A 922,746-nucleotide genomic window follows, 5' to 3' on the forward strand; every position below is an offset into this window, starting at 1 on the left:
CAGCAGCGGGAACACGGCCAGAAATCCGGCGAAGGCCAGGACGGCCTTGGCGATGATGCGACCGGGCTTCATGCCTGCACCCGCTTCCACAGCATGGTGAAGGTGATGACCGTGGCGATCATCATCAGCACGGCCATGGCCGAGGCGTAGGAGACCTTGCCGGACTCGATGAAGCCTTGCGAGAAGGCGTACATGTCGAGCGTTTCGGTTGCCACACCGGGGCCGCCGCGGGTCATCACATAGATCAGGTCGAAGGAGCGCAGCGACTCGATCATCTTGACGAACATCAGGCTGATCAGCGGCGCCTTCAGCATCGGCAAGGTGACGTAGGCGTGGATCTGCCAGCGCCGGGCATGGTCGAGCCTGGCCGCCTCGATCGGCTGCGGCGGCAAGGTCTCCAGCAGCTTGAGCACGATGACGGCGAAGAACAGGCCCCATTGCCAGACATCGACCGAGGCGACGGCGAACAGCGCCGTCGCGGGCTTGGACAGCGGGTCGAAGATCAGCCCGCCGGTGAGCAGCCGATAGGGGTAGGTGGCGATACCGTAGAGCGGATGGTAGGCGAACTTCCACACGAAGGCGGCCGAGACGCGCGGCAGCAGCACCGGGATGATGAACAGCAGGCAGTAAAGATTGCGCAGGCGCGGCGACGCGACCTCGAACATCAACACGCCCAGCCCAATGGCCACTGCCATGGTCGCCACGACGGTGACGATCTCCCACTTCACCGACACCCAGACGGCGTTGAGGAAGCGGCGGTCGGAGAATAGATCAAAAAAGTTCGAGAACCAGACCCAGGAATAGGCCGTCGAGCTCAGCTCGCGGTTCTGCAGGGCGATGATGACCGCGTAGAGCGTCGGCACCATCGACAGGACCAGCAGAATGACCAGTGTCGGCACGATAAAGGCGACCGGCAGGGATGAACGTCGAGGCATTGGTCTCAGGCCTTGCTGTGTCTTTGATATCTGGACATGACTGGTGGGCCCCTCCTGCGACGCACAGGTTCCGGCAGTCCCGAGACTGCCGCGAACCGCGCGCCGCAAGAGGGAGGGACCTACTTCTTCACCAGCTCATTGGCATAGGCCTCGAGCTCGTTGAGGCTGCCCTTGACGTCGGTGCGCGTGCCGGCGATCAATTCCTCGAGGATGATGCCCCAGCGGTCGCCGAGATCCGGCCAGCGTGGGTCCTGCCAGAAGTTCACCGCCGTCACCTTGCCGGTTTCGGCAAGCGCCTGGCCGAGATCGGCGCCGTAGATATCGGCGAACTCCTTGCTGGACAGGATACTGGTGCGGTTCAGCTCACCGAATTGGTGGGCGTCGAGCCGGCGCTTCTCGTTTTCCTTCGACGTCGCCCAGGCGATGAACAGGCCGGCGCACTTCTTCGAAGCGTCGTCGGCATTGGCTTTTGCCGCGATGGCAAGGCCATGGCCGTAACCGCCGCCGGGGAGTGGCGAGGGCGGCGGCAGGAAGCCGATCTTACCGACCACTTGCGAGGTTTTCGGGTCGACCGCCATGCCCGAAAGCGGCGTCGATTCGACGAGGATCGCGACTTGGCCCGACAGGAAGGCGCCGGTCGATTCGTCCCAGCTGCCGGTCTGCGTGCCGGGTGCCGAATCCTTGAACAGCTTCAGATAGGTCTCGGTCGCCTTGACCGCGGCCTCGGAATTGAAGGCCGGCTTGTCGCCATCGAACCACTTGCCGCCATAGGCCTTGAAGAACGGCATCCAGCGCCAGACATTGGCGCCCGAGCCGCGTGCGCCGCGCAACGCGATGCCATACATGCCCTTGTCGGCATTGGTCAGCTTCGGCACGTCGGCGATCAGCTCGTCCAGCGTCTTGGGCGGCTGGATGCCGGCGGCCTCCAGCACGTCCTTGCGGTAGACCATCAGGTCGCCGCCACCGGTCAGCGGCGCGAACCAGATCTTGCCGTCATAGGTGGCAACCTTCTGGCGGCCTGGGTCGAAGTCGGCATAGTCGTAGTCAGCCGGATAAAAATCGGTCAGCGGCGCGATCCACTTCGACGAGGCGAAAAGCGCCACATTCGCTTCATCGACATAGTAGACGTTGTAGTTGCCGACTGTGGACGCGTCCGCGCGCGACTTGGCGCGGCGATCGTTCTCGTTGAGATAATCAATCTTGAAGCCCGCGCCGGAGAGCTTCTCGAACTCGGCCTTTGAGTCCTCCAGAAGCGTCAGGCCGTCGCGTGGCTGCGCCAGCACCTTGACCGGTGCCGAACAGACCGGCGCCTGCGCCAGGGCTAGGGTTGAAACGGTAGCGGAAAGCACGAAAGCTGCGCCAAGGCTGGCAGCGAGCCGAACTGGTTTCATGATCTTTTCTCCTCCAGGAATACGTGGCGGGAAACGCAGGTCCTCGGGTTGCGCGATCCTCACCATCGCCCGAACGACATGCCACCCATCGCCAAAATGCGCGGTTGCGATGGCCCAAGCTAGAAGCCCCGTTGCAGCAGACCTGTACTTTTATGCATTGTGCAGCGCAAAAATCGGCGTCCACATACGGGGCGCGTCACACGAGTATCGATCTGGTCCAAAATGGTGATTCAGGATGCGCTTATGCGCGCATCGCCAGACGCTGCCGCGACAGCTTGCGATAGGATGTCGGCGTCATCTTGTGCTTGCGCAGGAAGGCGCGGTTGAAGTTGGAGATGTTCATGTAGCCGACCTGGAAACAGATGTCAGTGATCGGCACATCGGTGTCGGCCAGCAGCTTGCAGGCCTGCCATAGCCTGAGCTTGGCAAGATGGTCGCTGAACGAATTGCCTGTGTTCTTCTGGAAGAACCGCGAGAAGGTGCTTTCGCTCATGCCGGCCAGCTCGGCCACGTCAGGCAGCTTCAGATCCTCGGCGAAATGCTGGAACAGATAGGTCAGGGTGCGCTGGATGATGTCGAGCGAGGCGGCGTCGAGAACCGGCTGGAAGTTCGGTGATGACAACAGCTCATACTCATCGGTCCGGGCCAGCAGGTCGACCAGTTCGAGGAACAGGCAGAACCGGGCCAGCCCATGCACCGTACCCATCCGCTCCATCAGCGCGGCGCCTTCAAGCGCGGTCCCGCCGTGGAAGACCATGCCGCGCAGCGACCGTTCCAGGAACGGCTCCAGTTCGCGCAATTCCGGCAGCATGTCAGCCGATCCACGCAGCCGCTCGGGATCGAATTGCAGCACGATGTCGCGACCCTCGATCAACTCGCCTGGCTGCACCGCGGTGACCCAGTCATGCGGCAGGCCGCCACCGACGATGGTCAGGTAGCCCGGCCCGAACTCGCCAATATGGTCGCCGACCAGGACCACGCCGGAGGATTTCCGCAGCAGGTGGATCTCGTATTCCGGGTGGAAGTTCCAGACATTGCGCTCCCAGGGATAGTCGTCCAGCCGCCACAGGAAACTGTCGCTCACCTCGGTGACGATATGCTCGAAGGAAGGCGCCGTGCGCGGGATCGCGGCCGTGTTCTTTCTGGGTTTGAACGCCATCCTGCCTCCCACATTCGCCGTTGCCGAGTTTTTATCCGTAGCAGCCCGGGCCGGCAAGGGAGCGAGGCGACGCCTCCCGGCAATGGCGCTGGCTCAATCTGTTCTCGCGCCCCCTCCCTTGCCTTCATGTCGCATTTCGTTCAAGAGACGGCGCAAACGCCGCGAAACCGAAGGTTTTGCCGTTTGCAATGCGGCTTCCGGCTCTTTGCCGACGCGCCGCAACCTTGAAAGAGCAGGACAATGTCCGCGATCGAAGCCGGCGCTCGCGCGCCGGAAAATCTTTGGCGTCAGGAAATCAGGGCGACGCTGGCGCTGGCCTGGCCGATGGTGCTGACCAATCTCGGCCAGACGGCGATGACCGCCACCGACGTCATGATGATGGGCCGCCTCGGCGCGGACACGCTGGCCAGCGGCGCGCTGGGCGCCAACCTGTATTTCATGCCGCTGATCTTCGGCCTCGGCCTGATGCTGGCGACCTCGCCGATGATTGCCACCGAGCTTGGCCGCCGCCGCTATTCCGTGCGTGACCTGCGCCGCACCGTGCGCCAGGGCCTGTGGCTTGCGATCCTGATCTCGGTCCCGATCTGGCTCGTGCTGTGGCACGGCGAGGCCATCCTGCTGGCCATGGGCCAGGAGCCGGCGCTGGCGCGTCAGGCCGGCATTTACCTGCGCTGGCTGGAGTGGGCGGTGCTGCCCTTCTACGGCTACATCGTGCTGCGTTCGTTTATCTCGGCGCTGGAGCGGCCGGGCTGGGCGTTGGTGATCGTCTTCGTCGCCGTGGCTTTCAATGTGTTCGCCAACTGGGTGTTCATGTTTGGCAATCTCGGTGTTCCGGCCATGGGCATCGCCGGCTCGGGCCTTGCCACCTCGCTGTCCAGCACGCTAATGTTCGTCGGCATGGCTGTCGTGGTGATGTCGGAGAAAAAATTCCGGCGCTATCACCTGTTCGGCCGCTTCTGGCGATCCGACTGGCCGCGCTTCAAGGGCCTGCTGCGGCTCGGCCTGCCGATCGCCGGCATCCTTGCTTTCGAGGTGACGATCTTCAATGCCGCCGCCCTGCTGATGGGCCTGATCGACGCGGATTCGCTGGCCGCGCACGCCATCGCCATCCAGATCGCCTCGATTTCCTTCATGGTGCCGCTCGGCCTCAACCAGGCGGTGACGGTGCGGGTCGGGCTTGCCCATGGCGCCGGCAATCCAGAAGGTGTGTCGCGTGCCGGCTGGACCGCCTTCGTCATCGGCGTTTCCTTCATGGCGCTGATGGGGCTGGTGATGGTGCTTTGGCCGCATCTCCTGATCAGCGCCTTCATCGACCTTGGCAATCCTGCCAATGCCAGGGTGATCGCGCTTGCCGTTTCGTTCCTGGTTTTCGCCGCCCTGTTCCAGGTTTTCGACGGCGCGCAGGCGGTGGCTGCCGGCATGCTGCGCGGGCTGCACGACACCAAGGTCCCGATGATCTATGCCGCGATCGGCTACTGGGGCGTTGGCCTGCCGCTCGGCGTGCTGCTCGCCTTCCATTTCGGCTTCCGCGGCGTCGGCATCTGGATCGGCCTGTCTTCGGGGCTGGCCGTGGTGGCGGCGCTGCTTCTGGCCCGCTGGCTGCGGCGCGACCGCATCGTTCCGTCAGGCGCGTTCGGACATTGATCCAGGTGGCCGGTTGCCAGCCTGCCGTCATGTCCTAAAATTGCCGCTCACTAACCGGCGCCTTCAGATCGGCCCACGGACGCCCGCTAAGAGATAGGCCCTGAGCGGAAACGTTACCACCAAGAGACAAACGACCGAGGAGAACTATCATGAAGGCAATTGTGGTGACGGACCAGGCTGCGGGAACGGCCGGGATGAAGCTGGTGGAGCGGCCTGAGCCGCGGCCAGCGATAAACGATGTCGTCGTTCAGGTTCATGCTTCGGGATTCGTCCCGACCGAGCTGGCATGGCCCTCCACCTGGACCGACCGCCGCGGCCTTGACCGAACACCGTCGATCCTTGGGCACGAGCTGGCCGGAGTTGTCATCGCACTCGGCTACGGCACAACGGGACTGTCGGTAGGTCAGAGAGTGTTCGGCCTCGCCGACTGGCATCGCGATGGAACGCTCGCGGAGTACGTAGCCATGGAAGCACGCAACCTAGCGCCGCTGCCGGGCGACGTCGACTTCACGGTGGGCGCGAGCCTGCCGATCTCGGGTCTCACCGCGTGGCAGGGACTCTTCCAGCATGGCCGCCTTCAGGCGGGGCAGAGCGTCCTCGCGCACGGTGCGGCCGGCGCGGTCGGGTCGATGGTGACGCAACTTGCACGAGAGGCCGGCGCCTGTGTCATCGGCACCGGACGCGCCTCCGACCGTCAGACGGTGCTCGACTTTGGCGCGAATGAGTTCGTCGACCTCGAGAACGACGCCCTCGAAGATGTGGGCGAAGTCGCTCTCGTATTCGATGTGATCGGCGGGGAAATCGGCAAGCGGTCCGCCGGCCTGATCCGAGCCGGAGGAACACTGGTGTCCGTCGTCGGACCGACAGAGGCGCGGCCTGCCGACGGCTTGGCGGTCGACTTCGTTGTCGAGTCCGATCGTGCCCAACTGAGCGAGATCGTCCAGCGGGTGCGGGACGGACGACTGCGGACAAACATTGGCAACGTTTCGACCCTCAACGACGCCGTAGCCGCCTTCAACCCTACCGAGCGACGCACCGGGAAGACGATCATCCGCGTTCGTCCGTGATTTGAAATGGCGGAGAGGCAAGAGTCCTCCTCCGGCCGAAAGCTGAAGCATCCAGCATGATCGAATGGTCTCAATGGGCATCCGAACGCTAAACACCGGGAGTTTGCGGTCGCCGTCGAGGTTGCTCCACGCAACATGCTCTCGGCTCAGCGAGCCGCCGCTCGTTGTTCGAGCCGCCGCGCATACTGCGTCAGCGGAAAGCATAGAGCGAAAAAGATCAGCGCCACCAGCCCATAGACCTTGAACGGTTCGAAGGTAGCGTTGTTGATGGCGTTGGAGGTTCGCACCAATTCCTCGAAGCCGATGATCGAGGTCAGCGCGGTCGACTTGATCAGCTGCACCAGGAAACCGACCGTTGGCGCGCGGGTGATCGCGAACGCCTGCGGCAGGATGATCAGCCTGAGCTCCTGCAGATAGTGCAGGCCGAGGCTGGCGCCGGCATCCCATTGGCCCAATGGCAGCGCATCGACGCCAGAGCGCCAGATTTCGGCCAGATAGGCGCTGGCGAAGAAGGTGAGGCCGAGCACCGCCGCCGTCCACGGCTCGATACGCAGGCCGAGCATCGGCAGGCCGAAGAACATCAGGAACAGCTGCATCAGCAACGGCGTTCCCTGGAACAAGGCGATGTAACCGGAGGCAACGCGCCGGCTCCATTTATTCTCTGAGATCCTCAGGAACAGCACCGCCATTCCGACCAGCGCGCCGCCGACGAAGGCGGCCAGCGACAAAAGTACGGTCCAGCGCGCGGCAAGCAGAAGGTTGCGCACGATGTCCCAGAGGGTGAACTCGATCATGACACCCCAGCTCCGAGCGCGCGGCGGCCGCCTGCAACCAGCAGCCGCCGCAAGGCCATCGACATCAAGAGATAGACCAGCGTCACGACGAAATACGTCTCGAAAGAACGGAAGGTGCGCGCTTGCAGCATGTCGGCCTCATAGGTCAGCTCGCGTACAGCGATCTGCGACACCACGGCTGATTCCAGCATCATGATGACGATCTGGCTGGTCAGCGCGGGGTAGATGATCTTGAGCGCCTGCGGCAGCACGATCTTGATGAACAGCTGGCGCGGCCTCAGCCCGAGCGCTAGTGCTGCTTCCGTCTGCCCGTGCGGCACCGCGTCAAGGCCAGCGCCGACGATCTCGACCGTGTAGGCGGCCATGTTGAGCGTCATCGCCAACATGGCGGCGAGGATCGGATCGAGCCTGATGCCGAGGCTCGGCAGGCCGAAGAAGACGAAGAACAGCTGCACCAGGAACGGCGTGTTGCGCATCACCTCGACATACCAGCCGATGGCCCGGCGCAGCAGCGCGGGGCCACTTCGCCGCCCGGCGGCACCGAGGATGCTGAGCAGCGTGCCCGCAAGCGTGGTGACGGCGATCAAAAGGATCGTCGTCGCCGCGCCGTGCGCGATGTCGCCCACGGCACCTGGAAGCCAGCCGAAGGCCACGTCGACTCAATCCTTGAGGTTGTCGGGGTTCAGCGGCGTCTTCAGCCAGGCCTTCGAGCTTTCGTCCAGCTTGCCGTCGGCCAGCATCTTGGCAATGGCGTCGTTGACCGCCTTCTTCAGGGCGTCCTCGTTCTTGTTGAGGCCGATATGCGACGGCGAGGTCAGAAGCTGGAACTTCTGCTCCGGCTTCAGCGCATCCTGCTTGGCCAGCACCTGCGCGCCGACATCGTTGCCGACGACCATCAGCTGGGTCTGGCCGGAGATGAAGGCCTGGATCACCGAATTGTAGTTATCGAAACGCTTGATGTCCGCCGAGGCCGGTGCTGCTTCGGTTAGCGAGGTGTCTTCCAGCGTGCCGCGATTGACGGCGATCGACTTGCCGGCAAGATCTTCCTTGCCTTTGACTGGCATTGCCGCCGGACCGATCACCGCGATGTAATAGGGCGCGTAGGCAGCGGCGAAGTCGATGACCTGCTCGCGCTCTTTCGAGTAGCCGACGCTCATCAGGATGTCGACGCGATGGTCGTTCAAATAGGGGATGCGGTTCTGGCCGGTGACGGCAACGGTGTTGAGCTTCACCTTGAGCGTGTCGGCGATGTACTGCGCCACATCCATGTCATAGCCCTTGAGGCTCATGTCGGCACTGGCTGAGGAGAAGGGCGGGAAATCGGCGAAGACGCCGACATTGATGGTGCCGGCCTTGGTGATGTCGGCCAGCGCGTCGGCATTGGCGGCTTGCGGGGCGAAGCCCGCTAACCCCAGGAGCAGAACGGCGGCGATGGATGATTTGAGGTGGATTGTCATTGTCATTCCCCTTCTGGAAGCTTTTGATTGTTTGGGTCGGGCGCCGGCTCCAGTGCGGCGGCCGCCTTTCTTTGTCAGGCTCCCTTGCCTGATACTGCCGGGCTGAACACCATCAGGCTCAGGATCTCGAACAGCACCTGCGCCCCGGCGTGCGCGGTGTTGGTGGTGGCATCATATTGCGGCGCCACCTCGACGACATCGCCCCCGACAATGTTCAGGCCTTTGAGACCGCGCAGCAGTTCGAGCACTTCGCGCGTCGTCAGTCCGCCGACTTCCGGCGTGCCGGTGCCCGGTGCGAAGGCCGGATCGACGCTGTCGATGTCGAAGGACACATAGGTCGGGCCGTCACCGACTATTCTGCGCGCCTTCTCGATGATGGCGGGAATGCCGAGACCGGTCACCTCCTCGGCATGGACCACGGTCATCCCGGACTCGTAGGTGAACTCCCACAGATATTCGGCCGAGCCGCGGATGCCGATCTGGGTGGTGCGCGTCGGATCGAGCACGCCGTCCAGCACCGCGTTGCGAAACGGGCCGCCATGGTGGAATTTGGTCAGGTCGAACAGGCCGCTGGTATCGCAATGCGCATCGATGTGGATCAGCCCGACCGGCGCCTTCTTGCCGACCGCCTTCAGGATCGGGTGGGTGATCGAATGGTCGCCGCCGACCGACAACGGGATGACCCCGGCGTCGACGATCTGGTTGATGCGCCGCTCGATATCCTCATGGCTGGTCTCCAGCCGGTAGCGGCTCTGGAACGGAACGTCGCCGATGTCGGCGACCCTGAGTTCATGCGTCGGCGCGCATTCCAGCACGTGATTGTAGGGGCCGATGCGCTCGATCGCCCGCAAGGCGCGCGGCCCGAAGCGCGAGCCCGGCCGGTTGGTGACGCCGAGATCCATCGGCACGCCCGTTATCGCCACCTGCAGATCGCCGAAGTCCGGATTGTCAGCCGATATTTCGCGGTAGGGCGCGGCAAGGAAGGTCGGGATGCCGGAATAGGGCGCCAGCCGCGTGCCGCTCTTGGAAAAGATTTTGTCGGCGACCTTGCGGAATTTCGGGTCGAACATCTCGCCGCCATGGCTTTCGCCATATTTGCGACGCAGCGCATCGAGCTTGCCGCGATCATATCCCATATCCGCTCCTCCTCGGCTGATGCAGTCGTGCCGGCGGTAACCTCGGGCGAACCGACCGTCATCCGGCCGGGCCGTTGTCCCGCCGGCTGTCTGCAGATTTCACGTCTTGATGTTGTCTTGGGGTAAAGTGTCCGGCAGCCGCTTTGAAAAAGCAATTGATATTGTTAGGGTGGCTCCTGTGAGAAAAGCTCACAATAAAGCCGAGCATTCATGGCCAAGCGCCTGCCACCTCTCAACCCGCTGCGCGCCTTCGAGGCCACGGCCCGCCATGCGTCGCTGACCAAGGCGGCGAGCGAACTGAATGTCACGCACGGAGCCGTCAGCCACCAGATCAAGGCGCTAGAGCAATCGCTTGGGGTCAAGCTGTTCGAGCGCGTCGGCCAGCGGGTCAAGCTGACGCCGCATGGCGCCGAACTTTTGCCGGCGGTATCGGTCGCCTTCGACGGCATCGCCGCCGCCACCCAACGGCTGACGCGGCCGGTAAGCAGCGGCGCGCTGTCGGTGTCCTGCGTGCCGGCCTTGCTGCTCTTGTGGATGACGCCGAGGCTGGGCAGCTTCACCGCGCAATATCCCGACATCCAGCTGACGCTCATTCCCTCCAACGATCCCAGGGATATCCGGGCGCCGCATATCGATGTCTGCGTGCATTATGGCGATGGCAGCTGGACCGATTGCTGGATGCGCAAATGGTCGGGCCTGGAGCTGTTCCCGGTGGTCAGCCCGACGCTGATCAACAACCGGCCGATCCGCAATGTTCGCGACCTCGCCGACCATGTCTTGCTGCATGGCGACGACGGCCGCGAGTGGCACACCTGGCTGGCCGCCGCTGACGCGCTGGAGCTGGAGCGCGGCCGGCGCCATCATCTCGGCGATGCACGCATGACGACGGAAGCCGCCGTCCATGGCCACGGCGTGGCGCTGGGCGACTCGGTGACGGCAAGCGCCCTGCTGGCCAGGGGAATGCTGGTCGCGCCGTTCAGCCTGTCGGTGCCGGCGGTCGACGATTTCTATGTCGTTTGCCGCAACGAAATGCGGGCGACGCCGATCGTGCAGGTGTTCATCGACTGGCTGTTCGCCGAGAAGGCCGGGGATGACGGCCGCGCCGACGCTCCGGTCGCGGGCCGCCTCGTCACCCGCCGCAAACGACCCGCGCTCAAGGTGATGGGCGGCAAACCCTCGTAGCCGCACGCAGGGCGTTCTTTTTGTCGGGCCAGCCTGAAAGCGGGCAGCGTTTTTGCCAATTCGATGCTATGAGGCCTGTCGCGATTGTGGGTGGCAGGCAGCGAAGGCGGTGACGAGATATGGCCAGGACCGATATTGCGCGGCGCGTCTATAACCACACCTGGAAGCTCGACCCGATCGTGCGCAGTTTGCTCGACACCGACTTCTACAAGCTTTTGATGCTGCAGATGATCTGGGGCATGTACCCCAAGGTCGACACCACCTTCTCACTGATCAACCGCACCACCTCGGTGCGGCTCGCCGACGAGATCGATGAGGGAGAGCTGCGCGAACAGCTCGACCATGCCCGCACCTTGCGCTTCTCAAAGAAGGAGATGATCTGGCTCGGCGGCAACAATTTCTACGGCCGCAAGCAGATTTTCGAGCCGGAGTTCCTCGCCTGGCTGGAAGGCTTCCGGCTGCCCGGCTATGAGCTTTCCAAGCGTGACGGCCAATACGAGCTCTCTTTCTCCGGCCCCTGGATGTACACCACGCTTTGGGAGATCCCGGCGCTCGCCATCATCAATGAATTGCGTTCGCGTGCCGCTTTGCGATCGTTCGGGCCTTTTACGCTCGACGTGCTCTATGCCCGCGCCAAGGCCAAGATGTGGGCCAAGACCGAACGGCTGAAGGCGCTGCCCGGCATCCGCATCTCGGATTTCGGTACCCGCCGGCGCCATTCCTTCCTGTGGCAGCGCTGGTGCGTCGAGGCGCTCAAGGAAGGCATCGGCGAAGCCTTCACCGGCACCTCCAACGTGCTGCTGGCCATGGACAACGATCTCGAAGCGCTCGGCACCAACGCGCATGAACTGCCGATGGTGTTCGCGGCCCTCGCCAATTCGGAAAAAGAGCTGAAGCAGTCGCCCTACAAGGTGTTGCAGGACTGGCAGCGCTACTATGGCGGCAATCTCTTGATCGTGCTGCCCGATGCCTTCGGCACCGCCTCGTTCCTGCGCGACGCGCCGGACTGGGTCGCCGACTGGACCGGCTTCCGCCCCGACAGCGCGCCGCCGATCGAGGGCGGCGAAAAAATCATCGATTGGTGGCGCGAGAAGGGCAAGGACCCCAGGCAGAAGCTGCTGATCTTTTCCGACGGCCTCGAGGTCGAGACCATCGAGGAGACCTACCGTCATTTCAAGGGCAAGGTGCGCATGTCTTTCGGCTGGGGCACAAATCTGACCAACGACTTCGAAGGTTGCGCGCCGACGCAGACCAACAGCCTCGACGCCATATCGCTGGTCTGCAAGGTCACCGAAGCCAATGGAAGGCCGGCGGTGAAGCTGTCCGACAATCCGGCCAAGGCGACGGGCGATCTCAAGGAGATCGAGCGGTATTTGAGGATTTTTGGGCAAAAGGATCGCGTGGAGCAACTCGTCAAGGTTTGAGGGATGGGCGGACTCTTGGACAGTTCGAGTTCCGCCGTAGAACGCTTCCGTCTGCCGTTTGCCTTATCGTTCTCGGCCTTGTGGCTCGTCTCCCCCACTCCCGCCTTCGCCCACGCCTCCGACCGTGGCCACGTCCTGCTCCTCCCCACCGGCTACTACATTATCGGCGGCGCCTTCGCCGTCGCCGCCAGTTTCCTTGTCTTGGCATTGCTGCCGCCCGACACCCTCGACCGTTTCTGGCGCCGACGCCTACCGCTATTCGCCTTCGGAGACAGCGTCCGCGCCGCCATCAGCCTGATCTCCTTTGCCGGCTTAGCAATTCTCCTGGCCGGTGGCGTCCTCGGCAGCCGCGACCCGCTCTCCAACCCGCTGCCACTGGTGATCTGGACGCTGCTATGGGCCGGCCTGACACTGCTGCAAGGCGTGTTCGGCGATCTCTGGCCGTGGCTCAACCCTTGGTACGGCCCATGGCGGCTGCTGTCGCGGCTGATCGGCGGAAGCGATGACGGGTTTAGGCAACTTCCGCAATGGTTTGGCTGCTGGCCGGCCGTTATCCTGTTTCTAGCCTTCGCCTGGTTCGAACTCGTCTATCCCGCTCCTGACGATGCGGCGCGGCTGGCCTTTGCCGCCGGCCTCTACTGGCTGTTCACCCTGCTGGCCGCGCTGGTGTTCGGTTACGACAAATGGAGCCGCAGCGGCGAATTCCTCGGCCTGGTCTTTTCGATGGCGGCGCGTTTCGCGCCGATCGAGCGCGGCGACAAAGGCCGTCTTGCGCTGTGCTGGCCGGGCGCCAAACTGCTTCAGGCCGAGCCGCTGCCCGCCAGCGGCATCGCCTTCCTGCTGCTTGCTTTGTCCTCGGTCTCCTTCGACGGCTTGTCGAAGACTTTCTTCTGGCTCGGCCTGTTCGGCATCAACCCGCTCGAATTTCCGGGCCGCACGGCCGTGATCGGCAGTGGGACGCTCGGGCTCGTTGTGACATTCGCGTTGCTCGCGGCGGTGTTCCTGCTTGCCGTCGTGCTCGGCCAGCGTCTTGCCCGCGGCGACCAGCCTTTCGCCCAGGCAGCGGGCATGCTGGTGTGGTCGATCGTGCCGATCGCGCTCGCCTACCATGTCGCGCATTATCTGACGGCGCTGCTCGTCGACGGCCAATATGCGCTGGCCTCCCTGTCCGATCCCTTCGCGCTTGGCTGGAACCTGTTCGGCACCGCCGACATGCAGGTCGAGGCCGGCATCGTCGCCGGCGCGGCGTCGGCATGGTGGCTGTGGAATGTCCAGGCGGGCGCCATCATCCTTGGCCATGTGCTCGCTGTCCTCGTCGCGCACGGCTTTGCCTGGCGCCTGCATCCCCAGCCTGCCCGCGCCGCGCTCAGTCAGTTTCCGCTCACCGTGTTGATGATCGCCTACACCATTTTCGGTCTCTGGCTGCTTGCCACGCCGACAGTCGGATGAGACAAGCCATTTCCTGTGAGCCATGCCCCCACGGAAAGCTCGCTTGCCAGACCAAGGCTTTGGTGATTTAGTTTGTACACATGCAATTTTGCATCCTCTTGCCGAGGATGTTCGAGCCGCCTTATCGTTGGTCAAAACACAAAAACAGGGGAACGAACGTGACTGACAAGAACGGATTTTTCGATCTCTCCAAAACCACACTCACCCGCCGTACCACGCTGAAGGGTCTCGCCGCCGGCGCTGGCCTCGCCATGGCGCCCGGCTTCGTCCGCTACTCCCAGGCACAGAGTTCGGCGCCGATCAAGATCGGCTTCCAGTCGCACCGTACCGGCATTGGCGCCGCCTACGGCCGCTGGTACGAGAAGACGACCGCCGCCGCGATCAAGGCGATCAATGCCGCCGGCGGCATCAATGGCCGCCAGGTCGAGGTGATCATCGAGGATGACGGCACCGATCCCGGCCGCGGCGCCGAAGTGGTCGGGAAGTTCGCCACCCAGCACAAGACCGACATCGTCTTCGGTACGCTGTTCTCGCATGTCGTCATTGGATCGGCGCCTGCCGCCGGCGAAAACAAGATGCCCTACTTCGTCGTCAGCGAAGGTCACCACGTCGCCTCGACCAAGCTCAACCGTTATGTCTTCCAGCCCGGCATCACCGACGTGAAGAGCCAAATCCAGTCGATGGCGCCATGGATCGCGGCCAATGCCGGCAAGAAGGTGACGCAGATATTCCCCGATTTCGCCTTCGGCTATGACCATCGCGACTACCTGCCGCCGGCGCTGAAGGCGCAAGGCGCCGAGGTGATCGCGCAGATCGCCATTCCGCCGACGGAATCGTCCTTCACCAAGTACTTTCCGCAGATCCCGCCCGAGACCGAGGTGATCTACCACGTCATGGTCGGCCCGGCGGTGCTCACCTTCGTCAAGGAACTCGGCGAGTTCTACGGTTCCAACCGGCCGCAACTCTTCGGCTTCATCGATTCGCTGGAAGCCGTCGACATCAACAGCCCCGGCCTCGAATTCCTCGACGGCAGCCATTTCTGGGAAGGTTCGCCGCGCTACGCCCAGTCCGACGACACCGAAGCGCAGAAGGCCTATCGGGCCGCTGTCGGCATCGACGACAATGGCGCCGCCGTCGGCGACGCCAAGGACGTCTCCACCGCCGCGCACATGTTCGGCTGCTGGGAAACGCTCTACGTCGTCAAGAAGGCGATGGAAGACGCCGGCTACAAGGGGCCGGAAGACCGCGCCAAACTGGTCGAGGCGACCGAGGCGCTGAAGGAATTCGCCGAAGGCCCGGAGCATCCGCAGGGGCCAAAAACCTTCAACGGCAAGATCCACCAGTGCTTTGGCATCCAGAACATCTCCAAGGTCGAGGGCGGCAAGCTGAAGGTCGTGCACAAGACCAAGATCGAGGACGGGCTTTACGAGGCCGAAGGGGATTACACGACGCAGGCGCTGTGAACTCATTCCAGCCAGCGTGAGCGCCAGGCCACCTCCCTCTACCCCGCCGGGCCCGGCGGGGCAGAGGGAGGCGCTTCGCGCCACCTATCGGGCGTGTAATCGATGCACTTCGGACCCCACCTTCTCCTCGCAACCCTTGAAGGCCTCGTCACCTCGGCCGTGCTGGCGCTGACGGCGCTGGGATTGTCGCTGGTGTTCGGCGTCATGCGTGTCGTCAACGTCGCCCATGGCGAGTTCTTCATGCTGGGCGCCGTGCTTGCCTGGGCGATCACATCGGCAATTGGCGGCCATCCGGCTCTTGGCTTCCTGGCGGCGCTGGTTATCGCGCCGCTGATCGTCGGCGCCATCGCGCTGGTCGCCGAACGGCTGGTGCTGCGCCGTCTCAATTACAATCCGGAAGCCACCATCGTCGCCACCATCGGCATGCTCTACATCATCCAGCAGCTGGCGCTGACCTTCTATGGCCCCGAAGCGCGGCCTGTGGAGCCGCCATTCAGCTATCGCATCCTTCTGCCGTGGTTCGGCTATTCCGGCTACAAGCTGTCGATCATCGCCGCATCCGCTCTTCTGCTGATCGCGACATGGCTGGTGCTGACGCGCACCAGGATCGGCCTTGTCATGCGTGCCACGCAGTATGACAGCGAGACGGCGCAGGCCTTCGGCATCCCGGTCGGCCGCGTCTATGGCGGCGTCTTCGCGCTCGGCGCCATGCTGGCGGCGATCGCCGCGGTGCTGATCGTGCCCATCAGCCAGGCGCACTACCTGATGGGGCAGGATCCGCTGCTCTTGTCCTTCATCGTCGTCATCATCGGCGGCCTAGGCTCGTTGCGCGGCACGGTCGTCGCCGCCGTGCTGATCGGCCTCTCCGACGGCATCATATCGATGTTCTTCTCGCCGACGCTGGCCAAGATCATCGCCACGCTGCTGGTCGCCATGGTGCTGGTGTTCCGGCCGCAAGGCCTGTTCGGGACGACATCGCGATGAGCGAAGCTTCGCCGGCAAAGGCCTATGCGCTGCATCTCGGCGTGATTGCCCTGCTCTTCATGCTGAGCTTCCTCTTGCCTGGCTATTACCACGGCCTGCTCGCCCGCATCATGGTGCTGGCGGTCTTCGCCATGGGCTACAACATGCTGTTCGGCTATGTCGGCCTGCTCAGCCTCGGCCATGCGATGTTCTTTGGCGCCGGGCTTTATGGCGCCGGCCTTGCCGTCATCCAGCTCGGCTGGAGCGTGCCACTGGCGTTCATCGCCGGCATCGCCTGCGGCGCGGCGTTGGGGCTGGTGATCGGCCTCCTGGCGCTGCGCACCACGGGCGTCGCCTTCATGATCGTCACCATGATGTTCGCGCAGGTGTTTTATCTGGCCATCCTCTATTTCGCGACCTGGACCGGCGGCGATCAGGGTCAGGTGGTGCCGCAATCGGCGCGTGTTCTCAATCTCGGCGCCACCTCGCTCGATCTCACCAACCCGACCGTACGCTACATGACGGCGCTCGGCTTGTTTTCGCTCGTGTTGCTGATCACGCTTGCTGTCGTCCGGTCCAGATACGGTCGCGTGCTGATCGCGATCCGGGAGAATGAGGAACGCACCAAGATGCTGGGCTACGACACCTTCTCCGACAAGCTTGCCGCCGTTGTCGTCTCCGGCACGATCTGCGCGGCGTCCGGCGCCGCCTACGCACTGCTGTTCGGCTATGTCGGGTCGAGTTTCGCCTCGGTACAGTATTCGATCCTGCCGCTGCTGTGGGTGCTGCTCGGCGGTGCGGCCACAACGCTTGGACCACTGATCGGCACGGTGTTCATGTACTATGTCATCGACGTCACCAGCGGCTACACGTCGGCCTACCTGCTGATCGTCGGCATAGCACTCATTCTGCTGGTGCTGTTTTTCCCGAAAGGCATTCTCGGCACCATCCGCCAGCGCTGGCTCGGATGGCTGCCATGACGCCACTGCTGACCACGAAGGGCCTGTCGCGCAGCTTTGGCGGCCTGCATGCGGTCGACAATGTCGATTTCACCCTGATGCCGGGCGAGATCCGCGCCGTCATCGGTCCGAACGGCGCCGGCAAGACAACCTTCGTCAGTCTGATCAGCGGCCGCGTCCACCCGTCTTCGGGCGCGATCGTCTTCGACGGCGCCGATATCACCAGCCAGCCGGCCTATATCAGGGTGCGCCAGGGAATCGCCTATACGTTCCAGATCACCAGCGTCTTCGCCAATCTCAGCGCCTACGAAAATGTCGCGTTGCCCGTGCAACGGACCCTGAGCGATGGGCGCTCGAAAGGCGCGGTGCGCGCGGGCGTCATGTCGGCCCTCGAACGCACGGGCCTGGCCGACCGCGCCCATATGCCGGCCGGTCAGTTGTCATATGGTCACCAGCGCCTGCTGGAGGTGGCGATGGGCTTGGCGCTCAAGCCGCGGCTGCTGATCCTCGACGAGCCGACGCAGGGGCTCGCCGACAGCGAGATAGACAATTTCATCGCGCTGGTGCGCGACATCGCCAAAGGCGCGACCGTGCTGCTGATCGAGCACAACATGCCGGTCGTGATGCAGCTTGCCGACCGCATCACCGTCTTCAACGCCGGCAGGATCCTGGCCGAGGGCACACCCGAAGCCATCCGCGAGAACGCGGCGGTTCAGGAAGCCTATCTGGGAACGGCACCATGACTGAGGCGAGCAAGGCCGAATCGCTGACGATTTCCGGGCTCGATTGCTTCTATGGCGAGGTCCAGGTGCTCTATGGGCTCGACCTGGTGCTGAACAAGGGAGAGGTGCTGTGCCTGTTCGGCCGCAACGGCGCCGGCAAGACGACGACGCTGAAGGCGATCATGGGCCTGGTTCCGGCGCGTGCCGGCTCGATCAGGCTCGCAGGGCAGGAATTGACCGGCCTGCCGGCGCATGAAGTGCCGAAGGCTGGTGTCGCCTACGTGCCGCAGGGCAGGCGGCTGTTCGCCGAGATGACGGTGGCCGAAAACATCGAGATCGGGCTGATGGCGCGCGGCAAGGGCAAGGCGACGCGCGAGAAAGTTCTCGACCTCTTCCCGCTGCTGCGCCAGCGGCTACGGCAGCGGTCGGGCACCTTGTCCGGGGGCGAGCAGCAGATGCTGGCCATGGCGCGCGCGCTTTGCCTTGAGCCGCAGGTGCTGTTGCTCGACGAGCCGACCGAAGGGTTGATGCCGTCGATGATCGCCAAGATCCGCGAGACGGTGTCGAAGCTGCGCGAGATGGAGGTCTCCACCATCCTAGTCGAGCAGCGGGTCGATGCCGTGCTGTCGGTCGCCGATCGTGTCTGCTTTATTGAAAACGGCCGCAACCGCGAGACGGTCGATGTCGAGGCCCTGCGCGTCGACCCGTCCGCGGTCCGGCGCTATGTCGGCGTGGGTTGATCAACCGAAAAACAGAAAACCCGCGACCAAGAAGGTCGGGACCAGCACCAGCCCCGACCACAGCATATACCCAAAGAAGCCCGGCATCTTGACGCCGCGATGCCTGGCAATGGCATAGACCATGAAGTTGGGCGCGTTGCCAATATAGGTGTTGGCGCCCATGAACACGGCGCCGGCCGAGATCGCGGCAAGTGTCGAGGCGAACTCCGTCATCAGGTGGCGGGGATCGCCGCCCGCCAGCTCGAAAAACACCAGGTAGGTCGGTGCATTGTCGAGGAAGGACGACAATGCACCGGTCAGCCAGAAATAGGCGAGGTCGTTGGGCGTGCCTTGCGCCGAGGTGACGAGCGCGACCAGCGGCGCCAGCGCACCGTTGTGGCCGGCCCTCAAAATGGCGACGACCGGGACGATGCAGATGAAGATGCCGGCGAACAATTTGGCCACTTCCGCGATCGGACTCCAGTTGAAGCCGTTCGCCTCGCGGTGGCTCTTGTAGGAGAGCGGAAGCGATAGCAGGGCCAGCGCGAGGATGATCACGTCGCGGACCAGGTTCTGCAGTTCGAGACCGACGCCGAACACGGAAAAACTCACGCCCGGCTTCCACGCCGCCGACAGCAGGATGGCGCCGATCACACCGGCCAGCAGCGGGAGGTTGGCGAGGCCGCGCAGGCGCACCTTCGTATCGGGTGTCGGATCCTTGATCTTCGGTGCGCCAGCCTCGCGCCGGTGCAGGATGAGGTCGATCGCCAGGAACGCCGCCAGCACGACGAGGCCAACGAACAGCGTCTCTCGGTAGAGGTTGGTGGTCGTCCAGAAGAAATCGACGCCGCGCAGGAAGCCGACGAACAGCGGGGGGTCGCCGAGCGGCGTCAGCGAGCCGCCGATGTTTGACACCAGGAAAATGAAGAAGATGACGACATGGGCATTGAAAGGCCTGTTGTCGTTGGCGCGCAGGATCGGCCGGATCAGGATCATCGAGGCGCCGGTCGTGCCGATCACCGAGGCCAGCAGCGCCCCGACGATCAGCAGCCCGGCATTGACCAGCGGTGTGCCGTGGATGTTGCCGGCAAGCAGGATGCCGCCTGAAATCGCGTAGAGCGCAAACAGCAGGACAATGAACGACATGTATTCCGTGAGCAGCGCGTGCAGAACTGCCTCGGTTGCCGCGGGAGCACCGAAGGCAATCGCGAGCGGCACGATCACCAGCGCCGCCCACAAGGCCGCGATCTTACCATAGTGATGTTCCCATACATGGTGGAACAGCAGCGGCCCGGTCGCGATCGACAACAGCAGCCCGGCAAAAGGCAGCGCCCACCAGAACGACATGGCGGCGCCGGGCAGGCCGTGCTCTTCGGCCGCGAAGGCCTGTGCTGGAAACAGCATCGCGACAATGATCGCGCTGCCCGCCCCGGTCGCTATCGGCAAGTATCCCCTTCTGCCCGCCACGAGTCAGCCCGAAGTGTGATCTTCGAGCGTCACACCGGCATCGCGCATCTTCGCCAGCATTGTCTCGATCGATCCGTTGAGATCGATGCCACGGCAGGCATCGAGCCTGACCGTGGTCCTAAACCCCTGTTTGACCGCGTCCAGCGCCGAGAAGGCGACGCAGAAATCGGTCGCCAGGCCGACCAGGGTCAGTGTGTCGATGCCGCGCTCCCGCAGATAGCCGGCGAGCCCCGTGGGCGTCGCGTGATCATTCTCGAAGAAGGCGGAATAGCTGTCGATGGCGGGGCGAAAGCCCTTGCGGATGACGAGTTCGGCCTTGGTCCAGGCAAGGCCGGAGTGGAAATCCGAGCCGAGACTGCCCTGGATGCAATGGTCCGGCCACAGCGTCTGCGGACCATAGGGCATCTCGATCGTCGAATAGGGCTGCGACCCCGGATGGCTGGAGGCAAAACTGGAATGGCCGGCCGGGTGCCAGTCCTGTGTTAGCACGACATGGTCTGTTCGCCGGATCATGTCATTGACCAGCGGCACGATCTCGTCGCCGCCCGCAACGGCCAGCGCGCCGCCCGGACAAAAGTCGTTCTGCAGGTCGATGACTACGAGCGCTTCGGCCATGGGCTTCCTTCCTGTCAGGCTGGGGTCGGGCTTCGAACGAGGCACCCGGCGAAAGAAAAAGCCGCTGGCGCGACTGGAGGAGAAACTTGACCAGATGGCGGGCCGCGTCAACCTCCAGCGGCATAACAAATGCGTGGCGATGCCAGCCAGACGGGTGCCGGCGCAAACTCTGGCTTTGACAATTTCCGCCGTCTTGATATCATTTGCATACGAATGAATTTACCGGCCAACGCCGGTAAACACCATCTCTGGGCAAGCGCCTTGGGAGGGCCAATTTCGGGGAAGGCCTACCTTATCGGGAAGGCCCACCTGTCGGGAAGGAAAGCGTGATCCGTTACGCGAAACCCACCACGGTCGACGAAGCGCTCGCGCTGCTTGGCGGGGACGCTTGGCGTATCCTTTCGGGTGGTACGGATTTCTATCCGGCGCAGGGCAGCAAACCATTTCGTGACAATGTCCTCGACATCAACGGCCTGACAGCGCTACGCGGCATCGCCGAGACGGGCAGCCACTGGATCATCGGCGCGCGCACGACATGGGCCGACATCATCCGCCATCCCTTGCCACCGGCCTTCGAGGCGCTGAAACAGGCCGCGCGGGAAGTGGGTTCATCACAAATCCAGAACGTCGCCTCGGTCGCCGGCAATCTCTGCAACGCCTCGCCGGCCGCCGACGGTGTGCCGGGGCTGCTGGTCCTTGATGCCGAGGTCGAGCTGCGCTCGGCGACGGCGACGCGCCATCTGCCCTTGTCGGCGTTCATCCTCGGCAATCGCCGTACGGCTTTGCGGCCTGGCGAGATGCTGACGGCCATCCACGTGCCGAAACCCGCCGGCACATCGGCCTTCGTCAAGCTCGGGGCGCGGCGCTATCTCGTTATTTCCATTGCCATGGTGGCGGTGCGTCTGGCTGGCGAGAATGGCACTGTCGCGCAGGCGGCCGTCGCCGTCGGCTCGTGTTCCGCCGTGGCGAGGCGGCTTGCCGGTGTCGAGGCGGCGCTGCTCGGGCTTCCCCTGGACGCCGGGCTTGTTGCCGCGGTCCGGTCGGCGCCGATGGCTGAGCTGCAGCCGATCGCCGATGTGCGCGGCAGCGCCGAATACAGGCTCGACGCGGTGCGCGAGATCGTTGCGCGCGCCGCGCTTGAGGCCGCGCGCAAGCCCTCGGACGACAAGGTGGCCTGATGAGCATGGATCGCGCCGATATCGCCTTCGCGGTCAATGGCGCCGCCGTTTCGGTCAACGTGCCACCGCTGCGCCGGCTGTCCTCGGTGCTGCGTGACGAATTGCGGCTGACCGGCACAAAGGTCGGCTGCGACGCCGGCGACTGCGGCGCCTGCACGGTGCTGGTCGACGGCGATCCCGTCTGCGCCTGCCTGATGTCGACGGCCTCCGCTGCCGGCACTATGGTGACGACGGTCGAGGGCCTCGCCAATGGTCACCTGTCGGCGCTGCAAGCCTCGTTTCTGGCGCATGGCGCCGCGCAATGCGGCATCTGCACGCCGGCGCTGCTGGTCGCGGCGTCAGCGCTGCTGGACACGAAACCCAGGCCGAGCGAGACCGAGGTGCAGGATGCGTTGGGCGGTATCCTCTGCCGCTGCACCGGCTACCGGAAGATCATCACCGCAGTGATGGAGGCTTCCCTCCAGACCGCGAGCCTGGACTTCCGTCTGCCTCGGTCCGGCCACGCCATCGGCGCGTCGCCGGTAAGGCTCGACGGTGTGCCAAAGGTGACCGGTGCCGAGAAATTCGGCGGCGATTCCTTCCCGGCCGATGCGCTTGCGGTGCTGGTGATCCGCTCGCCGCATCATCATGCCGGCTTCGCCTTCGGCGACATCGATGGCTGGGCAAGCAGCCATCCCGGTATCACGGGCGTTTTCACGGCCGCCGATATCCCGGGAAAAAACTGCTTCGGCGTTATCGGCCCGTTCGCCGACCAGCCGGCGTTGGCCGAGGGCTTTGCCCGGCTTCGCGGCGAGGCTATCGCGCTGGTCGCCGGCGAGCGCGAGGCGATCCTCGATCTGGATCTGTCGGATTTCCCTGTCCGCTGGACCGAACTGCCGCATGTGCTCCAGCCAGGCGATGCGCAGGCCGAAGGTGCGGCGCTGATCCATGAGAACCGCCCGGCCAATTTGCTGACCAAGGGCTTCGTCGAACGCGGCGATCCCGAGTCGGCACTTGCCAACTCGGCCTTTACCGTCAGCGGCACGATCGACACCTCCTATGTCGAGCACGCCTATATCGAACCGGAAGCCGGCTATGCATATCTCGACGGCGACACGCTCGTCGTCGTCGCCTGCACGCAGGCGCCTTACATGGATCGTGACGACACGGCGAAAGTGCTCGGCCTTGCCGTCGACAAGGTGCGCATCATGCCGACCGCGACCGGCGGTGGCTTCGGCTCCAAGCTCGACGTTTCCCTGCAGCCGCTGATCGGCCTTGTCGCGCTGAAGACCGGGCGGCCCGCGGCCCTTGCCTACACCCGCAACGAATCCATGATGTCGACCACGAAGCGCCATCCGGCACGGATGAAAGCCACCGTCGGCGCAGATGCCGAAGGCCATGTCATAGGCATGATCTTCGAAGGCGATTTCAACACCGGCGCCTATGCGAGCTGGGGGCCGACGGTCGCCAACCGCGTGCCGGTGCATGCCTCCGGCCCTTATTTCACGCCGAATTACCGCGCCGAGGGCCGCGCCATCCACACAAATGGGCCGATTGCCGGTGCCTTCCGTGGCTTCGGCGTGCCGCAGGCGACGATTATGCAAGAGACGCTCTATGACGAGCTCGCCGGCACACTCGGCATGGATCGGCTGGATTTTCGCCTGAAGAACTGCCTTCGGAACGGATCCGAAACGGTTACCGGGCAGCTCCTGGTCTCCGGCGTCGGCATTGCCGAATGCCTCGAAGCGTTGCGGCCGCATTGGGCGCGGGCGACAGCCGATGCCGATGCTTTCAACAGCGCCAATCTGGATAGAAAACGCGGCGTCGGCGTCGCTTCGTGCTGGTATGGCTGCGGCAACACCTCGCTGCCCAATCCGTCGACCATCCGGGTCGGTATAGCGGCTGACGGCGCGGTTATCCTGCATCAGGGCGCGGTCGATATCGGCCAAGGATCCAACACCGTCATCACGCAGATCTGCGCCGACGCACTCGGCCTGCCGCTGGAAAAATTCAGACTGAAGAGCGCCGATACGGCGATCAGTCCCGACGCCGGCAAGACCTCGGCCTCGCGCCAGACCTTCGTCACCGGCAAGGCGGCCGAGAAGGCAGGACGCGCCCTGCGCGAAAAGATCCTGCGCTTTGCCAATGTCTCGGACAAGGCTTCGCTTGAACTGGATGGCTCGGCGATCGTCATCCGCGAAGGCGAGGCGACACGAAGCATCGATCTTGACGCGCTCGACGTGGAGGCGGACGGCTTCGTCTTCCGTGCCGAGGAGACCTATGACCCGCCAACACTGCCGCTCGATGCCAAGGGCCAGGGCAAACCCTATGCGGTCTATGGCTATGGCGCGCAGATCGCCGAACTTGAGGTCGACCTCAGGCTTGGCACGGTCAAGCTGATCAGGATCATCGCCGCGCACGACGTCGGCAAGGCGATCAACCCGCTGCTGGTCGAGGGCCAGATCGAGGGCGGTATCGCGCAAGGCATCGGCATGGCGCTGATGGAAGAATACATTCCCGGCCGCACCGAGAATTTGCATGACTATCTCATCCCGACCATCGGCGACGTGCCGCCGATCGAGACCATACTTGTCGAGGTGCCCGATCCCGAAGGGCCGTTCGGCGCCAAGGGCCTGGGCGAGCACGTGCTGATCCCGACGGCGCCGGCGATCCTCAATGCCATTCGTCACGCCACCGGCGTGCTGGTCACCAAGGTGCCGGCAACGCCAAGCCGCATCCTGGCGGCCATCCGCGAGAAGGAGGCACGCGCATGAGCGAGCTTGCCGAACGTTTCGAAACCCATGATCCCGGCGAAAAGCTGGTGGCGGAAAAGATCCGCTGCGACGCCTGTCCCGTCATGTGCTACATCGCTGACGGACGCACCGGCGCCTGCGACCGCTATGGCAATGTCGCGGGCCGCATCGTGCGCATGGACCCGCTGACCATCCTCGACCACGCTGCCGAGACCGGGGCTGCCATGGTGCCCTTTGTCGCCGAGGGCGAGCAGTGGGATGGCGAACTCATCAACACCGGCCGCCGCTTCGTCACGGCAATCGGCGCCGGCACAACCTATCCCGACTACAAGCCCGCTCCCTTCATCGTCAGCCAGGAGGTGGAAGGCGTCGATCTCGTCACCGTGGTGACCGAAGGCATCTTCTCCTATTGCGGCGTCAAGGTGAAGATCGATACCGACCGTCATATCGGACCCGAAACAGCTATTGTGCGGGCTGAGGGCGAAGCCATCGGCCATGTCACGACGGGAGAATACGGCTCGCAGATGCTGTCGCTGGGCGGCGTGCATCATCTGACCGGCGGCTCCAAGGCAGAAGGCCGCGCCACCTGCGATGCCCTGCTCAACCTGTGCAACAGCAAACCGGTGGAACTCACCATCGACGGCGGCGCCACGGTCATCGTCCAAGCCGGCAAACCGCCCGTCATTGACGGCAAGCAGGAGCACCGCATGCGCGTCGGCTGCGGTTCGGCCACCATCGGCATGTTCGCCACGCAATGGCGCGGGCTGGTCGACGAGGTGGTGGTGGTCGACGACCACATCACCGGCGTCGTTTCCGAACACCAGGCCGGCAAGGTGCTGGGCTGGCGGGATACCGGTATCAAGATCGTCGGCCGTCGCTCGACACCGGGCCGCTATTTCAAGGTCTCCGAGCCCGGCCTCGGCTGGGGTGGCACCAGCATTTCAGATCCGCTGTCGATCCTCGGCGAATGGAACGCGAAGAAGGGCGCGCGGCCGGGCCTGTCGCTGCTGATGGTTTCGACCACCGGCGAGCAGTTCGCCTATTACGAGCTCGACGACGACTTGAAACCGGTCGAACAACCGTTTCCGGAGCGGCTGCAAAAATCGGTCAACCTGATCGAGGACAATTGCGAGCCGGCTTTGTGCACCGTGCTGTTCATCGGTGGCGCCGGCGGGTCACTGCGTGCTGGCGTCACCGAAAACCCGGTCAATCTCACCCGTTCCGTGCAAGGCCTGAAAACCTACGTCACGGTCGGCGGCGCGCCGGTCTATGTCTGGCCGGGCGGCGGCATCACGCTGATGGTCGATGTCACCAGGGTTCCGCCAGGCGCCTTCGGCTATGTGCCGACGCCGGCGCTGGTGGCGCCGATCGAGTTCACGCTGCGTCGCGACGACTATGTCAGGCTAGGCGGCTACGAGGCCGAAATCCGCAGCGTCGCGGATATTGTCGCCAAGGGCGGCGAATACCTCAATCCCCGGCGCGGCACCGGTGCCGTGGCCAGCAATCCATGGCCGCCGCTGGCGCAGTTGCGCCGCGCGCGCTCGGATGGGGCCGGCTGATGGAAGGCCCGCAAGCGCATTGGCTGCAGGACGGCAAGCGGCTGCATCTTAACCATGGGCCGATCGACCTGATCGTCGAGGCCTTTGGCGAGGCTGACGAGTGTCGCGCCGCCTATGCGCAAGCCGTCGCCCGCTTCCAGACGATCCTGATAGAGTTGGTCGAGGAGCTTCCCGAGCTGCGCCTCCCGGCATTTTTCTTGGCGCCGCGAACCTTCGCCGGCCCGACGGCGCGTCGCATGGAAGCAGCCGTCATTCCCCTGGCGGAATGCTTCATCACGCCGATGGCCGCCGTCGCCGGATCGGTAGCCGACGAAATGCTTGCCGCGCTGCTTGCCGGCCGCAAGCTCGACCGCGCCTACGTCAACAATGGCGGCGACAGCGCCCTCCATCTCGACAAGGCTACGTCGATTGGCTTGGCGGTCGCCGGTACCGGCAACGGCATGGCCGACCGGATCACGATCCGCGCGCAGGATGGCGTGCGTGGTGTCGCAACCAGCGGCTGGCGTGGCCGCTCCTTCTCGCTTGGCATCGCCGATGCCGTCACCGTGCTCGCGCGCACCGGCGCCGAGGCCGACGCGGCGGCGACGCTTATCGCCAACGCCGTCGACCTACCCGGCAATCCCGCCATCAGGCGCACTCCCGCACGCGACCTGTCGCCCGACAGCGATCTTGGCGCGCGGCTGGTGACACAAGGCGTCGGCACGCTTGCCTCTGGCGAGGTGGCGCGGGCGCTGGACAATGGCCTCACCGTCGCCGAAGATTTTCGCCGGCGCGGCCTGATTGCCGCATCGGCGCTGTTTCTCGGCGGGGAGGTCCGTATCAGTGGCTCCGTTGCACTCGGCCCGCCCAACAAGCATGAACCGGAGGAAGTTGCCCATGCCTGAGTTTCCGATCCGCAAGATCGCGGTGCTGAGCGAAGAAATTTTTCACGACGGCGGACCGGCCGCTGCGGTGCCGCGCCGGCGCGCCGCCGCCATGGCAGTGGTCAAGAACCCTTTCGCCGGGCGCTATGTCGAGGAACTGCAGAGCGCCATGGACGATCTGAAGCCGCTCGGCCTGCTACTCGCCGACCGCTTGATCGCGGCGCTCGGCGGCGACGTGAAACAGATCGACGGCTACGGCAAGGGCGCCGTTGTCGGCAGCGCAGGCGAGCTGGAACACGGCGCGCTGTGGCATGTACCCGGCGGTTACGCGATGCGCGAGCGGCTGGGCGATGCCAAGGCGATCGTGCCTTCGGCCAAGAAGGTCGGCGCCTTCGGATCAAAGCTCGACGTGCCGCTCGGCCACATCAACGCCGCCTATGTGCGCAGCCATTTCGACGCCATGGAAGTCGGCATCAGCGACGGCCCGCGTCCTGACGAGATCCTGTTCTGCCTCGCCATGACCTGCGGCCCGCGCATCCACAACCGCATGGGTGGCCTCGCCGCGGATGACATAAAAGCCTGGGACGGGCTGCGGTGAGCGGCGAGGACAACCTGCTCAAGCTGGTCGAGGCCGAAGAGGCCGACGATCACGACTACCTCCTGCAGGAACAGGTCGGCTTCATCCTGCGCAAGGCGCACCAGCGCCATGTCTCGATTTTCGCCGCCCGTATCGCCGATCTGACGCCGCCGCAATTCGCCGCACTGGCCAAGCTGCGCGATGTCGGCGAGACCTCGCAGAACCAGCTTGGCACGTTGATCGCCATGGATGCCGCGACGGTGAAGGGCGTCATCGACCGGCTGAAGGCGCGCGGCCTTGTCGAGCTTTCCAGGCATGAGGTCGACAAAAGGCGCCTGCTGGTCAATCTGACGGCCGAGGGTCGCGACGCGATCGAGCGGCTGATCCCGCTTGCCCGGGAAATCACACAGGAAACGCTGGCGCCGCTCACGAACAAGGAAATCGCCACCTTCATGAAGCTGCTGGCGAAGCTGGCGTAGATCGGCCGGCGGCGAGGTCCTTTCCTCTCCCCCGTCGATCGGGGGAGAGGAAGGTGCCAAGCTGTCCCTCGGACCAAGAACCTGGACCTTGGGCCGGCGCTTATCTCCGGCGAAAACTCACAGACCGTTGTCCTTCAGCACCTGGGCGGCGTTTTCCTTGGTGATCTTCTGCGTCGGCAAGGTGATGGTCTTTTCCACCTTCTCGCCGTTGAGGAACTTGATCGCCTGGCGCAAGCCTTCCGCGCCCGGGGTGACATAGGTGAAGGTCGCCGTCAGCTCGCCCTTGTTCACCATCTGCACGCCTTCGTTGGGCAGGCCATCGATGCCGATGAACTTGATGTCCTTCTCGCGGCCGACATCCTTGGCGGCGAGATAGGCGCCGTATGCCATCGGGTCGTTGTGGCCGTAGACGAGATCGATCTTCTCGTTGGTCTTCAGCGCGTTGGCCATCAGATTGTAGGCCTGGTCCTGCTTCCAGTCGCCCGATTGCTGGTCGAGCAAATATTTGATGCCCGGTTCCTTGTCGGTGAATTCATGGAAGCCGTCATGGCGGTCATGCGCCGGCTGGGTGCCCATGCCGCCCCAGATCTCGACGACATTGCCTGCTGCCTTGCCCTTGCCGCCGAGCAGTTCGACGGCGTATTCGCCGGCCGCCCGCCCGATCAGCTTGTTGTCGCCGCCGACGAACTGCGTGTAGTCCTTGGTGTCGACATTGCGGTCGAGCACGAAGACCGGGATCTTGGCGTCGATCGCCTGCTGCACGACGCCGGTCAGGCCGGCGGATTCTTTCGGCGAGACCAGCAGCGCGTCGACTTCCTGCCGGATCAGGTTCTCGACGTCGGCGACCTGTTTCTCCGTCTTGTCCTCGCCGTCGGTGATGATCAGCTCGACCTCCGGATGCTTGGCGGCCTCGGCAATGATGTCCTTGTTGAACTGGGCGCGCCAGGGCTCGATGGTGGTCACCTGCGAGAAGCCGATCTTCCACTTCTTGTCCTGGGCGAAGGCATGGCCGGTGGAGAGCAGTGCCGTGGTGGTCAGCAATGCCGCGCCGAGTGCAGCAAGCTTCAGCATGTCACGTCGTTTCATTTCTTGTTTCCTCCGAGATTGAGAGACGGTGTCTCTTGCGACGGCCGTTTTGCGGCGGCCGTTTCCTTGTGCGCTGCTCCGGGCAGGCGCAGATAGGCCATGAGATCGCCGGCATTGCGCTCCTGCACGAGCACGGTGCCGATGATGATCATCCCCTTCAGCACCAGCTGAAGGTTCGAATTGATGTTGTGGAGCTGCAATATGTTGGACAGCAGCCCGAAGATCAGCACGCCGCAGAAGGTGCCTATCAGGCTGCCGCGTCCGCCCATCAGGCTGGTGCCGCCGATAACCACGGCCGCGATGGCGTCGAGTTCCAGCCCGGCGCCGGCATCCGGCTTGCCTTGCCGGTACTGCGCCACGTAGAGCACCGCTGCGATCCCGGCGAGCAGGCCTGATATGGCATAGGTGGCGATCTTGACCCGGCCGGCGGCGATGCCGGAGAGCCTGGCCGCCTCCTCGTTGCCGCCGATCGCATAGACATAGCGGCCGAACGGCGTGAAGCGCAAGACCGCGCCATAGATGACGATGGCGCCGAGGAAGAACAGGCCGGGCATCGGGATGACGCCGAACACCAGCGAGCGCAGCATCTCGAAATCGGCGGTTGCGTTGGAACCGGTATAGACCGGCAGCACGGCATTATTCTGGCCGGCGGTGAGCCGGGCGATGCCGAGCGCCGTCACCATCATCGCCAGCGTGACGATGAACGGCTGCAGCCGACCGCCGACGATGATGAAACCGTTGATGGCGCCGAACAGCAGGCCGACGCAGGGCGCCACCAGCAGCACGCCGAGAACGCCGAATTTGGGCTCGATCTGCGGCAGCAGGTACCACAACGAAAGACAGCACAGGACGACGCCGACGGTTGCCGGCGTGACCAGGCCGCGAACGGTGTCCAGCCTGACATCGCGAACGGCGGCATCCGCCCCGGCGCGGGACTTCTCCACATTGAGGAAGATGAAGCGCGTGATGACGAAGCCGAGGCACAGCGCGACCAGGGCGACGGTCGGCACGCCCAGCACGACGCCGGGCGTCACGCCCGGAACCGTCAGCAGCATGGCGCACACCACCGAGCAGATGGCCATCAGCGAACCGACGGAAAGGTCGATGCCGCCGGTTATAATGACAGCCGTCATGCCGGTGGCGATCAGCCCGGTGGTCGACACTTGCCGCAGCACGTCGAGCAGATTGCCGTAGGAGAGGAAGATGTTGTTGCCTTTGGAGCTGACCGGCGAGCCCAGCACGCCAATCAGGAAGATGGCGATCAGGCCCCAGTAGAGCTTGGTGCGGGATAGGAGTTTCAGTGCGGTCATGCGGCGGGTCTCGATAGGGTCCGGCGCGGTGCCGCGAGGCGCATGATGGCCTCCTCGCTCGCCGCGTCGCGCGAAAGGATGCCTGTCTGGCGGCCGTCGGACATGACCAGGATGCGGTCGGAAAGATGCAGCAATTCCGGCAGCTCGGAGCTGATGACGGATATGGCTAGGCCCTCTCGCGCCAGCCGGAAGATGAGGTCGTAGATCTCGCGTTTGGCGCCGACATCGATGCCGCGCGTCGGCTCGTCGAGCAACAGCACCCTAGGCCTGGTCGCCAGCCACTTGCCGATGACGACCTTCTGCTGGTTGCCGCCCGACAGCGTGCCCGCGGGCTGGTCGATATCCCGGCAGCGGATGCCGAGGGCCTTGACCGCCTGCCGCGCCAGCCCCTGCTCTCCGGCCAGCGAGCGAATGCCGAAACGCGCCAGCGCGCCGACCAGGGGCAGCGCCACATTGTCCGATATCGAGGCCTGCAGGTGCAGGCCTTGCGTCTTGCGGTCCTCGGTCACCAGCGCGATGCCGAGGCGTCTTGCATCGCGCGGCGAGCGGATATCCACCGGCTGGCCATCGAGCCGGATCTCGCCGCCGGCACGGCCATCGCTCGAGCCGAAGATCGCTTCCATGATCTCGGTGCGGCCTGAGCCCAGCAACCCGCCAATGCCGAGGATTTCTCCGGCGGCCACATCGAAGCTGACGCCGCCGATCACCTGCCGCCAGCCTTGGCGGTCGGGCTTCGACAGCGACAGGTCGCTGACCGAAAGCACGGTCCTGCCGCCAGGGTCCCGCTCACCTTGGGAGGATGCGAGCAGGTCCCGTCCGACCATCGCCGAAATGATGGCGTTTTCGTCGAGTTCGGCCATCGGCCGCGTCAGCACATGGCGTCCGTCGCGGAAGACGGTGACGCGACCGGCCAGATGCATCACCTCGTCGATGCGGTGCGAAATGTAGACGATGGCGACGCCGCTATCGGCAAGCTGGCCGATGATGCGGAACAGCCGCTGGCATTCGGCCGGCGACAAGGCCGAGGTCGGCTCGTCCATGATCAGGATGCGCGCCGACATCGACAGCGCCTTGGCGATTTCGACCAGTTGCTGTTCGCCGACACGCAAGGCGCCGACGCGAGCGTCCGGATCGAGTTCGATGCCGAGCCGCCGCAGGAGGGCGCTTGCCGCGCGGCTGCTCGCCTTGCGGTCGACGATCAGCCCGGCGATCAGCTTCTCACGGCCAAGAAAGATGTTGTCGGCGACGCTGAGCTCCGGCACCAGGTTGAGTTCCTGGTGGATGATGGCAATGCCGGCATCCTCGGCGTCGCGCACGCCGGCGAAGCCGACCGGCCGGCCATCAACGCTGACCGTACCTTCATAGCCGGTATAGACGCCGGAGAGGATCTTCATCAGTGTCGATTTGCCGGCACCGTTCTCGCCCATCAGGGCGTGGACTTCGCCGCGTCGCAGTTCGAAGCCGACATCGACGAGCGCGGTGATGCCGCCAAAGCTCTTTGAAATATGCTCGGCGCTCAGAACGATGTCCGGCCGATCCGATGCCGCATTGCGCTTCGAACAAGGGGAACTGCTCTCTTGCATGACAATGGCGGCCTCCCTTCCGTCGTCGTCAACTCCAGGCAAACGCTAATCTAAACGTTTCGATAGTGTCAAGCCGATATCAGGTGCCAGAAGTTTGATGCATTTCGATTCTTGCTTAAAAAGAGAGGATTCCGTAGGTATTGGCGGCAAAGGGGTGACGAAACGTTTCGAAAATGACTGCGTCAGGGCGAAAAAAACACCGCAAATCCACCGCGCCCACCATGCTCCACGTGGCTGAAGCGGCGCGTGTTTCGGTCGCCACCGTGTCGGCGCTGATCAATGGTACGGCGACCGTCAGCCCGGAGCTCAGCCAGCGTATCGAACAGGCAATCCGCGATATCGGCTACAAGCGCAACGCCATCGCCCGCAGCCTGAAGATGGGCACGACCCGCACCATCGGCCTGACCGTCCCGCACATCACAAATCCGTTCTTCACCGCCGTCGTTTCGGTGATCCAGCAGGCCTTCGACCGTGCCGGCTATGCCGTCATGCTGTGCTGCACCGACGAGGATTTGAACACCCAGGACGACCAGATCAGGCTGCTGCTCGACCGCATGGTCGACGGGCTCATCGTGGCGCGCGTCGGTGACGGTGCGATCCTCGAGCGGATCGTCGTCGACGCCAATGTGCCGGTCGTGTTGCTGGACCGCCTGTGCGAGGGCGTCGACACCGACGCCGTGGTTCTCGACAACCAGCGCGCGGTGTTCGACGCCATCACCTATCTGATCGATCTCGGCCATCGGCGGATCGGCTACATTACCGGCACCTCGGATATTTCACCCATGCATGACCGGATGACCGGATATTGCGAGGCGCTCCAGGCCGCCGGCTTGCCGGTGGCCGAGGAGCTGGTTCGCTCCGGCAATTTCCACGAGATCGACGGCTACAACGCGACCATGCAGCTGCTGTCGCTGCACGACCGGCCAAGCGCCATCTTCTCGGCCAACAACCCAATGGTGATCGGCACGATGAAGGCGATCCGCGACATCGGCCTGTCCTGTCCGGAGGACATTTCTGTGGCCTGCTTCGACGATTTTCCCTGGTCCGACGTGTTCCAACCGCAACTGACGACGGTGGCGCAGCCCGTTCAGGCGATCGGCGAACAGGCGGCCAATCTGCTGCTCGACCGTCTCGCCGGCAACAGGGACGCGCCGCCGCGCAAGCTCGTCCTCAAGGGCCGTTTGATGATCCGCAATTCATGCCGCCCGCTTGGGGCGGTGGTGCAGAGCTTGAGTGCCTGAGCATGACGCCGAAGGGGTGAAGCGGTTTTCGGGTAATTGATCAGGGCGTGAAGACACCGGAACACAGTTCCTGCAGCTTCGAAAACACGCCTTTGCCGCCGGTGATAATTTGTGTCCCGCTCTGCAACACCGTCTTCGGATCCGCCTTCAGGATCGTGCCGCCGGCCTCCTCGATCAGCAGCATGCCGGCGAGGCAGTCCCAAGGGTTCATGTGTTCCTCCACATAGCCAAGCAGCCGGCCCGAGGCGACATAGGCAAGCATCAGCGCGCCTGACGCGTTGCGGAAGAAGACGCCGCCCTCGGCCAGGATCTTCTTGATCAGCACGGCGATGTTCTCGGCTTCGGCCCGGTTTGAGAAGCCGGTGCCCACCGAGCCCTCTTCCAGGCTGGTGGCCGCACTCGTCTTGATCGGCCTGCCGTTGACAAAGGCGCCGCCGCCCAGCCTTCCGTGGAAGGTCTCGCCGGTCGCGGGCTCGTGAATGACGCCGACGATCGTCTCGCCATCCCTTGCGCAAGCGATCACCACGCACCAGGCCGGAATGCCGCGTACGAAATTGGCGGTGCCGTCGATGGGGTCTATGACCCAGGCATGGCCGGTCGAGCCGGCCACCGAGGCGTGCTCCTCGCCGATAATGCCGTCTTGCGGATAGTCGGCGGCGATTGCAGCGCGGATGAACAGCTCGACCTCGCGGTCGGCCTGCGAGACCAGGTCCTGATGGCCTTTGCTCTCGATGGTCAGGCTGTCGAGATCGCGGAAATATTTCAGGCCGAGTTCGCCGGCGCGCCGCGCCAGGTCGATGGCAAACTGCTCGCGTCTGTCGAGATCATGGGGCAAGGCAAGGCTCGCTGCTGCAAAGGATACCCCGCACTTAGCAGAGCATCGACGTCGGCAAAAGCTCTAGGCCGCCTGTTCAAGCCGCTTGCGACAAGGATCTGTGCGCCTCCGCCAAAATCTCGAAGGAGCGCACGCGAGCGGCGTGGTCTGATATCTGCGCTGTGATCATCAGCTCGTCGGCGCCGGTGCGGCGCACGAACGCATCGATGCCTTGCCGGACTGTTTCCGGTGAGCCGACGACGGCGCAGGACAGCGCCTGGCTGAGCATGGACTTGGCCATGGGGTCGAGATCCCGGTCATAGTTCTCGACCGGTGGCGGCAATTTTCCCGGCCTGCCGGTGCGCAGATTGACGAAGGCCTGCTGCAGCGAGGTGAACAGCAGCCGCGCCTCGGCGTCGGTGGGTGCCGCAAAGACGTTGAGGCCGAGCATGACATGCGGCTTTTCGAGCTGCTCCGACGGCTGGAAGCGCGAGCGGTAGATGTCCAGCGCATGATCGAGTTCCGCCGGCGCGAAATGCGAGGCGAAAGCGTAGGGCAGGCCGAGCATGGCGGCGAGCTGCGCGCCGTAGAGGCTGGACCCAAGAATCCAGATCGGCACCGTCTGGCCCTCGCCGGGCACGGCGCGCAGACGCTGGCCTTCCTCTGCCGGCAGGAAATAGCCCATCAGCTCGACGACATCCTGCGGGAAATTGTCGGCGCCGGCCTCGAGATTGCGGCGCAGCGCGCGCGCCGTGTTCATGTCGGTGCCGGGAGCGCGACCGAGGCCAAGGTCGATGCGGCCGGGAAACAGGGCGGCGAGCGTGCCGAATTGCTCGGCGATCACCAGCGGCGCATGGTTGGGCAGCATGATGCCGCCGGCGCCGACACGGATGGTTTTGGTGCCGCCGGCGACATGGGCGATGACGACCGATGTGGCCGCACTGGCGATGCCTGGCATGTTGTGATGTTCGGCCAGCCAGTAGCGTTTGTAGCCGAGCCGCTCGGCGTGGCGGGCGAGATCGAGCGAATTGGCGAACGATTGCGAGGCATCGCTGCCTTCGACGATCGGCGACAGGTCGAGAACGGACAGTTCGGTCATATACTGGTCTCCACGATCTTCTTCTCGCGCACCCCGGCCTCGAAGGCCTTGCGGTCGGGAATGGTGATGCCGAGTTGGCCTTCCAGCGTGTCGGCAAGTTCATCAGCGGTGGCGATCTGCTTCTGCTCGGTGCGGCCATCGATGTGATGGATCGACAGGCGATTCCCCCGCAAGCCGTAGCGCCGGTCGGGCGCGGCGCGGGCCGCTATGACGGAGGTGAGGAAATGCGATGCCGGGTTGGTCGACAGGAAGTAATTGGTGACGGAATAGTCGACCTCATAGTTCGGCTGCAGGTCGAAGCGATACAGCGAGCGCCAGTCGCCGCCGATCGAGGCCTGCAGGCGAAAATGATCGCCGGCCTCGACAATGCGGAATGTTTCGTGCGGCGTTTTTTGTTCGCGGCCGGGCTTCAGCAGCAGAGGCGCCGTAAGCGTCAGGCCGCCGAATCCGACGTCGGCGATATAGGTGTGGCCGTCAAGCTCAACGCGCAAAAGCATGTGGCTACGCGCCGTGATGGCGTCCTCGCTCTGCCCCCAAAGCACACGCGCGGCAAGGCCGCCGACCTCGAAGCCGAGCGCTTTCAGCGCGTGCATGAGGAGGAGATTGTGCTCGAAGCAATAGCCGCCACGCCCACCAAGGACGATCTTGCCCTGCAGCGAGGCGGCATCCAATCGGACCGGCCGTCCCAGAAACGGATCCATATTCTCGAACGGGATCGCCTGCGGATGCAGGAAATGGAGCGTCTTTAGCGTGTCGAGCGAAGCTTCCGTGGAACCGGCGTGGCCGATCCGGGCGAAATAGGCTTCGAGGTCGAAGGGAACGTCGTTCATCGGGAAGGCACCGGGCACTGATCGGCCGGATATAGGCATTCGATGCCGCCGTCGCAAACCGTGCGCCGGTTATCCGGCTGCCGCGGCGTCCTGCTCGTCGGCTTCGTCCTCAACGACCGCCGTGTGTTGTGCGGCGAGAAAATTGCCGACGTGACTGAGGCTCTCGAAATGATCGCAGAACACCTTGACGACGACCAGCAGCGGCACCGCCATCAACGCGCCGACAAAGCCCCACAGCCATGACCAGAATGCGATGGCGATGAAGATCGCCACGGCGTTGATCTCGAGCCGCCGCCCGACCACCATCGGCGTCACGAACTGGCCTTCGATGATGTCGCACAAAACCAGGAAGGCAGGCGCCAACAGCGCATAGGCGATCGTGTCGAAGGTGATGAGCGCGATGACGGTGACCAGGACAAGCGTGATCATGGCCCCGACATAGGGCAGGAAATTGAGCAGCGCGGCCGCCGCGCCCCAGACCAAGGGATTGGGCATGCCGAGAGCCCACAGGCCGAGGCCGATGACCGTGCCGAGGCCGGTGTTGATGATGGTGACGGTGAGGAGATAGTGCGAGATTTCCCGCTCGACGTCGTAGACGACGCGCAGCGCCCGCTTCTTCTCGGTGAGGCTGGCGAAGGACTGGATGATCTTCTCATAGAACATCGTGCCCGAGGCGAGCAGGAACAGCGACAGCACGAAGATGATCGTCAGGCTTGTTCCAGCCGACAGGATGTTGCTCGCCGCCGACGAGAAGAAGCCGGACTGCGCTACCGCGACCTTTTGCACGCCCGGTTCCTGCGTTGTCTCGGTGAGCCCTTCGATCTGGTGCGCAATGTCCATGATCCTCTCGAGAGGCCGTCGCAGCTGCGCCAACCGCTCGGTCAGCTGCTGGCCGATGGACGATGTGTTGTTGATGAGATCGATAATGGGCCCACTGAGCACATAGCCGGCGCTCGCGAAGACGAAGATGGACACAAGCACCAGAAGCGTCGCCGAAACCACTTCGGGAATGCCGCGCTTGCGCAGCAGTCTTACGATCGGGGTCAGCGTCAGCGCCAGCAGGAAGGCCAGGATGACCGGCATAAAAAAAGCGCGCGCGAAATAGAGCGCATAGACGGTCATGAACAGGAACATACCGATGAGCAACGAGCGCATCAGGCGCGTATCGGCACGCGCCGCCACACGCGACTCTTCAGCTTCGGCAACGCCTGCGCCCAAAGCGGCGGGTTCGGCCTTCATCGCGATCCCCTCGGCGGGCACATCACAACTGATGCAATCCGCAGACGGAAACGCCAGCGCTGCTTCAAGGTTCCGTTAGCCGGCACCGATGGCGTGGCCGCCATCGAGCGGGGGCGCCGTCAAGATAGCTCAAACCGTCGGCTCGGCTGCGAGCGTTCCACGATTACATGCCGTGTAATTGAGTCCGGGCAGGCGGCGGGCCTAGTACGGGAGCAGGCCTTCGCAACCCAAGGGCTCGCAAGGCCGACGCGGCGAGGATGTCGCCGGCACGATTACGCCCTACCCCTGAAAGAGGACATCACGATGCAAAGATTTACCCTTCAAACAGCCGAGTCGGCGCCGGAGAAATCCAGGCCCGCGTTGAAGGCGCTTGAGGAGAAGTTTGGGTTTCTTCCGAACGTCATGGCGACGATGGCCAATAATCCGGTTCTCCTCAACGGTTTCGTCAGCAGCTTCGGCAGTTTCCACGGCGGGAGCTTCGACGAGATCGAAAAGCAGGTGCTGCTGCTGACCAACGCGGTCACCATCAAATGCCCCTGGACCGTCGCCGCGCATTCGACATTCGCCATCGAGGATGGGATTGCGGAAAGCGAAGTCAAGGCGATCCGGGATGGCAGGTTGCCGACGGACCCGAAATATGCGGCACTCTCGGCCCTGACGAGGGCACTGATCGAAAACAAGGGAAATGTGAGTGACGCGGACATCGATGCGTTTACTTCGGCGGGCTATTCGGAAGCCCAGATCCTGGAAGTGGTAACCGGTGTCGGCGTCTCCACCATGGCGGCAACCACCACCAACATGGCCGGCACGCGATCGAAGAGCGCTTCCAGCCGCAGGCATGGTCTCCCGCCGCCGCGATTGCCGCCTGACCCGATCGACGGCGCATGGATCTTCTGGTGCATGCGCCGTCAAGCGATGCGTTATCGCATGGCGTGTATCGTTCGAGGGACTGCGAGGACAGCGGGATATGAGGATCAATTCCAGAACGGCCATGACACCCGACCTGGGCACGCTCTTGCGTTACTGGCGCGATGTGCGTGGCAGAAGTCAGCTTGATCTATCCCTCGATACGGGAATTTCGCAAAGACAGATCAGCTTCATCGAAAGCGGACGCAGCGTTCCCGGCCGTGAGACCTTGATGGCGATCGCCGGGGTGCTCGATGTCCCTTTGCGCGAGCGCAATGCCCTGCTTTTGGCGGCAGGCTACGCGCCGATGTTCCCCGAAGGCGCCTGGAACTCCATGGAAATGAAGAGCGTCACCGATGCCCTGACGCGCATCCTGCGCCAGCATGAACCCTATCCGGCGCTGGTCATGGACCGGTACTGGAATGTGCTGATGACCAACGAAGCCGCACCGCTCTTCTTCGGCTGTTTCCGCGACATGGCCGCTCGGGAAAGGCCGCGCAACATGCTTCACCTCATGTTCGATCCCGAAGGCATGCGCCCGTTCGTCGCCAATTGGCCTGATGTGGCGCGGAGCCTGTTCGAGCGGGTCTATCGCGAATCCATTGGCCGCGTCGTCGACGAAAAGACCAGGGAGTTGCTGGCGGCGTTGCTCGCCTACCCGGACGTGGACAGCGATTGGAAAAATCCGGTGGCGATCGGCTTCATGCCGGTCATTCCGCTTGGCTTCATCAAGGACGGTCGCCGCCTGGACTACTTTTCGATGGTCACCACGGTCGGCACCCCCCAAACCGTCGCCGCCCAGGAACTGCGCATCGAGTGTATGTTCCCAGCCGACGAGGCGACCGAAATCCATCATGCCGCGATGATGGATGCGGCAGCGCATGGGATAACGCTATAAGCCTGCCCACCGCGAGCGGATGGAATGAGGCCCTGTTCTCGCGGGCCTCATCACGTTCACGCGACAGGCGCCGCCACGGGCGGGGCGGCCTTCGCCGTTTCCTTGCGCACCATCGGCGCCACCTTGGTGCCGTAGAGCTCGATCGCCTTCATGATCTTGGCGTGCGGCATGGTGCCGATCGCCATCTGCAGCAGGAAGCGGTCGTTACCGAACACCCTGTGCTGGGTCACGATCTTTTCCGCCACCTGCTCCGGATTGCCGACGAACAGCGCGCCGTCCGGACCACGCGACTGGTCGAAATGCGCACGCGATGTCGGACCCCAGCCGCGCTCACGGCCGATGCGGTTCATCACTTCGGCCTGGGGGCCGTAGAAGTCGTCCGCCGCCTGCTCGGTCGTCTTGGCGATGAAGCCATGCACGTTGATGCTTGTGGCCAACCCTGCCGGATCGCTGCCGGCGCGCTTGGCGGCCTCACGGTAGAGGTCGAACAGCGGCGCGAATCGCGCCGGTTCGCCCCCGATGATGGCAAGCGCCAGCGGCAGGCCGAGCGCGCCCGCCCGAGCGGCCGATTGCGGTGTTCCGCCAATGGCGATCCAGACCGGCAGCCTGTCCTGGAAGGGCCTGGGATAGACACCGCGATCGTTGATCGGCGCGCGCAGATTGCCCGACCAGGTAACCTTTACCTGATCGCGGATGGCCAGCAGCAGGTCGAGCTTTTCGGCGAACAATTCGTCATAGTCTTCGAGATTGTAGCCGAACAGCGGGAAGGATTCGATGAACGAACCTCGCCCGGCCATGATCTCGGCGCGGCCGCCCGACAAAAGGTCGAGCGTGGAAAACTGCTGGAAAACGCGCACCGGATCGTCGGAGGACAATACTGTCACCGCACTGGTCAGCTTGATGCGCTTCGAACGCTCCGCTGCTGCGGCCAAAGCCACGACCGGTGCCGAGGCGGCATAGTCCGGCCGATGGTGTTCGCCGAGGCCGAAGACGTCGAGCCCGACCTGGTCGGCGAGTTCGATCTCCTCGATCAGGTTGCGCAGCCGCTCATGCGGACCGATGGCGCCGGGACCCGGCACAGGACTCACATCGGCAAAAGTGTAGAGACCGAGTTCCATTTGGACGTCATCCCAGTGTGTTGATTGTTGCGCTAGGGTCGCATGACTTCAGCTCTGTTCGAACTGAAATCTGAATCCGACTCTAATCGAAGAGACAGAGCATGATGTCGTCCGAGAACCGCTTCATCCTTTCGGCATCATGCTTCAGAGGTAGCGACGCGTCTGTCGCGCCGCCAGAGGCTGGCTGGTGAACAGTGCATGTCGATTTCGGCGGAAAATGCGTCTCCCGGGTGCAACATCCCGGAATTTCATGGCTGGCATACCGTTTTGGCGCTTGAACTCCCGGTTTTCGCGCGTATGTAAGCGTCGCGAATAGACTTCAAGGAAGTGGACTTGGCTATCTACAGGGAAAAAGACATTTTCGAGCGGCGCAACGCCGCGACCGAGGCAAAGAAGGCGCTTCTGGAGCGCTTCAAGTCAAAGCCGGCAGCAGACGATCCCGCGGTGCTCGCACGACAGGCCGAACGCAAGGCGATCCTTGCGGCTCGTGAGATACGCGAGGCCGAGAAGGCCAAGCTGAAGCAGGAAAAGCTGGCACGCGAGGCGATTGAGAAAGCCGAGCGTGAGGCAGCAGCCGAAGCTGCGCGCATTGCCGCCGAAGAGGCCGCGCAAGCCGATGCCAAGCTTCGGGAAGCTGAAGAGAACGAGCGTATCTCTCGTTTGCTTGCCGACGAAGCCGAGCGCAAGGCAAAGCGCGACGCACGTTATGCGGCTCGCAAGCAGCGCACCGGCAGGACACCGCCCGGCTTTACGGGTCGCTAAGAGCGCACTCGTGTCGATCGATGATCAATGGGGACGCGCCGAGGCGCGGCCCTTTTTCGCGTTTGTCGTGTTGCCCACGGGAAGCCTCCCTGCATCCAGGGATGTCGATTCATGGATGTGATCTCGGTCGAGATAATCAGCCGGTGGACAGGGCCGTTCAGGCCGCGAATTTCAGCCCCATAATACCGCAGACGATCAAAGCGATGCAGCCGAGCCTGATCGCCGTCGCGGGCTCGCCCAGCAGCCAGATGCCGAGCAGCGCCGTGCCGACGGTGCCGATACCGGTCCACAGCGCATAGGCGGTGCCGACAGGCAGCGTCTTCAGCGCCAGGCCAAGCAAGGTCAAACTGACGATCATGGACGCGACCGTGAGCACGGTCGGAACAAACCTGGTGAAGCCGTCGGTGTGTTTGAGCCCGATCGCCCAGCCGATTTCGAACAGGCCTGCGAAGAACAGAAGAATCCATGACATCGGAACGCTCCATCCAGAACATCCGGCCGAAAGGTCCTCGAATGCTCAATCACACAATGGGCGGGCCGTCCCAGCCGGATTTCGGGAAATGCGAGGTCGTCCCCGCATCGTCGCTATAGGGCGTCTGAACGCCCAATCAACAACTCGCCGGCGGCATGTCGGACGCCGCCGGCGAAATCCATGCATGCTTTGCGATATCTACTTTTCCTTGATCCTCATCGCCTTGACCGGCGGCGCCTTCAGGGCCGGAGCGGCTACAGGCTTCTTGGCGTCTTTCTTTGGTTTGCGGGCTTCCTTGCCTGCCTTCATCGCACCTTTAGCCATGATTCGTTCCTCCAGTTGCGGGAAGCGGAGTGAAACAAGACAAAGGCCGGACTGCAAGAGGCGAGTGCCTGCCGCCGGCGCCGGCAGGCCGCTTTCAACCGATTTCTAATTTGCTCGTAAACCCCGGCTGTCCATGCCATGCTTGTCTTCGCACTGCAGCATCGACCCGTGCACCGCCGGGTGATCGTCAGGCAGGCCGGTCAGGACGACAATGCGGATCCATATCGGCTGTGAGATGAGCTTCGACTTTCCCCAGGAAACGCCGCTCATCGCAATGCTCAATGTCCACTATTCCCGCGCCTCCGATCTTGAGCGCCCGGATTTCCTGACCTCCAACCCGCCAGTGCCGATCGAGAGTTATCGCGACAGCTTCGGCAACTGGTGCAACCGGCTCGTCGCCCCGCCCGGGCGTTTCACTTTCGGTACGGATGCGGTAATCCGCGACTACGGCACATTCGAGATGCGCGAGTTGATGGCGTGGCAGCACGAGGTGCGCGACCTGCCGGCTGAAACGCTACTGTTCCTGCTGCCCAGCCGGTTTTGCGAAAGCGACCTCTTGGCAAGCGAGGCATGGCGGCTGTTCGGCCACATGCCATCAGGCATCCCGCGCGTGCAGGCGGTGTGCGATTTCGTCCACAACCACATCGTCTTCGACTACGGCAACGCACGAGTGACGCGCACCGCCGCGGAAGCCTGGCGCGAACGGAGCGGCGTGTGCCGCGATTTCGCGCACCTTGCCGTCACATTCTGCCGGGCACTCAATATCCCGACGCGCTATTGCACAGGCTACATCAGCGACATAGGCATGCCGAAGCCTTGGGCGAGCATGGACTTCTGCGCCTGGATGGAGGTCTATCTCGGCGGCCGCTGGCACGCTTTCGATCCGCGCAACAACGCGCCACGCATCGGCCGTATCCTGATCGCCTCCGGCCGCGACGCGGCGGATGTGCCGCTGACCCACATTTTCGGGCCAGGGTTGCTTACGGGCTTCAAGGTGTGGACCGACGAGGTCCAGGAATAGCTGGCCTTCCCGCCAGCCGGTTTCGAACACATTGAACGGCCCGACGATTGGCGCGTTGTGGTGGCTGTGCAACTCCGCGGCAGAGCCGCTACACTGTCTCGAAGAGGATAGAAGCTGCATGGCAGGGCACGGCGGCTCCAGAACGGTCATCTACGCGGCGCTCGCCGGCAATCTCGCCATAGCGCTGACCAAATTCGCCGCAGCCTTTTTCACCGGCAGTTCGGCCATGCTGTCGGAAGGCGTGCATTCGCTGGTCGATACAGGCAATGGCGGCCTGCTGCTCTACGGCATGCACCGGGCGGCACGCCCCGCGGACAGCTCGCACCCGCTCGGCCATGGCCGTGAACTCTATTTTTGGAGCTTCATCGTCGCCCTTCTGGTCTTCGCGCTGGGCGCCGGCGTGTCGTTCTACGAGGGCATCATCCACATCATGGCGCCAGAGCCGGTCGCCAACGCTAAAGTGAACTACATCGTTCTCGGCCTGTCCTTCGTGTTCGAAGGCAGCTCCTGGCTGGTGGCGCTGAAGGAATTCCGCAAGCAGAAGGGCAAGCTCGGCTGGCTGCAAGCTGTGCAATCGAGCAAGGATCCGAGCGTCTATACGGTGCTGTTCGAAGACAGTGCGGCCCTTCTCGGCCTGGCCGTCGCCTTTGCCGGCATATTGGCGGCGGAGATTTTCGAGATGCCCGAGCTCGACGGCGCCGCCTCGATCGGCATCGCGCTTATCCTCGGCACGACGGCAATCTTCCTGGCGCGTGAAAGCAAGGGCCTGCTCATCGGCGAGCCGGCCTCACCCGAGGTGCAGAGGAAGGTGCTGGCGATCGTCCAGCAGGATCCGGCGGTGCAGCGGGCGAACGGTGTGCTGACGGTGCATATGGGCCCGGAAGAAATCGTTGCCGGCCTGAGCATCGAATTCGAGGACCATTTGTCGGCGCCGGAGATCGAGGCCTGTGTCGAGCGCATCGAGGCGCGGTTGAAAAAAGAGATGCCTGAGATCTCGCGGCTGTTCGTCAAGCCGCAGACGTCAGGCACCTGGGAAAAGCGGCGCAAGCTGATCGAATCCGCGTCCGGATAGAATTCGAGTACGAACTTTTCCGACATCGCAGTCCACTTTTGGGGATTCTGGCCTCTGGACCAGCGCCCCGCCGTTGCCTCGTGTCCCCGTGCCGCTAAAATCAGCCGATCGATGTTGGAGGAATGACGATGAAGATCGACGGCGGCTGCCATTGTGGCGCCATCACCTATGAGGCGGAGGTCGACCCGGAAAAGACTTCGATCTGCCATTGTACCGATTGCCAGCAACTGACCGGTACGGCATTTCGCGTCACCGTTCCAGCGACAGGGGATCATTACCGGATCACCAGCGGCGAACCGAAAATCTACATCAAGACCGTGGCGAGCGGTGCCAAGCGAACGCAGGCTTTTTGTGCCGACTGCGGCTCGCATCTTTATGCGACATCGGTCGGCGACGGTCCGAAGGTCTATGGGATCAGGGTCGGGACCTCGCGGCAGCGCCAGGACCTGGTCCCGAGACACCAGAAATGGCATCGCTCGGCGCTGCACTGGCTTCCGGAATTCGAGGGTATGACGACGGTCGAAGAGCAGTAGCGTTCAGTCATCGCCTTCGACGACCCTCAACCTCAACTGCCCGGTCTTAGAATCGGCAACGCGCGGTGCGGCCTCCACCTTGGTGGTGCCGCCGCGCGGGGCGTCGGGCTCGCCTTCTCCGAATTCCAGCGCCTCGATCTTCTGGCCACGCTTGGTCACTTTCGAGGTCGAGACGAGTATGTCTTCGATGTCCTTGGCCGACTGGCCGAAATGGCCCTGCAATTTGCGCACGCGCTCGTCGACACGCTGGACGTCTTCCATCAGCCTGATGACTTCGCCCTGGATCAGATGCGCCTGCTCCCGCATGCGTGCATCCTTGAGGATCGCCTGGATGACCTGGATCGACAGCATCAAGAGCGAAGGCGAGACGATGATGACGCGGGCACGGTGCGCCTTCTGGACAACCGCTTCGAAGTTCTCGTGTATTTCGGCGAATACCGATTCCGACGGCACGAACATGAAGGCTGTGTCCTGGGTTTCGCCCTGGAGCAGGTATTTTTCCGAAATGTCTCGGATATGGACCTCGATATCGCGGCGAAAGGCCTGGGCCGCGACCTTCTGCAGGTCGGCGTTATCGGCGGCCCGGATCGCATTCCACGCTTCCAGCGGAAATTTGGCGTCGATGGCTAGCGACGGCGCCCCGTTCGGCATTTTCACCAGGCAGTCCGGCCGGCTGCCGTTCGACAGCGTCGCCTGGAATTCGTAGGCGCCGTGAGGTAGGCCGTCGGCGACGATCGCCTCCATGCGCGACTGGCCGAAAGCGCCGCGCGTCTGCTTGTTGGAGAGGATCGCCTGCAACTGCACGACCTGGCCGGCCAGCGACTGGATGTTGCCCTGCGCTGTGTCGATGATCGCCAGCCGCTCCTGCAGTTTCGCGAGGCTCTCATGAGTGGACTTGGTCTGCTCGGTCATGGTCTGGCCGATGCGGCCGGTCATGGCGTCGAGCCGCTGGCCGATGGACTGCGTCAATTCGGCTTGACGGGCGCCGAACACTTCGGCGATGGCGCCCATGCGGCCCTGCATCTCGGCCTGGGATTGGAGAATGCCGGCCATCCGCGCCTCGGCGTCGCGGGCATGGTCGGCGGCCTCCGCGGCGGCGGCCGCGCGCGCCTTGGCCGACCGCCACAGCGCAACGACGAGCGTCACGAACAAGCCGAGAAACAGCAACGCGCCGAAGGCCAGCGCGTGGCCAAGCGTGATTGTCGAGGCGCCGAGCCGTGCGACGGGCTCCGAAAGGATGGTGCTCAGATCATTCATGTGGACAGCATAGCCGATTCGGCGGTCTGGCACAGATCAAAACGTGAACGACGCGCTGGCGAACCGGTTGACGCCTTTCTATTGAGGTCTTAGGTGAAACGCCATGCCGATCAAGCCGCTTATCATTCTCCCCGATCCCATCCTGCGCCAGGTCTCCAAGCCGGTGGAGCGCGTCGACGCGCCATTGAGCAAACTGGCCGACGATATGCTGGCGACCATGTATGACGCACCCGGCATTGGGCTGGCGGCAATCCAGGTCGGCGAGCCGCTGCGGATGCTGGTGATCGATCTCGCCAAGGAAGACGAAACCCCGGCGCCACACGTCTTCATCAACCCGGAAATTCTCGAAAGCGCCGACGCGCGCTCCGTCTACGAGGAAGGCTGCCTGTCGATCCCGGATTACTATGCCGAGGTCGAGCGCCCGGCTTCGGTGCGGGTCAAATATCTCGACCGCGACGGCAAGCTGCAGGAGATCGAGGCCGAAGGGCTGATGGCAACCTGCCTGCAGCACGAGATCGACCATCTCAACGGTGTGCTGTTCATCGACCACATCTCGAAGCTGAAGCGCGACATGGTGGTGAAGAAGTTCAAGAAGCTCGCCAGGGACAAGGCGCCGGGCAAGCTGGTGGGGTAGGGCAATGCCCCTTCGCGTCATCTTCATGGGCACGCCGGAGTTTTCGGTGCCGACGCTGCGCGCCATCGCCGAGGCCGGCCACGAGATTTCAGCCGTCTACACGCAGCCGCCGCGCGCCGCCGGCCGGCGCGGGCTGGAACTGACGCCGTCGCCGGTGCAGCGCGAGGCCGGGCGGCTTGGCATCGAGGCGCGCACACCGACCTCGTTGAAGAGCGAGGCCGAGCAGGCCGCTTTTGCCGACCTGGGCGCCGATATCGCCGTGGTTGTCGCTTATGGATTGCTGTTGCCCAAGGCAGTTCTGGAGGCGCCCCGGCTTGGCTGCGTCAACGGCCACGCATCGCTTTTGCCGCGCTGGCGTGGCGCCGCGCCCATCCAGCGCGCCATCATGGCTGGAGACACGCAGACCGGCATGATGGTGATGCGCATGGAGGCGGGGCTGGATACCGGCCCGGTCGGATTGGTTGAAAAATGCGCCATCGGCCCCGATATGACAGCCGGCGATCTGCATGATCGGTTGATGAGTGTCGGCGCTGCCCTGATGGTGGAAGCGTTGGCGCGGCTGGAACAGAACACCTTGGCATTTACCGCGCAGGCGGCCGAAGGGGTGACTTACGCCAGGAAAATCGATAAGTCCGAGACGCGCGTGGAGTGGACACGGCCCGCGGCCGAGGTTCACAACCATATTCGTGGCCTGTCGCCCTTTCCCGGCGCCTGGTCCGAGATTGAAATTGGCGGCCGCATGGAACGGCTGAAACTGCTTCGCTCGACGCTATCCGAAGGCGTGTCGCCTTCGGAAGATTTGGGCGAGTCGGGAGGAATTCTCGATGACCGGCTGACGGTCGCCTGCGGAAAAGGCGCGGTCAGGCTGGTCGAAGTTCAACGTGCGGGCGGAAAGCCCGCCGCCGCGTCGGAATTCCTGCGCGGAGCCAAGATCGAAAAAGGACTGAAATTCTCATGAGCATGATGTCGATACGCGCGGCGACGCCGCGGGACCGCGAGGCCATTCGCCTCGTCGAGGAACACGCTTTCGGCCAGCAGACGGAGGCCGGCCTGGTCGACGCGTTGGTGACCGGCGGTGACGCCGTCGTCGAACTGGTGGCGGAAGAAGACGGCCAGGTCGTTGGCCACATCCTGTTTTCGCGGCTGTTCGTGCGCCACGGCGGCAAGAGCTTTGCCGCCGTGGCGCTTGCCCCGCTGGCGGTGGAGCCGTCCTTTCACGGCTCCGGCATCGGCGGCGCGTTGATCCGGGAGGCCCATATCCGGCTCAAGGAGGCTGGCGAGACGCTGGCCGTCGTGCTGGGCGACCCGGCCTATTACGGCCGTTTCGGCTACAGCCATGCCCGTGCCGGGAAGTTCGAGAGCGAATACCAAGGCGAGGCGCTGCAGGCGCTGGCCTGGGGCGACGCTCCTGAAGCCGGCAGGCTGGTCTACGCTTCCGCCTTCACCGCTCTCGCCGCCTAGGCGAGAGCGTCGCCGTCCCGGAATGCCGCGTTTTCGCCTCGATATCGAATATGACGGCAGCCTGTTTGCCGGCTGGCAGCATCAGGCCGACCAGCCTTCGGTGCAGCAGGCGATCGAGCAGGCGATCGAGAATTTCTGCGGCGAGGCGGTCCGGCTGCGCGCCGCCGGCCGCACCGATGCCGGCGTGCATGCGAGCGCGCAGGTGGCGCATGTCGACCTTGCCAAGGCGTGGCCCGACGACAAGGTGCGCGATGCCGTCAATGCACACCTGCAGGCGGCCGGTGCGCGCATCGTCATCCTGAAGGCCACGATCGTCCCGGATGATTTCGATGCCCGTTTCTCCGCCATCGGTCGGCACTATCTCTACCGCATCCTCAATCGGCGGGCGCCCTCGGCGCTGGAGAAGGGTAAGGTATGGTGGGTGCCGAAGCGGCTCGATGCCGCCGCCATGCACGAGGCGGCGAAGCTCCTGCTCGGCCGGCACGACTTCACCACCTTCCGCTCGACGCAGTGCCAGGCCAACAGCCCGATCAGGACATTGGAGCGGCTCGACGTGAGCCGAACGGGCGATGATCTCATCGAGGTGAGGGCATCGGCACGATCCTTTCTGCACAACCAGGTGCGCTCGATGGTCGGCTCGCTGAAGCGGGTCGGCGACGGCGGCTGGACATCGGGCGACCTCAAGGCGGCGCTGGAAGCGCGAGACCGCGCAGCCTGCGGCCAGGTAGCGCCGCCCGACGGGCTTTTTCTCATCGGCGTCGATTATCCCGGGTAGAACCCTGGTTCTATCCAGGATAAAGCCCGGAAAGGCTCTGGGCCCCGACATCGTCGGGCACGGAGATGCCAAGCACCATCTGCAGTCCGAACAGCACCAGCAGCGAAGCGACGAACATGCCGACGAAAACGGCGGTGCCGAAGGCAGCGCCCCTGCCGATCGTCGCGTTGGTCATGCGCCAGGTCAGCACCATCGACAGGGAAAATAATAGCAGCGACACAAGGCTCGAGACCTGGCTTGTCGAGGACAGGAAGAGCCTGATCAGCGCCGAAGGCAGCATCAGCCAGGCGGTGATCGCCGAGGCCCAGTTGCTGGCGACGACATAGTGGACGAAGCGCCCGCCGATGCCGGCGCGCCGCGCCACCAAGGCGAGCGCCACCAGCGGCAGCACCCAGGAGCCGATATCGACCGTCGCTAGTCGCACCAGCATGCTGAAGCGGCCGGCGAAGGCATCGGGATCGCCGATCTCGTTGGCGATGCCGACCCAGCCGACGATCAGCGCCGGTGCCGCGACGATGATGGCGAAGAACGAATTCCAGAAGCCGTCGGCCGTCAGGTCGAGCAGGCGCAGGCCGTCGGCCTTGCCGAGCATCAGCCGCCAGGCGCCGGTCAGCGAAGCTTGGGTTTCGTCCGCCGAAAGCATGCCGATCAGCCCTGTCCGAACCAGTCGTCGATGAAGCGCTGGTAGATCCGCGTCAGCGTTTCCAGATCGGCGATGGCCACGCGCTCGTCCACCATGTGCATGGTCTTGCCGACCAGGCCGAATTCGACCACCGGGCAATAGTCCTTGATAAAGCGCGCATCCGATGTGCCGCCGGAGGTGGATAGCGCCGGCTTTTTGCCGACCACCGCCTTGACCGAGCCGCTCAACGTCTCGACTAGCCTGTCGTCGCGGGTCAGGAAGACATGGCTCGGCCGGTCGCGCCAGACCAGCTCATAGTCGACTGGGGTCTTCTTGCCCGGCCGGTATTTCTTGCGCCCAGCCGCCTGATCGAGGCGGTTGTGGATTTCCGCCTGGACCGTCTCGGCCGTCCAGCTGTCGTTGAAGCGGATGTTGAAGGTGGCGGTTGCCTTGGCGGGAATGACATTGGTGGCCGGGTTGCCGACATCGATGGAGGTCACCTCGAGGTTGGTCGGCTGGAAATCCTTGGTTCCCTTGTCGAAGGCGGGATGCAGCAAGGCGTCCACCAGGCTCATCAGGCCCCGCACCGGATTGTCGGCAAGCTGCGGATAAGCGGCATGGCCCTGGCGGCCATTGACGGCGATGCTACCCGACATCGAGCCGCGCCGGCCGATCTTGACCATGTCGCCGAGCGTGTCCGGATTGGTCGGCTCGCCGACGATCGAGGCGTCCCATTTCTCGCCTTTGGACGCGGCCCATTCGAGCAGCTTGACCGTGCCGTTGATGGCCGGCCCTTCCTCGTCGCCGGTAATCAGCAGCGAGACTGAGCCCTTCGGGCCACCATTCGCCTCGACGTGGCGCGCCACCGCGGCGATGAAGCAGGCAATACCGCCCTTCATGTCGACCGCGCCGCGGCCATACATTTCGCCATTGGCGATGTCGGCGGCGAAAGGCGGATGCGTCCAGGCGGCTTCGTCGCCGACCGGCACCACGTCGGTATGACCCGCGAACATCAGATGCGGGCCATTGCCGGAGCGCCGTGCATAGAGGTTCTCGATGTCGGGCGTGCCGTCTTCGGAGAACACCGGCCGATCGACCAGGAAGCCGAGCGGCTTCAGCATCGCCTCCAGCGCGCTCAGTGCGCCGCCTTCGGCAGGTGTCACCGAGGCACAGCGGATGAGAGAGGCAAGGTTTGCGGCGGGGTCAGTAGGCAGCGTCATGGCAAAAGCGATAGTCGAAAGCGAATGGCCTGTCACGGCCAGACATAGGGCCAAGCCAATGGCCGACGATACCGCCGACATTATGGTTTTCATGTCGTATAGTTCTGGCTGATGCGGAGTAAGAGATGGCAAACGGCAAAAAGAGGATCGTCATTGCCGGCGCCGGCAGCATTGGCTGTTATGTCGGCGGCTGCCTGGCGCTCGCCGGGCGGCAGGTTGTCTTGTTTGCCAGGCCGCGCATCGAGGCATCGCTGTGGCAGGGCGGATTGCGCGTCAGCGACCTCGAGGGTCGCGATCGCCTGATCAAGCCGGCAGAGCTTGCCGTCACCACCGATCCGGCCGCGGCCTTGCCAGGGGCCGATGTGATCCTGGTCACCGTCAAGAGTGGCGCGACGTTGGAAATGGCGGCACTCATCAAGGCCCATGCCCGTCCCGATGCCGTGGTGGTGAGCCTTCAGAACGGCGTCGACAACGCCGACAGGCTCCGCGCGGCACTTGGCCCGCGAACGGTGCTGGCTGGCATGGTGCCGTTCAATGTCGTGCAATCAGCCGATGGAGAGCTGCCGCTGCGCGTCCACCGCGCCAGCGACGGCAAGGTGAAGGTTGAAGACGGCGATGCCCGCCTTGCGCACCTTCTCGACGCTGAAGGCCTGGCTGTCGAAACGCATGGTGATATGAAGGCCGTGCTGTGGGGCAAGCTTCTGATGAACCTGAACAATGCGCTGGTGGCGCTGTCAGGCCTGCCGCTGGCAACCGAACTTGCTGACCGGCGCTGGCGGCTGATCCTGGCCAGCCAGATCGACGAGGCCTTGCTGGCGATGAAGGCCTCCGGCATCGAGCCGGCCCGGATCGCCGGCCTGCGCCCGACGCTGCTGCCGAAGGTGCTCAGGTTGCCCGACTGGCTGTTCAAGCTCCTGGCTCGGCGCATGCTGGCGATCGATCCCGAGGCGCGCTCGTCGATGTGGGACGATCTGCAGCGTGGCCGGTCGACAGAAATCGACGACTTGCAGGGCGCCGTTTTGCGGCTCGCTGAAAAAGCCGGTACGCCGGCGCCGACGGTCCAGCTTATCAAGGCGCTGGTGCGCGCGGCGGAAGCCGAGCGGCTTGGCTCGCCGGACCTGGTGCCGGAGAAGGTTGTGGCGCCGCCGGCCGGCCGTCGATCAACGTGAACTTCTGCCAGATCTTGCGCGACAGGTTGGACGCCAGGTTCTCGATGTCGTTGACGCCGTCTATGACGACAGCGTCATTGACGGATTGGGCGAACAGCGCCGCGATCTTGCCGGTGATCGACAGCATTTCGGAGCAATAGTCGAGATAGCGCGCGAGATCCGCGGCATTGGTGAGACGGGCCGGCGAATGCGCCGTTGGCTTGAAGCTGGCCGACAGCGCCGCCGGATCCTTGGTCAACTGGTGCATGTCGATGACGTGGATCAGTGATCTGAGGCCATGCAACTGGCGAAACACCTGCTTGCGCTTGATGCGCTCCTCGGTGCGGATCAGGGCGAGGAAGCCGAGCACGGCGAGGATGATCATGTTGATCGTGGCTTCGATGCCTTGCACCGACTGCACCGCGTCGTCGGCTTGCGAGATGTGAATGAGCGGCAGGATGGTGCCAACGAACAGGAAGATCAGCGCGCCCCCGATGACGGCGGCGACGATGATGCCACGCAGCCACCAGATCGGCGCTTCCAGGGTCTTCGCGGCCTTGGCCAGATCGCGAGACAGCGAGACAAGTTCGGCGGCGACGCCGCGCAACCCGGCCTCCGGGAAACGGTCGGCCACACGCCATTCCAGCCGCTCGGCGGTTTCGATGATCAGTTTCGGATCAAGCGTGCGGTAGCGCATGGCGAGATATCCGATCGGCCCCCTAGAGCATGATGCCGAAAAGTTTGGAGCGGCTTTCCGACGACGTCATGCTCTATTTCTTTGATTCTGCCGGCTCGTTGGTGCGCTGGCCATAGCGGTTGGGTCCAGGCTGCCCTGGAAACAGGCACAACACAAGGAAGGCGACGATCGAGACGACCGGCACGAACAGGATCAGCGCGGCAATGCCCGGCCTGTCGAGGTCGTGCAGCCGCTTCACCGCCAGCGCAATGTTCGACCACAGCGAGGCGATGAAGGCGATGAAGAAGATGAATGACCACATGTTGCTCTCGGCCGAACCCTCCGGCACCAGCGTGAAGCGGTATAGCGGGAATGCCTGGATGATGGCGACGAGCAACCCGCCGAGAAAATAGGCCGCGCGGCTGACGCGGCCCGAGGTCTTGAAGAAAAGCCAGTTGAGATCCGATCTTTCAGGCAAGCGGGTCCGATCCATATTGATTGGCACCCCTGGTGCCTTCGAGAATGCCGAGTTCGACCAGCAGCCAGATGCCGCCGATGACGGGTACGAGGCCGATCAGCGTCCACCAGCCCGACTTGTTGCGGTCGTGCCAGCGTTTGGCATAGAGGGCAATCGCGAAATAGATCGATGCCAGCGCGAAGAGGATGCCTATGATGCCGATCTGGGCACCGCTGGCCGTGGTGAAACGCGTGCCGAGGATCGCATCGAGAATGAAAGCAATAACGCCGATAACGATGAATACGCCGATGCCAGCCCAGAACTTACCCCGGTTGATGCGGCCATCAAAGCTTGTGAGCAGATATTTCCAGTCCATGTCACCCCTCCAGTTGAACCAGCGCGACCGATTGTCGCGCCGGCGGAAGGTGCGCCTGCCCGGCGGAAAGATCAATCGCGCAGCAATTCGTTGATAGACGTTTTGGACCGGGTCTTGGCGTCGACTCGCTTGACGATGACGGCGCAGTAGAGACCTGGGCCCGGCTCGTTGTTTGGAAATGCCTTGCCCGGCAGCGAGCCGGCGACGACCACGGAATTCGGCGGCACCTCGCCATAGAAGATCTCGCCGGTGGCGCGGTCGACGATCTTGGTCGACTGGCCGATGAAGACGCCCATGCCGAGCACCGAGCCTTCGCGCACGATGCAGCCCTCGACCACTTCGGACCGCGCCCCGATGAAGCAATTGTCCTCGATGATGGTGGGGCCGGCCTGCATCGGCTCCAGCACGCCGCCGATGCCGACGCCGCCCGAAAGGTGGACGTTCTTGCCGATCTGGGCGCAGGAGCCTACCGAGGCCCAGGTATCGACCATGGTGCCGCTATCGACATAAGCGCCGACATTGACGAAGGACGGCATCAAAACCGCGCCCGGCGCAACATAGGCCGAACGGCGCACGATCGACGACGGCACGGCGCGGAAGCCCGCCTTCTCGAAATCGACGGCGCCCCAGCCGTCGAACTTGGACGCCACCTTGTCCCACCACACGGCCTCGCCGGGGCCGCCCTTGATGATCTCCATCGGATTGAGCCGGAAGGAGAGCAGCACCGCCTTCTTCAGCCACTGATTGACATGCCACTTGCCGTCGGCCTGCCGCTCGGCGACGCGGGCGGTGCCGCGGTCGAGCAGGTCGAGTGCCGACTGGATGGCGTCGCGCACCTCGCCGCGGGTCGCGGTCGAAATGGCGTCGCGTTCCTCGAAGGCCCTGTCGATGGTCCTTTCGAGGCTCGCCAGATCGGGCTTCGACATGAATTTGCTCCATTACCAAGCTGTTAAGGGGTGCGCCTTAACCTATTTAGAAGTCGCGCGGACCCCCCGGCAGGCTTTGCCTGCCTGAGTCTTTGCACTAGCAGGTTCTTGTCGCAAAACCGCCAGACACTTTTGCGGAACCTGCTTATGTTAAGGCTCAATGGGGGTCAATCGCGACTGCGTCACGGGACGACGCAAGTGAAGGAATGGACGGGTGGATTCGATGACTCCCATGGAAAAGGCGGGATGGACGCCGTTGCCGCATTCGGATGAGGATCTGGAGCGGTCGAAAAGCGTGCCGGACACGCCGCAAACTCGGGCCGAGACCTACCGCCTGGCTTGGAACGATCCCGACTTCATGACCCGGCGCGAGCTGCGCGCCGTCAGGCTGCAGCTGGAACTGCTGAAGCCGGAAATGATCCTCGCCGAGCGCGGCATTCGTTCGACCGTGATCCTGTTCGGCGGCGCGCGCCTCCCGGAGCCCGGCGGCGAGGCCTGGGCGGCCAAGAACGAGACGCAGAAGAAGAACCTCGAGGAGAACAGCAAATATTATGAGGAGGCGCGCAAATTCGCCCGCCTGTGTTCGCAGCAGTCGGCCACGTCATATTATCGCGAATACGTGGTGGTAACCGGTGGCGGTCCGGGCGTCATGGAAGCGGGAAACCGCGGCGCCGATGATGTCGGCGCGCCGTCGATCGGACTCAACATCGTGCTGCCGCACGAGCAGGCGCCGAACCCCTATGTGACGCCGGAGCTCTGTTTCAACTTCCACTATTTCGCCATCCGCAAGATGCACTTCGTCATGCGCGCCAAGGCCGTGGCGGTGTTTCCCGGCGGCTTCGGCACCATGGACGAGTTCTTCGAGACGCTGACGCTGATCCAGACCGGACGCATGGAGCGCGTGCCGGTGATCCTGTTCGGCAAGTCCTTCTGGAAACGTGCGATCAACCTCGACTTCCTCGCCGAGCAGGGCACGATCAGCCCCGGCGACCAGGACATCATCGATTTCGTCGACACAGCCGACGAAGCCTGGGGCATCATCAGCAGGTTCTACAAGCTAGGGAGTGAGTGAGTAGGGGATGGTGCGTAGTAGGTAGCGAAAGATGTTCTACTCACTACTCACTACTCACTACTCACTATTCCCGTCAAAAACTCCGCGAGATCGTCGGTGACGTAGTCGACGTCGTCTTCCTGCGCCGGGTCGCGTTCCCAGATTTCCGAGAAGGTCGGCTCGAAATTGCGCGGCACCACGAGAACCGTGGTCATGCCCAGCGACTTCGGCACGGCCAGGTTGCGGGCGAGGTCCTCGAACATCACCGCATTGTGGCCGGTGACGGCGTGCAGTTCGGCGAACTTCTCGTACGTCTGGCGCGCCGGCTTGGGATTGAGGCCGGCAGCGACGATATCGAAAATATCGTCGAAATGGTCGAGGATGCCAAGTTGCCGCGCCGTGCGTTCGGCATGCCTGCGGTCGCCATTGGTGAAGATGAACTTGCGGCCGGGAAGCTGGCGGATTGCGGTGCCGAGAACGGGATCGGGCACCAGCCACGAATAATCGATGTCATGGACCTTCTCCAGAAAGTCGTCGGGATCGATGCCGTGGCGCGTCATCAGCCCGTTCAGCGTCGTGCCGTATTCGCGATAGAGCTCCTTCTGCAGCTTGCGCGCGTCCTCGCGCGGCAGCGCCAGCAATTCCCCGACATAGGCGGTCATCTTGACGTCGATCTGCGAGAACAGATTCGAATGATGCGGGTAGAGCGTGTTGTCGAGGTCGAACACCCAGTCGGTGACATGGGCGAAGCGGGCGGGATCCGGATGCGTGGTCATGTGCTCCTTATGGCATGAAACAGGGCTTCTGAAAGGGACTTTATCCACAACTTCTGCGCGTCGAGAGTGGCGGAAATGGCCTGACGATTCAAATTTTAGCCATCCCCGAAAGGTCGCCTTCAGGGCTTGCTGGCACAGAGACAAGTCCTGTGTGGAGCCCGCGATGAACAGCATTATTCTCAAATCCGCCGCCGTCGCTTTCGCCTCCGTCGCTGCTTCGCTCCTGCTGACATTGATCATCGTCCCAGCCATGGGATTCCCGATAACGCGCACGATCTGGCTGACGTCGACAGTCTGTCCGCTGGTCCTTGCCTGGACGGCATGCGCCGGCACGTTCTGGCAGAGCGACAGGTTGAAAAATGCCCATCGCGAATTGGCCCGTGCCCACGCCCAACTCGCCGCGGCGCACCGCCGCCTGGCGGAAAAGGCGAGCCGCGACGACATGACCGGCATGCTCAACCGGGAAAGCTTCTTTGCCGCACTTGACGGTTCCCGGCGCAAGTCCGACCGTGGCGCGCTGCTGATCATAGACGCCGATCATTTCAAGAAGATCAATGACAGTTTTGGTCACCTGACCGGGGACGAGGCGCTGCTGTTGATCGCCAGCGCCATCGAGCGCGGCGTGCGCAGCGGCGATGTGCTCGGCCGGATCGGCGGCGAGGAGTTCGGCGCGTTTCTGACCGGAGCCACGGAACAGGAGGCCAAGCGAGTTGCCGAACGGATCCGTCGCGAGGTCGAGCTGATCCGCTTCCGGCCTGTCGATGAGCGAACCATTCCTTTGACCGTCAGCATCGGCGGCACCGTCTGTGGCGAGGACGTCACCGTATCGGACCTGATGCGCGCCGCCGACCGGCGCCTCTACCAGGCCAAACATGCGGGCCGCAACCTGACGATCCTCGATACGGACATTTCAGCGGCCGCGTGAGCCGACCGGCACAACCGGCCTGTTAAGGAATTGCTAACGCTGTTTGCATTCGGTTGTGCCGCTTCACTGCCTTGAGGCCGGCCTTGGCACGATACTGGCCTCTGTGAAGATGCGTGTGCCGTTCAAGGAATGTCATGCGCATCGAAGCCCCCTATCCGAGAGACCTGCCATGAGTTTCTTCCTCAAGAAAATGCCGCGCCGCATGATCGTGCAGGCGCTGATCGCCCTGCCTGCCCTGTCCCTGTTCCGCAAGCTGCCCGAGGCCGACGCGGCCTATGGCGGTCCATTGCGGGTCGAACCATCACGGGCCGACCCGAATGAGATCGTCGAGATCAATGGCTGGATCCTGAAGCGGAGTGACCTGGCATGATCTTCGACAGCTACGAGGCGTATCGCGCCGCTAATTTCGCGCCAAAGGTCTGTATCCTTGGTTCCGGCCCCGCCGGCACCACGATCGCCAGGAAACTTGGCGCGGCCGGCATCCCGGTCGTGGTGCTGGAAGCCGGTTCGCGGGAATTCAGCGACGAGTCGCAGGATTTCTACCGCGGCACCACGGTCGGCGATTTCTACTTCAATCTCGATATCACGCGGTTGCGGTTCATGGGCGGCAGCTCCAACCATTGGGCCGGCTGGTGCCGTGTACTCGACAAGCTGGATTTCGAGCCGAAGGCCTGGGCGCAGGATACGGGCTGGCCGATCCGCCTTACCGACATCGAGCCCTATCTGCCGCAAGTGCGCGATATTCTCGACCTTCCCGAATTCCGGCCGGATGTGCCAATCTCGGACGACATACGCTGGGTGCAGCTGATCAAGAGCCCGGCGGTGCGCTTTGCCGAAAAATACGCCGACGAACTGGATAAGAGCCAGAACATCGCGGTCGTGCTCAACACCTATGCCACCGAGCTCGCCGGCGACGGCAAGCGCGTGACCGGCGCCAGATTACGGTCCAACGGCCAGGATGCCGGCGCCTTCAGCGCGGACTATTTCATCGCCTGCACCGGCGGGCTGGAGAATTCGCGGCTGCTTCTGTGGTCGAACCAGCGGTCCAACGGCGGTGTCGTGCCCAATGCGGCGGCGCTTGGCCGCTACTGGATGGAACATCCGACCTTCGAGGGCGGCAATGCCATCCTGGCCAACTATGGCGAGTTCGAGGTCGATGCCGTCAACGAGGCCTTCTTCTCACCGACACTCGCCGCGATGGAGCGGCTGCGGATCATGAATTTCGGCATCCGGCTGATCGAAACGCCCTATCCGGGGGTCAAGAGCCTGATCGCCGATCTCGCCTGCACGGCGCCCAACATGGCCGAGTGGATGTCCTCCAAGCTCAGCCAGAATCTGCGCTGCGCGGCCCAGCTTTACGTCGCTTGGGAGCAAGCGCCACTGGCGTCCAACCAGATTGAGCTGTCAAAGACCGATGTCGACCACGCCGGCGTGCCGCGCATCGAGTTGCACTGGAAGAAATCGGACCTGGAGCGCCGTACCGTTCTCGAAGGGCTCAGGCTGTTCGGCACGACGCTGATCGAGAAGAATCTCGGCCGCGTGCGCATCGCCGACTGGATCAGCAATGGTGGCGATTATCCGACGAATGACGAGACGGCGGGCCACCATCACATGGGCGGCGCGCGCATGGGCACCGATGTCACTAGGAGCGTGGTCGACGCCAACTGCAAGGTGCACGGCATGGACAACCTCTATGTCGGCGGCTCCGCGGTGTTCTGCACATCCGGTCAAGCCAACCCGACGACGACGATCACCGCGCTGGCCTGCCGGCTGGGCGAACATCTGAGCAAGGTGGTCGCCGTCTGAGTGGCCTGGGTAAAACTTGACCGCGACGTTGAAGCCTCCCCCGGCGCCGATGACGGCGCCGGATGAGTTAGGCATGCTCAAAAACCGTAGATGGCGATACGCACCAGCACCGCCGCGGCGGCCAGCGCCACGAGCAGGATCCCGAGGCCGATGGGCGAACCCCATCCATACCATTCCATCGCCAGCTTGGCGTATTTGAACTCATCCTCGTGCGAGAGAGGGGGACGTTGTTGAATCACGCTCATTTTTCACTCCTTGCCGGCGGCCGGCCCTTGCCTTGTCCGGGCCGCGGCCGCATATTGCTGTAATGGTCTAAATGTTAGACAAATTGATAGTTAGATGATCGAAGTAAATTCGTCAAGCAAGAATCGCAACGAAATCACGGCCGCGATCGGCCATGCCGTCATGCAATGGCAGGACGCGACACAGGCCTATGACGAGGCGGTCGGGGCAAGACTCGGCCTCAACATGGCCGAGCGCCACTGTATCGGACTGCTCCATGGCGGCCCGCAATCGGCGGGCGCGGTCGCCACCGCGACCGGGCTGACGCCGGCCGCGGTGACGGCGCTGATCGACCGGCTGGCGGCGCGCGGCCTGCTGACGCGCACGCGCAGTCTCGAGGACAGGCGCAAGGTGGTGATCGAAGCGACCGAGGCGACGCGGGAGCTGTCGGCGCGCTATTACGGCGCCATCGCCAAGGAGGGCGAAAAAGTGATCGCCACCTTCAGCGACGCCGAGCTCGCGACCATCTCGCGCTTCGTCAACGCCGCGCTCGACCTGCAGCGCGCCCAGCTCGAGCGGCTGAAGGCCCAAGGGCCGGACGCCCGCGAGCTATAGGCGGGTGCCATGTGTTCGCGGCTTTCCTGCACACGTCGGCAGGGGAATGGAACTATTTCGGCTGAACCCCATAGGTGACAAGAAACGCCTCCACCGAGGCATCCGCATGTCGTTCAAGTTCGGCTTTGGAACGCCGGTTGCTTCCCGTGAACATAGCTTCATTCATAGGAATCCAGAGAAGCATTCCAAACAGATGGCTGGCTGCCAGATGGGGGTCACTGGTTCGCATCAGGCCTCGATTGGTGAGCTTTTCAAAGCAGGACGCCGTCGAGGCAAGCATGCGCTCAAAACCGTTGTCGTACCAGCTGCGACCAAGCTGCGGCATCCGATCCGCGTTGGCGATGATCAGGCGCCGCAGCTTCAACAGCTCCTCATCCATCAGCATCGTTATCAAACGCCGAGCAAGCTGCTGCAGGCCACCCTGCATGAATTTCGCCTCGGAAAGCAGTGTCGTCACGGATTCGATGACGTCGTTGACTTGGGTAGCGGTTGATAGAACGACTTCGGCGAAAAGTGTCTCCTTGTCCTTGAAATGCTTGTAGACGGTCTGCTTGGAAGCTCCCGCCCTGGTGGCGATTTCCTCCATGCTGGTGCCATCATAGCCCTTGCCGATGAACGCCGCCGTGGCCGCCTGGATGATTTCACGATCCTTGCGGGCCGACCTAGTCTCACCGTCGATCTCCATGGGCCTCCCTTGACCAGTACTAGACGGTACCGTTCCCGCATGATAGTCACCGTCATAGTACTAGACTGGCTAGTACCCGTCAACGAAAGCAGGGCTTGAATCGATGAGCAAAATGATCTTCCTCAATCTGCCGGTGCGCGATCTTCAGGCAGCGACCAACTTCTATCTCGCGATCGGAGGCACACTGAACCCGCAGTTCTCGAACGACCAGGCCAGCTCGATCATGTTCTCGGACTCCATCGGTGTCATGCTGCTGACGCACCAGCATTACGGCCAGTTCACAGCGCGGCGGATCGGCGACCCCAAACGTGAGAGCCAGATGCTGATCGCCCTCACCACGGACAGCAAGGACGAGGTCAATGCCTTGATCGAGAAGGGCGTGGCGGCAGGCGGCCGCGCTGATCCCAATCCGGCCCAGGATCTCGGTTTCATGTTCAACCGCCACATCGAAGATCCAGACGGCAACGTCTGGGAATTCCTGTGGATGAACCCCGCCGCCATGCAATAACCTGTCGGGATCAAAGCGTCTAAAGCGCGTCGCCCTGAAACGGATTCATGCGACGCGCTTTAGGTCCTTGAACCGCACTCTCACTTTACGCAATTCCGGATGCAAAACCGCTCCACACTTTCCGGAAATTGTCCCGGAGACGGCCAATCACGCCTGCCGTTCCGATCGGCCGAAGCGCCGTTCGAGATAGGCCTGGCCGAATTCCAGTGCGATCGACAGGATCCAGTAGATCATCGACGCGGTGATCAGCATCTCGATGTGGCGGAACTCCGTCTGGCCCATGGTGCGGGCGAGATACATGATCTCCCAGACGCCGACGACCGACACCAGCGAGGAATCCTTCAGCATGGCGATGAACTGGTTGCCGGTCGGCGGGATGATGACGCGCATGGCCTGTGGCAGGATGACCAGCGCCATGGTCTGGCCGGGGCTCAGGCCGAGCGCCGTGGCGCCTTCGCTTTGGCCGCGCGGGATGCTTTCGATGCCGGCGCGGAAGATCTCGGTCATGTAGGCGCCATAACACAGCGACAGGGCCACGATGCCGGCCGGCACCGCGCCGATCACATAGCCGACCTGCGGCAGGCCGAGATAGATGATGTAGATCTGCATCAGCAACGGCAGGCCGCGAAACAGCGACGTGTAGAAGGTGGCCAGCCCGTAAACGATGCCGTTGCCGGTCAGTTTGGCGATGGCCCCGACAAGCGCGATGGTCGTTGCGATCAGAATCGAGATCGCCGAAATGTAAAGCGTCGTGGTGACGCCCTGGGTGATCAGGAAGCCGACCTTCCTGGCAATGAAGGCAAAGGAGAGGTCGAAGGAATAGAAGAACAGCATCAGCAGCGCGAACAGCTCGATCCAGACGCCGGCGATCTGCTGGCGTCGGGGCAGCAGCAGCAGCAGCTTGCAATTCACCAGAACCAGGAGCGCGATCAACACGGCCGAGAGGGCGCGCGACAAGGCTGGATTGGCCTGCAACCAGTCGGATGCAAGCGGCATCACCGAGCCGATCCAGCTCGACTTGATGCCCATGGCGTAGAGGGCCGCGGCCAGCAGCGCGGGAAAAAGCGCGGCCGCCGCGTGGCGGGCGAGGCCTGGATGGGAGAGCATCAGCCTGCCGATCATGCCGTCACCTTGTCCTTGGTGGTGGCGCGGCGTTCCCGCCACCAGTCCTGCGTCTGCAATTTCCAGTAGGTGAGCTGCGCGGCAGCCAGGCCACCGGCGCCGCCGGCCCAGCTCAGTCCGAATGGCGCGAACTGCCGATACCGGTCCGAAGCGCCCAGAATGCCCTCGGCGACTACTTTTCCGGCAATCGCCGTGGTGTTGAGGCCATGGCCACCGAAAGCGGTGCAGTACCAGACGCCTGATTGCATCTCCCCGATCTGGGGCATCAGATGCCGGGCATAGGACATTAGACCAGACCAGGCCAATTCGGTCTTGAGGCCGGCAAGCTGCGGGTAGGTGCCGACCATTTCACGGCGCAATTCGCGCGCCAGCGCGTCGGCGGAAGCGGCACGCGTGGTGATGCGCCCGCCCCACAAAAGGCGATTGCCACTCTCGACCAGACGATAATAGTCGCCGGCCCGCCTGTTGTCGCCGACGGCATCCGTGGTGGCGATGGCTTGCGCGATGAGGCGGGGAGCCACCTCGGAAACCATCACATAGGTCGCGATGGGCAGAAAGGCGCGGTAGAGCTGGCCGAACACCGGGCCGGTATAGCCGCCGGTCGCGAGCACGATCTGGGGCGCCCGAAGCGTGCCCTGCCTCGTGCGCAGTATCTTTTGCGGTCCCGACAGGTCGCATTGGACGACCTCCGAACTCTCATGGATATTGCCGCCCAGCCGCTCGATCTCGTCGGCCAGGCAACGCAGATAGTTGAGCGGATGGATGTGAAAGGCGTTCGGGTCGCGCAGGCCTTGGTGGTAGCGAGCTGATTTCAGCACCGCGCGCACGTCTTCGCCGCGCAGATATTGAAGCTCGTAACCGTGGTCGCGGGCCATCCGGTCGGCATAGGCCTTCAGCGCATCGCCGCCGTCGTAGCGCAAGACGCTGAGCAGGCCGGCACGCGGCTGGGCGGCCGATATTCCGAGCGCCTCGATAGTGTCGCGCACGAATTCCATGCCTTCGATCGACAGCCGGTGCAGGTCGCGCGCTGCCTCTCCGCCGACACGTGCGGCGATAGTGTCGCCGCCGGTGGCGAAGCCGGGTGTGACGAAGCCGCCATTGCGTCCCGAAGCGCCGAAACCGACGACCTGGGCTTCCAGCACGACGACGTGCAGTCCGGCGCGCGCCAGCTGCAGCGCTGTCGTCAGTCCGGCCAATCCGGCGCCGACGACGGCCACGTCACATCGCGCCTCGCCTTCGAGCGGGGGCCGCGTCTTCGGGTCGGTCAGGGTGCGGGCGTAATAGGTGTCCGGATAGGCCATCGACGACTTTGCGGTGAGGGGCATTCATGAGGTGGGGTGACGCCCGCCGGCTGCCGAGGGGGCAGCCGGCGGCATGACTTATTTGGCGCTGTAGTCCTTGCCGTACCACTTCGTGGTCAGCGCGGCGAGCGTGCCGTCCGTCTTCATTTCGGTGATGATGCCCCCGACTTTCGCGGTCCACTCGGGATCCTTCTTCTCGGCGATGACGACGAGCGGCTCGCGGAAGGCGTACTCGCCTTCCAGGATCTTCACGGGATAGCCGTTCTTGATGGCGTTCTGCGCCGTCTGTTCCGGCGCGATCACGGCATTCAGGCGCACGCCGTCGCCAAGCCGCAGGTCATCGAAGGGAAGCATGGAATCCGCGTAGGTGCGGATCTCGCCCGGCTCGAGCTTGTATTCGATGGGAGCCAGGCCAGGCGCGTCGATTTCGAGCTTGCGGCGGATGAAATCCTCAGAGGTGGTGGCTGTCTCGACGCCGATGATCTTGCCGTTGAGATCGGCGACCGACTTCGCGCCGCTGTCCTTGTGCAGGACGTAGACGTAGGGGCTGTAATAATAGATGCCGACAAAGTCGATCACCTTGGAGCGGGCCTTTGTCGGCGTGACCGATCCGACGCCAAGGTCGTAGCGTCCCTGCCAGCGCCCGCCGGTCAACGTCGCCCAGTCGGGCGTTTCGAACGAGACGTCGACACCAAGCCGCTTGCCGATCTCGCGCGAGACATCGATGTCGAAACCGGCGAGTTCGTTGCTGTCGTTGAGAAAGCTCTGTGGCGGCCAGGCCGCGTTGGTGGCGATGACCATCGCCTTTTTCGACGTGACGCGGTCCAGGGTTTCACCGGCGATGGCTGCCGTCGTGATGGCGAATGTCGCGGCGGCAAGAACGGCGAAATTGAGCAGCTTTTTCATAGTTATCCCTCCCTTGTGGTTGAACTGATAGGTTGAGTGGCCGACGTCGAACCTCAGCGCTTCAGTGACGGGTTCAACCGAATCGGTTTCGGACGTTGCCCATCACAGCCAAAGCTGATTCCCCCTGATGGACCGGCGTTTGTGACCCCAGACAGTCAGGTCGCAAAAAGAAGGGTTCCACCCGGCGAAATGCGGGATAATGGCGATCGCGCAGTCATTGCGTCCCTTGAGACGACAAAGTGCCGGATATGTTGGCCTTGTTCCGTTCGCCGCTGCCAGTATTGCGGATTGTCGCGAGGGCTGTTCAGCCGATAGGATCGCGGTGGTTAGTAAGGGGATCGAGCGAGAGGTTTTGTTTGTGGAATTGACCGAGAAGGATCGTCAGTTGCTCGCGCTGATGCAGAAGAACGCGCGTGAGCCGGTCGCGTCACTGGCGCGACAGCTCGGCGTGTCGCGGACAGCGCTGCAGGAGCGGATCCAGAAGCTGGAGGCCGGCGGCATCATCGAAGGCTATACCGTGCGGCTGGCCAAGACGGTGGCCCAGAACGCCGTCCACTGTTTCACCCTCGCCGCCCTGAACAACAAGAGCTATCCGGACGTCTCCAGAAGGATCAAGGCGATGCCCTCCATCCAGGCGGTCTATGCCATAACCGGTGAATGGGATCTGATCATCCACCTTGCCGCCGAGACGCTCGAGAAGCTGAACCGGGAGGTGAATGCCCTGAATGAAATCAGCGGCGTCGTCAAAACCGCTTCCCACGTGGTGATGGAGACGAAGTTCAACCGGACCATCTACGCATTGTAGGACATGGCGATGCCCCGGCGGCGAAGGAGAACTCGGCCAGCCGGGACGTTGTGCCCATGCCGCTGAAACTACACCTTCGCAGGGTCGAGCGCCGGCTGGCCCTTGCGGCGCGCGACGATCACTTCGAAATCCGCCGTCTGGAAGGCATCGCGCAAGGCGTCGAAGGACGGCAGCACGAAATAGGCGCGCTGGAACTTGTCGATCTCGTAGCCGGTGCGCATCACCGTTTCCAGGTCGAACGGCACATGGTGGGCGTCGTTGCTCTGGACGGCGAACTGCAACTCGGTGAACGACGACATCAGGCCGGCGCCAAACGCCTTCAGCGGCTGGCCGTTCTCCTGAATCAGGCCATATTCGGCCGTGTACCAGTAGAGCCGGGTGATCATCTCGTCGCCGCCCAGCGCAATGATGTCGCCGGCCTTCTTGCCATACATCTGCATGAAATCGGCAAACACCGGCTGCGACAGGACCGGTACATGGCCGAAGAAGTCATGGAACATGTCCGGCTCGACGATATAGTCGAGTTCCTGCGTGGTCCGCAGCCAGTTAGTGACCGGGAAGCGGCGGTTGGCGAGGTGGTCGAAGAAAGGTGCCGCAGGAATGAGGCCCGGCACGGCGACGATTTCCCAACCGGTCAGCTTACGCAGCTTGGTGCTGACGTCCTCGAAATCGGGGATGCGGTCGAGAAGGCCGAGCTTCTCGACGCCGTCGAGATAGGAGTGATGGGCGAGCTTTTGCGTCAGCTTGGTCTGGCGGTCGCACAGCGTGCGCCACACCGCCTGCTCCTCGGTCGAATAGTCATAAGCCTGCCCCACGGTGAAATCCGCGCGGCACACTGAATAGTCGCCGCGCAATCCTTGCGCCGCGCAGTCGCGGGCGTATTCGGCAACGCTCATCGTCGTCATGGGTTTTCTCCTCGCACAGCATCAATGCTTGACTGCAGCAAGGCTAACCCGATCTGTCGAGGCAAATTGGCTTTGATGATGGCTCCCTCGCCATATTCGAGATAACATTCACTCGTAATTCGCATAGGAGGAGTGAAATTGCCTCAATTCGACGATTTTGAGATCAAGATGCTGGATGTCCTGCAACGCAACGGCCGCAAACCCGTTTCCGAGCTGGCGCAGGAGGTCGGCCTCTCCACCACGCCCTGCGCGCGGCGCTTCGATGCCCTGCAGGAAGCCGGCATCATCAAGGGCTTTGCCGCGGTGATCAGCCGCCGCGCCGTCGGCCTGATGGTCGAGGTATTCATCCAGGTGCGGCTCGTCAGTCACAGCGACGGCTCGCCTGAGAGCTTCATTGCAGCCGTTCAGCGCATGGATGAGGTGTCGTCGTGCTGGACGATGACCGGCGACCACGACTTTTTGCTGCATGTCATGGTGCCCTCGGTCGACGAGCTCAACGCCTTCGTCATGCATCGGCTGATGCGGCTCGACGGCGTGCGCGACGTCCACACGCAGCTGGTGCTGCAGAACATCAAGGGACCCGGGCACGTGCCGCTCGCGCATCTCAGGCGGTGATGCGCATCCGCGTTTCTGCGGAAAAGCTGCCCGCAAACTGCTGAACCCGGCCCCTTCGGCGACCAGCTCTGGAACCAGCATGCACGGACCATCCCTCCCGAGGTCCGCATGAAAATCGTCCTGATCAATCCGCCACACACCGCCATCGGCAGCCGCGTGCCCGACGATCACTTGCCGCCGCTTGGCCTGCTGGCGATCGGCGGCCCGCTGCTCGACGCCGGTCATCAAGTGCGGCTCGTCGATGCCCAGTTCGGGCCGATGCCGCTCGCCTCGGTTGTCTCGGAAGCCCTGAAGGACTGTCCCGACTTCGTTCTGATCGGCCATTCCGGCTCGACCTCGGCACATCCGACCGCCTTGTTGATCGCCGGGATGATCAAGGCGCGCGCGCCGGCGACGATCATCCTCTATGGCGGCGTCTTTCCCACCTATCACTGGCGCGACATCTTGGCGTCAACCGACGCCTTCGACTTCATCGTGCGCGGCGAGGGCGAGGCGACCGTGGTGGCGCTGGTCGAGGCGCTGGAGATGCGCCAGCCGCCGGCAAGCGTGGCCGGCATCGCCTGTCGCGACGATCTTAACCGTCCCTTCGCCACGCAAGCGGCGACGACCATCGCCGACCTCGACGCCTACCGCGTCGGCTGGGAGCTGATCGACCACCGCAGATACAGCTACTGGGGAGGCAAGCGTGCGGTGGTCATGCAGTTTTCGCGCGGCTGTCCGCATCTGTGCAATTATTGCGGCCAGCGCGGCTTCTGGACCCGCTGGCGGCATCGCGACCCAGTCAAGTTCGCCAAGGAGATCGCCTGGCTGCACCGCGAGCATGACGTCGAACTGATCAACCTGGCGGATGAAAATCCGACGGTTTCTAAAAAGGCCTGGCGCGCCTTTCTCGAAGCCTTGATTGCCGAGAACGTGCCGGTGCTGATCGTCGGCTCGACTCGCGCCGACGACATCGTGCGCGATGCCGACATGCTACACCTCTACCGCCGGGCCGGTGTCATCCGCTGGCTGCTCGGCATGGAAAACACCGACGAGCAGACGCTGCAATTGATCCGCAAGGGCGGCAGTACCTCGTCCGATCGTGAAGCGATACGGCTGCTGCGGACGCACGGCATCCTGTCCATGGCGACCTGGGTGGCCGGCTTCGAGGATGAGGGACTTCGCGATCTGTGGCGCGGCTTTCGCCAGCTCCTCGCCTACGACCCCGACCAAATCCAGGCGCTCTATGTGACGCCGCATCGCTGGACGCCGTTTTTCAGGATCGCGCGGGAGCGCAAGGTCATCCAGAGGGATGCTCGCCTGTGGGATTACAAGCACCAGGTGCTGCACATGACCCGGCTGAAGCCGTGGATGCTGTTCTTCTCGGTCAAGCTGATTGAGCTCGCCGTGCAGTCGAGGCCGAAGGCGCTGGCGCGCATCCTGTTCCACCCCGATCCCGAGCAGCGGCATTCGATGCGCTGGTATACGCGGATGGGCCGCCGCGTCTGGTTCCGGGAGGTCTGGGGTTTTCTGGTGACCGACCGCCGGGTGAAAGGCGGCCCGACGCTCGCCGAATTCTGGGGCGCACCGCAGGACACCGAGGAGGAATCGATGGCTTTCGGGCGGCCGGTTACAAAGCCGGCCTTCCCGCGGCCGTAAATCGCGGCCTGCCAGGCAGAAGATTAGCCGGCTGACAAGCAGCATTATGGCACGATCAGTGTGCCGGCGCCGTGTTCGGTGAACAGTTCGAGCAGCACCGAATGCGGCGTCTTGCCGTTGAGGATGACGACGCCTTCAACCCCGCGCTCGATCGCCTCGATGCAGGTCTCGACCTTGGGGATCATGCCGCCGGAAACCGTGCCGTCCTTGATCAGCGCCTTGGCCTCGGCGACCGTCAGCTCGTCGATCAGCTTCTTGTCCTTGTCGAGCACGCCCGGCACGTCGGTGAGGAACAGCAGGCGCGAGGCCTTGCATGCGCCTGCGATGGCGCCGGCGAAAGTGTCGGCGTTGATGTTGTAGGTATGGCCGTCGCGGCCGGGTGCGACCGGCGCCAGCACGGGGATCATTTCGGAGCGCGCCAGAAGGTCGAGTAGCGTGCGGTCGACCTCGACCGGCTCGCCGACGAAGCCGAGATCGAGCACGCGCTCGATGTTGGAGTCGGGGTCGATCATCGTCTTGCGCGCCTTTTCGGCGAACACCATGTTGCCGTCCTTGCCGCACAGGCCGATCGCCCATTCGCCCTCGGCGTTGATCAGCGCGACGATTTCCTTGTTGATCGACCCGGCCAGCACCATCTCGACGATCTCGACCGTCTTTTGGTCGGTGACGCGCAGGCCGCCCTCGAACTTGGATTCGATGCCCATCTTGGCCAGCATGGCGCCAATCTGCGGTCCGCCGCCATGGACGACGATCGGGTTGACGCCGGACTGCTTAAGCAGCGCGATGTCGCGCGCGAAGGCCTTGCCGAGTTCGAGATCGCCCATGGCATGGCCGCCATACTTCACCACGACCGTCTTGTGCTCGTAGCGCTGCATGTAGGGCAGCGCGCGCGACAAGAGGGCTGCCTGCATTTCGGCGGTGGCGGCGATGTCCGTCATCGGCGTGGTTCCCTGGATGATAGCTAAAGACGGCGGCGTCTTAGCGGGAATTGACGCGAGCCGCAAATGGCATTGCTGTCATAGTCGGTTCACGGTGTCGTCATTGTGACGGCACCATCAACGGCGCCCGCCGCGTCAGCCAGCCCGAGATTTTCTCCATCTGCGCGGCGAGCGACAAAAGTGTTTCCTCGTCGCCCGGCCGACCGGCGGCCTGGATGCCGAGCGGCAGGCCGGCGTCCGTGACATGGACGGGCAGCGCGATCGACGGCTGGCCGCTGACATTGTGGATCGCCGGCCAATGCGTGAACCAAAGGCTCTTGTCCATTAACTGGCCGAACAGCGGTTTGATCTTGAGCAGCGCGGTAAGATGAAGCTTGTCCAGCAGGTTTTCGATCAGTTCGTCGGCGCCTTTCGGATCCATGGCGCCGCAGGCAAGCGGCGGGTGCGCGATGATAGGCATCAGCACCGCGTCATATCGCGCGGTCTCCGTGATCAGTTGCCGCGAGGTGGCATGCAGACGCTGCAGGCCGGCATAGGTTTCGCCGGCCGAGACCATCTCGCCCAGCCGGCCGAGCACGCGCGTGGCGCGCTCGATATCACCCGTCACGGAGCGGCCGACGCGCAGCGCTTCACCGCGCAACGAGCCGGCGACGGCGGAAGCGACCGTCGTGCAGAAATCGGCGAAGAAATCGCGACCGATAAAGGGCAGATCGATGTCCTCGACCGAGTGGCCGCCCTCCCGGGCGAGCGCCACGGCAATGTCGAGCGCCTTCAGCGTTTCGGCCGAAATCGGAAGGCCTAGCGGCGACTTGCGGTACACCGCCAGCCTGAGCTTGCCGGGATCCCGTGCGGCAGCGGCAGTGAACGTGTCCTTTGGCGGCCGCGCGGCATAAGGCGCGAGCGTATCGGGACCATGGGTGAGGTCGAGCAGCAGCGCGCAGTCGCGCACCGAGCGGGTGACGGCGTGATCGACGACCATCCCGTACCAGCTTTCGCTCACCAGCGGGGATAGCGGGACACGGCCGCGCGAGGTCTTGAGGCCGACAAGGCCGCTGCAGGCCGAAGGCACGCGGATCGAGCCGCCGCCATCCGACGCATGCGCCACCGGCACGACGCCGGCGGCGACCAGCGCCGCCGAACCGCCCGACGAGCCGCCGGTGGTGTGGCCGGTATTCCAGGGATTGCGGGTGACGCCAAAGGCCTTGGATTCCGTCATCAGCCGCAGCCCGTGCTCGGGTGACGTCGAGGTGACGATCGGAATCAACCCGGCGGCGAGATAGCGCTCGGTCATCACCGAGTTGAAATCGGGCACCCAGGCCGGAATGCGGCTGCCGCCATGCGAGGGCACGCCGTTGATGGCGATGCCGAGATCCTTGATGGCGAAGGGGACCCCGGCCAGCGGCAGCGAATGGTCGATGCTCTTTGCCCGCATCCGTGCCGTCTCATAGAGCGGCTCGGCCGTGGCATTGATTTCGGGGCGGGTCGCCTCGGCGCGGGCGATTGCCGCTTCGGTCACCTCGATCGCCGACAGTTCCCCCTTGCGCACCAGACCTGCAAGGCCGGTTGCGTCTTCTTCCCAAAGGATTCGTTCAACCGACATGCGCGCTCCCCATTGCCCGCCAAGCTAGTCAGCGGCAATTCCCTTGGCAATCGCAGCCTGCGCCTGGACGCCGAACTTTAGGTGCACAGCATATTTCCGGCGTTGCAAATACAGCGCAATTGCCTAATTTGGCGCGCATGACGCCGCAGGACATTACCAAGCTGATCGTCCGGACTTCGATGAAGGATCGGGCAGCGTTCGATCTGCTTTACCGGCACACCAGTGCGAAACTTTTCGGCGTATGCCTTCGTGTATTGAACGACCGGGGAGATGCTGAAGAAGCGCTGCAGGAAGTCTTCGTCAAGATATGGACCAAGGCGGATCGCTTTGCTGTCTCCGATCTGAGCCCGATCTCCTGGCTGGTGGCAATCGCGCGCAATCATGCGATCGATCGCATCCGAGCGCGGCGCAAGCCCGCCGTCGATATCGATGCCGCGCTCGACGTGGCCGATCCGGCGCCGGGACCTGAAGCGATGGTGGTGGCGGGCGACGAATCCGAGCGGATCCATCATTGTCTCGATGAGTTGGAGAAAGACCGGGCGGCGGCCGTCCGGGGTGCTTACCTCAAGGGCGAAAGCTATGCCGAGCTGGCGGAACGCCACGGCGTGCCGTTGAACACGATGCGTACCTGGCTGCGCCGCAGCCTGATGAAGCTCAGGGAATGTCTGGAAAGATGACGCTGGCAGAGGACAACGGACCGGAACGAGGAGGCGACGACCTGTTCGCAGCCGAATACGTTCTTGGCGTGCTGCCGGACGAAGAGCGGCAGATCGCTTCCAGGCGCATCGAAGCCGAGACCGATTTCGCACGGCTTGTCGACGGCTGGGAAGTTCACCTCTCGCCGATGGCATCAGCCTATCCGGAAATCGAGCCCGCCGCTTCGGTGAAGCCGGCGATCGACCGCCGGTTGTTTTCGTCGGCATCGGCAACGTCAACTGAAGCACGCGCCAGCCTCTGGTCCAGCCTCGCCTTCTGGCGCGGCCTTGCTGTGGCGGCTGTTGCCGCGCTGGCGCTCTACGTCGCCGTTCCCTATGTCAACCGGCCGGCTGAACAGCCGCAGGCTCGACTGGTCGCTTCGCTGGCCGCCGACGGCAGTGACGTCAAATATCTCGCCGTCTATGATTCCGAACGGCATGAAGTCAGCCTCTCGCATGTTTCCGGCGCGCTCGCCGCCGGCAAGGACTTCGAACTCTGGATGATCGAGGGCAAGAACGCGCCGATCTCGATGGGCGTCATCCCGGCTGGTGGGACGGCGCATATTGGCGTCTCGCCTACCACGCAGCGGAAACTCGCGCAGGGCGCCGTGCTGGCCGTCAGTCTCGAACCGGCCGGCGGCTCGCCGACCGGGCAGCCCACCGGGCCGGTGGTTGCCGCGGGCGATTTGAAGGGCATCTGATCGAGCTTTCGCACTGGGGCGCCAATAGAACATGCTCAGTCTATCTTCCATCCGCATATGTCCAAATGACCCAGTAGGCCGGTGAATTGCCGTGCCAAAATTTTTTCCACAGCGAAACAAATCAAAAATCAGCGAAATATTCTGAAACTCACGCATCTGTGTTCCGTATCTCCTTGCGTCCCCAAAAATGGGAAGAGAAACCCGAGGAGTTTTGATACAATGCGCAGATTCGCCACCCTTTTGCTCGCCGGCACGATCGCTGTCTCCGCGCTTGCCACGGCTGCTTATGCTGAAAACCCGATGGTCGGCGGCGCCGCCATGTTTGCCAACAAGACCATCGTCGACAATGCCGTCAATTCGAAGGATCACACGACGCTGGTCGCCGCCGTCAAGGCGGCCGGTCTTGTCGAGACCCTGCAGGGCGCCGGCCCGTTCACCGTCTTCGCGCCGACCAATGAAGCCTTCGCCGCGCTGCCTGCCGGCACGGTCGAGACGCTGCTCAAGCCCGAAAACAAGGACAAGCTCGTCAAGATCCTGACCTGCCATGTGATCGGCGCCAAGGCGATGGCGGCGGATGTGATGTCCATGGCCAAGGCCGATGGCGGCACGCACAAGGTCAAGACGGTCGGCGGCTGCGAGCTGTCGCTGAAGGCCGACGGTGGCAAGGTCACCGTCACCGACGAGAACGGCAATGTCGCCAATGTGACCATCGCCGATGTCGAACAGTCCAACGGCGTCATCCACGTCATCGACAAGGTTCTGCTCCCGAAGATGTGATCGGGCGGAAGATGTAACGAGGCGCTTGCCGCGGGCGAACCTGCTGCAAGAGCTCTCCGTTGACTGCGTTTTCTCGCTCACGTGATCCGCAATCGACACGCGTGCTCCGCGCCGTCCACGATCAAAAGTGGACGACGCGGAGTGTCGTTTGGGGCAACCGTCACCGGCTTTTGACTTTCGGGCGGCGGCATAGTTTGGCAAAACAGACGACAGGAGGAACTGGTCATGAATCGTCGCGACTTTCTTTTGAGCGGCGCCGCCGCCATCGGCGCCATTGGGGCCGCGGCGGCAATGCTGCGCATGGGCAGCCCGCAGGCCGCGCAGGCCGCCGAAAAATTCGAGGTCACCAAGACCGACGATGAGTGGAAAGCCATCCTGTCGCCGGCCGCCTTCAACGTGCTGCGCAAGGAAGGGACTGAATATCCAGGCACCAGCCCGCTGCTCAACGAACACCGCAAGGGCATCTTCGCCTGCGCCGGCTGCGACCTGCCGGTTTATCCCTCTGAGACGAAATTCGACTCCGGTACCGGCTGGCCGAGTTTCTGGCAAGAGATCGCCAATGGCATCGGCAAGACCGAGGACCGGTCGCTGGGCATGACCCGCACCGAAGTGCATTGCCGCCGTTGCGGCGGCCATCTCGGCCATGTCTTCGACGACGGTCCGGCGCCGACCGGCTTGCGCCACTGCATCAATGGGGTGGCGCTGACCTTCAAGCCCGCCACCGCCTGACGACCCAAGGCAATAAAAAACTCCGGGCTTTGCGGCCCGGAGTTTTTTGCGTGGTCAGGGCTTTTCGGGCGTGGACTGGAGGAGCTTCCCGAAAACCGTTGCCACGATTCCTTTGCTTCAGTGCCCGCCGCCTCCGCCACCACCTGGCGCGGCCGGCTTCTTGATCAGCATGGTGAAGAAACCCAGCGTCCCGAACAGCACGGTCAGCAGATAGAACACGTCCATGAAGGACAGCAGCGCCGCCTGTTGCTGGACCATGCCCGACAGCTTGGAGATCGCGGCACTGGTGGCGTCGAGGCCGGTGGTCTGCTCGAAATTCAGCGTCATGTTCTGCAGCTTGGTCTGCGCGGCGGCACTGCCCCACTGCACATGCTCGGAGAGCCGGGCATAGTGGAAGGCATTGCGGTCGATCAGCACCGTGTTGATGACGGCGAGGCCGACGGCGCCGCCGAGGTTGCGGGTCAGATTGAACAGTCCCGACGCATTCTTCAACCGGTCCGGCGGCAAGGTGCCGAGCGCGATGTTGTTGATCGGCACCATGCACAGCATCATCGAACAGCCGCGCAGGATCTGCGGAATGAGCAGCTCGTAGAAATCCCAGTCCGCGGTCAGGTGCGTCATCCACCAGGTACCGGTGGCGAAGCCGAACAGGCCGATCATCATCATCAGCCGCAGGTCCATCTTGCTCGACAGGATGCCGGATATGGGCGCGGTGACGAACATGGCCAGGCCGCTGACGAACAGCGCTTCGCCGATCATCATCGAGTCGTAACCGCGGATGCGACCAAGAAAAACCGGATAGAGATAGGTCAGGCCATAGAGACCGATGCCGATGACAAAGGAAAACAGCGAGCCGAAGGCGAAGTTGATGTTGCTGAACGCCCTGAGATCGACGATCGGCTCCTCGGCGGTGAAGACGCGCCAGAAGAAGATCACCGCGCCGATGGTCATGACGATGGCGCAGATGAAGACGCCCTGGTCCTGCAGCCAGTCATTGTTCGGGCCTTCTTCAAGCACGTATTCCATGCAGCCGAGGAAGGCGGCCATGCCGGCAAGGCCCCACCAATCGAACTTCGAGAACAGCTTGAGATTGGGCTTGTCGAAATCGATCAGCGACCAGGCCGCGGTCGCTACCAGGATGCCAGGCACGACATTGACCAGGAACAGCCAGTGCCAGGAAAAGGCGTGGCTGATATAGCCGCCGACGGTCGGGCCGATGGTCGGCGCCAGCGTCGCCACCAGGCCGATCATCGGCGAGACGATGGCGCGGCGCGAGGGCGGGAAGATGGTGAAGGCCGCGGCGAAAACGCTCGGGATCATGCCGCCGCCGATGAAGCCCTGCACGGCGCGGTAGACGATCATCTGGTCGATGTTGGTGGCGGTCGCGGCAAGGGCGCTCGCCGCGGTGAAGCCCGCCGCCGCGACGGTGAACAGCACGCGCGTCGACAGCATCCGGCTGAGGAAGCCCGACAGCGGGATCATGACCACCTCCGCGATCAGATAGGCCGTCTGCACCCACGGGATCTCGTCGGAGCTGGCGCTGAGACCGGCCTGGATCTCGGCCAGCGAGGCCGAAACGATCTGGATGTCGAGGATCGCCATGAACATGCCGAACACCATCGCCAGGAAGGCGATGACGCGGCGTGTCGAGATCGTGTCGGGGGCAGCCGGCATTGCCGGCGGCGATCCTGCGGTGATGGTTGCGGTTGCCATTTCCTGGCCCTCCTTGGGGCCTCGTTGAGAGCAGACCGGGCGGCTCGGTGCATCAGTCAGCCACCAAGCCGCCCTCCGAAAAGCGATCAGTTACTGGTGACGGCAGGCGCGGTACGGCTGTCGACGGCGACGACGACGCTCAAGCCCGCGCGCAGCTTGCCGGTCTTCAGCGCATCGGCCGGCACGTCGATGCGGACCGGGACGCGCTGCACCACCTTGGTGAAGTTGCCGGTGGCGTTTTCCGGCGGCAGCAGCGAGAACACTGCGCCCGAGGCCGGCGCCAGCGAGGAGACAGTCCCTTGGATGGGCTGGCCGTCGATAGCGTCGACCGAGATGTTGACCCTTTCGCCGGGCACGAGCCTAGCAAGCTGCGTCTCCTTGAAGTTGGCGACGATGTATAGCTTGTCCATAGGGACGACCACGGCGAGCTTCTGGCCGGGGCTGACCAGATCGCCCTGTTCTACGGAGCGGTTGCCGACAACGCCGTCATAAGGCGCCTTGAGCACCGTGAAGGAGAGGTCGCGCGCGGCCTTGTCACGACCGAGCTGCAGGGATGCCAGCGTGCTGGCGGATTCCGCGCGCTGTGCCTCGAGCACACCGATATTGGCCTGCGCGGCGGCGATCTGCGCGTCGGCGCCGACGAGCGCGGCATTGGCCTGGTCGAGCGCGGTCTGGGCGTCGTCCAGCTGTGCCTGCGTGCCGACATGGGTCTTGACCAGTTGCGCGGCGCGCTGCTGGGCGCGGCCGGCATTGTCGGCGGCGGCCCGATCTGCGACCTTCTGCGCCTGCGCCTGCTGCAGGGAGGCCTGCGCGGCCTTGGTCTGCGCGTCGATGCGGTCGAGTGTCTTGGCCAGCGTGGCGATCTGCGCCTCGGCCTGGGCAACGGCGATCTTGTAGTCGCCGGCGTCGATCGTCAGAAGCGGATCGCCGGCCTTGACCTTCTGGTTCTCGCTGACCAGGACCTGGTCGACATACCCGGAAATCTTGGGCGAGACGAACGCCATGTCGGCCTGGACATAAGCGTCATCCGTCGAGATCATGAAGCGGCCCGAGATCCAGTAGTCATAGCCATACCAGGCGCCGCCGCTCAGAAGGGCAAGGCCGATGATCGGCAGCAGGAAAGAGCGCACCGAGCGCTTCTTCTTGGCCGGAGCTTCTTCCGCCGGCGGCGGTGCGATGACCGGCCGGAGGGGAATTTCAGGGGCTTCCGTCGCCGGCGCGACCTTGGCATGGGGGAAAGGGCGGACTTCTGCTGATGTTGGCGCGGTCGAGGACATGACAACTCTCTAAAGTTATAATACTGAACCGTTCGGTTCGATCAGGCCGTTGACATAGCGCGTAAAGAAGACCATATCAAGGGGCAATCGAACCGGTTGGTTCGAATTATTTCGAGGTCTGACTTTTATGGTTGAGATTGTGCGCAACACCGAAACCGATCCGTGCGAAGACCTGCTGGACGGTCTGCGCCGCGGCCGCCCGGCCGCGGGACAGGATCCGGCCAAGCGCAGCCAGATCATCGATGGCGCCCGTCGTGTCTTCATCGAAAAGGGCTTCGAGGCCGCCTCGATGAACGATATCACCCGCGAGGCCGGCGTCTCGAAGGGCACCATCTACGTCTACTTCGCCAACAAGGAAGAGCTGTTCGAAGCGCTGATCGAGGAAGAGCGCGGCACCATCTTCAAGAACATGTACGACATGCTCGATCGCGCCGACGACTTGCGCCAGACGCTGGTGAAGTTCGGCAAGGTTCTGTCGATGAAGATCACCTCGGCCAGGGTCATCCAGGCGCAGCGTACGGTGATCGGCGCCTCCGACAGGATACCCGACATGGGCGCTCGCTTTTACGAACGCGGACCCAAGCGCGGCCATGACAAGGTGGTGACGTTTCTCAACGCCGCCATCGAGCGCGGCCTGCTAGAGATCGACGACGTCGACCTCGCCGCCTATCAGTTCACCGAACTGTGCCTTGCCGGTCTTTTCCGGCAGTGCATCTTCGCCTATCGCACCAAGGCCCCGACCCAGGACGAGATCGACCACATCGTCAGGTCGGGCGTCGACATGTTCCTGAAAGCCTACGGCACCCAAAGGCTCGTCGAGGACGAAAAAGCCGTGCCGCAGGCGTGAAGGCGGATCGGTATGGGCGATCCTAAGCTTCAGGATCAGATGCGGCGCATCGTGACGGACTTCAACGCCGGCCGCCACGAGCAGGCGCGGCTGCTTTGCGAGGAAGCTCTTGGCCGGACCGCGGACGACCCGGCTCTCAACCACCTTATGGCTGCACTTCTTTTCGCCAAGGGAGAGATATCGGGAGCCCGCATCCATATTCATGCAAGTCTGGCGGTCAGGACGGACAACGCATCCGCTCAATTGCTCGCCGGCCGCTTGGCGCGGGCGGCACGGGATTTTGACGAGGCGCTGTCCCATCTTTCACGTGCGGCGGCATTGGCGCCTGACGCTGCCGTGCTTGTCGAGCGGGCTCGAACGCTCGATGAGGCGGGCGACCGGATGCGGGCGCTCGAGGCGTGGCGGCAGGTGACACTTGCCGATCCCTTGTCGGCGGAAGCGGCGGCGCGTCTGGGCCGCATGCTGTTCGAGGACGGAATGCCTGCCGATGCGGCACCTTTGCTGGAGCGGGCCGTAAACGGCGACGCGCCGGCATCGGCATGGTTCGATCTCGCCCTTGTCAGGCAGGATCTGCATGATCATGTGGGGGCAGCGGCCGCCTATCGCCAAGCCTTGGAGATACGTCCCGACGACCCCGAGGCGGCGGTCAACCTTGGGGTGGCGCTGCAGGAGACGGGCGATATGGACGCCGCGATGGAGGCCTATCGATCGGCCTACGAGCAGCGCGCCACGACATTCGGCATTATCGCGATGGCCCTGACGTCAGCGCCGCAGGGCAAGCTTTGGATCGACCGCGAAACGTTGAAGGGCTTGCTTGGCGGCTAGAGAGCTCCAGGAAAAGTTCTAGCGGGCGCGCTTTACGCGAAACTGCTTCCGGTAGACGCCGGGCTCGGCAAGAACATCGGCGACCGTCTTTTCGTAGGAAGCCTTGCGCACGGCGTCGAAGCTTTCGAAAACGAGTTCGGGCGCGGCGCGTGGCACGGGAAAGCATTGCGCAACCGGCGTGCCCTTCGCCAGTACGCCCGAGAAACCCTGGTCGGTCCAAATTGCCGGGAAGTTGATGCCGGCGTCCTGGAAATGGTCAGCATCCACAACACCAGTCACCAGTCGGAAAGGAAGATCATCGCGGTTGACTGGATGAGTGGCGAAGAGGGACCAGCCTTCCTCCAGTTCGATCGTCCAGAAACTGTTGAACTTTATGGCCGCAAGCCCATTCGAGAGCGGTGCTCCGGCGAGCTGTTCGGCGACATGGAAGCTGAGCGGCGAACGCGGATGACCCTTCGTTGACGGCTCGGCGATGTCCCATCGCCATTCAAAGGCGCCGTTCTCCACTGTCACATCGCATGGCAGCAGGATCATGAAGCCATGTGTCATGGCATCGACGAAGGGCGGGCACTGCTTTACCGTCCGGATTTCTCGCCCATGGATTTCCGAAAAGGCTTTTGGAGGCATCTTGCGCAGCCAGTCAGGCAGCAGGCCGCGCGCCGGAACCGGCCGGGGCAGCGTTTCGGCAAGCGCGGGATCACAACGAAAAACGATACGCATCCGAATGCCCTCAAACGACGCTGCGATGCTGACGAATTGCCAAGGCCCGGTCAACGGATGCGCGCACGACGATTAGAACATAGTGCCAAAAAGTTTGAAGCGCTTTTCGGAAGACGTCATGCTCTATATCTTTGATTTAGAGGCGGATTCGAATTTCAGGTCGACTTGACCTTGAATCATGCGGCTCTAGCCGCCATTGGCGGCGAGCACGATCGCGGCCTGCAAATCCTCCAGGCCTTCGCCTTTTTCCGACGACGTCGCCAGCACGAACGGGAACGCCGCGGGACGTTTCTTGATCTTGGCCAGCGTCTCCTCGATCAGCCGCGGCACGCCGGCGGCCTTGATCTTGTCGGTCTTGGTCAGCACGACCTGGTAGGACACCGCCGCCTTGTCGAGCAGCGACAGCACTTCGTCGTCCTTGGCCTTGATGCCGTGGCGGGCATCGATCAGCACATAAACCCGCTTCAGCGTGACCCGGCCCTTGAGATAGTCGAAGACCAGCTTCGTCCACTCGTCGACCTTCTCCTTGGGCGCGGTGGCATAGCCGTAGCCCGGCATGTCGACCAGCGCCATTGGCGGCAGGTCGGCGCCCTCACCCGAAAATCCATCCGGCACGAAATAGTTGAGCTCCTGCGTGCGCCCCGGCGTATTGGAGGTGCGCGCCAGGCCCTTCTGGTTGACCAGGGCATTGATCAGCGACGACTTGCCGACATTGGAGCGGCCGGCAAAGGCAATCTCGGGCGGCCCCTCCGGCGGCAGGAACTTCATGGCCGGCACGCCGCGGATGAAGATCCACCCGCGCGTGAACAGGTCGGTGCCGATCGCGGTGCTGTTGGGAACGTTCAAGCTGCTGCCTCCAGAAGAGAAATATCGGCGCCCCTGATGGCGTCGAGGTTGCGGCCGATCTTGTCCACAGGCCAATCCCACCATGCCACTGCCAGCAGCCGCCGGATCGTCCTGTCGTTGAAACGCGTCTTGACCACTTTCGCCGCGTTGCCGGCGACGATCGCATAGGGCGGCACATCGTGCGTCACCACCGATTTGGCGCCGACGATGGCGCCATGTCCGATTTCCACGCCGGGCAGGATCACAGCCTCCATGCCGATCCAGACATCGCTGCCGACCTTCGTGTCGCCGCGCACTTCCTTCGACCACGTGGCCGGGTCAAAACCGTTTTCCCAACCATGACCGAAGATGTTGAACGGATAGGTCGAAAAGCCGGACATGGCGTGGTTGGCGCCGTTCATGATGAAGCGCGCGCCTTCGGCTATGGCGCAGAACTTGCCGATGATGAGCTTGTCGCCGATGAATGGATAGTGATGCAGCACGCATTTTTCGGCGAACTTGTCCGGCCCGTCGGGGTCGTCATAATAGGTGAAGTCGCCGATCTCGATATTCGGCACTGTCACCAGAGGCTTCAGGAAGCCGACGCGCGTGTGCATCGGGATCGGGTGCCTGATGCCGGGGTTGGGTCCGTCCATGTCGAAGTCCGTCCAGGAAGTGACAGCCACGCCGATCCGCAATCCGCGCGCCTGGTCAAAATAACGTGATCCGCCCTATAGCATCAATCGGCTGACGAGCGAGCCTTCCTTGCTCGACTGCTCATTTGTTGCCGCGGCAGATCACGATCGGATTGGACAGCGCGCTGTCGAACCCACTGCCCTGATAGACTTGCACGTTCGACGCTCCGGGCGGCAGCATGAAGCTGCCTTCGACGACCTTCTGATCGCCGGCCATCGTGTGGAGATCCCAGCTAAACGTGCAGAACTGCGGCGGCTGATCCTCTCGCTGGCTGCCATCCCGCTGGTGCTCCTGCTACGCAAACCGGAACGCCGGCCAAGATCGACCACAGCGCTGTCATGGAGTGACGCGGTGGAAGCGGTCGGAAATTGAGCGCCGCTCACGCCTATTCGTCCTCACAGGGCGTAAAAAGAAACCGGGGTCCCGTGAGGGACGACAGGACCCCGGCCCCGCCGATACGGCTTCCCAAGAAACATGGCACCTCGTCACGAGGCGGGGATGGCGGACCGAGAAAGCCCCAACGGCCTGCCAACGCCCCCTTTCGCCAGAAGCCGTTACTTCGGCAACAGCACCTTGTTGACGACGTGAATGACGCCGTTCGATTGGTTGACGTCGGCGATCGTCACCTTCGCCTCGCCGCCGGACTCGTCCATGATGTAGAGCTTGCCTTTCTTGATCTCGGCGGTGAGCGTGTCGCCGGAGACGGTCTTCATCTCGTATTTGCCGCCCATCGCCTTCGCCTTCTTCATCATCTCGGCGCCTGAAATCTTGCCAGCCACGACATGCGCGGTCAGCACCTTGGTGAGCTTGTCCTTGTTCTCGGGCTTCAGCAACGTATCGACGGTGCCGGCGGGCAGTACCGCGAAAGCTTCGTTGGTCGGGGCGAACACGGTGAACGGGCCCGCGCTTTGCAACGTGTCGACCAGGCCGGCGGCCTTCACGGCGGCGACCAGCGTCGTGTGATCCTTCGACTTGACCGCGTTCTGCACGATGTTCTTGGTGGCGTACATCGGCGCGCCGCCGACATTCGGGTTCTTGGCGTAGGCTGGGGCGGCAATCGCCATGCCGGCTACAAGGGCTGATACGGCGATGGTCCTGAATGTGGGCAAGCGCATGTGGTCTTCCTCCGGTGAGGGCTGATCGGAATTGATAGCCTTTGGAAACGCACAAGCAGTCACGCCCCGCGAGTGCTCGCAGTTTCGCCGATCACGGGAACGTGAACGAAGGCCTGCTCTAGACGCACCAAGCTTTTTCCACGGGCTGCGCATTGAGGACAGGCCGACCCGTCAGGCACTGGAATTAAGTCCGGACATTCAGATCCCGAAGGGGAATGTATCCGGTACCTTGCCGATGCTGCCAGCCGGCTTGCTGAGCGGCGTGACCGCGGACGTTCGATCGAACCAGACGAAGGCGTCGAACTGGCGGGAGACGGACGAGTCCATGTAATGGCTGAGCCGTTCAGTCTCCGGCCTGTAGATGACGCCGATATAACGTTCCGGTCTCGGCGCCGCGAGATCGTCGCCGAGCTGGCAATGGCGCCCAAAATCCAGCAGGAACGACGGTTTGCCGCTCTCGTGACAAAGCCGCTCGAAGCTGCCCGGCAGCGATGGATTTACGTCCTTTACCTCCATCTCACAGTCCCAATCCGAGGCACAGGCGACAGTACCGGTATCCGTCCCGAAGCCGATCAGCGCCGTCTGGTCACCGAAGCGCTCCCGGCAGAGCTGACCGACGTTCAGCTCGTCACGGACAGTGCCCATGTCGGTATGCCGCGCGTCCCCGATATGCGAGTTATGCGCCCACACCACGGCCTTCGAGTCCGGCCCATGCGCGTCGAGAAGCTGACCAAGCGTTTCGAACATGTGCCGATCGCGGAGGTTCCAGATCTCGGCGCCACCATAATACATCACGCGGTAGTAGCGCTCGGCCGATGCGACCAGACGTGCACTCTGCTTGGCGTCGAGGAGATCGCCGCCGTCCTCCGTCATGGATCGCTCGAACAGGTCCATGCACTGTCGCACAACGGCCTCTTCGCAGGTTCTATAGCCCGGCCGCAGCGCCGCGCGTCCGTAGGTGGTGGGCTCGTTCTGCCAGGGCATCAGACAGCCATAGCGCTCGCGGGCGACGGCGGCCGCTTCGGGATCGACCTTGTCCAGGTAGGCAAGCACCGTGGCGATCGAGCCGCTCATATTGTAGAGATCGAGCCCATAGAAGCCTGCTTTCCGCGCATGATCGAACACATTCCGGTTGTATTCACGCAGCCAGCCGATGAATTCGGACACCTCGGTGTTGCGCCACATCCAGGTCGGGAAGCGCCGGAAGAGCGGCTGCGCATCCGACTGCCGCTCCCCTCCGCGAACATACCGGTTGATCTGCGCCGCATCCGGCCAGTCCGCCTCGACAGCCACGATGGTGAAGCCGTGTCGCTGGAGGAGGCGTCGGGTGACAGCCGCACGGGCACGATAAAATTCCGAAGTGCCGTGGCTCGCTTCCCCGAGCAGGACGACGCGCCGGCTGCCGAACCGATCGAACATTGCGCCGAAGGCCGGATCGTCGATCTGCGGCAAATCTTCGGCCGCCCGCGCAATTCGCTGCGGCAATGGAGGAGAGCGTACCTCGCGCACCGAAGCGTTTTCGTCGTGCCCGCTATGCTCGCCGATCAGCGGCACGAACATGACACCACCGAGGTCCTCTTCCTCGAATTTGTTTGCAGCAATCCGCGTGACGCGAACGAGCCGCTGGGAGTAGAGGTCTTCACCGACCGGGATGATCAGCCTGCCGCCGATCTCCAACTGCTCCTGCAAGCCGAGGGGGATGGACGTTCCGGCGGCCGCGACGACGATGGCGTCAAAGGGTGCCTTTTCCTGCCAGCCCTTTGTGCCGTCGCCGACCCTGGCCTCGATATTTCGATACCCGGCGGCATTGAGCCGCCGCTCCGCCCGCTGCGCGAGCGATCGATGCCGCTCGATGGTGAAGACGTGTTCAGCAAGTTCGGCCAGCACGGCCGCCGCGTAGCCCGAGCCGGTGCCGATTTCCAGCACGCGATCGGTCGCCTCGATCTCGGCCGTCTCCGCCATTTTCGCCACGATGAAGGGTTGCGAGATCGTCTGTCCGCTGCCGATCGGCAGCGGGCTGTCCTCATAGGCAAATTCCTCGAAACCCTCGTCGACGAATTGCTCTCGCGCAACCCGGCGCACCGCATTCAGAACCCGCTTGTCATGCACTCCACGGCGCGCGATGTGCGCCTCCACCATCCGATGCCTGGCGTGCTCGAAATCCAGCATGAGAGTCTCCAATCAGGCGATTGATCGGATCGACGTCATCTCAAGAGCGAAGTCGTTTTCGGTGGCATTCGCACTCCCGGCTCCCGGGCACGGACATCCTATCTTCCACGGCAGCCCACGCCGATCGCGCAGGCTTATCGGTTGGTTCGCCCGGTCTGTCGGGGATTGACGCCGCCTTGCGGCGTGGTGCCGTTATCGACATCTCCCTTGAAAGTCTTCTCGCCGTCCAGTTCCTCGTCCTCGTCCAGAAGATTGCCTCCCTTGATCGTGCCCCTGGAGGCGCCAATTCCGGGATTCTGCTTCAAATCCTTGTTGGTGGGCTTGGCTGTCTTTGGGTGAATGTTGCTGCTCATCGGAATGCCTCTCTGCAAGTAGCATGTGATGAGGTCGATTCTTTGCACTGCCTTGGAGGGGCGCGCCGACCTGATCCTCCCACGGGAGCTTAGGAAGCCTTTTGCGCGAACTCTTGAACGCAAGTTATGTTCCATGCGGGACAATCCGGCAGCGGCGAGGTTCGGCTGATTTGCCGGCAATGACGGAGACCAGGAATATGCCCGCCCGGTCCCTGTTCTTGTCGCGTGCCGGGCCGCCGCATCGCTGAAACGAAAAAGCTGAGTCCTGTAGATCACAGGACCCAGCCGTCAAATCTGCTTGCTTGCCGAGACCGCCCAACTTTATGGCTCAGCCGGCCGGGGCGGGCTCTCTTGCCAAAGAGGCGCGGGCTATTCCGCCGGCGAAGGTTTCTTGCGGAACAGCGCAACCAGATTGTCCCACAGCTCGATCTTGGCGCCTTGCCGCTTCATGATCACGCCCTGCTGCAGGATCGACAGCGTGTTGTTCCAGGCCCAGTAGATGACGAGACCCGCCGGGAAACCAGCCATCATGAAGGTGAAGATGACCGGCATCCAGGTGAAGATCGCAGCCTGCGTCGGGTCCGGCGGGGTCGGGTTCATGCGCATCTGCAGGAACATGGTGACACCCATGATCAGCGGCCACACGCCGATCATCAGCATATGCGGCAGCGTGACCGGAACGAGCCCGAACAGATTGAAGATCGAGGTCGGATCGGGCGCTGCCAGATCCTGGATCCAGCCGAAGAACGGCGCGTGCCGCATCTCGATGGTGATGTAGAGCACCTTGTAGAGAGAGAAGAAGACCGGGATCTGCAGTGCCACCGGCCAGCAGCCGGCGAGCGGATTGATCTTCTCGGTCTTGTACAGCTCCATCATGGCCTGCTGCTGCTTCATCTTGTCGTCCGCGTATTTCTCGCGGATCTCGAGCATCTTGGGCTGCACCTTCTTCATGTTCGCCATCGACGCGTAGGACTTGTTGGCGAGCGGGAAGAAAATGGCCTTCACGATGACGGTGGTGGCCAGGATCGCCAGGCCGAAATTGCCAAGGAACTTGTAGAGCGTGTCGATCAGCCAGAACATCGGCTTGGTGATGAAGTGGAACCAGCCCCAGTCGATCAAAAGGTCGAACCGCTTGATATGGCGGTCTTCGGCATAGGCGTTGATCTTGCCGACTTCCTTGGCGCCGGCGAAGACCTCGGTCTCGACGGTCGCCGACTGGCCGGCCTCGACATTGATCGGGTCGGTCAGGAAGTCGGACTGGTAACGGTGGCGGCCATCCTCGAAATAGGCATAGCGCGGCTGGAACGGCTGCTTTTCGGTCGGCACCAGCGTGACGGCCCAATATTTGTCGGTGATGCCGAGCCAGCCGTCTGTCGACTTGCCGGGCTGGTACTGCTTGTCCTTCTCGACCGAGGCGTATTTGTGTTCCTGCAGGCCTTCCGTGCCGGTGAAGCCGATGAGGCCTTCATGCAGCACATAGGTGCTGGCGACGGCCGGCTTGTCATAGCGCGTGACACGGCCATAATTGAACAGCGAAACCGCGCTCGAGCCGGAATTCTGCACCGTGTCCGACACGGTGAACATGTAATTTGCGTCGACGGAGAAGGTGCGCTTGAAGGTCAGGCCCTTGTCATTGGTGTAGGTGAGCGTCACCGGCGTGGACGGGGTCAGCGTCGGATTGCCGTCCACGCTCCACGCCGTTTCGGCACCCGGCACCGCGCCGGTCTTGTCGTTGCCGACAAAGCCGATCTCGGCGAAATAGCCGGTGGGCAGCGCCTGCGGGTTGAGCAGCTCGATCTCGGGCGAATTCTTGTCGACGGTCTCGGTGTAGTGCTTGAGCTTGAGGTCGTCGAGCCGCGCGCCGGTCAAATTGATCGAGCCCTCGAGGCTCGGCGTGTCGATCTTGACTCGCTTGGATGACGCCAGCGCCTGATCGCGGCCGGCCACGGTAACCACGTCACCGCCGGGGGCGTTGGGAATGGCGCCGGGGGCGGTCGTGCCTGGGGCCGGTGTCGATGCGCCCGGATTGGCCGCATCGGCCGCCTTCTTCTGTTCCTCGACGCGCTGCTGCTCGATCTTGGCGGCCTCGCGCTGCGCCTCGCTGCGCGGCAGCACGTAGAAGTACTGCCATACCGCCAGGATCAGCACCGACAGGGCGATGGTGATGAAGAAGTTCCGGTTGTTTTCCATCGAGAGCCCTTGGCCTATCGTGTTCCGCGAAGTCGGCGGGAGAGTTCGGCCTTCAACTGGCCGAAAGGGGCGCGCAGCGCATCGTCGCGCCCGACGATGACATAATCATTGCCGGGCACCATGTCATCTGCGGCATGGACGCGGACGGCTTCTTTCAGCCGCCGCCTGACGCGGTTGCGCACAACGGCGTTGCCGACCTTCTTGGTGACGGTGTAGCCGACGCGCGGCACCCCGCCGTCGCCGCGGTCGAGGATCTCGACGAGGAAAAACCGTCCGCGTCGCTTTTCACCACGACGGGCGGCCAGGAATTCCGCGCGTTTCAGAAGCCGCTCGGGATTTTGCCCCACTGGCTTGCCGGTTGCGGGCAACGATCTCGTCTCGCTTAGGCGCTGAGCCGCTTGCGGCCGCGGTTGCGGCGAGCTGCGACGACGCCACGGCCACCCTTGGTGGCCATGCGGGCACGGAAGCCGTGCCGGCGTTTGCGGACGAGTTTGGACGGTTGGTAGGTACGCTTCATTTGTTTTAATACCGCGGGGTGCGGCCCTTCTTGATTCTGTCACTTTGTAACAGGAGCTTTGCCGGGCCGGTTTTGGCGCGATCGAAACCGCGCCGGGACGAATGGCCCGAGCGTGAGCGGGCTTATAGAAAGAAGGGTTTTGGAAGTCAATCCGGCGTCGGCGCCCTAAGGACGCACCTGTTTGGAGCATCTATTTTTCCGACCAAGGGAGAAATTGGCAAAAAAGCCGTAATCGCCTAATCTTGGCTGATCAAGTGATTGTGAAGATCGAGTCGCATGAGCGAAGCCAGCCAAGCAGGGGAAGGGACCGGACCGGCGTCAGCCGCTGTCCGCACGGTACCACTGTCGCGCGGTCTGTCGACGAAGCTGCTGCTGCTCACCATCGTTTTCGTGCTGCTGGCCGAAGTGCTCATCTTCCTGCCCTGGATCGCGAGCTACCGGCTGAGCTGGCTCAAGGAGAGGCTGAGCACGGCCGCAGCCGTGTCGATCGTGCTGGTGCAGGGCGAGTCGACCTCGCTGTCGCGTACGGCCCAGAATGACGTGCTGATGGCGATCGGCGCCAAGGCGATCGCGGTTCGCGACGGCGGCGTGTCGCGGCTTCTGGTGGTGGCCGACATGCCGCCGCAGGTCGATGAACACATCGATCTCGCCAGCGTCGGCATGGTCAAGGGCATGACCGGCGCGCTGGATACGCTGTTTTTCGGTGGCGACAGGATGCTGCGCGTCTTCGGACCCGTCGGCGACAGTGACAAGGAGTTCGAGCTGATCATGCCGGACTACTCGCTCCGCAAGGCCATGCTCATCTATTCGCGCAACGTCGCTTTCGTCTCGCTATTGATCTCGCTGTTCACGGCCATGCTGGTCTATGCGGCGATCGACCTGATCATGATCGGGCCGATCCGCACCATGACGCGCTCGATGCTCTCCTTCTCGGAAGCTCCCGACGACCCTGGACGGATCATCCGCCCCGCCGCCCGTTCCGACGAGATCGGGGTGGCCGAGCGCGAACTGTCGCAGATGCAGGAGCGGCTGCAAAAGATGCTGGCCGAGCAGAAGCATCTGGCCGACCTCGGTCTCGCCGTGTCGAAGATCAACCACGACATGCGCAACATCCTGGCCTCCGCCCAGCTAATGTCGGACCGCCTTCGCCTGATCAAGGATCCGACCGTGCAGGCCTTCGCGCCGAAACTGTTGCGCGCGCTCGACCGCGCCGTCTCCTATTCGGAGGGCGTGCTTCATTACGGCCGCACGCAGGAGCCGCCGCCGTCGCGCCGCAGAGTTAGGCTGCGCCAACTGGTCGAGGACGTGCACGGCCTGCTCGACATCGAGCAGGGCATCGAGTTCATCAACGCCGTCGAGATGGCGTTCGAGGTGGATGCCGATTCCGACCAGCTCTTCCGTGTGCTCACCAATCTTTGCCGCAACTCGGTGCAGGCGATGGCGGCCGATACCGAAAGCGCCGTGGTGCGGCGGCTGGCGGTCTCGGCCGAGCGCATGGGCAGCGTCAGCCGGATCGCAGTCACCGATACCGGCCCCGGCCTGCCGCCGAAGGCGCGCGAAAACCTGTTCGCGGCCTTCCGCGGCTCGGCGCGCAGCGGCGGCACCGGCCTTGGCCTGGCGATCGCGCATGAACTGATCAGGGCGCATGGCGGCACGGTGGAATTGGTTGAATCGATCGGCGGGCGCACCACATTCGCCGTCACCATCCCCGACCAGCCGGTGCGGCTCGACCAGGCCCGTGGCAGCCTACGCCGCCCGGCCTGACGGCCCCGTGCCGTTTCCCGGGATTACCCCTTCCTGACCCGCCGCTTTCCTCAACAGTTCCCGAACATCTGGATCAGGCCGGTCACAGCGGCTCGAAGTGCCGGCATCGGCGCCGGCATCGCCGCATGACAGGCTTGCGACAAAACTTTGCCGGATCGGCTTGCTTTTCGCAAATTCAGTCGTTAGGGAACTGCACACATTCGTGGCCGGTCTTTCGGACCGGATCGCGGGGCTGTCGAAAACATGGCCTGATGCGCGCCCGTAGCTCAGCTGGATAGAGCACCAGACTACGAATCTGGGGGTCAGGAGTTCGAATCTCTTCGGGCGCGCCAAATTTCCTAAGCTGCGGTTTGTTGGTTGCACGGCCGATGGCAGCGGCTCAGCCAAGTGCCGGCAACGCGCCGTTGACGCCTCACCCCACCGAGCGTGCCGCCGCCCGGCCGGCGCTACGGCCCGAGAAGATACAGCCGCCCAGGAACGTGCCTTCGAGCGCAGCGTAGCCATGCACGCCGCCGCCGCCGAAGCCTGCCGCTTCACCGACCGCATAGAGGCCAGGCACCGGCTGGCCGTCGGCATCGAGCACGCGGCTGTCGAGATCGGTCTGCAGGCCGCCGAGCGTCTTGCGGGTCAGGATGTTGAGGCGCACCGCGATCAGCGGACCGTTCACCGGGTCGAGCATCTTGTGCGGCTTTGCCGTGCGGATCAGGCGGTCGCCAAGATAGGCGCGCGCGCCGCGCAACGCGGTGACCTGCATGTCCTTGGAGAAGGGATTGTCGAGTTGCATGTCGCGGGCGCGAATCTCGCGCTCGACCGTTGCGACGTCTAGCAGCGGTTCGCCGCCGGCCAGCGCGTTCATGCGCGCGACCAGCTTCGAAAGATCGGACTCGACGATGAAGTCCTCGCCCTTTTCCATGAACGCCTTGACCGGAGCCGGGATGCCCGACGTGGCGCGACCGAGTACCTGGCGCCAGCTTTTTCCGGTCAGATCCGGGTTCTGCTCCGAGCCCGACAGCGCGAATTCCTTCTGGATGATCTTTTTCGTCAGGATGAACCAGGAATAGTCGAAGCCGGTGCCCATGATGTGGCTAAGCGTGCCCAGCGTGTCGAAGCCCGGATAGAGTGGCACCGGCAGGCGTTTTCCCCGGGCATCGAGCCACAGCGAGGATGGGCCGGGCAGGATGCGGATCGCATGGTCCGTCCAGATGGGCGCCCAGTTCTTGATGCCCTCGACATAGTGCCACATGCGGTCGCGGTTGATGAGCTTGCCGCCGGCTTGTTCTGATATGGCCAGCATGCGGCCATCGACATGGTCCGGCACGCCGGTGATCATGCGCTGCGGCGCGTTGCCCAGCCGCTTGGGCCAGTTTTCCCGCACCAGCTGATGGTTGGCGCCAATGCCGCCGGAGGCGACGATCACCGCCTGAGCTTGCAACGCGAAATCGCCTGAGACGTCGCGCGGGCTCTTGTGGCCGCGCTCGACAGGACTCGGTTGCAGGATGTCCCCCTGTACGCCGGTCACGGCCGCACCCGTCCGTGTCAGGGCATTGACTCGGTGACGAAACCTGAAGTCGATCAATCCACGCTTTTGCGCCTCGCGCACGCGCAGCACGAAAGGTTCGAGCACGCCAGGACCGGTGCCCCAGGCTATGTGGAAGCGCGGCACCGAATTGCCGTGGCCGATGGCGTTACCGCCGCCGCGCTCGGCCCAGCCGACGACAGGAAAGAATTTCAGCCCGCGCTCGATCAGCCAGGAGCGCTTCTCGCCGGCGGCAAAGCCGACATAGGCCTCGGCCCATTTGCGTGGCCAGTGGTCTTCCGGCCGGTCGAAAGCAGCGGTGCCCATCCAGTCCTCGAGCGCCAGGTCATGGGAGTCGCGGATGCGCATGCGCCGCTGCTCCTGTGAATCGACGAGGAAAAGCCCGCCGAATGACCAGAACGCCTGGCCGCCCAGCGATTGCTCCGGCTCCTGGTCGACGATGATGATTTTCTTGCCCGCTTCCGCAAGCTCGGCGGCGGCAACCAGTCCGGCAAGGCCGGCGCCGACAATGATCACATCCGCGTCGTCAGCCATTTTTCTTCCCCAGAATTAGCCGGCTATGTAAGGCGGGTTTCAGACGGTTTCCCAGCCGCCTGTGTCGCCGGCGCGGAAGATGGCGTCGATGACCTTCTGGTTGAGCACGGATTCCTCCAGCGTGAACACCCGCTCCTTGCCGCCAAGTGCTGCCCGCGCGAAGGTCTCGACTTCCAGCCGGTATTGCTGCGTGCCGGGAAAGCGGAACACCTGCGCCTCGGTGTGGTTCTGGTTGTGCAACTCGACGCGGTGATGGTCGTAGAGCCCGGCATTGAAGGGCGAGAACAGTTCGATGAAACCCTTCTCGCCGTGGAACACCATCACCTGCCGCGCCGCCATCTGCGTCGACAGGTAGAAGGACAGTTCGAAATCGCCGAAATCGGCGCGGATCGATGAATAGATGTCGGTGCCGAATGTCTTATCGCGCTCGATCGTCGCCTGTACGCGCAGCGGCTCCTTGCCGGTCGAAAAGCGCGTCGACACGGTCGGGTAGACGCCGATATCGGGCAGCGCGCCGCCGCCGAGATCGAGCTTGTTGCGCATGTTGTTGGGGTCGACATTGTAGTAGGAGAAGGCGCCCTGCACATGGCGCAGCCGGCCGATGGCGCCGCTGGCGATGAGATCACGTACCTTGATCCATTGCGGATGGTAGATGACCATGAAGGCTTCGCAGACCAGCACCTTCTTCTGGTCGCGCAGCTTGATGAGGGGGGCGATGTCCTTGGCATCGAGTGCCAGCGGCTTTTCAACCAGCACATGCTTGCCTGCTTCGATGGCTTTTTCAGTCCATTCGACATGCTGCGAAGTCGGCAACGGGATGTAGACGCCGTCAACCTCGTTGGAAGCGAGCAACTCCTCATAGGAGCCGAACGCATGGCGCGCGCCAAAGCGGTCGCCCAATGCCTTGGCCTTCGACAGGTCGCGGCTGGCGATCGCCGACAGGACGCCGTTCTCCGCTTCGACGATTGCCGGCAACAGCTGCTCGCGGCCGATCTTGGCCGTCGACAACACACCCCATCGGAACATCACGCTTCTCCATGTCGATTACAGGCAATGAGGTTTGCCTGAAATCGCTGGAAAAGCCAATGCGGGTCGCTCGGTTCCTCGCCCATGAAAAGGGGGCAGGGACACAGGTACCTCAGCCGCGCGCTAGCCCCTTTTCCCGGTCAGCGTCATGTCGAAATCGACGACGTTGGAATACAGCGGCGTGCCGACATCCATGCCGTAACGCGAGCGCAGCACCTTGCCGGTGACATGGAATTTGATCGTCCCGCCCTTCAACCCGTCGAGCTCGGCGGTGAATTTTTCCGGAAACGTCTTGCCGCGCGCCGTCAGCCTGCCGGAGACAAGGGCCGACGTGTCGCCGGTGCGGGTCACACTGGTCGAGCGGAACTGGATTTCGGGACTGTTGGCCGCGTCGAACACCGCGTCGGAGCGCAGGAACGCATCGATGCGGCCTTGGCCGGTGCCGACGCTTTCGGGATAGATGGTGAGGTCGACCTTCGAACGGCTGACATCATTGTTGTCGATGCGGATCATGCCTTTGAAACGGGCAAAGGCGCCGTCGAACCCGCCTCCCCCGGCCTTGCCGATGGTGAAGCGGATCGCGGACCCAGTTTGGCTGATTGTATAGCTGCCGGCGGCGTCGCCGAGCACGACCGCCGCGTAAACAGGCATGGCCAGGCAGGCGGCGGCAGCCGCCAATCCAAGGATTCGCGCACGCATTGGGGTGTTCCTTGTTAGGAGGCAGCGCTCTCTGGCGTCCTCACCCCACAAACGAGACCAAGGCGCGTTCTATTCCCCGGTTGACGAAGGCGTGATCATACGCGTGAGCACCCCGTCGCGAAGCAGGAAATGGTGGCGCAGGGCCGCCGCGACATGCAGGGCGACAAGCGCCGCGCCGGCATAGGCGAGATACCAGTGTGCCGACGTCCAAAAGCTTTCGGCGGCATCGGATTCGGCGAGCGGCAGGTTAGGCATCACGAACAGGTTGAACGGCATGCTGGGAATCTCCAGCGTCGAGACCGACACCAGCGCCCAGCCTGACAGGGGCAGGGCGATCTGGAAGGCATAGAGCGCCAGATGCGCCAGCGGCGCCGAGCGGCGCTCCAGGGCGCCGACAGAAGGCGGCAAGGGCGGTGCCGCATTGCCGAGCCGCCAGGCGATACGCAGGATGATGAGCCCAAGCAGCAGAAAGCCCAGGGATTTATGCAGCTGGATCAATTCGAAGGCCGTGCGTTGGCTCGGGGTCCTGACCATAACGAAGCCGAGCATGAACTGGCCGATGAAAACAATCCCGATCAGCCAGTGGAGGACGATGGTTGCCCATCCATAGCGGGTCGCGGTGTTGGTGATTGAAGCCTGCATGCGAGGCGAACGTTGGCGCGGTCAGCTTTCTTCCCCTTGCCGACGAGGAGGAGAGTTGCCTACCCGCTCACCTTGAAGAAATCGACGAAAGCCCTCAGCGCCGGCCGCATTTGGCGGCGGCTTGGGTAATAGACGAAGAATCCGTCGAAGGGTGGGCACCAGTCCTCCAGCACGCGGATCAGCCGTCCGTCGGCAAGCGGCGCGCGGACATAGTCCTCGAAAACGAAGGCGAGCCCGGCGCCGTCGACCGCGGCCTGAGCGATCAGATGGTCCTCGTCGAGGATCAGCGGCCCTTGCACCGCGATCTCGACCTCCTCGCCGTCCTTTTCGAATTCCCAGCGGTAGAGAATGCCGCTGGAGAAGCGGAAGCGGATGCAGCGATGCTCGGCGAGGTCGCGCGGATGGCGCGGCCGGGGTATGGCCTCGAAATAGGATGGGGCGCCCACCACCGCGCCGCGAATGTCCGGCCCGATGCGCACCGCGATCATGTCGCGCTGCAGGCTCTCGCCGAGCCTGACACCAGCATCGAAACCGCCTGCCACCACGTCGGTGAAGCGATCCTCGATGATGATCTCCAGCACGATGTCGGGATAGGCTGACGCAAAGGCGCTGAGCCGCGGCGTCAGCACCAGATGCGCTGACGTGCGCGGCACGCTGAGCCGCAAGTTCCCGGCGGGCCGGTCGCGGGCTTCGACGGCCGTCTCCAGCGCCAGGTCGATCTCGGAAAGCGCCGGGCGCAATCGCTCCAGCAATTGCGCGCCTTCCTCGGTCGGAGCGACACTGCGCGTGCTGCGCGCCAAAAGGCGCACGCCAAGCCGTGCCTCCAGGCTGGAGACCGCGTGGCTCACCGCGGAGGGAGCTATCGCCAGTTCCCTGGCCGCGCCGCGAAAACTGCCGCATTGGGCAACGGTCGCCAGCACCGCAAGCTGTGAGAGATGTGCTCGGTTCATTGATCTATTTCATGGAACGACCCGTACGAAGAAGAGCCGATTATCGAACGTGCGGCAAGGCGTTATTTCCTGGGCATCACAACAAGGAGATGCGTGATGAAAACCCGCAAGCTAGGAACTGAACTTGAAGTCTTCCCGGTCGGCCTCGGTTGCATGGGCATGAGCTTTGCCTATGGCGGCCAGCCGGAAGCCGAGGCGATCGCTACCTTGCACCGCGCCGTCGAGATCGGTGTCAACTTCTTCGACACGGCCGAGGTCTACGGCCCCTTCGAAAACGAGATCTTGCTGGGCAAGGCGCTGAGATCGGTTCGCGATAAGGTGACGATCGCGACCAAATTCGGCTTCAAGATACTGGAGGAGGGCACCGGCATGGATCGCATGGCCGGTGTGGACAGCCGTCCCGAGCACGTCAAGGCCGTCGCCGAGGCGTCGTTGAAGCGGCTCGGAACCGATGTCATCGACCTCTACTACCAGCACCGCGTCGACCCGGAGGTGCCGATCGAGGATACGGTCGGCGCCATGGCCGAGCTGGTGCGCGAGGGCAAGGTGCGGGCGCTTGGCCTGTCGGAGGCGAGTGCCGGCACCATCCGCCGGGCACACGCCGTGCACCCGATCGCCGCGGTGCAGAGCGAATATTCGCTGTGGAGCCGCGACCCGGAAGACGAGATATTCGCCGTCTGCCGCGAGTTGGGCATTGGCTTCGTGCCCTACAGCCCGCTCGGCCGCGGCCTGCTCACCGGCACCATCGCAAAGCCGGAGACCCTGAGCGACGACGATTGGCGCCGCACCTTGCCGCGCTTCCAGGCCGACGCCATGGAAGCCAATGCCAAGGTGATCGCCACGCTGGAAAGGATGGCAGTGGAGAAGGGCGTCACCTCGGCGCAGCTGGCGCTGGCCTGGGTGCTGCACCAAGGCGACTTCATCGTGCCGATCCCGGGTGCGCGAAAAATCCGCCATTTGGAGCAGAATACGGCGGCGGCTGACATAGTGATGAGCGCGGCAGAGGTCGCGACGATCGGCGATGCGCTGTCCCCCGATAAGGTAATGGGCAAGCGCTATACCGAAGAATTGCTGGCGCTGGTGAATGGGTGAGCACACAAGCTGAAAAGCGGCGCTTCGGCGCCGCTTTTGTCGCATGGCATAGACAGTTGGACGCGCTGGCCCGCCGACATCTCAAATTTGCTACCACGGCACCACCGTAATCTCCGGCCAATAGGCCCGCGCTCGCGCGCCCTTCTCCTCATGCGTTTTCCGGTTGTCCATCAGCCGGCTGGGCGTAATTCGAAACGAGAAGAGATCGTCGAGCCCGAACGGCGCCACGAGGTCCAGCTGCCCGTCCGCATCATATCGAACCCCGACCGCATGGGTCTTCGAGGCAAAATAGCTGACGGATTCACTGGCACTCGCATAGCGCGGGCAGGGCCGGCCGAACTTTTGCGGATACCACAGGTGCACTCGCGCCTGGTTGCGCACCTCGACCGGCAGCGGCAATCCTTCGAAATGCCTGGCCGCCCGTTGGATCACCGCGTCTTCGGCCTCGTAGGACAGGTCGGAGTCGTCGAAATAAAACAGGTCGACATCCTTGATGCCGTAGCCCGATGGCTTGCCGGTCAGGTGGTTCCAGACGCTGTTGTAAAGCACGCCGGAAACCACCAGCCAATCCGGCAGCGCAAGCATGACGACCCTCGCCAGCGTTTCGGCCAGCAGCGGGTCGGCAGCGACGATGCCGAGAAAAGCCGTACGCTGTTTCTCGAAGGAGAGCCCAGAATAGCGCAGATGGTCCATCGCCCTTTGGAGAGCGATTCGCCATTCCCTCGCAAGTCTCAGCCGCGCAACACGCCGCCAGTCTGCTTGCCGACATTCTCGACGATGCGCTTGGCCAGCGCCTCGAAATCCTCGTCGGTCAGCGTCTTCTCGGTCGGCTGGATCGACACTTCGATGGCGATCGACTTCTTGCCTTCGCCCAGCGACGCGCCTTCGAACACGTCGAAGACCGAGACAGCAGTGATCAGCTTCTTGTCGGCGGCGAGCGCGGCACGTACCAGCGTGCCGGCCTCGACCGCTTTGTCGACGACGAAGGCGAAGTCGCGCTTCACCGCCTGGAAGGCAGATAGGTCCAGTCTGGGCTTGGTCTTGGTAGGCTTGGCCTTCGGCTCCGGCACGGCATCGACGAACACCTCGAAGCCGCAGAGCGGCCCCGAGACATCGAGCCCTTCCAGCGTCTTCGGATGGAACTCGCCGAATGTGCCAAGTACGGTCTTCGGACCGAGCTTGATCGTTCCGGAACGGCCGGGATGGTACCAGGCCGGGCCGCCCGCCTCGATCTGCAGCCGGTCGACCGGCGCACCGCAGGCTTCGAGCGCGGCGATCGCGTCGGCCTTGGCGTCGAATACGCCGACCGGGCCCGAATTGCCGGCCCAGTTGCGGCCGGAGCCGTCGAGCTTTGCCGTGCCGCGACGCACGCCGGCGGCGACGCGCCGCTGCTGGTCGGCGCCGTCGCCCTCATAGGTGCCCGAGACCTCGAACAGCGCCACGTCGCCAATGCCCTTGTCGGCGTTGCGCTGCGCGGCCGAAATCAGCCCCGGCAGCAGCGAGGGCCGCATGTCGGACATGTCGGCGGCAATCGGGTTGGCAAGCTTCAGCGCCGTCTGGCCGCCGCCGAAGAGTTCGGCGTGTTTGGCCGGGATGAACGACCAGGTAACGGCCTCCATCATGCCGCGCACGGCAAGCGAACGCTTGGCGGCACGCGTGCGGATCTGCAGCGTCGTCAGGATCTTGCCGTTGACCACGTCATGCGCGCCGAGCGGCTGCGGGGCGATGTTGTCGACGCCATGGATGCGCATGATCTCCTCGACCAGATCGGCCTTGCCGTCGACATCGGGGCGCCAGGAGGGCACCGTGACGTCGACGACGTCGCCCGATCCCTGCGCGTGGAAGCCGAGACGCGACAGGATGTCGAGGCTCTCCGCCTTCGGCACCTCGATACCGGTCAGCCGCTTCACTTCCGACAATGGAAAGGAAACGATTTTGGGTTGATGTCCGGCATAGCCGGCCACCTCGGTTTCGGTAGGCGTGCCGCCGCAGAAATCGATCACCAGCTTGGTCGCCAGTTCGATGCCCGGCACCATGAATTCAGGGTCGACACCGCGCTCGAAGCGATAGCGCGCGTCGGTGATGATGCCGAGCGTGCGGCCGGTGCGGGCCGTGGTGATCGGGTCCCAAAGAGCGGATTCGATCAGCACGTTCGTCGTGTTCTCGTCACAGCCGGAGTGTTCGCCACCCATGATGCCGGCAATGGACTCGACGCCATTGTCGTCCGCGATCACGCACATCTCCGGCGTCAGCGTGTATTCGCGCCCGTCGAGCGCATGCACCTTTTCGCCGTTCCTGGCGCGGCGCACCACGAGGTTGCCGGCGACCTTGGCGGCATCGAAGACATGCAGCGGCCGTCCGCGGTCGAAGGTGACGTAATTGGTGATGTCGACCAGCGCGCTGATCGGCCTCAGCCCAATGGCGATCAGCCGCTGCTGAAGCCATTTCGGCGACGGGCCATTCCTGACATCCTTGACCAGCCTGAGTGCGAAGCCGGGGCAAAGCTCCGGCGCTTCGATGGTCGCTTTCACCGGGCACATGCCGTTGCCGACATGCGGCATGATCGCCCCGCCGACAAGGCGGCCAAGCCCGCTCGCCGCCAGATCCCGCGCGATGCCGTAGACGCTGGTGGCATCGGGCCGGTTCGGCGTCAGATTGATCTCGATGACCGGATCGTCGAGATGCGCATAGGACGCAAAGCTGGTGCCGACCGGCGCATCCTCGGGCAGGTCGATGATACCATTATGCTCGTCGGACAGTTCCAGCTCGCGCTCGGAACACATCATGCCATGGCTTTCGACGCCTCGGATCTTGCCGACCGTCAGCGTCACGTCGATGCCGGGCACATAGGTGCCGGGCGCGGCAAAGGCGCCGATCAGGCCGGCCCGGGCGTTCGGCGCGCCACACACCACTTGCACAGGCGGCTTGCCGTCGCCGGTATCGACGGTCAGCACCCGCAGCCGGTCGGCATCGGGGTGCTGCACCGCCGTCAGCACCTTGGCGATAACGAAGGGTTTCAGCCCCGCCTTATCGTCGACATGCTCGACCTCGAGGCCGATCGAGGTCAGCCGCTCGACGATCTCGTCAAGCGTGGCGTCGGTTTCAAGGTGATCCTTGAGCCAGGAGAGGGTGAATTTCATTGGGCTGTTCCGTAATAGCTGGCAGCAGGAGTCTTCAGGACGGTCACGCGCTCAGGCCTCCGAACAGCGTCGGCATGTCGAGCGGGCGGAAGCCGTAATGCGATAGCCAGCGGACGTCGGCGTCGAAGAAGGCGCGCAGGTCGGGCATGCCGTATTTCAGCATGGCGATGCGGTCGATGCCCATGCCCCAGGCAAAGCCCTGATACTCGTCGGGATCGAGCCCGCCGGCGCGCAGCACGTTGGGGTGCACCATGCCGCAGCCGAGGATCTCCAACCAGTCGGAGCCTTCGCCGAAGCGCACTTCGCCGGGCCGCGAGCGGTCGCACTGGATATCGACCTCGAGGCTTGGCTCGGTGAACGGGAAGAAGGACGGGCGAAAGCGCATCTTGAGCTGCTGCACTTCGAAGAAGGCCTTGCAGAACTCTTCCAGCACCCACTTCATGTTGGCGACGTTGGCCGATTTGTCGATCACCAGCCCCTCGACCTGATGGAACATCGGCGAGTGGGTGGCGTCGGAATCCTGGCGATAGGTCTTGCCCGGAATGACGATGCGGATCGGCGGCTTCTGCTTCTCCATGGTGCGGATCTGCACCGGCGAGGTGTGAGTGCGCAAAAGCTTGCGCTCGCCCTTCTCGTCCGGCTGGAAGAAGAACGTGTCGTGCATCTCGCGCGCCGGATGGCCTTCCGGGAAATTCAGCGCGGTGAAATTATAGTAGTCGGTCTCGATATCGGGACCTTCGGCGATGGCGAAGCCGAGATCGCCGAAGATCGCGGCGATCTCGTCGATGACCTGGCTGATCGGATGGATGCGGCCGCGCTCGGCCGGTGACTGCCGCACCGGCAGCGTCACGTCGACCTTCTCGGCCGCCAGACGGGCGGCGATCGCCACATCCTTCAGTTCAGCCTTGCGGGCCGTCAGCGCCTCGGTGACACGGTTCTTGAGGCCGTTGATGGCCGGGCCCTTCACCTGCCGGTCCTCGGCGCTCATCGCGCCAAGCGTTTTCAGCATCTCGGACACGGTGCCCTTCTTGCCGAAGGCAGCGATGCGCACGGCCTCGATGGCCGGCTCGTCGACGGCCGATGCGATGTCGGCCAGAAGCGAATCTTCCAGGGCTTCAAGATTTCCAGCGGTGGCGTTCACGGCGAAGCTCTCTCCATCGGCGATCGACACCATATTGGTTCGTCTGTCGCCATTTTGGTTACATCAGGCATAAGAAAAACCCGCGCCAGCCGTGCCAGCGCGGGTTCCCCATAATCAGAATTGCGAATGTTTGGGAAGCGCTGGTCTTAGGCGACAGCGCTTTCAAAAGCATTCGGCGTGGTGTTCTTCAGATATTCGAGCGCGACCTTGGCCTTGGCCACCAGGGCGGCGAAAGCCTGCGGCTCGTGGATGGCCATGTCGGACAGGATCTTGCGATCGATCTCGATGCCGGCCTTGTTCAAGCCGTCGATGAAGCGGCCATAGGTCAGGCCATGCTCGTGCGTCGCCGCGTTGATGCGCTGGATCCACAGCGCGCGGAACGAGCGCTTGCGGTTCTTGCGGTCGCGGTAAGCGTACTGCAGCGACTTTTCCACCGCCTGCTTGGCGATGCGGATGGTGTTCTTGCGGCGGCCGTAGAAGCCTTTCGCGGCTTTCAGGACCTTCTTGTGCTTGGCGTGCGAGGTGACGCCTCTTTTTACGCGTGCCATGTCATGATCTCCTTAAAAACTTAAAGGCCGTTCGGAAGAAAATTCTTGATGACCTTCTTGCCATCCGGTTCAGCCAGAACCATCGTGCCGCGGGCATTTCGAATGAACTTGTTGGAACGCTTGATCATGCCGTGACGCTTGCCGGCCGCAGCCGACAGGACTTTACCCGTACCTGTGATCTTGAACCGCTTCTTGGCGGCCGATTTGGTCTTCATCTTGGGCATTTTGCTACTCCGTATTGTTGGCGCACGATCGCGCTTCTTGTTCGCTCCGGGCCGACCAAAGCCCGAAAAGCAAATGAAACCGCCACGGCATGCCCTGCCGGGCGGTTTTCTTGGAACGGCGGTGCTATAGATCAAAGATGGCGCGGGCGCAACACCTCGGCACCCTGGACGCACTGTCCCCGGTCACGGCAGCCTAAACCAGACCGGCAGCATGCCCGACAATTGCGCGCCGTCGATCAGTTCGAAGGCCGGCAGCGCGATCAGGAACACCAGCCCGTCGAGCAGTGTGGTCAAAAGCAGGCGCGGCTTGAAGCTGCCGGTGTCGCCTTCCTCGTAGAGCGAAAGCTTGGGGAAGAAGCGCGGCACGCGTGCCAGATAGGCGGCATAGGTTACACCGAGCGCTTCCTTGAGGAATTTCTCCTCGCGCAGGATGACGATATGGAAGGCGCCGGCGCACAGAACCGCGAAAAGGATGATGCCGGAGAACGAGCCGATCTGCGCGCCGACACCGGCGGCGGCGACGGTCGAGAACACGTAGAGCGGGTTGCGGGTGATCGAATAGGGGCCGCCGGTCACCACCTCGGAGGATTTGCGCCCGCCTATATAGAGCGTCGCCCAGAGGCGCCCGACGATGCCGAGGAAAATCAAGAGCACGCCGAACATCTCGATCGTTTCGTGCACCGGCGTGTCCGGCGGGAAGGTCGACTGGCCGAACAGCAGCGCCAGAAACAGCACCAGGACGAGCACGGCAAGCACCAGCCGGCGCATCTGCTGGTAGTTGCCCAGCCCGTGTTTGACGTCCTTGACGTCCAAAACCTTTTCGTTGGCCATGCGGGATCCGATCGTCGAAGAGCTTTGCCGGCGATCGCGGCTTTGATCTAAGAAATAGAGCGTCCCGCCGATCGCCGGGACGCCCTGTAGCACAATTCGGGCGGATTTAGAGCGCGATGTCCGGGCCTGACGTCATCGTGATCCACGTGGGCTCCGCAAACTTTAGCGCGGGGCCAGCACCATCATCATCTGGCGGCCTTCGAGCTTCGGCTCGGCTTCCACCTTGGCAATGGTCGCCACCTCCTCGCGCACCTTGTTCAGAAGCTGCATGCCGAGTTCCATATGCGCCATCTCGCGGCCGCGGAAGCGCAGCGTCAACTTGACCTTGTCGCCTTCCTCGAAGAAGCGGCGCACCGCCTTCATCTTGGTCTCGTAGTCATGGCTGTCGATGTTCGGGCGCATCTTGATCTCCTTGATCTCGATGACCTTCTGGTTCTTGCGCGCCTCGGCCGCCTTCTTCTGGTTGGCGTATTTCAACTTGCCGAGATCGAGGATTTTTACGACGGGGGGGACCGCGTTGGGCGATATTTCGACGAGATCGAGCCCGGCCTCTTCGGCGAGCAGCAATGCGTCGTTGATGGAAATATCGCCGCGATTCTGGCCGTCGGCGTCGATAAGCTGGACCCGGGGAACCCGGATGTCACGATTGGAGCGCGGCCCATCCTTGGTCGGCGCCGCTGCTTTGAAAGGTCTGCGAATGGTCGTGGTCTCCTTGGCCGTTTCGTTCGGGATTTGTCGTCTTGATACGTGGACGCGCCAATGTGGTGAGCGCGCGGGCGGAGTCAATAGCACAGCATTGACAGAAAATCACCCTGATCGCCGGCCTGCACCAAACAAAGAAACAGCGCGAGTACTTTTCGCCACGCCTCCGGCTGTGCCACAAGGGCCGCGTGCCAAAAGACGGGCCTGAGGAAAAGCCATGATCGCCACGCCTCCATCCTCTCTGGCTCCAGTTTTTCTGGATGTCGACGGATCTGATATCGCGGTGCGCCATTCAGACGGCTCGACGCCCGGCATCGTCTGGCTCGGCGGCTACAAGTCGGACATGCTGGGCACGAAGGCCGAGACGCTGTCGGACTGGGCGGCAACTGAAGGCCGGGCCTTCCTGCGGCACGATTATTCGGGCCATGGCGAATCCGGTGGCGCCTTCGCCGACGGTACGATCTCGAAATGGCTTGCGCAAAGCCTTGCCGTCTTCCGGCATTTCGCCAAAGGCGATCAGATCCTGGTCGGCTCGTCGATGGGCGCCTGGATCGCGCTGCGCATGGTACAGGAATTGCGCAAGGCGGGCGACGCAGCCGTCGTCGGCCTGGTGCTGCTGGCCCCGGCGCCGGATTTTACAAGCGACCTGATCGAGCCGGTGCTGACCAAGGCGCAGAAGCGCGATCTCGCCGAAAAGGGCTTCTTCGCGGAACCCTCGGATTATTCCGCCGAGCCTTACGTCTACACCCGCGCCCTGATCGAGGATGGGCGCAATAACCGGGTAATGGCCGGGCCGATCGACACGCATTGCCCGGTTCACATCTTGCAGGGGCTGGCCGACGCGGACGTGCCGTCGAGCCACGCCTTGAGGCTGGTCAGCCTGCTGCCTGCCGACGATGTAACGCTGTCGCTGATCCCCGATGGTGACCATCGCCTGTCGCGGCCCCAGGATCTCGACATGCTGGTGCGGGCGGTCGGCGACCTGGCCAAGCGAGGCCATTGACGATGCGCCTGTCCATCCCGATCTCCGCTTTCGTCGCGGCCATCGTCGGTTTCGGCGGCACGCTGGCCATCGTGATTGCCGCCGCCAAGGCGGTCGGGGCGACGCAGGTCGAGACTGCGAGCGGGGTGACGGCGATCTGCCTGGCCATGACCGCCGAGTGCCTGTGGCTGTCCTGGCGCACGAAAATGCCTGTCATCACCGCCTGGTCGACGCCGGGCCTTGCACTGGTCGCCGCCTCGAGCGGCTTTTCGATGGGCGAGGCCGTCGGCGCCTATATCGTCACGGGCGTGCTGCTGGTCGCGACCGGCCTGTTTGGGCCGCTCACCCGGCTGATATCGAGAATACCGGCTTCGGTCGCCTCCGGCATGCTGGCCGGCATCGTCGTCACCTTCGCCGTCAATGCCATGAAGGCTATTCCGGCGGACCCTTGGCTCATCTTGCCGCTGATCGCGGCATTCTTCGTCATTCGGCTGTTCAATCCGGCGCTGTCGGTGCTGGCGGTGCTGGTTGGCGGTGGCCTTGCCGCCTTCCTCACGGGCCGTGTCGGCGGCCTGCCCGCGCCCGAACTATCGACACTGACGGTTATCGCTCCCCATTTCACCGCCAAGGCGATCATCGGCCTGGCGCTGCCGCTCTACCTCGTCACCATGGCTTCGCAGAACCTGTCGGGGCTCGCGGTACTGCGGGCGGCCGGCTACCACCCCGAACCTGGCCCGCTGATCGGCGTCACCGGCCTGTTTTCGCTCCTGTCGGCGCCATTCGGTGCCGGAACCACCAATCTGGCGGCGATCTCGGCGGCCATCTGCACCGGGCCTGACGTCCATCCCGATCCCGCCGAGCGCTGGAAGACCGGGCCGTTCTACGCGCTTGCCTACCTCGTCTTCGCCATCTTCGGCGCTTCGCTGGTGGCGATCTTCGCCGTCCTGCCGCAGAGCCTGATCGTGCTGGTGGCGGGACTTGCGCTGATGGGATCGCTCGCCAACGCGCTGGCGATCGCGCTCAGGGACGAGGGCGAGCGCATGGCCGCAACCGTCACCTTCGTCGTTACCGCCTCCGGGCTGACGCTGTTCGGTGTCGGCGCCGCATTTTGGGGCCTGATCGCCGGGTTGGTCGTGCTTTTCCTCGATATGCTCAAAAAGCGATAATCATTTCAGGCCGTTGTTCGGTTTTGGCGGGCATTGTCTTGAATCGCCGTTTTCGCCTTCCCATTTCGATTCCACGCAGCCGGTTCTGGCTGTCTCCAACCGAAGGAATGGGAGAAAATGAACACATCTGCATTGATCCGCCCGGCCTGGACGCCGGCGACCATCGCGTTGATGGTGATCGGTTTCATGGTGTTCTGGCCGCTCGGCTTCGCCATGCTCGCCTACATCATCTGGGGCGACCGGCTCGAGGGCTTCAAGCGTGACGTCAACCGCGCGACCGACGGCATCTTCGCCGGTTGTCGCCGTGGCTCCGACAAGGCCGCGCGCTGGGGCAACGGCTCCGCCCGCACCGGCAACGTCGCTTTCGACGACTGGCGCGAAAAGGAGCTTGAGCGCCTGGACGAAGAGCGCCGCAAGCTCGACGAGATGCTGACGCAGTTCGACGAGTATGCCCGCGAATTGCGCCGCGCCAAGGATCAGGACGAGTTCGACCGGTTCATGGCCAACCGCAACAAGTCGACCGCGCCGGCCAAGACCGATCCGAGCACCAAGACCGATCCGAGCACCGAAGCGACCCCCACCAAGCGTGGCAAAGGCTCGAACCTGCTCGACGACTGAAGCCCGGCGACAGGGCCAAGGTATGATGACGGCGTCGCGCGAGCGGCGCCGTTTCTTTTTTGTTCTATTCGTTCGCCTCGAATCGCGTATCGTCCCGCCATGACCATCGGGTTCTTCCGCAATCTGACAAAGCCCAAACCCACGCCTGTCGTGGAGCGAGAATATTGCGTCGCCGGCCGCACGCTGCCGCTCAAGATCGTCGAGAGCGCCAGGGCAAAGCGTCTGACGCTGCGCATCGAGTCCGGCGGACAGGGCCTGCGCATCACCGTGCCGCCGGGCCTGCGCCGCGGCGAAGTGGACAGGTTCCTCGACCGCCACCAGGACTGGCTGGAACAGCGGCTGGCCAAGGTGCCGACGCGGCCGCAGGTGCGTCCGGGCATAAGGATTCCGGTACGAGGCGTGGCCCACCGTATCGTGCATGAGCCGTCAAAGCGAGGCACTGTCACCATATCGCGCGACGACCGCGGCCCGCTGCTGATCGTGCATGGCGACCGCATCCATCTGCCGCGCCGCATCGCCGATTTTTTGAAGCGCGAGGCCAAGAAAGAGATCGAGAAGCTGGTCGTCAAGCATACGGAGGCGCTTGGCAAGCGCGCCAAGGCGATCCGCTACAAGGACACCTCCAGCCGCTGGGGCTCCTGCACTTCGGAAGGCAATCTGTCCTTTTCCTGGCGCATCATGATGGCGCCGCAGCCTGTCATAAATTACCTCGTCGCGCATGAGGTGGCGCATCTCAAGGAGATGAACCACGGGCCGAAATTCTGGAAACTGTGCGAAAAGCTCTGCCCCGACACCGACCGCTGCAAGGACTGGCTGAAGCGCAATGGCGGCGCCCTGCAGGCGATTGTGTTCGAGTAGGGCGCCTCAGTCATCATTCGCCGCATTGAGCTCATCCGGCCGCAACCCTTCGTCAGCATGCTGCGGCCAGGGTAGAAAGTTCCGATCGAAAGCTTCGCCGCCGAAATAATCCAGCGCCCGATGCGCCTCGGCGCCGTTGAAGGCGGCCCTGTCCATGAGGTGCGCTATGACCTCACGCGCCTGCGCGATCTTTTGCTTCAGTTCGGCAACGGTCTGGTCGTCCATGGCTGTGCTCCCGCCTTGCATGCTGTCCATCCATAGGTAGCGCCTTTGGCCTTGCCGGCAAACAGCATGCTTTTTCTCGACTCTTGGCGCTTTTCGTGCCAATTCCGCGCCATGGCGCTCGACATCAAGATCTGCGGCTTGAAGACCGACCAGGCAATGGCCGCGGCCCTGGCCGGCGGCGCCAGCCATGTCGGGTTCATCTTCTTTCCAAAAAGCCCGCGTTATGTTGAGCCGGCCGAAGCCGGCCGTCTGCGCGAAGCGGCTCGTGGCAAGGCCTTGGCGGTTGCCGTCACCGTCGATGCCAGAGACGCCTTCCTCGACGAAATCGTCGAAAAGCTGCAGCCCGACATGCTGCAACTGCACGGCTCCGAAACCCCCGAGCGAGTGGCTGAACTGAAAGCCCGCCATGGGCTGCCGGTGATGAAGGCGTTGCCGCTCAGCGAGGCCGCCGATCTCGAACGGACAAAGCCGTTTGTCGGCATCGCCGACCGGTTCCTGTTCGACGCCAAGCCGCCAAAGGGCTCGGAGCTGCCGGGCGGCAATGGCGTCGCCTTCGACTGGCGCATTCTCGCCGGCCTTGACGCCGGGATCGATTACATGCTTTCCGGTGGGCTCAACGCCGCCAACATCGGCGATGCCCTTCGGCTTGCCAATCCGCCCGCGATAGACATTTCCTCGGGCGTGGAAAGCGCCCCGGGCGTCAAGGATCCGGCGCTGATCGAACAGTTTTTCCGAGCCGTCCGGGCAGCACGCGATGATCGCGCCGCCTGAGCGTACTCCCAATCAAGATGCAGGAGATCGGCGATGAACAAGCCGGCGACACCCAATTCCTTCCGCACCGGACCCGACGAACAGGGCATGTTCGGCATTTTCGGCGGTCGGTTCGTTGCCGAAACGCTGATGCCGCTGATCCTCGACCTGGAGAAAAACTGGAACGAGGTCAAGAACGATCCGGATTTCAGGGCTGAACTGACCGGTCTTTCGACCCATTATGCCGGCCGGCCGTCGAAGCTCTACTTCGCCGAGGGCCTGACCAGACATCTTCGTGAGGTTTCCTCGGCGAAGGGCCTCGGGGGCGGCGCGAAAGTCTATTTTAAGCGCGAGGATTTGAACCACACCGGTTCGCACAAGATCAACAACTGCCTCGGACAGATCCTGCTGGCCAAGCGCATGGGCAAGAAGCGCATCATCGCGGAGACCGGTGCCGGCCAGCATGGCGTGGCGTCCGCCACGGTCGCCGCCCGCTTCGGCTTTCCCTGCGTCGTCTATATGGGCGCGACAGACGTCGCCCGCCAGAGCCCCAACGTCTTCCGCATGAAGCTGCTCGGCGCCGAAGTGCGGCCCGTTACCGCCGGTCACGGTACGCTGAAGGACGCCATGAACGAAGCCCTTCGTGATTGGGTGACCAATGTCGAGGACACCTATTATTTGATCGGCACCGCCGCCGGTCCGCACCCCTATCCCGAACTGGTGCGCGATTTCCAGTCGGTAATCGGAACCGAGGCGCGCGCGCAGATCCTCGAACAGGAAGGGCGGCTGCCCGACACCATCATCGCCGCCGTCGGCGGCGGGTCCAACGCCATCGGCATGTTCCATCCCTTCCTCGATGACAAGGAGGTTCGTATCATCGGCATCGAAGCCGGCGGGCGCGGCCTCGACGGCATCGAGCATTGCGCCTCGATGAATGCCGGCTCCCCCGGTGTGCTGCACGGCAACCGCACCTATCTCCTGCAGAATGCCGACGGCCAGATCATGGACGGCCATTCGATTTCGGCCGGCCTCGATTATCCCGGCGTCGGCCCGGAGCATTCGTGGCTGCGCGACTCCGGCCGTGTCGAATATGTGCCGATCCTTGACGACGAGGCGCTCGAAGCCTTCAAGCTGACGACGCGCGTCGAAGGCATTATCCCGGCGCTGGAATCCGCGCACGCCATCGCCCATGCGGTCAAGATCGTGCCCGCCATGGACAAGGACCAGATCGTCATCGTCAATCTGTCCGGCCGTGGCGACAAGGACGTCCACACGGTGGCCTCGATGCTGGGCATGGAGATCTAGGCCCTTTGGACCGTTCGACTTGGGAGTTGATTATGAACAAAATTCGTCCAAAGGGCCTGACATGACAACCCGCATCGACCGCCGCATGGCGAAGCTCAAGGCCGAGGGCCGCCCGGCGCTCGTCACCTATTTCATGGGTGGCGACCCCGACTATGCAACCTCGCTGTCGATCATGAAGGCGCTGCCCGGCGCCGGCTCCGACGTCATCGAGCTCGGCATGCCGTTTTCCGACCCGATGGCCGACGGCCCGGCGATCCAGGCGGCGGGCCTCAGGGCGCTCAAAGGCGGCCAGACGCTGGTCAAGACGCTGAAGATGGCGTCCGACTTCCGCGCCGGCGACGATGAAACGCCGATCGTGCTGATGGGCTACTACAACCCGATCTACATCTACGGCGTCGACCGTTTCCTGAAGGACGCGATCGCCAGCGGCATCGACGGGCTGATCGTCGTCGACCTGCCGCCGGAGATGGATGAGGAACTCTGCATCCCGGCGCTGAAGGCCGGCATCAATTTCATCCGGCTGGCGACGCCGACCACCGACGACAAGCGCCTGCCCAAGGTCCTGCAGAACACATCCGGCTTCGTTTACTACGTGTCCATGACCGGCATCACCGGCTCGGCGCTTGCCGACACCGGCAAGGTCGCCACGGCGGTCCAGCGCATCAAGGGTCACACCAACCTGCCGGTCTGCGTCGGGTTCGGCGTCAAGACCGCCGAACAGGCGCGCGTGATCGGCGCCAACGCCGACGGCGTGGTCGTCGGCACGGCGATCGTCAACGCGGTCGCGAACGTGCTGGGGCCGAAGGGTGAAAAGACCGCCGATCCGGCGGAGGCAGTCGCCACACTGGTGAGCGGCCTTGCGCAAGGCGTGCGCTCGGCCCGCCTTGCTGCCGCCGAATAGTTTCCCTACGTCTTTGCCCAACTCTTCGTCAGGACAGGAGCCGAAGCGATGAACTGGATCACCAACTACGTTCGCCCGAAGATCAATTCGATGCTCGGCCGGCGCACCGACATGCCCGAGAATCTCTGGATCAAGGATCCCGAGACCGGCGAGATGGTGTTCCACAAGGACCTGGAATCCAACCAGTTCGTCATCCCGTCTTCCGGCCATCACATGAAGATCTCGGCCAAGGAGCGGCTGAAATTCTTCTTCGATGACGGCAAGTACGAGACCCTGGACAATCCCAAGGTCATGCAGGATCCGCTGAAGTTCCGCGACGAGAAACGCTATGTCGACCGGCTGAAGGACGCCAAGGCCAAGACCGGCCTGGAAGATGCCATCATCAATGCGCTGGGGACCGTCGAGGGCTTGCCGGTGGTGGTGACGGTGCAGGATTTCGCTTTCATGGGCGGCTCGCTCGGCATGGCCGCGGGTGATGCCATCGTGCGTGGCTTCGAGGTCGCCTTGCAGCGCAAGCGGCCGTTGATCCTGTTCGCCGCCTCCGGGGGCGCGCGCATGCAGGAAGGTATTCTGTCCCTCATGCAATTGCCGCGCACTACGGTTGGTGTCGACCGGCTGAAGGAAGCCGGCCTGCCCTACATCGTCGTGCTGACCAACCCGACCACCGGCGGCGTCACCGCCTCCTATGCCATGCTGGGCGACGTGCACATCGCCGAGCCCGGCGCGCTGATCGGTTTTGCCGGGCCGCGTGTCATCGAACAGACCATCCGCGAGAAATTGCCGGACGGCTTCCAGCGCTCCGAATATCTGATGGAGCACGGCATGGTCGACATGGTGGTGTCGCGGCTGGAGCTGCGGGAGACCATCGCCCGCCTGTTGAAGATGCTGCTCAAGATGCCGGAAGAGCAAAAGCCTCTGGAACCGGAAATCCTGCCGCCGGCCGTGGTCGCCGCCGAGGTCCGGCCGCAAGCTTGACGCTACACTGGCCTGACGCGAGACTGGCCTGACGTGAGACTGGCCTGACGCGACATTGGCCGCCGCGAACAGCGATTGCGCGGCATCCGTTGCGCGCTGTAGCCTTTTGATAGCCGTGGTCTTTGCGGGAGCGATTCTGGCTCCAGGCCATGCACGGGATTTGCCATGACGACGCTTGCCGCGGACCGTGAAATCGAAGCCCTGATGGCGCTTCACCCGAAGGGCTTCGACCTTTCGCTCGACCGCATCTCGCGGCTGTTGGAGCGATTGGGCAATCCGCAGGACCTGCTGCCGCCGGTCATCCACATCGCTGGCACCAACGGCAAGGGTTCCTGCGCCGCCTTCTCGCGGGCGCTGCTGGAAGCCTCCGGCCGGCTCGTCCATGTCCACACCTCGCCGCATCTGGTCAGCTGGCACGAGCGCTACAGGCTGGCCGCCGAAGGCGGCGGCAGGCTGGTCGACGACGACATATTCGCGGAGGCCATTGCCCGCGTTGCGAAGGCCAATGCAGGCCAGAAGATCACCGTCTTCGAAATTCTCACCGCCGTCACCTTCATTCTGTTTTCGGAACATCCGGCCGATGTCGCGATCATCGAGGTCGGTCTTGGCGGCCGTTTCGACGCCACCAATGTCATCGCGCGGCCGGCCGTGTCGGTGATCATGCCGGTGTCGATGGACCATGAGGCCTATCTCGGCGATCGCGTCGAACTGATCGCGGCCGAAAAGGCCGGGATCATGAAGCGTGGCTGCATGGTGGTCGTCGGCGCGCAGGAAAGCGAGACGGCGCTACAGGTGCTGATCGACGCGGCCGAGCGGCTGGAATGCCCGACCCTCGTCTACGGGCAGGATTTTCTCGCTTTCGAGGAGAACGGCCGCATGGTCTACCAGGACGATGATGGGTTGATGGATCTGCCGGCGCCGCGCCTGCCCGGTCGCCACCAGTTCGCCAATGCGGCCGCCGCGATCGCCGCCGTCAAGGCGGCCGGCTTCGAGATCGCCCACCGCGCCGCCGAGAAGGCAATGACCAACGTCGCCTGGCCCGGCCGCATGCAGAAGCTGGCGCAGGGCCGGCTGGCGGAACTGGCGCCGAAGGGCGCCGACATCTGGCTCGACGGCGGCCATAATCCCGGTGCCGGCGTCGTCGTCGCCGAAGCGCTGGCCGAGCAGGAAGAAAAAAACCCGCGTCCGCTCTTCCTCATTTCGGGCATGATCAACACCAAGGACCAGGCCGGCTATTTCCGCGCCTTCAAGGGCCTCGTCCGGCATGTCTACACCGTGCCCGTGAGCATGAGCGATGCCGGTGTGCCGAATGACGAACTGGCGATCCGTGCCACGGAAGCCGGGCTGACGGCCGAGCCGGTAAGCTCCGTCGCCAGCGCCCTGATGCTGCTGCGCGACACCTGGGACGGCCCAACGCCGCGCATCCTGATCGGCGGGTCGCTGTACCTGGCCGGCACGGTTCTCGCCGAGAACGGCACGCCCCCGACCTGAGGCCGTCCATTGCCTCGTTATCTCAGGGCGTAGAGACGCAGCGCTGACGCCAGGATCCATGCCGCGACTTCAAAGCGCCGCAGCGGTACAGAATTTCCTTCCGCTGTATTCGTCGATGGCCGTCACGGCATGGATACTTGGGTCTTCCCGACGGAGCTTCGCACCTGCTTCGCCCTGGTATGGACGAAGTTGGGGAGGTTTCGGTCAACGTCAGAGGTGCCGCTTACTTCAGCTCGATCTCGATAAAAGCGTACTCACCCTCATTGGCGCTGACGACGTCGTGTTCCACTCCCTCCTTGCGGAAATACGGCGCGCCTTTCTTCATCTCGGCGAAGGTTTCGCCGTCCTTGGTGACCAGCTTCAGCTTGCCGTCCATCAGTGGCACGACGACGTAGTCGTGGCCGTGGCGATGCCAGCCGGTATTGTCGCCCGGTTGGAAGCGGTATTCGGTGACGATGACGCGCTCGTTGTCGATGAAGACGGTGGCCTTGGCGGATCCGGTCATTTTTCTCTCCCTGCTTCTGCTGCCAACAGAGGACATGGAGTGCCCCGATGTGAGGGCCAGAGCGGCGCACCGATGACGCCAACAAAAAGCCCGGCGCGATGGCCGGGCTTTTTGCTTCGAATTCAGATGGGATCAGGCAAGATTGCCATTGACCCAGTGCGACAGTGCGGTCTTGGGCGCGGCGCCCACCTTGATGTCGGCCACTTCGCCGCCCTTGAAGATCATCAGCGTCGGGATCGAACGCACGCCAAACTGGGCGGCAAGCTCGGGATTCTCGTCGATGTTCAATTTAGCGATCTTGACCTTGGCGCCGAGCTCGGTGGCAATGTCCTCAAGCGCCGGTGCGATCATCTTGCAAGGACCACACCATTCCGCCCAGAAATCAACCACAACCGGCACCTGGGCATTAAGCACGTCAGCCTGGAAATTGTTCTTGTCGACCTTGACGGTGGTCATGCGGAAATCCTTTCGAAATTTTTCGTCCCACCAAATGTGGTGGTTGTCGCGCCCTTCTTCAAGCAGTTCTTGTGTCACGCTCCCGTGAGTCGGGCAAGGGCGTCGTCCATGGCCCGGGACGGCAGTTCGATCAGTCTTGGCGCTTCGGTGAACAGCAGGGCTGCCTTGACCTCCCGCCCGGGATAGAGCGGCTGCAGCAGGGCGCGATAGAGCGCGAGCTGAAGCAGATAGGCCGGCGGGACTTCCGCCAGGGAGGCGGGTGCGGGCCGGTTGGTCTTGTAGTCGACGATCGAGACCGCATTCGGGGCCACCGCCAGCCGATCGATCTTGCCGGAAATGGAGCGGATTTTGCCCTTGACCTCCAGGCTGCCCATGATTGCGACCTCGGCGCGCGAGGAGGGCGCGAACAGTTGGCCGAGGCCGGAGTCGGAAAGGATGGCGATGACCGATGCCAGGGCCTTTTCACGCTCGCCCTCAGGCCACGCCGCACCCGTTCGGGAGAGATAACGCTTCGCAGCGTCCTCCCGTGCGTCCTCGGCGATGCCGGGCAGCATCTGCAGCAGTTTGTGCAGGGCGAGCCCGCGCAGCACGGCAAAACCTGGCTCGGCAGCGGCGTCCAACACCGGCGACGCCTTGTCGACAACCCCTTCCTTGCCTTCGTCGATCAGCGCCGAGGCGCCCGACGGTGACAGGGGGCGCGGCAGGTTCTCGAAAGGCGGCAAGGGCCTGAACAGGGTCGCCGGCAAGGGGCCGAAAGCATCGGTCTGCCGCGCCTGTTCGCCTGGACTTGGCGCGACCGGCGGCAGTTTGGTGACGTGGAAACGGTAGACAGGCTCCCCGTCGGCAGGATGCGGACGCTGTTCGCTTTCGGGCGCGGCGCTCAGCGCGCGGCTGACGATAGAATGCCAGGTGCCGGCGTTCGGCGCCCGCTTGCCGTGATAGCCGCAGACGATAAGCCGGTCCTCGGCACGCGTCATGCCGACATAGAGCAGCCGGCGGTACTCGTCGTCGGCGAGTTCGCGGGCGCGAGCGGCGGCCGTCTTCGAGAAGCCGTTGGCGACGTCGCTGGCCGAACGCCAAAGATAACCCCTGCCGTCCCAATGTCGGCCTGAGCCGTCGAAAGGCATCAGGCGCGGCAAATGCTGCTCGCTGAACGGGGCGGAACCGCCGTCGACCAGGAACACCACGGGCGCCTCGAGGCCCTTGGCCGCGTGCACGGTCATGACCCGGACCTCGTCACGGGTCTGGTCCATCTCGCGCTTGATCTCTGGGCCGGCGTTTTCCAGTGTCGACAGGAAGGCTTCCAACCCGGGCAGGCCGGTCCGCTCTTCGGCAAGACAGAAGCTCAGGAACTCATCGAGAATATCGCCGGCTTCCGGCCCGAGCCGCGCAATCATCTTGCCGCGTACGCCATCGCGCGCCAGCAGGGCAGCATAGAATTCGAACACCGGCTTGAAGGCGGCCTCGTCAGCCCAGGCGTCGAGTCGCGCGACGACGGCCGCGAGCGTTTCGCTTTCGCCGGCGTGCTGGCGTAGCGATGCCGCCAGCGACACGCCGGGCGGCCGTTGCGCGGCGAGCGTGAACAGTGTCTCTTCCGGCAGGTCGAAGACCGGGCTGCGCAGCAGAGCGGCGAGCGACAAGTCGTCCTGCGGCTGCATCAAAAGATGGCCGAGCGCGATCAGGTCCTTGACCGCAATATGGCCCGACAGGCTCAGCCGGTCGGCGCCAGCAACCGGGATGTCGCGGCGCTTGAGCGCGCGGGTCAGCGCGTGGACGAAGCTGTCGCGCTTGCGCACCAGCACCAGCACGTCGCCCGGCCGCAGCCGCTTGCCACGGCCCTCGATGATTTCGCCCTTGCCGATCCAGCCGGCAATGGTGGCCGCGACATTCTCGGCGACGCGTACCGCCGGCGCATGGGCATGGTCGATCGCTTGCGCCCAGTCGTCGGGCTCGTCGACGGCCTCGGCACCGATCGACGGCCAGACCTCGACATAGCCCGGCGCATCGGTGCGGATCGCCTTGTGGTTCAGCGGATCGGGATCGTGGCTGATGCCGCGCCGCACGATGGGATCGGCAAAGACCCGGTCGACGGCGGCCAGCACATCGTCCGTGGAGCGGAACGACCAGGTCAGCTTGAGGTCGGCGAAGGACGCTTCGGCATCGCGCACACGCCCGGCGAACAACAACCGGCTATCGGCGAAGGAGTCGGGTGCCGCACCCTGGAAGGAGTAGATCGACTGCTTCTCGTCGCCGACGGCAAAGACCGTGCGGTGGACCCGGTCGCGGCCACCGAAGCCGGCAAAGAATTCTTCCGCCAGCCGCTTCACCACCTCCCATTGATCCGGGCTGGTGTCCTGCGCCTCGTCGAGCAGGATGTGATCTATGCCCTGGTCGAGCTTGTATTGCACCCATGGGCCGGCATCGGGCCGCGCCAAAAGGTTCACCGTGCGGGTGATCAGGTCGTTGAAATCGAGAAAGCCGCGGCCGCGCTTCAGCACTTCGTAGCGTGCGATCAGCCAGCCGGCGATGGTCAGGGCCGCACATGTGCCCTCCAGCATCCGGAATAGCGCCAGCCGGTCGACAGTCTCCATGATGGCGGTGGCGGCCGACACATAGCGCTCGGCCAGGTCAGGCAGCCGGTCGGTGAGCGCCTTTTTGAACGCCTTTGCCGGATCATAAGGATCGCCATCGGTCTTGAGGAAGGCTCTTGCAAGCAACTGCAGCCGGCGGACAGGGTCGCTCTCCGCGAAGGCCTGGCGCGCATAGGGCAGGATGTTGTTCAACACCGACCTGGCGTCGGTGGCTTCGGTTGCCTGGGCAAAGCCGGCAAAATAGTCCGGCAGGAAGCCAGGCAGCGGCCATACAGATGCCGCTATGCCTTCGGCGGTCTGGCCGGGCTGGAAATGGAATTCATCGAACAAGGGCTGGAAGCTGTCACGCCCGACAGCATCGAGGAAATCGCGCAATCCCTCACGCTTGCGTACGATCTCGCCGAGCAAGGCATCGAGACCGCCTTCACCGCCGCGTTCCAGGATAGCGGCGAAGGCCTCCGCCAAAGTCCTGTCGCCGGCGGCGGAGATCATCTCGCGGCGCGCGGCGGCAAAAAGCGAGGCCTCCATCTGGCTGTCGAGCATTTCGAAATGGGCGGGGATGTTGGCTTCCAGGGGGAACTGATGCAGAACGGATTCGCAGAAGGCGTGGATGGTTTGGATTTTCAACCCGCCAGGCGTCTCCAGCGCCTCGGCGAACAGGCGGCGGGCGCGGCGCATGGTGTCGCGATCGGCCCGGCGCCCTTCCAGCGCCTCTATTCTGGCGGCCAACTCCAGATCAGCCAGCGATGTCCATTCCGACAGCGTGGAGAAAACCCGGTTCGACATGTTGGCGGCCGCGGCGCGCGTATAGGTCAGGCACAATATCTTCGAGGGATCGGTGCCGTTGAGCAGCAGCCGGATGACGCGCTGGGCCAGCACGTGCGTCTTGCCCGATCCCGCATTGGCCGACACCCAGGCCGAATTGCCGGGATCGGCGGCCCGGGCCTGGCTCGAAGCCGTATCGCTCGGGATCGGATAGGTTTTTTTCATGCCTCCCCTCCCTCATCCCCGGCGTTACCGCCGGCGGACCATTCGAGCACGCGGGCGAGGTGGTCGTAATCGCCATCGGTTTCACCTTCGCGAAACGGCAGCGCGCGCGACAGATATCCGGTCGCCGGGTCGGCATAATGGATCAGCAGTTTTTCCAGCCGCGCCCAGGCCTCTTCGGCAAGATCGGCTGCGGTGCGTGGTTGGCGGTTGTGTTCCAGTATGGACTCTTCGAACACCTCGCCATTCGGCTTCAACCTGATGAAGGCCAGTTGCGACGGTTCGCGCGCGCCCAAATCCTTGAATGCGCCACGCCTGAGCAGCGCCCCTTCCAACGCCAGTTGCGGCGCCAGTAGCGTGTGGGCCTGTGCCTTGGAAGGCGAGGAACCCGTCTTGTAGTCCAGAATGTCCGCCATGCCGCCGGCCAGCAGGTCGACACGGTCGGCATAGCCGGACAGCGTTACGCCGGACTGTCCGACCACAGTCTTGCCGGCGCGCTCCTCGGCATGCCGCTGGATCACCGCGTCGGCGCGCGTTCGCTCCCATTCGATGATGTTGGCGGCGAGCTTTTCGAACCGCGGCCACCACACCGCCTCGACATCCGCCGGAAGCACCGCCTCGGCAAAACAGGCGCGGCCGGCGGCGATGAGCCCGGCCAATGCGTCCGGCGCGCGCGGGTCGGCCACCTCGGACGAAAAGAGATGCAGGATGGCGTGAAACAGCGTGCCGCGCTCCGCCGCACCCGGATCGCGGACGAGCGGATCGAGCGGCGTCAGGCCAAGGATCCTCCGGGCATACACGGCGTAGGGGTCGCGGCGCAGCGTCTCGATCTCGGTGACGGAGAAATGTGTCGGGCGGACCGAGAGCGGCGGCTTCGGCTGAGGCCGTGGCGCGAAATCCCGCTTCGGCCCTGTGTCGAGCGCACGCGCCCAGGCGAGCAGCTCGTCGCCGCGCCGGCGCAGTGCCGCCGCCTGATCGTTGCCGATGAAGGTGAGCAGCCGCTGCAACCAGCGCGACGGCACGGCCGGCGCGTCGCCGGCACGCGCCGAGCGGGCCAGCACCACACGTCTCGCGCCCATGGCCATCTGGAAATCATGCGCGGCAAGCCCGATGCGCCGCTCCGGCGGTTCGAGGTCGATGCCGGTCTTCATCAGCCGCGACATGAAGCGGTCGCTCTCCGGCTTGCGCGGCCAGACCCCTTCGTTGAGCCCGCCGATGATCAGCGTATCGACATCCTGCAGCCGCGCCTCCAACGCGCCCCAGATGGCAATGTTCCTGTCGGTGCCTTGCGCCGGCTTGACGGTCTCGGGCGCGATCAGCGCCTCCATCACATCGGGCCATTCGATTGCCGCGAACGACAGCGGCGCCGAAGCCGCGACCAGCCCGCGCAGCAGTTCGGCGAGCTTTTCGCCGGCATCGCCGGCGTAGAGTTCGCCAAGACCACCGTCGGCCGAACGGCCGAGATTTTCCAGGGCAGCGACGCTGGCCTCGACCAGCGCGGCAAGGCCGGCCTCCGCCTGGCCGCGAAAGGTCGAAAGCGGCGCCAGCGCGTCCGCCAGGCGTGCGAGAAGGGTCCGCGCGACCTCAATGGAGCGCACGGTCAGGCGGGCAAACCAGAACGGCGGCCGGCTGCCGTCGCCTAGCCCGGTGAGGCGGGCCTCGAAAAGATTCGGCAGCGAAGCGATGTCGGGGCGGCCGGTGCCGCCGCGCAGCGCCACCAGTTCGACCAATTCCGCCGCGTGGCGCACGTTGACCCGTTCCAGACCCAGGCCAAGCAGGGGATGCTTGAGCAGCGACAACAGGGCGACCGGATCGCCTGGCCGGAACACCGCTTCGAGCGCCAGTCTGAGCAGGCTGGCCGCCGGCGTGTTGGACAGCGGCGTGCCGCCGGAATCGTCGGCAATGACACCGAAGCGCTTGAGCTCGACCGAGACGCGGCGTGCCAGCGCGCGGTCACCAGTGACAAGCGCCGCTCTCTGGCCTGGCTCTTCGACCGCGCGCTTGAGCGCGACGGCGATCGCGACGGCTTCGTCGCGCTCGCTTGCCGTCTCCAGCAGCGTCACGTCGGCGAAGGCGCCAGCGATATCGGACGCTGAAAACCCGTTTCGTGTTTCCGCCCACAATTCCGTGGTCTCGGCCGGCCGCAGCGCCTCGCCGACAAGGGCGGCGCGGAGCGCGAGCTTCGGCGCGGACGCACCGATCTCCTCGACATCGCCGCGCAGCACGCCGATCTTGCCGATCAGCTTTGCCAGGCCGTATTGCGGATGGCCCAGCACCGCTGGACGCGCGCCGGGAGCGACGAGAGCCTGGAAGGAGGCTTCGTCGAGCATCTGGTCCAGCCCGGGCAGCACGATGGCACCGCCGTACAGGCCGGCGATGGTCGCAAGCAGTTCCGCCGTGGCGGGTATGGAGCCGGTGGACCCCGCGGCTATGACCGGCCCGGCGGGTGGATTGCGCCGCAGCCGCGCGGCCTCGGCACGGATCAGGGCGCTGCGGTGCGCGGCTGGGTTGGAGCGGTCGCTCTCTGCGAGGAATTTCGGCCAGGCATCGGTGACGATGCCGAGGAATTCGAGCGTGACCTGCCACCATCCGGCAAGGTTGCCGCTGACGAGGCCGGCAAGTTTAGCCCAATCGGTGCCTTCCGTCTCGATCTCGTCCATCAGCCCGGCCAGATCGCGCGCCAGCCAGATCGCGTCGGCGGTGGAGGCTGGGACGACGATCTCCTCGGCGAAGAGGGCCGCGACATGGGCGGGCAACCGGCGTTTCCACGCCCGCACCAGTGGCGTCAGCAGCAACAGGCGCTCGGTGGCGGCGATCGCGGGCGCGAGATCGATTGCCGCCGTTGGATCGGCCTCGAATGCGGCCTCATCCTCGTCGAATTCGCCGAGCGGCCGGATCACCGGCAGGATCGCGGAACCGCCGCCCCCACGCGCCTTCAGGCTGTCGACAAACACGCCGCGCAAGGCACGTGCGGCCCGGCGCGTCGGCACATAGATGGTAACGTCGGCCAAAGCGAGGGGGTCACCGTCGAACCGAAACCCGGGGACAAGGCGGCCGTCAAGCAGCGCCTCGGCCAGCGTCGGCAGAAACGGCGCTCCGGAGGGAATGGAGAAAACGCGGCTCGAGCCGCTCATTGCGATCCGATGTGTGCGGCGGCCACTGCGTCTTCGGCGAGCGGAATGGCATCGGGCGTGCCGACGGTTATCCAGTGGCCATGCATCGGCATGCCGAACAGGCGGCCGGCGGCAATCGCCTTGTCGAAATAAGCATTGAGCGAATGCGGTTCGGCGGGTGCGTTTTTGAACAGGCGCGGATGGATGATCGCGGCGCCAGCATAGATCAGGCCAGCGGAGTCGCCTTTTGAACGCCGCAGGGCGCCATCCGGCGCAACCAGGAAATCGGTGCTGCCACAGTGCCCTGTCGCCTGATGGAGATCCGCCAGCATCAGCAGAATATCCATTTTCGCGGCGTCCCATGCAAGGGCAAGCCGCCCGAGATTGAGCGGGCCGTGGTCGATCCAGAATGTGTCGGCGTTGAGGATGTAGAACGGCCCCTGGCCGAGCTCCGGCAGCGCCTTGACGATGCCGCCGGCGGAATCGAGCAGCCGGTCGCTCTCATCGGAAATAACGATGCGCGGCGCGCGGCGCGCGGCGACATGAGCGACGATCTGTTCGGGAAGATAATGGACATTGACCACCGCCTTGCCGACCCCGGCCGCGGCCAGGCTGTCGAGGCCCCAGTCGAGCAGCGTCTTGCCGGCGATGCGGACCAGCGGCTTGGGGATGGCGTCGGTGATCGGCCGCATGCGCTTGCCGAGCCCGGCGGCAAGGACGATGGCGGTGTCCGGCTTCGTTGTCACAGCGCTCGTTCCTCCAGCAGCCCGTGCGCGCTATGGAAATTCCGCAAATCGGCGAGCGCGGGATGTGCCAGCGCCCGCTTGAGATAGTCGCGGATGCGCGGCAGGTGCCTGAGATAATAGGGCTTGCCGTCACGTTTTTCGAGGCGCACGAAAATGCCCAGAATTTTGGAATTGCGCTGCGCGGCCATGATTGCATAGGCTTCGAGGAAGCCTTCTTCGTCGAAGCCGCCCGCAGCATGACGCGCGGCGACATAGGCGTCGAGCGTCCGCTTCTCGATCTCAGGTGCCATGGTGACACGGGCGTCCATGGCGAGCGAGGCGACGTCATAGGCGCAAGGCCCGATCAGCGCGTCCTGGACGTCGACGATGCCGAGCCGGTCGAGGCCGGACCGCTCGCCGCGCCAGATGATGTTGGGCGAGTGGAAGTCGCGCAGCATCAGCGTGTATTCGCTGCCTTGCAGCCGCTCGAGAAGCGCATTCCATATCTTGTGATAGCCGGAACGCAGCGCCTCGCTTGCCGGCTCGCCCGATATCGCCGGCACGTACCAGTCGATCAGCAGGTCCGCCTCGATCAGCATGGCGTCGCGATCGAAGGGCGGCACGTCATGGACGATGCCGGGAGCCGCCTCCATGCGGTGAGGCCAGGCCTTGCCGTGCATCATGGCAAGCAGTTGCGCCGCCGCCTCGTACCGTTCGGCGACCGGCTCGCCATTGCCGTCGAGGAAACCTTCCGAGCCCAGATGCTCCAGCAGCAGGAAACCCTGGTCGAGATCTTGCGCGTCGATCCTGGGCACCGCGACCCCGGCGGCCAGCAGCGCACGGTCGATCGCGACGAAGGCGGACACCGACTGCGCCGTATGGGCGATCACGGCGTAGGGTTTGCCGTCGCGCACGGGCGGGCCGAGCACCAGCCGCGGCGAGTTCATCAGCACGCGTGGCGCCTCGCCGGCAAGCGTTACGATCTCGTAGGAGCGGGCCGAGGCATCGCCGATGAAATGTCGGCGCTGCGCTTGCCTCCAGCCGGCGCTCTCCAGAAAGCCGCGCATGGCCAGCGAGCGCGCGACACGGTCGAAGGTAACGCCTTGCCCCGACAGTCGGGCCAGCCGGCCCTCGCCATGTTGGACGAGTTCGATCAGCACCGTCGCCTTGGGCAGATAGCCGTCAGCCCGTTCGGGCCATTCGATCAGGGCGGCACCTTGCGCCAGCGCCTCCTCGAAGCCGAGTTCGTCGAGCTCGGCCGCTGAGGTCAGGCGGTAGAGATCGAAATGGTGAACCGGCACGCGGGTATCGTAGCTCTGTACCAGCGTGAAGGTCGGGCTCGGCACTTCGAGACCGGCATCGTCGGCCAGCGCCCGGATCAGTGCCCTTGCCAGCGTCGACTTGCCGGCGCCGAGATCGCCCTTGAGCGCCAGCACGTCGCCCGCGCGCAGCGCCAAAGCCAGATCCTCGCCCAGCCGCGCTGTCTGGGTCTCGTCGGCGAGCAAACGCTCCAGCACCGGTTCCGTCATCGAGCGCGCTACTCGGCCGCTGCGCGGATACCCGGCACGTCGGGAAAGGTGCAGATGACGGTCGTGCCCTTGTCCTTGCCGGTTTCGATGCGAACGGCGCCGCCATGCAGTTCGACAAAGCTCTTGACGATCGACAGGCCGAGGCCGGCGCCGCGCCGGCGGCCGCCATTGGCGCGCGGCTCGAAGCGGCGGAACACCGAATCGAGCACATCCGGCGGCATGCCGGGCCCGTCGTCGTGAACCGAGAACTCGACCCCGTCCGCCAGCTGGCGACAGGCCAGCCGGATGGTGCTGGCCTCCGGCGCGTAGTTTGCGGCGTTGCTGAGCAGATTGTAAAGGATCTGGCGGATGCGCGTTTCGTCGCCATGGAATGTCTTCGGCGCGGCGGCGGCATCGACCGCGAGCCGTATCGAATGCTCCTCCAGCCGGTCGGCGACAAGCTCGGCGGCAGCCGCGATGGTGCGGTCGACATGCACCTCGGAAATGTCGAGCTGCATGATGCCGGCATCGACGGTCGCCAGGTCGAGTATGTCGTTGACGATGGTCAGCAGCACCGAGGAGGACGAGCCGACATGTTCGACATATTCGCGCTGCTTCTGCGTCAGCGGGCCGGTCGCCGGCAGCGACAGCAACTCGGTGAAGCCGATGATGTTGGTCAGCGGCGAACGCAGTTCGTAGGACACATGCTGCACGAAGTCGTTCTTGAGCTGGTCTGATTTTTCTAGCGCCTCGTTCCTGTCCTTGAGCGCGCGTTCGACATGGACGCTGTCCGTGACGTCGACGAAGGTCATCATCACTTGCCCGTTGGGCAGGGGAATCACGGCATAACGCAGCACGGTGCCGTTGTTGAGCTCGGTCTGGCCGTGGCGCTCGCTGCGCTCGTCGTCGAAGCCGGTGATGGCGGCGACGAAGCCGGGCCAGGGGCTCTCGATCGCCTGCCGATCGCTGAGCTCGCGTATGATGGATACGTGTACATTGGGCTTGGCGGCTTCCGTGCCCAACCCCCACAGCGTGGCAAAGGCTGGGTTCGACAGCCGCAGCCGGCCGTCGGGGCCGAACACCGCCACGCCTTCGGCCAGATTGTCGAGCGTTTCGCCCTGGACCCGGACCGCGGTGCGGTAGCGGCTTTCGAGATCCATCTTCTCGGTCAGGTTCTCGAACACCCAGGTGACGCCCCCCTTGGGTTGCGGGTTGGCAACGACGCGAATGGTCTTGCCGTCCGGCAGGTGCCACCAGTGTTCCTGCGATTCGACCGCACGATAGGCGCCGAGCAGGCCCTCCTTCCAGCGGCGCCATTCCGGCTGTTCGGCGATCTTGCCCTCGCTGCGCAGCCGGTCGAGTAAAAGGGCGTTGTCGGGCGCGCTGTGCAGGAAGCCGCTGTCGAGCCCCCACAGTTTCTGGAAAGCCTGGTTGAAGAAGCGCAGCTTCTCGTTCGTGTCGAAGATGGCGACTGCCGTGTTGAGCTGGTCGAGCGTATCGGCATGGCTGCGCACGGTCCGCTCATATTCGGCGCGGATGGCCTCGATGGCGCTGGTGTCGCAGGCAAGGCCGGCCGAACCGTCGGCGCCGGCAAAGTCGGTGACGGCAAACACGCGGCGGTCGCCTTCGATCACCGTCGAAAGCGATTGCTCGAACACCGGATGCGACTTGTGCTGGGTGGCGATGGCCTCGCGCGCCTGGCCGCCGAGGAACTCCTGGGCGTCACGCACGGCGGCTTCAGCGTTCTCGGCTTCGACCGCGTCGGCATAGGCCCGGTTCACCCATTTCAGCCGGCCGTGCTCGTCGCGCAGCCATGCCGGCATCTTCAGCGCCTCGAGCAGGCCGATCATCGTGTCATGGTCGGCGGCTAGCCGCTGGTTGTCGATTTTGAGCCGGGCCTGGCTGCGCTGTGTCTCGGACAGCGAGACAAAGCGCACCAGCACATGGGCCGCGCTCTTGCGACCATGCACTTCCAACGGAGCGCCGGCCTGCGATTCCACCACCAGGTCGAAAGGCCTGCCTTTTTCTCGCAAACCCGTCACGGCATGTTCAAGTGCCGCCGCCGAGCGCGGCATCAGCCAGCGCCCAAAGGCGAGGAATGCCGCCCGTTCCTCTGGCGCGCCGCTTTCGGTCGGCAATGTGCCGATGAGTTCGGGTTTCTTGTTTTCCGAGGCCCAGACGACCACGCGCTGGTCGCGCAGATTGAGCAGTGCTTCCGAACGTCGCAACGCCGCGCTGATATCGGTGACGCGGCCTCTCAGCTCGACATTTTCCGCCGAGATGCGCGCGCGTTCGCGAATGAGAACGATGGCCGATAGGAATGCCGCTCCCATCACACCGGCAAAGACGGCAAGCTGCATGACCTCGATCGTGCTGACCGAAAGGCCGGCAGCCACTTCGGCGCCCTGGGCGCATGCAACCCCGCCAAGCAGCGGACCGGCAAGTATGGAGCCGGCAAGCAACAGCCCCGCGCGGCCACGCCACCGTGCCCGGGTGGCGGAGCCAGTGGTCCCCGAATCCTGATGGCCGCCGGAAACGGCCTGTCCCGCGTGAAGCGGGTTTTCCCCCGGCATGTCTTGGTCCTCTTCGCCGCCTGAATGCAAGACCGCCCTGACGCGTCCGCCGGTCCTCGCCCCCGGACCCGCGAATCACAACAATAGCGCCTGCTGGAATCGGCGTGAAGAATCATTCGGCGCAAAAATAATGCCGGGCAAAAGTCAATCGCCCGGCATCAATATCTTGTAGCGAATTCGGCTTTGGTTAATAGCGGTAGTGTTCCGGCTTGAACGGCCCCTGCGGCGTGACGCCGATATAGGCGGCCTGCTCGCCCGACAGCTCGGTCAGGCGGGCGCCGAGCTTGTCGAGATGCAGGCGTGCGACCTTCTCGTCGAGATGCTTGGGCAGCACATAGACCTGGTTCTGGTACTGCTCGCCCTTTGTGAACAACTCGATCTGTGCCAGCACCTGGTTGGTGAAGGAGGCCGACATGACGAAGCTCGGGTGGCCGGTGGCGTTGCCGAGATTGAGCAGACGGCCTTCCGAAAGGAGTATCATGCGCTTGCCGTCCGGGAAGGTGATCATGTCGACCTGCGGCTTGACGTTGGTCCACTTCAGATTGCGCAGCGATGCAACCTGGATCTCGTTGTCGAAATGGCCGATGTTGCCGACGATCACCATGTCCTTCATCGAGCGCATGTGGTCGAGGGTAACCACATCCTTGTTGCCGGTGGTGGTGATGACGATGTCGGCGGTTGGTGCCGCATCTTCCAGCGTGACCACTTCAAAGCCGTCCATCGCCGCCTGCAGCGCGCAGATCGGATCGACTTCGGTCACCTTGACGCGGGCGCCCGCGCCCTTGAGCGAGGCGGACGAACCCTTGCCGACGTCGCCATAACCGCAGACGACCGCGACCTTGCCGGCCATCATCGTGTCGGTGCCGCGGCGGATACCGTCGACCAGCGATTCCTTGCAGCCATATTTGTTGTCGAATTTCGACTTGGTGACCGAATCGTTGACGTTGATGGCCGGGAAGGGCAGCAGGCCCTTCTTCTGCAACTGGTAGAGCCGGTTGACGCCGGTCGTCGTCTCTTCGGTGACGCCGCGGATCGCTTCCTTCTGTTTGGTGAAGAAGCCCGGCGAAGCCTTCAGGCGCTTCTTGACCTGGGCGTAGAAATATTCCTCTTCCTCGCTCTGCGGATTGGACAGCACGTCCTCGCCGGCTTCGGCACGGGCGCCGATCAGGATGTACATGGTGGCGTCGCCGCCGTCATCGAGGATCATGTTGGAGAGGCCGCCATCGGCCCACTGGAAGATCCTGTCGGTGTAGTCCCAGTACTGTTCGAGGCTCTCGCCCTTGACGGCGAAGACCGGAATACCGGTCTCGGCGATGGCCGCGGCGGCGTGGTCCTGGGTCGAGAAGATGTTGCAGGAAGCCCAGCGGATATCGGCGCCGAGCGCCTTCAGCGTCTCGATCAGCACCGCCGTCTGGATCGTCATGTGCAGCGAGCCGGTGATGCGCGCGCCCTTGAGCGGCTTCTTGGCGCCGAATTCCTCGCGGCAGGCCATCAGGCCCGGCATTTCGGTTTCGGCGATATCGAGTTCCTTGCGGCCCCAGCCGGCAAGAGAGATGTCGGCGACCACATAATCCTTGCTACCCGTCATGGCAGTGCTCCGATGCGAATTGTCTTGCTGTGAATTGATCGTTTGGCTTGCGAATTGGTTGCGGATGCACCCGCGCCGGTCGGCGCGTCGAAGGGCGCGAATTGCCGGCCTGACTAGCAGATCGGGCTTCGCACGACAATGGGATATAAAGAAATCTTTATTCGTGCATGTCTCGGAGGCTGACTTCCTGGTCAGCACTCCTCGCCGAAACGGGAGGCGACGAGCTGCTCCAGCGCGTCCATGACCTCGAGCGCCTCCGGACCGCTGGCGGTGACGCGGATCGAGTATCCAGGGCTGGCCGCCAGCATCATCAGGCCCATGATCGAAGTGCCGCCGACCTTGACGCCGTCCTTCTCGACATGGACCGAAGCGTTGAAACCGCTGGCAAGCTGGACGAATTTCGCCGAGGCGCGCGCATGCAGGCCGCGCTGGTTGACGATCGGAAACTCCCTGACGATCTGGTCCTTGTCAGGCGACAGCGTACTCATTTGCTGCTCAAAAGCTGGCTGGCGACGTTGATATATTTGCGGCCCGCGGCTTGCGCTTCATCGAGCGCGGCCGCCATGTTGTCGCCCTTGCGGATCGACGACAGTTTGATCAGCATCGGCAGGTTCATGCCGGCGATCACCTCGGTGCGGCCGGACTCCATTACCGATATGGCAAGGTTGGAGGGCGTGCCGCCGAACATGTCGGTCAACACGATCACACCCGCCCCCGTATCGACACGGGCGACGGCGTCGACGATGTCGCGGCGACGCTGCTCCATATCGTCGTCGGCACCGATCGCCACGGTTTCGAAATTGTCTTGTGGCCCGACGACATGTTCGACGGCATGTCTGAACTCGGTGGCCAGTTGACCGTGCGTTACAAGCACGAGTCCGATCATTCTTTGGTGGCTCCCGTCATCGCCGCTTCACAGGCGCATTTTATGCTCGCCAGCCAATCCAGGCGGCGGGAGCGCTATCTTGTCGACGCGCGGCCCGTTGACAAGCCCAAAATTGCGCCGGCCCACGCCATTTTGACGCATTGCAGCAAAAAACCCAGCGCGGATCATAGAAAAGGCGGGATCGACAGCCGCGCCATCACTGCGAGCGAGGCGGCCGCGACATTGCGCTCTGCCAAATCGATGCGCGCCACCGCGCAGCCGGCGATCTCGTCGCTTGCATCCTCCTGGAAGCGTGCGATTTCGCCGGCCGGCAACAGGCGCACATGCAGATCGACGACGCAGGCCGGTTCGAACGGCAGGGACCGTGGCCCATGTCCCGGCACCTCGGCAAGGCCCTCGATTGTGGCGGGCGCACGGCACACCAGCCGCCCGGCGTGGGCTTCGACGAAAAGCTGATCGTCGCCGACGAGCCGCGAGAACAATCCGCGCTGCAGGCAATGGCTGATCAGCGTCAGGGCCAGCGTTGTCTTGCCCGACCCGGATGAGCCGCTGATGAGAATGCCGCTCTCGCCGATCAGCAGCGCCGTGGCGTGTATGTTGTCAGGCTGCACGTCGCGATCCTTGGCGATTGGCGGTCATCCCTCGGCCGGGAGCGTCACCACGAAGCGTGCGCCCTTGATCTCGCCGGGCTTGATGCCTGGTATGTTTTCGGCGGTCAACGTACCGCCATGGGCCTCGACGATCTGCCTGGAGATGGACAGGCCAAGGCCGGAATTCTGGCCGAACGCCTCGCCGGCGGGCCGGTCGGTGTAAAAACGTTCGAAGATGCGGTCGATGGCGTCGGCGCGGATGCCAGGACCGTTGTCGTCGACGGTCAGGATGTTGAACTTGCCGGCGCGCGCCAGCGACAGACTGATTTGGCCATGGTCCTCGGGAACGAAGGAACGAGCGTTTTCGATCAGATTGGTGATGACCTGGCCGATGCGCAGATCGTGACCGACGACGACATAGCCCTTGGCGCCCTGCGGCAGCTTGGCGACCTTGAGCTCGATCTCGACCGCCTTCTTGTTGCGCGTGGTTTCACGCGAAACAGCGACAAGGTCGGTGACGAACTTCTTCAGGTCGACGGTGCCGGCATCTTCGCGCGCCAATTCCGCGTCGAGGCGCGAGGCGTCGGAAATGTCGGTGATGAGGCGGTCCAGCCGTTTCACGTCATGCTGGATGATCTCCATCAGGCGCGCACGGGAGGTGTCATTCTTCGCCAGCGGCAATGTTTCGACAGCACTGCGCAACGACGTCAGCGGGTTCTTCAATTCATGCGAGACATCGGCCGCGAAGCTTTCGATCGCCTCGATGCGCGCATAGAGCGCGTTGGTCATGTCGCGCACGGCAATCGACAGATTGCCGATCTCGTCCTGGCGGTCGGAAAAGTCGGGGATTTCCTCGCGGCTCTTGACGCCGCGACGAACCCGTACAGCCGCCGCCGACAGCCGGCGCAGCGGGTTGGCTATGGTGGATGCCAAAAGCATCGACAGGATGGCTGTGACGAGCGCCGCGATGCCGAAGACGCGCAGGATCGCCTTGCGTTCGGCGGCGACGATCTTGTCGATATCGCCGCCTTCGGTCGACAGCATCAGCACACCGAGCACGGCGCGAAAACGCTGGATTGGCACCGCCACCGAGACGATCTGCTCGCCCTGTTCCGAGACGCGCACAATGGTCGACGGACTGCCCGTCAACGCCTTGACCACTTCCGGGAAGGCGGCGCCGTTGCCGCCGGGCTGTTCGTGATAGACCGGCAGGTCGGTGTTGCGGAAGAAGTCGAAGATGAACTTCTGGACGCGCTCGACCAAGTCGGGCTCCTCTTCCTCGACCGGCGGCAGATCGTAGCGCAGGATCTGACCGCGCGAATAGAGATGGCGCGAATCGAGCAGCAAATTGGCGTCGCGGTCATAGATGCGGGCTCGGGTGCGAGTCGGCGAGATCAGCCGCCGTAGCACCGGCGCCACGCGCTCGGGATTGATCGGAAAATCCAGATTGTCGAGTTGGTCCGAGCCAGGCCCCAGGCTTTCGCCGGCCTGCAGCTCAAGCAGTTTTTCCGGGTCGATGCTGATCGAATCCGTCTCGACCGTCGCCGAGGCCGCAATCGCGCCAGCGATGATTTCGCCTTGCGTCATCAGGCTTTCGACCCGCGCGTCGATCAGCCCGTCGCGGAAGGTGTTGAGATAGAGGATGCCGGTGACGAGCACCGCCAGCCCGGCGAGATTGAGGAAAAGAATACGCCGCGTCAGGCTGGAAAAGATATGGTGGCCGAGGAAGCGGCGCATCGGCACGGTGATTTTCGACACGAAGGAAGGCATGATGCGCGACGGCCGCCTGGCGGCGCCCGCCGGTCTTGTTCGCTGTGCTTCCACTGCCATCGAATAGCAGCTCCCGCTAGTCCCAGGTTTGAAGTATGTCGCAGCCCCAGACTAGGGACCGCTTTCGCTCGACATACATCAAATTACGCTTCGCGGAACCGATATCCGACTCCGTAAAGGGTTTCGATCATCTCGAAGTCGTCGTCGACAGCCTTGAACTTCTTGCGCAGCCGCTTGATGTGGCTGTCGATCGTGCGGTCATCGACATAGACCTGCTCATCATAGGCCGAATCCATCAAAGCATCACGGCTTTTTACCACGCCGGGACGCTGCGCCAGCGAATGCAGGATCAAGAACTCCGTGACGGTAAGCGTCACCGGCTCGCCCTTCCAGGTGCAGGTATGGCGTTCCTGGTCCATGACGAGTTGGCCACGTTCGAGCGAGCGGGCCTGCTGGCTCGGCGCTTTTGCCGCGGCCTCGCGGGCACTGGCACGGCGCAGCACGGCGCGCACCCGCTCCACCAGCAGGCGCTGCGAGAACGGCTTGCGGATAAAATCGTCGGCGCCCATCTTGAGACCGAACAATTCATCGATCTCGTCGTCCTTGGAGGTCAGGAAGATCACCGGCAAGTCGGATTTCTGACGCATCCGGCGCAGGAGCTCCATGCCGTCCATGCGCGGCATCTTGATATCGAGGATGGCGAGATTCGGCGGCCTGGCCGCCAGGCCTTCCAGCGCGGACGCACCATCCGTGTACGTTTCGACACGATACCCCTCGGATTCAAGGGCAATCGACACCGACGTCAGAATGTTGCGGTCGTCATCGACAAGCGCGATTGTAGCCATTTCAAGCGGCTCCCTCATGGGCTGTCCCTTCTGTCGTAGAGAAGGGGCTTTTGCAGGACAAATTAGGTACAAAATGTGGCATAGGCCGTAACCGCTGTCACGCGCGGGGTGCCGCCGGCCACAATCCGACCTTGACACGGATTGGACGAACGAACCTCGCAATCCTTTGGGCAACCGTGATAGTTTTCGCATATATAAACGATTTAAACAACTTTCAAAATATTTAAATCGATTAATGATTTGATATCATTTGGCTTTTCTGGTTCTGACCATCATAGCCTGCTTAGTGGGTGTGCCGGAAATACGCCGGCAAAGATGCGGCAAATCTTGAGAAGGGTCACCAATGTCGGAAGTCGGCAAACGCAATCCTGCCTGCGCGATCGATCGTATCGATCTGAAAACCTCCGGGACGGTGCGCTACAATTTCGGCGCGGCCGCGCTCTCCGAGGAAGCGATCCAGCGCGGTGAAGCCCGGCTGACCGCGAATGGCGCGCTGCTCGCCGAGACCGGCCAGCACACCGGTCGCTCGCCCAAGGACAAGTTCATCGTCCGCGACGCCGCCACCGAGCCGCAAGTCTGGTGGGACAACAACAAGGCGATCTCGCCCGCACAGTTCGACGCCTTGCTCGCCGATTTCCAGGCTCACGCCGCGGACAAGGACCTCTACGTGCAGGATCTGGTCGGCGGTGCCGACGCGGAGCTCAAGCTACCCACCAGGGTGATCACCGAACTTGCCTGGCACTCCTTGTTCATCCGCAACCTGCTCATCCGTCCCGAGGCGGCCGAACTCGAACACTTCGTGCCTGGGATGACGATCATCGACCTGCCGTCCTTCCGCGCCGATCCCGCCCGTCACGGGAGCCGCACCGAGACGGTGATCGCCGTCGACCTGACGCGCAAGATCGTGCTGATCGGGGGCACCTCCTATGCCGGCGAGATGAAGAAGTCGGTGTTCACCATGCTCAACTACCTCCTGCCGGAGAAAGGCGTGATGCCGATGCACTGCTCGGCCAATGAGGGACCGGCCGGCGATGCCGCCATCTTCTTCGGCCTGTCGGGAACCGGCAAGACCACGCTGTCGGCCGATCCGTCCCGCACCTTGATCGGCGATGACGAGCACGGCTGGGGTCCGCACGGCATCTTCAATTTCGAAGGCGGCTGCTACGCCAAGACGATCAAGCTGTCGGCGGAAGCCGAGCCGGAGATCTTCGCCACCACGCAGCGCTTCGGCACCGTGCTGGAAAACGTCGTACTCGACGCCGATGGCGTGCCGGATTTCAATGACGGCCGGCTCACCGAAAACACACGCTGCGCCTATCCGCTCGACTTCATACCCAATGCCTCGAAGACCGGGCGCGCCAGTCACCCGAAGAACATCATCATGCTGACCGCCGACGCTTTCGGCGTGATGCCGCCGATCGCCCGGCTGACGCCGGCGCAGGCGATGTATCATTTCCTTTCCGGCTACACGGCCAAGGTAGCCGGAACGGAAAGGGGCGTGACCGAGCCGGAAGCGACTTTCTCGACCTGTTTCGGCGCGCCGTTCATGCCGCGCCATCCGTCGGAATACGGCAATCTTCTGCGCGAGCTCATTGCTCGCCACGGCGCCGATTGCTGGCTGGTCAACACCGGCTGGACCGGCGGCGCCCATGGCACCGGCAAGCGCATGCCGATCAAGGCGACGCGCGCCTTGCTCGCCGCCGCCCTCGACGGCTCGCTGCAGGCAGGCGCTTTCCGCACCGACGCCAATTTCGGCTTCGAGGTGCCGGTGGCGGCGCCTGGTGTCGATAGCGCCATCCTCGATCCGCGCTCCACCTGGATGGACAAGGCTGCCTATGACCGGCAGGCGGCAAGGCTGGTGGGCATGTTCGCCGTCAACTTCGAGAAGTTCGAAAGCCATGTCGACGCCGTCGTGCTGGGCGCAGCGCCCCGCATGCAGGAAGCGGCGGAGTAATCGCCAAGGCATCGTTGTGGCCAGGCACCATCGGAGGCCGGGTTTCGATCGGGCCTTTTCTTTTTCGGCTCGCCGCGCCATGACTGCGGCATGCCGATCGACGACGACCTCATCATATCTGGCGAAGCCGTGATCCACCCGGGCGACTTGCACGAGGATTTCATCCGCTCGTCCGGTCCCGGCGGCCAGAACGTCAACAAGGTGGCGACGGCGGTGCAGCTTCGCTTCGACGCGCGGAACGCCGAGGGCCTGTCGGACCGCGTACGCGAGCGGACCATAAAATTTGCCGGCCAGCGCGCCACCAAGGATGGTGTCATCGTCATCGAGGCCGGACGCTTTCGCACGCAGGAGCAGAACCGCGCCGATGCGCGGGCGAGGCTGATGGCACTGGTCGCCAAGGCCGCCGAACCGCCGCCGCCGCCGCGCAAGAAGACACGGCCGTCGAAAGGCGCGGTCGAGCGTCGGCTGAAGAGCAAGGCCGGGCGCGGTACGATCAAGAAGCTGCGCGGTCGCGTGGAGAACGACTAAGCAACACGCAAATCGTGCCCGCAAAACCACTTTCAATTTTGCATGGCAGATGTGAGGTTTCCCTTCCGTCGGCAACACGCCGCGCGTCCGAAAGGTGCTGGCGTTGCCTTTACCAGAGACGCTTCAGCGAAGCCGTGATGTTGCGGCCCTGGTCCTGTAGCGATAACCCGAGTTGCACACCGTCGCGCGGTCATCGGCAATGTTGCGGACGGCGAAAGCGGCCGAGACACCTTCCTACCTCTTGTCGGTGCCGCCGAGATCGTAGGAGGCCGAGGCATCGAGATAGACGGCGGCATCGTTCTTGGCGGTGTTTGACGTGTCGGTATGTTAGTCATCTTTATTCGTCAACCGCCCATCTGGCCAAGACGAATTCATCGCTGCCCTCCCTGGTAAAAACCACCACCGCTTTCGGGTCGCCGTTTGTGTCTGGCGGTGGCATGCTGAGGCTCCGAACCATTCTCATGAGCCAACCCATGCTCGTTCTGCCCAAAGGCATCCGTCACATTCCGGCCCATCTGTCCCGCGCCGTCCAGGAGACGCTGGTCGAGGAGGTGAGAAGCATTGTCCAGCAGGCGCCGCTGTTCGTGCCGGCCATGCCTCGGACCGGCAAGGAGATGAGCGTGCGCATGACCAATTGCGGTCCGCTCGGCTGGGTCACCGACAAGGAACGCGGCTATCGCTACCAGCCGACGCATCCGCTGACCGGAGAGCCGTGGCCGCCTATCCCCGACAGTCTGCTCGACCTGTGGCGGCAGGTGTCGGGCTATCCCAATCCACCGCAGGCCTGCCTGGTCAATTTCTACACGCCGGAAGCCAAGATGGGCCTGCATCAGGATCGCGACGAGGCCGATTTCTCAGCACCGGTCGTCTCCGTCTCGCTGGGTGACGATTGCCTGTTCAGGGTCGGCCAGACAACCCGCGATGGCGCCACCAAATCGTTCAGGCTCAAAAGCGGCGATGTCGTCGTGCTTGGCGGCGAGGGCCGTCTTGCCTTCCATGGCGTCGACCGCATCTACCCTTCGACCTCGGCGCTGCTCAAGAACGGCGGCAGGATCAATCTGACGTTGCGGCGGGTGACGAAGCCCGACAAGGGCGCCGTATAGGCGAGGGTTCGCGCCCCGCACGGCGCCGCCGACCTTTGGGCGACCAGCGATAGTTCAGTTCAGCGCAGCGGTGAAAAAATCGCCGAGACCAGATGGAAGGGCAATGCGCCGTAGGCGGCGACCGTCGCCTGATCGTCCCATTGGCGGAACTGCCGGGACGGCCGCGCCTCCAGCGTCAGGGCATGCTGCCGGCCGTCGAACGTAACCTTGCCGCGAAAGCGCAGCACCCGCTCTCCACCAGACCGGCTGATGGCCATCGCACGCAGACGCGCGACGTGGTCGTCGCCCACATTGATCTCCATTTCGATGCGGCGCCGGACCGGCGGGACGCTGATCCTGATCGTGATGTCCAGCATCATCTCCCCTGCCGTCGCGGGGCACGGTATGGTCTGCGAGAAGGCCGGGGGCGACTGTCCTTCCAGCGGTTCGCGAGGTGCCTGCCTGCCGCGCCATGCTCTGCCGCGCCATGCCCTGGCGGGCGGCTCCTGCCGCAGCCGCCCGCTCTTGCGTCTCAGCCGCAACTGCTTGGCGAAGCCGCGCGACAGCCAGGTCAGCCTGCCAAAGTCGGTTCGCGGCTTGGCCTGCAGCAATGCCGACCAGCGTGCAAGGCCGGTGCGGTCGGCCATGACCAGCACGCGCGCCAGCACCCTGTCAGGCACCGTCACGCCAACATCGAGCGCAAGGTAGGAAAGCGCCACCGCCGCGGCAACGGCAAGGCCACGCCTGGCGACGACATCGAGGAACACGTCCCAGTCGACGCCGCCGGCGCGAATGGCCACCGCGCAATCGACCAGCCAATCGCTGTGGGTGTGGGCATCGAGCCCGCCATGCGCGATGGCGAGCGCTATGCGATCCGCAGGCGACGGCACCAGCACGCCGACACCGCTGAATTCGGCCCCCGCCGCGCGCTGCCAGATCGCCTGGTCATCCTCGTCGCTTTGCTGCGAACCGTCATAGGCAAGCTGGTGCAGATCGATATCGCCATAACTGCCCTTGAAAAAATTCATCGAGCGTAGCGACGCCAGTCTTGTCCTCAGATACTGTGGGCTTACCCCGGTGGCGATCTGCCAGTCGCGGTCGCGCAGCACGCCGAACGCCGCCGATATATCCTGCGGCCGCACCAATATGTCGATGTCGTGCGCCACCCGGCCACGCTGCGCCGAGGCGTTCAAGGCAATGCGGCTGGCACCCTTGATCAGCATCACCAGGCAGCCGGAATCCGTCATCGCCTGCAGCGCCGGTTCGGCCTCGCGCATCGCCATGCGCGACTTGGTCCACAGCATCTTTTGCAGGCCGACAAGGCGCGGATAGGCGGAATGGCCGGCCAATTTCCGCCCGAACCGGTCGCAGATCGCGGCCAACAGCCGATGTTCCCTGAAGGAGACGAGGTCTATGTCGTTCGCGCTTAGCCACTGCAAGGCGCACCCGGCGGCCGCGTCCTCATCGGCAAGAAGCGCGGCCTTGAGCAGTTGGTCGAGCCCGCCCGTCGGCCAGGACCAGCCATAGTCCGGGAAACGTCGGCTGATGCGGCGGATGCCCGCCATCAGCCCGCGCCGGCCTTGTTCCGGGCCCGTCGCAGCATGGCGAGCCGCGCCACTTCGAGATAGCCGCGGTCGCGCGCCGCATCGCGCCCGTAGGACAGGCTGCCGGGCCTGATGCGACGCAGCGCCAGCACCTCTTCCACCATGTCGAGGGCAAGGCCCGCCTCGCGTGCCCGCGCGATCCAGTCGATCATTTCGCCGCGGCCGCCCGGCGGATCGACGACTGGTCCGACGGTCTCGGCGACCTCGCGCCGGATCAGCATCGTGGTCCGGGACCAACCGGGTACGATCGCGTCCTCGGGAGCGTCGGGCCGGTCATTGCGGAAGTTTCGCAAATGACAGAAGACGCCCGACGTTCCGGGATGTCTTTCGAGATGCGCGAGCTGTGTTTCGACCTTGCTCGGCAGCCACAGATCGTCGGCATCGAGCGTCGCAATGAGCGGCGTCGACAAGGCGGAGATGCCCCTGGTCGTGGCGCTGCCAGGTCCGGCATTTGCCTGGCGCAGCAATTGCAGCGGCAGGTCCGTTCCGCCGATCGCCCCCGCGAGATCGTCGTTGGATCCATCGTCGACGATCACCACCAGCTCGGGCCGCACTGTCTGCGCCGCGACCGATCGCAGCGTCTCGGCGATGGTGCCGCTGGCGTTGAAGGCCGGTATGACGACGCCATAGTTGCGCATGCTACATGAAGCGCCAGTTGGCGAGTTCTTTTACATCGAATATGCCTTCGATCCCGCGCAGTGAAGGGTCGGCCTTGCGCCGTTTCATCGATTTGTGGATGGCCCGCAAGAATTCCCGAAGGGATGTGTCGACTTGCTTCGTCATGTTGCCGGGATGACGTCGGTAGTAAAGCGATACGGTATCCGGCAGGACGAATCTGGGGCCGCTTTCAAAGGTGCGCAGCAAGTAGTCGGTGTCTTCGGCCTGGCCGAAGGCCTCGTCGAAGCCGCCGATCCGTTCAATGAGCTTACGCGAGAAAATGCCCGACGACAGATGAATTCCCCGCACGGTCATGCAATGGCTGCCGGGGCAGGGTTCCAGCAGATCGTCGTCGATGTGTTCGACCATCATCATCAGGGAATAGGTAAGCTCCAGAGCGGGGTCGGCGTCAAAGCATGCAATATCGGCCTTGAATCGTCCCGCGGGCGAGACATCGTCCGAATCGAGGAACGACACGAGCTCGGTTTCCGGCGTGAGCAGTCTGAGACCAGCGTTGCGGGCCCGCGTCACGCCCATGTTCTCTTGCCGGAAAAGGCGAATGCAGGCGTTCTCGGCCATCATTGAACGCACGGCCTCCGCCGACCCGTCGGTCGAGCCGTCGTCGATCACGATGATGTCGAGATCGGCGGCATCGTGCTGCCGCACGAGCGAGCGCAGCGCCGAGACGACATAGCGCTCGCGATTGTACACAGGCATGATCACGCTGAGCTTCACCGGGCGCCTCGTGTCAGGAAATCCTCGATTGTGCCAGCGATCTCTGCCGGGTCGGTGCCGAGGGACAATCGGAAGCACGGCAGGTGGCGCGCCAATTCGCTGAAGAAGCGAAAGCCGCTTTCGCGCTCGCCCGGCATCTGGGCGATGCCGGACGGCGCCAAGGCAATCATGGCATCCTTGCGCGACATCGGCATAATCGAACTTGCTCCGCCTCCGCTGATATGTGGCACCACCAGCGCGACGATGTCCAGCATGGCGGGCACCGGCCGAGGCGCGACATCATGAATATGGAACGTGTGCTTGCCTTGCCAGTTCAGCGGGCCTTGCGTTAGCCGCTGCCGCAGGCCCAGCCGAGCGAAACCTTCCGTGTCCTGCTTCAACGTCGAAAAAAGGGGGCGCGCGGTCACGCCGTCGGTGAGATCGATCAGCACATAGTCGTCGCCGACACTGTCGAGCCCGTTAAGCAGGCCGGCGACGACGGTGCCGGATTTCCCGGCCCCGCCCGAGCCGGCAAGCAGAATACCCTTGCCGTCGATGCCGAGCGTGCCGGCATGGGTCAGCCGCATGCCGCGCGCGGCATATTCCCAGTGCAGGAAGGCGCGCAGCGGTGCTCCAGGCTCCCAGGGCGGAAAGGCATCGGCCGAGGCCATCAGTTGCACGCCGACGCGGCGGTGCGGATCGTAGACTTGCCAGAAATCCAGGTCGTGGAAATGGTGCCCGCGCAAACCGGCTTCGGCGAGCTGTTTGGCAAAACCGTGCTCGGTGAAATGGGCATCGCCCCAGTGCGCCGGCTCCGGGATGCCGTCAATGCCGGGATGCGCGATGAAGATGCGACCCGTGGACGGTGCCGGCTGATCATGCCCGGCCTCGACAAAAGCATGGTCCAATGCATCGGCAAGCACGCCGTGACCGAGATGCGCGGTCAGTTCAAGCCAGGGCAGGCGAACCTTTCGCATGGTCGGATAGCACGCGGCCGCGCCTTCAGCGGCGGCGATGAGATACCGGGCGTAATCCGGCAAGGTTTCGAGCGTGACGCGCGGCATCAATCGCCTTCCATCACGCTGCGGCCTCCCCGTCAGGAAGCCTGCTTGACCGCCGGCCAGCCGAGAGGCTCCTCGACCTCGTGGATGGGATCAACGACGATCAGGTCGGCGAGGTCGTCGTGAATGCTCACATTGAGCGGCTCGTTCGTGGCGGCAAGCTCGGCAGGCAAATCGCCCGGCAAAGGCCGCGCCGCCGCGTCCAAGCGCACCAGCAAACCCAATTCGAGCAATTGCGATATGAAGTGTTCGAGTTCGGCCTGGCCTATTGTCGAGCCGCCGGCGCTCAGTCCGACCAGGGCCTGGGCGTCCGCGCCGGATGAAAGCGCCTGCCACACCTTGCTGCCGGAATCGGAAAAGCCGAAATATTTGCCATTGGCAAGATTGAGCACCACGGCCTCGCCATCGAAAGATTCGAAAACGATATCCCGGCTCGCTACCGCATAGGCGTGGGAATCATGCGTCATTGTTGCCCCGTCCTGCATTTCCTGCCCGCCAGCAGGACCGCTTCCACCGACAACGCCTGTAAACTTTCAGGTCTTCCTTGGCAAGGTAACCTTTGCCGGCAAGGCGGGACCATTTCCGGGATCAGTCGAAAGCGGGGCGGATCAAGCCTCGATTTCAAGCGGCGACAATGGCTTGGAACAACAGGCCAGGATGAAGCCATCATCGATCTCATGATCGAGGATGCCGCCATTGTGGCTCATCTCGACGCTGCCGGAGACTTTCTTCACCTTGCAAGTTCCGCACAGGCCGAATTCGCAGGCAGCCGGTATTCGCACGCCCGAGGCGCGCGCCGTCTGCAGCACGGTCTGGCCGGCGACACAATCGGCGTCGACATCCGAAAGCGCGAAGCGGATCGGCGTCGCGGCTTCGACGCAAATCGCCCCGCCCTCTTCAGCCGGCGAGGCAAACGGCGCCGGGATTTCCCCCACCGCCGGCGCGGCAAAGCTCTCCTGATGGTACTTTGCCATGTCGAACCCGGCGGCCTCCAGCATGCCGCGCACGGCGCGCATGAAGGGGTCGGGGCCGCAGCAGAAGATTTCGCGTTCGCGGAAATCGGGCGCCAGGAGCGGCAGCCGGATGGCGTCGATGCGGCCCATATGGCCGTACCAGCCCTCGCGGCTCGACCGCTCCTCGATCATGAAGCCGAGCGACAGGCCCGGCATATGGCCGCCGAGCAGTTCGAGTTCCTTGCGAAAGATGATCTCTTCAGGGCGCCGCGCGCAATTGACGAATCCGACATCGGTCCATGGCGCGCAGTCATTCAGCCAGCGCAGCATCGACATCATCGGCGTCACGCCCGAACCGGCCGAGATGAACAGGTATTTCGCCGCCGGGTGGCTGTGCAGCGAAAAGTCGCCGCCCGGTCCATAGGCCTTGACGTGCGAGCCGGGCGTCAGGTGATCGAACATCCAGCGTGTGCCGACGCTGCCCGCCTGCGCCTTCACCGTCACCGCGATCGAGAATGGTCGCGACGGCGATGATGACAGCGTGTAGGTGCGCATCAGCGGGCCGTCCGGTGTCGGCAATTCCAGCGTCAAGAACTGGCCCGGCTTGTAGCGGAACCAGGTCTGGTTGTCCGAGCGGAAGGTGAAGGTCTTGACGTCGGGCGCCTCGTCGCTGACGCCGATCACTTCCAGCACCTGCAGCCTGTCGTTCCACGGCGCCATCTGGTCGAGATGGCGATAGAGGCCAAGATCAGTCATGGCGTTCATCCCTGCATACCTTTTCATTTTGCGCATGTCGTGATCCCAAAACCGATGCACGGTTTGGGCGAGATGCGCTAGGCGACACTGCGCAGAGCGGGCCGGCCGTCTTCGGAAAGCCGTGGGCCGATAAAGCGCGCGTACCAGTCGACGAACTGGATGACGCCGCCCTCGTGCAGCTCCGAATAGGGACCGGGCTCGTAGGCCGGCGACAGGATGCCGAAGGCGTTTTCCTCGACGATGCGGCGGTCCTGGTCGTTGGTCTCGGTCCAGACATGGGTGAGTTCGGGCAGATCATAGTCGACGCCTTCCACCGCATCCTTGTGGACCAGCCATTTGGTCGTCACCGCTGTTTCCGTGGCGCTGACCGGCAGCACGCGGAACGTCACCGCATGATCCACGAGGATATGGTTCCAGGTTGTCGGGTAGTGGTAGTGCATTAGCGTGCCGATCCGGTCGGCCGAGACGCTGTCGGACAGGTTCCTCTTCACGGCCCGCTTGCCGGTCATCGTGTAGCTCTGGGCATCGCGCAGCAGCGGCGCGCGGGTGGCGCGGTATTGTCCGGCCGGGTCGATCCGAAACTTGCTGGGCAGGCCAACAGCTTCGCACTTCGCCCAGTGGGCCAGCATCTCCGGGTCGTTGTCGGCGCCTTGCACGCCAGTCACGGTCGGCGCTTCCGGGAAGGTCTTGCACAGCTCAGGGTGGTTGCCCGCGCAATGGTAGCATTCGCGGTTGTTTTCCCAGACCAGCTTCCAGTTGCCCTTCTCGATGATCGTGCTCTCGAAGGCGATCTTGGCCTCGCTCAGCCGGTGCGGCTGGAGATAGGGCTCGATCATCGCCCGCATCGGCGCGAAGTCGGCGGGCTCCTTGGCCAGGCAGATGAAGACATAGCCGGCGACGCTTTCGCAGGCGACCGGCTTGAGCCCGAACTGGCTCTTGTCGAACCCATCGGCCATCTGGCGGGCGAACAGCAGCCGGCCGTCGAGTTCGTAGGTCCACTGGTGATAGGGACACACCAGCTTGGCGGCCATGCCCTTGTCGGTGTTGCAGACGCGGCTGCCGCGATGGCGGCAGGAATTGTGGAAGGCGTTGATCTTGCCCTGCTGATCGCGCACCAGCACGACCGGATAATCGCCGATCTGCACGGTGATGAAGCTGCCCGGCTTGGGCAACTCGCAATCATGGCCGATGAACAGCCAGTCGCGATACCAGATCAGCTCCATGTCCAGCTTGAAGTAGTCAGGGTCGGTATAGAAGGGCTGTTCCAGCGAAAGGCCCTGTCTGCGGCCGTTCAAAAGCCTCAGCATGTCGTTGCGCGCGTCCATGTCCTGTCCTCATTTTCAAGGACTGAACTGGTGGTGATGGAGGAAGGACTGGGCGCAAGCCGGCGAAAGCCGGACAACACCATCCGCCCCTTGACCGCCCACCGCGATCAGTCGAGTTCTAGCGATCTCGGGCTGGTTTCCGGGCTCTGGAGTGGTCCTCGCGGACCATCGCGACACCTTCCCAGGCTTTCGCCCAGTGGTCTCCCGTTGCGACTTGAACTCCACCACCGTTGCGGGGGCAGCGCCGGAATCTGACCGGCTTCCCAATTCTCCGCTCCGTCGTCACGCAGCGGCACCTGAGATGGCTTGATCTAATCACGACAGGGTTTGCGACATCGGCACGAAAGCGACATCGCATCCATGCGGCGCGACACGCATGCGGGATCGTCCCGGCATGGTTGCCGCAGGGGGAATCGCCTCTTCTCGCCAGGCGCGCGCGGGCACCGTTTTCGACCCTCAGCCGGCCGGAAAAGGGTTAACGGTTTCGAAAAGTGACTATTAGCACAGTCTAAAATCGAACCGAACGGTTCGTTTCTGTTGACGGTGCGTGCAGGACGGTGTGAACGCCCAGCCCTCCGACACAGTTGGTGATCGGGTCGTCATCTTAGTCAACTACTTGATATCGAACAGAAAAATAAGACATGTAGAAGGCGTTGGTACAATTTCAAGTAGCAGAGTCATGGTCCACGCTGAACAACTTCGTGATTGGAAACGGCAAGGGGGCTCTCCCACATCGGGGCGGTCCGAACGACGCGATTTAATCCAAGACACGCCGCTAGACGGACGGGAAAAATACTGGAGTACAAAAATGAAAAAGATCATCCTCACTGCCGCCGCCCTTCTGGCGATTTCCGGCAGCGCCTTCGCTAGTAGCGACCATTATGGTTCGAACGCCGCGACCCCCGCGGCCACTGTCGACAGTTCCTACACCGCTTCGACCAAGAAGTCGGAGCCGGCTGCCCAGACGCCTGTGACGGGCGCCGACCACAACCTCTTCGGCAACAATTAATAACCATCCCCGGCACGCGGCGGGTGAACCTGCCGCGCCGGTGGACCCTACAATTCAGGAGTATTAAAATGAACAAGATCCTCTTTGCTGCCGCCGCCGTTCTGGCTCTCTCAGGCAGCGCTTTCGCCGGCAGCGACAACTATGGCTCCAACGGCGCCAACCAGGCTGCTGCTGCCTCCACCGACAATCCAAACACCGCGTCGATCGGCAAGTCGGCTCCGGCCACCTCGGCGCCTGTCCAGCAGGGCAGCGACCGCAACCTCTTCGGCCATTAATGGCCTCCCACGGCCGGTGGGCTTTTGCCCGCCGGTCCGCGGGACTTCCAAAATTCAGGAGTTACCTAAAATGAACAAGATCCTCATTGCCGCCGCCGCCGTTCTGGCCGTCTCCGGCAGCGCTTTCGCCGGCAGCGACAACTATGGCTCCAACGGCGCCAACCAGCCCACTGCTTCGTCGACTGTCAATGTCGATACGTCGCATACGGGTGCGATCCGCAACAGCGATTCGCCTGTCTACAAGCTGCTCAATTCGACTGGCGACGTGCAGAAGCCGGCCCATCAGGGTGCCGATCGCAATCTCTTCGGCAACAACTAACCAGCCTGTGCAGACAAAAAGAGCGGCGGGACATGCCCGCCGCTGCTTTTGTTTTTTGCGTTACCGGTACGGCCGTCTTCAGGCCGCCTTTGCTTCCGCTTCGTGGAGGGCAAAGGAGCGACCCTCCGCATCGAAGATATGGAGGTCGCCGGCATTGGCGGTCAGCCGCAGCGTCGAGCCGCGCTTGACCTCGACATTGCCCGGCAGCTTGGTCACCAGCGGCAGGTCGGCCCGGCCGATATCGACATAGACCAGCTGGACCTCGCCAAGCTGTTCGAGATAATCGACGCTCCCCTCGAACAGATAATCCGCACCGCTGGCGATCGCGAGATCTTCCGGCCGTACGCCGAAGCTGACCGCCGCTCCCTTTGCCGAACCAGGTGTCGCGATCGGCACCGTCGCCTTTCGGCCGCCGACATGGCTGACGATGGTCGGGTTGCCCGTCTTGTCGACCGTCGCCGGCAGGATGTTCATGGCCGGCGAGCCGATGAACTGGGCGACGAAGAGGTTGCCTGGGTTCTTGTAAAGTTCCATGGGCGTGCCGACCTGCTCGATGTGCCCGTCCTTCAGCACGACGATCCGGTCGGCCAGCGTCATCGCCTCGACTTGGTCGTGCGTGACGTAGATCATGGTCGTGTTGGGCATCGATTCCTTGAGCTTGGCGATCTCGATGCGGGTGGCGACGCGCAATGCGGCGTCAAGGTTCGACAGCGGTTCGTCGAACAGGAACACCTTCGGATTGCGCACGATGGCGCGGCCGATGGCGACGCGCTGCCGCTGGCCGCCCGACATCGCCTTGGGCAGACGGTCCAGATATTTGGTCAGCTGCAGGATCTCGGCGGCTTGCCGAACCCTTTTGTCGATCTCGGCCTTGCTTTCCTTACCGATCTTCATCGAGAAGGCCATGTTGTCGTAGACGGTCATGTGCGGGTAGAGCGCATAGGACTGGAACACCATGGCGATGCCGCGCTTCGAGGGTGGCACGTCGTTGACCACCTGGCCGTCGATCTTGAGTTCACCCGACGTGATTTCCTCGAGCCCCGCGATCGAGCGCAGCAAGGTCGACTTGCCGCAGCCCGACGGGCCGACGAAGACGATGAACTCGCCCGATTTGATGTCGAGGTCGATGCCGTGGAGAATGTTGAGATTGCCATAGGACTTCTTCACTTGTCTCAAATTGACATCGGCCATTGGTTTCCTCCAGTGATTCCTCGGATGTTTCAACCTATGCGTCCGAACCAGGCGCCATAGCCGCCGAGTTCGACCGACCCGGTGCTCGCCTGCCCGGAGAACCCGTGTCCCGGCAAAGGTTGCAGGGTTCGGTTGCCGAGGTCAACCTTCGCGGGCCTTGCGCCCAGATTGAAGACGCAGACGATCTCCTCATTACCCGACCGGCGGGTGAAGGCGACCGTGTCGCCCTGGCTTTCGATGAAGGCGATGTCCCCCTTGGCTAGCGCCGGATTGGCGCGGCGGAAGGCAAGAAAGCGCCGGTAATGTTCAAGCAGGGAGGTTTCGTCGCCTTGCTGCACGTTGACCGCCTGCCGCAGATGCGCGGCCGGCACCGGCAGCCAGGGTTTTGCCTGGGAGAAGCCGCCATTCCTGGCACCGCCATCCCACACCATGGGCGTGCGGCAGCCGTCGCGGCCCTTGAATTCAGGCCAAAAACGGATGCCGTAGGGATCCTGCAGATCCTCGAAGCGCAGATCGGCCTCGCCGAGGCCGAGTTCTTCGCCCTGGTAGATGCAGACCGAACCGCGCAGCGACATCAGCAATGCCGATATGACCTTGAGATAGGCCGACGGGTCGGCCTCGTTGGCGGCCCAGCGCGAGGCCGGTCGCATCACGTCATGGTTGGAAAACGCCCAGCACGACCAGCCGTCGCTGGCCACCCGGCCAAAAGCTTCCAGCACCGAGCGGACCTTGGCGGCACTGATCTTTTCCGGGGCCAGGAAGTCGAAAGAATAGCACATATGCACGCGCTTGCCGCCGGCGGTATAGGCGGCGACCACGTCCAGCCCGCGTTGCGAATCGCCGACTTCGCCGACCGCCGCGGTCGCCGGGTACTCGTCGAGCAGCGCCCGGAAGCGCTCGAGGAAGGCGAGGTTTTCCGGTCGGCTCTTGTCGTAGATATGGTCCTGGTAGTTGTAGGGATTGACCGCCGGTGCGGTCTGGTCGTTGCGCTGTTCCGGCGGCAGCGGCGGGTTGTTTTCCAGCCCCTGGCTGTGGAAGTAAAAATTGATGGTGTCGAGGCGAAAGCCGTCGACGTCGCGCTCCAGCCAGAAGCGGGTGACGTCGAGCAGCGCGTCCTGGACCTGGCGATTATGGAAGTTGAGGTCCGGCTGCTCGGCCAGGAAATTATGCAGGTAGTACTGCTGGCGGCTGGTGTCCCATTGCCAGGCCGAGCCGCCAAAGATCGACAGCCAGTTGTTGGGCGGCGTGCCATCGGGTCTTGCATCCGCCCAGACATACCAGTCGGCCTTAGGATTAGTGCGGCTCGAGCGGCTTTCCTTGAACCAGGGGTGGATATCGGCGGTATGCGACAGCACCTCGTCGATCATCACCTTGAGGCCCAGTCGGTGCGCCTCCGCCGTCAGTGCATCGAAATCCGCCAGCGTGCCGAACATCGGGTCGACGTCACAATAATCCGAGACGTCATAGCCGAAATCCTTCATTGGCGATTTGAAGAAAGGCGAGATCCAGATGGCATCCGCGCCAAGCGCGGCAATGTAGGGCAGCCTGCCGATGATGCCCTTGAGGTCGCCGATGCCATCGCCATTGGAATCCTGATAGCTGCGTGGATAGATCTGGTAGATCACCGCGCCTCGCCACCAGTCGCGGTCGATGGCGGGGTCTGGTTTCGAAGTCGCCTTCAAAGCCGATTGCATGGTCTCAACCTCCTTTCACCGAGCCGGCCAGCAGCCCGCGGACGAAATAACGCTGCAGCGAGAAGAAGACGATCAGCGGCACGATGATCGTGATGAAGGCCGATGTCGTCAGGATCTCCCAGTTGCCGCCACGCGAGCCAAGCAGCGCATTGAGCTTGGCCGTCAGCACGATCTGATCGGGCGCCGTTCCGAGGAAAACCATTGCCACCAGGAGATCGTTCCATACCCACAGGAATTGGAAGATGGCGAAGGAGGCAAGCACCGGGAAGGACAGCGGGAGCACGATCTTGACGAAGATCTCGAAATCGCTGGCGCCGTCGATGCGCGCCGATTCCATGATCTCGCGCGGTAGCCCGGCAATATAGCTTCGCAAGAGATAGATGGCGAAGGGCAGGCCGAAGCCGGTATGCGCCAGCCAGATGCCGAGATAGGTCTTGGACGGCACGCCGAAGAACGTGCCGACGCCGTTGTAGAGCTTCAGGAGCGGAATGAGCGACATCTGCAGCGGCACCACCAGCAGGCCGATGACGACGGCGATCAGGAGCGCGCGGCCTGGAAAGCGCATCCAGGCCAGTGCGTAGGCCGCAAAGGCCGCGATCAGGATCGGGATGACGGTCGCCGGGATGGTGACAGTTAGCGAATTCATGAAGGAGCGGCCGATGCCTTCGGAAAACAGCACGGTCTGATAATTGTCGGTGGTGAATTTCGGCGGCGCCGACGAAGCGTAGTAGACGCGCTGGCCCCGGTCGCCCTCGAACGCCTTTGGCGAGGCCATGACGAAGCTGCCGTCCGCGTTGAGCCGCAGGGTCACCCCGTCACCGAGATCGGCTGATGTGCCGGCAGGATATTGCGTCGGTGCCGCCGCCTTGACGCCGAAGGCGCTTATCGCGCGCTTGGCCCCGTCGCCGAAGATGTTGCCCTGGAGAACGAACTTGCCGTCCTTTTCTACTTGTGTGGAGGCGGCCGGCAGTCGCCCGGCTTCTGTCTGGCTGGAACTGGCGAAGGAATTCCACCAACCCGAGGCGATGATCTGGTCCTTGTCGCGCAGCGACGAGACGAGGATGCCGAGCGTGGGGATGGTCCAGATCACCACGAAGACGAGCACCGCGATATGGACGCCGAAACGGCTGGCGAAGGAATTTCCGGTCGCGACGGCCATCTCAGTGCCCTCCCGTCTCTTTGTTGGCCTGGCGGATGTTCCAGACCATGATCGGAATGACGGCAATCATGATGATGATGGCGATGGTCGCGCCGCGGCCGAAATCGCCGCCGCCGCGGAACATCCAGTCGAACATCAGATTGGCCAGCACCTGACTGTTCCATTGACCGTTGGTCATGGTCAGGACGATGTCGAACACTTTCAGCACCAGGATGGTGATGGTGGTCCATACCACCGCGATGGTGCCCCAGATCTGTGGCACCATGATCTTCCAGAAGATCTGGAACGGGTTGGCGCCGTCTATGACCGCGGCTTCCAGTGTTTCTTCGGGGATGCCGCGCAACGCCGAGGACAGGATGACCATGGCGAAGCCGGTCTGGATCCAGATCAGGATGACCATCAGGAAGAAGTTGTTCCAGAACGGCAGTGATATCCAGACCTGCGGTTGGCCGCCGAAATACTGGATGATGGCGTTGAGAAGGCCGATCTGGATCTGGCCTTGGCCACGATATTCGTAGATGAACTTCCAGATCACGCTGGCGCCGACGAAGGAGATGGCCAACGGCAGGAAGATCAGGCTCTTGGCGATCGTTCCCCACCATATCTTGTCCGTGAGCACGGCGATGATCAAGCCGAGGAAGGTGCAGGCCGCCGGCACCACCGCCAGCCACAATATGTTGTTGCGGATGGCGTTTCGCAGATCCGGATCGCGCAACGCCCATTCATAGTTGGCGAATCCCACGAAACTCGTGCCGCCGCGATCGAAGAAGGACAGCCACAGCGTCGCGATTACCGGATAGACCAGGTAGATGGTCAGGATGATCAGCGCCGGACCCACGAACAACCAAGGCCGCACCAATCCCTGCCGGCGCAGATTGTTGACGGCGGCCGTTCCGGACACCCCGCGCGCGGGGAAGATCAGGTCAAGCAGTTTGTTGGCGCCCCAGAAATAGGCGACGCAGCCGCCGACGCCGATGATGATGACGAATATTGCCGAGAAAATCTGAGCCGCCATGGGTCCCTCTCCCTGCGCATGACCGGCCAGCGATGCTGGCGACCGATGCACCGACTTTCAGTTATTCGGAACAATCGAAACGCGAAGCTTCCGGCGTGCCCCGCCGGTCGGATCCGGGCCGTAGCCCGGATCCAGTAGCAAGATGAGGAAGGATTAGGTCGCGCCGGAGCGGCCTATTTGATGGCGTCCCAGCTCTTCTGGATGTCGGTGGCGACGTCCTGCGCGGACTTGCCGCCGACCAGGTCGATCATGCCGGTCCAGAACGAGCCGGCGCCGACTTTGCCGGGCATCAGGTCGGAGCCGTCGAAGCGCACCGTCGTGGCGCCGACCAGGATCTCGCCCTGCTTCTTCAGCGCATCGCTGCCATAGGCGTCCTTGTTGGCCCCCTTGAACGGCGTGACGAAGCTCTTCTGTGCCATCCACAATTCATGCGCGAGCGGCATCTGCAGGAACTTGATGAATTCGCGCGATGCCTTGGAATCCTTGGTGATCATTACCAGCGTTCCGGCGACTTCCAGCGGCGTTCCGAGCTCCGGCTTGGCGGCGTAGGGCGGGTAGGGGAAGAAGTCGGCATCCTGGCCAAGCTTCACGCCCTCCGGGAAGAAGGAGGGGATGAACGACGCCTGATGGTGCATGTAGCATTTCGGCGGTACGGTAAAGAGGCCCTTCGGGCTGTCGCGGAAGTCGGTCGCCGCGACGGCCTTGGCGCCGCCGTCGACCATCTTGTCGTCCGTGGCGATCTTGCCGAAGATGTCGATCGCGTTGACCACGGCCGGGTCGTTGAACGGAATCTCGTTCTTCACCCACTTGTCGTAGACTTCGGGAGTCTGCGTGCGCAGCATGATGTCCTCGACCCAGTCGGTCGCCGGCCAGCCCGTCGCGCCGCCTGAACCAAGCCCGATGCACCACGGCTTGCCGCCATCGGCGATGATCTTCTTCTCGAGCTCGGCAAGTTCTTCCTGCGTCTTCGGCACCTTGTAGCCGGCTTCCTCGAAATTGTCGGGCGAGTACCAGACCAGCCCCTTCACGTCGATCTTGTAGGGAAAGGCATAGAAGCCTGGCTTGCCGTCCTTGCCGTTGTAAGTGCCGAGCTTGGCCCAGGAGTCGCCGGCGGCGTAATTCTCCTTGACCCAGGCTGCGACGTCGTCGCCGAGCGGGGTCAGCACGCCCTTGGAAGCAAGGTCCTGGATGAGGCCAGGCTGCGGCAGGACCGCGATGTTGGGCGGGCTGCCGGCCTGCGTGTCGATGACAATCTGCTGCTCGTAATTCTCGGACGAGGAATATTTGACCTCCGCGCCGGTGGCTTCGGAGAAATAATCGAGTACCGACCGGACAAGCGTCTCGTCCTCGCCACGCCACGGTCCGAAGATGGTCAGCGTCTCGCCCTTGAGATCGACTTTCTTGAGGTCCTCGTAATTCGCCCAGTTGAAGCGCTTGTCCTCGCCCGGCTTGAACTTCAGTTCGGCATGCGCGGGCGCGCTCAGGGCGAATGCGGCAGACGCAACACCCAGCAAAAGCATTCTCTTCATCGGTATTCCTCCCAGTGGGTCATACACACCGGACGGAACCTCCATTCCGCCCCGCCGACGCCGCGGGACTGTGACTCAGTCGCAAGGGAACCGCAACCTTTAGTACAGTCTTCCAAAGCGCTTTGGCTTTGTTGATCTCGCCACTGAATCGGGCGAGAGTCAAGGGGGAGCAGGAACTAATCGATTTAGTCGCCGCCCGCCCTGGCTCGAAATTTGCACCGCAACATGCTTTTTCGGCACTGCAGCAGCAATTTTCGTTTCAAACCCGGCCCCGGCACGCTTATGGTCCTGGCGGCATTCGCCATGCACTTGTGGCGTTGGGTCGATTCAATTTAAAAGCGCTTTGAGGCAGGGAGGCCTCTCGTGAACCTCAAGCAACTCGCGCATATGCTGGCGCTTTCCCAGACCACGGTAAGCCGGGCGCTGAACGGCTATCCCGAAGTCAACGAGGAAACCCGCGGGCGTGTCATGGACGCCGCCAAGCGCCACGGCTATCGACCCAATCCGAGTGCGCGCCGGCTGGCCACCGGCAAGTCCGGAATGATCGGCTACGTCCTGCCGACGGGTGCAGCCGTCGACATCGATCCCCATTTCGTCGAATTCCTGTCGGGTCTTGGCGACTATGCCCGATCACATGAGCTCGATCTTGTCCTGTCACCGACCGATGCCGATGACCAGGAAACGACCTACCGCCGCATCGTCGCCAACCGGCAGGTCGATGCCGTCTACATCTCTTCGCCAAGGCCGCAGGACAGCCGCGTGGCGCTGGTCAATACGCTCGGCATTCCTTTCATCGTCCATGGCCGAAGCGAAGGTTTCGATTTCGACTATCCCTATCTCGACATCGACAATGAAGGCGCCTTCCACGAGGCCGCGCGGCTGCTCGTCCAGCTTGGCCACCGGCGGCTGGCGCTGATCAATGGCGACGACCGCGAGACCTTTGCCATCCACCGCGAGCGCGGCCTGCGCCGGGCGCTGGCCGCGAGTGGCCTGGCATTGGACGATCGCAATGTCTGCTCACTCGTCATGACCGAGGAGAACGGCTATCGCGCCGCCCGGCGCCTGCTCGAACAGGACGGCGCGCCGACGGCAATCGCCTGCTCCAGCCTGATCATGGCGCTCGGCGTCGTGCGCGCGGTGCGCGACCTTGGCCTCAGCATTCCCGGCGACGTCTCGCTGATTGCCCATGACGACGTTTTTCCCTGGCTGAAGCCGGAGAATTTTTCCGTGCCGCTGTCGACGACGCGGTCGTCGATCCGGTTGGCCGGCGCACGCATCGCCGAGCGGCTCGCGGCACGGATATCGGGACTTGAGGAGGGCGCGCACGGCGAGGTCTGGCCGGTCGACCTGGTGGTCAGGGGGTCGGTCGCCGGCGCGCCGGCCTGACCACCGCCAGCAGGGTCAATTGCTGGAACGACTTCTTCGCTGCCTCTACCCATTGTCTCGGCCCGCGGGCTTAAAATGATCGATGAAGGCGCGCAGCTTCGGCAGGACCTGGCGCTTGCCAGGATGATAAAGGAAGACGCCCGGTGTCGCGCCGGCAAAGTCCTCCAGCACCGGTTTGAGTTTTCCCTGTTCTATTGCGCCGTCGGCGACGGGCCGAGGCGTCTGCGCCAGGCCGACGCCTTGGATCGCGGCCCCTAGCAAGGTTGGATAGTCATGCGCGATCAGCGGGCCCGAGACGACCGCCTCGATAGCCCCGTTGCCGTCGACGAAGGACCAGGGCGCGACGGCGCCGTTCGCGCGGCGCAGGCGCAGGCAGGCGTGGTGGCGCAGATCGGTGATCTGTTCGGGCTGGCCGTGGCGCTCGAGATAGTCCGGGCTGCCGACGACCACGAAGGAGAATGGCGGCGTCAGCCGCACCGCGATCATGTCGGGTGCGATGAACTGGCCTAGCCGGATGCCGGCATCGAATCCGCCGGCGGCGAGATCGACCATCTCGTCGCTGGCGGCGATCTCCAGTTCGATCTCGGGATAGGTCCGGCAGAACGACGCGATCATCGGTTCCAGGATCAGCGGCACGACCGCGCGGGGCACGGACAGCCGCAAAAGCCCGGTCGGCCGCTGGCCGACATCGCGGGCGACCTCGCCCGCGGCCATGATCTCTTCGAAGGCAGGTCCGGCTCGGTCGAGGAACCGCTGGCCAGCCTCGGTCAGGCCGACGCTTCGGGTCGTGCGGGCAAACAGGGCCGCACCAATGCGTGCTTCCAGCGCGCGGACCGCCTGGCTCACCGCGGACGGCGTCACCGCCAGCTCGGCCGCGGCACGGCGGAAGCTACGATGCCGCGCGACGGCCAGGAACACCTCGACCCCGTCTAACGCACCGTGCCGGATTGTGTAGCTCTGCTTCATAGGCTGTTCTGATTACAGCGGATGGCCGAACCATGAAAGCAGTCTTAGCTAACGATCGAAGTGCGCAGGACCGCACGGCCACCTGTTGAGAGGAAACCGATGTCAACGCAGATGCTGTTCCAGATCCAGCTCGTCCTGGGCTACGTCGCATGGCTGCTTTGCTTCGGTGCTTATGGCCTGCCATGGCTGGACTCGCTGGATCGGATGGCGGCGCAACGCGCCATTGCCACGCTGCACAGTTTCCGCTTCTTCGGGCTCGTCTTCCTGCTTCCGGGAGTCGTCGGCCCCAATCTGCCTGCCGGCTTCGCCATGTTCGCCGCCTATGGAGACTTCGCCACCGGAGTGCTGGCCATACTGGCATTGCTGACAGTCAGAGTTCGCCCGCTCTTCTGGGCATTCATCGTCGCCTTCAATCTCGTCGGAATGGCCGACCTCGTTGTCGACTATTACCACGCCATCCAGGCCGGACTTCCCGAGCACGCGGAGCAGTTGGGAGCCACCTATGCGATCCCGATCATCTACGTGCCGCTGCTGATGATTACGCACATCGCCGCGTTCTGGTTCCTGCTTCGTCCCAGCAAAGCGCGGCCTGAGCCGTCGCGGGCTATTCCTTCGCCGTCCCCGCAGCCTTGAGGTCCAGCAGGCCGTAGCCGAAATCATTGTCGCGCCCCTTAAGCCCGAGATCCTTCGCGGTCGCCGCAAGCGCCTTCTCGATGTCGTCGGCCGAGCGGTCGGGCGTGGCATGGATGAGGTTGGCGATGGCGCCGCTGACGATTGCCGCGGCAAACGAGGTGCCGGTGACGACGTCCGAGCCGCCGCCGCTCGGCGCCACCATCTCGACGCCCGGCGCCGAGATGAACACATAGGCGCCGCGATTGGCCTGCGGCATCAGTCCGTCCTTGGCATCCGTGGCCGTCACGGCGATGACGCCGTCAAAGGCGGCCGGATAGCCATAGGGCGCTTTCGGCCCGTTATTGCCGGCCGCCGCCACCAACACCATGCCAAGCGCCCGTGCATTGCGGCAGGCAGTACCGAGCAGGTCGTTCTTCGGCCCGACGAAGCTCATATTGATGATGCTGACATTCTGGTCCGCCGCCCAGTCGAGCGCCGACAAGATGACGTCCATGGTCGACTTGCCGCCCTCGAAGGCGCGCGCATGGTAAATCCTGGCGCCCGGCGCCATGCCTTCCAGCTGGCCGACGCCGGCAATCAGACCGTCGATCGAAGTGCCGTGGTCGCGCTTTTCGATCGGCACGTCCGGCATGGCATCGAACTGCGCGGCAATGACCCCGGCAAGCGCCGGATTGCTATCGTCGATGCCGGTATCGATGACGGCGACGCGCACGTTCTCGCCGCTGGCCTGTTTGGCGTCGAGCGCGATGCGGTCGAAGGCATAGTTGACGATGCCGGCCGCCTGCTGCAGCGAGTAGATGTGGTTGGGCTCGCGGCGCCGCGTGCGGCCGTCGCCGGCTAGCTGCGCCAGCACCACGCCGACAGGGCGGCCATCGGGAATGCCGAAACGCACCAAAGTGGCGCCAAGCAGCCGGGACTGGCGCTGCGAGCGCACTTCTAGGCCGAAGGAAGCGGCGATCTGCTGCACGGCGCCGGCATCGCCATCGACCGTCACCAGCACCTCGTCCGGCACGAAGTCCCCGGTCACGGCGCGCCGAGACTGGACGGCGATGAGATCGGTCGGCGAGACGATCGGTCCACTTGCTGGCGGGCCGGCCTGGTTGCCCCCGGGGGAAGTCGCGGGCTTCGGCCGCGGTGTCGGCACCGGCGCGGGAGGGGCGGCCGGATTGGGGAAAAGGTCGACGATCAAGGCGGGCAGAAAAACGGCGCTGGCCTGGGCCGTGCCCGCCCCGTTTTCGGTGGCGCCGCCGTCCTTGAGGCAGTCGGCCGCCGTTGCATTGGCCTCGTTGCTGCAATCGATTATGGCCCGCTCGGGATTACCGTCGTTGGTCTGCGCCGACGCAGGCACGGCGGCGATTGTCATCGCCGCCGCAAGGATAGCCGCAAATCGAATGACCGCCTCAGCCGCCATCAACAGGTTTCCTTCCCTCGATCACAGTCTCGGCGAAAGGCTGGGCGGCAATAAGGCTGCGCGCCCTCTCGTAGTCGGCGGCTGTCGTCGCCGGAATGGCGAGCCTGAAGACGCCGTCGGCGGTCGGTCCGCCGATGATCTTGAGCTTGTTGGCGTCGAGGAAGACGGCAATGTCGGCCATCCTGGCTTCCGGCTTGAACTTGACCAGCGCAAACGGCAATTTGGCCAGATCGTCTTGTGCGCCGGCAATCTCGAAATTGCCGCCCTTGCCGCCGGGCTGCACCAGCGACTGCACCGCGATCAACGCCAGCAGAACCGCGGCCGCCGCCCAGGCGACGCCGACCGGCACCGCCATGAAACGGCCCCAGGCCTGCGCCAGCCAGGACGATCCTGCCGGCCCGCGTGCAGGCCCGGCCTCCGCGTCCAGCGCCTTGGCGAAGCGGCTGAGCGCATCGGCCGGTGGGCGGATCGCTTCATTGGCCGCCGACGTGCCGGAGAACTCGGCTTCCGCCTCGCCAAGCGCGGCAAGTGCCGAGGGATCGTTGGCCAGCCATTCTTCGACGGCTTCCAGATCCGAACCTTCCAGCGAGCCGTTCAGGTAGAACGGCAGCAGCGTTTCCATTTCGTCGCGGCGCGACATCTTTTCAGCGGCGCTCATGGCCACCCCCTGTCGTAACCGGCGGCCTTCAGGGCTTCGCCGAGTTTCTTGCGGGCGTAGAACATGCGGGTCTTGACGGTCGCGACCGGAATGTCGAGCACCTCGGCGATCTCGGTCACCGATTGGCCCTGATAATAAGCGAGGTCGATCACCGTGCGGTGCTCCTCGGGCAGGGCGTCAATCAGGCGGCGCAAGGCGGCGGCCTTATCCTCCTTCATCGTGACGACCTCGGGCGTGTCGGCGCTGTCGGGCACCGCGGCGGCGGCCTCGTCGTCGATCCAGTCTTCTTTCTTCTTGCGCAGCAGCGACAGCGCCTTGAAGCGGGCGATGCCGAGCAGCCATGTCGAGACTTCGGACCGCCCTTCGAAACCTGGCGCCTGGCGCCACAGTTCGAGAAACACCTCGTTCGCGATATCGTCAGCCATCATTTCCGATCCTGTCTGGCGCGCCACGAAGCGGTAGACCCGCGCGTGGTGACGCATGAACAGGAGCCGCACGGCGGCCCGGTCGCCCTTCGCGACCCGGTCGACAAGCGCGCGATCGGTCTCCGTCGCCGCTGTCATGGCCGGTCGAGCCGCCTGGCTCCTGTCTGCTCTGTCGCCGATCGGTCCAAAAAGGTTCATCCTCCGCCAAGGAATTTTGCGAGGCTAACCGAAGATCTGGGCGGTTGCCAGAGCATCCCTTCGTCCCGTTTACGCGAAGAAGGTGCCGGCAGGCGGATGAGGGTAGGCGCCAGCCGCTCGATCAGGTGAGAAAAGCCTTCGCCTTCATGGTCGCCGGCACCGGCACTCCCAGCCGGCTCAACACCGTCGGCGCCAGTTGCAACTGGTCGAGCAGCGTATCGGCTTCCGGCCCTTTGCCCTGTCCGAAATAATACAGCGCGAAATCCTGCATCTCGTCGTCATGGCCGCCATGGTGGCCGCGGTCGGTCTGGCCATGGTCGGCGGTGACCATGACCTCGTAGCCGGCTTCGATCCAGCCCGGCAGGAAGGCCGCCAGCATGCCGTCCATGGCGTAGCAGGCTTGGTCCATCTCGTGGCAGTCATGACCGAAGCGGTGGCCCATCGAGTCCAGCGTGCAGGTGTGCAGGATGCCGTAGTCGATGCGGTGGCGCCGGGTGAGCATGGTCAGCGTCGCGAACAGGTCGACATCGCTCGGCGTCATCTGGTTCTTGAGATTGTAGCCGGTCATGGTGTGGAAGCGGCCATGCGTGATCGGTCCGCCGGGCTCGTCATATTCCATGTCCTCGATGAGATCGAACGGGTAGGAGCGGAAGAATTCCGACCAGTAGGAGTGGGTGACCGCGCCGGTCCTGCCGCCGGCCTTGCTGACTTCCGAGAAGATATCGGGCTGTCCGACGCGGAACCGGTTCTCGTTGGACAGGATCCCGTGCACCTGCGGCGACACGCCGGTGTGGATCGAGGCATAGCAACAGGCAGAGGTCGACGGCAGCACCGAGCGCATCTTCCACACCCGGGCCTCGCCCGATTGCACCCAGCCCTCGAGATTCCCCATCAGCCGGCGCCAGTTGCGGTAGGGAACGCCATCGAGGATGATCAGCAGAAGCTTGGATTGGATCGCCACGGGGTGCTCCATGCGATTGTCTGTTGAAACGATGCGCCGCGTGTCGTTCGACACGCGGCGCTTTTCAATATGAGACAGATGTCAGGCGTTCAGCCACCATTCTCCCAGCGCATACCCATCCATCATTTCGCCGATCGGGTTCTTGACGCAGACGCTGATCTTGTTGGTGGCGGCCGCGTCGATGAACTGGTTGAAGAAGGGCACGATCAGGCCCCTGCGTCGCGCATCATGACCGCCATGTCGTGGTGGATCGCCTTACGCTTATCCTGGTCGAGCTCGCCGCGCGCGGTGAACAGCATCTTGTCGAATCCCGGCCGCTTAAAGCGCGTGTCGAACTGCGCTAGTTCCCCGCGCTGGCCATGCGCCGCCCCTTGATCGCCTTTTCCAGCCAGCCGATCTCCATCTCCGGGACCGATGACAAGAGAAGGTCGGTATAGTCATCGAAGGGGGGCGTCAGCACCTTGCTTTTCGAACCATAGCGCACCACCTCGCCGCGATACATCACAGCGATCGAATCCGCGATCGACTTCACCGTCGCCAGATCGTGGGTGATGAACAGATAGGCGACGTTCTCCTCCTTCTGCAGTTCAAGCAGAAGCTTTAGGATGCCGTGCGCCACCAAGGGGTCAAGCGCCGAGGTCACCTCGTCACAAATGATCAGCTTGGGTTTTGCCGCAAGCGAGCGGGCGATGCAGACACGCTGTTTCTGGCCGCCGGAAAGCTCGGCCGGGTAACGGTCGACAAAGCCCTTGCCCATTTCGATCTTGTCGAGCAGTTCGGCGACGCGGGCATCGCGCTGTTTGCCGCGCATGCCGAAATAGAATTCGAGCGGCCGGCCGATGATGGTGCCGACGGTCTGGCGCGGGTTCATCGCCACATCGGCCATCTGATAGATCATCTGCAGCTGGCGCAAATCCTCCTTCGGCCGGTCGGCAAGCCGGTTGGCCAAGGGGCGTCCGTCGAACGTGACGGTGCCTTGCTCGGGTGGCAAAAGTCCGGTTATGGCGCGCGCCAGCGTCGATTTTCCGGAGCCGGATTCGCCAACCACCGCCAGTGTCTGGCCGGGATAGATATCGACCGAAACGTTCTTCAGCACCTTGACTTGGCCGCCGCCATAGGCGGCGGTGACGTTCTTGACCGACAGGAATGGTGTGGTGCCGGGGTTCTGCTCGGCATGTTCGATCTCGTGCACCGAAACCAGCGCATTGGTGTATTCCTGGCGCGGTTCCTTGATGATCTGGCGGGTGCCGCCCCATTCGACCAGCCGGCCGTGACGCAGCACCATGATCTCGTCCGAGACCTGGGCGACGACGGCCAAATCATGCGTGATGTAGAGCGCCGCCACATGGGTGTCGCGGATGGCGTCCTTGATCGCCGCCAGCACGTCGATCTGAGTCGTCACGTCGAGCGCCGTGGTCGGCTCGTCGAAGACGATCAGGTCAGGCTCCGAGCATAGCGCCATCGCTGTCATGACACGCTGCAGCTGGCCGCCTGACACCTGGTGCGGAAAGCGTTCGCCGATGGCTTCCGGGTTCGGCAGGCTGAGCTTCTTGAACAGCGCGACCGCGCGTTTCTCGGCCTCCGCCCGTGTCGCCGTCCCGTGCAGCAGCGTGGCTTCCACCACCTGGTCCATCAGCCTGTGCGCCGGGTTGAAAGCGGCCGCCGCCGACTGCGCGACATAGCAGACCTCGCGGCCACGCAGCTTGCGGAAACCTTCCTTGCCGCCCTTCAGGATGTCGCGGCCGTTGAGCAGCACCTCGCCACCGGTGATGCGCACGCCGCCACGGCCATAGCCCATGGACGACAGGCCGATGGTCGACTTGCCGGCTCCGGATTCGCCGATCAGGCCGAGCACCTTGCCCTTCTCCAGCGTCAGCGAGACATCGTGCACAAGCACGATGTTCTTCGGCGCCTCACCTGGCGGATAGACCGTCGCCTCGATGCGCAAATTGCGGATGTCGAGCAGAGGGGTGGACTTTGCCTTGCCGTCGGCCATTATCCGCGTCCTCCCTTCAGGCTTGTCGTGCGGTTCAGGACCCAGTCGGCCACAAGATTGACCGAGATCGCCAGCGCTGCGATCGCGGCTGCGGGAATGAGCGCGGCGCCGATACCGAACACGATGCCGTCCTTGTTCTCCTTCACCATGCCGCCCCAGTCGGCGTCCGGCGGCTGCACGCCGAGGCCGAGAAAGGACAACGTCGACAGGAACAGCACCGCATAGATGAAACGCAGGCCGAGCTCGGAGATCAGCGGCGACAGCGCGTTGGGGAGGATTTCGCGGAAGATGATCCAGGCGCTGCCTTCGCCGCGCAGCTTGGCGGCCTCGACATAGTCCATGACGTTGATGTCGACGGCGACCGCCCGCGACAGGCGATAGACGCGCGTCGAGTCGAGAATGCCCATCACCAGGATCAGCGTCACCAGATTGGTTGGCAGCACTGAGAGCACCACCAGGCCCATGATCAGTGTCGGGATCGACATCAGGAGATCGACGAGGCGCGACAGGATCGTATCGAACCAGCCGCCGAACACGGCCGCCGAAAAGCCAAGTATGGCGCCGAGCGAGAACGACAGCGCGGTGGCCAGCACCGCGATAAAAAGGGTGATGCGGGCGCCATAAATCATCCGGGACAACAAATCGCGGCCGAGATTGTCGGTGCCCAGCCAATGCGCCCCCGACATCGGCTCCCAGACATCGCCGACAATTTCGGCGTTGTCATGCGGTGAGATCCAAGGCGCGAAGATCGCCGCCAGCACGAACAGTGCCGTCAGGACAATGCCGATCAGCGCAGGGATGGGGATGCGTTTGATATCGAGCATATCAGCCCCCCTATTTCGGATGGCGGAGACGCGGATTGGCGACGATCGCCGCTATGTCCGCGATGATGTTGAGACTGATGTAGACGGCGGCGAAGATCAGGCCGACGGCCTGTACCACCGGCACGTCACGCTTGGTGACGTGATCGACGAGATATTGTCCCATGCCGGGATAGACGAAAATCACCTCGACCACGACGACGCCGACGATGAGATAGGCGAGGTTGAGCATGACGACGTTGATGATCGGCGCGATCGCATTGGGGAAGGCGTGCTTGCGGATGACGTTGAACGCCGACAGGCCCTTCAGTTCCGCCGTCTCGACATAGGCCGACTGCATGACATTGAGGATCGCCGCTCGGGTCATGCGCATCATGTGGGCGAGCACCACCAGCGTCAGCGCCGTCGCCGGCAGCGCGATCGCCTGCATCCGCTCACCGAAGGGCATGCCTTCGTAGACAGTCGAGATGCCGGGAAAAATCTGCCACTTCACGGCGAAGAAATAGACCAGCACATAGCCGATGAAGAATTCGGGAAAGGAGGTCGAGGCCAGAGCCAGCCCGGAGATCAGCTTGTCGACCCAGCCATTGCGGTAGCGCACCGCGATCAGGCCCAGGACGATGGCCAGCGGTACGGCCACGATCGCCGCCCAGAAGGCGAGGAACAGCGTGTTCCACAAGCGCGACTTGATCGAGGTCGCGATATCCTGCCCGCTCGACATCGCCGTGCCGAGGTCGCCTGTCAAAACGCCGCCGAGCCAGTGGAAATACCTGACATAGGCCGGGTCGTTCAGCCCGAGTTGCTCCCGCAGATTGGCGAGCGATTCCGGCGTCGCGGATTGTCCCAGAATGGCTTGCGCGACATCGCCTGGCAGAATCTGCGTGCCGGCGAAGATCAGGACCGAGATGGCCAACAGAAGGAGGATGCCCAGCGCAATGCGCTGGGCAATGAGTTTCAGGATGGGTGAAGACATCTCTGCAAAGCCGGACTCAGGCCTGCAGCCAGCACTTCGCCAGGGCGTAGCCGTTCATCAGTTCCTGGTGCGGATCATCCACCCAGCCATCGACCTTGGCGCCGGTGGCGTCGATGAACTGGTTGAACATCGGCAGGATCAGGCCGCCGTCGTCGCGGACCATGACAGCCATGTCATGGTACATCTGCTTGCGCTTGGCCTCGTCGAGTTCGGCGCGCGCCGCCAGCACCATCTTGTCGAAGTCCGGGCGCTTGAAACGCGTGTCGTTCCAGTCTGCCGTAGACAGGTAAGCGGTCGAGTACATCTGGTCCTGCGTCGAGCGGCCGCCCCAATAGGAGGCGCAGAAGGGCTGCTTGTTCCAGACCTCGTTCCAGTAGCCGTCGCCGGGCTCTCGCTTGAGCTCGATCTTGATGCCGGCCTTGGCCGCGCTCTGCTGGAACAGCTGGGACGCATCGACGGCGCCGGGGAAGGCCACGTCCGAGGTCCTGAGCAGCACGGTGCCGTCATGGCCTGATTTCTTGTAGTGAAACTTGGCCTTGTCGGGATCGTACTTGCGCTGCTCGATCTCGCTGAACAGCGGATAGGACGCGTTTATCGGGAAGTCGTTGCCGAGCGAGCCGTAGCCGCGCAGCACCTTGGTCAGCATCTCCTCGCGGTCGATCGCCAGCTTCAGCGCCATCCTGAGGTCATTGTTGTCGAACGGCGCCGTGTTGCAATGCATGATGAACACGTAGTGGCCGGGACCGGCGTGGTTGCGGATGGTCACGCCCGGCACGCGCTTGATCAGGTCGACGATCTTCGGCTCGACGCGGTTGATCATGTTGACCTGGCCGCCCTGCAACGCTGCCGTGCGGGCGGTCGCGTCATTGATGACGATGACCTCGATCTGGTCGGCATGGCCCATCTTGTCGCCCTGCCAGTAATTGGCGAAGCGCTCTGCGCCATGGCGCACGCCAGGCTCATTGGTCTTGACCACGTACGGCCCTGCCGAGATGCCGGCATCGGGCTTGTCCTTGCCGCCATTGGGCTGGACGATCAGGTGATAGTCGCTGAGCAGATAGGGAAGGTCGGCATTGGCCTCCTTCAGCGTCAGCACCACTTCCTTGCCGCTGGCCTTGATGGTGTCGATGCCCTTCATGTAGCCGAGCGCACCGGATTTCGACTTCTCGTCCGAATGGCGCTCCAGCGTGGCGGCCACGTCCCCCGCCGTCACCGTCTTGCCGTTGTGGAATTCGACGCCGTCGCGAATCTTCAGCGTCCAGGTCTTGGCGTCCTTGGACGAGCCAATGTCTTCAGCGATGCGGTTCTCGAGCTTGCCTTCCGGCGACAGCTCGACGATCATTTCGCCCCAGCACTTGCCGAAGGCGAACGGCACCTGCGTCATCATCAGCGCCGGGTCGAGGCTGTTGGTGGATTCACCGCCGACCAGGCCGGCCTTCAGCGTACCGCCCTTGACCGGACCCGCCGCCCGCGCCGCGCTCGAAAGCAGCGCGTTGGCGAAGGGTGCGGTGATGCCGAGCGCTGCCGCCCGGCCGAGAAAATCACGACGGCTCAGTTTGCCGGACGCAACCCGCCGGCTAAGGAATTCCAGTTCGTTTGACATTTGAGTTCCTCACTCTGTTGGTTCGACTCTACGGTCGATTTTCTTGCTTCTTGTTAAAGGCAATAATGACCGCAAGGGAAAGCGGTAAGCAAGACCGAATGCGACATGCCGTGGCGTAAATCGCACGTCGCATTTGGATCAATGATTTCAACGCTCAAACAAGCGCACGCGGGACCTTTTCGTCGAAATTGCGCTCGAAGACGAGTTTTTCGCCCTCATAGGCTTCGATTCGGGCGCTGACGATGAAGTTTTGCGTGTCCGACCGCATCCGCGCCCATGTCTCGGTGCGGACCGACCATCCATTTCGCGACAGGGTCTGCGTCCAGTGTGTTTTTCCCGAGGCTGACAGGGGATCGTCAGGTTGGATGGTCCAGGTTTCGCGGGCGATGCTGCCGTTGACCAATCCGTGGTCGAGATCGCGCACTTCGCCGAAGTCGTCCGTAATCGACAGCGTGACAATCCCGGTCTTTTCGTCGTGGTCGACATGGCGTTCGGAATTGGCGGGCCGAACCGTCTCGGTCGCCCACGGCGTAGCCCCTTCCGGCTCGGCGAAAACGGCTTCGTCGCCTGTTGCCAGCAGGCGCAATGGCAGCGATAGCGTGGCTGCCGACACGGTCAGTCGTACCGGCTCGGGCGAGGGCCAGATAGCGGGCCAGTAGGCGGTCGAAACGGCGACGCGCAGACGATGGCCGGCCGGCACGCGGTAGGCGCATTGATCGAGCACGACACGTACCGAAATCGTCTCCCCGGGGACCAGCGCCTCGGGGAATTCATGCGAGTTGCGGTGCGTCAGATTGAGCACGCCATAAGAGATCAGTTCCGAGGCGCCATCGGGATGGACGTCGCAAAGCCGGACAGCGATGTTGGCCTGGGGCCGATCCGAGGCAAGCTGGACCTCAAGCTCCGGCGCGCCGACGATCTCGATCGGCTTGGTGAGCTCAGGCTGGTCGAAACAGGCCGATAGCCCATCGTCAGGCCGCTGATCGCCCGGCAGTTCCGGTCCGAAGGTGAACGGAAAGTATTCGCCGCCGGCAAGCCCACAGGTTTGCGGCGAAGCGACGGTTGAAGATCCTGCACGCGGGGCCATGAGCTCGAGCGCTTCAATCGTTATGTTGGAGGATGGCCACTCCTGCTCGGCTATCCAGCGGCCGGGCCGCTCCGGATGCCAGCGCGCGGGACGCACGCTGTCCATGACATAGGCGCGGTAGTCGGGATCGGCCTCGACGCCGGTCTCGGACCCCTTCAGCCAGCGATCCCACCAGCGCAGCGCTTCCTGCAGGAAGCCGATGGCTGGTTTGGGGCCGGCATAGTGTGGGTATTTGTGGATCCATGGCCCGACGATGCCCTTGACCGGTGCCTCGATGTTGGTGACGAGGTGCGAGATCGTGTTGCGGTAGCCGTCGTGCCAGCCGCCGATCGACAACACAGCCGCCTTGACGGCCGAGAAATCCTCGCAAATCGAACCGCGTTTCCAATAGCGGTCGCGATGCTGATGGCTGAGCCACAGCGGCAAGAGGAACGACTGGTTCTCCAGCCGGGTCATCCAGAGGTCGCGCCATCTGTTGTCGCCGGCAATCAGCGGATCCGGCGGCCGCGACGAATAGGACAGCATGGTCGAGGCCCAGCCGAAATTCTCGTTCAAAAGGCAGCCGCCCTTGTAGTGGATGTCGTCGGCATAGCGGTCGACGGTCGAGCATAGGCTGATCACCGCCTTGAGCGCCGGCGGCTGTTTGGCCGCCACCTGCAGGCAGTTGAAGCCGCCCCAGGAAATACCCATCATGCCGACATTGCCGTTGCACCAGGGCTGGGCCGCCGCCCAGGCGATGACATCACAGGCGTCCTGCAGTTCCTGCTCGGAATATTCGTCGTCCATCAGCCCTTCGGAATCGCCATTGCCGCGCATGTCGACGCGGATCGAGGCATAGCCGTGGCCGGCGAAATAGGGATGGGTAAGCTGATCGCGAAAGATCGTGCCGTCGCGCTTGCGGTAGGGCAGGTGCTCGAGGATGGCAGGCACCGGATCGTCGCCCGCATCCTCCGGCATCCACACCCGAGCCGACAGCCGGCAGCCATCGGGCATGACGATGCCCATATCGGGAAATTCGACGACCTTGCGGGGAAATTCGGTGATGATTTTCATGGCATGCATAACGCTCCGCGCCACAAGAACTTTCAATCGCCATTCGCGACTGGAGCAGTGAAATATGCGACCTGTGCCGCTACCGCAATTCGTCGAGCAGTTCGGGATGTTTCTCCAGCAATGTCATCAATTGAATGGTCGGGCCACTCGGTTCGATCAAGCCTCTTTCATACTTGTCGAAGGCGTTCTTGCCGACCTTGAACAAGGATCCGGCCTCGCGCTGCGACAGCTTGAGCTTCGTGCGTATGCGGCGGATGGTTGACGGGGCCGGCCCGCCGTCGATCTTCTCCTTGAGCGCGCGCAGCGCGGCATGAACGGCGGCCATTCGTCGCCGACATGGACACCCTCGCCATCCGATGGCGGATAGGTCGACGATCATGCTTCGCCCTTAGGGGTCACGGTGAATGGACGGACTCCGCGCATCAACGTTTCTCCGGTTTCGGGGGAGACCATCACGCGCTGGCACGTGATAGACACTCTGCCACACTCGATGATCCGCGAAAGTCGTCATCGACTTCACAAACATCTTCCGCGTCATGCTGTCGATCACCTCGATCACACCGGCGCGATCGAAGCCCCAGCCCAACAGCATCCCGCAGTGCGGACGTTGTGATCGCCAGCGTGTCGACAGACCCAAACGTCGTCCTGATTGCATCAAGATCGTATGTGGGTCTGCGTTTTGCCCCCATAAAGGGGGTAACCCAAGCGGCGATTGTCGAGACGGAAGCTCAGTTCAGCGGAATGTCGTTCTCAGCCTTGCCCGCCTGGTAGTCACGCGACAGCTCATCGTAGCGCGCCGAGATTCTCCCGATCCGCTCCTCCAGCCGCTGGCGTTCGGCCCCGGGCAGCGCCCTCACCAACCCGCGGATCGAAAAACTTTTCCAATAGGCATTCTCGGCATTGTAGCCGCCGGGATCGAGGGTGAAGACCTCTTTCAGAATTTTGAGATCATGCGGGATGGCAAAACTGTCGCGCGAATCCTCGTGGCTGAACAAATAGTAGAAATTGTCGAAGCCGGCCCAGGTGATCGCCGACAGGCAGAGCGAGCATGGCTCGTGTGTGGCGAGAAAGATGGCGTCCTTGGTGTCGACGCGCTCGGCCCTGGGCATCTCGTAAAAGCGCTTCAGGCAGTGCACCTCGCCATGCCAAAGCGGGTTTTCCATCTCGTTGTTGGTCTCGGCCAGTACCAGCGAATGGGTATCCTTGCGCAGGATCGCCGCGCCGAACAGCTTGTTGCCGTGGGCGACGCCTTCTGCCGTCTTCGGCACGATGTCGTGCTCGATGACCTCGAGCAGGCGATCTATCAGCGAAATGTCGGTCATCACGAGTTCTCGTTGGGGAGATGGATTTCGTAGGCGTGCGAGAAGTGGAATTCCTCGAGGTTGGAGCCGTCGCCGCCACGGTCGACGATCAAAAAGTCTTGAGGCTCTCCGAGCGGCGTCAGCACGCCGTGCCAGAGATTGCGGAAATAGTTGATGCCTTGCCCCGGTGCGGTGACGAAGGCATGCGGCTCGCCAGGCCCGTCCCTGCCGTCAGGGCAGACGACGACCAGGAACGGACGCGGCGACAGCGGTATGAAAGCCTGGCTGCCCAAGGGGTGGCGCTCCACCATGGTCAGCTTCAGCGGCATGTCATAGGGCGTGCCGCGCACCATCGAGATCAGCACGCGCGCATTCGGCCCCGTGGCTTGCGCGGTGGCGAGGTCATGGTAGCGCTCGGCCTTGCCGCCATTGATCGGATAGTGGTTGTCTCCGCCCATGTCGATGACATCGCCGAATTCGGCGAAGGCCTCACGGGTCAACGTCCGCGCGACAATGCGGCTCATGACGTCCGCTTCGCGATGCCGGCCCCGCCGAGCTTGGCGTGCCGGTTGACGTCCTTGTAGAGCAGATAGCGGAATTTGCCGGGGCCGCCGGCATAGCAGGCCTGCGGGCAGAAGGCACGCAGCCACATATAGTCGCCGGCCTCGACCTCGACCCAGTCCTGGTTGAGCCGATAGACAGCCTTGCCTTCGAGCACATAGAGCCCATGCTCCATGACATGCGTTTCGGCGAAAGGAATGACTGCGCCAGGCTCAAGCGTGACGATGGTCATGTGCATGTCGTGGCGCAGATCGGCGGGATCGACGAACCGCGTCGTTGCCCAGCGGCCCTCTGTGCCGGGCATCGGCGTCGGCGCGATCTCCTGTTCGTTGGTGAAGAAGGCCTTGGGAATCTCGAGGCCATCGACGACCTCATAAGCCTTGCGTATCCAGTGGAAGCGGACAGCCGCCTTGCCTTGGTTGCGGACTGTCCAGCCGCTGGCCGGCGGCAGGAAGGCAAAACCGCCGGGGCGCAACACATGTTTCATGCCGTCGAGCAGAACCGTGAGTTCGCCCTCGACCACGAACAGGGCGCCTTCGGCGCCGGCATCGGGCTCCGGCCGCTCGCTACCACCGCCGGGCGCGACCTCTACGATGTATTGCGAAAACGTCTCGGCGAAGCCGGACAGCGGCCGCGACAGGATCCAGACACGCGTCTCGTCCCAGAACGGCAGGGCGCTGGTGACGATATCCTGCATCACGCCCTTGGGGATGACCGCATAGGCCTCGGTGAAGACGGCGCGGCCGGTCAGAAGTTCGCTCTGGCCGGAATGGCCGCCCTTTGGGGCATAATAGGTGCGCTCGGGCATCCTGATCGTATCCATTTTTCAAACCTATTGTGGAAGCATGTCCTTGAGGCGCAGCAGTGCGATGCGCTCGACCTGTTTGCATGCGGTTTCGAATTCGACGCCGCGGCTGTTGCCGATGCGGGCTTCGAATTCGGCGAGGATTTCCTCTTTTGTCTTGCCTTTCACCGCGATGATGAAGGGAAAGCCGAAGGTGGTGACGTAGGCCGCGTTGAGCTTGGAAAACAGTTCGCGTTCCTTGTCGGTCAGCGCGTCGAGACCGGCGGAAGCCTGTTCCCTGGTCGATTCCGCCGTCAGTCGCTTGGCCTTGGCCAGCTTGCCGGCGAGGTCGGGATGGGCGTTGAGCACGCCGAGCCGTTCGGTCTCGCTGGCGGAACGGAAGATGCGGCAAAGCGCATTGTGGAGGCCGCCCGCCGTGTCGTGCGCTGGGCCGAGCTCCAGCTCGTAGGCCCGCTCGGCGATCCAGGGCGAATGTTCGAAAACGCCGCCGAAGGCGTGAACGAACGTCTCGAATTCCATCTTCGAGGGGCGCAGGGCGGCCGGCTGATAGGGGTGGTTTTCCTGCCAGTGCCTGGCGATGTCGATGCGCCGTGCCAGCCAGACCTTGTCGTGTGATTTGACATAATCGACGAAGCGTTTAAGCGCCGCCACCCGGCCCGGCCGCCCGACCAGGCGGCAATGCAGGCCGATGTTCATCATGCGCGGCCGGCCGGCCTTGCCCTCGGCATAGAGCGTATCGAAACTGTCCTTCAAATAAGCAAAGAACTGGTCGCCCGAGTTGAAGCCTTGCGGTGTGGCAAAGCGCATGTCGTTGGCGTCGAGCGTGTAGGGGATGATGAGCTGCGTGCCGTCCTCATGCTCGAACCAGTAGGGCAGTTCGTCGTCATAGGTGTCCGAGACGTAGTCGAAGCCGCCTTCCTCTGCCACCAGCCGCACCGTGTTGATCGACGTTCGGCCCGTATACCAGCCTGTCGGGCGCTGGCCGGTCACCTCGTAGTGCAGCTTGATCGCCGCTTCGAGGTCGCGGCGCTCGTCCTCGGCATCGTGGTCGCGGTAGTCGATCCATCTCAACCCGTGCGAGGCGATTTCCCAGCCGGCTTCCTGCATCGCCGTGACCTGGTCGGGTGAGCGCGCGAGCGCCGTGGCGACGCCATAGCAGGTGACGGGCACTTGCTCGTCGCTGAACAGGCGCAGCAGCCGCCAGAAGCCGGCCCGCGCCCCATACTCGTAGATCGATTCCATGTTCCAGTGGCGCTGGCCCACCCAGGGCGCCGCGCCGACGATCTCGGACAGGAAGGCTTCAGAAGCCTTGTCGCCGTGGAGCACGCAGTTCTCGCCGCCCTCTTCGTAGTTGACGACGAACTGCACGGCGACATGCGCGCCGCCAGGCCATTTCGGATCCGGCGGATTGGCTCCGTAGCCCCGCATGTCCCTGGTGTAACGCATCGTCCCTCCGCCCGGCATCACCGGAAGTATGATCAGGATATCGAAAGGGTGCTTCTCGCATTCCCCTCAAAATTTTTGAAAGTGTTTTTGTCGCACTCCGCTCGACCGGGACTTATGCATCGCCTTTAATTGGCGCACAATTCATCAGTAGTGTTCGATTGTACCGGCCAATTTGTTCGTATTGGAAAATGGGAGGCGGCCAATGGCAGAGACATCGAAAACCGATGGCGGGCGTCTGACGACCCATGTCCTGGATACCGCGACCGGCAGGCCGGCGGCGGGGCTCTCCATCGCGCTCTACCGCCTCGAGGGTTTGGCCCGCACGCTTTTGAAGACGGTCGTCACCAATGCCGACGGCCGCTGCGATGCGCCGCTGCTGGCCGGTGCCGACTTCCGCACCGGCGAATACGAACTGGTGTTCGCGGCCGGCGACTATCTGCGCGGCCAAGGAACGAAGCTGCCCGAGCCGGCCTTCCTCGATAGCGTGCCGATCCGCTTCGGCATGGCGCAGGCGCTGCACTATCATGTACCATTGCTGATCTCGCCTTACGGCTATTCCACCTACAGGGGGAGCTGAGGCATGGCCAAGGTCAATATCCGTAACGAAATCCGCTTCATTCTGAATGGCAGGGATGTCGCGCTGTCATCCGTGGCGCCTGACGCGACCCTGCTCGACTGGCTGCGGCTCGACCGTTCGCTGCGCGGCACCAAGGAAGGCTGCGCCGAGGGCGATTGCGGCGCCTGCACGGTGCTCATCGGCAGACTTTCGGCCACCGGACTGGTCTATGAAAGCGTCAATGCCTGCATTCGCTTTCTCGGCTCGCTCGACGGCACCCATGTCGTGACGGTCGAGCACCTGCGCGGCGAAGCAGCCCAGTTGCATCCTGTCCAGCAGGCTATGGTCGATTTCCATGGCTCGCAATGCGGCTTCTGCACGCCGGGTTTCGTCATGTCGCTCTACGGCTTGTGGATGAAGTCACCGGACCCTTCGGACGCGGCCATCGAAAAAGCCTTGCAAGGCAATCTTTGCCGCTGCACCGGCTATGAGGCGATCATGCGCGCCGCGCACGCCATATCGAGCTACGGCAAGGTGGCGAAGGACCCCTTGGCGGCGGAGCGCCGGGAAGTCACCACACGGCTACAGGCATTGCGCGACGGCGCCAGGGTCGAGATCGGCGCCGGCGGGACGCGGCTGGTTGTGCCGGCCGACGCCGACGATTTCGCGACTGTCTTCGAAAAACAACCGACCGCCACCGTCGTCGCGGGTGCGACCGACGTTGGCCTGTGGGTGACCAAGCAGATGCGGGATATCTCGCCGGCGATCTTCATCGGCAATCTGCCCGGGCTTTGCACCGTCACGGAAGACAATGGGGTCATATCGATTGGCGCCGGCGTCACCTACACCGAAGCCTTTTCGACGCTGTCGAAACGCATCCCGGCATTGGGGCCGTTGTTCGACCGCATAGGCGGCGAACAGGTCCGCAACATGGGCACGATCGGCGGCAACGTCGCCAATGGCTCGCCGATCGGCGACACGCCGCCACCGTTCATCGCGCTCGGTGCACGGCTGACATTGCGCAGGGGCAAGACACGGCGCATGATCCCGTTGCAGGATTTCTTCATCGCCTATGGCAAGCAGGACCGCCAGCCAGGCGAGTTCGTCGAGGCCGTGCATGTGCCGGTGCCGGCAAAGGGGACAAAGTTCGCCGTCTACAAGGTCACCAAACGCCGCGACGAGGACATCACCGCGACCCTTGGCGCCTTTTATCTGGCCTTGGCCAAGGACGGCACGGTAGCCGATATCCGCATCGCCTATGGCGGCATGGCGGCAACGCCGAAGCGGGCGTCCTCTGTCGAGAAGGCGCTGCTCGGCAAGGCCTGGAACGAAGTGACGGTAGAAGCGGCTATGGCCTGCTATGCCAGCGATTTCACCCCGCTGACCGATATGCGCGCAACCGCCGAATACCGAGCATTGGCGGCGAAGAACCTTCTGTTGCGCTTTTACGTGGAAACCACCGGCACCAAGGCGCCGTTCCAGGTCTCACGCAGCGAGGCGGCCTGATGAACAAGCACGCACCATCAAACCTCAAGGCCGAGAAGATCGTCGGCGGCGTCGCCACTGACCAGCGGCACGATTCCGCCCACAAGCACGTCAGCGGCGGCGCCATCTATATCGACGACATGCCGGAGCCGGCCGGCACGCTGCATGTCGGTCTTGGCCTGTCCAAGGTGGCGCATGGCGTCCTGAAGAGTGTCGATCTCTCGACGGTGCGCGCGGCCCCTGGCGTCGTCGACGTGCTGACCTATGCCGACGTGCCGGGCGAGAACGATATTTCGCCCAGCAACATGCATGACGATCCGGTGCTGGCGGAAGGCAAGGTGCAGTTCTTCGGCCAGCCGATCTTCGCGGTCGTTGCCGAGACGCGCGAGGCGGCGCGGCGCGCCGTGCGCCTGGCTGGGATCGAGTATGACGAGCTTCCCGCCGTCATCGACATTTGGGACCTCGATCCGGCCAAGGACAAGCAGGTCACCACGCCGCTGATCCTGAAGCGTGGCGATGCGGCCGCCGCAATCGAGGCCGCCCCCCGCCGCATCAAGAACCGCATGTGGCTTGGCGGCCAGGACCATTTCTACCTCGAAGGCCAAGTGTCGCTCGCCATCCCCGGCGAGGACGACGAGGTGACCGTCTACTGTTCGACGCAAGGGCCGAGCGAGACGCAGCATCTGGTCGCCCACACGCTCGGCGTGCCGAGCAACGCGGTGACGGTGGAGGTGCGCCGCATGGGCGGCGGCTTCGGCGGCAAGGAAACGCAGGCCAACCAGTGCGCCGCGATCGCCGCCATCGCCGCCAAGAAGCTGAAGCGGGCGGTCAAGGTCCGGCTCGACCGCGACGAGGACATGACCGCCACCGGCAAGCGGCACGATTTCGCCATCGACTATGAAGTCGGCTTCGACGACGAGGGCAACATCCTCGGCGTCGACTTCACCTATGCCTTGCGCTGCGGCTTTTCCGCCGACCTGTCCGGCCCGGTCGGCGACCGCGCGCTGTTCCACTGCGACAACGCGTATTTCTATCCCGCGGTGTTGGCCAAGTCGGCGCCGCTCTACACCAACACCGTCTCCAACACCGCCTTCCGCGGCTTCGGTGGCCCGCAAGGCATGATCGGCGCCGAGCGGGTCATCGACGAGGTCGCCTTCGCCGTCGGCAAGGATTCGCTCGAGATCCGCAAGCTGAATTTCTACGACCCGATGGAGGCGATCGGCGCACGCTGCGTCACGCCCTATCACCAGAAGGTCGAGGACTGCATCATCCAGCGCATCGTGGCGGAACTGGAAGAGAGCGCCAGCTATGCGCGCCGCCGTCGCGAGATTTCCGCGTTCAACGCCAACAGCCGCTTCGTCAAGCGCGGCCTGGCGCTGACGCCCGTCAAGTTTGGCATCTCCTTCACCAAGACCGAGTCCAACCAGGCCGGGGCGCTGGTCCATGTCTATGCCGACGGTTCGGTGCACATGAACCATGGCGGCACCGAAATGGGGCAGGGCCTGCACCTCAAGGTGGCACAGGTCGTGGCCGAGGAGTTCCAGATCGACCTCGACCGCGTGAAGATCACCGCCACCACCACCGCCAAGGTGCCCAACACCGCGCCGACGGCGGCGTCCTCGGGCGCCGACCTCAACGGCATGGCGGCGCAGAACGCGGCGCGCCAGATCCGCCAGCGCCTGACCGACTTCGCCGCCGAGAGATACCAGATTCCTGTCGACCAGGTGGTGTTCCTGCCCAACCGGGTGCGCGTCGGCAACCAGGAAGTCAGCTTCAACGATTTGGTCAAGCAGGCCTATATCGCGCGTGTGCAGCTCTCGGCCGCCGGCTTCTACAAGACGCCGAAGATTCACTGGGACCGCGGCAAGGGCCAAGGCCACGCCTTCTACTACTACGCCTATGGCGCGGCCTGCGCCGAAGTGTCGGTCGACACGTTGACCGGCGAGTATGTCGTCGAGCGCGCTGATATCCTGCACGACTGTGGCCGTTCGCTGAACCGGGCCATCGACCTCGGCCAGGTCGAGGGCGGCTTCATCCAGGGCATGGGCTGGCTGACCACCGAGGAACTGTGGTGGGACGACAAGGGCCGGCTGCGCACCCATGCGCCCTCGACCTACAAGATCCCGCTGGCCTCGGATCGGCCGAAGATCTTCAACGTCGCGCTGACCGACTGGTCGCAGGCCTATGAGCCGACCATCCATCGCTCCAAGGCGGTCGGCGAGCCGCCGCTGCCGCATGGCATGGCGGTGCTGCACGCGTTGTCGGATGCCGTTGCCAGCGTCGCCGACCACAAGATCTGCCCGCGTCTCGACGCGCCGGCCACACCCGAACGCGTGCTGATGGCGATCGAGCGGCTCAAGAAAGAGGCCAAGCCTGTCACCTGAAGGTCGGCAAACGTGCAATCCCAGCCGAAAAAGCCTATATTTTGCATCTGGGAACCGTGAACCATGAACTCGAACGTGCAAAGCCTGAAAACCTTTCTCAGCAGCGCCGCGCGACTTGCCCTGGTCGAAGTGGCCGGTACCAAAGGCTCGACGCCGCGCGAGAAGGGCGCCTTCATGCTTGTTTCGTCGGCGGCGATCTTTGGCACGATCGGCGGGGGTCAGCTCGAATACATGGCCATCGACAAGGCGCGGCGGATGGTGGCGCCATCGGGTGGATCGAACCGCCTGCGGTCCACGTCCCGCATCAAGGCCGACGAAGTCTGCGCCTCGCTTGACGTCCCGCTCGGCCCCGAAATTGGCCAGTGCTGTGGCGGACGGGTCGAGGTGCTGATCCGGCTGGTCAATGCGGCGCTGGCCGCCGAACTGGTTGCGGCGGCGGAAGCCGAGGAGGCGCAGCTGCCGCATGTCTATATCTTCGGCGGCGGCCATGTCGGCCAGGCGCTCGCGTCCACGGTAGCGCTTCTTCCCGTACACTGTGTCGTCATCGAGACGCGGGCGGAGGCGCTGGAAGGCATGCCGGAAACCATCGAGACGCGGCTGACGCCGATGCCGGAAGCCGAGGTGCGCAACGCCCCGGCCGGCACCGCCTTCGCCATCCTCACCCATGACCACGCGCTCGATTTCCTGATCGTCGCGGAGGCGCTTAAACGCGGTGACGCGGCCTATGTCGGCATGATCGGCTCGAAGACCAAGAAGGCGACATTCAGAAACTGGTTCCTGAAATCGGCGGACGGCGCGGACGCTGAATTCGCCCGCCTCGTCTCGCCGATCGGCGGCGCCGCCATCAGGGACAAGCGCCCGCCCGTTATTGCCGCACTGGCGGCCGCCGAGATCATGACGGCGCTAATTGTTCATAACGCGGCCTCGAACTCAGTGCATCACGCTCCGCAGGGCAACGCGATGGCCGGCTAGCTCGGTCGCTTCAGGCCCAGATGCGCACGCAGCGTGGTGCCTTCATACTCCATGCGGAACAGGCCACGCCGCTGCAGTTCCGGCACCACCAGCGTGGCAAAGGCATCGAGCTCGCCAGGGAAATAAGCCGGCATGACGTTGAAACCGTCGGCGGCACCGCCTTCGAACCGCGCCTGCAACTCGTCCGCGACCTGGGTCGCTGTCCCGACGATGCGCCAATGCCCGCGCGCCCCGGCGAAATGCCGCGCAAGCTGACGAATGGAAAGACCGTCGCGGCGCGATTGCTCGACGACCAGGGCCTGGCGGCTTTTCATGCCCTCGCTCTCGGGCAGTTCGGGCAGCGGTCCGTCGATCGGATAGCGCCAGAGGTCGGAGATGCTGAGATAGCTGGACAGCAGCGCTACGCCGACGTCGTCCGGGATCAATTCCTGCAATTCCTCGAATTTCTCGCGCGCTTCGGCCTCGGTCTCCGCCACCACGGGCGCGACGCCGGGCATGATCTTGATGTCGTCGGGCTCGCGCCCATGGGCCGCCATGCGCCCCTTGAGGTCGTCGTAGAAGGCCTTCGCCTCCTCGAAGGTCTGTGCGGCCGTAAACACCACGTCGGCGGTGCGGGCGGCAAGATCACGGCCGACATCCGAGGCGCCGGCCTGGACCATGACAGGCGCGCCCTGTGGCGAAGGCGGCAGGTCGAGCGGGTCGCGCACCGAAAAACTCTGGCCGACATGGCCTGATACCTTGCCGTGCCACAGCCCGGTGACAACCTCGGCGAACTCACGCGCCCGCTCATAGCGGTCGGCGTGAGGCTTGAGGCCCGTCGCACCGAAATTGGCGGCTTCGATCGAGCTGGCCGACGTGACCAGATTCCAGCCCGCCCGGCCGCCGCTCAGATGGTCGAGCGACAGGAAGGTCCGCGCTAGGCCGTAAGGCTCGTTGTAGCTGGTCGATGCCGTGGACACGAGGCCGATGCGGCTGGTCTGGACGGCCAGCGCCGAAAGCAGGCTGATCGGCTCGAAGCCGATCGAGCGCGACGTCTGGCTGGCGATGCCGACATCGGCTTCGCGCAGGCCGGCGGCGTCCTCGCAGAAGATCATGTCGAACTTGGCGGCTTCCGCCGTGCGCGCCAGTGCGATGTAGTGATCGATGTCGATGCCAGCGGTCACATGCGTCTTGGGATGGCGCCAGGCGGCGATGTGATGGCCCGTCGCCCACAGGAAGGCGCCGAGCTTCATGCGCGCGCTCATCGGTCACCTCCGCTGGCAAGGCCGAGATGCGCGCGCAGGGTTGTTCCGACATGGTTCTCTCGAAACAGGCCGCGTCGCCGCAGTTCCGGCAAAACGCGATGGACGAAATCATCGAGCACCGCAGGCTCCGGTGACATCACGATGTTGAACCCATCACAGCTTTTCGCCCGAAATTGTTCCTCCAGCCTGTCGGCCAGCCCGGTGATGCCTTCGCTGGGAAGCAATATGCAGGTCAGCACCTTCAAGGTATCTGGTTCGCTCCCGCACATGGAAACGCGGCGCCGGAAGTCGTCATAGCGTGCCTTACTCTCTGCCGCCGGCCATTCGTCGCATACTATGACGTCCGCGGTGCGGGCGGCGATGTCGAAATCGGCCTCCGACAGGCCGGACAGCACCAGCACCGGCGTGTGCTGCGGCGAGCGCGCGACGTTCAGCGGGCCGCGCACGGAAAAGAATTCGCCCTTGTGGTCGAGCAGGTGCATCTTTTCGGGGTCGTGGAAGCGGCCGCCGCTCTTGTCGAACAGGAGCGCGTCCGAATCCCAGCCGTTCCACAAGCGCCGGACGACGGCGATATATTCCTCGGCGCGGCGGCGAAAATCGTCATCGGAGAACTCTTCCGGTCGGCTGAAATTGTCCGCTTCGTCTGGCGCTTGCGTCATGGTCGCATTCCAGCCGGCGCGGCCATGGCTGATGATGTCAAGCGAAGCAAAACGGCGCGCCAGATTGTACGGCTGGTGAGCAACGGTCGAAGCCGCGGCGACAAGGCCGATCTTTTCGGTCACGGTCGCCAGCGCGGCGACGAGGGTGGTTGCTTCGAACGGGCTGGTCGACCGCTCGCCGTCCGGCAAGGAATCCGAGATCATGACCATCTCGATACCAGCCGTCTCCGCCTTCCGCACGAAGGCTTCTATCTCACCGAATGGCAGGCCGGCCCGCCCTGTGGCGGAAGCAATGTCGAGCGAAACGGCGAGATGCATCTTGCGGCCTATCTGGCTGCCAGCGACATCGCACAGCCATCCGGCTCCAACCTAGGCCGGCTTTCGGGCAAGGCAACCGGATGCGATGGGCCAGGAGCCCGTCACTTGCCGGCCAGGATGTCCTTGATCAGCCGCTGGCAGCGCTCCGCCATGAAGTCGAGCAGCAGGCGCACCTTGGGGTCCTGCAGCTTCTTGTGCGGATATACGGCGGCGAATTGCACCGGCGTAGGCGGAGTGCTGGCGAGAATGACCTTCAGCCGCCGGTCGCGGATGAACGGCTCGACCTCGAAGCGCGGCTTGTTGATGATACCGCGTCCCGACAGAGCCCAACCGGTCAGCACGTCGCCGTCATCGGTGTCGTAGGGCCCGTGTACTTCGAATTTTTGCTGGCCGGCCGGCGTTTGCAAGGTCCAGACATATTCGCGTGCGCCGGAATAGCGCAGCATCAGGCAGTCATGTTTTCTGGCGATCAATTCCTGCGGATCCATGGGCTCGCCGCGCGCCTCAAGATATTTGGGTGCGGCGACCAGCACACGTTCGCATTCCATGATGCCGCGCATCCGAAGGCTGGAGTCCTCGATAATGCCGAGCCGGAAGGCGACGTCGATGCCTTCTTTCATGATGTCGACATTGTGGTCCGAGAGCCTGAGCCGCACCTCGATATCAGGGTATTTGTCGTGAAAATCGGGAATGCCCGAGGCCACCAGCCGGCGCCCGAGCCCGAGCGGCGCCGTCACCTTGATGGTGCCGCGCGGCTGGCCCGACAGCGCCGAGACAGCCGCCTCCGCTTCGGTGATCGCCTCGAGAACCTGCTTGGCGCCCGAGTAGAACACGGTGCCGTGTTCGGTCGGCATCAACTGCCGCGTCGTGCGGTTGAACAGCCGGACGCCGAGATGCTTCTCCAGTTCCTTGATACGATTGGAGGCGACCGCCGGCGAAATGCGCATGTCGCGCCCGGCCGCCGACAGATTGCCGAGCTCGACGACGCGGACGAAGACGGCGATGTTGTCGAGATAGGCCATGCGGAGCACCTTCGCCGGTTTGCGGCGATCAGCCTAGTATTTTCCAATTTTTTTTGAAAGTCATCGCACACCTCGCCTCTTTCCGTTTACGCGCCACACCTTAAAGTCGCGTCATCGGCAGGGACGACTTCAATGATGGATTTCGCGATTTTCTGGGATTGGCTGAGCTTCGCCGTGCGCTGGCTGCACGTCGTCACCGGCATAGCCTGGATCGGCTCGTCCTTCTATTTCGTCGCGCTCGATCTGGGCCTGCGCCAGCGACCAGGCATGCCCGTCGGCGCCTTCGGCGAGGAATGGCAGGTGCATGGCGGTGGCTTCTATCACATCCAGAAATATCTGGTGGCGCCGGCCGAGATGCCCGAGCATCTGACCTGGTTCAAGTGGGAATCCTACGCCACCTGGCTGTCAGGTTTCGCCATGCTGTGCGTGGTTTATTACGCCGGAGCCGACCTGTTCCTGATCGATCCCAATGTGCTGCCGATGTCGGTGCCAATAGGCATCCTGCTGTCGATGGCGACGATCGGCGTCGGCTGGGTGGTCTATGATCTCCTGTGCCGCTCGCCGCTCGGCAAAAGCGACACCGGCCTGATGCTGGTGCTCTATTGCGTGCTGGTGTTCATAGCCTGGGGGCTGACGCATCTGTTCACCGGCCGCGCCGCCTTCCTGCATCTTGGCGCCATCACCGCGACGATCATGTCGGCCAATGTCTTCATGATCATCATTCCGAACCAGAAGATCGTCGTCGCCGACCTCATCGCAGGACGCAAGCCGGATCCGAAGTACGGCAAGATCGCCAAGCAGCGGTCGCTCCACAACAACTATCTGACGCTGCCCGTGCTGTTCCTGATGCTGTCGAACCACTATCCGCTGGCTTTCGGAACGCAGTTCAACTGGGTCATCGCTTCGCTGGTGTTCATCATCGGTGTCTTGATCCGCCACTATTTCAACAGCGTGCACAAACGTGCCGGCAACCCGCACTGGACCTGGCTGGGCGCCCTTGTCGTGTTCCTCATCATCATCTGGCTGTCGACCGTGCCGAAGGTGCTGACCGGTGAACCCAAGGCCTCCGCCTCGGCGCAAGTCTATATCGCCTCGGCGCATTTCCCGGCGGTGCGCGACACCGTGCTTGGCCGCTGCTCGATGTGCCATGCCGCGGAGCCGGTCTACGAGGGTATCTACCACGCGCCCAAGGGGGTGATGCTGGATACGGACGCGGGCATTGCCGATCATGCCCGCGAGATCTACCTTCAGGCCGGCCGCAGCCACGCCATGCCGCCCGCCAATGTCACAGAGATCACCGACAAGGAGCGGGCGCTGCTGGTCGCCTGGTTCGAAGGCGCGGGGAAATAAGCATGACCTCGACACTTCTGCGCGGCCGCACGCTGTCCTTCGTGCGCTGGCCGCAAGCCATCGACGACCACTCCGCCTGGCGCTACGAGGAAGATGGCGGCCTGCTGATAACCCACGGCAGGATCGTTGCATCGGGCGCCTACCCCGATGTCGAGAAACAGGCGGACGAGTGGACAAAAAAGATCGATCACCGGCCGCATCTGCTGCTGCCGGGCTTCATCGATGCCCATGTGCATTTCCCGCAGATGCAGATCATCGCTTCCTATGGCGCCGAACTGCTCGACTGGCTGAACACCTACACCTTTCCCGAGGAAACAAAATTCGCCAACGCGCAGCATGGCCGCCGGGTCGCGCGCCTGTTCCTTGATGAGACGGTACGCCATGGCACCACGACGGTCGCCGCCTACTGTTCGGTGCACAAGGCGTCGGCGGAAGCCTTCTTCGCCGAGTCGCACGCGCGCGACATGCTCAACATCGCTGGCAAGGTAATGATGGACCGCAATGCGCCCGAAGGCGTGCTCGACACGCCGCAATCCGGCTATGACGACACCAAGGCGCTGATCGCCGAGTGGCACGGCAAGGGCCGCCAGCTTTATGCCATCACGCCACGCTTCGCCATCACCTCCTCACCGGAGCAGATGGAGATGGCCGGCGCGCTGTCCCGCGAACATCCCGACCTGCACATGCAGACGCATCTGTCGGAAAACCACGCCGAGATCGCCTTCACGCAACAGCTCTACCCCTGGTCGCGCGACTACACCGATGTTTACGAACATTACGGGCTGCTTGGCAAAAAGAGCCTGTTCGGCCATTGCATCCATTTGTCGGAGCGTGAGGCGGACGCGCTGTCGGACAGCGGTTCGGTGGCGGTATTCTGCCCGACCTCCAACCTGTTCCTCGGCTCCGGCCTGTTCGACTATCAGCGCTTTCGCCGCCGCGACAAACCATTGCGCATCGCGGCCGCCACCGATGTCGGCGGCGGCACCAACTATTCGATGCTGCGTACCATGGACGAGGGCTACAAGGTCATCGCACTCAATGGCGAGAAGCTCAACCCATTCCAGTCCTTCTGGCAGATCACGCGCGGCAACGCCGAGGCGCTGTCGGTAGTGGACAGGATCGGGACGCTGGAGGATGGCACCGATGCAGACATCGTCGTGCTCGATGCCAGGGCGACGCCAGCGATGCGGCTTAGGATGGAAACGGTCGAGACGCTGGCGCAGGAACTGTTCCTGCTGCAGACGCTCGGAGACGACCGCGCCGTGCGCGAGGTGTATGTCGCGGGGCGGCCTGCCAGGAGCGACATCGCAATTTAGCGCAGCGGCGTGTTCCCTGCTTGACCCGGCGGCAGCCATCGGTCAAAGCGTGCGGCGAAGTTGACAGGGGAACGACATGGCCGTTGCTGACGACATCGCTCTGATCAAGAGACAGGAAGAGACGCTTGTCTTCACGGCCTTCGACGAGGCTGTCGCCTTCGAGATCGGTTCGGCCATCCGTGGTCGTGCAACAGCCGAGAACCTGCCGATCATAGTCGATATCAGGCTATGGGACCGGCCCCTGTTCTATGCGGCGATGCCTGGTTCGAATGCTTCCAACCCCGACTGGGCGCGGCGCAAGATCAATGTCGTGAAGCGCTATCTCGGAAGCACTTACCGGCTGGTGCTGGAGCAGCAGCGCCCCGACCGCACCTTCAAGATCGGCGAGGGGCTGGATATTGCTGACTATGTGCTGGCCGGCGGCGGCTTCCCGGTCACGGTCAAGGGCGCCGGTGTCATCGGTGTGATCGCGGTGTCCGGCCTGCCGGAGCGGCAGGATCATGGCGTAGTGGTCGATGCGCTGTGCGATCACCTGGACATCGATAGGCTCGGGCTGGCATTGCCTTCAGAGGCCGAATGACCGTGCTCGACCCCAAGTCCTTTCTCACCGATATCTTCAACGCGGCGGTCGCGGCCGCCGATCCCGAGAGAACCATCAGGCATCATTTGCCGGCAAAGCCGAAGGGCCGCACCATCGTCATCGGTGCCGGCAAGGGCTCGGCGCAGATGGCGGCGGCATTCGAGAAGATCTGGGAGGGCACGATCGAGGGCCTGGTCGTCACCCGTTACGGCTATGGCGCCAAATGCGAGCGCATCGAGATTATCGAAGCCGCGCACCCGGTGCCGGACGCGGCCGGGCTCGAGGCCTCGCGGCGCCTGCTGGAAAAGGTGCAAGGGCTGACAGCGGACGATCTGGTCGTGGCGCTGATTTCCGGCGGCGGTTCGGCGCTGCTGCCGTCTCCGGCCGCCGGCCTGACACTGGCCGACGAGATCGCCGTCAACGAGGCGCTGCTCGCCTCCGGCGCGCCGATCGCGGCGATGAATACCATCCGAAAGCACCTCTCCACCATCAAAGGCGGCCGGCTGGCTGCAGCGGCCTGGCCGGCCAAGGTGGTATCGTTGGTGGTCTCCGACATACCCGGCGACAATCCGGCCCTTGTGGCGTCCGGCCCAACCGTTCCCGATGTTGGCGGCCGCGAGAATGCCCTGGCTTCGATAACAGCCTATGGCATGAAGCTGCCGGACGTGGTCATGGCGCATATCCAGTCACCGGCGGCTAACGCACCCGATCCTGACGATCAGCGCTTTGCGCGCAACGAGGTGCATCTGATCGCATCAGCCGGCGTGTCGCTGGAAGCGGCAGCGGTGGAAGCGAGGCGGCAAGGCATCGAAGCCGTCATTCTTTCCGATGCCATCGAAGGCGAAGCACGCGAGGTCGGCGGCGTCCACGCGGCAATCGCCCGCGAAGTGGCGACGCGCAACCGGCCCTTCCAAAAGCCGGTTCTGGTCCTCTCGGGCGGGGAGACCACCGTGACTTTGCGGGCCAAAGGCAAGGGTGGCCGCAACTCGGAATTCCTGCTTGCCTTCGCCATCGGCATCAACGGCATTCAAGGCATTCATGCCCTTGCCGCAGATACCGACGGCATCGACGGTTCGGAAAACAATGCCGGCGCCTTCGCCGATGGTTCGAGCGTTTCGCGCATGCGCGCGGCAGGTGTGGATGCCAAGGCGATGCTGGCCGGCAACAACGCATGGACGGCCTTCAATGCCGTCGGCGATCTCTTCGTGCCCGGCCCGACCGGCACGAACGTGAATGATCTCCGAGCAATTCTCGTTCGCTAAACCGGTAAATCAAGCTGCCATGAGCTTCTTTACCTGCTTCATGTCCTGCAAAAACCGCTCGCGTTCGGCTTCTTTGTCGGCGTGATCCCGAATGCGCAGGATGAAGGAGGGGTGGATGGTGAGAAAGACACGCAAGCCATCCTCGCGTTCGATCACCTGGCCCCGCATCTTGGTCACCGGGATCGCCTTGCCAAGCAGGGACAGCGCCGCCGTGGCGCCGAGCGCCACCGCGAGGTTCGGCTTGATCAGTTCAAACTCGTGGTCGAGCCACCAGCGGCAGGCTTGGACCTCGCCGACATTCGGCTTGGAGTGGATCCGGCGCTTTCCGCGCGGTTCGAATTTGAAATGCTTGACCGCGTTGGTCACGTAGACTTTCAGCCGGTCGACCCCGGCATCGTCCAATATGGCATCAAAGACCTTGCCCGCCGGGCCGACGAACGGCTGGCCGGCGAGGTCTTCCTGGTCGCCCGGCTGTTCGCCGACGAAAATCACCTCGGCGTTGTCGGGCCCCTCGCCGAATACGGTCTGCGTCGCATCGCGCCAAAGCGGACAGCGGCGGCATCCCTTGGCGGCCTCGCGCAATTCGGAAACCGTGTGCGCGTCACCGTCATCAGGCGTTTCGGCTGGTTGATGCTTCGGCCAGTGCCTCGCCTGCACTTTGGCGTGGTGCGGCGCGGGCGTCGTCGGTATCTTCGCAATCATATCCCTGGCGGCCTTGTCCGCTCCCGCGATCAAGTCAGGAATGAGCGAGGCCTCGGGAAGGTTCCGCCAATATTTTTTCGGCATCTCCTTTTGCATGGCCTTCACCTTGAGGCGTGCCGGATTGAAGATGTTCTCGAAATAAGTCCTCCACAGCGTCTCGGTATCGTCCTTGTCTGGCGCATCCCCCTTGGCCGCGCCCGGCCCGATCGCCAACCTCTCGCCATCCCAATCGGCGGACGCGTAAGGCGTCAGGATCGTCCAGCGCATGCCGGTAAAACGCCTGACGAAGAAATCCGCATTGCGCTCGACGATGAAATGGTCGGGTTCGAACCAGGCGACATAGCGCTCATCCTCGCCGACGCCGATCTTCCGGAAGCGGACGAAGGCATGCATTTTGTGGCTGTCGCGCCGCACCGCCTTTTCCATGGTTTCAAGCCGTTTGGTGTCGGGATCCGATGCGATCGCCAGCAATTTGGGCTCGATGCGCAACCGCCACAGCAGCCTGTAGAGAAAGGCGAAACGTCCGGGATCGGAATGGCAGAAGGCGGTCTCGGCGTGGCCGATGAAATCGCGCGGCACAATGAGCTCAGCGCCTTGCGGCACGTCAGGCAAGTCGCTTGGCGGCCGGTCGAGACCGGCTACGACACGCCAGCTGACGTCCTCGGGTCTGACCTCATTTAACGCCAGCCGCCGAGCCGCGTCGCGCCAGCCGGCGAAGTCGGTCTGGCTTTCAAGCCAGACGGTGTGGCGGGTGAGGTCGAATTCGGCCGGCCGCATCGTCAAAACAGCGCTAGTTGTTCGCAGGATTGCACGATCTTGCCGCGCAGTGCGGCCTTGTCCGTGAGCGCGCCTGGCGACCAGCCTTCGGCGATGATGAAGGGCCTGAGCTTGGCGATCGAATGGCAGAGCCGGCCGACATCCTCGAGCCGCAATCGCCGGTAGCGGCGGGTTTCGAGAATTTTCGCGACAACCTTGGTTCCCAGGCCAGGCACGCGCAGCAGCGCTTCGCGGTCGGCGCGGTTTACGTCGACGGGGAAGCGTCCCCGGTTGCGCAGCGCCCAGGCAAGTTTCGGATCGATAGCGAGATCAAGCATGCCATCGCTGCTGCCGGCCAAAATTTCAGGCTGCGAAAATCCGTAGAAGCGCATCAGCCAATCGGCCTGGTAGAGCCGGTGTTCGCGCATCAACGGCGGCTTCCGCAACGGCAGCGATGACGAGGAATCGGGGATCGGACTGAAGGCCGAGTAATAGACGCGCCGCAAATGGTAGCTGCCATAAAGCCGGGCGCTAGTATGCAGGATGCCGTCGTCGGTGGTCTTGTCCGCGCCGATGATCATCTGCGTCGACTGGCCGCCCGGCGCGAATCGTTCGCGTTTTTTGGTCAGCAATGTCGGCTCGGCTTTCTCCTCCATTTTCCGACGCAAATTGGCCATCGAAAGCCGGATTGTCTCCGGCCTCTTCTCCGGCGCCAGTTTCTTCACGCCCTCGTCGGTGGGCAACTCGACATTGATCGACAAGCGGTCGGCATAGAGCCCGGCCTTCTCGATCAGCTCCGCCGAACTCTCGGGGATGGTTTTGAGATGGATATAGCCGGAGAATTTTTCTTCCAGCCGCAGCCGCCGCGCCACCTCGACCATCTCGCCCATGGTTTCGTCAGGCGAACGGATGACGCCCGAGGACAGGAAAAGTCCTTCGATATAGTTGCGCCGGTAGAAATCCATGGTCAGCTTCACCACCTCGTCGATGCCGAAGCGGGCGCGCCGGACATTCGAGGACGAGCGGTTGATGCAATAGCTGCAGTCGTAGATGCAGAAATTGGTAAGCAGGATTTTCAACAGCGAAATGCAGCGGCCGTCCGGCGCGTAGGAATGGCAGATGCCCATGCCTTCGGTGGAGCCGATGCCGCCGGATTTCAAAGAATCCTTTTTCGCCGCGCCGGATGAGGCGCAGGAGGCGTCGTATTTGGCGGCGTCGGACAGTATCGCCAGTTTCTCACGAACAGGGAGTGCGCTCATCCGTTCATGATATGTTCTGGAAGGCCAATGCGCCATATCTTTTGATGGTGACGGCGAAAAAAGTGATCGCCGCCGGTCTCAGGCATCAGACCTCGTGCAGATAGAGATGATAGTCCAGCTCGTTCACTGTGCGCGCCACGCGCAGGTACTCGGACTGCTTGATCGCCACAAAGGTGCGGTGCAGGTCATCGCCGAGCGCGCCCTTCAGGAAGCTCGACGCCCTGGCCGCTTCGATGGCGGCCCGCCAATCGGCCGGCATGGTCGTGCGGGTGACGGCCGCTTCATAGCCATTGCCGGTCGTTTCGGGGCCAGGATCGAGCCCTTCGTCGAGGCCTTTGACGATGCCGGCAAGCACCGTCGCGGCAATCAGATACGGATTGGCGTCGACACCTGATGGACGATGCTCGATGCGCCGGTTCTTCGCATCGCCCGCTGGCACGCGCAACGCCACCGAGCGGTTGTTGACGCCCCAGCTCGGGGCCACCGGCGCATAGGATTGCGAGACGAAGCGCCGCCAGGAATTGGCATGCGGCGCAAACACCAGCATTGATTCCGCCATTGTCTGGATCAGCCCACCGAGGCCACGCAGCAGAGGCAGCGACCAGCTCTCGCCGGCGGCTTCCGCAAAGACGTTTCGGCCGACCTTGTCCTGCAGCGAGACATGGAAATGCATACCCGAACCGGCATATTTCTCGATCGGCTTGGCCATGAAGCAGGCGGTAACACCATGGCGGCGCGCCTGCGCCCGCACCAGCCGCTTCAGCATGACCAGATCGTCGGCCGCCCGCATCACGTTCTTGCGGTAATTCAGCGTCAGTTCGTACTGGCCGGGCGCATATTCGGAAATCACCGTCTCGGCCGGAATGCCTTGCGCCTTGGCGGCGGCGTAGATGTCTGAGAACAACGGCTCCATGCCGTGCAGATGGTCGACTGAATAAACTTCGGTCTTGCCCGAGACGCGTCCATCGAGCACCGCGCGCGCCGGCTGCACCTTGCCGTCAGCATCGCGCTCATTGGCCAGCAGAAAAAACTCGAGTTCGAAGGCACCAGCGGGATAGAGCCCCTTGGCGGCCAATATGTCGACCTGCCGGGCCAGCGCCAGCCGCGGGTCCGAAGACATTGGCTGGCCGTCGAGATGGTACATCGTCATCAGCAGTTGGCCGCGCGGTGGCTTCGTGCCGTAAAGCGGCACCAGCGTGCCCGGAATCGGCCAGGCCCTCAGATCGCCGTCGCCGCTGTCCCAGATCAGCCCGGTTTCGTGTACATCCTCGCCGGTGATGTCGAGGCCCAGAATCGAGATCGGCATATGCCGGCCGCCCTCGAAAATGCTTTTCAGCTCATGCCGGCGCACGATCTTGCCGCGCCCCACACCATTGGCGTCGGTCAGCACGATATCGAAGGCCTCGATCTCGGGATGGGCGTCGAGGAAGGCTTGCGCCTCGGTGGGCGTCGAGCCCGAAGGTGAGGTCATGATCGCACTCGGATTGGCTTGAGCGCTTGTCTCACGCCGCAAGCTTTGCCGCAACCGCGCCAAACGCGGTGATCAGGCGGTTGACCTGGGTGCCTGACGTTGCCGGCGAGATCAGCATCATGTTGTGGAACGGTGCGATCAGCACGCCGCGATTGACCAGCGCGACATGGATGGCAGCCTCCAGTTCCGGCGCATGCGCAACTTCCGCCTCGGCACCATTGCGCAGCGGGCCGGGCGCGCAGATGAACTCGACGCGTGCCCCGACGCGGGAGACATGCCAGGGCAGATTGTAACGATCGATCACGCCGGTCAGTCCGGCATCGAGCCGCCGCGCCAGATGATCCATGCGGTCGTAATTCTCTTGCGTCATCACCTCCTCGAGCGTGGCGCGCATGGCGGCGAACTGCAGCGGGTTGGCCGACAGCGTCGTGCCCATGCCGGAATATCCCGGCTCTTTCGTCCTGTTGTAGTCGACATAGCGCGAGGCGACCTCCTCGCTCATGCCCCAGACGCTCGCCGGCACGCCGCCGGCAATCGGCTTGCCCAGCACGAACAAGTCGGGCTCCAGCCCATATTTACCGGTGTAACCGCCGGGGCCGGTCGAGATCGTATGCGTCTCGTCGATCAAGAGCAGGGTGCCGGCTTCACGTGTCAGCTTTCGCAGCGCCTCATGGTAGCCGGGGTCGGCCAGCACCATGCAGGAATTGGTCAGCACCGGTTCGGCGATGACACAGGCGACGTCCCTGTCCTTCAATGCGGCCTCGAGAGCGGCGACATCGTTGAACTCGATGACCTTGGCCGTGCGGGTCAAATCGCGGAATTCGCCCGCCAGTCCCGGCCGGTTGACGGGCTTGCCGTCGATCAGCCGCACCATCGTCTCGTCCACCGAGCCGTGATAGCAGCCGTTGAAGACCAGGATCTTTTCCCTGGAGGTAACGGCGCGGGCGACGCGCAGCGCAAAGCGATTGGCGTCGGTCGCCGTGGTCGCGATCTGCCAGAACGGCAGGCCGAAGCGCTGCTGCAGCAGCGGCCCGATGGCCAGCGCATCCTCGGAAGGCAGCATATAGGTCAGGCCGCGCCCGGCCTGGCGGCGAATGGCGCGCGCCACCGGCGGAGGCGAGTGGCCGAACATCGAACCGGTGTCGCCGAGGCAGAAATCGTCGAGCTTGTTGCCGTCCATGTCGGTGATCGTGGCGCCTCGGGCGCTGTCGACCAGGATCGGAAACGGTGTCGGCCAATCATTCATCCAGTGCATCGGCACGCCGCCGAAGAAGCCGGGCAGGCCGTTGCCGATCTTGGCTTGCGATCTCGGCCGCGCCTCGCGGAAGGCTGCCCCTTCCGTCTCGCGCAATTGCGCGATGCGGTCGGGGCTGATCCCGCCGATGGTCTTTGAACTGTCGCTGCCGTGCATGAAAAATCCTCTGGCTCGTTGCTCTTAGCCAATCCACCTCGGCAACGGCAATTGGCCGTGCGTCCTTTCTGCATTGGCTCAGCCGCCAGCGGCGGCGCTTGACCCCGCTGGCGAAGTCGGCGCCAATGCTGTGGGTAACGACGAGCGGGGGGGAAGAATGCGGACGATCATCTGCGTGACGATGCTCTTTCTGTCGGCCGGCACGGCGTTCGCGACCGGCGGTATCTGGTGCACCGTCGATGATCCGCAGGCCAAATTCCAGGTCGATGCCGGCGTCACCACGGGCATGGGCGGCCCGACGTTCAATTTCCGCGGCGACCTCGAAATCAAGGCGAGGCCCGCCGGCGATCCATTGCACAAGACGGTGTTCGAGGATGCCAACCTCACCCAGTACTGGCTCGACGACAAGGAACTGCGGCTGAACATCTACCACGAGCAGGAGGTCGCCAAGACCTACAGTTCGGTCGAATTGACGATCCTGACCAGGGCCAGTGACGAGGGCGTCTATGACGGGGATTACAAGCTCGCTGTCTATGACAGCACGGCCGACAAGAACAGCGATGGCAAGCCCATCGATCTGACCGGCAAGGTCTCCTGCGGCGCCGAGTGATCGGCCATCCCGGCTAGGCCGTGATGTCGATGACGCCGCAATCGCCGGCGGCGCTGCCGAAGGCGACGCGGCGTTCTTCCCTGTCCCACATCATCGCGGTGATGGCGCCCTTGCCTGGTCGCCGCAAAAGCACCTCCTTGGCGTCGGAAAAGCGCACGGCCATCACCATGCCGTCGTCGTAACCGACTGCGACGACGTCCTGGCTCGGATGGCAGGCGACCGCCGTCACCATGGCATTGCCGCGCGTGCCAAGTTCCAGCGGCGCCTTGCCCATCGGGCCGTCCTTGCCCGAAAACGGCCAGACGATCGCCGCCGGCGCGCCCGAACTGGCCAGCCACTTGCCTTTCACGCTCCATGACAGGCTTTTGACCTTGCCGGGATAGCCGCTCATGCGCATGTGCTTGCCGTCGGACAGCTTCCAGCCATGCAGGGCGTTTTCCTGCATGGTGGTGACCAGAAAGGCGCCGTCCGGCGAGAAGGTGATGCCGGTGTGCGCGCCCGCCCATTCCAGTTCCACCGGCTTGCCCTCGGCGGCGGGGAAATGCAGCGTCGCGCCATTGTAACGGGCGACGCCGAAGCGCATGCCCTTGGGCGAGAAGGCCAGCCCCTCGACCGAGCGCGGATGCGCAAATTCCCTGGTCTTGCCGTCGGTGAAGCGCACGAAGGCGGTCTTGCCCGTGGCATACGCGATGGCGCCTTGCGGCCCGGCGGCGACGCTGGTGATCCATTTTTTCCCGGCGTTCGCCACCTCTTGGGTCTCGCCGCCGGCTTTCACGGCAAAAACCTTGCCGTCCTCGCCACCGGTGATCAGCCGGTCATTGGCCGCGTCATGGAAGGCGGCAAGCAGCCCGTCATTGGCCTGCACCGTCTTGTGGCCATTGTCGAGCCGATGGACAGCACCGTCAGCCAGCGCAAAATGCGGCACGTGGCCAAGGAAGACGGCGGCGACGCAATGGCCTTCGAGATCAAGCGGGGCAACTGTGGGCATGGGCTATCTTTGTTCAATGAAAGTGCAGAGGGCGGCTTACTCGACGTTTGCGGTTCCGACAACCATCGGGATTGGCAAGTGATGAAGGGGCAGACGTCAAAGCAGCCCCTTGGCTCGTAGATCCGCAGCGAATGCTGCCAACGGCATCACCAGAGTCAAATCCGATCCTGTGAGACGCTCGGCGCCGAAGCTTGCATACCACTTTGCCGCCCGCTCGCTCTTGGCCTCGATGATGAGCAGAATGCCGCCCCCTTCTCCCGCAAGCCGCAGGCAGCGCAATGCTGCCGCGGCAAGCAACTGACCTCCAAGGCCTTGCCCGGCGACCGTGCGATCGGTGGCAAGACGGGCAAGCTTGAAGCCGGAAACTTCGTGTCGTGCCAAGCCTCTCGTCAGGGCTGCGGGAACGGCTTCATGAGCGACGGCGGACGGCGCGATCGTATAAAAACCGAGTACACGTCCCGAAGCTGTATCGCCGATCGCGCAGAAGGTCTTGGCCGCATTCTGATCATGGCTCTGTCGCGCGAACCGCCGCAGAAATTCGTTCATCTGCAAGTCGCCACAATCGAAGGACGCTCGATCGTGGCGTTTTGCTATTGGCTCCTCGTGCCAGGACGGAAGCGTCACAGAGTGTCCGGCAAGGCCGCAATCGCCGCCTTGAGCCTGGCGTTGGGTTTTGGCGGGTGTTCCAGCAGGTCCAGGATGCGCTTAAAGTCGCGGTCGGACACCTTCGTCACTTCAGCTGCATCAATCACCGCCTGCGCCGCAGGCACGATCTTATCGAGGATAAAGTCTGCCATGTCTTTGTGCGAGAGGGCAGCGGCGCGCGCGATCATCGCCTTCTCCGCAGGGGGAATGCGGATTTGATAGCGCTCGGTCTTGTTATCTGCAGGTCTGGGCATGGCCGTTCCTCATCGATACGTACACATGATATGTGTACGTATCGCACAATTCAAGCCCTTTGAATCGTGTGGCTAAACCTAGACCTGGCAGGCGTCAAAACTCTTCTTCAGCCGCTCGGCGTCGAGCTCGCGGCCGATGAAGACCAGCCGGCTCTCATGCCTTTCGCCGTCCTTCCAGGCGCGCTGGTGGTCGCCCTCGATGATCATGTGCACGCCCTGGATGACATAGCGCTCGTCATCGCCCTTGAGCGCGATGATGCCTTTCAGCCGCAGGATGTTGGGGCCTTCCATCTGGGTGACCTTCTCGATCCACGGGAAGAATTTCTTCGGGTCCATCTCGCCGCCGCGCAGCGACACCGACTGCACCGTCACGTCATGGATGTCGGACGGATGAGTGTGATGGTGGTGGTCGTGCCCATCGTGGTCGTGATGATCATGGTCGTGATGATCATGATCATGGTGATCATGTTCATCATGCGCTTCGAGGAAATGCGGATCGTTCTCCAGCGCCCTGGACAGGTCGAAGGCGCCACGGTCGAGCACTTCCGACAGCGCCACGCCGGCGCGCGTCGTGCGGTGAATCTTGGCGGCCGGGTTGATCGCGCGGATCGTCGCCTCGACCTTGGCGAGTTCTTCCGGGGTGACGAGGTCGGTCTTGTTGAGCACGACGACGTCGGCGAAGGCGATCTGGTCCTCGGCTTCCTTGGAATCCTTGAGCCTGAGCGGCAGGTGCTTGGCGTCGACCAGGGCCACCACGGCATCGAGCTTGGTCTTGGAGCGCACGTCGTCGTCCATGAAGAAGGTCTGCGCCACCGGCACCGGATCGGCCAGCCCGGTGGTCTCGACGACGATGGCGTCGAAGCGGCCGGGCCGCCGCATCAAGCCCTCGACGACGCGGATCAGGTCGCCGCGCACCGTGCAACAGACGCAGCCATTGTTCATCTCGTAGATCTCCTCGTCGGATTCCACGATCAGGTCGTTGTCGATGCCGATCTCGCCGAATTCGTTGACTATGACGGCGTAACGCCTGCCGTGGTTTTCCGACAGGATGCGGTTGAGCAGCGTCGTCTTGCCGGCGCCGAGATAGCCGGTGAGGACGGTTACGGGGATCTGTGTCTGCGCTTCGCTCATGGCTTGCCTCGAAATGACTAGGCCCTGAAATTCAGGCCGCGAAAAAGGGATTGTCGGTTCCATATAGGATGTGCGCCGGGCTTTTGCACGGGGCAAAACCATGGGCCAAAGCTGCCGACCGGGATCGTCCCGACATCATGGCCGCGGAAAGCCGCCGCCGCCCCCCGCGTGGAAGAGCAAGGGCCTGGTGCGAGAGCTGCCCGGTCGTCAAATCGCATTCACGCAGTGGCGCTCCGAATTCCCTTCACGCGAAAGTCGTTTGTCATCTAACTGAAATAAACATCTGGCATCACCACGGCGGACGCCGCGAATGCTTGCCGGCAAAGCTGTTTCGGATGCCGGAATCTTTTTCGATCGTCGATTGCCAACCGGCCGGCTGCGTCTATGCTGTGCGCACCGGCCCGGCCGAAGAGGGATGACCATGGCCAAGGCGGACAAGACTGCAACGATGAGCCGGCTGCATTCAGCGGCAAGGCTGGCAAGGACCGCCCTGGCGGCACGGCTCCTGGCGCATGGCTTTTACGCCGGCCAGGACCAGATCATGCTGGCGCTGGACCGTGAGGACGGCCAGACGCCGGGCAATCTCGCCGGTCGCCTCGGCGTGCGTCCGCCGACCATCACCAAGACCATCAACCGGCTGCAGGCACAGGGTTTTCTGGAGAAACGCGCGTCGGACTCCGATGCCCGCCAGGCCCATATCTTCCTCACCGATACCGGCCGTGAAACCATCCGCGCCATCGAGAAGTCAGTGAAGAAGACAGAGAAGCAGGCGCTCAGGGGCCTCGACAAGAAGGACCAGAAGGCGCTGTTCAAGCTGCTCGCCCGCATCGAGGCCAACCTCTCCAACGAGGAGCTGGTGCTGATCGACGACGACGCCGAGACGGACGACTGATCTCTCCGGCCGTCAGGCTGCCACGGCATTTCCGTGGATCAAGGACGACCAACGGCCCGGCGTCATGCCGAACGCTTTCTTGAATTGCCTGTTGAAGTGGCTCTGGTCGCTGAAGCCGGCCTCGATCGCGATCTGTGCCAGGGACGCGCCGGCGGCGATCATCCTGCGCGCCCGCTGAAGCCGGCGCATTACCAGGAAGCGATGCGGGCTGGTCGAGAAGGCCGCGCGGAAATGTCTCGACAGGGCATAGCGGTCGAGACCCGTGACGGCTTCCAACTCACCCGAACGCACCGGCCGGTCGAGGTTTTCCGTGAGATACTCACCCGCCAGCGTCGCCGCTCGCCACGCCGTCTCGGCTATTGGCTTTGCCGGCTTGCCGGCATGCCGGTTCAGACTTTGCATCAGCCGCGCCAGGAAGTCGTCGACGAACAGCTCGTCGAGTTCCTGCTCCAATGGCCCGAGCGCCGACAGCAGCGTCGCGCAGAAGGCCTCGTCTGTCACCACGCCCTCCCTGACGAAGGGCAGCGCCGTGCCGCCGAGACAGCCGAGCATCAGTGACGGCTCCAGATAGAGCATCCTGTAGCGCAGGCCTTCTTCCGTGCCCGCGCCGCCATCGTGCAACTCGTCCGGATGCAGCACGATGACCTGGCCGGGCAGGCTCAGCCGTGCCGCGCCGCGATAGCGGAAGGTCTGCACGCCGCGCAGCGTCACCCCGATCGCGTAGGTGTCGTGGCGGTGCGGATCGAAGGCGCTGCCGTGAAACCGCGCCTCGATGCGTTCCATCCCCGCGGGATCGGGAGCGGAGATGATGCAGTTTTCAGCGGCATCGGCGCACAAACGTCCAAGACCCTCGAAGGCCTGGCGGTCTAGATCGAACGACATCGTCTCCTTCAGCCCCGCTACAGGGGCCTAACTTTGAATGGCTCACTTTCTCATGTTCGATACGAAATTTGCAATCGTGCTGCGGCAAGACCTGGCCGTCTGGCAGAAACTCAACGTCACCGCCTTCCTGACCAGCGGCATCGTCGCGCAATCCCCCGACATCATCGGCGAACCCTATCGCGATCGCGCAGGCAACCTCTACAATCCCTTGTCGATCCAGCCGGTCATCGTGCTCTCGGCCGACCAGGCAACGATAAGTGCGATCCATCGGCGTGCGCTGGAACGCGGCGTCACTACCTCGCTCTATGTCGAGGAGATGTTCTCGACCGGCTTCGATGCAGCCAACCGCGCCGTCTTTGCCGAATTCGCGCCCGAAGATGCCAAGGTGGTCGGCATGGCGCTGCGAGCCGAGAAGAAGGTGGTCGACAAGATAACCAAGGGCGCCCGCATGCATACGTAGCGCCCGGAACTAAGCCTGGCGGCGGCTGTTGTTGTACCAGCGAGCTTAGGCGCGGCTGCGGGCGACAATTGGCTTGCGGGCAAGCCGCAATTCCCGCAAAGTTGGGGTCCAGCCCAGCTTTTCCCCGGCCTGCACGTGAATCCTTCCCAAAGATATGTCGAAAGCGCGACGCCCCCGGTGGCGATCCTGTGCATGCTGACCACCTATGTCTTCTTCACCTTCCTCGACACCAGCAGCAAATATCTCGTCCTGGCCGGCGTCTCCGTCCTGATCGTCGCCTGGGTACGCTTTGCCGTGCATGTCGTGCTCGTTGGAGCGCTGCTGCGTGGCTGGCGCGAACCGATGCGATTTCGACCGGGCAACCTGCCGGCGCATGTGATGCGCGGCGCATTCCTGTTCGGCTCGACCATGTTCAATGTCCTGGCGCTGCGCTCCCTGCAACTGGCCGAGACGACGTCCATCTATTTCTTCGGGCCGATGGTGATCACCGCCCTTGCCGGACCGCTGCTCGGCGAATGGGCCGGCTGGCGGCGCTGGCTGGCGATCCTGGCCGCTTTCGCCGGGGTCCTGATCATCACGCGGCCCGGTGTCGGCGTTTTCGGCATCGGACATCTCTTCGCGCTCGGCTCGATGCTATCGAACTGCTTCTATGTCATCATGACGCGCCGCATGTCGGCGAACGAGACTCCCGAGAGCCTGATCCTGTTCTCGGCCCTGGCGCCGACGGTCCTGCTGTTGCCCCTGCTGCCGTTTTCTTTTTCGCTGCCGCATGATGGCTGGCACTGGTTCGTGCTGCTCATGCTTGGCGTGTTCGGCGGTGTCGGCCATTGGCTGCTGGTCCAGGCCTATCGGCTGGCGACCACCACGGCGCTCGCGCCATATCCCTATTCGCAAATGGTGTGGATGATCATTTCGGGCTGGCTTGTCTTCAAGCAGTTCCCCGACCGCTGGACGTTGGTCGGCGCCGCCATCATCGTCGCCAGCGGCCTCTACATCGTCCATCGCGAACATCGGCTCAGGCTGCGCAGCCGCGCGGCTTCGGATGTGGAGGCCGAGGCGCTGGCAAAAAAACTTTGATTTGGCCCGGATCGATGGCATAAGGCCGCCCTTAAACAGTTTAAAAAAGGCGACGGGGAGCGGAAGGCTGGCACAGAAGATCAAGCTGTCGACGATCGCGGATGCGCTCGGCGTGTCCACGGCCACCGTGTCCTTGGCACTGCGCGACAGCCCGCTGGTTGCCGGCTCGACACGCGACCGCATCAAGGAACATGCGCGCGCCATCGGCTATATCTACAACCGCCGCGCCGCCAGCCTGCGCACTTCGCGCTCGGGCATTGTCGGTGTCGTCGTCCATGATATCATGAACCCGTTCTTCGCCGAGATTCTGCGCTCGATCGAGAGTGAGCTCGACCGCAGCCGGCAGACCTTCATCCTGTCCAATCACTACGATCAGCTCGAAAAGCAGCGCACCTTCATCGATACATTGCTGCAGCTCGGCGCCGATGGCGTCATCATGTCGCCGGCCATCGGCACGCCGGCGTCCGATATCGTCATGGCCGAGGAGAATGGGCTGCCGGCGGTGCTGATCGCACGCACCGTCGAGGGGGCCGACGTACCGGTGTTTCGCGGCGACGATGCCTATGGCACGGGCCTCGCCACCAATCATCTGATCTCGCTCGGCCACAAGCGCATCGCCATGATCGGCGGCACCGACCAGACCTCGACCGGCCGCGATCGCTACCAGGGCTATGTCAACGCCATGGAGGCGGCCGGGCTGGAGGTCAGACCGTCCTGGCGCATATCGGGCCCGCGCACCAAGCAGGCTGGCTTCGAGGCCGCTGGGCAGTTTCTGGCGCTGAAGGACAGACCGACCGCCGCTTGCTGCTGGAACGACCTCGTCGCCATCGGCCTAATGAACGGCATTGCGCGTGCCGGCCTTGTGCCGGGCGTCGACATCTCCGTTACCGGCTATGATGACCTCGAGGAGGCGGCTATCGCCACGCCGGCGCTGACCACCGTCTGGAATGGCCAGCGCGAGGTCGGCCGCCGCGCCGCCAGCGCACTGCTCGACAAGCTCAACGGACAGACGGTGCGGCCCTCGCAAGAATTGATCAAGCCGGAACTGCACGTGCGCCAGTCGACCGGCAAGCCGGTGGAGCGTGCATGACCAAGGCCGAACAATTGGAAGCCGTTGCCATTCTGGTGCCGGCGGATTTCAACGATCACGCCGTCGGGCGGATCGAGCGGACATTCAGGCGCGTCGGCATCGAGCGCGCCGATCCGGCGCTGGTCACCGAGGAGATGCGCCGCACGGTGCGTGGCATCGCTTCGTTTGCCGGGATTGGTGCGGCGATGATGGATGCATTACCGAACCTAGAACTCATCGCCTCTTTCGGCGTCGGCTATGATTCGGTCGATGTCGGCCATGCCCGGGCGAAGAACATCATGGTCACCAACACACCCGACGTCCTGACCGAAGAGGTCGCCGACACCGCCATCGGGCTGCTGATCAACACGGTGCGCGACCTGCCGCGTGCCGAGACCTGGTTGCGTGACGGCAGCTGGGCGAAGAAGGGCAACTATCCGCTGAGCCGGCTGACCTTGCGCGCGCGCCGCGTCGGTATTTTCGGCATGGGCCGCATCGGGCAGGCCATTGCCAGGCGGCTGGAGGCCTTCGGCCTGCCGATCGCTTATCACAACCGACGCCGGGTCGAAGGCTTGTCCTTCCAGTACCATGACACGCTGAAGGGCTTGGCCGAGGCAGTCGACACGCTGATTTCGGTGGCGCCTGGCGGTGCTTCGACACAAAAAGCGGTCAATGCCGAGATCCTGTCGGCGCTCGGCGCGAACGGCGTCTTCGTCAACATCGGCCGCGGCAGCACCGTTGACGAGGCGGCGCTTGCGGCCGCTCTCGCCGACGGCACCATCGCCGCCGCAGGCCTCGATGTCTTCGCCGACGAGCCAAATGTCCCCAAGGCGTTGCTCGACTTACCAAACGCCTCTCTGTTGCCGCATGTCGGCTCGGCCTCTGAGCACACACGCCGCGCCATGGCCGATCTGTGCGTCGACAATCTGGTGTCGTGGTTCAGCGACCGCAGGCCGCTGACACCAGTGCCGGAGACGGCGCATGTGAAGGCTCGCCCTTGAGCGGTGGCGCTGCCATAATTATTAACGTCGGATTAACCCTCTGAAATCATTATTCATCCTGTGTGCCGGATGAAGAATGATGAAAACGCTTTCCGCCTTGATCGCCGCCGCCGCGCTATTGGGCGGCATTCAATTGCTTCATGACGGCAGCGGGGCAAGCGCTGCGAATGAGGCCACCCCTTCAAATACCTACAGGCTGGTCGCCAATGGCGATGAGGGCGCCTGCGCGATCACGCGCGGCGCCACGGTCTCGGATGGCCTGTCGCTGCTGACGGTGGCGCCGAATTGCCGACGGCTCCTGCCGGGCCTCGAGCGGGCGAAATTCTGGCGCGAGCAAAGCGACGGAACCGTCGCATTCAGCGCCAACGGCACCGATCCGATCGTCACCTTTGCCGTGGCTGATGGCGATGGCTACGAATCCTACGCGCCGGTCCTACCGTTGCTGTCGCTGGCATCAGGCGGTGGCTTGAAACACCGAGACTGACTACTCCGCCGCCGCCCGTGCGCCGGCTTTCGCGGCGGCATGCAGGCGCACCGCGTCGCCGAAAGCGCGAAAAATCTTGGCGGAATTGCTGTCCGACTTGACCCAGTATTCGGGATGCCACTGGACGCCGAGGGCGAAGGCGCGGGCACCCTTGACCGAAACCGCTTCGACCGTGCCGTCGGTCGCGACAGCCTCGATCTCGAGCTTCGATCCCAGCCGGTCGATCGCCTGGCGATGCAAGGAATTGACCTTGATGTCGCCGGCGCCGAACACGCCGGCCAGGCAACTGCCTGGCTTGATCGAAATGGTCTGGTGGATGGCGAAGCGCTCATCCTGTTTGTCGCTCACCGCCGCACGGTGGTCCAGCGACCCCTCGCGCTCCTGGATCTCGGTGCCCAGTGTGCCGCCGAGCGCCACGTTCAATTCCTGGATGCCGCGGCAGATGGCAAGCAGCGGCACGCCGCGCTCGATCGCCTTGCGGATCAGCGGCAGGGTCGTGGAGTCGCGCGCGGTGTCATAGGGCCCGTTCGCTTCGCTGGGATCGCCGCCATAGAGCGAGGGGTCGACGTTGGACTTCGAGCCCGTCAGCATGACGCCGTCGACCGACGACAGAAGCTCGTCGAAGTCCAGCCGGTCGCCGAACGAGGGCACGAGCAGTGGGAAAACGCCGGCACCTACGATTGCTGCTTCCAGATATTGTTGGGGGGCGGCATGCCAGGTGTAGTTGTCGAATTGACGGACGTCGGTCGATATGGCGACGAGCGGCTGCTGCATTTTGTGTCTGTCTTCCATCTGGCAAGGGATGTCCTGCCTTTAAAATAAGCGATCCCATGGTGTTTTTCCAGCCAAGTCTCAGCGTGTCGCATGGGCCACGAAACCGCCTGTTTAGACTATAGTTGCAGGGTCGCATGGCTTTGACACCAAATCCGGCCGCCGTGCTGGACTCGACTCCTTGCCCGTGTATTGTTTCGGCGAACCGATGCGGAGCCCGAGGATTCCCCGAGCGTCGGTTTGTTGGTCCAAAAGGGAGGAACTGCATGGATCGTCGTTCATTTATCCGCAAGGCCGGCGTCACCGGCGTCGGCGCAGCCGCGGCGGCGGCCACGCTCGCCGCACCGGCAATCGCCCAGTCCAACCCCAAGGTGACGTGGCGATTGGCGTCGTCCTTCCCGAAGTCGCTCGACACCATCTATGGCGGGGCCGAAGTGTTCTCCAAGATGCTGTCGGAAGCCACCGACGGCAATTTCCAGATCCAGGTCTTTGCCGCCGGCGAGCTCGTTCCCGGCCTGCAGGCCGCCGACGCCACTACGGCCGGCACGGTCGAGGCCTGCCACACGGTGGCATATTATTACTGGGGCAAGGACCCGACATGGGCGCTGGGTGCGGCGGTGCCGTTTTCGCTCAACGCGCGCGGCATGAATGCATGGCACTACCACGGCGGCGGCATCGACCTGTTCAATGAGTTCCTTGCCACGCAAGGTCTGTTTGGCCTGCCGGGCGGCAACACCGGCGTGCAGATGGGTGGCTGGTTCCGCAAGGAGATCAATACCGTCGCCGACCTCTCCGGCCTCAAGATGCGCATCGGCGGCTTTGCCGGCAAAGTGGTGCAGAAGCTCGGCGTCGTGCCGCAGCAGATCGCCGGCGGCGACATCTACCCGGCGCTGGAAAAGGGCACCATCGACGCCGCCGAATGGGTCGGCCCCTATGACGACGAGAAGCTCGGTTTCTACAAGGTCGCGCCCTACTATTACTACCCCGGCTGGTGGGAAGGCGGCCCGACCGTCCACCTGATGTTCAACAAGGCGAAATACGACGAGCTTTCGCCGACCTACAAGTCGCTGCTGCGCACGTGCGCCCAGGCCGCGGACGCCAACATGCTGCAGAAATATGACTATGTGAACCCTCCGGCGGTGAAGCGGCTGGTGGCCGGCGGCGCCAAACTGCGCCCATTCAGCCAAGAGATCATGGCCGCCTGCTTCGAGAAGGCCAACGAGGTCTACGCCGAGATGGAAACCTCGAACGCGCCGTTCAAGAAGATCTGGGAATCGATCAAGGGCTTCCGCAAGGAGCACTATCTCTGGGCGCAGGTGGCCGAATACAATTACGACACCTTCATGATGGTCCAGCAGCGCAACGGCAAGCTATAGGCGATCGCACTTTGCTTTTCGAAGCCCCGGGGCACTTTGTTCTCCGGGGCTTGTTTTGCTCGACGCGAAGGCAATTGCCAAATGCCCGAAGCCTGAACCTCAGCCCATGGCTGGCACCACCAGCACCTTCACTTCACCCGGAGCCGGCGGATTGGCGATCACCCTTGGCGCCTCCTCAAGCGTGACTTGCCTGGAGATCAGCCGATCGATCTCGATCACGCCCGCCGCGATAAGCTCGGCGGCGCGGCGATGCGTGTAGGGATTGAGGAATGAGCCCACTACCTTGAGTTCGCGGAACAACAGGTCGAAGGGCTCGAATTCCGCCTTCATGCCTTGCGGCGTCACGCCGACGATGACGACGGTGCCGCCCGCCCTTGCCAGCCGCATCGACTGCTCGACGGTCTCGCGCACTCCGGCGCATTCGAACACCACGTCGGCGCCGCCAGGCATCAGTCCGGCCGGACTGGTGATGGCGTCGATCACATCGGTGGCGGTGGGATCGACCGAAGCCGTCGCACCGAGTTCCCTGGCAAGAGCGCGCCGCGAGGCTTGCCGTGTCGACAGGATGATGGTGGTGGCCCCGGCCAGCCGCGCCAGTTGCACTGTAAGCAGGCCAATGACGCCGCCGCCGAGCACGACCACCGAGCTGCCGGGCCTGACCTCGGCAAGGTCGACGCCGTGCAGGCAGCAGCCGAGCGGCTCGCAGAAAGCACCATGTGTTGGCTTCAGATCCGCGGGAAGGACAAAGGCCTGTTTCCGCGGCATCACCACATAGTCGGCAAAGCCGCCGTCGCGGTGGATGCCGATGGCGGTGAGATTGCTGCATAAATTGACGCGGCCGGCATGGCATTGGCCGCAGCGCCCGCAGGCGATGTTGGGATCGCCGGTGACGCGGTCGCCGACGGCAAAGCCGGAGACGGCGGTGCCGACTTCCTCGACGATGCCGGAGAATTCGTGCCCGGGTGTCACTGGCGGCCTGCAGGGGAACTCGCCGTGGAAAAGATGCCGGTCGGTGCCGCAGACACCGCATGCCTCGATCCGCACCAGGAGGTCGTTCGGGCCAGGGACCGGCTTGGCGATCTCGCGCAACGAGATGCTGCCTACTGCCTCCAACCGCACGGCTTTCATGGCATCATCTCCATCAATTAAAGCTCGGCGGTTGCGACAGGTCCGGCGCGGGTGCAGCCGGCTTGGCCGGCGGCGCATCGCCGAAATTCGGCGGCTGCGACAGATCGGGCGTGCCGGGTGCCGTCGTTGCGGCGCCGCTATTGGCAGGCGCGCCGCCACCTTCCGGCGCGCCGAGCGGCGACAGGCTGGGCACCTCGGGAACCGTGTAGTCGATCGTGCCGGAATCGACGGCCGTGCCCTTGTAGCGCATCACCATCTGCGGGAAGGCGATGGTCAGGCCGATCATGATCACCTGGATGCAGACGAACGGCACCGCGCCCCAATAGATCTGGCCCGTTGTCACCGGCGCGATCTGCTTGCCGGTCAGGCGATCGAGATAGGGCACGCGGGAGGCGACCGAGCGCAGGTAGAACAGCGCGAAGCCGAATGGCGGATGCATGAAGCTGGTCTGCATGTTGACGCCCAGGAGCACGCCGAACCAGATCAGGTCGATGCCGAGCTTGTCGGCCGCCGGCGCCAGTAGCGGCACGATGATGAAGGCCAGTTCGAAGAAATCGAGAAAGAAGGCGAGGAAGAAGACCAGGATGTTGACGCCGATCAGGAAGCCGACTTCGCCGCCCGGCAGCGAGGTCAAAAGATGCTCGACCCAGATCTGGCCGTTGACGCCGTAGAAGGTCAGCGAGAACACCCGCGCGCCGATCAGGATGAACAGCACGAAGGACGACAGCCGCGTCGTCGAGGCCAGCGCCTGCTTGATCACATCCATCGACAGCCGGCCCTTCATTGCCGCCATCGCCAGCGCGCCGACCGCGCCCATCGCGCCGCCCTCGGTTGGGGTGGCTATGCCGAGGAAGATAGTGCCGAGCACCAGGAAGATCAGCGCCAGCGGCGGGATCAGCACGATCACGACTTGCTGCGCCAACCGCGACATCATGTTGATGTTCAGGCTGCGGTCGAGGATCGCTACGATGTAGATGAAGATGACGCCGACCGTCGCGCCGAGAATATCGGCATTGTCGCCATGAGCGGGCACTAGGTAACGGTAGGCGGCATAGGCGATCGCAATGGCCGCTATCAACGCGATCAGCAACGACACCACGCCATGGCCTAGCGTCCGCGCCTCGAGCGGCAGGGCCGGCATCGACTTTGGTCGGACGATCGACATGATCACGATGTAAAGTGTGTATAGGCCGGTCAGCACCAGGCCGGGGATCAGGGCGCCGGCATACATGTCGCCGACAGAGCGGCCGAGCTGGTCGGCGAGAACGATCAGCACCAGCGACGGCGGAATGATCTGGGCGAGCGTGCCCGAGGCAGCGATGACGCCGGATGCCACCCGGCGGTCGTAACCGTAGCGCAGCATGATTGGCAGCGAGATCAGCCCCATGGCGATGACGGACGCCGCCACCACGCCTGTGGTCGCCGCCAGCAGTGCGCCGACGAAGATCACCGCGTAGGCGAGGCCGCCTCGGACGGGTCCGAACAACTGGCCGATCGTGTCGAGCAGGTCTTCGGCCATGCCGGATCGTTCGAGCACGATGCCCATGAAGGTGAAGAATGGGATTGCCAGCAGCGTGTCGTTCGACATCACCCGGCTGCCGTAGAAATTGTCCGGCAGCGCATAGAGCAGCGGCCAGGCGAGATTGATCGCGCCGCCCGAATAGGGCGTCAAAAGCACGCCGATGAAGAAGAACATCAGACCGTTGGCGGCGAGCGAAAAGGCGACGGGATAGCCGATCAGCATGAACAGGATCAGCGAGGCGAACATGATCGGCGCCATGTTCTGGGCGATGAATTCCATCACGAACGCACCTCTTCGGCCAGCGCCTTGGCTTCGAGTTCAGCCTGTTCGTGCACGGAAATGAATGGGTTGGGATCCTCAATGACGCCGCGCATGATGGCGATCTTCTTGATGATCTCGGAAATGCCCTGCAGCGCGAGCAGGAAAAAGCCGACCAGCAGGATCGCCTTGGCCGGCCACACTATCAGGCCGCCGGCGTTGGTCGACATCTCGCCGCTGTGAAAGGACAGCGACACGTAGGGCACGAAATAGAACACCATCAGCGTCACGAACGGCATCAGGAAAAAGAGGTGGCCGAAGAGGTCGATCCAGTGCTGCGCGCGGCGTGAAAACAGGCCGTAGACGATGTCGATGCGGATATGCTCGTTCTGTTTCAACGTGTAGGCGGCGGCCAGCATGAAGGCGGCGCCGAAAAGGTACCATTGCAGCTCCAGCCAGGCGTTGGACGAGGTGTCGAACACTTTTCGGATGACAGCGTTGGCCGCACTCACCAGGATCGCCAGCAGGATCAGCCAGGATACCGATTTGCCGATGAACTCGTTCATACGATCGATCGTTCTGGATAGAGCGAGAAGCCCTGCCATGCATTCCTCCCTGATGCGGTGGCGCGCGATCGCCCTTCTTCGTCGCGCCGCCTGGCCCAACCGTATGCAGTGCGTGGTCCGGTTGGTCAACACGGGGAGGAAGGATGCAGGCCATTTGGCGCGCGCGGTACCCTGGAAAACCGCGGCCTGACGAAACGTCATGCAACCAAAGTCTGACGGGATCAGACGACCTTGCCGGTGTCGCGACCGGCGCCGATCAGGATAAGCATGGCAACCAGGAACAGATACATCCAGGCATCTCGCCATTCGACTGGGAAATAGCCGGCCCACAGTGATTCGGCCATGCCGAAAACGGCCGCGCCCAGCGCCGCCTTTGGCGGCGAGAGATAACCGCCGACGGCCGTCACGAACAGGATCTTCAGACCGTAGACAAGGCCGGAACCGAAGCTGACATTGCCGTAGTAGAGGCTGGCCATGACCCCGGCCAGCGCGGCGCAGAAGCCGCCAAACAGTACGGCACGCCGGAACACGCCGCGCACGTCGACGCCGCACAGCGCGGCGGCCCTGGGGTCGTCGGAGACGGCGCGCCAGCACCGGCCGAAGTTTGAGCGGGCAAATGCCCAGGTGGCGAGGGCAACCGCCGCCACGACCACGGCGCAGTCGAGCACCTGGATCAGCGTCAGCGTCGCCTTGAATCCGGAACCTTCGGCGAAAACGACGGGCTCGGCCAGCATCGGCGGCAGCCATAGATCATGCGTGTCGGCGGCGATGCGGCTTGCTTCCGACAGGACGAGCAGGATGCCAAGTGTCGTCACCACGATGGCGTTGGGCGATCGGTCGGCCAACGGCTCGAAGACGCCGCGCGACAGGACATGGCTGATGAGCGCCGCATAGAGGAACGCCGCGAGGACGCCGAACAGCACCGAAGCCAGCAGCGTCAGCCACAGCACCTGGTAGCCGAAGGCGACGCTCAGGATCATTGCCTGGCCGCAAAAGGCAAACAGCGCCCCGAAGGCGAGGTTGGTGCGGTGCAGAATGCCGTTGGTCAGCACATAGCCGAATGCGAGCAGCGCATAGAGCGCACCCGAATGCAGCCCGTTCAGCACCTGCTGGAAGAAGTAAAACATGCTCGACTACACCAGAAGCATCCCGCCCAAGAGGGAAATAGGACAGGCGCGGAGCGGACAAGGCGACAATACCCCTGCGCATCCGAGCTTTGCATCGTCGAATCTAACTTGTCAAACGCGATTTATCGGTTAGATTTTCGGAAATGACAGTCGCCTGGACTCCTCACCGCTTCACCGGCGGTCTGCTCGCGCTCGACACGGCGAACACCGTCGTGCTGCGAGGCGATCCGGAGCGCACGTTCGACCGCTTCGACGATCCGGCCGAAATCGCCCGCTTCGCCGACGCGGCCAGCGGCTTTCGCGCCGCCGAGCTTGGCGACAGGCGGCTGGCGGTGCCCTCGCCGGCGGCAATCGCGCCCGTCGTGCTGTCGATCCGCGAGACGACTGATAGGCTGTTTCGAGGCGCTGTGTCGAAAGGCGCGGTCGCCACCGCCGATCTGCCGGAATTCCTGCGGTCCTGCGCCGACGGCCTGGCCGCCGGCGAGACCGAGATCGGGGCGCGGGGACGGCCGTTCGGCGATCCGGCGACGCCGATCGCCTTCGAGGCGGCACTGGCGGTTTCGGCGCTTTCCCTGCTGCGTGACGACACCATAGCGAGGCTCAGGATCTGTCCCAATTGCACCTGGCTGTTCGTCGACAGAAGCCGCAATTCCAGCCGCCTTTGGTGCGACATGGCGGTGTGCGGCAACAGGCAAAAGGCAAGCCGTCACTATCGCCGCCGCATGGCGGCCAATGAGGTCAGGAATGCCTAGAGTTCTTTCCCGCTCGACGGTTGTTGGCGCGGCACTGATTGCGGCGATGACGCTTGGCGCTTGCCGGGATACCGGCGGTGAAGGCAAGCTGTTCGAAGTTTCCGGCAAGATATTCGTCTTCAACTACCGCCTCGCCAGGGCGACTTATGTCGTGACGCTGAGGCCCTTGCGGCCGATGGGCGAGGGTCAGGTGGCGGTTGCCAGCTTCCAGAACCCCGCCGGTGGTGATCCCATCGTGGTCGAGCAGAAGATCTGGCCAAAGCTCGACAAGGTCAGCCTGGAAAGCCCGGCGCTGACCTGCGTCGTCAAGAACAAGCCCTATGCCATCGCCATCAGCATCAAGGGCGCCGACGGCGCGGTCCTGCAGACCCTCGACACCACGCTGATGTCGACGGAAGACCAGTCCATCCTGCCCGATCGGCCGCTGGTCATCGACCAGCTCTACACGGCCAATCCCGCCCTTGTCGGCCATCCCGACGGCAAGCTCCCGGGCGAGCCGAAGCCGGACTGCTCGAAAGCCGGCTGACACCTTCCGACGGCATCGAGTTCGGCTGGAAATTTCGTGCGCCATCGCGCTGTCGGCGCACCGTTTCACGCGTGGTCCAGCGCCCGCCGAACTGTTTGTCGCGCCTTGGCCGGGCCTTTCGATTTTGTTTGACCTGCCTTGCAAGGGAAGAAAGGATGCGTCATCCGATCCCGACGTTGGCTGCTGCCCCGCGCGGCCTTCGCAGAGGAAATGCCTGATGACGCTGCATGATGTCGCGCTCGACGACAAGTTCGATCTTGGAAAGGAGCGCATCTTCCTGTCCGGCGCTCAGGCGGTCATCCGCATGCTCCTGATGCAGCGCGAGCGGGACCGCCGCGCCGGCCTGAACACGGCAGGCTTCGTCTCCGGCTATCGCGGGTCGCCGCTCGGCGGTCTCGACATGCAGCTGTGGAAGGCGAAAAAGCAGCTCGCCGGGGCCGACATCGTTTTCCAGCCCGGCCTCAACGAAGAGCTGGCCGCCACCGCCTGCTGGGGCTCGCAGCAGACGGAACTGCTGGGCGAGGGCACCCATGATGGCGTTTTTTCGGTCTGGTACGGCAAGGGGCCGGGCGTCGATCGTTCGGGCGACGTGTTCCGCCACGCCAATCTCGCCGGCTCGTCCAGACATGGCGGCGTCCTTGCGCTCATGGGCGACGACCACATGGCCGAATCCTCGACCAATGCGCACGCCACCGAATTCCTCTTCGTCGACACCATGGTTCCGATCCTCAATCCGGCCGGTGTCCAGGAGATTATCGACTACGGCCTGTACGGCTTTGCCATGTCGCGCTTCGCCGGCACCTGGGCGGCGATCAAATGCGTTAAGGACAACATCGAATCGACGGCTTCGGTCGATGCCTCGCTCGAACGGTTGAACATCGTCGTCCCGGATTTCGATATGCCGCCGGGCGGCCTCAACATCCGCCACGAGATCGACATGCTCGGCCAGGAAGAACGGCTGTATGAGCACAAGCGTGCCGCGGCCTCCGCCTTCATCCATGCCAATGGGCTGAACAGGATCGTCTATTCGGGCGGCCGCAATCCGAAACTCGGCATCATCACGCTGGGCAAGAGCTATCTCGACGTCCGCCAGGCGCTGGAGGATATCGGCGTCGACGAGGCGGCCGCCAACCGCATCGGCGTGCGGCTGTTCAAGGTCGGCTGCCCCTGGCCGCTCGACCTGCAGCACATCGCCGACTTCGCGCGCGGTCTCGACACCATCGTTGTCGTCGAGGAGAAACGCTCGCTGATCGAGGTGCAACTGCGCGAAAGCCTTTACGGCACGGCCTCGCAGCCGGTCATCGTCGGCAAGAAGGACGAGCGCGGCGACTGGCTGTTTCCAGCCAAGGGGGCGCTCGACCCCAACGAGATCGCCATTGCGCTCGGCGAGAGGATCCTGAAGACCATCGGCCCGTCCGAAGAGATTTCGGCCAGGGTAGCCAAGCTACGCCAGTTCCAGGCGATGCTGGCCGATGCCTCCGACATCGGCTCGCGCACACCCTTCTTCTGTTCGGGCTGTCCGCACAATTCCTCGACCAAGGTGCCGGACGGCTCGATCGCCGCCGCCGGCATCGGCTGCCACTTCATGGCGCTGTGGATGGATCGTAACACAGTTGGCTTTACCGCCATGGGCGGCGAGGGAGCGCAATGGGTCGGCCAGGCGCCGTTCTCCAGGCGCGACCACATCTTCCAGAATCTCGGCGACGGCACCTACAACCATTCCGGCACGCTGGCGATCCGCTTCGCCCTGTCGAGCGAGGCCAACATCACCTACAAGATCCTCTACAACGACGCCGTCGCCATGACTGGCGGCCAGCCGCATGAGGGCGGGCTGACCGTGGACATGATCGCCAGGCAGGTGCGGGCAGAGGGCGTCGACCGCATCGCCATCGTCACCGACGAACCCGACAAATATGCCGGGAAGGTTGAATTCCCGGCCGGCGCCACTATCCACCACCGCGACGACCTCGACCTCGTCCAGCGCGAGCTGCGCGACGTCAAGGGCGTATCGATCCTGCTCTACGACCAGACCTGCGCCGCCGAAAAGCGCCGTCGTCGCAAGCGCGGCACCTTTCCCGATCCCGACAAGCGGGTGTTCATCAATGAACTGGTCTGCGAAGGCTGCGGCGATTGTGGCGTGCAGTCGAACTGCGTCTCGATCCAGCCGGTCGAGACCGAATTCGGCCGCAAGCGCAAGATCGACCAGTCGAGCTGCAACAAGGATTTCTCCTGCGTCAACGGCTTCTGCCCGTCCTTCGTCACCGTGCACGGTGCCAAGATCCGCAAGGCCGAGGGCCTGGCTGGCGGGACCGACCCGCTTGAAGGCGTGCCGATGCCAGCCGAATTCCCGCTCGGCGTCGAGGGCTGGGCGGCGATTATCGACGGCGTAGGCGGCACCGGCGTCGTCACCGTCGGTGCCGTCCTCGGCATGGCGGCGCATCTCGAGAACAAGGGCTGCGGCATGATCGACATGGCCGGCCTCGCCCAGAAGGGCGGCTCGGTGTTCACCCATGTCCGCATCGCCCGCACACCCGAAGACATTAATGCCATCCGCGTTTCGGCGGGGAAGGCCGACCTCGTGCTCGGCTGCGATCTCGTCGTGTCGGGCGCCAAGAAGGTGCTGACGGCGGTGCGAGAGGGGCATACGATATTCCTCGCCAACACCACCGAGATCATGCCAGGCGAATTTGCCCGATCGGCCGATTTCTCGCTGCCGATCGAGCGCCTGAAGAAGGCTATCCGCTCAGCGGCCGGTGACGACAAGGCGCATTTCTTCGACGCCACCCGCACCGCCACAGCCCTGTTCGGCAATTCGCTGGGCGCCAACATGTTCATGCTCGGCTTTGCCTTCCAGTACGGCGGTCTGCCGCTCTCGGCCGAAGCCGTCGAAAAGGCAATCGAATTGAACGGCGAAGCGGTGGCGATGAACATCGCTGCTTTCCGCTGGGGCCGCCGCGCCGCGCATCAGCCGGATTTCGTACGCGGCCTCATCGCCCAGCCGTCCCCAACCCTCGGCGACAAGGCCGGACAGGCCGGTCCGGTCGCCGAGACACTGGACGATATCATCGCCCGCCGCGTTGCCTTCCTCACGGCCTATGAGAACGCTGCTTACGCCAAGCGCTACGCCGACAGGATATCGACGCTGCAAGCGTCAGAAACGAAGGCCGTGCCGGGTTCGACCGACGTGACCGAAGCCGCCGCCAAAAGCCTGTTCAAGCTGATGGCGATCAAAGACGAATACGAGGTTGCGCGGCTCTATACCGACGGCTCCTTCGCAGCCGAGCTTGGCAAGCAGTTCCAGAGCTACGAGAAACTTGAATTCCATCTCGCCCCGCCGATCATGGGACGTCGCGGCAATGACGGCAAACCCAGGAAATCGAGCTTCGGCCCTTGGATGATGAAAGGCTTTCGCCTGCTGGCCGCGATGAAGGGCCTGCGCGGCACGGCTTTCGACCTGTTCGGCTATACCGCCGAGCGGCGCATGGAGCGGCAATTGCTGGCGCAGTACGAGGCCGATCTACAGCTCGTGGCCAGCTTGCTGGCGCCGGGCAAGATCGAGGCCGCGGCAGCCCTGGTCTCGGTCCCGGGGCTGATCCGCGGCTATGGCCATGTCCGGCAGGCAAGCGCCGAAAAGGCGGCGGGCGAGCGCTCCAGACTGCTCCAGCGACTGACCCAAACCATGCCGGTACCGGTTCTCAGTGCAGCTGAGTGATTTCCCCACTCGGGCCCGAAGCCTGCCGCAGCTTCCTCTCGTCGCGGCGTGCGGGCCGAAGCCATAGCTTAAGCCCTCTGTCTAAGCCTTTCTTAAGGCGGTTGTGGCATGACAAGGCTTAGCGTTGGGCCGATCATATGGGCAAAACAAAGACCGAAAGCATCCCCGCGGATGTCTATATCCAATTTGTGCGGTCGTTGTTCGACAACGCGCACATGTTGGTGATCGGTGGCGCGTGCTACTGGATCCTTGGATTCATGATCTATCTGCGCACGCAAAATCCGTTGTTTCTGGCCTTTTCTTTTATTCTGCTGCCGATCAGCCTTCTGCGTTATTTCGGTATCCGCAGCTTTTTGAAGACGGGCGGCGTGATTGCCGATGTCGAACACGCACACCGATTGGAGCGCAGTTACATCCTCAAGGGCTGCTTGCAGGGCCTCGGATTGGGTGCGCTGTGCTTCGTGTCGATCTATGTGTATCCCGACCCATTCGCCGAACTGGCGGCAATGTCGCTGACCCTGGCGACCCTGGTCACGGTTGTCGCCCGCAATTACGGGTCTCCGCGCATGGTGCGGATTTTTTCGGTAACCTTCATCGGTCCGGCGGCGCTAGCGCTGCTGCTGCGTCTGGATGCACCGTCCGTGGTCCTCGGTCTAATGATCTTCCCGATGACGTTTATTACCATCAACAGCGCCGACCATGTTCGCAATGTACTGTTTTCGGCGGTCATCGGCCACAAGCAGGCGAAAAGCATAACGCGCAAGTTCGACCGCGCGCTCAACACCATGTCGCACGGCCTGGTCATGCTTGGCCCTGATGGGCGCGTCGCGGTCGCCAACGCAGAGGCCGCCCACCTGATGTCGCTGAAATCGGCCGACGCGCTGCTCGGGCGCTCCATCCACGGCCTTCTGATGCGCGGCGTCGCCGGCGGAATGTTGGCGCCGAAGGACTGCCGCTACGTCGAGGCGCAGCTGACGCGCGCGTTGCGCGAGGGCAGGGACCGCAAGGTGCTTGTTTCGCTCGCCAACGGCCAGCATTACGAATTCTCCGCGCGCGAAGGCAGCCAGGAACTCGGCGTGATCACCTTCGAGGATGTCACGGCGCGCGTTGAGGCGGAGGAAAAGATCCGTTTCATGGCGCGCTACGACAATCTCACCGGCCTTCCCAACCGCGCCTATTTCCACGAACTCGTCGGCGAACTGATGGCCTCCGGCGACCGGGATCGCCTGTGCGGTCTCGCCGTGATCGATCTCGACGATTTCAAGAGCGTCAACGACACGCTCGGCCATCCCGTCGGCGACGGGCTGATCTACGCCGTGGCGGACCGGCTGGCGGCCATCGCCGGGCAGGGCCTTACCGTCAGCCGCTTCGGAGGCGACGAGTTCATGCTGTTCTTCGACCGCATCGATGACGAAAGCCATCTGGAGAGCCTGCTCGACCAGATTTTCGCCGAGTTGCAGGGAGAAGTCGACGTGGCGGGCCACGGGTTGCGGATTCAGGCCAGCGCCGGCGCGGTGCTGTCCAAGGTCGGCGGAACCGATGTTGACGCCATGATCGTCAAGGCGGACCTGGCGCTCTACAAGGCCAAGGAACTCGGCAAGAACGGTTGGCGGCTGTTCGAGGCGGCGATGGATGCCGCTTTCCGCAATCGCCAGCTGATGAAGGCGGATCTGCGCAGCGCCGTGGAAGGCAGGGAACTGCGGGTCGTCTACCAGCCGATCGTGGCGATGAATACCATGCGCATCGCCAGCTGCGAGGCGCTCTGCCGTTGGGACCATCCCGATCTCGGACCAATTTCGCCCGGGATCTTCATTCCGCTGGCCGAGGAGATGGGCATCATTTCCGAGATCAGCACCTTTGTGCTGCATGCAGCTTGCACCGAATGCGCCAAATGGCCTGACCAGACCAGCGTCTCGGTCAATCTCTCGGCAAGGGATTTCCGCAGCCGCGACGTCATCCAAAAGGTGCGCGATGCGTTGGCGAACTCCGGCCTCGACGCTAGCCGCCTGGAGATCGAAGTCACGGAAACCGCGCTGCTCGACGACAAATCCCTGACCCGCCAGTATATCGAGGAACTGAAGCAGCTTGGCGTCCGCATCGCCCTCGACGATTTCGGCACCGGCTATTCAAGCCTGAGCTATCTCCACAAGCTTCCGCTCGACAAGATCAAGATCGACCGGTCGTTCGTGATGGACGTCACCCACAACCCGCGCTCGCTCGAGCTGTTGAAGGGCGTCGTCGACCTGACCCGTGTCCTGGGGCTCACCGTCACCATCGAAGGCGTGGAAACATTCGAGCAGCTTAAGGTCCTCATGCATTCGGTGAAGCCGGATCTTGTCCAAGGCTTCCTGTTCGGCGCTGCGCTCAGCGCGTCGGGCATCGAAACGATGTCGAACGTCACCTGGCCGTTTGCCGCGGATTTGCGTCTCGCCGCCAAGCGCACAGTCGGCTAGCTTTTCATCGTATATCTCTTGCCACTCCGAAGTTGATAAGCGCGTTGCTTGGATCGTGTCGCGGGTGCGGGCCGGAATATTCTATCGGCCGCGAAAAAATCCAAGCAAAGCGCGCAGTAGTTTTGGTCCGATTTTGAAGAAGCGAAAAGGTTTGACCGGCTCGGTGCATCTGTCAAAGCGGAACGCTCCAGTCCTTTTCGCGCCCAACTTTGCAGCGCCCTTCATAGGAATGGAAGGCTTGGATTAGAACGTCCAGGCTGCTCCTTCAGCAACCACCCCGCAGCCAAGGATCTCCGGCTGTTAAGGTTAACAAGTGGTAAACCAGTTGGGTCCGATTTTCGGCTTGTGTCTCATTTCAACTCGCATAGCCTGTCTACCGGCGGATACGAGGACTTGAGAATGGATGCTGCGAGAAACGATGCGCGGGCTGGCGCCAGTTCCAATGCTGGGTCGGCGCTGAACCAGTCGATCATGCAATTGCTGGAGCATGTCGACTACCGTCTCATCACTGGAGGCGAGGACCTGGAGGCGATATACCGCCTTCGCTATCAATCCTACCTGCAATCGGGCATGTGCGGCCCGATCGCCAGCGGGATGTTCGAGGATCGCTGGGATAATCTGCCGAATTCCTATAGGTTCGGCGTCTATTTCGATGGACACCTGGTCAGCACGTTACGGCTCCACTACATTTCCCGAGAGCACCCTTATTCACCGTCCGTCGACGCCTATCCGGAAATATTGGCCGAGCGGCTTGCCCGCGGAGAGACGTTCATCGACGGGACTCGCTTCGCAACCGATGCCGACAGTGCGCCCGCGCCCGGAGTTCTCCCTTTTCTGACGCTCCGGCTTGGCATGGTGGCCGCCTCTTACTTTGGTCTCACTGCAGTGCTTACACCGATCAAGATCGAGCATTCCGCTTACTATGCTCGTATCTTCCATGCCATTCAGAGGACAGAGGGCAAGGTGTTCCCGGGTGTCCTTGCCCCGATCGCTCTGTTCGAAATCCCCTGCGGCGAAAACTTGCGCCAGACACTCGAACGGTTCCCGTTCTTTAAGTCGACAGCCGTGGAACAGCGGATGATGTTCGCCAATCCGGCCATCAACCGGCTGACGCCGCTGTCCATAGTGCCGACGGCGAAATACTATCGCGATGCTGCTTGAACGGTCGTCCTTGTATCTGAACCTTCCCGCGGCTTCGCCGTTATAGGGAGCGGCATCGCCATCGAGTATCGCCGCGATCCTGCCCAACGGGCATTTCGCCCCGGGCTCCTGTCGCATTGTTCGTGGGAAGGAATACGGTCATGACCATCCACTCGCTCGCGCTCACACCGCTGATTTCGCTGATCGCCGGCGTGCTGATCCTGATCATGCCGCGGCTCCTGAACTACATCGTCGCGCTCTATCTGATTGTGGTTGGGCTGCTCGGGCTTTTTCCTCACCTTGTTGGCTGAGACGCTGGGCAGGGCCTCGCGCAAAAGCCATCCCCGCGGGCATCGACCGCCAGTTTCAATTTTCCCTTGAGGGAGTTGTCGGCTGCGATGCGGCAATAGCGCCATTGCCCTGCGCCCAGCTTTTCGGTATGTGCCTGAAAGATGTCTTCGAAGGGGTATTCCTATGGCTGAGCACACGCCGAGCGGTCCTGTAGAACTGGGCGCGAAGATGGACTATGCCGAGCATGACCGCACCTATGCGGGCTTCCTGGCGCTGGCCAAATATGGCTCGCTCTTCTGCGGCGCGCTTCTCCTGGCGATGGCTTTCGGCTTCTTCGCGGGCGGCTTCTTCTCTGCGCTGATCCTGTTCGTGCTTATTCTGGCAGTAGGCGCCTTCATTCTGCGATAGACATTCCAAAACCCTCTTGCGGTTGATGTCGCCGGATATCCCGGACGAGACTTCGCGCAGACAGGTTCCGGCCGAAAGGATCATGCGGTGGGACAGACGGTTTTCATCCCTCGTGAGCTTGACGCGAACGAGCCGCGTGTCGCGGCTTCGCCCGATACGGTTAAGCGGCTGACGGCGCTGGGTTTCGACGTGGTCGTCGAAGCCGGTGCCGGCACACGCTCGCGTATCCCCGACGAAGAGTTTGCCAAGACAGGTGCTGTCGTCGGCAAGGCCTCGGACGTCGCCAAGGCCGATGTCGTGCTGAAGGTTCGCCGGCCGACGGATGCCGAGCTGAAGAGTTACAAGTCCGGCGCCGCGGTGATCGCCATCATGGATCCCTACGGCAACGATGCGGCTCTCGCGGCCTTGGCCAAAGCCGGCGTCACCGCCTTCTCGATGGAGTTGATGCCGCGCATCACCCGCGCGCAATCGATGGACGTCCTGTCCAGCCAGGCCAATCTTGCCGGCTACCAGGCGGTGATCGACGGAGCCGCCGAATACGACCGGGCGCTGCCGATGATGATGACGGCTGCTGGCACGGTGCCGGCGGCGAAGGTCTTCATCATGGGCGTCGGCGTCGCTGGCCTGCAGGCGATCGCCACCGCGCGCCGTCTCGGCGCGGTCGTCACCGCCACTGACGTTCGGCCCGCCGCCAAGGAACAGGTCGCCTCGCTCGGCGCGAAGTTCCTCGCGGTCGAGGACGAGGAGTTCAAGGCCGCCGAGACGGCCGGCGGCTACGCCAAGGAAATGTCGAAGGAGTATCAGGCCAAGCAGGCGGCGCTCACCGCCGAACACATCGCCAAGCAGGACATCGTCATCACCACGGCGCTGATCCCCGGCCGGCCGGCGCCGAAGCTGGTGTCGGCGGCGATGGTCGCCTCGATGAAGCCGGGTTCGGTGATCATCGACCTCGCCGTCGAGCGTGGCGGCAATGTCGAGGGCGCCGAGGCCGGCAAGATCGTCACCACGGCCAACAACGTGAAAATCGTCGGTCATCTCAACGTGCCAGGTCGCATCGCGGCATCCGCCTCGCTGCTTTATGCCAGGAACCTGTTCGCCTTCGTCGAGACGCTCGTCGACAAGACGACCAAGACGCTTGCCATCAATCGCGAGGACGATCTGGTCAAGGCAACCATGCTGACTGATGGCGGCAAGGTGGTCCATCCCGCCTTCGCCAAGGCCGACCAGCAGCCTTATATCGAGCCGGCCGCGATCCCGGCCACGACCATGGTCGCCGACGCCACGGCCGCGCCCAGGAAGGCCGCGCCCGGGAAGACAGCCGCATCCAAGTCACTCTCGCCGAAGCCGAAAGGGACCGCGTGATGGACCAGACCTTGCAGAAAGCCTTGGATCAGCTCGACCAGGCAAGCGCTGCCGTTCGGCTCGCGGTGCAGAACCTGGGCAATGCCCCAGGCGGTGCCGAGGCGGCCGGTGATGCCGCGCACGCGCTGTCGGGCGGGGCCATCGATCCCTTCGTCTTCCGTTTCGCCATCTTCATCCTGGCGATCTTCGTCGGCTATTACGTCGTCTGGTCGGTTACCCCGGCATTGCACACGCCGCTGATGGCCGTCACCAACGCCATCTCCTCGGTCATCGTGGTCGGTGCGCTGCTCGCCGTCGGCATCGCGGCCTCCGGCGTCGCCGCCGGCTTCGGTTTCGTCGCGCTGATGCTGGTCTCGGTCAACATCTTCGGCGGTTTCCTCGTCACCCAGCGCATGCTGGCCATGTACAAGAAGAAGGACAAGTGACGTGACCGTCAATCTCGCCTCCTTCCTCTATCTGGTATCCGGCGTCCTGTTCATCATGGCGTTGCGCGGCCTCTCGCATCCGACCACCAGCCGGCAGGGCAATCTCTACGGCATGATCGGCATGGGCATCGCCATTGCCACCACGCTGGCGCTGGCAACCCCGTCCGCCGGCCGTTTCGGTCTGATCGTGCTTGGCCTCGCCATCGGCGGCGGCATCGGCGCCGTCACCGCCCGCCGCATTGCCATGACCTCGATGCCGCAGCTGGTCGCCGCCTTCCATAGCCTAGTCGGCCTTGCCGCCGTCATGGTGGCGGCCGCGGCCATCTATGCGCCTGAAAGCTTCGGCATCGGCACGGATGGCGACATCCATGCCCAGGCACTGGTCGAGATGAGCCTCGGCGTCGCCATCGGCGCCATCACCTTCACCGGCTCGGTCATTGCCTTCCTGAAGCTCGACGGTCGCATGTCGGGCAAGCCGATCATGATCGGCGGCCGTCACGTCATCAACGCTGCGCTTGGCGTGGCGCTGATCGTACTGATCGTCCTGCTGGTCACCACGGAATCGAAACTGGTGTTCTGGCTGATCGTTGCCGCCTCGCTGGTGCTCGGCGTGCTCCTGATCATCCCGATCGGTGGCGCCGACATGCCGGTCGTCGTGTCGATGCTGAATTCCTATTCCGGTTGGGCGGCCGCCGCCCTTGGCTTCACGCTCGGCAATCTTGCGCTGATCATCACCGGCGCGCTGGTAGGCTCGTCGGGCGCGATCCTGTCCTACATCATGTGCAAGGGCATGAACCGGAGCTTCATCTCCGTCATCCTCGGCGGCTTCGGCGGCGAGACCGCCGCTGCGGCTGATGACGGCATCGAGCGCACCGTCAAGCAAGGTTCGGCCGATGATGCCGCCTACCTGATGATGAACGCGCAGAAGGTCATCATCGTACCGGGTTACGGCATGGCGGTCGCCCAGGCGCAGCACGCGCTGCGTGAAATGGCCGACAAGCTCAAGGCCAATGGCGTCGACGTCAAATACGCCATCCATCCCGTCGCCGGCCGCATGCCCGGCCACATGAATGTGCTGCTCGCCGAAGCCAACGTGCCTTACGACGAAGTGTTCGAGCTCGAGGACATCAACTCAGAGTTTGCCCAGGCCGACGTCGCGTACGTCATCGGCGCCAACGACGTCACAAACCCTTCCGCGCGCGACGACAAGTCGTCGCCCATCTACGGCATGCCGATCCTCGACGTCGACAAGGCCCGCACCTGTCTGTTCGTCAAGCGCTCGCTCGGCTCCGGCTATGCCGGCATCGACAACACGCTGTTCTACAAGGACGGCACCATGATGCTGCTCGGCGACGCCAAGAAGATGACCGAGGAAATCGTCAAGGCAATGGATCACTGACTGGCCGATCTTGACCGTCGAATAGAAAGAGCCCGGCGCGATGCCGGGCTCTATAATTTTGGCGTGATGCTGCCTTCAGCCGTTGGTCAGGAACACCGCTTCCTCGTCATCGCGCTGCCTGCCGCCGAGCGCCGCGGCCGCACTGGCGATGAAGGCGCCGATAACCAGCGACAAGGCGCCGAGAAGAGCGAAAGTGGCGCTTGCTTTCCTGGCCGTGTCGGCCGCCTGCTTCGCCTTGACCTTTGCGTCCTGCGCCTTCGCCAGCACCGTGTCGACACGCGTCTTGGCATCAGCCTCGGAAAGGCCGGTGCGTGCGGCGACCAATTGCGCAAGATAGGTCTTGTCTTCCGCCGAGACGTCGCCGGCGACGGCGCCGGCGATCAGGATCCGCGAGGCCTGCCCGGCCGCCGCGGCTTCGTCAGCAGGATTGGCGGCGGCGAGCTTGGCCGGATCGGCCGGGCGGAACAGGGAATCCACCAGATAGGAGGTCGCATTGTCGGTCGATGCACCGCTGGCATTCGCCGAGGCCCCGGCCGACGCGCCCATGGCGGCTCCCGAGGCCACGGTGGACGCGGCCTGTACACCTGAACCAATCGCGGCGGAAAGCGCCGAGCCAAGCACGCCGGCGACCAGCAAGGTGGCTAGCGCCCAGGCGAGAAACCCGTGCGCGGTGTCACGGAAATAGACTTCATCGGTGTGGATGCCGACCCATTTGGTCCTCAACCGGCCCGCAAGGTAGCCGCCTACACCGGCGGACAGCCACTGCACGATCACCAGCCAGACGGCGGTGGAAACCGCGAAGGTGGTGATCGACGCGCCAGACCCCGACCATGGTGAAACCATGCTGAGCCCAAGGCCTGAGCCGAGCAACATGAGGATGAACGTCAACGTCGAGGCCGCGAAAGCGCCGGCGATGATCGGTCCCCAACTGACGGCGGTGGAGGACGATTCCGTGGAAGCGGATACGTCGACAGCCGATAGGGTGGACTGCATCGACGCCCCCTACCGTACGAACAGCATAATGAGGATGATGATCGGAATCGGAATGCCGAGCAACCAGAGTAGAATGCCGCGTCCCATGAAAGCCTCCTGCAAGAAATTGTGATGGACACTGTCACAATGTCTTCAAAGGCCTTCTGTTCCGGCGCATCCTCATTATTGGCGCGCGCACGAGCCATGCCAATCTGTTAAAAGGCTGGACGAAACCTCAAATATCCAGGTTGGCGACCGACAGTGCGTTGTCCTGGATGAATTCGCGCCGCGGCTCCACCTCGTCACCCATCAGCCGCGAGAACAGGCTGTCGGCATCGGTCGCATCGTTGACCTTGACCTGCAACAGCGAACGCACATTCGGGTCGAGTGTGGTTTCCCAGAGCTGCTCGGCATTCATCTCGCCGAGACCTTTGTAGCGCTGCATGGTCAGCCCCTTGCGGCCGGTCGCGAAGACCGCGTTGAGCAGCGCCAGCGGTCCCGAGACTGTCTCGGACACCTCCTTGCGGCGCAGCACCGGCGGCGCCCCGTAGACTTCGCTGAGGCGCTGCGCGTATCGATCGAGCTGGCGTGCGTCGGCGGAATTGATCAGCGCCATGTCGAGATGGGCGTATTCCTTGACGCTGCGCACGGTGCGTTCGAAGACATAGCCGCCGATGCCCTCATTCGAGGTCGACATGCGGCCGGTCCAGCCGCGCTCGGTGTCCTCGGCAATGATGTCGAGGCGTTGCGCGACGCGCTCGGCCATCGCGTTGGCGCGGCCAAGATCGGCGAAGATTTCGGGATTGAGCCCGCCGGCGATCGCCGCCTGCTCGACGACGTCGCGGTTATAGCGCGTGTGCAGGCCGTTGATGAGCTGGCGCACGGCAAGCGCATCGGCGACGGCGCCGTGCAGATCCTGTCCGGTCCGCACTTCCCCTGAGCCGAGCGTAAGGGACGCTTCCTCCAACCCCGAATCGATCAGGAATTCTTCGAAGGCGCTCTCATTCTTGATGTATTGCGAGCTCTTGCCGCGCGTCACCTTGTAGAGCGGCGGCTGGGCGATGTAGAGGTGGCCGCGCTCGATCAGCTCCGGCATCTGCCGGAAGAAGAAGGTGAGCAGCAAGGTCCTGATATGGGCGCCGTCGACGTCGGCGTCGGTCATCAGGATGATCTTGTGGTAGCGCAGTTTGTCGGCGTTGAATTCGTCCTTGCCGATCGAGGTGCCGAGCGCGGTGATCAGCGTGCCGATCATGTCGGATGAGAGCATGCGGTCGAAGCGGGCCCGCTCGACGTTGAGGATCTTGCCGCGCAGGGGAAGGATTGCCTGGTTTTGGCGCGAACGGCCGCCCTTGGCGGAGCCGCCGGCCGAGTCACCCTCGACGATGAAGATTTCGGACTTCGCCGGGTCGCGTTCCTGGCAATCGGCCAGCTTGCCGGGCAGCGAGGTGACACCGAGCGAGGTCTTGCGGGTGATGTCGCGAGCCTTGCGCGCGGCTTCCCGCGCCGCCGCGGCCTGGATCACCTTGTCGACGACCACCTTGCCCTCGGTCGGATGCTCTTCGAGCCACGTGCCGAGCGCTTCGTTGACTAGCCCCTCGACCACGGGACGAACTTCCGACGAGACCAGCTTGTCCTTGGTCTGCGACGAGAATTTCGGGTCGGGAACCTTGACCGACAGCACCGCCGTCAGGCCTTCGCGGCAATCGTCGCCGATCAGCGAGACCTTTTCCTTCTTGGTCAGGCCCGAAGATTCGCCATAGCCGGTGATCTGGCGGGTCAGTGCGCCGCGAAAACCGGCCAGATGGGTGCCGCCATCGCGCTGCGGGATGTTGTTGGTGAATGCAAGCACATTCTCGTGGTAACTGTCGTTCCACCACATCGCCACTTCCACGGTGATGCCGTCACGCTCGGCCCTGATGGAGATGGGCTTCCCGATCAGCGGTTTCTTGACCCGGTCGAGATATTTGACGAACTCTTCCAGGCCGCCGTCATAGTGCAGTTCATGCTTCACGACGTCGGCATGACGGGCGTCTGTCAGAACGATGCGAACACCGGAGTTCAGGAAGGCGAGTTCGCGCAGCCGGTGTTCCAGCGTGCCGAAATCGAATTCGACCATGGTAAAGGTCTCGGACGACGGAAAGAAGGTCACCTCGGTGCCGCTGCGGCCCTCATTGGTGCCCGGGCGCTTGTCCTGCTCGTAGCTGCCGATCGCCTTCAGCGGCGCATCGGCATTGCCGTGGGTAAAGCTCATCTCGAAGACCTGGCCGTTGCGGCGGATCTTGAGCTTCAGCCAAGCCGACAGCGCGTTGACCACCGAGACGCCGACGCCATGCAGACCGCCAGACACCTTGTAGGAGTTCTGGTCGAACTTTCCGCCGGCATGCAGCTGCGTCATGATCACTTCGGCCGCCGAAATGCCTTCGCTGGGGTGAATGTCGGTTGGAATGCCGCGACCATTGTCGATAACGGTTACCGAACCATCGGGATTGAGTGTCACCGAAACCAGGTCGGCATGGCCAGCCAGCGCCTCGTCGATGGCGTTGTCGACCACTTCGTAGACCATGTGATGCAGGCCCGAGCCGTCATCGGTATCGCCGATATACATGCCCGGCCGCTTGCGGACGGCGTCCAACCCCTTCAAAACCTTGATGGAATCGGCGCCGTATTCGGCTTCAGCGCCGTTTGTGTTCTCGGTCTGATCGCTCATGAAAACCTGTTGTCTAGATGCCGCTTCTACAGCGCGAAAAATCGGCCCCGAATCGCGCCTCTGATATGGTGTAGATATAGGCGCTAAAGGCGGTTTTTCCAAGGTTTGCAGGCATTTCCGGCGTAAATGCCGAGCCGGCAGCCGGCTATTTTTTTCGGGCGTTGAATTTAGCCAGAAGGCCGCGCAAATATTTGACGGTAGTTTTGTCCCTGGGCGCCAGCCGGCCCGTACGGTCGAGCTCGAGCGTCTGGTTCAGCGCCTTGGTCAGAACCGCCTTCGGATCCTTGGCCATATACGCTTGTGGTCAGCTCCTGCAGCATGCTCCTGGCCGTCTCATAGTTGTCGAACGAGGTCGGCAGGTCGCCTTGCACCATCTTGATGTTGGCGAGCTTGATATGGCTGATGGCGAGATCGCGTTTGACGCTGGCATCGGTTTCCTGACGCGACCGCTGTTCGAGGTTGGCCAACAGGGCCGTGAAGGCCCGGCCGGCCGCCTCGACATTGCCGACCGTCGTGTAGGGCAGACCGAGCTCTTCCAGCGTGCGGCTGTGGCGGTCGGCTTGTTCCGGGCTGAGTGAGGTCTGCCCGGCCTCGCCATACAGCGACAGCACGGTTTCATAGCCCTTGATGGCCGCCGCATAGTTGAGGTCGGCGCGTGCCGCGCCCGCCGACAGGAACAGCGTCGCGGCCTGCGACAGCGTTCGGTCGAGGAAATTCACCTTCAGGGCCTAGCGCGACACCTCGTCGAAATCGACCGCCTCGGCTTATAGCGCAAGCAAGCCGCTGAGAGCGGCTCTCTCAGGCAGCGCGCATCGGTTTCAACGCCTCGCTCCAGCGCAACAGTTCGTCCAGCATGGTCTTGGCTCCGCCCCGCACTTGCTCGCTGGCATCGAAGGCTCCGTTCTCGTCGAGCAGTTTCTGGTACAGCGGCAGCGCGACACCTTCCGGGATGGGCATGATCCCGACCGAGGTCAGCAGCGGCTTCAGCGCCTGCGCCGCGCGCAAGCCGCCGGAGACACCGCCATAACTGAAGATCGCAGCGGGCTTGTATTTCCATTCGCGGGCGAGATAGTCGATCGCGTTGATGATCGCGGGTGCGGCGAAGTAATTGTATTCCGGCGCCACGAAGACGAAGGCGTCAGCGGCATCCATCGTCTTCGACCAAGCTTTGGTGTGGTCGTTCTGATAATTGCCGAGCCTTGGATGATGCGGTTCGTCCAAGACCGGCAGGTTGAACTCGGCGATGTCGGTCAGCACAGGCTCGAATTTTCCATGCTCGCGCGCGAACGTCTCCAGCCATTCGGCAAAAACCGGGCCGGCGCGGCCGGGCCGCGTGCTGCCGATGATGATGCTCAGCTTGTGCTTCAAGACGGGCTCCTTTGCCGGGTGGTATAGTTTGGTGACCGTCACTACGGCAGAGGGTTCCTGCGGGCAAGGTTGGACCCCTGACGGAATGGTCACGATTGAATGAACAGACCGTCCGCCCTGGCGTTCCCGCCGTCATGGGTCCGGTTTGCCGTTCGGTCACATGGACGCCCGAGGTGCCAGCCACTACATTGATAGGAACAGCGGAGCACTTCATGGACACGCAGCCCGCCCCATTCGTTCCTCCCGCCCCGAAGCCGCGCACGTCGCCGCCTTCGACGCTGGAGATGATCCGCATCGTCTATCGCAACCCGCTCGAACTCTGGGGCGAGCCGACCTACAACGAACCTTGGATTTCTGCCAAGGGCGCTGGTGGGCCGCTGGTCATCGCCAATGATCCGGGCCTGATCCGCCATGTGCTGGTCGACAACGCCAAGAACTACAAGATGGCGACGGTCCGCCAGAAAATCTTGAGGCCGATTCTGCGCGACGGCCTGCTGACGGCCGAGGGCGAGGTGTGGAAGCGGTCGCGCAAGGCGATGGCGCCGGTGTTCACGCCGCGCCACATTTTCGGCTTTGCCCAGCCGATGCTGAAACGGACGCTGGAGTTCGTCACCCGTTACGAGGCCGGCGGTACGTCCGATATCGCCCATGACATGACGCTGCTCACCTATGACATCCTCGCCGAGACGCTGTTTTCCGGCGAGATCGCGGGTGAGCCCGGCAGTTTCGCCAACGAGATCGACCGCCTGTTCGAAACCATGGGCCGCGTGGATCCGCTCGACCTGCTGCGCGCGCCCGACTGGCTGCCCCGGCTGACCCGTATCCGCGGCCGCAAGACCATGGCCTATTTCCGCAAGATCGTGACCGACACGGTCAAGATGCGCGAAGAGAAGTTGAGGCGCGACCCCGATGCCGTGCCGCAGGATTTCCTGACGCTGCTGCTCAAGGCCGAAGGCCCCGACGGACTGACGCGCCCAGAAGTCGAGGACAATATCATCACCTTCATCGGCGCCGGCCACGAGACCACGGCGCGCGCGCTTGGCTGGACGCTCTATTGCCTGGCCGAATCGCCCTGGGAGCGCGACCGGATCGAACAGGAGATCGACCGGGTGCTGGCGCGCGAGCCCGATCCAACGAAGTGGCTCGACGCCATGCCGCTGACACGAGCCGCCTTCGACGAGGCGCTTCGGCTCTACCCGCCGGCGCCGTCGATCAATCGCGAGCCGATCGAACCGGAAATGTGGAAGGATCTTTATATCCCCAAGCACGCCGCCGTGCTGGTGATGCCGTGGGTCGTTCACCGCCACAGGAAGCTGTGGGATCGGCCCGACGCCTTCCTGCCCGAACGCTTCCATCCGGGAAACCGTGAAAAGATCGACCGCTTCCAATATTTGCCCTTCGGCGCCGGTCCGCGCGTCTGCATCGGCGCCAGCTTCGCCATGCAAGAGGCGATCATCGCGCTCGCCATCCTCTTGTCACGTTTCCGCTTCGACGCGACCGCTGAAACGAAACCCTGGCCGGTACAGAAATTGACCACGCAGCCGCAAGGCGGTCTGCCGATGCGGGTCACGCCTCGCCCTCGCTGAGGGCCGACGCGTCTGGAGATTATACCGCGGGCTTACGCTGCTGGAACTGGCCGGCGGCGCGGAAGCGCCAGAGGTAGCTCGGCAGGATCGTCGCGATCGACTGCGGCTGGATGCCGAGCCCCGCCAGTGTCCGGTTGGCCTTGGTGGCATCCTCTGAAACAATGTTGTGCTCGCTCAACTGCAGCACCTGGTCCTTGGTCAGCAGCGGATTGGGCAACAGGCCGAGGATCGAGGCCTGGATGTTTGCCACCCACCACGGCACCGGCACCAGCAGGCGCTTGCGCTCGATGACGGTGAGCAGTTCCTGCATGCACTCCTTGAAAGTGAGCACGTTGGGGCCGCCGAGCTCGTAAACCTGGCCGCGATCGATCTTGCCGTCGACCGAACGCGCGACAGCCTCCGCCACGTCACCGACATAGACCGGCTGGAACTTGGTGTGGCCCCCGCCGATCAGCGGCAGCACCGGCGAATAACGCGCCATATTGGCGAACCGGTTGAAGAAGCTGTCCTCCGGCCCGAAATTGATCGACGGCCGCAAGATCACGGCATCGGCGATCGTCTCCAGCACGGCCTTTTCACCGAGCGCCTTGGTGCGCGCATAATCCGATTCGGAATCCGGATCGGCGCCGAGCGCTGAAATATGGGTGAGCCCGGCGCCGACGGAGCGCGCCGCCTCGGCGATGGCGCGAGCACCGAATTCGTGCACGGCGGAGAATTTCTGCCGGCCGCTCTCATGCAGGACGGCGACGAGATTGACGACATGGTCGGCACCTTGCACGGCACGGTCGACCGACCAGCGCACGCGCACATTGGCCTGCACCGGCTGGATCTGGCCGACATTGCCGAGCGGCTGCAAATGGCCGGCAAGATCGGGCCGCCGACAGGCGACCCTGATGCGATAACCGCGCTTGGCCAAAGCCCGCACGACATGACGGCCGACAAAGCCGGACCCGCCAAAGACGACGACGAGCTTTGGGGTCTGCAGGATTTCGGTCATGGCGGGCTCCGGCGCGCGTTCCAGATGGCTTGGCTGAGCCGTTTCATAGTCCGTTTTGCGCCAAAGGCAAAGGGTGACGCGTCGTCGCGTCATCCTTGTTTTGCGCGCGAATCCAAGAAAAAGTATGACGCGGTATTCCTGCGACAAGTGCATCGATCATGTCTCGGCCCAGCGAGCGACAAACGCAGAAAACCCCGCCGAAGCGGGGTTTCCCGGATGACATCATGAGGTGTCAGGGGCCGACGAGCGGCCTGACCTGAGACGGTATCAGGAGGGCGTGAAGCAAGTACGCCCACCCCAGCCCTGAACATCCGACATGGTGCCACCAACCTTCTTGCAGGCGGCGACGAAATCGGCGCTGCAGTTGGCGAATTTCGCATGGCCGTTCTTGCAGTAGTGGTCCTCGGTGGCGCCGCCGCTCGGCGCGGTAATGACGCCCGGATTGGCGGGCTTGACCGGTGCGACTTTCAAATTGGCCGCCTGCGTGGCGCCCATGAAGGAACCGAGCAGGAGGACGGCGGTCAGCATGGTGGTCTTGGTGTTGGTCATGACAATTTCCTTTGACTTGAGGTTGGGTTTTCCGGGACGCGAAGGGGCATGCCTTTCACGCGGAGCAGACTTTCGATTTGATTTTGCTGTTCCCCGGTCTGGATCGGGCAAGCTCATCTTGCCCTGGACAAACGTTGGTCGCCCGGGCGCTCAAAAAGGTTCAGAACGCACGCGAAAAGAACGCGCACAACCGCGCTTCAGGCGGGGGCCGGCCAGTTAACTAACTGAAAAGAAAGGAAAATAATCAGGCCGAGTAGCGTTCGGCGAATTCGGAGATTCGCTGGATCACTTCCTTGGGCGCGGTGATTCCGCGCGCCTGAGCCTTTTCGGCCGCTTCGGCGCGGCCGCGGCCGGGCACATGAACGCCGAAGCGGCGCCGCAGCCGGTCGAGCTGGTCTTTCATGCGCTGCTCGAAACCCGGGTCGAGCAGCTTGGGCTCGACGGCAAGGACGAACAGGCCGGTCCCGGGGCTGTCCGGGCCGCCGCTGAACCATGGCGCGTCGAGTGACCAGTTGGCGCCCGACAGGCCGGCCGCCAGCACTTCGACCATCAGCGCGATGTTGGCGCCGCGCTGGCCGCCGAAGGCGAGCATGGCGCCCTTCATGGCCGCCGCCGGATCTGTGGTTGGGTTGCCGCTGGCGTCCAGCGCCCAGCCTTCGGGGATCTTCTTGCCGTCCTCGGCGGCTTTGCGGATGTTGACGAAGGCGGTGGCGCTCGACGACTGGTCGATGACCAGCGGCGCGCCGTCGGCGGCGGGGGCGGCGAACGACATCGGATTGGTGCAGTAGACCGGCTTGACCGAGCCTGAGCCGGCCAGGATAGCCGGACCATTGGTGGCGGCGAAGGACACCAGCCCCTGCGCGGCCAGCCGGCCGGTGAAGTAGCCGAGCGCCCCGCAGGTGTAGGCGTTTTTCTGCGAGAAGATGGCGACGCCGAACAGTCTTGCCGCCTTGGCGAGGTCGTCGATGGTGCGGTCGAAGCCGGTATGCGCCAGCCCGCCGCGCGCATCCGAGAGATAGATGGCCAACGCCGGCCGGGTGATCACTGGATCGGCATTGCCGTCGATGCGCCCGGCCTCGAGCGCTTCGAGATAGTCGATGAAATGCGTGAGCCCGACCGCTGCAAGTCCCTCTGCCTCGGCCGCGATGATCGAGGCGGTGAGCGATTGCGCCGCTTCCTCGTTGGCGCCGGCGCCAAGTGCCGCCATCCGGCACAGCCCTTTTGCCTGGTCGAGACTGAGTTGCATGGCGATTGCCCTTAGTAGGAGTGAGTAGGGGTTAGTGAGTGGTGAGTTGTGGAGTGCGCGGCAGCCACTTCCTACTCACCAATCCCTACCCACCACTCACTAGAACCTAACCGATCTTGACCGGGATTCGTGCCTCGATCCGGCTGAAGGCGAAGACCAGAATGCCGGTGATCGCCATATAGATCAACGCCAGGAGCAGCAAGGGCTCGTAGGTGAGATAGGTGTCCTGCCGCACCTTGGACGAGACGGCGAAGATGTCTATCACGCTGATGGTCGCCACCAGCGGCGTCGATTTCAGCTGCAGCACGGTCTCGCCGGTCAGTGTCGGCAGCGCCCGGTAGAAGGCTTGCGGCAGCCAGATGCGGCGGAAGATCTTCCAGCGGCTCATGCCGAAGGCGCGGGCGGCTTCCAACTGCCCCTTGGGCACGCCGGCAAAGGCGCCGCGCATCACTTCGCCCTCGTAGCCGGCGAAGGACAAGGTAAGCGCCAGCACGCCATATGGCCAGGCCTGCCTGAGATAAGGCCACATCCAGGATTCGCGGATCCATGGATATTGCGGGAACAGCGAGCCCAGCCCGTAATAGAGCAGCCATAGCTGCAGAAGCAGCGGCGTGCCGCGGATGATGGTGCAGAAGACTTTCGCGGGCGCCGCGACCCAGATCGAGCCGGCCGCCTGCGCCAGCCCGACGGGCACCGCGATCATGAAGCCGAGCGTACAGGTGACGGCCAGGATCCACAGGGCACGCCAGATCCCCATCAGGCCCATTTCCCAATATTGCGGCAGCCAGTCCCAGCGCATGAAGAAGGCGGCCGGCGCCACCAGCCCAAGCGCGATCAGGATCAGCACGATGCGATGCGGCTGCAGCCAGAGCGAAGCGCGCGCCGCCGTGTCGATGATGACGGTTTCGCTGGTCATCAGCGTGCCTCCTTGAGGGAAGGCATGCCGCGCCGCGCCCATTTCTCGGCGCGGCCAAGCAGGAGGTTCGAAATCAGTGTCACGCAGAGATAGAGCACGCCGGCGGCGAGGAAGAAGACCAGATAGGCCTTGGTGACGCCCGCCGCCTGTCGTGTCGCCAGCGTCAATTCGAAGAAGCCGACGACGGCAAGCAGCGCGGTGTCCTTGGTGGCGATCAACCACAGATTGGCGAGGCCCGGAATGGCGAAAGGCAGCATCGACGGCAGCGTGATGCGCCGCAACAGAAGGCCGGGAGACATGCCGAAGGCGCGGGCGGCTTCGATCTGGCCCTGCGGGATGGCGAGGATCGCGCCGCGGATGACTTCCGTCGAATAGGCGCCCTGGACGAAGCCGAGCACGGCGATGCCGGCCACCAGCCCGCTGATGTCGACACGCTGGTAACCCATCGCGGTCAGCACCTGGTTTATCAGGTCGGTGCCGGCATAGTAGAGCAGCAGGATCAGCACCAGTTCCGGCACGGCGCGCACCACGGTGGTGTAGACCGCGAACAGGTCGCGCACCACGGGTCCGCCGTAAAGCTTGCCATAGGCACCGCAGGTTCCAATCAGCAGGCCGACGATGGTCGCGCCGACGGCGATCTCGAGTGAATGCAGGAGCCCGAGCAAGAGCGTCCCGCCCCAGCCGACGGGAGCCGGCGAGAGCAGTTCGACGATGCCGGCCGCGGAGGCCGGAAGAAAGGATTCGATCAGCTTCGCCCCCGGATTGCTGGCTCTGTCCGCCGGCACCAGCAGCCGGCGGCAAGCATGCGTGGACAGGCCGGCTGGAGGACGAGGGCGTCAGCGTCCCGTCCTCCAGCCGATGCGAGGGTCGTCAGTTCGACTGCGTGGCGCCGCCGTAAATGTCGAAATCGAAGTATTTCTTCGAGATCTCGTCATATTTGCCGTTGGCGCGGATCGCCTTGATGCCGGCGTTGATCTTCTCTTTCAGATCGGTGTCTTCCTTGCGCACCCCGGCGCCGACGCCCGGTCCGAGCACTTCGTCGTCAGGGGCCACCATGCCCTTGAGGTCGCAGCAGGCCTTACCCTGGTCGGTCTTGAGGAACTCCTTGAGCGCGATGGAATCGGCCTGCACCGCGTCGAGGCGGCCCGCGGCGAGGTCGTTGTTGGCTTCGTCCTGCGTCTGGTATTCCTTGATCTCGGATGCGGTGGGGCCGAAATGCTTCTTGGCGTAGACGGCATGCACCGTCGACACCTGGACGCCGACGACCTTGCCCTTGAGATCGTCGGGCGTGGCGCCGAACTTCTGGTCCTTGGGGCCGATGATCGCGGTCGGGGTGTTGTAGTACTTGTCGGAGAAGTCGATGGTCTTCTTGCGTTCGGCGGTGATCGACATCGACGAGACGATGAGGTCGATCTTCTTGGTGGTCAGTGCCGGGATGATGCCGTCCCAGGCTACAGGGGTGATGACGCAGTCGAGCTTCTCTTCGGCGCACACGGCGTCGATGAAGTCGATCTCCCAGCCGACCCATTTGCCCGAAGCATCGGGCGAGGTGAAAGGCGCGTAGGGTTCGGCGGCGACGCCGATCTTGACCGGATCGGCCTTGGCCACGCCCATGGCTGCGACGCCGAGCAGCAGCGCCGCGGCGAATGTCTTCAGAACAGTCTTCATTTCAGAACTCCCAGTTTGTTGTTGGTTCCCGGTTTTCTTCCGTCCCGGCCTGTCCCTAGCCGATGTTGCGGATGAACTGCTTTAGCCTTTCGGACTTGGGCGCGCCGAAGATCTGCTCCGGCGGGCCTTCCTCCTCGACCAACCCGTTGTAGAGGTAGACGACATGGGTCGCGACCTCGCGGGCGAATTTCATTTCGTGGGTGACGAGCACCATGGTGCGGCCTTCACGGGCCAGATCGCCGATCACCTTCAGCACTTCGCCGACCAGTTCGGGATCGAGCGCCGAGGTCGGTTCGTCGAACAGCATGACGCGCGGATTGATGGCCAAGGCGCGAGCAATCGCGGCGCGCTGCTGCTGGCCGCCGGAGAGATAGGCCGGATAGACGTCGCGCTTCTCGGCCAGCCCGACGCGCACCAGCAGTTTTTCGGCCTGGGCGATAGCCTGGTCGCGCTTGACGCCCAGCACATGAACGGGAACCTCGATGACGTTTTCGATCAGCGTCATATGGCTCCACAGGTTGAAGTTCTGGAACACCATGCCGAGCTTGGAGCGGATGCGTTCGATCTGCCTGCGGTCGGCCGGAATGGTATGGCCATGGCTGTCCGCCTTGAGCTTGATCTCCTCGCCATTGACCCGGATGATGCCGCTGGTCGGGTTTTCCAGGCAGTTGATGCAGCGCAGCAGCGTCGATTTGCCTGAGCCCGAGCCGCCGATGATGGCGATGACCTCGCCGTCGCGGGCCGACAGCGATACGCCCTTCAGCACATGCAGTTGACCGAATTTCTTGTGCAGGTTCTCGACATGGATGGCTTCTGCGGCGCCGTCCTGCGCCTCGCCGGATGGGACTTTGGCAGCTGCCACAGCGCTCACCAAATGACCTCCATATCGCCGCCGGCGGTTCGTCGAACGTCTATCCGGCTAATTAACATACGCTGTACTGCCCCGCTCCAGACCTCAAGCATGGACCCAACTGAGCGAGCCCGTCAATCCCGCTCATTACGGCACTTGCGGCCTTGTTGTGCAAGTGTATAAATAACCTCTCATGAAATTTTCTCGGTTTTTTTCAGCTTAAGAAAGGGCATCGATGAGCGCTTTCGGATCCCAGTCCATGGCGGCGCCGCTACGGCGCGTGCTGATGCGGTCGGCCGCCAACGCCATGCGCGACGCCGACCGGGCTGCCTGGCACTATGGTCCGGGATTCAACGCGGCGAAAGCGGCCTCGCAGCACGCAGTCCTTGCTGAACTGGTGGCGGCATCCGGCGCCGAGATCGAATGGATCGAGGACAAGGCCGACGGACTCTCGGATTCGGTTTTCACGCACGACCCTTCGCTGATGACCGACCGCGGTGCGCTGATCCTGTCCATGGGCAAGCCGCTGCGCGCCAGGGAGCCTTCGCTTCATGAAGAAACCTACAGAAGATTGGGCATTCCGATCCTTGGCCGCGTCGAGGCTCCTGGCCAGGTAGAAGGCGGCGACTGTGTATGGGTGGATGCCCGCACGCTGGCGATCGGGCGCGGTGTCCGTTCCAACCAGGAAGGCATCCAGCAGGTTTCCAACCTGCTGTCGCCGCTGGGGATTTCCGTCTACGGCTTTGATCTGCCGCTGTGGCAGGGCGAAGAGGCGTGCCTGCATCTGATGTCGGTGATCAGCCCGCTGGCCGACGACCTGGCGCTGGTCTATTCACCGCTTTTGCCGGCTCCTTTCTATCAGACGCTGAAGGCGCGCGGCATCCGGCTGGTCGAAGGCGACGCCGAGGAGTTCGCGGCTTCCAACGGCCTCAGCCTTAACGTACTGCCGACCAGCCCGCTCAAGGTCATTGCCGTCGCGGGCTTTCCCAGGACCAAGGCCGCCATGGAAGCCGCCGGCTGCACGGTTGAAATCTTCGAGGCGGACGCGCTCTGCATCGCCTGCGAAGGCGGGCCGACATGCCTGACGCGACCGATCCTGCGCCAATGAATGAGCGCCGTAAGTTCCGTCGCGAGGGCGAGGAGCGGCGGCGGCAGGATCTGATCGAAGCGACTCTGGACAGCGTGGCGGAATATGGCCTGCAAGGCGCCAGCCTGCGCACCATCGCATTGCGTGCCGGCGTCACCGCCGGGCTGATCCGGCATTATTTCCCGGGTAAGGAAGAATTGCTGCAGGAAGCCTATACGGCGCTGGTCGACCGCATGACCGAGCAGGCGAAGGCGGCATTGGTCATGGATGATGCCTCGCCGCGCCAGCGCCTCGCGGCTTTCATCACCGCCAATCTCAATGCGCCGATCATCGACGCGCGGGTGTTTTCGCTGTGGGCAACCTTCATCGGCCGCGCCAGTGCGGATCCTGCCCTGGCCCGTGCCCACCGCGAAGGCTACCTTGGCTTTCGCAACGAAGTGGAAGCAGTTGTGGCCGACGTGCTCGCCGCCGAACAGCACGAGCCGGACGCAACCCAGTTGCGCCACCATGCCATCGCGATCAATGCGATCATCGACGGGCTCTGGATCGAAGGCTGCCTGGCCGGCGAGATGTTCTCGCCCGGCGAATTGGCGGCGATCGGCATCAAGGCTGTCGAGTCCGAGCTCGGCCTCGCGCCGCTGGAGCAATTCCTGGAAAAGTGAGAAGCGCTTTCCCCTTAGGAATTGCGTAGAACACAGAGATAGGGGAGAAAACCAATGACCACTGTGGGCGAAGCGCTCATTTCGCTGCTCGAGGCGCATGGCGTCGACACCGTGTTCGGCATTCCCGGCGTCCACACGGTCGAACTCTATCGCGGCCTTGCGCGCTCGAAGATACGCCACATCACGCCGCGCCACGAACAGGGCGCCGGGTTCATGGCCGACGGCTATGCGCGCGCCGGCGGCAGGCCGGGAGTCGCCTTCGTCATCACCGGGCCGGGGCTGACCAACACCATCACCGCCATGGGCCAGGCACGCGCCGATTCGGTGCCGATGCTGGTGATCTCCGGCGTCAACGCCACCGACACGCTCGGCAAGGGGCTCGGCTTCCTGCATGAACTGCCCGATCAGCGCGGCATGATGGAGAAGGTAGCACTGTTGTCGTTACGCGTGACCGGGGCCAGCGAATTGCCCGATGCGCTGGCGCGGGCTTTCGCCCTGTTTTCCTCATCTAGGCCCGGCCCTGTGCATATCGAGATCCCGACCGACATCATGGTCAAGCCGGCGGACGGATTGTCGGCCGCGTTGAGCAATGCCGCGCCGCCGGCGCCAGACAGCGCCGCCATTGCCAGGGCTGCCGAACTCATCGCCGCCTCGCGCCGCCCGCTCATCCTTGCAGGCGGTGGCGCCAAGAAAGCTGATGCGGCGCTGCGGCACCTTGCCGAAAGGCTGGGCGCGCCGGTCGTCGAGACCACCAACGCACGCGGTCTCATGCATGGCCATCCGCTTTGCGTGCCGGCAAGCCCGAGCCTCAAGGCGGTTCGCGCGCTGATGGCCGGGGCCGATCTAGTGATCGCCGCCGGTACCGAATTCGGCCCGACCGACTATGACGGCTATGGCGACGGCGGCTTCATACTGCCTTCGAACCTGATCCGTATCGACATCGGCGCCGACCAGCTTGCGCGGCGTCCGTTGACGGTCGCCATCGAGGCCGATTGCGCCGAGGCGATCGAGGCGCTGCTTGCGGCGATCGATCCCGCCCACGGTGCTGGCGAAGATGGCCATGGCCGCGCCGCGGCGGCGAGAAAGGCCGCTTTTGCCGAGTTGAGCCCGGCCTATGCGGCGCAGGTGCGTGCCGTGGAAATGATCCGCGACGCTTTGCCCGGCGCCATCATCGTTGGCGACTCGACCCAGCCGATTTACGCCGCCAACCTCTATTACGACCACGACCGGCCCGGCGGCTGGTTCAATGCCGCGACCGGCTTCGGCGCGCTTGGCTACGGTCCGCCGGCGGCGATCGGCGCGGCACTTGCCGTGCCCGATGCCCCGGTTGTCTGCCTCACCGGCGACGGGGGCTTCCAGTTCACCTTGCCGGAGATAGCGGTGGCGCTCGATTCTGGAGCGCCCGTCATCTTCGTGGTCTGGAACAACAGAGGCTATCGCGAGATCGAGACCTCGATGCTCGATGTCGGCGTGGAACCTGTCGGCGTGTCCCCGGCGCCGCCGGATTTCTGCAAGCTGGCCGAAGCCTATGGCATTGGCGCCGAAAGGCTGGCCGACATCGACGCCTTGCCACGGGCGCTCAAGCACGCCTCGGCAACGGGGCTGCCGCGCGTCATCGAAGTCACGGTCGTCTAAAACATCTGGGCCGTCCTTGCCGACAGGAAGCGGATCATTCGCCGGCTTGGTTTTTGCAAGAGTTGAGCCGCTTCCGGGCGGCTTCGTTATTCGGCGACGTCCTGACGCATGCAAAGACGTGACGGCTGCCATGTCGAGATATCGGTTGAGTGATCGACGGAAAGGGGCGACGCTTCGCGTCGGCGCGGCAAACCACGACAAAAGTCATAAAAATGACAGGAGCGGTCAAGGATGACGGAAACACTTGAAGGCAGGCACATCGTTGTGACCGGCGGAACCGGCGCGCTCGGTGGGGCGGTGGTCGGCAGACTGCTGGAGCAGGGCGCGATCTGCCACGTGCCGAACGCGCATGCCGCGGCACCTCAGCACTTCCCCTTCACCACGCACGACAATGTCAAATTGGCGCACAATGTCGATCTCTCGGACCCCGCCAAGGTCGAGGCATTCTACAGCCAGGTTCCTGCCTTGTGGGGATCGATCCATCTGGCCGGCGGCTTTGCCATGGCGCCGGTGGAGAAGATCGAATCGGCGTCCTTTGCCGAGATGATGGACACCAACGCCCGCACCGCCTTCCTGTGCAGCCGCGCCGCCATCCGCTCGATGCTGGCGTCGGATACTGCCGGCCGCATCGTCAATGTCACGGCACGCGCCGGGCTCGACCCGCGCCGCGGCGCCGGCATGGTCGCCTATACGGCCAGCAAGGCGGCGGTCGCGGCCATGACGGTCGCGATGGCGGAAGAATTGAAGGCCCAGGGCATCCTGGTCAACGCGGTGGCCCCATCGACGCTCGACACGCCGGCGAACCGCGCCGACATGCCGGATGCCGATTTCACCAGATGGGTCAGCCTCGAAGCCGCGGCCGAGGCAATCGCCTATCTTGCCTCGCCGGCCAATCAGGCAATGAGCGGAACGCTGGTGCCGCTCTACGGCAGGGCCTGAGCGGAGAGCGTCGACGCCGGGCAGCCGGCGTCGGATCCATCGGCATTGCGGTAGCTGTAGATACGCAGCGGCGATGAAGCGTCCGTGGGACACTCCCTCAACCAAGCCGGCGGCTTGCCTTCCATCAGGGCCGCCGCGAACGGGTAGGCGGCTTCAAGACTTGGCGAGGGCGCGCCTCGCCAGGCGCAGATCGCGACATGTGTCGCCTTCGACGCGTCGAGAATCGCACGCGGGTCGGCGGTCATGGGGTCGAGAAAGCGGTAGCTCCGTTCGATGCCCATGGCCGAAGGGTGGTTGGGGATCGTCACCACCTTGGGGCCCTCGGCCAGCGCGACGAAATGCGATCCGATGAGCGGTGGCGAAAAGACGATGGCGCCCGGCGGCCAACCCCGTTGCACTCCGAAATGATCGAGGTCGCAACTGTCCGCGAATTCGGCGGCGGGTATAGCCGCCTGGGAGGGTCCGACCGCCAGGTGGTACAACGCGATGGCCGCGGACAAAACCAGGCCGGGCAGGATCAGCGCGTATTTGCGCGATGGCGCCGGCACGGGAGATTTCAAATAGCGCCGCAGCCCCGAACCGTGCGGCAGGAGGCTCTCCAGCACGAAGATCAGACCGATGCCGGAGAAAATCGGGAGATAGCGGAAGTAGCGGAGATAGTCGATCGCCAGCACCAATCCGAGCAGCGAAAACAGGGCCAGTATGACCAGGGGCCGGCTGCGGCCATGCGACCCGGTGCAGATGACGACCGGCGCAAGCGCGCCGACGAACAGCAGCAACATGCTGGGAAAGCCGGACGACAGCACGAAATCGGAACGCCGGAACAGGCTCATCTCCTGAAGAATTCTGTTCAGCATGTTGTCGCGGACATAGGCGTCCATCGACGCGTAAGGGCCGCCCAGGCATTGCGGAAACAGTTTTACCAGCGCCACCACGCTGATGGCGGCGAACGCCAGCAGAAGCGCTGTCCGCATTGCCCAGCCGCCACGCGTGCCAACAAGCCGAGGTACGACGGCGAACGAGAGCCCGGCGGCGGTCAGCCCCAGTCCATGCGGCGCGGAATAGGTATCGCATTTGATCGCGGCATAGGCCGAGGGCGCGACGGTGGCGGCGAACAGGCCGATCGCGCCGATCGCCAGGGCCAATCCAAAGCTGGTGATCCCTGTTGCACTCTCGTCGCGGCCGGCGATCCAGTCGAAGGCGTAGACGGCCATCACGAGCGCAAAGAACGGTGCGAACTCGGCGCTGATCGCGATTGCCAGGGCGGTCAGCAAGCCGTTGACGAGGGGCGAAAGGCGGTTCCGCGACAGCAACAGGACCAGGGCGGCAAGCAGAAGCAATATCTGCAGATTGTGATAGTCGATCCGCCCCGGCGCGTATTCGAAGAAGGTGCGCGCGGCGAAGATCAAGGCCAACGGCAATGCAATGGCCGGATAGGCAAAGCCCATCGCGACAATCAGCCGGTTGTAGAAGTAGAGCGCGGGTACAAACAGGAGCAGCGGCACGACAAAGCTTGCCGCCATCAGCGCCGGCTCGAAGCCGGCAAACGGCGCGAGCAACCACGCAAAGGCGGCATAGGGCAGATCCACGATCCATGGCCAGTGCGAGATGTAGGGTTCGGGCTGGGCAATGCCGGGCATTGTCCGGTCGAATATATTCCCGGTCTCGAGCAAGGTGCGGATCTCGTGTATTTTGAGAAGGTCGTCCGCATCGGTATTGAGCCGGAAGCCCAGGGACCAGAGGACGATCATCACCGTCACCATGCCGCAGAAGCAGAAAAGGGCCGGTGCGCTCGTATAGAGACGCGGCAGCCACGAAGATTGCGCTGCGGCCCTGTCGTCGTCTTTGCTCATCGAAGGCTTCCCCGGGACGACTGCCAAATAAGCGAGGAAGTTTATCTTGCCGTAAAGAAAGACCCCGCCGGATCGCTCCGGCGGGGCCTTTGTTCAAGGCCGCACGAAAATCGTGCGGAAAGCGGTTAATCCTTAGTTGCCCTGCTTCTTCAGCGCGGCACCCAGGATGTCGCCCAACGAAGCGCCGGAGTCGGTCGAGCCGTACTGTGCGACGGCTTCCTTCTCTTCGGCGATTTCCAGCGCCTTGATCGAGACCTGCAGCTTGCGGGTCTTCTTGTCGAAGGCGATGACGCGGGCGTCGACCTTCTGGCCGACGGTGAAGCGCTCGGGGCGCTGCTCGTCGCGATCTCGGCTGAGGTCGGAGCGCTTGATGAAGGTCTCGATGCCGCTGTCGACCAGCCGCACTTCCAGACCGCCATCCTTGACGCCGATGACTTCGCAGGTAACGACGGCGTTCTTGCGCAGTTCGCCTGACGTCGCGGCTTCGCCGACCGTGTCCTTGGCCAGCTGCTTGATGCCGAGCGAGATGCGCTCCTTGTCGATGTCGACGTCGAGCACCTGCGCCTTGACCATGTCGCCGCGATTGTACTCTTCGATGACCTGCTCGCCCGGACGGGTCCAGTCGAGGTCGGAGAGGTGCACCATGCCGTCCACGTCGCCTTCGAGGCCGATGAACAGGCCGAACTCGGTCTTGTTCTTGACCTCGCCCTCGACCTGGCTGCCGACCGGATGGCTCGAGGCGAAAGCCTGCCACGGATTCTCGAGCGTCTGCTTGAGGCCGAGCGAGATGCGGCGCTTGGCCGGATCGACTTCGAGCACCACCACGTCGACTTCCTGCGTGGTCGACAGGATCTTGCCGGGATGCACGTTCTTCTTGGTCCACGACATTTCCGAAACGTGGATGAGGCCTTCGATGCCCGGCTCCAGCTCGACGAACGCGCCGTAGTCGGTGATGTTGGTGACGGTGCCCTTGATCTTCTTGCCGATCGGGAACTTGGTGCCGATCTCGGACCATGGATCGCTCTCGAGCTGCTTCATGCCGAGCGAGATGCGGTGGGTTTCCTGGTTGATGCGGATGATCTGCACCTTGACCGTCTGACCGATGTTGAGGATTTCGGTCGGATGGTTGACGCGGCGCCATGCCATATCGGTGACATGCAGCAGGCCGTCGATGCCGCCGAGGTCGACGAACGCACCGTAATCGGTGATGTTCTTGACGACGCCTTCGACAACCTGGCCTTCCTCGAGGTTCTGCACGATTTCAGAACGCTGTTCGGCGCGGCTCTCCTCCAGCACGGTACGGCGCGACACGACGATGTTGCCGCGGCGGCGATCCATCTTGAGGATCTCGAAGGGCTGCGGGTTGTGCATCAGCGGGGAGACGTCGCGGATGGGGCGAATATCGACCTGGCTGCGCGGCAGGAAGGCCACGGCGCCGTCGAGGTCGACGGTGAAGCCGCCCTTGACCTGGTTGAAGATGACGCCTTCGACGCGCTCACCCTTGGTGAACTTCTCTTCGAGCTTGACCCAGCTCTCCTCGCGGCGTGCCTTGTCGCGCGACAGCACGGCCTCGCCCAGCGCATTTTCGATGCGCTCGACCATGACTTCGACCGTGTCGCCGACCTTGAGAGTCGAGTCCTTGCCCTTGACGCCGAATTCCTTCAGCGGCACACGGCCTTCGACCTTGAGGCCGACATCGATGATGGCCATGTCTTTTTCGATCGCCAGAATCGTGCCCTTGACGACTTGGCCTTCGCCGGAATGACCGGTGGTAAATGATTCTTCGAGCAGGCTCGCGAAATCATCGCGAGTGGGATTTGCAGCAGACATTGTTTCTCCTGGAGTACCCCGCATTTTTCGCGGGGCGGGCGCCGTGGGTTAGCGTTGCGTTGGCCTGCCGGCGTTCCGGGCTGCAAAAGCCCTAGGCCGCTTTTAAGCGGCAATTCCGGCGCATGAAGAATGCTGGCAGGCTGGTTCGTACCCGATATGGGTATTTTCTTCGCCTCCGGCAACCGAAAGCAGCATGAAACCCGGATCAGGCCTTGTTTCTCTTGGCCAGCACGTCGTCGATGACGGACATGGCCGCGAGAAACGCGGCTTCTATAGCCATTTCGCTGGTATCAAGCAAGTGCGCGTCGGTCGCCGGCTTCAGCGGCGAGTCAGCCCGACCCATGTCGCGCTCGTCGCGGCGCACGATATCGGCAAGGATTTCGGCGAAATCGGCGGTGCCGCCGATGCTTTCGATCTCAGCCAGCCGGCGCTGTGCGCGCACTTCCGCGCTCGCCGTTACATAGAGCTTTATGTCGGCGTCAGGGCAGACGACGGTGCCGATGTCGCGGCCATCGAGCACCGCGCCCGGCGGCGTCCTGGCGAAGTCGCGCTGCTTTTCGACCAGGATGCGCCGCACGGTCGGAAAAACCGCGACCTTCGATGCGGCCTCGCCAACCGCATGCGCCGACAGCACCGCGCGGTCGAGCTTTGCCAGGTCGACCTGGCGGGCGGCGGTTTCCGCCGCCGAGACATTGTCGAGCGGCAGGCCCAGCCGCAGCAAGGCATGGGCGACGGCGCGATAGGTGAGGCCGGTGTCGAGAAGGTTGAGGCGGTAGTGGTCGGCGAGACGGCGGGCGAGCGTGCCTTTGCCTGCGCCGGCCGGTCCGTCGATGGCGATGGTAAAGGGGTGGGTCATTGGCGGGCCGTCGGGATCGAAAGCCTCAATGAATGGGACGAGCGCCGAGATCCTTCGCGCCCCCCTCGTGGGGGAGATGTCCAGCAGGACTGAGGGGGGCGCTGTCCCGCCGACATCGCAGTTTGGCTGCAATCCTCAAGGTTCGCGAATGCCACTATCACTCGATCTCCGCGCCCAGCCCCGTCATCAGTCCCATGAACTCCGGAAAGCTCGTCGCGATCATCGCTTGATCGTCGATGGTGACCGGCTTCTCGGTCGCCAGGCCCATCACCAGAAAGCTCATGGCGATGCGGTGGTCGAGATGGGTCTGCACCGTCGTATCCCGGCCATTGGGGTGGCCGCCCAATCCCCTGCCACCAGGCTTGCCGCGCACGGCGAGCGAAGCTTCGCCCTCGGTGCAGTCGACGCCGTTGAGTTTCAGCCCGTTGGCGACGGCCGACAGCCGGTCGGATTCCTTCACCCGCAGTTCCTCCAGCCCCTGCATCAGCGTTTCGCCCTCGGCGAAGCTGGCGGCAACGGCCAGCACCGGATATTCGTCGATCATCGAGGGCGCCCGCTCGGCCGGCACGGCGACGCCTTTCAGCTCGGAGTAGCGAACGCGCAGGTCCGCGACGTCCTCGCCACCGGCATTGCGCGGGTTCAGAATGTCGATCTGGCCGCCCATTTCCTGCAGCGTCAGCAGCAGCCCCGTGCGGGTCGGGTTCATCAGCACGTTTTCGATCGTGATGTCCGAGCCCGGCACGATCAGCGCCGCCACGAGCGGAAAACCGGCCGAGGACGGATCGCCAGGCACGGCGATGGTCTGACCGGTCAGCTTGCCCTGGCCTTCGATGAAGATGTGGCGCACGCCGCGCTCGTCGGTCTCGACCGACAGGTTGGCGCCAAAGCCCTTGAGCATCTTTTCCGTATGGTCGCGCGTCATGACAGGCTCGATGACGGTGGTGATGCCTGGCGTGTTCAACCCTGCCAGCAGCACCGCCGACTTCACCTGCGCCGAGGCCATCGGCACGCGGTAAGTGATCGGGGCCGCGTGCTTCGGACCATGCAGGGTGATCGGCATGCGGTCGCCGGGCGTGGCTTTGAGCACCTGCACGCCCATCTGGCGCAGCGGTTCGAGCACGCGGCCCATCGGGCGGCCGGACAAGGAAGCGTCGCCGATGAACGTCGTCTCCATGTCGTAGGTGCCGACAAGGCCCATGGTCAGCCGGGAGCCGGTGCCGGCGTTGCCGAAATCGAGAGGACCTTCTGGCTGCAGCAGCGCGCCGTTGCCGGTGCCGCGGATCACCCACTCGGCGTCGCGTTTCTCGATATGCGCACCCATCGCCTTCATGGCCGCGCCCGTGCGCATCACGTCCTCCCCCTCGAGCAGGCCGGTGATGCGGGTTTCGCCCGAGGCGAGCCCGCCGAACATGAAGGAGCGGTGCGAGATCGACTTGTCGCCCGGCACACGGGCCGTGCCGGAAAGGGCTGGTGACTTGCGGGCGGTGGCCGGCTTGGCAGCGGCGGCGTGAGACATGGAATTTCCCTGGACGGATTGCCGGCATGCCGGCGCTTTTCATTTGTTGCGGCGGTCTCGTATCACGGCGGGGCGAAATGGTCATCCCCATGCTCGTCACTTGGCGCGAGGCCTTTCGGTGCTTGGTTTTGCGACGCCGGCTTTTCGCTTTGACAGCGCTGCAAACTGTGGTTAAGGGGACCACTCTTTTATCGACGAGGCTTGCCGTGGCAAAAACCGAACTTGGCACAAAACGCATCGACCCGGAAACGGGCCGGAAATTCTACGACCTGAACAAAGACCCGATCGTCTCGCCCTATACGGGCAAGACCTATCCGCGCTCCTATTTCGAGGAAGGCAAGATCGCCGCCGTCGAGGAGGAAGAGGAAGTGGCTGAGAAGGAAGTGGACGCCGAGGAGGAAGAGGGCGTCGAGGTCGTCTCGCTCGAAGAGGCGGAAGACGACACCAAGAGCGACGATCTTCCCGATCTCGGCGACGACGAGGATGACGTCGATCTCGGCGACGACGAGGATGACACCTTCCTTGCCGACGAAGAGGAAGAAGAAGACGACGTTTCCGACATGATCGGCGTCGGCGACGACGACGACGAGGTCTGACAAAGGCGTCTAACCTAAGCGTTTGCCGGCTTTCACGCCCTGTGAAGAAAAAGCCGCCGATGAAGGCTTGATATCTGGGAATGGCGGGGTTAGAAGCCGCCTGCACTAACGGCGCGGTCTTCCAACCCGCGCCGATCTCTCGCCGGAAACGGCGCCGGCTGACTGCCGGGAGTGGGGCCATAGCTCAGTTGGGAGAGCGCTTGAATGGCATTCAAGAGGTCGTCGGTTCGATCCCGATTGGCTCCACCAGTTTTCTTCAAAGAAATCAACGAAGCTAGTCTCGGGTCCATATTGGGCCAGTGGTCTTCCGCTGCTCCGGGCACCCCCAGGGCACCCCAGTGAGCAATTTCGGGGCACAGTCCATATTCGTAGAAATTGCCAACCTACAAAAATCGATGGCAAACATCCTAGGCGTCCTGCGTTTCCGTCCTGGCGTTCTCTTCCTGGGTCATATAGTCCGCCGCGATCAGTCGCTTCAGTGACCGCAGAGTTTCGCCGCGCGATCAGCGTGCAAGCCATCGATCAAGATCACGCTTCTCGAGGTGCATCCCGAACACCTTCCCAAGAAGCTGATGATCCACAAGCCGATGAAGGTAGATGGCAAGATCACCTGGTACACTGAGCGCTTCAGAGGGTGAGCAAAGGCCCTAGCCCACGTGCTTGCTACCCGTGGAACGGTCTATGTCATCTGCGGGCATCCTGTGTGTTGCAAGTCAGCCCAAGTCGACATTTAGGCGCTGATCGACAAGCTTGGGCCGGGCCATGGTTCAATGCATCAGGATCTGGTCGGGCTGTTCGGATGCTCGGCATGCAAGACCGCAGGCCGTGACCGCAGGCCGGTGTTTCTCACATGCATTCCTGACTACGAGGGCCTCCCAGCGAGAGCGCAACCGCGACTGGGAGCCGGCGTTCAAACGCTGAATATTCCGCCCTGTTGCAAAAGTAGCGCAGACTCTTCGTAAGAAATTGCGCAAAGCTAAAAGTTGATGATTTGGAGACGAAGGCATGAAGATCGCGCTCATCTGTTCCGTTGCGTTTCTGGCAGCCTCTTCTCCAGTCCTGGCGGCCGACCTCGTTGAGCCCGTCGCAGCGATGCCGTACTCATGGACCGGCTTCTATATCGGCGCACAAGTCGGAGGCGCCTGGAATGACAGCCGGTGGTCGCCGGCAATCCCTCCGGGGAGCTTCGCTCCCTTCAATACAAACGGGTCCGGAGCCGTGTACGGCGGACAGATCGGTTACAACTACCAGATCAACCAATTCGTCATAGGCATCGAGGGCGATTTCGCAGGCTCTTCCGTAAAGGGCGATAGTCAATGTCCGGCCACGCCAGGGTCGGTATGCCAAACCAAACAGGACTATCTGGGTTCGGTGCGCGGACGCCTTGGGTACGCAATCGATCGGGTGCTTATCTATGGCGATGGCGGCGTTGCATTCAGCAAGTACAAGTTTGCGGAAACGCAGCTTTTGCTTCAATCCTTTGGGGGTGGGTCTCGGGTAGGTTGGACTGCTGGCCTCGGCGTTGAATACGCTTTCGGTGACCATTGGACCGCTGGCGTCGAATGGAACTATTACGATTTTGGCTCGAAAGATGGCGCCAGCAGCTTAGCAGGCCCGGCCTTCGTGCTTAGCGCTCGCGAGACCGAGAACACTGTCGTCGCCAGGATTAACTACAAATTCTGAGAACGGGCGGGGGTTTCAACTCTCGCCAAGGGCAGAGATGACCGACAAGTCACGCCGAAGGCGAAGAGGGGTAGGCGTTAAACAGCTGGGAGATTGTCCGAATGGCGCCGGCCGGACGGTCCTTTCAGGTCCGCCGGACCTTAGACTATCCAGCCGCCCATGTAGCCAAACGCCACCGAGACGATTCCAGACATCACAGCGACCATCGCGCGACTTCGGTATTCCCCCTGCGCTTCTGGTGCACCTGTTGGCTCATCTCGTTGCCAATTCGCGGCAAACTTCGCCGCGAGCCAAGCCAAAATGACTGTCTGGGCATCAGGAAACTGAAAGGCGACTAGCGCGAATGTCAGCGTGCGCTCGAACAGAACGAAAGTCAGGCCCTATGAATGGCATTCAAGAGGTCGTCGGTTCGATCCCGATTGGCTCCAGCAGTCGCCTCCAGGGCTTTCAAGGAAACGCTTCGCTTTCAAATCTAGCGTGACATCTCCGGCCTCTCGCTGGCATCTCGGACCTGTTCGACCATTGGCGACGCCTGATTTGCACGATCACGGAACGTCAGCGCCGAACTCGACGGCAAATCCCGCGTCGATCGCGCTTCGCGCAATGAGATCGCCAAGTTCCCAATCCGTGAGTTCGCAAAGCGGGTACATTCTCCTCACTGCGTGGCTCACCTCGGATATCGAAATGCACGGCCTGTCGACGGTGTCGATCAGGCAGCGGACAATCGCTTGGCGAACGTCCGACAGGGTAGGCGTCTGCGCGAGCGCAGGCATCTCCGCCCTACGAATGGAGCTGCGGCGCTACGCCATCGGCTGAGTTTGTGTCGAAGGCCACGGGTACGCCGTGAACGAGGGATAGGGTCGCCAGCAACTCCTCCAACTCGCGGTCGGTAGCCCTGCATGCGGGCATGAGTGTTCGGATGGCGCGTATTGCCTGCGCAATGGAGAGGAACCGAGCCTTGCCTCTTGAAAGAACATAGGCCTCGGTAGCTCTTTCAACCGTGATGGAGTGAAAAGAGTTGGTCATCGAGAATTCCTCCCTGAACCCTGACCAACATGGTTTACGGCAGGACTTTGGTGGTCTCAACCCTATGTCCGATTCCAGACGATCAGCCAGCCTCTATGCTGACTGATGTTGCTCCTCTTCGCCATATGCACCATCCGTGAGTTTTATCATTCCGATGCGGTCGACGATCGTGATCTCGCCGCGCTTGGCATGAACCAGCCCCCGATATTCGAGCATTTGGAGGGCGGTGGTAACGCCCGGGCGCCTGGAGCCAAGCATGGTCGCCAGAAATTCATGCGTCAGATAGATGATATCTCCTTCAGCGCGATCGTTAACCATCAGCAACCAGCGGGCGAGCCGTTCCTCGATTTTCGAATGGCCATTGACCAGCGCCGTTCGCGACGACTGGACCAGGAATGCGTGGACGTAGCGAAGCAGCGACGGGCGAAGGGTTTGGCTCTCGGCAATCGCAATGCGAAGATGTTCAACCGGCAGGCACCAGCCGTTGCTGGCGACCTGGATATAGGTTTCATTGGGAGATCGGTCTTGGCCGAGAACGACCGCTAGCCCCGTCATGCCGTCGCGGCCGATGATGCCGACTTCGCTTTGCCGCCCTCCGGTCATGGCGGCGACAACCGAGGCGATGCCCGTCTCGGGAAAATAGACTTGCTCGATCGGCTGATACGCGACCTCCAGCCGGGCGTTGAGGGCCAGTTCGACGTGATGCATCGATGGCCATAAAAGCCCAAAATCCTCAGGAGTGAGGGTTTTCAAGACATGGTTGCGAAGCGTGGATTGCGGCATGGCTCTTCTCCCTGACGGGCAAGAGCAAGTACCCTCTTACTGTCGGCTGCACCCGGATAAACGGCGGCCGATGGCAGACCTTACGCTCCATACGCGGGCTTGGCAAACGACTGCGCCTGTGTGGAAAGCCAAGAGCATCGACGGTTAGGCGTCCCCGGAGCAGCAGCGCTGCCAGACGCCGAAGAAGGCTTCAGCCGAGAAGGTCCGCGGCGACTTCGAGCGTGTTGCGGAACGACGTCTCGAGGTGGTGTTCCATTGCTTGTGCGGCGCCCTCGGCATCGTGTCGCCTCAGGGCCTCGAGAATGGCTTCGTGCTGCTCGATCGTCTGTTCGCCATAGCCGGGCTTTGGAATGGCCAGATAGCGGCCGCGGTCCATCTGCGCCTTGGAGATGTCGACCGCTCGCCAGATCATCGGTAGGCCGCAGATTTCGGCGATGGTGCGATGAAAGACATCGTCGAGTTGAATCGCGGTGGCATATCGGCCGCGCGCGATGGCGAGCTTGTGCGCCGTCATATTATCCTCCAGCAATTCGGCGGATGCCGGCGTGAGCTTGACGGCCGCGCGCCTGGCGCTCTCCATCTCGAGCGCCCGTCGGATGACGTAGGCCTCCTCGAGGTCGGCGCGGCTGATCGGCGCGACATAGGTGCCGGTCTGCGCCAGGATATTGACTAGGCCTTCGTCGCTGATGCGCTTGACCGCTTCCCGCACCGGGGTTCGCGAAACGCCGAGCGCTTCGGCGATGGCCACCTCATTGATCACCTCCCCCGGCTTCATCTGTCCGACGACGATCAGGTTGCGGATCTTCTGATAGATCTGATCGCGCAGCGGCAAAGCCCGATTGAGGGTCGACGGGTCAAGGTCCATGGCAAATCCGTAGCGTTCGTTCGCCGGAAATGATGGGATTATATTAGAATGTAAATTGGAATGCACCCAATGGGGGGCGTCCCTGTCGACAAGGAAGCGTCGGTCAAGTCACTCGACGCCTGAAGGAGGCCAATCCTTCCAAGGCGACGCCGCCGTCGTCGACCCCCGCCGACCGTCGTCGCCAAGGACAACGTCAACGCGGTCGAGCCGGCGTTCTGACTAGACAAGCCGGGACCGGCCTATCCTCTCGCAGGGGCATGAGGAAGAATTTCCAATACCGTGGACGGATTTAGAACAAACTAACTCTACAGAATTTATAGAATGAGCAATCTGCATGGGCGATCCTTTTCCCTGCACAGGACCACGCCATGCCAGCATTTCCGCGTCTACTCTCAACCGTGCCGGACCCGGGCCGCCATTGCCCAACCGCAGGAGGCAGGGCATGACCCAAGATGTTCCCGACCGCATCAAGGTTCTCTGGTTCCTGCCGACGCATGGCGACAGCCGTTATCTCGGAACGACCGAGGGAGGCAGGGCCGTCGATCTGCCCTATCTGACGCAGGTGGCGAAAGCCGCCGACACGCTTGGCTATTACGGCGTGCTATTGCCGACCGGCCGGGCCTGCGAGGATTCCTGGGTGATTGCCTCGGCGCTGGCGCCACTGACAGAGCGGCTGCGTTTCCTCGTCGCCGTGCGGCCCGGCTTGCAGTCGCCGACGCTTGCCGCGCGCATGACCGCCACGCTCGACCGCATCTCCAACGGCCGCTTGCTGATCAATGTCGTCACCGGCGGCGATCCGCTGGAGAACAAGGGCGATGGCATCTTTCTCTCGCATGCCGAGCGCTATGAGGTGACGCAGGAATTCCTCCGAATCTACAAGCGGGTGCTGAGCGGTGAGACGGTCGAGCACGAGGGCAAGCATTTCCGCATCGAGGACGGAAGGTTGCTGTTCCCGCCGGTGCAGGCGCCCTATCCGCCGCTCTATTTCGGTGGCTCATCGGATGCCGGATCGGCAGTCGCGGCGCAGGAAATCGACAAATATCTGACCTGGGGCGAACCCCCGGCCGACGTCGAACGCAAGCTCGATGCCGTGCGCGAACTGGCCGACAAGGCCGGCCGCAAACTCTCGTTCGGCATTCGTCTGCATGTCATCGCCCGCGAAACCACCGAATGGGCTTGGGCCGCCGCCGACAGCCTGATCAGTCGGCTCGACGACGCGACGATCGCTGCGGCGCAGAAAGTCTTCGGCCGCATGGATTCGGTTGGCCAAGCGCGCATGAGCGCGCTGCATGGCGGCAACCGTGACAAGCTCGAGATCGCGCCCAATCTATGGGCCGGCGTCGGCCTTGTGCGCGGCGGTGCGGGAACGGCACTGGTCGGCGACCCGGATACGATCGCCGAGCGCATCGATGAATACCGTCGCCTCGGCATCGACACCTTCATCCTGTCCGGCTACCCGCATCTGGAGGAAGCCTATCGTTTCGGCGAACTGGTGCTGCCGAAACTGCCGACCGATCATCCGGTCAAGTCGGCCGGGTCGTCGGTCAACACCGGGCCGTTCGGCGAGACCATTGCCGGTGACCATCGGCCGAAGTCGCTCGCCAGCGCCTCGTGAACGCGCTGGCTCCGGTCCGCCGATCACGCGTCGCCATAATCGGCGGTGGTTTTTCCGGCGCGGCGGTCGCTTGGCACCTTGCGCGGGCGCATGGGCCGGAGCGCCTGTCGATCTCGGTGATCGAACCGCGTTCCGCGCTCGGCGGCGGTCTTGCCTATTCCAGCGAAGAGCCGTCGCACCGCGTCAACGTCCCGGCCGTCCGGATGAGCATGGTTCCCGAAGACCAGCAGCATTTTGCGCGCTGGCTGGCCGGCAGTGGCGAAATCGAGCGGGACCCCGATGCGCTGTGGAAGAACGGCGACGTGTTTCCGCGCCGGCGCGTGTTCGGTCGCTATGTCGCCGAGCAGCTCGCACCTTGGCTCGGCTCGGGCGCTATCAGTCATGTCGAGGCTCAGGCCACGCGGGTAATTCGAGCCGACGGCGCGGGCTGGACGGTACAGACCTCCGCCGGACCTGTCGCGGCCGACATCGTCGTGCTCGCCGCGACTCATCCTCTGCCGGCCATCCCGGCAGCACTTGCCTTGTTGGCCGAAGCACCTGGCTTCATCGCCGATCCCTACGCGCCGTCGGCACTCGCCGGGATCGGGCCGGAGGCGTCGGTCCTGATCGTCGGCTCCGGACTGACCTCGGCCGACATGGTGGCCGAGCTTGACCGCCGGGGGCATCGCGGCCGCATCCTGGCGCTGTCGCGCCGCGGACTGCGTTCGCGCGGCCACCCGGATATCAGACATGAGCCCTTCGGCGACTTTGCGTCGGTGCCGGCCACATCCGCACTTGGCCTGCTGAAGAACATTCGCGCCACGCTGGCCGCGGCGCAAGCCGCCAACGTCAACTGGCAGTCGGTCTTCGACCAATTGCGCATGCAAGGGCCGGTGCTGTGGTCCGCCCTCGCTCCGCCAGAGCGGACAAGGCTGGTCCGCCAGCTGCGCGTGTTTTGGGACGTGCATCGCTTCAGGATCGCACCGCAGGTGGCTTCCGTGCTCGACCGCCGCCGGACCGCCGGCACATTCGACACCATTGCCGCCCGGCTTGTCGCGTCGAACGACGAGGGCGACAGCCTCGCGGTCAGCTTTCAACGGCGCGGACAGACGCGCATCGAGACGGCAAGCTTCGATGCCGTCATCAACACGACAGGGCCGGCCCATGGGCAGGCGCTCCAGTTAAATCCGGCGCTGCGTTCCCTGACTGAGGCCAGTCTGATCAGGGCGGACTCATACAGGCTCGGCATCGAGACCAGCCTCGATAGCCGCGCCGTCGGTGGTGACGACAAGGCGGTTGCCGGGCTTTTCGTCGCCGGTCCGCTGGCGCGAGGCACCTTCGGCGAACTCATGGGCCTGCCGGAGGTTGCTCGCCACGCCCAAAGGGTCGCCGGCGAGATCGCGGGGCTGCTCGACACACTCTCTTCAGGTGGACCGGTTGGCCCCAACGTCGGGAGCGTTGCGGGCGCGGGCTGACAACCGCAAGCCGGCATGGCTGGCGCAAAATTGGTATTTCCGTCCCGCAAGAGCGCCAAAAAGGGAAAATCGTCCTTTGTATATAAATTCGATAAACATAATAAATTATGGGGACATCTGGCTGCGGCTGGACCGATCAATAGCCTGACTGGGAGACAATTCATGGCACACGCAGGAACCGACGCGGTCAAATTCGCCTACTGGGTGCCCAATGTTTCGGGCGGCCTGGTGATCTCCGACATCGAGCAGCGCACCAGCCATTCAGCCGAGTACAACCGCAAGCTGGCACAGATCGCCGAAAAGGCCGGTTTCGACTACGCGCTGAGCCAGATCCGTTTCACCGCCGGCTACGGCGCTGACGAGCAGCATGAATCAGTGGCGTTCAGCCATGACCTGCTGGCCGCCACCACGACGCTGAAGGTGATCGCCGCGATCCTCCCGGGCCCTTGGAATCCCGCGCTGGCGGCTAAGCAGATTGCCACCATCAGTTATCTGACCAACGGCCGTGTCGCCATCAATCTCGTCTCCGGCTGGTTCCGTGGAGAGTTCCACGCCATCGGTGAGCATTGGCTCGACCATGATGAGCGCTACCGTCGCTCCGAGGAATTCATCCGTGCGCTGCGCGGCATATGGACTGAAGACAGCTTCACCTTCCGAGGCGACTTCTACCGCTTCAACGAGTACTCGCTGAAACCGAAGCCGCCGCGGCCGCTGCCCGAGATCTTCCAGGGCGGCTCGTCGCGCGCGGCACGCGACATGGCATCACGCGTCTCCGACTGGTATTTCACCAACGGCAACACGCCGGCCGAAATCGCCAAACAGGTCGATGATCTCAAGACCAAGGCAAAGGCCAGCAATCATTCCGTCAAGGTCGGCGTCAACGCCTTCGCCATTGTCCGCGAGACCGAGGACGAGGCCAAGGCGGTGCTTGCCGAGATCATCGCCAAGGCCAATCCGGAAGCGGTCAACGCCTTCGGGCACGAGGTCAAGAACGCCGGCAAGGCCTCGCCGGAAGGCGAGGGCAATTGGGCGAAGTCCTCCTTCGACGACCTCGTCCAGTACAATGACGGTTTTCGCTCCAACTTGATCGGCACGCCGAGACAGGTTGCCGAGCGCATCGTCGATTTGAAGCGCGCCGGCGCCGATCTCATCCTGCTCGGCTTCCTGCATTTCCAGGAAGAGGTCGAGTATTTCGGCAGGCATGTCATCCCGCTCGTTCGCCAGCTGGAGGATGCCGAGCAGGCGGCTTCGCTGGCGGCGGAATAGTCATCTCCCCAAGGCTGGCCGGGTAATCCGGCCAGCACCCGAATGAAAGTTTTCAAGCGCGCTCGATCTTTTCGGGCGGCATCGAGAATTCGTGCGCCTGCGGGCGAAATCGAGGACGACTGGAATGCCGTTGCCCAGCTATGCCTTAGGCGCGATGGAAGCCTCGGTTTATGCGCCGGAAGTTTTTGCGCGGGGCCTGCCTTCGGCGGAGCAGCCGTCCGAAGGCCGTACCGTGCCGGTAGCAGGCACCGCGGCTGCCACATCCCCGATGCTTTCACTCGAGGCCATCGGCCTGTCGTTCGGCGGTGTCGTCGCGCTGGCCGACATCGAGCTGTCTGTTCGATCAGGGGAAATCCGCGCCATCATCGGCCCGAACGGCGCCGGCAAGAGCTCGCTGATCAATGTCATCAGCGGTCTCTACCGGCCCGATCGCGGCCAGGTCCAACTCGCCGGAGTCGACTATGCGCAGGTGCCGACGCAGCGGCTGGCCCATCTCGGCGTCGCCCGGACCTTCCAGAACCTTGCTTTGTTCAAGGGACTGAGCGTCCTAGACAATGTCGCCTCCGGCCTTGCCTACAAGGTCCGTTCCAACTTCGCCGGCCAGGTGCTCGGCATCGGACGATCGCGCGGCGAGCGACGTGAGACACGCAGTCGCGCCGATCAGATCCTCGAATTTCTCGACCTCACCGCCGTGCGCGATCGTCTTGCCGGCACGCTTCCCTACGGGCTGCAGAAGCGGGTCGAACTCGCCCGGGCGCTGGTCGCGGAGCCGCGCCTGCTGCTGCTCGACGAACCGATGGCCGGCATGACATCAGGTGAGAAGAGCGAAATGGCTGCCTTCGTGCGCGCCGCGCGTGACCGCTTTGCCACCACGGTCGTCCTGATCGAACATGATGTCGGCGTCGTCATGGGCCTGTCCGACCGTATCGCCGTTCTCGATTATGGCCGCAAGATAGCCGACGGCACACCCGACGAGGTCCGCAACGACCTGCGCGTCATCGATGCCTATCTGGGCGTCGCCTCGGACGGTGAGGCCCTCTCTCGCAATGAAGGAAGGGCGGGCATATGATCGCCGATTTCGACTATCAGTTCTTCATCGAGGTGCTCGTCGGCGGGCTGCTTTCCGGCGTCATGTATTCGCTGGTCGCGATCGGCTTCGTGCTGATCTACAAGACTTCGGGCGTGCTCAACTTCGCCCAAGGCGCGATGCTGCTGTTCGCCGCCCTCACCTTCGTCAGCCTTGTTGAACGCGGTGTTCCGTTTGCACTGGCGTTGGTGGCAACGTTCGCCACCATGGTGGCGATCGGCATCGCCATCGAGCGCACGGTGCTGAGGCCGCTGACCAACAAGCCGCCGATCACCCTGTTCATGGCGACACTTGGCCTGTCCTACATCATCGAGGGCGCCGCCCAACTGATCTGGGGCACGCAGGTCCATGGCCTTGACCTCGGCATCGAGGATGTGCCGCTGGAAGTCGGCGGGGTGCTGATCAGCCAGTTCGATATCTTCGCGGCGGTGGTCGCGGCCGGCATGGTTCTCCTGCTGTCGCTATTCTTCCGCTACACCCGCATCGGCCTCGCCTTCCGCGCCGTCGCCGACGACCAGTTCGCCGCACTCGCGGTTGGCCTGCGTCTGCCGCTGATCTGGGCCATCGTTTGGGCGGCGGCCGGCTTGGTCGCGCTGGTCGCCGGGCTGCTCTGGGGCGCCCGCCTCGGGGTGCAGTTCTCGCTGTCGCTGGTGGTGCTCAAGGCGCTGCCGGTGCTGGTGCTTGGCGGCTTCGATTCCATTCTTGGCGCCATTGTCGGCGGGCTATTGATCGGCGCCAGCGAGAAGCTCGCCGAGGTCTTTATCGGCGACTATTTCGGCGGCGGCATCGAGAGCTGGTTCGCCTATGTCGTTGCGCTTGTCTTCCTCTTGATCCGTCCTTCCGGCCTGTTCGGCCAGAAGCTCGTCGAAAGGGTCTGAGCCATGGCCGCGACTACAAGCGACTTTCCCGCCGCTACGGTGCTGCCGAACTGGGCGGTGCCCGCACTCCTGCTCGCATTGGCCTATGGCGTCGTGCCGCTGATCGGCTCGAGCTACCTGTTCGAGGCCATCCTGCTGCCGTTCCTGGCGCTCAGCCTCGCCGGTGTCGGCCTCAATATCTTGACCGGCTACGCCGGCCAGGTTTCGCTGGGCAGCGCCGCTTTCATGGCGACAGGCGTCTTTGCCACCTACAATCTCAACCTGCGCGTCGAAGGCCTGCCACTGATCGGCAGCATTTTTCTCGCCGGCATCGTGGCCGCCGCGATCGGCATCGTCTTCGGCCTGCCGAGCCTGCGGCTGAAAGGTTTTTACCTCGCGGTTTCGACGCTTGCCGCGCAGTTCTTCGTGCAATGGGCGCTGACCAAGTTCAGCTGGTTTTCCAACAACTCTGCATCCGGCGTCATCGACGCGCCGAGGCTGTCGATTTCAGGCTTCACACTCGACGGCCCCGTCGGCCGTTACTTCTTTGCACTGACCATCGTCGTCGTCCTGACCTTCTTCGCCTATCGGCTGGTGTCGTCGCAGACCGGACGAAACTTCATCGCCATCCGCGACAACGAGACCGCCGCTCGCATCATCGGCATCCCGGTCTTGAAGACCAAGCTTCTGGCCTTTGCCGTCTCGTCCTTCGTCATCGGCGTCGCCGGTGTCATCTGGGCGTTCGCTTATCTCAGGACCGTAGAGCCGGATGGCTTCGATCTCGACCGCTCGTTCCAGATAATGTTCATCATCATCATCGGCGGCCTCGCATCGATCCGCGGCGCGTTCTTCGGCGCCGCCCTGATCGTGGTCTTTCCGCTCGCACTGTCGCGCCTCGGCGGCTTCCTGCTTGGCGATGTCTTCGACTCGGGCGTCCTCGACATGAGCCAGCGCGTCGTGCTCGGCGTCCTCATCATCCTGTTTCTGATCCTCGAACCCGACGGGCTGGTGGCCTTGTGGGACAGGATCCGAAGACGGCTTCTGTTCGCCTGGCAATCGACCTGAGCCCTCGCACTGCAAAATCCTATTCGAAGATGAACCAGAGGCCGGATCAAAAACGGCCGATACCGGGAGTACCCTAGCCATGACCTTCCTCAGCACCATCAAGGCGGCGGCATTGTCCGCGGCGATGATCGTGTCGGTGGCCTTGCCATCCGCTCATGCCGACGAGCAATATTTCCCCCTGCAGAGCTATCGCGTCGGACCCTACGCGGCCGGCGGCACCGGCTTCTTCGGCGGCTTCATCGACTATCTCAACCTCATCAACATCCGCGACGGCGGCGTCAACGGCGTCAAGCTGACCTGGGACGAGTGCGAGACCCAGTATGAGGTCGAGCGCGGCGTCGAATGCTACGAGCGGCAGAAGAGCCATGCGGGTGCCGCTGCCTGGAACCCGCTCTCGGTCGGCATCGCCTATGCGATGATCGACCGTATCACCGCCGACAAGGTGCCGCTGATCACGGTCAACCACGGCCGCACCGACTCCACCGACGGGCGCGTCTTCCCTTACGTCTTCCCGCTGCTGCTCAACCCCTACAGCGAGACGTCAGGCATCGTGAACTACATCGCCGCCAAGGAAGGCGGCATCGACAAGCTGAAGGGCAAGAAGATCGTCGTGCTCTATCACGGCTCGCCCTACGGCAAGGAGACCATCCCGATCTATGAATTGCTGGCGCAGAAATACGGCTTCACCGTGCAGCAGATCGAAGTGCCGCATCCCGGCAACGAGCAGCAGTCGCAATGGCTGACCATCCGCCGCGCCAAACCTGATTTCGTCGTCCTGCGCGGCTGGGGTGTGATGAACCCGGTGGCGCTCAAGACTGCGGTCAAGGTCGGCTACCCCGTCGACCACATCGTCGGCAATGTCTGGTCGAATTCGGAAGAGGACGTCATCCCCGCCGGCGATGCCGCCAAGGGTTACACCGCCATCACCACCCAGGCCTCGGGCAGCACCTATCCGGTGGTGCAGGAGATCGTGAAGACCGTCTACGGCGCCGGCAAGGGCAATCTCGAAGACAAGTCGCGCATCGGCTCGGTCTACCACAATCTCGGCATCGTCAACGGCATCCTGAATGTCGAGGCGATCCGCGTCGCGCAGGAGAAGTTCGGCCATCGCACGCTGACCGGCGACGAAGTCCGCTGGGGCTTCGAACACCTCAAGCTCGACCCGTCCAAGGTAGAAGCGCTCGGGGCCAAGGACCTGTTCCACTCGATCAATGTCAGCTGGGACAACCACGAGGGCGAGGGCTACGTGACCTTCCAGCAGTGGGACGGCAAGAAGTGGAACGTCGTTTCCGACTGGATCGCGCCGGATTGGGCGCTGCTGCGGCCGATCATCGAGAAGTCGGCCGAGGCCTATGCCGCCGAGAAGGGCATCAAGCTGCGCACGGCCGACGATGCCAACGCCGTGACCACCAACTGATTTCCGGGCGGGCGCCGTGGACACCGTCCTCGGCGCCCGGCGCATCCGCAAAGCACGGGAACAGCCATGCCGAACGACGACATCATCCTGGCCGTGGACGCGGTCCACGCCAGCTATATCAACGCCATCACGGCGCTGCATGGCGTCAGCTTCGAGATCAGGCGGGGCGGGATTCTGGCGCTGCTCGGTGCCAACGGCGCCGGCAAGACCACCACGTTGAAAGCCGTCTCCAATCTGCTGCCGGCAGAGCGCGGCCAGGTCAACGCCGGTTCCATCCGCTATGATGGCTCGGATGTCTCTCACCGCAAGCCGGGCGATCTCGTACGCGCCGGGCTGGTCCAGGTGCTGGAAGGCCGTCACTGTTTCAAGAGCCTCACAGTCGAGGAAAACCTGGTCGCCGGCGGCATCGGCCGCAGCGGCCGCCGCGCCGAGATCAACGCGGACCTCGAACGGGTTTATTCCTGTTTTCCGCGCCTCAGGGAAAAGCGTCGGACATTGTCCGGCCTCACCTCCGGTGGCGAGCAGCAGATGACTGCCATCGGCCGCGCGCTGATGTCGCGGCCGCGCCTCCTGGTTCTCGACGAGCCCTCGATGGGGCTTGCCCCGCTCATCGTGCAGGACATTTTTCAGACGCTGAAAAAACTCAACCGCGAGACCGGTCTGTCGATCCTGGTCGCCGAGCAGAACTCGGCGGTCGCGCTTCGCTATGCCGACCACGCCACTGTGCTCGAAAGCGGCGTCTCAGTCCTATCCGGCGCGGCCGCCGATCTTCGCCAGCGCGAGGATATCAGGGCGCTCTATCTCGGCCAGCAGCCGTCGCCCGCCGCCAAGCCATCCCGTCTCCACGCCGTTGCCTGAACCTAATTTTGAAGGAGCAATGAAATGACCGTCTCGACCGTCAAGACAGACCATGCTTCCGCCGCCGTACCGCCGGTCGCAAGGCCCTCGGCACCAGCACACATCATCAGGGACGATGCGGAGGCGATCGCCGTCGCCCATGCGCTCGCCGCCGAATTCATCAAGGACTCGTCCAGGCGCGACCGCGAGCGTATCTGGCCGGTTGCCGAGCTCGACGCCTTTTCCCAAAGCGGCCTGTGGTCGATCAATGTGCCGAAGGAATTCGGCGGGCCGGAACTGTCCTATGCGACGCTGGCCAAGGTGATCGAGATCATCTCGGCGGCCGATTCCTCAATCGGCCAAGTCGCGCAAAACCATCTCGGCGTCATCGCCGCCATTCGCACCGTGTCGGATGTGGAACAGCAGAAACTGCTGTTCACCGAGGCGCTGAAGGGCACCCGGTTCGGCAACGCCTTTTCCGAGTTCGGCTCCAAGCGCGCCGCCGATTTCGAAACCCGCTTCACCGATGCCGGCGACCATGTCGTCGTCAACGGCCGCAAATTCTATTCGTCCGGCGCGCTGCTTGCCCATCTGGTGCCGATCGTGGCGCTCGATGACGAAGGTCGCGCCTGGTATGCCATCGCCGACCGCGGCGCGCCCGGCCTGACCGTCATCGACGACTGGTCGAGCTTCGGCCAGCGCACGACGCTCTCCGGCACTGTCATCATAGACAACGTCAAGGTGCCGAAGACGTATCTGGTGCCGGGCTACAAGGGCTACGACAAGCCGACCGCCGACGGCGCCATCTTCCAGATCATCCAGGTGGCGGTGGACACGGGGATCGCCCAGGCGGCGATCGACGAGACGGTTCACTTTGTCAGGACCAGGAGTCGCGCCTGGATCGACAGCGGCTTCGACAATGCCTGGGATGATCCCTACACCATCCAGGCTATCGGCGACCTCACGCTGCGCCTGCACGCGGCGCAGGCGCTGCTCGAAAAGGCCGGTCATGCCATCGACAAGGCGGTGGCCGAGCCGACAGCCGAAACGGTCGCGCATGCCCAGATCGTCACCGCGGAAGCAAAAATTCTGTCGACCGAGATCGCCATCGCCGCAACGAACAAGCTGTTCGAACTGGCCGGCACGCGCTCGACGCTGGCCGAACACAATCTCGACCGCCATTGGCGCAACGCCCGCACGCACACGCTGCACGATCCGGTGCGCTGGAAATATTCGATCCTCGGCAAATATTTCCTCAACGGCGAAAATCCGCCGCTGCACGCCTGGAGCTGATCTGCCGGAGGCGGGCGGCGCGCGCTGCGGTCGACCTGGTCGTCGCCGAGTGGCTTTGCCCTGACGGTCATCCCCTTCGGGATGCCCGCGGCGGGTGACCGCTTACGCGCAATTTACGACCATCGGTTACACCGGTTCCTGTCTGATTCGCCCAGGACAGGAACACCATGAGCAAAGCCCTCACGACCTTCGCCCTCGTCGCCGTCTTGACCGCCTTGCTCATGGCGCTGAGCCTTGCGGTGGCCCGCCACGGCTATCCCTATGGCGTGATCGGCGTCAAGCGTCTCGACGGCATCGCCGACGCCGGAACGTTCATTCCGCTTGCCGCGGCCTTTTTCTTTAGCGCGCTGTTGATGATGATCCTGCCGATCCGCGCGGCCAGTATCGTCCTCCTCCATGCCGCCGATGCGATCTTCTGGACTGTCATCGTGCTGCTCGCCACCATCGTCGGCGGCCTGCTCGCCCGATGGGCCTTCGGTCAGGGCAGCGCCCTTCTGGCGCTGTTGAACTGGCGGTTCCTGTTTGCCGTGGCGGTCGTCGGTTGCCACTTCGTCATGAACGAGTTGCGCCGCAACGTGCTGCTGCGCAGCCTGTTCTTCGTGATCTTTGCCGCCGCCACGGTGGCCTGCCTGTTCTGGTCGTTTACGCTTTAGCCGGAACTTACCATCCTATCGCCGCCTGGTCTTCGTTCCATGGCGAAGCGCTATTGGGATCGCGAGTTCGGAGTCTTCGGCTACCGGCCGCCGGAGACCGCTTTCGCGACGTAGCGCGAAAAATCCTCGACATCCGCAGCCGAAGGCTCCTGGCCGGTGAAGCTGCGCAGATACGCGGCAACATGCGGCAGGCGGCTGCTCATCGGCTCGTTGAGTTCGAGCGAATAGTAGCCGATCTGCATGAAATAGAGCACGCGAGCGCGAACGAACGCGTCTTCCTCCTCATAGCCATGACGCAAGAACATGCCGCGGATGGCAGTGACGCGTTCTTCGTCGGCCTCGTCGAGCGCACGCCGGATGCTGGGGGAGCGGCGAGCCCATGCCCGGATGGCGAAATCCAGCCGGGGATCGAACAGCTTTTCGTCGACCCAGCATTCGAAAATGCTCATCACCCCGCGAATGACAGTCGCGGAAGGGCGTGCGGCACGCTCGACGATGAATCGGGTATTGGTCTGCCGCCAGTGGTCCAGCAATTGGTCGAGCAGATCCTGCCGGCTCTTGAAATACCAGTAGAAGCTCGAGCGCGAGACATCGAGTTGCTGGCCAAGCGTCAGCACACGGACGCGTTCGACACCGTCCGAGATCAGGGTTTCAAGCGCCAGCTTCAGCCAGTCTTCGCGAGTAGCCTTGATGTTGCCGGTGGCGGCGGCGCGCTGGATCGTCGTTTCGAGTGCTGCCATCTCGACGACGCATGACACGCCACACAAGGCAAATCAAGATTGTGGACATATCTGTACAGGGCCCTCCGGCCTTGACCCGGAGCGCTGCCCGCCCATGTTGGCCGGATTGCTTGGCGATGAGACTCGGTCGCCGCTGCCCCGAAGGCATGAGCGCAGCCCGGGGATTTTTGTCGCGGTCTCCAGACACAGTGCGCGCTTTCCCGCAAGGCAATTGTCTGGCAAATACCACTTCAGACAGATGCCGCCGCGCGGCCAACAGCCAGGAAGGCAAGGACATGACAGCGTTTCGAAAGAACCTCATCGATGGTGAATGGGTCGGCGATGCCGGCTCCCGCAACATCAACCCCTCGGATACCGGCGACGTCGTCGGCGAATATGCTTCGGCGGGGGTCGAACAGGCGGGCCAGGCGATGGCGGCGGCCAAGGCGGCGTTTCCAGCGTGGTCCCGTTCCGGTCCGCTGGCGCGCCATGCGGTGCTGAAAAAGGCGGCCGACGAGATCGTGGCGCGCAAGGACGAACTCGGCCGCAATCTGGCGCGTGAGGAAGGCAAGACGCTGGCCGAGGGCATTGGCGAGACCATCCGCGCCGCCCAGATATTCGATTTCTTTGCCGGCGAAACATTGCGCCTGTCGGGAGAGGTGGTGCCAAGCGTGCGGCCGGGCGTTGGCGTCGAGATCACGCGCGAAGCGGTCGGCGTGGTCGGCATCATCACACCGTGGAATTTCCCTATTGCCATTCCCGCCTGGAAGATCGCTCCGGCGCTGGCCCATGGCAACACCATCGTCTTCAAACCGGCCGAGCTCGTTCCCGAAAGCGCCTGGTCCATCGTCGACATCCTGCATCGCGCCGGCCTGCCCAAGGGCGTGCTCAACCTCGTCATGGGCAAGGGCTCGGTGGTCGGCCAGGCGATGCTCGACAGTCCCGACGTCAACGCCATCTCCTTCACCGGCTCGGTGGGAACCGGCAAGCGCGTCGCGGCGGCAAGCGTCGAGCACATGCGCAAGTTCCAGCTTGAAATGGGCGGCAAGAATCCGCTGGTCGTGCTCGACGATGCCGATCTCGCGGTCGCTGTCGATTGCGCGCTGAACGGCGCCTTCTTCTCGACCGGCCAGCGCTGCACGGCCTCGTCGCGTTTGATCGTCACCAAAGGCATCCACGACCGTTTCGTCGACGCGCTCAAGGAGCGCATGGATAAACTGGTGATCGGCGACGCGCTCGACGCGCGGACCCAGATCGGCCCGGTCGTCGACGCGACCCAGCTTAAGCAGGACGAAGACTATATCGCAATCGGCGTCCGCGAAGGCGCCACGCTCGCTTTCGGCGGCGAACGGCTCGACCGCAAAACGCCGGGCTTCTATCTCAAGCCGGCGCTGTTGACCGAGGCCACCAACGCCATGCGCAGTTCGCGCGAGGAGATTTTCGGCCCCGTCGCCAGCGTCATCCGCGTCCAGGATTATGACGAGGCGCTTGCCGTTGCCAACGACACTCCGTTCGGCCTGACCTCTGGCATCTGCACGTCGAGCCTCAAGCACGCCACGCATTTCAAGCGCAACTCCGAAGCCGGCATGGTGATGGTCAACCTGCCGACGGCGGGCGTCGATTTCCACGTTCCTTTCGGTGGTCGCAAGGGTTCGAGCTTCGGTCCGCGCGAACAGGGCCGCTATGCCATGGAGTTCTACACCACGGTAAAGACCGCCTATACGTTCGCGGGATGATCTGGCGCGCCGGCCGACCGCCGGCGGACCGTCACCTCCTCTGGAAACGGACCGGTGCAAAGGGATGACATTGCAGGACCTGACCTGGCTCAACCCGCCGCCGCACCATGCGATCGAAGGTGATGGCGTGCGCGTGCGCACCGGCAAGGAAACCGATTTCTGGCGTGAGACCTTCTATGGCTTCTGGCGCGACAACGGCCACTTCCTGTATCGGCGGGTCGAGGGCGATTTCACCGCCGAAGTGACCGTCAAGGGCGACTACGAGGTGCTTTACGACCAGGCCGGGCTGATGGTCCGACTGAGCGAAACGCACTGGATCAAGGCCGGCATCGAATACACCGATGGCCTTGCCTATTTCTCCGTCGTCGTCACCAACGACACTTCGGACTGGTCGCTGGTGGCCATTGCCGCCGGCCCTGACGGCGTCAGGATCCGCCTGACCCGCCACGGCGAGGCGGTCCGCGTCCAGTATCTCGACGCTTCCGACGGTCATTGGAAGCCGGTGCGGCTCGCCTATTTCCCGACCTCGAGGATGGTCGATGTCGGCGTGATGTGCTGTTCGCCGCAGCGGGAAGGTTTCGAAGTCACGTTCTCCGGATTTTCGGTCGGCCCGCCGATTGCGCGGGATCTGCACGACTGACCCTGGCAACCGGGCTCCGCGTGGCGTGTGCGGACGGACCGGTAGGACACCGCGACCCCAGTGCGCTCCAGCGCTCGGCATAGGCCTCGAAGCGTTCGGGACGTTGTCGGTCTTCCACGTCTGGTGCAGGATCCGCGGGACCATCGGCGGCTCATGGGGTGCTCGGAGATGGCTGGTCGTCATCGCCGTCACTGTCCAGGGCAAGCCCGACTGATGGGCGCGCACGCGCTGCCTTGCCCGGCGCCCGGCGTCGAGTGAAAGTTGGACGGCCATGGCGGCCAGGCCTTCGTCGCTGGCCGACAGCAGCACCTCGTCGTTCTCGACCAGGCCCAGGCCCTCGGCCGCGAGCGGTGTCGCGATCACCGGCACCCCCCAGGCCATCGCCTCCAGGATCTTGATGCGCGTGCCCCCGCCCGCCCGGAGCGGGACGATGCTGAGATGCGCGCCGGACAGGAGCGGCGCCACGCTTTCGGGATCTTCGACGAGCTCGACATCGGGCAATCCGCCCAGGGCCAGCACGGGCGGTTCCGGGCCGCGTCCGGCCAGAACCAGCTTAGCGTCGGGCAAGGCCTGGCGGATGCGGGGCAATATTGTCCGGGCCAACCGCCCGGCGGCGTCGACATTCGGAGGATAGCCGAGATGACCTATGAAAAGGATCACCGGAAAGCCGCTGTCGGCCGACGGTTCCGCGGGCAGCATATCGGGAATCGCCTCGACGTTGGGAATTCCATTGGGAACGACATCGATGGGCATCGTGCGCCCGGCAACGCGCATCAGCTTCTCGCGGTCCTCGTTCGAGCAGACCCAGACCCTGTCGACAAGGGCGAGCGCCTTTCTTTCGAGATGCCTGATGCCAGGCCCCGATGCGGCCACGGAAAAGCGCGATGCGGTGGCTTCGGCGCGTTTCATCTGCGCGGACAGGTCGGACTCGACATTGTGCATATCGAGGATGAGCTGCTTTGCCAGCGAGCGCAAAGGCCGCAGCAGCTTGAACAGGCCGATGCTCTCGACCACGACGGTGTCCGGGCGGAACTCCAGGATCAGTGCTTCCAGCCGCGCCAGCGCCGCGCGCGAAATGCGATGCTCCTCCCTTAGGCGCCACCATCCGATGGAAGCCGTCCGGGGCTCTCCCTCGATCGACAGCGCCTCGGTGCGGATAAGCGGATCGGGCGCGGTCATGGCGATGGCCCTGGGCCGCACCGAGGCCAGGCAGACCGGTCCGAACGCGGCCGCTGCCACGGCATTGCGATAGTTGCGCAGATCCGCGCCGGAAGTCGGCGGAAACGCCGGCTCATGGCACACGATCAGCACGCGTCGCCGGCTGCCGTGCGCCGGCATGTCGACGTCGGGCCGCGCGCTCAAAGCGGACGCCCGACGCTTCGCGCCAGGACTAGCGGCGCAAGCTCTTTCTCGGACGACATTAACGAGGCCTCGCCACCTCAGAAATCAGCTTCGACTTGTTTAGCCGAACCGTGCCTTCGTCAAGCGCTGGATCATGGTCCGATGCCCGGCGCGCTTGCCTTGCGGATCGGCCGCAATGCGGGCTGAGACCGAGCGCAAAGGCTTATCGCCTGGACCAGGCCAGCCAGCGGGCCGCCAGGCGCCTGCGCAATGAAGTGAACCGTGTCCGTCTGTAGGCGTCGCCCGCCATCTTGATGCCTTGCGCCTGTGTCGGGAATGGATGGATGACGTCGGCCAACGCATGCAATCCCATGCCCGACCGGATAGCGAGGGTCACCGCGTTGATCATCTCGCCGGCATGGGTGGCGACGACCGTAGCCCCCAGGATGCGGTCGGACCCCTCCCTGACATGGATCTTGACGAACCCTTCCTCCTCGCCGTCCATCACGGCGCGGGCGACATCGTGCATCAGGACCGTATAGGTCTTGACGGGAATGCCGTTGCGCCGCGCCTCCAGGGGATAGAGACCGACATGGGCGATCTCCGGATCGGTATAGGTGCACCAGGGGATAACCAGTTCGCTGAGCCTTTCGCGGCCGCGAAACAGAGCATTGCGCACGACGATGCGCGCTGCTGCCTCGGCGGTGTGGGTGAACTTGTATTCGAGGCAGACGTCGCCCGCCGCGTAGACATGTGGGTTGGTGGATCGCAGATAATCGTCGACCTTGATGCCGTTGACGTCATAGGCCACGCCGGCCTCATCGAGGCCCAGGCCATCGACGTTGGGTGAACGGCCGACGCCGGTGATGATCTCATCGACCGAAATCGTCGTCATGTCGCCATCCCGCATCAGGTCGGCGGCCTTCTTTCCGCCCTCCATCCGCACCGCCACCACTTCGGTGTTCAGCCGCACCTCGATCCCCTCGCGTGCCAGCGCATCCGAAAGGATCTGAGCGGCGTCGCGCTCCTCGCCGGGCAGGAACATCGGATCGCTCTGCGCCAGGATGACCTTGGCGCCGAGCAGGCAGAAGGCCTGCGCCATCTCGCAGCCGAGCGGCCCGCCGCCGATGACGAGGAGCCGCGGCGGGCATTGCGTAAGGTCGTACATGGTCTCGTTGTCGAGATAACCGGCCTCGGCAAGTCCTGGGATCGCGGGCCCGCTGGCATGCGCCCCCGTCGCGACCAATGCCTTCTTGAAATGCAGGGTCCTGTCCGCGACCACGACGGTGTCCGGTCCGCCGAAGCGCGCTTCGCCGAAATAGAGGTCGATGCCCTCGGCTGCGACGGAAACGGCCGAATTGGCACGGCTGATCCGCTGCCGTATCTGCCGCATCCGTGTCATCGCCCGTTGAAAGTCGACGCGAAGGTGGTCTGGCGGGTCGCCGCCAAAGCTCTCGGCATCGCGCATATCGGCATAGAGCCTGGCCGTGCGGATGATCGACTTCGACGGAATACCGCCGACATTGACGCAGGCACCACCGATCAGCCCGCGTTCGATCAGCGCGACCTTCGCGCCAAGGCTCGCGGCGTCACGCGCGGCGGTCAACCCGGCCGGCCCGGCGCCGATGACGACGAGATTGTAGAGGCCGTTCGGGGTCGGGTTCTTCCAGTGCGCGGGATGCGCGCCCCTGATCAGTTCGACGTCGTTGCTGTCGAGAGGGAAGACGGCGGTTCTCGTCGGTTCACGCGACATCGCGCCCTCCGGATACCGGCCGCGACAGCCATCCGCCGGTGAAACCCGCCTTGTCCAGGCCGCGACGGATATGGGGATTGGAACGCATCAACTCCCAGATCAGTCCGGAACGGTGGTTTTCGATCATCATCACCGCGATGCCCTGGTCAAGCCCGTAATGGCCTTCCGACACCCAGCCGGCGCGGCCGAATTTGCGCCGGTTGGCCAATGTCGGGTTGAAACCGCTCGGCAGCCGGAAATTGTGGAGTACCTCCGGATAACGATCGACGAGGTGACGCAGCGCCGCCAGGCAAATGTCCGGCGCAAAGGGCAACGACGCCGGATAGGACCATGGCGCGATTGTCCCGTCATCCGGTCCGAAAGGCGCGCCGCGCGCGGCATAGCCGGAAAACCGGTGGGTCCGCCGCTCCACGCTGGCGCGGAAGCCGCCCGGTCCGTCTCCGGCCGAAAGGCCCCACAAATTCTCGCCATAGCCGTCAAAGCCGTAAGGGTTGTGCCGGGCGTAGTCGCGGTGAAGGTATGTCGAGCGGCGGCTGTTTTCGAAATAGTCCGAATTCTTCTCCCGCATGAAAGCGTCGCGGATGCCGGCGAAATCGATCCAGGCATGCGAGAACTGGTGCATGAACAGCGGCCCGCCATAGAGCACGTCGTGGCCGTAGATGTTTTCCCATTGATAGGTCGCCGTCCAGGCCTCGTAGCTGTCGTCCGAGGTCGGGCGGTCCGGAGAGGCCATCGACAGCACATAGAGGATCGTCGCCTCGTTATAGCCTTCCCAGCCATAATGCAGAAAGCCGCTCCTCGGCTTCCAGCCCTGGCGGAGCGTCGGGCTGCTGCCTTGCGCCCATCGCCAGTCGACGCGCCTGTAAAGCGCCTCGGCCAGGTGGCGGATTTCGGCTTCGTCGTCGCTGTCGCCGGAAAAATACGCGCTCGCCACCAGCATGCCGGCGATCAGCAGGGCGGTATCCACCATCGACAGTTCGCAGCGCCAAACGCGCAAGCCGCTCCTCATGTCGAGAAAGTGGTAGTAAAAACCCTTGTGGCCGGTGACGTCGTGACCGCTGCCTTGCGTGCTGGTCTGGAAAAAGCGTAGCGCCGCAAGGCTCAGGCGGGCAGCCGCGTCGCGCGCTATCCAGCCACGTTCGACGCCGATCGGATAGCAGGACAGGGCGAACCCGACGACGGCGATGCTGCACGGCGAATTGGGCCGCGACGTGTCGGCGACCAGCCCGTTGTCGGGGTTCACGTTCTCCAGAAAATAGCCGAAGGCGGCGCGTTGACAGTGGTCCAGCAGTTCGTCATCGGCCAGCGCGGCGGGATCTGCTCTAAGCAAACGATAAAAACTCCTGCCTGATGGCGGCAACGCCCTGCGCCGGTACGGTGACATCGACCAGAAGGGCATGATCGCTGAAGGGGATCGCTTGCGCCTGTTCCGGCATCGCCGAGGCCGCATGCAAATGTTCTACCATTGCTCGGCTCAGGTAATCGGGACTTCCCATCTTCACCCATGGCGTCTTGGGGTTGGCATTTGCTGCATCGACGCATCGGATGGTTGCCATGTCGGGCCGCCGTGCATTCTCAAGTTGAATCTGCACTGTCTCGTTCGCGATCGGACGCCGCGGCAAGGCGAAGTTGGAAATCCGCACGGTCAACGAATTTCCGTCGCGCACACACCACTGTCGACGGTGGGGTGATTGCCTTGAGTCGACAGGATTTCGGTTCCAAGGCCATGCAGCATTTCGAAGGCACGGTAAGCCGGTTTGGCGACGCCGTGAAGGTTCATCAGGCCGAAACCACCATGAAAGGGCAGGGATGGAAAACAATTCTCGTCGAGAATACCCGAAAAGGCTCAGTAGCTGTAGCCCTGAACCAGCCCTCTCGCCTCCATTCCTCGCCCTGGACGCCGAGGTCGCGGCGAAAGGTCCCGCCCGTGGGACTGTCTGAAATGTTTGCCGTTTCTACACCTTCCATACCGACTAGACGCCGGCGATGGCATATTCGTTGCCTGCTCACGCGGATTTGTAGCGCATCAGTAGGTGGCGCGGCCGCCCGAGACGTCGAACACGGCGGCCGTGGTGAACGAGCATTCCTCCGAGGCGATCCATGAGATCAGCGCCGCCACCTCCTCGACCTCGCCGAACCGCGCCATCGGTATCTTGGAGAGCATGAAATCGATGTGCTCCTGCTTCATCTGCTTGAAGATCGCGGTGCGCACGGCGGCCGGCGTCACGCAATTGACCGTCACCTTGGTCTTGGCGAGTTCCTTGCCGAGCGACTTGGTCAGGCCAATCACCGCCGCCTTCGAGGTGCTGTAGGCGGAAGCATTGGGATTGCCTTCCTTGCCGGCGATCGAGGCGATGTTGACGATGCGGCCATAGTTGCGCTCGAGCATGTGTGGCACCAGCGCCTTGTTGCAGTAGAAGACGCCGTTGATGTTGATGTCGATGACCCCACGCCAGTCCTCGACCGAATAGGACCAGGTGGTCATGTTGGGGCCGGTGATGGCCGCACTGGTGACCAGTATGTCGACCCCGCCGAAGGCTTCGATCGTCGATCGTGCGGCGACCTCCACACTTGCCGCATCCGCAACGTCCAACGTCACTCCACGCAGGCCGGGAACAATGGCTTTCGCCTGTTCGATCTGTGCGGGATCGCGATCCCAGACGCAGACGCGCCCGCCTTCGTCGACGATCCTCTGCGCGACCGCCAGGCCGATGCCCGAGGCGCCTCCGGTGATCACCGCCGACCGGCCGGCGAAGCGTCCCGCAAAGTTCATCGGCATGTCATTCCCCTGTCCATGTTGGCTGACCCGTGTGACGCCCCGCCCCAGGGAGTGTGAGGTTACCGCGGGCCGAGTTCAAGCCGGCATGCGGCCGGATCGTCTGGGCCAATCGGACGGATTATGGCGCGGCTCCTTCGAACTGGTCGCGCAGCTTTTCCACCATACCCACCATGGCGGGCCGATTTCGGCATACCCATGGACCAAGGAACATCAAGGGCAGCGACTCGTTCCCGATGGGCAGCCGGAGCGCGCGTCCGATTGGTCGGTTGCTGGCAAGCGGTCTCTCGGCGATCGCCGCGCTGTAAGACAAGGTGACCGGATTTGCCATTGAGCACGGGGTGCGATAGGTTATATTGCACTGCACAATGGAGACGCCGTTTCTTGTACGACCCTGTTTGCGGAAATGCCGGCTGGTTTGCGGCCTGCCGGTCCTGGGTCGTGTCGACGGGACCGTGAGATGAAAATTCCCAAATCCCTGCTCGTCGATCCCGAGAAGAATTCGGTCTATGGCAGCTTTGCCATTGCCGTTTCGATCTGGGCGTTCTCCTATTCCGTCATTTTCGGCCAGGTGCTGATCCTGGCCTATTATGCCGTCTGGCTTCCGCTCATTCTGGTCGACTACCAGCGTTTCCTGCGGCAACTGTCCAGCGCCTGGCTGCCGCTGCTCTTCGCGGCCTATATCGGCTTTTCCGTGTTCTGGTCGCAGGCGCCCGGCGTCACCGCCAGAACGGCGGTCCAGTACTTGTCCCATATCGCCTGCGCCTATGTCGCCGCACGCACCGTCAGCGTCCGCACCCTGACGATAGGCGCTCTGGTCGGCATATTCTTCGTCCTGCTCTATTCGCTGAAGGTCGGCGCCTATTCCGAGGATGTCCTCGACGGCACCTATAATTTCGTCGGCGCCTTCGCCTCCAAGAATCAGATCGGCTTCGTCGGCTCGCTCGGCATCTATTTCTCGGTCGTGTTCCTTGCTTTCCTTCGGCGTGGCCGGCTGAGTTTCATGCTGACCGTGCCGGTCGTGCTGTTGTCGGCCTATGTGCTGGTCGTCTCGCATTCCGCCACCTCGATGGCCTCGATACCGGCGGTTCTGGCGCTGGTGGCGCTTCTTGCGATGAGCAAGCTTTTGTCGCGACGCTACCGCAGGGTGATCTTCCTGGTCGGCGCCGGCATGATCGTCGTGGTAGCCATCGTCGCCCTCAATCTCGGGCTCATGGACTTCGTGCTTGGCATCTTCGGCAAGGATTCGACGCTCACCGGGCGGACTTATCTGTGGGAGCAGGGCTGGAACGCCGCGATGCGATCGCCGATCCTTGGCGTCGGCTATGCCGCCTATTGGGTGCAGGGCTTTGCCGAGGCGGAGCGGCTGTGGAACGAGTTCTACATCAGCACCCGCACCGGCTTCCATTTCCACAACACCTATGTCGAAGCCCTTGTCGAACTCGGCTTCACCGGGGCCGTGCTGATATCGCTGATCATGCTGCGCACGCTCTTCGGCCACATCGCGGCGGTGATCTTCAAGACATGGCAGGCCGAATCGGTGGTTCTCATCGGCGTGATGGTGCTGCTGCTCATCCGCTCCTTCGTCGAGGTCGAGATACTCAACCCCTACATCATGGGTTCATTCCTGATGTATTTCAGCTTCTTCAAGCTGGCGCGGTTGCCGGTCACCCGCACGCGATGGTCACCGGCTTTCGAGCCGGCGGATGCGAAGGCTGGACAGGCAGCTTGGCCTCACCGTCCGGCGGCAGCCGAGTAATGACGAGAGTCCGCTAAAGCCATCGCGGGAAAACGCGTAGCGGTTCCGTTCGGAATTGCGTCAACAGCCATTCTGGTTTTCCGGTGCTGAAGATCAATCAGCAAAAGCCTCCGCCAAGCAGGCTTGGCGGAGGCTCAAAGTTCTTGCGCTATGGATCGTACGCGGCGGGCCGCGCGACGGTTCCGCGTCTCTACTGGCTGGCCAGCGGCGCCAGCTTGATCTTGATCACATCGCCAGGCAGCACCGGTGTGTCTTCCTTGGCGGCGATTTCGGTGGTCTTGCCGTCGACATCGCGCACCAGCGAATAGAGCAAGGTAGGTTGCTGGTCGTTGGTGATGGCGGCCGTCGTCGCGGGATCCGTGGCCTGGGCTATCAGGCCTTTTTGCATATTCACCTTCAGCGCGGCCTCGTTCAGGTCGGCTTCGGTCTGCTGGCGATCGGCGGCGAGGGTCGAACTCAAGGTGTTCTGGGCGTCGATGGCGTCCTGCGTTGCCTTGCTGATCGCCTGCTTGGCGGTCAGGATGGCTGTCTCGTAGTCCAGGATCTTGCCCTGCAGGTCGGTGACGGACTGCTGCGAATCCAGAAGCCTCGCATTGGCCACCAGGCCCTTCTGGGCCAGCGGACCGATGCTGGCTAGCTGTTGCTGGGCCAGGTCGACCTGCTTCTGCTGGTTGACGATCTTCTTCTGCAGCGATTCGATTTCGGCCTGCAGCACACCCTTGAGATCGTCGAGCGCCTCGAGCTTGAGCTTCAGCGCCTTCTGGTCGGCGGTAAGGATTGTCATCTCGTCGGCGACGATGGTCGGCAGCCGGGGATCGCCTTCGACCTCCTTGGGTGCCTCAAAACTCGTCTTGCCCGCCATGTCGGCGTCGATGCGGGCGCGCTTGACGATCAGCCGAACGCGCTGGTCGTCGGAGATATCGAAATTGCCCTTGGCGGTCACCAGGTCCTTGCCGAGCTGGGGACCGTAGTCGGCGTTGCGCCTGATGCCTCCGGCGACGCTGATCGCTTTCAGCACCGTAAGATCGGGCACAAAGGGAAATTGCCCGGGATTCTGCACCTCGCCCGAAATGTAGAAGGGGCGGAACTGCGCCATTTCGACCGAGGCTTCGGGCTTGTCCGATAAAGCGAGCTTGTGCTGCAGCGCCTCGCCGATCGCCGCGGCGACCTCCGCCGTGGTCTTGCCGGCCGCCGGCAACTCGCCGACGAAAGGCACCGACAGCGTGCCTGCCGGGCCGATCGTATATTGGCCATTGACCGACGACCAGTCGCGGAACGTGCTTTCGACGGTCTGCCATTCGGCGATGCGGATGGTGAGCTTGTCCTGGGAGCCCAGACGGTAATCGTCGGCGGCGGCCATCTGGGGAAAAGCGAACGACATCGCAAGGCAGGTCGCCACGAGTCGCGAGCGGCCGGAAAGCGGGCCGCTGCCAAAGGCTTCGAAAATGTCTATCTTCAACTGAGCGTTCCGATCCGTTTTAGCCCCCATCGCCCGATGAGCTTGCCGCCGGATGCCTTGATCCTGCCGGCCGATCAGTAAGAACCACGCGACATCCAGACGGCCGGCACTGTTCTGATGATGATGCGAACGTCCTCGAACAGCGACCAGTTCTCGACATAGTGGCGGTCGAACGCGACGCGGCTGTCATAGGAAACGTCGTTGCGGCCGCTGACCTGCCACAGGCCGGTCAGGCCGGGCCGGGACTTCAGATAGTAGACAGCCGCGCTGCCATAGATTTCCAGTTCGTCCCGGACCACCGGGCGAGGCCCGACAAGGCTCATGTCGCCCTGGAGGATGTTGATGATCTGCGGCAATTCATCGAGGCTCAGCTTGCGCAGCACCGTTCCGACGCGGGTGACGCGCGGATCGTTCTTCAGCTTGCGGGTCGCTATCCATTCCGCATTGGCCTCTGGATTGGTCGCGAGATAGGCGGCCAGCACCTTGTCGCCGTCCGGAACCATGGTGCGGAACTTGAGGCAGGAGAAGAGCCGTCCGCCGCGCCCGATTCGGCGGTGACCGTAGAAAACCGATCCGCCATCGGAGAATTTGACGAGCAACGTTATCATGATGAACAGCGGGCTGAGCGCGATCAGTCCAGCCAGCGAACCGACGATGTCGAAACTCCGCTTGATGAGGCCGCCGATCGGCGGCGGAAAGTCGGTGTCGGCCTGCGAAAACCCCGCCGTGGCCGACTTGGCAATATCCCTCATACGGAAACTCCATGCGTTCAACGAATGGTTTACCGCACGATACCAAAAAAATGCTGCAGCGCAACACACAATTTCCCGCGCCGCTGAAATAGTCGCGTCATGAATTGACCAAATAATAAGCTAGTCCTGCTCAAATTTCGGAATTTTTAGCACATTTGTGACAATAAATGGGCAAGCATAAAAAAATCCGGACGTTTTTGGGGCGATTTTTGGGCGGTGCGTTCCCACTGTCGGGATCCGGAGCATACGAGTCCTTAACGGCGACGCTATATTCTAGACTATTCACCTAAAATACCATCTAATATTACGGGTTGTACTCCAGATTTACAATGGCTGCAGGTTGAGTGAAATGCGGCCGGGTGCGTTGCAGCATGGCAGAGTCGAACGCGTAAGCTCAATCAAAAATATGTGCGGTTGCCCTTGCCGCCTTCTGCTCGCCTTAATAGAATTGCAAATTATACCTGTTACGGTGGCGACAGGTTGAAAGGCCGGAAGCAACCGGTCGAGAGCGGGTGGTTTAACAAGCCCGCATCACAAGGGACGGCGCTCGGGTGGGGCTATCGTTGGATATAACCCGAGCCGGTTTATGGGCTGTTGGGTATGTCGCTTCCAAAATTCATCGTTGGGATGCTGTTCGCGCTCGCGATCGTCGTCGCCTGGTCCTGGCTGGGTGGAGCTTCGCTTGGCACGACACTGCTGCGTGTCATCATCTGCGCGGTGGTCATCCAGACCGGTTATTTCGCGGTCGTCTATGCCATGATCGCCAGGAGCGCGCCAACGCCTGCCGACAGGCTGCGCGAAGCCGAGAGAAAACAGAACTCCACCGACGTGCCCGAGGGCGAGAAGCTGGGCAGCGTCCGGCGGGGGCTGCATTAGATCAACGGGGACATCATCGTCCTCAGGCCACATCGGCGGGTTCGGTTTCCGACTGTTCTCCCGATAGCATCCGGGACAACCGGCTCCCCGGCTTCGCCTTCAACCGCTGATATTGCCCGACCTCCACCACACGACCATCTTCCATCGCCACCACCCAGTCGGCGAAGGCGATCATCGACGGCCGGTGCGCGATGGTCAGGATCGTCATTGCGCCGCGCAGGCCGTCGATCGACCGGGCGATAAGCGACTGGTTCTGCCAGTCGAGCGCGCTTGTTGCCTCGTCCAGGATGAGCAGTGACGGCTTGCGCAGCAAAGCACGTGCCAGCGCGATGCGCTGGCGCTCGCCGCCCGAGAGGCGCACGCCGCGGTCGCCGACCACGGTATTCAGCCTCAGGTCCAGTCGGTCCACGAAATCGCCGGCGTGAGCGGCGCGCAGTGCCCTCCACAAGTCGTCCTCGCTGGCCTGGGGCGCGGCGAGGCGCAGGTTCGCCGCGATCGTGTCATGCAGCAGGAACACGTCCTGCGGCACATAGGCCACCTGATCGCGCCAGCGGCGGCGATTGCCCGCATCGATCTCGACGCCGTCGACGAGGATCTTGCCGGCGGTCGGCTCGAGCAGCCCGAGCAGCATGTCGGCGATCGTGCTCTTGCCTGACCCGGACGGGCCGATGAGCGCCGTGACCTTGCCGGCCGGAAGGCCGAAGGTGATGTCGCTCACCACTGCCTTGCCGGCGCCGTCGTCGTAGACGAAGGAGACGTCGCGAACGTTTAGCCCCGTATCGAGGGTCAGCTTGCGGGCATCCGTGGAGTCGACATGGCCAGGCTCCCGTTCGGCGTCGAAACGCGCCTGCAGGTTGCGCATTGCCGTATAGGCGGGCAGGTTGATCAGCACCTGCTGGGCCTGCGTCTGCATGTCCATGAACCGCGGCGCGATGCGCATGAAGACCAGGAGCAGCACGACGATCTCGGCCAGCGACAGGTGGAAGCGGACCAACGCCACATAGATGAAGACGCTCAAGCCCACGACGCTCGCCACCTGGAACACGGCGGTGCCGATCGAAGAGTTGCGGACATAGGCGATATTGTCGGCCTTCATCTTTTCGAGCGTGACCTGCAGCTGCGCGAAATAGCTGGCCTCGACATTCAGGCTCTTGGCCACCTTGATGCCACCCAGAAATTCCGAGACCGTGCGGTACTGGTCCTGGCGATTGGTCGTCAGGATCCGGCCGAAGGCGGTGGCTCGCGAGCGAAAGGGCTGCAGCGCTATGAACATCACGATGCCGATGACGACGGCAAACGCCGTCATGACCGGCGATATGAACATGGAAATCACCAGATAGCCCGCCAGCAGCACGGCGATCTGCACCAGCATTAGCAGGGCAAAAGCCGCCCCTTGGACGCGGTCTATGTCTCCGGTCAGGGCATGGTCGAGATCGGAGCCGCGCATGCGCGTGAACACGCCCCAGCGCGCCTTGCCGATGCTCTCGAACAGGTTCATGCGCAAGCGGTTGATGAAATCGAAGAGCAGCCTTGCCATGTACACCGACTTGAAGCGGTTGAAGGCTGCCTGCACGGCAACAAGCCCGACCAGCGCGCAAAGCACCGTGGTCAGCTGCAGCGTTCCGCCGGGCACCAGCCAGCGCAGGAAATCGATATTGGGCAGTCTTACCGCGAAATCCTGGTCGGCACGGCCGACCAGGTGCAGCAACGGCACCAGCAGCAGGATGGAAACGCCTTCCGTCAGGCTGCCTAGGATCAGGAACAGCAGCGCCGTCCAGGTTCGTCGTCCGCCGATCCGGGCAATGACGGCGCCGAATGCCGCGACATCGCGAAACAGCGACAGGCTGAAGACCGATGACCTAGGCATCTCCAGCCAATTCCTTTTCGATCAGCGCCACAGCCTCGCCGATCCTGTCGATGCCCGTCGGAACGTCCAGCCGGCACACGCCGACATGGTTAGCAATCGCTGAACAATGGCGAAGATGTATCGCCGCGAAATCGCCGGAGAGCGCCGCGCGGCCAAACCGCGTCACGTAGGAGAATTTGATGATGGCTGGCAAGGCGGCGATTTGAGGCAGGAGGGTGATCCCGGCCCTTTCGCGGCGCTCGAGGATGTAGATCCTGGCCGCCGGCACCCTGTTGCCGGAGAAGGCGCCGTGCAGGCGATGCTGCATCTTCTCGATCGCCGGATGCACTTGCGGTCGCACTTGCGCTTGCTCAAGCGAGATCGCCGCCGCGGCATCGGCGGCAAGCTTGATCTGCGGAAATCCCGGAACGATCATCGGTTCGTCCGGGTTGGTGAGATCGAGCGCCACGACGTCGTCGGTGAGCAGGTCGTGTCCGGCCCGGATCAGCGCGCTTGCCGTCGTCGATTTGCCGGCGCCCTTATCGCCCATGAAGATGGCGCCCCTGCCGGTCACCGCGATGGCGCTGGCATGCAACACCAGCAGGCCGCGCTGGTGCAGCAGCAGCGCCAGCACCGGCCCCAGCAACGGGAAGGCAAGCAAGCTGTCGCCGACGCCGGGCGCCGGCTGGACATCGATGCGGCGGGCGTCGCTGATCAGGAATGCGCCGACGGCCTCCCAGGCCAGATACTGCCGGCCAGGCTCGAAACGGAAGACGGTCGCTGCCTCCGCCGAAGGCTTGGGCATATCGATCGGGCCGATGACGATCTCGATGTCGGCCGTTGCCGGGTCGGCCGGCTCCAGTTCGGGCAGCGACACGTCGGACGCGATGAGCAGGCCGTAGGCCCGGTAGTAACTTCGTTCTCCCGCTGTCCTGTCGCGGCTGGGAAGACGGTCGAGATCGCCGGCGAACGGCTCATGGCGAGACATCATGCGGGGCTCCCGCCATGCTGGACCTGCCGCAGCCACAGCGACAGCGACGCCGAGCGCCAGACATACTGGACATCGAGCGGTGCCGCCTGGTCCGGCTGGCGCAGCAGCCGCGCATAGGCGGCGTTTACTTCCGGCAGGTTGACATAGGGTGCGATGCGGCCCGCATCGCCGACCAGCAACTGCTCCAGCAGGTCGCGATGGTTGCGCACCATGCCGTTGACCAGATTGGCGGTGAAATCGATCTTGTCGCGCCGCCACTGTACCGCCGCCGGCAGGATGCCCTCCATGGCCCGGCGCAGCACGTAGCGGCCAAACCCATGACGGAGCTTCTCCTCGCCCGGCAGCCCGAGGCAGAATTCCACCAGCGGCTTGTCCCAGAAGGGGTACCGCGGCTCGACGCCGAAATTGGCGGCGGCCTTGTCCAGAACCTCGAAAGAGTGCGGAACATAGCCGTTGGACAGGATCCAGCGATGGCTGAGCGCGTCGCTGGCTTGGACGCCAGGCGGCATGTAGCCAGCCCGATGGAACCGGTCGACGAGCTCGGTTCGCCTGGCAAGGTCCGGATTGATCAGGTCGCGCCAGCTGCGGCCACGCTGCGACCGGGCGGGCCTGCGCATTCTGTTCAGGGCTCGATTCCCCAGCTGTCTCAGCCTGGCGATGCGCCAGGCCGGCCCGTAGATGGTCAGGAACTGGAAATACAGGCCGAGCGTGCTGTCGCCATAGGTGTTGGAGGCACTGCGGACCTCGCGCCAAAGGTCCAGCCATCTGCCGCCATTGGCAAGCTCGTGCAGATGGCCATGTCCCTGTGAAACGACCTCGTCGCCGCCATGGCCGTCGAGGAGCACCTTGATGCCCTTGGCGCCGGCCGTCCGATAGATACCGCGGGTCAGCGTCAGGCCCGGCGCCAGGAACGTGCCTTCCTGTTCTTCCAGCACCCGTTCGAATTCTGCGAAGGGTGCATAATTGCCGACTGGGATGAACGTCGGATCGGCTTTCTGCTGATCGAGCACGGCATCGATGAACGGGCGCTCGTCCATCGATGAACCCTTTTCGAACACGAGTGAGAAGGTCGGTAGCCTCGGCTTGCGCTCGGCCGCATTTTGCAATCCCGCCACGCAGGTGATCGAGGATGAATCGAGGCCGCCGCTCAGCATCGCGCCGATCGACGGACTTCCTCGCATGCGGTTGCGGACCGATTGCGCGAACAGATGGGCGAATTCCTCCGCCGCATCAGGCCGCGGTGCGCGCTGGGTTGGTTCGATCTGCCAGTACCGGCGCAGCACCAGACGTTGCACGGTGACGGTGAGGCTGTGACGCGCCGGCAGGGCGAAGATGTCGCTGTAGGGCGTGGACTGTGGGTCATCAGGCAGCCCTGCCAGGAACCCCGAAATCCGGTGCTCGCTGAGGCGCGCGCCGACCCCGTCGAGGCCGAGCATTGGCCCGATCTCGGAGGCAAAGGCAAAGCGGCGTTCCGCTGCGTGGTAATAGAAAGGCTTGACCCCGAAATGGTCTCGCGCGCAAAACAAAAGCTGCCGCTCGGCATCCCAGATGGCAAAGGCGAAGTCGCCTTGCAGATGCACGGGGCACGTTTCACCCCAGCGCAGATAGGCCCGCATCAGCAACGCCGCATCGGCGACTGAGTTGTCCCTGATGCCGAGCCTTGCGAGCAGCTCGTCGCGGTTATCTAGCCGGCAATCGGCGGTGATGGCCAGCTTGCCGCCGGCCATGGTCAGCGGGCCGGGGCCGGCTTCGTCGGTGGTGTTGAGCCAGGCATGGCCAAGCGCGACGCCGCTGTCCTGCCACCACGACGTCCCGTCGGGACCACGATGGCGCATGCGCGCCAGCATCTGCTGGATGTCGCTCGCCGCTTCAGCCGGCGCGGGGCCTTGTCGAAGCAGGATTCCGGCTAGGCCGCTCATCGGCTGCCGTGGTCGACCAGGTGGGCGAAACCATCGACGGATCCGCCAAGCACGATGTGGTTATCGCTGACCAGCCAGGCATGAGCCTTCAATTGCTCGCCCGTGCCGCGCTCGATGCCGATGCGGATGTTCGACGCATTGCCTTGGCGCGCGAGCAGGTATTGGCCCGACAGCGCCTGGGTCAGGCATGTGGCGCCCGGAACGAACCGTGCGGCGGCAGCAACCCCCCAGGCGACAAGCCGCAACTCGCCCATGCTGGCACATTGGTGCGCGCTGAGCCGCGTCACCATCCCGCGGACGCGGTTGTAGGAGAACAATGTCAGCCCGAGCCGGACGGTCGTGACCACCAGCAGGCAGCGGCATAGGAAAAGCGCTTCCGAGCCGCTCAAGGATAAAATCCTGGCCACGCTGCGCCTGCCAGGCCGCTGCTTCATCGGCCGGGGATTTCTCTGCGTCACAGGTCTTCGCCGCGCAACCATGGCCTTCTGCGACACCTGCCTAGACGAGTGCCTCATGCTCAAGCCTCGCAAGCCCGTTTTCCGCCAGGCCTTTCAGCAATGCGTCGACGTCGGCCTTGCAGCGTTCGGCGTCGACATTGTAGCGAGCGAGGACGGCGCTGCGGATATCCGCGATCGGCTTGGGTTCCTGGATCAGTTCCCAGATGAAGGCGCCGACGCCGTTGAGGCTGTAATAGATATTGGACTTCAGGTTGAGAAGCGCGAGGCCATCGCCGAATTCGCAAGCAACGGCGTCCTTGGTGGCCTTTACGCAATCGTGCTCGGATGGGTTCCAGTTCATCCTAAAACCTCGTTTGCGACACACGGTCTACGCGTCGTCAAGTTCAACGGAAAGTCGGGGATTTTTCATCCCCGGCTCCATTTCATTGTCTTCGATTCTCGAGGCCCAACGTCATTCCTCCAGAATCAGGCTAGTCTCAGGAGAACGTCAGGTCGCCGATCGGGGTGTGCGCGGGAAACGACGCGTCGATTGCCGTGCTGCCACCGCCGCCCTGGGTGATGGTTTCGATTGAACCATGTACTGTCAGGTTTGGCGTTTCGTACTCATGCTTTTCAACATTCTGTTCCATTTTTACTCTCCATAAGGACTGGAAACGGCCTGTCGATTGCCGTCAGCACTTTCATGCTGCACCGCAATAGCTGCACAGCAACATTTATGAGTCAAGCCTGATTTACCAGCCGTTAATCAATTATGGGTTGCGGACGTCACTCGGAGTGTAAGAAATCGACCTCTTTCGACATGGAGCCGGGTGCGGGTGATCCTCGTCATAAGGGATTCCATACCCCGTTGATTTTCCACAATTAAGAGCCAGCCAATACTGGCCATTACCATTGGACAACGCTAAAAGATACGCAACTTTCAGCTGATCCCATCGATGGCCCGGCCGAAGCGCTACGCCAGGGTGGGAATTCGTCCACACATCTCATCACCTTCCGCGAAGCCGTCAAACGCCATGGTTGCAAAATCTCGCACTGCGAAAGGAAAGGCTTTACGGCGCCGCTGTTTTTGACGATGCTTTGCTTAGCAGCTGCAGCATGCGCTTCGCGCAAACCGCTTTTTGGAGACTGTGCGCTCAATGGCCTTGCCGGAAAGCACCTATGAAAGACTGCGCGCCACCGACTGCGCCGACGAGATCGCTTATGTGCGGGCCTGCTTACGGTTATATTTCGCGGGGCCGGCGGCCTCGGCCGGTGAAACGTGGACGCCGGGCCTTTCCGACGCTGTCGTCACCGATATCGCCAGGTTGAACAAGGTCGGTACGTTCGTCCTGAAGGCGCTGTCGCGTACGCCGGGGCATGAGAGGCCGGCGGAACTGTTCCAGTGGCTCGAAACCTATCGCAGGAGGACGGTGTCGATGAACGCCGCCTGCCTCATGGATTCGATGGCCATTCACGAGGCGCTGCTCGACAGGCGGATTGATTTTGTCTTCCTGAAAGGGCCGTTCCAGCAGCATCTGCTTTATGACGATCATTTCATGAAACCCTCGGGCGATATCGACATCCTGGTTTCACCTGCCGGGTTCTTGAAGGCACGCGAAGCGTTAGGCTCGATCGGCTACGAAGTATCGGGCAAGTCGCGTTCGGTCTGGTGGGTCCGCTTTCTCGGCGAACAGCACATGATCCGTGGCAAGGGGTCGAAATCATCCACTGTCGACCTTCATTACCGGCTTCAGCAGCCCGGCTCGCCCAGTCCGCGCGATGCCGACGGGTTCCTGCGGCGAAAACGGCTGGTCGAGATCACCGGCGCCGAAGTCCCGTTCACGTCGGCCGCCGACACGCTGATGCTGGCCTGCATCAGCGTCGCCAAGGCACTGTTCAACCGGGAGCCTTGCGCCGGCTACGTCTGCGACATCAGGGCCAGCGCCAGCCGTCTCGGCCACGCCGATCAGCAGCGTGTGCTCGATGCAGCGGTAAGCCAAGGGCTGGAGGACACGCTGCTGCTCGGCCTGCGCGCCGCCGATGTGCTGCTCGGCGGCACCGGCACGCTCCTGTCGGAGCGGGCCAAGCCGATCCTGTCGCGCATCGGCAACGAGGACCTGCTCAACATGGTCATCGCGCCATGGCTGTCGTCGCTGCGCTGGCCGCAGCGACGGACGGTGTTGTGGGAATTGTGCGGCCGGGCTCCGGTCCGTTACCTTTCCGAGGCCGGCTGGGCGGCGTCGGCGGACATCAGCCGCCGCATCTTCGAACGGCCGGCCGGCCCGTGATGGGGGTGGATATCGAACGCGTACAGGGCGAGGGCAGATCGGAACCTGTGCAAGAGGCAATTCCATGTCGATGACGAAATCCCAAATCTGCGTGATCATCGCGGCCAAAAACGCGGCGCGCACGATCGCCGTCGCCATCGCGTCCGCGTTGCGCGAACCGGAAGTTGGGGAGGTCGTCGTCGTCGACGATGGCTCCACGGACAATACGGCCGAGGTCGCGCGCTCCGCCGACGATGGCAGCGGCCGGCTTGCGGTGATGCGCCTGGACGTCAATCGCGGCCCTTCTTTTGCCCGCAATGCGGCGATCGCCGGTTCACGAGCCCCGTTCATCAGCATTCTGGACGCCGACGATTTCTTCCTCGAGGGCCGGTTTCGCAACCTGTTTGCCGGCGCCGATTGGGATTTCGCCGCCGACAACATCATGCTCATCAGGGATGACGCGGCTGGGGATGCAACCAAAATCGTCGCCCCGGATTTTGCCGCCGATCCGGAATTCCTCGATTTCGAAGGTTTCGTGGAAGGCAACATCTCCAGGCGCCGCGTCCAAAGAGGCGAACTCGGCTTCTTGAAGCCGGTGATCAGCCGTGCCTTTCTCGACCGCCACGGGTTGCGCTACGACGAGAGCCTGCGACTGGGCGAGGACTACGAGCTTTACGCGCGAGCGGTCGCCCACGGGGCACGGTTCAAGGTCATTCGTTCCTGCGGCTACGGCGCTATCGTGCGCGCCGATTCACTCAGCGGCCGCCACAAGACGCAGGACCTGAAGCGGCTGGCCGATGCCGATCTGGCGCTGCTGGCGATCGACAGCCTTCCGGAAGGATCCAAAGCAGTGCTGCGGCGGCACGAGCGGCACGTGCGCGACAAATACCGGCTGCGCAATTTCCTCGACGTGAAGGCCGAGCGGGGCCTGGCTTCGGCCGCTGCCTACGCCTTCGCAAGCCAATCCAACCTCGTCCCCATCGTTCAGGGCGTGGCGTCCGACAAGATCGAGGCGCTGTTTCGCAGTGTTGGCCTGGTCTCCAGGAACAAGCACGTGCCGCCGCTGCGTTTCCTGATGGCTGGAACCAGCACTGGCAAGGGACGGTAAGGCGCGATGTTACCTGCGACCGCGAGCCCGCCACGCAACCATTTCGATTGGATTTATGAGTTTACGAATTGGGTGGTTGCCTCGCGGCTCTGAGGATGGCAGTCTATGTTGCGGTGCAACAAATTGACCGACCAGCCGAACTGGTGGACTGGTGCGAAGTCTCTCTTCGTCAGAGGAGTTGGGCGACGCGGTTTCGAGTTTTCAACCCCGGTTGCGGGGATCGGCCTGTGGCCTGAAAGGCGGCCAGGAAGCCGGCGATGACGGGAATTTAAGTTCATGGCCTCGATATTCGGCTTCAGATCAAGGGATCCGGCCCGCGACAGGCAGACCGACGTTGCGCGCCTGGACCGGCTGGCGAAGCTTTTCGAGCAGATCGCCGCGGAGATCGAGGCGGAGAAAACCGGCCTGGAGACCCGCTACCGCAAGGACGCCACCAACGCGGCCTTTCTTGTCGAAGCCATGGAAAACGGCTCCGCCTCCGACCGTCGCTCGTCCGAAGTCAGCGCGTTGACGCAGTCGATCCTGAACAGCGAGCGCCGCATCGCCGCACTGTCGCGCCAGGGCGGCAGGATGCGCGAGCTCCGTCACTCGCTGGACGTGGTCTTCGACGAGAATACGACCACCGATCCGGCGGCGACGGTCGAACCGGCCAGGCAGGCGGGAGCCGGCCGAAATTGAAGGCGGCGGCGCGGGACCGTTACGGCGAAGGTGATGCGAGGCTGGAAGTCGGGAGGACAATTGAAAAGGTCAAGGTTGGCCCGTTTGAAAGCGGTTCGAACGTCGACTTTGGGTTGGGGACACAGCGCAAAGGTGAGTTAGTCATGAATTCGGATCCAAAGACCATGTCCACGACAGCAATCGATGCCCCTTCAGCCCTGCATTTCTGGCGGCGGTCTGGTCTGGCGGTCGCTTTGCTGCTGGTCGCTCTTGGCAGCCTGCCGGCAACCCCGTCTCATGCGCAGGATATCCAGTCCGCGCCCTCTTTCGTCGACGATTTCAAGAATTTCGACCGCGAGCGCTGGTACGTTTCAGACGGCTGGACGAACGGCAGCCATCAGAATTGCACCTGGTCGAAAGGCTTGGTCAAGCTTTCCGATGGCGTTCTTTCGCTCGGATTCGCGAAGCAGAAGACCAAGGATCGCGAGTTCGCCTGCGGCGAGATCCAGACCAAGCAGCGTTTCGGCTATGGTACCTATGAGGCGCGGATGAAGACCGACACCGGCCCCGGCCTCAACGCGGCTTTCTTCTCCTATATCGGCCCGTCCGACAAGCAGCCCTGGGACGAGATCGACTTCGAGATCCTGACCAAGGACACTTCCAAGGTGCAGGTCAACGCCTATATCGCCGGCAAGGGCAAGAACGAAAAGCTGGTCGACGTGCCTGGCGGCACCGACAGTGCCTTCAACGACTATGCCTTCGTCTGGGAGAAGGATAGCCTGCGCTGGTATCTCAACGGCCAGTTGGTTAACACCATCACCGATCCCGCGAAGTTGCCCAGCCATGCGCAGAAGATCTTCTTCAGCCTTTGGGGCAGCGACACCATGAAGGGCTGGATGGGAGCGTTCGCGGACCCGGGCCGCACGCTTTCGCTGCAGATCGAACGGGTCGCGTTCACCGCGCTGGGTCAGCCCTGCCAGTTTCCGGAATCGCTGGTGTGTAGTGTAAAAGAGCTGGGAAAGACGAATTGAACCGGCAGGGCCGAGAAGCGGTCCGCTGCCCTGGATGGGAATGAAACCGAATGAACTTGACGGTATTTGGAATTGGCTATGTCGGCTTGGTGCAGGCGGCGGTGCTTGCCGAGGTTGGCCACCAGGTTGTTTGCGTCGATATTGACGCGAACAAGGTGGAGCGGCTCAATCAGGGCCTCGTTCCGATCTTCGAGCCGGGTCTTGAAACGATCGTCAGGGAGAATCACGCCGCCGGCCGCATCAAGTTCACCACCGATGCGGCGGCCGCCGTCAGGCACGGCGAAATCCAGATGATCGCGGTCGGCACGCCGCCCGGCGAGGATGGTTCGGCCGACCTCAAATATGTGTTGGCGGTGGCCGAGACGATCGGCCGCGAGATGGATTCCACCAAGATCGTCGTCGGCAAGTCGACCGTGCCGGTCGGCACCTGCGAAAAGGTGAAGGCCAGGATCGCCGAGACGCTGAAGAAGCGGGGCCGCGAGGATCTGAGCTTCGACGTCGCCTCCAATCCCGAATTCCTCAAGGAAGGCTCCGCGGTCGCCGACTGCATGAAGCCCGACCGCATCATCGTCGGCACGTCGAGCGAAGAAACCGAGGCGGTGATGCGCGAACTTTACGCGCCCTTCAACCGCAACCACGAGAAGATGATCGTGATGGACGTGCGCAGCGCCGAATTCACGAAATACGCCGCCAATTGCATGCTGGCGACCAAGATCAGCTTCATGAACGAGATGGCCAATCTCGCCGAGCAGCTCGGCGCCGACATCGAGGAAGTGCGCCAGGGGATCGGCAGCGACCCGCGCATCGGCTATCACTTCATCTATCCGGGTCTCGGCTATGGCGGCTCGTGCTTTCCCAAGGACGTTCGCGCCCTGATCAAGACCGCCGAGGGCGTCAAGTACGACGCCAAGCTGCTGCGCGCCGTCGAGGAGCGCAACAATGACCAGAAATCCGTCCTGTTCGACAAGGTGCACCGCTATTTCAAAGGTAACCTCAAGGGCAAGACCTTCGCGCTATGGGGCCTGGCCTTCAAGCCCAACACCGACGACATGCGCGAGGCGCCCGCGCGCGTGCTGATGGAGGCGCTCTGGAACGCCGGCGCGGCCGTGCAGGCCTATGACCCCGAGGCCATGCAGGAATGCCAGGCCATCTACGGGCTGCGCGACGACCTGCTGTTGTGCGGCACCAAGGAGGCGGCCCTGCGCGGCGCCGATGCGCTGCTGATCGCCACCGAATGGAAGAGTTTTCGCGCACCGTCCTTCGATGCGCTGAAGGATGCCCTGGCCACTCCGGTCATCTTCGATGGCCGCAACCTTTACGATCCCAAGGTCGTGGCCCGCCACGGCATCGAATATCACTCGATCGGCAGAATGGCGGCATGAGATCGGACTCGGAGAGCCGAAAGCAGAATCGGGCCGACCGCCCGGCGTAGATCGGGCCGACCGCCCGGCGTAAAAGGAATTGTAGCTGATGGTGCTGGACGTGAAGCCCGAGCAAGTCACCAAGGATCATTCCGATGTTGTCGCGATCGGTTCCGGCTTCGGTTCGGCTTTCGTCCTGCATGAGTTCGCCCGGCGGCGCAAGGCGCGTATCCTGCTCCTGGAATGGGGCCGCCACAACACGCCTGAATGGCAGCTCGACCAGAACTTCAACACCGACATAGACGACGAGACGACCTCGCGCAGTTCGCCCAATGATCCCATCCGGTTCACCGGACGGCAGCCATGCACAAATCCGTTCGCGACGCTTGATCCGCCAAAGACTGCGTGAGGCGGCACTTGACGCTGCCGTTCATCGGCCATGGGCATTGAAACCCGATAGACGAGGAGCCAGGACCATGAAAGTTCTCTTTGCAGGCGGCAATGGCTACACACCGGAGTTCAGCGGCGGCGTGCAGTCGAGCACCCATCATCTGGCCGAGCAGTTGATCGAGCATGGGCATGAGGCCGCGGTGCTCGCCGCGCTGTTTGGCGATGGTGTCTTCGGCTTCAAGGCCCGTGCCAAGATGAAGCTTCTGCGTCAGCCGGCGGTCGTCGACAGTTTTCCCGGCTACCCGGTCATCCGGGCTTGGTTTCCCTGGGAGGCGGCGGCCTTCGCCGTCAACAGGGTCAAGCCGGATGTGGCGGTGGTCCAGTGTCACAAGTCGGTTCCACTCGGCAAGGCGTTGCAGGCCAAGGGCGTGCCGCTGGTCGTCTACCTCCGCAATGTCGAGTTTCGCGAGCTTGGAGGCGACCTGCGCGACTTGAGCTCGGCGCTCTACATCGCCAATTCCGAATTCACCGCGCGTACCTACGCCAGGGAGTTCGGTATCGAGGCGGCGGTGATCCCTCCGACCATCAATCCCACCCACTACAGCACGCCGACCTCAGGGCAGTTCGTCACCCTGATCAACCCGTATGAGGAAAAGGGCTTCGAGCTTGCGGTGAGGATCGCCGCCGCGTGCCCCGAAATCCCGTTCCTGTTCGTCGAAAGCTGGAAGCTGGCGGACGATCACCGGGCACGCATCGAGCAGACGATCAAGCCGCTCGGCAATGTCACGCTGGAGAACCGCACCAGTGACATGAAGACGGTCTATGGCCGCACCCGGATCCTGCTGGCGCCCAGCAAATGGGAAGAGGCCTGGGGGCGGGTTGCCTCGGAGGCCCATTGCAGCGGCATTCCGGTCGTCGGTTCGCGCCGCGGTGGCCTGCCGGAAGCGGTCGGCCCTGGCGGCACGGTGCTCGACTATGATGCCCCGCTTGCCGACTGGGTCGCGGCCGTCAGGCTCTTGTGGAACGACAACAAGGAATATGAGCGGGTCTCGACCCTCGCGCGTAGCTTCGCTGGCCGGCCGGAACTCGACCCCGACCGTCAGTTCGTCACCTTCTTCTCGATACTGGATAGGGCGGTGCGGCAGCGCGCACGCCAGGCCGCGTAGTCAAGCAGCGACCCGATCTGTTCTGCATCAGGCTGGGCGCTTGACCCTGTTCTTCAGGGTTTCATAGCCGCGTGCACCGAGCAGGGCGCGGGCAATCGTCTTGGCGGCGCTCTTGCGGCCCTCCTGCGAGTTGATCTGGCGCAGCCTCGCCGGCAGGTTTCGCGCGGCCTGCCCAAGTGCTGGCAGCGACAGCGCATCGGGAAAACTGACCATGTGCGTTTCGACGCACAGGACCGGTTTCCCCGACAGTTTGGCAATCCTCAGCGCCTGGGCATGTTCGCTTTCGATGAACAGGATGGCGTCGGATTTGCGATAGAAATCGGCCTTGAAACTGCCATGCGCGCCAAGCCGCTGGCGCTCCGCCTTGCTCGGCAGATCGAGCATGATCAGCTTGTCGTATTTGATCTCGTGCTTGGCGAGCCACGCCTCCGTCAACCCACGGTATTTTTCGAGCCGGCTGGTGACCAGCCAGCCGATCTTGCGGGTCACGGCATGAAGCGGCCGCGCCTCGCTGAGGAATTTTTCATAAGCCGGCCCGTCGTCGTTCTCGGCCTCGGTGGGGTCGAGGCACAGCACCCCGTCTATGTCGACACAGCATTGCGCCAGGAATTTGTGATGCATGAAGTTCCACTGGAACATGCGCGGATGCGGCACTACCTCGAACACCAGATCGGTCTCCTGATGCTCCGGCTCCAGGCCGAAGACGGCGGCAAAGGTGTAGTCAGCCTCGATACCGGCGCCCTTGATGCGTGCACGGGCGTCGCGCATGGCATTGCCGCCGGCGATGCTGTCGTCGATCACCAGCACCTTGCGCATGTCCGAGACCTTCCGGTCCAGGGCCGCGCGGCGTTTGGTGATGCCTGACGTGTAGACCCTGCCTTCGAGGAAGGAGTCCAGGTCGGTCATCGGGATGTTCGCCGCAAGGCTGACCAGCGTTGCCGCCAGCACGCCGCTTCTGGGAACGCCGACCACCAGGTCGATGTCGCGTGGCAGCCGGTGAAGGTTGCTCACGATGGCGTCGTTCATGTCGGAGATCGATCGGTAGTGCATGGATCAGGCCTGATGCTTGGGTGGGATATGGAATAGACGACAAAGGCGCCGAAATTATTGCGCCTCGCGCGGCGTCGCCGCCGGCGCCCTTGCCGGCAGCATTTTCAAGGCCTCCCGCAAGGCTTCGCGGCCGGCGGCGAAGGTCAGCGCGACGACGATGGTGATCGTGTAGGCGAGGATGGCGCCGCTTGCCAGGGCGACGACATGCTGCTGCGGCAGCATCGGCTTGGCCAGCCAGACCGCCCCAAGCGCCAGATGCGCGCCTAGCACGAACGGCGTTGCCGTGCGCAGCACATGGCTGGCTTGCAGCGGTCCGCTCTTGCCGACATAGAGCCACAGGAAGGGCGTGCGCAGATACTCGCTGACCGCATAGGCGACCGCCACGCCGAGCGCGCCGTAGGGCAGGCCAAGCGCGAAGGCAAGCACCGAGGTCACCGCCGTGATGATGCCCCAGCGCATGAAGTCGCCGGAGCGGCCCTGGCTGACGAAAAGCCAACCAGCCGGATTGTTGAGCGGCTGCAGCAGGCCGGCAAAGCCGAGCGCCAGGAAGATCGAGGCGCTGGCGCGCCACTGCTCGCCGAGCACGAAGGGGATCAGCACATCCGACATCGCGGTGGCGAAAGCGACGCCGGGCAGCGCCACCAGAAGGATCAGCGGCATGACGCGCAAATAGGCGCTGCGATAGCGGTCCGGCTCGTCCTTCAGCCGCGACAGCGCCGGTACCATCACCTTCGACAGCGGGTTGGTGATCTGGCTGAGCGGGAACAGGAGCAGCTTGTAGGCGCGGTCGTAGAGCCCGAGCTGAGCCTCGCCCCAGTATTTGCCGATCAACACGTTGTCGAGATTGCGGGCGAAGAAATTGGCGAAATTGAAACCGGTGATCCCGGCACCGAAATTGATCAGCTCGCTGATCCCGGCGACCTTGCGCGGCATGCCTGGGCGCCAGCGCGAGCTGGCCCAGTAGCACAGCGTCGGCAGCACCGCGCCGGTCAGCGTGCCGGCAAACAGCGCCCAGTAGGAGCGGTCGATGAAAGTCCAGGCGATCGAGACGGCCAGCCCCGCGACGGCTCCGGCGACGTCGATGATCGCCAGGCGGCCGAACTGCATGCGACGCGTCAGCAGCGCCAGGTGCTGGGCGCCAAGGCCATAAGCCAGGATCTGCAATCCCAGTGCCGCCACCAGACCGGCGACGCGCGGCTCGCCATAGAAGGCGGCGACCAGGGGTGCCGCGCCCGCGAGCACGCAGGCGAGGACCGCGCTGACGGCGACATTGATCCAGAAGAGGTAGTTCACCTCCTCATGCCGGATGCCCGATTTCTGGATGGTCGCCTGGGTCAGGCCGAAATCCTGGAACAGGGCGATGAAGGCGAGCACGGGCGCGCACATGGCCACGACGCCGAAATCCTGCGGCGACAGGAGTCGCGACAGCACGATGACGGAAATGATCTGCGTGGCGACCCGCACCGATTGCGCCATTGCGGTCACGACGGCACCGCGGCCGACCGATTTGCGCAGGGAGCCTTCCGGCGGATCGAATGGATTGGCTTCCAAATTCAGGATTCCTGATCTTCGCGTGGATTTCGGAGCCCGAAATTCACAACCGCCGCCGACCACAAACTACGGCAATAATTTTGCAGTGCAACAGAAAACGTGGAACGACGCGCCAAAAATGTTGCGATGCAGCAAGAGCTGTACTAGGCTTCCCCTGGGTGGGTCAAACAGCGGTCGAGTTTTCATGCTGCATGTCTTGTACCTGGTACATGATGTTTCCGACCCGGCGGTTCGCCGGCGTATCACGATGCTCAGGACAGGTGGCGCCCGGGTTACTCTGGCGGGCTTCCGCCGCGCCGCCGCCCCGATTGGGGATATCGAAGGTTTGCGGCCAATCGACCTTGGCGCGACGCGCGACGGGCGATTCGTCCAGCGCCTGGCGGCGGTGGCGAAAACAGCGGTCTCGATAGGTTCGAAGCTTAGGGACGTGCCGAAGCCCGACATCATCATCGCGCGTAATCTGGAAATGCTGGCGCTGGCCCGCCGCGCCCGGTCGGCTTTCGGCGCCGCTGTCCCGATCGTCTATGAATGTCTCGACATTCACCGCCTGGTGCTGCGCGACGATGTCCTGGGCAAGGCGCTGCGCGCCACCGAGCGTCATCTGGCGCGGGATGTGCGGCTGCTGGTGACCAGTTCCCCCGCGTTCATCGCCAATTATTTCAAGCCCTTCCGCCAGGTCGCGGCGCCGATGGAACTGGTTGAGAACAAATATTTCGAGGCGGCGGCGATTCTGCCCGCCGAGCGCGAGACGGTGGAAGGACCTCTCGCCCCGCCGTGGCGGATCGGCTGGTTCGGGGCGCTTCGGTGCCGCCGTTCGCTCGAACTGCTGGCCGGTTTCACGCGTCACATGGAAGGCCGGTTCGAAATCGTGTTGCGCGGCCGCCCGGCACTTTCCGAGTTCCCGGATTTTCATGCCTTCGTCGATGCCGAGCCTTACATGTCGTTTCGCGGGCCGTACCGCAACCCGGAGGACATGGCGGCGATCTATCACGACGTCCATTTCTCCTGGGCGATCGACTTCTTCGAGGAGGGACAGAACTCCGAATGGCTGCTGCCCAACCGCCTTTATGAAGGCTGCCGCTTCGGCGCGGTGCCGATCTCGATGGACAACACCGAGACCGGAAGGTTTCTGCGGCAGCGCGATATCGGCGTTTTGCTGCCGCAGGCCACGCCCGAGGCGCTCGCAACCGCGCTTGGCGGGATGGAAAAGCACCGCTTCGGCAGGCTGAAGGCGCGCGTGCTGGCCCACGATCCGAGGATGTGGAGCTACGATCGCAGCGACTGCGGCGCCCTGGTCGAAAAACTGCGCCGCCTGACCACCGTGCGCGAGCCGCTCGCGACCGAGGCCCTGGCATAGGATGGACATCGCCCGATGACGCAAGCGCTTGCCTCCACCCTGATCGTGATCCCGTGTCTCGATGAGGCGACTCACATCGGTGCGCTGCTCGACCAGCTTTGCCCGGCGGCGGAACGGCTTGACGCGCGGATCGTCGTTGCCGATGGCGGCAGCACCGACGGCACGCTGGCCATTGTCGGCGAGCGCCAGAGGAATGATCCTCGCATCATCCTGCTTCACAACCAAAAGCGCATCCAGAGCGCCGCGATCAACCTGGCGGTGGCCAAATTCGGCGAGGGTGCCCATTATCTGATCCGCATCGACGCGCATGGCGGCTATCCCGACGACTATTGCGACCGACTGGTCGAGGAGGCGTTGGCCACCGGCGCGGATTCGGTCGTGGTGTCGATGCTGACCAGCGGCAGCGGCACCGTGCAGAAGGCGGCGGCGGCGGCGCAGAACTCCAAGCTCGGCACCGGCGGCTCCAAGCATCGCCATATCTCCGCCGGGGAGTGGGTCGACCACGGACACCACGCGCTGATGCGGATATCTGCCTTCCAGGCCGTCGGCGGCTATGACGAGACGTTCAGTCACAATGAGGACGCGGAACTCGACTATCGGCTGAGGCAGGCAGGCTACAGGATCTGGATGAGCGGCAGGACGCAGATGGTCTATTATCCGCGGACCTCGCTGCGCGGCCTCTATGTCCAGTATCTCGGCTATGGCCGCGGCCGCGCCAAGAACGTGCTGAAACATCGTGTGATCCCGAAGGTTAGGCAGATTGTGCCGCTGGCGGTCTTCCCGGTGGTTCTGCTGGCGGCCTTCTCCTTCGTGCACTGGATCGCGGCGCTGCCGCTGATGCTGTGGGTGGCGGTTTGCCTGGGCTACGGCCTGGTGGCGGCCGTCAGCCAGCGCAATGCCGATATCGCGCTTGCCGGAGTCTCGGCGATGGTCATGCATTTCGGCTGGTCCGTGGGCTTCTGGCTGCAGCTTCTCGGCCTCGGCACGCGGCGGAGGGCGGCGTGATGGCGGTTGAGGTCAAGCATCGCAGCATCGACATCGGCGTGTGCACATTCCGGCGGCCGGAACTGGCCGACACGCTGCGCTCGCTCGCCGCCCTTGCCATGCCTGACGGCTTCGAGGTCGGCGTCATCGTCGCCGACAATGACGACACGCCCAGCGCCAAGGACCTGGTGACGGCGCTGTCGCAGGAATTGAAGTTGCCGATCCGCTACCGGCATTGCCCGGCCCGTAACATTTCGATCGCCCGCAACGCTTGTCTCGAGGCCAGCGAGGCCGATTTCCTTGCCTTCATCGACGACGATGAGACCGCCACCGCCCACTGGCTCGCCGAACTGGTGGCAACGGCCGAAAAAAGCGGCGCCGCCGCGGTTCTCGGCCCGGTGCGCGCACTCTATCGTCCGGATGCGCCGGACTGGATGCGCCGCGGCGATTTCCATTCCACCTTGCCAGTCCACGTGCACGGCGAAATCCGCACCGGCTACACCTGCAACGTCCTGCTGCGCATGGGATCCGACAGCTTGCGCGGCCGCCGCTTCAGCCTGGCGCGCGGCCAGACCGGCGGCGAGGACACCGAGTTCTTCGACCAGATGCACAAGGCAGGCGGCCGAATCGCCTTTGCGCCGGAGGCATGGGTGGACGAGGCGGTGCCGAGGGCCAGGGCCGCATTCGATTGGCTCAGCCGCCGCCGCTTCCGGGTTGGCCAGACGCACGGCCATCTCCTGGCCCGCGGCGCCAGCGGCATCGCGCGAGCAAAGCAGGCCGGCCTTGCCGCGGCAAAGGCCGCTTTTTGCTTCGCCGCGGCAGTTCCGGTTGCAGCCAGTCCGGTACGCAGGAATCGCAGCGTCTTGCGCGGCATCATGCATGTCGGGGTTGTCAGCGGTCTTGTCGGCGTTCGCGAACTGCGCCTCTATGGCCAGCCTTCACCAGGGGAAGGAGGCAAGCGTGCAGCCTGACGTTTCGTCCGTGCCCGATGTGTCTTTTGTGATCGCCGCCTACAACGCCGAGGCAACCCTTGATAGGGCGGTCGCCAGCGCCATCGCCCAAAAGGGCGTCAGCCTCGAGATCATCGTCGTCGACGACAAGTCGCGTGACGCGACGCTCGATGTGGCGAGGGCCTATCCCGAGCATGTCGTGCGTGTCGTGGCGCTGGAAGAGAACAGGGGGCCCGGAGGGGCCCGGAATGCCGGGCTCGACGCCGCCCGCGGCAGGTGGATAGCGGTTCTCGATGCCGACGACGCCGTCTTTCCCGGACGTGTCGCCGCCATGATCGGCCGCGCCGAAAAGGCGGGCGCCGAGGTCGCCGTCGACAATCTCCAGGTCGTCCGTGAGGACGGCGTGGTCGAGGACGCGATGTTCCCGCGCCGGTATCTGGAAGGCCTGCGCGAGATTTCGCTGGCCACCTACATCGCCGGCAACGTCGTCTTCGAATCGGAGTTCAATCTCGGCTATCTCAAGCCGATTTTCCTGCGCCGGTTCCTCGACGAAAACCGGCTCCGCTATGACGAGAAGCTGAGGATCGGCGAGGACTACATCCTGTTTGCCGAAGCCCTGGCCATGGGCGGAAGATGCGTGGTGGAGCCCGATATCGGCTATGCCTATCATATCCGCGGCGGCTCCATCTCGCGTGTGCTCGAGCCTCATCACGTCGAGGCGATGCGCGTGGCGGATGCCAAATTCGCGCAAACCCACCGAATGGACGAAGCGGCCCAGGCCGCATTCGCCCGGCGCGGCCGCAGCCTGCGCAAGGCGGCGTCGTTCCTGGCGATGGTCCAGCACATCAAGGCGCGGTCCCCGCTCAAGGCGATCCGGACGGCGCTCAGCGACCCGGCGGCGGTCAGGCATATGGGCATGCCGATCGCCGTACGGTTGCGAAGAGTAGCGGCACAGTTTGCCGTGGGGGCGGGGAGGTGAAGATGCAGGCACATGGAGGGATTTTTCGTGGCCTGTGAATGGACTGTAGTCGATCTCCTCAGAAGGAATTTGCGATGAAGAAAATCAGGAAGGCCGTGATACCGGTGGCGGGGCTTGGAACACGGTTCCTGCCGGCGACCAAGTCGATGCCGAAGGAAATGCTTCCTGTCGTCGACAGGCCCGTCGTGCAATATGCGGTGGACGAGGCCTTCGAGGCCGGCATCGAGCACATCGTGTTCGTAACCGGCCGCAACAAGGCGGTCATAGAAGACTATTTCGACCTGCATCCGGAATTGATCGGAACCCTGGAGCAAACTGGCAAGAAGACTCAGCTGGAGACGCTCGAAAGCATGCTGCCGGTGGCCGGCGCCACCTCCTTCATCCGCCAGCAGTCGCCGCAAGGTCTCGGCCATGCCGTCTGGTGCGCCCGCGAGGTCATCGGCAATGACCCCTTTGCCCTGCTTTTGCCTGACATGGTCTCCTTCGGCGGGCGCGGATGCCTGGCCGAGATCACCGACCTCTATGCGCAGACCGGCGGCAATGTCATTGCCGTCGAGCGCTGCGATCCCACCGAGACCAACAAATATGGCATTGTCGGCCGTGGCGCCGACATTGGCGGCGGTTTCGAGGTGACGGCCATGGTCGAAAAGCCGGCGCCGGCCAACGCGCCGTCGAACTTCTACATCAACGGCCGTTATATCCTGCAGCCCGAGATATTCCAGCTTCTGGGCAACCAGCAGCGCGGCGCCGGCAACGAGATCCAGCTGACTGACGCCATGGTTCGCCTGTCGCAGGAGCAGCCATTCTTTGCCCAGCCTTTCAAGGGGCGCATGTTCGACTGCGGTTCCAAGGAAGGGTTCATCCAGGCCAATATCGCCTTCGCGCTGGCGCGCGATGACATGAAGGGTCCGGTTTTCGAGATGCTCCGGGAGTTCGTCCGGACGCATGAACGCCAGGAAGAAGCCGCATAATGCCCATCTTTCGGGAGTATTGTCGGGTGGCTGACGGCGCAGGGGCCGGCCGGCTCCGCGCTGTCCGGCACCAAGCGTGTGTCGCGCCTGCCAATGCTCCCGATCTCTCCGGAGCCTGCGAGCGAGACAAGCCAGAATTGGACCGAAGATGAATTATGCCAATTTTCCTCTCGACAAGAGGATGCCATTGCCGAATTCGGACGCAGGAGACGGCGACGACTTCATCGATATCGAGCGGCTGCTTGGCATGGCCGCACGCCAGGCCAAGGTGGTTGGCGTGTGCGCCATCATCGGTCTTTTCCTGGGCATGCTCTATCTGCAGACCACGCCGCCAAAATTCGTGTCGGTCTCCAGCGTGCTGATCGATGAAGGTCTGAACAAGATCGTCGACGACATCTCGGCGGCATCGACGACCATGCAGACCGATTCCGCGATTCTAAGCCAGATCGAGATCCTGACCTCGACGCGGCTTGCCGCCGTGGTCGTCGACAAGCTCAAGCTCGACCAGAACGACACGTTCATGAACCCGCCCCAGTCGGCCCTTGCCCAGGGCGTCGGCTTTGTCCGCGGTCTAATCCAGTATGTTCGTCCGAGCAGCCCGGTCATGCCGGGTGTCGGCGACATCTCCAAGCTCGACCCCGCCGCGCGCGATGCGCTGATCGCCGGGTCGAGCCGCGACTACGCCATTCTCAAGCTGCAGAACGAGATCCGGGCGGATCGCGTCGGGCGAAGCTACGTTATCGCGCTTGGCTACCAGGCGACGGATCCGGCATTGGCGAAGGCCATCACCAAGGCCTATGCCGACGCTTATCTCGCCGACCAACTCGACGCCAGCTTCGACGCCACCGAGCGCGCGGCGGTCTGGCTGCAGGGCCGGTTGACGGAACTGCGCGAGAGCTCGCAGCAGGCATCGCTGGCGGTCGAGAAATTCAGGGCCGAACACGGCCTGTCCGCCAACAGCGACGGCCAGCTGATGAGCGACAAGCAGCTCGCCGACCTGAACGCCCAGCTCATCGTGGCGCAGGCCGACACCGCGCGTGCCAGCGCCCGTTACCAGCAATACAAGTCGATCGTCGACAGCGGCTCGGACAACGCTTTCAAGGATGCCGCCATATCCAGCGACCAGCCAAGCAGCTCGGTCATTGCGGCGCTCAAGACCCGCTATCTCACGGTCGCCAAACGGCAGCAGGATGTCGAGGCGAATTTCGGCCCGCAGCATCCGCAGGCGGTGGCGCTCGCCAAGGAGAAGGCCGACATCTCGACGCAGATCTTCGGCGAACTGAAGCAGCTCACCGAAAGCTACCGCAACGAGTATGAGGTGGCGTTGGCGCGCGAGACCGCGCTCAGGGCCAATGTCGCCGCCGCGCAGGGCAAGAGTTCGATCGACAACCAGTCGCAGGTCCAATTGCGTGATCTCGACCAGAAGGCGACGGCACTCTCCACGCTCTACCAGACGTTCCTCGGACGCTACGAGGAAGCCGCGCAGCAGCAATCCTTCCCGGTCGGCAAGATCCGTATCATCTCGGATGCGTCGACGCCGCTTGCCGCCTCGAGCCCGCGCACGGTCATCGTGCTCGGTCTTTCGCTGGTGCTCGGGGTTCTGATGGGCGCCGGCTTCGGCGGCCTCAACGAGTTCAACGAGCGGTTCTTCAGGACCGGCGAGGAGGTCCGCGACCGCGTCGGCCTCAAATTCCTGGGTTACCTGCCGACCATCGGCAGCAAACCGAGCAAGGAAGACAAGCCAGCCGAACCCGATCTCAAGGTCGCCAGATCGCCGGCCGCCATCGAAAGGCGCGCACGGATGCGGGTGAGCGTCGACGCTCCGGCATCGATGTTCTCCGAAACGCTGCGCAGCGCCAAGATCGCCTTCGATGTGGTGATGGAAGGGCAAGGCAGCCGCGTCATCGGCGTGATCTCGGTCCTGCCCGGCGAAGGCAAGTCGACGGTCGCGGCCAATCTCGCCGGGCTGCTCGCCGCCAATGGCTCCAGGACGCTGCTCATCGACGGTGATCTGCGCAATCCAGGCCTTAGCCGCAGCCTCGGCATGGAAGCCGAGCAAGGCTTGATGGAAGCGGTGGTGAGCGGCCAGACCTGGCAGTCCGTCGGCAAGATCGACAGGCAGACCAAGCTGGCGATCATTCCGGCTGTGCTGCGCGGGCATTTCTCGCACACCAGCGAGCTTCTCTCCTCGGCCGGTATGCGTCGTTTCATCGAAAACGCCAAGGAGACCTTCGAATACATCGTCGTCGATCTGCCGCCGCTTGGCCCGGTGGTCGACGCCAAGGCCTTCGCACCGCTGGTTGACGGCTTCGTGCTCGTCACCGAATGGGGCCGCACGCCGCGCGCCATGGTGCGCTCGATGTTGGAATCCGAGCCCTATGTCGCCAACAAGATCGTCGGCGCGGTGCTGAACAAGGTCGATCTGAAGAAGCTCGCCAAATACGGGTCGTTCGGCGCCTCGGAGAAATTCTTCGACAAGTACTCGAGCTACTATCTCGACAAGTCGGAAGTGCGTTCGAAGGCAACGGTCTGAGATAAGGCCGTTGCCCATCATGTCTTGGACCTGCGCAGCGGTTCTCATTCCGAAATAGCACAAAGTTTCGGCACCGTCCGGCCGCGGCTCATGCGGCCGGAGCGGCGCATAGCTCGAGGCTATGCCGCTTTCAGCCGGTAACGGAAAAGCGTGTGCTCGAGCAGCAGCCGGATGCGCGGTTCGGCCTCGGTTGCCACCAGCCAGCTTGCCGCGATCATGGTCGCGTCGACCACTGCCATCGACAGGAGATAGGGCAGCCCGGCGCGCACCATGGCGCCGAGCATCGCCGCGCCGATGACGTCGTGGATCAGATAGAGCGGAGAGGTCATCAGGCCGATCCGGCGCCGGCCGCTCCATCTGAGGTCGAGCGTGAGCGACCACGCCATCAGCGCGATGGCCGCGAGGAAGATCAGGATTGGCGGCGCGTACGGCATCACGGCTCCGACTTTGATGCTGTGGACGTCGACGGAGCTGGCGATCTGCAGCACCCCGCCGAGGAACAGCAGGCAGAAGCCCAGGCAAGCCACCGCGTCTCGGCGAAGGCGGACCAGCCGAGCGGATAATAAAGGCACCAGAACAGCGTGCTGACCATGCCGATGACGATGGCAACCCTTTCCATCAGATGGAAACGGCCGAGCCGCAGCAGGATCCAGACGATGGCGTAGAAGGCGATTTCGATGCCGAGCGTCCAGTAGACGCTGTCCACCCAGGGACCATAAGGCGCGAACAGGCCGGTGCGCACGAGTCGGATCACCGCATCGGTCGGCCAGCTCAAACCGATCAGCAGCAACTGCGCCGCGGTGGTCGGGGCACAAATCCAGACCGCCGGCGCCAGTCTTTTGACCCTTGCCTCGAAGAACCGCAGCGGCGTCGAATTCTCGGGCTGAAGGCAATGACGAAACCGCTGATGACGAAGAAGATCTCGACGCCGATAGCCGGACCCAACCCAAGCGCCGATCTCGGGCTGCTCCGGAAGACCGCCGGTCGCTGGCGCCGAGATGCGGTCGGGATAGGCCCACACCCAGAAGCCGTTGTGATAGACCATGACCAGCACGGCGGCGAGAAACCGCAGGATGTCGATACCGCCAAAGGGTATTTTTTGCTGAACCATGCGATCCAATCGAATGGCCCCCCGCAGGATCTGCAAGGCGGAATGTTGCATTGCACAATCTACGATTGCGCCCTGCGGTCATCACAAAGTTCGCCGCGTCGCAACATCGCGGAACGGCAGCTCCAGTCAGGTCCCGGCAGTGCTCCTTACACGCCGATTCCGCGCTCCGTCAGGGCAGCCGTGATCTCGTCGAGGATGGCGGGGTCGTCGATGGTTGCAGGGATCGTCCACGCTTCCTTGTCGGCGATCTTCTGCATGGTGCCGCGCAGGATCTTGCCCGAGCGCGTCTTGGGCAGGCGCTTGATCGTCACCACGGTCTTGAAGGCGGCGACCGGCCCGATGCGCTCGCGCACAAGCGCGACGACCTCCTTCTCGATAGCGCCGCCGTCGCGCGCGACACCGGCGTTCAGCACCACGAAGCCGAGCGGAATCTGGCCCTTCATCGCATCGGCGATGCCGACGACGGCGCATTCGGCGACATCGGGATGGGCGGCCAGCACCTCTTCCATGGCGCCCGTCGACAATCGGTGGCCGGCAACGTTGATGATATCGTCGGTACGGGCCATCACGTAGAGATAGCCGTCTTCGTCGATCATGCCGGCATCGGCCGTCTTGTAGAAGCCTGGGAACTCATCGAGATAGGCCTGGCGGAAGCGGGCATCGGCATTCCACAGGGTCGGCAGGCAGCCCGCCGGCAGCGGCAGCTTGACCACGACATTGCCGAGCGCGCCGCGCGGCACCTCATGGCCGGCATCGTCGAGCACGCGAATGTCGTAACCGGGCATCGGTACCCCGGGCGAGCCGTACTTCACCGGCAACAGGCCGAGCCCGGCGGGGTTGATCGTCATCGGCGATCCGGTCTCGGTCTGCCACCAATGATCGACCACCGGCACGTTCAGCTTCTGCTCCGCCCATTTGATGGTTTCGGGGTCGGCGCGTTCGCCGGCGAGGAACAGGGTACGGAACTTCGACAGATCGTATTTCGGCACGAACTCGCCCTTGGGATCCTGCCCCTTGATGGCGCGGAAGGCGGTCGGCGCGGTGAACAACGCGACCACGCCATGTTCCGCGATGACGCGCCAGTAGGTGCCGGCGTCGGGCGTACCGATCGGCTTGCCTTCGAACAGGATGCTGGTGCAGCCATGCAGCAGCGGGCCGTAGACGATATAGGAATGGCCGACCACCCAGCCGACATCGGATGCCGCCCAGAACACTTCCCCCGGCTTCACGCCGAACTCGTTTTCCATCGTCCATTTCAGCGCGACCATGTGGCCGCCATTGTCCCGCACGATGCCCTTGGGCTGGCCCGTCGTGCCTGACGTGTAGATGATGTAGAGTGGGTCGGTGGCCAGCACCGGCACGCAGTCGACATTGGCGCCGGCTGCCCGCTCACGCGCGACGGCGTCGGCATAGTCGATGTCGAAATGGTCCTTCAAATCGCAGCGCAACTGATCGCGCTGCAGGATCAGGCAGGCGTCCGGCTTGTGGCGGGACATCTCGATCGCCTTGTCGAGCAGCGGCTTGTAGGCGACGACCCGCCCGGGTTCCAGGCCGCAGGAGGCCGAGATGATCAGTTTCGGTTTTGCGTCGTCGATGCGGGTGGCAAGCTCATGCGAGGCAAAGCCGCCGAACACGACCGAATGCACCGCGCCGATGCGGGCGCAGGCGAGCATGGCGATGGCCGCCTCCGCCACCATCGGCATATAGATGATGACGCGGTCGCCCTTGCCGACGCTGCGGTTCTTTAACACCGAGGTCAGCGCCACCACCTCGCGCTTCAGCTCGGCATAGGTGAACTTTTTCACCGTGCCGGTGATGGCGCTGTCGTATATCAGCGCGATCTGGTCGGCCCGCCCGCCGGCGACGTGCCGGTCCAGGGCGTTGTAGCAGGTGTTGCAGGCCGCGCCGGCGAACCAGCGGCCGTAGACGCCGGCGGTGGCATCGAACACCCTGTTCCAGGGCGAATACCAGTCGATGGCGCCGGCCGCGTCGGCCCAGAACCTTTCCGGGTCGCGTTTCCAGCCGTCATAGATCTCGTGATAGCGTGAAGCCATCCGTACCTCCCGGAAACCATTTGTCGTCTTTGCAAACAGCCTATGCTGTTTTTTCCGGCGCTGTCTTCCCTGATTTTCGTTTGAGCCGGTCTTCCTGATCGGGATGCTTGCTGTCAAAACGATCGAGCGGAGGATGTGAGCGCATGCGCCATTGATGGTCGATCGAGACCAGGCTCGAGGAACCGTCCGACCTCCTACAGCCTGTCGGATCCTGTGAGCACCGGCCGGCAAGCCGGCGGTGATCGTCGTGCCGGTGCAGCGCTACAGCTAGGATTTTTAAGGGTGCGATCGCCGCTTGATAGCGGTGACCGGACAACCCCGCTGAACACGTCGATTGCAGTCTAACAAGCCGGATTCGTTGGGCGAATGTCGACGGCGCTAGATCGGCAAGGCCACCAGCATGAGACCGACGCCGCCGAAGATCAAAATGGCTGTCGCCAGAGCTTTTCGATGACGTTCGAAAGTCGTCGGAGCCCGCTCCCAATTGTAACGCATACGCTATCTCCCCAAGACCCGGGGAGTTCTTACCTTACCCGAGGGAAGAAAAGCAACGGTCCTGCCCGTCAGCATGCCTGCCTACGAGCCATCCCGGCCGGCCAATAGACAGCGCCCCACCACCGCGCTATCTCATTTCCGGGTGTTGCATGGCTTTTGGGGTTCATTATGGAAATTGCCTCTGGAACGGTTCTTCGACTGGCGGACGATGCCTCGGTTCAGCATGTAGGCGACGGCGCGGTGGTGCTTTTGGCGCGTAGCGGCCAGCTCTATACCTGCAACGGCACGACAGAAGCCTTTCTCGACAAGGTGGATGGCGCGCGCAGCCTCGGCCAGATCGTCGGCCTGCTTTGCGAGGAGTTCGAAATCGACAAGGGCACGCTTGACGAGGACATGGCGGCGCTGGCCAGCGATCTGGTCTCGGAGGGCATTCTCGCTGCTCCAGGGCTTGATGGCTGAAGGCACCCATGATGGTGGACGGTCCTCTCCTGCGCGCCTTGTTCCGCTGCCATCTCTGGGCAAGCGCGCGGCTGATGCCAGTTCTCATTGCCAATCGCAGCTTCGAGAAGGTGCTGAAATGGGCGCCGCTCGTCTCGCCGGCGCCCTATCGCGGCCTGCCCGCCCACTACATTGTCGCCCGCGTCAACCGTGCCGTGCGTCATCCCTGGCTGATGCGCGACCGCAGATGCTTGCGGGAAGGCTTGCTCGGCCATCGCTTCCTGCGCCTTGCCGGTTTCGATCCGCAACTGCGTTTCGGCGTCGATCCGAAGTCGCTGCAAGCGTCGCGGCTGTCGGCGCATTGCTGGGTGTGCCTGGACGGCAAGCCGGTGGTCAGTGACAGCCTTCCCGGCATGGTCGAGATCTATCGTCACCCCGCCACCGCCGCCACGAAGGTGCGCTCCGCTTGACCAGACCTTCAGTATTCTATGACCTCAATGGCCAGATCTTCGGCATATCGGCCGAGCGCCCCGGGCTGTGGCAGGATTTCGACGGGATGCTCGGTATCTTGCGTGTCACAGGTCCCGTCGAGCCGGATTTTCGTCTCGACATCACAGAGGCGGACGTTCTGGACGAAGCGCCCAGCGGATCGCTCGTCTTCGAGGGCGACATACCGGAGGACGGCTACTGCCGGATGATCGCGGATGGCGGCACGGTCCATCTCGTCTTTCCCGAACGCCAGACCGTTGTCGTCAAGGACGAGGAGGGTTGGGCCGAACTCCGGGTTCGCCCTGGTGCGAAGGCCGCCTGGACGCCATCGATGCTGGTGTTGGACGCAGCACTCGACGCAGGCGGCCAGCATATGCTGCACACGGCCGGGCTGACGCTGCCGGGCCGCGACGCCGTCGTACTGGTCCATGCCCCGAGCGGTACCGGCAAGACCACCACATCGCTGGCCTTGGCAACGCAAGGATTCGGCCTGTGCTCCGACGACGCCATGATCCTGAGTCTCGCTTCCACCACGCCTGCCGCCTGGGGTTTGCCGCGCCATGTCAAGATCCATGAGAAGACCGCGCGGATGGTCCCGCTTGTGGCGCCATGCCTCGGTCCGTCATGGGACCGCAATGGCGAACAGGCTGTTTCGCTGGAAAAACTGAGTGGGATCGTAAAAGTTGAAAGCCCGACCGCCCGTCCGGTCGCAGCACTCCTGCATCTTGCGCGATCCGCCGACGGAGAGACCAGGCTCGCGCCCATGGCCCGGACCGACGCGATGGTGGCGCTGGCGATGGACAATGTCCGCACCGGCGCGACTGGTCTGCTGCCGCTGCAGAAGCGCAGGTTGGCGGCGATCCGCGGACTGGTGTCGTCGGTGCCGACCTTCACCCTGGAAGTAGGCGCGCGTCCGGCCGACGCGGCGGCGCTGATAAGCGCTACGTTGACATCACGGGACTGACGGTTCCCCTCAAGCGGCGTATGGCCTGGCCTTGGCCAGCCGCTGGATCCAGCGAAAGGCATCGCGGCGCAGGCGCGAGCCGATCTTCTCCCGGGAATTGACCCTGAGCAACGTGTTGGTCGTGATCAGCTTCTTGGCCAGCCGGATCGACAGGTCGGGCTTGATTCGCCCGGCGAGTGCCAGCGCATGCGGTTCGTCGAACAGCTGTCCGGTCACGTTGAGCACAATCGCAAGTTCGAGTTCGATGCCGGTCATGCGCGCGGCGTCGAGCAGGCGGGCTTTTGACATCGGGGATTGCTGCGCCCTCACGCCCTGCAGCACGTCGACGCAAAGCTGCAGACGGTGGAATTTGTGGCCGCCGGCGGCATGCACGATGGCGATCGTCAAAAGGGCGGCCGGTGTATCCATGGCATCGCCATCTATGATGCCGAGCTCGCGAAAACCCAGCGACAGGCGTCGCCGCATGCCGGTGTCGTGCACAAGATCGCCATGCAACTCGACCAGCAGGCTGGAATTCTCCTTTTCCAGCCATTTGAATTCCTGCAACCGGTACGATTCGGCCTCGTTGCTGCCAAGCTCGAAGCCGCATGCCGCAATCACCCGGTTTGCCCGCGCGAGGTTGGCGGGCTCGACCAGGATGTCGATGTCGGTGAAAGGCCGGTCGGATACATTGCGGTAGAGTTTTCGCGCGAAGACCGGCCCCTTGACGATCCGCGCCGGAATGCCTTCCACCGCCATTCCCTTCATGATGCGGTCGCCATGGTACTGCAGCAGCATCGACTGGCCGGTGGCGATCGTCGCCGTCTGGCGCAGGTCGTCGAGTTTGTCCCGCAAACCAGTATCCGACGGCAGGTGCGCGTCGCCACGCTCCCCAAGCTTGCGCAGCATGATCGGCAGGACGCCGTGGAATTCGGCATTGTCGAGCAGGGCAGACAGGGCCTTCGCCGATAAATCGTCCCCGACCGCCGCAGCCTCCGGATCGGCGAAGCGCAGCAGCAGTTTTTCTTCAGCTGGAGTAAGAGACGGCAGCATCGATCCGGACAAATCCATCGTTATGTGGATTGTCCGGAATGGTCGCAGAAAAGCACGGCTGAAGCCAGCCTTACACGCCCCAGCGCAGCGCGGCGGTGTGGACAGGTGCGTCCCACCATTCCGTCAGTTCGTCGTCGAGCATGCTCAGCGTGATCGAGCAGCCGGCCATGTCGAGCGAGGTGACATAGGTGCCGACCAGCGACCGGGTAACCGTCACGCCATGTTGCTCGAAAACCCGGCGCGCGCTGTTGTACATCAGATAGAGCTCCATCAGCGGCGTGCCGCCGAAACCGTTGACGAACAGCAGCGCGGATCCTTTCGCCCTTTCGTCGAGATCGCCCAGGATCGCAGCGCAGATTTCTTCGACAATCGCGTCGGCGCTTTTCAGCCTGTCGCGCCGGCGGCCAGGCTCGCCATGGATGCCGACGCCGAATTCCATCTCGCCATCGCCGATGTCGAAGGTCGGTTTGCCGGCAGCCGGCACGGTGCCGCTGGTCAACGCCACGCCCATCGAGCGGGTGGCGTCGTTGACGCGGTCGCCCAGCGCCTTCAACGCCGGCAACGCCATCCCGTGCTCGGCCGCGGCGCCGACGATCTTTTCCACCACCAGCGTGCCCGCCACGCCGCGCCGCCCGGTCGTGTAAGACGAATTCTCGACGGCGACGTCGTCATTGGTGACGACCTGCAGCACGCCGTCGGACATCTCCGCCGCCATCTCGAAGTTCATCACGTCGCCTTCGTAGTTCTTGACGATGAACAGGCAGCCGGCGCCGGTGTCGACGGCTTGCGCGGCCGCCAGCATCTGATCCGGTGTCGGCGAGGTGAACACCTGGCCGGGACAGGCGGCGTCCAGCATGCCATGGCCGACAAAGCCGCCATGCAGGGGCTCGTGGCCGGAGCCGCCGCCGGAGATCAGCGCCACCTTGCCCGGCTTGAGCATCTTGCGGCGGATGAATTTGTGCTCCTCGCCAAGCATCAGGATGTCGGCATGGGCGGCCGCGAAACCGTCGAGGCTCTCGGTCAGTACCATGTCCACCGAGTTCATGAATTTCTTCACGGCCGTCTCCTCCCGAAATAGCCTGGCATCAAGGGGTCGTTCAGCCGCTCTTGCCGGTGATGCTGGTGACCTTCTGGATGAATTCGTTGATCGCGCGGTCGAGCGCCGCATTCTGCTTGTCGTCGCCGAAATCCGGCACGATGAGCGAAACGTGCCTTGTCTTGCGCGCGCCCGTGGCGACCGAGATCTTCCCGGGATGTGCCTGGTGATAGGCGGCAAGAAACTGGTCCCGCTCGGCCTGGCTGAAATGGCAGACGGAAAAGATGGCCGGCAGATGTTTCGACGGAATGGGAATCGAATAGCTCGGGCTCGAAATCTGCGTGACGAAGCTGCGATGCTTGCCAAGCGCATCGGCGAGCCGCTGGCGCATGCCGGACGGCCGCTGGTCGATAACCTGCGACAGGATCGTCTTGTAGGCGCGGATCGCTTCTTCGGAACCGGGTTCGGGTTTGATGTCGGCCATGCCTGCCGTGCCTAGACCGGAACGTCGGCTATGGCCGCCTTGGCCATGGCGAGTTGCGCCGGCGCCACGGAAAGATCGCGCAGACCGGCTTCCAGCAGAGAGGGAATCGAAGCGGGGTCGCCGCCGGCATCGCCACACAGGCTGACGACAATCCCGGTCTCCCGTCCAAAGGCCGCGACCGAGGCGATCAGCCTCAACACCGCAGGATGGCGGACTGAATTCAGGTGTGCCACGGCGGCATTGTCGCGCGCGGCCGCCATCACATATTGCGTCAGATCGTTGGAACCGATCGACAGGAAGGCGACGCCGGTAAACGCCTCCGGCGCGATGGCCACCGAAGGCACTTCGACCATGATGCCGAGCGGCGGCATTTTTTGCGCGATGCCGCGCGCGGCAAGGGCCGCCCGCTCCTCGGCGAACAAGGCGGCGGCGCTCTCATACTCTGCGGATGTGGCGATCATCGGAAACATGATCTTGAGATTGCCGTGCGGCGCGGCGCGCAGCAATGCCCTGATTTGAATCCGGAATATGTCGGGCCTGGCCAGCGACAGCCTGATGCCGCGCAGGCCAAGGAATGGATTGCCTTCCTCGACGGTGAAGCCCGGCACCGGCTTGTCGCCGCCGGCGTCGACGGTACGGATCGTCACCGGTTTTTCGCCGGCCCATTCCAGCACCTTGCGATAGGCACGATATTGCGTCTCCTCATCCGGCAGCGTCTTGCCGAACAGGAATTCGGTGCGCATCAGGCCGACACCGTCGCAGGTCGCGATGTCGATGGTATCGACATCCCTAGGGTCGGCGATGTTGACCTGTACGCGCACCGCGGTGCCGGTTTTTGTCACGGCCGGCCGCGCCAGAAACGTCCGTGCCTTACCCTGGCTGGCGATGAAGGAAGAGGACGACTGCCGGAACGAGCCGATCTCGGCCGGCGAGGGTGCCAGGACGATATTGCCGTGCTCCGCGTCGAGCAGTGCCATGTCGGTAACAGCGGTGAGCGGCTCGCGCAGGCCCACGACCATCGGCACGCCACGCGAGCGCGCCAGCATGGCGACATGGCTGGCGGTGCTGCCTGCCTTCAGGGCGATGCCGCCACCATGGCTCCAGTCGGTTTCGAGAAAGCGCGTCGGCGCGATGTCCTCGCCGTAGAGGATGGCGCCAGCCGGTGCCGTAATGCCACCGTCCTCGGTCAGGGCGCGCAGCACCTGGTCCCTGATGTCGCGCAGATCCGTGGCGCGGGCGCGGAAATAATCCTGGTCCGATGCCTCGTAGCCGGCGATCTCGGTATCGAGCGCCTGCCGCCAGGCCGCGTCGGCGGGTGTTCCGGAAGAGATCGATGCGAAGGCCGGCCCGCTCAGCGCGTCGTCTTCCAACATGGCGATGTGGAATTCGAGTATGCCGGCGGCGTCTTTCTCGGCGGTGCCGACCATGTCCACGAGCCGGTTCACCGCCTTGCCGATCGCGGCCTCCAGGGACGTCCTCTCCTCGACGGAGCTTGCCTTGCTAGCGTAAACGCGCGCGGGCCGGCCGAGGTCGAACAGAGGCCCCTCTGCATAGCCGGCCGAGGCAGGAACACCCTCAATGCGCATGGCACGCATTCCCAGCGGGTGAGCGCAGGCGCGGATCGGCCTCAAGCCGAGCGGACATGGCCGGCGTCCTCGTCGAAATTGCGCTGCACCAGTTCGACCAGCGCGCGGATAGCATCACCGGCACCATCGCCGTTGGCCCTGATGTGCAGCACCGTGCCCTTCGGAGCCTTGGCCGCCATCACCTTGACGATGCTTTTTGCATCGAACCATGGGCCGTTGGCGGCGAGTGCAATCTCCACCTCGGCGGCAAAGCTCTTGGCCAGCTTGGTGAACTTGACCGAAGGACGCGCATGCAGGCCCACATCGTGGGTGATCAGGACAGTCGCTTCGGCCATTGCGGACATGTGTTCAAAAATCCCGTTCGCTCATGACGGCGACAATTCGTGCGCCGTCGCCACCACTTCCCGGAGCGAGGCGCCACCGGATGCCTCGGTCGCCGCCATCACCGCGCCCTCGACGATCGGCGCGTTGCAGACGATGATTTTGTGCGCACGCGGCTCGCCGATCAATTCCACCGCCATTTCCGAATTGGTCTCGGCGCCGCCGAGATCGACAAGAACGGCGACGCCGGCGTCCGACCAGGCCTTGTCGATGGCGCCCATGATCGCCTCGACATTGGTGCCGAGCCCGCCATGGCCGTTTCCGCCGCACCACGCAAGCGGCACCTCGTCGCCGACCATTTGGCGTACCATGTCGGCCGTGCCCTGGGCGACCAGCGGCGAATGCGACACGATCACGATCCCGACATTGCTCATGCCTTGCCCCCGATGATTTGCGCCAGCGTGCGCACCAGCAGCGCGGTCGAGCGCGCGCCGGCATCCATATGGCCGATCGAGCGGTCTCCGAGGAACGAGGCGCGACCGCGCAGTGCCTTCATCGGCACCGTCGCCTCGGCCGCGGCGTCGGCGACATCGGCTATTTCAGCCGCCGTCCTTCCCCCGGCCAAGGCGTCATGCACCGGTCGCAGAACATCCAGCATGGTTTTTTGTCCTACCTGCGACTTGCCGCGCGCTGCCACCGCGTCGATCGCCTTGCCGAAGGCAGCCGTCAGATTGGCGCGGTCGGGTTCCACCGAAATCTCCTTGCCGAGCGCCATGAACAGCGTGCCGAAGAGCGGGCCGGAAGCGCCGCCCACCGTCATCACCAGCTTGGTGCCAATAGCCTTCAGGGCATCCGGCATTGGCTTCGCGGCGAACACATCGGCCTCGGCCCGTACGGCGTCGAAGCCGCGCTTCATGTTCAGCCCGTGGTCGCCGTCGCCGATCGCCTGGTCGAGCGCGGTCAATTCCTCGGCGTGCGCGGCAATCGCATCCGCGGCGGCCGTGATAAGCCTCGAAAGGTCCAGCGCCGTCATGTCGCCCGAATTCCCGGTTTGCACCTTGCCGGCAGTAGCGAAAAAACGGTCGTTCGACAACTGGTGCATGCGTCAGGCCGTGACAAGCAGTGTGGCGGCGGCCGCGAACACCTCTGCCACGGCATGAGCACCCGGATCGACCACGCCCTGCAATCCGGCACCGACATAGGCGGACCGCCCGGCTTTTGCCTTCTCCATGGCCGCGGTGGCCTCCGCACCGCGCCGGGCTGCTGCCGCCGCGTCGTCAAGGCCCTTGCCGTCGAGCGCCTTCAAGGCCGGCTCGAGCGCATCGATCATGGTGCGATCGCCGGGTTTGGCGCCACCGTAGAAGGTCAGGCGTTCAAGCCCGGCGAGCAGGGCCTTGGGCACACCGGCGCCACCGTCCAAGGCCCGCCCCGCCGCCGTGAAAAAGATCGACAGTAGCACCCCGCTGGAGCCGCCCATCGATGCGCTCAATATGTCGCCCACTGCACCTAAGGTCGCCGCGGGGTCGGCAAGCGGCAGCGTGTCGAGCCGATCAAGAATGCTGCGTGCGCCGGTCGCCACGGTCGAGCCGGTGTCGCCGTCGCCCGCCTTGGCGTCCAGTCCGTTCAATGCCGCTTCGAGCGAAATCAGCTTCTCGCAGACCGTGACGATCAAGCGCTTGGTGCCGGCATCCTGGCTGGCCCTGTGTGAGCTTTGTCCGGCTGCCTTCGCCATCGGTACGACAGCGGGCGCGACGAGCGGCTTGGCCGGCATCCAGGCGGGCGGGCCGACCGGCGCTAGCAAGGCGGCCTCGCGTGCCGCATCGAGCCGGATCAGCGACAGCGAGAACCCGTTCATATTGAGTGCCGTCATCAACGATCCGGGACCGATGGTGAACTTCACTGTCATTGCCAGCGGGGAGGCAAGCACCGCATTGGTAACCAGCGACATTTCGAGCGGCGGCACGGAGCCCAGATTGTTGATCAGCAAGGCATGGTCCGCTTTCGCGTCGAGCCGCCCCGCGAGGCGCTCCGCCATGACAGCCACCAACTTGTCGGCGCTCTGTACCGCGATGCGCTCGACGCCGGGCTCACCGTGGATGCCGAGGCCGAGCTCGCCATCGTCTTCGCCAAACCTGTCCTCGTGCGGCTGGCCGGGAATGGAGCAGGACGACAACGACATGCCGAGCGAGATGATATCCTTTGCCGCCGCGCGCGCGGCCGCCGCGACGGATACCAGGTCCTTGCCGGCTTCCGACAGGTGGCCTGATATCTTGTGCACGAATAATGTGCCGGCAACGCCGCGCGGCTGGGCGATGTCGGGCAGCGCGATGTCGTCGGCGACGATCACCATCTCGACGGCAAAACCTTCGGCGCGCGCCTTCTCGGCAGCGAGGCCGAAATTGAGCCGGTCTCCGGTGTAGTTCTTGACGATCAGCAGGCAACCGGCCGGTCCGGTGACCGCGCGAATGGCCGCCAGCACAGCTTTGACGCTGGGCGAGGCGAATATCTCGCCCGAAACCGCCGCCGTCAGCATGCCCATGCCGACGAAGCCGGCATGCGACGGCTCGTGCCCGGCGCCGCCGCCGGAGACGACAGCAACCTTGGACTTGTCCCAATCCGCGCGCAGCACGACCTTGATGTCGGGATACCCGTCGAGGCGCGCGAGGTCGCCTGAGCCAATGGTGCGCAACAGGCCGTCCAGGGCCTCGGTGACAATCGTTTCCCTGCGGTTGAAAAAGTGCTTCATCGAATTCGTCCCGTATTCGCAATCTTCAATCAGAAGCCGGCGTCGCCTTGGCGGGCGCGCCGAAGCCGGTCACATCAGTCGTTGTCCGTCGGCGCCGAAATAGAGCGGCGAGCGGTAGCGGATCACCACTTCGTCGCCTTGCGCCAGATCGGTGTCGGGATCGGTCAGGGTCACCACCTTCTTCTGCCCCACCGTCACATGCAGATGGTTCTGGTCGCCGAGATGCTCGACCCAGTCGACGACGCCATCAGCATGGCCATTCACGGCCTTCTCGATCGCCAGGTGCTCGGTGCGCGCGCCAATCGTCCTGGTGCCGGCCGGCGCGCCGCCATCGGGAAGTAGCCCCGTCGGCAAAAGATTGATCGCCGGCTGGCCGAGCCGTGCTGCGACATGCAGATTTGCCGGTTCCGAATAAATGGTTCGTGGTGAACCGATCTGCACCAGCACGCCGTCGGCGAGGATGCCGATGCGATCGGCCATGGTCATCGCCTCGATCTGGTCGTGCGTGACGTAGAGCATGGTAGCACCGAGCTCGGACTGGATGCGCTTCAATTCGAGTCTGAGATCCGCGCGCAGCTTGGCGTCGAGCGACGACAGCGGCTCGTCCATCAGGTAGATGGAAGGCTTGCGCACCAGCGCGCGGCCGATGGCGACGCGCTGCATTTCGCCGCCCGACAATTTGGTCGAACGGTTGGCAAGCTTGTGATGGATGCGCACCATCTTCGCGACCTCCTCGACCCGGCGGCGGATTTGGTCTTCCGGTATTTTCCGCGCCGGCGAGCGCAGTGGGAAGGCGAGATTGTCGAACACCGACAGATGCGGATAGAGCGAATATTGCTGGAAGACGAAGGCTGTGTCGCGTTCGGCCGGCGACAGGGTCGTGGCATTGTGGCCGCCGATCTCGATCGTGCCTGCATCCGGCCGTTCCAGCCCTGCAATCAGCCGCAGTGTGGTCGTCTTGCCGGCGCCGGTCGGCCCCAGCAGCACGACGAATTCGCCGTCCGATATATGCAGTTCAAGCCCGCTGACGGCGACATGGTCGCCGAAGCTTTTGGTCACGCCTTTGATGTGCACGTCAGCCATGCTGCGCTCTCCCCTGAGAGGCGGTGTCGTGGATTGCCGTTCTCACCGCGCGCCCGGAGCCTTTTTCGAACAGCGACAGTCGCGCGCTGTTCAGTGTCAGGCCGACATGGTCGCCAGCATTGAGCCGGATTTCGGCCGGCACCCGCGCCTTGATGATGCCGTCCGCCGTTTCCACCGCGACGATCTGGGTGGTGCCGAGGTATTCGGTGCCGTAGATGGCGCCGCGCAGCTTGGATGCATCGTCGAAGCGGATGTGTTCGGGGCGAATGCCGAGCGCCATGTCGGCAGGTGCTACGTCCTCGCGCACCTCAGGCACCGCCACGGTCGCCCCTTGGACGACTACCTCCTTCGCACCTTTTGTAAGTCCACCGCCAAATTTCAAAAAATTCATCGGCGGGGAGCCGATGAAATCGGCCACGAACATGGTAGCGGGGCGGTCGTAGATCTCGCGCGGTGTGCCGAACTGCTCGATGACGCCGTGGTTCATGACGGCGATCTTGTCGGCCATCGACATCGCTTCCATCTGGTCATGTGTGACGTACACGGTCGTCGCGTGGATCCGATTGTGCAACTCGCGCAGTTCATGGACCATTAGGTCACGGAACTCGGTGTCGAGCGTTCCGAGCGGCTCGTCCATCAGAAAGCATTTCGGCCGCCGCACGATGGCGCGGCCAAGCGCGACGCGCTGGCGGTCGCCGCCGGCGAGACCGGATACGGATTTGTTGAGCAGATGGTCGATGCGCAGAAGCTTCGCCGTTTCCTCGACGCGGGTGCGGATCTCGGCCGAGGGCATGCCTTGCGCCAAAAGTGGGAAGCCGATGTTCTTGCGCACGTTCATATGCGGATAGAGCGCGAAGAGCTGGAAGACGAAGGCGATGTCGCGCTCGCGGGCCCTGAGCATGGTGACGTCGTCGCCGCCGAGCAGGATCTGGCCGCCGGTCGGCAGCTCAAGCCCGGCGATCATGCGCAAGGTGGTGGTCTTGCCGCAGCCCGACGGTCCGAGCATGACGAAGAACTCGCCATCCTCGACGACGAAGTTGGAGTCTTGCACGGCGACGAAATCGCCGAAGGCCTTTCTCAGATGTTGGACGCGAATTTCGGCCATGGATTATTCCGGAAACTTCGAGACGATGATGAACATCACCGTGCCGGCAAGCATGGTGATGAAGGAATAGGTATAGAGCGACAGCGCGAAAGGCTGGAACAGCATCAGGAAGCCGATGGCGATAAGCGCCGTGGCAATGTTTTCCATCAGCCCGCGTCTGGCCCAGCGGGGCCAGCGCGATTTGCGTTTTGCGGATTGTGTCATACTCATTTTCGCACCGCGCCGAAGGTGATGCCGCGCAGCAATTGCTTGCGGAGTAGGATGGTGAAGACCAGGATTGGAACCAGGAAGATCGTCGTGCCGGCCGCCACGGCCGGCCAGTCCTGGCCGCCTTCGCCTATGATGGTCGGAATGAAGGGCGGCGCGGTTTGCGCGGTGCCTGACGTCAGCAGCGCGGCGAAGGCGTATTCGTTCCAGGCGAAGATCAGGCAGAAGATCGCGGTGGCGGCAATGCCGGTGGTCGCCTGCGGCAGCACGGTGCGCCAGAAGGCCTGCAGCCGCGTGTAGCCGTCGATCATCGCCGCTTCCTCATATTCGCGCGGAATCTCGTCGATGAAGCCCTTGAGCAGCCACACCGCCAGCGACACGTTGACCGCCGTGTAGAGCAGGATCATGCCGAGCGCGGTGTCCGACAGGCCAAGCTCGCGGTACATCAGGTAGATGGGAATCGCGACAGCGATCGGCGGCATGAAGCGTGTCGATAGGATGAAGAACAGAAGGTCGTCGGCGAGCGGCACCTTGAAGCGCGAGAAGCCGTAGGCCGACAATGTCCCGAGGAACACGGCGCAGAAGGTCGAGCCGAAGGCGATGATCAGCGAATTGATGAAGCGCGGCAGGAAGTTGGATGGTCCGGCGATCACCATGTTGCGCTTGCGCACAGTCTCGTCGCAGAAGCCCGTCGCCGGTCCGAGCGAGTTGATATATTCAGGCGTCTGCCTGGTGCGCGTCGTGAACAGGTTGCAGTAGCCCTCGATGCTCGGCTGGAACACGATCTTGGGCGGATAGGCGATCGAATCCGGCGGCGTCTTGAAGCTGGTGGCGAAGATCCACAAGAGCGGCACGATCGAGATCAGCGCGTAGGCGATGATGATGGCGCCGGCGATGCGCTTCGAATTCGACGAGGGCGCGACGACCGAATGGGCTGTGGTCAGGCTCATCTCTGCTTCACCTTGTTGAGCGCCTTGACGTAGATGTTGGCGAGACCGAACACCGCGACGAACAGGATGATGGCGAAGGCAGAGGAATAGCCGGTGCGCCAGCTCTCGAAGGCCTGCCGTTTCAGCGTGATCGAGGCGACTTCGGTGGTCGAACCCGGCCCGCCGCCGGTGAGCAGGTTGACCATGTCGAACATCTTGAAGTTCTCGATGCCGCGAAACAGCACCGCCAGCATGATGAAGGGCAGCGCCATTGGCAGCGTGATCGACCAGAACTGCCGCCAGTTGGATGCGCGGTCGACCTCGGCCGCCTCATAAATATATTCGGGAATCGAGCGCAGGCCCGCGAGGCAGATCAGCATCACGTAGGGCGTCCACATCCAGGTATCGACGATGATGATCGACCACGGCGCCAGCGAGACGTTGGAAAGCATCTGGATGCTTGTCGGCGGAATGCCCGACACGAACGAGACGACATAGGAAAACAGGCCGATCTGCGGCTCGTAGAGGAAGCGCCAGAAATTGCCGACCACGGCCGGCGACAGCATCATCGGCACCAGGATCAGCGTCGTCCAGAAAGCGTGGCCGCGAAACTTGCGGTCGATCAGCCAGGCCAGCGTGAAGCCGATCAGCGTCTGCAAGAGGATGGTCCAGAACACGAAATGCGCTGTCGTCTGCATGGCGATCCAGATGTCCTGGTCGCCAAGGATGCGCTGGTAATTGGCGAAACCGAGGTTCTTCACCACCTCGTTCGGGCGGTTGGCGCGAAAATTGGTGAAAGACAGGTAGATCGCCCAGAACAGCGGGAAGATGTTGATGGCAAGCAGCAACAGGATCGTCGGCGAGATGAACAGCCAGGCGAGGCCCTTTTCGCTGATGCCCCGGACCTTGCGAGCCAACGGTTCCGGGGTCGCCCGGGCAACGGTGTCCGCGGTCCGATTGAGCATGGTCAGTCCTGCTTCGGTCACTTCGTTCGTCTCTGTCATGGAATTTATCTGAACCGCGTCCCGTGCCAAGGGCGGCACGGGACGCGTGGTCATGGCTCGGGAGGAGCCTTGCGGTTGCCGCGGCTACATCTTGCCGTCGTCCTGGAAGACCTGCGTCCAGTCCTTGACCAGGCCGTCGAGAGCATCCTTGGCCGAACCCTGGCCGGCAACGACATAGTCATGGAAGCGCTTCTGCGAGGCTTGCAGCAGCGGCGCGTAGCTCGGCTCGGCCCAGAAGTCCTTCACGATCGCCATCGAGTCGAGGAAGGTCTGCGCATAAGGCTGGCTGGCCGGGAATTTCGGATCCTTCACCACCGCGTTAAGGCAGGAATAACCGCCGAGCGACCACCACTTGGCCTGCACGTCCTTGTTGGCGAACCACTTGATATATTTCAGCGCCGATTCCTGCTTGTCGGAATAGGAGACCACCGAAATACCTTGGCCGCCGAGCTGGGCGAACTGGGCGCCACCGGGACCCTTTGGATTGACGAAATAGCCGATCTTGTCGCCGCCGACATTCTCGTCCTTCTGCAGGCCCGGCCATGTGAAGGCGAAGTTCATGTGCATCGCCACCTGGCCGGATTTGAAGGCATCGACGCCTTCACCCATGTAGCTGTTCGAGGCGCCCGGAGGGGTGCAGCAATCGTAGAGCGCCTTGTAGAATTCCAGACCTTTGACCGCGTCTGGCGAATTGACGAAGCCTTCCATCTCGTACGGCTTCTTCGGGTTCTCGTACTGGAAGCCGTAGCTGTAGAGCACGTCCATGGCGCCCATGGTGATGCCTTCCGAGCCGCGCTCGGTGTAGATCGAGGCGCCATAGACCGTCTTGCCGTCGACCTGCCGCTTCTGGAAGAATTCGGCGATCTGCTTCAGCTGGTCGAAAGTGGCCGGCGGGCCGAGGTCCCAGCCATACTTCTCCTTGAATTCCTTCTGCAGTTCGGGCTTGGAGAACCAGTCCTTGCGGTAGGTCCAGCCGACGACGTCGCCCATGGCCGGCAGCGCCCAGTAGTTGGGCGTGTTCTTCGGCCATTCCGAATAGCCGACGACGGTCGCCGGCACGAAGTCGTCCATGCTGATCTTCTCCTTGTCGAAGAAGTCGTTCAGCTTGACGTAATGGCCATTCTCGGCGGCGCCGCCGATCCACTGGCTGTCGCCGATGATCAGGTCGCAGAGCTTGCCGTGCGAGTTCAATTCGTTGAGGAAACGGTCGGCATAGTTGGTCCACGGCACGAATTCGAATTTCATGCCGATGCCGGTTTCCTTGGTGAAGTCCTTGGACAGTTCAACCAGCGCGTTGGCTGGGTCCCAGGCGGCCCAGCACAGCGTCAGGTCTTCAGCGTGCGCGGCGTTCGAGACGGCTGTCGACGCTGCGATAGCCGAGGTCAGTCCCAACGCCAGTTTCAAGCTCGATTTCATGCCTTCCTCCCATTTGCGAAACACGTCCGGATGACGGTCTCAAGATCCCTCAACCTCTCTCCTCAGAGGCCCAAACATGGCGGCGTGGTCGCATCGCCAATGTTTAGTAATTTGTTTAGTGATGCAATTTTTACTAAACAAGGCAAGCGAATTCGTTGCTGCGCCGCAACATGCTGAAGCCGGTCTCTGAAAATGTTGGGAAAAGCGCCGGGCGTCAGGGGGACGAGCGCGGAATGGGATACATCTGGCCGATCGTCCGCGGGTTCAGTCGACCCGTTTGGTGCTCACCATCACCGTCCGGATCGGCGGCGCCGGCGGCAGCAGCGCGCGGACGTCGCCGAAGGGAAATGTCGGCTCGAACCGGAAAGCTTCGGCCAGCGAACCGTGCGCGCCGTTGCACTGGCCCGAGCGGAAAAGGTTCTGCGTCAGTGCAATCTCGACGAAGCGGTCCGGGTCCTGCGACTGGTGCATGCGGATCGCCTTGGCCTTGATGTCGGCATGGACGGAAATATCGACATAGTGCGTCGGCGAGAATCCGGTTCCGCCCATCGTGTCGGCATGCAGCACCGGAACTCCGAAGGAAGCAGCGATGCGCACGCCGTCCGACAGCGCGCGGTGGTCGGCGTGATAGTCATTGGGCCCGTGCGTGATCGCCAAGTCCGGCCCGATCTCGCTGACCAGCGTTTTCAGCGCATCGATCAGTGCGGCGTCGGCCACAAGCCCGCCATCGGGAAAGTCGAGGAAGCGTGGTGCCGCCCCGAGCAGCGCGGCCGCGGCCATTGCCTCCTCGCGCCGGACACGAGCCAGAACAGCGGGATCGCCCGTGCCGCCCCTGGCACCATCGGTGGCCACGGCAAAAGTGAGTTCCGCGCCTTGCGCGGCATAGGCGGCCATCGTACCGAACATGAAGATCTCGATGTCGTCTGGATGGGCACCGAGCGCCAGTATTTTCAACTCTCTCTCCCCGGAAATGAAAAAACGTGCCGAACGGAATCCTGCTCGCCCTGATCGCCTATGCAAGCTATTCGGGCAGCGATGCCGTTATCAAGAGCCTGGGCGGCCAATTCACGGTGTTCGAGATCGGCTTCTTCTCGACATTGTTTGCCGGCTGCTTCCTCTTTTTCAGCCGGCCGGCCAACGAGCGCTGGCGTGATTTCTGGCGCGCCAAACGTCCCTGGGCGGTGCAGGCGCGGGCCTGGGTCGGCATCGAGTCGGGCGTGCTCAGCGTCTATGCTTTCACCACCTTGGTCACCTTGCCGCTTTCACTATCGCTTTTCTCGCCGCCACCAACGTCATCCTGATGCGGTCGCTGGCGCAGCAGGAAAAACGAACGACCATGCTCGGCGTGCTGATCGGCTATGGACTGCTGTTCAACGGCATCGGTGCCGCCGCGACCTCCTTCACCGTCCCCGATGGAAAACAGCTGGCATGGCTGGTGATGGCGGGCGCCTTCACCGCCTGTGGGCAATTGCTGCAGTTGCTGGCCGCCAAATACGCTCCGGCCAACCGGATTGCGCCGACGCATTATTCGCAGATCGTCTGGGCGGTCATCCTCGGCGCGCTGTTCTTCCGGGAATATCCAGACTGGCTGTCGCTGGTCGGCCTCGCCGTCGTCGGCGGATCGGGCCTGCTGACCATGGTGCGCGAGGAGGTGCGGCTGGGCACGGTGCGCTGGAATCCGTTTTCCCGCGCACGGCTCTAAACAAGGCCCTGGTGCGATAAAGTTGCACGGCGCCCGCGACCGCTGATATGCGGGCGTAATGACGACCAAACCCTTGCCGGAACTTCCGGTGTCCGCCGTGCTGCCGGCGCTGAGCGAGGCGCTCGGCTCTGGCAACAGCGCCGTGCTGGTCGCGCCGCCCGGCGCTGGCAAGACCACGCTGGTGCCCTTGGCGCTGCTCGATGCGCCCTGGCTGGGCACGGGCAAGATCGTCTTGCTCGAACCGCGCCGGCTCGCCGCCCGCGCCGCCGCGCGCCGCATGGCCGAGTTGCTGGGGGAAGAGCCCGGCGCCACCATCGGCTACGCCATGCGCATGGAAAACCGCACTTCGGCGCGGACGAAAATCCTGGTCGTCACCGAGGGCGTGCTGGCGCGCATGATCCTCGACGACCCTGAACTGGCCGGCGTTTCGGCCGTCATTTTCGACGAATTCCACGAGCGCTCGCTCGACGGCGATTTCGGTCTCGCTCTCGCCCTCGATGTGCAAGGCGCGCTGCGGCCGGATCTGCGTCTGCTGGTGATGTCGGCAACGCTCGACGGCGCACGGGTCGCGAAACTCCTGTCGGGCGCGCCGGTGATCGAAAGCGAGGGCCGCGCCTTCCCCGTCGATGTCAGATACGACGAGCGGCCGGCCGGCACCCCGATCGAGGACGCCATGGCCAAGGCGATCCGCTTCGCCCTTGCCGAGGAGAGCGGCAGCGTGCTTGCCTTCTTGCCCGGCCAGCGCGAGATCGAGCGCACCGCCGAGCGGCTGGCCGGCAAGGTCGACGCCGACACTGATATCGTGCCGCTCTATGGCCAGCTCGACGGCAAGGCGCAGGACGCGGCGATCAAGCCGGCGCCGCCAGGCCGCCGAAAGGTGGTGCTGGCGACCTCCATCGCCGAGACCTCCATAACCATCGACGGCGTGCGCGTCGTTATCGATTCCGGCCTGTCGCGGCTGCCGCGCTATGAGCCGGCCAGCGGACTGACCAGATTGGAAACCGTGCGCGTCAGCAAGGCCTCCGCCGACCAGCGCGCCGGCCGGGCCGGCCGCACGCAGGCCGGCGTCGCCATCCGGCTGTGGCGTGCCGAGCAGACGGCGGCACTTCCCGCCTTCACACCCCCGGAAATCCTCGAGGCGGACCTGTCGGGCCTGCTGCTCGACTGCGCCGCCTTCGGTGTCGCTGATCCAACCAGTCTTGCTTTCCTCGATCCGCCGCCGGCTCCCGCGCTGAATGAAGCAGGGTCGCTTTTGCGGGCCCTTGAGGCCATTGATGAAGCAGGGCGGTTGACGGACGCGGGCGCTTCGATGCGCAAGCTCGCTCTGCCGGTACGGCTGGCGCATATGGTCGCCGAGGCGGCCAGCAGCGGTCATGGTGGTGAGGCGGCCATGCTTGCCGTACTGCTGACCGAGCGCGGCCTTGGCGGTGACGGTGCCGACCTCGAACGGCGGCTGATGCGCTTTCGCGCGGAAAGATCGCCGCGTGCCACGTCGGCGCGCCAGCTTGCCGAGCGCCTGGCCAGGCAGGTAGGCGGTGCGAAGACCAGCGGAGCTGTTCCAGCCGGAACCCTGCTCATCCACGCCTGGCCGGACCGTGTCGCCAAGGCGCGCGGCGAGCGCGGCCGTTTCGTGCTGGCCAACGGTTCCGGCGCCATGCTCGACGTCGGCGACCCGCTGGCGGGCGAGCCGTTTCTGGTCGTCGCGGACCTGCAGGGCAAGGCGCAGAATGCTCGCATTACGGCGGCGGCGGCAAGCAGCGAGGAGGACATCCGGGCAGCACTTGGCGGCAGGATCGAAACCCGCCGGCAGACGAGTTTCGATCGCGACAGGCGCGCCGTGCGGGTGCGCGAAACCGTGCGCCTTGGCGCCATCACGCTAGCCGAACGCATGCTGCCGCCGCCGGCCGGCGCCGATGCCGACCGCGACATCATCGAGGCCTTGCGCGAGCATGGGCTTTCCCTTCTGACCTGGAGCAAGGAGGCGCGGATGCTGCGCCACCGGCTGTCCTGGCTGCACAAGGGCTTAGGCGCGCCCTGGCCCGACATGTCGGATGAAGCGCTCATCGCGCGCCTCGACGACTGGCTGCTGCCTTTTCTGTCCGGTGCGGCATCCCTGGCCGCCATTGAACCCGGAATTGTTACGGCCGGGTTGGCGTCGCTCGTGCCGCATGACCTGCAACGCAAGATCGAAGCGCTGGCGCCGACTCATTTCGATGCCCCGTCGGGCAGCCATGTGCCGATCCGCTATGACGGCGAATGGCCGGTTCTGGCGGTGCGCGTGCAAGAATTGTTCGGCCTCGATAGTCATCCGTCGATCGCCAACGGCACCGTCCCCTTGACGCTTGAACTGTTGTCGCCGGCGCACCGGCCGATCCAGACGACGCGAGACCTGCCGGGCTTCTGGCGCGGCTCCTGGACCGATGTGCGCGCCGACATGCGCGGCCGCTATCCAAAGCATGTCTGGCCGGAAAACCCATTGCTCGCCGCCGCCACCGCCCGCGCCAAGCCGCGCGGGACCTAGCCTTTGCTGGTTGGCGGCTGTAATCCATGGCCATGATCAACATCCTGAACACGCCCGACTTCCAGCAAAGCCAGCGACTGCGCCTCAACACGCTGATCCGGCTGCGCTGGCTGGCCATTGTCGGCCAGAGCGTGACGGTGCTCGTCGTTGCCTACGGCCTGAAATTCCCGCTGCCGGTCAGTCTGTGCTTTGCCCTCATCGCCTGTTCGGCCTGGATGAACCTGTTTCTGGCCTTTCGCTTTCCGGCCGCGCACCGGCTCACCCCGTTCGCCGCCTTCGGCATCCTGATCTTCGACAGCCTTCAGCTTGCCGGCCTGCTCTACATGACCGGCGGCTTGACCAATCCGTTCTCGCTGCTGATGACCGTGCCCGTCGTCATTTCGGCGACGTCGCTGCCCCTTCGCCTCACCGCCATCCTCGGCGGGCTGGTGATGATCGCGGCGACCTTGCTGGTCTTTCGCCATCTGCCGCTGCCCTGGTACGAAGGCGCGCCCCTGGTGATGCCCTTCATCTATGTCGCCGGCATGTGGATGGCGGTGCTGTCCTCCATCGCCTTCACCGCCATGTACGCCTTCAGGGTGGCCGCCGAAGCCCGGCTATTGGCCAACGCGCTCGCCGCCACGGAACTGGTGCTGCAGCGCGAGCAGCACCTTTCCGCGCTCGACGGGCTGGCGGCGGCGGCGGCGCACGAACTCGGCACCCCGCTCGCCACCATCACGCTCGTCGCCAAGGAGATGGAAAAGGCGCTCGGCAGCGATCCGAAATACGGGGAAGACGTGAAGCTGCTGCGCTCTCAGAGCGAGCGCTGCCGTGAAATCCTCAAGCGCCTGACCAGCCTGTCGTCGGAGGGCGAGGCGCATCTATCCCGCCTGCCGCTGACCTCGCTGGTCGAGGAGGTGACCGCGCCACATCGCGACTTCGGCATCTCGATCAAGCTTCGCCCTGGCGAGCGAACCGGGCCGGAGCCGGTCGGGCGCCGCAATCCCGGCGTCATCTACGGCCTCGGCAATCTGGTCGAGAACGCCGTCGACTTCGCCCGCAAGAGCGTCACCGTGCGCTGGAGCTGGGACGAGGCGATGGTCTCCTTCTCGATCACCGATGACGGCCCGGGTTTCCCGCCCGAGATCATCGACCGTATTGGCGAACCCTACATGTCGACACGCCAGGGCACGGAAGCTGGAGGCGGCCTCGGGCTCGGCCTGTTCATCGCAAAGACATTGCTCGAACGTTCGGGCGCCACGCTCGACTTTCGCAATTCGAGCGGCCTCGGCGAAGGAGCCGTGGTGCGGATTTCGTGGCCGAGAAGCATCTTCCTGAACCCGGAATCGGCCCCAGCCACCATGTTTGACACTGCGTAAATTGGACAATGGCCCCGCAAAACTATATCTGCGTAAAAATAAGGCAGCAGGAATTTTCGAGACGATGACAGGCGATGAGAACAGTGGGCCTATGGTTGAAGGCGAGGACACCTCGCTTCTGATCGTCGATGACGACAAGCCGTTCCTGACCCGTCTGGCCCGTGCCATGGAAACCAGGGGTTTCGTGGTCGAGACGGCGGAGAGCGTCGAGGAGGCCGTGGGCAAGGCGCGCGCCAATCCGCCCGCCTATGCGGTGGTCGACATGCGGCTGGGCGACGGCAACGGCCTCGATGTCGTCGCCGCCATCCGCGAAAAGCGCGAGGACTCCCGCACCATCATCCTGACCGGTTACGGCAACATCGCCACCGCGGTGACCGCGGTGAAACTCGGCGCCGTCGACTATCTGTCGAAGCCCGCCGATGCCGACGATGTCTTTGCGGCACTGACACGCACCACCGGCGAGCGCGCCGCGCCACCGGAAAACCCGATGTCGGCCGACCGCGTGCGCTGGGAGCACATCCAGCGTGTCTACGAAATGTGCGAGCGCAACGTTTCAGAGACCGCACGCCGGCTCAACATGCATCGCCGCACGCTGCAGCGGATCCTGGCCAAGCGCGCGCCGCGTTAGGATCACTGGGCAGGCAGAACGATTACCACTCGCCGATTTCGAATTCGCGGTGGAGGCCATCGATCGTCGAAGTCAGCGCCGCCCCTCATTGCCCTGCCGGGCATTTCTCCCCGTAAACGGGGCGAAAGCGGCTGGCCGCGACGTTGGCGATTGGCGAAACCGCTGATGCCAGCGTGCCTCGCCCCGGGGAGAGGATGCCGGCAGGCAGGTGAGGGGGCAGCGCTAACGCCTATAAAAGGGTAATGCGGCAAAGTCGAAACTAGCTGCTTAATGGAGGCGACATGGAGGATTTGAAGCGACGGCCGGTTTCCGTCTTCCGCGAGTTCCTGGACAGCGAGGCGGCCGGCGGCATCATCCTGATGGTGGCCGCCGCCCTTGCCCTGATCGTCGCCAACTCGCCGCTCGCCGGGACCTACTTCTCGGTTCTCCACGCCTATCTCGGCCCGCTCAGCGTCTCGCACTGGGTCAATGACGGGCTGATGGCGGTGTTCTTCCTGCTCGTCGGGCTGGAGATCAAGCGCGAGATGCTGGACGGCCAGCTCTCGACCTGGCCACGCCGGGTGCTGCCCGGCATCGCGGCGGCCGGCGGCATGGTGGTGCCGGCGCTGGTCTATGTCGCCATCAACAGCAACAATTCGGCCGCACTGTCCGGCTGGGCGATCCCGACCGCCACCGACATCGCCTTCGCGCTCGGCGTTCTGTCGCTGCTCGGCAGCCGCGTGCCGGCCTCGTTGAAGGTCTTCCTGACCGCGCTCGCCATCATCGACGACCTGGGCGCCGTCATCATCATCGCCATATTCTACACCAGCGGCCTGTCGCTGGCCTATCTCGGCGCTGCCTTCGCCGTCATTGCCGTGCTCGTCCTGCTCAACCGTACGCGGGTGATGAGCCTTGTGCCCTATCTCGTGCTTGGCGCCATCCTGTGGGTGCTTGTGCTGAGGTCCGGCGTCCATGCCACGCTGGCCGGTGTGGCACTCGCGCTCACCATTCCGCTCGAACGTTCCGCCGGAACAGGCCAGGACTCGGATCATTCGCCGCTGCACCGGCTCGAGCACGGCCTGCACAAGCTGGTGGCGTTCGTCGTCATCCCCATCTTCGGCTTTGCCAATGCCGGCGTTTCGCTCACCGGCCTGAGTTTTAGCGCCCTGATCGAGCCGCTCACGCTGGGCGTCGCGGCCGGTCTCGTCGTCGGCAAGCTGGTCGGCGTCTTCGGTTCCTCCGCGCTCGCCATCCGCTTCGGCCTCGCCGACCTGCCGGCCCATGCCGGCTGGTCGCACATGATCGGCATTTCGCTCCTGTGCGGCATCGGCTTCACCATGAGCCTGTTCATCGGCCTGCTCGCCTTCGCCAACGACGTGGCGCTGCAGGACGCGGTGAAGGTCGGCATCCTCGCGGGTTCCTTCATCGCCGCGCTGCTTGGTGCCGCGGTGCTGCTGATGGCCCCGGCTGTGGGTGGCGAGGAAGAAGCGGAGTAGCCGTTCGGGGCTGGAGCATCTGACAGTTGCGGGCTTCAATTTTTGGGCCGCGATTACTCGCTCTCCCCCTCCAGCGCCGGCACCGCGACACCCGCCAGCTCCGCCGCCAGCAGCCGCGCCGCGCCGGCCCGCGCGATGCGCAGCATCAGCGCCTTCCGCGTCGCCGCCGCCATGCGGTGCTCGGGCGCATCGCGCAAAATCTCGGCGCCATAGCCGTCGGAGAGGATGAAGCCGCATTCTTCCGGGAAAATCTCCGGCGGCACGCCGGGATGTGTGGCGAAAAAAAAGCGGTCGGAATGCAGCCGGTAATCAGGCCATTTTCGGTCGACCCGGAAATCCTCGATCGAGGATTTGATCTCGATGATCCAGATATCGCCCTGCCGCGTCAGCGCCACGAGATCGGCGCGCCGGCCGGTGGCCAGCGACAGCTCAGGCAGCACATGCGCGCCCATCTGCATCAGCAACCGCTGCACGCCCCGCCGCACCAGCATGGCGCGCTCGGACTGGCGACCGTCGATCAGAGGGTTCAGGAGAATCGGGGAGATGATTGGCATGGCAGGCACCATGCCAGACTTTGTTCACGGTTTGAACCGGTCTTTATGGGGCGATTATACGGTTGACCAAACCCAAAGTGAAATAGGGGAGACGGCACAAAAATAATTCTGCTAAGCTACGGAACCATTTTGGCGCATGGCAGTTCGGCAAGCCATGGATTGGAACACCGCATCCTCTATCATCCAGGTAAACCTTACTCAGGAGCAATCGCGAAAGCTCCTAGAGGAAGTCGCCAGCGTGATGTCCGAAAGCCGCCGGCTCATCGAGCGGTCCCGCCGTCTCCTAAGTCGGGCGGATTCGAAAGCGATCCTCGGCCCTTCCCCCGGCCTGTCCCTTTCCGTTGAATGAACGGCATCGCCCGCGCGTTAACTGATTTTGCAATCTCTGCCTTGAAGCTCCGGTTTCAACCAGCATATTCCCCTATATGCCTGGCAGGGACATTTCCATCTTCGATCTTGATGCGCTTCGTGAGGCATTCATGAAGTCTGTCCGCGAAAACAACGTCTCGCCTGCCGAATGGGGCGAACATGCCCAATGGTTCATTCAGCAGCTGGCGGTCCACAAACTTTCGGAAGTGGCGGTTAGCCAGATCACCGGAGCGGCGGACGATAGCCAGCAATAAGCCCACAATCGCACTTGATCTGACGACTTCGCTGGTCCTATAAAAATCGACGTTCCCCATTGCTTTCTAGGGAGGCATGCGATGGATAACGTGGTTCCGTTCCGCAATGTGTCGGCTCGTGTCGAAGTGGCGGAAGTCTCTGGCGAATGGCTCGTCCGCGTCACCGAAGGCGGCCAAGAACTTACCCGATCATTTGAACTGGAATCGTTCGCGCTGTCCTATGCGGAAGGCCAGCGGATACGCTTGGGGCTGGATAGGGTCGTGCTGCTCTAGGCTGAATTCAGTTTGGGAAGGGCCCCTAAATCGAGGGAGTTTGCCGGCTGACCGGGGCGGCTCGGCGGTTTGGGGGGACATAAATACGGGCAAAACCGCCGAGCCTGACTGGCGGCGGCAAATTTGGGGATTTGGGAGTTCGCCGTCAGCTTTGACCAGGATATCGCAGGGTTGACGGGTTGGCGTCATTCGAACGAAGGGCGGCGTTCCGCTCAAGTCCATGTAGCAGTGCCCACATTGCGCCTATGTCCGGTCCGCTCTTTCTGACCTTTCGCGGGGCGTGGGGAACAACTACCGACGCCAGAAGCCACGGTGCACCGATACAAGTTCATCCTCGATTTCGGGGAAGGGGCCGTGGACCTCGACCTTCTTCTGTCCAGAGCCGAGCACAATTCGCGCGGACAGGCTCATCGTCGGATTTTCGGGATGGTCGCCGGTCAGCGCGAGAAGCTCGGTCTCCTCGAAGCCATAGACAAGCCGGCCGATATTGGCCCAGTAGAGCGTTCCGGTGCACATCGCGCAGGGCTCGCCGGTTGAGACCAGCGTGCATGTCCAGAGAAACTCCGGCGGATAGGCTGCCGCGGCGCGCCGCGCAAGCTCGGTCTCGGCATGATGCACGGTGTCGATGTTGCCTTGGCGCATGAGGATTGCGTCGTCGGGGCCGACCAGCACCGCGCCGAAGGGATGGTGGCCGTGCACGGCAGCCTCGCGAGCGACCGCATCGGCGGCGCGAAGGTGGGCGAGCATCTGGTCGCGGGTCATGCGCTCTCTCCGGCCATTGGGGTCACCGGCCGGCGCGGCCAGCGGCAGTGCTTTTACCCTACGCTTATATTGAGCCTGCAGTATACCACACGAACCAATGCTGGCGGCTTTCACGAGCGCGTGGCAAGGCGGCTAACGCCGCCCAGGCCACTGTCTTCAACAGGCGGTCTATCGCTCCCGCGGTGGGGTTTGCCGCTGACTAAGGCCGCCCTGCCATGTCATCCAGAATCGGGCAGTCCGGCCGCTCGTCGCCGTGACAGGCATGGATCAGCTTCTGCAGCGTCGAGCGCATCGATTGCAACTCGCGCACCTTCTCCTCGATGGCGGTGACATGGGCGTCGGCGATTGCGCGCACGTCGTGGCTGGCGCGTCCGCGGTCCTTGTAGAGCGCCATCAGCTGGCGACAATCGTCTATCGAAAAGCCGAGATTGCGCGCGCGGCGCAGGAAGGCCAGCCGGTGGATATCGTCGCCCGAATAATCGCGATAGCCATTGGCGGCGCGCGCGGGCGCGATCAGGCCGATCTCCTCATAGTAGCGGATGGTCTTGGCCGGCAGGCCTGAGCGATGGGCGGCGTCGCCGACATTCATGGCGGGTCCTCGACTTTTCCAGGCCTGCAATTCAGGCCCATTGAATTTCCTTCACAATCCGGTGAAGTATGTTGCCGAAATGCCATAGTGGGACGCATACCAGCACGTAAGGTCCCGCATATAGGCATCGTGTGCTTGGCAAGCAAAGCAAATGCCAGCATGAATGATGGCGAGAAAGCGGCCGACTCGTGCCGCTCTAGTTTGGGCGGGGCACCGGATCACCACATGCGCATGAAGTCGCTTGCAATCATCGCCGCATTGGCGCTGTCCACTGCTATTGCCGGTTGCAGCACCATCGGCGGGCAGCTGTTCTCCAACGACTATGGCGCGGTGACCGATGCTGGTTACCAGCTGCCACGTATCCCCATCGAGAAGGTGCCCTCGAAGTACCATCGCCAGGAAGTGGATTACGACTCCAAGGAAAAGCCCGGCACCATCATCGTCGATACGCAGAACAAGTTCCTGTACTTCGTCGAGGGCGATGGCCGGGCAATCCGCTACGGTATCGGCGTCGGCCGCGAGGGCTTCGAATGGCACGGCACCGCCCATATTGCCATCAAGCGCGAATGGCCGACCTGGACGCCGCCTTCACAGATGATCAAGCGCCAGCCCGAACTCGCCAAGTTCGCCGGCGGCATGGATCCGGGCCTGAAGAACCCGCTCGGCGCGCGCGCCATGTACCTGTTCAACAAGGGCGGTGACATGGGCTACCGCCTGCACGGCAGCCCGGAATGGAACTCGATCGGCAAGGCCATGTCGTCGGGCTGCATCCGGCTGATGAACCAGGATGTCATCGACCTCTACAATCGCGCCGAGGTCGGCGCCAAGGTCATCGTTCTTTAGGCCATGATCGCGGAAAGCCTGTCCGCTTTTCCGGCATATCGTGGTTAAACTGCAAGTCGCCTTTCATACGCGGACCGTCTAGGCAACAACGGACGTCCCAAACAGAAAACCGGGCAATTCGGCCCGGTTTTTTGTTGTCTGTGAGTGGGAAATTGCGGTCTAAGAGACTTGCTCGACCTGCTGCACTTCCGGCACGAAATGGCGAAGCAGGTTCTGGATGCCGTGCTTCAGCGTCGCCGTCGACGACGGGCAACCGGCGCAGGCGCCTTTCATGTGCAGGAACACAGTGCCGTTCTCGAAGCCGCGGAAGGTGATGTCGCCGCCGTCCTGCGCCACCGCCGGGCGCACCCGCGTGTCGAGCAGCTCCTTGATGGTGATGACGAGTTCCTCGTCGGCCTTGTCGTAGAATTCGCCGGTCTGGCTGGTCTCGGCGGCCGGGCCGGCCTTGGCCATGACAGGCGCACCGGACATGAAATGCTCCATGATGGCACCGAGGATCGCCGGCTTCAGGTGCTGCCAGTCCGGGCCGTCCTTGGACACGGTGATGAAATCGTAGCCGAAGAACACGCCGGTGACGCCGGGGATTTCGAACAGCCGCCCAGCCAGCGGCGAGGCGGTGGCCGCATTGTCGGCATCGCGGAAATCGGCGGTGCCTTCTAGGAGCACTTCCTTGCCGGGCAGGAATTTCAGCGTCGCCGGATTGGGCGTCGACTCGGTCTGGATGAACATGGCCGTCTCCATGCCCGTTTTGGGCAACTAGTTTGGAATAGTTCTAAATAGGCTCTATCGGCTGGACATTCAAGCGAAACGCATCGCCGGGACGGCTGGCTGGCGGAATGTTTTTTCGAGCCTAGCGCCGTCTTGAGATGTGTTGAGATTCAGGAAGCGCAGGTACCATGCATTTGCAGACCGGCCTCACCTGAATATCAACATAGCTCAGGCGAGGCTGTCGATTTCCTCATCCGACAAATTCTGCGGCACCACGGTCACCGGGATCGGGAAGGCCGCGCCTTTGCCGGCCACGGCTCCGACCAGCGGTCCTGGACCTTCCTTGCCGGCTCCGGCCGCCAGCACGAGGATGGCGATGTCCTGGTCTTCCTCGATCAGCTTGTGGATCTCTTCTGTCGGCTTGCCCTCGCGCACCACCATCTCCGGTTCGATGCCGAGCTTCTGCCGCACCTTGTTGGCGTAGCCGTCCAGCGCCGCGCGCGCCGTGGCGTTCGCCTCTTCGCGCATGATCTTCTCGACCCCCAGCCAGTGCTGGAAATCGTCGGGTACGATGACATACAGCAGCACCAGCGTGCCGCTGGTGCTCTGCGCCCGTTTAGAGGCGTAGGCGACGGCGCGTTCGCATTCCGGCGTGTCGTCGATGATCGTCAGGAATTTCCTGCGATGACCGGCTTCGCGGCTGAGGCGTTTGGAGACCATGTCAATCTACTCGGTATCTTTGCGGCCGCAATTTGCCACCGCCGCTGACCGGCGGCAAGCCGCCGGCCTTGTGCCAGTGTTGTGCAGTGCACGGCGCCGCGATCAGCCTTGCAGCAGCCCGATAATGTCGCGCACCGTCTTCATCGTCGTTTCGGCGAGCACGCCGGCGCGTTCGCCGCCATCCCGCAGCACGGCGTCGACATAGGCGCGGTCGCCCTGGATGCGGCGCATCTCGGTGGCGATCGGCGCCAGCCTCTCCACCGCGAGATCGGCCAGCGCCGGCTTGAATACAGAGAACTGCTGGCCGCCGAATTCCTTGAGCACATCGGCCTTCGACATCTCGGCGAGGCCAGCATAGATGCCGACCAGGTTCTCCGCCTCCGGCCGGCTTTCCAATCCGTCGACCTCGCTCGGTAAGGCCTCCGGGTCGGTCTTGGCCTTGCGGATCTTCTTCGAGATGGCGTCGGCATCGTCGGTCAGGTTGATGCGCGACAGGTCCGACGGGTCCGACTTCGACATCTTCTTGGAGCCGTCACGCAGCGACATGATGCGCGCTGCCGGCCCGCCGATGACCGGCTCGGTCAACGGGAAATAGCCGTTCACCGTCTCCTCGCCTATCCTCATCTCGACGCCGACGCCAAGACCGGCGATGCGGTCGGAAAAATCGTTGTTGAATTTCTGCGCGATGTCGCGTGTCAGTTCCAGGTGCTGCTTCTGGTCCTCGCCCACCGGCACATGGGTGGCGCGATAAAGCAGGATGTCGGCCGCCATCAGCGAAGGATAGGCAAGCAGGCCCAACGAGGCGTTCTCGCGGTCCTTGCCGGCCTTGTCCTTGAACTGCGTCATCTTGTTCATCCAGCCGATGCGCGCCACGCAATTGAAGATCCAGGCGAGCTCTGCGTGCTGCATCACCCGCGACTGGTTGAAGACGATGTGCTTCTTCGGGTCGATGCCGGAGGCGAGGAACGCCGCGGTGATCGACCGCGTCTGGTCGGCAAGGTCGTCATGGACAAGCTGGGCGGTCAGCGAATGCAGGTCGACGACGCAATAGATGCAGTCGGACGTATCCTGCAGGGCGACGAATTTCTTGATGGCGCCGAGATAGTTGCCCAGATGCAGATTGCCGGTCGGCTGGACACCGGAGAAGACGAGTGGCTTGAAGGCGGACATGGTTTTCCTCATGGCTTGTGGAGGGCCGTATAAGCGTGATTCCGAAAAGTTGCGGACTTTTCGGAGCCAATCATGCGGCTGGAAACCGCGCGCGGCGACGTTCTTGCGACGGCGCGCTTATGGACGAGAGCGCGGATGGGATCAAGACCGGCCAGGCGGGATGGCCGGCCGATTTATTCGTCGAGTTCCGATTTTGCCACGGACGGGCCGGCTTCTGTTCCCCGGCGCCCCACATTGCGCCGGATCATCCCGAAATCGGCACCGCCGGTTGCGAAAGCGGTGACGAAATAGAGCAGCGCCCCTCCGGCCACCAGTGCCAGCACCGTCGTCGCCTTGACCACCAGCGGCGAGCCGGGCCCGATCCTTGTAGCCAACCAATGCTCGGCGAAATAGAGGGCGACACCCATGACCACCGCCGACAGCACCAGCCGCGGGATGCGCCTCAACAGCGGCACGTCGCGGCCCCAATGGCCGCGCCGGATCAGCACGGCAAGCAGCATCAGCGCGTTGACCCAGCCGGCGACGGCGGAGGCCACGGCGATGCCGGGTGCACCCATCCTCGGGAACAGCGTCAGCGCGGTAGCGACGTTCACCGCCACCGAGATTGCGGCGAAGATCATCGGCGTGCGCGTATCCTCGCGGGCGAAATAGCCTGGGGTGAAGGCCTTGATCAGCACGAAGGCCGGCAGGCCGAGACCGAAGACCGCCAGGATCGCCGCCACGACGGGCGTCGAATGGTTGGTGGCGAACGCGCCGCGCTCGTAGACCAGCCGCACGATCGGCTCCGCCATCACCCAAAGCGCCGCCGCCGCCGGCAAGGTCATGAACAGGGTGAATTCGACGGAGCGGTTCTGCAGATTGGCTGCCTCGATCAGATTGCCTGACTTCAGCGCCCGCGACAGTTCGGGCAACAACACGATCGCCACCGCGACACCGACGACACCGAGCGGCAATTGGTAGACGCGGTCGGCATAAGCCAGCGAGGACACGGCACTGTCCTGCGCCGAGGCGATGGCTGTTCCGATCAGCTGGTTGATCTGGGTGATGCCACCGGTGATCGCCGCCGGTAGCGCCAGGATCAGGAGCCGCTTCACGTTCGGCGTCATCTTCGGTCGGCGGAAGCCGATCGAGATGCCCGCATTGCGCACCGCCACCCAGACGATGGCGAGCTGCACGACGCCGGCCGCCAGCACGCCCCAGGAGAGGCCGAAGCCGACAGCGTGTGCATCCAGTCCGTGGTACCAGGCATAGCCAAGCACACTAATGAGGATGATGTTGAGGAAGGCCGGCGCGATTGCCGCGGCGAAATAGCGCCGCAAGGAGTTCAGCATGCCCGCCATCATGGCGGCGAGCGACATGCAGATCAGATAAGGGAACATGATCGTCGCAAGCGTGACGGTCGTCTCGAACTTGCCCGGTGTGTCGGCAAAGCCCGGCGCCACCAGGTAGCGCACGATCAGCGGCATCGCCAGTTCCATGGCGATGGTCAGCGCCAGGAGCGCGGTGAACAGCACCCCGAACACCTCTTCGGAAAAACGCTTGGCGCCATCGGTGCCGTGCGTCTCGATCTCCTTGGCGAACAGCGGCACGAAGGCGGCATTGAACGCGCCCTCGGCGAACAGCCGGCGAAACGTGTTGGGGAACTGGAAGGCGGCGTTGAAGGCGTCCGCGACCGGCCCGGTGCCGAGTGCGGCCGCCATCAGCATCTCGCGGCCGAAACCGAGCGCACGGCTCATCAGCGTGCCGGAAGCGACGGTAGCGAATTTCTTGACGAGACTCATGCGTTCGCAGACTGCCTGTGGGGTTGGAAGAAGGAGATGATGGCCGTCACTCGGCGGCTGCCTTGGCCTTGCCGCCGCGTTCGAGCGCTACACCTTCGAGCGTCGCTATCAGCCGGTTGCGGGTGGTGGCGATGCGGGCCGGGTTGTCGATCTTCTGGCCGGTGAGGTCGGTGACATAGAAGGTGTCGATGACCTTCTCGCCGAAGGTGGTGATATGCGCCGATGCGATGTCCAGCGACAGGTCGGACAGTGTTCCGGTGATTTCCGACAGCAGGCCGGGGCGGTCGAGCCCCTCGACCTCGATCACCGAAAACCGGTTCGACAATGCATTGCGGATTTCGGCGCGTGGCGGGATCTTGAAGACCTTGGATCCGCGCCTTGGCTTGGTGCGCTTCTCGATCATCTCCGGCAGCCAGCTCTTGCCCGACAGCACGTCCTCGATCAGCCGGCCGACGCGCTCGGCGCGCCGGCGTTCGTCCTCGTCGCGGTCGAATTCTCTCGAGATCAGGATCGTGTCCAGCGCGCGGCCGTCCGACGTGGTGAAGATCTGCGCGTCGACGATGTTGCCGCCGGCGCCGGCGCATGCCCCGGCGATGACCGAGAGAAGACGGGGATGGTCCTGCGCCAGCACGGTGATTTCGGTCACCGCCTCGAATTGGTGGGTCTTGACCATGGTGGCGAGCTTATTGCCCGCCGCGTCCGCCTCGCGGATGAATTCGGCGTGGCGAAGCTGGTCCGGCAGGTCCACGGTCAGGAGGTAGTTTTCATAATGCAGTCCGACATAGCGCTTGCGCGCCTTGTCGGGCCAGTCGGCGAGCGCCTCGGCCAGGCGTTCGCGCGCCGCCGCCGTGCGTTGGGCGCGCGAGACTTCCGAAAAGCCGCCGGTCAGCAGCAGTTCGGTCTCGTAGTAGAGCGTACGCAGCAACTGGCCCTTCCAGCCGTTCCACACGCCCGGTCCGACGCCCCTGATGTCGCAGACGGTGAGGACCAACAGCATCTTCAGCCGCTCGACCGATTGCACGATCGAGGCGAAGTCCTCGATCGTCTTGCGATCGTTGAGGTCGCGGGTCTGCGCCGTCATCGACATGACGAGGTGGTTCTCGACCATCCAGGCGACGGTTTCCGTATCGGCCGGCGAAAGCCCCATATGCGGGCAGATCCGCCTTGCGATCCTGGCGCCGGCCTCGGAATGGTCCTCTGGTCTGCCCTTGGCGATGTCGTGCAGCAGTACGGCGACATAGAGCGCCTCGCGGCTTTTCTTCAGCCCCGGCATCAGCGCATGCGACAGCGGATGCACCTTCTCGCCGTCGCCGCGCTCGATCTCGGCCAGCACGCCGATGCAGCGGATCAGGTGCTCGTCGACCGTGTAGTGGTGGTACATCGAGAACTGCATCATGGCGACGATCTTGCCGAAATCCGGGATCAGCCGGCCCAGCAATCCCGCCTCGTTCATCCGCCGCAGGTTGAGCTCGGCGTTGCGGTCCGAGGTCAAAATGTCGAGGAACAGCCGGTTGGCTTCCTCGTCGCGCCTGAGCGATTTGTTGACCAGGCCGAGCGAACGGGTGAGCAGTTTCAGCGCATCGGGATGAAACTCCAGCCCGTGCTTGTCGGCAAACCAGAACAGCCTGAGAAGATTGACCGGGTCGCGCTCGAAGACGCCGTCGTCGGCGATGTTGATGCGATGGTTGTCGACGATGAAGTCCGACGTGCCGGCAAGCTTGCGCTTGCGACGCTGGAAGGTGAGGAAGATGCGGTTGAAGCCGGGAACGTGCTTGGCCTGCTCCTCCTCCAGGGCGGCGCAGAAGATGCGGGTCAGGTCGCCGACATCCTTGGCGACGAGGAAATAGTGCTTCATGAAGCGTTCGACCGCCGACAGGCCGGGGTGGGTCGTATAGCCGAGCCGTTCGGCGATCTCGCGCTGAATGTCGAAATGCAGCCGCTCCTCGGCTTTGCCTGTGAGGAAGTGCATGTGGCAGCGCACCGCCCACAGGAAATCCTCGGCCTTCTGGAACTCGCGGTACTCGGCTCCGGTGAAGACGCCTTTCTCGACCAGTTCCTCGCCGGTGCGCACGCGGTAGAAATATTTGCCGATCCAGAACAGCGTCTGAAGGTCGCGCAGGCCACCCTTGCCGTCCTTGACGTTGGGCTCGACCAGATAGCGGCTTTCACCGGCCTTGGCGTGGCGCTCGTCGCGTTCGGCGAGCTTGGCCTGTACATATTCCGGGCCGGTCGTGCGCACCACCTCATGGTCGAAGCGCAGCATCAACTCGTCATAGAGCTTGCGTTCGCCCCACAGGAAACGGGCTTCCAGGATCGAGGTGCGGATGGTGATGTCGGTGCGCGACAGCCTGAGGCACTCATCGATGTTGCGGGTGGCATGGCCGACCTTCAGCCCCATGTCCCACAGCATGTAGAGCATGTATTCAACCGTTTGTTCGCCCCACGGCGTCTGCTTGTAAGGCAGCAGGAACAGGAGGTCGATGTCGGATCCCGGCGCCAGCGTGCCGCGGCCATAACCGCCGACGGCAACGACCGCCATGCGTTCGGCGGAGGATCGGTTCTTCACCCGGTAGACATGGGTTGCGGCAAAATCGTAGAGCGAGCGGATCAGCTCGTCCATCAGGTGCGACAGCCGTTCGGCGCAGGCGTTGCCGCCACCATCTTGCCTCAGCATGGCCTCGGCTGTCTTGCGGCCCTCGGCGAGACGCCGCTTCAGAAGCTGAAGAACGGCCGTGCGGATGGCCTTGCTGGAACCGTCGCCGGCACTGGCCTCGGTCAGCGCGGTCATCTCGCGGCGCAAGGCTTCGCCGTCGATCAGTTCATCGAGCTTCAGGGAGATTTTCGCCATAGATACCGGTTGGCCTTGCCTTTTGGGCGGCGTCTATAGCGTGTTTTCGCGGCGCTGGGTATGGGCCTGCTGTCAATCCGGCAAACGCTCTAGTCGGTTGCCTCGACTGGAGCGAGCGGGACGACAATCTGCCGCCGTAGCCTGCAGAGATCGATCATCTGCCGCGCTGCCCGCCTGGCCTCCCTGCGAATACGCGCGAGAGCCGGTATCCCGTGTCCATTGGCGAGCCCGCTTGCGACCCACTCGGCCTCCCGACTCTGTTCGAGCAGGCTCGGCAACCTGTTGCGCACGAATTGGTCCTGCGCACAGAGCGCCGGAACAAGCTGGTAGATCGTCTTGCCGGTCGAGATCGCGAATGTGGGATCGAAGACGAGATTGTCCACCGCCACATTGACATCGGCGGTTGTCTCGAGAAGCGCGCGTGCCGTCTGCCGGGAGAGCAGGTAACCGCCCGTGCCTATGTGGTGCTTGCGGAGCCTGAACAGCGAAAACCCGCCGCCGACGGGCAACCTCTCCCGCTGGATCACGGTAGTGTGGAAGAATGTCTCGAGCTTGACGACATCGGCGTCGGCGGGGATCCAGTTCGTATCGGCAAGCAACGCACCGGCTTTCGCGGAAAACACCATGTCGTCCTCGAAGACGGCGCCGAAGGGCGAGTCGTCTTGCGCGATGATGGCCCAGCAGGCGCGATGGCTGTGCAAGCATGCGATCTCGCTGCCGGACAGACGTCGCACCGCATACCGTGCATGCTGGCGCTGCAGCGCGAGGTCTGGCCGGTCCCTTGCATCGATTGCGGCAACCCGCTCGAATCCGAGGCCGATGCGCGCAAACTCCGCCCTCATATGGGCAAGCCGGTCGGGACACCGATCGAGGTTGATGACCAGACGCTTCATCTGTTGAACGAATCCAATGCGGCACCAAGCTGCCAGAGCGCAACAATTTTAATGAGAACAATTTTGACACGGCAATTCTAGCGGGCAACGTTTAGCATCGATAGCGCGTTTGTATAGGGAAATTCTTCCGATCCGACGGCTCCCCAACTCCTGAATGTGAAAGCTCAAAACAGCCCTTGACCTTCCAGTTACTGGAAGCACTACCTCTGCTTCGAAGCATTGCATCGAGGCATCGAAATGACGCATTCAGATCACGATCATCACACGCATGGCGCCCATGGTGGCGGCTGCTGCGCGGCAAAGGGCACGGGCGGAGGCTCGGATGCGGTTCTGCGCGATCCGGTCTGCGGCATGGCGGTGGAGCCGGCCGCCGGCAAGCCGACATCCGAGCATGGCGGCCGCCTCTATCATTTCTGCAGCGAGCGCTGTCGTTCGAAGTTCAAGGCCGAGCCGGGAAGCCACCTGATCGCAGTCGACCCTGTCTGCGGCATGAGCGTCGACCGCGCCGACGCCAGGTATTTCGTCCGCCATGAAGGCCAGGGTTTCTATTTCTGTTCGGCCGGCTGCCAGGCGAAGTTCGAGGCGGCGCCTCAAACCTATCTCGGCGACGGGCCAGCGCCGGCGCCGATGCCCAAGGGCACGCAGTACACTTGCCCCATGCATCCGCAGATCATCCGCGACAAGCCCGGCTCCTGCCCGATCTGCGGCATGGCGCTCGAGCCCATGGGCGTGCCGACGGGCGATGAAGGGCCAAATCCCGAACTGGTCGACTTCACCAGACGCCTCTGGGTGAGCGCGGTGCTGTCGGTCCCGCTGCTGATCGTCGCCATGGCGCCGATGATAGGACTGTCGCTTGAGGGCCTGGTCGAGGATCGCGCGAAGGTCTGGATCGAACTGATCCTGGCGAGCCCCGTGGTGTTGTGGGCAGCCTTCCCGTTTTTCCATCGCGGCTGGGACTCGATCCTCAACCTCAGCCCCAACATGTGGACGCTGATTTCGCTGGGTGTCGGCGCCGCCTATCTCTACAGCGTCGTCGCCACGCTCTTCCCGGACATCTTTCCGCATCAGTTTCGCGGCCATGGCGGTGCGGTGCCTGTCTATTTCGAGGCGGCAGCCGTCATCGTGGCGCTGGTCTTCCTCGGCCAGGTGCTGGAACTGCGCGCCCGCGAAAAGACCGGATCGGCGATCCGCGCGTTGCTCGACCTCGCGCCGAAGACCGCCCGGCGGGTCGCCGAGGACGGCGCCGAGATCGATATAGCGCTGGACGAGGTCAAGAGCGGCGATCGCCTGCGCATCCGTCCCGGCGATGCCGTCCCGGTCGACGGCACGGTGCTCGAAGGCCGCTCCTCCATCGATGAATCGATGATTACGGGCGAACCCTTGCCGGTCGAGAAGGCCGAAGGCGACGCTTTGACCGGCGGCACGCTCAACAAGAATGGCTCGCTGATCATGCGCGCCGAACGGATCGGCGCCGAGACGACACTGTCGCGCATCGTCGAACTCGTCGCCAAGGCACAGCGCTCGCGCGCGCCGATCCAGGGCCTGGCCGACCGCGTTTCCTTCTACTTTGTCCCGACCGTCGTCCTGGTCGCGATCGCCGCATTCGTCGCCTGGGCGATCTTCGGCCCCGAGCCCAGCCTGATCTTCGCCATCGTCTCGGCGGTTTCGGTGCTGATCATTGCCTGTCCCTGTGCGCTGGGTCTCGCCACACCGATGTCCATCATGACCGCTACCGGGCGCGGCGCGCATGCGGGCGTGCTGATCAAGGAAGCCGCCGCGCTGGAGCGCTTCGCCTCCGTCGACACGCTGATCGTCGACAAGACCGGCACGCTGACCGAGGGCCGGCCGAAATTGACCGATGTCATGGCTGCCGGCGGCTTTTCCGAGGGCGAATTGCTGAGATGCGCCGCGACCCTGGAAAAAGGGTCGGAGCATCCGCTGGCCGAGGCGATCGTCGAGGGAGCCGGCCAGCGCGGGGTGAAGATCGCAGAGGCCGGCAGCTTCGAGGCCGTTACCGGCAAGGGCGTTTCCGGCACGGTGTCGGGCAAGAAGGTCGCGCTCGGCAATGCCGCGATGATGGCCGATCTCGCCGTCGACGTTTCCGGGGTCCTGGCCAGCGTGGAAGCCTTGCAGGGCGATGGCAAGACGGTGATGTTCGTCGCTGTCGACGGCAAGCTGGCCGGCATCGTCGCCGTCGCCGATCCGGTCAAGGCAACCACGGCCGAGGCGATCAAGGCGCTGCATGACAGCGGGCTGCGGATCATCATGGCGACCGGCGACAATGAGCGGACAGCTAGGGCGATCGCTGGACGTCTTGGCATAGACGAGGTCCGGGCAGGTCTGTTGCCCGAACAGAAGGCAGCGCTGGTCGAGGAGCTGCGCGGCAAGGGTGCCGGCGTCGCCATGGCCGGCGACGGCGTCAACGATGCGCCCGCGCTTGCCGCCGCCGATGTCGGCATCGCCATGGGAACGGGCGCCGATGTCGCGGTCGAAAGCGCCGGGATCACCTTGGTCAAGGGCGACCTAAACGGCATCGTACGCGCCCGAACCCTGGCCCAGGCGACCATCGGTAACATCCGGCAGAACCTGTTCTTCGCCTTCCTCTACAATGTGCTTGGCGTGCCGGTCGCGGCCGGCGTGCTCTATCCGCTCACCGGCACGCTTCTGTCGCCGATGCTGGCGGCGGCGGCGATGAGCCTGTCCTCGGTCTCGGTGATCGCAAACGCATTGCGCCTGAGAACGTTGAAACTCTGAGATTAACCCCCAGATACGAAACCCAACCGACAGGAGACTATGAATGACCTTGGCTAAAAAACTTGTGCTGCTGCTGATGGCCGCTGGAATGCTGCTTGCCGTCTTCCTCGAAAGCGTGCCGGCGCAGAGCGAGGAGATGAAGCACGACATGGGTGCCATGGCCATGGGAGCGGAAAGCCCTTCCACGGCAGGCTACAAGGCGGCAATGGACAAGATGCATACCGACATGATGGCCTCCCAATATACCGGCAGCGCCGATGTCGATTTCGTCCGTGGCATGATCCCGCACCATCAGGGGGCTATCGACATGGCCAAGGTCGAGCTTGCCAATGGCAAGGATCCGGAAATCCGCAAACTCGCCGAAGGCGTCATCGCCGCGCAGGAAGCCGAAATCAAGCAGATGCAGGACTGGCTCGCCGCCCATCCGGTGAAGTAAGGCATCAAACCGCGGCGACAGGAGAATCCGAGCTCCATCCTGGATCTCTCCGTTTGCTTGTGATGCCATGCGCCTCGATCGCTTACCCAGGAGTCCCCATGCCCACGACGACAAGAACCACCAAGCTGCCTTCGGGCGAAGCCGTCCAGGTGCTGGGACAGGGCACTTGGAAAATGGGTGAGGATGCCCGCCGTCGAGCCGGGGAGGTCAATGCCTTGAAGCTTGGGCTGGACCTCGGCATGACGCTGATCGACACCGCCGAAATGTATGCCAGCGGCGGCGCCGAGGAGGTGGTGGCCGAAGCCATTGCAGGCCGGCGCGAAGAACTCTTTCTCGTCTCCAAGGTGCTGCCGTCCAACGCCTCGCGAGCCGGCGTGCCGGCGGCTTGCGAGAAAAGCCTGAAGCGCTTGCGCACCGATCGCATCGATCTCTATCTCCTGCACTGGCCGGGCAGCGTGCCGTTGGCCGAGACGGTCGAGGCCTTCGAGGCGTTGAAGAAGGCCGGCAAGATCCGCCACTGGGGCGTCAGCAATTTCGACACCGACGAGATGGAGGAACTGACCGGGCTCGGCGCCGGCGGCAATGTCCAGACCAATCAGGTGCTTTACAATCTGTCGCGGCGCGGCCCCGAGTTCGATCTGGTACCCTGGAGCCGAGAGCGAGGTATCCCGTTGATGGCCTATTCGCCGGTGGAGCAGGGTGCCTTGGCGCGCAACAGCAGGCTTGACGCCATCGCCGCCCGCCACAATGCGACCCCTGCACAAATCGCCTTGGCCTGGGTGATGCATCAGGACGGCGTTATCGCCATTCCCAAGGCCAGCAGCCAGGAGCACGTCCGCCAGAACTTTGCCGCGCTGGACATCAAGCTTACGTCCGGTGACCTCGCCGATCTTGACCGTGCCTTCCCGCCGCCGACGGGAAAACGCGGGCTGGAGATGATCTGATTATTTCCCCGTCAGCCCCTTCAGCCGGTAAAGCGCCTCCAGCGCTTCCTTGGGGGTCATCTCGTCGGGATTGATGTCGCCGAGCGCGACGCCCAGCGCGTCGCTCTTCACCGGCTTTGGCGCTTCCCGTTTCATCGCCACCGAAAACAACGGTAGGTCATCGACCAGCCGGTTGGTCTTGCCGGAGACCTCGCCTTCCTCCAGTTGGTGCAGCACCGCCTTAGCGCGGTCAACCACCGCTTCCGGCAGGCCGGCGAGCCGCGCCACCTGGACGCCGTAGGAGCGGTCGGCGGCACCCTTGCCGACCTCGTGCAGGAAAACGACGTCGCCTTCCCACTCCTTGACCCGCATGGTGACATTGGAAAGCCGCGCCAGCTTTCCCGCGAGCGACGTCATTTCGTGGAAATGGGTGGCGAAGATCGCCCGGCAGCGGTTCTTCTCGTGCAGATACTCCACCGCCGCCCAGGCAATCGACAGCCCATCGAAGGTGGCGGTGCCGCGGCCGATCTCGTCGAGGATCACCAGCGCCCGTTCGCCGGCTTGGTTGAGGATCGCCGCCGTCTCCACCATCTCGACCATGAAGGTCGAGCGGCCGCGCGCCAGGTCGTCCGAGGCGCCGACGCGTGAGAACAGCCGGTCGACGACGCCGATATGGGCAGACGCCGCAGGCACGAAGGAGCCGGTCTGAGCCAGGATGGCGATCAGCGCGTTCTGCCGCAGGAACGTCGACTTACCACCCATGTTGGGACCGGTCAGCAGCCAGATCGCGCCGTTCTTGGCATTGCCCTCCGGCGAGAGGTCGCAATCATTGGCGACGAACGGGCCTTCGCCCGAACGGCGCAGCGCCTGTTCGACCACTGGATGCCGCCCGCCAGAAATCTCGAAGGCAAGGCTGGAATCCACCACCGGCCGGCACCAGGCCTCGCTTTCCGACAGAAGCGCAAGCGCCGCCGACACGTCGAGCACGGCAAGCGCGTCGGCGCCGGCGCGGATCGCCTCGGCCGCGCCGACCGCCTCCGCCGTCAGCGCATCGAAGGCGGCCAGTTCGATGCTCAGTGCCCGGTCGGCGGCATTGGCGATCTTGGTCTCGAGTTCGGCGAGTTCGGTCGTGGTGAAACGCATGGCGTTGGCCATGGTCTGGCGGTGAATGAAGCGCGCCTTGGCGCCATCGCTGCCAGTCATGACGGCATGATGATTGGCCGTCACCTCGATATAGTAACCGAGCACATTGTTGTGCCGGATCTTCAGGGAGCGGATGCCGGTCTCCTCGATCAACGAGCGCTCCAGTCCGGCGATCACTTTTCGTGACTCGTCGCGCAACGCCCGCATCTCGTCGAGTTCCGGGTGATAGCCGCCGCGAACGAAGCCGCCGTCTCGTTTGAGCAGCGGCAGTTCTTCGCCGAGCGCCTGGGTGAGATGCTGCGCAAGCGCCTTGGGCAGCGCGTTAATCGCCGCCATTGCGCCGGCCAGTTCCCAAGGCAAGGCGGTCGCGGCAAAGGTTTCGGCGATGGCGCCTGCCGCCTCGAAGCCGGCGCGCAACGCGCCGAGATCGCGTGGCCCGCCCCGGTTGAGCGCCAGCCTGGACAAGGCGCGAGGCATGTCGGCGACGCTCTTCAGGCTCATCCGCACCGCCTGGCAAAGCCTGACCTCGGAGCGGAAGAACGAGACGGAGTCCAGTCGCGCGCCGATGGCCGCTGGGTCGGTCAGCGGCGCCATCAGCCGGTCGGCGAGCAACCGTGCGCCCCCACCGGTCACCGTGCGGTCGATCGCCTTGAACAACGAACCCTCGCGGCTGCCGGACAGCGTACGCAACAGTTCGAGATTGCCGCGCGTCGCCGGATCGATGAACAGGGTCGAGCCCTGCTCCTCGCGCTCGGGCCTCGACAGCGGCGGCCGCTCGGCCTTTTGCGTCTTCTCGACATAGGCGATGGCGCCCGAGATGGCCGACAGTTCGGCGCGCGAAAACGTGCCGAAACTGTCCGGTGTCGCCACCTCGAAGAAACGCGCGATCCGTCCCGTGGCCGAGGCCGAATCGAACAGGCTCGGCGGCTGTGGGCTGGCGACACGGCCGAGCACGTCGAACACCGGCTTCAGGTCGGGATCATGAAACACCGGCTCGGCGACGATGAGCTCGCGCGGATCGACACGGAAGATGTCGGCCAGCAGCCGGTCGCCGGTGGTCTCGGCGACGCGGAAGGCACCGGTCGAGATGTCGATCCAGGCAATTGCAAAGCTGTGCTCGCTGCCGCCCTTCACCCGACCCAACGCCATCAGAAAACTCGATTCCGACGGCGCCAGCAATTTGTCCTCGGTGATGGTGCCCGGCGTCACCAGCCGCACCACGTCGCGGCGCACGACCGATTTGGAGCCGCGTTTCTTTGCCTCGGCCGGATCCTCGATCTGCTCGCAGACGGCAACGCGGAAGCCCTGGCCGATCAGCTTCTGCAAATAGTCGTCGGCCGCATGCACCGGCACGCCGCACATTGGAATGTCGTGCCCCTGATGCTTGCCGCGTTTGGTGAGCACGATGCCCAGCGCCCGGCTCGCCTTCTCGGCATCGTCGAAGAACAGCTCGTAGAAATCGCCCATGCGGTAGAACAGCAGCGAATCCGGGTTAGCCGCCTTGATCTCGATGAACTGCTCCATCATCGGCGTGACGGTGGCAACGCCGGGCTGCGGCGGCGTCATCGCCTCGGGGGCGGCGTCGGGCTCGTTCGGGCTGTGCATGTTCATGGCGCGGCACGCTAGCAGATGTGATGGCGGGGTTTAATGCCAGGCCATCGAAAAGCAGGGGAAGACCGCGAGCTGTCTCCCCGAAATGGCTATTCGGCTGCATTGCCCGACGCGGCGATCCCAAATATCTGTCGTCCTTGGGATATAATGGCGGGGGCTCATGGACAAAGACGGGCACGAAACGTTCGAGGAGATGGTGGGACCGATCGACTCGCCATTCGAGCGCTTCTGGCTCAATGCTGCTCGCCAGGCCGGCCAAAGGATAGGCAATCTGAAGCAGCTGGCGGCCAATAGGCTTCCTTTCATCCTTCCGACTACCGGCCCTTTCTCCGGTTTCGACGGAGGCATCCGGGTAGCTGTCCATGTCCTCAGTCATGATCCGCTGGTGATCTACACGCCGATCGGCGGCGAGCGCCCCCTCAACTCGGTCGTGGCAATCGGCCGTCGCCTGGCCTCGCGCCGCGCCGCCTTCCTGATGATGCCTAACTGGACACTCGAGCGGCCGCGTCTCATCCCAAAGCTCGGCAGGGACCTCGCCTGGCACCGCGAGCGGTTTCCAGCTCATGAGTTGATTTTTCTCTGCAACACCGAGGAAGAGCGCCGTCTGGTCACCGCTGTTGGAGGAACCGCGATCTTCTCCAACCACAATCTGATGATCAGCGAGGACATCTTCCGACCCTTGCCGGATGTCCCCGTCGAGTTCGACGCGGTCTACAATGCTCGCATCTCGCACACCAAGCGCCACCACCTCGCCTTCGATATCGAAAGGCTGGCCCACATCACCTTCTCGATCGGCGAGTTGCCGCGGGCCGGCAACCGTGCCTTCATCCGCCGCTTGCAGGCGCAATCGCCGGTGCATCGCATCGCCAACCCGATCATCGATGGTCTGGCCGGCTTGCTGCCGCCGCAGGAGATCAACCGCATCTACAACCAGGCTTCGGTTGGCCTCTGTCTGTCGGCGGCGGAAGGAGCGATGCGCTCCAGCATGGAATATCTGATGGCGGGGTTGCCGGTGGTGAGCACGCCCAGTCTTGGCGGCCGGGACGTCTTTTTCGATCCGGACTATTGCATCATCGCCGAGCCCGATCCGGCTGCCATCCGGCGCGCGGTCGAGACGCTGCGCGATCGCGCCATTCCCCGCGAGGAGATTCGCAACCGCACGCTGGCCAAGGTGCGGGCTCAACGACAGGAACTCACAGTGTTCCTGTCGGAACTGTTGAAGAGGATGGGAAGCAGCCAGCCGCCGCTATCGCAATGGCCGTTTCCCGAAATTGGGCTGTTGCGGCGCTGGGCAACGGCTCGCCAGCATGCGCACGAAATCACGACATTGGGAACGGCGCGGAAAGGCTTCTGACCGGCCGTGTCCGCTTTGAAGCAGCCTTGCCCAGCTTCGTGGTTTACACGCGGGGGCCCGTGGTCTTAATTCGCAAGCACACAGGCACCCGTTTCAAGGAGGTGCTTCATCGGCGAGGAAATCAAAAGCATCATGGCCAGGAAAACCGAGAACAACGGTCCGTCCGTCAGCGCGCAGGAAGCGCTCGAATTCCACGCCATGGGCCGACCCGGCAAGCTGGAGATCGTCGCCACCAAACCGATGATGACGCAACGCGATCTCAGCCTCGCCTATTCGCCGGGCGTCGCGGTGCCGGTGCGAGCCATCGCCGAGGATCCATCCAAAGCCTTCGACTACACGACGCGCGGCAACATGGTCGCCGTCATCTCAAACGGCACCGCCATTCTTGGCCTCGGCAATCTCGGCGCGCTGGCCTCAAAGCCGGTGATGGAAGGCAAGGCGGTGCTGTTCAAGCGCTTCGCCGATGTCGATTCCATCGACCTCGAGGTCGACACCGAGGATGCCGACGAGTTCATCAACTGCGTGCGCTTCCTCGGTCCTTCCTTCGGCGGCATCAACCTGGAGGACATCAAGGCGCCGGAGTGCTTCATCATCGAGCAGCGCCTGCGCGAGCTGATGGACATTCCGGTCTTCCATGACGACCAGCACGGCACCGCCATCATCTCGGCCGCCGGCCTGATCAACGCGCTGGAGATTACCGGCCGCGACATGAAGACCACGAAGATGGTCTGCAATGGCGCGGGTGCCGCCGGCATCGCCTGTATCGAGTTGATGAAGGCGATGGGTTTTTCGCCCGAAAACATCACCTTGTGCGACACCAAGGGCGTGGTCTTCCAGGGCCGCACCGAAGGCATGAACCAGTGGAAGTCGGCGCATGCGGTCAAGACGGATGCGCGTTCCCTGGCCGAAGCGCTCGACGCTGCCGACGTCTTCCTCGGCCTTTCCGCCAAGGGGGCGCTGACCACCGCCATGGTGCAGTCGATGGCCAAGAACCCGATCATCTTCGCCATGGCCAACCCCGATCCCGAGATCACCCCGGAGGAAGTGGCCGAGATCCGCACCGACGCCATCATGGCCACCGGGCGGTCGGATTACGCCAATCAGGTCAACAACGTGCTCGGCTTTCCCTACATCTTTCGCGGCGCGCTGGATGTCAGGGCCACCACCATCAATGACGACATGAAGGTCGCCGCCGCCCGCGCGCTGGCCGAACTGGCGCGCCAGGACGTGCCCGACGATGTCGCCGCGGCCTATCAGGGCAATCGGCCGAAATTCGGCCCCAACTACATCATTCCGGTGCCGTTCGACCCGCGCCTGATCTCGGCCATCCCGATTGCCGTGGCCAAGGCGGCAATGGACTCGGGCGTCGCGCGCAAGCCGATCCTCGATCTCGACCGTTACGCGCAGGAGCTTTCCGCCCGCCGCGACCCGATCGCCTCGACCCTGCAGCGCATCTACGACCGCGTGCGCCGCCAGCCCAAGCGCATCGTCTTCGCCGAGGGCGAGGAGGAGCAGGTGATGCGCGCCGCTGTCTCCTATGTGAACCAGCGGCTCGGCACCGCCATCCTGCTCGGTCGCGACGACGTCATCAAGGAGAACGCCAGGCACGCCGGCATCGACCTGAACAAGCAAGGCATCGAGATCATCAATGCGCGCCTGTCGCGCCGCAATTCGATCTACACCGACTATCTCTACGAACGCATGCAGCGCAAAGGCTTCCTGTTCCGCGACTGCCAGCGGCTGATCAACAACGACCGCAACCATTTCGCCGCCTGCATGGTGGCGCTGGGCGACGCCGACGGCATCGTCACCGGCGTGACCCGCAACTATTCGACCGCGCTTGACGACATCAGGCGCGTCATCGACGCCAAGCCCGGCCACCGCGTCATCGGCGTCTCGATCGTGCTCGCGCGCGGCAAGACCGTGCTGGTCGCCGACACCGCGGTGCACGACATGCCCAACGCCGAGCAGATCGCCGACATCGCCGAGGAGGCGGCGGGCTTCGCGCGCCGCATGGGCTACGAGCCAAGGCTCGCGATGCTTGCTTATTCCACCTTCGGCCATCCACAGGGCGAACGTTCCGAGCGTGTCCAGGAAGCCGTGCGCATCCTCGACAAGCGGCGCGTCGACTTCGAATATGACGGCGAGATGGCCGCCGACGTCGCGCTCAACGCCCGCGCCATGGCGCAATACCCGTTCATAAGGCTGACCGGTCCGGCCAACGTCCTGATCATGCCGGCTTTCCACTCGGCCTCGATCTCGACCAAGATGCTGCAGGAACTCGGCGGCTCGACCGTCATCGGCCCGCTGCTGGTCGGCCTGAACAAGCCGGTGCAGATCGTGTCGCTGAATGCCAAGGACAGCGATATCGTGAACATGGCGGCGATCGCCGCCTATACGGCGGGGGCTTGAGGGGCTTTCCTCCGTGTTGGACGCCTCACGCCAGCCGCATCACCTGCTTGTGGCTGGCGATCTCCGACAGCAGCCAATCCCGAAACAGCCTGACGCTGGTTGAATTGCGGTTGCCGGGCTTCTGCCGCAGGCAGTAGCTCTGTGGAATTGCGTGGCGGATCGTGAAGGGCGCGACCAGCTGGCCGCTGGCCAGCAGGTCCTCGACCATGATGTTGTCGGCCAGCGCAACGCCGCCGCCATTGACGGCCTCACGGACGGCAAGCGCCGGGTCGTGGAAGATCGGGCCAGGTTTCGCGTCCAATCCGGCGAGCCCCTCCTTCTCGAACCACTCCTCCCACCACACCGTGGTGTTTTCATGCAGCAGCCGGCAGCTTGCGAGATCGGCGGGTTTTCGTGGTGCATTCTTTTTGTCGAGGAAAGCGGGCGAGCACACCGGAAAGATGACGAGCGAGACGAGCGGAAGGAGCGAGGGATCGCCGGTCTCAACGGTGAACAGCACCAGCAGATCGGCGCTCGGGTTGCCGCCCCGGTTCTCGTCGTCATGAATCGAGATATCGAGTTCGCAGTTGGGATGCCGGTCGCGGAAGCGTGGCAAGCGATCGGCGAGCCAGAGGTTCATGAAGGTGGCGTTGATCGACAACGAAGCGCGTCTGGCCTTGCGGCCTATTGCCTGTTCGCCGGTTTCCTCGGTCGCATTCTCGATTTCGCGGAAAGCCGCCGACAGCCGGCGGGCGTAGTGTGTCGCCTTCGGCGTCAGCGCCACTTGCCGGAAGCCGCGCTCGAACAGGTCGAGGCCCAGCGCCTGTTCCAGCAGCCGGATGTGGCGGCTTACCGCCGAAGGGGTGAGCCGGAGTTCGTCCGCCGCTTCCTTGAAGCTGCGCAGCCGTGCCGCCGCTTCGAAAGCCCTGATGGCATTCAGTGAGGGGAGCTTCATGGGGTGATGAGACAGCATCAGGTGAATTTTTGTCAACTGACTCGGGCCGAAAAGCCGTTTGTCTGAAAATGCCGCGTCCGTCAGTTTGTGGCCATAGCCCTTCTGCTGGAAAGCCGCCCCATGCGCAGTCTCGCCCTGCTTGCCGCTTCGATGCTTTGCCTCTCCGCGGCCTCGCTTTGCGGTGCAGCCGCGGCCGAGGACAAGATCGTCAACATCTTCTTCTGGTACGACTACGTGCCAGCCGACACGATCACGGAATTTGAAAAACAGACCGGTATCAAGGTGGTTTACGACACTTTCGATTCCGTCGACATGCTGACGACCAAGGCGCTGACCGGAGGCTCGGGCTACGACATCATCATGCCGGGCGCGGCGTTGGTCGGACAATATGCCGAGGCCGGCGCCATTCAGAAACTCGACAAGGCCAAAATCCCCAATGCCGGCGGCCTCAACCCTGACATCATGGCATTCCTCGCCAGGCAGGATCCAGGCAATGTCTACGCGCTCCCCTACGCCTATGGCACCACGGGCATCATGTATAACCCGGCCAAGGTCGCCGCGCGGATGAAGGACGCGCCGGTTGACAGCCTCGACATGATCTTCAAGCCGGAGATCGCGGCCAAATTCCAGGATTGCGGCATCGCCATGGTCGATTCGCCAGAAGGCGTGATGTCGGTGGCGCTCAACTATCTCGGCTTCGATCCGTTCTCCACCGACGAGGCCGAGCTGCGCAAAGCCGGCGCATTGCTGGCTGCCATCAAGCCTTACATCAGACATTTCAAATCCGGGTCGATCATGAGCGAACTGGCAGCGGGCGACCTCTGCCTGGCGCTCGGCTGGAGCGGCGACGCGATCGGCGCCAACGCCAAGGCGGCGGACTCCAAGAACGGCGTCGACGTGCGCTATTCCGTACCTAGGGAAGGTACGGAGATATTCTTCGACGTGATGACCGTGCCGGTCGATGCGCCGCATCCCGAAAATGCGCATGCCCTGATGAATTTCCTGATGGCACCGCAAGTCAGCGCCCGCTTCACCAACGCGACGCTCTACCCCAATGCCGTGCAGGCAGCGACTCCTTTGGTCGATGAAACCGTGCGCGACAACCCGAACATCTATTTCTCGAAAGACATGCTGAAGCGGCTGTTCGCTGCCCAGCCGCGCGACCCGAAATCGCTGCGTCTGGTCACCCGCCTCTGGACGAGCTTCGTCACCGGCACGAACTGAGCCGTATCTGTCACCCCGCTCATTCCCCAGAAATGGACCTCGGCAAATGTTGCAGCCCCTTCCTCGTGCCCGCGAAACCGACGATGCCGTCTTCGGCAAGCATATCCATGGCGGCTCGCACGAGCCGGTCTACAGCGGCGTGCTCTCCTTCATGCGACGCCGGCTGAGCCGCGATCTCGCCGGCGTCGACGTCGCCATCTGGGGAATTCCCTTTGATGCCGCCGTCTCCAACCGTCCGGGCGCCCGTTTCGGGCCGCAAGGCGTGCGGCGTGCTTCAGCCATCCTCGAGGGGGATCCGCAATATCCCTTCCAGACCGATCCGTTCGAAAGGCTGGCGGTCGTCGACTACGGCGATTGCGGGCTCGATTTCGGCAGGCATGACGACACGCCGCGGCAGATCGAGGCGCAAGCGAGCGAGGTCGTCGATGCCGGCGTGACGCTGCTTTCCATTGGCGGCGACCATTATGTGACATGGCCGCTGCTTCGGGCCCACGCGAAAAAATACGGCCCCATGGCGCTGGTCCAGTTCGATGCCCATCAGGACACCTGGTTCGACGAGGACAGGCGCATCGACCATGGCTCGTTTGTCGCAAGGGCCGTTCGCGAAGGCATCGTCAGGCCGGACCGGTCCATCCAGGTCGGCATCCGCACGCATGCTCCCGAAACCCGCGGTCTGGAGATCCTTTACGGTGAGGATGTCGCCGAGCTTGGTGTCATGGGTGTCGTGGAGCGCATCAAGGCCCGTGTTGGCGATGCCAGGACCTATCTGACCTTCGACATCGATTGCCTCGATCCGGCCTATGCTCCTGGCACGGGCACTCCGGTCGCGGGCGGCTTGTCCTCTCGCGAGGCGCTGATGATCCTGCGCCGGCTCGGTTCGCTCGACATTGTCGGCGCCGACGTTGTCGAGGTGGCGCCCGCCTATGACCACGCCGATATCACGTCGCTTGCCGGGGCGGCGGTGCTGCAGCACTATCTCGGCCTGCTCGCGGAACGAAAGGGCTGACACCGCGCCGAATTCACCCCGGCGCAAACGCCCGCGCCGCCTCCACGACTTCCTCCGCCTGGTCCTGCCGCAGCAGGTCGATCGGAATGCGGCCGTCGAGCTGTGCCGCAGGGCGGGTCAGCCACAGCCATGCGAGTCTCGGATTGCCGATCAGCTCCAGCACGTCGCTTATGCCCGCGACCGGCCTACCATCGACGAACTGCGCCAGCGGGAAGACGTGCTTGCGGCCGCCCTTGCGCAGAGCGATGACGTCGCCGCGCCTCTGCCAGCGGTGCAAGGTGGAGCGGGCGATGCGCAGGTTCTCTTCCAGATAGGTCGAGCCGGCGACGCGGCCGGCCCAGTCCTCGATCAGCATCGATTCGAGGTCGTCGGAATGGGGAAGCGGGAGCGGGGTGTCGGCGCCGGCCAAAAGGGCCGAGGACAGGTTCTTCGCGCCAGCGGTGCCGGCTTCGCCGCGCCGCGCGGCTTCCGCCGCCAGCGCCCGCACGAATTTCTGGGCCAGACCCGGAAGGTCGGCATGGATGGCGTCGATGGCGCGCTGGTGCTTGGGCGACAGCTGGGTGACGGCGGACGCTATGCTGCCGGCGATCTTGCCGACCGAGACCATTGTGGGGCCGTTGATGGCTTCGTCATAGTGGGCAAGCGCACGCTCGACCTTTTCCGCTACCATGTCGGCGAAATCGTCTTGCGTGATGCCGGTCGTCTTGGTCTGAAATGTCGTCTTAATCTGAAATCTTGTCATGCATCTGTTTTCTGGGCCGCGCGCTCTCCTCCCTCGGCCGCGGCCGGTTGTTGAACGGTTACGGCGGAAAGTGGAAAGTGCGACGGCAACAGATGTAGCGACCCGACAGGTTGCTGTCCTGCATTGCTTCACACCCGATTAGCATGTCGAAATGTCAGTCACGGCACGCTCGCATTTCATGTAGGAGCGGTATGTGACAACTGCGCGACGGTCGGAAGCGGTCTGCGCTTGCCTTACCCCACAAGGGGGCGAAGAGAAAGGCGTTGTTACAACAACCCCGCCCACTCGGCCTCTTTGCGCAGATTCTGCCGTGGCCTAGGGCCTATCTGTTGGATTACCAATCCGGCCGCCAGTGAGCCAAGATCGCCGCAGGTCTGGAGGTCGCGCCCCTGTGTGTAGCCATGCAGGAAGCCGGCGGCGTAGAGATCGCCGGCGCCCGTCGTGTCGACCAGTTCCTTGATGGCGGTCGCCTGGATGACCACTGTCTCGTCGCCACGCACGATAACCGAGCCCTTTTCGGAGCGTGTAACCGCCGCGATCCTGCAATCCTTGCGTATCTGCGCCAGCGCTTCCTCGAACGATGGCGTCTGGTAAAGCGACTTGATCTCGTGGCTGTTGGCAAAAACGATATCGACCGTGCCCGAACGCATCAGGTCGAGGAACTCGTCGCGGTAACGGTCGACGCAGAACGAATCCGACAAGGTCATCGATACTTCGCGACCGGCCGCGTGCGCCAGTTTCGCCGTCTGCCGGATGGCTTCCTTGGCGCGGGGCGGGTCCCACAGATAACCCTCGAAATAGGTCACCTTGGCGCCGGACGCCTTGTCGGCTTCGACATCTTCCGGCCCGAGTTCGACGCAGGCGCCGAGATAGGTGTTCATCGAGCGCTCGCCATCGGGGGTGACGAAGATCATCGAGCGCGCCGTCGGTGGCTCGCCCTGGAGCGGCCTGGTGTCGAAGGCGACACCCTGCGCGTGGATGTCGTGCGCGTAGATTTCGCCCAGCGCATCGTTGGAGACCTTGCCGAAGAAGGCGGCGCGTCCGCCGAAGGAGGCAACACCTGCCGCCGTGTTGCCGGCGCTGCCGCCGGAGGCCTCGATCGCCGGGCCCATGCGGCTGTAGAGCAATTCGGCGCGCTGTGTGTCGATGAGATTCATCGCACCCTTGATGATGCCGTTGGTCTCGAGGAATTCCTCCTCGCACTGGGCGATGATGTCGACAATCGCATTGCCGATGCAAAGCACGTCATAATCCGGCATCAATGTCTCCGCCAAAAACCCGGGCCGGCTTCTTGCCATGCCCGCGCGGGTCTACAGCATGATCCTGAAAACTGGCAACCGATTTTCTGTCCTTGCCCCACCAGCCAGGCGCTACGACAATTCGTCCGTGGCCGAAACATTTCGTGGCGATGTCGCCTACATCTGCGCCTGTTCGATCACGGTCCGAAGGCGCGAGCCCATGCCTGCCAAAAACGACACGACCACCGACTTGGCATTGCTTGGCGTGCTGGCGGTACTTTGGGGGGCCTCCTACACCTTCATCAAGATCGGCGTAGAGGCCATCCCGCCCATCACCTTCATCGCGGCCCGCACCCTGATCGCCGGCGCCATCCTGTTCGCCATCATCCGCTGGCGCGGGCTTGCCATGCCGGGCGATGCGGCAAGCTGGCGCCGCTTCGCCTTCCAGGCCTGCCTCAACAGCGTCGTCCCGTTCACGCTGATCGCCGCGGCCGAGCGTTCGGTCGACGCCGGCCTTGCCACCATCCTCAATGCCACCTCGCCGATATTCACCTTCCTGCTGACGGCGCTCATCACCCGTCATGAGCCGGTGACCGCGCGCAAGCTGGTCGGCGTCGGCGCCGGCATCGCCGGCATCTGCCTCATCGTCGGCACGCAGGCGCTTGGCGGCATCGGCCACCAACTCTGGGCACAGATCGCCATCGTCGCGGCAACCGTGTGCTATGCGGGTGCCGCCATCTTCGGCCGTGGTTTCAAGGGCCTCGATCCGATGCTTCCGGCCGCCGGTTCGATGCTGTGCGGCGCCGTCATGCTGGTACCGCTCAGCCTGGCGGTCGACCAGCCATGGACCCTGGCGCCTTCGGCGGCTTCCATCCTTGCCCTGCTCGGCCTGTCGGTGTTTTCGACGGCACTGGCTTTCGTCATCTATTTCCGTCTGATCCACACGCTGGGTTCGGTCGGCACCACGTCTCAGGCCTATCTGCGGGTGCCGATCGGCGTCGGCATCGGCGCCGTCTTCCTCGGTGAAAGCCTGGGCCCTGCGGCCTGGCTCGGCATGGGGTTTGTCGTTGCCGGCGTGGCGGCCATGACCATGCCGGTTCGCAAGCCGGCCTTAGCTGGATAGGCAGATCTGGGAGCAGACGAAGGCAAGCAACCGCCCGCGCTTGTGCTCGGGGGCCGCACCGCCTATCTCGAAGGCGTCCTGCCTTGTGGATGTGTCCGCTGACCTGGGGTGAAGCACGGTGATTTTCGACGCTGCCCGCACCGCGGCCCTGGAACTGCTCTCGCCTCCGTTTCGCGCCGTGTTCATCAAGACGCTCGGGCTGACCCTGCTGGCGCTGGTCGCCCTGTGGTTCGGCCTGACCAGCCTGATTGAATGGCTGGCCCTGCCGTGGCTGCAGACGCTGTTGCCCGGCATGCCGTCCTGGGCCGGCTGGTTGGGCGGCATCGTCGCGGCCATCGCGCTGGCCTTCGGCATGGCGCTTCTGATCGCACCGGTCACGGCGGTGATCGCCGGCCTGTTCCTCGACGATGTCGCTGAAGTCGTCGAGCGCACCGATTATCCCGGTGACCCGGCCGGACGCGCCATGCCGGCACTGCGCTCGCTGGTGCTGGCGATAAAATTCTTCGGCGTCGTCATCCTGGGCAACGTCGTGGCGCTGCTGCTTCTGCTGGTGCCGGGCATCAACATCGCCGCCTTCTTCATCGTCAACGGCTATTTGCTCGGGCGCGAATTCTTCGAGTTCGCAGCCATGCGGTTTCGCGGGGAAGAAGAGGCCAGAGCCCTGCGCAGGCAGTATGCCGGTACGGTGTTTCTCTCCGGGCTCGTTGTCGCGGCCTTCCTCGCCGTGCCGCTGCTCAACCTGCTGACGCCGATCTTCGCCGCCGCCATGATGGTGCACCTGCACAAGGCGATCTCGGCACGGGAAGTCGCACACGCCTCGCGGCGCTAAATCTCTTCAACGTAGTAGAAATCCGCGCCCCAACTCGTCGTCCGGTTCGACAATGAATTCGGCTCGTCCGGAATAATAAGCACGGCCGCAGACGCGGGCGACGACCGCTTCATGCGCGCCGGCTCGCGCTGTTCGCGCCACCTGCCCGGAAAAGCGCGAGCCGGCGATGCTCTCGAACGTTCGCGTCTGCCCGACGGCGATCTCGCCCTTGGCATGCATTGCCGCCAGCCGGGCGGTGACGCCGGAACCAGTTGGCGAGCGGTCGACCTCCGCCTCGGCGAAGACGCAGATATTCCTGGTGGCCTCTCCGGAAAAGGCGTCCTTTCCATCGGTCAGGATAGTGCCATAGAGGAAGGCGAGGTCATCATGATCAGGATGCGACAGCGGAAACTCGGCCTTCAGCAGGTTCGTCAGCGTGGTTGCCGCATCGACGAAATCGCGCACGCGGTCGGGGCCGAACTCCAAGCCGAATTGATGACAGTCGGCCAGCGCGTAAAAAGCCCCGCCATAGGCGATATCGAACCCGATCTTGCCATAACCAGACAGATCTATCTGTTGGTTGGCGGCAAATAGGAAGGCCGGCACGCTCTCGAACGACACCGCGCCGGCTTTGCCATCACTGACCGCGACCGAGGCGACGACCAGGCCGCACGGCGCCTCGATGTTCACGGTGGTGAATGGCTCCTGCTTCGCCACCAGCCCTTCATCGACGGCGTAGCGGCCGAGGGCGACGATGGCGTGGCCGCACATGGTCGAATAGCCCTCATTGTGCATGAACAGCACCGCGAGGTCGGCGCCGGGCAAATCGGGCTCGACCAGCAAAGCGCCATACATGTCGTAGTGGCCGCGCGGCTCGAAGATCAGCAGCTTGCGCAAATGGTCGAGATGGTCCCGCACATAGACGCGCTTCTCAAGAATGGTGCCCTTGGGGATAGTGGGATAACCGCCCGTGACGATCCGTAGCGGCTCGCCACCCGTATGCATGTCGACAACAGTAAGGTTCATGCGGCCGAACCCATCCTAGCCCTGGGATTTGCCGAACAGCGCCTGCAGCTTGCCGAACGGCATGGCGGCGCGGGTGAAGCCGAACGTGCCGTCCTGCTGGATTTCGCGCGCCGCCGTCTCCAGCATGCCGTAGGCGAAATTGGTCAGCCATGGCCCAAGCGAAATCCGCCTTGCACCGGCCATGGCGAGGTCGGCGATGGTGAAGCCGGGCCTTGCCATGACATTGACCGGCTTGCCGACCGCCGAGCAAAGCGTCCGGACCATGTCGACGTCGCCGATACCAGGTGCATAGAGCACGTCGGCGCCGGCCTTTTCGAACGCCTGCAGCCGCTTGATCGTGTCGTCGAGATCGGACTTGCCCCAGAGGAAATTCTCGGCTCGCGCCGTGAAGACAAAGTCGCGCTTCAGCGCCCGCGCCGCCTCGACCGCTGCGGCGACGCGCTCGACCGCGTGCGAAAACTCGTAGATGGGCTTTTCAGGATCGCCGGTGTGGTCCTCGATCGAGCAGCCGGCAAGCCCGGCCGCCTCCGCCGCGAAAATGGTTTCGGCGGCCTGCTCAGCGCTGTCCCCCTTGCCTTTCTCGAGATCGGCCGAGACCGGCAGGTCGGTCGCGGCCGTCACCTCGCGGCAATGATGGATCATCTGGTCGAAGGTCACGGCCCCATCCGGCAGGCCGCGCGAAAAGGCAAAGCCGGCGCTGGTGGTGGCCAGTGCCTTGAAGCCGAAGGAGCCGAGCAGCTTCGTCGTGCCCGGATCCCAGGGATTGGGCATGACGAAGGTCGAGGCATGCAGGTCGCGAAAAATCTTGCCCTTGTCCATGAAGGCTCCCCCATAACGAATGTTGGGCGGATGCTACCGCGCTGTTTGCGGCCGGGCAAACGAATGCGGTTGGTTCAGAAGCGTTTCTCGTTCTCTGCTGCCAATTTCTCGAGAGCGTCGGAATCGGCGGCGTAGTGGGACGCCTTGGGGTCCCAGTGGTAGGTGACGGAGATGTCCCGTGAAGCAGCCTTGGGCGGCGCGTCATCACAGTTCTCGGTGTTCGGTACCGTGGCGTACCGTCACCTTGACGGCGCCATAGGGCTGGCCGTCGGTCAGCCCGGTTCTTGCCGCCGGTCTTGATGGCAAGCACCGCGGTGTTGGGCAGGCTGACCGCCTCGGGCGGCGATGTATCGGAGTCCGCGCCGGCCGTCCACTGCAGCGGATCAGTGGATCGGCACCAGCCCGGCGAGTTCGCGCATGTCGTCGAACAGAATGCCGCCGGCCTGGATCAAGCCATCGCGGTCGGAATAGGGGTCGCCATGATAGGAGAACACGCGCATGCCGGCGGCAATGCCGGCCTGCGTGCCGGCGACACTGTCCTCGATGACGATGCATTCGGCGGGCGCGAAGCCCATGGTTCTGGCCGCATGCAGGAACAGGTCGGGGAACGGCTTGCCGCGCGACACCATGGTGGCGCTGAACATGGCATGTTCGAACAGCGGCAACAGTCCGGTCTGGCCAAGCGTTATGTGCATCTTGGAGATCCTGGCCGAGGTGGCGACGCAATAAGCGGTGCCGGCCGCGCGGAGCGCCTCGATGAACTCCCGGACATAAGGGATCGCCTCGACGCCATGAGCGAACAGATCCGGCAGGCCGGCATTCCAGCGCTCGACGAAATCGGCGCCGAGCCTGACGCTGGTCGTCTCTTCGATCTCCTTCTGCACCGAGACCATGCTGCGGCCGGAGAAGCTCTTGCGGCAATATTCGAACGTCGTTGGAAACCCGGCGTCGCTCAGCCATTCGGCCAGGCGCCGGTTGGCGAGGTTCTCGGTATCGACCAGGATCCCGTCGCAGTCGAAGATGACGAGCTTTGGCAGCGGCCGTGTTTCAGTCATGTTGGATCAGTCTACCCGGCAAACGGTTCACTGTGCTGAAACACAGCCACGCATCAGGCAGTGCCGGTCGATCCGAATCCGCCCGAGCCACGCGCCGTGCCGCCGGCCAGCGAACGCTCTTCAACCGCGACCTGCGTCACTGCGGCGAAAACGATCTGGGCAATGCGCATCCCGCGCGTCACCGCGAAATCCTCGTCGCCGAGATTGACCAGCAGCACCTTCACCTCGCCGCGATAATCGCTGTCGACCGTGCCTGGAGAATTGAGGACGGTAAGGCCGTGTTTGAAGGCAAGCCCCGAGCGGGGCCGCACCTGGCCCTCCATGCCTTCGGGAATTTCCAGGATCAGCCCCGTCGGCACCAAGGCGCGTTTGCCCGGCAGGATCAGAAGCGGCCGGTCTTCGGGCACCGCCGCGCGCAAATCCATGCCGGCGGCGCCGGCGCTTTCATAGTCGGGAAGCGGAAGTCCCTCGCCATGCGGCAACCTGACGAAGCCGACGGTGGGACCGATGACGGAAGGTGTTTGAAGGGCTGCGCGCATAAAATCGATCCTATCGGCGCGAATGCCGATTCGGTCAACTCGACCGCGGCGCTATCAACGGCTTTCTTTCAGGCATCACTGTGGCCTAGCGGAGTTCCATGGGAACCACCGTCGTCTCCTTGATCTCCTCCATGACGAAGGAGGCGGAGACATCGGATAAAGCCACCTTGGCGATGAGCCGCTGGTAGAGCCGGTCATAGGCTTTCACGTCGGCGACGCGGGCGCGCAGCACATAGTCGAGATCACCGGACATCCGGTAGACCCCGATGATCTCGGAAAGACCGGTCACCGCCGCCCGGAACTTCTGCAGCCAGTCGGGGTCGTGATTGGATGTGCGGATCAGGATGAACACCGAAAGGCCGAGTCCGAGCTTCTCCGCATCGACCAACGCCACGCGGCCGGTGATGACGCCATCTTCCTCCAGCCGCTTGACGCGACGCCAGCAGGCATTGCGCGACAAGGCGACCCGCTCCGACAGTTGGTCCACCGACAGCGTACCGTCACGTTGCAATTCGGCGAGCAGTTTTCGATCAATTTCGTCGATGTCAAAACTCATATTGGGATATTTGTCCCATGGAATAGCACAATACAAGGATATTTTGGGACCAATGAACCGGTGAGGCGTGTCAGGATACTCACATCGAAACGAAAAGCGCTGAAGGGGAACCAGCATGTCGGTCGCAAGGATTTTCACCTCTCATCCGGCCAAGGTGGGCGAAACCTATTTCAGCCATATGGCCTTCGCCGCCTGGTTCTCCTCGCGCCTGCTGATGGCGGCGGGAGCAGCATTTGTTCACGCTTTCTTGCCATTTCTGTTCGAGACTACCGCCAGCCGAATCATTCGCGAACTTTACGAGCGGACGCACAACAGAGGCACGCACGCGATCAACGAGCCCGCTGCTCTTCCGGATCGCGCTTAGAGGAAGACAGAAGCGATGTGCCGGTGGGCGGCCTATCTCGGTGAAGCGGTCTTTCTCGAAGACATCCTCACGGCGCCCTGTCACTCGCTGATAGCCCAGAGCCATTGCGCCCAGGAAGCGAAGTCGCCCACCAATGGCGACGGCTTCGGCCTTGCTTGGTATGGCGAGAGGCCTGAACCCGGTCTCTACCGCGATATCCTGCCGGCCTGGTCCGATCCCAATCTGAAAAGCCTGTGCCGGCAGATCAAGTCCAGCCTGTTCCTCGCCCATGTCAGGGCCTCGACCGGCAGTGCCACCAGCCGCATGAACTGCCATCCGTTCACCTCGGAACGCTGGTCGTTCATGCACAACGGCCAGATCGGCGGTTTCGAAAAAATCCGCCGCGCGCTGGAGAACTCGTTGTCCGACGCCGTTTTCGATCAGCGCGAAGGCACCACCGATTCCGAACTCTTTTTTCTGCTCATGATCGACGAGGGTCTTTCGTCCGACCCGCAAGGCGCCGTCTCACGCGCTACCAGCCGCGTGCTGGAAGTCTCGCGTCGTGCCGGTCTCGAGCCGGCGCTGAAGCTGACCGTTGCCTTCTCTGACGGACAGGCACTGTATGCGGTGCGCTACGCCACCGACGCCCAGGCTCCGACGCTTTACACGTCCATTTTCCGCAAAGGGGCCGGCCGCTGCATCGTCTCCGAACCCTTTGATCGCGAGGGCGGCGACTGGCAGGCGATCCCGCCGTCGAGCTTCGTCACCATGACCAGCGATGGCACGAGCATTCGCCCATTCGCGCCGACTGCGGCGAAACTGGCGCTGGTTGGATAACGCGTCACCTCCGCGCACCTTGAAAACGTCGCGTGGAGTGCCGGCCTGGATAGGACGCAGACTTCAGCGCAATTCCGATCAAGCATTGAGCGCGTGCGGATGCTCAACTCCACTTGAAGCCGCGCCGCGATCCGCCATCTTGATGAGGCAGGCGGCCAGCAAGCCGGAGCATCGCCATGGATCTCGTATTTCTCTCGGTTGCCGAACTCGCCACGGCCATTCGAAACCGCAAGATCTCCGCCGTCGAAGCGCTCGACGCCCATCTCGCGCAGATTGATGCGCACAACGGAGCAATCAAAGCCGTCATATCGCTCGACAGGAAAGGCGCGCGCGAACGCGCCAAAAAGGCCGATACAGCACTGGCGCATGGCGAACCACTTGGACCGTTGCATGGCGTTCCCTTCACATTGAAGGACATGCATGAGACATCTGGCCTGAAAACCACGGTCGGCTTCCCACCCTTCGCCGATTATGTCGCGCGGCAGGACAGCCCGGTCGTCGCTAGGCTGAAAGCAGCCGGCGGCGTGCTGATGGCCAAGACCAATGTCGCCATGATGCTGTCCGACTGGCAGTCGAACAATCCGTTGTTCGGCCGCACCAGCAATCCCTGGAACCTTGAGCGCACGGCCGGTGGCTCCAGCGGCGGTGCGGCAGCGGCGGTCGTGGCTGGCATGACGCCGTTCGATGTCGGCACCGACATGCAGGATTCGATCCGCTTGCCAGCCGCCTTTTGCGGCATCTATGGGCTTAAGCCGACGGAACATCGTATCTCGCTGGCCGGCGCCTTCCCGGATCCGGGCGGCGCTGAGCGTAGCGTGCGACTGATGTCCTGTCTTGGGCCGCTGGCACGCAGCGTGGAGGATCTGGCCTTGATCTATCGGATCATCGCCGGACCGGACGGTCGCGACACCGATCTTGCGCCGGTGCCCGTCGAGGATATGGCTAAGGTCGACCTCAAGACGTTGCGTATCGCTTTTGCCCCCTCCTTTCCCGGTTTCCCGGTGGCCGGAGACATTGGTACCGCGGTCGAAAATCTCGCAAGGCGGCTGCAATCGGCAGGGGCGGCTGTCGAGGAGGCGAAACTCCCGGAACTCGATTTGCATGACGATCTCGCGCAAGGCGGTGGGCTGATCGGCATGATGATGGAGGCCGCGCAACCCGAACCGCCGGACGAGCCGACGCCCGTCTCGCGCTGGTTCGAGGCACTCGCCCGCCGCGACAGATCCATTCTCGCCTGGGACAATTTTTTCGACAGCTATGACGCACTGCTCTGCCCGGTCGCCATGACCACGGCCTTTCCACATTGCGAGCCGGGCACGCCGATCAAGGTTGACGGCCAGGAACAGAGCTACTGGATGCTGCCGGCCCATGGCGCAGTGTTCAATTACAGCGGCCACCCGGCACTTTCGATGCCCTGCGGGCAAGATAGTGACGGCTTGCCTATCGGCCTGCAATTGGTCGGCAAACGCTGGTCGGAGCCGCGGCTGCTCGGCATCGCCAGGGCGATGATGCCCTTGACCAGCGGCTTTAGACGTCCGCCCGGCTATTGAGCGAAGCGATCCAATCCATAGGGTGCCAGCAGCGTGTCGCGCTTGCCATCAAGAATTTCTCGCGTGGCGAACAGGCCGACGGCTGGCGCCAGCGTGATGCCGGAATGCATGACCGCGATATAGACACCCTCCTTGCCTTTGGCGCGACCGATGATCGGAAAGCCGTCGATCGGTGTCGGCCGGTAGCCAACGGTGTGGAAATCCAACTCCAGCCCGTCGCTGTCGCGCAGCATGGCTTTCATGGCCGCGAACAATTCACGCGCCGTGGCTTCGGCGTCCATGCCGGGATCGGCGCCGCCGAAATCCGAGCCGGCAATGATTCGACGCTCGGCGGTCTGACGCATGTGCAGGCGCTCGGCCAGCACCAGCCCGTTGAGCAGTTTCTTGTAAGGCCGCGAGTGAACGATCAATCCGGGCGGTGTCTCGATCGGCAGGTTGATGCCAGCGGTCGCGGCAATGTCTGGCGAACCCACGCCGGCCGCGATCACCACCTCGTCGGCGGCAAACAGTCCATGCGATGTGTCCACGCCGGTAATCTTGCCGACGCTTTGGACAAGCGCCGTCACCGTGCTGAAGAGGATTCGCGCGCCGCGCCGTTCGGCATCGGCCAGCAGTGCCTTGGTGGCCGCGACAGGCTCGGCGACACCCTCTTCTGCGACATGCAGGGCGAAATCGGGAAGCTCGGTGAGATTGGGCTCGATAAGCGCCACCTCGCCCCGGTCGACGCGCTCGATGCCGTAGCCCCAGGCTGAATGCTCTTTGGCATAGATTTCCATATCGGCCGCAGAGAGATCCCAGCATAGGCCCCCGCACCAGGCGAGCGGTATGCTGGGCAAGTCCCGCGCCAGCCGCGACCATTCCGCCATGGCGCGGGTACGAAGCCCGAAATACGGCTCCGGATTGCCCCAGCTTGCGTTGATCCACGCAAACGAGTTTTGGGTCGCCACGCCGCCGCGTTCGCTTTCGGCAATGACTGTCACCTGCGCGCCCGCAACGGTCAGATGCCAGGCGATGGAAGCGCCGATGATGCCGGCGCCGACGACGATCACTTGTTTCGCCTCGGTCATGGTCGCTCCTTTGCCTCGTGATCGGGGGACGGTTCATCCCAGTGCCATTCCGGCGGCCTGTTGCCAACATTGGCAATGCAAAAAACTCCTTGATGCTGGTTTCCGGACCCTTTGGGACTCACGCTACGCTGCGGCCGGCGTGCGCGACATCGTTGCCGCCCGTAGATGCCCGGCCCGGCTCTTCACTAACCATTTTGCCTCCAAGGAGGCGTTCGCCTGCGAGGAGGATCATGCCGACAGCAGCGCCATTGCCGGATGGCTGCCGGGGGTCGTTCAGGCAGGCCGCTTGAACGAGCCAGCCTGAAACAAGCCCCGCAACCGGCGGCATTCACGCCGCCGGACCGGTCGACAGCCCGCCGCTGCGCTGCTAGAAGCCCGGCCTGTCACACGGAAATCCCAAGAGAATGCCCGAAACTATCCCAGAGGAAGTGGCGCGCCGCCGCACTTTCGCGATCATCGCCCACCCTGACGCCGGCAAGACGACGCTGACCGAAAAGCTGCTTTTGTTCGGCGGCGCCATCCAGCTTGCCGGCGAGGTGAAGGCCAAGAAGGACCGCATCCAGACACGGTCCGACTGGATGAAGATCGAGCGCGAGCGCGGCATTTCGGTCGTCACCTCGGTGATGACCTTCGAATATGAGGACAACGTCTTCAACCTGCTCGACACGCCGGGCCACGAGGATTTCGCCGACGATACCTATCGCACTCTGTCGGCGGTCGACTCGGCCGTCATGGTCATCGACGCCGCCAAGGGCATCGAGCCGCGCACGCTGAAATTGTTCGAGGTCTGCCGGCTGCGCGACATCCCGATCATCACCTTCGTCAACAAGATGGACCGTGAAAGCCGCGATCCGTTCGAGATTTTGGACGAAATCGAGCAGAAGCTGGCGCTGGACACCGCGCCCATCACCTGGCCGATCGGCCGTGGCAAGACCTTCTCCGGTACCTATCACCTGGCGCTGAACGCCGTGCGCAAGGGCGACGACGAGAAGGAACGCACACCGGTCAACGGTCCCGATTCCAACCGCGTTGCCGGCCTGCTGCCGGAAAACGAGCGCGAGGCCTTCATCGAGGAACTCGAGCTCGCGCGAGAAGCCTGCCGTCCGCTCGACATCGACGCCTTTCGCGAGGGCCATTTGACGCCGGTCTATTTCGGCTCGGCGCTGCGCAATTATGGCGTGCGAGACTTGATCGAGGCGCTTGGCGCCTTTGGGCCGCCGCCGCGCGCGCAGGAGGCCGACACCCGGACTATCGAGGCGACCGAGGAGAAAATGACTTCCTTCGTCTTCAAGATCCAGGCCAACATGGATCCCAATCACCGCGACCGCATCGCCTTCGTGCGCGTCTGCTCGGGCAAGCTCGAGCGAGGCATGAAGGCCAAGCTGGTGCGCACCGGCAAGCCGATGTCACTCTCGGCCCCGCAATTCTTCTTCGCCCGCACCCGCGTCACCGCCGATGAAGCCTTTGCCGGCGATGTCGTCGGCATTCCTAACCACGGCACGCTGCGCATCGGCGACACATTGACCGAAGGCGAGGAAATCCTGTTCCGGGGCGTGCCGAATTTCGCCCCGGAAATCCTGCGTCGCGTCCGTCTCGGCGACGCGATGAAAGCAAAAAAACTCAAGGAAGCGCTGCACCAGATGGCCGAGGAAGGCGTCGTCCAGTTGTTTTCGCCCGAGGACGGCTCACCCGCCATCGTCGGTGTCGTCGGCGCCCTCCAACTCGATGTGCTGAAAGAGCGGCTGAACTTCGAATACACGCTGCCGGTCGAATTCGAGATGTCGCGCTTTTCGGTCTGCCGCTGGATATCGGCCGACGACAAGGCCGAGGTGCTTCGCTTCATCGAGGCGCATCGCGGCGACATAGCCCGCGACCTCGACAACGACCCGGTCTTCCTCGCCCAGCACGCCTTCTCGCTGAACTACGAAGCCGAACGCTGGAAGGCGATCCGCTTCGCCACGATCAAGGATTATCAGGTGCGCGATAAGGCGGCGTGAATCTAGTGAGTAGTTGCTAGTGAGTAGCACCGATGGGAGACAAGCCGAACCTACTCACTACTCACTACTCACTTGTGATCACCCCTTGGCCGCCGCTTCGATCGCAGCGATATCGATCTTGCCCATCTGCATCATCGCCGACATCACCCGGCCGGCCTTGGCTCTGTCAGGGTCTTGAAGCAGTCGCGGCAACTGCTCCGGCACGACCTGCCAGGAGACGCCGAACTTGTCCTTCAGCCAGCTGCATCGGCCGGGCTCACCGCCGCCTTCGGTGAGTTTGTTCCAGAAATGGTCGACCTCGTCCTGCGTCTTGCAGTCGATCGACAGCGACATGGCCTCGGTGAACTTGTATTGCGGGCCGCCATTGAGCGCCTGGAACTGCACGCCGTCGAGCTCGAACGATGCCACCAGCACCTTGCCCTCCGAAGCATGGCCCTGCGGCCAGCGCGTGACGCTTAGCACCTTCGAATTCTTGAAGATGGAGACGTAGTGGTTCATGGCCTCTTCGGCCTGGTCGTCGAACCACAGGAAGGTGGTGATCTTTTGCATTCTCATTCTCCTCATTTCTCTCTTGGGGTGAAGAAGGCCACCGGTGAAGAAGCCACGGTGAAGAAGGTCAGGCAGCGCCCTTGGCGGCTCCCTGCAACGAGACAAGATAGGCATCAAGCTGGGCATAGCTTTCGGCCATGCCGCGGGTCATGCCGGTGCCGAGTGCGCCATCGCGGGCCGCCTGCGACGCGTAGAGCACTGTCTGCCTCAGTAGCGTGGTTCCGTTTTGCTCCGTGAAAACAACCGTCCCGATCGTCTCGCCGCCGGTCCAGTCCTCGTCGAACAGTTCGGTGGCGACGAGCCGGCTCGGGCGCACGATCTCGCGGTAGGCGCCGCTCATGCCCATCGTGCGGCCGTCCCGATGCTGCCAGACATAGCGCGTCGCGCCGCCAACCCGGAGATCGATTTCGCAGACCGCGAGCCGCCAGCCGTCGGGGCCATGGAGCCAGCCCTTCAACAGGTCCGGTATGGTCCAGCAGTCGAACACCATCGGGCGGGGTGCGTCGAAGATCCGGGTGATCTGGATTTCCCGGTCGCTGGACGTGGTCACGGTCAATTTTGCGACGGTCGAGCCGGGCAATGTTGTGGTGCTCATGATGGTACTCCGCTGTTTGTCCAAGGACGTTCGGCCAACTGGCGATCCGACATGGCTTTCGATTTTTTCTGCTGGGACGACACGCCGGACTTTGGCTATTGCTCCGCGTCGCTCGCCGCCTTCTTGGCCTGCATGGCACCCAGCAAGGCGTCGAGGCGCTGGAAATTGCCTTCCCAGATCTTGCGGTAGCGCTCCAGCCAGTCATTGGCCTCGGCGAGCGGTTTTGCTTCCAGCCGGCAAGGCCGGCGCTGCGCGTCTCTCCCGCGCGAGATCAACCCGGCGTTCTCCAGCACCTTGAGGTGTTTGGAAATCGACGGCTGGCTCATGGCGAAAGGCTCGGCCAACTCCATAACCGACGCCTCCCCTTCAATGAGCCGCGTAAGGATGGCACGCCGCGTCGGATCGGCAAGCGCGGCAAATGTGGCATCAAGGCGGTTCATACGATTTCCATAGCCATTTAGGTATATAGCCAACAAGCTATACAGTGAGGCGCGCAGGCCGTCAACCGCACCGGCGGATTTCGTGGCGCATTGCAAAAATGTGGCCAGATCATACTTGCGCGTCTATAACGCCTGCGATCAAAACGCTCCCGTCGAGCGCAGCCAGCCAGCTAGGGAAAATTCATGCCCGCCTATCGCTCCCGCACCACCACCCATGGCCGCAACATGGCCGGCGCCCGCGGCCTGTGGCGCGCCACTGGCATGAAGGACAGCGATTTCGGCAAGCCGATCATCGCGGTGGTCAACTCCTTCACCCAGTTCGTGCCGGGCCATGTCCATCTGAAGGACCTTGGCCAGCTCGTCGCGCGCGAGATCGAGAAGGCCGGCGGTGTCGCCAAGGAATTCAACACCATCGCCGTCGATGACGGCATCGCCATGGGCCATGACGGCATGCTCTATTCGCTGCCGTCGCGCGAGCTGATCGCCGATTCCGTCGAATACATGGTCAATGCGCACTGTGCCGACGCCATGGTCTGCATCTCCAATTGCGACAAGATCACGCCCGGCATGCTGATGGCCTCATTGCGCCTCAATATCCCGACCGTCTTCGTCTCCGGCGGCCCGATGGAAGCCGGCAAGGTGGTGCTGGCCGGCAAGACGCAGGCGCTCGACCTCGTCGATGCCATGGTTGCGGCCGCCGACGACAAGATCTCCGACGAGGACGTCAAGGTCATCGAGCGCTCGGCCTGCCCGACCTGCGGTTCCTGTTCGGGCATGTTCACCGCCAATTCCATGAACTGCCTGACCGAGGCGCTGGGCCTGTCGCTGCCCGGCAACGGCTCGACGCTGGCCACGCATGCAGACCGCAAGCGCCTGTTCGTCGAGGCCGGCCATCTCATCGTCGATCTCGCCCAGCGCTACTACGAGCAGGATGACGAGAGTGCATTGCCGCGCAGCATTGCCTCCAAGGGCGCCTTCGAGAACGCCATGACGCTCGATATCGCCATGGGCGGCTCGACCAATACCGTGCTGCACATTCTGGCAGCCGCGCATGAGGGTGAGGTCGATTTCACCATGGAAGACATCGATCGGCTGTCGCGGCGGGTGCCGGTCCTGTGCAAGGTGGCGCCGGCCAAATCCGACGTGCACATGGAAGACGTCCATCGGGCCGGCGGCATCATGGCGATCCTTGGCCAGCTCGACAATGCCGGGTTGCTCAATCGCGACCTGCCTACCGTGCATACGGCGAGCCTCGGCGAAGCGCTCGACCATTGGGATATATCTCGCACCACCAGCCAGAATGTGCGCGACTTCTTTCTCGCCGCGCCCGGCGGCGTGCCGACGCAGGTCGCCTTCAGCCAGGACCGCCGCTGGGACGATCTCGATCTCGATCGTGAGAAGGGCGTTATTCGCTCAGCCGAGACGCCGTTCTCGAAAGACGGCGGGCTTGCCGTGCTGAAAGGCAATCTGGCGCTCGACGGCTGTATCGTGAAGACAGCCGGCGTCGACGAGTCGATCCTGAAATTCACCGGACCGGCTCGCGTCTTCGAAAGCCAGGACGCTTCGGTCAAGGCGATCCTTGCCAATGAGATCAAGGCTGGCGACGTCGTCGTCATCCGCTATGAGGGTCCGCGCGGCGGCCCCGGCATGCAGGAGATGCTCTATCCGACCAGTTATCTGAAGTCGAAAGGCCTGGGCAAGGCCTGCGCGCTGGTCACCGATGGGCGCTTCTCCGGCGGCACCTCGGGCCTCTCCATCGGCCATGCTTCGCCGGAAGCGGCGGAAGGCGGGCTGATCGGGCTGGTGCAGGAGGGCGATACGATCCAGATCGATATCCCGAACCGCACCATTCGCCTTGCCGTCGACGACGCGGAACTCGATGCGCGCCGGGCGGCGATGGAGGCCAAGGGAGCGGACGCCTGGAAGCCGCAGGAAAAGCGCAAGCGCAAGGTGACGACCGCGCTGCGCGCCTACGCCGCCTTCGCCACCAGCGCCGACAAGGGGGCAGTGAGACACGTGCCGGAGTAAGGCCGAGGCAGCTCTTCCCGCCGGATCCAAAGCTGACAGACGGCTTTGCCGCGGCGTCACGGCATCAGCTGATATTCATACAGCTTCTGGTAAAGCCCGCCTTGCCTGAGCAGCATCTTGTGCGGCCCGCTTTCCACCACCTTGCCGGCTTCCAGCACCACGATCGTGTCGGCCTGGTGGACGGTCGAGAGGCGGTGCGCGATGACGATCGTGGTGCGCCCTTCCGTCAGCTGTTGCAGCGCGTCGCGGAACAGCGCTTCCGACTCGGCGTCGAGCGCACTGGTCGCCTCGTCCAGCAGCAGGATTTCGGCATTGCGCAGCATGGCGCGCGCGATCGAGATGCGCTGACGTTGGCCGCCCGACAAGAGGCCGCCATTCTCACCGACATCCGTCTCGTAGCCATTCGCTTGCGCGACGATGAAGTCATGCGCGTTGGCGGCCCTGGCCGCGGCGATCACCTCGTCGTCGGTCGCGTCCTCGCGCCCAAGCCGGATGTTGTGCATGATCGTGCCGGCAAACAGGAACGTGTCCTGGCTGACATAGGCGATCTTTTCCCTGAGCGAGGCGAGCGTGGCATGGGAAATATCCTGGCCGTCAAGCAGCACCCTGCCGCTCTTCGGGTCGTACATGCGCATGATGAGGTTCAGGATCGTCGACTTGCCGCCGCCGGAGGGGCCGACCAGCGCCGTCATCTTGCCGGCCGCAAGGGTCAGGTCGAACCGGTCCAGCACTGGCGGGCCATTCTGGTAGGCGAAGCCGACGGCGTCGAACCGGATCTCGCCCGGGCCGGCCCGAAGCGGCTTTGCATCCGGCTTCTCGGCTAATGTCAGCGGCTGGTCGGCGAGTTCGAACATCATCCGCACGCCGACAATGCCGCTTTCCAGGGAGATGCGGACACGCGCGAGGCGCTTTGCCGGCTCATAGGCAAGCAGCAGCGCGGCGATGAAGGCCATGATGTTGCCGGGCATCTGGCCGCCCTGCAGGACCAGCAAGCCGCTGACCATGACGGCGCCGGCGATCGCCAGGCCGGCCAGCGTTTCCATGACTGGATTGGTCACGGCTTCCAGCGCGGCGATGTTGTTGGCCCGATCCTCGACGTCCGCCACCGCTCTGTACATGCGTTTGCGCATCAGCCCTTCGAGGTTGAAGGATTTGACCACGCGCACGCCGATCGCGGTTTCCTGCATCACCTGCACGATCTGGCCGACCGACCGGAACTCCATGGCGGCGAACTTGCGCACGCGCTTCAGGATGCGGTTGACGCCATAGATGGCCAGCGGACCGACGACGAAGCAGATCAGCGACAGCGCCGGCTGCTGCCAGATCATGACCCCAATCAGGGCAGTCAGGGTCACCAGATCGCGCACATAGGAAGTGACGATGAGGTCGAGCACGTTGCGCGCCGCCTGGGCATTGTTGGTCATGCGGGTAATCAGGTCGGATGACGAGGTCGAATGATAGAATTCGATGCCTTGCGCCAGGATGCGATCATAGATCTTGCGCTGCCGTTCGGCGATGATGGCGTTGCCGACGCGGCTCATGAAGTAGGCCTGGACGAAATTGGCGATGCCCTTGACGATGAAGATCCCGGCGACCCCCATCGCGATCACATTGACGCGGTCGACCCGTTTATCGATCACGAATTCATTGGTGATTTCGCGCAGGATCCAGGCGCTGGCGGCCGTCATGCCGGCCACCACGAGCATCGACAGGATGGCGGCGGCATAGCCGGCCCTGTGTTGCCGGAACGATTCCCGGAGCAACCTTGCGACGAGGCGTTGGTTCTCCGTCGAGCGGAAGAAGCGAAACACGGCTGATCCTTGATGCCGGGATGACGAAGGCGGCTTATAGAGGGAGATGCCGCCGGAGGGAACCTTTCGCCGCCAGGGAAAGAAACCGCTGCGGCAGGGTGTCTTTTGAGACACGATGCGGCAGTGATTCTTCAAGCGGGATGATGACAGATGGATTTCGATCTTGTTGTGCGCGGCGGCACGCTTCCGGATGGCGGCATCGCCGACATCGGCATTACCGGCGAGACGATCGCTGCGATCGAGCCGAAGCTCGAGGGTCCAGGGCGGACCGAGGTCGACGCCCGTGGCAATCTGGTGTCGCCGCCCTTCGTCGATCCACATTTCCACATGGACGCCACGCTGTCCTACGGTCTTCCACGCATCAACGCGTCGGGCACGCTGCTCGAAGGCATAGCGCTATGGGGCGAACTGAAGCCGCTCCTGACGCACGAGGCCGTGCGTGACCGGGCGCTCGCCTATTGCGACTGGGCGGTGTCGATGGGGCTGCTCGCCATCCGCACCCATGTCGACGTCTGCGATGACCGGCTGCTGGCCGTCGAGGCGCTGCTGGAGGTCAAGAAAACCGTCGCCCCCTATATCGATTTGCAATTGGTCGCTTTCCCGCAGGACGGCTTCTATCGCTCGCCGACGGCGCGGGAGAATACCATTCGCGCGCTGGACATGGGCGTCGACATCGTCGGCGGCATCCCGCATTTCGAGCGCACCATGGCTGATGGCACGCGCTCGGTCACTGAACTGTGCGAGATCGCGGCAAAACGCGGGCTCATGGTCGACCTGCATTGCGACGAGACCGACGACCCGCTGTCGCGCCACATCGAACAGCTCGCCTACGAAGCGCAGCGCCTCGGCCTGCAGGGCAGGGTGGCCGGTTCGCACCTCACCTCGATGCATTCGATGGACAATTACTACGTTTCGAAGCTTCTGCCGCTGATCGCCGAAGCCGGCGTTTCCGCGATCCCCAATCCGCTGATCAACATCATGCTGCAGGGCCGCCACGACACGTTCCCGAAGCGGCGTGGCATGACGCGCGTCAAGGAGATGCTGGCGCTGGGCATCCGTGTCGGTTGGGGTCAGGATTGCGTGCTCGACCCCTGGTATTCGCTCGGCACCGCCGACATGCTCGACGTTGCCTTCATGGGCCTGCATGTCGCCCAGATGTCGAGCCCCGCCGACATGGCGCGCTGCTTCGACATGGTCACCAACGTCAATGCCGCGATCATGGGCCTCGACCATCTCGGCCTCGGCGTCGGCAAGCGCGCCAGCCTGGTGATCCTCGATGCCGGCAATCCGATCGAGGCTCTGCGCCTGCGCGCCGAGCGCATCTGCGTCATCGCCAGGGGCAAGATGGTGGCGGAACGGACGAGGCAGGATACCAGGCTTTCACTTCCTGGCAGGCCGGCACTTGTCAACCGCAGGCACATAACCACCTAGATACAGCCGATTCCCCATGCTGGTCTTACCGATTTCCTGATTTCGCCTCGTCAAAGCAGCCGCTTCGGTCTACGACGCGGCGTAAGCGAGGGAGGAATCGGGATCGGCATGACGCAACCCGTGGCGCGGAGTTCCACAATCAAGAACGTCCTCCTGGCCGGCATCCTGCTGATGCTGGCCGGCGACTTCCTGTTTGCGCTCAACGATGCGATGGGCAAGTGGCTTGTCGCCAGTTTCTCCGTCGGCCAGGTGGTGCTGATCCGCTCGATTGGCGCCTTTATCGTGCTCGGCCCGATGATCGCCAACCAGGGCGCCGGCAAACTGTTCCAGATGGAGCGGCCCGGGCTGCAGATCCTGCGCGTGGTGGCGACGACGCTGGACACCGCCTTGTTCTACGCCGCAGTCGTCTATCTGCCGCTTGCCGATGTGATGAGCTTCTACATGGCCGGGCCGATCTATGTGGCGGCGCTATCGCATTTCCTGCTTGGCGAAAAGGTCGGCTGGCGCCGTTGGGTGGCGATCCTGCTCGGCTTCTGCGGTGTGGTGATCATGCTGAAACCGTCCTCTGCGGCGTTTTCGCTGTCATCCAGTTTCGCGCTTGTCGGCAGCCTTGCCTTCGCCTTCGCCATCATCCTCAACCGGCGCCTGCGCGGCACCAGCGATACCAATCTGGTGACATGGCAGACGATCGGCACGCTGGCGGTTGGCGGCGCCCTCACCATCGGCGCCTGGAAGACGCCGTCTGCGCTTGATTTCGGCGCCATGCTGCTGCTCGGCATCGTTTCCTGCGGGGCGCATCTGATGATCACCAGGGCGCTGAAACTGGCGCCGGCCTCGACGCTGGCGCCGCTGCACTACACGCTGCTCTTGTGGGCGGTGGTGTTCGGGCTGGTGTTCTTCGGCGACGTTCCCGGCCCGCGCATCCTGATCGGCTCGGGCATCATCGTCCTGGCCGGCATGTTCATCTTCCACCGCCAGAAGGTGGTAGACACCACGGTGCCGCCGGAGAACGTGCCGAAAGGCGTGAACTAGGGGCAGATTTCTGGTGCCTAGCCCTTGCGCACCGCCGCCAAGTGCCGCGAAAACTCCTCTGTTTCCATCAGCGCCTTGCAGCGGGCGAAGCGGCCGTCGGCATAGGCGCGGAAATCGTCGACGGGATTTTCGTTGGCAAGCTGGATCAGCCCCCACAGCGTCCACAACAGGTCGCACATCGCCTTGTAGATGACGATGCGGCCGCGCTCCGCGGGCTTCGCCTCGCCGCCGAAATAGGCGCGCATCAGCTCTTCGTCCTGGTTCGCAGCGAACTTGCCTTCCACGCTGAGGTCGCCGAGATCCCAGAGTGGGTCGTTCATCCCCGAATATTCCCAGTCGACGATCCACATCCGCTCGCCCGTGTCGAGGAAATTCTCGCACAGCGGGTCGCAATGGCAGGCGACGAGAGGCAAGGGGCGGACGGCCAAGGCCGACCGCACGCTTTCTGCCTCGCGCACCACGTCATGATAGCCGGCGGGCAGGGCGACATCCCTGGTCGACAGTACTTTGAGATAGTCGTCGATCATCGAAAACAGCTCGAAGCGGAAGGGGAACACCGCGCCGGACGCGTGCAGCTTGCGGAAGGCCTCGGCCGCTCGGGCCGGGCTGCCCTGCCGCTCCCTGAATTTCTCCGGCGACATCGTCTCCGCGCCGGCGATGTAGCGCGTCACCATCAGGCCGCTGGCAGCGTCGGCATGCAGCACTTCGGGACAGACCCCGGCTTTTGCCGCCTCACGCGCGGCAATCGCCTCGTTGGCGCGGTTGATGTATTCCTCGGTGCCTTTGCCTGGAATGCGCAGGCAGTAATCGCCGGCCTTGAAGACGAGGTTGGTCAAGCCGCCGAGCCGTTCCAGCGGCCCGGTATAGCCCGCCAGCGCCGGAATGGTGGCAAGTTTTGCCCGCGCCTCGTCTGTTCCCATGCCTGCGTCCCCGCGCGTTATTTATCGGCGGCACGGTTCCACAATTTTCCCCGTTTGGCTATCATCCGGCAAGACAAGGAAGTTGGTGAGGCACGTGGCGGACAGCAAACATCAAGGCGCGCTCGGCGAGGTCTACGCGGCCAAGCGCCCGAAAGAGGTGGCCGCACTGTACGACCGCTGGTCGCAAACCTACGACGCCGACATGTCGGCGGCCGGCTACCGCCACCCGACCATCTGCCTTGCTTTGCTCGCTCGCCATCTGGCGCGCGGGTCAGCCCCGCTGCTCGACGCCGGGGCTGGTACCGGGCTGATAGGCGAGTGGCTCGATATTGCCGGCTATCCCCAGGTCGAGGCGCTGGATATCTCGCAAGGCATGCTGGATCAGGCCGCACGCAAGGGCGTCTATTCGGCGCTGCATTGCCTGGCGCTCGGCGGCGCCTTGCCTTTTGCCGACAACACCTATGCCGGCATCATCTCGGCCGGCGTCTTTACGTCGGGCCATGTCGGCGCCGAGGGACTGGACGAACTGATCCGCATCTGTCGGCCAAGTGGGGTGATCGTGCTGACGGTCAAGAACACGTTGTGGGATCACGGTTTTGCCGGGCGCATCGCCGAACTCGAGGCGCAAGGTTCGGTCACGCGGGTCGAGGAAACACGACCATATGTCTCAATGCCAGGCGAGGCCGATACCGTCCCCAGCCGTGGCCTCGCTTTGCGCGTGAGTTAAGCCTTCACGCGCTCCATTGCCGGGTCGTATAGCGGCTCAAGATGAATTTTGGTCGGCGTCCGCTCCATCGCCACCACCAGTTCATAGGTGCCCGAGGCGAGAAAATCGTCGCTTACTCCGTCGGCGTTGCGCACATAGCCGTAGCCGATGTTCTTTCCCACCGTGTAGCCATAGCCGCCGCTGGTGAGATAGCCGACCGGCTGGCCATCGCGCAGGATGGTCTCGCGTCCGACGAGCACGATCTCCGGATCGTCGACCGTGAAGCCGGCAAAGCGCTTCTTCAGCGACGCGCCGCCAACCTTCTCGAGTGCGCGCCGTCCGACGAAGTCGGTGTTCTTGCGCAACTTGACCGCCCAGCCCAGCCCGGCTTCCAGCGGTGTGTCGTTGGGCGTGATGTCGGAGCCCCAGGCGCGATAGCCCTTTTCCAGCCGCAGCGATTCCAGCGCGCGGTAGCCGACCGGGCGGATATCGTGTTCCCGGCCGGCCGCCATCAGCGCGTCGAAGACTTCGCCGGTGGCCGCGATCGGCACATGCAGTTCCCAGCCCAATTCGCCCACGTATGTCACACGAAGCGCCCGGACGGTGTGACCAGCTATTGTGATCTCGCGCACATGGCCGAACGGGAAGCCGGCATTCGAAACATCCGCATCGGTGACCGCCAAAAGCACATCGCGAGCACGTGGTCCCATCAGCGACAGCGTGCCGAAATCCTCGGTGACATCGGCGAGCTGGGCATCGAGGCCGTGGCCAATATGGTCGCTGATCCAAGAGGCATCATGGGTGCGGAACCCGGTGCCGGTGACGATATAGAATTTCTCCTCGGCCAGCCGCGACACGGTCAGGTCGGCCTCGACGCCGCCGCGCGAGTTGAGGAGTTGCGTGTAGGTCAGCCGGCCGACCGGCTTGCCGACATCGTTGGCGCAAATCCAGTCCAGTGCCCTCGCCGCATCGGGCCCGCTCAGCTCGTACTTGGCGAAGGACGACTGGTCGAAGATGCCGACATGCCCGCGCACGTGCCGATGTTCGTCGCCGACGGCGGCGAACCAGTTCTGCCGGCCCATCGAATAGATGTCCTTCGCCTCGACGCCCTCCGGCGCGAACCAGTTCGGCCGTTCCCAGCCGAGCTTGGAGCCGAACACGGCGCGATGGTCTTTCAGTCTGTCGTAGAGCGGGGAGACGATGCGCGGCCGGCCGCTGGTGTATTCTTCGTGCGGGAAGCCGATCGCGTAATGCTTGCCATAGGCTTCCAGCGTACGTTCGTTCACCCATTGCCGGTCGCGGTGCAGGTTGGAAAAACGCCTGATGTCGACCACCCAAAGGTCGAGGGGCGCCTCGCCGTCGACCACCCATTGCGCCAGGACCCAGCCGGCGCCGCCGCCCGAGGCGATGCCGAAGGCGTTGAAGCCGGCGCCGACGAACATGTTGGCGCATTCGGGCGCCACACCGAGGATGAAATTGCCGTCCGGCGTAAAGCTTTCCGATCCGTTGACCATCTGCTTGACGCCGACCGTCTCCAGCGCCGGCACCCGCGCGATCGCCTGTGCCATGTGCTGCTCGAAATGATCGTAGTCATCGTCGAACAGCCGGAACTCCCAATCAATGGGCACGTCGCCCCCGGGAAGATTGGTCGTCCAAGCCTGCGGGTTAGGCTCATAGCCGCCCATCACCAGTCCGCCGACCTCCTCCTTGAAGTAGGTGCGCCGATCGGGGTCGCGCAGCGTCGGCGCGTCGGTCGCCAGCCCGGCGATTTTCTCGGTGATGACATACTGGTGCTTGACCGGCTGCAGCGGCACGTTGATGCCGGCTATCGCGCCGACTTGCCGCGCCCATTGCCCGGCGCAGTTCACCACCTTGTCACAGGCAATGTCGCCTTGATTGGTCTTCACCGCCGTGATGCGGTCGCCCTTCATCTCGAAACCCGTGACGCGCACGTCCTCGTAGAGCTTGGCGCCGTGCATGCGCGCGCCCTTTGCCAGCGACTGCGTGATGTCGGAAGGGCTCGCCTGGCCGTCGGTCGGCAGCCAGGAAGCGCCGACAAGATCGCCGGTCTCCATCAAGGGCCACATCGCCTTGACCTCCGCCGGCGACAGCAACTGCATGTCCATGCCGAAGCTTTTCGCCGTCGTCGCCAGCCGTTTGTATTCGGTCCAGCGGTCGGCATTGGTGGCGAGCCTGAGGCACCCCGTCATCTTCCAGCCGGTGGCAAGACCGGTCTCGGCTTCCAGCCCCTTGTAGAGGTCTACGGAGTATTTCAGTACCCGCGTGATCGAGGCCGACGAGCGCAACTGGCCGACCAGGCCGGCGGCATGCCAGGTCGAGCCCGAGGTCAGCTTGCCCTGTTCGAGCAGTACCACGTCGGCCTTGTGGTCACGCGCCAGATGATAGGCCGTCGAACAGCCGATGATGCCGCCGCCGATGACGACGATCGAGGCCTGGCTAGGCAAGGTCATCATTTCAGGATCCCGTATTTTGTCCGGTAGTTTTCGAGCGCCGCGTCGAGCCGCGCCAGGTTTTCCTCGGTGTAGGCGACGTAATCGATCCCGGGGGCGTCGAGATAGAGCTCCGACACCATGCTCCACATCGCCTCGCGCAGCAGCGAGGCACATTGCATGGCGGCGTGCGAGCGGCGGATCGCCTCGTCCGGTTCCTTCATGAAATAGGCGGTCAGGAAGGCGAAGGATTCCTCGTCGCTCATGCCTGCGTTCGATGCGACGCCGGCAAGGTCGAACATCGCCGTATTGAAGCCGGCATATTCGAAATCGATCAGCCAAAGCCTGCCGCCGTCGTCCAGAATGTTGGCCGGCAAAAGATCATTGTGGCCAAAGACGATCGGCAGCAATTTCTGGGCGCGCTCCAGTTCGTCGGCCAACGCCAGAAAGCGCGGCAGGTCACCGCGCTTGCGGCTGTTGCCCTCGTCAAGCGTGCGGGCATAGTCGCGGATGACGTGGAACACCCAGAACATGAAGCCGGCGCCGGAGATATGGTTGGGCATCTCTCGGTGAAAGCCGCGCATCAGAGTCGCGACACGGCGGAGATTGGCGCGCACGTCTTCGGCCAGATAGGTTCTGGCGCCAAGAAACGCCGTCACCATGATCCCCGGTTCGGCGTAACGGACCGCCGGTGCGAAGCCTGCCGCGTGAGCCGCCCGCGCGGTCATCACCTCGCGTTCGCGGAAGACATGGTGGAACGGATAATCCTGGCCGAAACGCACCACATGTTTGCCGGCCGCATCGGTGACCACATAATTGGCGTTGCTTAGGCCGCCGGGCAGCGGCGCGATCTCGATGGCGCCCGTCCAGCAGGGCAGGGCGCGGATGCGGTCTTCGGCAATCACGGGATCATCCCTGGTTGGCAGGCCTGGTTTGCTGGGCTTCGACAAGGCGCCATGGGCGGCGCAACGACGGCGGAGTGGAATGCAAACAATCTCGTCGGTGCGGGATGCCAGGATCGGTATCCCGCACCGCACCGACGAGCCCCTTGGCCAGGTTTTTGAGCCCGGCATCCGCCCCCGCGGATCTGAAAATTCCTTGCGCCAGACACGTTACGCGCCGCCTGGGGTCAGTGAATTGCGGCTCTGCCAATTACATCCCGCTGCAGTTCCGAACCCTGTTGAAGGTGAATTTCACGCCGAGGTTGCTCTTCTGTCAATAAAAAGATGTGACTTTTTTTGGGTGTTTTGCCCGAAAGCATGGGCCAGTCCTTTAAATGCGCTAGGAATGCCTTAGAAACGGTCATTTTTCGGGACGCCCATATGAACCACTCGAAACGGCATGGCGAGATCCTGCGGTTGTTGCAGGAGGAGGGGACCGTCACCATCGCCAGCCTGGCCGACAGGCTGGGCGTTTCGCTCGAGACCGTGCGCCGCGACGTCAAGCCGCTCACCGGCGACGGCTCGGTTCTGAAGATGCATGGCGCCATAGGCCTGCCGTCGATGGTCGGCGAAGCGCCGTTCGAACGGCGCATGCGCGAGCATGCCGACGCCAAGCGAAGCATTGCCCGCGCGGTCGCGGCCACCATCCGCGACGGCGAATCGATCATGCTCGACACCGGCACCACGACCTCGTTCCTGGCGCGCGAACTGCTCGGCCACCGGCGCCTGACGGTCGTCACCAACTCGTCCGACATCGCCCGCACCCTTGCCACCATCAACGGCAACAAGGTCTATATGGCTGGCGGCGAGCTGCGCAGCGATTTAGGCGCCGCGTTCGGGACATCGGCCATCGAGTTCGTCAGCCGCTTCACGGTCAGCCACGCCATCATCTCCACCGGCGCCGTGGATGCGGTGACGGGTGTCATGGACTTTGATCTGGACGAGGCGGAATTCGCCCGCATGGTGCTGTCGCGGGGCCAGCGCTCGCTGGTCGTCACTGACCACACGAAGTTCGGCCGCCAGGGCCTGGTCCAGGTCTGCGGCTTCGACGGCTTTTCCGAACTCGCCACCGACCGCGCGCCGCCGCAAGACATTGCCGCGGCACTGGCGCAAGCCGGGGCGCGCCTCAGCGTCGCCGGCGGAATTTAGGCGAAGACCAGCGACTGGTGGGCGCACACGCCCGCGAAGGTGCCGCTCGACACGCGGAAGGCGATGTTGTGCATCGCGCGTGCCGCGTCACCGGCCGAAGACGCGGGAACCGTCGTTTGCTGCCTGTCATCGACTGATATCATCGGGCCGAGCAGGCCGTCCTTGAGGCCGCGGCCGAGCTGCTCGGCCAGCGGGCTCGAATCGTGTTGAGTGGCGCGGTGAATATCGCCTTCACGCCAGCCTTCCGGCCATCGACGAGATGGACAAGTCGTTGCGAGGTTGGCGGCAATGCTAAACCGGTAAAGCGCGAAAACTCATCCTGAAGCAGGCGCCGCTGGGCTTGCCATCGAGGATATCGATGCGGCCGCCATGGAGATACATGATTTCCTGCACGAGATTGAGGCCGAGGCCGGCGCCATGATCCTGCGGGCGCAGCCGGTAGAAGGGCTCGAAGATGCGCTTCCGCTCACCCGGCGGGACGCCGTCGCCTTCGTCCCGGACCTCGATGATGGCGGGCGTTGTGACGCTGACGGTGATCTTGCCAGCGCGGCCGCCATGCTCGATGGCGTTCTGAACGATGTTGGTCACCGCGCGCTCGATGGCGGTGCGGTCTCCGTTGGCGAAAATCGTGTCCCGTTCCGGCTCGAACGACATTTCGTAACCGGCAGAAAACGCCATCGGCGCGAGGTCGACGATAACGCCGCGCGCGGTCGCCACGAGATCGACCGCTTCGAACGGCGACGTCTGCCGGTCGAGGCGCTGCAGGTCGAGCAACTGGTCGGTCAGCGTCGAAAGCCTGGCCGCGTCCTGCAGCAGCCGTGCCCGCTCCGGTGTCGCCGGCAGCGCGGCGAGGCGCGTGTTGAGGATGGCGACCGGTGTCCTGAGCTCATGGGCGGCGTCGGTAAGGAAGCGCTTGTGGCGCTCATAGCCCTTGTCGAGGCGCGCAAGGGCGGCATTCACGGCCTTGACCAGCGGCGTCACTTCCGTCGGTACGTCCTTGAGCGGCAACTGCACGCCCCGCTGGTCGATGTCGATGCGCTCAGCCTCGGTCGCCGCATGGCCAAGGCCCGACAAAGCGCCACGCACCACCCAAGGCGTCGCGAACAGCGTGGCCAGCGCCATCAGCCCGGCGAGGGGCAATATGCCTTGCAGGAAGAATTGCGGCGCCTGGCCGAGCAGACGCAGCAGCGAAAGCCCGCCCTTGGTGCCGCTGAAAATCTGGACATTGCCAGCCATCGTGTCGGTCCAGCGGATCTTTCCCTCCGGCGGCGCGGCTTGTCCAATTGCATGGTCGATCCGGGCGTCGCTGATCGTATCCAGCAATCCGGTGAAAGGCTGGAAGATGGGCGGCACGGTCCCCTCCTGCAGCCGTTGCCCCTGCTTGTCTCGAATGATGAACCAGAGGTCGGGAACACCCGACCGCAGCTTCGTCAGGTCCGAGGTCGTGCGCAGGACCAACTTGCCGCCGGCATCGCGTGTCACCGCATCCGCCAGCACGTCCATCGTGCCGTCCTCGTAGTCGTGCGGGATAAGACCGGTGGCCAGCATGGCGCCGAGAATGCCGACGATGATCAGCGTCAGCATGGTGCATTGCAGCAAGGCGATGCGCAGCACCAGGCTCCATTTCAGCGAATGCGGGCGCTTGAGGCTCATCGCTTGGCGCTCATGTCGTCTCGCGCAGGAGATAGCCGATGCCGCGAATGCCGTTGATCGTCACCCCAGCATCGGCGAGCTTGCGGCGCAGGCGCGAGACGTGCGTGTCGAGTGCGTTGGACTGGATCTCGTCGTCGAGGCCGAACACCGCCTCCATGAGCGCCTCGCGCTGCACCATGCGGCCGGTGCGGCGCATCAGAGCCTCCAGCACAAGGAGTTCGCGGCGCGGCAGGCTGAGCGGTTCGGCGCGGATAGAGGCTTCGCGATGTCCGACGTCGAGCACCAGATCGCCGGCGCGGATAAACTGCGACTGCAGCGGCGCCGGGCGCCTGAGCAGCGCGCGCAACCGGGCAAGCAGTTCCTCGAACGCGAATGGCTTTGCCAGATAGTCGTCCGCGCCCATGTCCAGCCCATCGACCTTGTCCGACGTGTCGCCTCTCGCCGTCAGCACCAGCACGGGCGTGGTGTTCCTGGCCGAACGCAGTCTCGGCACCAGCGACAGCCCGTCGCCATCCGGCAACTGGCGGTCGAGCAGGATGGCGTCATAGCTATCGACGGCAACGAACCCCTCCGCCTCCAGCAATGTGCCGGCGTGATCGACCACCATATCGTGGCGCTTCAGCGCGGCACGCAGGGCCGAGACCATCTCGGGTTCGTCTTCGACCAGCAAGATACGCATCGACAATCCCTCGAAACACTGCGTCGGGCGCTACCGCGCCAACATTGCGTAAACCTGGCAAAGCCGAAGGACCGCGGTCGACAGGCACTTTCTTAGCCTCAGCGAGATTGCGCAATGTCTATGCAACCCAGTCGCGGCAAACAACGCCGGGTCGGCACGAATCGCTCGCGCCGGCGTGAAGGCGTCAGGCCCGAATATGCAACAGGTCGGGCCTGACGTTCGAAACCAATGGCGCTGAAACGAATCACGTGGCCACACCAACCGGTTGGCGTGATGTTGTCCGGGATTGAGGTTACCATGCCCGCAAATGATGCTCTGTCTTTTCTCATGGCGTGGACCGTCGCGCCGTTCAGGGTCGGCTCCGTCACGCCGTCCAGCTCCAGCCTGGCGGCATTGATGACCCGCGACATTGGACCCGAGACTGGGCCCGTGCTGGAACTCGGCCCAGGAACCGGGCCGTTCACGAGGGCGCTGCTGTCGCGCGGGGTGAAGGAGGAAGATTTGACACTGATCGAATCCGATTCGGATTTTGCCGCACTGCTCACGCGTCGTTTTCCAGCTGCCCGGATTTTTGAAATGGACGCCGTCGGTCTGCGCCATCTTTCGCTCTTCCACCGGCCTGCGATTGGCGCAGCCGTCAGCGGCTTGCCATTTCGCCTGATTTCGCCGCGCAGGACGTTTGCCATTCTCGAAGCTGTTTTCGCGAACCTTCGCCCGGGCGCAGCGCTTTACCAGTTCACGCTCGGACTACGGTGCCCATTCGACCAGTCGCTGCTCGACAGGCTCGATCTCGGGGTTACGCGGGTTGGCCATACCTTTCGCAACTTCCCGCCGGCGACGGTCTATCGCATCGCCAGGCTCAAGACGTCAGGAACCTACGACTGGCGCATCGCATGACGGGACCATTGGCAACCATTCTCGGCTTCGGCCTGTTCGGCGTCTTCTGCCTCGCCTTTACCGAGAAGATCCTGCCGATCCCGCCCTCGCATGTGCTGCTGCTGTTCCTCGGCATGACGGCGGCGCCTGACGATGCGACGCTGGCAATCCTGCTTGGCGTGACCACGCTGGCCTCAATGACAGGCTGTCTCGTCTGGTACACTGTAGGCCGCCGGATCGGAATCGATCGCGCCGACAGGCTGGTCGAGCGGTTCGGCGGATATGTCTTCTTGCGCCCCAAGACCTACCGCCAGCTTGGTCAGGCCTATCGCCGCAACCATGTCCGGGTTTCCCTGCTGGCGCAGTTCATTCCGACGGTGCGCAACTATTTGCCGATCGCGGCCGGCGCGCTCAGCCTGCCAGCCTTACCCTTTGTGGTCGCGACGCTAACCGGAGCCACGCTCTGGAATGCCGGCTTTCTGCTTACAGGCTATGCGCTGCATGGCAGTGGCCAAAGCCCGCTCGCAGTCGGCTTTCGTATCATCGCTATTGTCCTGGCGCTGGAAACGGCATTCATGCTTGTCTTGCGCTATGGCCCGGCATGCTGGCGGCGCATCCGGCCGATGCTGGGCTGAGCCACGGTCAGGCATCCAGCCATGGGATAAGCTTCGCCATCGGCTTTTCTTCGCGGTTGCGGCGGTGTTTAGTCCAGCAATGGCCTTCACCATCCGGCAGTTGCAGTTCTTCATCGCCGTCGCCGAGCAAGGCACGGTATCGCGCGCGGCGCAAAACCTCTCCATCTCGCAATCGTCGGTCACCGAGGCGATCAAGGAACTTGAAAGCGATCTTGGCGTCGAACTGTTCGAGCGCCATCCGCGCGGCCTCAACATTACCCACAAGGGCCACCAGTTCCTGCGCCACGCAACAAAGATTCTCGCCGACGTGTCCGACGCCCGCCGCTCTTTTTCCGGCGAACAGGCTGTGGCCGGCGGGCGGCTGCAACTCGGCGTCACCTCGCTGGTCGCCGGCTATGTGCTGTCGGACCTGCTCTCACGCTACCGCCGCGCCTATCCAGGTGTCGAGGTCTCGGCCATCGAGGACAATGGCGACTACCTCGAACATCTCCTGATCGGCGGCAAGCTGGACATTGCCGTCATGGTAACCTCCAATTTGCGCGACCGCACTGCACTGCAATCGGAAATCCTCGAAGTCTCGGCTTACCGGCTGTGGCTGCCGCTCGGCCATCCCCTGGCTGGCGCCGACATTATCGGCATCGGCGATATCGCCTCCGAACCGCTGATCATGCTGACCGTTGACGAGATCGAGGAAAACACCGGCAAACTGCTGACAGCGATCGGCGCCAGGCCGCATGTCGCCTTCCGCACCCGTTCCGTGGAAGCCGTGCGCAGCCTCGTCGCCACCGGTGCCGGCGTTGCACTGCTGCCTGACCTCGTCTACCGACCCTGGTCTCTGGAGGGAGACCGCATCGAATCGCGCGACATTTCCGGTTCGTTGCCGGTGGTGCAGGTTGGCATGGTCTGGCGGCGGGGATCTGGCCTGGCCGCCGCGGCGCGGGACTTTGTGGGCCTTGCCCAGTCGCAGCGGACGGTGCGCCGCTAGAAGTGGTCTGCTCCCGGCGACGCCGCCAGTCTTGCGCTTGCGCTTTGTGGCGGGAACCGGCTCCACTTTGAAAGGCCCTAACGGAGCAACCTCGAAGCGGCCGGCGCCGGCAAGCCTGACGGCGCCAAGGTGAAGCGGATACTTGAAGCGAGCGGCTGGTCGTCAATCGAAGTCAGACAGGCGAACTTACCATGTAAGATCGCCGAAGGGGATCTGATGTCATATGCCACCCGGCTAGGGCCGGTCGCCGCCGCGCTGCGCGAGGCCGACCAGGCGACGGGCGAAAAAATCGTTACGGTGTTGCCCGCGGCCTTGGCCCCTTTCTAAACGACGGTCAGGCCACCTGCTGGCTGGTGACGGCGCTGGCCTGAGGGAGTATATCGGAAAAACCGATATCGGCCTTCTGACAAATGAATTTGCGAAACCGGAATTTTCAAAGCACCTTCCGTTGGAGGGACCAAAGCTGCCATCAGAGTGGCGTCAAGTCCAACGGAGGAGCTGACAAGTTTTTCAGTCCGCGCGTGGTCTGGCGACAACCGGAGCGGTTTCAGGATCACGCGCCAAAATGGGAGATCGATATGCATTCATTCCTGAAGTCGTGCACTGCCTTGACGGTCGCGCTGACCTTCTCCGGTCAGGCGATCGCCCAGGTCAAGGAACTCGGCAAGGGCGAAGGTCAGGTCAACATCGTCGCCTGGCCGGGCTACATCGAGCGCGGCGAGACCGACAAGGGCTACGACTGGGTGAGCGCCTTCGAGAAGGAGAGCGGTTGCAAGGTCAACATCAAGACCGCCAACACCTCGGATGAAATGGTCTCGCTGATGAACGAGGGCGGCTTCGACCTCGTCACGGCTTCGGGCGATGCCTCGCTGCGGCTCGTTGCCGGCAAGCGCGTGCAGCCGATCAACACCGATCTCATCCCGAGTTGGAAGACGGTCGACGACCGGCTGAAGGACGCGCCCTGGTTCACCGTCGACAAGGTGCATTACGGCGTTCCCTATCAGTGGGGTCCCAACATCCTGATGTACAACACCGAGGTCTTCAAGGAAGCACCGAAGAGCTGGAACGTCGTCTTCGAGGAGATGAAGCTGCCGGATGGCAAGTCCAACAAAGGCCGCGTCCAGGCTTATGACGGACCGATCCATATCGCGGACGCCGCCAATTATTTGATGTTCCACAAGCCGGAACTCGGCATTAAGGACCCCTACGAATTGAACGAGGACCAGTACAAGGCGGCGCTCGAATTGCTGCGCGTCCAGCGCACGCTGGTTGGCCGCTACTGGCACGACGCGGCCATTCAGGTCGACGATTTCCAGAACGAAGGCGTCGTCGCATCCGGCTCGTGGCCATACCAGGTCAACACGCTGGTCGCCGCCAAGAAGCCGGTTGCCTCGACCGTGCCGGAAGAAGGCGTCACCGGCTGGGCCGACACCACCATGATGGAAGCCGACGCCGCTCACCCGAACTGCGCCTATATGTGGCTCGAGCATTCGCTGGCGCCGAAGGTGCAGGGCGACGTCTCCGCCTGGTTCGGCTCGCTGCCGGTCGTGCCGGCCGCCTGCAAGGGCAACGAGCTGCTCGGCGAGGAAGGCTGCAAGACCAACGGCTACGACAATTTCGACAAGATCAAGTTCTGGAAGACGCCGGTTTCCAAATGCGCCACCCAGAACGACCAGTGCGTGCCTTACTACCGCTGGGTGTCGGACTATATCGGCGTCATCGGCGGGCGGTAATTGCGTTTTACCGAGAACTTGGCGCTGCCCCTCATTGTCCTTCCGGACATTTCTCCCGTTGCAGAATAAGCGCCAACATAGCGACCAGCTTCCTTCTCCCCGTCACTATACGGGGAGAAGGTGCCGGCAGGCGGATGAGGGGCAGCACAGACGCCTCAATTGAAGAGCCTGGCACATTGCAGGACACCCCATGACATCAGCCGTTTCCTTTCAAAAAGCCTCGCGTCATTTCGGCAGCGTTCGCGCTGTCGACGCTGTCGATCTCGACATCGCGCCAGGCGAATTCTTCGCCATGCTCGGGCCGTCCGGTTCGGGCAAGACCACGTGCCTGCGTCTCATCGCCGGCTTCGAGCAGCCGACGGCGGGTTCGATCTCGATCTTCGGCGAGCGGGCCGAGGGCGTGCCGCCTTACCGCCGCAACGTCAACACCGTGTTCCAGGACTACGCGCTGTTCCCGCATCTCAATGTGCTCGACAACGTCGCTTACGGGCTGATGGTCAAGCGCATCGGCAAGGCCGAGCGGCACAAGGCGGCGGAAGAAGCGCTGTCGCTGGTGCGATTGCCCGGCTATGGCGCGCGCCGGCCCGGCCAGCTTTCCGGGGGCCAGCGCCAGCGTGTCGCGCTCGCCCGTGCCCTGGTCAACCAGCCCAAGGTGCTGCTGCTCGACGAGCCGCTCGGCGCGCTCGACCTCAAGCTGCGCGAAAACATGCAGGAAGAGCTGAAGTCACTGCAGAAGGCGCTCGGCATCACCTTCGTCTTCGTCACTCACGACCAGGGCGAGGCGCTGTCCATGGCCGATCGCGTCGCCGTCTTCAACGATGGCAGGGTCATGCAGATCGGCACGCCCGAGGATATTTATCAGCGGCCGAGCACGCGTTTCGTCGCCGATTTCGTCGGTTCCTCCAACGTGCTGCCGCCGGATTTCGTCCAGCGTTATGGCGGCCAGCGCCGCTGGGGGAGCCTGCGCCCTGAATCCATTCGTGTCGGCCGCGCGGCGAGCAGCGAAGGCGTCGCCGCACGCCTCGTCTCGACCAACTATCTGGGCGCCACGACAAGGCTGGCGCTGGATGCCGACGGGTTGAAACTGCACGCCGTGGTGCCGGCCGGCACTGCTTTGCCTGGGGAGGGCGAGGCGGTGGTGCTCACCTTCAACCGCGAGCATCTGCACCTGATGGACGAGCCGGTATGATGATGGTTTGCGCGACAGATCTCGGCCCTTCGAAAAAGCCATGACGATCACCGCCCTCAACGTCAAACCCGGCCCCGCCATTCTATCCGGCAGCGGCGGCATGCGCGGTGCGCTTTCCGACCTCTTCTGGCGCCGGCCAAAAGTCCTGCTCCTGCTGATGCTGCTGCCGCCGGTGCTGTGGCTCGGCATCGTCTATATCGGCTCGTTGTTCGCGCTTTTGGCGCAGAGTTTTTTCTCCATCGACGAGTTCTCCGGCCTCATCAACCGCCAGTTCACGCTGAAGACCTATGGCGACCTGTTGCAGGCCGCCAACCTCGATATCATTCTGCGCACGGTGACAATGGCGGCCTTGGTCACGCTGGCTTCGGCCATCGTCGCCTTTCCGATTGCCTACTACGCGGCGCGTTATGCGCGCGGCCGCTGGAAGGCGCTGTTCTATCTCGGCGTCATGCTGCCGCTGTGGTCGAGCTACCTGGTCAAGATCTATGCCTGGAAGCTGATCCTGGCCAAGGAAGGCATTTTAACCTGGCTGCTCGCCAAGCTGCATTTGTTGTGGCTGCTCGAGGCCTGGCTGTCGCTGCCGGTCGTCGGCGGCAATTCGCTGTCGGTGTCGTTCACCGGCACCTTCATCGTCTTCGTCTATGTCTGGCTGCCGTTCATGATCCTTCCCGTTCAGGCAGCCCTCGAGCGGGTGCCTGGCAATTTGGTCGAGGCCTCGTCCGATCTTGGTGCTTCGCCGAGGCAGACATTCCGCAACGTCTTATTCCCGCTGGCGCTGCCCGGCATCGTCGCCGGTTCGATCTTCACCTTTTCGCTGACATTGGGCGACTACATCATCCCGCAGATCATCGGCACCTCGCGCCTCTTCATCGGCCAGGCCGTCTATTCGCAGCAAGGCACCGCCGGCAACATACCGCTCGCCGCCGCCTTCACCGTGGTCCCCATCGTCATCATGGGCTTCTATCTCTGGGGCGCCAAGCGCATGGGGGCCTTCGATGCGCTCTGACCGTGGTCAATCCGCTCCCCTCGGCCTGAAGATCGCCGCCGCCAGCGGCCTGCTTTTCCTGCATCTGCCGATCCTGCTGATCTTCGTCTACGCCTTCACCACGGAGGAGAAGAGTTTCGTCTGGCCACCGCCGGGGCTGACCACGCAATGGTTCGCCGTCACCTGGAACCGGCCCGATGTCTGGGAAGCGTTGTCGCTGTCGGTGCGCGTCGCCGCCATGTCGACCGCGATCGCGCTGCTGCTCGGCACGCTCTGTGCCGGCGCGGTGTCACAGACGAAATTCTTCGGCCGCGAGACCATCTCGCTGTTGGTCATCCTGCCCATCGCGCTGCCCGGCATCATCACCGGCATCGCGCTGCGCTCGGCCTTTTCACTGGCCGAGATCCCGTTCTCGTTCTGGACGATCGTGCTCGGCCACGCCACTTTCTGCGTGGTCGTCGTCTACAACAACGCGGTCGCTCGTTTCCGCCGCACCTCCGGTTCGATGATCGAGGCCTCGATGGATCTCGGCGCCGATGGCTTCCAGACCTTCCGCCATGTCGTGCTGCCCAACATCGCCACCGCACTGCTCGCCGGCGGCATGCTGGCCTTCGCCCTCTCGTTCGATGAGGTCATCGTCACCACCTTCACCGCCGGCCAGCAGCAGACCGTGCCGATCTGGATGCTGGAGGAACTGATCCGCCCGCGCCAGCGCCCGGTCACCAATGTCGTGGCCATGGTCGTCGTCCTGGTGACGCTGCTGCCGATCCTGTTTGCCTATTACCTGACCCGCGACGGCGACCAGATCGCCGGTTCGGGCAAATGAAAGTAGTGAGTAGTTAAATAGCGGCCGAAATCCACTCACTACTCACTACTCACTACTCACTAATCACTAATCACTAATCACTAATTACCCCATTCGCTTCTGCCCAAGGAGACACCAATGGACACCCAGATGCTGATCGGCTCGCAATTCGAGAAGGGCACCGAAACCGAGGAGCCGATCCTCAATCCGAAGACCGGGGCGACCATCCTCAACCTGCCCGAGGCCAGTCAGGCACAGATCGAGGCGGCAGTGAGCGCCGCCGAAAAGGCGTTCGCCTTGTGGTCGCGCACCACGCCGGCACAGCGCTCCGGCTACCTCCTGAAGATCGCCGACCGCATCGAGACCGAAGCGCAGGAGTTCGCGACGCTGGAGGCGTTGAATTGCGGCAAGCCAATCAATGCCGTGCTCAATGACGAAATCCCGGCCATCGTCGACTGCTACCGCTTCTTTGCCGGTGCGGTGCGTTCGATGCCGGGTGTGGTCGCGGGCGAATATCTGCCCGGCCACACCTCGATGGTCCGCCGCGATCCGATCGGCATCGTCGCCTCGATCGCGCCCTGGAACTATCCGCTGATGATGATGGCGTGGAAGCTGGCGCCGGCGATTGCCGGCGGCAACACGGTGGTTTTCAAGCCGTCGGAGCAGACGCCGCTGACGGCGCTGAAGCTGGCGACGATCCTGGCCGATGTCCTGCCCCAGGGCGTCGTCAACGTCGTGCTTGGCCGGGGGGACAGCGTCGGCAACACGCTGATCAATCACCCCAAGGTCAACATGATCTCGATCACTGGCGACGTCGCCACTGGCAAGAAGGTGCTGCAGGCCGCCGCAAAATCGGTCAAGCGCACGCATCTGGAACTCGGCGGCAAGGCGCCGGTCATCGTCTTCGACGATGCCGACCTCGGCGCCGTCGTCAACGGACTGCGCGCCTTCGGCTACTACAATGCCGGCCAGGATTGCACCGCGGCCTGCCGCATCTACGCCGGTAAGAAAATCTACGACAAGTTGGTCGCCGACCTCTCCGCCGCTGTCTCGACAATCAAATACAATCTATCAGACGATACCGAGAACGAGATCGGGCCGCTGATCTCGCGGCGCCAGCGCGACCGCGTCTCAAGCTTCGTGGAACGTGCTTCGGAGCTGAAGCACATCGAGATCACCACCGGCGGCAAGCCGGGCGAGGGCACCGGCTTCTACTACCAGCCGACCGTCGTCGCCGGCGCGCTGCAGGAGGACGAGATCGTGCGCCGCGAAGTGTTCGGCCCCGTCGTTTCGATAACCCGTTTCACGGAAGTGGACGAGGCCGTGAACTGGGCCAACGACAGCGATTACGGCCTGGCGTCATCCGTGTGGACCAAGGATGTTTCACGCGCCATGGCCACCGCCGCGCGGCTGCAATATGGCTGCACCTGGATCAACACCCACTTCATGCTGACCAACGAGATGCCGCATGGCGGCCTGAAGCAATCCGGCTACGGCAAGGACATGTCGCTCTATGCGCTGGAGGACTATACCGCCGTGCGCCATGTGATGGTTGCGCATGGGTGAGAAGCGGTCGCCGCGGGCGATCAATCGACAACGATTTGTCGATTGAAGCGACGCACGCCCGCAGCCGTAGCGAAGGGCCAGTCGCCGGATGAGGGGCAGTGCAAGCTTCTGCGATGCCGACGCTGCTCCTCATCTGCCTGCCGGCATCTTCTCCCGTGAACGGGAGAAGAACTCCAGCCGCTACTCCACAATGCGATAGATGTTCCACAGGCTGGTGCCCGACACGACATAGGGCTCCATCTCCTTGCCCCATTTGGCGTGCGCGTCGATCTTGCCGATCTTGGCGAACATCGCCTCCAACTGAGCCAGGCTTTCAACCTGGTGGTGCGACTCGACCGTCGCTTCACGGGCACCGATCGATCCGGTCATGATCTGGAACTTGAGGTCGGTTAGGCCGACCTGCGAGCCGATCTCGCGCTCCCATTTCTTCAACAGGTCAAGCACGGTCTGTTTATGCCCGAACTTTGCGTCGATCTGCCATCTGGCGCTGAACATCTTCTTCTCCTCCAGGGTTGCGGCCACAGCATGATCCCGAACCGAAGGTCCGCGTTTAGCGAAACTGGAAACCGACTTTCGGAAAGATCATGCCCCAGCACGGAAACAGGGCCCGTCCCGCTTCAATCGGGATGACCAGGCTCTGCGGTTGATCTACTCGTCCCAGGCCTGCACGACCGTCTGCCGTGCGATCCGGCCGTTCTTCAGCTCCAGCATCGCCGCGGCAAACACTTTCGTGCCATCCGGATAGGAGCAGGCCTGGGTGAAGGCCAGGCTGTCGCCGTCGGCGATCGTGGTGTCGACCTTGTGGGTCATCGCCCGGCTGCAGATGTCGTCCCAGAAGGTGGCGATCGCCGCGCGGCCGCGGACTTCGCGCGGCTTGCTCGGCGGGTTGTTGCGGTCGATCACCCGCACCAGCGCGTCATCGGCATAGAAGCTCGACAGCATCTTGCCGTCGCGGCCCTCGATCGCCTTCTTGATCGCCGGGCCATCCACGGCTTGGGTCTTGGTCAGCATTTTATCCTCCATGTGCCCGTCTTCACGATCAGGCGGTTGATATTCGGTAGGCACCACCCGGCGCTCGCCGCCAGGCAGGGATTTTCACTGTGACTTTGCCTTGACGGCAGCGAAGACGTTGTCGGTCTGCTTCTTGAAGGTCGCGAGATCGACCTGGCTGCCGTTGAGGATCGTCGACCAGTGGCGCACGATCGCCGCCATCGCGATCGTCTCCTTGATTTCCTCGTCGCTGGCGCCGTTGAGCTTGGCGGCCTCGGTGTGGAAATAGATGCAATACTGGCACGGGATCTGCGACGCGACCGCCAGCCCCATCAGCTCCTTGGTCTTGCCGTCGAGCGCCGTCTTGGGGTTGAGCTGGACGCCCTTGATCTCGGCCCAGGCCCCGGCGATGGCGACGTCAGGCAGTGTCTTGAACATATCCGGCACCGAGCCGAGCGTCGCCTCGATGTCCTTGTAGGTTGCCGCCGATGCATCCTCGGCTCTCGCCGGAGTGATCGTGAACAGCGCGCCAATGCCCGCCGCGATCACAAATGATCTGACATTCAGTTTTGACTTGGTCATTTCATCCTCCGTTCGCAGCGCCTTTCCGGCGATATCCGCCTTGGCCCGCATGGGGGAATTGATAGCGCCTATAGCGGTGCGCCTGCTTCGCCCGAAAGCGCCATGGCTCTCATGGCCCGTCCGGGCCAGTCTGCCTGGCGGAAAATGCCGCCGCGGCCGCTCGCGACGGCAGGTCGAGCTTGAGCAGTATGTTGGCGACGTGGCGCTTGACCGTGTGCTCGCTCAGCCTGAGTTCGACGGCAATCGCGGCATTGCTCTTGCCGTCGGCAATCAGGCTCACCACCTCGCTTTCCCTTGCCGTCAGCACGGCTGGTTCGGTCGTTTTGGTCCTGGCGCGGCAGTCAGGCTCCAGATGTTGTTCCGACATTGCCCGCACCAGCGCCATCGGCTCGTCCAGATCGTCCAGCGTCACCCGGCTGGCGTCTTCGAAATGCAGCCCCGAGCCGGTTGCCAGATCCGCGACCAGCCGCGACGCGAGAATATCGCCTCGGCTGGCATGCGCGGCGAGTTGCATTGTCACCCGCGCCGTCAACCCCACGGGCGGCCCGCGAAGTTCGATCTCGCCGACATGCGCGCCCTGCGCGCTGGCCACGCCGATCCCTTGCGCCGCCTCGCGCAGCGCCGCCGCACAGCGTATGGCGCGCGCCGGCCCATCGAAGCGCGAAATCATCATTTCCCCCTGCGTACCCAGCGCGCGGCCGCCATGGCGCCCGACCAGCAACCGCCAGGTTTCTTGGAACCGCTCGCTGCGTTCGCTCCACATACGGTCGCCCATCCGCGTCGTATCGTATATGCGCGTCACTAGAAGTGCCGCCAGCACGCGGTCCGCTTCCGCGACGGCGCGCTCGCCGGTCAGGAACTCCTCGATGAGGTCGGCGACCCGGTCGACATCGCCCGTCCAGATCGGATGATCGCGCCCCGGAATCTCGACCAGCCGCGCATTAGGGATTGTTTTGGCCAGGAAGCGGCTGGCGTCGGGATCGACCCGCCCGTCGTTGCGGCGATGGATGATCAGCGTCGGTGCGCTGATCGCCGCCAGCACGCCGCGCACATCGATTCCCGCGTTCATCCGCGCCAGCGCCGCTGCTGCCGTCGGGCTCGCCGACAGCCGCTCGAAACGCGCCCACCACTGGGTGAAATGCGCGTCGTCGACCCGGCCCGGCGCGAAATTGGGCAAGGTAGCGCCCGTACCCCAGGCCGTCTCGGCCGTGGCGATGAAGGCGTCGAGGCGTTCCGGCGACATCACCCATTTGTGGAAATGCGCATAGCCGCCATAGAGCGTCAGCGCTCGCGTCCGCTCCGGATAGGTAGCGGCGAACAGCATTGCCATCGGCGCGCCTTCGGAAGCGCCAAGCAGGGCGGCACGGCCGCTGCCGGCGGCGTCCATCACCGCGCGCACATCGTCCATCCTCGTTTCGAGGCTGGGCAGGTTGTGCGCATCGACACGGTCGGAAAGACCCGTGCCGCGCTTGTCGAACAGGATCAGCCGCGAGAATGCCGAAAGCCGCCTCAAGAGCCTGGTATAGCCCTCGTCTTCCCAATGCAGGTCGAGATTGGAAATGAAGCCCGGCACGAAGACGAGATCGAACGAGCCCTGGCCGACCACCTGATAGGCGATCCGCACCTCGCCACTGAGGGCATATCGGGTCTCGATCGGCCTCACGAGTTTCTTGCGCCCGGCCTGACGATTTCTGGTCGTGAACCATAGCAGAGCCGCGCCGATAGCGGCAGCTTAAACTTTAGCAGGGAGAAATAGGCCGGCGCGGCCTGCGGCTATTTTTGAGCGCCTGCCAGGTCGCCCGGAGGGACCTTGATTCCAAGTTTCAAATCAGCCTCGGCTGGCGTGATCGGCCGCTTGATCCTTGCCGCTGCCACTACGACCAGTTCGTCGAAATCTTCGCCGCCGCTGTCCAACATCTCGAAGAACTGGCGCCGCATTCTCGGCTCCCAGAACTTGTTGATATGCTCGGCGACGCCGGCAACGCCTTCCTCGCGTGGCCTGGAGTGGAAAAAGGCGGCGATCTGGTTGGCCATGCGCACCAGCTTTTCCCCCGTGCTCGTGATGTGGTCTTCGTCATGCGACATGCTGGGCAACTCCCGAAATCACCCGGTCGGGGTGGGTAAAAACATCGAAATCGTCGCCGCGCACCAGCGCCACCAGCGTCATACCGGCTTCTTCTGCGGTGCGGATGGCAAGTGCCGTTGGCGCCGAGACGGCAACGATGAAGGCTGAACCGATCGCCGCCGTCTTCTGCACCATCTCGACCGAAACACGGCTGGTCACCACGACGGCGCCCGATGCGCCATCGATATTGGCCTTGGCCAACGCTCCCGCCAGCTTGTCCAGCGCATTGTGGCGGCCGACATCCTCGCGCGCCATGACGACGCCCTTGCCCGGCACGTAGAGGCCGGCGGCATGCACGGCGCCAGTCTCTGTATGCAGCGGCTGCACTTTCGACAGCAGCTTGACCGAACGGGTGATGTCGTCGGCATTGAGCGTAAGCTTCGACGCACCGACCACATCGACCGAACGCATCGCCTCCTCGATCGATTCGATGCCGCACAGCCCGCAGCCGACCGGTCCGGCAAGCCGCCGCCGCCGCGCCTCGAAGCGCGTATTGGCCTGGTCCTTCAGCCTGATCTGGATGTCGATGCCGGCGCCATGATCCTCGACCTCGATCGCTTCGATCTCATCAGGCGCGGCGATGATGCCTTCGGTGAGCGAGAAGCCGAGCGCGAAATCCTCGAAATCGGCGGGGCTCGCCATCATCACCGCATGCGTGGTGCCGGCGAAGGAGAACGCCACCGGCGTCTCCTCCGGCACCATGCGGTTGGACGCAGCCGTGCCGCTGGCGCGGCGCGCCAGTCGCGATATTTGCGTCGTCGCTTTGCGGCGCGCGGCCAAGACTACTCCGCCGCCTGCAGCGGCGCGATGCGACGGCTCTGCTTGGCCTGCTCGTCATAGTCGCGCTGCCATTCCGACGGGCCGTTGGAAGCGCCGACCTGCACCGCGGTCACCTTGTATTCCGGGCAATTGGTCGCCCAGTCGGAGAAGTCGGTGGTGATGACGTTGGCCTGCGTGTCGGGATGGTGGAAGGTGGTGTAGACCACGCCCGGCGATACCCTGTCGGTGATCAGCGCGCGAAGCGTTGTCTCGCCCGAACGGCTGGTCAGCCGGACCCAGTCGCCATCGCGCAGGCCACGATTTTCTGCGTCGTGCGGATGGAGTTCCAGTCGGTCCTCGGAGTGCCACATGACGTTTTCGGTGCGCCGCGTCTGCGCGCCGACATTGTACTGCGACAGGATACGGCCGGTGGTCAGCAGCAGCGGGAAGCGCGGTCCGGTTCTTTCGTCCGTCGCCACGTATTCGGTGCGGATGAACTTGCCCTTGCCGCGCACGAAGCCGTCAACATGCATGATCGGCGTGCCAAGCGGCGCCTTGTCGTTGCAGGGCCATTGCACGGAGCCGACCCGGTCGAGCAGATCGAAGGAGACATTGGCGAAGCTTGGCGTCGTCTTGGCGATCTCGTCCATGATTTCGGACGGATGGGTATAGTTCCAGTCGAGACCGATCGCACGGGCGAGTTCCTGCGTCGCCTCCCAATCGGCGTAGCGCGCCTTCGGTTCCAGAACCTTGCGCACCATATTGATGCGGCGCTCGGCATTGGTGAAGGTGCCGTCCTTCTCGAGGAAGGTCGAGCCGGGCAGGAAGACATGCGCGTAATTCGCCGTCTCGTTGAGGAAGAGGTCGTGCACCACCACGCATTCCATCGCGGCCAAGCCGGCGGCGACATGCTTGGTGTCGGGATCGGACTGCAGGATGTCCTCGCCCTGGATGTAGATGCCCTTGAACGAGCCGTCGACGGCGGCATCCAGCATGTTGGGAATGCGCAGGCCGGGTTCGTCGTCGAGCTTCACGCCCCACAGGCTTTCATAGATGTCGCGCACCGCGTCACCCGAAATGTGCCGGTAGCCCGGCAGCTCATGCGGGAACGAGCCCATGTCGCAAGAGCCCTGCACATTGTTCTGGCCGCGCAGCGGGTTCACGCCGACGCCAGGTCGGCCGATATTGCCGGTGGCCATTGCGAGGTTGGCGATCGCCATCACCGTGGTCGAGCCCTGGCTGTGCTCGGTGACGCCGAGGCCGTAATAGATCGCGCCATTGCCGCCCTTGGCGTAGAGACGGGCGGCACCGCGGATCAACTCCGGATCGACGCCGGACAGCTTGCCGACGATTTCGGGGCTGTTTTCCGGCAGGGCGACGAAGGACGCCCAGTCCTGGAACTCCGCCCAGTCGCAGCGCTCGCGGATGAACGCTTCGTCGAAAAGGCCCTCGGTGACGATGACATGCGCCAGCGAGGTCAGCACGGCGACATTGGTGCCGGGCTTCAGCGGCAAATGGTAGTCGGCTTCGACGTGGGCCGACTTGACCATCTCGGTGCGGCGCGGATCGAGCACGATCAGCTTGGCGCCCTGGCGCAGCCGCTTCTTCAGCCGCGAGGCGAACACCGGGTGCGCGGTAGCCGGATTGGCGCCGATGATGACGGCGACGTCGGTGAATTCGACGGAATCGAAATCCTGCGTGCCGGCCGAGGTGCCGTAGGTCTGGCCAAGCCCATAGCCGGTCGGCGAATGGCAGACGCGCGCGCAGGTGTCGACATTGTTGTTGCGGAAGCCCTGCCGAACCAGCTTCTGGACGAGGTAGGTCTCCTCATTCGTGCAGCGCGAGGAGGTGATGCCGCCGATCGCGGTGCGTCCGTACTGGTACTGGATGCGGCGGAATTCCTTGGCCGTATGGGCGATCGCCTCCTCCCAGCTCACTTCGCGCCACGGGTCGCTGACCTTTTCGCGGATCATCGGCGACAGGATGCGGTCCTTGTGGGTGGCATAACCGTAAGCGAAGCGGCCCTTCACGCAGGAATGGCCGTGGTTGGCCATGCCTTCCTTGTAGGGCATCATGCGGATGACCTCATCGCCCTTCACTTCGGCCTTGAACGAGCAGCCGACGCCGCAATAGGCGCAGGTGGTCACGGCGGAGCGCTCGGGCATGCCCTTTTCGAGGACTGTCTTCTCGCGCAGAGCATCGGTCGGACAGGCCTGCACGCAGGCACCGCAGGACACGCATTCGGAGGCAATGAAGTCCTCGTGCATGCCGGCGACCATGCGCGATTCGAAGCCGCGGCCTTCGATGGTCAGCGCGAAAGTGCCTTGCACCTCCTCGCAGGCGCGCACGCAGCGCGAGCAGACGATGCACTGCGCCGGATCATAGGTGAAATAGGGGTTGGACTCATCGCGGGCGATGTAGTCGACCGCGAGCGAGCCATGGCCCGGCGCGACGCCATTTTCTTCCTTGACGTGGTTGCGGCCCTCAACGCCGTACCGATTTTCGGTCAGGCCCACGGACTTCGCCACCACATCGAACTCGCTGGCGCCAGTTCCGGCCTTCTCGTGCCAACCGGTGGGATGGTCGGAGACGTAGAGTTCCATGACGCCCCGGCGGATAGCGTCGAGCCTGTCCGACTGGGTGCGCACCACCATGCCTTCGCCGACAGGCGTCGTGCAGGAAGCCGGCGTACCGCCGCGCCCGTCGATTTCGACGAGACAGACGCGGCAGGAACCGAACGAGTCCAGCATGTCGGTGGCGCAGAGCTTCGGGATCTCCACCCCGCCTTCCATCGCCGCGCGCATGATCGAGGTGCCTTCCGGCACGCTGATGCTGCGGCCATCGACGGTCAGCGTGACCTGTTTTTGCGCCTTCGACTCCGGAGTTCCGTAGTCAATCTCTTCGATCAGCGTTGGGAAGTCGGCCTTAATGTTCATCCGCCAGCTCCTATTCAGCAGCCACGCGCGCTGGCGCGGGCTTGAAATCCTCGGGGAAATGGGTGATCGAGCTCATCACCGGGTAGGGCGTGAAGCCGCCCAGCGCGCAGAGCGAACCGAACTTCATCGTGTTGCAGAGGTCGGTGACCAGAGCGAGATTCTTTTCCGGTTCGATGCCGGCGGCGAGCCTGTCGATGGTTTCCACGCCCCGCGTCGAGCCGATGCGGCAAGGCGTGCACTTGCCGCAGCTTTCGATGGCGCAGAATTCCATGGCGAAGCGTGCCTGCTTCAGCATGTCGGCGGTATCGTCGAAAACCGTGATGCCGGCGTGACCGATCAGTCCATCGCGCTTGGCGAATTCCTCGTAGTCGAACGGCGTGTCGAACAGTGCGCGCGGGAAGTAGGCACCGAGCGGCCCGCCGACCTGCACCGCCTTCACCGGGCGCCCGGTGGACGTGCCGCCGCCGATCTCGTCGACGATTTCGCCCAGTGTCAGGCCGAAAGCGGTTTCGAAAAGGCCGCCCTGCTTGACGTTCCCGGCGATCTGGATCGGGATCGTGCCGCGCGAACGGCCCATGCCGAAATCCTTGTAGAAGGCGGCGCCCTTGTCCATGATCACAGGCACCGAAGCCAGCGAAATGACATTGTTGATTACTGTCGGTTTGCCGAACAGCCCTTGTATCGCGGGCAGCGGCGGCTTGGCGCGCACCACGCCGCGCTTGCCTTCCAGGCTGTTCAAGAGCGAAGTTTCCTCGCCGCAGACATAGGCGCCGGCACCGACGCGGATTTCCATGTCGAAGGCGTTGGGCGAACCCAGCACATTGACGCCGAGCACACCGGCCTTGCGGGCGATCTCGACGGCCTTGTTCATGACAGCCACCGCGTGCGGATATTCCGAGCGGATATAGACGAAACCCTTGGTCGCGCCGGTGGCGATACCGGCGATGGCCATGCCTTCGATGAGCACGAAGGGATCGCCCTCCATGATCATGCGATCGGCGAAGGTGGCGCTGTCGCCCTCATCGGCGTTGCAGACGATGTATTTGCGCTCCGATGTCGTATCGAGCACCGTCTTCCATTTGATGCCAGTCGGGAAGCCCGCGCCGCCGCGGCCACGCAGGCCGGACTCGGTGACCTGCTTGACGATGTCGGCGGGCGCCATGGCCACCGCGTTCCGCAGGCCGTTCAAACCGCCGAGCGATTTGTAGGCATCGAGCGACAGCGGGTCGTTTATGCCGCAACGTGCAAACGTCAAGCGAGTTTGTTTGGCCAGGAATGGAATCTTGTCGGGCGCGCCGAGCCAGCGCTTGTGATGGCCCCCTGTGAGAAAACCGCTGTCGAACAGGCTCTTCACGTCCGACGGCTTCACCGGCCCGTAGGCGACACGGCCATTGGCCGTCGCCACTTCGACCATCGGTTCGAGGAAATAAGCGCCGCGCGAGCCATTGCGCACGATCTTGGCCTCGATGCCGCGCTCGGCGAGTTCCGCGCGAATAGCCTTCGCGACCTTTTCCGCCCCCAGCGCCAGTGCGCCGGAATCGCCGGGAATATAGATACGGGGGGTCATGAGCGCACCTCCGCGACGATCTCGTCGATCTTGTCGTCATCGAGCCGACCGATCACCTCGCCATCCAGCATCGCAGACGGCGAGCAGGCGCACAGCCCGAGGCAATAGACCGGTTCCAGCGTAACGGATCCGTCACGCGTGGTCTCATGGAAGTCGATGCCGAGCAACTGCTTGACCTTGGCGGCGACTGCGTCCGAACCCATGGACTGGCAGGCTTCCGCCTGGCAGAGCTTGAGCACGTGCCGTCCGGCCGGTCGCGCACGGAAATCATGATAGAAAGTCACGACACCATGCACCTCGGCCCGGGACAGGTTCAGCCCGTCGGCAATGACGGGCACGGCGTCCTGCGGGACATGGCCGAATTCTTCCTGGATGCCGTGGAGGATCGGCAGCAGCGGACCCTCGAGGTCCTTCAACTCCTGGATAATCGCCGCTGTGCGCGATGCGATCTCGGTACTTGCAGGCTGCATCGTCACGCAGCGCCCTCCCTGGTCGATGGCTTTTATCGCTAAGTCTTTACAAAATCAGAGGAAACCCGCGAAATCAATAAAGCTGTTTCGTTGCTCGATAGAAATCTTCTATCGACGGGCTTCCGCCTGCATTGTCTAGACTAGCGGTGGGCGCGGAAATCGTCTGCCAGCGCCATCGCCTCGTCCAGCAGCGCCTGCACCAGCGGCGTGTGCGGCTCGCGCGGCGCGGCCACCAGCCCGACCGTGTGGCTGGCATCGGGCTCGACGATCGGAATGGCCCGGATCGGTTCGGAAAAACCGAATGTTTCCGCAAGGTTGAGTGGCATGATCGATGACCATTTGCCGGTCCGAATATGCGAGAACAGCACGATCATCGAGTTCGATTCCAGCGTCGGCCGCACCTGCACGCCGGCTTCCGCCAGGTGCTGGTCGATGATGCGGCGGTTCTGCATGTCCGGCGTCAGAAGGCACAGCGGCAACTGGCTGATCTCGGACCATGTCACTTTGTCGCGTTCGGAATAGGGATTGCCGATTGCGGTGATCAATTGGTAGCGCTCGTCATAAAGCGGCACGCTGGTCACCCGCCCGAGCGGCTCGTTGTCGAGATAGGTGATGCCCGCATCGACATCGAAATTGCCGAGCAGCGACAGCACTTCGATCGAGGTTCGCGATAGCACCGAAAAGGTGACGCCTGGATGCTTGTCTCGGAAGGGCGTGGTCAATCTGGCGACCATCGCCAAGGCCGTCGGGATGGCGGCGATACGGATGCGGCCGGAAAGGCCGTACCGGGCGGCGCGCATCTCCTCGCGCATGGTCCTGGAGTCACCGACGATGCGGCGCGCCCAGACCAACACCTGCTTGCCCTCCGGCGTCAGCCCCTGGAACCGCGACCCGCGATTGACCAGCATGACGCCGAGCTGGCCCTCGAGCTGCTTGATGCCGGCCGACAAGGTCGGCTGCGTGACCCCGCACGCCTCGGCAGCCCGGCCGAAGTGCTCTTCCTTGGCCAGCGCGATGAAGAATTCGAGTTTGTCGATCATGCCGTCCTTCCGGTCGTACTCAGGCTCGGAGAAATTGTCCTTTGCCGCAAGCGGTATGCGCAATCGTTCCGCATCCACATCTTTCAGCCGGCACACTGTTTCCCGCGGCATCACGCGGCGCTATGTCAGTGAAACGGTCGTGGGCCGGGCGCGAAGGGAGACTGACATGCTGGGCTGGTTCCGCAAGCTGTTGCCGCGCGAAGATCGTTTCTTCGAGTTGTTCGAGCGCCATTCCCGCATCGTGGTTGGCGGCGCCGAAGCGCTAGAGCTGCTTCTTCAGGGCAAGGATATCGATCGATGGTGCCAGAAGATCGTCGATCTCGAAGACGAGGCCGATCATATCACGGCGGAAGTCCTGCTTGCGGTGCGGCGCTCTTTCATCACACCTTTCGATCGCGGCGACATCAAGGATCTGATCCAGTCGATGGATGATGCCATCGACATGATGCACAAGACCGTCAAGACGGTAAGACTGTTCGAGAAAAGCGAATTCGATCCGCTGATGCAAGAAATGGGCGCCGTCATCGTCGACGCCGCGCGCCTAGTCGCGGAGGCGATCCCACTGCTCGCCAAGGTCGGCGCCAACAGCGCACGCCTCAACGCCCTCGCCGAGGAAGTGATGCGTGCCGAAGGTCGCGCCGACGATCTGCATGAGCAGGGCCTGAAGGATCTGTTCAGGCGCCACGGCCGCGGCGACGCGATGGCCTATCTGATCGGCTCGGAAATCTATGGTCAGCTGGAGAAGGTGGTCGACCGCTTCGAGGACGTCGCCAACGAGATCAGCGGCATCGTCATCGAGAACGTCTAGGCGATGGAAGCCACCATCGCCTTTCCCGTGCTGGCCGGCCTCGTTGTCGTCGCGCTGTTCTTCGATTTTCTGAACGGCCTGCATGATGCGGCAAATTCCATTGCCACCATCGTCTCCACCCGCGTGCTGAGGCCGCAATATGCGGTTTTATGGGCGGCATTCTTCAATTTCATCGCATTCATGTTCTTTGGTCTTCATGTCGCCGAGACCGTGGGAAAAGGCATTGTCGACGTCACCATTGTCACTCCGGCAGTGATCTTTTCGGCTCTCGTCGGCGCCATCGTCTGGAACATCGTTACCTGGATTGCCGGCATCCCTTCGAGCAGTTCGCACGCGCTGATCGGCGGGCTGGTTGGCGCCGGCGTCGCAAAGGCGGGCATTGGTGCCATTGTCTGGTCGGGACTTGGCAAGACGGTTGCCGCGATCGTGCTGTCGCCGGCGGCCGGTTTTGTCCTGGCGCTCGTCCTGATCCTGGTGGTTTCGTGGCTGTTTGTGCGCCAGACGCCGTTCGCCGTCGACAGCACCTTTCGCGTCCTCCAGTTCTTTTCCGCTTCGCTCTATTCGCTTGGGCATGGCGGCAACGATGCGCAGAAGACCATGGGCATCATCGCCGTGCTGCTCTACTCGCAAGGCATGCTCGGCGAAAAATTCTACGTGCCGCTCTGGGTCGTCCTGACCTGCCAATCGGCGCTGGCGCTTGGCACGCTGTTCGGCGGCTGGCGGATTGTCCATACAATGGGTTCGAAGATCACCCGGCTCAATCCAATGCAGGGCTTTTGCGCTGAAACCGGTGGCGCCATCACGCTGTTCGCCGCCACCTGGCTCGGCGTTCCCGTATCGACCACCCATACGATTACCGGCGCCATCATCGGCGTCGGTGCCGCCCGCCGCGTCTCGGCGGTGCGCTGGGGCCTGGCCGGCAACATCGTCATCGCCTGGATCGTGACCTTGCCCGCGACGGCGGCCATTTCGGCTCTCGCCTACCTCGCCGTCAACCTTGCGGGATGAGGTGAGCGGCGCCCGAAGTGGCGGCAATCGCGATACTGCCTAGCCGTTCACAAGATTGAGGATGTTGCCGTCCGGATCCTTGAACCATGCGACCTTCATGCCCTGGCCGACATGGATGTCGCCCTCGATCGTCAGTCCGGGCATTGCATAATGCTCGAAGGTGACTCCTTTCGATTTCAACGATTTGACGACAGTCTCGATCTCGTCGCCGACCGTCCAGGTCACCGCCGTCGCCTTGTTGGTCCCGGCAAACTCGGAATGATAGACATTGATGAAGGTGTCGCCGCTTTTGTAGACGATCAACTCGCCACCTATATCGTCTACCTGCTTGAGGCCCAGCGTCCCTTCATAAAACGCCTTTGCTCTCGCCAGGTCTTTCACCGCCACATTGGCCGTTGCGTTGCTGTTCGCGAGCATGATCTTATCCTTCCCTGATTGTTTTCCCTCATGCTGCCCACTGAAATAGGTCGCCTTCCGTGTTTAGCGACGGGTATGCACTGAAGTTCTTGCTCGCGAAAACCAAGGGTGCGTCGAGGCGGCTGCTTGGTTCTCCCCGAGAACTGCATTATCTGAAGTGCCGAACGCTGAGGAAAAGAACATGTCCGTCACCAAGGAAATCGTCATCGAGCGGCTGAAGACGGTCAACGGGCCGGACTTCACCGGAAACATCGTCGACCTCGGCATGGTTTCGGAGATTTTCATCGCCGATTCGAAAGTGTTCTTCTCGATCACCGTTCCCGCCTCGCGCGCCCAGGAGATGGAGCCGTTGCGCGCCGCCGCCGAGCGGGTGGTGAAGGCCATTCCCGGCGTCGCCGGCGCGGTCGTTGCGCTGACGGCTGAAAAGAAAGGCGGCGGCATGGAGGGGTCGGTTCCATCGCGCCCCGCACCCAGGCCGGCGCCGACGGCTCCGGTCGCTGCGCCGCCGCGGGCGGCTCCGCATGCTCCTGCTTCGCAGAGCCAGGGCAAGCGCGGCGTGCCCGGCATCGAGGCGATCATAGCGGTTGCTTCCGGCAAGGGCGGTGTCGGCAAGTCGACCACGGCCGTCAACCTGGCGCTTGGTCTTGCCGCCAATGGTTTGCGGGTCGGTGTGCTGGATGCCGACATCTATGGCCCGTCGATGCCCAGGCTGCTCAACATCCATGGTCGGCCGCAGACGATCGACGGCAAGATCCTGAAACCGATGGAGAATTACGGCCTCAAGGTGATGTCGATGGGTTTCCTCGTCGATGAGGAGACGCCGATGATCTGGCGTGGGCCGATGGTAATGTCGGCTCTGACGCAGATGCTGCGTGAGGTTGAATGGGGGCGGCTCGACGTGCTCGTCGTCGACATGCCGCCCGGCACGGGCGATGCGCAACTGACCATGGCCCAGCAGGTGCCGTTGGCCGGTGCCGTCATCGTCTCGACGCCGCAAGACCTGGCGCTGATCGATGCCCGCAAGGGCCTCAACATGTTCAAGAAAGTCGATGTGCCGCTGCTCGGCATCGTCGAGAACATGAGCTACTTCATCGCCCCGGATACCGGCAAGCGCTACGACATTTTCGGCCATGGCGGCGCGCGCCGCGAGGCGGAGAGGCTGGGCGTCACCTTCCTTGGCGAGGTGCCGCTTGAAATGGGGATCCGCGAGAGCTCTGACGCCGGCACGCCGGTGGTCGTCTCGAAGCCGGATGGCGCCGAGGCGAAAATCTATCGCGATATCGCTTCCAAGGTCTGGGACAGGGTCAACGAGGAACGCGGCGCGGCCGAAGCAGCTGTGCCGAGCATCGTCTTTGAGTGAACCCTCGCGGGGAGCGTATCAGCCGCCCACCTTCTCGCCGAAAGCCGAAAAGAACTGTCCGGCCAATTTCTTCGACGTCGATTCGATCAGCCGGCTGCCGAGCTGCGCGATCTTGCCGCCGACTTCTGCCTTGGCCGCATATTTGAGGACCGTCGCGTCCGGCCCGTCGGCGGTGAGGGTGACGTCGGCACCGCCCTTGGCGAAGCCGGCGATGCCGCCCTTGCCTTCGCCCTGGATGGTGTAGGCATGCGGCGGCTTGAGATTCCTGAGCGTCACTTCGCCGTTGAAGGTGGCCTTGATGGGTCCGATCTTCAGCACCACCGTTGCCGCCATCTCGGTCGCCGATTTCATTTCCAGGCTCTGGCAGCCCGGAATGGCGCCCCTCAGGACGGTTGGGTCGTTCAGCGCTTCCCACACTTTCTGCACGGGTGCGGCGATACGTTCCTCGCCCTCGATCACCAAAGCCATCTAAACCTCCCGCATCGCCGATGTCGGATTGGTCGTAGCGTGCGGCTCGATAGCTGTCTATCGCACCAAAGTCCGGATTCAGATCACGTGTGCCCCTTGCCTGCATCCGCGCGTTGTCATATCGATTTGTCATACAAATACGGAGACCATGATGGCCGGCGCCCCCACGAAAAAGAAAAAGTTCCGCTCGCAGGAGTGGTTCGACAATCCTGACAACCCGGGAATGACGGCGCTTTATCTCGAGCGCTACCTGAATTACGGGTTGACTCGCGCCGAGCTGATGTCGGGCAAACCGCTGATCGGCATCGCGCAGACGGGCTCTGACCTTTCGCCTTGCAACCGGCACCATATCGAACTCGCCAAGCGTGTGCGCGAAGGCATCGTCTCGATGGGCGGCATTCCTTTCGAATTCCCCTGTCACCCGATCCAGGAGACCGGCAAGCGGCCGACCGCGGCCCTTGACCGCAATCTCGCCTATCTCAGCCTCGTCGAGGTGCTCTACGGCTATCCACTCGACGGCGTCGTGCTCACCATCGGCTGCGACAAGACCACGCCTGCCTTGCTGATGGCGGCGGCGACCGTCAACATCCCGGCCATCGCGCTGTCGGTCGGCCCGATGCTCAATGGCTGGCATAAGGGCAAGCGCACCGGCTCGGGCACCATCGTCTGGGAATCGCGCCAGCGCCTGTCGGCCGGCGAGATCGGCTATGACGAGTTCATGGACATCGTCGCGTCCTCGGCGCCGTCCACCGGCTACTGCAACACGATGGGCACGGCCACCACGATGAATTCGCTGGCCGAGGCGCTCGGCATGCAACTGCCCGGTTCGGCCGCCATTCCCGCGCCCTACCGCGAGCGCGGCCAGATCGCCTACGAAACGGGCAAGCGCATCGTCGACATGGTGCACGAGGACCTGAAACCGTCCGATATCATGACCCGCGCGGCCTTCGAAAACGCCATCGTCGTCAATTCGGCGATCGGCGGCTCGACCAACGCGCCGATCCATCTCAACGCCATCGCCCGCCATCTCGGCGTGCCGCTCGACAATGACGACTGGCAGACCATCGGCCTCAAAGTGCCGCTCATCGTCAACCTGCAGCCGTCAGGTGAATATCTGGGCGAGGACTATCACCACGCCGGTGGCGTGCCTGCCGTGGTCGCCGAACTGATGAAGGCCGGAATGCTGCCGCATCCCGATGCCTTGACCGTTAATGGCAAGTCGATCGGCGCCAACTGCGAGGGCGTCGCCAACGAGAACACCGACGTCATCCGTACGGTGGCCGAGCCGCTGAAGGCCAATGCCGGCTTTATCAACTTCAAGGGCAATCTGTTCGATTCGGCGATCATGAAGATGAGCGGCATTTCGCCGGAATTCCGCGAGCGCTATCTGTCCAACCCGAACGACCCGGAAGCCTTCGAGGGCAACGCCATGGTCTTCGACGGCCCCGAGGATTACCACGCCCGCATTGACGATCCGGCGCAAGGCATCGACGAGCATACCATCCTGTTCATGCGCGGCGCCGGTCCCGTCGGCTATCCCGGCGGCGCCGAGGTCGTCAACATGCAGCCGCCGGCCTACCTCATCAAGAAGGGTATCCACGCGCTGGCCTGCATCGGCGACGGCCGCCAGTCCGGCACGTCGGGCTCACCGTCGATCCTGAATGCCTCGCCGGAAGCCGCGGTCGGCGGCGGCCTGGCGGTGCTCAAGACCGGCGACCGCGTTCGCATCGACCTGCGGAAGGGCACGGCGAACATCCTCGTCAGCGATGACGAGATCGCGCGGCGACGCGCCGAGTTGCAGAAGGATGGCGGCTATCACTATCCCCAGCACCAGACGCCATGGCAGGAGATCCAGCGCGGCATGGTCGACCAGTTCTCGGCCGGCATGGTGCTGAAGCCGGCGGTGAAATATCAGGATGTCGCCCACACCATGGGGGTGCCTCGCGACAATCATTGATTATTCCTGGGAATAGTCATCGATTATTCCTGGCTGGTCACTGATGATGGATGACGACGACCGGCGGCCTTCGATCAGGCCGCCGTGTCACGGCCACAGGCCGGGAAGCGCTCCGTCCTTGACAAGCCAGCCCAACAATTCCACCATCATCACAAGGGGTGTATCGCGACGACCCCGTGAGGCGTCAGCCCAATGTTCGCGTCCAGGCTTCTTCAGGAGGTGGACGCCATGCCGTCAACAACCGCTATCACCGTACAGCAACTATCCCGTCTGATTGGTCTGCCGGGCGCACCTGTGATCGTCGATGTCCGTATCGATGAAGATTACGACGCCGACCCCCGCCTGTTGCCGGCCTCTCACCGGCGCAACTTCAAAACGGTCTCGGCCTGGGCAAACGACCTTGCCGGCAGCCAAGTAGCCGTCGTTTGCCAGAAGGGGCAAAAGCTTTCGCAAGGGGTGGCCGCATGGTTGCGGCATGAAGGCATTGCCGCCGAGTCCCTCGGAGGCGGCTTCGAAGCCTGGCGCGATGCCGGCGGGCCTCTGGTCCGCGCCGACAAGATACCGTCCCGCGATGAAAAGGGCCGCACCGTCTGGGTGACGCGGGCTCGCCCGAAGGTCGATCGCATCGCTTGCCCATGGCTGATCCGGCGCTTCATCGATCCCGACGCGGTGTTTCTCTTCGTCGAACCCGCTGAAGTTCCGGCTGTTGCCGACCGCTTTCAGGCCGTGCCTTTCGACATCGACAATGTGTTCTGGAGTCATCGCGGCGAGCGCTGCACCTTCGACACGATGATCGAGGAGTTCGGGCTGCAATCCCAGGCACTCGATCGGCTTGCCACGATCGTGCGCGCGGCCGACACCGCACGCCTGGATCTCGTTCCCCAGGCAGCCGGATTTCTGGCCGCCTCGCTTGGCCTGTCACGCATGTTCCGCGACGATCTGGAGCAGCTGGAGGCCGGCACGATGCTCTATGACGCGTTCTTCCGCTGGTGTCGCGACGCCACTGACGAGACGCACAACTGGCCGGGCGGGGCAAAGCCGTCATGAGCAGCCTCATTTCGGGGAAAGATGCCGACATCGTCGAGGCGCCGGCGGTCCCGACCTTCCGCGAAGCCACGAAACTCTGGGCGAAGATCGGATTGCTGAGCTTCGGCGGACCGGCGGGGCAGATCGCGCTCATGCACAAGGAATTGGTCGAGGACCGGCGCTGGATCGGCGAACAGCGTTTCCTGCATGCGCTGAACTACTGCATGCTGCTTCCCGGTCCCGAGGCCCAGCAACTCGCCATCTATATCGGCTGGCTGCTGCACAGGACGATCGGCGGCCTTGTCGCGGGTGTCCTGTTCGTGGTGCCCGGCGCACTCGTCATGCTCATCCTGAGCATTCTCTATGCGCTCTATGGTGATGTCCCGCTGGTCACGGCGCTGTTCTTCGGGGTCAAGGCCGCCGTGCTCGCGGTCGTGGTCGAGGCGGTGATCCGCATCGGCCGCCGCGCCTTGAAGAACCGGTTGATGGTGGCGATCGCGCTCTGCGCTTTTCTCGGCATCTATGTGCTCGCCATCCCGTTTCCGCTCATCGTCCTGATGGCGGGATTCGCGGGATGGGTGGGAAACCGTGTCGCGCCAGCCCTGTTTTCCGGCGGGGCGCACGGCAACAACGACGCTCCCGATATCAGGGGCGCGGTCGACCTGATGTTCGAACGCGGCGAACTAGCCCATACCAGGCCGACACGATGGCATGCGCCGCGCACCATCGCGATCTGGCTGCCGATCTGGCTCGGGCCGGTTCTGTTGCTCTGGGCGTTCACCGGGACGAGCAGCGTGTGGACGCAGATTGGCGGGTTCTTCAGCCTCATGGCGGTGGTCACCTTCGGCGGCGCCTATGCGGTTCTTGCCTATGTCGCGCAGGCAGCCGTGCAGTCCTTCGGCTGGCTCGCCCCTGGTGAAATGGTCGATGGCCTCGGCCTTGCCGAGACCACGCCGGGTCCACTCATTCTGGTGTTGCAATTCGTCGGCTTCATCGCCGCGTTTCGCCACGCCGGCTCGCTGGACGCGCTGCTTGGCGGATCGCTTGGAGCGCTGCTGACGCTGTGGGTAACGTTCACACCCTGCTTCTTCTGGATATTCCTCGGCGCGCCCTACATTGAGGCCCTGCGCGGCAACAAGGCGCTGTCGGCCGCGCTCGGCGCGATCACGGCCGCCGTGGTCGGCGTCATCATGAACCTTGCTCTGTGGTTCGCCTTGCACGTCGTCTTCCGCGAGGTGCGCATGACGGGGCTTGGCATGAATGTGCCGGTGCTTTCGTCGATCGACTGGCGAGCCGCGCTGCTTTCGGTGGCCGCCATGGTCGCCATTCTCAAGTTGAAAACCGGTGTGCTGCCGACGCTTGCGGGATGCGCTCTTGCCGGCGTGTTGCTGCTGGCCGCGGGCGGCTAGTGCATGTCGCCCGGAAGCGTCTTCAGTTCCGGGACAACGACATGCATCAAAACGGATACATTAGATTTCCGGCTCCTTTGTATTCCGCTTGCGGACCACCTAACTGGTGGAAAACGGATTGGACCAGCAATGGCGGGACGACGCTCTTCCCTCGGCTTTCTCGGCATGTTCGGACGCTCGGGTGATTTGCGGCAGCTCGATGCCGCCTTGCGAGGCGCCGACCTGCATCCCGCCCTGGTGCCCGAAGGGGTGAAACTAACCATCGTCAATCTGATGAAGGACCACTGGCCCGAGCAGCCGCCGCCGCAGGCCTATCCGCGGGTAGCGAACCTGTTCAGCTACTGCATAGCCGGGCCGGAAACCTTCGAGCGTGTGCAAGGTCCACAGCAGCGGCTCGACGCGGAGCACCGGATCGAGGCCGCTATCGAAACCGGCGACGGTCTCGATGCACAGATCGTGCTGATGGCACTGCACGCCAAGCTGATCAACGCCGAGGTGGTTGAGCGCTTCAGGCTGAGCACTGGCTGAGCGCTTTCGTGAAACGCTGAATCGCTCTAAGCCCGGCTTATCTCCTGGAGATACCAGCCGATATAACGCAGCTCGTTGTACTCCATCGGCGCGATCGGTCCGGGCACGAAATAGTGCGAGCGTACGCCGCGCGCGGTATGCTCGATGATCTTCTTGTCCTCGTCGGTGGTGACCTTCCAAAGCCAGGTCAGTTTCTCCAGATCGTAGTCCTGGCCTTCGACGGCATCGCCGCGCACCAGCCAGATCAGTTCCATCTCGCAGGTCTGAGCGGTTTTCGGGATGAACCGGTAGATCATCCCGTGGTCGGGGTAGCAGACGAGGAAAGTCGTGCCGCCAAGATGGATGGAGGTGACGCCGCCGTCGTAGTCGGTGAAGCGGCCCATCAGGGGCGCGACGGGGGAGCCGTCCCGGCTGCCGCTCGAAACGCCGTCGTAAAGCGCGTAGCGGAAGGTGTGGATCGCCTCCTGGCCGGCGGCCGAATTCTGCCAGCGATCACCGCTGCCGATCTCGATGCCGAGAGCGCAGGTCCGCTGTTCCATCGCGGCATTGAGTTGCTCGATCATTTCCGCGGGTTTTTCCAGCGCGTGCGTCTGCGAATATTCGGGATGCGCCGGTCCGCAATGGTAGCATTCGACGTAATTTTCGACGGCGAGCTTCCAGTTCGCGTCGAGCGGATAGCTTTGGCGATAGGCCACCTTGGCATCGCCCCAACCATATTGCCCGCAACTCGTGCGCAAAGATTGCTCGATCGGATCGAAATCGAGTGGCGTCTCGGCGAAGGAGATGAAGACAAGGCCAGTCGCGACGCGCACATGGAGTTTCTTCAGCCCGTGCGCGGTGCGGTCGAAATCCTTCGGCATCAGCCTGGCGGCGCGCAGCGAGCCGTCATTGGAATAGGTCCACGCATGGTACGGGCAGACGAACACTTTCGCGTTGCCCTTCTCTTTGGTGCAGACCTCGGCGCCGCGATGGCGGCAGACATTGAGCATGGCATGCACGGTGCCATCCATGCCACGCGACAGGATGATCGCCTCGTCACCGAGCTTGAACAGTTCGAAGTCGCCGGGATTGGGAATGACGCTGGCATGCGTCAGGCAATGCCAGTGGCGGCGGAACAGACGTTCCATGTCCCGCTCGAAAATATCCTGGTCATGGTAGAATGGGCGCGTCAGGCCGTAGCCTGGCCGGTGCGAGGCCACCAGCCGATCGATGGCATCTTCGGTATTTGCGGCTTGCTGGATAGGATAGACGCTCATTTATCGTTCTGCCCAATGGTTGGTTCTGGCGGATGGCTGTCTGTGTGTCGGTCTTCTGGCTAGCCGCCCATGCTCGCGCGCGGCAGGTGGATCAGGTTGCCGAAGCGGGCGCGCAATCTGTCGTCGACCAGCTTGGGCACGTGCCGCGGAAATCGTTCCGCAAGGATGCGCTTCTTTTCGTCGATCGCCCGGGCCAATATATCAGGCCGGCCTTGTTCGTTCCATTCCTTCGGTGAGGAACGATCGCCGAAGGCGGGATAAAAACGCTCTGCCTGCGCCGACTTGAGCGTTTGCTCGTTGTCAAGGTAATGGCCCGGACCCTTGAGGCAGACATCGGCGATGGTGTCGATCGACAGCGCTTCGTCCGTCACTTCGATGCCGCGTGCGCAGCGCAGGCAATGGCCAAGCATGTCATTGTCGATGATCAGGCTTTCCAGGCAGAAGCCGAGCAGCGAGGCATGCATGCCGGCCAATTCGTAGACGAGATTGAGGCCCGAAAGGCCGGCCATCACATTGGTGATGCCTTTCTCGTAGCCGGATTGGATATCGGGCAGTTTCGAGTCTGTCATGCCGGCGGCCGAGCCGCCCGGCAGGTCGTAGAATTGCGCCATCTGCGCGCAGGCCGCCGTTACCACCGCCTGTTCGGCCGAGCCACCGGCCATGGTGTTGGTGCGCAGGTCCGACATGAACGGCCAAGCGCCGAAGATCGCCGGATGTCCCGGCTTGAGTGCGTTGACATACACCAGGCCGGTCAGCACTTCGGCCACTGCCTGCGCGACCGCGCCGGCCATCGCCGCCGGAGCGGTTGTTCCGGACTGGCCGGTGGACAGGAGTAGGATAGGGATGCCGCCTTCGACGCAGGCCTCGAGCACGCCGCAGGCATCCTCGGCGAACTTCATCGGCGGCACGACGAAGGAGTTGGAGTTGGAAACGAATGGCCGGGCGCGGAAATTCTCCTCGCCACCGGCGATGGCATAGAGCATTTCGAGCGCCGGCTTCACATTCTCGCGCACGGTGAAGGACGTGCCGACATGCTTCGATGTCCCCATCACGCAGGCGTAGAGCGTGTTGAAATCCATATCGAGCGGGTCGGCGATGTCGCGCGCCACCATCGGCCGCTGGAAAAAATGGATGTTGCTCAGTCCATCGACGATGCGGGCGGCGTCATAGATGTCCTGCAGCTTCGATTCGCGATACTCGCGTTTTTCGAGATCCACCAGATGCACGGCGATACCCGCTGTGCCGTAGTGGACGCGCTTGCCCTGGATCACCATGTCGTGCCTGGGGTCCTGGCCATGCAGCGTGAAATGCCGCGCGGCACGCTTGATGGTGTCGAGTATGAGCGCACGCGGGAAACGGATGCGGCCATCGTCGCCATGGGTGGCGCCCGCCTTGGTCAGGACTTTTATGCAGGACGGGATGGCGTTGGCGAACCCGACGGTTTCCAGAAGCGTCAGCACGCCCTCATGGATGCGCTCGCAGTCGTTTCCGCGCAAAGGTCTGTAACCGCCGCCTTCCATGGCTTGGAGTAGTGGCCCATTTGGTGGAATGGCTGATTTCCCCGCATATCCCGTTTCGCGACCGCCCGAGCGTTGTGGACGACGGTTCGCCGGCATGTCCTGCTTTTCGACAGCCACTGGCATGGCACTCCACCTCTACCGGCAGTCTCGTGGCGGTTGGTCCACCATCAACCTGCTTCTTCTCTGACGCCGACTATGCCGCCGGCACTGGCCCATCCTATGAGCCAGCTGGCCTAGCTACATGTGCCAGATCTAAAACAAACCGGAGCCGCTGAGAAGCGGCTCCGGTGAAGAAGTCGGATTGATGATCAGGCGGCGGCCGGCCTGCGTCCGGCGGCGGTGGCGAGTTCCCGGATGCCGGGCTCGATGTGCTGCAGAGCGATAGAGGAAATGCCCAACCTCATGAAACGCGAAGGCTTCTCGGTGCGGTCGAAGAAGCGGTCGCCGGGCTCGATGATGACGCTGCGCGAGGCCGCGGCTTCGGCCAAACCGCGGGAATCGGTGCCTCGGGGCCCTTCCAGCCACAGCGACGTGCCGCCGGCCGAATCGGTGGAACGCCATTCCGGCAGGAAGGCCGAAATCGCATGGACCAGCCGCTTGCGCCGCTCGTCGAAGGCGCTCGACAGCCGCCGCACCAGCGCTTCGTGATGGCCGAGAGACAGGAAGAGCGCCACGGCGCGCTGATTGTTCGCCGGCGGATGGCGCAGCATGAAGCGGCGCAGCGCCCTGAGTTCGGCGATTAGTCCAGCGGAAGCCACGATGTAGCCAAGCCGCAGGCCTGGGGCCAGCGTCTTCGACATCGAGCCGACATAGACGACGCGGCCGGAACGGTCGAGGCTCTTCAAGGCCTGCTGCGGCGCCTCGTCGAGAAGCTGGCTGTCATAGCCGTCCTCGATGATGATCTGGTTGTGCCGGTTGGCGCGCGCCAGAAGGTCCTGCCGCCGCTCCGCCGACAACGGCACCATGGTCGGGCAATGATGGCTGGGGGTGACGAAGATGAAGCCGGAATCATTGGGAATAGAAGAGGTTACGATACCGGACTGGTCCACTGGCACCGGCTCGATGTCGGCGCCCGCGAGCCGGAAGATCGAGCGTGCGTCGGGATAGCCTGGATCCTCCATCGCCACTTTCGAGCCCTTGGTCATCAGCAGCGAGGCCAGCATATAGAGCGCATTCTGGGCACCCAGCGTGACGATGATCTCGTCGGGATTGGCGAAGATGCCGCGCCGGGGCAGCAGCCGTGCCTGGATCTGCTCGATCAGCAGCGGATCGTCGCGGTCGACCATGTCGGACGCCCAGTTGCGGATCTCCAGCACGGCCAGCGCCATGCGGTTGCACTCGCGCCACTCGGCGGTAGGGAACAGCGCCGGGTCGAATTGGCCGTAGACAAACGGGTAGGAAGACTTGATCCAGTTCTCGTGCTTGGCGGGCGGCGGCATGTCGCTTGCCGCGATCTGCCGGCGCGCTTTCCAGTCGATCTCGTTGGCCTGGTCGGGTGCTTTCTGATGCGGCTTGGCGGGTGTCGCCAGCACGTCCGGATTGACGAAATGGCCGCGCCGCTCGCGTGCCACCAGGAAACCCTGGTCGACGAGCTGCTGGAAGGCCAGGACAACCGTTCCGCGCGCCACGCCGAGTTTTTCGGCCAGGATCCGGCAGGAAGGCAGCGGCATCGAAGCGGCGATCTGGCGGTCGAGAATGGCGGCCACGATGGCTTGGCGGATCTGCGCCTGCAGGGTCTGGCCGGATTCAGCCGAAATCCGGAACAGGCCGGACCATATCGCCGTGTCGTTTCTCTGTGGCATGGAATATGTTCCTCGATGGCCAGCTTTTTTCGCTTGGCTGGACCAGCCGAACGTAACCGTGGCACAAGGGGTTGCGCCAATCAATTTTTCTGATCTTTGGGATTTATGCCAGTGATCCTTCAAGCTCGAAATAAGGCGCGGCCCCTCGCTCCTCGATACCCATCGCCCCCTCGGTACCCACCTCCTTGCCCGATACACGTCATCGCATCTTGATGTGCTGCGTCATTGCCGCGTATTGACCGGAGGGATTTCAGCTCAATAGTTGGGAGCGCGACGACACGCGCCGGAAACATCCGGTCTGATATGGTGCGTCGAAAACGCCAGGAGTCCCCGCCAGTGGATCAGTCAGCCTTCCAGAAACAGCTTGCCGCCCTGCGCGACCATCGCGCCGCGGCCCCGGGCGATATGCGCCAGGCCTTTGCCGCCGATCCGCAGCGCTTCAAGACATTCTCCGCCGCTGACGGCGACCTCCTGCTCGACTGGTCGAAATGCGCCGTCGACGCGACGACCATGGATTTCCTTGAGAAGCTCGCCGCCACAGCCGATCTCGAAGGCCGTCGGGCCGCCATGTTCGCCGGCAAGAAGATCAACACCACCGAGGGCCGCGCCGTCCTGCACACGGCGCTGCGCAACCTGAGCGGCAAGGGCGTCACGGTTGACGGCCAGGACGTCAGGGCGGATGTGATTTCCGTGCTCGATGCCATGGGCACCTTCGCCGATGCCATTCGCTCCGGCAAGGCAACAGGCGCCACAGGCAAGAAGATCACCGATATCGTCAACATCGGCATTGGCGGCTCCGACCTTGGTCCGGCGATGGCGACGCTGGCGCTCGCCCCCTATCATGACGGCCCGCGCGCCCACTATGTCTCCAACATTGACGGCGCTCACATCCACGACACGCTGAAGGGGCTGTCCGCCGAAACCACGCTGTTCATCATCGCCTCCAAGACCTTCACCACGGTCGAGACGATGACCAATGCGCGGACGGCGCGCGACTGGGTGCAGAAGGCGCTCGGCAAGCAGGCCGTGGGCAAGCATTTCGCCGCCGTCTCGACCGCGCTCGACCTGGTGGCCAAGTTCGGCATCGAGCCGGATCGCGTCTTCGGCTTCTGGGACTGGGTCGGCGGCCGCTATTCGCTTTGGGGCGCGATCGGCCTGCCGGTCATGATCGCCATCGGCCCAAGGAATTTTCGCGCTTTCCTCGACGGCGCGCACGAAATGGACGAACACTTCCGCACCGCGCCGCTCCACAAAAACCTGCCGGCGCTCCTCGGGCTGGTCGGCTGGTGGCACCGCGTGGTTTGCGGCTATCCAGCCCGCGCGGTCATTCCCTACGATCAGCGCCTTTCCAGACTGCCGGCCTATCTGCAGCAGCTCGACATGGAATCGAACGGCAAGAGCGTCACCCTTGACGGTACTCCGGTGATGACGCCGACCGGGCCGCTGGTCTGGGGCGAGCCAGGCACCAACGGCCAGCACGCCTTCTTCCAGCTGCTGCACCAAGGCACCGATTTGATCCCGGTCGAGTTCCTGGCCGCCGCCGTCGGCCACGAACCTGATCTCAAGCATCAGCATGACCTGCTGCTCGCCAACTGCCTGGCGCAGTCGGAGGCGCTGATGAAGGGCCGTACGCTGGAAGAGGCGCGCGCGCAGATGCTGGCCAAGGGCATGAAGCCTGCCGATGTCGACCGTATCGCGCCGCATCGTGTCTTCTCCGGCAATCGGCCCTCGGTGACCATCCTCTACCGCAAGCTCGACCCGCGCACCTTCGGCCGGCTGATCGCGCTTTACGAGCACCGCGTCTTCGTCGAGGGCACGCTGTTCAACATCAATTCCTTCGACCAGTGGGGCGTCGAACTCGGCAAGGAACTGGCCACCGGCCTCCTGCCTGTCGTGGAAGGCAAGGAAAGCGCCGCAAACCGGGATGCCTCGACCAGGGGCCTTGTGGAACGCATCCACCAATTGCGTGGTTCGGAGTGAAGCGCTTGGCTGAGATCAAGGGGATATTGTTCGACAAGGACGGAACGCTTGTCGACTTCAACGCGACCTGGCTCGGCGTCGCCGACTTCATGGCCATGGACGCGGCCGACGGCGATCGCTGGAAAGCCGACAGGCTGCTCGCGGCCGCGGGCTTCGATTTCGCCAACCGGCGCTTCAAGCCCGACTCCATCTTTGCCTCCGGCACCAATCTCGACGTTGTCGAACTGTGGTTCCCGCGCCTGTCCAACGAAGACCAGATGCTGGCCGTCGCCCGTTTCAACGAGATCACCTCGGTGCAGGGCTCGACGATGGCGGTGGCGCTGCCAGGGATCGCCGACACGCTGGCTCTGCTGCACAGGCGATCCTACCGGCTTGGCGTCGCCACCAACGATTCGACAAGCGGCGCGGAAAAGACGCTTGTCACGCTGGGTGTCGCGCAACTGTTCGACGCCGCCTATGGCTACGACGCGGTGGCCAACCCCAAGCCCGCTCCCGACACCATCCAGGCCTTTTGCGATCTTACGGGGCTCAAGCCGTCGGAGATCGCCATGGTCGGCGATAACAGACACGATCTCGAAATGGCGCGTGCCGGCGGCTGCGGCCTGGCGGTCGGCGTGCTCTCCGGCACCGGCACGCGCGAATCGCTGGCCGAGATCGCCGATGTCATCCTGGATTCGGTTGCCGATCTGCCGGATTTCCTTTCGGCACGGGTCAAGGAGACGGTCTGATCGGCAGGGCGAGGGACGGTTCGGTCTCAAGGCGAAAGACAGCGCTCGGCTTCAGCGAGGCGTCTTTCGCCTCGCCGAAATCCGGCACCTTGTATTCGGCAACCAGCCGCAGCCGCGAGCGGGGCAGATAGGCCCGGCCCGGATCGCCGACCAGCACCTCGACGCCGGCGGCGAGGCAGCGGTCGAGGAAAGGCATCATCCCGAGGGCGACACCTTGCCCGTAGAACACGTCGCCGGCGAGCACCAGGTCCACGGCGGGCGGCGGCCCGGTGGTGATGTCGTTCCCCATTATCGTGATCGTGACGCCATTGGCCGCTGCATTCAGCGCCAGCGCGGCAACGCCGTTCCGATCGACCTCGGCGGCCATCACCGCACCCGCGCCGGCCTTCGCGGCGGCAATGCCGACGATGCCGGAGCCTGCTCCAAGGTCGAGCACGCGGCGGCCCGCCACGATCTCCGGATGGTCCAGCACATAGCGCGCCAGCACGGCGCCGCCTGCCCACGCATAGGCCCAATAGGGCGGTTGCGGCTCCTGAGAATCGGCATCATCGTCTTCCACAAGACGCCTCAGCCCGCTGCTCGGGTGGGAGGTATAAAGCCGGATTTCGGGAAGTGCCGGCACCGATGCCAGGCGCATGTTCGCCTTGATGAATTCCGCCGGTTCGAGGCGCGGGCGTTGGTCCGGCGTATCGTCGTTGGCGAGCCCCACTATTCGCGCAGCGCCCGCCGCAGGATCTTGCCGACCGGCGTCTTCGGCAATTCGGTCCTGAACTCGATGTATCTAGGCCGCTTGTAGCCGGTCAGGTTCTCGCGGCAAAAGGCGGTGATGGCCTCGGCGGTCAGGGCCGGGTCTTTCTTGACGATGAACAGTTTCGGCACTTCGCCCGAATGCTCGTCCGGCACGCCGATGGCCGCCACTTCGAGCACGCCGGGATGCGCCGCCACGACCTCCTCGAGTTCGGTCGGATAGACGTTGAAGCCGGAGACGAGGATCATGTCCTTCTTGCGGTCGACGATCTTGGTGAAGCCGCGATCGTCCATGAAGCCCATGTCGCCGGACTTGAAGAAGCCGTCCTTGGTCATCACCTTGGCTGTCTCGTCCGGCCGGTTCCAGTAACCGGCCATCACCTGCGGTCCCCTGATGCAGATCTCACCGACCTCGCCGAGCGGTACGTTGTTGCCGTCGTCGTCGCGAATGGCGATTTCGGTCGAAGGCAGCGGCAGGCCGATGGTGCCGGTGAACTCGCCGGAGCTGAACTTGTTGGCCGTCGCCACCGGCGAGGTCTCCGAAAGACCATAGCCTTCGCTGATGGGGCACCCGGTCAGCGCTTTCCAGCGCTCGGCGACACCCTTCTGTACCGCCATGCCGCCGCCCAGCGTCAAGAGCAGCGGCTTGAAGTCGAGCTTGCGGAAGTCTTCATTGTTGAGCAGCGCGTTGAACAGCGTGTTGAGGCCTGGAAAGATATGGATCGGATACTTGCCCATTTCCTTGACGAAGCCGGGAATGTCGCGCGGATTGGGGATCAGTATGTTCTGGCCGCCCATCTGCATGCCCATTAGCGCATTCACCGTCAGCGCGAAGATATGGTAGAGCGGCAGTGCGCAGACGAGATTGAGATGCGCCGGCTTTGGCTTGACGGTGTAGGCGTCCTGCAGCCACAGCGCATTCTGCGCGACATTGGCCAGCACATTACTGTGCGAGAGGGTCGCGCCTTTGGAGATTCCGGTGGTGCCGCCGGTATATTGCAGGAAGGCGACGTCGCTGGCGGCCACCGTGGCCGGCTTGAATGTCATGCCGCGGCCAGCCTTGAGGGCCGCGTTGAACTTGACATGGCCAGGCAATGACCATGCCGGCACCATCTTCTTGACGCGGCGCACGACAAGATTGACGATCGAGCCCTTCAGGCCGCCGAGCAGGTCGCCCATGGCCGCGACGACGACGTGCTTGACCGAGGTCCTTGCGACGACCGCTTGCAGGGTGTTGGCGAAGTTTTCGAGGATGACGATGGCCTGCGCTCCGGAATCCTTGAGCTGATGCTCCAGTTCGCGCGGCGTGTAGAGCGGATTGACGTTCACCACCGTGAAGCCGGCGCGGGCGACCGCCATCATCGCTATGGGATACTGCAGCACGTTCGGCATCATCAGGGCGACACGCGCGCCCTTCTGCAATCCTGTGGACTGCAGGTAGGCACCGAAGGCCGCCGAAGACTGTTCGAGCTGCGCGTAGGTGATGGACTTGCCCATGCACGTGAAAGCCGGCTGGCCGGCGAACTGCTTGCAGGCGCCAACGAGGAAGTCGCCGATGGAACCGTAGGGAAGGGCGCCGATCTCGGCCGGCATGTTCTTGGGATAGCTGTTGAGCCATGGCTTTTGCGGCAGGCCGACGGCGAGTTCGGTGAGCGCCTTCGGCAGCCGCTGGCTGGCCGCTGTCGCTGGCTTCGAGACCGGTGCAGCCTTCACTGCTGGCGAACTCTTCGTCGTCGCGGTTTTGCCCGTTCCGGCCTTGCCCGATCCGGCCTTGGTCGCGGGCGCCTTTGCTGGCGCGGCCTTCGTCGCCGGCTTCGCGGCGGTGCTGGCGGTGGCCACGGCTTTTGCCGCGGGTGCTTTCTTGGCGGCCGCCGCCTTCGCGGTCGCGGCCTTGCCGGCGGCCGCCTTGCCTTGCCCGACGGCGCCGGCGGCAGGTCTAGGCCTCGCCTTGGCCGACGCTTTCACCGGCGCCTTCGATGCTTTTGCCACCCGTTCCTCCTCGACAACCCTGGTCGCCTGTTCTCGCTGGGCCCTACCGCGCCGCCTCCAGATTGATGGAGACGTCCCTCCGCTGCCGCCAGCTGCCTATCTATGTATTGCCTCTATCGGCGGCGGTGCAAGTCTTGCCCTTGCGGCAGGATGCCGAAAGATATGCAACCGAAAATCTTTCCGCCGGCCATGGCTGGAACGGCATCTTTCCGCACCCGGCGGCGGATGAATACTGGGCGCGGGACCGTTGTGACCAGGGGTCAGATCAATAAAAAAATGCGGTCGTTAATAATATCGTGAATAGAAAAAACTGCTAATTTTTTCTGCCATTTAGCAAAATCGCGGATTTTTTTCCTGCTTCCCGAGGGGTAAGCAAACGGGGTGTTCCAAACCCGGAAAAACGGTGCTTATATGCGCGCTTCGCGAGCCTGATAGAGGGGCTTGGAAGAACATCAGGGAGTGCTCAATGAAGAAGAAATTGACTTTTGCAGCCGCGTTGCTGGCTGCAAGCGTCCTGGGCGGCGTGGCCAACGCGAAAACTCTGGTCTATTGCGCTGAGGCGTCGCCGGAGGGTTTCGACCCGGCGCCGTATACCGCGGGCCAGACGTTCGACGCGTCCTCGCGTACCGTCTTCAACCGCCTTGTCGAATTCGATCACGGCAAGACCTCGGTCTCGCCCGGTCTGGCGGACAGCTGGACCATTTCCGACGACGGCAAGGAATATACTTTCAAGCTGCGCAAGGGCGTCAAGTTCGCGCCCACCGACTACTTCACCCCGACCCGCGACCTGAACGCCGACGACGTGGTGTTCTCTTTCGAGCGCCAGGTTGACAAGAATGGCCCCTGGTTCCAGTACATACCGGGCATCGCCTACCAGTATTACAATGACCAGTTCGGTGACAACATCACCAAGGTCGAGAAGGTCGACGACCTGACGGTGAAGTTCAGCCTCAAGGAACCGGCGATCACCTTCATTCCGACGCTGGGCATGGATTTCGCCTCGATCGTCTCGAAGGAATATGCCGACAAGCTGCAGGCCGACAAGACGCCTGAACTGTTCAACCAGAAGCCGGTCGGCACTGGGCCGTTCATCTTCGTCGACTACCAGGCCGACGCCGCCATCCGCTACAAGGCCAACCCGGACTATTGGGGCGGCAAGCAGAAGATCGACGATCTGGTCTTCGCCATCACCACCGATCCGGCGGTGCGCGCGCAGAAGCTGAAGGCCGGCGAATGCAACATCATGTCCTACCCGGCACCGGCCGACATTGCCGGCCTGCAGGCCGATGCGAACCTGACGGTCGCGGAGCAGGAAGGCCTCAACGTCGGCGCGCTGATGTACAACACCCAGCAGAAGCCGTTCGACGACGTGCGTGTCCGCAAGGCGCTCAACATGGCCATCAACAAGAAGGCCATCATCGATGCCGTGTTCCAGGGCGCCGGCCAGGTGGCGATCAACCCGATCCCGCCGACCATGTGGTCCTACAACAAGGACGTGAAGGACGACCCGTACGATCCGGACGCGGCCAAGAAGATGCTTGAAGAGGCCGGCGTCAAGGACCTCAAGATGAACGTCTGGGCGATGCCCGTCTCGCGTCCGTACATGCCGAACGCGCGCCGCACCGCCGAGCTGATCCAGGCGGACTTCGCAAAGGTCGGCGTCACCGTCAACATCGTCAGCTACGATTGGGGTGAATACCTCAAGCGCGCTTCCGCGGTCGATCACGACGGCGCCGTCATCGTTGGCTGGACCGGCGACAATGGCGATCCGGACAACTTCCTCGGCGTGCTCCTGAGCTGCGCTTCCGTCGGTTCGAACAACCGCGCGGAATGGTGCAACAAGGACTTCGATGCGCTCATCAACAAGGCCAAGACGGTTTCCGACCAGGCCGAGCGCACCAAGCTCTACGAACAGGCACAGGTCATCTTCAAGGAGCAGGCACCGTGGGCGACGCTCGCCCACTCCAAGGTGTTCATGCCGATGCAGAAGACCGTCTCCGGCTTTGCGATGGATCCGCTCGGTATCCATCGCTTTGACGGCGTCGATATCGCCGAATAAGGTTCGCGAAACGGGGCGGCGCCACAAGGCGCCGCCCCACCTCGCCCGCCATGCTGCGTTATATCCTCGGCAAGCTCGCCCTCATCATCCCGACCTTCATCGGGATAACCATCCTCGCTTTCGGCTTCGTGCGCATCCTGCCCGGTGATCCGGTGCTGGTGCTTGCGGGCGAACGTGGCCTGTCGCCCGAACGCCATACGGCGCTGATGCACCAGTTCGGGTTCGACCTGCCGATCTGGCAACAGTATCTGACCTATCTGACCAATATACTCGGCGGCGATTTCGGCACCTCGTTTTCAACCAAGACGCCGGTGCTCAAGGATTTCCTGGTGCGGTTCCCGGCCACGGTCGAACTCGCCATCTTCGCCATGGTCTTCGCCGTCGTCCTCGGTGTCGCCTTCGGCATTTTCGCCGCCATCCGCCGCGGCTCCTGGTTCGATCAGCTGACCATGGGCACCGCGCTCGCCGGCTATTCCATGCCAATCTTCTGGTGGGGGCTGCTGCTGATCATCGTGTTTTCCGGCACGCTGCACTGGACGCCGGTCTCGGGCCGCATCGACCTTCTCTACTTCTTCAAGCCGGTGACCGGCTTCATGACCATCGATTCCCTCATCTCGGGCCAGAAGGGCGCCTTCCGCTCGGCGGTGTCGCATCTCATCTTGCCCACCATCGTGCTCGGCACCATTCCGCTGGCGGTCATCGCCAGGCAGACCCGCTCGGCCATGCTCGAAGTGCTGGGCGAGGATTATGTGCGCACCGCGCGCGCCAAGGGGCTGGCGCCGCGGCGCGTCATCGGCCTGCATGCCTTCCGCAACGCGCTGATCCCGGTCGTCACCACGATCGGCCTGCAGGTCGGCACGCTGTTGACCGGCGCCATCCTGACCGAGAGCATCTTTTCATGGCCGGGCATCGGCAAGTGGATGATCGACGCCATTTCCAAGCGCGACTATTTCACCGTGCAGGGCGGGTTGCTTTTGATCGCGCTGATCGTCATGTCGGTGAACCTTATCGTCGACGTGCTCTATGCCGTCATCAACCCGCGCATCCGGGCGAATTGACATGACCAATGAAGGCCCAGCCACCGTCGAAGCGGCGACCGTCGTCAAGCCGCAGGATGCGCGGCTGCAGATGTTCGCCGAATTCTGGCACTATTTCTCGATCAACAAGGGCGCGGTGATCGGCCTCTTCGTCTTCGCCCTGCTGATCCTGATCGCAATCTTCGCGCCGTTGCTCGCTCCGCATTCGCCTGATGACCAGTTCCGCGACTTCTTCCTGACGCCGCCGGCCTGGCAGGCGGGTGGCAACGCGCAATTCCTGCTCGGCACGGACGCCGTCGGCCGCGATATGCTTTCGCGCCTGATCTACGGCTCGCGCTTCTCGCTCGCCATCGGCTTCGTCGTCGTCACCACGGCGCTGATCTCCGGCGTCGTCCTCGGTTTGCTCGCCGGCTACTGCCGTGGCTGGGTCGACACGCTGATCATGCGCATCATGGACATCATCCTGGCTTTCCCGTCGCTGTTGCTGGCCCTGGTGCTGGTCGCGGTGCTCGGCCCTGGCCTCGTCAATGCCATGATCGCCATCGCCTTCGTGCTGCAGCCGCACTTCGCCCGGCTCACCCGCGCGGCCGTGATGGCGGAGAAGACCCGCGAATATGTAGTCTCGGCCAAGGTCGCCGGGGCCAGCCATCTCCGGCTGATGCTGGTCACCATCCTGCCCAACTGCATCGCTCCGCTGATCGTGCAGGCGACGCTGTCCTTCTCCAATGCCATCCTCGAGGCGGCAGCCCTCGGCTTCCTTGGCATGGGGGCGCAGCCGCCGACGCCGGAATGGGGCACCATGCTTGCCGAAGCTCGCGAGTTCATCCTGCGCGCCTGGTGGGTGGTGACCTTCCCCGGACTCGCCATCCTGATCACCGTCTTTGCCATCAACCTGATCGGCGACGGCCTGCGCGACGCGCTCGACCCCAAGCTGAAGAGGTCGTGAGCATGTCCCTGCTCGAGATCAAGAATCTCACCGTTTCCTTCGACACCGCCGCCGGACCGTTCATGGCCGTGCAAGGCATAGACCTTTCGGTCGAGCCGCGCGAGGTGCTGGCGATCGTCGGCGAGTCAGGCTCCGGCAAGTCGGTCTCGATGCTGGCGGTGATGGGGCTGTTGCCCAACACCGCGACGGTCAAGGCCGACCGCATGGCTTTCGACGGCGTCGACCTGCTGAAGCTCAGCCCGTCCGAACGCCGCAAGATCGTCGGCAAGGACATCTCGATGATCTTCCAGGAGCCGATCGCCAGCCTCAACCCATGCTTCACAGTCAGCTTCCAGATCGAGGAAGTGTTGCGCTTCCACATGGGCATGGATCGCGCCCAGCGCCGGGCCCGCGCCATCGAGCTGATGAAACTGGTCGGCATTGCCGATCCGGAAGAACGGCTGAGCTCGTTTCCGCACCAGATGTCCGGCGGCCAGTGCCAGCGCGTCATGATCGCGATCGCCATCGCCTGCAATCCGAAGCTTCTGATCGCCGACGAGCCGACCACCGCGCTCGACGTCACCATCCAGAAGCAGATCCTCGATCTTCTGGTCTCGCTGCAGGCGAAATACGGCATGGGCCTGATCATGATCACCCACAATATGGGCGTCGTGGCCGAGACCGCCGACCGCGTCATCGTCCAGTACAAGGGCCGCAAGATGGAAGAGGCCGACGTGCTGTCGCTGTTTGAATCGCCGAAAAGCAATTATACGCGCGCATTGCTGTCGGCGCTGCCGGAAAACGCAATCGGCGACCGGCTGCCGACTGTGTCCGACATGCTGTTCGAGCCTGCCCCCTCGGCCGCGGGAGCCTCCGCATGAGCACCACGGTTCTCGAAGGCAAGAACATCGTTCGCGACTATCATATCGGCGGCGGCCTGTTCACCGGGCCGCGCACCGTACATGCGGTCAAGGGCGTCTCCTTCACGGTGGACAAGGGCAAGACGCTGGCCATCGTCGGCGAAAGCGGCTGCGGCAAGTCAACGCTCGCCCGCATCATCACCTTGATCGATCCCGCGACTTCGGGCGAGCTGTTCATCGACGGCAACAAGGTCGATATCGCCAAAGGTGGATTGACGAAGGAGATGCGCCGCAAGGTGCAGATCGTCTTCCAGAACCCTTACGGATCGCTCAATCCGCGCCAGAAGATCGGCGATGTGCTGGGCGAACCGCTGCTCATCAACACCGACAAGCCGGCCGCCGAACGGCGCGACCTCGCCATGAAGATGCTGAAGAAGGTCGGTCTCGGTCACGAGCACTATAATCGCTATCCGCACATGTTCTCGGGCGGCCAACGCCAACGCATCGCCATTGCCCGTGCGCTGATGCTGAACCCCAGCCTGCTGGTGCTCGACGAGCCGGTCTCGGCGCTCGATCTCTCCGTGCAGGCGCAGGTGCTCAACCTGCTCGCCGACCTGCAGGACGAGTTCCAGCTGACCTACGTCTTCATCAGCCACGATTTGTCCGTGGTGCGCTACATCGCCGACGATGTGATGGTCATGTATTTCGGCGAGGCCGTCGAATACGGCTCGCGCGACGAGGTCTTCGCCGACCCCAAGCACAGCTACACCAAGACGCTGTTCGCCGCGACGCCACGCGCGGACGTTGCGTCGATCAAGGCGCGGCTGGCGAAGAAGAAGGCCGCCTAGAGTCAAAAGCCAACTGCTCTGAACGACCGAGTTTCCCCCAAAGCCGACTTACACGCCAAGACCTGGACGATCGCTTCTTGCCAGATTTCAGTTGTTGGCGCGACCCGAGACAAATTCTAGAAGCAGCCGGTCCGCTTAGCCGGCCGGAATGTCCATGACGGCGTGGTGAGCGGTCCGGCAGCTATCAGGACAAGAGCTGTCGATAGCTGCCGTCCACTGCGCCGGTTGCGAGCGCAGATATGCCGACGATCCGACTGCCGCTCTACGCTCACCGGCGTACTTTGCTACTCGTCCATCAGGCCACGTTCACGCAGCACGTCGTATTTGAGAATTTCACCCCTGATGGTATCGCCCCATCGACCAACGAACGCCATCGTGTCGGTAGCATGGAGATGTGCAGTGAGTGCGGCCTGGTCTCTCCACCGCTTGGCGATCAGGAGGCGACCGGCAAGCGGATCGTCCACAGCCGCGTCATAGGAAAGATTTCCGTCCCGCTGCCGGGTAGCTATGGCGAGGTTCTGGAGATCCTGGACAAACTCGGCGACCGACGAGGGCTCGACGTACATATAGCCGGTAACAATCAGCATCATGGGTTACCTTGATGGATCCCGCTCGACCGTCTGCACTTCCGACGATCGGGCGGCTGAAAGCAACAAATCAAACGGCCAGCACGATCTTGCCTTGAATACTGCCGTCGGCGGCCCGCTCATGCGCGCGCGATGCCTCGGCCAGCGGGAATGTGCTGTCGATGACGACTCGCACAATGCCGTCGTCGAGCAGGCGGGCGGCTTTTGCCAACTGCGCGCCATTGGATCGAACCTGTGTGGACGAGACCGTGATGCTCAGCTTCTCTGCCTCCTCGTGACCAGCGAAGCCCAGCGGGTTGACCAGGAACAGCGTGCCGCCCGGCTTCAGAACATGGAAGAAGCGCTCCATGTCCGCGCCGCCCACCGCGTCGAGGACGAGGTCGACGTCTCGGACGACATCGTCCGCCGCGGTTGTCTTGTAGTCGATGAACTGATCCACGCCGAGATCGCGCATCAGCGCCTCGTTCTTGGCTGATGCCACCGCGATGACGCGAGCCCCCCGCCATTTCGCCAACTGGACGGCCAGATGCCCGACGCCGCCTCCGGCACCGTTGATGAGCACCGTCTTGCCGTCGAGGGGCACCGGCTCGTGCCGGGAGGGCTGGAACGGATTTGGCTCATCGTGGCCAAGTTCGATCAAGAGCTGCCATGCTGTCAGAAGCGACATCGGCGCGCCGGCCGCATGAATATGGTCGATGCCGGCTGGTTTCAACGCAACATGCGATGCCGGCACACTGACATAATGCGCGTAGGCATTGCTACCCGTCATCAGGTCATCGGGGAAGCGAACCATTGCATAGACCTCGTCGCCGATGCTGAACTCAGCGACCTCGGCGCCAACCGCTTCAATGACGCCCGAAACGTCCGTGCCGAGAATCAGTGGGAAGGACGGGTTGGGCCGCCATTGTGGCGGCAGTGCGCGATAGCCGTCCCGCAGATACCAGTCGGGCGGATTAAGCCCCGCCGCCTGGACGCGAACAAGCACCTCGCCGGGCTTCACATCCGGCCTCAGCGCGTCTTCGTACACCAGCACCTCGGGACCACCGAATGCGTGCAGACGGACTGCCTTCATCTTATCGCTCATTGATCAAATCTCCGCTCACCTGTCATTGGAACGAATCTAGTGGCGGCACTTCCGGTTGATAATCGGTGCCGATGGCACTTAAGTAATGCCATGGCGGAACATATTACGTTGGATCGGCTCACTGGCATCATCGCCTTCGCTCGTGCCGGATCGCTGGGCAGCTACACGGCAGCGGCGCGCGCGCTGTCGATTTCCCCGTCCGCGGTCAGCAAGAGCGTTCAGCGGCTCGAGCGGCATTTGGGGGTGTCGCTGTTTACCCGTTCGACGCGCTCGCTCACCTTCACGCCAGAGGGGCGCGACCTGCATGAGCGCGCGCTGCGTCTGCTACGCGAGGCGGAGGAAATCGAGCAGACGGCAATGACCGCGCGCTCCGAACCATCGGGCACGTTGCGCGTGGCCGCGTCGCTGCCGATCGGACTCCACGTGATCGCTCCCGCTTTACCGGCTTTCCGCCGGCTCCATCCGAACCTGGTCGTCGACCTCAGGCTGGGTGACCAGATGGTGGACATGATTGAGGAAGGCATCGATCTCGCCGTACGCATCGGTGATCTGGCTGACACCCGGCTACTATCACGCAAGCTCGCACCACATCGGCTTTGCTGCTTCGCATCGCCAGTCTATCTCGAGGAACGCGGCACCCCGACCCATCCTGATCACTTGGGAGGGCATGACACCGTCAATCTTCGCTATCAGAGCACAGGCCAGACCTTTCGCTGGCCCTTCCGGATTGGCGACCGTGAAATCGAGATTGTGCCCAATTCCGGTGTGGTCGCTGATGCCAGCGATGCCGTGCTCATCATGCTGGCAGCCGGCGGTGGGATAGGCATAGGCGCTTCCTTTATGGCGGCTCCCTATGTGAAGCGCGGCGAACTGGTCCCCGTGCTGTCCACGTTCGCGGTCGAGCGAAATAACGTGACCGTGCTCTGGCCGGCAAGCCGACGCGCTAACCCTGCCGTGCGCGCCTTTCTGACCATGCTCGACTCCGCTTTCACGCTGCGAATGACAGTTTGAGGCATCGACTGATCTGCCGCGGAAGGGCCGCTTGTGGGTCGTCAGCGGCCGTTGGATTCCGGCCAGTCGAACGGCAGCTTTCTCCAGCCGTTAACCCAAAGGCGGACTGTCGCTTGTCGGCCGTTCCCGCCGTTCCGAAACGCATATCCGAATGGCCGCTCCCAGCCCCTTCCTGGACTGGACGTCGATCACGAAAGCCTGGCTATGATTTGCCGCAAAGCCTCGCCGAACTTGTGGATCTCCTCGACCGTGTTGTAGTGCACCAGCGAGGCGCGGATGGCGCCGCTGTCCATGCTGAGGTTGAGGCGCTTCATCAGCCGCGGCGCGTACATGTGGCCGTCGCGGATGCCGATCTGCATCTCGGCCATGTCCTCGACGATCCGCTGCGGCGACAGCTTGCCGATGTTGAAGCAGAAGGTCGGCACGCGCTCGTTGATGCGGGCTTCGTCGGCAACGCCATAGATCGTCGCTCCGCAATCCCTGAGCACGCCAAGCATCTCGCGCGCCAGCACCAGCTCGTAGTCGCGGATGGCGCCCATGCCGGCGACGATGTTTTCGCGCCGTGAGCGATTGTTGGAGGGCGCCAGATTGCGGCCGATCAGTTCCAGATATTGCACGGCGGCGTCCATGCCCGACACGTTCTCGTAGATGAAGGTGCCCGCCTCGACCTTGTAGGGCGGTTCGTCCGGAATGAAATCCTCGCGGAAGGTCGGCAGCCGCTTCAGCGTCTCGAAGCGGCCCCACAGGAAGCCCATGTGCGGCGAGAAATTCTTGTAGCCGGAGCAGACGAGATAATCGCAACCCCAGGCTTGTACGTCGATCAGCCCATGCGGCCCGTAATGCACGCAGTCGAGGAACACTTCGGCGCCGGCGGCATGGGCGATTTGCGCGACCGACGCGACGTCGACGATCGAACCGATCGAGTGCGCCGTCACCGTGCAGGCGACCAGCCGAGTGCGGTCCGAAACCAGCGGCTTGAGATCGTCGACATGCAGATTGCCATCTTCACGCATGCGCCACCACTTGAATTTGGCGCCGGCCGATTCCAGCGCCAGCCAAGTCGCGATGTTGGCGTCGTGGTCCATGTCGGTGATGACGATCTCGTCGCGTTCAGAAAGCATCTGGCCGATGCCGAGGCTGACGAGGCGGATGAAGGAGGTGGCGTTCATGCCGAAGCAGATTTCCGCCGGGCTGAAGGCGTTGATCAGCAGCGCAACGCTTGTCCGCGCATCGGCGACCGACTCGTCGACGGTGACGCTGCGGCCATAACGCCCGCCGCGCTGCACATTGTGCGAGATCAGATGGTTGGTCACCGCGTCGAGCACGCTCTGCGGAATCTGCGCCCCGGCGGCGTTGTCCATGAAGATGAAATCACCGGCCCGCTGCAGGGCAGGGAACATGGCGCGGATTCTTTCAACAGGGAACGCGCCGGACGTGCCGGTCGCACTGGCGGCTTGATGTTTGTTCATGGTCGTCTCCTGCGAAGTTCTCTGTAGATGGGAAATTGTAGGCGCGGTCAGCGCGTCTTCTCGGTTTTGAAACGGGCTTCAAGCAGGCTGACGAGACGAACCATCGGCCAAAGGAAGATGAGATAGACCAGTGCCGCGCCGATCAGCGGCGAGGGGTTGGCATAGAGCGACTGCGCGTTGGTCGCTTCCTTAAGCAGCTCCGGCAGCGCCACGGTAGAGGCCAGCGACGTGTCCTTGAACATCGAGACGCAGTTGCTGGTCATCGGCGGGATGACGACGCGCACCGCCTGCGGCAGCACCACCTTGCGCAAGGTCAAAAGGAACGGCAGGCCAAGCGCCTGCGCCGCCTCGAACTGGCCGCGCGGAATGCTCTCTATGCCGGAGCGGAACACCTCCGCCGAATAGGCCGACATGATGATGGCGAAGGCGGTCACCGCCGACGCCCAGGACGACAGGCGAATGCCGAGGAAGGGCAAGGCATAATAGATCAGGATCAGCACAACCAGCACCGGCAGGGCGCGGAAGATATCGGTATAACCGACCGCCAGCCAGCGCAGCGGCTTCGGCGCATAGAGCCGCAACAGGCTGATCACCAGGCCGATGGGAATGCCGATGCCGATGCTGAGCAGGCCGAGCAGAAGCGTGTTCAGGAAGCCGCGCAGCAACGCCGGCAGGCTCGACGCGATGACGTCGGCGTTGAAGAAAGTGTCGATCAGCGACATCAGGGCATTCCCGAACGGTGTTGCGTCATCTGACGCCAGAGCCCGACCCGGAACATCAAGATCGGCTTTGCCGAACGGATGCCGGTCCCGGGAAGATTATGCGTGAAAAACGGGACGTGCCGACCCCTTGGGGCCGGCACGCCTTCGTCCGTTGACCGCCGCTCAGGCCTTGGGCAGCGGCATTTCCTTGACGGTCGAGGAATCTGCTGGGGCGTCACTGCCGAACCACTTTTTATGGATCGCGGCCAACGTGCCGTCCTTCTTCATCGCCGTCAGCGCGTCGTTGAGTTTGCCGAGCAGCGGATGATCCTTGGTCATCATCAGGCCGTACTGCTCGCCGGTCTTGATGCGCTGCTTGACCTTCAGGTCCTTCATCTTCGTAAAGGAATATTCCATGCCGGGAATGTCGCTGACAGCGGCATCGATACGGCCGGCGCTAAGGTCGAGCAAAAGGTTCTGCTGCGTGTCATAGCCCTTCACGTCGCTGAACCCGTCGGCTTCCTGATGCGCCTTGACCCAGGTCTCGCCGGTCGAGCCCGAGAGCACGCCGACGATCTTGCCCTTGAGGTCCGCCTCGGCGTTGACCGCGCTGTCCGTCTTGGTCGCGATGCCCATGTCGGAATCATAATAGGGCTGGGTGAACGACTGCGACTTCAGCCGCTCCGGCGTGATGGTGATCGAAGAGATGGCGACGTCGATGCGCTTGGAGGTGGTCGCGGCGAACAATGCCTGGAAGCCGAGATCGGCGATGTCGGTGGTCATGCCGGCGCGCTTGGCCGCCTCGTTGACGATGTCGACTTCGAAACCCTCGAAGGTGCCGCTCTCGTTCTTGTATTCGAAGGGCGGATTGGTCGGGTAGGCGCCGACATTCAGCACATCGGCGGCATAGGCGGTTGCCGGTCCGGCCGCGATGCCGATTGCCGCGGCGACGAGGATGAGATTGCGACGGTTGAGCTTCATTGGTGGTCCCTCTGGGGTGTTCCCTCTGGTTGTTGATCGGGCGGGCTGGCCCGCACGGTTTCTTGCCGTCCCGCCTCCCAGCGGGGCGTCAATTCATGGTGGCGGCCATGCGGCTCGAGCGCGGCCGCGATTTTGTCGCGGTCGTATACGCATTCACGCGCGAAGGGTTTGCGATGATCTCGATATGAAGGTCGTGGATCTGAGCGCGCGCATCATGGAAAGCGTAGCGCGCGCTGGACGATGATTGGGGCTGCACAAACGACAAGGACTGAAACCCCTCCCACCCGGAGCACCATGATGACTGCCCGTAAAGCCCTCCAGGCCGACAGCCGCCATCCATCCTGAATGCTTATCCAAAGCGCGGCGCTTTTCAAGGCAAAAGTTTTAAGCTTAAAAAGTTTCCTGGCTTGATCGCTTGCGCAACCGGGCGCTAGCGCGGTTCCTCCCGCGCCAGTTCGGCCCGGGCGCCGGCATAATTGGCCGCGGCGCCCGCACCCAGGAAAATCGTGTCGCTGGCCAGGACGAAGAAGCTGGCGCCGATTGCCGCCCATTGGCCGATGGCCTGCGGGTTGGCGCAGAATATGCCGGAGATTTTGTTGTGCGCGATCGTCACGCCGATGATCCTGCGGATCGCGTCGGCGAGCTTGTCGGCGCCCTTCGGTCCGATCGCATCGATCGACACGGAGAGATCGCCGGGGCCGACGAAGATCACGTCGACGCCGTCGACATCAGCGATCGCCTCGATGTTGGCCAATCCCTCGGCGGTCTCGACCTGGACCGCCACGACGATCCTGTCATTGGCGCCGGCTAGATATTCGGGAATGCGATAGCCATAACCGGCCGCACGGCCGGGTCCGACGCCGCGCTCGCCCCGTGGCGGATAGCGGGATGCTTTCACGGCCATTGCCGCCTGTGCCGGTGTCGAGACGCGTGGCACCAGCACGCCTTGCGCGCCGCTGTCCAGCGCCGCCTGGATTGCTTCGGGCGACAGGCCGGGAACGCGCACCATCGCCGGCACGCGGTGGACGTCGGCGGCGCGCACCATGGTCTCGATGATGTCGCGCGATATCTGGGCATGCTCCCAGTCGATGCAGAGGAAGTCGAGGCCGGACATCGCCATCACTTCGACCGCGACGGGGTGAGGAATGGCAGCGAAGGAGCCGACGAGGTTGGCCTTGCCGATGCAATTCTGGCGGAACTCGCTCATCCCTATCCCTTTCTCATCCCGCCAAATTCATATCGGCAAACCGGCGCAGGGCGAAGCTATTTCATGCTTGAAATATTTTCGCGGAGCCGTAGCGTGCGATCTTCGCCGGGAGGTCGCGACATGAACAAAGCACATCCGCTGCACGGCTCCAACAAACTGAAGCTTGGCGTCTTCTCGACCAACGCCGATGGTGGTCTTGCCATATCGGACGTGCCGGAACGCTGGACGGCGAGCTGGCAGGACAATCTGACGGCCGCCCGGATCGCCGACCGCGCGGGGCTGGAGTTCATGCTGCCGATCGCGCGCTGGCGTGGCTTTGGCGGCCGCAACAAGGTGCGCGAGCGATCCTTCGAGACCTTCACCTGGGCGGCGGCACTCAGCATGGCCACCGACCGGATCGGCCTGTTCATGACCGTGCACGTGCCGCTGGTGCATCCGCTCTATGCCGCCAAGGCGCTGGCGACGGTCGACCACATCAGCCAAGGCCGCGCCGGCTTGAACGTCGTCTGCGGCTGGAACCCGAAGGAATTCGGCATGTTCGGAACGCCGCTGGTCGAGAAGGGCTACGACCAGGCGGCCGAATGGATCGAGATCCTCGAGAAGCTCTATGCATCGGCGGAGCCGCTTGACTACGAAGGCACCTATTATCACCTCAAGGATGCGGTCAGCAGGCCGGCCAGCCTGCAGGTTCCGCGCCCAGTGACCATGAACGCCGCTTTCGGCGGCCCGGGCCGCGATTTCGCCGCCGCCAGATGCGATTATCTGTTCACGACCTTTTCCGAGATGGCCGATGCGGGCAAGCATGTCGCCGACATCAGCGAGCGAGCCGACAAGGTTGGCCGCAAGGTCGGCGTCTACACCGTGGCCCATGTCGTCTGCCGCCCGACCATGGAAGAGGCGCAGGCCTATTACAACCGATATGCCGTCGATTTGGCCGATCACGAGGCGGTCGATGCGCATATGGCCGGCAAGAAGGAATTCTCGCAGTCGCACGACCCGCACGCCTATGACCGCTACCGCCAGCGTTTCGCCGGCGGTGCCGGCACCTACCCGCTGGTTGGAACGCCGCGGACGATCGCCGCCGAAATGGCCGCCATTGCCGCGCACGGCTATCAAGGCATCGCCCTGTCCTTCGTCAACTACACCAGGGAATTGCCCTATTTCTGCGACCATGTACTGCCTCTGCTGAGGCAGGCGGGGCTCCGCGAATAATATATTCCGCGAAAACGAATTACTTATTCCGGAATAACGGCGGTCGCCTGGATCTCCACCTTGGCGCGGTCCTCGACCAGCGCCACCACCTGCATGGCGGCCATCGCTGGAAAATGTCGGCCGATCACCTCGCGATAGGCTTCACCGATCCCCTTGAGGTTGCCGAGATATTCTGCCTTGTCGGTAAAATACCAAGTCATCGAGGTGATATGTCGTGGCTCCGCGCCGGCCTCGGCCAGCACCGCGACGATGTTGTGGAGCGTCTGCCGCACCTGGCCGGCGAAATCGTCGGTCTCGAACTGGCATTGCCCGTTCCAGCCGACCTGTCCGCCGACGAAGACGAGCCTGCCGCGCGCCGCCACGCCGTTGGCGTAACCGACCGGTTTTGCCCAGCCTTCCGGCTGCAGGATCTCGTGCATTTCGTCTCTCCGCCTATCCAATATCGGGTCCGCAATATCCGTCTCGAAACATTTCAGTCCGTGGTCACGACCTGTTCAGGCCGCCCCCATCACTTGTCGCGCGATCACCACTTTCTGCACGTCCGATGCGCCCTCGTAGATGCGCAGCGCGCGGATTTCGCGATACAGGCTCTCGACGATATGGCCTTTGCGGACACCATCGCCGCCATGCAGCTGCACGGCTTTGTCGATCACCTCCTGCGCCTTGTCGGTGGCGAACAGCTTGGCCATCGCCGCCTCGCGCGTCACCCGCGCCGCACCCATGTCCTTGGTCCATGCAGCGCGATAGACCAAAAGCGCCGCCGCATCGACGTCGAGCGCCATATCCGCGATGTGTCCCTGCACCATCTGCAGTTCGGCCATCGGCGCCCCGAACAATTTGCGCTCGGCCACGCGTTTGATGCTTTCATCGAGCGCCCGGCGGGCAAAGCCGAGCGCCGCCGCGCCGACCGTCGAGCGGAACACGTCGAGCACCGACATGGCGATGCGAAAACCGTCGCCCGGCCTGCCAATCAGCGCCGAGGTGGGCACGCGGACCTGGTCGAACGAAAGACGCGCCAGTGGATGCGGCGCGATCACTTCGAGGCGTTCCGCGATACCGAGGCCCTCGGCGTTGCCCGACACCAGGAAAGCGGAAAGCCCCTTGGCACCCGGCGCCTCGCCGGTGCGGGCGAAGACGACATAGAGATCGGCGATACCGCCATTCGAGATCCAGGTTTTTTCGCCCGTGAGAACGTAGCTGTCGCCATCGCGGGTCGCTGTCATCTCCATGTTGGCGACATCAGAGCCGGAGCGCGGCTCGGACAGGGCGAAGGCTGAGATCGCCTTGCCGTCCCGCGTCTTTGAAAGCCATTGCTGCTGGTCCGGCGTGCCGAACAGGCTGAGCGCGCCGGTGCCGAGACCTTGCATGGCGAAAGCGAAATCGGCGAGGCCATCGTGGCGGGCCAGCGTCTCGCGCGTGATGCACAGGGCGCGCACGTCGAGTGGCGCCGGGTTGTCCGTATCGAGCGCCGTCGGCTTCAGCCAGCCATCCCTGCCGAGCTTCGCCACCAACTCGAGGCAGGCGGCGTCGACGTCATGGTGGTCGACCGGCAGGTTTTTCGCGCACCAGGCGTCCAGGTGCTCGGCGAGTTCGCGATGGCGGTCTTCGAAGAAGGGCCAGTTGAGGAAGGAACGGTCAGGCATTTGTGCCTCCGCTGTTCTGCAAGGCTTGTGCTCTACTGCGCTCCTCTCTGTCCCGCCGGACATCTCCCCCACGAGGGGGGAGATTGGCAGCTTCGCTGGCGGCGCTTTCTTTGCAACGGTCGTTATTGGCGAAAGCAGAAATTGCATCCAATCTCCCCCGTGGAGTGGGAGATTGCCGGCAGGCCAGAGGGGGGCGCTGTCCTGCCAAGGTGGCCATGTTGATCGAAGAAAACATCCTCAATTCCCCTCGAACACCGGCTTTTCCTTGGCCACGAAAGCCCGATATGCCCGCTCGAAATCTCGCGTCTGCATGCAGATCGCCTGCGCCTGCGCTTCCGCTTCGATCGCCTGTTCGAGGCCCATCGACCATTCCTGGTTGAGCTGCGTCTTGGTGATGCCGTGGGCGAAGGTCGGGCCGGAGACGATGCGGGCCGCCATGTCGAGCGCGTCGGCCTCGAGTACGTCTGCCGCTACCAGCCTGTTGTAAAACCCCCAGCGCTCGCCCTCCGTCGCGGTCATGGTTCGGCCGGTGTAGAGCAATTCGGCGGCGCGGCCCTGGCCGATGATGCGCGGCAGGATCGCGCAGGCGCCCATATCGCAGCCGGCAAGGCCGACGCGGGTGAACAGAAAGGCGGTCTTGGCTTCCGGCGTGGCGATGCGGATATCCGAACTCATCGCGATGATCGCGCCGGCGCCGACCGCCACGCCGTCGACCGCGGCGATGATCGGCTTGCCGCAATTCAGCATCGCCTTGACGAAATCGCCGGTCATGCGGGTGAAGGCCAAGAGCTGCTTCATGTCCATCTTGACCAGTGGGCCGATAATGTCGTGGACATCGCCGCCGGAGCAGAAATTGCCGCCATTGGAGAGGAACACCACGGCGTCGACGTCGTCGGCATAGACGAGATCGCGGAACGTGTCGCGCAGCTCGGCATAGCTGTCGAAGGTCAGCGGGTTCTTGCGCTCCGGCCGGTCGAGCCGGACCTTGGCGATCCTGCCCTCGACCTCCCACAGGAAATGCTTCGGCTTGAGGCCGGCCATTGCGGTCATTCGCGTCCCTCCCAGTTGCTGCGGAACGAGGTCAGCATGCCGGTCAGCCGGCGCGCATCCTCCTCGCTGACCTTGCCTAGCAATTCGCCGATCCAGCCCTCATGCGCGGCGGCGATGGTGGCAAAGGACTTCGTACCTTCCTCGGTCAGCCGAACCATCGAGGTGCGGCGGTCTCCATTGCGGCGGGCGCGGGCGACAAGTCCTTCCGAAACCAGCCGGTCGACAATACCGGTGACATTGCCGTTGGACACCAGCAGGAAGCGCGACAGGTCGCTCATCAGCATGCCCTCCGGCGCCCGGTAAAGTGCCGCCATGACGTCGAAACGCGGCAACGTCGTGTCGAATTCCTTCTTCAGGCGCTCGCGCAGTTCGGACTCGATCGTGCGTGAGGCGCGCAGCAGCCTGATCCATAGGCGCAGCCGGTCCTTGCCGGGTCCCGATGGCATGGGCAGGGGGCCGGCTACCATGTTTCACCTCCCGAGATAGAAATCGCCTGTCCGGTGATCGATTGCGCCGCGTCGCCGCACAGCCAAAGCACGGCTTCGGCAATTTCCCGCGGCTGGATGAAACGGCCTTGCGGATTGGTCGAGGCAAGACTGGCCCGCGCCTGTTCTGCCGAGCGGCCGGTCTTTTCGACGATGCGCTGGATGGACTCCTCCAGCATGTCGGTCTCGACGAAGCCTGGGCACACGGCGTTGACGGTGACACCGGATTTCGCCGTCTCGGCGGCCAGCGCCCGCATCAGGCCGACGACGCCATGCTTGGCCGCGACGTAGGGCGCGACGTAGGCGTAGCCTTTCAGCCCTGCCGTGGAGGCGATGAACACGATGCGGCCCGCCTTGCGTGCGGCCATGCCGGCCAGCGTCGGTTTCACCGTCAGGAAGGCGCCGGTCAGATTGACGTCGAGCGTTCGCTGCCAGTCGGCAAGCGTGGTCTTGTGCGCCGGCGTGCTGCCGGCCATGCCGGCATTGGCGACGACGATATCGAACGGCCCGCGTGCGGCCTCCGCTTGCGCGTAGAGCGCCGCCATCGCCGCCTCATCGGTGACATCGGCGACGATGCCATGGATGCGGCCGTCTTCGCCGGCAACCTTGGCGAGTTCAGCTTCGCGGCGCCCACATATGGTCACATCGACACCAGCTCTAGCCAAAGTGAGCGCGATAGCCCGGCCGACGCCGGAGCCGCCGCCGGTGACCAATGCGTGCTTGCCGGGAATCGTGCTCGCGGTCGTCATACTTTCAGCCCCGCCGCCGCATCGCGCTCGGCCAGCCGGTAGATCTGGTCGCGCCCGGGCAGATAGGGATCCGGCCATTTGACGCCACGGTCGCCGAGGGTCACCGCCGCGTGCAATGTCCAGTAGGGATCGGCGAGATGCGGCCGTGCCAGCGCGACCAGATCGGCTCGGCCGGCCATCAGGATCGAATTGACGTGGTCCGGCTCGTAGATGTTGCCCACCGCCATCGTCGCCATGCCGACCTCGTTGCGGATGCGGTCCGAGAATGGCGTCTGGAACATGCGGCCATAGACCGGCTTCGCGGCAACCGACGTCTGGCCGGCCGAAACGTCGCAGATGTCGACGCCGGCCTCATGCAGCATCCCAGCGATCTCGACGGCATCTGCCGGCGTCACGCCTTCGATGCCGACCCAGTCATTGGCCGAAATGCGCACCGAGATCGGTTTTCCCGCCGGCCAGGCGGCGCGCACAGCGTGGAAGATTTCGAGGGGATAGCGCATGCGGTTTTCCAGTGAGCCGCCATAGGCGTCCGTGCGCCGGTTGGTGACCGGCGTGATGAAGGACGACAGGAGATAGCCATGCGCGGCATGGATCTCCACCATGTCGAAGCCGCAGCGATCGGCCATTTCGGCCGAGGCGACGAATTGATCGCGCACCAAATCCATATCGGCGCGATCCATCGCCTTCGGCACCTGATTCTCAGGCGACCACGCGACAGCCGATGCCGCCATCACAGGCCAGTTACCGGAGGCCAGCGGCACGTCGGTGCCTTCCCAACCGACACGGGTCGAACCCTTGGCGCCGGAATGGCCGATCTGGGCGCAGATCTTCGCTTCGGTTTCGGCATGGACGAAGTCGACCAGCCGCCGCCACGCCACCTCATGCTCGGGCGCGTAGAAACCGGGGCAGCCGGGCGTGATGCGCCCTTCCGGGCTGACGCAGGTCATCTCGATATAGACGAGCCCGGCGCCGCCCTTGGCGCGCTCGGCATAATGCGTGAAATGCCAGTCGGTCGGGCAGCCGTCGACGGCCTTGTACTGCGCCATCGGCGAGACGACGACGCGGTTTTGCAGCCGCATGTCGCGCAGCTTGAACGGCGCGAACATCGGCGCCCGGCGCAGCCTGTTGCCACCGGCACCCGCCTGGCGCTGAAACCATTCTTCGGCGCTGCCCAGCCATTCGGCATCGCGCAGCCGCAGATTCTCGTGGCTGATGCGCTGCGAACGGGTCAGCAGCGAATAGTTGAACTGCACCGGATCAAGGCCGAGATAGCGCTCGACTTCCTCGAACCATTCGAGCGAATTGCGCGCCGCCGATTGCAGCTTCAGCACCTCGGTGCGGCGGGCATCCTCATATCTACGGAAGGCGGCCTCGAGGTCCGGCTCGGTCTCGACATACTCGGCCAGCGCCACCGCGCTTTCGAGCGCCAGTTTGGTGCCGGAGCCGATCGAGAAATGCGCCGAGGCCGCGGCGTCGCCCATCAGCGCCAGGTTCTTGTAGGACCAGCGCTCGCACAGCACGCGCGGGAAGTTGATCCAGGCCGAGCCACGGATATGGTTGGCGTTGGTCATCAGCGCGTGGCCGCCAAGATGCTTGGCAAAGATGCGCTCGCACACCGCGATGGACTCCTGCTGCGACATCGCGCCGAAGCCAAAGGCGGCCCAGGTCTGTTCGCTGCATTCGACGATGAAGGTCGCGGTGTCGCTGTCGAACTGGTAGGCGTGCGCCCATACCCAGCCATGCTCGGTCTTCTCGAAGATAAAGGTGAAGGCGTCGTCGAATTTCTGGTTGGTGCCGAGCCAGACGAACTTGCATTTGCGTGTGTCGATGTCGGGCTTGAACACGTCGACGAAAGCGTTGCGCGCCCTTGAGTTCAGTCCGTCGGCGGCGACGACCAGGTCATGCGTCTCCATATAGGGGCGGGGATCGGCGATGTCGGTTTCGAACATCAGCTTGACGCCGAGTTCGCGCGCGCGGCGCTGCAAGAGGACCAGCAGCCGCTTGCGGCCGATGCCGCAGAAGCCGTGGCCCGACGAGACCGTGCGCACGCCGTCATGGATGACGGCGATGTCGTCCCAATAGGCAAAATGCTTCTTGATCCAGACGGCGCTGACCGGATCATTCTCCGCGAGATTGTCGAGCGTCTCAGCCGACAGGACCACGCCCCAGCCGAACGTGTCGTCGGTGCGGTTGCGCTCGAAAACCGTCACGTCGTGCGCGGCGTCCCTCAGTTTCATCGAAATGGCAAAGTAGAGGCCGGCTGGTCCGCCGCCGAGAACCGCAACCTTCATCCGTGCGATCTCCTCTTCGCTTGCTATGCCTCAGTATCGCGCTGGAGGTAAGATATTTCAAGCTTAAAGTTTTATGTCGAAATGATTATGCGAGCGTGGGTGGCGCGCTTGCCGGGAATCCTGCAAGCGCGCCGCGAGACATCATTTCTCCGGATTCTTCGGGCTCCACAGCACGGTCTCGGCACTCTTCTCATAGGCCATGCCCGAGGGATAGCTGATCGCCTCGAGTTGCAGTCCCCAGGGCGCCTGGAAATACAGGATGGTCTGGCCGGCGGCGGGTCCTTCCTTGACCGGCAGCGGCCCCATCCTGGTCTTGACGCCCTTGCCATCGAGATAGGCTTTGGCCGCGGCGACATCGTCGACATAGAAGGCGATGTGAAAGCCGCCAATGTCGCTGTTCTTCGGTGTCAGATTCTTCTGGTCGGGCGCGGTGTATTTGAACAGCTCGATGTTCGATCCATAGCCGCAACGCACCATCGTGACCTGCTCGATGACAGCCTTCGGATCGACGCCGAGCAGGTCCTGCATGAAGGTGCCCTTGTCGTCGGCGAACGGGCCGAACGACATCGCCTTCTTGCAGCCGACGACCTCTGTGAAGAAGTCGACCGCCTGCTTCATGTCGGGAACCGTGATGCCGGTGTGATCGTGGCCGCGCATGCCGGGGATCGAATCCGCCGAGGCGATGCCGGCGCTGCCAACGATAGCAGCAACGAGCGTTGCAAGTGCGATTGTGGGCTTCATGTCAGTCCTCTCCATTGGCGGGACTTCGTCATTCTCCAGTCGCACGTCCGAGGCCCGCTTTTCGGCGTGCGTTCGCATTCATGTCGGCGCTTTGCCGGCGAAAGGAATGTCCAGCCAGCTCGCATCGATTTCGGGCAGCGGAATGGCTGCGATGAGGTCGCGCGTGTAGGTCTGCCGCGGCATGTCGAACAGCGCGTCCGTGGCGCTCGCTTCCACGATGCTGCCTTCGCGCATGACGATCACCTGACGGCACAGCCGCCGGATGACCGACAGATCGTGGCTGATGAAGGCGACCGTCAGACCCATCTCCGCTGCAAGCTTCTCGAGCAAGGTGAGGATCTGGGCCTGCGTAGACACGTCGAGGCCGGAGACGATCTCGTCGGCCAGCACGAATTTTGGCGACAGCGCCAGCGCGCGCGCAATGCCGACGCGCTGTCGCTGCCCGCCCGACAGTTCGTGGCGGTAGCGGGTGGCGAAGCTTTGCGGCAGGCCGACGCGTTGCAATGCCTCGGCGACGCGGGATTTCAGATCGTCGCCGAGCCCGTTCTGCTTAAGCGGAGCGGCGATGATGCTGGCAATGGTGCGGCGCGGATTGAGCGACGACATCGGATCCTGGAAGATCATCTGCAGGTCGCGGCGCAGTGGCCGCAGTTCGGCTTCCGGCAGATGGGTGATGTCACGACCTTCGAAACGGATGCTGCCGGCGCTCGGCTCCAGCAGCCGCACCAGCGCACGGCCAAGCGTCGATTTCCCGGATCCGGATTCGCCGACGATGCCCGTCACCGAGCCGGTGGGCAGGTCGAAATCCAGGCCTTTCAGAATCTCGGCCAAAGGTGCGCGGCCGATGAGCGGCTTGCGTGTCATGTCGGGCAGCGCGACCTTCAGCCCGCGCACGGAGAACAGCGGCTCAGCCATGCGGACGCCTCCAGGCCTGGTCGGCGGCAGCGATCTCGGCGGCGAGCCCCGCCAGTACCGTCTCGTCCACCGGCTTCAGCGAAGCGAAGGGATCGGTATAGCGCGGCGTGGCGGCCATCAATGCCCTTGTATAGGGGTGCTTCGGCGCGGCGAAGAGCGCCGCCGTCTCGGCCTCTTCCACCACCTTGCCGGCATAGAGAACCGACACTTTCTGGCTGATCTTGGCGACGACGCCGAGATCGTGGGTGACGAACAGGATCGCGGTGCCGTGCTCGCGCTGCAACGCCGCGATCAGCCGCAGGATCTGCTTCTGCACCGTCACGTCGAGCGCCGTGGTCGGCTCGTCGGCGACGATCAGCCGTGGCTCGGCGGCAAAGGCGGCGGCAATCAGCACGCGCTGGCGCATGCCGCCGGAGAGCTCGTGCGGATAGCTCTTCAGCACCCGGTCGGGGTCGCGGATCTGCACCTCATCAAGCAACTGGCGGATACGCCGATCGGCCTTGTCTCCGCTCCAGCCGAGGATGCGCACCAGACGGTCGGTCATCTGGGAGCCGATGCGGCGCGAGGGGTTGAGCGCGGTCAGCGGATCCTGCGGGATCAGCGCCGTGCGCGCGCCGATCAGCGTGCGCCGCGCTTTTGGCGGGAGTTTGCCGAGGTCTTCGCCCTCGAGCCTCATATCGCCTTCGACGATGCGCACGCTCAATGGCAACACACCCAGCACCGCCTTGCCGATCATCGTCTTGCCGGCGCCGCTTTCGCCGACAAGCGCGCGCACTTCACCGGGTTGTACCGAGAGCGAAACAGAGCGCAGCACGCGCTGGCCGTTGGCCAGCACCGCGCTCAGATCGGCTATGTCGAGACAGGCGCTCATCGCAGCACCGGATCGAAACGCGTCTTCAGCGCCTCGCCGAACTGGCTGAAGGACAACACGGTGAGGATCAGCGTGACCAGCGGAAACACCAGCACCCACCATGCCTGGTGGATCGACAGCCGGCCCTCGGCGATGATGCCGCCCCATGTAGGGTCGTCGGTCGAGATAGATAGATTGACGAAGGACAGGATCGCCTCGACGATGACGGCGATGCCCATCTCCAGCGACAGCAGCGCCACGATCGACGGCACCACATTGGGTAGAACTTCGCGCAGCATGATGCCGAAGCGGCCATAGCCGGCGATGCGAGCGTTCTCGACATAGTCCATGCGCGACTGGCCCATCGCCTCGGCGCGGATGACCCGGCAGAAACGCGTCCAGTCGATGATGGCGATGGCGAGGATAACGGAGCTTAAGCCGGTGCCGAGCACGGCGACCAGCAGAATGGCGAACAGCACCGGCGGGAAGGCCATCCAGATGTCGACGATGCGTGAGATGATGCGGTCCGCCCAGCCGCCGAAATAGCCCGCGATCAGCCCTAATGTGGAGCCGACCACGCAGGCGGCGATGGCCGCCGCGAAAGCGACGATGAAGGCGATGCGGCCGCCGAAGATCAGGCGCGAGAGCAGGTCGCGGCCGAGGCTGTCGGTGCCGAGCCAATAGCCCGGCTCGGCACCGTCGAGCCAGAACGGCGGCAGACGTTCCAGCATCAAATCCTGCGCCAGCGGATCCTGCGGCGCGACCAGCGGCGCCAAGATCGCCGCCAGCAGCGCCAGCAGCAGCCAACCTCCCGCCAGCCACAGCCTCGGGCTCGATCCGCGTCGCGAGATGCGTGCCTCATCCATGGCGCAGCCTCGGATTGAGCAGCGCATACATCATGTCGACTGCGAGGTTGATCAGCACGAACAGCAGCGCGAAGACCAGCACGATACCCTGTATCAGCGGCAGGTCGCGGTTGATAACGGCGTCGATCGCCATGTTGCCGAGGCCTTCATAGGAGAACAGCCGCTCGACGATGACGGTGCCGCCGATGAGGAAGGTGAATTGCACACCGATGAGCGTCAGCGTCGGCAGCGCGGCGTTCTTCAGCGCCTCGCGCAAGATGACCTGCGTTTCAGAAAACCCCTTGACCCGCGCCAGCACGACATAATCGAGGTCGAGCACTTCCTTCAGCGACTGCTTCAGCAGTTGCGCGATGATGGCCGCGAGCGGCAGCGCCAGCGCCACGGCTGGCATTAGCATGTGCTTCAAGAGGTCCCAGGTGAGGTCGAAGCGCAGCCGAAACAGGCTCTCGAAGAAGTAGAACTGGGTGATGAAGGGCAAGTCGAGCTGCGGCGACACGCGGCCGGAAATGTCGAATATCGGCACCAGCACGCCGAACAGGAGGATCAGCACAAGGCCCCAGAGAAAATCGGGGATGGAAAGTGCGGCACCGCTGGCGATGTCGATGCCGGCCTCGACCGCCGTGCCGCGTTCGCGCGCACCGAGGATCGCCGTCGTGCCGCCGATCGCCACCGCCATGATGAGCGCGACAATGGCGAGCTCCAGGGTTGCCGGCAGCCGGTTGAAGACGAGGCCAAGCACGTCTTGCCGGAGCGAGATCGAGGTGCCGAAATCGCCCCTGGCGACCCCGGACAGCCAGATGAAGAACTGCTGTACGATCGTCTTGTCGAGCCCATAGAGCGCACGCAGGCGGGCGATGTCGTCATTGGTGGCGCCGGGCGGCAGCATCATGGCGATCGGATCGCCGGGCGCGACGCGGATAACCACGAATACGACGACGGCCACGCCCAACAGCGTGATCAACATCGTCAGCAGACGGATCAGGAATCGTTGCAGGAGCATGTAAATCTTTGCAGGAGCCCGCAGGCTCATATGCCTGTAGAATGCGCGCCGTCGCTATGGACGGCGCGCGGTAAGCCCAGGCAGATATCAGGCCGGGGTCATCAGGGCCGGTAGCAGCGCGCCGGAGATATGCTGCACCACGTTGACGCCCTTTGCATGCACGATCGGTTGCGCATACTGCATAAGCGGCAGCACGTAGGCCTGCTCGGCGATGTATTTATCGACCGCCTTCCACCCGGCGATGCGCTTGGCCTCGTCCTTCTCTCCCCACAGCGGGTTGATCATGTCGATCAGGTCCTGGCTGTCCCAGACCGAATGGGGGCTCGGCCCATACATGGCAAAGCCGGTCGACGTGGTCGGGTCGCCAATGGCATTACCCCAATTGTAGAAGGCGGCGGGCGCGAGCTTGTCGGCGGCGCGGAGCTCGTAGTGTTTGGCGATCTCATAGACCTCGATCGTCGCCTCGATGCCGACCTTGCGCCACATGCCGACGATCGCCTGGATCATCTCATAGTCCTTGGGCTTGAAGCCCTTGGTCGTCTGAATGGTGAACTTGACCGGCTTTTCCGGCGAATAGCCTGAGGCAGCCAGCAACTCCTTGGCCTTCTCCGGATTGTGCTCCACCTTGATCGAGGCATCGAAAGCCGTGTATTCCGGGGTCTCCAGTGTGGCGATCGGCTGGCCATAGCCGCGCAGCAGCCGCTTGACCAGAAGCTCCTTGTCCACGGCCATGACGGCTGCCTGGCGCACGTTCTTGTCCAGCATCGCTTCGATGTCGTTGAAGAAGATCATGCCGATGTCGGACACATTCTTGATGGACCCGGCAAGCCCGTCCTTGGCGATCAGCCGGTCGTACTCTTCATAGGGGATTTCGAGCGTCACCTGCGAGGAACCGGATTCGATCTCGGCCACCCGGCTCGCGGCGTCGGTGACGAACTTGATCGTCACATTCTCGAAGGCCGGCTTGCCGCCCCAATAGTTGGGATTGGCCTTCAGCCGCAGGAAAGCGTTGCGCTCGAACTTTTCGACCATGTAGGGACCGGTGCCGATCGGCGCCTTCTCGAAACCCTCGGCGCCGACCTTCTCGTAATAGGCTTTCGGCATGATGTAGCCGGTCAGGAACGACATCCACTTGAAATAGACCGGGTCGAACTGCACGACGTCGCCGGTGATTTTGTTGCCGTCAATCTTGAAATTGCTGACGTTCTTCCAGACGAACTGGATCGGGTTGCCGGTCTTTTCGTCGCCGGCCCGCTGCAGCGACCAGACGACGTCTTCCGGGGTGAAGGGCGAGCCGTCATGCCATTTCACGCCTTCGCGCACCGTCATCATGATTTTGGTGCGGTCGTCGTTCCAGCCCCATTCCGTCAAAAGGCCAGGCGCGAAGGACAGGTCCGGCTTCTGCGGGATGAACTGGTCGAACACCGACTGGTAGAGGCCCTGGATAGTCGGGTTGACGGCCGACGGGCCGGTGGTCGGGTCCCAGGACGGCAGGTTGACATTGTAGGCGATGGTCAACTCGCCGGCGGCAGCCTGGCTGATGTTGGGCAGGCCGACAGCGGCCACGCCAAGTGCCCCGGCACTGTATCCCAGTAATTCGCGTCTGTTGATTGTCATGGTCGTTCCCCTTGTTGGTTTATTTGTCTTTTGCGCGGCTTCGTCCGGTCATTGGTTCGGGCTTCGTGGGCAGCAGCGCTTGCCTCTCGTCGCCTTCATGAAATCGTCTGGCTACCTCCCGCCAAGCTGTTGCGCGAGCATGAAGCCCGAGGCGGCACCCGTGCCCGCACCGGGCCATGTCGCGGCGCCGGTGAGGTGCAGATTGGTGATCGGCGTGTTCCAGCCGGCATAGCCGCGCGCCGGACGGAACAAGAAGTTCTGCGCCAGATGATGGCTGCCGCAGACCTGGTCGCCGCCGACGAGGTTCGGGTTCTCGCGCTCGAGGTCGATCGGCGAAAACACCGCGCGACCGAGGATCTTCGCACGCAGCCCTGGTGCGTAGGTCTCGATGATGTCGAGCACGCGGTCGGCGTAGACCTCCTTGACCTGGTCCCAGTGGGCTGGTGCGATCTTGGCCGAGGCGTCGCCCGCGATTTCAGCGGGCAGCATGCGCACCTGCACCCACAGAACATGTTTGCCTTCAGGTGCCCGGGAAGGGTCGACCGCCGTCGGCTGGCCGACGACCAGCACCGGTTCGTCCGGCAACATGCCTGATGTCGCCTGCTGAAAGGTGCGCGACATCTGGTCGAGCGATGGCGCCAGATGCACATAGGCGAACTGCCGAAGCTGTGCCCCGGCGCGCCAGTCCGGCAGGTCGTCCAGCGCCAAGTGTATCATCATCGTGCCGGGCGCATGGCGGAATTTTTGCATCGCCATGTCGAAGCAGGCGTCGCCCGAACCGAGCGGCAGCAACTTGCCGGCGAGCGCCTTGGGCGCGACGCCGGCAATCACCGCCTTGATGGCCGTATGCGTCTCGCCGGAAGCAAGCCGCACACCGCTGGCCTTGCCGCCGGAGACGGTTATCTCGGCGACATCGGCGCCGGTGACGATCCTGCCGCCGGCCGATGTGACCATGCCGGCCAGCGCCCGGATGATCGTGTCGGCGCCACCCTTGCCCAGCACCATGCCAAAACTCTGGTTGGCCATCGATTCAAGGTAGGGGAACACCGCGCCGCCGGCGATGTCGGGCGCGAAGTCGAGATGCATGCCCCAGGTGGCGAGCGTCGCCCTGACGTGCGGAGACTCGAAATTTTCCTCCAGCCAGGCACGCGGCGACGACAGCAGCAGCCGGCCGGTGTCGAGCGCGCCGGAAACACCTTTTTTGCGCCACAGGTTCCAGGCGGTGCTTGCAAGCGCCCGGGCGCTCATCGGCGAGCCCAGCAGCTTGAACAAATGCTCGGCCTCGGACGGGAAGGCGGCAACCAGCCTGCGCCATGTCGCGGCGTCGGCGGCTGAAAAGGCCGCCATGCGACCGGCGGTCTTTTCCAGATCGTTGCTGATGCCGAGCCAGCGTCCATCCGGAAAGGCGCTGGCGAAACAGTCGGCGACCGGCGCGAATTCCAGCCCCTGTGCTTTCAATTCATTTGCATATTTCCGGTGGAAGGCGGAGCCGGCGAACAGGCTCAGATTCATCGCGCCGAAGTCGTGACGGAAGCCTGGAAGCGTGAATTCGTGGGTCTGGACGGCACCACCGATTGTTGTGCTGCGCTCAAAAACCCCGGTTTTCCAGCCCTTGAGCGCCAGATGCGCGGCGCATGCCAGAGTGTTGTGGCCTGCCCCGACAAAGATGGCGTCGAACTCGCTCACGCCCCGTTCCCATTTCCTTTATGCTTAAAGATAATTGCAGATGCATATGTTTTCGTCTAGTAGGATATTAAGGGCCGAGACGAGCCTTGATCATGTCAGACAAGAGGGAACAGAGACCATGGACACCCAGAAACTCCTCGGCGAAGTTGCCGGCCAGCTTCTTTCCGGCGCCATCAAGGTGGTCGACCTGACGGCGCCGCTCGGGCCGGACACACCGCTGATCAAGCTGCCGCCGGAACTCGCCGTCGACACGCCGAAGGTCGAGATCCACTCGATCTCCCGCTATGACAAGAACGGTCCATGGTGGGCGTGGAACTGGCTGAAGCTCGGCGAGCATTCCGGCACGCATTTCGACGCGCCGCAGCATTGGATCAGCGGCAAGGACTATCCGGACGGCGCCACCGACACCATTCCAGCGCAGAACTTCATCGGGCCGGTCAATGTCATCGACTGTTCGAAGGAGGCCGCCGCCGATCACGATTTCCTGCTGACCGTCGACCACATCAAGGCTTGGGAAGCCAAGCATGGCGCGATCAATGCCGGCGAGTGGGTGGTGATGCGCACCGACTGGTACAAGCGCAACGGCTCGGAAGCCGAGTTCCTCAATGCCAACGAGACCGGTCCGCACACACCCGGCCCGACGGCGGAAGCCATCCAGTTCCTGATCAGCAAGGACATCAAGGGCTGGGGCTCGGAGACGATCGGCACCGATGCCGGCAAGGCCGGCGGCATGGAGCCGCCATTCCCGGCCCACACGCTGATGCACAAGGCCAACCGCTACGGCCTCGCCAGCCTCTGCAATCTCGACCAACTGCCGCCGAAAGGCGCGATCCTGATCGCGGCACCGCTCAAGATCGAGCACGGCACCGGCAGCCCGATCCGCGCGCTGGCGCTGGTGCCGGGGAAATAAAGCGAGGGCGGTCTTCGGGAGAAGATCATGGCTGCGAATGGTACCGCGATGACGAAGTGGGCGCGGCAACCTTGTGAGGTTGCCGCTCTACGCCAAGGAACGCTACCGCGCGCAATTAAACATCATCCACCAAAGCGGGGGAGCACCCCTCGATGACCGCCCCAGATCACATCATAGTCGGCAGCGGCATCAACGCGCTGGTCTGCGCCGCAATGCTCGGCGGCAAGGGCGCCAAGGTGCTCGTGCTGGAGCGCAACGACCGTATCGGCGGTTGCATGCGCACCGAGGAGATCACCGCGCCGGGCTTTGTCCATGACGTGATGGCGACGACCTTCGTGTTGTTCGTCACCTCGCCGGCCTTTGCCGCACTTGGCGCCGACCTCGCTCGCCACGGCCTGGAATTCTGCCACACCGGCACGCCGACCGGCGTGCTCATGCCCGACGGCAGCCATGCCGTGCTCAGCACCGACCGCGCCGCCAATGTCGCTGCCATAAATGCGATCGCGGCCGGCGACGGTGACCGCCACGCGGAAGATGTCGGCGGCATCGAACGCAATGCCGGCCTGCTGTTCGGCCTGCTCGGCGGCGCGCTTTGGTCGTACCCGACGGCGAAGCTGCTGGCCGGCGATACCTGGCGGCGTGGTCCGCGTGGCCTAGCCGCCTTTCTTGGCGAAGCGCTGGTGCCGGCGCGCGGCTGGCTGGAAAGCAGCTACCAGTCCCAAACCATTCGGGCGCTCTGGGCGCCCTGGGTGCTGCATGCCGGGCTTGGCCCGGAAGATGCCTTTTCCGGCCAGATCGCCAAGGTGATCGCCTTCGCGCTGGAGGCGGCCGGCGCGCCGATCGTCAAGGGCGGCGCGAAGAACCTGCTTGCCGCTTTCGAGGCCCTGATCAGGGAGCGCGGCGGAGACATCCGCACCGGCGCCGACGTAGCCTCGATCGTCCAGGCGGGCGGCCGCGCAGCCGGTGTGCGTTTGGCGTCGGGCGAAACGATTACAGCGAACAAGAGCGTCATCTGCTCGGTCACGCCGACGCAGCTTTACGGCCGTCTGCTGGGCAAGGACGCTTCGAAGGACGATCTCGAAGCGACGCGGAAATACCGCTATGGCAAAGGCAATTTCCAGATACATTACGCGCTGACCAAGCCGCCGTCCTGGCGCGGCGAGGGCCTCGACAAGGTGGCGCTGCTGCATTTGACGCCCGGACTGGACGGCGTTTCGAAAGCCTCCAACGAGGCGGCGCGAGGCATGCTGCCCGAGGTGCCGACCATCTGCGTCGGCCAGCCGCACGCGCTCGACCCGTCACGCTGTCCGGAAGGCCAGGCGATCCTGTGGCTTCAACTCCCCGAGGCGCCCCGCCACATCAAGGGCGACGCCGCCGGCAAGCTCGATGCGCCTGCCGACGGGCAATGGACCGAGGCGTTGCGCGAGGCCTATGCCGATCGCGTCGAAGCGATCCTCGCCGGCCATGTCGACGGGTTCAAGGACAGCGTAATCGCGCGCCGCGCCTATTCGCCGGCCGATCTCGAAGCGATGAACATCAACCTGGTCGGCGGCGACCCTTACGGCGGCTCCTCTGTTGTCGACCAGTCATTCCTGTGGCGGCCGTTCAAGACCAGCCGCAACCACCGGACCGGCATCAAGGGCCTCTATCATATCGGCGCCTCGACCCATCCCGGTGCGGGCCTCGGTGGTGGCTCCGGCTTCCTGCTGGCGGGGAAGCTGTGATGGAACAAAAGGTCGCCGAAAAACGCCAGCGCATTTCCACCCTCGGCCAGATCGGCCTGCAGCAATTCGCTCCCTATCTGATGAACCGCATCATGGGCCGCTACAACGCTACCTTGCGTGACGACTTCCGCAAGCAGGGCCTCACCATTTCGCAGGTGCGCACGCTGGCGGTGCTGTCGGTCACCGACGGCGTCACCGTCAACGACCTCTCGGTCTATACTGTTATCGAGCAATCGACCTTGAGCCGCACGCTGGACACGCTGGAGGGGCAAGGCTTCGTGCGGCGCGAGCAGGGCGTCACCGACAGCCGCATTCGCCATGTGTTCCTGACCGACGAGGGCCGCGCCGAGTTCACCCGCGCCTGGCCGGCCATGCACGACGCCTTCGAGGCGATGTTCGACGATATCGACGACGCCGAATATGCAGCACTCATCGCGACGCTTTTGAAAATGCTGAAAAACATTCGCAAGCACGACATCTAGATGCACGCGCCGCCAACTGTCGGCGGCAACGGAAGGAGGCAGAGATGGCCGAACGGTCTTTTGCCAAGGAAGTCGAAAAACTCAGGCTCGGCGCCGGCGAGGAATTCGCCGGCGAGGGCATCCTCGCCATCACCAAGGCGCTGCTGCAATGCGGCGTCGGCTATGTCGGCGGCTATCAGGGCGCGCCGATCAGTCATCTGATGGACGTTTTGGCCGACGCGCAGGACATTCTGGGCGAACTCGGCGTGCATTTCGAGGCAAGCGCCTCGGAAGCCACCGCCACCGCCATGCTCGCCGCTTCGGTGCATTACCCGATCCGGGGCGCGGCGACGTTCAAGTCGACCGTCGGCACCAATGTGGCTTCAGACGCGCTGGCCAATCTCGCTTCCGGTGGCGTCACCGGCGGAGCGCTGATTATCGTCGGCGAGGATTATGGCGAAGGCTCCTCGATCATGCAGGAGCGCAGCCATGCCTTCGCCATGAAGAGCCAGGTCTGGCTGCTCGATCCCCGTCCCAACCTGCCGTCTATCGTCAAGGCGGTGGAGGATGGCTTCGAACTGTCGGAAATCTCCAACACGCCGGTCATGCTGCAGGTGCGCATCCGCTGCTGCCACGTGCACGGCCATTTCATCGCCAAGGATAACAAGCGTCCGCCGATGACGGTCGCCGATGCGCTCGAATCACCGCGTCGCGACACCGGCCGCATCGTTCTGCCGCCCGCCTCCTTCCTGCACGAAAAGGAGAAGGTGCAAAAGCGCTGGCCGGCGGCGGTGGATTTCATCGCCAGGAACAAGATCAACGAGTTCTTCGGCTCGGACCATGGCTCCGTCGGCATCGTCATGCAGGGCGGCATGTACAACTCAGTCATCCGTGCGCTGCAGCGGCTCGGCCTTGCCGACACCTATGGCGAGACGGATGTGCCGCTCTATGTGCTCAACGCCGTCTATCCCTTGATCGACGACGAATTCCTCGCCTTCTGCGAGGGCAAGCAGGCGGTGCTGGTGGTCGAGGAAGGCCAGCCCAACTATATCGAACAGGCCTTTGCCGCGATGCTGCACAAGGCCGGGCGCGGCACCAGGCTGGTCGGCAAGGAGCACCTGCCGATGGCTGGGGAATATACGGGCCAGGTCATGCTCGACGGCATCGGCGCCTTCCTGCGCGCCGAGGCCCCGCATCTGCTGCCGGGCGAAGTGCGCGCCCCCAACAAGGTCGGCGACGGCGTCGACACGGCGGACCTGATCAATGTCGTTCCAGGACGACCGCCCGGTTTCTGCATCGGCTGCCCGGAGCGGCCGATCTTCGCCGCGACCAAGCTGGTCGAGCAGGAGCTCGGCAAGCATCACATCGCTTCCGACATCGGCTGCCATCTGTTCTCGATCATGCCGCCCTTCGAACTCGGCGCCACCACAATGGGGTACGGGCTCGGACCAGCCTCGGCCTCGGCGTTCAATTCGCCCGATGCCAAGCGCCGCTCGATCTCCTTCGTCGGCGACGGCGGCTTCTGGCACAACGGCCTGACCTCATCGATCGGCAATGCGGTGTTCAACAAGAATGATGGCGTCATCGTCATCGTCGATAATTTTTACTCGGCCGCCACTGGCGGGCAGGACATCCTGTCGTCGCGCGCGGGCAACAGGACCAAGTCGACCAAGCATCCGATCACCGAGGCGGTGAAAGGCATGGGCGTAAAATGGTTGCGCCATGTCGACCGCACCTACGATGTCGGCAAGATGCAGGACACGCTGCGCGAGGCGCTGACGACGGACGAGAAGGGGCCAAAAGTAATCGTCGCTTCGTCGGAATGCATGCTCAATCGCCAGCGTCGCGAAAAACCGCTGGTCGACAAAGCGATCAACGGCGGCGAGCGTGTCGTCAAGCCGAAATTTGGCGTCGACGAAGACATCTGCACCGGCGACCATGCTTGCATGCGGCTCTCCGGCTGCCCATCGCTGTCGGTCAAGTCGCTCGACGATCCGCTGCGCGACGATCCGGTCGCATCGATCGACCAGAACTGCGTCGGCTGCGGCAATTGCGGCGAGGTCGCCGATGCGGCGGTGCTGTGCCCGTCCTTCTACCGCGCCGACGTCGTGCACAATCCAAGCCGCTGGGACCGTTTCCTGGAGACGGCGCGCCGCGCGACGATCGGCTTCCTGCAGAGGCGGCGCGAAGGCCGGCGCCTGATATTTTCCGATGCTTGATCCCGTTCCTTCCTCGCGCCCCCGGTCCGGTGCTGCCGATGAGCCGGTGATCAAGCTCGCCGTGCTGGCCGTCGGCGGCCAGGGCGGCGGCGTGCTCGCCGACTGGATCACCGACGTCGCCGAGCGCAATTTCTATGTCGCGCAATCGACCTCGGTCGCCGGCGTCGCGCAGCGCACCGGCGCCACCATCTACTATATCGAAATGGCCCGCGACACGGGCCGTCTGCCGGTCTTCGCGCTGTCGCCCTCGCAGGGCGATGTCGATATCCTGATTGCCGCCGAACTGATGGAAGCCGGCCGAGCCATCATCAGGGGCTTCGTCACCCCCAACCGCACGACGCTGATCGCGTCCTCGCACCGCATCGCCGCCGTGTCGGAAAAGATCGAACCGGGCGACGGCCGCGCTTCGTCGTCCAAAGTCCACGCCACTGCGGAGGCCGCATCGAAGCGCTTCATCGCTTTCGACATGGAAAAGATCGCCGCCGACAACGGCTCGATGATCTCGGCCAGCCTGCTTGGCGCGCTGGCCGGCTCCGACGCGCTGCCGTTTACCCGTGAAAGCTACGAGCAGGCGATTGGCATCGGCGGCCGTGGCGTCAAGGCCAGCCTCGCCGCCTTCGCGGCCGCGTATGATCGTGCGCGCGGCACGGCGGCGCCGATGGCGAACCCGGCGGAGCCGGCGATTGTCGTATCTGCCCTGGGTGCGGGACATGTGAGTGGCCCGCGAAACCTTTTGCAGGGATGGCAGGCGCTTGCCGCTCGCATCGACCTGCTGCCGGTGGCGGTGCGCGACATGGCGCTCAGGGGCCTGAGAAAGGTCGTCGACTATCAGGACATCGCCTATGGGCGCGAATATCTCGACCGGCTGGACAGGGCCGTGGCGATCGACCACGCGGATCCAACCCATGCGCTGTCCATCGCAGCCGCCAAGCATCTGGCCAACGCCATGTGCTATGACGACATGATCCGCGTCGCCGATCTGAAAACGCGCTCGACCCGCGACAGGCGGGTGCGCAAGGAGGTTGGCGTCAAGGACGGTTCGGTCCTGCAAGTGACCGAGTACTTCCATCCGCGCATCGAGGAGTTCTGCGGCACGCTGCCGGCGAGGCTGGGCAGCTACATCGAGGACCGGCCGAAATTGGCAGCCTTCCTCGATCGCCGCATCAACCGGGGCCGCCGCATCCGCACCGACAGCTTTGCCGGCTTCGCCGCCTTGTGGTTCATCGGCGGCCTGCGCCGCTGGCGCCGCGGCCTGCTGCGGCATAAGGTCGAGGTCGCGCATCTCGATCGCTGGTATGCGCTGGCACTCGGCTCCGTGCCGGCAGATTACGAGCTTGCCGTCGAAATCCTCAATTGCCGCCGGCTGATCAAGGGCTACAGCGACACGCATGCGCGCGCCCAGTCGAAATTCGACCGCGTGCTGTCGGCGCTTGATCTGCTCAAGGGTAGGGAGGACGCCGCCGACTGGATCCGCCGCCTGCGCGAGGCGGCGCTGAAAGACGAGAAGGGCGACATGCTCGACGGCGCGCTGAAGACAGTGGCGACGCTGGGATCGACTCCGATCACCTGAGACATCAGCGGTTGGCCTCCGCCGACTGGAGTGGTGCGACGAGGCTGTGAAGCGGCGCCTGCGGGAAGAGATGCAGCAACCCCGAATCGACGCGCCGCCGCAGATGCGCATCGACCTCCGCAATGGTCGCGCAGGCGCACGAGGTCGATCATCATGGGCGACATTGGCGGACCGGCCGCATGCATCGAGCAGGCTTGCGCCGAGGAAGCCGACATCGAGCGGCATCGGATGGCGCAGCGGGTCGCTGAAGGTCGAGAGCGTGTAGAAGGTGCGGTAGGCAAGTGACTCCGGTCTTGCCAGCGCGTCCTCGCCGGCAACGGCATCGACGAACGGCTTTGTCGCCGACGATTGATGATCGCCGAACTCGAGCACCACGGCGCCGCGTCTCCCGGTCTCCGCGTCCCGGCGCGCGAGGAACCCTGGTCGCACTCAGCGTATGCGTCTGCAAACATGTCGAACACCGGAACGCGTCATCAGCCGACCCCAATAGTGCTTGCTTGGTCGGCGCGTCTTTCTAAGCGGCCACAACGGGGGCATCTATGACAAGGGGGCAAGACAATTCCGTCTCGGTGATGTATTTGTGAACGTCGTTCATTTTCTTGTTGAACATTGTTCAAAAAGTGATAAGTTTGAGAAATGAACGGCGTTCACCGTCCGAAGGACGACACTCGACACGCCGAAAAGGGTGGAGGGTCCCAACTCCTGAGTACTGGAGAACGTCACAGGCAGTAAGGAAGTTAACCAGCTCATTGATATCTCTGCGATTGAAACAGCGCACGCAACCCGCAGGGTCGTCGGCACAGTGCCGGATGGTCCGCCAAATGGAAATCGCCATGAACACGCATCTGATGTTGTCCCGGCGCTTTGCGCCACTTTTCTGGACGCAGTTCCTGTCCGCTTTCAACGACAATTTCCTCAAGAACACGCTGGTGTTCCTGATCCTCTTCACACTGGCCGCCGATCAGGCGGCCTCGCTCGTCACTTTGGCCGGCGCCGTGTTCATGGCTCCATTCCTGCTCCTGTCGGCGCTGGGCGGCGAGATCGCCGATCGCTTCGACAAGGCGCTCATCGCCCGCCGGCTGAAATTTGCCGAGATCGGCGCCGCTGCCGTGGCGGTCGTCGGCATCGCGCTGTCCTCCATTCCGGTGCTGATGACAGCGTTGTTGATGTTCGGCATCATCTCGGCGCTGTTCGGGCCGATCAAATACGGCATCCTGCCCGATCATCTCGAACGCAAGGAATTGCCGGGGGCCAACGCCTGGATCGAGTCGGCGACTTTCGCCGCCATTCTCGGCGGCACCATCGCCGGCGGCGTCGTCTCGGCCGATGGCATCGGCGTCTCGGTCTTCGGCCCGATCATGATGATCCTCGCCGTCGGCTGCTGGTTCGTCAGCCGCTACATCCCTTCAACAGGCTCCGCGGCGCCCGACCTCGTCATCGACAGCAATGTCTTTCGCTCGACCTGGCGCCAGGTCAGCGAATTGCGCACGGACACGCGGATCTGGCGCGCCGGCCTGATGACGTCCTGGTTCTGGCTGATCGGTGCCATTGTCCTTTCCATCCTGCCGACGCTGGTCAAGGATCAGCTCGGCGGTGGCGAGATCGCGGTCACCGCCTATCTCGCGGTGTTCGCTATCTCGATCGCCATTGGCTCGGCAATCGCCGCGTGGATGTCGCAGGGACGCATCGTGCTTTTGCCCGCACCGGTCGGCACGGCGCTGCTGGCGCTGTTCGGCCTCGACCTCGCATGGACCATCTGGAGCATGCAGCCTTCGCCTAGGTCCGAAACCCTTGGCCTCTTCTTCGCCGGGCCAAACACCATCCGTGTTGCGATCGACCTCGCCGGCATGGCCATCTCCAGCGCCTTCCTGGTGGTGCCGACCTTTGCCGCCGTGCAGGCCTGGTCGCCCGAGGCGCGCCGCGCCCGGGTCGTCGCCGCAGTCAGCATCGTCAACGCCGGCTTCATGACTGTCGGCGGCTTGCTCGTCGCTACCATCCAGGCAGCCGGCGTCTCAACGGGAAGCATCCTGTTCGGCCTCGCCCTGGCTAATGCCATCGCCGCCTGGCTGATGCTGAAATACCTGCCGACCAATGCCTTCCGCGATTTTGTCTCCATTCTTTTCCGCGCCTTCCACCGGCTGGAAGTCGAAGGCCTGGACAATCTCAAGGCCGCGGGCCCGGCGCCCATCCTGGCGCTGAACCATGTCAGCTTCCTCGACGGACCGCTGGCTCTGACGCTGACCAATGAGGAGCCGGTCTTCGCCATCGACTATACCATTGCGCAGGCCTGGTGGATGAAGCCGTTTTTAAAGCTGACCCGCGCGCTGCCGCTCAATCCATCCAAGCCGATGTCGACACGCACGCTGATCAAGATCGTACAGAACGGCGACCCGCTGGTCATCTTCCCCGAGGGCCGCATCACCGTCACCGGCGGGCTGATGAAGGTCTATGACGGCGCCGCCATGGTGGCCGACAGGACCGGCTCGATGGTGGTGCCGATCCGCATCGAGGGGCTGGAGAAAAGCCCCTTCTCGCGGTTGACGGCGCAGCACGTGCGCCGCCGCCTGTTCCCGAAGGTCAAGGTGACCATACTGCCGCCGGTCAGGCTCAAGGTCGACGACGAGCTGAAGGGACGCAAGCGGCGCGCCGCCGCCGGCGCCGCGCTCTACCAGGTGATGTCCGACCTCGTCTTCCGCACCCAGCATATTGACAAGACCGTGCTCGAAAGGATCATCGAGACGGCGACCGAGCGCGGCATGAAGCAACTTGCCGTGCAGGATCCGGTCACCGGTTCGCTGAGCTACGGCAAGTTGCTCACGGCTGTCGCCGTGCTCGGCGAGAAGTTCGAAATGCTCTATGCCGGACAGGACACGCTCGGCATCATGCTGCCCAACGCCAATGGCGCCTGTGCCGCGCTGCTCGGCGTCATGTCCGCCGGCAAGGTCCCCGCGATGATCAACTTCACCGCCGGTGCCGCCAACATCCTGTCCGCTTGCAAGGCGGCGCAGGTAACCACCATTCTGACCTCGCGGGCCTTTGTCGAGCAGGCCAAGCTTGGCGCGATCGTCGAGGAGATCGGCCGCTCGGTCAACATCGTCTGGCTCGATGATCTGCGCGCGACCATCGGCCTCAAGGACAAGCTGCTCGGCCTGCTGCGCAAGAGTACGCCCAGGGTTGCCCGCAAGGCCACCGACGCGGCCGTGATCCTGTTCACCTCGGGCTCCGAAGGCACGCCGAAGGGCGTCGTGCTCACACATCGCAACATCCTGGCCAACGCCGCGCAGGCCGCCTCGCGCATCGATTTCCATTCGGGCGACAAGGTGTTCAACGTTCTGCCGATCTTCCATTCCTTCGGCCTGACGGCAGGCACGGTGCTGCCGCTCGTGTCCGGCGTCCCGGTCTATTTCTACCCTTCGCCGCTGCACTACCGCATCGTGCCGGAACTGGTCTATGCCTCGAATGCGTCGATCATCTTCGGCACCGACACTTTCCTCAGCGGCTATGCGCGTACAGCGCATCCCTATGATTTCCGCTCGGTGCGCTATTGCTTTTCCGGTGCGGAGCCGGTCAAGGCCTCGACCCGCGAAACCTACATGGAGAAATTCGGCCTGCGCATTCTCGAAGGCTACGGCGTTACCGAGACGGCGCCGGTGATCTCCATCAACACGCCGATGTACAACAAATCGGGCACGGTCGGAAAAATCATGCCGGGCATGGAATATCGTCTGGAGCCGGTGATCGGCGTCGAGGGCGGTGGACGGCTGTTCGTGCGCGGCCCCAACGTCATGGCGGGCTATCTCCGGGCCGAAAAACCGGGTGTGCTCGAACCGCTGCAAGATGGCTGGCACGACACCGGCGACATCGTCAGCATCGACGATGCTGGTTTCGTCAGCATTCGCGGCCGCGCCAAGCGCTTCGCCAAGATCGGCGGCGAAATGATTTCGCTGGCTGCGGTGGAAGCGCTGGCGGGCGAGTTGTGGAAAGGTTCGCTCTCGGCGGTCGCGACCGTACCGGACCCGCGCAAGGGCGAAAAACTGGTGCTCGTCACCGAGGCCGAGAAAGCGACGCGCGCCGAGTTTCTGGCGTTCGCCAAGGCAAGCGGCGCGATGGACCTGATGGTGCCGGCTGAAGTGCGCGTCGTGGCGCATGTGCCGGTGCTTGGCTCGGGCAAGATCGACTTCGTCGGCGTGACCAGGCTGGTGCGCGGCGAAGCCTTGCAGGCAGCCAAGGTCGAGGCCGCCTGATCGCGGTGGACAGCGAGACGGCGCCGCGGCGGGAACGCGGCGCCCCAGAACTTCAGGCGGTCAGGTTCATCATCGGCTTCACCGCACCTGAGTCCGGAAACACTTTCTCGCCGAGCACCGAGGCCGAAAGTCCGAACTGGTCGGCGAGCAGGCCTTTCAGCACCGCCCTGACGTCGCTGGTCGGCGCAAGGTCACGCTGCTGGTAGAGTTGCGCGGGCTTCAGCCCCGGCCAGTCGGCGATGACGCGGCCGCCCTTGATCGCGCCGCCGGCGAGCAGCACCACGGTGCCGGTGCCGTGGTCGGTGCCGACCGTGCCGTTGATCCGCGCCGTGCGGCCGAATTCGGTGATGGCGACGATCGCCGTATCTTTCCAGCGTTCGCCGAGGCCTTTTTCGAATTCCTCGAAGGCCCCGTCGAGGCCGCCGAGCAGGCTGGCGAGACGGCCGGTCGCGCCGCCTTCGTTGACATGCGTGTCCCAGCCGTCGAAGGCGAGTGCCGCGACACGCGGCCCGTCATCGGCGGCGATCAGCCTGGCGGCACCTTGCGCCGCCTGCCGTATGCCGGCGGCGCTGTCGAGGCCGCCTTTCGGCTTCATCGTCCTGGCGCCCATCTGGTCGTCGAGCGCCATGCGATCGGCATCGAGACCTTTTTGCAGCGCGACGGCCAGAACCGGATCGCGATGCTGGTAGAGATCGAGAACGCGCTGCGCGAGGTCGCCGGCCGGTGCCGGCAGCGATTGCGGCGCCCAGCCGAGCACGGGAGCCGCGCCACGGATCACCAGCGGCGTCGACGCTCCGACGGCCAGGCCACCGAGTGTCGCTACGCGGTCGCCCGCCGGCAGGTTCTCCAGCGCCCGATTGAGCCAGCCGGTGGCGACATGGCCGGGACCGGCAAAGCCGCTTTCCAGCACATCCTGGCCATCGAAATGCGAGCGCTCGCGATAGCCGGTCGCGGCGGCGTGCACGACAGCCGCCTTGTTGTTCTTGAACAGCCGCGCAAACACCGGCATCGCCGGATTGACCGCGAAGAATGCATCGAGCGGCAGCGCCGGGTGCGGGCCGGTGAGCGACAGGGCGATGTCGCCATGCAGGCCGGCATAGTCGGGATCGCCGACCGGACCGACGGTCGACAGGCCGTCCAGCGCACCGCGCAGCACGATGACGATCAGGCGCGGGTCGCGGTTGTCGGCGGCACGGGCGAAGCGCGGCAGATAGGCCCAGGCAAACAGCGCGCCGCCGGTCGTCAGCACGTCGCGGCGGGACGGGTGAGGGGTTTCGCACAGCAGGCTCATGACTTCGTCTCCATGGGCGTTGTCGGCGCCGGACCTATCGTTCGATCTATCGTCGCTGGAACTCGGGCGCCAACAGCAGCAGCGCCAGTCCTTGCTGCTTGGACTCCGCGCGGGCGACCGCCTGGCGTGTTTCGGGCGAGGCGGAGGGACCGATGACCGCGTCGAGCATGCCGTTGGGGTCGCCGATGTCCTTCACTTGCCGGGCGGCCTGCCATGCGATCTCGAGGCGGGTCTTCATGCCTTCCGCCGATGCCCAGCTGTCCGCCTGGTCGGAAAAGCCGTTCGGCCCCGGCGGTCGCCAGAGCGGCTCGCCCAGCGCGTTGAGCCAGTTGAGCGACTGGCCAGGGTCGTTCGTCGGGCCGGGACCGGCTGCTCGGCGGATGGCCGCGACATAGTCGAAGGGCGAGCGCATCTTGGCCAATGGCGTCGACCACGCTTCCGGCATGTCGACGAGCGCTGCCGCCACTGCCCTGAGATTGCCGTCGCGTTTGGCGAACACCTTGGCGAGGCGGGCGACCGCCGCCGACGGCGGGTCGTCGGCTATGAAATGGCGGGCAAGTTGCGTGGCGATGTGTCGAGCGGTCGCCGGATGACGGGCGATGTCATTGAGCGCGGCCTCGGCCTGGCCCATGCCGCCAGCCGGATAGGTCTTGCCGAGCAGCACCGCGTCACCCGGCTCATGCGCATTGGCGTTGAAGACGGAACTGCCGGGTTCGCCCAGCCGTCCTTCCCGTCCGGCCATCATCCAGCCGGTCAGGATGCGCGCGAAGCTGGTCACGTCGGCTTGGCTGTAGCCGCTGCCGACACCGAGCGTGTGCAGTTCCAGGATCTCGCGGGCGAGGTTCTCGTTGAGGCCGCGCTGGCGGTTCTTGCCGGCGCGGGAGTCCGGGCCAATCGACTGCTGGTTGTCGAGATAGAACAGCATCGCGGGATGCCGCTCGACCGCCATGAGCATGTCGGCGAAGCGCCCGAGCACGAAAGGCCGGATGGCTTCCCGTTCGAACGCCCCGGCGCTGGCGCGAACGATGTTGTCCTTGGCGATGGAGACGCAGAAATGGTTCGACCAGAAATAGACCAGGCGCTCGACGAAGCCGACCTCTGCCTGCATTGCCTTGTAGAAGCGCGCCTGTGCCTCGGCCCGGAACAACATAATTTCGACAGGCGGCACGGCGGGTTTGGCAGCGGGCGGGGCGACGGGCGGCGACGTGGCCGGTGCGGCGGATGGCGGCATAACCGGGCCCGCGGCTGGCGTGCCCGCTTGCTGCTGCTCCGTCGTCATCCGCTCCCGGTCCCGCTTGCGCTGGAGATTTGCCGCCATGCTGGCCTGGATGGCCGGCGTGCTCCCCTTGAGGTCGGCATAGGCGGGATCGTCGAGCGGTATCATGGCGACGTCGGGCCGCCGCAGCTCCGCCTTGAGATAGCCGCGAGGGTCGCCGGCCAGTCTTTCGCGGTCACCCGGCCGGGCTCCAAGGCCGAAGCGGTTGAAGGCTATCAAAGCGGGATCTGGCAGGCCGGGATCTGGCGCAATGGGCCCTTTGGTCGCGACAGCCATGTCAACGCTCCATCGTTGGATCTCACGCGAGGCGCACGACGCTCGATCGGGCTATTGCCCCACTTAAACCGGGGATAGGCGGCCGGGCAGGCGGATGCCGCCCGGCCCTTCCGCGCGCTTACCAGCGGTGCCAGCGGTGCCAGTGGCGGTGCGGATGCCAGCCGTAGTAGGCCGGGCCGTGCCAATAGCGGTAACGCGGATACACCACAACACGGTTGGGAACGCAGCGCCCCCAGTGATTGGGATGCCATCCAGGCCCGCAACCCCAGGCCACGTGCTCGATCAGTGCCGGGGCGGCCGGCTGCGCCACCATCGGCATGGCGGCGGAGGTCGCGACGGTTGCGGCGGTTCCGGTCAAGGCGAGGACGGCTGCCGCCGCATATTGTGTCAGACGGTTCATGAGTTACTCCGAATGTTCTCCGAGAATGAAAACCTGTACGTACCGATCGGTCCGGCAGGCTGCCCTTCCCTGGGTTAAACGGCCCTGCGGGCGTTTTCCGTCGGCGGTCACGGCGATTTTTTTGGCTCTGCCTCTGGCTTCGGTTTCGGCCCGGCCCGCCTGGCCAGCCCGTCCGCGAGCACGGCGCGATCCGCGGTCGAACCCGCCGTCGCGAACTCGACGATGCGCTGCTCAAGCCGCGTGCGCACGGCGATGTCGGCATTGCGCGCCCGTTCCAGCGCGGCCGCCAGGGCCGTCGTGTCGAGGACCGGCTGACGAAGCAGGTCGGCTGCCTCGCGCCTGGCCTGCTGGCCATCGAGGATGACCTGGCGGGATTCGCGCCGAACTTCGCGCAGCGCCTTTCGAAACAGCATGCGCTCCTGGTCGGGAAGCCGGCTTCCTGCGGCTTCCAGCGAATAGCCCTGGCCGGGCTTGCCGCTTCTTATCCAGACCGCTCCGCCGGCAAGCGCGCCGGCCAGGAAGACATTCAGCACCACGGATGCGATGACGAGGTTGCGGCCCTTGCTCATAGGTCCTCCTCGATCGTCTCGCCATCGGACCCGGCATCGCCGAACGCCGTCGCATTGGCATCGAGCACATAGCGGTCGGGCTGAAACTCCGGCGTGACGACGCTCACCAGGGCCAATCCGGTGATGACGCCGGCCAGGCCGATGCCGGCGAGCCCAAGACCCAGCCACCAGGCCCGCCGGCGCCGGCGCTGGACGAGCAGCCGGTCGGCCATTCGCAGGATGCCGCCGTGCAGCGCCGGGCCGGGCGCCATGACATCATAGCTGTCGAGCAAGGCATCGAGTTTGCCTGCCTGCCCCAATATGGCCGCCCCCATCTCGGTCCTTGCGAACATCGCGCCGGCCGTGCGGTCGGGCTGCGGCCACCGCCGCAAGTCGCCGCCATAGGCCGCCGCCAGAGCCGCAAAGCGCTCGGCATCCATTGCCGGTTGGTTCCTGGACCCATCAGACATCGGTCTATCCTTTGCCGGTTGGAGCCGCGTGTCCGGTTGGATTTCCGGGAACTGGCCACCGGGCGCGCCCGACGTACGGTGAACGCCTTGCAAACATGATCGCGGCTTTCTCATTCATCGACACTCTCCTTGGCCAGGATCGCCTGCAGCGCCCGCCGGCCGCGCGAAAGCAGGCTTTCCAGGGCATCGACGCTGATCTCCAGGGTCGCGGCCGCCTCCATGTTGGACATCTCCTGATAGTAGACCAGGAGGATCGCCTCGCGCTGGCGCGGCGCGATTGACTGCAAGGCCTGCTCGACCCGATGCGCCTCTTCGCCGGGATGGGCATCGGGAAGCGGGGCGGGATCGACAATGTCCGGCACCTCGTCGGTCACCAGCTCCCGGCGCCGGCGCAGCCGGTCGTAACACAGGTTGAGCGTCACCCGGTGGATCCAGCTGTCGAAGCGTGCATTGCCGCGCCGCCAGCCCGATGCGTGACGCCAGATGCGCATAAAGGTTTCCTGCGCGACATCCTCGGCCTCCGCCGCATCGCCGAGCATGCGCGCGGCCAGCGAAAGGATGCGCGGCAGCTTGCGCGCGACGAGCGTCCGCACCGCCGCCGGGTCGCCGGTGCCGACCCGGCGAACCAGCTCCTCGTCCGGGTCGGGGCTCATGGGCTGGCGCATACCCAATGTCCATCATGCGTCATAGCCTCTTGGTCATTGCTCTGGCTTGGGAGCGGATTTGTGGCCCGGCATCTCGTCGCCCGTCAGAATGCCGTCGCCATTCTTGTCCAGCCTGGCAAAGCGCTTGGCGAAGAACGCATCGAGCTCGGCCCGGTCGATGAAGCCGTCATGGTTGGAATCGACGCGCGCGAAGGATTTTGCGGGATCGCCCTTGACGTTGCGTTTGGCTTGAAAAGCCTCCCATTCCAGCAGGCTGATCTTGCCGTCGCCGTCCGTGTCGGCGGCCATGATCGCCTTCTCTCGCCGCTTCTGGAACTTGGCCAGCGTGATGTCGGACTTGGCAGCCGTCGCGGCGGGCGGTGTGGCGGCCGGTGGCTGTGTCGCTGTCTGGGCCAGAGCCGCGGTGGTCAGCAGGCTCAGGGCAGCGGCAAGGATCGAACGGCGTATCATGCTTCACGTCTCCGGTTGGCGCATTGCCACGGCCCAATGCCATGGGTCACGCTTCAACCGTTAAACGTTGTGATCGCGGAAATCCGTCGGTCGCCATGCCTGTCTTGCCGCTTGCCGGCGACGGACCTTGGCGGCCCAAGGTACGGCAGAACACCTCGTCCGGCGCATCTGAATTGCGCCGGACCGGCCCGCCCGTTGGCGAACGCGGGAATCACGCCCGTTGGCGACGCGAGAATTACGTCGATTGGTCGGCGGCTATCAACTGATCCGATTTGAAGCCGGCATGCTGCGGAGTCCATACATCGCCGTCTTTATTGAACCAGTGGCACAGATACATGCCGGAAGCGGCGCCGTCGCTGACCGTCATCTTCGGGCCTCCCGACCTCAGCTTGACGACGTCTCCGGTCTTGAAAATGTTGGGCATTTGGACCTCCCATGCTGACACCGGACATTTCATACCAAAACCGGGGCTCCGACAATGGCATATGGGTCTGCTGGGCTACTGTCTTATGCGGCAACGCGGAGGCATCGCTGACGGCGCCATCGGGGCGAAACCAGGCGCCCAAGCAGGTCAGTCCACCTCGATCACACGCCTGGTCGGCTTCCCGGTCGGCTCCCGTCGGCGTGCAGGCGGAGATTTGTCCGCCAATGCCTCTTGCTGCAGTCTCTGCTCCCTCAGGCGGGTTGTCTTAGCGTCCCTTGCGTGACGCTCGGCATCCAGCACCAGCCTCGCCTCGCGGTCCGCTCTTGCCAGCTTTTCCTTGTCGACACGCCTTGGCAATTCAAAACCTCCTGTCCATGGAACTGTCGGCAGGAAATGTGCGACCCAAGTGTCTGTTCCAAAAAAATAGAAATGCGCGGTTCATCATTTGTTATTGAGATTTGAAAATCCCGGATTGCTCGCTTTCGCGAGTTTCCGGGCCCCGAGGAAGTCGCGACTTGCTCGTGGGTCTTCGGATAGACCTGCACCGGTCCCGAGTTGTTGTCGATGGCGGGCAGCTCCTTGCATCCATGGCAAACGCAAACGGCCGGGATTCGGCCATCTTCGGCGCGCCCAGGCAGCTTCGACCATCGGTTGAAAAACTGGTGCCGCTTAGGTGACTCGAACACCTGACCCCATCATTACGAATGATGTGCTCTACCAACTGAGCTAAAGCGGCCCGGGAGGCCACGGCCTCCAAGATGGGCAGGGTGATAGACTCAACCGGACGCGAATTCAAGATGCGACTTGGCAAATCATGCACGGGCCGCGCCCCGATCAAAACCGGCGTTCTGGCGCCTCTGCATGCCGGAATCGCCGACATGTTCCGATTTTGTTTGCCGGAACATCGTGAAAATGGCCTTTGGACGGCCTGTCGAGGCAGAATGCGGCTGCCCGCCCGTTGATTGATTGGTCGCCTGCGGCTAACCATCACGAAAGCTTGGGACAATTTGCAGAGGGATCTCGCTTGGACGCGATCGAAAAAGCGATCCGGAACGCCCTGGATAAGGGCAATGCCGAGGACCGTGCGTTCCGCGAGAGGGTCTATCGTTCGGCCTTCGCCGCGCTCGACCGAGCGCTCCAAGCCAATCCCGGCGTGACCGTGGAAGTCGCCATCAAGCGCCGCAAGGCGATCCAGGCGAAAATCACCGAGATCGAATCCGAATACCTGCCGGCGGTGCCGGGCGTTGCCCCGCAGATCGACGCGCCGGCGGTCGAGGCCGCTGCCGGCGCAGCGCCAGCGGTCGACGAGGCGGGCCCAAGGGCGTCATCGCTCGCTGTCACCGTCGACGGTCCCGGGCAGCCCGCTTCCGACGCGCCGCGCTCGCGCGTGCTGCCGGTGGTTCCCGACATCATGCCGGATGCGGCTCTGCCGGGTGCGCCAGCCATCGACATGTCGGTTCCTGCCTCTTCCGGTGCCGCGACGGAAGTCGCGCCCGATCGCGATGAGCGACGCATTCGAGGCCGGCGCCTGCCGCTGACCGCCATTTTCTTCACGGTGACGCTGCTCGCGGCGATTGGCATCGGACTGTACTTTGCCATGCAGACTGGTGTGTTCAAGACGGCCGCGGAGCTCAATACCGCGCCTCCGGAAGCGCCGCCGACCGTCGAGGACGACGATTTCACCCCGGCCGATGGCGCCAACGCGCCGGCAAAGCCCGGTGCCGCGGACCAGTCGCGCGACTGGATCGATGTGTTTTCGCCGACCGACCCGACGCATGTCGCCGCCCCGTCTGACGCCAAGGCCGAGGTGATGAAGGACGACAGCGGGCCGTTCCTGCGCATCCAGTCAGGCGCCTCCGGCTCGGCGATCGCCTTCGACGTCGGCCAGGGCGTGCTGGAAAAACTCGCCGGCAAGCACGCCGTGTTCGACATCATCGCCCGGGCCGAGGACGGCAAGGACACGCAGATCTCCGTCGACTGCAATTTCGGCGAACTCGGCGACTGCGGCCGCAAGCGTTACGCGGTCGGCCAGCAGAAGAACGAATTTCTGTTCGACGTGAAGTTTCCCGACAAGCATCCGGGGTCCGCCGGAACCATCGCCATCAATTCCGATTTCGACAAGCAGGGCAAGGCGGTCGACGTCTACGAGATCCGTGTCTCGGTCGAACCTTGAGTCGAACCCTGGGGGAACATCGGTGGTGATGGCCGGAGGCGGCCCCTTACGGATTTATATCACCGGTTTTGGGCTGCGTAGATCACCCCAGGCCGGAGCAGATTCCAGTGCGGTGAAGTCGCCTGTCGCAATATCCTGGCAGATGGACATCAGCGCTCCGCCGGCCGCGCGGGCAAGCGATCCGCCAACACTGACCCGTCGCACGCCCGCTTGCGCAATCTGGTCAAGGGTCAATCCGGAGACACCTTGGCCGATCACATGATTTACAGGAGCACTGACCGAGCGGCAAAGCCTCTGGAGGGATGCCAGATCCGGCACTCCGGGCGCATAAACGACCTCAGCACCGACAGTCTCGAAGGCCTTTAGGCGGCGAATGGCCTGTTCGAGACCATATGTCCCCTTGCCGAGGCCATCGGCGCGCGCGGTAAGGACGATGTTGTGTTTTCGCGCGGCATCAGCCGCCGCAGCGACACGCGCAACTGCATCGTCGAAATCGCGTATCGGCAAATTCGATCTCGGCTGCCGGTCCTCGATGGACAGCCCCGCCAATCCAGCCTTCGCCGCGAGCAGAACGGTCTCGGCAATGCCTTCAGGAGTATCCGCGTACCCGTCCTCCAAATCAGCGGTGACCGGAACATCGGTCGAAGCTGCTATCTCGGCGGCATACGTCAGGCTCTCGTCGCGGCTGACTTCCAGTGCTCCGTCTCTCCTGCCCTTTGAGAACGCATAGCCCGACGATGTTGTTGCCAAAGCCCTGAAACCCAAGCCCACCATCATCCGGGCGCCGGCTATGTCCCAGGGATTGGGGACCACGAAGCAGCCGGATTTGTGAAGAGCGCGAAAACACTCAACCTTGTCGGATCGGGAAACCATGTGCGCTCCTGTCTGGAATGGAATTTTCGGTTCGGGATTTCGGTCTAGCCATCGAGCAGCGCTTGCAGCGTTTCGATGCGATCGGCCTCGTTGGCCGGCTTGTCCCAGCGCAATCGTGAAATCCTGGGGAAACGCATGGCCACACCCGATTTGTGCCGGGTCGAACGGTTGAGTCCCTCGAAGGCGACTTCCAGCACCAGGCCATTGTCGCGGTCGGCGCGCACCGAGCGCACCGGTCCAAAACGCTCGAGGGTGTTGTCACGGACATATTTGTCGATCTGCTTCAGCTCTTCATCGGTGAATCCGAAATAGGCCTTGCCGACCGGCACGAGTTCCTCCTCGCCCTCGGCCCCGGACCAAACGCCGAACGTGTAGTCGGAATAGAAGCTCGAGCGCTTGCCGTGGCCGCGCTGGGCATACATCAGTACGGCGTCCACCGTATGCGGATCGCGCTTCCATTTGAACCATGGACCCTTAGGCCGGCCGGCGACATAGGGCGAATCCCAGCGCTTTAGCATCACGCCTTCGATGATCGGATGCGGCGGCGCACGGCGCAGGTCCTCGAGCGATTGCCAGTCCGTGAACGCGACGAAGGGTGAGAGATCGAAGCGGCTGGGGTCGAGCGTCCCGATGAAGGCTTCGAGCCGGCCGCGTCGCTTGGCGAAGGACAATCCGCGCAGATCCTCGGCACCGATCTGCAGCACGTCGTAACAGCGCATGAAGGCTGGATACTGCTGCTGCATCTTCGGCGTCACCGTCTTGCGGTTCAGCCGTTGCTGCAGGTCCGAGAAGGTTCCCGTCGCCGCCCGCAGGTCGCCGACCAGCAATTCGCCATCGAGCGCGGCGGAAAAATGCATGGCGTCGGCGAGATCCGGAAAGGCCCCTGAGACATCATCGCCGGTGCGCGAATAGAGCCGGCGGATGCCGCCTTCGGCCACCGCCTGGACCCGGATGCCGTCCCATTTCCATTCTGCCGCGTAGTCGGCGGGATCGAGCTTTTCGAGGTCGCTGTCGCCGACCGGGTTCGACAGCATGACCGGGCGAAACAGCGCCATCGCCGTGTTGCGCGGTTTTTCGGCTTTGCCTTCCAGCCAGGCGAACAGCGCCGTGTAGGGCGGCGATAGCCCATGCCAGAGCTCTTCGATCTCGGCGACGTCGACCTTGCCGAAATCGGCCAGCGCCTGTTTGGCCAGCCGCGCCGAGACGCCGATGCGCAGGCCGCCAGTGACCAGCTTGATGATGGCAAAGCGCGCCGAGATGCCGGCGCTGTCGAGCAGCCCCGTCAGCACCTTCGGTCCATCCGAGCGGCTTGCCGCCTGCAGCTTGGCCACCACCTCGCCAAGCGTCGGCTCGCGGTTGGCCATCCTGCCAGGCGTTTGCGGCCAGACCAGCGACACCGTCTCGGCGAGGTCGCCGACATAATCGTAGGAATAGCCGAACAGCACCGGGTCCATGCGTTCGGTGACCAGCGTGCGCAGCATCGCCGGCTTGACCGCGGCAATCCTGAGATCGCCGGTGATGGCCGCCAGCGCCAGGCCGCGATCGGGATCCTCGACGCTGCGGAAATAGTCGGTCAAAAGGGTCAGCTTGCCGTTGCGCGACGGCGTCAGCACCAGGCGGTCGAGAAGCTCGGCGAAGCGGTTCATGCCCTCAATCGCCCTCATCCTCATAACCGACCAGATGCAGCGGCCGTGCCGCGATGCCTTCCAGCTCGCACCAGCGCACCAGCGCTTCCTCGCGGCCATGCGTGACCCAGATTTCGGCGGCTCCGGTCTCCTTGATGGTGGCGGTGAGTTCATCCCAGTCGGCATGGTCCGAGATGATCAGCGGCAGTTCGACGCCGCCTTGCTTGGCGCGCTGGCGGATGCGCATCCAGCCCGACGCGAAGCACGAGATCGGATCGGGAAAGCGCCGCGCCCAGCGGTCGGCGAAGGCCGATGGCGGGCCGACCACGATGGCGCCCGCGAAATCTTGCTTGGCCCCGCTCTCCACCGTCGCCGGCTCGAGATCGCCGAGATCGATGCCCTGGCTCTGGTAGTACGCGCTGAGCTTGGCCAGCGCGCCATGGATGTAGAGCGGCTTGTCGTAACCGGCGTCGCGCAACAGCCGCATTACGCGTTGCGCCTTGCCCAGCGCGTAAGCCCCGACCAGATGCGAGCGCTCCGGGAATTGCGCCGCCGATTTCAGCAGCCGGGCGATCTCTTCCGTGTCTGCCGGATGGCGAAACACCGGCAGGCCGAAAGTCGCCTCGGTGATGAAGATGTCGCAGCGGATCGGCTCGAAGGGCGCGCAGGTCGCATCTTTCCGCCGCTTGTAGTCGCCGGAGGCGACGATGCGCCTGCCCCGATGCTCGACCGATATCTGCGCCGAACCCAGCACATGGCCGGCCGGATGAAAGCTGACATCGACGCCGTTGAGGGCAATCGTCTCGCCGAGCCTGGCTGCCTGCGTCGTCCCCGCGAAATCCTCGCCGTAGCGAAGTCCCATGATGTCGAGCGTCTGCTGTGTCGCAAGCACCGAGCAGTGGCCGGAACGCGCATGGTCGGAATGGCCGTGCGTGATCAGCGCCCGGTTCACCGGCCGCACCGGGTCGATGAAGAAATCGCCCGGCGGGCAGTAGAGGCCTTCGGGCCGGGGATGAAGCAGGTCGCTGGCGCGCATGGTCCCAAGATAGGATATAATTCCGGCGCGGAAAGCCTGTTGTTCGCGACTGCTGACTCCCGGGCAAAGCCTTTCCAATTCGGTTCTGCTTAGGCATTCTTTGCTCTACACAGATGGGCGGCCGGCTCCCTGCAGGTGGAAACCATCATCATGAAACCGCTTCAGACCTCATCGGGCGATCTGAACGCCGATCGTCGTGCCGACTATGCCGAGATGCTGTTTGCCTCCGGCGACCACGCGGCCGCGGCCGAGTTGCTGATTGGCGCACTGGAGCTGGCGCCGCGCTGGGCAATGGGCTGGTTTCGCCTTGGCGAAATGCAGGAGGCATCGGGCAGGCTCGACCTGGCGGCGCAGGCCTGGGCCATGTCGCTGAAACTCGATCCGGCCGATCGCCAGGGCGCGGCCCTCAAATTGCAGCTGATCGGCAAAGGTCCGGTCGCCGCGGCGCCGCCCAGCGCCTTTGTCGAAACGCTGTTCGACCACTATGCCGAGACATTCGAGGAGATGCTGGTCGGCAAGCTCGATTACCGGTTGCCCGAGGTGCTCGACGCTGCCATCCGCAAGGCAAGGCCGGGCCGCCTCCGCCTGGCGCTCGACCTGGGTTGCGGCACCGGACTGATGGGCGAGAAGCTGAGGCCGATCGTCGACCGGCTGGTGGGAATCGACATCTCGGCAAGGATGCTGAAGAAGGCGCGGGCAAAGGGCATCTACGACGCGCTGACGAAAGCGGATTTGCAGGATTTTTCCCATTCAGGCGACAAGGCCGATCTGGTGACATCAGCCGACGTGCTGATCTACATCGGCGCGCTGGAAGGCCTGATCGGGACGGTCGCCTGCCTGCTCGCCGAGGGTGGCCTGTTTGCCTTTTCAGTCGAGAGTTTAGCAAGCGGCGACTTCGCGCTGCAGCCTTCCCGACGCTACGCCCATTCGGAACCCTATATCAGGCGGACCCTCGGGGCCAACGGGCTTTCGATCCTGGCGCTGGAGCCAACGACCATCCGGCAGGATCGCAGTGAGCCTGTCAAAGGGCTGGCCGTTGTGGCACGCAAGGCTCACGCAGCTTGAGGCGTGCATGACCATCATCCTGCTGCTGCGAAAAAGTCCGATTTGCGTGCGCGACTGATATTTGCGATCTGGTCGCATCAGGGCGGGATATCAGGAGGAGCATATCGGATGCGCTGGAACATGATGATATTGGCCTCTTGCCTGGCGGCAGCCGGCTGCGTGGGCAATTCAGCGTCCGAGCGGCAGGACGCCAACGTCGAGTCATCGCTGCAATATGACAGCGTGCCATGCGATCAGCTGCTGGCGCAGCGCAACGGATTGGCGCAGCAATATAATCTCCCGACGACCGCCAAGCCGACCTTTTCCAATCCCGCCATGGGCTTTGGCCCGTTCACGCCCGACATGCGTTCCAAGGCTCAACGCGACAGCGACAAGGCGTCAGGCGAAATCGATGCCATGAACCGGTCGATCGATCGCCGCGACTGCGGCAAACCGGACAAGCAGAAGAAGTTCGCTCTGCCTGGCTGATGCATGTTGCCCAGATGAAGCTCTCGGACCTCGGCGACCGCATCTGCATCCTGGGGCCATCGAACAGCGGCAAGTCGACGCTTGCCGACGCGATCGCGCGCAAGCGTGGCCTTACACCCATTCATCTTGATCTGCTCTTTCACCTGCCCAACACGGATTGGGTGCAGCGTCCGAGGGACGAGTTCATTGCCTTGCATGACGCCGCGATTGCCGGCGAGCGGTGGGTGATGGACGGAAATTATTCGGTTTGCATGCCGCAACGCTTCCAGCGCGCGACCGGATTGATCCTGCTGGACATTTCCACCCCGGCAAGTCTGCTGCGCTATTTCAGGCGTACGTTGTTCGAGAAGGAGAGACGCGGAGCCTTGGAGGGTGGGCGCGACAGCATCAAATGGGACATGATCCACCACATTGCAGTGACCACGCCGAAAAACCGCTCAAGATCCCGGGTGGCGTTCGAGCAGCTCGACTTGCCGAAGCTGCAACTGTCGTCGGTCCGGGTGATCAAGAAATGTTTTCAGGACTGGGATTTGGCCAGGTGACGAGGACGTCTGGCTAGTATCCTGCCTTGCGGTCCACCAGATTGTCGAGCTTTTCGCCGCGTTCGAAAGCATCCATCTGGCGCAGCATGAGTGGCGCCAGATGGGCTGGATCGGAGGTCGCCGCGGCATGCGGAGTCACGAACACCTTCGGGTGGTTCCACAACGGGCTCGTCTTCGGCAGCGGCTCGACCTCGAACACGTCGAGGCTCGCCTCCTTCAGCGTGCCGTCATCCAGAGCGCGCACGATGTCGGCGTCCTTCTGCAGGCGGCCGCGTCCGGCATTGATCAGCACCGAGCCGCCGAGTCCGTTGCGTTTCCTCAATTCCTTCAGCACGCCGTAGTTTATGATGCCTTGCGTGTCCGGCGTCAGCGGCAGAAGCACGACCAGAATGTCGGTGGCGTTGAGGAACGGAATCAGCCCGGCTTCGCCGCCATACGTCGCCACCCCTTCCATTGGCCGGTCCGTGCGCGACCAGCCATTGACCGCAAAGCCCAGCGACAGCAGCGCCGAGGCTGCAGCGCGGCCGAGACTGCCGAGTCCCATGATGCCGATGGAAATGTCACCGGCCGGCCTCTGCTGCGGCTCGTGCCAGATCTTCTTTGGCTGCTGCGACCGGTAGAGCAGGCCCTGGCGATGGTGATCGAGCACCCGCCAGACGACGTACTCGGTCATGTACTGGGTGAGGTTGTCGGCGACCACCTTGACGATCGGCACGTCCGGCAGGCCGGGATCGGCGAAGATATGGTCGACGCCGGCACCGATCGAGAAGATGGCGCGCAGATTAGGCAGCGACGACATCAAATTAGGCTTCTGCTTCCACACCACCGCATAGGTGATCGAGGGATCCTTGGCTCCATCCGGTTCCAGCACCACCTCGCGCTCGGCCGACAACAGGTCGCGCCAGCGCTGCGGATGAAAGCCGGTGACGGCAAGCAGGATGCGGCCTTTTTCCATCGCGGTTCGTTCAGCCCTTCCTTGTGCGGATCACTCGCTGACCACGCCCGTCGGCGCCGTCTCGATCTTGAAGGCGGCCGAGATCAGAGCCCGAGTATAGTCGGTTTGCGGATTTTCAAAAATCTGTTCGGAAGGGCCGGCTTCGACGATCTGGCCGTTGCGCATGACGATAACGTCATTGGCCAGCGCCCGGATGACCTTGAGGTCGTGGCTGATGAAAAGATAGGCGAGGTCGTGCTTGGCCTGCAAATTGCGCAGCAGGTCGACGACCTGCGCCTGCACGCTCATGTCGAGCGCCGATGTCGGCTCGTCCAGCATGACGAAGCGCGGGTTGAGCACCATGGCGCGGGCGATGGCGACACGTTGGCGCTGGCCGCCGGAAAACTCGTGCGGATAGCGGTTGCGGGTCGCCGGATCGAGCCCGACCTCCTTCAACACGGCGGCCACCTTGTCGTCTCGCTCGTCGGGCGACAGCTTCGGCTCGTGGATCTTCAGGCCTTCCTCGATGATCTCGGCGATCGACATGCGTGGGCTGAGCGAGCCGAACGGATCCTGGAAGACGATCTGTAATTCGCGCCTGAGCGGTCGCATGGCGTTGAAGGTGAGCTGGTTGATGTCGCGGCCGTTGAACTGGATCGTCCCGGTCGACGAGATCATGCGTGCCAGCGCCAGGCCGAGCGTCGTCTTGCCCGAACCGGATTCGCCGACCACGCCCAGCGTCTGGCCGGCGCGCACGGTGACGTCGATGCCGTCGACCGCCTTCACATGATCGATCGTGCGCCGGAAGAACCCCTGCTTGATCGGAAACCAGACCTTGATGTCCTTGCCGGTCATGACAGGCTTGGCGTCGGCATTGGCGGCCGGCGGTTTGCCTTTCGGCTCGGCGGCCAGAAGATGGCGCGTATAGGGGTGCTGAGGGTTGGCGAAGATGTCCTTGGTCGGTCCGGTCTCGACGATCTTGCCCTTGGTCATCACGCAGACCCGGTCGGCGATCTTGCGCACGATGCCGAGGTCATGGGTGATGAACAGCATCGACATGACCTTGCGGCTTTTGAGGCCCGCGAGGAGTTCGAGAATCTGTGCCTGCACGGTGACGTCGAGCGCGGTCGTCGGCTCGTCCGCGATTAACAGTTCCGGCTCGTTGGCGAGCGCCATGGCGATCATGACGCGCTGGCGCTGGCCGCCGGACAGCTGATGCGGATAGGCGTCCAGCCGCTTCTGCGGATCGCGGATACCGACCTCGTTGAGCAGGGCCAGCGTGCGCGCCTTGGCCGGTCGGTCGGCCATGCCCTGATGCAGTTTCAGGATTTCGACGATCTGGTGCTCGATCGTGTGCAACGGATTGAGCGAGGTCATCGGCTCCTGGAAGATCATGGTGATCTTGTTGCCGCGCACCTGGCGCAACTGCTTCTCGCTCATGGCGAGCAGGTCGGCACCCTCGAACAGGATCTTGCCCGAGGGATGGCTGGCGCTGGGGTAGGGCAGCAGCTTCAGCACCGACAGCGCCGAGACCGATTTGCCTGAGCCGGATTCGCCGACCAGCGCCACCGTCTCGCCCCTGGCGATGTCGAACGAGATATGGTCGACGGCGACAGATTGGCCTCCGCCCTGGCTGAAGGCGACGCTGAGGTCCTGTACGCTGAGCAAGGGAGCATCGCTCATTTGAACGTCTTGCGCGGATCGAAGGCGTCGCGCGTCGCCTCGCCGACAAAAACCAGCAGCGACAGCATCAGCGAGATGACGACGAAGCCGGAAATGCCGAGCCAAGGCGCGTTGAGGTTGCGCTGCGCCTGCTTGAGCAGTTCGCCGAGCGATGCCGAGCCGGGCGGCAGGCCGAAGCCGAGATAGTCTAGCGAGGTCAGCGTCGAGATCGAGCCGCTCAGCAAAAAGGGCAGGAAGGTCAATGTCGCCACCATGGCGTTGGGCAGCAGATGCCGGAACATGATGGTGCGGTTGGGCACGCCGAGCGCGCGCGCCGCGTTGACATATTCGAAGTTGCGGGCGCGCAGGAACTCCGCCCGCACCACCCCGACCAGCGCCACCCAGGAAAACAGCAGCATCAGGCCGAGCAGGATGAAGAAGCCCGGCGGCAGGATGGCGGCGACGATGAGCAGCAGATAGAGCACTGGTATGGCCGACCAGATCTCGATGAAGCGCTGGAACAGGAGATCGGTCCAGCCGCCGAAATAGCCCTGCAAGGCACCGGCGCCGACGCCGATCAGCGCCGAACCCGCGGTCAGGATCAGGCCGAACAGCACCGAAATGCGGAAGCCGTAAATGACGCGCGCCAGCACGTCGCGCGCCTGGTCGTCGGTGCCGAACCAGTTCCAGTTACCGACATTGCAGGCCGGGTCATCGGCTCCCTGTGGATATTGGTTGCAGCGCGTCTTGGCATCATATTCCCATGATGGCTTGGCCGGCGCTGCTTCCGGAATGGCGTTGTTGACGGTCTGGTAGGAATAGCGGATCGGCGGCCAGATCATCCAGCCATGGGCGTTGATCTCGTCCTGGATAACCGGGTCGCGGTAATCGGTGACGGCATAGAAGCCGCCGAATTTTTCCTCGGGGTACGCGACCATCACCGGGAAAAGGATCTCGCCCTTGTAGGAAGCGATGATCGGCTTGTCATTGGCGATGAATTCGGCAAACAGCGACAGCACGAACAGCACGAGGAAAATCCACAGCGACCAGTAGCCGCGCCGGTTGGCTTTGAAATTCTGCAGGCGGCGCTTGTTGAGCGGCGACAGGAACGGCCGCGGGAGCCGCTCCGGCAAGACACCGGCGGTGACGCTTGCCTCCGACATCAGATGTCTCTCCGCTCGAAATCGATGCGCGGATCGACCCAGGTGTACATCAGGTCGGACAGGAGCCCGACGAAAAGGCCAAGCAGCGAGAAGATATAAAGGTTGGCGAACACCACGGGATAGTCGCGCTCGACCACCGACCGGAAGCCGAGCAGCCCGAGCCCGTCGAGCGAAAAGATGTTCTCGATCAGCAGCGATCCGGTGAAGAAAGCCGAGATGAACGCACCCGGGAAGCCGGCGATGACGATCAGCATGGCGTTGCGGAAAACGTGGCCATAAAGCACCTGCCGTTCCGACAGGCCCTTGGCGCGCGCCGTCACCACATACTGCTTGCGGATTTCCTCCAGGAAGGAGTTCTTGGTCAAAAGCGTGGTCGTTGCGAAGGCCGACAACACCAGCGCCGTCAGCGGCAGCGTCATGTGCCAGAAGTAATCGACGATCTTGGCCGGCCACGACAATTGATCCCAATTGTCCGAGACGATGCCGCGCAACGGGAACCAGTCCCAGAACGAACCGCCGGCGAACAGCACCATCAAAAGGATGCCGAACAGGAAGCCCGGAATGGCATAGCCGACGATGACGACGCCACTGGTCCAGACGTCGAAGGGCGTGCCGTCCTTCACCGCCTTGCGAATGCCGAGCGGGATCGAGATCAGATAGGACAACAAAGTGATCCAGAGCCCGATCGAAATCGATACGGGCATCTTTTCGAGGATCAGGTCGAGCACCGAGATGTCGCGGAAATAGCTGTTGCCGAAATCGAACCTGGCATAATTCCACAGCATCATGCCGAAGCGCTCGAGCGGCGGCTTGTCGAAACCGAACTGCTTCTCCAGCTTCTTGATGAATTCCGGATCGAGACCCTGGGCGCCGCGATATTTCGAGCTGACATCGCCGGCGACATCGAAATTGGAGCCGCCTGCATCGCCGCCGCCACCGCCGAGGCGGTCGCTGCCGCCCTGGTTGGTCAGCTTGGCGATGACCTGCTCGACCGGCCCGCCAGGCGCGAACTGGATGACGGCGAACGATATCGCCATGATGCCGAACAGGGTCGGGATCATCAAAAGGATGCGGCGCAGTATATAGGCGCCCATCAGGCCTTCTGCCCTCGCGGGGCTGATATCTCAGCCTTTGCCAATTTTTGCCGCCTTATCCTTATCGAACCACCACAGCGCCTCGACCGGAAAGCCGAAATCGGGCTTTTGTTCAGGAAAGCCGAACATGTCCCAATAGGCGACTCGGTGATTCGCCAAGAACCAACTAGGAATCCAATCGCATCGCGCACGCAAGACCCGGTCGAGCGCTCGCATCGCCACGGTCAGGTTTTCACGGTCCTTTGCCGCGCCCACGGCATTGATCAGCGTGTCGACAGCGGGATCGGAGATACCCGGCAAGTTGCGGGAGCCGGAGACGCCGGCGGTGCTCGAATGGAAGAAGACTTCGAGATCATCCCGAGTCGGCGTCGCGCTGAACGAAAAAGCCGCGGACAAGAGGTCGAAGTCGAAACTCGCCTGCCTAGACTGGTATTGCGCCGAATCAACCAACCGTATCGTGGCGTCGATGCCGATCGCCTTCATGTTGGCGACCCAGGGCGAATAGACCTGGACGAAGGTGTCGTCATCGACCATGAACTCGGCTGAAAGCCGGCCCCCCTTGTCGTTAACGACAAAGTCGCCTGATCGCTTCCACCCGGCGGCGGACAGAAGCTTTGCCGCTTGGCCAAGCAGTTTGCGGTCGCGACCGGAGCCGTCGGATGCGGGCTGGGTCACTGCCTCGCCGAAGACCTCTGCCGGCAGCTGGCTTCGCAGCGGCTCCAGCAGAGCCAGTTCTTCCGGTGATGGTGCCCCTTCGGCGCGAAAGTCGGATTTCTCGAAGCAGGATTGCGAACGCTCGTACGAGCCGTAGAAGAAGTTGCGGCGCGCCCACTCGAAATCGAAACATAGCGCGATCGCCCGCCTCACCCTAGGGTCGCGAAACTGCTCTCGCCGCTGATTAACCGCGGTAGCCTGCATTGAGGGTCGCTTTTCGGCCGGGAATTCATGCTTGGCCACTTTGCCCGCGGTCATTGCAGGGAAATCATAGGCGGTGGCCCAAACCCGTGACACGAATTCCTCGCGATAAGTGATCTCACCCTTCTTGAAAGCTTCGAATCCGGCGTTGCGATTCTGATAGAATTCAATGCGGATGCGGTCGAAATTGTTCAGGCCGCGATTGACCGGCAGATCTCGGCCCCAATAGTCCGCCACGCGGTCGTATTCGATCCATGCACCCGCCGAGAAGCGGCCGACTTTGTAGGCGCCGGAGCCGAGCGGGGGATTCAACTGTGAAGAGTCGAATGGATTGGCAGTGTAAAAAGCCTTCGAAAGGATCGGGAATTCCACGACGTTGAGCACGGTGCGGGCCGATTGTTTGCCGGAAAAAGTAAGCCGAAGCGTTCGGTCGTCGACGGCAACGGCATCGACCATGTGCGTCAGCGACAGCGATAGGTCGGGATGGCCCTTCTCCTTGTAGAGCTTGAAGGTGAAGGCAGCATCCCGCGCCGTCAGCGGCGCGCCGTCATGGAAACGCGCCTCGGGTCGAAGCGAGAAGGTGAAGCCATTGCGGTCGTCGGAGAGCGTCACGCCATCCGCGATCTGGCCATAGACCGCGTCGGGTTCATCGAGCGCCCGCACCATCAGCGTGTCGAAACACATCTCCATGCGTGGCGGCGCATCGCCCTTGTTGGCGAAGGAGTTCAGCGTGTTGAAAGTCTGGGTATCCTGGTTGTAGCCCCAATTCGGTGGCGAGAAATTGAAGATGCCGCCAACGGGCGCGTCGACTTGGACATAGTCGAAATGTGGGAAATCAGGCTTGTATTTGAGGTCGCCGAAGGCGGAAAGGCCGTGCAGCTTGGTGCCGGTCGCAATGTTTGCAAAGGCTTTGCCCGGCATCAGCGCTGCGGCAGCGGCAGCGCCGCCCAAAGCCAGGAAATCGCGGCGGGGCAGGGCCGCCATCAATTCAGACCCTTGTACTTGGCCGCCAGCGCCTTTTCCTTGTCCGGGTCGATCCACCAGGAATCGATGTCGGCACCGACATAGGCAGGCTGTTTGTCGGGAAACTTGAACTTGTTCCAATAGGCCAGCCAGACCGCGGAGCGGTAATATTGCGGGACGACGTAGAAGTTCCACAGCAGGATGCGGTCGAGTGCGTGGGTGGCGGCGACGAGATCATCGCGATCGGTGGCAAAGATGATGCGATCGACCAGCGCGTCGACGACTGGATCCTTGATACCCATCAGGTTGCGCGAACCAGGCGCATCGGCGGCCTTGGAACTCCAGAAATCGCGCTGCTCGTTGCCGGGCGACTCCGACTGGCCGAACAGACCCGTCACAACATCGAAATCGAAATTGTTGACGCGGTTGATATACTGCGTCTGGTCGATGATGCGCAGGGTAGCGTCGACGCCGATCTTACGCAGGTTGGCTATGTAGGGGCTGGCGATCACCTGGTCTGTGTCGTTCCAGCCGAGGATCTCGAACTTGAACGGTGCGCCTGTCTTGGCGTTGACCATCTTGCCGCCCTTGATGATCCATCCGGTCTTGGCGAAGAGATCGACGGCCTGCTTCAGATACTTTCGCTCCGCTTGCGGCGAGTCGTAGACGGGCAGCTTGAACTCCTGAGAGAAGAGTTCTGGCGGCAGCTTGTCGCGATACTTTTCCAGGATTTCCAGTTCCTTGCCCCGCGGCAATCCGCTGGACGCCAGTTCGGTACCTTGGAAATAGCTCGATGTGCGTGTGTTGAAGCCGAAGAACAAGGTGCGATTCATGCTCTCGAAATCGAAGGGTATGGTCAATGCCTCGCGGACCAGTCGGTCCTGAAACAGCGGCCGCCTCTGGTTTAGGACAAAGCCCTGCATCGGCTGCGGCGATCGGGTCTGGAAGTCCTTTTTGATGACGTCGCCGGCCCGGATGGCCGGAAAATTATAGGCTGTCGCCCATTTGCGGGAGCTGTATTCGCGGTTGACGTCTTCCAACCCGCCCTTGGTGAAGGCAAGCCAGGCGGCATTGTCGTCGAGGATGTAGGTGTATCGGCGCGTGTCGAAATTCTCGCGGCCGATCTTAACCGGCAGCTTGGCCGCCCAGTAGTCGGGCACGCGCTGCCAGACGATCTCCGAGCCCGGCTTGAAGCTGGCGATCTTGTAGGCAGCCGAACCGAGTGGAATTTCCAGCGTCGGTTTGGTGACGTCGCGCTTCTTGCCGTTGGCGTCCGTGCCTTCCCACCAATGCTTCGGCAGCACAGCGAGATCGCCAAGGATCTTCGGCAGTTCGCGGTTGCCCTTCTGGTTGAAATGGAACTCGACCTCGCGGTCGGAGATCGCCACCGCATCGGTGACGTTCTCGAAATAACGGCTGTATTGCGGGCTGTTCGCCTTCAGCACCTGGAAGGACCAGATCACGTCGTCGACCGTGATCGGCTGGCCGTCATGCCATTTGGCGCGGGGGTCGAGCCGGTAAGTCGCCGAGGAATAGTCGGCCGGGTATTTGTAGGCGTCGGCGATCAGAGGATGGCTGACGCTGCCCTCATCGGTCGCCTGCTCCATCAGCGTGTCGTAGAGCAGGCCGCCGCCGAAGCCGACAAGACCCGCCGCCGGCGATCCCTGGACGACATAGGGATTGAAGCTGTCGTAGGTGCCAAGCAGCACCGAATTCAGCGTGCCGCCCTTGGGCGCGCTCGGATTGACGTAGTCGTAGTGCTGAAAATTCTCGCCGTATTTGGACTCGCCGATCAGCGATGAGGTGGTCCGCCACTCGTCGGCCCGGGTCGCCTGCAACCCCGCCGCCAGCAGGGCCGTCGCCAGCATCGACCTCAGAAGCGTTCGGCCAACCATCATGCACTATCCTCTCGCGATGCGTGCCAGATCATCCAGAAAGGCAATCTAGATGATTTGGCGCTCGTGAAAACCGCCGTGCGCGGCTTTGTCGCCGCACAGGCATTTTCCCAACAAAAAGCCGGGCTGAACCCGGCTTTTTCAAGATCGTAGCGATAATAATCCGGTTATTTGGCGGGCGCCGGTGCAGCAGGAGCCGGTGCTGCCGGAGCGGCAGGCGCCGCGGGCTTGGGCGGTGCGGCGCCGTCAGCCGGCTTCGCCGGAGCGGCCCCATCGGCCGGTTTGGCGGGTGCGGAGGCGTCCGCGGCGGCGCCAGGTGCCGGCAGCGGCTTGGGATTGTCCGACAGCGTGCGCAGGTAGGCGATGACGTTGGCGCGGTCCTCGTCCTTCGGCAGGCCGGCAAAGCCCATGGCCGTTCCCTTCACGAATTTCTTCGGCGAGGTGATGAAGTGGTTGATGTTGTCATAGGTCCACTTCTCCGTGCCGCCCTTGGAGAATTCCTTCATGCCGGCCGAATAGGCGAAGCCTTCATGTTCGGCGACAGGGCGGTCGACGAGGTCCCACAGATCCGGGCCGACCTTGTTAGGACCGCCCTTTTCGCCGGAATGGCAGGCCTGGCACTTCTTGAACACGGCGGCACCCGCCTCGACATTGGCCGTGGCCAGCAGATCGGCGATCGGCTTGGCCGCGGCGGCCGGCGCCGCAGGGCCGCCCTCCACCGGCTCGGCGGCTTCGATGGCGAAGCCTGGTTTTTCGGGAGCGGGCGAGGCAAACAGCGCGTCAGACACCAGGCCGACGGAGAAAACGACGAAAACGGTTCCGAGCAATCCGGCGAGCAGCTTGTTGACTTCGTTGGAATCCATACGCCCCTTGCTCCCTTTTCCGGCGGACTGATCCGTCCACTCCGTCCGTCGGTATCGAGACCCGCCCTCCGGAGCCGGTCAAATCGGGCGGAAACTAGGTCTTTTGCTCGGGCGTTGCAACACCTATAAGGGCGCTTCCAGTGAGACCTTTTGCCACTTTTCCCCTCCTCTTTTCGAACGCCTTGCCAGACCGATGTCCACCTTGATCCTGATCCCGGCCCGCATGGCCTCGACACGCCTGCCGGGCAAGCCGCTGGCCGACATATCGGGCGCGCCGATGATCGTTCATGTGGCACGCCGGGCGGCCGAGGCCGGGCTTGGCCGGGTGGTGGTGGCGACCGACACGCAAAGCGTGGCCGAAGCGGTGCGGGCGCATGGTTTCGAGGCCGTGATGACGCGCATGGATCATGAGTCGGGTTCGGATCGCATCCACGAGGCGTTGATCGCTCTTGATCCCTTGGGCAAGGTCGAAACGATCGTCAATGTGCAGGGCGACCTGCCGACCATCGATCCCCTCGTCATCGCCGCGTCGCTCAGCCCGTTCGACGACCCCTCGGTGGATATCGCCACGCTCGGCGTCGAGATCGTCCGCGATGAGGAAAAGACCAATCCCAACGTCGTAAAGATCGTCGGGTCGCCGCTCTCCGGCACACGGTTGCGGGCGCTTTACTTCACCCGCGCCACGGCACCCTGGGGCGAGGGGCCGCTTTATCACCATGTCGGCCTTTACGCCTATCGACGCGCGGCACTCGAGCGTTTTGTCGCGCTGGAGCCATCGGCGCTGGAGCGCCGCGAGCGGCTGGAGCAACTGCGGGCCCTGGAAGCCGGCATGCGCATAGACGCCGAGATCGTGCAGTCGCTGCCGCTTGGCGTCGACACCCCTGAAGACCTGGACCGTGCCAGGCAAATCCTTTCAAACTGAGATATCAGCATGCCTGAAAAGACCAATAGAATATCCTTCCAGGGCGAGCCCGGCGCCAATTCCGACACCGCCAGCCGCAACGTCTATCCCTCGATGGAGCCGTTGCCGTGCCCGACCTTCGAGGACGCGTTCAATGCCGTCGAGACCGGCAAGGCCGATCTTGCCATGATCCCGATCGAGAACACCATCGCCGGGCGGGTCGCCGACATCCACCACCTTCTGCCGGAATCGAAACTGCACATCGTCGGCGAATATTTCCTGCCGATCCATTTCCAGCTGATGGTGCTGCCGGGCGTCAGGCGCGACGAGATCAAGACCGTGCACACCCATATCCACGCCCTCGGCCAATGCCGCAAATACATCCGCAAGAACGGTTGGAAGGGAGTGGTCGCCGGCGACACGGCGGGCGCCGCCAAGATGGTGTCCGAGGTCAAGGACCGCACCATGGCCGCGCTGTCGCCGGCGTTGGCAGCTGCGCTCTACGGGCTCGACATTATCGAGGAGAATGTCGAGGACACCGACAGCAACGTCACTCGCTTCGTCGTCCTGACCAAGAGCAAGCAATGGGCCGAGCGCCCGTCATCCGACGTCAAGATGATGACGACCTTCATCTTTCGCGTCCGCAACGTGCCGGCCGCGCTCTACAAGGCCATGGGCGGCTTCGCCACCAACGGCATCAACATGACCAAGCTGGAAAGCTACCAACTCGGCGCCTTTACGGCGACGCTGTTCTACGCCGACATCGAGGGCCACCCCGACGATCCGCTGGTCAAGCTGGCGCTCGACGAACTGCGGTTCTTTTCGCGCGAAGTGCGGATCCTCGGCGTCTATCCAGCCAGCGAGTCACGCGAGCAGTGGAAGGTGGCGGATTGAGCTACCAGCCCAACGGCACGTAATCGATCTCCATGAAGGTCTCGACCTCCGGCACCCAGCGGTCGCGCACGAAGGCGACATGGTCGGGATGGTCGTTGTACCTGGTGTAGGCGGCCTGGTCGGCGAACTCCATCGAGAAGCCGAACCGATAGTCGTTCTTAGGGCTAACCTGCCGCAATTGCTCGAATTGCGTGACGCCCCGGATCGCCGAGAGGATTTTCCTGGCGTCGACGAGGAAGCGCTTTTCGTCCAGCGAATGCGGTGGGTGCTTCAGCGTGAAGACGACGGTGTGACGGATCATTTGTCTCTCCTGCAATGACTTCGATATTGGCTATTCGCTGTCGACCCAGGCGCGGATGAGGTGGTGCGCAATGGCACCTTTCGGCGGCGTGACCAGGTTGTCGGGGTGCGTCCGTTCCAGCATCAGGCGCACCTCGTCGCGCAAAAACCAGCGGCAGTCCTCCAGTTCGTCGAGATCGGCCTGGATGTCCTCGTTGAGCGGCTCGCCGAAGCACCCGATCATCAGCGAATAGGGGAACGGCCAGGGCTGGCTGGCGTGGTAGACGACGCGGCCGAGCCGGATACCCGCCTCCTCCAGCGTTTCGCGGCGCACCGCCGCCTCGATCGTCTCGCCCGGCTCGATGAAGCCGGCAAGCGCCGAATACATGCCCGGCGCGAAATGCCGGCCGCGGCCGAGCAGGCATTTCTCCCGCGTCGCCGTCAGCATGATCGCCACCGGGTCGGTGCGCGGAAAATGCTCGGTGCCGCAATTCGGGCAATGCCGCTTGTAGCCGCCCGCCCGCATCTGCGATTGCGTGCCGCATTTGCTGCAGAAACGGTGGCTGGCGTGCCAGGCAAGCAAGGCGGCGCCCTGCGCCATCGCGCCGGCGGCGGCCTCGTCGATCAGCCCTTGCATATAGACCGATCGGTAATCGATCGCCTTGATGGTTTCAGGTAGCTGTTCGGCATCGACGCCCGCCAGCACCGCCAGCACCGGCCCCTGTTCGGAAACGCCGAGCAGGACGCCCTGGTCGACCGAAGGGCTGAAGGGCTCGCTTTCGGCGATGCCGAACCATGGGTCGAGGCGGCCGCCCTCGCCGGGCTTCAGCAGGAGCCTGCCGCCATTCATCAACAGCAGCCGCGTCGTCGGATCGGCAAGCGCCTTGTCGACCGAATCGTCGGCGCGGTTCTCGGATTGCCGGTCGATCGTGTTGCCGGCAAAGCCGACGAATTGGCTCGGCTCGCGCACGGGCGCGTCAAACAGGCGGAAGGTCATGTGGACTCTGGTGCTTTGGGATGGACACGCTTGGGATGGACACGGCAAGGCTTATAGCGCTGCCCTTATCGTTTCGGCAAACCGGCGCAGATCGGAACGCTCATAGGGCTCGCGCAGCCCGTGCCCCCAGGCCGGGCCGGGCCAGCCGGGATCGCCCTCGGACCGTGCGATGATATGGACATGCAGTTGGCGCACGATGTTGCCGAGCGCACCGGTGTTGATCTTGGTGCAGCCGCTCACCTTCTTCAGCGCCTGCGCCACCATATTGGTCTCGAAGGTCAGCATCGCCTGGTCGAGCGGCGTCATGTCATGGATCTCCTCCACGCCTGGCCGCTGCGGCACCAGGAGCAGCCATGGCCAACGGCGGTCGTTCATCACCCGCAATTCGCACAGCCCCAGCCACATCAATTGCTCGCTGTCGGCCTCCAGCCGGGCATCCAGCGTGAATCCGGCCTTCAGGCCCGGCAGCATCGGCGTTTCCCTTGCTTTTCTTGGTTTCCTTAAACCATGAACGCTAGAGCGGCAGCACCGGTGCTGCAAGCGAATCTGGTGGTTCGCGGTTCCGATTTGCCTGCGCACTTGCATTTCGTCGCGCAATTGCCGATATGGACAGCGGGAGGTTGGTGGTGGACGATCCACTCGCCAACCGGGTCAGGTCCGGAAGGAAGCAGCCCTAACGAGCCCGGAACGGGTCATTGTTCCAGCCTCCCACCTCATCGGCCCTCCTCGCGACATTGACGACGCATTGCAGCGCGGGCGAGACTATGCGCAGGAATCGGCGCCTTTGGGCGCGGCCTTTTGGAGCTTAACGGGCGAATGAGCGAAGCCGGAAATTCGGGCCCCGATAGTCTGGCGACGGGCAAGGCCGCTGCCTACCGCGTGCTGGCGCGCAAATACCGTCCGTCGAATTTTTCCGAACTCGTCGGCCAGGAGCCGATGGTGCGCACCCTCACCAACGCCTTTGCCACCGGCCGCATTGCCCAGGCCTGGATGCTGACCGGCGTGCGCGGCGTCGGCAAGACCACCACCGCGCGCATTTTGGCGCGTGCGCTGAACTATAAAACCGCCACCACGGATCAGCCCTCGGTCGACCTCGCCGTGCTTGGCGAGCACTGCCAGGCGATCATGGAAGGCCGCCATGTCGACGTCATCGAGATGGACGCCGCCTCGCACACCGGCATCGACGACATCAGGGACATCATCGAACGCGTGCGCTATGCGCCGGTCTCGGCCCGCTACAAGGTCTACATCATCGATGAAGTGCACATGCTGTCGACGCAGGCCTTCAATGGCCTGCTGAAGACGCTGGAAGAGCCGCCCCCGCACGTCAAGTTCATCTTCGCCACCACCGAAATCCGCAAGGTTCCGATCACCGTCCTGTCGCGCTGCCAGCAATTCGACCTGAGGCGCATCGACGCCGGCGCGCTCGTCTCGCATCTCTCCTCGATCGCCGGCAAGGAAGGCATTTCGGTCGACGACGATGCGCTGGCGATGATCGCGCGCGCGGCGGAAGGTTCCGCCCGCGATTCGCTCTCCATTCTCGACCAGGCGATCGCCCATGGCGCCGGCTCGGTCAGCGCCGAGGCTGTGCGCGCCATGCTGGGCCTGGCCGACCGCGCCCGTATCGTCGATCTGTTCGAGCATGTGATGAAGGGCGACGTGGCGGCAGCCCTTGGGGAGTTTCGCGCCCAATATGATACCGGCGCCGATCCGGCCGCCGTGCTCACCGATCTTGCCGAGTTCAACCATCTCGTCACCAGGCTACGCTTCGTGCCGACCGCGATGGACGATGCCTCGCTGTCGCAGGACGAGCGTCAGCGCGGCGCCGATTTCGCCCGGGCTTTGTCGGTCAGGGTGCTGTCGCGGACCTGGCAGATGCTGCTCAAGGGCATTCCCGAGGTACAGTCCTCCAACCGGCCGGTCAGTGCCGCCGAAATGGTGTTGATCCGGCTGGCCCATGCCGCCGACCTGCCGACATTGGACGAGGCGCTGAGATCGCTGGAGAGCGGCGCCTCTGCAACTGGCGCCGCGCCGCGCCCGAACGGCGCGCCGATGAGTCCCGGCCCCGTGAATCCCGGCAATGGCGCCGGCGCCGTGGCGCAGGCGCGCATGCCTGGCGGCTCGGGCGGCGCGCAGACCATGCGGCTGGTCGAGGCCACGCCGACTCCGACTGCATTTGTCGCGCCCCCGCAATCGGCGCCGGAGACGCAAGCCGTACCGCTGAAATCGCTGGCCGACATCCTTGCCCTTGCCGACGCGAAACGCGACATCGCCTTCAAGGTGCTGATCAAGAGCTGCATCCGCCTCGTGCGCATCGAACCGGGCCGCATCGACGTAAGCCTGACCGACGATGCGCCCAAGATGCTGCTCAACGACCTGACGACGAAACTACGCGCTTGGACCGGCCGCAACTGGCTGGTGTCGCTGTCGAAGGAGGAGGGCGGGCAGACGCTGGCCGAGATGGAATCGACGAAGCGTGAAAACGCTTTCCTCGATGCCAGGAACGACCCGACCGTGGCCTCCATCCTGGCCCGCTTTCCCGGCGCCAAGATCATCGACGTGCGCATTCCCGACACGCCGGACGCCGACGCGAGCGAGGCCGAAATGCCGGTCGAGCCGCCGGCCGAAGAAGACGAACCCTGATATTCAGCACTAATCCGCAAAGGATCGGACCATGAAAGATCTTCTCGGCCTGATGGGCAAGGCGAAGGAAATGCAGGCCAAGTTCCAGGCCATGCAGGATGAGATTGCCACGGTCGAGGCCCTCGGCCAGGCTGGCGGCGGCCTGGTCAGCGTCACGCTGAGCGGAAAATTCGATATCAAGTCGCTGAAGATCGACCCGTCTTTGTTCAAGGAGGACGACGTCGAAATCCTCGAGGATTTGATTCTTGCCGCGCACAATGACGCCAAGGCCAAGGTCGAGCAGATCATGCAGGAAAAGACCAAGGCGCTGACCGCCGGCCTGCCCATTCCCCCGGGAATGAAACTGCCTTTCTGATGCATGTCGCCCAAAAGCATGCCCGCGGGCTCGACCCGAGGATGCGCAGGCAACGATATGCATGAAGGCTGAGACCGGCGCCCATGATCGACGAGCCGTCCGAAAGACTGATCGAGCAGCGTATCCGCAACAGGATCTACGAGATTCTGGAAATACTCGCCGACTGCGATGCCGGTGTCGATCTCGTCGGCGTCAAGGGCTACTTTAACCTGTTCGAGGATTTCGTGCACCGACCGTCGATCGAGGCCGGCACGTCGGCGCTTTCAAGGGATGAACGTGCCATCGTGCTGGAAATCGCCGAATTCCTGGAGGCGGCCTCGGAAACAAATCCTGATTTCACCAAGGCCGAGTTCATCGACAGCGACTGGCCGGGCAAGATCGCGCCGACGGCCAGGGAGGCGCGGGCGCTGTTTCTCAGGCGCGGCCTGTTTTCGGAGAAGATCGAAGAGGTCGAGCCTGGCCAGCCGGCAGCAATCGCCGCCGGGCAATAGGGAGTTTTGGACGCGTGGCGCGGTCCTGCCGGGAAAAAGCACTTGGCGTTTCCCCAAGGGAATTGCGGCAAAACGAAGAGAGGGCGGTCATCGTCTGTGTGAAACGATGGCTCGATCTATCTGGAAAGCCTCTATTTGTGTCAATTCGGCAACAGTATGCCGTTAATAACGTTTTGGCCATCATTTTGCCCGAAAGTGTCTCATTCTTGCCGCAGCCTGGGGCGGGCATTGAAGTGAGAGGGTTACCTGTTGATCGCGATGCGATGGAAGACGCCGCTGTTGCTCGGCGTCGTTACGTCTCCCCTTTTCTTGGCCGCTTGCAGCCAGACAACCTCGCACGGCATGTCCGTCGCCAGCCTGACCGACGCCATCACGCCGAGCTTCCTGAGTTCGCGCGCCTACAGTCACACGCCGAAGGACAGGGAATGCCTGGAACGGGCGATGTTCTTCGAATCCAACCGGTCGAGCCGCGACGGCATGATCGCCGTCGGCACGGTGGTGATGAACCGGCTGCGCTCGGGCAACCATGGCAGCACCATCTGCCAAGTGGTCGGTGAGCCCGGGCAGTTCGCGCCGGGCGTCATGACCAGATCGATGAATTCGCGCGCATTGCCCGATGTCGAAGAGGCCGCCGACGCCGTGCTCAAGGGCGAGCGCAAGACCAAGCTCAAGAACACGATGTATTTCCACACCGCCGGCCTGCGCTTCCCCTACAAGAACATGCACTACACCATGGTTGCCGGCGGCAACGCCTTCTACGAGAAGCGCGGCCGCAACTGGCAGCCGCTGCCGGATGAGCCGATGATTGCCTCTGCCGAGCAGCCGGCGGCGTTGCCGGGGGTACCCGCGACGCGGGTCGCATCCGTCGAGACGGTGCGCCCGGCCAAGGCATCACTTCGCAACGCTCCAGCCCAGCAAGTCTACATGACCGCCGCGGCGGAACCGGCGGCCAAGCCGGAGCCTGTCTATACCGTCCCCGCGCGGCAGACTTATCCGACCGCGGCCGCGGCGCCGACGGCAAAATCCGCGCGGGTCTCGGCGAAGCCGGTGCAAGTTGCCATGCAGGAGCCGATGGAAGAGCCGGATGCCGCCCGTTTTGGCGGAACCCTGAACAGCGGAACCTCGAACAAACGGGTCATCTCCTCGATCCAGGACGCTCCGCAAGAAGCCTCGATGGGATTCCAGTCGACGCCTGAAAACACCGATGCCATCGGCGCAATGATCGTCAGCCAGGGCCGCCCGCTCGAAGCAAACTGATTCTCGCATGGCAGCATGGCGAACCGTGCATCGACGGAGATGTTCCAAAGCGCTCGGAAAAATCCTAAATCAGAGCGATGTCCAAGCGAATCGCGGGTCCCGAGATCGAACGCCTGATCCAGCTCCTGGCCAAGGTCCCGGGGCTTGGCCCCCGTTCGGCTAGGCGCGCCGCGCTGCACCTGATCAAGAAGAAGGAACAATTGCTGTCGCCGCTCGCCGCCGCCATGGGCGAGGCCGCCGACAAGGTGCGCATCTGCTCGACCTGCGGCAATGTCGACACCTCTGACCCCTGCATGATCTGCACCGACCCGCGTCGCGATGCCGCCACCCTGATCATCGTCGAGGACGTCTCTGATCTCTGGGCGTTGGAGCGGGCGGCGGCGATGAATGTGCGCTACCACGTGCTCGGCGGCACGCTGTCGCCGCTCGACGGTATCGGCCCCGACCAGCTCAACATCCGCTCGCTGATCGATCGCGTCGCCGGGGGCGAAATCAAGGAAATCATCCTCGCCGTCAACGCGACGGTCGAGGGCCAGACCACCGCGCACTACCTCACCGATCAGCTCTCCGGTTTCGAGGTCAAGATCACGCGGCTGGCGCACGGCGTGCCGGTGGGCGGTGAACTCGACTATCTCGACGAAGGCACACTGGCGGCAGCTCTGCGCTCGCGGACGGCGTTTTGAGGCGTTCCTGGAGATGATTGCCACGGAACACGACCTTCGCAAATTTAGTCTTGCATTCTTGCTAGCCGCGCTCCTCGCCGTCTTCCTCACCATCCCCGCTTCCGCCGCCAAGATCGACGACCAGTTCCGTGCCTGGCTTCAAACCGACCTCTGGCCGGAAGCCAAGGCGAAAGGCGTCTCCAAGCAGACTTTCGATGCCGCCTTCAGCGGCGTGAAGCCGAACCTCAAACTCCCCGACCTTGTCATGCCGGGCGAGAAGCCCAAGACGCCGCAGAAGCAGCACCAGGCCGAGTTCGGTTCGCCCGGCGCCTATTTTGCCGACAAGACGGTTCGTGCGGTCACATCAGGCGGACGCACCCGCGAAGCCGCCAATGCCCGCACGCTTGCCTCGATCGAGAAGCGCTATGGCGTGCCGGGCGAAATCCTGCTGGCGATCTGGGGCCGCGAAACCGGCTTCGGCGCGGCGAAGATGCCCTACGACGCCTTCGAGGTGCTGGGCACCAAGGCGTTCATATCAACGAAAAAGGATTTCTTCCGCACAGAACTGCTGGCGGCGCTGGAAATCGTCCAGCGCGGACTGGCCCCGGTCGGCGCGATGAAATCGTCCTGGGCCGGCGCGCTCGGCCAGCCTCAATTCATGCCGACCTCTTTCCTCAAGCATGCCGTCGATTTCGACGGCGACGGCCGCGTCGACATCTGGAATTCGACGCCCGATGTGCTGGCTTCGATCGCTAATTATCTTGTCCACTACGGCTGGGTGAGGGGACGCGGCTGGGGTTTCGAGGTGATGGTGCCCCAGAGCGTCTCCTGTTCGCTGGAGGGACCGGACCAGGGCAAAGAGATTGCGCAATGGGCTGCCATGGGCATCGAGCGCGTCGGCGGCAAAGCGTTCCCTGCAAGCGAGCTGAAGGCGGAAGGTTTTCTGCTGATGCCGGCCGGGCGCAGCGGTCCGGCCTTCATCGCCACCCCCAATTTCTACGTGCTGAAGGAATACAACACCAGCGACCTCTATGCGCTGTTCATCGGCCATGGCGCCGACCGCATCGCCCATGGCGATCAGAATTTTACCGCTGGCTGGGGTGCGGTCGGCGATCTCCGCCGCTCCGACATCGCCGCCTTGCAGCGGGCCTTGGAAGCCAAGGGCTATGATGTCGGCAGCGCCGACGGCCTGCCCGGCTTCAAGACCCGTCGCTCGATCGGCAGATGGCAGGAAAAGAATGGCCAGGCCGCCACCTGCTTTCCCGATGCCGGCCTCGTCGCGGCGCTGAAATAACTCCGAATTTAGCAGATTTTTCTCCATCGATGCCCTCGAATGGCTGGTGCATGCGTCGACACGGCGCCCGCCATTCTGGTCCAATCAACCGTCGCATAAATGCTCGTTGCCCACCGCCAGGCCGCCGGATATGGTGTTGACCAACTGGACAAAAACCACGACGTTAGTGGGGCAGAGGCTCTCGTCGAGCCTTGAAATAACACCGCAACCCTGAGCCGGGAACTCAGGTCAACAAACAACAAAACAGGGAACAATCATCATGATGATGGAAAAGCTTGCTCTACGATCCCGCATCCTGCTTGCGGGCGCCGCCATGTCGGCGCTGCTTCTGGCTGGAGCGCCGGCTGGCGCGGTCACCCCCGCCGACACGCTTGTCGAAGGTTTTGCCATCGACGACATCATCTCGATGGATCCGGGCGAGGCGTTCGAGCTGTCGACCGCCGAAGTCACCGGCAACACCTATGACCTTCTTGTCCGCCTCGACCTCAGCGACACTTCCAAGGTCAAGCCCGACCTCGCCGAAAGCTGGACCGTCTCCGATGATGGCCTGACCTATACGTTCAAGCTCAAGCCCGGCCTGAAATTCGCCTCCGGCAACCCGATCACCGCCGCCGATGTCGCCTGGTCGTTCGAGCGCGCCGTCAAGCTGGACAAGAGCCCGGCCTTCATCATCGATCAGTTCGGCATCAGCGGCGACAACGTCACCGAGAAGGCCAAGGCGGTCGACGACACAACCTTCCAGTTCACCGTCGACAAGGCCTATGCGCCAAGTTTCGTGCTGAACTGCCTGTCGGCCACCGTCGCTTCCATCGTCGACGCCAAGCTGGTCAAGGAACATGTCGCCGCGGTCACGCCGAGCGCCGACTACAAATGGGACAACGACTTCGGCAACGCCTGGCTGAAGACAGGCTATGCCGGCTCGGGCGCCTACAAGCTGCGTGAATGGCGTGCCAACGAGGCCGTCGTCATGGAGCGCAACGACAATTATTACGGCGAAAAGGCCAAACTCGCCCGCGTCATCTACCGCAACATGAAGGAAAGCTCGGCGCAGCGCCTGGCGCTCGAAGCCGGCGACATCGACGTTGCCCGCAACCTCGAGCCGAACGATCTCGACGCCATCGCGAAGAATGCCGACCTCACCACCACCAGCGCGCCGAAAGGCACCGTCTACTATATCAGCCTCAACCAGAAGAACCCGAACCTCGCCAAGCCCGAGGTCCGTCAGGCCTTCAAATACCTGGTCGACTATGATGCCTTGAGCACGACCATCCTCAAGGGCATCGGCGAGATCCACCAGACCTTCCTGCCCAAGGGCGTTCTGGGCGAACTGGACGAGAACCCTTTCAAGCTCGATGTCGCCAAGGCCAAGGAGTTGCTGGCCAAGGCCGGCCTGCCCGACGGCTTCAGCGTCACCATGGACGTACGCACCGGCCAGCCGACCACCGGCATGGCGGAATCGATCCAGCAGACGCTCGGACAGGCCGGCATCAAGCTCGAAATCATCCCCGGCGACGGCAAGCAGACGCTGACCAAGTATCGCGCCCGCAACCACGACATTTACATCGGCAATTGGGGCCAGGACTATTTCGATCCGAACTCCAACGCCCAGACTTTCGCCTCGAATCCGGACAATTCGGATGCCGGTAAATCCCATACGCTTGCATGGCGCAACAGCTGGGACATTCCAGACTTGACCAAGGAGACGGAAGCAGCCCTGCTCGAGAAGGATTCCGGCAAGCGCGCGGATATGTACAAGGATCTCGAGAAGAAGATCCTCGACACCAGCCCCTTCGTCATCATCCACCAGCAACTGGAGGTGGCCGGCCTGCGCAAGAACCTCAAGGGCTTCGCGCTCGGCCCGAGCTTCGACACCAACTTCGTTGGGCCGGTCTCCAAGGAATAGCGTTCGCGGACACGCCCGTATGAGCGCGATTGAAAACGAGGCCGGGCGCGGCAGCGCCCGCGCCGTCGCCCTTGCATCTTCGCTCGGCCGCTTCCTGGTCATTGCGGTGACGACCTATCTTGGTCTTCTCGCGGTCACCTTCTTCATTGGCCGTGTCATCCCGATCGACCCGGTGCTGGCCGTTCTGGGCGACCGGGCACCCGCCAATGTCGTGGAGCGCACGCGCCGCGAGATGGGCCTGGACCTGCCGTTGATCGAGCAGTTCTACATCTATGTGAAACATGCGCTGAGCGGCGATTTCGGCACCTCGGTGCTGACCACCAACCCTGTCATGACCGATATCCGCCGCGCTCTTCCGGCAACGACGGAACTGGCGACACTGGGGACGCTGATCGGCGCGTTTTTCGGTGTCCCGCTCGGGGTGCTGGCCGCGGTCAAACGCGGCAGCTTCGTCGATCAGGTCGTGCGCATCATCGGCCTGATCGGCTATTCCGTACCCATCTTCTGGCTCGGTCTGCTGGCCCTGGTGCTGTTCTACGCCAAACTGCAATGGGTGGCCTTCCCTGCACGGCTCGATGTCGTCTACGAATACACCTTCACGCCGGTCACCGGTTTTTACCTTCTCGATTCGGCGATGCAGAGGCAGTGGGACGTCTTCTGGGACGCCTTCCGGCACATCATCCTGCCGGCCTCGCTGCTCGGCTATTTCTCGCTCGCCTATATCAGCCGCATGACGCGCTCGTTCATGCTCAACGAACTCGCCCAGGAATATGTCGTCGCCGCGCGCGCCAAGGGCCTGTCGGAAACCCGCATCATCTGGGGCCACGCGCTGCGCAATGCCGCCGTGCCGATGGTGACCGTGATCGCGTTGTCCTATGCCGGGCTGCTCGAGGGCTCGGTGCTGACCGAGACCGTCTTCTCCTGGCCGGGCATCGGCCTCTACATCACCAACTCGTTGCAGAACGCCGACATGAACGCCGTTCTCGGCGGCACCATCGTCATCGGCTCGGTGTTCATCGCCATCAATCTTCTGTCCGACCTGCTTTACCGTGTACTCGACCCGAGGACGAAGACAGGATGAGCGCCGAAGCGATCCAGAGCCGTCGCGAATGGTTGCTGTCGGAGCGGCCGGCATCCCGCACGCAGGCAAGGCTCGGCCGCGCCTATGTCGCGTGGCGGCGCTTTTCCGCCAATCGTCTGGCCTTTGTCGGCCTGCTGATCATCATCGCCCTGCTGCTCGTCGCCATCCTTGCCGGTGTGCTGGCGCCGTATTCGCCGACCTTCGGTGACCTGAAGAACGCGCGGCTGCTGGCGCCAACTGCGCAGCACTGGTTCGGCACCGACGACCTCGGCCGCGACATCTATTCGCGCATCCTCTACGGCTCCCGCTGGACGCTTTATGTCGTCGTCCTGGTCGCCATCATCGCCGCCCCCATCGGTCTCCTGGTCGGCACCGTCGCCGGCTATGCCGGCGGCTGGACCGATGCCATACTGATGCGCGTTACCGACATCTTCCTTGCCTTCCCCAAGCTGGTGCTGGCGCTGGCCTTCGTCGCCGCCCTTGGCCCCGGCATCGAGAACGCCGTGCTGGCGATCGCCATCACCTCCTGGCCGCCCTATGCGCGCATCGCCCGCGCGGAGACGCTTACCGTGCGCAACTCGGACTACATCAAGGCAGTGCAATTGATGGGCGCCTCGCCTTTCCGCATCGTGCTGCGCCACATCATGCCATTGTGCATCTCCTCGCTGATCGTCCGCGTGACGCTCGACATGGCTGGCATCATCCTGACGGCCGCGGGCCTCGGCTTCCTCGGCCTTGGCGCGCAGCCGCCGCTGCCGGAATGGGGCACCATGATCGCTTCGGGTCGCCGCTTCATCCTCGACCAATGGTGGGTAGCTGGTGCGCCGGGCTTCGCCATCCTCATCGTCAGCCTCGGCTTCAACCTGCTTGGCGACGGCCTGCGCGACGCACTCGATCCCCGCAGCGGTGACCAATGAGTGGCCGCCCTGATCAGCAGCGATCAAGGAGCACGCTTCTCGACGTCGAGGATCTGCGCGTCACCTTTCCGACCCGCACCGGCATGATCGAGGCGGTGCGCGGCGTTTCCTTCTCTCTCGGCCGCGAGCGGCTCGGCATCGTCGGCGAGTCCGGTTCCGGCAAGTCGCAGACGGGCCGCGCCATCATGGGCCTGACACCGCCGCAGGCCCGGATATCGGCCAATAAATTGAGTTTTGACGGCATCGACCTGCTCGGCATCTCGCCACGCCAACGCCGGGCGCTGCGAGGCAACCGCATCGCCATGATCCTGCAGGACCCGAAATATTCGCTCGATCCGGTGATGAGCATCGGCCGCCAGATCGTCGAGACGCTGCGCACCCACGAAAAGGTCGGCAAGGCCGAGGCGCGCGAGCGCGCGTTGGCCATGCTCGAGGCGGTGCAGATCCGCGATCCCAAACGCGTCTTCGACCTGCATCCGCACGAAGTGTCGGGCGGCATGGGCCAGCGCGCCATGATCGCCATGATGCTGATCGCCGGACCGGAGATGATGATCGCCGACGAGCCGACCTCGGCGCTCGACGTCACGGTGCAGCTCGACGTGCTCGGCATCCTTGACAGGCTGGTCGCGGAGCGCGGCATGGGGCTGATCTTCATCTCGCACGATCTGCGCCTGGTCTCGTCCTTCTGCGACCGCGTCATCGTCATGTATGCCGGCAAAGTCGTCGAGCAGCTCAAGGCGTCGGAATTGAGTCAGGCCCAGCATCCCTACACGCGCGGGCTGCTCAACTGCATGCCAAAGATCGGCGCCGACCGTCACCCGCTGCCCGTGCTCGACCGCAAGCCGGAGTGGGCGGCATGACTTCAGCGATTGCCGTCGACAGGCTGGAGGTGATCTTCGACCGCTTCCGCGCGCTGAAAGGCGTCAGCCTCGACGTGCAGCCGGGGGAATCCTTCGGCCTGGTCGGCGAATCCGGCTCGGGCAAGTCGACATTGCTGCGGGCCATAGCCGGCCTCGCGCCGGTCACCTCGGGCAGCATCACAGTCAATGGCAAGACGCTCGGCGCGCGCCGCGACAAGGCCTTTTACCGCGAAGTGCAGATGGTCTTTCAGGATCCTTACGGCTCGCTGCACCCGCGCCAGACGGTCGACCGCCTGCTGCAGGAGCCGCTCGCCATCCATGCTTTCGCCGATGGCGAAAAGCGGATCGAACGCGCGCTCGACGAGGTCGGCCTCGGCAACGGCTTTCGTTTCCGTTACGCGCACCAGCTTTCCGGCGGTCAGCGCCAGCGCGTGGCGATCGCGCGCGCGCTCATCCTCGAGCCCTCGATCCTGCTGCTCGACGAGCCGACCTCGGCGCTGGACGCCTCGGTGCAGGCGGAAGTCCTCAACCTGCTGGAGGAAGTCCGCCGGCGGCGCAAGCTGACCTTCCTGATGGTCAGCCACGACCTCGCCATCATCACCCATATGTGCGAGCGGCTGATGGTGATGCAGGGCGGCGAGGCGGTGGAGAATCTGGTGGCCAACGATCTCGTCGAGCGCCGTGTGACGAAGGATTATACGCGCAACCTGTTGCGGGCCAGCGACGGGTTTGTGAGAACGGCTCCCGAGCAGATCTGACGATAGTTCTCCGCGTCACGCCGAGGAGCTCGACTTCGCCTTAAGTTTCCGCAACAGCGGCGACGTCTACTTCGCCGCCCTGTTCCCGCTTCGGCTCTTTGATCCTGAACCACGTCACATAAAGCGCCGGCAGGAACAAGAGCGTGATCGCGGTACCCGCGATGATGCCGCCCATCATCGCATACGCCATGGGCCCCCAGAACACCTCGCGCGCGATCGGGATCAGCGCCAGGCTGGCCGCGGCCGCCGTCAGCGCGATCGGCCGCATGCGGTGCTCCGTTGCCTCGATGACCGCGGCCCAGCGATCCCTGCCCTCGGCGACAAGGTCCTCGATCTGCACGATCAGGATGACCGAGTTGCGGATCAGGATCCCGATCAGCGCCAGCACGCCGAGAATGGCGACGAAGCCCAGCGGAGCCCCGCTTGGCACCAGGGCCGAGACCACGCCGATCAGCCCGAGCGGCGCCACCGCCACCACCAGGAACAGGCGCTGGAAACTCTGCAACTGCACCATCAGGATGGTCGCCATGACAAACAGCATCAGCGGCACCACGGCCGCGATCGGCCCCTGGCTCTTGGCGCTTTCCTCGACTGAGCCGGCGGTCTCGACCGAATAGCCGGGCGGCAGCTTGGCGACGAAAGCGTCGACCGACGGTTTCAACTCGTTGACGACGGTCGCCGGCAGCACGTCGCCGACCAAGCCGGCGCGCACGGTGATGGTTGGGATGCGATCGCGTCGCCACACGGTGGGCTGCTCCAGATCGTAGCGAAAATTGGCCACCGCGGCGAGTGGGATCGCCTCGCCATTTCCGGTCGGCAACTGGATGTTTTGCAGCGTCTCGATCGAGCCGCGCTCGGCCTCGCGCGAGCGAGCCACGACGTTGATCAGGTACGTCGCGTCACGCACCTGCGTGATCGTCGCGCCGCCCACCGTGCTGTTCAGTGTGCTGGCGATGTCGGACGAGGTGATGCCGAGTTGGCGCGCCTTGTCCTGCAGCACGTCGACCCTCAGCACACGCTGCGGTTCGTTCCAGTCGAAAGTTGGCGCTGCGAGTTTCGGATTGGCCGAGATCACGCCGGCGAATTGCTGCGCCAGTTCTCGCACCGTCTGGATGTCAGGGCCGCCGACGCGGTACTGTACAGGCCGTCCAACTGGCGGTCCGAGCTCAAGCGGCTTGACGAAAGCGTCCGTGCCGACAAACTCCGCGCGCAACAGCTTCTCCAGCGCCGGCTTCACCCGGTTGCGTGCCTCGATGCTCTTGGTGACGATCACCGTCTGGCCGAAATAGGGATTGGCGGGCTGCACGTCATAGGCCAGCACGAAGCGCACGGCGCCCTGACCGATATAGGAGGAAAAGTGGTCGATGTCGGGATTGCCGACCAGCGCCCGCTGTTCGAAGCGCTCCATCTGGTCGCGCGTCTCGGTAATCGAGGAGTTCTGTGGCAGGTTCCAATCGACGATCAGTTCCGGTCGGTCGGAAGGTGGGAAGAACTGCTGCTGCACCAGGCCGAAGCCGGCGATCGAGCCGGCGAACAGAAGCACGGTCACGATGATCGTCAGCCAGTGATGGCGCACCGAGCCGACAAGGACGCGCCGGAACAGTGACGTGAAGCGCCCTGGCTGGTCGTGATGCTTGGTCTTCATCGTCGCCGGCAGGATGGTCACGCCGAGCAGCGGCGCGAACAGCACCGCCACGATCCATGAGACCAGCAGCGACACCGCGATGACGACGAACAAGGTGAAGGTGTATTCGCCGGCAGCACTCGAGTTGAGTCCTATCGGGATGAAGCCCGCGACCGTCACCAGCGTGCCGGTCAGCATCGGGAAGGCGGTCGAGGTGTAGACATAGGTCGCCGCCTTGCGCAGGCTGTCGCCGACCTCCAGCCGCGCCACCATCATCTCGACCGCGATCATCGCGTCGTCGACCAGCAGCCCGAGCGCGATGATCAGAGCGCCGAGCGAAATGCGCTGCAGTGATATCCCCAGATACTCCATGACCGTGAAGGTGATGGCCAGCACCAGCGGGATCGACAGCGCCACCACGAAGCCGGCGCGCATGCCAAGGCTGATGAAAGAGACGGCAAGCACGATCGCCACCGCCTCGAACAGCGCACGCGTAAACCCTGAGACCGCCTCCTCGACGATGACAGGCTGGTCGGCCACCAGATGCACGCCGACCCCGACCGGCAGGTCGGCCAACACCTTGTTCATCTCCGCATGCAGCGCCTCGCCGAATTTGAGCAGATTGGCGTTTGGCTTCATGCCGATGGCAAGGCCGATCGCGTTCTGGCCGTTGAAGCGGAACAAGGCCGTCGGCGGGTCGGCATAACCGCGCGTGATCGTCGCCACGTCGCTCAGCCGGAAGAACCGATCGTTGACGCGCAGGTTTATCGCGCGCAGGCTCTCCTCGGAGGTGAACTGGCCGCCGACGCGCACGCTGATGCGCTCCGGCCCGGACTGGATGACGCCGGACGGGGTGATCGCATTCTGGGCCTGCAGGCTGGCGACGATCTGCTGCTGGTTGAGGCCAAGCGCAGCTATCTGTCGCGTCGAGAATTCGAGATAGATGGCCTCGTCCTGCGCGCCGACCAGATCAACCTTGCCGGCATTGGGCACGGTCAGGATCTTGGTCCTGACATCCTCCACATAGTCGCGCAACTGTCGTGGCGTCAGCCCGTCTGACGTGAAGGCATAGATGTTGCCATAAACATCACCGAAGCGGTCATTGAAGAACGGTCCCTGCACGCCTTGCGGAAATTGCGCCTTGATGTCGTTGACCATGTTGCGCACCTGAAGCCAGTTCGGCACGACGTCGCGCGCCTTGGTGGTGTCCTTCAGGTTGACGAAAATTACGGTCTGGCCGGCGGTGGTGACGGATCTGGTGAAGTCGAGGCTGTCGAGCTCCTCGAGCTTTTTCTCGATGCGATCGGTCACCTGCTGCACCGTCTCCTTGACCGAGGCACCCGGCCAGTTGGCCTGGATGATCATGGTCTTGATGGTGAAGTTGGGATCTTCCTCGCGGCCGAGATTAAGATAGGAAAATACGCCGGCCACCACGAAGACCAGCATGAAATACCAGACCAGTGAGCGGTGATTGAGCGCCCAGTCGGAGAGGTTGAAGCCCTTCATGAGGCCCCTCCCTCGGGCACTTTGACCTTCTGGCCGTCGACGAGGCTGTGAACGCCGGCGGTGACGACTCGCATGCCGGCTTCGAGCCCTTCCGCCACGGTGAAGGTGCCGCCAGCCTTCCGCGCGACCTTGATATCGCGCGCGCTCACGCTTGAGGTCTTTGGATCGACGATCCAAACTTTTTCAGAACCGTCTTTTTCGAGCAGCGCCGAGATTGGCAATTCGATCGTTGGTACGACCTTGGTCATCCGGGTCGCGGTTACCGTCGAACCGAGTCTGAAGGCTTGCGGCGGGTCCGTGAGCGTCAGCTTGACGCGCCGGGTGCGGGTCGAGCCCTCGGACTGGGGCGCGATCTCGCGCAGCTTGGCCTCTGTCCATATTGTCGGCAGCGACTGCAGGATGACCTGGAACGGCGTGCCCGCCGAGAGATCGCCGGTCAACTGGTCGGGAATATCGACGACCGCTTCACGCGGGTCCGAGCGCGCCACGGTGACGACCGTCTGGCCCGGCGAGACGGTTTGGCCGACCTCCGCGCCGACGGCGGTGACGACGCCGTCGAAATCCGAGAACAGCCTGGCATAGCCGAGCTGCTCCTGGGCCTTGGCCAGCGAAGCTTTTGCCCGCTCGACGCTGGCTTCCGCGGCTTTGCGTGCCTGCTGCGCGGCATCGAAGACAGACTGCGACGTATTGGCCGAGGTGAGCAACTGGCGTTGGCGCTCCTCGCTGGCGGCCGCATTGGCGAACTGCGCCTGCGCATTGGAGAGTTCGGCCTTGGCCGCCTGGACGGCCAGCTCCAGCGCGGTTGGGTCGAGTGCCGCGATCGTCGTGCCCTTGCTGACGATGTCGCCGACCTTGACGTCGCGCGAGACGACGCGACCGAGCAGTCGGAAGGCAAGATCGGCACTGACCTGCGGTTCGACCGAGCCGGCGAAACCGAAGGTCTGGGTGGTGCGCGGCTCGACCACGACCGACAGCACCGGCCGGACGACCTCCGGCGGCTTGTCCTCCGATTTCGAACAGGCTGCGAGCGCGACAAGCGCGGCAAGGCCAAGCAGGAGCCGCTTCATTGCGCCGCTCCCGATATTTCGACTGTCTGGCCGGGGTTGAGCAATTGCCCGCCCGACGTAACGACGCTCTGGCCCGCGTTCAGTCCCTTGGCAATGACGACGGTACCCGAATCGAACGCCAGCACCTCGACCGGCGTCGTCGCGACTGCCTTGGTCGCGGGATCGACGATCCAGACCGCCGGCTTGCCGGCGCTGGATGTCAGGGCCTGCCAGGGCAACAGGATCGCCTTCGCCGGCTTGGCGCCGACCGAGCCGATGACGGCCGCCCCCAGCGGCATGCCGGCGGGCGTATCGGGAATGGCTACCTTGACCCTTATCGAGCCCGAAGCCGGGTCGACCGCCGGCGAGATCTCGCGCACCTTGCCCGTTGCTCTGACCTGCGGATCGGATAACAGCGTGATCGTCACCGCCGGCGAGGCCGGCGTCCTGGCGACCAGCGTCTCCTGCACATTGAACACGGCGTCGCGGTCGCCGTCCTCGGCAACGGTGAAGACGGTCTGCGCCGCCTGCACCACCTGGCCGGCTTCGACCTGGCGGGCGGTAATCACGCCGGCGGCGCCGGCCTTGAGTTCGGTGAAAGACAGGTTCTGCCGGGCGTTGGCGAGCGCGCTCTGCGCGGCATCCACGCTGCCTTGCGCCACCTTCAGTGCCTGGTCGGCCGCGTCATAATCGCGCCTGGTGGTGAAACCCTGGGCAAGCAGCGTCTTTTGCCGCTCGAAAGTGGCCGCGGCCTGGGTCAATTGCGCCCGCGCGGCATCGAGATCGGCCTGCGCCGATCGCAGATCGGATTCCTGCTCCTGCGGATCGATGCGGGCAAGCACTGTCCCCTGATCGACATGCTGGCCGACATCGACAAGCCGCTCGGCGACGCGTCCGCCAACCCGGAACGAAAGATTGTTGAGCGTGCGCGCCGCGATCACCCCGGTCAGCGAGGTTCTCGGCGCATAGTCGGCCATCGCCACCGTTTCGGTGCGCACCATGACCGGCAGCTTCTTTTCCTCCACCTCCTGCTTCTGGCAACCGGCGAGCAGCGCCAAGGCCGTGCAGGCGAGAATTGAAGCGGCTGGAAAAGACAAAAGGCTCGGAGTTTTGGCGGATGGCGGGGAGACAGACGATGTCACGTTCCTGCTCATGGCTCCCCCGGCCGCGGCCCGTCGCGGTCCCTCGCGGAAATCAGGAGGATAGTCGATCGCGGAAAAAAGGAAAACCGGTCTCGCAAGGGTATCGCCGGACTGGTCAAGTCAGGCCCAATCGACCCGGCGATGGTGCCGGCTTGAGGAAAACCTGAAATAAGCCCAGAAGGGAACTGAACGGCATCAAACAGAACGGGCCCCGGCCCGGTGAGGGATATGATGAAGAACTCCGCCATTTCCGAACGCAAGAGCCAGTCGATCTCGCGCGGCGTCGGCATGACCACGCAAATCTACGCCGACCGGGCCGAGAATTCGGAGATCTGGGATGTCGAGGGCCGCCGCTATATCGACTTCTCCTCTGGCATCGCCGTCGTCAACACCGGCCATCGCCATCCCAGGGTAATCGAGGCTGTCAAGGCGCAACTCGACCGCTTCACCCACACCTGCCACCAGGTCGTGCCTTACGAGAGCTATGTGCGGCTGGCCGAACGGCTGAACGCCATGCTGCCCGGCAAGTTCGAGAAGAAGACCATCTTCGTCACCACCGGCGCCGAGGCGGTGGAGAATGCCATCAAGATCGCTCGCAACGCCACCGGCCGCCAGGCCGTCATCGCCTTCGGCGGCGGCTTCCACGGCCGCACCTTCATGGGCATGGCGCTGACCGGCAAGGTCGTGCCCTACAAGGTAGGCTTCGGCGCCATGCCGGGCGACGTCTACCACGTGCCGTTCCCCGTGCAACTGCATGGCGTCTCGGTCGCCGATTCGCTGGCGGCGCTCGACAAGCTGTTCAAGGCGGATGTGGATCCGGCCCGCGTCGCCGCGATCATCATCGAGCCGGTTCAGGGCGAGGGCGGCTTCTACGACGCGCCGCGTGAACTCCTGACGGCGCTGCGCAAGCTCTGCGACCAGCACGGCATGCTGCTCATCGCGGACGAAGTGCAGACCGGCTTTGCCCGCACCGGCAGGATGTTCGCCATGGACCACCACGAGGTGGCGGCCGACATCACCACCATGGCCAAGAGCCTGGCCGGCGGCTTTCCGCTGTCGGCGGTCACCGGCCGCGCCGAGATCATGGATGCGCCCAGCCCCGGCGGGCTCGGCGGCACCTACGGCGGCAGCCCGATCGGCGTCGCCGCGGCACACGCCGTCCTGGATGTCATCGAGGACGAAAAGCTCTGCGACCGCGCCAACACGCTGGGTGCGCGGCTGAAGCAGCGCCTGCAGTCGATCCGTGACGACGTGCCCGAGATCGTCGACGTCAGGGGGTTGGGCTTCATGAATGCGGTCGAATTCAACGACGGCAAGAAGGGCCTGCCGTCGGCCGAGATCGCCAACGCGATCCGCCTGAAGGCGCTCGACAAGGGTCTGATCCTGTTGACCTGCGGCGTCCACGGCAACGTCATCCGCTTCCTGGCGCCGATCACCATCCAGGACGAGGTCATGAACGAAGCGCTCGACATCCTGGAAAGCTCGATCCGCGAAGTCTGCGCCGCCTGAGCAGTGCTTGCCTTCTCCCAGTCACTATACGGGGAGAAGGTGCCGGCAGGCGGGTGAGGGGCAGCGCAGACGTCGAAATTGACGTTTGATCTCGGGTGTCTTCTACCCAATAGCCTTTGCAGGTTCACTCTGCTGAAACGCGGCCAATGCCGCCTTCAACCCATCCGGTCCCTCCGCAACCGTTTCCGGCGTCGGCGAGAAACCGGCGCCGAGCATCTTGCGGCCAAGCATGTGGTCGCCGGGGCGGTTGACGGATTCGATGCCGAGCAGCCGGTCTCCCGCGTAGTGGTAGATCGAGAACTTGTTGTCGGGCAGGTCACCGAGCACGACATGGCTGTCGCCGCCTGATGTCAGCCCGACCATCTGCAATTTCATGTCGCCAATGTCGGACCAGAACCATGGCACCGCCGAATAGCCGTCGGCGTGACCGGTGATGGTGCGCGCGGCGAGCCGCGCCTGGTCGGTGGCGTTTTGCACCGATTCCAGCCGCACGTCGCCGCCGGTGAACCAGTGCCGATACGAGGCGGCGTCGCCGATGGCAAGGATGTCCGGTACCGAGCTGCGCATCTGGTGATCGACGCGGATGCCGTTGGCTATGGTGAGGCCGGCTTCCTGCGCCAGTTCGACATTCGGCACGGCACCGATACCCACCACGACCATGTGCGCCGGCAGCCTTTCGCCCGAGGAGGTGATCGCGGCGGTGACATGGCCGTCTTCGCCTTCGAGCCTTGCAATCGAGGTGCCGGTGAGGATTCGCACGCCTGTCGCTTCCAGCCTTTGCCGGACATGGCTGGCCACCACCGGCGCCACGGCGCGGCCAAGCAGCCGGCCGACCGCCTCGACAACGGTGACGGTGCGGCCCGACGCCCGAAGCGTCGCGGCGATTTCCAGTCCGATGAAGCCGCCGCCGAGAATGACGACATCTTCGCTATGCGCGCTCAAGTCCCGAATCAGCCGGGCATCGGCCAGCGAGCGCAGCGACACCACGCCGAACAGCTCCGCGCCGGGTAATGGCAAGGCACGCGGGCGCGATCCTGTCGCCAGGATCAAATGGTCGAAGGCAAGTGCGCCACCGCCGGCAATGTCGAGACTGCGGCGGCCGGCATCGATGCGCTCGATCCGGATGCTCGGCCGGTAGTCGATGGCGCTGCCGGTGTAGAAGGCTTCGCCGCGCAAGGGCTGCGGCTTGGCCGTGGCATCCTTGATGAAGGTCTTCGACAGCGGCGGCTTGTGATAGGGCAGTTCGTTCTCGTCGCCGACCAGGATCACCGGCCCGTCATAGCCATCCTCGCGCAGACTGGCGGCCGCCTGCACGCCGGCATGACCCGCACCGACAATGACCACGCCGTTCTTCATTGCATTTCGATCCCGATTCGATCCTAGGACATCTCGCCAAGCGGCAATTGTCTGGCACCGCCGCAAGAGAATGTCTGCGGGTCGCACCCGGGATGGCGACTGTCAATCGGACAGTTCGGCCGCAAAGCCGGTGCAACGAACGCGTAAAGTTGACAGTTGTAGTTTAGAATAATTCTAAACTGTTGTTTCGATTGGGTTTTTAAGCAATTTCCGTTGACTCCATTGAACTCGAAGTTTTAAGGAAGCTTGCGCATTGGCGCATCCCTTTGATGTCTGGGCCTTGAACCCGTTCGATTGGAGGCATTTTGGTGTCTTTCTTCCCTGAGTCGCGCGACAGCGCGGCATACTTCCCTGAGTCGCGCGACAGCGCGGCATATCTTGCGGCCGGTGGCATGCACACGGCCTGGTGCCGGTTGCCGCACGCGCCGTTTGCGGAATTCCCGAGAAACTGGAGAGCGACAATGACGGCACGATATGGCGGCAGGCTTGTGGCGATCGGCGCCACGGCGCTGCTGACGGCGGCGGTGTTCGTCCTGCCCGCAAAGGCGCAAACTGATGCGAAGGCGGTGATCGAGACCTATTCCGACATCGCGCTTGCCAAGTACGAGGATTCGCTGACCACGGCGCGGACGCTGGACAAGGCGGTCGACGCGCTGCTTAGCAACCCGTCGGCGGAAACGCTCAATGCCGCCCGCGACGCCTGGAAGGCGGCGCGCGTGCCCTACCAGCAGACCGAGGTCTATCGCTTCGGCAACAAGATCGTCGACGACTGGGAGGGCGAGGTGAATTCCTGGCCGCTGGACGAAGGCCTGATCGACTATGTCGCCAAGAGCTACGGCACGGATTCGGATGCGAATTCGCTCTATACCGCCAATGTGATCGCCAACAAGGAGATCGAGATCAACGGCAAGAGGGTCGATGCCTCGAAGCTTTCGCCGGAATTCCTCTCCGGTACGTTGCAAGGGGCCGGCGGCGTCGAAGCCAATGTCGCTACCGGCTATCACGCCATCGAATTCTTGCTCTGGGGTCAGGACCTGCACGGCACCGGCCCGGGCGCCGGCGAGCGTCCCTATACCGACTATGATCTCAAGAATTGTACTGGCGGCAATTGCGACCGCCGCGCACAGTACCTGAAGTCGGCAACTGACCTTCTGGTTTCCGACCTGCGGAAGATGGTCAACGACTGGAAGGAAGACGGCGCTGCGCGCAAGAACCTCGTCGATGGCGAGCCGAACACCGCCGTCTCGGTGATCTTCACCGGCATGGGCTCGCTCTCCTACGGCGAACTGGCCGGCGAGCGCATGAAGCTCGGCCTGCTGCTGCACGATCCGGAAGAGGAGCAGGACTGCTTCTCCGACAACACCTACAATTCTCATCTCCATGATGCCCTCGGTATTCGCGCCGCCTATCACGCCAGCTACACCAGGCTGGACGGCACCGTCGTTTCGGGTCCCTCGGTGCACGACATGGTCAAGGCAGCGGATCCGGCAATCGACAAGGAACTGTCCGACAAGCTCGATGTCACCGTCGCCAAGATGGAAGCGATCAAGGGACGGGCATTGGCCGGCGAGGCCTACGACCAGCAGATCGCCGAGGGCAATACGGCAGGCAATGCCACCGTGCAGGCGGCAATCGACGCGTTGATCGACCAGACCAAGTCGATCGAACGCGCCGTCGGCGCCTTGAAGCTCAACAACATCGCCTTCGAAGGCTCCGACAGTCTCGACGCGCCCGACAAGGTGTTCAAGTAAGCCCCCAGCCAAACGGCGCATCGGAGCGCCGTCAGCCAGAGCGACGAAATGCTGATCTGCCATTGCAACATCATCACCGAGAAGGAGATCGAGCAGACGATCATCGGCCTGCTGGATCAGGATCCCTGGCAGCTCATCGTGCCGGCAAAGGTCTATCACGCCATGCACAAACGGGGTCGCTGTTGCGGCTGCTTCCCAAATGTGGTGGAAACGATCATTCGGGTCACCGAGAACTACCACGCCCGCTCGCAGGCAAGCGGCATGGACATCGTTTCACATCTGGATCGCGTCAGAGGCCTGCGCGTCCAATACGGGAGCAGAACCCATGAAAGGCGAACCACAGATCATCGAGCGGCTTAACGAGGCTCTTTTTCTGGAGCTCGGCGCCGTAAACCAGTATTGGGTGCATTTCCGCCTGCTCGAGGATTGGGGATACGCCAAGCTGGCCAAGAAGGAGCGGGCGGAATCGATCGAGGAGATGCACCACGCCGACAAGCTCGTCGCCCGCATCATCTTCCTTGAAGGCCATCCCAATCTGCAGTCCGTGGCGCCGCTGCGCATCGGCCAGAACGTCAAGGAAGTGCTCGAATCCGACTTGGCCGGTGAATATGACGCGCGCACTGCCTATAAGCGCTCGCGCGAAATCTGCGAGGAAGCGGGCGACTACGTGACGATGAAACTGTTCGAGGAACTGCTCACCGACGAGGAAAGCCATATCGACTTCCTCGAGACGCAGCTCGACCTGCTGGCCTCGATCGGTGAGGAAAAGTACGGCCAGCTCAACGCCGCACCGGCGGATGAGGCGGACTAAGGATATGCGGGAATGCGGCGCCTCTTAGACGTCCTGCGCCGCTTGCGGCGGGTCAAGGGCCCGCCGCGCCTCTGGACAATGCCAGCCATATCGGCTGGTCGGCACGGCATTATTCTGATGCTGGCGCTGACCACTCCTGCCATCGCCGGCGACCTTCTACCCGCCGGTCTCGCCACAACGCGCACCGACCTCGATGCCAAGGATCGGGCGCGCGTCACCGTCGTTACCAGGCCTACCACGGATTTTTCCAAGCCCGAGCCTTTCGAACTGATGCAAGGTGGCGCCGGCACCTCGCGGAAAGACATCAGCCGTGATTCCTTCTCGCAATCTTCGGCCAACATCAGCTTCGAGGAAGAAGGCACCTTCAAGCTCGGCAATGCGCTTTTCCGCAAGAACTGGGTGTCGTCGCCGTCCTCGACGCAGGCCTCGGATGGGCTCGGACCCTTGTTCAACGAGCGCGCCTGCCAGAACTGCCATCTGAAGGATGGCCGTGGACGGCCGCCGCAAGCCGATATTGGGACCACCTCGATGTTCCTGCGGTTGGCGCGCGACGCCAGCAGCGCGGAAGAGAAGGCGGCGCTCGCCGACCATGGGCTGCTCAACCTTCCAGACCCGGTCTATGGCACGCAGTTGCAGGAACTGGCTGTGCTTGGTCTCGGGGGTGAGGGCAGGATGCGTGTCGACTATCAGGAACGGAAGGTGAAACTGCCGGACGGCACCGCGGTTTTCCTGCGCAAGCCCGCTTATACGATCGATGATCTCGGCTACGGGCCGCTCGATCCGCGCACCACGCTGTCGCCGCGCCTGACGCCGCCGATGATCGGCCTCGGCCTGATCGAACAGATCGCGCCGGCCGACATTCTGGCCCATGCCGACCCTGACGACAGGGATGGCGATGGTATTTCCGGCAAGCCCAACATCGTGCGTGATGGCCTAAGCGGCGAACCGACGCTTGGCCGTTTCGGCTGGAAGGCGCAGACGGCGTCGATCCGCCAGCAAGCGGCGGATGCCTTTGCCGGCGATATCGGCATCTCAACGCCGGACGAGCCGAAACACTGGGGTGATTGCACCGCCGCGCAGGAAAAGTGTCTCGCCATGCCCAACGGCGTGCAGGCGCGCCTCGGCCCGGTCGAGGCGCCGTCGCCGGTGATGGATCTCGTCACCTTCTATTCGCGGAACCTGGCGGTGCCGGCGCGACGCGACCTCGCCTCGCCTGAGGTGCTCGCCGGCAAGAAGGTCTTTTATGAAATCGGCTGCATTGCCTGTCACACGCCGAAATTCGTTACCCGTCGCGATGCACCTGACAAGGCGCAGGCGTTCCAGTTGATCTGGCCTTATTCCGATTTCCTGCTGCACGACATGGGGCCGGATCTTGCCGACGGCCAGGCTGTGGGCGACGCGACTGGCAATGAGTGGCGCACGCCGCCGCTATGGGGCATCGGCCTCACCGAAACGGTCAACGGCAATTCCTTCTATCTGCACGATGGCCGTGCGCGCACTTTGGTCGAGGCCATCCTGTGGCATGGCGGCGAGGGCCGGAAGGCGCGCGACCGCTTTGCCGCCACCAGCGCCACCGAGCGCGATGCATTGGTCAAATTCCTGGGGTCACTTTGATGGCGAAGCGTTTCGCGCTGGTTCTCGTTCTTCCGCTGGCTCTGCTGGGCGCCTTGCCCGCATCGGCCGCGGTGAAAGCCTCTGATGTCGTCCAGCGCGCGATCGACGGCTTTGTCCGCCCGGCATATGAGGACCTGCACCAGCATGCGGAAGCCCTCGCCAAAGCCATGCACAGGCTTTGCGAGGCGTCCTCGCAAACGGATCTCGAAGCGGCGCGAGCTGCGTTTTCGGCTACCGTCCATGCCTGGTCGTCGGCCGAGATCATCGGTTTCGGGCCGATCAAGGAGAACAACAGGCTGGAGCGCATGCTGTTCTGGCCGGATCGCAAGAGCATCGGCCTGAAACAGGTGCAGGCGGTGTTGTCGGACAAGGATCCCGCCGCCACCGATCCTGTCCAGCTTGCCGGCAAGAGCGTTGCCATGCAGGGGCTCGGCGCGCTGGAATTCGTGCTTTACGGCGACGGCGCCGACGCCTTGACGGGCAAAGCTGAACCCTATCGGTGCGCTTATGGCGCAGCCGTTGCCGGCAACATCGAAGCTATCGCGACGGACGTCAGCGCGGCCTGGAACAAACCCGACGGTTTCGCGGCACTGTGGGCCAATCCGGGGCCGCAAAACGCGCTCTATCGCGATGGCAACGAGGCGGTCACCGAACTGGTCGGCGTCTTCATCAATGAACTGGAAATGGTCCGCGATGTGCGCCTGAAGAGTTTTCTGGGCGCCAGGCCCGAGGCCGACAAACCAAAACAGGCGATCTACTGGCGTTCGCAAAACACCGCCAACGCGCTGGCCGGAAATCTGGCCGGCATCGATGCGCTGTTCCAGGTGTCGAAGCTCGGCAGCGCGCTGCCGCCGGATGCGCGCTGGATGGCAGAGTCGATCCACATCCAGCTGCTCAACGGCGTTGCGACCGCCAAGGCCGTCCAGGGTCCGATCGACAAGGCGCTCGCCGATCCGGCGCTGCGCGAAAAACTCGAGCATTTCGCCCTGATCACCTCCAGCCTGTCGACTCTGATTGGCACCAGGCTGACCGCCGAATTCGGTCTGACCGCCGGCTTCTCGTCGCTGGATGGAGACTGAGCGTGAAGGAATTGCTCATCGACCGCCGCGATTTCTTGAGGGCCGCCGGCATTGGCTTTGCCGCCGCCGTGACGCCCTCGGCCTGGGCAAATACGCTCGCGGCGGATGCCGTGTTCGCCACCGCCTTCCTCAAGCGCGACGGCGGTTTTGGCGCCGCCGTCCTGTCCGAGGCCGGCAAGGTGCTGCATACGATCGACCTGCCCGATCGCGGTCATGACGTCACCTTCGATCCGATCTCGAAGCGTTCGGTGGTTTTCGCCCGCCAGCCCGGCACCTTCGCCGTCGTTTTCGATCACGCCGGGCGCGACGCCCCGCGGACCATCGCCAGCATCGCAGGCCGGCACTTCTTCGGTCATGGAGTCTTCTCGCCCGATGGCGCTCTGCTCTACGCCACCGAGAACGACTTCGACAACGCCGTTGGCGTGGTCGGCGTCTATGACGCGCGGGCGAAATTCAATCGCATCGGCGAATTCCCGACCTACGGCATGGGCCCGCACGAACTTCTTCTGCTGGGCGACGGCAAGACGATCGCGGTCGCCAATGGCGGCATCGAGACCCATCCAGACTATGGACGCGCCGAGCTCAACATTGCGACCATGAAACCTTCCTATGTGCTGGTCGACCGCGTCACCGGCGACCTGATCGAAAAGCATGAACTGCCGGCCGCTCTCCACCAATTGTCGATCCGCCACATGGATACCGACCAGACCGGCACCGTCTGGTTCGGCTGCCAATACAGGGGCTCCGGCACCGATCGTCCGCTTCTGGTCGGTCGCGCCGCGCGGGGCAAGGGGTTGGCATTGCTCGACATGCCGCGGGATGTGCTGTCCGGTTTCCGCAACTATATCGGCTCGGTCGCCGCCAATCCTGGTGCCGGCACCGTCGCCGTCTCCTCGCCGGAAGGCAATTCGCTTGTCGTGATCGATGCGGGCAGCGGCCGGATCGTCTCCTCCAGCGCGCTGGTCGAGGTCTGCGGCGTGGCGCGCGACGGGGCAGGTTTCATAGCCACCACGGGCGCCGGCGAGATCATCGAGGGCGGTGGTGCCACGCGGACGGAACCGGACTATGTCTGGGACAACCACATACTGCGCATAGGGCCGGAGGCATAAGCTCTTCTGCCTGCCCAAACCGAAGCCGCTTAACAAATTATGCACTATACACTTGCGGTTGCGCGCCATGGCGGGCACAGGGAATTGTTTTTCGAACCGGTCGTTTCATGAAAGTTCTCGCCATCGACTGTGCCGCCAGCCTCTGCGCTGCCTGTGTCTACGACGCGGCGGCTGGGCTGGAGCTTGGCCGCTCGGTGCTCGATCTGGGCAAGGGTCATGCCGAGCACCTGATGGCCGTGATCGCTGACGCGCTGAAGACCGGCGCGACCGACTACGTCGGGCTTGGCGCCATTGCCGTCTCTGTCGGTCCGGGTTCCTTCACCGGCCTGCGCGTCGGCGTGTCGACCGCGCGTGGCCTGGCGCTGGCGCTCAAGCTGCCGGCAATCGGGGTGACGACCCTTGAGGCACTGGCGGCCGAGGCGGCCAGTGCCTTTCCTGGCCGCGCCGTGCTGGCGGCGCTTGATGCCGGCCGCGAGGAAATCCATGCCGCATTGTACGATGAAATGTCAGTGTTGACTTACGGTCCGGCCACGGCCACGCTTGCGGGTGCGGTGACGATGGCGTCGGAACGTTCCGCGGTGCTCGCCGGCACGGCGGCGACACTGATCGCTGACGCGGCCGGCCGCACCTTCGACATCGGGCCTCGGGCGGCCACCGCCGACATTCTCACTTACGCCCGGCTGGCTGCCGCAAAGGGGGAGGGCGAAAGGCCGAAGCCGCTTTATCTGCGCGGTGCCGATGCCAAGCCGCAGGCCGGGTTTATACTATCGAGGCAGAGACCATGATCCCGAAAAGTGGAGGCCGGTTTTCGCGGACAAACGGTCCCGTTTGTCCAGAGATCATGGTCAGACGAGAAAACGAGAATTGATGCGCATACCTTTTCTTCAACCACGTCGCCGGGACTATGCGCTCGAGCCGCTCAGGATCGCCGACAGCGCCGCGGTCTCGCTGCTGCACCGCGAGGATTTTGTCCGCCCCTGGACTGATGGTGAGTTCGCCGCCTTGCTCGAACAGGACACCGTGTTCGGTTATGCCGCGCGCGAAACCGGGCAGGGCGCCAAGCCGCCTGTCGGCTTCGTCCTCGCCCGGCTGGCCGCGGGCGAGGGTGAAATCCTGACCGTCGCGGTGGCGCGATCGCATCGCCGCCAGGGGCTGGGCTGGCAGTTGATGGACGCAGTGCTGCGCGAATTGCATTCGCAGCGCGCCGAAGCCTTATTCCTCGAGGTCGATGAGACCAATGCCGCGGCGATCGCCCTCTATCGTCGCCTGGGGTTTCGGGAAGTCGGCAAGCGTCCGGATTACTACAAGTCGCCCGATCGCGGGCCGACTGGGGCGCTTGTCATGCGCCGCGATCTTCGCTAGCCAGGGACCGCATGACCCCGAAAATCGAATCCGATTTTCGGAGAGGATCATGCGCCAGAATTAAGGTGTTACAGCGTCCTTTGCGCGTCCAAGAGGACGCGCGGCGCTGTAACGGTAGGGCGATGATCAAGAAAATCAGGATTTTCCTGGCGCTGGGCCTCGTCGTCGCTGGGTCGCTGGTTTTCGTGCCGCTGCAGGTTGTGTCGATGAAGACCGGTTGGTGGCCGGAAACCTTCATCCTCAAGCTCTGGCACCGGCTCATCATCCGGGCGCTCGGCATGCGTATCCATGTCAGAGGGGCGCTGTCCGACAAACGCCCCTTGCTGGTTGTCTCAAATCACATCTCCTGGACCGACATCATGGTGCTGGGCTCCTTTGCGGATGTGAAATTCATCGCCCGAGCCGACATGGAAGGCTGGCCGCTGATCGGCATGCTGTCGAAACTGCAGCGCACTGTTTTTATCGAGCGCGAACGCAAGCGTTCGTCTGGCGATCAGGCCAGCGAGATCGCCAGACGCATGGCCAAGGGCGATGCCATGGTGCTGTTCGCCGAGGGTTCGACCGGTGACGGCAATGTCGTCCTGCCCTTCAAAAGCACCCTGTTCGGCGCCGCCTCGATGGCCATTTCCGAAGGCGCGGCCGAGCAGGTCTTCATCCAGCCCGTTGGGATCGCCTATACGCGCCTGCACGGCGTGCCGCTCGGCCGCCGCCACCGCCCGATCGCAGCCTGGATCGGCGATGAGGACCTGATGCCGCATCTCAAGGTGCTGATGGCCGAGGGCGCGCTCGACGTCGAGGTGCATTTCGGCGAACCGATCGCCTTTGCCAAGGGTTCCAACCGCAAGGAAACGGCCAAGCTGATGGAAGGCCGGGTGCGCGAGATGATGCAGGCCGCCCTCGCCGATCCGCTCCCGAGCCGTTAGCCGCCGGCATGCGCCAGCTGGCACATGCCGAGAATCGTCTGTTTTTTGTCACGGAAAGGCGTTAGAAGCCGCCGATGAACTTGAACACGACTGAAAGCGACGACATCGGCACTGTGGCCGGACACCCGGCGGCGCGCGCCACGGCAGCCAAGAAGGTCTTCGTCAAGACCTATGGCTGCCAGATGAACGTTTATGATTTACAGCGTATGACCGATGCACTGGTCGCTGACGGCTATGCGGCGACCGATGTCATCGGCGAGGCCGATCTGGTGCTGCTTAACACCTGCCATATCAGGGAAAAAGCCGCCGAAAAAGTCTATTCCGAACTTGGCCGCATCCGCGACATGAAGGCGGACCGCGCAACTGCCGGCCGCGAGATGCTGATCGGCGTCGCCGGCTGCGTGGCGCAGGCCGAGGGCGCCGAGATCATCCGGCGTTCGCCGGCCGTCGACCTGGTCATCGGTCCGCAGACCTATCACCGTCTCCCCGACGTGCTGGCCCGGGTTCGCGGCGGCGAAAAGATCGTCGAAACCGAATACGCCATCGAGGACAAGTTCGAACATCTGCCGCAGCCCAAGCGTGCCGAGGTGATCAAGCGTGGCGTCACCGCCTTCCTCACCGTCCAGGAAGGCTGCGACAAGTTCTGCACCTTCTGCGTCGTGCCCTATACGAGAGGCTCGGAAGTGTCGCGGCCGGTGGCGCAGATCGTCGCCGAGGCCGAGCGGCTGGCCGAGGCCGGGGTGCGCGAGGTGACGCTGCTCGGCCAGAACGTCAACGCCTGGCATGGCCAGGGCGAGACCAAACGGGGCAAGACCGCGGAATGGGGTCTCGGGCGGCTGCTGTTCCGGCTGGCCGAAATCCCCGGCCTGGCGCGGCTGCGCTACACCACCAGCCATCCACGCGACATGGACGACGAATTGATCGCCGCTCACCGCGACTTGGCCGCCCTGATGCCCTATCTGCACCTGCCGGTGCAATCCGGGTCGGATCGCATTCTGAAGGCGATGAACCGCAGGCATACGGCCAAGGATTATCTGGCGCTGCTCGACCGCATCCGCGCCGCCCGCCCCGATATCGCGCTGTCGGGCGATTTCATCGTTGGTTTCCCCGGTGAGACGGAGGCCGATTTCGAAGCGACCATGGATCTGGTGCGCCAGGTGAATTATGCCTCGGCCTTCTCCTTCAAATATTCGCCGCGTCCCGGTACGCCCGGCGCCGAGATGTCCGACCACGTGCCGGAAGCGGTCAAGGACGAGCGTTTGCAGCGCCTGCAGGCGCTGCTGTTGAAACAACAGCAGGATTTCGGCTTGAGTTTGATCGGCAGCACCATAGATACGCTGATCGAGAAGCCTGGTCGTCAGGCCGGCCAGAAGGTCGGCCGCTCGCCTTGGCTGCAGCCAGTTATTGTTGATGAAAACGCCGGTGAAATCGGTGACATTATCAAGGTGCGAATCACGAAGACGGGCTACAACAGCCTGTTCGCCGAATTGGCCTGATGGTCTCGGCAGATGAGGAGAGACGGTTGAGCGCAGCGGAGCTGAAGAATCTGCCCCCGGTACCGGCATCCGGGGCTTCTGACATGGCGCACATCGTTTTGACTTTCGACAACAACAAGCTTGCCAGCGCCCTTTACGGCCAGTTCGACGAAAACCTGGCCCGGCTGGAGCAAAAGCTCGGCGTCGACATCCGCTCGCGCGGCAACCAGCTGACCATCAAGGGGTCCGCTTCGGCCGCCGAACAGGCGCGCCGCGCCTTGGACAATCTCTACGGCATTCTGCAGAAGGGCGTCGATATCAGCCAGTCCGATGTCGACGGGGCCGTGCGCATGGCTATCGCCGCCGACGACCAGCTCACGCTGCCGACACTGGAGCGCAAGGGCAAGGTCTCCGCCGCCCAGATCGCCACCCGCAAGAAGACCATCTATGCCCGCTCCCTGAACCAGGACGCCTATATGCGGGCGCTGGAGCGGTCGGAACTGGTGTTCGGCATCGGTCCAGCCGGCACCGGCAAGACCTATCTGGCGGTGGCGCATGCGGCGATGCTGCTCGAACGCGGCATGGTCGAGCGCATCATTTTATCGCGACCGGCTGTCGAGGCCGGCGAACGGCTGGGCTTCCTGCCGGGCGACATGAAGGAGAAGGTCGATCCGTATCTGCGGCCGCTCTATGACGCGCTCTACGACATGATGCCGGCCGACAAGGTCGAGCGTGCGATTGCAGCCGAAGTAATCGAAATCGCACCGCTCGCCTTCATGCGTGGCCGCACGCTGGCGCACGCCGCCGTCATTCTCGACGAGGCGCAGAACACCACGCCGATGCAGATGAAGATGTTTCTCACCCGTCTTGGCGAGAACTCGCGCATGATCGTCACTGGCGATCCGACACAGATCGACCTTCCTCCGAGCACCAAGTCAGGCTTGGTCGAAGCCTTGCGTGTCCTCGACGGTGTGGCAGGCGCGGTAACCGTGCGCTTCAACGATGTCGACGTCGTTCGCCATCCGCTGGTGGCGGAAATCGTCAGGGCCTATGACCGGGACGCCAAGCTGGCTCGTGGCCTCGGTGCCGAGAATTGATCTTGACGATGCGGCCTCATGGCTGAGGACAACACATCCGGCGGCGGGAGCCTTCCGGTTCCCGTCGAGATCGATATATCGGTTGAAGCGGGCGATTGGCCCGATGAAGCAAGCCTGAAGCGGCTGGTCGATCGCGCGGTTGAAGCCGCCTTTGCCGAGACCGGTGCGACGGGTCATTCCGAACTCAGCATTGTTTTTTCCGACGACGCCCATATCCGTACCTTGAATGCCGGCTGGCGCGGCAAGGACAAGCCCACCAACGTTCTGTCTTTCCCGGCATTTCCGCCGGCAAAAGGCCGCCCGCTGCCGCCGATGCTCGGCGACATCGTGCTTGCCGCCGAGACGGTGGCGCGCGAGGCGGCACTGGAAGAAAAGCTGCTGGAGAACCATATCTGCCATCTCGTCATCCATGGCCTGCTTCATCTCATGGGCCATGATCACGAGACCGACGCGGAGGCCGAGGAGATGGAAGCCATCGAGCGCGCCGCGCTGGCAAGGCTTGCCATTCCCGATCCCTACGCGTAACTAAAAAAGACCAATTGACCGGACGACGATGAACGACAAACCAGAGACTGCCGCCCGCCCCGATGTCGGCAGTGCGATCAAGGCTTCCGATACGTCGGAAGAGGGATCAAGTCCGAGTACCGTTACCCCTAGTGTTGCCAACACCGGCAGCACGGCCATCGAGCCGTCGCCTGCCGGCCCCTCCCTGTTCAACCGCGTGCTGGGCCTGTTCCGGCAACGCAACGGCACCAGCCTGCGCGAAGAAATCGCCGGCGCGCTCGCCGAGACGACGAGCGATGTCGAATCCTTCTCGCCTGGCGAGCGCGCCATGCTCAACAACATCCTGCGCCTGCGCGAGGTGCGCGTCGAGGACGTCATGGTGCCGCGCGCCGATATCGAGGCGGTCGAGATCGCCACGTCGCTCGGTGACTTGCTTGGCATGTTCGAACAATCCGGTCATTCCCGCATGCCGGTCTATTCCGAGACGCTCGACGACCCGCGCGGCATGGTCCATATCCGCGACGTGCTGGCCCATATCACAAAGCTGGCGCGTGTCAGGAAGGGCCGTGCAACCCGCAAAACGCCTGTCGCCACGGTTCTCGATCTTGCCCAGGTCGACCTCGCGCGCACCATTGGAGAGCTCAACCTGATCCGGCAGGTCCTGTTCGTGCCGCCGTCGATGCTTGCGTCCGACTTGATGGGCCGCATGCAGACGACGCGCACGCAGATGGCCCTGGTCATCGATGAATATGGCGGCACGGACGGCCTCGTCTCGCTCGAGGACATCGTCGAGATGGTGGTTGGCGACATCGAGGACGAGCATGACGACGACGAGCCGATGATCACCCAGACCGGCGACGGCGTGTTTATCGTCGATGGCAAGGCCGAAATCGACGAGGTCGCCAAGATGATCGGCGAGGAATTCGCCGCGGGTGAACATGGCGAGTATGTCGACACCATTGGCGGCATGATCTTCAACACGCTCGGCCGCGTGCCGGCGCGCGGCGAGGTGGTGCAGGCCATTCCCGGCTTCGAATTCCATGTGCTGGACGCCGATCCGCGCCGCGTCAAGCGCGTGCGCATCGTGCAGAGCCAAAAGGGCGAACGCCGCCGGCGGGTCACGGCGCGCACCGAACAGGCCTGAAAGCCTGCTGTCGCATGACGATCGAGGATCCGTTCAAGCACTCGGTCCTCGGCTCCGGCGTGTTTTACAAGGATCCACGCTCTGCCCTGGATTGGCTTGAAGCAGCCTTTGGCTTCGAGCGCAGCATGGTGGTCAGCAATGCTGAGGGAAAGCTGGTCCACGCCGAAATGCGGTTCGGCGATTGCTACCTCATTGTCGATTCTGAATGGGCCGATCATGTCGCGAGCCCCGCGTCGGTCCAGGGCAAGAACACGCAATCGGTCTATGTCAGGTTGAAAGACGGCCTGGATGCGCATTGCGAGCATGCCCGCGCGGCGGGTGCTGCAATAATCCAGGAGCCGGCGGACCAGTTCTACGGCGAACGCCAGTATCGGGCGCGCGATCCCGAGGGCCATGTCTGGACGTTCACGCAACCGATGGGTTCTGTTTCTCGTGAAGAGGCCGAGCGGTTGGGTGGCCTGCGCATCGAAGGCTGGCACCGGTAGAGAGCGGCCGGGTAATCACGCCGGCGTTTGGAGCGCGCGGCGCGGCCTGATAAATCTTAGCTCCTGATTCGCGCGACGGAAATACGCATGGAGCGCCTTGCCGGCCGGATAATTCTGCTTTGGGGTTGGCGGCGTTCGCTTGTGGCGTTTTTCGCTGGGGCGCTGGCGGTTCTGGGGCAGGCGCCTTACGATTTCTTTGCCGCCTGTTTCATTTCGTTTCCGCTGCTGGTCTGGCTGCTCGATGGCGCGACCGGCGAAGCCTCCGGCAGCCTGTTGCGGCGCCTGCGGCCGGCTTTCGCCGTCGGCTGGTGGTTCGGCTTCGGTTATTTCCTCGCCGGCCTCTGGTGGATCGGCTCGGCGCTGCTGGTCGAGGCCGACGATTTTGCCTGGGCACTGCCGTTCGCGGTGGTCGGAATTCCCTTCGCGCTCGCATTTTTCTATGGCTTCGCAACGGTGGTCGCGCGGCTCCTGTGGAGCAGCGATATCGGCCGTATCGCTGCCCTAGCCTTCGGTTTTGCGCTGGCGGAGTGGCTGCGCGGTTTCCTGTTCACCGGTTTCCCCTGGAACGCCATCGGCTACGCGGCCATGCCGGTACCGCTTTTGATGCAGAGCGTCTCGGTGACCGGCATGATCGGCATGAATGCGCTCGCGGTTTTCCTTTTCGCACTGCCGGCGCTGCTGGCGGCGCGCCGGCATCTTCGGCTGGGCGCCACGCTGTTTGTCGTGCTCGCCGCCGCCCATGTCGGCTTTGGCTATGTCAGGCTCACCGCCCCCGAAAAGCCGGCGACGCGCAGTCTCGATGTCCGTATCGTCCAGCCGGCCGTGGACCTGTCGGAAAAATGGGACGCCTCGGTGCGCGACCGCATCTTCGCCACCTTGCTCGGCCTCTCCGCAAAGGCACCGGACCCAGGTCACGAAAAACCGCAATTGATTCTCTGGCCGGAAACCTCCGTACCGTTCCTTTTCACGGAGCGCCCCGACGCCTTGACGGCGCTGGGCGACATGCTGGGCGACGGCCAGATGCTGATCGCCGGCGTCGTGCGTGAGGAGGGCGGCTCGGCGGCCAGCGCCGACAGCCGCTACTACAACTCCGTGGTGGCGATCAACGACAAGGGCGAGATCGCCGACGCCGTGGACAAGGTTCATCTGGTCCCGTTCGGCGAGTATCTGCCTTTCGCCGACCTGCTCGCTCGTTTCGGCATCGAACAGCTCGTCGCCGGGCCGCTGACGTTCACGGCCGGCAACGAGCGTCATGCCATCACGCTGCCGGGCGGCATTCGTGCCCTGCCATTTATCTGTTATGAGGTGATCTTTCCCGATCTGGTGGCAGTTGACGCTACGTCATCGCAGCTTATTGTGAACGTTACCAACGATGCATGGTTCGGCGACACGCCGGGACCGTATCAGCATTTCAGGCAGGCCCAGATTCGCGCGGTGGAGAATGGATTGCCATTGTTGCGTGCTGCCAACAACGGCATCTCGGCCGTGGTCGACTCCCGTGGCCGCGTCGTCGACGCCCTTGCGATCGACGCGCGCGGAGCCATCGATGTGAAGGTGCCTGTTTCCGCACAGACGGTCATTTCGTCCAGCCAGCGGCGCATTAACGGAATGCTGGTCATGTTGCTGTTTGCGCTTGTCGGGGGGCTGTTGAACGTAAGGCAAAAGCTACGGGTGAATTGACAGTTGGCACATTAGAAACTCATACTGTACCGCCTGAAAATTTCTCGAAGCTGGTGGATCGTTCTGTTGGGGCAGTCGCCTCCGGCTTTCTTTGGGCGGGAAAAAATCACGAAGCCGAAAAAATTCGGCGAGGGAAAAAATGACAGAAGAAAACAAGAAGAAACCCAATCCCATCGACATTCACGTGGGAAGCCGGGTCCGGCTTCGCCGCAATATGCTCGGAATGAGCCAGGAAAAGCTGGGCGAGAATCTCGGCATCACGTTCCAACAGATCCAGAAATATGAAAAGGGCACCAATCGCGTCGGTGCCAGCCGCCTGCAAGCGATTGCCTCCATACTCGGCGTCCCCGTCGCCTTCTTTTTCGAGGATGCGCCAGGCCAGGAATTGACAGCCAACCGCGGCTTTGCCGAGGATAGTTCGATGGCTTTCGCTGTCGAGTTCTGCGGCAGTCCCGAAGGACTTCAGCTCAACCGGGCCTTTGTCAAGATCGCCGACGTCAAGGTGCGCCGCAGGATCATTGACCTGGTAAAATCGCTCGCCCAGGACGATCTCGACTGACCCGCAATGCGGTTTGCACCGGCGGCGTGCGCCGCCGGTGGCACAAGATATCGCCTCCGACATTCAGGCCAGAGCCGCGGCAACGCTTGACGAGCAGCGCTTTGCCCCGCTAACACGTGGCGCGCCAAAATCGGCAGCCTGCCGATCGTTTTTCAAGAGGGGACACCCGTGACGCGGCAGAACTACTTCTTTACCTCGGAATCCGTAGCCGAGGGCCATCCCGACAAAGTCTGTGACCGGATCTCCGACGAAATCGTCGATCTGGTCTATCGTGAAGCCAAGAAGACCGGCATGGACCCGTGGAAGGTCCGTGTCGCCTGCGAGACGCTCGCGACCACCAACCGGGTCGTCATCGCCGGTGAAGTGCGCGTTCCCGAGACGCTGTTGAAGAAGGACAAGGCCGGCAACATCCTCAAGGATGCCGCGGGCCACCCTGTCGTCAACCCGGCGAAGTTCAAATCCGTCGCCCGTAAGGCGATCCGGGAGATCGGCTACGAGCAGGCCGGCTTTCACTGGAAGACGGCCAAGATCGAGGTCCTGCTGCATGGCCAGTCGCCTGATATCGGCCAGGGCGTCGACAACGCCGCCGACCGTCAGGGCGAGGAAGGTGCCGGCGACCAGGGCATCATGTTCGGCTATGCCTGCCGCGAGACGCCGGACCTGATGCCGGCGCCGATCTATTACAGCCACAAGATTCTCGAACTGCTGGCAGCCGCCCGCCACGAAAACAACGGCGAGGCCGGCAAGCTCGGGCCGGACGCGAAAAGCCAGGTCACCGTCCGCTATGTCGACGGTAAGGCCGCCGAGGCGACGCAGATCGTGCTGTCGACCCAGCATCTGGATTCAAGCTGGGATTCCAAGAAGGTCCGCAAGGTCGTGGAACCTTATATCCGCGAGGCATTGGGTGACCTCAAGATCGCTGACGATTGCATGTGGTACATCAACCCGACCGGCAAGTTCGTCATCGGCGGTCCGGACGGCGATGCCGGCCTGACCGGCCGCAAGATCATCGTCGACACCTATGGCGGCGCGGCTCCCCATGGCGGCGGCGCCTTCTCCGGCAAGGACACCACCAAGGTCGACCGGTCGGCTGCCTATGCCGCGCGCTACCTGGCCAAGAACGTCGTGGCGGCGAAGCTTGCCGATCGCTGCACCATCCAGCTTTCCTACGCCATCGGTGTCGCCCAGCCATTATCGGTCTATGTCGACCTGCATGGCACCGGCAAGGTCGATGAGGCAAAGCTCGAGGACGCGCTGCGTAGCGTGATGGACCTGTCGCCGTCAGGCATCCGCCGTCATCTCGACCTCAACAAGCCGATCTACGCCAAGACGTCGTCTTACGGCCATTTCGGCCGCAAGGCGGGCCGGGACGGGTCTTTCTCCTGGGAAAAGACCGATCTGGCCAAGGCGCTCAAGGATGCTGTCGCGGCCTGAGGGCGGCGGCAGGACTTGCGCCAGTCGATGAGTGACGCGGACAGGCCAAGCCGCATGACCGAAGCCTTCTTCGGTCGTCGGCGCGGCAAGCCCGTGCGCCCGCAGCAGGCTGCGGCGCTGGAAAGCGGGCTTGGCAAATACCGGCTCGATCTGGTCGCCGAGGCACCGCCAGACCTGCGCGTCCTGTTTGAAGCAAAGGTTTCGGCGGTTCGGCTCGAGATCGGCTTTGGCGGCGGTGAACATCTCCTGCATCGCGCCATCGAGGCGCCCGCGACCGGCTTCATAGGTGTCGAGCCCTTCGTCAACGGCATGGCCAAGATGATGATGGCGGTGCGGGCAGCGCCGCTGGCCAATCTCAGGGTCTACGACGACGACGCCACCCAGTTGCTTGACTGGTTGCCGCCGGCCTCGCTCGACGGCATCGATCTTCTCTATCCCGATCCCTGGCCAAAGAAAAAACACTGGAAGCGGCGTTTCGTGAGCCCGGTCAATCTCGACCGTTTCGCACGCGTCCTGAAACCCGGCTCGAAATTCCGCTTTGCGTCCGACATCGACACTTATGTGAACTGGACCTTGCTGCATTGCCGGGCGCATGGCGCTTTCGCATGGCAGGCTGCGGACGCGGCGGACTGGCATCGCTCCTATGAGGGCTGGCCCGGCACGCGTTATGAGGCAAAGGCCATTCGCGAGGGGCGCCGGCCGGCCTATCTGACTTTCGTCAGGACGTAGGTCCGCCCAACCGACACCCCCCGGGAGGACGGGATCGAATGCCTGTTGGAGTCAGAAACGACCAATCCTGTTGAATACAGCCGGATCCATACCGAGATTGCGCAGGTCGTCGGCTCTGGGCTTGCGCCCGGCTTCCACGGCGCGAGATGCAGCAACGGCGCTGCCGAATGTGGTGAACAGATCGCCCAAGGCGGAGAATATCCCGCGGTTGCTCATGGTCTTGTCCTTCGCGCGCACGCGCGCCGGTTCAATCGTTTGATGGCTAACAAATAAGGGCGCGCCGCCGGCTCTCACAGGGGGATTGCCGCATGGCGGCCATGCGCCTGGAACAACCCTGACGCCGCCGGGCTTTCCCGGGCCGCCACTGCGGACTTGAAACACGAACCGTGTTCGTTTATATCAGCCTCAAATTCTTGGTCGGTATGACGAAGAGTGGGTCCACCCGGTCCCGCTCTTTTTTATTACCTGCCGATAGGTTCGAGACGAACGATAGGCAACGATGACTGCAACGGCAAACGAAGGTGACGACCGCATCATCCGCGAAAGCGGCATCGATGCGCGCATTGCGCTGATCGTCCAGCCGGTCCTGCGCGGCATCGGCTTTCGCCTCGTGCGCGTGCATCTGTCCGGCCAGAACGGGCTGACGCTGCAGATCATGGCCGAGCGTGAGGACGGCACCATGACCGTCGAGGATTGCGAGGAGGTCAGCCGCGCGGTGTCGCCGGCGCTCGACGTCGATGATCCGATCGAAAAGGCGTATCATCTCGAAGTCTCCTCGCCCGGCATCGACCGGCCTTTGGTGCGCAAATCGGATTTCGTGACCTGGACCGGTCATCTGGTGAAGATGGAAACGTCGGTCGTCGTTGCCGACCGCAAGCGCTTCAAGGGCAAGATCGCCGAGGCCGGCGAGAACGACGTGCTGATCGAGCGCGATAAGGCGGCCTATGGCGAGGAGCCGACAGTGCGCGTGCCCTACGATGCCATCGCCGATGTCAGGCTGATCCTGACCGACGACCTCATTCGCGAAGCGTTGTCCAAGGACAACAGGGAGCGCAAGGAAGCCAAGCGACGCCGCGGTGAACCAGACGACGATGTGTCCGAAGGTACGGAACCGGACGCCACGGACGAACACGAACAGGAAATTTGATTGAGCTGCCGGGCGCAAAGGTCCGGCGAACAGGCTCGGGAGAAAGAACATGGTTGTAAGCGCCAATAGACTTGAACTGCTGCAGATTGCCGATGCGGTCGCGCGTGAGAAGTCGATCGACAAGTCGATCGTCATCGCCGCCATGGCCGATGCGATCCAGAAGGCGGCGCGTTCGCGTTATGGCCAGGAGACCAACATTCGCGCCGATATCAACCCGAACACCGGCGAGATGAAGCTGCAGCGGCTGATGGAAGTGGTCGAGAAGGTCGACGATTACGCCACCCAGATAGCCATTTCCTCCGCACGCGAGCGCAATCCCGACGCCCAGCTTGGCGATTTCATCGCCGAACTGCTGCCGCCGATGGATTTCGGCCGCATCGCCGCGCAGTCTGCCAAGCAGGTCATCGTGCAGAAGGTGCGCGAGGCCGAGCGTGACCGCCAGTATGACGAATACAAGGACCGTATCGGCGAGATCGTCAACGGCACGGTCAAGCGCGTCGAATATGGCAACGTCATCGTCGATCTTGGCCGTGGCGAAGCGATCATCCGCCGCGACGAGCTGATCCCGCGCGAAAACTACAAATACGGCGACCGTGTCCGCGCCTATGTCTACGACGTGCGGCGCGAGCAGCGCGGCCCGCAGATCTTCCTGTCGCGCACCCATCCGCAGTTCATGGCCAAGCTCTTCACCATGGAAGTGCCGGAGATCTATGACGGCATCATCGAGATCAAGTCGGTCGCCCGCGACCCGGGCTCGCGCGCCAAGATCGCCGTCATTTCGCGTGATAGCTCGATCGATCCGGTCGGCGCCTGCGTCGGTATGCGCGGCAGCCGCGTCCAGGCAGTCGTCGGCGAACTGCAGGGCGAGAAGATCGACATCATTCCGTGGTCGCCCTCGGCCGCCTCCTTCATCGTTAATGCGCTGCAGCCGGCGGAAGTCGCCAAGGTCGTGCTCGACGAGGATGCGGAGCGCATCGAAGTGGTGGTTCCCGACGATCAGCTGTCGCTGGCCATCGGCCGCCGCGGCCAGAACGTGCGCCTTGCCTCGCAGCTTACCGGCTGGGACATCGACATCCTGACCGAGGCCGAGGAATCCGAGCGCCGCCAGAAGGAATTCGTCGAGCGCTCGGCGCTGTTCATGGAAGCCCTCGATGTCGACGAGATGGTGGGCCAGGTGCTGGCCTCGGAAGGCTTCACCAGCGTCGAGGAAGTCGCCTATGTCGATGCCGGCGAGATCGCCTCGATCGACGGCTTCGATGAGGATACAGCCTCGGAAATCCAGACCCGCGCCCGCGAATATCTGGAGAAGATCGAGGCCGAGCACGACGATAAGCGCAAGGCGCTGGGCGTTTCGGATGATCTGCGCGAAATCCCCGGCGTCACCACCGCCATGATGGTGACGCTCGGCGAGGACGGCGTGAAGACGATCGAGGATTTCGCCGGCTATGCCGCAGACGACCTCACCGGCTGGAAGGAACGCAAGGACGGCGAGACCAAGGTCTATCCCGGCGTGCTGGCCAATCACGGCGTTTCGCGCGCCGATGCCGAGCAGATGGTTCTGGCCGCTCGCCTCAAGGCCGGCTGGATCACCGAAGACGAGCTTGCGGCCGAAGAAGAAACGGCCGACGAAGCCGTTGGTGCGTGAGGTGAAACCGCATCGCACACAACCCGCCCTTGGACGAGATGAACGATCGCACCTGCATCGTCACCCGCAAACAGGCCGAACCGGATGAACTGATCCGGTTCGTCGTCGGCCCGGATTCGGCCGTCGTTCCCGATCTCAAGAGAAATCTGCCCGGCCGTGGTTGCTGGGTGAGTGCGGACCGCCTACATATCGAGAAGGCGGCGGCCAAGAACCTTTTTGCCCGCGCCTTCAAGGCACAGGTGGTCGTACCGCCCGATCTCGGCGGCATGGTCGACGGGCTGCTTTCCAGATCCGCTCTCGGTATGCTGGGCCTTGCCCGCAAGGCAGGCGCGATTTCGCTAGGCGCTACCAAGGTCGAGAGCGCGGTGCGCGGCGGACTGGCGCTTTTCGTGCTCCACGCGACCGAGGCGTCCGCGGATGGCGTACGCAAGATCAGCCAGGCGCGGCGGGCGACCGTTCATATCGGCGGCCCCTCCATCCTTGCCTACAAACTTTTCTCCGAGGCCGAGTTGAGCTTGGCATTGGGGGGTACAAATGTGATACATGCTGCCGTCCTCGCGGGAGACGCGGGTAAGGCGGTCCAGAAGCGCATGGTTGCGCTCGACCGATATCGGGGCGGTACCCCGGACGATCTTGCAATGCTTGCGGCCGTTGCTGACGAAGATGATGCCGCAGAGGATATGGAATGAGCGATACGAAATCGGGCGACGACAAGACGTTGAGTGTTACACCGAAGAAGACCTTGACGCTGAAGCGCCCCAGCATGGAACAGGGCACCGTGCGCCAGAACTTCTCGCACGGCCGTACCAAGTCGGTCGTGGTCGAGACCAAGAAGCGCAAGTTCTCGCTGCCCGGCGACAAGCCGGAGCCGGTCGCGGCTCCGCCTGCGCCCGTCTTCACGCCGAAGCCGGCGGTCGTGGCGGCGCCTGTCGTCCAGGAAGCGCCCAAGGCGCCACCCCCGCCGCCGGCTCCGGTCGAGCGCAGCGGCATGGTGCTGAACGAATTGTCGCGCAGCGAGATGGAAGCGCGCCGCAGGGCGCTCGAGGGCTCGAAGGTCCGCGAGGTCGAAGACCGTCAGCGAGCCGCCGAGGACGCCAAGCGCCGCGCCGAGGACGAAGAGCGCCGCAAGCGCGAACGCGAGGACTCCGCGCGCCGCCAGGCCGAGGAAGAGGCACGGTTGCAGACCGAGGCCGAATCGCGCCGCCGCGCCGAGGAAGAGGCGCGCCGCCGCGCACCGCAAGCCGCTGAGTTGGCGACCGCCGACGAGGAGGAAGAAGTCAAGCCGAAGCGGGCGACCGCCGGCGCACCGGTGCGCCGCCCGGTCACGCCTGAAGTGGCGCGTCCGGCAAAGCCCACCAAGAGCGAGGAAGACCGCCGCCGTGGCAAGCTGACACTGAACTCCGCGTTGTCCGACGAGGATGCGCGGGCTCGTTCGCTGTCGTCGATGCGTCGCCGCCAGGAAAAATTCAAGCGCGCGATGCACAACGAGCCGCGCGAGAAGGTCATGCGCGAAGTGATCCTGCCCGAGACCATCACCATCCAGGAACTGGCGCAGCGCATGTCGGAGCGTGCTGTCGACCTGGTCAAGTATTTCATGAAGCAGGGCCAGATCCTGAAGCCGGGCGACGTCATCGACGCCGACACGGCCGAACTGGTCGCCACCGAATTCGGTCATACGGTCCGCCGCGTCGCCGAGTCCGACATCGAGGAAGGCCTGTTCAACATTGCCGACAATGCCGAGGACCTGGTGTCGCGTCCGCCGGTCGTGACCATCATGGGCCACGTCGACCACGGCAAGACCTCGCTGCTCGATGCGATCCGCAACGCCAATGTCGTTTCCGGCGAGGCCGGCGGCATCACCCAGCATATCGGCGCCTATCAGGTCGAGAAGAACGGTCAGAAGATCACCTTCATCGACACGCCCGGCCACGCCGCCTTCACGGCGATGCGCGCCCGTGGCGCCCAGGCGACCGACATTGCCATCCTGGTGGTCGCGGCAGACGACAGCGTCATGCCGCAGACGATCGAATCGATCAGCCACGCCAAGGCGGCCGGCGTTCCGATCATCGTGGCGATCAACAAGATCGACAAGCATGACGCCGATCCGCAGAAGGTGCGCTCGGAACTGTTGCGCCATGAAGTCTTCGTCGAATCGATGGGCGGTGAAGTGCTGGACGTCGAAGTGTCGGCGACCAAGGGCACCAATCTCGACAAGCTGCTCGAAGCGATCCTGCTGCAGGCCGAAATCCTCGACCTCAAGGCCAATCCCGACCGTACCGCCGAGGGCGTTGTCATCGAGGCGCAGCTTGACAAGGGCCGTGGTCCCGTCGCCACCGTTCTGGTGCAGACCGGCACCCTGATGCCGGGTGACATCCTCGTCGCCGGCAACGAATGGGGCCGCGTGCGCGCTCTGGTCAACGATCGCGGCGAGCAGATCAAGGAAGCACCGCCGGCGATGCCGGTCGAGGTGCTCGGCCTTCAGGGAACGCCGCAGGCCGGCGACCGTTTCGCCGTGGTCAACAACGAGGCCCGTGCCCGCGAGATCACCGAATATCGCCAGCGTCTGGCGCGCGAGAAGGCGGTGGCCAGGCATGCGGGCCAGCGCGGCTCGCTCGAACAGATGATGTCGCAGTTGCAGACGAGCGGGCTGAAGGAATTCCCGCTGGTCATCAAGGGCGACGTGCAGGGTTCGATCGAGGCGATCAATGCCGCGCTCGACAAGCTCGGCACCGACGAGGTTCGTGCGCGCATCGTTCATTCCGGTGCCGGCGCCATCACCGAAAGCGACGTCTCGCTGGCGGAAACATCCGGCGCGGCGATCATCGGCTTCAACGTTCGTGCCAATGTGCAGGCGCGTGCCGCAGCCGCGGCCGCGGGCATCGAGATCCGCTATTATTCGATCATCTACAACCTCGTGGATGACGTGAAGGCGGCTCTGTCGGGCCTGCTCTCGCCGGAGCGTCGCGAGACCTTCATCGGCAATGCCGAGATCCTCGAGATCTTCGACATCACCAAGGTCGGCAAGATCGCCGGCTGCCGTGTCACCGAAGGCAAGGTCGAGCGTGGTGCCGGCGTACGCCTGATCCGCGACAACGTCGTCATCCACGAAGGCACGCTGAAGACCCTGAAGCGCTTCAAGGACGAAGTTTCGGAAGTCCCGGGCGGCCAAGAGTGCGGCATGGCCTTCCAGAACTACGAGGACATGCGCGTCGGCGACGTCATCGAGTGCTTCCGCGTCGAGATGGTGACCCGCACACTCTGAGGTCGAGTGACTTGTCGATATCGGGCGGTGGTCGAAAGGCCGCCGCCCCAAGTCTTTGACCACAAGTCTGTTGACCACAAGCCTGTTGACAATAATCATTTGAGACATGCGGCACGGTCCCATCCCGCGCCTCACGCTTTCAGGATCGAGAAAAATGCCCCGTTCCACCACATCAAGCCCATCCCAGCGCATGTTGCGCGTCGGTGAACAGGTGCGCCATGCGCTCTCGGAAACCCTGCAGCGGGGGGAGATCATTGACCCGTTGATTGAAAATACCGTGGTTTCGGTGTCGGAAGTGCGCATGTCGCCGGATCTCAAGATCGCCACAGCCTTCGTTTCTCCGCTTGGCGCAAAGGATACCGACGCCGTGATCGAAGCGCTGAACAAGCATGCCAAGTTCGTGCGCGGCCGCGTCTCCGGCGCGCTCCGGCAGATGAAGTACATGCCGGAGTTCCGTTTCCGGCTGGATACGTCCTTCGACAATTTCGCCAGGATCAACGACCTGCTGAAGTCGCCCGAAGTGGCACGCGACCTGGATAGCGACGACAACAAGGAAGAAGAATAATGGGGCGTCGCGGCAAGAAGAAGGGCCGGCCAGTCTCGGGCTGGGTGGTGCTGGACAAGCCGGTCGGTATGGGCTCGACCGAGGCCGTCTCCAAGATCAAATGGCTGTTCCAGGCCGAAAAGGCCGGCCATGCCGGCACGCTCGACCCTCTTGCCTCCGGCATGCTGCCGATCGCGCTCGGCGAGGCCACCAAGACCGTGCCCTACGTGCAGGACGGCGCCAAGATCTACCGTTTCACCGTTGCCTGGGGACAGGAGCGGTCGACCGATGACCTCGAAGGTCCGGTGACGAAAGAGGCCGATCAGCGTCCATCGGAAGCCGATGTCCGGGTGCTGCTGCCGAAATACACCGGCGTCATCATGCAGACGCCACCGCAATTTTCCGCCATCAAGATTGCGGGTGAACGCGCCTACGACCTCGCCCGCGAAGGTGAGACGGTCGACATACCGCCACGCGAGATCGAGATCGGCCGGCTCGACATTGTCGAGCACAAGCCGGACCAGACGATTTTCGAGGTCGAATGCGGCAAGGGCACCTATGTACGTTCGCTGGCCCGCGACATGGGCCGCGACCTCGGCTGCTTCGGCCATATCAGCGAATTGCGCCGGGTCGAGGTCGAGCCGTTTACGCCAGAGGACTTCGTCACCATCGCCGAACTCGAGGCCGCGCGCTTCGGCACGCAAGGTCACGATAAACCGGATCCGGAGGCAGACGCCGCGGACGCAGTGGAGATGCCCATCGATTTCGGCGCCATCGACGGGCTTCTCGTCGACACCTCGGCGGCGCTCGACTGCCTGCCGCGGATCGCGATCAGCGACGATGCCGCGACAAAGATACGCCTCGGCAATCCGGTCATCATTCGTGGCCGTGACGCACCGCTAGAGGCGGAGGAAGCCTGTGCGACGGCGCGGGGCAAGCTCGTCGCCATTGGCGCTATCGAACAAGGCATGTTCAAGCCCAAGCGGGTCTTTGCCGGGTGACCGGTCTGATCGCCATGACGGTATAGGACAAGCAGCTTCGACGGGTGGTGGCATGGCAAAGGCCGAGGCGGTGAAAAAACGGGCGCCGGTGAAGACGAGGCGGCCTCCGGTTGGCGCCTCGCCCGGCACGCTGATCGCCGATCCGGCGGCGCGGCGCTCCGAACTGCGGCTGACCTTGATCTCGCCGCAGAAGTTCAAGACCATCGAGAACGCCAGCATCGACGATGTCGAGGCCAGTTGCCGGAAATGGCCCGTCATCTGGCTCGACTGCACCGGCCTTGCCAACATCCAATTGATCGAGGAGATCGGCCGCATCTTCAGCCTGCATCCACTGGCGCTGGAGGATGTCGTCAACACCGGCCAGCGGCCGAAAGTCGACTACTTCGAGGACCACGCCTTCGTCGTCATGCGCATGATCGACGATGTCACGTCGCATCGCTACGAGCAGATCGCTCTCTTCCTCGGCGAGAACTTCGTCGTCACCTTCCAGGAGCGCGAAGGCGACCCGTTCGATCCCGTACGCAAGCGCATCGAGAGTTCGGCGCCCAACCGGTTGCGCACGCGCGGCGCCGACTATCTCGCCTATGCGCTGATCGACGCCATCGTCGACAGCTATTTTCCGCCGATCGAGGCTGCCGGCGACCTGGTCGACGGGATTGAGGACCAGATGCTGCATTCGACGCACAAGCACCAGATGCGGCAGCTGCACGAATTGCGGCGCGATGCCAATGTTCTGAAGGGCGTGCTGTGGCCCATGCGCGATGCGCTGGCAACGCTGATCCGCAACGACGTGGCCTATGTAACAGCCGAGACCAAGGTCTTCCTCAACGACACCCTAGACCATTCGCTCAGGCTGATCGAGCTGGTCGAGACCCAGCGCGACATGCTGACCGGCCTGATCGAAATGCATCTGTCGCTGAGCCAAGCCCGAACCAACGACGTCATCTCCTATCTCACGATCGTTTCGGTCATCTTCATGCCGCTCACCTTCCTGGTCGGCATCTGGGGCATGAACTTCGACCCCGCCAGCTCGCCATGGAATATGCCGGAGCTGAAGGCGTACTACGGCTATCCATTGTCTCTGCTGTTCATGGCTGCCGTCGCTGTCGGGCTGATTGCATTCTTCAAATGGAAGAAATGGCTTTGACGGGGGTTAAACCTGCCATTTGAGCCTCAAAAGCCGGCTTGTGAATTGGGCTGGTGTTTTTCAGGGAATTGCACTATATGCGCCGCAGCATAGCGCCTTGACGCTTTGCATGCACGGCCCCTGCTGGACGACATCCCGGCTGTGGGCGACCCGTTTCCTCAAACAGATAAGGAAAAACACGATGTCGATTACTGCCGAGCGCAAACAGGAATTGATGGGTGAATTCGCAACCGCCAAGGGCGATACCGGGTCTCCGGAAGTCCAGGTGGCCATCCTTTCCGAGCGCATCAAGAACCTGACCGACCATTTCAAGGACCACAAGAAGGATAACCATTCCCGCCGTGGTCTGCTCGCTCTCGTGTCCCAGCGCCGCAGCCTGCTTGATTATCTCAAGCGCAAGGACGACTCGCGCTATCAGACACTGATCGAGAAGCTCGGTCTGCGCCGTTGACGAATTGACCGGCGGGCTTTCTTCGGAGAGCCCGCCGGTCGCGCATTCTGCCAGTCGCATAGGCTGGCCAGACCCGGTTTCGAGCGTGCAAAGGGCCGCTCGAAACCGCCCATGGACGGTCATGGGGCAGGATTGCAGGACGCTCGCGCGCTTGTCGCGCCTAAATCACCCGAGCCTCCCGTTGTCTTGCCCGTGGCTGCCCGAGAAAGGAAGCCAGGCAAAGGGCATCCGCGCACCGTGAAACGGCGCGGCCCTTTCCGCTTATTAAGGACAAGACATGTTCAATCACCACAAAGTGGAAATCGAATGGGGCGGTCGTTCGCTCATCCTGGAGACCGGCAAGATCGCGCGCCAGGCCGACGGCGCGGTGCTCGCCACCTACGGCGAGACCAAGGTTCTCGCCACCGTCGTTTCGATGAAGGAGCCCAAGCCCGGTCTCGACTTCTTTCCGCTGACCGTCAATTACCAGGAAAAGACCTATGCCGCCGGCAAGATCCCGGGCGGCTATTTCAAGCGCGAAGGCCGTCCGAGCGAGAAGGAAACGCTGGTTTCCCGCCTCATCGACCGCCCGATCCGCCCGCTCTTCGCCGCCGGCTACAAGAACGACACGCAGATCGTCGTCACCGTCGTCCAGCACGATCTCGAAAATGACCCGGACATCCTGTCGATCGTCGCCACCTCGGCGGCGCTGACCCTGTCGGGCGTTCCCTTCATGGGCCCGATCGGCGGCGCGCGCGTCGGCTACATCAATGGCGAATATGTGCTGAACCCGCACGTCGACGAGATGCAGGAGTCCAAGCTCGACCTCATCGTTGCCGGCACCACTGATGCCGTGCTGATGGTCGAGTCGGAAGCCAAGGAACTCGGCGAAGAGCTGATGCTCGGCGCTGTCATGTTCGGCCACAAGGGTTTCCAGCCGGTCATCGACGCCATCATCAAGCTGGCGGAAGTTGCCGCCAAGGAGCCGCGCGACTTCACCGCGCCGGATTATTCCGCGCTTGAGGCAGAGATGCTGAAAATCGTCGGCGATGAGCTCAGCAATGCCTACAAGAACGTCGACAAGCAGAAGCGCTACGCCGCCGTCGACGCCGTCAAGGCGAAGGTCAAGGCCGCGTTTGCCCCGGCTGAAGGCGAGGACGCAAAGTACACCTCCGAACAGATCGGCTCGGTATTCAAGGAATTGCAGGCGAAGGTCGTACGCTGGAACATCCTCGACACCGGCGCGCGCATCGATGGTCGCGACTTGAGCACGGTTCGCAAGATCGTCTCCGAAGTCGGCGTTCTGCCGCGCACCCATGGTTCGGCGCTGTTCACCCGCGGCGAGACCCAGGCGCTGGTCGTTGCCACGCTGGGCACCGGCGAGGATGAGCAGTACGTCGATTCCTTGACCGGCATGTACAAGGAGAAGTTCCTCCTTCACTACAACTTCCCCCCCTACTCCGTCGGTGAGACCGGCCGCATGGGTTCGCCAGGCCGCCGCGAAATCGGCCATGGCAAGCTCGCTTGGCGCGCCATCCGTCCGATGCTGCCCTCCGCCGACCAGTTCCCCTACACGCTGCGCGTCGTCTCGGAGATCACAGAGTCCAACGGCTCGTCGTCGATGGCTACGGTCTGCGGCACCTCGCTGGCGCTGATGGATGCCGGCGTGCCGCTGGCCAAGCCGGTGGCTGGTATCGCCATGGGCCTGATCAAGGAAGGCGAGCGCTTCGCTGTGCTCTCCGATATCTTGGGCGACGAGGATCACCTCGGCGACATGGACTTCAAGGTTGCGGGCACCGAAGGCGGCATCACCTCGCTGCAGATGGACATCAAGATCGACGGCATCACCGAGGAGATCATGAAGATCGCCCTTGGCCAGGCCAAGGACGGTCGCCTGCATATCCTGGGCGAGATGTCTCATGCTCTGACCGGCGCCCGCCCCGAACTCGGCGAGTTCGCGCCGCGCATCGAGGTCATGCACATCCCGACCGACAAGATCCGCGACGTCATCGGTTCGGGCGGCAAGGTCATCCGCGAGATTGTTGAGAAGACCGGCGCCAAGATCAACATAGAGGACGATGGCACGGTCAAGATCGCTTCGTCGAACGCCAAGGAGATCGAGGCGGCGAAGAAGTGGATCCACACGATCGTCGCCGAGCCGGAAGTCGGCGAGATCTACGAAGGCACGGTCGTCAAGACCGCCGACTTCGGTGCCTTCGTCAACTTCTTCGGTCCGCGTGACGGCCTCGTCCACATCTCGCAGCTTGCCAACGACCGGGTCGCCAAGACCTCGGACGTCGTCAAGGAAGGCGACAAGGTCTGGGTCAAGCTGATGGGCTTCGACGAGCGCGGCAAGGTCCGCCTGTCGATGAAGGTCGTCGACCAGGCCACCGGCAAGGAAATCGCCCGCGACAAGAAGACCGAAGGCGAAGAAAACGCCGCCTGAGGCCTCTGACGGAAAAATCGAAGCGGGCGCGGCTTATGTCGCGCCCGCTTTTATTTATGGAGCACGGCTATGTCCTCTGAAGCGTTGAAGACGCTTTTTCATCCGTTCGAGGCCGAGGCTCTTTCTCCGCCGGGCAGGGACGAGCGCATTCTCTTCCTTGGCGCCGAACCCGGCCTGCGCTTGCCACCGGGTTTCGAGGCTACGCTGCATCTCGTGCAGGGCTTTCGCCCGTATTTCCGCGCGTTGCAGGCGGCTGGCTTCACAGTCACGCCGCAATCGACCGGTGAAGGTTTTGATGTAGTTCTGGTGCTCGCCGGCCGCCATCGCGGCGAGAACGAACTGCGCATCGCCGAGGCTCTCGAGCGGGTGGCGGAGGGCGGATTGATCGTCGTTGCCGGTGGCAAGGAGGATGGCATCGCAAGCCTGCGCAAGCGCGTCGGCGATCTTGTGCTGCTTGATGGCTACATGCCAAAATATCATGGTGTTGCCTTCTGGCTGCGTCGTCCGGTTGATGTGCAAGCCGCCGCCACGCTTCGCGCCGCCAATCCCGCCTTGCTCGTTGAGGACCGCTTCCGCACCGCACCCGGCATGTTCTCCTTCGATCGCGTCGATGCCGGATCGAAACTGCTGGTCGACAATCTGCCCGGTGATTTGCGTGGCACCGCGGCTGATTTCTGCGCCGGCTGGGGCTACGTGGCGGCCGAGATGGCTGCCCGCTGCCCGGGCTTATCGGCCCCGGATCTTTACGAAGCCGATTTCGATGCGCTGGAGGCCGCCAGGGCCAACCTTGCCAACACCGTGGCGCAGGGCTTCTTCTGGACGGATCTGCTGGCCGAGCCTGTCGAGCGCCGCTACGACGTCATCGCAATGAACCCGCCCTTCCACCGCAGCCGTGCGGCCGAGCCCGAGATCGGCGTCGGCATGATCCGCGCCGCGGCCAAGGCCCTGAAGCCCGGTGGACGCCTGTTCTTGGTCGCCAACCGCCAGCTTCCCTACGAGCCGATGCTGTCGGCCGCCTTTGCCAGCCACGCCGAGCTTGCCCGCGACGGCATGTTCAAGGTGTTTGTCGCACGGCGCTGACGTGATCCGTTTAATGCATGTCGCCCGAAATGTCCTCGGTTCCGGGACGACGACATGCATAAGATGAGAAGCTTACAGGTGGTCGGGCGAATCCTATTCGCCGCGACATGCTGTAGGTCAGTGTAGATTGGCGACGCGCCGGACCTCGTCGGTGGCGTGCCTGTCACCAGCGCTGAATTTGAGCGGCGCCGGCCGGCCGAACAGATAGCCCTGCACCACTTCGCAACCGGCTGCCCGCAGCAGTGTCGCCTGGTTCTCGGTCTCGACGCCCTCGGCAATGATGCTGACGCCTAGCGCCCGTGAAAGCCCGACAATGGTCGATACGACCGCGCCGGAGCTCGCATCGGTATCGATGCGGCTAACGAAGGAGCGGTCGATCTTCAGCTTGCCGAACGAGAAGTCGATCAGATAGCTGAGGTTGGAATAGCCGGTGCCGAAATCATCGACGGCGACCGAGATCCCAATCTCGGCGAGTTCTTTCAGGATGGCGGCCGCGCGGTCGCGGTCTTGCATCATCGCCGTCTCGGTGACTTCCAGTTCCAGCCGTGACGGCTTGATGCCGGTGCTCCGCATCGTGTCGCGCACAAGGCCGACGAAATCCTTGGTCATGAACTGGACCGGCGAGATGTTGACGGCGACGAAACAGTCGTCCGGCAGATGGCGGGCATCGCTACAGGCCTTGCGCAGCACCCATTCGCCGATCGGATTGATCATGCCGGTCTCCTCGGCGATCTGGATAAACTCCATCGGAGGGATCATGCCGCGTTCGGGATGCTGCCACCGGATCAACGCCTCGTAGCCGACGATGCGGCCGGTCGGAAGGTCGAGCTGCGGCTGATAATGCAGGTCGAAATCGCCGCGCTCGAATGCATTGTGCAGTTCGGACTCGACCCATTGGCGATGGTCGGCCACCCGCCCCATCTCGCTGTTGAAGACCGACCAGTTGCCAACCCCGCTGGCGCGCGCATTCTGCAGCGCCAGGTTGGAACGGCGCAGGATGAGGACCGGATCGATCCCATCCTTGGGCATCGCCACGATGCCCACCGACAGGCTCACCGATTGCTGGTGGGTGCTGAGTTCATACGGCTCCATCATCTCGTCGATGAGCCTCTCGATCATGCTTTCCAGGGTCCCCTGGATCTGATGATCGGGAAGCAGCACCGCGAACTCGCCGGTGCCGATCCGCCCGATCAGCGCGCGCGGCGGCACGCAGTCGTGCAGCCGCTTGGTGAAGGCGCGGATCAGTTCGTCACCCTGGGTGTAGCCGATCGCGTCGTTGATCTGCTTGAAGCGGTCGATGTCGATGTCGATCAGGAACATCGGTTCCCCGGTGCGGCTTGTAGCGCATGCCGCCTCGGCGATCTTGCCGACCATCGCCGGGCGGGCCAGCAGTCCGGTCAGCTTGTCGAAATGGGTTTCGTTGAAGACGAAATTCGCCGATTCATCGACACCAGCAAAGAAGGACATTGCCGCCACCGATGCGGCCAGCGCACAAAGCGCGGCCATGACCGACACCATCATATCAGCCGATATGCCGGCAAATCCGTCGCCGAGACCGTGCTTCAAGCCCCAGAGTCCGAGGACGAAACTGCCAATGCCCGAACTCGCTATCGTGAGCAGTCGGAACACGGGTGTTCGCTTCGGGTTGCTGGCGGCAGGCATGAAAAGGTCCCCAGATGGGAAGCTTTATAGCGGAAACCTCCTTAAAATGAGTTTCCGCGAATGAATCCAATTTTACTGGAGAGGATTATTTTCTTTACTGCCAAAAGACCCGCGTGACCGGGGCCGCTCGTTAGTCGCGCCCGCCATCCGTCTGCTTCAACTCGTCGAGCGTCGGCATCGACACGATATGGTAGCCGGAATCGACATAGTGGATTTCGCCTGTGACGCCGGAAGCAAGGTCGGACAGGAGATAGAGCGCGGAGCCGCCGACCTCGTCGATCGTCACGGTCCGGCGCAGCGGCGAGTTCCGTTGCTGGTAGGAGAACATGTGGCGGGCGTCCGAAATGCCGGCGCCGGCCAGTGTACGCACCGGACCGGCCGAGATGCCGTTGACCCGGATGCCGCGCGGACCGTAGTCGTTGGCGAGGTAGCGCACGCTGGCCTCCAGGCCAGCCTTGGCGACGCCCATGACATTATAGTTCGGCATGACGCGGACCGAGCCGGCATAGGTCAGCGTGATCATCGAGCCGCCGGCAGTCATCAAGGGCGCGGCATTGCGCGCCACCTCGGTGAAGGAATAGCAGGAGATCACCATGGTGCGGACGAAATTGTCCCGGCTGGTATCGGCATAGAGGCCTTTCAACTCGTTCTTGTCGGAAAAGCCGATGGCATGGACGACGAAGTCCAGTCCACCCCACGCCTTGCCAAGCGTCTCGAACGTGGCGGCGACCGAAGCGCTGTCCTCGACGTCGCAGGGAACGACCAGCGAAGCGCCGAGCTTGTCGGCGAGCGGCTTGACCCGGCGGCCAAAAGCCTCGCCCTGGTAGGTGAAGGCCAGTTCCGCCCCCTGTTCGGACAATTTCCTGGCAATGCCCCAGGCGATCGAATGATCGTTGGCAACACCCATGACAAGCCCGCGCTTGCCCATCATCAATCCGTCCATGGCCGGCAATCCTTATATGAAAAACTTGGCCTTATGCGGAGTAGCGCTGGAAAACGAGCGTCGCGTTGGTGCCGCCGAAACCGAAGGAGTTCGACAGAACGGTGTCGATCCCTGCGTTGTCGATGCGCTTGCGTACGATCGGCATGCCCTCGAATTCCGGATCGAGCGTCTCGATGTGGGCGCTTTCGCCGATGAAGCCGCCTTGCATCATCAAGATCGAATAGATGGATTCCTGCACGCCCGCCGCGCCCAGAGAATGGCCGGTCAGCGACTTCGTCGACGTGATGAACGGCATCTTCTCGCCAAACACTTCACGGATCGCTCCCATTTCCTTGGAATCGCCGACCGGCGTCGAGGTGCCGTGGGTGTTGATATAGTCGACCGGCGTGGAAACCGTCGCCAGCGCCTGGCGCATGCAGCGGACCGCGCCTTCGCCCGAGGGCGCAACCATGTCGAAACCGTCCGAAGTGGCGCCGTAGCCGACGATCTCCGCGTAGATCTTGGCGCCGCGCGCCTTGGCGTGCTCCAGTTCTTCCAGCACCAGGACGCCGGCGCCGCCGGCTATGACGAAGCCGTCGCGATTGGCGTCGTAGGCGCGCGATGCGGTCGGGGCCCTGTCGTTGAACTTCGACGACATGGCGCCCATGGCGTCGAACAGGTCCGACATCGTCCAGTCGAGATCCTCGTGGCCGCCGGCAAAGACCATGTCCTGCTTGCCCCACTGGATCAGCTCGTAGCCATTGCCGATGCAATGCGCCGAGGTCGAGCAGGCCGAGGATATCGAATAGTTGACGCCATGGATCTTGAACCATGTGGCCAAGGTTGCCGAGGCCGTCGACGACATCGCCTTCGGCACCGCGAAGGGACCGATGCGTTTGGGGCTGCCGTTCTTGAGCGTGGTTTCGGCCGCCTCGACGATGGTACGGGTGGAGGGACCGCCCGAACCCATGACGATGCCGGTGCGCTCGTTGGTGATGTCGCTCTCGTCGAGGCCGGCATCCGCGATCGCCTGGTCCATGGCGACGTGATTCCAGGCCGCGCCCTGGCTCAGGAATCGCATCGCGCGGCGATCGATCATCGCCGAGGGGTCGAGCGTCGGCGCGCCCCAGACCTGGCACCGGAAGCCATGTTCGGCAAAGGAATCGGAAAAGCTGATGCCGGATCTGGCGTCATGCAGCGAGGTCTGCACCTCGTTGGCATTGTTGCCGATCGACGACACGATGCCGAGGCCTGTGACTACGACACGTCTCATTCGCAACTCCTTCCAGGGATGCTGGCCAATGGGCGGGCCAGGGCTGCGGTCAAGCGACCGCCGACTGCTTGGACAGACCCACCTTCAGGTCCGTCGCCGCATATATGGGCTCGCCATCCGCCTTCATCCAGCCATCGGCGATGCCGAGCACCAGCCGGCCGCGCATCACACGCTTGAAATCAACGCCATACTCGACCTTCTTGACCGATGGCGTGACCATGCCCTTGAACTTGACCTCTCCGGTTGACAGCGCCATTCCCTTGCCGGGTTCGCCAAGCCAGCCCAGATAGAAGCCGGTTAATTGCCACAGCGCGTCAAGGCCGAGACAGCCCGGCATGATCGGATTGCCGATGAAATGGCAGGCAAAGAACCACAGGTCGGGCTTGATATCGAATTCCGCGCGAATGAAACCCTTGTCGAAGGCGCCGCCGGTCTCGCTGACCTCGGTGATACGGTCGAACATCAGCATTGGCGGGTAGGGCAACTGGGCATTGCCCTCTCCGAACAGCTCGCCGCGAGCGCAGGCCAGCAATTCTTCGTAGTCGTAGCTGGATTTCGAACCCGCCATGAATTTCGTCCCCATATCGTCCGGGCGGTAGCGCGCCCTTGTCGTTGGTGTCCTAACACAATCTGTTTCTGGCCGGAAACCGGCGTTTGCGCTTAACCCGCCAGTCTGCCCGGGTCAATGCGCGCTATTGATCGCATTCGGGCGACAGAATATATGTCAACAGGGGTCCGGTTCCGGCAGATATTCATTTTTTTGCCATTCTGGGCGTGTCTTGAAGCGGGACTGCGAGCTTGGAAGACCAGATGGACCGGGGCTGCCGGAAGGAAAACGTCGCTGTGGACAAGCGGGTACGTGAAGCCGGCCTGAGGCCGACCCGTCAGCGCATTGCGCTGGCCGACCTGCTTTTCGCCAAGGGCGACCGCCATTTGTCGGCTGAGGAACTACATGAGGAGGCGCAGGCCGCCGACGTGCCGGTATCGCTGGCCACCGTCTACAACGCGCTTCACCAGTTTACCCAGGCGGGACTGCTGCGCATTCTCGCCGTCGAGGGTTCCAAGACCTACTTCGACACCAACACCTCCGACCACCACCATTTCTACATCGAAGGCGAAAACAGGATTTTCGACATCGCCAACGGCCCGGTAACCGTCACCAACCTGCCGGAGCCGCCCGAAGGCATGGAGATCGCCAATGTCGATATCGTGGTGAGGCTGCGTCCCAAGCGTCGGGAATGATCGGCAAGGGCGGAACAATCGGTCCGGCCCGGATAATCGGTCTGAGATGAAATCTCTCGATTGGACAGTCCGGCTCGAATGGGCCGTCGCGGCGGCCGCCGCAATCGTCTTCTATGGCGCGACAGGCGCTTCCTGGTGGCTCTTCGCGTTGCTCATCCTGGCGCCGGACCTGTCGATGCTGGGTTATCTCGGCGGCTCGCGCGTCGGCGCCATTGCCTACAACGCCTTGCACATTCTGATCGTGCCGGTGCTCCTGTTGCTTGCCGGGCACCTCGCCGGTAGTGCGGTCGGCAGCGCCCTAGCACTGATCTGGATTGCCCATATCGCGATCGACCGCGCGCTGGGCTACGGCTTGAAGCTGTCAACAGGATTTCAGGATACCCATCTCGGCCGTATCGGGCGCAAAAGCGAGACGTTCAGTCCTTGACCCGCTCGCCCGGATAAGCGCCCCAGACGACCGACTGGGCGAGCCAGCCGGTGTGGCCGTCGAACGTCATCTCGCACCACTGGCCGTCGCAGGCTTTGATCGTGCCCATGACGCCGGGTTCTACGATCGCCACCACCCTGGCATCCTTTTCGGGGCTCTTGAGAAGGTTGATCTGGCCGCCCTTGCCGCGCTGCCAGGGAGCGACGATTGCGGTACGCCGGCCCGAAAGCAGCGACTGGTTGATCCATCCTTCCGAGCCGTCGGCGTCGCGCACGCGCCGCCACGTATCGAACTCCTGGATGATTTCCATGGGCAGGCCAGCCTTCATATACATCCAGTCGACCGAATAGTTGGCGCCGGGACCGACACGCGAGTTAACGCGGCCGGATTTCAGGCTCACGAATTGCGGCAGCGGCAGGCCGCTCGGTCCGAGCGTGATGGCGCCCTGGGCGGGAGCGGCCGCGCTTTGCGCGTCGGCAAGCGGAGTATAGAGAAGAGCGCCGAGAAATGCTGCGCTGAGGGCCAGGCGAAGCGACGCGAAACCAGACACTTTCGTTCCTTTCGGCACCGGCCCGATGGCTGCGGCACCCCTTTTTCTTTGTCTTCGGCGGCACCGCTTGTTACATGGGTAAATCGGCTACCGCGACCGGCTTTCAGTTTCGCCTGTCTTGGTTAAAGAGGTCTCAACGAGGGAAACAATGGTAGGCAAAAAGAAGCCTCTCGTGGTCATCACGCGAAAGCTGCCCGACCCGGTCGAGACCCGCATGCGCGAGCTGTTCGACGCGAGGCTGAATGTCGAGGACAGGCCGATGACGCAGCCGGAACTGGTCGCAGCGGTCAAGGAAGCCGACGTGCTGGTGCCGACCGTGACCGACCAGATCGACGCCGCACTGATTGCCCAGGCCGGCGACAATCTCAAGCTGATCGCCAACTTCGGCAACGGCGTCGACAAGATCGATGTGGCGGCGGCGGCCAAGAGGGGCATCACCGTCACCAACACGCCCAACGTACTCACCGAAGATACCGCCGACATGACCATGGCGCTGATGCTGGCGGTGCCGCGCCGGCTGGCGGAAGGCGCCAATGTGCTCACGGGCGACAAGAAATGGGCCGGCTGGTCGCCGACCTGGATGCTTGGCCGGCGCATCTGGGGCAAGCGGCTCGGCATTGTCGGCATGGGCCGCATCGGCACCGCCGTTGCCAGGCGAGCCAAGGCTTTCGGCCTGTCCATTCACTATCACAACCGGCATCGTGTGCTGCCGGCGGTCGAGGATGGGCTGGAGGCGACCTATTGGGAGAGTCTCGACCAGATGCTGGCCCGCATGGACATCATCTCGGTCAATTGTCCCTCGACACCCGCCACCTTTCATCTTCTGTCGGCGCGGCGGCTGGCGTTGCTGCAGCCCACCGCCTATATCGTCAACACTGCCCGCGGCGACATCATCGACGAAGAAGCGCTGGTCAAACTGATCCAGGACGGCAAGATCGCCGGCGCCGGCCTGGACGTTTACGAGCACGAACCGGCCCTGAACGGCAAGCTCTTGAAGCTCGCCGCCAGGAACAAGGTCGTGCTTCTGCCGCATATGGGCTCGGCCACGCTCGAGGGCCGCATCGACATGGGCGAGAAGGTCATCATCAATATCCGCGCCTTCGTCGATGGCCATCGCCCGCCGGACCGCGTGCTGCCGCTCAGGACCTGAAAACCTTCCAGGCGCTGGCTCTCATAAACCGAAGCTTACGAAATGGTCTTGCGCATGGTGATGGACGTCGGCCTGTCATAGCCCTGATGCGCCGTCCGTTCGGTTTCGTAAAAGCCGAGCCGGGCAAAGGCGGCATGATTTGCAGTCAGCTCGATCCTCGTCTCCAGTTCGATGTCGGCCTTGCCGCGGCTGCGGGCCAGATCTTCGGCCGCTTGCATCAGCCGCCGGCCAATGCCTTGCCCCTGGCGGTCCGGGGCGACGGCGAGCTTGCCGACATAAAGACCCTCGACCCTTTCAAGAGCAAAAACGCAGCCCACGATCCTGTCGCCGTCGAGCGCCACAAAGCCTGTCTCCCGCAGGGCCTTGGCGCGCAGTGCTTCGACTGTGAGCAGGTGAGCCGACGATGGCGGGTCGATGATGCCGTCCATGAGGGCGAAAGCATGCATGATCAAGGCAAGCACATCACCCCAGCGGCCGAAATCGGCGGGGATTTGCATGATTGAAACAGGGGGCTGTTCCAAGATCAGCGTCTCTTGTAGCGGATCGTCTCGAAGCGGGCGGCGAGCGCATCGTAAAGCAGCAGCCGGCCAATCAGCGGCTCGCCTATGCCGGTGATCAGCTTGATCGCCTCCATCGCCTGCAGCGTGCCGACGACCCCGGTCAGCGCGCCGAGCACTCCGGCCTCCGCACAGGACGGCACCAGGCCCGGCGGCGGGGCTTCGGGAAACAGATCCCGATAGCTCGGGTTCGGCTTGCCGTCCCTGCCGTCCTCGAACGGCTTCAACACGGTGACCGAGCCATCGAAACGTCCGACGGCCGCATGCACCAGCGGCTTCCCTTCGCTGGCGCAGGCATCGGCAACCACGTAACGCGTCTCGAAATTGTCGGACCCGTCGACGACGATATCGTACTTGGCGACGAGGGCAGGGGCGTTTTCCGCGGTGAGTCGAAACGTGTGCGTTTCGACCGATGTGTTGGGATTGATGCGGGCGATCGCAGCCCCTGCACTCTGGGTTTTCAGCATGCCGACCATATCGGTGCCGTGAATGACCTGCCGTTGTAGGTTGGAGAGCGAAACAGTGTCGTCGTCGACAATGCCGAGCGTGCCGACACCGGCCGCGGCGAGATATTCAAGCACCGGCGCCCCGAGCCCGCCAGCGCCGATCACCAGCACCCGAGCCTGCTTGAGCTTCTGCTGGCCAGCGCCGCCGACCTCGGGCAGCACGATGTGGCGGGCATAGCGTTCGATCTCGTCGGCGGTGAGCGCGGTACTCATATCAGGACCATATAGCGGTCGAAAAACCTTGTCAGGGGTCTTCGGTTGGCCCAACCGTGCCATGGTCGACCGTCAGGAACTGCGCGCGGCCATGCAGGCTGGAAAACAGCGCCGCATCGGTGCCCGTCATGAAAGCCTGGCAGTTCAGGTCTTCCAGGATCGAGAACAATGCCGCGCGCCGGCCGCCATCGAGATGCGCCGCGATCTCGTCGAGCAGCAGGATCGGCGTCAGGCCGGACATTTCGCCGGTCAGCCGGGCATGCGACAGCACGATACCGATCAGCAACGCCTTCTGTTCGCCGGTCGAACAGAGTTCGGCCGGCGTTGCCTTGGGCCGGTGCCGGACCATGAGGTCCGAGCGGTGCGGACCCTCGAGGGTGCGTCCGGCGGCGCGGTCCCGGTCGCGGCCATCGGCAAGCGCCCGTCGGAACCGCTCCTCGACATCGACCGCCGGTGCACCGGCAATCTCGGCCTCCAACTCACCCGAAAGGCCGATATCGGCCTGCGGAAACGGTCCGGTGTCGGGCAGCCGGTCGATCATGGCCACCAGCAGGCGCACCAACTCGGCGCGCGCGGCCGCTATCGCGACGCCGGTCTCGGCCATCTGCGTCTCTATCGCCTCGAACCAGCTGGCATCCCGCGAGGCTTCCGTCAGCAAGCGGTTACGGCCTCGCATCGCCTTCTCGTAATCGAGTGCGCGCTGGCCATGGCCGGGATCGATCGCCAGAACCAGCCGGTCGAGAAAGCGCCGGCGATCCGCTGCCGGCCCGGTGAACAGCGAATCCATCGCCGGCGTCAGCCACACCACCCGCAGCCATTCCAGCATGTCCTCGGCCCGCGCCGCGGCTCCATTTATACGCACCCGCCTGCCGCTCTCCGCGGTGTCGCCTCCGGAAATGCCTGTGCCGATCTCGACCTCGCCTTCAGGTCCGTCGAGCCGTGCATGCAGGGCAAAACCGCCATCGCCACCCTCACGGGCCACATCCCCGTAGGCTGCGCGGCGCAAGCCGCGTCCCGGTGTCAAAAAGGAGATCGCTTCGAGGAGATTGGTCTTGCCGGCACCATTGTCGCCGGAAAAGACCACGGCGCCCGGCGCGACATCTATCGCAAGGGTCGCATAGTTGCGAAAATTGGTAAGCGTGAGCTTACTTATGTGGGTTTGTGCCGGCAACCGCTATCCGCCTTTAGAAGTCGCCGCAACCAAGGCCTAGTCGTATTGCCAGCGACGCCGCGCCGGCTATACCCGCATCGGCATCAGCACGTAAAGCGCGGTCTCGTCGGCCATGTCGTGGATCAGCGTCGGCGAACCGGCATCGGCCAACATGAATTTGGCCTCCGTGCCGGTCAATTGCGCGGCGACATCGAGCAGGTATTTGGCGTTGAAGCCGATCTCGATCGGGTCGGCTGAATAGTCGGCCGCCAGTTCTTCCGTGGCGCTGCCTGAATCCGGATTGTTGACCGCAAGCGTCACCTGGCCTTCGCTGATCGAGAGCTTCACCGCCCGGCCGCGTTCGGAAGAGATGGTCGAGACCCGGTCGACCGCGGCGGCGAAGCTTTGGCGGTCGAGGATCAGCTTCTTGTCGTTGCCGGTCGGAATGACCCGCTGATAGTCCGGGAAGGTGCCGTCGATCAGCTTCGAGGTGAGGACGACGCTGCCGATGGTGAAGCGGATTTTGGTGTCGGACAACTCGGTGGTCACGGCGACATCCGGATCGTCGACCAGTTTCTGCAGCTCGCTCACTGTTTTGCGCGGAATGATGATGCCCGGCATGCCCTCGGAGCCAGCCGGCGCGTCAATCTCGGCGCGCGCCAGGCGATGGCCGTCGGTTGCCACCGAGCGCAGCTTCAGCTTGCCGCCGACCTCATGCGTGTGCAGGTAGATGCCGTTAAGATAGTAGCGCGTCTCCTCGGTGGAGATGGCGAACTGCGTCTTCTCGATCAGACCCTTCAGCGCCACCGCATCGAGGCGGAAGATGTGCGAGAAGGATCCGGCCGAAAGCTCGGGAAAGTCGGATTGCGGCAGGCACTGCAGGCGGAAGCTCGAGCGGCCCGACGTCACCGTCATGGCGTTGCCGTCCTCGTCCGTCTTCAGCATTACCTCGGCACCGTCCGAGAGCTTTCGCACGATGTCATAGAGCAGGTGCGCGGGGACCGTCGTCGCCCCGCCGCGCTCGACCTTGGCGGGCGTCGCTTCCGTCACCTCCAGGTCGAGGTCGGTGGCCTTCATTTCGAGGCTGGCGCCGTCCGCGCTGAGCAACACGTTCGACAGGATCGGTATGGTGTTGCGCCGTTCGACCACGCGGTGCACGTGGTTGAGCGACTTCAGGAGATTTGATCGTTCCAGAATAACACGCATGACGAAACAGGCTCGCTTGAATGAATGAACGGGTCTCCGGCTGCCGGCGCCCCGCGAAAGCTCTGAACAGGCTTCAGAATCTACGCAAACTGACAGGAAAAAGCCAGTGAACGCAAGCCCGCGCCACCGGTTCGGGCCGGTTGCGCGGGCTTTCTGGGGATAAAGCTGGCCAACCCCGCAAGCGGCCGGTTTCTGACCGGTCAGGCCTGGTCGTTGATCAGCCTTCTCAGCAATTCCAGTTCCTGCGCCAGCGTGTTGTCATTGCCGGAAAGGTCCTCGATCTTGCGCACGGCGTGCAGCACCGTCGTGTGATCGCGGCCACCGAAGCGCCTTCCGATTTCCGGCAGCGAGCGCGGCGTCATCACCTTCGACAGATACATGGCGACCTGTCGCGGCTTGACGATGGTGCGCGTGCGCCGATTGGACAGCAATTCCGTCTTCGAGACGTTGTAGTGGCGCGCCACGATGCGCTGGATGTCCTCGATGCGGACCCGCTTCGGCTCGCCCGTGCGATAGATGTGGCCGAGGATCTCGTCGATGCGATCGATGGTGATCTGCGGCTCGAACGACTGGCGAAACAGGAGCTGGTTGAAGGCGCCCTCCAGTTCACGTCCGCTGCCGGTCACGGTCCGGGCAACGTGGTTGAGGATCTCTTCGGAAATGCCCAGCGATGCATCGTCGATCCTGGCCGTGGCCAGACGCAGTTTGAGCATGCCGAGCCGCATGGCGAAATCGGGCGCCGACATTTCGAGGGCGACGCCGCCATTGAGACGCGAACGGACCCGCGGTTCGAGGGATTCCAGCTCCGACGGTGGACGGTCGGCGGCAACGACGACCTGCTTGGCGCTGTCGAGCAGCATGTTGATCAGATGACAGAATTCATGCTGGATCGATTTGCCCTGCAGGAATTGCATGTCGTCGATGATCAAGAGATCGATGTCGCGCAACTGCTCCTTGAGCGTCAGTGCGTTGTTGTCGCGGATCGCCGTGGCGAAGCGCCACATGAAATACTCCGCGGTGAGGTAGACCACGCGTGACTTCGGGTTCTGCTTCAGCGATTCCGCCGCGATGGCCTGCAGCAGGTGCGTCTTGCCGAGCCCGACGGTGGCATGCAGGAAAAGCGGATTGAAGCGTACCGCGCTCGACTGCGATTCCGCCACGGCCTTGGCGGCGGCGAAGGCGACCCGGTTCGACGGTCCCTCGATGAAGGAGCCGAACGTGTAACGCGGATCAAGCGGTGATCCCAGAACATTGTGGCGGAACTCGCTCTCGACCGGCACGCCCGGACGCGGCATCGGAGACCGCTCCACCCTACCTGGACTGACGGTGCCGGCGGCCAGCGCCGTCTGCGTCTGCCGCGTCATCTTGCGGGCCGGCGCCAATTCCGGTTCGGGCTGGCCCCGCCCCTGACGGGTTGCGGTGCGCACGACGATTTCGATCTTGAGAAGCTCGGGATCCTCGTGCTTCCACAGCTCTGAAATGAGATCATGATAGTGGCCGTTGATCCACGAGCGCAGGAAGGCGGTGGGCACGGAGATGCGGACAATGCCCTTGGACGCTTCCGCGACCTTCATGCGTCCAAACCAGCTGGAATAGACTTCGGTTCCCAGGCGCGCCTTCAACTGGGCCTTGACCCGGTCGAACTTCTGCTCCGCGTCGCTGGAGACCGCCATCTCGTTTGCTCCGATCAAAGTTCCAGGAAATGGGAGGTCGCCCGTAAGCTCCCTTTCGATGCCGCTCTGCATGATCGAGTTCCTTGCCTTTCTGTACCTGTTTTTCGCTGGGGATGCGCCTCCTGCATCCTTTTCCGGCGACCGTGTCTTCGCTACGATGCCCATTGCCGCCGCCGGCAATGAGCGTCGCCCACTATCCGGCGGGAACCGGTGCCGGCCCATGGAAGCCAGTCCGCGTTGGGTATGTCAGGGCAATACAACACCGTCCGGCGAAAGAGCGCCGGCGCGCCGTCCTACCTGCCATGTGTCTAGTTACGCCAGTCCCCTACCGTATCGAAAAAGAGCAAACCATACCCGTTCGCGGACTTGATCCACGTCGCAAATCCCGCCAATTTAAGCTGGCCGCGTAAGGCTGGGTTAAGGGCCAGAGGCCCACCCCGTTCGATAGATCGACATTACCGAAATCGCTGTGGATAGGGCAAGGCCACGTCTAACGGATTTTTAAGGAATCTGGTTACCTCGGCCGGGTTGGAGCGCCATGCCGCGGCGGCATATTTTGACAAAGCCATTGGGATTCAAACCCTTTTCCGACGAATATGAAAAAGCCGGGCCGGCGCGAAATTTTCTGAAATAATTCACTTGACAGCCAGTTGTCCTCCTGACCCTTCGGCGCGCTGTGGACAAGCTGTGGATGACTGTCGCTAACTGCTTGCGAACAAACAGCTATTTGTGCGGGGCGGAGTTTTCTCGGTCGGCGCTTTTGAAGCGCGCCGATCATCAGCGGGCATGTATGTGCCGGCAAACCATTTCGAACTCGGGAACCTGAACTTGGGGCTGTCTGCGGTTATTCTTTTTAAGTACTTGCCGGCAAACGAAAAAACCCGGCGCGATCGGCCGGGTTCGAAGAAGATCTCCTGAAAAGTCGATATCAGGCCGACAGCACCTTGAGGCGCTGGGCGAGGCGCGACACCTTGCGAGACGCTGTGTTCTTGTGCATCACGCCCTTGGTCGCGGCGCGCATCAATTCCGGCTCGGCTGCCTTGAAGGCGGCCTGCGCGGCCGCCTTGTCGCCGGAGGCGAGTGCCTCCTCGACCTGGCGGACGTAGGTGCGGACGCGCGAGCGGCGGTTTTTGTTGATCGCTGCGCGGCGGGCGATCTTGCGCGTTGCCTTTTTGGCCGAGGATGTGTTGGCCATGATGCCTCTCTTCTGATCTGGTCGGCGCACGCGGCGTGCCGCAGGGCGCAAAAAACAAACGGGCAGCCACGGGGCCGCCTCGGTTGGTGCGGCTTATAGTTCAGCTTTTCCGGCGCGTCAACGCCGACTGGCGTTCTTTTTGCCGATGCCACGGGTTTCGGACGCTGGCCCGCCACGCCCTACCGGTTGGTGAAATTCGGCTTCCGTTTTTCGGCGAACGCCGCCATCCCTTCCTTCTGGTCTTCGAGCGCGAAAAGCGAGTGGAACAGGCGGCGTTCGAATCGCAATCCTTCGGCAAGCGTCGTCTCATACGCGCGGTTCACCGCTTCCTTGGCCATCATCACCGATGGGAGCGAGAAATCCGCGATTTTGGCCGCCGCCTTGACGGCCTCTTCGACCAGTTCGGCGGCCGGAACGACCCGCGACACCAGGCCCGAACGTTCGGCCTCGGCGGCATCCATCATCCGTCCGGTCAGGCACATGTCCATTGCTTTCGATTTGCCGACGAACCGGGTCAGGCGTTGCGACCCGCCCATGCCGGGAATGACACCGAGCGTGATCTCGGGCTGGCCGAATTTGGCTGTATCGGCGGCAATGATGAAGTCGCACATCATGGCGAGTTCGCAGCCGCCTCCCAGGGCATAGCCGGCCACCGCCGCGATGATCGGCTTTCGTGCCCGCGTGAACTCTTCCCAGCCAGCGAAGAAGTCCTGGCTGTAGGCATCCGCGTAGGAGATCGCCTGCATTTCCTTGATGTCGGCACCGGCGGCGAAGGCCTTGTCGGAACCGGTAACAACCATGGCGCCGATGCCAGGATCGGCGCAGAAACCGCTCACGGCCGAGACGAGTTCAGCAAGGATCTGAGAATTCAAGGCATTGAGCGCCTTTGGCCGGTTCAGCGTGATCAGCCCGACCTTGCCACGCGTCTCGATGATGATCGTTTCATGGTCCATGGGCTGCTTCTCCTTGCTCGACGGCGGTCTAGCTTACCTCTGACAGGTCCGGCAATAGAAGGTCGAGCGTCCGCTCTGCACGATACGTTCGACCTGGCCGCTGCAGCCGGGCTTGGGGCAAGGCTCACCCTCGCGGTCGTAGACGGCGAAGGAATGCTGGAAATAGCCCAGCGACCCATCGGTGTGCATGTAGTCCCGCAGTGAAGACCCGCCGGCAGCGATGGCGTCCGCGATGACCGAACGGATTGCCTCGGCGAGGCATTCGCTTTGTTCCCTGGCCTTCTTGCCTGGCTTGGCGATGGTGCCTGCCTCGCGCAGGGGTGACAGGCCTGCGCGCCAGAGCGCCTCCGAGACGTATATATTTCCTAAGCCGGCGATCAGCCTCTGGTCGAGAAGCGCTGCCTTGAGCGGCGCTCTGCGGCCTTTCAGCAGCGAGGCAAGCAGAACGCCGTCCAGCGCATTGCCGGTGGGCTCGACACCCAGTCCGTCCAGCATCGGATGCGTCTCCGGCGGCTCTTCCGCAAACAGCATGAAACCGAAGCGGCGCGGGTCGTTGAAGATCACCCGGGAGCGCGCGCCGGCCGCGGAAACGACATGGAACACGACATGATCGTGCGCCGCGCTCTTCGAACGCTCATGATGGAACACGCCCGGTGTCTCGTCGTCGTCGCCGGTCTCGATGCGAAAGGAGCCCGACATGCCGAGGTGGCAGATCAGAACCGGACCGCCCTGCATATGCATGGTCAGATATTTGGCGCGCCGGCCAAGCGCCGTGACCGTCCTGCCCGTCAGCCGCTCCGAGAACCGTTCGGGAAAGGGGAAGCGCAGATCGGGCCGTCTCATCTCGACCCTGGCCAGATGGGCACCTTCCAGGACCGGCTGCAGGCCGCGCCGGACCGTCTCGACTTCGGGCAATTCAGGCATGGCCGCCAATGGTGGCGTGGAAGGACGTGCCGTTACGGCCGCGCGCCAGCCGCAGATGTTCGGCAACCGTCTCGCCGATATCGGCGAATGTCGCCCTCAGCCCTATGTCGCCGCCTTTGAGGCCGGGTCCAGTGCCGATGACCGGAATGCGTTCGCGCGTATGATCGGTGCCGCGCCAGGTCGGATCGTTGCCGTGGTCGGCGGTCAGGATGAGAAGGTCGCCCGGCTTCAGCTTCGCAAATGCCTCCGGCAGACGCCGGTCGAAGGCCTCGAGTGCGGCGGCATAACCGGCGACATCGCGGCGATGGCCGAATTCGGTGTCGAAATCGACGAAATTGGCGAACACGAGGTCACCGTCGCCGGCCTCGTCCATGGCGCCCAGCGCCTGGTCGAACATGGCCATGTTGCCTGCCGCCTTGCGCACTTGTGAAACCCCGCGATGGGCGAAGATGTCGCCGATCTTGCCAACGGCGATGACGCGGCTGCCGCGCGCCGTCAGCCGGTCGAGCAATGTCGGTTCGGGCGGCGGCACGGCGTAGTCGTGGCGGTTGTAGGTTCGTTCGAAGGTGGCTGATGTTTCACCGACGAAGGGGCGCGCGATCACCCGTCCGATCCTCAGCGGGTCAACCAGCCGGCGCACCACCTGGCACAACTCATAGAGCCGCTCCAGGCCGAAATGGGCCTCATGAGCGGCGATCTGCAGGACGGAATCGACCGACGTGTAGCAGATCGGCTTGCCCGTGCGGATATGTTCCTCGCCGAACCGCTCGATGATCTCGGTGCCTGGCGCATGGCAATTGCCGAGGATGCCTGAAACCTTGCCCTCGCGGATGATCGCCTCGGTCAGATCGGCCGGAAAGGCGGGAACCGTATCCGGGAAATAACCCCAGTCGAAGCGCACTGGCAGGCCTGCGATCTCCCAGTGGCCGGAAGGCGTGTCCTTGCCGCTCGAAATCTCCTGCGCCGCGCCATGGAAGGCATTGGCGAGCAGGTCCGTCCCGAAATGGGTAAAACCCAGTCCTGTCGCCGTCTCGGCCGCCTTGCCAAGTCCCAGCGATGCCATATGGGGGACGAACAGTGGTCCCTGACGAAGCCCTTCGCGATCGGCGCGCCCTTCCGCGCAAGCTTCGGCGATGTGCGCCAGCGTGTTTGCACCGGCGTCGCCATAGCGTTCTGCGTCGGCCGCGCCGCCGATGCCGAAGGAATCAAGGACAAAGAGGAATGCACGCGCCATCGGGTCATTTGTTGCCAGTGTGGACCTCAAGACATAGGGTTCCGCGGCGGCCTTGGCAATTCGGAAACCAAACGGCAATACAGGCACAAAGATCAGGTGTCGCGACCAGTTGGGCGCCCATGGACGAAACAAGAGGCAAGGCGGTCCCGTCATGAAGGGTGCGCTCAAGACATGGACTGCCCTCATGGCTGTGAACGGTGCGTTCTGCGGTGGACCGGCGTGGGCGGACTGGCGCGACGATATCGGCACATTTCGCATCGGTATCGTCGCCGAACCCGGCGCCGGCAATACCGTTCCGGGGCTGGCCGTGCTGACGCAAGCCTTTACCGATGCGCTCGGCATGAAGGTGGAATTCGTCGTTGCCCGCGATTACGCGGCACTGATCGAGGCACAGGCCAATGCGCGGATCGAATACGCCATCTATTCGGCGATCGCCTACGCCACGGCGCTGCAACGCTGCGAATGCATTGAGCCGCTCGTGGCTCCGGTCGATTTAGACGGTGCGGCCGGCATTCGCTCGGTACTGCTGACCAGGGACGGCAAATTGCCCGGCTTGGCTGACATGGAGACCCGCCGGATCGCCATGCCGCCGCCGGACAGCGTCGGCGGTTCGCTTTTGCCGCTGGCGGGCTTGGCCGCCGAACACGTCAGGATCGCCGAGGGCGCACCATTCCTTGTCCATGCCCCGTCGCCATCGGCGGCTGAAACCATGCTTGTCGACGGCGAGGCCGACGCCATGTTCGGTTGGGTGAAGGCAGCGGCCGACGGTCAGCCGCGACCGCCCGGGGGCACCCAGGCAAGGCTCGAATCATCAGGCCTTTCGGCGTCGGCTCTTCAGGTCGTGTGGACGTCGGGTCTGCTGAGATACGGTCCCCATGCGGTGCGCGGCGACCTCGATCCGGAAGCCAAGCGTCGGCTGACGGTGTTCCTCACCAATCTCAAATCGACGACGCCGGATGTCTACGATCTTCTGGAGCCGAAGCATGCCGGCGGCTTCATGCCCGTGGTTCCGAAGGACTATTCGGCGGCGGAGGCAATCGTGCGGATGGTGTCGGTGGATGGCCGGCAATAAAGTCCTTCAGCAGTCGCTGCAAGGGATCGTGACGCTTCTGCGGGGACGCAGAAAATAGGTTTCGCCCATCGGGATCTTCGTAGTGAGAGATGGGGTCAATCCAAGCTTCTGAGTGGTGTCCGGCTGCCAGTTGATAATCGGCAAATAGCCCAGATTGCTTTCCACGCGGACGAGGAACGTCCCGGGGACCCTGAGGCTTGCCGGAACCGTGGTTGCGGTGCCGGCGGTCGCTCCGACGCCATTCACACCGTTGATCGCCTTGCGCGACCACACCACCAGCACCTTCGGTGTGGGATCCGTGGTGACCTGTATGGCCGTGATGGTGATGTCCGGCACGGAGCGGCTATAGGGTTGAAGGGTCAAGGTGCCGATCTTCATGATGGCATCGAGGTCCACTTTGGCGATGGTCGGCTGTTGTGTGACGAGATCGGCGACCATGCTGCCGATACGGCTGACCTTCTTGCTCGTCTCGATGGCCTGCGAAGCCTCCATGGTCATGAAATACATGACCAGCAGGACAGGCGCGATAAGCGCGAACTCGACCGCCGCGACGCCACGACGATTGGACCAGAACTGGATTGATTTGCCCCAGAGCCCAGCAATTCCCTGATGTGCCCCCGCACGCATCATATTCACTGCCCTTTTTTAAGTTGTTGCTTCGCTGATGGTCTCAATTGTCGAACGGCTCATTCTGCCAGGTCACCGAAGCGAAATGCAGGGTTTTGTTGCCGCCCATCGACTGCGCCATCAGGTTGGTCATGATGGGCCATTTGTAGAAGACCCGCAGCATGTTCTTTGACTCCGCCGCACCCGCCGTGACGGCAAAGGGCACATCGGCGCCGCTATTCGTCAGCTGGATGTTACCGCCCTGGATCCTGAAGCCGGCCTGTGCCGCGTCCGCGAATGCTGTGTATTGGCGAAGATCGACGCTCAACTGATTGGGGCAATCCTGCGAGACGATGATTTCCAGCTTGCCGCAGATCATGTTCTTCAAATTGTCTCCGGCGACGTCGGCGGCCCTCAACTGGCCGGTGCGCAGCCGGCGCGCGACATCGTCGGTAATGTTGGCCATCACCTCCTGGCTGGCAAATGAGATGCAGCTTTCGAGGATGGCGAAGACGAGAAGCGCGAACGGCATTGCAAGCAGCGCGAACTCCAGCGCCGTGGCGCCGCGCCGGTCGCGCACGAAGCGGTGGAAAGGCCTGGCGCGCTCGATCTTGCGTTGATCTGTCGAGCCGAATTCCTTGCTCATGCGATGTTCCTGCCATCCTGACGGTGCTGACAGGTGTATTAGTGCAAACCAATTGAGGTCCGGTTTGAATGATCGTTAAACTCGGCGCAGGCATTTTAACCAGGCAGTAACCTGGGCGCTGGCGTGGCCCCCGCACGGCTTATTTGGTGACGCTCATCTCGGCTTCGGACGATTTCTCCGCGTCACTCTTGTAGGAGCTTTCGCAATAGGGCGTGCACGACATGGTCTGGACCTCCGCGCGCCGGTAAATGCGAACCGACGTGGCCGCCTGGCGGACCACGGTGACCTGTGCGTCGACGATCGGGCTGCCCTCTGGGTCAAGAACGACGAGATTGGTGACACCGAAACCCTTCCCGGTGAGCACGATCGTCGAGGCATCCTGGACGGAGGCGTCGGCGATTGCCGGGTTGCCCACGACGATCGTATCGGCGGGGCGCGACAATTTCACGATCTTGGCCTGGTTCATGGTGACCTCGATCCCGGCGCCGGCCCTGGCGGGCGCGGTCAAGCTGGCGGCGGCAAGGAGCACGGCAATCAGAATCGACGATCTCGGCACGGCCATCAAGGCGCTCCACGCAGGCGGACTGTTCAACGGAACATGAACGAGATTGGTGAACCAACGGTTAAGTTGACTTGTTGCGCCCGGATGTGGCGGTCGGCATGGCCGAGCGCATCACCAAACTCGTGCACGCGTCGCAAGCCTGCCCAAGCCCTTGCCGTTTGCGGCGTCGAGCCGCAAAACAGAACATTAGTCAACGCTTAGTGTGGAGTTAACCACGGAAGATGTTCTAGCGGGGAAAGGAATCGGTAAGGCTGTTTATTAAGCCGATCGAAAGAGCTTCTCCCTAGATTTGCAGCATCCGATCAACCATCACAGAAGTTGACGGAAGTGCTGTAACACGTGGAGTAGGAGCTCTCGAATGTCTAATCTCATCGCACGTTTCGTGAAGGACGAATCCGGCGCGACCGCCATCGAATATGGTCTGATCGCCGCTCTCATCGCGCTCGCCATCATCACCGGCGCCGGTGCGCTCGGCAATGCTATCAATGCCAAGTTCGCTGCTATCGGAACGACCCTGAATACCACCGGCACCTGATCTGCCGTATTGCTGATCGCTTAGATCTTCTGAACAAGGGCCGCCATGTGGCGGCCCTTGTTCTGTCCTGCCGTCAGTGGCGGTCCGCTCTTCGCTCTTGGCCTCATAAATCATTAACGGAACATGCCTAGACTAAAACCCCGTTGACCCGGACAATAGGCACAGCGCCGATGCTTGAAGCCCTGATTTTCGTCGTCTTCCCCTTCTGCATGCTGTTTGCAGCGATCTCCGATATGCTGTCGATGACGATCGCCAATCGCGTGCCAGTATTGCTTGTCGTCGTCTTCGCGCTGGTGGCGCCGCTGACGGGCATGGACTGGGCAGCCTATGGCGGACATTTCTCGGCTGGCGCCATCGTCCTAGCCGTGACGTTCGGCCTGTTCGCCTTGGGTGGCATGGGCGGCGGCGACGCCAAACTGCTGGCCGCCACGGCCGTGTGGATGGGGCTCAACGTGCATCTCGTTGAATATCTAGTCGTCTCGACATTCATCGGCGGCCTTCTGACAATCGCGATCCTGCTTTACCGGAAGTCGACGCTGGCGGTTTTCACCGGCCGCAATCCATTCCTGCGTCATTTCGCCGAAGAGTCGGCCGGTGTTCCCTACGGGATCGCGCTCGGCCTGGGCGGACTGCTGACCTTTCCGGATTCCCCCTTGATGGTATGGGCGCTGGCAAGGCTGGCGAACTGAATTTATCAAATTTTCGTCGGCTGGCAGTCCTTACAAGCCGCCTTGCGGAGCGGCGGCCCAGCATTTCCGCGCATGTCGGCGCGATCCATCCAATTTATGTAAACGTTAAATTAATCACGATCGTAAGCATTGCATTAACCTTGTTTTGACGATTGCCGCTGCAAAGTCCGGCTTGGCTAGGTGGTTTGCCAATGGCGAGGGTTCGGACAGATGCCAGCATCCCGATTGATTATTCTGAGCGTGGCGGTGGCCGCGGCGGGCGGTGCTGGTTATGTCGCGAAAAACATGGTCGCTCCACCGCCTCAGATCGTAGTCGATTCTGGCCCCCTAGCCCCGGCGGTATCCCTGCAGGACGTGCTCGTGCTTTCGGGCGATGTCGCGATGGGCAACGCGCTCCAGAACAGCATCGCCTGGCAATCCTGGCCCGCTGACGGCATCAACCCGAATTTCATCACCAAGGCCACCGCTCCCGACGCCCTGGAGAAGCTGAAAGGGTCGATTGCCCGTGTGCCGATGTATGCGGGCGAGCCCGTCCGGCGCTCCAAGTTGATCGGCGAGGGGCAAAGCTTCATGTCGTCCATCCTGCCTTCCGGCATGCGGGCGGTCGCCACGACCATATCGGCCGACACCTCGGCCGGCGGCTTCATTCTTCCAAACGATTTCGTCGATGTCATCATGACCCGCAGGGCCGATGCCAACACCGGGGCAGGCTTCAGCACCGAAACCATCCTGAAGAATATTCGCGTCCTGGCAATCGATCAGACCATCCAGGAAGACGAGGAAGGAAAGAAGACCAGGGTAGGCCAGACCGCCACGCTGGAGCTGACGCCCAAACAGGCCGAGATCATCACAGTCGCCCAACAGATGGCGGATCGCCTGACGCTGGCGTTGCGGGCGATCACGGACACCCAGGAAAAGAATGTGGACGAGGCCGACTATCTCGTTTCCGGCAATGGTCGCAGGGGAACGGTGAGGCTGATCAAGTCGGGCGAAGTCTCCGAGGTAGGGGCAAGGAAATGAGGCTAAGCGCTAAACTGCCGGCAATCGTAGCCATGGCATTCGGCCTGCTGCTCGTCGGAGCGAATGTGCGGGGCGTCGAGGCGAAGAGCACGCAGGTGTCGGCCACGACAGCCACCCAGCGCGTCAAGCTTGGCCTCAACAAGTCGGTGGTCATAGACCTGCCGAGCGATGCTTATGACATTCTTGTCGCCAACCCCTCCGTTGCCGACGCTGTGACCCGCACCGCAAGGCGTATCTATCTATTTGGCAAGTCGGTCGGCGAAACCAACATCTTCGTCTTTGGACCGAACGGCGAACAGATCGCCAGCCTCGACCTTGCCATCGAGCGTGACGTCGCCGGCCTGGAGGACTATATCAAGCGCTTCCTTCCGACCTCGACCGTGAAGGTGGAACTGCTTAACGACAACGTCATCCTGACCGGCACTGTCGACACGCCGCTGGATGCGAAACGAGCGGTCGACCTAGCGACGATCTTCGTCTCGGGCGGTGAGGCGACGACGGGACAGTATTCGCAGACCGCCGCCGGCGGCTCGGCCCAGAGCGGCGTCGACATCAACAACCCGGACCAGGAGCGCCGCACCAGCAAGATCGTCAACCTGCTGCAGATCATTGGTGACGACCAGGTCACGCTGAAGGTGACGGTGGCCGAAGTCAGCCGCTCCGTGATGAAGCAGCTCGGCGTTAACATGGTCGGCAGTGGCGGCAGCAACGGCATCAGCTATGGCGCGCTCAGTGACCCTTTCACGGGTCTCGGCAAGCCGCTCTCGAACGCGGGTTTGAGCATCGGCTCCTCCGCGCTCCAGGCATATATAAACGCCATGGAGCAGTCGGGAGTCATGAAGACATTGGCCGAACCGACCTTGACCGCCGTATCTGGTGAGAAGGCGACCTTCAAGGTTGGTGGCGAATACAACATGGTGACCGGCGTCTCCGCGAATGTATCGCAAGACAACCAGACGGGCTTGAAAAACTATTCCGTCGATAAGATCGAATACGGAATCGGATTGGAATTTCAACCGGTGGTTCTATCGCCCGGCCGGATCAGCCTGAAAGTCAGGACTTCTGTTTCCGAGCCGACGACCGAGGGGTCCGTGTCGGCATCCACGGACAATCAGAGTATCGGCATGAATGCCCTATCACTGCGCAAGCGTCTTGCCGATACGACCGTCGAATTGCCCTCGGGTGGGTCCATGATGATCGCCGGCCTGGTTCGCGACGATGTAAGGCAAGCCGTCAACGGCTTGCCTGGGCTGACGAAGATTCCAGTGCTCGGCGCGCTTTTCCGCAGCAGGGACTTCGTGCGCAACGAAACCGAGCTCGTCATCATCATCACGCCCTATCTGGTGAAGCCGGTGGCGCGCAATGAACTCGCCAAGCCGGACGACAATTTCAACGCTGCCAGTGATGGTGCCGCCATGTTCCTGGGCAAGGTCAATCGCGTCTACGGCACCATGCGGACCGACAGGCCCAACGGCCGCTATCACGGCGTTGTCGGCTTCATCTACAAGTGAACGGGAAAGCGGACATGTCTCAGTCAGCATTGAAGGCAAAGACCATGGCGATGCGCTCCGGTCGTTCTCGGACAGGCCTGCAGGCCCTTCCGATCCTCGCGGCAGCGTTGACGGCTCTGCTGGCCGGTTGCGCCCAGCGCGACAGCATTACCGTGGGCGCCATCCCCGACGACTATCGCACCAATCATCCGATCGTCATCGCGGAGAAGAACCAGAAGATCGATCTTCCCGTCGGCGCCGGCGACCGTGGCATGACCGGCTCGCAGCGCGACACGCTTCTGGGGTTCCTCGACGGTTACGACAAGTCTGCCGCTCCGACATTGACGATCCAGGTTCCAAGCGGATCCGCCAATGAGCTTGCCGCCACGGCGGCCGGCCGCGATTTCGCCCGGCTCGCGGTCGCCGCCGGTGTCAAGCGCGACCGGATCATCGTGGTCTCCTATCAGGCTGGATCGAGCGAGGCCTCAGCCCCGGTTCGCGTTTCCTATATCGCGGTGAGGGCACAGACCGACAAATGCGGACGTTGGCCCGATGACCTGGTGGACACCTCGGAAAACAAGCACTACGCCGATTTCGGCTGCTCCTATCAGAACAATCTTGCCGCCCAGATGGCCAATCCAAATGATCTTCTCGGGCCGCGCAAGCAGACCACCATCGATGCGGAACGGCGTGGTCAGGTCATCGATGACTATCGGAAAGTTCCGTTGGCAGTGCCTCCGGTCAGCCAAGAAGTCGATTACTGATTATGACTGCAAAGTCTAGGGGCAACCAACCATGAGCAGCCTTGCCTATGACGCCACCGTCGAGGGCGGCGATACCTCGCCGCAGGACGTCGCCGCGATGCAGACGTTGCGGCCGGTTCCGCGCATTTCGATCCAGGCATTCTGCGAGACCGAGGGCGTTGCCAATCCGGTCCAGCGCGCCGGCGAGGACCGTCGCATGACCAAGGCGCATCTCAAGGTCCATATGGGCGGCGTCGCCACGGCGATTGAATTCTACCAGTCGGCGCCGACGCCCAACCTGATCCTGCTGGAATCGCGCAGCGAACCCAAGCAATTGCTTGAGCAGCTCGCCCAACTCTCGGAATACTGCGATCCATCCTCGAAAGTGGTGGTGATCGGTCACTACAATGATGTCGGTCTTTATCGCGAACTCATCCGTTCCGGCATCTCCGAATATGTCATCGCGCCGGTGTCGATGGCCGACATCGTCAGCGTCGTGTCGTCGATCTTCGTCGATCCGGATGCCGAACCGCTCGGCCGCACGGTCGCTTTCGTCGGCGCCAAGGGCGGCGTCGGCTCTTCCACGATCGCCCACAACGTCGCCTGGGCAATGTCCTCGCTGTTCAAATCCGAGGTCGTTGTCGCCGACCTCGATCTCGCCTTCGGCACCGCCAACATCAATTTCGACCAGGATCCGGCCCAGGGCATCGCCGAGGCGGTGTTCTCGCCCGAGCGCATAGACGAAGTCTATCTCGACCGGCTGTTGACCCAATGCGCCGAGCACCTGTCGCTGCTTGCGGCGCCCTCGACGCTGGACCGCGTCTACGACTTCGATCCCGATGCCTTCGCGCAGCTTGTCGATACCGCGCAGCGCAGCGTGCCGCTGCTTGTGCTCGACGTTCCCCATGTCTGGACGGGATGGGCCAAGAACACGCTGGTCAAGGCTGACGAGATCGTCATCACGGCGACGCCGGAACTGGCCAATCTGCGCAACACAAAGAACCTGGTCGACATGTTGAAACGGCTTCGTCCGAACGACCCGCCGCCGAAATTGATCATCAATCAGGCCGGCGTGCCAAAGCGGCCGGAGATCTCGGCATCCGATTTCGTCGAACCGCTCGGCCTGACACCGATGTCGGTCATCGGCTTTGATCCCCTGCTGTTCGGCAATGCCGCAAACAACGGGCGGATGCTGGGCGAGATGGATGCCAAGAACCCGGTTGTGGCCACGATCAACGAGATTGCTCATGTGCTGACGGGCCGCAGCGAAATCCGGGCGAAGAAGAAGGCTGGCCTGGGCAGTCTGCTCGGCAAGCTGTCGCGCAACAAGAAGTGACGCAATGGGGTCGGTAGTCGGTCATGTTCGGTAAAAGAGGCAACGACGACGGCAACCGGTTCACTCCGGAATTTCGCCAGCCGGCACCGGCTACGGTTGCGCCGGCCGCCGCGGTTTCGGCCGACACCGCGGTTCTTGCACGGCCCGCGGCCCCGCCTCAGCCGAGCGCACCTGTCGCGCCGCCGGCCAGGCGCGCGGTCGAAGCGCCATCCATTGCGCCGGAACCGAGGAAGGGCCGCGAAAAGAGCGAAACCTATTATGACACAAAGAGCCAGGTGTTCTCGGCTCTCATCGATACGATTGACCTGTCGCAACTCGCCAAGCTCGACCCGGAAAGCGCGCGCGAGGAAATCCGCGACATCGTCAACGACATCATCGCGATCAAGAACTTCGCGATGTCCATCGCCGAGCAGGAAGAACTGCTCGAAGACATCTGCAATGACGTGCTTGGCTACGGGCCGCTCGAGCCTTTGCTGGCGCGCGACGACATCGCCGACATCATGGTCAACGGGTCCAAGAACGTCTACATCGAAGTAAACGGCAAGGTCGAGCAGACGGGCATTCGATTTCGCGATAACCAGCAGCTTCTCAATATCTGCCAGCGCATCGTCAGCCAGGTCGGCCGCCGCGTCGACGAATCCAGCCCGATCTGCGACGCTCGTCTCCCCGACGGGTCGCGCGTCAACGTCATCGCGCCGCCGCTGGCCATCGATGGCACCGCGCTCACCATCCGCAAATTCAAGAAGGACAAGCTAACGCTCGATCAGCTGGTCAAGTTCGGCGCCATCTCTCCGCAAGGGGCAGAAGTTCTCAAGATCATCGGCCGTGTCCGCTGCAACATCGTCATCTCGGGCGGCACCGGCTCCGGCAAGACGACATTGCTCAACTGCCTGACCAACTACATCGACCGCGACGAGCGCGTCATCACCTGTGAGGACTCGGCCGAACTACAGCTGCAGCAGCCGCATGTCGTGCGCCTGGAAACGCGTCCGCCCAATCTCGAGGGCGAGGGCGAGGTGACGATGCGCGACCTGGTCAAGAATTGCCTGCGCATGCGGCCTGAACGCATCATCGTCGGCGAAGTGCGCGGACCCGAGGTCTTCGACCTGCTTCAGGCGATGAACACGGGCCATGACGGCTCGATGGGCACGATCCACTCCAACAGCCCGCGCGAATGCCTGAACCGTATCGAATCCATGATCGCCATGGGCGGCTATTCGCTGCCGCAGAAAACCGTGCGTGAAATCGTCGTCGGCTCCATCGACGTGATCATCCAGGCGGCACGCCTGCGCGACGGGTCGCGCCGCATTACCCATATTACCGAAGTGATCGGAATGGAAGGCGACGTGGTCATCACCCAGGATATCGTCCTCTACAACATCAAGGGCGAGGACGCCAACGGCAGACTGCTGGGAGAACACGTGTCGACCGGCATCGGCCGCCCGCATTTCTGGGAACGCGCGCGCTACTACGGCGAAGAGCAGCGCCTCGCAATAGCGCTCGAGGCCATGGAGAAACGTGCTGACTGACGCACTCACAGGCGTGAAGGTTCTGGTCGATGTTTGGAATTGACGGCACCGTACTGGCGTTTGTCGTACTCGCCGGCTTCAGCGCCGGCGCGGTCGCCTATGTATTTCTGTTCAACCAGATCAGCAATGAGAAACAGGCCGGCAGGCGGCTGGAAACGATCAAGGCCGCCGAGACGGACCGTTCCGTCGTCAAGGCCACCCGCGACCGGGCGGCCGACGCCGCCAAGCGCCGCAAATCGGTGCAGGATTCACTGAAGGATCTCGATGAAAAGCAGAAATCCAAGGACATCGCCGTCAAGAAGCCGCCGCTGAAAGCGCAGCTTCGCCAGGCTGGGATGAAGGTGTCGATCGAACGTTTCTATATCTATTCGGCCATCTGCGGGCTCGCGCTGACGGTGGTCGCGTTCGTGGCCGGTGCGCCGATGATTGTCTTGCCAGGTGTGCTGCTCGCCGGAGCGCTTGGCCTGCCGCGTTGGTTCGTTTCTTTTCGTCGTAGCCGGCGCGTCAAGTCATTCCTCAACGAATTTCCAAACGCGCTCGACGTCATCGTGCGGGCGGTCAAGTCCGGCCTGCCGCTGAACGATGCCATCCGCCTGATCGCCAACGAATCCCCTGAACCGGTCAAGACCGAGTTTCGCCGCATCGTCGATTCGCAGCAGATGGGCCTGTCGATCCCCGACGCCACCTTGCGCATGCCCGAAACCATGCCATGCACCGAGGCGAGCTTCTTCGGCATCGTCATCCAGATCCAGTCGCAAGCCGGTGGCAATCTCTCCGAAGCGTTAGGCAATCTTTCGCGCGTTTTGCGCGACCGCAAGAAGATGAAGGCCAAGGTCGCGGCCCTGTCGATGGAGGCGAAAGCGTCCGCCGCCATCATCGGCGCCTTGCCTTTCATCGTTGCCTTTCTCGTCTATCTCTCCAGTCCCAACTACCTGATGCCGCTGTTCACGACCAGCGTCGGCCATCTGATCCTCGGTGTTTCCGCCGTCTGGATGTCGATCGGCATCTTCGTGATGCGCAAGATGATGAATTTTGAAGTCTAGGGCCGTCGCATGACAGAACAAGTCATCAAATCACTGACGGATCCCAGCCTCCTGATTGCAATGCTGGTCGCTGTCGCCGTGTTCGCAACCGTTTTTACGCTGCTGCCGGCGCTTGGCGGAAACCAGCTGAAGGCCCGCATGAAGTCGGTCGCGCTGGAGCGTGACGAGCTTCGCGCCAAGCAGCGCGCGCGGCTTGCGAACGAGGCCGATCGCCGCCGCAAGGGCCTGCGCGAGCAGCAGTCGGTCGGTATGCGCAACATTGTCGACCGGCTCGATCTGCGCCGTGCATTGGCCGACGAGTCCACTTTGCAAAAGCTCAAGGTCGCCGGCTTTCGCGGGCAAAATCCGCTAACGCGATTTTTGTTCTTCCGTCTGGTGCTTCCTTTTGTCGGTTTCGCGCTGGGTCTGTTATATATTTTCGTGCTCGGAGGGTTGCCCGACAAGCCATTGGTGATCCGGCTTTTCGTCTGCATTCTCGTCGCCTATGGCGGCTTCTATGCGCCGGTCCTCTACGTCAACAACCGCGCGACCAAGCGCAAGCAGTCGATCCAGCTGGCGTGGCCGGATGCGCTCGACCTGATGCTGATCTGCGTGGAATCCGGCATGTCGGTGGAAGCCGCGCTGCGCAAGGTTGCCGACGAGATCGGCGCGCAATCGGTGGCCCTGGCGGAAGAATTTATCCTGACCAACGCCGAACTCTCCTATCTGCAGGAGCGCAAGCAGGCTTACGAGAACCTGGCAAGTCGCACGGGGCTGGAATCGGTCAGGTCCGTGTCGCAGGCGCTCGTCCAGGCCGAGCGCTACGGCACACCGGTGGCGCACGCGCTGCGCGTGCTTGCCGCGGAAAGCCGAGACATGCGCATGAACGCGGCCGAGAAGAAGGCCGCCGCGCTGCCGCCCAAGCTCACCGTGCCGATGATCCTGTTCTTCCTGCCGGTGCTGTTCGCCATCATCCTGGGCCCTGCCGGCATCCAGGTCAGCCAGCGCGGCATCTTCGGCCAGTCGCAAAGCAACGGCACCCAATAGGCGAATCCGCACAATCCAAACGAAAGAGCCGCGCGGAAAGTGCCGCGCGGCTCTTTCGTTTGGCGCGATCGGGCGCCGCGCGCGGCGATCAGTTGGTGGCGGCTTTCGCCGGTTTCGCCTTGTCCTGATCCTTAAGCTGGCTCCAGGCGTTCTGCTGAGCCAGCATCTGCCTGAGATAGGCGACGTTGGCCTGTGCCTGTTCGGGGGAAAGTTCTTGCGAGGCGATCTTCTCGGCTTCGTCGAAGCGACCCTGCAGCCCGACAACGAGCGCCAGGTTCTGACGCACCCGGCTGTCGGCATTCGGCTGCTGGGCGGCAGAGCGCATATAGGTCTCGGCCGTGCGCAGATCCCCTTCCAGCACATAGGACATGCCGAGATTGGAAAGGATCGATGGCTCGTTCGGCTTGAGTTCGAGGGCCTTGCGGTAGAGTTGGCGCGCTTCGTCCTTCTGGCCGACCTGATCGAGGATGGCCGCCTCCGCCGACACCAGCCTCCAGTCGGGGTATTCCGGCGTTTGTGCGCGGCGCACGGCGTCGAGCGCTGCCTCGAACTGGCCATTGGCCGCCAATGCCTTGCCATAGGCCGCGAGAACTTCGCGGTCCTTGGGGTAGGCGATCGCCAGCTTGCGCATCACGGCGAGCGACTGGTCGGCATCGCCGTCCATCTGCAGCGCCGCCGCGAAGTTGGTCGCTATCCGCTTGTCGTTGGGGTTCCTCGCGTAAGATTGGCCAAGTGCGGCCGTGGCATTGTGCAATTCTCCCGCCGACATCGTTTCCAGCGGCTTGCCGCTGGTGCGTCCGATCGAGCCTGTGGTCAGTTTGTCGGTCGCGCAACCGGCAACGCCCGCCGCGAGCGCCAGCATGAATGCCGTGGTAATGAGCCGTTTTCCCCGGAGGTCTATCGTGCGGTTGGTCGGCATCGGCACCTGGGCCTCCATTCATGCGTGGCCATTGCGTGGCCATCTTCCCTCCAGCAGAAATATTCTGTTAACCCTAACGGAGGGTTAAGACGCGCCGACTCGCAAACTCGGCAGGAGAAACATCTGATGTCCGTTGAACTGGTCGAGAGCAAGCTGAAGAACCCGCTGCCGATCCATCTGATCGCCAGGGACGGGCTGGAGACGGCCGGTCTGTCGCCGTCTATTGTCGCTTGGGCCAAGGCAAACGGCTTTTCCGGCGAGGCCGGCAGGACGCTGATCCTGCCGGGCGAGAACGGAGCGCTCGGCGGCGCCATGTTCGGTCTCGGTGACGGCGACGGCGCGCTTGCCGTCGGTGCGCTGGCGAAAACCTTGCCGGAGGGCGATTGGCATTTTGCCTCCAAGCCTGCGGAGCCGGAATTGGCGGCTCTTGCAATCGTGCTCGGCGGTTATGTCTTTGCCCGCTACGGCAAGAAACCGGGCAAGGCGCTGCGCTTCGAATTGCCCGCCGGCGTCGATGCGCGGCGCGTTCGCCGTATCGTCGACGGTGTTTTCCTGACGCGCGACCTGGTCAACACACCGACCAACGACATGGGGCCGGACGATCTGGAGAAGGCGGTGCGGACCGTGGCTGGGGTTCACAAGGCCGAAGTCTCCGTCATCAAGGGCGACGATCTGCTCGCACAGAACTTCCCGATGATCCATGCCGTCGGCCGCGCTTCGTCCGATGCGCCGCGTCTGATCGACATGACGTGGGGGCAGCAGGGTGCGCCGAAGGTGACGCTGGTCGGCAAGGGCGTCTGCTTCGACACGGGCGGCCTCGACATCAAGCCATCGTCAGGCATGCTGTTGATGAAGAAGGACATGGGTGGCGCCGCCAACGTGCTGGGCCTGGCCTCGATGATCATGGCCGCCGGGCTCAACGTGCGGCTGCGCGTGCTGATCCCCGCGGTCGAGAATTCGATCGCCGGCAACGCTTTCCGCCCGGGCGACGTGCTGGCGAGCCGCAAGGGCATCACTGTCGAGATCGGCAACACGGACGCCGAGGGTAGGCTGGTGCTGGGAGACGCACTGGCGCTGGCCGATGACGAGGAGCCGCAACTTCTCATCGACATGGCGACGCTGACCGGCGCCGCCCGCGTCGCGCTTGGCCCCGACCTGCCGCCCTTCTACACCGATGACGAGGCGCTTGCCTCCGAGCTGGCGGCGGCATCGCTGGCGGTCGAGGACCCGCTGTGGCGCATGCCGTTATGGCGGCCTTACGACTCGAAACTGTCGTCGAAGATAGCCGACATCAACAATGTCACATCAGATGGTTTCGCCGGCTCGATCACCGCGGCGCTGTTCCTAAAGCGCTTCGTCGAGAAGACGGCAAGCTGGGCGCATTTCGACATCTTCGCCTGGAACCCCGCCGATCGCCCGCATGCCCCGGCCGGTGGCGAGGCGCAGGGGATCCGGACGCTGGAGCGGATCATCTCGACGCGCTATGGCTGATTGCCGAGAGCAAGTCGGCAATTTCGAGAACTGAAACGGAACCGAAACAATTTGCCGTCATGCTGGCGCGATGTCGATTGCGATGCGCCCAAGCCAGGCCCTGCGACTGTGGCAGCAAGTGATGCTGTCGCAGGTGCGCGAGGACGCGCCTGATCTCACCATGCGTCAGACGGCGATCCTGTTCACCATCTACCTCGATCCGCCGCCGCACACCGTGCGCGGGCTTGCCGCCCGCCTCAATGTCACCAAGCCGGTGATCACCCGCGCGCTCGACACGATGGGCGCGCTGAAGCTGGTGTCGCGCCATCGCGACGAACTCGACAAGCGCAACGTCCTGATCAAGCGCACCGTCGAAGGCGCGCTCTTTGTCGAGCGCTTCGGAGATGGTATCATCGCCAAGGCCCACGAACTGCCGATGTAACCGATTTCCATTTGACCGGATTTGACGATTTGACTGCCAGGGACGCCCGCCTCCACGCCTTCCGCTCCGACCTTGCCGATGCGCGGCTGAAAGGCGAGGTGACAGCCGACCGTTTCGTCGCCGGCCGACCGGCGCGCATTGCCGCCTCGGTGGCCGATCTGCGCAAGGGGCCGCGGCCCGACGCTGGCATCAACACGCAGTTCCTTTTCGGCGACGATGTTCTCGTTTTCGAGCAAACCGAAGGCTGGGCTTGGGTCCAGGGCGAACGCGATGGCTATGTCGGCTATGTCGCCGATGCCATGCTGGGCAGGCGTGACCATGCGTCTACTCATATCGTTTCGGTGCCACGCACGTTCCTCTATCCCGGTCCGGACCTGCGCTTTCCGATTGCCGGACAATTGTCCATGGGATCGACCGTAACCGTGACGGGTGCCGCTGAAACACGGGGCACGCATTATGCACTGCTGCCCTCCGGTAAAGCCGTGATCGCTGGCCATCTGCAGCCGATCGGCGAAGGGGCCGGCGACTATGTGTCCGTGGCCGAGATGTTTCTGGGCACGCCCTATCTATGGGGCGGTGTTTCCGGCTTCGGCATCGATTGCTCAGGCCTGGTGCAACTGGCCATGCGCATGGCGGGCAGGGATGTGCTGCGCGATTCCGACATGCAGGCGGTAAGCATCGGCGAGCCGCTCGAACCGGGCCCTGATTTTTCGGGGCTGCGACGTGGTGACCTGGTGTTCTGGAAAGGGCATGTCGCCATCATGACCGACGCCGAAACCATGATCCACGCCAATGGCCACACCATGCTTGTGTCGCGTGAAGGACTGAAGGAAGCAATCGCCCGCATCGGTTATCTCTATGGTGGGCCGACAGGGTTCCGGCGCCCGTAAGGGTTTTCGATCCCCTTTTGTTCCGATTCTGCTTGGCGATTGCCTGTCGCCGCGCTACCTCTGGCACGTGACAGTTGAGCCGCGCCTCGCCGACCAGAATGCCGCAGTCGTCCTGCCCGAGCCATTTCTAAAATGGTTCGGCGAGAAAGGCTGGTCGCCGCGCGCCCATCAGATCGAACTCCTGGCGAAGGCCCAAGCGGGGCAATCGGTACTGCTTATCGCGCCGACCGGCGCCGGCAAGACGCTGGCCGGCTTTCTGCCGTCGCTGACCGAACTGGCCGTCAGGCCAAGGCGAAAACCAGGCCAGGCGCGGCGCGGCATCCACACGCTGTACATCTCGCCGTTGAAGGCACTGGCCGTCGACATCGAGCGCAATCTCGGCAAGCCGGTCGAGGAGATCGGCTTGCCCGTCACCATCGAAACGCGCACCGGCGACACCCCCGCCCACAAGCGCCAGCGCCAGAAGCTTGCGCCGCCCGACATTCTGCTCACCACGCCGGAGCAACTGGCGCTGCTGATCGCGGCAGGCGACGCGAGACGCTTCTTTGAGGATCTGCGCTATGTCGTGCTCGACGAGTTGCATTCGCTGGTGACGTCGAAACGCGGCCATCTTTTGGCGCTCGGCCTGGCGCGGTTGCGCAGCTTCGTCCCAAGCCTGCAGACGATCGGCCTGTCGGCGACGGTGGCCGAGCCGGACGAATTGCGGCGCTGGCTGGTCAGCCAGAACCCACCGGGTGAGATGGCGGAATTGATCACTGTGACCGGTGGTGCCAAGCCCGAAATCTCGATCCTCGATTCCGAGGAACGCGTGCCCTGGGCGGGGCACTCGGCTCGCTACGCCACGCCGGAAATCTACCGCGAGATCAAGCGCCACAAGACGACCTTGCTGTTCGTCAACACACGCAGCCAGGCGGAGCTGCTGTTCCAGGAGTTGTGGCGCGTCAACGAGGACACATTGCCGATCGCCCTGCATCATGGCTCGCTCGACGTCGCCCAGCGCCGGCGCGTCGAGAAGGCAATGGGCGAGAACGCTCTGCGCGCCATCGTCGCCACATCGACGCTCGATCTCGGCATCGACTGGGGCGATGTCGACCTGGTCGTGCATGTCGGTGCTCCGAAGGGCGCCAGCCGGTTGGCACAGCGCATCGGTCGTGCCAACCACCGCATGGATGAGCCGTCCAAGGCGATCCTGATCCCCGCAAATCGTTTCGAGGTTCTGGAGTGCCGGGCCGCACTCGACGCCAATTATCTCGGCGCGCAGGATACGCCGCCACTGGTCAATGGCGGGCTCGACGTGCTGGCCCAGCATGTGCTCGGCTGCGCCTGCGGCGCACCGTTCCGCGCCGGTGACCTGTACGAGGAGGTACGGACGGCGGCACCCTATGCCGGCCTCGATCGGCCGACCTTCGACCGTGTCATCGATTTCGTCGCCACCGGTGGCTACGCACTGAAGAACTATGAGCGCTATGCCCGCATCCGCCTCAACAAGGACGGGCTGTGGCGGGTCTCCAATCCGCGCGTCGCCCAGCAATACAGGCTCAATGTCGGCACCATCATCGAGGTGCCCGCGCTCAACGTTCGTTACGTCAAGGCCGGCAGCAAAGGCGCGGCGTCGCACGGCGGCCGCGTGCTCGGCAAGATCGAGGAGGCGTTTCTCGAGACCTTGACGCATGGCGATACTTTCATGTTCGCCGGCAAGGTGCTGCGTTTCGAGGGCATCCGCGAGAATGAGTGCTTCGTGTCGAACGCGCCCGGCAGCGACGCCAAGGTACCCTATTATGGCGGCGGCAAATTCCCGCTCTCGACCTACCTCGCAGAGCAGGTCCGCATCATGCTGGACGATCCGCGGCGCTGGACGAAGCTGCCGGAGCAGGTGGCCGACTGGCTGCGGTTCCAGTCGGACAAGTCCATGCTGCCCAAGCGCGACGATTTGCTGATCGAGACCTTTCCGCGCGGCAACCGCCATTACCTGGTCGCCTATCCCTTTGAGGGCAGGCTGGCGCACCAGACGCTTGGCATGTTGCTCACCCGTCGCCTCGACAGGGCGGGCGTCAGGCCGCTTGGCTTTGTCGCCACCGATTATGCCTTGGCCATATGGTCGCTGGGCGACATGGGCGCGATGTTCAAAGCCAGGAAACCTTCACTGGGCGCGCTGTTCGACCAGGACATGCTGGGCGACGATCTGGAAGCCTGGCTGGCCGATAGCTGGCTTCTCAAGCGCACTTTCCGCAATTGTGCGCTGATCTCGGGGCTGATCGAAAAACGCCACCCCGGCCAGGAGAAGAGCGGTCGCCAGGTCACCGTGTCGACCGACCTGATCTACGATGTGCTGCGCAGCCATGAGCCGGACCACATCCTGCTTCAGGCGACGCGTGCCGACGCGGCGACCGGCCTGCTCGATGTCAGCAGACTTGCGGACATGCTCTCGCGCATCCAGGGTCGAATCATGCATAAGGCGCTCGAGCAGATATCGCCGCTTGCCGTGCCGATCATGCTCGAAATCGGCAAGATGCCGGTGAACGGCGAGGCCGATGAAACGCTGCTGATGGACGCGGCGACACTGGTTGAAGAGGCCATGGGGCCTGGGATGGTTGATGAATGAATTTCTCGCTGGCGCGCACATCGCTGATTGCCGAGGCCGATCTCGTCGGCATCGCGGGCGAGCGCGCGGTCTGCGATCCGCGCGGCGTGCTGTATTTCCCCGAGCTCAAGTTGCTGACAGTTTCGGACCTGCATCTGGAGAAGGGGTCGTCCCTGGCAAGGCGCGGCACGCTCATCCCGCCCTACGACACTGGCGCGACCCTGCTCAGGCTGCAGGCGGTCATATCGGACTACCAGCCGTCGATCGTCATCAGCCTGGGTGACTCCTTCCACGACGGCGGCGGCGCCGCGCGCATGCATTCGAGCTTCCGCGAACGGCTGGAAGCGCTGATGGCGGGCCGCGACTGGTTCTGGGTCGCCGGCAATCACGACCCCGAAGCGCCCGCGGATCTACCTGGCGAGACCGTGCGGGAACTAGCCATAGGCTCGCTGCTGTTCCGGCACGAGCCATCGAAGGTGAGGATCGAGGGCGAAATCTCGGGTCATCTGCACCCCTGCGCCCGCATCGTGCAACAAGGCCGTTCGGTGCGCAGGCGCTGCTTTGCCGGTGATGGCGGCCGCATGATCATGCCGGCCTTCGGCGCCTATACCGGTTCGCTCAACGTGCTCGACCGCGCCTATGCCGGGCTGTTCCGGCTGGAGTCGCTGATGGCTTACATGCTCGGCACCGAGCGCATCTTCGCCATCTCGCACTCGATGCTGCGGCCAGGCTGAGATCTATCGCCCGTAGTAGAGCATGACCGTGTGCTTCGCTTCGGCGAAGAACAGCCAGCGTTCGACCAGCATGCCGGCGAACTGGGCGATCGTGGCCAGCGCCGAGAGCGCCGCCGCGATCGGCCAGGGCAAGGCGAAGGCGGCAAGCAGCAACAGGATGGGCAAACCGAAGGCCAGCGCCTGCGTGATCCGGCGCAGCTTTGCGCTGTGCTTGCGCGCGATGCGAAAACCCATTTCCTTGAGCAGGTAGTTCTCCTCGGTATGCGGCCATTCCAGGGATTGCACCATGCCGCCGGAGAGCCCGGTCGCCGTGTTGGCGGTCGTCGGGATTTCCAGCCGGTCATTGTAGCGCCACGTCGCCAGCTTCCAGCCCCAGCCGAGCAAAATGAGCAGCGCGGAAGCCGCCAGAAGCATTTTCGAGCCGAGAGCAAATCCTTGCATCACAACGTTCAGAAGCACGGTGCCGCTCATCGCCGAGAAGATGAGATAGCCGGGCAAGGTGTAGGGGCTGTGCCACTGGGCGATGGGTTTCAGCGAGGCATAGATCATGCCGGTCATGCAGACCGTGGCTATGGCGCCGAAGGCGGCCAGGACGCCCGCGACCGCCACCCAGCCGTCGAGGCGGCCAAGGAAGATCCAGCCCACGCCGAAAAGGCCTGCGGGGATGAAGGTGGCGACCGAGGCGACGCCTTCGCGTGACAGCCATGAGCTGCGCCACTGCGAGAACGCCCGCCAGGCACGTTCGGGCCTGCCGAGATGACCGGTCGATGACAACAGGCCGGCGGCGATCAGGCCAAGCGCCAAGCCGAGGCCAATGAGCCCCAGCCAGAAATCGGCCGGGATCACACCAGATGGGGCAAGCACGCCGAGCAATGCCAGCAGGCCGTAGCCGGCACCGGTGGCGGCGGTGAAGAAGACGACGGAGAAGGCGGGATGCATGGGCTAGTTCGAAAGCATGCGGTCGACCCAGCCAAGGAAACCGCCCTCGGCCCGCAGCGGCTCCAGCGCGGGAGCGGGCACCGATGCGGCACGCTGCGTGTGAGCGCGCGGCGGCAGGTATTTGTTGGTCGGGTGATAGCCGAGTTCCGGCATCAGGTCGACACCGCCGCGCTCCGCCACCAGTTGCGAAACGGGGGATTGGGGATCGCCGAGGTCGCCGAAATGCCGGGCGCTGGTCGGGCAGGCGGCGACGCAGGCCGGTACGCGATCCCCCTCGGCCAGATTGTCGTTATAGATGCGGTCGACGCAGAGCGTGCATTTCTTCATCACGCCGACATCGCCATCGAATTCGCGCGCGCCGTAAGGGCAGGCCCAGCTGCACAATTTGCAGCCGATGCACTTGTCCTCGTCGATCAGCACAATGCCGTCGGAGGCGCGCTTGTAGGACGCGCCGGTCGGGCAGACGGTGACGCAGGCCGGCGTCTCGCAATGCAGGCAGGAACGCGGGAAGTTGACCGTGCGCCCACCCATCTCGGTGATGTGCTCGTAACTGTGCACGCGGTTGAACCAGACCCCATCGACATGGCCCCCATAGGGATCGATGTCGGTCAGCGGCGCCATGTGGCCGCCTGTGTTCCACTCCTTGCAGGCGGTGACGCAGGCCTGGCAGCCGACACAGGTGTCGAGGTCGATGACGAGGCCAAGCTTCTTGCCGCCCGGACTTGGAAGACAGGTCATTCGGCCGCCTCTCTTGCCTGCCGAAACTCGGCGCCGAAAGTGAGCTTGTCTGGCGAGGGTTCGAAATGCGGCGGCTGTTGAAAACGCTCGAATTGCGGTTCGGTGAAGCCGGCCTCCTCCGCCGCGCATTTGACGATGCGCACGCGCAGATCGAACCACGCCGCCTGTCCCGTGACCGGATCGGAATTCGAATAACGCTTGCCCTGCGCGTCGGCCAAGGTCTGGTCTCCGATGATGTGATTGAGCAGGAAGCCGCGATTGCTTTCGGCGGCATCGTCTTTCAGCCCCCAGCTGCCGCGTCGCTTGCCGATCGCGTTCCAGGTCCACACTGTGCTTTCGTTCACGCCGTCGACCAGCTTGATCTGCCCTTTCACTTTGCCGTTGATGCTTTCGATCCAGACCCAGTCGTCGTCGGCAAGGGCAAGGCCAGCCGCGGTCCGGTGATGCACGAACAGCCGGTTCTGGCTGGTGATCTGCCGCAACCACGCGTTTTGCGAACCCCAGGAATGGTACATGTGCATGGGCCGCTGCGTCAGCGCGTGCAGCGGGTATTTTTCCTGGTCGACGGACGCTTCCTCGAACGGCATGTACCAGAACGGCAGCGGGTCCATGTAGGTCTCGACGCGCTTGCGTTCGCTTGCGGGCGGCACCACCCGGCCATGACCACGCGCGGCCAGCCGAAAACGCTGCATCGGTTCGGAATAGAGCTGGAAGACGATCGGCTCGGCGTTGGGGATGAAGCCCAGTTGCACCGCGAAGTCGAGATAGGAGCGGTTGGCCATCTTGTAGTAGCGCTGGTCCTCAGTGAAATCGTGGTGCCAGAACCCGCCATTGTCGATGTAGCGTTGCAACTGGTTGGGGTTGACGTCGCCCTTGCCGATCGAGCTTTCGTCCTTGCCGCGCCAACCTGCGAGCGGGCCGATGCCGGGCGTGCGTTCATGATTGACGATGTAGTCGGCATAGTCGCGGTACTTCGGCGAGCCGTCGTCATCGACGAAGCCGGGCAGGCCAAGCCGCGCGCCGAGTTCGATCAGCACCGACTGGAAGGGCCTGACGTCGCGGTCGGGCTCGACGACCGGATGGCGAATGGCGTCGCCCGGCCCGTCGGCATGGCTGATCGGCCGGTCAAGCAGGCTGATGCAGTCATGACGCTCGAGATAGGTGGTGTCGGGCAGGACCAGGTCCGCGAACGGCACGGTCTCGGAGTAGTAGGCATCGGAATAGATGATGAAGGGGATCTTGTAGTTGCCCGCTTCATCATGGTCGGTGAGCATGGCCATGGTCTCGACGGTGTTCATCGAGGAATTCCAGGCCATGTTCGACATGTACATCATCAGCGTGTCGATCGGGTAGGGATCACCGGCCCAGGCGTTACGGATGACTGTGTGCATCAGCCCATGCGCCGCAAGCGGCGAATCCCACGAATAGGCCTTGTCGATGCGCAGCGGCGTACCCGCTTCGTCGACCAGCAGATCGTCGGGTCCACAGACGAAACCGAGCGGCATGCCGTCGAGCGGCGTCATCGGCCTGACATCCTTGCCGCAGGGCTTTGGGCCGGGCGGCGCCGACCGGGGGTAGGGCGGCTTGAAGCGGAAGCCGCCCGGCACGTCTACCGTGCCCAGCAGAACCTGCAGCAGGTGGATGGCGCGACAGGTGTGAAAGCCATTGGAATGGGCCGAGATGCCGCGCATGGCATGCATCGAAACGGGCCGTCCCTTGATCGTATCATGCCGGCGCCCGGCCCAGTCGGTCCATGCCACCGGCAGTTCGATCGCCTGCTCGAAGGCGACGTGGGCCAGTTCGGCGGCGATCCGGCGGATCGTTCCGGCGGCGATGCCGCAACGCTCCGCGACCGCATCGGGCGAATAGCTGACGTCCATGTAGCGGTCTGCGATCAGCTGGAACACGGGAAGGCACCTGCGCCCGTCGACCGTGAAGCTGCCGGTCAGTGCCGGCTTTGCATTTGAATCGGCTGCGTTGACGGAGGTCTTCGCCACTCTGTCCCATGCCAGCGGATTGCCGTCGCTGTCGCGCATGAACAGCCCGTCATCGGCCGCGCCCGGCTCCTGGACAACCAGGACATGTGCGTTGGTGTAGCGGAGCAGATAATCGAGATCGACGCGGCCGGCTTTCAAGAGTTCGTGGATCAGCGCGAACACGAACAGCCCGTCGGTGCCGGGCCGGATGCCGATCCAGTCGTCGGCGATCGCATTGTAGCCGGTCCGGCATGGATTGATCGACACCATCTTGGCGCCGCGCGCCTTGAGCTTGCCCAGTCCGATCTTGATCGGATTGGAATCATGGTCCTCGGCAACGCCGAACAGCATGAAGTATTTCGTGCTGTCCCAATCGGGCTCGCCGAACTCCCAGAACGAGCCGCCGATCGTGTAAAGGCCTCCCGCCGCCATGTTCACCGAACAGAAGCCGCCATGGGCGGCGAAGTTCGCCGTGCCGAACTGGCTCGCCCACCAGCCTGTAAGAGATTGTGATTGGTCACGGCCTGTGAAGAAAGCGAGTTTTTTAGGATCGGTCCGGCGGATGTTCGACAGCCGCTCGGTGGCGATCGAGAAGGCCTCCTCCCACTCGATCTCGCGGAACTCACCCGAGCCGCGCGGCCCGGTGCGCAGCAATGGCTTCTTCAGCCTGGCCGGGCTGTAGTGCTGCATGATGCCGGAACTGCCCTTGCCGCAGATTACGCCGCGATTGACCGGATGGTCCTTGTTGCCGTTGATGTAACGGACCGTGCCGTCCTTGATGTGCACATCGATGCCGCAGCGGCAGGCGCACATGTAGCAGGTCGTCTTGGCGATCCTGTCGGAAACATCAGGCGAGGTGTCGACACCGTCGCCTTCATCAGGCGCCCGCGTGTCGGCAAGCGGGCGTTGCGAGGGGGCTGAATTGGCGCCGCGCGGCGGTCCGTGCATCATAATCCCGTGGTGCTCGCGCGGCCAGCGGATTTGGCTCGCGTCTTCGGTCCGGGGCCGCGCATATAATGTTCTTCGGGATGGTAGCGGTCGCCGGCCAGCCGTCGCCTTATATTGCGGCTCCAATGCGCAAGCAGGGATCTGAACCGCCCGATCATGTTGCTCTTTGCGACCTGCAGGCTAATTTTTTCTAACTTCCACCGGAAAAGTAGAATAAAGCTATCGATCCGTCTAATCAGTTGTTCTTGTAAATTCGATCGATATTGGTTCTTAATGCAGGCATGACCCTGGAGCAGTTGCGCATTTTCGTCGCCGTCGCGGAGCGCGGCCATATGACCAAGGCGGCGGAGCTCCTGGGCATTTCCCAGTCGGCCGCGTCGGCGGCCATTCGCGCTTTGGAAGAGCAGCATGGCGTCCATTTGTTTAACCGCGTCGGCCGCAACATCGAGCTGGCTCAGACCGGTCATCGGTTCCTGCCGGAGGCCAAGGCCGTGCTGGAGCGGGCCGCCGCCGCGCGCAATGTCCTGGAACATGTTTCGCAAACGGTCGCCGGCAGCCTCTCCATCGCCGCCAGCCTGACCATCGCCAGCTACTGGCTGCCGCGCCGGCTGGCCTCTTTCCACGAGGCCTATCCGGCTGTCAGGCTTAGCGTCACCATCGGCAACACAAGGCAGGTCGAGGCCAGCGTGCTGGATGGAACCGCCGATCTCGGCCTGGTCGAAGGGCGCACCGAGTCCGACTTATTGCGCCGCGTCAAGGTCGATACCGACCGGCTGATGCTGGTCGTTGCCAGCTCCCATCCAGAGATCGCCGAAATGGCGCCGGGCCGCCCCGACATCACCGGCCTCCGCTGGATCATCCGTGAGGGCGGCTCCGGCACGCGTGAGGTGCTGGAGGATCTGGCGCGCCGCGAGGGGATTTCGCTTGCCGACCTCCGGATATTCCTGGTGCTGCCCAGCAACGAGGCGGTCCGCCAGGCTGTCGAGGCGGGTGCCGGCGCGACCATCATTTCGGAGCTGGTCGTCGGGCGCGCGGTCGCCGAGGGGAGCCTGAGAGCCGTGCCGATCGAATTGCCGAAGCGCGACTTCGCCATGATCACCCATCGCGACCGTCAGGCAAGCCTGGCCCAGATGGCGCTGAAGGCGCATCTGGCCGCGGAGGCGAACGGGTCCACGTTGGGCTAGGTTCAGCCGAACTTCCGCTGCGCATCGAGCGCCAGGCCGAGCCCGACCGATCCGAACATATCGCCTTCTATGACGGAAGCCCGCGGCACCAGCGACAGGATTTCCCGCCTTGCCAGCGGGATCGCCGTCGATCCGCCGGTCAGGAACACCGCGGTGATGTCGGAGGGCTTGACCCCGGCGTCGCGGATGGTCCGCGCCACCGTTTCGGTAACCCGCTCGATGTCCCGAGCGATCGTGGCCTCCAGTCCGTCGCGCGTGATCCCGGCGGCGAACGCCGCGCCCGGCAGCTTCACCGCCACTTCCGCCGATGACATGTCGGTCAGCTCTATCTTGGCTTTCTCGACCAGCGCCGCCAGCGCGTGCCCGTAGCGGTGCTCGACGATATGGATGAAGCGGTCGACCAGGTCGGCGCGCACGGCCTCGTAGCGGATCTGGCGCAGATGCGTCATCGCCTTGGCGGTATAGACCAAATTGATGCGCTGCCATGTGGCGAGATCGATGAAGTAGCTGGCCGGCAGATTGCGCTTGCCGTCCTTGGTCGGCGACAGGTACCCGAGCTGTGGCATGACATGGGCGATGCTCAGCAGCCGGTCGAAATCGGTGCCGCCGATATGGATGCCGCGGCTGGCCAGGATGTCGTCCTTGCGATCGGTCGATCGCGCGCGCCCCGGCGAGACCCGCACGATCGAGAAGTCGGACGTGCCGCCGCCCATGTCGATGATCAGCGCCAGTTCCTCGCGTGTCACTTTCTGCTCGTAATCGAGCGCCGCCGCGATCGGCTCGAACTGGAAAGCGATATGCTTGAAGCCTTGGGCACGGGCAGCCTTCTCGAGTTCGCCTTGCGCCTCAGCGTCGGCTTGCGCGTCGTCATCGACGAACTGCACCGGGCGGCCGAGCACCACGCTCTCCACGACGCCGTGGGCGTCCTCTTCCAGCCGCGTTCTCAGATGACCGATGAACAGGCCGATGATGTCGATGAAGCCGATCTGGCGTGCCTTGATCCGCGTCTTCTCGTGGGCGAGCGAACTGCCGAGCACGCTCTTCAATGAGCGCATCAGGCGGCCTTCGATGCTGTCGGTATAGTCGCCGATCGCGCGGCGGCCGAAATAAGTATGGCCGTCCTCGAAATTGAAGAACACGGCACTTGGCAAAGTGGGCTGCTCGCCCTCCAGCAGGACCAGCCGCGCCTTGCCGTTCCGGATGACGCCCACCGTGGAATTGGACGTGCCGAAGTCAATGCCGCCGAATGCCTGATGCATCGCAGCCTCCTGTCATTGTTTCGCGGCGGCAAATCAGCGGCGACGCGTCGCGCTGTCATCCGGATGGCCGGACCGCTCCTGGCGAATGGTATGTGCGTGTTTGCCCTTGGCTGGGAGGCGGCGGTTTATCGCATGGCGTTGAAAAGGGGAACCCCTCTTTTCCCGCGGCATCAATCCTTGCGGAACACCAGCCGGCCGAGCCAGCCCGTCACCATGGCCAGCGATACGGCGAACACGCCGTAGAGGAACGAGTAGTCGTGGGCGACGCGGAAGATCGATTGTTCGAAGCCCGATTTGCGGATTTCGACCTGTGCCGAACTCTCCTTGACGAACAGGCCGCTCTTGAACAGGAATGCGCGCGCTTTGTGCGTGCCGACCGAGACATCAGGCGCCAGCCTGACGGTAGCGCGAAACAGGTTCTGCGATAGGAATTGCACGCCGCCGACATTCTCGCTGTAGAGGCCGGCGGCGGCCTTGCGCTCGCGCAACGCGGCCGTGAATTCCTCGATCGTCGCCGGGCTGTCACCGGCTTCGGCGGGCTGCATATAGAGGTTGGAGGCGCCGAGCGACAGCTGCTTGTAGCTGTTGGGTTCGGTGATGTCCTGCAGCGGCCGCGTCGTCGCGACCGAATAGGACACCGGCACGTTCTCGAAGGTCTCGGAATCCAAATTGACCCAAACCCCCAGCACCCGGTCCTTGCGGCGTACGACCACCGGTCTTGGTGGCCCTTCGAGCACGACGATAACATCGTAACGGCCCTGGCGTGCGACCAGCGGGTCGGGATTTTCCAGCGAACCGAAGATGGTCAGGTCGGCGCCGGAAAAACCGGCGGTGATCGACACCGCGTCGGTGGAAAGGCCGATCTGGATGCCTTCGGTCGGCGGCGTCTGCGCCTTCGCCGGCGCGGCGGCGGTCAGGGACAGGAGAGCGACGGCTACGAGCGCCTTCAGGCCATTCATCAGTTGAGGCCCACGCCGGACAGCGAATAAAGGTTGGGCGGCGTGGCGAACAGATCGGTGGCAAGCCGGATCGCCACCGCCAGCACCAGCAGCGCCAGGAGCGCTCTCAATTGCTCGCCGCGCAGCCGCTGGCCGGCCTTGGCGCCATATTGCGCCCCGGCCACGCCGCCGGCCATCAACAGGAAGGCCAGCATCACATCGACGGTCTGGTTTGTGGTGGCGTGAACCAGCGTCGTATAGGCGGAGGTGAAGATGATCTGGAACAGCGAGGTGCCGATGACGACATTGGTCGGCACTTTCAAGAGATAGATCAGCGCCGGCACCATGATGAAGCCGCCGCCGACACCCATGATCGACGACAGGAAGCCGATGCCCGCGCCAAGCCCGAGCACCGGGATGACGCTGACGAACAGTTTCGACGCGCGGAAGCGCATCTTCAGCGGCAAGCGATGGATCCAGTTGTGCTGGCCGGATTTCTTCAGCACCGGCGCCGCGCCGCTGCGCGTGGCGCGAAGGGCGTTGATGCTCTCGACCAGCATCAGCCCGCCGACGGTGCCGAGCAGCACCACGTAGAGCAGCGAGATGAACAGGTCGAGCTGGCCGAGCCTGCGCAGGAAGCCGAACACATAGATGCCGCCGGTTGAGCCGACGACGCCGCCGGCCAGAAGCACGCTGCCGAGCTTGAAGTCGAGCGTCCCTCGCTTCATGTGCGACAACACGCCGGAGACGGAAGAAGCGATGACCTGGTTGGCGCCGGTGGCGACCGCGATCGCCGGCGGGATGTTGTAGAAGATCAAGAGCGGCGTGATCAGGAAGCCGCCGCCCACCCCGAACATGCCCGACAGGAAGCCCACCGCGGCGCCCATGGCCAGCAGCACGAAGACGTTGACGGAAATTTCCGCGATCGGGAGATAGATGCCCACCCGTCTGTCTCGATCAGTTTGCCTGTCGGCGAATAAAGCCGCTGCGGGCACTATCGCATCGAAAAGCCAATTTTCTCTTGCGCCGACGCGGCAGCGGGATCAAACCCCGCCACCGCGCCGAAACAAAAAACAACTCAATCAGTTAACAGGCAAATGTAAGGCAAGGGCGTCGTGGAAACGACGCTTCTGCCGTTATTTGCGCGCCAGCAATGCCTTGACCAGCTTCTCGTCGACCGTGCCCGTCGCCGGCAGCTTGTTGTCGGTCTGGAAAGCGATGATCGCGTTCTTGGTCTTCCCGCCCATCACCCCGTCGGCGCCGCCGGCGTCATATCCGTTCTTGTTGAGGATGAGCTGGATGTTCTTGACCGCCTTCTCCATGTCGATGCCGGCGGTCGTCTGCGGCGTGCCTTCCTGCCAGGATTCAGGAATGTCCACCGAATTGGCCGCCGCGTTGAGCGGCTTGGCCTTCCACAGTTCGGTCGCGGCGCGCGCCCGCTCGAGCTGCTCGGGCCGCAGCGCGTTGGCGATCTCGTCGCGCTTGGCCGCGGCATCCTTGTCGCCGGTCTTGGCGACGAGCGCGAACCATTTGTAGGATTCCTCCAGGTTCTGCTTCATGCCGACGCCCTTGGCGGCGAGGATGCCAAGATTGAACTGGCTGTCCTTGACGCCGAGGTCGGCGGCCGCCTGGAACCAGTGCGCGGCCGATTCATTGTCGGTTGCACCGTCGGCGGCCATGGCGAACAGCACCGCCAGATTGTGCATGGCGCTGGCGTTGCCCTGCGCGGCGGCGAGCTGGTACCAGGTCTTCGACTTCTTGATGTCGCGCGCGACGCCGATGCCCTTTTCGTAAAAATTGCCGATGCGGTATTCGGCCGGCGCGAAGCCGAGTTCCGCCGATTTCTCATACCATTTGGCGGCAGCCGGCATGTCTTCCTTGACGCCGCGCGACTCGGCGTAGCGTGAGCCGACCTCGAACAGCGCCTTGGCGTCGCCACCGGCAGCGGCGTCACGCAAGGCGGCCGGGCCGGCATCGGACGGAATGTCGAACTTGGTCGCGGCTGTCGCCGCCGGCTTGTCCATGGGCGCAACGGCGCCGGTCATGTCGTTGGTCGTCGCCGCGGTCGCCCCTGGCGCGGCAGGGGCCGCTTGGAGATCGGCATCCGTCGCCTGCGTAGTGCCGGCGGCCGGTGCCGGATCCGCCATGCCGGGGGCAGCGGTCATCGGAGCAATCGCCGCCTGTGCGGCCGAAGCCATCGCGTCGGGAGCGGCTGCGCTCGGGCCGGAAGCCATGCTCGATCCGACCGGCGAAGCGGGCTCGGCCGTGGGCGCTGTATCCGGCGTCGCGTTCGTATCAGACGGCATGGCCATGACGGTCCGCGCCGCCATATCGTCCTCGCTTGCCGGCGCGGATTGTTCGGCCTGCCTGGCCGGACGGGCCGGCGCGCTGTCCATCGCCGTCGGCTGAACTTCGACCTTCGGCTGGCTGGCGGTATCGAGAGATGCCGTCTGAACCGGCTGCGGGCCGACGATCGGGGATGCGTCGTTGCTTGCCACCTGGGCGGGATCCGAAAGGAACGCCTTGCCGAGCTGCAGGCCGGCAAGCGCCAGCATGATCGCTGCCGCTGCCATCAGGATCGGCTTGCGCCGCGCCTTGAGCAGGTCGCCTATCCTGAGCGCCTTGACCGGGCCTTTCATAGTCGACTGGCGCTTCAGGGCGTCGGCCTCGGCCGCGGCCGCCTGCGCAGCGCGCCGGGCGGCGGCGATGAAATCCGATTTCGCCGCGTCGCTGTCGCCGAGCTTTGCCGGTTGTCCGCGCTCGTCACGCACGCGCTTCATGATGGCATTGAGGTCAGGCGCGCCGGAGCCGGGCTCCAGCGGACGGTTGGCGACTTTCGGGTCGAGCGGCTCGTCGAGATCGACACTCGGGATGTCGGCGCTCGGCGCCGAGCCGGCCAGCGGCGGAACATCCGCCGCCTTCTTGCCCTTGAACGCCCGCGCCAGTCCGCCGAACATCGACTTGCGGCCTGCGGGCTGGTCATTTCCGGCGGTGGTGTCGGAGCCAAGTGCGGCCATCGCGGCGGCGGCGGCGGCTTCCGCCGGCGAACGCGTGCCCGGCCGGGGAGACAAGCCCGTTCCAACGTGCAGTGCGGGCTCGCCGGGCTCGGTGCGCAATATGGCCGCGGCACGCGCGTCCAGATCGGCCATGTCGCCGGTCAGCGGCAGCGGCTCGTCCATGGTCATGGATGGTGCGTTCACGGCCATCTTGGGCCGCTGCACGCCACGCCAGCCGCTCGGTTCGATCGAGGCCGCGTCCAGGAGTTCGCTTACCGCTTCGGACGGGTCGCTGGTTTCCAGCGAGCCCAGCCTGTCGACGATCTTGAGCAATGTGTCGTGAATGGCCTCGAAGGTCCGCGAATTGCGCTCGTCGGAACGCCGCGTCAGCGTCTCCAGGGTCTTCAGATCCTGGGCGAGGCCGGATACCGCGGCCGTATTGGTGCTCGTCCCGGCCAGCGAGCGCACCGCGTTCTCGGCCGCCTCACGTGCCGCGCCCAGGATGGAATCGCGGGTCCCGGCCAGCGCTTTTTCGATTTCGTCGAGGCGCGGGCTGATGTCCTCGAAGTCCGGCAGCGGCGTGCTGGGCTTGGAAAGATGCGCCGACAGGCCGGCGACCTGCGCCTCCAGGCTGCGGATCAGCGCCGGATCGATGCCGGCTACCTGGGCCGCCGAAGCGTCCAGCCGGCTTGAAATATCCTCGAGCCGGCTTTCCAGGCCCCGGATCGCCGCCTCGCCGGCGGGATCGGGAGCGCGTGTCTCCATGCGCTTGGCCAGTGCGGTGAAGCGAGCGTCGATGGCGTCCATGATGCCGGCGCTGTCGACCTGCGGCATGCTGCGCTGGTCCAGCCGGTCGGCAACCTCGTCCAGCCGGCGCTCGAGATCGCGAAACAGCATGTTGCCCTGTTCGATGGCGTCGCCCTGGCGCCGCTCCATCATGCCCGATAGCACGTCGAAGCGCTGCTCCAGCCCATGGAAGATGTAGTCGGCGTCGGGCATGGCCGGCGCTTGATCAATCTTGTCGGCGATCAGCGCGATCTGCTTGGCGAGCCGTTCCATCGCCTGCTCGGGCAGGTTGGCGCGGCCGGCGAGGTCGTCGACCCGGCTCGACAGCGTGTTCAGCCGGTCGATCACGACATTTGCGGGACGGTCCTGCGCTACTTCCTCGATCTGCTGGGCGAGTGAGTCGATCCGCTTCTCGATGCGCTCGATGGCTTCGTGGTCGACTGAATTCGCCTGTGCGGCGACTGTGGAGGCGACGATGGCGCGGGAAATCTCGTCCAGCCGCTCGTCGATCATGGCCAGCGTGCCGCCGCCGCGATTTTCCTGCTGGCTGGCGAAATGGTCGACCGCCCCGGCCAGCGTGCGGACCTTCTCCTCCAGCGAACGCAGGGACAGCGATTCCGGCAGGTTGTTGACGGCGTTGCTGATCTGCTCCAGCCGGTCGGTCAAGGCGGCAAGGGCGGGGTCGTCGGAGCGTTTGCGCTGGTCGGCGTCGACGCGGTCCTCGAAGGCCGTCCAGCGGCGGTCGAACTCGTCCCAGCGGCGGTCGACCTTCTGCACGCTCTCCTCGCGCGCCAGCGTGTCGAGCGCGGCCTTGACCTGTTCGAGTTCCAGTCGCAGCAGGTTGACGCTCCTGTCGTCGCTCTTCTCCGACAGCGATTTGATGGCGCCGGAGAGCCGCTCGAATTCCACGCCGAGTTCGGCGCTGCCCTTGCCCGATGTCCCGGACTTGGCGTTCGACTGGAAGGCGCGGTCGATGTCCTTGCGCAGCGCGTCGAATTCGCGCTGCAACCCTGAAGTCACCTGGTGACGCAGTTCCTCGCGCATGCCGCGCAGTTCGCCGGCGATCTTGCCGACCATGGCGACGCTGTCTTCCTGGCCGCGCACGCGGTCGATGTCACGCGCGATCGCCTGATAATTCTGGTCGAAGGGTGCAGGCGAGGGCGTCGGGTTGTGTGCACGCGGTGCCGGCTGCGGATCCTCGTACCAGCGCTGCTGGGCCGTCGGCTGCGTGGCGGGATAGCGCGGGTCGGAGGCGGGGTAACGCGGTTCGGCGCCATATTGGCGAGGAGCGGGTCGTGCCGTCGCGTCCTCGCGCGTCTGCCCCAGGCGCTGTTCCAGCGTCTCCAGCGAGCGGTTCAGCTGCTCGAGCGTGGTCTGCGGCTTGCGCTGCCTGCCGGCATTGAGTGTATCGAGGTAGGACCGCTTGCTGTTCATCGGTGCGTCCGTCTTTCAGATTGGCCGGCTTGCGGCCAGCTCCCCAAGTCCCTGCCGGAACGAGGCGACCGCGCTTTCATGCCACGGTGGAAGACAAGCTTCCCGGGTTTCCCCGCGCTCCGAAAAACCGTGAAAATTCGATACAGGATAACCACGGGTAGCCGACACGCGCACATTTCGCCCAACGTGGTAAACAACGCGTTAACCAAGCTTAAGAAGTTGCAAGGAAGTTGGCTGACGCGACTTCCGGTGCGGCATAAAGCACCGTTCTCAGAACGCCCTTGCGTCATGAGGCGGCTACCGGTATAGAATTGACGTAAACGTAAATGGCGCATCAACTGCGCTGTTTACGATTTGTTTGTAGAAACCACGGCCGGAAGCACGCCCCCGCTTCCAGTCAGGCGACGCATGGTCCGGGACCGCGACGCCACCAGACGGGGAAGCCAGTGACCATGAAGCTTATCTCGGCCGGCGAGACCGCGGCCAATACCAATAATGCAACCGTTGAAGCCGGCGAGGATCTCTCCCGCATCGGCGAGATGGCCAAGAAGTACGGCGTGACGCTGCGCACGTTGCGTTTCTATGAAGACAAGGGCCTGCTCAATCCCCAGCGCGACGGTTCGACCCGTCTCTATACGCGCCGCGACAAGGCCAGGCTTAAGCTGATCCTGCTCGGCCGCAAGGTTGGGTTCTCGTTGCGCGACGTCAAGCAGATGATGGACCTTTATGATCCGACCGGTTCCAACACCAAGCAGTTGCGGCTGGCGCTGGACAAGTCGGAAAAGCAGCTCGCTCGCCTGCAGAAGCAGCGGGCGCTGATCGACGACGCCATCAATGAGCTCGGCGGCTCGATGTCGGCGGTGCGTCAGATGCTGGCCGAGCGTTCGGCGCCGCAAGCGAGCGTCGCGAGCTAAGCCGCCCTCCGATACTGTCGGACCCTTCACCATAAAGCCGCGTGGCCATGCCGCGCGGCTTTCGCTGTCTGGCCTGCCTGCTTCGCGCTGGCTTGCGCATTGCCGTTGCGCCAAGCTCACTACGCTCGTGGCGACAGAAATCTCGCCGCGCCGGAAATATTGACGTTTACGCAAACGTCAATATTTGCTATTGCGGCTTCGACATTGGCCCGCTTGCCGCGCCCGGCTTGATTTCGGGGTCAATCCGCATGGTGGAGGAAAAGCATGCCGATCTACAGGGCCCCGGTCCAGGACACGCTGTTCGTGCTCAACGAGGTGCTCGGTTATCAGCGCTATTCGAACCTTCCCGGATTCGCCGACGCGACGCCTGACGTGCTCGAGGCAATTCTCGCCGAAGGGGCCAAGCTCGCCGAGAATGTCATGCATCCGCTGAACCGTGTCGGCGACATGGAGGGCTGCGTGCGCCACGACGACGGCTCGGTGACCACGCCCAGGGGCTTCAAGGAAGCCTTCGACCAGTATCGCGAAGGCGGCTGGATGGGCCTGGCGGCTCCCGTCGAGTTCGGCGGCCAGGGCCTGCCCTATGCCGTGCACACGGCGGTGGCTGAATACATGGTGTCGGCCAACATGTCGCTGATGATGTATCCGGGCCTGACGCAGGGCGCGATCGCCGCCATCATCACCCACGGCACCGACGAGCAGAAGGCGACCTGGCTGCCCAGGATGGTCGAGGGCAGCTGGACCGGCACCATGAACCTGACCGAGCCGCATTGCGGCACCGATCTTGGCCTGCTGCGCACCAAGGCGGTGCCGAACGGCGACGGCACCTACAGGATTTCAGGCCAGAAAATCTTCATCTCGGCCGGTGAGCACGACATGTCGGACAACATCGTCCATCTGGTGCTGGCCCGCATCGAAGGCGCGCCGGAGGGCGTCAAGGGCATTTCGCTGTTCATCGTGCCCAAGCTCAAGCTCGACGCTTCGGGCAATCCGGGGACGAGAAACACCGTCTCCTGCGGCTCGATCGAGGAGAAGATGGGCATCCACGGCAACTCGACCTGTGTCATGAATTATGACGAGGCCGAAGGCACGCTGCTGGGGGAGGCCAATGGCGGCCTCAAGGCGATGTTCACGATGATGAACGAGGCCCGCCTCGGCGTCGGCCTTCAGGGCCTCTCGCTGTCGGAGATCGCCTACCAGAATGCCGCCGCCTATGCCAAGGACCGGTTGCAGGGTCGCTCGCTGTCAGGCCCGAAGGCGCCGGACAAGAAGGCCGACCCGATCATCGTTCATCCCGACATTCGCCGCTCGCTGATGACCATGAAGGCGTTCAACGAGGCCGGCCGCGCGCTGGCGCTGTGGACGGCGATCAAGTCCGATATCGCGCACCGCTCCGCCGACGACAAGGACCGCCAGGCGGCCGACGACTACACCGGCCTGATGACGCCGGTGGTCAAGGGCGTGCTGACCGACAAGGGCTTCGACCACGCCGTCATGGCGCAGCAGGTGTTCGGCGGTCACGGCTATATCGAAGAGCACGGCATGAGCCAGTTCGTGCGCGATGCCCGCATCGCCATGATCTATGAAGGCGCCAACGGCATTCAGGCGCTCGACCTCGTCGGCCGCAAGCTCGGTCTGAACGGCGGCCGCGCCATCCAGGCCTTCTTCAAGGAGGTCGGCGAATTCTGCGAGGAAAACCGCGCGGACGAAAAGATGGCGCCCTTCACCAAGGGTCTGAAGAAGGGCCTCAACGATTTACAGGCGGCGACCATGTGGCTGCTGCAGAATGGCATGGCCAGGCCCGATAATGCCGGTGCGGCCTCGACCGACTACATGCATCTCTTCGGCCTCGTCGCGCTGGGCTACATGTGGGCGCGGATGGCCAAGGCGGCACAGGGCAGGACGGATGCCAACGGCTCCCAATCTTTCTACGATAACAAGGTGGTGACGGCGCGCTTCTTCATGGAGCGGATCATGCCGGAGACCTCGGCGCACCTCGCCCGTATTTCGAGTGGTGCCGATGCGCTGATGGCCCTGCCGGCGGAAGCGTTCTAAACTCCGTCTCGCTAGCCTTTCTGTCTGTCGATACGCGGAGGAAATCGTGGCGACAAATCCCGCCGAAGTGCTCTCTTTGCCGAAACCAGCCTGGGCGGCCGACGAGGTCGGCATGCTCTACGACATGGCGACCCGCTTCATGTCGGAGGAGATAGCGCCGCGCTACGACGAGTTCGAGAAGAACGAGATGGTCGACCGCGAAAGCTGGCTCAAGGCTGGTTCCGCCGGCCTGCTCTGCGCGTCCATGCCGGAGGAATATGGCGGCTCCGGCGGCACCTTCGCGCATGAGAGCGCCATCATCGAGGCGATCGGTCATGTCGGCGTCGACGGTTTCGGCATCGGCCTGCACAATTCGATCGTCGCCCCCTACATCCTCCATTACGGTTCGGAAGAGCAGAAGAAGAAATGGTTGCCCAGGCTCGCCACCGGCGAACTGATAGGCGCCATTGCCATGACCGAGCCCGGCGCCGGTTCCGACCTGCAGGGTGTCAAGACCCGTGCCGAGAAGGATGGCAACCAGTACAAGATCAACGGCTCCAAGACCTTCATCACCAACGGCCAGCTGGCGAACTTCATCATCGTCGTCACCAAGACCGATCCGGAGAAGGGCGCCAAGGGCACCTCGCTGATGGTCATCGAGACCGAGGAGGTCGAGGGGTTCGAACGCGGCCGAAACCTCGACAAGATCGGGCTGAAGGCCAACGACACGTCGGAGTTGTTCTTCAACGACGTCCGTGTGCCGACCTCCAACCTGCTCGGCCATGAAGAGGGACAGGGGTTCGTCCAGTTGATGCAGCAATTGCCGCAGGAGCGTCTGCAGATCGGCACCGGGGCGATCGCCATGATCGAACGGGCGCTGGCGCTGACCATCGACTACGTCAAGGAGCGCAAGGCTTTCGGCAAGGCGATCATCGATTTCCAGAACACACAGTTCAAACTGGCCGAGTTGAAGACCGAGGCCACCGTCGGCCGCGTCTTCTACAATGACTGCGTCACTCGCCACATCAATGGCGGCCTCGATCCGGTGACCGCCTCGATGGCCAAGTACTGGCTCTCCGACCTCCAGGGCAAAGTCGTCGACGAATGCCTTCAATTGCACGGCGGCTATGGCTACATGAATGAATATCCGATCGCCCGCATGTTCCGCGACGCCCGCGTCCAGCGCATCTATGGCGGCACCAACGAGATCATGAAATTGCTGATCGGACGCTCGCTCTGAGCAGCTTTTCAGCGAACCCAGGGAGCATGAAAATGACCGAAGCTTATGTCTATGACGCCGTGCGTACGCCGCGCGGCAAGGGCAAGAAGGACGGATCGCTGCACGAAGTGCCGGCGGTGCGGCTCGCCGCCAGGACGCTCGAGGCCCTGCGCGACCGCAACGGGCTGGACACTGCAAACGTCGACGACATCATCTTCGGCTGCGTCGACCCGGTCGGCGAGGCGGGTTCCGTCATACCGCGCGCCGCGGCCTTCGAGGCCGGCTACGACACCAAGGCACCTGGCATGCAGATCTCGCGCTTCTGCGCCTCTGGCTTGGACGCCATCAATTTCGGCGCCGCCAAGATCGCGCAAGGCGCCGATGAAATCGTCATTGCCGGCGGCGTCGAATCCATGTCGCGCGTCGGCATGGGCATGTCCGGCGGCGCCTGGTTCATGGACCCCTCGGTGGGCCTGCCCGGCTGGTTCGTGCCGCAAGGCATTTCGGCCGACCTGATCGCCACCAAATACGGCTTCTCGCGCGATGACGTCGACGCTTACGCGGTCGAGAGCCAGAAGCGCGCCGCGAGATCCTGGGCCGATGGCCGCTTCAAGAACTCGGTCATCCCGATCAAGGACCAGAACGGTCTCACCATTCTCGACCATGACGAGCATATGCGGCCGTCGACCGACATGCAGTCGCTCGCCTCGCTCAACCCGTCCTTCGTCATGCCCGGTGAAATGGGCGGCTTCGACGCGGTGGCGGTGCAGAAGCATCCGGAGGTCGAGGAGGTCAACCACGTCCACCACGCCGGCAACTCGTCCGGCATCGTCGATGGCGCGGCGGCCGTGCTGCTCGGCTCGAAGAAGGCCGGCAAGGCGATGGGTCTCAAGCCGCGCGCGCGCATCCGCACCTTCGCCAACATCGGCTCCGAGCCGGTGCTGATGCTGACCGGCCCGGTCGACGTCACCGAAAAACTGTTGAAGCGCGCAAAGATGAAGCTGTCGGACATCGACCTGTTCGAGCTCAATGAGGCCTTCGCCTCGGTGGTGCTGCGCTACATGCAGGCCTTCGAGATCCCGCACGACAAAATCAATGTCAATGGCGGTGCCATCGCCATGGGCCATCCACTCGGCGCCACCGGCGCGATGATCTTTGGCACGGTGCTGGACGAACTCGAGCGTCGTGACTTGACCACCGCGCTGGTCACCCTGTGCATCGGTGCCGGCATGGGTACCGCAACCATCATCGAACGCGTCTGACGGGGAGAGAACGATGAGCTACACCAATTTCACTCTCGACATCGACGCCGATGGCATCGCGTTGGTCACCTGGAACAGCCCGGACCGCTCGATGAACGTCTTCACCGAAGAGGTGATGCGCGAGTTGAATGCCATCGTCGACAAGGTGGCCGGCGACGCCGCCATCAAGGGCGCGGTGATCACCTCCGGCAAGGACACCTTCTCCGGCGGCGCCGACATCACCCTCTTGCAGAAGATGCTGACCACCTTCGCCACGGACAAGGCCAAGGATGTCGAAAAAGCGACCAAGGCGCTGTTCGACAACGCCGGCATCATGACCGGCCTGTTCCGCAAGCTGGAAACCTGCGGCAAGCCATGGGTCTCGGCGATCAACGGCACCTGCATGGGCGGCGCCTTCGAAATGTCGCTCGCCTGCCATGGCCGCGTCGCGGCCGACTCCGACAAGGTCAGGATGGCACTGCCCGAGGTGAAGATCGGCATCTTCCCCGGTGCCGGTGGCACCCAGCGTGTGCCGCGGCTGACCGACCAGCAGCAGGCATTGCAAATGCTGACCTCCGGCCAGACCCTCTCGCCGCAGAAGGCGAAGGCGATGGGCCTGATCCATGAGATCGCCGAACCCGCCAAGCTGGTCGAGACCGGCAAGGCAATGATCAGGAACGGCCTCAAGCCGGTGGCGCCGTGGGACGAGAAAGGTTTCAAGCTGCCCGGCGGCCCAATCTATTCGGCGGCGGGCGCCAATCTGTGGCCGCCGGCCATCGCCATCCTGCGCCGCGAGACCCATGGCAATTACCCCGCCGCCGCGGCGATCCTGAAATGCGTCTATGAGGGCCTTCTGGTGCCCTTCGACACGGCGCTCAGGATCGAGCAGCGCTATTTCACCGAGATCATGCAGACCAAGGAAGCGGCGGCGATGATCCGCTCGCTGTTCGTGTCGCTGCAGGAACTGAACAAGGGCGCACGCCGCCCGGCCGGCGTGCCGGACACCAAGTTCAAGAAGATCGGCATCCTTGGCGCCGGCTTCATGGGCGCGGGCATCGCCTATGTCACCGCCAAGGCCGGCATTCCGGTGGTGCTGCTCGACCGGGACATGGAGGCGGCCGCAAAGGGCAAGGCGCATTCCGATGGCCTGATCTCGGATCAGGTCAAGAAGGGTCGTGCCAAGCCCGAGGACAAGGACAAGCTCTTGTCTCTGATCACGCCGACGGCAGACTATGCCGACCTCGCCGGCTGCGATCTCGTTGTGGAAGCCGTGTTCGAGGATTCCGCCGTCAAGAAGGCCGCCACCGTACAGGCGGAAGCGGTGTTGAAATCGTCGGCGATCTTCGCCTCGAACACCTCGACAATTCCGATCACCGGCCTCGCCAGGAATTCGGCTCGGCCGAAGAATTTCATCGGCATCCACTTCTTCTCGCCGGTCGACAAGATGATGCTGGTCGAGATCATCCTTGGCAAGAAAACCGGCGACAAGGCCCTTGCCACCGCGGTCGACTTCGTGCGGGCCATCAAGAAGACCCCGATCGTCGTCAACGACACGCGCGGCTTCTACGTCAATCGCTGCGTGCTGCGCTACATGTCGGAAGCCTACAAGATGCTGATCGAAGGCGTGCCCGCGCCGATGATCGAGAATGCGGCCAAGGCCGCCGGCATGCCGGTCGGTCCCTTGGCGCTGACCGATGAGACGGCCATCGACCTTGCCCAGAAGATCATGAAGCAGACCATCAGGGATCTCGGCGAAAAGGCCGTCGACCCCAGGCAGATGGCGCTGATCAACACCATGGTCGACGATCACGGCCGTTTCGGCCGCAAGAACGGCAAGGGTTTTTACGACTACCCGGCCAAGCCGGCCAAGAAGAAGCTGTGGCCCGGCCTCAAGGACCTTTATCCGCAGCTCGCGGCCGAGAAGGTCGACTATGAGGAGCTGCAGCAGCGCCTGCTGGTCACCATCGCGCTCGAAGCGGCGCGCGTGATGGAAGAGGGCATCGTCACCGATCCACGCGAGGCCGATGTCGGCTCGATCCTGGCCTTCGGCTTCGCGCCCTACACCGGCGGCGCGCTGTCCTATATCGACGGCATCGGCGCCAAACAATTCGTCAAGATCGCCAAGGCGCTGCAGAAGAAGTATGGCGCCGAGTTCAAGGCGCCCAAGCTGCTCCTCGACATGGCCGAGAAAGGTGAGACCTTCTACGAACGCTTCGATCCCTATGCCAAGGGCGATGTGAAGCAGGCAGCCTGACAGAGCGTCATGTATGTCTGGGCGCGCATGACGCGCATGCTGGCCACGGCGCGAAGCCGTGGCCCTTACATGATGGGCGGTGAAGGTCGGCTGGCCTTTCGCTGCCTGCCGACCGACATCGACTTCAACGCCCATCTCAACAATGCGCGCTACATGATGCTGGCCGACCTTGGCCGCGTCGACCTGTTTGTCCGCGCCGGCCTCATCACGCTGGCGAGGAATAATGGCTGGGCGCCGATGATGGGCGGGCTGCAGGCCGTCTACGCCCGCGAGATCCGGCTGTGGCGCCGCTTCGAAGTGGTGTCCTCGATCGAGACCTGGGAAGGCACCCAGGTCATCGGCAAGCACCGCTTCGTCCTCGACAATGGCGAGACCGCCGCCCTGGTCCTGACCACGGCCGGTGTCTACGACCGCAAGGCGCGCCGCTTCCTCGACATTGACGCGGTTGTCGCCGCACTTGGCCTTGCGGTGAACCCGCGGCCACCGACCGAGGCGGAACGCATTTTCATGACGTCGCACCAGGGACTGCGCGGCCTGGCCAAATCGTCCGGCTGATCAACCCGATCGACTTTCCCAAACCAAGCACGGGTGGTACATTAGGTATCGCTAACATGATGTTGGCGGAGGAGTAATCATCATGCGTATGATGCTGAGAGTTTCCATCCCGGCGAGGAAGGCAATAAGGCGATCAAGGACGGCAGCATGGGCAAGGTCATCGAGCAAACCTTGTCCGATCTCAAGCCGGAGGCCACCTATTTTACCGCTGAGGGTGGTTGGCGGACGGCCTACCTTTTCCTGGAGGTAAAGGACAGTTCGGACATGCCCTATGTCGCCGAGCGGTTCTTCTTCGCTTTCAATGCCACCGTCGAGCTGGTCCCCGTGATGAACGTCGACGAGCTCAAGAAAGGCCTCCCGAGAGCGATGGCGGCATTAGCCGGATAGCGGCTTCGGCCATGACACTGTGCCGTCGTTGCGGCACACAGTTTTGTTCGTGATCCATCGGCCGCGCTGGTGGACAACGCAGCGGTTGCGCGTTAGACAGGAAGAGGCATTTTTTCCTGTTTCGAAGGAGAGCACGTCATGCTCTCGCACGACCGAGTCTGGGCTGCCATCGATGCTCTTGCCGAGCGCTATTCGCTTTCGGCTTCGGGTCTGGCAAGGCGCGCGGGACTTGATTCAACCGCCTTCAACAAATCGAAACGCCTCTCGTCCGACGGCCGGCCGCGCTGGCCTTCGACCGAATCGCTGGCCAAGATCATCGAGGCGACGGGCGCTTCGCTGGACGAATTCACCGGGCTGATCGAAGGCCGTGGCACATCGCCCGCCAGCCGGCGCGCGGTGCCGTTGGTCGGCTTCGCCCAGGCCGGCGCTGGCGGCTTCTTCGACGATGCCGGCTTTCCGGCGGGGCAGGGCTGGGATCTCGTCGAATTGCCCGCGCAATCGACCGAAAGTTCCTATGCGCTGCAGGTCCAGGGCGATTCCATGCTGCCGCTCTACCGCAACGGCGACGTCCTCATCGTCGAGCCGGGTGCGGCCACCCGCAAGGGTGATCGCGTCGTCGTCAAGACCACATCGGGTGAGGTGATGGCCAAGGTGCTCGAGCGCCAGACAGTCAAGTCGATCGCGCTGGTCTCGCTCAATCCGGAGCATCCGGACCGCGACATCCCCATGCGCGAGGTCGAGTGGGTGGCGCGGATCGTCTGGGCAAGCCAATAGGTGCGACGGGTGCGACTTCCTCATCTTGTCCTGGCGGTTTTGATGGTCCCGGCGATGGCGGCGCTGGTCGTTGCCGGCGGGCGCACGTTGAAAGGCAGCGAAAGCACTGTTGCGGTGGATCAGATCGATCCCAGCGCCGACACAACCGCTGAGGCAGATAGGAATGCGACGCCCGAGGAACCGTCCACCTCAGCAATTCGAGCACCCGCGCAACCGCCAAAGCCGGCGGTGCATTCGCGGGCGATCGACCCGGACGTGGTCGCGCCGCCGGAACTGCCCACCGGCGACCTCGAGCGGGTCGAGCCCCGTGCGCCGTTGAGCAAGCTGGCGCTCGCCGTGCCGCCCAAGCCGAAAATGCCCGACGACTGGAACGGCACAAAGCTGTTCCAGCCGGTCGCTCCGGCCGCCGGCCTGATCGAGGCGAAGGGCTATTCGGTCGCGATCTCCGGCATCGACGTCGTCAGGCAGGACGAGACCTGCACCACCGACGGCAAATCCTGGCCGTGCGGTATCCGCGCGCGTACGGCATTCCGTGCCTTCCTGCGTGGCCGTGCGGTGGTTTGCACGGTGCCGCCTGAAGGCGGACGCGACCGGGTCGCGGCGGAGTGCCGGATCGGCAAGCATGATGTCGGTCAATGGCTGGTCGAGAACGGCTGGGCGCGTGCCGCCAAGGACGGGCCCTATGTCGAGGCCGGTGACAAGGCACAAAGCGCCAAGAAAGGCATTTTCGGGTCGGCGCCGAATCTTGCCGGCATCTCGGCGGTGCCGGCCGCACCCGCCCCGGCGCCCCAGGCGCCGGGTTCGATCCTGGAGGAGGACGGCGGCGTCCTCAAGCCAGCTGACCAGCCAGCGCCTTCTGAATGAGCGAGCGGGTCTCCGCGACGCCATAGAGCGCGGCAAACGAACCGAAGCGAGGGCCACGCTCCTGGCCGATCAGCACCTGGTAGATCATCTGGAAGAAGGCGCCTGAAACACCCGGGCCACCTTCCGGACTTTGCTTGGAATGATCCTGGTAGCGTTCGATCTTGCGCGCCACGTTGAGCGAAGCGTTCTGGATCGCTTCGCTGCTGGCGCCCGCCGGCAAGTCGCCAAGTGCCTTTTCCAGGGCCACCAGCGCTTCGCGCTCGACCTCGTCGGCCGGGCGAAAGGTTTTCGACGGCCTCACGAAATCGTCGAAATAGCGGATCGCATAGCCCGTCAGCCGGTCGAGCTCGGGATGGGTCGCCGGAGTCACGCCCGCGACATGGCGCGAGATGAAACCCCACAGCACATCCTTGTTCTGCGCATTGGAGGCGCTGACAAGGTTGAGTAGCAACGAGAACGGCACCGGCATGTCGACGGCGGGCGGGTTGCCGTCATGCATATGCCAGACCGGATTACCCAGCCGCTCCTTCCACTCCTGGCGGGGATAGGCGGCGAGGAAGGTGTAATATTCGTCCACGGCCCGCGGGATGACGTCGAAATAGAGTTTCTTGGCCTGCCTCGGGCGCTGGTACATGTAGAGCCCCAGGCTCTCGGTCGGCGCATAGGTCAGCCATTCGTCAATGGTCAGGCCGTTGCCTTTCGACTTGGAGATCTTCTGGCCATTCTCATCGAGGAACAGTTCGTAGACGAAATGCTCCGGCGCCCGCCCGCCCAGTATGTTGCAGATGCGGTCATAGACCACTGCATTGGTCTGATGGTCCTTGCCGAACATCTCGAAATCGACGCCGAGTGCCGCCCAGCGCATGCCGAAATCCGGCTTCCACTGCAGCTTCACGCGGCCGCCGGTGACCGGCAGCGTGGTTTCGGTGCCATCATCGTCGAAGGTGATGGTGCCGGCCTTGGCGTCGACTTGCTTCATGGGAACGTAAAGCACGCGCCCACTCTTTGGCGAGATCGGCAGGAAGGGGCTGTAGGTCGCCTGCCGCTCAGGTCCGAGCGTCGGCAGCATGACCGCCATGATCTGGTCGTAGCGTTCGGCGGCGCGCAACAGCATCGCGTCGAAACGGCCTGACTTGTAGTACTGCGTCGCGCTGGCGAATTCGTAATCGAAGCCGAACGTGTCGAGGAAGCGGCAGAGCATCGCATTGTTATGGTCGGCGAAGCTCGCATAGTCGCCGCCGAAGGGGTTAGGCACCGATGACAGTGGCTTGTGCAGATATGGCTCGAGCGCTGCGCGATCCGGCACGCTGTCGGGTATCTTGCGCATGCCGTCCATGTCGTCGGAAAAGCACAGCAGCTTGGTTGCGACATTGTCCTGCGTCAGCACGCGGAACGCATGGCGCACCATCGAGGTGCGGGCCACTTCGCCGAACGTGCCGATATGCGGCAGGCCCGACGGTCCATAGCCGGTCTCGAACAGGATCGTTTCGGGGAAGTCGGCGCCCTTGTAGCGCTCGATGATCTTTTTGGCTTCCTCGAACGGCCATGCCTTGCTCTCGGCCGCGGCCGTCAGCAGTTCGGGATTGAGATCGATGATGTTTGATCCCGCCATGTCACAGTTTTCCAGATTGTATCCCGGCAATAGCCGCAAAAGTGCATTTTCAACCGGTCTCTAGGCGTGCGTGGCCGGAGCGTCAACGCGTCGGGCGCTTTTTCCTTGCCGCCTCAGGCTCCCCTTCCTACGTTCGGGGCCACGTTCAAGGAGTAAAGAATGCTTTCGCCCACCCCGCACGAAGCCCTGATCTATCTGATGGTCATCACTTCGGCCTCCGACCGGGACATGACCGATGTCGAACTGGCCAGGATCGGCGAGGTTGTCCGCTCGTGGCCGGTGTTTGAGGATTTCAAGCAAGACCGGCTGGTTGCCGTGGCGCAGGCCTGCCAGAAGATGCTGCATGAGAAGGGTGGGCTCGAAGGTGTCCTGACCCAGGTCTCGGAGGCGCTGCCGGACCGGTTGCGCGACACTGCCTATGCCGCGGCTTTCGAAGTGGCCGCCGTCGATCTGGAGATGCGGCTGGAGGAAGTGCGGGTGCTGCAGTTGATCCGTCGTAAGCTCGATCTCGACACGCTGACCGTGGCGGCCATCGGCCGTGCGGCCAAGGCAAGGCTGCGAACTCTGACCTGACGAGGTTACCGCCGGATCAGAAAAGCTGACCGGACCGGATCAGAAGAAACTGACCGGGAAATAGCGCAGGTAGAATTCGGCAAAGGTGCCTTTCATCGAAATCTCTTGCAGAGCGTAGTCGAGGGCCGCGGCCAGCGCCGGATTGTCCGCTCGCGTGGCGATGGCCATGCCGGTGCCCAGATATTCGGGCGCCAGGTAGGGGCCGCCGGCAAAGCGGCAGCAGCCGGCGGCATCGGAGCCGCCGAGCCAGAAGGCGAAGCGCATGCCATCGCCGAAGGCCGCGTCGATCTTGCCGGCCTTGAGGTTGCCAAATAGGTCTTCCGGCTTGTCGAAGGGGACGACCTGGACCGTGCCGAAATAGTCGCGCAGCATGCGTTCATGGGCCGAGCCCGATATCACGCCGACGCGCTTGCCGTGCAATTTGTCGAAGAGCGGTTCCGCCAGCGCCTTGTTCTTCGGAGTGATGAAGCGCGCCGGGAACTGCAGGTAAGCGCGCGAGAAGGCGTATGTCTGGCGCGACTGTGGCGTTGGGGCAATGCCGGCGATAACAGCTTCTCCTTCGCCCCTCTCAAGGGCGCCTTGAAGCTCCGCCCAGGGCAAGGCCTGGATCTGACATTTGTCGACGATGCCGAGTTCCACGCAGATAGCGCGGGCCAGGTCGATATGGAAACCGGACAGCTTCCCCGCGCCGTCGAGAAAATTGAAGGGCGGAAAATCCGTGGTCGTCAGGAACCGCAGCCGCGGCAGCGCCGCAAGGTCCGGCTTGGGAAGCCGCTCCTTGGCATCCCACAACACCGGCACCTGCGGCTCCGCCGCGCCCGCGCCGGAAACCCATGACAATGCGGCGATGAGCGCCGCTGCCAGGACATGGGACCTCCATTGGAACGCCACGATAGAACTCCGCCGCACCCGTGCTCGTGCCGGTTTTGGTACGAAAACGGTACGGGCACAATGCTTTTTGATTTCAACGCTTCGATTTCAGGATATGGTTCGGCCGGTTTGCAAACAGCGGTGGCTGCCCTGGTGGGAATACCAGGGTCGAGAACCACAACCGGAAGCGGGCGCTTTGCAATCCGTGGTCGGTGGCGAAGTGCCGGGAAGGCGCGGACCATGGACTTAATGCATGAGGCAACATGGGGTTGATGTTGCGATGGGTCAGTTCGATCGAACGCTGGAATACATAGACCAACTGCAGCACGCCGGAACGGCGGCCGCGGTCTGCGAGAAACTGTTGGGCGTAACATCGGAGTTCGGCCTGACCGCGCTGATGGCCGGAACCGTTCCGCAGCCGGGCACACCGACGGGCCAGCAAAAGCAGCATGTGCTGCTCTGCGACTGGCCGGTCGAATGGCTCGAGCGCTACGTGACGCGCAACTATGTCGATCACGATCCCGTCGTCAGTCACATGAAACAGCTGCAAGCGCCGTTCCAGTGGCGGGAAGCCGCCCAGGGCGTCCGCATCGACAAGAGCAGCGGCGAAGTGATGGGTGACGCCGGCGCCTTCAAGTTGCGCGACGGGCTGGCCTTTCCCTTGATCACGCTCGACGGCGAAATCGTCATGGTGTCGCTGGGGGGCGAGGCCGTGGAACTGTCGGCGGCCGAGTTCGGCCTGGTCTCCCTGGTCTCGACCTATGCCGTCGGCCGCGCCATGCAACTCCACACCATGGCGACCACGACGATCGACCACATCGAGCTGACGCCGCGCGAACGCGAATGCCTGCAATGGGCTGCCGTCGGCAAGTCCGAATGGGAGATTTCCCAAATCCTCGGCATCTCCGAGCACACGTCGGAGAAACATCTTCTTAACGCCAAAAGCAAACTCGGTGCCGTCAACCGGGTCCAGGCAGTCGCCGAGGCGATAAGGCGCGGCTACATTAGCTAGGTCGGCCGTGCAGGCCTAGAACTTCTCGCCTACGTGATCACGCAATTTTCGCATCAAAGCACGGCCGTATCTTCCCCTGAATCACAGGAGACTACGGAATGCTTTTTTGTCTTACGACCCAAGAATTGATGGAACGTCCCGACCTTTGGGAGGCCGTCCATCGGCTGCGCTACCGGATATTCGTCGAGGAGATGGGGTGGGAGGACCTTCGGCGCCCCGACGGATTTGAGGTCGACCAGTTCGATCATGAGGAGGCGGTGCATCAGATCGTCATCAGGGGCAATGAAGTCGCGGGCTATCAGAGGATGTTGCCGACCACACGGCCGCATTTGTTGACCGAGGTGTTGACCGATCTCTCCGAAGGAACGCCGCCGGCGGGTCCCAACATCTGGGAGTTGACCCGCTATGCGGTGGCTCCGGGTTATCGCGACGGCCGGCGCGGCGTCTCGACCGTCGGCACGGAATTGATAGCCGGTTTCGTCGAGTGGGGTCTGAAGCGCGGCGTCGACAAGGTGATCATCGAGTTCGAGCCGATGTGGGTGCTGCGCGCATTGCAACTGCACTTCCTGGCGACGCCGCTCGGCTATCAGCGCACCTATGGCAGCCAACAGGTCGTGGCGACGCTGCTCACCTTTAACGAGCACACGCTGGACGTGGTGCGTTCGCGCCGCAATCATCATGCACCCGTCCTGGCCAGGGGATATCCCGACATGTTCGGTCAAAGGAGGGCGTCATGAACGCGCATCCGCAACCAGAACTGCTCGGCCACACGCTGATCGTCACCGTGTCGTCGAATGACGGCCGGCCGGTGCTCGACCGGAGGGCCTATGAGAGCCTTGCCAGGACGTTCCATGAAGCCGCCGAGAATGACCAGGTGCGGGTCGTCGTGCTGCGCGGCCTAGCGGGCTGCTTCTGCCTTGGCGGTGACTTTTCCGAATTCCTGGATGCCGCCAAGCACCAGAAGCTGATCGCCGCCGTCACCGACATGTTCCGCATGCTGGCGACGTTTCCAAAGCCGATCCTGGCCTGTGTCGACGGCGATGCCGTCGGCGTCGGCTGCACCATCCTGTTCCATTGCGACATGGTGATCGCGTCTGAAAAAAGCACGTTCCGGGTGCCGTTCGTCGATTTCGGCCTGGTGCCGGACGCGGCAACCAGCATCCTGGCGCCGCAGAAGCTCGGTTATGCCGGTGCTTTCCGCTTCTTCTGTCTCGGCGACACGCTTTGTGCCGAAGACGCCAGGGCGCTCGGCCTCGTCGCCGAGATCGTCGCGGAAGGCAGCGTCGAGGAAGCGGCGCTTGGCCGAGCCAGGCAGTTGGCAAAGAAGCCGGTTGCCGCTTTGCTGCAGACACGCGGCCTACTCAAGGGGAACACCGCCGCCCTATGTGAGCGCATTGATGAGGAGATATCGCTGTTCCAGCAGGCGCTGCAGGACGACGCCACGTTGCGACGGTTGCAGCGGATCGCCAGGCTGGCTGCCTGAGCCATCGCCCGGAATGCTGTGCCGCGCGGACGATCACGCGGCACAGCAGGTATCAACTTTCCTTGCCCAGGAATGACGGCCCTTCGCCGATGATCTTCTTATCTTCCTTGCCGATAACGTCGAGATCGCGCCCCTCATAGGGCAGCGACAGGAGGATGCGGCGCATCACCGCCAGCCGCGCGCGGCGCTTGTCGTTGGCCCGCACGATGATCCATGGCGCGAACTCCTTGTGGGTGCGCTCGAACATGGTGTCGCGCGCCTTGGTGTAATCGTCCCACTTGGTGATGCCGGCAATGTCGATCGGCGAGAACTTCCAGCTCTTCAGGGGGCTGTAGCGGCGATCGTGAAAGCGTTCGAGCTGCGTCTCCCGGCCGATGTTTAGCCAGAATTTGAAGAAATAGATGCCGTCATTGACGATCATGCGTTCGAAATGCGGCGTCTCGTCGAGAAACTTCTCGTGCTGTTCGGGGGTGCAAAAACCCATCACCGGCTCGACGCCGGCACGGTTGTACCAGGAGCGGTCGAAGGTGACGAATTCGCCCGCTGTCGGGAAATGGTCGGCATAGCGCTGGTAGTACCATTGCCCCAGTTCCGTCGGGGTTGGCTTGGTCAGCGCAACGTTGCGCGCCGTGCGTGGGTTGAGATACTGGCGCAGCACGAATATCGTGCCGCCCTTGCCGGCAGCGTCACGACCCTCGAACAGCGCCATCATCCGCTTGCCGGTCGCCTGCAGCCATGCCTGCGCCTTGACGAGCTCGATCTGCAATTTCTCGAGCGTCTCGTCATACTCCTCGCTCTTCATCTTCTTGTCGTAAGGATATCCGCCCGCGGTCAGCTTGTTCTCCTCGACCCAGTCCGGAAGCTCGGGATTCTCGATATCGAACTCCCGTTCCTTGCCGCCGATCCTGATTTTCAGCGGGCCTGCGCTTGGCGTTACCGAATTGTCCTTGGCTTTTTTCATGCAGACGAACCCTTCTAAGTGTCTGGACTCATGCTATTGGGAGCCACTGCAGCGCCGCGCCTCGTTTGGACGCGCAAAGGAGGCTGTAGTACTTTTGATTTGCGGTCCAGCGGAAGTTTTCGCCGCCGTGTGACCGGTGGAGGCTGGGCGCGCGAATGACCGAGCTGGGCGCAGAGCAGAAAGGCACGGGGCAAGCTGTGGCCGCTCGGCTGTGGCACAGCCGCTGGCTGCTTGCGGCCGGTGTCGTGGCGGTTCTGATCGCCTTTGGCTTCGCCGGCATTTCCGCCTACGTGCTGGTACCGGCGCTACTCCTGCTGCCGGCCGCGGCAATATTGCCGGTCACCAGTGCCCGCCATTCCGCGGGGCATGCCGCGGTGATCGAGGCGGTTGGCTTGCAGCGCCTGTCCGGCGAATATCTGGCGGCTGCGGTCGCCGATCCGCTCATCATCTTCGACCACGCCGCCACCATCGTCCACGCCAACGCCGCCGCCTTTGCAGCCTTTGGCGGCATCGCGCCCGGCATATCGCTGCCGCTGAAATTCCGGGCGCCTGAAATGCAGGCACTGCTGGACAGTGTGCTGTCGGGCACCGTCGCCTCGGATGTCGTCGACTACACCGAGAAACTGCCTGTCGAACGGGCCTACCGGGTCAGCGCATCCTCGGTCGGGCATGGCACCGATCTTTATGTGCTGGTTTTCAAGGACCAGAGCGAGGCGCGGCGTATCGACCGCATGCGCGCCGACTTCATCGCCAATGCCAGTCACGAATTGCGCACCCCGCTAGCCTCGATCGCGGGCTTCATCGAAACGCTGCGCGGACCGGCCCGCAACGATCCGGCGGCGCGCGAGCAGTTCCTCCAGATCATGCAGAACCAGACCGGCCGCATGGCGCGCCTGATCGACGATCTCCTGTCGCTGTCACGGCTGGAGATGAAACCCTATCTGCAGCCGGGAACCGAAGTCGATCTGCGCCAGACCGTCGACAGCGTCATCGATTCGCTCGGCCCGCTCGCCCGCGAAAACAATATCGTCATCGAGCGCGATTTCGCCAAGGGGCCGCTCGATGTGCCAGGCGATCGCGACGAGCTGTTCCAAGTGTTCGAGAACCTTTTGGAAAATGCCTGCAAATACGGCCAGTCGGGCGGCCGTGTCCTGGTGTCGATCGCGCGCGGCGATGATGGTCCCGAACCTGGCATCGACGTCACGATCAGGGACTTTGGTCCCGGCATCCCCGAGGAACACATCCCGCGCATCACCGAGCGCTTCTATCGTATCGATGTCGAGACCAGCCGGACCCAGAAGGGCACGGGGCTTGGCCTGTCGATCGTCAAGCACATCCTGACGCGTCACAACGCCAGGCTGACGATCAGGTCCGAGGTCGGCAAGGGCGCCGCCTTCTCGGTCCATTTGCCGGCACACTGATACTGCCCTAGTTTTCCACGGGGCCGTTTCTTTTTTCTGTCATCCCGCTAGCGTATCAGCGGGGATTCGAGGAAACGACTCAAAGACAAGATCCCGTGGGAAGGCATTTCATCCATGCAGTCCGTTCACATTGTCAGCGCCTATGACGAGGAACTGAAATATCTTTCGAAGCGCATCGCCGCGATGGGTGGCCATGCCGAGCGCATGGTCGAGCAGGCGGTCGCCGCCCTGGTCAATGCCGATCCGGGGCTGGCCCAGAAGGTCATCCGAGACGACGCCGTCCTGGACGAGGGACAGCGTGAGATCGACGACAAGGCGATCATCATCATCGCCAGGCGTCAGCCGATGGCGACGGACCTGCGCGAGATCGTCGGCGCCATCCGCATTTCGGCCGACCTCGAGCGTGTCGGCGACCTCGGCAAGAACGTCGCCAAGCGGGTGGTTGCCGTTACCGACGGCCGGCAGCCGACCAGCCTGTTTCGCGGCCTGGAGGCTCTGGCCAATTTGGCACTGACCCAGCTGAAGGAAGTGCTCGACGTCTATGCGTCGCGCTCGGTCGACAAGATCGGCTTCGTGCGCGACCGTGACGACCAGATCGATGCCATGTACACCTCGCTGTTTCGCGAATTGCTGACCTACATGATGGAAGATCCGCGCAACATCACGCCCTGTACGCATCTGCTGTTCTGCGCCAAGAATATCGAGCGGATCGGCGATCACGCCACCAACATCGCCGAGACCATCTACTATATCGTCACCGGCGACCAGATGCCCGCCGACCGGCCCAAAGGCGACAAGACCGACAAGATCGGCCTCCCCGAGGCGCTGCCGGTGAAGTGAACGCACATCCCCTCGAACGCTTGATCATATTGCGCTAGACTATCCCGAGATAAGCTTGCCGGTTCCCCAGGGAAGGCAACGCTTTCGGGAGGCTGCGATGGAATATGTCCGAGAGTTCAAATCCTCGCCGCCGACATCGGGCATCATCGCCTGCGGCGTCTATACCGCCGGGCGCCGCATCGCCGATATTCCGATCGAGGAAGCCGGCGAATGGGCCAAGAAATCGGGACATGTCGTCTGGATCGGGCTGCTTGAACCCGACCGCGAACTTCTGCTGCGCGTCAAGGCGCAGTTTCATCTGCATGAGTTGGCGATCGAGGATGCCGAGCATCCGCACCAGCGGCCAAAGATCGAGCAATATGGCGATGCGCTTTTCATCGTCGCCCGCACGGCGCAGCTGATCGACGGGCGCGTCACCTTCGGCGAGACACATCTGTTTGTCGGCTCAGGCTACATCGTCAGCGTCAGGCACGGTCCTTCGACATCCTATGCCGTCGTGCGGCAGCACTGGGAAAGCTGCCCGCACTCACTGGCCAAGGGGGAGGATTTCGTCCTCTATGCCATTCTCGACTTCATCGTCGACAATTACATGCCCGTGCTCGAGCAGATCGAGGACGAAGTCGAGGCAATCGAGGACAAGGTCCTGCTGAAGCCGATGACCGGCCCCGACATCGAACGCCTTTACATGCTGCGCCGCGACCTCCTGCGCCTGCGGAACGCGGCATTGCCCCTGGTGGAAGTCTGTCGCCGGCTAACCAGCTCCGACCTGCCGCAGATCCATTCGGCCATGCACCCGCTGTTCCGCGACGTGACGGACCACATCCGTACTGTCCAGGAGAAGATCGACAGTCTGCGCGAGGTGCTGGCCTTTGCCTTCGAGGCCAGTCTTCTGGTCGGTCAAAGCCAGGAAACGGCGATCTCCAAGAAACTCGCCTCATGGGCGGCCATCCTAGCCGTGCCTACCGCATTCGCCGGCATCTACGGCATGAACTTTACCGACATGCCGGAGCTGAAGATGGAATATGGCTACCCGATGGTGCTGGCCACCATCGCGCTGATCTGCTGCTTCCTGTATTGGCGCTTCAGGAAGAACGGCTGGCTGTGAGGAAGTCAGTAGTCAGTAGTCAGTAGTGGGAGCGGTTATTTCCGCACCACTCACTCCTCACTCCGCTTATCGGTTCCGCCGCCGCTCCGCCGCTGGCTGGAACGCCACGCGGGCATGGTATTTACAGTAGGGACCGGTTTCAGCGGCTTCGTTGCCGCAGAAGTTGAAGTCCTCCGAAAGGGGATCGCCATTCGGCCATTTGCAGGTGCGCTCGGTCAGTTCGACGAGCTGCAGATGCCGTGAGATCGGCACCACGACGTTCTCGACCGGACGGATGTAGTGCCGCGCCACCGGTTCGGCGTCGAATTGCGTCTGAAGGGCCGTCGCGCCGATCGAAGTCGTGACGTGGCGTGCCGTGCTTGCGGCGCGCGCCACCGATTTCTGGACGGTCGATCCCTGCGTCACCTTCTTCTGGCGCGCCGGCGTCGCCGTTGCGCGACCGCGACCCGACAGCTTCAGCCGGTGCACCTTGCCGATGACGGCATTGCGGCTGACTCCCCCAAGCTGCGCAGCAATCTGGCTTGCGCTCAGACCCTCCGACCACAGTTTTCTCAAGAATTCTACCCGCTCGTCAGTCCAGTTCATGACCGCGCTCCTCGTAAGCGTGCGGCAATCAGAATCCATTCCCGACCCAGCACCACTGCTGGGACAGACACCACATATATCTGGTGATTAGGTCCGCCGCACGAAATCTAGTTATTTCTCGACTACAACTACTCTATGCGCTGACTCGGTGACAAGAGTCCCAAGTGCAACACGAATCGGTTTTTTCGGTTTTCCCCAACTTGCCCGGTCGTTCATGAGCCGGCGTTGCGTCGGAGGGCCTGCCGCGCGCCACTAGGCGACGTTTTCGTTGACTTCATGGCCGAAAAACACGATAAGCCGCAGAAGGCCGCCGCTTTGGCGGCTTTTTTGATTTTCCGGTACCGGAGACGCATATAATGAGCGGTTCGGCGCTTTACGAGACCTTTGCTCGCGCACCCCTGGCCTTCGACCATGGGGAAGGCACTTGGCTGGTTACGGACAAGGGCGAGCGATATCTCGATTTCGCCGGCGGCATCGCGGTCAATTCACTTGGCCATGGCCATCCGCACCTTGTCGCGGCCCTCACCGAGCAGGCGGCGAAACTCTGGCACGTCTCCAATCTCTATGAGATCCCGGGGCAGAGCAGGCTTGGCGAGCGGCTGGCTGATGCTACCTTCGCCGACAAGGTGTTCTTCACCAATTCCGGCGCCGAGGCGCTGGAATGCGCGATCAAGACGGCGCGGCGATACCACTTCGTCAAGGGAAATCCCGAGCGCTTCCGCATCATCACCTTCGAAGGCGCCTTCCATGGCCGCACGCTGGCGACCATCGCGGCAGGCGGCCAGTACAAATATCTCGAAGGCTTCGGACCCAAGGTTGAAGGCTTCGACCAGGTTGGCTTCGACGACATCGATGCCGCCGAGAAGGCGATCACGCCCGAGACCGCCGCGATCCTGATCGAGCCGGTGCAAGGCGAGGGCGGTATCCGCCCAGTACCGACACAGTCGCTCAAGCGGCTGCGGCAGCTCTGCGAACGGCACGGCCTGTTATTGATATACGATGAGGTCCAATGCGGCATTGGCCGTACCGGCAAGCTGTTCGCGCATGAGTGGTCTGCGGTGACGCCCGACATCATGGCGATCGCCAAGGGCATCGGTGGCGGCTTCCCGATGGGCGCCTGCCTTGCCACCGACGAGGCCGCCGTCGGCATGACCGCCGGCGTGCACGGCACCACATTCGGCGGCAATCCGCTGGCAATGGCGGTCGGCAACGCCGTGCTCGACGTCGTTCTGGAAGACGGCTTTCTGGAGGATGTCCAGCGCAAGGCGTTGCTGATGAAGCAGGGGCTAGCCTCGATAGCCGACGAATTCCCAGAAATTGTCGAGGATATCCGGGGCACCGGGCTGATGCTCGGCCTTAAATGCGCGATGCCCAACGGCAAGGTAAACATGGCGCTGCGCGACCAGCATTTGCTGGCCGTTCCGGCCGGCGACAACGTCATTCGCCTGCTGCCACCGCTCACCGTCACCGACGCCGAGATTCACGAAGCGCTCAACCGCATCCGCGCCGGCGCCAAGGGCCTGTCGGAGGCGATCGCCTCCGCCGCCGCGAAGTAATCCGGAACCATTCCTGATGTCAGTTCGCCATTTCACCGATCTTTCCACCGTTTCCGAAGGCGATTTGCGCTTCATGCTGGATGATGCGGTAACGCGAAAGGCGCGTCTCAAGGCCGGCGAGCGGACCAAGCCGCTCGAAGGCAAGGTGCTGGCCATGATCTTCGACAAGCCGTCGACGCGCACGCGCGTTTCTTTCGACGTCGGCATGCGCCAGCTCGGCGGCGAGACCATCATGCTGACCGGCACCGAGATGCAGCTCGGCCGCTCCGAAACCATCGCCGACACCGCCAAGGTGCTGTCGCGCTACGTCGATGCGATCATGATCCGCACCACCTCGCATGAGCGGCTGCTGGAACTGACCGAGAATGCCACCGTTCCGGTGATCAACGGCCTGACCGACGACACCCACCCGTGCCAGCTGATGGCCGACATCATGACCTTCGAGGAGCATCGCGGTCCGGTTGCCGGCAAGACGATTGCCTGGACCGGCGACGGCAACAATGTGCTGCACTCACTGCTTGAGGCCTCGGCACGGTTCCGCTTCAATCTCAACGTCGCCGTGCCCGAAGGCAGCGAACCGGCGCAGAAGCATATCGACTGGTCAAAGGCGCATGGCGGCAAGCTCTATTTCACCCGCTCGCCCGAGGAAGCCGTCGACCAGGCCGACTGCATCGTCACCGACTGCTGGGTGTCGATGGGACAGGAACACCGTGCTCGCGGCCACAATGTCTTCTCGCCCTATCAGGTCAACGCGGCGCTGATGGCCAAGGCCAAGCCGGATGCATTGTTCATGCACTGCCTGCCGGCCCATCGCGGCGAGGAAGTAACCGACGAGGTCATCGACGGGCCGCATTCGGTGGTCTTCGACGAGGCCGAGAACCGGCTCCATGCCCAGAAGGCGGTGCTTGCCTGGTGCCTCGGTGCTTAGAGTGTTTCGGTGCTTAGAGCGTCTTGGTGCTTGAAGTGTCTTGGGCGCCCGAAATGCCCAGGCGCTTGATCTGCGGCGGCGCGATGCCTATCTGCGCCGCATCACGCAAATCAAGCGCGTTTGGACGCATGTGCCCACCAGGGCCGCATGGCCGCGCCCTGGAGCTTTGTCATGTTGGAAAGCCATCTAGTGACTGAACATCACCCCAAACTCGGCGAGTTCGGCTATGCCGGCGACGATCACGTCGTTCCCTTCGAGGTCGGTCCGCTCGACGTGCGCGGCCGCACGGTCCAGCTTGGGCCGATGCTCGACGCCATCCTTGGCCGCCACGATTATCCCGAGCCGGTCGCCCGCCTGCTGGCGGAAGCCTGTGTGCTGACCGTTCTGCTCGGCACCTCGCTTAAATTCGAAGGCAAGTTCATCCTGCAGACCCGTACCGACGGGCCTGTCGACATGCTGGTCGCGGACTTTTCCACGCCCTCGGCACTGCGCGCCTACGCACGCTTCGATGCGGATCGGCTCGAAGCACTGGTCGCCGCAGGTGAGACGTCCCAGCAGACGCTGCTTGGCAGCGGCGTGCTGGCGCTGACCATCGACCAGGGCGCTCATACGCAGCGTTATCAAGGCATCGTCCAGCTCGATGGCGAAACGCTGGAAGATGCGGCACGCACCTATTTCCGTCAGTCGGAACAGATCCCGACCGATATCAGGCTCTCGGTCGCCAAGCTGCTGACGCCCGGTGTCGGCGGCGCGCGCGAGCAATGGCGCGCCGGCGGCATCCTGGCGCAGTTCCTGCCGCAATCGCCCGAGCGCATGCGCATTCCGGACCTGCCGGGTGGGGACGGCGATCCGCGCGAGCAAGTCCACGATCCCGCCGATAATTCCTGGCAGGAACTCCTGGCGTTGCTAGGCACCATCGAGCCGACCGAATTGATCGACCCGACCATCGGCGCCGAGCGGCTGCTTTATCGCCTCTTCCATGAGCATGGCGTGCGCGTCTTCGGCGGCGTTCCCGTCGCCGACCAGTGCTCATGCTCCCGCGACAAGATCCGTGGCATCCTCGAAGGCTTCTCCGCGCAGGAGATCAAGGACAGCACCGAGGATGGCGGCATCCATGTCGCGTGCGAATTCTGCTCGACGCAGTACGACTTCGACCCAGCCGAGTTTGCGGCTCAGTAAAGCCTTTCCTTCTCCCCGTTCCGCGGGGAGAAGGTGCCCGAAGGGCGGCTGAGGGCAGCGTGACCGTCGGCCCTCAGTTCACCGTGCGCCTTGTCCCCGGCAGATCGAGCGAGAAGGCTGGGATGGCGATGTCGAACGTCTCGCCGCGCTTGTTGCGCATCGTGTAGCGTCCGACCATGATCCCGGAGGGTGTCGAGAGCGGGCAGCCGGACGTGTACTGATAGCTGTCGCCGGGATTGAGTTCCGGCTGGTCGCCGACAACGCCCGGCCCGCGCACCTCCTCGACCCGGCCGGCACCATCGGTGATATGCCAATAGCGCGACAGAAGCTGCACGAACTCGTCAGACTGGTTGTCAATCGTTATCTGATAGCCCCAGACGTAGCGGTTCTCCTGGGGATCCGAACGATCCTCCAGATAGAACGGCCTGACCTGCACTTCGATGTTGCGCGTCACGGCGCGGTACATGAGCGGCTCCAAAACAATCCGACGACTTTCGACGCTCGCGGTGAGCAGGTCAACGTGCGCGTCTTGTCGCGCCTGGGATTGAAACGCAGGTGCCGGCAAAGAATGTCATTTAAGTGACACACGACAATGGTGGTGTGCGCGAACCGGGCGACTCGGCCCTCTGTCGAACTGTTGAAAACGGCCGCGACGCGGGCCGACTTCCGGAGTGACCAGATCTCGATGGAACTCACTCTCATATCCGCCTCGCTTTCGACCGCACTCATCCTCTCAAACGCTGCCAGCATCCTGCTTGCCGCTTCACAGCTGAAACGGCGCGCCACGATCGCCCCGCCGGCGGGCAGATCGCCGGCGGTGTCGATTGTCGTCCCGTCGCGCGGCGTCGAGCCCTTCACACGTGAGACGCTGGAACGCGCCTTCGCGCTCGACTGGCCACGCTACGAACTGATCTTCTGCGTCGCCCATGCCGACGACCCGGTGGTCAAACTGATAAACAGAGCGATTGCCCGGTTTCCGCAGGTGCCGGCCCGGCTGTTGATCGGCGACGATCGTGTCAGCGCCAATCCCAAGCTCAACAATTGCGTCAAAGGCTGGGAAGCTGCGCGCCACGACTGGGTCATTCTTGCCGATTCCAACGTTCTGATGCCTAGGGACTATGTCGAGCACATGATGGCGGCGTGGCGGCACCGTACCGGCCTTGTCTGTTCGACGCCGATCGGCTCCAGGCCAGATGGTTTCTGGGCCGACGTCGAATGCGCCTTCCTGAACACATTGCAGGCCCGCTGGCAGTATGCCGGCGAGGCGCTCGGCCTCGGCTTCGCGCAGGGCAAGAGCATGCTGTGGAACAAGCCGATGCTGGACGCCAATGGCGGCATCCGCGCGCTGGCCGCCGAGATCGCCGAGGACGCCGCCGCGACCAAGCTGGTGAACGGCCTCGGCCTGCGTGTCAACCTCGTTGCGGCGCCCTTCGAGCAGCCGCTCGGCCAGCGCACGTTTCGCGAGATCTGGTCGCGCCAGGCCCGCTGGGCGCGCCTGCGCCGCGTCACCTTCCCGCTGTTCTTCGCGCCCGAGATCCTGACTGGTGCGGCGGTCCCGCTGGTTCTTGCGCTGGTTGCGGCGGGGAGCGCCGGCGTCAGCCTCTGGGCGACCGCGATTGCCGTGCTGGCGGCGTTCTATCTTCCGGAATGCGCTCTGGCCCTGGCCAAGGGTTGGCACGTCTCGACGCGCATGATCGCGGCGACGGTCGCGCGGGACGTCATGCTCCCGGCCATCTGGGCGCGCGGCTGGCTCGGCGGCGCCGTCGACTGGCGCGGCAACGCCATGACCATCCGGACCAAGACGGCGGAGCTGGAGGAGACGCCGTCGAGCGCCTGATTGCTGCTGACGACGCTGCCTGGACGAAACCTATTTGGCGGCCTTCAATGCTTGCGCGATATCTTCCAGCAGATCGTCCGTATCCTCCAGGCCGACCGACAGCCTGAGCGTACCGGGCCCGATGCCGAGTTCGGCGCGGGCCTCGTCGTTCAAATTCTTGTGGGTGGTCGTCGCCGGGTGGGTGATCAGGCTCTTGGCATCGCCCAGATTGTTCGAGATCAGCACGATGTCGAGGGCGTTCTGCAGGGCGAAGGCCGCCGGCTTGCCGCCCTTGACGTCGAGGCAGATCAGCGTCGAGCCACCCGACATCTGCTTCTTGACGATATCGGCCTGCGGGTGGTCGGCGCGGCCGGGATAGATGACGCGGGCGATCTGCGGCTGCTCGGCCAGGAAGTCGGCGATCTTGCCGGCGCTCTCGGTCTGCTGGCGCACGCGCAGCGGCAAGGTCTCGAGGCCCTTCAGCAAGGTCCAGGCGTTGAACGGCGACAGGCTGGGGCCCGTGTGGCGGAAATAGTCGTGCAGGTTCTCGTCGATCCACTTCTTGTCCGACAGGATGACGCCGCCCAGGCAGCGGCCCTGGCCGTCAATATGCTTGGTGGCCGAGTAGACGACGATGTGCGCACCAAGCTGCAATGGCTTCTGCTGTAGGGGCGTGGCGAAGACATTGTCGACGACCAGCCGCGCGCCGATCGAATTGGCAAGCGAGGCGACGGCGGCGATGTCGACGACCTCGAGCGTCGGGTTGGTCGGGCTCTCCAGGAAGAACAGCTTGGTGTTCGGCCTGACCGCCTTTTCCCAATTGGCGATCTCGGTGCCGTCGATCAAGGTCGCCTCGATGCCATAGCGCGGCGCCAGCGTCTCGACCACCCAGCGACAGGAGCCGAACAGCGCGCGCGCGGCCACGATGTGGTCGCCGGCCTTGACGCTGCACAGAAGGGCCGCCGTCACCGCCGCCATGCCCGACGCCGTGGCGCGCGCGTCTTCGGCGCTTTCAAGCGCGCACATGCGCTTTTCGAACATGTCGACGGTCGGGTTGGCGTAGCGCGAATAGATGAAACCAGGCTCTTCGCCCTTGAAACGGGCTTCGGCGGCCTGCGCCGTCTGATAGACATAACCCTGGGTCAGGTACATCGCCTCGGAGGTTTCGCCGAAGCCGGAACGCAGGGTTCCGCCATGCACGAGTGCCGTCTGAGGTTTCCAGTTGCGCTTCTTGGTGCTCATCGCTTTGTTCCAGACACAAAAAAACCGGCCGCGAAAGTCGCAACCGGTCCATACGGCCTTGCGGCCCGACGGTCCTTTAGCGACTTGTTTAACGTGGCTGCAAGCCGACCGGCCAAATCACCACGGGATAACGACCCTTTAGACCCGCGCCACGCTTGCGTCAATTGCCGGCTTCATTAAGACGTTTGTACCAAGGCAGGTTCCGCAAAAGTGCCCGGCGGTTTTGCGGCGAGAATCTGCAACAAACAAGAACCTGCAACCAAAGAGACCAGTCTTGGGGCGGAGCCAGACTTTGCGGCAGACAGGCATTCTTCCCGATCAGGACATTTCGGCGTTGTCCCGGTCCGGCGCGCTGAAGTCGCCGCGTGCACTCGATGCCGACCAGATCCAGCCGGCGAGCCTTGATCTCCGATTGGGCGAAAAGGCCTGGCGGGTTCGCGCCTCGTTCCTGCCCGGTCCCAACCACAAGGTGTCGGAAAAGCTGGATCGGCTGCAACTGCACGAGATCAGTCTGACCGAAGGCGCGGTCCTCGAAACCGGCTGCGTCTATATTGTGCCGCTGCTCGAAAGTCTGGCGCTGCCGGCTGACATTTCGGCCTCGGCCAATCCGAAGAGCTCGACCGGGCGGCTCGACATCTTCACCCGCGTCATGACCGATCGGGGCCACGAGTTCGATAAGATCGCCGCCGGCTACAACGGTCCGCTCTATCTCGAGGTCAGCCCGCGCACCTTTCCGATCATCGCGCGCACGGGTTCGCGCCTGTCCCAGATACGCTTTCGCACCGGCAACGCGCTGCTCTCGGAAGCCGAGTTGCATGACCTGCATCGTGCCGAGATGCTGGTCGCCACGGAGCCGCCGAACATTTCCGGCGGCGGGATCGCGCTGTCGATCGACCTCAATGGCGACAAGGATGGGTTGGTCGGCTATCGCGGCAAACACCACACCGGCCTCGTCGATGTCGACAAGCGCGCCGCGCAGGACGTCCTCGACTTCTGGGAACCGATCCACAAGAGCCGCGCCGGCGAACTGGTGCTCGATCCGGACGAGTTCTACATCCTCGTCAGCCAGGAAGCGGTGCATGTGCCGCCGCTCTACGCCGCCGAGATGACGCCGTTCGATCCGCTGGTCGGCGAGTTTCGTGTCCATTATGCCGGCTTTTTCGATCCGGGTTTCGGCCATTCGGCGGCCGGCGGCACCGGCAGCCGGGCGGTGCTCGAAGTGCGCAGCCACGAAGTGCCGTTCATCCTCGACCACGGCCAGATCGTCGGCCGGCTGGTCTACGAGCACATGCTGAAGCGACCACAGGCGCTCTACGGCACCGATCTCGGCTCGAACTACCAGGCGCAGGGCCTGAAGCTGTCGAAGCATTTCCGCTCCGTGCGATGAGGTCGAAGCTGCCGATCTCCCTCTTGTGGGTCCTTGTTGTGGGAGAGATGCCCGGCAGGGCAGAGGGGACGCGAAGGATTGCTGCTCATCCCGCGATCTGTTGAGAGCCGAAGGCGTGACTGGAACCTATTGCTAGATCGGCGGGAGAGCGCCCCGCTCTGGCTTGCCCACGATGGGAAATCACCCGCTCATGGCTTCAAAGCGCCTTTACCGACACCTTCACCGGCTTCTCGATCTCGAGCGGGTTGCGCAGCGGCAGTCCGAAATCCCCGGCCTCGATCTCGAACACGTCGCCGGCCTCCGTCTTGATACCGTCGGCGAAGGATAGCGTCGCGGTGCCGAACATATGCACATGCACGTCGCCAGGCTGGCGGAAGGCCGAATATTTGAAGTGGTGGTGTTCGAGATTGGCGATGGTGTGGGACATATTCGTTTCACCCGACAGGAAGGGCTTTTCCCACAAAGCCTTGCCGTCGCGCAGGATGCGCGACGTGCCGCGGATGTCCGAAGGCAGGTCTCCGATCAGGATCTCCGGGCCGAAGGAGGCATTGCGCAGCTTGGAGTGGGCGAGGAAGAGATAGTTCACGCGCTCGGTCACATGGTCCGAGAATTCGTTCGACAAGGTGAAGCCAACGCGGAAGGGCGCCCCGTCATCGCCGATGACATAGATCCCAGCGACCTCGGGTTCCTCGCCGGCATCCTTGGCAAAGGCCGGCGACATGAGCGCCGCGCCAGGCGCGACCGCCATGGTGCCGTTGCCCTTGTAGAACCATTCCGGCTGCACGCCGACCTGGCCTTTCGCGGGCTTGCCGCCTTCCAGTCCCATGCGGAACATCTTCATGGAATCGGTAAGTTGCTCCTCGCCGTCGGTGCTGAGCTTCTTGTGCATGGAATCGCGCGTCGCGGCCGACCCCAGATGCGTCAGCCCGGTGCCGGTCAGGTGCAGATGCGCCGGGTCGGGGTGATTGATCGGCGACAGCAGGCGCCCCCTCTTGTAGGCGGCGTCGAGATCGATCGTCTCGCCAAGCCCCTTGCGTTCGATCAGGGCGGCCAGGCCGACGCCGGTGCGGGCGGCCTCCATCGCTAGCGAATAGACGCTGCGCGCCCCGTTAATGATCCGGGTCTTCCCTCCGCTGCGGGCAACGACACGGATCGTCTCGGCGTCGTCGAGAATCTGCGAGATCAGCATGATCAGTCCTCTCATTTATCTGTATCCGGCTGCCAATGGGCAAATCCTGACCGGCGCGGCGCGGAAACGCGCCACGGTTTGAAACGCTTCGTCCGGATTGCATTCGCGAGCCTGGTCCTTCCCCGGACTTCTTGGTGCCGACGGGCTGCCGGCAGCTTCGCGATCTAGAACCCGTATGCCTCCTAGTCCTCGCCCCGCCCTCAAGCCTTGTTCTTGTTGTAGACGTCGAAGATGACGGCCCCGAGCAGCACCAGGCCCTTGACCACCTGCTGCCAGTCGACATTGACGCCCATGATGGACATGCCGTTGTTCATCACGCCCATGATGAAGCCGCCGACCACCGCGCCGATGACCTGGCCGACGCCGCCCATCGCCGAGGCGCCGCCGATGAAGACGGCCGCGATCACGTCGAGTTCGCTGCCGAGGCCCGCGGCCGGCACGGCCTGGCCGAGACGTGCGGCGATGATCAGCCCGCCGAGCGCCGACAGAACGCCCATATTGACGAACACCCAGAGCGTCAGCCGCTCGGTGTTGATGCCCGACAGTTGCGCCGCCTTGGCGTTGCCCCCCATGGCGTAGATGCGGCGGCCGATGGTCATGCGCTTGGTGACGAAGACGAACAGCGAGATCAGTACGCCCATCACCAGGAGCACGATCGGCAGGCCCCGATAGGTCGCGAACTGGAAGATCAGGAAGAGCGCTAGCGCGCTGCCGACCAGCGTCTTGATGACGAACAGGGTGAAAGGCTCGGCCTCGTAACCGTGGAGTTCGCGCTTGCGTCGCGTCCTGAAGCCGAAATAGGCGTAGGCGAGCACCGCGATCAGGCCCAGCACGATTGTCGTCATGTGAAGCGTCAGGCCACTGCCCAAAACGGTTTTGCCGGCCGCGTTCACCGTCGGCGGGATCAGGGTCAGCGGACCGATGACGTCGGGAATGAAACCGGAACTCAGCGCCTTGAAACTGTCGGGAAGCGGGCCGACCGAGGAGCCGCCGCCAAGCAGCGCCTGGCAGATGCCGCGGAAGATCAGCATGCCGGCGAGCGTCACGATGAAGCTTGGTATGCGGTGATAGGCGATCCAGTACCCTTGCGCGCCACCGATCAACCCGCCGACGATGAGGCAGACGATCGAGACAACAAGCGGATTGCTGAACATGCCGAGCGGCCAGATGACCATCATCATGGCGGCAAGGGCGCCGATGAAGCCGGCGACCGATCCCACGCTGAGATCGATATAGCCGGCGACGATGACCAGCAGCATGCCGAGCGCCATCACGATGATGAACGAGTTCTGCTGAACCAGGTTGCTCAGGTTGACCGGTTTGAACAGCGTTCCCGACGTCGTGTACTGGAAGAACAGCATGATGACGATCAGCGCGATGATCAGGCCGTATTCGCGCAGGTTCGTCGTCAGCGCCGAGACGGCGACGCGAGGACCCTGCTTGACGTCCTCGGCGGTGCCGCTTTGCGGTGCGGGAGCGCTGTCTGTGCTCATGATGCTTTTCCTTCTCCGCGAACAATGGCGCGCATGATTTTTTCCTGGCTGGCGTCATTTGCCGCCATCTCGCCGACGATGCGCCCTTCGTTCATGACATAGATTCTGTCGGTGATGCCGAGGAGTTCCGGCATTTCAGACGAGATGACGATGATCGCTTTGCCCTCGGCGGCGAGGCGGGCGATGATTGTATAGATTTCGTACTTGGCGCCGACGTCGATACCGCGCGTCGGCTCGTCGAGGATCAGAACTTCCGGGTCGGCGAACAGCCATTTCGACAGCACCACCTTCTGCTGGTTGCCGCCCGAGAGATTGCCGGTCAGCTGATAGACGCTGGAGGCGCGGATATTGGTCTTCTTGCGATAGTCGTTGGCGACGCTCATTTCGCGCATATCGTCGATGACGCCGCCACTGGAAACGCCGGCGAGGTTGGCCAGCGTCACATTGTGCTTGATATGGTCGATGAGGTTCAGCCCATAGGTCTTGCGGTCCTCGGTGACATAGGCGATGCCGTTCTGCACGGCCTTGCCCACTGTGGAAAGGTCCACGGGCTTGCCGTTGAGCAGCACCTCACCGCTGATGCGCCGGCCATAGGAGCGGCCGAACAGGCTCATGGCGAATTCGGTGCGACCGGCGCCCATCAGTCCCGCAATGCCGACAACTTCGCCCTTGCGCACCTTCAGGTCGATGCTCTTGATCACTTGCCGTTCGGCATGGATCGGGTGGTAGACGGACCAGTCCTTGACCTCGAAAATGACGTCGCCGATGCTAGGTTCGCGCGGCGGGTAGCGATCATCGAGGGATCGGCCGACCATCGAGGTGATGATGCGGTCCTCGCTGATATCCTTCCTCGGCAATGTCTCGATCGTGCGCCCGTCGCGGATCACCGTCACCTTGTCGGCGACGCGGTTCACCTCGTTGAGCTTGTGGGAGATCAGGATCGAGGTCATGCCCTGCCGCTTGAACTCGAGCAAAAGATCGAGCAGCGCCTGGCTGTCCTTTTCGCTGAGCGATGCTGTCGGCTCGTCGAGGATCAGCAGCTTCACTTCCTTGCTGAGCGCCTTGGCGATCTCGACCAGCTGCTGCTTGCCGACGCCGATATGGGTGATCAGCGTCTTGGGGTCTTCCTTGAGCCCGACTTTTTTCAAAAGCTCGGACGTGCGCGCCTCGTTGGCGTCCCAGTCGATGACGCCGTATCTGGCGTGCTCGTTGCCGAGGAAAATGTTTTCGGCGATCGACAGCATCGGCACCAGCGCAAGCTCCTGGTGGATGATGACGATGCCCTTGTGTTCGCTGTCATGGATGCCTTTGAACTGGCATTCCTGGCCCTGAAAGATGATCTGGCCATCATAGGTGCCGGAGGGATAGACGCCCGAAAGCACCTTCATCAGTGTCGATTTTCCAGCGCCGTTCTCGCCTACCACGGCATGGATTTCGCCTTCCTCGACGCGGAGGTTGACGTTCGACAGCGCCTTCACGCCGGGGAACGTCTTGGTGATGTCGCGCATCTCCAAAATCGTCGAGGTCATCAGGGCAAGCTCCTCCTACACTTTCTATTTTTAGGCAATTCCTGACGGAAAACCGCTGCGAACTTTTCCGGGAATGGCTCTAGGCCGGTAGAAACAATACCGGGGCCGCTTGTGAACGAAAAGGGGCCCTGCGTCGCGCAGGACCCCTGTCTTTGTAACCGGGATTACTTCAGGTCTTCGGCCTTGATGTAGCCGGAGTCGACGACCAGGGCCTGGTAGTTCGACTTGTCGACCTCATGCGGGGTCAGCAGGATCGAGGGAACCACCTTGACGTCGTTGTTGTAGGTCTTTTCGTCGAGGCCTTCCGGCTTGCCGCCGGAGAGCACCTTGTCGACCAGCTGCACCGTGGCCTTGGCCAGTTCGCGGGTATCCTTGAACACGGTCGAGTACTGCTCGCCCGAGATGATCAGCTTGACCGAGGCGGTCTCGGCGTCCTGACCGGTCACGATTGGCCAGGGCTGTGCGTCGGTGCCGTAACCGACAGCGCGCAGCGAGGCGGTGATGCCGCGCGACAGGCCGTCATAGGGCGACAGAACGCCATCGACGCGGCTGCCGTCCGAGTAGTTGGCCGAGAGAAGGTTGTCCATGCGCGCCTGGGCGGTGGCGGCGAGCCAGCGCAGCGTGCCGACCTTGTCCATGCCGGTCTGGCCGGACTTGATCTTGATCGAGCCGTCGTCGATCAGCGGCTGCAGGACGGAGATCGCGCCATTGTAGAAGAAGAAGGCGTTGTTGTCGTCGGGCGAGCCGCCGAACAGTTCGACGTTCCACGGCTTGGTGTTCGGGAAACGCTCCTTGAGACCCTTGACCAGGGAATTCGCCTGGATCACGCCGACGCCGAAATTGTCGAAGGTGGTGTAATAGTCGACATTCTTGGTCTTCTTGATCAGGCGGTCATAAGCGACGACGACGACGCCCGCGTCGTTCGCCTTCTGCAGCGCATCCGAAAGGGTGGTGCCGTCGATGGAGGCGATGATCAGCGCCTTCGGACCCTTGGTGATTTCGTTTTCCAGCTGGCTGAGCTGGTTGGGGATGTCGTCCTGCGCGTATTGCAGGTCGACAGTGTAGCCGAGCGCCTCGAGCTGGGATTTGACGGCGTCGCCGTCATTGATCCAGCGTTGCGAGGTCTTGGTCGGCATCAGCACGCCGACAAGACCCTTGTCGGCCGCGTGCGCCTGATAGGTCATGGCAGCGATGCCAAGGGCCGCCACGGCGGCCAGCGTCTTGATAATCTTCACATTACTCTCCCTGGTTGATGGACGCGACACCTCGGGGCTTCGCGGGCCGCGCAGCCAGACAGGAGCGCAAACGCGCCGCTGTCGGCATTATCGATCTCCGGTATCCTCCCAATCGGCTCCGCGACGCGGTTCAATCGATACGATTTTGATCGCCACCGACCCGTGCGCCTCGGAACGCGCGAAGGGTGGGTCCCTTTGCCATAACTGTCAAATGCGATCTTTGGTGGTTGCTATACCGAAATCGGTATGATCTAGCATCCGGAAAGCAATCGGCGAGAAAGCTGGGAGATCATGGCGGCATTGCGCGATCCCGATGCGATTCCAGTAAGTTACGAGAAGCTCCCGGGAGACGGGGAGACACTCCTGCGCAGCGGCTTGAGCTTGCGCCACATGCGCATGATCGCCGCCCTCGACGATCACGGACGGGTGAGCGCCGCGGCCCAGGTCATGAACATCTCCCAGCCGGCCGCTTCGCGCATGATCGCCGAGATGGAGGCGGTGCTCGACGTGAAGCTGTGCGAACGGCTGCCGCGCGGGGTGACCCTCACTCCCTATGGCCAGGCGCTTGCCAGGCGCGCCCGCTCGATCCTGCTCGAGATGCTCGAAGCCGACCGCGAGATTGCCGAGCTCAAGGCCGGCAAGGGCGGTTCGGTGTTCCTCGGCGCCGTGACCGCGCCGGCGATCGAATTGGCGGTGCCGGCGATTCGTGAAATCCGCCGCATCTACCCGCGCATCGAGATCACCATGCAGGTCGAGACGTCGAACGTGCTCGCCCGCGAGCTGATCGCCTCGCGCCACGACTTCATCATCGCCCGCATTCCCGACGACCTCAATCCACGACTGTTCGAATCCCGTGTGATCGGCGTCGAGAAGGCCTGCCTGATCGTGCGCCGCGGCCACCCGCTCGCCGGAGGCAATGTGGTGCGGCTGGAAGACACCGCTGCCTATGACTGGGTCTTCCAGTCGGGCGGTTCGCCCTTGCGTCAGGCGATGGAGAGCAACTTCCTGAACCGCAACATCGCGCTGCCGGACCGGATCTTGAACACCAGTTCACTGCTGCTCACACTTGTCATGGTCGCGCAATCCGATGCCATCGCGCCGGTCTCGGTGCAAGTGGCGAAGTTCATCCAGAACCCGGACGGGCTTGCCGGCGCCATCGATGTCGTCCAAACCGAATTCGACATCGAGGTCAGACCCTACAGCCTGATCACCGTCAGGAATCGCGTCCTGTCGCCGGCCGCCAAGATGCTGCATGATTTCATCCTGCGCGAAGTGGGGTGATGGAACGAGAACCGCTGCCGCACGTTCAAGCCGTTCGGCATGCGCGCTGGAGCCCGTTGCGGGCGAGGGAACGAGGTGTCGAAGATCAACAACTCGGGAGGTTTTTATGGAACGTCGGTTGTTTCTTACTGGAATGCTTGGCGTCGCGGGGGCAGTGGCGTTTGCGAGCGTGGCCGGACCCGGCCGCGCGGTAGCTGGTGTTCCCCAGGGAAACGGAATTCTCGATGAACTGGACAAGCCGGATCCGGCTGTCTTCGAAGGGGATGACGCGGTCGAGGTGGAGCAGGTCTCGCATCGCGACTGGCATTTTCGCCGCCATCATGGCCACGATGGCTACTGGCGTCGTCGCCACGGGCGTCGCCGCGGCTGGAGACGAGTTTGCCGCAGCTACTGGCGCCATGGCCGCCGTCGCACCCGCTGCTGGCGCGAGCGCGTCTGGCTCCGCATTGGGCTATAATCGCTTCGTGCTGACGCATAGGCCGGCCACCACAGGTGGCCGGCACCTGTGTTCGGGCTCTTCAAGTGCAGGAAACTCGCACTTTTGCCTTGCTGCCGCCGAATCGGCGGAACCATATAAGCCTTTGTCCGTTTAAACCTGTTTAAGCGGAGCTTTGACCATGCCGAGGGACCATCAAGAAGAACGGCATTCTGCAATCAAGATCATGCGAGCCGTGGAGAAGCGGCACGCATGAAGGGCGTCGCGATACTGACCGAAGCCCGCAGCGGCTCCGAATGGCTTGGCAGTCTAACGAACAGCACGGGACTGTTGGGCAAGTCGGCCGAGTGGCTCGACACGGCCAATCTGGGGTGCAAGCCGAAATCCTTCGATGACCTGATGTCCGCCGTGATCGATCGCGGCGCAACCGCAAACGGCACGTTCGCCGTGAAACTGTTTCCACGACATCTTCACTGGTCGCAGGCCAGATATGGAGCTGACTTCCTCGCTGAATGCAGCCGGCGCCATTCCATGGGCTTGGTCCTGCTGGAGCGGCGGGACCGCCTTCGCCAAGCGATTTCCTATTGCCGGGCAAAGGCGTCGGGGTGTTGGAAAAGCACGATGGACGGCGCCGATCTGGTTCCGCGATACGACTTCGCTGGCATCTGCCAGGCCTATTTCCTGATCGAGCAGAGCTATGCCTTCTGGGAAGCTTACCTGCGGCTGGCCGATCTGGCATACGATCACTTTTTTTATGAGGATCTGTTGGACGATCCTCGGCCGTACGTTGCGTCGGTGGCCCGGCAGTTGTCGGTTGAAATGCCGGACGGAGAGTTCGAAACGAATTTACGGCTGCAGCGGGACGATCTCACCGAAGATTGGGCGGAGCGGTTCCGCAACGACGTCAAATCGGAAGACCTCCTGGCGCATCTGCCCAGGAAGGTGGCGCCGCGGAACATCAACAACCTCGCCCGGTTCCTCCTCAAGAAGCAGATGCTAACCGGACAGGCCTAGGGGAGACAGGTCACGTGGCATGAAGTGCCTGATCACGAGCCGCTGAAGCCGGAAGCCGTCAAAGAGTCCTGAAGCACAAGAAGCGTCAACGACACTCCTATCCCGTCAAACCGGGTTGGAAATGCACTATGGCATCAAGGATGGTGCGATAGAGGCTGTCGACTTCGTCGTCGATCTCCCCCGCTTGATGCCGACTGCCTTTGCATCGGCGATGAGCTTGTGCGTGAGTTCGTCAACGGAGATTACATCCGCGGGTGCGGTCTCAGGGACGTTGTTCGCGATCCATTGGTCAAGGAAGTTGATGCCACGCGTGCTCATGTGGCCCTCATCCGGACAACGTAAGCGAAGGTCCGCTTCTCGCCCTTCAACTCCGTGACACGTAGCCAGTTTTCTTCCTGGCGCCTGAATGTGACAGGCTTGCCAGCATGTGCTTCCGCCGCTTTGAAAGGCAACGGTGCTGTGACTATGCTCGATGACATAGCCGATCCGGCGGCCATGACCTCGACCCGATACTGCGGCATCCGAGCTCCCCGCGATTTGTTCTCTCATCGCGGTTCAATTAGTTAAAGCTAAAATAGTTCCGGAACATCGTGGCCGAGCGGCGTCGTTCAAACGCACGAGCAAAGAAGACAACGCGACGTTAGGTTCCGGTGCCGCACGGCCCGGCAGCCAACCTGAAAATCTCAAGCTTCTCGCTGTAAGACAGCCGTACCCTTTGACCGCATCGCTTACAGGTGAAAGTCGTTACGGACTTGACCCAGGAGCCTTTCCTGACCAGTGGGGTTTTGCAGCTTGGACACTGAAAGGTTAGGTTTTGGTCGAGCAACTGCTTGGATAGAGCCATTTCATCTTCTCCCAGATGAAATGAGCATGCAAGACTGCTGCCAGAGCGCGTGTGCTGGAACGACACAGTGGGGCTAAGGCCGCTGGCGCGTGTCTCCGGCGCCTTCTTTGAACTCGCGAGCTGGCAAGGAACCAAAGCGGAAAATAAGTATTTCCTAATGGAAGGGCTACGACGGACCCGACACAATGGATGTGCATTTCGAACTGGAACTAGCTAAGGCCAGGCTAAGTGTGAGCCAAGCTGAATCCGAACTGAAACGTCTCGAGCGGATAATGGATAAGCGCTATGGCGTGGGCATCGATCTTGCCCTCTGCGACACGATGAGAGTCGCCCAGCGCCGTGTCAGCGAAGCACGAGAGCACCTGACGAGGATCAAGGCGGGCAACGCCTGATGTCCCCTTAAAAAAGCAGACGCCCGCGCGTGAGCCAGCGGGCCTCTAAGCTTTCGATGGGGATAGTGAGGAGGTCGGCCCGGCCGTCGAGGCGGAAAGACGTTCGCGCTTATTCCAAACAGGCTTCTGGTAAATCTTCTTCATAGTCGCTCCCTCGCTTTACCCTGGGCGCTCAATTGCCCAGTGCCCGCAAGCCAGCCACACCGACCGGGTCGGTGTGGCTCTTGGTCAATCGCCGGCGCCCGCGATCACCAGTTCGGCCGCCGGACAAAAGCCGCTACCCATGAACAGCAGCACGACCATTGCGAATAGAATAGTCCGCATGCCGGGCCGTCGGAAAAAACGGTAGTGTGCTGAGAGTTCTGCAAATTCGCTGAGAGAGGGCGGTCATGGCAGGCTGGTGATGTTCAACGTCACCTGATTCCCGCGACGGAACGCCACCATGACCATGACCGAAGATAAATCCGCCATCGCTGCCGTCAAAGACATTCTGCTTTCGAAGCCGGATGAGCACCCCGGCTGTCGGAAAGCGCTGCAAGCGGTTGTGAATCTACTTCGAGCCCTTGCAGCGCAAGCTGGAGCGGGTAGCGGGAATCGAACCCGCGCGTTCAGCTTGGGAAGCTGACAGGCTACCATTACATCATACCCGCGCTGCAGCCTCGTTACCATGACGGCATGGCTTCGGGCAATCGCAAACCGGCCTCACAAGGCGGGCTTCGCCAGCTCACCGGTGAGGGTCGGCCTTGGTTCCCTGGCCTTTGCGACTTCGCCGCCGGCGGCGAAGCTCGGCCAGTATTTCGAGATGGCCAGCGTCGCGCCGGCGGAAGAGAAATGGCCATAGTCGAAATAGAGAAACTGCTTGCTGCCGGCATCCGCATAGGAGCAACCGGTGGCGTCGCACAGATAGGTGAGCGGGTCGATGAAGGTCGCGCCGTTGGCGAAGAGTTGCACCTGCTTGTTGATGTCGGGATCCATGGCCATCGGCCAGGATGTATTCGCGGCGCCTTCGTGTCTTGCAAAGAAAGCGATCTTCTGGACGTCGGCGATGAACTCCGGAGACTGGCCGATGACATAGACCTTGACACCCATGGCGCGCAGCCGGTCGATCGTCGTCTGAAGTCCGTCGAAGCCCCTGGCCTGGTAGTCGGTCCATCGACCGCTCAGGATCACCGCCTGGATGTTCGCATCGCGGATGATCGACAGCGCCCGTTCGTTGAAGCGGGTGCAGGCCGGCCGGGCATAGGAAAAATAGCTCAGGTTGGGTGGGCAGCCGGCATAGGTATATTGGACGACGTTGGCCTGGATTTTCTGCGCGTTGGCTTCCAGGCCCGATACGTAGTGAGCCGCGAAGGAATCGCCCCACAGCAGCACATTGGTGGCAAAGCCGTGCGTGCGCGTGCAGTCGGCAAGGTTCCAATCCTCGATCCGGCTCGCACCCTCATTGAAGCAGACACCGTTGCGCCAGTCGCCCACCAGGATCCGTTGCGTCGAGAAATCCGGGAACCGCTGCGGAAAGCCCTTGCCCAGCACACCGGCCAGGCCGCCGACGCACAGCAGGGCGATCGCCGTCGCCGAAAAGGCGAAGATCGGCAGCGGGGCGGTGAAGGCCCGCTTCTGCCGGAAAGGCTGCTCGACATACTTCCACGAGAAGGTCGCCAGGGCGACGCTGGCCACCGTCATCGCGACGATCATCGGCACCGAGATGGCTTTCAGCGAGAGGTAGTGGACGAAGGAGTTGATCGGCCAGTGAACAAGGTAGAGCGAATAGGAGATGAGGCCGATCCAGACCATCGGGGCGAACTGAAGCACACGGGTGGCGAGGGGCACGGGTCGGTTCGCATGGTTCTGGCCCGCATAGATCAGCAGGGCCGTTCCGACGCAGGGAAACAGGGCATTATAGCCCGGAAATGGGTCGCTCTCCGAAATCGTCAGGAAGCCGAAGCCAAGCAGTGCAAAGCCGGCCAGGCCAATCAGTTCCGTCGCCGGCCGGCTGGCAAGTGGCGGCGGCCTTTTCAGCATCAGCATGGCGCCCAGCGCCAGCTCCCAGATGCGTGTCGGCAGCAGGTAGAAGCCGGCGGTCGGCGCCAGCGTGGTCGCCATCACCGCCAGGGCAAAACTGCCGATGGTGATGGGCAGAAGTATCGTCAGCCAGCGCTTCGAGGCATAGCGGTAGATCAGATAAACCAGGATCGGCGCGAAGATGTAGTACTGTTCCTCGACCGAAAGCGACCATGTGTGCAGCAGTGGCCGCAGTTCGGCGTCGATCGAAAAATAGTTCGTCGTCTTCCAGAAATAGATGTTCGACCAGAAGGTCGAGGCAGCGATCACGCTGAGGCTGAATTCGTGCAGGTCCGACGGCAGGAGGATGAACCATGCCGCGATGCTTGCAAGCAGGATGACGAAGGTCAGCGCCGGCAGGATGCGCCGTGCGCGGCGCCAGTAGAAGCGGCCGATCGAAAACTGGCCGCGCTCGAGATCATCCAGCAAGCTGCCGCTGATCAGATAGCCCGATATGACAAAGAAAATATCGACGCCGGTAAACCCCCCTGGGATGGCGGACACGCCAAAATGAAAGAGCACCACGGGTAGCACCGCAACGGCCCGTAGGCCGTCGATGTCGCGCCTGTAGTTCATTCGGACAGTCCGCGGCTCGCCGCCCGCCGATCTCGTGCGAAGCACGCCACGCCGCTCATGCGCCGATGCCCTGATTGTGCGAAAAATCGTGACGCGTGGGGTTCACAGGCTCTCCTCTGCGAAACGATTTTGCTGCACTGCAACATGAGTGTCAAGCCGGAACGCCGTGCTTTGAACGCCGGCGAAGCCGGTTTGGATGCGGCCGATCAGGTTGCCGGCAGGTAGATCACGGCATAGTCATCGGCATAGGCCCGCTTCCAGCCCAACTCGGCGAAGAAGGGGATGCGAGTATCCGCGGCTGTAAGCAGTGCCCAGCCGATCGCGTATTTCTTCAACTGGGCCTCGAGCAGTGGTTTTCCGCCGGTCTGCCCCATCGCCTCATCCGCTTTCGTGAACCCGCCCAGGAACAGCTGGTCCGTCCTGCCGTCGACATAGGTCTTGATGTCGTGGAAAATCAGTGTGCCGCCGAAATTGTAGGAATTCAGCACATTGCCTGCGAGGTGGTGATCCCTGGCGAACGCAAGAGCGCCGCTGGCTGATGTCTTCGGGCTCGGCGCGACCTGGTAGGCATTGTTGAGCGCAAGGATCGCAACGACCAGCGACACCGCCGTCGCGCCGCGGAGCAGACGGAACCGGCTGGCGAGGAATTTTTCCAGTCCGTCGCGCTCTTCATTCAGCCAGGCGCTTGCGGACAGGGTGGGATATTGGCGCGCGACCTCGACCGCGACCACCAGGGGAACAAGCAGGAAGAACAGATAGACGAACCGCAGATGCGAAAGGTAGACGTGCAAGGTGAAGACGATGAACAACGCCTTGGCCCAGCCGATCCGTAGCCTCGATGTCAGAAGCCCGAAAAAGGCCAGCAGTGTCGCGGCTTCCTGGAGGACCTGTTCCTGGGCGTTGAACGGCCGCCACTCCAGGATCAGCGGCACAGCCTCATTGCCATAGGCGACGGTGAGCGTGGCCAGGATGGCCTGCACGCCATAAGGGTTTATCAGGCTGACCAACGGACAGAGCAGGCCAAACGCCACCCACTTCGCCAAAAGTGCGGGTTTCGACAGGCCGGTGCGCGCCAGGAGATCGAGGCCGGCGAAGGCAGCGATGATGAAGCTCAGGGTGAACGTGGCATGCAGGTTCGCCCACAATACGACCAGACCGAGCAGCCAGAGCGGCGGGGCCTTCTCGTCCTGCGCGGCACGAGACAGCATCGTCGTCCAGACGACGATGATCGGCAAGGTGAAGACGTGCGGGCGCGCCGTATAGATCGGGCTGATCAGGAATGCCGCGACGAATGCCAGCGCTACGGCCAGGACCGGTTTCAGATGCGCGCTGAGGAACCATCCCGACAGGAAGACCGCGAGACAGATCGTGCCGATGATAAGCGTGACGACGCCGTTCCAGCCGCCCGCGCTGTAGGCAAGGGCCAGCAGAACCTGCCCCAGCCATTCCTTGGCGATCCACGGTTGGCCGGCAAAGGTGTAGGAATAGGTGTCGACGGTCGGAAGCGTTCCGTTTGCCAGGAAATCCAGCCCCACTTTGACATGCCACCAGCTGTCGGGGTCCTGCAGGGTTGCGCTGGCAAAGGTTGCCAGAACCGTCGCCATGACACCCGCGCCGATCAGGCAGAATATCAGCCTGGCGCGCTGTGCGTCCTCGAGCGGCGAGAACACCGGAACGATTGCCTCGACCTTGTTCATGTCGCCGCTCCAGGGGATTTCATGTCGATCGCGATCAAGACAGTGTCCTTTGCCGCGCCGACGAAGACGAAACGGGCCGAGCCGAGATAGAAGAGGGCCGAGTAGAGGCAGTTTCCCGCCAGATGGACAAACGGATTTTCGACGAATCCGGCGGACATGGCGGCGACCACTATCGTCAGATTTGCGGTATAAGCCACAACGAAGGCAAGCGCATACCGCACGGCCATGCCGGAGCGAAAACCGCCCGCACGGCCGAAGGTCCAGCGGCGGTTGAGGAAGAAGCCAAGGACAAGGCCGCCGGCATAGCCGGTCATGTTGGCGGCGATGTCGCCCAGGCCCAGCTTCAGCCCAGCCAGGATAAGACAATAGCCCAGCGCCGTGTTGAGCAGCCCGTCCGCGCCAAACCGCAGCATTCTTGAAAAGCCGGCCGGAACAGCCGACCACATCCTGTCCATGGCGTTCCCGTTACCCACGGTCGACCCTTACCCTCAACGACGCGCCGCCCGTTTCACTATTTCCTGGAGGCGGTGGACTGGCAGGTCCTGGTCCTCGCCCGCCGCCTGGCTTCGTGAAACGATCTCGTTGACGAAATAAAGCGGTCGCCGCTTCGTCTCCATGTACATGCGGCCGAGATACTCGCCGAAAATGCCCAGCACCAGAAGTTGGACGCTGCCCAGGATAAGCATGATCGCGGCAAGGCTCGTCCAGCCCGGCAGAACATTGCCGATAGACCATTCGAACAGCGTATAGCCAAGCACGACCAGGCCGAGCAGGCCGAACATCATGCCCAGCAGCGAAGCGAAGCGCAAAGGCACGATCGAAAAGCTGGTCATTGCGTCGACCGCCAGAAGAACCATCTTCTTCAACGGGTAGTGCGTGGCGCCGGCAAAGCGCCGCTGCCGTTCATAGGGGAAGGCGACCTGCCTCAGCCCGATCCAGCTCACCATGCCGCGAATGAACCTGTAGCGTTCGGGCATCGCGACAAGATGGTCCAGCGCGCGGCGGCTCATCAGCCGGAAATCTCCGGAGTCCGGCGCGATCTCGACATCGACCATCCGGCCGAGCAGGCGGTAGAACATCGAGGCGGAGGCCAGCTTGAACCAGCTTTCGCCCTCCCGTTTCACCCTTTGGCCGTAGACGACGTCAAAGCCTTCATCCATCTTCGCCATCATCGCGCCAAGCAGTTCGGGCGGATCCTGGAGGTCGGCGTCGAGAATGAGGATGCGTTGGCCGCGGCAGAATTCCAGCCCAGCGCTCAAGGCGATCTGATGGCCGTAGTTGCGGGCAAGGTCGATGGCGACCACATGGTCGTCCTTTTCGGCTAGTTCGAAAATGGCCTCACGGGTGCCGTCGGTCGCTCCATCGATGACGAGAACGACCTCGTAGGAGAGGCTTTGCTCGAGGCATGCCGCGCTGACGCGTCGATGAAGCTCCGCCACGCCGTCGCGCTCATTGTAGCAAGGCACGACGACCGACAACATGGGTGCGCGGTGCGCGCCGATTTTTCCCGTTCCCACCAAAGCCTGGCTCCCCGCTTTGGAATGGCAATAGCGGCAATTGGTTAGAAAACAGAAAACAGGTAGCTAGGGGGTCGCGCGGCCGCCACGCTTTTGGCGCCGCCGGTGGCACGTGTCACGAACGAACCGGCAGTTCCATGCGGATGCGGGCACCGCGCCATGAGCCCGCCAGGATCCGGATTGTTCCCTCGTGCAGCAGAGCGATCTGCCGGGCGAGGTCCAGCCCCAACCCCGCCCCGCGCGACTGCGGCTGCAGGCGATAGAAGGGCTCGAAGACATTCTCCCGCTCGTCCACGGGGATGCCCGGGCCTTCGTCGCGCACTTCGATGCCGCCACTCCTGTCGATCGCAAGCGTGATGGTGCCGCCGCCGCCGCCATGCTCGATGGCATTGCGCACGAGGTTGGCGAGCGCCCGCTCGATCTGCAGCACGTTGACTTCGACGCGTGTCTTGTCGGGCGAAGGCTCGAAGGCAAGGTCGTAGCCGGCCTCGATGGCGAGCGGCGCGAAGTCGGCCGCCACCCGTCTGACCAGATCATCGAGATCGACGATCTCGCGCTGGTCCGATGGGCGGTCGAGCAATTGATGGTCGAGCAGTTGCTGCGCAAGGTGCGACAGGCGCTCGATGTCATGCAGCAGCCGCGCGCTTTGCGGCTCCTGCCGCAGCAACTCGGCGCGGGTGCGCAGGATGGCGATCGGCGTGCGCAATTCGTGGGCCGCGTCGGTGAGGAAACGGTTGTGCCGGTCGTACCCCTGCGCGAGGCGGGCCAAAGCATCGTTGAAGGCATGCACCAGCGGCGCGATTTCCTGCGGCACGTGCTTGACCGGCAACTGCATCGCGCGGGTTCCGATATCGATGCGGGCAGCTTGGCGGACGGTTTCGACCAGGCCGGCAAAGGAGCGGCGCACGACGGCCGGTGTCGTCATCAGCGTGATCGCGCCCATGACGAGGACGATGGGCAACAGCAGGATCGCGACGACGAGCGCAAGCGCCGGCAGCGCGCGCTCCCAATTCCTGCTGCCGTCCGAATATCGGGCGACCTCCACCGTGGCCGAAATGTTGATCTCGAGCCCGTCGGTCTCCTGGCGCGAGGACTGCGTCGCGGCGATGATCCGGACCGCGCCGGCCCTGGTCGAAGCGTTTTCGATATACGCTTCCGGCCGCATGTCCTTGTCGGAGAATCCGATCGTGGCGTGGTCTGCCTCGCCGAGTAGGCCGCCGAAGTCCTTGGTGTAGACATCCGGTATCGTGCCGGAACGGACGCTCTGCCCGTGATCGTCGCGAACGATGTACCAGACATTGGGGAAGCTCCGGCGAAACGCCGCAAGATCTTCCGTTTCACGCACAATCAGGCCGCCGTCCTTGTCGCGTTCGACGGCATCCTTGACGGCCGCGACGGCAGCCTCGTTGTCGATGAGCAGGCTCGGATTGGCGATCCAAAGGGCTGCCGCGCAAAGCACGATGAAGAGGAGCAGCGTCGCGGCCTGCAGCAGGATCAGCCGGCGGATCAGGATCCATTGCAGCGAGCGCGGGCGCACCTTCTTCACGACGCCGCCCGCAGGAGGTAACCAAGGTTGCGGATCGCCCGGATCTCGATGCCGGCCGCGACGTCTTCGAGTTTGCGGCGCAGCCGCGAGACGTGCGCGTCGAGCGCATTCGAGCCGATCTCGTCGTCCAGGGCGTAGACGGCCTCCTCGAGTGCGCCGCGCATGATGGTCCGGCCCGGCCGGCGGATAAGCGTTTCAAGCACCAGCCTTTCACGCCGTGGCAAATCGAGCGTCTGATCCGCGACCAGCGCCTCGCGATGGCGGAAATCATAGGTGAGGCGGCCAACCCTCGTCTGGTTGGCGCGCGAGGCGAACGAGCGCCGGTGCAGGGCATGGAGCCGCGCGACGAGTTCCACCGTGGCGAAGGGCTTGACCATGTAATCGTCGGCGCCGGCATCGAGCCCGGCAACCCGGTCGTCCAACCCGCTCATCGCCGTCAGCGCGATGACAGGCACATCCAGATGCAAGGCACGCAGGCGCGGGATCAGGCTGAGGCCGTCGCCATCCGGCAGCCGGCGATCCAACACCACGGCGTCGTGATGGCCCAGACGAGCCACCGCCTCGGCGTCGGCCAAGGTAGCGGCATGATCGACGATGATGTCCAGACGCTCCAGAGCGGCCTTCAGCACGGACGCCATTTCCGGTTCGTCCTCGATCAGCAGGACGCGCATCTGCGTTCTCCTTCACCCGCCGCCACAGGATTTGCGGCGCCGCCGTTCATTCGCATTCCAGCTTTGGCCGGCGGAAATTGGTGATGAACCAGCGGTCGCCGGAAGCGCGGGCATAAAATGTGTAGAAGCATTCCTGACGCTCGATATAGCCGGGCGTGTCGGTCTCTTCATAGATGGTTCCATGTTTTGTGTGGCGAACCTCACCGCTGGACGTTCCGGAAACCGCGGACGTCGAGACCTGGCGCCACTGATAGGCGCGCTCTCCCTGGCCGAGGTCGATGACCGCCGTTGGCGGACCGTAATCCAGAACGACCGATTCGACCGGTCGTCCGACATAGTTCTTCATGATGTCGGAGGCGCAGCCCGCCAAGGCGAGTGCGATCGCAATGAACAATAGCTTGGTCGTCCGTAGGCCGGGGCGATGCGTGGACATTGCTGTTCCCATGGTGAAAATTCACGCAAGAAACCTAGATTGCGAACATTACATCGACATTGCGACAAGCATGGAATGCTCCTTGCATCGAGGAAACGTCAGCGTCCGGACATCAACAACAAGACCGCGCGATGCCGTTGGGGCCATCGCGCGATCGAGGTCGGTCGCCTGCTGTTTAGAACCGGTAGTCGATGCCGGCTTTCAACTCATGGCTGCCGATCGTCTCCTTGGATCCGCCAAGCGCCGATGTCGTTTCCACCCCGGGGGTGCGGACATAGTCGTACTCGACCTTGGCCGAGAGGCCGCCGGCGAAGCCCTGCTCGATGCCGGCGCCGACGAGGTAACCCATCTTCCAGTCGTCGCTGCTCCTTACGCCGTCACCCTTGTCGAACTTGGTCATGGCCACGCCGCCGGTTCCGAACAGCAGGGTCTGGTCGAAACTCACGCCGGCCTTCGCCTTGGCCGCTCCGCGCCATTTTTCCTTGATCTTGCCGCCCCGGACATCGTGTTCGGCGCCGCCTAGATAGGAGCCTTCGATCTCGGCGCCGAGAACCGCTGAGCCCATCTGCTGGTTGTAGCCGGCCTGGACGCCGCCGCTGAAGCCGTTTCGACCGGCGAACGGGTTCGGCATCCTCGTGAAGGCCGTACCGCCGTGGATGCCGACATAGGCGCCGCTCCACTGGAAGGCGGGGGGATCATTGTAGGTGGGGGAAAGGTCGGCGGCCGTCGCCGGACGGAGAAGACAAAGGGCGATGGCACTCGCCGTCAGGACGATCTTTGCTTGAGGGGACACTACATTACTCCAACACGAACGCGCATCGGTGTCCGACACGCTGGTTAACTGTTGTGGACCCTGACCCTTCGGCGGTCAGGCTCCGATCGGCGTCTTTCAGGGATGGCTGCGCGGTTCCGGCGACCGGATTTGACCGGCTGTGGCGGGGCAGAGCGCCGTGCGGTCCGTCACCTGAAAGACGCCCGATATCTCGCAAGCGAAAATTGCACGCACATTGCGCAAAACTGGAGAATGACGATTTTGTGCTTTGTTTTCAATGAATTAAATTGAAACTGTTTACCTGTATTTAAGAATTGCGGCCTTCCGGAAGCCACACGGCCCGGCGCTTGAGCGGTTGGGACTCCCGATGGCGCCCACCATCTGATCGCGGCTTATCAATTCCCCCGCACCGGCCCCTGCGGCTTGATGGATGGCCGCCAAGCACGTATCTCTGCGCGGTGCCCATGAGTCCGGGCATCTCAATCGGGAGACGGCTTTGTCCGCACTGACGCGCTTTCTCGGCGACTCGCCGCTCAGGATTATTCTGAAGCTGCTGGTGGTATCCTTTCTCGTCGGCCTGGTCATGAACGCGTTCGGTTGGTCGCCGATGGACGTGTTCTACGGCATCCAGAAGTTCTTCATTGATCTATGGAATCTCGGCTTCCACGCCATCGACCGCTTCCTCGGCTACATCCTGCTCGGTGCCGCGATCGTGGTGCCGGCCTTCATCCTGCTCAGGATCGCCAACTACCGGAAGTGATCTTCAGGCATAGCCCGATGCGACCTCGAACAGGACGGCGTGGCGCGCGGCAAGTGCCGGCACATCGATGGAATAGCCGCCGCCGATGACACCGCACACGGGAATGCCGAGCGCCCGGAAATGGCCGACGACCATCCTGTCGCGGGCGCGCAGGCCCTTGTCGGAAAGCGACAGCCTGCCGAGCCGGTCCTCGGCATGGACGTCGACGCCCGCATTGTAGAAGACGATGTCCCAACGCGCCCCGGCCGACAGCTCCGGCAGGATGGAATCGAGCCTTTCGACATAGGCGGCGTCGCCCGTGCCGTCGGGCAGGGCAACGTCAAGGTCGGAGGCGATCTTACGCACGGGGTAGTTCCGCTCGCCATGCATGGAGAAGGTGAACACGCGTGGCTCATCGCCCAGAATATCCGCCGTGCCGTCGCCCTGGTGCACGTCGAGATCGACCACCAGGATATTGTGTGCCGCGCCCTCTTCAAGCAGGACCAGCGAGGCGACGGCGACGTCGTTGAAAGTGCAGAAGCCGGCGCCTTGCGCGCGCCGCGCATGATGGCTGCCGCCGGCGGTGTTGCAGGCGATACCGTGACGCAAGGCAAGCCGCGCCGCCGCCACCGTGCCACCGGTGGCAAGCTGCGCGCGCAACGAGACGCGCGGGCCGACCGGAAAGCCGATCTCGCGCTCGATTTTTTCCGGGACCGAACAACTGATGACCTGCTCGACATAATCTGCCGCATGGGCGAGCTTAAGCCACGACGCAGGCGCGGGTTCGGCTGTGTTGAGCGCCCCGGCTCCGGCCAGGCCGCGTGCTCGCAGGGTCTCCATCAGCAGCGGATATTTGCTCATCGGAAAGCGATGGCTGGTCGCGAAGCCGGCGTCGTAGTCGGGATGGTGGACGATCTGCAGGGGCATGAACTGGGTCGGACGGTCTCGCCAGAGCGGGATTTCGGTTGGCCGCCGCGGAAGGGCGATTGCGCGGTGGCCGGAAAATGGGGCACATCGGTTCCCCGATCAAGCCGCAAATCAGCAAGGCAGCAATCCTTTGGACAAGGGCGCCATCCCAGCCGACGCCAAAGTATTTTCCGTCACCAACCGGTCGGTGCTTGCCATCGCCGTGCCGATGACACTCGCCTATCTGACGACGCCGCTGCTCGGCCTCGTCGATACGGCTGTTGTCGGCCAGTTCGGTGACGCCGCCTTGCTTGGCGGCCTGGCCGCCGGCGCGCTGGCTTTCGACGTCGTCTTCACCACCTTCAATTTCCTGCGCTCGGGCACCACCGGCCTAGTCGCCCAGGCCTTTGGGCGTGGCGACGCGCTGGAGGAACAGGCGGTGTTCTGGCGCGCCGTGCTGATCGCGGTCGTCGCTGGCGTCGTGCTGGCAGCGCTTTCACCGCTTATCGCCGTTGGCGGCCGGTGGTTCATGGATGCCGGGCCGCGCGTCAGCGACGCGATGGGGGTCTACATCAGGATCAGGCTGCTTGCCGCCCCGTTCTCCCTGATCAACTACGCCATCCTCGGTTACGTGCTGGGGCGCGGCGAGGGCGGGCTCGGCTTGATCCTCCAACTGGTGCTGAACGGCACCAACATCGCGCTGTGCTTTCTGCTCGGCCTTGAGCTCGGCTGGGGTGTTTCCGGCGTCGCCTGGGCAACCGTCACCGGCGAATTGCTCGCCATGCTGCTTGGCCTCGCGATCGTGGTTCGCCGGTTCCGATCCACCCCGCCCTTGCCTCGGCAGCGCCTGCTCGATATGGGCGCCTTCCTGCGCATGCTGTCGCTCAACCGCGACATCATGATCCGCTCGTTCTCGCTGCTAGCCGCCTTCGCGCTGTTCACCCGTCAGGGCGCGCAGTTCGGCACGGTGACTCTGGCCGCCAATGCGGTGCTGATGAACTTCTTTCTCGTCGCCGGCTATTTCCTCGACGGGTTCGCCACCGCCGCCGAACAACTCGCCGGCCGTGCCGTCGGCGCGCGTGCCGAACAGCCCTTCCGGCGGGCAGTGCGGCTGACCCTGTTCTGGGGCCTTGGTCTGGCCGCTGCCGCGACGCTGGTGCTGCTCATGGCCGGCACCAACCTGATCGCCGTCGTAACGACGGCGCAGGAGGTCCGCGCCGTGGCCGATACCTACCTGCCTTGGGCGGCTTTCACCGCGCTGAGCGGTGTGCTCGCCTTCCAGATGGATGGTGTCTTCATCGGCGCGACCTGGTCGCGCGACATGCGCAACATGATGCTCTTGTCATTCCTTGCCTTTGCCGCCGCGCTGATCACGTTGGCGCCCGCCTTCGGCAATCACGGCCTGTGGGCGGCGCTGCACGTGTTTCTGCTGGTGCGGGGATTGAGCCTGCTGACAATTTTGCGGCTGCGGATGCAAACCGCGTTCAACTGAGCGGCTTCGACGTCCATCGGTCGAGATGGCTGTCGCGCAACTCGCGCATCGACCTGAGTTTTTCCGTCGCGGCAAAACGTGCCATCCCGGCGACGATCCGGCCCGGCAGCGCCGGTCCGCCATAAATCATGCCGGTATAGAGCTGGACGAGATCGGCGCCGGCACGGATCTTCTCCAGAGCCGTCTCCATTGAGTTGACACCGCCGACACCGATGATCGCCATCTCGGGCCCGAGCAGCTTGCGCATCCTGGCCAGCACGATGGTCGAGCGTTCGAATAGCGGCTTTCCCGAAAGCCCGCCTGTCTCTCGCGCGGCATCGTCGCCGCGCAGCACCGGCCGGGAAACGGTTGTGTTGGAAACGATGATGCCGTCGATCTGCTTTTCGATGACCTCGGCGGCGATATCTTCCAGCTCGGCCTCGGCCAGGTCCGGCGCGATCTTGAGGAAAATCGGCGGCTGCGCGGACGCTGCAGTGCGCGCGGCCATGACGCGCGACAGCAATTCGCCGAGTTGCTCGCGCGCCTGCATGGTGCGCAAGCCTGGTGTGTTGGGGGAGGAAATGTTGACGGCGAGATAGCTGGCATAAGCAGCAAAGCGAGAAACGCCGCTCTCGTAGTCGCCGACGCGGTCGGTGCTGTCCTTGTTGGCACCAATGTTGACGCCGACGATGCCGCCGCGTCCGATTCGCGCCACAAGCCGTTTTTCGGCGGCCGCATGGCCCTCATTGTTGAAGCCAAGCCGGTTGATGACTGCTTCATCCGACGTCAGCCGGAAGATGCGCGGCTTCGGGTTGCCGGCCTGCGGCAGCGGCGTCACCGTGCCGACTTCGGCAAAGCCAAAGCCGAGGCCAAGCAGCGCGTCGGGTACTTCGGCGTTCTTGTCGTAGCCAGCCGCCATCCCAAGTGGGTTCGGGAAATCGAGACCGCAAAGGCGGACCTTCAGCCTTGTATCGCGTACCGTCCGCGCGCCGCCCGGCAGGCCGCAGCGCAGTGCCGCGATCGACAGGCCATGCGCGGTTTCCGGATCGAAGGTGAACAGCAGTTTCTGGCCGATCCGGTCGAGCACGCTCATTGCCCCTCCAGAACCGGGAACTGGTGGGTACCGTCGGCCCCAAGCGGCAGCGGCTTGACCCAGAGCACCGCTTTCAGGTCGAGCACGCCGTAAAGATGCGGAAACAGCGCGCCGCCGCGCGAGATCTCGTATTTCAGCGCATCACCCAGGCTGGTTCCGTCGACGGCGACCAGCAGAAGGTCGGTCTGGCCCTGGAAATGCTTTGCCGCGGTTTCCCTGGCCTGCGCCGCCGTCGAAAAATGGATGAAGCCGTCGGCGATGTCGATCGGCGCTCCGGTGAAGCGGCCTTTGGCCTCGGCCTCGCGCCAAGGCGCTTGCGGAGTTATCTTGTAGATAATCTGTGACATGGTTGCGCTATAATCCGAACCAGTCGCGCGGGGAAGGCCACGCCAAGGGTCTTCCCCATTTCCGGCGCAAACATGCGATATTTGAGGCCTTGGCCATGGAGGACAACATGCGTCTGCAGCACATCTTGATCCCCGCCGCGCTCGTTTCGCTGGTCGCGGCTTCAGCTTATTCGGAAGAAACGGACCGCTACCGGCTGGAAAAGTCGGCCACCGGCTATATCCGCATGGATACGCAGACCGGCGCGATGTCGATCTGCGAGGAGCGTTCGGGCCAGCTCGTCTGCAAGATGGCGGCCGATGAACGCGCCGCCTACCAGGATGAGGTCGATCGCTTGCAGGCCTCGATGAAGGCGATGGACGAGCGCGTCACCAAGCTGGAGAATTCGCTCTCCGCCCGTCTCGAATCGAAACTGCCGAGCGAGGAGGATTTCAACACGACGATGAGCTACATGGAGCGCTTCCTGAAGAGCTTCATGGGCATCGTCAAGGATATGGACAAGGACAGTGGCGACGGCGGCCGGCTCAATTCGCAGAAGACCTGAGCGCCATAGACAAGGGAAAACGCGGCGCGCTGGCTTTGCCGCTTGAAACCAGTGCGCAGCCTCTCATAATCGTCCAACTGATCCCGCGAAAAGCAGCAAATCGGGGATTCGGGGAGGGACATTTGCCGTCAGGCTATTCTTTCGTCATCGCCGACGATCATCCGCTGTTTCGCGGCGCGCTGCGCGAGGCGCTTGCCGGCATCGGCAATGTCGCCGCCATCCATGAGGCAGGTGATTTCGAAAGCGCCAAGGCGCTGGTCGTGGCCAATGAAGATGTCGATCTGGTGCTGCTCGACCTGTCGATGCCCGGCGCGAGCGGCCTCTCCGGCCTGATCTCGTTGCGCGGTATCCATCCGGCGGTGCCGCTGGTCGTGGTGTCGGCGCATGACGACCCGGCGACCATACGGCGCGCGCTCGATCTCGGCGCCTCCGGTTTCATCTCCAAGTCGGCAAGCATGGAGGAAATCCGCGGCGCCGTGCAGTCGGTGCTTGCCGGCGATATCGCGGCACCTGTCGGCGTCGATCTCGGTGTCGAACGCGATCCCGAAATATCGGACCTGATCAAACGATTGCAGACGTTGACCCCGCAGCAGACCCGGGTGCTCGGCATGCTGGCCGAGGGCCTGCTCAACAAGCAGATCGCTTATGAACTCAGCGTCTCCGAGGCGACGATCAAGGCGCACGTCTCGGCCATATTGCAAAAACTCGGCGTCGACAGTCGCACCCAGGCGGTGATCCTGCTGTCCAAGATAGGCAGCGACCCGCTGCGGCCGGCGGGCTGAGTGCCGGCTGCTTGGCTCAGTTGGAACTTTTACCTTCGGCTCGCCGCATCGGCCTATTCCGAGGCGCTCGCCGACATGTTCCGCGCCTATCCCGAAACCCTGGGGCGCCAAGCCTGATCCTGGCGCTTCGACGTCACTCCGCCGCCCGCACCATCGGCCTGAACCTGGCCATCATCGAACGCAGCACCGCCGGCTTCAACGGCTTGTTGATCATCGGGATGTCCAGGCCTGCCGCGGCTGCTCGTACCTCATTGGAACGGTCGGCCGTGACCAGCACGGCCGGCAGGTCGTCGCCGTGAGTGGCTCGCAGCCTGATAATGATGTCGAGACCGGTTTCGCGGTCGAGATGGTAGTCGGCAAGCACGATGTCCGGACGGTCGATCGCGGCCCTCTCCAGATCCTCCGAGCCGGTCACCGTGGCTACATTGCAGCCCCAGCCCTCGAGCAGCAGCCGCATGCCCTCGAGGATACGGATGTCATTGTCGATGCACAGCACATTCAGGCCGGAGAGCGAAGCCGTCGCGCGGGCAGGCGCCCTGGTCTCGACCTCGCGTCGCGGCACCTGCGCGGCCGCCACCGGCAGGATGACGGAAAACCGCGTGCCCTTGCCCGGGTTGGAGAAGATACGAATCTCAACCCGCAACACCCTTGCGATGCGGTCGACGATGGAAAGGCCAAGACCAAGACCTTCTGCTTCGCGTGCGCCTTCGTCCAGTCGGGTGAACTCATGGAAGACGGTGTTCAGCTTGTCACCGGCGATGCCAATGCCGGTGTCGTTGATCTGGATCTCCGCCAGTTCGCCGCGCCGCCGCACGCCGACCAGGATGCGGCCCTGGCGCGTGTACTTGATGGCATTGGAAACCAGGTTCTGGATCAGGCGGCGCAACAGGTTGCGGTCCGTCATCACGGTCAGTGAGGACGCTATGATGGTCAGCTCGAGCTTCTTTGCTGCGGCCATCGGTCGAAAGTCATTGCCGATCTGGCTGAGCAGCCCGTCGAGGTTGAAGGCGGTATCGTCCGGCTTCATGGCGCCGGCATCGAGGCGCGAGATGTCGAGCACGGCGCCGAGAATGGTCTCGACCGATTCCAGCGAGGATTCGATGTTGATGGCAGCCTTGCCGGCCGGACCCTTGCCGGCCTTCTCGATCAGCGAGGAGCAATAGAGCCGGGCGGCGTTCAAGGGCTGCAGGATGTCGTGACCGGCGGCGGCAAGGAAGCGCGTCTTGCCGAGATTGGCCTCTTCGGCGAGCATCTGGGCCTGCGCCAGTTCCTCGTTGACCCGGGTCAATTCCTCGTTGACCCCAGTCAGTTCGATGGTGCGGGTCTTGACGCGCTGCTCCAGTGATTCATTGGCACTTTTCAGCGCGAGATCCTGTTCGACGCGGCCGGAAATGTCGGCATAGGTGGCGACAATGCCGCCGTCAGGCATCGGGTTGGAGCGCAGTTCGAGGATGCGGCCGCTGGTCTTCAGCTCCATCTGCCAGGGGCTGACGAAGCTGGTCAGCCGGTTGAGCATCGTCACGCGCTGGTCGGTGGGAATGTCGCCGCGTTCGGCCAGATGGCGAAGGATCTGGTCGAGCGAAACGCCGACCTGGCCCATCTCGTCGGGCAGGTCGAACAGCGCCCGGTACTGGCGGTTCCAGCAGATCAGCCGGAAATCGCGGTCGAAGACGGTAATGCCTTGCTCCATCTGGTCGAGCGCGATTTGCAGCAGGTCGCGGTTGTGCTGCAGCGCTTCCGTGGCGTCGTCGAGCAGGCGGAACGCGTCGCGGGATTCGCGGTCGTGGCGCCGGAAAAGCAGCGACAGGATCAACCGTGCCGAGGAGGAGCCGACGGCGCTGGCCAAAAGCTGCTCGGAAAAGCGGATGACGTCCATGCTGGCCTGCTCGTTGCCATGCAGCGAGGTACCGTTGCTCTTCTCGAAAGATTGAAACGACCGCTCGGTCCGTTCGACGCCGAGATAGCGTGCGATCGTATCCTTGAGGTCGTTGACGGTGATGGCGGTGCGGAAGCGGCGCAGGCTCGGCATCGGTCCGGCTTCGCGCGGCACGAAGATCGAGGCCTGGATGCGCTCCAGCGGTACCGACGCGCGCGACAGTGACCCGAAGACGAAGAACAGCGCGTTGACCGACAGGCTCCACAGCACGCCGTGGTTCAGCGGCTCGGCGACGGTGCCGAACAATGCCTGCGGCCGCAGTGCCTCGAAGCCGAACAGTCCGTGGACGATGATGCCAGTATCGGGCGCGACGAGCGACGGCACCAGCAGCGTGTAGCCCCAGACCAGGATGCCGGCGACCATGCCGAGTGCGGCACCGCGGCCATTGGCGCCGCGCCAGATCAGCCCCCCGATCAGGGCAGGAGCGAACTGCGCGATCGCCGCGAAGGACATAAGGCCGATCGAGGACAGCCGGGCGCTGTTGGTGCTCTCGCGATAGTAGAGAAAGGCGATGAACAAAAGGATGAAGATCGACGCCCGCCGCACGTTGAGGATGAGCGTCGACCAATCCTCGTTCTCGGAAGTGGTCGTCCGCAACAGCCGGCGCACGAACAGCGGGATGATCAGGTCGTTGGAGATCATGATCGACAGCGCCACGCTCTCGACGATGACCATGGCGGTTGCCGCCGACAAGCCGCCGATGAAGGCGGTCATGGCCAGGAAATCGTGGCCGCTGAACAGCGGCAGCGACAGCACGTAAAGGTCGCTGCTCGTCCTCGCGCCGACCAGCGTCAGGCCGGCAAAGGCGATCGGCAGCACGAACAGGTTGATCGCCACGAGATACAGCGGGAACACCCAGGTCGCGGTGCGCAGTTCGGCCTCGCTGCGGTTCTCGACGATAGTGACGTAGAACTGCCGCGGCAAAAGGATGATGGCAAAGCCGCTCAGGCACGTCAGCACCAGCCAGGTGGCCAGCGATGTCGAATAGCCCATTGCCTGCCGCACCTGGCCGTTCTCGGCCAGCCGGTCGAACATGTCGCCGGGGCCGCCGAAGATCAGGAAGGTGACCGTGAGGCCGATGGCCAGGAAGGCGGCAAGCTTGACCACGGTCTCGACCGCCACAGCCAGCACCAGCCCGTCCTGGTGTTCGGTGGCATCGGCATGGCGCGTGCCGAACAGGACCGCGAACAGCGCAAGCAGCATGGCGACAACCAGCGAGATGTCGCTGACAAACGGATCGAAGGACGGCGGCGACCCAGTATAATGCTCGACCATCAGGCTGACCGAGCCGGAGATCGCCTTCAATTGCAGCGCGATATAGGGCACGGCGCCGATCGTGGCGATCAGCGTGGCGATCGCGGCCACGGTGAAGCTCTTGCCGTAACGCGCGCCGAGGAAATCGGCGACCGAGGTGATCTTCTCGGTCTTGGCCAGCCGCACGATGCGGTTGAGCAAGGGAAAGCCGAACACGAACACCAGCACCGGGCCGGTATAGATGCCGAGGAACTCGAGGCCGCGTTCCGAGGAAAGGCCGACCGAGCCGAAGAAGGTCCAGGACGTGCAATAAATGGCAAGGCTGAGCGAATAGATGAAAGGTCGCGCCCGGCTGGGCCCTGACAAGGCAGAGCGGCGGTCGCCCAGGCTGGCGATGGCGAACAGCAGCGTCACATAGGCGATCGCGATGATGACGATGAACAAGCCCTGCACGCCGGCAAGATCCTCCCTGCGCCGATTTTCACCTGGCCGGGTTAGACGCAACCACAGCTTGGGCGCCAAGTCCATCGCGGCTTTCGGCGCATGCGGCGGCGATTTTCCGGGGGGTTGCCCTCGGGGTAGGGCGAAAGCGGTTGTTTTCCTCTTTTAGCCAATGGTGCAACCCAAGGTTTTTGTTATGGTGCCCCTAGGGCGATGCCGTAAGGACGGAACGGCAGCACTGCCGGTCGGGACAGGAGGGTCGAATGCTGAGAGAATTTCAGGAATTCATTTCCAAGGGCAACGTGATGGACTTGGCCGTTGGCGTCATCATCGGCGCTTCCTTTGGCACTATCGTCAAGTCACTCGTCGACGACGTCATCATGCCGATTGTCGGTGCGATCTTCGGCGGACTGGATTTCAACAATTATTTCCTGCCCCTGTCCTTGGACAACAAGGCTACGACGCTGGCTGATGCCAAGGCGCACGGCGCCGTGCTCGCCTACGGCAGCTTTATTACCGCGGTGCTGAACTTCCTTATCCTCGCCTTCATCATCTTCCTCATGGTCAAGGCTGTGAACAATTTGCGCAGGCGGCTTGAGCGCGAGAAGCCCGCGCCAGCGGCCGCGCCACCGCCGGCCGATGTGCAGCTTTTGACCGAAATCCGCGATCTGCTGGCCAGGCGATAGACGGATAGGGTTCTTCTGGACCAAAACCCCGGTCGTTGGCGGCCGGGGTTTTCTGTTTTCGCATCTGGTAAACAGCACCCACGAACCCGCCCGAGACAATGGACCTGCCCATGACCTTGATCCAGACCCTGCGCCCCGAGGCCCTGGCCGCGCCTGAAAGCGGGATCGTGGCCGTCGTCAATTATGGCAGATTGCGCGAAGGCCTGATTCCGCTTTGGGCCGGCGAGGGCGACCTGGCGACGCCGTCCTTCATTACCGATGCGGCGTCGAAGGCGCTGGCCGGCGGCGAGACGTTCTACACTTGGCAGAGGGGCATTCCCGATCTCAGGCAGGCCCTGGCACGCTACTACGAAAGGCACTTCGCCAAGACCTTCGCCGAGGAGCAATTCATCGTCACCGGCTCCGGCATGCATGCCATCCAGCTGGCGCTCGACGCGCTGGCGGGACCCGGCGACGAAGTGATCTACCTGTCGCCGGCCTGGCCGAATTTCGACGCTGCCGCGGCAATCGCGGGTGCCGTGCCGGTGCCGGTCACACTCGACCATTCCGGAAATGGCTGGTCATGCGACGTCGAGAAGATCGCGGCGGCGGTCACACCGCGCACGAAGGCCTTGTTCATCAACACGCCGTCCAATCCGACCGGCTGGACCGCCGACCATGAGACCTTGCGGGCGATCCTCGATCTCGCCCGCGCCAAGGGCCTGTGGATCATCGCCGATGAGATCTATTCGCTGTTCCACTATGGTCACGGCCGCGCGCCGTCCTTCCTCGACATCGCGGAGGCGGAAGACCGCATCCTGTTCGTCAACAGTTTCTCCAAGAACTGGGCGATGACCGGCTGGCGCGTCGGCTGGATCAAGACGCATCCAAGCCTGCAGCAGGTGTTCGAGAACCTGATCCAGTATTCGAACTCGGGCGTCGCCCAGTTCATGCAGCGCGGCGCGGTCGCGGCGCTCGACGAGGGCGATGCTTTCGTCGCCGAACAGGTGGAGCGGGCGAGGCAAGCGCGCGATCTGGTCTGCGGTATTCTCGGCGAAACCGGTAAGGCGCGTTTCACCGTACCGCAGGGCGCCTTCTACCTGTTCTTCACCGTCGACGGCATAACGGACTCGCGGGCAGCCGCTTTCGAAATCGTCGACAAGGCCAATGTCGGCCTGGCGCCCGGCACCGCCTTCGGTCCCGGTGGCGAAGCGTTCCTGCGGCTGTGCTTCCACCGCCGCCTCGACCAGCTCGAGGATGCGGCAAACCGGCTGGCAAGGTGGATGAAGACTGTCTGAACGCTGACGAAGCCTGAATTGAAAGCCGCGTCCGCTGGCCGTCGGAGTGGAGTTTCAAACGGGCTTCAGCCGCCTGACTTCAGCCGCCTGACTTGGGCACCAGCAGTGGAATGATGCGGTCGCTTTTGGCCACCGACGGCCGTCCCGCCGAACCGTAAGGGATGCCGAGCGCGTCCCAGGTTTCGACCAGCGCGTCCTGCAGTTCGGCGATCAGCGCATCGGAATGGAACGGCGTCGGCGTGATACGCAGCCGTTCGGTACCGCGTGGCACGGTCGGGTAGTTGATCGGCTGGATGTAGATGCCGTGGACGCCGAGCAGGCGGTCGCTCGCCATCTTGCAGAGTTCAGGATCGCCAACCAGCACCGGCACGATATGTGTCGGCGACTCCATCACCGGCAGACCGGCCGCCGACAGGATCTGCTTGGTTCGGCTCGCCTGCTGCTGCTGGGCGTCGCGCTCGGCCTGCGAGCGCTTCAGGTGGCGGATCGACGTGGTGGACGCGGCGGCGATCGCCGGCGGCAGCGCGGTGGTGAAGATGAAGCCCGGCGCATAGGAGCGCACCGCGTCGATGACGGCGCTGGTGCCGGTGATGTAACCGCCAAGCGTCCCGAACGCCTTGGCCAGCGTCCCTTCTATGATGTCGATGCGGTCGGCCAGGCCTTCGCGCTCGGTGATGCCGCCGCCACGCGGTCCATACATGCCGACGGCGTGGACCTCGTCGATATAGGTCAAGGCGTTGTAGCGTTCGGCAAGTTCGACGATCTCCTTGATCGGCGCGATATCGCCATCCATCGAATAGACGCTTTCGAAGACGATCAGCTTGGCGCGTTCGCGCCCCGCCGTCTGCAAAAGGCTTTCCAGATGCGCGACGTCATTGTGGCGGAAGATCTTTTTCTCGGCGCCCGAGCGTCGCACGCCTTCGATCATCGAGGCATGGTTCAGTTCGTCCGAGATGATCAGGCAATTGGGCAAAAGCCGCGCGATGGTCGAGATCGAGGCTTCGTTGGAGACGAAACCGGAGGTGAAGACGAGTGCCGCCTCCTTGCCATGCAGGTCGGCAAGCTCATGCTCGAGCTCGACCAGCGGGTTGGACGTGCCGGAAATGTTGCGGGTGCCACCGGCGCCCGAACCCATCTTGCCGGCCGCGTTCTGGAATGCGGCGATCACGTCAGGATGCTGGCCCATGCCGAGATAGTCGTTGGAGCACCAGACGGTGATTTCCTCGGCGCGGCCGTTGGAACGCCAGATGGCGCGCGGAAACTTGCCCGCGATACGCTCCAGGTCGGCGAAGACGCGGTAGCGACGCTCGGCATGGAGCTGATCGATCGCTTCCTCGAAAAACCGCTGATAGTTCATGTCGACTTCCCAATTTTGCGCGGCATCATAATCATTGGCCTTTTGGCCGTCCACCAGGCCATTTTGGTCAAAATGCCACGCCCCGCACCTGTTTCTAACGTTGGCGGATCGTGGCCTATTCCACTTCACGACACGCTCAGTCGATCACTTTTGTTTCCGCACGATGCCACATCAAGTGAACGCCGGTTACCTCTCGTTCTAATGGCCATCCGCCGGGCTTTCCAGTAAGGCGGTTGTTGAGACAGTTTCGGATAAATCTTGGGTAAGCGAGGACTTGGGATGACGGTTTTGGTGACAGGCGGCGCCGGCTATATCGGCAGCCATATGGTCTGGGAATTGCTGGATGCGGGCGAAAGCGTGGTCGTTCTCGACCGCCTTTCCACCGGCTTCGAATGGGCAGTGGCGCCAGAGGCAAAGCTGATTGTCGGCGATGTCGCCGACAAGGAATTGGTCGGCGGGATCATCCGGGACAATCATGTCGACGCCATCATCCATTTCGCCGGCTCCATCGTGGTGCCGGAATCGGTAGCCGATCCGCTCGCCTACTACGAGAACAACACCTCGAAGACTCGCACGTTGATCGAAACCGCGGTCCGCGAGGGCGTGCCGAATTTCATCTTCTCCTCGACTGCCGCCGTCTATGGCGGCGCCGGGCTGGAGCCGGTGCGCGAGGATGCGCGCCTGGCGCCGGAATCGCCCTATGGCCTGTCCAAGCTGATGAGCGAGTGGATGCTGCGCGACGCAGGCCTTGCGCACGACATCAGCTACACGGCGCTGCGCTATTTCAACGTCGCCGGCGCCGACCCGAAGGGCCGCACCGGCCAGTCCACTCCGGGCGCCACCCATCTGATCAAGGTCGCCTGCGAGACCGCGCTTGGCAAGCGACCCTTCATGCAGGTCTTTGGTACCGACTATCCGACGCCGGACGGCACTTGCATGCGCGACTATATCCACGTCAGCGATCTGGCCGCGGCGCATCGCCTGGCTTTGCAGCGACTGCGCGCCGGGGGCGCCAGCCTCGTCGCCAATTGCGGCTACAGCCATGGCTATTCGGTGCTCGAGGTGATCGAAAGCGTGCGGCGCGCCTTCGGCCATGATTTCGAGGTCAGGATGGGCGACCGGCGTCCCGGGGATGCCGCGGCGGTGGTTGCGAATTCCGATCTCGCCCGGTCGGAACTGGGCTGGACCCCGCAGCGCGACGATCTCGACCAGATCGTCAACGACGCGCTGGCCTGGGAACGCATCCTGACCAGCAAGAACTCCGCGCGGGGTTGAGCGCGCTTTCCCCAGGGGGCTCACAAGCCCAGGGCTCGCAAGGCGCGCGGCGACGCGCTATGCAAGTATTCGCGACACGGCGTGGAGGCGCGGTGCCGCGAAGAGGTTTGGGGGATGGCATGAAGATAACGGTGCTTGGAGCCGGCGTCGTCGGTACGGCGGCAGCCTACTATCTGGCCGCCGACGGCCACGAGGTCACCGTCATCGAGCGTCATGCCGCGCCGGCGCGAGGCACCAGCCAGTCGAATGCCGGGCTGGTGTCTCCAGGCGACGCCACCGCCTGGGCCTCGCCGGCTGCACTCAAGACGTTCCTGCGCGGGCTCTACAATCATGATCTCGGCATCAAGGTGCGGCTGCGCTTCGATCCCTATTTCCTCGCCTGGAGCCTGCGCTTCCTGCGCCAGTGCACGGTGGCCCGCCTGCGGGCCAACAGCCAGGTCAAGCTGCGGCTGGCGCTCTATTCGCGCGACTGTATCAACGCCATATCCGCCGATACCGGCATCCACTACGACGAGCGCAAGAAGGGCATCCTGTACTTCTTCCGCTCGCAGCACAGTCTCGACACCGGCACCGACAATTACCGCTATCTGGCCGAGCATGGCCTGCCGATCGAGATCGTCGGCCGCGACCGGCTGGTCGAGCTTGAACCAGGTCTAGCCGGGGTGAAGGAAAAGATCGCCGGCGGTGTCTACTCGCCGATCGACCAGACCGGTGATTCCCGGCAGTTCGTGGAAAACCTCGCTGCCTATGCCGCCGAGAAGCTCGGCGTGAGATTCCTTTATGGGACGACGGTCGAGGGCCTCGACATCGAAGGCGACCGGGTGCGTGTCGTGATGACTTCGGCCGGACCGATCGCCGGCGATGCGGTGGTCATATCGATGGGGCCGGAGAGCGGCCTGCTCGGCCGGCGCTACGGTATCGACCTGCCGGTCTATCCGGTGAAGGGCTATACCGCGACGATTCCGCTGGAGGATGAGAGCAAAGGCCCGACCATGGGCGGCGCCGACGAGGATCAGCTGATGGCCTATTCGCGCCTCGGCAATCGATTGCGGTTGGCTTCGACCGCCGAATTCACCGGCTTCGACCGCACCCACAAGCCCAGCGACTTCGCCACCATGTTCAGGACCGGCAAGGACCTGTTCCCCGGTGCTTTCGACGAGAGGAAGGCCGAGCTATGGGCGGGTTTGCGGCCGATGATGCCGAATTCGGTGCCGGTCATCGGCCAGGCGAAATACAGTAACCTTTACCTCGACACCGGCCATGGCCATGTCGGCTGGACCATGGCGTGCGGCTCGGGAAAATTTCTAGCCGACATCGTCGCTGGCCGCAGGCCGGAGATCGACCCGCACGGGCTTGTCTACAGGGGATAAGATGTCGGGACCGCAAGTCGCCATCGACCTTGGCCGCATCGAGCGCAATGCCCGCACCATTGTGGACCGCTGTGCGCTTTCGGGCATCAAGGTTTTCGGCGTCACCAAGGGCACTTGCGGCATGCCGCAAGTGGCGCGCGCCATGCTGCGCGGCGGCGTCTCCGGGATCGCCGAGTCGCGTTTCGAAAACATCCGCCGGCTGCGCGACAGCGGTATCAGCGCGCCGATCATGCTGTTGCGCAGCCCGCCTATGGCGCGCGTCGAGGAGGTGGTGCGCACCGTCGACGTCAGCCTGCAGTCGGAACTGACGATCATCCGCGAGATCTCGCGTATCGCCGAGCGTATGGGCCGCGTCCACGACATCATGCTGATGATCGATCTCGGCGACCTCCGCGAAGGCATCTGGCCGAACGACCTCATCCCCACGGTCGAGCGGATTCTCGACATGAAGGGCGTGCGCATCGCCGGCATCGGCACCAATCTCGGTTGCTTCGGCGCCATCATGCCGACAGAGGAAAATCTCGGCCAGCTCGTCGCCCATGCCTACAAGACCGAGCGTCTGTCCGGCAAAAGCCTGGAGTTCATCTCCGGCGGCGCGTCGTCGTCCCTGCCGCTGCTGCTTGAACGCAAATTGCCGGCCGGCATCAACAATTTGCGCGTCGGCGAAGCGATCCTGCAGGGCGGTGTCGAAACCTTCCGCGATGTGCCATGGGCGGAACTCGAACCCGATGCCTGCCGGCTGACCAGCGACGTCATCGAGGTCAAGCTTAAGCCGTCGCGGCCGATCGGCACCTCCGGTTACGACGCCTTCGGCAACCAGCCGATCTTTCTCGACCAAGGCGACAGGCTGCGCGCCATCGCCAATATCGGCCGCGAGGATGTGCTGGTCGAAGGGCTGATCCCGATCGCCATGGGGATAAGGGTGCTCGGAGCCTCCAGTGACCATCTGCTGCTCGATGTGCAGGATGCGGACCCGCCGCTCGCCGTTGGTGACCGCGTCGCCTTCCGCATGAGCTATGGCGCCATGCTGCTGGCGATGACCTCGGAATATGTCGAAAAGGCGCCTATGCACGATGTCGCGGATTTCTCCGGCCGCAAGATGGTGTCGATCTCGGCCGAAGCGGAAGCCGCTCGCATCCTCGCGCGCGAAGCAACTGGCGCCCGGTTGGAGGCGATGAATTTCGACGTCGTCGAACTGGCCGATATCGATCGGCCGCCCTCGGGCCTGATCCGTTTCTCCGCCGGCGCCGATCGTCGCATCGCGCACAAGGCGCTGACCGCAACGGCCCGCGCGACCCACTCCTTCGGCCTGATCTGGATCGATTCCATCGCCGCGCTGATGCCGGAGGACGAAGATGGCATCGACCTGCCGGAGGCGTCGGTACTGGCGCGCTCGCTTGGCCTCGACCACAAGGCCGGCGCGCTGCAGCCGCAGCTGTCGCCGGAAAACGTCGTAATCATCGGGCTGCGCCATGCCGACCCGGCGGAAGTGCGGGTTCTGAAGGATTCGCGCGTCTCGGCCTTCACGATGACCGATATCGACGCCATGGGCATGCGCGACCTGATGCACGAGGCAATCCGCATCGCCACCTCGGGCACGCAAGGGTTTCATGTCAGCTATTCGCCCACGGCGACCGAATTCGCCGGCTGGGCGGCTGGCTCCGGCGGCCTCACCGTGCGCGAGACGCATCAGGCGATGGAGGCGATCGCACTTTCCGGCGGGCTGCTGTCGATGGATGTCTCCGGCCTGAGTACCGATCTGGAGCCCAGGATCGGTAGCGACGCGGTCAACTTCGTCATGTCCGCCTTTGGCAAGCGGATTCTCTGATCAGCCAATAGCCTCGACGGCCGCCCGCCACGAGATGATATACTCCGCCCAGGCCGGATCGGCCGGCGGCTCCTGTGTTTGACCTTTGCCATGCGCCGCGCGCTGGTTGGATGCCAGCAGGGCAGCCCCGATGCTGGTGCCGGTAGCGGCCTCCGATGCGATGACCGCGCGGCCAGTGCTCGCGGCAAGCATCCGCGTGAACAATTGATTGCGCGCGAAAGGCCCCTCGACGGTCGTCGGGCCATCGCCGCCGACGAGGTCGAGGCAGGTCGCCGTCATCAGCGCCAGATAGAAGGAGATGGCGGCAAAGCGTTGGCCGGGAGGGATCGCCTCGCCCTTGCGCCAGGTGGCGGTGTGATGCGGAAACGGCCCCGAGCCTTGCCGGATCGAAGGCAAAAGCAAAGTCTTGCGCGCCAGCACCGCGGTGACATCGCTGTCGCTCCAGCTCTGCGCCGAGCCTTCGGTCAGCAGCGAGAATTCGCGGCCGCCCATGAACCGCGCGGAGGGCACGGGGTCGCCGAGCGCATTGACATTGACCAGCGTATCCCTTGCCGGATCGAGCGCCACCGTCTTGCCGCCGACCGCCATTGACACCACCCAGGTGCCGGTCGAGACCACGCAGAAGGGCGGCGCGTCTGACAGGAGATGCGGCAGCAGCGAGGCGTTGGAATCGTGCAGGCCGCAAAAGACCGGGGTTTGTGGATCGAGCCCGGTCCGCTGCGCAAGCGCGGGCAGGATCGAGCCAAGACGATCGCTGGCCGGCCGCACGGGAGCCATCAGCTGGCGCCAGCCCAGGCGATCGACCAGCGCCGAAAAATCCCCCGTCCAGGGGTTCCACAAATCGGTGTGGCAGCCGAGCGAGGTGACCTCGTTGGCGGCGACGCCGGTCAGGCGCAGCGCCCAGTATTGCGGGTACATCAGCATCGCGGCGGTCCGGGCGAACTCCGTCGGGAAACTTTGCTGCTGCCAGAAGAATTGCGCGCCAAGATTGAGGCCGAGCGGCAGGCGCGGCGAGCCGGTCTCGGAGAAGGGCGGGCGGATCGCGTCATAGTCGGGCGCGAGCTCATCGGGCCCACCGTATTCATAGTCGAGGACAGGCAGCACCAGCTCGCTCCTCGCATCGACCACCACGCCGGTTGCGCCATGCGTGGTGATCGAGATAGCGTCAATGCGCTGTTCGCGATTGAGGTCGGCAAGGCTGTCGAGGATAAACGCCCAAAGCGCGTCGACATCGTGATGCGGGTAGGGCGCTTGTCGCGCCGGCGCGTTTGCCACCCGGCGCAGCGTCACCTCGCTCAATGTGGCGAGATCGACCAGCGCCACCTTGGCGTTGGTCTTGCCGATGTCGATGACGGCGATGTGGCGGACCGCGCTCATTCCATATGGAACATTATTTCCAGCGGCACCGCCACCGGCTCGTTATCCGGTTTCGTCTCCATGATGTCGGCCATTTCAGCCCACCAGCGCTGCATCACCGGATGCTTCGGCAGATCGTCCATGCCGTGGCCATCGCGCCGCCACAGCACGCCGAACAGGATGTTCGTCTCCTCGTCCAGATGGATGGAGTAGTCGGAGACGCCGGCCTGCTTCAGCAACGCGACCAGCGACGGCCAGATTTCATCGTGGCGCTTTTTGTACTGGGCCTTCATGCCGGGTTTGAGCATCATCTTGAATGCGTATTTCTCGGGCATCAGGCCAGGCGTCCCCCGCGCATCCGCCGCCAGACGATCGGCAGCGCGATGACGATGATCAGCAGCAGGCCGATGAAGATCGACATGACGATGCCGGGCACGTTGAGCAGGCCGAGCCCGAAGGTCACCAGCCCCATGATCAGGGCGGCAAGCACCACGCCGAGGATGCTGCCGGCGCCGCCGAGGATGCTGACGCCGCCGAGCACCACCATGGTGATGACCTCCAGCTCATAGCCCTGTGCGATCGACGGACGCGTCGAGCCGAGCCGCGACGTGATCAGCACCGAGGCGATGCCCGACATCAGGCCGGTCAGGCAAAACAGGATGAATTTTATGCGGCCGACGCGCACGCCGGAAAACTGCGCCGCGACCGGATTGTTGCCGATCGCGAAGACCCGGCGGCCGAAATTCGTGCGGTGCAGCAGGAACCAGTAGACCACCGCGGCGATGAGGAAGAGCACCAGTTCGAACGACACCACCCACCAGACATAACCCTGGCCGAAGAAGGCGAAGCTCTCGGGATAGCCCTTGTAGGCCTGGTCACCGAGAATGATGAAGGCGATGCCGCGAAACAGGCTCATCGTGCCGATGGTGACGACGATGGACGGCAGGCCGAGCCGCGTGACCAGCAGTCCGTTGAAGGCGCCGCAGCCGAGCCCGACGACGACGCCGATCAGGACAAGCCCCGGCGTGCCGGCGCCGGCCTGCACCGCCATGCCCATCATGGTCGAGGCGAGCGCGATGATGGCGGCCACCGACAGGTCGATCTCGCCGGAAATAATCAGCAGCGCCATGGCGAACGCGATCAGGCCCTTCTCGGTGAAATTGAAGGTGAGATCGGACAGCGAATACGGGTCGAGGAAATAGGGTGAGGCGAAACTGTTGATGGCAAAGATGGCGATGGCCACCACGACCAGCAGCGCTTCCCAGGAAAAGATCGCCGAAGAGAGCGGTTTGTCGAGCCGGTCGGGAATGTGGCGAGGGGCAGGGACGTCGGTCATGCCGCTTCCACTTTCTTGAGGATGATGCGGCCCTGCTGGCGTTCGCCGCGCGCGTTGAGCACGACCGCCAGGATGATGGCGCTGCCCGAAATCGCCATCTGCCAGAAGGGCGAGATGTTGATGACCGGCAAAGCGTTGGAGATGATGCCGAGGAACAGCGCGCCGAGCACGGCGCCGCCGACCGAGCCGATGCCGCCGGCGATCGAGATGCCGCCGATGACGCAGGCGGCGATGATGTTCAACTCATAGCCGTTGGCGACCTCGACCGAGGCGATCACATAGCGCGAGATCCAGAGATAACCGCAGAGGCCACCGATCATCCCGGAGATGCAGAAGACGATGAATTTGGTCCGCCCGACATCGATGCCGGTGTAGACGGACGCCGTCGGATTGACGCCGATGGCATGGATCGAGCGGCCGAGCGCGGTGCGCGTCATCAGCACGAAGAACAGCGCGATCACCAGGATGGCGATCCAGGACAGAACCGGAATGCCGAGGAAAGCTGCGCGCTGGAAGCCGATGAAATCCGCACTCATCTTATCGGCATTGACCCAGGCGCCACCGGACAGGACGAAAGTGGCGCCGCGATAGATGGTGAGCGTGCCCAGCGTCACCACGATCGAGGGTATGTTCAGACGCCACACCAGCAGGCCGTTGATAGCGCCGAGCATCAGCCCCACTGCAAGCGCGATGACGATCAGCAGCGGGATCGGGATCGCCGGATGGGCGGCGTTCAGCATCGCCACCACCATTCCGGTGAAACAGAGGTTCGACGCCATCGACAGGTCGATCGAGCGCGTCAGGATGACGACCATCTGGCCGAGCGCCAGGATCATCAGGATCGAGGTGTCGTTGAACACCTGGCGCAGATTGCCGAGGTCGGCAAAGGCGGGGTAGCGCGTCGAGATCAGCCCGATCAAGACGACGATGGCCGCGAGCAGCCAGATTTCGCGGTATTTCAGGAAAGCTTTCATGCCGCGATCCCTGCTGCTGTCCTGACCAGCGTCTCGGCATCCAGTCCCTCGTTGTCGTAGACCGCCGCGACAAGGCCCTCGCGCATGACGACGACGCGATCGGACATGCCGAGAATTTCAGGCAGTTCGGACGACACCATGATCACCGACAGGCCCTGCGCCACCAGTTCGGCCATAAAGCCGTGCACGGCGGCCTTGGAGCCGATGTCGATGCCCTTGGTCGGTTCATCAAGGATGATCACCTTGGGCGTCGTCGCCAGCCATTTGGCGATGACCACCTTCTGCTGGTTGCCGCCAGATAGCGTGCCGACATCCTGGCTGAGCGAGGAGGCCCTGAGGTCGAGCCGTTCCGTGTAGGAGCGGGCCAGCGAAAATTCCTCCGCCAGCCGCAGCATGCCTGATTTCGAGGTGCGGGCGAGCGATGGCAGCGAAACATTCTGAAAGATCGGCAGGCCGATAACCACACCCTGCTTGCCGCGTTCTTCCGGGACGTAGACGATGCCGGCCTCGATCGAATCCGCGGCCGATTTCGGGGCGATCGTCTTGCCATCCAGCATGATCGTGCCGCCGCTTATGCGGGTAATGCCAGAAATCGCCTGCATCACCTCGCTGCGCCCCGCGCCCACCAGGCCATAGAAGCCGAGAATCTCGCCCTTGTGCAGTTCGAAGCCGATATCCCTGAACTCGGTCGGATGTGACAGGCCGGAAACGGAAAGCATCGGCGCGCCGATCTCGGCCTTGCGCCGCGGAAAGATGTGGTCGACCGAACGGCCGACCATCATGCGCACGATCTGGCTCTGGCCGGCATCCCTGATCAGGCCTTCGCCGACCATCTCGCCGTCGCGGAACACCGTGTAGCGGTCGGCAATGCGATAGATCTCGTCGAACTTGTGGCTGATGAACAGGATCGCCTTGCCCTGCTGCTTGAGGAATTCGATCAAAAGGAAAAGCTCCTCGATCTCTTTCATCGAAAGGGCTGCGGTCGGCTCGTCCATGATGACTATCTGGGAGTCGATCGACATGGCGCGCGCGACGGCGACGAGATGCTTGTTGGCGATGCCGAGATCCCTGAGCCTCGCATCGGCATCGATATGGCCGGCATGCATGGTGTCGAGCACTTCGCGCGCATTCTTGCGCATCGTGCGCCAGTCGATGGTGCCGAGGCGCGTTCGCGGCGCATGGCCGAGAAAGATGTTTTCGGCGACGCTGAGATCGTCGAACAGCACGGTTTCCTGATGGATGGCGGTCACGCCGTGGCCAAAGGCGGCGTGCGCGCTGGGCAGCGCGACGGCTTGGCCGTCGATGCTGATCGTGCCCGCATCGGGCTGGTAGATGCCGGTCATGATCTTGACCAGCGTCGACTTGCCGGCGCCGTTCTCGCCGATCAGCGCCGTCACCTGGCCGGGATAGAGCGACAGGCTGACATTGTGCAGGGCACGGACACCGGGAAAGCTCTTGGAGATGCCGGACAGCGCCAGGCGCGGAGCGGAGGCCGGAAGCCGCTCGTCGGTCTCGCTATGTCGGGCCGTCGTGTCCATATCCGTGTCAAGCCCTGAAACTAGGTCCGTTTGAAGTCGCGGCGGGATGTGAGTCCCGCCGCGCCAGCTTGAAAGCCAGAGATCAATAGATCTTGGAGAACTTCTCGATGTTGCTCTTGTCGAACTGGAAGGGCGGAGCCATCGCGGCCGAGTTGGTGTCGTCGAGCGTGACCTTGCCGACGCGGCCGATCGACAGCGTCGCACCCGGCTTGGCCTCTTCCTTTTTCACCGCCAGGTCATGGGCGAGGTAGACGGCGGAGTAGCCGAGGTCGATCGGGTTCCACAGCGCAACCGCCTGGCTGGCGCCGTTGTCGATGAACTTCTTGAACTCCGATGGCAGCGCCAGACCGGTGACGTTGACCTTGCCGATCAGGTTCTCGTCGGTGACGACCTGGGCGGCGGCGACGACGCCGACGGTGGTCGGCGCGATGATCGCCTTGAGGTTCGGATAGGATTTCAGCAGGCCCTTGGCCTCGTCGGTGCTCTTGGCCGAGTCGTCATCGCCATAGACGGTGGCGACCAGCTTGATCTTGGGGAACTTCGCCGGCAGCACCTTCTTGGCCGCTTCGATCCAGGAATTCTGGTTGGTCGCGGTCGAGGAAGCCGACAGGATGGCGACATCGCCGCCTTCCGGCAGATAGTCGGCGGCAAGCTTGATAATGGTCTCGCCGATCAGGCCGGTGTCGGACGGGTTGAGGTGAAGCTGGCGGCCTTCCTTGGCGACGCCCGAATCCCAGGAGATGACGGTGATGCCGCGCTCCATGGCCTTCTTCAGCACCGGCACCAACGCGTCGGCGTCATTGGCGGAAATCGCGATGGCGTTGACCTTCTGCGCGATCAGCGAATTAACCACTTCGATCTGCGCCTCGGCGGTCGCCTTGGTCGGGCCGGTGTAGATGATATCGACGTCGCCGAGTTCCTTGGCCGCCTCTTGCGCGCCCTTGTTGGCGGCATCGAAGAAGCCGTTGCCGAGCGACTTCACCACGAGCGCGATCTTGACGTTTTCCGCATAGGCGGCATTCACGAACATGGCGGCCGAGAAAGCCGCGGTCACCATCAATTTCTTCAAGAAGCTCATCGAATTTCCTCCCTTGAGTGTTGCATTCCATCGCCGCTGCGGCGTGAGGGTGTCTCAGGCCTGCAGTGAAGATTCTTCCTTTGTCGACTTGCGGGCGACGATCAGCGTCACCCCCGCGGTTTCCAGCATCTTGGCTTCGCGGTCCTCGATGCCATCGTCCGTGATGACGGTGGCGATGCGCGAAAGACCGCACAGGATCAGGCTGGAGCGTTTGCGGAATTTCGAGGAATCGACCAGCACCACCAACTCGTCGGCCTGGTCGATCAGCTTCTGCTCCGCCTGAATCAGAAGTGGATCGCCTTCCATCAGGCCGAGAGGCCCCAGTCCTTGAGCGCCCATGAACATGCGGCGTGCGTAGAAATTGCGCGTGACGTCATTGTCGAAGGGCGACAGGATGATGTTCTGCTCGCGATAGATGGTGCCGCCCGACAGCATGACCGTATTCTTGGAGTGCTTGAGCAGGTGCTCGGCGATAGGGAACGAATTGGTGAAGATCGGCATGCGGAGGCCGGCCAGGAAATGCACCATCTGGAAGGTGGTGGTGCCGCCATTGATGATGATCGGCTCGCCATCCTTGCACAACTCGACTGCTTCACGAGCGATCGCCCGCTTCTGCGCCGCGTTGAGCGTTTCGTTGACGGAAAAGGGCCGGCCGGCCAGCCCGATGAACTGCGGCGGCGATATTGCTTCAGCGCCGCCGCGCACCCGGCGCAGGCGCTTTTGGACATGGAGAGCCGCGATGTCGCGCCGGATCGTCGCCTCGGACGATTCCGTCAGGTCGACCATTTCCTGCACCGTCACCACAGGTTTTTCCTGGACGGCGGACAAAATGATCCTGTGGCGCTCTTTTTCGTGCATGGTTCCTCCCTGCCTAAGCATCTAGGCACCCAAACCGAGCAGTGTCAATCATTTCCGATCATATAATTTCATTGTGCAGTGCAATATGATTGATATTGATCGTTTGTGATTGACAAGCTCGCCTCTTGCGTAGACATTCCCGAGCGAAAAAGGAGCGCATGGTGCGCGCTCCAAGGGAGGATTACCTATGCTCGACAAGCGCTCCGGCTCGCGCCTCGCCAATCTGTGGGACGATGCGAAAGCCAAGGGGATGAGTGAGCCCGAGCTGCTGGTCTATCGCTCGAACACGCTCGGCTCCGACAAGCGCGTCACCAATTATGGCGGCGGCAATACCTCCTCGAAGATATGGCAGAAGGATCCGCTCACCGGCCAAGATGTCGAAGTGCTGTGGGTGAAGGGCTCGGGCGGCGACAGCGCCTCGATCAAGCTTGACGGCTTCGCAACGCTCTACATGGACAAGCTGCGGGCGCTGAAGGGGCTTTATCGCGGCGCCGAGCACGAGGACGAGATGGTGGGCTATCTTCCCCACTGCACCTTCAACCTCAATCCGCGCGCGGCCTCGATCGACACGCCGCTGCATGCCTATGTGCCGAAGCCTTTTGTCGACCACATGCATCCCGATGCCATCATCGCCATCGCCGCCGCGAAGGATTCCAGGGCTCTGACCAAGGAGATATTCGGCGATGTCATCGGCTCGTTGCCATGGAAGCGGCCGGGCTTCGAACTCGGCCTGTGGCTGGAGAAATTCTGCCTCGAACACCCCACCGCCAAGGGCGTCATCCTCGAAAGCCACGGCCTTTTCACCTGGGGCGATACGCCGAAGGAATGCTATGAAACGACGATTTCGGTGATCAACCAGGCCATTGAATGGTTCGAGCGCCGCTCCGAAGGCGTGGCGATCTTCGGTGGCGAGGTGGTGAAGTCGATGGACGCCGCCGATCGCCGCGCCATTGCCGCCAAGCTGATGCCCAGGATTCGCGGCCTGATCTCGGAAAAGAGCCACAAGCTTGGCCACTTCGATGACTCGCCCGCCGTGCTCGAATTCGTCAACTCCAGGAATTTGCGCCCGCTGGCCGCCCTCGGCACCTCGTGCCCGGACCACTTCCTGCGCACCAAGATCCGCCCGCTGGTGATCGAATTCGATCCGGCAAAACCGGATGTCGACGCCGTCATCGCGCGCCTCGCCGACGACATTGCCGAATATCGTGTCGGCTACCAGGCCTATTACGATAGCTGCAAGCATGCGGATTCGCCTGCCATCCGCGACCCCAACGCTGTAGTCTATCTGATGCCCGGCGTCGGCATGTTCACCTTCGCCGGCGACAAGGCGACAGCGCGCATCTCGGGCGAGTTCTACGTCAACGCCATCAACGTCATGCGCGGCGCCTCCACTGTCTCGTCCTATGTTGGCCTGCCAGCGCAGGAGGCTTTTGACATCGAGTATTGGCTGCTCGAGGATTTGAAGCTGCAGCGCATGCCGAAGCCGAAGTCTCTCGCCGGCCAGATCGCGCTGGTCACCGGCGGCGCCGGGGGCATCGGCCGCGCCACGGCCAACCGCCTGCTGCGCGAGGGCGCCTGCGTCGTGCTGGCCGATATCGACGAGGCGGCACTCGCCGGCGCCAACGAGGAACTGGCAAATGCCTATGGCAGGGATTTCGTCCGCCCGGTTCTCATCAACGTCACCTCGGAGGACCAGGTCGTCGCCGGCTTCGCCGAGACGGCCGTCGAGTTCGGCGGCATCGATATTCTGATCTCGAATGCCGGCTTGGCATCGTCGGCGCCGATCGAGGAGACGACCCTGGCGCTGTGGAACAAGAACATGGACATCCTCTCCACCGGCTATTTCCTGGTCTCCAGGGAAGCATTTCGGCTGTTCCGGGTACAGAAGATCGGCGGCAACGTCGTCTTTGTCGCCTCCAAGAACGGCCTGGCGGCATCGCCCAACGCCGCCGCCTATTGCACCGCCAAGGCGGCCGAGATTCATCTCGCCCGCTGCCTGGCGCTGGAGGGCGCGGAAGCCCAGATCAGGGTCAATGTCGTCAACCCGGATGCGGTGCTGCGCGGCTCGAAGATCTGGACCGGCGAGTGGAAGGAACAGCGTGCCGCCGCCTACAAGATGTCGACCGACGATCTGGAAGAGCACTACCGCTCGCGTTCGATGCTGAAGCGCTCCGTCTTCCCGGAAGACATCGCCGAGGCGATCTATTTCCTCGCCTCCGACATGTCGGCCAAGTCGACAGGCAACATCATCAACGTCGACGCCGGCAATGCGCAGAGCTTCACGCGCTAGCCTTCCTTCTCCCCGTCCACGGGAGAAGGTGCCCGAAGGGCGGATGAGGGGCGGCGCCAGCCGAACGTAATTTTGGGAGGAACAGCAGTGTCCGAATCCATCATCTCCGGCGACATCGTCGCCAGCAGTAACGTCGCGCGCAAGGTTGACCTCGAGCGTGACTATGCCTCGCTCGGCGAGCGCCTAGACCGACGCGGCATCGCCATCGACTCTATCCGCGACAAGGTGGAAAACTTCGCCGTGGCGATCCCGTCCTGGGGCGTCGGCACCGGCGGCACCCGCTTCGCCCGCTTTCCCGGCGCCGGTGAGCCGCGCGACATCTTCGACAAGATCGAGGATTGCGCTGTCATCCAGCAATTGACGCAGGCGACGCCGACCGTGTCGCTGCACATTCCTTGGGACAAGGCCGATCCGAACCGGCTGAAGCAGGCCGCCGCACGCTTCGGGCTGGGCTTCGATGCCATGAACTCCAACACTTTTTCCGACACGAAGGACCAAACGCTTTCCTACAAATTCGGTTCGCTGACGCATGCCGATGCCGGCACGCGTCGTCAGGCGGTCGAGCACAATCTCGAATGCATCGAGATCGGCAAGACGCTGGGTTCAAAGGCGCTGACGGTGTGGATCGGCGACGGCTCCAACTTCCCCGGCCAGGTCAATTTCGCCAAGGCGTTCGAGCGCTATCTCGACGCCATGAAGGATATCTATGCCGGGCTGCCGGACGACTGGAAGCTGTTCACCGAACACAAGATGTACGAACCTGCCTTTTACTCCACCGTCGTGCAGGACTGGGGCACCAACTACATCATCTCAAGGGAGCTCGGCGACAAGGCCTTCTGCCTTGTCGACCTCGGCCATCATGCGCCCAACGTCAACATCGAGATGATCGTCTCGCGGCTGATCCAGTTCAAAAAACTCGGCGGCTTCCACTTCAACGATTCGAAATATGGCGACGACGATCTCGATGCCGGGTCGATCGACCCCTATCGGCTGTTCCTGGTTTTCAACGAGCTGGTCGATGCCGAGCTGTCAGGCGCCGAAGGTTTCGACCCCGCCCATATGCTCGACCAGAGCCACAATGTCACCGATCCGATCGAAAGCCTGATGCTGTCGGCTGTGGAGGTGCAGCGCGCCTATGCGCAGGCGCTGCTGGTCGACCGAAAGGCGCTTGAAGGGTTCCAGGACGGCAATGACGCGCTGATGGCGACGCAGACGCTGAAGGCGGCTTATCGAACCGATGTCGAGCCGATCCTTGCCATGGCACGGCTGAAGACAGGTGGCGCCATCGATCCTGTCGCCGCATACCGGGCGGCGGGCTACCGCGCCAAGGTCGCGGCGGAGCGGCCAGCCGTCGCGGGTGGTTCCGGCGGGATCGTTTGAGGTAGAGCCGACCTCCCCCTTGCGGGAAGATGTCCGGCAGAGGGGACGCTGTGGCGTCGACGTCTCAGCTGATTCCAGTTACCTCATAGTCAAACCTGAACAAACGTCCGAAAGTTGGCGATCCTTCACGCCTCCTCTGCCCTGCGTCTCCCACCCCAAGCGAGCAGTCCACCAACCCGTGAATGTCTTCATTGAAGATGGACTCGATCGCTCCAAGTAGCTTTTCTAGGCAAGCACCACTTGGAGAACCCCCCATGCATCTCACCCGTCGGACATTGATCGCCCTCGGCCTTTCCATCGCCTTCGCCTTTTCGTCATCGGCTTTCGCCGCGTCGCCAGCACCGGCCAAGGGCGAGAACGGCATGGTCGTCACGGCCCAGCATCTGGCTTCCGAAGTCGGCGTCGAGGTGTTGAAAAAGGGCGGCAATGCCGTCGATGCGGCTGTCGCCGTCGGATATGCCTTGGCCGTCGTCTATCCCAATGCCGGCAATATCGGCGGCGGTGGCTTCATGACCATCCGCTTCAAGGACGGCAAATCGACCTTCCTCGATTTCCGCGAGCGGGCGCCGCTTGCCGCGACCAAGACCATGTATCTGGACAAGGATGGCAACCCGGTGAAGCGCGCTAGCCTGGACGGCTATCTCGCGGTCGGCGTACCAGGCTCGGTGGCCGGTTTCGAGATGGCGCGCCAGAAATACGGCACCTTCTCCAGGCAGGACCTGATGGCGCCGGCGATCGCCTATGCCAGAGATGGGTTCGTTCTCAACCAAGGCGATGCGGCTTCGTTCGCCGGCAGCGCCGAAAGGTTGGCGAAGGACCCAGCGGCGGCGGCGGCCTTCCTCAAAACCGATGGCAAGCCCTACGGCATCGGCGAGAAGCTGGTTCAGCCCGACCTTGCCGCGTCGCTCTCAGCCATTTCCGAGAGAGGTCTCGATGCTTTTTACAAGGGCGCCATCGCCGACGCCATCGTCAAGGCGAGCGGCGCCAAGGGCGGTATCCTGGCCAAGGGTGATTTCGAACAATACGCGGTGCGCGAGTTGAAGCCCGTCACCTGCTCCTATCGCGGCTACGAGATCATCTCTTCGCCGCCGCCGAGCTCAGGCGGCGTCATCATCTGCGAAATCCTCAACGTGCTGGAAGGCTATCCACTGTCCTATCTCGGCGCCGGCTCGGCCGAGACCGTCCACGTCATGGTCGAGGCGATGCGCCACGCCTATGTCGACCGCAACTCCGCGCTCGGCGATCCCGATTTCGTCGACAACCCCGTTTCCAGGCTGCTGGACAAAGCCTATGCCAAGGACATCCGCGACAAGATCGATCCGTTCCGCGCCGGCGTGTCACAGGATCTGATGCCGAAGGGTTTTGGCGAGTCGAAGGAGACGACGCATTATTCGATCATCGACAAGGACGGCAACGCGGTCGCGGTCACCTACACGCTGAACGGTTCGTTCGGTGCCGGCGTCGTCGCGGACGGCACCGGCATCCTGCTCAACAACGAGATGGACGACTTCACCCAGAAACCGGGCGTGCCCAACCTTTATGGCCTCGTCCAGGGCGAAGCCAATGCCATCCAGCCGAAGAAGACGCCGCTGTCCTCGATGAGCCCGACCGTGGTGGCCAAGGATGGCAAGCCGTTCATGGTCATCGGCAGCCCGGGCGGCTCGCGCATCATCACCATCACGCTGGAAGCCATCGTCAACGTGATCGACCACGGCATGAACATCCAGGAGGCGATCGACGCGCCGCGCATTCATCACCAATGGCTGCCCGATACCGTCTATGTCGAGCCGTTCGGCCTTTCGCCGGATACAGAAAGACTGCTGGCCGGGATGGGCTATCACCTCGATCTCAGCGACCAGAGCTGGGGCCAGGCGGCTGGCATTCTCGTCGGCGGCAAGAGCCTGGCGGAAATCGAGAAGGGCGGCGGCGCGCGCTACAATGGCGCCATCGACAGCCGCGCGGCATCGGGCGAAGCGCTCGGATATTGATAGGCCGCACGACCGTTGCTTCCCGGATGAGGCCGGATTCCGCCTTTCGGAACCGGCCTCCGCCTCATGGCTCGGGAGCCGTCAGGTCACCAGCGTGATGGTCGAGGCGATCAGCATCAAGGCAGCGATGCCGACGAACAGCGCATAGATGCGTGGCCGGTCGAGCAGCAGCGCGTTTCCCGATATCCAGGCCGACGTGGCGCCGCCCAGCGCGAACAGGAAGCCGTTGCGGTGGCCGAAAGTCATCGACGCGGCCATCAGCCCGCCGATGATCAGGGCGCCGAACACGATGATCACGGCGACCGCGTATTTCTCGAAGTCGTTATTGCCGATCCCTGGTCCGATCGCGTTCAAATTCGGCAGGTCGTCCGGATCGAACGGGTTCGCCGACCCGTATTCGTCTTGACCCATGGATTCTCGCATCGCTTGATCTCCGCTGACCGGCAACAAACCATCAACGCCTGCCGAGCGCAACCCGATCACGCCGTGGCGGATGCGCCCGACACCGCCTTCAGCCCCTTTTCGGGATGGTTTGTTGACGGATTTTGGGAGCTGTTGCCAGATCGCGTCACCTGCCTTCTTGGGTTTGTCGCCGTCGGTCTCGTCTTAAAACCTTGACTAGAAAAAGCTCATCCGCACCCACGAATTCGCCAGGGCGATGGCGGAACGCCTCGACGCGCTTCCGGGCCCGCGGGCAAGCTTCGAACGCCATGCGGGCGAAAACCACATGTCCGATCCTGCCGGTGACCGTCAACCGGGCGGTGCAGGCGGCGTTCGCCGGTGCGGTAGAATTTCTGTTCAGCGCGCAGGCGGCAGTTCGAACAGCTTTGCGCCGTTTTCCTGGCCGCGCTCGACATAGCCGATAACGCCGAACCACCTGGCGACATCGGGCCCCTGGAGCCAGCTGCGCGAGTGGATGGGAAGGTTGCCGGCAAGCGCCTGGATATGCCTGATATGCCGCTTGCAAAAACGGACTGTCGGGCCGCGGAAGAAATCCTCTTGCGCGGCGAACAGCGTATCGGCGGCGTCGCTGTTTTCATGCCAAGCGATGATCGCCACCGCCTTCTCGCCCTCGACAAGCGCATGCGCGCGGCCTTCCTTCAAATTCATCATCAGATTGTCGTAGGCGATTTTGCTGTCCTTGCCGGCCGCCGCGTACTCGTCCGACATCCGCTTCGACAGGCCATGGAAGACATCCTCGAGATCCCCAAGCGTTGCTGCGCGTGCTCTCATTTCACCTCCTGCAGCCCGGCAGGGAGTTTGCCCTAGGGTTGTGGGATCACCAAGCAAATTGAATCCTCCACAAGCCCGGCGAAGGCAAAGTCGTTCCCTTCCATCGATCTTTGTGACAGGGCGGGCACCCGCACCAAGCTGACAGAAGGCTTCAGCCTCACGGTTCTTTAAGATACAAGGGAACAGGAGCCTGTGGTTGCGGTTAACTGGATATGCCAGCCAAGATCCAAGAACCACCACCGAAGCCCGGCCCGCAGCCACCCGTCCGCCGGCCGGACAAGGAAGCACCGTCAGAGCCTGAGCATGTCGATCCGCCACCGCGAGACGTGCGAGAGGCACCGGCACCAAATCCCAATGGTGACAAGAAAGCCGAAGCGACGACACGCGAAGGCCCTGCAACAGGCGCATGCGATTGATAGCGATCAGGTGGTCCATAAGCGCTTGGATTTTTGAAATAACGGTGCCAGAGGTGGAATCCAAGTGATGGAGATCTGCCTTTGTTTCCAAATAGTTGGCGCTCAGGCGACAGCAGGGCTAACCTACAAAAATACCAACAAAATTTTTCTGTTGATTGGCTCGGTTCTGGAGCGGCGTCGCTCCGTTACTTGCGGGTTAGCAAGCGTTTTCGGTTCCTTTGCCATACCAGCGCGGTCAACCATCGGTCGAGATGGTAACGGACTTCCACGCTTTGATCTCATGTGCAAGGCGTTCAACCCTGTCTTGGAAAGCATCCCGATCGTCGGCAATGCACAATCCTTTTCTTGCATCACGCGACCACGTGAGGGGAAAGCCAACGACGACGTTCAATGGATGGAAGGCCAAACTTTTGTTTTGACGAAGAACTCGAGCGAGTTCGACCGTACACTCTTCATGACTTGTGGCGGTCGCTAGGCACTCACATGGCCGCGCTCAAAGTCCGCAGCTCATCGTAGGAAAGTTCATGAATCAGTGTCCAAGCAGTCGCAATCGGACATTGCCCAACATCTATAAATACCTCCCCGAAATGCGCGACGCCATGGCCAAGTACGAAACCAACCTCAGCACTCTTCGACAGACGTGAAGCGGGCGCATGCTGCCGTGCGTCTCGGTTCCGACCAACGCTCGCCAAGCTTCCGATGAAATGATACTTTGTCAGCGTCAATTGGATTGTATTCCATTGGGCATCGCGATGCTCAATAACAGGACCTACCGCGATGAGGTGCATAAGCTGGAAAGAACTGAAGACCATCGTTCCGTATTCCAGACAGCATATCGGCCGCCTGAACAGGCCAACCAGTTCCCCTAGCGGGTAACTCACGGCCAGTGCCGGGTGTGCTGGGTTCTCGATGAGAGGGGGCCGCCCGAGTGCAAGCAGCACCTCGCCGTCGGCATCCCGGAACACGGGGCCTGCGATCCGGTGAATGCTCCCGAGGACACAATCGCCGAGTCAACTCTAGGAGCTTCACCGGCCCCTTGGTGTGACCCGGAAAAAGCCGGTTGGTTCACCTCGCGCGCCAAATTCTGCCCCAAAGCCAAAGCGCGAAAGGCCGGAGAGCTTAGTCAGAAAGAACAATCCAAGCGGTTGAGGAGGCCTTCCGTGAGCGAGAGGCTGATGAAAGCGGTAAGGATTTCAAATGGGTTATACGGCGAATTCTGTCGAGGAAGGCCAATGGTCCGGCTACTTCAAACGGAAACGACGCCTAGCCAAACCATTGTCGGGCGTTTCCAAGGACTTTCCTGCACTATGTCGCCCATACCGGGTCGCGCGAACTGTTCCGCCTCTCGGTGCTGGCAATAGCGCTCGGCGTCGCCTTCGGCGCGGCAAAACTGTTCGGCGTCTCGCTGGCGCTGGGCGCCTTTTTTGGAGCTACCATCCGGTGCGGGATGCTTTGTATTCGACGGCCGCCTTTCCCGAGCAGATGGATTTCAGAATACGAGCGAACAATGAAACATCGCCGAAGTAATTTGGGTATATCTCGACAAGCCTTTCGACCTTGTCCACCTCAACCAAGACAGCCGTCGAATCAACCCCCCGTAGCGCGATTTTTTTCTCTATGTCTTCCAACTTCCGCGCACCCAACATAAGAGTTCGGAATGGCTGGATGGCAACGTTCCGATCCGCGCTATATTCCACCAAAAGGTGCCGAAAATTCCGCGCTGACTGTGCGACGTTCTTTGAGTGGAGAGTAAGATTCGGTATGTCTTCCAGTACACTTGTCGCACCTATACGACTGTTGATATCCCGCAATTCCCGCACTCGGTCATCGTGTTCCGGAACACCGACATGAATGGGACACTGCTCAACCTGTGCGAATTCCGCCGACATGAGTTGGAAAAGGCGTAGCCAATCCTGCTCGCCGTTTCCGTGCTTTAAATCCTGGCGCCGGAAAAGCCCGACGGCCTCAACTGCAGTTGCCCATGAGTGTTGAAGTGTGGTCCGAACTTGCAATTCGATGCGTCGCCCCTCGAAATCCTCGGTCTCGGCAGTTCTGGGTCGGTACTGCAGAACAACATGGTGACTTCGATAGCCGTCCGGCTTCGGCTCATCGATATAGTTGAATTCCCGAGAGCGGATTTCATGGGGGAACTTGTCTCGCATCGATGCGAGAAGCAAGCGAACACTTTTGATGTCGGGCATGATCGCTCGGCAGCCGCCGATGTCGTTCATGGTGTCCAAATTGGTGGTGGACTCTCGAAGCTTCCGACAGATGGATGCCATACGCTTCGGACGCGATGCCATATCGCCCTTCAATCGCAGGGCTTTGATGTGGTGACCGACAGAGAACCGAACGCTCCGCATCGGCAGAAAGTGCGAGTCGCGCCAGCTATTGGTGATCGAGAAGATTCGCAGCGTGTCCACGTACTGGCCGGCAGTGGTGTCTTGTCCGAACTGCATAGGTTTTGCCAGCCGGTCGCCTGCGTTGCGAACGGCTTGTATGCTGTATTTAAGGCGCGGGTACTCAGTCATTGGACCACAAAGTCAAGGTAGGCCGGCTCATTCTGGACTGGGCGGGACGACTGCAAGAGAATCGGATCTATGGATCGCATCGCTTTGGACACGTCAAGTCGGTTCAGAGCGGCTGGGATCCAAGCCGCAAGACCTCGACAGGGCGTCCTCGAGTTGCGCCAGCGGTGACATCACCGGCTCCTGCGACTTGGGCGCACGCAACGTCGGAACCATGCCATTGCCGCCGCCTACGAACAGCGCCTCTCGAGTAATATGGCCCAGCCGGCAATTGCGGACCTGACCGCCGGGCTGTGGCAGAGGCCAATTCAGTCGCCGGCCCGCACCGTACTTTGGTCTGCAAGAACTTATGCAAAGCCGAACCAAAGGCACCAGCCATGGACATGGCAATCGTCAGTTTGCGCCCTTAGGCGAGAGTCTCCTGGGTGGGTGCCAAATTCCGGATCGCGCTCACCAGCGCCGATACAGCCGACCAGTTGGAAATGTTGGAGGGCCGCGTGGAAGCAGCCGATGGCACCCTGTCCACGTTTATCAGAATGAGTACGAGGCGACCCTGCAAGTGCCGGAAGGCCAGCATGAGTTTTGGCTCGACGGTATAATAACCAGCCGGCCGGGCCGCTCGATCTTCCTGCAGCCTGTCGTGCCGCACACGTTTTGGTGGTGGGGAACGGGCCGAGGAGAACCGCACGCTCGTGAAACCAGGCGGATTGAGCGTTTCTTCTTAGGTGTCGCCGGCAGCCTCACCATTGCCGCCGTCATGCCGGCATTCTATGAGGCCGAGGCTCTCCATGGCCTTGAACTCGTCGGCCGCGCTCCCTGGAACAGTTTGAGCCTATTGCAAATGCCCGGACAGGTCATTCTCTGTTGTGGCCTGTCGGCATTTGAGTTTCAGCTTATGAACATCGCAGCGAAAGGTAAGCACCTTTGCGCTTGCATTGAAGGCATCCTATCCTGGAGGAATAGCATCCGCTCGTGGGCATGGAATGTCGGTACTGCCTTTCTTGAGAATTTACGCTCCGCTGAACGCGGTGCTGGCTGCGCCTGGGCTGCTGGCGGTGGCCGCGCTCACCATGCCGGACATGTCCGGTAGAAGCAGGCTGGCATTGACTGCCGTGCTGGCGGTCATTTGGGGCGCTTATCTCCTGCAGATGGCCGAGACGCTGCTCAAGCGCTGGGCGGGAGACCTTCGCGACAGGACGCCGGCAATCGCCATTGATATGCTCGCGGTTTTGGTTCCACTCGCTGCATTTCTGCTCGAAGCCACGCCCGACCGGAGCCTCTACTGTGCCGTCTGGCTGCTCAAACCGCTGCGCGACTCGACTTTCTTCCCGGTACTGGGCAGGGTGCTGGCCAACGAAGCGCGCAACCTGATCGGCGTCACCACGCTTTTCGGCGTCGTTCTGTTCGGTGTCGCGCTCGCGGCCTATGTCATCGAGCGCGACATCCAACCTGAAAAGTTCGGCAGCATCCCCCAGGCAATGTGGTGGGCGGTGGTCACGCTGTCCACCACCGGTTATGGCGACGCCATTCCGCAAAGTTTCGCCGGTCGCGTCCTTGCTGGGGCGGTCATGATGTGCGGCATCGGCGTCTTCGCGCTCTGGGCCGGCATTCTTGCCTCCGGCTTCTATCAAGAAATCCGTCGCGAGGACTTCGTCCGCAACTGGCAATTGGTCGCCGCCGTGCCGTTGTTTCAGAAGCTCGGCCCGGCCGCGCTGGTCGAGATCGTGCGCGCGTTGAGGCCTCGCAGTTTGCCGGCCGGGGCCGTGATCTGCCGCAAGGGCGAGACCGGGGACCGGATGTTCTTTGTTGTGGAGGGGCGGGTGAGCGTCGTGATGTCGAACCCCGTGGAGCTTGGCCCTGGCGCCTTCTTCGGCGAGATGGCGCTGATGAGCGGCGAACCGCGTACGGCGACCGTCAGCGCCGTGACGGCGGTCTCACTCCTGTCGCTGCACGCGGCGGATTTCCAGATGCTATGCAGCAGCAGCCCGGAAATCGCGGAAATCATCCGCAAGACCGCGCGCGAGCGGCACGGCGCGGCACCGACGGCTTGACCGTACCAAGGTGTTCGTCAGGAGGAGGGATGCGGCGGATCCGCGGCAATTCCTTGGCAAGATGACCCAGGCCTTGCCATGATTCCGTCGGCCGATCGCCGGATTAGGCCGTAGACCGGCGGTCGCGGCTGGCGCAATGGTTAACGAGAGCTTTCCAAGTGAGGCCAAATCGTGACGTTTCTGCAACACAGGTCGGGGATAGCAGCCGAACTGTCCTTTCGCCGGTACGATCGTTGTTGAACGCCGCCGGCTCATGGGTAATGTCGAATTTGAAGGAGCGGCGCGGTGCGCATCTTTTTCGGTAGTGGGGATGGGGCAGGGAACGCTGTCCTTCAGCAAAGAATACCCAGACCCGTTTTTTAACTTTTGACTGGAGGTCAGAAAATGAACATCAAGAGCCTTCTTCTCGGCTCCGCTGCGGCCCTGATCGCAGTTTCCGGTGCGCGCGCCGCCGACGCCGTCGTCGTCGCCGAGCCGGAGCCCGCTGAATACGTCAAGATCTGCGACGTCTACGGCGCTGGCTACTTCTACATCCCCGGCACCGAAACCTGCCTGCGCATCGGCGGCTATATCCGTTACGACATCGGCGTCGGCGACGTCGGTTCGTTCGACGGTGCGACAAGCGCCGATCACGAGGACGGCGGCAGCAACGACACCTTCTACAAGCATGCCCGTTTCTCGCTGAAGACCTGGACCGGCCAGGAAACCGAACTCGGCACCTTGAAGACCTATACCGAGACCCGCTTCAACTTCCAGAACAACAACCGTGATGCGGGCGCACTCGTTGATCCCGATGGCGCGGGTCCGCTCCTTGCGTCCAACGCCCTCAATCCGGCTGACAATGGCACCGTCTCACTGAACTTCGCCTGGATCCAGCTCGGTGGTCTCCGCGTTGGTAAGGACGAATCGGCGTTCGATACGTTCATCGGCTACGCCGGCAATGTCATCCAGGATACGTTGGTTCCTTACGGCGGTTTCGACACCAACGTCGTGCAGTACTACTTCGACGCTGGCAACGGCTTCTCGGCCGTCGTCTCTCTCGAAGAAGGCTCGGGCTCGGACACGATCGACAGCTACGTTCCGCATGTCGTCGGTGGTGTGAAGTGGACGCAGGGCTGGGGCGCCGTCACTGGCGTCATCGCTTACGACAGCAACTATGAAGAAGTCTCCGGCAAGGTTCGGTTGGACGTGAACGCCACCGACCAGATTTCGCTCTTCATCATGGGCGGCTACGGCTCCGACGACAACCTGACGGACGGCACCTGGGCGTTCCCGGCTGGCGGTCGCGGCTTCTACAAGCCGTGGAGCGGCAATTGGGCAGTCTGGGGCGGCGGCACCTACAAGTTCAACGAAAAGACCTCGTTCAACCTCCAGGCGTCGTATGACGAAGGCAAGAACATCGGCATCGCCGCGAACGTTGCCTATGACATCGTTCCCGGCTTCACGATCACGGCCGAAGTCGACTACTCGCATCTCGGCGACGACTCCGTGTCGAACTGGACCGGTATTTCTGCTGGCGATGACGACGCAATCGGCGGCATGCTTCGCTTCCAGCGCTCGTTCTAACAGGCGCTGCCTTATTGAAATCGAAAACCCGGCGGGCAACCGCCGGGTTTTTTCATGCCGTCTGCATGGAACTTCTTCGGACAGCCGATGGCATGGCCGCCCGCCTGCTGCCACGCTTGCAGACAGGGGAAGAAAATCCTCGCAGCGAAAGGAAAGAAGGAAGCAAGAACTGCTTGGCAAGCGACGCGCGAAACGGCGGGAGGCTTTGTGGCCAGGATACGCCGGCGGGACAGGTGAAGGAACGCGGCGTTCAGCCTGAGGAAAGCCTGTTAGACTGGTCTATCGGCGGAAAGCGTACGCCGGCGGGATGGGGTGCAACCAAAATGCGCGCAGCATCAGGCACGGGTCAAATCTCAGCAAGATCGCCCAAGGCTTCGATCAACGGCTGAATCTCGCTTTCGTAATTCTTCCAACGCTTGACGGACGACGTATAGATCGGCTGGCGGACCTGCCAATTGCTGTAGGTGTTTACGGAGCCGCCTTTGTCAAAAAAGCGCAGGCAGGCATCGTCCCACGGCAATCCGAGATAGTCCATGAGCCGGCGCGACTGCTCCTCCTGATTTTCGATCAACGTCTCGTAGCGATTTTCGAAAATACGACCCGGGAAAACCTTGTCCCAATGCCGCATCAAGCGATCATACTCCCTGTAGTAATGCCCCAGCGTCTCAAGATCGGCACTGTAGCTGTGGGCTTTATTGAACTGCAGGACGAAACAGGAGACGCAATTATCGATAGCGTCGCGACGACAATGAATGATACGCGCTTTGGGGAAAAGAAGGCCAACCAGGCCAATCAGCTCGAAATTGTGAGGCATCTTGTCGACAATTCGCAGCGAGTCGGGAGCCCGCTCGCGCAGATAAGCAAGGTGCTCTTCGGCCAAAGTCCTGGTCAGATCGGGAGTAATCGTCGCGATGGATTGGCCGAAGTTCACGCTGGAGCGGTCTGCGACACCGAGTCCATTGGCTGTTCGCCTAAGTTTGCTGAACTCGCCGGCGCCATGAACATTAGGGTGACTGGCACAGATCTGCTCTGTCAATGTCGTGCCCGAACGAGGCATGCCCACGACGAATACAGGCGCCTCCGAGGGATTGCCGTACGCGGCTCTTGAAGCCACCAGTTCCGGCGTGAAGGTTGCGATCATGCCGTCGACCCAGCGGCGGCAAGATTGCAGATCGAACGTATGGCCCCGGCTTCATTCGCCTTCTTAAAGTGATCCATCGCCTCCTATAGCGGCGGAGGTCGTTGAGAACCTTTCCTGCGGCGTGATGGAGCGCTGCCGCTCCCTCCGGCCCATGGCCCGGGTCTTGAAGCTCCGTCAGGATTGCCCCGAGTTCTGGCGGCTCTTCAGCGAATTTGCGCGTGCGTACAAGCGCATTGTGGGCAGCCGGTACCGCGATGCGCCGTTCTATTGCCTCTTTCAGATGAACCGCGGCTTCGTCCATACGGCCGAGGCTTGCGAGCGCGCGGGGCAACCCCATCCGGGCTACGGGATGATCTCGGTCGATCCTGAGCGCCTTCTCGAAGAGCGGCAGCGCCATCTCCCCCTTGTCAAACGCATTGTAGGCATCGCCCAAGGCGCAAAGCGCTTCCACCAGATCCGGCTTCAAGTCCAAGGCGTACTGAAAGTGCTTGATCGCCGGCGTAAATTCGCTGACCTTCAAATAGGTCTCGCCGAGGCTAAGATGGTAGTAGGGATTCTGCGGATCCTCTGCCACCGCCCGAGCAAAGTACCGCAGTGACTTTTCGTTATCGAAATCGAGCCCGAGCGTTCCCAGGATATACAGGGCCAGCGGATGGTTGGGCGTGCGAGCCAGGACCCTGTGGCACAGTTCCTCAGCCTCGGACAGACATCCGGCCTGCTGCAACTCGAGCGCCTGCCGTAAAAGCAAGTCGTCGGCGTGGCTGCGGTGGGGGCCTGCCTTGGACTGCGCGTTGGATAACGCAGCCTTCGGTGATGCCGCCTTCGGCGAGGGTGGGGTCCGGAGGTGCTTTGCCCATGCGGGCGGCAATCGGTTGCTCATCCTGTTTCGCTAGCAAAAGGGGCTTGGAGAATCCAGCCTCAATAGCCGTTTTGCGCAGAGCGCTGGCGTCGCCCCATCGATTTGCCCATTCTTCCGGATCGACCCTTATCGGATTTCCGTGCCGCGCTATGAGGTAGTAACGTAGCTCCCTCCGCACTGCCAAGACGATCCGGTGATCACAAGTTTTGGCGCGTCTCAATCCATTCATGGGATGCGATATGAGCAACCACCTGCAAACCTCGCCGCGATGTCTCGGCCAGGTCACGGCGCTCCTTCCACCGAACTCGTGGACGCCAGGCGTCGGCGCCGGCGGCACTGTGGAGACAGGATTGCCGGTTGCACGAGGCGCGCACGAACCCTGTCGCTTAGTGGCGATCCCCGACGTTGGTCCGGTGACGCCGCTCTTTCCTTATTCCGTCGTGCTGGCTTTTTTTCTGCGACGAATGGTGTGCGATTGCGCGACGGCCATTTTCAACGCGGGTGTGATGTCCAACGGCGCATTCCCTGCCCCATGTGGAGTCTGTAGCCCCTGGACCTGGACGGTCGGGAAAGGGAGTTCGATGCCCTGCTCCTTGAAAACTTGGCGCAGGCGTACATAGAATTTGCGTTTCATACCGAAGGCGCCTCCCGGCCTGGTTGTGGCCTTGACCCTCAATACAATGCCGTATTCGCCAAACTCCTGTACGCCCTGCATTTTGATCGGGTCGAGCACCCAGTGTTTGAACTCGGGATCTTCCGCCAATTCGAGGCCGATCCGCTTGATCAGCTTGCGAGCGAATTCGATATCGGTGTCATAGCCGACGGTGATGTTGAATTTGTCGATAACCCAGTCACGGCTCTGGTTCTGGACGGCCCCGAGTTCACCGAAAGGTATGGTGAACAGCGGACCCCGATGGTGGCGCAGCTTCACCGAGCGCAGGGAAAAGCTTTCCACGGTACCCTTGTAATTGCCCGAGGAAATATATTCGCCGACACGAAACGCGTCGTCGAGCAGAAAAAACACGCCCGAAATGATGTCTTTGACGATGGTTTGTGCGCCAAAGCCCACCGCGACGCCGACAACGCCAGCGCCAGCGATCAGTGGGCCGATTTGGATACCCAGCGAGGCTAGCATCATAAGCGCTGCCATAACGATGATCGATGCGAGCAGGATATTCTGGAGGATCGGCAACAGCGTGTGCAGCCGCGCCTGCTGCGGATCTAGCATCGGGACCTCTTCGTCGCTGATCACAGGGTGTGGCGTTTCGATGCCCAGCTTTCGTTCGATCAAGGCTTTGATGATCGACCAGCCGAAATCGGCTGCGAGGGCAATGACGACGACATTGATCAGGCCGCGCAATATGAAGGTCGTCGTCGTATCGCTGCCGCGCATGGATTGCATGTCCAGACCCCAGACACGCGCGAGAAAGTAAGCCGCCGCCAGGATGAAAATCATTCGGATTCCGCGATCGATGACAGCGATCGCCACCGCCGGGATCGTAGGCCGGCCAAGATCTACCGAACCTGGTCGCAGGACGAAGTTAACCCCGCGCTGCGTCGTCACGATTGCCAAAGGCAGGAAGAGTGCGGCGAAGGTAAACCAGAAGTATACATAAAGGCCCGCGATGCGCTGCAGGAACAGGACGAGGAAATAAGCCGTCAATAGCCATGTCGCTTCCGCGTGACCGCTGTCGCGCGCACCGTCTCGCCGCGTTCTTGGCCGACGCCAAATGGCCACCAGCAAGAGCAACAGCAGCACGAAATCAGCGCCCAGCGACAGGACCATCATGCCGTCCTGATCGATGCCGAGACCTGGCAAGAGGATGAACGCGGCGCCGAAGAAGGCGAAGACGCCAACGATCCGGGGTAGCCAATAAGACCAATGGTCAGCTGCTTCGTCGGTGATCGGCAAAGCACGAACCTCGACGGCATTCTCGACGTGCATGAAGGAAGGGACGAGCATGGCCATGACGTACATGCGCACCCCCCATGTAACGACTGCCGCCATCAAAAATGTCAGTACAATCTCGCGGATAAGCATTGGCCAGTCGAACAGCATGAACGCGCCGGCGCTGCCCAGTGCGAACGAGACGATCAGCATGCTGGAGTAAAGCGTGCGGCCACCAATCTTCTTGGCCCGCCCAACGGGCGTATCCTTCGGTTGCGCGATAATCCAGAGACGAAATGGACGGCTCAACTTGTACGTCGCCCAAGTAAGCGCCAGGCCGGCAGCGATGAACATCGCAATCAGCAAGAGTACCCCGGCAGATCCCTTGCTGGACATATCCTCCATGGTCTCTGCCCGAACGCGCGCGAACTGACCCGGCAGCAGGGGCAAAGTTCGCACGATTCTTCCGATATGATCCCTGATCATATCGAGCGTCGAGGATGCCATCGTATTCATCTGGCCTGATGCGGCGGCGGCGCCGGACGATGCGTCGGCCGGAGAAGCTCCTGCCCCGGCAGGCGCTCTCGTTGACCCGGCGTCCTGATTTCGCTGTTCGGCCATCCAGGCCTTCACTGACGCATCGTCGAGCAGTTCGAGTAGCTGTTTGACCCTTTCAGGCGGCACGGTCGCCGGCGCCTGCGCCTGCGCTGGACCAGCCAACAAAAGGGCGATTCCAAAGATGAGCTGCCTGGCAACCAGGACGAACATCGCGCCAAGCTGTCGGAGAGGTTGTGTCGGGCGCGCCAGGTTCCTGGTTCCCAATCGTCGAATGATGAGACGCATCGTGCTGTTAACCTTCCGGTCAAATCGGCAAGCAACGACATCCATGCCCGCCATTGCTCCTAGGTTGAAGGAGCCGATGTTGTGGTACAAGAGTCCACCGTTCAAGCTAGGCAATTGCGTAGGGTGTGGTCACGCAAATCAGTCATGTGATCCGCAATTCAAAGACGCTGGGCGTTACGGGGCTTCCGGTAGAGCAGAACGCGCGTATGCCGCGTTGCGCATCGCCGGCCGAGACTATGTGATGGAAATCTGGGACCCTCACACAGGCTATACACATCAGGGCAGCCAAAAGCATCACCGTGTGCGTCTATCCCCGCATAACGCGATAGACAGGCGCATCGCCCTCTACACCTCGAAGAGGCGCATCGAAAACGACAATGCGTGGCCCGGCAAGGGGTCGCTCACGCCTGGCGCGGAATAGAGCGCTTGGGAGATGCTGACATTGTTTACCGTTCACCCGAGCACCGCCTCGACGGTTGCAACAAAGTCGTCGAGCGAGCGATCCCCGCGAATCTCGATGCGCGGAAGGTCGATGGGGTCGCTATTAAGGTCCGCCGGTCCGTGTCTGCCGCCGAAGCCGATCCGGTAGCCGCACTCCTTGGCCAGCCTGCCGAGCCGTCGGTCGGTGACAGAGAAGGGTGCCGCGAAGGCGGTGGTTGGCCGGCCGGTCCACCGTTCGACGAACATACGAGAGCGCAGGAGCTCGGCGGCCAAATCAGAGCTCGACAGACCATCGATGGCGCGGTGCGTCGCCAGATGGCTTCCGAAGAACGCACCTTCGGCGGCGAGACGTCGCACCGTTCCGGCGTCCATAAGCCGCGTCGGCGGACCGCTGACGGCGTCCCACTTTGCACTTTCCCCCACCAAGTCCGTCACCAGGAACACTTCCGCGGTCAGGTCGTGCGCACGCAAGATCGGCCAGGCATGGTCGGCAAAGTTCTGGAAGCCGTCATCGAAGGTGATGAGCACCGGGCGGCCGGCGAAAGGCTCACGGTTGGCGATGGACCATTCCAGTTGCTCGGACATGACCGCGTGAAAGCCATTTGCGCGCAACCATGCCATCTGGCTCGCGAAAGCGGCGGGCGTGAGCCGGAAACGGGCGAGCGCGGCCGGACCTTCATCGGCGACGCTGTGATACATGAGGACAGGGATACGTTGCCGCCGCTCGCTACGAGCGACGGCGCGGCGCAAGACCCGTGCCCCGCCCCAGACAATGTTTCGCGCGACCCCGATGCCGATGGGTGCGCGGACCGGCACATGATCAATCACCGGCTCCGTCGCCACGTGGTCCGGCGACAGGCGGCGGAAGCGGTCTATGCGATAGAGTTCGGTCTGGATCGATTGCGCAAGGACGAGACCTTCGGTCTCTGCGAAGGTTTGCGAGATCGTTTGTGCGCCGAATGTGTTCCAGTCGAAGCCCGTCCTTTCAATATTGTCGCGTAGCACGAATGCGTGTGCGTTGATGAAACTGCCGCCAGGCGCCAGTGCCTCAACGAATTTTTTGGCGATGCGCCGCAAGCCGGCGAGATCATCTAGGTAGTAGAGCACTTCCGAACAGACGATCAGATCCATCTCGCTGGGCAGCGTGTCCGCAAAAAAATCCAGTACGCCGAACTCGACATTCGGCTGGTCCGAGCAGCGCGCGCGCGCCCGTTCGATGGCTACGGCGGAAATGTCGGTGGCGGTCAAATGGCCCACTCGGGGCGCCAGTTGTCGCGTGAAATGGCCTTCCGCACAGGCCAGTTCAAGCGCCCGTCCTATGGGACCGGCGGGCAGAATTTCGAGCTGCCGCTCATATTTTTCCTGCTCGTAGGGCGAGCTGTAGTTCCAGGGATCCTCTGTCGCGAAATACCGGTTCCAGAACGACGTACGATCCTTGTCGTGGCCATCCGAGGCCGGTGCACGGCGCGGCGCTGGAAGCGGCTGCGTGGCTTGGGCGCTCGACCGAACCATTTCCCGCGCTTCCGAGACCAATTGCGCGAGTCTGCCGAAGTGGCTGTCTGGATCAGGCTGGCGTTCCGCTGTGGGCGACAGTGCCTCGGCTGCAAGCGTGTTTGACGTATCAGCACCGTCCCTTTGTGGTTTGAAATTCGGGATCAGTTCAATCCAATGGCGCCTTGTTACTTTCCCGAGTACGCCGAACTGCACGACAGCCTCGATCTGGTCGTCCATTATCACGTGTGCATAGATTTGATCGACTCCTTCCGGAAGCTCGGTCCAGGTCGGATTTTGAGCGTCGACACGAATTCCGAGTGTCCGCGCCAGCCTGCGAGGAGCGGCAAGATCGTCGGCATCGAGCAGCATTTGCTCGAGATGATACTGGACGCGACGACCCGCGACCGGATCGCCCCAGATCTTGCCGAGTTCGACGATCAACTCGGTGAGGGCGCCGCCAAACCTGTCCCACCGGGCAGCCAAATGCGCTGGCACCGATAGGCTTCCTACCATCAGGCCATCGAAGGCCACCTTGGCGATCTCGCGCGCCCACTTACGTCCTGCCGGGAGCGCGAGCAGGGATTGCGGGTTGATCCAGCTGCCGCCGCTGCCGCAATCCGACGCAGCGTTCCACAAAGCGAACCACGCCAGTGCTTCGGAAGCGGTGCGGTCGTCCGCCGAGATCGCCCCATTGGCATGCGCCGGCGCTGGGTGCTTGACCCTGGGGTCGGTGGAAAAGCCGCGGGCGATAACGATTTCCGCGTCTGCCAGCATCTGCTTCGAATTGCGGGTAAGCGCGTTGGGGCTGGCCTGATAAAAGGCGAGCGGCTCGTCGACCATCACCCAGTTTTTGCCGAGACGTGCGACGCGCTGCCACAGATCCCAGCCCTCGCAGGTGCAAAGCGACGCATCAAAACTGCCCAACTCGACGACTGTCGCCCGATCGACCAGCAGCGCGTGAGTGGCGATGGCACACCGGCGGGCGAATGTTTCGAAGGGCTGGGTTGCGATCTCGGGGGCAATGCTCGCCGGGGTCAGCGCGCCATCGGGCATCACGCGCCGCGCGCCGCAATAGCAAGCCACTGCATCGGGAGCGGCTTTCAGTGCAGCCAGCATTTTTGTAAGGAAGCTGGCATCCAGCCAGTCATCGGCATCCAGGAACATCAGCCAGTGGCCGCGCGCCGCCGAAATCCCGTTGTTACGTGCGCCGGCGGGGCTATTCGCGCAAGAATTCAAGGTCCGAAATCGGGCATCTTGTTCCACATAAGCCGCGATGATCGCGGGGGTGCGGTCCGTGGAGGCGTGGTCGACGATGATCGCCTCCCAATCCGCGGTTTCCTGATCGACAAGGCAATCGAGTGCGCGCGTCAGCGTTACCTCCGCGTTGTGCGCAGGAACTACGATCGAAACCAATGGATTATGCGCCACGTGTCTCACCCGCGCCTGGTTCGTTCAGGTAGAACAAATGCGTTGATCTTTGTCGGCGCAAGCCGTCGCGATCAACCCCGATCCATTCGAGCCCATCGTCGACCATAACTATATCATCGAGCTTTCGTCTTCTTCGGAGAGTCACCGAATGTCAAAACCGGATAACGGCATCGGATGGCTGCACTGCCCTGTCAAGATCGGGGCCGATTAGGGCAAGAAAAAAGACTTCGAGACAGGCTTGAATGGCAAGCGCACATGCCCGACACCTTAGATCTGCGGCCTCACCAAAAAAGATGATCGCGGGCGAAGACGCGAGGGCAAGCTGATCCTGATCGAACTAATCGGAACCGCGGCCGTGCGAGCGCGCCGCGGTTGCTGATCATGGCGCCGCCAATCTACGCGCATGATGGCGCAAAAGGGTCTGTTCACGGGGCAGATTGTCGAGCTCAAGCCGCATGTCAAATTTACGCGTGACCGGCTTAGGCGAATTCCGGCTTGCGAGCCGGGTATTTTGCTGACATCTTTAATAGTCGCTAAATTAGCACGCTGTTTAAATGAAGGGTATAGGGATGGCCAAGGAATCTTCGAGTACCGCTTCTCCGGCAAATAAAGCGGACGGGAATCTGACAAGTAATGCGGACGCAAACGGGCTCGCATTCATGGCGGGTCAGGCGCGCGAGAGCGGGACCCCCGGCGACGCTGTAGGTGTCGACAAGATTCGTGATCTGCTGTTCGGCAACCAGATGCAGGACTATGACCGCCGCTTTTCCAAGCTTGAAGAACGGGTCTTGCAGCGCTTCAAGGATGTCGAATCCGAGGCCAAGCGCAATCTTGAAATGTACGAGTCAAATGCGAAAAAGCAGATCGACTCGCTTGCGGCGCAGTTGCGGAACGAAAAAGACGCGCGAGCCGACGCCGACAAGGAGATTGACCGAAATCTTCGCGAACAAAATCAAGCGCTTGAAAAGCAGGTGCGCGCATTGTCTGATCAATTGAACGAGCTTGAGCGCGAAATTGCCGACCGGATAAATCGAAACGATCATTTGCTGCGTGAAGAAATCAAGCAAAAGAATGAAGGCATTCAGATGCTGATGGAAAAAATGTTTTCCGATCTCGGCAACGTCAAGACCGACCGAAATCTTTTGGCTGGCCTGTTCGTCGAGGTTGCAAAATGTCTGAATCAGGATCCAGTAGGCAGCAAGAACAACTCGGACCGTAGCTGGAAAGTGAGTTGATCGGATTTGACGTCCACCGTCGACCCAATCAGCCTTCCACAAAGAACAGCCTCGAACGATACAGAGATTGATCGCGAGGCTCTGGCCCGTCTTTTGATCGAAATCGCCCGGAACGTTGATCCGGACTACCGTGCGCGTCTCGACGGAGTTCCAACCGCCGATCCTCGCATGGAAACTCTGCGCCAGTTGCTGGTCAGCCGCGAAATTTCAGAGCTTTCACGAGTTACGCATCTGCTCGACGAGCCCGAGCAGCTTGCGGCAGCAGTGGGCGACGTGCTTCCCAGTGCGGCCGCACGAGCGCCTCATGCGCAGCTCGGCGAGGCGCTTGCGCCGGCTGTCGAAAGGGCTGTGCAACGGTCGATTCAGAAGAGCCCGCGCACGCTGACGGATATATTATACCCTGTGTTTCTGCCGGCAATTCGCAAGTCGATCGGGGAAAAGATCGATCAGACCTTTCAGTCGCTGAATGAAACCTTAAGGCATATATTTACCTGGCATGGGCTCAAGTGGAGACTTGAATCGTGGAGAACCGGAGCCAGCTTCTCGGAAGTTGTACTTAAGCATTCTCTTGTATATCGTGTTGAACATGTCTTTCTGATTAACAGAACTTCTGGACTTTTGATAGCGCATGTAGCTGCCGACAATGCGACGAGCGAAGATCCTCAACTTATTTCTTCTATGCTGAGTGCAATTCAAGACTTTGTTAAGGACTCATTCAACGAGAAAGAACAAAGCGGCCTTGACACTATTCGTTTTGGCGACCTTCGACTCTGGTCAGAGGTAGGACCGTTTGCGACCCTAGTCTCGGTGATCCGAGGAAACCCCCCAGAAGGATTGCATGAAATAGTTCGCGATGTATTGCTTCGTGTTCATGAGGAATACTCGCAGGCTTTAATGGAGTTTGACGGCGACGGTTCGCAGTTGGCCGGCATAGAGGCGCAGTTGCAGACCTGCGTCGAGCTAAAGCAGGAGGAATCAAACCAGAGATTTCCGTGGCTGGTCGTGGCCCTGGGCCTGCTGCTGATGGTTCTGGCAGGCGGTTGGTTCTTTATTTCATGGCAATCCGGGCAGCGCTGGCAGGCTTATGTGTCGCGACTGGAGAGCGAGCCGGGCATCATCGTTGCCGAACAAAAGATACGCGATGGCCAATACTATATTGCCGGCCTGCGAGACCCGCTTGCCGCCGACCCGCAAGGCCTGTTGTCGGGGACGCAGGTTGATCCTGCCCGGGTCAACTCCCAGTGGCAATTCTATCAAAGCCTTGAACCGGAGTTCGTGCTGAAGCGACTGACGGCGACGCTGGCTCCGCCGGAGTCAGTACGACTTGCCATCGTCGATAGTCGCATCGTTGCCGAGGGTGAGGCTCCCGACACCTGGATCGACCGGGCGCGCGCCGCGGCTCGAGAGCTTTCGGCAGGCGGACCGGAATTCGATATCGCAAGCGTCCGCGATGTAAGCCCCGAAGCACGCGCGGCAGAGCACTGGCAAGCTTACGTGTCGCGACTGGAGAGCGAGCCGGGCATCATCGTGTCCGAACAAAAGATACGCGATGGCCAATTCTATATTGCTGGGCTGCGAGACCCGCTTGCCGCCGCCCCGCAAGCTCTGCTGTCTGGAACGCAGGTTGATCCTGCCCGGGTCCATTCACAGTGGCAATTCTATGAAAGCCTCGAACCGGAGTTCGTGCTGAAGCGACTGACGGCGTCGCTGGCTCCGCCGGGGTCAGTGCGACTTGCCATCGTCGATAATCGCATCGTTGCCGAGGGCGAGGCTCCCGACACCTGGATAGATCGGGCGCGCGCCGCGGCCCGACAGCTTTCGGCGGGCGGACCGGAATTCGACATCTCCAAGGTTCGTGATGTAAGCCCCGAAGCACGCGCGGCGGAGCACTGGCAAGCTTACGTGTCGCGACTGGAGAGCCAGCCGGGTATCATCGTCGCTCAACAAACGACTAGGGGCGGCCAATTCTACATTTCCGGCCTGAGAGACCCGCTTGCCGCCGACCCGCAAGCCCTGCTGTCTGGAACCCAGGTTGACCCTGCCCGTGTTCGTTCGCAGTGGCAATTATATCAAAGCCTTGAACCGGAGTTCGTGTTGAAGCGGCTGACGGCGACGCTGTATCCGCTGAAATCGGTTCGGCTTTCGATCGTCGATAATCGCATCGTTGCCGAGGGTGAGGCTCCCGACACCTGGATAGATCGCGCGCGCGCCGCGGCCCGACAGCTTTCGGTAGGCGGACCGGAATTCGACATCTCCAAGGTTCGTGATGTAACACCCGAAGCACGCGAGGCGGAGCACTGGCAGTATTATGTGGCGCGACTTGAGGCCCAATCGGGAATCATCGTCGCCCAACAAACGATCAGGGGCGGCCAATTCTACATTTCCGGCCTGAGAGACCCGCTTGCCGCCGACCCGCAAGCTCTGCTGTCTGGAACGCAGGTTGATCCTGCGCGCGTTCACTCACAGTGGCAATTCTTTCAGAGCCTCGATCCAAAGTTCGTGGTGAAGCGGCTCACGGCGTCGCTCTCCCCGCCGAAATCGGTTCAGCTTTCGATCATCCAAGGTCGCATCCTAGTCGTGGGGGAGGCTCCTGCGGCCTGGATCAACCGGGCGCAGGCCGCCGCCGAACAGCTTTCGGCGGACGGAGTGGTTCTGGATGTCTCGCAGCTGCGCGAAATGAACCTTGAAGAACTCAACTATTTGAGAGAGGCCATCCAGACGACCGACATTTTCTTCTCTTCCGGCAAAGTTGTGCCCGGGCCAGAGCAACTGCCGGTTCTCGACAGGCTGGCGGATCAGATCAAGGAATTCGCCGAAAATGCCCGCAAGTCAGGCGTCACGGCGCGGTTCATGTTGACCGGGCATTCGGACGCCACGGGCCGTGAAACGGCCAACGCGTCGATCAGTGCAGCCCGCTCCGAGACAGTTCGTGCGCTTCTCAACAAACGCGGTGTCGCGCCGGAACTGCTGCTGGTTCGGGGCGCGGGCACTTTTGAGCCGCTGGTGCCTGAAAACAGTCAAGCCGGGAGCTCCAGCAATCGCCGGGTTTCGATTTCGGTAAACCTGGACTAGTGGAGCCCAAGATGTTGCAAAAAAAGATCTGCATGCTGGGCGGGTTCGCTGTCGGAAAGACGAGTCTGGTTCGCAGGTTTGTGCAAAGCATTTTTTCAGAAACCTACCTGACCACGGTGGGGGTGAAAATTGACAAGAAGAATGTCGCACTCCCGGATAAAACCGTGGATCTGATTTTGTGGGACTTGGCCGGGGAAGACGACATCGGCTCATTCCGCGTCAGCTATGTTCGAGGTGCAACCGGGCTTGTGCTAGTCGTCGATGGAACCCGCGCTGCGACGCTTGCCGTGGCGCTCACGCTGCGCGAACGGGCCGAGGCCGAATTCGGCGCCATGCCGTTCATAGTGCTGATCAACAAATCCGATCTGGCCGATCGGTGGGCAATATCGGATAGAGATATCAACGAACTTAGGCAGCGTGGATGGCAAATCTATCTAACGAGTGCGCTCTCGGGCGAGAATGTCGATGATGCGTTTCGTCAACTTGCTTTGATGGTAACCAAGTAGACCATGCATGGATTGCCGAAAGAAGTTAGCAGTTGGATTTTCAACTTCTTCTACAATGGGAACTCCGTCGCGTATCTAAAAATCGACACTCAGCTTTGCGTGGCTGCCAAGGGCGGTAATGTTGAGCATTACGGGCTCTCATCGCTTCGCATTGGCGAGCCTGTTGCCGAGCAGCTTGAATTCATGGAAGGTTTGCTGCCTTGCCCGGAGCTTCCATTTCACATTGCCATGGTCGAACTGCCCGGAGGGCGTGTCGCCGACCTTCATTTTTTTGCCGATAATGCCTGCGTGTGGCTGCTCTTTCTTGACGCCACCGCCGAACGCGACAATAGGCAGCGGCTTCAACAAAAGGCTTATGAAATGACCCTCCTGCAAGAGAGGGAGCGTCAACTCAACGAGAAATTACAAGCGACGAACGAGGCGTTGAGGAAGAGCCAGGAGGGATTGGCGCGTGAATACCATCGCGCCGAAACCCTGCTCCTCAACATTCTTCCGGCGTCAATCGCGGAGCGGTTAAAGGCGCACAAAAAAATTGCTGACAACCACGCAGAAGTGAGCGTGCTTTTTGCCGACATAGTCGGTTTTACAGAACGAGCGCGGAGCGTCGGAGCCGTAACGACGCTGGCAATTTTAAATTACTTCTTCAAGGCGGCGGATCGGCTCTCGGAACGATACGGGTGCGAGAAGATCAAGACAATCGGCGATTGTGTGATGGTGGTCGCCGGCCTGCCCACGGCGCGACCCGATCATGCAAAGGCACTTGCGCGCTATGCACTTGAGCTGCGGAAGGCGGTTAAGCGCGAACGCTTTTCAGGAGAACCGCTGAGACTGAGAATTGGAATTCACTCAGGCCCAATCGTCGCGGGCGTAATAGGCAAGAGACGGTTCGCCTATGACCTGTGGGGCGAGACGGTTAATCTCGCCTCGCGTATTCAAACGTCCGCGGAGCCCGATGAAATCCGTATTTCAGATGCAACTCGCCAAATGCTTGGACCAAATTTTTCTTGCGACCCACTCGAGGAAACGGAATTGCGTGGTACAGGTCGTGTGCGAATGTGGCGGCTCCCGGCCTGATTTGCCGCGCAACAGTGCCGATCCTGAAGCCAACGCATCTCAGTTGCCACGCGAAGCTTTGCCCCTGGCCTTCATTGTCCACATTGCAAATGCCAGCAATGCAGTCTGCGGGGTCTATTGGGCGACTTGGGACACGGCTGACATCAGCTCCTGCGGGTTTGGCGCCCCAAACATGTACCGCCCACCCTCTGGGACCTCCGTGAAGCTCCAGCGGACGATCCCTTGCCGGTCCAGTAGGAACTGACCAATGAGTTGTCCGTGTCCCGTCGCCATCATCTGCTCGTCGGCTTCGGTCACTTCATAATTGTCCCTCTTGTTGAGGATTTCGGTGGCGGCAAAAGGATCCATGGGGCGGGGCAACTCGCTTGGCATGTCGACCAGCATATCCTTTGCCGCTGCGATCGAGACCTTGTACGGCCAGTTCGTCTCGTTTTGGGTGAATTCGAGATTGGGCAGTCCAAAAGCACGATGTGAAGCGCGTTCAGGATCTGATGCCGCGAGCAGATTCGGCATCGGGTGGTAGCGGAAATAGAGACGCGCCCGCTCGATCGGCGTGTTGACCACCGTCAGGCTCTCCACGCCCTTTTCGCGCAGCTCCGGATCAAGCCGCGCCTGAGCGGCGATATGGCGCCGGCAAAACGCACAATGCAGACCTCGAAACAGACCGACCAGCACCGGTTTTTGTCCGCGAAAGTCGTCTAGCGCGATCTTGCCATCCTGGGTAATGGCGTCGAGCACCAAGTTCGGCGCACGGTCGCCCGGTTGAAGCGGTATCAAGTCACTACGCGCGGACATTTCCAACCTCCAACCCGGCTAATCGAGAAAGGGCAGCACCACAAGCGCTTCCGGATCGAGCCCGTGCTGGGCGCATATACCCTGCGCCAAGGAAAAGTAGCGTTCGGCCTCGGCAAGATTGTCGAAGTCGAGATTAAGCGTTGCCAGACCATCATAGCACGGAAACAGCAGTTGGGGCTCGCCCGTTTCGCGGGCCACCTCCAGTGCTTCGTGGAACAAGCCAACGGCCAGTTCCGGACGGCCGTTGCACTGGTGGATCTGCCCAAGCACAATCAACGGCACCGGCAGGTGCTCTCGCTGGTCGAGTGCCCGGTCGATCTCGATGGCTTTCTCGGCGGCAGGCACGCCCTCTGTTGGACAACGATCCGTGAAAGTACAACATGCAACCGCCAGATTGGCGAGAAGGCGCGCCTGGAAGCCCAAATCACCAATATGGCGAGCGACTTCAAGACCGCGTCGACAGACTTCCATCGCCTGTGCCGGATCGATGGTCGTGTAAAGCACACCGAGATTGGTGTAGCCGCGACAGGCGGCGCCCAGCAGACCGGCGGCTTCGGCCAGTTCAATGCTATGCTCGACTTGACGCACGGCTTCACGGTTTCGCCCAAGGCGAGCCAGCGCGACAGCCTTCGTATTGAGTGCCTCGGCGGTTACGAGAGTGGCACCGCGCCCCACCTCGGAGACATGCTCTGTTGTCAGAGTGCGTACACAATCCAACGCAGCGTCTGCCCATTTTGCCGCGAGAGCGTGATCTCCGCTACGGAACGCCTGTCGGCCACGTTCTTGCCAGAGATGCGCCTGCTCGACCGGAGCATCCGCTCCATCGAGGAGCGCCGCGGCCTCAGCGTAGCGGGATTCTGCTTTGTCCCGCTTGCCGACGTCCCAGAGCAGCCGACCGATCTTACGCAAAACTCGCGCCGACGCTACACGATCGGCCGACTCGCTGTATGCCTGCAACGCCGCCTCGTAATGGTGGTGCGCGATCTCGCGGCGGCCCGCCGAGCCGCTCAAATCGGCAATGGCCTCGGCAATTGTCAGTTTGAGCGGTGTTTGCCCGGTCGCCTCCAGCGCAGTCAGTGCTCGCTCGTAGAAACGAAGGGCGTCGTCGTTGGCGTATATCGTGCGAGCTCGATCGCCGGCCGCTTGCAGGTAATGCGCGCCCTTCTCCCGCTCCGCGCTCTGTGCGAAGTGGTGACCAAGCACGGTTAAATCCTCGAGCCGTTCCGGATTATCGCCGCACAGTCGCTCCAAGGCAGCACCTATGCGCCCGTGGATTTCGGTCCGCCGTTGCCGGAGCAGATTCTGGTAGATCACGTCCTGCAGCAAGGTTTGCGTAAAGCGGTAGCTTTGCGACGAGACAGAGCCTGATCCGGCAACTTCCTCGATGATTTCCGCATCGCAAAGCAGTTCGCAGCCGGCCTCTAGCCGGGCGGGGTCGGCTGTCACGGTCCTCAGAAGGGTGGCATCGAAGCGCGGGCCGATTACCGCGGCTTCCTGGGCCAACCGGCGCACCTCTTGTGGCAGCCGGTCGAAGCGAGCAAGCAACATTGCCTGGACGGTGGCGGGAATGTCGGTTGCGAATTCGCCTGCCACAGTCCGCCATCGCTGGCCCTCGCGCATCAGTACACCGCGATCGATAAGGCCGCGAACGATCTCCTCTACAAAAAGAGGGTTACCGCCCGCTCGGTCGAGGATCTGATCGACGAGCCCTGCTGCGGAGTTTACCCAGCTCTCACCGAAAAGAGCCGCCAGCAGGCTGTGTCCTTCATCGCTGTTGAGCGGCGAAAGCCTGAGCGCCGTGTGACTGACCCGACTTGAGTCGAGCTGGCCGCTCTCCGGCGCCGAGCGATGCGTGACCAGCACCATCAACCGCGAGCGTTCCAACCTGTCCATCACGAAACGTAGTGCCTCGAGCGAAACGGCGTCGGCCCAGTGAAGGTCTTCGACGACAATCAACAGCGGCGACAACGCAAGCCGCCGTTCGATGATGGTGCGGACCGCGTAGAGAATTTGGCGCCGTAACTGCTCGGGTTCTACATGCTGCAAGGTGGCATCGGGGTCGCCAAGGCCAAGGACATGGTAGAGCAAAGGCATCAGCCGCTTCGCCTCCTCGCCCTGCAGGCCAAGATCGGCAAGCAAGCCTGCGAGCTTCCCCCGCATATGGTCCCCATTGTCGTTTTGCATCATCCCGGCAGCACTGCGCACCACTGCACCCAAGGCGCCAAATGATTGTTCGCCCAGCGGTGAGCACGTGGCTTGTCGCACCGCGACGGTGCGAAATCGATCCTCGTCGCCGACACGGGCGGTGAACTCCTTCACCAGCCGCGATTTCCCGATACCGGCTTCTCCGACGAGGCGGACGAGTTGGGCCGAGCCGCCGCACGCCTGGTCAAGGCTCGCCAGCATTCTATTGAGCTCCGCAGCACGACCTATCATCGGCGCGCTGAGGCCGAGCGCCTCGAGCCCACGCGCTGCACGCGGCGCGGCAAGCGGTGCATCCAAACGATGGACGAGCACACTGCCAGCCTTGCCGCGAAGCACGACATCACCCATCGACTCGTAAGAGAAGGCATGCCGGGTCAGCCTGTGGGTGAGTTCACCTACCAGCACTTCACTCGGTGCGGCCAGCGATTGCAGGCGTTGCGCTGTATTCACCGTATCCCCCGTCACCGAATAGGATTTGGCGGTGCCGATGCCTAATCGTCCAGTAACGACGGGGCCAGTGTTTATGCCGACATGAAGTAATAGAGGCGAGCCGGAGTGGGAGGTGCTTTCACCCAGCCGCGCCGTCCGGGCGATCATGTCGAGAGCGGCGCGAAGCGCACGTTCCGGATCGTCCTCATGCGCGACCGGCGCACCGAACAAAGCGAGCAGTGCATCGCCGATGAATTTGTCGACGAAACCACCAAAGTTTCGCACCGCCGCCGTCAATTCCTTGAATAGTTCGTTCTGCAGCGATTGCATGACCTCGGGGTCGAGCTGCTCGCTCAGTGTCGTGAAGCCGCAAAGGTCGGCAAAGAGGACGGTTACCGTCCGGCGATCGGCGTCAGAGATGGGCTGCAGCCCTTCGTCGCTATCGATGTTGGTAAGCAGTGACGGAGTTTGGGAAGGCGACACAATGGTTCGGCTTGGTGTCGGAGCAAGCCGTTCGACGGCTTTTGCGGGTGCGCCGACGGTTGCCCCACACTTCGGACAGAACTCGAAATCAGGTGCGCATCTATAACCGCAACTGGCGCATGGCACGGGCTGGCGCTTGCCGCACCTTGGACAGAAAGCGTAACCGCCCTCAACCTCGAAACCGCAGCCTGAGCAGTCCATCGGGCCAGACCTCACTAGGGGCTGTGACGGCGTGATCTCCCTACGCAACTTCACGGCCAAGGTATTCACAAGCATGAACCCATAGCCGTCGGCGGGCAAGCGGCAGTGCAACTGCGCATCGGGCGATCGGCTGGGGCCCGTGGCAGCGGGCGGCCAAATCGGTTCTGGGTGGCTGTCGGTTGCGAAAGTTCCCTCTTGGTTCGGTCTTCCTGCTATCGTGAAGATGAGGAGACGGACCCTTGAGCGAGAATCGTAAGCTAGCCGCAATTCTAGCTGCGGATGTGGTCGGATATAGCCGGCTCGCGAGCGCGGATGAAGATCGTACATTGGCGAGGTTGCGGGCACTGCGCAGCGACCTGATCGATCCCATCATCGCAGTGCACCACGGCCGGGTGATCAAGCGCACTGGCGATGGGGCGCTGGTTGAGTTCCGCAGTGTGGTGGATGCCGTTCGCTGCGCTATAGAGGTTCAGGATGGTATGGTTGAGCGCAATGCCGGCGTGCCGCAGGACCGCCGTATCGAGTTCAGGATCGGCATTCATCTGGGAGATGTGGTCGAAGAAAGCGACGGCGACCTGATGGGCGACGGCGTCAACATCGCCTCGCGTTTGGAGGGGCTCGCGACGCCCGGCGCCATCTGCCTGTCCGAGGATGCCTATCGCCAGGTCAAGGCGAGGCTCGACCTCTCGGTCAGCGATCTCGGCAGCACACAACTCAAGAACATTGCCGAGCCTATCCGAGTCTATTCGCTACAAGTTGGCAGCGCCGGGACCAAGGCGGCCGCGGGCCCGGAAGTCGAGACGAGCCGGCCGGTTACGCCAGTGCCGCCGAAGCTGTCGATCGCCGTGCTGCCGTTCGCGAACATGAGCGGTGACGCCGAACAGGACTACTTCGCCGACGGCATCTCCGAAGACATCATCACGGCCCTGTCCAAGCTGTCGCAGCTCTTCGTCATCGCTCGCAATTCGTCGTTCACCTTCAAGGGCCAGAACGTCCGTGTGCAGGAGGTGGGCACGAAACTCGGCGTGCGGTATGTCCTTGAGGGTAGCGTACGCAAGTCGGGCAACCGGGTGCGCATCACCGCGCAGCTCATCGACGCGACCTCGGGCGGCCATCTTTGGGCGGAGCGGTTTGATCGCGACCTGACCGACATATTCGCCGTGCAGGATGACGTGACGCAACAGATTGTCGGCGCGCTGGCGCTTAGTCTGGATGCGGGTGATCGGCAGCGGCTAGCGCCCGAGTACCCGCGCAACACGGAGGCGTATGACTATTTCCTGCGGGGCAGGGAGCTGTGGCACCGGCTTAGGAGGGAGACGAACGTCGCGGCGCGCGACCTCTTGCAACGCGCCATCGAACTGGACCCGAAGTTTGCCTCTGCCCACGCATTCCTGGCCCTTACGCACGGCCTCGATTACCTGAACCGGTGGAGTGCGTCGCCTCCGGAATCGATGGCGCAAGCCGAAGAAGCCGCGACGCTTGCGGTAACGCTAGATGGCAACGATCCCTGGGCGCACTGGGCGCTGGCTATTGCCAGGCTGTACACACGACGACACGATGGGGCCATCGACGAGGCCGAGCGCGCGCTAGTCCTCAATCCGAACTTCGCCGAAGCGCACGTCGTCCTCGGCGAGGCGCTGTACTATTCGGGCAGATCCGAAGACGCCCTCGAGAGTTTTGCCCGGGCGAAGATCTTGAATCCATATTTTCCGGATGTGCTTCTGCACTTTCAGGCTTTGGCCTTGTTTCAACTAGGAAGGTACGAAGAGGCCGCTGACCTCTTGATGCAACGGCTGGCTCGCAACGCCGTTACCGACGTCTCGCGGGCGCTTCTGGCCGCCAGCTACGGCCATCTGGGCCGTTTCGCCGAGGCCCGGGCCGCATGGCAGGAGGTGCTTCGCGTCAATCCCGACTATTCGCTGGAATACCGTCGCAAAGTCCTGCCCTACAAGAACCCTGCGGATTTCGAACTCGTGGAGGAGGGGCTCCGCAAGGCCGGTATAGTGCAATGACAGGTGAGGCCATTCGGCCGGATCAGAGGCTGTAGGCTTGGCCGATCTTGCGCCATCGCGCATTTTCACGAACCAGTCTCAGGTTGTCGGTGGCCTCGGCGAGCGTCCGCGAACGGTATTGCCGGAGCAGGTCCGCGAAGAGCGCCCCTTCGGGGTGGTCGGCAAGCTGCTCGCGGACCGAGACCTTTTCATCGATGACCCGGGTGCCCCAGGCATTTTCCCTTACCTGCAGCTCCGCAGCCAGATCACGCTCTTCCGGTGCGGTTTCGTCCAACGCAGCCAGGAGGATCGAGTGGAAAAGCGCTACATAGCCAATCTGTCTCAGGCCACCGACAACCCGCACCCGGGGCAATATGGCAAGAACGAGGAACGTCAGGAACAAGTCCGGCAGCAAAACGCCGTCCAGCAGCGCCTGCCTGAGATGTGGCCGCTCGAACGGGATGGAAAGACCATGCGGCTTGTCAGGCTCGATCAGCTGCCCGTTCTCTAGAACGAGCTTGCGTACGCGCTGCTCGCGGATGCCCCAGAAATAGTCCGTGGCATTGGGCAGGAATCTGCCGAATGGGCCCGATGCGGCCTCTTGCAAGGCATTTTCGAGACGCAGGCGTCTTGCGGGTTCGATGAGCAGCCTGGAAAGAAGACCGCCGTCATATTGTAGATGCCGCGCCATGGCAGCCGCGGCGAGCCGATCATCGGTGAAAACCGGCAGTGCCATGCCGGAACGATCCCAAGTGGCGACCAGATCCTCGTTAAGCGCTGTTATGGCATCGGCGGCGGTTCCAAAGACCGTATCCTGGCTGGCAAGCAGTGTACCTAGCCAGCGGTCGGCATCCGTTTCATCGCCCACCGCTCCGAGCGCGCGCTTGTTAAGGGAGACGGGACCGGCCGCGCATGCGCTTTTGCGGCACAGCTTGTGGCGCCCCATGCCAAACAGGTTGATCTTGTCGTCCCCGACATCGAGCCATCCAGGCCCCTCCCGGCCAATTGTCTCCATGGTCATAGTCGTTCCCATGAAGCCGACGAAGGCTGACAGCCCGTTTTCGAACGCGCCGAGCCAGGCAAGCAGGAGGGCATCGAAGGTGATCCGGTCCATCAGAAGCAGGCAGTGCAGACCGGACTGAATCACCGGTCTGTTCTCGAACTCGTCGAGGGCCTTGCCGATCTCTTCGGGCTCCATAGTTACACCGAGGCGCTGATGCAGGACTTCGCGCAGGATCGAGCGGGCAGCGATCGCCGGGCCCGATGCAGGCCTTGCCACCGGCCGCCACAGATGGCGGGCGTAGTCGGAAACCGGAGCATTCCAGTTTTGCTCGATGTCACGCACGACTTCCGGGCAGAGCAGCGACAGCACGGCCAGAATTTCCACCGGAGGCGCCGGGGTTGGATCAAAAACGCCTGTCATCATTTTCGTCTACCCGCTTGCGGGGCAAACGCCAAGTGAGAGTGGATCCGGCACGAATTGTCTACCTCAACCCCATGGACTGGTCGCGAGGTGAAGCATTGAGCCTCGGATTGCGTGTTGTCGCTGTCCCGGCACTCCGAGGATACCTGCTGTCGGCCGCCCTCGTGTCGCCTGCAGCGTTGGTCGAAGGTACGCCGTCAGACCAAGAAAGCCGCCGCCGGACCTCAGTCTCGCGCACGAAACCCGCTTCGGGGGAGGGTCGCCTGAATCTGAGATGGAATGACTTTTCATTGGGCCTTGAGGGGTTAAAAATTGCGATCTGATCATGGGGTTGCCTTCAACCACAGGAACTTGCCATGGCTGAGCCTCGTCGCCAGTGCAGTTAGTGTCAGCCGCTTCTTGACCTGTTTGCATAATGTGATTTCTGAATCTGAGGCTCTGCGTGACATTGGAGGGCTTCTCAGGCGGGCAGAGGCTCTCTGCTGCCATGACACAGGAACAGATCGCTGATCTGGCAGGGATCTCGCGCCCTCGCTATCGCGACATCGAAACCGGAGCCGCTGCGGCACGTGCGACAACGCTCATGAATATTGCTCGCGCGCTCGGTCTGGAAATGATGTTTGTTCCGCAAGCTGGGTTCCAGCCGTGCAGACCCTGCTGCGCCCGCATGATGAAGACGATCCACTCGCTGGATGTACGATGGCGAGACCAAGGCCGGCGCGTGAGTCGGCTGAACACCTAAGGCAAAACAGCGGATCTTAGAACCGCAGCCGGGCCATGCTCAGGAGGTCGCGGTACTGCCCGTCGGTAAAACCGGCCTTCACATGCCGGCCTTCGACCTTGAAATCGTGGCTGGTGTAGAGATGGATGGCCGGTTCGTTGTCGACATAAACGCTCAATTCGACCCGCTTCAGGGCGCGCCAGTTGTCGGCCACGTCAAGCAGTGCGCCAAGGATGGCAGAGCCGAAACCCTTGCCGACAAAGTCATCGTCTAGGCCGATATTGATCTCGCCGATATGCGAACGGCGCGGCGAGCTTTGCACGACCAGGCTGCCATGGCCGACAACCTTGCCGTCCAATTCGGCGACGATCCAGGTGGTTTCCTGGCCGGACTTGGCGATGCGCCGCTCAACCTGATCCACCGTCTCGAAGGGCATCCTGAACGTGCCCCAGCGGAAGCCCGGCATGTTGAAGATAGCGCAAAGCGCCTCCGCATCGCTTGGCCGGACGGCCCGGAGCTGCGGCTGGATCTTCTCGGATGGCGAGGTCGTGCTGGTCATGGCGTTCCCGGCGAAGGCAATCGGCCCGGCACGATGCACCGAACGTCACCTGAAAATCCAGCCGTCTCTGCAGCCCTATGCTGCCGTTTGCGAACCAAAATACCGGGAGGCGGTGTAGAGTTTGAAGGCGCCGCTGATGCCGATCCAGCCGAAAAGGGCGAGCCAGCCCAAGGTAGCAGCCGCCGTCCACTGGATCCGGTGCACAGCGCCGTCGGTGATAACGAGGCCAAGGATGGAAAGCAGGCCGACCAGAAACTGCGCTAGGCCTAGCACCAGCAATTCTTCGCGCGGCGCGCTTTTCCAGATGAGATAGGTGCCGCCAGCGCCGGCGAGGAAGATGGCGCTGTAGACCTGCGCGTGGAAAGGATCGACGGTCCATGGCCAGGTGCTGCTGACCATCAGGGGAAACAGCAACATGCCCAAACCATAGAGCCCAAGGATCGCCGTTTCCGCCAACATGTAGCTGCGCCATGCCGGGCTTGTGGTCACGCCATTTGCTGACGGACGGCCCCTGGCCCGCCACAGGAACAACCCGGATACTGCGACCGACCCAAGGTAGACCAGAAACCACAGCCAGGTCGCTTTTCGCTCGAGGTTGAAATAGCCGAGATTGATCAACGAAACCCCCGACACTATGAGGGTGAAGATGAAGGCCATGACCAGCACGAGCCTGCCCGGCGACCAGCGATTCCAGAACAAGAGCGCCGCCATCACTGCCATTTCGGCGGTGTAGAAGCCGCCGAGAAAGCGGGCACTGAACGGCGTGACGGGCCAGGGCCAGCGCGGCTTGACCAGCGCAGGCGCGAAAAACAGGCCGGCGCCGACGATCAGAACGATTATGACCCCTGCCGAGAAAAGCCGTAGCGCCGCGGGAAATGGCGGGTTGTCGGATGTCGGCACGGGAGAAAGCCCCATAGATGAATTCGCCATGCACCATCATAGTGCCGCTTGCGGTCGGTGAAAATCCGCCGAATACAAATTGAGCTGTCATCAGATCTATCCATTCGAATGGCCGTTCGATCCCTTTCGACGTAAGATGGAGTGCGCGGACCGAAGACCGGTCCGGCCAACACGCCTCGAGGCGCATTTTCCGGAGCCTGCACGATGACCGAAGCTCAGGATCTGTTCTCACTTCTGCGGCAATCGACCGATGTCGATCCGCAGGCAATCGACGCGATCCGGCAAACCATCGCCGAGGGCAAGGACCGCGAGCTTTGCCGCATCAATGCGCTGGCCTTCGCCAGCAAGAATGGCCTCGACGAGGAACGCGCCATCAGCGCCTTTCTGCATGCAGCGCGGGTGGGCATCTTCGACATCTCCTGGAATGTTCTGTGCCCCGGCTGCGGCGGCGTGCTCGACACCAACGCCACGCTGAAAACCATGCAGAAGGACGAATATACTTGCGCGCTGTGCTCCGAGGGCTATTCGCCAACCCTCGACGAGATGGTCGAGGTAACATTCACCGTCAGTCCACGCATACGCAAGATTGCCGCCCACACTCCACATGAACTGCCGTTGGTGGAATATCTCCGCCAGATCTACTTGGCGTCCGGCGCCGATCTGCCGGAAGAGGATTTGGCGGAGAAGATGGAAGCGTTCTCGCTGGAGGATATCGAGCTTGCGCCCGGTGAAAAGGCGGTGCTGCCCATACAGCTTCCGTCTGAATTCGTCATCGTGTTCGAGCCGGTCACGCATTCAGCGCAGTTCATCGACGTTAAGGGCGAACCAACAAGGGAGCGCCGAAGCCTCTCCTTGGTTTTCGACCGCGACCATGTCCAAAACCAGACGTTGAAGATGCAACCAGGCCCTTTGCGCATTTCCCTGGAAAACAGGACCGACACCCGCGTGCTGCCGACGGTCTTCATCGCCGGTCACGCATTGCATGATTTCCTGGGCAAGCGCCGGCCCTTCCTGACCGCCAAGCGCCTGCTCACCAACCAGACGTTTCGTGATCTCTATCGCACGGACACGCTCGACATCAACCAGCGCCTGAAGATCACCAGCCTGACCTTCCTCTTCACCGACCTGCGCGGATCGACCGAGCTTTACGAGCGGGTAGGCGACCTTTCAGCCTTCGATCTGGTGCGCGAGCATTTCCAAGTGCTGCACGAGATCGTCTCGGCGGAGGCGGGCGCGGTAGTCAAGACGATCGGTGATGCGGTGATGGCGACCTTCGCGACGCCTGATCGTGCGGTTGCCGCGGCCCTCAGGATGCGCGATGCCATGCGTGGGCTCAATGGAAAAAGCGGGCGCGAGGACCTGCTGCTCAAGATCGGAGTCCATGCCGGCCCTTGCATCGCCGTGTCCATGAACGAGCGGCAGGACTATTTTGGCCAGACGGTCAACATTGCTTCACGGGTCCAGAACCTGGCCAACGCACAGGCGATCTTCGCCACCCGTGCGGTGGTCGACGACAATCTCACCGCCGATCTGTTGCGCAGGAACGCGCTGACGCCCGTGCCTCACGAAGTCTCGCTGCGCGGCATTGAGCGGGAGATCGCGGTGTATACAATCCCGTGACGAATTTCAGAGCAATTTCAGGACAAGCGTGAAACGGTTTTCCGGGAAAAGCGCGTAACGCTTTCGCTTGGCAAATGCGTTAAAAACAAAGAGCTGGAGCAGCATTTCCGTGAAGCGCGCTTACGGCCGCTCACAAGCGCTTGCAGAGGAAATAACGATCGGCGGGCTCCGACGTCGGCGCTGCAAGGCGTTGCAGCAGCGGGTGGTCGAGCGGCGTGCCACTGACAGCGAAGCCGCCAACGCGAAGCAGGCTGGCGATCAAATCGGGAAGCCATGTGGCGGTCACTGCATCGCGGTCATCATAGCCGGTGCCGATGTCGGCATGAACAAGGGCGGCGTCGATGCCAATGAACTTGCGTCCCGTTTCGCGTATTTCGCCGAGCACGAGGTTTTCAGCTTCGGGAATTGAGCTGGCGTGTGCGCCGACTTCGCGGTCGAACACCACGATCCGGCGCCCGGGCAGGCGTTCGCGCAAATGGTGGAACGTACGGCCATTGCCGAGGCCGAGCTCGAGCACCAACCCTTCCATCTTCGCCACCTCGGGGCAGACGTAATCGAGAATGTCACGCTGTGCGGTCATCCTGCTGATGAAATTCTCGAGACGACTCATATGCTTTTGTGTGTCCTGAACCAGATAAAGAAATCGGTAATGCCCGCGATTAAACTCCGATCACGCCTCGCCGCATATAGAGGCCGACGATGGACACTGCAACCACCAAACAGGCTGCCAACGAGGGTCGTACCGGGTGGACTTGGCGGCCCGGCGGGCGTCGGAATAGGCGATGTCATTTGTATGGGTCTGCGGCGTCCCGCAAGCCGTCGCCGAGGAAGTTGAATGCCAAGATGACGAGAACAACGGGCAACATCGGCAAAAGCAGCCATGGATAGAACGCGATCACGCTGACGCTGCGCGCCTCGGTCAGCAGGATACCCCAGCTGGTTGTCGGTGGCCTCAGGCCCAGCCCCAGGAAGCTCAGTGCCGTCTCGCCCAGGATCATGCCGGGTATGGAGATCGTCGCCGTCGCGATCAGATGCGACATGAAGCCGGGAATGAGGTGCCGCCCGATGATGCGCCTGCTCGTGGCGCCCATCAATTGCGCGGCCAGAACATAATCCTCCTCGCGCAAGGCCAGAAGCTTTGAACGCACGGCCCGCGCCAGTCCGGTCCAGTGGATCAGCCCGAGGATGACGGTGATGCCGAAATAGATCAGGATTGGACTCCAGGTTATCGGCATGATCGCGGCCAGAGCCATCCATAGCGGAATGCTGGGAATCGATTGCAGAACTTCGATTATCCGTTGAACAATCAGGTCGAAGATGCCGCCATGATAGCCGGCCAGTCCGCCGATGACGATGCCGAGCAGGAAGCTGAAACTGATGCCGATGAGGCCGATTGTCAGTGAAATGCGTGCGCCATAGATGATGCGAGAGAGCACATCGCGCCCCAGCCTGTCGGTGCCGGCCAGAAAGAGCTGGCCGTTTTCGGCAGGGCAGACGAAATGCGTGTCGCCTTCGACCAGGCCCCAGAACCGGTAACTGTCGCCCTTGCAGAAGAAACGAATACGCTGAACGTCATCGTGCTTCTCGCTGTAGTTCCGCTTGAGTGTGTCCATATCCAGCGTCATCTGGCGGCCATAGACGAACGGCCCAACGAACTGCCCGTCGTGGAACAGGTGCACCCGCTGCGGCGGCGAATAGATGTAGTCCATGTTGCGCGTGTGCAGATTGTAGGGCGCCAGGAACTCGCAGATCAGTATCCCGAAATAGAGTGCCGCAAGGAATATTCCGGACACAAGGGCAAGCCGGTGCATCCGGAATTTCCACCACATCAGCCGCAACTGCGACGCCTGAAACACCTTCGACTGCTCCGACGTCATCGCTTCGACCGACTGCAGGTCAAAGGGGGCGATGGAAACGTAGTGTTGCAGTGGAGCACCCGGAGCGGGCAGCGGCGATTGCGTGTTCATTTGGTGCTGCCGCCCTGTAGACGAATTCGCGGATCAAGTAGCGCCAGCGCCAGGTCGGAAATCAGGACGCCGATGACCGTGAGGAAGGCGAGGAACATCAGGAACGACCCTGCCAGATACATATCCTGGCTTTGCAGTGCTCTGATCAGCATTGGCCCGGTCGTTTCCAAAGACAGCACGATCGCGGTGATTTCGGCGCCGGAGATGATGGCCGGCAGGATAGAGCCGATGTCGGAAACGAAGAAATTGAGCGCCATGCGCAGCGGATATTTGACCAGCGCTTTGAAGGGATGAAGGCCTTTGGCGCGCGCGGTCACGACATATTGCTTGTGCAGTTCATCGAGCAGATTGGCGCGCAGCCGCCGGATCATGCTTGCCGTGCCCCCGGTGCCGATGATCAAGACCGGGATCCAGAGATGGGCGAGGATCGACTTGGCCTTGGCCCAGCTCATCGGCTCGCTGAGATATTGCGGGTCCATGAGATGGCCGACGGACGTGCCGAACCAGATATTGGCGAAATACATCAGGATCAGCGCCAGCATGAAATTCGGAATGGCAAGGCCGAGAAGGCCGAAGAGAGTAAGCCCATAGTCCCCCCAGCTGTATTGATGTGTGGCGGAATACATGCCGATCGGAAAGGCGATGAGCCAGGTGAAGATGATCGTGACGAAGGAAACCAGCACGGTCAGCCACATTCGGTCGCCGATGACGTCGCGAACCGGCAGCTCATACTCGAAGGAATAGCCGAAATCGCCATGCAGCATTCCTCCGACCCAGTAGAAGTAGCGAATGACCGGCGGCTTGTCGAAACCATATTCCTTCCGCATCATCTCGATGCGATCGGAATCCACCGCCTCGCCCTGAGCCCGAAGCTCGGAAACGTAGCTATCGAAATAGTCGCCTGGGGGAAGTTCGATGATAGTGAACACCAGCGCCGATATGATCAGCAGGGTTGGAACCATCACGGCGATGCGCCAGACAATATATCGAAGCACGCTCAGGACTCTCCAAGCCAGAATGTATCCAGCATATAGACACCGAAATAGGCGGTCGGGTCATAGCCGTAGAGTGCCTTGTCAGGCAGATTGCGCAGCCGCGAGGATACAAGTACCGGCTGATGCGTTCCATTCACAGTGCCGATCGAAAACACCTGATCGGTGTAAATCGACAGCATCGAATTCCAGATTTCGGCGCGCTCGGTGGCTCCGGTCGATGCGTTCCACCGCTTGAGCAAAGCCATCAACTCGACCACCTCAGGAAGATCGGGCGCCTCTCCCATCGTGCCATTAGACAAATAGTGAGCACCCCAGAGCGGCCATTGGAGCTGGTCGTCGATGGTGGGGGCCAACTGGTTCGGGTTCATGTCGGCGGTCGGCACGCCATTGTCGATGCCCGACCACATCGACATCATTATCTGTCCGCCAAGTGCGCGGCTGCGGAAGATGTCGCGCTGTGAAGTTCGGATGAACAAAGCAATGCCGATCTTGCGCCAGTGATCGGTGATGAGTTCGAGCGCGTCGGTTTCCAGTGTGCTTTCGCCGGCCGTTTCCACGATGATTTGCGCCGAGCGTCCGTCGGGAAGTATCCGCAGCCCGTCATCGTCACGCGTCTTAAGCCCGACCTCGTCGAGCAGGGCATTGGCCTGGTCGGGATCATGGGCGATCCAAGCTTTCGCGAATTCCGGCCGATAGAGAGGGCTCTCCGGCAGCACCGTATCGGCACTTTCCTGCGCCAACCCGTAGAACACGGCCAAATTGATCTCGCGCCTGTCCACAGCGAGCGAAAGTGCGCGGCGCACGCGCACGTCACGAAAAAGGCCGCGCCACACCTTGTCGGCGCAATTCAGATTGGGCAACAGCGCCAGCCGCGAACCCTGTGTGCGTTTCCAAAGGTGCATCTTCACCGGGTAACGCTTTTCGGCATCCTTCAGGAAGGAGTAATCGCTGAAGTCAATTCCCATGCATTGCAAGTCGCTCTCGCCCGCACCGGTCTTGGCGGAAATGATCGCCGAGGAGCTGACATTCATAACGATCCGGTCGACATAGGGCAGTTGCCTGCCATTTTCGTCTGTTCGATGAAAGAAAGGGTTCCGCTCGAAGACGAACTGCTCGGCCGGCGGCTTGGTGCGGTTCTGCCAGGGATCGAGCGTCGGCAACTCCGGATTCTCCGGGCGGTATTGCCGCGACATGCGGATATGAAGGAGCGTCCATTTCTGGGCCCGGTTCTCCTTCATCAGGCCGGCGAGCCGGAATGGATCCTGGTACTTCTTGTGGAACTGCTTGAGATAGGCGGCCGGCAGGACAAGCGATAGCGGCGAAGCGGCAGCGAGCTTAGGCAGGAAGTCGGGATTGGGCGCATCCCAACTATAGCGGACCGTCAACGGATCGACGATCTCGAAACGTGGCGACTTGCCGTCCGCCATCAGGGCGGGGGCGAGCCCGCCTTGCGACAGCTCATCGTTCAGCCAGACATCTTCCCAGCAATAGCGAAAATCCTCCGACGTCAGCAGGCTACCGTCGGACCATTTATGCCCTTCCCGTATCTTGAACGTGAAGACCCGATCATCCGCAACGTCGAAGCGCTCGAGAATGTCGGGTTGCAAATTGAGCTTTTCATCATACCCGACTAGGCGAGAATACCCATAAATCGTCATCAGCCGAATATCTTTCTGGCTGCCGATGATCGTGCGCAGCGTGCCGCCATATTGGCCGGGCTGCCGGCCCATCGCAGCGAGATTTATCGCGCGCGGGTTCTTGGGCAAGCGTTCGGCGAGGGCCGGCAGTGCCCTGGCCTTCAACAGCGGCTGAAGAAATTCCGGCTCCAGATCGCCAGCGCGCACCGTGCCCGGCAGAAATGCCGAAGCCATGAGCCCAAGGACGGTGCGCCGGCTGATCAAGGGCGTAACTCGCTGACATTGGCCGAACGTCGGGCCAGCACGAGGTGGCCGCCGCCAAGATCGAGCGGCGACAGCACATCCTCGTTGCCCTCGTCACGGAATTGCGGTCCCCATGCGCTGCTGTCGGAAGCGCCGCTGAGCTTCAGCGTCTTGAAATCCATCGGCCTGTCGAGATCGGGGAAAGGTACTGCGGCGACCAGCGAGCGCGTGTAGGGGTGGATCGGTTTCCTGAGCAGAATTTCGCGCGGCGCCAGCTCGACGATACGCCCGCCGCACATCACCGCGATGCGATCCGCCATATAGTCCACCACAGCCAGGTTGTGGGATATGAACAGGTAGGTCAGGCCCAGTTCCTTCTGCAGGTCCTTGAGGAGGTTTAGGATCTGCGCCTGGACAGAGACGTCGAGCGCCGAAACCGGCTCGTCGCAGATCAGGAGTTCGGGTCCCAGGGCCAGCGCGCGCGCGATGCCGATACGCTGACGCTGCCCGCCGGAGAAACTGTGCGGATACCGCTTGATGAAGCGCGGATCGAGCCCGATTGCCTGCATCAGGCTCTTGACCGTGGCGAGCCGAGACGCGGCATTGCCACGTTGATGGATTTCCAGCGGTTCGCTCAGGATGTTTTCCACCGTCATGCGAGGTGAAAGCGACGAAACCGGATCCTGAAAAACCATCTGGATCTTCGCGCGCAGCAGGCGCAGGGCCTCTCTCTCGCCTTCCAAGACGTCGATCGGTCCATCGCGGCCATTGAAGATCACAGAGCCGCCGCTGGGGGTGACAGCCCGCATGAGGATCTTGCTGACAGTGGTTTTGCCGCAGCCGCTTTCGCCGACCAGACCCAGGCACTCGCCCCGCCTGATATCGAAGCTCACGCCGTCCACGGCGCGAATAGAGGTTTGCTGATTCGCGCCGAACCATCCGGACTTGCGGGTGGTGTAGACCTTTTCCAGATCCCTGACCGAGAGCAGGATGTCGTCCGCCCCTTTCGATCCCGGCGCCGTCTGCTTGCCGAGCAGGTTCTCGACATTCACCGGCACCTCGCGAAGCGCCTTTAGCCGTTCGCCAGGTTTCAGGTCGAAATGCGGAACAGCTGCCATCAGGCCCTTCAGGTAAGGGTGACCTGGCCGGCGGAATATCGCCTCGACAGGTCCCGCTTCCATGATCTCGCCATGGTAGATGACGACCACCTCGTCGGCGACATTGGCGACCACGCCGAGATCGTGGGTGATCAGCAGCATCGCCATATTCAGCTTGCTCTGCAGCTCGCGCAGCAATTGCAAGATTTGCGCCTGGATGGTGACGTCCAACGCAGTCGTCGGTTCGTCGGCGATCAACAGGGCGGGCCGGCAGATAAGCGCCATGGCGATCATGGCGCGCTGACGCAATCCTCCTGAAAGTTCAAAAGGATACATGTCATAGGCGCGCTTGGGATTAGGAAAGCCGACGAGGCCGAGCATTTCCTCGGTCCGCGCTTTGCGCTCTGCCCGAGCCATGGGCGTATGAATCTGCAAGGATTCGCTGACCTGGTTGCCGATCGTGTGCAGCGGCGACAGCGATGTCATCGGCTCCTGAAAGATCTTGCCGATGCGGCTGCCTCTCAGCGCCCGGATCTCGGGTCCATCGCGCGGCATTTGCAGGATATCCTGCGTCGTGCCGGGCTTTTCAGGATCCGAAAACAGGATACGGCCGCGAACATGGGCTGTCTTCGGCAAAATGCCCATCACTGCCTGGCTGAGAACCGATTTCCCGGAACCGGACTCGCCCACAAGCGCGGTCACCTTGCCGGGCAGGACGCGAAGATTTGCGCGCCTGACGGCATGCAACGGTCCCCCGATGATGGCAAAAGAGATGCCAACATCCTCGATCCGCAGTAGATCAACGCCCGAATTCATTTTCACCCCAGCCCTACTGCTGCCGACCCTGCCGGGCGGCAGACCCAGAAAGCGAGACTAGCGCATTGCCAGCCTAGAGCAACTTGGATTCGAAACGGGCGCCAGTGGCGCTATCCGGCGACAGGACAGCATACCAAAGGCGTTCGGATCAGATTGAGGCGGGCTACTGGAGCTTCCTGGGGTCGCCCGGCGACAGCCGTGCTGCATCGCGATGAAGCAGCATGACCTGCTCGGCCTCCGATCTCCGGTCGTAAATCGGCTCCAGCGCACCGTCTTCATCGAGTGCGAGAGCGCCCGACAGATCGGGTGAAAGCACCGTCAGCTTCTGCTTGAGCCCCGCCAATTCCTCGGTGCCGAGCGTCAGCCAGCTGTTGGCGCCGCAATAGCTGGCGAACTCCTTGCTGGCGAGAACGCGGTGCGGATATTTCTTGGTCAGGGTCTGGAGACGCTGGACCTCGTTTACAGCCGAGCCAAACACAGAGAAGGTGAGCCGATCGGTAAGCCCGACATTGCCGAACATCACGTTGCCGACATGCAGGCCGATGCCAAATTTTATGTCGGGCAACCCCTTTTCCTTTCTTCGCAGATTGAGATCGATCATGCGCGCAGTGGCCTTGTGCGCTGCCGCCAGAGCAGACTGGCAGGCGATCTCGGACTGCGAGCGATGCCTTTCGCAAGGGTAGACGGCAATGAAGCCATCACCTATGAAACTCATGATCTGCCCGCCCTTGCGATTGAAAGGTGCAGCAATGGCGTCGAAAAACTGGTTCAGCGTATCGATGTAGATTTCGCGGCCGGAGGTTTCGGCAAGCCGTGTCGACCCGCGCATATCGGCCATGACCAGTGCGGCCCGGATTGTGTCGCCCTCGCCGCGCTTGATCTGGCCGTCCAGCACGCGTCTGCCGGCGTCCCCGCCGAGATAAGTGGTCATCATGTTGTCGGCCAGCTTCGTGAGCACCGCCATCTTGGTTGCGATGGCGAGATGGTTTTGGATACGCAGCAGCGCCGAAATCATGCTGTCGCTGAAACCTGAAGCACTGTCGGTGGACCAGGAGCCGATCATTCCCTGACTGGTATTGCCGTTGAAGGGGTGGACGAAAGCCATGTAGTCGGTCACGCCCATCAGCCTGAGTTCATCGAAAACAGGAAACTCCGAGGGGACCGACGGGTCGAGCCGACGCCGCAGATGGTCGAGCTTGTTGCTGAGCAGATGGTAGTAGGGGCTGGTCAGGAACCTGTCGGAATGAACGCCGTCCTTTTTGCGGAAGCCTTCCACTTCCATGCCTTGGCCGCGGAGCCAGGTGAAGCCAAGCGCGTCATAAAGCGGATGAAGCATCGAAAAGCTCAAATGCACCCGCTTCAGCGGCAGGCCGGCAGCAGCCAGCCGCTCGCAAAACCCCTTTACCAATGTTTCCAGTTCGTCGCCCGCCAACGCCGACTGAGTAAGCCAGTCGGCAACCTTATCCATGAGAATTGTGGAAATTTCTGCTCGCGTCGTGCTCATGCCACCTCGAAACCCGTCGAAGACGGAACCATTATCCTTCGATCCGCCATAACACAGTCCGCCAGCGACCCAAAGATACCCCGAAGTCAACGGTTGGGCGCGGCCGCGACGGCGAAGGAAACTTCTGAATGACTGTCCTTGCAACCAAGGAACAGGCTTAACTGCATTCATGCCCTGCGTTATGTGGCGAAGCTGCGGCCGGAGTGAAATCACGATCCTGACATCGGGCGAAAGTGGCCGGCTGGGGCGCCGTCAGGCCTTCACCACCGTCTCTCGGAGCAGCCCGAGACGGCCAAAAACATTGCGTGTGTCGACGATCAGAATGGCGTGATCAGCGATTACCTGATAGTCGATCGCGTCATGGTCGGTTGCAACGACGACAGCATCGAAATCCTTCAACGCCGCCTCGGTCAACTCGAGCGAGCGGCGCCCCCTGATGGCCATATGCTCCCGTGTGGTAGGGATCTCGGGAACGTGCGGATCGTGAAATTCCGCCTTGCCGCCGCGTTCCTCGATGAGTTCAATGAGTCGCAATGAGGGGCTTTCGCGGATGTCGGGCACATTCTTCTTGTAGGCGAGCCCGATGATGAGAATGCGCGAGCGGCTGAGCGCCTTGCCGCGGCGCCGGTCCAGCGCTTTGGCAAGTTCATCGACCACGTGACGCGGCATGGCAGTGTTGATCTCTGCCGCCAGCTCGATGAAGCGGGTCGGCAGTTCGTATTCGCGCGCCTTCCACGTCAGGTAGAAGGGATCGATTGGAACGCAGTGCCCGCCCAATCCGGGGCCAGGATAAAAAGGCATGTAGCCGAAGGGCTTGCTCTTGGCCGCCTCGACCACCTCCCAGATGTCGATACCCATGGCGCCGAGCACGACCTTTAATTCGTTGACGAGGGCTATGTTGACTGAGCGGAAGATGTTTTCCGTCAGCTTGACTGCCTCGGCGGTCGCCGTGCTGGAAACCGGAACGACGGTTTTGACCACCAATTGGTAGAAAGCCTTGACGAGCGTCGCCGCGTCAATGCCGTCACCTGCCACGACCTTGGGGATCGTCGCGACTTCAAAGTTGCGGTTGCCGGGATCCTCGCGTTCGGGCGAGAAGCCGAGGAAGAAGTCTATCTTCGACTGCAAGCCGGTTTCTTCCAGTATGGGCTTGATCACATCGTCGGTGGTGCCGGGATAGGTGGTAGATTCCAGCACGACGAGGTGACCGAGACGCAGATGCTTTGCGATGACGCCAGTTGTGTTCCTGACAAAGGACAGGTCCGGCTCACGGTTTTTCGTCAGCGGTGTCGGAACGCAGATGATGATGATATCGCAGCTTGACAGTTCGGCAAAATCCGCCGTGGCGCGGAACCGTCCACTCGCCACGTGGCCGGCAAGGGCTGTCGACGTCACCGCCTCGATGTAGGATTGGCCGTTGTTCAGACTCTCGACCTTCTGGGCTTCGATGTCGAAGCCGAAAACCGGGAAGCCGGCGCGTGCGACCGCAATTGCCAGCGGCAACCCGACATAGCCCAATCCGATCACGCCGACTTGCGCGGCGTGCGTCGAGATACGGTTCAGCAGACGGTCATATGCCGATCGTGAAGCGCTCAAAATCTGCTTTCCCGTTAATTGGGACAGGCTGGCCGCTGCCAGGCGCGGCTTACCAGTCCCAGGAACCATGGCCGAGGCATATTTGGGAAAATGGATTCTCGCAAGCCGTCATCAGACCGGCAACTTTGCCTTCAGGCTTGCGGCCGCCATTGCATAGCCGCCGGCGGCACCATCTATGAAATGAACGTGATCGCGGTGCAGCGGCGAGGCGACGAGGCATGTCATCAAAGCCGATTTCTGGCGGTGCAGGCCATAGTTGCAGATGCCTGCCTCTTCCGCCTGTTTGAGCCGCTTCTCGATCCGTTGCAACACATCAGCGTCAACGTCGATGGTCATCTTCAGGCCGTCGTCGAATTTCCGGAAATCCGAATTGCTGGCCACTTCGCGTTTATAGATCTTTGGATCGAAACTGCCGATCGTCCAGCCATATCTGTCGGTGACGGCCGTAAGCGCCATCAGGAACACTATCCACGACTTCGACAGCCACCGCAGTCCTGCCGGCGCCGTCGCCCGCGCCTCGATATCGAGGCCGGCGGGCAGCAAGCTGTAACCCGGCCCGTTCACCGGCACGGGGTGGCCACCGCGTTCCTGCCTGGCGGCAAGGGCAATGATGTCGGACGCCAGAAACTGAAAACCGCGCAGGTCGCGCGACGAGCCCGGTGTGGCTATGATCGAGACGATTTCGCCGTGCCGGGTTTCGATAGGGTTCCAGCGGCAGGACAGGCCGGTCAGATCCGGCCGTGCGCCGGCCGCAGCAGGATCGATGCGGTAGCGCCCCGCTTTCATCTCGGCTTCCGCCCAACTGCCACCGCCGCCGGCGAACATGGCATAAAAGACGGCATCTGATGCTTGGAACCTTGCCACGCGAACGTCGAGGCCTTGCGCTCGAATATCCGATATCGGCACGATTGCGGCACGCAGGGTTAGGTCCAGTTCGTCCGCCACCCATCTCTGGACAGCCGCCAGCGCCTTGCGGGTGGGCTCCATCGCCGAGCCGGGAAAGGCCACGAGCGCCCCGTCGCCGCCGAAGACAAAGGGAAGATCTTGCCGACCTAGCGCATTGAGCAGGGCCGAAATGACACTGGCGCCGGCCATATTGACCGTTTTATAGCGTCCCGTCTCGATCGCCTTGGTCGAGCCGACAATGTCGGCTGTTGCCAGCGCCCAGCCATCGGGCAGAGGCCGATAGTTGTCGATGTCGGCCACGCTTTCGAACTTTGCGAAGACCGGCAGAGAAGCGACAAACGGGTCCGAGGCGGCAGCTGTCTCCATGAGCATCAGATAGCACATTCCGCTGCTTGAAGGTGCAGTCGATGATGCTTCGAAATTGACTTGCGCATGCTTTCCGATGATAGGGTCGCACAATGCGAATTGCCTTCTACGCGCCGCTGAAGTCACCCAATCATTCCGTTGCCTCCGGCGACCGTCAGATGGCACGCATGCTGGTCAAGGCGCTGGAGCATGGAGGACACAGCGTCGAACTGGCATCCGAATTGCGCTTCTATCTACGCGAACCGGAGCCGCAAAGTTTCGATGCGCTCAAGATAGAGGCCCGAGAGGAAGCCGCGCGGCTGACCCGGCTTTGGGAGCGTGACGGCAAGCCCGATCTATGGTTCTGCTATCATCCTTATTACAAGGCGCCCGACCTGATCGGGCCCGAGTTGGCGTCGACCTTTGCTGTCCCTTATGTGACAGCGGAAGCTTCCTATTCGAGGCGACGCAATGCCGGTTTGTGGGCTGATACGCAAGCGTTGGTGGTCCAAGCCGTCGAACAGGCGGCGCTGAACATCTGCTTCACGCAAAGGGATCGTCAGGGATTGGCAGATGCGATACCCCAGGTCGCTCTTCATATGCTGTCACCCTTCATCGACACATCGGTCTTCCATGAAATGCCGGCACGAGGTTGCCCAACGCGCCTCGTTGCTGTTGCCATGATGCGACCGGGTGACAAAGTCGAAAGCTATCGCATGCTGGCGCAAGCGCTCGGTCAGATCGGCCACTTGCCCTGGACCATGTCGGTCGTCGGCGACGGGCCTGCCCGTGACGACGTCAAGGCGCTATTCGCCGGCTTTGCCGCCGAGCGTATCGAATGGCTTGGCGCGATTGACCCAGCCGCCGTGCCGGATGTCCTCTACGGTGGAGGAATTTACGTCTGGCCGGGTTACGGCGAGGCCTATGGCGTTGCCTATCTTGAGGCACAGGCTGCCGGCCTTCCGGTGGTGGCTCAGGACATCGCCGGCGTGCCGGAAGTTGTACGAGATGGCCAGACCGGATTTCTCACCCCGCCGCACGATGTGGCGGCCTTCGCTTCTGCCATTGAAAGGCTTCTGGCCCGTAAAGACGAGAGAACCATCATGGCTGAAGAAGCCAGACGTTTCATCCTTGAAGAACGTTCCCTCGACGTTGCAGCGGCGCATCTGGCCGAACTTCTTCCGAAGATCTCGGTCTCATGACATCGTCCGATCGGATCTGGCAGCCCTTGGTGGAAGAACTGGCGGGCCGGCAAGGGGCGGGTCGTAAGTCAGAGTTCTGGCTGCGCGACGATGATGCCGTGGATCCTATGCCTGCGCTTGATCGGCTGCTCGACCTCACCGGTGAATTCGCGGTTCCTGCCACTCTGGCCGTCATTCCGGCTTTCACGGATGAGAAGCTTGTCGCCCGGCTCGACGAGGCGCCGCATGCCACAGTCGCCATCCATGGCTGGGCGCATCGAAATCATGCGCCCGAAGGCCAGAAAAAGCAGGAACTCGGCGCCCATCGGCCACGCGAGGCCGTCCTCGATGAATTGGCTGGCGGGCTGTCGCACGTAACGGACCTGCACGGCGCGCGCACCGTCCCGATGCTCGTGCCCCCCTGGAACAGGATCGACGCCGACCTCGTATCCGACCTTGGATCAATAGGATTTGCGGCCTTGTCGGTCTTCGGGCCGCCGAAGCCGGCTCCACTGGCGGTCATCAACAGCAATGTCGACATCATGGATTGGCATGGCACGCGCGGCTGTCGCGATCACGGCCTATTGGTCCAGGCAATCATCGCGCACTTGCAGCATGCATTCGACGACGAACCGGTCGGCCTGCTCACCCATCATCTCGTACATGATGAATCGGCGTGGCGTTTCCTTGAACGGCTGTTCACAGTCACTGCACAGATCGAATCCTGCGCATGGGTTCCAATCAGGACATTGATCGGGCGCTGCGCAGGCAGAGGAAAATAGCTCAGCGCCCTTTGTGCAATGAGACTGGAAATTCGAGGGTCAGCCCATCCCGCGCGGCAAAAGCGCCAGCAAACCTGTCTTTGGCCAGTTTCTCGATCTCATCCAGTTCCTCGTCGGTGCGTGTCGCATCGTGGTGAAACAGCGCAAGCCCTCGCGCACCGGCCGCCCCACAGAGTTTGACCCCCTGTTGCCATGTCGAGTGCCCGTTACCGCGGCGGCGTTCCATTTCCTCATCGGTGTAGGTGCAGTCGTAGATGACGAGGTCGGCATCTTCGATCAGGCCGAGCACCGTGCGATCGAGTTTGTCGGGCTCATGCTCAGTGTCTGTGATCACCGACACGACGCGGCCGCCCCATTCGACCCGGTAGCCGATGCAGCCGCCTGGGTGAACAAGACTGCCCGTCCGGACCACCACCCCTTCGCGCGGCCGAAGCACGTCTCCGGACACGAAGTCGCGGTAGTCGAGGCTTGCCTTGCAGACCTCCAGCTTCACTGGAAACCAAGGCGGCCGCATGAAAGCATCGACCATTTGCCGCGTCGTCATGCGCCCTGCAAGATGCCCGGACCAAAGCGTAACCGTGACGCTCCGGTCGTAGATCGGCGCAAAGAACGGCAGCCCGATAATGTGATCGTAGTGGCAATGGGTGAAAAGTAGGTCGAAATCGGTCACGCCCAACGTCCGAAGCGCCCCGCCGGCAGGCCGCATGCCAGAGCCCGCGTCGAACAGAAGCGTATGCTTACCACAGCGCATCTCAATGCAGCTTGTGTTGCCGCCATGGCGAGAGAATTCTGGCCCCGATACCGGGATGCTGCCGCGCACCCCCCAAAACCTGACCAGGAAAACGTCGTCGTCCATGGTAGCCCCTTCGCAGTTCCCGTCGCTCATCGTAGCCAAACAACTGCCGCTAGAGCAAATTCAGGAAAATTGTGAACCGCTTTCCGCCCGGAACGAGGCCAGACCGGTTTTCCCAGTGACCTTTTCAGCAAGAGGCCCGCGCTATGATGACGGGAAGCATCGACCGCGGTTCATTCGCTATTTGGCACTTCGTGCATCGATCAGATCGGCGGTGGTGTGGCTTAGGCGATCGGCAAGAACCCGCAATATCTCAATGGTCATTTCGGGGGACTCCTTCATGAGCCTCAGGAAATGATCCTTTCGGATTCTCAAGGCTTCCAGCTGACTTGCCGCTCTGACGGTGGCAGTGCGCGAGCTGTTGCAAAGTATGGCGATCTCGCCAACAATTGAATTTGGCACCATTTCGGCTACTTTTATCGGCCCTCTGTCGGAATCGACCAGAATCTCTGCCCTGCCTGAAAGGATGACATAGGCGGCATCTCCCTCGTCGCCCTGCCGGAACAGAATCTGGCCCGCGCCGTAGCTCACGCGATCGGATGTGAACGCAAGCAGTTTGAGCTTTGTCAACTCGATGCCAGAAAACAAGGGAACGCGTTGCAGCATTCCAACTTCATCCTTGAGCAGCATTGTCGCAAACCTCAAAATTAGCGTTTGCCAGACTAGAGCAACACGCGCCCAGATGGAATTGGTTCCGCATCCGCGACGTCCCTCTACGACACCAGTTCCTTGAAGACACCGTTGCCTGCCAAAAGTGTCTCGTGTGTTCCGTCTTCCACCAATTCACCCGAGTCGAAGACGATGACGCGATCGAACATCATCGCCATTGACGGATTCGTCACGACCCACACAATTGCCGGCGAATGGCCGTCGCGTCTGGCTTCCTCGAGCACGTTTCGCAACACCCTATCTTGCATGCGTTGATCGAGCGCCGATAGCGGCCGGTTGAGAATGAGAAAATCGGGACGCTTGAGCAGGGCTCGGGCAACGTCGAGCTTCTGTCTCTGTCCACCGGTCAGCCGCCTGCCGCCGGCGCCGACGTTGAAATCCAGGCCGACATTGAGAAGTTCGCCATAAAGCCCCAGCTCGTCAAGAATGTCATAGAGGATTGAGCGTATGCGGTCCGGCGCGTCGGGGTGGTTGTTGCCCACACGCCCGAACAGCACATTGTCCATGACAGTAGCCGCGGCGATGTATTTGCCCGGATCATACCGTTCGATCGCGCTATGCAGCTCGGTCGGCAGGTTTTCATAGAACCGGTTGCGGGCAGTGACGATCTTGCTCATCAGTTCATCGCTCAGCAGGCCGAAGCGGTGCCGGGGCTCGATATAGGCAAAGCTCAAGCTGACGATCATGGCGCGGTCGGTCTCCGAAACCGCCTCGTAGGGACGGTTCTTGAGTCGTTGCAGCAAGGTTTCGTAGGCCGGTATCTCCTCGGCGCTCATGAAGGCGAGCTGCTGGAAAAACTGGTGATCGGCTGGCAGGTCGGCAAAGAGCTCGATCGCCTGTTCGGCGATTTCCATGCCCATTTCGTAGAGCGTGCGGTCGAGGCCGGCTTGATTCAGCACAGAAGAAAAATAGGGGTTGGCCGCCAGCGCCCTGTCCGCCAGTTCCGGGCCGGCCGCAGCGCCGAAGAGCAGGTTCTGGCCGATGGTCGCTTCCTTGTTGTAGGCGCCCGGTTCGAAAGGAACCACCAGTCCGCTCAGCCCTTCCTGTTCAAGCCGGGTTCGCAACGCCGCTCGCAGTTCGACGATCCGCCTGGCAAGTTCCGTGTGACGTTTGAGGTCGGCCGACGAGCGCAAGCCAAGATCCAGAATGTCGCGCGACAGAACAACCGCGTCGAGCACCCGGCGCACGGCTTCAAATAGGTCGTGCGGGCCGGTGGCTCCGGCGGAAGCATAGTTGATCCAGTCGCTGCGGATATCAAGATCTGGATTGCCCGACCGGTGCGCCTCTTCCATGTCCCAGCGGTGCTGGTCTGCCGCGGCACCGTCATAAGTCACCGGTGTCATCGGCGCATGCTTCAATCCGTAGAGCAAGTTATCGCGGAGGCTTGCCTGGAACAGGAAAACATCCGACGAGGCATACGACATGCGCCGTCCGGTAACTGCTTCGGGGAGTTCAAGCAGGTCGTCGGAACCCGAAGCGATCCTTCCGCTGTCGGGCCAGTTGAGCCGCGCGAAGGCTTCTGCAAGCGCTTCGGCTCCGCCTGTTGCGGTGCTGACCAGCGCCACCGTCTCACCCGGCTTGACCTGGAGGGAGACACGGTTGAGAAGCATCGCACCGCCATCGTCTGCTATGGACAGACCGATCGCCGACAGGGGTTTGGTCATCGGATCGGGATCGTCGATCGCCAACGCCCCAATTCTAGGCTCAATGAGACCCTCCACGGTGAACTGTTCAACGACCTGCTGATATTTGACCTGGACATCTTGCCGATCCTGATCCCAGTCGATCAGTTCCTTCATCGGTCCCGGCAGATCCTTGTAGGCGCCGATCACGGCTACGAGTTGGCCGACGTCCAGCCGACCCTCAATGGCTAGGTAGCCGCCGATCATGTAGAACAGAAAGGGCGTGAGCTGCGCGAGAAAATTGTTGAGGAACTTTACCATGAATTTCCATTGGTAAAGATCGAAGCGGATCTTGAATATGAGCCCGAGCCGGGCAGCTATATCGGCACGCTCATAGTTTGATGTATCGTGGACGTGAACCGCGCCGATACCGTCGACGATTTCGCCAACCCGGCCCGAAAGTGCGCGCGCCGTCAATTGCCGTTGGCGCCCGAGCACGATCAGCCGCCGCCGCATTCGCGGGATGAGCACGATCTGGATCGTCACGATCACGACCGCTATCAGTCCGAGCCAGACGTTCTGGACCATGATGAAGAGCATGGCCGTCAGCGCCTGACCGCCGAGCAGTACCGGCTGCAGGAAGGCATCGCCGATAAAGCCGCCCAGCGGCTCCACCTCGTCCTTCACCATGGTCGCCACTTCGGCGGATTTCACCCGCTTGAAATAAACCGGCGGAAACCGCAGCACACGATCGACCAGATCGAAGCGGATACGCCGCAGCATGCGTTCGCCGAGACGGCCCTTGTAGGTGTTGATGTAGAGTTTAAATAGGCCGTTGATGACGACCAGGAGGAGAAACACAAGGCTCAGGGCAAACAGCGTCGCCTTGCGGCCGAGCTGAAAACCGGAGAAGAACAGGACGTCGCCAATGAAGGGCAGGCTATAATGCAGCCTCATGAATGGCTGGGTCGCGCCCACTTGCTCGAAGCCCCTACCTTGAATCGGGCCGTTGACGATGAGTTTCGGCAGGTCGAAGGACATGAAATACGGGACCATCGAAAGCACGACGATCATCAATATCCAAAGCTGCTGCTTTTTGGTGTGCGTCCAGATATAGCGGGCGAGACTGGGTTCCATATGCGGCCGTGGAGCCTTCAGTTGGAAGGATGGGGGATGAAGAAGCGGCTACCGGCGCATGGCGTATCGGCAATTTCTTCGTCGCCGATGACAAGCTCGAACATGCAGTGCACGAAAGACGCCGATTGTCCCGACAGATGCAGCCGGCTCTCTCCGGCACCGGGCAATGGCGAAGCGGCTAACAGCATAATCAAATCCCCGGATCAAAACGGCCTTGCGGGGGGCAAGATTGCGTTGTGTCGCCCGAACTCCCACCATACAAGACGAATATGATGGATGTCACGCAACCACGCAATGCCGGCATGGACTGGCGCGAGCAAGCCTTGGACCTCACGCGCGGAATTGCGGCCTATGCCGACCGTCCTCTCGTGGCAGGGCTGGCGCGCGTCATCGCCCAGCATCCGAACGCCGATATAGGCAACGCCTTCAACCACAAACAGGTCGCCTGCAAGATGTGGGCGCTCGATAGGCTGTTCGAAAACAGCGGCGGGCGCTTCGGGCGAATATGGGTTCTGGGTGGTTGGTATGGCGTGTTGTCGGCAATGTTTTTCAACGATGCCCGCTTCGACATCGCAGCGGTTGATAGCATCGACATCGATCCCGAAGTCGCGCCTGTCGCCCAGACGTTAAACCGGGATGCCGGCGACCGGTTCCGGGCCCTGACGGCAGATATGTACGCACTCGACTATGCGGCCGGGCGTCCCGACCTGACCGTCAATACGAGCTGCGAACACATAGCCGATCTGCCCGCCTGGCTTGCTCTGCTTCCGCAGGGGACGACTGTTCTGCTGCAATCGAACGATTATTTCAGCGAGCCAACGCACGTCAACTGCGTGGCTTCGTTGGCAGCCTTCGAAGCAATGGCGGCGCTGCGGGAGGTGCGGTTCTCCGGCGAGCTGCCCACCAAAAATTATACGCGCTTCATGCTGATTGGAACGGTCTAGCTTTCGCCCAACCGCCTAGCGGTTTTCGATCCATAAAACACGCCGTGGAGCGCGTCGCACGAAGCTCACCAGAAGCGACGCGCGTCAGAGCAAATCCAGGAAAATGTGATCGGCTCTCTGTCCGGACTTGCGTCAAGACTAAGAGGTAGAGCTGTTCTGCGTTTTCCGCGAAACCTGAACGGCGTTGGGATTTGTCGTCCGTTCGATCATGAGCTTTTGTTGAGACGAAGCCCCTGTCTTAGGGACCATGTTCGATGCCGGTCGCGCAGGATTTGCGCCGAGTGACGGGCGCCGTCCAGGTTGAGACGATGCGCGGACGGTCCAGGTGCCACAAGCGCGGCTTCGATCGCTTTCGCCAAACCTTCAGGCGTCAGGTCCCTTTCCATCACAACCGTCGCAAGGCCGAGTTCTTCGAGCAGCAGGGCGCGAACCGTTTGTTCTGTTTCACCGCCGGCTGCAAATGGGGCGAGCAGGGAGCGACAACCCGCGCGCAGGACATCGCAGACCGTGTTGTAACCCGCCTGCGAGACTGACAGGCGGGCACCCGTCAGCAGGCTGGCGAAATCCTTGCGGAACCGGAAGATGGACAGGCCCGGCGGGACGTCGTGTGCAATCGCGTCAAACTGGTCTTTCGGCAGGTTTGGGCCGGTGATCAAACACCATTTCCAACCGTTCCTGGCATTCCGCGCAGCTTCGATGGTGGAGCTTACAAGGCTGTTTCCGGCAGCCCCGCCGCCAACTGACACCAGAACGTCGAAGCGCTCGGAGGCGGCGGGCGATGGTGGCCCGGCAACGAGCCCCGTGTAGGTGACCTCGGTCTTGATCGCCCCGGCCAGTGGAAATGTCTTGTCGAGGGTTGCAAAAGCCGGGTCGCCGTGGACCATAATAAGATCGAAATGCCTATTGACCAGATCAAGCGTTTCCTGGTTTCGGCCCGGCTTGACGCGCTCCTGAAGGATATCACGAATGGACGTCGCCAGCAGCGGTCTGGGGGACGACGCGTTGATAGCCTCGATCAGCGGCAAGAGTTCGAATCGCATCTGCCGGCGTCCAAATGGAAACGCCTCGACAATCACGACATCAGGCCTGCAATCCCGGAATGCCTGGAGCAGCATCTCTGAACGGCGTTTCTTGAAATCCACGTCTATGGGTATGCCCTGCAGGTCGACAAGTCCGGAAAATCTTTCATCACCGGAGGTGACAGGCGGCAGGGTTACAAGTTTTACCCCCAGTCCCGGAAACCCAGCGACCGGAGGTCCGCCGGTCACGATCGTTACGTCAAACCCGTCATCGACCAGAGCCGCCGCAATGTGGCTGGTCCGTGCGAGATGCCCGATACCGAGCAGGTGCTGAACATAGAGGAAGGCGCGCAGCTGCTTCAATCGACGGCCCGCCACTCGCGCTCGAACAGTTCCGTCAGCTGTCCAATGCTGGCCATATGATCAAAATTGCCGCGCACGTGCCGCTCTGCGGCATCGCCCAGGCGGGCGCGCAGCACGGGATCCCGGATCAGGCGCTCCAGCGCCTGTGCCAGTGCGATTGGGCTATTTGTCGGTACCAGAAGCCCGGTTTCATCGGGCGATATAAGCTCCGGCACACCAGAAACATCGGTGGACACGCAGGCAAGCCGCTGGCTAGCTGCCTCCACGAGAACATTTGGCAAGCCGTCCCGGTCGCCATTTGCCGTGATCCTGCAGGCCAGGGCGAAGATGTCGGCGCAGCGGTAGTGCTCAAGCACCTGCTCCTGCGCAAGCGCGCCTTTCCAGGCGACGCGATCGTCCAGTCCGAGCTTTTGCGCCATCGCCTTGAGCCGTTCCAGTTCCTCGCCGTCGCCGATATGCTCGAAACGCCAGGCCAAATCGCCCGGCAAGAGGGCAAGGGCTTCCAGCAAGGTATCGTAACCCTTCTTTTCGACGGCGCGACCGACACTCAGTACGACAACCGCTCCGGCCGGCTCCGAGCCGTCATGCTGTTTTCGCGCGTCGCCGAAACTGCCGAAGCGATGAAGGTCGAGCCCATGATAGCTCAGATGCACAGACGAGTTGCCGTTGGCGAGTTTTTTCAGACGATCGAAGCCGGTTTTCGTGCAGGTGACTGTCCAGCGGGCCGAGGAAAGTTTGCCAGCCAAATCCCAGTCCGCCGAAGTCCAGATGTCCTTGGCATGGGCTGAGCAGCTCCAGGGCAGGCTACGAAGCTGGCTGGCATAGCGCGTCACCGATGCCGGTGTGTGCACGAAATGCGCATGCAACCATCCCGCGTCTTCCGGCCATTCGGCCGCCAGCACCAGCGCTTGCCCGAAGCGACGTGCACGATTGCGCGTAAAGTCGCGGAGCATATCGGCGGCCAGCGATCCGAGCGCGCGCCAGAAGCTCGGCCGCGGCAAATAGGCAAACAACGAGCGAAGCACGCGTAGCGGCTCGTCGTGCAGATATTCCGGCAGGTAGTGGACGGGCGCTTTGATCTCGTCATGCACGGGGTGCCGTTTTGCGTCGGTGGGGCGCCTGAGCGCAACGAGAATCAGATCGAACCCTGCGCGTTCCAGACCGAGCAGTTCCTGCGCGATAAAAGTTTCCGACAGCCGCGGATAGCCCTTCAGGACCACGACGATCTTGCGACGTTGCAAGTCAGTTGGTTCCTTCAACGACCGAAAGGTGATGGCCGGCCCGCCGGTCGAGCAATGACGCGACAATCTCGGAAATGTGAGGCAGTCCTTCCAGCGTCAGATGCGGGTTACTCTGTGAGGGGCGGGACCGGTCTGGCAGAGCCACTAGTGCATCGGCGAATCGCTGGGAGTCCTTGGCTTCATCCGGCAGAAGCAGCTCGATCAGCCCGAGTTCCGCTGCGCGCCGAGCGCGAATCAGTTGTTCCTGGCGGGGCTCAATCCGCGGCACGATCAGCGCCGGCTTGTCGAAAGATAATATCTCGCAATAGGTGTTGTAACCACCCATGGCAACTACCGCCTTGGCGCCTGCAATCAGGTCTTCCATACGGTTGTCGAACTCGATCATCTTGATGTAGGGGATCTTGGACCCCTTCTTGAGCAGCTTGTTGCGCTTGCGTGCCGGCATGTAGGGCCCAAGTACAATCAGGGCCCTGTGTTGCAGTTGAGGATCCTGCTGATAGGCATCGAAGACGTCGTGAATCAATTCGGCACCATCGCCGCCGCCACCGGTGGTAACCAGGATATAGTCGCCGTCGGGCCGGTGGCCGGGCAACTCGTTCCGCTGCAGGCTCCGTTGCAGGAAACCAACGAAACTCATCTTTGCCCTGACAGCCGGCGGCACATCCAGGCCGGTCAGCGGATCGTAGAAATCGGGCGGGCCGTAGACCCAGACCTTGTCGTAGAACAGGCCTATCTTGCGCATCACATCCCTGCGCGCCCACTCTGCCTCGAGAAGGTGCGGCGCATCCATCACCTCGCGCAGGCCAAGCACCAGCGTGGTGCCGCGCGTCTTGAGGTAGGACAGAGTATCCTCTATCTCACCGCGCAGGCCGAGCGGTTCCTTGTCGACGATGAAGATATCCGGCCGGAAGGTCTCGGCTGTGTGGCGGATGATCGACTGGCGCAGCCTCAGCGTCTCATGCAGATCGATATCCTTTTCCAGCGAGGTGTATTCGCCGTTGCGCAATTTGATGACGCTGGGGATCTTCACGAAGTCGACACGGGCACGGTAGTCGAAGGCGCCAGCGATGGTCGCACCCGAAATGATAAGTACCTGAAGTCCCCGGAATTCCTCGACCAGCGAATGCGCGATAGTCCGGCAGCGCTGCAGGTGGCCGAGCCCGAACGTGTCGTGGCTGTACATGAGAATTCGAGCGTTTTCTGCGTGCTGGGTCATTGGTGAACGTCTCTTAGAATTCTCGCCTTGAGGACCGTGAGCGACGGGCCGGCTTCGAAACCATCGTGGCTTTGAAATAGGAGGCCGCCATTTTCAATCTGTATTACTTCCGTGGGATGCCGGTCAGACAGGCCTTCCGATTGTCTGGGTCCGAAACTTGGATTGGCGAATATCGCCTTGCGAGAGCGGGCCGAGACCCCTGTTGTCGTTTTGAGAGGGATCGAAGGGGAATGTGGTATCCAAAAGATCGGCAGAAATCATCCCTCTTGATTCCAAAAAGTTCCGGTGTCTGCGAATTCCATCGGTTCGGAGCGGTGAAGGCGAATTCCGCTCTGCTGCCCATGTGGCCAATTGATTGGTCGCCACGCGTCCCCGGCCCATATTTGTTGTGGAACTCACTTCGCGCGCCATTACCCTCGGTCTTGGGGGACCAAAGGTGCTGCCCATCAATCTGTTGACGGGCGGTTTGATTGTGATCCACCGACCAGAACTGAGCCATTTGTCGCCAAGCTAGCCGGAATTCCAGCAAGAATCGAGTGGATGCTAGCGCTTACAACGCACCGCCCGCAGGTGTGCGTGTGCAAGACCGTTTGCCCGTCGATCGCGATGGCCTCTAGTTATCTCGCAAGGTTCGACCATGACCAACCGAATTACCACGCCGCCGAGAAGGCTCGCGAGCCTTTGGAGGCCATTCATTGGCCGCGTGGTCCGTTATTGCTCACATTGCGGCAATGCCAATCCGGATCGCATAACCAAGCTTCACCGCAGGTCTACTCGCCCGGCTTCCACAAGTGCAACACATGGCGCCTGCCATTCTCTGGCCTTCGCAGCTCTACGCGTCGTCCAAGAAAGGCATCTCCGAGCACCAACCGCGCCGTATGCTCGGCGTCACCAACAAAATCGCTTGGTTCATGGTTCACGGCATTCGAGAAGCGATGGCGGGAGACATTAAGTCTTCTGGCCCGTTTGGTGGCGAAGGCAAGATCGTAGGAGCCGACGAAACCTGGCATCGGGCGCGTGGGACCGCGATTACCTTCACCTCAGCGCAAGGGCCAGGCGCGATTGAAGCGCAAGGTGAAGCCGAAGCGCGCCGTTATCGGTCTGGTCGAGCGTGGCGGCAAGTCCGCATGGTTCACGGCAAGCCACCAAGGCCGCTGTGCGCGATATCCTGGTGCGCAATGCGACTGCACATCGGCGCTCTACACCTGACCGGCGAGAGGGATTGCCAGTTCTGTCTTCCGTGGTTCGAATCCAAACGGCGGTGATTTTCCCGAATCACCGGCGTTGATGCACCCAAACCACAGGGAAGGACGGGCTAAGGCGCATGAGAACGACCACCAAATTAAACCTACCGGCCAGTCCCTCAAGTCGTCCTGTGGCCGGTCGTCGCCATGGCGCCGTGCAGCTCAAGCGCGATCGCGTCATATATTTCCTGGCGAACCTGGGCTATCAGCGCGGCGCGTATCTCAACTTAGAAGTCGTAATCCACAAGGCCGCCAGGCGGCGCAACAGCCGAAACCGTTGGAATAGCCTTATAGCCGAGTTCCTCGACGCGATTGACGATACCGCCAAAGGTCGTTCCGGATTGCCTTGCATGCGCAATCACATCTTTCCCTCGCCTGATTTCGAAGCGGCACGCCAAGTAATCTGCGGAGTGAAACTGTGCGAACATGAAAGCACGCCCGACCAGTATCCGTCTTTCGGTCAACTCTATCTCCCAAGAATGATGTTTGGCGCCCAGGCCGCGCTATCGCCCAATGTTGAACTGCTCGGGCGCGCTGCTTCCTCGGCGCAAACCCTCACGCAAGGCGACCTTGGCCACTGCGCTGCCGCGACCTCGATCGTGCTCATCAGGACCAGCGAGACCAGCGTAAGCACGGTCGAGACTGCCGCGATGACGGGCGTGAGATTGAAATTGGTGCCCAGAGGCGGAATCCAAGTGAAGGAAATCCGGCTGCGTTCTCTTATGGTTAGGACTCACATAGCAACCGTGCCAACCAACAGAAGTACCAACAAAATATTTCTGTGGATTAGTTCCGTTCCCAAATTCTCTGTTTGCTCGACGCCGGCATACCCGCACCTTATCTTATAAGCCGATAGCCGTTGCTACTCGGGTGGCCACGTTAGTGCCCTCGATGACCCGCCGTGATGTGGGTTCGAGTCGGTAGACCGCTACATCGCAACACCCACTATCGAAGAGGCGCTCTTCTGCTATCGGAGGCGCGCGGCTTAGTCCAAAGCTTTCCAATTTGGGGCAGAGGTTAGCCGATGCCCTCCGAAGGCAGAGGTCACAGGTTCGAATCCTGTCGGGTGCGCCAATTTCAACATTGGTATCAAATAGTTATCCGATCACGATTCTCGCAAGTGTCCTCGCGTTTTTTGCGCGGAAGCATCACGGAAGCACAAGAGACCGCACCAATTTCGACGTACCCTCCTGTGGAAAAATGCGACGGAAACTCTACTCGACGATGACGCGGTAACCGAAGGCTGCCCATTTCGTTCTGGGGAGAGCGCGCTTCTGGCGCTGTGTTGACCTAGAGATGTGAGGCTTAGGGCGTACCCATCCGCGACGAAGACGCCGTGCCGCAGGGCCACATCTCCATCGATGAGCCGGCTGCGGAAGCCCTCCAGCTGGCTGGAGATATCGTGCCCCCGCGCAGGCAAGGCGCGTATATGCTGCACCCCGGACAACATGTCCCGGGACCAGATTCTTAGTTCACAGCGAGGCGTTCATGGACTACTTTAGAGGTATTCATGGAATGGCCTATCTGCTCTTAAAGCGTTGTTTTGGAACGCTTGTGCAGCGTGGTTGGCCGATTCCCAGGGGGGACTGGTTCTAGATAGAGTGGTTTGGATCGGCTTTTTTCGCATCATCGACGCGAACCAAAAGGATCCTCGCCAATGGAAAAGGCGCCTGAACTCATCACTACTCTGGCCAACACTCCGGCCGTCATTCTCGCCCTCATGATCGCGCTCGCAGCCTTCGGCTTGGCTGCCTTCACGATCTGGGTCGTTCACGAGCACACCAAGCCGAAGGGGAAGCGCTGATGGCCCTGCAGAACTTCGTCCGCCTGCCGAATGCCTGGATCGAGGACCGTGGCCTCAAGGGCTTCACCTGGGGCAAGGAGAACCGCGTCGAGGGCTTGGCTGCTCTCATGACGCTCATGGTGATCGCTCAGCACGCCGACCAGGAGACGGGTGAGGTGAAGATCACCTACGACAAGCTGCATCGCGCCACCGGCCTCAGCCGGACGACGATCGCGGCTGGGCTCGGCCTCCTCGAGACGCGTTTCATCGAGCGTGGTGACCGGCAGAGCGAGTTCCGGCTCCGCGACTTCGACCCGTTTCGTGGCTATGCGCTGCTGCCGGCAAAGCCGCTCTATAACGCCAAGTATCAGATCGACTTCTTCCACGAGCTCAAGCTGCGGAGGCAGGTCGAACTGAACGCCATCAAGCTCTACCTTCTGATCGTCTCAAGGCGCGACCGAAACAACAATCTGGCGCACGTTACGTACGACAAGATCGAGGAGTATAGCGGCATCCACCACGACGACATCAAGGGCGCCGTGAGCTTCCTCGCTGGCAACGGAATGATCCACGTCGAGCACCTTCCTAGGCAGATCAGCCAGTACGGCTACTCAAGCGCGTATCGCCTGGTGCACCTACACACATATCAGCACATGGGCACGGTCGGCCGGAACCTCGACATCGCCGACTTCGAGCCCGTCATGGCGCGGATTAGGCCCGACGTTTTTTAGCGCTATCGCGAGCGCCATCTGCCATCCTTGGAGAGCTAGGTACTGGCGAGAACTGAGGGGCGACCGATGAGCTTTGAGGACGAACACCGCGAGCAGGAGACTGATCGCCTGATGCATCTGGCGCGACACGAGCTCGGCCACCACGTTATGGCGCGGATGGTCGGCTTTGAGGTTGGCGACTTCAAGATCGGCCAAGGCACGCTGCAGATCTACGGCCCCGGCGGTTCCTCTTCGACGAACATGATGCGACCGTTGCGCACCAAGGATGAAATCGTCACCTACTCCCGCGATCGATGCAAGGTAGCCTTTGCTGGCGTGTTAGCCGGAGAGATGGAAGACGCCGTCGTGGTGGAGGCGCAGTCCGAGAACCAGTTGACACACGGCGGAGGGCGAGACGACTACACCAAGGTCGTCGAAAACATTCAGTTGCTCCGCAACATCCTGTACCCGGACAGCGGCATCGACCAGGCCGCCAAAGAGGTGCACGTGCTGATCAACGAGCTCTGGATAGAGACCATTCAGATTATCATCGCCGAGGGGTTGATGATCGAGCAGCTAGCCGCGGAGCTCGTTGCACGGACGATGAGGACGCCCAAGAAGGCGCTCATCCTGACGGCCGAGGAAATGGCTGAGCTTCCCCTTCTCAAGAGGCGCTTCGGGTAGCAGTGGTGGACGATCTCGAAAGAGTGAACCGCCGATGCAGGAGGTCTTTCGTGGTAGTGGTACGCGCTGCTGCGGACGCAGGACTTGGCCATCATCTTAGGCTCGTATAATGAACAGTGTGGACAGACATTATGCCCGTCCATGAGGCGGTGGCGGAGGCCTCTACCTGGCATCACTTGACTCTCAAATGGGCAGGCGACCAGTAAGCCGGATTATGTTAGAGATTGGATCGAAACGAGTTCTCACCAATGCCGGTAGTGCGTAAGACAAAATCTTCTTGACCACCTGAGCCATCATGCAGACGCACCGCTGATTTCTCCGGCGCTCAACTTTAGTTCTCCGGGTCCCGTTTCCGTGCCGGCTACCCAAACTGACTAGCTGAACTTTGAACGATGCCTCTCCTCCGGGGCTACCCAGCTTTCTATGAAATCCAGCGGATCCGCGTTTCCCATCATTGCCTTCGCGAGCGCCAGACGCTCCTCCAGGCGCTGCCGCCGCCCGTCGTTCGTACGCTTCAGACGCTCTTCAGCATCCGCGAAAAAGCGCTCTACCGTCATAGCCTTTCCCCACCTTTCGATAATTTCCGCAAGCTGCTGCTGGCTATCGGCAAGAGCTTGATCTGTCTTGCGGGCATCCTCTTGCTTAGGTAGCGCTCCCACTCCTCCTCTCGCTCTTTTTTCCTCTTCGCCGCCGCCACATCCTCGGCGTCCATAAGGCGTTGCACATTGTCCTTAGCCGCTTTCAAGGTCTCGACGATTTTTGGGATCAGTGTGCCAAGCGCCTCCTGCTCGGTCTCCTGCCAACTGACACACCAGTCGACGCCCTTTTTCGGGGAATAGGCAATTACCCGAAAACGTCCGCAGGGCATACCCCTATCGCAAAAATAGAGAACCGGCATGATGGGGCGGTCAAGAGATAGCACGTCTTCATGACGGTGTGTCCAATGCGGGGCGCTTTGTCCGCGCCAACTTCAGATTCGAGGCGATCTTGAAGACTTCTGCGCTAGCCCAGAGGGCAGAGGCAGCGGTCGAGAAGTTTCCTGCTGAGTTTACGGCCGGCGATCTCGAATGCGCGCTTTCCGGTTGCGTGAAGCGCGAAAAGAAGATCATTGAATGCCTTCCGGTTAGCGGCGCACTGAGCGCAGCGGACGCTCTGATGGATGTGGGCCTTCTTCGTGCGACTGCAATGTCCCTCTCGCCGGCTCCGACGGAGAGGTCGTAGATTCGGCTAGCTCTAGCAGGCTGTTGAAGAAGTCCATTTTCGAGCGACGAAGTTTGCTTCGTCGCCGCCATGGAAGCAGATTTGTCCGCTGATAGAGCCGTCTGGTTGGATTTCAGCCCATCCATTGCCCTGGGCCTCGTCCATTTCGTCATTGCCTTGCCAGGAGAAGGCGACATTGTTGGCGTCGCCGGCGCCGAAGATCTGCCCGGTGACACATCCGAAGGCGAATTCGCCCGAGCCATCCGCCGCGAACTCAAAGTAGGCGGGCTCCATCATGTCGCGATAGTCCTCGACATAGTCGGGCATCGCGACGATCCGCCAGCGGCCAGTGAGGCTCATGCCGGGGCCGCCAGCAGCTTGGGCAGGCGGATCAGATTGTAGGCCGCCAGGTTCAAGGTGAAGGCCGCGCCCACACGGGCGCATCCTCGCAGCTTGACCTTGGCCATGCCGGCCGAGGCCTTGATCCAGCCAAACACCTCTTCGATCCGCTTGCGGCAGCGCTGGCTGATATCATAGCCCGGATGGCGCTTCGTGCGGCCATCGATCGCCGTCACGCGAGGCTTGCCGGTTTTGCTCAGATGGCCGTCGATGGCGATGTGCGGTGTGACCTTGCGCTCACGCAGGTCCCCGATGAAAGCGCGCACGTCATACGCCTTGTCGGCACCCAGCGTGATGCGCCGCCGTGATGGCCGGCGTTCCACCATAGCAAGCGCGGCCTCCCGCTCGGCCGTACCTGTCGCCTGGGTGACGCCGCCGTCAACCGCCAGCCCATGACGGTTCTCCATCAGCGCATGCCCCATGTAGCAGAGCTTCGCCGGCTGCCCGTCGCCCTTCTTGTAGAGCCGCGCCTGCGGGTCGCTCGTGCTCTGATGTGTGTCGTTGGAGCGCTTCTCCTTATGAAAGCCGCGCTCGGCGTTGCGACCCGCCCCATTCGGGCCATTGTCGTCCCCGTCCTTGCGGCGGAAGCTCTTGATCGAAGCCCAGGCCTCGATCAGCGTTCCGTCCACCGAGAAGTGATCCGACGACAAAAGCCGCTTCACCCTTGGCTGCGCCAGCACCGCGCGCAGAAACTTTGCCGCAATCTCACCCTCCAACAGCCGATCCCGGTTCTTGGTGAAGCTCGAATGATCCCAGGCCGCATCGTCAACACCAAGCCCCACGAACCAGCGGAACAGAAGATCGAACTCCATCCGCTCCATCAATTGACGTTCCGAGCGAATGCCGTAGAAGGCCTGCAACAGCATCGCACGCAGCAACCGTTCCGGCGCGATCGACGGGCGGCCGAACCCGGGCGGATAAAGAACCGCAAAATCGCCGTCCATCTCAACAAGAGCCGCGTTCACGATCTCCCGTATCACCCGCAATGGATGGCCCCGTCGAACGCGCGCCTCAAGGTCGACATACGAAAACAGCGAGCCTGTCCGTTCGTCTAAGCCGCGCATCCACAAATCCCCATTCTTCCGGGGAGCAGTGAATCACGCTCCAAACAACCGCGCCAGCACTTCTTCAACAGCCTGCTAGACTGGGAACCTATTGCTTCATCTCGAATTGAGTCGCGTTCGGGTTGGGAGGGTTGCGTGCAAGACCAGCGATTTGAAAAGCCTGTGCATGTGGCGCTCGGCAGGTCGAGGAACACTTTCTTCACCGTGGACCGAGTAGTCCTGGCAGCGGACATCTTGTTGAACCGATGGCCAGCGATAACCGGCAAGAAACATGTCGCTGCCCGCAAAGCCTGCCTTGGCGTGCTCGAAGGCCTGAAAGAAACCCGCGACGCTCGCAAGGCCTTCGTTGAAGCCGCAAAGGAGGCAGACATCCTCGTTGAGCGAGATCCGTTCCGTTGAGCGCCGATCCGCTTTTCATCGTGGCCTCGACTGCCTTACTGTAAACAGGTCGCCCAGGCCCGGAGCCTCCCATGTGCAACGACTATGAACAGCATGTCCTCTGGGCAGAATATTGCCGGATGATGGCGTCACTGGCGCTCAAAATCCCCAGCCACCAGACCAAACTCGATCTGCCACAGGCGGATGACGTCCGCATCAACGACCCGGCGCCGATAATGCGTGCCGGCGATGACACGATCGAACTGACATCGATGACTTTCGGATTTCCGCCAGTCGGACCAAAAGGCGGGCCAGTGTTCAATTTCCGCTCCGAAGGGCGGCAGTTCGGAAACAGCAAGCGCTGTCTTGTTCCTGCATCCGCGTTCTTCGAGTTCACAGGCACGAAATATCCGAAGGCGAAACATCGCTTCACACTCAACGGCTCTCCATTCATGGCCGTCGCAGGGCTGTGGCGCGAAGCCGTCGGCAACAAGCCGCCCACCTTCACCATGCTGACGACCGATCCCGGGCCGGATGTCGAGCCATATCACAATCGGCAAGTGGTCGTCCTTCAGCCCGAGGATTGGGCAGCCTGGATCAATCTGACAAAGCCTGAGGCGGAGCTCTTGCGGCCGCTCCCGGCCGGATCATTGTCGGTCGAGACAGTTCGCCCTGAAAGCTCATGACTCAGCTGCGCAGGATCTCTGGTGCGCTGAGCGGACCGAGATCGAAAACCGGCGCGTATTCGCCTATGCGGCGCCAGACGCCACGCACCTTCCCATTCTCTCGATCCCGCCTCGGATCGAACATCAGCCCCTCGAAGTGATCAAGGAACACCTCTGCAGATGCGGCGTCGCTGAAGCAATGGAGCCGATAGGTTTCATATTTGCCATTCGGCCATATCGCCTGCACATGCCGCGTCTGGTGCTTAAGCCCTCGTTCCTGGCAGAACGTCGCGATCATGGTGAAGTTCCGGTCGGTGCAGAGGTCATCGGGCAGCGCAACCTGGTGTGGCCAGTCGCGGTCGATGACCGATGGCGTTGGTGAACCCCGACTGCGTTTGACCACTATTCGAAATGCATCGATTGGCCACGCATCATGGCCAGCGTCAGCGCGATTGCAGGATTTGCCGGTGGCTTCTCCATGTGCAGGGAGCCGTCGAAATCACGCCACGCCGCCATGCGCAATTCATCATCGTCATCACTGGCCGCCGGGTCGAAAACGTGGGCATCGCAGGGATCCCGGTCGATCTCGATTGTCCAGTCCTTGAGCGCCTTGCGAGCCATCTCTTCGACCTGGGCAAGGTCGCTGGTGAAGAAGGGGATACGGTCTCCCTCTTCCGATAGCGGCTCAACCCGATCCAGCGTCGGCCGCTCGGGCACCCAACCCAGAACGAAGGCAATGTCGAAATCGATCTGGCGGTCTGGGCCAGCTGTAACCTCCAGCCGTTTGACGACGTCAGGATAGAGCTGTTTGCGCGCCGGCCACGTGTCCGGAAGCGCCTCGGCCTGCAACTTCGTGCGGGGAACGTTGATCAGTTCCATGACCTGATGGCGCGGAATTTTGTCCTCCGGCCAGCCCGCACAACAAGCAGCCGTCGCAGCCTCGTCGGCCTCCAGCCAGACTGTGGCGGCCTGGTCCTCGTCTTCGGTAGGCTTGTCGTCTTCCGGAAAGCCTTTGATATCCCACCCTTCCAACGCAAACAGTCCTTCCGCGCCCTGCAAAGCCGTAATGCCGGCGCGTGCAAACACGGCTTCGGCTGCGGCGATGCCGCGTGCGAGCTCTTCGGGTATTGCGTTCTCAATGTTCAAGCGAAGTTCCATGGTTCGCCTCCTATGGCCTCTCTCTGTTAATGTGAACAAAAAGAGAACAAAGAGTCAAGTGCTCCCCTTGACGAGACAGGAATATGTTCCTTATTTCAGCGTGATCTTGAGCAGCAGAGGACCATGGCTCGGCGTCAATCGCGCTGGCCGGCGAAGCTATGGCGAAAACAGCGGAAGACAATTTTCGGATCGAGGTCTGGGATCGCGAGGAGCAGGCTTTGTCAGAAACCATTTCGCGCTCCCCCGATTCGACGGTGAGCCAGGCTGCCTGGCAGGCCGCCATCCGGCGCCGGCCGGGCATGCTGCTGATCCATTACAACAGTCGGCATGTGATGGAGAAGATCCTGACGCCAGGCGAGGTGAAGATCCCGCCACAGACCATCATCGACGGTAGTGTTCACGCCGGCCTCGATGTCGCCCTCGGAGACCTTCGCGAATGGCATGTGCTGCGGGCCTGGTGCAGATCTTGTTCGCACCATGCAACGGTAAAGCCTGCCGGCCTCATCAAACGCTATGGCAAAGGCGCTCTGTTCAGTTCAGTCGAACGCGCGCTTTTTTGCACCAGTTGTGACAGGGGCGGGCCTGTCCGGCTTGAAATTCACAAGCTGCCACGCAATTGAGAGGAGCCGAACGGCGCAGGACCTCATCGATTTCCAGGCCAACTCGGCGCTGGTGCTGGCAAGCCAGCAGCATCGATGCGATCAGCGGCTTGACTGCCGAGGACCGGAACTGCGCGCGATCACGGCTGGTCGGCTTCCATCGTGACGCAAAGTTATGCGGACCGCTGCGGACGGGGACAGTCGGTCCCGCGTCCCGTCCTGCGGCCGGCGCTATGCTGACGCTCCTACGGCTGTCCCGTTCACCGCCCGCGGCGGGGGCGAATTTCCTCCGTCCTGCGCGCGACAACGTCCCCTGTTGCGGACGCACGCAGGACTGCGGTTTATACGCCGTTCTTCCTCAGAGCGCCGACAGTTGCCGGCGCGGAAACTGGCCAGTGAGCACGTGTCGTCTGGAAAGACGAATGAGGATGGCGCCACCACCACTACGCACTCCCGTCGGTTTCGCTCTCCTCGTCGATGGTGCGCACGGGGAGATAGGCGTTCGTCTCCAGCCACTCGCGCAATACAATCTGTATGAGGTCGGACCGGCCCACTTTCATCTCGGCAGCCAGGTCGTTGAGTGCATTCTCAGTCGCCGGTTCAAGGGAAACGCCGGTAACATTCCTGAGCATCAAAGCAGCGCGACGAAGGATGATCTGCAGATCCGGCCGCGACATGTCCCCTATGCGATCCGCGGCGCTTTCAAGCTCCTCGGCAAAGGACAGGCGGGTCATGGTCTTTTGTCGCGCCGTTCACTGCGCCCTTTTGCTTTTTCCAGTTCAGCAGAGATGTAGGCGGTGGCGTGCTCGGTTGCTCACCTCGTGTTCTCACGCTGCCGTTCCAACTCCTCTGGCGAGTAGTATACTTGGGGGACAGTTGTACAGCCTGTAGCAGCCGACAGCGGTTTCCAATCCTCCACTGTGGCGGAAGGGTTTTGAGCCAACCGCCCTTTTGCCAGCGCCAGCACAAATGCAAGAGGTGAATATCGCATCGTAGCAGGATTGCTGAAACCGCAGGTTAGGGGAAGCCTCGGTGCCTCGGGGTTCTGCTTTCATAATAGCAGGAGGTCGGCTTCAAAGTAGAAGGAGGCCGACGCTGCAAGCCGTCCGTGTGCGTCTGAAAATCTGAGCTCATCGGGAATCCCGTGTTCATTTTGATGGCGAAGGAGCGCCTGGCGCGCCACGTGGCAGATGGTAAGTTCTTTCCACCGGACGGTCGATCCTGAAGGATGGTTCAAGCAAATTCTGGTAGAAGGGCGCGAACCGGTAATGAACGACCGCTGGGACCTGAGATCATGCACCGTGCCGAGCAGGTGATTTCCGCGATCCGGACGGCATACCTGGCGCGGACAGCAGCAGCTTGGACAGGATACGAACGACAATTCCTCATAGAGCTCGTGCGCGGCCTGGATGAAGCATCGTTTGCGTTCACGATGGCTCCCAATAGTGCCCAGCTGGTGCGAACGGATGCTGCCAGACACCTCATTCTCCTGGGGGCCGCTTCGGCACTGCGGCCATTTATGGAATGCCTGCAGGACGATCCTGGTGGAGTGCCATGGGAGCCGACGACCCCACACTTCAGCTCCGTTGCTGATCAACATCTCATCAACTGTGGCCGGCTTGCCGTCGTCCAGAGACTGGCAGCCATGGAGCGATACGGACTGGCTGAAGCAACATTCCTCTCGGACAATCATCTGGTACTGGAGATGGCGTCCGATGATGACGATATCGCGGAACGCAAAGCTGGCGCGTGGCTAGGTGCCTTGGCACGTCAGCGACTGTTGATGATCGCGGCTCGCATGGCGGCCCAGAAGGCTGAAGTGGCCGGCAGGATAGACCGCTACGCAAGCGTCCAGGATGGGTGGTTTCTGCGCTACGATCCCGATGAGGAAACAATGGTCTATCATCGCGATTTTGCGGAAATTCATAATGCCGGAACAGCGGAGGCAGACGCACTCCCGAGCAGTGCGCTCCTCGGAGGACGCCCATTCGCGGACTGGAACAGGGCCTCGATATCAGCGTATGGGCGTGTGCTCCATCACATCGCCTGCGCTACGCGATTGAAGGCCAGGACGACGGGCCTCGAACTTCGCAACCTGCTCACGGTGTTCGCCCGAAAAGATGACGTGGCGGCGGTCTGGCAGCAGTCCGGAGAGACCGCCGAAGGGGCGCAGCAGATCATTGCCGGCCTGTCGCTGAATGCGGACACGGCGGCTGGCTGTGAGCGTGATCACGAGCTGCCCTTGCCCTACTATGTCGACTTCGGTCGGCACTTCGTTCTGCTGCCAATGTTCGGTGGCGTGATGAATGCAAGTGCAGGTCTGACCTGGCATCTCCGTCGAACCTACCGTCGGGATTGGGACAGGGCCGTGGACGGACGCGAGCAGGTATTCAGAGAGAACCTCAGAGAGCTTTTTACACCACCACGATACGCAATTCCCGACCGAGGCTTCCGTATCAGACGAACAGACGGGACAGAATTAACCGACATTGACGCAGTGTTGATCGACAACACGACCGGCCGGCTCGGGTTGGTACAGCTGAAATGGCCCGACATCTACGGGCGGTCTCTCGCGGAGCGCAACAGCCGGCGAATGAATCTGCTCAAGGCCAACGAATGGGTGAGCCGCGTTTCCGAATGGATTGGCAGTCGATCTTCAGGAGCCGTTTCCACCGCCCTTGGCCTCGGTCCGTCGGGTTCGGCGGCACCTCCAGTTCTGCTTGTGCTCGCGCGGCACGCTGCGCGCTTCAGCGGAGAAATCGGCTATGATGAGCGTGCGCACTGGGAGAGCTGGCCACGACTGGTTCAGAGGTGCCTGACCGGCCGGGACCCGGACATTCTCCGGGTGCTGGCCCGAAGTCGCGGAGCCGCCAGGTCAAGGCGCCGAACGCCTTCCATCGATATCCATGAAATACCAGGGCTGACAGTTGAAGTGCGATCGTCCTAGAGTCCTGGCGAAACGTTTGACAAGTATGCTAGGGAACGTCCCATGGGTCGGCAAAACAGAGGACTGCCAAACCGGATTGAGCACCTTTTGAGAGAGGGCTTACTCATGGATTTCGCTCGGCTTTCCACGTTCAGTCCACCTCCCTGCACACCGACTGTATCGTCTCTGTGTGGCTCAAGCAGCCGGCATCCCGGGTATGCGCCCGGGCTGACACCTCGGCTGGCGGCTCACCGCAATCAAAGCCGGGCTGGTGGTATCGCTGTCGGCGATCTGACGGCTCAATTTCTACCCTGTGTCCGTGCCGGAGAGTGGCCATATCGTGGCTGGTGCGCTTGACTGACCCAATCGTCGCCCCATTCCGCGCCAGGGCGCGTATTCTTGCTCTCCTCGGAGATCAGCTGATCGGCACCGATCAGCTGGCGATCTTCGAGCTCGTCAAGAACGCCTACGACGCTGATGCCGGATCGGTCACTGTGACACTTGCAGGTGTAGACGGTGACGACCCGACGATCGACGTCATCGATACCGGTGACGGAATGGATATGGAGACGATCACGTCGATCTGGCTTGAACCCGCCAGCGATCACCGTGAGATTCAGCGGCTGGAGAAGCGGCGCACCAAGCTGTTTAACCGTCTGCCACTCGGTGAGAAGGGGGTTGGCCGGTTCGCGGTCCACAAGCTCGGGCACCGGATAGAATTGCTGACCCGGCCAAGAGGAGAGAATGTCGAACACCAAGTGTTGCTCGACTGGGATGAACTGACCAACGTCCGCTATCTCGATCAGACGAGTGTCACGGTCCACACGCGCGAGCCCGAATTCTTCACGGAGAAAAACGGTCGGAAGCCGCATGGCACTCTCATCTCGATCCGCAAGCTGCGAAATCGAGTGTGGCGGCGCGGCGAGGCCCGCCAGCTGTACCGATCGATCACGGCGATCAGTTCCCCCTTCGATTCTTCAGACGGCTTCTCGGCCGAACTGAGCATTCCGGAGCACCCTGAGTGGCTTGAGGGAATGCCCGATGTGCAGGCTCTCGTCGAGCTGGCACCATGGCATTTTGAGTTCACGTTCGACGGTACTTTGAACTGGTCGTATGAATTCAGATCACCGATCGGGCGCAGACTTGAGGGGCGGCGTCTTTCTGGCGAAAGCGATCCGCTGCTTCTCGAAAAGGAATCCGGCGACAGGTCGTCTCCAGTAGCGGATGTTCAGACGCTGGATGGAATAGGCCCGATCAGCGGCCAGCTTGTGGCCTATGACCGCGATCGCAAGATTCTGACCCTGCTTCCGCAGAACCTGCTGGTAAAGCAGTTCCTCGATCAGCAGGGCGGTGTTCGGGTCTATCGCGATGGTGTGCGCGTCTACAACTATGGTGAACCCGGTGACGACTGGCTGCATCTGGACCTGCGACGCGTCAATCGACCCTCTCAGCGCCTGAGCCGCAACATCGTCATTGGCGCTATCAACCTGAACCTTGAGACAAGCACCAGGCTCCGGGAAAAGACCAACCGTGAGGGCTTTGACGAAACCGAGACGTTCAAACGATTCCGGGGGATCGTGACTGCAGTCATCCACCGTTTCGAAGTGGAACGCGCACTCGACAAGGATCGCCTCAAACGTCTGCTTGAAGACGCTGCTGACAAAGATGAAATTCTGGTCGAGACGCCGCTGAGACGTCTCAGAGAGGCGGTAGCGGCGTCTGCCGACGCCAGAACGATACTTCCCTTGGTCGACCGCGTCGAAAAAGAGTACGTTGAGATGCGTGATATGCTTCTGCGCGCGGGCATGTCGGGTCTCAACCTGGCGATTGTCATTCACGAGGTTGAGAAGGGCGTCCGCTCGATCCACGAGGCCGTCCGCAGCAAGGCCTCGCCCGAACTCCTAGAGCAGCAGTCCCGTGGCCTGATGGGCCTTATCGAAAGCGTCGGTGGCCTGCTCAAGGAGAAGACGCGAGATGGCGTCGACATCCGTGAACTCGTTCAAAGCAATGCTGAGATCAATGTCCGGCGCTACAGACGGCACCAGGTGAAGGTCACCTATGATCTGCCGGAAGGGATGCCCAAGATCAGAATTCCGGGGTCATCGGCGCTGCTCCAGAATGTGCTCGTCAATCTAGTCGACAATGCCATCTACTGGCTCCGTGTCCGTTGGCCGGATCAGGGGCCGGACGAGCCGCAGGTAAGGCGGATCCACATCGCCTTGACGGACGATCTTCCCGGCGGTCCGGCCCTGATCGTCGCGGACAACGGCCCCGGATTTCAGGATCTGCCGGAGATTGTCACCAAGCCTTTCTTCACTCGACGCCCGGACGGCATGGGCCTCGGCCTTTACTATTCGTCGCTTGCTATGTCGCTGGCCAGTGGCTCGCTGCTCTTCCCCGAACGCGAGGATCTTGAGCTGCCCGACTGGGTAGATGGTGCGGTGGTCGCGATGCAGTTCGGGCAGGTGATCAAATGATCCATCCTCCCTCGGTGATCGCCGTCGACGACGACCTGCGGGAGCTCACCACGATCGTGAAGGCGCTGCGCCAACTTGATGTCGCCTGCCTGCCGGTCCTGGTCGAAGGAACAAAGGTCGACATTCGCACGCCGCTCAGCGGTGTGCGCTTGGTATTCTTCGACATCAACTACCTCAAGGCCGTGACCAACGATGTTGCGATGTACGAAGCTGCGGCCACCATCCTGTGCAAGGTCCTGGCGCCTGACAATGGGCCCTATGTACTGATCACCTGGAGCAGCAAGGCCGACAAGCATGATGGGCTTATGGCGCATTTCGCTGCCCATGTAGCGGAGATCCCACCGCCTGCTGTAACCGGCTTTCTGCAGAAGGAGAATTTCACACCTGACGGCGCCGCGAAGGACGGGGGTGCAAGCCTTCGCGAGCAAATCATGTCGGTAATAGCGGACCAGCCGCAGATCCGGGCGCTCATGCAATGGGAAATGTCGGCGCACCGTGCCGCGGGAGACGTGATCAGCTCGCTGCTGGACCTTTTCTCGCGCGAGGACAGATTCGCTGCACGATACGGGCCATCCCTCCACGCCATGCTGACGCATATAGCGCGCAGCGCCGTGGGGAGCGGCAACGTTGCAATGGATCGCCGCGCCGCGGTGAACGAGGCGCTGGTGCCGATTCTGTTTGATCGCCTGATGCACCAGCTGCCGGCCGATGGGGAGATCCAGCTGTGGACTGATGCGATCACGCTCGCACCAGACATACCGACAGCTGAGCCGGCACATGGCTCGCACCTCAATGCGCTAAGTCACATCGCCCGTGCCGGCTCAGGGCCGATGGATGCGGGCGATCGCGGTGTGGTCTTCATGTTGCCTGACGGTGCGGCCGAAAAGATGGCGGCGAGAACACAGCGGACGCTGCAGGATATCGCGGCGGATTTCCTCTCCAGCCAGTCGAAAGGGCAGAACAGACCTTCGCTCCCCGATATGGCTGAGGTCGCGCGGGAATGCCGCTGGGTATTCGTCGGCATGCGAGCCATCTGCGATCAGGCTCAATCCAAGGGTGTCATGCGACCGGTCGTGCTCGCACTCGAGGTGCCCGGGACATTGAAGGACAAGGGCCTGGGTCTTCGCTTCAACAATCATGGCGCGATCTCGACGACACCCTGCTTCGCGATACCTCCGCTGGGAGGTGGCGTGCCAGCAGATCGCCGCCTTATCATCGACTGGCACTGGACGACGTCGCTTTCTGATGCAGAAATGGTGGGAGCAACGGTTCTGTACCGTGTACGGGAGCCGCTCATGAGCCAGATCGCGTCACAGATGAGCGGCTATTCGGCGAGACCCGGCATCATAACGTTCGATTGACGCCAATCGCATGAGGCTCGGCCATTCCACAGCAGCTAGTCAAACAGCTTCAGCTGGCTGGCGTGTGTGAAATCCTTGTCGGCTCCCGGTTTGCCGGATGTTCGGAAGCGCTGCTGCCGGAACGCAGCGCGCGTTTCGATCAGCGCGAGAGCGAAGGCGGGCATTTTTCTGATGTCGTCTGCGTAGACTACGAGATGGCCCGACGCATTGCTGACCAGCCCGACGCCTGCCTTTTCCGCTCCCTGAACAAGCAGTTCGAGCTGCTGTGGTCTTGCGCAGAATACGACGAGCGGATGGGCCTCGTGGTGCGGTATCCCGAACGCCCCGCCGTTGCAGCTTGTGACGGGAATACACCGTGCTGCTGAGAGTGCCGCGACAGTAGAAGCGACACCGATGTCGAGGCCCATGAGCAGTCCGGTCTCATCGGTTGACTCCAGCTCGTCCTCAATAGACGCATAATCTTCGCCCGGTTCTTCACCGGACTCGATCTTGCGGATCATCGCGAGTTCGAGGGCATGTATCTGCCGCGCATCGGTCCACGACAGTCCGCGAAGATCACAATACTCGCGGTTGCAGCCCAGACCGCTGTCGGTCTCGACCTCAGCGCCGACAGGCCATCTGAGACCTTCAGCGGAAACCTTCCGCTCTGGTTGGACGTCGAACAGAACATGCTTGAACACTTTCCAATGATACGGCTCTTCGGCAACGACGGATAGTGTGCATCGCAGAGCGTTGGCGTTCCAGTTTTGTGATCACGACTGGGCCGATACACCTGGTCGCGAAACCTATGCCGTCAGCTACCGCTGATACGCAAGCGACCCTGGCGCAACCGGGGATGCCAACACGGCCGCTGACGCACCGTCGCAGTTTAACGTCAGCCAGAAAAACGATCACGCCTCATTTTCCCAGTTTCAGGCATCGGGACGAAGCCTAGCCTCGATTGACCGCTCGTAATCATTGGGAACAGGCTTCAACAGGGCTAGCGCATTGCCCGCATATTCGGTATCAGGTTGCAGGAACAGTAGGGGAACGGAACGTGGATATTCTGACCAGGGAACAACGTTCCAATGTCATGTCCAGGATCCGGGGGAAGAATACTGTGCCGGAAATGGTTGTTCGGCGCGCTGCGCACTCACTTGGGCTGCGGTTCCGGCTTCATCGCAAGGATCTCCCAGGTAGCCCTGACCTCGTGTTCCCCGGCCGACGGAAGGCCCTTTTCGTGCATGGATGCTTCTGGCACCGCCACAAGGGCTGTCGCCTTGCGTATACGCCTAAGTCGAATGCCAGTTTCTGGGAGGCGAAGTTCGGCAGCAACATCGTCCGTGATGCTCGAGTCATGGACGAACTGCGCGCTGCCGGGTGGGATCCCCTCATCATCTGGGAATGCGAAACCCGGCGGCCCGGGGAGGTTGTTTCCCGACTCAATGATCTCCTCATAATGGAAGCCGCTCAATGAGCAGCGCCATCCGTTCGGAAAAGATAAAGCGGATCGCCGGAGGTTCGAAGCCACGCGTTCTCGAGCTCTGCTCAGGTTGCGGCGGCATGTCGCTCGGGCTGCAGGCCGCCGGCTTCGAACTTGTTGCACATGTTGAAAACGATTCAGACGCTGCGCAGAGCTATGCGGTCAACTTTTCGCCTCCCGAAGGCACCAGCGCCAAAGGTTGGGCGGCTCCACGCGACATGGTCGAATGCGGTCCCGAAACCCTCGCCGGAGATCTCGGCCTTGGGGGCGCAGAACATGCATTTGACGTCCTGGCAGCAGGTCTCCCCTGCCAGGCGTTTGCGAGGATCGGGCGATCCAAGCTCCGTTCGGTGACTGGCGACGACGCGGCCTTTCGAAATGACGCAAGGGCGAAGCTCTATCAGCGATTCCTGCAGTACGTCGAAGTGGCTCAGCCTGTCATAATCCTGATCGAGAATGTTCCTGACATCCTGAATTTCGGTGGCCACAACATACCCGAGGAAATCAGCGAGACGCTTGACGCGCTTGGGTATTCAACAAGCTACACGCTCCTGAATGCGGCATTCTACGGGGTCCCTCAGTTGCGGGAGCGGCTGTTTCTCGTCGCGGTCGACAAGTCGCTCGGATATGTGCCCACATTCCCCAGCCCCACGCATTCAGTCGAACTGCCCTCGGGATATGAGGGCGCGCGAACGGTAGCCTTGAAGTACATCCCGGAGATCAATTCACACTTCCATCCAATCCCGGTCGCTTCGTCGGATCTTCCAGGTGCGGTGACGGTGAAGGCCGCTCTCTCGGATCTTCCATACATTTCAGAACACTACCGGGATCCGAAAGCGATGAAGCGCCGAAAGGTGCAGGATTCGTTGCCCTATCGGTCTTTCACCGGACTGTCCTCATATGCCCATCTGATGCGGGAATGGAAGGGCTTCAAGACCGGCGGAACAGTAGATGGCCATGTGGTGCGTCTGACACCACGCGATTTTCCCATCTTCCGCAGGATGCGAGCGGGCGCGGACTATCCCAGGGCCCTTCAGATTGCCGAAGAGATTTTTGGCGAAATGCTGGCATCTGAAAGCAGGCGGCCACGCAAGGGCAGCGCTCGATATGATGAAATCCGCGGCAACTGCGTTCCGCCCTACGATCCGGGCAAGTTCCCGAACAAGTGGTGGAAGCTTGAGCCCACATTGCCATCTCGCACCCTTACCGCGCACCTGGGCAAGGACTCCTATTCGCACATTCACTGGGACAGCAAGCAGCAACGCATGATCTCGGTCCGTGAAGCAGCGAGATTGCAATCCTTTCCCGACGGGTTTCGGTTCGCTGGGGCCATGAATGCATCCTTTCGTCAGATCGGGAACGCAGTGCCACCGTTGCTGGCGTACGCGGTGTCGGAGCACATCAAGACAGAACTGAGGATGGCGGCTGGGTCGTGGAAAAAACTGGAGGCAGCGAACAGGCACGCGGCGTGAGGACAAATCCCTGCGCCTGCCAAAGCCGATAAGCTGTTCAAGCCAGAAGCCGCGTCTCCCGGAATGAAATTCCCACAGTACATGCCGATCAGTGGCGGTCGCCTGAAACAATGGGAAAGCATCCGCAGCGCCGGTCGGGGTGGCAGATGATCCTGATTGGCGGGAGACGGGTTCTCCGGGGAGGGATGGAGGGGGTATAGTGAGTTGGAACCTGTAGAGATCGCACCGACTCCCGCGGCACTGCTGCAGTCGCTGCGCGGACTTGGCTATTCGCCTGAAACCGCCCTTGCCGACCTGATCGACAACAGCATCGCAGCCCAGGCGCAGACGATCGAGCTCAGCATCGACTGGAACGACGGTGAGATGCGCATCGGCGTGCTCGATGACGGCCGAGGAATGACGTCAGCCGACCTGGAATCCGCCATGCGTTTTGGCGGTAATGGTCCCGACGTCGAGAGGAAGCCTGACGACCTTGGCCGGTTTGGACTGGGCATGAAGACGGCATCGCTTTCGCAATGCCGGTGCCTGACGGTGCTCAGCCGTTGCGACGGCGAAACGAACAGCAGGACCTGGGATGTCGATGACGTGCTTCGCACCAGGCGCTGGACTGTTGGCGTCGGGTTGCTGCCACAGAAATTCGACCATCTGCCGGCCCTTGACAAGCGTCCTTCCGGCACGCTTGTCGTACTGGAACGAATGGATGAGATCGGCGGGCTGTTCGGGCTCGACAAGGGGCATTTTTTCGCGAAACTCCAGGATATTCGAAGTCACTTCGCGATGGTCTTTCACCGTTTTCTCAGCCTCGACGCCAGACGCATCCGTATCGTGGTGAACGGGCGTGATGTGGAAGGGTGGGATCCAATGCTTCGCACCCATCCCGCGACACAGCGGCTGGGAGCGGGGCGGGTCGGCGCCGGTGCGCAGGCCGTACATGTGGCACCATTTGTACTCCCCCACCGGGACCGTTTCGCCAACGACGGCGAATACGTCGCCGCAGGAGGTCCCGGCGGCTGGGCGGAACGGCAGGGCTTCTACATCTATCGGGCCAAGCGCCTGATCGTTGCGGGCAACTGGCTCGGTCTGGGATCTCTTCGGGAATGGACAAAGGAAGAGAGCAGCCGTCTTGCGCGCATTGCCGTCGACCTCCCTCAGAGGGTCGATTCCGCGTGGCGGATCGACATCAGAAAGGCGACTGCGCGACCGCCAGCGAATCTCCGTGCGCGACTGATCAACATTGGTTCAGCGTGCCGCGAGACCGCCAGGGAGGTATTTGCCTGGCGAGGCGGTCAGGTTCGCACCGGAAAGACCGCAATGGCCGTCTCACCTGTCTGGATGGAAGAATATCTTTCTGGAAAGCGGCGCTACCGGATCAACCGTGACAACCCTGTGATTGCCAGTCTTCTCCAGAGTGACACGGGGGCTGCCCGCCTGGCTCGATCAGCGTTCAGTCTCATCGAGAGATCCGTACCCGTCGAGCGCATCTGGCTGGACGTCTCCGAGAGCGCGGAGACTCCAGCGACGGCAGCCGACGTTGATGCCGCCCTGGTCGATGACCTCGTAACGGCGTTGCGAGCATCAGCATCCGACCGCGAGCCCGAGGAGGTGCTGGACTCGCTGCTGCGGACACTCCGCCTGGACGCCCCCGCACTCCGCGCGACCGTGCTTTCGAGATTCGGAGAGCCCTCATGAGCGGCGACCCCAGGCAAACGCTGATCAACATGGCTCGGCAACTCCTGACGTCCACGAACGAACAGCCTATCGAAAGGACGGCAATCCGGGAGACCATCGACCTCGTCAGTCCCATGGTCGCCAAACGGACCGCCCACACCTTCAGTGAGATCGAGCTGGAGGAAGCTGTAAAGGTTCTTGAGACAGCGTATGTGGTCCAGCAGGGTCCCGCAGTCGCGGTCATCGACAAGGACAACGTGCCAGCGGACTGGTACGTCGGCGAGCGCCGCAAACCTGGTCCGTTCATGACCCGCTACCTGCAGAAGCTTTCAGAGGCTGACTGGCCTATCCGTTCGGTCGATGAACTGCGCGACAGCACTGCCCGTGTGGTTGAACTGCTGGACGACCCGAAACGGGAGGGCCCCTGGAGCTGGCGGGGTCTTGTCGTCGGCGACGTCCAGTCCGGCAAGACGGCGCACTATGCTGGCGTGATCAACCGCGCGGTGGATGCGGGCTATCGCGTGGTCATCGTTCTCGCGGGGATGCACAATCTGCTGCGCCTCCAGACCCAGCAACGTCTGGAACTCGATTTCCTCGGCTATGATACAAAGCCGGAGCAGCTGGGCGCTGGCCAGATGAAGGCAGTCGGCGTAGGTCTCATCCCGCCAGCGCTGAATGTCGGCAGCCTTACGCTCGCTTCGCCTACCGGCGACTTCAATGTAGCCTTTGCACGTCAGGCCAACTTTGCTCCCCTCGATCAACCCTGCCTGTTCGTCGTCAAGAAGAATGCGACCATTCTGCGCAATCTCAACGGCTGGATCCGCAAGCTGCACGAAGATTTCCGAGCTGCGCCACTGCTGCTGATCGACGACGAAGCCGACCAGGCATCGATCGATACCAAGGACCAGCCAACGCTGCCAGACGGCAGCTTTGACGAAGACTACGACCCGACACGAATCAATGGCGAGATCCGCAAGCTGCTGCGTTCGTTTGCGCGTTCTGCCTACGTCGCCTATACCGCCACCCCTTTCGCCAACATTCTGATCCACGACGAGAGAACGGCTGACGAATACGGTGCAGACCTGTTTCCATCGACCTTCATCTTCTCTCTCACCCCACCTGACGACTATTTCGGTCCTGTGGCGGTCTTCGGATCCAACAGCGACGGCAACAATGTTGGTCTGCCGCTGATCCGGCATGTGAACCAGACGGCAGAGAACTGGATTCCCGAAGCCCACGACAGGTATCTTCGGCCACGCTTCGATGGCCGGGATGAGCTTCCGCCATCGCTGAAGGAAGCGATCCGGTCGTTCATGCTCGCATGCGCGGTCAGAGCGGCGCGAGGCAGGGAAGCCTCTCACAATTCGATGCTGATCCACGTGTCGCGATTCGTTGACGTTCATGACCAGGTCCATGCCCACGTCCTGCGCTATCTGGACGATATCCGTGCCCGTGTATCGGGCGGCGATGCTGAAACCCTGACCGAGCTTGAAGCACTCTGGTTGTCCGATTTTGTGCCGACCACGGCAGCGCTTGCCGGTACCGTCTTCGACAGGGGGACCATTCACCTCACCTGGTCGCAGGTGCGAGACAGGCTTGCCGATTCGAATGACAAGATCCAGGTCATCGTCGCGAATGGCCGGTCAAAGGCGAACCTGGACTACGACCGCTACAAGGACAGTGGCTTGTCCGTCATCGCAATTGGCGGCGACAAGCTGTCGCGTGGCCTGACTCTCGAAGGGCTCACGGTGAGCTACTTTCTTCGCATCACAAAGCAGTATGACAGCCTTCTGCAGATGGGGCGCTGGTTTGGCTACAGGCGCGGGTTCGCCGATATCTGCCGGCTCTACACCACGCCGGACATGGAGGACTGGTTCCGCCACGTCGCGACAGCCAGTCAGGAATTGCGGGCTGAACTCGTGCACATGAGATTGATGCTTCAGACACCGAAGGACTATGGCCTGCGCGTTCAGACGCACAGCGTGATGAGTGTGACGGCATCGAACAAGCAACGTCATGCCATCGAACGTCGAACTGGCTTCGCTGGCGAGGGCAAAATTCAGACCGTCATGTACACAGAGAAGAGCCGGCTCGAGCAGAATGCCGGAGCAACCGATACCTTCCTCGAGACGCTCGGCGTCGCCGAACGCTCGGTCAACCGACCCGGCGGCGACGGCACTGCCGCCGGACTCGTCTGGAGACAGGTGACGGGCGAGATGGTTGCTGCCTACCTCCGTACCATGAGCTTTCCGCCTGAGAACAAGGAAATCGAGGCGGTCCAGCTGGCGGCCTACGTCGAGGACCAGCTGCGACAGCCGCAGCCAGAGCTCACCCGCTGGATGGTATTCGTCCCCGCAGGCGACGGGCGCCTTGTCGATGTGGCGGGGAACAGGATCAAGAGTGTCATCAGACGCCCGCTGGCAGAGCGGCGCACAGCTGACCGCTACATCGTCAAGTCGATCCTGAACCCGCCCGATGAAGCACTCGATCTCTCTGATACTGAATTCGCAGCAGCACTCGACCGGACGAACGCTGCTCGCGCTGCAGTGGGAATGGCCCCGTCCAGCCGACCAGCCGGGCCGGACATCCGCTACATCCGTGGCCGCCGGCCTGAGTCAGGAATGCTCATCATATATCCACTCGATCCGGACGAGGACGGTGTCGTGGACACCGACGGTCCCGTCATTGGCCTGGTGGTCAGCTTTCCCGAAAGTGCAACGGCCAGTCGGCGGATCTATCTGGAAAACACCGTCCTTCAAAAGGAGCTGGCGCGGCGATGAGCGTGATGGCCGCCGATCTGGAACTGGTCTGGGCGAGGCTGGCTGCCGGGGGCACCCCAAAGCGCCAGTTTGTCAGCGTTCGCATCGATCCAGCCAGTCATCTCGATGTTCATGTCGCCCTGCGCGCGCTGGATACTGCACCATGCCTGCTCTTCGATCTGCCGGACCCATCCAGTGTCGGCGACGCTGAATTCGAAGTCGGAGGAATGCGCTTCTTTCGGGCGGCCGCTGCCGGTGGTCAATGCATGGTTCTCTCACTGGAAGAGCCAGCTCACCGCGAGCTCTTCGCAGCAGTGTGCGCCGACGTGCTCAGCTTTGCCGGCGCCGACACCGCTGCTGACGGGTTGAAGCTGGTGCTTGCCAGGCTCGATGCCTGGCGTCTCTTTCTACGCTCACTGGCAGGTGGCATGAGCCGCTCTGAGGTCATTGGGCTGATAGGCGAACTCTGTGTCATGAAGACGATCGTGGAGCGGCGGCCATCCCTTGTCGCGACGTGGCGCGCGCCGGATGACGCAGTCCATGATTTCGAGAATGCCGGGCAGGCGCTTGAAGTAAAGACAACCCTGGGAGCCGGATCGAGAGTACGAATTTCGACCCTTGACCAGCTGGATCAAGCAGGCCTGGATCAACTCTGTCTGCTCCACGTGCGCCTGTTCGAGACGCCGCTTGGAGAACGTGTGGACGATCTGATCGACGCCATTTCTTCACGCCTGGAAACTGAGGCTTCCAGGCGTGACTTCTCCAACGCACTGCTGCGGCGGGGTCTTCGGCCGGATGACACCGCTGCGAGATCCGGTCTGCGCACGGCTCTCCAGCAGATCACCGCCTATGCCGTGACCGAAGCCTTTCCGCGCCTGAACCGCTCGGACGTGCCAGCGGGGATCATCGAGGCGTCCTACGCAATTGAACTCGGGCCATTGCAGTCATTCGCCTCGCCCTGGTCGGATGGGTGTGCCACCTACTGCAACAGGAACAGCTGATGGACGATACTCTTCAGAATTTCGCACAGGCGCTCGCATCAGACGTTGAAGATGCGGTGTCCAGCCCGGACGCGCCGACACTGTTTTCTTCGGAAATGTTCACCCGGATGGTCCTCGAACGGCTCGAAGAGGTGGGCCAGCTGGAAGCTGCGTTCGACCTCAATCAGGAAGGCCATTTTGGGCGCGCGAGCTATCGAATCGATGGCTACACACTGGATGAGGAACGCGGCGTGCTCGAACTGTTCACCACACTGTACAGCGGCGACATACCCCCCGCCCGAATTTCAGCCGCCGATGCGACACGTGCCTTCGAGCGTGCCCTGCGCTTCGCGAGGGCGGCAATGGACGGTCTGGCGGACAAACTCGAGCCGTCCAACACCGATGCCAGCGATCTCGCGCGGCAAATCGAACGCGCCGCTACCAGGATTACCTCGATACGCCTGATTCTCCTGACGGATGGTATCCTGGCGTCGGCGCTGCCGAAGGACGGCGAATGGGCGGGAAGGCCCATTGAGCACGACGCCTTCGACATCGTTCGACTGCATCGCATTCTTGGTGAGGGCGAAACACGATCCGACATATCCGTGGATCTGCGCCAGCTTGCGGGCAGAGCTCTGCCCTGTCTGCACGTCCACGCCGAGGGTGGTGGCTACGAAGCCTATCTCACGGTCATTCCAGGCGAAGTTCTGTCGCGCATCTATCATCGCTATGGCGTCAAGCTGCTCGAGCTGAACGTTCGCGCATTTCTCGGAATCCAGGGGCGCAGGAGTGTAAATGCCGAACTGCGAAAGACGATCGCTGATCAACCGTCCATGTTCCTCGCTTTCAACAATGGCATCGTCGCGACTGTCGATGACATCGTGCTGGAAAAGGATGCTGCCGGTCGTGAACTCATCAGCGAGCTTCGCGGGCTGCAGATCGTCAACGGAGGGCAGACGACTGCTTCCCTTCACCGCGCACGCGTCAAGGAGAGCATAAAACTTACCGACGTCGAAGTGCCCGTGAAGATCATCCACGTAACCGATGGCGATCTGAGTTCGATGGTCGGATCCGTTTCCCGCGCCGCGAACCGTCAGAACACGATCCAGCCCGCCGACTTCTCGGCGAACGACCCTTTCCATCAGGAAGTCGAAACGCTCGCGAACAATGCTTGGCTGGAGAGCGGCAATGGCCGCTGGTTCTACGAACGCGCGCGCGGCTCATACCTGGCGGCAGAACAGAAGGCATCCTATCGGAAGACGGATCAGCAGAACTTCCGCGCACAGACTCCCAAGTCCCGGCGCCTGAGCAAGCTCGATCTTGCCAGATACCTGAACGCCTGGGGTGGTCTGCCCTACAGGGTCTGTCTCGGAGGGCAGAAGAATTTTCAGTATTTCATGCAGCGGATGAAAGATCAGCCACCTCCACCTCCAGATGCGGCCTGGTTCCGGCGTCTGGTCGCAATCGCGATCCTCTACCGCGCAGCCGAACGGGTGCTGCGGATGATGAAGTTTCCGGCCTACCGCGCGCAGATCGTCGCCTACATCGTTGCCAGCATATCTCAGCGGGCAGGTGGGCGGGTCGATTTCGAATCGATCTGGCGGAACCAGGCTATTTCGACCGAGATGGAGGATCTCATTCGCAACTGGGCGCCCGAGGTCGATGTGTTGCTGCGAACGACCGCGGGGCAACGCAATCCAGGCGAATGGTTCAAGAAGGAGGACTGCTGGACGGCAATGCGAAACAGTCTGCCCGAACTTGCCGACCCTCTGCCCCCTGAACTGGCCAATGCAGCCGCCTCGGTCGACGGCGATGCCAGACCCTTGACGCTCTCAGTCGAGGATTTCGAGCGAATTCGGCAGTGCACGGAGGTCGACAGTTCCGCGTGGCTGGAGGCCGCTGAAATTGGCCAGCGGACCAAGGTTCTGCACTGGAAACTGGCGGGCATCTGCAGAACGATGGCAGGCTATGCAGCAGGTGGGTGGGAGAAGAAGCCCTCGGTCAAGCAGGCGCGTTTCGCTCTCGAAGCCCTTTCGACCGTCCGGCAGGCTGGTGTGCTTCCGTCTGCCAGCGCCGAGGAGGCGACGGTTGAGGCGAACTGAGCTCAAGTTGAAGTCAGCCAGGCAGAACGGCAAACGCCGATGACAGGGATGCGTGGCAAAGGCATGAACCGGCGAAGAGGGGTGCCGTCGGATCGTTCGCTGCGGAAGCGTGCGAGCCGGGGGACGCTTCCTGAGAAGCTTCCACTTGTCCATGTAACGGCTGTCTGGACGGCAAATGAGATCGTCAAGAGCGGCAAGTTTCAGACAAGTGCCTGCGGTGTCTTCAAACGTGACCTTTTGTATTTCTTCGTTCTCAGGCCGGCATATCGGGCAAAGGACGGCGGTACGAAATCACACCAGATCAATCGCTTTCCCGTGGTCTTCGTCGTTTCGCCGGAAGCCGTCCCCAATCCCCATCATGTCTATCCGTTTGACACAGGTGGCGCCGTCAATGGCGCTTTTGCTCGACAGGCGGATCCCTTCATTCCCCTCGAAGACTACGAGCTGGAACCAACCCATGCCGCTGGCGCAGGACATGTCGGATGGGCGTTCGGGACGGCACAGGCCTACTTCGACGGCCAGCTCCGCGCCGATCTGCTCGACGGTGTACCCGAGTTTGAAACGATCACTCGGGGCTACAATGACATTGCACGGATGGGCCGGGCAGGCAGCAATCAGCATGACAAGCGTGCGTCGGCGATCGAGATCGCTGCGAACCATGACGTCGACGTGAAAGGCAATGTGCTGCTTGCCATTCTCCCCAAGCAGTACCTTGAAACACCTTCGGGTCCGAATGCGGGCTTCATCAAGCTCCTGGAGGACCATGGTATCGATACGCGTGTCTATGACTGGCAGCCCAACACAATGCCGGACGAGTTTCAGGACGAGATCGCGGCAATCACGCGATCGTGGCTGAAGGACATGGGTTATCTATGACCGAAGAGGATCAGGGCCCGGAGGAGCTTCTGCTCGCGGGCTATGTGCCGCTCACCGAGCACGGTTTCGCGCTTCCCTGTTACGCGACCGGGCCGCTGCCGAACGCGTGGTATACTGCCGTCTGCTCTGTCAACGGTGATCATGCTGGAAAGATCACCGGCTTCGAGATCTTCGAAACGGATGTCGTCGAGTTGTTACCGGCAGGGCTGCAGCGAACGGTGCGGCGGGGAGATTCCTGGAAAGACGTCTTTCTCTGGTCAGGCGGCGCGCATGCTGGAACACCAGGTGAAATCCTCGTCGCACTCAAACCGGACATCCCGGATCTTGTTGATCAGGCGCCCATATCCCTGCTCGACCTTGCTCTGTCGGCAGAAGGCTTCGATACGCGCGCGATTGTCCGCTCGGCCTTCTCATACGTTGATGAGCGGTATGGGCGAGACAAAGCCTCAACCTGGCTTCGAGACACCCTCATACGACAGCAGATAGTGCTGGAGACACGTCGCCAGATCCTTGCAGCCAATCTGTCGAAGGAGCCTCCGACGAGCGTGCGCGAAATCGATGTCGAAGAGTCGCACGACGGCAATTTTCGCATCGTGCTGCCTGAGGCGATCTCGACGGCTCTGGCGCGAGCGGGGCGCCTCCATGCGCTGGCTGAGAACTACAGGCAGTTGGCTGACCAAATAGGCGTAAGCCTCGATGACTTTAGTTTTGAGGAAGCCGACGTTGAACCGGCAGCCGTGCAACCACAGACAGCCGGCGATGGCCGCAAGCCCGAACAGCATTTCGCCGGCTCGGTGAACATCCTGATCATCGTTTCTGGACCACGAGCCCGGAGCATTGCCAGACACCTTTCATCACCAGACTGGGCGCCGGTATGGAAGCTCGACGATGTCGAGTTTCCATACTACCTTGTACGTCGGCTGAGCGAATCCCGTGGTGGTCCACAGTCCGTCTCCAGCGAGCAGCCGGTGATCGACGTCATTGAAGAACAATCTTCAATCCCTGATTTTCGACACTATGGGGTGGTGATCTGGCTTGTGGACGACAAAGCTCTTTCGAAGGGCCGTTTCTCAAAACCGCAAGACGTGATTTTGGCGCAGTTCAGCCAGAACTGGGCTGGCATCTTTCTGATCGCTCCAGCGCTGCCTTCCCTGGAACCGTCTCGCACACTTGTTGGCGGCGGCCGCGAACCGCTGTCTGACATACCTTTCCGATGTCTGATTGATACCGCCGCCGCACGCTCGCCGTTCTGGTCCGGCAATCCGCGACGGTCGATTGACCGGCGGATCGCCGACATTGTTACGGGCGCAGCAGTGCTCTGTGCAGGAAACGATCTGCTTCTACCCTATCTGAACAGCGAAACCCCTCGCTACGAGCCAGTTGTCCTGTCCTTCACGTTGAAAACGCATGAAGGACGGCAGTTGCCGCTGGGAATGGCCTCCGAAGTCACAGCAGCAGGCCTGGGTGGCCTGGATGACGATGATGAGACGCTCTTCAGGTTCCACTTCGGAGTTCGTTCAGAAGCCAGACCAAGTCTGCAGCTGGGAGAAGGCGTCGGGGAGATCCGCCGCCACAGGCTTAACTTTGACCGATTCGCAGGTGCGGTTGTCGCGGACATCGAGAACGCGCCAATACCCGAACTTGACGACCGACTCCGGCACTCTGTCGTGCCTGCCTCGATGGCGCAGACTCTTCGGCACCCCGACCTGGCTGCAGCCTTCCAATTTGGGAAATCGTCGGCTCCGTTTGGCGTCGTGGTTACCGCCGAGGCTCCAACGGTCCGGTTGCTGCGGGCGGCCGCACAATCTGGCTGGGCCGCCGTGCGTTATACCGAACGAGAGTCGCTGCGTGGCCTGTTTGGCATGCAGGACTGGGTGCTGTGGCCTTTTCTGCCCCAGGAAATCGGGCTTCCAACCCTGCAGCGTCGAGCACGCAATCGTGGCCTGGCTACGCGTGGTATCGACCCACGGGACGTCGTCCGGATTCCGCTGGATCGATTCGCGACCTGGAGGTCCTCTGCCGGCGATTCGCCGCTCCTTGCCGAGGCACGCCGATATCGTGCCTCCATCGTGGAAAACGGTCTGGTCGCCGAAATGGTTGTTCCAGCTGCGGCGTTGAGCGCTGCAACGCGCAAGGGCGACAGGGCGGCCATGGCTCTTGCTGGCCTTGTTACCCAACGTCGCTCATCAGCACATCAGGCGGCAAAACGGATCAGTGACCTTCGCACAGCCTGGTCAACACCGCGGGACGGAGCCAGACGCTTCGTGATGGAGGACGGCCTGCTGCCAGTATCTTTGGCTGAACTTGCGGTCGACGAAGTACCCGCCCAACGTCTGTTCATAATCGACGGTGACGGGTCGGTACCTGCATTTTTCACGTCCCGACTTTTCAGCGTCTGGGCGCGGGCGACGCTCTCAAGGTCGACAAGCTGGTCGTCCCGCTTCTCGATCACCAGGACATTCGAGACTGTCCCAGTGCCGCCAGTGTTCATGATACTGCATCAGGAGGCCGACAGCCCGTCACAGCTCCGGCTGGCGCCCAATGCCGGACCGATCGACGATATGGTTGAAATGCTTGACCGAGACCCGCGGATCCTCGGCGATCGCGTGCGGTCACTGCGAAACCAGGAATACGATGGGTCCTGGGTCGGACACCCACTGATTGCCGAACTGGATGCGGCTCTCCTGTCGACAGTCGGCCTCTCAGGTGACGCGTCTGATCTGGACATTCTGGAACGGCTGCTTGAGATGAACCTGAAGGGGTGACCCCGTGCTCAGACCATCGAGAACGATACCGATCCTGTCGCATTGACTGGCCCCAGATTCAGTGAGCCTGAAGAGGGAAGAGATGGTCTTGGCCATCTCTCGCCCGCGAGTGCCGCCTGCGCAGAGCGAGGCCGCCCGCTCGCAAGGCGGTATATAAATATCGCCTTCTGAACTGAACTGATCCGATCCGCCCCGCTCGACGCGCAGCCCAGCTCCGCTCGCCGGCATTCGCCCCCCTCTCTGCCGCGCGCTCACGCGCCCCCGGAAGGCATGCCGAGGGGCATGCCTTCGGCATGTAACTGGAAAGGACCAGAACCATGACGACCATTGAAACGAGTGCGAAGACCGCAACTGCCAGCGAAAGCGGCACAGAGGTTTTCATTCCACTGAACAAGTTGAAGAAGTCGCCCCGCAATGCGCGCAAAACCCCGCACAGCGAGGCGATCATCGAAGCCTACGCGGCCAGCATCGCGGCCAAGGGCATCTTTCAAAACCTTGTGGTGGAACCGGAGCTTGACGGAGAGGGGACGGAAACCGGCTTCTATCTCGTCAGCATCGGGGAAGGCCGCAGGCTGGCGCAGCTTTTGCGCGTGAAGCGCAAGCAGATCAAGAAGACCGAACCGATCCGCTGCGTCATCGACACCGTAAACGATGCGCACGAGATCAGCCTTGACGAGAACATCACCCGCGAGGATATGCACCCCGCAGATCAGTTCGAGGCGTTCCGTGAGCTTCACGAGGAACGCGGATGGGGTGCGGAGGAAATCGCCGCCCGCTTCGGCATTACCGCGCATGTCGTGCGGCAGCGCCTGCGGCTCGGCGCGGTCAGCCCCAGGCTGATACAGGTCTACCGCGATGGCGACCTGAGCCTCGACCAGTTGATGGCGTTTGCCATCACTGACGATCACGCCCGGCAGGAACAGGTTTTCGAAAACCTCTCCTACAATCGCGAGCCCTACATCATTCGCCGCGAACTGACGCGGGCGCATGTCGCGGCGAACGATCGCCGCGCCCTCTTCATAGGCGCGGAAGCCTACATGGAGGCGGGCGGTGCCATCCTGCGCGATCTGTTCAGCGAGGATCGTGGTGGGTTCTACGAGGATGCCGCACTGCTCGACCGCCTGGTGATCGAGAAGCTGCAGGGCATCTCGGAAACCGCCAGGCAGGCCGAAGGCTGGAAATGGGCAGATGTCCATATCGACTTCCCGCACGCAAACGGCTTGCGACGCACCTACCCGCAACCGGTGGATTTGTCAGAGGAAGACAAAGCTGCCTTCGCAATGGCATCCGACGAGTTCAACCGACTCACGGAAGAATGGGATAGCGCTGAGGAACTGCCGGACGATGTCCATCAGCGTTTTGGCAGGCTTGAAGCGGAGATCGAGCGCATCGACGCCCTGCGTCACGCCTTCGATCCCGATGTTGTTGCGCGTGGTGGCGTGTTCGTTGTCCTTGCCCATGACGGAACGGCCCGCATCGAACGTGGCTTCATCCGCGCCGAGGATGAGCAGGCGGGACCGGAAGCGGAAACGCGGTCAGACGGCGAGGACTACGCCGTCAACGATGATGGCGAGATCATCGAAGACGGCAGCGGTTCGGATTCCGATGGGGGCAGCGACGAAGAAGCGGAGGACGACGGCAAGCCGTTGTCGGACCTTCTCATTCGCGACTTGACCGCTTATCGGACGCTTGGGCTTCGCCTTGCGCTTGGCGAACAGCCGGACATCGCCCTTGTCGCGGTGACCCATACGCTTGCCGCGCAGACCTTCTATCAGGGTGCGGAAAACGCATTCCCCGATCTTTGCCCTCCCTCACATCTTCTCATTTCGGCCATCGTCCGTTTCGCGCGTCCCGGCAGGCCAGGATGACAGCAAAACCGAATGGAGATCGAGCGATGTCGAAGGGTCCCGCGGACGCGCCGCAAAAATACCTGCGAACCAAGGAGGCAGCACCGATCGTTGGCCTCTGTGCTCGTACCTTGGAAAAACACCGAACCTACGGCACCGGTCCAAAGTACCGGAAAGTTGGTGGGCGCGTGCTCTACGATATCGATGACCTGCACGCCTGGATCGAACTCGGCGCGCGCACGTCCACCAGTGATGCGGACGCGACCTTTGTTCCGCCGGCCAAGCCACATGCCGCCCGTGCACCTGCCTATGCCGGCAGACGCCGTAGCGCCTCGTAGCGCTCGTGGCGTCAGTGCGGTACCGCTCCGAAGGCCAGCTTGATCTGTTTCACGCTCGCGCCAGTGTCATCACGCCACGCGACGCACAGGATCTCATGTCGTGGCCGTTCTTCTCGCTCGCCAAATCCCGCCGCCTGACACCGATCGATTTTCGTATGGGCGAGGTGTCGATCCGCGTCGAGGCTAAGCGCCAATATCTGCCGAACGGCGTGCCGCTTCTGAAGCGCGTGTGGGCACTCAAAGGCACCATAGTCTGCCGCCAGGGCACCGCTATCATCATCCATGGCGTGACCGTAGGGCTTGCGCGCGAGCGCGATAGTCGCGGCCGACCGTTGCCCGCATGGCAGGGCTGCCGCGTGATCGCCGACGGTGAAGTCTTTCTCATGAATCGGGATGCGGCCGACAGTTTTGATGGCCGCTATTTCGGGCCACTGCCGCTCACTTCGATCATCGGTCGCGCGGTTCCCGTCTGGGTGACGGGCCGCACCGCGCCAACCCCGAATGTTCCCAAAGATTCCGTTCTCGGCGCGCCGTGAGGCTCGCGCCAATCATCCCCAAACGCTCATGAAAGGAGCACCGCTATGGCCCAAATCGGCACCTTCACCCGCAACGATGACGGCTTCTTCGGCAACGTCTCAACGCTGACACTCGACGCGAAGCTCGCCATCCTGCCTGCAGAGAAATCGGATGCCGAGAATGCGCCGGACCATCGCATCTTCTGCGAAGGCATGGAGATCGGCGCGGCGTGGGAACGTACCGGCGAGAAGGCTGGCAACTATCTCTCCGTCGCCATCGACGACCCATCCTTCACGCAGCCGATCCGCGCCAATCTGTTCCAGTCTGATGCTGAGAGAAGTGTCTGGAGCCTGCACTGGAGCCGCCCATCGAAGCGCGACGAGCGAGGCTGATCGGATGCTCCGATCGCGCCTCAGCGAACCTAAAGCGTCAAACCCCTTGATCGATCGGGCGCTGCTCAAACCCTTCGACCCGATCGCCTGTCAGGCGGCTGCCGCGCGCAGCGAAGGTCAAGGGCGGCCGGACGCTCGCCAATCGCTGCGGACGCTCATCGCCCAGCAATTTGCGGCAGGCAAGTCCGGCCGGCGAAGCCTTGCCCTTGACGGGAGCGAGCACGGTGGCAGGGTTTTCGCGCGTCTGGACGGCGGTGCATGCGCTGTCATCCGGCGAGGCGTGACGATGCTGTGTGCATGCGTCATGCTCCTTCCTTCTGCATCGGCGGTTTACGCACAACCTCTTTCTCATGGCGAGGGGCCGGCTCTCTCCAACGCCAAGACTTCGTCCGCCGATCCCTGGTCAGCTCATATCCGGGAAGCCGCGAAACGCTTTGCTATTCCTGAGCGGCTGCTGCGCGCCGTCATGCATGTCGAGAGCGTTGGCGATGTTCATGCGTTGTCGAGCAAGGGCGCGATGGGCCTGATGCAGATCATGCCGGCGACATGGGAAGAATTGCGGATCAAGCATCATCTTGGCGACGATCCTTATCAACCGCACGACAACATTCTTGCCGGTGCTGCTTACCTCCGCGAGATGCTCGACCGCTTCGGTCGGAGCGGCTTTCTCGCTGCCTACAATGCCGGTCCCGGGCGCTACCAAGATCATCTTGCGACGGGCCGGCCGCTGCCGCGAGAGACCGTCGACTATGTCAGGAAACTCGCCCCGCTGATCAATGGTTCGGTTCCCATTCCGTTGCGCGCACGTCAAGGAGCGGGCAGGGCGAGCGCACTCGAAGCGGCGATCTTCACGCACGTCGCGAACATACGGAATAGCTCGGCTTCGCAGGTCGATCGCGGGACCAATGTTCCCGTCCAGACTGTGTTCACAGCGATCCGCTCACCCAGCCTGCGATCGCCAGTGGTTAAAGCTGTTACCGATCTTACCGCGCTGGTACCGCCACCGGATGGGTCGCGCAGTGAAGGTGGCTTGTCTCCGCCCTCTGCTGTCCAGAGCCCGTTTGGGCAGGGTTCGTCCAAGACATCACAATGATCGGCCCATTCCTAGTCAATCGCATTTTGGCCTGTTGCGTCGCGGGAATTGCGGCCAGAACGTTGGTTTTCAGGGAGTGCGAGAAGGGATGGCAGGATAAAGGGCGGCGATGTGCAGCTCGGTCGGGGTGCTGGATTTCAAGGGTTTGCACAACGTTTTCGCGATGTGGGCCGCAAATCCACGATGTGCGCCATCGCAAATTTCTCAATTCATTCAAAGGAAGACGCACATCGCAGGATCGGCAGCCATGAACCGTGACGATGACTTTCGTGTCCAGCCTGGTCGTATCCGCTCTCGCGCCGGCCAGCGCGCACGACCCTTCATCTTCCAGGCGCTCGCGGCCGCACAGCGCTCTGGCGGCCACATCTCGCGAACAGGCCGGATCATCTCTGCACGCAGTTCGACCTTTGGCCGCGGCCGGGCGGCCAGCATCCAGGCCAACCGCCTCATCACAGGCCGCTCTCGCAGCGCTGTCGTCAAGGCGCGCGTGGTGCGCCAGTTCACGGGAACGAAGCAACTCGCCGCTCATCTCAAATACCTCCGTCGTGAGGGCGTGACGCGTGACGGCGAGCAGGCGAAGATGTTTGGTCCGGACACGGACGAGGCCGACCACGACGCCTTTGCCGAACGATGCAAGGACGACCGGCATCATTTCCGTTTCATCGTCTCACCGGACGATGCTCACGAGTTGGGCGACCTCAAAGGGTTCGCCCGCGACCTGATGGTCGACATGCAGCGCGATCTCGGTACAAAACTCGATTGGGTGGGCGTCGACCATTGGAACACCGAACATCCGCATGTCCATATCCTCGTTCGCGGTGTCGCCAACGATGGCGAGAACCTCGTCATCTCACGCGACTACATCCGCCAAGGGATGCGCGACCGCGCAAGTGACATCCTCACCCAGACACTTGGGCTACGCACCGACCACGACATCCGTCGGACCATCGAGCAGCAGATCGACACCGAGCGTTGGACGCAACTCGACCGCCAGCTTGTTCGCGAAGCAGATCGCCATGGCATCATCGATCTCGCGCCGCATCCTGGTAGCCAGCCGGACGAGTTTCTCACGCTCAAGGTCGGGCGGCTCCGCAGGCTTGAAAGCCTAGGCCTTGCCAACGAAATCCGTCCCGGCCAGTGGACCATCACGGAGCGCTGAGACGACCTTGCGCGCGCTCGGCGAGCGCGGCGACATCATCAAGCGTATGCACCGCAGTCTCGCCGGCCATGGCATCGACAAAGGCGCAGCCGAATATGTCCTTGCGGCTGAGCAGATCGACAAGCCTATTATTGGACGGCTGTTGGAGCGTGGGCTCGATGACGAACTGCGCGGCTCGGCCTATGCCATCGTCGACGGCATCGACGGTCGTGCCCATCACATTCGGTTTCAAGATATCGACGCCACCGGCGGTTCCGCCCCGGGCTCGATCGTCGAGCTCCGTCGCTACGAGGATGCGAAGGGCCACAGCCGCGTTGCACTCGCCCTCCGCTCCGACCCCTCGATCGAAGAACAAATCCATGCTCATGGCGCGACCTGGTTCGACCGCCAGCTTGTTGCGCGTGTACCCGTCGAAGTTGGGGAGAGCGGCTTCGGCAGGGAAGTGAAGCAGGCGTTACAGGATCGCACCGATCATCTTGTCGAGCAGGGTCTGGCACGGCTCGGCGGTCAACGCGTCATCTTCGCTCGCAACCTGATCGACACGCTACGCGATCGCGAGGTGAACGCGCTTGGCGCTCGGCTCGCTGCCGAGACCGGACTGCCGTTCGCGAAAGCTTCTGAAGGCGACCAAGTAGCTGGCATCTATCGACAGAGGTTTTCGCTCGCCTCCGGCCGCTTCGCGATGATTGATGACGGGCTCGGCTTCAAGCTCGTTCCCTGGTCGCCATCGATTGACAAGCAACTCGGTAGTCACATTTCTGGAGTTGCCCGCATCGATAACAGAGTGGACTGGAGTTTCGGAAGGAGGCGAGGAATCGGGTTGTGAAATGTCCACAACCACCGCGTCATTTCACACCTACCGGGCCGATCGCTACACAAGCCTACCTGCCTTCCTATCCTGATGCAGCCTTCTTCTTGTTCGCGGGACGGTGCTTTTTCCAGACGTCATCCATGTCGATGCCGCCGTCTATCGCACCCTTCATTTTGTTCTTGGCGTTATCAGAGAAGCAGGGGATTTTCGTTTTCCCAAATTCGAACACGTGACAGCATGTTTTGTCGTCGATCTCCAGATGTCTGCGCAGAGCAAGCGATCGGGGTTCCTTGAGTTTTAGAGCTTTGGCCAAGTCGCTCGGCCGCATATGAAACTTCTTACTGAGGTCAACCTCGCGCACCGCCGCCGCGCCCTCAGGATCGTCGCCACCTACAAACTTAACTGGAGCCCCCTGCTTCTTTGAGAAATGCACGGTAAAGGTAGGGCCTTCGCCCGCCGTCGCGGTACTGATGGTTTTGAGTCGTGGAAAAACATCCTCGAACGCCTTCCCGTCTCTTACGGCCTTCTCTATGCGATTGATGTCTTTCTCCGAGATCTCTACCCCGTCATGAACGATGGCCTCCATGGCGAGCAGAGAACGTATCCTGGCGCGAGCCTCGTCGCGGCGACGCTTGCCCGGCTGAAGAAGCTCGGCAATCAGCTTGTATTCCCGATCGACCAGGAAATCGAAATCCCCCGGCGGTTTGGTTGACACGGGCAGCACCCGGGGCGGGACGTGAGAATGGAGATCCATGTTCAGCGTTCGTTTCATGTATGCATCGAATGCCGTCACCATCGCCCTGGTGTGCATGTAAAGGAGGTCCTCGGAGACGTAGACGAACCAATGCTGTGCTGCATCCCGTAGCTTGTCGATAGCTCGAAAGACGCCGGCCTCCGAATCGCTCATGCCGTGGTTCGACTGGCATAGCCTGAGGCACTTCTCGAAGCCGATCGATTTCCCGGTGTCCTTGTCGAACACCTTGGCCTTCATCTGGCAAAGGATCCCCTTCATGAGCATCTCACCGGCATGCTGGAGGTGAAGGAGGACGGATGTCACGCGCCCGTCATCGTCATAAGAGTTGAAGGAAGTCATCCCGATCCGCAGCGAACTGATCGCCTTGAGGCTTAGCGTTTTTGCGTCACGAACAAGTGGCATAAGCGATTCCCCCGGAGGACCGCATTCTACTCCCAGATTTCAGCTTTGCTCTATTGTCTGTGGCCACGCTCTTTTTAGCGGCGGCGGAAACCCTGAATCGCATCCAGCAAGTCTCTCCACGTCCGGCTACGCTGTACTGATTTGACCGGTCCTTTGTCCTTGCACATCTGGAACCTCGACACTTTCTGTTCGCTCCCGATCGTGAAGCCAAAGGAGACAAGAAGTGCCGGCAACCAGGATATTGTGGGGCCAGGTCCTAACCGTCCTTCTGATCGTGCTCGTCACCACCTGGTGCGCGACGCAGTGGACGGCATGGCGGCTCGGCTTTCAACCGCAACTCGGTTCGCCCTGGTTCGAGTTTGTGGGCCAACCCATCTATCCGCCTCCTGCGTTTTACTGGTGGTGGTTTTTCTACGATGCTTATGCGCCCGTGGTCTTTCTCGAGGGCGCACTGATCGCGGCAAGCGGCAGTTTCATCGCGATGGCAGTGGCGATCACGATGTCGGTATGGCGGGCGCGGGAGGCGAAGAATGCGGCCACCTACGGCTCAGCACGCTGGGCGACGCGCGATGAAGTTGCGGCCGAAGGTATGACCGGCCCTGATGGCGTCGTGCTCGGTAAGCTCGACCGCGACTATCTGCGCCACGACGGTCCGGAACATGTTCTGTGTTTCGCGCCGACACGGAGTGGCAAGGGTGTCGGGTTGGTTGTCCCGTCACTGCTCACCTGGCCGGGCTCGGCGATCGTCCACGACATCAAGGGTGAGAACTGGGAACTGACGGCCGGGTGGCGGTCGCGTTTTGGTTGTGTGCTGCTGTTCGATCCGACCAATGCAGCGTCGGCCGCCTACAATCCTCTGCTGGAAGTGCGACGCGGCGAGTGGGAAGTCCGTGACGTGCAGAACGTGGCCGACGTGCTGGTCGATCCAGAGGGCTCATTGGAACGCAGGAACCATTGGGAGAAGACCAGCCATGCGCTGCTGGTCGGCGCGATCCTGCATGTCCTATATGCCGAACGGGAAAAAACGCTCGCCGGCGTTGCCAACTTCCTCTCTGATCCGCAACGACCGATCGAGACGACACTGCGCACCATGATGCTGACGCGGCATCTGGGAGTGGGCGGTCCGCATCCGGTCGTAGCATCGGCCGCACGCGAACTGCTCAACAAGTCGGAGAACGAACGCTCCGGGGTGCTCTCGACCGCCATGAGTTTTCTAGGGCTGTACCGCGATCCGGTCGTGGCCAAAGTGACGTCTCGCTGCGATTGGCGCATCGCTGACCTTGTCGAGGGCGAGCGACCGACGACACTCTACTTCGTTGTCCCACCATCGGACATCAGCCGCACCAAGCCGCTCATCCGCCTCGTGCTCAACCAGATCGGTCGCAGATTGACTGAGGATCTCCATGCGAAGGATCGACGGCAGCGTCTCTTGATGATGCTCGACGAGTTCCCGGCTCTCGGCCGTCTCGATTTCTTCGAAAGCGCACTGGCCTTCATGGCGGGCTACGGCATCAAGTCGTTCCTGATCGCTCAGTCGCTCAACCAGATCGAAAAGGCCTACGGGCCGAACAATTCCATTCTCGACAACTGCCATGTGCGTGTCAGCTTTGCCACCAACGACGAGCGCACAGCGAAGCGTGTCTCCGACTCGCTGGGAACAGGAACCGAGATGCGCGCGATGAAGAACTATGCCGGACACAGACTTTCGCCCTGGCTTGGACACCTGATGGTATCGCGGCAGGAAACGGCACGTGCACTGATGACGCCCGGCGAGATCATGCAGCTTCCACCGACCGATGCCATCGTCATGGTCTCGGGGCTGTTTCCGATCCGAGCCAAGAAGGCGCGCTATTTTGCTGATCCTAGGCTTTCCGAGCGTGTCTTGCCGCCACCGAAGCGTGAAGTGATCGAAGCAACGTCGCGGCCCGACGACTGGACCGGCACAACGCTCCTCGATGCATTGGAAGGTTACGCCCAGCAATCGAAGCCATCTGCGGATCCGAATGAGGCTGTGGATCCGGCCAATAGTGGCATCCGCCGCCAGCCGGAGCTTCCTGAACACGAGGACATCGCGTCTGAGCGATCAGCACAGCGAGACGACGAGTTCGAACTCGATCTTGACGAGCCCGACGATGAAGCTGTCCGTAGGCGTTCTCTCGACCGCACAATGCGGCAGGTGTCGCGACTGGCCGCGCTCGACCCTAATGACGGCATTGAGCTTTGAGCCGTGAAGAACGCAAAGAAAAAACGGCTGTCAGCCTATCTCGATCCGGACGTGATGCACGCGCTGGCCGACTATGCTGCGCGCCGCGACGTTTCACTGTCGCTGATCGCCGAGGCTGCGGTCGCCTCCTTCCTTTCGCCGGATGCCGACGAGCGAAAGGAAGCGGCGACCGTACGAGATCGGTCGCGCGATGGCAACGGCACTATCGAGCATGCCAGGTGGATCGACGAGGCAGCGGCCGACCAGGGCGTAGTCCAGGATCTGCTGATCCGCGTCAGCGCGCCCGGCGACATTTTCTTCGACGGGCAGGAAGGTGGGTTCCAGGAGCATGAAGTGGCGCAGGTCGCCGGTGCGATCGGCAAGCTCAGAAACGTTCGGCTGGCCGGCGTCACTGCCTTCCCCTGCATCCGGTACAATCCCAACCGCGGGAGAAAGCCGAGCCCACGCCAAACCTTTACACAATTCTGCGCGCCGCCGAGACGCTCCGCGGCATGGGCATCGAGGTCCGGCAGATCAACACACCAGGGAATACAGCTTCCGACACAATGCCCGTCCTTGCCGGTCATGGCGCGACCCACGTCGAGCCAGGCAATGGCGTCTCCGGCACCACTCCAAATCACGCCTGGCGTGATGATCTCCCTGAACGGCCAGCCTATGTCTACGTGAGTGAGGTCTCGCATCACGTCGGCAATCGGGCTTACGCTTATGGGGGTGGCATCTATCACGATATGCATATGGCCGGATCCCCGGGCGCCCTTATGGGTTCGACATGGGAAGAGGCGAGAGGCAATGGCGTCGAATATCTCCACGAAATAGAGCAGGTGATCGACTATCATGCTGTGCTCGAGCCTGGATCCAATTGCAGGCCCGGCGATACGGTGCTGCTCGGCTACCGTACACAGATGCAGATGACGCGTTCCTATCTTGCGTGCGTGTCGGGTCTGTCGAAGGGCAAGGACCGTCTTCACACTATCTTCGACTGGGCGTGCACACCGCTCGACGACCAGCTGGAGCCCGTCTCGTCCGCGGTCGTCCGCGAGGAAGTGGATGGGCTGCTCGCCTCATAACGGCAGGAAGAGTGGATTGTACTGGATAGTCTGCTTTGAATCTCTGAACGAGAATCCTGCGCGCGTTTAACTGTCGACTAGACTCCTATTCCTGGGCTTACGTCCCAGAACTGCATGGGACCTTATGGTTGCCCCTCAGCTCTGTACTTCTCGGCGCGCAGAACCTCGTTCTTTAAGGCGCTCATGAAGTCCGTGTAGCGACCACTGTCTGCTGGGTTCGAGCCACTGACGGTCCTGTTTCCGTCGAATACCGGCAGCTTCTCGATGTCGAGATCGTCGACAATGAAGAAACTTTTCTCTGCGCTCGGCCGGTAGCTGTTGTTTGTCCACTGCAACTTGCCAGCAGCGCGAACCTTCTGAAGATTCGCATCCGAGAGACTAATACCGTCCACAATAATATCACCCATAACGTAGACATCTTCCAAGCTCAGCTCGTTCACAGTTACCGATGAGATTGTGAGGGGTCCAAGAATGACAACGTTGGAAAGCGAAAGCGACTTAATGGTCGAATTGTTTACGGTCAGGTAGCCATCCACTACCAAATCCGAAATGTCATAGAGATCGCCGTTGATACCCGTGATATCAAAATCACCAACAATTTGTTGGGGGGTCTGCCGAGAGGTCGAATCCATGAGATCGAGGCGGCCCAAGTTTCCGGGCCCGATCTGTAGCGGCCCCAGCAATGCGGATGTCGCGTAGCTGGAGCACACCTCGCCAACTCCCATCTGGTGAAGCCAGATGCTGATCTCGTCAGCCTCCGAGGCGCTATAGAACGAAGGCAACGGGCATCGATTGAGTTCGCCATAGACCGATTGGAACAGCTTCGTGTTGCGACTGCAGAGCTCGTCGTAGATCATGCGGCTGACACATTGCGTGCCGATCCTGTAGGGCATCAGCCAGCCGTCGGGCATGTCTGGCTCGAGGCGGAGTGTCTGGCTCCCTTCCAGTTCGAGTTTCACGACGCCGTCCGAGTCGGTGCGTCCCGTCAGCGGCAATCCTTGGCGAACACAGTCCGAGTAGAGCTCGGTTTCGTTCTCATAACCCAGGCTCTTGTAGTCGATGTACGCGCCCACTCTGCAATCGGCAGCTGACAATTGAGCAGAGTCGGACGCCGTCGTTGCCACCGCCGAGATTGCCGCGCCGCCCAACAACAGGCTACTGACACGCCAGATCATCAACGGTTCCTCCCGGTTCGAGATCAGGCAAGATGCCCCAGAGTTCGCCGGCAGACAGATCTCTGCCGAGCGGCAGGTAGGCAGTAAACGATACAGGGGTATGAGTGTCTGCGGTCAGGAATAGATGCAGGCACGCGCCGTTGAAACGCAGCGCACGATCTAGTTGTGCTACTCCGCTTTCTTGAGCCGGATCGGTTGCCTCCAGTTTGACACGGCAAGCTCCGCCGTAGAGGTCTTCGATGAATTCAATTGCAGGGTGCCGGTGGTATCGTCCGATACCGGGGCGGTAGATAAGCGGCGTGTTTGAAAAGAGCACTACGGCGTCACTGGCCGGACCCTGCCAGCGGTAGCTGAGCGAGAGTCCGTCATCGTTGGCAGTGTTGGCAAACGTGCCGAGCGGAAGGCGCAAGTCGAGATCAGCCTGAGGCAGTTCCTCAGTCGGAGTCTGAAGGAGCTGTTCGAATACTTCCGCCCTGTAGCAAACGACGGAAAGAGCCGCGTTGGCAATAGCGGCGCGGAATGGATCGTTCGCACCCGGAAACAGCGAATTGCTTGGCTCGATTCGTACCGTCTGGTGTGGCGCGTTGTAGATGGTGCCCGGCAGCGCCGTGTTGTTGTCATACGCCTCATCCATTAGCCGACCCCAAGGCTTGAGCAGCGGCAGGCTGGTCCGCCACTCGAGATTGAACAGTGCCTTCGGTTGAGCGCCAAACTTGGTCCGAGTTCTCTCTTCGAAGAAAGTATTAAAGGCCGCAAAAAATTGGTGAAACCCGTAGATTCCGAGTTCCGCCGCAACATCCTTCCCAAAATGTGGGGAGTTCAAAGTAGCGCTTGGAACCATCCAGGATAACTGCGAGCCTGGGATGCCGCCTTGCGCCATTCCCACCACCTGTCCAGCCGAGTTGAACACCGGCGCACCCGAGTCGCCTGGATCTAGCACCTGCTCTAATCCAACAATCGACATACCAAGGCTGGGGTAACCCAGCCGGTTGATCTCTTCTTTTGCATCCTGGCCAAGGGGAGCGTTTCCGAGGGTTTGCGGTGCCTTCAGCTTGACCAGCCCCTGGTCAGACTCCGGATGGTGATCGCCCAGTTTGTAGCCGTAGACAATGACCTGATTGTCTGATGGGAGTTGTCCTTGAATCGTCAATGGACGATGCGCACCTGTGAGCTGCAAGACCGCGAGGTCATTGCCCTTGTCGATTGCAAGCACGAGAGCTGTTGTGCGGTTCTCACCGCCTTCCGTGAACTGGTAGCTTATCGAATTTGCCCCTGCGACCAGATGCAGGGCGGTAAGTAGAACCGGCTGGTCGAACCCCTGGAGTTGAACCGCAAAGCCTGTACCGTGTCTGACCCAACGATCCTTCTCCGGATCTTGGCACTCTCCGACGCAGCGCTGTGTTTCTATCCGGGCGATCGACTTAAGCGTTTCGTCTTGCCAAGACGGCACGACTTGCGCCTTCGCCCCGCCTGCCCCGACCTGCAGAGCGGCTGCAACAAGCGCAGCGCGTATTGCGGGTTGCAGCATTACCTATCTCCGCAAAGCACGCGGGCCAGAAGCGATTCCAGAGAGGTGAGTTGCTGGCCGGTGTAATGCGATGCTTCCGCGTCAGTGACGATTTGCTCCACAGCGCCAACTCGCGCCGACAAACCCTTTATCTTGGCCCGAACATCACTCGACCATGGCAAGAGCCCGAGGCTCGGGCAGAGATCCTTGACCTCGGGCGCAAGCGGAGCCTCAGGGGTTCCAGGTTCCATAGCCCCTTGGCCGTAAAAGATGCCCGTCCCCAGAAAGACACTGGGCGAATCCGAGGCGCCCGCAGCCGCTGCAACGGCTTTGGCCACCTCGGTCGAAGTCATGCCTAGCTCCTTGAGCCTAGCCGCCAAGACATCTGCCGGGCTAGGAAGCAGTTGCCGAATTCCGTAGCCGGCAAATGCCCCGACCATGAGGGCTGCCGCGAAAGCTATGGCGTAGCGTTGAAAATGCTTCCACCGCGCGGTGAGGATGCTGTTGTCGTCGGCTCCCACCGTCAGAACCGATGCCGCAACCGTCACCAATCCGGTAACCGCAACCCCTGCAACCGGACTCGTCGACAATCCAACAAGCAGACCCGTAACTAGTCCCAGCACCAGACCCGATATTGCCACGTTTGGCACTTGCCCCCCTCACTTTGCGTGGCCCAGCGTTGTTTCCCGCTCGAAAGACATCTCACCAGTCACCAAGTGAAGATCATACATTTCATTGTAGCTGTCGAGCCCGGCTTTTGCTGACAAGATCATTGCAAAACGATGTTGAGAGCAAGTTTTTCCCGCAACAACGCGGACCATCAGCACCAACCAAGCACATCGCCCGGTTGTTGGAAGCGCCAAGGGACATGGTGCACATACGGCCGCCCGATTGGGAATCCCCAAGCCGCACAGCCCTGATGGTAGCACTGTAGCGCTACAAGCGTGCCCTCCCAGTCAACAACTATTTTCGACAAAGCCGATAGCTGTTGACAGTAAAGGTAGTATGGGTAAATCTGCTCCGCCTGACTGGACGATGATATTTCATCGGCAGTTCAAGAAACAAATTGTTTTTACTCCGATCAAGCTGCTTGATTTGGAGCGCGGAGGTGGTTTGACGACCTCGTCCGCGCAGCCAATGCTTTGGGAGTGGCGCTGCGGGGGCCATCTTGGCAGACACTTTGACGCTCATCCTGGCGGAAGTGGCGAGCGGCAGTGACTCGCTGAAGGTAACCGCAGTTGGCGACAAGCCAACCTTGGAGCCAAACGGCGTCTTTACGATCTCGACGATAGTCGTTGAAGTCAAGATATTGGGCGAAGACCCGATAAATACAACGCTGACTGCCGACCAAGCCAACTCCGTCAAAGTTGACGTGCCGACGAAGCTGCTGATCGGCGACGGCAGAGGTAGTTTTCGCATTCGCAGCCGCGAAGAGCTGCAGGAGCTTGCAGAGGATGAATGGGCGGCGCTCAAGGACAAGGTGCGTCGCCGACTGGCCGAGCCGATTGTCGTACTGTCCGACGCGACCGCCAATCCCCAACAGACCCTCTTCGGAGTCGCCACCGTAGGCGGCGTGGCACTGGTCGATGGACGAGTATGGTTGAATGCGGCGCTTGTCGACGGACTGGATTCGATTGGCAAGGACGTCTGGCTGCTGAGAGCCCAGGGTGCCGCCGAAATCAAACTCACCTATACCCAAAGCGCAAATGCGCTGGAGTTTGGCGGGTGGCTGGCACTTCTGTTTGAGGTGAAAAAGGCTGCGCTTGCCGACTGGATCGACGTCGGCATCGATTTTGAACTGCCGACCCTGCCCGGATTCGACCTGAAGCTGCCAAAGATCAAGCTGCCAAAGCTCGCGTTGCCTGCCTACACCACGTTCGACGATGTTCTGCCGTCTTTGTTCACGCTGACCCTCCCTCCGTTCTTTGAAAAATTCAACTTCACTTGGGACGATCCAAAGCCGCAGTTGGCAGTCACGTTGAAGCAAGGCGACATCACCGTTGCGACCAGCCAGCCAGGCAACGGAACCCTGAAGTATGGCGAAGCCGAATTCTGCAAATTGCAGCAGGTCATGCTGCAATACGCTGACCCCAAGTTTGATTTCTCAGCGACGATTGTTCCGACAGTTACACCAATCACGATTGCGCCAAGGTCGTTTCGCGTCCCCCCGTTCCAGTTCGATATCAGCGAGCCTCTAACTGCGACCCCGACTTTCAAAAACCTCGAATTCAGCGGGGGGAAATCGCTTGAAAACGTCGTTCTTGCAACGAAGCTCGAATGCAAGAAGCTCGTAGTGTCAGCCACGGACGACCCGTCCACGTGCATCGCACTGAGTTTCGAAATCCTCATTACCTACGATGCACGCAGCGGCAAGACGTCAACAAACCTGACGAAACTTGCCATCGTCGAGCCTTATCCGATCGCACTGATCGTTACTGCGGCGGAGCAACTGGGAGAATTGATTAGGCTGGTGGGTGCCATCCCCTTGCCGTCGGCCAAGGCGCCGAATGTCGACATGTCGTCGGTCATGGAGGTGATCAAGCGTCTCGCAAAGATGCTGGCAAGCGCTGCGAAGTGGCTTGCAGGGCAGGCAGGGGAGGCAATCGGCCTGCTCGCAGGTCTGGTCGAGGCAGTACTCGAGGCCGTTCTGCAACTTGTCAAGGAACTGGTCCGGCTTGGGTCTGACGTCGGCAACGAAATCATCTCGCACATTGCAGTCGAGGTCCGGCTGGATCCGAAGACCTACCGCTTGCGGCAGATCATCATCATGCCAGTTCGCGACGACAGCAAACCGGCGCAAGACGTCACGACAAGCGCACTCGGCTTTGATTTCGTAATGGCTGCAGATCTCCGGCCAGCGTTGGTAATCGACCTTGGCCCGGAAAGTTGGACCGGCATTGTCGTGCAGCCCACTGGTTCGGTCGGATCCCTCGCCACCGATTTCTGGCTGGCGAAGGAGACGGGTCCGCAGCAGGCCATCACCACAATCGACAAGGACGGCGTGCAGGGGCAAAGCCCACCGCGGCTCGTTCAGCTTAAAGCCACCCCGATGACGGTGATGGACGATGCCGCTGAAATCGTAATCGCTGCCGTCCAGCGCGGGCAGCTCAGGCTATTCCAGACATTCGTCGGCGACAAACCGGACACCAAGAACATTGACTTAGGGCTTGGCAATCGCGTTGCCGTGGCCATCCGAGAGACGGGCCTGCTGCGCGATGGTGAACTACAGCTTGGCGATGACGTGAATCCCAATGCAATCTTCAAGTTGCAACTTAACTACGATGGCCTCAAGGCGCGGCTGCTGTCGCTGTTTGCCAAGGCCGATGCCGGCGGCGGCGGCGGTTTCATCGACAGGCTCAAGCAGAGAATCGAGATCACGGATGTCAAATCGACTTTCGGCAGCGACAAGACCTCTGCGCAGGTCGCTCTGACGCTTGCGATTCACATCGACGAAGAGTTCGTCCCCGCAACTGATCTGGTCGTCAGCGCATCGCTACGCGACCTGTCAATGAAGGTCACTGGCGGCGACAGGATCATCATCAAAGGCCCCGACAAGGAATACCATCCGCTGGGCCTGACCCTGACGATCACCGAGAAGGTTCCGAACCAGAAGAAAGAAACCTATCCGCAGTTCGTTCTCGATCTATCGCATGGCAACGAGAGCCTAGGCCTTGCTGACGAGGCCAAAGCGGATCTGTCGTTCGGCCAGGTCTCTACCAGCGGCAAAGGTCTGCAGTTCGAGGTGCCGACACTGCGGATCGGCCGCGGGGGCATCGACCTTGAAGCAAAGGTCCTGCCCGAACCAGTGAAGCTTGGTGGCGTCGATGTGCCGTTCCGCTTCACATCCGGGCAGGTCTCGATCAAGAGCTCGAAATTTGGCGGCGGCTCCCTCGCTGGCGCCGGTCAATTGCCGTCGGCGCTGGTCGGCGAGGCCAACGCAAATATCGCGCTGCAGCTCGGCGCCGACTCCGACGGTGGCGTGATCGTCAAATCGGCAACGGCTCGGCTTGACAAAAGTGGCGATCCGATCCGCTGCTCGTCAACCCGTTTTGAATTGACGATTACAGAACTTGGCTTCGACTATCGTTATGAGGGAAGTTATCACTTTTTCTTCCTGTTGACTGGCAGCGCCGTCTTCAAACCTAATGGCAACGAATATTCCAGCGGCCTTCTCAAGAACCTCAGAGACGTTACAATCAAACTTGACAAGGCTCCGCTTACAAGCGATCCGCGGGTGCTCCTTCGCTCGATTTCTTTCCAGGTAAAAGTCGATCCGCCAAAGAAAATCTCCCTTTTCGACATCTTCAGCTTCGACCTGAAGGGTTTCGGATTCCATCCGGCTTCACCGAAGTTCGACGGTGACCCGGCGATGAATCTTTCAGGCCAGGTCCACTTCCTGAAAACCGGCAACCGTATCAGCGCGGATATTGAGTTCCACGGCTTGTGGTTCACCGGGCCAAAGACCGGCTCTTCAAAGCCACGGATACGCTTTGACGGTTTGTCGGTCGGCATCCGGACAGGCGGCGTCGACATTGAAGGAACGGCAATTGCGGTCGATGGCTCCTTGCCTGACCTGTACAAGCCGGGAACGCTGCCCGCCGACATCAAAGCTGACGGCTTCCTGGCCAACGGCAAGGTCGACATCGATGGCTGGGCGTCAATGACCGCGGCAATGGGCTTCCTTGAATTGCGCAAGGACGGCTACCCGGACCCGAAGCACTCCTTCTTTCTTTACGGCCAGCTCAACAAGATCGCCGTGCCCATCCGCACACCCGTCGGCACGATCTATCTGCGCGAGGCTGGTTTCGGCTTTGGTTACCGCTACACTATCGCGGGCATCAACCGGGCGGAGAAAGCCACCTCGCCACGGCAACTGGTCAAGATTCTCGATGACGTCTCGAAATACCAGGGAAACCTGTATCAATTCCAGGCTTGGGAGCCGACCTACGACAACAGCGACCTAACGCTCGCATTACGCGGCATGTTCGCCCTGTCGGCGGTTGAGGGAGACAGCTACGACGAGAAGGGCGAAAAGGATCTGCCCAATCCGCTGCTGTTCGACATCGTCGCTGCGTTCCGCACCGACTTCACCTTCCTGATCAATATTCGCGCCTGGGTCAGCGTCAACTACAACGATTGGGCTTCCAGCGGCCTCAACGAGCCCTGGAAGTCGAATCCAACAATGCGCGGCTACCTCTATTTCTCGGTCCGGCGCAAGGAGTTCCTCGGCCGCTTCCTGTCTGACGGGAAGGGTTATGTCGGCAACCACCCCGAGCTGCCGAAAGCCTTGGCTGATGCGATCTCGGCGACCAGATTCTCCGCCACGCTCTACATTCGGCCAGGCCTGTTCCATGCGGAGCTCGGCTGGCCTTATGAACTCGGCTTCTCGCTCGGCGAGCCCGGCGGCAAATTCTATCTGTCGCTTTCAGGCGGTCTGATCCACCGCATCGAGGATGCCTCGCTGCTTAACGGCATTGCATTCCGGGCGAATGGCTCTGTCTACCTCGAAGGTCGCGTTGGCGGTAGCAGTCTGGGCGCGGCGGCCGTTGCGCGCGCCAATTTCGCCATCGAGGCGAAAGTGTTGTCCTATCTCTCGCTGAAGAACTTCGGCGAATCCTTCTATTATGGCTACCTGCGCATCGATGTGGCCGTCCATGTGAGCGTCGAGGTGTGGATCAGCTTCAAGATTTTCGGCAATCGAATCCGCCTGTCTGTGGGCTTCTCCCTTCATCTTGCGGTCTCAGTCGCCCTGGAAGCAGTGATCGGCGCGAAAGGAATTGGTGGCCGGGCGCAAGTATCGATCGGCGTGTGTGCATTTGGCCGCACGCTTTCGGTTGGCATCGGCTTTTCGTTTAACAACGACAAGCTGGCGGACGCCCGGGCCAAGGTCGCGCGCTTTATGGAGCTGGGCTTGGCGACCGAAATTCCCGACAAGGCGAGGGATGGCCAGCGTATCGAGACCAACCCCAAGCCCGAGCCCTCACGCAGGGAGGTTGCCCAGATTGGTGACACGACCGTGGAGGAGGATATCGGCAGCGAGCCACTTCCGCGGGAGCCTGACGAGGATACAAAAAGCTACAACGGCAGAGAGATCGGTCAGACTGATTTCTGGGCTGTCCTGTTCCCGACGGTGCGCCCCGACGGCGCAAATGCCGACGACGCAGACCCATGGTACGTCATGCAGTTGCTGCCTCGGGATCATACATCGGTCGATGGAAATCCAATCAGAACGCTCAATTATGACGAACTCGCAGCGACCTTCTTCGCGGGCACGGCAACACGCCAGCTTGGATACGCCGGACATCAAATTGCAATAAATGTTGATAAAATAAAAAAGGCAAAATATCTGGAAATTGGCCAGGTAAGGCCAAATAAAAAAACAGAGTGGTATAAAGTTTCAGCCGGAGTCCCGGCCGTCATTGATAGTTATACAAATTTAAATGCCGTTGTTGCCAGAGAAGGTGACGATCAGCTCGGACTTGGCCAGCTGTTGGACACATTATTCCTTGGCAAAACTGTTGATGAAAAATTTGCCCCGGAAGAGCCATCAGCCCGGGTCATCGAACCAGAGCTCACCAAACTTTCAGAAAGTGCCAAGACATCGGCCCAACAATTGGGACGCATCGGTCGCGGAAGAACCAATCTGACCGGACAGCTGAAACGCGAGGCGGAAATCGAGGAGGCGCGTTCGGCCATTGTTTCGGCGGTAGCCGAGACCGCGGCGACGATTGCCGCGCAAGGAGAAACAGACGGGGTCTGGCCAGTGCGACGCGACAAAGACATCGATGCGCGAGATTTCGACCTGACCTTCGTGCTTAGCGAAACGGCGATCGCCGAATTGTTCGATGGTGATGCAGAGATCGCGCCGCCAGTTGGCAGGTTCACGGTTCTCAAGAGCGACACGGTGAACCCCACCAAGCTCGGTATGGTCCATTTGTTCAATCATCCCTCGCGGATGTTCCGCCAGCGGCAGCCGAAACTATCGCCTGCTCATGTGTTCGCGGACAACGGCGTCAAGCTGAACTGGGATCTGGAACCGGACTGGGGTCAGTCGGTGGGCGCCTATCACGATCCTGAATTCCACCTGAAGCATTATCGGATTCGGCGCGTCGTTGTCGGTGTGGCGGAAAGTGGTTTCCGCGCCGAGTTCGTGGTGAAACGTGGTTCCGCGATCGAGTTTCTCGCAGCATCGGAAATGGAGCCGGAGCGCGCTCGCCTGGTGAAAAAGGAATTCCAGTTCATCGATGATCTGCGATCGCAGATCGATGAAGCCGGCCGGCCAGGCGAAGCAGTACCGGAAGCCATGCGCCGGCTGCTTCTCGGGCAGGGCACGGCTGAGGACGCGGGCGCGATGAATGTAGACATCAGCAACCTGAAGCTGACCTACGAGATCGTGCCGGTGGACAATGCGGGTACCTCGGACAGCGGGGAGATTTATGAAATCAAGGACTATCACGTGCGTGACGTGCCGCCACGCTCGCCGCGCGAGGCTGCACTACAGGTCGCGTATAACCAGATGCCGACGCCTTTTGAAAAGAAGGTAGACACAGCGACAGCCGCCCTGCTGGTGATGCTGAAGCCCGCCGTCAATGGCGCGATAATTGAATGGCCATTGCCAGAAGACAGCGGGTCGCCGAAGGACAAGAAAGAGCCACCGCACGTCTATCTGGTGCGAGTCCAGAAGCTGAAGGTGGCGCCATCGGGTGGCTATGGCGCGGATGCGGTTGATGACGCGCGGCGGCGTCCAGATCAAGCAGCGATCGACAGGATGGATCCCGACGAGGTGGCCGACTTCGTGCTCGAGATCAACGGCAAGAAACCTACTCTCAACATCGTTGCCGAGTACCAACTGAACGATGATGACTTTGACATCAGACCCTACGTGGCTACCGTGCATGAAGTGTCCAGGGGGGCGGAGGAAATTGTCCTTGGCGATGGTTCAAAAATTGAGAGACTGTTCTGGTCGCTTGGCGTGGCGGTGCAGGATCCTGCGAAAGCCGAGGCCGGCACTGGCCATCGCGTCTTCCTGGCCCGTCTCTACCGCGACAAGCCCCCAGAGAAGGAGGCCGAAAAACTTGACTTGCTGCGGCGCGGGGAATGGAAAACGCTAACGCTCAACATCGTGATCGGCATGGACGGCGGGCACCCGGCCCTTTCGTCGGTAGTCGAGGTATTGGAACGGCCCGTTCAACTGCAGTTCGCGGCGCTGAAGCGGCAGGACATGCGGGTAGAGAGTGGCAGGGTGGACATCGTCCAGCCTTCCGCCAGTGGCAAGCTAGGTGACCTGACAGACCGCAATTCACCCTTCCAGGTGGTACGTGACGCACGCCGGCGCACTGCCACGCGACTGGAGTGGAATGCACGGCCCCAGTCGCTCGAATTGGTCGGCAGCAAGGCTTCCCCGGCCGATCTCCATCGATGGATTTCCGGTTTCCAGGTGTTCAGCGTCGATCCGGAGACACTGACCGATCGCGACGTCAAAGGCCTCGTTGACGATGTTGAAGAAATGGCGCAGCCACTGGGGCGTGTTTCGCTGCTGCCGGCGACAATGCGAGGTCTCGATCCGGCCGGCTTTGGCGACTTCAGCCGTATCGAGGCTGCCTATCCAAGCGACACGTTGCGCCTTGAATACGCGGCGTCAGGTCAGCAAGCCAGCGGGGCACGCAAGGCCGGCTGGTATTCGGCCGCGGAGACAATGGCAATATTCCCCCAGCCCTCGATACGCCGGTCCCTTATGCCCGACCCGGACGAAGGACTGATATCGTCTCTGTTTGCAGGCGGCACGCCCGACGCCATCCGCGTTTCGATACCTGAGTGGCAGGCTCTTGACGACCAGGTGGCCAAGCAAATCACGGGTACGGACAATCGTGTGCTGGTTGGCTGGACCATTGTGGAAAAGGGCAGCCGCTCCGAGAGTTGGGGAGAGTACGACAAGAAGCTTCAGCGCGTGCCTTTTCCGCAGCGCACGCAAGAGGCTCGGTTCGAGGTAACCTTCTCCCTAGCCGAGATCACAGGGCAGGCTGTGCCCAAACTGCGGCGGTTGCTGCAGAACCTGCGCCTTGCTCCAAACGGAAGTGATGATGGCGGCACGGAGCAAGCCGCGCTGGAACGCCGTGCTGGCGAGCCCGGGTATCTCGCGAAGGTCATGCTGAGACTTGAGGCGGTCCGTTTTGTTGGTCAAACCAGGGAGCCTCGCGTCGTGGCGACCCAGGAGACTGTCATCGACCTGATGCCAAGGCTGCACCCGATCATCGCCGACACACTTGCCTTCATCCAGTATGACAGCTGGGCAGCCGATGGACTTGCCGCATCCAATGGTAGAATCTTCAAGCGCTACGCCGTCTCGCGTGACGCGGACCCCGATATTACAACCACCGAGTTTGATGCGTATGTCGACCAGACGCCGGTCGAGCGCGACCCGTTTGGCTGGGGCGCGTTGCGCGCCCTGGGCCTGGCGGCAGGTTTCCGGCTGTATGACACTGAAGCAAAAGACTATGTCCGCTTCGGCAATGGCTCGAAGGTGGCCCTTTCTCAGCGCATCGAAGCCGCATTCGCGCGGGCACTCGAACGGTACGACGATGGACTGCGCGACAACGGTCAGCCATTTGTCGACATCCTCACCCAGCCGTGGGGCAACGCCAGGCTGAGCTGGTTCGACGGAGGCCAGCGCAACCCCACGAGCGAAAAGGAAATTGACGGGATCGAGAGCTCAATGCTCGCGGTTACCCAGATAGCCTTGCGCCCGCATCCGGATCGACGAGCGGCCAGCTTCTCCGTACCTCCGGTGGTGCGTTACTATGCTCTTACTTCCCCAGACAAGGACCTTAAACGTCCACAATGGACCATCGCGAAGAAGGACGGTAGCGACGCCTTGGCACGCTACGATATTCTTGGCGTCGCCGGCGGCATTGTTGCCCAGAAACCCCTGCGGCTGGACAAGGACACGCCGCAGATTACGCTGTTCGAGCCTTGGCCCGCAATTGAAACAACGAGCAGCAAAAGGTTCATTATTGCCGTCGTCCGGGAGGTGCTGATCAAACAGTTGCCGATCGATGATCCAAACCAGAATCTCGAAGCACGCCTGGGCGTTCAGCCGCCCAAGGATCGGGAATGGAGTTTCGAGGCGATCGAACAGCCATCGGTGATGCTGTCGCTCGATCAACAGATGGCCACTTCGGAGCACGCATTCGGCAAGTTCGAAGCCTTGCCGGCGGAAGACTGGTCGGATGCCTTATTCAGGCCGACGGCGGACGCCGCCGGCGTCAATCCGCATGAGGGCGTCCGGCGCCTGGCTTACTATGTCGGTCGGCGATTTGATCCACTCCAGCTGTCGACAGCGGCAAACGCGAGTGAAGAGCAGCAGCGGGACGCAGCTTCCGGGCGCAAGGAACTGGCGGATCGCATCGTTCGTTTTTGGACCCGCTTCGTCGAACATTGCGCCCCCGGCTGGGGCCGCCCAAACGCACAGGCAAGGGGCAGCCGCCGGGCGCGGGAGGCGATCTTTTTCTCGCTCGGCACCATCGCCGATCCGGGCCTTTCCCGTTGCGCACCCAGCGACACCGGAACGCTGTCGATGACCGTCGTCGATGTCGAACAGCGCGGCGCACGGCGCAAATTCGCCGTGCGGCCCTATGGCCGGTATGACGACTGGGCCAACGCCGTTCAGACCAAGATCTCCAGACAGGACATCGTGGAACAAGGACTGACAGGGGCCTTCGAAAATCGCGGCGGAGACGATCTTGGGACGACCTATTTCGTCGACACAACATTGCCGCGTACCGAACCGCTGGAAAAACCGGTGATCCTGTCGACGGCTACCCACAAGCCGGCCGGAAAGGGTCAGCCTGGCCGGTTCGAGCTTGTGGTCGCCCACGGATCGGACATGGTGTTGGCGCAGGCCAACAGGCGAAATGCCGCGCTGCTGGCGCCACTCGATATTTCCGTCGGCTTCTGGCGCGAATTTGGCCACACGCTATGGCTGGACGCCATCAGGTATCAGCACGGCGACCGTGGATATGACGCGCTGGCACCATTCGGGTCACTCGACCAACGACTTGACCTCAAAAAGATGCCAATAGACCGTGCCGTCGCTGAGCAGCGGCTGGTCGATCTACGACGGCGTGTGCCCGACGCCTGGCTGGGGTCGACGATGATAACTGCGACGCAGCTGCCTTACCTTTTCCGCACGCACGCTCTCGTTCACGCGGCAGCTGGAATCGTCGTCTCGGAACAGGCGTCCGTGACCTTCGAGGAGGGGTTCTACGAGCTTGCGTGGCCGTTCCTGCCGGGGGACTCTGGCGGTCGCGAAATTGCGAAAGAGAAACATCAATATTCAGTCGAAAGGCGCTTCGTGGCGGCCATACCAAACCCGTTTGATCCCAAAGGGCCGCCGCTGCTGCCAGAGTTCGAAATTCCGGTCATTACATTTGACATAGCCGCACTCCGGTTCATCGACTGCATGGATGCCGATGAGGCCGGGCTTTGGTTCGGATCCCATGGCGAAAACTGTCCGGATTCGCTCAAACGTGTCACGCATCTACCAGAGCCCGGAGTTAGCTATCGAATCTCCATGGAAACAGTTCTGCGCATCATCTCCGAAAAGAGCGGATCGCAGGATGAGACGCTTGCCCGCGTACAGGAGATTGACGTTCTGGCAAGCCAGCCAAAGCAGACGACTGATCCACTTTATCTGCTTCAGGCGTCGGGCAGTCGTTTCCAGCTGGACCAGAGCCACGCCATCATAACCGGAGCCGGGACCTTCTACGCGACCAACCCGCGTCCGCCCAAGGCACCAGCCGGATACGAGTGGCGGGTGCCTGTTGCGGTGCTTGTGACGCAGCAGCTTCCAGTGATGGTTCGCGCCGTGACCGCAGACCAGGGTGCGATCCTGAAGAAAGTGATCAGCAATCTGCCATCCCCGAAAGGCTGGCTGCCGCCCGCGATTGGCGCGCTGGCAGCAGTGAGTGTGTCGTGGACCACGAAACCAAGAGCGTATCAATGGGATCTACTGCTGGCGCGCTTGCGCAAGATCGGCGATTCACCCGAGGCGATCCAGCTGATCGAGGCAGCGAAGGGCGGTCAGGGGATTGTCGACAACAGCGGTCTTGGCCTGCAAATCGGGCTGGACTCGGCAACGAACAGCGACATCAGGGCAGCGCTGTCGGACCTCGGTTCAGCCATGATCGGCGACATCAGCGCGATCATCATAAGGCGGCCACCGACGGACGATGAGTTGCGGAAGTTCGACCCGGCGGACTACGGTGGTGCAACCCCCGCCGTTGAGCTCAACCTGCTGGTACTGGAGATGGCCGAAACCCAGCTTTTTGGACCTGGCCGTCGCCCTGCCGTCTCTGCATCCAAGGGGCCGGAGGTGCCGATTACTCACCCGTTTGCGCGCCGCATCGGAGGCTGAAATCGATGGATGACAGTTCGAAGAACCCGATCACTGACGACCTGCAGGTGGTAGGTCTGGCAATGGCAAGGATCGTCGGCGGCGGGCCCCAGGCGTTTTACGTTGCCGACATGCGTTCGTTCGCTCACGAGGGCGACAGTGTATCCCAGGTGGTGGTCAATGCCTTTGGCCTACGATCGATGTTGCTCGACGGCCAGAAGCGGCAGATCAAAGCCAAGGACAAAGATGGCAAGGAAACCACGTTCGCACCGTTTGTCCAGCCAACTCTGCTTCGCGTCTATGCGCGCCCAAGGGTGTATTTTGGCAGTCGGTCTCTTACAGTGGGCAAGGCAGGGGCGCCGCTCAGACAGCAGGAAGATGCCAGCGATCTCCTCGTCACGCCGATCCAGGACTGGCCGGATCATCCTGATCAGTTCGCCTACGCGTCGCCATTCAGACTGGTCGAGGGGCGCTATGGCGTCGAGATTCAACTTACCGAGGACGCAAGCAACACGCCGAACGAGTTGGGCACGTTCCTCGGCTTGAAGGATAAGTCGCTATTCAACGGGTTGGAAGTCGATCTTGTCGGCAGCAAACCCAGATACCTGCAGGCAGTTCTGACGCCCGAAGGCATAGAGTTCCAGGGCAGGATCAAGGATCCGACGCGTCCAGCCGATCAGGCTACTTTGACGATTGCAGCGGTGTTCCGCCTCGAATGCGATGTCACGCCAACCGGAGAGTCGGGTTACCTTCTGCGCCTCGTGCGCGCCGTCGATGCGGCATCGCAGCCTGCTATCGATGCGGTTGAGGCGGGGATCGCCTCGGCGTTCGCCGGCCTCGACCCGGCGGGCGCACCGGTCGCCGTGCGCTATGACAGGCGCCCACTGGCGCCGCCGCTGTTGTGGCGATTGAACGAAAGTGGCGGGAAGTTGAAGCTGGTTGCGGTCGCAGGTTCCACAAGCGGCGACTTCGAAATGGTCATCGATCGCAACGCTATCGATGTTCGCGTCAAGACCACTGGCCAGTTGCCAGATGCAGAGCAGGGCCTTGCGATGATCTTCGCGCAGAACGTCACCTGGCGGCGCGAGAGCGAAACGGCGTTCAACGTCAACTTTGCCGCCGGATCGAAGATCTCGAAAGCGGAGCTTTGTGCCAAGTTCACGCGCAATGGCGAGGAGGTCACGCCTTGGGGCAGTGAGGTGGTCGACTTCAAAAGCGGCAAGGGCGCCAAGGTTGCGCTAAAACCGATCGCCGATCGGCTGCTGCCCCTGTATCGCGCAGCGCGGGCCATGGACGACAGGATCGATCACGCTCCCTATGTCTTCATTCCGGTCGCCGAGGGCGTGGTGCAGCTTGCACTACCCGATCTGACGCCGCCACCACCAATCCCCAGCGCGTCCGCCAAGCCTCCGCCTTTATCGGCGATGAGCGGCCGGGTCTATGTCCAACAGGGCGGCGAGACAATGCGGGGCCTCGTGCTGGACGACGCTGCAGGAATCGAGCTCGTCGTTGCATGGGAGTCGGCAAAACCTCGATCGGCCAAACTCAAAGCGGAGACGCCGAAGGGACAACTCGTCGGCTTCCTGTTCGCCTGCGAAAGCAGTCCGACCGCACTCGAAGCGTTGCCCAATCTGCAAGGCGGGCCGGCAGCGACGCGCGACCTGCCGCTATGGTTTGGTTGGTCGCCACCCGAGCCGTATCTGCAGGGCGACGTTACATGGGACGCTAAAACCGGCAGGTTCACCGCAGACATGGCCGCGACGGTCACGCCGGCACCAGACAGCCAGGATCCAAAAGACCCCGATCCAAATGTCATCGCATGGTTGCCGCCCGCAGACAGCGCGTTCGTCACCAACCATCCGCTGACGCGTGGTCTTCCGGCCGCCGCGAAACCCTCGGTGTCGCGTGGCCTGGTGCCCCGGACGGTCAGCGGCGGCTTCACGCTCACTTACGCCGACGAAAAGGACTATCTGCCGGTTTTCTCAAGTGTAAACCAAACGTGGTGGAAACTATACGTTGACACCACTCGGCCTTCGTTTCGTGACGACACACTGATCTCGACCACACTGGCCGGCGCCGAGTTCTTTCCCAACGCATTCGACAAGTTCGGGACGTTCAAACTGCAGGCGGCGCTCCGCTTCGACCTGCCCATCCTGGACGAGCTGTTTGCCTGGTCAGACCCGCCGAAAAAAGCTCAGGCGATGCCCGGATGGAACGTTGAACCGATCTCAGTGCCGACGGCGCTGGAGCCTGCCAGGCTCAACAAGATTTGGGATGCCAATCGACGGCGCATGGCGCTGACCCGCACCCAGTCGGCCTTTGTTGCGAAGTGGTTGTCCGAAGGCACCAGGTACAAGGCAGAGAAGATTGTCGGTCTGGTTGAGACCTATTCATGGTCCGCTGACGTCGCCGTCTACGCCAAGGCCAGGGACGCCTATGGTGAATTTTTCCTTGGCGGCCAGGCGTTCCGTCTCGACGCTGCGGTTCAGGGTCTCGGCGGTGACAAGACAATTGGTCCGGCAACATTCGATGTCAAAGGGGATGAGCTCGTTGCCAAGGGCAACGAGCCGATCAAGATCGCTGGCTACGCAGCCAATCTCTACGAATATGACAGCATGCGCTGGGACTCCCGTGGTTTCGGCGTTGCAGCCGATGCTGCCGATGGCGTCCGCAAGGCAAGGCTGCGGACCTGGCAATCCGGTGCGATCAAGCCAAGGGACTTGTCGCTGCTGACGATGTCTGCGGCCGAGCCGCTGTCGTTTTCCGCAGATGCCGCCCCGTGGAAATTTGCGAAGGCGCTGAAATTCTTCGCCCGCGACCTGCCGCTCGACGGCTTGATTTTTGATGGAAAGAAGAACCCGGTGGAAGCAGCCATCGGAGCCGTAGGTCAGGCATTCGACCAGGACAGTTTTCCACAATCGCTGCATGAATGGCGTCTGTTCGAGGACGCCGAGCAAACGGGCGTCCGCCGCCACGATATACGCTGGGGTCCATTTGTCTTCCGCCCTTTGCGCCTGCTGCGGGCAACGTTCGACGGAACCCGCATCAAGTCGATCAATGTGGTCGGATCGATGCGACTCGACCGCGACTTCAATGACCCGGGCGGGCCTTTCGGGCCCGACGACATCTATGAGCATGGGGACCTCCTGCAACTCGCGCTGACCCGTGGCACTTCAGATTGGCGCTACGCCTGGACCGGGATCCATATGACCCGCAATTCCGACGGCACTGTCGAACTCGCGGACGAGGATATCAAAGATAAAAAAAAGTTTGCGCCAAATGTCACCATCGAAACGCTGCTCTCCGACCCGGGCGACGACCCGCAGTCGTACCGCTTCACCAAGCCGGTCGCGGCCACAGCAACCATCGATATTGCGCAACCGGCTGGCAGTCTGAACGCGGCAATCGAGCTGCGACTTTTCGGGTCGGATCTCAAGCTGATTGCGAAGGTCACGCCGACTGATGAAGGGTTCACCGCGACAGTAGAAGCGCCAAAGTCGGGAACGACCACGAAAACGCATGTCGCTTTCTGCCCTGCGCTCGTTTTCAAGGTCGACAGTTCGAACAGCACACTGGTAATAAGCGGACCGATCTCAGTAAGGTCTGACAAGGCAGGAGGCGAGCCCCTTGCTGAGTTCCAGCCAGCTTCGTTTGCCTGGCTTGACCTGCAATCGGCAAATGCCGACGCGATCCAAATCGACCACGACAACGGCGCGATACATGGTCAAAAAGAACTCAGCCTTAGAGGGGGTTCGCCACTCTTCTCACTGCGGTCGCGAAACAAACTCGCTGTTGTCGCTGCTTTGGCCTTCGTATGCGGCGACGTGACGGTCAAAGATGGCAAACTCAATCCCATTGAGATGCGGACAGCATGGATGCGCGTCGTCGCCAGCGACGACGACGGGAATCGGATCGACCACCGACTGATAGCTACTGCAAGCGTTAGACAACATACGCTGGAACTCACATGGAGCCGAACCTCACGGAGCCCGATCCGCTGGCCGGTCGGACAGATGCAAACGGTGGACGGCAAGCCTCTGCCCGAAAAATGGCTCAGTCCCGCAGACGCCAATCAGGCCGCGGCTGAACGCAGTCGTATTATTCACATTCTGGACGACTCCGATCACCGGCTCGACCACCACGTCACGGTGAAATTCAACCGGCACCGCATCCTGGCTGACACGCTCGCTTGCTTTCTGACGAAGGTCCTCGATGTGGAAGTCAGGGTGACGACCGTGAGGGAACCGGTCAGATTGATTTGTATAGTGGATCACCGCTTGCAAGCGGGCGAAATGGCGCTAGCGCATTGGACGACGCTCGATCATACCGCAATCACCACCCCCTCGCTCATGGCCATGGAGGCTATGAATCATAGCTTCGCGCCACGCAGCCTCGATCACGCCTATCGGACGGAGACAATAAAGGACGGGCATGCCGGCATCATTCAACTGATCTTTGGTGCGGCCGGTTTTCATGACAGGCTTCTGGCCGACAAGCTCTGGATCAAGTCAGACCTGCCGATGCTGCTTGGCGGAGCATCCACACTTTTTGCGGTCCCACGCAACGGAGGGTGGCAGGGCATGCCCCCCAGTGATTTCGCCGCCGTTGTTCCGTGGCTGATGATGGATGGCGTTGATCCTATCAACATAGCGTCCGGTGTCTGGAGGGTCGCAGCGCCTGATCTGTGGCCTGCCACCCCGATGCCAAGCTCCGGCACTGTCGGAACTGCCGTGATCGGACGCGGCTTCTCGGAGCCTGAGATCGTCGACCAGTTTGGCCAAGGCCGTTTCGTACGCTTGGCTTGCGACGCTGCTGAGATTGAGTTGACGATTCCGGTCGAGCAAGCTTACTTCGAGAAGTGGCTGCCCGATAAGGGGAAGGCGGCGCCGATGGACAAGGCGGACTACAAGGCTGCCCCCTTCTTCCTCCGGGCAATGATGGCGATCGAAGCTCGCCTGAAAATAGATGCGCAGGCCAGAACACATTCGCCAGCGCAGGATTTCGAATGGATTGCCGAGACTATTCTGGCCGCCCGCCTCACCAAGGCCAATGACAAGGCGCCTGCGGTCGCCGCTTTGCGTTGTCGCGTCGGTACGCGGACGATGCCTGAAGAAATTGCCTTTGTCCTTTCGACATCTGATATGTCCGAGCAGCCGATGCGAACTGCGAGCATCACCGCGCTGTCCGCATCCAGGATCACAACCCAATCCGCCTATCGACGCGTCTTGCCAACGTCCGAGATCGCACCCGGCGAGGCGATCGAGGCTGCGATCGATCTTGATCGCAAAGCGCTTGTAGCAATTGTCGAGATCGACGGTGGACTGAGCAGTCCCGACGTAACACCGCACCCGGTCCCGGCTGGTCTGGATGCGAGCGCGATGCCCGGCAAAGCCCTCACCAGGGCGGGGACCGACCTATCGCCGTCCGCCGCCCTGGGATGGCCCTCGGATACGGCGACCACCGACCTTTCCAAGCTTACGCCAGCCCTGGGAGACGAGATGCCATTGCTCGGTCACGACAGTGGCTTCGCAGCTCGGTTCCAGCTGTTTGGCTGGCCGGCCTATGCACCTGCGGTGACAAGCAAGGGAGAAAAATCCACAAGCGCTTCGGCAGACCTGCCGCCGCCGGAGGCGCTGTATCTCAGCTTCGCCAACCATATCACCTATGATCGCAGCACCGCGAAGTATCTTCCTGACGGAACCAAGGCCGATACGATCCTGCCGATCACTTTCGATGGTCCGACGGCGCGGCACCTTTTGCCGGCTGTAGCCCGACGGCGCGCGCCCACGTTTCCCTCGTTGGCCGCCGCCTTGGACGAGCCGTTGTCGTCGTCCAAGTCACCAAGTGACCGTGGAAAGCCAAAGAAGGAGGTTGAAGAACTACGAAGTGCACCGACTCTGCCACCGGCCGTCGAACGAGCCACGATCGGCCGCAGACCGGGCGTATTGGAGGCGGCTGTCGCGTCGCTGACGGTTCCGGGCGACAGTTTGCCTTTCGATCCCGATGATCCTCAATTCGGTCGTCCGGCCAATTCGGGGCCAGTTGCTGCTCACCAGTTGCGCAACCCGCGTTCGCCGGTATTGCCTATCGACGAACTCACGCCCGACGAATTGAAAAAGGGTCACGCAGGGATCGAGCAGTTGACGATCAGCTATCGTCGGCGAACCTACGTGTCGCTGACCGACCTGGACCTTGGCACCGGCCGTCAGCCACCGTTCAATGTCTTCGACGGCGGCGCAGACGTGGTCCGATACGAAACCGGCAAGCCTCAGCTACCCAAACGGCATGACAAGGTGATTTTTGACCTTGTCGGGCATAAGGCAAGGAACGGAAAGGTCAAGAATCAGGAAGCCTACCTGGGCCCTGACTGGGACGGCAAGCTTGACGTCAAATTGACCGCGGCCGTCTTCAATCCAGACGGTGGCCAGGAACCGCATGTCAGGGCAACGGGCAAGCTGCAGATTGACGCTTTAAACCTCGAAATAAGCTTTACTGACGACAAGAAATCGTCTGCGAATTTTCTCGAATTCGATCTTTCCGCTGTTCCGATCCTCCATCTCGAAGTGGCCAGACTTGCCGATGCACGCGACGCCTTGTCAGCCGCGACTGCAGACACGAAAATCCGCCTGTTGCTTGAACTTGAAAGGCTAGGCCAAGATAAAAAAAGAGACCTGCCGCTGGGCCCGCGCGCGCAAGTATTTTTGCCGCTCATGCTCGATCCCGGCATGCGACGCGTGGTTCCTGTCAAAACAACGACCGTCGTGTTTGCCGACCCGTCATACGACCGGCAGTTGGCCAGTCAGACCATGAGCGCATCGCGCCGACCGCCCGAGTTGGCGGGACCGTTTCTTGTCTCCTCGGACCGGCGCGAATATGACCTCGAACAAACGCTCTACCTTGCAGGTGGAGTTATCGACACCGCGCTTGGAACGTTCGCCGAACTGCAAGATATCCCAGAATTCAAGGTGGAATTGTTCCGGCTGCCTCCGCAGGGCGAAAGCGTAACGCAGCCACCGCCACAACAGTTGGTAACGGCAACCGGATCGCAGGCAAGTGGAAGCTACACTGTCGCCGCCGCCTCGGTCGTCGAGCTGCCGCTGAAGCAAATGGTCCTTAAGCCGAACGACAGCGGCGTAATCTCGCCCAGTCCACCCTGCGCGCTGCAGCCGGGTGATCGCTTGCAAATCGCCATAACACCGGCATCAGATAAGGTCCTCGACCAAAAACTGTTCGAGAGCTTTGCTCTGATCGTCGACATCGTCGCCGACCCGGTCATCGCGCCGCCGCCAGCGGTGTATTCCGTGATCGAGACAACTGCCGACATTTCACTGGCCCGAGTCAGGCTACACGCGGCAGGACCGTTGCCGCAAAAGATTGAGTTTCCCGATTTGCTTGCAGACCTAGCTCTCGAGCATGTACGGCGCAGGGCGCTGTTCGTCTGGCGCTATGCAAAGGCCGGCAAAAGCGATGACGGCGCTGGGTGGAAGATCGAACTGATCAAGTTCGATCGCTCGGGTGGTGCCCAATTGCCGAATGGGTAGGGCCGATTGGAACTTGAAGTCGTCAGGCAGCAGCTTTGGGCAATAGCAAAGGTCACCGGAACAGGGATCGAGGACGAAAGTCTGGCATCGAAGGAGAAACGCACATGGCAAAAGCAGCACAGAAAAAGCCAGAAAAGAAAGCCGCAACAAGAATCGTCCCAAAGAAAAAAGAGGCTTCAGGTGCATCGCGCACGAGGCATCTGCGATTGCGCTGCGACTGCTACCTGTTTCTAGACAAGCTAACCGCCAAAGGGCTCTCGATTGATGATCTTGATCTGGTGGACTATGCCAAGGATGGCGCCGTAGCGCTGCTGGCAGCATATCCCGCAGATGTGGTCTTCACCAGTGGGCGACGCGACATTCAGGCTCAGGCGGACGCGATGGCCAACAATGTCGTGAAAGATCCGAAATGGATAGAGAAGACCTACAAGGCAAGCACGCAGCGTGATCAACTTCAGAAATGGGTGGATGACAATCCGGGCGCCAAAACTGCTGCCGAGATTTCTGCCGGTCTCTACAGTGTTATGTCGGCTTGGAGCGATGCAGAGAAAGAGGGCTTTTCGGCCCATTTCACTGGAAAGGCATTTGATATGTTGCCGCCAAAAAATCATGCGGAAGAGATAGAGAAGTTCATCAGGAAGCTTCCCTATTTCAAGCAGCTACTCACGAAGGAAGGCGGCCTTATCATCTGGCACGTGGCCTTCGAGAAGAAGTAGGATACGAGCTTTTGGGCGGTACGCGGGCAGCTGTCAGTTGATCCAGAAAAAGAAAGAGCCGCGCTCAGAGGTCCATCCCTGAACCAATCGTCGCATTAACTGTCGGGAGGGATTAATGGACACACCGTTTGCTCCGTTTGAAGACGGAACGGCGTTTGAGGCGCTTAAGTCACTGGTCTCAAGCGCTCATCCTCCGTTGGCTGTTATCGGATCCGGAGCGAGCATCAATTCGGGTTACCCTAGTTGGCCGGACCTCATGATCGAACTTCGCAAGAAAGCGGGAGCGACGGCGCGGATTCATCAGCTCGCGGAAGCCCTCAAGGGCGATGCCGCTTGGGAGGCTGAATTTCATTCAAAGACACTCGGCAAAAGGACCTTTTCCGAATTTATCAAAGAGCGTTTTGGACCGCCGATCGTGCTCGCCGAGCCACACCAAACCATCGCGGCGATTCCATTTCGACATTTTCTGACCACCAACTACGACCCTTGCATCGAGCTGGCATTGCATCAGATGAATGAACTCGCGCCGGCCGTTCTTTGGGAGGACGGGAATGCGCTATCCAGGTTTCTGATCGGCCTTTCACGGACAGGCGAGCCCCGCAGCGTAGTCTACCTACATGGCCGATACAGCCGTCCTCAACATGCGATACTTACTGAGACATCGTATGTTCGACGCTACATCAAGAGCGATGATGCGCGCCGAAAACTGCTCGCTATATTTATGACAAATCCTGTCGTGTTTGTTGGGTTCTCGATGTCGGATCCTGACTTCGGCAATCTGATGCGTGAGGTTACCGCCAGGCTCCGCACACGCTCGCCTTGTCATTATGCACTCATGAGTTACGGTTCCGAACCTGAGCGAGAGGCCCTTCGCCATCGCATGCGGGGAAAATTTGGCGTCGAGCCCGTTTTCTATAGCCTGGCGAAGAGTGGCGAAGACAAATACGCCAACCTCTTGAACCTTCTGCAGGCGCTGTCACCGCAGACGAAAGGGCCCAAAAATGTCTCTGAACCTTTTGGGGGAGGGGGGCAACAGCAATTCTCAAGACGTCTGGACCGTGATCCAAATGACCCCGAAAAAGGTCAATGGGGCGGATTGGCTGAGACCGGAGGCCGTCGTCTGAAGGTTGTGCGGAAACCTGGCGGAAACCGCAACCAGTTTCTCGTCTTCAGTCTCGTGGTTGAATCGCTTCCGGATTCAGCGCCGCTCGAAGGCGATGTCATTTTCCACCTTCATCCGACGTTTGATCCGCCGGTCCGTGTCGTACACGCGTCGAACGGCAGAGCTGTCCTCGACAACTGTGTGGCCTATGGCGCATTCACAGTGGGAGTCGCCGCGGATGAACAAAGAACGCAACTCGAGCTTGACCTTGCGCTTCAGTCGAATCTACCGGATTGGTTCCGCCGACGCTAACTATGTTCTGTCGCCTTGCCGCGAAGCGACGTGGTAGAAAGCCTGAACTTAAATCCGCCCAGGAAAATCGGCAGCGAGCCGAGCTCTGAAGATTTCCATAATCTTCTTGAAGCCACCTCGCTTCGGATGAAGTTCATTGGCCCATTCTGATATTTTCAACGTTCCCTGTGTTTCGAGCAGAGTGAATCGGTTCGCCTTTTTGTTGGCGAGGCGGCCAAGCAATTCGCGAAAAAGCTTCAAGGCATCGGCCACAGCCTTCGTATTCGCAGTCATATCGGTTTGGCCACTGAATTCGAATGCAGGATGCAGCCAAGGTCCGATGCAAGCGGGATGAACATTGTTCGGGATCGCGAAATCATAGCAGTAGTGCCCGTAGATCGGAACGTTCTTGGCGTACAAATTGCGAAGCTCGAATAGCTCTTCGTACGACGCCTCGATCATGCCCATGGCCTTTTTGAACCTCGCGTCATCGAGAGGCGGGTTGGGCGGATTGCTGATGAAGATGCAGAATGCGTCCCCAGCGATGTCATTTCCGCCTGCCGATATGAGAATCGCATCCGGCTTGCCGCGCCGGCCCCATTTGTCCTTGGTTTGGAGCGCTGTCTTGATGCGCTTCTGCATCGGTAGCGACAGCTCCACGACGGATGTGTAGCCCCAATGCTTGGCAGGAACGATGATCGGCTTGGGTGTGCCTACATCCTGCAACTGCTGGATAATGTCCGTGTGCTGGAAGGTCGGACCGTTATCGAGCAGCGGATAGTCGAACCAGGAATCTCCAATCGCCAGAAGGCGCAAGGGATCAGCAACCAAGGCCCTGCCGCTTCTTTGCGCGCGTTCGGCGCGGGCATCGGCTGCAGCAATGCGTGCCTCGGCGCGCTTGTCTTCAGCGCGCTGTTCGCGCTCAATCGCTTCTAGCAGTTTCAGCCGTGTCTCGTTCAGTTTGATGGCAAGCCTATCGCTGTTTCTCATTGCGAGCCTCCTCCAACGCTTAACGTGCGTACAATTCCTTTTTTGATCCTCAACCTCTAGCAGGCTGTTGAAAAAGGGGCTCGCGGTTGGGGTAGCTCCGTGATTCACTCATTTCGCGAGAATGCGGAGGGTGAATCGTGCGCGGCGGCGACAATCGAACTGGCGAGTTGTTCAGCTACGTTGATCTCGAGGCGCGGGTTCGGCGCGATCATCCACTGCGCGCGATCCGTCGGATAGTGAATGAGGCGCTGGCAGCGTTAGAGCGGGACTTCGCGGCGCTGTATTCGCCGATCGGGCGACCTTCGATCCCGCCGGAGAAGCTGCTCAGGGCAATGCTGTTGCAGGCGTTCTATTCGATCCGCTCTGAACGGCTTTTGATGGAGCGGCTGGAATACGATCTTCTGTTCCGCTGGTTCGTCGGCATCGGCGTTGACGACGCGGCCTGGGATCACTCGGTCTTCTCGAAGAACCGCGACCGGCTGCTGGAGGGCGACATCGCGGCGAAGTTCTTGAACGCTGTCCTGGCGCAGCCCAAGGTGAAGAAGCTTCTCTCCACGGATCACTTCTCAGTCGACGGCACCTTGATCGAGGCCTGGGCGTCGATGAAGAGCTTCAAGCGGAAGGACGGCTTGGATGAGCCACCGTCGGGTGGCGGGCGCAATGAGGAGGCGGACTTCCATGGCCAGAAGCGCTCGAACGAGACGCATGCCTCGACCACTGATCGTGATGCTCGGCTGTTCCGCAAGGGGAAAGGCAAGGAGGCCAAGCTCAGCTTCATGGGGCACGGGCTGATGGAGAACCGGCATGGTCTTCTGGTTGATGCCTGCCTGACGCTGGCCGACGGGCATGCCGAACGAGTGGCGGCTCTGCACATGATCGAACCCCGCGCCGAGCGACCGCAAGCCATCACCCTCGGCGCCGACAAGGCCTATGACGCGGAGGACTTCATTAACGAGTTGCGCTCGATGAAGGTGACGCCACACGTGGCGCAGAACACGAACGGGCGCCGTTCCGCTATAGATCGTCGCACGACCCGGCACGTCGGCTATCTCGTCAGCCAGCGCATCCGCAAACGCATCGAGGAGGCGTTCGGCTGGATCAAGGTCATCGCAGGTCAAGAGAAGACGAAGTTCCGCGGTCGCGACCGCGTCGGATGGGCCTTCACCTTCGCGGCTGCCGCCTACAATCTGGTGCGGCTGCCCAAGTTGATCGCGGTGCCGACATGAGCGCGCCGGCGGACTGCAAGCTGATTGACCGCTGGCATATCGTCGAGGCCGATCTGTGGGATTGCGGCTATCTCAGCCTCTGCGGTCCCGCCATGGTCACCATCGGGGCCGACAACACCGGTGAGATCGCCTTTGGCGCTCTGCAAGCCAGCCTCGATCTCAACTACGGTCCCTCGATGGTATTCTTCACATGGGCCGGCTTCGACGAAATGGACGAAGCCACTGGTGATGGCTCCGCCGAACTACTCGACGACGGCTCCATCGAGATCACATTCGCCTATCACAATGGCGATGAGGCTATCCTCAAAGCCAAACGGGACACTTCTTCAACAGCCTGCTAGGGCTCCCCTCAGTCACCCTCACCATCGCGCTGGCGCTATCATCCACATCAGGCTGTTATGCAAAATCGGTATTGGCCGTGGTAGATCGCTGAAAACGTGATTTGCCGGGCATGGATCGAGCGAGGCGGCCAAGCGCATGGCCACCCGTAAGCAGTCCGACGCGTGATACCGAGATGCTCAGCGCCGTCGCAGCAGAAGGTTGCTCATGCATACTCTACGTGCAGGCGGAATCCTTGCGTGGCAGCCAAGGCCTCCCTCAGTTTCACCGCGCAATCCTTGAGTGTGTCGCCGTCCTCGACAATGCCGACGCACCCGTGAGTGCCAGGCGGAGGGCCGTCGGGGTGAATACGGAAATCGCCTCGAGTGCCGGTCGGGATGACTTCGTCTATGTCGAACGTGAAACCTATGCCGTGGCGAGAACACCAGCTTTCAGAGCGTTTGCGGTAGTTGCTGACGACGAAGTAGCCAGGGGGCGTCGGACCATATTTGCGTTTGTAGTTCGCCGCAAATCCTCCCGTGGTTGCGTTGTATTCGCCAACGCGGTTGCCATCCATATCGTAGACAGCCAGTTTGCCGGTGTAACGAACCACATTCATTTCGTTGAGAGCCTGGTCGATCTTGAAGGTGGCCAATACCGGCAAACTCCGAACCAACGGATCCATCTGGTCAGTAGCATCCGAAGCCTGCTTGGAGCCTGCCTTCAACTGATTCCAGGTCAGAGGCGGCTCCTGAACCCCTGAAATAAACTCTCGTATCGCGAACACAACGTCGACAGACAGCGTTTCTAGTGCCTCTTCAAATTCATTTCTATCCTTCTGGTAGAGTTCGAGAGTAATGTTGGCAGGATCCTCGAACTGCGTATCCGAAACGGCCGCGAACACCGTGAGCCATTCACGGAGCTTCTGCGGGCCTGAACGCTCTAGGGTCGACCTTCCCAACGCAAGGATTGGAGCTTCTAGCCCGCTCTCATAAGCCTCCGCAACAAAGCCTGCGCTGTCGATAATCATGGGCAGGATGTCGGTGACCCTCACGCGGCGCGCTGGCACAGTATTCCGCTTCCGTTCGGCATCAATCCCGTTGAGGATCTGGTTGTCGCTGAAAGGCATGCCTCCTTGCGCCTCATGTTTGAACATGGCGTGGGCCAGCAGCAGCATGTCGGCGTTCGAAGCGAGCGATATGTTGGTGTTGCCGTCGAGCTTGTGGTCCGACCATTTGGCCCATCCATCCACATAAGCCTGGATCTCGGCTTGCGCAGCATGCGGCCCTGCATACTTCTTGGCCAGTGCCGTGATCGAGAAACTGCCGACGTTCCCGAAACCGTAGAGGTCGGCGATCAAGTAGTACCAAGCTGAGACCCCACATTCGGGGGTTTGAAAGATCGCAGTCCTGTTGCCTTTCTTGTCAGGAGGTGTCTCGCCGACATAGCCCGGCCGCTTCTGTTGCCACGGCCTGGCATTGAGTGCACCGGGATCATTGGTCCGGATCGACCGCCTTACAGCGACATCATCAGGCGACGCACTGAACCATCCGCCGTCAACTACGGTTCCGAAGTCGACCTTGTAAGAATAATTGTGGACCGAATTGCTCAGGGTTGAAATGAGTTTAGGCAGTGCTTTTGCCATGTCGGTCTCCTCCTAGACCAGATGTCGGCCAGCTTGCTTCAGGCAATCTCCACGCTCGGTACTTTTAAAGAGCGTCCTGCCTTCACATGCAGAAACGTGGCTTGGTCCTTTCGATCCCGCGTGCCGATCTGTCCGCGGAAACGATTGTCACGGCCGTCTGCTCGATTGCAGAGTAGCTGCGGAAAGGTAAGGGAACGTAGTCGCGTCGAGATATTGGCCCCCGGCGTATGGAGCGTGTCAGCTTCTGCCAGTCGCGGTCGCCCTGCCTGCCATCGGTACCTAGCTCAAAAATTGTGTCGAGACAGATTTGACCACCGCGCAATTTGGCCAGAGGTTGCGATGATTTGACCAATTCCTCGCCAGGAAATGGGCACGCGTTGAGTAGATCCTTGAATCCATAGAATTCTTCGGCTACGTTTTTTTCTCGGCTCGTATTGAGACGTCACATGAACTACATGCATGGCCGGAATACCTTCGGACCAAATAGCCAAACCAGCCTTGCATGAGCTGTGGCGAATTTCAACTGTGCCAAACAGAATTATTAATTGGCTACTTGCGTTCGGGTAGACACCCTACAACTCTGAAATCTTCAAATGCAGGGCGCAAAGGGCTCTGCCCCTCCCTTTCCTGACAAGCGCTATCGATGTGGTCGAACCCGAGGGAGATCGGCAGTCCCGGACGGAGCGACGTTTGGGTCGAAAAAGCCGAACTCGCTTTGACAAATTCACGACAAACGCTACAGCCTTCCACAGTCACAGTTTGCGCCGGATATCGCATAGGACGCGTGTGGAACCGCCGTCAGGTTCATGTCCTCTACAGGAATTTGGATCTGAACGTTCATGGCTCGTTCCTGACATTCAGATAAAGATGGTGGGCAGTATCGGCCGCTGCTGCACACGGCGAGGCAGGGACATTGTTTTTCACCCATGTAACGACGGCAGCGACGGCCGCGGCCGTTGAGCAAACTGAAAATAACGCCGGCGCCACCTGCGTTCGTGCGTCATAGACCTTGAGCCGATTGGCATAACTTGGTGTATCCTCGGCGGAGCGTTGCATCTGGGAATACTGGGAAGCGCCGGCAACTTCTGTGCCCTTGCCGCCTTAGCTGTTGTAGTTTCTTCCGGCTTACCCGTATTGTCCCGGATGCTCCGGGCCCACCCATGGGAACAGACACGGCTTTCCATCGATCGCTTGCCCGGAGCGCGAGCAGCACGGGCAGCCTGCTACTGGCTGGCCCGTTTTGACCATGCGAGACGAGTTGCGCGAGGCGCGACGAGGCTGCCATCCAGACGGACCAGTTGTTTTCCAGGTCTGACGTGGATGGCGCCCCAGAAGCGCCAACTTTCGCCTGGGCGCGGGCGCTACTTAGGTTGGCATTCGGTATCCACGGACATTATTCCTCTATCATCGACGAACTGAAACCTCAGCGCAGTCAGGTAGTTTCGAAGACAGCTGCCGTCGTGCGTTGCGTTAATCTGTGTCTCGAAGGTAAGTTCGGAGAAATTATCTCCGTTGCTGATAGAGAAAATCAACCGAGCGGAATCTGCATCCTCAACAAAAGGATTTAGTTTCAACAACATCCCGGGACTAAGGGGAAACTCCAGAACGCTTTGACCCGTTGGGGCTTCCAGAGAAAGATTTCCGCTTCGATTAGATTCATTGACAAGCGAAAATTCAGAGAACTGTATTGACACTACGTGCACTCCTTTCGATGATGATATAAGAAAGGCACGGCACCGCTCAATGCTTCTAAACCGCTGAGCGAGTTCAATTTATTGTGCCGCACGTTGCTTGAGCCTGCCACCGTTTGATCATGGATTTCCAGAGCATGGAGTGGAGCGTCGTCACATTCCGATACCTACTTCTGAAACCGAATTCTTGTTACCGCAAGTTCCGAAATGAGAACCGCAGCACCCAAGAGTCCGACCAAAACAAGCATCTCTATTTTGTCCAATCTCAGTAGAACGACTGCAAAGCCGAGCAAGCCTACCGCGAGAAGGCAAGCGGCAATGTTGAACAAATTGTTCCAAGCTTCGCTCATTAAATCGTACAGGTCCTTCACGCTGCGTTTTTCTGTCCAGAAGTAACGCGGCATAAGCAAACGATCATATGCATACATCGCACGAAAAAAAAGAACGACTGCTATCGCTATAAAAATGACAGAAAAAAAGAAAGCATAGCGGTAGAAATTGCCAAGTAGATGGCACTGAGGAGCGCAGAAGCCATACTCGTCACCACCAATAATTGTTTCGAGTTTCCCTCTGTCGCTAATGAGGGCAATTACAGCAGTGAGGAGTCCTGTAAAGAACGCCCCAAAAGTTTTCGCTACATCCATCTTTGCTTTGATTTTTTCCCTGAGTGACTCAATGAGATATTTCTCATCTTCCGTACGATCTTGATCCCCGTTCATGACGTTCTCCATGTGCGGCAGCACCATTGTGACAATATCCTATATTTTACACCCTACTGCGCGGCAGGCGCCGCGCCAATGGTGATCAGATCCAAATATTAGTACATACTCCGAGCACGGACTTGGCGTTGACGTCTGCTGAGTGGGCCCCAAGCACCGGACGCGATACTTTGAGAGTTGGCGGCGTTGGCGAAATGACTTTCGAGCCTATTCGCAATGATCCTGGCTCCCTGATGAGAGTCTGTAGCGGGATGCCGTCGTCACGCAGAGCGACGACCAGAATAATTTGGAGACGGGCGCCCCGCCTTCGGCGAATCCTGTCTGCATATAGGTTGACCTGCTACTGAACTGTCATCCAGCTGCGATTAGAGCCTCGACCGTTTTTGTTACGCCTTGTGGCGCGGGTTGAGCAACCGGCGGAGGCGCGGAGCCTTCCATCAGCACAGCGTCGGAGCCGGTTGCGGTGATGACCTGGGCATAGGCTGCCGGGGTCTGGTAGCCGAGCGAGGAATGTGGCCTCGCGGTGTTGAAGTCCTCCCTCCATTCGGCGATGGCGCTTCGGGCGTGGTCGAGACCGAAGAACAGGCTCTCGTTCAACAGCTCATCGCGCATCCGGCCGTTGAAACTCTCGACATAGCCGTTCTGCATCGGCTTGCCCGGCGCGATGTAGTGCCATTCGATCCTGTAATCCTTCGACCAGGCGAGGATGGCGTTCGAGGTGAACTCGGTGCCGTGATCGGAGACGATCATGCGTGGCTTGCCGCGCTGGGTGATCAGTTCCGTCAGTTCACGGGCAACCCGACGGCCGGAGATCGAGGTGTCCGGGATCGCCGCCAGGCATTCGCGCGTCACGTCGTCGACGACGTTGAGCACGCGAAACCTGCGGCCGCAGGCGAACTGGTCATGCACGAAATCCAGCGACCAGCGCGCGTTCGGCTTTGCCTCGACCAGGATCGGCGCCCGCGTGCCGACCGCTCGCCGCCTTGCCCGGCGCTTGCGCACCGTCAGGCCCTCCTCGCGGTACAGACGATAGATGCGGTTGACCCCAGATGCCTCGCCCTCGCGCCTGAGCAGGATGAACAGCCGCCTGTAGCCAAAGCGTCGGCGCTCATTGGCGAGGTCGCGCAACCTGCCACGCAGCTCCGTCTCGGGCGGACGCCTTGACCGGTAGCGGATCATCTTGCGATCGGCGCCCACAAAGGAACAGGCCCGACGCTCCGACAGACCCATGACGGCCTGCAGATGCGCGACGGCTTCGCGCTTGGCGGCGGGCCCTACCATTTTTTTGACAGAAGCTCACGCAGCGCCGAGGCTTCCAGCATCTGATCGGCGAGCAGCTTCTTCAGCTTGGCGTTCTCGTCTTCCAGCGCCTTCAGCCGCTTGGCGTCGGACACGTCCATCCCGCCATACTTCGCCTTCCAATTATACAGCGTCGCCTCCGAGACCCCGTGCTTGCGGGCCAGATCGCCCGCCTTTACACCCGCCTCATGCTCGCGCAGAACCGCAATGATCTGCTCTTCTGTGAACCGCTTTCTCTTCATCAGTCCGTCCTTCGATCAAGGGCCGGACTCTAATCTCAGATGGAGGAAATTCTTAGGGGCAGGTCAAGGTCTATGAGGTTTGAGCGGCAGTGGTTGTCCGCCGGAAGTTGCGTCGCGAGGATGTAGTCGCATTCTTTACATCCTTGCCGGCGTGCTTGATCGGCATCGAAGCCTGCGCAACGAGCCATCACTGGGCTCGTGTCCTCACGGCTCTGGGGCATGAGGTTCGCCTGATGCCTGCGTCATACGTCAAGCCATACGTGAAGCGGCAGAAGAATGATGCTTCGGATGCCGAGGCAATCTGCGAGGCGGTCACGCGACCGACGATGCGCTTTGTTCCGACAAAGAGCGAGGAGCAGCAGAGCGTGTTGCTACTGCATCGCGTCCGCGAGCTTCTGATCCGGCAGCGGACAATGCTGGTGAACGCCTTGCGCGGCCACTTGGCGGAGTTGGGCATCATCACTCGTCAGGGTGCTACAGGGCTGAGCATGCTCGTCGCGTTGGTTGAGGACGAGGGCCACGACCTCATTCCCCCGCTTGCCCGATCGGCCCTCTTTCTTTTGGTGCAGCAATTGCGTGAGGTGCACGAAAAGGTCTGTGAGCTGGACCGACAGATTCACATCTGGCATCGTTCGCACGAGTTGAGCCGGTCGCCTCGAAACGATCCGCGGCATCGGTCCGATCACCGCCAGCGCAATCGTTGCGACCGTGACAGATGCTTCGCTGTTCAAATCCGGCCGGCAACTCGCGGCTTGGCTTGGCCTGGTGCCGCGACAGAACTCATCCGGAGGAAAGGATCGGCTCGGGCGGATCAGCAAGCAAGGCGATCCCTACATCCGTCGCCTTCTTGTTGTGGGAGCCCATGCCGTGCTTCGCTTCTGTCCTAAGGGCAAAGCGGCACCCACTCCCTGGGCTGCCGAGCTTCTGGCGAAAAAGCCGTACAACGTCGTTGCGGTGGCCTTGGCAAACAAGATGGCCCGGATCGTCTGGGCGCTGATGACTACGGGCAAGCGCTTCGCGGATTCACCGGCGTAGTGACGTAGTCGCAGAGGAAGCACAGAGGTTGGTGAGGTGCTGATGGTGTGATGACGGACGGTCGAACCGGGATCGGAAAAACCCGCTCAGTGGGTGCCGCTCAAAAAGCGCGTTGACCTGTCTGGGATCCGATCCGCGGACTTCATCAAGGCCAGCGGCATGAACAGGCCGCACTCAAAGGCCGAATACATGCCTGCACCCGACCAACCTGTCATCAATATCAGAAAGCCCTTGCCACGCGGAGGCCGTCCATACATGCCACTGAACTGTCATCCAGTGGGAATTAGAGCCTTGGCCGTTTTGCTCCTATACCATTCTTTGGACCGCCGGAAGGTGGAGTTTTCCGGCTGTTTCACGATGGCGGGCTGACGGCGCCATCGGGATTGATCAACGAGATCGGAACCTTGTGCCCGATTGCGCCATGTGGGCGCACCTCGTTGTAACTTTTCGGCCGCGTCGGCAAGCGTCAGGAACCAGTGGGCGTTCAAACATTCCGCCCTGAAGCGGCCGTTGAAGGCTTCGATGTAAGCGTTGTCCGTTGGCTTTCCCGGTCGCGAGAAGTCGAGCGTGACGCCCCTGGTGTAGGCCCACAGGTCGAGGTCGCGGGAGACGAACTCCGAGCCTTGATCGACCCGGATCGTCTTTGGATAGCCGATCTTGGGGCAGACCTGTTCCAGCATCCTGACCACATCCTCGGCGCGGTAACTGAAGCGTGGGTCGAGCACCGGCACGTAGCGTGAGAACGTATCTACGACCGTCAGGACCCGGATCTTCTTGCCCGTCGCGAGCTGGTCGTGAACGAAGTCCATCGCCCAGACGTCGTTGGGTTCGACGGCTGGCTGGCGATCGTCTCGCAGCTTCGCCTTCACCCGGCGCTTCGGCGTCTTGTTCCTCAGTTGAAGGCCCAAGTCCCTGTAAATGCGATAGGTCCGCTTCATGTTGATGTCCCAGCCCTCCCGCGTGAGCATCACGTGCACGCGCCGGTAGCCATAGCGAACCCGCGTCGCGCAGATGTCTTTGATCCGAGCTTCGAGGCCGGCCTGGTCACGGCGGCGGGACTTGTAGTGATAGGTGGAGGTGTCGAACTCCAGAACACGGCACGCTCGCCGGATCGACACGTTCCAATCAGCACAGGTATCGGCCACCAGCTCGCGCTTGCGACCAGGCCTCACAGTTTTCGGCGGATCACGTCCTGCAGCATCTCCTTGTCCAGCGACAGGTCGGCGATCAGCTTTCTGAGCTTGCCGTTCTCGTCCTCGAGCTGCTTCAGCCGCTTCATCTCTGTCGGCAGCAGCCCGTTATATTTCTTCTTCCAGTTGAAATAGGTCGCCTGGCTGATCCCGGCCCTCCGGCAGATCTCCGCCACAGGAAACCCATCCGCTCCCTGCTTCAGAATGAACGCCTTCTGCGCGTCCGAAAACTTCGATGCTTTCATCGCTTCCGCTCCTCTCCCAGCCGGGAAACTACAGCGGAAAACTCCAATTCTGAACGGTCCAGTTTCGGGGGATCAGATCAGATTACTTTCATTCCTCCTGGAATGCCCGACTGATTTGGTCCGACAGCGGCTTCACAAAATAGGAAAGCGCCGTACGCTCGCCCGTCTTGACCATCGCTTCGGCCGGCATGCCGGGCACGAGCGTCAGGTCCTTGAGCTTCGTCAGTTCCGCATGCGGAACCGATAAACGCACCAGGTAATACGAAATGCCGTTTTTTTCGTCCGTCGCCAGATCGGCTGCGATCCGGCTGACATATCCGTTCAATTCCGGCGTGGTTCTCAGATTGAAAGCTGACATCCGCAGCACGGCCTTGTGACCAAGCTGGATTTGGTCGATGTCCTTCGGGGTGATTCGTACTTCAAGCGCAAGATCGTCGCCTTCCGGCACGATTAGCATGATCGGATCGGCGGGCGTAATCACTCCGCCGACCGTATGAACTGCGAGTTGTTGAATGGTGCCTGACTGCGGCGCGACGATATCGATCCGTCGCAGTTCTTGTTCAGCCGCCACCTTGCGCTCACCATACTCCCCGACCTGCGCCTGAACCTCTCTGAGCTCCTGGCCGACTTCGGTCTTGAAATCCTGATCGATCTGCGGGATCTGCAGGCGCGTTTCGGCTATGCGGGCTGCTGTCTGTGCCTGATCTGCGATCTTCTCACCGCGTTCGCCACCGAAAGTGGCAACCTGGATCTTCAGGCTGTTCAACCGTTGGTCCGAGACAATGCCTTGGTCGCGCAGCCCACTCAGAACAGCAATTTCCTTTAGGAGAACCTCGATCCTTTTTTCACAGGCAATTTCCTGCGCCTCGAATCCTTCGATCTCGTGGCGATACTGAGTAATGTGTTCCGCCAGTTGCGCCTGCTTTCCGTCGCGGGATTGTCTGCGGAATTCGAACAGCAGCGTCTCGCTATGTATTGCCGAAGCTACGTCCGGAACATCTCTTCGGGCGAGCAGCCAGTCCGGGAAGGCGATCTCCGCGAGATCGTCACGCTCAGCATCGAGTCGTGCCTGGTAGGCGGCGAGCTCATCGAGCCGCTTGCTGACTATGGCGAGATTAGCGCGCGTCTGGGTGGCATCGAGCCGCATGAGGATGTCGCCGGCTTTTACTTTATCGCCTTCGCGCACCAGGATTTCTCCCACCACCCCGCCGGTCGGGTGCTGCACCTTCTTGACATAGGAATCGACGACAAAGTGTCCGGACGCGACAACCGCACCGGAGAGATTCGTGAAGGCCGCCCAGGCTCCGGCTCCTCCCACAAAGATTACGCTCGCCAGGAGGCCCGCCACCAGGTGGCGGCGAATGGAGCTGGAAACGTCATTGTTCTGATGAATGCCGGACACCGGGATCCTCCATGTCAGCGCGCTCTCCCACGTTATCCTGTGTAGATTCGATGGCCTTGACGCCAGCGCCTCTTGCCATCGCTGTCCCCTTCAGGACTTTGGAAAGCGCTTCACCACGCGCACCGAATACTCGCTGCCGTCCACCTTCCATCACCAACACCAAATCCACGGCGCGGATGGCGCTGGGCCGATGGGCGACGACAACCGCAATGCCCTTGCGCTCGCGCACGGAGGCGATCGCCTTAACGACCGCAGCCTCGCCTTCCGAATCGAGATTGGCATTGGGTTCATCCAGCACAACAAGGAAAGGGTCTCGATAAAGAGCACGGGCAAGACCGATACGCTGGCGCTGCCCGGCGGAAAGTGCCGATCCGGCCTCACCGATTGGAGTTTCGTAGCCGTGCTCAAATCGGAGGATCAGTTCGTGCGTGCCCGCTGCTTTCGCCGCGGCGACAATAGCCTCAGGGTCAGGATTATCTTCAAAACGAGCGATGTTTTCGGCAATGGTGCCGTCGAACAGTTCAACACCTTGCGGCAGATAGCCGATATGACGGCCTAGTGCTTCCCGGTCCCATTGATCGAGGCTTGCGCTGTCGATGCGAACTTTTCCGGCGACCGGCGCCCATGCGCCGACGATGGCGCGCGAGAGTGTCGACTTGCCCGAGCCCGATGCACCGATGATCCCGAGTGCGCTTCCCGCCTGAATGGCAAACGCAAGGCCGGTCACGGTCGGCTTCCTTGCGCCGGGCGGAACGATTGTCACGCCTTCGAGGCGCAGTTCGCGTTCAGGTGCAGGCATTGGCATAACGGCAGCGGATTCAGGAACCTTTTCCAGGAGGTCCTCCAGCCGCGCCCAACCCTGGCGCGCCATGAGGAAAGGTTTCCAGCTTGAAATGGCCAGATCGACCGGAGCCAGCGCACGCCCCATCATGATCGAACTGGCAATCATAACCCCGGCCGTAGCCTCCTGTCTGATGACAAGGTACGCGCCGACGGCAAGAATGGCCGATTGCAGCAGCACGCGCAGCGATTTTGAAATGGCACCCAGCCCACCTGCCACGTCCCCAGCTTTCCGGTTGGCGGCCAGAAACTTGGCATTGGCCTTTTGCCATCGGGCAGCGATCCGCTTTCCAAGACCGAGAGCTTGCACGACCTCGGCATTGCAACGCGCTGCTTGCAGCAGACCATTGCGTGCCATGTTGTGGGAAACGGTATCGCTTATCGGCCGTTGCGAGAGAGTGTTGGCAAGGAGTGTCAGAGATGTGAGACCGCCCGCCCCGATAAGTGCCGTCATGCCGATCCAGAAATGAAGGAGGAAGCAAATGCCAAGATAAAACAGCATCCATGGCAGGTCGAAGAACGCTGTCGGACCGTTTCCACCTAAGAAGCCGCGAACATTGTCGAGATCGCGAAGCGGCTGTAAGCCGTCGCCCGGCATGCGCGTTGAAAGCGGAAGGCGAACGATCGCATTGTGAACGCGTCCGGAAAACTCTCCATCGAAACGCTCGCCAATCCGCAGCAGCACGCGGGCGCGCAAAATGTCGAGCAAGCATTGGAACGCATAAAGCCCCGCAGCAAGCACGACGAGCCCCACCAGCGTCGATACGCTGCCACTTGCCAGAACGCGGTCATAGACTTGAAGCATGAACAGCGGCGAGATCAGCGCAAGCACGTTGACCACGCCGCTGATCAACAGAATTCCCCAAATAGCGGAAGTCAGAGGGAAAGGTCTCAAAGCTGAATCCTTCAAGGAATGGTTACTCACGTAGGTCTCCGTGAGGATCTGGCGACCCAGCTCCCTATATTGCTCCCCGAGCGGCAACCGACTCGCTGATTCAGGATCAGTGCTCCCGCCGAATATGTTTGGTTTGGCATCTAATGGAGCGGGTCAACAACAACACCGTCCGGCTGAAGGTTTGGAAGGGATTCATCGTGGCCGGCCGCAAGGGCCCGAACAGGCTTCCGCCTCCACGCCTTCAGGGAGATTTCGGTGTACGACCAGCGCGACGTGCAGGGCTTCGTCAAGCTGTACACGCTGCGACTGCTCCCGGGCGCCCCGGCCCATCGCAAGTAGCGGAGACGGGAAAGCGCCCGCCCAGGGGGGCGGGGCGCGGTTCCGTATCGGTTTTCTGGATCAAACGAAGGTGAAGTCCGACGCGGTCAGGCCTAGGTCGGCCACGGTGACCACACCGCCCAGGTGGGCGAACTCGTGCGCGCTGCCGTCGCCGGTGACATAGGCCAGAGTTGCGACTCTGTCGGTGTAGCTGCTTTGGTAGACAATGATGTCGCCGGCGTGCTCGCCGGAGATCGCACGCGCTGCCTCATCAGCAGAGTTGAAAGATTCGCCAGTGATTACCACGACATGTTCGCCGTTCGCACCCGAGGCCGCGCCACTGTAGAAGCTGCTCACCGGGTAGCCGGACTGTATACTGGCGTTGTTGACGAAGTTCGCGCCAAAACCGTCGTTGTAGAGGCCCACCGCATCGAAGGCGAACTTGTCCTCCGCCGGGTTGAAATCGGTGATAGTGGTAATGTCCGGCTTCGACCCGACACTCGGATCGACCCCAGGCACCGGATTGTGGAACTGGAACACGAACGTGTCATTGTCGGTGCCCCCGGTCAACGTATCCTGGCCGTCACCCACGTAGAGGACATCCTGGCCGGGACCGCCGCTGAGCCTGTCATTGTCCTCACCGGAGATGCGCGCGTTGAAGCGGCCGTTGTCGCCGGAGAGATCGTCCCAGCCATCTCCGCCGAAGATGCGGTCGTTACCCTCGCCGCCAAGGGCTCGGTCACTGCCCGGGCCAGCCGAGATCTCGTCGTTGCCGCCACGACCGTCAATCCAGTCACCGCCCTGGAAACCCTCCATCCAATCTTCACCCTTGGTGCCGAGGAGTGTTTCGGCATCCGGGCTACCCTCGATAATGTTTGCCATCGAAAAATACTCCTGATGATGCACCCTGCCTGACGCGTTCATATTGCTCATCGGGTAATTAGAGAAATCGATTGCTTGGATAGACACACATTTACGAAATGGATGCATTCACGTTCACTTCGCCCTTCCGCTGAGCAGTAGCGGGCTCGCAGGCGGCGGGGAATCTGGTCGCCCAAGCAATCGATCTGAAGATTGGACACTCAAACCGGACCGGGACAACACTTCGTAAGCCGTCCTAGTTCCGCCCCAAACTTCTCTCTGTTGCTCGACGCAGGCATACCCGCACCGTAAGCGCTGGACGAGGACAAGTTCCGCTGGCCGCGGGTGGAGAACGGCGTGATCCGGCTTGCCGCGCCCAACTGATGGCGCTCGTCGAAGGCATGGACTGGCGCGCTTAAGCCGATCGGAGACGGCGTCCGACGTCGGCCGGATAGGCCGTGGCGGAGTGACTCAGGCGCAAAAGGCGGGCCTCTGGCCGTGCAAAGTAAGCTTTTGTCGGTGACGAGAAGCGCTTTGGCCCGTCTCCACGAAATCGTTCCGCTCAAGGCGATATTCGTCCCCATGGCGGCGGAGAAGGCCGAACTGCAACAACTCCGGAGCGAACACTCAAGGCCGAGATCGTCCGGATGGCGACACTCAACGAGCGTGCCAGGAGAGGCTCGCCGACCTTCAGGGATCGTCAAGCAGCTGGAGCGCGCCGCTTCGGTCGCAGCTCCGAGAAGCTCGAACGTGCCCAGCAGGCCTTCGCCTTCGAATCCAGACCGGGCTCGGCGCGATTGAGTCCGAACTCGAGGCCGCAAGACCGCAAGAACGACAGGCGAGCCGCGACGTGCTGCGCGACCGCGCAAGGCGTTCCCGGTGCATCTGGAACGGGTCGAGATCGTCATCCGGCTCGACCCATGGGGGAAGAAGCGCTCCCGCAGCCAATCGTCCAGTCCGTCAAACGCCGTCGGCCGCACGGGCTTGCGAAACGGAACAGTCCCGCCCTCGCTTAGCTAGATGCCGAGGCACGGTGTTGCGCGCGCACCCGAATTCCTTCGCCCGTCGGTTCCCCGCCAACCTCATGCCGCCGCAGCATCGCTGCCACCTCTTCAGGCTGAAGGATCTGCTATCCCTGCATCGTTCTCGACAATGCAGGAATCGCCCAATCCCAATCGCCATCCATGCCTCCTCTCATAACCGAGGGGTCAGTTTCTCAATTCGGCCGACAACTGAGACGTCCGGTGCTCTTAGGCAGGGCAATCATACGAGATGCCTCCTGCAACATCATTTCCCGCATCCATAGGCTTGCCGGATCATTATTGTGAAGCGCAGGCCATTGGACGGCCTCCGTGAATGCGGCAGGAAGTGGCGGCGGAAGTTCGACAATCCGCAAGGGTGTTAATTTCGCGAAATGCTGCGCCAGCCGCAACGGCATGGTCCCGATGCGGCTGGTGCCTGATAGAAGGGGCGGGATCATGCTAAAGCCGTGTACGACGACCTCGATACGTCTCTCGAAACCGTTCTCGAGCAAATACCATTCCTCGATGGAGGGCTGCCGGGTGTCTCCGAATTTGAGCACAACCTGCCCCATCGACAAGTATCGGTCGAATGTAAGTGGCTCTGACAGCTGCTTGTTCGTGCCGCAGCCTACGCATACGAGCATATCTTCGAACAGGGCTGCGCGAGGATGTTTCGACATGAACACTTCCGGCATAATCAGAAAATCAACGTCGCCGCGCCGGAGAAGCTCCTCGGGGTCGTCGGAAATAGGCAGACATTCGAAGCGGACGGCGGGAGCTTCCCGCGCAGCACGCTTTACGATTTTCTTAAAAAATACGAGTGTGAGGTAATCGGAAAGGATGATGCGGAAGCGACGATCCGATCCGACCGGGTTAAAGGGGTCCCAGGAAATAATCGACAGCTGGATGTGCAGCAATGCCTCCCGGACTGCTGTGGCGAGCCCCTCCGCGCGAGGTGTCAAAATGAGTTCGCGGCCGTTCATCGTAAATAGCTCATCGCTGAAATAGGCGCGTAACCGACCGACGGCGGCGCTCATGGCCGGCTGACTCAGGTTAATACTGCGGGCTGCGGTGGTGACTTTACGCTCCCTGATCAAAGCGTCCAGCACAACGAGGAGATTTAGATCGAGTCCCTTAAAACGCATGCATTGACCTATCCGACGCGTGGATGGGTATCGCCCCAAACAATCAATTTCACGAATGGTGAGAGCGTCAACGCATCAGCCGACGACGAAACAGAGCAACCGATAGGAAGAACGGCAAAACCGTGTATATGCAAAGCGCGCCGATATGCAGGCCCATGCTGCCGGCGGGACGGCCAAGCATCGCCGGACGAATGAGGTCAATTGCATGTGCGAGCGGCAACAAGGAGGCGACGTCCTGAAAAGCGCCGGGCAATTGGTTGACCGGAAACATCGCGCCGCAAAGGAACAGCATGGGTGTTATAACAAGCGTATTATAAAATATGAAATATTCATAACTGGGCGCAAGCGCCGTGACGACCATCGCTAGACTCGCGAAGGCGAGGCCACTGAGAGCGATGACTGGCAGCAAGCAGAGGATGGATGGCCACGATGCGTAGCCTAGCGTGGTGGCAACAATAGTGATCGCTGTGCCCGCCATCAGGGCCTTGGTGGCTGCCCACGCCAATTCGCCGAGTAAGATATCGCCGAGCGTCAGCTGAGTGCATAGCATTCCTTCCCAGGTGCGCTGGTCGCCCATGCGGCCGAAACTCCCGTAAACCGTTTCAGCGGTCGCCGATGCCATCGCGCTTGTGGCAACCATGCCAGCCGCGAGAAACGCAATGTACGAAGTGCCCTCAACAGGACCTATCATTGTTCCGATTCCAAAGCCGAGACCGAACAGATAGATCATCGGATCGGCGAGGTTGCCGAGCACCGATGCAAGCCCGATTTTCTTCCATCCAAGATAGTTGCGGCGCCAAACCGCGACCCAATTCCAAGCATTGGCGGGCATGCCCGCCGCATAACGTTCGCCCATTGTTCAGTCCTCCATCTCGCGCCCGGTTAGCCGCAAAAACACATCCTCGAGATTGGGAGGACGCTGCAGAAGGCGTAGACCCGCGCGCCCGCGTAGCTGCGCCAGCACCTGCTCCGGATCGGGTGCATAGCAAAAAAGCGTCTCACCGCTCACCTCAATGCGCTGTGCGTACGGCCGGATCAGCGCACCCAGTTCATGCGGATTGCCGCCGTAGACCTCGACCACGTCACAGCCGATCTGCTCGTCAATGAGTGCGGACGGGCGGCCTTCGGCGATCTTGCGCCCCTCCTCCATAACGCACAGCCGATCGCACAGCCGCTCGGCCTCTTCCATGAAATGGGTAGTCAAAAGAATAGTCTTGCCCCGCGCCAGCAGCGATCGCAGCCGTTCCCAGATCAGGTGGCGGGCCTGCGGATCGAGGCCGGTGGTCGGCTCGTCCATCACCAGCAAGTGCGGGTCATTGATCAGCGCACGCGCGAGCGTCAGGCGCCGCTTCATGCCGCCGGACAGTTCGGCGACGCGCGCATCCGCTTTGTTCTCGAGGCGGGCGAACTCAAGCAGCGATGGTATGACCGCATCGATCTGGCGTCTGCTCATCCGGAAGTAGCGCCCGAACACCAACAGGTTCTCGCGTACAGTGAACGCGGTATCAAGATTATCGAACTGCGGGACCACGCCGATGCGCATACGTGCCAAACGCGCGCGCGCCGGCACTGGAACGCCGAGCACAGTAATCTTCCCCGCATCGGGCGATGTCATGCCGAGGACCATACGCGCAATCGTGCTTTTGCCCGCGCCGTTCGGTCCCAAGAGCCCGAAGCATTCCCCCGCCGCAACGCGGAACGACAGTCTGTCGACAACGAGCTTGTCATAAGTTTTGCTTACGTCAGTAAGATCGATCGCTACCATGGACATGGGTTCATTTTACCGAGAGGGACGCCAAGACTGGCGGTTGCTTGGTTGCCTGCCGGACCTGAAACTGTGACTCGTCTTCGCCATCCCAGCCGTCGATAACGAACTGATCGACATCACAAGGATTTAGCCCCTGTTCCGGTAAAGCGGCGATAATTGCGTAGAGATTATCGATGGCTTGGTAACGCGGATCGTTGTGCCGCTTTTCCTGGTCAACGCAGAAGACGAGCCGTCCATCCTCGACCAGGGCGATCGCCCCATCATGGGTCAGCTTGATACCAAAGATGCGCATAGTGTCTCCAGGTTAACGGCGATAGATTCGATTCATCAGGAAGCGGAAAGCGGGTTTCGGAAACGGACGAGCAAGCAGTCTTCGTTGACCGACTCGCCCCGACACTCAAGACGCTCTACCTCGATCAACGTTTCGTTCAGCATGGCGATGACCGGCTCAGCACCAGCGGCGTGACCCCAGCGACGGCAATTAGCATCCCTTGCCGATCCGAAGATCAGATGCCCGCCAGGCGCAAGCACCCGCACCAGGTTTTTGACGGCCGCGCGCATCTCGGCTATGTCTTCGAGATAGTAGAGGACCTCCGCCACAACGATCAGGTCAAACAACTCGTCGGTCGAAAACTGTTGAACATCGGAGACTATCCAGTTGATGCGCGACGGCTCGTTTATCCGTTGACGCGCTCGAGCAATCGCTTGCGCCACGACATCGATGACGGTGAGCCCTTGGCAGTAGGGGGCTAGTTTTTCCGTGAATGCGCCGGCAGCGCACCCGACTTCGAGGGCATTTGAAATGGAGCCTTGGGCAAGCGCCAGCTGGAGCATTTGCGTGTGGCGCTTCCGCTCGAACGGATTGCCGTCGAGAAGCCACGGATCGTCTGCGGCCAATTCCCGATCAAGCAACTGATGATTCACGTTCTGGGTCAAACTCGTGCACCTCTCGTCCACTAGGTAATTAGCGATCACTCGTCGCCGCAAATGTTGCCCGACAGCACTAATTCCGAAGAATCCCGCGCAAGATTGAGCCTGCGAAGCGGAGCCGCATGGGGCGAGAATTCTGCCCTGCTGGAACCAGTGATCGGAGTTTGGGTGGGGGCCTGTTTTCCCCCAGTGTTCGATGTAGCGACAGCAGAGCCTCGCGACAGCCAATCGCTATTGCTCAATGTACACAGCGCGTAGGCTTTCAACGGAAGCAAGAGAAAGATGTTGATGAACGTGTGCAGCGAAAAGCCCAGAAATCGAAACTGTCGGGCACGAAATGCTACCACGCTGCATCGGAGCATGGTCATGGACACAATCATCAGTCCTGTCCACCAAGGCACAGAGCCTGTCAGTGCGAAATGTGCGAGGCCCGTTAATACCGATACGGCGAGGAGTAGCGCGCCGAGATTCTGTCCGACCACGTCCAACGTGAGATAGCTATTCAGGCTGGGCAGCAAGCGCAGCCCAAGCAGCGTGTCCCGGAATGTGCTTCGTGCCCAACGGAGTTGTTGGCGCAGATACGGTCCTAGTCTGTTCGGGACGACTGTGGCCGCGATGGCGCTCGGAACGTACTCGGTTCGAAAGCCTGCTTTCAGCATCAGGATAGTAAGATGGCGATCCTCACCGAAGTCGCTTGGCTTGCCCCGAAAAAACTGCGACTCGTACTGGTCCAGTAACAAAAGGAGCGCAGACCGGCGGTACATGGCACATGGGCCGCAACAGCACATAACGGCACCGAAGCGAGCCTGCGCCGCGCGCTCCTCGTTGCAAGCCAGCCAGTACTCCATGTCTATCAGCCTGGTCAGCCAGCTCTCGGTCCGGTTACTGGCCGTCAACTGACCCATGACTGCGCCGACCGCTGAATCTCGCATCTTCGGTACAAGCTTGGCAATGACGTCGGACGCGAGTAACGTGTCTGAATCAACGTTAAGCACCAGATCCCCTGATGAGCGGCGTATCGCGGCGATCTGCGCCTTGCGCTTTCCAACATTCTCGGGAAGCAAAATGATGTCGAACCTAGGGTCGCGCGCGTAGGCTTCGTGGACAGTTCCTAAGGCTTCGCGATTTCCAGAACCGTCATCAACCACATAGACCCGAAGTCTTCCGGCGTATTCTTGGTCGGCAATGGAAGCCAGGCACTCTGAAAGCGTGCGCGGATCCTCGTTGAAGCAGGGGACGATGACATCCACGCTGGGCAGTTGATCGGAGCCGACGAGAACCTCCAACGCCGATGAGTCGTTTGTCGGCAGAGCATAAAGCCCCTGCATGCTCTTATAAGCAGTCGAGAGCAGCGCATAAAGCGATATGGCCACAGTGCTGGTTGTACCAAGAAGAGTCATGGGATCTCGTTTGTTCAGTGATGTTGAGGAAGTGAGCGGATTACAAATCCGCGCTCACGCAATGCTGGAATCAGCCGGGACAGCGCCGTGACCGTCTGGTCGCGCAGACCGGCGTGAGCGCCCCGGCCCAACTCGCCGGGAGGGCATCCGTCGTGCAAGAGTACGATTGCGCCCGGCCGGACAGAGGCGAGCACTTTATCGATAATCGCGTCGACCCCAGGTCGAGACCAATCTCGAGGGTCGACGGACCAATGGAGGGCCGCCAGCCCCGCAATCTGTGACGCTGTGAAGACTTCTTCGCTCCAGGCGCCGTAGGGCGCGCGAACATAGCGCACCGAGGCCTGCGGGCACGCTCTCATGATGGCTTCGTTCGCTTCAAAGACCTCACGTTGCACTTCGCCGAAACCGCATTGGTACAGATCCGGATGAGACATCGTGTGGTTGCCTACCTCGTGCCCTTCTGCGATCATCCGTTGGATTAGATCTGGGTGCTCTAAGGCGTAGGCGCCGATGACGAAGAAAGTCGCCGGCACCCGCTGCTCTGCCAGCACATCGAGAATCTCCGGTGTGAAAAGTGGATTGGGACCGTCGTCAAACGTTAGATAAACGCTTCGACGGCCGGTGCCGTCAGAGCACTCACGGCGCACTTCGTACAAACAATCGGACCGGCTCATAGCTCTGGTCCGTTCCGATCTATCATCGTGCCCGTGGGCCATTCGCTGATCGGCCGTCCAACTGGCAGAACAATGGTGAGTGCGTCATCGATGCGTGTGGGCGGCAGGTCGAGGCGGGCCTCTGGTCGGGTGGAGCGCACGCGAATTCCCGACAAAACGGCCATAGGGCTGTATCGCCGTCCGAATCTCTCAACATGATTCCGCAGCGCGTCCCTGACCGTTCCGAAAGCGAATGGGACGCCAAGCTCCTGCAGTATTGGAAGCATGACATGGATTGAATGGGCGATTCCCAGACCCTCAAGGTCCGGACGTACCCCGTACAGGCCCAGCTCAGCCACCAACAGGTCGACCGCGTCAACCTTGATGAAACGGCGCAGTATGCCCATGTGAGCCGCTACACCGCTTGAATCATAGGCGATCACGCGGAGTTCAGGCCTGGCTCCGGCCCAGCTTCGACTACCTTCGAACGGTTCTGCGTTGGACGCCCCAGTCGGCCCGTACGTATCACGAAAGAACTCGGCGAGCTTAACGTGATCGGAGAGCTGCAACTCGTTTTCCCAGCACAACTTCCACTGCACCTGATGGCGCATTCAGGACCTCTCTTCATATTGGTTTTTGCGGCCGCATTACCCGACCAAAGCGGCGTTGTTGGCTGCACTCAGCCGTTGTCGTTGGCGAAGGTGAGCCAGACGCTCTCTCGAGTTCCGGCCCGTGTCGTCGATTTGAGCTTGACGTCGCTCATTTTCCGTTCCTCTAATGCATGGCTCGTAAATTCGTAAAATTGATTGTTTGAATGATACGCATCCACACGTTGGATAGAACATGACATGCGTTTCAAGGGACTCGATCTAAATCTCCTCGTTGTGCTGGACGCTCTGATGAGGGAGCGTAAAGTCACTGCCGCGGCTCGCAGTATCAACCTGAGCCAGCCGGCCATGAGCGCCGCCGTTGCTCGGCTACGCGCCTATTTCAACGATGAGCTATTTACGATGAACGGCCGCGAGCTCATTTTGACGCCGCGCGCCGACGGGCTCGCCCCAGCAGTCCGGGACGCATTGCTGCACATCCAGCTATCGATTATTTCCCCCGACGCCTTCAACCCGGCCCAATCGGATCGTCTCTTCCGAATCATGCTTTCCGATTACATCACGCTCGTATTTTTTTGGAAGATAGTAGAGCGCGCTGCGCGGGAAGCTCCCGCCGTTCGCTTTGAATGTCTGCCTATTTGCGACGACCCCGAGGAGCTTCTCCGGCGCGGCGACGTTGATTTTCTGATCATGCCGGAAGTGTTCATGTCGAAACATCCTCGCGCAGCCCTGTTCGAAGATAAGCTCGTAGGCGTAGGCTGCGGCACGAACAAGCAGCTGTCGGAGCCACTTACATTCGAGCGATACTTGTGCATGGGACATGTTGTGCTCAAATTCAGGCACACCCGGCAGCCCACCATGGAGGAATGGTATTTGCTCGAGCACGGTTTCGAGAGACGTATCGAAGTTGTCGTACAGGGCTTTAGCCTGATCCCGCCCGTCCTGTCAGGCACCAACCGCATCGGGACCATGCCCTTACGGCTGGCGCAGCATTTCGCAAAAACAACACCCCTGCGGATTGTCCAACTTCCGCCGCCACTTCCTCCTCCTGCATTCACGGAAGCCGTCCAATGGCCTGAGCTTCACAATAGTGATCCGGCAAGCATGTGGATGCGGGAAATGATGTTGCAGGAGGCATCTCGCCTGGCGCCTTTGCCTGAAATTATTGAGCGTCTCGGGCACGCCGATCCGACCTTTCGGTTGTTGGTACCGACTGCCACCTCGATTTCGCGTGCGAAGTCCCGGAAGATGTTGAGCCCCACCTAATCGCCGCCTGTAAGACAGGCTGATCAGCATGTTCGACAAGCGCCGGCGCGGCGCGTGTTACCTACGTTCTGGGGCTGATCTCAGGCGAGTTGCTCGTCGAGGATGTGTGGCACAGTGAGGCCAGCTGCCTTGATTGCCGCTTTTGCCGTAGGTGGTGGTGACGACGCGAGCATTCTTTTCGATGGCGGCTTCTGGAGGCGGACGCGATCGCGTAGGAGCGGTTGCCCTTCGGGCGTCGGGCCTTTGGCCCGGCAGAGCGGCGCAGTTCCTTGCTAAGTGCGAGGGCCGGAACGAGCAGAACACACGCCCCGGCTGCTACTGAATTGACTGGCGCCTCGATTTGCGTGCGAAGTCCCAGAAGATGGTTAGCCCCGGCTAAATTCCTACCTTGCCGGCTGTGCCGCGGCTTTTCACGTGCAGCCAGGCGAGGAGATGGCGGTCGACGAGGTCGATCCCAAATGGACTGTGCTGGCCTCGCTCTGCTATTGCTGTGCGAGATCATTGACCACACCCCCTGCACGAGAACGTCGGGCATGTTGGCAAGTGAAGCCGGTGGAGGTTGACGCTGCGGATCCAGGCAATCTACCTCGCGCTTCCGCCCTAAGGCGCGGCCGTACCCAATTTGGCTCTTCGTCCTGGGCCGCGGCTAAAGCCCGTGGGTGCGCCCACCCGTGTGGAGGGACCATCATTCAACTTTCTCTCGTTATGAAAGGAAACTCCCCGCTTAGGACAGAGTCCTTCATATATTTTCCGGCAGATGGATGTCGAACGGCAGAAATGTCTGTCCGGGTGTTTCAGCGGTGCCGGTCTCGATAGCCCGAGTCATCAGCGTTATCAGCTCCTGGCAAAGCCGGCGCATTGGCGTGGCGACCGCCATCGTGACGATGTTATCTGCGAGCGCTGCCCGAGACTCAGGTGTGATTTCATTCACGATCGCGACGAGATCCCGACTTTTGCCCTCTTCTCGGAGCGCGGAGATGGCGCCCTCCATGCCGCCGCCGGCGACATAGAAGCCGACGAGCTCGGGCTCCCGCTGCATGAGATCAAGCGTTGCCTCGTAGGTGATCTGCCGTTTCTCGAGGTTCATGACCGGATCCAGCACCTCGAACGTGGGCGCGTTCTCACGGCAATAGGAGCGAAAGCCGACGTCACGGAGCTCGTGACCCTGGAAACGATGGCTGCCGACAAACACCGCCACTTTGCCGGGCCGTTTTGCGACCTTGGACACCATCCAAGCGGCCGTGCGCCCCACCTTGCGGTTGTTGAGGCCGATATACCCCTGTCGCACGCCGGCGGCGAAGTCGGAAAGCAGCGAGAAAACCGGAATGCCCTTGGCCTTGAGGTCCTCAACCGCTGCTGTGATTTTCGGGTGGTCCGGTGCCACCATCGCGATTGCATGGCAGCGTGCGCCCAACTCCTTGAGCGGCGCGATCAGGTCGCTCGGCATATGTGACGGGGCGAATTCGACGAGCGGAATGCCGTGGAAGGACTGGGCCAAATTGACCGATGCTTCGACCTCGCGCGCAAAATCTTGGTAGAAATGCTGGGCCGGTTTTCTCAAGATGAAGCCCAGACGGTAGTGCGGTAGATCTCGCCGCAACCGCTGCTTGATTAGCCCGGCAGCATGATAGCCGATCGCCTGGGCGGCGTCGTGGACCCGCCGCGCGGTCTCCTCGCGCACCGGATGGCGGGCGTTCAGAACCCGATCGATCGTTGCTACGCTGACTCGGGCTTCGCGGGCGAGATCGGCAATTGTGGGGCGCTTGGTCATAGGTCCTATTCTGATTGGTTTTTGACGCGGGCCGGCTCTCTGTCCGCCTAACGCGTTTCGGTTTCGGGTGGCAAAGTGAAGACGTCCCCATAGGAATGGGCACAGCGTGTTGGACGAACATCATTGCAGACGTAAACCGGCCGGGTATACTGAAAGGCTCATTCGCTTAAAGGGCGGTGACGGTTTGCACTCACACATTTAGCGCTTCTGATACATGGTCCGTGAGGAGCCGTTTAGAGGCTGCGGGTCGGTCGTTCAGTTATGTGACCTGCTAAGCGACTTGACAGGTCGTGGGCCGCCCACCTTACTTGCAGGAGGGTAGCCGGTTTGATGCCTCGGTAAGCTGATGACCGCTGAAGGCAGCTTTCATCTGTGCTCGGTCCAACTCTCCTTCCCAGCGTGCGACGACGAGGGATGCCACTGCGTTGCCGACGCAATTCGTCAGCGCCCGGCATTCGGACATGAATCGGTCGATGCCGAGTATCAGTGCCATCCCAGCAACGGGAACACTCGGAACTACCGCGAGCGTAGCCGCCAGGGTGATGAAGCCCGCACCTGTCACACCTGCAGCGCCCTTGGAGGAAAGCATTGCTACGAGCAGCAGCAGCACCTGATCGCCGATGGACAGATCCGTGTTCGTCGCCTGTGCGATGAAGAGAGCCGCTAGCGTCATGTAGATATTCGTGCCGTCCAGATTGAACGAATATCCGGCCGGGATGACGAGACCCACAACCGAACGCCTGGCGCCCGCCTTCTCCATTTTCTCCATCAGCGACGGGAGCGCCGCCTCCGAGGAGGACGTTGCGAGGACAAGCAGCAGCTCTTCCTTGATGTAACGAATGAGAGAACAAATCGAAAAGCCGTTGTAGCGGCAGACTGCGCCGAGAACCCCGAACACGAAGAGGAAGGCGGTGAAATAGAACGTCGCGACCAGCATCGCGAGGTTGACTACCGAACCGATGCCATATCTGCCGATGGTGAAGGCCATGGCGCCAAAAGCGCCGATCGGCGCGGCCTTCATCAGAATTCCGACGAGCTTGAAGACAGGCACAATGAGCGCCTGGAGGAAGCAAACGACAGGCTTGCCCGGCTCTCCGGCCATCGCAAGCGCCATGCCGAACAGAACCGAGAAGAACAGCACCTGCAGGATGTCGCCTTCCGCGAAGGCACCGACGATCGTTGGCGGGATGATGTTCATCAGGAAGCCGGTGACCGACTGCTCGCTGGCTTTTGCGGCATAGGTATTCACGGCCTGGACATCGAGCGAGGCCGGATCGATGTTGAGGCCGGCGCCAGGCTGGACGACATTGGCGACGATGAGGCCGACGATCAGCGCGAGCGTCGAGAAGGTGAGGAAATAGACCATTGCTTTACCGGCGACCCGGCCGACCTTATGAAGATCGTTCATGCCGGCGATGCCGGTGGCAATTGTCAGGAAGATGACAGGCGCGATGATCATCTTGACCAGCTTGATGAAGGCATCACCCAGCGGCTTCAGGCTCTCGCCGGTCTCCGGATAAAAATAGCCAATTGCGACGCCGAGCGCGATGGCGGCAAGCACCTGGGCGTAGAGCTTGGTGTAGAAGGGTTTGCGGGGCGCGGGGTTCGCGCCGCGGACTTGTGCAGCTGACACTGTTTCTCTCTCCCTGACCGGATCGAGGTGGCGTGACTTCTCCCGGGCTTCTCCCTATCGCGGCGCTCCGGTCGAACGCTGCACCAACGCCGCCGCAATACCCATGCCAGATGAATCCGCATGACCTGAACTGACGTGGGCTCGCCAATAATGGAGGAATGCGGTGTCAGACCAGCGGGATAGGCCGCGGTCCGGCACGCCCTTGATGGTCTCTGGCAGAGTGCTGCCGGTCGGTCCCTCTGGCTTGCGGTTTTGTTGCACAGAGCGTGGTGGGTTCCTCGTTAGCCGGCTTTGGACCAGGCCCTATCGTTGGCGCCAGCGCGTACCACTAGGTCGCCTGTTCAAGGCCGTCCAGATGACAGGCTAACTTACCCCTGTTCGGAAGCGCTCGTTTCTAGACAGCGACCATGCAGCCACTGCAATGCACAGAATAAATTCAGACGGCCCTTTGGACGACCCATTTTGCAAATCAACGCCCGCAGCAGGGGCAGCCGTTTCCAAGCGGTCGCATCGTAATCTGTTCAGACTTTTCGATACGCTCATTGAGTGTGCCGATTTCGGCCCCAGGCTGGTGATGGTGCTGACCACGACGATGCGATTCAGAAGTTGCGAGCACCGCCTACGAAGTCGTACTCGACGCCAGCTTCGCGCCTTCACACGCGACATCGCCGCCGCCTGATCAACTCGAGAAAGATGGCGGTTACTGCAACCGACCAGTGCCGTTGGCGGTTATTATCGCTCCCGCCCCTCCTTCGCGGGCGCTGGTGAATGGCACGGCCCCGCATTTACACTCCGCGCGGTCAGCCGCTCGGGCAACGCATGGCCGGCCCAGGTATTTCTGCTTCAACGCAAAGATAGAACTGATGAATCCTATCATAGGCCGCGAGGTTTCCTTTCACAGATGAAAGAAAGCTCGATTGACTATGCCGCCTCGCTCCAGTCTTTTGAAAACAACGTGTGTTTGCCCGGGGCAAGCCAATAACATGGCCAAGCTTCGTAGAGGGAGTAGCCAAGCGATGCGTCAGGGCTAGACCCGCTTTGCACTCGACCACACGGCGGCACGAGTTCACGTCGGAGCATTTTCGCGCGTGCCCGCGACGTCGCGGCCGCACATGCCGCCAGCCTAGATTTGATGGCGCGAGATCGAGGATCACATGCACCACAACATTAGCAAGTCAGAACAGAATGCCCGCGACTGCGGCATATCGCTGCCGAATGCGATAAAGGGTTGTCCAAAGTCCGACACGAATCCTGCGAATGTGGCATTGCACGAGCGCGCGCTAACCGGCATCTTCGAAATATCGAAAGTACTCGCCGATGCCGCCCGGCTCGAACTCAAGTTGGCCAAGGTAGTCGATCTCCTGCACTCGTTTGTGCAGATGCGGCACGGCATCATCGCTCTCTGCGATGCCGAGGGCGGACTGGACATCACAGTGGCCAGCGGCTGCGGCACGAACGGCAATGAGCCCTCCCGGTCGCGCCTGCCGCGCAACGCCATCGATCAGATTGTGACGACCGACACGCCGCTCGTCGCTGAGGACATAGCGATGCATCCGACCTTCACTGCCGCTGATATCGAGGTGCTTGGGGCCTCCGACACCGTGTCGTTCATCGGCGTTCCCATTCGTGTTGATGGGAACGCCATAGGCGCGCTGACTTTGGACCGGGTTTTGGAAAGCAGGTCAAGCTATCGGCTCGACGATGATGTCCGGCTGCTTACCATGATTGCCAACATGGTGGGACAGACAGTCAAGTTGCATCGCTTCTCCGCGGCCGACCGCGAGCGAACGCCGGAGCTGGAACATCGGCTGCAACCGAAATTTTCTGATGTTAAGCACCCTGCACCCCGGCGCAAAAAGGTTCACGTCGAGGGGATGATTGGTGACAGTCCGGCGATAAGCGCCCTGCTGGACAAGATCGCGGTCGTAGCCAAGGCAAAAACCACCGTTCTGCTGCGAGGTGAGTCCGGTACCGGGAAGGAGCTGGCTGCCAAGGCAATTCACGAGTTGTCGCCGCGCGCCAAGCGGCCCTTCGTTAAACTCAATTGTGCAGCGCTCCCAGAGACAGTCCTGGAATCCGAATTGTTCGGTCATGAGAAGGGTGCCTTCACAAGCGCATTCAATTCCCGCAAGGGGCGCTTTGAGCTCGCTGACAAGGGGACGTTGTTTCTGGATGAGATTGGCGAGATCTCGGCCTCGTTCCAGGCAAAGCTACTGCGCGTGCTGCAGGAGCAGGAGTTTGAGCGTGTCGGCAGCAATCAGACCATCAAGGTCGATGTTCGCGTGATTGCCGCCACGAACAGGAACCTGGAAGAGGCGGTTGCAAGGAATGAGTTCCGCGCCGACCTATACTACCGCATCAACGTGGTTCCCTTGCTGGTACCAGCATTGCGCCAAAGGCGCAGCGATATTCCGCTCCTCGCAGCTGAGTTTCTCAAGAAGTTCAACGACGAGAACGGCTGTACGCTCACCTTCGATCCGCGTGCGATTGAAGTGCTGATGAAATGTGAGTTTCCCGGCAACATTCGCGAGCTTGAAAATTGCGTGCACCGGACAGCGATCCTGGCCGAGGGACTGTCAATCGGGAGAAACGACTTTGCCTGCTCCCAAGGCCAATGCTTTGCCGAGGCGCTGTGGAAGTGCAGATCGGGCAAGGCCGCGCTGCAACTACCGCCGATCCTGCCGGAGTCAGCGAATTTGGCCACGCCCCCGGACGAGGCCGCCAGTTCGGCCGCGACTACAGTCCCGCTTGCCGGCGCAACCCACCCAATTGGCGCGAGGGCGCCCGATATAGAGCGCGTCATTGCTGCCATGGAAAGATGTGGCTGGGTGCAGGCAAAGGCAGCGCGCTTGCTTGGGCTGACCCCGCGCCAGATTGGCTACGTGCTGAGGAAATACGGCGTCGAGATCAAGCGTCTTTGAAAGCATGACCCTGGGCATGAGCTGAGCCGCTTAGCGCCTTGGCGCCGCGCAGCGATGCAGATCCGCGTGCGCGTCAACTCGATTCGACCGAGGACAGCGTCGACTTACTTGACTTGTGAGCGGATAACTTCTATATGATGTGGACACTTTAAGAAGGAGGTATAACCATGGTCCGTCCTGTAGAAACCCCAACCCGTGAAATCAAAAAACTCGACGGCCTGTGGGCATTCAGTCTGGATCGCGAAAACTGTGGAATTGATCAGCGTTGGTGGGAAAGCGCGTTACAAGAAAGCCGGGCAATTGCTGTGCCAGGCAGTTTTAACGATCAGTTCGCCGATGCAGATATTCGTAATTATGCGGGCAACGTCTGGTATCAGCGCGAAGTCTTTATACCGAAAGGTTGGGCAGGCCAGCGTATCGTGCTGCGTTTCGATGCGGTCACTCATTACGGCAAAGTGTGGGTCAATAATCAGGAAGTGATGGAGCATCAGGGCGGCTATACGCCATTTGAAGCCGATGTCACGCCGTATGTTATTGCCGGGAAAAGTGTACGTATCACCGTTTGTGTGAACAACGAACTGAACTGGCAGACTATCCCGCCGGGAATGGTGATTACCGACGAAAACGGCAAGAAAAAGCAGTCTTACTTCCATGATTTCTTTAACTATGCCGGAATCCATCGCAGCGTAATGCTCTACACCACGCCGAACACCTGGGTGGACGATATCACCGTGGTGACGCATGTCGCGCAAGACTGTAACCACGCGTCTGTTGACTGGCAGGTGGTGGCCAATGGTGATGTCAGCGTTGAACTGCGTGATGCGGATCAACAGGTGGTTGCAACTGGACAAGGCACTAGCGGGACTTTGCAAGTGGTGAATCCGCACCTCTGGCAACCGGGTGAAGGTTATCTCTATGAACTGTGCGTCACAGCCAAAAGCCAGACAGAGTGTGATATCTACCCGCTTCGCGTCGGCATCCGGTCAGTGGCAGTGAAGGGCGAACAGTTCCTGATTAACCACAAACCGTTCTACTTTACTGGCTTTGGTCGTCATGAAGATGCGGACTTGCGTGGCAAAGGATTCGATAACGTGCTGATGGTGCACGACCACGCATTAATGGACTGGATTGGGGCCAACTCCTACCGTACCTCGCATTACCCTTACGCTGAAGAGATGCTCGACTGGGCAGATGAACATGGCATCGTGGTGATTGATGAAACTGCTGCTGTCGGCTTTAACCTCTCTTTAGGCATTGGTTTCGAAGCGGGCAACAAGCCGAAAGAACTGTACAGCGAAGAGGCAGTCAACGGGGAAACTCAGCAAGCGCACTTACAGGCGATTAAAGAGCTGATAGCGCGTGACAAAAACCACCCAAGCGTGGTGATGTGGAGTATTGCCAACGAACCGGATACCCGTCCGCAAGGTGCACGGGAATATTTCGCGCCACTGGCGGAAGCAACGCGTAAACTCGACCCGACGCGTCCGATCACCTGCGTCAATGTAATGTTCTGCGACGCTCACACCGATACCATCAGCGATCTCTTTGATGTGCTGTGCCTGAACCGTTATTACGGATGGTATGTCCAAAGCGGCGATTTGGAAACGGCAGAGAAGGTACTGGAAAAAGAACTTCTGGCCTGGCAGGAGAAACTGCATCAGCCGATTATCATCACCGAATACGGCGTGGATACGTTAGCCGGGCTGCACTCAATGTACACCGACATGTGGAGTGAAGAGTATCAGTGTGCATGGCTGGATATGTATCACCGCGTCTTTGATCGCGTCAGCGCCGTCGTCGGTGAACAGGTATGGAATTTCGCCGATTTTGCGACCTCGCAAGGCATATTGCGCGTTGGCGGTAACAAGAAAGGGATCTTCACTCGCGACCGCAAACCGAAGTCGGCGGCTTTTCTGCTGCAAAAACGCTGGACTGGCATGAACTTCGGTGAAAAACCGCAGCAGGGAGGCAAACAATGAGCTCAAGGAGACATGAACGATGAACATCAAAAAGTTTGCAAAACAAGCAACAGTATTAACCTTTACTACCGCACTGCTGGCAGGAGGCGCAACTCAAGCGTTTGCGAAAGAAACGAACCAAAAGCCATATAAGGAAACATACGGCATTTCCCATATTACACGCCATGATATGCTGCAAATCCCTGAACAGCAAAAAAATGAAAAATATCAAGTTCCTGAATTCGATTCGTCCACAATTAAAAATATCTCTTCTGCAAAAGGCCTGGACGTTTGGGACAGCTGGCCATTACAAAACGCTGACGGCACTGTCGCAAACTATCACGGCTACCACATCGTCTTTGCATTAGCCGGAGATCCTAAAAATGCGGATGACACATCGATTTACATGTTCTATCAAAAAGTCGGCGAAACTTCTATTGACAGCTGGAAAAACGCTGGCCGCGTCTTTAAAGACAGCGACAAATTCGATGCAAATGATTCTATCCTAAAAGACCAAACACAAGAATGGTCAGGTTCAGCCACATTTACATCTGACGGAAAAATCCGTTTATTCTACACTGATTTCTCCGGTAAACATTACGGCAAACAAACACTGACAACTGCACAAGTTAACGTATCAGCATCAGACAGCTCTTTGAACATCAACGGTGTAGAGGATTATAAATCAATCTTTGACGGTGACGGAAAAACGTATCAAAATGTACAGCAGTTCATCGATGAAGGCAACTACAGCTCAGGCGACAACCATACGCTGAGAGATCCTCACTACGTAGAAGATAAAGGCCACAAATACTTAGTATTTGAAGCAAACACTGGAACTGAAGATGGCTACCAAGGCGAAGAATCTTTATTTAACAAAGCATACTATGGCAAAAGCACATCATTCTTCCGTCAAGAAAGTCAAAAACTTCTGCAAAGCGATAAAAAACGCACGGCTGAGTTAGCAAACGGCGCTCTCGGTATGATTGAGCTAAACGATGATTACACACTGAAAAAAGTGATGAAACCGCTGATTGCATCTAACACAGTAACAGATGAAATTGAACGCGCGAACGTCTTTAAAATGAACGGCAAATGGTACCTGTTCACTGACTCCCGCGGATCAAAAATGACGATTGACGGCATTACGTCTAACGATATTTACATGCTTGGTTATGTTTCTAATTCTTTAACTGGCCCATACAAGCCGCTGAACAAAACTGGCCTTGTGTTAAAAATGGATCTTGATCCTAACGATGTAACCTTTACTTACTCACACTTCGCTGTACCTCAAGCGAAAGGAAACAATGTCGTGATTACAAGCTATATGACAAACAGAGGATTCTACGCAGACAAACAATCAACGTTTGCGCCAAGCTTCCTGCTGAACATCAAAGGCAAGAAAACATCTGTTGTCAAAGACAGCATCCTTGAACAAGGACAATTAACAGTTAACAAATAAAAACGCAAAAGAAAATGCCGATGGATCCACAGCAAGCGAACCGGAATTGCCAGCTGGGGCGCCCTCTGGTAAGGTTGGGAAGCCCTGCAAAGTAAACTGGATGGCTTTCTTGCCGCCAAGGATCTGATGGCGCAGGGGATCAAGATCTGATCAAGAGACAGGATGAGGATCGTTTCGCATGATTGAACAAGATGGATTGCACGCAGGTTCTCCGGCCGCTTGGGTGGAGAGGCTATTCGGCTATGACTGGGCACAACAGACAATCGGCTGCTCTGATGCCGCCGTGTTCCGGCTGTCAGCGCAGGGGCGCCCGGTTCTTTTTGTCAAGACCGACCTGTCCGGTGCCCTGAATGAACTGCAGGACGAGGCAGCGCGGCTATCGTGGCTGGCCACGACGGGCGTTCCTTGCGCAGCTGTGCTCGACGTTGTCACTGAAGCGGGAAGGGACTGGCTGCTATTGGGCGAAGTGCCGGGGCAGGATCTCCTGTCATCTCACCTTGCTCCTGCCGAGAAAGTATCCATCATGGCTGATGCAATGCGGCGGCTGCATACGCTTGATCCGGCTACCTGCCCATTCGACCACCAAGCGAAACATCGCATCGAGCGAGCACGTACTCGGATGGAAGCCGGTCTTGTCGATCAGGATGATCTGGACGAAGAGCATCAGGGGCTCGCGCCAGCCGAACTGTTCGCCAGGCTCAAGGCGCGCATGCCCGACGGCGAGGATCTCGTCGTGACCCATGGCGATGCCTGCTTGCCGAATATCATGGTGGAAAATGGCCGCTTTTCTGGATTCATCGACTGTGGCCGGCTGGGTGTGGCGGACCGCTATCAGGACATAGCGTTGGCTACCCGTGATATTGCTGAAGAGCTTGGCGGCGAATGGGCTGACCGCTTCCTCGTGCTTTACGGTATCGCCGCTCCCGATTCGCAGCGCATCGCCTTCTATCGCCTTCTTGACGAGTTCTTCTGACCCGGTACCTCAGCGCTAGCGGAGTGTATACTGGCTTACTATGTTGGCACTGATGAGGGTGTCAGTGAAGTGCTTCATGTGGCAGGAGAAAAAAGGCTGCACCGGTGCGTCAGCAGAATATGTGATACAGGATATATTCCGCTTCCTCGCTCACTGACTCGCTACGCTCGGTCGTTCGACTGCGGCGAGCGGAAATGGCTTACGAACGGGGCGGAGATTTCCTGGAAGATGCCAGGAAGATACTTAACAGGGAAGTGAGAGGGCCGCGGCAAAGCCGTTTTTCCATAGGCTCCGCCCCCCTGACAAGCATCACGAAATCTGACGCTCAAATCAGTGGTGGCGAAACCCGACAGGACTATAAAGATACCAGGCGTTTCCCCCTGGCGGCTCCCTCGTGCGCTCTCCTGTTCCTGCCTTTCGGTTTACCGGTGTCATTCCGCTGTTATGGCCGCGTTTGTCTCATTCCACGCCTGACACTCAGTTCCGGGTAGGCAGTTCGCTCCAAGCTGGACTGTATGCACGAACCCCCCGTTCAGTCCGACCGCTGCGCCTTATCCGGTAACTATCGTCTTGAGTCCAACCCGGAAAGACATGCAAAAGCACCACTGGCAGCAGCCACTGGTAATTGATTTAGAGGAGTTAGTCTTGAAGTCATGCGCCGGTTAAGGCTAAACTGAAAGGACAAGTTTTGGTGACTGCGCTCCTCCAAGCCAGTTACCTCGGTTCAAAGAGTTGGTAGCTCAGAGAACCTTCGAAAAACCGCCCTGCAAGGCGGTTTTTTCGTTTTCAGAGCAAGAGATTACGCGCAGACCAAAACGATCTCAAGAAGATCATCTTATTAAGGGGTCTGACGCTCAGTGGAACGAAAACTCACGTTAAGGGATTTTGGTCATGAGATTATCAAAAAGGATCTTCACCTAGATCCTTTTAAATTAAAAATGAAGTTTTAAATCAATCTAAAGTATATATGAGTAAACTTGGTCTGACAGTTACCAATGCTTAATCAGACTAGAGCTTCCATCCGCTTGCCCTCATCTGTTACGCCGGCGGTAGCCGGCCAGCCTCGCAGAGCAGGATTCCCGTTGAGCACCGCCAGGTGCGAATAAGGGACAGTGAAGAAGGAACACCCGCTCGCGGGTGGGCCTACTTCACCTATCCTGCCCGGCTGACGCCGTTGGATACACCAAGGAAAGTCTACACGAACCCTTTGGCAAAATCCTGTATATCGTGCGAATTGTCTAGACATTCGCGAGCTTGAAAATTGCGTGCACCGGACAGCGATCCTGGCCGAGGGACTGTCAATCGGGAGAAACGACTTTGCCTGCTCCCAAGGCCAATGCTTTGCCGAGGCGCTGTGGAAGTGCAGATCGGGCAAGGCCGCGCTGCAACCACCGCCGATCCTGCCGGAGTCAGCGAATTTGGCCACGCCCCCGGACGAGGCCGCCAGTTCGGCCGCGACTACAGGCCCGCTTGCCGGCGCAACCCACCCAATTGGCGCGAGGACGCCCGATATAGAGCGCGTCATTGCTGCCATGGAAAGATGTGGCTGGGTGCAGGCAAAGGCAGCGCGCTTGCTTGGGCTGACCCCGCGCCAGATTGGCTACGTGCTGAGGAAATACGGCGTCGAGATCAAGCGTCTTTGAAAGCATGACCCTGGGCATGAGCTGAGCCGCTTAGCGCCTTGGCGCCGCGCAGCGATGCAGATCCGCGTCCGCGTCAACTCGATTCGACCGAGGACAGCCTGGCTGAATTCCCATGTCAGCCGGCGCTGCGACCATTGTGTGAAAGGCAACCCTGCCATCGTCAATCCCGTCCGCCATGTTGCTCTCGTTGCGAGCTCATACGGATGCCCCCTGTGTAACTGAAACGGAGTTAAATATGTCCGATGCAAAACTGCAAACTGTGCTTTCGGCTCTTTCGCAAGTGACACGCCAGTTGGATGCTCTGCCGTCCAACGGACCAGCGCCGGACGCACATTTTATCAAGTTGAATACGAATGAGAACCCGTTTCCGCTGCCGCCAATCATAATGCAAAGTGCAGTGGCGGCCCTCAAGCGCCAGTATCTATATCCGGATGACGATAACTTCAGATTGAGGGAAGCAGCGTCCAGCACCTATGGCGTTTCCAGGGATCAGGTCATCGCTGGCAACGGGTCGTCTGAACTGCTCGGGCTGATCTACAGAGCTTTCCTCGCACCCGGCGACAAGGTTGCGATGATGTCGCCAGGGTTTTCGTTCAACCGCAAACTTGCCATGCTTCAGGGCGCTGAGTTCCTCGAAATCGGATGTCAAGCTCATTCCCTGCCAATGGAGCAATTGCTTTCCGGTCCGGCAAAAGACGCCAAGTTTATTATGTTGGCCAATCCAAACAATCCGACCGGAACATTCCTCCCGATAAGCGATATCGAACGCCTCGTAGCACAATCGGACCGCTTGATTGTGCTTGATGAGGCCTACGTCGACTTTGCACCCGATCACGGACTGCGCCTCATCAACCGGTATTCGAACCTTCTGATCTTGAGGTCATTCTCGAAAAGCTATGCCGCCGCCGGCATTCGCGTCGGTTTCGGTTTCGGTCACCCTGAAATTATTGGAAGGCTGCGAAACATCCAGAACGTCTTCAACATGAACGTGGTCGGGCATGCCGTTGGTATCAGCGTGCTTGCGCATCGCGGCGCCTACGCAGACAACCACAAGCACATCAAGGATGAACGAGAGCGAGTGACACTTGCACTATCGCAACTCGGATTTTCCGTAACACCCTCCCGCGCAAATTTCTTGCTGGCCCGTGTGCCCGCGGGACAGGACGGCTCATGGTGGCAAGCCGCATTGGAGAGGCAAAAGATACTTGTCGCGTTTTTTCCGGACAAAGGCTTGGAACACTGCATCCGCGTCAGCATCGGCACAAAAGAGCAGATGGATGCATTTCTTGCTGCCGCTGGCGACATTGCTGGAAGCTTAACGGTGCCAAGCTCCAAGGGCAGGGAAGCGTCAGGCTCTGCTTCTTCGTTACGCTGACGCTAATCGGCGATCACACACATCTCTTCCGACTTGCTTGGTCATCCCAGCAAGAGAACAGCCAGCTTTTAAAATCGGGGACTTCTCGAGTGACAAACGTCTTTCCTTCAAACCTAGCGTTCGGCATCTTCGATCATCTGGACGAGGATGGCCGCGACATCGGTCGGCAATACGAAGATCGCCTGATGTTAGCAGAGGCGTGCGATCAGCTAGGGTTCTATGCCTATCATCTCGCAGAACACCACTGTACTCCCCATGGGAGAGGTCCATCGCCGAATCTGTTCTTATCGAGCGTCGCCCAGCGCACCCGGCGCTTGCGTCTCGGACCCTTGGTGATGCTGCTTGCGCTTTATCATCCGCTGCGTGCGTTCGAAGAGATCTGTATGCTGGACCAGTTGAGCGGTGGCAGGCTCGAACTGGGCATAGGGCGCGGTGCTCTCCCGATCGAATTGGGCTACTTCGGGATCGGTGCGGACGCGGTGCCGGGCCGTTATGCCGAAGCCAGCGAAATCCTCATGGAAATACTTGTTAATCCGATGAAGGTCGGCACGCTGTGCTATCAAGGCCGCCATTTTGATCTCAATGACGTTCCTTTGACGCTAAGACCTCATCAGCGTCCACATCCGCCCACATGGGTCGCTGCCAATCGACCCCAGTCCGCAGCTTGGGCCGCTGCGAATGGAACAAATATCGCGTGTGTAGGACCTTCCTCTTCTGTTCGCAAAACTACTGATGCGTTCCGCGCCTATCGAGAGGACAACGCAGGCGGGGGGGATCAAGGGAGATTTGTCGGATTGCTCCGCATGGTCGTGATTGGGCGTTGTGACACACATGCCTATTCGCTCGCGGCACCTGCTTACGCACGCTGGCTCAAGAGCTTCCAATTCCTTTACGAGCTTAACGCTATCCCCACTCCACCAAACTTGCCGCTGACCTTCGATGCGGCAGTCGAGAGTGAATTGTGCGTGGTAGGATCAGCAGAGTCTGTGCGAAAAGCTCTGTTAGGTCAGTTGGAAGTGGCAGGTGCCAACTACCTGCTTTGTCAACTGGCATTTGGAAATCTGCCGCTAGATGCTTCCCTGTACACCGCGACGACCATTAAATCCGAAATCATGGCTCGATTTGGCTGACCATGAAATTCGCAGTTTGAGGTTGAATCGTTGTACAGCGCTCCCTCACATCCACGTGCTCTAGCGTGCACGTGGTGGGGCGGGCAATCGGGAGGAGGCCAAACTGACGACGAGCAGGCGGCACAGAATACCAGCTTTGTGCGTTGGCTGGCGTCTGGACCATCGTGTGAACATGCACGATCCTAAGGAGAGGGTAGCCGAGCGCGTCACGATGCCGGCACGCGTCTGCTCGTCGCGCTGGCGCTAGTCGTTGCCCATAGCCAGCCGCAGGAGGTTCTTCTCGCCCGGGGCGGCGTCGGTGCGGCGCCCATTAATCCAGCTTCATCAGCGGCCCGGCGGTAGCAAAGCCGCCACTCGCTACGGCGCTGTTGAGGGCGCGCTCGCGAGCGGCTTTGCTGCGCCCAGCCACCAACGGAAGCGAGCTCGCCCGATGATGGGGGTGCACCGCGGTCGGGATACGATGCTGGAGGAAATCGTTCGCAGCCGGTCTTCACGAACTGCGAGGAGTGCTTGTCCTTGCTGCCCGCTGGCCGTCTGCGGTGGCCTGAGTGGTCCGCCGACACGCCCGAGTCAACGCCACTACCACAAGGCCGCCAAAACGTCAGGTCTCGGAGCCTGCTTGGACGGTGGTCTCGTGTTCGGGAATGTCGTCGAAGGAGGCGTAGTTGAGATAGTAGAGTTTGGAATACAGGCCGCCCATGGCTATAAGCTCATCGTGGTTGCCAGTCGCAACAACTTGGCCATTCTGAAGCACGATGATGCGGTCGGCCCCCCGGATCGTGGCGAGACGGTGGGCGATGACGAGGCCAGTCCGCCCTTCAAGCAGCTTGATCAGAGCCTTCTGAATCTGCAATTCCGTGTAGCTGTCGATGTTGGCGGTAGCTTCGTCGAGCACGAGGATCTTGGCGTCAGCGACGAGGGCGCGGGCGAAACTGATAAGCTGGCGCTGGCCGAGAGATAAGTTGTCGCCGCGTTCGCCAAGTTGGGTCTCATACCCGTCGGCGAGGCTCATGACGAAGTCATGCGCGCCGACCGCCATCGCCGCCTCGATCACCTTGTCGCGCGTGGCTTCCGTCTTCTGGTATCGAATGTTCTCGAAGACGGTCCCGGTGAACAGGAATGGCTCCTGCAGCACCATGGCGACCTGGCGGCCGAGCGATTCCTGGGTGAGGTCGCGGACATCATGCCCGCCGACCAGCACCTGACCCTGCTGAACATCATAGAAGCGGTGGACCAGGGCCATCGCACTCGATTTGCCAGAACCGCTCGGTCCGACCAGTGCGACCGTCTCGCCGGGGTTGACCCTGAAGGAGACATTTTTCAGAACCGAACGGTTCGGATCGTAGCCGAAGGTGACGTGCCTGAACTCGACCGAGCCGTCCATTTCGGGCGAAAGCACCTCGGCATTGGGTTTGTCCTGAACATCGATCTTGACGTCGAGCACATCGGTCAGGCGCTTGCCTGAGGCCATGGCGCGCTGCATGACCGAATATTGCAGGGTGAGTGAGCGGATCGGGTCAAAGAAGCGCTGGATGTAAAACAGGTAGGCTACCAACACGCCCATATCTATACGGCTATTCACGACCATCGAGCCGCCGACCACAATAACGGCTGCCAAGGCGAGGCCGGTGAGGCCATCGACGATAGGCACCATGACCAGTGCATATCTGGCAGCGATCAGTTGGGTCCTGAGGTTGGCATGGGCCCGGTCGTCAAAAAGAATGAAATTCACCTGCTGGCGATCCATCGACTGTATGGTCCGCACGCCGTGAATGGCTTCGGCCAGCGCGCCATTGACGACGGAATTGGTTTCGTGTGCAGCCATGAAGGCGTCGCGGGCGCGCGGCAACCAGACAATGCGGACGATCACCAGGATCGGCAGAACCGACAGCGTCAGGAGGCCGAGGCGAAAGTCGAGCCACAGCATTACGAATACGATGCCGAAGAGAAGTGCAACATCGCCTAGGGAATATACCGAGGTTTCCAGGAACTCCTGTATGGAGTTAACGTCGCCTTGCAGGCGCGACATCAGGCGTCCGACCTCAGTCTTGTCCATGAAAGAGAGCGAAACCTTTTGCAGATGGCCAAACATGGCGCGGCGGATGTCGAACAGGACAGTTTCGGCAATTTTCCCATCCAAGGTTTCCTGCATGTAACCGGCGGCGAAATTGACCAAAATCGCCGAAAGGAACGCGCCGACGGCCGCAAGCTGGGCTGAGCGATCGCTCCCTGCCGGGTTCATGCCGTTGTCGATCGCGTAGCGTATGATCAAGGGGATGAGAAGCTGCGTCCCGGTGAAGATCAGCATCGCGACAATCGTGGCAACTACCTTTGCCCGATAGGGATGGACGAAGCCCCAGATCCGGCGGAGGATGCTCTTGTCGAAAGCCCGGCCGAACATCTCCTCCTCGATCCGGTGCGAGCCGACGACCGCGCGCGGAGGGCGTCTGCCGCCGTCACGTTCGGCTTCGAGTTCGCCGGGGCCTTGGTCCATCAGCGGGCGCCCCCATACTGGGTCATATGATATCACCTGGGCGCGTCTGGAGATCGTAAAGGGCCCTGTAGCGTCCCCGCTTCGCCAGAAGCTCTTCATGCTTGCCGCGTTCTACGATTTCGCCGTTATCGACAAAAAGGATCTGATCGGCATGCATAAGCGCACTCAGCCGGTGCGCGATGATGATCGTCACCCGATCCTTGGCGAAGCGCCGCGTCGCCGCGCGAATGCGCTGCTCGGTGCCGGCATCGATCGCGGCCATCGAGTCGTCGAAAACGACGACAGAGGGGCGCAGCATCATGGTGCGAGCAATCGTGAGACGCTGGCGCTGGCCGCCAGAGAGAGAGACGCCGCGTTCTCCCACGACCGTCTCATACCCTGCTGGGAGCCCTAGAATGTAGTCGTGGAGCTGGGCGAATTCGCCAGCGTGTTCAATTCGCTGTCTCTTCGCCCAGGGGTCGCCATAAGCGATGTTGTTCTCGATCGTGGTGGTGAATAGGAACGCATCCTGCTGTACAACGGCAACCGCCTTGCGAAGGCTCTCGAGGGTGACATTGCGTATATCCTGGCCGTCCAACGTGATGGCGCCACCGGTCACGTCGTAAAAGCGGGGGATCAGATGAGCCATCGTCGATTTGCCGGAACCCTGCGGACCGACGATCGCGATCGTCTCGCCTCTCCGGGCCTCAAAGCTGAGGTTCTTCAGAATGGCGCGGTTTTCGACATTGGGGTACGCAAATGAGACATTGTGGAAGCGCAGAGTGCCGTCGCTTATCTCAAGCGGTCTAGCCTCGAGAGCATCCCTGATCGTGATCTCCTGATCGAGGAGACCGAAAAGCCGCGAACCGCAGCTGGAAGCGCGGGCAAAGGCATTGACCATCAGGCCGATCTGGCGGACTGGCATTTGCAGGATGGTCATGAAGGTCAGGAAGGTCGCCATCGTTCCGACGCTGATCTCGCCAGCGACGAGCTTGTTGCCACCGATCCAAAGCACCAATCCCATTGCGAAAAAGAAGGACAAGGTCATCGCCGACGTGCTGGGTACGTAGATGTCAACGAGATCCTTGGCGAGGCCGAGCGCGGTCTTGGAAGCGCGGTCGAACTTCAGCATCTCATAGGATTGAGCCGCAAAAGCGCGGACCACGCGGATGCCTGCGAGATTTTCCTTCATCACGCGGCTTAGTACCGAAAGGCGCTCATAGAGGTCGAGCCAGGTGGCGCGCAGCCTAAGCTGTGTGGTCGATGAGCGCCAGGCGACAAAAGGCACGAAGCTCAGCGCGACCAGGCCGAGCATGGGATCGGTCGAGATCATCATGTAGGCGCCGATCCCGATCAGCATGGTGAGCAGGACCACGCGAACGAGCGCGGTGGAAAAATACATCCGCACGCCTTGGAGATCGAGCATTCCGATGGTGATCAGATCGCCTGAATGGACCCGGTCGTGAAAGGAAAAGCTGAGACGCTGGATCTTGTCGTAGTAGGCGAGCCGCAGTTCGTACGCGACATGATGCCCGACGGCTTCGGCAAAATAGTTCTGCGCCATCGTGAAAAGGCCGCGTAGCGCGCTGACGGCGAGCAGCAGGAGAGCCGGGGTCCAGAGCGCTTGTCCTGCCGCGCTTCCGGCGACACCGCCCCCGATGGCTGTCTGGGCCTGGTCGACAGCCCGGCCGAGAAGCTGGGGAATGAGCAACTGGAGGATTGCCGCGATGATCGTCGAGCCCATAGCGAAGGCGACCTGCCAGGGATGCCGAAAATTCATACGCGTTATGCGCAACAGCGTACTCAAATCCCGGCCCCAGCGCGCCGCTTCAACATGGGTCAACGAATTCAGAGCGTTCGTTGCGCTGCCGACAGCATCACTGTTCACGGGTGTATTCCCGACTGCATTTTGCGTCTTCGTGGAAAGCCGAAGGACGCATCATCAAAGGCGACCGCCATTGTTAATCCCGTCCTCAACCTGCAGCCGTGCCCGTTCCCAGAAGCCGAGCCGCCGCTTCACCTACTGGCATGTCGATCACCGTTATTCCGCTTGCCGCAAGGAAACGCGCTTCGTTTCTGGTCAGGGTTTCCGCGTCCATTACAGTGCAATAGGGACCGCGGGAGCGCTTCATGATCTGTCTGGCGTAGGTGCGCAGCATCTGATCGTTGAAGCGGCAGCCAAGGAAGAAAAATCCACGGGTGATCCGCCGTTCCTTCACCACGTCTGGGATCGGTGTCTGGATATCAATTTCGGTCAGGACTTCGACATAGTCGGAATCTGCGACGAGAAAGTTTTGCGCGGGCCTACTACTCCCGTGAGGTGCATAGAGGACCGTCTTTGCCCCCGATCGGGCGTCGAGCTCCCTCCCGGACAAATCGTAGGTTTTTGTCCAAATGTTGCCGATTTCGTTCGCCCGCGTGACGCCTTGTAACTCAACGACGTCCGTTCGGCCGGTCTCTACCAGAGCCGTGCGCATCGCGCTGTCATACCAGCTGTCGATGATCAGGGAGAGCGGCAGCCTTGCGAGCCAGGCGTGGAGGAGGGTTGGCCTCACCGGCGCTGCGAATATGTCGGTCATCCAAGCTTGAAGCGTCCGGCGATGCCGGCGCTGTTCGATGAATTGCGCAACCGACCACATATTGGTGCGGATCCTGGAAGGGGCGGGCGCCCGTGCATTGAGTGCCGCGGCAACGACTTCCGGAGTATGCGGCACAGGCGGTTCCGCACAGTTCAACCCAAGAAGACCCGGACCGAGATAGGGGATCACCTCATCGGCGGCGAGCGCTTCCTTCGCCAAGTCAAGCAGCTTATCGGCAAAACTGTCCCGCACGATGACGAGGTGGTCCGATGTCAGGATCGTATTCATGCTCGTTTCCTCGCGACGCACCTAGGGGCAGCATCAGTCCTCTTCGGAAATCTTCCTTGCCTCGACGGTGATCGGCAGACGCGTATCACGTGGCAGATCGGGTAGGAGGAGCCGCCACCCGTTCCTGAGCGTGATAGTTCCGCCCCACAACTCTTCCTTCTCGAGCTTGATGATCGGCTCTTCGAGATCTTTTTTGGGGACATACGCCGACAAGCCAGCATCGGTCCTGCGGATCATGACTTTCATCTGGCCGTCCCTTCATTGGTATTGCTTTCAGCACTGCAGGACGCCTCGGCTTTGTCGAGACTCATCAGTTCACGCGCTCGCATGCCGACGACGGTGCCGCGGTCGATCCACTCGACCGCATAGATGAAGAACTGCTGGAGAAAGGTGCCGATGTCACGCACATATCCCTCATCGCCCTTCCGCACGAGATTTTCCCCGATCTCCCTGCCGGGATAGGTGCCGTCATTCTTTATGTGGCGAGTGGCACGTACCCGCTCTCCCGGCATGAATCGTGGAGGCCTGCGGATTTCGATCTCCTCTTCGCGTCCGAGCGACATGTCCGTTCCCTGATTTCTCTTAGGGCTGCAGATTGTGAACAAGGCGTTCCTGGCGTCCTGCGTAGGCAGCCCCAACCATGTCGGCAGCCCATGTGGTCACGCAGGAACGCAGGTCTTCGGCACCGGGCATACCGAGGCACATTGCTGCGCATCGAAGACCCCCTCGCATTCGGTGCACTTCTGTGACTCGATCACGTAGCTCTCGCCTTTGAACTTGATCGCGCCGGAAGGACATTCGAATTCGCAGGCGCCGCATTGGGTGCATTGGGATGCGATGATCTTGAAAGCCATTTTAACTCCTGGTCCGAATGGATGAGACAGCTCAGGCCGTCGCCGCGAGTGCGGGAGCCCCTGACGTGGCGGTGTAAATCGCGCTGATTGCCGTCTCGATATAGTCATGGGCATAAGCATCGGTCGCTTGGATTCCAGCCTCCGCGAGCTGATCCTGCGGGCAAGTTCCAATCCTGGCGCACAGCACGACATCTATGCCTTGAAGGGCTGCGATGATGCCATCGAGGGCGGCTTCCTTGCCCAAGCCGCCGAGGCAATACTTCTCCACCTTCCGATGCCCGACAAAGCTGATCCCCCTCGGCGAGGCTTGATAAACCTGTAATTCCTTCGCATGGCCGAAATGTTCGTTGACGCGGCCGCCGCCCTTGGTCGCCACCGCGAAGAGGACGGATTTGCCGGGCCTCGCTGCCTTGACCAATCCGATCGCTTCACTTCTGGCCGCCACGTGATCACGGCGCTCCTGCGCGACCAGCTCCCGATAGGCCTTACGCTTGCTGGCATCGTAGGTGACCTCGCCGGGAATCCGGTCGGCCGTGAATTCCTGGCCACGATCCTCGCCAAGCATGCCGACGGCATCTGCCCGGCACTGCCGGCAGTGGCGCATCAACTGGGCGCCGCCTTCGAGACGATCCTGAAGAGCCTTCAGCTCCTTTGCGTTTGGGCCGCGCTGCCCACTCAGTCCGTAGTTCGTGCCGTGCGCCGGGTCCGAAATCAGCGGCATGAGGTTGTGCAGGAACGCGCCTCGCTCCTTGACGCATCTATTCACCTCAATCAGATGCTCATCGTTCACGCCAGGAATCATCACCGAATTGATTTTGGTGAGGATGCCGCGCGCGGTCAGCATCTCCAGGCCCAACATCTGCCGCTCGTGCAGGATCCGGGCGGCGTGGATGCCGACGTAGCGGCGATGGTCGTGAAAGATCCAAGGATAGATCTTTGCTCCGACCTCAGGGTCGACCATGTTGATGGTGATCGTAACGTGATCGACATTCATGTCAGCAAGCTCATCGACACGGTCCGGCAGCGCGAGCCCATTCGTGGAGATGCAAAACTTGATGTCTGGGATTTCCCTGGCAACCCGCGCGAAGGTTGCCTTCGTCTTCTTCCAGTCGTAACAGGCATCGCCCGGTCCGGCGATGCCGAGCACGGAAAGCTGCGGCACCTCGCTGGCGACCGCGATCACCTTGCGTAGCGCCTGGTCGGGCGTCAGCTTTTCAGAGGCCACCCCAGGCCGGCTTTCGTTGGCGCAGTCATATTTGCGATTGCAGTAGTTGCACTGGATGTTGCAGCCCGGCGCGACCGCGACGTGCATGCGCGCGAAATAGTGATGCGCCTCTTCTGAAAAGCAGGGGTGATCCTTGATCTTCTCCCAGACAGCCGGATCCGTGTCGTCGGGCTTTGTCGACGAGCCGCAGGATGACGCGCAGCCACCGGGTTTCATGGTGCCAAGCAACTGGTCACCGAATGTCGTGCTGAGGCTCTCAAGCGAAATTGCCGGTGCAGACATGAACGGCTCCGTTGCTGCGTGATGTCGCAGTTCAAAGCGCAAGAGCTATGCCAGCTCAAAGAGCTGTTTCGGTTCACGAATAGGCTTGTCGTGTCAGATTCCTTCGGATTGCTCCGACAAACCTTTGTCGGGCTTACGACAGTGGACACGCAAATAGGGTCGCGAGGCTAGCAGCCTCGGGCGCGCAGAGCGTGAGCGAGACCACTCCGGGCTGCTTACGGTTGACGTCATCACGACGTCTAGAATTTCTTCACCACGATACCATGCCGGCGCAGGGCGTAGCCGACTTGCCGCGGCGTGAGGCCGAGGATACGAGCCGCCCTGGCCTGAACCCAACCGGCCTTGTCCATCGCGTCGATCACCCGGTCGCGTTCCGCCAGACGCGGGGGACAAGCGGGATCGTTCGGATCGCCGGCCGTAAGGGGAGATATCTTGCCTGCGGAGGCACCGATGCAACTGGCCGGCAGCCGCAATCCGACCGGCACTGCGTTGACCCGTGCGAGATCGTCGATGGCATTGCCGCCATTCGAGCGGTCGGCTCGCTTCCAGAGGAGCCAGGAAAGGCACTGGCCCTTCTTACAGGCGAAATCGGATGGAGTGATCGTCCTTGAGCGCGCAAGTGTGGCCGTCCTTTGGACGCAGTTCTCCAGCTCGCGGACGTTACCAGGGAAGTAACATTGCGAGATCAGGTCAAGCGCCGGCGCCGCGAAGGCTAGTGCGCGATCGTTCTCCTTGTTGAACCGGTTGAGGAAGGCGTTCGCAAGGCGTGGAATATCGCCGGTTCGCTCTCTGAGCGGAGGCAGGATAATTGGCACGACATTGATGCGGTAATAAAGGTCGGCCCTGAACTCCCCTTTTATGACGGCCGCCTCGAGGTCCTTGTTGGTGGCGCATATGAGGCGCACGTCGACCTGTAGCGTTTTGGTCCGCCGACTCGCTCCAACTCGCCTTCCTGCAAGACACGCAACAGCTTGGCTTGAAAAGCCGGCGAAATCTCGCCGATTTCATCAAGTAGCAGCGTTCCCTCATTTGCCAATTCAAAACGACCGGCGCGCTGGGAGATAGCACCCGTGAAAGCGCCCTTTTCATGCCCAAACAGTTCTGACTCCAGAACGCTTTCAGACAGTGCGGCGCAGTTCAATTTGACGAAAGACTTCTTCCTCCGACGTGAGAGCTTATGGATGGCCTGCGCAAAGAATTCCTTGCCGGTGCCGCTTTCACCCCGCAGAAGCACGCTGGAATTGGTCCCTGCTACGACCGAGACGGTTTCGAGCACCTGCTTGAGTGCGGGGCTTTCCCCGATGATCCCGTCGATTTTGGCATCCGCATGCCGGGCAGGGTCGTAGGTCCTCCCCTCGTTGGGCGATTTCTCCGGTCCCGATTGCTCATGGCCACACCGCTGACGATCTGTACTCAGGGCGCGATGGAGGCGGATGGTCCGGCCGACAAGGTTGGCGACCATCGTCAGGAAATAAATGTCCTCGTCGTCGCGAAAGTCGGTGGCGCCGTCTCCGGCGCGGTCGATCGACAATGTCCCAAGGATATCATGATCAGCCTTTAGCGGGATACCGATAAAGGCAATTGGGATGGTTCCGATGCTCGAAGACGTTTGAAGGTCAGCCTGAAATAGTTGGGACTTGCGCACGTCCGGTATGAAGAGCGGCGTCCCCGTAGCGACGATTTGATCTGTTACGGCCTGTGGTATGACGCGGCGAGTGCCTGATTGACGTACGTGGGTATTGCCGGCAGTCGCGGCAATCTCCAGCTCTCCTTCAGCGTCCAGGACGACGATTGCTCCGTGACGCATCTGCAGAAATGAAGGCAGGACGTTCACGACATTGGCGAGCGTAATCTCCAGCTCGCTGGGGGCGGTCAGCACCTTCGATATCTCGTAGAGTCCTCTGAGCGCGATATCTGATTGGGGCATGCTTTTGATGGGCGGTTCAGGGCGGGTCTCCCGAGGTCCAACCTCGTCGACCCGATCTTGCGGTCCGTGGGTCATGGAAACACCTCAGGGGTTGTCGTCCAGAGTGCTCCTCCTTTTTTATCTGAATTCTGAAAGCACAGTATTCACGAGCTTCTCTTCGTCAAAGCGACGATCGAAGCAAAGAAAATAGACTTGGCGTTGGGCGAGACCTAAACTGTATCAAGATCAACCCTCTTAATACGTGCGTGCGTCGGTCATCCGAATTTGAAGAGGACTCCGAAACCGCCGCGTGGATAGTTCCACTCGATCTCGCCACTGGTCTCACACAAAATCCGGCAGGTGCCGCACTCCATGCAGCCGTCAGCAGTGATCTCCACTTGACCTTTGTCGTTCAACTCATAACATTTCGCCGGGCAGACGTGGGTAAGCGCGAGCAAGTTCGCGCTTGGCCTCTCGTGCGGTCGCACTTTGATATGCGGGCGGCCGGAATCCACCAAGTAGCGGTTCTGGTAAAGCTTGTCCTCGACACGTGACTTTGTCACTGCGATCGTCATTTCGTCTCCCTTCAGCGCCACGCCAATGCAAGGCGGACCGCGTCGCTGACCAGCCCCCAACGCGAGCGCGCCTTGATGAAGGCCGCCGTGGTCGCCTTTTCCTTCTCGATCTTCGGCGTGCCGTCGACACGCATGAAGTTCTGCGCGGCCTGCGACATCAACCGCGGATAAGTTGTGAAGTAATTGCAGGAATTGGTGTGGAGCAAGGCCGGCATATCTTTGTATTTTTTTAGGTCCTTGACCACGAAGGACTTGTCCAGCATGGCTTTGTAAAGAGCGAGATTTCGTTTGGTCATAGGAGCGTTGCGGCTGTTGACCTCGATGATTGCCTCAGCCGCGATGCGGCCGGAGGTCATGGCGAGGTTCGAGCCCTCGCGGTGAATGGCGTTGTTCAGTTGCGCGGCATCGCCGACCACGACCCAACCATCGCCAAACAGCTGCGGAATAGCCTTGTAGCCGCCTTCGGGAATGAGGTGTGCGGAATATTCTTTCACTTCCGAGCCGGCGATCAGCGGCCGGATCGAAGGATGGCTCTTTAAGGCATCAAGGAGAACGTAGGGGCTCTCGACCATCGCGGCAAAATCGGAGACGAGGCAGCCAATGCCCAGTGAGATCGACTCCTTGTTGGTGTAGAGGAAGCCGAGCCCGGCCATGCTGCGGGAGGTCGTGCCCACCGCCTCGATCACGCAGCCTTCATCGCCCTTGACGCCGAACCGCTGCTCAATGACCTCTTCGGGCAGGAAATGCATTTCCTTAACGGCGAGCGCCACGGTTTGTGGCTTCGGCATCTGGCGCAGGCCGGCTCGCGTCCCAAGCAGTCCGCAGACACCTTCTGCGAGAACGACCACGTCCGCGTAGATGGCTCCGCCGGCCCGATCTGTGCGGACGCCGACCACCCTGTCCTTGGCGTCACGGATGAGCTCCGTCACGGTCGTCTCGCACAGAACCGTCGCGCCGGCCTCGCGCACCTTACGCGAAAACCATTTGTCGAACTGGGCACGGATGATTGTGTATCGGTTGGGCTTGGCCTCATTGAAGTCGTCCGACCGATAGTGAATCCCGGTATGGGATGTGTCGTCCATCACCCAAAGCCGCTGTTCAACCAAATGCCGCTCGAGAGGCGCATCGTCCCTGAAATCCGGGATGATCTTCTCCAGCATGTTCGCGTACATGATGGCACCTTGGACATTCTTGGAGCCCGGATATTCACCGCGCTCCAACTGCAGCACCTTTAGGCCATGGCTGGCCATGGTGTAAGCAGCTGCGTTTCCGGACATGCCTGCCCCAACAACAATGGCGTCGAAGTTTTCCTCGATCATGTCCGTCCCTTAGCTCGCAAGCTTATCGCGACTGTGGGGCGACAGCCGCCGGGTGAAGGCTTCCGTCAGTGCGGGCAGGAAGCGGATCGCGTCGGTGACGATTCCGAGGTGAGCGAAATCGAAAATCGGCGCGTTCGGGTCGGTGTTGATGGCCACGATGAGATCCGCCCCCTCGACGCCAACCCGATGCTGGACGGCGCCGGAAATCCCGGCCGCTATGTAAAGCTTCGGCCGGATGGTCTTGCCAGTCTGGCCGATCTGCCGATCAGCTGGCATCCAGCTCTTCTGGACTAACGGGCGCGAACAGCCATGCTCGGCGCCGATTGCTCGCGCGAGGTTCTTCACAAGCTGCAGGTTCTCCGCCGCGCCAAGACCAAGGCCTCCCGCAACCACGACGTCGGCATAGGCAAGGTTTGCCTTTGCCGACTGATTGTCCGGCAGGAAGCCGAGGACTTTGGTAGCGATCTCGTCCTCGGCAAGCGAGAGCTTGTGCCGGATGACACGCCCGACCGGTTTATCCGTCCGCTGCGGCATGGGCATGACCCTTGGCCGCACTGTCGCCATCTGAGGGCGGAAATTGAGCGTATAGATCGTGCACAACAAGGAACCGCCGAAAGTCGGACGCGTGGCGGCGAGCGAACTGTCGGTATCCACATCGAGTTCGGTGCAGTCGGCCGTGAGCCCTGTCTGCAAGGTCGTCGCCACGGAGCCGGCAAGATCCCTGCCGAGTGTGGTGGCACCGAGAAGAAGGATTTCGGGTTTGTGGGTATCGACCAGATCCGTCATCGCCTTGGTGAAAGGCTCGTTCCGATAGTCGGCGAGCAGGGGCGCCTCGGCGATGTAGACAAGGTCAGCACCATAGGCGAATGCTTCGGCAACGGCGTTCCCGACGGCCTCTCCCGGCGGTCCGAGCACGACGCCTGCAAGCTGGACCTGAAGCTTGTCTGCTAATTTGCGGCCTTCGCCGAGCAGCTCGAATGATACGGGGTGGACCTGGCCGCGTTCGAGCTCGATGAAGACCCAGACGTGCCGGTAGTCCTTGAAATGGGCGGGCAGCTCCTTCTTTATGCCGGCGCGGCCGGCGGCAGGGCGAGGGGGTTCTCGGTTCGCGGTCGACATCGTTTTGCTCCTTGCCGTCACGCGCCGCCGTTGAAGGCGAGCTCATGTTCCAGCGCCGGCTGGCGGGTGAAGATTGCGGTGATGAGTTCGTCAGCGACATCGCGCAAGGGCATCTCGGCGGTGTCGATTAGTGTCGCCTTTTCAGACCGCGCAGGGGGGGCGAAAACACGCTTGACGACGGTCGGTGAGCCGCGCAGGCCGCATTTGGTGAGATCCTCAATGCCGGCGTCGGCCGCACTCCATTTCAAGACCTGGCTGCGCGCGGCGCACAAGGCGTCGTGGATCGAGCCCCGGCGGATCTCGTTTGTGCCTTCCAGCATGGTGATGAGGCAAGGCAGCCTGCTCTTCAGCATCTGTGTGCCGCCTTCGGAGCGGCGCTCGACCTTGATCTCGCCTGCAGCAAGGTCAATAGAGGGGATCTTCGCAACATAGGTCAGTTGCAGGAGTCCGAGGCGCTTGGCGATGCCGGGCCCGACCTGGGCGGTGTCGCCATCGATCGTCTGCTTGCCGGTGAAGACGAGGTCTGGCGTGCCGAACGTCTCGCCGACCTTCGCGATTGCCTGGGAAAGGGCGAACGAGGTCGCCAGCGTGTCGGAGCCGGCAAAATAGCGGTCGGTCAAGAGCACCGCTCGGTCGGCGCCGTAGCCGAGCGCCTTGCGCAGCGCGTCCTCTGCCATGGGCGGACCCATGGTGAGCACAGTGACTTCGCCGCCATACGCATCGCGCAGTCTGAGCGCTTCTTCGAGGGCGAACAGGTCGTAAGGGTTGATGATGGTCGGAACACCCTGGCGCATGATTGTGTTCGTCACCGGATGGACCCTTATCTGTGCCGAGTCCGGCACCTGCTTGATGCAGATTACGATGTGCATTGGCGGTTTCTCTAGGCTCCTGTCCGGGTGCGGGCATTGCGGTTATCTCCTTGATCCGCATAATTCGTGCCAAGTCTCTTGCGCTGCCCCCTTTCCTACAACTTCGGCTGGTTGCTTCTGACGGCGCTGTGGTGATGACCGGATTTGTCGGCTGCTCGACATTGTCGCGTCGCAACCCTTGTCGCCGCTCATTCCCGTCCGAACCGCTTCAGTACCGAGTCGAACGGGACAAAGGTGTGACCCGGCGCGGCAGGTTTGTTCGGATCGTGGTCCTTGAGCACCTTGAAGACCCGATGCGTGAGCGGCGAGGAAATCGCAAAGTCCTCGTAAGCGCGTTCGAGCGTCGCGCGCACCCTCGCGGCAATCACCTGGTCGGGTAGACCGGAGAAATCTTCTTCGGCAAGGTATTGGCCCACGCGCTTCATTATATGGAGCCGCGAGACATTCAGCACCTTGGGGTCATAGGAGACGCCAAGGACTGAGAAGAACTCCTCCGCGGCCGACAGGCGCTTCAGTCGTGCGAGGATGTCGGTGACATCGATGGGGCGGCTGTCAGCGGAACAATTCATTGCATTCTCCCTGGTCGCAAAACTGTGGCCTTTGCGCGCGCGCGCACGGCTGACCTGGACCCGCACAGCTCGAAGAGGGACGCTTCGCTGCACTTTTTATCGTAGAGCTCGACCAGTTGAGTTGCAGTGAGCGTCGATTTGGTCTCGGCCGCCTCGCGCCGGACGCGGGCCACCATCGCGGCTGCCAGATCCGGGTCGAGATCGCGACCGCTTTCGCTCAGCACATGGGCAATCGCAGTGGCGCCGGAATGCTTGCCGATGACGATCCGCCGGCAGCGGCCCACGAGAGCCGGATCAAGCCCCTGATAAGTACGCGAGTCCTTCAGCAGCCCTGCGACGTGAATGCCGGATTCGTGGGTGAAAACATCGGCGCCGACGACCGGCTTAGTGGCCGCGGTCTGCCGGCGGGCGGCCCAGGCCACCTCGGCGGCGAGGCTGGGCAATGCGGTCAGCTCGATGCCGGTATCCGCGCCGCCGAAGACCGCCATCGCGGCGGCCACCTCTTCCAGCGCGGCATTGCCCGCACGCTCGCCGAGCCCCAGGACGGTGACGGAGGCATGGCGCGCGCCTGCGCGGATCGCCGCCAGCGTGTTGGCGCCAGCAAGTCCGAGATCGTTGTGCGCATGAAATTCAAGGTCGATTGGAGACCGCGCCACGAGCTGGGCGACAAGTTCGAAGGTCGAAAACGGGTCGAGAACACCGACTGTGTCGGCTAGCCTCACGCGGCTTGCGCCGGCGCGTGCGGCCGTCTCGATGACGCGGGCGAGATGATCCCGATTGGCCCGCGAGGCATCCTCGCACCCAACCGCGACGAAGAAGCCGGCGGCGGCGGCGCGCCTGACCATATCATCGATGACCTGGAGCGCTCCCGCCTTGTCGAGGCCGAGCTTGGCGGCAAGTTGGATGTCCGACGCAGGCAGCGACAAATTGACCGCTTGGACCCCGCTCTCGATCGCTGCATCGAGATCCAACGACGTCATCCGGCACCAGGCCATGAGCCGAACCGGAAGACGCCGCGCGACCACGGCGCGAATTGTTTCGATCTCGTCGACGCCCATGACCGGCGTGCCGATCTCGATCTCTGTGACGCCGGCCGCCGCAAGAGACTCAGCGATCTCCAGCTTTTCCGTCGTGGTAAAGGCGACGCCCGGCGCCTGCTCGCCATCGCGCAATGTCGTATCGTTGAGAGAGACATGACGGGTCATGACCGGTAGCCTGTTCTTCTGCCGCTCACGCATAGACCGGATTACCCGGCCCAGAACCGAAAAAGCTGCGCAGCTTCCCCACGATTGCCGGCATGACCTCGAGCACCCGGTCGATATCCTCTTCGCTGTTGTCCCGCGCCAAGGAGAAGCGGACTGCCGCGTGCGGCGTTTTCATCGCGCTTAGGACATGGCTTGGTTCCAGAGAGCCGGAGGTGCAGGCCGAGCCAGAGGAACACGCGATGCCAATGCGGCTGAGGAGAAGTGGAATTCCATCACTGTCGACATGTTCGAAGGAGATGTTTGCGGTGTTGGGCAACCGTTGCAGGGGATCACCAGTGACACAGGTGCCTGGGATGCGCTGGAGGATCCCGCCCTCCAGACGATCGCGGAGCGACTTTACCCGTGTGGTCTCGTCGTCCATGAATTTCAAGGCGAGTTCGGCCGCCGTGCCGAGCCCGGCTATGCCGGGCGTATTCTCGGTGCCAGCACGCCGGTTGTGTTCTTGGTGACCCCCCTTGATCAGCGAATGGAAATTGACGCCACGTTTTACGAAAAGCGCACCGATCCCTTTCGGCCCGTGCAGCTTGTGGCCGGAGAGCGACAGCATGTCGATTAAGGTCGACTTCAGGTCCATCGGAAGCTTGCCGACCGCCTGCACAGCATCCGTATGGAAAAGGGCGCCCACTTCCTTGGCCAACTCGGCAAGCCTGGCCACGGGGAAGATCACACCAGTCTCGTTGTTCGCCCACATTATGGAAACGATTGCCACCCTTGGGGTCAGGGCGGCCATATAGGCGTCGAGGTCGAGCCGGCCAAGGCAATCCACCGGGATCCTATGCACCTTGACGCGGCGGGTCTTCTCAAGATGCGCGCAGAGCGTCAGCACGGCGGGATGCTCGACCGCGGACGTCACGATCTCGGTTCGGTTGGGCGCCGCCTCGAGCGCTGAAAGAAGCGCTGCATTGTCGCTTTCTGTCCCACCCGAGGTGAAGGTGATCTCATCGTCGAACTCTGCGCCGATCAGCGCTTGCAATTGCCTCCGCGCATTTCTCACCGCCGCGCTGACTGAGGCGCCAAGAGCGTGCGCCGACGAAGGGTTGGCGAATTGATCCCTAAAGAACGGCAACATCGCTTGCAGGACCGCAGGATCGACCCGTGTGGTTGCGTTGTTGTCGAGGTAGACAGGCTTCATAGGTGCGATCCTCAGTTGACCAGAATGACGCGGCGCGGACCGACTCGTTGAGCCTCTGACGCATGCCGTTGATGATAATGGGCCTGAACTGGCAGCCCGCGCAGACGCCCGGAGTGTTTGACGCAGACCGGATCTCCGTCGAGATGGACATGTTCGCAGTGGCCGCCGTCAGCCCGCAGGTAAGGACGCCCGAACGCGATAACGTTATCGATGAGCCGAATTTGGCGCAGCGGCGCGATTGTCCGCAAGCAGCTCGGGTGACACCAGGACCCGAGCTGTTTCGGGAGGCGACGTTCTTTGCATCCTAGGGAAGCGAATGGCTGTCCCGAGATCGGCTTTGACCTTACCTTGTTTTTTAGGACGGGGACATCTGTCGTGCCGGCCATATAAGTCTCCTCTGCCGCAAAATCAGTCTGTCGGCCGCACAGGCGCTTCGGGCGTTTAACTGAAGGACTTGCCGCAGCCGCACTTTTCGCGCGCATTGGGGTTATCGAAGACAAAACCGGAGGATTCGAGCCCGGTGAGGAAGTCGACGGTCATGCCGGCTACATGTGGTTGGGAACCCGCGTCCACGAACAGCTTGATCCCATCTGTGTCAGTGATCGCGTCGCCCTCGCGCGACACGCTCTCCAGGCCCATTAAATATTTGAAGCCGGCGCAGCCGCCGGCCTCGACCATGATGCGAAAACCTTCCGCCGGCTCGCTGGCGCGGGAAAGAGCAGTCTTGAAGGCGGCAACAGCGTTGTCGGTGAGCGTAATCATGGCTCCATTCTCCTCAGTCCGGGACCTGCTTGCGCATCACGTCGCATGCACCGTGCCAAAGCGAAAAAAAACGTTTCAACACAGCGCGGCATCTCTGACACTGCCGTGCTTCTTGTGAGTGCATTGCTGCGAAGCTGTCGGCCAACCGACACGTACTGTCGGGTTTGTCGGGTCTGCCACGAGGGATATTGGGCCTGAGTTCTTGGTTGAACTCACATCACCAAATACAGAACTTCTTCTGAGCTTGCTTCGGCGCAATTGGCACGGTTTTTGAGGCTCCGTTTGGCGAGGCGGCAAGAGCATGCCGATCCACAATCATGCCGTGGGTGCCCTCGCGATGGATGGGGCGAAGCAAGGGAGCAACATGTCAGGACCGGGTCAGATACGCCTCGCTTGGCAAAGCAGCGCCGCCCGTGGCATCAGAATGCCCGCTTGGCCGATTGCGACAACACCCACACTCGCTCACCACCGCCGCCCAGTAGCCGCCGACCGGCTCAACGGGATGCCATCGGCATGTGCCTGCTCGCCGGTTTTCGCGCGGGTGCGACGCCGTGTGCACGCTGTCCAGCGACACTTTGTTCATGGGCCAGCAGCAGATCAGGGGCGAGCATTACGGCCGCCCTATCGGCTGAAGATTCCCCGGCAGGGCAGCTGATCCTTACACGTAGGTAGAACCAGGGGTAAGACATGGACCAGCGCGAGAAACCGTCGCCGGATGAAATACGGTGGGCGTGCGAAGACAATCCGAAAATCCGGGAGCATGATCTCGCCGCTCGATTGGACATTTCGGAAGCCGAATTGGTCGCGGCGCATTGTGGTCACGGCGTGGTGCGCATCGAGCCGCGCGTCGATGATCTGCTGACCGGCCTCGAAGCGGTCGGCGAGGTGATGGCGCTCACCCGCAACGAAAGTGCCGTGCACCAAAAGATCGGCGTCTACGAAAAAGTGGTCACCGGCAACCAGCATGCCATGGTGCTCGGCGACGACATCGACCTGCGCATCTTCCCGAAAGCGTGGGCGTATGGCTTCGCCGTCGAGAAGCGCGAGGGAGCCGAGATCCGCCGCAGCCTGCAATTCTTTGATGCCGCCGGCGAGGCGATGCACAAAGTATATCTCAGGCCCGCCTCGAACCTGCACGCCTATCAAAATCTGGCGGCAGAGCTCGTATTCTCCGACCAGGAGCCGATCATATCGGTCGAGGCGGGCCGTGCGCGCGATAACGCAGTGAGTCCAGACCAAGCCGCCACGGTCGACAACCTACGCGAGCACTGGGGCCGGCTAAGCGACGTGCATCAGTTCTACCACATGTTGAAGACACTGAAGCTCAGCCGCTGCCAGGCGATGCGTATGGCCGACGAGGATTACGCCTGGCTGCTCGACAATGATGCCGTTGGCGCCCTGTTCCAACAGGCGGCCGAAGACGAGATGCCTATCATGTGCTTTGTCGGCAATCGTGGTTGCATCCAGATCCATTCCGGCCCGATCAAGTCGGTCAAGCAGATCGGGCCGCGGATCAATGTGCTCGACGAGACCTTCCATCTGCATCTTAGGACCCATCACATCCGCGAGGTCTGGGCCGTGCGCAAGCCGACGAGGGACGGTCACGTCACATCCATTGAAGCCTATGGCGCCGACGGCAAGATGATCATCCAGTTCTTCGGCACGCGCAAGGAAGGCGAACGCGAGCGCAGCGACTGGCGGTTTCTGGCCGAGAGTCTGCCACGCATTCCCGGTCCGACCTCCAGGGATGTGTTGAGTGCCGACAGGTCCTCGGATTGAACCGGCCGCCATAGGACTCGGCACAACGTTGCGACAGCGGCTCGCGAGGAAATTTAGGTCCATGAGCGGAAAGGCTTGCCGTCGTAGGGGATGCGCACGGTCAGGTGATGCACGCCGGAATGGACCGCACCGATACAGTCAAGCTGGTCGCCGGCCGGAGGTGCGCACGAGTGCATCGCCGTCTGACCGAAAATCCTTGCAGCGCCTGCGAGCGATAAAATGCATACGCCATCAACGCCGAACCGAAGCGCGGCTCGACCTTGTTGATATTCCGATCATCGCGCGCAAGCGCCGTCGGGTCTTGTCGGACCGCAGTCGATCCTTGCGCTGGATCGCGTCGTTGCTCAATCCGGGCCGTGCGAGCGATCTCCTCGCTCGTCGACCGGAAGGCTGTGCAGCAGCAGCCAAGCCGAACAGCTTGATGTCGCGGACTCGACAAAACCGACCACGGATGTCGGTTGTCGGACGTTGTCCTAACAATGATGGACAGGTGATCCCAGCGGCGGGCCCAGTGCAGGCTGGCATTGCTTGGTGCAGCGCCATGGGTATGCCTATCCGGCACGCGACTTGCTTCGACGATTTGATCAGCAGGGCATCAGCAGTGCGTCACAGAGCTCAGCGGTGATTGACCACCTCTCAACCCTATCGGGGATAAGCGGCGGCTTTGCTTCATGACCGCAGCGCGGCGGAGATGCCTTTTGATTGACTTCGCAACCGATCTCATCCGCGCTGGCAGTGGGCTGATCGGGCGACAGAATCTCGAAGGCGCCCGACACGAGACGCACCCATGCTGGATGTCGACTTTATGAACAGCGGTGCAATCTCGATCGAGCCATGAACGCCAATGTAGAGAAAGCAAAATGGCAACCAACCCCGTTCCAGATCATGTCCCGCCCGAAATGGTGAGGGACTTCAGCCTGTTTACATCGCCAGGGATGCCGCCAACACCCAACGGGGATCCACACGCAGCTGTCGCTTGCGTACATGACGGGCCTCCGATCTTTTACTCCCGCTACAACACGCAAGATGGCCGGGGTACATGGGTCATCACCCGTGCCGCGGACCAGCGGAGGGTGCTGCAGGACGCAGAGACTTTTTCCAGCCATCGCAGCATCTTCTCCTCCATACTGGGTGAAAACTGGCCGACGATCCCGCTTGAGCTCGATCCACCGGCCCATGGCGTCTTTCGCTCACTGCTCAATCCGCTGCTTTCGCCAAAGCGGGTGTTGGCTTTGGAACCGGCTGTCCGCGAACGGGCGGTCGAGCTGATCGAAAGGATCGCCGCGTCGGGCACAAGCTGCGACGTGATGAAGGATTTTGCATTTCCTTTCGCGGTGAGCACCTTTCTTCGCTTTCTGGGGTTGCCCGATGACCGACTCGATACATTCGTCGGCTGGGGGAAAGATCTGCTCCACGGCGACGATAAGGAACGACCTATGGCTGCCCGGACGATCGTGGCATTCATCGACGAACTTGCAGCCATGCGCCGCCAGGAGGCGGTTGACGATTTCATGACCTTCATCGTGCAGGCACAGGTCGAGGGCCGCCGGCTGACGGACACCCAAGTCCGCGGCATCGGCGTGCTTGTCTTCGTCGCTGGGCTCGACACGGTCGCAGCAGCTATAGGCTTTGACTTGGCGTACCTCGCGCGCAACCTCAAAGATCAGCAATTGCTGCGGAGCGAACCGGACCGCATCCCGCTCGCAACCGAAGAATTGCTGCGGGCCTATCCGCCCATTCAGTTGATCCGCGTGGCTACGAAAGATATCGACTTCGAAGGCGCGCCGATCCGGGAGGGGGACTATGTTTCCTGCGCCACCATGATTGCCAATCGTGACCCGGCGGAATTCGAATGCCCCAACGCTATCGATTTGGAGCGGGAGAATAACCGCCACGCAGCGTTTGGCTATGGTCCCCACCGTTGCCTTGGCTCACACCTTGCCCGGCGGGAGATTGTCATTGGCCTGGAGGAGTGGCTGGCGCGCATCCCGGCTTTCCGGATCAAGCAGGGTACGGCACCGATAACTTCTGGCGGCCATGTGTTCGGGATCGAAAATTTGATCCTGGACTGGTCTTAGGCCCGCCCCGAGCCGGGGCACAGACAATGGAGGCAGCGCCATGCGCATCATCGTCCAAAAGGCCAAATGCCAGGGTCACGCGCGATGCGCGGCGCAAGCGCCGGACATCTTCAAGCTTGATGACGAGGGCTACATCCTGGCCGGTGACATTGAAGTTGCGGAAGGGGAGGAGCTGCCTGCATCGCGAGGCGCGCGATCCTGTCCTGAACGTGCGCTGGAACTCACTCTCTGACGCTCTGAACCAGACGTCATTCAACCGTGAGTCTGGCGGCTTGAATGGGGCCGACCATGTGGCCGCACTCAGCACGCGGCGTTTGTCCTGCACGGTCCACGTCCAACTCTGCGGGGGCATTTCCGGCGCCAGTGTTCCCCAAGAGGCGCAAACGGCAGGGCGGGGGCTCGCGAAACGCCTCTGCCAATCACAGAATTTGCGACAGAGCCGATGCAACAGACGAAAATTGCCGAACTACTCGACCGCGAGGCGATCCGCGACTGCGTATCCGAAGAACTGCCCGACCCATGTTGCGGCAGGCCGGGTCTCTGCATGAATTGATAGGGACAAACCAGGAGAACGCACCATATTTGCTCAACATTATGCCCGGCTCAGCACCGGCCAATCGCCGCAGATCGAGCTGGATCAGCATGTGCTTGCCTGTGTGCTTTCACGTGCGCTCGAGGAGATCGAGGCCGGCGAGGCGACTGTGACGGAGGCAACCGGACTTTCGCGCGCCGAGCTGCGCGATGTCCTGTCCCGCTGTTTTCCTGCTATTCCTATCAACGCGTTTGCCTTGAAAGAGGTGAGCGAGCCCGAGCCGGATCTGGAGGAAGAACTGCTGCATGGACTGCTGTTGGCGCATGCCCGTCCTGGCGACCCGACGAGCGCCCGCTTCGCCAGGATCATCGCCCGGCGTGCCATGCGCAATGACCACCTCTGGCAGGAGCTTGGGCTTTTTAATCGGACCGAGCTCGGCCGCCTGCTCGCCTCGCATTTTCCGACGCTGGCGGCCGGCAACACCCAAAACATGAAATGGAAGAAATACTTCTACCGCAAGCTCTGCGAGGCCGAAGGTTTTTCGCTGTGCAGCGCGCCCAGTTGCCGGGAATGCAATGATGTCGAAAGCTGCTTCGGCCCGGAGGAAGGCGAAAGCCGCCTCACACGGATCAAGAACGGCATCGCCTCGGATTGAGAACCGCTTTCGTCTGTCGTACAGCCGCAGCGCTCGCGCCGCGCCATATGTCTCTTACGAACGTAGACTGACGCCTTCGGGGATTGAATGCTGTGCCTGCTGTCCGATTAGTCGCCATGCTCACTTCGGCGGGCGCCGTCATGATGGCGGTGCGGGATGCGACCCGCACCATCGCCGCCGAGCAAGGTGTTCTCCGGGCCGTTGCTGCTCGCCTGCCTGGCGGTTGCGGCGCCTGGGCGGCCGCGGTTCACCGCCGTCATTGTTCGCGCTGGTGCACAGTTTCGCCTCGATCACCCATTGGGGCGGCCAGATTGTCTCCGGCGTCACCATCAATTTCGTTGCTGCCGGCTCCGCCATCATTCTCGGCCAGGTTCCGGCGGCGCGCGCGCTGGGGTTCCTGGAAGCTTTTCGAACTTTCTGCCTTGCGCCTCCAGCTGAATTTCGCGCGCTCATGAAGGAAGTTGACGGCCCTGGACATACAGTGATGCAAGCATGATCGAACCGCTTATTCGGGGGTTCGAGTCGGGAGAGCGCTACCGTCAATACAGCGCTGCAACCGAATTCGTCTGTTGAAGGGACTTCCCGAGCGAGGTCAGCAGATGCAAATCCTGTCCCAGTAAGATGCCGATTTGAGGAAATTCAGGGAAACGTCCTCGGCGGCTTCAACAAGGACCTGCAGGTCTTCATGTTTCTGCGGATGGCCGAGAACGATCTTGTCTCGACGCGATCCTGGCTGCATGATTGTGCCGCGCGTCTGACGTGGCTTGACGAAGTCGCATCGTTCAAAAAGAAGTTCAGAGCATTTGCGGGCGGCACCTCCGGGGCGGACCCTGGCAACCTGTCGTCAATCTGGATGAATATCGCGCTCTCCTATCCGGCCCTTCTCCGGTTAGTTCCCGATGCTACCCAGTTCGATCCGGTCTTCGCCGGTGGAATGGCTGCAGCGGTCGGAAGGCTTGGAGACCCTATGGATCCAAATGTGCGCGGGCACATCTCCAAATAGATTTTTGGTGCCTCTGGAAAGATTCCTGACATCCTTCTGATTGTTGCAGCTGATCGGGAAGAGGATCTGCTGGACAGGCTGGCGAGCGAGCGGGCGCTGGAAGAGCAGGCCGGTCTTGTCGAGATGCACATAGATTACGGCCGCGACCTCGGCCGCACTGGGGCCCCGGGGTCTTTTCCTCCCGGGCGGGAGCATTTTGGGTTCAAAGACGGCGTGTCTCAGCCGGCGGTGCGTGGCCGCCTATCCCCCGGTATTGGCGACTATTTGGCGCCGCGCGATGGCTCAAGCCCTGCCGGCACCACCATCGAATTTGCCTCTCCCGGGCGCCCCCTGATATGTCCTGGCGAGTTCGTGCTGGGCTATCCCAGGCAGAGCGTAGCCAGCGGTCGGAATGCGGCTGCGCCTTGGCCGCTTGGTAACCAGGCCAATGACGTGGTTGTTGGCGTTCCTCCAATCGGGCCGCTTTGGGCCAGGAATGGATCCTTCCTTGTCTACCGTAGGCTCAACCAGGACGTCCCTGCGTTCAATCGTTTCTTGAGCAGGACCGCGCGTGAGCTGTCGTCGCGCCCGGAATATTCAGGCCTCACCCCGGAGCATTTTGGAGCTATGGTGGTCGGCAGATGGCGCAGCGGAGCTCCGCTTCTTCGTGCCTCGGCCAAGGACGACGAGCGTCTTGCCAGGACGTTAGGCGCCAACAACGATTTCGACTTTCTCAGTGCTGGCACTGCCGCCGATGGCTTCCCGCCAGCGATAGGTGACCCGTCGGGCGAGTTATGTCCTGCGGCATCACACATAAGGAAGGTCAATCCACGGGCGCTGGCGACAGACCAGGGAGGCGAGGTCAATTCCCTCATCAGGCGCATTCTGCGGCGCGGCATTCCATTCGGTGATCCGCTACCTATCGCCAGCGAAGTTGATCCTGCTGATGGTGACCGCGGACTGCTGTTCCTCGGCTATCAGGCATCTATTCGCGACCAGTTCGAATTCCTGCAATCGTTCTGGGCAAACGACGAGGGCAAACCTACGCCTCAGCTCACCGGAAAATCGGGCGAAGACTTGATCATTGGGCAGGGGACATCGCCCGCTCGTCCCGCTTTATGATCGTTGGAAGCGATCAGGTTCGTGTTGATACGCCCAAAGGGGTGGAATGGGTATACCCAACCGCTGGAGGGTATTTCTTCTCGCCGTCCCGAAGCGCAATCGCGGATGTCCTTGGCAAGGTTGCGCCACAAAAGTCGGCTCGCTCAACCAAAAAGCGACATAAGACGTCACGACGATAAACTGGTGTCGGAGGCGTTGCGGCGGGAACCTGGCTGTAGACGTGTCGGGCAGCAGGTGAAGAAGAACGACTTCGACGGTCATGCAACCCTGATGGGGGAGGAAGCGCTGGATGCGGTACGACTTCAGATTTATGTCTAGGAAAAGCAATAAAATCAACGCAATAAAGCCTTCGAGGCCAGGGGAGCGATCGGGATATTCCTTCGACCGCCCATACCTACGCTTTCATCTAGCGCCTCCTGACAATCTTCTCGCAGCGAGAGCGCTCGAAAAATCAGCGAGCAACTTCGAATAGCGCCGTGTGTCGGAACATGAGATACGCTGATATCTAAGTCGGATCTGGTGTTGGAGTGGGACCATGCTTTCCAAGCAAACGCAGAAATTAACCTGTTACTCTGCACTAATCGCTACCACGCTCACTCTTGGCTGCGGATCTTCGCCATCTGCCATAGCCTCCGAACCTGCACTCCCCGGACCGTTCCCGTTCGTATTCGGAGTTGACCGACCGAGTCTCGAGCAGGCCGCCAGAACATCAGGCTTCGCCTTGGGCACATACACACGGCCCCACGGCAAAAGCTGGAATTTCATCGATCTTCCAAGCTACCTCGGCCTCACCATAAACGGCGAGGCCTTGGGTTTCTCCGCACTGTTCGGGTTTGACAAAAGTGAGAAACTCAATCGGGTCGAAATTCAAAATTTTAAACGGACCACGACAAATTGGTGTGACAACGGAAGCTTTGCCAACATAGTTCGACTGTTCCAAGCCAAGTTCAAGCCTGCGGGAAATGACAATCCAATCGAAAACAGTGTCCTGACTGCCGGGGCCAGATAAAAGGCCGCAATGTGCGGCTCGGGCGGTCGGTATTTTTTGCTTCTGTTTTTCACGGATCCGGCAATGTGTGGCTTCGGCGTGCAATGTGCGCCTCAACACATCCTATTGCCGATACTTCTCTTTTCGCACATTGCCGAGGCCGGTGATGGCTGAGGAGAACGACTTTCAGCCACGCCCGGGCCGCATCCGCTCCGCCCGCGCTCAGCGGGCGAAGCCCTTCATCGCGCAGGCGCTCGCCGCCGCCCAGCGGGCCGGCGGCGGCATCTCGCGACAGGGCATGCTCAGAAGCGGGAAGCGCTCCACGTTCGGGCGTGGTCGCGTCGCCAGCGTGCCGGCCAACCGCCTGCTGACTGGCCGCTCGCGTCTGGTCACGATCAAGACGCGCGTCGTCCGCCACACGGCACGCCCGGCGCCGCTCGCCGCCCATCTCGGTTATCTCCGCCGCGAGGGCGTCACAAGGGATGGCGAGAAGGCGCGCCTGTTCGGCCTCGAGACCGAGGACGCCGACCCAAAGGCCTTTGCGGAGCGGTGCCAGGGCGACCGGCATCATTTCCGCTTCATCGTCTCACCCGAGGATGCCGCCGAGCTCTCCGACCTCAGGGGCTACGCCCGCGAACTGGTCGGGCAAATGGAGAAGGACCTCGGGACGAAACTCGACTGGGTCGCCGTCGATCATTGGAACACCCAGCATCCGCACGTCCACATCATCGTCCGCGGCGTCGCCGAGGACGGTCAGGACCTCGTCATCTCCCGCGACTACATCAAAGAGGGGATGCGCGCCCGCGGCAAGGACCTGGTCACGCAGGAGTTGCTTCGACCTATGGCAAAGCGCCGGCCTCGGCATCGAATGCTTCGTTGATCGCCGAAAGCCGGTGTGTGGTTCCGGCGCGTGCGCTTCGTCATGGTCTCTCCTGATTCGCGGCAACCACGTTGCCGTTGTCAGGCGGAAAATCCACTTATCGTTCTGTCCAGATTCCCCAAGCCAGCTCTGAGTTCGGCATTTAATATGAAATACGCGTTTTCTTGTAATTGGGCAGCTGTTTCGCGACGTTGGTTATTATACTCACCAGGCTTGCCCACGATCGGATAGTCAGTAAGTGGGTGGCGTTATAGCGCTCACGATTTCGCTATGGCCGTTGTGAACGTTTCGAAATCGATGCGGCAACCGGCTATCAAAATAGTATCCGTCTCCCGGATTGAGAACTCGTCTCTGGTTTCCCACTGTGACCTCCACCATGCCGGACAAAACCATGCCAGCTTCCTGCGCTGTATGGGTGAATTCCTCGCCGCTGTCCGCGCCCGGTGCGTATCGTTCGTGCAACATCAGCAGTTGGCGGTTCGGGTGATCCAAGCCGATCACGCGATAGGAGATTGTGTCGACCTTTCCGATTTCTACCAGGTTGGCCGACATATAGAATGGGGAATACGGGAGGCTTGACTGTAGATCGGAAAAGAAGCCCGTAAGCGTCGTTCCAAGCGCGTCCAGAACAGCACCCAAAGTGTCGACCGAAGGGCTCATTCGATCGCGCTCAATGAGAGATATTGTAGAATGAGATATTCCCGAACGAGCCGCCAACGCTCTGACGCTAAGGTCCCGTCGGCGACGCAGTTCGCGCAGTTTGCTGCCAATCTTTGGCATTCGTCAGTTCCTTGAATAGTTGTTTAGAGAGCATGCTGTCCCCTCAATCAAACCAATACCAAGAGGATCCGGGTAGCTGACCATGTGGTGAGTATATTGAACGCGTGCCAGCTGGGCAATTGTCGGATTGTATTTATTGCACGATGCTGGGAGCATCATCCACGTTAAGAGGTTTTGATGACGTCACGTATCGAAGCGCTGAAAGGCAAATTTACTCAGATTAAGGAGCCCTCACGAGATGCCATCTCGCACGCGGTTCCGGTCGAGAAAACCGTGAAGGACATTATTGCGAACGTTCGCGAGCGAGGGGACACCGCGGTCCGCGAATACTCCCTTGCCTTCGACAAGGCAGACGTCACCAACTTTGAAATCACTGAGGACGAGAAGCAGAAAGCTGTCGCCGATCTCGATCCGCAGACGCGCGAAGACACTGAGTTTGCTATTGCCAACGTCCGCCGTTTTGCAGAGGCTCAGCTGGGCACCATCCTGCCGCTTGAGATCGAGAGCCTGCCCGGTCTTCATCTCGGTCACCGGGTAATACCGATTGAGACTGTCGGCTGCTATGTGCCTGGCGGCCGCTACCCGCTCCTGTCGGCGCCAGTCATGACCATTGTCCCGGCCAAGGTTGCAGGCTGTGATCAGGTCATTGCCTGCCTTCCGCCGAATGCTGACCCTGCTATGATCGCAGGTTGCCACCTTGCCGGGGCAGATCGCATTTTCCGCGTTGGCGGAGCGCAGGCGATCGCCGCCATGGCCTACGGCACTGAGACGATTCCGGCAGTCGACAAGATCGTCGGCCCGGGCAACGCGTTTGTGAATGAAGCAAAGCGGCAAGTGTTCGGTCAGGTCGGTATCGACCAGCTCGCTGGCCCGAGCGAAATCTTCATCGTGGCCGACGAAACCGGCAATGCAGCAACCATCGCGACCGATCTTCTGGCGCAGGCCGAGCACGACGTCCGCACCCGTGTTGGGCTCGTGACGACTGACCGCAAGCTTGCTGAGGACGTTCTCAAGGAAGTCGAAAGGCAGTTGGAAGACCTGCCCACGGCCCCGGTAGCGGGCGTTGCATGGAAGGATTATGGAGAGATCACTGTCGTGGAAGACGAAGGCACGATGGTTGCCTACTCGGACTACATCGCTACTGAGCATCTTCAGGTCCACACCCGGGATCCGCAGGCAACCGCTAAAAAGCTTCGAAACTACGGCTCGCTCTTCATTGGAGAACTTGCCAGCGTCGTCTATTCGGACAAGTGCTGCGGTACGAACCACACCCTGCCGACCATGGCGGCAGGTCGCTACACTGGCGGTCTTTGGGTTGGCTCCTACGTTAAGATCGCCACGCACCAGTGGTTGGACGAGCGTGGTGTTGCCGCCGTTGCTCCGGCAGCTGTGCGTCAGAGCGCGACTGAAAAGCTGGAAGGCCATCGCCGCGCCGCGGCATTGCGGCTTAGCCCAAAGCGACTGGCCTCAATTGGTTGAGTCATGACAGCGTCGGTTTGGAACATCGAGGCCTAACATAACCCATAGAGGCAGCGATCATTCCTGCCTCGTCTCAAGAGGAGGCATGCTGTGAATAGCGCGCTCGACTTTTCAAAACAACCATACCAGATGCCCCAACCGCCGGGCATGCGTCCCGACGTGTTCTTGTCCGGAGTCCTAGATCTGGATGCGGACCAAGATGCGTGGGTTCCCCAGGCTGACGGCGTCTGGTTCAAACCGCTTCTGCTTTCCGCCAGCGAGGGATATTACGTTAATCTACTCCGAGTCACCAAATCCGGAGTCCTTTCTCGGCATCGCCACAGTGGTCCGGTTCATGCGATGGTACTTCGTGGGACGTGGCATTATCTGGAACGCGATTGGATCGCCAAGGCTGGCGACTATGCTTTCGAGCCGCCGGGCGAGACACATACGCTCGTCGTACCTAACGATTGCTGCGAGATGATTACGCTATTCCATGTAAGTGGCGGCTACGTCTACGTTGATCCTCAGGGCGTGCCTTTGGGATACGAGGACGTCTTTACAAAACTCTCTGCCGCTTCGCGTCACTACGAAGCGCTCGGTCGAGGCGCTGGCTACATAGAGCAATTTCTTCGTTAGCAACTCGCATCCCAATCTGCCGAATAGCCGATTGCCAACACGATCCGTTTCTACTGGGAGAGACCAAAAATGAGAATTATTCAATATGGCGTTGGAGCAATGGGTGGGTTGATGCTTCGCCTGCTGGCGAGACGCAGTGACGTATCCATAGTCGGCGCGATTGACTACGATCGAAACAAAATCGGGCGTGATCTTGGCGACCTCCTTCAGGAACCGGCCCTCAACGGTATTCAGGTGTCGTCTCCGGAGACCACGCACCAAATGAAGGCCGATGTTGCACTGCATGCGACGACCGCTTTCGCAGCCGAGGCATATCCCGTTGTCGAATCGTTAATCGCAAGAGGCATCAACGTTGTCACGATAACGCAAGAGCTGTTCTTCCCACTTGGTTCCAATGTAGGCATGGCAGAGGAGATTGATCGTCAGGCGAAGGCGGCGGGTGTACGCGTTACGGCTGTAGGTATTAATCCCGGATTTATACTCGACCTACTTCCAATCTCAGCGTCCTCGCCCTGCTGGGAAGTCAACCGAGTTGATGGACGGCGTATCGTCGACTTTTCTCCCTATGGGCCAGACGAGATGAAGCACATTGGTGCGGGACTTACCGAATCCGAGTTCGCTTTGGGAGCCAAAGATGGCACAATTGGCCATATCGGACTCTTGGAAACAGCTGGCATGGTCGCAGTTTCAATGGGTCTTGAAGTTGACGAGCTCCAGCAAACCAAGTCGGCGATCACTACTTCGCGCCATCGGCGTACGTCATATATCGAAATCGAGCCGGGTCGGGTTTGCGGCTTCCGCCAGTCGGTGGTTGGCCTTTCTAAGGGCGACGAAAGGCTCCGTTTTGAAATGGTCGGCATACTGGATCCCGACGATCGAGATGAACCCTTGGGAGATAGCGTCCGCATTAGCGGAAGCCCCTCGGTGGACTTGGTAGTCAAAGAGCAGATCTCTCAGCTTGGTGGACTTGGTACAGCTGCCGTTGCCGTGAACACAATACCGAGATTGCTCGATGCTGCGCCGGGGTTTTACACCTCGCAACAGTTACGCACACCGTCGATCTGGCCGAAGTCGGAAAATCGTGCAGCCACCATTCGAACGAATACGACCGTGCTCAGAAGTACTGGCGAACCGGTTTATTGAACCCGCTGGGGAACGGCCTTGAGGAAATAAGACAGGGACGGCGTGATGACCGCGCTGCTGCCGCGATACCTTCCAGCCGACAAATATCCATGCTTCGGGCCGACGATGAGGAGTCTAGCTTTGTTACCTAATAAAGTAGTGTCGGACATTTGCGCAGCAGTCGATAGTGGCTTCGAACGGCAAGTTCAATTTACACAAGCTTTGGTGGGCATACCCTCGCTGCGAGGCCAGGAAGCCACGGCTCAAGACCTTATGGCTGACGCGATGCGTGGGCGTGGACTCGATGTCGATAAATGGAAGCTAGATATCGATCAACTAAAGGAGCTCCCTGGGTTCAGTCCGGTAGTCACCTCTTATGATCAGGCGTTCAACGTAGTCGGCACATATCGCCCGACGAAAGAACAAGGGCGCTCGCTCATTTTTAACGGGCACGTCGACGTAGTCCCTACCGGTTCCGCTGATAGGTGGCGTTTTGGTCCATTCCAGCCCAAGATCGACGGAAAATGGTTGTATGGTCGCGGATCGGGGGACATGAAATCGGGGCTGGCGGCAACCCTTTTTGCCTTCGACGCCGTCAGGAATAGTGGTTACTCGCCGCAAGGTCGAATTCACTTTCAGTCGGTCGTTGAAGAAGAAAGCACGGGGAACGGCACACTCGCCTGCCTCCAACGGGGGTATCGCGCCGATGCAGCCTTCATACCGGAGCCAAGCGGAGAATTGTTCACCCGCGGCGAGGTCGGGCTAATATGGGCGCGCATCACCGTTAAAGGCGATCCAGAGCACGCGTCTGGATTTATTGGAGTAGGGACAAACGCCATTGAGAAGGCAATGGCCCTATGGCCGCATATCAAAGCACTCGAGGCCAAGTGGAACGAGCGGAAGAGCGAAGTTCCCCTCTACTGTGACCACCCCTTCCCGGTTCGCGTCAATATCGGAGAGATCCATGGTGGGGAGTGGACATCTAGCGTGCCTGCAAGTGCAGCGCTGAATGTGCGGGTTGGGCTGATGCCCGGCTTCACTCAGGGGGAGGCCCGCCGCGAAATTGAGGACGCTGTTAGAAACGCGATTCGGGACGATCCATACCTTTCCAACAATCCGCCTGCGATCGAATACTTTGGACACATGTCGGCTGGCTATTTCGTAAAACATGCGGAAGTCCCGGAAGATATCCTCCGCCGAGCCCACGCGAAAATTACCGGCACGACGATGCGTGAGGTGGTGACATCTGCATCCTCAGATACCCGGTATTTCAACCTTTACCAAGATACGTGGGGCGTAAATTATGGGCCGACGGTGGAAAAGGCGCATGGTTTTGATGAGCGAGTCGACTTGGAGTCAGTCAAGCGTGTGACGAAAACCATGGCGTTGTTCTTAGCGGAATGGTGCGGCCTAGCCAAAGCCGGATGAGATCGAAAGACTAACGTCCGGTTCGGCGAGAGTTGCGCCTTGCAAGCGCGTTGAAGTCTGCCGTCTGAGATGGCGGCCGCGGCAAAGCCTAGCGAGCAGCCGCGAACCGGGTCTTGCGTGACGTCCGGTAACGGGCGTTGCGAAGCGTAGACAGGGAGGTTGTAGGCCGGAATGAAGTGAACGGGAATATAGCCCCGAAATCGAACGTGATCGGAGTAGCCGACCCTGTCTCTCAAAGGGGAAGGCGGAATCGCGGACCGCGCCAGTGCGAGTGGTCCGAGGTGCTCCCGGGGTTCGTACCGCCAGCATGCAACCAAAGGAATCAACGGGAACAAGGGTGACGTTGCCCCCAAGTTTTATCCAATCCTGAGTTCGCTCCGGCGATCATTGTTGCCCTGGCGGTTTGAGCGACGGGCACAGGCGCGGAGCTGATCATGGTGCGCAGCGCTGTGTCCCGTCGCGGGGTGAAGGTGTGGGCGAACTCGAAGGGGTCTGCCATCCGAGCCGCGAATGTGGGCGATTGAAGTTGTAGTCTGCCCGCCAACTGGCCAAGACCGCGCGAGCCTGCGCCAATGAGGTGAACAGCATCTCGTTCAGCAGTTCGTCACGGAGGCGACCGTTGAAGCTCTCGATGAAGCCGTTCTGCATTGGCTTGTCCGGCGCGATATAATGCCAATCCACGCGGCTTGCATCGGCCCAGGCAAGGATCGCATTGCTGGTCAGTTCGCTGCCATTGTCACTGACCACCATCTTCGGCTTGCCGCGTTCGATCATGAGCCGATCGAGTTCGCGGGCAACCCTCACGCCGGACAGAGACGTATCCGCGACCAACCCCAGGCACTCGCGCGTGCAGTCGTCGACGACGGTCAATATCCGGAAGCGACGGCCATTGGTCAGCTGATCCGACACGAAGTCCAGTGACCAACGGTCGTTGGGTGCAACGGGGACCATCATCGGTGCCCGCGTTCCAATGGCTCGCTTGCGACCGCCACGGCGCCGAACGGCAAGCTTCTCCTCGCGATAGAGCCGGAACAGACGCTTGTGATTGACCACATAACCTTCCCGCCGCAGCAGCACATGCAGGCGGCGATAGCCGAAGCGCCGGCGCTCATGCGCGATCGCCTTCATCCGCTCCCGCAGGTCACCATCGTCGCCACGGCTCTCCTTGTGGCGAACCGTCATCCGGCAGCAGCCGATGGTCTTGCACGCCCGCCGCTCGCTCATCTCGAATGCCGTTCGAAGATGCGCGACGGCCTCTCGCTCGGCAGCGGGCGTCACCATTAATGGGATGGTCCGCCTCGTCCTCCTGCCGCATCATGAGGCTGTCAAGTCAAAGGAGGTTGCAATGCCACAACGTAATGTGCCGCGTCCTGCCGCAGTCTACGGAATCGATATCGGTAAGAACATATTCCACGTCGTTGGCCTCGGAAGCGACGGCGTGCCAGTTCAAAAGGTTCGTTTCCGACGTGACACGCTGCTACAATTCTTCGAGCGAGCCGCGCCGGCGATCGTTGGCATGGAATAGTGCGCCGGATCTCAATGGATTGCGAGGAAGATACAGGCGCTCGGACACGCTTGCGGCTCGATTGCAAGGCTCGGGAATAGTGATGACGAAACAGTGGATCAGCATGTGGTTCGGGCACGAAGCCCGCTTTTTTGCACAGGGCTTACGGCATCCCCCGGTCGAGTGTTCCCGCCGGACAAGGCCCAGCCATGCAGCCAGATCGCGGGCCTTCTGGAACTGGCGTCCGTTGCCGACTGCCGCAAGAAGGGCGGTGGCGCCCAGTGCTCCGATGCCGGGGATCGTCATGAGCCGGCGGGCAACATCTTCTCGATCTGCAATCGCAGCTATCTCCCTTGTCACGTCCTGAATGCGCTGCTCTAGCTGGTGGAGGTCGGCGAACAGATCCGTGAGCAGTTTGCGCATCGCCGGCGATAGGTCGTTCGACGCATCGTTGAGAACCATCGGCAGGTCGAGCTTGAACAGGCCTGCCCCCTGGCGTAGGGCGATCCCGTATTCGAGGCAGAAGGCTCTCATCTGATTGATCAGACGCGTTCTCGTTCCGATCATCTGGTCCCGCACCCGGTGCAAAGCCTGAAGATCGGCTTGTTCCTCGCTCTTGAGTGCAGCAAACCGCATTGTTGGCCGCGTGGCCGCCTCAGCGATCGCCTCCGCATCGATGATGTCGGTCTTGTTCGACTTGACGCGTAGGGCTTCACGAACTGCGCGGGGATCAAGCGCACCTTGTGCGTCAGGCGAATGCAGGATCCCGGCGTTCGTAGAGCGCTCCCGGCTTGGTCAGAACAACCCAGACAATACGTGCCATCTTGGCGGCGAGTGCGACAACGGCCTTGTTCGGATGCATTCGGCTCTGCAGCCCGTCGAGCCAGCTTCCAAGGCGATCCCGGGTTCGATCCAGATGTCTGAAGCAGGATCGCGCGCCATGAACGAGGAGCTTGCGGACGTAGCGGTTCCCGCGCTTGCTGATGCCGAGGAGCTTCTGCTTGCCTTGGGAACGGTGTGCGCGGATCTCATCATGGCCTGGCTGCAACAGCAGCCCGCTCGCGAGAGGCCGGATACATTTATGCAACTGGAATCGTCATCGACGAGGTCGCGAACCCTTGCACGGACGGGGCGGACCATACATTTTTTCCGAGAAGATCCTTCAAAGCGGCATTGTCGAGCATGGCGTCCGCCAGGAGCCGCTTCAGACGAGCGTTCTCATCCTCCAGCGTCTTCAGCCGCTTCGCTTCCGACACATCCATGCCGCCATACTTCGCCTTCCATTTGTAGATGCTGGCGTCGCTGACCCCGTGCTTGCGGCACAGATCGGCCACCGAAACTCCGGCCTCGTGCTCCTTCAAAATCCCGATGATCTGCTCTTCACTGAAACGGCTGCGCTTCATTCTCTGGTCCTCACGTTGGGCCAGAGCGAACTTCAAACCGGATTAAGCCAAAGGGGCAACGTCAAGGGAGATCCATCCGGTTCAAGCGCAAGCTTGCAGGACCTGACAAGCCGCGGAGGTGAGGAGGGTCCGATGATCGGGTGGAAGTCAGACTGACTGATAGTACTTTGAGGACGGGAGAGCCGGCCACATGGGGAAGCGGTCAGCGGTAGGTGAATTGTTCTTGGGCAACATGGGCTCCATCCAATGGGAGTCACGGCCTTCTATGCAAAGAGAAGATTAGCTGACCATGGAAACGAACCTTTAACAAATAGCAGCGAAAGCTCGGTGTGAGCTGAAGCTCCGTTTACATCGCTTGCCCATCACATCACGCGCGACCGGGTGCAGAGGAATTTGTTGAAGATTCCGAACCACTCGGCTGCCGGGGTGGATGGTCAGACGAAAGCGGCGAAGGAAAGCTTTGAAGGATGGATTGAGCCAATGCTCCAGTCCGTCCACCGACAGCGGTATCGCGCGCCGGCGGTCCGGCGCGTTTACATCCCGAAGCTCGGCAAGACGGAGCAGCGCCCCATAGGGGTGCCGACCATCGCGGACCGGGCCCTCCAGCGCAGCACAGCCGAGGTGCTGTCGGCCATCTACGAGCAGGACTTCTTGCCCTGTTCCTTTGGCGGACGACCAAAGCTCAGCGCCCACCATGCACTGGCGACCCTCAACGAGGTCATCGCTGGCGGCAAGATCAGTTGGGTGCTGGAGGCGGATTTGAAGAATTTCTTCGGGAGTCTCTCACATGAGTGGGTGCTCCGGTTCGTTGAACATCGAGTCGGGGATCCGCGCCTGATCAGTCTGGTCAGGCGCTGGTTGAAGGCGGGCGTTCTGGAGGACGGTGTGGTCCAATCGAGCGAAGAGGGGACTCCGCAAGGGGGTTCGATCAGTGTGTTGCTCAGCAATGTGTATCTGCATTATGTGCTCGACCTGTGGTTCGAGCGCATCGTGAAAGACCGATTGCGGGGCGAAGCCAAACTGGTGCGCTACATCGATGACTTTGTGATCTGTTCCAATATCGCGAAGATGCCCTCCGCGTTCAGGAAGCCCTACATCAACGGTTGGGGAAGTTTGGCCTCAGCCTGGAGCCGACCAAGACCAAGTTGGTCGAGTTTGGTCGGTTCGCGCAGCGACACGCGGGCAAGCGCGGCAGAAATCGCCCGGAAACCATCTACTTTCTGGGTCTGACGCTGTACTGCACGCATAACCGAAAGGCAACTTCAAGGTTGGGATGCGCACCGAGAAATCTCGGCTAAAGCGCAGCCTTCTGTCTCTGCGGGAGCTGATGCGGCGAATACAGCATTATAAAATCAGTGATCAGGTAGCGGAAATAAACCGCGTCCTGCGCGGCCACTATGCCTATTACGGCGTCCCGGGAAATCTCCGGTCGCTGATCAAGGTGTACCAGGTCGTGGAGCGTTACTGGCGCAGAATGCTATGCAGCCGCAGCCGTGATGGCGGTCGCCTCAGTTGGGGCACTTTCAACCAGATCAAAGAACGGAACCCGCTACTGCGACCCAAACTGCGGCTCCCGCATAGGGAACTGCAGGCACTCGCGGTGCTGTGAACCAACTGCCGAAGAGCGTGGTGCGGTAGCTCCGCACGCCACGTTCTGTGGGAACCGGGGGCGGTGACCGCCTCCGGTGACCCGGTGGGCCGAGAAACCGACAGCAGCAACGCTGCACGGCGCTCTGCCCCTACTCTACCGCACGTACGGTTCGGGGAAGCGGAGCGCTCGAGCGCTTCCCACTCCACAGTTTTTCTGCGGCTTCGAGTTCCTCCAGCACGAGCAGCCGATCGATGCCAGCACGATGAGGGCTGGCGCAAGCGGATCGGGCCCGAGGTGCTAGAGGAAATGCTGAAGGCAAGCGTCGACGTCGCACTCGAGACGGGGACTGCGAAGCCCGGTTCGCTGGAGCGGATCACCGTCGACACGACGGTGCAGCCGAAGGCGATCGCCCACCCCACCGACAACCGGCTCTACCTCAAGGCAATCCAGATCCTGATGCGTCAGGCCAACGGCCAAGCGGTACGGCATCGTGATCAGGCAGAGTCAAACGTAAGCGGTGCGCCGAGGCACCTTTCCTGAAACCGCTGCTGATGTGTCTTTGCCGGGTCGGTCGTTGGTCCGCGCGCCGGCGCCGATCACTCCGGGTCGTCATAACGGGTGACGTAGTGGAGTTCGCGTAGGGCGGGGATGACGAGGCGATGTCTTTGTAGGCCTCGTGTTCGATGAAATGCGCGGTCTCGGGCCCCGGCCTGGGCTTGCCGAGGACGGGCCTCTCCTTTTTGTCGACGCAGTAGATCAGGATCGGCAGCAGCAGGCCGTGGTTGGGGTTCTCGAGGTCGAGTAGCCGTCTCCAGCTTTTGATGTTGAGATTCATGACCGCGTAGAACCCCTGGCACCACGGCCGGGGGTCGATGCTGCCGCTGGGCTTGGTTGCGAATCGGGGCGCATAATCCTGTGGTCTGTCGAAGAGCGTCTCGTTGATCCGGTTGTGGATCCTGGCGACGCTGGCAAACACGGCGTGATCGGTTGCAGACCCTTTGGCCAGGACGTCGCGCCGCAACCCCATGAGCAGGCACATCCAGTCTAGCGGGTCCGGGTAGCGCGGCCCGGTGACCGCCGCCGTTACGAGCGCCGACATGGTCCGCACCAGCGGGCGGTTGGTCTTGGCAGCCATCCAGGCCTCGAGCGCCTCGTCCGACAGCGCCATGTCATCGAGCGCGCTCATGCCGCCAAGGAGAGCTGCATCTTTTCGCGGCGCACCCAATTCCACGGCATCAGTTCGTCCCAGCGCGAGGCTGGCCAATCATTCTGGATCCGCTCGGTGACGTCGGCCATGTAGGCTTCGGCATCGACGCCGCAAAGCTTGCACGTCTCAATGATGCTGAGCACGACCGCTGACCGCTCTGCCGCGGCGAAGCTGCCCGAGAAAAGCCAATTGCGCCTGCCGACTGTAAATCCACGAATCGCCCGCTCCGCGATCAGGTTGTCGGGCTCGAGCTGGCCATCGTAGAGGAAGCGATTGAACGCGCGCATCGTCTGGTGCCATAGGCGAAGGCCTTCGCGATATCGGCATGGCGCGACAAACCGTTGCCCTGGCGCGTGAGCTGTCGTCGCAGCGTCCGGACCAGTGGTCGGGTCCGACTTCGTCGTGCGGCCAATCTCTCGGCGGGCGGGAGTCCCCGTATCTCTTCCTCGATCCGGTAGATCGCCTGGATACTGGCCATCGCCGTCGTGCTGAGCTCGGTCGGCTGGCTGTCGTGAACGTCGAATATCTTGCGACGCAGATGGGCCAGGCACGCAGCTTCTCGAATGGCGCCGCCCTTGTAGAGCTGGTTACAGCCGCTGAAACCGTCGGCCTGGAGCGTGCCGGCAAATCCGGCGAGCTCGGTCAACACGCTCTCGCCGGCGCGGCCCATGGTGGCGCAATACCAGGCGATCGGCGGCTCCTGCGAACCCGAATTGCGGTCGTCGACGACGTAAACCCAGAGCGCGCCCTTGTGGGTCTTGCCGTTGCCGGGCGCCAGGATCGGAAGCCGCGTGTCGTCGGTATGAATCTTTGGTGCGGGTACGGCCGATCTCACGGATGCGGTTGTAGATCGGGTCGAGCAAGGCGGCGGCGTAGCCGGCGCTGCGCGCAAGGGTGGATCGCTCGATATCGACGCCCTTGGCGGCCATCATCTGTGCCTGACGGTAGAAGGGCAGATGATAACCCCACGCCAGCGCCAGCCAAGGCCATTGCACGCGGTAAGCTCAGCTATGGCCTGGATGATTTTATCGCAGGTCCGGCAGCTGTACTTGGGTCGAATGGTCTCCATCACCTGCCAGGCCTGGGCAACCAGATCGAGCATCTCGTCGCTATCTTCGCCCATGCCGCGCAGATCGCCGCCGCAGCCCGGGCAACATGCGCAAGACGGCTCGCGAACGGCCCGCTTGCGCGGCAGGTTGGGATTGAGCTTACGCACCGGCAACACCCGGACCTTGTCGGTGTCAGCAACGATGGCCAGCTCGAGATCGGGCACGCTGGCGGCGAAATCTGTCTCGAGATCTTCGAGTTCGAGCCGCATCTGGCCCAGCTTCTCGGAGGAGCGGCCGAAGGCCTTGCGGTTGAAGCGATCGATCCGCAGCTGCAGGCGCTGGATGCGAAGTGCGGCCTCGGCGCGCTCTCTTCGAAGCTGCTCATCCCGTTCGGCGATGGTGATGTCACGGGCAGAAACGGCCGCCTCCAGAAGGGCGATCCGAGCGAAGAAATCAGCGGTTGAGGGAGCTTGTTCCGACACCCAAAACCTATACCCGAAAGACCCTCGTCACGGAAGAAGAATCAACACAAAATCAATAAGAACATCAAAATCAGCCAGCCAAACGGGTCGATAAATCTTGCTCGGCCGGCGCCAATCGATCCCGTCCAAAAGCAGCGAAAGCTGCGCCTTGGTGAGCGACACGGCGACCTGATCCTTGGTGGTTGGCCAGGCAAAACAACCATCGGTCAGCCGCTTAATAGGCAAGCACCCTGGCCGTAGTGCGACAGAATCTTGATGATATGACCCTTGTGTCCACGGAAGCAGAAGATCGCGCCGGTGTGCGGGTCGAGCGCGAGCACCTGCTGCACGATCCGCGCCAGGCTGTTGATCCCGCGACGCATGTCGGTCGCGCCGCAGCACAGGTAAATCCGGTCGGTCGGCACCACCGTGATCACCTGGTCAACTCCGCCAGGACGATGCGCAGTGCTGTCGGATCGACGATCCCGTCGATCCGCAATCGCGTGCCGCTCGCAAAGGCCACGACGATCCTGCCGGCCGGGTCCGGGCAATCGGCGACGGGGCGTTCGACATCCGGCAGATCGCTCACGTCGATGCGCGCGAAGGTCGCCATCGCCTGATCGGCATCGAGTTCCCCGCCGGCCATCTGCTTGCGCCACGCATAGAGCTGTGACGGAGCTACGCCGAACGCTTCCGCGACCTCGGTCACCGACGACCCCGCCGCGCTCGCCAGGTCGACCAACGCGCGCTTCTCAGTGCAACTCCACAGCCTTCGTTGCCGCACGCGCCCGGGCACCGTTTAAGACCTTCGGCCGCCGCGGCGCCGCTTAACTCGGCGACCATATCGCCCGTTGCATGTTCCAATGTCATGGCCCGAAACCTCCATGTTCATCGGCATCTTGCAAGGTGCCTTGGCGCACCGCTTACAGTCAAACGCGGTTGGCAAAGGCAGCGGCGTGCGGGCGGGTCGCTATGCGCATGCCCGGCACTTCCGCCGGATGCGTCGCGAACTCAAGCGCCTTCGCTTACGAATTCGGCTGCAAGGTCGGGATCGCGGCAACGAACCGCGAGGGCCTCGTGATGACGGCCAAGGCGTTCGAGGGTAGTCCGTATGATGGCCATACGCTCGCAGCAACGGTCGATCAGGCGATTGAGATCGGCGGCGTCGATCCGGACCGCATCTACGTCGACAAGGGCTATCGCGGCCACGACTATGCCCGGCTCGGGATCGGTGATGATCGCCGGCCGCAAGCGTGGCCTGACGGCCACCATGTGTCGGGAACTGAAAGGACGATCGGCCATCGAGGCCACCATCGGTCACATGAAGACCGACGGCCGACTGGACCGCAACTTCCTCCTCGGCCATGCTGGCGATGCGATCAATGCGCCGCTCGTCGCCGCAGGCCAAAATCTGCGCCTGATCCTTACGGTTCTCGCTCTTTGGCTTGCCTGGTACCTGCAAGTATTCCAGCCGACAACGGCGAAATCGGATGCTTCCACCCGTCTTCACGGGTTCGGGATATCGACGCCTTAGCCACTATTCAGGGCCAACCAAGTATTGGCTCTCCAATTTGCCGGCCGGCCGGCGTCACCCAGTTGGCTGACGCCGCCAAGCTGCGTTGGCGGATCGACAGACTATCGGGAACGGATTGGGGTGGGCCCCTACGAAGGCCCGAGGGTGGCGGGGCTTCCACCCCCACGCCAGCCTCTGTATGGCCGCCTATGGTTTCTTGGTCTCTCTGAGGGAGACGATTCCCGCTCAACTCTAACTCGCGCCCAGGGCCGCCGAACACCTGGTCTTCCCGACGGTTGTCGACCCCGCGGATCCTCCGATCCGACCAGAGGGCACGTCGACCTCGATCCCAACCCTCACCGACGCCCTGACTGTTGCCCTGGCCAACCGTCTGCAACAATGTTCGTGCTGCATAGGGCAATGGACAGTCCGCGTCAGGCTCGCAATTTATAACGCAATAGTATGAGCTAGGTGCCTGGATTTTGCCCTGCCATGACAGCGCCCCCAACCTCACGTTGGCTATGAGCGAATGCGTCAACTACCATATGCCGTAGTATCGGTGCTCGCTTTAAAATGGTAGCAACCATGCTGGTTCAGCGCAATTGGCAGGTGCACTGACATGTAGAATAAGTCAATGTGGGGGCATTATTAAGCAAAATAAATTGTGCGAGACGAATTCTGTGTAAGACATTAAGAATGGAGAAATAATTATGAGTTTACCCATCGATATAGTTGATCTATTACAGAAGCCAGATTTGTTGGAAGCAATAGCCGGCCGAATTTGGAATGCATGGAGGATGCGCGAAGGTTTGGAATCCCAGGATGTTGTGCAAAAATTCATTGACATACTGGCATCTGAGGCCGAGTTTACCTTGGTTGCGCACCGTCGTGATAAGTTTGTCGGGACCACATCAGTTGTGACATCGGATTTACCTGAAAGGTCAAATTTAACTCCTTGGGTTGCTGAAGTCTGGGTCGAACCAGAGTTTCGCAGACATCGAATAGGATCACGTCTCCTTGAAGCTGCCGAAATGCGTGCGTTCAACGCAGGTCGGCGAGCACTTTATCTATATTGTACTCCTCCGCTTCGGCCATTCTACAGCGGTAATGGCTGGACGGAGATCGAGCAAGGTGTCGGCAAGGACAACGTCTGCATCTTCAGGAAAAACAAAATATCCGGAGATGTTTTGACGTAACCTGTTGATCTATGTAATGAATCTACGCTCTTAAGGTCGTCCTTGCGAGCGTAGTTAGCAGCACAGCATCAGCCATCTGAAGTTATTTACCGGGCCGGCGCGTCGCCGTCGTTGGAGTGAAGAGAACCAGTGCTGATACTGGCCGTGGCATCCGCCTGGGACCAAAGTGGCGGTGGCGCGTCGGACGATGTCGCGACCAGTCCGATCTATAAGTGGTGCAGGACAGTGAGAGCCCGCGAGACGGGGTTTTGCCGAAGTTGTCGTGGTTCCGATGAGCCTGTCGCCGCTTCGGTGCCAGACGCGCCCCCAGCGATGATCGAGCTGGAGATCGCCGGCAAGGTGCGACTGCGGATTCCGCTGACCAAGACTGAGACACAGAAAAACGCGGACAGTTTCCCTGCAGGGTGAGGAAACTGCGGCATGCCCGGACGGCAAAGAGTTATTGATGAGGACCAACCCTTTTTATTGTTTAGCACTGAAGCACTCTACCTATCAACGCTGCCGCCACTACCGAGAGAGTGAAATGGATCAGCACCCTTCTACCGCCGTATTCGAGTCAGAGACTAACCCGTTACCTGCGGCAGCCCGCATCGGTGTCATTAATATCAGCACCGATGACATCGGTGAAGATGCATTCAACAGCATGATACCAAAGGATGGAGTGCCAACATTCATACTGACTGGGAACAAGAGCACGCCGATGAAGGAAACAGCCGGTTTGGAAACATCGGTGCGAGCCGGGACTTCGAAGCCCATCTTGCAGGTCTCGGATCTTCAGACGGTCTTTCGGTCTCGCGGAAGCATAATCTACGCGGTCAACGGCGTAAGTTTCCACCTTAATCGCGGTGAGCTTCTGGGCGTAGTGGGCGAAAGCGGGTCGGGCAAAAGCGTCACGATGATGTCACTCATGAAGCTCCTGCCGACCCCGCCTGCGGAAATCGTGTCGGGAAGGGTGCGTGTCGGGCAACGGGATCATCTCTTGTCACTCGGCGCGGAAGAAATGCGAAAGGTTCGGGGCGGCGAGGTCGGGTTCGTCTTCCAGGACCCGATGACATCACTCAACCCGGTTTTCACGGTCGGCTATCAACTGATGGAGCCGTTGCGCGAGCATCTCAGTCTCAGTCGGGGCGAGGCGCGCAAACGTGCGATCGAGCTCCTGTCTCATGTTGGCATCCCCTCGCCACAGGACAGGATAAACGACTATCCCCACCAGTTCTCCGGCGTATGCGTCAGCGGGTGATGATCGCCATCGCGCTCGCTTGCGAGCCAAAAGTGCTCCTCGCCGACGAGCCCACGACCGCGCTCGACGTGACGATCCAGGCCCAGATCTTGGATCTCGTCAAGAAGCTGCGCCAGAAAAATGGCTTGAGCATCATCTGGATCACACATGATCTCGGCGTGGTAGCCGGGATCGCCGATCGGGTCATGGTCATGTACGCCGGTCTCGTTGTCGAGTGCGCTGCTGTCGACGACCTCTACGCAAATCCCCGGCATCCCTATACCCACGCGCTTCTGGAGACGTTGCCCCGAGCCGACATGGCGGGACAGGAGCGACTGAAGAGTGTCGGCGGTCAGCCGCCGCATCTGATTGCCTTCTCGACAAGTTGCCCGTTCGCGCCCAGATGCCCGCGCGTTTTTGACCGGTGTCGGAACGAAAAGCCTCCGTTGATGCCTGTGAGCGAAGGCCACGAAGCCGCGTGCTGGTGGGACATAGCTATAGCTAGGGGGAGGCCACGCGATGACGTCTGATCCGAACGTCTTCACCAAAGAGGCAAAGGCAGGCCATGATGATGTACTGCTCACTGTCAGTGACCTGAGCTTGCACTTCCCAACGTACCAAGGTGTATTCGGGCGCCAAGTTGGCGCCATCCGAGCGCTAGACGGAGTGAATTTTGAAGGTCAGGCGCGGGCGGACGCTTGGGCTTGTGGGCGAGAGTGGCTGCGGTAAGTCGACGACTGGGCGTGCCATCTTGCGCCTTTGCGACACTACTGGTGGCCGCATCGTGTTTGATGGCGAGGACATCATGCATCTAAAGGGCAACAAATTGCGCCGGATTCGTCCGCGCATGCGAATGATGTTCCAGGATACGCAGGCGTGCCTCAACCCGCGCATGACCGTCAGCTCGATCATCGCCGAACCGCTGAATGAACATGGTGTGCTGAAAGGCAAGGAGAAGCAAAAGCGGATTCGCGAGCTTCTCGATTCCGTCGGCCTTAATCCACAGTTCGCCAACCGCTACCCACACGAATTTTCGGGCGGCCAGCGCCAACGTATAGGCATTGCGAGGGCGCTCGCGCTCAATCCGGATTTGATTGTCTGCGACGAGCCGATCGCCGCCCTCGACGTGTCCATCCAGGCCCAGGTGGTCAATCTCCTCAAAGACCTGCAGGAGCAGTTCTCGCTAACATACCTCTTCATCAGTCACGACCTCTCGATGGTTCGTCACCTGTGCGACGACGTCGCGGTCATGTATCTGGGCAAGGTGGTGGAACTCGCGCTGAGCCGCCTGATCTACACCGATCCGATCCATCCCTATTCAAAGGCGCTCCTGTCGGCCGTGCCGGTGCCCGATCCGGAAGTCGAACGCAGGCGCGAGCGAGTCGTCCTCAAAGGCGACGTTCCGAGCCCAGCCAACCCGCCCTCCGGATGCCGTTTTAGGACACGCTGCCCGATTGCCTTCGACCGGTGCGCGGAAGAGCAACAAGCTTGGCGAAAAATGATCGGCGACCGGGGGGTCGCCTGCCACCGGGCCGAGTAACGGGAATTGGCGCGGAACCCCTCGGAGGAGGGAAGCCCGCCAAACTGTCCACGTTTCCCGACGGGAAGGGATGAGGATGGGCATGACAGGGCCGGGATCCGCCGGGCCATCGTTCAACGAATTGGGAGCAAGAAGCATGTTGAGATTGAAGTCATTCCTGCTAACAGGCGCCGTCGCAGTTCTCGCCGCAACGTCGGCCCTTGCCGCTCGCGGCACCCGACGGCACTGTCAACATCCTGTTCTGGCAGGCAGCGTCGACCATGAACCCCTACCTCTCGGGAGGCGAAAAGGACTACACTGCCGCCTCGCTGGTTCTCGAGCGGCTGGCCGGCTTCGACCAGGACGGCAAGCTTTTCCCGCGGCTGGCCCAGGACATACCGATCGTAGCGAACGGCGGCGTCTCGAAGGACCTCAAGTCCATCACCTGGAAGCTGAAGCCCGGCCTCAAATGGTCCGACGGATCGCCTGTCACCGCCAGGGACGTGGTCTTCACCGCCAACTACTGCATGGACCCCAAGTTCGGCTGGGCATTTCTCAATCTTTTCAAAGGCGTGGACAAGGTCGAGGCACTCGACGATCTGACGGTGGAGGTCACGTTCAAGGACCCTACGCCCGTGCCCTACGGCCCCTTCGTCTCCACGGTTTCTCCGATTATCCAGGCGAAGCAGTTCGCCGACTGCCAGGGTGAGAAAGCGCCGACCTGCACCGAAGCCAATTTCAACCCGATCGGAACCGGGCCGTACGTCGTCACCTCGTTCAAGCCGAACGACTCGATAGAGTTCAAGGCCAACCCGAACTACCGCGATCCGGACAAGCCTCACTTTGCCGACGTTAACTTCAAGGGCGGCGGCGACGCACTCGCTGCCGCCCGTGCGGTGCTGCAGACCGGCGAATACGATTTCGGCTGGAACATACAACATCTTCAGCCGTGCCACCGATGGGGCGGTTCAGGAACACGATCTCCACACCGGAACGACGGAACTCGTCGATCAGCAGCGCCTGATGGGCGTAGCGGCGGGGGAGCCGATCGGGAGCATGGACGTAGAGACGCTCGACATGGCCACTGGCAACCGCATCCCTCAGCCGCTCCAGCGCCGAGCGAAGCAGGATCGAACCGCTGTTACCGTCATCCTGGTAGCTGTGACCTGGCTCAAGCACGAAGCCATCGGCGGCAATGCGTTCGTGCAACGCCGTGACCTGACTGGCAATCGTGTTGTCGCGCGTCTGGGCCTCGCTCGACACCCGCGCATAAAGTGCACAGCGCGTCTCGGTCGTTGCTCACCTCCCGATCTCGCTATCACGCTCATCACCTTCGATGATCGGCCCGGGGGACGTTCCGGCCGCTGGCTCGTGCGCCGGATGGTTGGCACAAGCCGGGCGTAGGCCTCGAGCAGATGTTGGGGGCCGGTTCTGTGTCGCTTCGAACGACACGTGCACGCGCAGCACAGGGCGATCCATGCGCCGGACCCTGTGCACCTCCACAGGCCGGCTCGCAGCCGGGCCGTCGATGGCGCATTAAATCCTGTGGTGGCTCTGATTCGCCCGCGACAAATCGACTCGCATCCCGACCATGACGGGTCTCAACAAGCTGCCGCCTACGGCTCGGACGCTCGATGCACACCGACCACTCAAAGGCACATTTGGCAACATTGTACGGGGGGCTGTCGAGCGGACCTTCGGCTGGATGACCCGGTGGCGCCGCCTCGTTCGCGACTACGAGCAGCGCATCGACGTCTCTCACGAAATGATCCTTGGGCGCAAACCTCATCCGCCGAAACGCCCATCCTCGAATTTCAAAACGGACTCTAAGATCATTCCGTAAAGGTATGATCGTCGGCGATTTGCGGTCGTTAAGTTGGGTTAATTGTAAACGGCCGCTTAAACTAAAGCGTCCGCTGGGAAATGGCGCCGTCACGTTGACTGACGCGCCTGAAGACTTTGACTGCTCAACAAAATCTTCGCTTGCTGTCGACCTTCTTTCGCTGCCCTCGTGCCTGGCAAGCCAATTCTGAACCGTCGCAGTGCAGGGAGCCTATTGTCGGGAAGCATCGGGGGCAGTTAAACAACCTATCGCGCCCCGGTCGCCATTAGGGACCAGATCGTTTTGGTCTGGAAGTACTGGTGCATGGCTTCGATGCCTTTGTCGCGGGCTGCGGACCCGGACAACTTGAAACCGCCAAAGGGCGTCGTCACGTCGCCCTCTGAGAAAGTGTTAATCGACACAGTCCCACATGGAATACGTTTCGCTAAGGCGTACGCTCGCGTGAAATCTTTGCTGAATATCGTCGCGTGTAAGCCATATTTAGTATCCTTTGCAATTAGCATAGCGTCGTCGAACCCAGACATAGGTATTATTCCGAGAACTGGTCCGAAAATTTCCTCACGGGCGATAGTCATTGCCGGGCTCAATTCATCGAAAAGCGTGGGCGAGACAAAGAACCCCTTACCAGTACTATTGGCCTGATGGATTAATGTCGCTCCTTCTCTGTGGCCAAGATCAATGAAGTCAGACACGCGATCACGATGGGCGCCTGAGATCAACGGTCCCATTTCCGTTTCAGGATCGAGCGGATTGCCAACTTTGATTGATTTTACCCTAGCCAGAAGCTTTTCTAGAAATTCGGCCTTCACCTTCCGATCAACCAGCTGCCGCATGTTCGCCGAGCAATTTTGGCCGGCGTTCCAAAACGCAGCCATTGCGGAGTGGTTCACGAGTTCATCAGTGATCTCAGCGTCGTCAAGGATGATCAGCGGGCTCTTTCCACCCATTTCCAAGGATACGCGCTTCATGTTGCTGTCTGCCGCATATCTCAAAAAATGTGCCCCGACGTCGGACGAGCCCGTAAATGAGACAGCGTCCACATCCGGGTGGATACCGACGGCCTTGCCCGCAATCTCGCCAAGACCGGGGACGACATTCAACACGCCGGCCGGAAGGCCTGCTTCAACGGCGAGCTCAGCCAATCTGATAGCTGTTAGAGGGGACTGTTCAGCCGGCTTCAATACAATGGAGCACCCAGCAGCCAAGGCTGGGGCGACTTTCCACGCGGTTATCAGCAGCGGAAAATTCCAAGGAAGAACCAGACCAACCACGCCTACGGGCTCATCTACTATAAGGGCGAGCACGTCGTCTTCGGTGGGAGCAATCCTGCCGTAGCTTTTGTCGATCAATTCAGCATACCACTGAAAGAACTTGGGCACCTCATTGCCGATCTCGTTCAGGCAATCGGTAATTGGTTTGCCGGTATCCAACGACTCAAGAACCGCAAGTTGATCCGAATGCGCCCTTATCAAGTCAGCCAGGCGAAGCAGTACTTCTTTGCGCTTTGCCAAACGAACGCGCGACCAGCGGCCGTCTTCGAAGGCCCTCCGAGCGGCACGCACGGCGGTGTCCACGTCGGCAGGGTCACAACTAGCAATCGATCCAAGCGTGACCTCGGTAGCAGGATTGAGCGTGTCAAAAGTTCCGCCCGAGCGAGAGGAAACCAATTGGCCGTCGATGAAAGCCTGGGTCGGAATTACCGCCTGTTTGGCGAGTTGTTCGTAATAGTCGCGGGTTTTCAATGGCATGTGTGTCCCCAACGGATGGTGCCTTGGTCAATCCATTCTTGTCGATTAAGTGCGGCGGCCCGTTCCATGGGGCTGCGAGGGACAACTCTCGACCATTTCGACGGAAACTCTACCTGTTAGATGCCTTGTTATCCGAAAAACCATCTGGAATCAGCGCTCAATCCAGAACGTGTGAAGCCTTGCGGTTTGCGAGTGTGGTCAGCCATCGACTTCTTCGAGTCGCAGACAAGGGGACATTGATACCGGGATTCGGAATTTCGAGCGACTGCGCTCGATCAAGCGCATTCGAAAGAGCGTGTGACTAAGGCAATGCCAGGGTGCAAGATGGATTTTCGCAGCGATAATATCTCCGGTGTGTCACCGGAGATAATGAATGAAATCTTACGCGCGAATCGAGGGACCAGCACTTCGTATAGTGACGATGACCTCACTCAAGACGTCGAAAAGCGTCTTGAAGAGATTTTTGGCCACGAGTTGCGTTTCTTTCCGGTTTTAACGGGAACGGCCGCGAATGCGCTCGGCTTGTCGGTTCTCACTCCACCATATGGCGGCGTCTTCTGTGAAGATCGCGCCCACATCTATTATGACGAATGTGCTGCTCCGGAATTTTATACGGGCGGGGCTAAGTTGGTTGGACTGAAGGGCACCGCCGGGCGCTTGGACGCCAAAACGGTTCATGATGCCGTGGAGAAAGCGTTTCAAAACGGCGTACATCATGCGAAGCCGACGACAGTGAGTATCTCCCAAGCCACCGAAGTCGGGACAGTTTACCGCCCAGACACTATCGGAGAGATTGGTGCGGTGTGCAGGAAGTTTGGATTGCGGCTGCATATGGATGGTGCCCGCTTTGCCAACGCACTGACATTTCTGGATGTGGCGCCGGCGGAACTGACATGGAAGGCAGGCGTCGACGTGCTTTGCCTGGGAGCCACAAAAAACGGCGCGTTGTCCGCAGAGTCGGTGATAGTCTTTGACAAAGCACTGGCGGGTGATTTGGCTTACAGGATCAAACGCTCCGGCCATCTCGCCTCAAAATCGCGTTTTATCTCGGCACAATGGTCAGCATACCTTCAAGACGAATTGTGGCTTAAAAACTCTCAGCAGGCCAATGCCGCAGCCGCCCGCCTTTCAACTGGCCTGTCGAACCAAAAGCTGATCAAGCTGATGTATCCGACTGAGGCAAACGAGATTTTTTTGCAGGTAGACGACAGTGTCCTGCGAAACCTTGACAACTCAGGGGTTAAATACAGCACCTGGCCTGGGGAAGAGGCAAACGTTTTAAGATTCGTCACTTCTTTCAATACATCGAATAGCGAAATCGACGAATGCCTAGCAGTGTTCGAAGAGACGACTCCTTCGCCAGTTGAGCTCGAAGCCGGTACATCCGGAAACTGATTAATCGGGGTTGACTTTTGATACCTCGCTTTAGGTGTTTGGCGACAGCGGATGCTGAGGACAGCGCAGGTCCAGAGCACGTCCTTTTTAATCTGGGTCAAATCCGGCTGCCTGGAAGTAAATTGCGCATTCGGCTGGGGTGAAGAGGTTGAGGATCTAACCCGACTGTGTCCCACAGTGCAGCGATCGTCCCTCTCGGCCCTCGGTCATTCTACTGGACGGCATTCCGATCAAAAACCGGACCCGTCCGGGTTCGTCTCGGAATCATTGGAATACGCGCCCCACGGCACTGAAATTGATGCGAGCGACGATTAAAAGCTTGAACAATACCGCGGCAGACGCCGGGGACGCTGGCTGAAATCGCCCAACAGCTCAATCCGCTCCCTTCGGGGATGGATAGCCTATTACGGCCGGTTCAGCCGTTCGGTCCTGTCCACTCGGGCTGACTACGTCAACCGGAAGCTCAGGGCTTGGATCATGCGCAAGTTCTTTCCATTATGAGGACGTCGCCGGGCGACAATGTCGGGATTAAAACCTGCTCGACATAGGCCAGGAACACGTTTCCATTCATGGCGCCATCGTAGACGAAGGGGGCATCCAGTCGCTGCATCGGATTCGTTCAAGGCTGGTGGGCGCGCACAACGCTGACAACCATTGCGCGCCATTCTGCTGGAGCGCGGCACGACTATCGCTCAGGGACGCCGCAAGCTCGAGCTGGCTGTGGAGGCATTGCTCGCAGATCCGGACTTCATGGCGGCCGCTTCCGCCGCCTGCTTACGGAGATGCGGGAGGAATGGCTTGATCTCGACTGGCGGATCGCGGCTTTGGATCGGGAGTTCGTCGAACTGGCCCGCGACGATGCAGCCGCTCGGCGCCTGACGTCGATCCCCGGTATCGGTGTTCTCAACGCACCGCTCTCGTTGCTGCTGTAGGGGATGGCACGACCTTCAAGAGCCCGTGATCTCGGCGCATGGCTGGGGCTCGTGCCCCGGCAACACACCACCGACGGCAAACCCAGGCTGATCGGCATCTCCAAGCGCGGCAACAAATACCTGCCCACGCTGCTGATCCATGGGGCAAGGGCGGCCTTGCCGTCGCTGGCCCGAAGCCAGACGCTGCTGGGCGCGTGGCTGGTAACCTGCTCGACAGACGGCATCGCAACACGGCGGTCGTGGCTCTGGCCAACAAACTCGCCCGCATCGCATGGGTGACATTGCGTCGCGAGGCACCCTTCGAGGCCGACCTAGCCACGGCAGCTGCCCGAAATAATTAGGTCAGCGGCGACACGAATGGACGCCGCCCGACCGATGATGTCTCAGGGAGGACTTTGAAAGATGGCCTGACGGTCGAACCGACGTTCTGGAAACCTGGTTCAAAAGATGGCGCTTCGACGCCGTGACTTTTATGAGGCCCCGGAGCGTGCAGATCTGCATCTTGGCGACGGCAATCAGCCGACACGCCGTATATGTTGATGCAGACCAGCCGCCATCAGAAATAAACCTCTTGCCGAGGGGCGGGCCATACGTTTTTGAATGTCCAGCTCTGGCCGCGAAGCCAGGCGCTTAAGGCGCTGCGACTGATCCGCACCAAATGCTCGGCGGCCAGACGGCCCACGATCTCGTTTAGCGTGATGTTCTTGCGCACCTCAGCCCGACGATGAAGGCTTCATGCGCATCAAGGCTGGAGGCGCGGCGACGGCCCTGTGGGCGTGGCGCCAGCCCCCCGATCTTCGCTCGCGCAATCCAGCCGGATCGCGATCGATACTCCCACTTCGAACCGCGCCGCGGCCATATCCGGTCGACATCCCCTTCGTTCGAAGCCTTTAGGACCGCGACGAAGATCCTCGCTCAGTGCGGTGCGGCAATGAACCCGATCGGTAACATTTTCCTTGAGACAACGCGACACCAGACTGAGGCGGCTGTTTCCTAGGAAGGCCGCAGCCTATTTCGCGAGAGAAGTGACGTAAGGTTCGCTTTCATCGCGAGCCACCGGAACATCTGGCCGGTGGATATCTCTCGGCCTGTCTCCAATGCCTAGTCGAATATAGCTGACCAGATCCACAGATATAAATAGTGTATTATTTGGGTCGCACGAGGAGAACCGTCCCAGTAGTTTTGTGTCGTATTCTCAACTAAGCTAAAAATACCGTAACTTCTCACGCTACATATGTGATGCGTATGTTAGATTCGTCAAGTAGAACTGCTGCCGCCATAAAAGCCACAGGTTTCGAGATTGTTGACTCGTAGAGTCGTGTCCCCAACGTGCGTCGCCGGATGATCCTGCCGGCGTGATTGCCCACATTCGCTCACTCAAGTCCGGAGTTCAACGACCGCGGCCGTCGAACGGGTGGGACGGCCGCGTCCTATCGGACAGATCTCAGGCACCTATCTACGTTGGTAGGTATCGTCATGAGGTGCCGATTTTTATCGTTGGCCATGACAGAGTTAATCGATGGCTACAACATGGGAAAGCAGCGGACACCCTCGCGGGTGTGCTCATTTTGTGTCTAAACCACGCGGCATGACGTTGAACTAGTTTATGAGCAGAAGCGGACTCGCTGAGCGCTGACTATCAGGCAGCCGCAGGAAAAAGCTGCAACACAAATAGCGTGCAGGATCACCATGGACCGAGACAATTCATACCGAAGCCTTTTGAATATACCTAGCCTATTCTCCTTGGTTCTTGCTGTGACCCTGTTCCGTTCGGCCGAACGCATGTTTTCCTCACATTGGTGCTGTTGGCACTGGCGCGGTTTTCGGCGCCAGCTCTGGCGGGCTGGCTTACATTTGCAACAGTTATTCCCGGCGATCGTCAGCCCACTCACGGGTGTATTGTTTGATCGTGTTGGGCCGACGATGGCATTAAGGATTGACATGATTGCCAACACGCCAACAGGACCGCCTTCGTTGCGCAGAGGTGGCCTGAAGAATCCGGACAGGGCGTTAAGTGGACAGTCTACCTGAATGCGGCGAGGATCGCCGGGAATCAGGAGACGAGATGATGAAGCGAACACGACGGAACCACACACCGGCCTTCAAGGCGAAGGTGGCGTTGTCGGCGATCAAGGGCGAGGAGACGGTAGTCGAGCTGGCGCAGCAGTTTGACGTGCATGCCAATCAGATTACGAACTGGAAGGCGCAGCTGTTGGAGGGTGCGAGCGGGGTATTCGGCTCGGGGCGGTCGGAGGCGTCATCGTCGCCGGCGGTGGATCTGAAGACGCTGCATGCGAAGATTGGCGAGTTGACGCTGGAGAAAGATTTTTTAGAAAACGCGCTCGGCAAGGGCGGCCTGCCGAGCGCAAAGCGATGATCGACCGCACGCACGCCCTGCCGCTGACGAGCCAGGCGAAGCTTTTAGGGCTCAGCCGGAGCAGCCTGTATTACCGGCCGTATCCGGTGTCGCCGGAGGATCTGGCTACGATGCGCCGGATCGACGCGCTGCATCTGGAGCATCCGTTTGCGGGCAGCCGGATGCTGCGCGATCTGCTTCGCGGCGAGGACATAGAGATCGGGCGCGAGGCTATCCGCACGATGATGAAGCGGATGGGCATCGAGGCGATCTACCGCCGGCCGAACACGTCGAAACCGGCGGTGGGCCACAGGATTTACCCATATCTGCTACGCACGCTCGCGGTGGAGCGGCCGAACCATGTGTGGGCGATGGACATCACCTACATCCCCATGGCGCGCGGCTTCATCTACCTGGCAGCGGTGGTCGACTGGTACACGCGCCGGGTCCTTTCGTGGCGCCTGTCGATCACGATAGACACGACGTTTTGCCTCGAGGCGGTCGAGGAGGCGCTCGCGCGATACGGCAAGCCCGAGATCTTCAACACGGACCAGGGCAGCCAGTTCACCAGCGACGCCTTCACCGGCCTGCTGGCGACGCACGAGATCACGATCAGCATGGATGGCAAAGGCGCCTGGCGCGACAATGTCTTCGTCGAGCGGCTGTGCCGCTCGGTCAAATATGAAGAGGTGTATCTCAAGGCCTATGACAGCGTCGGCGCCGCGCGCGCTTCGCTCGGCGCATATTTGACCTTTTACAACGCAACGCGTCCTCATTGTGCGCATGGGGGACGGACGCCTGACGATGCCTATTTCGGGGCTACCCCGCTGGCATCGGCAGCATGAATTTTTTGCCGCCGTCCTGGCATCGGCACTCCGTTTCGGCTACGCCTTCCCTGCGTGCCGACGCCAGGACGGCATTCTACGAGGAGCGGTGGACAGCCCACTTATAAAACGCCATTTCCTGTGCGGACAAAGTCGACCACCTCACACCACAGCTTACCGTTTTTGCAAGCGCGGGTGCTCGTACATGCGCAACGGTTGCCTTCAGCCACGTGCGCAAGCGATGCAGGACGGGGCGCTGGTCAACATCGGGAACACTAGTTCTGGGTCGGATGGCTTCTTCAACCAGGCAGAGCTACTACCGACCAGCGGCGGCGGCGTTGCACCGAGGTAACGAATTCGACCCGACTTGATGAATTGGACAGGTCGTACCCATAGACGACGCGGCGTACGCCTATCCGCTATGCAACTGCCGGTAAAACAGGGTGCGGTCCGATCGTCGAGCACGCGCCTCCGGATCTGGTCCGCCTTCAGAACCAGAGATCGACTCGGAAGCGCGCCGCAGACAATTTTTCTGCCTGAGCGGTCGTAACGCAAAAAACACTCTGTCCTCGAGCCAAAATCCGAATAAGAATGGGTTTCTCAATGTTCATAATCCCGTTCGCACCAGCGTAGAACCAACGCGAAGCCAATGGGGAGCAGACATGCAAAAGACATCCAAGCTGTTTATAAGCGCGTTCGCATCCTGTGTAGGGCTCGGCGTCATTCCTCCTGCGAAAGCTGACGGCTTCGCCGACAAGGCTAGGAGCGATGGACTTAGCTTAGCAATAATCGTGGACAAGCCTTATTACTTTTATGATGACGCCGGCAAGGTGACGGGCAGCTCGGTCGAAACACTCGCCAAGGCGCTCAAGGGCATGGGCGTGAAGAAGCTCAACCCTACCGTTACAGAGTGGTCTTCAATTGTGCCCGGTGTGAAATCTGGTCGGTTCGACGTCGGCGCAGGCATGAACATCACCCCTGAGCGATGCAAGGAAGTCGCATTTACCGCGCCTGTTGATGTTGCTATCGCGGCGCTTGTCGTGAAAAAGGGCAATCCGGACAGAATCAAGGACTGGGAGTCCTTCAAGGACGACAAACTGAAGGCGGCCACCTACGCCGGTGGCGCCGAATACAATTTCATGCTCAAGGCAGGAGTGCCGGCCGATCATATCGTGGCCTTGCCGGACCAAAACTCGATGGTTCAGGCTGTCCTGAACGGCCAGGTCCAGGCCTTCAACGAAACCGCCGATGCAGCTGAACACATTGCCGAACAGGTCCCTGGTCTTGAGGTCCTAAAAGACTTCCATCCTCCGAAATGGTCGTATGTCTTCGGAGGGTTTCCCTTTGCCAAGCAAAACGCTGCATTTGTGTCGGAATTGAACGTGCAGATTAAGAAGATGGTGAATTCCGGCGAAGCTCAAAAGATTCAGGAGAAATTTGGATCCAAAACGGCAGCCGAAACGCAGGAGCTGCTGAAGTCCGCCCCCGAAGACGCTTGCGCCGTAAAGCCTGAATAAGTTCAGACTGCCACAGGATATACGTAGAGAGATGACGCCAGATGAGTGTGCCAAAAGAATTGTTCTGGGCAACGCTCTCAACAGTTGAGCTATCACTGATCTGCATTGTGTTGTCGTCTGGGCTCTCGCTGCTAGCCGGTCTGGCGCTCATCTCGCCGAACCGCTTTGTTCGCAACCCGGTTCGGCTGTACGTCGAAATAGTTAGGGGTACATCGCTGGTTGTGCAGCTTTTCTGGCTGTATTTCGTGCTGCCTGAATTCGGCATGGTGTTGACTTCATTCACCGTGGGTGTCGTCGGCCTATCAATCAATGGCGCCGCCTACGGTGCCGACATCATTCGAGGTGCGTTTGAGGCCGTCCCCAAGGGGCAAAGCGAAGCGGCCTACGCGCTTTCGATGCCCCGGCGCATGACGATATTCACAGTGCTCGCGCCCCAAGCGTTGCTGCGACTGATCCCACCCTGGTCGAACGCGATGATAGATATTTTGAAAGGAACTTCTATATTCTCGATGATCGGTATCTATGAATTAACGTTCGTAAGCACCCAACTGAATGCCATGCTCTTCGATCCGTTCAGGATATTCCTGTTCGTCGCGGCGATTTACTTTGTCCTATCCCAGATTATATCGCGCGCGATGTTTGCACTTGAGCGATCCACTCGCACGCGACTTGGATTAGCACCATGAGCGAATTCTTTTCATTTAGCTACGCGCTCGAGATTTTGCCACGCCTCCTTGCTGCTGCTCACCTCACAGTTGAACTGACGCTGGTGAGCTTCTCTATTGCTCTTGCAATTGCTCTTCCATTGGCCCTTGCGCGTCTAAGCTCATCAAGGGCGCTGTCGACCGCTAGTGGAGGCTTTATTGAGTTCATCCGCGGTACCCCAATGCTGATCCAATTGTTCTTGGTATTCTTTGGATTACCTAAGCTTGGATTGCCCCTGCCGCCGATCACCGCCGGCGTGTTGACGCTTAGCGTTCACTACGGTTGCTACCTTGCCGAGGTGTATCGGGCCGGTTTGCAAGCGGTCCACCCGACCCAGCGCGAGGCCGCCTGGGCTGTGAGTATGTCGCCCTTCGAAACGTTAAGTATCGTGATCATTCCGCAGGCTATCCCACCTATGATCCCTGCACTCGGAACCTATCTGATCGGGCTGTTTAAGGACGCTGCCTTGCTCTCGAGCATTTCGGTCTTTGAGTTGCTCACTACCGCAAAGCTGATTGGAACCGAAAGCTTTCGTTACACCGAACCGATGACCTTGGCAGGCATCCTGTTTCTGCTCATGTCTCTTGCTGCCGCCGCGATGACTCGGCTGCTGGAGCGCTACTGGATAATAAGATGAATGCTATCGCCGACTTTTCCGCTGCAGACAAGCAGCCTGCGTCGCCGGAAACTCCAGCCTGCGAGTTTGTCCATGTGGTTAAGCGGTTTGGTGCTGTCACCGTGTTGCGCGACATCAGCATCGTCGTTCCCCATGGAGAAAAGCTAGCGCTCATCGGTCCGTCCGGATCTGGCAAATCCACACTGCTGCGTACCTTAATGACGCTGGAGCCAATCGACGGAGGCGAAATCAAAGTCAGTGGGGAAACGCTTAGCCACGGCTCTTGGTCCCATGAACGACAGCGCTCGGATAATGCAGCTGCACGCGCTAAGCGGCGCCGGATAGGGATGGTGTTTCAGCAATTTAACTTATTCCCACACATGACTGCTGTGGAAAACGTAGCTGTTGCACCACGCAAGGTCTTGGGGCTGTCGCATCGTGACGCATCGGAAAGGGCACACCGCTATGTAGAAATGGTTGGGCTTGGCGGGAAGGCAGCCGAACTGCCAGCTCGCTTGTCGGGCGGCCAGCAGCAGCGTGTTGCCATTGCACGATCTCTCGCAATGGAGCCGGAAATCATGCTGTTCGACGAGGTCACCTCTGCTCTAGATCCCGAGCTCGTAGGCGAGGTTTTGGGCGTGCTCCGCAAGCTTGCGGAGGAAAGCACCCTCACCATGTTGCTCGTGACTCATCAAATGGAGTTTGCACGTAGCTTCGCGGATCGCGTTGCGTTCCTTTGGCAAGGACAGCTTCACGAGGTAGGTGAAGCCAAGGCAATATTTGACGAGCCACGCGAGGAGCGCACAAGACAGTTTTTGCGGGCGGTACTCGAAGCACGCTGACAACCGAGAGTTCAAAAAAAGGAGACGTTTTATGGCGCTCGAAAGAGGACAACAGCCCTTCACGCGGAGGGAATACGAAGCCAGGTGGGCAGCCTTGAAGGCTACTATGTCCGAGCGTGGTGTTCAGACCATCCTGTCTACGGATGGCAAATCTATGACTTACTTGAGCGGATATATTGGCAGCTCCGGCTATCTCCCCCAGATGGTGATCCTTGACCTTAACTGGAACGAACCGAAGCTGGTACTGCGCAAACAGGACGTGCCGCTTGGCATCTACACGACGCAACTCTCCCGTGACGGTATCATAGGATATCCCGAGACCTTGGTCGGGAACCCGGAAAAGGATGGGCATGACTTCGCCCTGGATTTGCTGGAAGATTTAGGCCCACGTGGGGGGCTGGTTGGCCTCGAAGAGAGCGAGCTCAGCCGAGCGGCCCACCGCAAATACGAAAACCGACTTTGTGCTGCCTCGATTGCAGATTTTTCAGGTGTCATAGTCCGTCAGCGCCTCATCAAATCAGAGGCCGAAGTCGCACTGATGCGGGATGCGGCGCGTATAGCCGACGCTGGTGTCTTGGCTGCCGTCTCCGCGACCAGACCGGGCCGTCGAGAGTGCGAAATCGGCGGCGATGTTGTCCACGCGCTTGCGTCCGGCCTGACGGATATCGATACCATAACCGTTAGTGTTCCCAACATATCCTCAGGCCCTCGTATCGGAACGGCGCATTATAACTGGTATCTGGGGACGGTCGAGCAGGGCATGCAGGTCAACTTCGAGATGGTCGGCTTACGCCATCATTATAGCGCGTCGATCATGCGCACGATCAGCTTGGGGCAGCCATCGGACAAGCTACGCCGGTTGCATGATGGCGTGCTGGATGGCTTGGAGGCAGGTTTGGCAACGGTCCGACCAGGAGTTACCTGCGCCGACGTCGCCAATGCATATCAGCGCGCACTCAATCGCCACGGGTTTTCGAAAGACAGCCGATGCGGTTATTCGATCGGGATGGGGTTGGAACCCTCCGCCAGCCTGCAGCCCAGCGACATGACCGTCCTCAAGCCGAACATGACCTTCCATATGATGCTCGGCACATGGGTCGAGGAGGATTTCGGCGTCACGTTGAGCGAGTCGTTCCGGGTCACAGACACCGGCATCGAGGTTTTCGGAAAAAGCGAGCGAAAACTGTTTGTTGTGTAGCACTGAGCGGAATAGCAAACACACTAGGGAGACGACCATGGACCAGGTTACATCTACAATTCAATTCCAAGCGCTAACAAAGCCGTTGCCTGCAGTCGCCCGTATAGGAGTTATCTACCTAAGTACTGATGAGATTGGTGAAGATGCGTTCAACAGCATGATACCGGAGGGCGAGGTCTCCGTCTTTGCAACAAGGACTGCACACGATCATAGCAGTGACGGTAAGTTTAAATTACCAACTACCTTTACTGCAGTTACTGACACTCTACCTCCATCCGGCCGCATTGACGTGCTCGCATTCAGCTGCACCAGTGCAACCGTTACTTTAGGAATCGAAAACCTGCTGTCAGAGCTGAGGCAAGCTAGACCTGGGATCAAGTATACCTCTCCGGCAATTGCGAGCATTGCGGCACTGAAGCAATTCGGCGCAAAGCGGGTCGCCCTCCTCACACCTTATAACATGGTTTTTCATCGAAAATTCATTCCATTCTTGCGCGAAAACGAGTTCGACGTCGTAGCCGACGGTACGTTTAATTGTCGTAGCGATGACGAGATGTGCGAGCTCACCCCTGAAGCTATCTTCAATGCAGCCAAGGTGCTCGTCGAAAATTCTGCACCGGATGCGATCTTCGTTTCGTGCACCTCCACGCCGATCGTGCCGCTTATAGATCGTTTTGAGAGGGAACTCGGAGTTCCGATTGTATCTAGCACGCAGGCGATGGCATGGGACGCTCTTCGATTGGCCGGCTATCACAAGCCGATCGAAGGATACGGACAACTGCTCGCTGCCACACGCTGAGGCCCTCGAAATTGAGGACGTGTCCGGCGGGAGTCGCCGCCAGACCATACCGACCGGCTTAACAACCAATGCCTGTTCGCATGAGCGCCGGCATTAAAAAAGAAAGGGAACAGAATGTTCGATTCATCCACAAAAGTGAATGGGGTTAGTCCTCGCAAACTTTTTGTTTTCGCAGCTCTTGCCTTGTCGATTGCTGCAGAAGCCCTGCCTGCGAGCGCAGGATCGCTGGCGGATGCGAAAACATCTGGAGTTATCATTGGCATCGCCAATGACCCGCCGCTTATGCGAATGGACGAAAACGGCTCCCCTGCTGGATTAGGCCCAGAGCTTGATAAAGCAATTCTAAATGAAATCGGAATTTCCCAAGTCACGGGCCAAGTAATGGAGTATGGGGCATTAATACCGGCCCTCCAGTCCAAGCGCGTGAACATCTCTTCTGGAGGAGCTCTTTTCATCAAGCCCGAGCGCTGTGAAGCAGTCGCTTTTTCAGACCCTATCTCCTGTGACGGAGCAGGTTTCATCATTCCCGTTAGCTTGGTCGGCAAGGTCAAAACTTTCAAAGACGTCGCGGATCAGTCTCTCAGGATCGGAGTCTGCGGAGGGTGCGTAGAACAACAGTATGCAATCAAGGCCGGCGTTTCCGAGGACAAGATTGTTGTCTACCCTGAGAGCGTGAGCGGCCTGAAGCTCCTGATTGACAAACGTATCGACGTTTTTGCGACCTCTGCAAGTGTGGCGTCAGATCTGCAGCGAAACGGAGATTCGTCGACTAAGTTTGTCCAGGCCGAAGATGTGCCATTGGGTTGCGGGGGTGCGGCATTCAACAAAGAGGATGTCGAACTTCGCGATGCCTACAACGAAGGTCTCAAAAAGATTCGAGCCAATGGAAAATACATGGAAATCCTGAACAAATATGGCAAAGAAGGTGTCGCTTTCGGCGTTGACAAAGCGTCGGTGGAGAAGCTTTGCGCGAAATAATACGATCGTGATGGTCGCTTGGGACGTGCTCCACCGGAGCGCGTCTCAAGGATCACAAAAAGCGGCTCCGACACCTGGACGAACGATGAGAAATCCGACGTACAAATGCGAGCTCGGCTTGAATCTTTTTCTGGAATTTGCATAGCTCAGGAGGACAGATCGTGTCCGCACCGATGGTTCAATTTAAGGCTGTCCGTAAATCATATGGTGCCTACCCTGTCCTCGCGGATTTGAGTTTCGAGGTCTCACCCGGCGAAAAACTTGCGCTGATTGGCCCGTCCGGTTCCGGCAAGACGACAATCCTTCGGATACTAATGACCCTGGAAGAGATCCAGGCTGGAGCCATCTTGGTTGGCGGAATGCCATTGTGGAATTCGGAAATTGCCAGTTTCGGTGCGCGTCGACGTGAAGCTCATCTTCATGCTGCGCGAAGGAGTATCGGGATGGTATTCCAACAGTTCAACCTTTTTCCGCATATGTCGGTACTTCGCAATGTTGCTCTTGCGCCGATTCTGACTCAAGGAGTCTCCCCAGCCGCAGCCAGAGATTTGGCTATGCAACTCCTTGAAAAAGTGGGGATGGCCGGCAAAGCTAATTCCTTGCCTGCTGAATTGTCTGGTGGTCAGAAACAGCGGGCTGCAATTGCGAGAGCGCTAGCATTAAAGCCGGAAGTTATGCTCTTCGACGAGGTCACGTCGGCTTTAGACCCGGAGCTCGTTGAAGAAGTACTTAATGTTATGCGTACTTTGGCGACCGAGACTGATATGACAATGCTTCTTGTTACCCATGAAATGAGCTTCGCGCGCGATTTTGCCGATCGGGTACTATTCTTAGACGGGGGTAGGATTGTAGAAGAGGGTCCGCCCCGGCGAATCTTTCGGAACCCACAAGAGGAGCGAACTAAAGCGTTCCTGCGTAAGATTGTTGCCGCAGGGCTGAGCCTATGATCCTAACATCGACGCAGCTTCTCCCTTATATCTTGTCGGGCGTTCTCTTGACCATCGAATTAACTTTGCTGGGGAACTTGCTGTCAGTTATTGTCAGCTTCATAGTCGGCTTCGCGCGTCTGTCGGATAGCCGTTGGGCCCGCGGCGTCGCACGCACATTTACGGAATTTTTTCGCGGTTCCTCAGGTTACGTCCAGCTATATTGGGCTTACTTTGTTCTTCCGCTTGCAGGACTTAGGTTTTCTCCCTTCATAGTGGCAGTCCTTGTGTTGGGTCTCAACTCGGGCGCCTATGCGTCGGAGATCGTTAGGGGCGCAATGCTAGCTTTGCCTCGCGAGCAATTTGAGGGTTGCGTTGCCCTCAATTTGAGCCGTTGGCAGCGCCTTCGATATGTCCTGCTCCCTCAAGCATTGCCGCTGATGATCCCCCCTTTCTCGAACAGCTTTATCGAGCTTCTTAAAGGTACCTCGGTGGTCTCATTGATATCCCTCGCCGAGTTGACCTTCCGCGCCCAAACTGTCCGCGGCCAGACGAACGAGACGTTCGTGCCATTCATCACAATCCTGATCGTGTATTTAGTTCTTGCGATTGCAATATCAGCTCTGATGCGTCGTTTCGAGCGCATCTTCAAAGTTCCGTTGAAAGGGGTCTGACGATGGACTGGAGTTGGTCATTTGCTTTGCAAATACTGCCTCAGCTAACGGAAGGCGTGAAACTCACGATCCTGATTAGTCTTATCGGTTCTGCGCTCGCTATGGTCTTAGGGCTTGCCGTCGCCGTGGCGAAGATGTGGGCGGGCGGTGTCGTCGCTGCCGTGTTGTCTTATGTAGTGGCATTCATTCGTGGAACACCGCTTCTCGTTCAACTGTACTTTGTTTTTTACATCCTCCCCGACGCTGGGTTACTGCTTAGCCCCTTGGCCGCAGGCATCATTACCCTGGCAATTCACTATGCCAGCTATACTTCCGAGATTTTTCGTGCTGGTATTGAAAGTGTGGAGCGTGGCCAATGGGAGGCGGCAAGGGCCCTGAACTTTACGAAATATCAAACATGGCGAAATGTGGTCATTCCGCAAGCTGTACCCCCTATGGTTCCGGCCCTTGGCAACTATGTGGTCGCCATGTTTAAGGAAACTCCGCTCCTTTCAACCATTACAGTTGTCGAGCTCATGAACCAAGCTCGCACCGTTGCCAATATTCATTATCGGTATCTTGAGCCGATGACCATGGTCGGCCTGTTTTTCCTCGCGGTGAGCATTCCTTCTGCTTTTGCTTTGCAGTTGCTTGAACCGCGCTATGGGCTAGGCCGTCGACGTGGCGGATATAGGCAAGTATTTTGAAACGTATGCACGGGCCGATCGAATAATGCAGAGGGCCACCACCTGACGGCATTCTACGAGGAGCGGTGGACAGCCCACTTATAAAACGCCATTTCCTGTGCGGACAAAGTCGACCACCTCAATCGACGCAAAAAGAAGCCAGGCGCCATGGCATCGATCCCCAATTCAGGTTCACACCATGGAATCACAAACCCACTGATTTGGTGAGGTTGTTCGAACCGTCCAACTTCCTCGTTACAATCAAAGTGGCGTCGGTCCGCATCTCGATGAAAAGTTATGTGCCGCCTGGTTCGGCAACTGGCGAACGCTGCTGTGCTGGACCTGCCCTGACCTGGTCTCATTCTAGCTGCCCCGGAATTTGCGCAGCAGTGCTCAGTGTGAGAAGTTCTTCGAACGAGAACCCGGATTGGAAGGAGAGTGCCGCATTGCTGCCAGGATACAGTCCTGGGATGGTGTTAGCCTCAAGATAGACGGGGGCGCCGTCGTTATAGATAAAGTCGAAGCGCACAAGACCTTTGCAGTACAATTGCCTATAAAGCCTGAGGGCATCATCGCGGATACGTTCTGCCGCCAGACCACAGAGTATCCTCGGCGTGGCACGCTCATCTCCCAACTTCCGCTTCAGCCGATCATCGTAGAAGCGCCAGCCGTCTGGAAGGTCGAATAGTACCGCATCGCCTATGACAAGCTCTAGGCCTACTTGGAAAATGCCTATGGTACCGAATGGCCCATCGATGAATTCTTCAAGGCGCCATCTGGAGCGGTCAGTAGGTTCGATTCGGGCAATTGCCTCCAGAGCTGCAGCCTGGCCATCCAGCATTTTGATTCCAAGACTGTTCCCCTCGTCAATTGGTTTGAGGACCAGTACCCGCGACTGCCGGAGTTCGCGCGGCCAAGACGAGGGATCTGCCACGGCTGTTACCAAGCAGCCGTGTGGGACCGGATAGCCCAAACCGCGAAGCAATGAGACAAAGATTTCTTTGTTCATTCCAATCGCGGAGGGAAGGGTTGATGGCCCGGAATAGGGAACGCGTAGGATGTCAAGGAACCCCTGTATCGTACCGTCTTCGCCTCCTGCGCCATAGACAACATTTAGTACGAAGTCGCATTGGCGGACGGCGCGAAGGAGATAGTCTACATCGTTCGAGTCTACAACGTCAACTGAACGGCACAGTTTTTGAAGGTACGGCAACAGTGCATCTTTAGTCGTGAGAGAGCTGTCGCGCTCAGTTGATGAGCCCCCAGCAAGAAGAAGTAGGCGCGTCCTAGATAGAACTTCCTGTGCGGCCGAAATCAGTGTGGCGTTATGCATATCGTGTTCCTCCTTGAATGCGATCTTGTATTGAGTTACATCTGCACAGCATAGTCTGCTTACAATTATAAGTGCCAAATGAACATCCAGACCATGAGCCGGCGTCGGCCGTCAATGGATTAGGGCTGGCAAAGGTCTGAAAGAGCGCTTCTCTGCTTAAGATGACGTGCTGCCTTTGATATATTGCTTTCCTTCCTTCGTCCAATCGGTCGCGGTTACTTCATGAATGCCGGTCGGCAGCTCCCGCCGCCTCAAATAGTAGCCGCAAAAGTCGTGCCAACCGCGCAGAAGAGACGCAGAGAGAAAATTTCTGAACGTTGTTCGATGATTTAGTAAGAGCAACGTAGGAACCGGGCCCAACACCATCGTGTCGCTGACTCAACACACCCGCCGGTTGTCGGTTGTCGAGCGTCTCCCAGGCGTTGCACGTCTTGAGCGGAGCAATCACCCGGTGCACGGCAGCCGTGTGGCGCCTATGTCTTGATCGACGTGGCAGGCACTATCTACCCCGCCGGACTATGTCGGGTAGCTAGATGTTTGCCCACGATTCCAAGCGGTTATGCATAGCATGTAGAGATAGTTTGTAGCCCTTCCGGCAATCCAGGGTGGAAAGCCAGCAAACAATGAAGGTGTTTCATCAATGATGGTTCGGCGTTGTCGCTGCCGCCTCCCGTCTCAACATCGACAAGAGTATCCGTCATTCCGCGATCGTATGAGGTGGCGAGCTGATGACGCTTACCCTGCATCGATATAGCGTTCCGAAGAAGCGCCGATCGATAGAATCGAGCGTGCCTCCGCAAGCCAAGATCAGGCTCAACGGCACCATGCTCTGCAATGCCGCATCGTCACCGAGGATCCCGAGCAGGATTCAACCGTAGCAACAAATCCTTCAAGTAAATTCACAGGATCTTTGCGACCGCAAATCGCTGACAATGGTACGTACACCAAAAGGTCTGAGGGATTTACGCTGAGACCGCCGCACAATACGCAACGTCGGGGACACAGCCAATGGCAAGAAGAGTGCTCATCCTGGTTGAAGGCAACACATACGGTACTGGTCTGCTATACGTCCAAGCGGCCCAACGTCTTGGTCTTCATCCAATCACCCTGTCGGCTGATCCAGCTCAGTATGACTATCTTGCGGCGGAAGGCATTGAGGCAATCCGTGTCGACACAGGCAATCTCGATGCGCTGATCCGCGAATGTTCCCGGCTCCGTGCGACCGACGACATTGCTGGGATTACGTGCGCCAGAGAGGCGTTTTATGCGACAGTTGGCAAACTCTGCCGGCAGTTCGATCTTCCGGGACCGGACCCGGCATCCATCGAACGGTGCTGCGACAAATTCGTACAACGTCAGCTCCTCGCTGGGGCCGGCGTTCCAGTACCAGCTTATCGCGTGGCAGCGAATGCGATGGAGGTAGAAATCTCTGCCGCGGAGATCGGTCTGCCGGTGGTTCTTAAGCCAGCCGTAGGCAACGGCAGCTACGGCGTCCGATTGTGCCGCAACGTCGTCGAGTTAGCCGAACATACGACCTATCTGTTGGGTGGGAAGCACATATGGCGGTCTTCGCCGAGGATGCTGGTCGAAGAATTCGCACAGGGCCCCTACTATTGCGCTCATTTAATGGGAAAAGAGGTCATTGGCATTGAGGCCGGTGACTTCGGCCCCCCACCGCATTTCGTCTTTCGCGAGACGACCTTCCCGGCCCTGCTGACTGATGACGAGTATAAACGTATCGCCGATGTTTCGCTGAGCTGTTTGCAAGCTCTCAACCTTGGCTGGGGGCCAATGAACACTGAACTGCGGTGGACGAAGCGCGGCCCAGTCGTCATTGAAGTCAATCCGCGTCTTACTGGCGGTCCTCAGCCAGTTCAGCTGGCTTACGGCGTCGATCTCATTACCGAGCACATCAAGCTTGTCATCGGCGACGAATGGAATTTGCGCAGAAGGCACTCATACGTGGCGGCCTGGCGGTCCCTACTTCCTGATTGCGATGGCACCCTCGATTGGATCGATGGCGACGGTCGGGCGGCTGCTGTGCAAGGTGTCGCCGAGGTCAAATTGTATGTTAAACCCAACACGCCGATTGTCAGGAAAGGCGATTACCGAGACTCTTTGGGATCTGTCATCGCCGCTTCGCCCAGCCGTGCTCGGACCGAGGCGATACTTCAGCGTGCCGTCGACTTAATCGATTGGTCGATTACACCATTTCCGAGCCTTGGGGAAAAGGAATAGTCTGCGGCACTTACCTCCCGCACCGGCATGGCTGTACAGGCGGGCGAGTTGGTGTTGGCAACGCCGGGCTTCGACAGCGCTGGTACGCGTACGATGAAGGCCGCATGATTGGCACGCGCGCGTGCGCGCAGGCTCTAGGATGGCGTTGCGTGAAGGTCAGGCGACCTGTTGATCGGCGGGCTTTTCGGCTTCGTGCAGGCGCTTCCATTGCCATTTGGAAGAGCTATGCTGCAATTTGGGTGACGAGGCTGATCAAGCGGCGCTCTGCGGCTTCAGTTCAATTACCTCGATTCCATCCTGGAACGTTGCACCTGCGATGAGTTTAGGCAACTGATTTTGTCCTCTCAGTCGTCGCCACGTCCTGGCCGCGGCCATGACCAGCTTGAAGACCAAAGCCTGGCGGTTTTCGAGGAGAGCGAGCCCTTGGTGCGCACTGATCCCAATGTTCGGCGGGGAAATCGTAGAACGCCAGCAAGGCATTCTGATCTTTGGTCAGGCAGTCGACCGCCTTGCCGTATTTCGCATCATATTTCTCGAGAAAGACGGCAATCGCCGTCTCGGCTGAGGCTCGGTTCGGGGCGGAAAAGATTTCGCGCAAGTCCGTCTTCATGGCGGCCTGCACCGATTTCGGCACCTTGTTGAGCACGTTGGCTGTCTTGTGTACCCAGCATCGCTGGTGCTTGGTGCCGGGAAGGAGCTCATCGAGCGCATTCAGAAGCCAAGCGCGCCGTCGCCGACGGCAAGATCGGGCGCGATCTGCAGGCCACGACGCTTGACGTCGACCAGCAGCTCGCGCCAGCTCTGTGCGCTCTCACGAATGCCGGTCTGAAAGCCGAGCAGCTCTTTCTTGCCCTCGGGCGTGGCGCCGATCAGGACCAGCATGCATTCGGCATGATCTTCCATCCGGGCCTGCAGGTAGACCCCGTCCGCCCACACATACACATAGCGGCGCGCCGAAAGATCGCGCTTTTGCCAACCATCGTATTCGATGCCCCACTCCGCCGTCAGTCGCGTGATCACCGAGGGTGAGAGGTTCGGCGCCTCCTTGACCAACAGAGCTGCCAGAGCTTCCTGAAAGTCGCCCGTCGAAATGCCGCGCAGATAGAGAACGGGAAGAAGCGCATCCAGACTTCGTGTCCGACGCGCCCATTTCGGCAGGATCGATGAGGAAAAACGGATGCGCTCCGCTTCACCGTTCGCGCCGCGATCCCGGACCTTCACCCGGCTGACGGGCACCGCCCCGATCCCCGTCTGGATGCTCCGCTCCGGCCCGTGACCGTGCCGGACCAGCCGGTCACGTCCGTCCGGAAGCTTGAGATCCCGCATCTCGGCAAGAAACGCTTCGGCCTCCATCTCGATCGCCTGCGCCAGCAATTTGCGCGCGCCGGTGCGAAGCACATCCGTCAGGGGATCATCGATTTCGTCGGGCTGACGAAGGCGAACAATGTTGATAGTCTCGTTCATGGCGTATCGCTCTCCTTGAGAGATCCCATGGGGTGGATGGCGGCCCGCTCTCTGACAGAGTGGAGTCGTTGAACCAACCACCCTGGAGACGACCATGCCTGTTGTAGCTGACCGACCCGAAGCACCGACCGCCATCCGCACCGATCTTGGTGCAATCTTCATTTCGATGGAATTGAGCCGATCGAGTTGGTTGATAACATCGCTGTCGCCGGGCAATGGAGAGAAGATGTCGAAGCACGCGGTGCAGGGCGGCAATGTCGCCGGACTGCTGGCGCGCTTTTCGCAGCTCACGGAGAAAGCGCAGGCGCGGACGGGGCGGACATTTCCGATCATCATCATCCAGGAGGCCGGTCTCGACGGATTCTGGATCGTCGCATTCTGAAGAATGAAGGCGTCGAAAGCCATGTCGTCGACCCGGCATCGATCGCGACGTCGCGGCGACGCCGGCGGGCGAAGACAGACAAGCTCGACGGCGAGACATTGGCCCGCACGCTGCTCGCCTACAAGCGCGGCGAGCCGCGGGTGTGCGCCTTGGTCAAGGCGCCAAGCCCCGAAGAGGAGGATCGCCGCCGCGTCACGCGCGAGCGCAAGGTGCTGACCACCGAGCGAATCCAGCATGTCAATCGCATCAAGGGATTGTTGTTCGCCCAGGGCATCACCGGATACGAGCCGCTGCGCCGCGATCGACGGGAGCGGCTCAAGGAACTGCGAACCGGCGACGGCCGAGCGCTGCCGGAGCATCTCAAAGCCCAGGTAAGCCGCGAACTCGATCGGCTCGAACTGCTTCTCGAGCAGATCAAGGCGGTGGAGGCGGAGCGGGACGTGCTGCTGAATGAGGAACAAGACGTGGCGACGCCCGCCTCGGTGGAGATGTTGCTGAACCTGAAAGGCATCGGGCCGGAGTTCGCCGCCCTACTCTGGTCGGAAGGCTTGTTCCGGCACTTCGACAATCGCAGGCAAGTGGCGTCCTACGCCGGCCTCGCGCCGACTCCTTGGCAGAGCGGCTCGATCAACCGCGAACAAGGCGTGTCGAAGGCCGGCAATCCGCGATTGCGAACGACGATGATCCAGCTTGCCTGGCTGTGGCTGCGCCACCAGCCACACTCGGCACTCGCCCGCTGGTTCCACGAGCGCGTCGAGCGCAACGGTGGCCGCCAGCGCAAGACGACGATCGTGGCGCTTGCCCGCAAATTGCTGGTCGCGCTGTGGAAATATGTGAGCACCGGCGTCGTGATCGAAGGCGCCATTCTGAGCAACGTCGGAGGGAAAGCCGCCTGACGATACCCCCATTGAACCAATCCTGTAATCGGTCAGGACCCGATCAGTCCTGACCGATCCAGGTGGACGAACCTACCAGAACCATGGCTTGAAATGCCGTTCGAGAGAATGGTCTCGTCTTCCTGAGCCCCTGCCGCCGCAAGCGGGATGTTGGTGCAGCCGCCAAGAGCGGCGACCGGATCTGAGGTTGACCGAGCTCGGAAACAAGCCGCGTCATGCGATTAGGGGCTTGGACCCTGGAGACAAAAGCAAAGGTTGGAACCCTGATGTCACCCTGATGCATTCACTTGACCTAATCCTCCCCATGTGAGGTTCTGGCAGCGCTTCATCACCCGCCTCGATACGCCGCCCTTCTCAAACCGTCATCACCCAGTTTCAGCCATAGCTCGTGCAGGCATGTATACGGCCTTTGAAGTGCGGCGCGTTTTCATGCCGCTGGCCCTGATGAAGTCCGCTGATCGGATCCCAGACAGGTCAACGCGCTTTTTCGAGCGGCACCCACTGAGCGGGTTTGTCCGATCCCGGCTCGACCGTCCGTCATCACACCATTAGCACCTCACCAATCTCTGCATCCTCTACGGCCGCGTCACGCGGTGGCCGAAGCTTCAAAGCGTTTGCCGGTGATCATCAGAGCCCACACGATCCGCGCCATCTTGTTCGCGAGTGCAGGTCAGGTCACCGAGAGTTCTGAATCTCGACATACGATCGAACGGATCTTGAGCCAAGCGTCGCCAAGACCTCGCTAGGTATGGATCCTATTGCTTTGGCAAGTTCATCAACCGATTGCGACTGGCCACAGACCTCGACCAAATCGCCGAGCGACGGCTGTAGATCGGCTGCCGAGCTAAGATCAATGATCGAGGTGTCCATGGAAACTCGGCCGATGACGGGAGTTCCCCGCCCTTTATAATAAACCAGAAGTCGATCTCGATTGCCAGCAATACTTGGGTGCCGGGGATATCCATCTGCATAGCCCAAAGAAATTACCCCGATCAAGCTGTCCCTTTCGAGTCGGTAAGCTGCTCCATAGCCAACGTACTCTCCACACCGATGTATCTTCACTTGGAGGAGCCGTGCATTTACAGAAACAACTTGTCGAAACGGGTTATTGCGGCTTGTGAATGGGTTGCCGCCGTAGAGACCTATACCCGGACGAACCAGATCAAAATGGGCACTAGGGCCGAGGAAGCACCCCGCCGAGCCGGCGAGGGAGGCTCGCCGAAGTGCTCCGAACTCTTTTCGGACCTCCCAGAAGGTCTCAATCTGCCCCCTATTACGAGGATTTGAAGGATCGTCGGCGCAGGCCAAGTGGCTCATGACTAGATCGAAATAATGCGTGCGACCTTCGATCAGACGTTTCAGATCACCTAGTTCCTCGACGCGGAAGCCGAGTCGATTGATCCCAGTGTCGATATGCAGGGCGGCTCCGCCGGTCCAGGCCTCACGTTCGCAGAACTCGATCCAAAACCGAACTTGAAGCTCCGAAGTGAGCACCGGCTTAAGGTTGAGCGTCTTATAAGCGGGCTCGGAGCCGGGAAGGAGTCCATTTAGGACATATACCTCAGAGACAGCGTTGTGCTGGCGGAGCTGAGCCCCTTCCTGGAGATGCGCCACGAAAAAAACTGCGCAACCGTCAGAGGTCAACCGGCGAGTGACTGCACTGAGGCCTGTTCCGTAGGCATCCGCCTTGACTACACCCGCAACACTGGCGTTAGGGCAAAGAGCCCGGAACTCGCTGAAGTTCCGGGCGAGATTGTCGAGGTTAATCGTTATGTCGAGCGAATGGCCGTGGAGCATTGGTCTTCTGCACTGATTGCAGCATTTTCGGAAGGCGAGAATGAAAGATACGATGGGACGATGGCAGTCCATCCACGGATGGCGCCCGTCTCCATCCCTGCGAACCTCTTCTCGATTCCGTCGACTGCTGAATGGCGAGGATGCAGGTTGGCGGGCTTCTGCTGTAGGCGGGTGACTTTACTGCTAAGGTAATACATATGCTTAAAAGAAAACCACCGTTGTGGATTGGGAATGGCCGTATATGATGAGATCATATATGTTAACGACGAGACGGACGCATCGTAATCCGTGAAGCTTCCTCTGAATATTAATGAAATTTCAGGAGGAATCTTCCTTTACCGTTTACTAACAGATTTAGAAATACCAACTTTTGATGTTCGTGGCGAGCTACCAGATCTGGTGACTTGACGCCGGTTACACTAGTGCGGCTTGGAACGGTCGAGCGGCTCATTAAGTTGCGTTATCTCCATAGGACAGGCCACATTGCGACCGACCAGTCATCACATATCATCGCGCCACTGCTCTACGCCTATGAAGGGGTGCCCTCGATCCTGTAGCGGGGCCAGATCGCCGCGGTGCTGGAAACCGCGAGGACGGACAAGACGTCGGCGGGGCTGTGGGACCATGCGATCTTGCAAATCCTTGCAACCAGAACCGTGTTATCTGGATCGGGCGGAAGTGACGGCGATCCTTGCCCAGCCAGACCACTCGATCCTCGAAGACCTGCGCGATCACGCGTTGCTCTCGTTCCTCTACAATAGTGGGGCACGAATACAAGGCGGATTCAAGCGATCGTCGCAACACCGATTGTGTTCACTCATGGCAACAACTCGTCAAGCGCTTCTGCCGGCGTTTTCCAACCCAGGGTCTTTCTCGGCCGTGCATTGAGGGCCGCTGCCACGGCGGCGATCTCGTCGGCGCTGTGAATGCTCAGGTCGGTGCCTTTCGGGAAGTACTGACGCAGCAGCCCATTGGTGTTCTCGTTGGTGCCGCGCTGCCATGGGCTTTGCGGATCGCAGAAGTAGACCCGCACACCCGCATCGATCGTGAGACGATCGTGCTGGGCCATTTCGGCTCCCTGATCCCAGGTCAGCGAACGGCGTAGCTCTTCGGGCAAGGTGATGATGGTGCGCGTAATCGCGTCACGCACGGCCTCAGCTCCATGTCCCGCGAGCGCAGGTCCGTTCTTCGTGCGCGGAGCTTCGCCATGCCCCACGAGCCGGGGAAGATGCAGTAGCATCGTGAAGCGCGTCGTGCGCTCGACCAACGTGCCGATCGCCGAGCTGCCAAGACCGAGGATGAGGTCTCCCTCCCAATGTCCCGGCACCGCTCGATCGGCCGCTTCGGCGGGACGCTGACTGATCATGATCTCCGGTGAGACAAAGCCCTTGCCTCGCCTACGTACGCGCGCCCTGGGGACCCGTAATACACGTCCTGTTCGCAAGCAGGCCGTCAGCTCGCGGCGCAGCACTCCACGGCCTTGAACGAAGAGGGCCTGATAGATGGCTTCGTGGCTGATGCGCATCGTCTTGTCGTCCGGGAAGTCGATCGGCAAGCGTCGGGCAATCTGCTCCGGGCTCCAGGCCCTGGCCCATCGCCGATCCTTTCGCGGGCCATGCCGGCGGCCCTTCCACGTAACGGTGGGACCATGAACGAGAGCGCCGCTCGGGGCCACGACAACGCCAGCAAGTCTCTCCTCCACATAAGTGCGCAAGGTTGCGTTGAACGCAAGCTTGGTCGGCTTGGGCCGACGGGCCGATCGATCCGCATGCCACTGAGCAGTCGTCGCCCGATACTCCAACCCGCCGCTGCGGGTGGCCGCGTTGCGCCGCAGTTCACGGGAAATTGTCGAGGCGGACCGACCGAGCCGGCGCCCAATCTCCTGCATGGAATGGCCCTGTACCCTGAGAAGTGCGATCTCTTCGCGCTCCACCAATGACAGGTACCGCCCAGAGAGCGGCTTCGCCGAGGATCTGAACATCGCTGGTGGCATACCGCCCGCCTTTCGGAACCATCTGGTTCCTACAGGCTGCGACACTCCGGCTTCGAGCGCAGCATCTTCGCTGCCCAGCCCCGCGGCGATCGCCCGCCAGAATCTAATCTGTTCATCGCGCCCCGCCACAGGCGGCCGTCCTGGTGAAGGCAATGGCGCTCGTCCAGACCGTGCCGATCGCCGCTTTCGAATGCTCATCGCAACCTCCAACTTCAGAGTGTTGCGACGACCGCTTGAATCCGCCCAGGAAGCGCTCGATGTGTGTCCCGAGGCCATCCGGTTCGATAGCCCGGGTTGCGTGCGGCTCCTTGGCAAGGGCCGTAAGGAGCGCATCTGCCCACTCTGGCCAGAAACCGCGCTGCTGCTGAAAAGGCTGTTGGAACGGCAGCCGCGAGCGCCAAACGAGCAGATGTTCGTTAGCCGCTACGGCGAGCCGCTCGGTGCCTCGGGCGTCCGGTTCAAGCTTGTGGCTTATGTTAAAGCGGCAGCCGAAACCGTGCCATCGCTGCGAGCCAAGCCAAGCATGCGACGCCACACAGCTTCAGTCACGCCACCGCGCGGATCACCATACCGGCCAGCGGCTCTGACAAGTGCCGCACTCAAATGCCTGACAGAAGACCGCACTCGATCACACGTTCAGAAAGTCAGAAACTCCTTGCGCGACGCCGGCAACCACAGAAAGCGCCACGACAGACCAGAGGCGAAGAAGCCTTCGCCTTGGCCCTGCTGTCGCCGATAGCAACGGCTGGGGCGTATCGGCTAGGTGACCGAGCGCTGCGCCGCGATCCGGTCGTCGCATAGCGGGATGTGAATGCCGGTCCTGGTCACCGCCGGATCATAGCACTTGCGGGCGAAAACCTCTCTCACCAACGGTGCGAAAAACTCCAGCGGGCGGGTCGCTTTGTCCGGGTCGAAGCTGGCCTGGTCCCATTTCTCGCAGAATTTGGCCCAGTCGTCGAAATACAGACTATCCCGGTAGACCTCCCGCTTGTCCGGATTGGCCCCGACATGTTCGACGTAGTAGAGTAGCTGGAAATCACCGTGCTTCGCCGGAACTGGTACGCCACAAGACCCGAGGTCGACCTGGGGATGCGCCTGGCAAATCCAACGATGCGGTTTCGAAGGCCTGATGGACCTGAGCATCGGCGACATCGACCGCTATATGGACCTGCGTGCGTTGAAGCTGACGCGCTGCTCACTGAAATCTGTTGCGGAGCGGCTTCGCTTGTTGTGCGCCGCAGACGATTTTTCTGCCTGAGCAGTTTTAACGCAGAAAAAGATCTGGCCTCGGGCCGAAATCCGAATAAGAGCGGGTTTTGCAATGTTCATAATCCCTTTCGCACCGGCGTAGAACCTGTGCCAAGCCAAGGGGAACAGATATGCAAAAAAATCCAAGCTGCTGATCAGCGCGCTCGCCTCTGCATCAGCATGAAGCTCAGGAATCCTTTGAATTTCATGCGCCGTCGTCGGCACTTTGATGCCGTTGCGCGATTCTAAGCAACACATGGCGGTCCCAAATGACGCCATCTAAATCGTCTGATGCAGCTGACGTCCAGCGCTAGTCGCATCAACCGAAAGGGAGGAATAAATCATGAACGCTATCGAAGGCAATGTGAGCCGCCGGGCCCTTCTTAAGACCGGAGTCGCGCTCGGAGGAGGAATATTGGCTGCCGGCATGCCATTGTCGCAGGCGATCTGGGCTGCCGAGGGCAAGGTGCTCAAGGCGCGTTCCACAGCTAATATGACGACGTTTGACCCCGGCTTTACCAATCTAAACCCCGAAGCGGACGTGATGGGCTGCATCTATTCGAAGCTCGCGCACTACAAGCCAGGTTCCGAATGGGGGTGGGAACTGGAGGCGGCAGAAAAGATAGAACAGGTGGACCCCACCCATATCCGCTTCCACCTGAAGAAAGGCATCAAGTTCACCGGCGGCTATGGCGAGCTGACAGCTAAGGACGTCAAGTTCTCGTTTGAGCGCGTGTTCAAGCACAATTCGCCGGTAAAGCTCAATTGGGGTTCATTCGATCATGTTGAGATCGAAGACGATTACACCGGTGTGATCGTATTGAAGACGCCATTCGTGGCGATCTGGATGATCTCGCTCCCCTTTACCGGCTATATCGTTTCCGAAGAGGCGGTCATGAAGGCGACCAAGGACGGCGGTAACTTCGGCATGAAGCCGCCCGCTTTCTCCGGCCCGTATGTGCTCGCCGACTGGAAGTCCAATCAATATACACTTCTGACGCGCAATCCGGACTGGACGGGACCGAAGCCCGGCTTTGACGAAATTCGCATCCTGCCAATCATCGATGACAAGGCAGCAGAACGGGCCTATCAGGCCGGCGACATCGATTTCAGCCAAATCGCTGCGGATTCGCTGGCAACCTTCAAGAACAGTCCACCCTCCGACTCCAAGATAGAGGTGTGTCCCTCGCTTGATAGCCGATGGATCGGTATGAACATGGATCACCCCAAGCTGAAGGACGTCAATGTCAGAAAGGCGATCCAATGGGCGATCAATGTGCCGCAGATTCTGGATGCTGCCTTTGCGGGTAATGCAGCCGTCTCAACGGGGCTGATCGCTCCGGGTGTTGTTGGATATCGCGACAAGGCGCTTGTGCCGCCGGAAGGCGATGTTGAGACGGCAAAGAAGTTCCTGGAAAAAGCCGGTGTGAGCGATCTGAATTTGACCATCGATTGCGTGAACGATAGCGTTAATACGACTATAGCCCAGACAGTTCAGGCGCAATTGTCGCAGATCGGCATTTCCTTAGAGATCAATTCCCAAGATTCCGCCACGTTCTGGACCATCGGCATGGAATCGGAAGGCGAGCGCTGGAAAGAGGTGCAACTCATCTCAAATTCTCTCGCCGCGTTACCAGATCCGGCCTTTTCGATGTCCTGGTACGTGCGAGCTCAGATCGGGATCTGGAACTGGGAACGGTTCAGCAGCGAACGTTATGATCAGTTGGCCGCAGAGGCGGCCGCGATGGACGACCCGACTGGGCGGGCGAAAGTATACCAGGACATGCAGGATCTAATGGAGGAGTCGGGCTGCTACCGGTTCACGAGCCGTGAGATAACACCAATCGTGTATCGTACAACAAAAATGCAGGCCGCCACCCGCCCGGACGGTTACCCACTGTACGTCGACTTCAAGGCCGTTTAGAGAGGCCGGGAGAGTGTGGCTATATCTTGTCAAAAGGATTGCCCTCGCGATCGCAATTATTGCGATCGCGGTGACGCTGCTGTTCCTAATGATCAGAGCAGTGCCCGGTGATCCTGCCGCGGTTCTGCTCGGACCACGGGCGACTCCCGAAATGAAGGCGCAACTCCACGAGCAGATGGGGCTGGATAAGCCGCTTCTCGTCCAGATTGCCAGCTTCTTCGGAGGGCTGCTCCACGGGAATCTCGGTTATGACGTATTCAGCCAGAGGCCTGTCGCGGACATCGTCTTCGAGCAACTGCCATATACAATCGAACTAATCTTCGTCTCGATCTTATGGGCGGTCGTAATAGCCGTGCCACTCGGCTGTTACTCGGCCATGAGGCGTAACTCTGTGATCGACCAGATCGTCGGCGTTATGGCGGTCGCGACGATCGCCATTCCTTCCTTCGTGATGGCAGTCTTTGCGCTGCTGATTTTTGCCGTGACTTTGCGCTGGTTGCCAGCGATCGGTGTCGGTAATGGATTTTGGGATGGCCTTGCCTATCTCATCCTCCCAGCTTTCGCCATAGGGGTTGGCTGGGTCGGCTACATCTCCCGACTGGTGCGCGCCTCGATGCTTGAAATCCTGGGGGAAAACCACATCCGAATGGCCCGCTCTTTCGGGATCTCGGAATGGCGAATCGTTGCGCGCTACGCGCTGCCGCTCGCGATCCTACCGACCGTGACCATAATCGGCGTTGGCATAGCTTGGCTTCTTTCCTCCGCGGTCTTTATCGAGGTGGTCTTTGCCAGACCTGGCATCGGCGCGTTGATCGTGAACGCGGTCAATACGCGAAACTATCCAATAGTGATGGGCGTGGTGCTCGTCAGCACGTTCCTTATCGTAACCGCCACAACCCTCTCGGATCTTGTCAATGCATTCCTCGATCCGCGAACCCGGGAAAAGCTCTGACATGGCGATCGTTGATATCATCCGTCCCGAACCCAACGATGCGATGGCTCCAGGCGCCTTTCGCTCCTTCCTGCAACAATTTCGAAAAAACCGCCTGGGGATGCTCGGCGCAGTGCTGGTCATACTCATAGCAGCAATTGCGATCTTCGCTCCGCTGATAAGCACGCATGATCCGACCCGGATCATGGTCGGGCCGCGTCTGGCCGCACCTTCACTGGATTTTCTGCTGGGTACGGACCAGTTGGGCCGCGACACGTTTTCTCGCACCATCATGGGCGGCCGCATCCCGCTTCTCGTTGCTTTCGCCTCTCTCGGCAGTTCGTTGGCAGTCGGCCTATTACTTGGTTTGATCGCGGGGTTCGGTCCGCGCTGGCTCGACAATTTGCTTCTGCTTTTCTTCGATACGATTCGCTCCTTCCCAAGTATCATTTTCGCGCTAGCCATGATCGCGCTTCTGGGACCAAGTTTGGCGAGTGTCATTCTCGTCATCGCAATAACGTCCATGCCGATTTACGCGCGTGTCGTGCGCACCCAGACAGAAGCGCTGCGTAGCAGTGAGTACATAGCCGCGGAGCGCAGCATGGGGGCCGGCACAACGCGTATCTTGGCCGTGCACGTCCTGCCCAATGTCCTCGGCCCGCTTCTCATTCTCGTGAGCATGGACGTTCCGGCCGTCATCGCCGTCGAGGCGGGTCTCAGCTTTCTTGGCATGGGCGTGCGACCACCAACGCCCGATTGGGGAGCTATCCTCAACGATGGCTATAGCTACATTAACCAAACCCCTTGGCTAGTGATCGCTAGCGGCATTCCGATCGTCCTCGCAACGCTTGGCTTCACGTTCCTCGGCGAGGCGCTACGCGACATATTCGATCCCAAATTGCGGAAAGACCTATGAGACGAGACGATCCGAGACCGCCGCCCTCATCCAGTCGCCCACTTCTTGAGATCCGTGACCTAAATCTTGATTTCGGCACACCGCGTGGCCGCGTCCATGCTTTGCGTAACGTTTCTCTCGACGTGCCAGCCGCACAGGTGGTTGGCATAGTCGGCGAAAGCGGATCCGGGAAGTCGACGCTCGCCTATACGGTGATGGGCCTTCTTTCTGAAAACGCGGATGTGACAGCCGGCAGCATTATGTTCGAAGGTAAAGACATGCTCAATATGCCGGCTCAGGCGCGTCGGAACCTGCTCGGCGATCGTCTTTCGATGATTTTCCAGGACCCGATGACCGCACTCAATCCGGTGCGGACTATCGAGAGCCAGATGATCGATATCCAGCACCGCGAACACGGAGGCCGGAGGCAAAAGCGCGCTCGTGCCCTCGAGATGCTTCACCGGGTCGGAATTCCCGATCCCCAAAGCCGTATCGGCGCCTATCCGCATCACTTCTCTGGCGGCATGCGTCAGCGCGTTTGCATTGCCATGGCGCTTCTTGTGAAACCAGCGCTGCTCGTCGCCGACGAGCCAACCACTGCGCTTGATGCAACGCTGGAAGTGGAATTCATTCATTTGCTCAAGGATCTGCAAAAAGAAATTGGTTGCTCGATTCTCTTCGTCTCCCACCACCTCGGCGCGGTGGCTGAGTTGTGCGACCGGGTCGCCGTAATGTATGCGGGTGAAGTGGTGGAGCAGGGCGCCGTTCGGGACATCTTCCACAATCCTGCTCATCCATACACGCGCGCGCTGCTTGAGTGCGATCCCGGGCGCATCAAAAAAAGCACACGGACTTTGCCGACCATTCCCGGTGAGGTGCCCAGTCTCCTGGGCAGCAAGGTGGGATGCATCTTCCGCACACGTTGCCCTCAGGCATTTGATCGCTGTGCGCGCGACAACCCGGTCGAGTACCGCATTGGTGTGGACCATGTCGCCCGATGCCATCTCCTTGGCGAAGAGCGGTTGGTTTCGGCATGAGCGCACTGCTTCGTGTTGAGGACCTGCGCGTCCGCTTCCGCACCATGGGTCCGCTGAAGGCGCTAGCCTCCGGGACGACGGCGCCTTTCATCGACGCTGTATGCGGTGTCTCCTTTGACATCCACAAGGGCGAGACACTCGCCCTTGTCGGTGAAAGCGGCTCAGGCAAATCCACCATCGCGCGCACGATCATCGGCTTGCAGCGGGCTGTGAGCGGCAGCATCAGCTTCGACGGACACGAAATTGAGGAGCTCAGCGGGGCTGAACGCAAGCCCTACTTGCGGCGCATGGCGATGATGTTCCAGGATCCGGTCGGCTCACTCTCGCCGAGACTGACGGTTCGATCGCTCCTGTCAGAGCCTTTTCGCATCCATGGACTAAAGGATCGCGATGCCGGTGGCGAAGCGGAGCGCCTGCTACGCATCGTCGGCTTGCCGGCTGATTTTGCTAGCCGCTATCCCCATCAACTTTCCGGTGGTCAGGCTAGGCGCGTTGGTATCGCGCGTGCTCTTGCGCTGAATCCAGACCTACTTATTGCCGATGAGCCGACCGCGGGCCTCGACGTCTCAGTGCAAGGCGAGGTGCTCAATCTGCTCGCGCGGCTTCAGGACGAACTCGGCATGGCGATCCTGATCATCACGCACAATCTTAACGTCGTCCGTCACATGACCGATCGTATGGCGATCATGTATCTCGGTCGCTTTATTGAGGTCGGCACGACCGAGCTTATCTTCGATCAGCCGAGTCATCCCTATACCGAGGCGCTCCTTGCGGCCAATCCCGAGCCTGACCCGGATGCGGTGCTCAACAGGATCGAGCTCAAGGGGGAGGTCCCGAGCCTGATGAGGCGGCCATCCGGCTGCGAGTTCCACACCCGTTGTCGTTACGCGCAGGATATCTGTAGCCGCGTCTTCCCCGAACCATCAACAAGCCCAGATGATACGGAGCACAGCTTCAGATGCCATTTCCCGCTTAAGCGCGAAACCGCCGGGGCGACCGCTGTCTCCATTTGAAACCCGACGCTGTTGACGAGTCGTGATCGCGCTTGCGCGTCTAGCTATCTATCGCCAACTGTAGAAAAGGGATCGCTTGATGAAGCTAAGTGAATACGTAGAGTACGACGCCACCGGTTTGGCCTCTCTCGTCAACGCGGAGGAGGTGACTGCTGTGGAACTGACGCGGCTAGCCCGCCAAGCCCACGATGAGGTCAATCCGCGCATCAATGCCGTTATTGAATTCTACGAAGATGCTGAGTCCGTTACCGGCGCGGATGCTGGGCCCTTCAACGGCGTGCCATTCCTTCGCAAGGATATAGGACCCACCGAAGCTGGGCGCCTGCAGGAAAACGGAAGCCGGTTGTTCAAATGCTGTCGCTCCGAGACCGACAGCTTTTTCTTTAGTCGCGCCCGGGAGGGTGGCCTTCGGACCGTCGGAAGAACGACTGTTCCGGAGTTTGGATCATCGGGAATGACCGAATCCTTTCTCCATGGGACAACCGGCAATCCATGGGACTTGGAACGCTCCGCGGGAGGCTCCTCCGGAGGCGCCGCAGCGGCAGTCGCTGCCGGCATTACTCCCATTGCACATGGAAGCGACGGCGGCGGGTCAATTCGCACGCCAGCATCGTGGTGCGGTCTTGTAGGGCTGAACCCGTCCCGGGGGCGAATTTCAGGCGGCCCGCACAAACAGGACGCATCGTTTGGCCTTAGTCGAAATTTTGTTTTATGTCGGACCGTGCGCGATATGGCGGCCGCGCTGGACGTCTTTTCCGGTCCCCATCCCGGCGATCCATTCATCATCGTGCAGCCGAACCGTCCCTATGTAGAGGAACTCTCACAACCCACCGGCAAGTTGAGGGTAGGGGTTGCCCGAACCAAATGGGGCGCGGCCGATGTCGAGCCGGAAGTGCTGCACGCCGTCGAGTCGACGGCCACACTTCTGGAGGAAATGGGCCACACGATGATGGACATCGAGCCGCTATATGAGTCCGCGTGTAATAAAATATGGCTCGGCTTTTCAACGTATAGCGCAATTTCACTTGAAGACGCGGCGCGGGCCATGGGCCGCATGATCAACGCAGACACTTTGGAGCCGATCAATCTCAAGTTTTATGAATACGGCCGGGATTCACGAAGCCGTGCGGGGGAGGTACACGAGGCCTTGCGGAGCATGCGGTTCCGCGTTGGCGAGGCGATCCAAGCCTTCGACATCCTGCTGACGCCCACGATGCCGCAGGCGGCCACTCCTCATGGCGGCGTTTACACCACAACAGACCCAACGCTCTCCGCAGAGGAATGGAATGAAGTGAACGCCGCCCGCTCTCAGTACACTGGCGTATTCAATGTCACCGGACATCCTTCGGTCTCCTTGCCCATGGCACAAAGCGCAAGCGGCCTGCCGATCGGAATTCAGATCGTCGGTCGCTTCGGTGACGAGGCCACGCTGGTGCGGATCGCAAGAGATCTGGAGCATGCCAGACCGTGGACGCACCGGCAACCAAAGATTTGGGCGGGGAGGGCACCGTAAAGTTAACTGACAGTTGAGGAAACTGTGCAAACAGCGGATATGAGCAAGTCCCTTCGTGATTCACTTTATCGTCGCCACCGCTTTCTCGCCGAAGTGATTGCCCAAGCGGTCTGGCTCATTTCCGCTTCCCCCTTAGCCTGCGCAGGGTCGAGGATGTGCTGGCCGCGCGGCCATCATCGTCGCCTATCAGGCCATCAAATCCACAGGCTGCGGCATCGTCGCGATTCAGACGGCGAGCGCCCAGGCTTGGGCATCTCTGTTCGACGCACCGCTTGTTACCGTCACGGCGGAGCGGAGGGCCGTTTTGATACCGGCCGCGCGCACTCCCGTCGAGGCCGTCGACACGATTCGGAAGCATGTTGGCGCGAGCGCCTCCTTGTTCTTGATGGCGCGGCCGTGGACGACGTCGCGCACCGCAAGCTCGGTGATCTTGCTGGACTTGGTGCGGGATGTCGGTGACGGCGACGATCTTGGCCGGCACATGGCGCGGGCTCGCGCTGCGGATCTTGGAGCGGATGCGCTTTTCCAAATCGTCATCCAGTTTGACGCCCGCGGCCAGCCGCACGAACAGCACGACGCTCACGTCATTGTCAAAATCCTGGCCGATGCACAGCGCTTCCAGAATCTCCGGCATCTGTTCGACCTGGTTATAGATCTCCGCCGTGCCGATGCGCACGCCGCCCGGGTTGAGCGTGGCGTCGGAACGGACATGGATAATCATGCCGCCAGTGCAGACCAGCTCGACTTTCTCCTGGCCGATCGGTCTGCCATCGTCGTCCCAGACGTCGACGGCAAGGCCAAGGCCGGGGCCCTGGATCTCGCCGGTCCATACCTGTTCGATCGGCACGCCGAGCACGAAGCAGGAGACGATGTCGGTGCCGCCAGAGACCGAGGCGAGGTGGACGTCCTTCTTGATGCCGTCATAGACGAAGCGGAAATCCTCCGGCGACAGCGGCGATCCAGTGGAAGAGATGCTGCTGTAAACGGTCGTCAGATCGTGGCGGCATCGGCGAAGTCGAACAGCACGTTGCCTGCTGCCCGACAACTACGATGAGGGCGAGCCGTCATAAAGCAGCAGCGCGGCACACCGGAAGCGAGGCCCGACATCAGCCAGTTCCACATCATCCAGCCGCAAGTGGCAAAATAGCAGAAGCGGTCGCCGTCGATGAGGCCGGCATGCAGCCGGTGTTCTTTGACATGCTGGATCAGCGTGCCGCCGGCCGAATAGACGATGCATTTGGGGGTGCCGGTGGTTCCGGACGAAACAGGATGTAGAGCGGGGGCGCGAACGGCAGCCGCTGTGACGGACTTGATGACGAAGGGCGACAGCGCGCCTCTTCCATCGCCACGGCCTTGTCGATGGTTGTGGCCACGTCGGCCGAGGTGACGACTTAGTCGATGCGGATTGAACTAAGCCGCTAGTCGCGGCAATTGGTGCCCGCTTTGAGAGACGCCTCCTGTCTGAGAGGATTTGGGTGTTGCAAACCCATCCTTCAGACAGGAGATCCAGATGGCCGAGATGAGCCCTCTGCGTCGCCGGATGATGGAGGACATGACAGTCCGCAATCTATCTCCGGCCACGCGGCAATCCTACCTTTATGCAGTCGCAAAGTTTAGCCGCTATTTTGGCCGATCGCCGGATCGGCTGGGCCTTTGCGACTCCATGCCTTCCAGGTTCACCTCGTGTCGACGGGCATCTCCTGGTCGGGATTGAACCAGATCGTCTGCGCACTCCGGTTCCTCTATGGCGTAACGCTCGGCCAGGATACAATCCCGGAGCATATTCCGTATGCGCGCGAGCCTCGCCAGTTGCCGGTTGTTCTTTCCAGCGACGAGGTCGTCGAATTTCTTCAAGCTGTCTCCAGCTTGAAGGCGCGGGTGGCTCTGACAACAGCTTATGCCGCCGGTCTCAGGGTCTCGGAGGTCTGTGGTCTTCGCGCCAACGATATCGACAGCTCAAGGATGGTGATCCACATCACGCGTAGCAAAGGCGGCAAAGCCCGCTACGTCATGCTGTCGCCGGAACTGCTCGGTATCCTGCGCAGCTATTGGCGCTTGGCGCGGCCCAAGGACATTCTGCTTCCTGGGCGCGATCCTGACAAGCCGATCGAGCCGTGGGTGCTGCATTCCGCCTGCCGTTCGGCGGTTACGGCGGCGGGTCTTTCCAAGCACGTCACCGTCCATACGCTGCGGCATTCCTTTGCCACTCACCTGCTCGAGAACGGGACCGATATCCGCATCATCCAGGTCCTGCTCAAAACAACGACAAACTGCTCGCCAACAGCCGGAAGAAGGGCGCATTTACTATCCATTTCATCCGCGTTGCGGTGAGACGGTGCTCATTCTGAGGCGCTATGCCTACCGTGCACCGAGTTGGTTGTCATTCCGCAGCCTGACGGCTCCCTTGCCTGCATACCGGCGTGGATGATGCGCGAGGCGGCGACACACTTCAAGCTATCGGCTGAGCCGCGGTTTTCCCTTGGGGCCTTGCAATCTCTGCGCGCTGAGATCGATGCGTTTTTAGGATTTCTCCAGTCCGACTCAACGACGGAGAAAGATCAGAATGAAGCGCCAATTCGAAAGTCCCAACCAAGCCTGTTCGAAGAGGGCGAGCCACGCTTTGTGCTGCCCCCTCAACAGGAGATCGAGCTGGCGATGCTGGTGGAGACCCTACTGCGCGAGATCGCGATGGCACTGGCAAACGGGGAGATCGCAAATGACCAAGATCACGGCTGAGCATCTTGCGCGCAGCGCCTTCGTCTATATCCGTCAGTCGACGGCCGATCAGCTTATGCACAATCAGGAGAGCCGGCGCCGGCAATACGGGCTCGCCGATCGCGCTCGGCAGTTCGGCTGGGCCACGATCGAGGTCATCGACGATGATCTCGGCCGCTCGGGCGGCGGCATCAATCGACCGGGTTTCGAGCGGCTCCTGGGGGCGATCTGCGAAGGGCATGCGGGCGCCGTGTTCGCGATTGAGGCCTCTCGGTTGGCGCGCAACGGCCGCGACTGGCATACGCTGATCGAGTTCTGTGGATTGGTCGGGACCGTCATCGTCGACGAGGACGGAATCTACGATCCTCGGCCCCAATGATCGGCTGTTGCTTGGCATGAAACGCACGATGAGCGAGCTTGAGTTGTCACTGTTCCGTCAGCGCTCGCAGGAGGCGCTGAAGCAGAAGGCGCGCCGGGGCGCGCTGTTCCTCGGTGTCGCCGCCGGCTATGTGAAGACCGGCCGCGAGCGGAAAGGACCCGGACCAGCGCGTGCAGGATGCATTGAGGCTGGTGTTCGCGAAGTTCGCCGAGCTGCAGAGCGTGCGGCAGGTCCATGTCTGGCTCAGAGACGAAGGCATCGCTTTGCCCGTTAAGTCGCATGATTTAGAGGGGCGCCTCATCGCCTGGAAGCTGCCGCTCTACACTACTGTGCACAACGTTCTGACCAACCCCGTCTGTGAGGGCGCCTATGCTTTCGGGCGCACGACAAGCAAGGTCATCATTGAGGAGGGCCGCAAGCGCGTGCGGAGCGGGCTGCGGCGTCCTCAGACGGAATGGGACGTCCTGCTCAAGGACCAGCACGGAGGCTACATTATGTGGAGCGAGTTCGAGCGGAACCAACAGGTGATTGCCAATAACGCGACCGGCAAAGGCAGCGCCACGGCCAGAGGAGCGATACGGCGCGGGGGATTGCTTCTCGCGGGGCTTCTGCGTTGCGGTCATTGCGGCCGCAAGATGTATGTCGCCTATGGCGGCAGGGCGGGGCGCTATCACTGCGAGGGTGCGCTCGTCAATCATGGCACCAAGCGGTGCATTTCGTTTGGCGGCTTGCACGTCGATCAGGCTGTCGGCGCCGCAGTACTTGGCGCCTTGAAGCCGCTCGGTATCGACGCCGCAACCAAGGCCCTGGAGGCTCAAGCGAGCGAGACGTCAGCGGCACAAAGGCAGCTCGAGCTGGCACTGCAGCGGGCGCGTTACGAGGCTGCCCATGCGCGTCAGCAATACGATGCTGTCGACCCTGCCAATCGTCTGGTCTCTGGCGAGCTGGAGCGCCGCTGGAACAAGGCGCTTGAAGCCGTGCACCAGATCGAACGCGAGATTGCCGTGCTCGATGCGAGAACACCATCTCCACTGGGAGAGAAGGAACGGGATCAGCTGCTGCGGCTCGGCGCCGATCTCGACCTCGCCTGGTCGCACCCGGCAGCAACATCTGTGACGCGCAATAGAATTGTTCGCGCAGCCTTGTGCGAGATCGTCGTCCGCATCGAAGGTGGCGTCATCGAGATGGTCCTGCATTGGCAGGGAGGGGACCACACCGCATTGAAGCTGAAGATGAACACCGTCGGCAAGCATCGCTGGACAGTTCCCGAGGATACTTTGACGCTGGTCCGGGAGCTGGCGCGCCTGATGCCCGACCGTCAGATTGCGCGGCTCCTCAATCGCGCCGGTAAACCGACCGGGCGAGGCAATGGGTGGACCCAGGCGCGGGTCTGTTCGTTTCGGAGCCATCACGGCATTGCCGTCCACCGCGCGAGCGAATGGGCTGAGCGGGGCGAGATTACTCTTGAAGCTGCCGCGCAAATCATGGATGTGAGCGTGATGACGGCGCTGCGCATGGCCCGGCTCGGCATCATCAAAGGGCGGCAAATGTGTTATGGCGCGCCCTGGGCGTTCAAGGCGGCGGATATCGCCGCCTATCGCATGCAGAATGCCCCGCGGCGTCCGCTAACAGCCGATCCCGCCCAACAGCGCTGTTTGATTTTCAATGACATAAAAAGTGAGCGTTATGACTCGTGGCTACTCGGCCACGCCCACCTCTCGACAACAGTGCGCTATACGCAGGTCTCCACTGACACGATCCGGTCGACGGCCAGTCCGCTCGATCGATTACGACTGGAGGTGACGCCGCCGGAATCGTAATCGGTTGCGCCCCACCTTCGAAGTCGCCGACATCTTTCGACGACATGGGAGCTCCTACAGGCGTGAGAACGCCGGCCATCTGGGCCGCGGCGAGCGACGCGTCATGGGCGCGATCGAAGCTTGCCGGACACCCAGGCTCGGCGGTCACGTCAATGCCTGCGACGATTGCGGCAGGACCCGCATCTCCTATAATTCCTGCCGCAATCGCCATTGCCCGAAGTGTCAAGGCGCGGCCCGCAAGGAGTGGGTCGATGCACGCGTCGCCGATCTGTTGCCGGTCCCGTACTTTCATGTGGTCTTCACGCTACCACCTGGCATCGCCGAGATCGCCTTTCACAACAAGGCGGTCGTCTATGCATTGCTGATGCGGATCGCAGCCCAGACGCTGCAGGCCGTTGCCGCCGTGCCAGGCGGCGGTCTCTCGCCCGGCAGGTCAAGGTGGGTCGCTTGCCGGCCGGGCTTCTTTCTGCCCCTGCGCGTGCTGTCGCGTCTGTTTCGGCGGCTCTTTCTGACTGCCCTTGCCGACGTCTTCGCTCACGGTGAACTCCGCTTCTCCAACGAACTCAGCCATCTCAACGACGACGAGGCGTTCACCCGCCATCTCGCGCGTGCTCGCCGCGTCGAATGGGTTGTTTATTCGAAGCCACCGTTCGGCGGCCCTGACCAGGTGCTCGCCTATCTCGGCCGTTACACCCATCGTGTTGCCATCGCCAACAGCCGCATCGTCGAGGTCGATGACGGCCATGTTGCCTTCAGATGGAAGGATTACCGTGGCAATGGTCGGGACCGCGAGAAGATCATGCGCCTTGACCCGCGCGAGTTCATCCGGTGCTTTCTTCTTCACGTGCTTCCCGCCGGCTTCCACCCCATGCGTCACTTCGGCTTTCTCGCCAATAGCCACCGACGGGATCGGATCGGTCTCTGCAGGCAGCTCCTCGACCAGCCATCACCAGCAGGCGGGCAGCCGCAGGCCGGCAAATCACAGCACAGGCAGTCCTACGAATGCCCTGACTGCCGGCGTCCCATGCACAGGACAGGGATCACTGTTGCGCCTGTTTCGCCGCCCCGGCCATCATCTTTCTGGTGCGATACATCATGAACTCCAACAATCCGCACCCCCTCCGATATGCCCGCAAAACCAAGCGCCCCGCCTGCGCGCGACACCGCTTGGCCCTGGCCACACCGAAAGACCGACAGTGTGCAGTGAGAGCGCAAAAATCGCCACCGATCGCCCGCCAAGCTGCTCGCGAAGGTCGCCGGATCAAGCCAAAATTCCGTCGTGCCACCGCTGCACGCGACGAATTCGCGATCGCCGTCAAACAGCGTGCCCTACTATCCCCATAACAGCGGCTAACAACCCGCGCCTTACTTCAATCCGGCTTATGTGAGGTCGCTCGAGCTCGCCGCGACGACCGATGCGACCTCACATAACCCTCCAGATTCCGACGATTTGCCGGACGGCATTCCGATCAAAAACCGGACGGAATCATTGGAATACGCAGTCGACGAGCAGGACCTTGCGGACGCTGCCGAGCTTGGCCGCGATCGCCGCGAGCTCAATCGCCTTGCCATTGTCCCAAAGATATGCGGATGACGCGATTGTCCACTGTAGAACCGAGGGTGAAGCCCAAATCGTCGTGGAGGCAATACGAGGGCGTCTTGCTGAATGTCGTCTTGAACTCCATCCGGAGAAAACAAGAATGGTTTACTGCAAAGACAGCAATCGTGGGGAAGCGTAAGCATATCTCGTTCGACTTCGTCGTCTACACATTCCAGCCACGTGTAGCCAGAGGTCGGAATGGTAAAAGGTTCACGAACTTTCTGCCTGCTATCAGCAACAAGGCGGCCAAGGGCATCCGGCACACTATCCGCAAATGGTGGACTGATCTGAGCGGAAACGCTCGATGGCTCGAAGGTCTTGCAAAGCTGATCGACCCCGTGGTGCGAGGATGGTTGAACTATTATGGGCGATACTATCGCTCAGAATGTATCAACGTTCTGCAACACGTGGACGAGGCACTCGCCCAGCGGGTGAGAAGGAAATATAAAAGGTTCAAGTACCGAAAAACTGCTGCGCCATACTGTCTTGGAAAGGCTTGCTTAGCGCGATCCAGACATCCTGTATTTGGGGAAGATAGGTGTCCGACCAACGGCAGGGAAATAGAAGCCGGATGACGCGGGAGTGTCATGCCCGGTTTCGTGAGCGCGGAGAGGTGAAATTCCTCTCCGCTACTCGACTAAACACCTGGGCTGCTGATCGACTTGCTGCTCCGAATACACGGATACAGCTGTCGACGTCAGCTTCCGGTGTATTGAATGATGTTACGAACCGGAGAACGTTGCTCATTTCGGAGGGCCATTGGCTGAATTTCACGTTGGCGCGCACTAGAAAATCCCCCACCTGATCTCCAACGCTTACGAAAACTTCATTGGCTTCAGTTGGATATACCGTCCTCGCTGCGCAAACCAAGCAACTTCGCTCCGCCTGTGAAGAATTCCGGAGCGGCACATTCATCGTAGTAGACGTGCGCACCTTCCATGCAAAAAATGCCTCCATAGGGAGGCGTCAAAATTGAATGCCTGGGGCGCTCGCTGCCGCCCCCGTCAATACTAAATAAAACAAAGGTCTCATCCAAAAATATCTCGAAGCTTACGGGTCACGGCCCGCGTAAAATCACCATCTAAGTACGATGTACTGCTGCCCAGATTTGCGGCTACCAACTCATCTAAAATCTCGACTGAGACGCTCGAAACATTATCACTGCGGAAATCCATTGCTACCACCATCTATCCGATCGCCCAGACTTCTCCCGAAAGGACGCATTCCTGGTGGCGTGCTGCCGGCCAGTGACAGCATCGGGCTTCAAACATTCTGGATTGCGGCTGATTTCGACATGCTTTTTCGGATATTGCTGCATCGAACAGGCGTAGCTTCGGCGCATTTACCCGAGAGTCGGCGATCGCCTACGGATTCGGGAAACGTCGGACGGCAACGCGGATATCCAATGAGGTAAGGGAACCTTCTGTCTAGATCAGTCAACGCCCGGCGGGGGAACGGTGGCAGAAATTCAAGTTCGCAAGATGTCATGTTCTGACCGAGAGAGGGAATATCAATGAATCAGGAGAAGCCTCTTTTGCCGTCCAAATTCACGCGGTGGGCTGAGGCAGTCAAGCTCCGGATGGAGAGAGCGGGGTTCGACGTTATTGTTTGTCAAGACCTGGCGAACATGGGGTGGCTCACCGGATTGATGGCTGGTCGTTCTACCCGCCTCAGGGTGTTTTGCTGCGTCTGGAGCACGAACAGCCAATTTGGTTTGGTCGCGCGCAGGATGCCACGTCCGCACAAATAACTACGGACATGCCGATCTCTGAAAGGCTAGGTCGTTGCCGCCAATGAATAAGCCAACCACAACCCCAGCTGGATTCCACCTGATTGAAACGGGCGTGTTAGCTGGCATTTCGATGTGGGCGGCGGTGCCATCACCCGCGACCGCCGCTCAAGGTAAAATGATCGTATCAACAGGCCCAACCTGGGCCGGCGAATTTGGGAGCACCATCATGTTGTCTTACAACGCTTCGGACATCAATCTCCAACCCCTCGGGCAGGAACTCTGCCGCATCGCCGAAGCCTCACGTGCTGTTGTGGGCGTGGCGCTCCGTCACATCGAGACCGGTCGCAGCCTTTCCATCAATGGCGAAATGTTATTTCCGATGGCCAGCACGAAAAAAGTCGGCCTCGCTGCGCACATCCTAAATCTCGTGGATCAGGACATCTTGAGGCTAGACACGCTTATAACGCTGACGGAACAAGACATTTACACTCCCCAAGGCGGACCAGTCGGGACATTTTTCGGGCCAGGTTCCACGTTGAGTCTTCGAGATCTGCTAACGCTGACGCTAGTGGCTAGTGACAATAATGCGACAGACATATTGTATCGTATAGGAGGGGGATCCGTTGCGGTAGAGGCCAGCCTCCAGTCTCTTGGACTGCCCAGCCTACAGCCCGGCCTGCCTACATGGATGTCGATCTCTAATATTTATGGGCATGCCACCGTCTTGGAGAATGACCCTATATCCCCCAACGCGTTTCGCAAGTTTTTTGCGGTTAGGGACACTGCCAAAGATGATGGCGAGAATGCTCGGATCAGATCAGCGGAAAATAGCTTGACGCGGGACTCGGCGACTCCGGTGGACATGGCTCGCTTAGTAACTAAACTTTGGAATGGCGAATTTCTAAGCCATTCAAGTACCAAGATTGTCCTTGATTGCATGTTTCGGTGCATTACTGGGGAAAATAGTATTAAGGGGATGCTGCCGGTTGGGACACGCGTTGCGCACAAGACTGGAACATTGGAATTCGCCGTCAATGATGTGGGCGTTATAGAACTTCCAGGACGAGCTGGTCACTTGGTAGCGGCAGTGTACACCAAGGATTCCTACGAACCGTCTCTAGAAAAAAGAGAGGCTGTGATCGCTCACATCGCGCGTGCAGCTTACGATTTCTTCCTATTCGCAGTCTCAGCATGCCCAGCGACTGCGGCACATCGGCGAGTTGTATGATCGCCGACTACATTTGGTTTGCTGGCGATCAAGAGCCCCTCACAAACGGCAAGTGGCCAGTCGCGAGCCATGAGATATTGCAAATGAACAGTGGATGGATGAGCGATTCTTTCGACGCTTTGTCCATTGCGGCTGATGCCGTGGATACAATCGACACGGCGTTCGAAGCGGCCGCTATCAGAATGATGCCGTTTCCGTCGGCCTTCTTCAGGAGCGGGCGCGAAATGAGGGAAAAGGTATCCATCCGGTGTGGCTTTCAATTACTCATAAGTGCGGGTCCGATGGTTGCGCCCGAGCCTGATGTCCGTGAGGCGGGTAAGGTCGCATTTACTTGCCGCTGGCAGCCGTGCTGTCGAGTTTGGAATATGACCTCCCAGACGTACCTGGTCCCGCGTCATAATGCTCATCTGGCTGCGTTATTGAAAGTCAAGGGTCTTTTGCTCCGAACTTGGTGATGACGGGCGGCTTGAGTGCCTGACGCACTCGATCAGACCGATTCTTCGATATCCCGTCGTTTGATGACCCATGGTGCGCCTTTGCAATATTGCTCGGCAGGAATAATGCCGGTGGCAATCTGGCGAAGGACCGTCGCGGAGCTCAGATTGAGCATCCTGGCGGCTTCAGTCAACGTGACTTCGCCGCGCTCGGCCCATTCGCCATTCCTGTAGACCGCGAAGCCGTGCGTGTTGCGGAAGCTCCGCACACGCGACTGCGACCATCCATTCGATCGACCTGTCCGCTTTCCTGCCCGGTTGAATAGTCCGGCAATGGCCTTGTCGGGCATCAGTCGCGCGCAGGCGCGGATCAGCTCTACCGTCTCCGGCTCGACGGAGCACCGCGTTTGACCCCGCCGGTTCTTCTCACCGTCAGGCGGATATGATCGCCGCCCTGCCAAGGCAACAACGGATGAATCTGGTCACCCTCGACGTGTGCCACGACCTCGCGCAACACGACCCGGATGATGCGCTTACGCGTGACGGCAGTGGCCGCCGGATGATGCCACGCGGCTTCCAGGTCGGCCCCCATTTGCAATAGGCGCTGGCGCTCCTCGGCGCTCAAAGCGGCCGGCCGCTGTCGGACCAGGGCCTCCAGTCTTCCTCGAGTGCTCGTACGGCCGCGAGGGCGCCGTTCCACCGGCGCTCAAGTTCGTGAGCAACCAGACGATTCTCAGGGTCGACCGTGTCATACTGCCGGCGCGCTCTGGTTGCCTCATATCGCGCCTGTTCGAGCGCCAACTCGATCTGGCGCTGCTTTTCGCCAGACTGATGCTCGCGTTGCGCGATCGCCTGGATGGCCGCCTCAACGCCGAGCGGCTGCAGCAACCGCACGATCTCGGCTCCCACAGCATCGTCGATCCGTAATGCGTCAAAACGAGATACAGGGATCACCGTCGGGATTGCTGCGGGTCGCGTCACACTTATAGCGGCCGATAGCACCCTCGGCGCCATTATAACCAACAAGCGGCCGGCGGCCGCAATCACCGCAACGCAATAGCCCGGCGAGCAAAGCCTCTCCCTTGCGCACCGGCCCGCGCACCATCATGCCCTTGCCGTTGGCATTGTCAGTAATCAGCCGTTGATTCCTTTCAAGTCTGCCCAGGACAAATAGCCTTCGTGATGATCAACGAGCAAGACTGCCCAATCTGAGCTTTGCGACGGCCGCGCACGATTGCTTGCGGCCATTTTCGATTATCGCCCGACTTTCGGTTCGGCCAAAGGCATAAGCACCAGCATAAATAGGATTGGTGAGAAGTTTGCTCACCGTCGTGTAGACCGGAGGTTTCCACAGCACCTGCTGCTGTCCCGAGATCCTGGGGTTGATCTACGGCAGCGCTATCTGGTCACCGCGAAAGCGATAAGAACGCCTGGCGGATGCTTTGCATTTCGGCAAAGCGAGTGAAGACCAACCCAATCGCCTCGCGCAGGTCGGAATCCCCTTCGATTTTGTCACGCCCACTTTCACATAGCCGACGGCAACCGTGAAGAAGAGCTCGCCCCGTCGGACTCTCTGCTTCAAGGCTTCCATCGAACGGGCCGCAGGAGCGAAAGTTCGAGCTCGCTCATCGTCCCTTTCATGCCCAGCAATAACCGACGTTTGGATGGGGGTTCGTAGATGCCATCCTCATCGACGATCACCGCGCCAACCAGACCGCAAAAATTAGATCAGCGTGTGCCAGTCGCGTCCGTTGCGCGCCAGACGCGACACTTCGATTGCGAACACAGCACCGACACGGCCTTCACAGATCGCTGACAGCAGCTTCTCGAAGCCCGGACGACTGACGCCCGAAGCCGAGCGGCCAAGGTCGTAATCGATAACTGTCACATCCGTCCAGCCAAGAGCACGGGCGCGCTCGGCAAGACCATATTGACGCCGCCGGCTCTCATGATTGTTGGCAAGCTGGTCGACGGTCGATTGGCGAATGTAGATAAAGGCGCCGCGCGCCAGGTGGTCAGACGTGATCTTCATCACCGGCCTCCGTCGCTGCGGCTGCGCCGCGTGCTTCCGACAGCAGCGCACTCATCAGTGGCAACAGCTTCATCCGCTCGGCCGGTGCTATCGGCGCCGGTGGGGTCTTGGCCACGAAGAGATCGAGTTGGCGGTGACAGGATTGACGATGCTTCATGCTTGTCTCCTCCTTCGCAACGGGAATCGTCGCGTAGCAAGCTTAGACAGGCATCGAGCTTCAGACGAAGTTCTCAGATTCGTCAGTGGCAGACGGGGGCTCTCCGTCACCATCATCGCCTCCGCACGAGATCGGCAACTACACCAGGGTGCCGTCAGGCTGGCGGATGATCAGAGCGACCTCGTCACCATGGCGATTGCGCCCGGCAACAATAACCGCTTCCCCGTAACGGGGATGAAATCGATAGCGGATAATCGCTTCACCCGACTGATAGCGGGCATTATGAAGTGGTTGCACCGGGATCGAGAAGGATTTTGGCGTCACGTTGAGCGAGTGCATCCGGTCACAGACACTGGGGTCGATGTTTCGGAAAATCCGAGCGCTCGCTGTTTTCCGTTTAGCGCTGCAAGCAGCCTCGGCCAGCGCCGAAGCGTAAGATAACTAGAGGCCGTCGGCCACCGCGCGGGGCCTTTACGCATTGTGACCGCGCCTCTTTGGGTCAACACACCCAAGTCAAGTGAGGCTAGCCGGCTTCGTCACGCGGCATCAAACCGCTTGCGGTTCGGCAGGGTCTTGTGGGATCAATCCTTTCTATTGGCACTTTTTTGGCGCGCCGGAGTGGCAGCAAGGTTTTCCGAGGGACGCCCCAACACGAGACAGCTGAATGAAGCTAGATAAAATTGACATTAAAATCCTTCATGCCATCCAGAAAAATGGAAGGATTACAAAGGCTAGGCTCTCTGAATTAGTCGGATTATCGGTAAGCCCTTGTTTTGAAAGGCTTCGCCGTCTCGAAAAAGCAGGTATCGTGCGGAGGTATTTGGCGGACATCGATATCGACCGTTTGTTTAAAGCCATGTTTATGATTGTCGAGATCACGATGAAGGATCACACCACAGCCAGTGTGCTTCAGTTTGAAAACGCCATCGGGAAATGCCGGGAGGCTGTAGAATGCTACGGTGTTAACGGCCATATTGACTATGTCATTAAGTTCGTATTCAAGGACATTGACCATTATCAAGAGGTCATCAACAATCTAATCGCCCTGAATATCGGTATCGACAAAGTATATACATACATAGTGACTAAGAATGTCAAGCGGTTCTCAGAATTCCCTATAGAATATCTCTACGGTGCAGGCGACAATCAGCTTTGACAGTCTCCAGCTGGATAGCTCCGACGCATCTGGTCGCGCTGCGCGCCTCGTTCTCAGCCCTTACTTGGCTGAGGTCCGAAAGCACCGTCACAGAAGATTGCACCGCATTGACGCTAGTTTTCGGGAAAATCGCGTTGCAGTGAGACGTAAGATGGCCGATTTGTGCCGTGCCAAATCGTTAGCTTATCCCAAACATAACCCTTTGCGTGGATCAACTTCATCATGCGCTCAAACACTCTCCTTACTGACGCCGAAGGCGCAGCGGTTTTCGAGCTCCGCCATGCCATGCATCAGGAACCAGAACTTTCCAACCAGGAACGCAAAACCCAAGGGCGTATCCTTGCAATACTGGACCGCTTTGGCATAACCGGAGCCCAGAGCTTTCACAAAACAGGCGTTTATGTGGACATCGTGGGCAGTGCATCGGGGGAGGGACGTTCCATCGCCGTTCGCGGCGATATTGACGCGTTACCAATTCAAGAAGCACGCGAAGACATCCCCTACCGCTCGCAGGTTCCCGGCGTAATGCATGCATGCGGTCACGACATGCATGGGTCGATCGCGCTCGGCACAGCACTCGCATTCAGCCGCATGCGCGACAATTTCGCTGGCAAGGTCCGAGTGTTGTTTCATCCCGCTGAGGAGGCAGAACCCGTCGGTGGGCGCTCCGTCGAAAGTGACGCCCTGCTTCAAGGATTCGATTACGCCATTGGGTTCCATGTCAGCCCGGACCTTCCTGCCGGGACATTCGGCGCGAAAGAAGGTGCCGTAACGAAGTCGGCAGATCAGCTTCGGCTTACATTCACAGGTACCATGAGCCACGGCGCTGCGCCCTACAAGGGAGTTGACGCGATAACTATAGCGGCTGCCTTTATCAATGAGGTCCAGAAGGTTGTCTCGCGGGAGATGCCTTCGGACGATGGTGCGGTTGTCACCATTGGAACCATACACGGCGGAGAGGCAAGCAACATCATTTGTCCCTCCGTTGTGTTGGAGGGCACAATTCGGACGAAGAGCACCCAACGCCGTTCCTTGCTGACCAAGCGTATTACCGAAATTGCCGCAGGCGTCGCGACTATGCACCGGGGCCACGCCGACTGCGTCATAAGCACAGGGGAGCCACCCGTGATCAACGACGCAGAGCTTGTGGGAAGGTTCCGGCACCTCGTTAGCGAAACTGTCGGTAAAGATCACTTCCAAGCTGACAGAACGGCTGATGGGAGCGATGACTTCGGGTTCTACTCGGCCCAGATTCCCGCCATCTATTTCTGGTTCGGGAGCAGGGAACCCGGCAATGAGGCGGGGTTGCACACCCCCACCTTCGGTGTTTCCGACAGTCTGCTTATCCCTACAACTGAACTCACAATCAAATACTGTTTGAGTCTCCTGAATGGGGGTGGTCCGGAACAACCGGACGCCGCGTCCTAGGCCTGGCCCTGTGGTCTATGATCGAGCCTCGGTGACACCCGTAGTAGGTCTGTCGGGGCGGGAGGGCTTATGATGGCTCTCGAAGTACCCCGGAAGCCGGTCAAACTGAAAATTGGCTTCATTCTCGCCCGTTCGTTCACGCTGTCTGCCTTTGCTTTGTTTGTAGACACTTTGCGACTGGCCAGCGACGAGGCCGACAGGTCAGGTAGGATCTTGGCCGACTGGCAAGTCCTGGCAAGCACCAGGAATCTAATCATCTCCAGCTGCGGTGTGCGCGTGGCACCAACTTCCGATTTTGTGGATCCTAGAGAGTACAATTACATTGTGGTAGTCGGTGGATTATTGGGCACCGAGTTTCCAATTGATTGTGAAACAATCGAGTATCTCAAGGTCGCCGCAGTTGAGAAAGTGCCGTTAATTGGGATTTGTACGGGAACATTCATACTTGCTGACGCCGGCCTCATGAAACGTCATCGTTCTTGTGTTAGCTGGCTTCATTTCAAAGAATTCCGTCAACGCTTCCCTGATCATCAGGTTCGGTCGGACCAGATATTTAACCTTGATCGCTATAGAGGATCTTGTGCCGGCGGGAGCAGCTCAGCCGACATAGCAGCGTCAATTGTGAGACGACACATCAGCCTCCGGGCCGAGAGAAACGCACTTGAAGTGCTGCAGATCGACAAGGCGCGGTCTGCGACGCATGTACAGCCGAGACGACCCCTGTTTAGCGATAGCAACGATCCCCGTATCCAAGCTACCCTGATCGTGATGGAAGCCAATATCGAGAACACCCTTTCGATCACTGAAGCGGCGAAAGAGGTAGGACTATCGCGCAGGCAGTTGGAACGGTTGTTTATGAAGACGATGAAAGTTTCTCCAGCACTGGCCTATAGAAAGGTTCGCCTTGAGCGAGCGCGGCAACTTGTCGTTGACACCAGGGCTCCGCTGCTGGACATCGCAATGGAGGTAGGGTTTGAAAATGCATCTCACTTCACAAGGGCTTTTCGGGAAAACTTCGGGGTTACCCCAAGCCAGCTTCGAGTGCCGCCAGCCGGAATAACGCCTATCTGGAGGGGTGGCCCGTAAACGGGCTGTTCGTATAGCAGCGAGCGTGTCTGTCGGTGGACATTGTGTTGCAGATCCAAGAACCGTTTCAGCAACTCCGGCATATCTCCGCCGCACACTTGGCGCCTCGACATCTTGGAACCCCAAGGGCCACAAGGGCAGTCAACAGCCAGATCGAGCGGCTGAGTTCCAGAGAAACGAAAATCGCGCCGTACTCAACGGGCGCCCACTCGTATGCGTGGCGGTCATTCTTTCTGACAGTCTCCATGGTAATGATCTCCATCGAGAAAGTGGGCGCCCCCATTTTCTCAGAGCTAAGGGTGCCGTCTTCTCACGGAATCTTCACATACGTCGGCGGCAACATCATGCCCAAAGGCCGACAGCTCGCGCGCCCAATAGTGGGCAGTGCCGCACGCTTCCATTCCGACGAGGCAGGGTGGTAGCTGCTCGAAAAACTTCAACATGTGGTGGCAACGCAGCTGGCGCGGGTCGACGACTTTGCCAGTGCTATCGATCGATGCCAACAGTAGAAATCTCTTCCGTTCGTACGCTCCCGGTTTGTCCATCGTAACCGATGCCAACCTAGAGCAGAATCTGATCACTCAGGCTCGTATCCTGCGGCGCAGAAGTAGTTTGAGCACTCCTCGGCGGTGAAGCGTGGCAAGGGGTCGCGGATTGCGTCCCAAAGCTCGGGGATGTTGCGTGCGGCGGCTTTCCTGAGGATCGACTTCAGCTTGGAGAAGGCATTCTCGATTGATGGTGTGGATGGCTCCTGCTCCCGGCGTCGCATTGCGCCATAGTTGGGATGTTGTCGTCCCGAGCAAAGGAGCCATCCATGTCAGAACTTGCCACAGTTGGCATCGACCTCGCAAAGAGTGTCTTCCAGATCCATGGTGTCGATGGGAACGGTCGGGTTCTCGTACGCCGTCAGCTTCGCCGCAGCCAGTTGCTGGTGTTTTTCCAGAAGCGTCCACGATGCCTGATCGGCATGGAGGCTTGCGCAGGTTCTCACGATTGGGGGCGCAGGCTTCTGGAGATGGGGCACGACGTCCGGCTGATGCCGCCCTCCTATGTGAAGCCTTACGTGAAGCGCGGGAAGACGGATGCTGCGGATGCGGCCGCCATCTGTGAAGCCGTGACACGCCCCTCCATGCGGTTTGTCGCCATCAAGAGCGAAGCCTGCTCGTCGGTTCTGGTTCTTCACCGCACGCGAGACTTTCTGGTTCGCCAGCGCACGCAGATCGGCAACGCGATCCGGGCCCACATGACGGAGTTCGGCGTCATCGCGGCGAAGGGCGCGCAGAACGTCAATCGACTGAAGGATCAACTGGATCAACTGCCGGAAGTAGCTCGAATGCCTGTGAGTTTGCTCTTCGATCAGTTGGCCGAGACGGACAAGCGGATCGAGCGGCTGACCGACGAGCTCGAAGAGACCTACGCGCAAAGCGAGACAAGCCAGCGTCTAGCCACAATCCCAGGTGTGGGGATGCTGTCGGCGACGATCATCGCGGCGACGACGCCGGATGTCGACAATTTCGGCAGCGCAAGGGACTATGCCGCCTGGCTCGGCCTCACTCCCAAGCCGCACTCCACCGGAGGCAAGCAGAGGGTGGGCCGGATCTCGAAGATGGGCAATCGTTATATCCGACGCTTGCTGTATCTGGGCGCCATGGCGCAGATCATGCTCAGATGCAGACTCAAGCGCGAGCCGAGCTCGGACTGGCTATCGGGCATGCTGATGCGAAAGAAGACGAAGATCGTCGCCGTCGCTTTGGCGCATCGCATGGCACGAACAATATTCGCCGTCCTGAGGGACGGATCGCGTTACGAGCCGCAGTCAGCCTGACAGGCTCTCGGAATGGTCAGGGCAAAGTGAGGTGATGGCGAACAAACGGAGACGAAGAACCAGGACACCCCGATTAATCCGAAGCGCCTCGAGCGCGCTCGATTGAGTGGGACCTGTTCTCCAAGCGGATATTCATCAGGGCGCGCAGCGATCCCGTTGCACATTCAGACGCCGTATACATGGCCGCAACCGACCTGTTCACCAAACCCGATCCGATACCCTTGACCCGCAGGAGCCATCCACACGGGTTAAAGTCGGGGCTGTAAGGCGGTAGGAAGAGCATTCGCGCGCCGGCCGCTTCGATCGCTTGGCGGGCGGCGGCGACTTTGTGAGCGGGCAGGTTGTCGAGGATGACGATGTCACCAACTCGAAGCGTAGGCGCCAATACATGCTCGGCATAAGCGGCGAACCATTCACCCGTCATCGGTCCGTCGAGGACCATCGGCGCAGTCATGCCCGTCAGGCGCAATGCGCCTGTAAAAGTAGTCGTTTTCCAGTGCCCGTGCGGGATCGGAGATCGGCACCGCATGCCCCGCTTTGCCCGTCCACGCAGGCGAGCCATCTTCGTCGATGCGCCGGTCTCGTCGATAAAGACCAACCGTTCGGGATCGAGATCAGGCTGGGCCTTGAACCAGGCGCGTCGCCGCGCGAGCACGTCGGGCCGATCCTGCTCGCTGGCGTGCGCTGTTTTTTTTGAAGGTCATCGAGTGACGGTCGAGAAAGCGCCAGATCGTGCTCGGCGCGAACACGACCGCATGCTCCGCCCTGAGAAATTCAGCCAACTCGACCAGTGTGATGTCGTCCTGACCTTCGATCACCGCTAGGATCGTATCCCGGTAGGCTTCGATCCGCTGGGAGCGCTTGTCTCCGCCTTGGGGCTTTGCCCGCGTCGCGCCGCTCTCTCGCCATTCGCGGACCCAGCGGACCGCGCTTGCCGCGGCAACACCGAAACGATCCGCCGCAGCCCGCCGCGACAGGCCACTCTCAACCGCTGCGATCACTCGCGAACGCAAATCCTCCGATATGGCTCTAACCATGCCTGCTGGCCTCCATACCCAGCCGACATGATGAATCAGATATTCTCCCCGATGGGAATCCCTCGCGATTCCATCAGGTCAGATTATGCTCTAGCAAACCGGCGGAGCGGGAGCCTTCTATCCATCGATTGGAACAGCTCCTGTTCCGGCCCCTCAAAAGCGTTTCTTGAGGAAATAGCGCGGGATGGCGTCCGGCCCGCCCTCCACTTCGCCGAAAAGCTCGAAGCCGAGCCTCTCGTGGAAGGGGCGCGCCTGGAATTCGAAGGTGTCGAGCCATATGCCGATACAGCGATACAGCGCGCGCCTTGGCGATCTTCTCCGCCTCTTCCATAAGTCGCCGGCCGAGGCCGCGATACTCTCCCGCGCTGGCGAGGTATCGAACGAAGGCCCAGCCGTAGCTGTCAAGCGCATAGAGGCCACAGACGGCAGCTTGCGTTTCCGGATCGCGAATGGTGATCGCGAAGCCGGGCAGATCGGCCATCCCGCTGTGGGCATTGTTATAGACGTTCAGCACCGCGACGATGGCGCCCAGGTCGTCGGGATTGGGGTCGCCGGGGATGAAGTCTAGGAGGGGAGTGACCATATAGCTTGGTTCCTTGTTAGACAGCGAAAGCCCAAGGCTGCCTGTCGATCACGATAGACACGACGTTTTGCCTCGAGGCGGTCGAGGAGGCGCTCGCGCGATACGGCAAGCCCGAGATCTTCAATACGGACCAGGGCAGCCAGTTCACCAGCGACGCCTTCACCGGCCTGCTGGCGACGCACGAGATCGCGATCAGCATGGATGGCAAAGGCGCCTGGCGCGACAATGTCTTCGTCGAGCGGCTGTGGCGCTCGGTCAAATATGAAGAGGTGTATCTCAAGGCCTATGACAGCGTCGGCGCCGCGCGCGCTTCGCTCGGCGCATATTTGACCTTTTACAAGGCAACGAGTCCTCATTGTGCGCATGGGGGACGGACGCCTGACGATGCCTATTTCGGGCCTACCCCGCTGGCATCGGCAGCATGAATTTTTTGCCGCCGTCCTGGCATTCTACGAGGAGCGGTGGACAGCCCACTTACAAACGCCATTTCCTGTGCGGACAAAGTCGACCACCTCAGGCCTTTCTGAAATTCGGCAGCAGCACTTAGTCAGCGCACCTTCTGCTTCAGAGCTCCATCGAGCGAACCCGCAGGATCGAAAGTTCCAGTTCAAGGAAGCCGATCGCGTCTCACGGAGCCGTGATGGTTCTCTTGGCCTTGCGCGTAGCAAGCGCGGTGGGTTTTTGCGCCGGCATTCTCGATGGGATTCAAGTCGAGCTGTAGGGGTGCAGGAATATGAGCCTTTCGACATCGCCCTCCAACAGGGTCGGGACCAGAATCTGCTCGACAGGCCAGGCATACGTTGCCGTTCATGTCTCTGCCTACGCTTGGTGGGCCAGGCAAGCGGTCCCAAACTATTCCTGTTCGCGGAGGGGCGGAAGTGGTGTGATCGACCAACCGATTAGGTCGATGGCACGCTGAAGTATGGCTTCGGTCCGAGCACGGTCGGGCGAAGCGGCGATGACATGTCCGATCCTGTCTCGGTCATCGCCTTCTCGAACGATTGGGGTCCCGGGTTCAACATAGAATTTGACCTCAACAACACCTGGTACGGCCGCCGCCAGACTGGCCCCCTCGATCCGATCGAGGATGCCGTCGCGATCAGGAATTAGGAATCGCGCGGCTGAAGTGTGCGAATGCGTTGCGCGCAGATCGCATTCGTCACCGATGACAAGCTTGATGTGCTCGTTGATGACATCGACACTATAGGCCAGTTGGATCAGCCGAGGAGTGGTCCAACCCGGAAGACGCGCATTGACTTCTATTACGACTGGGCCACGCTTCGTCCATCGGAATTCAATGTTCGCTGGTCCCCAGCCAAGACTGAGAGCTCGCAGGCAGTCCAGCGAAACATCGGCAATACGCTTATGCTCATCATCAGTCAGTGGGGCCGGAAATATGCTCTCGCAAGGGACGAAATAGGGCGGGCGGTCGAAGTCGGCAGCACCATCTGCAATGACCGCGTTCCCCATCGCAGTAGCTTCATAGAATGGGCCTTGCGCGAATTCTTCGACCAGGATCTTCGGTGAAGAGCGCCATATGTACGTGCCCCCCAACAGATAGGTAATATGCTTGGTTAGCTCATCCATATCGCGGCACAATCGAACGCCGTTGCTGCCGCTACCTTCAGCTGGCTTAAGAATTACCGGCAGGCCGATCTCTGCAGCCGAGCTTTCTACCTCCATCGCATCTGCTGCCAATCGGTAAGCAGGCACTGGAACGCCGGCCTGCGCGAGGAACTGACGTTGAGTAAATTTGTCGTTACATCTTTCTATCGATGCGGGGTCTGGTCCCGGCAGATCGAAATGCCGGCAGAGCTTGGCAACCTTTATATAGAGCGACTCATCGCGGCCCACAAAACCAGTAATGCCAGCAACATCATAGGTCGCACGTAGGTCGGAACACACATGCATCAGCGCATCGAGATTGTCGGTATCGACCCGGATGGCCTCGATGCTTTCCTCCGCAAGATAGTCGAATTGCGCTGGATTAGCTGCCAGAGTAATTGGATGAAGTCCAAGACGCTGCGCCGCCTGAACGTAGAGTGGACCACTATTACTATGACCTTCAACCAGGATGAGTGCTCTTCTTGGCATTGGCTGTTGACCTTTCCTTGCGTTCGATTCGGTGGTATGAACGTAAAATCGGCATCAGCTTTTCATACGGACACATGTTTTCTATAGCTCCCGGCCCGGCACGGCTACTACCCCATCTGATAGTGTGCGTACCGCTCGTGGCCTACGAAAGCGTCCTGAAACCGTCACATGCACCTACGACAATCCCGCACAGCATACTGGACATAGCGCCGCCGTAACTTTCGTTGGGCATGGGAACGTTTTGAAGGAATGCTTTACGCGGCGCGTCGGGAAAGTGATTTCGTGCCAAGTGGCCATGGGTACGATTCGCAGTTTCCGATGTTCCGCTGAACAAGCCCGCTGAGAATTGACATGTGCCGTCGCGAAAACGGGAACGGACGATGATCATGCGCTTCGGCCGCCGTCGGAGCAGGAATGGAAGTTGCGCCCAGACTATGCGCGCCGGCTTCGTCGTAAAGATCTTCTCGCGATGACATCTGCACCCGGATCGTCTCGTAAGAGACCACAATGCGGCGGTCCAGCTGCATTTCATCAACATGACGCAAGCTCAGTGGAAATCGGAAATCGAGCCAGGCCGCGTGAGCAACCGCCGCTGCACCGGTCGGGGGCCGGAATAGTATCAGCTTCGTCTTCGACCGGCTTGTAGACACTTTCTCGCCAACGATCGACGCCGAAAGCGGAACTAGGCAGGCGTCAGCCCCCTTGGCGACGGTAATCAAATCGGGTTCAATTCTGTCGTGCAGCGAGCTGAACACGGAGCGCTCGGACGAAGCCGGTAATCACGTCGTCTACAATTAAAAGCACACCATGCTTCTTCAGCACAGCCCAGATCGCGTCCCAGTAGCTTTCCGCTGGCGAGCGCTGGCCATCCGCTATTGGGTCGCTCCGGTCCTCGCGCCGATTTAGGTAAACCATGAAAGTGCCGTCGGGTTTGTCGGGTCCGCGACATCGCGGTGTTCAACCCGTGCCTGCCGAACTCATTGAAGCCCTTGAATTATGTGCAAGACAGTTCTGCTGCCGCCCTATGCGCAACTGGCGCGCCTTTTGCAGCTTCCTCGCGAGGCGACAGGAACTGCCAACCGATATGACGTCGCCCGAAGGAACAAAGGAAACAATACGTCAGGTCTGCACCAGATCCGCCTTCTACGGGAAGGGGGTATCGGCAAGTCCACCAAATACGCTCGCCGTCCTCGTCGCCCTCACGCAGAAGATCCCCATCATCGGCTGCTGCCAAAAGCCGACCCGCTAGCCCGCTCGTGATTGCAACGGCGTAGGACACCTGCCCTGCATCTCGCGCCAAAGGAAGGCTCGGTGAAAGACCAAGAACTTGAGGGCGTTCCGCGTCAGCTGTTGACAGACCTTCGAATAACGTCAGGAGGGAATAATGAGTAGAATCCTTGGCCTTTATGTTGATCACCAAATGACCTCGCCTTTGGCAATGGCGCAGCATTCGGCGAAGATCAAACCACTTGCGACCGATCTTGCGAGAAACGGAGTTCTACTTGTAACGACCTGCTTACGAGTCGAGATCTACTGTGAAGAGCCTGCACTCAGAACTATTGATAGCAACACGATATTTTCTGGCTTTTCATGCGAACACATTGAAGGTCCGGTCCCGATTACTCAGCGTCTCGCCGAGATTGCGTCGGGCGCTCATTCCCAGATCCTCGGCGAGAATTACATCAGCGACCAACTTGCGAAAGCTATCGAACTTCTTGATCCAAACCTTCCGATTTTCCAGATCGCACGGCTGGCAATTGATATAGGTCGTGCCTCGCGCGAGCGGCAGCGGTTTACTGCATCCTTCAACTACGATCAGATCGTCCGAGACATCATAGCAGATCGGTTTCAGAATGGAGACCTACCCGACCGCCTTTACATGGTCGGGGCGGGTATGTTGGGTCGCGAGTTTATCAGGAGCGGTGTAGGAGAGCGATTCCGTTCAACGATAGTCGTAACGCGGAACCCTAAGAACCTTCGCAAACGTCTCCGCCCCTGGACCGACATAGAAGTATCGCTCATGCGCCCGGCGGAGATTGGGTCCGTACGTGAACCTCGGTCAATCGTTGTGATCGCAACCGCCGATGTCAATGATGAATATCAAGCCATTCTTCGGAACGCGCTTCTGCGGCTGGAGCCGCGCACCATAGTGGATCTGTCGTCAATCCCGGTGCTATCGGCCGAAGCAGTCAAAAAGCTCAAATACGTGAGCATGTACGACGAAGAATTTCTTCGGTTCATCGATATAAATAATGAGCATCTAGCTCCTCAACTATCGGCCCTGTGTTCCGATATCGGGAAAACACTCAGAACGGCACAAATCTATCTTTCAGCGACGGCAACATAGCCTGCAGCAGTCTGCATCTGTTCGGTAACGGATAGAGAGAGATCAAAGCTGCGCGTGTGCCAATATGGGGTCGGTGCCATTGGGAGCCTGATGGTTCAGATCCCCCATCCGAAGCCAGATACCAGTATCGTCGCCGCAGTCGACAGTCGCGAGGCTAAGATTGGGCGAGATGTTTGGTATGCCGTCAAGTAACTCCGGGAGTTGACCCCTCCATGGGCGACATGAAGAATTGACTCCCTCGTTGGTTGGCGGTCGCGGTTGTTTGTTCCGGCATCATGCCCGGCTTTTGCAGAACGCCTGGCACGACACTTTTCACGCTGGGATAACTATCGCTGCGGATGGTGATGACGCTGCAATGATGGAGCAAGCGATCCAGGATTGCCGTGGCTGTATCGATAGAGGAATGGATCAGATCGGCGCCGTTCGCCGCGCGGTCGGGGCAGGGGGACAGGCGGTTATTTTTGTCACCGAAAAAAAGCAGAGACTTCAGAGGCCGGCTGCGTGTGCTACTGTTTGCCAGAACAATTCGGAGGTAACTAATGGCCAAAAGGAGAGTCCTTACTGGGGGCATTGCGCAAGAGTCCCACAGTTTCAATCCCATCCTGACTCGCCGCGAACGCTTCACGATAATTGAGGGTCAAGGTGCAGTTGAACGCAGTCGCGGAGCAAATTCGACGTTCGGCGGGGTAGTTGACTCCGCGTATGCGTCCGGCGTTGAGTTAGTCGTTCCCACCCTGTTTCGGGCACAATCCGGGGGACCCGTGGACGAGTTGGTCTTCGCGGAAGTATGCGACATTATGGTTGATGCCGCAAAGCGTGGCGACTTCGATGCAGTTGTCCTGCCGTTGCACGGTGGCATGCTTACGCAGAATTTGGCTGACCCAGAAGGTGTTCTGATTAAGCGACTACGGGCTATCGTCGGCAAGGACGTCCCGATCACCGCCGCTTTTGATCTCCATGCTCACGTGAAGGAAAGCACTCTAGAGCCATTAGATTTCCTCTCCGGCTACCTGACGAACCCGCACGAGGATCAGTCAGCCACAGCTAAACGTGCATTCCGTGCGGCGATGGATATTCTGGACGGTACGTTCAATCCAGTTCTGGCCGCGACCTTCCTCCCGATGCTTACGCTGGGTAACGACACAACGCTCGCCGGCCCGCTCGTCGAGATACGTGCGTATGCCCAAAATGCTGTGAAGCAGGGCAGGGGATGGGATGTATCCATTTTCAACTCCCAGCAATTTCTCGATGTTCCTTCGATGGGACAGGCTGTTCTTGTGTATGGGAATGATGAATTTCATGAAGCACAAAAAGTCGCGAACGAGATCATAAGAATGATTTGGAATGTTCGCGACAATTTCATAATCAAATACCCCGCGCTGGAAAAGGAACTGGAAAATATCGAGAGTTCCTCTGGCCCAATCATCCTTGGTGACCAGGGAGATCGTGTTATTGCAGGCGGACCGGGCGATAGCACCTGTATCCTAAATTACCTGTTGCAGAACAAAATCAACGTTCGAACCTATTTCCCTGTCTATGACCCGGAGGCCGTTGAGACTTGTGACCGGGCTGGGCTTTGCAAAGAAATCAGTCTGACCTTTGGTGGAAGATTTTCCACAGGCAGCCCAAGTGTAAGCACCAGAGGAACGATAATTGGCCTAGGAGCGAATGTTCCTGTTACCTACGACGGCCCGTCCGACAGAGGCACCACAACTTATATTGAGAAGTATGCGGTCTTCAGGAGCGACAACATTTACGTTGTGCTAACAAATCAACCTTACGGGTATATCGATCCAGCTTATTTCAGAGCGGTAGGTCTCGACCCGAGCGCGGCCAAGATCATTGTTACTCGCTCCGGATATCACTTTCAGCTCAATTTCGCGCAGATTGGCCGCGTCGTTACGGTAGACACGCCTGGCATGACTTCATATTACCTGGATCAGTTTCGATGGCAGCACGCGCGGCCATTCTATCCGCTAGACGCAATAGAATACGAGCCACGCCAATATACTCGCCGCCGCGCGTGACCTGCGGAGCCTGGCGCGAGTGCTCGTGGATTGTCGAAATTGATCCGACGTGCGCTTTGGGCGACCGCCGTCTTTTAACTAAACGCTGCGGCCCGGATAAGCCATTGTTTAATCTGTTTCTTCGCTGCAGCGCGCCGCCGAGGCTACTTCAATTATATCTGTGGCTGCTGGGCCCTGAGGTGGTCGACTTTGTCCGCACAGGAAATGGCGTTTTATAAGTGGGCTGTCCACCGCTCCTCGTAGAATGCCGTCCTGGCGTCGGCACGCAGGGAAGGCGTAGCCGAAACGGAGTGCCGATGCCAGGACGGCGGCAAAAAATTCATGCTGCCGATGCCAGCGGGGTAGCCCCGAAATAGGCATCGTCAGGCGTCCGTCCCCCATGCGCACAATGAGGACGCGTTGCGTTGTAAAAGGTCAAATATGCGCCGAGCGAAGCGCGCGCGGCGCCGACGCTGTCATAGGCCTTGAGATACACCTCTTCATATTTGACCGAGCGGCACAGCCGCTCGACGAAGACATTGTCGCGCCAGGCGCCTTTGCCATCCATGCTGATCGTGATCTCGTGCGTCGCCAGCAGGCCGGTGAAGGCGTCGCTGGTGAACTGGCTGCCCTGGTCCGTGTTGAAGATCTCGGGCTTGCCGTATCGCGCGAGCGCCTCCTCGACCGCCTCGAGGCAAAACGTCGTGTCTATCGTGATCGACAGGCGCCACGAAAGGACCCGGCGCGTGTACCAGTCGACCACCGCTGCCAGGTAGATGAAGCCGCGCGCCATGGGGATGTAGGTGATGTCCATCGCCCACACATGGTTCGGCCGCTCCACCGCGAGCGTGCGTAGCAGATATGGGTAAATCCTGTGGCCCACCGCCGGTTTCGACGTGTTCGGCCGGCGGTAGATCGCCTCGATGCCCATCCGCTTCATCATCGTGCGGATAGCCTCGCGCCCGATCTCTATGTCCTCGCCGCGAAGCAGATCGCGCAGCATCCGGCTGCCCGCAAACGGATGCTCCAGATGCAGCGCGTCGATCCGGCGCATCGTAGCCAGATCCTCCGGCGACACCGGATACGGCCGGTAATACAGGCTGCTCCGGCTGAGCCCTAAAAGCTTCGCCTGGCTCGTCAGCGGCAGGGCGTGCGTGCGGTCGATCATCGCTTTGCGCTCGGCAGGCCGCCCTTGCCGAGCGCATTTTCTAAAAAATCTTTCTCCAGCGTCAACTCGCCAATCTTCGCATGCAGCGTCTTCAGATCCACCGCCGGCGACGATGACGCCTCCGACCGCCCCCAGCCGAATACCCCGCTCGCACCCTCCAACAGCTGCGCCTTCCAGTTCGTAATCTGATTGGCATGCACGTCAAACTGCTGCGCCAGCTCGACTACCGTCTTCTCGCCCTTGATCGCCGACAACGCCACCTTCGCCTTGAAGGCCGGTGTGTGGTTCCGTCGTGTTCGCTTCATCATCTCGTCTCCTGATTCCCGGCGATCCTCGCCGCATTCAGGTAGACTGTCCACTTAACGCCCTGTCCGGATTCTTCAGGCCACCTCTGCGCTGCAATCTCAGAAGGTCGCAGGCCATAATAGGCCATGAGGTGGAGGATGGCATGGTGACGGCGGCCGAGATAATCAGTCCTCGCGACCGAGGACAGCAATTTTTCGATCACCTCCCAATCAAGGGCACGAGGTGGCAATTCTCCACGATAGGTTCTGGGCGTATCGATGCGCTCTAGCCCTCGGGCAGTCTTACCACGATCACCGCAAAAGCGCAGGAAAGCGCGCAGATGGGCAACCTTGTGCTGGAGTGTTTGGCGCAGCACCTGCGGCTCAAGATATGAATGAAGTTTTCGACGTACTCTGATGTCAGTGCGCTCTCCTGTTGAGGTTTGGGGAGCGGCCATCCTAGGTGGACGGTGATTCAGTTATGTGGAGTTGTATCGTGGGAAGTCGCGCGTCTGCGGGCTCTTGCGGTGTCAGCTCCACATCTCTGCGCAGTGCACGTTGGTCGAGGATTAGCAGTTGCACCCGAGCCAGTTTGTCGATGAGACGGGGAAAGCGGCCGTCGAGACGCGCCAGGGCGAGATCTTCGAACAGACGCGGCATGCGCAGGTAGAGCACGGAATGGTCGACCGGGCGGCCTGACGTAATGACAAAAAGACTTCGGGAACAAAACCTTTAGCATGGCGAACCTGCACATCCTGACCAACCCGATCTATGCTGGTGTCTATGCTTTTGGGCGCACTGGCAGCCGCGTCAGCATTGACGCCGGCCGCAAAAAGGTGGTGCGTGGCTTCAAGAAGGAGCGCAAGGACTGGGAGGTGTTGATTCCGAGCCACCACGAGGGTTATCTGACCTGGGCAGCCTACGAGAGGAACCTCGGCCTGATCGCCGACAACGCCAATGGCAAGAACCCTATGAGCCGAGGTGCCCTGCGTCGGGGTGAGGCGCTGCTCGCCGGCCGGCTGCGGTGTGGTCATTGCGGACGCAAGCTGCACGTTGCTTACTCCGGCACCGACGGCAACACAGGCCGCTATCACTGCAGGGGTGGCTTCCTCAATCACGGCGGCGATCGCTGCATCTCGTTTGGAGGCATGCGTGTTGACCGCGATATCGGCGCCGAGGTCATCGTGCGCCTGCAACCGCTGGTATAGAGGCCGCGCTCGCAGCACAGACTGTCCGCAGCTGGGCGAGCGAGGACAAGCGACGACAGGTCGAGCTGGCACTGGAGCAGGCCCGCTACGAAGTCGGCCGCAGCTGGGCGAGCGAGGACAAGCGACGACAGGTCGAGCTGGCACTGGAGCAGGCCCGCTACGAAGTCGGCCGCGCGCGTCGCCTCCGTCGATCCCGACAACCGCCTCGTCGCTGCGGAGTTGGAGACGCGATGGAATGAACGACTGACTGTCG

General features: G+C 62.1%; 794 protein-coding genes, 4 tRNA genes, 1 other RNA gene, 44 pseudogenes and 2 riboswitches (1 of these 845 running past the window's edge). Of the genes and pseudogenes, 409 read left to right on the forward strand and 434 right to left on the reverse strand.

What is annotated here, in order from left to right; all coding sequences use genetic code 11:
* From AC3CB8_RS05400 to AC3CB8_RS05415, 4 genes are all read right to left on the reverse strand, one after another.
* A protein-coding gene (locus tag AC3CB8_RS05400) for a carbohydrate ABC transporter permease (protein WP_352564466.1) crosses the window boundary here: on the reverse strand, positions 1–72 show its start. It extends 741 nt beyond the left edge of the window; only the first 72 of its 813 coding nucleotides appear in the window; its start codon is at positions 70–72; its stop codon lies beyond the left edge, outside the window.
* Entirely contained in the window at positions 69–935 is an 867-nt protein-coding gene (locus tag AC3CB8_RS05405; RefSeq protein WP_352564464.1) for a carbohydrate ABC transporter permease, read from the reverse strand. Before AC3CB8_RS05405 ends, AC3CB8_RS05400 begins: the two co-directional genes overlap by 4 nt.
* Before the next feature lie 119 nt (positions 936–1,054).
* Complete coding sequence (locus tag AC3CB8_RS05410) at positions 1,055–2,326, reverse strand: ABC transporter substrate-binding protein (RefSeq protein ID WP_352564462.1); 1,272 nt, start codon at positions 2,324–2,326, stop codon at positions 1,055–1,057.
* Between the two features lie 241 nt (positions 2,327–2,567).
* On the reverse strand, positions 2,568–3,485 hold the full coding sequence (locus AC3CB8_RS05415; RefSeq protein ID WP_023772228.1) for an AraC family transcriptional regulator: 918 nt from the start codon (positions 3,483–3,485) through the stop codon (positions 2,568–2,570).
* Positions 3,486–3,725: 240 nt separating this feature from the next.
* On the opposite strand from AC3CB8_RS05415, the gene AC3CB8_RS05420 reads away from it, so the two are divergent.
* Together AC3CB8_RS05420 and AC3CB8_RS05425 are read left to right on the forward strand one after the other, a co-directional pair.
* Entirely contained in the window at positions 3,726–5,129 is a 1,404-nt protein-coding gene (locus AC3CB8_RS05420) for an MATE family efflux transporter (protein WP_352564459.1), read from the forward strand.
* A gap of 149 nt (positions 5,130–5,278) precedes the next feature.
* Positions 5,279–6,196: an NADP-dependent oxidoreductase gene (locus AC3CB8_RS05425; protein ID WP_352564458.1), complete on the forward strand. Its 918-nt coding sequence runs from the start codon at positions 5,279–5,281 to the stop codon at positions 6,194–6,196.
* A gap of 146 nt (positions 6,197–6,342) precedes the next feature.
* Here the strand turns inward: AC3CB8_RS05425 and AC3CB8_RS05430 are convergent, their stop codons facing one another.
* The 4 genes from AC3CB8_RS05430 to speB (AC3CB8_RS05445) form a co-directional block, all read right to left on the reverse strand.
* Complete coding sequence (locus AC3CB8_RS05430) at positions 6,343–6,990, reverse strand: amino acid ABC transporter permease (protein ID WP_023781842.1); 648 nt, start codon at positions 6,988–6,990, stop codon at positions 6,343–6,345.
* A complete protein-coding gene (locus AC3CB8_RS05435) occupies positions 6,987–7,643 on the reverse strand; it encodes an amino acid ABC transporter permease (RefSeq protein ID WP_352564457.1) in 657 nt (218 codons plus the stop codon). Before AC3CB8_RS05435 ends, AC3CB8_RS05430 begins: the two co-directional genes overlap by 4 nt.
* 6 nt (positions 7,644–7,649) lie before the next feature.
* Positions 7,650–8,453, reverse strand: a complete 804-nt coding sequence (locus AC3CB8_RS05440; RefSeq protein WP_031240273.1) for a transporter substrate-binding domain-containing protein — start codon at positions 8,451–8,453, stop codon at positions 7,650–7,652.
* A gap of 68 nt (positions 8,454–8,521) precedes the next feature.
* Entirely contained in the window at positions 8,522–9,583 is a 1,062-nt protein-coding gene (gene speB, locus AC3CB8_RS05445; protein ID WP_488377267.1) for an agmatinase, read from the reverse strand.
* Between the two features lie 210 nt (positions 9,584–9,793).
* Between speB (AC3CB8_RS05445) and gcvA the strand changes: the two genes are divergently transcribed.
* The 8 genes from gcvA (at position 9,794) to AC3CB8_RS05485 (ending at position 18,485) form a co-directional block, all read left to right on the forward strand.
* Positions 9,794–10,765, forward strand: a complete 972-nt coding sequence (gcvA, locus tag AC3CB8_RS05450; protein ID WP_023781839.1) for a transcriptional regulator GcvA — start codon at positions 9,794–9,796, stop codon at positions 10,763–10,765.
* A gap of 119 nt (positions 10,766–10,884) precedes the next feature.
* The gene (gene pncB, locus AC3CB8_RS05455; RefSeq protein WP_023772236.1) at positions 10,885–12,189 is read left to right on the forward strand and encodes a nicotinate phosphoribosyltransferase; all 1,305 of its coding nucleotides are present in this window, start codon (positions 10,885–10,887) and stop codon (positions 12,187–12,189) included.
* Positions 12,190–12,192: 3 nt separating this feature from the next.
* Complete coding sequence (locus AC3CB8_RS05460) at positions 12,193–13,638, forward strand: hypothetical protein (protein WP_023781838.1); 1,446 nt, start codon at positions 12,193–12,195, stop codon at positions 13,636–13,638.
* Positions 13,639–13,796: 158 nt separating this feature from the next.
* Positions 13,797–15,101 carry an ABC transporter substrate-binding protein gene (locus AC3CB8_RS05465; protein WP_023793143.1) on the forward strand — a complete coding sequence of 435 codons (1,305 nt, stop codon included), beginning with the start codon at positions 13,797–13,799 and terminating at the stop codon, positions 15,099–15,101.
* Positions 15,102–15,203: 102 nt separating this feature from the next.
* Positions 15,204–16,085 carry a branched-chain amino acid ABC transporter permease gene (locus AC3CB8_RS05470; protein ID WP_023772239.1) on the forward strand — a complete coding sequence of 294 codons (882 nt, stop codon included), beginning with the start codon at positions 15,204–15,206 and terminating at the stop codon, positions 16,083–16,085.
* Positions 16,082–17,044, forward strand: a complete 963-nt coding sequence (locus AC3CB8_RS05475) for a branched-chain amino acid ABC transporter permease (protein WP_023772240.1) — start codon at positions 16,082–16,084, stop codon at positions 17,042–17,044. Before AC3CB8_RS05470 ends, AC3CB8_RS05475 begins: the two co-directional genes overlap by 4 nt.
* Positions 17,041–17,766, forward strand: a complete 726-nt coding sequence (locus AC3CB8_RS05480; RefSeq protein WP_023781836.1) for an ABC transporter ATP-binding protein — start codon at positions 17,041–17,043, stop codon at positions 17,764–17,766. The genes AC3CB8_RS05475 and AC3CB8_RS05480 overlap by 4 nt, the downstream gene beginning before the upstream one ends.
* Positions 17,763–18,485 (forward strand): ABC transporter ATP-binding protein, encoded by a 723-nt coding sequence (locus AC3CB8_RS05485; protein WP_352564451.1) that lies wholly within the window; start codon positions 17,763–17,765, stop codon positions 18,483–18,485. The genes AC3CB8_RS05480 and AC3CB8_RS05485 overlap by 4 nt, the downstream gene beginning before the upstream one ends.
* On the opposite strand, the gene AC3CB8_RS05490 is transcribed toward AC3CB8_RS05485, so the two are convergent.
* Together AC3CB8_RS05490 and pncA are read right to left on the reverse strand one after the other, a co-directional pair.
* Positions 18,486–19,868: a sodium:proton antiporter gene (locus AC3CB8_RS05490; protein ID WP_032922098.1), complete on the reverse strand. Its 1,383-nt coding sequence runs from the start codon at positions 19,866–19,868 to the stop codon at positions 18,486–18,488.
* A 66-nt stretch (positions 19,869–19,934) separates the two neighbouring features.
* The gene (gene pncA / locus AC3CB8_RS05495; protein WP_023781834.1) at positions 19,935–20,546 is read right to left on the reverse strand and encodes a bifunctional nicotinamidase/pyrazinamidase; all 612 of its coding nucleotides are present in this window, start codon (positions 20,544–20,546) and stop codon (positions 19,935–19,937) included.
* Positions 20,547–20,872: 326 nt separating this feature from the next.
* Between pncA and AC3CB8_RS05500 the strand changes: the two genes are divergently transcribed.
* The 6 genes from AC3CB8_RS05500 to AC3CB8_RS05525 are packed head-to-tail and all read left to right on the forward strand — an operon-like array spanning position 20,873 to position 27,934.
* The gene (locus AC3CB8_RS05500; protein WP_023781833.1) at positions 20,873–21,724 is read left to right on the forward strand and encodes an FAD binding domain-containing protein; all 852 of its coding nucleotides are present in this window, start codon (positions 20,873–20,875) and stop codon (positions 21,722–21,724) included.
* A complete protein-coding gene (locus AC3CB8_RS05505; protein ID WP_023781832.1) occupies positions 21,724–24,477 on the forward strand; it encodes a molybdopterin-dependent oxidoreductase in 2,754 nt (917 codons plus the stop codon). The genes AC3CB8_RS05500 and AC3CB8_RS05505 overlap by 1 nt, the downstream gene beginning before the upstream one ends.
* Positions 24,474–26,015 carry a hypothetical protein gene (locus tag AC3CB8_RS05510; protein ID WP_023781831.1) on the forward strand — a complete coding sequence of 514 codons (1,542 nt, stop codon included), beginning with the start codon at positions 24,474–24,476 and terminating at the stop codon, positions 26,013–26,015. The genes AC3CB8_RS05505 and AC3CB8_RS05510 overlap by 4 nt, the downstream gene beginning before the upstream one ends.
* Positions 26,015–26,899, forward strand: a complete 885-nt coding sequence (locus AC3CB8_RS05515) for a UPF0280 family protein (RefSeq protein ID WP_352564448.1) — start codon at positions 26,015–26,017, stop codon at positions 26,897–26,899. Before AC3CB8_RS05510 ends, AC3CB8_RS05515 begins: the two co-directional genes overlap by 1 nt.
* Positions 26,892–27,476, forward strand: a complete 585-nt coding sequence (locus AC3CB8_RS05520) for an amino acid synthesis family protein (protein WP_023772251.1) — start codon at positions 26,892–26,894, stop codon at positions 27,474–27,476. Before AC3CB8_RS05515 ends, AC3CB8_RS05520 begins: the two co-directional genes overlap by 8 nt.
* Positions 27,473–27,934, forward strand: coding sequence for a MarR family winged helix-turn-helix transcriptional regulator (locus AC3CB8_RS05525; RefSeq protein ID WP_023781829.1), 462 nt, complete (start codon positions 27,473–27,475; stop codon positions 27,932–27,934). The genes AC3CB8_RS05520 and AC3CB8_RS05525 overlap by 4 nt, the downstream gene beginning before the upstream one ends.
* A gap of 117 nt (positions 27,935–28,051) precedes the next feature.
* Here the strand turns inward: AC3CB8_RS05525 and AC3CB8_RS05530 are convergent, their stop codons facing one another.
* From AC3CB8_RS05530 to AC3CB8_RS05540, 3 genes are read right to left on the reverse strand one after another with little or no spacing between them, the layout of a single operon-like run.
* Positions 28,052–29,020, reverse strand: a complete 969-nt coding sequence (locus AC3CB8_RS05530; RefSeq protein WP_015314453.1) for a substrate-binding domain-containing protein — start codon at positions 29,018–29,020, stop codon at positions 28,052–28,054.
* Entirely contained in the window at positions 29,017–30,330 is a 1,314-nt protein-coding gene (locus AC3CB8_RS05535) for an ABC transporter permease (protein WP_023772254.1), read from the reverse strand. The genes AC3CB8_RS05530 and AC3CB8_RS05535 overlap by 4 nt, the downstream gene beginning before the upstream one ends.
* On the reverse strand, positions 30,327–31,913 hold the full coding sequence (locus tag AC3CB8_RS05540) for a sugar ABC transporter ATP-binding protein (protein ID WP_352564445.1): 1,587 nt from the start codon (positions 31,911–31,913) through the stop codon (positions 30,327–30,329). Before AC3CB8_RS05540 ends, AC3CB8_RS05535 begins: the two co-directional genes overlap by 4 nt.
* Before the next feature lie 221 nt (positions 31,914–32,134).
* On the opposite strand from AC3CB8_RS05540, the gene AC3CB8_RS05545 reads away from it, so the two are divergent.
* Positions 32,135–33,154 (forward strand): LacI family DNA-binding transcriptional regulator, encoded by a 1,020-nt coding sequence (locus tag AC3CB8_RS05545; protein ID WP_023772256.1) that lies wholly within the window; start codon positions 32,135–32,137, stop codon positions 33,152–33,154.
* Between the two features lie 40 nt (positions 33,155–33,194).
* On the opposite strand, the gene AC3CB8_RS05550 is transcribed toward AC3CB8_RS05545, so the two are convergent.
* The 4 genes from AC3CB8_RS05550 to AC3CB8_RS05565 all read right to left on the reverse strand — a co-directional run bounded on the left by AC3CB8_RS05550 (position 33,195) and on the right by AC3CB8_RS05565 (position 37,136).
* Positions 33,195–33,989, reverse strand: coding sequence for an inositol monophosphatase family protein (locus AC3CB8_RS05550; RefSeq protein WP_023772257.1), 795 nt, complete (start codon positions 33,987–33,989; stop codon positions 33,195–33,197).
* A gap of 76 nt (positions 33,990–34,065) precedes the next feature.
* Positions 34,066–35,067, reverse strand: coding sequence for an LLM class flavin-dependent oxidoreductase (locus AC3CB8_RS05555; RefSeq protein ID WP_352564442.1), 1,002 nt, complete (start codon positions 35,065–35,067; stop codon positions 34,066–34,068).
* Positions 35,064–35,897: an arylamine N-acetyltransferase family protein gene (locus tag AC3CB8_RS05560; RefSeq protein ID WP_352564440.1), complete on the reverse strand. Its 834-nt coding sequence runs from the start codon at positions 35,895–35,897 to the stop codon at positions 35,064–35,066. Before AC3CB8_RS05560 ends, AC3CB8_RS05555 begins: the two co-directional genes overlap by 4 nt.
* Positions 35,898–35,966: 69 nt before the next feature.
* A complete protein-coding gene (locus tag AC3CB8_RS05565; protein WP_352564438.1) occupies positions 35,967–37,136 on the reverse strand; it encodes an AI-2E family transporter in 1,170 nt (389 codons plus the stop codon).
* 303 nt (positions 37,137–37,439) lie between these two features.
* Here AC3CB8_RS05565 and AC3CB8_RS05570 point away from each other — a divergent pair, with 303 nt between their 5' ends.
* The gene (locus AC3CB8_RS05570) at positions 37,440–38,192 is read left to right on the forward strand and encodes a carboxymuconolactone decarboxylase family protein (RefSeq protein ID WP_352726447.1); all 753 of its coding nucleotides are present in this window, start codon (positions 37,440–37,442) and stop codon (positions 38,190–38,192) included.
* On the forward strand, positions 38,128–38,940 hold the full coding sequence (locus AC3CB8_RS05575; protein WP_198019208.1) for a helix-turn-helix domain-containing protein: 813 nt from the start codon (positions 38,128–38,130) through the stop codon (positions 38,938–38,940). Before AC3CB8_RS05570 ends, AC3CB8_RS05575 begins: the two co-directional genes overlap by 65 nt.
* A gap of 56 nt (positions 38,941–38,996) precedes the next feature.
* On the opposite strand, the gene AC3CB8_RS05580 is transcribed toward AC3CB8_RS05575, so the two are convergent.
* Positions 38,997–40,058 carry an LLM class flavin-dependent oxidoreductase gene (locus AC3CB8_RS05580; protein ID WP_352564434.1) on the reverse strand — a complete coding sequence of 354 codons (1,062 nt, stop codon included), beginning with the start codon at positions 40,056–40,058 and terminating at the stop codon, positions 38,997–38,999.
* A 333-nt stretch (positions 40,059–40,391) separates the two neighbouring features.
* Here AC3CB8_RS05580 and AC3CB8_RS05585 point away from each other — a divergent pair, with 333 nt between their 5' ends.
* On the forward strand, positions 40,392–40,820 hold the full coding sequence (locus AC3CB8_RS05585) for a DUF6481 family protein (RefSeq protein WP_023772265.1): 429 nt from the start codon (positions 40,392–40,394) through the stop codon (positions 40,818–40,820).
* Between the two features lie 157 nt (positions 40,821–40,977).
* On the opposite strand, the gene sugE is transcribed toward AC3CB8_RS05585, so the two are convergent.
* A complete protein-coding gene (gene sugE / locus AC3CB8_RS05590; RefSeq protein ID WP_352564432.1) occupies positions 40,978–41,292 on the reverse strand; it encodes a quaternary ammonium compound efflux SMR transporter SugE in 315 nt (104 codons plus the stop codon).
* Between the two features lie 198 nt (positions 41,293–41,490).
* Complete coding sequence (locus AC3CB8_RS05595) at positions 41,491–41,616, reverse strand: hypothetical protein (RefSeq protein WP_023772267.1); 126 nt, start codon at positions 41,614–41,616, stop codon at positions 41,491–41,493.
* Positions 41,617–41,827: 211 nt separating this feature from the next.
* Here AC3CB8_RS05595 and AC3CB8_RS05600 point away from each other — a divergent pair, with 211 nt between their 5' ends.
* From AC3CB8_RS05600 to AC3CB8_RS05610, 3 genes are all read left to right on the forward strand, one after another.
* On the forward strand, positions 41,828–42,637 hold the full coding sequence (locus AC3CB8_RS05600; RefSeq protein WP_023772269.1) for a transglutaminase-like domain-containing protein: 810 nt from the start codon (positions 41,828–41,830) through the stop codon (positions 42,635–42,637).
* Positions 42,638–42,755: 118 nt separating this feature from the next.
* Positions 42,756–43,709 (forward strand): cation diffusion facilitator family transporter, encoded by a 954-nt coding sequence (locus AC3CB8_RS05605; RefSeq protein ID WP_023793130.1) that lies wholly within the window; start codon positions 42,756–42,758, stop codon positions 43,707–43,709.
* A 128-nt stretch (positions 43,710–43,837) separates the two neighbouring features.
* Complete coding sequence (locus AC3CB8_RS05610; RefSeq protein ID WP_023772271.1) at positions 43,838–44,242, forward strand: GFA family protein; 405 nt, start codon at positions 43,838–43,840, stop codon at positions 44,240–44,242.
* A gap of 3 nt (positions 44,243–44,245) precedes the next feature.
* On the opposite strand, the gene AC3CB8_RS05615 is transcribed toward AC3CB8_RS05610, so the two are convergent.
* A complete protein-coding gene (locus AC3CB8_RS05615) occupies positions 44,246–45,499 on the reverse strand; it encodes a DNA recombination protein RmuC (protein ID WP_023793129.1) in 1,254 nt (417 codons plus the stop codon).
* 103 nt (positions 45,500–45,602) lie between these two features.
* Between AC3CB8_RS05615 and def the strand changes: the two genes are divergently transcribed.
* Genes def through truA form a run of 4 tightly spaced genes read left to right on the forward strand, consistent with a single transcriptional unit; the run spans position 45,603 to position 48,369 of the window.
* Entirely contained in the window at positions 45,603–46,133 is a 531-nt protein-coding gene (gene def / locus AC3CB8_RS05620; protein ID WP_352564429.1) for a peptide deformylase, read from the forward strand.
* Positions 46,134–46,137: 4 nt separating this feature from the next.
* Positions 46,138–47,091, forward strand: a complete 954-nt coding sequence (gene fmt / locus AC3CB8_RS05625) for a methionyl-tRNA formyltransferase (protein WP_352564427.1) — start codon at positions 46,138–46,140, stop codon at positions 47,089–47,091.
* Complete coding sequence (locus AC3CB8_RS05630) at positions 47,088–47,594, forward strand: GNAT family N-acetyltransferase (RefSeq protein WP_023772275.1); 507 nt, start codon at positions 47,088–47,090, stop codon at positions 47,592–47,594. The genes fmt and AC3CB8_RS05630 overlap by 4 nt, the downstream gene beginning before the upstream one ends.
* 22 nt (positions 47,595–47,616) lie before the next feature.
* Positions 47,617–48,369, forward strand: a complete 753-nt coding sequence (gene truA / locus AC3CB8_RS05635; RefSeq protein ID WP_023781819.1) for a tRNA pseudouridine(38-40) synthase TruA — start codon at positions 47,617–47,619, stop codon at positions 48,367–48,369.
* A gap of 10 nt (positions 48,370–48,379) precedes the next feature.
* On the opposite strand, the gene AC3CB8_RS05640 is transcribed toward truA, so the two are convergent.
* Together AC3CB8_RS05640 and dapE are read right to left on the reverse strand one after the other, a co-directional pair.
* Positions 48,380–49,012, reverse strand: a complete 633-nt coding sequence (locus AC3CB8_RS05640) for a transporter (RefSeq protein WP_352564424.1) — start codon at positions 49,010–49,012, stop codon at positions 48,380–48,382.
* 5 nt (positions 49,013–49,017) lie between these two features.
* Positions 49,018–50,211, reverse strand: coding sequence for a succinyl-diaminopimelate desuccinylase (gene dapE, locus AC3CB8_RS05645; RefSeq protein ID WP_352564422.1), 1,194 nt, complete (start codon positions 50,209–50,211; stop codon positions 49,018–49,020).
* A gap of 125 nt (positions 50,212–50,336) precedes the next feature.
* Between dapE and AC3CB8_RS05650 the strand changes: the two genes are divergently transcribed.
* Positions 50,337–51,380, forward strand: coding sequence for a 2-dehydropantoate 2-reductase (locus AC3CB8_RS05650; protein ID WP_352564420.1), 1,044 nt, complete (start codon positions 50,337–50,339; stop codon positions 51,378–51,380).
* On the opposite strand, the gene AC3CB8_RS05655 is transcribed toward AC3CB8_RS05650, so the two are convergent.
* The 4 genes from AC3CB8_RS05655 to dapD all read right to left on the reverse strand — a co-directional run bounded on the left by AC3CB8_RS05655 (position 51,280) and on the right by dapD (position 53,794).
* On the reverse strand, positions 51,280–52,056 hold the full coding sequence (locus AC3CB8_RS05655; protein ID WP_352564418.1) for a hypothetical protein: 777 nt from the start codon (positions 52,054–52,056) through the stop codon (positions 51,280–51,282). The two genes, AC3CB8_RS05650 and AC3CB8_RS05655, sit on opposite strands and share 101 nt — an antisense overlap.
* A 73-nt stretch (positions 52,057–52,129) precedes the next feature.
* Positions 52,130–52,513 (reverse strand): DUF805 domain-containing protein, encoded by a 384-nt coding sequence (locus AC3CB8_RS05660; RefSeq protein ID WP_023793124.1) that lies wholly within the window; start codon positions 52,511–52,513, stop codon positions 52,130–52,132.
* Positions 52,506–52,868: a DUF805 domain-containing protein gene (locus AC3CB8_RS05665; RefSeq protein ID WP_023772282.1), complete on the reverse strand. Its 363-nt coding sequence runs from the start codon at positions 52,866–52,868 to the stop codon at positions 52,506–52,508. The genes AC3CB8_RS05660 and AC3CB8_RS05665 overlap by 8 nt, the downstream gene beginning before the upstream one ends.
* 71 nt (positions 52,869–52,939) lie before the next feature.
* On the reverse strand, positions 52,940–53,794 hold the full coding sequence (dapD, locus tag AC3CB8_RS05670) for a 2,3,4,5-tetrahydropyridine-2,6-dicarboxylate N-succinyltransferase (protein WP_023772283.1): 855 nt from the start codon (positions 53,792–53,794) through the stop codon (positions 52,940–52,942).
* Positions 53,795–54,017: 223 nt separating this feature from the next.
* Between dapD and AC3CB8_RS05675 the strand changes: the two genes are divergently transcribed.
* Entirely contained in the window at positions 54,018–54,866 is an 849-nt protein-coding gene (locus AC3CB8_RS05675) for an LOG family protein (protein WP_023793123.1), read from the forward strand.
* A gap of 50 nt (positions 54,867–54,916) precedes the next feature.
* Here the strand turns inward: AC3CB8_RS05675 and AC3CB8_RS05680 are convergent, their stop codons facing one another.
* Positions 54,917–55,621, reverse strand: a complete 705-nt coding sequence (locus AC3CB8_RS05680; RefSeq protein ID WP_352564416.1) for a pyrimidine 5'-nucleotidase — start codon at positions 55,619–55,621, stop codon at positions 54,917–54,919.
* 163 nt (positions 55,622–55,784) lie between these two features.
* On the opposite strand from AC3CB8_RS05680, the gene AC3CB8_RS05685 reads away from it, so the two are divergent.
* From AC3CB8_RS05685 to AC3CB8_RS05695, 3 genes are all read left to right on the forward strand, one after another.
* A complete protein-coding gene (locus AC3CB8_RS05685; RefSeq protein ID WP_023772285.1) occupies positions 55,785–56,546 on the forward strand; it encodes a GGDEF domain-containing protein in 762 nt (253 codons plus the stop codon).
* Between the two features lie 169 nt (positions 56,547–56,715).
* Entirely contained in the window at positions 56,716–56,916 is a 201-nt protein-coding gene (locus AC3CB8_RS05690; protein WP_023781811.1) for a hypothetical protein, read from the forward strand.
* Positions 56,913–58,352: a GMC oxidoreductase gene (locus AC3CB8_RS05695; RefSeq protein WP_352564414.1), complete on the forward strand. Its 1,440-nt coding sequence runs from the start codon at positions 56,913–56,915 to the stop codon at positions 58,350–58,352. Before AC3CB8_RS05690 ends, AC3CB8_RS05695 begins: the two co-directional genes overlap by 4 nt.
* A gap of 77 nt (positions 58,353–58,429) precedes the next feature.
* On the opposite strand, the gene AC3CB8_RS05700 is transcribed toward AC3CB8_RS05695, so the two are convergent.
* A complete protein-coding gene (locus tag AC3CB8_RS05700; protein WP_023772288.1) occupies positions 58,430–58,597 on the reverse strand; it encodes a hypothetical protein in 168 nt (55 codons plus the stop codon).
* Positions 58,598–58,691: 94 nt separating this feature from the next.
* Here AC3CB8_RS05700 and AC3CB8_RS05705 point away from each other — a divergent pair, with 94 nt between their 5' ends.
* The gene (locus AC3CB8_RS05705; protein ID WP_352564412.1) at positions 58,692–59,189 is read left to right on the forward strand and encodes a MarR family winged helix-turn-helix transcriptional regulator; all 498 of its coding nucleotides are present in this window, start codon (positions 58,692–58,694) and stop codon (positions 59,187–59,189) included.
* Between the two features lie 52 nt (positions 59,190–59,241).
* Here AC3CB8_RS05705 and AC3CB8_RS05710 read toward each other — a convergent pair whose 3' ends face one another.
* The gene (locus tag AC3CB8_RS05710) at positions 59,242–59,874 is read right to left on the reverse strand and encodes a TetR/AcrR family transcriptional regulator (RefSeq protein ID WP_023772290.1); all 633 of its coding nucleotides are present in this window, start codon (positions 59,872–59,874) and stop codon (positions 59,242–59,244) included.
* Positions 59,875–59,977: 103 nt separating this feature from the next.
* Here AC3CB8_RS05710 and AC3CB8_RS05715 point away from each other — a divergent pair, with 103 nt between their 5' ends.
* The gene (locus AC3CB8_RS05715) at positions 59,978–60,382 is read left to right on the forward strand and encodes a VOC family protein (RefSeq protein ID WP_023772291.1); all 405 of its coding nucleotides are present in this window, start codon (positions 59,978–59,980) and stop codon (positions 60,380–60,382) included.
* A 147-nt stretch (positions 60,383–60,529) separates the two neighbouring features.
* On the opposite strand, the gene AC3CB8_RS05720 is transcribed toward AC3CB8_RS05715, so the two are convergent.
* The 3 genes from AC3CB8_RS05720 to AC3CB8_RS05730 form a co-directional block, all read right to left on the reverse strand.
* Complete coding sequence (locus AC3CB8_RS05720) at positions 60,530–61,504, reverse strand: amino acid ABC transporter permease (protein WP_023772292.1); 975 nt, start codon at positions 61,502–61,504, stop codon at positions 60,530–60,532.
* Positions 61,501–62,805: an NAD(P)/FAD-dependent oxidoreductase gene (locus tag AC3CB8_RS05725; protein ID WP_352564409.1), complete on the reverse strand. Its 1,305-nt coding sequence runs from the start codon at positions 62,803–62,805 to the stop codon at positions 61,501–61,503. Before AC3CB8_RS05725 ends, AC3CB8_RS05720 begins: the two co-directional genes overlap by 4 nt.
* A 78-nt stretch (positions 62,806–62,883) precedes the next feature.
* Positions 62,884–63,711 (reverse strand): transporter substrate-binding domain-containing protein, encoded by an 828-nt coding sequence (locus AC3CB8_RS05730; RefSeq protein WP_023772294.1) that lies wholly within the window; start codon positions 63,709–63,711, stop codon positions 62,884–62,886.
* A gap of 199 nt (positions 63,712–63,910) precedes the next feature.
* Here AC3CB8_RS05730 and AC3CB8_RS05735 point away from each other — a divergent pair, with 199 nt between their 5' ends.
* Entirely contained in the window at positions 63,911–64,516 is a 606-nt protein-coding gene (locus AC3CB8_RS05735) for an Lrp/AsnC family transcriptional regulator (protein WP_352550107.1), read from the forward strand.
* A gap of 68 nt (positions 64,517–64,584) precedes the next feature.
* Here AC3CB8_RS05735 and phhA read toward each other — a convergent pair whose 3' ends face one another.
* On the reverse strand, positions 64,585–65,421 hold the full coding sequence (phhA, locus tag AC3CB8_RS05740) for a phenylalanine 4-monooxygenase (RefSeq protein WP_023772296.1): 837 nt from the start codon (positions 65,419–65,421) through the stop codon (positions 64,585–64,587).
* A gap of 138 nt (positions 65,422–65,559) precedes the next feature.
* Here phhA and AC3CB8_RS05745 point away from each other — a divergent pair, with 138 nt between their 5' ends.
* Positions 65,560–66,036, forward strand: coding sequence for an Lrp/AsnC family transcriptional regulator (locus AC3CB8_RS05745; RefSeq protein ID WP_023772297.1), 477 nt, complete (start codon positions 65,560–65,562; stop codon positions 66,034–66,036).
* 108 nt (positions 66,037–66,144) lie between these two features.
* A complete protein-coding gene (gene bchE / locus AC3CB8_RS05750; RefSeq protein WP_352564407.1) occupies positions 66,145–67,674 on the forward strand; it encodes a magnesium-protoporphyrin IX monomethyl ester anaerobic oxidative cyclase in 1,530 nt (509 codons plus the stop codon).
* Positions 67,675–67,718: 44 nt separating this feature from the next.
* On the opposite strand, the gene argB is transcribed toward bchE, so the two are convergent.
* Together argB and AC3CB8_RS05760 are read right to left on the reverse strand one after the other, a co-directional pair.
* Entirely contained in the window at positions 67,719–68,612 is an 894-nt protein-coding gene (argB, locus tag AC3CB8_RS05755) for an acetylglutamate kinase (protein ID WP_023781805.1), read from the reverse strand.
* Positions 68,613–68,712: 100 nt separating this feature from the next.
* Positions 68,713–70,212: an amidase gene (locus AC3CB8_RS05760; RefSeq protein WP_352564405.1), complete on the reverse strand. Its 1,500-nt coding sequence runs from the start codon at positions 70,210–70,212 to the stop codon at positions 68,713–68,715.
* 137 nt (positions 70,213–70,349) lie between these two features.
* On the opposite strand from AC3CB8_RS05760, the gene AC3CB8_RS05765 reads away from it, so the two are divergent.
* From AC3CB8_RS05765 to msrB, 4 genes are all read left to right on the forward strand, one after another.
* Positions 70,350–70,889 (forward strand): sigma-70 family RNA polymerase sigma factor, encoded by a 540-nt coding sequence (locus AC3CB8_RS05765; protein ID WP_023772300.1) that lies wholly within the window; start codon positions 70,350–70,352, stop codon positions 70,887–70,889.
* Entirely contained in the window at positions 70,886–71,608 is a 723-nt protein-coding gene (locus tag AC3CB8_RS05770; RefSeq protein ID WP_023772301.1) for an anti-sigma factor, read from the forward strand. The genes AC3CB8_RS05765 and AC3CB8_RS05770 overlap by 4 nt, the downstream gene beginning before the upstream one ends.
* Before the next feature lie 219 nt (positions 71,609–71,827).
* On the forward strand, positions 71,828–72,385 hold the full coding sequence (locus AC3CB8_RS05775) for a fasciclin domain-containing protein (RefSeq protein ID WP_023781802.1): 558 nt from the start codon (positions 71,828–71,830) through the stop codon (positions 72,383–72,385).
* 225 nt (positions 72,386–72,610) lie between these two features.
* On the forward strand, positions 72,611–73,114 hold the full coding sequence (msrB, locus tag AC3CB8_RS05780; RefSeq protein ID WP_023781801.1) for a peptide-methionine (R)-S-oxide reductase MsrB: 504 nt from the start codon (positions 72,611–72,613) through the stop codon (positions 73,112–73,114).
* Positions 73,115–73,231: 117 nt separating this feature from the next.
* On the opposite strand, the gene AC3CB8_RS05785 is transcribed toward msrB, so the two are convergent.
* On the reverse strand, positions 73,232–74,827 hold the full coding sequence (locus AC3CB8_RS05785) for a DHA2 family efflux MFS transporter permease subunit (protein ID WP_023772304.1): 1,596 nt from the start codon (positions 74,825–74,827) through the stop codon (positions 73,232–73,234).
* An 86-nt stretch (positions 74,828–74,913) separates the two neighbouring features.
* Positions 74,914–76,104, reverse strand: a complete 1,191-nt coding sequence (locus AC3CB8_RS05790; protein WP_023793114.1) for an HlyD family secretion protein — start codon at positions 76,102–76,104, stop codon at positions 74,914–74,916.
* Positions 76,105–76,231: 127 nt separating this feature from the next.
* Between AC3CB8_RS05790 and AC3CB8_RS05795 the strand changes: the two genes are divergently transcribed.
* On the forward strand, positions 76,232–76,951 hold the full coding sequence (locus AC3CB8_RS05795) for a TetR/AcrR family transcriptional regulator (RefSeq protein ID WP_023793113.1): 720 nt from the start codon (positions 76,232–76,234) through the stop codon (positions 76,949–76,951).
* 12 nt (positions 76,952–76,963) lie between these two features.
* The gene (locus AC3CB8_RS05800) at positions 76,964–77,776 is read left to right on the forward strand and encodes a tetratricopeptide repeat protein (RefSeq protein ID WP_023793110.1); all 813 of its coding nucleotides are present in this window, start codon (positions 76,964–76,966) and stop codon (positions 77,774–77,776) included.
* A gap of 18 nt (positions 77,777–77,794) precedes the next feature.
* Here the strand turns inward: AC3CB8_RS05800 and AC3CB8_RS05805 are convergent, their stop codons facing one another.
* From AC3CB8_RS05805 to rpmH, 10 genes are all read right to left on the reverse strand, one after another.
* Positions 77,795–78,496 (reverse strand): hypothetical protein, encoded by a 702-nt coding sequence (locus AC3CB8_RS05805; RefSeq protein WP_023772308.1) that lies wholly within the window; start codon positions 78,494–78,496, stop codon positions 77,795–77,797.
* 186 nt (positions 78,497–78,682) lie between these two features.
* A complete protein-coding gene (gene yihA, locus AC3CB8_RS05810; protein WP_023772309.1) occupies positions 78,683–79,342 on the reverse strand; it encodes a ribosome biogenesis GTP-binding protein YihA/YsxC in 660 nt (219 codons plus the stop codon).
* Entirely contained in the window at positions 79,339–79,977 is a 639-nt protein-coding gene (locus AC3CB8_RS05815) for a CatB-related O-acetyltransferase (protein ID WP_352564484.1), read from the reverse strand. Before AC3CB8_RS05815 ends, yihA begins: the two co-directional genes overlap by 4 nt.
* 121 nt (positions 79,978–80,098) lie before the next feature.
* Positions 80,099–80,233, reverse strand: coding sequence for a hypothetical protein (locus tag AC3CB8_RS05820; protein ID WP_023772311.1), 135 nt, complete (start codon positions 80,231–80,233; stop codon positions 80,099–80,101).
* Positions 80,234–80,571: 338 nt separating this feature from the next.
* The gene (locus AC3CB8_RS05825) at positions 80,572–81,132 is read right to left on the reverse strand and encodes a fasciclin domain-containing protein (protein WP_023772312.1); all 561 of its coding nucleotides are present in this window, start codon (positions 81,130–81,132) and stop codon (positions 80,572–80,574) included.
* A 198-nt stretch (positions 81,133–81,330) separates the two neighbouring features.
* Positions 81,331–83,301 (reverse strand): protein-L-isoaspartate(D-aspartate) O-methyltransferase, encoded by a 1,971-nt coding sequence (locus AC3CB8_RS05830; RefSeq protein ID WP_352594893.1) that lies wholly within the window; start codon positions 83,299–83,301, stop codon positions 81,331–81,333.
* A gap of 134 nt (positions 83,302–83,435) precedes the next feature.
* The gene (locus AC3CB8_RS05835; RefSeq protein ID WP_352564396.1) at positions 83,436–83,654 is read right to left on the reverse strand and encodes a hypothetical protein; all 219 of its coding nucleotides are present in this window, start codon (positions 83,652–83,654) and stop codon (positions 83,436–83,438) included.
* 369 nt (positions 83,655–84,023) lie between these two features.
* The gene (yidC, locus tag AC3CB8_RS05840; protein WP_352564394.1) at positions 84,024–85,844 is read right to left on the reverse strand and encodes a membrane protein insertase YidC; all 1,821 of its coding nucleotides are present in this window, start codon (positions 85,842–85,844) and stop codon (positions 84,024–84,026) included.
* 14 nt (positions 85,845–85,858) lie between these two features.
* Positions 85,859–86,212: a ribonuclease P protein component gene (gene rnpA / locus AC3CB8_RS05845; protein ID WP_352564392.1), complete on the reverse strand. Its 354-nt coding sequence runs from the start codon at positions 86,210–86,212 to the stop codon at positions 85,859–85,861.
* Positions 86,213–86,226: 14 nt separating this feature from the next.
* Entirely contained in the window at positions 86,227–86,361 is a 135-nt protein-coding gene (gene rpmH / locus AC3CB8_RS05850) for a 50S ribosomal protein L34 (protein WP_008833937.1), read from the reverse strand.
* A 276-nt stretch (positions 86,362–86,637) separates the two neighbouring features.
* On the opposite strand from rpmH, the gene AC3CB8_RS05855 reads away from it, so the two are divergent.
* Positions 86,638–88,125: an ATP-binding protein gene (locus AC3CB8_RS05855; RefSeq protein WP_023781793.1), complete on the forward strand. Its 1,488-nt coding sequence runs from the start codon at positions 86,638–86,640 to the stop codon at positions 88,123–88,125.
* A 255-nt stretch (positions 88,126–88,380) separates the two neighbouring features.
* A tRNA-Arg gene (locus tag AC3CB8_RS05860) sits at positions 88,381–88,457 on the forward strand.
* Between the two features lie 80 nt (positions 88,458–88,537).
* On the opposite strand, the gene AC3CB8_RS05865 is transcribed toward AC3CB8_RS05860, so the two are convergent.
* From AC3CB8_RS05865 to AC3CB8_RS05885, 5 genes are all read right to left on the reverse strand, one after another.
* A complete protein-coding gene (locus AC3CB8_RS05865; RefSeq protein ID WP_352564390.1) occupies positions 88,538–90,196 on the reverse strand; it encodes an FAD-binding dehydrogenase in 1,659 nt (552 codons plus the stop codon).
* Between the two features lie 39 nt (positions 90,197–90,235).
* Positions 90,236–91,222: a Gfo/Idh/MocA family protein gene (locus tag AC3CB8_RS05870; RefSeq protein WP_023772318.1), complete on the reverse strand. Its 987-nt coding sequence runs from the start codon at positions 91,220–91,222 to the stop codon at positions 90,236–90,238.
* 123 nt (positions 91,223–91,345) lie between these two features.
* Positions 91,346–91,921, reverse strand: a complete 576-nt coding sequence (locus AC3CB8_RS05875; RefSeq protein WP_023772319.1) for a YceI family protein — start codon at positions 91,919–91,921, stop codon at positions 91,346–91,348.
* Between the two features lie 69 nt (positions 91,922–91,990).
* Positions 91,991–92,563, reverse strand: coding sequence for a cytochrome b (locus tag AC3CB8_RS05880; protein WP_352564388.1), 573 nt, complete (start codon positions 92,561–92,563; stop codon positions 91,991–91,993).
* Positions 92,564–92,622: 59 nt separating this feature from the next.
* A complete protein-coding gene (locus AC3CB8_RS05885) occupies positions 92,623–93,513 on the reverse strand; it encodes a LysR family transcriptional regulator (RefSeq protein WP_352564386.1) in 891 nt (296 codons plus the stop codon).
* 96 nt (positions 93,514–93,609) lie between these two features.
* On the opposite strand from AC3CB8_RS05885, the gene AC3CB8_RS05890 reads away from it, so the two are divergent.
* Positions 93,610–94,605 (forward strand): aldo/keto reductase, encoded by a 996-nt coding sequence (locus AC3CB8_RS05890; protein WP_023781775.1) that lies wholly within the window; start codon positions 93,610–93,612, stop codon positions 94,603–94,605.
* 90 nt (positions 94,606–94,695) lie between these two features.
* Here AC3CB8_RS05890 and AC3CB8_RS05895 read toward each other — a convergent pair whose 3' ends face one another.
* The 7 genes from AC3CB8_RS05895 to infC form a co-directional block, all read right to left on the reverse strand.
* Positions 94,696–95,298, reverse strand: coding sequence for a nucleotidyltransferase family protein (locus tag AC3CB8_RS05895; protein ID WP_352564383.1), 603 nt, complete (start codon positions 95,296–95,298; stop codon positions 94,696–94,698).
* A 38-nt stretch (positions 95,299–95,336) separates the two neighbouring features.
* Positions 95,337–97,745, reverse strand: coding sequence for a phenylalanine--tRNA ligase subunit beta (pheT, locus tag AC3CB8_RS05900; RefSeq protein WP_352564381.1), 2,409 nt, complete (start codon positions 97,743–97,745; stop codon positions 95,337–95,339).
* 43 nt (positions 97,746–97,788) lie between these two features.
* A complete protein-coding gene (pheS, locus tag AC3CB8_RS05905) occupies positions 97,789–98,919 on the reverse strand; it encodes a phenylalanine--tRNA ligase subunit alpha (protein WP_051407637.1) in 1,131 nt (376 codons plus the stop codon).
* A gap of 113 nt (positions 98,920–99,032) precedes the next feature.
* Positions 99,033–99,434, reverse strand: coding sequence for a 50S ribosomal protein L20 (gene rplT, locus AC3CB8_RS05910; RefSeq protein ID WP_006201247.1), 402 nt, complete (start codon positions 99,432–99,434; stop codon positions 99,033–99,035).
* A 20-nt stretch (positions 99,435–99,454) separates the two neighbouring features.
* Complete coding sequence (gene rpmI, locus AC3CB8_RS05915; protein ID WP_006201248.1) at positions 99,455–99,658, reverse strand: 50S ribosomal protein L35; 204 nt, start codon at positions 99,656–99,658, stop codon at positions 99,455–99,457.
* Positions 99,659–99,841: 183 nt separating this feature from the next.
* Complete coding sequence (locus tag AC3CB8_RS05920; RefSeq protein WP_023772324.1) at positions 99,842–100,489, reverse strand: methyltransferase family protein; 648 nt, start codon at positions 100,487–100,489, stop codon at positions 99,842–99,844.
* A 162-nt stretch (positions 100,490–100,651) separates the two neighbouring features.
* The gene (gene infC, locus AC3CB8_RS05925; RefSeq protein WP_023772325.1) at positions 100,652–101,188 is read right to left on the reverse strand and encodes a translation initiation factor IF-3; all 537 of its coding nucleotides are present in this window, start codon (positions 101,186–101,188) and stop codon (positions 100,652–100,654) included.
* Positions 101,189–101,408: 220 nt separating this feature from the next.
* Here infC and AC3CB8_RS05930 point away from each other — a divergent pair, with 220 nt between their 5' ends.
* The 4 genes from AC3CB8_RS05930 (at position 101,409) to AC3CB8_RS05945 (ending at position 104,815) form a co-directional block, all read left to right on the forward strand.
* Positions 101,409–102,194 carry an alpha/beta hydrolase gene (locus tag AC3CB8_RS05930; protein ID WP_352564379.1) on the forward strand — a complete coding sequence of 262 codons (786 nt, stop codon included), beginning with the start codon at positions 101,409–101,411 and terminating at the stop codon, positions 102,192–102,194.
* 2 nt (positions 102,195–102,196) lie between these two features.
* Entirely contained in the window at positions 102,197–103,339 is a 1,143-nt protein-coding gene (locus tag AC3CB8_RS05935) for a benzoate/H(+) symporter BenE family transporter (protein ID WP_352564377.1), read from the forward strand.
* A gap of 117 nt (positions 103,340–103,456) precedes the next feature.
* Entirely contained in the window at positions 103,457–103,957 is a 501-nt protein-coding gene (locus tag AC3CB8_RS05940; protein ID WP_352564375.1) for a DUF2852 domain-containing protein, read from the forward strand.
* A gap of 99 nt (positions 103,958–104,056) precedes the next feature.
* Positions 104,057–104,815, forward strand: a complete 759-nt coding sequence (locus AC3CB8_RS05945) for a M48 family metallopeptidase (RefSeq protein WP_023781769.1) — start codon at positions 104,057–104,059, stop codon at positions 104,813–104,815.
* 6 nt (positions 104,816–104,821) lie between these two features.
* Here the strand turns inward: AC3CB8_RS05945 and AC3CB8_RS05950 are convergent, their stop codons facing one another.
* A complete protein-coding gene (locus AC3CB8_RS05950) occupies positions 104,822–105,040 on the reverse strand; it encodes a hypothetical protein (RefSeq protein ID WP_023772330.1) in 219 nt (72 codons plus the stop codon).
* A gap of 111 nt (positions 105,041–105,151) precedes the next feature.
* Here AC3CB8_RS05950 and AC3CB8_RS05955 point away from each other — a divergent pair, with 111 nt between their 5' ends.
* From AC3CB8_RS05955 to AC3CB8_RS05975, 5 genes are all read left to right on the forward strand, one after another.
* On the forward strand, positions 105,152–105,811 hold the full coding sequence (locus tag AC3CB8_RS05955) for a phosphoribosylanthranilate isomerase (RefSeq protein ID WP_023781768.1): 660 nt from the start codon (positions 105,152–105,154) through the stop codon (positions 105,809–105,811).
* 33 nt (positions 105,812–105,844) lie between these two features.
* The gene (trpB, locus tag AC3CB8_RS05960; RefSeq protein WP_023772332.1) at positions 105,845–107,095 is read left to right on the forward strand and encodes a tryptophan synthase subunit beta; all 1,251 of its coding nucleotides are present in this window, start codon (positions 105,845–105,847) and stop codon (positions 107,093–107,095) included.
* Between the two features lie 61 nt (positions 107,096–107,156).
* Complete coding sequence (gene trpA, locus AC3CB8_RS05965) at positions 107,157–107,996, forward strand: tryptophan synthase subunit alpha (protein ID WP_023772333.1); 840 nt, start codon at positions 107,157–107,159, stop codon at positions 107,994–107,996.
* Positions 107,997–108,044: 48 nt separating this feature from the next.
* Positions 108,045–108,971, forward strand: a complete 927-nt coding sequence (gene accD / locus AC3CB8_RS05970; RefSeq protein WP_023772334.1) for an acetyl-CoA carboxylase, carboxyltransferase subunit beta — start codon at positions 108,045–108,047, stop codon at positions 108,969–108,971.
* Between the two features lie 165 nt (positions 108,972–109,136).
* The gene (locus AC3CB8_RS05975; RefSeq protein WP_352564372.1) at positions 109,137–110,462 is read left to right on the forward strand and encodes a bifunctional folylpolyglutamate synthase/dihydrofolate synthase; all 1,326 of its coding nucleotides are present in this window, start codon (positions 109,137–109,139) and stop codon (positions 110,460–110,462) included.
* A gap of 223 nt (positions 110,463–110,685) precedes the next feature.
* On the opposite strand, the gene AC3CB8_RS05980 is transcribed toward AC3CB8_RS05975, so the two are convergent.
* The 13 genes from AC3CB8_RS05980 to AC3CB8_RS06040 all read right to left on the reverse strand — a co-directional run bounded on the left by AC3CB8_RS05980 (position 110,686) and on the right by AC3CB8_RS06040 (position 128,599).
* A complete protein-coding gene (locus AC3CB8_RS05980) occupies positions 110,686–110,967 on the reverse strand; it encodes a cupin domain-containing protein (protein ID WP_015314367.1) in 282 nt (93 codons plus the stop codon).
* A gap of 132 nt (positions 110,968–111,099) precedes the next feature.
* Positions 111,100–111,423, reverse strand: coding sequence for a thioredoxin (gene trxA / locus AC3CB8_RS05985; RefSeq protein ID WP_015314366.1), 324 nt, complete (start codon positions 111,421–111,423; stop codon positions 111,100–111,102).
* A gap of 74 nt (positions 111,424–111,497) precedes the next feature.
* On the reverse strand, positions 111,498–115,004 hold the full coding sequence (gene addA / locus AC3CB8_RS05990; protein ID WP_352564370.1) for a double-strand break repair helicase AddA: 3,507 nt from the start codon (positions 115,002–115,004) through the stop codon (positions 111,498–111,500).
* The gene (addB, locus tag AC3CB8_RS05995) at positions 115,001–118,135 is read right to left on the reverse strand and encodes a double-strand break repair protein AddB (protein ID WP_352564368.1); all 3,135 of its coding nucleotides are present in this window, start codon (positions 118,133–118,135) and stop codon (positions 115,001–115,003) included. Before addB ends, addA begins: the two co-directional genes overlap by 4 nt.
* On the reverse strand, positions 118,132–118,860 hold the full coding sequence (locus tag AC3CB8_RS06000; protein WP_023772340.1) for a nucleotidyltransferase family protein: 729 nt from the start codon (positions 118,858–118,860) through the stop codon (positions 118,132–118,134). The genes addB and AC3CB8_RS06000 overlap by 4 nt, the downstream gene beginning before the upstream one ends.
* The gene (gene tsaE / locus AC3CB8_RS06005) at positions 118,857–120,368 is read right to left on the reverse strand and encodes a tRNA (adenosine(37)-N6)-threonylcarbamoyltransferase complex ATPase subunit type 1 TsaE (protein WP_352564365.1); all 1,512 of its coding nucleotides are present in this window, start codon (positions 120,366–120,368) and stop codon (positions 118,857–118,859) included. Before tsaE ends, AC3CB8_RS06000 begins: the two co-directional genes overlap by 4 nt.
* Positions 120,369–120,376: 8 nt before the next feature.
* On the reverse strand, positions 120,377–122,920 hold the full coding sequence (locus tag AC3CB8_RS06010; RefSeq protein ID WP_023793058.1) for a sensor histidine kinase: 2,544 nt from the start codon (positions 122,918–122,920) through the stop codon (positions 120,377–120,379).
* 187 nt (positions 122,921–123,107) lie between these two features.
* Positions 123,108–124,508, reverse strand: a complete 1,401-nt coding sequence (gene ahcY / locus AC3CB8_RS06015) for an adenosylhomocysteinase (RefSeq protein WP_015314360.1) — start codon at positions 124,506–124,508, stop codon at positions 123,108–123,110.
* 191 nt (positions 124,509–124,699) lie between these two features.
* Complete coding sequence (locus AC3CB8_RS06020) at positions 124,700–124,996, reverse strand: HPr family phosphocarrier protein (RefSeq protein ID WP_015314359.1); 297 nt, start codon at positions 124,994–124,996, stop codon at positions 124,700–124,702.
* The gene (locus AC3CB8_RS06025) at positions 124,993–125,394 is read right to left on the reverse strand and encodes a PTS sugar transporter subunit IIA (protein ID WP_010912939.1); all 402 of its coding nucleotides are present in this window, start codon (positions 125,392–125,394) and stop codon (positions 124,993–124,995) included. The genes AC3CB8_RS06020 and AC3CB8_RS06025 overlap by 4 nt, the downstream gene beginning before the upstream one ends.
* Positions 125,395–125,558: 164 nt before the next feature.
* Positions 125,559–126,005 (reverse strand): HPr kinase/phosphorylase, encoded by a 447-nt coding sequence (locus AC3CB8_RS06030; protein WP_023781760.1) that lies wholly within the window; start codon positions 126,003–126,005, stop codon positions 125,559–125,561.
* Positions 126,006–126,029: 24 nt separating this feature from the next.
* Positions 126,030–127,814 carry a sensor histidine kinase gene (locus AC3CB8_RS06035; RefSeq protein WP_023772345.1) on the reverse strand — a complete coding sequence of 595 codons (1,785 nt, stop codon included), beginning with the start codon at positions 127,812–127,814 and terminating at the stop codon, positions 126,030–126,032.
* 83 nt (positions 127,815–127,897) lie between these two features.
* Positions 127,898–128,599 carry a response regulator transcription factor gene (locus tag AC3CB8_RS06040; protein WP_010912942.1) on the reverse strand — a complete coding sequence of 234 codons (702 nt, stop codon included), beginning with the start codon at positions 128,597–128,599 and terminating at the stop codon, positions 127,898–127,900.
* Between the two features lie 343 nt (positions 128,600–128,942).
* On the opposite strand from AC3CB8_RS06040, the gene AC3CB8_RS06045 reads away from it, so the two are divergent.
* The 3 genes from AC3CB8_RS06045 to AC3CB8_RS06055 all read left to right on the forward strand — a co-directional run bounded on the left by AC3CB8_RS06045 (position 128,943) and on the right by AC3CB8_RS06055 (position 132,184).
* On the forward strand, positions 128,943–130,553 hold the full coding sequence (locus AC3CB8_RS06045; RefSeq protein ID WP_352564361.1) for a phosphoenolpyruvate carboxykinase: 1,611 nt from the start codon (positions 128,943–128,945) through the stop codon (positions 130,551–130,553).
* 90 nt (positions 130,554–130,643) lie between these two features.
* The gene (gene arfB, locus AC3CB8_RS06050) at positions 130,644–131,081 is read left to right on the forward strand and encodes an alternative ribosome rescue aminoacyl-tRNA hydrolase ArfB (protein ID WP_352564359.1); all 438 of its coding nucleotides are present in this window, start codon (positions 130,644–130,646) and stop codon (positions 131,079–131,081) included.
* 473 nt (positions 131,082–131,554) lie between these two features.
* Positions 131,555–132,184 carry an alpha-ketoglutarate-dependent dioxygenase AlkB family protein gene (locus tag AC3CB8_RS06055; protein WP_023772349.1) on the forward strand — a complete coding sequence of 210 codons (630 nt, stop codon included), beginning with the start codon at positions 131,555–131,557 and terminating at the stop codon, positions 132,182–132,184.
* Positions 132,185–132,243: 59 nt separating this feature from the next.
* Here the strand turns inward: AC3CB8_RS06055 and AC3CB8_RS06060 are convergent, their stop codons facing one another.
* The 7 genes from AC3CB8_RS06060 to AC3CB8_RS06090 all read right to left on the reverse strand — a co-directional run bounded on the left by AC3CB8_RS06060 (position 132,244) and on the right by AC3CB8_RS06090 (position 139,233).
* Positions 132,244–133,728 carry a nucleotidyltransferase family protein gene (locus AC3CB8_RS06060; protein WP_352564356.1) on the reverse strand — a complete coding sequence of 495 codons (1,485 nt, stop codon included), beginning with the start codon at positions 133,726–133,728 and terminating at the stop codon, positions 132,244–132,246.
* Positions 133,728–134,405, reverse strand: a complete 678-nt coding sequence (locus tag AC3CB8_RS06065) for a glycosyltransferase family 2 protein (protein ID WP_352564354.1) — start codon at positions 134,403–134,405, stop codon at positions 133,728–133,730. The genes AC3CB8_RS06060 and AC3CB8_RS06065 overlap by 1 nt, the downstream gene beginning before the upstream one ends.
* Position 134,406: 1 nt before the next feature.
* On the reverse strand, positions 134,407–135,159 hold the full coding sequence (locus AC3CB8_RS06070; RefSeq protein ID WP_352552433.1) for a glycosyltransferase family 2 protein: 753 nt from the start codon (positions 135,157–135,159) through the stop codon (positions 134,407–134,409).
* Entirely contained in the window at positions 135,156–136,202 is a 1,047-nt protein-coding gene (locus AC3CB8_RS06075) for a hypothetical protein (RefSeq protein WP_023793050.1), read from the reverse strand. Before AC3CB8_RS06075 ends, AC3CB8_RS06070 begins: the two co-directional genes overlap by 4 nt.
* Before the next feature lie 32 nt (positions 136,203–136,234).
* A complete protein-coding gene (locus AC3CB8_RS06080) occupies positions 136,235–136,666 on the reverse strand; it encodes a PqqD family peptide modification chaperone (RefSeq protein WP_023781753.1) in 432 nt (143 codons plus the stop codon).
* Positions 136,667–136,807: 141 nt separating this feature from the next.
* Positions 136,808–137,908: an FAD-binding oxidoreductase gene (locus tag AC3CB8_RS06085; protein WP_352564352.1), complete on the reverse strand. Its 1,101-nt coding sequence runs from the start codon at positions 137,906–137,908 to the stop codon at positions 136,808–136,810.
* Between the two features lie 77 nt (positions 137,909–137,985).
* A complete protein-coding gene (locus AC3CB8_RS06090) occupies positions 137,986–139,233 on the reverse strand; it encodes an aromatic ring-hydroxylating oxygenase subunit alpha (RefSeq protein ID WP_352552439.1) in 1,248 nt (415 codons plus the stop codon).
* Between the two features lie 113 nt (positions 139,234–139,346).
* A riboswitch (cobalamin riboswitch) is annotated at positions 139,347–139,548 on the reverse strand.
* Between the two features lie 493 nt (positions 139,549–140,041).
* On the opposite strand from AC3CB8_RS06090, the gene AC3CB8_RS06095 reads away from it, so the two are divergent.
* The 3 genes from AC3CB8_RS06095 to AC3CB8_RS06105 all read left to right on the forward strand — a co-directional run bounded on the left by AC3CB8_RS06095 (position 140,042) and on the right by AC3CB8_RS06105 (position 140,836).
* The gene (locus AC3CB8_RS06095) at positions 140,042–140,242 is read left to right on the forward strand and encodes a DUF680 domain-containing protein (RefSeq protein WP_023772357.1); all 201 of its coding nucleotides are present in this window, start codon (positions 140,042–140,044) and stop codon (positions 140,240–140,242) included.
* Between the two features lie 68 nt (positions 140,243–140,310).
* Positions 140,311–140,517 carry a DUF680 domain-containing protein gene (locus AC3CB8_RS06100; protein WP_023772358.1) on the forward strand — a complete coding sequence of 69 codons (207 nt, stop codon included), beginning with the start codon at positions 140,311–140,313 and terminating at the stop codon, positions 140,515–140,517.
* Between the two features lie 70 nt (positions 140,518–140,587).
* Positions 140,588–140,836, forward strand: a complete 249-nt coding sequence (locus AC3CB8_RS06105; protein WP_023793039.1) for a DUF680 domain-containing protein — start codon at positions 140,588–140,590, stop codon at positions 140,834–140,836.
* Between the two features lie 78 nt (positions 140,837–140,914).
* On the opposite strand, the gene AC3CB8_RS06110 is transcribed toward AC3CB8_RS06105, so the two are convergent.
* From AC3CB8_RS06110 to AC3CB8_RS06130, 5 genes are all read right to left on the reverse strand, one after another.
* Positions 140,915–142,027 (reverse strand): ABC transporter ATP-binding protein, encoded by a 1,113-nt coding sequence (locus AC3CB8_RS06110; RefSeq protein ID WP_352564349.1) that lies wholly within the window; start codon positions 142,025–142,027, stop codon positions 140,915–140,917.
* Positions 142,028–142,056: 29 nt separating this feature from the next.
* Complete coding sequence (gene bglA, locus AC3CB8_RS06115; RefSeq protein WP_352564347.1) at positions 142,057–143,721, reverse strand: beta-galactosidase BglA; 1,665 nt, start codon at positions 143,719–143,721, stop codon at positions 142,057–142,059.
* 4 nt (positions 143,722–143,725) lie between these two features.
* A complete protein-coding gene (locus tag AC3CB8_RS06120; protein ID WP_023772362.1) occupies positions 143,726–144,880 on the reverse strand; it encodes a carbohydrate ABC transporter permease in 1,155 nt (384 codons plus the stop codon).
* A 1-nt stretch (position 144,881) separates the two neighbouring features.
* Entirely contained in the window at positions 144,882–145,895 is a 1,014-nt protein-coding gene (locus tag AC3CB8_RS06125) for a carbohydrate ABC transporter permease (RefSeq protein WP_015314337.1), read from the reverse strand.
* 173 nt (positions 145,896–146,068) lie between these two features.
* Positions 146,069–147,424, reverse strand: a complete 1,356-nt coding sequence (locus AC3CB8_RS06130) for an ABC transporter substrate-binding protein (RefSeq protein WP_023781746.1) — start codon at positions 147,422–147,424, stop codon at positions 146,069–146,071.
* A 363-nt stretch (positions 147,425–147,787) separates the two neighbouring features.
* On the opposite strand from AC3CB8_RS06130, the gene AC3CB8_RS06135 reads away from it, so the two are divergent.
* Positions 147,788–148,810, forward strand: coding sequence for a substrate-binding domain-containing protein (locus AC3CB8_RS06135; RefSeq protein ID WP_352564342.1), 1,023 nt, complete (start codon positions 147,788–147,790; stop codon positions 148,808–148,810).
* 45 nt (positions 148,811–148,855) lie between these two features.
* Here AC3CB8_RS06135 and AC3CB8_RS06140 read toward each other — a convergent pair whose 3' ends face one another.
* Positions 148,856–149,776, reverse strand: coding sequence for a LysR family transcriptional regulator (locus AC3CB8_RS06140; protein WP_023772364.1), 921 nt, complete (start codon positions 149,774–149,776; stop codon positions 148,856–148,858).
* 99 nt (positions 149,777–149,875) lie between these two features.
* Between AC3CB8_RS06140 and AC3CB8_RS06145 the strand changes: the two genes are divergently transcribed.
* A complete protein-coding gene (locus AC3CB8_RS06145; RefSeq protein WP_023781742.1) occupies positions 149,876–150,409 on the forward strand; it encodes a hypothetical protein in 534 nt (177 codons plus the stop codon).
* Here AC3CB8_RS06145 and AC3CB8_RS06150 read toward each other — a convergent pair.
* The 16 genes and pseudogenes from AC3CB8_RS06150 to puuE all read right to left on the reverse strand — a co-directional run bounded on the left by AC3CB8_RS06150 (position 150,381) and on the right by puuE (position 165,708).
* Positions 150,381–151,820, reverse strand: coding sequence for a S8 family serine peptidase (locus AC3CB8_RS06150; protein WP_023793024.1), 1,440 nt, complete (start codon positions 151,818–151,820; stop codon positions 150,381–150,383). The two genes, AC3CB8_RS06145 and AC3CB8_RS06150, sit on opposite strands and share 29 nt — an antisense overlap.
* Entirely contained in the window at positions 151,810–152,478 is a 669-nt protein-coding gene (locus tag AC3CB8_RS06155; protein WP_023793022.1) for a hypothetical protein, read from the reverse strand. Before AC3CB8_RS06155 ends, AC3CB8_RS06150 begins: the two co-directional genes overlap by 11 nt.
* The gene (locus AC3CB8_RS06160; protein WP_023772366.1) at positions 152,475–153,041 is read right to left on the reverse strand and encodes a sigma-70 family RNA polymerase sigma factor; all 567 of its coding nucleotides are present in this window, start codon (positions 153,039–153,041) and stop codon (positions 152,475–152,477) included. Before AC3CB8_RS06160 ends, AC3CB8_RS06155 begins: the two co-directional genes overlap by 4 nt.
* Positions 153,042–153,222: 181 nt before the next feature.
* A complete protein-coding gene (locus AC3CB8_RS06165; RefSeq protein WP_031247942.1) occupies positions 153,223–154,062 on the reverse strand; it encodes an alkaline phosphatase family protein in 840 nt (279 codons plus the stop codon).
* An 81-nt stretch (positions 154,063–154,143) separates the two neighbouring features.
* Positions 154,144–154,397: pseudogene (locus AC3CB8_RS06170) on the reverse strand (ABC transporter substrate-binding protein); the annotation flags it as partial.
* A gap of 5 nt (positions 154,398–154,402) precedes the next feature.
* Positions 154,403–156,058, reverse strand: a complete 1,656-nt coding sequence (locus tag AC3CB8_RS06175; protein WP_023772370.1) for an ABC transporter ATP-binding protein — start codon at positions 156,056–156,058, stop codon at positions 154,403–154,405.
* Positions 156,058–156,882, reverse strand: a complete 825-nt coding sequence (locus AC3CB8_RS06180; RefSeq protein ID WP_023772371.1) for an ABC transporter permease — start codon at positions 156,880–156,882, stop codon at positions 156,058–156,060. The genes AC3CB8_RS06175 and AC3CB8_RS06180 overlap by 1 nt, the downstream gene beginning before the upstream one ends.
* Positions 156,883–156,892: 10 nt before the next feature.
* Entirely contained in the window at positions 156,893–157,852 is a 960-nt protein-coding gene (locus tag AC3CB8_RS06185) for an ABC transporter permease (protein WP_023772372.1), read from the reverse strand.
* Positions 157,853–157,868: 16 nt separating this feature from the next.
* Complete coding sequence (locus AC3CB8_RS06190) at positions 157,869–159,455, reverse strand: ABC transporter substrate-binding protein (protein WP_352564338.1); 1,587 nt, start codon at positions 159,453–159,455, stop codon at positions 157,869–157,871.
* Positions 159,456–159,609: 154 nt separating this feature from the next.
* The gene (locus AC3CB8_RS06195) at positions 159,610–161,595 is read right to left on the reverse strand and encodes a CocE/NonD family hydrolase (protein ID WP_352564336.1); all 1,986 of its coding nucleotides are present in this window, start codon (positions 161,593–161,595) and stop codon (positions 159,610–159,612) included.
* 79 nt (positions 161,596–161,674) lie between these two features.
* Positions 161,675–161,920 carry a type II TA system antitoxin MqsA family protein gene (locus AC3CB8_RS06200; RefSeq protein ID WP_352564334.1) on the reverse strand — a complete coding sequence of 82 codons (246 nt, stop codon included), beginning with the start codon at positions 161,918–161,920 and terminating at the stop codon, positions 161,675–161,677.
* A gap of 63 nt (positions 161,921–161,983) precedes the next feature.
* Complete coding sequence (locus tag AC3CB8_RS06205; RefSeq protein WP_352594905.1) at positions 161,984–162,250, reverse strand: type II toxin-antitoxin system MqsR family toxin; 267 nt, start codon at positions 162,248–162,250, stop codon at positions 161,984–161,986.
* A 73-nt stretch (positions 162,251–162,323) separates the two neighbouring features.
* Entirely contained in the window at positions 162,324–162,917 is a 594-nt protein-coding gene (locus AC3CB8_RS06210; RefSeq protein ID WP_352564332.1) for a nucleoside deaminase, read from the reverse strand.
* Positions 162,917–163,420 carry an ureidoglycolate lyase gene (locus tag AC3CB8_RS06215; RefSeq protein ID WP_023772376.1) on the reverse strand — a complete coding sequence of 168 codons (504 nt, stop codon included), beginning with the start codon at positions 163,418–163,420 and terminating at the stop codon, positions 162,917–162,919. The genes AC3CB8_RS06210 and AC3CB8_RS06215 overlap by 1 nt, the downstream gene beginning before the upstream one ends.
* A complete protein-coding gene (locus AC3CB8_RS06220; RefSeq protein ID WP_023772377.1) occupies positions 163,417–164,280 on the reverse strand; it encodes a bifunctional allantoicase/(S)-ureidoglycine aminohydrolase in 864 nt (287 codons plus the stop codon). Before AC3CB8_RS06220 ends, AC3CB8_RS06215 begins: the two co-directional genes overlap by 4 nt.
* A gap of 9 nt (positions 164,281–164,289) precedes the next feature.
* The gene (puuE, locus tag AC3CB8_RS06225) at positions 164,290–165,708 is read right to left on the reverse strand and encodes an allantoinase PuuE (RefSeq protein WP_023772378.1); all 1,419 of its coding nucleotides are present in this window, start codon (positions 165,706–165,708) and stop codon (positions 164,290–164,292) included.
* A 202-nt stretch (positions 165,709–165,910) separates the two neighbouring features.
* Between puuE and uraH the strand changes: the two genes are divergently transcribed.
* The 4 genes from uraH to xdhC all read left to right on the forward strand — a co-directional run bounded on the left by uraH (position 165,911) and on the right by xdhC (position 171,105).
* A complete protein-coding gene (gene uraH / locus AC3CB8_RS06230) occupies positions 165,911–166,285 on the forward strand; it encodes a hydroxyisourate hydrolase (RefSeq protein ID WP_023772379.1) in 375 nt (124 codons plus the stop codon).
* Positions 166,286–166,288: 3 nt separating this feature from the next.
* Positions 166,289–167,770, forward strand: a complete 1,482-nt coding sequence (xdhA, locus tag AC3CB8_RS06235; protein WP_023772380.1) for a xanthine dehydrogenase small subunit — start codon at positions 166,289–166,291, stop codon at positions 167,768–167,770.
* Positions 167,770–170,133 carry a xanthine dehydrogenase molybdopterin binding subunit gene (gene xdhB, locus AC3CB8_RS06240; protein ID WP_352678889.1) on the forward strand — a complete coding sequence of 788 codons (2,364 nt, stop codon included), beginning with the start codon at positions 167,770–167,772 and terminating at the stop codon, positions 170,131–170,133. Before xdhA ends, xdhB begins: the two co-directional genes overlap by 1 nt.
* Before the next feature lie 63 nt (positions 170,134–170,196).
* Positions 170,197–171,105: a xanthine dehydrogenase accessory protein XdhC gene (gene xdhC / locus AC3CB8_RS06245; protein ID WP_352564327.1), complete on the forward strand. Its 909-nt coding sequence runs from the start codon at positions 170,197–170,199 to the stop codon at positions 171,103–171,105.
* Here xdhC and AC3CB8_RS06250 read toward each other — a convergent pair.
* The 3 genes from AC3CB8_RS06250 to AC3CB8_RS06260 all read right to left on the reverse strand — a co-directional run bounded on the left by AC3CB8_RS06250 (position 171,102) and on the right by AC3CB8_RS06260 (position 174,348).
* Positions 171,102–172,349 carry an LLM class flavin-dependent oxidoreductase gene (locus tag AC3CB8_RS06250; protein ID WP_023772382.1) on the reverse strand — a complete coding sequence of 416 codons (1,248 nt, stop codon included), beginning with the start codon at positions 172,347–172,349 and terminating at the stop codon, positions 171,102–171,104. The two genes, xdhC and AC3CB8_RS06250, sit on opposite strands and share 4 nt — an antisense overlap.
* Entirely contained in the window at positions 172,346–173,326 is a 981-nt protein-coding gene (locus AC3CB8_RS06255; protein ID WP_352564325.1) for an LLM class flavin-dependent oxidoreductase, read from the reverse strand. Before AC3CB8_RS06255 ends, AC3CB8_RS06250 begins: the two co-directional genes overlap by 4 nt.
* A 101-nt stretch (positions 173,327–173,427) precedes the next feature.
* A complete protein-coding gene (locus AC3CB8_RS06260) occupies positions 173,428–174,348 on the reverse strand; it encodes a LysR family transcriptional regulator (protein ID WP_023772384.1) in 921 nt (306 codons plus the stop codon).
* A 132-nt stretch (positions 174,349–174,480) separates the two neighbouring features.
* Here AC3CB8_RS06260 and AC3CB8_RS06265 point away from each other — a divergent pair, with 132 nt between their 5' ends.
* From AC3CB8_RS06265 to AC3CB8_RS06280, 4 genes are all read left to right on the forward strand, one after another.
* Positions 174,481–175,698 carry a urate hydroxylase PuuD gene (locus AC3CB8_RS06265; RefSeq protein ID WP_023792998.1) on the forward strand — a complete coding sequence of 406 codons (1,218 nt, stop codon included), beginning with the start codon at positions 174,481–174,483 and terminating at the stop codon, positions 175,696–175,698.
* Positions 175,699–175,700: 2 nt separating this feature from the next.
* Positions 175,701–177,014, forward strand: coding sequence for a guanine deaminase (gene guaD / locus AC3CB8_RS06270; RefSeq protein WP_352564322.1), 1,314 nt, complete (start codon positions 175,701–175,703; stop codon positions 177,012–177,014).
* Between the two features lie 76 nt (positions 177,015–177,090).
* Entirely contained in the window at positions 177,091–177,594 is a 504-nt protein-coding gene (locus tag AC3CB8_RS06275; protein WP_023772387.1) for a heme-degrading domain-containing protein, read from the forward strand.
* A complete protein-coding gene (locus AC3CB8_RS06280; protein ID WP_352564320.1) occupies positions 177,591–178,856 on the forward strand; it encodes a glycerate kinase type-2 family protein in 1,266 nt (421 codons plus the stop codon). Before AC3CB8_RS06275 ends, AC3CB8_RS06280 begins: the two co-directional genes overlap by 4 nt.
* A 9-nt stretch (positions 178,857–178,865) precedes the next feature.
* Here AC3CB8_RS06280 and AC3CB8_RS06285 read toward each other — a convergent pair whose 3' ends face one another.
* The 4 genes from AC3CB8_RS06285 to AC3CB8_RS06300 form a co-directional block, all read right to left on the reverse strand.
* Complete coding sequence (locus AC3CB8_RS06285; protein ID WP_352564318.1) at positions 178,866–180,335, reverse strand: UdgX family uracil-DNA binding protein; 1,470 nt, start codon at positions 180,333–180,335, stop codon at positions 178,866–178,868.
* 2 nt (positions 180,336–180,337) lie between these two features.
* On the reverse strand, positions 180,338–181,573 hold the full coding sequence (locus tag AC3CB8_RS06290; protein WP_023781722.1) for a putative DNA modification/repair radical SAM protein: 1,236 nt from the start codon (positions 181,571–181,573) through the stop codon (positions 180,338–180,340).
* 85 nt (positions 181,574–181,658) lie between these two features.
* Positions 181,659–183,044, reverse strand: a complete 1,386-nt coding sequence (locus AC3CB8_RS06295; RefSeq protein WP_023792990.1) for a glutamine synthetase family protein — start codon at positions 183,042–183,044, stop codon at positions 181,659–181,661.
* Positions 183,045–183,075: 31 nt separating this feature from the next.
* Positions 183,076–184,455, reverse strand: coding sequence for an aspartate aminotransferase family protein (locus AC3CB8_RS06300; RefSeq protein ID WP_352564315.1), 1,380 nt, complete (start codon positions 184,453–184,455; stop codon positions 183,076–183,078).
* A 157-nt stretch (positions 184,456–184,612) separates the two neighbouring features.
* On the opposite strand from AC3CB8_RS06300, the gene AC3CB8_RS06305 reads away from it, so the two are divergent.
* A complete protein-coding gene (locus AC3CB8_RS06305) occupies positions 184,613–185,065 on the forward strand; it encodes a hypothetical protein (protein WP_352564313.1) in 453 nt (150 codons plus the stop codon).
* Between the two features lie 13 nt (positions 185,066–185,078).
* Here AC3CB8_RS06305 and AC3CB8_RS06310 read toward each other — a convergent pair whose 3' ends face one another.
* From AC3CB8_RS06310 to AC3CB8_RS06325, 4 genes are all read right to left on the reverse strand, one after another.
* Entirely contained in the window at positions 185,079–186,053 is a 975-nt protein-coding gene (locus tag AC3CB8_RS06310) for a WD40 repeat domain-containing protein (RefSeq protein WP_352564311.1), read from the reverse strand.
* Between the two features lie 96 nt (positions 186,054–186,149).
* Complete coding sequence (locus tag AC3CB8_RS06315) at positions 186,150–186,677, reverse strand: acetyltransferase (RefSeq protein WP_023772394.1); 528 nt, start codon at positions 186,675–186,677, stop codon at positions 186,150–186,152.
* On the reverse strand, positions 186,674–186,952 hold the full coding sequence (locus tag AC3CB8_RS06320) for a type II toxin-antitoxin system TacA family antitoxin (RefSeq protein WP_023772395.1): 279 nt from the start codon (positions 186,950–186,952) through the stop codon (positions 186,674–186,676). Before AC3CB8_RS06320 ends, AC3CB8_RS06315 begins: the two co-directional genes overlap by 4 nt.
* A gap of 78 nt (positions 186,953–187,030) precedes the next feature.
* Positions 187,031–188,083, reverse strand: a complete 1,053-nt coding sequence (locus tag AC3CB8_RS06325) for a CobW family GTP-binding protein (protein ID WP_023772396.1) — start codon at positions 188,081–188,083, stop codon at positions 187,031–187,033.
* A 421-nt stretch (positions 188,084–188,504) separates the two neighbouring features.
* On the opposite strand from AC3CB8_RS06325, the gene AC3CB8_RS06330 reads away from it, so the two are divergent.
* Entirely contained in the window at positions 188,505–188,975 is a 471-nt protein-coding gene (locus AC3CB8_RS06330) for a MarR family winged helix-turn-helix transcriptional regulator (protein WP_023772397.1), read from the forward strand.
* A 12-nt stretch (positions 188,976–188,987) separates the two neighbouring features.
* On the opposite strand, the gene AC3CB8_RS06335 is transcribed toward AC3CB8_RS06330, so the two are convergent.
* Positions 188,988–189,857 (reverse strand): AraC family transcriptional regulator, encoded by an 870-nt coding sequence (locus tag AC3CB8_RS06335; protein WP_023792971.1) that lies wholly within the window; start codon positions 189,855–189,857, stop codon positions 188,988–188,990.
* Positions 189,858–189,909: 52 nt separating this feature from the next.
* Here AC3CB8_RS06335 and AC3CB8_RS06340 point away from each other — a divergent pair, with 52 nt between their 5' ends.
* The 5 genes from AC3CB8_RS06340 to AC3CB8_RS06360 all read left to right on the forward strand — a co-directional run bounded on the left by AC3CB8_RS06340 (position 189,910) and on the right by AC3CB8_RS06360 (position 193,948).
* Positions 189,910–190,317, forward strand: coding sequence for a DUF2000 family protein (locus AC3CB8_RS06340; protein WP_023772399.1), 408 nt, complete (start codon positions 189,910–189,912; stop codon positions 190,315–190,317).
* Positions 190,318–190,509: 192 nt separating this feature from the next.
* Positions 190,510–191,394, forward strand: coding sequence for a DMT family transporter (locus tag AC3CB8_RS06345; RefSeq protein WP_032924836.1), 885 nt, complete (start codon positions 190,510–190,512; stop codon positions 191,392–191,394).
* Positions 191,395–191,461: 67 nt separating this feature from the next.
* Positions 191,462–192,484, forward strand: coding sequence for a LacI family DNA-binding transcriptional regulator (locus AC3CB8_RS06350; protein ID WP_023772401.1), 1,023 nt, complete (start codon positions 191,462–191,464; stop codon positions 192,482–192,484).
* Positions 192,481–193,464 (forward strand): 2-hydroxyacid dehydrogenase, encoded by a 984-nt coding sequence (locus AC3CB8_RS06355; RefSeq protein ID WP_023772403.1) that lies wholly within the window; start codon positions 192,481–192,483, stop codon positions 193,462–193,464. The genes AC3CB8_RS06350 and AC3CB8_RS06355 overlap by 4 nt, the downstream gene beginning before the upstream one ends.
* Before the next feature lie 79 nt (positions 193,465–193,543).
* Positions 193,544–193,948: a hypothetical protein gene (locus AC3CB8_RS06360; RefSeq protein WP_032922027.1), complete on the forward strand. Its 405-nt coding sequence runs from the start codon at positions 193,544–193,546 to the stop codon at positions 193,946–193,948.
* Here the strand turns inward: AC3CB8_RS06360 and AC3CB8_RS06365 are convergent, their stop codons facing one another.
* Positions 193,949–194,722: a gamma-glutamyl-gamma-aminobutyrate hydrolase family protein gene (locus tag AC3CB8_RS06365; RefSeq protein ID WP_023772405.1), complete on the reverse strand. Its 774-nt coding sequence runs from the start codon at positions 194,720–194,722 to the stop codon at positions 193,949–193,951. It abuts the gene before it with no gap.
* Between the two features lie 263 nt (positions 194,723–194,985).
* On the opposite strand from AC3CB8_RS06365, the gene AC3CB8_RS06370 reads away from it, so the two are divergent.
* Complete coding sequence (locus tag AC3CB8_RS06370) at positions 194,986–196,095, forward strand: TRAP transporter substrate-binding protein (protein WP_023781713.1); 1,110 nt, start codon at positions 194,986–194,988, stop codon at positions 196,093–196,095.
* A gap of 99 nt (positions 196,096–196,194) precedes the next feature.
* Here the strand turns inward: AC3CB8_RS06370 and AC3CB8_RS06375 are convergent, their stop codons facing one another.
* The 4 genes from AC3CB8_RS06375 to AC3CB8_RS06390 all read right to left on the reverse strand — a co-directional run bounded on the left by AC3CB8_RS06375 (position 196,195) and on the right by AC3CB8_RS06390 (position 200,696).
* A complete protein-coding gene (locus AC3CB8_RS06375; protein WP_352564304.1) occupies positions 196,195–197,223 on the reverse strand; it encodes a zinc-dependent alcohol dehydrogenase family protein in 1,029 nt (342 codons plus the stop codon).
* Between the two features lie 13 nt (positions 197,224–197,236).
* The gene (locus tag AC3CB8_RS06380) at positions 197,237–199,024 is read right to left on the reverse strand and encodes a TRAP transporter large permease (protein WP_031251942.1); all 1,788 of its coding nucleotides are present in this window, start codon (positions 199,022–199,024) and stop codon (positions 197,237–197,239) included.
* A complete protein-coding gene (locus tag AC3CB8_RS06385; protein WP_352564302.1) occupies positions 199,024–199,608 on the reverse strand; it encodes a TRAP transporter small permease subunit in 585 nt (194 codons plus the stop codon). The genes AC3CB8_RS06380 and AC3CB8_RS06385 overlap by 1 nt, the downstream gene beginning before the upstream one ends.
* 182 nt (positions 199,609–199,790) lie before the next feature.
* A complete protein-coding gene (locus AC3CB8_RS06390; RefSeq protein ID WP_023772409.1) occupies positions 199,791–200,696 on the reverse strand; it encodes a branched-chain amino acid ABC transporter permease in 906 nt (301 codons plus the stop codon).
* Between the two features lie 143 nt (positions 200,697–200,839).
* Here AC3CB8_RS06390 and AC3CB8_RS06395 point away from each other — a divergent pair, with 143 nt between their 5' ends.
* The 10 genes from AC3CB8_RS06395 (at position 200,840) to AC3CB8_RS06440 (ending at position 213,164) form a co-directional block, all read left to right on the forward strand.
* A complete protein-coding gene (locus AC3CB8_RS06395) occupies positions 200,840–201,448 on the forward strand; it encodes a CGNR zinc finger domain-containing protein (RefSeq protein WP_023772410.1) in 609 nt (202 codons plus the stop codon).
* On the forward strand, positions 201,441–201,974 hold the full coding sequence (locus AC3CB8_RS06400; RefSeq protein ID WP_023792949.1) for a hypothetical protein: 534 nt from the start codon (positions 201,441–201,443) through the stop codon (positions 201,972–201,974). The genes AC3CB8_RS06395 and AC3CB8_RS06400 overlap by 8 nt, the downstream gene beginning before the upstream one ends.
* A gap of 217 nt (positions 201,975–202,191) precedes the next feature.
* Positions 202,192–205,686, forward strand: coding sequence for an indolepyruvate ferredoxin oxidoreductase family protein (locus AC3CB8_RS06405; protein ID WP_352564299.1), 3,495 nt, complete (start codon positions 202,192–202,194; stop codon positions 205,684–205,686).
* A gap of 137 nt (positions 205,687–205,823) precedes the next feature.
* Positions 205,824–208,139: a putative bifunctional diguanylate cyclase/phosphodiesterase gene (locus AC3CB8_RS06410; protein WP_015314282.1), complete on the forward strand. Its 2,316-nt coding sequence runs from the start codon at positions 205,824–205,826 to the stop codon at positions 208,137–208,139.
* A 471-nt stretch (positions 208,140–208,610) separates the two neighbouring features.
* Positions 208,611–209,300, forward strand: a complete 690-nt coding sequence (locus AC3CB8_RS06415) for an N-acyl amino acid synthase FeeM domain-containing protein (RefSeq protein ID WP_245273780.1) — start codon at positions 208,611–208,613, stop codon at positions 209,298–209,300.
* A 140-nt stretch (positions 209,301–209,440) separates the two neighbouring features.
* Positions 209,441–209,590 carry a DUF3096 domain-containing protein gene (locus AC3CB8_RS06420; RefSeq protein ID WP_023772413.1) on the forward strand — a complete coding sequence of 50 codons (150 nt, stop codon included), beginning with the start codon at positions 209,441–209,443 and terminating at the stop codon, positions 209,588–209,590.
* 163 nt (positions 209,591–209,753) lie between these two features.
* The gene (locus tag AC3CB8_RS06425; RefSeq protein ID WP_015314279.1) at positions 209,754–209,978 is read left to right on the forward strand and encodes an aa3-type cytochrome c oxidase subunit IV; all 225 of its coding nucleotides are present in this window, start codon (positions 209,754–209,756) and stop codon (positions 209,976–209,978) included.
* Between the two features lie 87 nt (positions 209,979–210,065).
* Complete coding sequence (locus tag AC3CB8_RS06430) at positions 210,066–211,340, forward strand: Re/Si-specific NAD(P)(+) transhydrogenase subunit alpha (RefSeq protein WP_023792943.1); 1,275 nt, start codon at positions 210,066–210,068, stop codon at positions 211,338–211,340.
* The gene (locus AC3CB8_RS06435) at positions 211,340–211,765 is read left to right on the forward strand and encodes an NAD(P) transhydrogenase subunit alpha part 2 (RefSeq protein ID WP_032922026.1); all 426 of its coding nucleotides are present in this window, start codon (positions 211,340–211,342) and stop codon (positions 211,763–211,765) included. The genes AC3CB8_RS06430 and AC3CB8_RS06435 overlap by 1 nt, the downstream gene beginning before the upstream one ends.
* A 1-nt stretch (position 211,766) precedes the next feature.
* Complete coding sequence (locus tag AC3CB8_RS06440) at positions 211,767–213,164, forward strand: NAD(P)(+) transhydrogenase (Re/Si-specific) subunit beta (RefSeq protein WP_023772416.1); 1,398 nt, start codon at positions 211,767–211,769, stop codon at positions 213,162–213,164.
* 75 nt (positions 213,165–213,239) lie between these two features.
* Here AC3CB8_RS06440 and AC3CB8_RS06445 read toward each other — a convergent pair whose 3' ends face one another.
* The 4 genes from AC3CB8_RS06445 to AC3CB8_RS06460 form a co-directional block, all read right to left on the reverse strand.
* Positions 213,240–214,157 carry a membrane protein gene (locus AC3CB8_RS06445; protein ID WP_023772417.1) on the reverse strand — a complete coding sequence of 306 codons (918 nt, stop codon included), beginning with the start codon at positions 214,155–214,157 and terminating at the stop codon, positions 213,240–213,242.
* 214 nt (positions 214,158–214,371) lie between these two features.
* Entirely contained in the window at positions 214,372–216,843 is a 2,472-nt protein-coding gene (gyrB, locus tag AC3CB8_RS06450) for a DNA topoisomerase (ATP-hydrolyzing) subunit B (RefSeq protein WP_352552076.1), read from the reverse strand.
* A gap of 167 nt (positions 216,844–217,010) precedes the next feature.
* Entirely contained in the window at positions 217,011–217,562 is a 552-nt protein-coding gene (locus tag AC3CB8_RS06455) for a hypothetical protein (protein ID WP_023792936.1), read from the reverse strand.
* A gap of 79 nt (positions 217,563–217,641) precedes the next feature.
* Positions 217,642–218,211, reverse strand: coding sequence for an NADPH-dependent FMN reductase (locus AC3CB8_RS06460; protein ID WP_023772421.1), 570 nt, complete (start codon positions 218,209–218,211; stop codon positions 217,642–217,644).
* Positions 218,212–218,423: 212 nt separating this feature from the next.
* Here AC3CB8_RS06460 and AC3CB8_RS06465 point away from each other — a divergent pair, with 212 nt between their 5' ends.
* Positions 218,424–219,797, forward strand: coding sequence for a cytochrome P450 (locus tag AC3CB8_RS06465; protein ID WP_352552081.1), 1,374 nt, complete (start codon positions 218,424–218,426; stop codon positions 219,795–219,797).
* A 19-nt stretch (positions 219,798–219,816) separates the two neighbouring features.
* Here the strand turns inward: AC3CB8_RS06465 and AC3CB8_RS06470 are convergent, their stop codons facing one another.
* The 7 genes from AC3CB8_RS06470 to AC3CB8_RS06500 form a co-directional block, all read right to left on the reverse strand.
* Positions 219,817–220,794, reverse strand: coding sequence for a complex I NDUFA9 subunit family protein (locus AC3CB8_RS06470; protein ID WP_352552083.1), 978 nt, complete (start codon positions 220,792–220,794; stop codon positions 219,817–219,819).
* A 267-nt stretch (positions 220,795–221,061) separates the two neighbouring features.
* The gene (locus AC3CB8_RS06475) at positions 221,062–221,343 is read right to left on the reverse strand and encodes a hypothetical protein (RefSeq protein WP_352552085.1); all 282 of its coding nucleotides are present in this window, start codon (positions 221,341–221,343) and stop codon (positions 221,062–221,064) included.
* Between the two features lie 244 nt (positions 221,344–221,587).
* On the reverse strand, positions 221,588–222,589 hold the full coding sequence (locus AC3CB8_RS06480; RefSeq protein ID WP_352594915.1) for an Ldh family oxidoreductase: 1,002 nt from the start codon (positions 222,587–222,589) through the stop codon (positions 221,588–221,590).
* 106 nt (positions 222,590–222,695) lie between these two features.
* Positions 222,696–223,505 carry an ABC transporter permease gene (locus AC3CB8_RS06485; protein WP_352564294.1) on the reverse strand — a complete coding sequence of 270 codons (810 nt, stop codon included), beginning with the start codon at positions 223,503–223,505 and terminating at the stop codon, positions 222,696–222,698.
* Entirely contained in the window at positions 223,505–224,170 is a 666-nt protein-coding gene (locus AC3CB8_RS06490) for an ABC transporter permease (protein WP_032922088.1), read from the reverse strand. Before AC3CB8_RS06490 ends, AC3CB8_RS06485 begins: the two co-directional genes overlap by 1 nt.
* A 205-nt stretch (positions 224,171–224,375) precedes the next feature.
* Positions 224,376–225,173: a transporter substrate-binding domain-containing protein gene (locus AC3CB8_RS06495; protein WP_023772428.1), complete on the reverse strand. Its 798-nt coding sequence runs from the start codon at positions 225,171–225,173 to the stop codon at positions 224,376–224,378.
* A gap of 55 nt (positions 225,174–225,228) precedes the next feature.
* A complete protein-coding gene (locus tag AC3CB8_RS06500) occupies positions 225,229–226,044 on the reverse strand; it encodes an ABC transporter ATP-binding protein (RefSeq protein ID WP_031240236.1) in 816 nt (271 codons plus the stop codon).
* Between the two features lie 214 nt (positions 226,045–226,258).
* Between AC3CB8_RS06500 and AC3CB8_RS06505 the strand changes: the two genes are divergently transcribed.
* From AC3CB8_RS06505 to AC3CB8_RS06520, 4 genes are all read left to right on the forward strand, one after another.
* Positions 226,259–227,131: a dimethylarginine dimethylaminohydrolase family protein gene (locus tag AC3CB8_RS06505; protein WP_023772686.1), complete on the forward strand. Its 873-nt coding sequence runs from the start codon at positions 226,259–226,261 to the stop codon at positions 227,129–227,131.
* Positions 227,101–227,772 (forward strand): TetR family transcriptional regulator C-terminal domain-containing protein, encoded by a 672-nt coding sequence (locus tag AC3CB8_RS06510; RefSeq protein ID WP_352564291.1) that lies wholly within the window; start codon positions 227,101–227,103, stop codon positions 227,770–227,772. The genes AC3CB8_RS06505 and AC3CB8_RS06510 overlap by 31 nt, the downstream gene beginning before the upstream one ends.
* A 54-nt stretch (positions 227,773–227,826) precedes the next feature.
* A complete protein-coding gene (locus AC3CB8_RS06515; protein ID WP_352564289.1) occupies positions 227,827–229,407 on the forward strand; it encodes a 5-guanidino-2-oxopentanoate decarboxylase in 1,581 nt (526 codons plus the stop codon).
* Between the two features lie 231 nt (positions 229,408–229,638).
* Positions 229,639–230,346 (forward strand): SDR family NAD(P)-dependent oxidoreductase, encoded by a 708-nt coding sequence (locus tag AC3CB8_RS06520; protein WP_023772432.1) that lies wholly within the window; start codon positions 229,639–229,641, stop codon positions 230,344–230,346.
* On the opposite strand, the gene AC3CB8_RS06525 is transcribed toward AC3CB8_RS06520, so the two are convergent.
* The 4 genes from AC3CB8_RS06525 to aroA form a co-directional block, all read right to left on the reverse strand.
* Positions 230,331–232,199, reverse strand: a complete 1,869-nt coding sequence (locus tag AC3CB8_RS06525) for a hypothetical protein (protein WP_352552098.1) — start codon at positions 232,197–232,199, stop codon at positions 230,331–230,333. The genes AC3CB8_RS06520 and AC3CB8_RS06525 overlap by 16 nt on opposite strands.
* 132 nt (positions 232,200–232,331) lie before the next feature.
* Positions 232,332–234,029, reverse strand: coding sequence for a 30S ribosomal protein S1 (gene rpsA / locus AC3CB8_RS06530; protein WP_015314259.1), 1,698 nt, complete (start codon positions 234,027–234,029; stop codon positions 232,332–232,334).
* A gap of 205 nt (positions 234,030–234,234) precedes the next feature.
* On the reverse strand, positions 234,235–234,885 hold the full coding sequence (cmk, locus tag AC3CB8_RS06535) for a (d)CMP kinase (protein WP_352564287.1): 651 nt from the start codon (positions 234,883–234,885) through the stop codon (positions 234,235–234,237).
* A 157-nt stretch (positions 234,886–235,042) separates the two neighbouring features.
* Positions 235,043–236,401 carry a 3-phosphoshikimate 1-carboxyvinyltransferase gene (gene aroA, locus AC3CB8_RS06540; RefSeq protein WP_023792912.1) on the reverse strand — a complete coding sequence of 453 codons (1,359 nt, stop codon included), beginning with the start codon at positions 236,399–236,401 and terminating at the stop codon, positions 235,043–235,045.
* A gap of 206 nt (positions 236,402–236,607) precedes the next feature.
* On the opposite strand from aroA, the gene AC3CB8_RS06545 reads away from it, so the two are divergent.
* The 3 genes from AC3CB8_RS06545 to AC3CB8_RS06555 all read left to right on the forward strand — a co-directional run bounded on the left by AC3CB8_RS06545 (position 236,608) and on the right by AC3CB8_RS06555 (position 238,680).
* Entirely contained in the window at positions 236,608–236,997 is a 390-nt protein-coding gene (locus AC3CB8_RS06545; RefSeq protein ID WP_023772436.1) for a TIGR02300 family protein, read from the forward strand.
* A 173-nt stretch (positions 236,998–237,170) separates the two neighbouring features.
* Positions 237,171–237,246, forward strand: a tRNA-Ala gene (locus AC3CB8_RS06550).
* A 756-nt stretch (positions 237,247–238,002) separates the two neighbouring features.
* Positions 238,003–238,680: an outer membrane protein gene (locus tag AC3CB8_RS06555; RefSeq protein WP_352564285.1), complete on the forward strand. Its 678-nt coding sequence runs from the start codon at positions 238,003–238,005 to the stop codon at positions 238,678–238,680.
* A 1,119-nt stretch (positions 238,681–239,799) separates the two neighbouring features.
* Here AC3CB8_RS06555 and AC3CB8_RS06560 read toward each other — a convergent pair.
* Together AC3CB8_RS06560 and AC3CB8_RS06565 are read right to left on the reverse strand one after the other, a co-directional pair.
* The gene (locus tag AC3CB8_RS06560; protein WP_352564283.1) at positions 239,800–240,489 is read right to left on the reverse strand and encodes a Crp/Fnr family transcriptional regulator; all 690 of its coding nucleotides are present in this window, start codon (positions 240,487–240,489) and stop codon (positions 239,800–239,802) included.
* 190 nt (positions 240,490–240,679) lie between these two features.
* A complete protein-coding gene (locus AC3CB8_RS06565; protein ID WP_023772440.1) occupies positions 240,680–241,354 on the reverse strand; it encodes a GntR family transcriptional regulator in 675 nt (224 codons plus the stop codon).
* A gap of 442 nt (positions 241,355–241,796) precedes the next feature.
* Between AC3CB8_RS06565 and ssuD the strand changes: the two genes are divergently transcribed.
* The 10 genes from ssuD to AC3CB8_RS06615 all read left to right on the forward strand — a co-directional run bounded on the left by ssuD (position 241,797) and on the right by AC3CB8_RS06615 (position 252,898).
* Positions 241,797–242,969 carry an FMNH2-dependent alkanesulfonate monooxygenase gene (gene ssuD, locus AC3CB8_RS06570; protein WP_352564281.1) on the forward strand — a complete coding sequence of 391 codons (1,173 nt, stop codon included), beginning with the start codon at positions 241,797–241,799 and terminating at the stop codon, positions 242,967–242,969.
* The gene (locus AC3CB8_RS06575; RefSeq protein ID WP_352564279.1) at positions 242,966–244,423 is read left to right on the forward strand and encodes an FAD/NAD(P)-binding protein; all 1,458 of its coding nucleotides are present in this window, start codon (positions 242,966–242,968) and stop codon (positions 244,421–244,423) included. Before ssuD ends, AC3CB8_RS06575 begins: the two co-directional genes overlap by 4 nt.
* A 162-nt stretch (positions 244,424–244,585) precedes the next feature.
* Positions 244,586–245,689 (forward strand): dimethylsulfone monooxygenase SfnG, encoded by a 1,104-nt coding sequence (sfnG, locus tag AC3CB8_RS06580; RefSeq protein WP_023781689.1) that lies wholly within the window; start codon positions 244,586–244,588, stop codon positions 245,687–245,689.
* Between the two features lie 124 nt (positions 245,690–245,813).
* Positions 245,814–246,758: an ABC transporter ATP-binding protein gene (locus tag AC3CB8_RS06585; protein WP_023781688.1), complete on the forward strand. Its 945-nt coding sequence runs from the start codon at positions 245,814–245,816 to the stop codon at positions 246,756–246,758.
* On the forward strand, positions 246,755–247,654 hold the full coding sequence (locus tag AC3CB8_RS06590; protein WP_031247951.1) for a branched-chain amino acid ABC transporter permease: 900 nt from the start codon (positions 246,755–246,757) through the stop codon (positions 247,652–247,654). The genes AC3CB8_RS06585 and AC3CB8_RS06590 overlap by 4 nt, the downstream gene beginning before the upstream one ends.
* A 3-nt stretch (positions 247,655–247,657) precedes the next feature.
* The gene (locus AC3CB8_RS06595) at positions 247,658–248,698 is read left to right on the forward strand and encodes a branched-chain amino acid ABC transporter permease (RefSeq protein WP_023772448.1); all 1,041 of its coding nucleotides are present in this window, start codon (positions 247,658–247,660) and stop codon (positions 248,696–248,698) included.
* A gap of 79 nt (positions 248,699–248,777) precedes the next feature.
* Positions 248,778–250,115 carry an ABC transporter substrate-binding protein gene (locus tag AC3CB8_RS06600; RefSeq protein WP_023772449.1) on the forward strand — a complete coding sequence of 446 codons (1,338 nt, stop codon included), beginning with the start codon at positions 248,778–248,780 and terminating at the stop codon, positions 250,113–250,115.
* A 66-nt stretch (positions 250,116–250,181) separates the two neighbouring features.
* On the forward strand, positions 250,182–250,973 hold the full coding sequence (locus AC3CB8_RS06605; protein ID WP_023772450.1) for an ABC transporter ATP-binding protein: 792 nt from the start codon (positions 250,182–250,184) through the stop codon (positions 250,971–250,973).
* A 24-nt stretch (positions 250,974–250,997) separates the two neighbouring features.
* The gene (locus AC3CB8_RS06610; RefSeq protein ID WP_023772451.1) at positions 250,998–252,245 is read left to right on the forward strand and encodes an SfnB family sulfur acquisition oxidoreductase; all 1,248 of its coding nucleotides are present in this window, start codon (positions 250,998–251,000) and stop codon (positions 252,243–252,245) included.
* Between the two features lie 167 nt (positions 252,246–252,412).
* On the forward strand, positions 252,413–252,898 hold the full coding sequence (locus AC3CB8_RS06615; protein ID WP_023772452.1) for a hypothetical protein: 486 nt from the start codon (positions 252,413–252,415) through the stop codon (positions 252,896–252,898).
* A gap of 80 nt (positions 252,899–252,978) precedes the next feature.
* On the opposite strand, the gene AC3CB8_RS06620 is transcribed toward AC3CB8_RS06615, so the two are convergent.
* The gene (locus tag AC3CB8_RS06620; protein ID WP_023772453.1) at positions 252,979–253,638 is read right to left on the reverse strand and encodes a TetR/AcrR family transcriptional regulator; all 660 of its coding nucleotides are present in this window, start codon (positions 253,636–253,638) and stop codon (positions 252,979–252,981) included.
* Between the two features lie 275 nt (positions 253,639–253,913).
* Between AC3CB8_RS06620 and AC3CB8_RS06625 the strand changes: the two genes are divergently transcribed.
* Together AC3CB8_RS06625 and AC3CB8_RS06630 are read left to right on the forward strand one after the other, a co-directional pair.
* Positions 253,914–255,353 (forward strand): aldehyde dehydrogenase family protein, encoded by a 1,440-nt coding sequence (locus AC3CB8_RS06625; RefSeq protein WP_352564273.1) that lies wholly within the window; start codon positions 253,914–253,916, stop codon positions 255,351–255,353.
* Between the two features lie 64 nt (positions 255,354–255,417).
* Positions 255,418–255,993, forward strand: a complete 576-nt coding sequence (locus tag AC3CB8_RS06630) for a DUF1349 domain-containing protein (RefSeq protein WP_352564479.1) — start codon at positions 255,418–255,420, stop codon at positions 255,991–255,993.
* Between the two features lie 318 nt (positions 255,994–256,311).
* On the opposite strand, the pseudogene AC3CB8_RS06635 reads toward AC3CB8_RS06630, so the two are convergent.
* The 6 genes and pseudogenes from AC3CB8_RS06635 to AC3CB8_RS06660 form a co-directional block, all read right to left on the reverse strand.
* Positions 256,312–257,331, reverse strand: a pseudogene (locus tag AC3CB8_RS06635) (glycosyltransferase family 4 protein); the annotation flags it as partial.
* Positions 257,332–257,557: 226 nt separating this feature from the next.
* The gene (locus AC3CB8_RS06640; protein ID WP_352594925.1) at positions 257,558–259,087 is read right to left on the reverse strand and encodes a mercuric reductase; all 1,530 of its coding nucleotides are present in this window, start codon (positions 259,085–259,087) and stop codon (positions 257,558–257,560) included.
* Complete coding sequence (locus tag AC3CB8_RS06645; RefSeq protein WP_352564269.1) at positions 259,077–260,417, reverse strand: glucoamylase family protein; 1,341 nt, start codon at positions 260,415–260,417, stop codon at positions 259,077–259,079. The genes AC3CB8_RS06640 and AC3CB8_RS06645 overlap by 11 nt, the downstream gene beginning before the upstream one ends.
* Positions 260,410–260,730 (reverse strand): GH39 family glycosyl hydrolase, encoded by a 321-nt coding sequence (locus AC3CB8_RS06650; RefSeq protein ID WP_352564477.1) that lies wholly within the window; start codon positions 260,728–260,730, stop codon positions 260,410–260,412. Before AC3CB8_RS06650 ends, AC3CB8_RS06645 begins: the two co-directional genes overlap by 8 nt.
* A gap of 2 nt (positions 260,731–260,732) precedes the next feature.
* Positions 260,733–260,921 (reverse strand): GH39 family glycosyl hydrolase, encoded by a 189-nt coding sequence (locus tag AC3CB8_RS06655; protein WP_352595202.1) that lies wholly within the window; start codon positions 260,919–260,921, stop codon positions 260,733–260,735.
* 192 nt (positions 260,922–261,113) lie between these two features.
* Positions 261,114–261,866: an SDR family NAD(P)-dependent oxidoreductase gene (locus tag AC3CB8_RS06660; protein ID WP_023772459.1), complete on the reverse strand. Its 753-nt coding sequence runs from the start codon at positions 261,864–261,866 to the stop codon at positions 261,114–261,116.
* Positions 261,867–262,323: 457 nt separating this feature from the next.
* Between AC3CB8_RS06660 and AC3CB8_RS06665 the strand changes: the two genes are divergently transcribed.
* Positions 262,324–263,622, forward strand: coding sequence for an O-antigen ligase family protein (locus AC3CB8_RS06665; protein ID WP_023792867.1), 1,299 nt, complete (start codon positions 262,324–262,326; stop codon positions 263,620–263,622).
* A gap of 190 nt (positions 263,623–263,812) precedes the next feature.
* On the opposite strand, the gene AC3CB8_RS06670 is transcribed toward AC3CB8_RS06665, so the two are convergent.
* Complete coding sequence (locus AC3CB8_RS06670; protein ID WP_032922086.1) at positions 263,813–265,069, reverse strand: polysaccharide biosynthesis/export family protein; 1,257 nt, start codon at positions 265,067–265,069, stop codon at positions 263,813–263,815.
* An 86-nt stretch (positions 265,070–265,155) separates the two neighbouring features.
* Entirely contained in the window at positions 265,156–265,833 is a 678-nt protein-coding gene (locus AC3CB8_RS06675) for a sugar transferase (RefSeq protein WP_352564267.1), read from the reverse strand.
* A gap of 600 nt (positions 265,834–266,433) precedes the next feature.
* Between AC3CB8_RS06675 and AC3CB8_RS06680 the strand changes: the two genes are divergently transcribed.
* On the forward strand, positions 266,434–266,709 hold the full coding sequence (locus AC3CB8_RS06680; RefSeq protein WP_023772463.1) for an exopolysaccharide production repressor protein: 276 nt from the start codon (positions 266,434–266,436) through the stop codon (positions 266,707–266,709).
* 22 nt (positions 266,710–266,731) lie between these two features.
* On the opposite strand, the gene AC3CB8_RS06685 is transcribed toward AC3CB8_RS06680, so the two are convergent.
* From AC3CB8_RS06685 to AC3CB8_RS06710, 6 genes are all read right to left on the reverse strand, one after another.
* Positions 266,732–268,576: an ABC transporter ATP-binding protein gene (locus AC3CB8_RS06685; RefSeq protein ID WP_352564265.1), complete on the reverse strand. Its 1,845-nt coding sequence runs from the start codon at positions 268,574–268,576 to the stop codon at positions 266,732–266,734.
* Positions 268,569–269,546 carry a phosphoenolpyruvate carboxykinase (ATP) gene (locus tag AC3CB8_RS06690; protein WP_023792858.1) on the reverse strand — a complete coding sequence of 326 codons (978 nt, stop codon included), beginning with the start codon at positions 269,544–269,546 and terminating at the stop codon, positions 268,569–268,571. The genes AC3CB8_RS06685 and AC3CB8_RS06690 overlap by 8 nt, the downstream gene beginning before the upstream one ends.
* Positions 269,543–271,465 carry a lasso peptide isopeptide bond-forming cyclase gene (locus AC3CB8_RS06695; protein WP_023792854.1) on the reverse strand — a complete coding sequence of 641 codons (1,923 nt, stop codon included), beginning with the start codon at positions 271,463–271,465 and terminating at the stop codon, positions 269,543–269,545. Before AC3CB8_RS06695 ends, AC3CB8_RS06690 begins: the two co-directional genes overlap by 4 nt.
* Positions 271,462–271,854: a lasso peptide biosynthesis B2 protein gene (locus AC3CB8_RS06700; protein ID WP_352564262.1), complete on the reverse strand. Its 393-nt coding sequence runs from the start codon at positions 271,852–271,854 to the stop codon at positions 271,462–271,464. Before AC3CB8_RS06700 ends, AC3CB8_RS06695 begins: the two co-directional genes overlap by 4 nt.
* Positions 271,855–271,963: 109 nt before the next feature.
* Positions 271,964–272,263 (reverse strand): PqqD family protein, encoded by a 300-nt coding sequence (locus AC3CB8_RS06705; RefSeq protein ID WP_015314226.1) that lies wholly within the window; start codon positions 272,261–272,263, stop codon positions 271,964–271,966.
* A 136-nt stretch (positions 272,264–272,399) separates the two neighbouring features.
* Positions 272,400–272,552, reverse strand: coding sequence for a lasso peptide (locus AC3CB8_RS06710; RefSeq protein WP_015314225.1), 153 nt, complete (start codon positions 272,550–272,552; stop codon positions 272,400–272,402).
* A gap of 507 nt (positions 272,553–273,059) precedes the next feature.
* On the opposite strand from AC3CB8_RS06710, the gene AC3CB8_RS06715 reads away from it, so the two are divergent.
* From AC3CB8_RS06715 to AC3CB8_RS06745, 7 genes are all read left to right on the forward strand, one after another.
* The gene (locus AC3CB8_RS06715) at positions 273,060–274,190 is read left to right on the forward strand and encodes a nucleotidyltransferase family protein (protein ID WP_352615778.1); all 1,131 of its coding nucleotides are present in this window, start codon (positions 273,060–273,062) and stop codon (positions 274,188–274,190) included.
* Positions 274,191–274,254: 64 nt separating this feature from the next.
* Positions 274,255–275,277, forward strand: coding sequence for a glycosyltransferase family 2 protein (locus AC3CB8_RS06720; RefSeq protein WP_023781676.1), 1,023 nt, complete (start codon positions 274,255–274,257; stop codon positions 275,275–275,277).
* 276 nt (positions 275,278–275,553) lie between these two features.
* Positions 275,554–275,955 carry a hypothetical protein gene (locus AC3CB8_RS06725; protein ID WP_352551736.1) on the forward strand — a complete coding sequence of 134 codons (402 nt, stop codon included), beginning with the start codon at positions 275,554–275,556 and terminating at the stop codon, positions 275,953–275,955.
* Positions 275,956–276,098: 143 nt separating this feature from the next.
* Positions 276,099–276,965, forward strand: a complete 867-nt coding sequence (exoK, locus tag AC3CB8_RS06730) for an endo-1,3-1,4-beta-glycanase ExoK (RefSeq protein ID WP_352551737.1) — start codon at positions 276,099–276,101, stop codon at positions 276,963–276,965.
* Between the two features lie 50 nt (positions 276,966–277,015).
* Positions 277,016–278,347 carry a UDP-glucose dehydrogenase family protein gene (locus tag AC3CB8_RS06735; RefSeq protein ID WP_023772472.1) on the forward strand — a complete coding sequence of 444 codons (1,332 nt, stop codon included), beginning with the start codon at positions 277,016–277,018 and terminating at the stop codon, positions 278,345–278,347.
* Positions 278,348–278,435: 88 nt separating this feature from the next.
* The gene (locus AC3CB8_RS06740) at positions 278,436–278,735 is read left to right on the forward strand and encodes a hypothetical protein (RefSeq protein ID WP_352563314.1); all 300 of its coding nucleotides are present in this window, start codon (positions 278,436–278,438) and stop codon (positions 278,733–278,735) included.
* Between the two features lie 67 nt (positions 278,736–278,802).
* Positions 278,803–279,882 carry a glycosyltransferase gene (locus tag AC3CB8_RS06745; RefSeq protein ID WP_023772474.1) on the forward strand — a complete coding sequence of 360 codons (1,080 nt, stop codon included), beginning with the start codon at positions 278,803–278,805 and terminating at the stop codon, positions 279,880–279,882.
* A 27-nt stretch (positions 279,883–279,909) separates the two neighbouring features.
* Here the strand turns inward: AC3CB8_RS06745 and AC3CB8_RS06750 are convergent, their stop codons facing one another.
* Positions 279,910–280,932, reverse strand: a complete 1,023-nt coding sequence (locus AC3CB8_RS06750) for a phosphoribosyltransferase family protein (protein ID WP_023772475.1) — start codon at positions 280,930–280,932, stop codon at positions 279,910–279,912.
* 54 nt (positions 280,933–280,986) lie between these two features.
* The gene (locus tag AC3CB8_RS06755; protein ID WP_352563313.1) at positions 280,987–282,483 is read right to left on the reverse strand and encodes a lipopolysaccharide biosynthesis protein; all 1,497 of its coding nucleotides are present in this window, start codon (positions 282,481–282,483) and stop codon (positions 280,987–280,989) included.
* Between the two features lie 184 nt (positions 282,484–282,667).
* On the opposite strand from AC3CB8_RS06755, the gene AC3CB8_RS06760 reads away from it, so the two are divergent.
* The 6 genes from AC3CB8_RS06760 to AC3CB8_RS06785 all read left to right on the forward strand — a co-directional run bounded on the left by AC3CB8_RS06760 (position 282,668) and on the right by AC3CB8_RS06785 (position 290,257).
* Positions 282,668–283,840 (forward strand): glycosyltransferase family protein, encoded by a 1,173-nt coding sequence (locus AC3CB8_RS06760; RefSeq protein WP_023772477.1) that lies wholly within the window; start codon positions 282,668–282,670, stop codon positions 283,838–283,840.
* Between the two features lie 15 nt (positions 283,841–283,855).
* On the forward strand, positions 283,856–284,845 hold the full coding sequence (locus AC3CB8_RS06765; protein ID WP_023772478.1) for a glycosyltransferase family 2 protein: 990 nt from the start codon (positions 283,856–283,858) through the stop codon (positions 284,843–284,845).
* Positions 284,845–285,795: a glycosyltransferase family 2 protein gene (locus tag AC3CB8_RS06770; protein ID WP_023781670.1), complete on the forward strand. Its 951-nt coding sequence runs from the start codon at positions 284,845–284,847 to the stop codon at positions 285,793–285,795. Before AC3CB8_RS06765 ends, AC3CB8_RS06770 begins: the two co-directional genes overlap by 1 nt.
* Positions 285,785–286,753, forward strand: coding sequence for a glycosyltransferase family 2 protein (locus AC3CB8_RS06775; protein WP_352563312.1), 969 nt, complete (start codon positions 285,785–285,787; stop codon positions 286,751–286,753). Before AC3CB8_RS06770 ends, AC3CB8_RS06775 begins: the two co-directional genes overlap by 11 nt.
* A 74-nt stretch (positions 286,754–286,827) precedes the next feature.
* Positions 286,828–287,724, forward strand: a complete 897-nt coding sequence (locus AC3CB8_RS06780) for a UTP--glucose-1-phosphate uridylyltransferase (RefSeq protein ID WP_352563311.1) — start codon at positions 286,828–286,830, stop codon at positions 287,722–287,724.
* Positions 287,725–287,872: 148 nt separating this feature from the next.
* Positions 287,873–290,257, forward strand: a complete 2,385-nt coding sequence (locus AC3CB8_RS06785) for a polysaccharide biosynthesis tyrosine autokinase (protein WP_023781668.1) — start codon at positions 287,873–287,875, stop codon at positions 290,255–290,257.
* 119 nt (positions 290,258–290,376) lie between these two features.
* On the opposite strand, the gene AC3CB8_RS06790 is transcribed toward AC3CB8_RS06785, so the two are convergent.
* The 3 genes from AC3CB8_RS06790 to AC3CB8_RS06800 all read right to left on the reverse strand — a co-directional run bounded on the left by AC3CB8_RS06790 (position 290,377) and on the right by AC3CB8_RS06800 (position 293,422).
* Positions 290,377–290,691 carry a hypothetical protein gene (locus tag AC3CB8_RS06790; protein ID WP_245275545.1) on the reverse strand — a complete coding sequence of 105 codons (315 nt, stop codon included), beginning with the start codon at positions 290,689–290,691 and terminating at the stop codon, positions 290,377–290,379.
* Positions 290,691–291,368, reverse strand: a complete 678-nt coding sequence (locus AC3CB8_RS06795; protein WP_352563310.1) for an acyltransferase — start codon at positions 291,366–291,368, stop codon at positions 290,691–290,693. The genes AC3CB8_RS06790 and AC3CB8_RS06795 overlap by 1 nt, the downstream gene beginning before the upstream one ends.
* Positions 291,369–291,514: 146 nt before the next feature.
* Complete coding sequence (locus AC3CB8_RS06800; protein ID WP_352563309.1) at positions 291,515–293,422, reverse strand: propionyl-CoA synthetase; 1,908 nt, start codon at positions 293,420–293,422, stop codon at positions 291,515–291,517.
* Positions 293,423–294,085: 663 nt separating this feature from the next.
* Here AC3CB8_RS06800 and AC3CB8_RS06805 point away from each other — a divergent pair.
* The 3 genes from AC3CB8_RS06805 to AC3CB8_RS06815 are packed head-to-tail and all read left to right on the forward strand — an operon-like array spanning position 294,086 to position 295,808.
* Positions 294,086–294,376: a PqqD family protein gene (locus AC3CB8_RS06805; RefSeq protein ID WP_023772489.1), complete on the forward strand. Its 291-nt coding sequence runs from the start codon at positions 294,086–294,088 to the stop codon at positions 294,374–294,376.
* An 11-nt stretch (positions 294,377–294,387) separates the two neighbouring features.
* Complete coding sequence (locus AC3CB8_RS06810; protein ID WP_023772490.1) at positions 294,388–294,825, forward strand: lasso peptide biosynthesis B2 protein; 438 nt, start codon at positions 294,388–294,390, stop codon at positions 294,823–294,825.
* On the forward strand, positions 294,822–295,808 hold the full coding sequence (locus AC3CB8_RS06815) for an HPr kinase (protein ID WP_023792804.1): 987 nt from the start codon (positions 294,822–294,824) through the stop codon (positions 295,806–295,808). Before AC3CB8_RS06810 ends, AC3CB8_RS06815 begins: the two co-directional genes overlap by 4 nt.
* A 9-nt stretch (positions 295,809–295,817) precedes the next feature.
* Here the strand turns inward: AC3CB8_RS06815 and AC3CB8_RS06820 are convergent, their stop codons facing one another.
* The 15 genes from AC3CB8_RS06820 to AC3CB8_RS06890 form a co-directional block, all read right to left on the reverse strand.
* Entirely contained in the window at positions 295,818–296,840 is a 1,023-nt protein-coding gene (locus tag AC3CB8_RS06820) for a nucleotidyltransferase family protein (RefSeq protein WP_023792801.1), read from the reverse strand.
* A gap of 70 nt (positions 296,841–296,910) precedes the next feature.
* Complete coding sequence (dhaK, locus tag AC3CB8_RS06825; protein WP_023792797.1) at positions 296,911–297,897, reverse strand: dihydroxyacetone kinase subunit DhaK; 987 nt, start codon at positions 297,895–297,897, stop codon at positions 296,911–296,913.
* A gap of 40 nt (positions 297,898–297,937) precedes the next feature.
* The gene (locus AC3CB8_RS06830) at positions 297,938–298,360 is read right to left on the reverse strand and encodes a hypothetical protein (RefSeq protein WP_352563308.1); all 423 of its coding nucleotides are present in this window, start codon (positions 298,358–298,360) and stop codon (positions 297,938–297,940) included.
* Positions 298,361–298,371: 11 nt separating this feature from the next.
* Positions 298,372–299,946 carry a phosphoenolpyruvate--protein phosphotransferase gene (gene ptsP, locus AC3CB8_RS06835; protein WP_352563307.1) on the reverse strand — a complete coding sequence of 525 codons (1,575 nt, stop codon included), beginning with the start codon at positions 299,944–299,946 and terminating at the stop codon, positions 298,372–298,374.
* Positions 299,947–299,987: 41 nt separating this feature from the next.
* Positions 299,988–300,290, reverse strand: coding sequence for an HPr family phosphocarrier protein (locus AC3CB8_RS06840; protein ID WP_023772495.1), 303 nt, complete (start codon positions 300,288–300,290; stop codon positions 299,988–299,990).
* Between the two features lie 21 nt (positions 300,291–300,311).
* On the reverse strand, positions 300,312–300,701 hold the full coding sequence (gene dhaM / locus AC3CB8_RS06845; protein WP_023772496.1) for a dihydroxyacetone kinase phosphoryl donor subunit DhaM: 390 nt from the start codon (positions 300,699–300,701) through the stop codon (positions 300,312–300,314).
* Positions 300,698–301,300, reverse strand: a complete 603-nt coding sequence (dhaL, locus tag AC3CB8_RS06850; protein WP_352563306.1) for a dihydroxyacetone kinase subunit DhaL — start codon at positions 301,298–301,300, stop codon at positions 300,698–300,700. The genes dhaM and dhaL overlap by 4 nt, the downstream gene beginning before the upstream one ends.
* A gap of 72 nt (positions 301,301–301,372) precedes the next feature.
* The gene (locus tag AC3CB8_RS06855) at positions 301,373–303,013 is read right to left on the reverse strand and encodes a dihydroxyacetone kinase subunit DhaK (protein WP_352563305.1); all 1,641 of its coding nucleotides are present in this window, start codon (positions 303,011–303,013) and stop codon (positions 301,373–301,375) included.
* A gap of 69 nt (positions 303,014–303,082) precedes the next feature.
* Positions 303,083–304,096, reverse strand: a complete 1,014-nt coding sequence (locus AC3CB8_RS06860; RefSeq protein ID WP_352563304.1) for an ABC transporter ATP-binding protein — start codon at positions 304,094–304,096, stop codon at positions 303,083–303,085.
* Positions 304,089–305,201 carry an ABC transporter ATP-binding protein gene (locus AC3CB8_RS06865; protein ID WP_015314194.1) on the reverse strand — a complete coding sequence of 371 codons (1,113 nt, stop codon included), beginning with the start codon at positions 305,199–305,201 and terminating at the stop codon, positions 304,089–304,091. Before AC3CB8_RS06865 ends, AC3CB8_RS06860 begins: the two co-directional genes overlap by 8 nt.
* A 3-nt stretch (positions 305,202–305,204) precedes the next feature.
* Positions 305,205–305,411, reverse strand: a complete 207-nt coding sequence (locus tag AC3CB8_RS06870; RefSeq protein WP_023772500.1) for a hypothetical protein — start codon at positions 305,409–305,411, stop codon at positions 305,205–305,207.
* Positions 305,408–306,358, reverse strand: coding sequence for a carbohydrate ABC transporter permease (locus tag AC3CB8_RS06875; RefSeq protein ID WP_015314192.1), 951 nt, complete (start codon positions 306,356–306,358; stop codon positions 305,408–305,410). Before AC3CB8_RS06875 ends, AC3CB8_RS06870 begins: the two co-directional genes overlap by 4 nt.
* Positions 306,355–307,302, reverse strand: coding sequence for a carbohydrate ABC transporter permease (locus tag AC3CB8_RS06880; RefSeq protein WP_352563321.1), 948 nt, complete (start codon positions 307,300–307,302; stop codon positions 306,355–306,357). Before AC3CB8_RS06880 ends, AC3CB8_RS06875 begins: the two co-directional genes overlap by 4 nt.
* Positions 307,303–307,425: 123 nt before the next feature.
* The gene (locus AC3CB8_RS06885; protein ID WP_023772503.1) at positions 307,426–308,757 is read right to left on the reverse strand and encodes an ABC transporter substrate-binding protein; all 1,332 of its coding nucleotides are present in this window, start codon (positions 308,755–308,757) and stop codon (positions 307,426–307,428) included.
* 264 nt (positions 308,758–309,021) lie between these two features.
* The gene (locus AC3CB8_RS06890) at positions 309,022–309,711 is read right to left on the reverse strand and encodes a PIG-L deacetylase family protein (protein WP_023772504.1); all 690 of its coding nucleotides are present in this window, start codon (positions 309,709–309,711) and stop codon (positions 309,022–309,024) included.
* Between the two features lie 26 nt (positions 309,712–309,737).
* Between AC3CB8_RS06890 and AC3CB8_RS06895 the strand changes: the two are divergent.
* The 5 genes and pseudogenes from AC3CB8_RS06895 to nhaA all read left to right on the forward strand — a co-directional run bounded on the left by AC3CB8_RS06895 (position 309,738) and on the right by nhaA (position 316,441).
* A pseudogene (locus AC3CB8_RS06895) lies at positions 309,738–310,459 on the forward strand (DMT family transporter).
* A 58-nt stretch (positions 310,460–310,517) separates the two neighbouring features.
* Complete coding sequence (gene hrpB, locus AC3CB8_RS06900; RefSeq protein ID WP_352563303.1) at positions 310,518–312,980, forward strand: ATP-dependent helicase HrpB; 2,463 nt, start codon at positions 310,518–310,520, stop codon at positions 312,978–312,980.
* Positions 312,981–313,006: 26 nt separating this feature from the next.
* A complete protein-coding gene (locus AC3CB8_RS06905; protein WP_352552320.1) occupies positions 313,007–314,338 on the forward strand; it encodes an ActS/PrrB/RegB family redox-sensitive histidine kinase in 1,332 nt (443 codons plus the stop codon).
* 64 nt (positions 314,339–314,402) lie between these two features.
* A complete protein-coding gene (locus AC3CB8_RS06910) occupies positions 314,403–314,966 on the forward strand; it encodes an ActR/PrrA/RegA family redox response regulator transcription factor (protein WP_015314185.1) in 564 nt (187 codons plus the stop codon).
* A gap of 281 nt (positions 314,967–315,247) precedes the next feature.
* Complete coding sequence (gene nhaA / locus AC3CB8_RS06915; RefSeq protein WP_352563302.1) at positions 315,248–316,441, forward strand: Na+/H+ antiporter NhaA; 1,194 nt, start codon at positions 315,248–315,250, stop codon at positions 316,439–316,441.
* A 53-nt stretch (positions 316,442–316,494) separates the two neighbouring features.
* Here nhaA and AC3CB8_RS06920 read toward each other — a convergent pair whose 3' ends face one another.
* Entirely contained in the window at positions 316,495–316,995 is a 501-nt protein-coding gene (locus AC3CB8_RS06920; RefSeq protein ID WP_023781655.1) for an MmcB family DNA repair protein, read from the reverse strand.
* 425 nt (positions 316,996–317,420) lie between these two features.
* On the opposite strand from AC3CB8_RS06920, the gene AC3CB8_RS06925 reads away from it, so the two are divergent.
* Together AC3CB8_RS06925 and AC3CB8_RS06930 are read left to right on the forward strand one after the other, a co-directional pair.
* Positions 317,421–317,618, forward strand: coding sequence for a hypothetical protein (locus AC3CB8_RS06925; protein ID WP_023772511.1), 198 nt, complete (start codon positions 317,421–317,423; stop codon positions 317,616–317,618).
* An 81-nt stretch (positions 317,619–317,699) separates the two neighbouring features.
* A complete protein-coding gene (locus tag AC3CB8_RS06930; RefSeq protein WP_023772512.1) occupies positions 317,700–317,891 on the forward strand; it encodes a hypothetical protein in 192 nt (63 codons plus the stop codon).
* 291 nt (positions 317,892–318,182) lie between these two features.
* Here AC3CB8_RS06930 and AC3CB8_RS06935 read toward each other — a convergent pair whose 3' ends face one another.
* A complete protein-coding gene (locus tag AC3CB8_RS06935) occupies positions 318,183–318,653 on the reverse strand; it encodes a nucleoside deaminase (protein ID WP_352563301.1) in 471 nt (156 codons plus the stop codon).
* 199 nt (positions 318,654–318,852) lie between these two features.
* On the reverse strand, positions 318,853–319,242 hold the full coding sequence (gene cueR / locus AC3CB8_RS06940) for a Cu(I)-responsive transcriptional regulator (RefSeq protein WP_352552327.1): 390 nt from the start codon (positions 319,240–319,242) through the stop codon (positions 318,853–318,855).
* 225 nt (positions 319,243–319,467) lie between these two features.
* Here cueR and AC3CB8_RS06945 point away from each other — a divergent pair, with 225 nt between their 5' ends.
* Entirely contained in the window at positions 319,468–320,085 is a 618-nt protein-coding gene (locus AC3CB8_RS06945) for a L,D-transpeptidase (protein ID WP_023792748.1), read from the forward strand.
* Positions 320,086–320,244: 159 nt separating this feature from the next.
* Here the strand turns inward: AC3CB8_RS06945 and AC3CB8_RS06950 are convergent, their stop codons facing one another.
* From AC3CB8_RS06950 to AC3CB8_RS06975, 6 genes are all read right to left on the reverse strand, one after another.
* The gene (locus AC3CB8_RS06950; RefSeq protein ID WP_352563300.1) at positions 320,245–320,814 is read right to left on the reverse strand and encodes a NifU family protein; all 570 of its coding nucleotides are present in this window, start codon (positions 320,812–320,814) and stop codon (positions 320,245–320,247) included.
* Positions 320,815–321,021: 207 nt separating this feature from the next.
* Complete coding sequence (locus AC3CB8_RS06955; RefSeq protein WP_010913128.1) at positions 321,022–321,513, reverse strand: universal stress protein; 492 nt, start codon at positions 321,511–321,513, stop codon at positions 321,022–321,024.
* Between the two features lie 102 nt (positions 321,514–321,615).
* Positions 321,616–322,683 carry a tryptophan--tRNA ligase gene (trpS, locus tag AC3CB8_RS06960; RefSeq protein WP_015314174.1) on the reverse strand — a complete coding sequence of 356 codons (1,068 nt, stop codon included), beginning with the start codon at positions 322,681–322,683 and terminating at the stop codon, positions 321,616–321,618.
* Between the two features lie 173 nt (positions 322,684–322,856).
* Positions 322,857–324,464, reverse strand: coding sequence for a murein biosynthesis integral membrane protein MurJ (gene murJ, locus AC3CB8_RS06965; protein ID WP_352563299.1), 1,608 nt, complete (start codon positions 324,462–324,464; stop codon positions 322,857–322,859).
* Between the two features lie 46 nt (positions 324,465–324,510).
* On the reverse strand, positions 324,511–327,312 hold the full coding sequence (locus AC3CB8_RS06970; RefSeq protein ID WP_352563298.1) for a [protein-PII] uridylyltransferase: 2,802 nt from the start codon (positions 327,310–327,312) through the stop codon (positions 324,511–324,513).
* Positions 327,313–327,401: 89 nt separating this feature from the next.
* Positions 327,402–328,205 carry a glycosyltransferase family 25 protein gene (locus AC3CB8_RS06975; RefSeq protein ID WP_023781643.1) on the reverse strand — a complete coding sequence of 268 codons (804 nt, stop codon included), beginning with the start codon at positions 328,203–328,205 and terminating at the stop codon, positions 327,402–327,404.
* A gap of 237 nt (positions 328,206–328,442) precedes the next feature.
* Here AC3CB8_RS06975 and AC3CB8_RS06980 point away from each other — a divergent pair, with 237 nt between their 5' ends.
* The 3 genes from AC3CB8_RS06980 to AC3CB8_RS06990 all read left to right on the forward strand — a co-directional run bounded on the left by AC3CB8_RS06980 (position 328,443) and on the right by AC3CB8_RS06990 (position 332,339).
* Positions 328,443–330,959 (forward strand): heavy metal translocating P-type ATPase, encoded by a 2,517-nt coding sequence (locus AC3CB8_RS06980; RefSeq protein ID WP_352563297.1) that lies wholly within the window; start codon positions 328,443–328,445, stop codon positions 330,957–330,959.
* Between the two features lie 43 nt (positions 330,960–331,002).
* Entirely contained in the window at positions 331,003–331,395 is a 393-nt protein-coding gene (copM, locus tag AC3CB8_RS06985) for a CopM family metallochaperone (protein WP_352552339.1), read from the forward strand.
* A gap of 98 nt (positions 331,396–331,493) precedes the next feature.
* Entirely contained in the window at positions 331,494–332,339 is an 846-nt protein-coding gene (locus AC3CB8_RS06990) for an aldo/keto reductase (RefSeq protein ID WP_352563296.1), read from the forward strand.
* Here the strand turns inward: AC3CB8_RS06990 and mutS are convergent, their stop codons facing one another.
* Complete coding sequence (gene mutS, locus AC3CB8_RS06995; protein ID WP_352563295.1) at positions 332,340–335,072, reverse strand: DNA mismatch repair protein MutS; 2,733 nt, start codon at positions 335,070–335,072, stop codon at positions 332,340–332,342.
* Positions 335,073–335,232: 160 nt separating this feature from the next.
* Between mutS and AC3CB8_RS07000 the strand changes: the two genes are divergently transcribed.
* Both AC3CB8_RS07000 and AC3CB8_RS07005 read left to right on the forward strand, forming a co-directional pair.
* Positions 335,233–336,426: a glycosyltransferase gene (locus AC3CB8_RS07000; protein WP_352563294.1), complete on the forward strand. Its 1,194-nt coding sequence runs from the start codon at positions 335,233–335,235 to the stop codon at positions 336,424–336,426.
* A 132-nt stretch (positions 336,427–336,558) separates the two neighbouring features.
* Positions 336,559–338,838 carry an NADP-dependent malic enzyme gene (locus tag AC3CB8_RS07005; protein WP_352563293.1) on the forward strand — a complete coding sequence of 760 codons (2,280 nt, stop codon included), beginning with the start codon at positions 336,559–336,561 and terminating at the stop codon, positions 338,836–338,838.
* A 25-nt stretch (positions 338,839–338,863) separates the two neighbouring features.
* Here the strand turns inward: AC3CB8_RS07005 and AC3CB8_RS07010 are convergent, their stop codons facing one another.
* Complete coding sequence (locus AC3CB8_RS07010; protein WP_352563292.1) at positions 338,864–339,772, reverse strand: LysR substrate-binding domain-containing protein; 909 nt, start codon at positions 339,770–339,772, stop codon at positions 338,864–338,866.
* Positions 339,773–339,892: 120 nt separating this feature from the next.
* Here AC3CB8_RS07010 and AC3CB8_RS07015 point away from each other — a divergent pair, with 120 nt between their 5' ends.
* Complete coding sequence (locus tag AC3CB8_RS07015; protein WP_023781635.1) at positions 339,893–340,996, forward strand: polyamine ABC transporter substrate-binding protein; 1,104 nt, start codon at positions 339,893–339,895, stop codon at positions 340,994–340,996.
* A 46-nt stretch (positions 340,997–341,042) separates the two neighbouring features.
* A complete protein-coding gene (speB, locus tag AC3CB8_RS07020) occupies positions 341,043–342,002 on the forward strand; it encodes an agmatinase (protein WP_352563291.1) in 960 nt (319 codons plus the stop codon).
* 13 nt (positions 342,003–342,015) lie between these two features.
* On the opposite strand, the gene AC3CB8_RS07025 is transcribed toward speB (AC3CB8_RS07020), so the two are convergent.
* On the reverse strand, positions 342,016–342,744 hold the full coding sequence (locus AC3CB8_RS07025) for an antitoxin Xre/MbcA/ParS-like domain-containing protein (RefSeq protein WP_352563290.1): 729 nt from the start codon (positions 342,742–342,744) through the stop codon (positions 342,016–342,018).
* 266 nt (positions 342,745–343,010) lie between these two features.
* Positions 343,011–344,003, reverse strand: a complete 993-nt coding sequence (locus tag AC3CB8_RS07030; protein ID WP_023792717.1) for an adenosine kinase — start codon at positions 344,001–344,003, stop codon at positions 343,011–343,013.
* Between the two features lie 199 nt (positions 344,004–344,202).
* Between AC3CB8_RS07030 and AC3CB8_RS07035 the strand changes: the two genes are divergently transcribed.
* Both AC3CB8_RS07035 and AC3CB8_RS07040 read left to right on the forward strand, forming a co-directional pair.
* Positions 344,203–345,105 carry an EamA family transporter gene (locus AC3CB8_RS07035; protein WP_352563289.1) on the forward strand — a complete coding sequence of 301 codons (903 nt, stop codon included), beginning with the start codon at positions 344,203–344,205 and terminating at the stop codon, positions 345,103–345,105.
* Between the two features lie 118 nt (positions 345,106–345,223).
* Positions 345,224–345,934, forward strand: coding sequence for a sulfate transporter family protein (locus AC3CB8_RS07040; RefSeq protein ID WP_352563288.1), 711 nt, complete (start codon positions 345,224–345,226; stop codon positions 345,932–345,934).
* A gap of 6 nt (positions 345,935–345,940) precedes the next feature.
* On the opposite strand, the gene AC3CB8_RS07045 is transcribed toward AC3CB8_RS07040, so the two are convergent.
* From AC3CB8_RS07045 to AC3CB8_RS07065, 5 genes are all read right to left on the reverse strand, one after another.
* Positions 345,941–346,939, reverse strand: coding sequence for a proline racemase family protein (locus tag AC3CB8_RS07045; protein WP_023792706.1), 999 nt, complete (start codon positions 346,937–346,939; stop codon positions 345,941–345,943).
* A gap of 15 nt (positions 346,940–346,954) precedes the next feature.
* A complete protein-coding gene (locus AC3CB8_RS07050) occupies positions 346,955–347,758 on the reverse strand; it encodes an isocitrate lyase/PEP mutase family protein (RefSeq protein ID WP_023783333.1) in 804 nt (267 codons plus the stop codon).
* A 383-nt stretch (positions 347,759–348,141) separates the two neighbouring features.
* Positions 348,142–348,813, reverse strand: coding sequence for an HAD family hydrolase (locus AC3CB8_RS07055; RefSeq protein WP_352563287.1), 672 nt, complete (start codon positions 348,811–348,813; stop codon positions 348,142–348,144).
* Between the two features lie 53 nt (positions 348,814–348,866).
* Positions 348,867–349,352: a dUTP diphosphatase gene (gene dut / locus AC3CB8_RS07060; protein WP_023772538.1), complete on the reverse strand. Its 486-nt coding sequence runs from the start codon at positions 349,350–349,352 to the stop codon at positions 348,867–348,869.
* An 85-nt stretch (positions 349,353–349,437) separates the two neighbouring features.
* Positions 349,438–349,908, reverse strand: a complete 471-nt coding sequence (locus AC3CB8_RS07065) for an Lrp/AsnC family transcriptional regulator (protein WP_023772539.1) — start codon at positions 349,906–349,908, stop codon at positions 349,438–349,440.
* A gap of 115 nt (positions 349,909–350,023) precedes the next feature.
* On the opposite strand from AC3CB8_RS07065, the gene AC3CB8_RS07070 reads away from it, so the two are divergent.
* From AC3CB8_RS07070 to AC3CB8_RS07080, 3 genes are all read left to right on the forward strand, one after another.
* On the forward strand, positions 350,024–350,272 hold the full coding sequence (locus AC3CB8_RS07070) for a DUF6356 family protein (RefSeq protein WP_015314154.1): 249 nt from the start codon (positions 350,024–350,026) through the stop codon (positions 350,270–350,272).
* A gap of 15 nt (positions 350,273–350,287) precedes the next feature.
* Positions 350,288–351,088 (forward strand): class II glutamine amidotransferase, encoded by an 801-nt coding sequence (locus tag AC3CB8_RS07075; RefSeq protein WP_352563286.1) that lies wholly within the window; start codon positions 350,288–350,290, stop codon positions 351,086–351,088.
* Positions 351,089–351,264: 176 nt separating this feature from the next.
* The gene (locus tag AC3CB8_RS07080) at positions 351,265–352,638 is read left to right on the forward strand and encodes an amidase (RefSeq protein WP_352550230.1); all 1,374 of its coding nucleotides are present in this window, start codon (positions 351,265–351,267) and stop codon (positions 352,636–352,638) included.
* Here AC3CB8_RS07080 and AC3CB8_RS07085 read toward each other — a convergent pair.
* Entirely contained in the window at positions 352,632–353,705 is a 1,074-nt protein-coding gene (locus tag AC3CB8_RS07085) for an NAD(P)/FAD-dependent oxidoreductase (protein ID WP_352563285.1), read from the reverse strand. The genes AC3CB8_RS07080 and AC3CB8_RS07085 overlap by 7 nt on opposite strands.
* A gap of 404 nt (positions 353,706–354,109) precedes the next feature.
* Here AC3CB8_RS07085 and AC3CB8_RS07090 point away from each other — a divergent pair, with 404 nt between their 5' ends.
* A complete protein-coding gene (locus AC3CB8_RS07090; protein ID WP_023772545.1) occupies positions 354,110–355,702 on the forward strand; it encodes a peptide chain release factor 3 in 1,593 nt (530 codons plus the stop codon).
* A gap of 78 nt (positions 355,703–355,780) precedes the next feature.
* Here the strand turns inward: AC3CB8_RS07090 and AC3CB8_RS07095 are convergent, their stop codons facing one another.
* The 3 genes from AC3CB8_RS07095 to AC3CB8_RS07105 all read right to left on the reverse strand — a co-directional run bounded on the left by AC3CB8_RS07095 (position 355,781) and on the right by AC3CB8_RS07105 (position 357,286).
* Positions 355,781–356,251 carry a VOC family protein gene (locus AC3CB8_RS07095; protein ID WP_023772546.1) on the reverse strand — a complete coding sequence of 157 codons (471 nt, stop codon included), beginning with the start codon at positions 356,249–356,251 and terminating at the stop codon, positions 355,781–355,783.
* A gap of 67 nt (positions 356,252–356,318) precedes the next feature.
* Positions 356,319–356,846 carry an SRPBCC family protein gene (locus tag AC3CB8_RS07100; RefSeq protein ID WP_352563284.1) on the reverse strand — a complete coding sequence of 176 codons (528 nt, stop codon included), beginning with the start codon at positions 356,844–356,846 and terminating at the stop codon, positions 356,319–356,321.
* A 95-nt stretch (positions 356,847–356,941) separates the two neighbouring features.
* Positions 356,942–357,286, reverse strand: coding sequence for an ArsR/SmtB family transcription factor (locus AC3CB8_RS07105; protein WP_023772548.1), 345 nt, complete (start codon positions 357,284–357,286; stop codon positions 356,942–356,944).
* Positions 357,287–357,469: 183 nt separating this feature from the next.
* Between AC3CB8_RS07105 and ilvD the strand changes: the two genes are divergently transcribed.
* Positions 357,470–359,314, forward strand: a complete 1,845-nt coding sequence (gene ilvD, locus AC3CB8_RS07110; protein WP_023783338.1) for a dihydroxy-acid dehydratase — start codon at positions 357,470–357,472, stop codon at positions 359,312–359,314.
* A 56-nt stretch (positions 359,315–359,370) separates the two neighbouring features.
* Here ilvD and AC3CB8_RS07115 read toward each other — a convergent pair whose 3' ends face one another.
* Positions 359,371–361,125, reverse strand: a complete 1,755-nt coding sequence (locus AC3CB8_RS07115; RefSeq protein ID WP_023783339.1) for an ABC transporter ATP-binding protein — start codon at positions 361,123–361,125, stop codon at positions 359,371–359,373.
* A 150-nt stretch (positions 361,126–361,275) separates the two neighbouring features.
* Here AC3CB8_RS07115 and AC3CB8_RS07120 point away from each other — a divergent pair, with 150 nt between their 5' ends.
* Complete coding sequence (locus AC3CB8_RS07120; protein WP_352563283.1) at positions 361,276–362,556, forward strand: amidohydrolase family protein; 1,281 nt, start codon at positions 361,276–361,278, stop codon at positions 362,554–362,556.
* A gap of 108 nt (positions 362,557–362,664) precedes the next feature.
* Positions 362,665–363,588, forward strand: coding sequence for a DMT family transporter (locus AC3CB8_RS07125; protein ID WP_352563282.1), 924 nt, complete (start codon positions 362,665–362,667; stop codon positions 363,586–363,588).
* A 17-nt stretch (positions 363,589–363,605) separates the two neighbouring features.
* Here AC3CB8_RS07125 and AC3CB8_RS07130 read toward each other — a convergent pair whose 3' ends face one another.
* On the reverse strand, positions 363,606–364,508 hold the full coding sequence (locus AC3CB8_RS07130) for a phosphotransferase (protein ID WP_352563281.1): 903 nt from the start codon (positions 364,506–364,508) through the stop codon (positions 363,606–363,608).
* Positions 364,509–364,602: 94 nt separating this feature from the next.
* Between AC3CB8_RS07130 and AC3CB8_RS07135 the strand changes: the two genes are divergently transcribed.
* Positions 364,603–365,235, forward strand: a complete 633-nt coding sequence (locus AC3CB8_RS07135; RefSeq protein ID WP_352563280.1) for a class I SAM-dependent DNA methyltransferase — start codon at positions 364,603–364,605, stop codon at positions 365,233–365,235.
* Here AC3CB8_RS07135 and AC3CB8_RS07140 read toward each other — a convergent pair.
* Complete coding sequence (locus tag AC3CB8_RS07140) at positions 365,232–367,685, reverse strand: GcvT family protein (protein WP_352563320.1); 2,454 nt, start codon at positions 367,683–367,685, stop codon at positions 365,232–365,234. The genes AC3CB8_RS07135 and AC3CB8_RS07140 overlap by 4 nt on opposite strands.
* Positions 367,685–368,569: a phosphotransferase family protein gene (locus AC3CB8_RS07145; RefSeq protein ID WP_023783345.1), complete on the reverse strand. Its 885-nt coding sequence runs from the start codon at positions 368,567–368,569 to the stop codon at positions 367,685–367,687. Before AC3CB8_RS07145 ends, AC3CB8_RS07140 begins: the two co-directional genes overlap by 1 nt.
* Before the next feature lie 417 nt (positions 368,570–368,986).
* On the opposite strand from AC3CB8_RS07145, the gene AC3CB8_RS07150 reads away from it, so the two are divergent.
* A complete protein-coding gene (locus AC3CB8_RS07150) occupies positions 368,987–369,754 on the forward strand; it encodes a DeoR/GlpR family DNA-binding transcription regulator (protein WP_488377270.1) in 768 nt (255 codons plus the stop codon).
* On the opposite strand, the gene AC3CB8_RS07155 is transcribed toward AC3CB8_RS07150, so the two are convergent.
* From AC3CB8_RS07155 to AC3CB8_RS07165, 3 genes are all read right to left on the reverse strand, one after another.
* Positions 369,751–369,897, reverse strand: coding sequence for a hypothetical protein (locus AC3CB8_RS07155; RefSeq protein WP_352563279.1), 147 nt, complete (start codon positions 369,895–369,897; stop codon positions 369,751–369,753). The genes AC3CB8_RS07150 and AC3CB8_RS07155 overlap by 4 nt on opposite strands.
* Positions 369,898–370,045: 148 nt before the next feature.
* Entirely contained in the window at positions 370,046–371,407 is a 1,362-nt protein-coding gene (locus tag AC3CB8_RS07160; protein ID WP_352563278.1) for a sensor histidine kinase, read from the reverse strand.
* 10 nt (positions 371,408–371,417) lie between these two features.
* Positions 371,418–372,086, reverse strand: coding sequence for a response regulator transcription factor (locus AC3CB8_RS07165; protein WP_352550238.1), 669 nt, complete (start codon positions 372,084–372,086; stop codon positions 371,418–371,420).
* Between the two features lie 228 nt (positions 372,087–372,314).
* Between AC3CB8_RS07165 and AC3CB8_RS07170 the strand changes: the two genes are divergently transcribed.
* The 8 genes from AC3CB8_RS07170 (at position 372,315) to AC3CB8_RS07205 (ending at position 380,860) form a co-directional block, all read left to right on the forward strand.
* Positions 372,315–372,983 (forward strand): class I SAM-dependent methyltransferase, encoded by a 669-nt coding sequence (locus tag AC3CB8_RS07170; RefSeq protein WP_352563277.1) that lies wholly within the window; start codon positions 372,315–372,317, stop codon positions 372,981–372,983.
* Entirely contained in the window at positions 372,980–373,597 is a 618-nt protein-coding gene (locus tag AC3CB8_RS07175; protein ID WP_023772562.1) for a DedA family protein, read from the forward strand. Before AC3CB8_RS07170 ends, AC3CB8_RS07175 begins: the two co-directional genes overlap by 4 nt.
* Before the next feature lie 79 nt (positions 373,598–373,676).
* Complete coding sequence (locus AC3CB8_RS07180) at positions 373,677–374,582, forward strand: LysR family transcriptional regulator (protein WP_015314134.1); 906 nt, start codon at positions 373,677–373,679, stop codon at positions 374,580–374,582.
* A gap of 578 nt (positions 374,583–375,160) precedes the next feature.
* On the forward strand, positions 375,161–376,315 hold the full coding sequence (locus AC3CB8_RS07185; RefSeq protein WP_023772564.1) for an ABC transporter substrate-binding protein: 1,155 nt from the start codon (positions 375,161–375,163) through the stop codon (positions 376,313–376,315).
* A 190-nt stretch (positions 376,316–376,505) separates the two neighbouring features.
* On the forward strand, positions 376,506–377,504 hold the full coding sequence (locus AC3CB8_RS07190) for an ABC transporter ATP-binding protein (RefSeq protein WP_023772565.1): 999 nt from the start codon (positions 376,506–376,508) through the stop codon (positions 377,502–377,504).
* Between the two features lie 40 nt (positions 377,505–377,544).
* A complete protein-coding gene (locus AC3CB8_RS07195) occupies positions 377,545–378,510 on the forward strand; it encodes an ABC transporter permease (protein WP_023783355.1) in 966 nt (321 codons plus the stop codon).
* The gene (locus AC3CB8_RS07200) at positions 378,500–379,315 is read left to right on the forward strand and encodes an ABC transporter permease (RefSeq protein WP_023783356.1); all 816 of its coding nucleotides are present in this window, start codon (positions 378,500–378,502) and stop codon (positions 379,313–379,315) included. Before AC3CB8_RS07195 ends, AC3CB8_RS07200 begins: the two co-directional genes overlap by 11 nt.
* A gap of 117 nt (positions 379,316–379,432) precedes the next feature.
* On the forward strand, positions 379,433–380,860 hold the full coding sequence (locus AC3CB8_RS07205) for a gamma-aminobutyraldehyde dehydrogenase (RefSeq protein WP_023792655.1): 1,428 nt from the start codon (positions 379,433–379,435) through the stop codon (positions 380,858–380,860).
* Between the two features lie 180 nt (positions 380,861–381,040).
* On the opposite strand, the gene AC3CB8_RS07210 is transcribed toward AC3CB8_RS07205, so the two are convergent.
* From AC3CB8_RS07210 to AC3CB8_RS07255, 10 genes are all read right to left on the reverse strand, one after another.
* A complete protein-coding gene (locus AC3CB8_RS07210; RefSeq protein ID WP_023772569.1) occupies positions 381,041–381,355 on the reverse strand; it encodes a hypothetical protein in 315 nt (104 codons plus the stop codon).
* 153 nt (positions 381,356–381,508) lie between these two features.
* Positions 381,509–381,871, reverse strand: a complete 363-nt coding sequence (locus AC3CB8_RS07215) for a nuclear transport factor 2 family protein (protein ID WP_352550242.1) — start codon at positions 381,869–381,871, stop codon at positions 381,509–381,511.
* Positions 381,872–381,955: 84 nt separating this feature from the next.
* Entirely contained in the window at positions 381,956–382,432 is a 477-nt protein-coding gene (locus tag AC3CB8_RS07220) for a carboxymuconolactone decarboxylase family protein (protein WP_023772571.1), read from the reverse strand.
* A gap of 109 nt (positions 382,433–382,541) precedes the next feature.
* Positions 382,542–384,095 carry an alpha/beta fold hydrolase gene (locus tag AC3CB8_RS07225; protein WP_352563276.1) on the reverse strand — a complete coding sequence of 518 codons (1,554 nt, stop codon included), beginning with the start codon at positions 384,093–384,095 and terminating at the stop codon, positions 382,542–382,544.
* Positions 384,096–384,205: 110 nt separating this feature from the next.
* Positions 384,206–384,517 (reverse strand): formate dehydrogenase subunit delta, encoded by a 312-nt coding sequence (locus tag AC3CB8_RS07230; RefSeq protein ID WP_023772573.1) that lies wholly within the window; start codon positions 384,515–384,517, stop codon positions 384,206–384,208.
* On the reverse strand, positions 384,507–385,337 hold the full coding sequence (gene fdhD / locus AC3CB8_RS07235; protein ID WP_352563275.1) for a formate dehydrogenase accessory sulfurtransferase FdhD: 831 nt from the start codon (positions 385,335–385,337) through the stop codon (positions 384,507–384,509). The genes AC3CB8_RS07230 and fdhD overlap by 11 nt, the downstream gene beginning before the upstream one ends.
* A 2-nt stretch (positions 385,338–385,339) precedes the next feature.
* The gene (gene fdhF / locus AC3CB8_RS07240) at positions 385,340–388,252 is read right to left on the reverse strand and encodes a formate dehydrogenase subunit alpha (protein ID WP_023792644.1); all 2,913 of its coding nucleotides are present in this window, start codon (positions 388,250–388,252) and stop codon (positions 385,340–385,342) included.
* Between the two features lie 10 nt (positions 388,253–388,262).
* The gene (locus AC3CB8_RS07245) at positions 388,263–389,819 is read right to left on the reverse strand and encodes a formate dehydrogenase beta subunit (protein WP_352550245.1); all 1,557 of its coding nucleotides are present in this window, start codon (positions 389,817–389,819) and stop codon (positions 388,263–388,265) included.
* Entirely contained in the window at positions 389,816–390,295 is a 480-nt protein-coding gene (locus AC3CB8_RS07250) for a formate dehydrogenase subunit gamma (protein ID WP_023783362.1), read from the reverse strand. The genes AC3CB8_RS07245 and AC3CB8_RS07250 overlap by 4 nt, the downstream gene beginning before the upstream one ends.
* Positions 390,296–390,429: 134 nt before the next feature.
* Positions 390,430–391,329 (reverse strand): LysR family transcriptional regulator, encoded by a 900-nt coding sequence (locus AC3CB8_RS07255; protein WP_352563319.1) that lies wholly within the window; start codon positions 391,327–391,329, stop codon positions 390,430–390,432.
* Positions 391,330–391,495: 166 nt separating this feature from the next.
* Here AC3CB8_RS07255 and AC3CB8_RS07260 point away from each other — a divergent pair, with 166 nt between their 5' ends.
* Positions 391,496–392,137 (forward strand): DUF47 family protein, encoded by a 642-nt coding sequence (locus tag AC3CB8_RS07260; protein ID WP_352563274.1) that lies wholly within the window; start codon positions 391,496–391,498, stop codon positions 392,135–392,137.
* Between the two features lie 3 nt (positions 392,138–392,140).
* Positions 392,141–393,145, forward strand: coding sequence for an inorganic phosphate transporter (locus tag AC3CB8_RS07265; RefSeq protein WP_023792634.1), 1,005 nt, complete (start codon positions 392,141–392,143; stop codon positions 393,143–393,145).
* A gap of 39 nt (positions 393,146–393,184) precedes the next feature.
* Here AC3CB8_RS07265 and AC3CB8_RS07270 read toward each other — a convergent pair whose 3' ends face one another.
* Positions 393,185–393,562 (reverse strand): VOC family protein, encoded by a 378-nt coding sequence (locus AC3CB8_RS07270; RefSeq protein WP_023792631.1) that lies wholly within the window; start codon positions 393,560–393,562, stop codon positions 393,185–393,187.
* A 181-nt stretch (positions 393,563–393,743) separates the two neighbouring features.
* Between AC3CB8_RS07270 and AC3CB8_RS07275 the strand changes: the two genes are divergently transcribed.
* Positions 393,744–394,922 (forward strand): Mrp/NBP35 family ATP-binding protein, encoded by a 1,179-nt coding sequence (locus AC3CB8_RS07275; protein ID WP_023772581.1) that lies wholly within the window; start codon positions 393,744–393,746, stop codon positions 394,920–394,922.
* Positions 394,923–394,940: 18 nt separating this feature from the next.
* Here the strand turns inward: AC3CB8_RS07275 and AC3CB8_RS07280 are convergent, their stop codons facing one another.
* The gene (locus AC3CB8_RS07280) at positions 394,941–395,390 is read right to left on the reverse strand and encodes an SRPBCC family protein (RefSeq protein ID WP_015314114.1); all 450 of its coding nucleotides are present in this window, start codon (positions 395,388–395,390) and stop codon (positions 394,941–394,943) included.
* A gap of 151 nt (positions 395,391–395,541) precedes the next feature.
* Here AC3CB8_RS07280 and AC3CB8_RS07285 point away from each other — a divergent pair, with 151 nt between their 5' ends.
* The 4 genes from AC3CB8_RS07285 to AC3CB8_RS07300 all read left to right on the forward strand — a co-directional run bounded on the left by AC3CB8_RS07285 (position 395,542) and on the right by AC3CB8_RS07300 (position 400,310).
* Positions 395,542–397,347 carry an IlvD/Edd family dehydratase gene (locus AC3CB8_RS07285; RefSeq protein WP_023792627.1) on the forward strand — a complete coding sequence of 602 codons (1,806 nt, stop codon included), beginning with the start codon at positions 395,542–395,544 and terminating at the stop codon, positions 397,345–397,347.
* A 228-nt stretch (positions 397,348–397,575) separates the two neighbouring features.
* The gene (locus AC3CB8_RS07290) at positions 397,576–398,394 is read left to right on the forward strand and encodes a chromate resistance protein ChrB domain-containing protein (protein WP_352563273.1); all 819 of its coding nucleotides are present in this window, start codon (positions 397,576–397,578) and stop codon (positions 398,392–398,394) included.
* Positions 398,391–399,782 (forward strand): chromate efflux transporter, encoded by a 1,392-nt coding sequence (gene chrA / locus AC3CB8_RS07295; protein WP_352563272.1) that lies wholly within the window; start codon positions 398,391–398,393, stop codon positions 399,780–399,782. The genes AC3CB8_RS07290 and chrA overlap by 4 nt, the downstream gene beginning before the upstream one ends.
* Before the next feature lie 129 nt (positions 399,783–399,911).
* Positions 399,912–400,310 carry a hypothetical protein gene (locus AC3CB8_RS07300; protein ID WP_352563271.1) on the forward strand — a complete coding sequence of 133 codons (399 nt, stop codon included), beginning with the start codon at positions 399,912–399,914 and terminating at the stop codon, positions 400,308–400,310.
* A 26-nt stretch (positions 400,311–400,336) separates the two neighbouring features.
* Here the strand turns inward: AC3CB8_RS07300 and AC3CB8_RS07305 are convergent, their stop codons facing one another.
* The 3 genes from AC3CB8_RS07305 to pdxR form a co-directional block, all read right to left on the reverse strand.
* Positions 400,337–401,566 (reverse strand): aromatic ring-hydroxylating oxygenase subunit alpha, encoded by a 1,230-nt coding sequence (locus AC3CB8_RS07305; RefSeq protein WP_023772586.1) that lies wholly within the window; start codon positions 401,564–401,566, stop codon positions 400,337–400,339.
* A gap of 59 nt (positions 401,567–401,625) precedes the next feature.
* Positions 401,626–403,209: a trimethylamine methyltransferase family protein gene (locus AC3CB8_RS07310; RefSeq protein WP_488377271.1), complete on the reverse strand. Its 1,584-nt coding sequence runs from the start codon at positions 403,207–403,209 to the stop codon at positions 401,626–401,628.
* Positions 403,210–403,394: 185 nt separating this feature from the next.
* Positions 403,395–404,888, reverse strand: a complete 1,494-nt coding sequence (pdxR, locus tag AC3CB8_RS07315) for a MocR-like pyridoxine biosynthesis transcription factor PdxR (protein ID WP_352563269.1) — start codon at positions 404,886–404,888, stop codon at positions 403,395–403,397.
* Positions 404,889–405,224: 336 nt separating this feature from the next.
* On the opposite strand from pdxR, the gene pgi reads away from it, so the two are divergent.
* Both pgi and AC3CB8_RS07325 read left to right on the forward strand, forming a co-directional pair.
* A complete protein-coding gene (gene pgi / locus AC3CB8_RS07320; RefSeq protein ID WP_352563268.1) occupies positions 405,225–406,868 on the forward strand; it encodes a glucose-6-phosphate isomerase in 1,644 nt (547 codons plus the stop codon).
* Between the two features lie 5 nt (positions 406,869–406,873).
* A complete protein-coding gene (locus AC3CB8_RS07325; RefSeq protein WP_023772589.1) occupies positions 406,874–407,596 on the forward strand; it encodes an HAD family hydrolase in 723 nt (240 codons plus the stop codon).
* Here the strand turns inward: AC3CB8_RS07325 and AC3CB8_RS07330 are convergent.
* Positions 407,580–408,305, reverse strand: coding sequence for a class I SAM-dependent methyltransferase (locus AC3CB8_RS07330; protein ID WP_435052998.1), 726 nt, complete (start codon positions 408,303–408,305; stop codon positions 407,580–407,582). The genes AC3CB8_RS07325 and AC3CB8_RS07330 overlap by 17 nt on opposite strands.
* On the reverse strand, positions 408,305–410,332 hold the full coding sequence (locus tag AC3CB8_RS07335) for a long-chain fatty acid--CoA ligase (protein ID WP_023772591.1): 2,028 nt from the start codon (positions 410,330–410,332) through the stop codon (positions 408,305–408,307). Before AC3CB8_RS07335 ends, AC3CB8_RS07330 begins: the two co-directional genes overlap by 1 nt.
* 466 nt (positions 410,333–410,798) lie before the next feature.
* Between AC3CB8_RS07335 and AC3CB8_RS07340 the strand changes: the two genes are divergently transcribed.
* From AC3CB8_RS07340 to AC3CB8_RS07360, 5 genes are all read left to right on the forward strand, one after another.
* Positions 410,799–412,391: an ABC transporter substrate-binding protein gene (locus tag AC3CB8_RS07340; protein WP_023772592.1), complete on the forward strand. Its 1,593-nt coding sequence runs from the start codon at positions 410,799–410,801 to the stop codon at positions 412,389–412,391.
* A gap of 50 nt (positions 412,392–412,441) precedes the next feature.
* On the forward strand, positions 412,442–413,449 hold the full coding sequence (locus tag AC3CB8_RS07345) for an ABC transporter permease subunit (RefSeq protein ID WP_023772593.1): 1,008 nt from the start codon (positions 412,442–412,444) through the stop codon (positions 413,447–413,449).
* A gap of 70 nt (positions 413,450–413,519) precedes the next feature.
* Positions 413,520–414,374: an ABC transporter permease subunit gene (locus AC3CB8_RS07350; RefSeq protein WP_198030214.1), complete on the forward strand. Its 855-nt coding sequence runs from the start codon at positions 413,520–413,522 to the stop codon at positions 414,372–414,374.
* A gap of 2 nt (positions 414,375–414,376) precedes the next feature.
* The gene (locus AC3CB8_RS07355; protein ID WP_023783372.1) at positions 414,377–415,234 is read left to right on the forward strand and encodes an ABC transporter ATP-binding protein; all 858 of its coding nucleotides are present in this window, start codon (positions 414,377–414,379) and stop codon (positions 415,232–415,234) included.
* Positions 415,231–416,061: a dipeptide ABC transporter ATP-binding protein gene (locus AC3CB8_RS07360; RefSeq protein ID WP_023772596.1), complete on the forward strand. Its 831-nt coding sequence runs from the start codon at positions 415,231–415,233 to the stop codon at positions 416,059–416,061. The genes AC3CB8_RS07355 and AC3CB8_RS07360 overlap by 4 nt, the downstream gene beginning before the upstream one ends.
* Positions 416,062–416,345: 284 nt before the next feature.
* On the opposite strand, the gene AC3CB8_RS07365 is transcribed toward AC3CB8_RS07360, so the two are convergent.
* Complete coding sequence (locus AC3CB8_RS07365; protein WP_488377272.1) at positions 416,346–416,651, reverse strand: putative quinol monooxygenase; 306 nt, start codon at positions 416,649–416,651, stop codon at positions 416,346–416,348.
* 67 nt (positions 416,652–416,718) lie between these two features.
* A complete protein-coding gene (locus AC3CB8_RS07370; protein ID WP_352563267.1) occupies positions 416,719–417,732 on the reverse strand; it encodes an NADP-dependent oxidoreductase in 1,014 nt (337 codons plus the stop codon).
* 90 nt (positions 417,733–417,822) lie between these two features.
* Between AC3CB8_RS07370 and AC3CB8_RS07375 the strand changes: the two genes are divergently transcribed.
* On the forward strand, positions 417,823–418,743 hold the full coding sequence (locus tag AC3CB8_RS07375; protein ID WP_352726552.1) for a LysR family transcriptional regulator: 921 nt from the start codon (positions 417,823–417,825) through the stop codon (positions 418,741–418,743).
* Positions 418,744–418,931: 188 nt separating this feature from the next.
* Here the strand turns inward: AC3CB8_RS07375 and AC3CB8_RS07380 are convergent, their stop codons facing one another.
* The 4 genes from AC3CB8_RS07380 to AC3CB8_RS07395 all read right to left on the reverse strand — a co-directional run bounded on the left by AC3CB8_RS07380 (position 418,932) and on the right by AC3CB8_RS07395 (position 423,101).
* The gene (locus AC3CB8_RS07380) at positions 418,932–420,212 is read right to left on the reverse strand and encodes a cysteine desulfurase-like protein (protein ID WP_023772600.1); all 1,281 of its coding nucleotides are present in this window, start codon (positions 420,210–420,212) and stop codon (positions 418,932–418,934) included.
* Between the two features lie 47 nt (positions 420,213–420,259).
* Positions 420,260–420,934: an amino acid ABC transporter permease gene (locus AC3CB8_RS07385; protein ID WP_015314096.1), complete on the reverse strand. Its 675-nt coding sequence runs from the start codon at positions 420,932–420,934 to the stop codon at positions 420,260–420,262.
* 162 nt (positions 420,935–421,096) lie between these two features.
* Complete coding sequence (locus tag AC3CB8_RS07390) at positions 421,097–421,894, reverse strand: ABC transporter substrate-binding protein (RefSeq protein WP_023772601.1); 798 nt, start codon at positions 421,892–421,894, stop codon at positions 421,097–421,099.
* Between the two features lie 430 nt (positions 421,895–422,324).
* The gene (locus AC3CB8_RS07395) at positions 422,325–423,101 is read right to left on the reverse strand and encodes an HpcH/HpaI aldolase family protein (RefSeq protein WP_352547601.1); all 777 of its coding nucleotides are present in this window, start codon (positions 423,099–423,101) and stop codon (positions 422,325–422,327) included.
* 120 nt (positions 423,102–423,221) lie between these two features.
* On the opposite strand from AC3CB8_RS07395, the gene AC3CB8_RS07400 reads away from it, so the two are divergent.
* The gene (locus tag AC3CB8_RS07400; RefSeq protein WP_023783377.1) at positions 423,222–424,313 is read left to right on the forward strand and encodes an LLM class flavin-dependent oxidoreductase; all 1,092 of its coding nucleotides are present in this window, start codon (positions 423,222–423,224) and stop codon (positions 424,311–424,313) included.
* Between the two features lie 23 nt (positions 424,314–424,336).
* Here the strand turns inward: AC3CB8_RS07400 and AC3CB8_RS07405 are convergent, their stop codons facing one another.
* The 13 genes from AC3CB8_RS07405 to AC3CB8_RS07465 all read right to left on the reverse strand — a co-directional run bounded on the left by AC3CB8_RS07405 (position 424,337) and on the right by AC3CB8_RS07465 (position 438,206).
* Complete coding sequence (locus AC3CB8_RS07405) at positions 424,337–424,732, reverse strand: RidA family protein (protein WP_023772605.1); 396 nt, start codon at positions 424,730–424,732, stop codon at positions 424,337–424,339.
* A 75-nt stretch (positions 424,733–424,807) separates the two neighbouring features.
* On the reverse strand, positions 424,808–425,956 hold the full coding sequence (locus AC3CB8_RS07410; protein ID WP_352563266.1) for an acyl-CoA dehydrogenase family protein: 1,149 nt from the start codon (positions 425,954–425,956) through the stop codon (positions 424,808–424,810).
* A 237-nt stretch (positions 425,957–426,193) separates the two neighbouring features.
* Positions 426,194–427,006, reverse strand: coding sequence for an enoyl-CoA hydratase family protein (locus AC3CB8_RS07415; RefSeq protein WP_352547607.1), 813 nt, complete (start codon positions 427,004–427,006; stop codon positions 426,194–426,196).
* Positions 427,003–427,473, reverse strand: coding sequence for a MarR family winged helix-turn-helix transcriptional regulator (locus tag AC3CB8_RS07420; protein WP_023783379.1), 471 nt, complete (start codon positions 427,471–427,473; stop codon positions 427,003–427,005). Before AC3CB8_RS07420 ends, AC3CB8_RS07415 begins: the two co-directional genes overlap by 4 nt.
* Positions 427,467–428,240: an SDR family NAD(P)-dependent oxidoreductase gene (locus tag AC3CB8_RS07425; RefSeq protein ID WP_352563265.1), complete on the reverse strand. Its 774-nt coding sequence runs from the start codon at positions 428,238–428,240 to the stop codon at positions 427,467–427,469. The genes AC3CB8_RS07420 and AC3CB8_RS07425 overlap by 7 nt, the downstream gene beginning before the upstream one ends.
* Positions 428,237–430,531: a bifunctional salicylyl-CoA 5-hydroxylase/oxidoreductase gene (locus AC3CB8_RS07430; protein ID WP_352563264.1), complete on the reverse strand. Its 2,295-nt coding sequence runs from the start codon at positions 430,529–430,531 to the stop codon at positions 428,237–428,239. Before AC3CB8_RS07430 ends, AC3CB8_RS07425 begins: the two co-directional genes overlap by 4 nt.
* Positions 430,532–430,672: 141 nt before the next feature.
* A complete protein-coding gene (locus AC3CB8_RS07435; protein ID WP_352563263.1) occupies positions 430,673–431,272 on the reverse strand; it encodes a VOC family protein in 600 nt (199 codons plus the stop codon).
* A gap of 78 nt (positions 431,273–431,350) precedes the next feature.
* Entirely contained in the window at positions 431,351–432,187 is an 837-nt protein-coding gene (locus tag AC3CB8_RS07440) for an ATP-binding cassette domain-containing protein (RefSeq protein ID WP_352563262.1), read from the reverse strand.
* Positions 432,180–433,058 carry an ABC transporter ATP-binding protein gene (locus tag AC3CB8_RS07445; RefSeq protein WP_352547616.1) on the reverse strand — a complete coding sequence of 293 codons (879 nt, stop codon included), beginning with the start codon at positions 433,056–433,058 and terminating at the stop codon, positions 432,180–432,182. The genes AC3CB8_RS07440 and AC3CB8_RS07445 overlap by 8 nt, the downstream gene beginning before the upstream one ends.
* Positions 433,055–433,903, reverse strand: a complete 849-nt coding sequence (locus tag AC3CB8_RS07450) for an ABC transporter permease (protein ID WP_023772614.1) — start codon at positions 433,901–433,903, stop codon at positions 433,055–433,057. The genes AC3CB8_RS07445 and AC3CB8_RS07450 overlap by 4 nt, the downstream gene beginning before the upstream one ends.
* A complete protein-coding gene (locus AC3CB8_RS07455) occupies positions 433,896–434,903 on the reverse strand; it encodes an ABC transporter permease (RefSeq protein WP_023772615.1) in 1,008 nt (335 codons plus the stop codon). The genes AC3CB8_RS07450 and AC3CB8_RS07455 overlap by 8 nt, the downstream gene beginning before the upstream one ends.
* An 87-nt stretch (positions 434,904–434,990) precedes the next feature.
* Entirely contained in the window at positions 434,991–436,520 is a 1,530-nt protein-coding gene (locus AC3CB8_RS07460) for an ABC transporter substrate-binding protein (protein ID WP_352563261.1), read from the reverse strand.
* Positions 436,521–436,631: 111 nt separating this feature from the next.
* Positions 436,632–438,206 (reverse strand): phytoene desaturase family protein, encoded by a 1,575-nt coding sequence (locus AC3CB8_RS07465; RefSeq protein WP_352563260.1) that lies wholly within the window; start codon positions 438,204–438,206, stop codon positions 436,632–436,634.
* Between the two features lie 118 nt (positions 438,207–438,324).
* On the opposite strand from AC3CB8_RS07465, the gene AC3CB8_RS07470 reads away from it, so the two are divergent.
* From AC3CB8_RS07470 to AC3CB8_RS07500, 7 genes are all read left to right on the forward strand, one after another.
* The gene (locus AC3CB8_RS07470) at positions 438,325–439,116 is read left to right on the forward strand and encodes a cyclase family protein (protein ID WP_023772618.1); all 792 of its coding nucleotides are present in this window, start codon (positions 438,325–438,327) and stop codon (positions 439,114–439,116) included.
* Positions 439,117–439,268: 152 nt separating this feature from the next.
* Positions 439,269–440,840: a phytoene desaturase family protein gene (locus tag AC3CB8_RS07475; RefSeq protein WP_352563259.1), complete on the forward strand. Its 1,572-nt coding sequence runs from the start codon at positions 439,269–439,271 to the stop codon at positions 440,838–440,840.
* Entirely contained in the window at positions 440,840–441,322 is a 483-nt protein-coding gene (locus tag AC3CB8_RS07480) for a MarR family winged helix-turn-helix transcriptional regulator (protein WP_023772620.1), read from the forward strand. The genes AC3CB8_RS07475 and AC3CB8_RS07480 overlap by 1 nt, the downstream gene beginning before the upstream one ends.
* Positions 441,323–441,366: 44 nt before the next feature.
* Entirely contained in the window at positions 441,367–443,520 is a 2,154-nt protein-coding gene (locus tag AC3CB8_RS07485; protein ID WP_352563258.1) for a thiamine pyrophosphate-dependent enzyme, read from the forward strand.
* On the forward strand, positions 443,513–445,090 hold the full coding sequence (locus AC3CB8_RS07490) for an indolepyruvate oxidoreductase subunit beta family protein (RefSeq protein ID WP_352563257.1): 1,578 nt from the start codon (positions 443,513–443,515) through the stop codon (positions 445,088–445,090). Before AC3CB8_RS07485 ends, AC3CB8_RS07490 begins: the two co-directional genes overlap by 8 nt.
* A 153-nt stretch (positions 445,091–445,243) precedes the next feature.
* A complete protein-coding gene (locus tag AC3CB8_RS07495; protein ID WP_352563256.1) occupies positions 445,244–445,375 on the forward strand; it encodes a hypothetical protein in 132 nt (43 codons plus the stop codon).
* A gap of 548 nt (positions 445,376–445,923) precedes the next feature.
* Positions 445,924–449,334 carry an acyl-[ACP]--phospholipid O-acyltransferase gene (locus tag AC3CB8_RS07500; protein WP_352563255.1) on the forward strand — a complete coding sequence of 1,137 codons (3,411 nt, stop codon included), beginning with the start codon at positions 445,924–445,926 and terminating at the stop codon, positions 449,332–449,334.
* A gap of 52 nt (positions 449,335–449,386) precedes the next feature.
* On the opposite strand, the gene AC3CB8_RS07505 is transcribed toward AC3CB8_RS07500, so the two are convergent.
* The 9 genes from AC3CB8_RS07505 to AC3CB8_RS07545 form a co-directional block, all read right to left on the reverse strand.
* Positions 449,387–450,625, reverse strand: coding sequence for a DUF1501 domain-containing protein (locus tag AC3CB8_RS07505; RefSeq protein WP_352563254.1), 1,239 nt, complete (start codon positions 450,623–450,625; stop codon positions 449,387–449,389).
* A gap of 46 nt (positions 450,626–450,671) precedes the next feature.
* Entirely contained in the window at positions 450,672–452,177 is a 1,506-nt protein-coding gene (locus AC3CB8_RS07510) for a DUF1800 domain-containing protein (RefSeq protein WP_352563253.1), read from the reverse strand.
* 118 nt (positions 452,178–452,295) lie between these two features.
* A complete protein-coding gene (locus AC3CB8_RS07515; protein WP_352547635.1) occupies positions 452,296–452,577 on the reverse strand; it encodes a GCG_CRPN prefix-to-repeats domain-containing protein in 282 nt (93 codons plus the stop codon).
* Between the two features lie 107 nt (positions 452,578–452,684).
* Complete coding sequence (locus tag AC3CB8_RS07520; RefSeq protein ID WP_352563252.1) at positions 452,685–453,146, reverse strand: periplasmic heavy metal sensor; 462 nt, start codon at positions 453,144–453,146, stop codon at positions 452,685–452,687.
* The gene (locus AC3CB8_RS07525) at positions 453,143–453,595 is read right to left on the reverse strand and encodes a hypothetical protein (RefSeq protein WP_352726549.1); all 453 of its coding nucleotides are present in this window, start codon (positions 453,593–453,595) and stop codon (positions 453,143–453,145) included. Before AC3CB8_RS07525 ends, AC3CB8_RS07520 begins: the two co-directional genes overlap by 4 nt.
* 110 nt (positions 453,596–453,705) lie before the next feature.
* Positions 453,706–454,260 (reverse strand): RNA polymerase sigma factor, encoded by a 555-nt coding sequence (locus tag AC3CB8_RS07530; RefSeq protein WP_352563250.1) that lies wholly within the window; start codon positions 454,258–454,260, stop codon positions 453,706–453,708.
* A 33-nt stretch (positions 454,261–454,293) separates the two neighbouring features.
* Complete coding sequence (locus AC3CB8_RS07535) at positions 454,294–454,710, reverse strand: EF-hand domain-containing protein (RefSeq protein ID WP_023772632.1); 417 nt, start codon at positions 454,708–454,710, stop codon at positions 454,294–454,296.
* Between the two features lie 235 nt (positions 454,711–454,945).
* On the reverse strand, positions 454,946–455,134 hold the full coding sequence (locus tag AC3CB8_RS07540; RefSeq protein ID WP_023772633.1) for a YodC family protein: 189 nt from the start codon (positions 455,132–455,134) through the stop codon (positions 454,946–454,948).
* Between the two features lie 660 nt (positions 455,135–455,794).
* Positions 455,795–455,870 (reverse strand) — tRNA-Thr (locus tag AC3CB8_RS07545).
* Positions 455,871–456,158: 288 nt separating this feature from the next.
* Here AC3CB8_RS07545 and AC3CB8_RS07550 point away from each other — a divergent pair.
* Positions 456,159–457,307, forward strand: a complete 1,149-nt coding sequence (locus AC3CB8_RS07550) for a hypothetical protein (RefSeq protein WP_023772635.1) — start codon at positions 456,159–456,161, stop codon at positions 457,305–457,307.
* 54 nt (positions 457,308–457,361) lie between these two features.
* Here the strand turns inward: AC3CB8_RS07550 and AC3CB8_RS07555 are convergent, their stop codons facing one another.
* The 3 genes from AC3CB8_RS07555 to AC3CB8_RS07565 are packed head-to-tail and all read right to left on the reverse strand — an operon-like array spanning position 457,362 to position 460,841.
* Positions 457,362–458,180 carry an isocitrate lyase/PEP mutase family protein gene (locus AC3CB8_RS07555; RefSeq protein WP_352615793.1) on the reverse strand — a complete coding sequence of 273 codons (819 nt, stop codon included), beginning with the start codon at positions 458,178–458,180 and terminating at the stop codon, positions 457,362–457,364.
* A 44-nt stretch (positions 458,181–458,224) separates the two neighbouring features.
* Positions 458,225–459,826, reverse strand: coding sequence for a cisplatin damage response ATP-dependent DNA ligase (locus AC3CB8_RS07560; protein ID WP_352563318.1), 1,602 nt, complete (start codon positions 459,824–459,826; stop codon positions 458,225–458,227).
* A gap of 4 nt (positions 459,827–459,830) precedes the next feature.
* Positions 459,831–460,841: a ligase-associated DNA damage response exonuclease gene (locus AC3CB8_RS07565; RefSeq protein ID WP_023772638.1), complete on the reverse strand. Its 1,011-nt coding sequence runs from the start codon at positions 460,839–460,841 to the stop codon at positions 459,831–459,833.
* A 150-nt stretch (positions 460,842–460,991) separates the two neighbouring features.
* Here AC3CB8_RS07565 and AC3CB8_RS07570 point away from each other — a divergent pair, with 150 nt between their 5' ends.
* The 3 genes from AC3CB8_RS07570 (at position 460,992) to AC3CB8_RS07580 (ending at position 462,916) form a co-directional block, all read left to right on the forward strand.
* Positions 460,992–461,906 (forward strand): class I SAM-dependent methyltransferase, encoded by a 915-nt coding sequence (locus tag AC3CB8_RS07570; RefSeq protein WP_023772639.1) that lies wholly within the window; start codon positions 460,992–460,994, stop codon positions 461,904–461,906.
* A 108-nt stretch (positions 461,907–462,014) separates the two neighbouring features.
* On the forward strand, positions 462,015–462,374 hold the full coding sequence (locus tag AC3CB8_RS07575) for a hypothetical protein (protein WP_023772640.1): 360 nt from the start codon (positions 462,015–462,017) through the stop codon (positions 462,372–462,374).
* 14 nt (positions 462,375–462,388) lie between these two features.
* Positions 462,389–462,916 carry a P-loop NTPase family protein gene (locus AC3CB8_RS07580; protein ID WP_023792516.1) on the forward strand — a complete coding sequence of 176 codons (528 nt, stop codon included), beginning with the start codon at positions 462,389–462,391 and terminating at the stop codon, positions 462,914–462,916.
* A 13-nt stretch (positions 462,917–462,929) separates the two neighbouring features.
* Here AC3CB8_RS07580 and AC3CB8_RS07585 read toward each other — a convergent pair whose 3' ends face one another.
* The 7 genes from AC3CB8_RS07585 to AC3CB8_RS07615 form a co-directional block, all read right to left on the reverse strand.
* The gene (locus AC3CB8_RS07585; RefSeq protein ID WP_023772642.1) at positions 462,930–463,871 is read right to left on the reverse strand and encodes a 2-hydroxyacid dehydrogenase; all 942 of its coding nucleotides are present in this window, start codon (positions 463,869–463,871) and stop codon (positions 462,930–462,932) included.
* Positions 463,872–463,901: 30 nt separating this feature from the next.
* Positions 463,902–465,533, reverse strand: coding sequence for an ABC transporter ATP-binding protein (locus AC3CB8_RS07590; RefSeq protein ID WP_352563247.1), 1,632 nt, complete (start codon positions 465,531–465,533; stop codon positions 463,902–463,904).
* Positions 465,530–466,675: an ABC transporter permease gene (locus tag AC3CB8_RS07595; RefSeq protein WP_023772644.1), complete on the reverse strand. Its 1,146-nt coding sequence runs from the start codon at positions 466,673–466,675 to the stop codon at positions 465,530–465,532. Before AC3CB8_RS07595 ends, AC3CB8_RS07590 begins: the two co-directional genes overlap by 4 nt.
* Positions 466,675–467,769, reverse strand: coding sequence for a microcin C ABC transporter permease YejB (locus tag AC3CB8_RS07600; protein ID WP_015314055.1), 1,095 nt, complete (start codon positions 467,767–467,769; stop codon positions 466,675–466,677). Before AC3CB8_RS07600 ends, AC3CB8_RS07595 begins: the two co-directional genes overlap by 1 nt.
* A gap of 30 nt (positions 467,770–467,799) precedes the next feature.
* Positions 467,800–469,668, reverse strand: coding sequence for an extracellular solute-binding protein (locus AC3CB8_RS07605; protein WP_352563246.1), 1,869 nt, complete (start codon positions 469,666–469,668; stop codon positions 467,800–467,802).
* Positions 469,668–471,545 carry an extracellular solute-binding protein gene (locus AC3CB8_RS07610; protein WP_352547658.1) on the reverse strand — a complete coding sequence of 626 codons (1,878 nt, stop codon included), beginning with the start codon at positions 471,543–471,545 and terminating at the stop codon, positions 469,668–469,670. Before AC3CB8_RS07610 ends, AC3CB8_RS07605 begins: the two co-directional genes overlap by 1 nt.
* A 164-nt stretch (positions 471,546–471,709) precedes the next feature.
* On the reverse strand, positions 471,710–472,405 hold the full coding sequence (locus tag AC3CB8_RS07615) for a c-type cytochrome (RefSeq protein ID WP_023783405.1): 696 nt from the start codon (positions 472,403–472,405) through the stop codon (positions 471,710–471,712).
* Positions 472,406–472,598: 193 nt separating this feature from the next.
* On the opposite strand from AC3CB8_RS07615, the gene AC3CB8_RS07620 reads away from it, so the two are divergent.
* Both AC3CB8_RS07620 and AC3CB8_RS07625 read left to right on the forward strand, forming a co-directional pair.
* Entirely contained in the window at positions 472,599–473,327 is a 729-nt protein-coding gene (locus AC3CB8_RS07620) for a 3-deoxy-manno-octulosonate cytidylyltransferase (protein ID WP_352563245.1), read from the forward strand.
* 9 nt (positions 473,328–473,336) lie between these two features.
* Positions 473,337–474,200: a prephenate dehydratase gene (locus AC3CB8_RS07625; RefSeq protein ID WP_023772649.1), complete on the forward strand. Its 864-nt coding sequence runs from the start codon at positions 473,337–473,339 to the stop codon at positions 474,198–474,200.
* Between the two features lies 1 nt (position 474,201).
* On the opposite strand, the gene AC3CB8_RS07630 is transcribed toward AC3CB8_RS07625, so the two are convergent.
* From AC3CB8_RS07630 to AC3CB8_RS07640, 3 genes are read right to left on the reverse strand one after another with little or no spacing between them, the layout of a single operon-like run.
* The gene (locus AC3CB8_RS07630) at positions 474,202–474,501 is read right to left on the reverse strand and encodes a Dabb family protein (RefSeq protein ID WP_023772650.1); all 300 of its coding nucleotides are present in this window, start codon (positions 474,499–474,501) and stop codon (positions 474,202–474,204) included.
* 30 nt (positions 474,502–474,531) lie between these two features.
* Positions 474,532–475,476, reverse strand: coding sequence for an NAD(+) diphosphatase (gene nudC / locus AC3CB8_RS07635; protein WP_023783407.1), 945 nt, complete (start codon positions 475,474–475,476; stop codon positions 474,532–474,534).
* Between the two features lie 51 nt (positions 475,477–475,527).
* Positions 475,528–475,947 (reverse strand): HIT domain-containing protein, encoded by a 420-nt coding sequence (locus AC3CB8_RS07640; protein WP_023772652.1) that lies wholly within the window; start codon positions 475,945–475,947, stop codon positions 475,528–475,530.
* 144 nt (positions 475,948–476,091) lie between these two features.
* On the opposite strand from AC3CB8_RS07640, the gene ffs reads away from it, so the two are divergent.
* The 12 genes from ffs to AC3CB8_RS07700 all read left to right on the forward strand — a co-directional run bounded on the left by ffs (position 476,092) and on the right by AC3CB8_RS07700 (position 487,697).
* An RNA gene (gene ffs, locus AC3CB8_RS07645) (signal recognition particle sRNA small type) lies at positions 476,092–476,188 on the forward strand.
* A gap of 104 nt (positions 476,189–476,292) precedes the next feature.
* The gene (locus AC3CB8_RS07650; RefSeq protein ID WP_488377274.1) at positions 476,293–478,119 is read left to right on the forward strand and encodes a DNA polymerase III subunit gamma/tau; all 1,827 of its coding nucleotides are present in this window, start codon (positions 476,293–476,295) and stop codon (positions 478,117–478,119) included.
* A 31-nt stretch (positions 478,120–478,150) separates the two neighbouring features.
* Positions 478,151–478,474 (forward strand): YbaB/EbfC family nucleoid-associated protein, encoded by a 324-nt coding sequence (locus AC3CB8_RS07655; protein ID WP_015314045.1) that lies wholly within the window; start codon positions 478,151–478,153, stop codon positions 478,472–478,474.
* A gap of 83 nt (positions 478,475–478,557) precedes the next feature.
* On the forward strand, positions 478,558–478,965 hold the full coding sequence (locus AC3CB8_RS07660) for a hypothetical protein (protein ID WP_352594946.1): 408 nt from the start codon (positions 478,558–478,560) through the stop codon (positions 478,963–478,965).
* A 249-nt stretch (positions 478,966–479,214) separates the two neighbouring features.
* A complete protein-coding gene (locus AC3CB8_RS07665; RefSeq protein WP_352594948.1) occupies positions 479,215–480,222 on the forward strand; it encodes a cell wall hydrolase in 1,008 nt (335 codons plus the stop codon).
* A 77-nt stretch (positions 480,223–480,299) separates the two neighbouring features.
* A complete protein-coding gene (gene recR / locus AC3CB8_RS07670; RefSeq protein WP_015314042.1) occupies positions 480,300–480,905 on the forward strand; it encodes a recombination mediator RecR in 606 nt (201 codons plus the stop codon).
* 13 nt (positions 480,906–480,918) lie between these two features.
* The gene (locus tag AC3CB8_RS07675; RefSeq protein WP_352563241.1) at positions 480,919–482,178 is read left to right on the forward strand and encodes a lytic murein transglycosylase; all 1,260 of its coding nucleotides are present in this window, start codon (positions 480,919–480,921) and stop codon (positions 482,176–482,178) included.
* 259 nt (positions 482,179–482,437) lie between these two features.
* Complete coding sequence (locus tag AC3CB8_RS07680) at positions 482,438–484,081, forward strand: ABC transporter substrate-binding protein (RefSeq protein WP_023772657.1); 1,644 nt, start codon at positions 482,438–482,440, stop codon at positions 484,079–484,081.
* A gap of 19 nt (positions 484,082–484,100) precedes the next feature.
* Complete coding sequence (locus tag AC3CB8_RS07685) at positions 484,101–485,162, forward strand: ABC transporter permease (protein WP_023783413.1); 1,062 nt, start codon at positions 484,101–484,103, stop codon at positions 485,160–485,162.
* A complete protein-coding gene (gene nikC / locus AC3CB8_RS07690) occupies positions 485,159–486,079 on the forward strand; it encodes a nickel transporter permease (RefSeq protein ID WP_023783414.1) in 921 nt (306 codons plus the stop codon). The genes AC3CB8_RS07685 and nikC overlap by 4 nt, the downstream gene beginning before the upstream one ends.
* Positions 486,076–486,939 carry an ABC transporter ATP-binding protein gene (locus tag AC3CB8_RS07695; protein ID WP_023772660.1) on the forward strand — a complete coding sequence of 288 codons (864 nt, stop codon included), beginning with the start codon at positions 486,076–486,078 and terminating at the stop codon, positions 486,937–486,939. The genes nikC and AC3CB8_RS07695 overlap by 4 nt, the downstream gene beginning before the upstream one ends.
* The gene (locus AC3CB8_RS07700) at positions 486,936–487,697 is read left to right on the forward strand and encodes an ABC transporter ATP-binding protein (RefSeq protein ID WP_023783415.1); all 762 of its coding nucleotides are present in this window, start codon (positions 486,936–486,938) and stop codon (positions 487,695–487,697) included. The genes AC3CB8_RS07695 and AC3CB8_RS07700 overlap by 4 nt, the downstream gene beginning before the upstream one ends.
* 40 nt (positions 487,698–487,737) lie before the next feature.
* On the opposite strand, the gene AC3CB8_RS07705 is transcribed toward AC3CB8_RS07700, so the two are convergent.
* From AC3CB8_RS07705 to AC3CB8_RS07715, 3 genes are read right to left on the reverse strand one after another with little or no spacing between them, the layout of a single operon-like run.
* Positions 487,738–490,827 carry an efflux RND transporter permease subunit gene (locus AC3CB8_RS07705; RefSeq protein WP_023795408.1) on the reverse strand — a complete coding sequence of 1,030 codons (3,090 nt, stop codon included), beginning with the start codon at positions 490,825–490,827 and terminating at the stop codon, positions 487,738–487,740.
* Positions 490,824–491,894 (reverse strand): efflux RND transporter periplasmic adaptor subunit, encoded by a 1,071-nt coding sequence (locus AC3CB8_RS07710; protein WP_023783417.1) that lies wholly within the window; start codon positions 491,892–491,894, stop codon positions 490,824–490,826. Before AC3CB8_RS07710 ends, AC3CB8_RS07705 begins: the two co-directional genes overlap by 4 nt.
* Positions 491,891–493,027, reverse strand: a complete 1,137-nt coding sequence (locus AC3CB8_RS07715; RefSeq protein ID WP_352563240.1) for an efflux RND transporter periplasmic adaptor subunit — start codon at positions 493,025–493,027, stop codon at positions 491,891–491,893. Before AC3CB8_RS07715 ends, AC3CB8_RS07710 begins: the two co-directional genes overlap by 4 nt.
* 219 nt (positions 493,028–493,246) lie before the next feature.
* Here AC3CB8_RS07715 and AC3CB8_RS07720 point away from each other — a divergent pair, with 219 nt between their 5' ends.
* Positions 493,247–494,524, forward strand: a complete 1,278-nt coding sequence (locus AC3CB8_RS07720; RefSeq protein WP_352563317.1) for a 4-aminobutyrate--2-oxoglutarate transaminase — start codon at positions 493,247–493,249, stop codon at positions 494,522–494,524.
* A gap of 102 nt (positions 494,525–494,626) precedes the next feature.
* Here AC3CB8_RS07720 and AC3CB8_RS07725 read toward each other — a convergent pair whose 3' ends face one another.
* Positions 494,627–495,880 carry an NAD(P)/FAD-dependent oxidoreductase gene (locus tag AC3CB8_RS07725; protein WP_352563239.1) on the reverse strand — a complete coding sequence of 418 codons (1,254 nt, stop codon included), beginning with the start codon at positions 495,878–495,880 and terminating at the stop codon, positions 494,627–494,629.
* Positions 495,881–496,341: 461 nt separating this feature from the next.
* On the opposite strand from AC3CB8_RS07725, the gene AC3CB8_RS07730 reads away from it, so the two are divergent.
* The 18 genes from AC3CB8_RS07730 (at position 496,342) to trmB (ending at position 513,636) form a co-directional block, all read left to right on the forward strand.
* A complete protein-coding gene (locus AC3CB8_RS07730) occupies positions 496,342–497,631 on the forward strand; it encodes an imelysin family protein (protein ID WP_352563238.1) in 1,290 nt (429 codons plus the stop codon).
* A gap of 48 nt (positions 497,632–497,679) precedes the next feature.
* Positions 497,680–497,991: a (2Fe-2S)-binding protein gene (locus AC3CB8_RS07735; RefSeq protein WP_023763271.1), complete on the forward strand. Its 312-nt coding sequence runs from the start codon at positions 497,680–497,682 to the stop codon at positions 497,989–497,991.
* Positions 497,957–498,442 carry a bacterioferritin gene (gene bfr / locus AC3CB8_RS07740; RefSeq protein ID WP_023772666.1) on the forward strand — a complete coding sequence of 162 codons (486 nt, stop codon included), beginning with the start codon at positions 497,957–497,959 and terminating at the stop codon, positions 498,440–498,442. The genes AC3CB8_RS07735 and bfr overlap by 35 nt, the downstream gene beginning before the upstream one ends.
* Positions 498,443–498,454: 12 nt before the next feature.
* Positions 498,455–500,056 (forward strand): di-heme oxidoreductase family protein, encoded by a 1,602-nt coding sequence (locus AC3CB8_RS07745; RefSeq protein ID WP_023783421.1) that lies wholly within the window; start codon positions 498,455–498,457, stop codon positions 500,054–500,056.
* Positions 500,056–501,135, forward strand: a complete 1,080-nt coding sequence (locus AC3CB8_RS07750; RefSeq protein WP_352563237.1) for an imelysin family protein — start codon at positions 500,056–500,058, stop codon at positions 501,133–501,135. The genes AC3CB8_RS07745 and AC3CB8_RS07750 overlap by 1 nt, the downstream gene beginning before the upstream one ends.
* A gap of 2 nt (positions 501,136–501,137) precedes the next feature.
* On the forward strand, positions 501,138–502,244 hold the full coding sequence (locus AC3CB8_RS07755; protein WP_352563236.1) for a DUF1513 domain-containing protein: 1,107 nt from the start codon (positions 501,138–501,140) through the stop codon (positions 502,242–502,244).
* A 107-nt stretch (positions 502,245–502,351) separates the two neighbouring features.
* The gene (tsaB, locus tag AC3CB8_RS07760) at positions 502,352–503,029 is read left to right on the forward strand and encodes a tRNA (adenosine(37)-N6)-threonylcarbamoyltransferase complex dimerization subunit type 1 TsaB (protein WP_023772670.1); all 678 of its coding nucleotides are present in this window, start codon (positions 502,352–502,354) and stop codon (positions 503,027–503,029) included.
* Between the two features lie 82 nt (positions 503,030–503,111).
* Entirely contained in the window at positions 503,112–503,606 is a 495-nt protein-coding gene (rimI, locus tag AC3CB8_RS07765) for a ribosomal protein S18-alanine N-acetyltransferase (RefSeq protein WP_023772671.1), read from the forward strand.
* 122 nt (positions 503,607–503,728) lie between these two features.
* A complete protein-coding gene (olsA, locus tag AC3CB8_RS07770; RefSeq protein WP_352563235.1) occupies positions 503,729–504,529 on the forward strand; it encodes a lyso-ornithine lipid O-acyltransferase in 801 nt (266 codons plus the stop codon).
* Positions 504,530–504,603: 74 nt separating this feature from the next.
* Positions 504,604–506,025: a tRNA (N6-isopentenyl adenosine(37)-C2)-methylthiotransferase MiaB gene (gene miaB / locus AC3CB8_RS07775; protein ID WP_488377275.1), complete on the forward strand. Its 1,422-nt coding sequence runs from the start codon at positions 504,604–504,606 to the stop codon at positions 506,023–506,025.
* A gap of 83 nt (positions 506,026–506,108) precedes the next feature.
* The gene (locus AC3CB8_RS07780) at positions 506,109–507,101 is read left to right on the forward strand and encodes a PhoH family protein (RefSeq protein ID WP_031241013.1); all 993 of its coding nucleotides are present in this window, start codon (positions 506,109–506,111) and stop codon (positions 507,099–507,101) included.
* Between the two features lie 18 nt (positions 507,102–507,119).
* Complete coding sequence (gene ybeY / locus AC3CB8_RS07785; protein ID WP_023783423.1) at positions 507,120–507,626, forward strand: rRNA maturation RNase YbeY; 507 nt, start codon at positions 507,120–507,122, stop codon at positions 507,624–507,626.
* Between the two features lie 28 nt (positions 507,627–507,654).
* Positions 507,655–508,749 (forward strand): hemolysin family protein, encoded by a 1,095-nt coding sequence (locus AC3CB8_RS07790; protein WP_352547708.1) that lies wholly within the window; start codon positions 507,655–507,657, stop codon positions 508,747–508,749.
* Positions 508,750–508,763: 14 nt separating this feature from the next.
* Positions 508,764–509,234 carry a VOC family protein gene (locus AC3CB8_RS07795; RefSeq protein WP_352563234.1) on the forward strand — a complete coding sequence of 157 codons (471 nt, stop codon included), beginning with the start codon at positions 508,764–508,766 and terminating at the stop codon, positions 509,232–509,234.
* An 87-nt stretch (positions 509,235–509,321) separates the two neighbouring features.
* On the forward strand, positions 509,322–510,914 hold the full coding sequence (gene lnt / locus AC3CB8_RS07800) for an apolipoprotein N-acyltransferase (RefSeq protein WP_352563233.1): 1,593 nt from the start codon (positions 509,322–509,324) through the stop codon (positions 510,912–510,914).
* Positions 510,915–511,053: 139 nt separating this feature from the next.
* Complete coding sequence (locus AC3CB8_RS07805) at positions 511,054–511,473, forward strand: helix-turn-helix domain-containing protein (RefSeq protein WP_023772679.1); 420 nt, start codon at positions 511,054–511,056, stop codon at positions 511,471–511,473.
* A 168-nt stretch (positions 511,474–511,641) separates the two neighbouring features.
* Positions 511,642–512,907 (forward strand): methionine adenosyltransferase, encoded by a 1,266-nt coding sequence (gene metK / locus AC3CB8_RS07810; RefSeq protein WP_352563232.1) that lies wholly within the window; start codon positions 511,642–511,644, stop codon positions 512,905–512,907.
* 27 nt (positions 512,908–512,934) lie between these two features.
* The gene (gene trmB, locus AC3CB8_RS07815; protein WP_023783428.1) at positions 512,935–513,636 is read left to right on the forward strand and encodes a tRNA (guanine(46)-N(7))-methyltransferase TrmB; all 702 of its coding nucleotides are present in this window, start codon (positions 512,935–512,937) and stop codon (positions 513,634–513,636) included.
* A 51-nt stretch (positions 513,637–513,687) separates the two neighbouring features.
* Here the strand turns inward: trmB and AC3CB8_RS07820 are convergent, their stop codons facing one another.
* Positions 513,688–513,852, reverse strand: a complete 165-nt coding sequence (locus AC3CB8_RS07820) for a hypothetical protein (protein ID WP_023772682.1) — start codon at positions 513,850–513,852, stop codon at positions 513,688–513,690.
* Positions 513,853–514,135: 283 nt separating this feature from the next.
* Here AC3CB8_RS07820 and rimP point away from each other — a divergent pair, with 283 nt between their 5' ends.
* From rimP to AC3CB8_RS07870, 10 genes are all read left to right on the forward strand, one after another.
* On the forward strand, positions 514,136–514,783 hold the full coding sequence (rimP, locus tag AC3CB8_RS07825; RefSeq protein WP_023772683.1) for a ribosome maturation factor RimP: 648 nt from the start codon (positions 514,136–514,138) through the stop codon (positions 514,781–514,783).
* A 49-nt stretch (positions 514,784–514,832) separates the two neighbouring features.
* A complete protein-coding gene (gene nusA / locus AC3CB8_RS07830; RefSeq protein WP_023772684.1) occupies positions 514,833–516,428 on the forward strand; it encodes a transcription termination factor NusA in 1,596 nt (531 codons plus the stop codon).
* Between the two features lie 38 nt (positions 516,429–516,466).
* Complete coding sequence (locus tag AC3CB8_RS07835; protein WP_023772685.1) at positions 516,467–517,117, forward strand: RNA-binding protein; 651 nt, start codon at positions 516,467–516,469, stop codon at positions 517,115–517,117.
* Positions 517,114–519,690 (forward strand): translation initiation factor IF-2, encoded by a 2,577-nt coding sequence (infB, locus tag AC3CB8_RS07840; protein WP_352563230.1) that lies wholly within the window; start codon positions 517,114–517,116, stop codon positions 519,688–519,690. The genes AC3CB8_RS07835 and infB overlap by 4 nt, the downstream gene beginning before the upstream one ends.
* A gap of 154 nt (positions 519,691–519,844) precedes the next feature.
* On the forward strand, positions 519,845–520,255 hold the full coding sequence (rbfA, locus tag AC3CB8_RS07845) for a 30S ribosome-binding factor RbfA (protein ID WP_023773051.1): 411 nt from the start codon (positions 519,845–519,847) through the stop codon (positions 520,253–520,255).
* Positions 520,255–521,235: a tRNA pseudouridine(55) synthase TruB gene (truB, locus tag AC3CB8_RS07850; RefSeq protein WP_352563229.1), complete on the forward strand. Its 981-nt coding sequence runs from the start codon at positions 520,255–520,257 to the stop codon at positions 521,233–521,235. Before rbfA ends, truB begins: the two co-directional genes overlap by 1 nt.
* Before the next feature lie 52 nt (positions 521,236–521,287).
* Positions 521,288–522,382, forward strand: a complete 1,095-nt coding sequence (gene corA / locus AC3CB8_RS07855) for a magnesium/cobalt transporter CorA (protein WP_352563228.1) — start codon at positions 521,288–521,290, stop codon at positions 522,380–522,382.
* A gap of 181 nt (positions 522,383–522,563) precedes the next feature.
* Positions 522,564–522,833: a 30S ribosomal protein S15 gene (gene rpsO / locus AC3CB8_RS07860; RefSeq protein WP_015314002.1), complete on the forward strand. Its 270-nt coding sequence runs from the start codon at positions 522,564–522,566 to the stop codon at positions 522,831–522,833.
* A 277-nt stretch (positions 522,834–523,110) separates the two neighbouring features.
* Positions 523,111–525,258, forward strand: a complete 2,148-nt coding sequence (gene pnp, locus AC3CB8_RS07865) for a polyribonucleotide nucleotidyltransferase (RefSeq protein ID WP_352563227.1) — start codon at positions 523,111–523,113, stop codon at positions 525,256–525,258.
* A gap of 69 nt (positions 525,259–525,327) precedes the next feature.
* Complete coding sequence (locus tag AC3CB8_RS07870) at positions 525,328–526,338, forward strand: class I SAM-dependent methyltransferase (RefSeq protein WP_352563226.1); 1,011 nt, start codon at positions 525,328–525,330, stop codon at positions 526,336–526,338.
* A 117-nt stretch (positions 526,339–526,455) separates the two neighbouring features.
* Here AC3CB8_RS07870 and AC3CB8_RS07875 read toward each other — a convergent pair whose 3' ends face one another.
* The 4 genes from AC3CB8_RS07875 to fabA form a co-directional block, all read right to left on the reverse strand.
* Complete coding sequence (locus AC3CB8_RS07875; protein WP_352563225.1) at positions 526,456–528,000, reverse strand: putative bifunctional diguanylate cyclase/phosphodiesterase; 1,545 nt, start codon at positions 527,998–528,000, stop codon at positions 526,456–526,458.
* Between the two features lie 130 nt (positions 528,001–528,130).
* On the reverse strand, positions 528,131–528,943 hold the full coding sequence (gene fabI / locus AC3CB8_RS07880; protein ID WP_023773046.1) for an enoyl-ACP reductase FabI: 813 nt from the start codon (positions 528,941–528,943) through the stop codon (positions 528,131–528,133).
* Positions 528,944–528,974: 31 nt separating this feature from the next.
* Entirely contained in the window at positions 528,975–530,195 is a 1,221-nt protein-coding gene (gene fabB, locus AC3CB8_RS07885) for a beta-ketoacyl-ACP synthase I (RefSeq protein WP_023773045.1), read from the reverse strand.
* A 49-nt stretch (positions 530,196–530,244) separates the two neighbouring features.
* The gene (fabA, locus tag AC3CB8_RS07890; RefSeq protein ID WP_127276870.1) at positions 530,245–530,763 is read right to left on the reverse strand and encodes a 3-hydroxyacyl-[acyl-carrier-protein] dehydratase FabA; all 519 of its coding nucleotides are present in this window, start codon (positions 530,761–530,763) and stop codon (positions 530,245–530,247) included.
* 242 nt (positions 530,764–531,005) lie between these two features.
* Between fabA and irrA the strand changes: the two genes are divergently transcribed.
* Positions 531,006–531,437: an iron response transcriptional regulator IrrA gene (gene irrA, locus AC3CB8_RS07895; RefSeq protein ID WP_352563224.1), complete on the forward strand. Its 432-nt coding sequence runs from the start codon at positions 531,006–531,008 to the stop codon at positions 531,435–531,437.
* Positions 531,438–531,483: 46 nt separating this feature from the next.
* Positions 531,484–531,864 carry a DUF4260 domain-containing protein gene (locus tag AC3CB8_RS07900; RefSeq protein WP_023783435.1) on the forward strand — a complete coding sequence of 127 codons (381 nt, stop codon included), beginning with the start codon at positions 531,484–531,486 and terminating at the stop codon, positions 531,862–531,864.
* On the opposite strand, the gene AC3CB8_RS07905 is transcribed toward AC3CB8_RS07900, so the two are convergent.
* On the reverse strand, positions 531,854–532,414 hold the full coding sequence (locus AC3CB8_RS07905; protein ID WP_488377276.1) for an SH3 domain-containing protein: 561 nt from the start codon (positions 532,412–532,414) through the stop codon (positions 531,854–531,856). The genes AC3CB8_RS07900 and AC3CB8_RS07905 overlap by 11 nt on opposite strands.
* A gap of 148 nt (positions 532,415–532,562) precedes the next feature.
* On the opposite strand from AC3CB8_RS07905, the gene AC3CB8_RS07910 reads away from it, so the two are divergent.
* Entirely contained in the window at positions 532,563–533,564 is a 1,002-nt protein-coding gene (locus AC3CB8_RS07910) for a 2-hydroxyacid dehydrogenase (RefSeq protein WP_023773040.1), read from the forward strand.
* Between the two features lie 35 nt (positions 533,565–533,599).
* Here AC3CB8_RS07910 and AC3CB8_RS07915 read toward each other — a convergent pair whose 3' ends face one another.
* The 9 genes from AC3CB8_RS07915 to AC3CB8_RS07955 all read right to left on the reverse strand — a co-directional run bounded on the left by AC3CB8_RS07915 (position 533,600) and on the right by AC3CB8_RS07955 (position 543,175).
* Positions 533,600–534,061, reverse strand: coding sequence for a GNAT family N-acetyltransferase (locus tag AC3CB8_RS07915; RefSeq protein ID WP_352563316.1), 462 nt, complete (start codon positions 534,059–534,061; stop codon positions 533,600–533,602).
* A 26-nt stretch (positions 534,062–534,087) separates the two neighbouring features.
* Positions 534,088–534,840: a molybdopterin-synthase adenylyltransferase MoeB gene (locus AC3CB8_RS07920; protein ID WP_352563223.1), complete on the reverse strand. Its 753-nt coding sequence runs from the start codon at positions 534,838–534,840 to the stop codon at positions 534,088–534,090.
* A 31-nt stretch (positions 534,841–534,871) separates the two neighbouring features.
* Positions 534,872–536,011 carry a DNA replication/repair protein RecF gene (gene recF, locus AC3CB8_RS07925; protein ID WP_352563222.1) on the reverse strand — a complete coding sequence of 380 codons (1,140 nt, stop codon included), beginning with the start codon at positions 536,009–536,011 and terminating at the stop codon, positions 534,872–534,874.
* 66 nt (positions 536,012–536,077) lie between these two features.
* On the reverse strand, positions 536,078–537,196 hold the full coding sequence (gene dnaN, locus AC3CB8_RS07930) for a DNA polymerase III subunit beta (protein ID WP_015313988.1): 1,119 nt from the start codon (positions 537,194–537,196) through the stop codon (positions 536,078–536,080).
* A 200-nt stretch (positions 537,197–537,396) separates the two neighbouring features.
* A complete protein-coding gene (gene dnaA / locus AC3CB8_RS07935; protein ID WP_031241021.1) occupies positions 537,397–538,941 on the reverse strand; it encodes a chromosomal replication initiator protein DnaA in 1,545 nt (514 codons plus the stop codon).
* 856 nt (positions 538,942–539,797) lie between these two features.
* Positions 539,798–540,064: a 30S ribosomal protein S20 gene (gene rpsT / locus AC3CB8_RS07940; protein WP_015319343.1), complete on the reverse strand. Its 267-nt coding sequence runs from the start codon at positions 540,062–540,064 to the stop codon at positions 539,798–539,800.
* A gap of 179 nt (positions 540,065–540,243) precedes the next feature.
* Complete coding sequence (locus AC3CB8_RS07945; RefSeq protein WP_352563221.1) at positions 540,244–541,017, reverse strand: enoyl-CoA hydratase; 774 nt, start codon at positions 541,015–541,017, stop codon at positions 540,244–540,246.
* A 33-nt stretch (positions 541,018–541,050) separates the two neighbouring features.
* Complete coding sequence (gene mutM, locus AC3CB8_RS07950; protein WP_352549920.1) at positions 541,051–541,941, reverse strand: bifunctional DNA-formamidopyrimidine glycosylase/DNA-(apurinic or apyrimidinic site) lyase; 891 nt, start codon at positions 541,939–541,941, stop codon at positions 541,051–541,053.
* Positions 541,934–543,175, reverse strand: a complete 1,242-nt coding sequence (locus AC3CB8_RS07955; RefSeq protein WP_352563220.1) for a phosphopentomutase — start codon at positions 543,173–543,175, stop codon at positions 541,934–541,936. The genes mutM and AC3CB8_RS07955 overlap by 8 nt, the downstream gene beginning before the upstream one ends.
* A 151-nt stretch (positions 543,176–543,326) precedes the next feature.
* Between AC3CB8_RS07955 and AC3CB8_RS07960 the strand changes: the two genes are divergently transcribed.
* A complete protein-coding gene (locus tag AC3CB8_RS07960) occupies positions 543,327–544,247 on the forward strand; it encodes a phosphate/phosphite/phosphonate ABC transporter substrate-binding protein (protein WP_488377277.1) in 921 nt (306 codons plus the stop codon).
* A 6-nt stretch (positions 544,248–544,253) separates the two neighbouring features.
* Here the strand turns inward: AC3CB8_RS07960 and AC3CB8_RS07965 are convergent, their stop codons facing one another.
* The 3 genes from AC3CB8_RS07965 to AC3CB8_RS07975 all read right to left on the reverse strand — a co-directional run bounded on the left by AC3CB8_RS07965 (position 544,254) and on the right by AC3CB8_RS07975 (position 546,061).
* On the reverse strand, positions 544,254–544,877 hold the full coding sequence (locus AC3CB8_RS07965) for a TadE/TadG family type IV pilus assembly protein (RefSeq protein WP_352563315.1): 624 nt from the start codon (positions 544,875–544,877) through the stop codon (positions 544,254–544,256).
* A 40-nt stretch (positions 544,878–544,917) separates the two neighbouring features.
* Positions 544,918–545,499: a TadE/TadG family type IV pilus assembly protein gene (locus AC3CB8_RS07970; protein WP_023773029.1), complete on the reverse strand. Its 582-nt coding sequence runs from the start codon at positions 545,497–545,499 to the stop codon at positions 544,918–544,920.
* Positions 545,500–545,638: 139 nt separating this feature from the next.
* The gene (locus AC3CB8_RS07975) at positions 545,639–546,061 is read right to left on the reverse strand and encodes a pilus assembly protein N-terminal domain-containing protein (RefSeq protein ID WP_023773028.1); all 423 of its coding nucleotides are present in this window, start codon (positions 546,059–546,061) and stop codon (positions 545,639–545,641) included.
* Positions 546,062–546,419: 358 nt separating this feature from the next.
* Between AC3CB8_RS07975 and AC3CB8_RS07980 the strand changes: the two genes are divergently transcribed.
* The 9 genes from AC3CB8_RS07980 (at position 546,420) to AC3CB8_RS08020 (ending at position 555,472) form a co-directional block, all read left to right on the forward strand.
* Positions 546,420–546,596: a Flp family type IVb pilin gene (locus AC3CB8_RS07980; RefSeq protein WP_023773027.1), complete on the forward strand. Its 177-nt coding sequence runs from the start codon at positions 546,420–546,422 to the stop codon at positions 546,594–546,596.
* Positions 546,597–546,766: 170 nt separating this feature from the next.
* The gene (locus AC3CB8_RS07985) at positions 546,767–547,285 is read left to right on the forward strand and encodes an A24 family peptidase (protein WP_023773026.1); all 519 of its coding nucleotides are present in this window, start codon (positions 546,767–546,769) and stop codon (positions 547,283–547,285) included.
* A 210-nt stretch (positions 547,286–547,495) separates the two neighbouring features.
* On the forward strand, positions 547,496–548,305 hold the full coding sequence (cpaB, locus tag AC3CB8_RS07990; RefSeq protein WP_352563217.1) for a Flp pilus assembly protein CpaB: 810 nt from the start codon (positions 547,496–547,498) through the stop codon (positions 548,303–548,305).
* Entirely contained in the window at positions 548,302–549,816 is a 1,515-nt protein-coding gene (locus AC3CB8_RS07995) for a type II and III secretion system protein family protein (protein WP_352563216.1), read from the forward strand. Before cpaB ends, AC3CB8_RS07995 begins: the two co-directional genes overlap by 4 nt.
* A 14-nt stretch (positions 549,817–549,830) precedes the next feature.
* Positions 549,831–550,559: a CpaD family pilus assembly protein gene (locus AC3CB8_RS08000; protein WP_352563215.1), complete on the forward strand. Its 729-nt coding sequence runs from the start codon at positions 549,831–549,833 to the stop codon at positions 550,557–550,559.
* Positions 550,560–550,590: 31 nt separating this feature from the next.
* A complete protein-coding gene (locus AC3CB8_RS08005; RefSeq protein ID WP_352549940.1) occupies positions 550,591–551,874 on the forward strand; it encodes a CpaE/TadZ family protein in 1,284 nt (427 codons plus the stop codon).
* A 23-nt stretch (positions 551,875–551,897) separates the two neighbouring features.
* The gene (locus AC3CB8_RS08010) at positions 551,898–553,403 is read left to right on the forward strand and encodes a TadA family conjugal transfer-associated ATPase (RefSeq protein WP_023783447.1); all 1,506 of its coding nucleotides are present in this window, start codon (positions 551,898–551,900) and stop codon (positions 553,401–553,403) included.
* Positions 553,404–553,432: 29 nt separating this feature from the next.
* Complete coding sequence (locus tag AC3CB8_RS08015; RefSeq protein WP_023773020.1) at positions 553,433–554,446, forward strand: type II secretion system F family protein; 1,014 nt, start codon at positions 553,433–553,435, stop codon at positions 554,444–554,446.
* A 9-nt stretch (positions 554,447–554,455) separates the two neighbouring features.
* On the forward strand, positions 554,456–555,472 hold the full coding sequence (locus tag AC3CB8_RS08020) for a type II secretion system F family protein (protein WP_023773019.1): 1,017 nt from the start codon (positions 554,456–554,458) through the stop codon (positions 555,470–555,472).
* Between the two features lie 88 nt (positions 555,473–555,560).
* On the opposite strand, the gene AC3CB8_RS08025 is transcribed toward AC3CB8_RS08020, so the two are convergent.
* Positions 555,561–556,391, reverse strand: coding sequence for a tetratricopeptide repeat protein (locus AC3CB8_RS08025; protein ID WP_023783448.1), 831 nt, complete (start codon positions 556,389–556,391; stop codon positions 555,561–555,563).
* A 126-nt stretch (positions 556,392–556,517) separates the two neighbouring features.
* Here AC3CB8_RS08025 and AC3CB8_RS08030 point away from each other — a divergent pair, with 126 nt between their 5' ends.
* The 5 genes from AC3CB8_RS08030 (at position 556,518) to pdeM (ending at position 562,508) form a co-directional block, all read left to right on the forward strand.
* The gene (locus tag AC3CB8_RS08030; RefSeq protein ID WP_352549925.1) at positions 556,518–557,882 is read left to right on the forward strand and encodes a leucyl aminopeptidase family protein; all 1,365 of its coding nucleotides are present in this window, start codon (positions 556,518–556,520) and stop codon (positions 557,880–557,882) included.
* A 70-nt stretch (positions 557,883–557,952) separates the two neighbouring features.
* On the forward strand, positions 557,953–558,303 hold the full coding sequence (locus AC3CB8_RS08035) for a MarR family winged helix-turn-helix transcriptional regulator (RefSeq protein ID WP_023773016.1): 351 nt from the start codon (positions 557,953–557,955) through the stop codon (positions 558,301–558,303).
* Positions 558,304–558,332: 29 nt separating this feature from the next.
* Positions 558,333–559,193, forward strand: a complete 861-nt coding sequence (locus AC3CB8_RS08040) for a C40 family peptidase (RefSeq protein ID WP_352563214.1) — start codon at positions 558,333–558,335, stop codon at positions 559,191–559,193.
* 67 nt (positions 559,194–559,260) lie between these two features.
* Entirely contained in the window at positions 559,261–561,795 is a 2,535-nt protein-coding gene (locus AC3CB8_RS08045; RefSeq protein ID WP_352563213.1) for a ligase-associated DNA damage response DEXH box helicase, read from the forward strand.
* The gene (gene pdeM, locus AC3CB8_RS08050; RefSeq protein ID WP_352563212.1) at positions 561,792–562,508 is read left to right on the forward strand and encodes a ligase-associated DNA damage response endonuclease PdeM; all 717 of its coding nucleotides are present in this window, start codon (positions 561,792–561,794) and stop codon (positions 562,506–562,508) included. Before AC3CB8_RS08045 ends, pdeM begins: the two co-directional genes overlap by 4 nt.
* Positions 562,509–562,511: 3 nt before the next feature.
* On the opposite strand, the gene AC3CB8_RS08055 is transcribed toward pdeM, so the two are convergent.
* From AC3CB8_RS08055 to AC3CB8_RS08065, 3 genes are read right to left on the reverse strand one after another with little or no spacing between them, the layout of a single operon-like run.
* Positions 562,512–563,447 (reverse strand): dimethyl sulfoxide reductase anchor subunit family protein, encoded by a 936-nt coding sequence (locus AC3CB8_RS08055; RefSeq protein WP_352563211.1) that lies wholly within the window; start codon positions 563,445–563,447, stop codon positions 562,512–562,514.
* 3 nt (positions 563,448–563,450) lie between these two features.
* Entirely contained in the window at positions 563,451–564,185 is a 735-nt protein-coding gene (locus AC3CB8_RS08060) for a 4Fe-4S dicluster domain-containing protein (RefSeq protein ID WP_023773010.1), read from the reverse strand.
* Positions 564,182–567,112 carry a molybdopterin oxidoreductase family protein gene (locus AC3CB8_RS08065; RefSeq protein WP_031241047.1) on the reverse strand — a complete coding sequence of 977 codons (2,931 nt, stop codon included), beginning with the start codon at positions 567,110–567,112 and terminating at the stop codon, positions 564,182–564,184. Before AC3CB8_RS08065 ends, AC3CB8_RS08060 begins: the two co-directional genes overlap by 4 nt.
* A gap of 278 nt (positions 567,113–567,390) precedes the next feature.
* Here AC3CB8_RS08065 and AC3CB8_RS08070 point away from each other — a divergent pair, with 278 nt between their 5' ends.
* Positions 567,391–568,293, forward strand: a complete 903-nt coding sequence (locus AC3CB8_RS08070) for a LysR family transcriptional regulator (protein WP_023783454.1) — start codon at positions 567,391–567,393, stop codon at positions 568,291–568,293.
* 2 nt (positions 568,294–568,295) lie between these two features.
* Here AC3CB8_RS08070 and AC3CB8_RS08075 read toward each other — a convergent pair whose 3' ends face one another.
* From AC3CB8_RS08075 to AC3CB8_RS08090, 4 genes are all read right to left on the reverse strand, one after another.
* Positions 568,296–569,552 (reverse strand): Hsp70 family protein, encoded by a 1,257-nt coding sequence (locus AC3CB8_RS08075; protein ID WP_023773007.1) that lies wholly within the window; start codon positions 569,550–569,552, stop codon positions 568,296–568,298.
* Positions 569,553–569,722: 170 nt separating this feature from the next.
* Positions 569,723–570,511, reverse strand: a complete 789-nt coding sequence (locus AC3CB8_RS08080; RefSeq protein ID WP_023773006.1) for a TIGR02186 family protein — start codon at positions 570,509–570,511, stop codon at positions 569,723–569,725.
* Positions 570,511–571,434 (reverse strand): sulfite exporter TauE/SafE family protein, encoded by a 924-nt coding sequence (locus tag AC3CB8_RS08085; protein ID WP_023773005.1) that lies wholly within the window; start codon positions 571,432–571,434, stop codon positions 570,511–570,513. Before AC3CB8_RS08085 ends, AC3CB8_RS08080 begins: the two co-directional genes overlap by 1 nt.
* Positions 571,435–571,626: 192 nt before the next feature.
* A complete protein-coding gene (locus tag AC3CB8_RS08090; RefSeq protein ID WP_352594960.1) occupies positions 571,627–575,706 on the reverse strand; it encodes a peptidoglycan-binding protein in 4,080 nt (1,359 codons plus the stop codon).
* A 452-nt stretch (positions 575,707–576,158) separates the two neighbouring features.
* On the opposite strand from AC3CB8_RS08090, the gene AC3CB8_RS08095 reads away from it, so the two are divergent.
* From AC3CB8_RS08095 to AC3CB8_RS08135, 9 genes are all read left to right on the forward strand, one after another.
* Complete coding sequence (locus AC3CB8_RS08095; RefSeq protein ID WP_015319311.1) at positions 576,159–576,620, forward strand: MerR family transcriptional regulator; 462 nt, start codon at positions 576,159–576,161, stop codon at positions 576,618–576,620.
* Between the two features lie 264 nt (positions 576,621–576,884).
* On the forward strand, positions 576,885–578,675 hold the full coding sequence (locus AC3CB8_RS08100; protein ID WP_023773003.1) for an acyl-CoA dehydrogenase: 1,791 nt from the start codon (positions 576,885–576,887) through the stop codon (positions 578,673–578,675).
* 46 nt (positions 578,676–578,721) lie between these two features.
* A complete protein-coding gene (locus AC3CB8_RS08105) occupies positions 578,722–579,894 on the forward strand; it encodes an acyl-CoA dehydrogenase family protein (protein WP_031248071.1) in 1,173 nt (390 codons plus the stop codon).
* Positions 579,895–579,926: 32 nt separating this feature from the next.
* The gene (locus tag AC3CB8_RS08110; protein WP_352563209.1) at positions 579,927–581,135 is read left to right on the forward strand and encodes an acetyl-CoA C-acetyltransferase; all 1,209 of its coding nucleotides are present in this window, start codon (positions 579,927–579,929) and stop codon (positions 581,133–581,135) included.
* A gap of 13 nt (positions 581,136–581,148) precedes the next feature.
* Positions 581,149–583,368 carry a 3-hydroxyacyl-CoA dehydrogenase NAD-binding domain-containing protein gene (locus tag AC3CB8_RS08115; RefSeq protein ID WP_352563208.1) on the forward strand — a complete coding sequence of 740 codons (2,220 nt, stop codon included), beginning with the start codon at positions 581,149–581,151 and terminating at the stop codon, positions 583,366–583,368.
* A 9-nt stretch (positions 583,369–583,377) separates the two neighbouring features.
* The gene (locus AC3CB8_RS08120; RefSeq protein WP_352563207.1) at positions 583,378–583,923 is read left to right on the forward strand and encodes a thioesterase family protein; all 546 of its coding nucleotides are present in this window, start codon (positions 583,378–583,380) and stop codon (positions 583,921–583,923) included.
* Between the two features lie 147 nt (positions 583,924–584,070).
* On the forward strand, positions 584,071–584,310 hold the full coding sequence (locus tag AC3CB8_RS08125; protein WP_352563206.1) for a hypothetical protein: 240 nt from the start codon (positions 584,071–584,073) through the stop codon (positions 584,308–584,310).
* A 138-nt stretch (positions 584,311–584,448) separates the two neighbouring features.
* Positions 584,449–585,084 carry a S24 family peptidase gene (locus AC3CB8_RS08130; protein ID WP_352563205.1) on the forward strand — a complete coding sequence of 212 codons (636 nt, stop codon included), beginning with the start codon at positions 584,449–584,451 and terminating at the stop codon, positions 585,082–585,084.
* A gap of 9 nt (positions 585,085–585,093) precedes the next feature.
* Entirely contained in the window at positions 585,094–585,948 is an 855-nt protein-coding gene (locus AC3CB8_RS08135) for a thermonuclease family protein (protein ID WP_348626363.1), read from the forward strand.
* Here the strand turns inward: AC3CB8_RS08135 and AC3CB8_RS08140 are convergent.
* Complete coding sequence (locus AC3CB8_RS08140) at positions 585,914–587,560, reverse strand: lysine--tRNA ligase (protein WP_352563204.1); 1,647 nt, start codon at positions 587,558–587,560, stop codon at positions 585,914–585,916. The two genes, AC3CB8_RS08135 and AC3CB8_RS08140, sit on opposite strands and share 35 nt — an antisense overlap.
* A 159-nt stretch (positions 587,561–587,719) precedes the next feature.
* Here AC3CB8_RS08140 and AC3CB8_RS08145 point away from each other — a divergent pair, with 159 nt between their 5' ends.
* On the forward strand, positions 587,720–588,133 hold the full coding sequence (locus tag AC3CB8_RS08145; RefSeq protein ID WP_352547212.1) for a tellurite resistance TerB family protein: 414 nt from the start codon (positions 587,720–587,722) through the stop codon (positions 588,131–588,133).
* A 39-nt stretch (positions 588,134–588,172) separates the two neighbouring features.
* On the opposite strand, the gene AC3CB8_RS08150 is transcribed toward AC3CB8_RS08145, so the two are convergent.
* Positions 588,173–589,024 carry an ABC transporter substrate-binding protein gene (locus tag AC3CB8_RS08150; protein WP_023783466.1) on the reverse strand — a complete coding sequence of 284 codons (852 nt, stop codon included), beginning with the start codon at positions 589,022–589,024 and terminating at the stop codon, positions 588,173–588,175.
* A 259-nt stretch (positions 589,025–589,283) separates the two neighbouring features.
* On the opposite strand from AC3CB8_RS08150, the gene AC3CB8_RS08155 reads away from it, so the two are divergent.
* The 3 genes from AC3CB8_RS08155 to AC3CB8_RS08165 all read left to right on the forward strand — a co-directional run bounded on the left by AC3CB8_RS08155 (position 589,284) and on the right by AC3CB8_RS08165 (position 591,498).
* Positions 589,284–590,015, forward strand: a complete 732-nt coding sequence (locus AC3CB8_RS08155) for a helix-turn-helix transcriptional regulator (protein ID WP_023783467.1) — start codon at positions 589,284–589,286, stop codon at positions 590,013–590,015.
* A gap of 98 nt (positions 590,016–590,113) precedes the next feature.
* The gene (locus tag AC3CB8_RS08160; RefSeq protein ID WP_023772991.1) at positions 590,114–590,752 is read left to right on the forward strand and encodes an acyl-homoserine-lactone synthase; all 639 of its coding nucleotides are present in this window, start codon (positions 590,114–590,116) and stop codon (positions 590,750–590,752) included.
* Positions 590,749–591,498, forward strand: a complete 750-nt coding sequence (locus AC3CB8_RS08165) for an enoyl-CoA hydratase-related protein (protein ID WP_352563203.1) — start codon at positions 590,749–590,751, stop codon at positions 591,496–591,498. The genes AC3CB8_RS08160 and AC3CB8_RS08165 overlap by 4 nt, the downstream gene beginning before the upstream one ends.
* Before the next feature lie 52 nt (positions 591,499–591,550).
* On the opposite strand, the gene ppk2 is transcribed toward AC3CB8_RS08165, so the two are convergent.
* Entirely contained in the window at positions 591,551–592,459 is a 909-nt protein-coding gene (ppk2, locus tag AC3CB8_RS08170; protein ID WP_023772989.1) for a polyphosphate kinase 2, read from the reverse strand.
* Between the two features lie 155 nt (positions 592,460–592,614).
* Between ppk2 and AC3CB8_RS08175 the strand changes: the two genes are divergently transcribed.
* From AC3CB8_RS08175 to AC3CB8_RS08185, 3 genes are all read left to right on the forward strand, one after another.
* A complete protein-coding gene (locus AC3CB8_RS08175; RefSeq protein ID WP_023772988.1) occupies positions 592,615–593,880 on the forward strand; it encodes an ATP-binding protein in 1,266 nt (421 codons plus the stop codon).
* A 114-nt stretch (positions 593,881–593,994) separates the two neighbouring features.
* Complete coding sequence (gene phoU / locus AC3CB8_RS08180; RefSeq protein WP_015319295.1) at positions 593,995–594,720, forward strand: phosphate signaling complex protein PhoU; 726 nt, start codon at positions 593,995–593,997, stop codon at positions 594,718–594,720.
* 97 nt (positions 594,721–594,817) lie between these two features.
* Positions 594,818–595,825, forward strand: coding sequence for a magnesium and cobalt transport protein CorA (locus AC3CB8_RS08185; protein ID WP_023783468.1), 1,008 nt, complete (start codon positions 594,818–594,820; stop codon positions 595,823–595,825).
* Positions 595,826–595,891: 66 nt separating this feature from the next.
* On the opposite strand, the gene AC3CB8_RS08190 is transcribed toward AC3CB8_RS08185, so the two are convergent.
* On the reverse strand, positions 595,892–596,410 hold the full coding sequence (locus AC3CB8_RS08190; RefSeq protein WP_352563202.1) for a GcrA family cell cycle regulator: 519 nt from the start codon (positions 596,408–596,410) through the stop codon (positions 595,892–595,894).
* 356 nt (positions 596,411–596,766) lie between these two features.
* On the opposite strand from AC3CB8_RS08190, the gene AC3CB8_RS08195 reads away from it, so the two are divergent.
* The 3 genes from AC3CB8_RS08195 (at position 596,767) to AC3CB8_RS08205 (ending at position 600,073) form a co-directional block, all read left to right on the forward strand.
* Positions 596,767–597,966, forward strand: coding sequence for an aspartate aminotransferase family protein (locus tag AC3CB8_RS08195; RefSeq protein WP_023772985.1), 1,200 nt, complete (start codon positions 596,767–596,769; stop codon positions 597,964–597,966).
* A 16-nt stretch (positions 597,967–597,982) separates the two neighbouring features.
* Entirely contained in the window at positions 597,983–598,894 is a 912-nt protein-coding gene (gene argF / locus AC3CB8_RS08200) for an ornithine carbamoyltransferase (protein WP_023783469.1), read from the forward strand.
* Positions 598,895–599,041: 147 nt separating this feature from the next.
* Positions 599,042–600,073 (forward strand): Hsp33 family molecular chaperone, encoded by a 1,032-nt coding sequence (locus tag AC3CB8_RS08205; protein WP_031241053.1) that lies wholly within the window; start codon positions 599,042–599,044, stop codon positions 600,071–600,073.
* 73 nt (positions 600,074–600,146) lie between these two features.
* On the opposite strand, the gene apaG is transcribed toward AC3CB8_RS08205, so the two are convergent.
* Positions 600,147–600,539: a Co2+/Mg2+ efflux protein ApaG gene (gene apaG, locus AC3CB8_RS08210; RefSeq protein WP_023772981.1), complete on the reverse strand. Its 393-nt coding sequence runs from the start codon at positions 600,537–600,539 to the stop codon at positions 600,147–600,149.
* Between the two features lie 219 nt (positions 600,540–600,758).
* On the opposite strand from apaG, the gene AC3CB8_RS08215 reads away from it, so the two are divergent.
* Positions 600,759–601,910 (forward strand): ceramide glucosyltransferase, encoded by a 1,152-nt coding sequence (locus AC3CB8_RS08215; protein WP_352563201.1) that lies wholly within the window; start codon positions 600,759–600,761, stop codon positions 601,908–601,910.
* Between the two features lie 30 nt (positions 601,911–601,940).
* Here the strand turns inward: AC3CB8_RS08215 and AC3CB8_RS08220 are convergent, their stop codons facing one another.
* Positions 601,941–603,131, reverse strand: a complete 1,191-nt coding sequence (locus AC3CB8_RS08220; RefSeq protein ID WP_352563200.1) for an O-succinylhomoserine sulfhydrylase — start codon at positions 603,129–603,131, stop codon at positions 601,941–601,943.
* Positions 603,132–603,187: 56 nt separating this feature from the next.
* A riboswitch (SAM riboswitch) is annotated at positions 603,188–603,265 on the reverse strand.
* A gap of 158 nt (positions 603,266–603,423) precedes the next feature.
* On the opposite strand from AC3CB8_RS08220, the gene AC3CB8_RS08225 reads away from it, so the two are divergent.
* The gene (locus AC3CB8_RS08225) at positions 603,424–604,518 is read left to right on the forward strand and encodes a 2'-deoxycytidine 5'-triphosphate deaminase (RefSeq protein WP_352563199.1); all 1,095 of its coding nucleotides are present in this window, start codon (positions 603,424–603,426) and stop codon (positions 604,516–604,518) included.
* A 196-nt stretch (positions 604,519–604,714) separates the two neighbouring features.
* On the opposite strand, the gene araD1 is transcribed toward AC3CB8_RS08225, so the two are convergent.
* The 4 genes from araD1 to chvE all read right to left on the reverse strand — a co-directional run bounded on the left by araD1 (position 604,715) and on the right by chvE (position 609,964).
* The gene (gene araD1 / locus AC3CB8_RS08230; protein WP_015319285.1) at positions 604,715–605,707 is read right to left on the reverse strand and encodes an AraD1 family protein; all 993 of its coding nucleotides are present in this window, start codon (positions 605,705–605,707) and stop codon (positions 604,715–604,717) included.
* Between the two features lie 200 nt (positions 605,708–605,907).
* Entirely contained in the window at positions 605,908–607,200 is a 1,293-nt protein-coding gene (gene mmsB / locus AC3CB8_RS08235) for a multiple monosaccharide ABC transporter permease (protein ID WP_023772975.1), read from the reverse strand.
* Complete coding sequence (gene mmsA, locus AC3CB8_RS08240; RefSeq protein WP_352547226.1) at positions 607,197–608,729, reverse strand: multiple monosaccharide ABC transporter ATP-binding protein; 1,533 nt, start codon at positions 608,727–608,729, stop codon at positions 607,197–607,199. Before mmsA ends, mmsB begins: the two co-directional genes overlap by 4 nt.
* A 164-nt stretch (positions 608,730–608,893) precedes the next feature.
* Complete coding sequence (gene chvE / locus AC3CB8_RS08245) at positions 608,894–609,964, reverse strand: multiple monosaccharide ABC transporter substrate-binding protein (protein WP_015319282.1); 1,071 nt, start codon at positions 609,962–609,964, stop codon at positions 608,894–608,896.
* Positions 609,965–610,255: 291 nt separating this feature from the next.
* Between chvE and AC3CB8_RS08250 the strand changes: the two genes are divergently transcribed.
* The gene (locus AC3CB8_RS08250; RefSeq protein WP_023772973.1) at positions 610,256–611,245 is read left to right on the forward strand and encodes a LysR family transcriptional regulator; all 990 of its coding nucleotides are present in this window, start codon (positions 610,256–610,258) and stop codon (positions 611,243–611,245) included.
* Between the two features lie 85 nt (positions 611,246–611,330).
* Here AC3CB8_RS08250 and AC3CB8_RS08255 read toward each other — a convergent pair whose 3' ends face one another.
* Entirely contained in the window at positions 611,331–611,597 is a 267-nt protein-coding gene (locus AC3CB8_RS08255; RefSeq protein ID WP_023783476.1) for a hypothetical protein, read from the reverse strand.
* 336 nt (positions 611,598–611,933) lie between these two features.
* Between AC3CB8_RS08255 and AC3CB8_RS08260 the strand changes: the two genes are divergently transcribed.
* Positions 611,934–612,695: a Stf0 family sulfotransferase gene (locus tag AC3CB8_RS08260; RefSeq protein WP_023772971.1), complete on the forward strand. Its 762-nt coding sequence runs from the start codon at positions 611,934–611,936 to the stop codon at positions 612,693–612,695.
* 97 nt (positions 612,696–612,792) lie between these two features.
* Here AC3CB8_RS08260 and AC3CB8_RS08265 read toward each other — a convergent pair.
* Positions 612,793–613,013 (reverse strand): annotated as a pseudogene (locus AC3CB8_RS08265) (DUF768 domain-containing protein).
* Between the two features lie 711 nt (positions 613,014–613,724).
* Here AC3CB8_RS08265 and AC3CB8_RS08270 point away from each other — a divergent pair.
* Entirely contained in the window at positions 613,725–613,931 is a 207-nt protein-coding gene (locus AC3CB8_RS08270; RefSeq protein WP_352547232.1) for a hypothetical protein, read from the forward strand.
* 576 nt (positions 613,932–614,507) lie between these two features.
* On the opposite strand, the gene AC3CB8_RS08275 is transcribed toward AC3CB8_RS08270, so the two are convergent.
* The 9 genes from AC3CB8_RS08275 to AC3CB8_RS08315 all read right to left on the reverse strand — a co-directional run bounded on the left by AC3CB8_RS08275 (position 614,508) and on the right by AC3CB8_RS08315 (position 623,222).
* Positions 614,508–614,581: transfer RNA gene (locus AC3CB8_RS08275), tRNA-Gly, on the reverse strand.
* A 52-nt stretch (positions 614,582–614,633) separates the two neighbouring features.
* On the reverse strand, positions 614,634–616,565 hold the full coding sequence (locus AC3CB8_RS08280) for an acyltransferase family protein (RefSeq protein ID WP_352594966.1): 1,932 nt from the start codon (positions 616,563–616,565) through the stop codon (positions 614,634–614,636).
* A 206-nt stretch (positions 616,566–616,771) separates the two neighbouring features.
* On the reverse strand, positions 616,772–618,262 hold the full coding sequence (locus AC3CB8_RS08285; protein WP_352563197.1) for a hypothetical protein: 1,491 nt from the start codon (positions 618,260–618,262) through the stop codon (positions 616,772–616,774).
* Positions 618,259–618,717, reverse strand: coding sequence for a GtrA family protein (locus AC3CB8_RS08290; protein ID WP_352563196.1), 459 nt, complete (start codon positions 618,715–618,717; stop codon positions 618,259–618,261). Before AC3CB8_RS08290 ends, AC3CB8_RS08285 begins: the two co-directional genes overlap by 4 nt.
* Before the next feature lie 33 nt (positions 618,718–618,750).
* A complete protein-coding gene (locus AC3CB8_RS08295; protein WP_023782190.1) occupies positions 618,751–619,779 on the reverse strand; it encodes a glycosyltransferase family 2 protein in 1,029 nt (342 codons plus the stop codon).
* Between the two features lie 115 nt (positions 619,780–619,894).
* Positions 619,895–621,325 carry a sensor histidine kinase gene (locus tag AC3CB8_RS08300; protein ID WP_352563195.1) on the reverse strand — a complete coding sequence of 477 codons (1,431 nt, stop codon included), beginning with the start codon at positions 621,323–621,325 and terminating at the stop codon, positions 619,895–619,897.
* Positions 621,322–621,996 (reverse strand): response regulator transcription factor, encoded by a 675-nt coding sequence (locus AC3CB8_RS08305; RefSeq protein WP_023770998.1) that lies wholly within the window; start codon positions 621,994–621,996, stop codon positions 621,322–621,324. The genes AC3CB8_RS08300 and AC3CB8_RS08305 overlap by 4 nt, the downstream gene beginning before the upstream one ends.
* A 46-nt stretch (positions 621,997–622,042) precedes the next feature.
* Complete coding sequence (locus AC3CB8_RS08310; protein ID WP_023782188.1) at positions 622,043–622,429, reverse strand: hypothetical protein; 387 nt, start codon at positions 622,427–622,429, stop codon at positions 622,043–622,045.
* Positions 622,430–622,604: 175 nt separating this feature from the next.
* Positions 622,605–623,222, reverse strand: coding sequence for an outer membrane protein (locus AC3CB8_RS08315; protein WP_023770996.1), 618 nt, complete (start codon positions 623,220–623,222; stop codon positions 622,605–622,607).
* 475 nt (positions 623,223–623,697) lie between these two features.
* Here AC3CB8_RS08315 and AC3CB8_RS08320 point away from each other — a divergent pair, with 475 nt between their 5' ends.
* A complete protein-coding gene (locus tag AC3CB8_RS08320) occupies positions 623,698–623,961 on the forward strand; it encodes a DUF6460 domain-containing protein (protein WP_023770995.1) in 264 nt (87 codons plus the stop codon).
* 3 nt (positions 623,962–623,964) lie between these two features.
* Here AC3CB8_RS08320 and AC3CB8_RS08325 read toward each other — a convergent pair whose 3' ends face one another.
* Positions 623,965–624,867, reverse strand: coding sequence for a histone deacetylase family protein (locus tag AC3CB8_RS08325; protein ID WP_023782186.1), 903 nt, complete (start codon positions 624,865–624,867; stop codon positions 623,965–623,967).
* A gap of 130 nt (positions 624,868–624,997) precedes the next feature.
* On the opposite strand from AC3CB8_RS08325, the gene AC3CB8_RS08330 reads away from it, so the two are divergent.
* A complete protein-coding gene (locus AC3CB8_RS08330; protein WP_023770993.1) occupies positions 624,998–626,338 on the forward strand; it encodes an MATE family efflux transporter in 1,341 nt (446 codons plus the stop codon).
* Here the strand turns inward: AC3CB8_RS08330 and AC3CB8_RS08335 are convergent.
* Positions 626,331–627,410, reverse strand: a complete 1,080-nt coding sequence (locus AC3CB8_RS08335) for a quinone-dependent dihydroorotate dehydrogenase (RefSeq protein WP_023770992.1) — start codon at positions 627,408–627,410, stop codon at positions 626,331–626,333. The two genes, AC3CB8_RS08330 and AC3CB8_RS08335, sit on opposite strands and share 8 nt — an antisense overlap.
* A complete protein-coding gene (locus AC3CB8_RS08340; protein ID WP_023795373.1) occupies positions 627,407–627,757 on the reverse strand; it encodes a DUF952 domain-containing protein in 351 nt (116 codons plus the stop codon). Before AC3CB8_RS08340 ends, AC3CB8_RS08335 begins: the two co-directional genes overlap by 4 nt.
* Positions 627,758–627,864: 107 nt before the next feature.
* On the opposite strand from AC3CB8_RS08340, the gene AC3CB8_RS08345 reads away from it, so the two are divergent.
* A complete protein-coding gene (locus AC3CB8_RS08345) occupies positions 627,865–628,299 on the forward strand; it encodes a hypothetical protein (RefSeq protein ID WP_023770990.1) in 435 nt (144 codons plus the stop codon).
* A 122-nt stretch (positions 628,300–628,421) separates the two neighbouring features.
* Positions 628,422–629,081, forward strand: a complete 660-nt coding sequence (locus tag AC3CB8_RS08350; protein WP_023770989.1) for a response regulator transcription factor — start codon at positions 628,422–628,424, stop codon at positions 629,079–629,081.
* A gap of 133 nt (positions 629,082–629,214) precedes the next feature.
* Here the strand turns inward: AC3CB8_RS08350 and AC3CB8_RS08355 are convergent, their stop codons facing one another.
* Positions 629,215–632,724: a PAS domain-containing hybrid sensor histidine kinase/response regulator gene (locus tag AC3CB8_RS08355; protein ID WP_352563193.1), complete on the reverse strand. Its 3,510-nt coding sequence runs from the start codon at positions 632,722–632,724 to the stop codon at positions 629,215–629,217.
* A gap of 251 nt (positions 632,725–632,975) precedes the next feature.
* Between AC3CB8_RS08355 and mscL the strand changes: the two genes are divergently transcribed.
* Both mscL and AC3CB8_RS08365 read left to right on the forward strand, forming a co-directional pair.
* A complete protein-coding gene (gene mscL, locus AC3CB8_RS08360; RefSeq protein ID WP_023770987.1) occupies positions 632,976–633,398 on the forward strand; it encodes a large conductance mechanosensitive channel protein MscL in 423 nt (140 codons plus the stop codon).
* Positions 633,399–633,508: 110 nt separating this feature from the next.
* On the forward strand, positions 633,509–634,675 hold the full coding sequence (locus AC3CB8_RS08365) for a pyridoxal phosphate-dependent aminotransferase (RefSeq protein WP_352563192.1): 1,167 nt from the start codon (positions 633,509–633,511) through the stop codon (positions 634,673–634,675).
* 79 nt (positions 634,676–634,754) lie between these two features.
* Here AC3CB8_RS08365 and hemA read toward each other — a convergent pair whose 3' ends face one another.
* Positions 634,755–636,032, reverse strand: a complete 1,278-nt coding sequence (gene hemA, locus AC3CB8_RS08370; RefSeq protein ID WP_023770985.1) for a 5-aminolevulinate synthase — start codon at positions 636,030–636,032, stop codon at positions 634,755–634,757.
* Positions 636,033–636,311: 279 nt separating this feature from the next.
* Between hemA and galE the strand changes: the two genes are divergently transcribed.
* From galE to AC3CB8_RS08385, 3 genes are all read left to right on the forward strand, one after another.
* On the forward strand, positions 636,312–637,307 hold the full coding sequence (gene galE, locus AC3CB8_RS08375; protein ID WP_023770984.1) for a UDP-glucose 4-epimerase GalE: 996 nt from the start codon (positions 636,312–636,314) through the stop codon (positions 637,305–637,307).
* A gap of 119 nt (positions 637,308–637,426) precedes the next feature.
* Positions 637,427–638,677 (forward strand): D-amino acid dehydrogenase, encoded by a 1,251-nt coding sequence (locus tag AC3CB8_RS08380; RefSeq protein ID WP_352563191.1) that lies wholly within the window; start codon positions 637,427–637,429, stop codon positions 638,675–638,677.
* Position 638,678: 1 nt separating this feature from the next.
* On the forward strand, positions 638,679–640,505 hold the full coding sequence (locus AC3CB8_RS08385; RefSeq protein ID WP_352563190.1) for an alanine racemase: 1,827 nt from the start codon (positions 638,679–638,681) through the stop codon (positions 640,503–640,505).
* On the opposite strand, the gene AC3CB8_RS08390 is transcribed toward AC3CB8_RS08385, so the two are convergent.
* The 7 genes from AC3CB8_RS08390 to AC3CB8_RS08420 all read right to left on the reverse strand — a co-directional run bounded on the left by AC3CB8_RS08390 (position 640,506) and on the right by AC3CB8_RS08420 (position 647,645).
* Complete coding sequence (locus AC3CB8_RS08390; RefSeq protein ID WP_352563189.1) at positions 640,506–641,882, reverse strand: FGGY-family carbohydrate kinase; 1,377 nt, start codon at positions 641,880–641,882, stop codon at positions 640,506–640,508.
* Positions 641,879–642,196 (reverse strand): L-rhamnose mutarotase, encoded by a 318-nt coding sequence (gene rhaM, locus AC3CB8_RS08395; protein ID WP_352563188.1) that lies wholly within the window; start codon positions 642,194–642,196, stop codon positions 641,879–641,881. The genes AC3CB8_RS08390 and rhaM overlap by 4 nt, the downstream gene beginning before the upstream one ends.
* Complete coding sequence (locus AC3CB8_RS08400) at positions 642,196–643,197, reverse strand: ABC transporter permease (protein ID WP_352563187.1); 1,002 nt, start codon at positions 643,195–643,197, stop codon at positions 642,196–642,198. Before AC3CB8_RS08400 ends, rhaM begins: the two co-directional genes overlap by 1 nt.
* Positions 643,194–644,171 carry an ABC transporter permease gene (locus tag AC3CB8_RS08405; protein ID WP_023770978.1) on the reverse strand — a complete coding sequence of 326 codons (978 nt, stop codon included), beginning with the start codon at positions 644,169–644,171 and terminating at the stop codon, positions 643,194–643,196. Before AC3CB8_RS08405 ends, AC3CB8_RS08400 begins: the two co-directional genes overlap by 4 nt.
* Positions 644,168–645,709: a sugar ABC transporter ATP-binding protein gene (locus AC3CB8_RS08410; protein WP_352563186.1), complete on the reverse strand. Its 1,542-nt coding sequence runs from the start codon at positions 645,707–645,709 to the stop codon at positions 644,168–644,170. Before AC3CB8_RS08410 ends, AC3CB8_RS08405 begins: the two co-directional genes overlap by 4 nt.
* Before the next feature lie 82 nt (positions 645,710–645,791).
* Positions 645,792–646,787: a rhamnose ABC transporter substrate-binding protein gene (gene rhaS, locus AC3CB8_RS08415; protein ID WP_023782173.1), complete on the reverse strand. Its 996-nt coding sequence runs from the start codon at positions 646,785–646,787 to the stop codon at positions 645,792–645,794.
* A 54-nt stretch (positions 646,788–646,841) separates the two neighbouring features.
* Positions 646,842–647,645, reverse strand: a complete 804-nt coding sequence (locus tag AC3CB8_RS08420; RefSeq protein ID WP_023770977.1) for a DeoR/GlpR family DNA-binding transcription regulator — start codon at positions 647,643–647,645, stop codon at positions 646,842–646,844.
* A 187-nt stretch (positions 647,646–647,832) separates the two neighbouring features.
* Between AC3CB8_RS08420 and AC3CB8_RS08425 the strand changes: the two genes are divergently transcribed.
* The 3 genes from AC3CB8_RS08425 to ggt all read left to right on the forward strand — a co-directional run bounded on the left by AC3CB8_RS08425 (position 647,833) and on the right by ggt (position 653,303).
* Complete coding sequence (locus AC3CB8_RS08425) at positions 647,833–649,935, forward strand: bifunctional rhamnulose-1-phosphate aldolase/short-chain dehydrogenase (RefSeq protein WP_352566348.1); 2,103 nt, start codon at positions 647,833–647,835, stop codon at positions 649,933–649,935.
* A gap of 87 nt (positions 649,936–650,022) precedes the next feature.
* Positions 650,023–651,315 carry an L-rhamnose catabolism isomerase gene (gene rhaI / locus AC3CB8_RS08430; RefSeq protein WP_023782171.1) on the forward strand — a complete coding sequence of 431 codons (1,293 nt, stop codon included), beginning with the start codon at positions 650,023–650,025 and terminating at the stop codon, positions 651,313–651,315.
* A 254-nt stretch (positions 651,316–651,569) separates the two neighbouring features.
* The gene (ggt, locus tag AC3CB8_RS08435) at positions 651,570–653,303 is read left to right on the forward strand and encodes a gamma-glutamyltransferase (RefSeq protein WP_023770974.1); all 1,734 of its coding nucleotides are present in this window, start codon (positions 651,570–651,572) and stop codon (positions 653,301–653,303) included.
* Between the two features lie 81 nt (positions 653,304–653,384).
* On the opposite strand, the gene AC3CB8_RS08440 is transcribed toward ggt, so the two are convergent.
* Entirely contained in the window at positions 653,385–653,726 is a 342-nt protein-coding gene (locus AC3CB8_RS08440; RefSeq protein WP_015319229.1) for a hypothetical protein, read from the reverse strand.
* Positions 653,727–653,729: 3 nt separating this feature from the next.
* Here AC3CB8_RS08440 and AC3CB8_RS08445 point away from each other — a divergent pair, with 3 nt between their 5' ends.
* Positions 653,730–653,921 (forward strand): hypothetical protein, encoded by a 192-nt coding sequence (locus AC3CB8_RS08445; RefSeq protein WP_352566345.1) that lies wholly within the window; start codon positions 653,730–653,732, stop codon positions 653,919–653,921.
* A 180-nt stretch (positions 653,922–654,101) separates the two neighbouring features.
* On the opposite strand, the gene AC3CB8_RS08450 is transcribed toward AC3CB8_RS08445, so the two are convergent.
* Positions 654,102–654,536 carry a hypothetical protein gene (locus AC3CB8_RS08450; protein ID WP_352566343.1) on the reverse strand — a complete coding sequence of 145 codons (435 nt, stop codon included), beginning with the start codon at positions 654,534–654,536 and terminating at the stop codon, positions 654,102–654,104.
* Between the two features lie 483 nt (positions 654,537–655,019).
* On the opposite strand from AC3CB8_RS08450, the gene AC3CB8_RS08455 reads away from it, so the two are divergent.
* Positions 655,020–655,427, forward strand: coding sequence for a hypothetical protein (locus tag AC3CB8_RS08455; RefSeq protein WP_352566341.1), 408 nt, complete (start codon positions 655,020–655,022; stop codon positions 655,425–655,427).
* 955 nt (positions 655,428–656,382) lie between these two features.
* On the opposite strand, the gene AC3CB8_RS08460 is transcribed toward AC3CB8_RS08455, so the two are convergent.
* The gene (locus AC3CB8_RS08460; RefSeq protein ID WP_352566337.1) at positions 656,383–657,483 is read right to left on the reverse strand and encodes a RelA/SpoT domain-containing protein; all 1,101 of its coding nucleotides are present in this window, start codon (positions 657,481–657,483) and stop codon (positions 656,383–656,385) included.
* A 556-nt stretch (positions 657,484–658,039) separates the two neighbouring features.
* Here AC3CB8_RS08460 and AC3CB8_RS08465 point away from each other — a divergent pair.
* The 3 genes from AC3CB8_RS08465 to AC3CB8_RS08475 all read left to right on the forward strand — a co-directional run bounded on the left by AC3CB8_RS08465 (position 658,040) and on the right by AC3CB8_RS08475 (position 661,097).
* Positions 658,040–658,570: a hypothetical protein gene (locus tag AC3CB8_RS08465; protein ID WP_352566355.1), complete on the forward strand. Its 531-nt coding sequence runs from the start codon at positions 658,040–658,042 to the stop codon at positions 658,568–658,570.
* The gene (locus AC3CB8_RS08470; protein ID WP_352566335.1) at positions 658,464–659,531 is read left to right on the forward strand and encodes a cyclic nucleotide-gated potassium channel; all 1,068 of its coding nucleotides are present in this window, start codon (positions 658,464–658,466) and stop codon (positions 659,529–659,531) included. Before AC3CB8_RS08465 ends, AC3CB8_RS08470 begins: the two co-directional genes overlap by 107 nt.
* 384 nt (positions 659,532–659,915) lie before the next feature.
* Positions 659,916–661,097 carry a porin gene (locus tag AC3CB8_RS08475; protein ID WP_352566333.1) on the forward strand — a complete coding sequence of 394 codons (1,182 nt, stop codon included), beginning with the start codon at positions 659,916–659,918 and terminating at the stop codon, positions 661,095–661,097.
* Positions 661,098–661,443: 346 nt separating this feature from the next.
* Here AC3CB8_RS08475 and AC3CB8_RS08480 read toward each other — a convergent pair.
* The 3 genes and pseudogenes from AC3CB8_RS08480 to AC3CB8_RS08490 form a co-directional block, all read right to left on the reverse strand.
* Positions 661,444–663,118 (reverse strand): annotated as a pseudogene (locus tag AC3CB8_RS08480) (tetratricopeptide repeat-containing sulfotransferase family protein).
* Positions 663,119–663,527: 409 nt separating this feature from the next.
* The gene (locus tag AC3CB8_RS08485; RefSeq protein WP_352566331.1) at positions 663,528–665,918 is read right to left on the reverse strand and encodes a mechanosensitive ion channel family protein; all 2,391 of its coding nucleotides are present in this window, start codon (positions 665,916–665,918) and stop codon (positions 663,528–663,530) included.
* A 363-nt stretch (positions 665,919–666,281) separates the two neighbouring features.
* Positions 666,282–669,191 carry a trifunctional glycosyltransferase/class I SAM-dependent methyltransferase/polysaccharide deacetylase gene (locus tag AC3CB8_RS08490; protein ID WP_352726539.1) on the reverse strand — a complete coding sequence of 970 codons (2,910 nt, stop codon included), beginning with the start codon at positions 669,189–669,191 and terminating at the stop codon, positions 666,282–666,284.
* 569 nt (positions 669,192–669,760) lie between these two features.
* Here AC3CB8_RS08490 and AC3CB8_RS08495 point away from each other — a divergent pair.
* Genes AC3CB8_RS08495 through AC3CB8_RS08510 form a run of 4 tightly spaced genes read left to right on the forward strand, consistent with a single transcriptional unit; the run spans position 669,761 to position 675,078 of the window.
* Positions 669,761–670,426, forward strand: coding sequence for a coiled-coil domain-containing protein (locus AC3CB8_RS08495; RefSeq protein ID WP_031240461.1), 666 nt, complete (start codon positions 669,761–669,763; stop codon positions 670,424–670,426).
* Positions 670,427–670,432: 6 nt separating this feature from the next.
* Positions 670,433–673,498, forward strand: a complete 3,066-nt coding sequence (locus tag AC3CB8_RS08500) for an OmpA family protein (protein ID WP_352566327.1) — start codon at positions 670,433–670,435, stop codon at positions 673,496–673,498.
* A gap of 11 nt (positions 673,499–673,509) precedes the next feature.
* Complete coding sequence (locus tag AC3CB8_RS08505; RefSeq protein ID WP_023795357.1) at positions 673,510–674,004, forward strand: Rab family GTPase; 495 nt, start codon at positions 673,510–673,512, stop codon at positions 674,002–674,004.
* Between the two features lie 3 nt (positions 674,005–674,007).
* Positions 674,008–675,078 carry an adenylate/guanylate cyclase domain-containing protein gene (locus AC3CB8_RS08510; protein ID WP_023770958.1) on the forward strand — a complete coding sequence of 357 codons (1,071 nt, stop codon included), beginning with the start codon at positions 674,008–674,010 and terminating at the stop codon, positions 675,076–675,078.
* 114 nt (positions 675,079–675,192) lie between these two features.
* Here the strand turns inward: AC3CB8_RS08510 and AC3CB8_RS08515 are convergent, their stop codons facing one another.
* Both AC3CB8_RS08515 and AC3CB8_RS08520 read right to left on the reverse strand, forming a co-directional pair.
* A complete protein-coding gene (locus AC3CB8_RS08515; RefSeq protein WP_023770957.1) occupies positions 675,193–675,873 on the reverse strand; it encodes a redoxin domain-containing protein in 681 nt (226 codons plus the stop codon).
* Positions 675,874–675,891: 18 nt separating this feature from the next.
* Entirely contained in the window at positions 675,892–679,191 is a 3,300-nt protein-coding gene (locus AC3CB8_RS08520; RefSeq protein WP_352595205.1) for an adenylate/guanylate cyclase domain-containing protein, read from the reverse strand.
* Positions 679,192–679,430: 239 nt separating this feature from the next.
* On the opposite strand from AC3CB8_RS08520, the gene AC3CB8_RS08525 reads away from it, so the two are divergent.
* Positions 679,431–681,203, forward strand: a complete 1,773-nt coding sequence (locus tag AC3CB8_RS08525; protein ID WP_352566324.1) for an adenylate/guanylate cyclase domain-containing protein — start codon at positions 679,431–679,433, stop codon at positions 681,201–681,203.
* Between the two features lie 22 nt (positions 681,204–681,225).
* Here the strand turns inward: AC3CB8_RS08525 and AC3CB8_RS08530 are convergent, their stop codons facing one another.
* Positions 681,226–682,608 (reverse strand): hypothetical protein, encoded by a 1,383-nt coding sequence (locus AC3CB8_RS08530; protein WP_352594972.1) that lies wholly within the window; start codon positions 682,606–682,608, stop codon positions 681,226–681,228.
* Between the two features lie 414 nt (positions 682,609–683,022).
* Here AC3CB8_RS08530 and AC3CB8_RS08535 point away from each other — a divergent pair.
* A pseudogene (locus AC3CB8_RS08535) lies at positions 683,023–683,367 on the forward strand (helix-turn-helix domain-containing protein).
* Here the strand turns inward: AC3CB8_RS08535 and AC3CB8_RS08540 are convergent.
* Both AC3CB8_RS08540 and AC3CB8_RS08545 read right to left on the reverse strand, forming a co-directional pair.
* Positions 683,364–683,885: a GNAT family N-acetyltransferase gene (locus AC3CB8_RS08540; protein ID WP_023782156.1), complete on the reverse strand. Its 522-nt coding sequence runs from the start codon at positions 683,883–683,885 to the stop codon at positions 683,364–683,366. The pseudogene AC3CB8_RS08535 and the gene AC3CB8_RS08540 overlap by 4 nt on opposite strands.
* A gap of 75 nt (positions 683,886–683,960) precedes the next feature.
* Positions 683,961–684,815, reverse strand: coding sequence for a hypothetical protein (locus AC3CB8_RS08545; protein ID WP_352566320.1), 855 nt, complete (start codon positions 684,813–684,815; stop codon positions 683,961–683,963).
* Between the two features lie 174 nt (positions 684,816–684,989).
* Here AC3CB8_RS08545 and AC3CB8_RS08550 point away from each other — a divergent pair, with 174 nt between their 5' ends.
* The gene (locus tag AC3CB8_RS08550; RefSeq protein WP_352566318.1) at positions 684,990–686,405 is read left to right on the forward strand and encodes an adenylate/guanylate cyclase domain-containing protein; all 1,416 of its coding nucleotides are present in this window, start codon (positions 684,990–684,992) and stop codon (positions 686,403–686,405) included.
* 130 nt (positions 686,406–686,535) lie between these two features.
* Here AC3CB8_RS08550 and AC3CB8_RS08555 read toward each other — a convergent pair whose 3' ends face one another.
* From AC3CB8_RS08555 to AC3CB8_RS08590, 8 genes are all read right to left on the reverse strand, one after another.
* Positions 686,536–687,015 (reverse strand): class I SAM-dependent methyltransferase, encoded by a 480-nt coding sequence (locus AC3CB8_RS08555; protein ID WP_023770952.1) that lies wholly within the window; start codon positions 687,013–687,015, stop codon positions 686,536–686,538.
* 175 nt (positions 687,016–687,190) lie between these two features.
* Entirely contained in the window at positions 687,191–688,372 is a 1,182-nt protein-coding gene (locus AC3CB8_RS08560; RefSeq protein WP_352566316.1) for an ABC transporter permease, read from the reverse strand.
* Positions 688,369–689,367 carry an ABC transporter permease gene (locus tag AC3CB8_RS08565; protein ID WP_023770950.1) on the reverse strand — a complete coding sequence of 333 codons (999 nt, stop codon included), beginning with the start codon at positions 689,365–689,367 and terminating at the stop codon, positions 688,369–688,371. Before AC3CB8_RS08565 ends, AC3CB8_RS08560 begins: the two co-directional genes overlap by 4 nt.
* Before the next feature lie 2 nt (positions 689,368–689,369).
* The gene (locus AC3CB8_RS08570) at positions 689,370–691,268 is read right to left on the reverse strand and encodes an ABC transporter substrate-binding protein (RefSeq protein ID WP_023782153.1); all 1,899 of its coding nucleotides are present in this window, start codon (positions 691,266–691,268) and stop codon (positions 689,370–689,372) included.
* Positions 691,265–693,160, reverse strand: coding sequence for an ABC transporter ATP-binding protein (locus AC3CB8_RS08575; RefSeq protein ID WP_352566313.1), 1,896 nt, complete (start codon positions 693,158–693,160; stop codon positions 691,265–691,267). The genes AC3CB8_RS08570 and AC3CB8_RS08575 overlap by 4 nt, the downstream gene beginning before the upstream one ends.
* A 163-nt stretch (positions 693,161–693,323) precedes the next feature.
* Positions 693,324–694,664 (reverse strand): adenylate/guanylate cyclase domain-containing protein, encoded by a 1,341-nt coding sequence (locus AC3CB8_RS08580; RefSeq protein WP_023770947.1) that lies wholly within the window; start codon positions 694,662–694,664, stop codon positions 693,324–693,326.
* A gap of 252 nt (positions 694,665–694,916) precedes the next feature.
* Complete coding sequence (locus AC3CB8_RS08585) at positions 694,917–696,260, reverse strand: nucleotide sugar dehydrogenase (protein ID WP_352566311.1); 1,344 nt, start codon at positions 696,258–696,260, stop codon at positions 694,917–694,919.
* A gap of 111 nt (positions 696,261–696,371) precedes the next feature.
* Complete coding sequence (locus AC3CB8_RS08590; RefSeq protein ID WP_352566351.1) at positions 696,372–697,532, reverse strand: DUF3095 domain-containing protein; 1,161 nt, start codon at positions 697,530–697,532, stop codon at positions 696,372–696,374.
* 92 nt (positions 697,533–697,624) lie between these two features.
* On the opposite strand from AC3CB8_RS08590, the gene AC3CB8_RS08595 reads away from it, so the two are divergent.
* Positions 697,625–698,713: a glycosyltransferase family 4 protein gene (locus tag AC3CB8_RS08595; RefSeq protein ID WP_352566309.1), complete on the forward strand. Its 1,089-nt coding sequence runs from the start codon at positions 697,625–697,627 to the stop codon at positions 698,711–698,713.
* Positions 698,710–699,474 (forward strand): polysaccharide deacetylase family protein, encoded by a 765-nt coding sequence (locus AC3CB8_RS08600; RefSeq protein ID WP_352566307.1) that lies wholly within the window; start codon positions 698,710–698,712, stop codon positions 699,472–699,474. The genes AC3CB8_RS08595 and AC3CB8_RS08600 overlap by 4 nt, the downstream gene beginning before the upstream one ends.
* Before the next feature lies 1 nt (position 699,475).
* On the opposite strand, the gene AC3CB8_RS08605 is transcribed toward AC3CB8_RS08600, so the two are convergent.
* From AC3CB8_RS08605 to AC3CB8_RS08620, 4 genes are all read right to left on the reverse strand, one after another.
* Positions 699,476–700,330 (reverse strand): MBL fold metallo-hydrolase, encoded by an 855-nt coding sequence (locus tag AC3CB8_RS08605; RefSeq protein WP_352547284.1) that lies wholly within the window; start codon positions 700,328–700,330, stop codon positions 699,476–699,478.
* A 177-nt stretch (positions 700,331–700,507) separates the two neighbouring features.
* Positions 700,508–700,957, reverse strand: coding sequence for a cyclic nucleotide-binding domain-containing protein (locus AC3CB8_RS08610; RefSeq protein ID WP_023770941.1), 450 nt, complete (start codon positions 700,955–700,957; stop codon positions 700,508–700,510).
* Positions 700,958–701,040: 83 nt separating this feature from the next.
* A complete protein-coding gene (locus tag AC3CB8_RS08615; RefSeq protein WP_023782146.1) occupies positions 701,041–703,755 on the reverse strand; it encodes an ABC transporter transmembrane domain-containing protein in 2,715 nt (904 codons plus the stop codon).
* Between the two features lie 17 nt (positions 703,756–703,772).
* Positions 703,773–703,943: a hypothetical protein gene (locus AC3CB8_RS08620; RefSeq protein ID WP_198030169.1), complete on the reverse strand. Its 171-nt coding sequence runs from the start codon at positions 703,941–703,943 to the stop codon at positions 703,773–703,775.
* Positions 703,944–704,027: 84 nt separating this feature from the next.
* On the opposite strand from AC3CB8_RS08620, the gene AC3CB8_RS08625 reads away from it, so the two are divergent.
* Positions 704,028–704,699 carry a class I SAM-dependent methyltransferase gene (locus AC3CB8_RS08625; protein ID WP_031240451.1) on the forward strand — a complete coding sequence of 224 codons (672 nt, stop codon included), beginning with the start codon at positions 704,028–704,030 and terminating at the stop codon, positions 704,697–704,699.
* 206 nt (positions 704,700–704,905) lie between these two features.
* On the opposite strand, the gene AC3CB8_RS08630 is transcribed toward AC3CB8_RS08625, so the two are convergent.
* From AC3CB8_RS08630 to AC3CB8_RS08640, 3 genes are read right to left on the reverse strand one after another with little or no spacing between them, the layout of a single operon-like run.
* Positions 704,906–706,081, reverse strand: a complete 1,176-nt coding sequence (locus AC3CB8_RS08630; protein ID WP_023782144.1) for a glycosyltransferase family protein — start codon at positions 706,079–706,081, stop codon at positions 704,906–704,908.
* Positions 706,078–707,322, reverse strand: a complete 1,245-nt coding sequence (locus AC3CB8_RS08635; protein ID WP_023770938.1) for a glycosyltransferase — start codon at positions 707,320–707,322, stop codon at positions 706,078–706,080. Before AC3CB8_RS08635 ends, AC3CB8_RS08630 begins: the two co-directional genes overlap by 4 nt.
* A gap of 1 nt (position 707,323) precedes the next feature.
* The gene (locus AC3CB8_RS08640) at positions 707,324–708,538 is read right to left on the reverse strand and encodes a glycosyltransferase family protein (protein ID WP_023782143.1); all 1,215 of its coding nucleotides are present in this window, start codon (positions 708,536–708,538) and stop codon (positions 707,324–707,326) included.
* 606 nt (positions 708,539–709,144) lie between these two features.
* Here AC3CB8_RS08640 and AC3CB8_RS08645 point away from each other — a divergent pair.
* The 5 genes and pseudogenes from AC3CB8_RS08645 to AC3CB8_RS08665 form a co-directional block, all read left to right on the forward strand.
* Positions 709,145–709,549, forward strand: a pseudogene (locus AC3CB8_RS08645) (IS1595 family transposase); the annotation flags it as partial.
* A 313-nt stretch (positions 709,550–709,862) separates the two neighbouring features.
* Entirely contained in the window at positions 709,863–710,630 is a 768-nt protein-coding gene (locus AC3CB8_RS08650; RefSeq protein WP_488377278.1) for a hypothetical protein, read from the forward strand.
* A gap of 809 nt (positions 710,631–711,439) precedes the next feature.
* Positions 711,440–711,586 (forward strand): hypothetical protein, encoded by a 147-nt coding sequence (locus tag AC3CB8_RS08655; protein WP_015314521.1) that lies wholly within the window; start codon positions 711,440–711,442, stop codon positions 711,584–711,586.
* Entirely contained in the window at positions 711,586–712,296 is a 711-nt protein-coding gene (locus AC3CB8_RS08660) for a hypothetical protein (RefSeq protein ID WP_352485909.1), read from the forward strand. Before AC3CB8_RS08655 ends, AC3CB8_RS08660 begins: the two co-directional genes overlap by 1 nt.
* A gap of 66 nt (positions 712,297–712,362) precedes the next feature.
* Positions 712,363–712,959 (forward strand): zinc metalloprotease, encoded by a 597-nt coding sequence (locus tag AC3CB8_RS08665; RefSeq protein ID WP_352485908.1) that lies wholly within the window; start codon positions 712,363–712,365, stop codon positions 712,957–712,959.
* A gap of 374 nt (positions 712,960–713,333) precedes the next feature.
* Here the strand turns inward: AC3CB8_RS08665 and AC3CB8_RS08670 are convergent, their stop codons facing one another.
* The 4 genes from AC3CB8_RS08670 to AC3CB8_RS08685 all read right to left on the reverse strand — a co-directional run bounded on the left by AC3CB8_RS08670 (position 713,334) and on the right by AC3CB8_RS08685 (position 715,622).
* Positions 713,334–713,516 (reverse strand): hypothetical protein, encoded by a 183-nt coding sequence (locus tag AC3CB8_RS08670; protein ID WP_352726693.1) that lies wholly within the window; start codon positions 713,514–713,516, stop codon positions 713,334–713,336.
* Positions 713,513–713,857, reverse strand: a complete 345-nt coding sequence (locus tag AC3CB8_RS08675) for a hypothetical protein (protein ID WP_352726691.1) — start codon at positions 713,855–713,857, stop codon at positions 713,513–713,515. Before AC3CB8_RS08675 ends, AC3CB8_RS08670 begins: the two co-directional genes overlap by 4 nt.
* Before the next feature lie 335 nt (positions 713,858–714,192).
* A complete protein-coding gene (locus AC3CB8_RS08680; protein WP_352726689.1) occupies positions 714,193–714,519 on the reverse strand; it encodes a hypothetical protein in 327 nt (108 codons plus the stop codon).
* Positions 714,516–715,622, reverse strand: coding sequence for an IS5 family transposase (locus AC3CB8_RS08685; protein ID WP_352726686.1), 1,107 nt, complete (start codon positions 715,620–715,622; stop codon positions 714,516–714,518). The genes AC3CB8_RS08680 and AC3CB8_RS08685 overlap by 4 nt, the downstream gene beginning before the upstream one ends.
* Positions 715,623–715,757: 135 nt before the next feature.
* Here AC3CB8_RS08685 and AC3CB8_RS08690 point away from each other — a divergent pair, with 135 nt between their 5' ends.
* Both AC3CB8_RS08690 and AC3CB8_RS08695 read left to right on the forward strand, forming a co-directional pair.
* The gene (locus AC3CB8_RS08690) at positions 715,758–716,021 is read left to right on the forward strand and encodes a DUF982 domain-containing protein (protein ID WP_352726684.1); all 264 of its coding nucleotides are present in this window, start codon (positions 715,758–715,760) and stop codon (positions 716,019–716,021) included.
* Between the two features lie 71 nt (positions 716,022–716,092).
* The gene (locus AC3CB8_RS08695) at positions 716,093–716,686 is read left to right on the forward strand and encodes an SOS response-associated peptidase (protein WP_352726682.1); all 594 of its coding nucleotides are present in this window, start codon (positions 716,093–716,095) and stop codon (positions 716,684–716,686) included.
* A 1-nt stretch (position 716,687) separates the two neighbouring features.
* On the opposite strand, the gene AC3CB8_RS08700 is transcribed toward AC3CB8_RS08695, so the two are convergent.
* Both AC3CB8_RS08700 and AC3CB8_RS08705 read right to left on the reverse strand, forming a co-directional pair.
* A complete protein-coding gene (locus AC3CB8_RS08700) occupies positions 716,688–716,963 on the reverse strand; it encodes a hypothetical protein (protein WP_352726680.1) in 276 nt (91 codons plus the stop codon).
* A gap of 104 nt (positions 716,964–717,067) precedes the next feature.
* Complete coding sequence (locus tag AC3CB8_RS08705) at positions 717,068–717,823, reverse strand: hypothetical protein (RefSeq protein ID WP_352485900.1); 756 nt, start codon at positions 717,821–717,823, stop codon at positions 717,068–717,070.
* A 158-nt stretch (positions 717,824–717,981) separates the two neighbouring features.
* Here AC3CB8_RS08705 and AC3CB8_RS08710 point away from each other — a divergent pair, with 158 nt between their 5' ends.
* A complete protein-coding gene (locus tag AC3CB8_RS08710) occupies positions 717,982–718,443 on the forward strand; it encodes a hypothetical protein (protein WP_352726677.1) in 462 nt (153 codons plus the stop codon).
* Between the two features lie 422 nt (positions 718,444–718,865).
* Here the strand turns inward: AC3CB8_RS08710 and AC3CB8_RS08715 are convergent, their stop codons facing one another.
* Positions 718,866–719,156 (reverse strand): hypothetical protein, encoded by a 291-nt coding sequence (locus tag AC3CB8_RS08715; protein ID WP_352485898.1) that lies wholly within the window; start codon positions 719,154–719,156, stop codon positions 718,866–718,868.
* Positions 719,157–719,716: 560 nt separating this feature from the next.
* Between AC3CB8_RS08715 and AC3CB8_RS08720 the strand changes: the two genes are divergently transcribed.
* From AC3CB8_RS08720 to AC3CB8_RS08730, 3 genes are all read left to right on the forward strand, one after another.
* Positions 719,717–721,369 carry a hypothetical protein gene (locus AC3CB8_RS08720; protein WP_352485897.1) on the forward strand — a complete coding sequence of 551 codons (1,653 nt, stop codon included), beginning with the start codon at positions 719,717–719,719 and terminating at the stop codon, positions 721,367–721,369.
* A gap of 332 nt (positions 721,370–721,701) precedes the next feature.
* Positions 721,702–723,825 carry an ATP-binding protein gene (locus tag AC3CB8_RS08725; RefSeq protein ID WP_352485896.1) on the forward strand — a complete coding sequence of 708 codons (2,124 nt, stop codon included), beginning with the start codon at positions 721,702–721,704 and terminating at the stop codon, positions 723,823–723,825.
* Positions 723,822–725,186, forward strand: a complete 1,365-nt coding sequence (locus AC3CB8_RS08730; protein WP_352726674.1) for a hypothetical protein — start codon at positions 723,822–723,824, stop codon at positions 725,184–725,186. The genes AC3CB8_RS08725 and AC3CB8_RS08730 overlap by 4 nt, the downstream gene beginning before the upstream one ends.
* A 35-nt stretch (positions 725,187–725,221) precedes the next feature.
* Here the strand turns inward: AC3CB8_RS08730 and AC3CB8_RS08735 are convergent, their stop codons facing one another.
* Positions 725,222–725,866 carry a hypothetical protein gene (locus tag AC3CB8_RS08735; RefSeq protein WP_352726672.1) on the reverse strand — a complete coding sequence of 215 codons (645 nt, stop codon included), beginning with the start codon at positions 725,864–725,866 and terminating at the stop codon, positions 725,222–725,224.
* Between the two features lie 356 nt (positions 725,867–726,222).
* Between AC3CB8_RS08735 and AC3CB8_RS08740 the strand changes: the two genes are divergently transcribed.
* The 14 genes and pseudogenes from AC3CB8_RS08740 (at position 726,223) to AC3CB8_RS08805 (ending at position 745,441) form a co-directional block, all read left to right on the forward strand.
* Positions 726,223–726,642 carry a very short patch repair endonuclease gene (locus tag AC3CB8_RS08740; RefSeq protein WP_352485893.1) on the forward strand — a complete coding sequence of 140 codons (420 nt, stop codon included), beginning with the start codon at positions 726,223–726,225 and terminating at the stop codon, positions 726,640–726,642.
* The gene (locus AC3CB8_RS08745; RefSeq protein ID WP_352485892.1) at positions 726,639–728,120 is read left to right on the forward strand and encodes a DNA cytosine methyltransferase; all 1,482 of its coding nucleotides are present in this window, start codon (positions 726,639–726,641) and stop codon (positions 728,118–728,120) included. The genes AC3CB8_RS08740 and AC3CB8_RS08745 overlap by 4 nt, the downstream gene beginning before the upstream one ends.
* A 204-nt stretch (positions 728,121–728,324) precedes the next feature.
* Positions 728,325–729,809: an ATP-binding protein gene (locus AC3CB8_RS08750; RefSeq protein ID WP_352485891.1), complete on the forward strand. Its 1,485-nt coding sequence runs from the start codon at positions 728,325–728,327 to the stop codon at positions 729,807–729,809.
* On the forward strand, positions 729,806–732,568 hold the full coding sequence (locus AC3CB8_RS08755; protein WP_352726668.1) for a Z1 domain-containing protein: 2,763 nt from the start codon (positions 729,806–729,808) through the stop codon (positions 732,566–732,568). Before AC3CB8_RS08750 ends, AC3CB8_RS08755 begins: the two co-directional genes overlap by 4 nt.
* Positions 732,565–733,548 carry a PD-(D/E)XK motif protein gene (locus AC3CB8_RS08760; protein WP_352485889.1) on the forward strand — a complete coding sequence of 328 codons (984 nt, stop codon included), beginning with the start codon at positions 732,565–732,567 and terminating at the stop codon, positions 733,546–733,548. The genes AC3CB8_RS08755 and AC3CB8_RS08760 overlap by 4 nt, the downstream gene beginning before the upstream one ends.
* Positions 733,548–735,629, forward strand: a complete 2,082-nt coding sequence (locus AC3CB8_RS08765; RefSeq protein WP_352485888.1) for an AIPR family protein — start codon at positions 733,548–733,550, stop codon at positions 735,627–735,629. The genes AC3CB8_RS08760 and AC3CB8_RS08765 overlap by 1 nt, the downstream gene beginning before the upstream one ends.
* A gap of 39 nt (positions 735,630–735,668) precedes the next feature.
* Positions 735,669–736,505, forward strand: a complete 837-nt coding sequence (locus tag AC3CB8_RS08770) for a hypothetical protein (RefSeq protein ID WP_352726665.1) — start codon at positions 735,669–735,671, stop codon at positions 736,503–736,505.
* On the forward strand, positions 736,502–739,270 hold the full coding sequence (locus AC3CB8_RS08775; RefSeq protein ID WP_352726663.1) for a hypothetical protein: 2,769 nt from the start codon (positions 736,502–736,504) through the stop codon (positions 739,268–739,270). The genes AC3CB8_RS08770 and AC3CB8_RS08775 overlap by 4 nt, the downstream gene beginning before the upstream one ends.
* Positions 739,271–739,587: 317 nt before the next feature.
* Positions 739,588–741,093: pseudogene (locus tag AC3CB8_RS08780) on the forward strand (ParB/RepB/Spo0J family partition protein); the annotation flags it as partial.
* 71 nt (positions 741,094–741,164) lie between these two features.
* Positions 741,165–741,455 (forward strand): helix-turn-helix transcriptional regulator, encoded by a 291-nt coding sequence (locus tag AC3CB8_RS08785; protein ID WP_352485879.1) that lies wholly within the window; start codon positions 741,165–741,167, stop codon positions 741,453–741,455.
* 14 nt (positions 741,456–741,469) lie between these two features.
* Positions 741,470–741,991, forward strand: coding sequence for a S26 family signal peptidase (locus AC3CB8_RS08790; protein ID WP_352726661.1), 522 nt, complete (start codon positions 741,470–741,472; stop codon positions 741,989–741,991).
* A 45-nt stretch (positions 741,992–742,036) separates the two neighbouring features.
* A complete protein-coding gene (locus AC3CB8_RS08795) occupies positions 742,037–742,363 on the forward strand; it encodes a DUF736 domain-containing protein (protein ID WP_352485876.1) in 327 nt (108 codons plus the stop codon).
* Positions 742,364–742,409: 46 nt separating this feature from the next.
* Complete coding sequence (locus tag AC3CB8_RS08800) at positions 742,410–743,456, forward strand: lytic transglycosylase domain-containing protein (protein ID WP_352726660.1); 1,047 nt, start codon at positions 742,410–742,412, stop codon at positions 743,454–743,456.
* Between the two features lie 247 nt (positions 743,457–743,703).
* A pseudogene (locus tag AC3CB8_RS08805) lies at positions 743,704–745,441 on the forward strand (relaxase/mobilization nuclease domain-containing protein).
* 67 nt (positions 745,442–745,508) lie between these two features.
* On the opposite strand, the gene AC3CB8_RS08810 reads toward AC3CB8_RS08805, so the two are convergent.
* Positions 745,509–746,582 carry a hypothetical protein gene (locus AC3CB8_RS08810; RefSeq protein ID WP_352726658.1) on the reverse strand — a complete coding sequence of 358 codons (1,074 nt, stop codon included), beginning with the start codon at positions 746,580–746,582 and terminating at the stop codon, positions 745,509–745,511.
* Positions 746,583–746,805: 223 nt separating this feature from the next.
* Between AC3CB8_RS08810 and AC3CB8_RS08815 the strand changes: the two genes are divergently transcribed.
* From AC3CB8_RS08815 to AC3CB8_RS08825, 3 genes and pseudogenes are all read left to right on the forward strand, one after another.
* Positions 746,806–748,806 carry a conjugal transfer protein TraG gene (locus tag AC3CB8_RS08815; protein WP_352485873.1) on the forward strand — a complete coding sequence of 667 codons (2,001 nt, stop codon included), beginning with the start codon at positions 746,806–746,808 and terminating at the stop codon, positions 748,804–748,806.
* A 54-nt stretch (positions 748,807–748,860) separates the two neighbouring features.
* Positions 748,861–748,983 (forward strand): annotated as a pseudogene (locus AC3CB8_RS08820) (CopG family transcriptional regulator); the annotation flags it as partial.
* A gap of 368 nt (positions 748,984–749,351) precedes the next feature.
* Entirely contained in the window at positions 749,352–749,873 is a 522-nt protein-coding gene (locus AC3CB8_RS08825) for a type III PLP-dependent enzyme domain-containing protein (protein ID WP_488377279.1), read from the forward strand.
* Between the two features lie 122 nt (positions 749,874–749,995).
* Here AC3CB8_RS08825 and AC3CB8_RS08830 read toward each other — a convergent pair whose 3' ends face one another.
* Genes AC3CB8_RS08830 through AC3CB8_RS08840 form a run of 3 tightly spaced genes read right to left on the reverse strand, consistent with a single transcriptional unit; the run spans position 749,996 to position 753,106 of the window.
* The gene (locus AC3CB8_RS08830) at positions 749,996–751,048 is read right to left on the reverse strand and encodes a hypothetical protein (RefSeq protein WP_352726654.1); all 1,053 of its coding nucleotides are present in this window, start codon (positions 751,046–751,048) and stop codon (positions 749,996–749,998) included.
* Positions 751,029–752,576, reverse strand: coding sequence for a S1 family peptidase (locus AC3CB8_RS08835; protein ID WP_352726652.1), 1,548 nt, complete (start codon positions 752,574–752,576; stop codon positions 751,029–751,031). Before AC3CB8_RS08835 ends, AC3CB8_RS08830 begins: the two co-directional genes overlap by 20 nt.
* Entirely contained in the window at positions 752,576–753,106 is a 531-nt protein-coding gene (locus AC3CB8_RS08840; RefSeq protein WP_352726651.1) for a hypothetical protein, read from the reverse strand. Before AC3CB8_RS08840 ends, AC3CB8_RS08835 begins: the two co-directional genes overlap by 1 nt.
* 617 nt (positions 753,107–753,723) lie before the next feature.
* On the opposite strand from AC3CB8_RS08840, the gene AC3CB8_RS08845 reads away from it, so the two are divergent.
* From AC3CB8_RS08845 to AC3CB8_RS08860, 4 genes are all read left to right on the forward strand, one after another.
* The gene (locus AC3CB8_RS08845; protein WP_352726649.1) at positions 753,724–764,967 is read left to right on the forward strand and encodes a hypothetical protein; all 11,244 of its coding nucleotides are present in this window, start codon (positions 753,724–753,726) and stop codon (positions 764,965–764,967) included.
* Between the two features lie 5 nt (positions 764,968–764,972).
* Positions 764,973–772,487 (forward strand): hypothetical protein, encoded by a 7,515-nt coding sequence (locus AC3CB8_RS08850; RefSeq protein WP_488377280.1) that lies wholly within the window; start codon positions 764,973–764,975, stop codon positions 772,485–772,487.
* A gap of 104 nt (positions 772,488–772,591) precedes the next feature.
* A complete protein-coding gene (locus AC3CB8_RS08855) occupies positions 772,592–773,203 on the forward strand; it encodes a hypothetical protein (RefSeq protein ID WP_352726645.1) in 612 nt (203 codons plus the stop codon).
* A 115-nt stretch (positions 773,204–773,318) separates the two neighbouring features.
* Positions 773,319–774,617 (forward strand): SIR2 family protein, encoded by a 1,299-nt coding sequence (locus tag AC3CB8_RS08860; RefSeq protein ID WP_352486873.1) that lies wholly within the window; start codon positions 773,319–773,321, stop codon positions 774,615–774,617.
* 48 nt (positions 774,618–774,665) lie between these two features.
* Here AC3CB8_RS08860 and AC3CB8_RS08865 read toward each other — a convergent pair whose 3' ends face one another.
* A complete protein-coding gene (locus AC3CB8_RS08865) occupies positions 774,666–775,586 on the reverse strand; it encodes an SGNH/GDSL hydrolase family protein (RefSeq protein ID WP_352726642.1) in 921 nt (306 codons plus the stop codon).
* 137 nt (positions 775,587–775,723) lie between these two features.
* Here AC3CB8_RS08865 and AC3CB8_RS08870 point away from each other — a divergent pair, with 137 nt between their 5' ends.
* Together AC3CB8_RS08870 and AC3CB8_RS08875 are read left to right on the forward strand one after the other, a co-directional pair.
* Complete coding sequence (locus AC3CB8_RS08870) at positions 775,724–776,812, forward strand: IS5 family transposase (protein WP_352727456.1); 1,089 nt, start codon at positions 775,724–775,726, stop codon at positions 776,810–776,812.
* Complete coding sequence (locus AC3CB8_RS08875) at positions 776,809–777,153, forward strand: hypothetical protein (RefSeq protein WP_019859992.1); 345 nt, start codon at positions 776,809–776,811, stop codon at positions 777,151–777,153. The genes AC3CB8_RS08870 and AC3CB8_RS08875 overlap by 4 nt, the downstream gene beginning before the upstream one ends.
* A gap of 203 nt (positions 777,154–777,356) precedes the next feature.
* Here AC3CB8_RS08875 and AC3CB8_RS08880 read toward each other — a convergent pair whose 3' ends face one another.
* The 3 genes from AC3CB8_RS08880 to AC3CB8_RS08890 all read right to left on the reverse strand — a co-directional run bounded on the left by AC3CB8_RS08880 (position 777,357) and on the right by AC3CB8_RS08890 (position 782,726).
* On the reverse strand, positions 777,357–778,775 hold the full coding sequence (locus AC3CB8_RS08880) for a L,D-transpeptidase (RefSeq protein WP_352727422.1): 1,419 nt from the start codon (positions 778,773–778,775) through the stop codon (positions 777,357–777,359).
* Between the two features lie 1,858 nt (positions 778,776–780,633).
* Positions 780,634–781,212, reverse strand: a complete 579-nt coding sequence (locus AC3CB8_RS08885; protein WP_352486877.1) for a hypothetical protein — start codon at positions 781,210–781,212, stop codon at positions 780,634–780,636.
* Positions 781,213–781,536: 324 nt separating this feature from the next.
* Positions 781,537–782,726, reverse strand: a protein-coding gene (locus tag AC3CB8_RS08890) for an IS3 family transposase (RefSeq protein WP_156939434.1) whose coding sequence is annotated in 2 segments (ribosomal slippage) — positions 781,537–782,474 and positions 782,474–782,726 — 1,191 coding nt in all. Because the reading frame shifts where the segments join, the coding sequence is not laid out codon by codon here.
* Positions 782,727–782,815: 89 nt separating this feature from the next.
* Here AC3CB8_RS08890 and AC3CB8_RS08895 point away from each other — a divergent pair.
* Positions 782,816–783,761 (forward strand): annotated as a pseudogene (locus AC3CB8_RS08895) (IS110 family RNA-guided transposase); the annotation flags it as partial.
* 352 nt (positions 783,762–784,113) lie between these two features.
* Here the strand turns inward: AC3CB8_RS08895 and AC3CB8_RS08900 are convergent.
* The 13 genes and pseudogenes from AC3CB8_RS08900 to AC3CB8_RS08960 all read right to left on the reverse strand — a co-directional run bounded on the left by AC3CB8_RS08900 (position 784,114) and on the right by AC3CB8_RS08960 (position 797,041).
* A pseudogene (locus AC3CB8_RS08900) lies at positions 784,114–785,196 on the reverse strand (IS3 family transposase).
* Positions 785,197–785,284: 88 nt separating this feature from the next.
* Entirely contained in the window at positions 785,285–786,598 is a 1,314-nt protein-coding gene (locus AC3CB8_RS08905; RefSeq protein ID WP_023784697.1) for an HlyD family type I secretion periplasmic adaptor subunit, read from the reverse strand.
* Positions 786,573–788,348, reverse strand: coding sequence for a type I secretion system permease/ATPase (locus AC3CB8_RS08910; RefSeq protein ID WP_352486924.1), 1,776 nt, complete (start codon positions 788,346–788,348; stop codon positions 786,573–786,575). Before AC3CB8_RS08910 ends, AC3CB8_RS08905 begins: the two co-directional genes overlap by 26 nt.
* Before the next feature lie 384 nt (positions 788,349–788,732).
* A complete protein-coding gene (locus AC3CB8_RS08915) occupies positions 788,733–789,533 on the reverse strand; it encodes a calcium-binding protein (protein ID WP_023784695.1) in 801 nt (266 codons plus the stop codon).
* 899 nt (positions 789,534–790,432) lie between these two features.
* A pseudogene (locus tag AC3CB8_RS08920) lies at positions 790,433–790,638 on the reverse strand (IS21 family transposase); the annotation flags it as partial.
* Positions 790,639–790,728: 90 nt separating this feature from the next.
* Complete coding sequence (locus tag AC3CB8_RS08925) at positions 790,729–791,679, reverse strand: LysR family transcriptional regulator (RefSeq protein WP_023770907.1); 951 nt, start codon at positions 791,677–791,679, stop codon at positions 790,729–790,731.
* A 67-nt stretch (positions 791,680–791,746) separates the two neighbouring features.
* Positions 791,747–792,535 carry an ABC transporter permease gene (locus AC3CB8_RS08930; RefSeq protein WP_023736275.1) on the reverse strand — a complete coding sequence of 263 codons (789 nt, stop codon included), beginning with the start codon at positions 792,533–792,535 and terminating at the stop codon, positions 791,747–791,749.
* 3 nt (positions 792,536–792,538) lie between these two features.
* Complete coding sequence (gene nodI, locus AC3CB8_RS08935) at positions 792,539–793,450, reverse strand: nodulation factor ABC transporter ATP-binding protein NodI (RefSeq protein ID WP_023736276.1); 912 nt, start codon at positions 793,448–793,450, stop codon at positions 792,539–792,541.
* Positions 793,451–793,493: 43 nt separating this feature from the next.
* Positions 793,494–793,739: pseudogene (locus AC3CB8_RS08940) on the reverse strand (carbamoyltransferase N-terminal domain-containing protein); the annotation flags it as partial.
* 35 nt (positions 793,740–793,774) lie between these two features.
* Complete coding sequence (nodS, locus tag AC3CB8_RS08945) at positions 793,775–794,383, reverse strand: nodulation methyltransferase NodS (protein WP_023770905.1); 609 nt, start codon at positions 794,381–794,383, stop codon at positions 793,775–793,777.
* Positions 794,384–794,418: 35 nt separating this feature from the next.
* Entirely contained in the window at positions 794,419–795,777 is a 1,359-nt protein-coding gene (gene nodC, locus AC3CB8_RS08950; RefSeq protein ID WP_023784692.1) for a chitooligosaccharide synthase NodC, read from the reverse strand.
* Positions 795,778–795,791: 14 nt separating this feature from the next.
* Positions 795,792–796,451 (reverse strand): chitooligosaccharide deacetylase NodB, encoded by a 660-nt coding sequence (gene nodB / locus AC3CB8_RS08955; RefSeq protein ID WP_352678184.1) that lies wholly within the window; start codon positions 796,449–796,451, stop codon positions 795,792–795,794.
* Positions 796,448–797,041, reverse strand: coding sequence for a NodA family N-acyltransferase (locus tag AC3CB8_RS08960; protein WP_023694280.1), 594 nt, complete (start codon positions 797,039–797,041; stop codon positions 796,448–796,450). The genes nodB and AC3CB8_RS08960 overlap by 4 nt, the downstream gene beginning before the upstream one ends.
* Before the next feature lie 237 nt (positions 797,042–797,278).
* Between AC3CB8_RS08960 and AC3CB8_RS08965 the strand changes: the two genes are divergently transcribed.
* A complete protein-coding gene (locus AC3CB8_RS08965) occupies positions 797,279–798,304 on the forward strand; it encodes a LysR family transcriptional regulator (RefSeq protein WP_352550138.1) in 1,026 nt (341 codons plus the stop codon).
* Positions 798,305–798,384: 80 nt separating this feature from the next.
* Here AC3CB8_RS08965 and AC3CB8_RS08970 read toward each other — a convergent pair.
* The 3 genes and pseudogenes from AC3CB8_RS08970 to AC3CB8_RS08980 all read right to left on the reverse strand — a co-directional run.
* A pseudogene (locus tag AC3CB8_RS08970) lies at positions 798,385–798,613 on the reverse strand (IS1634 family transposase); the annotation flags it as partial.
* 430 nt (positions 798,614–799,043) lie between these two features.
* Positions 799,044–800,075: a LacI family DNA-binding transcriptional regulator gene (locus AC3CB8_RS08975; protein ID WP_023672231.1), complete on the reverse strand. Its 1,032-nt coding sequence runs from the start codon at positions 800,073–800,075 to the stop codon at positions 799,044–799,046.
* 304 nt (positions 800,076–800,379) lie between these two features.
* Positions 800,380–801,708: a dicarboxylate/amino acid:cation symporter gene (locus AC3CB8_RS08980; RefSeq protein WP_352726916.1), complete on the reverse strand. Its 1,329-nt coding sequence runs from the start codon at positions 801,706–801,708 to the stop codon at positions 800,380–800,382.
* Positions 801,709–802,862: 1,154 nt separating this feature from the next.
* Here AC3CB8_RS08980 and nifA (AC3CB8_RS08985) point away from each other — a divergent pair.
* The 7 genes from nifA (AC3CB8_RS08985) (at position 802,863) to AC3CB8_RS09015 (ending at position 813,170) form a co-directional block, all read left to right on the forward strand.
* Positions 802,863–804,629 carry a nif-specific transcriptional activator NifA gene (gene nifA / locus AC3CB8_RS08985; protein WP_352550136.1) on the forward strand — a complete coding sequence of 589 codons (1,767 nt, stop codon included), beginning with the start codon at positions 802,863–802,865 and terminating at the stop codon, positions 804,627–804,629.
* A gap of 167 nt (positions 804,630–804,796) precedes the next feature.
* The gene (gene uidA / locus AC3CB8_RS08990; RefSeq protein WP_257825605.1) at positions 804,797–806,608 is read left to right on the forward strand and encodes a beta-glucuronidase; all 1,812 of its coding nucleotides are present in this window, start codon (positions 804,797–804,799) and stop codon (positions 806,606–806,608) included.
* Positions 806,609–806,627: 19 nt separating this feature from the next.
* A complete protein-coding gene (sacB, locus tag AC3CB8_RS08995; RefSeq protein WP_001022105.1) occupies positions 806,628–808,049 on the forward strand; it encodes a levansucrase in 1,422 nt (473 codons plus the stop codon).
* 178 nt (positions 808,050–808,227) lie between these two features.
* Positions 808,228–809,022 (forward strand): aminoglycoside O-phosphotransferase APH(3')-IIa, encoded by a 795-nt coding sequence (locus tag AC3CB8_RS09000; RefSeq protein WP_000572405.1) that lies wholly within the window; start codon positions 808,228–808,230, stop codon positions 809,020–809,022.
* 1,418 nt (positions 809,023–810,440) lie between these two features.
* A complete protein-coding gene (locus AC3CB8_RS09005; RefSeq protein WP_488376919.1) occupies positions 810,441–810,665 on the forward strand; it encodes a helix-turn-helix domain-containing protein in 225 nt (74 codons plus the stop codon).
* Positions 810,666–810,900: 235 nt separating this feature from the next.
* Entirely contained in the window at positions 810,901–812,040 is a 1,140-nt protein-coding gene (gene hisC, locus AC3CB8_RS09010) for a histidinol-phosphate transaminase (RefSeq protein WP_352726914.1), read from the forward strand.
* A gap of 89 nt (positions 812,041–812,129) precedes the next feature.
* Positions 812,130–813,170, forward strand: a complete 1,041-nt coding sequence (locus tag AC3CB8_RS09015; RefSeq protein WP_352726912.1) for an LLM class flavin-dependent oxidoreductase — start codon at positions 812,130–812,132, stop codon at positions 813,168–813,170.
* 601 nt (positions 813,171–813,771) lie between these two features.
* Here the strand turns inward: AC3CB8_RS09015 and AC3CB8_RS09020 are convergent.
* From AC3CB8_RS09020 to nifB, 7 genes are all read right to left on the reverse strand, one after another.
* Positions 813,772–815,664 (reverse strand): ABC transporter ATP-binding protein, encoded by a 1,893-nt coding sequence (locus AC3CB8_RS09020; RefSeq protein ID WP_352726910.1) that lies wholly within the window; start codon positions 815,662–815,664, stop codon positions 813,772–813,774.
* 22 nt (positions 815,665–815,686) lie between these two features.
* Positions 815,687–817,531, reverse strand: a complete 1,845-nt coding sequence (locus AC3CB8_RS09025) for an ABC transporter ATP-binding protein (RefSeq protein ID WP_352676235.1) — start codon at positions 817,529–817,531, stop codon at positions 815,687–815,689.
* Between the two features lie 85 nt (positions 817,532–817,616).
* On the reverse strand, positions 817,617–818,510 hold the full coding sequence (locus tag AC3CB8_RS09030) for an SIR2 family NAD-dependent protein deacylase (RefSeq protein ID WP_352726908.1): 894 nt from the start codon (positions 818,508–818,510) through the stop codon (positions 817,617–817,619).
* 33 nt (positions 818,511–818,543) lie between these two features.
* The gene (gene nifT / locus AC3CB8_RS09035; protein WP_352726906.1) at positions 818,544–818,756 is read right to left on the reverse strand and encodes a putative nitrogen fixation protein NifT; all 213 of its coding nucleotides are present in this window, start codon (positions 818,754–818,756) and stop codon (positions 818,544–818,546) included.
* Positions 818,753–819,073 carry a nitrogen fixation protein NifZ gene (locus tag AC3CB8_RS09040; protein ID WP_352726904.1) on the reverse strand — a complete coding sequence of 107 codons (321 nt, stop codon included), beginning with the start codon at positions 819,071–819,073 and terminating at the stop codon, positions 818,753–818,755. The genes nifT and AC3CB8_RS09040 overlap by 4 nt, the downstream gene beginning before the upstream one ends.
* A 96-nt stretch (positions 819,074–819,169) precedes the next feature.
* A complete protein-coding gene (locus AC3CB8_RS09045) occupies positions 819,170–819,364 on the reverse strand; it encodes a 4Fe-4S dicluster domain-containing protein (RefSeq protein ID WP_023672218.1) in 195 nt (64 codons plus the stop codon).
* Between the two features lie 31 nt (positions 819,365–819,395).
* Positions 819,396–820,805 (reverse strand): nitrogenase cofactor biosynthesis protein NifB, encoded by a 1,410-nt coding sequence (nifB, locus tag AC3CB8_RS09050; RefSeq protein ID WP_352726902.1) that lies wholly within the window; start codon positions 820,803–820,805, stop codon positions 819,396–819,398.
* Between nifB and AC3CB8_RS09055 the strand changes: the two genes are divergently transcribed.
* The gene (locus AC3CB8_RS09055) at positions 820,723–820,893 is read left to right on the forward strand and encodes a hypothetical protein (RefSeq protein ID WP_352595971.1); all 171 of its coding nucleotides are present in this window, start codon (positions 820,723–820,725) and stop codon (positions 820,891–820,893) included. The two genes, nifB and AC3CB8_RS09055, sit on opposite strands and share 83 nt — an antisense overlap.
* A gap of 217 nt (positions 820,894–821,110) precedes the next feature.
* Here AC3CB8_RS09055 and nifA (AC3CB8_RS09060) read toward each other — a convergent pair.
* The 9 genes and pseudogenes from nifA (AC3CB8_RS09060) to AC3CB8_RS09100 form a co-directional block, all read right to left on the reverse strand.
* Positions 821,111–822,873, reverse strand: a pseudogene (gene nifA / locus AC3CB8_RS09060) (nif-specific transcriptional activator NifA).
* 179 nt (positions 822,874–823,052) lie between these two features.
* Complete coding sequence (locus AC3CB8_RS09065; protein ID WP_023678245.1) at positions 823,053–823,352, reverse strand: ferredoxin family protein; 300 nt, start codon at positions 823,350–823,352, stop codon at positions 823,053–823,055.
* 11 nt (positions 823,353–823,363) lie between these two features.
* Positions 823,364–824,671: an FAD-binding protein gene (locus AC3CB8_RS09070; RefSeq protein WP_023784677.1), complete on the reverse strand. Its 1,308-nt coding sequence runs from the start codon at positions 824,669–824,671 to the stop codon at positions 823,364–823,366.
* A 9-nt stretch (positions 824,672–824,680) separates the two neighbouring features.
* Positions 824,681–825,790 (reverse strand): electron transfer flavoprotein subunit alpha/FixB family protein, encoded by a 1,110-nt coding sequence (locus AC3CB8_RS09075; RefSeq protein WP_023770887.1) that lies wholly within the window; start codon positions 825,788–825,790, stop codon positions 824,681–824,683.
* Positions 825,791–825,807: 17 nt separating this feature from the next.
* Positions 825,808–826,659: an electron transfer flavoprotein subunit beta/FixA family protein gene (locus AC3CB8_RS09080; RefSeq protein ID WP_023784676.1), complete on the reverse strand. Its 852-nt coding sequence runs from the start codon at positions 826,657–826,659 to the stop codon at positions 825,808–825,810.
* Between the two features lie 188 nt (positions 826,660–826,847).
* Positions 826,848–827,228, reverse strand: coding sequence for a nitrogenase stabilizing/protective protein NifW (nifW, locus tag AC3CB8_RS09085; RefSeq protein WP_023736300.1), 381 nt, complete (start codon positions 827,226–827,228; stop codon positions 826,848–826,850).
* A complete protein-coding gene (nifV, locus tag AC3CB8_RS09090) occupies positions 827,225–828,433 on the reverse strand; it encodes a homocitrate synthase (protein ID WP_352726899.1) in 1,209 nt (402 codons plus the stop codon). The genes nifW and nifV overlap by 4 nt, the downstream gene beginning before the upstream one ends.
* Positions 828,434–828,458: 25 nt before the next feature.
* Positions 828,459–829,625 (reverse strand): cysteine desulfurase NifS, encoded by a 1,167-nt coding sequence (gene nifS, locus AC3CB8_RS09095; protein WP_352632244.1) that lies wholly within the window; start codon positions 829,623–829,625, stop codon positions 828,459–828,461.
* A 441-nt stretch (positions 829,626–830,066) separates the two neighbouring features.
* On the reverse strand, positions 830,067–830,387 hold the full coding sequence (locus AC3CB8_RS09100) for a HesB/IscA family protein (protein ID WP_023784671.1): 321 nt from the start codon (positions 830,385–830,387) through the stop codon (positions 830,067–830,069).
* A 687-nt stretch (positions 830,388–831,074) separates the two neighbouring features.
* Between AC3CB8_RS09100 and AC3CB8_RS09105 the strand changes: the two genes are divergently transcribed.
* Positions 831,075–832,166 (forward strand): hemin-degrading factor, encoded by a 1,092-nt coding sequence (locus AC3CB8_RS09105; RefSeq protein ID WP_352726897.1) that lies wholly within the window; start codon positions 831,075–831,077, stop codon positions 832,164–832,166.
* Positions 832,167–832,219: 53 nt separating this feature from the next.
* Here the strand turns inward: AC3CB8_RS09105 and AC3CB8_RS09110 are convergent.
* Positions 832,220–832,605, reverse strand: a pseudogene (locus AC3CB8_RS09110) (hypothetical protein).
* Positions 832,606–833,026: 421 nt separating this feature from the next.
* Here AC3CB8_RS09110 and AC3CB8_RS09115 point away from each other — a divergent pair.
* The 6 genes and pseudogenes from AC3CB8_RS09115 to AC3CB8_RS09140 all read left to right on the forward strand — a co-directional run bounded on the left by AC3CB8_RS09115 (position 833,027) and on the right by AC3CB8_RS09140 (position 837,535).
* Positions 833,027–834,244 (forward strand): cytochrome P450, encoded by a 1,218-nt coding sequence (locus AC3CB8_RS09115; RefSeq protein ID WP_352726895.1) that lies wholly within the window; start codon positions 833,027–833,029, stop codon positions 834,242–834,244.
* A gap of 40 nt (positions 834,245–834,284) precedes the next feature.
* A complete protein-coding gene (locus tag AC3CB8_RS09120) occupies positions 834,285–834,476 on the forward strand; it encodes a ferredoxin (RefSeq protein ID WP_352726893.1) in 192 nt (63 codons plus the stop codon).
* A 346-nt stretch (positions 834,477–834,822) separates the two neighbouring features.
* Positions 834,823–835,431 carry a nitrogen fixation protein NifQ gene (locus AC3CB8_RS09125; RefSeq protein ID WP_023770877.1) on the forward strand — a complete coding sequence of 203 codons (609 nt, stop codon included), beginning with the start codon at positions 834,823–834,825 and terminating at the stop codon, positions 835,429–835,431.
* Between the two features lie 262 nt (positions 835,432–835,693).
* A pseudogene (locus AC3CB8_RS09130) lies at positions 835,694–835,882 on the forward strand (ABC transporter permease); the annotation flags it as partial.
* Positions 835,883–836,068: 186 nt separating this feature from the next.
* The gene (locus tag AC3CB8_RS09135; protein ID WP_488377369.1) at positions 836,069–836,434 is read left to right on the forward strand and encodes a hypothetical protein; all 366 of its coding nucleotides are present in this window, start codon (positions 836,069–836,071) and stop codon (positions 836,432–836,434) included.
* A gap of 123 nt (positions 836,435–836,557) precedes the next feature.
* A complete protein-coding gene (locus tag AC3CB8_RS09140) occupies positions 836,558–837,535 on the forward strand; it encodes a Dyp-type peroxidase (protein WP_352726891.1) in 978 nt (325 codons plus the stop codon).
* Between the two features lie 709 nt (positions 837,536–838,244).
* Here the strand turns inward: AC3CB8_RS09140 and AC3CB8_RS09145 are convergent.
* Entirely contained in the window at positions 838,245–838,628 is a 384-nt protein-coding gene (locus AC3CB8_RS09145; protein ID WP_352726889.1) for a hypothetical protein, read from the reverse strand.
* A gap of 61 nt (positions 838,629–838,689) precedes the next feature.
* Between AC3CB8_RS09145 and AC3CB8_RS09150 the strand changes: the two are divergent.
* Positions 838,690–839,355: pseudogene (locus AC3CB8_RS09150) on the forward strand (relaxase/mobilization nuclease domain-containing protein); the annotation flags it as partial.
* Between the two features lie 279 nt (positions 839,356–839,634).
* Here AC3CB8_RS09150 and AC3CB8_RS09155 read toward each other — a convergent pair.
* Complete coding sequence (locus AC3CB8_RS09155; RefSeq protein WP_352726887.1) at positions 839,635–840,183, reverse strand: cupin domain-containing protein; 549 nt, start codon at positions 840,181–840,183, stop codon at positions 839,635–839,637.
* A gap of 177 nt (positions 840,184–840,360) precedes the next feature.
* Here AC3CB8_RS09155 and hisD point away from each other — a divergent pair, with 177 nt between their 5' ends.
* The 4 genes from hisD (at position 840,361) to AC3CB8_RS09175 (ending at position 844,830) form a co-directional block, all read left to right on the forward strand.
* Positions 840,361–841,662 (forward strand): histidinol dehydrogenase, encoded by a 1,302-nt coding sequence (gene hisD, locus AC3CB8_RS09160; RefSeq protein WP_352726885.1) that lies wholly within the window; start codon positions 840,361–840,363, stop codon positions 841,660–841,662.
* A gap of 147 nt (positions 841,663–841,809) precedes the next feature.
* Entirely contained in the window at positions 841,810–842,280 is a 471-nt protein-coding gene (locus AC3CB8_RS09165) for a 2,4'-dihydroxyacetophenone dioxygenase family protein (protein ID WP_352726921.1), read from the forward strand.
* Positions 842,281–842,349: 69 nt separating this feature from the next.
* Positions 842,350–843,423 (forward strand): NAD(P)H-dependent amine dehydrogenase family protein, encoded by a 1,074-nt coding sequence (locus tag AC3CB8_RS09170; protein ID WP_352726883.1) that lies wholly within the window; start codon positions 842,350–842,352, stop codon positions 843,421–843,423.
* A 45-nt stretch (positions 843,424–843,468) separates the two neighbouring features.
* Positions 843,469–844,830: an ArgE/DapE family deacylase gene (locus AC3CB8_RS09175; protein ID WP_352726881.1), complete on the forward strand. Its 1,362-nt coding sequence runs from the start codon at positions 843,469–843,471 to the stop codon at positions 844,828–844,830.
* A 432-nt stretch (positions 844,831–845,262) separates the two neighbouring features.
* On the opposite strand, the pseudogene AC3CB8_RS09180 reads toward AC3CB8_RS09175, so the two are convergent.
* Positions 845,263–846,111 (reverse strand): annotated as a pseudogene (locus tag AC3CB8_RS09180) (IS3 family transposase); the annotation flags it as partial.
* A gap of 64 nt (positions 846,112–846,175) precedes the next feature.
* On the opposite strand from AC3CB8_RS09180, the pseudogene AC3CB8_RS09185 reads away from it, so the two are divergent.
* Positions 846,176–846,352 (forward strand): annotated as a pseudogene (locus AC3CB8_RS09185) (IS110 family transposase); the annotation flags it as partial.
* 144 nt (positions 846,353–846,496) lie between these two features.
* On the opposite strand, the pseudogene AC3CB8_RS09190 reads toward AC3CB8_RS09185, so the two are convergent.
* The 3 genes and pseudogenes from AC3CB8_RS09190 to AC3CB8_RS09200 all read right to left on the reverse strand — a co-directional run.
* Positions 846,497–847,086: pseudogene (locus AC3CB8_RS09190) on the reverse strand (IS110 family RNA-guided transposase); the annotation flags it as partial.
* Positions 847,083–847,421, reverse strand: coding sequence for a transposase (locus tag AC3CB8_RS09195; protein ID WP_488377281.1), 339 nt, complete (start codon positions 847,419–847,421; stop codon positions 847,083–847,085). The pseudogene AC3CB8_RS09190 and the gene AC3CB8_RS09195, both read right to left, overlap by 4 nt.
* A 52-nt stretch (positions 847,422–847,473) precedes the next feature.
* Positions 847,474–847,737: pseudogene (locus AC3CB8_RS09200) on the reverse strand (transposase); the annotation flags it as partial.
* A 396-nt stretch (positions 847,738–848,133) separates the two neighbouring features.
* On the opposite strand from AC3CB8_RS09200, the gene AC3CB8_RS09205 reads away from it, so the two are divergent.
* The 3 genes and pseudogenes from AC3CB8_RS09205 to AC3CB8_RS09215 form a co-directional block, all read left to right on the forward strand.
* Positions 848,134–848,967, forward strand: coding sequence for a reverse transcriptase domain-containing protein (locus AC3CB8_RS09205; protein ID WP_488377282.1), 834 nt, complete (start codon positions 848,134–848,136; stop codon positions 848,965–848,967).
* 43 nt (positions 848,968–849,010) lie between these two features.
* Positions 849,011–849,346, forward strand: coding sequence for a group II intron maturase-specific domain-containing protein (locus AC3CB8_RS09210; protein ID WP_352727194.1), 336 nt, complete (start codon positions 849,011–849,013; stop codon positions 849,344–849,346).
* A gap of 178 nt (positions 849,347–849,524) precedes the next feature.
* A pseudogene (locus AC3CB8_RS09215) lies at positions 849,525–849,820 on the forward strand (IS5/IS1182 family transposase); the annotation flags it as partial.
* Here AC3CB8_RS09215 and AC3CB8_RS09220 read toward each other — a convergent pair.
* From AC3CB8_RS09220 to AC3CB8_RS09245, 6 genes and pseudogenes are all read right to left on the reverse strand, one after another.
* Positions 849,765–850,514, reverse strand: coding sequence for a UPF0149 family protein (locus AC3CB8_RS09220; RefSeq protein ID WP_435053115.1), 750 nt, complete (start codon positions 850,512–850,514; stop codon positions 849,765–849,767). The pseudogene AC3CB8_RS09215 and the gene AC3CB8_RS09220 overlap by 56 nt on opposite strands.
* Positions 850,511–850,678, reverse strand: coding sequence for a transposase domain-containing protein (locus tag AC3CB8_RS09225; RefSeq protein WP_352727209.1), 168 nt, complete (start codon positions 850,676–850,678; stop codon positions 850,511–850,513). The genes AC3CB8_RS09220 and AC3CB8_RS09225 overlap by 4 nt, the downstream gene beginning before the upstream one ends.
* A gap of 72 nt (positions 850,679–850,750) precedes the next feature.
* Positions 850,751–851,370, reverse strand: a pseudogene (locus AC3CB8_RS09230) (IS66 family transposase); the annotation flags it as partial.
* Between the two features lie 93 nt (positions 851,371–851,463).
* On the reverse strand, positions 851,464–852,066 hold the full coding sequence (locus AC3CB8_RS09235) for an IS66 family transposase zinc-finger binding domain-containing protein (RefSeq protein ID WP_352727196.1): 603 nt from the start codon (positions 852,064–852,066) through the stop codon (positions 851,464–851,466).
* A gap of 27 nt (positions 852,067–852,093) precedes the next feature.
* Positions 852,094–852,428, reverse strand: a pseudogene (gene tnpB, locus AC3CB8_RS09240) (IS66 family insertion sequence element accessory protein TnpB).
* Positions 852,429–852,478: 50 nt separating this feature from the next.
* Positions 852,479–852,787, reverse strand: coding sequence for a transposase (locus AC3CB8_RS09245; RefSeq protein WP_352727199.1), 309 nt, complete (start codon positions 852,785–852,787; stop codon positions 852,479–852,481).
* Between the two features lie 185 nt (positions 852,788–852,972).
* On the opposite strand from AC3CB8_RS09245, the pseudogene AC3CB8_RS09250 reads away from it, so the two are divergent.
* The 6 genes and pseudogenes from AC3CB8_RS09250 to AC3CB8_RS09275 all read left to right on the forward strand — a co-directional run.
* Positions 852,973–853,579: pseudogene (locus tag AC3CB8_RS09250) on the forward strand (transposase family protein); the annotation flags it as partial.
* A gap of 7 nt (positions 853,580–853,586) precedes the next feature.
* Positions 853,587–853,790, forward strand: a pseudogene (locus tag AC3CB8_RS09255) (IS701 family transposase); the annotation flags it as partial.
* Positions 853,791–854,268: 478 nt separating this feature from the next.
* Positions 854,269–854,754 (forward strand): GNAT family N-acetyltransferase, encoded by a 486-nt coding sequence (locus AC3CB8_RS09260; protein ID WP_352727201.1) that lies wholly within the window; start codon positions 854,269–854,271, stop codon positions 854,752–854,754.
* A 700-nt stretch (positions 854,755–855,454) separates the two neighbouring features.
* Positions 855,455–856,503 (forward strand): annotated as a pseudogene (locus AC3CB8_RS09265) (ABC transporter ATP-binding protein).
* A pseudogene (locus tag AC3CB8_RS09270) lies at positions 856,493–857,513 on the forward strand (ABC transporter ATP-binding protein). Before AC3CB8_RS09265 ends, AC3CB8_RS09270 begins: the two co-directional pseudogenes overlap by 11 nt.
* A gap of 260 nt (positions 857,514–857,773) precedes the next feature.
* Positions 857,774–858,367 (forward strand): annotated as a pseudogene (locus tag AC3CB8_RS09275) (ABC transporter substrate-binding protein); the annotation flags it as partial.
* On the opposite strand, the gene AC3CB8_RS09280 reads toward AC3CB8_RS09275, so the two are convergent.
* The gene (locus AC3CB8_RS09280) at positions 858,351–858,755 is read right to left on the reverse strand and encodes a recombinase family protein (protein ID WP_352727211.1); all 405 of its coding nucleotides are present in this window, start codon (positions 858,753–858,755) and stop codon (positions 858,351–858,353) included. The pseudogene AC3CB8_RS09275 and the gene AC3CB8_RS09280 sit on opposite strands and share 17 nt — an antisense overlap.
* Before the next feature lie 412 nt (positions 858,756–859,167).
* Between AC3CB8_RS09280 and AC3CB8_RS09285 the strand changes: the two are divergent.
* Positions 859,168–859,300: pseudogene (locus tag AC3CB8_RS09285) on the forward strand (IS5/IS1182 family transposase); the annotation flags it as partial.
* A 280-nt stretch (positions 859,301–859,580) separates the two neighbouring features.
* On the opposite strand, the gene AC3CB8_RS09290 reads toward AC3CB8_RS09285, so the two are convergent.
* Positions 859,581–861,083 carry an aldehyde dehydrogenase gene (locus tag AC3CB8_RS09290; RefSeq protein WP_352727203.1) on the reverse strand — a complete coding sequence of 501 codons (1,503 nt, stop codon included), beginning with the start codon at positions 861,081–861,083 and terminating at the stop codon, positions 859,581–859,583.
* 324 nt (positions 861,084–861,407) lie between these two features.
* Here AC3CB8_RS09290 and AC3CB8_RS09295 point away from each other — a divergent pair, with 324 nt between their 5' ends.
* Entirely contained in the window at positions 861,408–862,478 is a 1,071-nt protein-coding gene (locus AC3CB8_RS09295) for a threonine aldolase family protein (protein ID WP_352727205.1), read from the forward strand.
* A 429-nt stretch (positions 862,479–862,907) separates the two neighbouring features.
* Positions 862,908–862,979: a hypothetical protein gene (locus tag AC3CB8_RS09300; protein ID WP_352727213.1), complete on the forward strand. Its 72-nt coding sequence runs from the start codon at positions 862,908–862,910 to the stop codon at positions 862,977–862,979.
* Here the strand turns inward: AC3CB8_RS09300 and AC3CB8_RS09305 are convergent.
* Positions 862,969–863,079: pseudogene (locus AC3CB8_RS09305) on the reverse strand (IS630 family transposase); the annotation flags it as partial. The gene AC3CB8_RS09300 and the pseudogene AC3CB8_RS09305 sit on opposite strands and share 11 nt — an antisense overlap.
* Here AC3CB8_RS09305 and AC3CB8_RS09310 point away from each other — a divergent pair.
* Positions 863,062–863,689, forward strand: a pseudogene (locus tag AC3CB8_RS09310) (transposase); the annotation flags it as partial. The pseudogenes AC3CB8_RS09305 and AC3CB8_RS09310 overlap by 18 nt on opposite strands.
* 319 nt (positions 863,690–864,008) lie before the next feature.
* Here the strand turns inward: AC3CB8_RS09310 and AC3CB8_RS09315 are convergent.
* Positions 864,009–864,383 (reverse strand): annotated as a pseudogene (locus tag AC3CB8_RS09315) (hypothetical protein); the annotation flags it as partial.
* A gap of 1,092 nt (positions 864,384–865,475) precedes the next feature.
* Between AC3CB8_RS09315 and AC3CB8_RS09320 the strand changes: the two are divergent.
* The 11 genes from AC3CB8_RS09320 to ehuD (AC3CB8_RS09370) all read left to right on the forward strand — a co-directional run bounded on the left by AC3CB8_RS09320 (position 865,476) and on the right by ehuD (AC3CB8_RS09370) (position 875,531).
* A protein-coding gene (locus tag AC3CB8_RS09320; RefSeq protein WP_488377283.1) for an IS3 family transposase occupies positions 865,476–866,611 on the forward strand; the annotation gives its coding sequence in 2 pieces (ribosomal slippage) (positions 865,476–865,743 and positions 865,743–866,611; 1,137 coding nt in all).
* 641 nt (positions 866,612–867,252) lie between these two features.
* Positions 867,253–868,107 carry a transporter substrate-binding domain-containing protein gene (locus AC3CB8_RS09325; protein WP_352727189.1) on the forward strand — a complete coding sequence of 285 codons (855 nt, stop codon included), beginning with the start codon at positions 867,253–867,255 and terminating at the stop codon, positions 868,105–868,107.
* 41 nt (positions 868,108–868,148) lie between these two features.
* Positions 868,149–868,793 carry an amino acid ABC transporter permease gene (locus AC3CB8_RS09330; RefSeq protein ID WP_352727187.1) on the forward strand — a complete coding sequence of 215 codons (645 nt, stop codon included), beginning with the start codon at positions 868,149–868,151 and terminating at the stop codon, positions 868,791–868,793.
* A complete protein-coding gene (gene ehuD, locus AC3CB8_RS09335) occupies positions 868,790–869,449 on the forward strand; it encodes an ectoine/hydroxyectoine ABC transporter permease subunit EhuD (protein ID WP_352727185.1) in 660 nt (219 codons plus the stop codon). The genes AC3CB8_RS09330 and ehuD (AC3CB8_RS09335) overlap by 4 nt, the downstream gene beginning before the upstream one ends.
* Positions 869,446–870,270, forward strand: coding sequence for an ectoine/hydroxyectoine ABC transporter ATP-binding protein EhuA (gene ehuA, locus AC3CB8_RS09340; protein WP_352727183.1), 825 nt, complete (start codon positions 869,446–869,448; stop codon positions 870,268–870,270). Before ehuD (AC3CB8_RS09335) ends, ehuA (AC3CB8_RS09340) begins: the two co-directional genes overlap by 4 nt.
* Before the next feature lie 31 nt (positions 870,271–870,301).
* Entirely contained in the window at positions 870,302–871,468 is a 1,167-nt protein-coding gene (locus tag AC3CB8_RS09345; protein WP_352727181.1) for a M24 family metallopeptidase, read from the forward strand.
* A 37-nt stretch (positions 871,469–871,505) separates the two neighbouring features.
* Positions 871,506–872,267: a maleate cis-trans isomerase family protein gene (locus AC3CB8_RS09350; RefSeq protein ID WP_352727179.1), complete on the forward strand. Its 762-nt coding sequence runs from the start codon at positions 871,506–871,508 to the stop codon at positions 872,265–872,267.
* A 114-nt stretch (positions 872,268–872,381) separates the two neighbouring features.
* Positions 872,382–873,245: an ectoine/hydroxyectoine ABC transporter substrate-binding protein EhuB gene (gene ehuB / locus AC3CB8_RS09355; RefSeq protein WP_352727177.1), complete on the forward strand. Its 864-nt coding sequence runs from the start codon at positions 872,382–872,384 to the stop codon at positions 873,243–873,245.
* Between the two features lie 173 nt (positions 873,246–873,418).
* Entirely contained in the window at positions 873,419–874,192 is a 774-nt protein-coding gene (ehuA, locus tag AC3CB8_RS09360; protein ID WP_435053114.1) for an ectoine/hydroxyectoine ABC transporter ATP-binding protein EhuA, read from the forward strand.
* Complete coding sequence (gene ehuC / locus AC3CB8_RS09365) at positions 874,189–874,845, forward strand: ectoine/hydroxyectoine ABC transporter permease subunit EhuC (RefSeq protein ID WP_352727173.1); 657 nt, start codon at positions 874,189–874,191, stop codon at positions 874,843–874,845. Before ehuA (AC3CB8_RS09360) ends, ehuC begins: the two co-directional genes overlap by 4 nt.
* Positions 874,846–874,847: 2 nt before the next feature.
* Positions 874,848–875,531: an ectoine/hydroxyectoine ABC transporter permease subunit EhuD gene (gene ehuD, locus AC3CB8_RS09370; RefSeq protein ID WP_352727171.1), complete on the forward strand. Its 684-nt coding sequence runs from the start codon at positions 874,848–874,850 to the stop codon at positions 875,529–875,531.
* A gap of 337 nt (positions 875,532–875,868) precedes the next feature.
* Here the strand turns inward: ehuD (AC3CB8_RS09370) and AC3CB8_RS09375 are convergent, their stop codons facing one another.
* A complete protein-coding gene (locus tag AC3CB8_RS09375) occupies positions 875,869–876,843 on the reverse strand; it encodes a D-alanine--D-alanine ligase family protein (protein ID WP_352727169.1) in 975 nt (324 codons plus the stop codon).
* 1,008 nt (positions 876,844–877,851) lie between these two features.
* On the opposite strand from AC3CB8_RS09375, the gene AC3CB8_RS09380 reads away from it, so the two are divergent.
* A complete protein-coding gene (locus tag AC3CB8_RS09380) occupies positions 877,852–879,081 on the forward strand; it encodes an ATP-grasp domain-containing protein (RefSeq protein WP_352727167.1) in 1,230 nt (409 codons plus the stop codon).
* Between the two features lie 252 nt (positions 879,082–879,333).
* On the opposite strand, the pseudogene AC3CB8_RS09385 reads toward AC3CB8_RS09380, so the two are convergent.
* Positions 879,334–880,545: pseudogene (locus AC3CB8_RS09385) on the reverse strand (IS256 family transposase).
* 94 nt (positions 880,546–880,639) lie between these two features.
* Between AC3CB8_RS09385 and AC3CB8_RS09390 the strand changes: the two are divergent.
* Positions 880,640–881,823, forward strand: a pseudogene (locus AC3CB8_RS09390) (IS110 family RNA-guided transposase).
* 675 nt (positions 881,824–882,498) lie between these two features.
* Here AC3CB8_RS09390 and alr read toward each other — a convergent pair.
* The 4 genes from alr to AC3CB8_RS09410 all read right to left on the reverse strand — a co-directional run bounded on the left by alr (position 882,499) and on the right by AC3CB8_RS09410 (position 887,140).
* Positions 882,499–883,620 carry an alanine racemase gene (alr, locus tag AC3CB8_RS09395; RefSeq protein ID WP_352727165.1) on the reverse strand — a complete coding sequence of 374 codons (1,122 nt, stop codon included), beginning with the start codon at positions 883,618–883,620 and terminating at the stop codon, positions 882,499–882,501.
* Between the two features lie 817 nt (positions 883,621–884,437).
* Positions 884,438–885,811 (reverse strand): IS30 family transposase, encoded by a 1,374-nt coding sequence (locus tag AC3CB8_RS09400; protein WP_352633030.1) that lies wholly within the window; start codon positions 885,809–885,811, stop codon positions 884,438–884,440.
* A 561-nt stretch (positions 885,812–886,372) separates the two neighbouring features.
* A complete protein-coding gene (locus AC3CB8_RS09405; RefSeq protein ID WP_352727354.1) occupies positions 886,373–886,756 on the reverse strand; it encodes a hypothetical protein in 384 nt (127 codons plus the stop codon).
* A gap of 15 nt (positions 886,757–886,771) precedes the next feature.
* Positions 886,772–887,140 carry a hypothetical protein gene (locus AC3CB8_RS09410; RefSeq protein WP_352727352.1) on the reverse strand — a complete coding sequence of 123 codons (369 nt, stop codon included), beginning with the start codon at positions 887,138–887,140 and terminating at the stop codon, positions 886,772–886,774.
* Positions 887,141–887,204: 64 nt separating this feature from the next.
* Between AC3CB8_RS09410 and AC3CB8_RS09415 the strand changes: the two genes are divergently transcribed.
* The 7 genes and pseudogenes from AC3CB8_RS09415 to AC3CB8_RS09445 form a co-directional block, all read left to right on the forward strand.
* The gene (locus tag AC3CB8_RS09415; protein WP_352727350.1) at positions 887,205–888,785 is read left to right on the forward strand and encodes an ABC transporter substrate-binding protein; all 1,581 of its coding nucleotides are present in this window, start codon (positions 887,205–887,207) and stop codon (positions 888,783–888,785) included.
* A 13-nt stretch (positions 888,786–888,798) separates the two neighbouring features.
* Complete coding sequence (locus AC3CB8_RS09420; protein ID WP_352727348.1) at positions 888,799–889,737, forward strand: ABC transporter permease; 939 nt, start codon at positions 888,799–888,801, stop codon at positions 889,735–889,737.
* Between the two features lies 1 nt (position 889,738).
* Positions 889,739–890,632 (forward strand): ABC transporter permease, encoded by an 894-nt coding sequence (locus AC3CB8_RS09425; protein ID WP_352727346.1) that lies wholly within the window; start codon positions 889,739–889,741, stop codon positions 890,630–890,632.
* Positions 890,629–891,648: an ABC transporter ATP-binding protein gene (locus AC3CB8_RS09430; protein ID WP_352727344.1), complete on the forward strand. Its 1,020-nt coding sequence runs from the start codon at positions 890,629–890,631 to the stop codon at positions 891,646–891,648. Before AC3CB8_RS09425 ends, AC3CB8_RS09430 begins: the two co-directional genes overlap by 4 nt.
* Positions 891,645–892,661: an ABC transporter ATP-binding protein gene (locus AC3CB8_RS09435; RefSeq protein WP_352727342.1), complete on the forward strand. Its 1,017-nt coding sequence runs from the start codon at positions 891,645–891,647 to the stop codon at positions 892,659–892,661. Before AC3CB8_RS09430 ends, AC3CB8_RS09435 begins: the two co-directional genes overlap by 4 nt.
* 79 nt (positions 892,662–892,740) lie before the next feature.
* Positions 892,741–894,174, forward strand: a complete 1,434-nt coding sequence (locus tag AC3CB8_RS09440; RefSeq protein WP_352727340.1) for an amidase — start codon at positions 892,741–892,743, stop codon at positions 894,172–894,174.
* Positions 894,175–894,213: 39 nt separating this feature from the next.
* Positions 894,214–894,373, forward strand: a pseudogene (locus AC3CB8_RS09445) (IS6 family transposase); the annotation flags it as partial.
* 164 nt (positions 894,374–894,537) lie between these two features.
* Here AC3CB8_RS09445 and AC3CB8_RS09450 read toward each other — a convergent pair.
* Positions 894,538–895,547 (reverse strand): annotated as a pseudogene (locus AC3CB8_RS09450) (AMP-binding protein); the annotation flags it as partial.
* Positions 895,548–895,684: 137 nt separating this feature from the next.
* Here AC3CB8_RS09450 and AC3CB8_RS09455 point away from each other — a divergent pair.
* The 9 genes and pseudogenes from AC3CB8_RS09455 to AC3CB8_RS09495 all read left to right on the forward strand — a co-directional run bounded on the left by AC3CB8_RS09455 (position 895,685) and on the right by AC3CB8_RS09495 (position 904,103).
* Positions 895,685–896,505: pseudogene (locus AC3CB8_RS09455) on the forward strand (site-specific integrase).
* Positions 896,506–896,598: 93 nt separating this feature from the next.
* Positions 896,599–896,910 carry a hypothetical protein gene (locus tag AC3CB8_RS09460; RefSeq protein ID WP_488377284.1) on the forward strand — a complete coding sequence of 104 codons (312 nt, stop codon included), beginning with the start codon at positions 896,599–896,601 and terminating at the stop codon, positions 896,908–896,910.
* Positions 896,891–897,268 (forward strand): recombinase family protein, encoded by a 378-nt coding sequence (locus AC3CB8_RS09465; protein WP_352727440.1) that lies wholly within the window; start codon positions 896,891–896,893, stop codon positions 897,266–897,268. The genes AC3CB8_RS09460 and AC3CB8_RS09465 overlap by 20 nt, the downstream gene beginning before the upstream one ends.
* Positions 897,269–897,438: 170 nt before the next feature.
* The gene (locus AC3CB8_RS09470; protein WP_488377285.1) at positions 897,439–899,088 is read left to right on the forward strand and encodes a recombinase family protein; all 1,650 of its coding nucleotides are present in this window, start codon (positions 897,439–897,441) and stop codon (positions 899,086–899,088) included.
* 4 nt (positions 899,089–899,092) lie between these two features.
* A complete protein-coding gene (locus tag AC3CB8_RS09475) occupies positions 899,093–900,187 on the forward strand; it encodes an IS91 family transposase (protein WP_488377286.1) in 1,095 nt (364 codons plus the stop codon).
* A 316-nt stretch (positions 900,188–900,503) separates the two neighbouring features.
* Complete coding sequence (locus tag AC3CB8_RS09480) at positions 900,504–900,827, forward strand: reverse transcriptase domain-containing protein (RefSeq protein WP_352727304.1); 324 nt, start codon at positions 900,504–900,506, stop codon at positions 900,825–900,827.
* A complete protein-coding gene (locus tag AC3CB8_RS09485) occupies positions 900,748–901,263 on the forward strand; it encodes a group II intron maturase-specific domain-containing protein (RefSeq protein WP_352727302.1) in 516 nt (171 codons plus the stop codon). The genes AC3CB8_RS09480 and AC3CB8_RS09485 overlap by 80 nt, the downstream gene beginning before the upstream one ends.
* Positions 901,264–902,481: 1,218 nt before the next feature.
* Positions 902,482–903,648, forward strand: a complete 1,167-nt coding sequence (locus tag AC3CB8_RS09490) for a serine hydrolase (protein ID WP_352727300.1) — start codon at positions 902,482–902,484, stop codon at positions 903,646–903,648.
* On the forward strand, positions 903,645–904,103 hold the full coding sequence (locus tag AC3CB8_RS09495) for a hypothetical protein (protein ID WP_352727298.1): 459 nt from the start codon (positions 903,645–903,647) through the stop codon (positions 904,101–904,103). The genes AC3CB8_RS09490 and AC3CB8_RS09495 overlap by 4 nt, the downstream gene beginning before the upstream one ends.
* A 32-nt stretch (positions 904,104–904,135) precedes the next feature.
* Here the strand turns inward: AC3CB8_RS09495 and AC3CB8_RS09500 are convergent, their stop codons facing one another.
* Together AC3CB8_RS09500 and AC3CB8_RS09505 are read right to left on the reverse strand one after the other, a co-directional pair.
* Positions 904,136–904,432 (reverse strand): helix-turn-helix domain-containing protein, encoded by a 297-nt coding sequence (locus AC3CB8_RS09500; protein WP_352727296.1) that lies wholly within the window; start codon positions 904,430–904,432, stop codon positions 904,136–904,138.
* A 26-nt stretch (positions 904,433–904,458) separates the two neighbouring features.
* Complete coding sequence (locus tag AC3CB8_RS09505) at positions 904,459–904,707, reverse strand: hypothetical protein (protein ID WP_352727294.1); 249 nt, start codon at positions 904,705–904,707, stop codon at positions 904,459–904,461.
* 89 nt (positions 904,708–904,796) lie between these two features.
* Between AC3CB8_RS09505 and AC3CB8_RS09510 the strand changes: the two genes are divergently transcribed.
* Complete coding sequence (locus tag AC3CB8_RS09510) at positions 904,797–905,009, forward strand: hypothetical protein (RefSeq protein ID WP_352727292.1); 213 nt, start codon at positions 904,797–904,799, stop codon at positions 905,007–905,009.
* Between the two features lie 259 nt (positions 905,010–905,268).
* On the opposite strand, the gene AC3CB8_RS09515 is transcribed toward AC3CB8_RS09510, so the two are convergent.
* The 4 genes from AC3CB8_RS09515 to AC3CB8_RS09530 all read right to left on the reverse strand — a co-directional run bounded on the left by AC3CB8_RS09515 (position 905,269) and on the right by AC3CB8_RS09530 (position 906,610).
* Positions 905,269–905,439: a recombinase family protein gene (locus tag AC3CB8_RS09515; RefSeq protein ID WP_488377287.1), complete on the reverse strand. Its 171-nt coding sequence runs from the start codon at positions 905,437–905,439 to the stop codon at positions 905,269–905,271.
* Positions 905,440–905,805: 366 nt separating this feature from the next.
* Complete coding sequence (locus AC3CB8_RS09520) at positions 905,806–906,114, reverse strand: recombinase family protein (protein ID WP_352727290.1); 309 nt, start codon at positions 906,112–906,114, stop codon at positions 905,806–905,808.
* Positions 906,098–906,271: a hypothetical protein gene (locus AC3CB8_RS09525; RefSeq protein ID WP_352727288.1), complete on the reverse strand. Its 174-nt coding sequence runs from the start codon at positions 906,269–906,271 to the stop codon at positions 906,098–906,100. Before AC3CB8_RS09525 ends, AC3CB8_RS09520 begins: the two co-directional genes overlap by 17 nt.
* A gap of 138 nt (positions 906,272–906,409) precedes the next feature.
* Positions 906,410–906,610 carry a hypothetical protein gene (locus AC3CB8_RS09530; protein WP_352727286.1) on the reverse strand — a complete coding sequence of 67 codons (201 nt, stop codon included), beginning with the start codon at positions 906,608–906,610 and terminating at the stop codon, positions 906,410–906,412.
* 325 nt (positions 906,611–906,935) lie between these two features.
* Here AC3CB8_RS09530 and AC3CB8_RS09535 point away from each other — a divergent pair, with 325 nt between their 5' ends.
* From AC3CB8_RS09535 to AC3CB8_RS09545, 3 genes are all read left to right on the forward strand, one after another.
* Positions 906,936–907,427, forward strand: a complete 492-nt coding sequence (locus tag AC3CB8_RS09535; protein ID WP_352727284.1) for an Lrp/AsnC family transcriptional regulator — start codon at positions 906,936–906,938, stop codon at positions 907,425–907,427.
* A gap of 222 nt (positions 907,428–907,649) precedes the next feature.
* On the forward strand, positions 907,650–908,855 hold the full coding sequence (locus tag AC3CB8_RS09540; RefSeq protein ID WP_352727282.1) for a M20 metallopeptidase family protein: 1,206 nt from the start codon (positions 907,650–907,652) through the stop codon (positions 908,853–908,855).
* A gap of 69 nt (positions 908,856–908,924) precedes the next feature.
* Positions 908,925–909,941, forward strand: a complete 1,017-nt coding sequence (locus AC3CB8_RS09545; protein ID WP_435053119.1) for a GlxA family transcriptional regulator — start codon at positions 908,925–908,927, stop codon at positions 909,939–909,941.
* Positions 909,942–910,279: 338 nt separating this feature from the next.
* Here the strand turns inward: AC3CB8_RS09545 and AC3CB8_RS09550 are convergent.
* Positions 910,280–910,486 (reverse strand): annotated as a pseudogene (locus tag AC3CB8_RS09550) (hypothetical protein); the annotation flags it as partial.
* A gap of 269 nt (positions 910,487–910,755) precedes the next feature.
* Here AC3CB8_RS09550 and AC3CB8_RS09555 point away from each other — a divergent pair.
* Positions 910,756–911,766 carry an IS110 family RNA-guided transposase gene (locus AC3CB8_RS09555; RefSeq protein WP_023832783.1) on the forward strand — a complete coding sequence of 337 codons (1,011 nt, stop codon included), beginning with the start codon at positions 910,756–910,758 and terminating at the stop codon, positions 911,764–911,766.
* 73 nt (positions 911,767–911,839) lie between these two features.
* Here the strand turns inward: AC3CB8_RS09555 and AC3CB8_RS09560 are convergent.
* Positions 911,840–912,803 (reverse strand): IS630 family transposase gene (locus AC3CB8_RS09560; protein ID WP_488377288.1). Its coding sequence is split into 2 segments (ribosomal slippage): positions 911,840–912,464 and positions 912,463–912,803, totalling 966 coding nucleotides; the frame shifts between segments, so codons are not numbered across the junction.
* 73 nt (positions 912,804–912,876) lie between these two features.
* Positions 912,877–913,386 (reverse strand): GNAT family N-acetyltransferase, encoded by a 510-nt coding sequence (locus AC3CB8_RS09565; RefSeq protein ID WP_352727393.1) that lies wholly within the window; start codon positions 913,384–913,386, stop codon positions 912,877–912,879.
* Between the two features lie 41 nt (positions 913,387–913,427).
* On the opposite strand from AC3CB8_RS09565, the pseudogene AC3CB8_RS09570 reads away from it, so the two are divergent.
* Positions 913,428–913,811, forward strand: a pseudogene (locus tag AC3CB8_RS09570) (transposase); the annotation flags it as partial.
* A 427-nt stretch (positions 913,812–914,238) separates the two neighbouring features.
* On the opposite strand, the gene AC3CB8_RS09575 reads toward AC3CB8_RS09570, so the two are convergent.
* Positions 914,239–915,480, reverse strand: coding sequence for an ATP-grasp domain-containing protein (locus AC3CB8_RS09575; RefSeq protein ID WP_352727391.1), 1,242 nt, complete (start codon positions 915,478–915,480; stop codon positions 914,239–914,241).
* Between the two features lie 606 nt (positions 915,481–916,086).
* A pseudogene (locus AC3CB8_RS09580) lies at positions 916,087–916,347 on the reverse strand (aminotransferase class III-fold pyridoxal phosphate-dependent enzyme); the annotation flags it as partial.
* A 517-nt stretch (positions 916,348–916,864) separates the two neighbouring features.
* Here AC3CB8_RS09580 and AC3CB8_RS09585 point away from each other — a divergent pair.
* Positions 916,865–917,827, forward strand: coding sequence for a hypothetical protein (locus AC3CB8_RS09585; protein ID WP_352727389.1), 963 nt, complete (start codon positions 916,865–916,867; stop codon positions 917,825–917,827).
* A gap of 184 nt (positions 917,828–918,011) precedes the next feature.
* Here the strand turns inward: AC3CB8_RS09585 and AC3CB8_RS09590 are convergent, their stop codons facing one another.
* The gene (locus AC3CB8_RS09590) at positions 918,012–918,374 is read right to left on the reverse strand and encodes an ATP-binding protein (protein ID WP_352727387.1); all 363 of its coding nucleotides are present in this window, start codon (positions 918,372–918,374) and stop codon (positions 918,012–918,014) included.
* Here AC3CB8_RS09590 and AC3CB8_RS09595 point away from each other — a divergent pair.
* Positions 918,367–919,854, forward strand: a complete 1,488-nt coding sequence (locus AC3CB8_RS09595; protein ID WP_352727385.1) for a M81 family metallopeptidase — start codon at positions 918,367–918,369, stop codon at positions 919,852–919,854. The two genes, AC3CB8_RS09590 and AC3CB8_RS09595, sit on opposite strands and share 8 nt — an antisense overlap.
* A gap of 319 nt (positions 919,855–920,173) precedes the next feature.
* On the opposite strand, the gene AC3CB8_RS09600 is transcribed toward AC3CB8_RS09595, so the two are convergent.
* Both AC3CB8_RS09600 and AC3CB8_RS09605 read right to left on the reverse strand, forming a co-directional pair.
* Positions 920,174–921,309 (reverse strand): IS3 family transposase gene (locus AC3CB8_RS09600; RefSeq protein WP_488377289.1). Its coding sequence is split into 2 segments (ribosomal slippage): positions 920,174–921,042 and positions 921,042–921,309, totalling 1,137 coding nucleotides; the frame shifts between segments, so codons are not numbered across the junction.
* A 537-nt stretch (positions 921,310–921,846) separates the two neighbouring features.
* Positions 921,847–921,972: pseudogene (locus AC3CB8_RS09605) on the reverse strand (AAA family ATPase); the annotation flags it as partial.
* 50 nt (positions 921,973–922,022) lie between these two features.
* Between AC3CB8_RS09605 and AC3CB8_RS09610 the strand changes: the two are divergent.
* On the forward strand, positions 922,023–922,493 hold the full coding sequence (locus tag AC3CB8_RS09610) for a recombinase zinc beta ribbon domain-containing protein (RefSeq protein ID WP_352727417.1): 471 nt from the start codon (positions 922,023–922,025) through the stop codon (positions 922,491–922,493).
* Positions 922,494–922,746: the final 253 nt, after the last annotated feature.

The organism is Mesorhizobium sp. P160927 (genome assembly GCF_057766385.1).

Coding starts and splice junctions, on each gene's coding strand:
- AC3CB8_RS05405 (WP_352564464.1), bottom strand. CDS start 935: ATGCCTCGACGTTCATCCCTGCCGGTCGCCTTTATCGTGCCGACACTG.
- AC3CB8_RS05410 (WP_352564462.1), bottom strand. CDS start 2,326: ATGAAACCAGTTCGGCTCGCTGCCAGCCTTGGCGCAGCTTTCGTGCTT.
- AC3CB8_RS05415 (WP_023772228.1), bottom strand. CDS start 3,485: ATGGCGTTCAAACCCAGAAAGAACACGGCCGCGATCCCGCGCACGGCG.
- AC3CB8_RS05420 (WP_352564459.1), top strand. CDS start 3,726: ATGTCCGCGATCGAAGCCGGCGCTCGCGCGCCGGAAAATCTTTGGCGT.
- AC3CB8_RS05425 (WP_352564458.1), top strand. CDS start 5,279: ATGAAGGCAATTGTGGTGACGGACCAGGCTGCGGGAACGGCCGGGATG.
- AC3CB8_RS05430 (WP_023781842.1), bottom strand. CDS start 6,990: ATGATCGAGTTCACCCTCTGGGACATCGTGCGCAACCTTCTGCTTGCC.
- AC3CB8_RS05440 (WP_031240273.1), bottom strand. CDS start 8,453: ATGACAATGACAATCCACCTCAAATCATCCATCGCCGCCGTTCTGCTC.
- speB (WP_488377267.1), bottom strand. CDS start 9,583: ATGGGATATGATCGCGGCAAGCTCGATGCGCTGCGTCGCAAATATGGC.
- gcvA (WP_023781839.1), top strand. CDS start 9,794: ATGGCCAAGCGCCTGCCACCTCTCAACCCGCTGCGCGCCTTCGAGGCC.
- pncB (WP_023772236.1), top strand. CDS start 10,885: ATGGCCAGGACCGATATTGCGCGGCGCGTCTATAACCACACCTGGAAG.
- AC3CB8_RS05460 (WP_023781838.1), top strand. CDS start 12,193: ATGGGCGGACTCTTGGACAGTTCGAGTTCCGCCGTAGAACGCTTCCGT.
- AC3CB8_RS05470 (WP_023772239.1), top strand. CDS start 15,204: ATGCACTTCGGACCCCACCTTCTCCTCGCAACCCTTGAAGGCCTCGTC.
- AC3CB8_RS05475 (WP_023772240.1), top strand. CDS start 16,082: ATGAGCGAAGCTTCGCCGGCAAAGGCCTATGCGCTGCATCTCGGCGTG.
- AC3CB8_RS05480 (WP_023781836.1), top strand. CDS start 17,041: ATGACGCCACTGCTGACCACGAAGGGCCTGTCGCGCAGCTTTGGCGGC.
- AC3CB8_RS05485 (WP_352564451.1), top strand. CDS start 17,763: ATGACTGAGGCGAGCAAGGCCGAATCGCTGACGATTTCCGGGCTCGAT.
- AC3CB8_RS05490 (WP_032922098.1), bottom strand. CDS start 19,868: ATGCTGTTTCCAGCACAGGCCTTCGCGGCCGAAGAGCACGGCCTGCCC.
- pncA (WP_023781834.1), bottom strand. CDS start 20,546: ATGGCCGAAGCGCTCGTAGTCATCGACCTGCAGAACGACTTTTGTCCG.
- AC3CB8_RS05505 (WP_023781832.1), top strand. CDS start 21,724: ATGAGCATGGATCGCGCCGATATCGCCTTCGCGGTCAATGGCGCCGCC.
- AC3CB8_RS05510 (WP_023781831.1), top strand. CDS start 24,474: ATGAGCGAGCTTGCCGAACGTTTCGAAACCCATGATCCCGGCGAAAAG.
- AC3CB8_RS05515 (WP_352564448.1), top strand. CDS start 26,015: ATGGAAGGCCCGCAAGCGCATTGGCTGCAGGACGGCAAGCGGCTGCAT.
- AC3CB8_RS05520 (WP_023772251.1), top strand. CDS start 26,892: ATGCCTGAGTTTCCGATCCGCAAGATCGCGGTGCTGAGCGAAGAAATT.
- AC3CB8_RS05530 (WP_015314453.1), bottom strand. CDS start 29,020: ATGAAACGACGTGACATGCTGAAGCTTGCTGCACTCGGCGCGGCATTG.
- AC3CB8_RS05535 (WP_023772254.1), bottom strand. CDS start 30,330: ATGACCGCACTGAAACTCCTATCCCGCACCAAGCTCTACTGGGGCCTG.
- AC3CB8_RS05540 (WP_352564445.1), bottom strand. CDS start 31,913: ATGCAAGAGAGCAGTTCCCCTTGTTCGAAGCGCAATGCGGCATCGGAT.
- AC3CB8_RS05545 (WP_023772256.1), top strand. CDS start 32,135: ATGCTCCACGTGGCTGAAGCGGCGCGTGTTTCGGTCGCCACCGTGTCG.
- AC3CB8_RS05555 (WP_352564442.1), bottom strand. CDS start 35,067: ATGACCGAACTGTCCGTTCTCGACCTGTCGCCGATCGTCGAAGGCAGC.
- AC3CB8_RS05560 (WP_352564440.1), bottom strand. CDS start 35,897: ATGAACGACGTTCCCTTCGACCTCGAAGCCTATTTCGCCCGGATCGGC.
- AC3CB8_RS05565 (WP_352564438.1), bottom strand. CDS start 37,136: ATGAAGGCCGAACCCGCCGCTTTGGGCGCAGGCGTTGCCGAAGCTGAA.
- AC3CB8_RS05570 (WP_352726447.1), top strand. CDS start 37,440: ATGCAAAGATTTACCCTTCAAACAGCCGAGTCGGCGCCGGAGAAATCC.
- AC3CB8_RS05575 (WP_198019208.1), top strand. CDS start 38,128: ATGACACCCGACCTGGGCACGCTCTTGCGTTACTGGCGCGATGTGCGT.
- AC3CB8_RS05580 (WP_352564434.1), bottom strand. CDS start 40,058: ATGGAACTCGGTCTCTACACTTTTGCCGATGTGAGTCCTGTGCCGGGT.
- sugE (WP_352564432.1), bottom strand. CDS start 41,292: ATGTCATGGATTCTTCTGTTCTTCGCAGGCCTGTTCGAAATCGGCTGG.
- AC3CB8_RS05595 (WP_023772267.1), bottom strand. CDS start 41,616: ATGGCTAAAGGTGCGATGAAGGCAGGCAAGGAAGCCCGCAAACCAAAG.
- AC3CB8_RS05600 (WP_023772269.1), top strand. CDS start 41,828: ATGCGGATCCATATCGGCTGTGAGATGAGCTTCGACTTTCCCCAGGAA.
- AC3CB8_RS05605 (WP_023793130.1), top strand. CDS start 42,756: ATGGCAGGGCACGGCGGCTCCAGAACGGTCATCTACGCGGCGCTCGCC.
- AC3CB8_RS05610 (WP_023772271.1), top strand. CDS start 43,838: ATGAAGATCGACGGCGGCTGCCATTGTGGCGCCATCACCTATGAGGCG.
- AC3CB8_RS05615 (WP_023793129.1), bottom strand. CDS start 45,499: ATGAATGATCTGAGCACCATCCTTTCGGAGCCCGTCGCACGGCTCGGC.
- def (WP_352564429.1), top strand. CDS start 45,603: ATGCCGATCAAGCCGCTTATCATTCTCCCCGATCCCATCCTGCGCCAG.
- fmt (WP_352564427.1), top strand. CDS start 46,138: ATGCCCCTTCGCGTCATCTTCATGGGCACGCCGGAGTTTTCGGTGCCG.
- AC3CB8_RS05630 (WP_023772275.1), top strand. CDS start 47,088: ATGAGCATGATGTCGATACGCGCGGCGACGCCGCGGGACCGCGAGGCC.
- truA (WP_023781819.1), top strand. CDS start 47,617: ATGCCGCGTTTTCGCCTCGATATCGAATATGACGGCAGCCTGTTTGCC.
- AC3CB8_RS05640 (WP_352564424.1), bottom strand. CDS start 49,012: ATGCTTTCGGCGGACGAAACCCAAGCTTCGCTGACCGGCGCCTGGCGG.
- dapE (WP_352564422.1), bottom strand. CDS start 50,211: ATGACGCTGCCTACTGACCCCGCCGCAAACCTTGCCTCTCTCATCCGC.
- AC3CB8_RS05650 (WP_352564420.1), top strand. CDS start 50,337: ATGGCAAACGGCAAAAAGAGGATCGTCATTGCCGGCGCCGGCAGCATT.
- AC3CB8_RS05655 (WP_352564418.1), bottom strand. CDS start 52,056: ATGCGCTACCGCACGCTTGATCCGAAACTGATCATCGAAACCGCCGAG.
- AC3CB8_RS05665 (WP_023772282.1), bottom strand. CDS start 52,868: ATGGACTGGAAATATCTGCTCACAAGCTTTGATGGCCGCATCAACCGG.
- dapD (WP_023772283.1), bottom strand. CDS start 53,794: ATGTCGAAGCCCGATCTGGCGAGCCTCGAAAGGACCATCGACAGGGCC.
- AC3CB8_RS05675 (WP_023793123.1), top strand. CDS start 54,018: ATGACTCCCATGGAAAAGGCGGGATGGACGCCGTTGCCGCATTCGGAT.
- AC3CB8_RS05680 (WP_352564416.1), bottom strand. CDS start 55,621: ATGACCACGCATCCGGATCCCGCCCGCTTCGCCCATGTCACCGACTGG.
- AC3CB8_RS05685 (WP_023772285.1), top strand. CDS start 55,785: ATGAACAGCATTATTCTCAAATCCGCCGCCGTCGCTTTCGCCTCCGTC.
- AC3CB8_RS05690 (WP_023781811.1), top strand. CDS start 56,716: ATGAGTTTCTTCCTCAAGAAAATGCCGCGCCGCATGATCGTGCAGGCG.
- AC3CB8_RS05695 (WP_352564414.1), top strand. CDS start 56,913: ATGATCTTCGACAGCTACGAGGCGTATCGCGCCGCTAATTTCGCGCCA.
- AC3CB8_RS05700 (WP_023772288.1), bottom strand. CDS start 58,597: ATGAGCGTGATTCAACAACGTCCCCCTCTCTCGCACGAGGATGAGTTC.
- AC3CB8_RS05705 (WP_352564412.1), top strand. CDS start 58,692: ATGATCGAAGTAAATTCGTCAAGCAAGAATCGCAACGAAATCACGGCC.
- AC3CB8_RS05710 (WP_023772290.1), bottom strand. CDS start 59,874: ATGGAGATCGACGGTGAGACTAGGTCGGCCCGCAAGGATCGTGAAATC.
- AC3CB8_RS05715 (WP_023772291.1), top strand. CDS start 59,978: ATGAGCAAAATGATCTTCCTCAATCTGCCGGTGCGCGATCTTCAGGCA.
- AC3CB8_RS05720 (WP_023772292.1), bottom strand. CDS start 61,504: ATGATCGGCAGGCTGATGCTCTCCCATCCAGGCCTCGCCCGCCACGCG.
- AC3CB8_RS05725 (WP_352564409.1), bottom strand. CDS start 62,805: ATGGCCTATCCGGACACCTATTACGCCCGCACCCTGACCGACCCGAAG.
- AC3CB8_RS05730 (WP_023772294.1), bottom strand. CDS start 63,711: ATGAAAAAGCTGCTCAATTTCGCCGTTCTTGCCGCCGCGACATTCGCC.
- AC3CB8_RS05735 (WP_352550107.1), top strand. CDS start 63,911: ATGGCGATCGCGCAGTCATTGCGTCCCTTGAGACGACAAAGTGCCGGA.
- phhA (WP_023772296.1), bottom strand. CDS start 65,421: ATGACGACGATGAGCGTTGCCGAATACGCCCGCGACTGCGCGGCGCAA.
- bchE (WP_352564407.1), top strand. CDS start 66,145: ATGAAAATCGTCCTGATCAATCCGCCACACACCGCCATCGGCAGCCGC.
- argB (WP_023781805.1), bottom strand. CDS start 68,612: ATGACGGACATCGCCGCCACCGCCGAAATGCAGGCAGCCCTCTTGTCG.
- AC3CB8_RS05760 (WP_352564405.1), bottom strand. CDS start 70,212: ATGTCGGTTGAACGAATCCTTTGGGAAGAAGACGCAACCGGCCTTGCA.
- AC3CB8_RS05765 (WP_023772300.1), top strand. CDS start 70,350: ATGACGCCGCAGGACATTACCAAGCTGATCGTCCGGACTTCGATGAAG.
- AC3CB8_RS05770 (WP_023772301.1), top strand. CDS start 70,886: ATGACGCTGGCAGAGGACAACGGACCGGAACGAGGAGGCGACGACCTG.
- AC3CB8_RS05775 (WP_023781802.1), top strand. CDS start 71,828: ATGCGCAGATTCGCCACCCTTTTGCTCGCCGGCACGATCGCTGTCTCC.
- msrB (WP_023781801.1), top strand. CDS start 72,611: ATGAATCGTCGCGACTTTCTTTTGAGCGGCGCCGCCGCCATCGGCGCC.
- AC3CB8_RS05785 (WP_023772304.1), bottom strand. CDS start 74,827: ATGGCAACCGCAACCATCACCGCAGGATCGCCGCCGGCAATGCCGGCT.
- AC3CB8_RS05790 (WP_023793114.1), bottom strand. CDS start 76,104: ATGTCCTCGACCGCGCCAACATCAGCAGAAGTCCGCCCTTTCCCCCAT.
- AC3CB8_RS05795 (WP_023793113.1), top strand. CDS start 76,232: ATGGTTGAGATTGTGCGCAACACCGAAACCGATCCGTGCGAAGACCTG.
- AC3CB8_RS05800 (WP_023793110.1), top strand. CDS start 76,964: ATGGGCGATCCTAAGCTTCAGGATCAGATGCGGCGCATCGTGACGGAC.
- AC3CB8_RS05805 (WP_023772308.1), bottom strand. CDS start 78,496: ATGCGTATCGTTTTTCGTTGTGATCCCGCGCTTGCCGAAACGCTGCCC.
- AC3CB8_RS05815 (WP_352564484.1), bottom strand. CDS start 79,977: ATGGACGGACCCAACCCCGGCATCAGGCACCCGATCCCGATGCACACG.
- AC3CB8_RS05820 (WP_023772311.1), bottom strand. CDS start 80,233: ATGGCCGGCGATCAGAAGGTCGTCGAAGGCAGCTTCATGCTGCCGCCC.
- AC3CB8_RS05825 (WP_023772312.1), bottom strand. CDS start 81,132: ATGCGCTTGCCCACATTCAGGACCATCGCCGTATCAGCCCTTGTAGCC.
- AC3CB8_RS05830 (WP_352594893.1), bottom strand. CDS start 83,301: ATGCTGGATTTCGAGCACGCCAGGCATCGGATGGTGGAGGCGCACATC.
- AC3CB8_RS05835 (WP_352564396.1), bottom strand. CDS start 83,654: ATGAGCAGCAACATTCACCCAAAGACAGCCAAGCCCACCAACAAGGAT.
- yidC (WP_352564394.1), bottom strand. CDS start 85,844: ATGGAAAACAACCGGAACTTCTTCATCACCATCGCCCTGTCGGTGCTG.
- rpmH (WP_008833937.1), bottom strand. CDS start 86,361: ATGAAGCGTACCTACCAACCGTCCAAACTCGTCCGCAAACGCCGGCAC.
- AC3CB8_RS05855 (WP_023781793.1), top strand. CDS start 86,638: ATGAGCGAAGCCAGCCAAGCAGGGGAAGGGACCGGACCGGCGTCAGCC.
- AC3CB8_RS05865 (WP_352564390.1), bottom strand. CDS start 90,196: ATGGCTGACGACGCGGATGTGATCATTGTCGGCGCCGGCCTTGCCGGA.
- AC3CB8_RS05870 (WP_023772318.1), bottom strand. CDS start 91,222: ATGTTCCGATGGGGTGTGTTGTCGACGGCCAAGATCGGCCGCGAGCAG.
- AC3CB8_RS05875 (WP_023772319.1), bottom strand. CDS start 91,921: ATGCGTGCGCGAATCCTTGGATTGGCGGCTGCCGCCGCCTGCCTGGCC.
- AC3CB8_RS05880 (WP_352564388.1), bottom strand. CDS start 92,563: ATGCAGGCTTCAATCACCAACACCGCGACCCGCTATGGATGGGCAACC.
- AC3CB8_RS05885 (WP_352564386.1), bottom strand. CDS start 93,513: ATGAACCGAGCACATCTCTCACAGCTTGCGGTGCTGGCGACCGTTGCC.
- AC3CB8_RS05890 (WP_023781775.1), top strand. CDS start 93,610: ATGAAAACCCGCAAGCTAGGAACTGAACTTGAAGTCTTCCCGGTCGGC.
- AC3CB8_RS05895 (WP_352564383.1), bottom strand. CDS start 95,298: ATGGACCATCTGCGCTATTCTGGGCTCTCCTTCGAGAAACAGCGTACG.
- pheT (WP_352564381.1), bottom strand. CDS start 97,745: ATGAAATTCACCCTCTCCTGGCTCAAGGATCACCTTGAAACCGACGCC.
- pheS (WP_051407637.1), bottom strand. CDS start 98,919: ATGGTGTCGATCGCCGATGGAGAGAGCTTCGCCGTGAACGCCACCGCT.
- rplT (WP_006201247.1), bottom strand. CDS start 99,434: ATGGCACGCGTAAAAAGAGGCGTCACCTCGCACGCCAAGCACAAGAAG.
- rpmI (WP_006201248.1), bottom strand. CDS start 99,658: ATGCCCAAGATGAAGACCAAATCGGCCGCCAAGAAGCGGTTCAAGATC.
- AC3CB8_RS05920 (WP_023772324.1), bottom strand. CDS start 100,489: ATGGCCAACGAAAAGGTTTTGGACGTCAAGGACGTCAAACACGGGCTG.
- AC3CB8_RS05930 (WP_352564379.1), top strand. CDS start 101,409: ATGATCGCCACGCCTCCATCCTCTCTGGCTCCAGTTTTTCTGGATGTC.
- AC3CB8_RS05935 (WP_352564377.1), top strand. CDS start 102,197: ATGCGCCTGTCCATCCCGATCTCCGCTTTCGTCGCGGCCATCGTCGGT.
- AC3CB8_RS05940 (WP_352564375.1), top strand. CDS start 103,457: ATGAACACATCTGCATTGATCCGCCCGGCCTGGACGCCGGCGACCATC.
- AC3CB8_RS05945 (WP_023781769.1), top strand. CDS start 104,057: ATGACCATCGGGTTCTTCCGCAATCTGACAAAGCCCAAACCCACGCCT.
- AC3CB8_RS05950 (WP_023772330.1), bottom strand. CDS start 105,040: ATGGACGACCAGACCGTTGCCGAACTGAAGCAAAAGATCGCGCAGGCG.
- AC3CB8_RS05955 (WP_023781768.1), top strand. CDS start 105,152: ATGGCGCTCGACATCAAGATCTGCGGCTTGAAGACCGACCAGGCAATG.
- trpB (WP_023772332.1), top strand. CDS start 105,845: ATGAACAAGCCGGCGACACCCAATTCCTTCCGCACCGGACCCGACGAA.
- trpA (WP_023772333.1), top strand. CDS start 107,157: ATGACAACCCGCATCGACCGCCGCATGGCGAAGCTCAAGGCCGAGGGC.
- accD (WP_023772334.1), top strand. CDS start 108,045: ATGAACTGGATCACCAACTACGTTCGCCCGAAGATCAATTCGATGCTC.
- AC3CB8_RS05975 (WP_352564372.1), top strand. CDS start 109,137: ATGACGACGCTTGCCGCGGACCGTGAAATCGAAGCCCTGATGGCGCTT.
- AC3CB8_RS05980 (WP_015314367.1), bottom strand. CDS start 110,967: ATGACCGGATCCGCCAAGGCCACCGTCTTCATCGACAACGAGCGCGTC.
- trxA (WP_015314366.1), bottom strand. CDS start 111,423: ATGACCACCGTCAAGGTCGACAAGAACAATTTCCAGGCTGACGTGCTT.
- addA (WP_352564370.1), bottom strand. CDS start 115,004: ATGAAAAAAACCTATCCGATCCCGAGCGATACGGCTTCGAGCCAGGCC.
- addB (WP_352564368.1), bottom strand. CDS start 118,135: ATGAGCGGCTCGAGCCGCGTTTTCTCCATTCCCTCCGGAGCGCCGTTT.
- tsaE (WP_352564365.1), bottom strand. CDS start 120,368: ATGACGGAACCGGTGCTGGAGCGTTTGCTCGCCGACGAGACCCAGACA.
- AC3CB8_RS06010 (WP_023793058.1), bottom strand. CDS start 122,920: ATGCCGGGGGAAAACCCGCTTCACGCGGGACAGGCCGTTTCCGGCGGC.
- ahcY (WP_015314360.1), bottom strand. CDS start 124,508: ATGACGGGTAGCAAGGATTATGTGGTCGCCGACATCTCTCTTGCCGGC.
- AC3CB8_RS06020 (WP_015314359.1), bottom strand. CDS start 124,996: ATGAGTACGCTGTCGCCTGACAAGGACCAGATCGTCAGGGAGTTTCCG.
- AC3CB8_RS06025 (WP_010912939.1), bottom strand. CDS start 125,394: ATGATCGGACTCGTGCTTGTAACGCACGGTCAACTGGCCACCGAGTTC.
- AC3CB8_RS06035 (WP_023772345.1), bottom strand. CDS start 127,814: ATGGCAGTGGAAGCACAGCGAACAAGACCGGCGGGCGCCGCCAGGCGG.
- AC3CB8_RS06040 (WP_010912942.1), bottom strand. CDS start 128,599: ATGGCTACAATCGCGCTTGTCGATGACGACCGCAACATTCTGACGTCG.
- AC3CB8_RS06045 (WP_352564361.1), top strand. CDS start 128,943: ATGTCGGAAGTCGGCAAACGCAATCCTGCCTGCGCGATCGATCGTATC.
- arfB (WP_352564359.1), top strand. CDS start 130,644: ATGCCGATCGACGACGACCTCATCATATCTGGCGAAGCCGTGATCCAC.
- AC3CB8_RS06055 (WP_023772349.1), top strand. CDS start 131,555: ATGCTCGTTCTGCCCAAAGGCATCCGTCACATTCCGGCCCATCTGTCC.
- AC3CB8_RS06060 (WP_352564356.1), bottom strand. CDS start 133,728: ATGGCGGGCATCCGCCGCATCAGCCGACGTTTCCCGGACTATGGCTGG.
- AC3CB8_RS06065 (WP_352564354.1), bottom strand. CDS start 134,405: ATGCGCAACTATGGCGTCGTCATACCGGCCTTCAACGCCAGCGGCACC.
- AC3CB8_RS06075 (WP_023793050.1), bottom strand. CDS start 136,202: ATGCCGCGCGTCACGCTCGAAACCTTGCCGGATTACGCCCGGTATCTC.
- AC3CB8_RS06080 (WP_023781753.1), bottom strand. CDS start 136,666: ATGACGCATGATTCCCACGCCTATGCGGTAGCGAGCCGGGATATCGTT.
- AC3CB8_RS06085 (WP_352564352.1), bottom strand. CDS start 137,908: ATGACTGATCTTGGCCTCTATCGCCATCTCGACCAGATGGCGCCGTGG.
- AC3CB8_RS06090 (WP_352552439.1), bottom strand. CDS start 139,233: ATGGACGCGCGCAACGACATGCTGAGGCTTTTGAACGGCCGCAGACAG.
- AC3CB8_RS06095 (WP_023772357.1), top strand. CDS start 140,042: ATGAAAAAGATCATCCTCACTGCCGCCGCCCTTCTGGCGATTTCCGGC.
- AC3CB8_RS06100 (WP_023772358.1), top strand. CDS start 140,311: ATGAACAAGATCCTCTTTGCTGCCGCCGCCGTTCTGGCTCTCTCAGGC.
- AC3CB8_RS06105 (WP_023793039.1), top strand. CDS start 140,588: ATGAACAAGATCCTCATTGCCGCCGCCGCCGTTCTGGCCGTCTCCGGC.
- AC3CB8_RS06110 (WP_352564349.1), bottom strand. CDS start 142,027: ATGGCCGATGTCAATTTGAGACAAGTGAAGAAGTCCTATGGCAATCTC.
- bglA (WP_352564347.1), bottom strand. CDS start 143,721: ATGCAATCGGCTTTGAAGGCGACTTCGAAACCAGACCCCGCCATCGAC.
- AC3CB8_RS06120 (WP_023772362.1), bottom strand. CDS start 144,880: ATGGCCGTCGCGACCGGAAATTCCTTCGCCAGCCGTTTCGGCGTCCAT.
- AC3CB8_RS06125 (WP_015314337.1), bottom strand. CDS start 145,895: ATGGCGGCTCAGATTTTCTCGGCAATATTCGTCATCATCATCGGCGTC.
- AC3CB8_RS06130 (WP_023781746.1), bottom strand. CDS start 147,424: ATGAAGAGAATGCTTTTGCTGGGTGTTGCGTCTGCCGCATTCGCCCTG.
- AC3CB8_RS06140 (WP_023772364.1), bottom strand. CDS start 149,776: ATGAAGCAGAGCTACACAATCCGGCACGGTGCGTTAGACGGGGTCGAG.
- AC3CB8_RS06145 (WP_023781742.1), top strand. CDS start 149,876: ATGTCAACGCAGATGCTGTTCCAGATCCAGCTCGTCCTGGGCTACGTC.
- AC3CB8_RS06150 (WP_023793024.1), bottom strand. CDS start 151,820: ATGGCGGCTGAGGCGGTCATTCGATTTGCGGCTATCCTTGCGGCGGCG.
- AC3CB8_RS06155 (WP_023793022.1), bottom strand. CDS start 152,478: ATGAGCGCCGCTGAAAAGATGTCGCGCCGCGACGAAATGGAAACGCTG.
- AC3CB8_RS06160 (WP_023772366.1), bottom strand. CDS start 153,041: ATGACAGCGGCGACGGAGACCGATCGCGCGCTTGTCGACCGGGTCGCG.
- AC3CB8_RS06175 (WP_023772370.1), bottom strand. CDS start 156,058: ATGGCCGACGGCAAGGCAAAGTCCACCCCTCTGCTCGACATCCGCAAT.
- AC3CB8_RS06180 (WP_023772371.1), bottom strand. CDS start 156,882: ATGCTCGATATCAAACGCATCCCCATCCCTGCGCTGATCGGCATTGTC.
- AC3CB8_RS06185 (WP_023772372.1), bottom strand. CDS start 157,852: ATGTCTTCACCCATCCTGAAACTCATTGCCCAGCGCATTGCGCTGGGC.
- AC3CB8_RS06190 (WP_352564338.1), bottom strand. CDS start 159,455: ATGTCAAACGAACTGGAATTCCTTAGCCGGCGGGTTGCGTCCGGCAAA.
- AC3CB8_RS06195 (WP_352564336.1), bottom strand. CDS start 161,595: ATGAAAATCATCACCGAATTTCCCCGCAAGGTCGTCGAATTTCCCGAT.
- AC3CB8_RS06200 (WP_352564334.1), bottom strand. CDS start 161,920: ATGGCCGCCGTTCATGCCGCGCTGCGCGCGCTCAAGGAGAAGATCGAC.
- AC3CB8_RS06205 (WP_352594905.1), bottom strand. CDS start 162,250: ATGCAATCAGGACGACGTTTGGGTCTGTCGACACGCTGGCGATCACAA.
- AC3CB8_RS06210 (WP_352564332.1), bottom strand. CDS start 162,917: ATGACCGACATTTCGCTGATAGATCGCCTGCTCGAGGTCATCGAGCAC.
- AC3CB8_RS06215 (WP_023772376.1), bottom strand. CDS start 163,420: ATGAGCCGCATTGTCGCGCGGACGTTGACCCGTGAGGCCTTCGCCGAA.
- AC3CB8_RS06220 (WP_023772377.1), bottom strand. CDS start 164,280: ATGGATACGATCAGGATGCCCGAGCGCACCTATTATGCCCCAAAGGGC.
- puuE (WP_023772378.1), bottom strand. CDS start 165,708: ATGCGTTACACCAGGGACATGCGGGGCTACGGAGCCAATCCGCCGGAT.
- uraH (WP_023772379.1), top strand. CDS start 165,911: ATGGCAGAGACATCGAAAACCGATGGCGGGCGTCTGACGACCCATGTC.
- xdhA (WP_023772380.1), top strand. CDS start 166,289: ATGGCCAAGGTCAATATCCGTAACGAAATCCGCTTCATTCTGAATGGC.
- xdhB (WP_352678889.1), top strand. CDS start 167,770: ATGAACAAGCACGCACCATCAAACCTCAAGGCCGAGAAGATCGTCGGC.
- xdhC (WP_352564327.1), top strand. CDS start 170,197: ATGAACTCGAACGTGCAAAGCCTGAAAACCTTTCTCAGCAGCGCCGCG.
- AC3CB8_RS06250 (WP_023772382.1), bottom strand. CDS start 172,349: ATGAGCGCGCGCATGAAGCTCGGCGCCTTCCTGTGGGCGACGGGCCAT.
- AC3CB8_RS06255 (WP_352564325.1), bottom strand. CDS start 173,326: ATGCATCTCGCCGTTTCGCTCGACATTGCTTCCGCCACAGGGCGGGCC.
- AC3CB8_RS06260 (WP_023772384.1), bottom strand. CDS start 174,348: ATGGCCTATCTCGACAACATCGCCGTCTTCGTCCGCGTCGTCGAGCTC.
- AC3CB8_RS06265 (WP_023792998.1), top strand. CDS start 174,481: ATGATGGATTTCGCGATTTTCTGGGATTGGCTGAGCTTCGCCGTGCGC.
- guaD (WP_352564322.1), top strand. CDS start 175,701: ATGACCTCGACACTTCTGCGCGGCCGCACGCTGTCCTTCGTGCGCTGG.
- AC3CB8_RS06275 (WP_023772387.1), top strand. CDS start 177,091: ATGGCCGTTGCTGACGACATCGCTCTGATCAAGAGACAGGAAGAGACG.
- AC3CB8_RS06280 (WP_352564320.1), top strand. CDS start 177,591: ATGACCGTGCTCGACCCCAAGTCCTTTCTCACCGATATCTTCAACGCG.
- AC3CB8_RS06285 (WP_352564318.1), bottom strand. CDS start 180,335: ATGCGGCCGGCCGAATTCGACCTCACCCGCCACACCGTCTGGCTTGAA.
- AC3CB8_RS06290 (WP_023781722.1), bottom strand. CDS start 181,573: ATGAGCGCACTCCCTGTTCGTGAGAAACTGGCGATACTGTCCGACGCC.
- AC3CB8_RS06295 (WP_023792990.1), bottom strand. CDS start 183,044: ATGACCTCACCTTCGGGCTCGACGCCCACCGAGGCGCAAGCCTTCCTC.
- AC3CB8_RS06300 (WP_352564315.1), bottom strand. CDS start 184,455: ATGCACGGCAGCGACAGTTCAAAGACCATCGGCGGGATCAGCCCCGAC.
- AC3CB8_RS06305 (WP_352564313.1), top strand. CDS start 184,613: ATGCGGACGATCATCTGCGTGACGATGCTCTTTCTGTCGGCCGGCACG.
- AC3CB8_RS06310 (WP_352564311.1), bottom strand. CDS start 186,053: ATGCCCACAGTTGCCCCGCTTGATCTCGAAGGCCATTGCGTCGCCGCC.
- AC3CB8_RS06320 (WP_023772395.1), bottom strand. CDS start 186,952: ATGCCCAGACCTGCAGATAACAAGACCGAGCGCTATCAAATCCGCATT.
- AC3CB8_RS06325 (WP_023772396.1), bottom strand. CDS start 188,083: ATGAGCGAAGCGCAGACACAGATCCCCGTAACCGTCCTCACCGGCTAT.
- AC3CB8_RS06330 (WP_023772397.1), top strand. CDS start 188,505: ATGGCCAAGGCGGACAAGACTGCAACGATGAGCCGGCTGCATTCAGCG.
- AC3CB8_RS06335 (WP_023792971.1), bottom strand. CDS start 189,857: ATGTCGTTCGATCTAGACCGCCAGGCCTTCGAGGGTCTTGGACGTTTG.
- AC3CB8_RS06340 (WP_023772399.1), top strand. CDS start 189,910: ATGTTCGATACGAAATTTGCAATCGTGCTGCGGCAAGACCTGGCCGTC.
- AC3CB8_RS06345 (WP_032924836.1), top strand. CDS start 190,510: ATGCTGACCACCTATGTCTTCTTCACCTTCCTCGACACCAGCAGCAAA.
- AC3CB8_RS06355 (WP_023772403.1), top strand. CDS start 192,481: ATGACCAAGGCCGAACAATTGGAAGCCGTTGCCATTCTGGTGCCGGCG.
- AC3CB8_RS06360 (WP_032922027.1), top strand. CDS start 193,544: ATGAAAACGCTTTCCGCCTTGATCGCCGCCGCCGCGCTATTGGGCGGC.
- AC3CB8_RS06365 (WP_023772405.1), bottom strand. CDS start 194,722: ATGCAGCAGCCGCTCGTCGCCATATCGACCGACGTCCGTCAATTCGAC.
- AC3CB8_RS06370 (WP_023781713.1), top strand. CDS start 194,986: ATGGATCGTCGTTCATTTATCCGCAAGGCCGGCGTCACCGGCGTCGGC.
- AC3CB8_RS06375 (WP_352564304.1), bottom strand. CDS start 197,223: ATGAAAGCCGTGCGGTTGGAGGCAGTAGGCAGCATCTCGTTGCGCGAG.
- AC3CB8_RS06380 (WP_031251942.1), bottom strand. CDS start 199,024: ATGGAATTCATCGCCCAGAACATGGCGCCGATCATGTTCGCCTCGCTG.
- AC3CB8_RS06385 (WP_352564302.1), bottom strand. CDS start 199,608: ATGGCAGGGCTTCTCGCTCTATCCAGAACGATCGATCGTATGAACGAG.
- AC3CB8_RS06390 (WP_023772409.1), bottom strand. CDS start 200,696: ATGTTTTACTTCTTCCAGCAGGTGCTGAACGGGCTGCATTCGGGTGCG.
- AC3CB8_RS06395 (WP_023772410.1), top strand. CDS start 200,840: ATGACAGTCGCCTGGACTCCTCACCGCTTCACCGGCGGTCTGCTCGCG.
- AC3CB8_RS06400 (WP_023792949.1), top strand. CDS start 201,441: ATGCCTAGAGTTCTTTCCCGCTCGACGGTTGTTGGCGCGGCACTGATT.
- AC3CB8_RS06405 (WP_352564299.1), top strand. CDS start 202,192: ATGACGCTGCATGATGTCGCGCTCGACGACAAGTTCGATCTTGGAAAG.
- AC3CB8_RS06410 (WP_015314282.1), top strand. CDS start 205,824: ATGGGCAAAACAAAGACCGAAAGCATCCCCGCGGATGTCTATATCCAA.
- AC3CB8_RS06415 (WP_245273780.1), top strand. CDS start 208,611: ATGCAATTGCTGGAGCATGTCGACTACCGTCTCATCACTGGAGGCGAG.
- AC3CB8_RS06420 (WP_023772413.1), top strand. CDS start 209,441: ATGACCATCCACTCGCTCGCGCTCACACCGCTGATTTCGCTGATCGCC.
- AC3CB8_RS06425 (WP_015314279.1), top strand. CDS start 209,754: ATGGCTGAGCACACGCCGAGCGGTCCTGTAGAACTGGGCGCGAAGATG.
- AC3CB8_RS06435 (WP_032922026.1), top strand. CDS start 211,340: ATGGACCAGACCTTGCAGAAAGCCTTGGATCAGCTCGACCAGGCAAGC.
- AC3CB8_RS06445 (WP_023772417.1), bottom strand. CDS start 214,157: ATGCAGTCCACCCTATCGGCTGTCGACGTATCCGCTTCCACGGAATCG.
- gyrB (WP_352552076.1), bottom strand. CDS start 216,843: ATGAGCGATCAGACCGAGAACACAAACGGCGCTGAAGCCGAATACGGC.
- AC3CB8_RS06465 (WP_352552081.1), top strand. CDS start 218,424: ATGGACACGCAGCCCGCCCCATTCGTTCCTCCCGCCCCGAAGCCGCGC.
- AC3CB8_RS06470 (WP_352552083.1), bottom strand. CDS start 220,794: ATGACCGAAATCCTGCAGACCCCAAAGCTCGTCGTCGTCTTTGGCGGG.
- AC3CB8_RS06475 (WP_352552085.1), bottom strand. CDS start 221,343: ATGACCAACACCAAGACCACCATGCTGACCGCCGTCCTCCTGCTCGGT.
- AC3CB8_RS06480 (WP_352594915.1), bottom strand. CDS start 222,589: ATGCAACTCAGTCTCGACCAGGCAAAAGGGCTGTGCCGGATGGCGGCA.
- AC3CB8_RS06485 (WP_352564294.1), bottom strand. CDS start 223,505: ATGACCAGCGAAACCGTCATCATCGACACGGCGGCGCGCGCTTCGCTC.
- AC3CB8_RS06495 (WP_023772428.1), bottom strand. CDS start 225,173: ATGAAGACTGTTCTGAAGACATTCGCCGCGGCGCTGCTGCTCGGCGTC.
- AC3CB8_RS06505 (WP_023772686.1), top strand. CDS start 226,259: ATGAGCGCTTTCGGATCCCAGTCCATGGCGGCGCCGCTACGGCGCGTG.
- AC3CB8_RS06510 (WP_352564291.1), top strand. CDS start 227,101: ATGCCTGACGCGACCGATCCTGCGCCAATGAATGAGCGCCGTAAGTTC.
- AC3CB8_RS06515 (WP_352564289.1), top strand. CDS start 227,827: ATGACCACTGTGGGCGAAGCGCTCATTTCGCTGCTCGAGGCGCATGGC.
- AC3CB8_RS06520 (WP_023772432.1), top strand. CDS start 229,639: ATGACGGAAACACTTGAAGGCAGGCACATCGTTGTGACCGGCGGAACC.
- AC3CB8_RS06525 (WP_352552098.1), bottom strand. CDS start 232,199: ATGAGCAAAGACGACGACAGGGCCGCAGCGCAATCTTCGTGGCTGCCG.
- rpsA (WP_015314259.1), bottom strand. CDS start 234,029: ATGTCTGCTGCAAATCCCACTCGCGATGATTTCGCGAGCCTGCTCGAA.
- cmk (WP_352564287.1), bottom strand. CDS start 234,885: ATGACCCACCCCTTTACCATCGCCATCGACGGACCGGCCGGCGCAGGC.
- aroA (WP_023792912.1), bottom strand. CDS start 236,401: ATGTCTCACGCCGCCGCTGCCAAGCCGGCCACCGCCCGCAAGTCACCA.
- AC3CB8_RS06555 (WP_352564285.1), top strand. CDS start 238,003: ATGAAGATCGCGCTCATCTGTTCCGTTGCGTTTCTGGCAGCCTCTTCT.
- AC3CB8_RS06560 (WP_352564283.1), bottom strand. CDS start 240,489: ATGCCGCAATCCACGCTTCGCAACCATGTCTTGAAAACCCTCACTCCT.
- AC3CB8_RS06565 (WP_023772440.1), bottom strand. CDS start 241,354: ATGGACCTTGACCCGTCGACCCTCAATCGGGCTTTGCCGCTGCGCGAT.
- ssuD (WP_352564281.1), top strand. CDS start 241,797: ATGACCCAAGATGTTCCCGACCGCATCAAGGTTCTCTGGTTCCTGCCG.
- sfnG (WP_023781689.1), top strand. CDS start 244,586: ATGGCACACGCAGGAACCGACGCGGTCAAATTCGCCTACTGGGTGCCC.
- AC3CB8_RS06585 (WP_023781688.1), top strand. CDS start 245,814: ATGCCGTTGCCCAGCTATGCCTTAGGCGCGATGGAAGCCTCGGTTTAT.
- AC3CB8_RS06590 (WP_031247951.1), top strand. CDS start 246,755: ATGATCGCCGATTTCGACTATCAGTTCTTCATCGAGGTGCTCGTCGGC.
- AC3CB8_RS06595 (WP_023772448.1), top strand. CDS start 247,658: ATGGCCGCGACTACAAGCGACTTTCCCGCCGCTACGGTGCTGCCGAAC.
- AC3CB8_RS06600 (WP_023772449.1), top strand. CDS start 248,778: ATGACCTTCCTCAGCACCATCAAGGCGGCGGCATTGTCCGCGGCGATG.
- AC3CB8_RS06605 (WP_023772450.1), top strand. CDS start 250,182: ATGCCGAACGACGACATCATCCTGGCCGTGGACGCGGTCCACGCCAGC.
- AC3CB8_RS06610 (WP_023772451.1), top strand. CDS start 250,998: ATGACCGTCTCGACCGTCAAGACAGACCATGCTTCCGCCGCCGTACCG.
- AC3CB8_RS06615 (WP_023772452.1), top strand. CDS start 252,413: ATGAGCAAAGCCCTCACGACCTTCGCCCTCGTCGCCGTCTTGACCGCC.
- AC3CB8_RS06620 (WP_023772453.1), bottom strand. CDS start 253,638: ATGGCAGCACTCGAAACGACGATCCAGCGCGCCGCCGCCACCGGCAAC.
- AC3CB8_RS06625 (WP_352564273.1), top strand. CDS start 253,914: ATGACAGCGTTTCGAAAGAACCTCATCGATGGTGAATGGGTCGGCGAT.
- AC3CB8_RS06630 (WP_352564479.1), top strand. CDS start 255,418: ATGACATTGCAGGACCTGACCTGGCTCAACCCGCCGCCGCACCATGCG.
- AC3CB8_RS06640 (WP_352594925.1), bottom strand. CDS start 259,087: ATGTCGCGTGAACCGACGAGAACCGCCGTCTTCCCTCTCGACAGCAAC.
- AC3CB8_RS06660 (WP_023772459.1), bottom strand. CDS start 261,866: ATGCCGATGAACTTTGCGGGACGCTTCGCCGGCCGGTCGGCGGTGATC.
- AC3CB8_RS06665 (WP_023792867.1), top strand. CDS start 262,324: ATGAAAATTCCCAAATCCCTGCTCGTCGATCCCGAGAAGAATTCGGTC.
- AC3CB8_RS06675 (WP_352564267.1), bottom strand. CDS start 265,833: ATGAGGGATATTGCCAAGTCGGCCACGGCGGGGTTTTCGCAGGCCGAC.
- AC3CB8_RS06680 (WP_023772463.1), top strand. CDS start 266,434: ATGTCGCTTCCAAAATTCATCGTTGGGATGCTGTTCGCGCTCGCGATC.
- AC3CB8_RS06685 (WP_352564265.1), bottom strand. CDS start 268,576: ATGCCTAGGTCATCGGTCTTCAGCCTGTCGCTGTTTCGCGATGTCGCG.
- AC3CB8_RS06690 (WP_023792858.1), bottom strand. CDS start 269,546: ATGATGTCTCGCCATGAGCCGTTCGCCGGCGATCTCGACCGTCTTCCC.
- AC3CB8_RS06695 (WP_023792854.1), bottom strand. CDS start 271,465: ATGAGCGGCCTAGCCGGAATCCTGCTTCGACAAGGCCCCGCGCCGGCT.
- AC3CB8_RS06705 (WP_015314226.1), bottom strand. CDS start 272,263: ATGAACTGGAACCCATCCGAGCACGATTGCGTAAAGGCCACCAAGGAC.
- AC3CB8_RS06710 (WP_015314225.1), bottom strand. CDS start 272,552: ATGGAACAGAATGTTGAAAAGCATGAGTACGAAACGCCAAACCTGACA.
- AC3CB8_RS06715 (WP_352615778.1), top strand. CDS start 273,060: ATGGCCTTGCCGGAAAGCACCTATGAAAGACTGCGCGCCACCGACTGC.
- AC3CB8_RS06720 (WP_023781676.1), top strand. CDS start 274,255: ATGTCGATGACGAAATCCCAAATCTGCGTGATCATCGCGGCCAAAAAC.
- AC3CB8_RS06725 (WP_352551736.1), top strand. CDS start 275,554: ATGGCCTCGATATTCGGCTTCAGATCAAGGGATCCGGCCCGCGACAGG.
- exoK (WP_352551737.1), top strand. CDS start 276,099: ATGAATTCGGATCCAAAGACCATGTCCACGACAGCAATCGATGCCCCT.
- AC3CB8_RS06735 (WP_023772472.1), top strand. CDS start 277,016: ATGAACTTGACGGTATTTGGAATTGGCTATGTCGGCTTGGTGCAGGCG.
- AC3CB8_RS06740 (WP_352563314.1), top strand. CDS start 278,436: ATGGTGCTGGACGTGAAGCCCGAGCAAGTCACCAAGGATCATTCCGAT.
- AC3CB8_RS06745 (WP_023772474.1), top strand. CDS start 278,803: ATGAAAGTTCTCTTTGCAGGCGGCAATGGCTACACACCGGAGTTCAGC.
- AC3CB8_RS06750 (WP_023772475.1), bottom strand. CDS start 280,932: ATGCACTACCGATCGATCTCCGACATGAACGACGCCATCGTGAGCAAC.
- AC3CB8_RS06760 (WP_023772477.1), top strand. CDS start 282,668: ATGCTGCATGTCTTGTACCTGGTACATGATGTTTCCGACCCGGCGGTT.
- AC3CB8_RS06765 (WP_023772478.1), top strand. CDS start 283,856: ATGACGCAAGCGCTTGCCTCCACCCTGATCGTGATCCCGTGTCTCGAT.
- AC3CB8_RS06770 (WP_023781670.1), top strand. CDS start 284,845: ATGGCGGTTGAGGTCAAGCATCGCAGCATCGACATCGGCGTGTGCACA.
- AC3CB8_RS06780 (WP_352563311.1), top strand. CDS start 286,828: ATGAAGAAAATCAGGAAGGCCGTGATACCGGTGGCGGGGCTTGGAACA.
- AC3CB8_RS06785 (WP_023781668.1), top strand. CDS start 287,873: ATGAATTATGCCAATTTTCCTCTCGACAAGAGGATGCCATTGCCGAAT.
- AC3CB8_RS06790 (WP_245275545.1), bottom strand. CDS start 290,691: ATGCCGTACGCGCCGCCAATCCTGATCTTCCTCGCGGCCATCGCGCTG.
- AC3CB8_RS06795 (WP_352563310.1), bottom strand. CDS start 291,368: ATGGTTCAGCAAAAAATACCCTTTGGCGGTATCGACATCCTGCGGTTT.
- AC3CB8_RS06800 (WP_352563309.1), bottom strand. CDS start 293,422: ATGGCTTCACGCTATCACGAGATCTATGACGGCTGGAAACGCGACCCG.
- AC3CB8_RS06805 (WP_023772489.1), top strand. CDS start 294,086: ATGGAAATTGCCTCTGGAACGGTTCTTCGACTGGCGGACGATGCCTCG.
- AC3CB8_RS06810 (WP_023772490.1), top strand. CDS start 294,388: ATGGTGGACGGTCCTCTCCTGCGCGCCTTGTTCCGCTGCCATCTCTGG.
- AC3CB8_RS06820 (WP_023792801.1), bottom strand. CDS start 296,840: ATGCTGCCGTCTCTTACTCCAGCTGAAGAAAAACTGCTGCTGCGCTTC.
- AC3CB8_RS06830 (WP_352563308.1), bottom strand. CDS start 298,360: ATGGCCGACATCAAACCCGAACCCGGTTCCGAAGAAGCGATCCGCGCC.
- ptsP (WP_352563307.1), bottom strand. CDS start 299,946: ATGCGCATTGAGGGTGTTCCTGCCTCGGCCGGCTATGCAGAGGGGCCT.
- AC3CB8_RS06840 (WP_023772495.1), bottom strand. CDS start 300,290: ATGTCCGCAATGGCCGAAGCGACTGTCCTGATCACCCACGATGTGGGC.
- dhaM (WP_023772496.1), bottom strand. CDS start 300,701: ATGAGCAATGTCGGGATCGTGATCGTGTCGCATTCGCCGCTGGTCGCC.
- dhaL (WP_352563306.1), bottom strand. CDS start 301,300: ATGACGGCGCTGGACCTTTCGAGGCTTATCACGGCCGCCGCGGATGCG.
- AC3CB8_RS06855 (WP_352563305.1), bottom strand. CDS start 303,013: ATGAAGCACTTTTTCAACCGCAGGGAAACGATTGTCACCGAGGCCCTG.
- AC3CB8_RS06860 (WP_352563304.1), bottom strand. CDS start 304,096: ATGGCTGACGTGCACATCAAAGGCGTGACCAAAAGCTTCGGCGACCAT.
- AC3CB8_RS06865 (WP_015314194.1), bottom strand. CDS start 305,201: ATGGCCGAAATTCGCGTCCAACATCTGAGAAAGGCCTTCGGCGATTTC.
- AC3CB8_RS06870 (WP_023772500.1), bottom strand. CDS start 305,411: ATGAGTATGACACAATCCGCAAAACGCAAATCGCGCTGGCCCCGCTGG.
- AC3CB8_RS06875 (WP_015314192.1), bottom strand. CDS start 306,358: ATGAGCCTGACCACAGCCCATTCGGTCGTCGCGCCCTCGTCGAATTCG.
- AC3CB8_RS06880 (WP_352563321.1), bottom strand. CDS start 307,302: ATGCTCAATCGGACCGCGGACACCGTTGCCCGGGCGACCCCGGAACCG.
- AC3CB8_RS06885 (WP_023772503.1), bottom strand. CDS start 308,757: ATGAAATCGAGCTTGAAACTGGCGTTGGGACTGACCTCGGCTATCGCA.
- hrpB (WP_352563303.1), top strand. CDS start 310,518: ATGACGACCAAACCCTTGCCGGAACTTCCGGTGTCCGCCGTGCTGCCG.
- AC3CB8_RS06905 (WP_352552320.1), top strand. CDS start 313,007: ATGGCCATGATCAACATCCTGAACACGCCCGACTTCCAGCAAAGCCAG.
- AC3CB8_RS06910 (WP_015314185.1), top strand. CDS start 314,403: ATGACAGGCGATGAGAACAGTGGGCCTATGGTTGAAGGCGAGGACACC.
- nhaA (WP_352563302.1), top strand. CDS start 315,248: ATGGAGGATTTGAAGCGACGGCCGGTTTCCGTCTTCCGCGAGTTCCTG.
- AC3CB8_RS06920 (WP_023781655.1), bottom strand. CDS start 316,995: ATGCCAATCATCTCCCCGATTCTCCTGAACCCTCTGATCGACGGTCGC.
- AC3CB8_RS06925 (WP_023772511.1), top strand. CDS start 317,421: ATGCCTGGCAGGGACATTTCCATCTTCGATCTTGATGCGCTTCGTGAG.
- AC3CB8_RS06930 (WP_023772512.1), top strand. CDS start 317,700: ATGGATAACGTGGTTCCGTTCCGCAATGTGTCGGCTCGTGTCGAAGTG.
- AC3CB8_RS06935 (WP_352563301.1), bottom strand. CDS start 318,653: ATGACCCGCGACCAGATGCTCGCCCACCTTCGCGCCGCCGATGCGGTC.
- cueR (WP_352552327.1), bottom strand. CDS start 319,242: ATGAATGTCGGCGACGCCGCCCATCGCTCAGGCCTGCCGGCCAAGACC.
- AC3CB8_RS06945 (WP_023792748.1), top strand. CDS start 319,468: ATGCGCATGAAGTCGCTTGCAATCATCGCCGCATTGGCGCTGTCCACT.
- AC3CB8_RS06950 (WP_352563300.1), bottom strand. CDS start 320,814: ATGTTCATCCAGACCGAGTCGACGCCCAATCCGGCGACGCTGAAATTC.
- AC3CB8_RS06955 (WP_010913128.1), bottom strand. CDS start 321,513: ATGGTCTCCAAACGCCTCAGCCGCGAAGCCGGTCATCGCAGGAAATTC.
- trpS (WP_015314174.1), bottom strand. CDS start 322,683: ATGTCCGCCTTCAAGCCACTCGTCTTCTCCGGTGTCCAGCCGACCGGC.
- murJ (WP_352563299.1), bottom strand. CDS start 324,464: ATGAGTCTCGTCAAGAAATTCGCTACCGTCGCTTCCGGCACGCTGATG.
- AC3CB8_RS06970 (WP_352563298.1), bottom strand. CDS start 327,312: ATGGCGAAAATCTCCCTGAAGCTCGATGAACTGATCGACGGCGAAGCC.
- AC3CB8_RS06975 (WP_023781643.1), bottom strand. CDS start 328,205: ATGAAGCGTCTGGTCATCAACCTCGATCGGTGTCCCGACCGGCTTGCC.
- AC3CB8_RS06980 (WP_352563297.1), top strand. CDS start 328,443: ATGACGCATTCAGATCACGATCATCACACGCATGGCGCCCATGGTGGC.
- copM (WP_352552339.1), top strand. CDS start 331,003: ATGACCTTGGCTAAAAAACTTGTGCTGCTGCTGATGGCCGCTGGAATG.
- AC3CB8_RS06990 (WP_352563296.1), top strand. CDS start 331,494: ATGCCCACGACGACAAGAACCACCAAGCTGCCTTCGGGCGAAGCCGTC.
- mutS (WP_352563295.1), bottom strand. CDS start 335,072: ATGAACATGCACAGCCCGAACGAGCCCGACGCCGCCCCCGAGGCGATG.
- AC3CB8_RS07000 (WP_352563294.1), top strand. CDS start 335,233: ATGGACAAAGACGGGCACGAAACGTTCGAGGAGATGGTGGGACCGATC.
- AC3CB8_RS07005 (WP_352563293.1), top strand. CDS start 336,559: ATGGCCAGGAAAACCGAGAACAACGGTCCGTCCGTCAGCGCGCAGGAA.
- AC3CB8_RS07010 (WP_352563292.1), bottom strand. CDS start 339,772: ATGAAGCTCCCCTCACTGAATGCCATCAGGGCTTTCGAAGCGGCGGCA.
- AC3CB8_RS07015 (WP_023781635.1), top strand. CDS start 339,893: ATGCGCAGTCTCGCCCTGCTTGCCGCTTCGATGCTTTGCCTCTCCGCG.
- speB (WP_352563291.1), top strand. CDS start 341,043: ATGTTGCAGCCCCTTCCTCGTGCCCGCGAAACCGACGATGCCGTCTTC.
- AC3CB8_RS07025 (WP_352563290.1), bottom strand. CDS start 342,744: ATGACAAGATTTCAGATTAAGACGACATTTCAGACCAAGACGACCGGC.
- AC3CB8_RS07030 (WP_023792717.1), bottom strand. CDS start 344,003: ATGCCGGATTATGACGTGCTTTGCATCGGCAATGCGATTGTCGACATC.
- AC3CB8_RS07035 (WP_352563289.1), top strand. CDS start 344,203: ATGCCTGCCAAAAACGACACGACCACCGACTTGGCATTGCTTGGCGTG.
- AC3CB8_RS07045 (WP_023792706.1), bottom strand. CDS start 346,939: ATGAACCTTACTGTTGTCGACATGCATACGGGTGGCGAGCCGCTACGG.
- AC3CB8_RS07050 (WP_023783333.1), bottom strand. CDS start 347,758: ATGGACAAGGGCAAGATTTTTCGCGACCTGCATGCCTCGACCTTCGTC.
- AC3CB8_RS07055 (WP_352563287.1), bottom strand. CDS start 348,813: ATGACTGAAACACGGCCGCTGCCAAAGCTCGTCATCTTCGACTGCGAC.
- dut (WP_023772538.1), bottom strand. CDS start 349,352: ATGCGCGCAGCCCTTCAAACACCTTCCGTCATCGGTCCCACCGTCGGC.
- AC3CB8_RS07065 (WP_023772539.1), bottom strand. CDS start 349,908: ATGAGTTTTGACATCGACGAAATTGATCGAAAACTGCTCGCCGAATTG.
- AC3CB8_RS07070 (WP_015314154.1), top strand. CDS start 350,024: ATGTCGGTCGCAAGGATTTTCACCTCTCATCCGGCCAAGGTGGGCGAA.
- AC3CB8_RS07075 (WP_352563286.1), top strand. CDS start 350,288: ATGTGCCGGTGGGCGGCCTATCTCGGTGAAGCGGTCTTTCTCGAAGAC.
- AC3CB8_RS07080 (WP_352550230.1), top strand. CDS start 351,265: ATGGATCTCGTATTTCTCTCGGTTGCCGAACTCGCCACGGCCATTCGA.
- AC3CB8_RS07085 (WP_352563285.1), bottom strand. CDS start 353,705: ATGACCGAGGCGAAACAAGTGATCGTCGTCGGCGCCGGCATCATCGGC.
- AC3CB8_RS07090 (WP_023772545.1), top strand. CDS start 354,110: ATGCCCGAAACTATCCCAGAGGAAGTGGCGCGCCGCCGCACTTTCGCG.
- AC3CB8_RS07095 (WP_023772546.1), bottom strand. CDS start 356,251: ATGCAAAAGATCACCACCTTCCTGTGGTTCGACGACCAGGCCGAAGAG.
- AC3CB8_RS07100 (WP_352563284.1), bottom strand. CDS start 356,846: ATGAGCACCACAACATTGCCCGGCTCGACCGTCGCAAAATTGACCGTG.
- AC3CB8_RS07105 (WP_023772548.1), bottom strand. CDS start 357,286: ATGAACCGCCTTGATGCCACATTTGCCGCGCTTGCCGATCCGACGCGG.
- ilvD (WP_023783338.1), top strand. CDS start 357,470: ATGCCCGCCTATCGCTCCCGCACCACCACCCATGGCCGCAACATGGCC.
- AC3CB8_RS07120 (WP_352563283.1), top strand. CDS start 361,276: ATGGATTTCGATCTTGTTGTGCGCGGCGGCACGCTTCCGGATGGCGGC.
- AC3CB8_RS07125 (WP_352563282.1), top strand. CDS start 362,665: ATGACGCAACCCGTGGCGCGGAGTTCCACAATCAAGAACGTCCTCCTG.
- AC3CB8_RS07130 (WP_352563281.1), bottom strand. CDS start 364,508: ATGGGAACAGACGAGGCGCGGGCAAAACTTGCCACCATTCCGGCGCTG.
- AC3CB8_RS07140 (WP_352563320.1), bottom strand. CDS start 367,685: ATGACCTTGCCTAGCCAGGCCTCGATCGTCGTCATCGGCGGCGGCATC.
- AC3CB8_RS07150 (WP_488377270.1), top strand. CDS start 368,987: ATGAACCACTCGAAACGGCATGGCGAGATCCTGCGGTTGTTGCAGGAG.
- AC3CB8_RS07155 (WP_352563279.1), bottom strand. CDS start 369,897: ATGATATCAGTCGATGACAGGCAGCAAACGACGGTTCCCGCGTCTTCG.
- AC3CB8_RS07160 (WP_352563278.1), bottom strand. CDS start 371,407: ATGAGCCTCAAGCGCCCGCATTCGCTGAAATGGAGCCTGGTGCTGCGC.
- AC3CB8_RS07165 (WP_352550238.1), bottom strand. CDS start 372,086: ATGCGTATCTTGCTGGTCGAAGACGAACCCGAGATGGTCTCGGCCCTG.
- AC3CB8_RS07170 (WP_352563277.1), top strand. CDS start 372,315: ATGGCGCTGAAACGAATCACGTGGCCACACCAACCGGTTGGCGTGATG.
- AC3CB8_RS07175 (WP_023772562.1), top strand. CDS start 372,980: ATGACGGGACCATTGGCAACCATTCTCGGCTTCGGCCTGTTCGGCGTC.
- AC3CB8_RS07180 (WP_015314134.1), top strand. CDS start 373,677: ATGGCCTTCACCATCCGGCAGTTGCAGTTCTTCATCGCCGTCGCCGAG.
- AC3CB8_RS07185 (WP_023772564.1), top strand. CDS start 375,161: ATGCATTCATTCCTGAAGTCGTGCACTGCCTTGACGGTCGCGCTGACC.
- AC3CB8_RS07190 (WP_023772565.1), top strand. CDS start 376,506: ATGACATCAGCCGTTTCCTTTCAAAAAGCCTCGCGTCATTTCGGCAGC.
- AC3CB8_RS07195 (WP_023783355.1), top strand. CDS start 377,545: ATGACGATCACCGCCCTCAACGTCAAACCCGGCCCCGCCATTCTATCC.
- AC3CB8_RS07200 (WP_023783356.1), top strand. CDS start 378,500: ATGCGCTCTGACCGTGGTCAATCCGCTCCCCTCGGCCTGAAGATCGCC.
- AC3CB8_RS07205 (WP_023792655.1), top strand. CDS start 379,433: ATGGACACCCAGATGCTGATCGGCTCGCAATTCGAGAAGGGCACCGAA.
- AC3CB8_RS07210 (WP_023772569.1), bottom strand. CDS start 381,355: ATGTTCAGCGCCAGATGGCAGATCGACGCAAAGTTCGGGCATAAACAG.
- AC3CB8_RS07215 (WP_352550242.1), bottom strand. CDS start 381,871: ATGCTGACCAAGACCCAAGCCGTGGATGGCCCGGCGATCAAGAAGGCG.
- AC3CB8_RS07220 (WP_023772571.1), bottom strand. CDS start 382,432: ATGACCAAGTCAAAACTGAATGTCAGATCATTTGTGATCGCGGCGGGC.
- AC3CB8_RS07230 (WP_023772573.1), bottom strand. CDS start 384,517: ATGTCGCATGACGAAGACCACATCACGAGCACGGGGGAAAAGCTGGTG.
- fdhF (WP_023792644.1), bottom strand. CDS start 388,252: ATGAACATTAAGGCCGACTTCCCAACGCTGATCGAAGAGATTGACTAC.
- AC3CB8_RS07245 (WP_352550245.1), bottom strand. CDS start 389,819: ATGACCCCCCGTATCTATATTCCCGGCGATTCCGGCGCACTGGCGCTG.
- AC3CB8_RS07255 (WP_352563319.1), bottom strand. CDS start 391,329: ATGATCGACAAACTCGAATTCTTCATCGCGCTGGCCAAGGAAGAGCAC.
- AC3CB8_RS07260 (WP_352563274.1), top strand. CDS start 391,496: ATGCTGGGCTGGTTCCGCAAGCTGTTGCCGCGCGAAGATCGTTTCTTC.
- AC3CB8_RS07265 (WP_023792634.1), top strand. CDS start 392,141: ATGGAAGCCACCATCGCCTTTCCCGTGCTGGCCGGCCTCGTTGTCGTC.
- AC3CB8_RS07270 (WP_023792631.1), bottom strand. CDS start 393,562: ATGCTCGCGAACAGCAACGCAACGGCCAATGTGGCGGTGAAAGACCTG.
- AC3CB8_RS07275 (WP_023772581.1), top strand. CDS start 393,744: ATGTCCGTCACCAAGGAAATCGTCATCGAGCGGCTGAAGACGGTCAAC.
- AC3CB8_RS07280 (WP_015314114.1), bottom strand. CDS start 395,390: ATGGCTTTGGTGATCGAGGGCGAGGAACGTATCGCCGCACCCGTGCAG.
- AC3CB8_RS07285 (WP_023792627.1), top strand. CDS start 395,542: ATGGCCGGCGCCCCCACGAAAAAGAAAAAGTTCCGCTCGCAGGAGTGG.
- AC3CB8_RS07290 (WP_352563273.1), top strand. CDS start 397,576: ATGCCGTCAACAACCGCTATCACCGTACAGCAACTATCCCGTCTGATT.
- chrA (WP_352563272.1), top strand. CDS start 398,391: ATGAGCAGCCTCATTTCGGGGAAAGATGCCGACATCGTCGAGGCGCCG.
- AC3CB8_RS07300 (WP_352563271.1), top strand. CDS start 399,912: ATGGCGGGACGACGCTCTTCCCTCGGCTTTCTCGGCATGTTCGGACGC.
- AC3CB8_RS07305 (WP_023772586.1), bottom strand. CDS start 401,566: ATGAGCGTCTATCCTATCCAGCAAGCCGCAAATACCGAAGATGCCATC.
- AC3CB8_RS07310 (WP_488377271.1), bottom strand. CDS start 403,209: ATGCCAGTGGCTGTCGAAAAGCAGGACATGCCGGCGAACCGTCGTCCA.
- pdxR (WP_352563269.1), bottom strand. CDS start 404,888: ATGCCACAGAGAAACGACACGGCGATATGGTCCGGCCTGTTCCGGATT.
- AC3CB8_RS07340 (WP_023772592.1), top strand. CDS start 410,799: ATGAAGAAGAAATTGACTTTTGCAGCCGCGTTGCTGGCTGCAAGCGTC.
- AC3CB8_RS07345 (WP_023772593.1), top strand. CDS start 412,442: ATGCTGCGTTATATCCTCGGCAAGCTCGCCCTCATCATCCCGACCTTC.
- AC3CB8_RS07350 (WP_198030214.1), top strand. CDS start 413,520: ATGTTCGCCGAATTCTGGCACTATTTCTCGATCAACAAGGGCGCGGTG.
- AC3CB8_RS07355 (WP_023783372.1), top strand. CDS start 414,377: ATGTCCCTGCTCGAGATCAAGAATCTCACCGTTTCCTTCGACACCGCC.
- AC3CB8_RS07360 (WP_023772596.1), top strand. CDS start 415,231: ATGAGCACCACGGTTCTCGAAGGCAAGAACATCGTTCGCGACTATCAT.
- AC3CB8_RS07365 (WP_488377272.1), bottom strand. CDS start 416,651: ATGATGCTGATTGTTACCGGCTATATGTACGTCGAGCCCTCGTCGGTC.
- AC3CB8_RS07370 (WP_352563267.1), bottom strand. CDS start 417,732: ATGAGCGATAAGATGAAGGCAGTCCGTCTGCACGCATTCGGTGGTCCC.
- AC3CB8_RS07375 (WP_352726552.1), top strand. CDS start 417,823: ATGGCGGAACATATTACGTTGGATCGGCTCACTGGCATCATCGCCTTC.
- AC3CB8_RS07380 (WP_023772600.1), bottom strand. CDS start 420,212: ATGAACAAACATCAAGCCGCCAGTGCGACCGGCACGTCCGGCGCGTTC.
- AC3CB8_RS07385 (WP_015314096.1), bottom strand. CDS start 420,934: ATGTCGCTGATCGACACTTTCTTCAACGCCGACGTCATCGCGTCGAGC.
- AC3CB8_RS07390 (WP_023772601.1), bottom strand. CDS start 421,894: ATGAAGCTCAACCGTCGCAATCTCATCCTCGTCGCCGCGGCAATCGGC.
- AC3CB8_RS07395 (WP_352547601.1), bottom strand. CDS start 423,101: ATGAGCGAGTTCCGCCAGAATTGCATCGGCAAGGCCAACCTCGTCGGC.
- AC3CB8_RS07400 (WP_023783377.1), top strand. CDS start 423,222: ATGAACAAAGCACATCCGCTGCACGGCTCCAACAAACTGAAGCTTGGC.
- AC3CB8_RS07405 (WP_023772605.1), bottom strand. CDS start 424,732: ATGCACGAGATCCTGCAGCCGGAAGGCTGGGCAAAACCGGTCGGTTAC.
- AC3CB8_RS07410 (WP_352563266.1), bottom strand. CDS start 425,956: ATGCCTGACCGTTCCTTCCTCAACTGGCCCTTCTTCGAAGACCGCCAT.
- AC3CB8_RS07415 (WP_352547607.1), bottom strand. CDS start 427,006: ATGACCGCAATGGCCGGCCTCAAGCCGAAGCATTTCCTGTGGGAGGTC.
- AC3CB8_RS07420 (WP_023783379.1), bottom strand. CDS start 427,473: ATGGTAGCCGGCCCCCTGCCCATGCCATCGGGACCCGGCAAGGACCGG.
- AC3CB8_RS07425 (WP_352563265.1), bottom strand. CDS start 428,240: ATGACGACCGCGAGCACGATTCCCGGCAAGCACGCATTGGTCACCGGC.
- AC3CB8_RS07430 (WP_352563264.1), bottom strand. CDS start 430,531: ATGAAGGTTGCGGTTCTCGGCGGCGGACCAGCCGGCCTCTACTTTGCC.
- AC3CB8_RS07435 (WP_352563263.1), bottom strand. CDS start 431,272: ATGAAGCCCACAATCGCACTTGCAACGCTCGTTGCTGCTATCGTTGGC.
- AC3CB8_RS07440 (WP_352563262.1), bottom strand. CDS start 432,187: ATGGCTGAGCCGCTGTTCTCCGTGCGCGGGCTGAAGGTCGCGCTGCCC.
- AC3CB8_RS07445 (WP_352547616.1), bottom strand. CDS start 433,058: ATGAGCGCCTGTCTCGACATAGCCGATCTGAGCGCGGTGCTGGCCAAC.
- AC3CB8_RS07450 (WP_023772614.1), bottom strand. CDS start 433,903: ATGGATGAGGCACGCATCTCGCGACGCGGATCGAGCCCGAGGCTGTGG.
- AC3CB8_RS07455 (WP_023772615.1), bottom strand. CDS start 434,903: ATGCTCCTGCAACGATTCCTGATCCGTCTGCTGACGATGTTGATCACG.
- AC3CB8_RS07460 (WP_352563261.1), bottom strand. CDS start 436,520: ATGACAATCAACAGACGCGAATTACTGGGATACAGTGCCGGGGCACTT.
- AC3CB8_RS07470 (WP_023772618.1), top strand. CDS start 438,325: ATGGACACCCAGAAACTCCTCGGCGAAGTTGCCGGCCAGCTTCTTTCC.
- AC3CB8_RS07475 (WP_352563259.1), top strand. CDS start 439,269: ATGACCGCCCCAGATCACATCATAGTCGGCAGCGGCATCAACGCGCTG.
- AC3CB8_RS07480 (WP_023772620.1), top strand. CDS start 440,840: ATGGAACAAAAGGTCGCCGAAAAACGCCAGCGCATTTCCACCCTCGGC.
- AC3CB8_RS07485 (WP_352563258.1), top strand. CDS start 441,367: ATGGCCGAACGGTCTTTTGCCAAGGAAGTCGAAAAACTCAGGCTCGGC.
- AC3CB8_RS07490 (WP_352563257.1), top strand. CDS start 443,513: ATGCTTGATCCCGTTCCTTCCTCGCGCCCCCGGTCCGGTGCTGCCGAT.
- AC3CB8_RS07495 (WP_352563256.1), top strand. CDS start 445,244: ATGGGCGACATTGGCGGACCGGCCGCATGCATCGAGCAGGCTTGCGCC.
- AC3CB8_RS07500 (WP_352563255.1), top strand. CDS start 445,924: ATGAACACGCATCTGATGTTGTCCCGGCGCTTTGCGCCACTTTTCTGG.
- AC3CB8_RS07505 (WP_352563254.1), bottom strand. CDS start 450,625: ATGAGCCTGCTGTGCGAAACCCCTCACCCGTCCCGCCGCGACGTGCTG.
- AC3CB8_RS07510 (WP_352563253.1), bottom strand. CDS start 452,177: ATGGCTGTCGCGACCAAAGGGCCCATTGCGCCAGATCCCGGCCTGCCA.
- AC3CB8_RS07515 (WP_352547635.1), bottom strand. CDS start 452,577: ATGAACCGTCTGACACAATATGCGGCGGCAGCCGTCCTCGCCTTGACC.
- AC3CB8_RS07520 (WP_352563252.1), bottom strand. CDS start 453,146: ATGAGCAAGGGCCGCAACCTCGTCATCGCATCCGTGGTGCTGAATGTC.
- AC3CB8_RS07525 (WP_352726549.1), bottom strand. CDS start 453,595: ATGTCTGATGGGTCCAGGAACCAACCGGCAATGGATGCCGAGCGCTTT.
- AC3CB8_RS07530 (WP_352563250.1), bottom strand. CDS start 454,260: ATGCGCCAGCCCATGAGCCCCGACCCGGACGAGGAGCTGGTTCGCCGG.
- AC3CB8_RS07535 (WP_023772632.1), bottom strand. CDS start 454,710: ATGATACGCCGTTCGATCCTTGCCGCTGCCCTGAGCCTGCTGACCACC.
- AC3CB8_RS07540 (WP_023772633.1), bottom strand. CDS start 455,134: ATGCCCAACATTTTCAAGACCGGAGACGTCGTCAAGCTGAGGTCGGGA.
- AC3CB8_RS07555 (WP_352615793.1), bottom strand. CDS start 458,180: ATGGTTTCCCGATCCGACAAGGTTGAGTGTTTTCGCGCTCTTCACAAA.
- AC3CB8_RS07560 (WP_352563318.1), bottom strand. CDS start 459,826: ATGAACCGCTTCGCCGAGCTTCTCGACCGCCTGGTGCTGACGCCGTCG.
- AC3CB8_RS07565 (WP_023772638.1), bottom strand. CDS start 460,841: ATGCGCGCCAGCGACCTGCTTCATCCCCGGCCCGAAGGCCTCTACTGC.
- AC3CB8_RS07570 (WP_023772639.1), top strand. CDS start 460,992: ATGAAACCGCTTCAGACCTCATCGGGCGATCTGAACGCCGATCGTCGT.
- AC3CB8_RS07575 (WP_023772640.1), top strand. CDS start 462,015: ATGCGCTGGAACATGATGATATTGGCCTCTTGCCTGGCGGCAGCCGGC.
- AC3CB8_RS07580 (WP_023792516.1), top strand. CDS start 462,389: ATGAAGCTCTCGGACCTCGGCGACCGCATCTGCATCCTGGGGCCATCG.
- AC3CB8_RS07585 (WP_023772642.1), bottom strand. CDS start 463,871: ATGGAAAAAGGCCGCATCCTGCTTGCCGTCACCGGCTTTCATCCGCAG.
- AC3CB8_RS07590 (WP_352563247.1), bottom strand. CDS start 465,533: ATGAGCGATGCTCCCTTGCTCAGCGTACAGGACCTCAGCGTCGCCTTC.
- AC3CB8_RS07595 (WP_023772644.1), bottom strand. CDS start 466,675: ATGTCGGAGGCAAGCGTCACCGCCGGTGTCTTGCCGGAGCGGCTCCCG.
- AC3CB8_RS07600 (WP_015314055.1), bottom strand. CDS start 467,769: ATGGGCGCCTATATACTGCGCCGCATCCTTTTGATGATCCCGACCCTG.
- AC3CB8_RS07605 (WP_352563246.1), bottom strand. CDS start 469,668: ATGGCGGCCCTGCCCCGCCGCGATTTCCTGGCTTTGGGCGGCGCTGCC.
- AC3CB8_RS07610 (WP_352547658.1), bottom strand. CDS start 471,545: ATGATGGTTGGCCGAACGCTTCTGAGGTCGATGCTGGCGACGGCCCTG.
- AC3CB8_RS07615 (WP_023783405.1), bottom strand. CDS start 472,405: ATGGATTCCAACGAAGTCAACAAGCTGCTCGCCGGATTGCTCGGAACC.
- AC3CB8_RS07620 (WP_352563245.1), top strand. CDS start 472,599: ATGTCCACCTTGATCCTGATCCCGGCCCGCATGGCCTCGACACGCCTG.
- AC3CB8_RS07625 (WP_023772649.1), top strand. CDS start 473,337: ATGCCTGAAAAGACCAATAGAATATCCTTCCAGGGCGAGCCCGGCGCC.
- AC3CB8_RS07630 (WP_023772650.1), bottom strand. CDS start 474,501: ATGATCCGTCACACCGTCGTCTTCACGCTGAAGCACCCACCGCATTCG.
- nudC (WP_023783407.1), bottom strand. CDS start 475,476: ATGACCTTCCGCCTGTTTGACGCGCCCGTGCGCGAGCCGAGCCAATTC.
- AC3CB8_RS07640 (WP_023772652.1), bottom strand. CDS start 475,947: ATGCTGCCGGGCCTGAAGGCCGGATTCACGCTGGATGCCCGGCTGGAG.
- AC3CB8_RS07650 (WP_488377274.1), top strand. CDS start 476,293: ATGAGCGAAGCCGGAAATTCGGGCCCCGATAGTCTGGCGACGGGCAAG.
- AC3CB8_RS07655 (WP_015314045.1), top strand. CDS start 478,151: ATGAAAGATCTTCTCGGCCTGATGGGCAAGGCGAAGGAAATGCAGGCC.
- AC3CB8_RS07660 (WP_352594946.1), top strand. CDS start 478,558: ATGATCGACGAGCCGTCCGAAAGACTGATCGAGCAGCGTATCCGCAAC.
- recR (WP_015314042.1), top strand. CDS start 480,300: ATGTCCAAGCGAATCGCGGGTCCCGAGATCGAACGCCTGATCCAGCTC.
- AC3CB8_RS07675 (WP_352563241.1), top strand. CDS start 480,919: ATGATTGCCACGGAACACGACCTTCGCAAATTTAGTCTTGCATTCTTG.
- AC3CB8_RS07680 (WP_023772657.1), top strand. CDS start 482,438: ATGATGATGGAAAAGCTTGCTCTACGATCCCGCATCCTGCTTGCGGGC.
- AC3CB8_RS07685 (WP_023783413.1), top strand. CDS start 484,101: ATGAGCGCGATTGAAAACGAGGCCGGGCGCGGCAGCGCCCGCGCCGTC.
- nikC (WP_023783414.1), top strand. CDS start 485,159: ATGAGCGCCGAAGCGATCCAGAGCCGTCGCGAATGGTTGCTGTCGGAG.
- AC3CB8_RS07695 (WP_023772660.1), top strand. CDS start 486,076: ATGAGTGGCCGCCCTGATCAGCAGCGATCAAGGAGCACGCTTCTCGAC.
- AC3CB8_RS07700 (WP_023783415.1), top strand. CDS start 486,936: ATGACTTCAGCGATTGCCGTCGACAGGCTGGAGGTGATCTTCGACCGC.
- AC3CB8_RS07705 (WP_023795408.1), bottom strand. CDS start 490,827: ATGAAGGGCTTCAACCTCTCCGACTGGGCGCTCAATCACCGCTCACTG.
- AC3CB8_RS07710 (WP_023783417.1), bottom strand. CDS start 491,894: ATGAAGCGGCTCCTGCTTGGCCTTGCCGCGCTTGTCGCGCTCGCAGCC.
- AC3CB8_RS07715 (WP_352563240.1), bottom strand. CDS start 493,027: ATGAGCAGGAACGTGACATCGTCTGTCTCCCCGCCATCCGCCAAAACT.
- AC3CB8_RS07720 (WP_352563317.1), top strand. CDS start 493,247: ATGAAGAACTCCGCCATTTCCGAACGCAAGAGCCAGTCGATCTCGCGC.
- AC3CB8_RS07725 (WP_352563239.1), bottom strand. CDS start 495,880: ATGAAGAACGGCGTGGTCATTGTCGGTGCGGGTCATGCCGGCGTGCAG.
- AC3CB8_RS07730 (WP_352563238.1), top strand. CDS start 496,342: ATGACGGCACGATATGGCGGCAGGCTTGTGGCGATCGGCGCCACGGCG.
- AC3CB8_RS07735 (WP_023763271.1), top strand. CDS start 497,680: ATGCTGATCTGCCATTGCAACATCATCACCGAGAAGGAGATCGAGCAG.
- bfr (WP_023772666.1), top strand. CDS start 497,957: ATGAAAGGCGAACCACAGATCATCGAGCGGCTTAACGAGGCTCTTTTT.
- AC3CB8_RS07745 (WP_023783421.1), top strand. CDS start 498,455: ATGCGGCGCCTCTTAGACGTCCTGCGCCGCTTGCGGCGGGTCAAGGGC.
- AC3CB8_RS07750 (WP_352563237.1), top strand. CDS start 500,056: ATGGCGAAGCGTTTCGCGCTGGTTCTCGTTCTTCCGCTGGCTCTGCTG.
- tsaB (WP_023772670.1), top strand. CDS start 502,352: ATGAAAGTTCTCGCCATCGACTGTGCCGCCAGCCTCTGCGCTGCCTGT.
- rimI (WP_023772671.1), top strand. CDS start 503,112: ATGCGCATACCTTTTCTTCAACCACGTCGCCGGGACTATGCGCTCGAG.
- olsA (WP_352563235.1), top strand. CDS start 503,729: ATGATCAAGAAAATCAGGATTTTCCTGGCGCTGGGCCTCGTCGTCGCT.
- miaB (WP_488377275.1), top strand. CDS start 504,604: ATGAACTTGAACACGACTGAAAGCGACGACATCGGCACTGTGGCCGGA.
- AC3CB8_RS07780 (WP_031241013.1), top strand. CDS start 506,109: ATGGCGCACATCGTTTTGACTTTCGACAACAACAAGCTTGCCAGCGCC.
- ybeY (WP_023783423.1), top strand. CDS start 507,120: ATGGCTGAGGACAACACATCCGGCGGCGGGAGCCTTCCGGTTCCCGTC.
- AC3CB8_RS07790 (WP_352547708.1), top strand. CDS start 507,655: ATGAACGACAAACCAGAGACTGCCGCCCGCCCCGATGTCGGCAGTGCG.
- AC3CB8_RS07795 (WP_352563234.1), top strand. CDS start 508,764: ATGACGATCGAGGATCCGTTCAAGCACTCGGTCCTCGGCTCCGGCGTG.
- lnt (WP_352563233.1), top strand. CDS start 509,322: ATGGAGCGCCTTGCCGGCCGGATAATTCTGCTTTGGGGTTGGCGGCGT.
- AC3CB8_RS07805 (WP_023772679.1), top strand. CDS start 511,054: ATGACAGAAGAAAACAAGAAGAAACCCAATCCCATCGACATTCACGTG.
- trmB (WP_023783428.1), top strand. CDS start 512,935: ATGAGTGACGCGGACAGGCCAAGCCGCATGACCGAAGCCTTCTTCGGT.
- AC3CB8_RS07820 (WP_023772682.1), bottom strand. CDS start 513,852: ATGAGCAACCGCGGGATATTCTCCGCCTTGGGCGATCTGTTCACCACA.
- rimP (WP_023772683.1), top strand. CDS start 514,136: ATGACTGCAACGGCAAACGAAGGTGACGACCGCATCATCCGCGAAAGC.
- nusA (WP_023772684.1), top strand. CDS start 514,833: ATGGTTGTAAGCGCCAATAGACTTGAACTGCTGCAGATTGCCGATGCG.
- AC3CB8_RS07835 (WP_023772685.1), top strand. CDS start 516,467: ATGAACGATCGCACCTGCATCGTCACCCGCAAACAGGCCGAACCGGAT.
- infB (WP_352563230.1), top strand. CDS start 517,114: ATGAGCGATACGAAATCGGGCGACGACAAGACGTTGAGTGTTACACCG.
- rbfA (WP_023773051.1), top strand. CDS start 519,845: ATGCCCCGTTCCACCACATCAAGCCCATCCCAGCGCATGTTGCGCGTC.
- truB (WP_352563229.1), top strand. CDS start 520,255: ATGGGGCGTCGCGGCAAGAAGAAGGGCCGGCCAGTCTCGGGCTGGGTG.
- corA (WP_352563228.1), top strand. CDS start 521,288: ATGGCAAAGGCCGAGGCGGTGAAAAAACGGGCGCCGGTGAAGACGAGG.
- rpsO (WP_015314002.1), top strand. CDS start 522,564: ATGTCGATTACTGCCGAGCGCAAACAGGAATTGATGGGTGAATTCGCA.
- pnp (WP_352563227.1), top strand. CDS start 523,111: ATGTTCAATCACCACAAAGTGGAAATCGAATGGGGCGGTCGTTCGCTC.
- AC3CB8_RS07870 (WP_352563226.1), top strand. CDS start 525,328: ATGTCCTCTGAAGCGTTGAAGACGCTTTTTCATCCGTTCGAGGCCGAG.
- AC3CB8_RS07875 (WP_352563225.1), bottom strand. CDS start 528,000: ATGCCTGCCGCCAGCAACCCGAAGCGAACACCCGTGTTCCGACTGCTC.
- fabI (WP_023773046.1), bottom strand. CDS start 528,943: ATGGACGGATTGATGATGGGCAAGCGCGGGCTTGTCATGGGTGTTGCC.
- fabB (WP_023773045.1), bottom strand. CDS start 530,195: ATGAGACGTGTCGTAGTCACAGGCCTCGGCATCGTGTCGTCGATCGGC.
- fabA (WP_127276870.1), bottom strand. CDS start 530,763: ATGGCGGGTTCGAAATCCAGCTACGACTACGAAGAATTGCTGGCCTGC.
- irrA (WP_352563224.1), top strand. CDS start 531,006: ATGGACCGGGGCTGCCGGAAGGAAAACGTCGCTGTGGACAAGCGGGTA.
- AC3CB8_RS07900 (WP_023783435.1), top strand. CDS start 531,484: ATGAAATCTCTCGATTGGACAGTCCGGCTCGAATGGGCCGTCGCGGCG.
- AC3CB8_RS07910 (WP_023773040.1), top strand. CDS start 532,563: ATGGTAGGCAAAAAGAAGCCTCTCGTGGTCATCACGCGAAAGCTGCCC.
- AC3CB8_RS07915 (WP_352563316.1), bottom strand. CDS start 534,061: ATGCAAATCCCCGCCGATTTCGGCCGCTGGGGTGATGTGCTTGCCTTG.
- AC3CB8_RS07920 (WP_352563223.1), bottom strand. CDS start 534,840: ATGAGTACCGCGCTCACCGCCGACGAGATCGAACGCTATGCCCGCCAC.
- dnaN (WP_015313988.1), bottom strand. CDS start 537,196: ATGCGTGTTATTCTGGAACGATCAAATCTCCTGAAGTCGCTCAACCAC.
- dnaA (WP_031241021.1), bottom strand. CDS start 538,941: ATGCAGAGCGGCATCGAAAGGGAGCTTACGGGCGACCTCCCATTTCCT.
- rpsT (WP_015319343.1), bottom strand. CDS start 540,064: ATGGCCAACACATCCTCGGCCAAAAAGGCAACGCGCAAGATCGCCCGC.
- AC3CB8_RS07945 (WP_352563221.1), bottom strand. CDS start 541,017: ATGGACCATGAAACGATCATCATCGAGACGCGTGGCAAGGTCGGGCTG.
- mutM (WP_352549920.1), bottom strand. CDS start 541,941: ATGCCTGAATTGCCCGAAGTCGAGACGGTCCGGCGCGGCCTGCAGCCG.
- AC3CB8_RS07955 (WP_352563220.1), bottom strand. CDS start 543,175: ATGGCGCGTGCATTCCTCTTTGTCCTTGATTCCTTCGGCATCGGCGGC.
- AC3CB8_RS07960 (WP_488377277.1), top strand. CDS start 543,327: ATGAAGGGTGCGCTCAAGACATGGACTGCCCTCATGGCTGTGAACGGT.
- AC3CB8_RS07965 (WP_352563315.1), bottom strand. CDS start 544,877: ATGATGCGTGCGGGGGCACATCAGGGAATTGCTGGGCTCTGGGGCAAA.
- AC3CB8_RS07970 (WP_023773029.1), bottom strand. CDS start 545,499: ATGAGCAAGGAATTCGGCTCGACAGATCAACGCAAGATCGAGCGCGCC.
- AC3CB8_RS07975 (WP_023773028.1), bottom strand. CDS start 546,061: ATGGCCGTGCCGAGATCGTCGATTCTGATTGCCGTGCTCCTTGCCGCC.
- AC3CB8_RS07980 (WP_023773027.1), top strand. CDS start 546,420: ATGTCTAATCTCATCGCACGTTTCGTGAAGGACGAATCCGGCGCGACC.
- AC3CB8_RS07985 (WP_023773026.1), top strand. CDS start 546,767: ATGCTTGAAGCCCTGATTTTCGTCGTCTTCCCCTTCTGCATGCTGTTT.
- cpaB (WP_352563217.1), top strand. CDS start 547,496: ATGCCAGCATCCCGATTGATTATTCTGAGCGTGGCGGTGGCCGCGGCG.
- AC3CB8_RS07995 (WP_352563216.1), top strand. CDS start 548,302: ATGAGGCTAAGCGCTAAACTGCCGGCAATCGTAGCCATGGCATTCGGC.
- AC3CB8_RS08000 (WP_352563215.1), top strand. CDS start 549,831: ATGTCTCAGTCAGCATTGAAGGCAAAGACCATGGCGATGCGCTCCGGT.
- AC3CB8_RS08005 (WP_352549940.1), top strand. CDS start 550,591: ATGAGCAGCCTTGCCTATGACGCCACCGTCGAGGGCGGCGATACCTCG.
- AC3CB8_RS08010 (WP_023783447.1), top strand. CDS start 551,898: ATGTTCGGTAAAAGAGGCAACGACGACGGCAACCGGTTCACTCCGGAA.
- AC3CB8_RS08015 (WP_023773020.1), top strand. CDS start 553,433: ATGTTTGGAATTGACGGCACCGTACTGGCGTTTGTCGTACTCGCCGGC.
- AC3CB8_RS08020 (WP_023773019.1), top strand. CDS start 554,456: ATGACAGAACAAGTCATCAAATCACTGACGGATCCCAGCCTCCTGATT.
- AC3CB8_RS08025 (WP_023783448.1), bottom strand. CDS start 556,391: ATGCCGACCAACCGCACGATAGACCTCCGGGGAAAACGGCTCATTACC.
- AC3CB8_RS08030 (WP_352549925.1), top strand. CDS start 556,518: ATGTCCGTTGAACTGGTCGAGAGCAAGCTGAAGAACCCGCTGCCGATC.
- AC3CB8_RS08035 (WP_023773016.1), top strand. CDS start 557,953: ATGTCGATTGCGATGCGCCCAAGCCAGGCCCTGCGACTGTGGCAGCAA.
- pdeM (WP_352563212.1), top strand. CDS start 561,792: ATGAATTTCTCGCTGGCGCGCACATCGCTGATTGCCGAGGCCGATCTC.
- AC3CB8_RS08055 (WP_352563211.1), bottom strand. CDS start 563,447: ATGCATCCCGCCTTCTCCGTCGTCTTCTTCACCGCCGCCACCGGTGCC.
- AC3CB8_RS08060 (WP_023773010.1), bottom strand. CDS start 564,185: ATGACCTGTCTTCCAAGTCCGGGCGGCAAGAAGCTTGGCCTCGTCATC.
- AC3CB8_RS08065 (WP_031241047.1), bottom strand. CDS start 567,112: ATGATGCACGGACCGCCGCGCGGCGCCAATTCAGCCCCCTCGCAACGC.
- AC3CB8_RS08070 (WP_023783454.1), top strand. CDS start 567,391: ATGACCCTGGAGCAGTTGCGCATTTTCGTCGCCGTCGCGGAGCGCGGC.
- AC3CB8_RS08075 (WP_023773007.1), bottom strand. CDS start 569,552: ATGCATCAGGCATTCGGCGGCATTGACTTCGGCACGTCCAATTCCACG.
- AC3CB8_RS08080 (WP_023773006.1), bottom strand. CDS start 570,511: ATGAATGGCCTGAAGGCGCTCGTAGCCGTCGCTCTCCTGTCCCTGACC.
- AC3CB8_RS08090 (WP_352594960.1), bottom strand. CDS start 575,706: ATGAACAGCAAGCGGTCCTACCTCGATACACTCAATGCCGGCAGGCAG.
- AC3CB8_RS08095 (WP_015319311.1), top strand. CDS start 576,159: ATGAAGCTTATCTCGGCCGGCGAGACCGCGGCCAATACCAATAATGCA.
- AC3CB8_RS08100 (WP_023773003.1), top strand. CDS start 576,885: ATGCCGATCTACAGGGCCCCGGTCCAGGACACGCTGTTCGTGCTCAAC.
- AC3CB8_RS08110 (WP_352563209.1), top strand. CDS start 579,927: ATGACCGAAGCTTATGTCTATGACGCCGTGCGTACGCCGCGCGGCAAG.
- AC3CB8_RS08115 (WP_352563208.1), top strand. CDS start 581,149: ATGAGCTACACCAATTTCACTCTCGACATCGACGCCGATGGCATCGCG.
- AC3CB8_RS08120 (WP_352563207.1), top strand. CDS start 583,378: ATGTATGTCTGGGCGCGCATGACGCGCATGCTGGCCACGGCGCGAAGC.
- AC3CB8_RS08125 (WP_352563206.1), top strand. CDS start 584,071: ATGGGCAAGGTCATCGAGCAAACCTTGTCCGATCTCAAGCCGGAGGCC.
- AC3CB8_RS08130 (WP_352563205.1), top strand. CDS start 584,449: ATGCTCTCGCACGACCGAGTCTGGGCTGCCATCGATGCTCTTGCCGAG.
- AC3CB8_RS08140 (WP_352563204.1), bottom strand. CDS start 587,560: ATGGCGGGATCAAACATCATCGATCTCAATCCCGAACTGCTGACGGCC.
- AC3CB8_RS08145 (WP_352547212.1), top strand. CDS start 587,720: ATGCTTTCGCCCACCCCGCACGAAGCCCTGATCTATCTGATGGTCATC.
- AC3CB8_RS08155 (WP_023783467.1), top strand. CDS start 589,284: ATGGGTCAGTTCGATCGAACGCTGGAATACATAGACCAACTGCAGCAC.
- AC3CB8_RS08160 (WP_023772991.1), top strand. CDS start 590,114: ATGCTTTTTTGTCTTACGACCCAAGAATTGATGGAACGTCCCGACCTT.
- AC3CB8_RS08165 (WP_352563203.1), top strand. CDS start 590,749: ATGAACGCGCATCCGCAACCAGAACTGCTCGGCCACACGCTGATCGTC.
- ppk2 (WP_023772989.1), bottom strand. CDS start 592,459: ATGAAAAAAGCCAAGGACAATTCGGTAACGCCAAGCGCAGGCCCGCTG.
- AC3CB8_RS08175 (WP_023772988.1), top strand. CDS start 592,615: ATGACCGAGCTGGGCGCAGAGCAGAAAGGCACGGGGCAAGCTGTGGCC.
- phoU (WP_015319295.1), top strand. CDS start 593,995: ATGCAGTCCGTTCACATTGTCAGCGCCTATGACGAGGAACTGAAATAT.
- AC3CB8_RS08185 (WP_023783468.1), top strand. CDS start 594,818: ATGGAATATGTCCGAGAGTTCAAATCCTCGCCGCCGACATCGGGCATC.
- AC3CB8_RS08190 (WP_352563202.1), bottom strand. CDS start 596,410: ATGAACTGGACTGACGAGCGGGTAGAATTCTTGAGAAAACTGTGGTCG.
- AC3CB8_RS08195 (WP_023772985.1), top strand. CDS start 596,767: ATGAGCGGTTCGGCGCTTTACGAGACCTTTGCTCGCGCACCCCTGGCC.
- argF (WP_023783469.1), top strand. CDS start 597,983: ATGTCAGTTCGCCATTTCACCGATCTTTCCACCGTTTCCGAAGGCGAT.
- AC3CB8_RS08205 (WP_031241053.1), top strand. CDS start 599,042: ATGGCCGCGCCCTGGAGCTTTGTCATGTTGGAAAGCCATCTAGTGACT.
- apaG (WP_023772981.1), bottom strand. CDS start 600,539: ATGTACCGCGCCGTGACGCGCAACATCGAAGTGCAGGTCAGGCCGTTC.
- AC3CB8_RS08215 (WP_352563201.1), top strand. CDS start 600,759: ATGGAACTCACTCTCATATCCGCCTCGCTTTCGACCGCACTCATCCTC.
- AC3CB8_RS08220 (WP_352563200.1), bottom strand. CDS start 603,131: ATGAGCACCAAGAAGCGCAACTGGAAACCTCAGACGGCACTCGTGCAT.
- araD1 (WP_015319285.1), bottom strand. CDS start 605,707: ATGCTGATCTCGCAGATTCTCGACGACGCCGAGACGATCCGTGTCGTT.
- mmsB (WP_023772975.1), bottom strand. CDS start 607,200: ATGAGCACAGACAGCGCTCCCGCACCGCAAAGCGGCACCGCCGAGGAC.
- mmsA (WP_352547226.1), bottom strand. CDS start 608,729: ATGACCTCGACGATTTTGGAGATGCGCGACATCACCAAGACGTTCCCC.
- AC3CB8_RS08250 (WP_023772973.1), top strand. CDS start 610,256: ATGGCGGCATTGCGCGATCCCGATGCGATTCCAGTAAGTTACGAGAAG.
- AC3CB8_RS08260 (WP_023772971.1), top strand. CDS start 611,934: ATGAAGGGCGTCGCGATACTGACCGAAGCCCGCAGCGGCTCCGAATGG.
- AC3CB8_RS08270 (WP_352547232.1), top strand. CDS start 613,725: ATGGATGTGCATTTCGAACTGGAACTAGCTAAGGCCAGGCTAAGTGTG.
- AC3CB8_RS08280 (WP_352594966.1), bottom strand. CDS start 616,565: ATGAACTACAGGCGCGACATCGACGGCCTACGGGCCGTTGCGGTGCTA.
- AC3CB8_RS08285 (WP_352563197.1), bottom strand. CDS start 618,262: ATGAACAAGGTCGAGGCAATCGTTCCGGTGTTCTCGCCGCTCGAGGAC.
- AC3CB8_RS08290 (WP_352563196.1), bottom strand. CDS start 618,717: ATGGACAGGATGTGGTCGGCTGTTCCGGCCGGCTTTTCAAGAATGCTG.
- AC3CB8_RS08305 (WP_023770998.1), bottom strand. CDS start 621,996: ATGCGCGTCCTGCTGATCGAGGACGAACCGGAAATGGCGTCCGTGCTG.
- AC3CB8_RS08310 (WP_023782188.1), bottom strand. CDS start 622,429: ATGTCCACGCATCGCCCCGGCCTACGGACGACCAAGCTATTGTTCATT.
- AC3CB8_RS08325 (WP_023782186.1), bottom strand. CDS start 624,867: ATGCCCCTGCAGATCGTCCACCATCCCGACTACGACGCCGGCTTCGCG.
- AC3CB8_RS08335 (WP_023770992.1), bottom strand. CDS start 627,410: ATGAGCGTGCTCGACCGGATCGGCCAGAAACTGCTGTTCACCTTCGAT.
- AC3CB8_RS08340 (WP_023795373.1), bottom strand. CDS start 627,757: ATGTCACAGATTATCTACAAGATAACTCCGCAAGCGCCTTGGCGCGAG.
- AC3CB8_RS08345 (WP_023770990.1), top strand. CDS start 627,865: ATGCGTCTGCAGCACATCTTGATCCCCGCCGCGCTCGTTTCGCTGGTC.
- mscL (WP_023770987.1), top strand. CDS start 632,976: ATGCTGAGAGAATTTCAGGAATTCATTTCCAAGGGCAACGTGATGGAC.
- AC3CB8_RS08365 (WP_352563192.1), top strand. CDS start 633,509: ATGACCTTGATCCAGACCCTGCGCCCCGAGGCCCTGGCCGCGCCTGAA.
- hemA (WP_023770985.1), bottom strand. CDS start 636,032: ATGAACTATCAGCGGTTTTTCGAGGAAGCGATCGATCAGCTCCATGCC.
- galE (WP_023770984.1), top strand. CDS start 636,312: ATGACGGTTTTGGTGACAGGCGGCGCCGGCTATATCGGCAGCCATATG.
- AC3CB8_RS08380 (WP_352563191.1), top strand. CDS start 637,427: ATGAAGATAACGGTGCTTGGAGCCGGCGTCGTCGGTACGGCGGCAGCC.
- AC3CB8_RS08385 (WP_352563190.1), top strand. CDS start 638,679: ATGTCGGGACCGCAAGTCGCCATCGACCTTGGCCGCATCGAGCGCAAT.
- AC3CB8_RS08390 (WP_352563189.1), bottom strand. CDS start 641,882: ATGAGCGCGGTCCGCCACATCGCCGTCATCGACATCGGCAAGACCAAC.
- rhaM (WP_352563188.1), bottom strand. CDS start 642,196: ATGCCCGAGAAATACGCATTCAAGATGATGCTCAAACCCGGCATGAAG.
- AC3CB8_RS08400 (WP_352563187.1), bottom strand. CDS start 643,197: ATGACCGACGTCCCTGCCCCTCGCCACATTCCCGACCGGCTCGACAAA.
- AC3CB8_RS08405 (WP_023770978.1), bottom strand. CDS start 644,171: ATGAAAGCTTTCCTGAAATACCGCGAAATCTGGCTGCTCGCGGCCATC.
- AC3CB8_RS08410 (WP_352563186.1), bottom strand. CDS start 645,709: ATGGACACGACGGCCCGACATAGCGAGACCGACGAGCGGCTTCCGGCC.
- rhaS (WP_023782173.1), bottom strand. CDS start 646,787: ATGAGCTTCTTGAAGAAATTGATGGTGACCGCGGCTTTCTCGGCCGCC.
- AC3CB8_RS08420 (WP_023770977.1), bottom strand. CDS start 647,645: ATGCACGAAAAAGAGCGCCACAGGATCATTTTGTCCGCCGTCCAGGAA.
- AC3CB8_RS08425 (WP_352566348.1), top strand. CDS start 647,833: ATGCTCGACAAGCGCTCCGGCTCGCGCCTCGCCAATCTGTGGGACGAT.
- ggt (WP_023770974.1), top strand. CDS start 651,570: ATGCATCTCACCCGTCGGACATTGATCGCCCTCGGCCTTTCCATCGCC.
- AC3CB8_RS08440 (WP_015319229.1), bottom strand. CDS start 653,726: ATGCGAGAATCCATGGGTCAAGACGAATACGGGTCGGCGAACCCGTTC.
- AC3CB8_RS08450 (WP_352566343.1), bottom strand. CDS start 654,536: ATGAGAGCACGCGCAGCAACGCTTGGGGATCTCGAGGATGTCTTCCAT.
- AC3CB8_RS08455 (WP_352566341.1), top strand. CDS start 655,020: ATGGAGATCTGCCTTTGTTTCCAAATAGTTGGCGCTCAGGCGACAGCA.
- AC3CB8_RS08460 (WP_352566337.1), bottom strand. CDS start 657,483: ATGACTGAGTACCCGCGCCTTAAATACAGCATACAAGCCGTTCGCAAC.
- AC3CB8_RS08470 (WP_352566335.1), top strand. CDS start 658,464: ATGTCGGTACTGCCTTTCTTGAGAATTTACGCTCCGCTGAACGCGGTG.
- AC3CB8_RS08475 (WP_352566333.1), top strand. CDS start 659,916: ATGAACATCAAGAGCCTTCTTCTCGGCTCCGCTGCGGCCCTGATCGCA.
- AC3CB8_RS08495 (WP_031240461.1), top strand. CDS start 669,761: ATGGCCAAGGAATCTTCGAGTACCGCTTCTCCGGCAAATAAAGCGGAC.
- AC3CB8_RS08505 (WP_023795357.1), top strand. CDS start 673,510: ATGTTGCAAAAAAAGATCTGCATGCTGGGCGGGTTCGCTGTCGGAAAG.
- AC3CB8_RS08510 (WP_023770958.1), top strand. CDS start 674,008: ATGCATGGATTGCCGAAAGAAGTTAGCAGTTGGATTTTCAACTTCTTC.
- AC3CB8_RS08515 (WP_023770957.1), bottom strand. CDS start 675,873: ATGTCCGCGCGTAGTGACTTGATACCGCTTCAACCGGGCGACCGTGCG.
- AC3CB8_RS08520 (WP_352595205.1), bottom strand. CDS start 679,191: ATGGACTGCTCAGGCTGCGGTTTCGAGGTTGAGGGCGGTTACGCTTTC.
- AC3CB8_RS08530 (WP_352594972.1), bottom strand. CDS start 682,608: ATGATGACAGGCGTTTTTGATCCAACCCCGGCGCCTCCGGTGGAAATT.
- AC3CB8_RS08540 (WP_023782156.1), bottom strand. CDS start 683,885: ATGACCAGCACGACCTCGCCATCCGAGAAGATCCAGCCGCAGCTCCGG.
- AC3CB8_RS08545 (WP_352566320.1), bottom strand. CDS start 684,815: ATGGCGAATTCATCTATGGGGCTTTCTCCCGTGCCGACATCCGACAAC.
- AC3CB8_RS08550 (WP_352566318.1), top strand. CDS start 684,990: ATGACCGAAGCTCAGGATCTGTTCTCACTTCTGCGGCAATCGACCGAT.
- AC3CB8_RS08555 (WP_023770952.1), bottom strand. CDS start 687,015: ATGAGTCGTCTCGAGAATTTCATCAGCAGGATGACCGCACAGCGTGAC.
- AC3CB8_RS08560 (WP_352566316.1), bottom strand. CDS start 688,372: ATGAACACGCAATCGCCGCTGCCCGCTCCGGGTGCTCCACTGCAACAC.
- AC3CB8_RS08575 (WP_352566313.1), bottom strand. CDS start 693,160: ATGAATTCGGGCGTTGATCTACTGCGGATCGAGGATGTTGGCATCTCT.
- AC3CB8_RS08580 (WP_023770947.1), bottom strand. CDS start 694,664: ATGAGCACGACGCGAGCAGAAATTTCCACAATTCTCATGGATAAGGTT.
- AC3CB8_RS08590 (WP_352566351.1), bottom strand. CDS start 697,532: ATGGAGACAGCTGCCGCCTCGGACCCGTTTGTCGCTTCTCTGCCGGTC.
- AC3CB8_RS08595 (WP_352566309.1), top strand. CDS start 697,625: ATGCGAATTGCCTTCTACGCGCCGCTGAAGTCACCCAATCATTCCGTT.
- AC3CB8_RS08600 (WP_352566307.1), top strand. CDS start 698,710: ATGACATCGTCCGATCGGATCTGGCAGCCCTTGGTGGAAGAACTGGCG.
- AC3CB8_RS08605 (WP_352547284.1), bottom strand. CDS start 700,330: ATGGACGACGACGTTTTCCTGGTCAGGTTTTGGGGGGTGCGCGGCAGC.
- AC3CB8_RS08610 (WP_023770941.1), bottom strand. CDS start 700,957: ATGCTGCTCAAGGATGAAGTTGGAATGCTGCAACGCGTTCCCTTGTTT.
- AC3CB8_RS08615 (WP_023782146.1), bottom strand. CDS start 703,755: ATGGAACCCAGTCTCGCCCGCTATATCTGGACGCACACCAAAAAGCAG.
- AC3CB8_RS08620 (WP_198030169.1), bottom strand. CDS start 703,943: ATGCTGTTAGCCGCTTCGCCATTGCCCGGTGCCGGAGAGAGCCGGCTG.
- AC3CB8_RS08625 (WP_031240451.1), top strand. CDS start 704,028: ATGGATGTCACGCAACCACGCAATGCCGGCATGGACTGGCGCGAGCAA.
- AC3CB8_RS08640 (WP_023782143.1), bottom strand. CDS start 708,538: ATGACCCAGCACGCAGAAAACGCTCGAATTCTCATGTACAGCCACGAC.
- AC3CB8_RS08650 (WP_488377278.1), top strand. CDS start 709,863: ATGAGAACGACCACCAAATTAAACCTACCGGCCAGTCCCTCAAGTCGT.
- AC3CB8_RS08655 (WP_015314521.1), top strand. CDS start 711,440: ATGGAAAAGGCGCCTGAACTCATCACTACTCTGGCCAACACTCCGGCC.
- AC3CB8_RS08660 (WP_352485909.1), top strand. CDS start 711,586: ATGGCCCTGCAGAACTTCGTCCGCCTGCCGAATGCCTGGATCGAGGAC.
- AC3CB8_RS08665 (WP_352485908.1), top strand. CDS start 712,363: ATGAGCTTTGAGGACGAACACCGCGAGCAGGAGACTGATCGCCTGATG.
- AC3CB8_RS08670 (WP_352726693.1), bottom strand. CDS start 713,516: ATGACGGTAGAGCGCTTTTTCGCGGATGCTGAAGAGCGTCTGAAGCGT.
- AC3CB8_RS08675 (WP_352726691.1), bottom strand. CDS start 713,857: ATGCCGGTTCTCTATTTTTGCGATAGGGGTATGCCCTGCGGACGTTTT.
- AC3CB8_RS08680 (WP_352726689.1), bottom strand. CDS start 714,519: ATGAGCCTCACTGGCCGCTGGCGGATCGTCGCGATGCCCGACTATGTC.
- AC3CB8_RS08685 (WP_352726686.1), bottom strand. CDS start 715,622: ATGCGCGGCTTAGACGAACGGACAGGCTCGCTGTTTTCGTATGTCGAC.
- AC3CB8_RS08695 (WP_352726682.1), top strand. CDS start 716,093: ATGTGCAACGACTATGAACAGCATGTCCTCTGGGCAGAATATTGCCGG.
- AC3CB8_RS08700 (WP_352726680.1), bottom strand. CDS start 716,963: ATGATCGCGACGTTCTGCCAGGAACGAGGGCTTAAGCACCAGACGCGG.
- AC3CB8_RS08705 (WP_352485900.1), bottom strand. CDS start 717,823: ATGGAACTTCGCTTGAACATTGAGAACGCAATACCCGAAGAGCTCGCA.
- AC3CB8_RS08710 (WP_352726677.1), top strand. CDS start 717,982: ATGGCGAAAACAGCGGAAGACAATTTTCGGATCGAGGTCTGGGATCGC.
- AC3CB8_RS08715 (WP_352485898.1), bottom strand. CDS start 719,156: ATGACCCGCCTGTCCTTTGCCGAGGAGCTTGAAAGCGCCGCGGATCGC.
- AC3CB8_RS08720 (WP_352485897.1), top strand. CDS start 719,717: ATGCACCGTGCCGAGCAGGTGATTTCCGCGATCCGGACGGCATACCTG.
- AC3CB8_RS08730 (WP_352726674.1), top strand. CDS start 723,822: ATGATCCATCCTCCCTCGGTGATCGCCGTCGACGACGACCTGCGGGAG.
- AC3CB8_RS08745 (WP_352485892.1), top strand. CDS start 726,639: ATGAGCAGCGCCATCCGTTCGGAAAAGATAAAGCGGATCGCCGGAGGT.
- AC3CB8_RS08755 (WP_352726668.1), top strand. CDS start 729,806: ATGAGCGGCGACCCCAGGCAAACGCTGATCAACATGGCTCGGCAACTC.
- AC3CB8_RS08760 (WP_352485889.1), top strand. CDS start 732,565: ATGAGCGTGATGGCCGCCGATCTGGAACTGGTCTGGGCGAGGCTGGCT.
- AC3CB8_RS08765 (WP_352485888.1), top strand. CDS start 733,548: ATGGACGATACTCTTCAGAATTTCGCACAGGCGCTCGCATCAGACGTT.
- AC3CB8_RS08770 (WP_352726665.1), top strand. CDS start 735,669: ATGACAGGGATGCGTGGCAAAGGCATGAACCGGCGAAGAGGGGTGCCG.
- AC3CB8_RS08775 (WP_352726663.1), top strand. CDS start 736,502: ATGACCGAAGAGGATCAGGGCCCGGAGGAGCTTCTGCTCGCGGGCTAT.
- AC3CB8_RS08785 (WP_352485879.1), top strand. CDS start 741,165: ATGTCGAAGGGTCCCGCGGACGCGCCGCAAAAATACCTGCGAACCAAG.
- AC3CB8_RS08795 (WP_352485876.1), top strand. CDS start 742,037: ATGGCCCAAATCGGCACCTTCACCCGCAACGATGACGGCTTCTTCGGC.
- AC3CB8_RS08810 (WP_352726658.1), bottom strand. CDS start 746,582: ATGCCACTTGTTCGTGACGCAAAAACGCTAAGCCTCAAGGCGATCAGT.
- AC3CB8_RS08825 (WP_488377279.1), top strand. CDS start 749,352: ATGCCCGTCCTTGCCGGTCATGGCGCGACCCACGTCGAGCCAGGCAAT.
- AC3CB8_RS08830 (WP_352726654.1), bottom strand. CDS start 751,048: ATGATCTGGCGTGTCAGTAGCCTGTTGTTGGGCGGCGCGGCAATCTCG.
- AC3CB8_RS08835 (WP_352726652.1), bottom strand. CDS start 752,576: ATGCTGCAACCCGCAATACGCGCTGCGCTTGTTGCAGCCGCTCTGCAG.
- AC3CB8_RS08850 (WP_488377280.1), top strand. CDS start 764,973: ATGGATGACAGTTCGAAGAACCCGATCACTGACGACCTGCAGGTGGTA.
- AC3CB8_RS08855 (WP_352726645.1), top strand. CDS start 772,592: ATGGCAAAAGCAGCACAGAAAAAGCCAGAAAAGAAAGCCGCAACAAGA.
- AC3CB8_RS08860 (WP_352486873.1), top strand. CDS start 773,319: ATGGACACACCGTTTGCTCCGTTTGAAGACGGAACGGCGTTTGAGGCG.
- AC3CB8_RS08865 (WP_352726642.1), bottom strand. CDS start 775,586: ATGAGAAACAGCGATAGGCTTGCCATCAAACTGAACGAGACACGGCTG.
- AC3CB8_RS08875 (WP_019859992.1), top strand. CDS start 776,809: ATGAGCGCGCCGGCGGACTGCAAGCTGATTGACCGCTGGCATATCGTC.
- AC3CB8_RS08880 (WP_352727422.1), bottom strand. CDS start 778,775: ATGGCAAAAGCACTGCCTAAACTCATTTCAACCCTGAGCAATTCGGTC.
- AC3CB8_RS08885 (WP_352486877.1), bottom strand. CDS start 781,212: ATGGTGCTGCCGCACATGGAGAACGTCATGAACGGGGATCAAGATCGT.
- AC3CB8_RS08915 (WP_023784695.1), bottom strand. CDS start 789,533: ATGGCAAACATTATCGAGGGTAGCCCGGATGCCGAAACACTCCTCGGC.
- AC3CB8_RS08925 (WP_023770907.1), bottom strand. CDS start 791,679: ATGCGTTTTAAGGGACTCGATCTAAATCTCCTCGTTGTGCTGGACGCT.
- AC3CB8_RS08930 (WP_023736275.1), bottom strand. CDS start 792,535: ATGGGCGAACGTTATGCGGCGGGCATGCCCGCCAATGCTTGGAATTGG.
- nodI (WP_023736276.1), bottom strand. CDS start 793,450: ATGTCCATGGTAGCGATCGATCTTACTGACGTAAGCAAAACTTATGAC.
- nodC (WP_023784692.1), bottom strand. CDS start 795,777: ATGACTCTTCTTGGTACAACCAGCACTGTGGCCATATCGCTTTATGCG.
- nodB (WP_352678184.1), bottom strand. CDS start 796,451: ATGAGCCGGTCCGATTGTTTGTACGAAGTGCGCCGTGAGTGCTCTGAC.
- AC3CB8_RS08960 (WP_023694280.1), bottom strand. CDS start 797,041: ATGCGCCATCAGGTGCAGTGGAAGTTGTGCTGGGAAAACGAGTTGCAG.
- AC3CB8_RS08965 (WP_352550138.1), top strand. CDS start 797,279: ATGCGTTTCAAGGGACTCGATCTAAATCTCCTCGTTGTGCTGGACGCT.
- AC3CB8_RS08975 (WP_023672231.1), bottom strand. CDS start 800,075: ATGACCAAGCGCCCCACAATTGCCGATCTCGCCCGCGAAGCCCGAGTC.
- nifA (WP_352550136.1), top strand. CDS start 802,863: ATGCACCACAACATTAGCAAGTCAGAACAGAATGCCCGCGACTGCGGC.
- uidA (WP_257825605.1), top strand. CDS start 804,797: ATGGTCCGTCCTGTAGAAACCCCAACCCGTGAAATCAAAAAACTCGAC.
- sacB (WP_001022105.1), top strand. CDS start 806,628: ATGAACATCAAAAAGTTTGCAAAACAAGCAACAGTATTAACCTTTACT.
- AC3CB8_RS09000 (WP_000572405.1), top strand. CDS start 808,228: ATGATTGAACAAGATGGATTGCACGCAGGTTCTCCGGCCGCTTGGGTG.
- hisC (WP_352726914.1), top strand. CDS start 810,901: ATGTCCGATGCAAAACTGCAAACTGTGCTTTCGGCTCTTTCGCAAGTG.
- AC3CB8_RS09020 (WP_352726910.1), bottom strand. CDS start 815,664: ATGGACCAAGGCCCCGGCGAACTCGAAGCCGAACGTGACGGCGGCAGA.
- AC3CB8_RS09030 (WP_352726908.1), bottom strand. CDS start 818,510: ATGAATACGATCCTGACATCGGACCACCTCGTCATCGTGCGGGACAGT.
- nifT (WP_352726906.1), bottom strand. CDS start 818,756: ATGAAAGTCATGATCCGCAGGACCGATGCTGGCTTGTCGGCGTATGTC.
- AC3CB8_RS09040 (WP_352726904.1), bottom strand. CDS start 819,073: ATGTCGCTCGGACGCGAAGAGGAGATCGAAATCCGCAGGCCTCCACGA.
- AC3CB8_RS09045 (WP_023672218.1), bottom strand. CDS start 819,364: ATGGCTTTCAAGATCATCGCATCCCAATGCACCCAATGCGGCGCCTGC.
- nifB (WP_352726902.1), bottom strand. CDS start 820,805: ATGAAACCCGGTGGCTGCGCGTCATCCTGCGGCTCGTCGACAAAGCCC.
- AC3CB8_RS09065 (WP_023678245.1), bottom strand. CDS start 823,352: ATGACGATCGCAGTGACAAAGTCACGTGTCGAGGACAAGCTTTACCAG.
- AC3CB8_RS09070 (WP_023784677.1), bottom strand. CDS start 824,671: ATGATCGAGGAAAACTTCGACGCCATTGTTGTTGGGGCAGGCATGTCC.
- AC3CB8_RS09075 (WP_023770887.1), bottom strand. CDS start 825,790: ATGTCGACCGCGAACCGAGAACCCCCTCGCCCTGCCGCCGGCCGCGCC.
- AC3CB8_RS09080 (WP_023784676.1), bottom strand. CDS start 826,659: ATGCACATCGTAATCTGCATCAAGCAGGTGCCGGACTCGGCACAGATA.
- nifW (WP_023736300.1), bottom strand. CDS start 827,228: ATGAATTGTTCCGCTGACAGCCGCCCCATCGATGTCACCGACATCCTC.
- nifV (WP_352726899.1), bottom strand. CDS start 828,433: ATGACCCGTCATGTCTCTCTCAACGATACGACATTGCGCGATGGCGAG.
- nifS (WP_352632244.1), bottom strand. CDS start 829,625: ATGAAGCCTGTCTACCTCGACAACAACGCAACCACACGGGTCGATCCT.
- AC3CB8_RS09100 (WP_023784671.1), bottom strand. CDS start 830,387: ATGATTACGCTCACCGACAACGCTGTTGCCGCCTTCAAGACTGCTCTT.
- AC3CB8_RS09105 (WP_352726897.1), top strand. CDS start 831,075: ATGGACCAGCGCGAGAAACCGTCGCCGGATGAAATACGGTGGGCGTGC.
- AC3CB8_RS09115 (WP_352726895.1), top strand. CDS start 833,027: ATGGCAACCAACCCCGTTCCAGATCATGTCCCGCCCGAAATGGTGAGG.
- AC3CB8_RS09120 (WP_352726893.1), top strand. CDS start 834,285: ATGCGCATCATCGTCCAAAAGGCCAAATGCCAGGGTCACGCGCGATGC.
- AC3CB8_RS09140 (WP_352726891.1), top strand. CDS start 836,558: ATGCACATAGATTACGGCCGCGACCTCGGCCGCACTGGGGCCCCGGGG.
- AC3CB8_RS09155 (WP_352726887.1), bottom strand. CDS start 840,183: ATGCCAAAGATTGGCAGCAAACTGCGCGAACTGCGTCGCCGACGGGAC.
- hisD (WP_352726885.1), top strand. CDS start 840,361: ATGACGTCACGTATCGAAGCGCTGAAAGGCAAATTTACTCAGATTAAG.
- AC3CB8_RS09165 (WP_352726921.1), top strand. CDS start 841,810: ATGCGTCCCGACGTGTTCTTGTCCGGAGTCCTAGATCTGGATGCGGAC.
- AC3CB8_RS09170 (WP_352726883.1), top strand. CDS start 842,350: ATGAGAATTATTCAATATGGCGTTGGAGCAATGGGTGGGTTGATGCTT.
- AC3CB8_RS09175 (WP_352726881.1), top strand. CDS start 843,469: ATGACCGCGCTGCTGCCGCGATACCTTCCAGCCGACAAATATCCATGC.
- AC3CB8_RS09210 (WP_352727194.1), top strand. CDS start 849,011: ATGCGCACCGAGAAATCTCGGCTAAAGCGCAGCCTTCTGTCTCTGCGG.
- AC3CB8_RS09220 (WP_435053115.1), bottom strand. CDS start 850,514: ATGAGCGCGCTCGATGACATGGCGCTGTCGGACGAGGCGCTCGAGGCC.
- AC3CB8_RS09260 (WP_352727201.1), top strand. CDS start 854,269: ATGAGTTTACCCATCGATATAGTTGATCTATTACAGAAGCCAGATTTG.
- AC3CB8_RS09290 (WP_352727203.1), bottom strand. CDS start 861,083: ATGCCATTGAAAACCCGCGACTATTACGAACAACTCGCCAAACAGGCG.
- AC3CB8_RS09295 (WP_352727205.1), top strand. CDS start 861,408: ATGGATTTTCGCAGCGATAATATCTCCGGTGTGTCACCGGAGATAATG.
- AC3CB8_RS09325 (WP_352727189.1), top strand. CDS start 867,253: ATGCAAAAGACATCCAAGCTGTTTATAAGCGCGTTCGCATCCTGTGTA.
- AC3CB8_RS09330 (WP_352727187.1), top strand. CDS start 868,149: ATGAGTGTGCCAAAAGAATTGTTCTGGGCAACGCTCTCAACAGTTGAG.
- ehuD (WP_352727185.1), top strand. CDS start 868,790: ATGAGCGAATTCTTTTCATTTAGCTACGCGCTCGAGATTTTGCCACGC.
- ehuA (WP_352727183.1), top strand. CDS start 869,446: ATGAATGCTATCGCCGACTTTTCCGCTGCAGACAAGCAGCCTGCGTCG.
- AC3CB8_RS09345 (WP_352727181.1), top strand. CDS start 870,302: ATGGCGCTCGAAAGAGGACAACAGCCCTTCACGCGGAGGGAATACGAA.
- AC3CB8_RS09350 (WP_352727179.1), top strand. CDS start 871,506: ATGGACCAGGTTACATCTACAATTCAATTCCAAGCGCTAACAAAGCCG.
- ehuB (WP_352727177.1), top strand. CDS start 872,382: ATGTTCGATTCATCCACAAAAGTGAATGGGGTTAGTCCTCGCAAACTT.
- ehuA (WP_435053114.1), top strand. CDS start 873,419: ATGGTTCAATTTAAGGCTGTCCGTAAATCATATGGTGCCTACCCTGTC.
- ehuC (WP_352727173.1), top strand. CDS start 874,189: ATGATCCTAACATCGACGCAGCTTCTCCCTTATATCTTGTCGGGCGTT.
- ehuD (WP_352727171.1), top strand. CDS start 874,848: ATGGACTGGAGTTGGTCATTTGCTTTGCAAATACTGCCTCAGCTAACG.
- AC3CB8_RS09375 (WP_352727169.1), bottom strand. CDS start 876,843: ATGCATAACGCCACACTGATTTCGGCCGCACAGGAAGTTCTATCTAGG.
- AC3CB8_RS09380 (WP_352727167.1), top strand. CDS start 877,852: ATGGCAAGAAGAGTGCTCATCCTGGTTGAAGGCAACACATACGGTACT.
- alr (WP_352727165.1), bottom strand. CDS start 883,620: ATGCTCCACGGCCATTCGCTCGACATAACGATTAACCTCGACAATCTC.
- AC3CB8_RS09400 (WP_352633030.1), bottom strand. CDS start 885,811: ATGAGCATTCGAAAGCGGCGATCGGCACGGTCTGGACGAGCGCCATTG.
- AC3CB8_RS09405 (WP_352727354.1), bottom strand. CDS start 886,756: ATGCTCAGGTCCATCAGGCCTTCGAAACCGCATCGTTGGATTTGCCAG.
- AC3CB8_RS09410 (WP_352727352.1), bottom strand. CDS start 887,140: ATGGCGTCATTTGGGACCGCCATGTGTTGCTTAGAATCGCGCAACGGC.
- AC3CB8_RS09415 (WP_352727350.1), top strand. CDS start 887,205: ATGAACGCTATCGAAGGCAATGTGAGCCGCCGGGCCCTTCTTAAGACC.
- AC3CB8_RS09425 (WP_352727346.1), top strand. CDS start 889,739: ATGGCGATCGTTGATATCATCCGTCCCGAACCCAACGATGCGATGGCT.
- AC3CB8_RS09430 (WP_352727344.1), top strand. CDS start 890,629: ATGAGACGAGACGATCCGAGACCGCCGCCCTCATCCAGTCGCCCACTT.
- AC3CB8_RS09435 (WP_352727342.1), top strand. CDS start 891,645: ATGAGCGCACTGCTTCGTGTTGAGGACCTGCGCGTCCGCTTCCGCACC.
- AC3CB8_RS09440 (WP_352727340.1), top strand. CDS start 892,741: ATGAAGCTAAGTGAATACGTAGAGTACGACGCCACCGGTTTGGCCTCT.
- AC3CB8_RS09460 (WP_488377284.1), top strand. CDS start 896,599: ATGATGCGCGAGGCGGCGACACACTTCAAGCTATCGGCTGAGCCGCGG.
- AC3CB8_RS09465 (WP_352727440.1), top strand. CDS start 896,891: ATGACCAAGATCACGGCTGAGCATCTTGCGCGCAGCGCCTTCGTCTAT.
- AC3CB8_RS09480 (WP_352727304.1), top strand. CDS start 900,504: ATGCGACCTCACATAACCCTCCAGATTCCGACGATTTGCCGGACGGCA.
- AC3CB8_RS09490 (WP_352727300.1), top strand. CDS start 902,482: ATGAATAAGCCAACCACAACCCCAGCTGGATTCCACCTGATTGAAACG.
- AC3CB8_RS09495 (WP_352727298.1), top strand. CDS start 903,645: ATGATCGCCGACTACATTTGGTTTGCTGGCGATCAAGAGCCCCTCACA.
- AC3CB8_RS09500 (WP_352727296.1), bottom strand. CDS start 904,432: ATGCCCGACAAGGCCATTGCCGGACTATTCAACCGGGCAGGAAAGCGG.
- AC3CB8_RS09520 (WP_352727290.1), bottom strand. CDS start 906,114: ATGAAGATCACGTCTGACCACCTGGCGCGCGGCGCCTTTATCTACATT.
- AC3CB8_RS09525 (WP_352727288.1), bottom strand. CDS start 906,271: ATGAAGCATCGTCAATCCTGTCACCGCCAACTCGATCTCTTCGTGGCC.
- AC3CB8_RS09530 (WP_352727286.1), bottom strand. CDS start 906,610: ATGCACTCGCTCAACGTGACGCCAAAATCCTTCTCGATCCCGGTGCAA.
- AC3CB8_RS09535 (WP_352727284.1), top strand. CDS start 906,936: ATGAAGCTAGATAAAATTGACATTAAAATCCTTCATGCCATCCAGAAA.
- AC3CB8_RS09540 (WP_352727282.1), top strand. CDS start 907,650: ATGCGCTCAAACACTCTCCTTACTGACGCCGAAGGCGCAGCGGTTTTC.
- AC3CB8_RS09545 (WP_435053119.1), top strand. CDS start 908,925: ATGATGGCTCTCGAAGTACCCCGGAAGCCGGTCAAACTGAAAATTGGC.
- AC3CB8_RS09555 (WP_023832783.1), top strand. CDS start 910,756: ATGTCAGAACTTGCCACAGTTGGCATCGACCTCGCAAAGAGTGTCTTC.
- AC3CB8_RS09565 (WP_352727393.1), bottom strand. CDS start 913,386: ATGGTCACTCCCCTCCTAGACTTCATCCCCGGCGACCCCAATCCCGAC.
- AC3CB8_RS09575 (WP_352727391.1), bottom strand. CDS start 915,480: ATGCCAAGAAGAGCACTCATCCTGGTTGAAGGTCATAGTAATAGTGGT.
- AC3CB8_RS09585 (WP_352727389.1), top strand. CDS start 916,865: ATGAGTAGAATCCTTGGCCTTTATGTTGATCACCAAATGACCTCGCCT.
- AC3CB8_RS09595 (WP_352727385.1), top strand. CDS start 918,367: ATGGCCAAAAGGAGAGTCCTTACTGGGGGCATTGCGCAAGAGTCCCAC.
- AC3CB8_RS09610 (WP_352727417.1), top strand. CDS start 922,023: ATGGCGAACCTGCACATCCTGACCAACCCGATCTATGCTGGTGTCTAT.